The organism is Paraburkholderia sp. A3BS-1L (genome assembly GCF_051125215.1).
In the GTDB taxonomy this organism is placed as follows: domain Bacteria; phylum Pseudomonadota; class Gammaproteobacteria; order Burkholderiales; family Burkholderiaceae; genus Paraburkholderia.
This window is the reverse complement of sequence record NZ_CP120442.1, coordinates 627,409-1,550,154: the sequence shown is the minus strand read 5'-3', so window position 1 is coordinate 1,550,154 and position 922,746 is coordinate 627,409. Positions and strand designations below refer to the sequence as shown.

Below are 922,746 nucleotides of genomic sequence, written 5' to 3'. Positions count from 1 at the left end.
GCTGTGTGCAGCGGTGGAGGCAGGCAGGCTCGTCGCGCGCACGCTCGACTTGACGACGGGGGCTGCGCGCCTCGAACCGGCGCAGGCGACGGACGGCGTCCTCTTCGACGGGACGACGCTGCTGACCATCCATGGGCCCCGTTACCGGATGCTGGTGATCGGCGCGGGACAGTTGTCGCGCTATCTTTGCAGCATCGCGGTTGGGCTGGATTATCAGGTCACGGTGTGCGATCCGCGCGAGGAATATACGGACGAGTGGAACGTGCCGGGCACGAGCATCGTTCGCGCCATGCCCGACGACACCGTGATGGACATGAAGCTCGACGAACGCTGTGCGGTGATCGCGCTGACGCACGATCCGAAGCTCGACGATCTCGCGCTGATGGAAGCGCTGAAAACGCCTGCGTTCTATGTGGGTGCGCTCGGTTCGCGTCGTAATAACGCGGCGCGGCGGAAGCGCTTGAGGGAGTTCGATCTCAACGATGAAGAACTCGCACGCCTGCACGGACCGGTGGGCATCTACATCGGCAGCCGGACGCCGCCGGAGATCGCCCTGTCGATACTTGCCGAATTGACGGCCGCAAAAAATGGCGTGTCGTTGCCAGAACTTCTACGGGTCGAAGGCGCGAAGGCGGCCCGCGAGATGGCGGGCAACGCGGTGGGCTGTGGCGCCTTGTAAGCGGAGCAGAAACGAATTTTGCATGGTTTCTGCGTCTGCGAATCGCACACTCTATCAAAGCGTCGATGGTCAGTTTGTTGCTCGCTGGGAAAACGCCCGCCTGCAAGGCTATGCCGCGACGTCTGCGGCCACAATCGCGGGACTGCGGCGCTGCGCGACGATATGCCCGCACATCGGGAATATCGCGCTCCCCTACCCGCATTTCGCGCCGGTGGTAAGACCCAGCCCGACCATTTGAATCCTCTCCTGGAGACAACCAATGTTTGTCCAAATGAATAGGAAACCGATTCATCTAGAAAAGTTTTTTGCCGTATGACGAAATTTTGTTCATTGCCGTCCAGCGTCAAACATGGCGATCCTAATGCAAACGGGTTCATTCTTGAGCACACAGACGTTCGAACTCAAGAGATGTACTCACGAGTCTTAGCTGGGTGTGCCAGCGTTAGGTCGCTCGCCTTTGGATTCGTAGCAATCCAGCCGTCCAGCATATCTGCCCACGCCTGGAGCATCGTCCTCCTCTGCTCTGCATACTCCGCCTTGTTGTAGACCGCGCGCACGCCACGCTGTTCGTGAGCGAGGCATTTCTCAATCCAGTCGGTGTTGAACCCTGCTTCATGCAACAGCGTGCTGGCAGTCCGACGCAGATCGTGCACCGTGAAAGGATTAAAATCTGTCCCATCGTCGCGTATCAGCTTGACCGTGCTGTCAATGACCCGGTTCAGAGTCGCCATACTTATTGGGGATGCCGTCTCATAGCGGCCGGGATGCACGTACGAACTCGCTCCGAAGCACGTCTTGAATGCGACCAGAATGTCCAGAGCCTGTTGGCTCAGATAGACAATGTGGGGGCGACCGGCCTTCATCCGATCCTTCGGAATTGTCCAGACTGCGGCGTCGAAATCTATCTCACCCCACATCGCCAAAATGAATTCGGACTTGCGCACCAGAGTGAGCAGCATGAATCTGATAGCAAGGCGCAGCGTAGGCATCGTCGGCGTCTGTTCCAATGCACTGAAAAACAGATGGATTTCGGAAGGCGACAGGGTCCGATCGCGCGGCTTGAAGGTGGCGATCGCAGACGGGCGGATGGCCTCCGCAGGATTGTCCACCTTTAGTCCCCGCGCCTGCACGAAACGGTAAACCTGCAGAACGATGTCGCGCGCCTGCACGGCAGGGGCCGCAGCGCCCCTCTCCTTGATCTTCTCGCAGCGCGCCATCAGTCGCGCGGGCGTGATCTCTCCCAACTTCAGCCGGCCAAATTCCGACGCGAGATTCCGCTCGTATACTGATTTGCGCATCGCTCGTGTGGAGTCGGCAAGAGCAGTCTCCACAAAGTATTTCTCCGCCCACTTACCAAACGTCAGCGCCTCGGTCGCCTCGACCCGTTTCTCGACTTTCGCACGTGACGGACTCTCGCCACGTTGGATTGCTCCGTAGGCATAGTCGCGTAGAAGCCGGGCTTCCGGGAGGCTAATAGCCATCCCGAATCCGAGTTCGTCTGGCTTGCGTGGCTTCCGTGCGGAAAGTGATGGATCGTAGCGGCCGATAACCAGGGTTTCCCGGCGACCGTTCACCCGGTAGTCGTACCGGAAGCTCACCGCGCCTGACGGCGTCACTGCCGCATATAGCCCCCGCTGATCAGCAACCTTATAGATCTTCTGGGCCGGCTTCAGCGCTCGCAACTGCATGTCTGTGAGCATAGGGACTCCTCGAACGTATACCGTCAACCGATACCGTCAGACTAACTTGACGGTATCGGACAAGGCCGTCCGAGGAAGAAATGTCGGTACCGTCACCGATACCGACATTTCCATCAGGTATTGCCCGGATCACAGCAGACCACACCAGACAATAACCTCATGTTTTTAAACGGAAAAACATGAAAAACCGGACCTCCCGGAACGACTTGGGAGCAGTCTAAATCATTCCCACTCAATCGTCGCCGGCGGCTTCCCCGAAATGTCGTACACCACCCGATTAATCCCCCGCACCTCGTTAATGATGCGGTTGGACACCTGCCCAAGCAGCTCATGCGGCAGATGCGCCCAATGCGCGGTCATGAAGTCGAGAGTCTGCACCGCGCGCAGCGCGACCACGTACTCGTAGGTACGGCCATCGCCCATCACGCCCACGCTCTTCACGGGCAGAAACACGGCAAAAGCCTGGCTCGTGAGCTCATACCACGACTTGCCGGATTCCTTATCGATGGTGTTGCGCAGCGTCTCGATGAAAATCGCATCGGCGCGACGCAGCAAATCCGCGAACTCGCGCTTCACTTCGCCGAGAATACGCACGCCGAGGCCCGGGCCCGGAAACGGATGGCGATACACCATATCGTGCGGCAAGCCGAGCTTCACGCCCAGTTCGCGCACCTCGTCCTTGAAGAGTTCGCGCAGCGGCTCGAGCAGCTTGAGGTTCAGCGTCTCTGGCAGGCCGCCCACGTTGTGGTGGCTCTTGATCGTATGTGCGCTCTTCTTGCCCTTGCCCGCCGACTCGATCACGTCCGGATAGATCGTGCCCTGCGCGAGCCACTTCGCATCCGTGAGCTTGCCCGCCTCGGCCTGGAACACCTCGACGAACTCCGCGCCAATGATCTTGCGCTTCGCCTCCGGATCGGTCACGCCCGCCAGCTTCGACATGAACGCCGCGCTCGCATCGACGTGAACCACTTTCACGCCGAGGTTATCCGCGAACATCGACATCACCTGCTCGGCTTCGTTCAAGCGCAGGAGGCCGTGATCGACGAACACGCAAGTCAGCTGATCGCCAATCGCGCGATGCAGCAGCGCTGCCGCCACCGACGAGTCCACGCCGCCAGAGAGGCCGAGAATGACATGCTCGCTGCCCACCTGCTTGCGAATCGCTTCGACGGCTTCATCGATGTAGTGGCCCATTTCCCAGTCGGCCTTCGCGCCGCAGATGCCCAGCACGAAGCGCTCGAGCATTGCGCGGCCCTGCACCGTGTGCGTGACTTCCGGGTGCCATTGCAGACCGTAGAAGTGACGTGCTTCGTCGGCCATCGCCGCGATCGGGCACGATTCCGTCGATGCCATCAGCTTGAAGCCTGGCGGCATGTCGGTGACCTTGTCGCCGTGGCTCATCCACACCTTGAGCATGCCGTGGCCTTCGCTCGTGCGGAAGTCCTCGATACCTTCGAGGAAGCTCGTGTGGTTGCGCGCGCGCACTTCGGCGTAGCCGAATTCGCGCAGATGGCCGCCGTCGACCTTGCCGCCGAGCTGCTCGGCCATCGTCTGCATGCCGTAGCAAATGCCGAGCACCGGCACGCCCAGTTCGAACACCGCTTGCGGTGCGCGCGGTGTATCGGTTTCGGTGACGGAGTTCGGTCCGCCCGAGAGGATGATGCCCTTTGGCGCGAACTCGCGGATGAATGCGTCGTCGACGTCGTGCGGATGGATTTCAGAGTAGACGTTGGCTTCGCGCACGCGGCGCGCGATCAGTTGGGTGACTTGCGAACCGAAGTCGAGAATCAGGATTTTGTCGTGCATGGCAGCGGACGAGACCTAAAAAAGAACAGATACAGAAAGCCGCGCGCTGGGTGAATCTGGCGCGCGGCGTGAATTCATCGGAAACCTGGCGCTTGATGGCTGCGGCGCAAAACGGTGCATAAACCGGCGAACGAGCCAATAAGCAGATAGCGCAATCCGGACATAAAGCGACGGGTATTGCCCGCGCCCCGGCTTCTCGCGCGAATCAGCCACGCAGCGGCGGCCGCGGCGCGTCTGCTGCTTCGTCTCGCGCGGCAAGATACGGATCTTGCACTTGCGCAGCCGCACCCGCTGAAGCGGGTGTTGCCGGCGCGGGTTCTGCGCGGGCCGCGCCAGTTGCCACCGCGCCGCCCACAAAAACCGGCTTCGCGTATGCCACGGGCTCTTCGCGCTTCGTCCTGGCCACGGCGCGCGCTTCGCGTTCCTGCGCGGCGGCCTCGGCCGCCTGTGCCTTCTCGCGCCGCTTCACCGCACCGGCAAGCCGTGTGCCGCCCAGCCCGACGATGATCAGCCAGGCGCCCAGTGCTCCAGCCACCAGTTGGCCGAAGCCCGTGAGTTGCGGCGTATGCAGGCCAATCAGCCAGACCAGCATCAGCACGCCAGCGATCCAGTTAACGTGCCCCACCGTGCGCCCGACCGTGACGGTCAAGTCGCCGTCAAAGGCCGCTCGCAGCGCAATCCACGCGAAACCAGCCAGCACCACTCCGAACGCCTGGCCGATGAGCGGCGGCTGCGCCTGCACCAACTGCAAGGCGTTGTAGAGCGAGCTCCAGGGCGTGAGCAGGAACAGCACGCCGAACCCCAGCAGCATCAACGCGTCGACAATCAGCACTATGCGCAGCAGCGGCTTCATCGCGGTTTAGTCCACGTGGTAGTTGGGCGCTTCCTTGGTGATCTGCACGTCGTGGACGTGGGATTCGTTAAGGCCGGCACCGGTGATCTGCACGAACTCCGCCTTCGCATGCAACTCGTCGATCGTGCGGCAACCGCAGTAGCCCATCGAGGCGCGCACGCCGCCGATCAGCTGGAACAGGATTGCGTTGATCGGCCCCTTATAGGCAACGCGGCCTTCGATGCCTTCCGGCACGAGCTTGTCGATATTGGCCGAGTTGTCCTGGAAGTAGCGGTCCGCGGCGCCGTCCTTCATCGCACCGACCGAGCCCATGCCGCGGTACGACTTGTACTGGCGGCCCTGGAACAGGAACACGTCGCCCGGCGACTCTTCGGTGCCTGCGAACATGCTGCCCATCATCACAGCGTTCGCTCCGGCTGCCAGCGCCTTCGAAACGTCGCCCGAGTAGCGCACGCCGCCGTCGGCGATGCACGGCACGCCCGTGCCCTTGAGCGCTTCCGAGACATTGGAAATCGCGCTGATCTGCGGCACGCCCACGCCCGCCACGATACGCGTCGTGCAGATCGAGCCCGGGCCGATGCCGACCTTCACGCCGTCCGCGCCGTACTCGACGAGCGCGCGCGCCGCGTCAGCCGTAGCGATGTTGCCGCCGATCACCTCGACGTGCGGGAAATTCTGCTTGACCCACCGGACGCGCTCGAGCACGCCCTTGCTGTGGCCGTGCGCCGTATCGACCACGATCACGTCCACACCGGCCTGCGCCAGCAGTTCGACGCGCTCCTCGTTGTCCGGGCCCACGCCGACGGCCGCGCCCGCGCGCAGCTTGCCGTGCTCGTCCTTACACGCGGCCGGATGCTCGGTCTGCTTGGTGATGTCCTTGACGGTCATGAGGCCGCGCAGTTCGAACGCGTCGTTCACGACCAGCACGCGCTCGAGACGGTGGCTGTGCATGAGCGCCTTGGCTTCGAGAAGCGGCGTGCCTTCCTTGACGGTGACGAGGCGCTCGCGCGGCGTCATGATCGAGCGCACCGGCTCATCCAGACGCGTTTCGAAGCGCAGGTCGCGGTTCGTCACGATACCGACGAGTTGCGCGCCTTCCACCACCGGGAAGCCCGAGATGCCATGCTGCTGCGAGAGGGCGATCACGTCCGCGACTTTCATCTGCGGCGGAACCGTGATCGGGTCGCGCACCACGCCCGATTCGAAACGCTTCACCTTCGCAACCTCGCGCGCCTGCTCGGCCGGCGTGAGGTTCTTGTGGATGATGCCGACGCCGCCCTGCTGCGCCATCGCGATTGCGAGGCGGCCTTCCGTGACGGTATCCATCGCGGCCGAGACAAGCGGAATATTCAGGGAGATATTGCGGGTCAGCCGGGTTTTCAGGCTGGTGTCGCGCGGGAGAACGTCGGAAAAGGCGGGGACGAGGAGCACGTCATCGAACGTGAGTGCTTTCTGGATCAGACGCATGGCAAATCCTATAGGCGCAAAAGCAGATTATACGGGATAGCGCCCTGGAAATCATCAGTGTCTACAGTAGCTTAGCGCCGTTTTCGGGATTTTTTTGAGGTTTGGGGCGGGGCATGTGGGGGTATAAGAGCCCTGTGTCAGACCCGATTTTCTGGCCGCAGGCCGAAAGCTGCGACTCAGGAATCGGAAGATCGGGAATCGCGCCGTGCAGGATTGAACAAGACGGCCACGCGGCCTGTGATTAAGCTTCCACCCATCCTGCAAGGCCAGAATGGCCGGATTGAAATTGTGGAGGCAAGGGAAATGCAGCGTGGTGTGTTGTACGGCGTGCTCGCCGGTGCGTTATGGGGAACGGTGTTCCTGGTTCCGCGCCAGTTGCCGGAGTTCTCGCCGCTGCTCCTGAGCGCCGGGCGCTACGCAATGTATGGCCTCGTGTCGTTCGCGGCCCTTCTGCCCATGCTGCGGCACGTCTGGCCACGCCTGACTCGCGCGGACCTCGCCGCGCTCGTGAAACTCGCTCTCGTGGGCAACCTTCTGTACTACCTCTTTCTTGCGAGCGCGATTCACCTCGTGGGCATCGCGCCGGCCTCGCTGATTGTCGGCGTCCTGCCCGTCACGGTCACGCTGCTCGGACGCGGCGATCATGGCGCGGTGGCACTCTCTAAGCTGGTCTGGCCGCTCGCCATGATCGCGGCCGGCATCGTGTGCATCAACATCGACGTTTTCACTGCGGGCGCAAGCGATCACGCCAGCACGCTCACGAAGATAGCCGGCCTTGGCTGCGCGGTTGGCGCGCTCGCTTGCTGGACGTGGTACGCCGTCGAAAATGCCCGCTATCTGCAACGCAACGCCCATTTCGGCGGCAACGAGTGGTCGGTGCTTTGGGGCGTCGTAACAGGCGCGCTCGGTGGCCCGCTCTGGCTCGCGGTGCTCGTCATGCCCGCCGGCATGGTGCAGCACAGCGTGGCCAGCGGACGCTGGACGGCATTCTGGCAACTGAACCTCGTGCTGGCCATCGGCGCGTCGTGGCTTGGCAACGGCCTCTGGAACGCGGCGTCCAAGCGGCTCCCGCTTACGCTTTCGGGTCAGATGATCGTATTCGAGACGCTGTTCGCCCTGCTCTACGGTTTCGTCTACGACCACCGCCTGCCACGCATGCTCGAAGTCGCAGCCATCGTGCTGCTGGTCGCGGGCGTGAGTTGGTCAGTCCGCCAGCATTCGGGCAGCCCGGAAGACACGGCGCATGGAGACGGTATCGTGCCGAAAGGCGATTTGCCGGGAATTCCTGCCATTGGCGAAACGAACGCCTCTGCAAGTAACGGCCCGGAGCGCCGCCGCACGGCGAATTGAAAAGCCCGAGGGCGCAACACGCGCCCTCGGATAGCCACTCATTTGCCCCGTCAACGCCGATTTAGCGCGAATCCTTGTTTTGCCACTTGCGGCCCTCGATCGAGCCTTCCTTGCGCGTCTTGTCGACACGGCGCTGCCGCGCGAGCTTGGGGTCGACCACCAGCGGGCGATAAATTTCCACGCGATCGTGATTGGCGAGCACCGTGTCGAGCGGCTTGAGCTTGCCGTAGACGCCCACCTTCAGTTTCGTCAGATCGATTTCCGGATGGCGGACGAGAATGCCGCTGGCGTCGATGGCCTGCTGCACCGTCGCGCCGGGCTCGAGCTCCACCCCGATGAGCGTCTGCGCGTCAGGCAGCGCATAGCAGACGTCGATGAACAGTTTCGCGCTCATGGCTTGTTCTTGCCGTAACGCTGGTCGGCGCGCTTCACGAACGTGTCGACGAAGGTGTTCGCAATATGGTGGAACACGGGGCCGATGATCTTCTCGAGAAGAATGTTAGAAAACTCGTAGTGCAGCGAGAATTCGATCTTGCAGGCATCGGAGCGCAACGGCGTGAAGCGCCAGGCGCCCGTGAACTTCTTGAACGGCCCGTCGGCGAACTCCATGTCGATGCGCTCGGGCCGCTTGTGCTTGTTGCGCGTGGCGAAGTGCTGCTTGATGCCCTTGAAGTTGATATCGATTTTCGCTTCCATTCCGTTCTCGTCCTTGCGGCGAACCTCGACGCCGCCGCACCACGGCAGGAAGTTGGGATAGTCGTCGACGTCGGTCACGAGGTCGAACATCTGCTCCGCCGAATGGCGAATCAACACGGTTTTCTGAACATCCGCCATAAATTGCGCAATGCGAGGCAAGGGTGAAAGCGCCACGGGCTTTCGGTGGCCCGCTTTGCTAAAATCGTAATTTTAAACGAGTTGGGCGTTTCCCATTTTCCTATGAGCATCATCGACAACAGAAAAGCCTTCTTCGATTACTTCATCGAAGAGCGCCACGAGGCGGGGCTCGCGCTCGAAGGATGGGAGGTCAAGGCCATGCGCGCCGGACGAGCCAACATCAAGGAAAGCTACGTCGTGATCAAGAACGGCGAGCTGTACCTGATCGGCACGCACATCAGCCCGCTGCCCGAAGCCTCGACGCACATCCAGCCCGACCCTACGCGCATCCGCAAGCTGCTGCTCCACCGCGAGGAAATCGACAAACTGATCGGCAAGGTCGAGCAGCGCGGGTTCACGCTCGTGCCGCTGAACTTCCACTACAAGGGCGGCCGCGTGAAGTGCGAGATTGGCCTCGCGAAGGGCAAGAAGCTGCACGACAAGCGCGAAACGGAGAAGCAGCGCGACTGGCAGCGCGAAAAGGCGCGCCTCATGCGCACGCCGACCTGAGCACGCCCAGGCACCCGCTCAGGCGCCCTTCGCCGCATCGCGGCTCAACTGCGTCTCTTTCATGCCCGAGCGGTTCACGATGGTGAGCGCCGAAGCAATCATCGAGCTCAGGTCGCTCATATTGCCGGGCACGATCAGCGTATTGCCCTGCTTCGCGAGATTGCCGAACGCCGTGACGTACTGCTCGGCCACCTTGAGATTGACCGCATCCATGCCCCCCTGCGCCTGGATCGAGTTGCCGATCTTCTGGATGGCCTGCGCATTCGCCTCGGCCACCGCGAGAATGGCGGCCGCCTGACCCTGCGCCTGATTGATGGCGGCCTGCTTCTCCCCTTCCGACTTCTGGATCGCCGCTTCGCGCGCGCCCGCCGCAAGGTTGATCTGCTCCTGCTTGCGCCCTTCCGAGGCCGCGATCAGCGCGCGCTTTTCACGCTCCGCCGTGATCTGCGCCTGCATCGCGTGCAGGATTTCCTTCGGCGGCGTGAGGTCCTTGATCTCGTATCGCAACACCTTCACGCCCCAGTTGGCGGCGGCTTCATCGAGCGCCGAGACGACGCTGTGATTGATGAAATCGCGCTCCTCGAACGTCTTGTCGAGTTCCAGCTTGCCGATCACCGAGCGCAGCGTGGTCTGGGAAAGCTGCGTGATGGCGAACACGAAGTTGCTCGAGCCGTACGAGGCCTTCATCGGATCGGTCACCTGAAAGTACAGCACGCCGTCCACCTGGAGTTGCGTGTTGTCGCGCGTGATGCATATCTGGCTCGGCACGTCGAGCGGAATTTCCTTGAGCACGTGCTTGTAGGCCACGCGGTCGATGAACGGCAGCACGATCGAGAGACCCGGTGTAAGCGTGGCATGGTAGCGGCCCAGCCGCTCGAGCACCCAGGCATGTTGCTGCGGCACGATCTTCATGGTCCTCGAGATCAGCACCACGACGATCACGAGCAGAATCACCCCAACGATAGGCACTTGCATACGCATCCCCTTTTTGCTTTGACTTCGGCTTCGATTTGACTTCGTTCAGGCGTGGCGCGTGCCTTCGCGCGCACCCGGCGCCACGCTGCCGGCGCGCCTCGCCGCAACAACGAGGCAACTGCCCCGCACCGCCTTGATTTCGTAGAGATGGGCGTCCTCGGGCTCGCCCGGCGCGAGTTCGACATCCCACTCGGCGCCCCGATACATCGTGCGTGCGCGCCCGTCTCGCCACTCGGCGACCGGGACAGTCGAGCCGATGTCGAGATTCACACCCGGATCGGTTGACGCGTCGACCATGCGCCGGCGCCGCCCGAACCGCGAGCGCCGCAGTGCGATCACGGCCATCAAGGCCACGAGCGCAGCTGCCACCATTTGGAGTTCGAGCGGCGCGCCCAGCTCATAGGCGAGCACACCCGCGAGGCACCCGAGCGCGATCATCAGCAAATAGAACGTGCCGGTCATCAGCTCGGCCACGATCAGCACGCCTGCGCCGATCCACCAGAACACACCATGCGGACCCACGTCGACCTCCCAAAGTAAAACACCCCGGCTTGACCGGGGTGTTATAGCACGAAGCTGACACTGATTTGCGCAGCGTGCGAAGCAAGGCATAAGCAGCCTCAACTTCCGCACGCTGCGCGTGCCGGAGCGGCAGGGTCAACAGGCGGGCATTACTTCGCCTGCGACTTCGCGAGCGCCTGCCACGTATCGACGATCGTGTCGGGGTTCAGCGACATCGACGCAATGCCTTCGTCCGCGAGCCACTGGGCGAAGTCCGGATGATCGGACGGACCCTGGCCGCAGATGCCGACGTACTTGTTCAGGCGCAGGCAGGTTTCGATCGCGCGCTTGAGCATGAACTTCACGGCCGGATCCCGTTCGTCGAAGTCGACTGCCAGCAGTTCCATGCCCGAGTCACGGTCGAGGCCGAGCGTGAGCTGCGTGAGGTCGTTCGAGCCGATCGAGAAGCCGTCGAAGTACTGCAGGAACTCTTCGGCGAGGATCGCGTTCGACGGCACTTCGCACATCATGATGAGACGCAGACCGTTCACGCCGCGCTTCAGACCGAACTTCTCGAGCAGGCCGACCACACGCTCCGCCTGCTTGAGAGTGCGCACGAACGGCACCATGATCTCGACGTTCGAGAGGCCCATCTCTTCACGCACGCGCTTGAGCGCGAGGCACTCCATCTCGAACGCCTGCGCGAAGTCCTCGGCGACATAACGCGACGCGCCGCGGAAACCCAGCATCGGGTTTTCCTCGTCCGGCTCGTAACGCGAACCGCCGATCAGCTTCTTGTACTCGTTCGACTTGAAGTCCGACAGACGCACGATGACGGGCTTCGGATAGAACGCCGCCGCGATCGTGGCGATGCCTTCCGTGAGCTTGTCGACGTAGAACGCACGCGGCGACGCATGGCCGCGCGCCACGCTCTCGACCGCCTTTTTCAGGTCCGCGTCGACGTTCGGGTACTCGAGGATCGCCTTCGGGTGCACGCCGATGTTGTTGTTGATGATGAACTCGAGACGCGCGAGGCCAACACCTGCATTCGGCAGTTGCGAAAAGTCGAACGCGAGTTGCGGGTTGCCGACGTTCATCATGATCTTGACCGGAATCGCCGGCAGCTCGCCGCGCTGCACTTCGCTGACTTCGGTTTCGAGCAGACCGTCGTAAATGCGGCCTTCGTCGCCTTCGGCGCACGACACGGTCACCAGCGCGCCGTCCTTCAGCACGTCGGTTGCATCGCCGCAGCCCACGACTGCCGGCACGCCCAGCTCACGCGCGATGATCGCGGCGTGGCAGGTACGGCCGCCACGGTTCGTGACGATGGCCGAAGCACGCTTCATCACCGGCTCCCAGTTCGGGTCGGTCATGTCGGCGACCAGCACGTCGCCCGGCTGCACGCGTTCCATTTCGGACGGATCGTGAATCACCTTCACGCGGCCCGCGCCGATCTTCTGACCGATCGCGCGGCCCGTTGCGAGAACCTGCGACTGGCCCTTGAGCTTGAAGCGCTGCTCGGCCTTGCCCGCGGCCTGGCTCTTCACCGTCTCCGGACGCGCCTGGAGAATGAAGATCTTGCCGTCGAGGCCGTCCTTGCCCCACTCGATGTCCATCGGGCGCTGATAGTGCTTTTCGATGATGACGGCGTACTTCGCCAGCTCGATCACGTCTTCGTCGGTGATCGAGAAGCGGTTGCGCTGCTCATGCGAAACGTCGACCGTCTTCACGCGGCCCGGCTCGCCCGGCTGCGTGAACTCCATCTTGATGAGCTTCGAGCCGATCGAGCGGCGGATGATCGGCGCCTTGCCCTGCGCGAGCGTGGTCTTGAAGACGTAGAACTCGTCCGGATTCACCGCGCCCTGCACGACGGTCTCACCAAGGCCGTAGCTCGACGTGATGAAGACGGCATCCTTGAAGCCCGACTCCGTGTCGAGCGTGAACATCACGCCCGCGGCGCCGCGGTCCGAGCGGACCATGCGCTGCACGCCAGCCGACAGTGCGACTTCGGCGTGGGTGAAGCCCTTGTGGACGCGATAGGAAATGGCGCGGTCGTTGTAGAGCGACGCGAACACGTGCTTGAGGCGATCGAGGACGTCCTCGATGCCCACCACGTTCAGGTAGCTCTCCTGCTGGCCGGCGAACGATGCGTCGGGCAGGTCTTCGGCCGTAGCCGACGAACGCACAGCGAACGAAAGCTCGGACGGCGAGCTGTTCTTGAGCGTCTCGAAGCCCGCGCGGATGTCTGCCTCCAGCTTCGGCTGCAGCGGCGCGTCGACGATCCACTGGCGGATTTCCTTGCCCGCTTCGGCCAGCGCCTTGACGTCGTCGACGTCGAGCGTCTCCAGACGAGCGGCGATCCGTTCGGTCAAGTTGTTGTGCTTCAGAAAGTCGCGGAAGGCGAGCGCGGTCGTCGCGAAGCCCGTAGGCACACGCACGCCAGCTTCAGCCAACTGGCTGATCATTTCGCCGAGGGAGGCGTTCTTGCCGCCCACGATCTCGACATCGGTCATCCGCAACTGCTCGAAAGGCACTACATAAGCCTGATCCTTGGCAACGGTGTTAGTCATTACAAGCCCCTAAGTGTGAAAAAAATTCACGATTGCGCAAGTGGGCTCGAACGCGGGCCGCCCATTGGGAGCGGATTCGCGTCTTGCGCAACCTGTTGGAGAAGCAATCGCCACCACCGGGGGCTAGCATCCAGCACAAGGAGAAGCAGGGAGATGCGCGCGATTGCACGAAATTACCCGGAATCGCTGCGAATTGACGTCCAATTGAGCCACGATGAGCTGCGGTTTGGCGCGAATGCACTGCAATTGCTTATCCAACAGGTTGCCGCTATTCTACCGTGCCGACTCTCGAAAATGTGTCTGTCGGTGAGAATCCCCTCTCAGGGCTCATCCACAAAGCTCAGGGAGTCTCTTCCGGGCGCTCCGCCCGTCTGGCCCCACTTACACACCCAGCCTCAATCGATGTCGCCTACCGTATTCATCGTCTCCGACGGTACCGGGATCACTGCCGAAACTTTCGCGCACTCGATCCTCTCGCAGTTCGACCAGAAATTCCGCCTCGTGCGCGTGCCGTTCATCGACTCGACGGACAAGGCCTACTCGACCGCCGAAAAGATCAACGAAGCCGCAGTGCATGAAGGCCGCCGCCCGATCGTCTTCACGACGCTGGTGGACAGCAACTCCAACGAAATCCTCAAGCGCTCGAACGCGCTCGTGCTCGACATGTTCCAGACCTTCGTGGAGCCGCTGGAGCAGGAACTGGAGCTCAAGTCGAGCCACGCGATGGGCCGTGGCCACCAGAACGCCGACACCGACGAATACAAGAACCGCATCGAGGCCATCAATTTCTCGCTCGCGCACGACGACGGCCAGTCCGACCGCAATCTGAACGACGCCGACGTGATCCTCGTGGGCGTGTCGCGTAGCGGCAAGACACCGACCAGCCTTTATCTGGCGATGCAGTACGGCGTGAAAGCGGCAAACTATCCGCTGATCCCCGACGACTTCGAACGCGGCAAGCTGCCCAATTCGCTGCTGCCGTATCGCGGAAAGATCTTTGGGCTTTCGATCGATCCGCAGCGTCTCACGGAAATCCGTAACGAGCGGCGGCCTGGCAGCAAGTACGCGGCGCTGGAGAATTGCCGCTACGAAGTCAATGAAGCCGAGGCCATGATGCGCCGTGAGAACATCAAATGGCTCTCGTCGACGCACAAGTCCATCGAGGAAATCGCCACGACGATCTTGCAGGAAATCCGCCTCGACAAGCCGGTGTACTGAAGATCGCTCCGTGTAGAAACGAATAAGGCCTGCTCACTCGCGAGCAGGCCTTTTTGTTGCATCAGTCACCAAGGCGTGAACCCGTACTGAGCGCAGCTCAACGCGCGTGGCGCTGCTGACGGCATTGCTCGAAGATGCATACAGCGGCAGCCGCCGCCACATTCAGGGACTCCATGCCGCCCGGCTGAGGAATCGTCACGCGCAACGCCGCCGCGTCGCGCCACAGCTGCGAGACGCCCGCCCCTTCGTTGCCGAAAACCCACGCCACCTGCCCCGTGAGATCGGTCTCGTCGATGGCCCGCGCGCCATGCGAGTCGGTGATCACGACCGGCACCCCCAGCATGGCGATCAGCGTCTCGGGTTCGACATTTTCGAAGACCTGCAGCAGGAAGTGCGCGCCCATTGCCGAGCGCAGCACCTTCGAAGACCACGCGTATGCCGTGCCCGGCGTGCAGAACACCTTGTCGACGCCCGCCGCCGCCGCGCTGCGCAGGATCGAGCCGACGTTGCCCGCATCCTGCAGGCCGTCGAGCACGAGGCAGGTCGATTCGACCCGCTCAGGCAGATGCGCCTCTGGCATATCCACGAGCAGCAGCATGCCCACGCCGTGCACGACGTTCGAAAGCTGGCCAAAGAGCGCATCGGGCAGCGTGATCACACGGCGCTCGTCGACGCGCTCGACAATGGCCTGCGCCTCGGCATGCGCGAGCGCGCCTTCGGTCACGATGCAATATTCGGGCTGCGTGCCGCCGTCGAGCCATGCGCTCGCGAGGTGAAAACCCTCGAGCAGAGCTTGATGGCTGCGCCGCTGCTGATGCGTCGAGCCGGCCAGCGCCTTCAGGCGCTTGTAAAGCGGATTGTCGCGCGAAGTAATGGCTTTCACGGGCGGGCCTGGCGATTTGAAAAAGGAAGGTTGAAAAGAACAACGGCGCCGCACGAAGCGACGCCGGACTGCATGAACCCGGGCATTGCGCTGCTCAGGCTGATGCGAAGGCGTCGTCGTCCGGAGCGGCGTCGCCAGCTGTACTTGCCAAGCTCGTCAGCGCGAGGCCATGCAGCGCATACGCGTCGCGCACGGGCGCGAACGTGCGCCGGTGGTGCACGCAAGGACCATGCTCGCGCAGCGCGGCCAGATGCTGTGCGGTGCCGTAACCCGCGTGCGCATCGAAGCCATACACGGGGAACGCCTCGTGCAACTCCAACAGCATGCGGTCGCGCGTGACCTTCGCAATGATCGACGCCGCCGAGATGCTGGGCACGAGCGCGTCGCCGCCGATCACGGCCTCGCTGCGCACCGGCAGCACCGGGCAGCGGTTGCCGTCGATCTTGGCGAGCGTGGGTTTCACGCTCAGGCCCTCCACGGCGCGCCGCATCGCCAGCATGGTCGCGTGCAGGATATTGAGCGAGTCGATCTCCTCGACGCTCGCCGACGCCACGCACCATGCGAGCGCGCGTTCGACGATGAGGTCGTAGAGCGCCTCGCGCGCTTTCGCCGTGAGCGCCTTGGAGTCGTCGAGACCGGCGATCGGACGCGCCGGATCGAGAATCACGGCGGCGGCGGTGACCGGGCCGGCGAGCGGCCCTCGTCCAGCTTCGTCCACGCCGCAGACGATGTCGTCAGGCGACTCGAACAACAGACCCGCTTGCTCCGCCCACATTTGCCGCTCCGCGCGTTTCTCGGCCGCTTTCGACGGTGCTTTGGAGCTGGCTTGCGCTGCGGCTTTCGCCGCTGGCGCCTTCGCGCGAGTGCGCTTGATCGCGCCTTCGGTCATGCCAGGCTCCTGCGGCGATCCACTACGCTGGCAACCACCTCCGCCGCTCGCTCCGACATGTTCTGCCGCAGCGCATGGTGCATCTGCGTGAACACTTCGGTCAGCGTGCGCCGGTTTGCTTCGTCGTGCAATTGCGTGAGCGTGGCGTCCGCGAGCGCCTCGGGCGTGGCGAAGTGCTGAAGGATCTCGGGCACCACGAAGCGTCCCGCGAGAATGTTCGGCAGACCGACATACGGCAGGTAGCCCTGACGGCGCATGATTTGCCCCGTGAGCCAGGGCACCTTGTACGAGATGACCATCGGCTTCTTGAGCAGCGCCGCCTCTAGCGTGACCGTGCCGCTCTTGACGAGAATCGCATCGGCGGCGGTCATCGCCACCTGCGACTGCCCGTCGATGATCGTGAGCGCCAGGCCCTGGTGCGAGTTGGCGAGCTCCTGCAGCTGCGCGTGGATCGCCGGCGTCGCCGCCGGCATCACGAAGCGCAAGCCCGGCTCGCGCTGCTGCATGATCTGCATCGCGTCGAAGAACGTCGGGCCGATCAGGTTGATCTCGGAGCGGCGGCTGCCCGGCAGCACCGCGATGATCGGTCCGCTGCCTGACAAGCCGAGCGCGCGGCGCGCGCCGGGCACATCCGGCTCGAGTGGGATATCGTCGGCAAGCGGATGCCCCACGTAGGTCGCCGCCACACCCGCTTTCTCGAGGATCGCCGGCTCGAACGGAAACACGCAGAGCATGTGATCCACGGCCTTCTGGATCTTCCTGATGCGGCCGCCGCGCCACGCCCAGATGGACGGACACACGAAGTGGATCGTGGGAATGCCCGCGTCGCGCAGCGGGTGTTCGAGACCGAAGTTGAAGTCGGGCGCGTCCACGCCGATGAAAACGTCGGGCGGGTCCGCGAGCAGTTGATGCTTGAGTTCGCTGCGAATGCGCAGGATCTCGGGAATGTGCTTGAGCGCCTCGACATAGCCCCGCACGGTGAGCTTGTCCATCGGCCAATGCGCTTCGAAACCGGCGGCCTGCATGCGCGGCCCGCCGATTCCGTAGTAGTGCGCAGTATCGGGCAGCCTGCCAGTCAGCCCTTTGAGCATCGACGCCGCAAGCAGGTCGCCGGACGGCTCGCCGGCAACCATGGCGAGGCGCAGCGGACGGGTTTGAAGCGCCATCGGTTAGCGGATGATGCCGCGTTGCGACTGCTCGACGAAATCGAGCAGCGCCTTCACGTGTGCGTCACCGTCGCCGCCCGCTTGCGCGAGTTCGGCGATCTGCATCTTCGCCTCTTCGAGCGACAGGCCGTTCTTGTACAGCACGCGATAGGCCGAACGCAGCGCCGAGATCGCATCGGGCGTAAAGCCGCGGCGGCGCAGCCCTTCGACGTTGATGCCATGCGGCACCGCCTTGTTGCCCGCGGCGACCACGAACGGCGGCACATCCTGCACGAGCGCCGATGCGCCGCCCACCATCGAGTGCGCACCGATGCGCACGAACTGATGCACGCCCGTCATGCCGCCGACGATCGCGAAATCGTCGACGATCACATGGCCCGCGAGTTGCGCGTTGCTCGACATGATCACATTGTTGCCGAGCCTGCAGTCGTGACCCACGTGCACATACGACATGATCCAGTTGTCGTCGCCGACGATCGTGACGCCGGTGTCCTGCACCGTGCCCGTATGAATCGACGTGAACTCGCGGATGGTATTGCGATTGCCGATCACGAGCTTCGTGGGCTCGCCCTTGTACTTCATGTCCTGCGGACGGCCGCCGATGATCGCGTAGTGGCCGATCATGTTGTCTTCGCCGATCGTCGTATGGCCTTCCAGCACACTGTGCGAGCCGATTTTGGTGCGTGCACCGATGGCGACGTTGGCCCCGATCACCGCGTACGGCCCGATCTCCGCCGATTCATCGACTTGCGCGCCGGTCTCGACGACCGCGGTGGGATGGATCCTGCTCATTCGTCCTGGCTCTCCATTCTGTTGCCGTGCTGGCGCGTCTTACTGCGCCGCGTCCATTTTCTTGACGGTGCACATGAGTTCCGCCTCGCAGGCGACAGCGCCTTCCACTTCGGCCTGCGCCTTGAACTTCCAGATGCCGCGCATGTAGCGCTCGAACGTCACGTTCAGGATGAGTTGATCGCCCGGTTCGACCACGCGCTTGAAGCGCGCGCCATCGATGCCGACGAAGTAGTACAGCGTGTTCTCGAAGTCCTGCTCCTCTTCCGAAAACGTGAGGAGCGCAGCGGTTTGCGCCAGGGCTTCGAGAATCATCACGCCAGGCATGACCGGGCGTTGGGGAAAATGGCCCTGGAAAAAGGGCTCATTGACGGTCACGTTCTTCAACGCCTTGATGCTCTTGTGCGGCACGATTTCGGTGACCCGGTCCACCATCAGGAACGGATAACGGTGCGGAAGCAGCGTGAGGATCTTGTGGATGTCGAAGTTGAGTTTTTCGATGTTCATGGTGTTTCTGCTCACGCTGGAATTGCGTGTGACTGTCGAATGCGATGTCCGAAGTGCCTTGCCGAAGCATGGCTCCCGCGGTGCCTCACGGCCCGCGCTTCTGGCGCAGTATGCGCCATGTGCGACACTTCGTGCATGCGGATTGCCCCGGGTCTCGCAGACCAGATCTCGCAACCGGGTCTCGCAGACCGGGACACATGGATAGGCACGCGCCCAAGGCTCGAGCGCTTCACGCCCGAGCCACGAACCTGCCTTACCTTGTTACGCGCCGCCTTGTGCCTTCTGGGCAGCGGCTTCGAGCGCCCTGATGCGATCGCGCAACTTGTCGATATTGCGCAGCAGCGCGGCGCTCTTGTTCCAGTCGGCGTGATCGACCGCCGGGAACGCGCTCGTGTAGATGCCAGCCTTGGGCAACGACTTCGAGACACCCGACTTCGCCGTGACGATAACGTAGTCGCCCAGCGTGACATGTCCCGCGATGCCAACTGCGCCGCCGATCATGCAATGGCGGCCGATCGTGGTGCTGCCCGCGATGCCCGCGCAACCCGCAATCACGGTGTATGCGCCCACCTTGCAGTTGTGACCGATCTGCACGAGGTTATCGATCTTGACGCACTCCTCGATGATCGTGTCGGCCATCGCGCCACGATCGATCGTGGTGTTCGCCCCGATCTCGACATCGGGGCCGATCGAGACGCCGCCCACTTGCGGAATCTTCACCCAGCTGCCCGTGCGTGCATCACCCTCGCCCGTGAAGTCGGGCGCAAAGCCAAAGCCGTCCGAGCCGATCACGGCGCCGGCGTGCACGATGGCGCGCGCGCCGATCCTGCAGCCGTGATAAACCGTCACGCCCGGATAGAAGTGCGAGCCCTCGCCCACCTGGGTGCCGCGGCCAATGAACACGTTGGCGTCCAGCCACACGTGCTCGCCGATCGTGGCACCCGCCTCCACCGTGACGTTCGGGCCGATCACCGCACTCGCGGCAATCTTTGCCGTGGCATCGACATGGGCGCTCGGGTGCACGCCCGCCTGCACCTTCGGTGCAGCCAGATCGATGAACGCCTGCGCCACGCGCGCGAAATAAGCATACGGATTGGGCGTGACGATGAAATTACGACCGTCGCGGGAAGCCAGTTTTTCGAGATCTTCCGGGCTGATCAGAACGGCGCCTGCGCGAGTCGTCTCGACCTGCGCCAGATACTTGGGGTTGGCGAGGAACGCCAGTTGTTGCGGACCCGCCTGATCGAGCGGCGCGAGCGAGCCGACACGTTGCGTCGGGTCGCCAACTACAGCGCCGCCGAAGCGCCCGGCGATGTCCTCAAGCGTAAAAGCCATGCGCGAGATGCTCCTGCCTCAATTGCTGCTGCCAGCGCCGCCAGACGCGAGCGCCTTCAGGACCTGGTCGGTGATGTCGATGCGCGGGCTCACGTACACCGCTTCCTGCACGATCAAATCGTAGTGCTGCTGCTCGGCGATCTGCTTGATCACCTTGTTCGCCCGATCCAGCACCGCCGCAAGCTCTTCATTGCGACGCTGGTTCAGATCTTCGCGAAACTCGCGCTGCTTGCGCTGGAAATCGCTGTCGAGCTGCGACAGATCGCGCTGCTTCTGCGCGCGATCGCCGGGCGACATGCCCGGCCCATTCTTGTCGAGGGAGTCCGACATGGACTTCAAGCGTTGCGCCATGTCCTGCAAGTCCTTGTCGCGCTTTGCGAACTCGGCTTCGAGCTTGGTTTGCGCGGCCTTCGCGGGGGCGGATTCGCGCAGGATGCGATCGGAGTTGACCGCCGCGATCTTCGCTTCCTGCGCATGGGCCGCGCCCGTGCCAACAGCGAGCATCGCCAGCGACAGCGTCAAGGCCCCGATCGTCCGTCTGGAAAACATACCCGTTAGCAAAGTTATCCTCTCGTTTCTGTAAATACCTGTTCCTGCGAGCCTCGTCAGAAGGCCGTGCCAATCTGGAACTGGAACTTCTGGTACTGATCGCCTTCGTGCTTGACGATCGGGAAGCCAAGGCTCAGCTTGAGCGGGCCGATCGGCGAAATCCACGCTAGACCCACACCGTACGCATAGCGCAGACCGTTCGCGCCCGTGCTGGTGTTGCCCTCGTCGCCCCAGACGTTACCGGCGTCGACGAATGTGAAGACGCGCAGCGTGCGATCGTAGCCCGTGCCGGGCAGCGGGAACGTGAGCTCGATGTTGCCGACCACCATCTTCGAACCGCCGATCGGGTCGTTAGTCTTGGCGTCGCGCGGACCCAGCGAGCTCGGCTCGTAGCCACGCACCGAACCGATACCGCCCGCGTAGTAGTTCTTGAAGATCGGGTACGGCTTGCCGTCGAGGCCCTTGCCGTAGCCGGCCTGGAAGTTCATGCCCAGCACGAAGCCGCGTGCGAACGAGTAATAGTACTGCGCCTGCACGTCGGTCTTGACGTAAGGCGTCGAGCCGACCGGCGTACCCCATTCAAAATTCGCCTGCGTAAAGTAGCCGCGGCTCGGAATCAGCGCACTGTCGCGCGCGTCGCGCGACCAGCCGATCGTGAACGGAATGTTGTTCGACACACGGCCGAAGTTTTTCACGTAATCGATGTAGCTCTGCGGCGTGTACGCGTCGGTGTCGAGCGTGTCCTGCTCGAAACCGAGGCCGAAGAAGACCGTGTCCACTTCCGAGAACGGAATGCCGAACTTCAGGTCAGCGCCCGTCGTGATGATCTTGAAGCTCGAATCGGTCGAGTAGTACAGCGGCTGGTACGTGCGGTAGTAGACGTCGGTAATGCGCTTGATGCCGTCCACCGTGAAGTACGGGTCCACCTGCGTGACAGCCAGCGTGCGGTACGTCTTCGCGGTGTTGATGTTCACCGAGAGGCTCGTGCCCGAGCCGAACACGTTGTCCTGCGAGACCCCGGCCGAGAGCACCACCTTGTCCGTGGACGAGAAGCCCGCGCCCAGCGTGATCGCGCCGGTCGGCTTTTCGGCCACCTTCACGTTCACGTCGACCTGGTCGGGCGTACCTTCCACCGGCACCGTGGTCACGTCGACATCGGTGAAGTAACCGAGACGGTTGATACGGTCCTTCGAAAGCGCGAGGCGGCTCGAATCGAACCACGAGCTTTCGAGCTGGCGCATTTCGCGGCGCACGACTTCGTCACGCGTGCGCGTGTTGCCGATCACGTTGATGCGGCGCACGTACACACGGCGGCTCGGGTCGATCTGCAGCGTGAGGTCGACCGTGTGGTCGGCCTGATTGATCTGCGGCAGCGCATTGACGGTGGCGAATGCGTAGCCGTATTCGCCGAGCTTGTCGACGATCGACTTGGTCGTAGCCTGCAGCTTCTCGGCCGAGAAGCGGTCGCCCGGCTTGATCTTGATGAGCTTGTTGAGCTCGGCCTCGCGGTCGAGCAGATTGCCCGCCAGGTGGATGCCCGAAACCTTGTAGGGCTCGCCTTCGTGGATCCCGATCGTCAGGTACATGTCCTTCTTGTCGGGCGAAATCGAAACCTGCGTCGAGTCGATGTTGAACTCGAGATAGCCGTGGTTCAGGTAGTACGAGCGCACGTTCTCGAGGTCGCCCGTGAGCTTTTCCTTCGAGTACAGGTCGTTCTTCGTGTACCACGAGAACCAGTTCGGCGTGGAGAGTTGCATCTCCGAGAGCAGCGTGCCGCTGCTATACGTCTTGTTGCCGATGAAGTTGATCTGCCGGATCTTCGCGCTCGGGCCTTCGACCACCGAGAACAGCAGGCCGACGCGGTTGCGGTCGATCGGGGTTACCGTGGTCGTGACTTCGGCGGCATAGAAGCCGCGCGTGAGGTACTGACGCTTGAGTTCCTGCTCGGCCTTGTCGACGAGCGCCTTGTCGTAATAGCGGCCTTGCGAGAGACCGACTGCGCGCAGCGCCTTCGTGAGGTTGTCCTTGTCGAACTCCTTGATGCCGGCGAAGTCGATCGTGCCGATGGCTGGCCGCTCCTGCACCTGCACGACCACGACACCGCCTTCGGTGCCGATGCGCACGTCGTTGAAGAAGCCCGTTGCATACAATGCGCGAATGGCATCGGATGCCTTGTCGTCGGTGAACGTATCGCCCTGCTTGATGGGCAAGTACGCGAACACCGTGCCCGGCTCGACGCGTTGCAGTCCTTCGATGCGGATGTCCTGTACCACGAAAGGCGTTGTCGCCGCGTGAGCGACCAGGCCATGCGCGGCAATCGCCGCAGCCGCAACCGTTTTTGGAACCAAGCGATGAGGTCTAAACAACGTGCTTCCCCAGTATGTATAGCTGCATCAGATCAGGCGGCCCGCCCTCGGACGCCGCCAGACATCTTTAAAAATGGATTAACCGAGCCAGATCGTTGAACAACGCGATCGCCGACAGCGCGACGATGCAGGCAAGTCCCGCGCGCTGCAGGACGAGCTGCCAGCGGTCCGAGACGGCTTTGCCCGTTACGGCTTCAACCGCATAATATAACAGATGCCCCCCATCCAATACCGGAATTGGGAGCAGGTTGAGTACGCCGAGGCTAATGCTGACAAGGGCGAGGAACGACAGGAAGGCGGACGGACCGAGTCTTGCGCTCTTGCCCGCATAGTCAGCAATCGTCACCGGGCCCGACAGATTTTTCAGAGACGCCTCGCCCGTGAGCATGCGGCCGAACATACGCAGCGAATAGATCGCGATATCCCACGTGCGGAACGCACCCAGCCGAACGCTCTCGATCGGCCCGTAGCGGACGTCCACAGTGGGCGCCTGGGCCGCAAGCGCCGCACCGATGCGCCCGACTTCCTCACCTGTTTCGCCGTCACGCTGCGCCATGGGCGTGATCATGAGCGTCAACGTCTGCCCTTGCCCGGACGCGCCGTTCTGCGCAACGTTTTGCGTATCACCACGCACGACGCGCACGTGCACAGGCTTGCCCGCGTGGGCCTTCACGTAGCCGATGAAAGTGCTTGCGCTGTCAACGGGGCGGCCATCGATCGCAACCAGGCGATCGCCTTTTTCCAGCCCCGCCTGCTGGGCAGCACTGCCCGCCTCCACGCCCGCGATCGTCAGTTTGGCTCCGCCGGCCTCGAGACCGAGCTTCGACATGAAGTCGTCGTCGAGATCTTTGCTGGTGAGGCGCGAGAGATCGAGGGGAAAGTCGTAGGTGCCGCCGCCGTCACGCGCGGAGAGCACCACGCGGTTTTGATCGAAGGCCGCGGACAGCAGCTTCCAGCGCAGATCGGCCCACGAGCGCACGGGCTCCGTGTCGCTGCCGTTCGCGTCGCTCACGGCGAGAATGGTCTCGCCGCCCTGGAAGCCGGCCTGCGCGGCGGCCGTCTGTGCCGGCGGCACGGCAACGATGGCGGTCGGCTCGGTCACGCCGCTCGCGAACACCGCTGCGAAGAGCACGATGGCAAGAATGAAATTGGCCAACGGCCCGGCAGCGACGATGGCGATGCGCTTGCCAACCGACTGCCGGTTGAACGCGTGCGGCAAATCTTCGGCGGGAATGTCCCCTTGCTTGTCCTGCAACTCGCGCTCGTCGAGCATCTTGACGTAGCCGCCGAGCGGCAGCGCCGAGATCGTCCATTCGGTCCCGCTCTTCTTGCTGACCCACTGCACGAGCGGCTTGCCGAAGCCGATCGAAAATCGCAAAACCTTGACGCCGCACAAGCGTGCAACGCTGTAGTGTCCATATTCGTGCACGACAACGAGTACGCCGATCGCCACGACAAAAGACACCAATTCGGTGAGCAGATTCATATGCGCCTCCTCTGCTGGAAGCAGCGCGCCAATGCGGGTCAACCTCGTTGGCGGGCCGATGGGTCTGCAAGCAGACCCTCACGCCTCCGCGGGCGGCCTGAGCACAGCCCGGGAGCGGCCCGAGCGAGGCTTCAGGCCGGCACCGGCAGGCTGTCGATGATCTTGAGCGCCGCGCGGCGCGCGGCTGCGTCGGCTTCGAGCACGACTTCGAGACTCGCGGCGCGGCGATTGTCCAGCGCGTTGAGCACGGCGTCGACCGTCTGCGCAATCGCCATGAAACCGATCCGGCGGTTGAGGAACGCCTCCACCGCGATTTCGTTGGCTGCGTTGAGCGTGGCGCTCGCCACGCCGCCCTCGGCCAGCGCCTTCATTGCCAGCGCAAGACACGGAAAACGTGCGTAGTCCGGCTTCTCGAAATTGAGCGTGGCCACCTGCGCGAGGTCGAGTTGCGCAACGCCCGAATCCACACGATCCGGGAACGCGAGCGCGTGCGCGATCGGCGTGCGCATGTCCGGGTTGCCCAGTTGCGCGAGCACCGAACCGTCCGCGTACGAGACCATCGAGTGGATCACGCTCTGCGGGTGGATCAGCACGTCGATGCGCTCGCCTGGCAGATCGAACAGATAATGCGCCTCGATGACTTCGAGGCCCTTGTTCATCATCGTGGCCGAGTCGACCGAAATCTTGCGGCCCATGGACCAGTTCGGGTGCTTGCACGCCTCGTCCGGCGTCACGTCGACGAGCGTGGCCGGCTCGCGCGTGCGGAACGGGCCGCCAGAAGCGGTCAGGATGATCTTCGTCACGCCGCCATGCTGCGTGCCTTCGGCGGGCAAACACTGGAACACGGCGTTGTGCTCGCTGTCCACCGGCAACAGCACCGCGCCGTTATCGCGCGCCGCATTCATGAAGATGTCGCCCGACATCACGAGCGCTTCCTTGTTTGCGAGCAGAATGCGCTTGCCGGCCTGCGCCGCCGCGAGGGTGGGCACGAGGCCCGCCGCGCCGACGATGGCGGCAACCACGGTGTCGCATCCATCGCTCTTCGCGACATCGGCGAGCGCCTGCGGCCCGTACGCCACAACCGTCTTCGAACCTGCCGCGCGCAGCTTGCGCTCGACCGCCGCGGCGGTATCGGCATCGCCGACTACGGCCACTTCGGGCGCGAAGCGCAGACATTGTTCGACGAGCTTGTCGCCGTTGCGGTGCGCGGTGAGCGCGTAGACGGAGAACTGTTGCGGATGACGCGCAACCACGTCGAGCGTGCTGTCTCCGATCGAGCCCGTGGATCCGAGCAAGGTGAGTCGTTTTTGCATTTCCATTAGTCTCTAACCGAGCAGCAGCATGGCAAGCGGCAGGACCGGCAGCAGCGCGTCGATGCGATCGAGCACGCCGCCGTGGCCTGGCAAGAGGCCGCTCGAATCTTTTACGCCCGCCTGGCGCTTCGTCATCGACTCGAACAGATCGCCGATCACGCTGAACGCGACTAGTACGGTGAGCACGAAGAGCGCCCGGCCAAGGCCGAGGCGGGTCGCCAGCGCCGAATACAGGGTCGGCTCGAACGCGTGCAGCGTGAGCGCGGCGCCCGACACGGCCATCACGGCCACCCAGCCGCCCACGGCGCCTTCCCAGGTCTTGCCCGGACTGATCGCGGGCGCGAGCTTATGCTTTCCGAATGCCTTACCTGCAAAGTATGCGCCGATATCGGCAAGCCAGACGATCAGCAGCAGCGAGAGCACGAACGCCACGCCCACCGTGCGCGCCGCGACCAGCGCGTGCCAGCAGGCGCAGAAAATCACGAGCCCGGCGGCAAGCAGGAAGGCGCGCCAGACGCCGGCGCCGAGCGTCGGCTTGCGCACGAGCACGTAAGGGCCGGCGATGAGCCAGAAGATGCCGGCGGCCTGATAAAGCGGATGGGCCGACTCGAGCCGCTGGCTTGCGATGACAGCCAGCACGGCAATTGCCGCATAGACGATCGAGCCCGCTTTGCCGGCCTTGAGCAGGCGCGCCCACTCCCACGCGGCAAACAACACCACGACGCCGATCAGCACGCCAAACCAGGCAACCGGTGCGAACAGGGTGACCGGCAGGAGGATGGCCAGCAGGACGAGCGCCGTGATGACACGGGTCTTTAGCATGAAAGCGAGTCGGCGTTCTGGGATTGGTTTGCGAGCTGGGCGCTCGTGCGGCCAAAGCGGCGCTCACGTTCCGCGTAGGATCCGATCGCGCGATTGAGCGCATCGGCGTTGAAGTCCGGCCAGAACGTGTCGGTAAAATAAAATTCTGCGTACGCGAGTTGCCAGAGCAAGAAATTGCTCACACGCTGCTCGCCACCGGTGCGAATGAAGAGATCGGGCTCCGGCGCGTAGTTCATGGCCAGATGCTGGCCGATGGTGTCCTCGGTGACGGGCACCGGCTCGCCGGCCGCAGCGGCAGCCTCGACCAGTTTGCGGGTCGCCTGCATGATGTCCCAGCGGCCACCGTAATTCGCCGCGATGGTGAGCGTGAGCCGCGTGTTGCGCGCGGTCTTGGTTTCCGCGCGGCGAATCAGGTCCTGGATGCGCTCGTTGAACATCGACAGGTCGCCGACCACGCGCAGACGAATGCCGTTCGCATGAAGGCGCGCCACTTCGCGCTCTAGCGCGGTGACGAACAGGCGCATCAGGAACGACACTTCGTCGGTCGGACGCCGCCAGTTTTCCGAACTGAACGCGAACAGGGTGAGGTATTCGACGCCATTCTCGACGCAGGCCTCGACGACCGAACGCACGGCATCGACGCCGCGCGTATGGCCCGCGACGCGCGGCAAACGGCGTTGAGTTGCCCAACGGCCGTTGCCGTCCATGATGATCGCGATGTGGCGCGGCACGGCCGCCACGTCGGGCACGCGAACGGTTGAGCTGGTATAGGTCATGGCCGTCAGACTAAAACTACGGATACGGACAAAAGGGCAGGAGAACCCTGGCGGAGCTGAGAACCTGGCGGCCTCAGACCGTCATGATCTCCGCTTCCTTGGTCTGGACGAGCTTGTCGATCTCGGCAACGAAGCGGTCCGTCAGCTTCTGGACGTCGTCGCCAGCGCGGCGCTCGTCGTCTTCAGAGATTTCCTTGTCCTTCACGAGCTTCTTGAGCGTTTCGTTAGCGTCGCGGCGCAGGTTGCGCACGGCCACCTTGGCCGTCTCGCCTTCGCTCTTGACAACCTTGGTGAGCTCCTTGCGGCGCTCTTCGGTCAGCGCGGGCATCGGCACGCGGATCAGATCGCCGTGCGTAGCCGGGTTCAGGCCGAGATCCGACTCGCGGATCGCCTTTTCGATGACCTGCACCATCTTCTTTTCCCACGGCTGCACGCCGATCGTGCGAGCGTCCACGAGCGTGAGGTTCGCGACTTGCGAGATGGGCACGGGCGAGCCGTAGTAGTCGACCTGGATGTGATCGAGCAGACCGGTATGGGCACGGCCCGTACGGATTTTCGCCAGATCGCTCTTGAACGCTTCGATCGAGCGCTGCATTTTTTGCTCAGCGCCCTTCTTGATGTCAGCCACAGCCATTTTGATACCTCCGAACCTTCATTACGGAACGGGCCCGCCAGCGCGCTCGGGGGGCGGCGCGGCCCATGTTCGTTTCCCGTTTGAGACGAGAGTTTACACGTGGACGAGCGTGCCTTCGTCTTCGCCTTGAATGATGCGCTTGAGCGCGCCCGGCTTGACGATGGAAAAAACCCGGATGGGCAGCTTCTGGTCGCGGCACAGCGCAAACGCCGTCGCGTCCATCACCTGCAGATTGCGGCCGATTGCCTCATCGAAGCTGATCGTCGAGTAGCGCGTGGCCGAAGGATCCTTTTTCGGGTCCGCCGAGTAGACGCCGTCGACCTTGGTGGCCTTGAGCACGACTTCCGCGCCCACTTCCGCGCCGCGCAGCGCAGCGGCGGTGTCGGTGGTGAAGAACGGGTTGCCCGTGCCCGCCGCGAAGATCACGACCTTGCCCTCTTCGAGCTGGCGAATCGCACGCGGGCGAATATACGGCTCGACCACCTGGTCCATGCGCAGCGCCGATTGCACGCGCGCCTCGATGCCTGCGTGACGCATGGCGTCCTGCAGCGCGAGCGCGTTCATCATGGTGGCGAGCATGCCCATGTAGTCGGCCGTCGCGCGGTCCATGCCGGCTGCGCCGCCCGCGACGCCGCGAAAAATGTTGCCACCGCCGATCACGACCGCGAGCTGGGTGCCAAGCCGCACCACCTCGGCCACGTCCGCCACCATTCGTTCGATCGTGGCGCGGTTGATGCCGAAGGCATCGTCGCCCATCAGGGCTTCGCCGGAAAGTTTGAGCAGGACGCGTTTATAGGCGGGTGTGGGCATGGGGGTATCCAGGATCGCGCGCAAAGGGCAATAACTTGAAACTGTAGGGGTGAAATACGGCTTGGGGCAAGCGCCGCCAGAATAGCGAAGATTTGCGCCACGGGGCGCGGCGGGCGTCCGCCGCGCAAGGCGCCGCTACATCGGGCGTCGCTATGCTGCCCACCGCGGCGGAAACGCTCCGCCGCGGCTTGCTACGGTACTGCTTGATGCTGCTTGGTGCTTTTACTGCGGTACGGCTTGAAGCTTTAAGGCTTGCGCGGCCTTTATTGCTGCTTTGCAGCAGCGACTTGTGCGGCCACCTCGGCGGCGAAGTCGTCCTGGCGCTTCTCGATGCCTTCGCCCACCACGAAGAGGGCGAACTTCTGCACCGTCGTGCCAGCAGCCTTGAGCATCTGCTCGATCGTCTGCTTGTCGTTCTTCACGAACGGCTGGTTCAGCAGCGACACTTCCTTCAGGTACTTCTGAACCGAACCTTCGACCATCTTCGCGACGATCTCAGCCGGCTTGCCCGATTCGGCAGCCTTCTGCTCGGCGATGCTGCGCTCCTTGGCGATCAGGTCGGCCGGCACGTCGTCCGACGACAGCGAGACCGGCTTCATGGCGGCAATGTGCATCGCGACGTCCTTGCCCACTTGCTCGTCGGCGCCCGTGTACTCGACCAGCACGCCAATGCGCGTGCCGTGCAGGTACGCAGCCAGCTTGTTGGCGGTTTCGAAACGCGCGAAACGGCGGATCGAGAGGTTTTCACCGATCTTGCCGACCAGCGCGAGGCGCACTGCGTCGACCGTCGAGCCGTCCAGCGGCAGCGCCGACAGCGCAGCGACGTCAGCCGGGTTCTGCGTAGCGACGAGCTCGGCGATCTGCTTCGCGAATGCGAGGAAGTCGTCGTTCTTCGCAACGAAGTCGGTTTCGCAGTTCAGTTCGACCACCGCGCCAGCGTTGGCACCGATGAACGACGAGATCACGCCTTCTGCCGTGACGCGCGAAGCTGCCTTGCTCGCCTTGTTGCCGAGCTTCACGCGCAGCAGTTCTTCAGCACGCGCGAGGTCGCCGTCGGCTTCCGTCAGCGCCTTCTTGCATTCCATCATCGGCGCGTCGGTCTTCGCGCGCAGTTCTGCCACCATGCTTGCGGTAATTGCCGCCATCATTCGCTCCTTGAATCTGTCTGGTACGCGCCAGCCGCATGATTCGATGCGGCCGACAGGAATTCGTTTCCGTAAATACCGTGCTGAAACGCTTTTTTACAGCTGCTTCTACAGGACTACGGTGCCGCCCATATGACGCGGCTTCGAACGCCACGGCTTAAAAAAAAGGGGCCTATGGAAGCCCCCTTTTCTTGCCGGACACGGGGCGGCTTACGCCTCCGGATTGACCTCGACGAACTCGTCGTCGCCTTCGTTGCCGCGCACGGCTGCAACCACTTCGTTGACCGCGCTGGCACGGCCTTCGAGGATCGCGTCAGCCACGCCTTGCGTGTAGAGCGCGACAGCCTTGCTGGCGTCGTCGTTACCCGGGATCACGTAGTCGATGCCTTCCGGCGAGTGGTTCGTGTCGACCACGGCGATGACGGGGATGCCCAGCTTGTTGGCTTCCGTCACGGCAATCTTGTGGTAGCCGACGTCGACCACGAAAATTGCGTCAGGAATGCCGCCCATGTCCTTCACGCCGCCGATCGACTTTTGCAGCTTGGCGATTTCGCGTTCGAACAGGAGCGCTTCCTTCTTGCTCATCTTCTCGAGCTCACCGGCTTCCACTGCTGCTTCCATGTCTTTCAGGCGCTTGATCGAAACCTTCAGCGTCTTGAAGTTGGTCAGCATGCCGCCGAGCCAACGTGCGTTCACAAACGGCATGCCAGCGCGCGCTGCCTCGTCGGCGATCGTGTCGCGCGATTGACGCTTCGTACCGACAAACAGGATCGTGCCACGGTTCGATGCCAGCTGACGCACGTACTTCAGTGCGTCGTTGTACATCGGCAGCGTCTTTTCGAGGTTGATGATGTGAATCTTGTTGCGATGACCGAAAATGAAGGGGGCCATCTTCGGGTTCCAGAAGCGCGTCTGGTGACCGAAGTGGACACCTGCTTCCAGCATTTGGCGCATGGTAACTGCCATGTTTCAATTCTCCGCTAGGGTTGGGTCTTAAGCCGGCTGCCGTATCGGTACGCCGCCCCGCTTACAGGGCTGACGCACCCGACACCCTGGGTGCACCGGCTCGCGATTTCGCTTTGTTACTGCCTTAATGTTGTCGCCGTTATTTTTTGCCCGCGGCGACAGCAGGCATAATCGCGCTCCAAAACTTCCGCAACCGAAAGATACAGGAAGCGACTTAGCCGAAGAGTATAGCACGTAAAGCTGAGCGCACTCAAGCCAGCTATTACCCTCGGAACGAATGCGCCGGCGCGCGGCGCGCTCGGCCGCCCCCCTCAAAAGCCAACGATCGTCCGGATAAGGTGCGATAATTTGATATTCGACTGCATTTTCGGGCGCACACCATGGCCATTTCGATCAAGAACGAACACGACATCGCGCAGATGCGCGTCGCCTGCCGGCTGGCAAGCGAGGTGCTCGACTACATAACACCGTTCGTCGTGGCGGGTGTGACGACGGGCGAGCTCGACCGGCTCTGCCACGAATACATGACCAACGTGCAAGGTACGGTTCCGGCGCCGCTGAACTATCAGCCGCCGGGCTATCCGCCCTACCCGAAGGCCATCTGCACCTCGGTGAACGACGTGATTTGTCACGGTATTCCGGGCGACAAGGCGCTGAAGAACGGCGACACGCTCAATATGGACATCACGGTGATCAAGGACGGCTATTTCGGCGACACGAGCCGCATGTTCATCGTTGGCGAGGGGTCGATTCTCGCGAAGCGCCTCGTGCAGACGACCTATGAATGCATGTGGCTCGGCATCGACCAGGTGCGCCCGGGCGGCCATCTGGGCGACATCGGCCATGCCATCCAGCGCTACGCCGAAGCGCAAGGCTACAGCGTCGTGCGCGAGTATTGCGGCCACGGCATCGGCACGGTGTTCCACGACGAGCCGCAGGTGCTCCACTATGGCCGCGCCGGCACGGGCGTCGAGCTGCTGCCGGGCATGATCTTCACCATCGAACCGATGATCAACGCCGGGCGCCGCGAGATCCGCACCATGCCGGACCAGTGGACCGTCAAGACCAAGGACCGCAGCCTCTCGGCGCAATGGGAGCACACTGTGCTCGTGACCGAGACCGGCTACGAAGTGCTGACGGTTTCGGCGGGCACGCCAGCCAAGCCTGCCATCGTTGCGCAGATGGCCGGTTCGGCCGCCTGATTGCAAGGCGCGCGCTGGGGGCGATCGCAACAGCAGGCGGCACAATGCAGTTCTGTAAGCAGGCTTCACCCAGGCATCATTCAGGCATACCCCGGACATAAATCAGGCTTAACCCGGCATCGCCCCCCCGCCCGCACGGTCCACCGCCCGGCAGTCCGCGCGTGGGCGCCGGGCATTCTCCAACCCGCGCCAACTGTACCGAAGCCCATGAGCGTTCCCGCCGTCGCCGCACCCGATACGTCGTCGCTGAAGTCCGACTACAAGGCCGCCAAGGCCCAGTTGCTCGAACGGTTCAGGAGCGCATCCAATGTCGACTCGCTGATGCGCGCGCTCGCCCGCGCCACCGACGACACCCTGCGCCGCGCATGGAGCCTGTGCGAGCTGCCGGCCTCGCTCGCGCTCGTGGCCGTGGGCGGCTTCGGGCGCGGCGAACTCGCGCCGTACTCCGACGTCGACATCCTCGTGCTGCTGCCTGACGATGAAGCGCTCGCACCGCTCGAATCCCGCCTCGAGCACTTCATCGGCCTCGCGTGGGACCTCGGCCTCGAAATCGGCAGCAGTGTGCGCAGCGTCTCGCAATGCCTTGAAGAAGCCGCCGGCGACGTGACGGTGCGCACATCGCTGCTCGAAGCGCGCCGCATCACGGGCAGCCCGACGCTGTTCGGCGATTTTGTCCAGCGCTACCGCGACGCCATGGATCCGCGCGCATTCTTCCAGGCCAAGGTGCTGGAAATGCGCCAGCGTCATGGGCGCTTCCAGGACACACCCTATGCGCTGGAGCCGAACGTCAAGGAAAGCCCCGGCGGCTTGCGCGACCTGCAACTGATCCTGTGGGTCACCGAAGCGGCAGCCTTTGGCAGCAGCTGGAAAGAACTCGATCAGCGCGGGCTCATCACGGAGCGCGAAGCGCGCGAGTTGCGCCGCAACGAGGCGTTCCTGAAAACCCTGCGTGCGCGCCTGCACGTAATCGCCGGCCGCCGCCAGGACATCCTCGTGTTCGATCTGCAGACGAGCGTGGCGGAAAGCTTCGGCTACTCGGCCAGCGCGGCGCGGCGCGCGAGCGAGCAGCTCATGCGCCGCTACTACTGGGCGGCCAAGGCGGTCACGCAGCTTGCGACCATCCTCATCCAGAACATCGAGGCGCAACTCTTCCCGAGCACGAGCGGCATCACGCGTACCCTCTCGGATCATTTCGTCGAAAAACAGGGCATGATTGAAATCGTGACCGACGACGTGTTCGAGCGCGAACCGCATGCGATCCTCGAAGCCTTCCTGCTTTACGAACAGGTGCCTGGCGTGAAGGGCCTCTCGGCGCGCACCTTGCGGGCGCTGTACAACGCCCGCGAGAAGATGGATCAGCACTGGCGCCGCGACCCGGAAAACCGCCGCCTCTTCATGGCGATCATGAAGGAGCCCGCAGGCATTACGCATGCCATCCGGCTGATGAACCAGACGAGCGTGCTGGGGCGCTATCTGCTGAATTTCAGGCGCATCGTCGGGCAGATGCAGCACGACCTCTATCATGTCTACACGGTCGATCAGCACATCCTGATGGTGCTGCGCAATATCCGGCGCTTCGCCGTGGCCGAGCACGCGCACGAGTACCCGTTCTGCAGCCAGTTGATCGCCGATTTCGAGCGGCCCTGGGTGCTTTACGTGGCGGCGCTGTTCCACGACATCGCCAAGGGGCGCGGCGGCGACCATTCGCAGCTCGGCATGGCCGACGCGCGGCGATTCTGCCGCGAGCATGGCATCGCCAGCGAAGACTCCGACCTGATCGTCTGGCTCGTTCAACAGCACCTGACCATGAGCCAGGTCGCCCAGAAGCAGGACACGAGCGATCCCGAAGTGGTGAAGCGCTTTGCCGATCTGGTGGGCTCCAAGCGCCGGCTGTCGGCGCTCTATCTGCTGACGGTGGCCGATATCCGCGGAACCAGCCCGAAGGTATGGAACAACTGGAAGGGCAAGCTGCTCGAGGATCTCTACCGCTCGACGAGCGCCGTGCTCGGCGGCGCCCAGCCCGACGCGCACTCGGAGCTCAAGACGCGCCAGGAACTGGCGCTCGCGCTGCTACGCCTCGAAACCGTGCCGGAGAACGCGCATCGCGCGCTGTGGGACAAGCTCGATGTGGGCTATTTCCTGCGCCACGACGCCGCCGACATCGCGTGGCAAACGCGTGTGCTCTACCGCTACGTGGAAACGCCCTCGCCCGTCGTGCGCGCTCGGCCCTCACCCGTGGGCGAAGCGCTGCAAGTGCTGGTCTATGCGAAGGACCGGCCGGACCTGTTCGCCACCATGTGCGCCTACTTCGACCGCAGCGGCCTGTCCGTGCTCGATGCGCGCGTGAGTACGACGCGCCACGGTTACGCGCTCGACAACTTCATCGTCGCCCACCCCGAAGGCGACGTGCATTACCGCGATATTGCGAATCTGGTCGAGCAGGAACTCGCCCAGCGCCTCGCGGCGTCCGGCAATCCGCTGCCGGAGCCGTCGAAGGGACGGCTCTCGCGCCTGTCGCGCACCTTCCCGGTCACGCCGCGCGTCGACCTGCGGGCCGACGAGCGCGACCAGTACTACATCCTGTCCGTGTCGGCGAACGACCGGCTGGGCCTTCTTTATTCCATCGCGCGCGTGCTCGCCGAGCACCGCATCGGCGTCCAGGCGGCGCGGATCAATACGCTTGGCGAGCGCGTGGAGGACGTGTTTCTGCTCGACGGGTCGGGTCTGTCCGACAACCGCCAGCAGATCCGCGTCGAAACCGAACTGCTGCGCGCGATAGCAGTGTGAAAGTAACATCGAAAGACGTAGAACCATGCGAGCCAAACTGACAGCCAAACATCCGCGCCCGGCCACGCCCGAACGCGCCCCCGTGCGCCGCGGCAGCACGACCGCCCGCAAGCCGGTGCGCTCAGACGAGGCGCGGCCGGCTGAAGGACGGCCCGCACAAGCGCGCCCGTCCATGGCAAAACCCGGCGGGAAGCCCATGTCCGGGAAGCCAGCGACCGCGCGCGAGCGCGACACGTCGAACCGGCCCGCGCGCGCGCCGCGCGAAGGCGGCGGCCCTGGCGACGAGCGCCGCCGCCGCGACGCGGGCGACGCGCCACGCAGCGCCAAACCGTGGGGCCGCGACGTGCGGCCCGCGCGCCGGACTGATGGCGATGAGCGCCCGTTCCCGCGCAATCGTGGCGAGGGCGACGAACACCGGCCGTTCCGGGCGCGTGATGAGGGCTCCTCCGAGCGCCGTTTTGAACGTAGCGGCAGCGACGAAGGGCGCAGGCCGTTCCGCCCGCGCGAGGAAGGCGGTGAGCAGCGCCGTTTCGAGCGCAGCGGCAATAACGAAGGACGCCGCCCGTTCCGCCCGCGCGAGGAAGGTGGCGAGCAGCGCCGCTTCGAGCGCAGCGGCAATAGCGAAGGACGCCGCCCGTCCCGCCCGCGCGAGGAAGGTGGCGAGCAGCGCCGTTTCGAGCGCAGCGGCAATAGCGAAGGACGCCGTCCGTCCCGCCCGCGCGAGGAAGGTGGCGAGCAGCGCCGCTTCGAGCGCAGCGGCAATAGCGAAGGACGCCGCCCGTCCCGCCCGCGCGAGGAAGGTGGCGAGCAGCGCCGCTTCGAGCGCAGCGGCAATAGCGAAGGACGCCGCCCGTCCCGCCCGCGCGAGGAAGGTGGCGAGCAGCGCCGCTTCGAGCGCAGCGGCAATAGCGAAGGACGCCGCCCGTTCCGCCCGCGCGAGGAAGGTGGCGAGCAGCGCCGTTTCGAGCGCAGCGGCAATAACGAAGGACGTCGCCCGTCCCGCCCGCGCGAGGAGGGCGCCGAACGCCGCTTCGAACGTAGCGGCAGCGACGAAGGTCGCCGCCCGTTCCGTGCACGCGAAGAAAACGATCGCCGCGCACCGGGTGCCGCACCACGTGGCGATCGCCCCGCATTTCGCCGCGACCAAGGCTCCGACGAACGCCGCCCGCGTGACGAACGAGGCTTCGCGCGCCCCGTGAAAGCCTCCTGGGACAACGCAAACGAGCGCGGCAGCAGCGCCCCGCGCCCACGCAGCCGCAACGAAGGCGAATCGTTCGCGCCGCGTGAGCGCAAACCCTTGGCGAAGGGCTCCGACCACGCACCGCGCCGCGCACCAGCCGCGGGCGACCACACTGCTCCGCAACGCACCGCGCGCGTGGAAATCGATGGCGACAATACCCTGCGCCTGTCCAAGCGCATGTCGGAGCTGGGCCTGTGCTCACGCCGCGAAGCCGACGAATGGATCGAAAAGGGCTGGGTCTATGTGGACGGCGAAGTCGTCGACACGCTAGGCGCCAAGGTCACGCCGCAACAGCGCATCGAAGTCGACCCGGCCGCGCTCGCCGCACAGGCACGTCAGGTGACGATCCTGCTGCACAAGCCGGTGGGCTACGTCTCGGGCCAGGCCGAGGACGGCTATGAGCCGGCGGCCACGCTCGTGACGGCCGAAAATCACTGGGACGGCGATCACTCGGGCATCCGCTTTTCGGCAAAACACCTGCGGACGCTCGCGCCGGCGGGCCGCCTTGACATCGACTCGACCGGCCTGCTCGTGCTGACCCAGGACGGCCGCGTGGCAAAGCAATTGATCGGCGAGAGCTCCGACATCGACAAGGAATACCTCGTGCGCGTGACCTATGGCGACATCGAGATGGAAGTCGACCAGCACTTCCCGCCCGAGTTGCTGGCGAAGCTGCGCCACGGCCTCTCGCTCGACGACGTGCCGCTCAAGCCCGCCATGGTGAGCTGGCAAAACGGCGAGCAATTGCGCTTCGTGCTGCGCGAAGGCAAGAAGCGCCAGATCCGCCGCATGTGCGAACTCGTTGGACTGAAAGTGGTGGGCCTCAAGCGCGTGCGCATGGGCCGCGTGCTGCTAGGTGCACTGCCGCAGGGGCAGTGGCGCTATCTGTCGGCGGACGAGGCGTTCTGAGCACCGCAAGTTGATGCCAGTCGCAGCAAATAAAACGGGAGCCGCGGCTCCCGTTTTTTTCATGCGCACCGCTTGTTCGCACACCCGACCTTAATCGTCGCTCTTCGGGTCGAGATCGGGGAACAGGATGTCGGTGAAACCGAACTTCGAGAAGTCGGTGATCCGCATGGGGTACAGCTTGCCGATCAGATGATCGCATTCGTGCTGGACCACGCGCGCGTGAAAGCCTTCCGCCACGCGCTCGATGGAGTTGCCGTACTGGTCGAAGCCGTTGTAGCGGATCATCGAATAGCGGCTCACCGCGCCGCGCAGGCCGGGCACCGAAAGGCAGCCCTCCCAGCCCTCTTCCATGTCGTGCGACAGCGGATGGATGACGGGGTTGATTAACACGGTTTGCGGCACCGGCGGCGCTTCCGGATAGCGCTCGTTGTCTTCGAAGCCGAAGATCACGACCTGCAGATCGACGCCGATCTGCGGCGCGGCGAGCCCTGCCCCGTTAGCCGCATGCATCGTGTCGAACATGTCGGCAATCAGCTCGTGCAATTCGGGCGTGTCGAAATGGTCGACCGGTCTGGCGATGCCGAGCAGGCGCGGATCACCCATTCTGAGAATTTCGCGAATCATGTCGTGTGCCCCTCCAGGAGCTTGTGCAACCCTTCTTCGTCGAGCACCGGCACGCCGAGTTCCTCGGCTTTCGCAAGCTTGCTGCCTGCTTCGGCGCCCGCCACCACGTAATCGGTCTTCTTCGACACCGAGCCAGCCACCTTCGCGCCGGCCGCTTCCAGCATTTCTTTCGCTTCATCGCGCGTGAGCGTGGGCAGCGTGCCGGTGAGCACCACCGTCTTGCCCGCCAGCACCCCCACGGGCGCTTTCGGCGCGGGAGGACCGTCCGCCCATCTGACCTTGCCCGGTGCGCGCAGTTGCTCGATTACGGTGCGGTTATGTTCTTCCGCAAAGAACCGATGAATCGACTCGGCCACGATCGGCCCGACATCATTCACTTCGAGCAATTGCTCGATGGACGCGTCCATGATCGGGTCGAGCGAGCCGAAATGCTTGGCCAGATCCTTCGCCGTGGATTCACCCACGTGGCGAATCCCGAGCGCGTAAATGAAGCGCGCCAGCGTGGTGGACTTGGCCTTCTCGAGCGAATCCAGCAGATTCTGTGCCGACTTGTCCGCCATGCGGTCGAGCTCGGCCAGCGTGGAGAAGCCGAGATTGAACAGGTCGGCCGGCGTGCGCACGAGATTCTGGTCGACAAGCTGGTCGATGATCTTTTCCCCGAGACCGTCGATATCGAGCGCGCGGCGCTGCGCGAAATGCCATAGCGCCTGCTTGCGCTGCGCCGGACAAAAGAGGCCGCCAGTGCAGCGGGCGATCGCTTCGTCGGGCAGACGTTCGATGCTCGAACCGCACACCGGGCATTCGGTGGGCATCACGAACTCGCGCGCGTCCGCAGGGCGCCGCTCGGCGAGCGCGCTCACCACCTCGGGAATCACATCGCCCGCGCGGCGCACGATCACCGTGTCGCCGATGCGGATGTCCTTGCGACGCACTTCGTCTTCGTTGTGCAGCGTGGCGTTGGTGACGGTCGCGCCGCCCACGAACACGGGTTCGAGGCGCGCGACCGGCGTGATGGCGCCCGTGCGGCCCACTTGCACGTCGATGGCGACAACCTTCGTGAGCGCCTCCTGCGCCGGGAATTTGTGGGCGAGCGCAAAACGCGGCGCGCGCGAGACGAAGCCGAGCGTATCCTGCTCGTCGCGCCGGTTGACCTTGTAAACCACGCCGTCGATGTCGTAGGGAAGCGACTCACGCTTCTCGCCCACGGCGCGGAAAAATTCCAGCAGCCCCTGCGCGCCTTTCACGACCGCGCGCTCGCTATTCACGGGCAGGCCCATTTCGGCGTACCAGTCGAGCAGTTCGCTGTGCGTGGCGGGCATGGGCTCGCCTTCGAGCACGCCAATGCCGTAGGCGAAAAACGACAGCGGCCGCTGCGCGGTGATCTTCGAATCGAGCTGGCGCAGGCTGCCTGCCGCGGCATTGCGCGGGTTCGCGAACTCCTTGTGGCCCGCTTCGCGCTGACGCTCGTTCATGCGGTCGAAGTCGCGGCGGAACATCAGCACCTCGCCGCGCACGTCGAGCACCTTCGGCACGCGCCGGCCTTTGAGCCGCAGCGGCAGCGAGCGGATCGTGCGCACGTTTTCGGTGACGTTCTCGCCCGTCGTGCCGTCGCCGCGCGTGGAAGCCTGCACGAACATACCGTCCACGTAGCGCAGCGAAATCGCCAGCCCGTCGAACTTGAGCTCGCACGCGTACTCGACCGGGTCGCCTTCGCCCTTGCCAAGTGCATCGGACACCCGCTTGTCGAAGGCGACGATGTCTTCGTCGGCAAAGCCATTGTTGAGCGAGAGCATCGGCACGTCGTGCACCACTTGCTCGAAGCCCGCTGCCGCCGCGCCGCCCACGCGCTGCGTGGGCGAATCGGGCGAGACGAGTTCCGGATGCCCGGACTCGATCTGCTGGAGCTCGCGGAACAGCTTGTCGTATTCCGCGTCGGGCAGCTCCGGCTGGTCGAGCACGTAGTACGCGTGATTGGCGCGCTCGAGTTCGGCGCGCAACCACGACGCGCGCTGCACCGCAGTGGACTCTTCGGAAGGACGGGCGGGAGAACGGACCATGCTTGGGGCGGTTTCTTCTGAGTGATCTGGATTGTCAGATTATCTCAGGAAGCCACCGCCGTGGCATCGGCCGAGCGGCCAGCTTCGTGCGTCGCCGAACGGCCCGCGTTTGCAAGCTCGCGTTTGCGCCCCGCACAAAAAGCGCGGCGCCGTGATGGCGCCGCGCTTCTCGCAATGGCAAAGACTTAGCCCTTACTGGCTGAAGAGCCGCCGCGTGGCCGGCGAACCCGCCGGAATGCCGGCCTGCTCGAGCTTTGCGTAGAGCGTCATGAGCTGCTTGTCGATGGACTGCAGCACGGACTCCGGCAGCGGCCGGCGTTGATCGTCCACCACGCGGCCGCCGATGCGTTCCGCGAGCGAGCGAGCGTAATCGCACATCAGGCGGAACGGCAGGATGTCTTCGTCGGCCACCGGCACGTCGAGAACCAGGGTAATCATCTGGCCGCCCTTGTAGGTGAGATCGTCGCGCAGGAAGTTGGTGTCGCCGAATTGCAGCATGAACACCGGGCTCTGCTTCGAATCGAGCTTCACGAAACGCGTGCCATCGCGCGAAAGCAGCAAGCCGTCCTGAGCGGCCACCGCCTGCACGTAGTTCGCCGACCACGGCGCGCCGTCCGAGAGCACGTTGATCGACAGCTGGGCATCGCACTGCGCCGCGAAGCCGTCGAGCTCACGGGCCATCGCAACAGTTTCGGTCATATCGGGGAATTCGGGCAGGCCATCGAGCGCATCCGCGAACTGCTGGACGCCCGCGACGAACTCGGAGAACTCCAGTTCGTTGAGCGGACCGTTGCGATTCGCCAGCTGCGCGGCCGCGCGCAATTCCTCGTAGCGCACGCCGTTTTGCAGCAGCTCCCAGCCGTCGCCGCCTTCGGGCTTGCCTTCGATATGCACCGGCTTGCTGCCCGCGCGACGCAAACGCTGCGCAAGCGGAATCACGCGCTCGCCGGGCTGCGGCCCGCCGAGCCGGATCGGCACGATGCAGTCGATGCGCCGATCCACGATGGCGGGCGGCGCCGACGATATCGTCGTAGCGGCCGGCAGCACCGGCTCGACGCGATCGTCTTCCGCGCGCTTTTCGCCCTGCTTTTCATCATGCTTTTCGTCGCGCTTCTCATCCTTCGCGACATCAGCCGCGGGCTCGCCGTGCTCCGTTGAGGACGCAAGCGACTCGTCGGCCTCCTCAGCCTCGTCGCTCGAAAAGCCATTCGACGAAGTTCTCTCCGCCTGGATGTCCACCGGCGTATCCGCGGGCGCCACCGCGCCGAAGCCCGGCTCCATGCGCTCCTCGGCGGCGCTGCCGCCCGCGAGCGACGGCTCGCGTTTGGCCGGCGCGCGGGCTGGCTCGATGAACGGGCTCTGCTCGTTCAGGTCGTCGCGCAACGGCGCCTCGACCGCTTCCTCGGGCATCGGGCGCGGCATGCGCCGGCGCACTTTGGCGTTCTGCCACGCGTTGTACACCACTACGCCCCCGACGACCACGGCACCCGCGCCGATCAAACCGAGAGTCAACTGATCCATGCATGCTCCATCTGCAATTCTTTTCCGGCGGCGCGCCTGGTCCCTTCATCCTTCCCGAACACGCACGCCGCGTGCGTGGCCATCAGGCCGTATTCTGTGCGAAACCCGCCGCCGTTTCCATGTCGACCGCAACGATGCGCGAAACGCCCTGCTCCTGCATCGTCACGCCAATCAATTGCTGCGCCATCTCCATCGCGATCTTGTTGTGCGAGATGAACAGGAACTGCGTCTTGTCCGACATCGCGCGCACCAGATTGGCGAAGCGTTCCGTGTTGGCGTCGTCGAGCGGCGCGTCCACTTCGTCGAGCAGACAGAACGGCGCCGGGTTCAACTGGAACATCGCGAACACGAGCGCCGTGGCGGTGAGCGCCTTCTCGCCGCCCGAGAGCAGGTGGATCGTCGAGTTCTTCTTGCCGGGCGGCTGCGCCATCACCTGCACGCCGGCGTCGAGAATCTCGTCGCCGGTCATGATGAGCTTCGCCTGGCCGCCGCCGAAGAGGCGCGGGAACAAGTCGCCGAAATGCCGGTTCACCTCGTCGAAGGTGCCTTGCAGCAGCGTGCGCGTTTCCTGGTCGATCTTGCGGATCGCGTCTTCGAGCGTTTCGATCGCGCTCGTGAGGTCGGCGGACTGCGCGTCGAGGAAGACCTTGCGCTCCTTCGCGGCGGCCAGTTCGTCTAGCGCGGCCATGTTGACCGGCCCCAGCGCCGTGATCGCGTTATTGATGCGCGTAACTTCGCCCTGCAGATACGAAGGTTTGAGGTCGGGCGAAAGCTTCTCCTGCAGCGCGGTTTCGTCCACGCCCGCAGCCTGCAGTTGCTCGACGAACTGCTCGCCGTTCAGTCGCGCGGCCTGCTCCTTCAACTGCAATTCGGTGATGCGGTCGCGCAGCGGTTGCAGTGCGCGCTCGGCGGTGAGACGCATCTCGTCGGCTGCGCGCAGCTTCGCGCTCAGGTCGTCGAGCTCGGCGCGCGCGGCGCGCAGCGCCTCTTCCTTCTCCGCACGTATTTCCAGCGCGTCCTGCAACCCCGTGTGCGCGGTCTGCTCGTTGATCGTTTCCAGCTCCGCGCGCGCGTCTTCGAGCGAGGCGGCCACGCGCTCGCTCTGATCGTGCGCGACCTGGATGTTGCGCTTGAGCTCTTCGATGCGGTTGGCCATGTTGCGCGCCGCGAAGCGTGCATCGCCCGCCGCGCGCTCGAGATCGCGCGCCTCGTTGCGGGCGCTGCCCAATTCCTCGTCGAGCGCCTCGAACGCCAGTTGATTGTCTTCGAAGCGAGCCTGCAATTCGGCGAGCTCGACGTCGTGACGCTCGAAGTTCGCCTCCGACTCTGCGCGCAGCGCGCGCTGCTCTTCGATCTGTGCGCGGATCTCTTCGAGTTCCTCGCGGATCTGCGTGCTGCGCGCCGTGTAGCGCTCGTGCGCCTGAGTGAGCTTGAGCACCTCCATCTGCAGCGCGTGCACCCGCTGCGTCGCGCGTTCGGCCTGCTGGCGCACTTCGGTGAGCGCCTGGGCCGCCTGGGTGTGCGCGGCCTCGGCGCGCACGGCGACGGCACGTGCGTCGTCGGCGAGCAGCGCCTGGGCGCGCACCTGACGCGTGAGGTTTTCGATTTCCTGCTGGCGCGCCAGCATGCCCGCCTGCTCCGAGTCGGCGGCATAGAGCTGCACGCCCACGCGCGTCACCACATGGCCTGCCTTCACCACAAACGCGCCGCCTTCGGGCAACTGCGCGCGCTTCGCGAGCGCTTCGGCCAGATCGGCGGCCACGAACGTCGTGCCGAGCCATTCGTTGAGCACCGCGCGCAGGCCCGCGTCGTCGATGCGCACGAGAGAAAGCAGCGGCGTGAGGCCCGCAGGCGCGGCCAGCGCCGGGCCAGCGGGCGGCGGCGCGTAGAACGCGAGCTTGGCCGGCGGCGCGTCTGTCGCGAATGCCTTCACCCAGTCGAGGTTCGACACTTCGAGCGCGGCCAGGCGCTCGCGCAGCACGGCCTCGAGCCCGGTCTCCCAGCCGGCTTCGACATGGAGCTTCTTCCACAAACGCGGCAGCGCGCCCAGTTCATGGCGCTCGAGCCACGGCTGGATCTTGCCTTCGGTCTGCACGTTCTCCTGAAGCTGCTTGAGCGCCGCGAGGCGCGCTTCGAGCTGATGGATCTGCGCGCCTTCGGCCTGCACACGCTCGTGCGCGGCGCGGCGCTCGGCGTCGAGGCGTGGCACGGCTTCCTGCGCATCGGCAAGGCGCTGCTGCGCCTCGTGCAGGATCTCTTCCTGCTCGGCCAGTTGCATGCGCAACTCTTCGAGCTGTGCTTCGTCGGGTGCGTCGAGCCCGCCTTCCTCCGAGTTCAAGCGCTCGTGGCGCTGCTGAAGCTGCTGGAGCATCTGATCGGCGTTGCGCTGATGCGCGGCTTCGAGCTTGATCGCCTGCTCGGTGCGCGCGATGCCCGCGCGCTCGTCGTTCAGTTGGGACTGAGCGTCGCGCCAGCGGTTTTCGAGCGCGGGCAGCGCTTCCTGCTTCGCCGCCGCCTGTTCTTCGGCGATGGCTGCCTTCTCCTCGCCCATCGCGAGCTGCTCTTCGGCATCGGCGATGTCGTCCTGGGCCTTCTGCGCCTGCACCTGCCATTGCTCGCGCTGGGCGGTGAGCGCCGCGATCTGCGCCTGCACCCGATTGCGCGATTCGACGATGAACTTGATTTCCGCTTCGAGGCGGCTCACTTCGGCGTTCGCTTCATAGAGCGAGCCTTGCGCGCCCTGCATCGCATCGCTGGCCGAATAGTGCGCGACGCGCAGCGTTTCGAGCTGCGCTTCGACTTCGCGCAGCTGCGCGGTGTGCCGCTCCAGGTCGATCTGCGCCTGCTCGATCGCGCGCTGCTGGCGCTGCTGCTCGCCGGCCGCTTCGTTCTTGCGCAAGAGCCATAGCAGGCGCTGCTTTTCTTCGCCTTCGGCTTGCAGCTCGCGGAACCTGGTCGCCACCACGGCCTGCCCTTCGAGCTTCTCCAGGTTGGTGGAGAGCTCGCGCACGATGTCCTCCACGCGCGTGAGGTTCTCGCGCGTGTCGTGCAGACGGTTTTCCGTCTCGCGGCGGCGCTCCTTGTACTTCGAGACACCCGCGGCCTCTTCGAGGAACACGCGCAGTTCTTCGGGCTTCGCCTCGATGATGCGCGCGATCATGCCCTGCCCGATGATCGCGTACGCACGCGGCCCGAGGCCGGTGCCGAGGAAGATGTCCTGGATGTCGCGCCGGCGCGCCGGCAGATTGTTGATGTAGTAGCTTGAGGTGCCGTCGCGCGTGAGCACGCGCTTGACGGCGATCTCGGCATACTGGCCCCACTGGCCCGCGGCGCGCCCGTCGGCGTTGTCGAACACGAGTTCGACGCTCGCGCGGCTGCCGGGCTTGCGCGCGGTGGAACCGTTGAAAATGACGTCCTGCATCGACTCGCCGCGCAGTTCCGAGGCGCGCGATTCTCCGAGCACCCAGCGCACGGCGTCGATGATGTTCGATTTGCCACAGCCATTGGGCCCGACCACCCCGACGAGTTGGCCCGGGACCTGGAAATGCGTGGGATCGACGAAGGATTTGAAGCCAGCGAGTTTAATCGAGGTCAGACGCACGGCGATATCGCTGTTTGAATAGGGAAGTGAACGGGACCGCCCGCGCCGCAAGCCATGCGCCGCACGCGCATGGGTCACGCATCGAATGCTGCGGGCGCTTCAGGCACAACACCAGCACTTCGGGCACTACATCTCGGGCAGCTGCCACGGCTCGCCGCGCGAAGCACTGTGTGCGCGCCCGCCCGGCGAGGATCAGCGGCAATCATACCATCGTGCGCGCGCCTTTCTGCCCGCTGCGCGGCGAAGCTCCGGGGTCGCCGGCGTCATGGGTCCCGCCGTCGGCATCGTCGCCTTCGCCGCTTTCGTCGATCGGGCACGCTTGCGCGTGGGCAATCACGCTGGCATCGGCGCTCGCGTGCTGCTCGTGCCTCCCGCCCGCTTTGGCGTCCTGCGCGCGGTGCACCCAGCTCGACAGCAGCGTGGCCAGCACGATGCATGCGCCGCCCGCGCACTCGCGCGGCCCTGGCGTTTCACCCGCGAGCAGCCACGACGAAAGCGCGGTCACCACGAGTTCGAACAGCATGATGATCGACGCGCGGTTCGCAGGCACGCGCGCGAGGCCATACTGCACCAGCATGTTGTTCGAGCTCAGCAGCAGCCCGAGCACGACCACCAGCAGCACGATGCGCGCCAGCGGCTCGCCGCCGTGCAGCACCGGCGTCGGCTCGAAGCGCGACGCCACGACGCCGCAGATCGCCGCCCCGGCAAAGATCACGGCAGTGCGCATCTCCGGCTTCATCTGCGGCAGCACGCGGCTCGTCTTCACCACGAGCACATTGCTCATCGCGAAGCCCATGCCGCCCGCGAGCCCCGCCCATTCGGCCGCGTTGGCCGGCAACGGCACGCCGAGCTTCGGCGACCACAGCATGAGCGCCGCGCCCAGCAGCGACAGCGCGGAAAGCGCCGCGCCAGCCCCCGTGAGGCGCTCGTTCAGGATGAAATGCGCGTAGATCGCCGTCCATGCCGGCGTGAGGTAGAACAGCAGGAGCACACGCATCACTTCGCCGTGGATCGCGCCCCACACGAAGCCCATATTGGCCACGCCCGCAGCCAGCCCAAGCATCGGCAGCACCCAGTGCCAGCGCACCGTGGCGATCGAGCGATGGCGCAACAACAGCACGAAGAGGCACCCCGCCGCACTAGTGGCCGCTCCGGCGGCCGTGCCGGTCAGCCCGAGGCTAGCGAGCGTGCGCAGTGGATACCAGATCACGCCCCACACCGAGGCGCCGATCATGATGGCGAGCGTCGGCCAGCCGGACTTCAGGCTCGTGTTCATCGCCCGGCTCTCTCACACCGCGCCCGCGCGAAGACAGCGCGCAACGGCTGCTTTTCGGACTGCATACTCCTCCTTTGCTGCTTCTCGTTTGTTGCTGACTGTCCTGCCGGTTTGTCTTGCCCGATGCCGTATGTGCGGTATGCGCGTTGCGCCACGCCCGAGCAAGCTTCGTCGCCGAAGCGCGCCCACCGGGCCTTCCGGGTGCATTTCTGGATCATGGTCCGGGCCACATGCCTTGCCTGCGCACACGCCGGAGCGCCCGCAGGCCGTGCATCGCCACGTTATAATCGACGCTTTTCCAGCCGCAGCAGCCTTCATCCCCGACGCGCGACAAGCTCCGTGCCGCCGCGATCCACGCCATCCATGCCGGATCGCGCCGCCAGGCACGGCAGAAACCGGCCCTATCATGGCCACGACATCGCCGCGCCGGGTTACATCGGATCACATCGTCGCCGAAGCCGGGCCGCCGCTGCCGGCCGATATGCCGACCATTGCACCGCGCGCTGTCCAACCGTATTTCGCCTTTCGCCCGCCAAGCCCGTGAATCCGCTACTCGACACTCTCCAGCCCTATCCCTTCGAAAAGCTGCGTGCGCTCTTCAAGGACGTCGCGCCGAATGCCGGCCTGCGCCATATCAGCTTCGGGATCGGCGAGCCGAAACATCCGACGCCCGCGCTGATCCGCGACGCCATCGTCGCTTCGCTCGACGGCCTGTCGGCCTACCCGGCCACGGCCGGCAGCCCCGCGCTGCGCGAGGCGATCGCGAAATGGGTGACCGAGCGCTACAGCCTGCCCGCCATCGACGCGAACACGCAAGTGCTGCCCGTGTGCGGCTCGCGCGAGGCGCTCTTCGCGCTCGCCCAGGCCGTAGTGAACCCGACGGCGAATCCCTCGGCGGGAGCAAAAGATCCGGCAAAGCGGCCGATCGTACTCTGTCCGAATCCGTTCTACCAGATCTACGAAGGCGCTGCGCTGCTCGCAGGCGCCGAGCCGTACTTCGTGAACAGCGATCCCAGCCGCAACTTCGCCTGCGATTATTCGCAGGTCCCCGAAGAGGTCTGGGCGCGCACGCAGTTGCTCTATGTCTGCTCGCCGGGCAATCCGACGGGCGCCGTGCTCACCCTCGAGGACTGGCGCGAGCTGTTCGCGCTCTCCGAGCGCTACGGCTTCGTGATCGCCTCCGACGAGTGCTACTCGGAAATCTACTTCGACGAAGCACATCCGCCGCTCGGCGGCCTGGAAGCGGCGCACCAGCTCGGCCGCGGCTTCGAGCGTCTGATCATGCTCTCGAGCCTCTCAAAGCGCTCGAACGCGCCCGGCATGCGCTCGGGCTTCGTCGCGGGCGACGCGGCCCTGCTCAAGCAGTTTCTCCTTTACCGCACGTACCACGGCTCGGCGCTGTCGCCGGTCTGGCAGTCCGCCAGCATCGCGGCCTGGGGCGACGAGGCGCACGTGCGCGAGAACCGCGCGAAGTATCTGCAGAAGTTTTCGACCGTGACGCCGATGCTCGCCGACGTGCTCGATGTGAAACTGCCCGACGCCGCGTTCTATCTGTGGGCCAACGTCGCGCGCACTGGCCTTACGGATACCGCGTTCGCCCAGCGCCTCTACGCCGACTATAATGTGACGGTTCTGCCCGGCTCGTACCTCGCTCGCGAAGCGCATGGCGCGAATCCCGGCAAAGACTTCGTCCGCATGGCGCTCGTCGCCGACGTCGAGGAGTGCATCGAGGGCGCGCAGCGCATCGTCGAGTTCTGCCGCTCGCTCAAGCAGTAACAGTAAAGCCATCTACGTACGCGCGCCCGTCCCCGGATGCGCGAGTCATCGCACTTGAACTCATACGAAACCACCATCATGTCGCAACAACTTCAGCAGATCATCGACACCGCCTGGGAAAACCGCGCCGACTTCTCGCCCAAGTCGGCTCCGAACGACGTGCGCGAAGCCGTCGCCCACGTCATCGCCGAGCTGGACAAAGGCGCGCTACGCTGCGCCGAGAAGAAGGACGGCGACTGGGTCGTCAACCAATGGGTGAAGAAGGCCGTGCTGCTGTCGTTCCGCCTGGAAGACAACGTGCCGATGCCCGCCGGCGGCTACAGCCAGTTCTACGACAAGGTGCCCTCGAAGTTCGCCAACTACACGGCCGAAGACTTCGCCGCGGGCGGCTTCCGCGTCGTGCCGCCGGCCATCGCGCGCCGCGGCTCGTTCATCGCGAAGAACGTCGTGCTGATGCCGTCGTACACCAACATCGGCGCCTATGTCGATGAGGGCACGATGGTCGACACGTGGGCCACTGTCGGCTCGTGCGCGCAGATCGGCAAGAACGTGCACCTCTCGGGCGGCGTGGGCATCGGCGGCGTGCTGGAGCCGCTGCAGGCCAACCCCGTCATCATCGAAGACAACTGCTTCATCGGCGCGCGTTCGGAAGTCGTGGAAGGCGTGATCGTCGAGGAAAACTCGGTCATCTCGATGGGCGTGTACCTCGGCCAGTCGACCAAGATCTTCGACCGCGAAACCGGCGAAGTCTCGTACGGCCGCATTCCGGCAGGCTCGGTCGTGGTGGCCGGCAACCTGCCCTCGAAGGACGGCTCGCACAGCCTCTACTGCGCCGTGATCGTCAAGAAGGTCGACGCGAAGACGCGCGCCAAGGTCGGCCTGAACGAGCTGCTGCGAGGCGACTGATGGCGAAGGCCGCAAAAACCGTCGTCGTCTACGGCATTCCGAACTGCGACACCGTGAAGAAGGCCCGCGTGTGGCTCGAAGAGCACGGCATCGAGTTCGAATTCCACGACTTCAAGAAGGCCGGCGTGTCGAATGCGCTGGTCCAGGACTGGCTCAAGGATGTGTCTCTGGATCTGCTCATCAACAAGCGCGGCACGACCTGGCGCGGCCTGTCCGACGTGCACAAGGCCGAAGCCGACACGACCGCCGGCGCGATCGCGCTGATGATCCACAAGCCGTCGATCATCAAGCGGCCGGTCGTGGCCGTGAATGGCCGTGTGAAGACGCTGGGTTTTTCCGCCGAACAATACGAGGCGCTGTTCGCTTGAGAAAAGCGCCGTTCGCCTGAAACGGTTTTCCGTTGCTGTTGCCGGCCCCTGTTCGATCAGCGGCGCCGGCATTTTTATTGAAAGTGGTTCATTCATGTCCGCCACCCTCGCCCTTACCGAAGCCCTGATCGCCCGCGCGTCCGTGACGCCCGACGACCAGCACTGCCAGCGCATCATGACCGAACGCCTCGGTGCGCTCGGCTTCGCGTGCGAAACGATCGAATCCAACGGCGTGACCAACCTGTGGGCCGTCAAGCGCGGCACGGGCGGCGCCGCGGGCCCGCTGCTCGCCTTCGCGGGGCACACCGACGTAGTGCCCACCGGCCCGCTCGAGCAATGGAGCTCGCCGCCGTTCGAGCCCGCGCACCGCGACGGCAAGCTCTACGGACGCGGCGCCGCCGACATGAAGACCTCGCTCGCGGCGTTCGTGGTGGCGAGCGAAGAGTTCGTTGCCGCGCATCCGCAGCATCGCGGCGCGATCGCCTTTCTCATCACGAGCGACGAGGAAGGCCCCGCCACCGACGGCACCGTCAAGGTCGTCGAAGCGCTGCAGGCGCGCGGCGAAAAGATGGATTACTGCATCGTGGGCGAGCCTACTTCCACGCACACGCTCGGCGACTGCGTGAAGAACGGCCGGCGCGGATCGATGTCGGGCAAGCTCGTCGTGAAGGGCGTGCAGGGCCACATTGCCTATCCGCATCTCGCGAAGAATCCGGTGCATCTGCTCGCGCCCGCGCTAGCCGACCTCGTCGCCGAAAAATGGGACGACGGCAACGAGTACTTCCCGCCTACCACCTGGCAGGTTTCCAACATCCATAGCGGCACCGGCGCCTCCAACGTGATCCCCGGCCATGCCGACGTGATGTTCAACTTCCGCTTTTCGACCGCGAGCACGGTGGAAGGCCTGCAAAAGCGCGTGCATGCGATTCTCGACAAGCACGGCCTCGAATACGATCTGCACTGGAGCGTGAGCGGCCTGCCCTTCCTCACCCCGCGCGGTGCGCTTTCGGATGCGCTCGAACAGGCGATCCTCGGCGAGACCGGCGTGAAAACCGAACTGTCGACCACGGGCGGCACGTCCGATGGCCGTTTCATCGCGCGCATGTGCGAGCAGGTCGTGGAGTTCGGACCGCCCAATGGCAGCATCCACAAGATCGATGAGCATATCGAAGTAAAATTCGTCGACCCGCTCAAGAACGTGTACCGTCGCGTGCTGGAACAACTGATCGCCTGAGCGGCCTATTGCTGGAGTCAATGACATGCCCCATTCACTAGCCACGACCTTTTCCACCGTGCGCGACCTGCTGCGCTACGGCGTCTCGCGCTTTTCGGCCGCGCATCTCGCGTTCGGCCATGGCTCGACCAACGCCTACGACGAAGCCGCGTATCTGATCCTGCATACGCTGCATCTGCCGCTCGACCTGCTCGATCCGTTTCTCGACGCGCGCCTCGCGCCCGAGGAAATCGACAAGGTGCTCGCCGTGATCGAGCGCCGCGCCAACGAGCGCGTGCCGGCCGCCTACATCACGCAGGAAGCGTGGATGCACGGCCTGCGCTTTTACGTGGATGAGCGCGTGATCGTGCCGCGCTCGTTCATCGGCGAACTACTCGAAGACGGTTTGCAGCCCTACGTGGAAGACCCCGAGCAGGTCACCGCCGTGCTCGAGCTGTGCACGGGTTCCGCAAGCCTTGCGATCCTCGCGGCGCACGCGTTCCCGAACGCCGACATCGACGCCGTCGACCTCTCGGCGCCCGCGCTCGAAGTCGCGGCGCGCAACGTGCACGAGCACGGTCTCGACGAGCGCATCGCGCTCTTCGAAGGCGACCTGTACGCGCCGCTGCCCGAGCGCCGCTACGACGTGATCATCACGAATCCGCCGTACGTGAACGCCGAATCGATGCAGGCGCTGCCGCCCGAGTACCGCCACGAGCCGGAGATGGCGCTCGCGGGCGGCGCGGACGGCATGGATATCGTGCGCCGCATCATCGGGCAAGCGCGTAACTGGCTGACCGACGACGGCGTGCTCGTGGTCGAAATCGGCAACGAGCGCGCGAACGTGGAAGCCGCGTTCGGCGGCCTCGAACTCGTCTGGCTCTCGACGAGCGCGGGCGACGACCAGGTGTTCCTGATCCAGGCCGCTGACCTGCCGGTCTGAGCATGGGGAAATAGCGGTCCGGCAGCGCTCGAATGCACTCGGGAACGCTGCCGGGCCGCGGCGCGCCCTCACGCGCTCCCGATTAGCGCAATGCCGGCGTGCAAGCAGACTCGCCGCGGCGCGACAGGGTTCGGTAAGATGAATGTTTCCCGGCTCACGCGGTTCGCACGGCTCGCACTCGCAGCTGCGCCGCACGGCTTCAGGAGCGTCCCGCGCCTTTATGCGATTCGACTGGTCAACCCTGGGCATTCTGCTCGCGATCACCCATTTGCTCGGCCTGATCGCCGCCTGCCACGCCATCCTCAATACGCGCACCTCGCAAGGCGCAATCGCCTGGGCCGTCTCGCTCGCGACGATGCCCTACTTCACGCTGATCCCCTATCTGTTCCTCGGCCGCAGCAAGTTCGAGGGCTATGCGGACGCACGGCGTCTACGCAACGAAACCTTGCGCACGCGCGCGCACATGCCCGCCTGGCGCCCGCCCGGCGGCCCCGATGACGAACTGGCCAATACGTCCGACTGGCCCGTCGACGAACTGAGCACGCGCATGATCCGCTCGTTCTCGCGCCTGGCCGGCATGCCGCTCGTGGCGGGCAACACGGTGCGTACGCTCGTCAATGGCGAAGCCACGTTTTCTGCGATCTTCGACGCGATCGAACAAGCGCGCCGCTACGTGATCGTGCAGTTCTTCATCGTGCGCGCCGACGCGCTCGGCGACATGCTCAAGGACGCGCTGCTCGCCTGCACCGCGCGCGGCGTGCGCGTGCTGTTCCTCTACGACAGCATCGGCAGCTTCGACCTGCCGGCGCGCTACGTGCACGAGCTTCGTGCGGGCGGCATCGAAGTGCATCCGTTCTCGGCAAAGCGCCGCTTCGTCAACCGCTTCCAGCTCAACTTCCGCAACCACCGCAAGATCGTGGTGGTGGACGGCGAGCGCGCGTTCGTGGGCGGCCATAACGTAGGCGTCGAATATCTGGGCGCAAAGGCGCCGCTCTCGCCGTGGCGCGACACGCATATCGAGGTGCGCGGCCCGGTGGTGGCCAACATTCAGTTCGCCTTCACCGAAGACTGGTACTGGGTCACCCAGGAACTGCCCGGCTGCGAACCGCCCGCCCTCATGCAGCGAGTCGAGCCGCGGGTCGAGTCACGGGTCGAGTCGCGCGAGCGCAGCGACATGCACTGCCTCGTGATGCCCACCGGCCCCGCCGATCGTCAGGAGACCTGCTCGCTCTTTTTCGTCGAGGCGATCAACGCCGCGAAAAAACGCGTCTGGATCACCACGCCTTACCTCGTGCCCGACGAAGCGGTGCTCTCGGCGCTGCGCCTCGCGGCGCTGCGCGGCGTGGACGTACGCATCATGATCCCGAGCCGGCGCGATCACTTCGTGGTGTTCGAGGCGTCCACGCTCTACGCCTACGACGCGCTGCGCGCGGGCATTCGCATCTTCCGCTACAAGCCGGGCTTCCTGCACCAGAAAGTCGTGCTGATCGACGACACCGCCGCCGCCATCGGGAGCGCGAACCTGGACAACCGCTCGTTCCGCCTGAATTTCGAAATCATGGTGCTGACCGTGCACCGCGGCTTCGCCGCCGAAGTCGAGGCGATGCTGCTGCACGACTTCGAGCAGACCTTCGAGATCGACCGCAGCGAATATCGCGACGCCCACGCGTGGCGCAAGATCTCGATGCATGTTGCCCGCCTCTTCGCGCCCGTTCTGTAGCCCGCCCACGATCTAGCCGGTACGCCTTTACAGCAGTTGCTCGATGTCCGCAGCAATGGCGTCGGGTTTCGTGGCGGGCGCATAGCGCTTGACGACCTTGCCATCGCGACCCACGAGAAACTTCGTGAAGTTCCATTTGATCCGCCCGATGCCGAGCAGCCCCGGCGCCTCGCCCTTGAGCCACTGGTACAGCGGGTGCGCGTTCGCGCCGTTCACCTCGACCTTCTCGAACATCGGAAACGTGACGCCGAAGTTCTTCTCGCAGAAGGCGCCGATTTGCGCGGCGTCGCCCGGCTCCTGCTTGCCGAACTGGTTGCACGGAAAACCGAGCACCGCGAGGCCGCGCGCGGCGTACTGCTCGTGGAGCTTCTGCAAGCCCTGGTACTGCGGCGTGAATCCGCATTCGCTCGCCGTATTGACGATCAGCATGATCTTGCCCTCGTATTGCGCGAGGCTCACTGGCGCGCCACCACCGAGCGGCGTGGCCGAAAACGAATAAACCGTCGACATCTGGCTCTCCCAACGAAAGCGCCAGTCTACGTGAGAAAACCGGCCCGGTTAAAATAGCGCTTTACGTTTTATCCGCGGTTTTGTCCGCGCCAGCGCTCTCGTGATCCGCTTCAATCAATTCAGCCTCGCCCGCGGCACCAAGCCGCTTTTCGACCAGACCTCGTTCACCCTGAATCCGGGCGAAAAGGTCGGCCTCGTCGGCGCCAATGGCGCGGGCAAGTCCACGCTCTTCGCCGTGCTGCGCGGCGAGTTGCATGCGGATGCCGGCGATTTTTCGATGCCGCCGTCGTGGCAGATCGCCCACGTCGCGCAGGAAACGCCGGCCGTCGAGAAAAACGCGCTGGAATACGCGCTCGATGGCGACGCCGCGCTGCGCGAAATCGAGGCGCGCATCGCCTCTGCCTCTGCGGCCCACGACGGCGCGGCCGAGGCCGAGGCGCACGCCGCCTTCGCTGACGCCGACGGCTACACCGCGCCCGCGCGCGCCGAGGCGCTGCTGCTGGGCCTCGGCTTCACCATGGAGCAAACGCAGCAACCGGTGGCGAGCTTCTCGGGCGGCTGGCGCATGCGCCTGAACCTCGCCCAGGCGCTGATGTGCCGCTCGGACCTGTTGCTGCTCGACGAACCCACTAACCACCTCGACCTCGACGCGATCGTCTGGCTCGAAGACTGGCTCCACCGCTACCCCGGCACGCTGGTCGTGATCTCGCACGACCGCGAGTTTCTCGATTCCGTCTGCAACGTCACGCTGCATCTGGAAAACCAGCAGGTCAAACGCTACGGCGGCAACTACTCGCAGTTCGAAATCCTGCGCGCACAACAGCTGGCGCTCCAGCAAAGTGCCTACGAAAAGCAGCAGAAGACCGTCGCGCATCTGCAAAGCTTCATCGACCGCTTCAAGGCAAAGGCCACCAAGGCGCGCCAGGCACAGAGCCGCGTCAAGGCGCTGGAGAAGATGGAGCTGATCGCGCCCGCGCACGCAAGCTCGCCGTTCACGTTCGAGTTCCGCACGCCCGACTCCGCGCCCAATCCGATGCTCGTGATGGACACGGTGCGCTGCGGTTACCGTGCCGACGACGGCACCGAAACGCCCATCGTCGAGGGCGTCGCGCTGTCGATCCAGAACGGCCAGCGCATCGGCCTGCTCGGCGCGAACGGACAAGGCAAGTCCACGCTCATCAAGACGCTTGCCGCAACGCTCGCGCCGCTCTCGGGCGAATTGCGCACCGGCAAGGGCCTGCAGATCGGCTATTTCGCGCAGCATCAACTGGAAACGCTGCGCCCGGAAGACACGCCGTTACAGCACCTCGCGCGCCTCGCGCCCGACACGCGCGAGCAGGAACTGCGCGACTTCCTGGGCGGCTTTAACTTTCCGGGCGAGATGGCCACGGCGCCCATTGCCCCATTCTCGGGCGGCGAGAAAGCACGCCTCGCGCTCGCGCTCATCATCTGGCAGAAGCCGAACCTCCTGCTGCTCGACGAGCCGACCAACCACCTCGACCTGGAAACGCGCCACGCGCTCACCATGGCACTCGCGCAATTCGAAGGCACGCTGATCCTCGTGTCGCACGACCGGCATTTGCTGCGCGCCACGACCGACCAGTTCATGCTGGTGGCGAAGCATCGCCTGCAACCGTTCGACGGCGATCTCGACGATTACCGCGACTGGCTGCTCCAGCACGCCGCCGAACAGCGCGCAGCCATCAAGAGCGCGGCGCTCGGCACGGCAAATGCGCTGGATGGCGACACGGGCGACGCCGTGAACCGCAAGGAGCAACGGCGCCAGGAAGCGGAGACGCGCCAGCGGCTCTCGCACCTGAAAAAGCCATTGCAGGCGAAAATCGGCAAGATAGAAAAGGAGATGGATGCACTCAATGCCGAGAAAGGCACGCTGGACGCGTTCGTCGCCGACCCGGCCAGCTATGAGCCGGCGCAAAAGATCCGGCTGACCGAAGCGATCCGCCGTCAAGCCGAAGTCCAGGCGCGCCTCGAAACGCTCGAAGCCGACTGGCTCGGCGCGCACGAGGAGCTTGAGCAGATCGGCTGACACAATCGGCGCCGCCACGGTCATCCCCACACGGTCATTCCCATTGTCAGGCGCTAATCAGGAGCAAACGAGTGTCGAATCGAGTGTCGATCCCCCCCGCATTGCAGGGCCTGCGCGTTCTCGATCTGACCCGCCTCCTGCCTGGTCCCGTAGCCACGCTGCGCCTCGCGGAAATGGGTGCCGACGTGCTGAAGATCGAACCGCCCGGCGCCGGCGACGCAGCGCGCAACATGATGCAAAGCGCCGAGGACGAAATCGCGGGCCGGCCAGGCGCGTTCTACCGGCTCGTCAACCGGGGCAAGCGCGAGACGCGGCTCGATCTCAAATCGGAAGGCGGCCGCGCCGTCTTGCTCGCGCTCGCGCGCGATGCCGATGTGCTCGTGGAGAGCTTCCGCCCCGGTGTGATGGAGCGGCTCGGCCTCGGCTACGAAACCTTGCGCGCGAATAATCCCAAGCTCGTCTACTGCGCGATCACCGGCTATGGCGCGAACGGGCCGTTCTCCGACCGGGCCGGCCACGATCTGAACTACATCGCGTACGCGGGCGTGCTCGACCAGATCGCCACGCATGAAGGCGAGCCCGTGCTGCCGAACTTCCAGATCGCCGACCTGCTCGGCGGTGCGCAAGCCGCGCTCTCGCAGATCCTCGCCGCGCTCTGGCACGTGGCGCGTGGCGGCGAAGGCCGTTTCGTCGATGTTTCGATGGCGCACCAGGCGCATGCGCACAACGTGATGGCTCACGTCGCACTCGCCAACGACGACGCAGCGGCGCTCCAGCCCGGCGGCGGCCTGCTCAATGGTGGCGTGCCCTGCTACAACCTGTACCGCACGCTGGACGAGCGCTGGCTCGCCGTGGGTGCGCTCGAACTGAAGTTTTGGCAAACGCTGTGCACGGCCATTGGCCGCGAGGATTGGGCCCGGCGGCACTGGAGCCTCGGCCAGACGCCAGGCGGGGCGGACGCAGCGGCGCTCACGCGCGAACTGGCCGCGCTCATCGCGAGCGAAACGCTGCAGACGTGGATCGACCGGCTAGAGGTGATCGATTGTTGCGTCTCCCCCGTCCTCAAGCCCGGCGAGGCTGCCAACCACCCGCTGTTCAACCCCGACGTGCTGCAAGCCCTGCTCGACGACGCCGCTGCCCAGCGCGAGGCCACTGCGCGCAACGCAACCAGTCAGGGTACGGCCGCGCCCACCGCAACGGCTGGGAGCAACCCCGCGCCAGCCGGCCAGGCGCCCGGCAAGAAGCCGTTCAACTATGGTCCTTGGGGCTGACTGAAGAAGCCGTAAATGAAAATGGGCGCTTGCCGGCGCCGAAGCGGAGCATCAAGCGCCCATTTTCACGATGAAGATTGAACGGTGCGAAGCCGAGCTGCAGGCTCCGGCCTAACGACGCGGCAAAGTCTGACGTGGCGAGCGCTCGTCGTCGTAAAGTACGTGCTTGCGGCCTTCCACATGATGCGCGATGGTGCTGCGCACCTGAGCCGCGGTCACGTTGCCAGCCACCACCTGACGCGAAATGCGGCCGTCGCTGTCGATCCACTCGACGATGCGACAGCTACTGCCCCAGGGCTGCAAGAGCGGCTCGGAGACCCGGCAGCCGCGCACGACGATCGAGCTACCGCCGATGCCGATGGACGATTCTGTCTGTTTCAAGTCGCTATCCTTTCCGCTGGATGCGGGTTGAGCATCGCGAAAGCATAGGGAAATCACGAAACGAAAAGGTTACAGTGCGTACCAGGGTTGTTACCAATCATTACGCGCCAGACCGCGGCGGCGCGCCCGCCCTACTCGAGCTCACGCACGCGGTCGATGGCTTCCTCGATCCGCTCCACGGCGATGACGTTCAATCCCTCGATCGGCTGTTTCGGCGCATTGGCGCGGGGAATCAGCGCACACGTAAAGCCGAGCTTGGCCGCTTCCTTCAAGCGATCCTGCCCGCGCGGCGAGGGCCGGATCTCCCCGGCGAGCCCCACTTCGCCAAATACGATCAGGCCCTTTGGCAACGCCTTGTTACGCATCGATGAGTGGATGGAAAGCAGCACGGCGAGGTCGGCGGCCGGTTCGGTGATCTTGACGCCGCCCACCGCGTTCAGGAATACATCCTGATCGAAGCAGCCGATGCCGGCATGGCGATGCAGTACCGCCAGCAGCAGCGCGAGGCGGTTCTGCTCCAGCCCGACCGCGAGGCGGCGCGGATTGGGCACCTGCGCCGTATCGACGAGCGCCTGCACTTCCACGAGCAGCGGCCGCGAGCCCTCCTGGGTCACCAGCACGCAGGAGCCCGGCACGCTTTGCTCGTGCTGCGAGAGAAACAGCGCCGACGGATTGGCCACGCCGCGCAGCCCGCGCTCGGTCATCGCGAACACACCCAGCTCGTTGACCGCGCCGAAGCGGTTCTTGAACGCGCGCACGAGCCGGAACGACGAGTGCGTGTCGCCCTCGAAGTACAGCACCGTGTCGACGATGTGCTCCAGCACGCGCGGGCCCGCGAGATTGCCCTCCTTCGTCACGTGGCCAACCATGATGATGGCCGTGCCCGACTGCTTGGCAATGCGCGTGAGCTGCGCGGCACACTCGCGCACCTGCGCAACCGACCCGGGTGCGGAGGTGAGCGCCTCGGAATAGATGGTCTGGATGGAGTCGATCACGGCGACGTCGGGCTTTTCGGCCTCGATGGTCGCCTGGATTTTTTCGAGCTGGATTTCGGCGAGCAATTGCAGCTCGCTCGCCTTCGAGCCCGGATCGAGCAAGGCAAGCCGTTGCGCGCGCAACGCGATTTGTGCCGCCGACTCCTCACCGCTCACGTAGAGCGCGCGCCGCTCGGCCGCGATCTGCGCGAGCGACTGCAGGAGCAGCGTGGACTTGCCGATGCCCGGATCGCCGCCGATCAGCACCACGCCGCCCGCGACCAGACCACCGCCCAGCACGCGATCGAACTCGCCGACACCGGTGGTGAAGCGCGGCACGTCGGACGCCTCGATATCGGCCAGACGCCGCACCGGCGCGCTCTTTGCCAGCGCCTGAAAGCGGTGATTGCCGGCCGGCTCCGCAACGCTCTCGACCAGTGTGTTCCACGTGCCGCATGCGGGGCACTGTCCTTGCCATTTCGGCGCCTGTCCGCCGCATTCGGTGCAGATATAGAGCGTCTTCGCCTTCGCCATGCTTTTTGCCATGGTGGGTTTATTCCGCGCGAACCGGCACGCGCGGCGCGACCGCACACATCAGCTCGTAGCCGATCGTGCCGCATGCTTGCGCGACATCGTCGATAGGCAAGTTCGTGCCCCACAGCTCGACGCGCGCGCCCACGCCCGCGCCCTGCACCGGCGTGAGATCGACCGTGAGCATGTCCATGGAGATGCGCCCGACAACGCGCGTGCGCACGCCTTCGACGATCACGGGCGTGCCTTCGGGCGCGACGCGCGGATAGCCGTCCGCGTAGCCGCAGGCCACCACGCCGATGCGCATCGGCTGGCGCGCCGTGAAGATCGAGCCGTAGCCGACACTCTGGCCTTCAGCGATCGTCTGCGTGGCGATGATCTCGGAGGCAAGCGTCATGGCCGGCTGCAAACCGACGCCATCGAGCGCCGAGGCCGCGCCCGAAGGCGAAGCGCCATACAGAATGATGCCGGGGCGCACCCAGTCGAAATGCGATTCGGGATGCCATAACGTGGCCGCCGAGTTCGCAAGGCTGCGCGTGCCCGCGATGCCTTGCGCGCCGCGCTCGAACGCCGCCATCTGCGCGCCGATGCCGCGCGGCGTATCGGCGTCCGAAAAGTGCGTCATCAAGGTGATCTGGCCGATGCCGGGGCAAGCGCGCGCCCGCTCCCACGCCGCACGGTATTTCTCCGGCGTATAGCCGAGCCGGTTCATGCCGCTGTTCATCTTGAGCTGAACATTGAGCGGCTTGGACAGACGCGCCATTTCGAGCATGCGCATTTGTTCGTCGCAATGGATCACCGTGGTGAGGCTATAGCGGTCGATGACGTCGATGTCGGTCGGCCGGAAGAAGCCCTCCAGCAGCAGAATCGGCCCGGCCCAGCCCAGTTCGCGCAATTTCACCGCCTCTTCGAGGTCGAGCAGGCCAAAACCGTCGGTCGCGCGCAGGCCGGGAAAAGCGCGCGCAAGCCCGTGCCCGTAGGCATTGGCCTTGACCACGGCCCAGATTTTCGACTGCGGCGCGTATTTGCGGACGACGGCGAGATTATTGGCGAGAGCGGTGGTGTGAATCGTGGCGGAAAGGGGGCGAGGCATGGGATTTTTTCGCAAAGACGCTTTTGAATCAGGACCTTACAGGGTGGTTTCAGCACCCGTCAGGCCCGTCTGACAGGCGGTCAAGGAATGTGCTAGTCCGAATCACGCTATTTTCGTGATATAAAGCCCTGCGCACAACCCATTTCGAACGTAATAAAGCCCGGATGCCTCCCACCCGTCCGGGGCGGACGGACCGCAGCGAGGAAAGCATCGCATCAGATGAAAAAAGGCTTTTACACCATCATGGCCGCGCAGTTTTTTTCGTCGTTGGCCGACAATGCGCTCCTCATCGCTGCAATCGCACTGCTGAAAGACCTCCACGCCCCGAACTGGATGACGCCGCTGCTCAAGCTGTTTTTCGTCCTCTCCTACGTCGTTCTTGCCGCATTCGTCGGCGCCTTTGCTGATTCCCGCCCCAAGGGCCAGGTCATGTTCATCACGAACACGATCAAGGTCGCGGGCTGCGCCATCATGCTCGCCGGCACGCATCCGCTGTTTGCCTATGGGGTGGTCGGCTTCGGCGCGGCGGCCTATTCGCCGGCCAAGTACGGCATTCTCACGGAACTGCTGCCGCCTGAGCGCCTCGTGGCCGCCAACGGCTGGATCGAAGGCACCACGGTCGGCTCGATCATCCTCGGCACGGTGCTCGGCGGCGCGCTGATCAGCCCGCATATCGCCGCCCACATCATTCGCCACACGCCCGCCTCGATCAGCACCCCCGCCGAAGCCGCGATGCTCGTGATCATGGTCATCTACGTGATCGCCGCGCTCTTCAATCTGCGCATCCCCGACACCGGCGCGCGCTATCCGCGCCAGCAGCACGGGCCGATCCGCCTCATCACCGACTTCGCCGAGTGTTTCAACACGCTCTGGCGCGACAAGCTCGGCCAGATTTCGCTCGCGGTCACGACGCTGTTCTGGGGCGCCGGCGCGACGCTGCAATTCATCGTACTCAAGTGGGCCGAAGTGTCGCTCGGCATGTCGCTCTCGGAAAGCGCTGTGCTGCAAGCCGTGGTGGCCGTGGGCGTCGCCGCCGGTGCGATGATCGCCGCCGCGCGCGTGCCGCTCAAGAAGTCGCTCTCGGTGCTGCCAGTAGGCATCATGATGGGCATCGCCGTCATGCTCATGGCGTTTTACACGCGCAGCCTGTTTCCGCCGCACTGGGGCCTGCATATCGGCCATATGCGCATCCCGGGCTACCTCGTGTTCGCCTATATCTTCCTGATGGTGGTGGGCGCGCTCTCGGGTTTCTTCGTCGTGCCGATGAACGCGCTGCTCCAGCATCGCGGCCACGTGCTGCTCTCCGCCGGCCACTCGATCGCCGTGCAGAATTTCAACGAGAACCTCTCGGTGCTCGTGATGCTGTGCCTCTACGCCGTGCTCGTCTGGCTCGATGTGCCGGTGACCATCGTGATCGTGCTGTTCGGCACCTTCGTCTGCCTGATGATGTGGCTCGTGATGCGACGCCACCAGGCCAATCAGCGCTCGTTCGACTCGGTCGCGCTGATCGGCGAAAATCATCGCCACTGAATCCCGCCTCCGCGCGGCGGTGGCCTGCGGGCCCGGCGCGCGGCACATTAGCGACGCCGCCATGACCTCACCGATTTCCAACGTCCTCACGATCGCCGGCTCCGACTCGGGCGGCGGCGCAGGCATCCAGGCCGACCTCAAGGCTTTCTCCGCGCTCGGCGCCTATGGCGCGAGCGTCATCACCGCGCTCACTGCGCAGAACACCCGCGGCGTTACCGCCATCCACGCGCCCGATGCGGGCTTCGTCACCGCGCAGCTCGACGCCGTGTTCGAGGACATCCGCATCGACGCCGTGAAGATCGGCATGCTGGCCAACGCATCGATCGTGCGCGCCATCGCCGATGCGCTGCGCCGCTACCAGCCGCCGCGCATCGTGCTCGACACGGTGATGATTTCGAAGAGCAATCACGCGTTGCTCGCGCCCGAGGCCGTGACGGCGCTGCGCGAGGAACTGCTGCCGCTCGCGGGCGTCGTCACGCCAAATCTTCCCGAGGCCGCGGCGCTGCTCGGCGTGACGCCGGCCGCCGATGAAGCCGCGATGGTCGAGCAAGGCGAGGCGCTGCGCGCGCTCGGCGCGCAAGCCGTGCTGATGAAAGGCGGCCACCTGGGCGGCGCAGACAGCCCCGACTGGCTGATCGAAGCCGGCGGGACGCTGCGTCTGGGCGGGCCGCGCGTGCCGGTGACGAACACGCACGGCACGGGCTGCACACTCTCCTCGGCGATCGCCGCGCTGTGGCCGCAGCATGCGACGCTCGCGGAGGCCGTCACGCAGGCGAAGACGTATCTCACCGGAGCGCTCGAAGCGAGCGAGCGGCTCGACGTAGGCCATGGCGTCGGCCCGGTGCATCACTTCTGGCGCTGGTGGTGAATCCGGCGCGGCGCGCTCGTCACCCGTAACGTCGTAGCTGACGTCATGGGCGCGCAAAGGCCTGGGCGCGCGCCGGCCAGTCGTCGGGAACGATGAAACCTCGCGAGCGCTCGACGTAGCCGCCCGCGCCATCGGCCACAAATGCGGCGACCATCACGGGCTCATGAGCCTGCGTGAGGCCTGCGAACAATGGTGCAGCCGGCACCGGCGCGGCCACGGTTCTGCGGGCCGCGGACGCATCGCCCTCCACATCGCGATGGTGCCTGGCGCCGCTACCCTCGTGCCGGTCACGCTCGTCGTGGGGTATCGGCAAGCATTGCCCACCGTCCGGCCCGATCCGCCGTGGTGCAAGCCAGGCGAGCCGCGGCAGCACACTCCAGCCATCGGCGCCTTCACGGTCCGCGAAATCGGCCCAGTCCGCCCGCGTGACCCACCAGCCGCGCCCATGCTGCTCCGCGAGGTCGGGCGGGTCGCCCGGCGGCGTAACCGCCCCCTTGCCCGCGCGATAGAAAAGCCAGCCCTTCCAGAACATCTGCGCGAGCCACGGCCCTGGATAACCGAGCCAGGCGAACTCTTCGCGCGCACTCAGGCGCAGTTGGTGATCGCGCAGATGCGCGAGCTTCAAATCGAAACGATCGCGCAGGTTCGGCCCGACGAAATCGGCAAGTCCCGGCGCGCCGTTCTCCGCCATGCCGAGGTGCATGTACCACTTCACCGCCAGTTCCCAATGGAGCCGCTGGCCGTTGCGCGTTTGAACGAGGAAGTCGCATTCGCCCAGCGTAAGGCCCGCGCGCCGCAGTGCGACGTTGGCCGCAACGAGCCGGGGCGCCGGTCCATGGGCGAGAAACCAGCCGAGCAGCGTTTCGGCATAGCGGCCCAGCCGCGTGAGGCGCGTCGTGTCGAGCGAAGCATGCAAGCGGGCAGGATCGCGATCGAGTTGCGTAAGCCACGCTGCGGCGGCATTCGCCTCCTCATTGCTCGCCCATAGCTCGGCAAGCGGCGCATGTGGTTGCGCACGCAACAAATCGGCACTGAATAGCAGCCACGCGAGATCGCGCACGACTGGGTCAGTGAGATCCCGATAGAGCGAATCGAGCAGCAGCTTGCTGAAACCTGCGGCAGCCAGCTCGCCCGACGAGGCATCCGCGGGCCGCATCATCGTCATCGCTTGCCGCCACCCGCCGCGCGCCAGGTGTCGCGGGCAAGGCACAGGTCGGCCCACGCCTTCGATTTGTCGTGCAGGCTGCGCAGCAGATAGGCGGGGTGATACGACACGATCACGGGCACGCCCTCGTACTGGTGCACGCGCCCGCGCAGCGAGGCGATACTGCCGTCGGTCCTCAGCAGGCTTTGCGCGGCGAAGCGCCCAAGGGCGACGATGATCTTCGGCTTCACGAGCGCCACCTGGCGTTGCAGATACGGCTCGCAGCGCGCGACCTCGTCGGGCTCGGGATTACGGTTGCCGGGCGGGCGGCATTTGATGACGTTCGCGATATAGACGTTTTCGCCGCGCGCGAGTGACAACGCCTTCAGCATGTTGTCGAGCAGCTTGCCTGCCTGGCCGACGAACGGCTCGCCGAGGCGGTCTTCGTTTTCGCCCGGCGCCTCGCCGATCAGCATCCACTCCGCAGCGCGATCGCCCACGCCGAACACGGTGTTGGTGCGCTTCTCGCACAGACGGCAACGCGTGCAGGAGGCCACGCGTTCGGCGAGCGCATCCCAGTCGAGCGTCGCGACGTCATCGCGCGGAGCCCGACCAGGCTCCAGATCATGCGGCAACGACGGCTCGGGCATCGCATCGAACCAGGCGAAATCGTCTTCGGTCAGCGGCGGCGGTTCTTCCTGCGCGGCCTGGCCCGCCTGAACGGGCACGGCGGCTGCGCGGCCACGGTCGGGGTCGGACGGCGGCAGCGGCGAGACCTGCGCTTGCACAACGGCGTCCTGTTGCGGCGCTTGCGCTGCGACGCGTTGCGCAACCGGTTGCGGCGTCGGCGCTGTTCGCGGCGCTGTTCGCGGCTCTGCGTTCGGCGCGGCTTGTCCGGCCAGGCTGGCGCTCGCAGCCGTCATCGATTCAGAGGATGACGGTGCCGCCGTAGTCATGCCCCGGCGCACCCAGCGCGGCGCGAGGCCGAGCTCCTCCAGCGCGATCTCATCGAGCGGCATCGGCGCCCTCCATTGCAAAGGTGAAGCGCATCACGATCGCGTCTTCACGGGTGTGATGGCGAGCCGGATAGTAGTTCTTGCGACGCCCGATGGTGACGAAGCCAAACTGCTCGTAGAGCCGGATCGCGCGATGATTCGACGGCCGCACTTCCAGCAACAGCCCTTCGAGCTGCTGCGCACGCGCGAGACGCACGCTTTCGCGCAGCAGCGCAAGGCCCGCGCCCAAGCCCTGCGCCTGCGGCGCGACGCACAGGTTCAGCAGATGCATCTCGTCGACGACCGGCATCAGCACGCAATAGCCGATCAAGGTGCCCGTCACATGGCGCATGCACACGCCAAAGTAGCCGTTGCGCAGCGAATCTTCGAAGTTGCCGCGCGACCACGGGAATTCGTACGCGGATTTTTCGATGACCACGACCTCGTCGAGATCGCTCTCGGTCATCTGCGAGAGGTAGCGGTCCGTCATCAGCACGCCGCTCATCGCCCCCCCTCGCCGCTGTTGTGTACCCCGCCCTGCGCAGCTTTTGCCGCCATGCGTTCGGCCGTGGTCTGCGCGACCTTGTTGCGCACGTATTCGGGCGCGGCCTCGTCGGCGCGCAGCGTGCGGCCCGCGCGGAACGCGCGCAGCGCCGCGTGTGCGAGCGGCAGCGCGTGCGGCAGGGCTTCGGCGTCGATGGTGCGCGCGGTCGTCGAGGCGACGAGGCGCGCGCCGAACGCCGCCGGCGCGTTGCCGGCGAGCGTGAACGGTTCGTCGGGCGCCGCGATGGCCTCGGGTGCATCGAGCGACGCCGGGCGCAGCGTGCGCCAATCGTTCGCGGCCGCATCCCACGCGTAATCGGCCCAGTACGCTTCGTCCATGCGCGCGTCCAGCGCCGCGAGCACGCGTGTCGCCGCCGGATCGCGCATGCGTGCGCTCTCGGCACAGATGAGCAGCGTGCTCACGGGCACCACGGGAATGTCGAGGCCGAAGGCCAGGCCCTGGGTGACGCCCGTGGCGGTGCGCAGGCCGGTAAAGGAGCCTGGGCCCGCACCGAACGCGATCGCATCGCAGTCGGCCAGCGCGAGCCCCGCTTCGGCCAGCAACTCGCCGATCGCCGGCAAGAGGCGCGTGCTGGAGACGGCGCCGGTGGCTTCATGGCGCATCCAGACGCGCGGCTCGGGCGGCGCCTCGTTGGCGGATCCGGATGCGCCGCTGACGGGCGCGGCGGCGCGGAGCAATGCGACCGAGCAATATTCGGTCGAGGTATCGAGAGCAAGCAGCACGGTTTCAGTCATGAGCGCTATTGTAATGCGCCGCCTTCGTGCAGTCGCCGGCCAGGCATGGCCCATGCGGCGGCGCTCAGCCTCCATAGAATGGAGGAGCGGTTCCAGCCCGTTACCAGGCGGCGCTGCTACCATCGCCGGGCTGTTCCGATCATCCAGTGGAGGAAAAAACAATGAGCGATGTGAATGCCCAATTCGAGCAGGCCCAGCAAGACGTGCAAAAGCTTCCGGAGCGCCCGGGCAACCTGACGCTGCTGCGCCTGTACGCGCTCTTCAAGCAGGCCACCGAAGGCGACGTGCACGGCGACAAGCCTGGATTCACCGATATCGTCGGCAAGTACAAGTACGAGGCGTGGGCCGCGCTGCAAGGCACCGCGCAGGACGTTGCGAAGGCGCAGTACGTCGAGGTCGTCGAATCGCTCAAGAGCGGCGCCGCGAACTAGAAGCAACCGGAAGCGCCAGCGAGCGGCATCGCCTCAAACCAGACGAAACGATTGCTGGCGCACTGCAACAAAACAAGATACAATACGCGCTGCGTTTCGCTCCGGTCGCCCTTGCGATCAGCAATACGCCACGTAGCGTTAAGCTCCAATCCAGTTTAGAACCTGTCCCCCCCTGCCATGGCCCAGTTTCCGGGCCGTCAAGTATCAGGCTGGCGGTTGGCCAATCCCGGCTAAGCCGCACCCAAAACAGCTTCTAACGAAAATCCGCCTTCGCCCTTGTGTGGTGCGGATTGCCCCCGTTTTTCGATTTGCTCGCAAATTCAGACGACTTGGGTATGCCGATTGGCGCCGACGTTCTATTTCCTGTGTACCAAGGATTTTCATGACTTCGAGCAATACCCAAAGCCCCCTCGACGCGATTGCCAATGACGCCCTCGGTCTCGACGCCGCCACTGCTGCTCCTGAAGCCGCCGTGCAGGCCGACGACACGCCCGCAGGCCCGACGTTCGCATCGCTCGGTCTGTCGCCGGAGATCGTCTCCGCGCTGATCGCGGCGGGCTACAAGGCTCCGACGCCCGTGCAGGAACGCGCCATTCCTGCCGCCATCGCGGGCCGCGACCTGCTGGTCTCCAGCCCGACCGGCTCGGGCAAGACCGCAGCCTTCATGCTGCCCGCGATCGAGCGCTTCGCGCAGCTTCAGAAGGCTCAGGCCGCTCAACCGCGCGAACCGCGTCCGCAAGGCCAGCAAGGCCAGGGCGACCGCCGCCAGCGCCGTCCGCAGCCGGTCGCGCGCCCGGGCCTGCTCGTGCTCACGCCCACGCGTGAGCTCGCCATGCAGGTGACCACGGCTGCATCGACCTACGGCCAGCATCTGCGCCGCCTGCGCACCGTCAGCATTCTTGGCGGCGTGGCCTACGGCCAGCAGCTCATGCTGCTCGCGAAGAACCCCGAGATTCTCGTGGCGACGCCGGGCCGCCTGCTCGACCACCTCGAGCGCGGCCGCATCGACCTGTCCGAGCTGAAGATGCTCGTGCTCGACGAAGCCGACCGCATGCTCGACATGGGCTTCATCGACGACATCGACACGATCGTGGCCGCCACGCCCGAGTCGCGTCAGACGATGCTGTTCTCGGCCACGCTCGACGGCAAGATCGCCTCGATCACGGGCCGCCTGCTCAAGGACCCCGAGCGCATCGAGATCGTGCGCAAGGTCGAAGCGAACTCGAACATCGCGCAAACCGTGCACTACGTGGACGACCGCGATCACAAGGACCGCCTGCTCGACCACCTGCTGCGCGACGAGAGCCTCGACCAGGCCGTCGTGTTCACGGCGACCAAGATGGATGCGGACCAGCTCGCTGGCAAGCTCGCCGACGCCGGCTTCGAAACCGCTGCCCTGCACGGCGATCTGCCGCAAGGCGCGCGCAACCGCACGATCCGTGCGCTGCGCGAGCGTCGCGTGCGCGTGCTCGTCGCCACCGACGTCGCGGCGCGCGGCATCGACATCCCCGGCATCACGCACGTGTTCAACTACGACCTGCCGAAATTCGCCGAAGACTACGTGCACCGCATCGGCCGCACGGGCCGCGCGGGCCGTTCGGGCATCGCCGTGAGCCTCGTGCATCACGCCGAGCAAGGCGCGCTCAAGCGCATCGAGCGCTTCGTGCGCGCACCGCTGCCGGTCAACGTGATCGAAGGCTTCGAGCCGCGCAAGGCGCCGCCCTCGAACCGCGGCTTTGGCGGCCGTGGCCGTCCGGGCGGCGGCAATGGCGGTGGCCGTCGCTTCGGCAACGGCAGTGGCAAGCCGGGCGGCTACGGCAACCGTGGCGGCGAGCGCAGCTACGGAGATCGTCCGCAGGGCGAGCGCAGCTTTGGCGAACGTTCGTCCGGCGGCGAGCGCAACGGTAATAGCTGGGGCAACCGTCCGGAAGGCTCGCGTGGCGGCTATGGTCAACGCGAAGGCGGCTATGGCGCCTCGCGCGGCGAAGGCAATGGCCGCGGCGGCTACGGCCAGCCGCGCGGCGACGGCTACGGCCGTTCGCGTGAAGGCTACGGCGCGCGCCGCAACGACGGCCCGCGTGGCGCACGCCGCGACAGCTAAATCAGCGCGCGGCGGCGGACGGCAACGTCCGCCCGCCAACTGATGTTGGAAAGGACCGGTGCTCGTCACCGGTCTTTTTTTGTCCGCGCCCAAAATTTCACAATACGAAAAATTTTTTTGCTTCGTAAAAAATCGTGTTGCGGGGCACAAATAGATCCATTGCAAGATGGAAAATTGCGTTTCTTATCGCGAAATAAAATATATAACGTATTGAATTTATTGATTTAAAATTTACCAAAAAAACCCACCCCTTGTCTGTTGCGGGGCGATCGATTTGCCTAGACTCTTATATAAGAGTTCGCGAAACGAAATCCCCTTTGCGAATCTCAGCGGTTCAGCTGTTCCGATCACCGGTTTATCTCCAGGTAAACGAAGGAGCCCATCATGTCGACCCGTCAACAGCAAGCACAGCAACTTCAACAGCAATGGGAAACGGACCCGCGCTGGAAGGGCATCAAGCGCAACTACACGGCTGATGACGTGGTACGCCTGCGCGGTTCGATCCAGCCCGAGCACACGCTCGCGAAGATCGGCGCCGAAAAGCTCTGGAAAGGCGTGACCACCGAGCCGTTCATCAACTCGCTCGGCGCGCTTACGGGCAACCAGGCCATGCAGCAGGTGAAGGCCGGTCTCAAGGCCATTTACCTGTCGGGCTGGCAAGTCGCCGGCGACGCCAACCTCGCCGGCGAAATGTACCCGGACCAATCGCTCTACCCGGCCAATTCGGTGCCGCAGGTGGTCAAGCGCATCAACAACACGCTCACGCGCGCCGACCAGATCCAATGGTCCGAAGGCAAGAATCCCGGCGACGAAGGCTATGTCGACTACTTCCAGCCCATCGTGGCCGACGCTGAAGCCGGCTTCGGCGGCGTGCTCAATGCGTTCGAACTGATGAAGGCGATGATCGAAGCGGGCGCCGCGGGCGTGCACTTCGAAGACCAGCTCGCTTCGGTGAAGAAGTGCGGTCACATGGGCGGCAAGGTGCTCGTGCCGACGCGCGAAGCCGTCGCCAAGCTGACGGCCGCGCGTCTGGCCGCCGACGTCTGCGGCGTGCCGACCGTGCTTCTCGCGCGCACGGACGCCGAAGCCGCCGACCTCGTCACCTCCGACATCGACGACAACGACAAGCCGTTCCTCACGGGCGAGCGCACGGTGGAAGGCTTCTTCCGCACGCGCAACGGCCTCGAGCAGTCGATCTCGCGCGGTCTCGCCTACGCGGCCTACGCCGACATGATCTGGTGCGAAACGGGCAAGCCGGATCTCGAGTTCGCGAAGAAGTTCGCGGAGGCGATCCACAAGGAATTCCCGGGCAAACTGCTCGCCTACAACTGCTCGCCGTCGTTCAACTGGAAGAAAAACCTCGACGACGCGACGATCGCGAAGTTCCAGCGCGAGCTCGGCGCAATGGGCTACAAGTTCCAGTTCATCACGCTGGCGGGCTTCCACTCGCTGAACTATTCGATGTTCAACCTCGCGCACGGCTATGCGCGCCAGAACATGAGCGCGTTCGTCGAGCTCCAGCAGGCCGAGTTCGCCGCGGCCGAAAAGGGCTTCACCGCCGTGAAGCACCAGCGCGAAGTGGGGACGGGCTATTTCGACGCCGTGACGCAAACGGTCGAACGAGACGCATCGACCACGGCGCTGCACGGCTCGACCGAAGACGAGCAGTTCTTCGACCAGAAGGTGGCGTAAGACCACCTGCAGGGGGCACGCCCCTGCTTTTTTCTGGCGCCGGACGCACGGCGCGGCAGCCGGTTCGCAAGTCCTTGGCGGGGCCTGCCGGACGCCGCCACCGCCGCACGCGCGCCAGAGTGTAGTGAGGCAAGCCACGGAAGGCGCATGGACATCGCGCCGTGCATGTCCATGCGCCAACTGCGGCTATGCACTATCGATAGACGATCACCGGAATCTTCGTATGCGTGAGCACGCGCTGCGTCTCGCTGCCGATCAACAGGCTGCCCAGACCGCGCCGCCCGTGCGAAGCCATGAATATGACGTCGCAGCCGCAGTTTTCGGCGGCTTCGATGATGCCGAGGTACGGGGAAGGATGCACGCTGGTGCAGGAGTCGCAGGTGACGCCCACGCTGTGCGCCGCGTCCTCCACCTCCTGCAGGTGGATGCGCGCCTCGCGCTCGCTGCGGGTCTGAAAGTCGCCGGGCAGCTCCATCACGACATCGGCGTAAGGCGAGTACGGATATTGCGGCAGGCACGCGTAGGCCGTGACGCGGGCGCCCACCGTCCGCGCGAGGTCGATCGCGCCGTCGATCGCCTTCTTCGACAGATCGGTGCCGTCGGTTGGAACGAGGATGTGCTTGAACATGGCGCCCTCCGTGTTCCCGTGCTCTCTGCATCCGGGTGGCCTCGCGAACCGCGCCATGGCCTCGCACGGCGCCCCGCTACGCCCTCAGATCGATTGTAGTGCGCGAATAAACGGTGCACGGCGCGCATGCGGGCATCCCCCCATATCGGAAACGCGGATGCACTGGCCGTGACGCCGAGGCGGAAGCACGAACCGCCAGGACTCAGTCCTGGCCCCAGTAACCCGGCTGGCCGTAGGTATGCTTGATAAAGTCGAGAAAGAGGCGCACGCGCAACGGCAAGTGCCGGCGCTGCGGAAACACGGCGTGAATGCCGATGGGCGGCGCGGCATAAGCGTCGAGCACGCTCGCGAGCCGGCCCGCTGCAATATCCTCACCGACTTCCCACCACGAGCGCCACGCGAGGCCATAGCCTTCGAGGCACCATTCGTGCAGCACCGCGCCGTCCGAGCATTCCATCGTGCCGGAAACGCGAATCGACACCACTTTGTCGTCCTGCTGAAAGGTCCAGCCGCGCTGCTGGTTCGCGCTGCTCGCGCCGAGCGCGAGACAATTGTGACGCGCGAGGTCGGCCAGCGTCTCGGGCGCGCCGCGCCGCGACAGGTATGCGGGCGACGCCACGCAGACGCGCCGGTTTTCGCCGAGCTTGAGCGAAACGAGCGACGAATCGGGCAGCTCGCCCAGCCGCACCGCGCAGTCGAAGCCTTCGTTGACGAGGTCGACGAGCCGGTCCGAGAGGTCGAGCGTGGTCGTCACGTCAGGGTGCGCGGACGTGAAATCGGGCACGAGCGGCGCGACGTGCCGCCTGCCGAAACCCGCCGGCGCGGACACGCGCAGGTGCCCGCTCGCCTTCACGCCACCCGCGGAGACGCTGGCCTCAGCGTTTTGCATGTCATGAATGATGCGCTGGCAGTCTTCGAGGAACGCGGAGCCCTCGAATGTCAGCGTAATGCGGCGCGTGGTGCGCACAAACAGCTTCACGCCGAGCCGCTCTTCGAGCGCGTCGATGCGCCGGCCGATGATGGCGGGCGCGACGCCTTCGGCCTGCGCCGCCGCGGAAAGACTGCCCTTCGCCGCGACGTTGGCGAAAGTTTCGATTTGTTTGAAGCGATCCATCGGAAAAGGAGGAAAACGGAATTACGCAACACCCTTGATAGAAAAAAACCTCTAGAGCGTCAGATTAGGTGGGTAAAAGTAAAAGATCAAGTGATCAATCCCGTCTTTTTCAGCACCCATGATCATGAATACAATTCCTCCCGACCTCTGATGATGGAGTGCAAAGCTATGTCGGCCACAACGACACCACGATTCCCCAAGGCTGTGATCTTCGACGCATATGGCACGCTCTTCGACGTGCACTCGGTCGTTGCCGCAGCCGAGCAGATGTTCCCCGGTCACGGCGACGCGCTCTCGCAGCTCTGGCGCCTGAAGCAGATCGAATACACGCAGTTGCGCACGCTCTCGGACCCCGCTGGCGCGCGCTACCGCCCCTTCTGGGATATCACGCTCGACGCGCTGCGCTACGCGGCGCGCCGCTTGAACCTGTCGCTTTCCGGCGCGGGCGAAAAGCGGCTGATGGACGAATACGCCTGCCTCTCGGCCTTTCCCGACGTGCTGCCCGTGCTGCGCCGCCTGCGTGCGCCGGCCGCTGACGGCACGCGCATGGGCCTCGCCATCCTCTCGAACGGCAATCCGCAGATGCTCGACATCGCGGTGAAAAGCGCCGGCATGAACGGCCTGTTCGACCACGTGCTCTCAGTCGACGCCGTGCGCGCCTATAAACCAGCCGCGGCCGCCTACGCGCTCGGCGCCAGCGCGTTCGACGCCGCGCCGCGCGACATGGTGTTCGTCTCGTCGAACGGCTGGGATGCGGCCGGCGCCGCCTGGTTCGGCTATACCACATTCTGGATCAACCGCCAGCGACTGCCCGCCGAAGAACTCGGCGTGCCGCCGCACGGCACCGGCGGCGGCATGGCAGAACTCGCCGCCTTTCTCGAAACCGCTGTGCCTGCCGAGCGAAGCCGCCCCGCGCCCCAGCCCGGGCGCGTGACGAAATCGTCCTGACCGGCACGGTAATTACAACAACCACCGCATTCAAAGTCTGACCGACCAAGGAGCAAGCAATCATGGCGAACACGTTGAACCTGCCGCAAGGCATGCAGATCTCGGCTGAAATCAAGCCCGGCTTCGAAACGATCCTCACGCCCGAAGCACTCGAACTCGTCGCGAAGCTGCACCGCGCATTCGAGTCGCGTCGTCAGGAACTCCTCAAGGCGCGCGTCGAGCGCACCAAGCGCCTCGACGCCGGCGAGCGTCCCGACTTCCTGGCTGAAACGAAGTCGATCCGCGAAGGCGACTGGAAGATCGCGCCGCTGCCGAAGGACCTCGAATGCCGCCGCGTCGAAATCACGGGTCCGGTCGAGCGCAAGATGATCATCAATGCGCTGAACTCCGGTGCGGACTCCTACATGTCCGACTTCGAGGATTCGAACGCGCCGAGCTGGGACAACCAGATCACCGGCCAGATCAACCTCAAGGACGCCGTGCGCCGCACGATCTCGCTGGAACAGAACGGCAAGACCTACAAGCTCAACGAAAAGACCGCCACGCTGATCGTGCGTCCGCGCGGCTGGCACCTTGACGAGAAGCACGTGACGGTCGACGGTCAGCGCGTCTCGGGCGGCGTCTTCGATCTCGCGCTCTACCTGTTCCACAACGCGAAGGAGCTGGTTGCACGCGGCAGCGGTCCGTACTTCTACCTGCCGAAGATGGAGAGCCATCTCGAAGCGCGCCTGTGGAACGACATCTTCGTCGTGGCGCAGGAAGCCGTCGGCATCCCGCGCGGCACGATCCGCGCCACGGTTCTGATCGAGACCATCCTCGCCACGTTCGAGATGGACGAAATCCTCTATGAACTGCGCGAGCACAGCTCGGGCCTGAACGCCGGCCGCTGGGACTACATCTTCTCGGCTATCAAGAAGTTCAAGAACGACAAGGACTTCTGCCTCGCCGACCGTTCGCAGATCACGATGACGTCGCCGTTCATGCGCGCCTACGCGCTCGAACTGCTCAAGACTTGCCACCGCCGCAATGCGCCGGCCATCGGCGGCATGAGCGCGCTGATCCCGATCAAGAACGATCCGGCAGCGAACGACAAGGCCATGGGCGGCGTGCGTTCGGACAAGGCGCGCGATGCCGGCGACGGCTACGACGGCGGCTGGGTTGCGCACCCGGGCCTCGTGCCCATCGCGATGGAAGAGTTCGTGAAGGTGCTCGGCGACAAGCCGAACCAGATCAGCAAGCAGCGCCCCGACGTCAATGTGACGGCCAAGGACGTGCTCGACTTCCGTCCGGAAGCGCCGATCACCGAAACCGGCCTGCGCAACAACATCAACGTCGGCATCCACTACCTGGGCGCATGGCTCGCAGGCAATGGCTGCGTGCCGATCCACAACCTGATGGAAGACGCGGCAACCGCGGAAATCTCCCGTGCGCAAGTCTGGCAGTGGATCCGCTCGCCGAAGGGCAAGCTCGAAGACGGCCGCAAGGTCACGGCCGAGCTCGTGCGTGAATTGATCCCGCAAGAACTCGACAAGGTGAAGGCCTCGGTCGGCGGTGACACCCAGCCGTACGTGCGCGCTTCGCAGATCTTCGAACAGATGTCGACCTCGGAGAACTTCGTCGACTTCCTGACGCTGCCGCTGTACGAGGAGATCTGATCGTTCGAATCACCTGACGACTGATCGATACAAAAGGCCCAGCGGATGCGAATCCGCCGGGCCTTTGTACTTCTATGCAGCGCTTCTACGCCGTGCCGCGCACCGATCAACGCGCGAGACGGTGCGCGATCCAGTCGCCGCCATGAATCCGCGGCCGCCCTTCCACCGCATGACGCGCCACCGGATAGAACAGGCACTCGAGCCGCTCGCCCGCCACTTCCACGCTCACCTTCTGCGAGACGAACAGCCCGTCGACGCCCGGATACACCTGCTCGATCTCGTCGAGCACGGCCACCAGCGCTTCGTCGATTTCGTAGACCTCGCCGATCACCGGCGTGGCCTGCGCATCGGCCACCATCCCCGGGTACGCCCCAAAGTCGAACAGGTAGCCCGCGACCGCCGTACTGCCCACGAGGCGCGGCTGCCGGAGCGCATTGCGTGACGCCGCGAGATGGATGTCGTTGATCTCGCCCGCGCGCAGCGTGCCGTAGATGAATACGTACTTCATTGCTTGTGCTCCTTGCTCCCGGTTGCCGGCTGGCTGCCGGCTGGCTGCCCGTTGCCGATGACTCGTGCAGCAAATCGGCAGCATTATGCGCCTGCGTCCATGCCGATGGGCACCATCGGACAGCCATGCACACGCGCGCCTACAATGATGCGCACAGAAACGCGCAGATCCACCATGCCCTTTTCCTCGCCCGCCGCCTTGCCGCCCGCCGAGCTCGCCGACATCCCGCCCGAATTCGAGCCGACGCCCGAGCACCCGATCCGCGTGCGCTCGCGGCCCATGGCCGCCGGCGTGCGCATCGCGCGGCATACGCACGCGTGGGCGCAGCTCGCCTACGCGTCGCGCGGCGTGCTGCGCATGGCGACGCCCGGCACGACGTGGATGGTCCCGCCTTCACGGGCAATCTGGGCTCCGCCATTCGTCATGCATGAAGTGGCGATCGTCGAGGATGCGTTCCTGCGCACGCTCTATGTCGATGCCTCGGTCATTCCGCCCGGGCTCGACGCTTGCCGCGTGGTGGAGGTGTCCGGCCTGCTGCGCGAGGCGATTGCCGCGTTCGACGAGCGCGGCATCGACCCCGCGCGCGAGCGCCTGCTGGGCGCCGTGGCGCTCGACGAAATCACGCGCTCGGCGCCGCTGCCGCTCTCGGTGCCGATGCCCGAGGAAAAGCGCCTGCGCTCGCTGTGCGAGGCGCTGCTCGCCGATCCTGCCGGACCGGGTTCGCTCGAATACTGGGCGGCGCACGTGGGCGCGAGCACACGCACAATCGCGCGGCTCTTCCGGCAGGAGCTTGGCGTGAGTTTTTCGCAGTGGCGCCAGCAGGCGATCCTCGCGCGTGCGATTCCGCTCCTGAACCAGGGCAAACCGATGGCCGTCGTGGCCCATGAGCTCGGCTACCAGAGCCAGAGTGCGTTTTCGGCGATGTTCCGGCGCGCGTTCGGCGAGAGCCCGCGTGCGTTCATTGCGCGCGGGACAGGCGAGCGGGAATTGGGCCCGCACGAAGACGAAATGGCGATCGACACGCCGGCCCTGGCAGCGCCTCTGGGACCGCTGACGGCACGGCACGACGTTTGAGCACGCACGGCGGGCCGAGCGCTACAACGCTGCTTCGCGCTGAGATCTCCTGAAATTCGTCAGACCGGCCGCGTCATATGACGGATCGAGCCGAGGCGCGCGAGGCGTGGCCCCGCCACCCGGTAGCCCATGCGCAGATAAAGCCGCGCCGCGGGATTGTCGACGAACACGCGCAACTGCAACTCGCGCAGGCCGCGCTCGCGCGCCCAGCGATGAGACATGTCGAGCAGGAAGGTCCCCGCACCGTTGCCTCGATAACCCTCGGCGATCTGCACGTCACGTATGTGCAGCGAGTCGGCCTCCTGCGTCACGCGCAACACGCCAATGGCCTCGCGATCGAGTTCGAGGATGAAATTTTCCGATTCGCGGTAGCTGGCCAGAAAGAGGTCGCCGCGCCAGATCAGATGATGGCGCACGTAATAGCCCCCCATGTTCCGGCGCGTCAGCGACTCGGCGAACTCGAAGTCGTCCATGGTGGCGTGACGCAACTGGAAGCGCGACGGAATGTCGTTCGGTGCGAACATGGCAGGCAACGCAGCAAAACGCGAAAATTCGAAGTTCCGACAACGCTACGATAACGCGCCGGCTCAGGCAATGGCCGTTTGTCCGTATCCGCGTGGATGCGGCATGGGGATAGGAAAGAGAGAAATAGAAAAAGCCCGCTGGAAATCCAGCGGGCTTTGATTCTGGCGGAGCGGACGGGACTCGAACCCGCGACCCCCGGCGTGACAGGCCGGTATTCTAACCGACTGAACTACCGCTCCAGTCCTGCTACACCGGCGGTCGGTTAGAATCCGCTGGCGGCGTCGCCCTGCTGCTTGCTGTACTACGCTGTGGCGCCGCATTTTATTTGGCGTCCCCTAGGGGATTCGAACCCCTGTACTCACCGTGAAAGGGTGATGTCCTAGGCCTCTAGACGAAGGGGACAACACAGGCTTGCGCCTTAAACTACATTCCACCCGAGACACTGGGCAGATCGAATCTGGCGGAGCGGACGGGACTCGAACCCGCGACCCCCGGCGTGACAGGCCGGTATTCTAACCGACTGAACTACCGCTCCAGTCCTGCTTTGCTGCACCGGCGGTCGGTTAGAACCCGCTGGCGGCGTCGCCCTGCTGCTCGCTGTACTACGCTGTGGCGCCGCATTTTATTTGGCGTCCCCTAGGGGATTCGAACCCCTGTACTCACCGTGAAAGGGTGATGTCCTAGGCCTCTAGACGAAGGGGACAACACAGGCTTGCGCCTATAACACTTCAACTAAAAAGCCCGCTCAACATTTCTGAACGGGCTTCCATCTGGCGGAGCGGACGGGACTCGAACCCGCGACCCCCGGCGTGACAGGCCGGTATTCTAACCGACTGAACTACCGCTCCAGTTCGACATAGACAGACGGGCGTCGGTTGATTCCCACCTGCTGCCTCATCGATATCGTGACGATTTGCTCGATGACGCTCATGTCTGGCGTCCCCTAGGGGATTCGAACCCCTGTACTCACCGTGAAAGGGTGATGTCCTAGGCCTCTAGACGAAGGGGACATAATCTTTTCAGATAATGCCTTGCCACACTTCACTACGCTGTTCTGATGGTGGAGGTAAGCGGGATCGAACCGCTGACCTCTTGCATGCCATGCAAGCGCTCTCCCAGCTGAGCTATACCCCCTTGCAGAACAGAAGCGAGATTTTAAACATCAATTTCGCTTTCGTCAAGAGTGTTTCGAATCTTTTTTCCATCGCTTCGAGGTTTCTACGAAACATCGTTGCTCGATTCGACCACTCTTTGCGTGAAACTTACCGCTGTTTCGCGCTCCGTATTCAACGGAGCCCGAATACTACAAGAACTCCCGCTCCGGCGCTAGTGCCAGAGCGAAAATTCTTCAAAGATTTTTACGCACGCCCTTTCAGGCGACCTTCGCAAGACCCTGCTCGATGCGGCTCACGACCACGTCACGGCCGAACAGCGCGAGCACCGCGTCGATTGCCGGCGTGTGCGTCGTGCCAGCCACGAACAGGCGCACCGGCATCGCGAGTTGCGGCATCTTCAGCTTGTGCGTGCCCAGCGTCGTCTTGAAGGCGGCCGAGATGGCTTCCTTGGTCCACTCCGCACTCTTGAGCGCGCTCGCGAGGTCGGCGAGAGCCGGACGCACCGCGTCGGTCACGTGCTGCGCCAGCGCATCCTGTTCGGGCTGCGGCTCGCGATAGAACATCATGGCGCTCTCGGCGATCTCCTTGATGGTCGTCGCGCGATCCTTGAAGAGCGCCACCACGCCGGCGAGCGCCGGCCCCATCGCGAGTGCCGCATCGTCCACGCCCAGCGCCGCAAAGAAGGGCTTCGAGAGCTCGGCGAGGCGCGCGTTGTCGACTTCCTTCAGGTAGTGGTTGTTGAGCCAATTGAGCTTGTTGTGGTCGTACTGCGCCGGCGACTTGCCCAGATGGTCGAGATCGAACCATTCGACGAACTGCTCGCGTGAGAACACTTCCGCATCGCCGTGCGACCAGCCGAGGCGCGCGAGGTAGTTCAGCACCGCTTCCGGCAGGTAGCCGGCGTCGCGATAACCCATCACGCTCATCGCGCCGTGACGCTTGCTCATCTTTTCGCCCTGTTCGTTGAGCACCGTCGGCAGGTGCCCATAGACAGGCGGCTCGGCGCCCAGCGCGCGCAGGATGTTGATCTGGCGCGGCGTGTTGTTCACGTGATCGTCGCCGCGAATCACGTGCGTGATCTTCATGTCGATGTCGTCCACGACGACGCAGAAGTTATAGGTCGGCGTGCCGTCCGGGCGCGCGATCACGAGGTCGTCGAGTTCTTCGTTGGAGATCTCCACGCGCCCTTTCACCGCGTCGTCCCATGCGACCACGCCCGTGAGCGGGTTGCGAAAACGCAGCACCGGCTGCACGCCTTCGGGCGGCGTCGGCAGGACCTTGCCGGGCTCCGGGCGCCACGTGCCGTCGTAGCGCGGCTTTTCTCCCGCCTCGCGCTGGCGCTCGCGCAACGCGTCGAGTTCTTCGGTCGACATGTAGCACGGGTACACGAGGCCCTGATCCTGCATCTGCTTGAGCACTTCGCGGTAACGGTCCATGCGCTGCATCTGGTAGAACGGGCCTTCATCGAAATCGAGGCCGAGCCATTGCATGCCTTCGAGGATGGCGTCGACCGCTTCGGTGCTCGATCGCTCGAGATCGGTGTCCTCGATCCGCAGCACGAAAACGCCCTTGTTGTGGCGCGCGAACGCCCACGGATAGAGCGCGGAGCGAATGTTGCCGAGGTGGATGAAGCCGGTCGGGCTCGGCGCGAAGCGGGTACGGACGGGGGTCGTGGTCATGTGCGAATACTCGAGGACGGTACCGCCCGGCGACCGTCAGGCGCCGCGGCGTGCTCGATACGAGCGGCGCAGCAGGCGAAATACAGGCCGGTGGGCGGCAAAGGTTCGCGCGGGCGTAGCCATGGCGATGCGGGCTTGGAAGCCGCACGACGCAGCGCGACACGGCAAGTGCAAGACGCGAACGGAAAACCGGGAAAATTAGAGACGGGATTATACCCGCCGCGCGCCGGTTCGACCGCGCATGGGGGAAGCTCCGGGCCCATCCGCGAGGCGCAGAATGCCCGGCCGCTGTCGATCCATCGCATCGAAATTCGCCAGCACATCGCAAACACATCGCGTTACACGCACGCAACGTAAGCGCGCATGGCTTTGCCTTATCATGTCGGCGCGCTGGCGCCCTCGCCTGCGTGGCCCCGCGTGGTCGCAATCGCGGGCCGCAAGAATAGACGCGACGCGCACCGCACGAAAATAGCCTTCGCGCGCGCCGCCTGGAGAATCTGCTTGAAACCCAGTTCGAAGCCGAATCTGAATCCCGCCCAGCAAACGGACCCACAACAGGGCACACAACAGGGCCCGCAACCGGACCGTCACCCGTCGCCGCTTTCATTGAGCCGCCGCCATTTCTCGCTCGCGGCTGCCTCCACCGTCCTCGCCGCCTGCACCACCGCGGGCACGCAACCGACCGACAACAAAAGCGTCACCGTCGCTCCACCCCCGTCCGCCAAAACGCAGCGCCCGATCCGTGTGGGCCTTGCGCTCGGCGGCGGCGCTGCGCGCGGATTCGCGCATATCGGCGTGATCAAGGGACTCGAGGCGCGCAACATCCAGGTCGATCTGATCACGGGCACGAGCGCGGGCTCGGTGGTGGCCGCGCTCTACGCGTCGGGCATGAATGGCTTCGCGCTCAACAAGCTGGCACTGACGATGGATGAAGCGTCGATCAGCGACTGGGCCATGCCGTTTCGCAACCGCGGTATTCTGCAAGGCGTGGCGCTGCAGAACTTCCTGAACACGACGCTGCGCGATCGCCCGATCGAAAAAATGGCCAAGCCGCTAGGCGTGGTCTCAACCGATCTGCGCACCGGTCAGGCGATCCTGTTCCAGCGCGGCAATACAGGCATTGCCGTGCGAGCCTCGTGCAGTATTCCGTCGATTTTCGAGCCGGTCCGCATCGCGGGTCACGAGTACGTGGACGGTGGCCTCGTGAGCCCGGTGCCGGCGTCGTTCGCGCGCAAGATGGGCGCGGACTTCGTGATTGCCGTCGATATTTCGTCGCGCCCGGAAACGGCGCCCACGCAAAGCCAGTTCGACGTGCTGATGCAGACCTTCACGATCATGGGCCAGTCGATCAAGAACTACGAGCTCGAGAAGTACGCCGACATCGTGATCCGCCCGAACCTCAACGCCATGTCGAGCAGCGATTTCACCCAGCGCAATGGCGCGATCCTCGCCGGCGAGGAAGCCGCCGCCAAGATCTTCCCCGAGATCGAACGCCGGCTGGCTGCCGCGCGCACGGCGACGGCGTAAGCGGCGATCGAAAACAAAAAAGCCTGCTTCGATGAAGCAGGCTTTTTGTTGCACCCGTATTGCAATCGATTGGGCGATTAGTTGCCGCTGCTGCCGTCGAACTGCGCGCTCACGCGCTGCTTGAGGCCTTGCTCCTGATCCGGCGTAAACGACGCTTCGATGCGACGCGCACCCGTGAAGCGCTTTTCCCAATAGCCGTTGTCCAGATCGTCGACGCGAATCGTGCTGCCGGTGGACGGCGAGTGCACGAACTTGTTGTCGCCTATATAGATGCCCACGTGCGAGAACGTGCGGCGCATCGTGTTGAAGAACACGAGGTCACCGGGCTTGAGGTTGCTCATGCTCACCTTCTCGCCCACGCGGCTCATTTCCTCTGCGCGGCGCGGCAGGTTCATGCCGAGCGTATCCTGGAACACGTAGCGCACGAAACCGCTGCAGTCGAGACCCGAGTCCGGCGTATTGCCACCCCAGCGATAACGCACGCCGATCATGTTCAACGCGCCCACTACGACGTCGCCGGCCTTGCCGGCCATGCCGGACAGAAATGCCTTCGCACCGCCTTGAGCCGGAGCTGGTGCGGTGGTCTGGGTCGTGGCTTGAGCAGCGGGCTGAGCTGCGGAAAGCGACTGGAGATTCGTCGAGTTGCTCGGCGAGAATGAGACGTTCTGATTAAAACTGCTTGCTTCGTCGGCGAACGCGCCGTTAGCTGCAGCCATCAGTGCGCCGATGAACATCCCGGCGACGACGCGCGTGCAAGCCTGGGTCAAGGATCGGTGCTGCATGGGTCGAAATAAATTGCCCGTAAATCAGAGGGTTAGAAGAAAAAGTTTGGACGATAGTAGCCAGTAAGTATTTGTGTGTCAAAACAAATAGAAAAAAACAATTACGATGCAGGCGTCATTGGTGAATTTCACCAAAAAACCCCCTTAAGTTCCGCGATCGTTCATCGATCGAACGCGGCTTTCAGCAACTTTCGCGTGTAAGGGTGGGCAGGCTCGTCAAAGATTCTTGTTACATCTCCGGTCTCGACAATCGCCCCGTTTTGCATGACCGCGACCCGATGTGCCATTGCACCGATGACCTCGAGATCATGGCTGATGAATACGTAGCCCAGATTGTATTTGCGTTGCAAATCAGTCAACAAACGCAACACCTGCTGCTGGATCGAGACATCGAGTGCGCTGGTGGGTTCGTCGAGCACGATCACGCGCGGCTCGAGCACGAGCGTGCGCGCAATTGCAATTCGCTGGCGCTGGCCGCCGGAAAACTCGTGCGGATAGCGCTGCAAAACCGTACGGTCGAGGCCCACTTCCCGCAACACGGACACGATGCGCTTGCGGCGCTCGTCGCCGGAAAGCTCGGGTCGGTGCAGCGCCAGCCCCTCCCCTACGATGCGCTCGATGGTTTGCCTGGGTGAAAGCGAACTGAACGGATCCTGAAAGACCACCTGCAGGTGCGAACGCAGCCCGAGCTTGTCGCGGCCCCGATAGCTCTCGATGGAACGCCCCTGGAACTCGATCGCGCCAGCCGCGGTACGTTGCATACCCAACATCGCCATCGCGAGCGTCGATTTTCCCGACCCGGACTCGCCGACGATGCCAAGCGTCTCGCCCTGGCGCACCGAGACGCTCGCGTCGTCGACCGCACGAAAGCGGCCGTGGCGCCACCAGCCCGTAAAACCAGGCAGCTTCGTTGCGAAATCGACGCTCACGTCTTTCGCTTCGAGCAGCACCGGCGCGATCGGCAGCACCGGCAGCACATTGCGCTCGGGCCGGCTTGCGATGAGCCGCTGTGTGTAGGGATGCTGAGGCGATTCGAAGATTAGCTCGACGCTTCCGGTCTCCACGAGCCGGCCCTTCTCCATCACCGCCACGCGCTGCGCGAAGCGGCGCACGAGATTCAGATCGTGCGTGATGAGCAGCACCGACATGCCCCCGCCGGACTTGCCCGCCTCCTCGCGCTGGAGCTCGCGCAACAGTTCGACGATCTGCCCGCGGATCGTCACATCGAGCGCCGTCGTAGGCTCGTCCGCCAGCAACAGGCGCGGGCGACACGCGAGCGCCATCGCGATCATCACGCGCTGGCGCTGGCCGCCCGAAAGCTGATGCGGATAGCTGAACAGACGCCGGCGCGGCTCCGCAATGCCAGTGCGCTCAAGCAGGCCCGCCGCGCGTTCGCACGCTTCCTTCTTCGTCACGCCATCATGCAGCACGATGGTTTCCGCAATCTGCTCGCCAATCGTGTAGAGCGGATTGAGCGCCGTCATCGGCTCCTGGAAGATCATCGCGATGTCGCTGCCGCGCAAGCCGCGCATGGCGCGCTCACTCTTCGCGAGCAGATCCTCACCGTCAAGACGGATCGCACCCGAGATGCGTGCATCGCTCAACAGCCGCAGGATCGCGAGCGCGGTCACGGTCTTGCCCGAGCCCGACTCGCCCACGAGCGCCACGCGCTCGCCGCGCTCGATGGACAGCGCGACGTCGTCCACGGCGAGCGTCTCGCCGAAGCGCACGCTCAGATGCTCGATCGAGAGCAAGGGCCCTGCATTCTTCGCATCGACATCCCCTGGCAGCGCGCTCACTGATTGCCTCCGGCCTTCATCGCATCGGAGATGCGCGTATCGAGCGCGTTGCGCAGCGCGTCGCCCATGAACGTGAGCAGCAGCAAGGTCACGACGAGCACGCCGAACGTCGACATCGAGATCCACCACGCGTCGAGATTGCCTTTGCCTTGCGCGAGCAATTCACCGAGACTAGGCGTCGGCGGCGGCACGCCCAGGCCGAGAAAGTCGAGGCTCGTGAGCGCGAGGATCGAACCGCTCATGCGAAACGGCAAAAACGTGATGACGGGCGTGAGGCTGTTGGGCAACACGTGGCGCCAGATGATCTGCCAGTTCGAAAGCCCCATGGCGCGCGCGGCGACCACGTAATCCTGATTGCGATTGCGCAGGAACTCGGCGCGCACGTAGTCGGAAAGCCCAATCCAGCCGAACAGCGAGAGCAGCACGATCAGCAGGATGAAGCCCGGCTCGAAGATCGACGCGAAGATGATGAGCAGATAGAGCTCGGGCATCGCGCTCCAGATCTCGATCAGGCGCTGTCCGACGATGTCGACGCGTCCGCCGAAGTAACCCTGGATCGCCCCCGCCAGCACGCCGAGCAGCGTGCCGATCGCGGTCAGCACCAGTGCGAACTCCACCGAGACGCGAAAGCCATACAGCAGCCGCGCGAACAGATCGCGCCCGCTCGCATCCGTGCCGAGCCAGTTATCGCGCGACGGCGGCGCCGGATTCGGCACCTTCGAAAAATAATTGAGCGTGTCGTAGTAGTACGGATTCGGCGGATAGATCGCGAAGTTGCCGGGCGCGTCGAAGCGGTGGCGAATGTACGGGTCGAGATAGTCGGCGGACGTCGGGAAATCGCCGCCGAAGGTCGTCTCGGGATACGACTTGAAAAGCGGGAAATAGAGGTGCCCGTCGTAGCGCACCACGAGCGGCTTGTCGTTGCACCAGAGCGGGCCCGCAAGACTCGCCGCGAAGGCGATCACGAATACGATCAGGCTCCAGTAGCCAAGGCGCTGCTGCTTGAAGCGCAGCCACACCCGGCGCGCGGGCGTGGGCGACTTGAAGGCGCGTACGCTCTCGGTGCGCAGTTCGGGTTCGGCGCCGGCGCGGGTTCGGTTCAACTCAGCGCTCCAGTTGTTCGAATTGAATGCGGGGGTCGACCCACACGTAACAGAGATCGGAGATGAGCTTGGTCAGGAGTCCGATCAACGTGAAGAGATAGAGCGTGCCGAGCACCACGGGATAGTCGCGCCGCACCACCGACTCGTAGGACAGCAAGCCGAGGCCGTCGAGCGAAAACAGCGTTTCGATCAGCAGGCTGCCCGTGAAGAATGCGCCGATGAACGCAGCCGGAAACCCGACGACGAGCGGCAGCAGCGCGTTGCGAAACACGTGCTTCCACAGCACGGTGCGCTCGGACAGGCCTTTCGCGCGCGCAGTCAGCACGTATTGACGGCGGATTTCTTCGAGAAACGCGTTCTTGGTGAGCATGGTCGTGACAGCGAAACTCCCCACGACCGAAGCCGTGACCGGCAGTGTGATGTGCCACAGGTAGTCGAGAACCTTGCCGCCGAGCGAGAGCGTGTCCCAGTCGTCGGAGGTCAGGTTGCGCAGCGGAAAGAGCTGCAGGAAGGTACCGCCGCCGAACAGCACGAGCAGCAGCACACCCAGCACGAAGCCCGGTATCGCATAGCCGATCAGCACGATAAGACTCGTGACGAGGTCGAATCGCGAGCCGTTGCGCACCGCCTTGGCGATGCCCAACGGCACCGATATCAGATAAGTGAGAAAGAAGGTCCACAAGCCGATGCTGATCGACACCGGCAGCTTGGAGATAATGAGCGACCACACGCTCTGATGGTGAAAATAGCTCTGCCCGAGATCGAAGCGCGCGAAGCGGCCGAGCATCAGAAAATAGCGCTGCAGCGGAGGTTTATCAAAGCCATAGAGCTGCTTGAGTTGCGCGATCTGTTGCGCGTCCACCCCCGAATGCGCGCGCATGCCGAACGGCATGCCCTGCTCCGCGCCGCGCTTGAGCTCGCGCACCGCCTGCTCGACGGGGCCGCCCGGCACGAACTGGATCACCGCGAAAGTCAGCGTGAGCACGCCGAGCAGTGTCGGGATCATCAGCAACAGGCGTTTGACGATGTAGCTCCACATGGTTCTTCGTGTCCGTCAAGAATGGTCGGGCATCTCAGTGCTGCGGCGCGTGCGCGCCGCCAAGCCACCACGTCGATATGATCCAGTCGACCGCGCCATAGTACAGCGGCAGCTTCGCCGGATAAGCCAAGGTGTTCTTGTACGCCACGCGGTGCGTCGCGCTGTACCACTGCGGCACGACATAGTAGCCGTGCATCAGCACGCGGTCGAGCGCATGCGTGGCGTCGAGCAGTTGCTCGCGCGTCTGCGCCAGCATCAGCGACTTGAGAATCGCGTCGACGGCCGGCGACTTCAGGCCGATCAGGTTACCCGAGCCCGGCTCGTCGGCGGCCTTGCTGCCGAAGCGGTCCAGTTGCTCCGCGCCCGGGACCTGCACGTCGGGGAACTTGATCGTCGTGATATCGAAGTCGAAGGCATCGAGCCGCTTCTGATAAAGCGCAAAGTCCACCGAGCGATAGTTCACCTGAATGCCTAGCCGAGCCAGCGCTTGCGTGTACTGCGCCATGATCGGCGCCCATTGTGCGGCGGCGCTCGTGTCGTCGAGCACCTCGAGCACGAACGGCTGACCTTGCGCGTTGCGCAGCGCGCCGTCGCGATATGTCCAACCCGCCTGTGCAAGCAGCGCACGCGCCTTGAGCAGATTCGCACGCAGCGAGCCCGGCGGATTGGTGCTCGGCTGCACAGGCGGCGGACCGAATACCGCCGGATCGAGCTGCTTGCGCCACGGCTCGAGCAGCGCGAGTTCGCCGGGCGTCGGCACACCCTTCGCCTGCAAATCCGTGTTCACGAACCAGCTGTCGATGCGTTTGTACTGGCTGTAGAACAGCATGCGGTTGAGCCACTGGAAGTCGAGCGCGAGATCGAGCGCCTCGCGCACGCGCACGTCCTCGAACATCGGCCTGCGCAAGTTGATCACGTAGCCCTGCATGCCGGTGCCGTTGTGCTGCGGGAATTCGCGCTTGATGAGCTCGCCGCTGTCGAACTTCTTGCCCACGTCGCGGCGCACCCAGTTGCGCGCCACGTATTCGACGAGCGCGTCGTACTCGCCCGCCTTGAATGCCTCGAGACGCGCGACGTCGTCCGAATAGAGCTTGTAGACGATGCGCTCGAAGTTGTGGGTGCCCACGCGCACGGGCAGATCCTTGCCCCAATACGCAGGATCTCGCTTGTAGGTAATCGTGCGACCATTCGAATAACGCTCGATCACATACGGGCCGCTGCCGATCGGCTCCTCGAACCCGATCTGGTCGAACGCGATGCGCGTGCCGTCCGCGCGCAAGCCCCACTTGTGCGAGAACACCGGCATGCCGCCCGCGATGAGCGGCAACTCGCGATTGTTGCTGTGAAACTCGAAGCGGACGGTTGCCGGGTCGACCACCACGGCGCGCACGATTTCACTGAAATAGGCCTGCATCGACGGCGCGGCCTGACGGCTCTTGAGCATGTCGAGCGAGAACTTGACGTCGGCCGCGGTAACCGGATCGCCGTTCGAAAAATGCGCGCGAGGATTCAAGTGAAACGTGACCGACAAGCCATCGGGCGCGATGCGGATATCGTCGGCGAGCAAGCCGTACGCTGACGCCACCTCGTCCATGCTGCCCGTCGTCAGGCTCTCGAAAATCATGCCGAGTCCCGGCGCCGAGTTGCCGCGCATCGTGAACGGATTGAACTTGTCGAAGCTCGTGAGCCGGTCAGGATTTGCGAGCACCAGCGTGCCGCCCTTGGGCGCATTCGGGTTCACATAATCGAAATGCTTGAAGTCCTGCGGATACTTCGGCTCGCCGTATTGAGCGATGGCGTAAACCGCGTGCGCCGAAGGCACCGTCGCGAATGCGAAGGCGAGCACAAGCGCCATGCCCAGCATGCGCCACCCTGCCCGCCCGTTGCTCCGCCGTGCGCAACCCTGATCAGGACTCCAGCCAGGAACCATTGCCCCACGCGCCATGCGCGTTCTCCTGCCTCGCGTTCCTGTCGTCATAGAAAGGGATTTGTCCGGGGTGCGGTGTCAATTGTGAGAGAATTCTACCCAAACCACGCGGCGCCGCCTCTACTGGCGCCCGGTGCATTGAACCTGTTCAGGAGAATTCATGGGCTTCCTCGCTGGCAAACGCATTTTGTTGACCGGCCTGCTGTCGAACCGATCGATCGCGTATGGCATTGCGCAGGCATGCAAGCGCGAAGGCGCGGAACTGGCGTTCACGTACGTCGGCGAGCGCTTCAAGGACCGCATTACCGAATTCGCGCAGGAGTTCGGCAGCAACCTCATTTTCCCCTGCGATGTGGCCGACGACGCGCAAATCGAAGCGCTCTTCACCGACCTCAAGCAGCACTGGGGCACGCTCGACGGTCTCGTCCACTCGATCGGCTTCGCGCCGCGCGAAGCCATCGCAGGCGACTTCCTCGACGGGATGACGCGCGAAAACTTCCGCATCGCCCACGATATCTCGGCCTACAGCTTCCCCGCGCTCGCCAAAGCCGCGCAACCGATGCTCGCGGCCAACGCCTCGCTCCTCACGCTCACTTATCTCGGTGCCGAGCGCGCGATCCCCAACTACAACACGATGGGCCTCGCGAAGGCCTCGCTCGAAGCAAGCGTGCGCTACCTCGCGGTATCGCTCGGCGCCAAGGGCGTGCGCGTGAACGGCATCTCGGCTGGCCCGATCAAGACGCTCGCGGCAAGCGGCATCAAGAGCTTCGGCAAGATTCTCGACTTCGTCGAGCACAATGCGCCGCTGCAGCGTAACGTGACGATCGAGCAAGTCGGCAACACGGCCGCGTTCCTGCTCTCCGATCTCGCGGGCGGCGTGACGGCGGAAATCGTCCACGTCGACGCGGGCTTTAACGCCGTGGTCGGCGGCATGGCGGGCCTCGGCGAATAACGCACCGCCAGGTCCTGCCCGTGGCCTCGTTGCGCCGGCAACCGCAGCAAGTAAAAAGCCGCCCCTCGGGCGGCTTTTCTTTTGACCGGGTTCAGGTCCTTCGCGACACGGACGAACTGGCTTAGCGCCAATGTCCCGGAGGACCGCCGTGATCGCGGTCATAGTGACCGCGGCCATGGTCGTAACCGCCGTGATGGCGATACCAGTCGTCACGCGCCCAGTAGCGGCGGCCATCCCAATAGCGATCACCGTACCAGCCGACCACGACGGCCGGCGGCGCCGCGTAGACCGGCGCGGGCTGATAAACCACGGGCGGCGGAGGCGGCGGAACGTAGACCGGTTGTGGCACGACGTAAACCGGGGCCGGAATACCGATGTTGACGCCGACGCTCACGCCAGCCATAGCCGCACTCGATGCACCGATAGCCAAGCCCGCGACCAGCATTGCAACAACACGAGCGAACTTCATGAACTCACCTTTTGGGGTTGATGTTTTGTTGGGGTCAATATAGCGCAGGCTACCGGACCGCGTATTTCAATATTGTAATAACTGATGCACAAAACCACCGTGAGTTCGCCAGCGTAACGTCTGGTTACACCCGAGGCCAATTCGCAATCGCGCCCGCGCGGCACACAGGCGGCACATAGGCAATTCGCCCCATTCAGCCTTGACTCGGCTCGAATGCGACTTCAAATAGAACATGAGAAGATGAACGGCTGAAACGCAAAAATCATTGCACCACTCAATTCGGCATCCTTATAAAAATTCGAGCAGGCAATGACCCCAGGCGTTCATGCGAAGCTCAATGAAATGAATCGCCCGGTCGAGTATGCGTCCGTGAATTCGCGCCGGAAAAACAAAAACCCCGCAAGCCGAGACTTGCGGGGTTTCGCCGCCATTACTGGCGGAGACGGAGGGATTCGAACCCTCGATCCAGGTTTTGGCCCAGATGCTCCCTTAGCAGGGGAGTGCCTTCGACCTCTCGGCCACGTCTCCCGAAAACTTCGTTCGCGCCAGGGAGGCAGCGCAACGAAGCAAAGATAATAGCGGGTTCGAGCGTTCTGGTCAATTTTTAAGACGCACTTTTTTCAAACTTTTTCGTGCGTGCTCACAATTGCCCGTCACACCCGCGTCATACGACACCGGTTCAAGCGTGCTCGAGCTCGAATGCCTTGTGCAACGCGCGGACTGCCAGCTCCATATACTTCTCGTCGATCAGCACCGAGATTTTGATTTCGGACGTCGAAATCATCTGGATGTTGATGCCCTCTTCCGAGAGCGTGCGGAACATCTTGCTTGCCACGCCCACGTGCGAGCGCATGCCTACGCCGACCACGGAAACCTTCGAGACCTTCGCGTCGCCCAGCACCTGCTCGGCACTCACGTGACCCTTCACCTGGTTCGTGAGGATATCCATTGCGCGCTGGTAGTCGCCGCGTCCAACCGTGAACGTGAAGTCGGTCTTGCCGGCCACGCTCTGGTTCTGGATGATCATGTCGACGTCGATGTTCGCGTCCGCCACCGGGCCGAGAATCTGATACGCGATGCCCGGCTTGTCGGGCACGCCCATCACGATGATGCGGGCCTCGTCGCGCTGGAACGCGATACCCGAGATGACTGCTTTTTCCATGGTCTCGTCTTCTTCAAAGGTAATCAGGGTGCCCGACTTCATTTCCTCGTCGAGGTTCATCGCCGGATCGGTCAGGCTGGAGAGCACGCGCGTCTTCACCTGATACTTGCCCGCGAATTCCACCGAGCGGATCTGCAGCACCTTCGAGCCGAGGCTGGCCATTTCCAGCATTTCTTCGAACGTGATGCGATCGAGCCGGCGCGCGTCGTCCACCACGCGCGGGTCGGTCGTGTAGACGCCGTCCACGTCGGTGTAGATGAGGCATTCGTCGGCCTTCAGCGCCGCTGCGACCGCAACCGCCGAGGTGTCCGAGCCGCCGCGGCCGAGCGTGGTGATGTGGCCTTCCGGATCGATGCCCTGGAAGCCCGTGATCACGACCACCTTGCCGTCATCGAGATCGGCCAGCACGCGCTCGCCGTCGATGTCGTTGATGCGCGCCTTGGTGAAGGAACTGTCGGTTTTGACCGGCACTTGCCAGCCGGTATAGCTGATGGCGTCCACGCCGGCTTCTTGCAGCGCGATCGACAGCAGACCGACGCTCACCTGTTCGCCGGTCGACGCAATCATGTCGAGTTCGCGCGGGCTCGGCTGCGGCGAAATCTCTTTCGCGAGACCGAGCAGACGATTGGTTTCGCCGGACATCGCCGAGGGTACGACGACCATCTTGTGGCCGGCCTTGTGCCATTTGGCGACGCGCTTGGCAACGTTCTTGATGCGCTCGACCGAGCCCATCGAGGTGCCGCCGTATTTGTGTACGATGAGTGCCATTGTCGTTCTGAACTGGAGATGTTACCGCGCTGGCGCACCGAAGACGGCTCCGCCCGGTACCGTTCAGGCCGCGCGAAGGCTTGGCGCGTGCAGCACACGCGGAATTTGCCCGGGCGGCCGCGAGGCAGCCGCATCGGCATCGAGGAGATACTGATACGCGCTCGCGCGCCCTGCCCGCATACCGCTACGACGTCCTTGCAACCGTCGGATACCGCTGAAGGAGACATCGCGTCCTGGCACGGCATACGCCGCTTTTGACGGCGTCCGTGAACGCGAAAAAGCGGGCTGGACAAACAAGCTACCCTACCCGATCAAGGTCAAAATTACAAGGCGAAATTGGGCCATCGGGGGCGAAAAAGGCTTGTGCGGCAAGGATTTGCGCTGGCCCATTTGGCGCTGGCGTGCTCACGCAATCAGCAAATCCTCGCGCCATTCGATGCGCCGCCAGCGTGACGCACCGCCTTGCGCACCGAACGCCGAGCGGTTGACGCCGATCCGGGGCACGAACAGCAGCGTCTCGCCGACATACAGCAGCGGCACATCGCGCTCCCATGCCGGCACGCCGCGCGCCTGGAACAGGTTCTTGAGCGTGCGGCTCAAGTTCGCGGCCTCGTCGCGCAGGCGCTCGCCCCCCCCTCTCGCACGCGCCACGAGCGTGCCCTCGCGCAATACGTCTTCGGGTACGGCATCGGGATCGCTCGCATCGGCGGGCGCGAAGACGTAGCTGCCCCGCCATGATGGCAGGCGCCAGACTTCCTCGCCGCGCCAGTTCATGCTGACGGGCCCGCGCCGGGCGCCTTCGCCCGCAACGGTGTCCTCCGTGCTCGCAGGCATCGCTTCCGCTCGTGGCGCTTCCCACGACACGCGGCCCCGATAGCAGCGCAGCGTGCGTCCGGCGTGATCGACCCGCAGCGCATGGCTCTCGCCTTCGCGCGCGATCTCGCGCAACTGGCGCAGCGCGTCGGCGAGCCGCGCGGTCGACGCCGCAGGCAAGCCGAGCGCGCGCATCCAGTAGCGCAACAGATTGAGCGCACGCGTATCGTCTAACGCGACGAGCGCGGCATGCGAAAGCGTGCCGGTGTCATCGTGCCCGGCCGCGTGCAAATCGATTCGCGCGAGGTCATCGAGCAAGCGTTGCGCGGAAGCAGCGTGTGCAGCCGTACGCGCGAGCGCATCGCGAAAACCGGGGAAATGCGCGGAAAGCGCAGGCAGCACGTCATGGCGCAATGCGTTGCGCGCATAGCGCGTGTCGGCATTCGATTCGTCCTCGACCCAGTGCACGTGATACGCGCGCGCATAGCGCTCTAGTTGCGCACGCAACAAATGCAGCAACGGCCGCACGCGCGAGGCAGCGCCAGTCATCTCGCGCGCGGGCGCCATCGCGGCGAGTCCCGCCAGCCCCGCGCCGCGCAGCAATTGCAGCAGGACCGTTTCCGCCTGATCGTCGGCGTGCTGTGCAAGCCACAGCGACCGAACACCGTGCGCTTCACACATCGCATCGAGCGCGCGGTAGCGCGCCTCGCGCGCCGCCGCTTCCACGCCCATCGCGCCCATCGCATCGTCGCGCGCGAGCGTCACGCGCCGTGCGTCGAACGTCACGCCGCAGGCGCCCGCCGTCGCCTCGCAATGCGCGAGCCACTGATCGGCGTTCGGGCTCAAACCATGATGCACGTGCAGCGCCACGAGCCGCGCCGCGCCCGCCGTGCGCACCGCCGCGTCGAGCAGCACCGACGAGTCGAGACCGCCGCTGAACGCAATGGCGATGCGCGCATCGGCGGGAAGGCTGGAAAGCACAACGCCGAGCGCATCGAGAACGATGCGCCCGGCGTCGGGTTCGGGATGGTCGGTCACGGTATGACGGCGGCGCCTCTGGCGCCGGCTCGTGTCAGCGACTTCGCGCGCTTACGCGCCCGACGTCGTTTCCTTGAACTTGCCGTACTCCATCAGGCGCTCGTAACGGCGCGCCTTCAGATCGGCGACGCTCATACCCTGGAACTGGCGCAGCGAGTCGGAGAGCGCGCGGCGCAGCAGCGCGGCCATGCCCTTCGGGTCGCGATGCGCGCCGCCGAGCGGCTCGTTCACGATCTTGTCGATCAGGCCGAGCGCCTTGAGCCGGTGCGCGGTGAGACCCAGCGCCTCGGCGGCCTCGGGCGCCTTGGCGGCGCTCTTCCACAGAATCGATGCGCAGCCTTCCGGCGAGATGACGGAATACGTCGAAAATTGCAGCATCATGACCGTGTCGGCTACGGCGATCGCGAGCGCGCCGCCCGAACCGCCTTCGCCGATGATCGTCGTGATGATGGGCGTCTTGAGCTCTGCCATCACGTAGAGATTGCGGCCAATGGCTTCCGACTGGCCGCGCTCTTCCGCGCCGATGCCGGGGTAGGCGCCCGGCGTGTCGACGAAGGTGAAGATGGGCAGGCCGAATTTTTCGGCAAGGCGCATCAGGCGCTCGGCCTTGCGATAGCCTTCCGGACGCGGCATGCCGAAGTTGCGCGCAGCGCGCTCCTTCGTGTCGCGGCCCTTTTGCTGGCCGATCACCATGCAGGCCTGGCCATTGAAGCGCGCGAGGCCGCCAACGATCGAAAGGTCGTCCGCGAATGCGCGGTCGCCATGGAGTTCATGGAAATCGGTGAACAGCTCGTGCACGTAGTCGAGCGTGTACGGACGCTGCGGATGACGCGCGATCTGCGAGACCTGCCACGGGCTCAGGTTCGCGTAGAGGTCCTTCGTGAGCTGCTGGCTTTTCTTCGACAGCCGCTCGATCTCTTCCGAAATATCGACGGCCGAATCGTCCTGAACGAAGCGCAGTTCTTCGATCTTCGCTTCGAGTTCAGCGATCGGCTGCTCGAAATCCAGAAACGTGGTTTTCATGTGTTGGAATCCTTGCACTATGCGGCAGCGCGTATTCTAACCGCGCTGGCCATCGTCGAAATCTGAACTGAACTATCAGATTCGGATATCGATAGAAAATAGCTTAACAAACCCGAGTCGCAGCATCGTTTTCACGACGGTTCGAGGCTGCGCCACATATACCAGGTTGCGACGGTTCGCCACGGCTCCCAGTTGGCCGCGACTTCACGGGCTTCACTGCGCGTGACCGGCTCTCCGCTGAAGTAGTTGACGCTGATTGCCTGGATGAGTCCGAGGTCGTCCAGCGGCAGCACGTTGGGGCGCGCGAGGTTGAAGATCAGGAACATCTCGGCGGTCCAGCGGCCAATGCCACGAATGGCCGTGAGTTCCGCGATCACATCCTCGTCTTCCATGCTGGTCCACTTGCCCACATGGAGCGCACCCGAGACGAAGTGCTGGGCGAGATCGAGGATGTACTCCGTCTTGCGCTTCGACAGACCGCACGCCGCCAGTTTCTCGTGGCCGAGCTTGAGGAACTGTTGCGGCACGAGCTTCGGGCATGCGGATTCGACGCGTTGCCACAACGCCTGGGCCGCCGCGGTCGAGATCTGCTGGCCGACCACCGAGCGCGCGAGCGTGACGAAGGGGTCGTCGCTGCTCATGAGATGCACAGGGCCGAACTTCGGAATGAGCTTCTTGAGGATGCGGTCGCGCTTGACGAGATCCGCGCAAGCCTTGTCCCAGTAGTCGGGACGCACGACCTCCGGCTCGTTGCCGCACACGGACGCCGCCGGCGCCTCGATGCCGTCACTGGCGGTGCCACCCTCGGAAAATGCGCTCGCCATCGGTGCGGCGCCGTCGAGCGCGCCATTGCCCTTCGCGCGCGCCGGCCTGGCCGCGGCGCCCGCCTTGACGGCGCCATTGGGCGCGTGATGCTCGGCCTGCGCCTTCGCGCCCGCCTTCTTCGCGCCGTCAACCGCAGCGGTGTCTTCTTGCTGCGCCTTCAGGGCGCCAGTGCGCGCGGCGCGCCTTTTAGCCTCGCCTGCCGCGCCCGTGAGCGACGCAGAGCGCTTTGCCTGCGTCTTCGTGGCCGTTGCCATCCTGCCTCCTGCCTCGCGAATCGATCAGTGGAAACTGGACAGCCCGCTTACACGCGGCGCCACTCGGTCAACCCGCCCGGTTTGTCTTCGAGCGCGACACCGGCATCGAGCAGTTCGGCCCGGATCCGGTCCGCCTCCGCATACTGTTTCGCCTGCTTCGCAGCGGTGCGCGCCGCGATCTTCGCCTCGATCGCGGCCACGTCGAGCGCGCCCGCATCTTGCGCGCCCGCGGCCTGCTGAAGGAACGTGCGCGGCTCACGCACGAGCACGCCGAGCACGCGCGCGAGGCGCTGCAACTGACGCGCCAGCACGGCGTCGCGCGAGCGGTTCACTTCGGTTGCCAGCTCGAACAGCACCGAGATGGCAACCGGCGTATTGAAATCGTCGTTCATTGCCGCCTGGAAACGCTGCGCGTGCGCCTCGTTCCAGTCAAGTTCGCCCGCATCCGGGCTCACATCCTTGAGCGCCGTGTACAGACGCGTGAGCGCATTGCGCGCGTCGTCGAGGTGCACATCGCTGTAATTGAGCGGCGAACGGTAGTGCGCGCGCGCCATGAAAAAACGTACGACTTCCGCATCGTACTTCGCCAGCACCTCGCGAATCGTGAAGAAGTTGCCGAGCGACTTCGACATCTTCTCGTTGTCGATCTGGACGAAACCGTTGTGCATCCAGTAATTGACGAACTTCTCGCCGGTGGCGCCTTCGCTTTGCGCAATCTCGTTCTCATGGTGCGGAAACTGCAGGTCCTGACCGCCGCCATGAATATCGAAATGCTTGCCGAGCAGCGTGCAGCCCATTGCCGAACATTCGATGTGCCAGCCCGGACGGCCGCGGCCGTACTTCGAATCCCAGCTCGTGTCGGCGGGCTCGTCCGCTTTAGCCTGCTTCCACAGCACAAAGTCAAGCGGATCCTGCTTGGCGTCGTTCGCCGCGACTCGTTCGCCCGCGCGCAGGTCCTCGATCGACTTGCCCGACAGCGCGCCGTAGCTCGCGAACTTGCGCACCGCGTAATTCACGTCGCCGTCGCTGCCCTGGTAGGCGTAGCCATTGCTTTCCAGCATGCCGATCATGTCGAGCATCTGCGGGATGTACTGCGTCGCGCGCGGCTCGAGATCGGGACGCTCGACGCCGAGCGCATCCGCATCTTCGTGCAGCGCATCGATGAAACGGTCGGTCAGCGCCTTGATCGTCTCGCCGTTTTCCACCGCGCGGCGAATGATCTTGTCGTCGATGTCGGTGATATTGCGCACGTAGGTCACTTTGTAGCCGAGCGTGCGCAGCCACCGCTGCACGATGTCGAACACCACCATCACGCGCGCGTGCCCCACATGGCAATAGTCGTACACCGTCATCCCGCAGACGTACATGCGTACGACGCCGGGCTCGATTGGCACGAAATTTTGCTTGTCACGCGCGAGCGTGTTGTAGATGCGCAGTGATTCCATAGAGACGATGGATACGTGGGTCGAAAGAAATCCGCGACAGCGCCGACAACAGCCCGCGAGTGAATGCACCGCGTTGCCCGAGGCTGCGTACAGTCGCGCTCAATCAGTCATCAGGGCGGAGACGACCACGAGTAGTGAAAGAAAGCCTGGCGTGCCGCGAAGACTGTCCGGAAGCAACACCCCGGGGGCCGGCCACAACAAGCCGCGACGAACCGGAGCGGACGCTCGACAGGCACCCGCTGTCGCGCGGCCAAAAGCGCGCGACGAAAACGCACAGACCTTTTGTTAGAATGGCTCGGAGTATAACACCGCGACCTTCCCCTATGAAATCTTCCAGCGCCTGCGCGCCCCGCGCTGCGACCCTTGCCGCGGCAGCTCTCGCGAGTGTCGCGTTCGTCTTCGGCGGTGCGTTCGTGGCGCATGCCGCGCCGCCTGCCACGGCCGATGGCACACCCGGCGCCGATGCGGCGATCGCCCAGCGCAACTGGGCGGCGGCGCTCACGGAGCTGGACGCGCGCATCAAGTCGAACCCGCGTGACGTGCAGGCGAAGTTCAAGCGCGCGACCATCCTCGCACGCCTTGGCCGCGACAACGACGCCATTGAAGCCTTTACCGAGCTCACGCAAGCCTACCCCGAGTTGCCCGAGCCCTATAACAATCTCGCGACGCTCTACGCGAAGCATGGCCGCTATGAAGAGGCGCGCGTCGCGCTCGAATCGGCCACGAAGGCCAACCCTTCATACAGTCTCGCGTGGGAAAACCTCGGCGATTTGTACCTGCGCATGGCCGACGCGTCGTACCGCCACGCGAGCAGCCTTGGCCACACGAGCGGCGCAACACTGCAGCGCCTGACCGACATTGAGAAGATCGTCAATCCGCCGGCAGCGAAGCAGCGCGCGCGCGCAGCAGCGGCAGCGGCAACACCCGCGCCGGAAGCCGGGACGACGACCGTGAGCCCGATGCTCGACAATCCGGTGTACCAGTTCGGCGGCCCCACCGGGTCGCTCGCGACGCCGCCCTTCGTGGCGCCGTCGCGCTAAGCCGCGGCGCGCTTCGGATTCGTTCGGCGGCGCGCAGCGACACGTTTTTCCCGTACTTCCGAGGACACTCATGAAATGGTTGATGTTGGCGCTCGGCAGCGCCGCCCTGATCGCGAACGCGCCCGCCTTTGCGCAAACCGGCCAGCAGGCCGCGCATCCGCAGGTGCTCTTCAAGACCAGTGAAGGCGATATCCGCGTCGAACTCTATCCCGAGAAGGCGCCCAAGACCGTCGACAACTTCCTCCAGTATGTGAAGTCCGGCCAGTACAGCGGCACGATCTTCCATCGCGTGATCCGCGGCTTCATGATCCAGGGCGGCGGCTACACTACGAGCTTCGTCGAGAAGCCCACGCGCGCGCCTGTTCCGCTCGAGAGCAAGAACGGACTGAAGAACCTCACCGGCACCATCGCGATGGCGCGCACCAGCGATCCGAACTCGGCCACGGCGCAGTTCTTCATCAACACCGTCGACAACGCCGGCCTCGACTATCCGAACCCGGACGGCAATGGCTACGCGGTGTTCGGCAAGGTCACCCAGGGCATGGACGTCGTGAAGAAGATCGAAGCGGCGCCCACCACCTCGCGCGGCCCGATGTCGGACGTGCCGCAAAAGGAAATCGTGATCCAGTCGGCCACCGTCGTCGGCAAGTAACGCCGCAATTCAATCGTCGCAAAGCTGCCTCACTATTCGTCACGCGGCGCTGCAACGGTACACGCGAGCGGCCACACGCCCCGCCTCGTACCGCTACCGCGCCGCCCTTTCCCCCCAGCCACTGACTAAGGATCCATCATGGTCGAACTGCACACGAACCACGGCGTCATCAAGCTCGAACTGAACGCCGAGAAGGCACCGAAGACGGTCGCCAACTTCCTCAACTACGTGAAGAGCGGCCACTACGACGGCACGGTGTTCCACCGCGTCATCGACGGCTTCATGATCCAGGGCGGCGGCTTTGACGCCAGCATGCAGCAAAAGCCCACCCAGGCACCGATCGAGAACGAAGCGAACAACGGCCTGAAGAACGAGCGCGGCTCGATCGCCATGGCGCGCACCAACGATCCGCACTCGGCGTCGGCGCAGTTCTTCATCAACGTTGCCGACAATGACTTCCTGAACCACTCGTCGCCGACGCCGCAAGGCTGGGGTTACGCCGTGTTCGGCAAAGTCGTCGACGGTCTCGACGTAGTCGAGAAGATCAAGAAGGTCAAGACGGGCTCGAAGGGCTTTCATCAGGACGTGCCGCTCGAAAACGTCGTGATCGAGAAGGCTGTCGTCGTCGAATAACGTCAAGACGCGCGCGCTTCGTTCATGCTGCAGGAAAAGGCATTAAGACACGCCGCTGCGGGCGTGCCCGGCGAGGGCAGACGTCCGCACGCGGCGCGTCCGTTTTTCTTCATCTCCGACCTGCACCTGAGCGCAGCCATTCCGCGCACGGTCGCCGCGTTCGAGCATTTCATCAGCGTCACGGCCGATCAGGCCGACTCGGTGTTCATTCTCGGCGACCTCTTCGAATACTGGATCGGCGACGACATGCTCGCCGATCCTTTCGTCGCGCGCATGACCGCGCTGATGCACACGCTCGCCGAGCGCGGCATCGCGCTCTACGTCATGCACGGCAACCGCGACTTCCTGCTGGGCAAGCGCTTCATGAAAGCCACGGGCGCCATCTGGCTGCCCGACCCCATCGCCATCACCGCATTCGGCACGCGCATCGCGCTCGCTCACGGCGACGCGCTGTGCACCGACGATCGCGGCTATCAGTTCTTTCGCCGTTTCGCGCGCAACCGTCTCGCGCAACTGCTTTTTCTCGCGTGGCCGTTCCGCTGGCGCCGCTCACTCGCCGAGCGCATGCGCCACAAGAGCGAGGCAGGCCGCGAGCGGCCCGCGCTGCCGAAATACGATGTCACCGCCAAGGGGGTTGCGACGCTCTTCAGGCGCGCACGCGCGAACACGATCATTCACGGGCATACGCATCGTCCCGCGCGCCATCAGGAACCCGGCGGCACGCGCTGGGTGCTGCCCGACTGGGATCTCGATCACGGCAAGTCGCGCGGCGGCTATTTGCGCGTCGACGCTGAAGGGTTCAGGATGTTGCCGCTCGATTGAGCGCGTGCCGGAAAACACGCGCCAGCGACATGAAAAAATACCGTGAGACGCTCAGACGCGTGCCGCCTGTTCTTGTGCATTTCCGGGCTCGCGCGGGGTCGCCCCGCCCTCTAGTCCCTCCGAGAGCCGGCGCAGTTCCGCGAGCGTCGCATCGGCGCCATGTAGCGCCTCGAGCCGCGCGCCCAGCCGCTCGAGCGCGGCGGCAATCGCATCCACGCGCTGCGTCTGCGTGGCGGCATGATCGATCAGGCCGTGAATGGCAAGCGAAACAGGGTCATCGGCATTCGGCGTGATGCCGTAGGCACAGAAGCCCTCACGCGCGCTCCCCGACTTCACTTGCTCCGGCGCGGTTTTCGCGGGCGCGACGATGCGCGCCGGATTACCCACCGCGGTGCCGCCCGCGGGCACCGGCTTCACGACCACGGCGTTCGAGCCGATCTTCGCCTGCGCGCCTACCGTGAAACCGCCCAGCACCTTCGCACCCGCGCCCACGATCACGCCGGGGCCGAGCGTCGGATGGCGCTTCGCGCCGCGCGTGAGCGACGTGCCGCCGAGCGTCACACCCTGGTAAATCGTGCAGTCGTCGCCGACTTCAGCGGTCTCGCCAATCACCACGCCCATGCCGTGATCGATGAACACGCGCCGCCCAATGGTGGCGCCCGGATGGATCTCGATGCCGGTCAAAAAGCGTGCGACCTGCGAGACATAGCGCGCAAGCCAGCGGCGCTTCGCGAGCCAGCAGGCATGGGCAAAGCGATGCAGGACGAGCGCATGCAGACCCGGATAACAGGTCAAGACTTCCCAGGCGCTGCGGGCGGCGGGGTCGCGCTCGCGGATCGTGGCGATGTCTTCGCGAAGTCTCTTGAACATGGCTGTCACACGCTCGACGTGAGGGACATGGGGAAAAGGCCGCGCGTCGCCCTTGGCGCGCACAGCTCATGCGCGGCTTTAGCAGCCATCCTGATTTGCTTGTGATCGAAAATCGATTGTAGGCGAAAGGCGCGCGCAAGCCAGCAAGCCCCCGCAGGCATCAAGGTCGAACGCGCGGCCGTGGCGTCTGCTCCCGGTGCGCCTCCTTAGGGGCGTCGATGCGGGCCTCGACGCGGGCCTCGATGCGGGCTATTTCCCGCCTTCCCTGCCCTTGCGCATCAGGATGTGCTTGGCGATACCGCGCACGATGTTGACCTCCTCGCGCTCGAGCCCGGAGCGCGCGAACAGCCTGCGCAGACGCGACATCAGCTTCTTCGGATTGGCGGGATCGAGAAAATCGAGCGCGATCAGGGCGTTCTCGAGATGCACATACATGCGCTCGATGTCGTCGCTCGTGGCGAGCGGCGTCCCTGCGGACGGCCCGCCCGGCACCGCCCCCGCGCCCGGCAATGCCATGCCGGGCTCGCCCTCGCCGAGGTACGCCAGTCGCAGTTCGTAGGCCAGCACCTGGACCGCCTGCGCGAGATTGAGCGAGCTGTAGGCCGGATTCGCCGGAATGTGGGCGAGCGCGCTGCAGCGCTCGACGTCGTCGTTCGAGAGCCCGGTGCGCTCGTTGCCGAACACGAGCGCGATATCACCGTGCGCGACCTGGCGGCAGGCATCTTGCACCGCCTGACGCGGCGCCCCCGGCGGGGGTCCATATTCGCGCGTGCGCGCCGTGAGCGCCATCGACCATTGCACGCCCGCGAGGGCGTCGGCCAGCGTCGGGACGATGTGGGCGGCGGCGAGCACGTCGTCGGCGCCGCTCGCCATCGCGACGGCCTCCGGATCGCAATGGACCTGCGGCACGCGCGGCGCGACCAGCACGAGTCGCGAAAAACCCATGGTCTTCAGCGCGCGCGCCGCGGCGCCGACGTTGCCCGGATGGCTGGGCTCGACCAGCACGAAGCGGGTGGACGTGAAACCGCCTCGTAGCGGTTCGTGGGCCTCGCCGGCGGGCGACGGGGATGCCGCTGTAGCGGCCGGATGGGCGGGCGGGACGTGTGAATCTGGGGGCACCAAGATGAATCTCTGAGAGCAACAAATATAGAAATTTCTATGTTATCGCGCCTTGGCCTCCCGGCCTATCCGCGCCGTCGACCAGCCTCTATCGGCATGGCTATCGATACAGCGATATAGGAATACCTATATTCGGGTAAAATACGAGATTCGCGCGTTTTCGGCCGGCCAGGCCAACGCGCCCCGCTCTTATCCAATTCGTCTCCGTTGGCGGTTCAGGACCTGTAAGCCCAGCCGCGAGCCGTTCGTGGCTCGCGCCCTGTCCAATCGTTAGACGCTTTTATCTTCTGCACCACCGGCGCGCCGCATGCTCGGGCAAGCGCCGGACAACAAGGATCCAGGCACATGCATCCCATGCTCAACATCGCTGTCAAGGCCGCGCGCCGCGCCGGACAGATCATCAACCGCGCGTCGCTCGACCTCGACCTCATCCAGGTCGCGAAGAAGCAGCATAACGATTTCGTCACGGAGGTCGACAAGGCGGCCGAAGCGGCCATCATCGACACGCTCAAGACCGCCTACCCCGATCACGCGATCCTTGCCGAAGAATCCGGCCACTCGGAGAACGAATCGGAATATCAGTGGATCATCGATCCGCTCGACGGCACGACCAACTTCATCCACGGCTTCCAGTACTACTGCGTCTCGATCGCGCTCGCGCACAAGGGCATCGTCACGCAGGCAGTGGTCTACGACCCCACCCGCAACGACCTCTTCACCGCCTCGCGCGGCCGCGGCGCGTTCCTGAACGACCGCCGCATCCGCGTGGGCCGCCGCGACCGGCTCGCCGACGGCCTGATCGGCACAGGCTTTCCGTTCCGCGAAAAGAACGGCCTCGATAGCTACTGCGAGCTCTTCGCCGAAATGACCAACGTCTGCGCCGGCCTGCGCCGCCCGGGCGCCGCCGCGCTCGATCTCGCGAACGTCGCGGCGGGCCGCATGGACGGCTTCTTCGAACAGGGTCTCAACCCGTGGGACGTCGCGGCGGGCGGCCTGCTCGTCACGGAAGCCGGCGGCCTGGTCGGCAACTACACGGGCGACTCCGACTTCCTGCACATGGGTGAAGTCGTCGCGGGCAATCCGAAGATTTACGCGCAAATGGTGCCCGTGCTCTCGAAGTACACGCGCGTGAAGAAGGAAGGCTGAGCGAAGCCGCCTGCGCGCGCAGCTCTGGCGCATCAAGCGGCTTCGGCCGCTTTTTTGTTTCGCGCACGGTGTCTCGCGCGAGGTCGTCGCCCTGATGATCCACGATGGCACCTCAACAGCTCTTCCCCGCGATGAAGAAAGGCTTCTATACGATCATCGCCGCGCAGTTCGTTTCGTCGCTCGCCGACAATGCGCTTCTGATTGCGGCAATCGCGCTGCTCACGGTGATCTCGTCGCCGGCCTGGGTCACGCCGCTCCTGCAGATTTTCTTCACGATCTCCTACGTGCTGCTTGCGCCCTTCGTCGGCGCGTTCGCCGACGCGCTGCAAAAGCGCCACGTAATGTTCGTCTCGAACGCGCTAAAGGCTGCCGGCTGCCTGCTGATGATCGCGGGCGCGCACCCGATGATCGCCTATGGCGTGGTGGGCTTCGGCGCGGCGGCCTACTCGCCCGCAAAGTACGGAATCCTCACAGAATTGCTGCCTGCCGAAAAACTCGTCGCGGCGAACGCGTGGCTCGAATCGGCCACCGTGCTCTCGACGATCGCAGGCACGATGCTGGGCGGTGCGCTCGTCTCTACTTACGCGGAACGCTTCGTCGCCCATCATCCGATGCCATTCATCCGGACGGCCGCCGATCTCGCGATGCTCGCGGTGATGCTTACCTACGCGCTCGCCGCGCTCATCAATATCGGCATTCCCGACACCGGCGCGCGCTACGAGAACCGGCTCAGGGAGCCGGGCCGCCTCGTGTCCGACTTCGTGCATTGCTTCAATGTGCTGTGGGCCGACAAGCTCGCGCAGATCGCGCTATGGGTCACGACGCTGATGTGGGGCGCCGCCGTCACGCTGCAACTGCTCGTGCTCAAATGGGCCGATGCGAATCTCGGCCTGTCGCTCTCGAAGGCCGCCGTAATGCAAGGCGTGACGGGGCTCGGCATCGCGCTGGGCGCGGCGGCCGCGGCCGCCTGGGTGTCGCTGCGCGCGTCGTTGCGTGTGCTGCCGGTGGGCGTGCTGTGCGGCTTGGTGGCCGTGGCGATGGCGTTCTACAGCAAGGCGCTCTTTCCGGCGGGCGAAGGCGTGCGCGTCGGCGCATTCGTCATGCCCTTCTACCTGCTCTTCGCGTATCCGCTAATGGTGCTGCTCGGCACGCTCGCGGGCTTTTTCATCGTGCCGATGAACGCACTGCTCCAGCATCGTGGCGCGACGCTGCTTTCAGCGGGCCATTCGATCGCCGTGCAGAACTTCAACCAGAATCTCGCCGTGCTGCTGATGCTCGGCGCCTACGCGCTGCTGCTGACGGCAAGGATGCCGGTGCAGTGGATCATCGTCGTGTTCGGCCTGTTCGTCGCCGCGATGATCGGGCTCGCGATGCGGCGCAGTGAGGCAAACGCACGCACGAACGACATGCAGGCGCTCGTCGACGGGCCTCGCGCGCACCAGGCCGTCCGGCCAGGTTCGCACGAGCGCGACGCGGGTTAAACTCACGCCCTGAACCCTTAGCAAGACACCGAGGATGGCTACACACACCGCCAGCGCCAGCGACACCGCGCAACACACTCCCATGATGCAGCAGTACCTGCGCATCAAGGCCGACCATCCGGGCACGCTCGTGTTCTACCGGATGGGTGACTTCTATGAGCTGTTCTTCGAAGACGCCGAGAAAGCCGCGCGCCTGCTCGATCTCACGCTCACGCAGCGCGGCGCGTCGGCGGGCAATCCGATCAAGATGGCGGGCGTGCCGCATCACGCCGTCGAGCAATATCTCGCGAAGCTCGTGAAGCTCGGCGAGTCGGTGGCGATCTGCGAGCAGATCGGCGACCCGGCCACCTCGAAGGGACCGGTCGAGCGCAAGGTCGTGCGCGTGGTCACGCCCGGCACGCTGACCGACGCCGCACTCCTTTCCGATAAAAACGACGTCTACCTGATGGCGGTCTGCCCGGGTCACAACCGGCGCGGCGTGACGGTCAACGTCGGGCTCGCGTGGCTGAACCTCGCGAGCGGCGCGCTGCGTCTCGCCGAAGTCGCGCCGGAACAGGCCGCGGCGGTATTCGAGCGCATTCGTCCCGCGGAAATCCTCGTCGCGGAAATGCCGGCGGAATCCTCGGGCTGGGCGCCGCCCGCTGGAACCGGCGCAGGCTCAGGCGGAGCATTGACGCGCGTGCCGGCCTGGCACTTCGACGTCACCTCGGGCAAGCAGCGCCTGTGCGACCAGCTCGACGTCGCAAGCCTCGACGGTTTCGGCGCGCAGGCTCTCACCAGCGCATGCGGCGCGGCCGGCGCGCTGCTGCTGTATGCGGCCGCCACGCAAGGCCAGCAGTTGCGCCACGTGCGCAGCCTCAAGGTCGAAGCCGATTCCGAATACATCGGGCTCGATCCGGCCACGCGCCGCAATCTCGAACTGACCGAAACGCTGCGCGGCACCGAATCACCCACGCTGTGCTCGCTGCTCGACACGTGCAGCACCGCCATGGGCAGCCGTCTGCTGCGGCATTGGCTCCACCATCCGCCGCGCGACGCGGGCATCGCACAGATGCGCCAGCAGGCCATCGGCGCGCTGCTCGAAGCGCCGCCGCCCGCCAGCGTCGACGCATTGCGCGGCGCGCTGCGCCAGATCGCCGACGTCGAGCGCATCACGGGGCGCCTCGCCTTGCTCTCGGCACGCCCACGCGATTTGTCGAGCTTGCGCGACACCTTCGCCAATCTGCCTGCGCTGCGCGAGCAGGTCGCCGCAGCAAGCGGCGCTTCGGCCACGCTCGCACACATCGTCGAAGGGCTTGTGCCGCCCGGCGAGTGCGCGGACCTGCTGCAGCGCGCGGTCGCGCCCGAGCCAGCCGCCATGGTGCGCGACGGCGGCGTAATGGCGACCGGCTACGACGCCGAACTCGACGAACTGCGCAACCTGTCCGAGAACTGTGGCCAGTTCCTGATCGACCTCGAGGCGCGCGAGCGCGCACGCACCGGGATCGGCAATTTGCGGGTCGAATACAACAAGGTGCACGGCTTCTATATCGAAGTCACGCGCGGCCAGACCGACAAGGTGCCCGACGACTACCGCCGCCGCCAGACGCTCAAGAACGCCGAGCGCTATATCACGCCCGAGCTCAAGGCATTCGAGGACAAGGCGCTCTCCGCACAGGAGCGCGCGCTCGCACGCGAGAAGGCGCTCTACGACGCGCTGCTCCAGGCACTACTGCCCTTCATTCCCGATTGCCAGCGCGTCGCGGCAGCGCTCGCCGAGCTCGACCTGCTCGCGGCCTTCGCCGAACGTGCGCGCGCACTCGACTGGAATGCGCCGGAATTCACCGAAGCGCCCAGCATCGAGATCGAACAGGGTCGCCACCCTGTCGTCGAGGCGCAGGTCGAGCAGTTCATCGCCAACGACTGCACCCTGAGCGCCGAGCGCAAGCTGCTGCTCATCACCGGCCCGAACATGGGCGGTAAATCGACGTTCATGCGCCAGACAGCGCTCATCGCGCTGCTCGCCTACGTGGGCAGCTATGTGCCGGCAAAACGCGCGCGCTTCGGCCCGATCGACCGCATCTTCACGCGCATCGGCGCCGCCGACGACCTCGCGGGCGGCCGCTCGACCTTCATGGTCGAAATGACCGAAGCCGCCGCCATCCTCAACGACGCCACGCCGCAAAGCCTCGTGCTGATGGACGAAATCGGCCGCGGCACGTCAACCTTCGACGGCCTCGCGCTCGCATGGGCCATCGCGCGGCACCTGCTCACGAGCAATGGCTGCCATACGCTGTTCGCGACGCACTACTTCGAGCTCACACAGTTGCCCGCGGAGTTCGCGCAGGCAGCCAATGTACATCTGTCGGCGGTCGAGCACGGACACGGCATCGTGTTCCTGCACGCCGTGAGCGAAGGCCCCGCCAACCAGAGCTACGGGCTCCAGGTCGCGCAACTTGCGGGCGTGCCCAACCCGGTGATCCGCGCGGCGCGCAAGCACCTCGTGTATCTGGAGCAGCTCTCGGCCGGACAGCCCACACCGCAGCTCGACCTGTTCGCCGCCCCCGCCGCTGCCGAAGACGACGATTTCGACACGCAACCGTACGTGGAAGACGCACCGGCAGCAGCCGACCCGGGCGCCGCGCTCGTCGCCGAGCGGCTGCGCGCGCTCGATCCGAACGAGTTGCGACCGCGCGATGCGCTCGATCTGCTGTACGAACTGCATGAACTGGCCACCGCGCCGGACGGCAAACGCTGAGCGTCGCCTCGCGACGCCGCCCCGGCCATTTCGACATGGCCGGGGCGGCGTGCGAGGTGTTGCTCCGGGTGTCACTATTTCACCGCGTCGCGGACTACAGAGCGCGCTCGTCTGCCTGGCGCTGTTCGGCCTGTCCCTCGCCGCGCGAGCGCAAGATTCTTCGTCTTCACCACGCTACTCGTTCGCCGTCGTCGCGAACGTCGTCACCGAGCCGGGCGACGAAGCCACGCTTCAGCGCCTCATCGACGCTATCGGCCGCGATCCGCAGATTTCGTTCGTCGTTTACGATGGCAATCTCAAAGGGCCGCACGAGACATGCACGGATCGCCTCTACGACCGGCGCCGCGCATTGCTCGACGCCTCGCGCGCACCGCTCGTGTTCGTGCCGGGCCGGCGCGACTGGAGCACCTGCGGCAGCGCTGGCGCAGGCGGCTACGATCCTGTCGAGCGGCTCGATTTCCTGCGCCAGAATTTTCTCACCGAAACCAATTCGCTCGGCCAATCCCCTCTCACGCTCACGCGCGAAAGCGAGGTCTCGCGTTTTCGGCCTTATCGGGAAAATACACGCTGGCAGCTCGGCGACACGGTGTTCATCGCACTGAATGCGCCCGACGGCAACAATCATTTTCTGAACGCCGGCGGCCGCAACGGCGAATTCGAAGACCGCGTGATCGCCAACGGTTTCTGGTTAGAGCATGCAGCCGAGTTTGCGCGCCGCCGCAATGCGCGTGCCATCGTCATCTTCATGCAGGGCGATGCGATGCCCGAGCAGTACGAGCGCAAGGACCGCTTTGCATGGCTACGTTTTCGCCGCACGCCACGCGACGGCTACACCGAGTTGCGGCACAGTCTCACGAAGCTCGCGGAAACGTTCCGGGGCCCGGTGATCCTCGTGCATCCGGAAACGACGAAGCTCGCGCGTGGCTTCGCCATCGATCAGCCCTTGCGCAACGAGAAAGGAATCAGGATTGCTAACGTCACGCGGATTGCATTCTCGCTGCACGACCCGCTCACGCAGTGGCTTCAAATCGATGCGGATATGGCGCGCCGCACACCGCTGCGCGTGAGTGTGCATGAGGTGCCCAGGCACCTGCCGCTGCTGCCGCCTCAACCGCCGGCTCTTCTGCAGGGTGGCAGCAGCGAACCCGCGTTGCCGGAAATGCCCGAAATATCGTCGATGCCCGACGTGACGGAGATTCCCGGGATGCAACAGGCGCCCGCCGAAAACGGCACGAATGGCACAAACGGCGCGAGCGGTGCAAATCAGGCGGGAGACATGGGTGCGCCAGGCGGCGCGAGCGCGGGAACGGTGATGCCCGCGTGGCCTTCACAGCGCACGGCGCCATGAACGCGACGGGGCGAGAAACGAACCGGGACTCGAAGCAAAACGCGCCAGCAGTCACTACCGGTCACTACCGGCGCGTTGCCCGGTCAATGCAGGGTGGGCTTGGAGGTGGCTTCGTCGCCGTCTTCGTCATCGTCCTCATCGGCGATTTCGAGACCGTCCGCGCCATGCGCATGTTCGTGCTCGATCTCATCCTCGGTCGCCTGACGCACTTCCTTGACCGACAGCGCGAAGCGCAGCGCCATGCCCGCTAGCGGGTGATTGCCGTCGAGCACGACCTTGTCTTCTGCAACGTCGGTGACGGTGTAGATGAGCGTGTCGAGATCGTCGTCGCCCTCTTCGGGCGTGCCTTCGAACTGCATGCCCACTTCGAGCGGTTCCGGGAAGCGGTTGCGCGGCTCGATCTTGACGAGTTCGGGATCGTACTCGCCGAAAGCGTCGGAAGGCTCAAGCTGGATCTGGGTCTCGAAGCCCGGCTCCTTGCCGTCCAGCACTTCCTCGATCTTTGGGAACGTGCCATCATAGCCGCCGTGCAGATAGACCATCGGCTCGTCGCTTTCCTCGATCAGATTGCCCTGCGCATCCGATAGCTTGTAAGCGACCGACACGACGGTGTCCTTTGCAATTTTCATTCGATCCTCCAGATTACAGACCACATTATACGATGCCCAAGCGGTCCCCAGACCACCCGGAGGACGCCCGCAAGCGACGCGCCCCCTCCTCCCTGGCATGTCCCGCGCCCGATACGCCCACGCCACTGCTTGGCGGCCTGAGTCCGGCGCAGTTCATGAAGAAATACTGGCAGAAAAAGCCATTGTTGATCCGCCAGGCGATACCCGGCATCGCCGCGCCACTCTCGCGCGACGAACTCTTCGCGCTGGCCGACCAGGACGACGTCGAATCCCGCCTCATCACGCATTTTCGCAAGCGCTGGGCGCTCGAGCATGGCCCGTTCGCCGCCGACGAACTGCCGACACCGAAGACGCGTCAATGGACCTTGCTCGTGCAAGGCGCGGACCTGCACGACGACCGCGCGCGGGCGCTGCTCGAACGCTTTCGCTTCGCACCCGACGCCCGCCTCGACGACCTGATGATCTCGTACGCCTCCGACGGCGGCGGTGTCGGCCCGCATTTCGATTCGTACGATGTGTTTCTCCTGCAGGTGCATGGCAAGCGGCGCTGGCGCATCGGCGCACAGCGCGACCTGTCGCTGCAGGAAGGGCTGCCGCTCAAGATCCTCGCGAATTTCGAACCCGAAGAGGAATGGGTGCTGGAGCCGGGCGACATGCTGTACTTGCCACCGCACATCGCGCACGACGGCGTGGCCGAGGGCGAATGCATGACCTGCTCGATCGGCTTTCGTTCGCCTTCCACGACGGAACTCACGAGCCAGTTTCTCTACTGGCTGGCCGAGCGCGGCGCAAACGGCGCCGCTGGCCGGAATTCGGGCAAAGACAAAGATGCGAACAGCAGCGCAGGCAACCCCACGCTCTACCGCGACCCTGACCAGCCAGCGGTGTTGCATGCGGCACAACTGCCCCCGGCACTTGTGGAGCGCGTCTCGGCCGTGCTTGCTAAAGTGCGATGGGACGGAGCGGATGTATCTTCGTTCGTCGGCTCCTGGCTTTCGGAACCGAAATCGAATGTGGTATTCGACGCTCCCGAGAAACCGCTGGACGAAGCGCGTTTTGTTGCGCGCGCCGCGAAAAATGGGATAAGACTCGACCGCAGGACAATCCTGCTTTACGATGCGCGGTCGTATTACCTGAACGGGGAGCAGTACTTGCTCAAAGAAGTGAGAAAATGGCTGCCGGCATTGGCCGACAACCGCTTTCTGGATGGGAAACGCTTTGTAACACTCTCACACGATTCGTGTGTGACATCGTTGCTACACGGATGGTATTGTGCGGGCTGGTTACGGCTCGGGGTGCTTGCGTAAGCGCTTCGGACTGTTATACCGTACTAATATAGTGCTTGTATGAGAAAGACAACGTATTGTCCCCGGATTTGTCGACGGTCGATACGAAAGTGCCTATAATTTCCGCCCAGGCCGTAGGGAAGATTCACGCTCTTGCAGTGCATCTCCACCAGCGGCTCAGGTCGGTGTTGGGGCACATTACCGGTATTATTTTGCGCTGTTGCTTACCTTTAACCATAAAAGGACGTGATCATGAAGAAATCCCTCCTCGTAGCATCCCTGCTGGCAGCTGTTGCACTGGCTGCGTGCAACAAGAGCAGCGACCAAGCTGCTGCGCCGGCTAGCGATGCTGCTGCTGCTTCGGCACCGGCTGCTGCCGCTTCGGACGCAGCCGCTGCTGCTTCGGGCGCCGCTGCTGCTGCGAGCGACGCTACGGCTGCTGCGAGCGACGCTGCTGCTTCGGCTACCGCTGCTGCTTCGGACGCTGGCGCTGCTGCTCCGGCTTCGGGCGCAAGCCAGTAAGCTGCATTCGCGAGATGCTCGCCCGAAGCTCCGGCTTCAGCGAGCATCGAAGCGAACCGCCGGGCAGTCTGATGGCCTCGTCAGATGCGCGGCGGGCAAACAAAAAGGCCACGAACCCAGGTTCGTGGCCTTTTTGTTTGTATCTTCTCGATCACTTAACGTCATGTCAGCACACAGACATATGCGCAACGCATGTAACGACCGTTGCGCATATGCAAGCGGAAATTACACGACGCGCGCTCGGCAGCGTCATTGAGCGCCCTGATCTTCCTCGCCCGTGAAGAAAGCCCGCACGACCTCGATCTCGCGCGTGCGCTTGAACGGAGGCAAGCTTTGCCAGATGCGCCGCCCATAAGGCTTGTCCACGAGGCGCGTGTCGCAGATCATCAACACGCCGCGATCGGTCTCCGCACGAATCAGGCGCCCGGCGCCCTGCTTGAGCGTGATAACGGCCTGCGGCAGTTGATGAACGGCGAATGGGCTCAAGCCCTTCTTCGCCAGCGCGTCGAGGCGTGCGGCCAGCACAGGATCGTCGGGCGGCGCGAACGGCAGCTTGTCGATGACGACGAGCGACAGCGCATCGCCCCGCACATCGACACCTTCCCAAAAGCTCTGACTGCCCACCAGGATCGCGTTGCCATACGCGCGAAAGCGTTCGAGCAATTCAGTACGGCTCGCATCGCCCTGCACCAGCAATGGCGTATTCCAGCCACGCGCCTCGATCGTGTCGCGCAGCTTCCCGGCGATCTTGTCGACGGCGCGCAAGGTCGTGCACAACATGAAAACCCCGCCCCCTGACGCTTCGATGGCGGGTAGCGCGGCGTCGAATACCGCGTCGGTGAATTGCGGCGACGACGGCTGCGGCATATTGCGCGGCACGTACAGCAAACCCTGCTGCGGATAATCGAACGGGCTCGGCAACGTCATCGAGCGCCGCGAGCTCAGGCCCATCTGCGCCGCGTAGTGCGTGAAGTCGCCGCGCACGGAAAGCGTCGCCGACGTAAAGATCCACGTGCGCGGCACACCCGCACGCTGCTTCGCGAAAATGGGCGCCACCGAAAGCGGCGTCTCGTGCAACTGGACCGTGTGCGAGAACACTTCGACCCAGCGGACCTTTTCATCGTCGGCGCTGGACTCGCTTGCGGCGTCACCTGGAGCGTCGGGCTGGTCAGCACCGCTGGCAGCCTGCGCGACGCGCGACGACGCGTCACCGGACGCGGCTGGCGCTACCCACCCGGCCAGCACGCCCTGGAGTTCGCGCGCGCGGCGCAGGCACACCCCCAGCGATTCCGCACGCTCAGCTTGCCCCGCAAGTGCGGCAGCGAGCGCGTCGAGCTCGGTTTGCAAGGCATCGAGCGCGTCGAAGAGCGGATGATCCTCCGGCAACTGCGTGATCGACACGCGCAGCGAATCTTCCTTGAATGCGAGCCGCACATCGCGCGCCGCGCGTTCGAGCGCCGCCCCGAGCTTCACCCACTCCACCGCATCGCGCGCATGGCTCAGGCCTTCAGCCACGCAATCGCGCGCGAGTTCGAGAAACTGCGCAGTCGAAAGCGTCTCGCCGAAAAACAGCGTGGCGGTTTCGGGCAGTTGGTGCGCCTCGTCGAAGATAATCGTGTTGGCGCTCGGCAGAAGCTCGGCCATGCCCGTGTCGCGCAGCATGATGTCGGCGAAGAACAGATGGTGATTCACGACAACGATGTCGGCCTGCTGTGCCTCGCGGCGCGCCTGCATTACGAAGCAGTCCTTGTAGTTCGGGCACTCCTGACCCAGGCAGTTGTCGCGCGTGGAGGTGACCATCGACCAGACCGCGGCCGTTTCCGGCACGCTCGCGAGCTCGGCCTTATCTCCCGAACGCGTAATCTTCGCGAAACGGATAATCTCCTGCAGATACGCCGTTTCCTGGCGCGACGGCAAGCGGCCATTGTCGGCCGTGCGCTGCAGATAATAGTGGCACAGATAATTCGAGCGGCCCTTGAGCATGGCCACGCTCACGGGCACGGCGAGCGCGTCACGCACCGTTGGAATATCGCGAGCGAATAGCTGGTCCTGCAAGTGCTTGGTGCCCGTCGAGACGATTACCTTGCCGCCCCACAGCATGGCCGGCACGAGATAGGCGTAGGTTTTGCCGGTGCCGGTCCCCGCTTCGACGATCAGCGTGTTGTCGCCGGACTCGGTGGCTGCACGCGCGGCATCTTCGGCACGATCCTGCGCGGGGACCGGTGCACCACGCTCGAGACGCCGTGCGGGACGCGACTGCGCCTCGAACATCGCCGGTTCCGGCAAGGCCTGGGCAGCGGCTTCCATCGCTGCGGCCACGGCGCGCGCCATCTCGATCTGCGCGGCGCGCGGGCGATAGCCATCGATCTCGCGTGCGAGCAACCCATTGGCGGCGAAGAGCTCTTCGAGCTCGGCGCCGCGGCGCGCGCTCAATGCAGGTGCAGCCGATGATAAATGGGTGGCGCGTGCGTCCCCCTCCTGCGCGCCGCCTTCGCGCGCGGGACGGGATCGGGAAACGTTCGTTGAATTCAAGGCAAGCGGTTCCTGCTCGGTCCTCGGAGCGCGGCCCGACTACAGCCGCGCCCCGGCGCCTGCCAGGACCCGGAATCAGGCGTGCCCGTTCGAGGTCTTTGTTGAATCGGGTTCCAGCTGCAGTTGCAGCAGGATGATGTTGTCCTTCAGCTTGAGCTTGCGCCTCTTCAGCTTCTGCAATTCGAGATCATCGTAGTCCGATGTCTCGCACATCCTCTCGATCAGACGGTCGAGATCGTCGTGTTCCGATTCCAGTTGCAGAATGCGGTCACGAAGGACCTCGCCCTTGACTTCACGATGCTCGCGCATGCTCGCCTCCTCGTCATGATCGGCGCACGCCGTGCGAAAGGTCGCACGCCTGAGGTTGCTGTCCGGCTGAAAAAGCGGGGTGCTGCCTGGTACCGCTGGAGGCCTTTCAGTTCTACTGGCTCTGCGGTTTTTGTTGCTGTTGCTGCTGCGCCTTCTCGGCCGCCTGCTTCTGACGTGCTTCCACATCAGCCTTATGCTTCGCCGCCTCTTCCTGCTTCTGCTGGAAGCGCTCAGCTTTCTTGGCACGCTCTTGCGCCTTCTGCTGGCCTTCGCGGCGAGCTTCGTCCAGTTGCTGCTGATAATCCGACTGTTTCTTGTCGTATGCGGCCTGGTTGGCCGCACGTTGCGACTGAGCCTGCCCGCCCTCGCGCTGTGCCTGCTGCACCGCGTGCTGGCGCTGCTTCTCCTGAAACGCCTGCTCGTTCGCGGCACGTTGCGGCGCTTCTGCCTGACGCTGCGCCTGAGCGAGCGCGTGCTGACGCTGCTTGTCTTCATAGGCCTGCGCACTCGCTGCCTCATTCGCAGCGCGTTGTGGCGCGTCGGCCTGGTCCTTCGCCCGCTGCAACGCCGCCTGCTCGTCGCGGCGGCGCGCATTGTCTGCGCGCTGCTCTTCGTCGAGCGTCAACTGCTCGCGGCGGATATCCGCCTGCACGACGCGCATCGCATCACGCGCCTTGCCAAGACAGTGGTTCACGAAAAACGTGTCGTAGCAATTGTGCTGCGCGACGGCGTACTGGTAATTGTTTTCCGCAGTACGCCGGTCAAGAACCTTCTGCCGCTCGGCGAAGCCATTGCTCGCGGCGGCATCCGGAGCCGTTGCGCCCGTGGCCACCGCCGCTGCACCCGGAGCAGCCCCCAACGCCGCACCCGGCGCGTGCGCCGATTCCACTGCCGACGCCGCACCCGCGCCCTCGATTGGCCCGCCGACTTCGACCGGGCGCGTGTCTTGCGCGCCGCTGGCCGTCACTTCTTGCGCGAGGGCCGGAACGCTCGCCGTCGCCAGCAATGCGACAGCGCAGGCCGCCGCTCGGGCGGTGGTCCGCCATGCTGCGCGTTCGCGCGCGTCGGGCTGGATTTGTGTCAAACGGGATGGTATCAACGTCTTCTGAGGGCAACGGAACATGCCTGAAATTCTAACACCCCCCGAGTTGAGCGCCCCGCCATTTATGGCAAAATGCCCCGCTCCACCAGCCGGCGGGCGCTCGCTCGCTTGACGTCGCCGCCCGGCTATCCGGCCGCAAACCCAGGATTACGAACCCGGGACCGCAAACCGATCCTCGCAGGAATATCCAGACTCTATGACGGAAACCGTAGCACTCAAGATCGTCCAGCGCATCGCCAGCGAACTGACCGTTCAACCGCGTCAGGTGGCGGCCGCCGTCCAGCTTCTCGACGAAGGAGCGACCGTTCCGTTCATCGCCCGTTACCGCAAAGAAGTCACGGGCAATCTCGACGATACGCAACTGCGCACGCTCGAGGAACGGCTGCTGTATCTGCGCGAACTCGAAGACCGCCGTGCCGCGATCCTCGCGAGCATCGAAGAACAGGGCAAGCTCACTGACGAGTTGCGCACCGCCATCGAGGCCGCCGACAGCAAACAGGTGCTCGAAGACCTCTACCTGCCGTACAAGCCCAAGCGCCGCACGCGTGCGCAGATCGCGCGCGAAGCCGGCCTGCAGCCGCTCGCCGACGCGCTGCTCGCCAATCCGCTGCTCGACCCGCAAACGGAAGCCGCGCAGTACGTGGACGCCGAAAAGGGCGTCGCCGACGTGAAGGCCGCGCTCGACGGCGCGCGCGACATCCTCTCGGAGCAGTTCGGCGAAACGGCCGAGTTGCTCGGCAAGCTGCGCGACTGGCTGTACAACCAGGGCGTCGTGATTTCGAGCGTGGTCGAGGGCAAGGAAAACGAGGAAGGCGAGAAGTTCCGCGACTACTACGAGTACTCGGAAACAATCAAGACGGTGCCGTCGCACCGCGCGCTCGCCCTCTTTCGCGGCCGCAACGCCGGCGTGCTGATGGTCAAGCTCGGCCTCGGCGGCGAGCTCGACGCGCAGGTGCCGCATCCCGGCGAAGCGATGATCGCGCGTCACTTCGGCATCGCCAACCAAGCCCGTCCTGCCGACAAATGGCTCTCCGACGTCTGCCGCTGGTGCTGGCGTGTGAAGGTGCAGCCGCACATCGAAAACGAGCTGCTCACGAACCTGCGCGAGCAGGCCGAAACCGAAGCGATCCGCGTGTTCGCGCGCAACCTCAAGGACTTGCTGCTCGCCGCGCCCGCCGGCCCGAAGGCCGTGATCGGCCTCGATCCGGGCCTGCGCACTGGTGTGAAGGTCGCCGTCGTCGACCGCACGGGCAAGCTGCTCGCCACCGATACGATCTATCCGCACGAGCCGCGCCGCGACTGGGACGGCTCGCTCGCGAAGCTCGCGCGCATCGCCGCGCAAACGCAGGCCGAGCTCATCAGCATCGGCAACGGCACGGCCTCGCGCGAGACCGACAAGCTCGCGAGCGAACTGATCTCGAAGCATCCCGAACTCAAGCTGCAAAAGATCGTGGTCTCTGAGGCCGGCGCCTCGGTCTATTCGGCGTCCGAACTGGCAGCGAAGGAATTCCCCGAGCTCGACGTCTCGCTGCGTGGCGCGGTGTCGATCGCGCGGCGTCTGCAAGATCCGCTCGCCGAGCTCGTGAAGATCGAGCCCAAAGCGATCGGCGTGGGCCAGTACCAGCACGACGTGAACCAGCGCGAGCTGGCGCGCTCGCTCGACGCCGTGGTCGAAGACTGCGTGAACGCCGTGGGTGTCGACGCCAATACCGCATCGGTGGCGCTGCTTGCGCGCGTGTCGGGTCTGAACGCGACGCTCGCGCGCAATATCGTCGATTACCGCGACGCCAACGGCCCCTTCCCCTCACGCGATCATCTGAAGAAGGTGCCGCGTCTGGGCGACAAAACCTTCGAGCAGGCCGCGGGCTTTTTGCGCATCAACGGCGGCGAGAATCCGCTCGACCGCTCGTCGGTGCACCCCGAAGCGTATCCCGTCGTCGAGCGCATGCTCGCGAAGATCAAGCGCACTATCGGCGACGTGCTCGGTAGCCGCGAGGCGCTCTCGGGTCTCTCGCCGGCCGAGTTCGTCGATGAGCGCTTCGGTCTGCCGACCGTGCGCGACATCCTCTCGGAACTCGAAAAGCCGGGCCGTGATCCGCGCCCCGAGTTCAAGACGGCGACCTTCCGTGAAGGCGTCGAAAAGGTGTCCGACCTCGTGCCAGGCATGGTGCTCGAAGGCGTCGTGACCAACGTGGCGGCGTTCGGCGCGTTCATCGACGTGGGCGTGCATCAGGACGGCCTCGTGCACGTCTCGGCCATGTCGACGAAGTTCATCAAGGACCCGCACGAAGTTGTGAAGGCGGGCCAGGTCGTGAAGGTGAAGGTGCTCGACGTCGATGTGAAGCGCCAGCGCATCGCGCTCACGATGCGCATGGACGACGATCCGGCAAGCGCCGCACAACGCAGCGGCGCCAGCAGCAATGGCGGCAACCGCGATCAGCGCGGCAGCAATGCGAACCGCGGCGGCCAGCGCTCGCGCGACGCGGAACCGGCAGGCGCAATGGCGGCGGCCTTCGCGAAACTCAAGCGCTAACGCGCCAGCGCGGGGTGGCGCGGGAACTGCGAAGCCCCGCGCCGCGCTTCGCAACAGGTAACAACAAAAAAGGCACCGCAGTGGTGCCTTTTTTGTTGTTTACGCAACGATCGAAACTTTAAATCTCGATCTTCGTCCCCAGTTCAACCACGCGGTTGGCGGGAATGCTGAAGAAGTCGGTCGGCTTCGCGGCGTTCTGATGCATCCACGCGAACACGCGCTCGCGGAATATCGACATGCCCGGCAACTGCGTGGGCACGACCGTTTCACGCGCCAGGAAGAACGACGTATCCATCATCTCGAACGACGTGCTCTCTCTGCGGCCGATCTCTTCGAGCACCGCCTTCACGTCCGGCGTTTCATTGAAACCGTAGTCGGCCTTCACGAGATACAAGCCACCGCCGATATCTTTGATCTGCACGCGCTCCGAGTCGGCAACATAAGGAATGTCGCGAATCCGGAACGTCAGGAAGATCGTGCGCTCGTGCAGCACCTTGTTGTGCTTGAGGTTGTGCAGCAGGCTCACCGGCACGAGCGTGTCGCTGCCCGTGAGATAAATGGCCGTGCCGGACACGCGGTGCGGCGGATGCGCGAGCAGCCCCTGCAGGAATGGCATCAGCGGAATACCGTCAGCGGCAGTGCGCTCCTTGACGATCATGCGTCCCTTGAACCACGTCATCAGCAGGAAGAACAGCAGCGCGCCGATGCTGAGCGGCAGCCAGCCGCCCTCCTCGACCTTCAGCAGGTTCGCGCCGAAGAAGCCGAGGTCGACGATCATGAAACACGCAATGATGAACGTCACGAGCCAGACGTTCCATTTCCAAACCTTCACCATCACGACACTCGCGAGCATGGTAGTGATGACCATGGTTGCCGTCACGGCAATGCCATACGCGGCAGCGAGGTTATCGGAGCTCTTGAAGCCCACGACAATGCACAGAATGATGACGAGCAACATCCAGTTCACGACCGGCACATAGATCTGGCCGATGGCGAGATCGGACGTATGCAGCACCTTCATGCGCGGCACGTAGCCGAGCAGAATCGCCTGACTCGTAAGCGAGTACGCACCCGAAATCACGGCCTGCGACGCAATCACGGTCGCCACCGTCGACAGCACCACGAGCGGCAGCAGCGCCCATTCCGGCGCAAGCAGGAAGAACGGATTTTCGATTGCGCGATGGTCCTGCATCAGGAGCGCGCCCTGGCCGAAATAGTTGATCACGAGCGAGGGCATCACGAGCCCGTACCACGCGTAGCGAATCGGCTTGGCGCCGAAGTGGCCCATATCGGCGTAGAGCGCTTCGGCGCCGGTCAACACCAGCACGACCGAGCCCAACACCACATAGGCCTGCAGCAGGTGCGCGCCCATGAACGTGACCGCGTAATACGGATTAAGCGCGGCGATCACGCCAGGCGCATGAACGATGCGCGAAACGCCGAGCACGCCGATGGTCACGAACCAGAGCACCATGATCGGCCCGAACAGGCGCCCTACCAGCGAAGTGCCGTGCCGCTGGATCCAGAACAGCGCAATGAGGATCACCATCGTGAGCGGCAGCACGAGATGTGAGAGCTTGGGCGCCGCAATCTCGAGACCTTCGACCGCCGACATCACCGAGATGGCGGGCGTAATCACGGCGTCGCCGTAGAACATGCACGCACCGAAGATGCCCAGCGCCGTCAGCACCACCGCGGACTTGCTCTTGCGGTCGAACGAGCGCATGGCAAGCGCCATGAGCGCGAGCACGCCGCCTTCGCCGTTGTTGTCGGCCCGCATCACGAAGAGCACGTACTTGACGCTGACGACGATGATGATCGCCCAGAACAGCAGCGAGATCACGCCGAGGATGGAGGTGTTGTTGAGCGGAATGCCGTGGGCCGGGCTGAACGCTTCTTTGAGCGCATACAGCGGACTCGTGCCGATGTCGCCGAACACCACGCCGATAGCCGCTACTGCGAGTGTCGGTAGCGGCTGCTTTGCCACGTGCGTGCTAGTTGTCATATACGCGGAAATCCGTTTGAGGCGGAAAAAACGAGCGCTATTCTAAACTGGCTGCGGACGAAACCCGAGTGATCGTTGTGACCCCGCGACGCCTGCCTGTCCCGCGGGAGTTTAGCATGGCCCCCAGCTGCGCCAACCGGGTCGTGTATCGTGGTTGGCCTGTGCGTACGGCAATAGCGCGAAAAGCGCGCGACGCATAAAAAAACGGAGCCTGAAAGGCTCCGTTCCGGAGGGGTATCGCGGTAATGTCAGCGGCTTACAGACGCTTACTTCTGCGCATCCTGCTGGGCCTGCTGCAGACCCCGCTTGATCCATGCGCCGAGATTGTGGGGACGCACCGTATCCCACTCCTCGAACGGCTGATGAATCCAGGGATTAGTCGGCAAATGCTGAACGAAGTAGTCGGGCTTCACCTTCGAGCAGCCCTTGTACCAGAGCACCGCCGAGCGCACACCGGTCACGGCCGGGTAGCGTTCCTTGAGATGCTCCTGCACACGCGCAAGCGTGACGCCCGAGTCGACGAGGTCGTCGACGAGCAGCACGTTGCCCGAAAGCTCGCCACGCGTCATCGTGATGTACTGCGCGATGTCGAGATCGCCTTGCTGTGTGCCCGCCGCTTCGCGGTACGAACTCGTCGCGAGGATCGCGAGCGGCAAGTCGTAAATGCGCGAGAGCTGGTCGCCCACGCGCAAACCGCCCCGAGCAAGACACAGGATCTGGTCGAACTTCCAGCGCGAATCGTGTACCGAAAGCGCGAGCAGCTCGATCAGCCGGTGATACTCATCCCAGCCGACCCACAGATTCTTTTCGTCGTTGCGCGGGTCCATCATCTGAATCATTTTTGCATCTACCTTGTTTCTGCTTATTTCTGCGTCTTTACGCCTTGAACGGATGACGCAGCAGGATCGTTTCGTCGCGATCGGGGCCCGTGGAGACCATGTCGACCGGAACGCCCGCCACTTCCTGCACACGCGACAGATACGCCTGCGCGCTTTTGGGCAGGGCATCCCATTGCGTGATGCCGATGGTGCTTTCCTTCCAGCCTTCGAACGTTTCGTAGACCGGCTCACATGCGGCCACTTGCGACGCCCCGCGCGGCAGAATATCGACATCCTTGCCGTCGACCTTGTAGCCCACGCACAGCTTCACTTCGTCGAGGCCGTCGAGCACGTCGAGCTTGGTGATGCACAGGCCCGTCACGCCGTTGATCTGGATCGAGCGGCGCAGCGCGGCGGCGTCGAGCCAACCGGTGCGGCGCGGGCGGCCCGTGACCGAACCGAATTCCTTGCCCACCTTCGCGAGCGTGAGGCCGACTTCTTCCTGACGGTCAGCGTTATCGGCATCGTACAGTTCGCTCGGGAACGGGCCCGCGCCGACGCGCGTGCAGTACGCCTTGGTGATGCCGAGGATGTAGTTGAGCTGCTGCGGGCCCACGCCCGCGCCCGCCGACGCCGCACCGGCAACGCAGTTGCTCGACGTGACGTACGGATAGGTTCCGTGATCGATGTCGAGCAGCGTGCCTTGCGCGCCTTCGAACAGCAGGTTGCCGCCCTGGCAGTTCACGTCGTAAAGGCGACGCGAAACGTCCGTGACCATCGGCTTCAGACGCTCGGCATACGAGAGCATCGTGTCGAGGGTCTGCTGGAAATCGACCGCGGGCGCACCCAGGTATTGGGTGAGCACGAAGTTGTGATAGTCGAGGTTCTCACGCAGGCGCTCGGCAAAGACTTCCGGCTCGAACAGGTCCTGCACGCGCAAGCCGCGGCGCGCCACCTTGTCTTCGTAAGCCGGACCGATGCCCCGGCCGGTCGTGCCGATCTTCGCGGCGCCGCGCTTGGCTTCCCGCGCCTGGTCGATGGCGACGTGATACGGCAGGATGAGCGTGGTGGCTTCGGAGATGAAGAGGCGCTTCTGGACGTCGATGCCCGCTTCTTCGAGTTCGCCGATTTCCTTGAACAGGGCTTCGGGCGAGAGCACCACGCCGTTGCCGATGTAGCAGGCGACGCCGGCGCGCATGATGCCCGAGGGGATCAGCCGGAGAATGGTCTTCTTGCCGCCGATGATGAGAGTGTGACCGGCATTGTGGCCGCCCTGGAAACGCACCACGCCTTGCGCGTGGTCCGTCAGCCAGTCGACGATCTTGCCCTTGCCTTCATCGCCCCATTGGGTGCCCACGACGACGACATTGCGCCCCGGGGTTACATTCACTGCGCTGGCAGACATGGTGTTTCGTTAGCTGGTTAAAAACGTATTCTACCTGGGTTCGGCGGCAAGGCCGCCATTTTTTCCCAAAATTCCCAGGATTTCCTTTTGCGCTCAACGGCATGCGTGCAGACCGCGTGCCGTCCCGGCTCCCTTGCTGCGACTCAGGCGCGCGCCTCGACCACCCACGCGCCGTTGCGCTCGACGAGCACGCGATCGCAGGCGAATTCGTCCATGTCGTGCTCGTGGCCCGGCAGTGCCTGGATCACGACCTCGCCGGCATCGCGCAGCGCCGCGACCGCGGCACGCAGCGACTCGTCGTGGGCCCACGGCGCGAGCACCGCGGTGCTGCGTGCCTCGACCGGCGAAATACGCGCCACTTCACGCAGATCCAGCGAAAAACCCGTCGCCGCGCGGGCGCGGCCATACGCCTCGCCCACCTTGTCGTAACGCCCGCCACGCGCGACCGCGTTGGGCACGCCGTCTACGTAGGCAGAGAACATTACGCCGCTGTGATACGCGTAGCCGCCCAGATCGGCGAGGTCGATCATCAGTTCCGCACCCTCGATCTCGCCCATGAGGAACGCGAGGTCGTCGAGCGCGCGCGCTATGCCGGGCAGCGCCGGCAAGCGCTTGCGCGCCTCGTCGATCACGCTGGCGTCGCCGTACAGCGACGGCAGCGCGCGCAGCGCGTCGCGCGACACGGGCTGCAGAGCGGCGGTGAGTTCCGCCAGATGCGGCACGTCCTTGCCAGCCAGCGCTTCATACAAAGCATCGCCGAGCGCCGCGGCGGCGGGATCGGCTTCGAAGATCGCCGCGAGCACGCCCGCGTGCGAAAGATCGAGGCGCACCTTCGCGAGGCCCGCGAGGCGCAGCGCGTCGAGCATCAATTGCTGGATTTCGAGGTCGGCCTCCAGGCCCGCATGGCCATAGATTTCCGCGCCGATCTGAATCTGCTCGCGCGTGGCGTGCAGGCCGCGCGGGCGCGTGTGCAGCACGTTGCCGGCGTAGCACAGGCGCGTCACGCCCTGGCGGTTCAGCAAATGCGCGTCGATACGCGCAACCTGCGGCGTCATGTCCGCGCGCAGTCCGAGCGTGCGGCCCGACAGTTGATCGACGAGCTTGAAGGTGCGCAGGTTCAGATCGCGCCCGCTGCCCACCAGCAGCGACTCGAGATACTCGAGCAGCGGCGGCATGACCATCTCGTAGCCATAGGCGCGAAAGCGGTCCAGCAGGCTGCGGCGCAGCACTTCGATCTTGCGTGCCTCGGAAGGCAGCACGTCGGCGATATTCTCGGGAAGTAACCAGGTCGACATCGAATCAATCCTACAACTACAGCGATAAGGGCCACGCGGCGGCGGAACGCGCCAGCCGCAGGGCCTGAGCGCGAACGCGCGCCTGATGCGCGGGCCGAACGATAGAAACGGCGCATGCCGCGAGGCATGAGCCTTGAATTCAAGTAGCGAGCAACAGCAACACGAGCCCGAGCCCCATCACGATCAGCCCGCCGATCCGGATGTGATGCGGCGGCCGTTCCGCAATTCTACGAAACGTGTCGCGCCAGGCCGCCGGAAAGACGAACGGGAACATGCCCTCGATAATCAGCATCAACGCGATCGCGAGCAACAGGGAACCAGCTATGTTCATGCGAAAAAACACGCCGCGCAGGTGCGCGGCGCCCGTGTCTCGTTTGTTTAATGTTTGCGCGGCGCAGCAGCAGCGGGAGCCGGCTGCGCCTCTCCGTTCGGACTGCGCATGAAGCGGAAGAAGTCACTCGAGGAATCGACCACGACAACGTCGCCCGGTTTGAAGCTTTCGCGGTACGCCTGCATGCTTTGATAGAAGCGATAGAAGTCCGGATCGCGGCCATACGCCTGCGCGGCGATTGCGGCAGCCTTGCCGTCACCTTCGCCCTTGATGGCCTGCGCCTGGCTGTTCGCATCGGCAAGCGCTGCCTGCTGCTGGCGCTCGGCTGCGTCCTTGATCTTCTGCGCCTCGGCAGCGCCCTTCGCGCGCTGCTCGGCGGCGGCCTGCTCGCGCGCGGCGCTCATGCGCTTGTAGACCACCTCGGCAAGCTCCGCCGGATAGTCGATGCGCGTGAGCTCGATGTCGATCACATCGATGCCGAGCGGCGCCGCAGCCACCTTGAGGGCGTCGCGCGCGCCGTTGGCGATCGCCTCCTGCTGTGCAAGAGCTTCGCTCAAATCGACCTTCGAGAACGCGCTCGACAGCGCATCGCGCGAAAGCGGCGCGAGCCGGTCCGCGAGGGTCTGCGGGTCGCCCTTGGTGGCCGCGAAAAGCTTGAGCGGATCGGCCACGCGGTAACGCACGACCGGGTTCACGAGCAGCTCGGTTTTGTCCGCCATCGTGTAACGGTCAGCATCGGGCGCATCGAACGCCTGGATACGCGTGTCGATGAGCGTGGCGGTCTGAAACGGCGGCGGCAGCTTCACGTGCGGGCCCGGGCCCGCGAGCGTCGCATTGGCGCCGCCCGAGGCGGATACCACCGCAACATGGCGCGGATCGACGACGAACACCGCCGACGACGCCACTAGCACCACCACCACGAAGGCGACGACGAACGCAATGATCTTGTTCATGTCGGCGCTCCGTTATTGCACATCGTCTTCGCGGCCGCGCGAACGCAGGGCGTCGCGCGAACGGAAAGCATCGCTGGCCGCCTGGGCCGCTTCGCTCGCAGACGGCGCCGGTGCCGCGCTCCGCGGCGCGGATTGCGCGCCCTGCTGCGCACCTTGCTGCGTGCTATGCGGCTGCGCGTCGCTGCTTGCCGCAGGCGCGGCTGCGGCGCTCGCTGCATCTGATGCACCGCTCGCCGGCGCGGCGTCCGTGCCAGGAGCGCCCGTTGCAGCCGCAGCGCGCTGACGCGTCGCGTCGACGATCTTGTCGAGCGGCAGATAGATCACGTTATTGCCTGACTTGCTGTCGACGAACACCTTCGTCGTATTCGAGTAGATGTGCTGCATGGTGTCCAGATACATGCGCTCCCGAATCACGGCCGGCGCTTTCGCATATTGATCGTAGACGCTGTTAAAGCGTTGCGCGTCGCCCTGCGCCTTCGCCACCACGCGGTCGCTGTAGGCCTTGGCGTCTTCGATCACACGCGCCCCCTCGGTTTGCGCGCGCGGCAGCAACTGATCGGCGTAGGCCTGCGCATCACGTTTCGCACGCTCGCTTTCCTGGCGCGCCTTCGTCTCGTCGTCGAAGGCGGCCTGCACGCGATCGGGCGCCGAAACGCCCTGAATCGTCACGCCGACCACGCCAAGCCCTGTCTTGTAGACGTCCAGCGCATGCTGGATCGAATCGGCAAGCTGCGCGCGAATCGGTTCACGGTCCGCATAGAGCAGATCGTGGGTGCTACGCGCGCCCACCACGGTGCGCACGGCGGCCTGCGCGGCCTGGCTCACGGCAAGGTCGGGGTCGGCGCTATGGAACAGGTAATCTGTAGGCTGCTTGACCTGGTACTGCACGGTGAAACGCACATCGAGAATATCGCCATCGTGCGTAAGCACCGAGGCGTCCTTCACATTCGCCGGACGCACGAGATTATTACGACCGATCTCGACACTGCGGATCTGGCCGACATTCACGATTTCCTGCGACTGGAACGGGAACGGGAAACGCCAGTGCACGCCCTGACCGACCGTGTGGCGATACTGACCCAACTGCAGCACGACGCCGGCCTGCCCTTCCTGGACGACGAACACACCGCTGCCCACATAAATGGCGATCAGCACGCCAAGCACGATACCCACGCCGATGCGCGCATTGCGGCCGTTGTCCGGTCGAGGCCCGAGCCCGCCCGGACCCTTGTTGCCCTTCTTGCCGAAGAGCGTCGACAACCGGCGATTGAAATCGCGCCACATTTCGTCGAGATCGGGGGGGCCGTCACCCTTGCCGCCGCCGTTGTTGCCCGACGGACGCCGTGCGTCGTCGGTGCGCTGGCCATTGCCCTCGCCACGGCCCCAACGCGGGTCGTTCAACGAGAAAATGGCGCTCGCGCGCTGCCAGCCAGTCCGCTTGTTGTAATCGTTCACCTGTGTTCGTTCACCAGAGTAGACAGCGGGTCATGTGCGTGGAAATACCTCGTCGGCGCACTTCAGTCCGCCGTTCGGACGCACCGCGAGGCGCTTTCCGATAGCGTTCAGCGGCCGAGTTCGGGCTCCCTGCTGGGTTGTTCGTGCGGCGCCGCGCTCCAGTCGGCGGCGAGGAACTGCGACGGCTGGGCGAGCGGCTCGGCAGTCGCGATTTCGGCGATGGCGGCGCGCAGCGCATCCACTCCGACGCCCGTGTGCGCGCTCAAAAAGACGCGCGAAATATTACCATACTCGTCCCGCTCGACCGTCCCGCCCCGGGCCGCCAGTTCTGGCACGGCGTCGATCTTGTTGAACACCAGCACCTGGCGAATCGTGTCCGCGCCGATCTCGTGCAGCACTTCGTTCACCTGGTCGATCTGATCGAGCCGCACGGAACTCGACGCGTCCACCACGTGCAACAGCAAGTCGGCCTGCACGGTTTCCTGCAGCGTTGCGCGAAACGCCGCAACGAGCTGGTGAGGCAATTCACGAATAAAGCCGACGGTGTCCGACAACACGATCTGGCCGACCTCGTCGCCAAGCCACACGCGCCGCGACGTCGTGTCGAGCGTCGCGAACAACTGGTCGGCCGCATAAGCCTGCGCCTTGGTGAGCGCGTTAAACAGCGTGGACTTGCCCGCGTTGGTGTAACCGACCAGCGAAACCGACATCGTGCGCGTGCGCTCGCGCTGACGCCGCTGCGTGCCGTGCTGGCGACGCAGCTTGGCGAGCTTGCCCTGCAGCATCTTGATGCGCTCGCCGATCAGCCGCCGGTCGGTTTCGAGCTGAGTCTCGCCGGGACCGCGCAGGCCGATACCGCCCTTCTGGCGCTCAAGGTGAGTCCATGCGCGCACGAGGCGCGTGGCGAGATATTGAAGCTGCGCGAGTTCGACCTGGAGCTTGCCTTCGTGGCTGCGCGCGCGCTGCGCGAAGATGTCGAGAATGAGGCTCGTGCGATCCACCACGCGGCGATTCAGCGCACGCTCCAGATTACGCTGCTGGGCAGGCGAAAGCGCGTGATTGAAAATGACGATTTCGATGTCGTTCGCTTCACAGGCGAGACGCAGTTCCTCGGCCTTGCCGCTGCCGATGAACATGGCGGCGTCCGGGCTGGAGCGGCGCCCGGTAAGCGTGACAGCGGGCGAGGCGCCCGCGCTCTTCGCGAGCAGGCTGAGTTCTTCGAGACTGGCTTCGAAGTCGGTCTTGCCGAAGTCGATGCCGACGAGTGCGGCGTTGATCAAATTAGCAGATATCAAAATGAAAGCGGCCGGGCCGCAAGCGCCAGCGGGGCGCTCCGGACCGGCCGCGTCGAGGATCAGGACGCTTCCGCGTCCGGGTGGAAGTTCACCGGACGCGCCGGGACCACCGTGGAAATGGCGTGCTTGTAAACCATTTGCGTAACCGTATTACGGAGCAACACGACGTACTGGTCGAACGATTCAATGTTCCCTTGAAGCTTGATGCCGTTGACCAGATAGATCGAAACAGGCACGTGCTCCTTGCGCAGCGCGTTCAGAAACGGGTCTTGTAACAGTTGCCCTTTGTTGCTCATAGCAAACTCCGTATTTTTTTGCAGGTTTAACTAAACTGGCGCCGAAGAAAAAGAAATCCGGCGCCAATCGCTACACTATAGCTGATTCTCGTTCCACCGCACCCCTCCACACCGTCTGGCCAGGAGGCCCAACAGTGCACTTGCGCGCGGTAACGAACGCAGCTCAACTTTTTTCAGTGTAGGGATTCGTCGAAGAGCGAAACTCTATGCGCAATGGAGTCCCGGTCAACGAGAAAGTTTCCCGGAAGCGGTTCTCCAGGTAGCGCTTGTAGGTCTCAGTCACCGCATCGAGTGCATTGCCGTGAATCACGATAATGGGTGGGTTCTGTCCCCCCTGGTGCGCATAGCGCAGCTTCGGACGCACAGGGCCACGACGGCGCGGTTGCTGGAACTCCACCGCTTCGATGAGGGCGCGTGTCAGGCGCGGGGTCGGAAGCTTGGACATTGCCGCGGCATACGCCTCGTCCACCGAGCGCATCAGCGGGCCAATGCCGAATTTTTCGGTCGCCGAGATGAAGCGCATTTCCGCGAAGTCGAGGAACTTCAGCTTGCGCTGCAAGTGGTGCTTGGTGCGCTCGCGCGCGTGGTCGTCCATGCCGTCCCACTTGTTCACGCCCACCACGAGCGCACGCCCCTGCTCCACCACGAAGCCGGCGATATGCGCGTCCTGATCAGAGATTTCCTGGCGCGCATCGAGCAGCAGGATGACCACGTTGGCATCGGCAATCGACTGTAGCGTCTTCACGACCGAAAACTTCTCGATGGCCTCGAATACCTTGCCGCGGCGACGCAAACCCGCAGTGTCGATCAAGGTGTACTTCTTGCCGCCCCGCTCGAAATCCACATAGATAGAGTCGCGCGTGGTGCCGGGCATGTCGAACGCAATCACGCGGTCTTCGCCGATCAGCGTATTCACGAGCGTGGACTTGCCCACGTTCGGGCGGCCGACGATCGCGATCTTGATGCCATGCTTGCCGGCGTCCTCGTCACCCGCTTCCGGACGATCCGCATAGGCCTGATCGAGCGCTTCGTTGATCATCTCCGTTACGCCGTCGCCGTGCGCCGCGGAAATCGCGCGCGGGTCGCCAAGGCCAAGCTCGTAGAAGTCGGCCGCGACGGCGCTGTACTTCATGCCTTCGGCCTTGTTGACCACGAGAAAGATCGGCCGGCCAGTCTTGCGCAGGTAATCGGCGATGTGCTTGTCCTGCGGCGCGAGTCCATTGCGGCCGTCACAGATGAACACGACGATGTCTGCTTCCTCCACCGCCTGGCGCGTCTGACGCGCCATTTCGTGCAGGATGCCGTCTTTCGCGATCGGTTCGAAGCCGCCGGTATCGACCACGAGATAGGCGCGATCGCCCACCCGCCCTTCGCCGTAATGGCGGTCGCGCGTGAGGCCGGGCAGATCGGCCACCAGCGCATCGCGCGAACGCGTGAGCCGGTTGAAGAGCGTGGATTTCCCCACATTGGGGCGCCCGACTAGGGCGATTACGGGTTTCATCTGATCTTTTCTACGGTAAGGCGCGGCGTCGGCACGTCCGGCGCATCGCGCGGCAAGCGTCTGCGTTCAGGCTTGCAGAGCTGCAATAGTTGCAAATTATCACGAATTGGGTCGCGCGCCCGCTGGATGAGCCCTTAGGGGTTCCGGCACGTGCCGTGCCGTCGAGCGGGATTCCCAGCCTGACAAGGGGCGACCATCGGGGCCCAACATCGGTGCGCCCCATCCCCGCCAACCGGCCCGAGGAAAGCAATGCGCAAGCACAAAATACAAGAGGCCGCTGCCTGCGGGCGCGGCCCCTCGATGCGACACCCGGCAGCACGCGCTGGGCGTCCCCGTCCGGTCAACGCGGACGCAGGCCGTACAGATCGCCGTCCTTCGTTTGCACGACGAGCGTGTTGCCAGCCAGCACCGGCGCGGCGGTGATCGGGCTGCCGTCGGTCTTCACGCGCGAGACGAAGCTGCCGTCGTCGAGCGAAAGAAAATGCACGTAACCCTGGTAGTCGCCAACCACGACTGCGTGGCCGAGCACGGCAGGCACGCTGACGTCGCGGTTCTTAAGCTTGTCCGTACTCCAGACCTGCTCGCCGGTCGAGACGTTATATGCCTTCACGACCGACCAGTCGTCGCCACCGACCACCTCGGTGTCGCCCTGGGCGATTCCGCTCGTGCTCGAGAACGGCTTCTCCCACATTGGACGGCCGGAATTGGCGTCGAAGCAGCCCAACTGGCCCTGGAACGTGACCGCGCACGTGGTCGCGCCAACGAGCGTGGGTGGACCACTCACGTCATTGATGCGCTCGACTTCGGTCACACCCTTCGGATAGGACACCGGCGTTTCCCAGAACGCATCGCCACTTTGCAGGTTGATCGCTGCGAAGGAGCCGCCCGGGAAGCCGGCGATCACAGCCTGCTCGCCCGCGAAAGTCATACCGGCGGAGACCCGCAGGTTGAGCGGCACCGCACGGTTGCGATAGACCCACTTCTGCTCACCGGTCTGGCCGTTGAACGCGACGATCTGGCCGTCGATGGTGCGCACGATCACGAGACCATTGCCGACCAACGGCGGCGAAATTATCTCGCCCGGCGCCTTGGCTTGCCACGAGAGCTTGCCATGGGCGTCGAGCACGTAGACGTTGCCCTTCAGACCGCCGACAGCCGTGAGATTGCCATCGCTGCCAACGCCTGCGGAGATATCGTCCTTGAGCTTCGTACTCCAGACTTCTTTGCCCGTCTGCGCGTCGAACTTTGCGACAGAACCGTTTTCGCCGGCAGCATACACCGCATCGCCCACGGCGACCGGCGAGAACAGATAACGGCCTGCCTTGCCGACGCTCGCCTTCCACACCTGCTGGACGTCCAGCACCGGCTTGAACTCGGTCAGCGGCACCGGTACGCGACGCTCATCTTTCGTCGACGAGCAAGCCGCCAGCGCGAGAACGGTCATCGCACAGGCGACAGGTACAACGGTTCGTTTCAGCAAATTCATCGGTGAACGAAGCATGAATGGAAATGGTTTAGCGTTTATATTCACGGGCGGCACGCGCAGCTTGCTCAGCCACCCAGCGCGTCAAGCTTGAACTGGACCAACTGGCGTTCGGCGGCATCGCTCTTGGGCAGGGTGTCGAGCGCAAGCTTGTAGGCCGCGCGCGCTTCATCCTGCTTGCCCGCTGCCGCGAGCAGGTCGCCGCGGCCATCCGCGACGATACCCTTGAACGGTCCCGAATCCGGTTGCGGAATCAGCGCAAGGCCCTGATCGTAAGCCTTCTCGTCGAGCAGGACGGAAGCCAGACGGATCTTCGCGACCTGGCGGAACTCCTCGTCCTTCGCATGATCGGCCGCCCACTGCAATTGAGCTTTCGCTCCCGCGGTGTCACCCGCCATATAGAGCGATTTGGCCACACCCAGCGCGGTCATCTGCGCGTACGCGGTGCCGCCGAAGCGGTCTTCCATGTCAGTCGCGATGCGTGTGAGCATGGCCTTGTCACTGCCAGCGGTCGCCTGCTGCACCTGGTCGTACAACACCGCGGCCTCAGCGGCCTGGCGGCGTTGCCAGAAGTTCCAGCCGTTCCACGCGGCGAGCGCGAGCATAACGATCAGCACGATCCACGTAGTGGCGTTGCCCCACTGCGCCCACCATGCCTTGAAACTCTCGATCGATTCCTGTTCGTCGTGGTAACTCATCGCGTAGCGATTCCTTGTTTATTCTGGAGCCAACTGCCGGGCGCGCCACAGGCACCGGCTGGATGCATCGATCCTGATCGTGAAGACCCCGCGCCCCGAAGTTGCCCGAAGTGGCCCTATCAATCGTCGCCGTCTTCGGCGGATGCAACCATCGCATTGATTAGATATTCGGTCAAGTCTTCGAGTGCTACCGTCTGTTGCTCGCTGCGAGCCGCATCGGCGCCACCGCGCAGCGCCTTCACGCCCGCTTCGCCCCTGGCCACTTCGTCTTCGCCAAGCACCACGGCGAACGCCGCTCCGCTTGCGTCCGCACGCTTCATCTGCGACTTGAAGCTCGCCGACTGACCGTCCGCGCTGCAGTGAAGGATGACATCGAGACCCGTGTCACGCAGCCGCTCGGCCACGATGAACGCCTGCTCGCGTGCCGCCTCGCCCTGGTGCACAACGTAGACGTCGCAACCTTCCTCTTCGGGCACGAGGTTTTCTTCCTTGAGCAATTCCAGAATGCGCTCGACACCCATTGCCCAGCCGCACGCGGCCGTCGGCTTGCCGCCGAGCTGTTCGATCAGCGGATCGTAGCGGCCGCCGGCTGCCACCGTGCCCTGCGCGCCGAGCTTGTCCGTAACCCACTCGAACACGGTCAGATTGTAGTAATCGAGACCACGCACGAGACGCGGGTTGATCTTGAACGGAATGTTGTTCGCCTTGAGCAGACGTTGTAGCCCGTCGAAGTGCGCGCGCGAGTGCTCGCCGAGGAAGTCGATCAGCTTCGGCGCATTGTTTGCGATTTCCTGGAGCGCGGGGTTCTTCGTGTCGAGCACGCGCAGCGGGTTCGTATACAAGCGGCGCTTGCCGTCTTCGTCGAGCAGATCGACGTGCTGCTCGAGATACTTGATGAGCTCGACGCGATGCGCGGCGCGCTCTTCGGCAAGACCCAGCGAATTGATTTCCAGCTTGATGCCGGTCAGGCCGAGGTCGTCCCAAAGACGCTGACACATCAAAATGATTTCTGCGTCCGCATCCGGGCCCGCGAAACCGAGCGCTTCTACGCCGACCTGATGGAACTGGCGATAACGGCCGCGCTGCGGACGCTCGTGACGAAACATCGGGCCGACGTACCACAGACGCTTCGGGCCGTCGTAGAGCAGATTGTGCTCGATCGACGCGCGCACGACCGCAGCCGTGTTTTCCGGGCGCAGCGTGAGGTTCTCGCCGTTGAGCGCGTCGGTGAAGCTGTACATCTCCTTTTCGACGATGTCGGTCACTTCGCCGATACCGCGCGTAAAGAGCTGCGTATGCTCGACGATCGGCGTGCGGATGTTCTGGTATCCGTACGAACGGAGCATGGACTTCACGGTCGTTTCGAAGAAGTCCCACAACCCTGCGTCCTGCGGCAGGATGTCGTTCATGCCCTTCACGCCGGTCAGTTTTTCGAGCTTTCTTTTCTGTTCAGTCATTGCGTTGCGTATGTGCCTGCGAATAGTGAAATTCGGGCGATATTCGGTTGCGCCAGGAATCGATATCGGAAAAACTCGGCGCTCAGGCCGTCGCTTCGGTCTTGCCGTACTTGCGCACGACGTAGTCGCTCACGATCTGCTGGAATTCCTCGGCAATATGCTCGCCGCGCAGCGTCTTGACCTTCTCTCCGTCGACGAAGACCGGCGCTGCGGGATTCTCACCCGAGCCTGGCAGGCTGATGCCGATGTTCGCGTGCTTGGACTCGCCCGGGCCGTTCACGATGCAGCCCATGACGGCGACGTTCATCGTCTCCACGCCCGGATATTCACCGCGCCAGACCGGCATTTGCGCGCGCAGATAATTCTGGATCTGCGATGCAAGCTCCTGGAACAACGTGCTGGTCGTGCGACCGCAGCCCGGACAGGCGATGACCATCGGCGTGAACGAGCGCAGACCCATGGTCTGCAAAATTTCCTGTCCGACCACGACTTCGCCCGTACGCGGAGCACCCGGCTCCGGCGTCAGCGAGATGCGGATGGTGTCGCCGATACCCTGCTGGAGCAGCACCGAGAGCGCCGCCGTCGACGCGACGATGCCCTTCGAGCCCATGCCCGCTTCGGTCAAGCCGAGGTGCAGCGCGAAATCGCAACGCCTCGCGAGTTGCTGGTATACGGCGATCAGGTCCTGCACGCCGCTGACCTTGCACGACAGGATGATCTTGTCACGACCGAGACCGAGTTCGACAGCACGCTCCGCCGAACCAATGGCCGACTGGATCAGCGCTTCGTACATCACGCTCTGCGCTTCCCACGGCGTTGAGCGCGCCGCGTTCTCGTCCATCATGCGCGCGAGCAGATCCTGGTCGAGGCTGCCCCAGTTCACGCCGATACGCACCGGCTTGTCGTACTTGATGGCGGCTTCGATCATCTGCGCGTACTGCGTGTCGCGCTTGGCGCCCTGGCCAACGTTGCCCGGGTTGATGCGGTACTTCGAGAGCGCCTCGGCGCACGCCGGATAGTCACGCAGCAGCAAGTGGCCGTTGTAGTGGAAGTCGCCGACGAGCGGCACCGTCACGCCCATGCGATCGAGCTGGTCGCGAACATGCGGCACGGCCGCGGCGGCTTCCGGCGTGTTCACCGTGATGCGCACGAGCTCAGAGCCGGCCTGCGCCAGTTCCTTGATCTGGATAGCCGTACCGATCGCATCCGCGGTATCGGTATTGGTCATCGACTGCACGCGCACCGGCGCGTCGCCGCCGATCGTCACCAACTGGCCGCCCCAGCGCACGTGCACCGCGTGCGACTTGCGGCGCGGCGCGTGACCGCCGAGGATAGGCTCGCTGGAACATATCTGGCTGTTGCTGGACGGGGATAGCGTTTCGCTTTGCATCGAAGAACCCACATTTACACCTCGCGCGCGACGACACCCGTGACGAGTGCGATGCAGCGCGAATTGAAAAAGCATCGCGGCCCGTCACCTGGCCGCGATGCACGTCATATCTTGATCAGGGCAGCACGAAGCGCGCGACATTGCCACGCGCCGACGCATACTTCGATGCATCGACCGGCTGGCCGTCGATGGTCATCGACTCGATGCCGGCCTTGTTGCCCACCGTGATCCTGAGCGGCTCGACACCGGAAATCTCACGCCCATCGTTGCCGTGGATCAGCCCGGAGAAGAGCTCCTTACCATCTTTCTGGCGCACGCTGACCCAGGAATCTTGCGTCACGCGAATCGCGAACGTAGACGTGCCGGGCGCCGCCGGCGCCGAAGCTGCTTGCTCCGGTGCGGCTGCCGCTACCGCCGCTGCGCTCGCCGGCGCGGGGGTAGCGGCTGGCGTGGCGCTTGCCGGTGCGGCTGAGGCCGGCTGCGGTGCGCTCGCTGCGCCTTGAGCGCCTGCCGCCTGACCGCTAACTTGACCGTCTGCCTGGGTGTTCGTTGCATTGGCAGCGTTCGCGGCCTCGCCACCTCGCTCCTGGCCTGCACCCTGCTCGACCGCTGCGCCCGCCGTCGAGCCCTCGGCCACCGTGGCCGAAGCAGCGCCCGATTCGTTGCTCGCAGCACTCGTCGCGCCGCCCGTCATCGACTTCAGACGCGCGAACCATGCCGACGATTCGCCGCTATTCGTGTGCCACATCGAAATCCCGATCACGGCGATCACGACGAGCGCGAGGCCCCATAGCCACGATGCACGTCGACGCGGCGCATGTCCGCCGCCGCCCAGCGAAAGCGAGACGCGGCCGCGCGGCAAATCCGCGCCCGCCGATGCGGGCATCGACAGATCCGGCTGCGGCACGCCGCGCTCGCGGCGCAGCGCTTGGGTAAGCGGCGCGGGATCGGCGCCAAGCAGTTTCGCGTAGGCTCGCACCACGCCGAGCGCGAACGTCGCATCCGGCAAATGACTGATATCGCCCGCCTCGAGCTCGCGCAGCTTCGGCACCGCCACTTTCAGACGCGCCGAGACATCCTCGACCGACCAGCCCTTTGCCGTGCGCAACTGCGCAAGACGCGCGCCTACTGAGGCCAGCGTGTCGGGCACGGCCTGCACCGGCGATGGCGAGCCGTCGGATCCCGAACAGCCTGCGTTGGTCTCTGTTCCGTCTGTCCCGAAAGGGTGCTGCGGCTCGCTCATCCCAAAGTCCTTGCGTCGATTCTTTTCTATCCCGGAACCGGCGGGCGCGCCGCGCCCTGCCTCGATTCGCAGACCGTTTATAACAAAATGCGCGGCAACTGTGCCGCATCCGATCGCTTCTGCAATGTTTCTTGTAAAAATTTGACGGCTATGTTGCGTTATCCCCCGCGCAACCGCGTCGATACTGCCTTTCGCGTTCTCTTACTGCCCCGCTATCACCCTTTTCCGACTTATCCCGGCCAACTGCGTTCAATGTCGAACCGGATGCACGTCGATTACCTTTCGCGCACTGCGCTCGGCGAGGCGCGTCCGGTCCTTGACCTCGCCCGCGAGCTGGCCACAGGCCGCGTCGATGTCGTCGCCGCGCGTCTTGCGCACGGTTGTGACAACGCCCGCATCCATCAGAATCTGCGCGAAACGCTTGATCTGATCCGGCTTCGAGCGCAGCAGGCCCGACTCGGGGAACGGATTGAACGGGATCAGATTGAATTTGCACGGCACGTCACGCGTTACTGCGAGCAACTGTCGTGCGTGCTCTTCCGTGTCGTTAACGCCGTCGAGCATGCAGTACTCGAACGTGATGAAGTCGCGCGGCGCCACCTTCAAGTAGCGCTGGCAAGCGGCCATCAGTTCGCGCAGCGGGTACTTGCGGTTCAGCGGCACAAGCTCGTCGCGCAGCGCGTCGTTGGGCGCGTGCAGCGACACCGCGAGCGCGACCGGCAGGTCGGCGCCAAGGCGGTCCATCATGGGCACGACGCCCGAGGTCGAAAGCGTAACGCGCCGACGCGACAGGCCGTAAGCGTTGTCGTCGAGCATCAGGCGCATCGCGGGCACGACCGCATCGTAATTCAGGAGCGGCTCGCCCATGCCCATCATCACGACGTTGGTGATGACGCGTTCACCCTTGCCCTCACCGCCGGTCGCACGGCCGCCTGCCTCGCCCAGAAGCGAGGCGCGCAGGGCGAACTCCGCCATGCGCAATTGGCCGATGATCTCGGCAGTGGTGAGATTACGTGAGAACCCCTGCTTGCCGGTGGAGCAAAAACGGCAATTCACCGCACATCCCGCTTGTGACGACACGCACAGCGTGCCGCGCGTTTCTTCGGGGATGAACACGGTCTCGACCGCGTTGCCGTTGCCGACGTCCACGAGCCACTTGCGCGTGCCGTCGGAGGAAACGTTGTCGGAAATAATACCGGGCATGCCGATCGAGGCGCGCCCTTTGAGCTTCTCGCGCAGCGATTTGGCCAGATCCGTCATGCCGTCGAAGTCGGCGGCATTGTATTGATGAATCCAGCGCTGAAGCTGTTTGGCGCGAAACGGCTTCTCGCCCAGGCTCTCGCAATATGCGACCAGCCCTTGAGCGTCGAGATCGAGAAGGTTGACGGTGGAACTGCTCGTCATGTCGAATCCTGCCATTTCAGTGCGAGAGCGCGTTCACCGCCGGATTCGAGAGAACCCGGCACCGGACAGTGAACGACATCGCCGTTCGCGACCCTATGCTGCTTGAACTGCTATCGCGCCTTGGTTGCTTAGCGCGAGTAAACGTTGACTTCGGGGAAGAAGAACGCGATTTCGACGCGCGCCGTTTCAACAGCGTCCGAGCCGTGAACTGCGTTGGCGTCGATGCTGTCCGCGAAGTCGGCGCGGATCGTGCCCTTTTCCGCCTTCTTCGGATCGGTCGCGCCCATCAGGTCGCGGTTCTTCAGAATTGCGTTCTCACCTTCCAGGACCTGGATCTGCACCGGGCCCGAGATCATGAACTCGACGAGGTCCTTGAAGAACGGACGCTCGGCATGAACAGCATAGAACTTCTCAGCGTCGGCGCGCGAGAGGTGGACCATGCGCGAGGCAACGATCTTCAGACCAGCGTTTTCGAAGCGGCTGTAGATCTGGCCGATCACGTTCTTTGCCACTGCGTCCGGCTTGATAATCGACAGGGTGCGTTCGAGCGCCATAAAAACTCCAGAAAATTAAGAGGTTACAGATTCAAATGAATCCGCAATTGTAGCATGTTCCCATGTATGATTGCGATTGAACCCCGTTAGGTTAGTGGGCGAGGCCCAGCCGGCGCAAAAGCCGCCCAGGCCGACCTTTCAGCGCCAATTAAGCATGGGAGGCTACGCTCCCGATGTAACAAAACTACGGCCGCAAATCTACCGTAGAAGAACTGCATGCAGCCCCCGTTGAAACTCCGGGACACCACGCATATCTTAAGAGTGAGCGGATCGCGCAACTGTCGCACGCCGCCTGCCACGCCTCTCACGCAAGGAGAAAGCATGAACGAGTATCCCTACAACTTCGGCCGCGGCGGCACCGTTGTCTCCGCCGAGACCCGCAACCGCGTACTGCGCAACACCTACTGGCTGCTCGCGCTGTCGATGGTGCCGACGGTGTTCGGCGCGTGGCTGGGCGTCTACACGGGTTTCTCGCTGTTCGCCGCCACCAGCCCCACGATGAGCCTGCTCGCGTTCCTCGCAATCGCATTCGGCTTCATCTTCGCCATCGAGCGCACCAAGAACAGTTCGCTCGGCGTGTTCGTGTTGCTGGGCTTCACGTTCTTCATGGGCCTGATGCTCTCGCGGCTGCTGTCGTTCATCCTCGGCATGTCCAACGGCGCGTCGCTCATCATGCTCGCGTTCGGCGGCACCGGCGTGATCTTCGCAGCCATGGCCACCATCGCGACTGTCAGCAAGCGCGATTTCTCGGGCCTCGGCAAGTGGCTGTTCATGGGCGTAATCGTGATCCTGCTCGCCGGCATCGCGAACATGTTCCTGCACCTGCCGGCGCTGATGCTCACGGTGTCCGTGCTGGCCATCGTGATCTTCTCGGCCTATATGCTGTTTGACGTGCAGCGCGTCGTGAACGGCGGCGAGACCAACTACATCACGGCCACGCTCGCGATCTATCTGGATCTCTACAACGTGTTCACGAATTTGCTCGCGATCCTCGGCATTTTCGGCGGTAACCGTAACTGAACCGCGCGGGGTCGGCTCCGTTCCGGCCCTCGTGCGCAAGCAAAAAGCCCATGATTCGCATCATGGGCTTTTTTTCGTCCGCGAATATTCGCCTTGGGCCTTGGACAGCTTGAGACCAGAGTTCAGAGAGCGAGCCAGTCGAAGCCTTCGCCTTGCGTCGCAACCCCGATTTCGGTGGCCGCATTGCCCAGCACGGCCGCCATGGCGGCGCGCGCGAGTTCAGGTGTGTTGTTCTGCTGGCTCAGGTGCGCCGCAACCAGATGGCGCAGCTTCGATCGATCGAGCGCCGCGAGAATGCCGCCCGCGGACTCATTGTTCAGGTGGCCGTGGGAGCCACCAATGCGCGCCTTGAGCGACGCTGGATAACGGCTCGCCGCGAGCATCTCCGGATCGTGGTTGCATTCGAGCACGAGCGCGTCGCAGCCGCTCAGCACTGCGTGGATGTGCGGCGTCGACTCGCCAACGTCGGTCAACACCCCGAGCCGATTCGCACCATCATTGAAGACGAACTGCAGCGGTTCGCGCGCATCGTGCGGCACGGTGTACGGCAGCACGCCTAGCTCGCCGATTTCGACCACCCCATCGCTCCAGAGAACGTTGAGCTCGAGGCCGGCATCGTCGGCGCCGACTGCCTGCGCCGTGCCCCAACTCATGTAGAGCGGAATCGACCAGCGGCGCGCCAAAGTCAGCGCGCTGCCGATGTGATCGCTATGCTCGTGGGTGATGAGAATCGCACTCAGCGTATCGGCAGCCAGGCCCGCTCGGGCTAGCCGCCGCTCGACTTCCTTCGCTGAGAATCCGCAGTCCAGCAGCACGCGCGTGGGCGTCGCGCCGCAGCCCGCTTCCACGACCAGTGCATTGCCCTCGCTACCGCTGCCGAGGCTTGCAAAGCGCACGGCGGGATCAGTTCAACTGGGAATGAAGCGCCGTCACGATGCGCTGCGCATCCGCCGACGTATCCACCTGGCCGTTCGCGGAGAGCACCGCGACCTGGGTCGAATTGCCGTTCGAGCGCACCGAGATCATATACTCGGGCCCCTGATTCTTTGCGGCCTTCTTGGGGTTGTAGAACAACTTGCCGAGCAGGCCGTCACCCTTGAGCTCCTGCATGGAGTCCGCGTAGCGCACGTAGTAGATGCCCTTCGCGCGATCGCGATTGTCGACCGTGAAATTGGTCCGATCGAGCGCGAGACCCACACGCAACCACGCAGTGTCGAATGCCTCGGGCAGATCGAGCGTGGCCCCGTCCGAACCGGACGCGACCTTGGCCGCCGCGGACGACGGACGCGCATCGGTCAGCAGCTGCTTGGACTGCGCATCGTTCAAGCCGAACTTCTGCATGACCTTCGCGAGGAATGCGGCTTCGAGGGCCGGATCGCGCGGACGCTCCACCCATCTCGACGAGGTCTTGTCCTGACCGGTCAGCACTTCTTCCATCGCGCTGTGCGTGATCGAAATGTCGGTCTGGCCGTTTGCGCCGCGCGTGACCAGCGTACGGAACTTGTCGCGCGTACCCGACGAATAGGCGAAGTCGACCACACGGCCGATGGTGCGACGGAACCAGTCGTCCGGAATATTGGCGCGGTTTTCGGCCCAGTCCGTCGTCATGATGCCCGTGGCCGGCGAATCGGTCGTGAGCGTGAAGCCGTTGTCGGTCCAGAATTCCTGCAGTTGCGGCCAGACGTCGTCGGGCGTGCGGCCGTCGATCACGAGCCAGCGGCGGTCACCGTCACGCTCGACGTGCATGCCGAGCGGATCCTGCGCATTCGGCACGCCGAGCGTGGCATTGCCCGCGCTCGTGACAGTGCGCTGCGCTGCGCCGCCGAGCGCCACGGTGGGCGGCGGCGCGACATACTTCTGGTCGCTCGGCACCGTGGACAGATCCTGCGGCACCGCCAGTGCCGGCGCGCTTGGCGTGTCCTTATAGTTGACGCGATCCGACGCGAACATATCGTTCAGCGACTCGCAGCCCGCGAGCGAGCCGAGTGCGAGCGCCAGCACCGCCATACGGGTGGCGTGGAGAGAAAGAACGGAACGTTTCATGTGGACCTTCGTAATACGGTAACGCTAAGCCTTGACCTGCCGGAATTCGTGGCGGCGTCAGTTGAAAATACGGCGTTTTCGGCTGGAAAGAACCCGAGCCGGTTAGCCGATCAGACCCGCTTCGCGCAGCGCGGTGCGCACCACGTCGTGGTAGCGCTCGTCGAGCGGCGTGAGCGGCAGACGGATGCCGCCTTCGATGCGGCCGAGCTCCTGCAGCGCCCACTTCACCGGAATCGGGTTCGATTCGATGAACAGATTCTTGTGCAGCGACAGCAGCTTCAGATGGATCGCTCGTGCAGTCTTCGCGTCGCCTTCGAGCGCGGCGCGGCACAGCTCGCTCATCTGGCGCGGCGCGACGTTCGCGGTCACCGAAATATTGCCGTGGCCGCCGAGCAGCATGAGCGCGATCGCGGTGGGATCGTCGCCGCTGAAGATCATGAAGCCTTCCGGCGCATGCTTGATGAGATGCGCGGCGCGGTCAATGTTGCCCGTGGCTTCCTTCACGCCGACGATGCCCGGCACCTGTGCGAGGCGCAGGATCGTCTCGTTCGACATGTCCGCGACCGTGCGGCCCGGCACGTTGTATAGCAGCACCGGCAGGTCCACCGCTTCCGCGATCTTCGCGAAATGGCGGTACATGCCCTCCTGGGTCGGCTTGTTGTAGTAAGGCACGACCTGGAGCGACGCTTGCGCGCCGACATCCCTGGCAAGCTTCGTGAGCTCGATCGCCTCAGCCGTGGAATTGCCGCCAGCGCCGGCGATGATCGGCAAGCGGCCGGCAGTATGCTCAACCGCCGTCTTGACCATCAGGATGTGCTCTTCGACGTCGAGCGTGGCGGACTCGCCGCTCGTGCCGACAACGACGATGGCATCCGTCCCCTCTTCCACGTGCCAGTCGATCAGTTTGCGAAACGCCGGCAGATCGAGGCTGCCGTCTTCGTGCATGGGAGTGACGATCGCGGGAATGCTGCCGCGCAACGTGATGCCGTCCTGAGTTCCGTTAGCCATGAAACTTCAAAAAAATGAGTACGTTAAACCGCGATTGTAGCGGATTAGCCGGTCAGATCGTAACGAACCAGGGGTAGTACCTGAGTCGCTGCGCCATTACCGGTTCTTTCGACTGTATCCGCCTCGTTTGGACTGGCAAGGTTTTCCACCGCCGGGGGGTGCGCCGCGCGCGTCTCACGCACAGCGCAAATGCGTTGAACAAACGCCTCACGGGGTTGTGGGAGAAATCCGTCCTGATAAGCGATCACACGCAGCGTGCGCGAGCAAACCGCCAGCAACTCGCCCGGCGCCAGCAGGAATGCCGGATTCGAAGGTTTGCCGACCGTCTCGTTGCCTTGCGCGAAGGTTTCGTAGATCAGCACGCCGCCCGGCGCGAGTGCGTCGATGAGACACGGCATGAGCGGACGATGCAGATAATTCGTCACGACGATGGCCGCGAAACGCGCGCCGGCTGGCAGCGGCCAGGGCGCGCCTTCGAGGTCGCACTCGAGCGTGGCGATGCCTGCCACGCCGCGCATCGTCGCGAGCGCCGCGGCGTCGCGGTCAAGCGCCACCACGGAATGTCCGCGGACCGCGAGCCAGCGCGCATGACGCCCCCCGCCCGAGGCGACGTCGAGCACCGAGCCGCCCGGCGCGATCAGGTGCGCCCACTGGCGCACCCAGCCCGAGGGCTCGGACAGTCCCCCATGGGCCTGCCCCGGGGGTGCCAGCGGCGCGCTGCCGCCAGAAGCGAGCGTCATCGCAATCGGCTCTTAGTTATACGAGAGGCCCATTGCCTCACGCACGTCGCGCATGGTCTCGTTGGCGAACTTGCGCGCCTTGTCGCAACCATCAGCGACGATCGCGCGCAACAGCGACGGATCGTCCATGTACTTCTGGGCGCGCTCGAGCATCGGCTGCTGCTCGCGCAGGATGCCTTCGATCACCGGCTGCTTGCACTCGATACAACCAATGCCCGCCGAACGGCAGCCCTTCTGCACCCAGTCGTGGGTCTGCGCATCGGTGTAGACCTGATGCAGCTGCCACACCGGGCACTTGTCCGGATCGCCCGGATCGGTGCGGCGCACGCGAGCGGGGTCGGTCGGCATGGTGCGGACCTTCTTCGTGATCGACTCGGCGTCTTCGCGCAGGCCGATCGTATTGCCGTACGACTTCGACATTTTCTGGCCGTCGAGGCCCGGCATGCGCGACGCCTCGGTCAGCAGCACCTGCGGCTCCGGCAGGATGATCTTGCGCTCGCCTTCGAGATAGCCGAACAGGCGTTCGCGATCGCTCATCGAGAGGCTCTGCGACTCGGACAGCAGCGCGCGCGCCTGTTCGAGCGACTCTTCGTTGCCTTCCTGCTGCCAGGCATTGCGCAATTCATGATAGAGCTTCGAGCGCTTGCCGCCGAGCTTCTTCGCGGCTTCGTTGGCCTTGTCCTCGAAACCCGGTTCGCGGCCGTACATGTAGTTGAAGCGCCGCGCCATTTCGCGCGCCATTTCGACGTGCGGCACCTGGTCCTCGCCCACCGGCACGAGCGAGGCACGGTACAGCAGGATGTCGGCGGCCATCAGCACGGGATAGCCGAGGAAGCCGTAGGTGCCGAGATCCTTGTCGCGCAGCTTCTCGATCTGCTCCTTGTACGTCGGCACGCGCTCGAGCCAGGACAGCGGCGTGCTCATGCCGAGCAGCAGCGCGAGCTCCGCGTGCTCGGGCACGCGGCTCTGGATGAACAGCGTCGACTGGTTCGGATCGATGCCGGAAGCCAGCCAGTCGATCAGCACGTCCCACACGTTTTTCTCGATGACCTCGGGCGTTTCATAGTGCGTCGTGAGCGCATGCCAGTCGACCACGCAGAAGAAACACGGGTACTCGGACTGAAGCCGCACCCAGTTTTTCAGCACGCCGTGATAGTGGCCGAGGTGCAGCGACCCGGTGGGCCGCATGCCGGAGAAGATACGGTCAGGGAACATGATGTTATGAGAGAAGCGATACAAGAGGGGTAAGGATAGCCGTCACCGCGTCGTAGCCGAGCGACACGAGCGGGCGCAGCCAGAAGCGCGTAAAGACGCCGCTCACGAGGAGCGCCATCACGATGATGAAACCATAGGGCTCGAGGCGCGAGAGCGCAATGCTCGCGCGCGTGGGCAGCAGCGCCGCGAGCACCCGCCCGCCGTCGAGCGGCGGCAGCGGAAAGAGATTCAGCACGCCGAGCACCAGATTCACGCCCACGCCGGCAGCCGCCATACGCGTGAAGAACGGCTCCTCGACGCCGAACACGGCCAGCCCCACGCCGACCACGCCCCAAATGAGCGCCTGCACGAAGTTGCAGGCTGGCCCCGCGGCGGCGACCCATAGCGTGCCCCAGCGGGGATTGCGCAGATTGCCAAACGAAATCGGCACCGGCTTGGCATAGCCGAACACGAACGCGCCGCTCGTCAGGAAATAGAGGATGAGCGGCATCGCGATCGTGCCGACCGGATCGATATGGCGCATCGGATTGAGCGACACGCGGCCCAGCACATAGGCGGTATTGTCGCCGAGCAGACGAGCGACGTATCCGTGGGCGGCTTCATGCAGCGTGATCGCGAAGATCACCGGCAAGGCGTAGACGACGAGCGTCTGAATAATGTTGGCGTCCATGGCGGCGTATTGTAACAACGCGCTGTCAATGCGGAACCAATGCCGGAGCCAATGCGCCGACGCGCACGCAGGCCGCGCGCATCAAGCTGGCTCCTTCAGGCCGAACGGCGCAAGATCGCCGAGCCCCGCGCGCACGAGCACGGGCTCGTCGCCGGTGAGGTCGATGACGGTGGACGACTCGCGCGGACACGCCCCACCGTCAATCACGAGATCGAGCTGCTTTTCGAGGCGCTCGCGGATTTCGTCAGGGTCGTTGAGCGGCTCGGTGTCGGGCGGCAGGATCAATGTCGAGGCGAGCAGCGGCTCGCCCAGTTCCTCGAGAATCGCGAGCGGAATCGCATGACCCGGCACGCGCAGCCCGATGGTCTTGCGCGAGGGGTGCGAGAGCCGTCGCGGGACTTCCTTGGTCGCTTCCAGCACGAATACGTAGGGCCCGGGCGTCACCGACTTGATGAGCCGGTATTGGCGGTTATCCACCATCGCGAAATTAGCGAGCTCGGAAAGATCGCGCACCATCAGCGAGAGCAGCGCCTTTTCGTTGAGCGCGCGAATGCGGCGCAGACGCTCGGCGGCCTGCTTGTCGTCGATGCGTGCCGCGAGCGCGTAGCTCGAATCGGTGGGCAGCGCGATCACCCCGCCATCGCGGATGATCTGCACGGCCTGCTTGACGAGGCGCGGCTGCGGATTTTCTGGGTGAAGCCGAAAAAACTGTGACATGGCAGTAATCAGCTATCAGCTAACGGAGACAGGACGGAACAGGCAACGCGTCGCGCCATGGTGATGCAATTGCACAAACAGCAAAACCAACCGGACGGCACGAAAACGAAGAACTGCGCGAGGAACTACGCGAATAACCGCGCGAAAAACGGCGAACCGCGCAGTGACGCAAGAACGGCGGAGATGGGCCACGCTGCGCGCGCGGCCTAGAGCCATCGCTCCCAGACAGGCTTGAGATCGGAAGGCAGAGGCGGCAGCGAGCCCGGCATGATCGCCTCCTCGCCGGGGGCGTGAAAGTCCGAGCCGCGCGACGCCTCGAAGCCGAAGCGACGCGCAACGGCGGCGTATTCGCCGTACTGGTCGGGCGTATGGCTGCCCGTGACGACTTCGATGGCCTTGCCGCCGAGATCGATGAATTCGCCAAAGAACGTGTCGAATTCGAGCAGCGTGTAGTGGTAGCGGCCAGGGTGAGCGACCACGGCCTCGCCGCCCGCGGCCTTGATCCACGCGACGGCATCCGCGAGTTTGGCCCAGCGATGCGCGACATAGCCCGGCTTGCCCTCGCCCAGCCAGCGCGAAAACGCGTCCTGAGTGTGCTGCGCGCGGCCCGATTCGACAAGAAAACGCGCGAAATGGGTACGTGAAATCAGATCGGGATTCGAGACGTATTGAAGCGCGCCTTCGTAGGCGTCCGGGATGCCTAGCGCTTCCAGACGCTCGCCAATCGCCTCGGCGCGCGCGGCTCGGCCATCGCGCGTGCGAGCGAGTCCGTCGACGAGCGCCGCGCATTCGGGATCGACATGCAGGCCGACGATGTGCACTGTGCGCGACGCCCACGTGACCGAAATCTCGACGCCGTTGAGATAGCGCATGCCGAGCGCCTCGGCGGCGGCTCGCGCCTCGCGCTGGCCGCCCAGCTCGTCGTGATCGGTGAGCGCCCACAATGCCACGCCGCCCGCCTGCGCCAGCTGCGCAACGGCAGCCGGAGCCATTTGGCCGTCGGAGACAGTGGAGTGACAATGGAGGTCGGCGTTCATCGCAGGCTTAAAAACAGGCTTGAAAATAATAACGATCCATTTTACTGCAATGCGGCGAAGACGGTTCGAGACGGCGGAACCGGGCTAGCCTGCGCAGAAGGCCTCGATGAGATGGGCGACCGCTTCCGGCTGATCGTGATGGACCATATGGCCCGCGTCGTCGATGAAGCGCTCTCGCCAGTCGGGAAAGGCCTCGAAGCGCTTCTTGAAGACATCGATGGGCACCTTGCCCGCGAGGCGCGCCAGCGTCTCCGACTGCGTGGCTTCGACATGCAGCACCTTCGCGCGCACGCATGCCCAGACCGCCATGACCTCTTCGAGGCGGTACAGCACTGGATTGACCATCTTGTGCGCGGGATCGCCGAGCAGCATGTAGCCGCCTTCGCCATGCTCGCCGACGACAGGCTTCGACCAGTGCTGGGCGAGGAAACGCGCGCGCGCCGGCACGAGGCGCGGGTTCGTCTTCACGAGCCGCGCGGCCACATCGTCGAGCGTGGCGTAGGGGCGCAATTGCGGCGGCACACGCATTTCGTTGAGCCATTGGCGCACGCGGCCCGGCGCCTGCGCGGGCACGGTCGCCGGCATGCCGAAGCCTTCCAGGTCGACCACGCGCCGCACGCGTTCGGGCCGCACGCCAGCGTAGAAGCACACGACATTCGCGCCAAGGCTGTGCCCGACCAGGTTCACCGCGCCCGCTTGTGCTTCAGGCGCGTAATGATCGAGCAGCGCGTCCAGGTCGGCGAGGTAATCGTGGAACCAGTAGCCGCCCGCGCCCTGCTGCGCCGCCGGCCAGTTGGACAGGCCGAAGCCGCGCATATCCGGCGCGATCACCTGCCAGTTGCCGCCGAGCGCATCGACGACGAACTGGAACGAGGCGGCCACGTCCATCCAGCCATGCAGCATGAAGAGCGTGGGCGCGTCTTCGGCGCCCCAGCGACGCACGTGCAGGCGGATGCCGTTCACGTCGACGAATTCGGATCGGGAAAGATTCATTGCACGCGCATAAACGAATGATCGTTCGATTATATCGGTACCATCTGACAGATGGGCCAGCGCCCTTTCACTTTTCCTCTGTGCCGCTGCGGGCGGCGGATTCGCTCGCCGCAGCGGCATCCTGCGCCGTCAGCGTGTCGAGTTCGGCCTGATCGAAGCCCGCCGCGCGGCGCGCCTCGAAATTGAACGGCCCGCGCATGCGCGGCGCGTTGTACTGCGCGGCGAGCGCGAGCCATGCCGCGTGGGGATCGAGACCGCGCGTCTCGCACAGATAACGGAACCAGTGATTGCCGATGCGTACGTGCCCGACTTCGTCGCGCAGGATGATGTCGAGGATCGCGGCGGATTCGTCGTCGCCGGCCTGTTTCAGGCGCGCGCGGATGGGCGGCGAGGCGTCGAGGCCGCGCGCCTCCAGCACGCGCGGCACCAGTGCCATGCGCGCGAGCACGTCGTCGCTCGTGCGCTCGCACATTTCCCAGAGGCCGTTGTGCGCCGGGAAATCGCCGTAGATGTGGCCGTAGTCCGCCAGCCGCTGGCGCAGCAGCGAGAAGTGATACGCCTCCTCGGCCGCCACTCTCAGCCAGTCAGCATAGAAGGCGTCGGGCAGGTTGGCGAAGCGCCATACGGCGTCGAGCGCGAGATTGATCGCATTGAATTCGATATGCGCCAGCGCGTGCAGCAGCACGACGCGCCCTTGCGGCGTGCTCATGCTGCGGCGCTGCAAGCTGCGCGGCTCGACCAGTTCCGGGCGTGCCGGGCGGCCCGGGAGATCTGAGGGCGCCACGAGTGTTCGCGTCGCGTCCCAGTGCACGGCGCCTTGGGGCGCGGCGCGCAGCACCTCGGCATGGAGTGCGCCAACGGCTTCAGCTTTGGCAAGCGAATCGCGCTCGCGCAGGGCGTCGAGCGCGGCGGCGCGCCAGTTGGCGCGGCTCTGGGCGCCATCAGTCGAGTTGGCGGCTTCGGAAAACACGGAACTCATCGCAAAAAAGACCAGAAAAGACCAGAATCGGGACAAAAATCAACAAAAACCACCGGATGCGCGGCCGGCACACTGCAAGCGCGTCAGGCACGCCACCCCGCGCGATTGAGGCGGCGAGAGCGCACGGACGCAACCGTTTACAATACGCGATTCACCCGGCCCGCAGCGCCCTTGAGCGCATGCCACAGCCGCCCCCAGCAGATAAAAGGAGACGTAACACCGTGGCCATCTACAAGCTTGGCGAAGCAGCGCCCACCATTCACGAGAGCGTATTTGTCGCCGACAACGCCACCGTCATCGGCAAGGTCGAACTCGCCGAGGAGTCGAGCGTCTGGTTTGGCGCGACCCTGCGCGGCGACAACGAGCCAGTCAAGGTGGGCGCGCGCAGCAATGTTCAGGAAGGCGCGGTACTGCACACCGACCCTGGCTTCCCGCTTACGCTCGAAGCCAATGTGACGGTCGGGCACCAGGCCATGCTGCACGGCTGCACGGTCAAGGAAGGCGCGCTCATCGGCATTCAGGCCGTGGTCTTGAATGGTGCGGTGATCGGCCGCAACTGTCTGGTTGGCGCCGGCGCCGTGGTAACGGAAGGCAAGGTGTTCCCCGATAACTCGCTCATCCTTGGCGCGCCGGCCAAGGTCGTGCGTGAGCTGACCGAGGCCGACATTGCGGGTCTCAAGCGCAACGCGGATGTCTACGCGGAGCGCCGCGAGTATTTCAAGGCGCAGCTCGTGCGGATCGGCTAAAGGCGGCTCGCCTCGCCGCCGCGACTCGCGGGACGCGCTAGCCAAGAATCAAATGAAGGAAAAGATTGTGAACGACCAGTTGCAAAAATTCATGTTCAGCGCAGCCCCCGTGCGCGGCGAGATTGTCTCGTTGCGCAACACGTGGCAAGAGGTGCTGACGCGCCGTCAGTACCCGGCGCCCGTGCGCACCGTGCTGGGCGAAATGATGGCGGCCTGCGCCCTGCTCTCGGCCAACCTGAAGTTCGACGGTACGCTGATCATGCAGATCCTCGGCGATGGCCCCGTGCGCATGCTGGTCGTGCAGTGCAGCTCCGACCTCTCGATGCGCGCGACCGCGCGGCTCGCAGAAGGCGTCGAAGCCAAGGACTTGGCTGCGCTGGCCGTTGGCACGACGCTCGCCGATCTCATCAACGTGAGCGGCCAGGGCCGTTGCGTGATCACGCTCGATCCGGCCAACAAACAGCCGGGCCAGCAGCCCTACCAGGGCATCGTGCCGCTGAATGGCGAGAACGGCCCGCTTGGGTCCATCGCGGAAGTGCTCGAGCACTACATGCATCACTCCGAGCAGCTCGACACGCGCCTGTGGCTAGGTGCAAACGACGACCGCGCGGTGGGCATGCTGCTGCAGAAGCTCCCCGGCGATGGCGGCATCGTGCCACACCCGCACGAACTCGACGCCGACACGTGGGAGCGCGTCTGCACGCTCGGCGGCACGCTCACGCGCGAAGAGTTGCTCGAGCAGGAGCCCGAAACGCTGTTTCGCCGCCTCTTCTGGCAAGAGAACGTGAACCACTTCGAGCCCGTGTCCACACGCTTTCTGTGCAGCTGCTCGCGCGAAAAGGTGGGCGCCATGCTCAAGATGCTGGGCCGCGAGGAGGTCGACGGCGTGATCGAGGAGCGGGGCCACGTCGAAATTCACTGCGACTATTGCAATCAGCGCTACGAGTTCGACCCCGTCGACGTGGCGCAACTTTTCGCCACGCCCGGGCTCTCAGAAGGAGTCGCCCCCGCCGAGGACCGGCGCCACTGATCGATTTCGGCGTGCGGGCACGCCGGCCCGCTGGCTTGCCTGCGCGGCCGGCGCACGGCAGCAACCCTGAGCCGAAACTGGACCCGCTCATCGGCAGCGTTGCTTAGGCATCCGACAGATGGAGGAAAAGCAATGAACTCGAACAAGTCCTTCGCATGGCAATCGTGCGCACGGGGCTTGCCGCGCACAAAGACGATGCTCGCGATCGCTGCGCTCGCTGCGGGTGTCACGCTCATGAGCGGCTGCACGCTGGATCCGCCCGGACCTTCGCCGATCTACAGCCGCCTGCCCGCGAATCAGGCCGACGCCTTGCAGACCACACCGCAGCTCACGCCCGAAGAGCGCGCCCGCTATGATGCGATCGACCGTCAGGCGCTCTCCGAATCGGATCAGGCGACCACCGCCGCAGCCGCCGCGCAAGCCTGGTCGCGCGCCTATGCGCCGCCTGTCAGCGTCTATGGCAGCTATTACAGCGGCGGTTGGGGGAGCGGCTGGGGCACGGGTATCGGCTATGGCTACCCGGGCTGGGGCTGGTAAGCATGCCGCCCCATCCCCCACCCTGCACGAAATAAAAAAAGCGCGGCTTCCAACAAACGGAAGCCGCGCTTTTTTGCCCCTCGAGGGCGAGATCTAGCCTGCCTTCTTTGCATCCTTGCTATGCCCGTGCCGCTTCTCCGGAACGCGCGACACCGGGTTGGGCACCACCTTGACCGGCGCCGCTGACATCTCGCCGCGCGTGGAAACGTTCGACGAGCCGGTCGGCGTGGCAGACGACGGCTGGTTGGGCGAAACGAACTGCACGAACACCTCGCCGTCCTTGACCATGCCCATCTCGTAGCGCGCGCGCTCCTCGACAGCCGCCGTGCCGCTCTGGAGATCCTGCACCTCGCCCGCGATGCGTTCGTTGCGCAGTTTCTCTTCGTCGTTCTGCTTCTGCTGTTTGGCAAGCTGCTCGCGCAGTTCATGCACACGCAGCCAGCCGCCATGGCCCCACCAGAGCGGATACTGAATCAGCGCGAGCAGGAGAATCAGGACGACAGTAACAAGCCGCATGTAAGGTGCCGGATAAATACACGCCGCCCTGCGCGTGACGCAGGGCGGCGGAAAGGGATTACGAAGAAGGACAGCAAGGCTGCTGCCGGGAGCGGGTCCGCTTAACGGAGGTTATAGAACGCCGACTTGCCCGGGTAGCTGGCGATATCACCGAGATCTTCCTCGATGCGCAGCAGCTGGTTGTACTTCGAGATGCGATCGCTGCGCGAAAGCGAGCCGGTCTTGATCTGGCCGGCGTTCAGGCCCACGGCGATGTCGGCGATCGTCGAGTCTTCGGTTTCGCCCGAGCGGTGCGAGATCACGGCCGTGTAGCCCGCGCGCTTGGCCATTTCGATCGCCGCGAAGGTTTCCGTCAGCGTGCCGATCTGGTTGATCTTGATGAGGATCGAGTTGGCGATGCCCTTCTCGATACCTTCCTTCAGGATGCGCGTGTTGGTGACGAACAGGTCGTCGCCCACGAGCTGGACCTTCTTGCCGAGCTTGTCGGTCAGCAGCTTCCAGCCGGCCCAGTCGGACTCGTGCATGCCGTCTTCGATCGAGACGATCGGGAACTTGTCGGCGAGCGTCGCGAGGTAGTCGGCGAATTCCGCCGACGACAGTTGCAGGCCTTCGCCCGCGAGCTGGTACTTGCCGTCGTGGTAGAACTCGCTCGCTGCGCAGTCGAGCGCGAGCAGCACGTCTTCACCGGCGCGGTAGCCGGCCTTCTCGATGGCTTGCAGGATGGTCGAGAGGCACTCGTCGTTGCTGCCGAAGTTCGGCGCGAAGCCGCCTTCGTCGCCCACTGCCGTGCTCATGCCGCGATCCGAGAGGATCTTCTTGAGCGCGTGGAACACTTCCGCGCCGCAACGCAGCGCTTCACGGAAGGTCGGCTGGCTCACCGGCACGATCATGAATTCTTGAATGTCGAGGCTGTTGTTAGCGTGTGCGCCGCCGTTGACGATGTTCATCATCGGGACCGGCAGTTGCATCGCGCCCGAGCCGCCGAAGTAGCGGTACAGCGGCAGGCCGGCTTCTTCAGCGGCAGCCTTCGCGACGGCCATCGAAACGGCCAGCATCGCGTTCGCGCCAAGACGCGACTTGTTGTCGGTGCCGTCGAGCTCCAGCAGGGTCTTGTCGAGGAAGGCCTGCTCCGAAGCGTCGAGGCCCATGATCGCTTCCGAAATTTCGGTGTTGATGTGCTCGACCGCCTTCAGCACGCCCTTGCCGTTATAGCGGCCGGCTTCGCCGTCGCGCAGCTCGATCGCTTCGCGCGAGCCCGTCGATGCGCCCGACGGCACTGCCGCGCGGCCCATCGTGCCCGACTCGAGGAGCACGTCGCATTCGACGGTAGGATTGCCGCGCGAATCCAGGATCTCGCGACCGATGATATCTACGATTGCACTCATGGTTTCCTCAGGAATTGACTGTATTTCTTGCGCGACCGGAGCCGCCTGATGCATGGACACGGACCCGCGAGGCACAGCTTCTATGCGCTTTCGGGGTACACCGTCATATGGGACAGGCTGCGCGGTCGTCAGGTTCAACTTGCCGCAGCGCGCCGGCTATGCATCTGCTGCACAGCCGGTCTTGCGCCGCTTTGCTCCTCCATCGCGCCGCCCATGCAATCGAAGCGGCGCGTACTGCATATTGCTTGCGTGCTGCTTGATCCGGCGATCAGTTGAAATCGCTCTCGAGCAACGGTGCGCGCTTGACCGCCTGGTCGAGCGTGACGAGCGTTTCGAGCAGATCAGCCATGCGATTGAGCGGCACGGCATTGGGGCCGTCCGATTTCGCCTCGGCGGGCTTCGGATGGGTCTCCATGAAGACACCCGCGATGCCCGTGGCCATGGCCGCGCGTGCGAGCACCGGCACGAATTCGCGCTGACCGCCCGAACTCGTGCCCTGTCCGCCCGGCAACTGTACCGAGTGGGTCGCATCGAACACGACCGGCGCGCCGGTCTCGCGCATGATCGCGAGCGAGCGCATGTCCGACACGAGATTGTTGTAGCCGAACGAGACGCCTCGCTCGCACGCCATGAAGCGGTCTTCGGAAAGACCTGCCTCACGCGCCGCATCGCGCGCCTTGTCGATCACGTTCTTCATGTCGTGCGGCGCGAGGAACTGGCCTTTCTTGATGTTCACCGGCTTGCCCGAGCGCGCGCACGCATGGATGAAGTCGGTCTGGCGGCACAGGAACGCGGGCGTCTGCAGGACGTCCACGACCGATGCCACCGGTCCGATCTCTTCTTCCGTATGCACGTCGGTCAGCACGGGCAGGCCGAGCTGGCGCTTCACTTCAGAGAGGATGCGCAGACCCTCGTCCATCCCGAGGCCGCGAAACGACTTGCCGCTCGAGCGATTGGCCTTGTCGTAGGACGACTTGTAGATGAACGGAATGCCGAGCTTCGCGGTGATTTCCTTCAGGCGGCCCGCCGTGTCGATCGTCATCTGCTCGGATTCGACGACACAGGTGCCCGCGATCAGGAAGAACGGCTTGTCGAGACCGACCTCGAAACCGCACAGATTCATGCTTTCTCCTCAGCGTGCGCCTGCTGGTGGGCGACCGCCGCTTCGACATAGGCCTTGAACAGCGGATGGCCGTCGCGCGGCGTGGACGTGAATTCCGGGTGGAACTGAACGCCCACGAACCACGGGTGCATGTCGCGCGGCAGCTCCATCATTTCCGGCAGGTCCTCGGTTGGCGTACGGGCGCTGATGATAAGGCCGCCGGCTTCAAGCTTGGGCACGTAGCCGTTATTGACTTCATAACGGTGACGGTGACGCTCGTTCACGTCCTTGCCATAAATCTCCGATGCAAGCGTGCCTGGCTTGATCGGGCAACGCTGGGAACCGAGGCGCATGGTGCCGCCGAGATCCGAGTCTTCGCTGCGCTGCTCGACCTTGCCTTCGCGGTCCTTCCATTCGGTGATGAGCGCGACCACGCGGTCCGGCGTGTCCGGATCGAACTCGGTGCTGTTCGCGTGCTTCAGGCCCACCACGTCGCGCGCGAATTCGATCACGGCGAGCTGCATGCCGAGGCAGATGCCCAGATACGGCACCTTCGCTTCACGGGCGTACTGAATGGCCTTGATCTTGCCTTCGGTGCCGCGACGGCCGAAACCGCCCGGCACGAGAATCGCGTCGAGATGCTTGAGGCTTTCAACGCCCTCTTCGTCGATCTGCTCGGAATCGATGTATTCGATGTTCACCTTCGTCGAGGTCTTGATCGACGCGTGGCGCAGTGCTTCGATGAGCGACTTGTACGACTCGGTCAGATCGACATACTTGCCGACCATGCCGATCGTGACTTCATGCTGCGGATTCTCGAGCTTCTCCACCATCTCCGACCACACCGCCAGATTCGCGGGACGTGCCGAAAGCTTCAGCGCGTCGCAGACGATCGAGTCGAGGCCCTGGTCGTGCAGCATCTGCGGAATCTTGTAGATGCTGTCCGCGTCCCACACCGAAATCACGGCGTCTTCGGGCACGTTCGAGAACATCGAGATCTTCGCGCGTTCGTCGTCGGGAATGCGGCGGTCGGCGCGGCACAGCAGCACGTTCGGATAGATGCCGATTTCGCGCAGCTTCTGCACGCTGTGCTGCGTGGGCTTGGTCTTGAGCTCGCCAGCCGTGGCGATGAACGGCACCAGCGTAAGGTGCACGAAGCACGCGCTGTTGCGGCCGAGACGCAGGCTCATCTGGCGCGCGGCCTCGAGGAACGGCAGCGATTCGATGTCGCCCACCGTGCCGCCCACTTCGACGATCGCCACGTCCGGCTCGCCACAGGTGGCCGAAGCCGCGCCGCGCTCGATGAACGCCTGGATTTCGTTGGTGATGTGCGGGATGACCTGCACGGTCTTGCCCAGATAGTCGCCGCGGCGCTCCTTGCGGATCACCGATTCGTAGATCTGGCCCGTGGTGAAGTTGTTGGCCTTGCGCATCTTCGTGCTGATGAAGCGCTCATAGTGGCCGAGGTCGAGGTCGGTTTCCGCTCCGTCTTCCGTCACGAACACTTCGCCGTGCTGAAACGGGCTCATCGTGCCGGGGTCGACGTTGATGTAGGGATCGAGCTTGAGGAGGGTGACTTTCAGACCGCGCGATTCGAGGATCGCGGCGAGGGAGGCGGCGGCAATACCCTTGCCAAGGGAAGAAACTACGCCGCCGGTGACGAAAACATATTTGGTCATCGCTGGATGCTCGCGGGAAAAACGGATTATACCGTAAAGCAAGGGCTAACCCTGAATTTTGCGTGAGCTCTTTATCGGGCGACGCGCGGCCATGAAGGACTGATTGCGCCCCTTCCAATGCTTGCCGCGATGCTTGCCGCGATGTTTGCCGGACCCGCCGCCAGGCGTGCCCGCGCGAAACCATGCAGCTCAGTTGCCGTTGGCCATTGCGTAGAGCATGCGCAGCACTGCGCGCGCCGTCTCGATCGGCCGCTCCATCGGGTAGAGGTGGCTGCCCTCGATCCATTCGAATCGCTCGCCGGCAATGCGCTGCGTGGCCGCCAGCCCGACCTGGCGCACCTCCTTCGAGCGCGTTCCGCCGATAAAGCTGACCGGTACGGGTGAGCCATGCGCGAGCCGCGTGCCGAAGGTGTGCGGCAAGGTTCGGTAGATCAGGTACTCGGTGCGGCGGTCGAACGCGAGCGTGCGCGTGCCGTCGGCCGAGGTCTGAGGAATGCCGAAGTCGATATAGTCGGACAGCACGCGCTCGTCCCAGCGCGCGAACGCGGGCTTCGAATGAAAATGGCGCCAGGCCTCTTCGCGGTTCGCCCAACTGGTGCGGCGCGTGCGCGTGACGGCGGCCGGAGAGAGGCGCTCGTCGAGTCCCGTCCATTGCGAGAATCTGAGCATGCTGCTGCGCCAGCCCGCGATCACCGGCGAGTCGAGCATCACCACGCCCCTCACCCAGTGCGGCTTCCTGAGCGCCGCCATCAGCGAGAGATAGCCGCCGAGCGAATGGCCGACCAGCCAGACCGGATTTTCGTAACGGCGCCCGATGTCCTCGATCAGTTGATCGACGAGATGCGGCCAGTCGCGCGTCACGGGGTAGCGCGCGTCGTGGCCGATGCGCTCGATATAGCGCAGTTCGTGGGTGTCGCCGAGCTCCGCGAAGAGCGTGCGATAGGTCGAAGCCGGAAAGCCGTTCGCGTGCGAAAAGTGGATGACGTTCTTCAATGCCCTGTTGTCTCCGGTCCTCAGTTCTGTTGCTGGATTTGCTGATGCTGCTTCACCGGACTTCCCTGCCCTTGCACGCGCCTCATTCGCCCTTGTCCATCCAGTAACGCCGCTGCGTATCGCGAAAGCGCTCGACGCCAAGCGCGCCGGGCGCCGCTTCGACTCGAGCCGCGCCATCGGTGTCGCTGCGCGCCAGCACGATGTGGCGCGACTCGTAGCGCGCGAACACCCCCGGGTGCGGATGGTGAAACCGGTTCAAATAGGCTACCTGAAAAATGGCGACGCGCGGCCCGACAGAATCGAGGAACGGCTCGGTCGACGAGGTCTTGCTCCCGTGGTGCGGCACGACCAGCACCTGGGCCTGCAGACGGCTGGGGTCGCGCGCGACGAGCGTGCGCTCGGTGGGTGCCTCGATGTCGGCGGCGAGCAAAGCGGAGACGGAGCGGCTTTCCGTATCATCCTCGGTGCCGCGCCCAGGCGCCGTGGAGATGCGCAGCACGCAGCAATGCGCATTGGGTTTGCCGGAGAGCGGTCCGGCGCTTGGCCAGAGCACCTCGAACGTGACGCCATCCCACTGCCAGCGCTGGCCGGCGGCGCATTGCACGGCGTCGGCGCCCGCGCGGCGCGCGCTCGCCCAAAGTGGATGATCGGGCAGAATACCCGCGACGAACTGATGCACCGGCATGGCATCGAGTACGGCCTGCGCGCCGCCCGAGTGATCGGAATCGTCGTGGCTCACCATGAGCGCGTCGAGCCGCATCACGCCATGCGCCTGCAGATAAGGCACGACGATCCGCTCGCCTGCATGCGTGGATTCCGGCCCAGGGCCGGCATCAAAGAGAAGCGTGTGCCGCGCGGTCTCGACGAGCACTGCCGTCCCCTGCCCGATGTCGAGCGCGCTCAGGCGAAACGTGCCTGACGGCGGCCCGCTCGGCGGAGGCACAAGAAGCGGCAACCAGGTGAATGGCGCGAGCCAGCGCAACGGCCAGCCGCGCGGCGCGAGACACCATGCGACGCCGACCGCCGCACAACCCAGCGCTCAGTAGCCGGGCTGGGGCAGGCGCAACACGGCCCACGGCCACCCTTCCAGCGTGGCGAGCGCGGTGGCGAGCGCCTCGATCAACGAATGCGCCGCGCGCAGCGCGAAGGCATCGAGTGGTGCAGGCAGCACGACGCCAGCCAGCACGGTGGGCGTCACGAACAGGCTGACCCACGGAATTGCAAAAGCGTTCGCCAGTGGCCCAATCAGCGGGATCTGCATGAACCAATACGCAGTGAGCGGCGCGAGTGCAAGGGTGACCGCCCACTGAACGCGTGCTCCGTCCCGCACCTTGGTCCAGAGGCTGCGCGCGATTCGACGCCAGCGCTCGTAACTAATGACTGCATGGAGGCACGCACCCAGGCGTGGCGAACGATTCGCTTCTGGCTGCTCCGTCCTCTCGCGCATCGGATCGGCTTCTTCCGGCGAAAGTTCGATATCGTCGATTCGCCGCACGCGCGGCACCCCGCTCGCCGCGAACAGGATGGCCGCCACGGCACCGAAGGAAAGCCAGAATCCAGCCGCTGTGACCGCCCACGGATCGCGCAGCAACACAAGACCGAGTGCCCACGCGAGCACATGGCCGCGCGCCAGTTCGCGCGAACTCCAGAGCGCCGCGGCCGTGACCATGAGCATCCACAGCGCGCGCTGCACGGGGACGTTGAATCCGGCCAGCGCAGCGTCGGCCGCCGCCACGCAGAGCGCGCCCGCAACGGCCATTTTCTGTGCCGGCACGAGCAGCGGCGCTTCGACGCCACGCCAGCGCGCACGCCGCCAGAGCGCGCCCACGATCCAGCCGGACAAGCCGGCGACGAACGTTAGATGCAGCCCAGAAATCGCCACGAGATGGCTCGTGCCGGTATTGCGCAGCAGCCGTCAGTCGGCGTCGCTCACCGCATCCTGCGCGCCGGTCGCCAGCGCCACGACGATGCCGCGATGCGGCGCATCGGCGAGCATGGCGTCGATGCGCGCACGCACCGCCTCGCGCACCCGCTCGATGCGCACGCCAACGCCCCGTGCATCTACTGCCAGCCGCCGCGCATGCTCGGAGTTGCTGACGTAGCCTGTCGCGCGCACACCCCGCGAGAGCAAGGTGGTTTCCGTGTCGCGCAACCCGAAGTTGCCTTCGCCGTGAGGACGCTTGAGCCGCACGCTCAGGCGCCAGCGTTCGCCGGGTTCGATGCGGGGCAACGGCGCGTCGCGCGCCATCCACGTGAGTTGTATGCGTTGCGGCAGCTTCGCACCAGCGGCGCGGGCGGACCACGACTCCACGGCAAACACGAAGCTTGCCCTGCCTGCGTCGTGCGCGAGCATGCGAGCGACATGTCCGGTCACCTCGATATCGCGTGCCTGCCAGGCCACCGGCAACGCTTCGGCGAGCCGCAGCTCGGCTGCGCCAGGCAGCATAGCCGAAGCCTGCGCAGGCCGAGGCCGTGCCCACGGCCATCCAACCGGCGAACCTCCGCAGGCCGCCCGGCGCATCGCCCAGCATCCACATCGCCCCCAGCGCCGCAAGCACTGCCAGCACCACCAACGCGAGCCACGCGCCCCACCCCGGCAATGCCGCCTGGCGTTGCAGCACGATCACTCCGAGCGCGAATCGGCACCACATTGCACGCATCGCGCCTCCTTCGATTCAGGGTGGCGCGCAAGCACAAGCCGCATGAGTTGCGCTCGCCACCCGATGCAGCCGCTTTATCGTGCGATAAAACGCGCCATCCTCGAAGGAATTATGCAGACGAAAGTGCGAGCCGCGGCAGCGCCGCCACAGCGTTGGCCGTTGTGCCAAGGGCGATTTCTTCGGGCGTCATGCCGCGCAATTCGGCAAGCACGGCGCCGATGCGCGGCACCTGGTCAGGCGTGTTGCGCGCCCGATAGAGCCAGGACGGCGAGATGTCGGGCGCATCGGTTTCCATGACGATCGCCTCGATCGGCAATTGCGCCGCGAGGCGCCGGATCTGCAAGGCCCGCTCGAAGGTCACGTTGCCGCCGAAGCCCAGATGCATGCCGTGCTCGATAAATGCATTCGCCTGCTGGAAGCTGCCGTTGAACGCATGCGCGATGCCACGACGCACGCCTTGGCGGCGCAGGCCCTTGAGCACCTGATCCTGCGACTTGCGCACGTGGCAGATCGCGGGCAAGTCGAACTCGCGGGCAAGACGCAGCTGCGCGTCATAGAAGTATTGTTGGCGCGCGTCGTCGAGACCGGGCACGAAGTAGTCGAGGCCGATCTCGCCAATACCGACGAAGCGCGGATCGTCAAGACTCGCCTCGACCTCGGCGCGCAGCGCGTCGACATCCTCGTCGCGAGCGCGCGGCGTATAGAGCGGATGAATCCCGAGCGCGTAGACCGCGCCCGGCGTGCGATGCGCAAGCGCGCGCACGGTCGCGAAGTTCTCGCGCGCGATGGCGGGGATCACGATGCGTGCGACGCCCGACGCGCGCGCGGCCGACGCCATGGCGTCGCGGTCGGCGTCGAACTCGCTGGCATCGAGATGGCAATGCGTATCTACCCACATAAAAATCCACCTGGCAAACGCGCTCCTGCTACGCACAAGCGACGCACGGGCGTCAAGCCTGCACGACCGGCTCCTCGTGCAGGGTGCCGTCGCGCAGCCGCACGATGCGGTCGCAGCGGGCCGCGAGGTCGGGGTCGTGCGTGACGATCACAAAGCTCGTCTGGAATTGATCGGACAATTCGAGCATCAGGTTGAACACCGTCTCCGCCGTGCTGCCGTCGAGATTACCGGTCGGCTCGTCCGCGAGGACACAGGCGGGCCGCGTCACCAGCGCGCGCGCGATCGCCACGCGCTGGCGCTCGCCGCCCGAGAGCTCGCCGGGGCGATGCCGCGCGCGATGCGCGAGGCCCACGCGATCGAGCATCTCGAGCGCTTCGCGGCGCGCGTCGTCCTGCGTCATGCGGCGAATGCGCAGCGGCATCGCCACGTTATCGAGCGCCGAAAACTCGGGCAGCAGATGATGGAATTGATAGACGAAGCCCAGCGCGCGATTGCGCAGGTCGTTGCGATCGCGCTCGGAAAGCGACGTGAACGGCTTGCCGAGCAGCTTGACGTTGCCGGTGCCCGGCTCGTCGAGACCGCCCAGCACGTGCAACAGCGTGCTCTTGCCCGAGCCGGACGCGCCCACGATCGCGAGCTTCTCGCCGCGCTTCACCGAGATCTCGGTGTCGTGCAGCACGTTCACGGCCAGCGCACCCTGCCCGAACACCTTGGAAACGCCGTGCCCTTCGAGCACGTACGGATAGTCGCCCGCCGTGGCGAGAATCGATTGACGTTCATTCATAACGCAGCGCCTCCGCCGGACGAACCTTGGCCGCGCGCCAGCTGGGATAGAGCGTCGCCAGCGCGGACAGCACGAACGCAATCGAGCCGATGCGGATCACGTCGGAGGCGACGAGTTCCGAAGGCAGCTCGCTGATGAAATAAACCGAAGGCGGCAGGAACTGCACGCCGAGCAAATGCTCGATCATCGGCACGCTCCATGGAATGCTCCACGCGATCAGGCAGCCGAGCGCGATGCCGATGGCGGTGCCCGCGAAGCCGATCGTCACGCCCTGCACGAAGAAGATCTTCATGATCGAGCCGGGCTGCGCGCCGAGCGTGCGCAGGATCGCGATGTCGGCCTGCTTGTTGGTGACGGTCATCACGAGCGACGACACGAGATTGAACGCCGCCACTGCGATGATGAGCGTGAGAATGATGAACATCATGCGTTTTTCGATCTGCACGGCCGAGAACCAGGTCTTGTTCTGCTGCGTCCAGTCGCGGATATAAAGGTCGCCCGAGAGCGTATGCACGAGCTGGCGCGCCACCGCGGGCGCGCGCTGCATGTCCTTCAGGCGCAGACGGACGCCGCTCGGCGCGGAGAGGCGATAGAGCACTTCGGCGTCGCGGATATTGATGAGCGCAAGCGAGCTGTCGTACTCGTAATGCCCCGACTCGAACACGCCGACCACCGTGAACTGCTTCAGGCGCGGCAGCATGCCCGCCGGCGTAATGCTGCCTTCGGGCGCGACCAGCGTGACCTTGTCGCCCTTCGTCACGCCGAGACTCGCGGCAAGGTCACCGCCGAGCACGATGTTGAAGCCCCCTGGCGTGAGGTCGTTCAGGCTGCCCGCCTTCATTTCCTTGCCGATGTCGGACACCTGCGGCTCTTCGGACGGCTCGACGCCACGCAGCGCGACGCCGCTCAGGCTCTCGCCGCGCGTGAGCAGCGCCTGGGCATCCACATAGGGCGCGGCACCGATCACCTCGGGATTGCTCTTTGCCTCTTTGGCGGTGAGCTGCCAGTCGGGCATAGCGCCGGTCGGCGAAAAAATTTCGATGTGCGCCAGCACCGAGAGCATGCGGTCGCGCACGTCGCGCTGAAAGCCGTTCATCACCGAGAGCACGACGATGAGCGCCGCCACGCCAAGCGCAATGCCCGACATCGAAATGAGCGCGATGAACGAAATAAAGCCGTTGCCGGTCGTGCGCTTGCCGGCGCGCGTGTAGCGCCAGCCAATTTGCCATTCGTAGGGAAGTTTCAAGCGAATCCTTTCGTGCGTCTTCGTTGCGCGTGGGGCGCGCCGGCCCGCAAGCTGCTGGATCAAGTTTACGCGCCGCAGCAAACCGGCGGTCAACCGCGAAGTTTGCCACACTCGAGACGTCTCACGGACTTTACGCCGCCGCGGCGCCAACGGCGCCGAAGTACAATGCGCACCATCATGCCCGTCGACCGACTCCATCTCCTCGTGCCGTTCGCGCTGCCATCCGCGGCGGCAGCCTCAACCGCCCTCGCTGGCCTCGAATTCCCGGCACTCTCGAAACTGGTCGCGCGCGCGACGCTGGGCGAGCAGGTGATCGGCGAGGATTTTCAGCGCACGCTCCCGCACGAGCGATGGATCGCGCGCGCGTTCGGCGCGGCCGCGCCCCGGGCGGCCGATAAAGCAGCCGACACAGCGGACAAGAACGGCGTGAGCAGCGCCGACGACGAAGCCCCGCTCGCCCCGTGGATGCTGCTCGCCGACGGCGGCACGCCCGGCGACGCCACCTGGGCCTGCATCCAGCCCGTGCACGTGCGCATCGCCCACGACCATCTGGTGCTGATCGACCCGGCTTCGCTCGAACTCGCCGACGCCGATGCCGCAGCGCTCTACGCCGTGGCCCGACCGCTCATCGAGGAACTCGGCGTGCGCGTCGAAGCGCCCACGCCCCAGCGCTGGTATCTGTCGAGCGATCAGTTCGGCACGCTCGCGGGCGCGTCGCCGCTGCGCGCGAGCGGGCGCAACATCGAGATCTGGCTGCCTCACGAGGCGCACTCGGGCCAGCGCTCGCGTGCATGGATGAAGGTGCAGAACGAGGTGCAGATGGCCTGGTTCGAACACCCCGTGAACGAAGCGCGCGAGGCGCGCGGCCTGCCCGCCGTCAACTCGATCTGGTTCCACGCGCAAGGCGCGTTGCACCCGGTCAAGCGGGCGTTCGCGCGCGTGCGCTCGGACGCGGCGGCCACGCGCGGGCTAGCGCTCGCCGCCGGCGCGGAACTCGGCGCGGCGCCCGAGACGTTCCGCGCGCTGACTGCCGCGCCTGCATCGGCTGGCGACGCGTTGCCGGACAACGTCACGCTCGTCGAACTCGACCCGTTCTCCGCGGCCTATATCCAGCAGGACTGGGGCGGCTGGAACGCCGCGTTCGCGAAGCTCGAGCGCGACTGGTTCGCGCCCGCGCTCGCCGCCCTCCAGGCCGGCGAGCTGGCCGAACTCGGCTTCACGCTGTGCGGCGACACCGGTTCGGTCACGCTCACGGCCACGCGCGGCGACCTGCGCAAATTCTGGCGACGCCGCGAGTTCGCGTCGCTGTTCGTCGAATAACATCCAGCGTTTCCTCCACGCGCTTCTTACACGCGCTTCTTACATGACCTCTCACGCATGACCTCTCACGCATGACCCGAATCGTCACCCGCGCCTGCTCCCCCGCCGATACCGAAGCTCTGGTCCGTCACGGCCTGCACCCGGTGCTCGCCCGGCTCTATGCCGCACGCGGCGTTTGTCAGCCCGACGAGATCGAAACCGGCCTCAACCGGCTACTCCCGCCCGCCGGCATGAAGGGGCTCGACGACGCCGCGACTCTGCTCGCCGACGCGCTCGAAGCGCAGTGCCGCATGCTCGTGGTCGCCGACTACGACTGTGACGGCGCGACCGCCTGCGCCGTGGCCGTGCGCGGCCTGCGCATGCTCGGCGCGCAAATCGACTATCTGGTGCCGAACCGTTTCGAGTATGGCTATGGCCTCACGCCCGAGATCGTCGCGCTCGCGGCCCAGCGCAAGGGCGGGCCACCTGATGTCCTGATCACGGTGGATAACGGCATCGCCAGCGTGGAGGGCGTGGAGGCCGCCAACGCGCTCGGCATCGAAGTGCTCGTGACCGACCACCATCTGCCCGGCGACACGCTCCCCGACGCACGCGCCATCGTCAACCCGAACCAGCCGGGCTGTACGTTCGAGAGCAAGTGCATCGCGGGCGTGGGCGTCATGTTCTATACGCTGCTCGCCTTGCGCGCCGAACTGCGTCAGCGCGGCTGGTTCGATGAAACGCGTCCCGAGCCGCGTCTGGATGGCTTGCTCGATCTGGTCGCGCTCGGCACCGTCGCCGACGTCGTCAAGCTCGACTGCAATAACCGCGTGCTCGTCGCACAGGGTTTGCAGCGCATCCGCAACGGCCGCATGCAGCCCGGCATCGCCGCGCTGTTTCGCGCTGCGGGCCGCGACGCGAAAAGCGCTTCGGGCTTCGACCTGGGCTTCGCGCTCGGGCCGCGCCTGAACGCGGCTGGCCGCCTATCCGACATGTCGCTCGGCATCGAATGCCTGACCACCGACGACGTGGGCCGCGCCTGGGAACTCGCCCAGCAACTCGATACGATGAACCGCGAGCGCCGCGAAATCGAAGCGGGCATGCAGCAGCAGGCGCTCGCCGATCTCGCCAGCGTCGATCCGCAGGACAACGCCACGCTCACGCTCTTCAACGAGGGCTGGCATCAGGGCGTGATCGGCATCGTCGCCGGGCGGCTCAAGGAGAAGTTCCACCGCCCCTCGTTCACGTTCGCGCCCGCCGACGACAACGGCGAGCTCGTGAAGGGCTCGGGCCGATCGATCCCCGGCTTCCATCTGCGCGACGCAATCGACCTCATCAGCAAGCGCGAGCCCGGCCTGATCCACAAGTTCGGCGGCCACGCGATGGCCGCGGGCATGACAATCGCCGCCGCCGACGTGCCGCGCTTTGCCGCCGCGTTCGAGCGCGTGGGCCGCGAATGGCTCTCCGCCGAGGCGCTCGCGCGCACGGTGGAGACCGATGGCGAGCTCGAGGACGCGTGGTTCACGCCCGATTTCGTCGAAATGCTCGACGCGGCCGTCTGGGGCCAAGGATTTCCGGCACCCGTTTTCTCGGGCGAATTCGAGGTGGCCTCGCAGGCGCTCGTGAAGGACAAGCATCTCAAACTCCAACTGCTGCGCGGGCGCCAGCGCTTCAACGCGATCTGGTTCAACCACACCGAGACGCTGCCGCAGCATACGACCGTCGCCTACCGGCTCGTGCGCGACACGTGGAACGGCGTCTCGCGCGTGCAGCTCGTGGTGGAGCACGCGGCGCTCTGAGGGGCGCATGAGGCGCGAACCCGGCGCTGCGCACCGTCCGCCGCGCCCTTTATGCATGTCCAATCGGCTATAATTTGATGTTTTACACGCCGGATCACGACACAAATGGAAGCGGAACGTCTCAACGCGATCGAAGCCCTTTTGGCGGACCTGCGCACGCGCGCAGGCGAGCTACGGGGGTATCTTTGACTACGACGTAAAAGCCCGACGGCTCGTCGAAGTCAACAGCGAACTCGAAGACCCTGACGTCTGGAACGACTCCAAACACGCACAGGGTCTCGGCAAGGAAAAGAAGCTGCTCGAAGGCGTGGTGCACGTGCTCGACGGCATCGAGAACGACACGCGCGACACCCAGGACCTCTTCGAGATGGCCCGCGAGGAAGGCGATGAAGACACGCTCGTCGCCATCGAAACCGATGCTCAGGCGATCGAAGCGCGCGTCGCCGACGTCGAGTTCCGCCGCATGTTCGCGAACCCGGCCGACCCGAACAACGCGTTCATCGACATCCAGGCGGGCGCGGGCGGCACCGAGGCCTGCGACTGGGCTTCGATGCTGCTGCGCCAGTATGTGCGCTACTGCGAGCGCAAGGGCTTCAAGACCGAGGTGCTCGAAGAGTCCGAAGGCGACGTGGCCGGCATCAAGAGCGCAACGATCAAGGTCGAAGGCGAATACGCCTACGGCTTCCTGCGCACCGAAACCGGCATTCACCGCCTCGTGCGCAAGTCGCCGTTCGATTCGTCGGGCGGACGCCACACGTCGTTCTCGTCGGTGTTCGTGTATCCGGAAATCGACGATTCGTTCGAGATCGAAGTCAATCCGGCCGACCTGCGAATCGACACGTACCGCGCTTCGGGCGCGGGCGGTCAGCACATCAACAAGACCGACTCCGCCGTGCGTATCACGCACATCCCGTCGGGCATCGTCGTGCAGTGCCAGAACGACCGCTCGCAGCACCGCAACCGCGCCGAAGCCATGGCCATGCTGAAGTCGCGCCTGTACGAAGCCGAAATGCGCAAGCGCCAGTCGGAGCAGGACAAGCTCGAAGCGGGCAAGTCGGATGTGGGCTGGGGCCACCAGATCCGCTCCTACGTGCTCGACAACAGCCGCATCAAGGATCTGCGCACGAACGTCGAAATCAGCAACACCAAGGCCGTGCTCGACGGCGATCTCGACGCTTTCATCAGCGCAAGCCTGAAACAGGGCGTGTAAGCCCGGGCGCCGCCCTCTTCTGCCGCGCCGCGGCCCGTGAGGCACTCCGCCCGGGCCGCAAACCGAAACATCTGCCCGTATCTTCTGCGGACACAAACCGCGAATCCAAGAACCCGAGCCACCATGACCGAACCGACCCAGCCGAACGCGGCCAGCGCCGCGCCCGAAGTCGACGACAACCAGATCATCGCCGAGCGCCGCGAAAAGCTGCGCGCGCTGCGCGAAGCGGGTGTCGCCTATCCGAACGACTTCCGCCCCACCCACCACGCCGCCGACCTGCAGCGCACCTACTCCGACACCGACAAGGACGCGCTCGAAGCGCAAGCCCTCGAAGTATCGATCGCCGGCCGCATGATGCTCAAGCGCGTGATGGGCAAGGCGAGCTTCGCGACGGTGCGCGACGGCTCGGGCCAGATCCAGTTCTTCATCACGCCAGCCGACGTGGGCGAAACCACCTACGACGCGTTCAAGAAGTGGGATCTCGGCGACATCGTCGCGGCCAAGGGCGTGCTGTTTCGCACCAACAAGGGCGAGCTCTCGGTCCGCTGCACGGAACTGCGCCTGCTCTCGAAGTCGCTGCGCCCGCTGCCGGACAAGTTCCATGGCCTGTCTGACCAGGAAATGCGCTATCGCCAGCGCTATGTCGACCTGATCGTCACGCCCGAAGCGCGCGAAACCTTCGTGGCGCGCACCAAGGCGATCTCGTCGGTGCGCCGTTTCATGGCCGACGCCGGTTTCATGGAAGTCGAAACGCCCATGCTGCACCCGATCCCGGGCGGTGCGGCGGCCAAGCCGTTCGTCACGCACCACAACGCGCTCGACATGCAGATGTTCATGCGCATCGCGCCCGAGCTCTATCTGAAGCGCCTCGTCGTCGGCGGCTTCGAGCGCGTGTTCGAGATCAACCGGAACTTCCGTAACGAAGGCGTTTCGCCGCGTCACAATCCGGAATTCACGATGATGGAGTTCTACGCCGCGTACACGGATTACACGTGGCTCATGGACTTCACGGAACAGCTGATCCGCCAGGCCGCCGTGGATGCGCGCGGCAACGCCGTGCTCACGTACCAGGGCCGCGAGCTCGATCTTTCGAAGCCGTTCCATCGCCTGACGATCACCCAGGCGATCCAGAAGTACGCGCCGCAGTACACGAACGAGCAGCTCGCCGACGCGGACTTCCTGCGCACGGAACTCAAGAAGTTCGGCGTGGACACGAACCAGCCTGCGTTCCTGAACGCGGGCGTGGGCTCGCTCCAGCTTGCGCTCTTCGAAGAAACTGCCGAGTCGCAACTGTGGGAGCCGACCTTCATCATCGACTACCCGGTCGAAGTCTCGCCGCTCGCGCGCGCCTCCGATTCGACGCCGGGCATCACCGAACGCTTCGAGCTCTTCATCACGGGCCGCGAAATCGCCAACGGCTTCTCAGAGCTCAACGATCCGGAAGACCAGGCCGCACGCTTTAAGAAGCAGGTCGAGCAGAAGGACGCCGGCGACGAGGAAGCGATGTACTACGACGCCGACTACATTCGCGCGCTCGAGTACGGCATGCCCCCGACGGGCGGCTGCGGCATCGGCATCGACCGCCTGATCATGCTGCTTACCGATAGCGCCAGCATCCGCGATGTGATTCTCTTCCCGCATCTGCGCCGCGAAGACTAAGCCTCACACGTGCCGAACGGGGCGCATGCGGCTCAGGCCGTATGCGCCCCGTTTGCATTTGTAACCGGCAGTAAATGTGCCCGCCCCACTGCCGGGCGCGCCAGATACATAGGCGGAAAACCCGTATCGTGCGGGGCGACACGCCCCCCTGCCTTCGTTCGATCCCTGTTTCGACTTGTGCTCGCACAAGTCAGGTTACAAATTGAAACGTTCGAACGATCGAATTGGCCCAAACTTGTTCAAACAAAGGTAACTCTGCCCAAGACGGAGCCACTCATGAACAATCCTGATCCGAAACCGACCACACCGAACCGCCGTATCCACCCGCTCGTCGCCACTGCGGCGGCGGCTGTCATTGTTGCCAGCCTCGCGGCCACGGCGGCCATCACCGGCGTCTTCCCCAAGGCATCGAGCACGACTGAACAGAACGCGCAAAGCCAGACCGGCCAGACCGAGATGATGGCATCGCAGCCGGTGCTCGACTCGACCCGGCCCGCGACCAGCGCGCAAATTACGCAGAACGCGGCGCAGAATGCCGCACAGAACGAGCAAAACGCCGCTGCTGAGCCGCAGCCTGCGCCAGTGGCCCGGCAACAGCCGGCGGCAACGGCCGCTCCGCCGGCCCAGTACGCCCAGCAGCCGCAGCAATACGCCCAGGAAGCGCCACCCCAGCAGGCCGCGTGCGCCTCGTGCGGCGTGGTCGAGGGCATCTCCGAGTCACGTCAGGAAGGTCATGGCACCGGCATCGGCGCGGTGGGCGGCGCAGTCGCGGGTGGCGTGGTCGGCAATCAGTTCGGCGCCGGCAACGGCCGCACGGCCATGACGCTGCTGGGCGCGCTCGGCGGCGGCCTCGCCGGCAATTCGGTGGAAAAACATCTGCGCAGCACCACGAGCTACTCGGTGCGCGTGCGCATGGACAACGGCAAGACGCGCTACTTCACGTATCACGAAGCGCCGCCGTTCCAGCAAGGCCAGCGCGTGCGCGTCGAACACGGCACGCTCGCGGCAGGATGATGAACGCGTAACTTCGCGCCCCGCTCCTGAAACGAAAAAGGCGATTCACCTTCACGGTGAATCGCCTTTTTGCTGCACGAATCGGATCAGTAACCCGCTTCTTCGATCCAGGCCGCCTGAATGGCCTCCAGGATCTTCTCATTCGAGCGCTCGGGAGCGTCGTCGAAACCTTCGAGCTCGGTGATCCAGCGATGCAGATCGGTGAAGCGCACGTACTGCGGGTCGATCTCGGGATGCGTATCCGTCAACGCCATTGCGATGTCCTGCGTATCGGTCCATTTCATGGCAGCGCGCTCCTCTCTCCGATGGATTAGTGGTTTTCCTTCGCGTGGTTGATCGAGTAACGCGGAATCTCGATCACGAGGTCATCTTCGGCGGGCACGAGGGCCTGGCACGACAGCCGCGAAGTGGGCTCCAGACCCCACGCCTTGTCGAGCAGGTCGTCTTCGGTTTCCTCCGACGGCTCGAGCGCATCGAAACCTTCGCGCACGATCACGTGACAGGTCGTGCAGGCGCACGACTTCTCGCAAGCATGTTCGATCTCGATGCCGTGCTCGAGCAGCGCATCGCACACACTCTCACCCGGCTTGGCGTCGATGACCGCGCCCTCCGGACACAGTTCGACATGGGGCAGCACCACGATTTGAGGCATTGTGATTTCCGTATCCAATAACTTCTGTATCGGGCGCGACCCGCCTGCCGACGGTGTCATCGCCCATTCTACTGAGGTCGCGCGCCTGGCTGCATCGGGAAAGCACGCACGCGGCGCGCGCTTTACATCTTGCTTCCCGGTGCGTTGGCCGGCGCGCGCCCAATCAACCTTTAACCAATTTCGTCGAGCTTCTTGCCCGCGAGCGCGCGCTTGATGCCCTTGTCCATGCGCCGTGCGGCAAACTCGTCCGTACCTTCGGCGAGCGACTTGGTCGCCGCTTCGATTGCGTCGGTGTCCTCGCCCTGCACGATTTGCGCGAGCGCTGCGATCAGCGCATCGAGCTGCGCGCGCTCGGCTTCGTCAAGCAGCTCGCCGTCGGCGGCCAGGGCGGAGTTCGTCGCCTCGATCACGCGTTGCGCCTCGACCTGCGCCTCGCGCAGCGCGCGAGCGCGCATGTCGATGTCGGCGGTCTTGAAGCTGTCCTCGAGCATCTTTGCGATGTCGTCGTCGGCCAGGCCGTAGGACGGCTTCACCACCACCGACGCCTCCACGCCCGAAAGCTGCTCGCGCGCGAACACGGACAAGAGACCGTCGGCGTCCACCTGGTAGGTCACGCGGATGCGCGCCGCGCCCGCCGCCATCGGCGGAATGCCGCGCAGCTCGAAGCGTGCAAGCGAGCGGCAGTCGGAGGTGAGCTCGCGCTCGCCCTGCACCACGTGGATCGCCATCGCGGTCTGGCCGTCCTTGAAGGTCGTGAAGTCCTGCGCGCGCGCGACCGGGATGGTCGAGTTGCGCGGAATGATCTTCTCGACGAGGCCGCCCATCGTCTCCACGCCGAGCGACAGCGGGATCACGTCGAGCAGCAGCCAGTCGTCCTCACCGCCGCGGTTGCCGGCGAGCAGGTCGGCCTGGATCGCCGCGCCGAGTGCGACCACCTGATCGGGATCCAGATTCGTGAGCGGCGCCTGGCCGAAGTACTGCTCGACGGCGCGGCGAACCACCGGCATGCGCGTCGCGCCGCCCACCAGCACCACGCCCTTCACTTCGGTCGCGGCCACCTTGGCGTCGCGCAGCGCCTTCCTCGTGGGCGTGAGGGTGCGTTGCACGAGCGCCTGCGTGAGCGCCTCGAACTGCGACTCGTCGATCGTCAACGTGATCGGCTTGCCGTTAGAGAGCGTGACTTCAATGCGCGCCTCGGGCGCCGACGAGAGCGCTTCTTTCGCGTCGCGCGCGCGGTCGAGCAGCAAGCGCACGTCTTCAGGCTTGAGCGCCGCGCGCTCGATGCCGGACTGCTCCAGCACCCACGCAAAGAGCGCCTGATCGAAGTCGTCGCCGCCGAGCGCGGAATCGCCGCCCGCGGCGAGCACTTCGAATACGCCCTTCGTGAGCTTGAGGATCGACAGGTCGAAGGTGCCGCCGCCCAGGTCGTAGACCGCGTAGAGCCCTTCAGCGCCGTTGTCGAGGCCATAGGCGATCGCAGCAGCGGTCGGCTCGTTCAGCAGGCGCAACACGTTCAGGCCAGCGAGGCGCGCAGCGTCCTTGGTGGCCTGGCGCTGCGCTTCATCGAAGTATGCCGGCACCGTGATGACCGCGCCGACGAGTTCGTCGCCGAGCGTGTCTTCGGCGCGCTGGCGCAATGTGGCGAGAATTTCCGCCGAGACCTCGACGGGACTTTTCACGCCGTCGACGGTCTGGATCTGCACCATGCCCGGTGCGTCGACGAATTCGTACGGCGCGTTCGCCGCGCCTTCCACGTCGGCCTTGCCGCGACCCATGAAGCGCTTGACCGAGACGATCGTGTTGCGCGGGTCGCTCGCCGCCTCGGCCTTGGCCGAGCGGCCGATGCGGCGGCCGCCGTTCGTGAGATAGCGCACGACCGACGGCAGCAGCACGTGGCCGTCTTCGTCGGGCAGCACGTCGGGCACGCCGCTGCGCACCGCGGCGACCAGCGAGTTCGTCGTGCCGAGGTCGATGCCGACGGCGAGCCGCCGCTGATGCGGCGCCGGCGCCATGCCGGGTTCGGAAATTTGCAGTAATGCCATCTGTGTGATCTGTTGCGGGCCGCCTGGCATCGTCTGGTCGATCTTTTCGACGATGAATCGACAGCCCTGTGCTGTATCCGTTTCCTACGCTTTTTCCACGCGCCCATGGGGCGCCTGGGCGGCCCCGCCTAACTCTCCAGCCGTTCGATCTGCGAATCGACTTCGGCCGCCACGCGCTCGACGAACATCAACTGGCGCACCGCTTCCGCCGCCGGCTGATTCGAGCCGCTGTCAAGCAACGCGCCCAGCTTCGCGAGACGCACGCGCTCGTCGTCGCGCAGTTCGGCCGCGAGCGCATCGAGCGCGTCGACATTCTTCACGCCCACCGCATCCTCGATCGCCTCGCGCCATTCCATCTGCTGCATCAGGAACGCCGGCTCCATGGCCGTATTGTTCTCAGCGCCAACTTCGATGCCGCGCAAATGCAGCAGATAAGTCGCGCGCTTGAGCGGATCGCGCAGCGTCTGGTACGCCTCGTTCGCGCGCGTGGCCCACTGCATCGCCACGCGCTTTTGCGCCTCGCCGGCCGCGGCGAAGCGGTCGGGGTGCACCTGCGCCTGCACGGCGCGGTAAGCGTGAGCGAGCGCGTCGGCGTCGAGCGCGAACTGCTCGGGCAGGCCGAACAATACGAAATGGCTATCGGAGAGCGAAGAAAGCGAGGCCATCGAAATGAACGTTTTGGGGTGCTGTCGTGAAGATCCGGCGATATCGCTCGCCGCATCAAAAAATCAAAAAGGCGGCACAGGCCGCCTTTTCACCGCAATACGCGCGCTCAAATGCGGAAGGACTCGCCGCAGCCGCACTCGTCCTTCACGTTCGGGTTTTTGAACTTGAAGCCCTCGTTCAGACCTTCGCGCACGAAGTCCAGCTCCGTGCCGTCGATATAGGCAAGGCTCTTCGGGTCCACGATGACCTTCACGCCATGGCTTTCGAACACGTTGTCCTCGGGCGCGAGCTCGTCGACATATTCGAGCTTGTACGCAAGGCCCGAGCAGCCCGTCGTGCGCACGCCAAGACGCAGGCCCACGCCCTTGCCGCGACGGGTCAGGTACTTCTGCACGTGCTGTGCCGCTTTTTCTGTCAACGTGATTGCCATAACGTTTCACCGCTTCCCGCGTCGCTCGCTTCAGGCTTGCGCCTGCTTCGTCCCGACGCGGCGCAGGCTCGCCTGCGTCCAAATTCGTTTATTCCGCAGCGGCTAGCTCACCGGCTTGCCACCGCCCCGCCCGCTCGCGCGCCGAACCCGGCGCACGCTGTCGCGAGCCTTAAGCCGCGTCCGCCTTGGCTTCCGTCGTATGACGCTGACGGTAGTCGGCCACCGCTGCCTTGATCGCATCTTCCGCGAGAATCGAGCAGTGGATCTTCACCGGCGGCAGCGCCAGTTCTTCGGCGATCTGCGTGTTCTTGATGTCGAGGGCCTGATCGAGCGTCTTGCCCTTCACCCACTCGGTCACGAGCGAGCTCGAAGCGATGGCCGAGCCACAGCCGTAGGTCTTGAACTTCGCGTCTTCGATCACGCCGTCCGCGCCCACGCGGATCTGCAGCTTCATGACGTCGCCGCATGCGGGCGCGCCGACCATGCCGGTGCCGACTGCGTCGTCGTCCTTCGCGAACGAGCCGACGTTGCGCGGGTTTTCGTAGTGGTCCAGAACCTTGTCGCTATATGCCATGATCACACTCCTTCAATTCGTGTTTGCCGCGCTGCATGCAGTGGTCTGCCGATTGCGCTGCGGCCGGGTCGATGTTCGATGCGCCTGAATGCGCCTTAGTGCGCCGCCCACTGGATGGTCGACAAATCGATGCCGTCCTGGTGCATTTCCCACAGCGGCGAGAGCTCGCGCAGCTTGGCGATCTTCGTCTGCAGCAGGTTGATCACGTAGTCGACGTCCTGCTCGGTCGTGAAGCGGCCCACCGTGAAGCGAATCGAGCTGTGTGCGAGTTCGTCGTTGCGGCCTAGCGCGCGCAGCACATACGACGGCTCGAGCGACGCCGAGGTGCACGCCGAACCCGACGACACCGCCACGTCCTTGACCGCCATGATCAGCGACTCGCCTTCGACGAAGTTGAAGCTGATGTTCAGGTTGTGCGGGACACGCTTTTCCATGTCGCCGTTCACGTAGGTCTCTTCGATTTCCGAAAGGCCCTTGAGCAGACGATCGCGCAGCATGCGAACGCGCTCGTTTTCCGTGGCCATTTCTTCACGTGCGATGCGGAACGCCTCGCCCATGCCGACGATCTGGTGCGTGGCCAGGGTGCCCGAGCGCATGCCGCGCTCATGGCCGCCGCCGTGCATCTGCGCTTCGATGCGCACGCGCGGCTTGCGGCGCACGTACAGCGCGCCGATGCCCTTCGGGCCGTAGGTCTTGTGCGCCGAGAATGACATCAGGTCGACCTTCAGCTTTTGCAGGTCGATGGGCGCCTTGCCGGTGGATTGTGCGGCATCGACGTGGAAAATGATGCCCTTCTCGCGGCAGATTTCGCCGATCGTCTCGATGTCCTGGATCACGCCGATCTCGTTGTTCACGTGCATCACGGAAACGAGGATCGTGTCGGGGCGGATCGCGGCCTTGAAGTCGTCCAGATCGATCAGGCCATCTTCCTTGACGTTCAGGTACGTGACTTCGTAGCCTTCGCGCTCGAGCTCGCGGCAGGTATCGAGCACGGCCTTGTGCTCGGTCTTCACCGTGATGATGTGCTTGCCCTTGCTCTTGTAGAAGTGCGCGGCGCCCTTGATCGCGAGGTTGTCCGACTCGGTCGCGCCGGAGGTCCAGATGATTTCGCGCGGGTCGGCGTTGACGAGCGCCGCAACGTTCTCGCGCGCTTCCTCGACGGCACGCTCCGCGTCCCAACCATAGGCGTGGCTGCGCGACGCCGGATTGCCGAACTGCTCGCGCAGATACGGAATCATCTTGTCCACCACGCGCGGATCGACAGGCGTCGTCGCGCTGTAGTCCATATAAATGGGCAGGTGGGGAATGTCGTTATTCATCTATCGCTCCGGGGGATTCTGTCTGCTGCTCTGTGTATTGCGCTGGCCGTGGTCGGGATCCGCAATACGGGATCAGGAACCGGCCATGTTGAATATGGAATTCGGCCCGAGCGGCACCGTGCGCACCGGCTCCATCGCCGGCGCCTCGGTGCGGCGGTCGCGCAGGACCGTGGGCGCGGCGCCTTCGCGGGCGCGCTGCTTGTCCACCAGATCCTTCAGCGAAACCGAATCGAGGTACTCGACCATCTTCTGGTTCAGCGTCGACCAGAGCTCGTGCGTCATGCAGTGGCCGTCGTGCTGCTTGGTGCCCTCGCAGGCGCCCTTGCCGCCACATTGGGTCGCGTCGAGCGGCTCGTCCACGGCGATGATGATGTCCGCGACCGTGACGTCCTCCGCGCGGCGCGCGAGGTTATAGCCGCCGCCCGGCCCACGGACCGATTCGACGATTTCATGACGGCGCAGCTTGCCGAACAACTGTTCCAGGTACGACAGCGAGATATGCTGGCGCTGACTGATACCCGCAAGCGTCACCGGGCCCTGCTCCTGGCGCAGGGCCAGGTCGATCATCGCCGTGACGGCGAAACGGCCTTTGGTGGTGAGTCTCATGATGTAGGGGAACCGCAATTCTCGACAATTTTCGTCAAGTATAAATACATGACTAGTTTAGTCAAGTATCCGCGCCACCATCCGGGTTATTAGGCGCATGACGAAAAGGGAAAACGGCGCAAACCTGCACGGAAGTACGCCGCACGCTCCTCTCAGTCCGCCAGTTGAGGGCGCAAGGCCGCCAGCAGGCCCGAACACGCCGTTTCGCACTGGTCGAGCACCGTCTCGAACCCGGCGGCGCCCCCAAAATACGGGTCGGCGACCACGCGCGCCCGCAACTGCGGCGCGAATTCCATCAGCAGCCGGATCTTGTCGCGTCCGGCAGACGGCGCCACTTGCTCGAGTGCCGTCACATTGGCGTCGTCCATCGCGACGATCAAGTCGAACGTGCGAAAGTCTTCCGCCGCGATCTGGCGGGCGCGCAGCGGCGCCAGATCATAGCCGCGCCTGGCCCCGGCTTGCTGGGCGCGTTCGTCGGGCGCCTGGCCGATATGCCAATCGCCCGTGCCCGCCGAATCGACCGACACGTGCGCGCTCAAACCCGCCTCGTCGACAAGGCGCCGCATCACGGCTTCAGCCGTGGGCGAGCGGCAGATGTTGCCGAGGCAAACGAAGCAGACGGAAACCTTTTTCATCGAGTCGGATGTGAGGCGGCCAACGGTTTGCAACAAGCCACTGCAGCGCGGGCGAATTTTCAATTATACAAAGTGTCGACGATGTGCGCTGGGCGTAGCGTGCGCCATCGCCCGGGCCCCGGCAGCTTAGATCGCGTTGGTCCGCGGCAACGGCACGACGTCGCGGATTGCCTTGACTGGCGCCTTGACGGGCGTAGTCACCTCGCCCGCGCTGCCAACCAGCCCATATGAAACTGCGCGCGCCAACTCGGCACTCACCTGATCGGCTGCCAGCGGAAACTGCTGCTCGGCGGTATTCCATGCATGGACCCATGCGATCGCCGCAAGTGGCACGATCAGCGCCAACGGCCAATACACCATTATTTTCTTTCTCATGATGCGACTCTCTCTCGACTGTGGAGCGACAGGCTCAGACGCACTATCGCCAGTCGAAATGATATAGATGATCGCAATCAGGAAAAACCCGGCAAAAATGAACACACTGTTGTCTCAGGCTAAACAGTGCGCCGCCAGGTGCGGGTGGACCGGCTGGGAGTGCTTCGTCACGTCTTCCGTGTACGCCCGGTCGCATCCAGATGCGTGTGCCGCGCGGCGTAGAGTTCGCGGAACGTGCGCCCGACCGGAGCCGGCATGTCGCGTCCGTCGGTCCAGCCGCGCGCGAACGGCAACTTGCGAATGAGCTGCGCCTGGCCGCCCATACGCTCCAGCACGCGCACACCGAGCTTCGTGAGCAGCGCATAAGCGCCGGGATTCAGCGCAAACCAGCCCCACACCGCCAGCGCCGCGCGTTCGTGCCACGGGCGCAGGCGCCGTTCGGTCTGTTTCTCGCGCAGCTTGCGCAGCAGGTCCGAGAGCGGGATGCCCACCGGACAGACGCTGTTGCACTCGCCGCAAAGCGTGGCGGCCTGCGGCAGATCGAGTGCCTTGTCGATGCCCACGTAGCTTGGCGTGAGCACCGACCCCATCGGCCCCGGATAGACCCAGCCGTACGCGTGCCCACCCACCTTCTGATAGACCGGGCAATGGTTCATGCAGGCGCCACAGCGGATGCAGCGCAGCATCTCCTGAAACTCGCCGCCGATGAGGCCGGTGCGCCCGCCATCGACGAGCACGACATACATATGCTCGGGACCGTCCTGGTCATCCACCCCGCGCGGGCCCGTGAGAACGGAAAAATAGTTCGAGGTGGCCTGTCCCGTGGCCGAGCGCGGCAGCAGGCGCATTGCGGTGGCAAGGTCTTCGAGCGTCGGCAAGACTTTTTCGATGCCGGTGACCGCCACATGCACGCGCGGCATGACGGTGCACATGCCTTCGTTGCCCTCGTTCGTCACGAGCACGACCGAGCCCGTCTCCGCGATGAGGAAGTTGCCGCCCGTCACGCCCATGTCCGCCGAAAGGAAGTGCGGCCGCAACATCTCGCGCGCCTCGCGCGTCATGTCCGGAATTTCCGTGAGACGCGGCCTGTGATGGGTCTTCGCGAACAGGTCGGCGATCTCGTCCTTGTCCTTGTGGACGACGGGCGCAATGATGTGGCTCGGCGGCTCGTTGTTGTTGATCTGCAGAATGTATTCGCCGAGGTCCGTTTCGATGGATTGCACCCCCATCTCCGCGAGCACCGTGTTGAGCTGCATTTCCTCGGAGACCATCGACTTCGTCTTGATGACCTTGCGCACCGCGTGCTTGCGCGCGATTTCAGCGACGAGCTTCGCCGCATCGCGTGACGTCTCGGCAAACAGGACCGTCACGCCGCGCCGGCTCGCCTCGGCTTCGAACTGCTCGATCCAGACATCGAGATTCTCCAGCGCACGATTGCGGCGCGCTTTGAGCGCCGCGCGCGTGGCCGGAAAGTCGATCGCCGTGATCGCTTCCGCACGCGCGGAAACGAACTTGGTCGAGAGCTTCTTGAGGTTCTGCTGCAGACGCTGATCGGCCAGCTTCTGGCCGGCGCGCGCCTTGAATTGCATCGATTGAACTTGCATGGCGTGGAGTCGGACGTAAGTGCGTTCGTGTGCCGTCGTGTGCGGTCGGATTCAGGCGGATTCTCCCGGCCTCTTGAGTCTTTGATGCCCCGAGGCCCCGGCTGGCAAGCGGCGTCTCAAACGTCGCCGGCGAGCACCTGGGCGATGTGCAAAACCCGGGTGCTGACATCGCCGGTGCGGCGCAAACGCCCTTGGATGTTCAGTATGCAGCCGAGGTCGCCGAGCACCACGGCACCCGCTCCGCTCGCCTGCACGTTGATGCATTTTTCGTCCACGATGGCCGTGGAGATCGCCCCGTACTTGAGCGCAAAGGTGCCGCCAAAACCGCAGCAATGCTCGCAGTCCTTCATCTCCTGCACAGCCACGCCGCGCTGCGCGAGCAACGCGCGCGGCTGGGCCTTCACGCCCAGTTCACGCAGACCAGAGCACGAGTCGTGGTAGGTCACCGGCCCGCGGAATTCGCCTTCGGGCAGCGTGACTTTCGCAACGTTCATGAGGAAATCCGTCAATTCGTAGACGCGTTCGCGCAGCTTGCCGTAGCGCGCCATCAACTCGGGGTCATCGCGAAAGAGATCGCCGTAATGCGCGCGAATCATCCCGCCACAGGAGCCCGACGGAATCACCACATAGTCGTACTGCTCGAATTCGCGCAGCGTCTTTTCCGCGAGGTCGCGCGCAAGCGGCCGCTCGCCCGAGTTGTAGGCCGGTTGCCCGCAGCAGGTCTGCGCGGGCGGGACGTCCACCTCATAGCCTGCTTCCTCGAGCAACTTGAGCGCCGAAAAGCCGATTTCGGGACGCATGGTGTCGACAAGACAGGTGACGAACAAACCGACTCGCATGGGAACTCCTGGTGAAAACCGTCCCCGATTATCCGACGTTTCGCCGCTGCCACCAACGCCGGAGTGCTCCAGGATCGATGACCCGGCAGGCCTGGCACAGGCGTGAACGCGGCCGCCGCAGCGGAACACCATCCCGCCAACCGCTGTCTTTTTTCACAATACGAGATACAATGCTCGCTGCCGTGCCGAGTTTCTTATACTCGCCATACGAATCCGCCCCTGGAATCTGCCCCCATGACCGACACCAATCCGGATCCGAAGACCTCGATTCAGGTGATCGAGCGCATGATGCGCCTCCTCGACGCGCTCGCCGCACACACCGACCCGGTCAGCCTGAAGGATCTTGCGCAACGCACCGAACTGCATCCGTCCACCGCGCACCGCATTCTCAACGACATGGTGAGCTGCCGGCTCGTCGACCGCTCGGACCCTGGCACGTACCGGCTGGGCATGCGACTGCTGGAGCTGGGCAATCTCGTGAAGGCGCGCCTCTCGGTACGCGACGCCGCGCTCACGCCCATGCGCGAACTGCATCGTCTCACTGGCCAGACTGTGAACCTCTCGGTGCGCCAGGGCGACGAGATTGTCTATATCGAGCGAGCTTATTCCGAACGTTCAGGCATGCAGGTGGTGCGGGCGATTGGCGGCCGCGCGCCGCTGCACCTCACTTCGGTTGGCAAACTCTTCCTTGCCGCCGACGAAGCCAATCGCGTTCGCGCTTACGCCACGCGCACGGGCCTTTCGGGTCACACCCGCAACAGCATCACCGACCTCGGCCGCCTGGAGCGCGAACTCGCTCACGTGCGCCAGCAATCTTGCGCACGCGACAACGAGGAGCTGGAACTGGGTGTGCGCTGCATCGCAGCGGGCATTTACGACGATACCGGCAAGCTCGTTGCCGGGCTGTCGCTTTCGGCGCCTGCGGACCGTCTTCAGGACTCGTGGCTTGGACAACTGAGCAAGACGGCGCTCCTGATTTCCGAATCGCTCGGTTACCACCCGGAGCCGGCGGAGGGCAGCGTGCAGACCGCAGCCTGAGCGACCAGATCGCCTCGAGCACGAACCCGTTTCGCGCAATCGCATCGAAGCTCCCCCGAAGCGCCGGCACATCCGGCGCTTCTCTTTTTCCGGCTTTTCAATCGAAGAACTCAGCCCAAAAGACAACGCCCCGCGATTGCGGGGCGCTTGTACTGGTGCAACGGAAAGCGGCGCAGCGGCGCTGATCAGGTACCCGCGCCTCCCGCATCCGCACTCGTGATGTGCGGCTGCTGGTCAGCGCCGCCGTTGTCGATCCACGTGCGCACGCGGGTCGCGTCAGCGAAACGCGAATACTTGCCGCTCGAATCGAGCAACACCATGATGACCGGACGGCCATGGACCGTCGTTTGCATCACGAGGCACTCGCCCGCTTCGTTGATGAAGCCGGTCTTCTGCAGGCCGATGTCCCACGACGGATTGCGGATGAGCGCGTTCGTGCTGTTGTAGGCAAGATTGCGCTTGCCCGTGTACACGTCATAGCTGCGGTCGGTCGAGAACTGGCGAATGAGCGGATACTGGTAAGCCGCGTTCACCATCTTCACGAGATCGCGCGCGGTCGAAACATTGTGGCTCGACAGCCCGGTGGAATTCTCGAAGTGCGTGTCGGTCATGCCGAGTTGCTTCGCCTTCGCATTCATGGCGGCGATGAACGCCGGCCGCCCGCCCGGGTAGTAGCGCGAAAGCGCCGCCGCAGCGCGGTTTTCCGACGCCATCAGCGCGATATGCAGCATGTCTTCGCGCGAGAGCACCGAACCCACCGAGAGGCGCGAGCCGGTGTTCTTCTCGTAATCGCGGTCTTCGTCCGTGACTTCAATCGACTCGGTAAGCGACGCCTTCGAGTCGAGCACGACCATCGCGGTCATGAGCTTGGTGATCGAGGCGATCGGCACCACGGCATGCGAATTCTTGTCGAAGAGCGGTTCCAGCGAGTTCTGGTCCACCACGTAGGCAACGCCCGAGCGCAGCATCAGCGAATCGGGCGTTTCATGGAGACCGAACGCCTGGCCCACCGTCGGCTGACGCGGCTCGAACGCCACGCGGCGCACCGCCGAGCGATGGCGGCCGTTCATGGTGTAGCTGACGCGGCGCTTCTTTACTGCCGGACGCGCATCGCTCTCCTGCGCTGCGGCAACGCTGGGTGCGGCCGTTTTTTTGGCGACCTTCGCGCTGCTTGTGCTCTTCTTGCTTGTCTTGCTGGTTTTCTTTGCCTTGGCCGTCGAGGCCGCAGCGGTGTTCTGCGACGCAGCAAAAGCGCCCTCGGGCACTATGAGCGTTGCACTGATGACCACGGAGACAGCCACCGACAGCGCGGTACTGACAACCGATGAAGGCACCAGCTTGAACGACAGGAGCTTGTCGGATTTCATTGGTGTTCTGGATGGAGCGGCGGGATCGTTCGCCAAGTGTAGTAAAACCACGAAAAATTCGCAAATTGAAGCACTTATGGCTACTCGTTAAACCGAAGTCTGACTTTTGATTGAGATGACCAATGCACTTCGAGCACTCAATGGAGAAAGACAATCGCCCGGGCAGCCACACCCTGCTGCGCCTGGCGCCGACAACGTCTTCTGTTGCCTACATTGACGGCACGCGCTATGCAAACTTTATGTGGGAGTAATACCGAGGACGACTCTCTAACGCCGATGTCGCCGAATCGCGCGACGCGCATTCGACAGCAATGGATCTTTAACGTTCCATGAAGGAGTTTGGTGGACGCGCGAGGCGCAATCCCGCATCGACCTTCGATGAATCATGCGGCGCACGCCATTTCCGACGCACACCGGCATGCTGAATCTTGCCAGATTGAGCGCACATATGCTTGTCATTGTCGGGCAAAGCCTCGCCGCAGCCAGTTAGCGGACGCTATGCCGCAATTCGTCAAACTTGACAAATACGCCTCATGCCGCACGCATAAGTAGTTGTTTAACAAAAGTTTAATGTAATTGTGCGTCGCACCAAAAGTTCTTGACATTCTTCTCCGGCGACCTAAAATCGAGATCAATGCTGCGACGCACCAAAGCGCCGTGCAGATTCCCCAAGAGTCTTGCCACTTACTTCAGGCGGCCCACGAACGAGGCCGCCAAACATCCAGGAGCGTAACCATGAGTCTGCTGACCCCTGAGCAATTCGCCGCTGCCCAGAAAGCCAACCTCGAAACGCTGTTCGGCCTCACCGGCAAGGCATTCGAAGGCGTGGAAAAGCTCGTCGAATTGAACCTTCAGGCCGTTCGCTCGAACCTCGCGGAATCCCAGGAACACGCCCAGCGCGCGCTGTCGGCAAAAGATGCGCAAGAGTTCTTCGCCGTGCAGTCGAGCTTCGCTCAGCCGCTCGCCGAAAAGCTGCTCTCGTACGGCCGTCACGTGTACGAAATCGCTTCGGCCACGCAAGCCGAGTTCGCGAAGGTTGCTGAAGCGCACTACGAAGAACAGAACCGCAAGGTCCAGTCGCTCGTCGACAATGTCGCCAAAAACGCACCGGCCGGTTCGGAAACCGCGGTTGCCGTGATCAAGTCGGCGATCAACGCTGCGAACACGACCTACGAAACGGTCCACAAGGCCACCAAGCAAGCGGTCGAAATGGCCGAAAGCAACTTCAACGCCGCCTCCGCAGCAGCCAGCAAGGCAGCCGCACAAGCTTCGCGCTCGGCTGCCGCCGCTGCGCCCAAGAAGCCGGCCTGAGTGTTACGCATCGGCCTGGGCGCGCTGCAGGTCGTCTAAGCCGCGCCCAGTGCCGGACCCGGCGCTCCGGTCCGGCATGCCGCTTGCCCGGTCGCTGGAAGGCCGGGAATTTTTTTGGCTCCAGCGTTTTTGGCTCCAGCGCCTCTCGCAGCCGGACACAGTCGTTATGGCGAGCCAATAAAAACGGCGCACTCCTCGCGGAGTGCGCCGTTTTTTCATACTCGCGGCAAACTTACTTCTTCTTTTGCGGCGGTAGGTCCGTACAGACGCCTTCATACAGTTCGGCGGCCATGCCCACCGACTCGCCCAGCGTCGGGTGCGGGTGGATGGTCTTGCCGATGTCGGTCGCATCCGCGCCCATTTCCACCGCGAGGCAGACCTCGCTGATGAGGTCGCCCGCGTTCAGGCCGACGATACCGCCACCGATCACGCGATGCGTCTCTTCGTCGAAGATCAGCTTGGTGAAGCCCTCGTCGCGGCCGTTGGCGATCGCGCGGCCCGAAGCGGCCCACGGGAACACTGCCTTGCCGTACTTGATGCCTTCGGCCTTGCACTGCTCTTCCGTCTTGCCGGCCCAAGCCACTTCCGGATCGGTGTAGGCCACCGACGGAATCTGCATGGCGTCGAAGTATGCCTTCTCGCCGTGCGCCGCTTCCGCTGCCACGTGGCCTTCATGCACGGCCTTGTGCGCGAGCATCGGCTGACCGACGATGTCGCCGATCGCGAAGATGTGCGGCACGTTGGTGCGCTGCTGCTTGTCGACCTCGATGAAGCCGCGATCCGTCACGGCAATGCCGGCCTTGTCCGCGCCGATCTTCTTGCCGTTGGGCGAGCGGCCCACGGCGACCAGCACGAGGTCGTAGCGCTGCGGCTCGGCGGGCGCCTTCTCACCCTCGAAGGTGACGTAGATGCCATCGTCCTTCGCCTCGGCGCCCGTCGTCTTGGTCTTGAGCATGACATTCGCGAAGCGCTTCGCGTTGTACTTCTCCCAGACCTTCACGAGATCGCGGTCGGCACCGGCCATCAGGCCGTCGAGCATTTCGACGACGTCGATCTGCGCGCCGAGCGTCGAGTAGACGGTCGCCATTTCGAGGCCGATGATGCCGCCGCCGATCACCAGCATCTTCTGCGGGATCTGGCGCAGTTCGAGCGCGCCGGTCGAATCGACCACACGCGGATCTTCGGGGATGAACGGCAGCTTCACAGCCTGCGAACCCGCAGCAATGATCGCCTGCTTGAACTTGACGATTTTCTTGCCGCTCTCGCCCGCCACTTCCATGTGGTACGGATCGAGGAAGGTGCCCACGCCGGTCACGACTTCGACCTTGCGTGCCTTCGCCATGCCGGCGAGACCACCCGTGAGCTTCTTGACGACGCCCGACTTGAAGTCGCGCAGGCGGTCGAGGTCGATCTGCGGCTTGCCGAACGAGATGCCGTGCGATTCGAGCGCAGCGGCTTCGTCGATCACGAGCGCCGTGTGCAGCAGCGCCTTCGACGGGATGCAGCCCACGTTCAGGCACACGCCGCCAAGCGTCGAATAACGCTCGACCAGCACGGTCTTCATGCCGAGGTCGGCCGAACGGAACGCTGCCGAATAGCCGCCGGGGCCGGCGCCGAGCACGAGCATGTCGCATTCGACATCGGCACTGCCGCCAAAGCTGCCGGCTTGCGGCGCGGCGGTTTTCGAAACTTCGGCAGCCTTCGGGGCCTCGGCAGCCTTGGGCGCTTCGGCCTTCGGTGCGGCAGCCGGTGCAGGCGCGGCAGCAGCAGCCGACACTTCGACCAGTGCGATCACGGTGCCTTGCGACGCCTTGTCGCCAGCCTTGATCTTCACTTCCTTTACGGTGCCCGCGACGTCGCTGGGCACTTCCATCGTGGCCTTGTCCGACTCGAGCGAGAGCAGCGTCTGCTCCTTCTCGATCACATCGCCGGCCTTGATGTTGACTTCGATGACGTCGATGTCCTTGAAGTCGCCGATATCCGGCACTTTCACTTCGACGAGACTCATGGTGTCCCCTATTGGAACGACCGGCCGCGCTCGCCGTGCCGCGCACGCGCATGGACACTGCGCGTGCGACGTGGCGGCGTCAGCCGGTCAATGAAGCGGTTTTACAGAATCACGCGGCGGAAGTCGCCGAGGATCGCGCCAAGGTACGCATTGAAGCGCGCGGCAGCTGCGCCGTCGATCACGCGGTGATCGTACGAGAGCGACAACGGCAGCGTGAGGCGCGGCACGAACTGCTTGCCGTCCCACACCGGCTTCATCGCGCTCTTCGACAGACCGAGGATCGCCACTTCGGGTGCGTTGATGATCGGCGTGAAGTGCGTGCCACCGATGCCGCCGAGCGACGAGATCGAGAAGCAGCCGCCTTGCATCTGGTCCGGCTTGAGCTTGCCTTCGCGCGCGAGCTTCGAGAGCTCGGCCATTTCCTTGGCGATGTCGACGAGGCCCTTCTTGTCCGCGTCGCGGATGACCGGGACGACGAGGCCGTTCGGCGTGTCGGCGGCAAAACCGATGTGGTAGTACTGCTTGAAGACGAGGTTGTCGCCGTCGAGGCTCGCGTTGAATGTCGGGAACTTCTTGAGCGCGGCGACGCAGGCCTTGATGACGAATGCGAGCATCGTGAACTTCACGCCCGCCTTCTCGTTTTCCTTGTTCAGCTGCACGCGCAACGCTTCGAGGTCGGTGATGTCCGCTTCGTCGTTGTTCGTGACGTGCGGGATCATGACCCAGTTGCGGTGCAGGTTCGCGCCCGAGATCTTCTTGATGCGCGACAGCGGCTGCGTGTCGATCGGGCCGAACTTCGTGAAGTCGACCTTCGGCCACGGCAGCAGGTTCAGGCCAGCGCCGCCGCCGGCAGGTGCTGCCGCGGCAGCAGGCGCCGCGAGCGCACCCGTCATCACGCCCTTCACGAACGCGGTGACGTCGTCCTGGGTGATGCGGCCCTTCGGACCCGTGCCCGTGACACGTGCAACGTCCACGCCCAGATCACGTGCGAACTTGCGCACCGACGGCGATGCGTGGCTCGGACGGCGCGAACCGCCTTCGCCTGCCGGGATGATCGGCGCCTGCGCGAGCGCCGACGGCGCTGCAGGAGCGGCCTTGGCCGGCACGGCCTGGGGCGCGTCCGACGGCACTTCGACCGGTTTCGCAGCCGGTGCGGCGGCGGGAGCCGCTGCGCCTTCAGCTTCCACCACGACGATTTCCGTGCCTTCCGACACGTTGTCGCCGACCTTGACCAGAATCGACTTGACGACGCCGGACACCGGGCTCGGCACGTCCATGGTCGCCTTGTCCGACTCGAGCGTGACGAGCGACTGCTCCTTCTCGACGCGGTCGCCGACCTTCACGCCGATCTCGATGACCGGCACATCCTTGTAGTCGCCGATGTCGGGGACCTTGACGCTTTGCGCGCCGCCGCTCGCAGCGGGCGCGGCTGCCGGCGCAGCTGCCTGCGCAGCGGGTGCAGCAGGGGCTGCGGGCGCAGCAGCGGGGGCAGCGGCAGGCGCCGCAGCCGCAGCAGCGCCGTCCAGCAAGAGCACGAGCGTGCCTTCCGACACGTTGTCGCCCTGCTTGACCTTCACTTCCTTGACCGTGCCCGAAGCCGGGCTCGGCACATCCATGGTCGCCTTATCCGATTCCAGCGTGATCAGCGACTGCTCTTTTTCGACGGTATCGCCCGCCTTCACCAGCACCTCGATCACAGGAATGTCCTTGTAATCGCCGATGTCCGGCACCTTGACTTCGATCGTTTGACTCATTGTTAGTGTCTCCGGGGCCGCATACGACGCGCCTCCTCGCTTCGAGGAGGCGCTCATGCCATGCACAGGGGGATGATGCGTTAGACAGTCATCGGGTTGGGTTTGGACGGGTCGAGCTTGTACTTCGCAATGGCGTCGGCGACGACCTTGCGCTCGATCTTGCCTTCGTCCGCGAGCGCGTTGAGCGCTGCGACCGTCGTCCAGTAACGATCGACTTCGAAGAAGTGACGCAGATTCTCACGCGTGTCCGAGCGGCCGAAGCCGTCGGTGCCGAGCACCACGAACTTGCGCGGCACGAGGCCACGGATCTGGTCGACCAGTGCGCGCACGTAGTCGGTCGATGCGATGACCGGGCCTTCCGTGCCCTTGAGCAGCTTCTCGACGTGCGACTCGCGGCGCGGCTCGCTCGGGTGCAGCAGGTTCCAGCGCTCGACTTCGTGGCCTTCGCGAGCGAGTTCCGTGAAGCTCGGCACGCTCCAGAGGTCGGCCTCGACGCCCCAGTCGTTCTTGAGCAGGTCGGCGGCCGCGATCACTTCGTTGAAGATCGTGCCCGCGCCCATCAGTTGAACGCGCGGACCCTTGGCCTTCGCGTCGCCCTTGCGGAACGAGTACATGCCCTTGAGGATATCGGCCGCAACGTTTTCGCCCTGCGGGATCGCCGGATGCTCGTAGTTCTCGTTCATCACGGTGATGTAATAGAACACGTCTTCCTGTTCCTGGACCATACGGCGCAGGCCGTCCTGCATGATCACGGCCAGTTCGTAGCCGAACGTCGGGTCATAGGTGACGCAGTTCGGCACCGATGCCGCCCACAGGAGCGAGTGGCCGTCTTCGTGCTGCAGGCCTTCGCCGTTGAGCGTCGTGCGGCCCGCGGTGCCGCCCAGCAGGAAGCCGCGCGAACGCATGTCGCCCGCCGCCCACACCAGATCGCCAATGCGCTGGAGGCCGAACATCGAGTAGAAGATGTAGAACGGCACCATGATCTCGCCGTGCGTCGAGTACGACGTCGCGGCTGCGATCCAGTCGCACATGCCGCCGGCTTCGTTGATGCCTTCCTGGAGAATCTGGCCCGTCTGCGATTCCTTGTAGAACATCAGCTGGTCAGCATCTTCCGGCACGTACTTCTGGCCATCCTGATTCCAGATGCCGATCTGGCGGAACAGGCCTTCCATACCGAAGGTACGCGACTCGTCCGGCACGATCGGCACGACGCGCTTGCCGAGCGCCTTGTCCTTGAGCAGGATGTTGAGGATACGCACGAACGCCATGGTCGTGGAGATTTCACGGCCTTCGCCCGTGCCCTTGAGCAGCGGATCGAACGCTTCGAGCGCCGGCACCGGCAGCGATTCCGCCTTCTGGCGGCGCGCGGGCAGATAGCCGCCGAGGTCCATGCGCTTCTGGCGCATGTACTCGAGCTCCTTCGAGCCTTCCTCGAACTTGAGGTACGGCACGTCGACGAGCTGCTCGTCCGTGATCGGCAGACGGAACTGGTCGCGGAACTTCTTGAGCTGGTCCACCTGCATCTTCTTCTGCTGGTGGGTGATGTTCATGGCCTGGCCGGCTTCGCCCATGCCATAGCCCTTGATCGTCTTGGCGAGGATCAGGGTCGGCTGGCCCTTCGCGTGCTGTGCCTGGTGGAATGCCGCGTAGATCTTGTGCGGATCGTGGCCGCCACGGTTCAGGTTCCAGATGTCGTCATCGGACCAGTCGGCGACCAGCGCCTTCAGTTCAGGCGTGTTGAAGAAGTGCTCGCGCACATAGGCGCCCGACTCCGACTTGTACGTCTGGTACTCGCCGTCGACGACTTCCATCATGCGGCGCATCAGCGCGCCCGACTTGTCGCGCGCGAAGAGCGCGTCCCAGCGGCTGCCCCAGATGACCTTGATGACGTTCCAGCCGGCGCCGCGGAACTCGCTTTCGAGTTCCTGAATGATCTTGCCGTTGCCGCGCACCGGGCCGTCGAGACGCTGCAGGTTGCAGTTGATGACGAACACGAGGTTGTCCAGACGCTCGCGGCCGGCCATGCCAATCGCGCCGAGCGATTCCGGCTCGTCCGTTTCACCGTCGCCGAGGAAGGCCCAGACCTTGCGGCCGTCGGTCTTCGCAATGCCGCGCGCCTGCAGGTACTTCATGAAGCGTGCCTGGTAGATCGCCATGATCGGGCCGAGGCCCATCGAGACGGTCGGGAACTGCCAGAAGTCCGGCATCAGCCACGGGTGCGGGTACGACGAGATGCCCTGGCCGCCCACTTCCTGGCGGAAGTTGTCGAGCTGGTTCTCGGACAGGCGGCCGAGCAGGAACGCGCGCGAGTAGACGCCCGGCGACGAGTGGCCCTGCACGAAAACGAGGTCGCCGCCATGTTCCGGCGACGGAGCACGCCAGAAGTGGTTGTAGCCGACGTCGTAGAGCGTCGCGGCGGAAGCGAACGAGGCGATGTGGCCGCCCACGTTCGTGTTCTTGCCCGCGCGCAGCACCATGGCGATGGCGTTCCAGCGCGTGTACGAGCGAATGCGGTGTTCGATGTCCTGGTCGCCGGGGTTCTTGGCCTGGTTGGCAACGGGAATCGTGTTGATGTACGGCGTGTTGGCCGAGAACGGCAGATGCTCGCCATGCACGCGGGCGAATTCGATCTGCTTCTCGATCAGATAGTGAGCGCGGTCGGGACCAATGGTGGAGATGACGCCGTCCAGCGCCTCCAGCCATTCGGCGGTTTCCTGAGGATCTTCGTCCTTTTCGGTGGCAATGTATTTCAGGACTTCGTCGGGTACAGCGGACATACTCGTCTCCTGGATGTAGGGGAACGCTGTTGATCGGACCATGCGGATGACGACCCTCGCGACGTGACAGGACCCTCCGCATCAGCATTGCGGGCGATTGTAATTACCGCATCTCGCTTCATGCAAGGAATTTTTCGAATTGCGAGATTGATTTTTATAATGTGAAAAATTGCTGCGTCGCAAGCTGAATCGTTCGTGCCCTTTCGCCGATATCCGCCAGTTCGCACCCGTTTATCGGCGAATTGCTGCTTTTTTCACGGCGTTTGGAACTCTTACGCTGAGCTACAATCCTTGCCATGTTGACCGAACGGCTTTTCGCACGCTCGGCGCGACCGCCCGGTTCGCCCGGCGAGTCATCGCCGTCCCGCTGGCACCACGGACCCTGGTGGTCGAATTCCTATTTGCTGACGCCGCTCCTGTCGATCCTCGTATTCCTGATCGTCATGAGCCTGATCTTGTGGAGCCTGAACCGCCGCGAGCAGCAACAGCAGGAAGACACGCTTTACCGCAACGTCGCCTGGGCCCAGCAGCAGATCCGCCTCTCCATGACGGGCGCGCAGGAGCAATTGCAGGCGCTCCAGCGCGACCTGGTTGCCGGCCACAACGACCCGCAGTACTTCCAGACGTCCACCACGGACATCATGCAGGGTCACCCCGAGATCCTCTATCTGAACTGGTATACGAGCCAGCAGGAGCCGCGCTGGCCCAACACGGCCATGCCGGTGTTCGGCCAGCGCCTGGCCAAGCCCAACGACGCGCAGATGGACGAGGCCGTGAAGGCCGCCTTCACCGAAGCCCGCTCGACGCGCCGCCAGGTCTACTCGCCGCTCATCTACGACGACGTGGGCAACGGCTATATCACGTTGCAGACGCCGGTTTACCGCGACCGCGAGTTCCTCGGTTCGGTGGCCGCCGTGTTCTCGGTCGAAGGGATCCTCAAGCACGACATCCCCCCTGAGCTGTCCGCCAAGTACAAGATTTCGCTCATCGACGCGAACAACCGCGAGCTCGCCACCACCTCGACGCGCCCGCGCCTGCCGCACGACGTCTACTACGACCTGCCGCTCGATCCGCCGGGCCAGGGCGTCTCCGTGCGCGTGTACTCGTATCCGCAGATGACCAACTTTACGAACAATACGCTCGTGTGGCTGGTTGCGGGACTTTCGTGCTTCGTCCTGTGGAGCCTGTGGAGTCTCTGGAAGCATACGCGCCAGCGCTTCGAAGCGCAGCAGGCGCTGTACGCGGAAGCATTCTTCCGGCGCGCGATGGAAAATTCGGTGCTGATCGGCATGCGCGTGCTCGACATGCACGGGCGGATCACGCACGTGAACCCCGCCTTTTGCCGCATGACCGGCTGGGACGAAAGCGACCTCGTGGGCAAGCATGCGCCGTTTCCCTACTGGCCGCGCGACGCCTACCCTGAAATGCAGCGCCAGCTCGACATGACGCTGCGTGGCAAGGCGCCCTCCTCGGGGTTCGAGCTGCGCGTGCGCCGCAAGGACGGCTCGCAGTTCCATGCGCGCCTCTATGTCTCGCCGCTCATCGATAGCTCGGGCCGCCAGACCGGCTGGATGTCGTCGATGACCGACATCACCGAGCCCAAGCGCGCGCGCGAGGAACTCGCCGCCGCGCACGAGCGCTTCACCACGGTGCTGGAGAGCCTCGACGCCGCCGTCTCGGTGCTCGCCGCCGACGAAGCCGAGTTGCTGTTCGCAAACCGCTACTACCGCCACCTCTTCGGCATCCGCCCGGACGGCCATCTAGAACTGGCCGGCGGCGGCGGCTTCGATTCGGCTGCAGCGTCGTCGGATTCGATCGACATGGTGGACGCCTACGCGGGCCTGCCCGCCACCGCGCTCACCGAAAGCGCCGCCGATGCCCAGGAAGTCTATGTCGAGAGCATCCAGAAGTGGTTCGAGGTGCGGCGCCAGTACATCCAGTGGGTAGACGGCCACCTCGCGCAGATGCAGATCGCGACCGACATCACCACGCGCAAGCAGGCCCAGGAACTGGCCCGCCAGCAAGACGAGAAGCTGCAGTTCACGAGCCGCCTCATGACGATGGGCGAAATGGCCTCGTCGCTCGCGCACGAGCTGAACCAGCCGCTCGCCGCCATCAACAACTATGCCTCGGGCACCGTCGCGCTCGTGAAGTCAGGGCGCGCCGCGCCCGACAACCTCTTGCCCGTGCTCGAAAAGACCGCGCAGCAGGCGGTGCGCGCGGGCATGATCATCAAGCGCATCCGCGAATTCGTGAAGCGCAGCGAGCCCAAGCGCCAGGCCACGCGCGTAGCCGACATTGTCGCCGACGCCGTGGGGCTCGCCGAAATCGAGGCGCGCAAGCGCCGCATCCGCATCGTGACCGACATGCGCTCGCGCATGCCCGTGATCTACGTCGATCCGGTGCTCATCGAGCAGGTGCTCGTCAATCTTCTGAAGAACGCCGCCGAAGCTATGGCCGAGGCGCGCCCGAATGCGCTCGATCCGGTGATCCGCGTGATCGTGAAGCGCGACGGCGGCAACGTCTGCATTAGCGTGGTCGATCAGGGCCCGGGCGTCGACGAGGCCACCGCCGAGCGTCTCTTCGAACCTTTCTACAGCACCAAGTCCGATGGCATGGGCATGGGGCTGAATATCTGCCGTTCGATCATCGAATCGCATCGCGGGCGTCTTTGGGTGGTCAACAACGTCGAAGCCGACGGCCACATCAGCGGCGCCACATTCCATTGCAGTCTGCCCATCGGCGAAACGGACCGTTCCTCGCGCGACGGATCCGACGAGCCGACTACACAAACCGTTACGGGAGAGCCATGAACAGCCCAGTCACCACTCAGGAAACCGTCTTTGTTGTCGACGACGATGAAGCCGTACGAGACTCCCTGCGCTGGCTGCTCGAAGCGAATGGCTACCGCGTGCAGTGCTTCACGAGCGCGGAAGAGTTCCTCGATGCGTACCAGCCGGCGCAGCAAGCCGGACAAATCGCCTGCCTGATTCTGGACGTGCGCATGCAGGGCATGAGCGGACTCGAGCTGCAGGAGCGCCTGATCGCCGAAAACGCCTCGTTGCCGATCATCTTCGTGACCGGCCACGGCGACGTGCCGATGGCCGTCTCCACCATGAAGAAGGGCGCGATGGACTTCATCGAGAAGCCGTTCGACGAAGCCGAACTGCGCAAGCTCGTCGAGCGCATGCTGGAGAAGGCCCGCAGCGAAAGCACCAACGTGCAGCAGCAGCGCGCTGCGGCCGAGCGGCTCGGCAAGCTCACGGCGCGCGAGCACCAGGTGCTCGAGCGCATCATCGCGGGCCGCCTGAATAAGCAGATCGCCGACGATCTGGGCATCAGCATCAAGACCGTCGAAGCGCACCGCGCGAACATCATGGAAAAGCTCAACGTGAACACGGTCGCCGACCTGCTGCGTCTCGCGCTTTCCAACAAGCCGCAACAGGCGCAGCAGCAATAAAACTGCTGCCAGAACGGCGCGACGGGGAAGGCATGATCTTGCGCGGCGCATGACGCCGCGCGGCGCCTTCCCTACCACATTCCCATCGCTTCTTCCTGTTTCGTTCGGCCCGTGTTTCGTCTGGCCGCGACAGTTCGCGCGCGCCGCGCGGGTATAATGTCGCCCTTTGCAGCCGGCGCCCCGCCTCTCCCTGCGCACGGGCGTCAAACCAGCGTCAAGCGACCCGCCGCGCTCCGGCATGCATCCGCGCATCGCCCACTCTCGATTCGACCGACCATGACAGCCACCCTCATCGACGGCCTCGCCCTCTCCAAGAAACTGCGCGCCGACGTCGCCACGCGCGCCGCCGCCCTCACTGCCCGCGGCCATCAGCCTGGCCTCGCGGTCGTGCTGGTCGGCGACAATCCCGCGAGCGAAGTCTATGTGCGCAACAAGGTGAAGGCCTGCGAAGACAACGGCCTCCGTTCGTCGTACGACCGCTACGCCGAAACGCTCTCCGAAGCCGATCTGCTCAAGCGCATCGACGAACTGAACCGCGACCCGAAGATTCACGGCATCCTCGTGCAGTTGCCGCTGCCCAAGCACATCGACAGCCACAAGGTGATCGAGGCGATCGCACCGGAAAAAGACGTGGACGGTTTTCACGTGGCCAACGCCGGCGCGCTCCTGACCGGCCGGCCGCTGTTCCGCCCCTGCACGCCCTATGGCGTGATGAAGATGTTCGAGGAGTACCAGATCCCGCTCGAAGGCGCGAACGCCGTGGTGATCGGCCGCTCGAACATCGTCGGCAAGCCGATGGCGCTGCTGCTGCTCGAAAAGGGCGCCACGGTCACGGTCTGCCACAGCAAGACGCGCGATCTCGCGAAACACACGCGTGAAGCGGACATCGTGGTGGCCGCCGTGGGCAAGCGCAACGTGCTGACCGCCGACATGATCAAGCCGGGCGCCACCGTGATCGACGTGGGCATGAATCGAGACGACAACGGCAAACTGTGCGGCGACGTCGATTTCGCGGGCCTGAAGGACGTGGCCGGCTTCATCACACCGGTGCCGGGCGGCGTTGGCCCGATGACCATTACGATGCTGCTCGTCAACACGATCGAAGCCGCGGAGCGTGCAGCTGGCGCCTAGGCACGCCCAGCAACCGCTTGCCAGACCGGCACGCGGTTGCGAACGCTTCACTGAAAACGGCCCTGTGCATTCCTGCTTGGGCCGTTTTTTTCGTGCATGCACGGGCGACGCGCAGAGCGCGGCGCGTCGATTGCGCCGCCTCGGCCCGACTTCTGTTAATTTGCACAGGTGCTCCGGTTGGAAAGCGCGCACTGCGCCCCAATAACCGGAATTTCGGGGCGTGCGAAAGCGCGCGGCGCCCCGGCCCTCCCCCGGCTGCGCATCGGCCCATTTCATTGCGAATCAACCGCGACAGAAGGAACAGGACGCATCATGGCAACTACTCCCTCCGATAATCCGCTGCTCGATTTCACCGGTCTGCCGCGCTTTGGCGAGATCCGCCCCGAACACGTAACGCCCGCACTGGACGTGCTGCTCGCGAACGCGAACGCCGCGGTCGAGCGCGCGGCCCAACCCATGACGCCCTCGCAGTGGAGCGACGTGGTCGAACCGCTCGAGCGCGCCACCGAACCGCTCTCGCGCGCCTGGGGCGTGATCGGACACCTGAATGCCGTAGCCGACACGCCGGAGCTGCGTGCCGCGTATGGCGAGAACCTGCCGCGCGTAACCGAGTTCTGGTCGAGCGTCGGCCAGAATCTCGCGCTCTACGAGAAGTACAAGGCCATCGCGAACCACAATTCGTTCCAGTTGCTTTCCACCGAGCGCAAGAAGATTCTCGATAACTCGCTGCGCGACTTCCGCCTCTCGGGTGCGGAGTTGCCCGAAGACCAGAAGCCGCGTTTCGCCGAGCTGCAGGAGCGCCAGGCGTCGCTCGCGAAAGCGTTCTCCGACCATGTGCTCGACGCCACCAACGCCTATGCGTTCTACGCCACGAGCGAAAGCGAGCTCGCCGGCCTGCCCGACGACGTGATCGCTGCCGCGCGCGAAGCCGCCGAGCGCGAGGACAAGCAAGGCTGGAAGTTCACGCTGCACTTCCCCTCGTATTTCCCGGTGCTGCAATACTCGGAAAACCGCGCGATGCGCGAGACGATGTATCGCGCCTACGTCACGCGCGCATCGGAGCTGGGTCCTCAATACGGCGGCGGCAAGCCCGACTGGGACAACACCGCAATCGTCGACGATCAGCTCAAGCTGCGCGCAGAAGAAGCGAAGATGCTCGGCTACAACAACTTCGCCGAGGTTTCGCTCGCGCCGAAGATGGCCGAGTCGCCCGCGCAGGTCACGAGCTTCCTCGAAGACCTCGCCGCGCGCGCACGCCCGCACGCCGAAAAAGACTGGCAGGAACTGCGCGAGTTCGCTGCGAACGAACTCGGCCTCGCGCAGATCGAGCCGTGGGACATGGCCTTCGCAGCCGAACGCCTGCGTCAAAAGCGCTACGCGTTCTCGGAGAACGAGGTCAAGCAATATTTCCCCGAAGACTTCGTGCTCAAGGGCCTCTTCAAGGTTACGGAAACACTGTTCGGCGTGCGCATCCGCGACGACAAAGCCGCCGTCTGGCACCCGGACGTGCGCTTCTTCCGAGTCGAGAACGCGGACGGCACCCTGGTCGCGCAGTTCTATCTCGACCTCTACGCACGCGAAGGCAAACGCGGCGGCGCATGGATGGACGATGCACGCTCGCGCCGCAAGCTCGAGGGCGACAGCGTGCAGACGCCGGTCGCGTATCTCACCTGCAACTTTTCCGCGCCGGTGGGCGGCCGCCCCGCGTGCTTCACGCACGACGAAGTCATCACGCTGTTCCATGAATTCGGCCACGGCCTGCATCACATGCTCACGCGCGTGGACGAGCTCTCGGTCTCGGGCATCAACGGCGTGGAATGGGACGCGGTCGAACTGCCCTCGCAGTTCATGGAGAACTTCTGCTGGGAGTGGGACGTTCTCACGGAGATGACCTCGCACGTCGACACGGGCAAGCCGCTGCCGCGCGAACTCTTCGACAAGATGCTCGCCGCGAAGAACTTCCAGAGCGGCCTCGGCACGCTGCGCCAGATCGTGTTTTCGCTGTTCGACATGGCGCTGCACGTGGACTTCGACGCCTCGAAGGGCAAGACCATGAACGATCTCGCGCGCGAGATCAACGCGCGCTATCACGTCATTGCGCAAGCTCCGTTCTCGCGCTGGCCGAACACCTTCAGCCATATCTTCGCGGGCGGCTACGCGGCGGGCTACTACAGCTACAAGTGGGCCGAAGTGCTTTCCGCCGATGCCTACGCGGCGTTCGAAGAAGCCGCGCAAGCCGCGAAGTCGAGCGTGCTCGACGCGGCCACGGGCACGCGCTATCGAAAGGAGATTCTGGAAGTGGGCGGCAGCCGCCCGGCGATGGAATCGTTCAAGGCGTTCCGCGGACGCGAGCCCAACATCGATGCGCTGCTGCGCCATAACGGCATGGAGCAGCCGCCGGCACAGCACTAAACGCGCCTCGCGCACCTTCACGAAAAGCCGCGCATGGAAGTGCATTCCATGCGCGGTTTTTCATCGTCCACCGCTGGTTGGCCAATCTATTGGCGAATCTGATGGCGAGTCGCTTACCGGTGCAGCCTGAAATCGACGCTCGTGGGCCGTCCTTCGAGCGCAAGCGACACGCGTTGCGCGGGCTGGCGACTCACCACCCGGCCCCGGCTCACCACAGCAAGGCGCACTGCACGTAGCCGAATCGCTTCGACAGGATCGCGCGCATCGAGCACCACGAGATTGGCCGCGCTTCCCGGCGCAATGCCATAGCCTTCGAGACCGAGAATCTTCGCGGGATTGACCGTGACCGCGTCGAAGCATGTGCGCGACGCCTCCACGCCCGTCATCTGTGCGACGTGCAACCCCATCTGCGCGACCTCGAGCATGTCGCCCGAGCCGAAGCTGTACCAGGGATCCATCACGCAATCGTGGCCAAACGCGACGTTGATGCCCGCCGCCAACAGCTCGGGCACGCGCGTCATGCCGCGGCGCTTGGGATAGGTATCGGAGCGGCCCTGCAGCGTAATGTTGATGAGCGGATTCGCGATCGCTGCCACGCCGGACTCGCGCATGAGCGGGATGAGCTTGCTCACGTAGTAATTGTCCATCGAGTGCATCGACGTGAGATGCGAGCCCGTCACGCGGCCGTGCAAACCGAGACGATGCGCTTGCGCCGCGAGCGTTTCGATGTGGCGCGAGAGCGGGTCGTCGGACTCGTCGCAATGCATGTCCACGCGCAGGCCTTGCTCCGCCGCGAATTCGCAGAGCAGCCGCACCGACTCCGCACCGTCGGCCATGGTGCGCTCGAAATGCGGGATGCCGCCCACCACGTCCACGCCCATCGCGATGGCACGCTTGAGATTGTCGAACGCGCCGGGGCTGCGCAGCAGTCCGTCCTGCGGAAACGCCACGAGTTGCAAGTCGAGGTACGGCGCCACGCGGCGCTTCACTTCGAGCAGCGCCTCGACGGCAAGCAGGCGCGCGTCGCAAACATCGACGTGCGAGCGGATCGCCAGCAGCCCGCGCGCGACGGCCCAATCGCAGTACTGCAGCGCGCGCTCGACGAGCGCCTCTTGCGTGAGCTGCGGCTTGAGCTCGCCCCACAGCGCGATGCCCTCCAGCAGCGTGCCCGACGCATTCACGCGCGGCAGCCCCCAGGACAGCGTGGCATCCATGTGGAAATGCGCGTCGACGAACGGCGCGCTGACGAGCGCACCAGCCGCGTCGATCTCCTCAGGCGCCTGCGCCGCGAGATGCGGCTCGACGGCAATGATGCGCCCCGCCTCGACACCGATATCGACCGTGGGATGCCCGGCCGGATGCGCATGCGCGAGCACGGCGCGGCGAATGATCAGATCCATGCATGGCTCCTTGCTGGCGTTTTCTTGTACTGCGCGTTGATGCCGCTTTTTTTCGGTTCCGCCTTGATTCTATCGGAGCATGAATTCACGCCCCCGCTTCGCGGTCGTCGTCTTCGGGATCGTCGTCGAACAGCGCGAACTGGCCGCGCAGCATGGGATTGTCCTCTTCGAGCCGCACGCCCGCGCCCAGCAGGCGCACCGCGAGCTTGCGCCGCGCCAGCCCCTTCTCGAGCAAAGCGAGCAGCGTGGGCAGATCGGTGGCGTCGGCCACGCATTCGACCGTGGTGCGCTGAAAATTCGCGAAGCGGATCTTCACGAAGAGCTTGCGCACGGCGTGCGCGCAGCCGGCGCGCTCGATGCGCGCGTCCAGTTGCACGGCAAGACGCTTGAGCTCCTCGCTGCACGCTTCGAGCGTGAGCAGATCGTTCACATAGGTCGTCTCGACACTTACCGACTTGCGCTCCTGATCCGCGCGCACGGGCCGCTCGTCGATGCCGCGCGCCAGTTCGTAGAGCCGCTTGCCGAACACGCCGAAATGCCGATGCAGATCGAACAGCGACCACGTGCGCAACTGCGTGCACGTGGACAGCCCAAGGCTCTCCAGCTTGGCCGCCGTGACCTTGCCCACGCCGTGAATCTTGCGCACGGGCAGCGCCGCAACGAATGCATCGACCTCATGCGGACGCACGACGAAGAGCCCATCGGGCTTGTTCCAGTCGGAAGCGATCTTGGCGACGAACTTGTTGGGCGCAACGCCTGCCGATACCGTCACCCCCACGGTCTCGCGCACGCGCTCGCGAATCTCATTTGCGATGAGCGTGGCGCTGCCCTTGCACCGCGTGGTGCGCGACACGTCGAGATAAGCCTCGTCGAGCGAGAGCGGCTCGACGTCCGCCGTGTAATCGCGGTAAATCGCCATGATCTGCCTCGAGGCGATGCGGTACTTCTCCATCGCCGTGGGCAGTATCAGCAGATCGGGACACTTGCGCATGGCGAGCGCCGACGACATGGCCGAGTGCACGCCAAAGCGGCGCGCCTCGTAATTGCAGGTGGCGATCACGCCCCGCTGGTCCGGCCTGCCGCCCACCGCAAGCGGGCGCCCGCGCAGCGTGGGGTCGTCGCGCATTTCAACCGATGCATAAAAGCAGTCGCAATCGCAATGGATGATCTTGCGAGCGAAGCTGGCAGCCGGCGAGAGGTCGGAAGAAAGCGTGTTCAAAGTACCGATACTGTACAAAAACACAGTGCCATTTTCAAGAAAACTGTCCGCGCACCTTGGCCTCGCCGTACTGCGGCACGCGTGCTGGACCGTACCTGTACAGCGACGCGGACATGCCTATACTCGTCCGATCATTTCAATCCATTGCGGGACTGGCGATGAAAACGATCGGTGTGATTGGCGGGATGAGCTGGGAGTCGTCGGCGGAGTATTACCGGCTGCTGAACCGCTACGCGAAGGCGCGGCTCGGCGGACATCACAACGCGCGCAGCCTCATGGCGACGGTTGATTTCGCCGATATCGAAGCCTTGCAGCGCTCGGGCGACTGGGACGCGCTGGGCGTGCAGATGGCGCGGGCGGCCGCGCAACTGGAACGCGGCGGCGCCGATCTCGTGCTGCTGGCGACCAACACGATGCATCGCGTGTGCGCATCGATCGAAGCGGCGATTGCGATCCCCTTCCTGCATATCGCCGATCCGACCGGCGACGCGTTGCGCGCGGCGGGCGTGACGCGCGTGGGTCTGCTCGGCACGCGCTATACGATGGAACAGGACTTCTACACAGGCAGGCTGCGCAACGTGCACGGCATCGAGGCGCTCGTGCCCGACGAGCGCGAGCGCCTGGACGTGCATCGCATCATCTACGATGAACTCTGTCATGGCGCCGTGAAAGCGGAATCGCGCGGCGTGTATCAGCGGGTGATCGAAGCGCTCGCAGCACGGGGCGCGCAAGCCGTCATCCTCGGCTGCACGGAAATCACGCTGCTGATCAAACCCGAGGACTCGGCAATACCGGTGTTCGATACGACCGCACTGCATGCACAGGCGGCTGTGGATTGGGCGCTGGAAAACCAGGGTCGCTGAGGCGAGCTGGATGGCAGGCGGGCACGGATTGCGCGCCCAGAACGGAAAAAGCCTGCATGACTTTCATCATGCAGGCTTTGAGAATCTTTCCTGGTTGCGGGGGTAGGATTTGAACCTACGACCTTCGGGTTATGAGCCCGACGAGCTGCCAGACTGCTCCACCCCGCGTCCGTCAGAGAAAACAATTATAGGCACATCCTGTGTTCGCGTCAACACTTTATTTCCAGTCGTCCATGTCGGGAGCGGCCTTGCTCATATCGGCGCATCGAGGTTGATTCGGAATCCAAACTTATTTGCAATGACCATTGCATTGAACGCTACGCCTGGTCGTCATCGAGAAGCGGCTTGAGCTCGTCGGCCCATTCGAGCCACGATTCCTGCGTGCGTATCCCCGCCTTGAGAATCGCATACTGCAACTGCTGCCCGCGCGTGAGCACCGGCGCGCCGAAATCGCGCTGCTCGATCTCGCGATACGTCTTGAGGCGCGCACGCGCTTCCTCGATGAGCCGCGGCACTTCCTCTCCCAGTCCTAGTGGGCCGATCACGGCGTCGGCGCGCAGCTTCAGCAAGAACACGTTGCGGTCGTCGGGGCCCAGACGCGTTTCACGCGCCCAGCGCTCGACTTCTTCGCGGCCTACCGGCAGCACGCGGTAAACCTTCCTGCGCGTGGCGCCGGCGTGTGCATCGTCCTCCTCCAGAACGGCAACCCAACCGGCCGCCACCATGCGGCCGAGTTCGCGGTAGATCTGCTGATGCGTGGCATGCCAGAAATAGCCAATCGCCCGGTCGAAGCGCCGGGCGAGGTCGTAGCCGGACGACGGCTTTTCCAGCAGGGCAATCAGGATGGCGTGAGGGGTCGACATCAGGCGATTCTAAACCAGGTCCCTGCGATGCCGCCCCGGTTTCCCGTGTCTCGTCCCGTTCGAGCTTGAATGCGGACACTATGCAACCAGTTGCATAGTGTCCGCCGGTTTGCTATGTTTCATCCTGTTGGCCCGCCAGCACGGGCGCACAACGCGAACAACACGGCGGCGCCCAAATCCGGCCGCCGCCTTCATTCAGCTTTGCATGAGATGGAGTCCGGCGCACACCCGCCCGCTCCCATCGACAAGGAGATACGCATGGCCCTGCCAGCCGTCCTGCGACGCGGCCTCTCGATTCCCGTCGTCGGCTCGCCGCTTTTCATCATCTCGAACCCCAATCTCGTGATCGCGCAGTGCAAGGCGGGCGTGGTCGGCTCGTTCCCCGCTCTGAACGCGCGGCCCGAGCACGTGCTGGGCGAATGGCTCGACCGCATCACGACCGAGCTCGCCGAATACAATGCGAAGCATCCCGATCAGCCCGCTGCGGCGTTCGCGGTGAACCAGATCGTCCACAAGTCGAATGACCGCCTCCAGCACGATCTGGGCGTATGCGCCGAGTACAAGGTGCCCATCGTGATCACGTCGCTGGGCGCGCGCGAGGACGTGAACCAGGCCATTCATGGCTGGGGCGGCATCGTCTTGCACGACGTAATCAACAACAGGTTCGCAAAGAAAGCCATCGAGAAAGGCGCGGACGGCCTGATCGCCGTCGCTGCCGGCGCGGGCGGACATGCGGGCACGCTCTCGCCGTTCGCGCTCATCCACGAGATTCGCGAATGGTTCGACGGCCCGTTGCTGCTCTCAGGCGCAATCGGCAACGGCAACGCAATTCTTGCGGCGCAAGCCGCCGGCGCGGACCTCGCGTATGTCGGCTCGGCGTTCATCGCCACCGATGAGGCGAATGCGGTCGACGCCTACAAGCAGATGATCGTCGAAAGCGGCGCGAGCGATATCGTCTACTCGAATCTCTTCACCGGCGTGCACGGCAACTACCTGCGTTCGAGCATCGTGGCGAGCGGCCTGGATCCCGACGCGCTGCCGCAATCCGATCCGTCGGCGATGAACTTCGGCTCGACCCGCGTGAAGCCGTGGAAGGACATCTGGGGCGCAGGCCAGGGCATCGGCGCGGTCAAGCGCATCGTACCCGCTGCCGAACTGATCGCGCGCCTGAAGCGCGAATACGAAGCCGCGCGCGAACGCCTGGGTGTGGCGAGCGCGAGTGCCGAAGCCGCGGCGCTAGCCTGATCCACGGCAACGTAGGACGAGGGGAACGCATGGTGCAAACACCGGCGTTCCCCGCACCCGCTCGCGAAGCACACGCGCTTCGCACATGCCGCACCTGGCACACTCGCATTCACTCGACGATCCTCACGCGTGCAGTCTCCTCTTCGACATCGCGCAAGCGGTCCTTGCCGAAGAACATTTCTCACCGACGAAAAAAGTCCGGCGCACCAAATGCGTCGCGTCGAACCCATCCGCCTCCGGCGTGGCACGGCGGCGGCGGCCCGCCCTGTGTCGTCGGGCGTTATGATTCGGTATTTCGCCGATCCAACGCTCATTCATTCATGAAAATCGCAACGTGGAATGTGAATTCCCTGAAGGTCCGCCTGCAGCACGTCATCGACTGGCTCGGGCAGAGCCAGGTGGACGTGCTCTGCCTCCAGGAGCTGAAGCTCACCGACGACAAGTTCCCGCGCGCCGAACTCGAGGCTCAAGGCTACCGCAGCTGGTTCGCAGGCCAGAAGACCTATAACGGCGTGGCCATTCTCGTGCGCGACGGACTGGCCGTCGACGAGGCCACGATCGTGCGCAACATCCCCGGTTTCGAAGACCCGCAGCAACGCGTGATTGCCGCCACGGTGGACGGCGTGCGCATCGTCAGTGCGTATTTCCCGAACGGCCAGGCGCCCGGCACCGAAAAATTCGCCTACAAGCTGAGCTGGCTGGACGCGATGCACGACTGGCTCGGCGAAGAGATGGGGCGGCATCCGCAGCTCGCGCTGCTCGGCGATTACAACATCGCGCCGGAAGACCGCGACGTGCACGACCCCAAGGCCTGGGAGGGACAGAATCTCGTCTCGCCCGAAGAGCGCGCGCAATTCCAGCGCCTCATCGCGCTCGGTTTCGTCGACGCCTACCGCCAGTTCGAGCAGCCCGACAAGACGTTCACGTGGTGGGACTATCGCATGTTCGCGTTCCGCCGCAACGCGGGCTTGCGCATCGACCACATCCTGCTCTCGCCCACGCTCACGCCCGCGCTCGTGTCGTGCGAAATCGACAAGGTGCCGCGCAAGTGGGAGCAACCTTCGGACCATACGCCGGTCGTGGCCGATCTGAAGATCGCGGGCTGAGCGCGCCAGTCGCGCCAATCGCGCCAGTCGGGCGCGGGCACTCAGCCCGCGCCGCTCACCACGTTGCGGCGAGCGTGGTCCACAAAAAGCGGTACACAAGCGCGTCGTACTGCGCGCGCTCCAGCGAGTCGCTGCCTGGCCCGTGGCCGCCCTCGGTGTTCTCCAGATACCAGACGTTCGCGTGCCCCTGCTTCTGCATGCGCGCGACCATCTTGCGCGCATGTGCGGGATGCACGCGGTCGTCGCTCGTCGAGGTAGTGAAAAGCACGGGAGGGTATGCAACGCCGGCTTTCACGCGCTGATACGGCGAATATTCGGCAAGCGCCCACCCTTCTTCGGAATCCTCAGGATCGCCGTATTCATCCATCCAGGACGCGCCGGCATGCAGCAGCGGATACCGCTGCATGTCGAGCAGCGGCACCTCGCACACGACCGCGCCGAACAGCTCCGGACGCTGCACCATGCACGCGCCGACCAGCAAGCCGCCGTTGCTGCCACCCTTGATGCCCAGTTGCGCCGCGCTCGTATACCCCTCTGCGACCAGTTGCTCCGACACGGCGATGAAATCGTCGAACGAGCGCTGCCGATGCTCGCGTTGCGCGCTCACATGCCAGGCGGTGCCATACTCGCCGCCACCGCGAATATGGGCGATGGCGACGATGCCGCCCTGCTCCAGCCAGCCGATGCCCGAGCCAACCAGATACTGGGGCGTGAGTGCGATAGCGAAGCCGCCATACCCCGTCAACAGGCATGGCAGCGGCTTGCGCGCCGTACCCTCGAGTGCGGCGCGCGGGCCCACTACGGTGAACGGCACCATCGTGCCGTCCGCGGAACGCGCATGCGAGCGGATCACCGCAAGCGGCGCGGCATCGAACTGCGTGGGCCAGCGATCGAGCAGCTCCCAGTTCTGCAGGTCCTGCTGCGCGAGATCGGCAAGCCAATATTCAGGCGGCAGTAAATAGTCGTCCACATCGACGAAGACTTCGTCGTTGAGCGTGTCCTCGATCGGCGACACATCCACCTGCGAGCTCGCGCGCGCCGGGAAAAAACGTGATTGCCACGTCCATGCGCCGTCTTGCTGCTGCGGCTGCCACAGCATCGTGCGGCTTTGCACGTCGTCGAGCCACGAGACGATCAGGACGTTTTTCGTCGTGCTCCAGTCGCACGCCGACGTCACCGGCGTGGGCGTGAAAAGCGGTGTGACGTTGCGCTCGCCAGCAAGGAATGCGTCTTCGCGGATCGCGAGCAGCGAACCGCCCACCCAGGTGTGGTCGCCGAGCGACCAGTCGAGCCTCGGCTCGAGCATCAGCCAGCCATGCCACGCGCCCACTGCCACGTGCGAGGGCACGTCGTAAAGTTGCCACTGCTCGCGCTCGTCGAGCCGGTACGTCAAGGAATCGAAAAAGTCGACGCTGCGCACCACGTCATGACGCTTCTCGACAGGGTCGTAATCGCCCTCCACGCTGATGTCGTCGAACTCGCCGCGGAACACCACGGGCGCATCGGCGAGGCGCGTGCCGCGCGTCCAGCGGCGCACTTCGCGCGGATAACCCGAGCGAGTGAGCGTCTTCTTGCCGAGCTTGCCGCCCGCGTCCCAGCCGACGTACACCGTATCGCGGTCGATCCACGAGATGACGTGCTTGCCTTCCTTCTCGATCGCAAAACCGTCGTCGACGAACACACGTCTTTCGAGATCGAACTCGCGCACGGTGACGGCATCGGCACCGCCGTCCGAAAGCTGGATCAGTGCGCGGTCGCCGTCGGGATACAGGATGTCGATGCCCGCGCACACCCAGGGCATGCGTTCAGCCGCGCCGAGTGCGTCGAAGTCGATGAGCGTCTGCCACTGCGGCTTGCGCGCGCGCCAGTCAGCCCACTTCGCGCGGCGCCACAAGCCCTTCGGATTGTCCTCGTCTTCCCAGAGATCGTAGGCCCACTCCTGCCAGCGGCTCGGGATCACGGGCCGCTCGCGCGGCAAATAGGCCTGTGCAAGACGCTTTTCCAATGCTTCGAAGCGTTCGCCGCCTTGCCACGCACTGCGCGTGCGCGCGTTCTGGGCCTCGACCCAGACCATGGCGGCGGGGTCGTCGAGCGATTCGAGAGAGAGGAACGGATCGGCCTCGGCGGGCCACGGGGAGGTCACGGGCATATTCGATCATCGACGGAAAAACCAGCGTCGATTATGCCCCACCACGCGCGAAGCGCCTTGCGCGTGGACGCGGCCCGTGCGGGACGGCGCAAGCCGCCCGCCGCGCACGGTTCATGCCGCGCTCATTCGAGGTCGAGTTCCTGGATCTTGCGCGTGATGGTGTTGCGGCCGATGCCGAGGCGCTCGGCGGCCTCGACCTTGCGGCCGCGCGTATAGTCGAGCGCTTCGCGAATCACCGCGGCTTCGAAGCGCCGCGAGAGTTCGTCCATAACGCCTGCACTGTTCTCGCGCAGCAGGCGCGCGACTTCGGTGCGCAAGCCGCTTTCCCAAACGCCCACCGGTGGCGCCGCAGCACCATTGCTGGTCGCCGGATGCACAGCCGGCATGCCGCCGCTTGCGCCCGGCATGCCTGCGAAACCCGCGGCACCGGCTACACCCGCTGGCGCGGTCAGCGCGCTCTCGCCCCCCGCGAGCGGCATCCCCACCGGAACCGTGGCCGCCATGGCTTCGCCTGACGCGCCAGCATGCGTGCCGTCGGTTGCCGCGGCATGCACTGGCACCAGATCGGGCGGCAGGTCCTTGATCTCGATGGTCTGCGCGGGCGCCATCACCGTGAGCCAGTTCGCGAGGTTTTCGAGCTGGCGCACATTGCCTGGAAACGCCAGCGACGACATATACGCCAGCGCCTCGTCGGACACGCGCTTGGGCTCGACGCCGAGCTCGCGCGCACTCTTCTGCAAAAAATGCCGCGTGAGCAGCGGAATGTCCTCGCTGCGCTCGCGCAGCGCCGGCAAGCGCAGGCGAATCACGTTGAGGCGGTGATACAAGTCCTCGCGGAACAGCCCCTGGCGCACGCGCGTTTCCAGGTTCTGGTGCGTAGCAGCGATCACGCGCACGTTCGCGCGCAACGGGTTGTGGCCGCCTACACGATAAAACTGCCCATCGGAGAGCACGCGCAACAGGCGCGTCTGCAAGTCGAACGGCATATCGCCGATTTCGTCGAGAAACAGCGTGCCGTTCTCGGCCTGCTCGAAGCGGCCCTGACGCATCGCCTGCGCCCCCGTGAACGCGCCGCGCTCGTGGCCAAACAATTCGGATTCCAGAAGATCCTTGGGGATGGCGGCAGTGTTCAGCGCGATGAACGGACCGTTCGCGCGTGGGCTATGGCGGTGCAACGCGCGCGCGACCAGCTCCTTTCCGGTGCCGGACTCGCCAGTGATGAGCACGGTGGCCGCCGAATGCGAGAGGCGGCCAATGGCGCGAAACATGTCCTGCATCGCAGGCGCCTGGCCCAGCATCTCGGGCGCCTCGGCGGGACGCTCGTCCCAATGATGCTCGCCGCGCATGCTCTCGTCCACGGCGCGGCGGATCAGCTCGACGGCCTTGGCCACGTCGAAGGGCTTGGCGAGATACTCGAACGCGCCGCCCTGGAACGCGGCCACCGCGCTGTCGAGGTCGGAGAACGCGGTCATGATGATGACGGGCAGGCCCGGCAAGCGCTCGCGCACGGTCTGCAGCAATTCGAGGCCCGAGCCGCCCGGCATGCGAATGTCGGAGACGAGCACCTGCGGGCTGTCGTGTTCGAGCGCGCTCGCGGCGTCGCGCACGTTCGAGAAGCTGCGGGTCGCGAAATTCTCGCGCGCCAGGGCTTTTTCGAGCACCCAGCGTATCGATTGGTCGTCGTCTACTATCCAGATCGGCTTCATAAGGTCGGTCAGAAGTCCTGGTGGCTTGCGATGGAAGTAATGGCGGTGAATCAGTTGTCGAGCGGCAGCAGGATCTGAAACTCCGTGTGGCCCGGCCGGCTTTCCACTTCGATCAAACCGTCATGCTGCTGAACGAAGGTCTGCGCAAGCGTGAGCCCGAGACCGCTGCCATCCTCGCGTCCGGAGACGAGCGGATAAAAAATGCGGTCGCGGATCTCCTCGGGAATGCCGGGTCCGTTATCGATGACATGCAAGTCCAGTGCCAGCTTGCACAGGCGCTTGGAAATCGTGACTTTGCGCGCGATGCGCGTGCGCAGCTCGATGCGCGCGTCGCCCTGCGAAATCCGCTCGCGCAACGCCTGCGCCGCATTGCGCACGATGTTCAGCAGTGCCTGGATCAGCTGCTCCTTGTCGCCGCGCAGGTCGGGCACGCTCACGTCGTAGTCGCGCTCAATCGTGAGGCCACGCGGAAACTCGGCGAGAATCACGGCACGCACACGCTCGCACACTTCGTGAACGTTCACGTCGCCGACGATATGCGGATGCCGGTGCGGCTCGAGCAGCCGGTCGACGAGCGTTTGCAGCCGGTCCGACTCCTTGATGACGACCTGCGTGTACTCGCGCAGCTCGTCGCGACCGAGCGTGCCGAGCTCGAATTCGAGCAACTGCGCCGCGCCGCGAATGCCGCCGAGCGGATTCTTGATCTCGTGCGCGAGATTGCGGATCAAATGCTTGTTGACGGTCGCAAGGTCGTGAATGCGCTCCTCGCGATCGCTCTTGAGATGGCGCTCGTTTTCGAACAGCTCGAGCAGCACGTAGTCAGGCGCGCTCTCGAGAAAGCCGACGATCGCGTGCACGTGCAGCGCCTCGCGGCCCGGACGCTCGAGCGCGGCGTCGAGGCGCGTCGCATGAAAGCGATGCGCCGCGATCGACGCGATCGTTTCGAGCAGTTCATCCGCGTTGGAGAAAAGATCGGACCACGCCATCTGCGCGAGCTGGCGCCGCGAAAGATCGAGCATCGCCTCGGCCGTGGGGTTCGCGAACGCCACGCGCAAAGTGCGCTTGTCGAGCACGAGCACGACGGTGGGCAGCGCCTCGAAGCCGGGCAACAGCCCCGACTCCACGAGCGCCGTCTCGTCCGAGAGCGGCTCCGCATGACCCTTCCTTGCCTTGATCAGATTCTTTAGCACCATGTCGCAGGCCGGCTTTCAGTCCGGCTTTTAGTCCATTCGAGGCCAACGAAAAAGGGACGGCAGCACCGTCCCTTTGTGATCGATCGCCGCTATCGAAAACGCGCTACGCTGCATTGCGGCTCGCGTAGCGCGTTGCGTCGATTACAGCGAGTAGTACAGTTCGAACTCGACCGGGTGCGTGGTCATGCGCACGCGCTGGAGCTCGCCTTCCTTCAGTTCGAGGTAGGCGTCGAGCATCGAATCCGTGAACACGCCACCGCGCGTCAGGAACTCGCGATCCTTGTCGAGCGCTTCGAGTGCCTGGTCGAGGCCCGCGCAGACGGTCGGGATCTTTGCATCCTCTTCCGGCGGCAGGTCGTACAGGTTCTTGTCTGCAGCTTCACCCGGGTGGATCTTGTTCTGCACGCCATCCAGACCCGCCATCATCAGTGCCGAGAAGCACAGGTACGGGTTGGCCAGCGGATCCGGGAAGCGCGTTTCGATACGGCGTCCCTTAGGATTGCTCACGTGCGGAATGCGGATCGATGCCGAACGGTTGCGTGCCGAGTAAGCGAGCTTGACCGGCGCTTCGAAGTGCGGAACCAGACGCTTGTACGAGTTCGTGCCCGGGTTCGTGATGGCGTTCAGCGCGCGAGCGTGCTTGATGATGCCGCCGATGTAGAACAGCGCGAATTCCGAGAGGCCTGCGTAGCCGTTGCCTGCGAACAGGTTCTGGCCATCCTTCCAGATCGACTGGTGAACGTGCATGCCCGAACCGTTGTCGCCAACGATCGGCTTCGGCATGAACGTGGCCGTCTTGCCGTACGTATGCGCGACGTTGTGGATGATGTACTTCATCTGCTGCGTCCAGTCGGCGCGCTGAACCAGCGTCGAGAACTTCGTGCCGATTTCGTTCTGGCCCTGGCCCGCCACTTCGTGGTGGTGCACTTCGACCGGAATGCCGATCTGTTCGAGCAGCAGACACATTTCCGAGCGCATGTCCTGGAACGTGTCGACCGGCGCGACCGGGAAGTAGCCGCCCTTCACGCCCGGACGGTGACCCGGGTTGCCGCCTTCCATTTCGCGCGACGACGACCACGGTGCTTCATCCGAGCCGATCTTGACGAAGGTGCCCGACATGTCCGTGTTCCACTGGACCGAGTCGAAAATGAAGAACTCGGGTTCCGGACCGAAGAAGGCCGTGTCGCCGAGGCCCGTGCTCTTCAGGTACGCTTCGGCGCGCTTGGCGAGCGAGCGCGGGTCGCGCTCGTAGCCCTTGCCGTCTGCCGGCTCGACCACGTCGCAGGTGAGGACCAGCGTGGACTCTTCGTAGAACGGGTCGATGAACGCGGTGTTCGCATCCGGAACGAGCAGCATGTCCGAGGCTTCGATGCCCTTCCAGCCGGCGATCGACGAACCGTCAAACGCATGGCCCGACTCGAACTTGTCTTCGTCGAAATGCGACAGCGGGACCGAGACGTGTTGCTCCTTGCCGCGCGTGTCCGTGAAGCGGAAGTCGACAAACTTGACGTCTTCGTCCTTGACGAGTTGCATGACGTCGGCCACGGATTTGCTCATAACCTTTTCTCCTGATTAACGATTTCGGCGAACGTTGCCGCCGTGCCAATTCTGTTGATCCACACTGCTGTGAATCGATCGTGACATATAAAGCAGCTTCTGTGCCAGTTTTGCACCCTACCCGCGCAAACCCAATGCGGGCAGGCACCGGAAGCGAAACGGCGCGCGCCGCAAACGCGCCGGCGCCACAAACCACCCGGTGATTCGCACCAAACAAGTGCATCCCCAGATTTGGCGCATGAAACGCACTACATTATGGTGCATAAAAAACTCTACGCACCAATTCGATGCAAACCTGCCGGTGCAATAAATCGCACGCACCGGACACGCGCATGCGAAGCCGGTGCATCAAGGCCCTGCCGCCCCGCCAGCCCTCATTGGCGCGCCACGAGCGCCCGCTTCCTGCACCATGCAGCGCGCTAGAATAATCCTTTGGTCCAACACGAGAAATAGGAGATCTGCTGTCATGAGTACGCTCGAACAGTTGTACGCCCAAGCCGAAAAGCGCCGCGTCGAGAGCCAGTTGCCCTACGCGGGCGCGGTCTCGCCCGCCGAGGCGTTCGAGCTTCTGCAACTCGATGCGCGCGTGAAACTCGTCGACGTGCGCACGCGCGCCGAACTCGATTGGGTCGGCCGCCCCGTGGTGGGCGACGGCCAGTATGCCCATGTCGAGTGGACGCGCTATCCCGGCGGCGTGCCCAACGCCGAATTCATCGCCCAGCTCAAGAGCGTCGCCGATCCCGACGCACCTGTGCTGTTCCTCTGCCGCAGCGCCGCGCGCTCGAAGCTCGCGGCCATCGAAGCCGCCAAGGCCGGCTTCACGCATGCGTACGACTTGCTGGAAGGCTTCGAGGGCGACAAGAACAGCGAGGGACATCGCAAGACGATCACGGGCTGGTGCTTCCGCGGCCTGCCCTGGCTGGGCGCCTGATGCCAAAGCGGCGCGCCGTGCTGGAATCAACCGGGTTTGGGCGGATCTGACTGGCACAAACCTGGCTGATCACTTTGAGCGCCCCATGTGACGCGCCGATGATGGACACGCACGCCCCGAAGCGCCAGCCCGGGATCATGCGAATCTCGCGCAGGAACTCGCCGTGGCGGCGTTAGCGGTTAGTGGCGCGACGCAGCACTCTGGATCTTGGCCGGCTCGGGCGGCTCCACGATGTCGCCGCCCAGCAGATGCACGCCTTCGCGCAGCTTCACGAACGCTGCCGCGACGGCCTCCGGCTCCCCTTTCACGCCCAGATCGATATGCCGGCGCGCATAAACGCCGCCGCGCTCCGTGTCGCCCACGCTCGGCAGACTGAACACGCGCACGCCCGGGAAATCATGCTCGATGCGCTCCATGAGCGGCGTGAGCGTCGACTCCGGCAACTCGAACACGAGCAGCGACTTCTCTGCGTGCGGCATCTGATGATGCAAATGCGCGTACTTCGTATCGAGCACCCATTCGATCATCGGCCAGGCCATCACCGGAAAGCCCGGCACGAAATGATGGTCGCGAATCGAAAAGCCCGGGATCTTGTTGTAGCCGTTCGGGATGATCTCGCAGCCCAGCGGGAACGTGCCCATCTGGAAGCGGTGCTGGTTCTCGAGCGAATCGAAGTCGACCGGATCGGCGCCCGAGTGCATGTCGCGGATACGCTCGCGGATCGCGGCCTCCGCGTCAGGATGCAGCGCGAGCGGCACGCCGAGCGCAGCCGCTGCGCACTGGCGCGTATGGTCGTCGGGCGTCGCACCGATGCCGCCCGTGGAAAACACGATGTCACCTGACGCGAACGAGCGCTCGAGCGTCGCCGTGATGCGCGCCGGGTCGTCGCCGACATATTCGGCCCACTCGAGCGCGAGGCCGCGCGTGCCGAGCAGTTCGATGATTTTCGGCAGATGCTTGTCGCTGCGGCGGCCCGAGAGAATCTCGTCGCCGATGATGATGACGCCAAATGCCATGAATGACCTCGTCGTGATTCGTTGTAGTGCGTCGTGGTTTGTCGTAATTCTTCGCAAGCGCGGGAGTCGGGAGCAGCAGGCTCCCGTGCGGATTCAGTTTTAGTGTGTGACGGTCACATCATGCCCCGTCTGCCGTGTTTGCGCCGCGCGCAGACGCTGAAGCGCGTGCAGGCAGTAGTGCCCGAACCAGAGTGCCGTGAACACCAGAATGAACGCATAGATCCACACGGTCGCCATGGCCACGAACGGGAAAAACAGCAGCAGCCACGCAGAGGCGATCCAGATCGCCGTGGGCAGCGAGCTGAGCAGGCCGCTCGCCACACCGATCGCGAGCAGCGGCAGCCGGTGCCGGCGCACGAGCTCGCGCCGCTCCTCAGCGCTGGCGTGCAGCGCGAGCGCGTCATAGGTCATCACGCGATAGGTCAGCCAGCCCCACAACAGCGGCGGCACCAGCGCGAAGAACGGCGGAAAGAACCAGAACGGCAGCGAGACGCACAGCAGCACGATGCAAATCACCGTGGTCCAGAGCGAATGAAGCAGGCTGCCGTACCAGCTGCCGCCACGCCGCTCCTCCAGCGTCGAGTACTGCCGGGTCGAGAGATAGCGGATCACGCGCGGCATCGAAATCGCAACGATCAGCAGCAGCACGGTAATGACGATGAGCGGAACCGACAGCACGATCACCACGAATGGTCCGATCATGTTGCGCAGCGCGCCATAGCCGAGCAGGTCGAACAGACGGTAGAGATACGCAGTGGCCCACCAATGTTCGAGCGCCGGACGCAACGCATCGACGAGCGGTTGCCAGAACGCATAGAGCAGGCCGCCCCACACTCCCGCCGCCACGAGAAACGGCACGAAGGTGAGAAACAGCATCGAGGGATGGAACGCGCCCACCAGTGCGCGCCCGAACGAGCGCAACAGATCGTTCATGCGAGGAGGAAAACAGCGGTCAGACGAGCAAGCATCGCGAGGCCCATGGGTTCGGTGCGTCAAATCGACAGCATAAACCACGGCGCGACGGGCCGTCCAAAGTCGTGAAGTATCACGAAGTACCGATTGGATCAGTTGGATCAGGCGGCGCTGGCGTCGTCGCGCGTATCGCCCTTGGTGCGCCGCTGCGCCGCGAGCCGCCGCGCGATGCGCCGGAACGCGAGCCCCTGCTGCGCCCAGAAACCCTCGCCGTAGCGTTCGCCTTCGAGCTGATCGCGGATCCCGGTGGGCTCGATTTCGCGCTTGAACGAAGCACTGCCGAACATCATGTCCCACCACGGAAACAGCACGCCGAAATTGCAGCCATAGGTCGTGCCCTCGTGGCCATAGCCGATGGCGTGATGGCGGCGGTGAAAGCGCGGGCTCACGACGAGCCGCTCGCCGAGCCAGCCGAAGTGCCAGCGGATATTGGCGTGCTGCACGTTCTGCACGAAGTTCGTGAGCGCGACGAGCACGACGAACTGTGCGGGCGGCACGCCAATGACCAGCGCAATCGCGGCGAACATGCAGGACTGTCCCAGCACGTCCAGCAGGTGATTGCGGTTATCGCACCAGAACGACATCTTGCGCTGGCTGTGATGGACCGCATGCAGTTCCCACCAGATGCCGAAGCGGTGCGAAAAACGGTGATACCAGTAGCCGAAGAAGTCGAGAACGATCAGATAGATCGCGAACGTGACGAGCGGCACGGTCGTCACGCCGGGCCAAAGATTGTCGATGTCGACGCTCATCACGCCGTGCAGGCGCAACCAGCTCTGCGCGCGGTCGAAAACCGGCTGCAGCGCGAAAAAGAACAGCAGATTGAAGATGCCCAGACGCGTGATCCAGGTATAGACGGCATCCACGCCCACGCTCTTGCGGTCGCGCCATTGCTCCGCCGGCACGAGCGCTTCGAGCGGCCGCAGGATCACGTACATCGCGCCGATCTCCAGCACGCCGACGATCACCCAGTAAAGCGCGTCGAACGTGTCCTCGTCCACGTCCATGAGGCCCGCGTAAAAGAGCAGCGGCTGCAGGACCTTGACGTACGCGAGCGTCTGGAGCCACGACACGAGGTCGTCGGCGCCAGACACGGCCCAATGCACGCAGGAGTTCAGAAAGGCTGGCATGTGCGGCGGCGAATCATCTACGAAACACGGCTAGAGGCACGGGCAGAAGCGCCCGGGAAACCACGTAAATCAGGCGCCATTGGGCGACATGACCGGCGCACGGTCATAGAAGTAAATGCCATGGGGCGAGCGCCCCACCGGAATCGTCTTGATGAGCTTCTTCGTCTGCATGTCGATCACGCCAATGTGCTTGGCGAAGCGGAACGTCACCCACAGATAGCGCTTGTCGGCGGTGAGCTCCATGTCGTCGGGTCCGGGCAGCAGGCCGTTGATCTCGCCCACTTTCTCGAGCGACTCTTCGTCGATGATGCTGATGACATTCGACACGCGGCTAGACACCAGCACGTGGCGGCCATCCACCATCGAGCGGAAGTTGTGCGCCGCCTTGCCCACCTGAATCGTCTTGACGACCTTCTGGTTACGCCAGTCCACCACCGCGACATAGTCGGCGCCCGTCATGCCGACGAGCAGGTATTTCTCGCCGGGCGTGAGCCACAGGCCCGCAGGCGCCGCGCCCACCTTCATCTTCCAGAGCACGCGCTGGGTGGGCAGGTCGACCGCCGCGATCTCGCCCGACACCTGCAGCGAAACGAACACGGTATTGTTGTCCTTCGTGAACGCGAGGTGGCTCGGCATGGCCGAGAGCGGCAGGCGCTTGGCGAGCGTGAAATTGCCGGCGCCGCCGTAGTGATAAATATCGAGACGGTCGAGCCGCAAGCCCGTGGTCACGAACCACTTGTTGTCGGGCGAGAAGCCGAGTTGATACGGGTCCTCGATATTCTCGATCCAGCGCTGCGGCTTGCCCGTCTTCGGATCGACGAACAGCAGGTTGTTCGACACCGAATTCGCGACGATGAGCGAGCTGTTGTCCGGCGTCGGGAACAGGTGGTGCGGCTCTTTGCCGGTGGGCACGGTGCCGACGACCTCGTGGGTCTTGTCGTCGATGAGGCTCAGCGTGGCCTCGCCCGAGTTCAGCACGATGATGTTGTTGGCGCGCGCCGCGGTTGCGCCAATGCCCGCGAACGCGGCGCAGGCCAGCGCCGCGCAGGCGCCCTTCACGACGAGGCGGCCCGCGGCGCGGCCAAAAGATTGATTACGCATGGAGAGTGGTTCCCGGACTGGTTCGTGATTGTAAAACGTCTACCTTCCTGCAAGGTTGACGTTGGGCCGATGAAATGCGACAGCACGCCGCGCCCGGACTTTCAGCGCAGCATCGACTCCCAGACCTTGTGCAGCCGCTTGACCGATACCGGCATGGGGGTGCGCAACTCCTGCGCGAACAGCGAGATGCGCAGTTCCTCGAGCAGCCAGCGGAACTCGGCCAGGCGCGGATCGAACACGCCGCCGCGCTGCGAAAGCGCGCGCTGATACTGCTGCGCGAGCGGCAGGAATTCGCTCGCCTGGCGCGCGTCGCGCGACGGGTCGGCGCGCAGCTTGTCGATGCGCAGCGCCACGCCCTTGAGATAGCGCGGGAAATGCACGAGCTGCGCGTACGGCGTCTCCAGAATGAAGCGCTTGCCGATGAGCGCATCGACCTGCGCCTGCATGTCCGCCGCCGGCGCGCCGAACGCCTTCGCCTGCACGAGCTTCTTCGCCAGCGACGCGTATTCGGCAAGGATCTGGCCCACCAGCCGCGCGATCTCCTGCGCGAGCAGCGAGAGACGGCCGCGCCCTTCGTCCTTGCGCGCGTGGAAGCTCGCCTCGTCGTCGGGCAGCGGGTCCTGCAGGCAGGCGCGATCGAGCGCGAGTTCGATCAGCTGGTCACGCAATTCCTCCTGGGTAGCCCGCGCCATGAACTGCATGGCCATCTCGCGCAGCCCCGGCAGATTCTTCTCCATGTAGCGGATCGGCTCGCGCAGCTGCAGCGCGAACAGACGCCGCAGGCCTGCGCGATGGATGCGCGCGGCCTCTTCGGGCGAGTCGAACACTTCGACGTCGCAATGCGTGCCACGATCGACCAGCGCAGGATAGCCGAACAGCGTCTGGCCGCCCCGGCGGATCTCCAGCAGCTCGGGTAGCTTGCCGAAGTTCCACGTCGTGAGGTTCTCGTAGAGCGCGGTGGCCGGCGCCGAGTCGGTGGACGCAGGCGTGTGCGGCGCGTTGCCCTGCCGGGGCGCGCTCGCAGGCGCGTTGACGCCGGGCTGCGGCGCAGATTGCGAATCTTGCGCAGCGGAGCGCGGCTCCCCGCCCCCACGTGCCTCCAGCGCCGCCAGCGCGGTCGCGCTCGCGAGCTTCTGGAACTGCTGCTGCGCCTGCGCGCCGAGCTCGCTGCGCAGTTGCGCGAGATTGCGGCCCATCGCCAGCTGGCGACCGTGCTCGTCGATCACCTTGAAATTCATGAAAAGGTGCGCCGGCAGCAATTCGAGCTTGAAATCGGACGACTTCAGGGCGACCTGCTTCTGCTCTCTCACGTCGATGATGAGCGCCTCCACGAGCCCGCCCGCGCCAAAGCGCTCACCGCCCGCGCGCTCAGCGAAGCCCGCCGCGTATTCGGGCAGCGGCACGCAATGGCGGCGCAGCTTCTGCGGCAGCGACTTCAGCAGCAGATGCGCCTTCTCCTTGAGCATGCCCGGCACGAGCCATTCGCAGCGGCGCGCGTCGACCTGATTGAGCGCGTAGAGCGGCACCGCGAGCGTCACGCCATCGCGCGGCGAGCCCGGCTCGAAGTGATAGGTGAGCGCCATCGCCACGCCCGACATCGTCATGCGCTTCGGGAACAGCTCGGTCGTCACGCCGGCGGCCTCGTGGCGCATCAGGTCGTCGCGAGAGAGGTAGAGCAGACGCAGCTTGTCTTCGGACTGGCCGCTTTTTTTCACCTCGTCGCGATACCAGCGTTCGAACGATGCGCCCGAATAAATGCCCTCGGGAATCGCGTGATCGTAGAACGCGAAGATCAACTCGTCGTCGACCAGCACGTCCTGGCGGCGCGACTTGTGCTCGAGCTGCTCGATATCGGCGAGCAGCTTGCGGTTGTGCGCGAAGAACGCGAGCTTCGTGTCGAACTCGCCTTCCACCAGCGCGCCGCGAATGAAAAGTTCGCGCGCCCGCGCCGGATCCTGCTTGCCGAATGCCACGCGCCGGCGCTGATACACCGGCAGGCCATACAGCACGCCGCGCTCGAATGCGCTCACCTGCGCCGCGCGCTTCTCCCAGTGCGGCTCGGAAAGCGACTTGCGCAACAGATGCGCGCCCACTTTTTCGAGCCATTCGGGCTCGATCCTCGCGATGCAGCGCGCGTACAGGCGGCTCGTCTCCACAAGCTCGGCGGCCACGACCCAGCGTCCCGCTTTCTTCACGAGCGCCGAGCCCGGCCACAGGTGGAACTTAATGCCGCGCGCTCCGAGGTAATGGGGATCGTCGTCGGCTTTCAGGCCGATGTTGCCGAGCAGCCCGGTGAGCAGTGCGTGATGGATCTGCTCGTAGGTCGCGTCCGCTTCGTTGATGCGCCAGCCGTGCTCGCGCACCACCGTGAGCAGTTGCGAATGGACGTCGCGCCATTCGCGCAGACGCAGGTGCGAAAGGAAGTTCGCGCGGCACGAATCGACGAGTTGCTTGTTCGACTTCTTGTGTGCGACGGCCTCCTCGAACCAGGCCCAGATCTTGAGCCACTGAAGGAATTCGGAGCGCTCGTCGGCGAAGCGCCGATGCGCCTGGTCGGCCTGCTCTTGCGCCTCGATGGGCCGGTCGCGCGGGTCCTGCACCGAGAGCGCGCTCGCGATGATGAGCACTTCGCGCATGGCCTGCTCGTCGCGCGCGGCGAGAATCATGCGGCCCACGCGCGGATCGAGCGGCAGACGCGCGAGCTCGCGGCCCAGTGCCGTGAGCGCATTGTCGTCGTCGACGGCGCCAAGTTCATTGAGCAGCTGGTAGCCGTCGGCGATCGCGCGGCCCGGCGGCGGCTCGATGAACGGGAACGTCTCGATCGCCGTGAGGTGCAGCGATTTCATCCGCAGAATGACCGCCGCGAGCGACGAACGCAAAATTTCCGGATCGGAAAATTTTGGCCGCGAAAGGAAATCCTGCTCCTCATAGAGGCGGATGCAGATGCCATCCGCGACGCGGCCGCAGCGGCCGGCGCGCTGGTTCGCGGCGGCCTGCGAAATCGATTCGATCTGCAACTGCTCGACCTTGTTGCGGTACGAATAGCGCTTCACGCGTGCGAGGCCCGTATCGACCACGTAGCGGATGCCCGGCACCGTGAGCGAGGTTTCCGCGACGTTGGTGGCCAGCACAATGCGGCGCGCGTTCGACGGCTTGAACACGCGCTCTTGCTCCTGCGCGGAAAGCCGCGCGAACAGCGGCAGAATTTCCGTGTGCGGCGGATGATGCTTGCGCAGCGCCTCGGCGGCGTCGCGAATCTCGCGCTCGCCGGGCAGGAACACGAGCACGTCACCGGAGCCCTCGCGGCACAGTTCGTCCACGGCGTCGACGATGGCTTCCATCAGGTCGCGATCCGTGTCCCGCTGTGATTTCGCGCCTTTTTCACGCCCCGTCGTGCCCTGTGCGGCTTTCATCGCCGGACTGTCTTCCTGCACGGGCCGATAGCGCACCTCGACGGGATAGAGCCGCCCGCTCACCTCGATCACGGGCGCCGGCTTCTCCTCGCTGCCGAAATGGCGCGCGAAGCGATCGGCGTCGATGGTCGCCGAGGTCACGATCAGCTTCAGATCCGGCCGGCGCGGCAGGATCTCTTTCAGGTAGCCGAGCAGAAAGTCGATGTTCAGGCTGCGCTCGTGCGCCTCGTCGATGATGATCGTGTCGTAGGCCTTGAGCAGAGGATCGGTTTGCGTCTCGGCGAGCAGAATGCCGTCGGTCATGAGCTTCACCGACGCGCCCGGCGCAAGATTGTCCGTGAAGCGCACCTTGTAGCCGACCACTTCGCCAAACGGCGTGCCGAGTTCCTCGGCAATGCGGCGGCCCGTGGCCGACGCTGCAATCCGGCGCGGCTGCGTATGGCCGATGAGGCCGGTGCCGCCCGCGCCGCGCCCGCGCCCGAGCGAGAGCGCGATCTTCGGTAGCTGCGTGGTCTTGCCCGAGCCGGTCTCGCCGCTCACGATCACGACCTGGTTTTCGGCGATGGCGCGCGCGATCTCCTCGCGGCGGCCCGAGACGGGCAGCGCTTCGGGGAACGTGATTGGCGGAATCGGATTCGGCGCGATGGGCGCGCGCGGTTCCCGCGGCTCACGCGATTCACGCGGTGCGCGTGGCGGGCGCTCGACGCGCGGCGCGCGCTCGCCTTCGCCTGCGGGACGCGATGCGTTTCCGGATTTCGGCGCGGCGGGCCCAGGCGCGGCCGGCTGAGACGCGGCCGGATGCTTCGGTTGTTTCGGTTGTTTCGGTTGATTCGGCTGTTGCGCACGCGGGGGCGGATTGCGCGGCGTCTGCGGTTGCGTCCGCACATCGCGCGATTCGCCACGCGGCGCTGCGCGCCGATCGTTGCGCGACGCGCCCGGCTGCGCGGCCGGCTTGCTCCCGTTTCGATTTTCCGCGCGCGGTGCGGCTCGCGTTTGTGTTTGCGCTTGCGTCTGCGGTTGCGCGGATGTCTGTGGTTTTTCCTGCTGCGACTGGCCTTGTGCAGGCCTCTGTGCCTGGGACCTTGCTTGCGGTCGTGCCTGCGTTTGCGGCGCCGTCTGCGCTTGCGTTTGCCCTGCCTTCTGGCTGCCCTTGTGCACCGCCGTCTGCGCGCTCTTTTGCGGTTTGCCCGATCCACCGCCCACGAGCGCGGCGAGCCGGTCGGCCGACGCCAGCTTCGGTCCGTCGCCGTACTTCTGCGACGCGCGCTTTTCCTGCGCGCCGCCGTGCGCCGCGTCTTTCCCGCCGGGGGTGTTGCTGCCCTGCGCCGAGGCAGGTCTTTTGGGTACATTCGACATGGGGGCGCATTATAATCCCGGGCATGAATTCCCAAACCGACCTCGTCCCCGCCTCCGCGAGCGCGCCGGCTTCCGCCGCCGCGGACTCCGCTTCAGAGCAAGCTGCCCAGCAGGCCGCGCAGCACGCGCAGTTCGTCGACTGGATGCGATCGGTCGCGCCCTACATCCACATGTTCCAGGGCAAGACCTTCGTGGTTGGCTTCGGCGGCGAAGTCGTGCACCAGAACCTGCTCAACGCGCTCGTCGCCGATATCGCGCTCTTGCAGGCCATGGGCATCCAGATCGTGCTCGTGCACGGTTCGCGCCCGCAGGTCGAAGAGCAGATGAGCCTGCACGGTGTCGAGTCCGAGTTCTCGCACGGCATGCGCATCACCAACGCCCGCGCGCTGGAATCGGCGAAAGAAGCCGCCGGCGAAGTGCGCCTCGACATCGAAGCCGCGATCAGCCAGGGTCTGCCGAACACGCCGATGGCGCACGCGCACATCAGCGTGGTCTCGGGCAACTTCGTGACGGCGCGCCCGGTCGGCATTCTGGACGGCGTCGACTTCCAGCACACGGGCGTGGTGCGCAAGATCGACGCGGACTCGATCCGCCACTCGCTCGCGAGCCGCAAGCTCGTGCTGCTCTCGCCGCTCGGCTTCTCGCCCACAGGCGAGGCGTTCAATCTGTCGATGGAAGACGTCGCCTCGGCGGCGGCCATCGCGCTGCGCGCCGACAAGATCATTTTCCTCACGGAAACGCCGGGTCTCATCAGCGAGGAAGGCGATCTGATCCGGGAAATGTCGCTCGACGACGCCTACAAGCTGCAGGAAAGCGGCACCGTGCTCGGCGACGAAGGCTTCTATCTGAAGCACTCGATCCGCGCCTGCCGCGGCGGCGTGGGCCGTGCGCACATCCTGCCCTACGCGCTCGACGGCAGCGTGCTGCTCGAGCTGTTCCTGCACGACGGCGTGGGCACCATGATCTCGTACGAGAATCTGGAGAGCCTGCGCGAAGCCACGCCGGACGACGTCGGCGGCATCCTCACGCTGATCGAGCCGCTCGAAAGCGACGGCACGCTCGTGCGGCGCGGGCGCCACCAGATCGAACGCGACATCGACCATTTCTCGGTGATCGAGCACGACGGCGTGCTGTTCGGCTGCGCGGCGCTCTACGCGTATTCGCAGGAGCGCATCGGCGAAATGGCGTGCCTCACGGTCTCGCCCGAGGCGCAAGGCTCGGGCGACGGCGAGCGGCTCCTGCGCCGCATCGAGCAGCGCGCGCGAGCACGTGGCCTCACGCGCATTTTCGTGCTTACCACGCGCACCGAGCACTGGTTCTTGAAACGCGGCTTCGTAAAGGCCACCGTCGACGACCTGCCCGAAGACCGCCGCCGCCTCTACAACTGGCAGCGCAAGTCGCTCGTGCTGATGAAACAGCTGTGAGCGTCCCCATCTGCTGAGGACGCAGCGACACGCCGCCACCCGATACGACTACAGGAGAAGCACAGCATGGCCCGTATGATCCAATGCGCGAAGCTCGGCAAGGAAGCCGAGGGACTCGACTTTCCCCCGCTGCCCGGCGAACTCGGCAAGCGCATCTACGAAAACATCTCGAAAGAAGCATGGCAAATCTGGCTCAAGCAGCAGACCATGCTCATCAACGAGAACCGGCTGAACATGGCCGACCCGCGCGCGCGCCAATATCTGATGAAGCAGACGGAGAAGTTCTTCTTCGGCGAAGGCGCCGATCAGGCGTCGGGCTACGTGCCGCCGACCGAAGGCTGAAGCTGCACCCGACGCACTGCAAAAACCGCGCCCCGGCGCGGTTTTTTTATGTGCTTTTCAGGCCATCCATGCCCCTCGTGCGACACGCTACAGGGCTGCGCCATTATGGCCGGCAAGATCGCCCAATCCCCCGCCACACAGGGCCTGGCGGGCTCCCCGAAGAACCCCGCCGGACGGGCGGTTTGCACGATCTTACGTTATCGTGCTATCATAACGTCTTGTTCGACATTCATTAGTCATCAATTTCAATCAGGCCGGCGCCCAAAAACGCCTTCTTCCTGGTTGTTTTCATACAAAAAGAATGCTCCGCCACGCGGGCCTTCTTTTTCGTTTCCGCGACGCTTCACTCCGCACCCTCGTGCGAGCCCAGCGTCCTTCTGCGTCCTGCCCCCCAACCACGGCCACGCAAGGCGCAACGCAAACGCACAATTCGACCGAGTGTCGTTTCGCGACACTTCAGCATGCCATTCATGCGTCGCCTGCCTCGCAGGCTCACCGAACGCTCGCACTGTGCGGCGTTCGCGCACGACATGCTTGCCGCTATCGCGAAACGGCACTCTCCGGCAACTGTGGCGAGCCATTGCAGGCCCGTCGCTGTCATTGGAGATGCAGACCTTGACCGCTTCCACTTCCGGTTCATCGGCCACCTCGGCCGATCTTACCCTCGACGAAATTACGATCGTCGATAAAAAACTCCTCAAACGCGCCGTCGGCGCCATGGCGCTCGGCAATGCCATGGAATGGTTCGACTTCGGCGTCTACAGCTACATCGCCGTCACGCTCGGTCAAGTATTTTTCCCGTCGAGCAACCCCTCGGCGCAACTGATCGCGACTTTCGGCACGTTCGCTGCGGCGTTCCTCGTGCGCCCGATCGGCGGCATGGTGTTCGGGCCGCTCGGCGACCGCATCGGCCGCCAGCGCGTGCTCGCGATGACCATGATCATGATGGCCTGCGGCACTTTCGCGATCGGCCTGATCCCGTCATATAACTCGATCGGCATTGCCGCCCCCGTTCTGCTGCTCGTGGCACGCCTGATCCAGGGCTTCTCGACGGGCGGCGAATACGGCGGCGCGGCAACCTTCATCGCCGAGTTCGCCCCCGACAAGCGCCGCGGCTTCATGGGCAGCTTCCTCGAATTCGGCACGCTGATCGGCTACGTGCTCGGCGCCGGCACGGTTGCCGTGCTGACGGCCATGCTCTCGCACGAGCAACTGCTCGACTGGGGCTGGCGCGTGCCGTTCATGATCGCCGGCCCGCTCGGCCTCGTGGGTCTCTATATCCGTACCAAGCTCGAAGAAACGCCGGCATTCAAGCGTGAAGCCGAACTGCGCGAAGCGCAGGAACATGCGCGTCCGAAGCTCACGCTGAAGTCGCTCGTCACTGAACATCTGCGCCCCTTCCTGCTGTGCGTGGGCCTCGTGCTGATCTTCAACGTGACCGACTACATGGCGCTCTCGTACCTGCCGAGCTATCTCTCGGCGACGCTGCACTTCAACGAAACGCACGGTCTCTTCCTCGTGCTGATCGTGATGGTGCTGATGATGCCGATGACGCTCGCGTTCGGCCGCCTCTCGGACGCCATCGGCCGCAAGCCAGTGATGCTCGCGGGCTGCGTGGGCCTGATCGTGCTGTCGATTCCCTCGCTCACGCTGATCCAGACGGGAGAGCTGTTTCCGGTGTTCTTCGGTCTCCTGATTCTCGGTACGCTGCTCTCGTGCTTCACGGGTGTGATGCCTTCCGCGCTGCCGGCGCTGTTTCCGACCGCGATCCGCTATGGCGCGCTCGCCATTGGCTTCAACGTATCGGTGTCGCTGTTCGGCGGCACGACGCCACTGGTCGCCGCCTGGCTCGTCGAGCACACGCAGAACCTGATGATGCCCGCGTACTACCTGATGGGTGCGGCCGCGATCGGCATCGTCTCGGTGGTGTCGCTGCGCGAAACGGCACGCAAGCCGCTGCCCGGCTCCGCACCGTGCGTCGGCAGCAAGGCCGAAGCCCATGCCGTGATGCGTGGCGTGCATGTCGCCCGCGAAATCGACGAACGCTATGCCGCTCACACTGCGGTTCGGGTGTAACGCAGTCATTGCGCAGCGACGGCGCTTCAGGCGCCGCGGATTTCGCATCGGAAATTGTCGAAGGCCAGCCTCGCGCTGGCCTTTTTGCGTTTCGCCTGAAGTCTCGCGTCGCCCCTTGTCTGCGCAGTTGGCTCAGTCGATCAGCCGCGTGTGCTCGATGTGCAGCGCACCATCGTTTCCGATCGTCAACATCGCTGCGGAAATGGGCAATTTGAAGCGGCGTGGTCCGGCGCTGCCAGGGTTCACGAAGTGCACGCCGTGGCGAATTTCGTGCTCCGCCTTGTGTGAATGGCCGCTGACCACGACAGCGATGTCCTGCGCCGCCTTGTCGGCGCCGAGGCCACGCAAATCGCGCAGTTCGTGAACGACTGCAAGCGCGATGCCGCCGATTTCGACCACGGTTTGCGCCGGCAGTGCCGCAGCCCAGGAGCCACGGTCGTTATTGCCGCGCACGGCGGTCAACGGCGCAATCTGCGCCAGCCTGTCGAGCACGCCTTGCTCGCAAATATCGCCGGCGTGGATGATCGCATCACTGCCTTCCAGGAAACGCAGCAGTTCGGGCCGCAGGAGATTGTGCGTATCGGAAACTAGCGCGACGCGCAACGGACGTTGACGTGACATGGGATGGCGTTTCGTAGCGGAAAGCGGATACCGGTGATTATCGTCGACACGCGGCGCGCCTCGCGTCGGAAAGGAACACCGTCACAATGCGCCGGCCTCACCGGCCTCACTCGGGTCCATCCACACCCGCGCCAAAATATACGGCGAGCCAGACCGTAGGCGTTGCGGTATCGGTCCACGCCACGCGATGCCGGCAGTGCGCAGGAATATGCACGTAGTCGCCAGGACGCATCCGATGGCGCGCGCCGCCTCGCGCCTCGAATTCCAGCACCGCTGCACCCGCGAGCAAAGCGACCCATTCGTCGCGCGGATCGTCGTACCAGAACCCTTCTGGACTCGCCTGCCCCGTCGAGACGATCCGCTCGATCAGGACTCCCGCCTGCCCGGCGAGCCGTTCGAAGCGCTCATCGCGCGCACTGGCTTCGATGCCGGCGTAGAGGTTGCCCGAAAGACTCGCTGCCGGACCTCCAGCGAGCTCCCCGGAACCCGCGTTCTCACCTGACACGCTCATACGAGTGGCCTCAGTCCGTCAAGCAAGGTCGGCACGAGTTCGCTCACCGTCGGGTGAACGTGCATCGCGTATTCGAGCGTCGTATACGGCACGTCGGCGGTCATCGTGTCGATGAAGGTGTGGATCGCCTCGTCACCCTCCGCGCCGAAGATCGTCGCGCCCAGAATGCGCTGCGTTTGCGCATCCACGAGCGCCTTCATGAATCCATCCGTCTCACCGCGCTCGCGGGCGCGGCCGACGCGCGACATCGGCATGGTCGCGATCAGCGCGGGCCGCCCGCTTGCGCGGACGTCGTGCTCGCTCGCCCCCACCCGCGCAAGCGGCGGATCCACGAACACGGCATAGGCCGGAATACGCGTGTCGGCGCTACGGCGCGCGCCGTCGAGCAGATTTGCCGCGACGATCTGGTAATCGTCGTACGAGGTGTGCGTGAATGCTCCGCGGCCGTTCACGTCGCCAAGTGCCCACACGCCAGTCACGCGCGTACGCAGTTCTCCGTCGACCGGGATGAGACCGTGCTTGTCCCGTTCGATGCCTGCCGCACCGAGCCCGAGATCGTCGGTGTTCGGACTACGCCCCGTTGCGAATAGCAGATGCGAAACCTCGAGCGCTTCGCCGCCGAGTTCGATGCGTATGCCGCCCGGATGCTGGCCTGCATCGCCGCTCGCTCCGAGTGGCGCGACACTGCGTGGCGCGTTGCCGAAGCGAAACTCCACGCCTTCGCGCGCAAGCACGTCCTGCACCGCCCGAGCCACGTCGTCGTCCTCGCGCGCCAGCACGCGGTCCCCGCGCACGAGCACCGTCACGCGGCTGCCGAAACGCCGAAACATCTGTGCGAATTCGAGCGCCACATAGCTGCCACCAACAATCGCCAGATGCACCGGCAACGTCTCCAAAGCGAGCAACGTCGAGTTGGTTTCGTATCGGATATGGTCGAGCCCGGGCACGTCGGGAATGGCGGCGCGCGTTCCCGTGTTGATGAAGATCTCGGGTGCTTCCAGTGTCGCCGTTTCGCCGCCCGCCAACGTCACGCTGACCACATGCGCCGCGCTAAATCGCGCATGCCCCTGCAGCACCGTAACGTTAGAGGCATGGCGCAGCCAGTGTTCGACACCGTCGCGCGACGCGCCAATGATGCGGTCCTTGCGTGCCTTCACGAACGCCAGATCGACGCTCACCTCGGCGTCTTGCGCGGCATTGCCGATCCGCACGCCGAAGTCCGCCGCGTGGCGCGCCACATGCGCCGCGCGCGCGCAGGCAACATAGGCCTTGGTCGGCGTGCAGCCGACATTCACACACGTGCCGCCGAACGCCGCGCGCTCGATCACCGCCGTCTTGCGTCCGCTGGCGCCCAACCGCACTGCGAGCGGCGGACCGCTCTGCCCTGTGCCGATCACGATCGCATCGAAACGCTGTGCCATGCCGTTCTCCTCGTGCGAAACATCGTGGAACTCACGTGCGCGCGTCACGTCCGCGCCATCTTACGCCGGCGCCGCAAATTCCATGCACGGGTAGTCCGCGAATTTCGAATCGGAAAACGAGAAAAAAGAGCCGCCCCGGATCATGGGGCGGCTCAGAGGGTGACGCTACAACAGCAAACGGGCGATGCCGCTGCGCGTCGGGGGGGAGAATCGTAAAGCCGTACGCTGTCTATCGAGCGTAGGCAAACAGGGTCAATGGACGCGCTCGACAGGCGCCACGCATTCGTGGCTTGCACACCAGAATTCGCGCGAGCGCTGCAGCGCTGCGCGCGCACCGCGCGTCGCCACCATCAGCCCGATCTGACCCATGTTGAAGTCGAGCGACACCATCAACTGCATGAGGTCCACCATCGGCAGGACCAGTGCAGGTTGATACAGTTGTCGTTCGATAAAGGATTTCATGACGGCTCCCACTGAAACCGCCGCGTCTCGCTGACGTAGCGTCATTTCCATGAGAGCCATTCTAGGAATGGAGCGTCCGCCGATAAATGGCCCGGACGCGAAGTCACTTGTCGTCAAACACGAACAATCGTGCAAACAGCGGGGCCCGCGATCAACGAGCCTACGATGCCGGCCCGTGCACGGTCCCGAAGCTCATTCGAGCGGCGTAGCGACAAACTCGGGCAACGCCTCGGCGCGGGCAGCGTGTGCGGCTAGCGCCGGATAATGCGCGGGATCCACCGCGCCCGGCAAGATGTGCTGGGTGAAACGCCAGGCCACCGCGGCCGTGATGTCGGCCTGCGTGATTCGCCCAGCGCACAGCCAGCCAGTGCGGCCGTCCAGCAACTTGTCGAGCACCGTGTACGCGGCGTGCATCTGCGCGGTGACGCGCTGCAGCCACGGTTCGTGCTGACGCTCCTCGGGCCGCAACTGGCGCTCGTACACCTGCTGGACCGTTTTTTCCATGGCGGCCAGCGCGAACCCGTTCACGCGCAGCGCGAAAGTGCGCTCCTGCGATTCCTCCGGCATCAGGCGCCGCGCCGGCGGCACCTTGTGGTCGAGATAATCGAGGATCAGTGTGGAATCGATCAACAGCGTGCCGTCGTCGTCGATAAACGTCGGCGCCTTGACGACCGGATTGATCTGCGCGAACTCGTCGTAATGCCGGAATACCGACACGCTGCGATGCTCGAACGGCATGCCAAGCACGTACAGCGAAATCGCGACACGACGTACATACGGAGAATCCATCATGCCAATCAACTGCATTGCCACACCTCGCACAAGAAAAAGGGGACTGGGCAGCCGATAGTGCAGCATCGGCGCATTCATTTCAAGATTTGCGGATCGTTCCCTGAGCTCATGATCGAACCCCATTATCGCCAGGCAACTGCCCTGGAAGCGCAGCTACGGCGATGCAAATTGCTTAATGGCCTCGCTAAAGCGATTGACAACAAGCAACTAAAACGGCTCCAAATAACGCCGTGTCGATGTGTCGCGAAAGATTCGATTTGCCTGGCGCTACATTTGTTAACTGTCGTCGTGTGTGATGCGACGCGTCATTGCTGCAATGCAACCTTACCGCTATCCGGGAATAGCGAAGACGCGTCCATGCGTACTGGCACGCCGCGCAAGGCTCGGTATGGCACAAGTCGCAACACAAGGATGCCGAACTATTACTCACCCTGCATTCCAAGGGGTTTTCGTGCGCCGCATGTGTTGCACTGCATCGCCGGGAAACTCCTGGATACATACGCCGAAAGGCTGCGATAGTCTGACTGCACTAGGAGACGAAATCATGAGACAAGCATTCAATGTTGGCGTCGTCATCATCCTCGCACTCCTCCTCGCGAACCGGGCGATGACGCGCGCGCAGGCGCATGAGACCAGCTCGGTAACTTGCGCGCAAGGCTCGGAACTCGTGCGGCTCGACGCGCTCGCGCGTGGCTTCACCGCCATCGGCGCGCGCAGCCAGGGAGAAAATTTCCTCTCGTCGTGCCTCGTCTCCGGACAGGCTCAGGTCGGCAAAATCGTCGCTCACGACTGATTCGGCCGAACCGCATCGAACGCACAGCGCGAGACAAACAACCGTTCTGTTCTTCGTGCGGCGTTGCCGCACGGCGTGCGGATCGGCCAGATACGTTTCTGTGACATAGCGGCTTGACGCCTTCGCCAGACATAGCCGGGGCGACGCATATACGCTCGATTGGGCCGACGCACGCGCCATTAAACGCAAAACCAGGCGCCACTCCTCTTCGGGCGATGTCCGTTCACCTCACGCGTCCTACCACTTTCACAGCGCTATTGCCCTGCACGCGCATGACGTGCGCGTGCACTCATGCCTCTATATTTCACGGACGTTAATTAACATTCCCCCCGAGTTGCCAATGGCCGCGTTTGGCGGCGACAATGGTGCGCGATCAGGAGGAATTTATGAGAGGCAGCATCCTGTTGCTTGGTCTTGGCATGCTAACGGCATGCACATCGGTAACCAGTGTGAACGCGAGACAGGATGGGCATTTTTCGATCACGAGCCGGGCGCGTTGGGACATCGTCTCGTGGAACCACGTGCGCAGCGCCGGTTTCAAGGAAGCGCAGGCTTATTGCCACAAGCAAAATAAAGAGATGCACGCGGTCGACGTGCACAGCGAAGGACTGCGCGGCGTTACTCCGCAATCAGTAGAGGTAATCTTCGACTGCATCTAAATTGCCTTCCCGCATGCCGCACACCCCCGCCCATCAAGCCTTTTGCGGATTCACGCCGACTTTTTGAGCGATTCCTTGCGCAACAGCAATGGTTTGTTGCCGCTGTCCCTGATACCCAATTCGCATCTTGCAGATACACTGACGAAACATTTTGTTACGGCCTGTATCATGCTTACCGCCTTTTTTCTCGTGGCGCCTTTGGCAATTGCGGCGCTTTTCGGCTTTGCGCGGCTCGTCAATCCGCGCACCGGCCAGATCGGCAGCCGCTGAGCGCACGGCGCGCACCGGACATCGTTGCGATGTCCCGGCAGCCCCTAGGCTCAGCGACAAAAAACCCGCGAGGCGGTACGCCATCGCGGGTTCAGGGGGCTTCTTGCGAAGCCCGTTCGGGTTTCAGGTTGTCCTGGTGCCGGCGACCGGACTCGAACCGGTAAGCCGTGAGGCGGCGGATTTTCGTCACACTACGTCTTTCGACGCCGCCCGCGAAGCTCTCGCGGATGTTCGTGCGCTGGACTATGCCTTCGCCTTAGCCTCTTGGCGCTGTAATACCGCGCCAAAGCCTTAGGCGCCCCCCGTCTAGTCTCTACACCTTCCTGGCCGGCGCGAACATGCACCAGCCGGCTTGGCTCGGCGTTGCCTCGGCACAATGCGCGCTTGCGCACTGCAAAGTCCAGGGGTTTCTCCGAATTTGAGGGGTTCTGCACCGGCCGTTTCCGGCTGGGCACTCAATCTAGTTTTAAGTCCGCTATGTTTACCAATTTCATCACGCCGGCAAAGCGGACGCGATTCTACCATTGGCACAGCGATTCCGGCTCAAGCCGATAACGATGCCATCCGACTCGCTACCCGCGCGTCACGCAACCGAAATGTTGCGCACTCAACGTGTTTAAAGCTCGCCCCCGGCGCGCGTCTGCGCGAGGGGCGGCACGATCGCGCACGCTCCGGTATGATCGGCACGCCTGAACTCATGCAGACGGCGTTTCGCCGGCATGAACGAGGGCAGCCTTTTCAGCATCTCATATCGCTGGGCGCCGCCCGCATACCGTGCACATGTCCACACCCGATTCCGCATCCGCTGGCGAACGCCAGTCGCTGCGCGGCTTGCTGCTTTTGCTCGCGACCATCGCGGGCGTCGCGGTCGCGAACATCTATTACAACCAGCCGCTGCTCGACGACTTCCGCCATACGTTCCCCGCCGGAGCCGCGTGGATCGGCGCGGTGCCCGCCGCCACGCAGCTCGGCTACGCCCTGGGAATGCTCCTGCTCGCGCCGCTCGGCGACCGCATCGACCGACGCCGCATCATCCTCGTGCAGACGGGGCTGCTCTGTCTCGCCCTGCTCGCCGCCGCCGCCGCGCCCTCGCTGCCGGTGTTGATCGGCGCGAGCCTCGCCATCGGCGTGCTCGCCACCATCGCGCAGCAGGCCGTGCCGTTCTCGGCTGAACTCGCGCCGCCCGAGCAGCGCGGCCACGCCGTGGGCACCGTCATGAGCGGTCTCCTGCTTGGCATCCTGCTGGCGCGCACCGCAGCCGGGTTCGTCGGCCAGTACCTCGGCTGGCGCATGGTGTTCGCCGCCTCGATCGTAGCGCTGCTCGCGCTCGCCGTGGTGGTCGTGAAAAAACTGCCGAAGAGCCAGCCGACTTCGACGCTCGGCTACGGCAAGCTGCTTGCCACGCTCTGGCACCTCACGGTCGAATTGCGCGGCCTGCGCGAAGCCTCGGCTATCGGCGCTTGCCTTTTTGCCGCGTTCAGCTTGTTCTGGCCCGTGCTCACGCTGCTGCTCGCGGGCGAGCCGTTCCACCTCGGCTCCGAGGTCGCCGGGCTCTTCGGCATCGTCGGCGCGGCGGGTGCGCTCGCCGCGCCATGGGCGGGCCGCTCCGCCGACAAACGCGGCCCGCGCGCCGTCATCACGCTCTCGATCGCGCTCATCGCCCTCGCGTTCGTGATCTTTGCGTTCTCGGGCACGAGCCTCATCGGTCTCGTGATCGGCGTGATCGTGCTCGATGTGGGCGTGCAGGCCGCGCAGATCTCGAATCAATCGCGCATTTACGCGCTGCGCCCCGAAGCGCGCAGCCGCGTGAACACCGTATTCATGGTCTGCTACTTCATCGGCGGGGCAACGGGTTCGGCGGTGGGCGCGGCCACCTGGCATGCGTTCGGCTGGATGGGTGTGTGCGCAGCCGGTCTGGGTTTCAGCGCGCTCGCGGCGTGGATTCACTACACCACGCGTGCGCAGTCCGACGCAAACACATAACCGTACATGACGCGTTCGCCGCGTGGAGCGCGTACACGCGCCGCATCGCGAATTCGCGACAGCGGCCAGGCACGGGATGTGCTGAAAAAGGGTTCACTCACTCAGCGGAGGCCCTTCTCATGAAACGCCTGATTGCCTTCTTTCTCATCACCGCGTCGGTTGCGGCGCTGGCCGCGTGCAATACCGTCGCGGGAGCGGGCGAAGATCTGTCCTCGGGTGGCCACGCCATCACGAACAGCGCCGAGAAAGCGAAGTAACCGGCGGCATTCGCGGCGCCGGCACACCTGCCGGCGCCGGAACCGCGCTGCTGCCAACGCGTTAGCGCGGGCGCAAAAACTTCGTGCTGCGAATAATGCGGCAAGTTCAGGACCCACGTCGCCTGTCGTCGAACAGGAACGAGAGTCCAACGCTGCCGAGAATCAGCACGGTGGCAATGATCGTGCCGAGGGTAATCGGCTCGCCGAGCGTAAGCGCCCCGATGATCACCGCGACAACCGGGTTTACATACATGCAGCTGCTCGCCACGATCGGGCTCGTGTGCCGGATCAAATAACCATAGGCAACATACGCGGCCATCGTGCCGATCACCATCAGGTAGAAGAACGCGACGACCGGCAGGACATGCAGCGCGCCCATACGCTCGCCGGTGATCCATGCCACCAGCGTCGAAATCGCACCTCCAAGACCGATCTGCAGCGCCGTCGCGATAAAGAGATCAGAGGGCAATTCGAGCCGTCCCGCGAGATGCGCACCGACCGCCCAGAAGAGCGCGCCGCCGAGAATCGCAAGGCTACCGCCCGCCGTGCCGCTCGCCCCGCCGTCGTGGCTGAGAATCGCGATGCCAACAAGACCCAGCGCCACTGCCGCCCATTCGCCCTTCACGACGCGCCGCCCGGCTGCCGCGGCAATGAGCGTGGCGAACAGCGGCACGGTCGCGACCATCACGGCCGCGGTGCCCGTGCCGACCGTGCGCATGCCATAGGCCAGCATGCCGCTCGACAGGCCCACCAGCATCGTGCCGACCACGCCTGCATTGCGCACCTGCGCAAGCGTCGGCATGGGAGGACGCCGGCGCACGGCGAACACAAAGAGCCCGATGCCCGCGAACAGATTGCGCAGGCCCGAAAGCAGCAGCGGCGGAAAAGAGCCAAGCGCCACGTGCACGCCGAGATAGGTCGAGCCCCAAACGAAGTAGACAACCGCGAGCGATAGCGCCACACGACCGCCGCGCGACTGCGGCAAGCGCACGCTGCGCGCGAGACGCCAGCATTGCGCTCCGGTCTGTATCAGCGCCTGTAGCAACCCTTGGGCAAGTGAGCCGCCGGTCCAGCGAGAAGGCAAACGGGGAGGCATGGTCATTGCACCGCGGAGAGACTGGGGGCTGACCGCGGACACCCCGCCGGTCGTGGGACGGGACGAATGAAGCGCAACGGCATGATCGAAGCAGCGAAAAGAAAGTGCGAGATGTGCCTCGATGCGCCGCAATGGAGCCACTAAGGACACGAAGAGCCCGAATCGGGCGTCACGCATTATGCAACAAGGCACCTGGTTGCGGACGAAGCGAGCACGCCTTTATGCGCAAGGCGTACAACTTGCGCGCAACCCCGACTGAAACGCCGTGCACGAACGCCCGCCGCGACGGGCCATAGCGTCGCTCTGCGGCAAGCCTTCGCCATCCCCTCGCCGACACCACACGCTTCGCCCGGGACGCGTTGCCGACGCAGGTCGTCCATGAATAACAAGACCGTGTTAACATGCCCTCTACCTTCAAAAAGCTTTCAGTTAATTCTGTCGTTCCCTATGCCTCCGTCGTTCACGCATCTTGCCGTGCATCTCGCCGCACCCTTGCCGCCACGCACCCAGCGCGGCGCGTCTGCGCGCGCGGGAACGCTTCTGGATGCGCGGTCCGCCGCCCGACGACACCTCCCCGGCTCCCAGGCCCCGCTCGCCGCCGCCCGGCGTCCATACTGAACCACCCTCCGCTTTCCGGAGCCGTTCGGTCGGGCTCCGGGCCGATCCCTCACTTTTTTCAATCCCGGATCGTAAGGAGAACCACCATGTCGAAGAAAATCCGCTATCTGACCGAGCTCGATCTCGCTCGCCTCGAAAAATGCGCCGCCGAGCCCGGTGCGGCCGCTGCACGCCAACCCATGCTCGACGACCTGCTCGAGCGCGCGGAGATCGTCGACTCGCGCAAGGTCGCCGCCAATGTCGTCACCATGAACTCGCAGGTCACGCTCGTGAACGAACGCACGGGCGAGGAAGTCACGTTTACCGTGGTCTACCCGGTGAGCGCCAACCTCGACGCCGGACGCCTGAACGTTTTTTCGCCCGCGGGCCTCGCGCTGCTGGGCGCGAAGCGCGGCGAGTCCGTGCGCTTCACGCCGCCGAGCGGTGCCGTCGAGACGTTCAAGATCGACCGCGTCCTGTTTCAGCCTGAAGCCGCAGACGATTTCACGCTGTAAGCAACGCGCGCCCGCGCTTGGCCTGGCACATTTCACATGCCGAAGCACTTGCCAGATCGTCGCAGCACGGTGTATCGTTTGGCCTGCTTACGCGGGGGTCCTGCGTCATGCGCCGCTTCGAATCGTTCACACGAATGTTCAAGCCGCGTATTGCGTGGGTGAGAAATACCCTTTGAACCTGATCTGGATAATGCCAGCGCAGGGAAGCGTCCGGACTTCGCAACGCAAACGCCTCACCTCATCACAGCGAAGTCCGTCCACGTTCCGTCTCATCTCCTGCTAAGCCGCTGTTCCCACATAGCTTTGCATGGAGAGAGGCATGAACGCCAACCCGAAATTCGTTTCCGCCAACGCGCACGTCGACGAAGCTGCAATCGCGCCGCTGCCCAATTCCCGCAAGATTTACGTAACCGGCTCGCAGCCCGACATTCGCGTGCCGATGCGCGAAATCACGCAATCGGACACGCCCACGGGCTTTGGCGGCGAAAAGAATCCGCCGATCTACGTCTATGACACTTCGGGCCCGTACACCGACCCCGAAGCGAAGATCGACATCCGCGCGGGCCTGCCCGCACTGCGTCAAGGCTGGATCGAAAAGCGCGGAGACACCGAAGCGCTGCCCGGCCTCTCCTCCGAATACGGCCGCGAGCGCGCCGCCGATTCGGCCACGGCCGAACTGCGCTTCCCGGGCCTGCACCGCACGCCGCGCCGCGCGAAGGCCGGCAAGAACGTCACGCAGATGCACTATGCGCGCCAGGGCATCATCACACCCGAGATGGAATTCATCGCCATCCGCGAAAACCAGCGCCGCGCCGAGTATCTGGAAAGCCTCAAGACGAGCGGCCCGAACGGCGCGAAGCTGGCCGCGATGATGGGCCGCCAGCACCCGGGCCAGGCATTCGGCGCGGCTGCCTTCGGCGCCAACGCCCTGCAGGAAATCACGCCCGAATTCGTGCGCGAGGAAATCGCGCGCGGCCGCGCAATCATCCCTGCGAACATCAATCACCCGGAAAGCGAGCCGATGATCATCGGCCGTAACTTCCTCGTGAAGATCAACGCGAACATCGGCAATTCGGCGGTCACGTCTTCGATCGGCGAGGAAGTGGACAAGATGACGTGGGCGATCCGCTGGGGCGGCGACACGGTCATGGATCTCTCGACCGGCAAGCACATTCACGAAACACGCGAGTGGATCATCCGCAACTCGCCGGTGCCGATCGGCACCGTGCCGATCTATCAGGCGCTCGAGAAGGTCAACGGCAAGGCCGAGGACCTCACGTGGGAAATGTTCCGCGACACGCTGATCGAGCAGGCCGAACAGGGCGTCGACTACTTCACGATTCACGCGGGCGTGCGCCTGCAGTACGTGCCGCTCACCGCCAACCGCATGACGGGCATTGTTTCGCGCGGCGGTTCGATCATGGCCAAGTGGTGCCTCGCGCATCACAAGGAATCCTTCATTTATGAGCATTTCGAAGAGATCTGCGAAATCATGAAGGCCTATGACGTGAGCTTCTCGCTCGGCGATGGCCTGCGTCCCGGCTCGATCTACGACGCCAACGACGAAGCGCAGCTCGGCGAGCTCAAGACACTCGGCGAGCTCACGCAGATCGCGTGGAAGCACGACGTGCAGGTGATGATCGAAGGTCCCGGCCACGTGCCGATGCAGCTCATCAAGGAGAACATGGATCTGCAGCTCGACTGGTGCAAGGAAGCGCCGTTCTACACGCTCGGGCCGCTCACCACCGACATCGCGCCGGGCTACGACCACATCACCTCGGGCATTGGCGCCGCGATGATCGGCTGGTTCGGCACGGCGATGCTCTGCTACGTCACGCCGAAGGAACACCTCGGCTTGCCGAACAAGGACGACGTGAAGGAAGGCATCATCACGTACAAGCTTGCGGCGCACGCAGCCGATCTCGCGAAGGGTCATCCGGGTGCGCAAGTGCGCGACAACGCGCTGTCGAAGGCGCGTTTCGAGTTCCGCTGGGAAGACCAGTTCAACATCGGCCTCGATCCGGACAAGGCACGCGAGTTCCACGACGAAACGCTGCCGAAGGATTCCGCGAAGGTCGCGCACTTCTGCTCGATGTGCGGTCCGCACTTCTGCTCGATGAAGATCACCCAGGACGTGCGCGACTTCGCGGCAAAACAGGGCATGACCGACGACGAGGCCCTGAAAAAGGGCATGGAAGTGAAGGCCGTCGAGTTCATCAAGCAAGGCGCGGAGATTTATCAGCGCCAGTAAGGCACGCAAGACGGTATGCTGCGCGCCGCGAAACAATTTCTAACGATTCCGACAACTCGTTGACAAGCGCATACACCCGGATACGGGAGGCGCTTCTACGATAAATGCATTGGAAGCGCATCAGGCACTAAACCGCCTGGTGCGCCTCGCCCGATACAACCGGAGTCGAAAAATGAAAACACTTGCACGCGCACGCACTCTCCTCACTGTGACAACGCTCGTTGCCGTAGTCGGCAGCCTCTCGGCTTGCGACAACATGTCGAGGCGCGACCGCGACACCGCAATCGGCGCGGGTGTCGGCGGCGTCGCGGGCGCGGCCATTGGCGGCAGTGCGCTCTCCACGATCGGCGGTGCTGCGGTAGGCGGCATCATCGGCAATCAGGTGGGCAAGTAAGGGCCACGTCTGCCCTGCCTGACACAGCGAAAAACTCACGACATAACAACAGGCAATTAGCCGGCAATCCGGGTTGCACATGCCGGCTTCAGAGAGGATACGCGGCGCATGTCTCGCAAGAGCATGCGCCGCGTTTGCATTTGGCCGCGACTATGCATGCGTGTGTTTGGGCATGCAGTCATGCAAGCACGCGAAAGATGCGGTGATTCAAGTGCAACACAGGGTGGCGGCGAGGAGCGTAAGCTCGATCGATCAGGTTCCGGGTGCCCAACGCACTTACTGCCGGCCGAGTAAGGAGTCCGCCATGAATCGCCCCTTAGCCGCCCTTGCCTCGCCTTGCAGCGCCTCGATGCGCCAATCCTCGTTGGAGCGCCCGTGGGCGCGCGGCGCGCTCAGGCGGAGCTCGATGCTCGCTGCAACGGCCGTCCTGCTCGCGCTTTCCGGCTGCTACTACTATTACCCATACGGCTATTCGCCGTACTACTACGGCACCGTGCCCGCCTCGAGCACGCAGCATGAAAACGCGGTCTTGCAGACCAATCCGCAAGCGAATCTGCCTGCCAACCCCGCACCCGCGGCCGTCCCCGATACACAGTATCCCGGGCCGCTGTATCCCTCCCCGCCCGTTGCTATCGCGGTGCCGGCCTGGCCGCTCTATTCCTCTTATCCGGCTTATCCGGCTTACCCCCCGTATTACCCCTATCCCGCGTGGGGATGGGGGGCGCCCGCCATCTCCTTTGGCTTTGGCTACTGGAGCGGTGGGGGCGGCCACTGGCATCACTAAGCGCCAGCCAGCGCCACGCGCGCCGCACGACCGTACTTTCCCTCCCTTGACGCTCCCGAACCATTTTCTATGCTGCTATTGGGTATCGGGTACTGAAGCACGGCCTTACTGAATTCCCCTCCCCATGGCGGCGCGCGGGTCTACCGCGCGCCGCGCGCACTGCCGACGCCACGCCCGGCACACCTTTGCGCCCGCACGCATCGATGCGCCGATACCAATCAGCATAAAGGAAACGTCATGTTCCACCAGCTGTTGACTCCCATCGGCAACTCGCTCTTCCTGTCGTTCATCGTGGCGGTGCTGCCGATCGCCGTGGTGCTCGTCCTGTTGGGCTGGGCGCGCCGGCCCGCGTGGCAGGCTTCGCTCGCGGGCCTCGTCGTGGGCCTCGTCGTCGCGATCGCGGGCTGGCAGTTCCCGGTCAATCTCGCTATCAGTTCGGTGCTCAACGGCGTGGTTTTCGCGCTGTGGCCGGTCATGTGGATCGTCGTCACGGCCATCCTGCTTTACAACATTGCGGTGCGCTCGGGGCGCTTCTCGGCGTTTCGCATGTGGCTGCTCGACAATCTGCCCAACGACCGGCGCATCGTGCTCGTGGTGGTGGGCTTCTCGTTCGGCGCGTTGTTCGAAGGCATCTCGGGTTTCGGCACCCCCGTCGCGATCACCAGTTCGCTATTGATCATGCTCGGCTTCCCGGCGCTCGAAGCACTCACCTTCACGCTGATCTTCAACACGGCGCCGGTGGCGTTCGGTGCGCTTGGCGTGCCGATCACGGTGCTCGGCGCGGTCACCCACCTGCCCGCCGACGCGCTCGGGCAAATGGTCGGCCGCCAGTTGCCGTTCTTCGCGGTGTCGCTGCCGTTCTATGTAATCGCCATCTACGCGGGCGTGGGCGGCATGCTGCGCATCTGGCCGGTGCTGCTGGTCTCGGGCGGCAGCTTCGCGCTCACGCAGTTCGTCACGGCGAACTACATCAACTACAGCCTGACCGATGTGCTCTCCTCGCTCGTCTCGCTAATCCTCACGATCCTGTTTCTGCGCGTGTGGAAACCCGCGCCCGACGCGCGCTTCGAGATCAAGGTCGACCGCGCCAAGGAAGTGCGCGGCGACGTCTCGGGCACGCAGGGATGGTATCCATGGATCATCGTGGCGGTGGTCGTGATTCTCTGGACGATCGCCAAGGTGTTCGCGATCGGCGACCTCAAGGTGCACTGGCCGGGTCTCGACAAGGCCGTCTACATCACGCTGTACAAGACGCCGTATGGCGCGATCTGGGACTTCCAGCCGCTCGGCACGGGCACCGCGATCCTGGTTGCGGCCATCATCACGGCGCTGGTCGTGCGGCTCAAGCCCGCCGACTTCGGCGCCGCGATCGTCGACACCTGGGTACAAACGCGCATCGCCATCCTGACCGTTGCCACCATCGTCGGGCTGGCGTTTTTGATGAACTACTCGGGCCTGACTTATACGCTGGGTCTCGGCGTGGCCTCGGTGGGCGCGTTCTTCCCGCTCGTCTCGGCGTTCCTCGGCTGGGTGGCCGTGTTCCTCTCGGGCAGCGACACCTCGGGCAACGCGCTATTCGGCAATCTTCAGGTGGTGGCCGCGCACCAGCTCAATCTGGACCCCGTGCTCATGGCGGCGACCAATTCGTCGGGCGGCGTCATGGGCAAGATGATCTCGCCGCAAAATATCGCAACGGGCGTGGCAACCACCGACCTCAAAGGGCAGGAAGGCTACGTGTTCGCGAAAACCTTCAAGCACTCGATCCTCCTGACGGTGCTGCTCGGCATTCTCGTGTGGCTGCAGCAAAACGTGTTCACATGGATGATTCCTCCGCATTGAAGACGGCGTGCAGCGTGAATGGAAAAACCGCCTGCGAATCGAGGAATTCGCAGGCGGTTTTTTTGATTGTCCCGGGGCGGCGTGGGCGACGCCCCTGCATTCGAGAATGCTTACTGCAGTTGCTCGACCACGAGACTCATGATCTCGCGAGCCGGCCGCGACGAGTCGACCTGCCCGTTGTCGTCGACGACCGACACGCGGGTCTGGTTCTCGGTCACGGCGCGCACATTGAGCTTGTACTGCTTCGCGACCTTGTCCTTGTGGCCGTGGAAGAGCTGGCTCCAGAAGCCCTGCTCCGCCGAGCTCAGATCCTGCGGATCCACGTAGCGCAGATAGTAGATACCCTTCGTGCGGTCGCGGTCGTCCACCGTGAAGTTCGAGCGGTCGAGCGCGACGCCCACACGCAGCCATGCGCGGTCGTACGGCTCGGCGAGCGTGAGTTCGGTCGACGTGTACTGGCCCCCTGCGGCGTTCGCCGCCGACGCATCGGACGGTGCACTCTGCCCCGCGACAGCAGCGTTCTGCGCCGCGACGGCGGCAGCGGCCGCGTCGGCACCCTTGGCCGGCGTCTTGCCGTTGGCATTCGCTTTCGCGTCGGCCTCGGCGGAGATCTGCGCGTCGGGCACGCCGGGCTTGGCGCGCGCGAGCGTCACCATGAGCCGCTTGAGGTACTCCGTTTCGAGCGCCGGATCGTTGGGCTTCGGCACCCAGTGGGTGGTTTCGTTGTTGGTGCCGGTCAGCTGCTCGCTCAGGCCCTTCTGGCTGATGAAGATGTACGTGCCGCCGGTGGGCGACGTTTCGAGGCGCGTGCGGTACTTGTTGCGCTCGGCCGTGACGTACGAATTGCCCGTGGCCCACGACAGCGTGTTGCGAATGAGGCCGTCGTTGATCTTCGGATGGGTTTCGTTCCAGTCGGTTTCCATCACGCCCTTGTCGCGCTGGTCGACCACCAGCAGGAAGCCCTGCTCCTGCCAGAAGCGGCGCACCTGCGGCCAGACCTGGTCGGGCGTGCGGCTGTCGATGACGAGCCAGCTTTCGGTGCCGTCACGCTGAATGTGCATGCCAGGCACCTGCGGGAGCACCTGGGTCTGGTCGGACACGGGCGCCGCGGCCTGAACCTGCTTGAGCGCGGACAGCGAGGTTTCGCCGCCTTGCGGAGGCAGCGAGCGCTGGTCGCCTGTTTCGTCGAGCAGGTTCGGCGGCACGGCCAGCGACGCCTGCTTCGCCTTCGCATCGCTGCGGTAATCGATCTTGCCGGGCGTCGGCGAACTGCAACCGGCGACCAGCCCGCCCGCCATCAGGAGCGCGAGCGCGCGTGCGGCAAGACGTTGGTGAAAATCACTCATGTTCGGGTAATCCCTTCGGCTAGGCCACGGGCTAGTTTCCGTGGATCAACCAGCCATTTTACCGGTGAGACGCCGCGCTGTGCAAAAACCGGGCGGCGACAGCACTGCACGGCATGCCTCAGCCCGTCAGACCGGCGCTCCAGACGCTGAATGACGGACCCCGCAGCCCGCTTTTACCCGATCTATGTAACGTTCATCAACATTCCATAAGCCACTCTCCACACCTGCGAATCGAGAAAATTTCTTTTTCTATCAATGCACTAAGGACGCAGACGCGGGGCCGCCAGTTTTGCGCCTCTCGACATTTGAAGTTCGCCGATCTTGCAGAAGCGGCCCGATGTTAATTTCCCCGAGAAAAAGAGATAAGCGCAAAGAACAACATACGGAGAGTTGACGAAAACTTACAGCTGCTTGCAGGCGGGCCGCGCTGCGGCCTTCGCCTGCCTCTTCTCGTGCCTCGCGGCCGGTGCCGCGCCAGCCCACGCAGCACTCGGCGACACAGTCCCGCCCGAGGCGCCACCAGCCTCCGCGCCCGCTAACGGCCTGACGCTCGCAGGCGGCGCAGCGCGCGTGACGCGCTACGTCGACACGGGCGGCACGCACTTCAACGCGTACATCGCCACCCATAGCGGCCAGATCTTCGCCTACACGTGGCAAGGCCCCACCCCGCCGGACCTCGATGCGCTGCTTGGCCGCTACGCCGCCGACTGGCACAGCGGCGCCGCCGCGCTCCATGCCGCCGGACGCGCCGGCCTGCACGCTGCACGCGTCGATACGCCCACGGTCGTCGTCGAATCCGGCGGCCACATGCGCAGCTATATCGGCCGTGCGTGGCTGCCCGCGGCATTGCCTGCGGGCGTCACGGAAGGGGACCTGCAATGAGCACGCCGGCCCGACGCGTTTCGCCCACGGGGGAGCGTGCAGGCGCGCGCTCCAGCGTACTCGCAGGCCTCCTCGCCGCAGTGCTCTCGGCAGTGCTCTCGGCCTGCGGGGGAAGCGGCAACACCGGCGTAGTAAGCGGCACGACGCCCGCCAGCACGCCCGCTGCCGCCAGTGCGCCGTCGAGTGCGAGTTCGCCGTCTGCGACCAGTCCGGACACATCCAGTACGACCGGCACCGTACCGCAATCGACCACGCCGAATGTCCTCGCGGTCAGTGTCGCAGCCACGCCTGAAGCCGCACGCAACATGCTCATGGCGAGCGTGACGGTATGCGTGCCGGGCACGACGACCTGCGCAACCGTCGATAACGTGCAGGTCGACACCGGCTCGCAAGGCCTGCGCCTGCTCGCCTACGCGCTGCCCGCCGGATTCGCCCTGCCCGCCGTCAATGCGGGCGCCAGTTCGTCACCCGCTGGTGAATGCGCGGCCTTCGGCACCGGCTATACGTGGGGCGCCGTGCGCAGCGCCGACGTGCGGCTCGCGGGTGAAGTCGCCCCTTCATTGCCGATCCAGGTGATCGCTGACCCATCCGTGCCAACCACGCCGAGTTACTGCCAGGGCTTCGGGTTCGCGATGATCAACTCCACCGCGCTGCGCTCGAACGGCATCCTCGGCGTCGGGACGTTCAATGCCGACTGTGGCGCAGCCTGTGTCAATCAGCCCAATCGTTCGTGGTACTACGCATGCCCTTCCGGCAACTGCACGGCGAGCGCGCAGCCACTCGCGCAGCAGGTGCGCAACCCCGTCGCGTCGTTGGCCACCGACAACAACGGCGTCGTGATCGATCTGCCCGCGGTGCCCGATACGGGCCAGAGCGCGGTGAGCGGATCCCTGATCTTCGGCATCGGCTCGCAACCGAACAATGCGCTCGGCAGCGCTACCGTGCTGCGCGCGAATACAGTTACGGGCTACGTGACGACCACAACCTCGGACGGTTCGATCTATCCGCTCAGCTATCTGGACAGCGGATCGAACGGCTTCTTCTTCGCGAACTCCGCCCTCACGCGCTGCGGCGTGTGGTACTGCCCGAGCACGCCACAAAGCATCGGCGCATCGATCAAGGGAACGGACGGCATCAGCGCACCGGCCTCGGTTTCGGTCGCGAACGCGCAAACGCTCCTCGCCAGCAGCAACTGGGCGTTCAACGACCTTGCAGGCTACAACGGCAATATGTTCGGCTGGGGATTGCCGTTTTTCTTCGGGCGGCGCATCTATACGGCAATCGAAGCTCAGGTGACGCCGGCGGGAACGGGGCCGTATTTCGCGTTCTGAGTGGCGCGCGCAAGCGCGCGGGTCACTCGTCGTCGACGTCCGGTGCGGGTGTGGTCCGGGCGAGCGCGCCCGGAGAAAGCCAGCGGAACGACGTGAGGCTGCCCGTCTTGTCGTAGGTGCACTCGGCAGCGGTGGACGGGCGCGGGGCCTTGTGCAAACCGAGCTTCACGGCAAGCGCCGCGATCGGCGTGGTGGGCTTGCTCTCCGCGACTGAAGCCGCGAGTGGGTCCGCAACAGGGGCGGACGCCGCGGAGACCCCGGAAGCCGCCGACATCATGGACGCAGCCGGCGGCGCCGACGCGCCACGCGCAGTCGCTGCGCCAGTCGACGTTGAAGTTGCAGTCGAGGTCGGCATGGAACTGGCCGAAACGCTCGCCGCACTCGCATCGGAGGCGCTTGCTGCCGCACCCACGGGCGCGCCCGCCAGAGCGGCGGCGGCCGATGCGCTGAGCCCGCCCGATGCCGGCAATGCGCCGCGATCGAGCAGCCCCTCGACCACGACGCGTTTGCCGCGATACGCCACGGCGGTATGCGTGACGGACAGTGCGCCCAGCGAAGCGCTGGCGAGCCGGGTGCGCATTTCCCGCGCGCACTCACTGGGATTCTGGTACTGCGCGACGCATCCCGCGAGCAGAGTGGCCCCGGCGGCGAGGCCGACGAGGCAAGCTTTCCGTTTGTTCATCGCTCTTGTTGCGCTTCTCGCGCGGTTCGGTTTTCAGGCTGCGGCAATTGTAGCGTACAGGCCGCAAGGACCCGAGGCGCACCGGACTTTGGCGCCGCTGCCGCGACCGGGGGCTCGCGGGCCGCGCCGGCCTGCTATCATCACTGCTGTATATTCATACAGTGCCGCGCGTGCTTCCCGACTCCCCCGATCCGTTCTATTACCTCGCGAACTTCGAGCGCGCGCTCGCCTCGCTCGATGCGCGCTGCGCCGACTTGTTCGACACAGCCGAGCGGCGCTTCATGCAAAGCTTCGGCGCTCTGCCGCGCGGCTCGCGCGCGCTGTTCGTACGCATGCTGATGCGCAAGGGCCCGAATTTTCGCGCAAGCAAACTCGACTACGCCGAGATTGGCTGCCCGCGCGCCGCGGCCGCTCCCCTCGCCGATGCCGGCTGGCTGGACAGTGCGCCCGTGCTTGCGTTCGATGCCCTCGCGGCACTCGTCACCAAAGCCGAGTTGCAGGCGCTCAGCGCGCGCCTGCTGGCCGATGCCGTTGCGCCCGGCGCGCGCGCCACGCGTGCCGAAACGCTCGAAGCCCTGCAAGCCGCTGCGCCCGAGGCGCGCGGTTGGTCAGCGTGGTTTCCGGGCTCGGCCGATACCGTCTTCCATTTGGCCGCCGCGCCGCTGTGCGAACGACTGAGGCTGATGTTCTTCGGCAATCTGCGGCAAGACTGGTCCGAGTTCGTGCTCGCCGATCTGGGCGTCTATCGCTACGAGTACGTCCCGCTCGACAGCGCGTCGCGCGCGTTCCGGCAGCGCGCCGACATCGACGCCTGGCTCGCGCTGCGAGACTGCCGCGAAACCTTCGATCTCGCGCCCGACGCCGCAAGCGCCGTCAACGCCGTGAGCGCGGCGCTCGATACGCTCGACATGCTCGCGCCGCACACCCGGTCCAACGACTGGCTGCGCTCGCGTCACGACCGGGTGCGCCACGCAGCGGGTCAGGCTGCAGAGCGGCTGGGCGAACCGGCGCTCGCCTGGCGCGCCTATGTCGACTGCGGCCATCCCGAGTCGCGCTACCGGCGCGTGCGCGTGCTCGAGCAGTTAGGTCGCCGCGACGACGCCCTCGCGCTCGCGCAGGCGATTGCCGGCGCGCCCGCGAACGAGGAGGAAGCACAACGCGCGACACGCACGCTCGCGCGCCTCGCGCGGCGGCGCAGCACGAGCGCGATACCAGCGGCGACACAAGCAGCAACACAGGCAGCGACGCGGGCAGAAATCGCGGCAACTCGCGTAATCGAAGCCAGCGATGCGCCGACGTTCACCAGCGCCGAACTCACGCTGCCCGCCGCCTGCGCGGGCCTGCGCGTGGAGGAAGCCGCGCGCCGGACGCTCGAGTGCGCGGACGCACCGGTCTTCTACGTCGAGAACACGCTCATCAACGGCCTGTTTGGCCTGCTCTGCTGGCCCGCGCTTTTCGCAGCGCTGCCGGGCGCATTCTTCCATCCGTTCCAGCGCGGCCCCGCCGATCTGCACGCCGCCGACTTCGTCCAGCGGCGCGCCGGGCTCTTTGCCGCCTGCCTCGCCGAACTCGAAAGCGGCACGTACCGCGCGACCATCGAGCAGCGTTTTGACGAGAAGCACGGCATCCAGTCGCCTTACGTCGCATGGCCCGCGCTCGACGCCGCGCTCCTCACGCTCGCGCTCAACTGCTTTCCCGCTGCCCATCTGCGGCTATGGTTCGAGCGGCTCCTGCGCGAACCCGCCGCGAACCGCTCGGGCCTGCCAGACCTCGTGCGTTTCTGGCCCCGCGAGCGACGCTACGAACTGATCGAAGTGAAAGGCCCCGGCGACCGGCTGCAGGACAATCAGCGCCGCTGGCTCGCGTATTGCGCCGCGCACGGCCTGCCCGTGACCGTGCTACAAGTGCGCTGGGCGGCGCAGGCCAGCACGAACGCTGCGTCAATGCCATGAGCTACACCGTCGCGGTCCGTACGCTCTGTGAGTTCACCGCAAAACGCGGCGATCTCGATTTGCGCTTCACACCCTCGCCCGATGCAAGCGAAGGCCGCGCCGGCCATGCTGCGATCGCCGCGCGCCGGCCCGCCGGCTACGAAACCGAAGTCGCGCTCACCGGCGTATTCGGCACGCTCACCGTGCGCGGCCGCGCCGACGGTTACGATCCAGCACTCCAACGGCTCGAAGAATTCAAGACCTATCGCGGCGATCTGGATGCGATGCGCGAGAACCAGCGTGTGCTTCATTGGGCACAGTTGCGCGTCTACGGCGCGCTGATGTGCGAAAAGCTCGGCCTCGACGCGCTCCAACTCGCGCTCGTCTACTACGAGATTGGCTCGGGACGTGAGACGGCACTCGTCGAGCACGCGAGCGCACAGCTATTGCGCGCGGAATTCGAATCGCAGTGCGCGCGCTTCATCGCGTGGGCGGAACAGGAAAGCGCGCATCGCGCGGCGCGCGACGGTGCGCTCGCGGCATTGCGCCTGCCGCATGCTGCGTTCCGCGAAGGCCAGCGCGATCTCGCCGAGGCCGTATGGCGCGCCGCGACGCAAGGCCGCTGCCTGCTCGTGGAGGCGCCGACCGGCATCGGCAAGACCATCGGCACGCTGTTCCCGCAGTTGAAGGCCTGCGCGCGCGCCGGTATCGACAAGGTGCTGTTCCTGAGCGCCAAAAGCTCGGGACGTCAACTCGCCATCGCTGCGCTCAACACGCTTGCCGATGCGCAGGCCGATGGCAAAGCCGGCGCGGGCAGCAGCACGACCGCGCTGCCGCTGCGCGTTTTGGAACTGGTCGCGCGCGAGAAGGCCTGCGAGCACCCCGACCTCGCCTGCCACGGACAATCGTGCCCGCTTGCGCGTGGCTTCTACGACCGCCTGCCCGCCGCGCGCGCCGCCGCCCTCGAGCGCGTGCGGCTCGAGCGCGCGACACTGCGCGAAGTCGCGCGCGAGCACGAGGTGTGTCCGTACTACCTCGGCCAGGAGCTGGCGCGCTGGAGCGACGTGATCGTCGGCGACTACAACTACTACTTCGATGTGAGCGCCATGCTGTTCATGCTCGGTGCGCACAATCAGTGGCGCATGAGCGTGCTCGTCGACGAAGCACACAACCTGCCTGAACGCGCCCGCGCGATGTATTCCGCCGAGATCATGCAGACTCGCATGGACGCCGTGCGACGCGCCGCGAGCGCCCCGGTGAAGCGCGCATTGACGCGTCTCGCGCGCCACTGGAACGCGCAAACCGCCATGCAGCCGCAGGCCTGGCGCGCGAGCGAAACGCTGCCCGAAGGTTTCGTCGCCGCGCTCGGCGATGTGATTGCCGCGATTGGCGACCAGCTTGCTCAACCGGCGCTCATGCGCGACGCCGAACTCGAACGCTTCTATTTCGACGCGCTGCACTTCGTGCGCATGGCCGAGCGCTTCGACGCGCAATCGATCTTCGACGTCACGCCGCTGCGCGCACGGGAAGCGAAGCGTCCGCGCTCGACGCTCTGCATCCGCAACATCGTGCCGGCGGGCGCGCTGCGCGCGCGCATGGCGGCGGCCCACAGCGTGACGCTTTTCTCCGCCACGCTCGCGCCCACGCACTACTACACCGACATGCTCGGCTTGCCGGAAAACACCGTGAACGTCAAGATCGGCACGCCATTTCGCACCGAGCAACTCGAGGTGCGGATCGCACGCGATATCTCGACGCGCTACAAGGACCGGGAGCGCTCGCTCGACATACTGGTCGCGCGCATCGCCGCGCAATATGCTGCGCGGCCCGGCAATTACCTGTGCTTCTTCAGCAGCTACGATTATCTTCAGCTTGCCGCCGATACCTTCGTCGCGCGGCATCCACATGTGAGCACATGGATGCAGTCGCGCACGATGGACGAAACCCAGCAACAGGCTTTCGTCGCGCGCTTCGTGGAAGGCGGCTGCGGGATCGGCTTTGCGGTGCTCGGCGGCGCTTTCGGCGAGGGCATCGACTTGCCGGGCACGCGCCTGATCGGCACCTTCATTGCGACGCTCGGCATGCCGCAGGTAAATCCCGTCAACGAGACGATGCGCGAGCGCATGGAAACGCTCTACGGCGCCGGGTTCGACTACACCTATCTGATTCCCGGATTGCGCAAGGTCGTACAGGCCGCGGGCCGCGTGATTCGCACCGAACGCGACAACGGCGTCGTGCATTTGCTCGACGACCGCTTCGCGCGGCCCGACGTGCGTGCATTGCTGCCGGCATGGTGGCAGCTTGGCTGAATGCCATTGATTAGCATGTCGAAACATTCGGATGCGATCCTCCCCACGTGAATTTGCATGACCCAGACGCCTTGCGCAGTGGACTCGAACTCACAGTCGCAACCGAATAGCGGGGTCATGCAGTACACGGTCGGCCTGCACGCCTGACCCCTAATGCTCCGCAATCCTCAGGATGTCTTGTCGTACTGGTACACGCCCCGACCGGTCTTGCGGCCGAGCTGCCCTGCCGCCACCATCTCGCGCAAAAGCGGGCACGCACGATACTTCGAATCGCCGAAGTCCTTCAGGAACACATCCATCACGGAGAGGCACACGTCGAGGCCGATCAGGTCCGCGAGCGCCAGCGGCCCAATCGGATGATTCGCGCCCAACTTCATGCCGGCGTCGATTTCTTCGGCACTCGCAACGCCTTCGGCGAGCACGAAGAATGCCTCGTTGATCATGGGCACGAGAATGCGGTTCACGACGAAACCCGGCGCGTTCTTGACCGCGATGGGCGTCTTGTCCAGACGCTGTGCGAGATCGCGCACCGCGTCGAGCACGGCCGGGCGCGTCTGCAGGCCGCGAATGACCTCGACGAGCGGCATCATCGGCACGGGATTGAAGAAGTGCATGCCGATGAAACGCGCTGGATCGGCAAGCGTCGTCGCGAGCGCCGTGATCGAAATAGATGAGGTGTTCGAGGCGATGATCGCGTCGGGACGCGCAGCGGCTTCGATCTGCTTGAGAATGCGCGTCTTGAGCTCGGCGTTTTCCGTGGCTGCTTCGATCACGAGATCGGCGCTGCCAAGGCGCTGGTAGTCGGTGCTGGTCTCGATGCGCGCGAGGGCTGCATCGCGCACGGCCGCATCGAGCTTGCCCTTCGAAACGAGCCGATCGAGGCTGTGCGTGAGCGTCGCCACACCTTTGGAGAGCGCCGCCTCCGTCACGTCGATCATCACTGCCTTGAGACCCGCCACGGCCACCGCCTGCGCGATGCCATTGCCCATGGTGCCCGCGCCCACGATCCCAACCGTTTCGATTGCCATGCCTGCTCCTCACTCACTGGTCTGCGACGCCGGTGCATCGCCGATGGAAAAAACCGGCCATGCGGTGCGCGTGATGCACCGCATCATGACTCGACAGTGTAAGGCTTATGAAGACAGGCTGAAACCGGTGCGTCGGGGGTTAAACCATCCCCCCTCCCCGGACACGTCTGGCTCAAAAGTTGTACTGCACGTAGATCTGGCTGAAGTTCAGACCAGGGTTAGGCGTCTTGATGTCCGCGTTGGAGACATGTTGAAAGCGAATGCCAGCCTGAAAGTTCTGGTGCTCGCCGAACTGCGCACCCACCCCCACCAGGTCCGCGAACTGGAATGCCGTCGACATGGTACGGTCGCCCGTGAGCTGTACGTGCGAAAGCAGGCGCACGCCTACGCCGGCCTCGAAGAACGGCCGGAACCAGCCGCTGTCCTTGATGATGCGAAACACCGGCGTCACGCCGAATTCCCAGATGTTCGGATGCGAGGCGCCGTCTTCGGTGAGATCCCAGTACGCGACGTGCCCCTCGCCCACCACCGTGAAATGAAAACCCGCGAAATGCCACCATTGAAGCCCTGGATCCCAGACCAGGCCCAGGTCGAGCTTCTTCACTCCATAGCTCGCGACGCCGGCTCCAAACTGAACGCCGAATTGGTCAGCATGCGCACCTGCCGCTCCACAGGCCAACAGCGCCGCGCATGCCCCACGTGCCATCCGAAGCGGCCACTCTGATCTTTTTTCTGTCATGAATATCCCTGGAAACGAACGACATTTCACGACGCGATATTTAAGCTCGATGTTCCCCTTTGGCGCGCTCATCTGCGGTCATCTGCGAATTCTTCTCGCAGTGTGCATCCAGTGTAATAGCGACCTCTACTTTCTGCTTGTGACCAGGCGCACCTCGCTTGAACGCCCTGACTCAAGGCTTTCACTACGATATGCAATACCTTGCAATCAAATCGAATGACGCATTATTCGGCAGGTTTTACTTTACAAGAAAGTATCGACCTTATCGCTTTTACCTGAAGCGATCGGACCAAAGCGAACCTGCTGGCATTCACTGAACTTTCAGCGAAGCGGATTAGTGCGCCCGTGCGTTCGATCACGTGAATCTGAAGAACCGCATCCAGACAAATCACACAGGCGCACAAACGCCACGCACTGGTGTCGTTCATCAAGCGTGGCGATGCGCAAAAAATGGGAGGAAAAACGGCAGCGCGAGACGTCGCGTTGCACGACGGCTTATCGTTGCGTACGCAACTAGGTCAATTGACGTATCGCCAGGAGCGCTTACTGTTGTTTGGCGCCCGCGCCTTCCCTGCGCGCCCCCATGCCCGGAAGCCGCTTGATAAAGCCAGTCGCAAGCGACGTGCCCACGAGGATCGCAGCACAGGCCTCGATCATGCCCACCGACACATGCTCATCAAGAAACAGCGCACCCCAGAGGATGCCGAACACCGGGATCACGAACGTCACGGTAATCGTGCGCGCCGGGCCAATGGCGGCAATCAGGCGGAAGAACAGCAGATAGGCAACTCCCGTGCACGCGACGCCCAGGCAGAGCGCCGCGCCCCACGCATGCAAGGAAACCGCGGCATGCGGCCAGGTGGCGAGTGCGAAAGGCGCCAGCACGATGGTGGCGGCCGTCATGGTGCCAGCAGCCACGGTGAGCGGATCGACGCCGGTCAGATGACGCTTCGTGAAACTCGCCGCGACGCCGTAAAGCGCCGCGGCACAAAGCGCAGCGCCGGCGGCGAGCACGGTGGCCGATGTGCCCGCGCCATCGCCGGCGCGCGTGGCGATCTGATCCCAGACCAGCGCGAGCACCCCTGCAAAGCCAATCGCTAGGCCCGCGTTGCGCAAGCCGCTCAGCCGGTCCTTGAGCCACAAATACGCGACCACGGCGCCAAACAACGGCGTAGTCGCGTTGATCACCGAAGTCACGCCTGCGGAGAGCGTGAGCTCAGCCCACGCGAAGAGGCAGAACGGCGCGGCCGAATTGAGAATGCCGACCACGAAGAGCGGCCACGCGCGCTCGCGCAATGCGCCAAGCGCCTCGCGAGGCGAGCGCCGCGAAAACAGCACGATCAGCAGAAACAGCGCGCCAATGCCAACGCGCAGCGCCATCAGCGGCGCCACGCCCAGATCGGTCACGCCGACGCGAATAAAGAGAAATGACCCGCCCCACAGGGCGGCGAGAAAGACGAGCTGAGCAAGTTCGAGCGGATTCATGGTCGACAGTGCGCGTACGAAAGGGACAACACCGGCAGTCAAGCGCTAATCGTAATGGGCGTGGCACAACCCTCATAGCGAATGATTCTCATCGATATGTGAGAAAAATTAGCACCGATTGTTGCGCACTTATTCCTGACCGGTGGCGGCCAACGCTTTGAATTGAAGGGCTTACGTAGACCGGCGGACCGTGCCGGGTTTCAGGCGGGCTTAGGCGTGAGAGCCCACGCAGGAACACAACGAGGCGGGTTCGCGTGTGATCGCGCCGAGCCACATTTCTGGCGCAAAAGAAAAAGGCCTTACGATTTTCACCGTAAGGCCTTTTTGACTTCTGGTCGGGGCGAGAGGATTTGAACCTCCGACCACCTGCACCCCATGCAGGTACGCTACCAGGCTGCGCTACGCCCCGAGAGCTAGAAAGTATAACAGAGCGCTTCTCTAATTAGAACCACCTAAATCGCAATTCGCTACAAAGATTGCCGAAGGGTCTTCACTGACCGAGCAGATCGATCACATGCAGCAATTCCTTGCGCAGTTGATCGACGTCGACCAGCGCCATATTGCCCTGCGCAACGCTCTCCTCACCCGCCTCGCCCGGCGCGGCCTCTTCCACCACCGCGCCCGACGAATCGAGGCGATTGCGCGCGCCGTTGATCGTGAATCCCTGCTCGTAAAGCAACTCGCGAATGCGCCGGATCAGCAGGACTTCGTGGTGCTGATAGTAGCGGCGGTTGCCGCGCCGCTTGACAGGCCTCAACTGCGTGAACTCCTGCTCCCAATACCGCAGCACATGGGGCTTCACACCGCACAACTCGCTCACTTCGCCGATCGTGAAGTAGCGCTTGGCGGGGATGGGAGGCAAGACGACCTTTTCGATTGTCGATGTCATCGCCGGGTTGCCGTCGTGGTGGTTGCGCAAATGTGGCGTCGCCGCCGGTCAGTGGTTTCCAGTCACGCCCGCTGCACGATCTGTCACGTGCGGCCCGTGCGAGCGTGCGCGGGTTCTCCCCGCGCATGATGCCTTGATCGGTGGATCAGCGCGAAAAGCTAGCCTCGGCGCCGCTCTCGACCAGTGCCTTGAGCTTCTGGCTCGCATGGAACGTCACCACGCGTCGCGCAGCAATGGGAATCGCCTCTCCGGTCTTCGGATTGCGGCCCGGCCGTTGCGGCTTGTCGCGCAACTGGAAATTGCCGAAGCCTGAGAGCTTCACGCTGTCACCGCCTTCGAGCGCGTCGCGAATCACTTCGAAGAACGCTTCGACCATATCCTTGGCCTCGCGCTTGTTGAGCCCGACGTTGTCGAACAGCAGCTCGGCGAGCTCGGCTTTGGTCAGCGTGGGCGTGTCGTTCGTGGCGCTTGCCGACGAGGCAGGAATGTCGCGAATCATGGCGCTACGCTGTGCCGCAAGAAGGGCTTCGAAATCACTCGAGTTCATTTCGTTCATCTATCTATGAAATGGCGCGCTTCCGGTTGGCAGGGTGACTGCAACCTCGCAAACCGGAAGTCGATGTCGGCAGGAGATGAGCCGTAGAGCTTATCCGCGCAACCGGGCGCCAAACACTCGAGCCAGGCGATCCACCAGGGACTTGATGGCCGCATCGACCGTTTCGTCCTGAAGGGTTCCGCCAGTATCTTGCAGGGTCACCCGGAAGGCAAGGCTTTTCTCGTCCGCGCCAAGTCCGGAAGTATTTGATTTTGCACGAAATTCATCGAACAACGCAACCCTCTGGACAATCTTGCAGGGCTCGTCTTGCAGACCCTTCTGGAACTCGTCGAGCAGTGCCTGCACTTCGATCTTTTGATCGACGACAAGTGCGATGTCGCGTCGAACCGGCGGAAATTTCGAGACTTCCGACGGCGCGGGCAGTTCGCGCGCCATCAGCGCGTCCGCTTCGACTTCGAACAACATCGGCGCATGAGGCAGGTCATACTTCTGCATCCAGCGCGGATGCAGTTCGCCAATCCAGCCCACCGCGCGGCCATCGACTTCGATGCGCGCGCTACGACCCGGATGCAGCGCCGGGTGCTCCGCCTTCACGAAACGCGGCGCTTTTGCCGCACCCAGCGGCGCAAACAGCGCTTCGAGATCGCCCTTCACGTCGAAGTAATCGACGCCGCGCGTGGGCGCGCCCCACTGCTCTTCGAGCGCGGGACCATAGGCGAGCGCGCCAATCATCTTCGGCTGCGCGAAACCTTCCACCGCCATCTCGCCGGCCTTGATCGACGGATCGTGCAGGAACACGCGGCCTGCCTCGAACACGCGCACGCGATCTGCGCGGCGGTTGAGGTTATGGCGCAGCACATTGATGAGGCTGCCGAACAGCGTCGTGCGCATGACCGAAAGCTGGCTCGCGATCGGGTTCAGCAGCTTTACGGGATTCGCGTTGCCCGCGAAATCCTGCTCCCACTCGGCATCGACGAAGCTGAAGTTGATCGTTTCGGCGTAATCGCGCGCCGCGAGTGCGTGACGAATCGCGTGAACCGAGCGGCGCGTTTCGTTCGTTGCACGCATCTCGCTGCGTGCGACAGGCGGGTTCGCGGGAATCTTCTCGAAGCCGTAAATGCGCGCGACTTCTTCGATCAAGTCTTCCTCGATCTCGATGTCGAAGCGATACGGCGGCGGCATCACGCTGAACGTCTCGTCGCCATTCTCCGCACTGCGTTCGAACGCAAGGCCGAGACGCGTGAAGATTTGTGCGATTTCATCAGCACCAATCTTCACGCCGACGATGCGGTTCGCACGCGCGACGCGCATCTTCACCGGCGCGCGCTTGGGCACGTTCACGGTCTGGTCGTCGACCGGGCCGGCTTCGCCGCCGCAAATGTCGAGGATCAATTGCGTGATGCGCTCGATGTGCTCGACAGTCGTGGACCAGTCCACGCCGCGCTCGAAGCGGTGGCCCGCATCGGTCGAGAAGTTGTAGCGGCGCGAGCGGCCACGAATGCTGTCCGGCCACCAGAACGCGGCTTCGAGGTAAATGTTCTTCGTGTCTAGCGAGACGGCGGTGCTGTCGCCGCCCATGATGCCCGCGAGGCTTTCGATCTCGCGCTCGTCGGCGATCACGCCCACGGTTTCATCGACTTCGACGGTGCTGCCGTTGAGCAGCTTGAGCTGTTCGCCCTTCTTGCCCCAGCGCACCTCCATCGAACCGTGGATCTTGTCGAGATCGAACACGTGCGACGGGCGGCCCAGTTCGAGCATGACGTAGTTCGAAATATCGACGAGGGCCGAGATGCTGCGCTGGCCCGAGCGCTCGAGGCGCTCGACCATCCACGCGGGCGTCTTCGCGTGCGCGTTCACGCCGCGAATCAGGCGGCCCGAGAAACGGCCGCACAGGTTCGGCGCCGAGATCTTCACGGGCAACGTTTCGTTGAGCTTGACGTCGACCTTCGGGAACACGGGCGCTTGCAGCGGCGCACCGGTGATCGCGGCGGTTTCGCGCGCGATGCCGTACACCGAAAGGCAATCGGCCTTGTTCGGCGTGAGCTTGATTTCGAAAATGGTGTCGTCGAGATTGAGCGTCTCGCGGATGTCCTGACCGATGGGCGTGTCTTCGGGCAGGATCATGAGGCCGCTGTGGTCTTCCGAGAGCTTCAGTTCGCGCGCCGAGCACAACATGCCCTGGCTTTCCACCCCGCGCAGCTTCGAGAGCTTGATCGCAAAGGGCTTGCCGCCCTCTTCCGCGGGCGGCAGCTCCGCGCCCACGAGCGCCACCGGCACCTTGATGCCGGGCGCCACATTGGGTGCGCCGCAGACGATCTGCAGCGTCGCGCCGGTGCCGGCATCGACCTGCGTGACGTTGAGTTTGTCCGCGTCCGGGTGCTTGACGACTTCGATCACGCGGCCCACGACGATCTTCGCAGTGGGCGGCGCGGCCGGACGCAGGCCTTCGACTTCGAGGCCGGCCATGGTCAGCGCATGGGCCAGTTCATCGGTCGTGAGCTTCGGATCGACAAAGCTTCTCAGCCAGGATTCGGGGAATAGCATTTCGTTTTACGTTCCAGACAGATTGAGACCGTCGCGTAGCGTTTTCTCGCGCACTGCCCTAAGGCTTGTGGTGCTGCGTGCGCTTCGCGAACCGCGGATGCCGTGCCTAGCCTCAGGCTCAGGCGAACTGGCGCAGGAAGCGCAGGTCGCCTTCGAAGAACAGACGCAGATCCTGTACGCCATAACGCAGCATCGTGAGGCGTTCGAGCCCGCTGCCGAACGCAAAGCCGATATAGCGCTCCGGGTCGAGGCCCATGTTGCGGATCACGGTCGGATGCACCTGGCCCGAGCCCGAGATTTCGAGCCACTTGCCGGCGTTCTTGCCCTGCTCGAACATCATGTCGATTTCGGCGGACGGCTCCGTGAACGGGAAGTACGACGGGCGGAAACGCACCTGGATGTCGTCGCGCTCGAAGAACTTCTTCAGGAAGTCCGTATAGACGCCCTTGAGGTCCGCAAAGCTGATGTTCTCTTCGATCCACAGGCCTTCGACCTGGTTGAACATCGGCGAGTGGGTGGCGTCGCTGTCCACGCGATAAGTACGGCCCGGCACGATCACCTTGATGGGCGGCGTGTGCGTGCGCGCGTAGCGCACCTGCATCGGGCTCGTGTGGGTGCGCAGCAAGAGCGGACGGCCTTCGGCATCCTTGCCGTCCACATAGAAGGTGTCCTGCATCGAACGCGCCGGATGGTTTTCCGGGCTGTTGAGCGAGGTGAAGTTGTACCAGTCGGTTTCGATCTCGGGGCCGTCGGCCACGTCGAAGCCGATCGAGCCGAAGATCTGCTCGACGCGCTCCCACGTCTGCATCACCGGATGCAGGCTGCCCGTGCCGGCGCCACGGCCCGGTAGCGTGACGTCGATCGCCTCGGCGGCGAGACGCTGGTTCAGCAGCGCGTCGGCAAGCGCCTGGCGGCGCGCGTTGAGCGCGGCCTCGACCTGCTGCTTGACGGCGTTGATGCGCGCACCTTCGGTCTTGCGCGTTTCCGGGTCGAGCTTGCCGAGGCCCTTGAGCAGTTCGGTCAGCGCGCCCGATTTACCGAGAAAACGCGCTTTTTCATTTTCAAGCGTGTTGACGTCGGAGGCGGAGGCAAAGGCGCGTTGCGCGTCGGCGACAATCTGGTCCAGATCCATTGATCCCATCTTTTCAGCGTCAGTGTTTGAGACTTGAGCGGCGCAGGAAGCGCTTCGCCAACAAAAACGGGGCTCGGTGAGGAGCCCCGTTTTTGTTGCAGCATCACCGAGACAACCGGAATGTCTGCTGCAACGAACCTGCGCAATACCTTGCTTAGGCAGCGACGGCGGCCTTCACCTGCTTGACGATCGCAGCAAATGCAGCCTTGTCGAACACAGCCATGTCAGCCAGGACCTTGCGGTCGAGTTCGATCGAAGCCTTCTTCAGGCCGTTGATGAACACGCTGTAGGTCATGTCGTGCTGACGCACCGCCGCGTTGATACGCGTGATCCACAGTGCGCGGAACACACGCTTCTTGTTGCGGCGATCGCGGTAGGCGTACTGGCCTGCGCGCATGACCGCCTGCTTGGCGATGCGATAGACGTTATTGCGGCGGCCGCGGTAACCCTTGGCCAGCTTGATGATTTTCTTGTGACGGGCCCGTGCGGTAACCCCACGTTTGACTCGAGGCATGAGTAGCTCCTATGAGTTGTCGGTTGAGGATTACGCGAACGGCATCATTGCGCGAACGGACTTCACATCAGACTCGTGAACGGCCGTTGCACCACGCAGATGACGCTTATTCTTGGTGGTCTTCTTGGTCAGGATGTGACGCTTGAAGGCTTGACCGCGCTTGACGGTACCACCCGGACGAACCACGAAGCGCTTTGCAGCGCTCTTCTTGGTCTTCATCTTGGGCATGACAAAAACTCCATTTATTTGATGGACATGGGTGTGCGGCTGGCTCCCACGCCCGGTTTTCAAAAACCGCGCGCTTCGCCCTCAAACCGCCCTTCGAAACCCACTCCACTTGTTTTGGCAGCTGGCCGGCTTTTAAAAAACAAGCTTGCCGCCGCTTTCAGGAAAAACGCCCGTTTGCCGCACATTGACGTGCGGCGCGCGGGCGCCGTTCCGGAACCTGCTTGCCGTTTCCCCACGCATTTTACTGCACTCACCGCGTGGAAAACGTCTGACAAAACTACCGTGGCCGTCGCGCATGGAACAACAGAACAACAACGCGCGGCGCGCCAATTACTTCTTCTTCTTGGGCGAAAGCACCATGATCATCTGGCGCCCTTCCATCTTCGGCATCTGCTCGACCTGACCGACTTCTTCGAGATCGGTGCGCAGGCGCTCAAGCATGCGCATGCCGATTTCCTGGTGGGCCATTTCGCGGCCCCGGAAACGCAACGTGATCTTCGTCTTGTCGCCATCTTCAAGGAAGCGGACGAGATTGCGCAGCTTGACGTTGTAATCGCCGTCGTCGGTACCCGGACGGAATTTGACTTCCTTGACCTGGATGACCTTCTGCTTGAGCTTGGCCTCGTGTTGCTTCTTCGCCTCCTGGTACTTGAACTTGCCGTAGTCCATCAGGCGGCACACGGGGGGCACGGCCTGCGGGGCGATTTCAACCAGATCGACGTCCTGTTGTTCCGACATGCGGAACGCATCAGCCAGCTTTACGATGCCGAGCGGCTCGTTGTCGATGCCAACGAGACGCACCTCGGGTGCCGAGATTTCACCGTTGATGCGATGCGACTTATCCGTAGCGATGTTACGTTTCCTCTAAAAATTAAAAAAACGAGCCGCGCTGCCAGGTGGCTTACTTGAACGTCTTGACATCCTGCGCCAGACGCTCAGCGAACGCGTCGACCGGCATGACACCCAGATCGACGCCGCCACGGGCACGCACGGCTACCGTTTGTGCTTCACGCTCTTTGTCGCCGACAACCAGCAGGTACGGGACCTTCTCAAGCGTGTGCTCGCGTATTTTATAGCTAATTTTCTCGTTGCGCAAATCGGCCTGCACTCTAACCCCTTGTTTTTGCAACGATTGGGCTAGATTTGTCGCGTATTCGGCCTGACTTTCGGCGATATTCATCACAACAGCCTGCACCGGAGCGAGCCAGGACGGCATCGCGCCCGCATGGTGCTCGATCAAAATCCCGAGGAAACGCTCCATCGAACCGAGAATTGCACGGTGCAGCATGATCGGACGGCGGCGGCTGTTGTCCTCGGACACGTACTCGGCGCCCAAGCGCTCCGGCAGCACCATGTCGAGCTGCAGCGTGCCGCACTGCCACGAGCGGCCAAGCGCGTCCTTGATGTGGTACTCGACCTTCGGACCATAGAACGCACCCTCGCCCGGCAGCTCCTCCCATTGCAGGCCACAAGCCGTGAGCGCCTCGCGCAGACCCTGCTCGGCGCGATCCCACGTCTCATCCGTTCCCGCGCGCGAATCCGGGCGCAGCGAGAGCTTGATGTCGATGTGATCGAACCCGAAATCCTTGTAGACGCTCATCGCGAGCGTGTTGAAGGCGATCGACTCGCTGATGATCTGGTCTTCGGTACAGAAGATGTGTGCGTCGTCCTGAACGAAGCCGCGCACGCGCATCAGACCATGGAGCGCACCCGACGCCTCATTGCGGTGGCACGAGCCGAATTCCGCATAGCGCAGCGGCAGGTCGCGATACGAACGCAGGCCGTGGTTGAACACCTGGACGTGACCCGGACAGTTCATCGGCTTGATGGCGTAGTCGCGCTTCTCCGACTCCGTCGTGAACATGTTTTCACGATAGTTCTGCCAGTGGCCCGACGCCTCCCAAAGCGAGCGGTCCATGATCATCGGCGTCTTGATTTCGTCGTAGCCAGCCTCGCGCAGGCGGCCGCGCATGTACTGCTCGACCTGTTGCCAGAGCGTCCAGCCCTTCGGATGCCAGAACACCATGCCCGGCGACTCGTCCTGCATGTGGAACAGGTCGAGCTGCTTGCCGAGCTTGCGGTGGTCGCGCTTCTCCGCCTCTTCGAGCATGTGCAGGTACTGGTCCTGGTCTTCCTTCTTCGTCCAGGCCGTGCCGTAGATGCGCTGCAATTGCTCGTTCTTTGCATCGCCACGCCAGTAGGCCCCCGCGACCTTCATGAGCTTGAAGACCTTGAGCTTGCCCGTGGACGGCACGTGCGGGCCGCGGCACAGGTCGGTGAAGCCGCCGTGCGCGTAGAGCTTGATGTCCTCGCTGCCGGGAATCGATTCGATGATTTCGGCCTTGTACTTCTCGCCGATGCTCTTGAAGTAATCGACCGCCTCGCCGCGCGAGACGACACGGCGCGTGACCGGCTCGTCCTTCTTCGCGAGCTCCTGCATGCGCTTTTCGATCTTTTCGAGATCTTCGGGCGTGAAGGGACGGTTGTAGGCGAAGTCGTAGTAGAAGCCATTGTCGATGACCGGCCCGATCGTGACCTGCGCTTCCGGATAGAGCTCCTTCACCGCATAGGCGAGCAAGTGCGCCGTGGAGTGACGGATGATGTCGAGCCCGTCGGCGTCCTTCTCCGTGACGATGGCAAGCGACGCGTCGCGATCGATCAGCGTCGACGTGTCGACCAGCTCGCCGTCGAGCTTGCCGCCGAGCGCCGCCTTGGCGAGGCCGGGGCCAATCGAAGCCGCCACTTCGGCGACCGTGACGGGATGATCGTACTGTCGAACCGAGCCATCGGGCAGACGTATCGCAACCATGTTTTTCTCCAGAAGTGCCGTGGAGGCACATCGTATCGTTCGTGGAAGATTGCCGGTAAAGCCACTCGCTGCAACCCGCGAAAACTTCGTGGCGAAAAAAAATGCGGCCCCGCTTTCGAGGGGCCGCATTCACTTTTCAAACCAGATTGCAGGGCGAAAGAGATCCTCGACTATCAGCGTCGCTCCGAAGTGGTTTCGGTAAACGTTCGCGGTGTCATAACCGTATTCGCCTTAGGCGCTCATTCAGCGCTTTTACTGCACGTGAAGCCTCGATATGCACTACCCGTATCGCGACTTCGATTTCGTTGGTAGGCTCGATTGGACTCGAACCAACGACCCCCACCATGTCAAGGTGGTGCTCTAACCAGCTGAGCTACGAGCCTGAAGAAGCAAGATTGTATGTTGCCTGCGCTGGCTTGGCAAGTATTTTTTGCGGCGGAGCACAAAAGCCAGGCCCCGCCAGAACCCGGGTCCCGCGCCTCAGTGCTTGCGCGCCGCCCTGAGCACGCCGCCCACCTCGCCGAGCAGCACGCACGCGCGCTGGATCTGCGCCGAATTCGACACCTCGACCGTGAACTGCATGTATGCGGCGTTGCGTCGCGATTGCGTCTTCACGCCGATCACGTTCATCTTCTCGCGCGCGAACACTTCCGAGATGTCGCGCAGTAAGCCCTGGCGGTCGCTGGCCTCGATCAGGATATCCACCGGATACACCGATTGGCCACGCCCGCCCATCACGTCCGCGGACCAGGTGGTCTGCAGCACGCGCTCAGGCGCGCGGCCAGCCATGCGCAGGAAGGTCGGGCAATCGCTGCGGTGAATCGACATGCCCTTGCCGCGCGTGACAAAGCCGCAGATATCGTCGGGCGGCGCCGGCCGGCAGCACCGCGCAAGCTGCGTGAGCAGCGCATCCACGCCTACCACGAGCACGCCCGACGATCCGCCGTGTGTCACATTCGCGCCGCTCGCGCGCTTGGTGATCTGCTCGGGTGTCTCGTCTTCGGGTTCGGCGGCGGGCGCATCGTGCAGCGCCTGCTCGACGTGACGCAAGCTGAACTCTTCCTTGCCGACCACGCTAAAGAGCTCGTCGGGCGACTTGAAGCCGAGCTTGGCCGCAAGCTGATCGAGATTCACGGACGTGCGCCCCTCGCGCTGCAGCGTCTTTTCCACCATCGCGCGGCCGTTGGCGATGTTCTCCTGAGCCTCGATGGCGTTGAACCACACGCGCACCTTTTGCCGGGCGCGGTTGCTGTGCAGATAGCCGAGCTGCGGGTTGAGCCAGTCGCGCGACGGGCCGCCCTCTTTCACCGCGACGATCTCGACGGTTTGACCGTTCTGCAACTGCGTGTTGAGCGGCACCATTGCGCCGTCCACGCGCGCGCCGCGGCAGCGGTGGCCGAGCTCGCTATGCAGGTGATACGCGAAGTCGAGCGGCGTCGCACCCTGCGGCAATGCAATCACGCGCGCCTGCGGCGTGAGCACGTAGATGTGGTCGTCGTCGAGCGTGGCGTGGCGCAGTTGCTCCCACGGCTGAGGGCCGTCGGCCACATCGTCCTTCCAGGCCAGCAACTGACGCAGCCAGGCGATCTTCTCGTCGTACGCGCTGGCGGCACTGAACTGGCCGCCATAGCCCTTCGAGCCTGCCTCCTTGTAGCGCCAATGCGCGGCCACACCATATTCTGCGAACTGATGCATCTCCTGGGTGCGGATCTGCACTTCGAACGCGCGGCCATCGTCGCCGATCACGACCGTATGCAGCGAACGATAGCCATTGGGCTTGGGCCGCGAGATGTAGTCGTCGAACTCCTTCGGCACTGGCTGCCAAAGGTTGTGCACGATGCCGAGCACCGTGTAGCAATCCTTGATATCGCGCACGATCACGCGAAACGCGCGCACGTCGTAGAGCTCGGAGAAGTCGATCTCCTTGCCGCGCATCTTCTTCCAGATGCTGTAGATGTGCTTGGGCCGGCCGCTCACCTCGGCATCGATATGCGCGGCGGCAAGCTCGTGCTGCAGCCGTTCGATGGCCTCGGCCACATAGCTCTCGCGCTCCACGCGCTTTTCATCGAGCAGTTTGGCGATGCGCTTGTAGGTCGCCGGCTCCTCGAAGCGGAACGCGAGGTCTTCGAGCTCCCACTTCAATTGCCAGATGCCCAACCGGTTCGCGAGCGGCGCGTAGATTTCGAGCGTCTCGCGCGCAATCTCGGGAGCGGGCGTGACCTTCGCCGCCGCGTAGTAGCGCAGCGACTGCACGCGCGACGCGAGCCGGATCAGCACCACGCGGATGTCTTGCGCGAACGCCAGCAGCATCTTGCGCAGCGACTCCACCTGGGCCCGGCGCGCGGCCTGGGCATCGCGGCCTTCGCGGCCGGCTTCGGATGCTGCGTTTTGCGCCGCCGTGCGCAGGCTCACGGTGCCCAGGCGCAACAGCTTGCGCACGTCGAACACGAGCTTGACGACCTCGGCGCCGAAGCGCGCCTCGATCGTGCCCTCGGGGTCGTCGAGATGCGGCGCGATATTGAAGAGCGCCGCCGCCAGCACTGCGGGAGGATCGACGTTCAGGCGGCTCATGACGGAAGCCGTGCCTTGCGCGTGCTCGACAAGCGGCTCGCCCGTGGAAAGGCGCGCGTCGCCGGCGTGTTCGCGCACGAACGCGAGCGTGTCGTCGAGCGACGGCAGCGCGGCGCGGGAGAAGGCTTCGGCGGAAACGGGAGGTACGGTGTCGCTGCTCATGAGACGGCGCCCGCCGGCGTACCGGCCGGGCTGCAAACTACGATGAAACGATTCAGGCCAATGGTCGCGCAACAAGTACTTTCAAGCACGGTCAAGCGTGCTCAGTCACACTCAATCGCGCTGCGCAGCCACCACGACGATTTCGACGAGGCATTCCGGATTGGCGAGCTTCGCCTCGACAGTCGCGCGCGGCGGCGTGGCGCCCTGCGCCACCCACTTGTCCCACTCGGCATTCATGCCCGGAAAATCCTTCATGTCGGCGATATAGATCTGCACCGAGAGCAGCAGCGACTTGTCGCTGTTCGACTCGCCCAGCAGACGGTCGATGTGGCCGAGCACTTCGCGCATCTGGCCGCCGATGTCCTGGTTGGTGTCCTCGGCGATCTGGCCCGCGAGATAGACCGTGCCGTTGTGAATCGCGGTTTCCGAAAGACGCGGGCCGACGTGGTGACGAATGACTGCCATGAAGAGTCCTGTTGAAGTTGAATGTTCGATGCGCCCCGGCGGGCCGGGAAATCGCGATATTATGACCCGCCGACGGGCCAGCCGTCGAAGAAACGGCGCGCAATCTCGATCTGGTCGGCCGCCAGAAACGCTGGCGCATGCCCGACGCCCGCGATCTCGACACTCGACACCTGCTGGCCGGTTTCGACCATCTTTGCCACGGTTTCGCGCGAGAGCAAATCGGAAAGCGCACCGCGCACCGCGAGCACCGACCCCTTGAACGCGGCGAGCGAGCGCCATAAAAACTGTTCGCCCTGCTCATTCTGCTCGGGCGTGACGCCCTTGAAACCTTCGGCGATGCGCGGGTCATAGCGGTAACGCCACGCGCCGTCCACCTCGTGCAGCAACGGCGTGTTGATCTCGCGCCACTCCTGCGCGGTGAGCGGGCCGAACGACGACGCCAGCAGCGCCGCATTGTCGATGCCTTCCTGCTGCGAGCCGAAGCGCTCGTCGCGGCCGACGTAATCGCCAATGCGCCCGAGCGCCGCCGGCTCGATATGCGGGCCGATGTCGTTGAGCAGCATGCGGCCGATGGGTGCTCCCGGCAGTCCCGCGAGCGCCATGCCGATCAGGCCGCCCATCGAGGTGCCGAACCAGTCCACCTGCTCGACGCCCGTGCGCGCGATGAGCGTGACCATGTCCGCGACGTACTGCGCGACGCCATAGCCGCGCGGGTCGACGAGCCACGACGAAAGACCGCGCCCCACGACGTCCGGGCAAACCACGCGATATTTTCCGCACAACGCCGCAGCAAGCCTGTCGAAGTCGCGGCTCGAACGCGTCAGACCATGCACGCACACCAATACGCGCGGATTGGCGGGATCGCCCCACTCGGTATACGCCATGCGGTGGAGCCCCGAAGGACTAAGGCACTGGACGTAATGCTGACGCGGCACGGCAGACGGTTCGGTCATCGCTCAAGTCTCGCTGGTTGCGCCGTTAGGCTGTGAGGCCATTGTAAACGGCTTTGCCGTGCGCAACCGCCGCGCACGCCGAGGCTCGCGGGCACGTTCGGGCCTATCGGGCACGATGGCGCCCCACGTGCGGCGGCAGGTTCAACGTCCATACACCGGCCATCCGGTGTATGCCATTCAGCCGAGGTTTCAAATCCGTGCGGTCGCCCAAGAATGGATCCATCCTGAATCAGCCACAAACGCAAAACGGGCGGAACCGAAGTCCCGCCCGTCTCAATCATGCCGCAGCCGTCGACTACCGCATTGCCGCGATCAACTCACCGCGCTCACATCGAGCGGCGCGCCGGTCTTGGCCTTGATCTCGTCCACCGTCACGCCCGGCGCGAGTTCAGTCACCTTCAGGCCCGCATCGGTCACTTCAATCACGCCGAGGTCGGTGATGATCAGATCGATCACGCCCACGCCCGTGAGCGGCAGCGTGCACGCCTCGAGAATCTTGTGCTGGTCGCCCTTGGCCACATGCTCCATCAGCACGACCACGCGGCCCACGCCCGCGACGAGGTCCATCGCGCCGCCCATGCCCTTGATCATCTTGCCGGGGATCATCCAGTTGGCCAGGTCGCCCTTCTCGCTCACCTGCATCGCGCCGAGGATCGCGAGGTTGATGTGGCCACCGCGAATCATCGCGAACGAGTCCGCCGACGAGAAGATCGAAGAACCCGGCAGCGTCGTGACCGTCTGCTTGCCGGCGTTGATCATGTCGGCATCCACTTCCTCCTCGGTCGGAAACGGTCCGATGCCGAGCAGGCCGTTTTCCGATTGCAGCCACACTTCCATGCCCTGCGGCACATGGTTGGCCACCAGCGTCGGCAGACCGATGCCGAGATTCACATAAAAGCCGTCTTGCAGTTCCTTCGCCGCGCGGGCGGCCATTTCGTCACGATTCCATGCCATGGTCGGTCTCCTTTGTCACTTGCCCGCCGGGTTGTTCGACCCGGTGCGCACGGTGCGTTGTTCGATGCGTTTCTCCGGGTGCGCATTGAGCACGATGCGCTGCACGAAGATGCCCGGCGTATGGATGCTGTCCGGATCGAGTTCACCGTTCTCGACGATCTCCTCCACTTCCACCACAGTGATCTTGCCCGCCATCGCGCACATCGGGTTGAAGTTGCGCGCCGTGCGCCGATAGATCAGGTTGCCCGACTTGTCAGCCTTCCAGGCCTTCACGAGCGCCACATCGGCCGTGAGCGAATGCTCGAGCACGTAGTGCTTGTCGCCGAACTGGCGCGTTTCCTTGCCTTCGGCGATGAGCGTGCCGAAGCCGGTATTAGTGAAAAACGCCGGAATGCCCGAGCCGCCGGCGCGCAGCTTTTCGGCCAGCGTGCCCTGCGGCGTGAATTCGAGCTCGAGTTCGCCCGAGAGATACTGGCGCTCGAATTCCTTGTTTTCGCCCACGTAGGACGAGATCATTTTCTTGATCTGGCGCGTCTCCAGCAGCAGGCCGAGGCCGAAGCCGTCGACGCCCGCGTTGTTGCTGATGCAGGTGATGCCCTTCACGCCCGAATCGCGCAGCGCGCCAATCAGGGCCTCGGGAATGCCGCACAGCCCGAAACCGCCTACCGCGAACGTCTGCCCGTCCTTGACGATGCCTTCGAGCGCGGCAGCCGCGCTTTTATAGACCTTGTTCATCAGTGTGTCCCTTCCTCGTATGGAAATACGTCGATGCGCTGGTTCGTTGAACCTGTTCGTTGAATTCTTGTTGAATGCATTCGTTCGGCCCAGCGTGCCGGCGCCGCAGCCGCCCGGATGCCTCATTTTAATCGCGGCCCGGTGGCGTTGCCGCGAACCCGGCCCGGCATCCGCCAGGCCCTCCGATGGTTGCAAAGCGTACGCTGGGCGGGCATTGCGGCACAATACGCAAAACTACATAAAGCCATACCCGCATCGTCCGCCATGCCAGCACCCGCAAACGCCACTACCGCACTCGACTACCAGACCGCCTTCCATCTCGCGCCAATTGGGCTCGTGCTCGCGCGCGAGCGCATCGTGGAGGACTGCAATGAGGCCGTTTGCGCCATTTTCCGCTGCCCGCGCGAGGCGCTGGTCGGCCAGTCGTTTCTGGTGCTGTATCCGTCGGCAGTCGAGTTCGAGCGCATCGGCGAGCGCATTCCCCCCATCATGACAGCCCAGGGCAGCTACGCCGACGACCGCATCATGAAGCGCTTCGACGGCGAACTCTTCTGGTGCCACGTCACGGGCCGCTCGCTCGACCGCGCGGAGCCGCACGCTGCCGGTGTCTGGACCTTCGAGGACCTGAGCGCGACACGGCGCGTGGCGGTCGAGCTCACGCCGCGCGAGCGCGAAATCGCGGCGCAACTGGTCACGGGCAAGACGAGCAAACAGATCGGCAAAATTCTCGACATCAGCTCGCGCACGGTGGACATCTACCGCGCGCGGCTCATGCGCAAGTACGACACGGGCAACGCTACCGAACTGCTGCAGCGGCTACTCGGAAATTGAAGCGCCATGAATGCCGCGTATTGAAGAGGCGAAGAAGAGGCTGAGAAGCGGCGGAGATGCGGTGGAGTGCGGCGCGCGCGGGACATGCGCACGCCGTAGAACCCAATCATTGCGCCTTCACGAGCGGCGCGTTTTCAATCGTCGCGCGCAGGCTGTCTGGAATCGGCACGGATTTACCCGCCGCGTAGTCGATCCATACACAGCGCGCATTGCCGCGCGCATACACGGTATCGGGATCGTCCACGCGGCGCAGCTCGAAACCGGTAGCGAAACTACTGCGGCCCGGCTCGCCCACCGTCATCGTGCAAACGATATCGCCGGGATAGTGCAACTGCTTGAGGAAATCCATCGACGCGTTCACGATCACAGGCCCCTGCCCATCGCCTCGTTCGCGGCTCTCGCCGCCTACGCCAATGTGCTCGAACCACGAAATCCGCACCTGCTCCATGTAGCGGAAATAGACCGTGTTGTTCACATGGCCGAACGCGTCCATGTCGCCCCAGCGGATTGGCATGGTCATTTCAAAAACGGGGTGGTACTCACTCATTGCACGCTTTACATTTGTTGCACTGGAAATTCACATCAGGCCGAAGCCATCGTCGGCGGTGATGATCGAGCCGTTCATGAAGGCTGATTCATCCGCAGCCAGCAGCAGCAACAGGCCGTCGAGATCCGCCGGCGTGCCCACCCGGTGGCGCGGCAGCATCGAGATGAGCTTTTGGCCCTGCTCGGTCGCCCAGTGATGATGGTTGATCTCGGTGTCGATATAACCGGGACAGATTGCATTCACGTTGATGCCGTGCCGCCCCCACTCCAGCGCCATGGCTTTCGTCATATGCACGACGGCCGCCTTGCTGATCGAGTAGAGGCCGATCTGCGGCAGCACGTTCAAGCCGGCCACCGAAGCGATATTGATGATGCGGTACGCCGGCTTCGAAGCGCCACCATTGCCGCGCATGATCATGCGTTTGGCCACTTCCTGGGCAACGAAGAAAGCGCCGCGGGTATTGGTGTCGAAGACGTACTCGAAGTCGGCGGGCGTGACCTCGGCCAGCTTCTGGGTGGTCGAGACGCCCGAGTTGTTGACGAGAATATCGATGGTCCCCGCCTCGGTCTCGGCATGCGCGACCGCCGAGCGGATGCTCTGGTAATCCGTCACGTCGAGCGAGACCACATGCGCGGCCCCGCCGCCAGCCTCAATTTCGGCGCGCAATTCCTTGAGGCGCTCCACGCGCCGGCTCGCCAGCACGACCTTCGCACCGGCCTGTGAGAGCACCTGGGCAAAACGCTTGCCCAGACCGCTCGACGCGCCGGTGATCATTGCCACCTTACCTTCCAGATTGATCGAACGGCCCATTTTCGCTTCCTGTTCAAGGATGAAAGAGCGCCGGAATACACCACCGGCGGCGCGCCGGGTATTCTGGCATAAAATAGAACGATCGTGCTAAAGTTGGCCCGTTGGGTTGCGGCCCGGGGAACGTTACCCGACAATACGAACCCGAAAAAAGTATTCTAATGGCAAGAGGAGCTTTGATGACCCCCGCAAGTCTTTTGGAGCAATACGGCCCACGCGAGTCGATGGAATACGACGTGGTGATCGTGGGCGGCGGCCCGGCAGGCCTGTCCGCAGCGATCCGCCTGAAACAGCTGGCAGCAGAAAAAGGCGCTGAGATCGGCGTGTGCGTGCTGGAAAAAGGCTCGGAGATCGGGGCGCATATCCTCTCGGGCGCGGTCATGGATCCGCGCGCCATCGGCGAGCTCATTCCCGACTGGAAAGAGCAAGGCGCGCCGCTGAACGTGCCGGTTACCGAAGATCAATTTCTTTTCCTTTCGGAAACGAGCGCGAAAACGGTGCCCAACTGGGCGCTGCCGGACAACTTCAAGAACCACGGCAACTATGTGATCAGCCTCGCGAACGTCACGCGCTGGCTTGGGACAATGGCCGAGGCGCTGGGCGTGGAAATCTTTCCGGGTTTCCCGGCCGCCGAAGTGCTCTACAACGACGATGGCTCGGTCAAGGGCGTGGCCACCGGCAACATGGGCGTCGGCAAGGATGGCGAGCCTACCGAGAATTTCCAGCTCGGCATGGAGTTGCACGCCAAATACACGCTGTTCTGCGAGGGTTGCCGCGGTCACCTGGGCCGTCAACTGAACGAGCATTTCAAGCTCGGCAAGGACGCAGACCCGCAGGTCTACGGCATCGGCATCAAGGAGTTGTGGGAGATCGACCCGGCGAAACACAAGCCAGGCCTCGTGATTCACACGGCGGGCTGGCCGCTCGAAAAAGACACGTACGGTGGCTCGTTCCTCTACCACACCGACAATAACCAGGTGATGGTGGGTTTCGTCGTCGGCCTCGCGTACCAGAATCCGTACCTCTCGCCGTTCGAGGAATTCCAGCGCTACAAGACGCATCCGGCGATCCGCAAGTATCTGGAAGGCGGCAAGCGCGTTTCGTATGGCGCGCGTGCAATGACGGCGGGCGGGCTGATGTCGCTGCCGAAGCTGGTGTTCCCGGGCGGCGCTTTGGTGGGCGACGACGCGGGCTTCCTGAACGCTGCGCGCATCAAGGGCAGCCATGCGGCGATCAAGACCGGCATGCTCGCGGCTGAAGCGGCGTTCGATGCCGTACAGGCTGGCCGCCAGAGCGATGAACTTGCCACCTATCCGGAAGCGTTCAAGCAGTCGTGGCTCTACACGGAACTGTACAAGGCGCGCAACTTCAAGCAGTGGATGAGCAAGGGCCTGTACCTGGGCACGCTGATGGTGGGCATCGAGCAGAAGCTCATGGGCGGCAATGTGCCATGGACGCTGCATCACCAGCACCGCGATCACGAGATGCTCAAGCCGGCGTCGCAGTGCAAGCCGATCGAGTATCCGAAGCCCGATGGCAAGCTCACGTTCGATCGCCTGTCTTCGGTGTTCATTTCCAATACGAATCACGAAGAGAACCAGCCCGCGCATTTGACGCTGAAGGATGCGAGCGTGCCGGTGAACGTGAATCTGCGCACCTATGCGGGCCCTGAAGCGCGCTTCTGCCCTGCCGCGGTCTATGAATTTGTGAAGAACGACGACGGCAGCGACCGCCTGCAAATCAACGCGCAGAACTGCGTGCACTGCAAGACCTGCGACATCAAGGATCCGACGCAGAACATCGTATGGGTCACGCCCGAAGGCGGCGGCGGCCCGAACTACCCGAACATGTAAGATCGGAAAACGAGAAAACAAAGCCGCTCCCTGGAGCGGCTTTGTCGTTTCATGCAGGCGCGGCATCTCGCGACACCCGCCGCTCGACGCGTTCGGGAACGATCAACTCGCCATCAATGCTTCAAGACGCGCCCTCACGCGCGCGCGAGAACGTGCCCCACTCACCCACCGCGGGCTGCCGAAACAGTTCGATCGAGTCGTACCAAGCGTGCACGCCGTTTCGCTGCCCCAAAACCAGGTGGAAACATGGTCGACGAGCAGACTCGTCGGCGCCCCGAGCGCGCCAGCCAGATGTGCCGGGCCGCTGTCGATCGTCACCACGCGATCGATGCTCGAGATCAACACCGCCACGTCGTCGAAACCCGCCTCGAACGGCGCGGTCAAGTCAACCAGCTTCGCGCCACGCCTCCACAACCGCACGGCGACCCGGCGACAACGCGAAGAATGTGATGCCGGCGCCGTGAGCAGCGCACCGGGTTCGGCATCCGGAATCGAACGGCGCGCAGCGCGCACATGCCGATGGATTGCCGTTCCAGACCAGCGCGACCGAGCGGCCGCCAACCGGCGGCGCAAGCACGGACTTGCCTCGTGCGCGGCGATCAGGCGTCGCTGGCCGGGATCTTCGGCGTCGCCACGACGACGTCGCCGTTTTGCGCGCGATGGCGCAGCGCATGGTCGATCAACACGAGCGCGAGCATCGCTTCGGCGATCGGCGTCGCGCGGATGCCCACGCATGGGTCGTGGCGGCCGAAGGTCTCGACCGTGGCCGGATCGCCGGTCTTGTCGATCGAGCGGCGCGGCGTGCGGATGCTCGAAGTCGGCTTGATGGCGATCGACACGGTGATGTCCTGCCCGGTCGAAATGCCGCCGAGCACGCCGCCCGCGTGATTGCCATGAAAGCCCTCGGGTGTGAGTTCGTCGCCATGCTCCGAGCCGCGCTGGGCCACGCTGGCGAAGCCCGCGCCGATCTCGACGCCCTTCACCGCATTGATGCCCATCATGGCGTGGGCAATGTCGGCATCGAGGCGGTCGAACAGCGGCTCGCCCCAACCCACCGGCACGCCGCTCGCCACCACGTCGATGCGCGCGCCAATCGAGTCGCCGTACTTGCGCAACGCGTCCATGTAGGCTTCGAGTTGCGGCACGATGTCGGCATTCGGCGCGAAGAACGGGTTTTCGGGCACATGCTTCCAGTCGACGAACGGCACGTCGATCTCGCCGAGCGCGCTCATGAAGCCGCGCACTTCCACCCCGAAGCGCTCGCGCAGCCATTTTTTCGCGACGGCGCCGGCCGCCACGGTGGGCGCCGTCAGGCGCGCCGACGAGCGGCCGCCGCCGCGATAGTCGCGGATGCCGTACTTCTGCCAATAGGTGTAGTCGGCGTGGCCTGGGCGGAAGGTCTCGACGATGTTGCCGTAATCCTTGCTGCGCTGATCGGTGTTGCGGATCAGGAGCGCGATGGGCGTGCCGGTCGTCACGCCCTCGAACACGCCCGAGAGGATCTCGACCTGGTCGGCTTCCTGGCGCTGCGTGACGTGGCGCGAAGTGCCTGGGCGACGGCGGTCCAGATCGATCTGGATATCGGCTTCGGTGAGCGCCATGCCGGGCGGGCAGCCGTCGATGACGCAGCCGATGGCCGGCCCGTGGGATTCGCCGAAGGTGGTGACGGTGAAAAGCGTACCGAGCGTGTTGCCGGACATGGCGGTGGTCCAAAGTAAATCGGGGAATCCAGCATTATGCCAGCCCGCGCGACGACCCGCCCGCGCTGCTTTTCCGCTGCCGCCCGAGCCAGCCTTCCCCGCCCCCGCCGCACTCAGCGCCGCGCGCCGCGCAACTCGGTTACCTTGCGCTGGAGTTCGTCGACCGTCACGTCTTCGGGCGCCACCGGCTCGCCCACCGCGAGCGTGAGCCGGCTCGTCAGCCCGCGCCGCACCGGCCGCTCCTGGCCCGACGCCCCGTGTCGCGAGAACGCGCTGCCCCACAGCCCGCGCAGCGCCATCGGCACGACCGGCGCCGGGTAGCGCCTGAGGATCTCCGTCACGCCGTGGCGGAACGGATTCACCTCGCCAGTCTTCGTGAGCTTGCCTTCGGGAAAGATGCACACGAGCTCGCCGTCGGCAAGCGTGGTGGCGCAGCGCTCGTAGGCCTCCGTCAGCAGCGCCGCGTCCTCGTGCGCCGGCGCGATCGGGATGGCCTTCGCATGCCGGAACAGCCAGCCGACCAACGGCGAGCGGAAGATCTGGTGATCCATCACGAAGCGGATCGGCCGCGGGCTCTCTGCCATGATGACCACCGCATCGACATAGCTCACGTGATTGCAGACCAGCACCGCGGCGCCCTCGGCGGGAATGCGCTCGGCATGCACGAGCCGCACGCGATAGACGGTATGCACGAGCACCCACGCCATGAAGCGCAGCAGGAACTCGGGCACGAGCGCGTAGATGTACGCGGCCACAATGATATTGAGCAGCGCCGTCGTGAGAAAAATGCCCGCGATGCCGACGCCCGCGGCCGTGAGCGCCATTGCCATGAGCGCCGAGACGATCATGAAAAGCGAGTTGAGAATGTTGTTCGCAGCGATGATGCGTGCGCGATGGCTGGGCGCGCTGCGGCTCTGAATCAGCGCGTAGAGCGGCACGCTGTAGAAGCCGCCGAACATCGCAAGCAGGAACAGGTCGGCCAGCACGCGCCAGTGTGCGGGCGTGCGCACGAACTCGCCCACCGAAAGCAGATGGGACGCCGCGGGCAGCGCATGGCTCGCGAAAAACAGGTCGATGCCGAAGACGCTCATGCCGATCGAGCCGAGCGGCACGAGACCGATCTCGATGCGCCCGCGCGAAAGCCGCTCGCACAGCATCGAGCCCGTGCCGATGCCCAGCGAGAACATGGCGAGCAACAAGGTCACGACATCGGGATCGGCGGACAGCACGTCCTTGGCGAAGTTGAAGAACGAGGCCAGAAACGTCGCGCCGACGAACCACAGCCACGAAATCCCGAGCAGACTCAGGAACACGGTGCGGTTGCCGTGCGCGAGGCGCAAATTGCGCCAGGTTTCGGAAAACGGATTCCAGTTGATGCGCAGCTCCGGCTGCGGCGGAGCGCAGGGCGGCACGAACGCGCTGGCCACACGGCCGATCAGCGCGATGGCGATGCACAGGCCGCCGAGCCACCAGGCGCCCGCCGGCGTCGCTGCCGGGACCGTCGTGGAAGCGGCGTTCGACGCAACACCGGACGCGACGCCAGACACCGCATCGGACGCGCCAATGCCAGCCATGAGCCCGCCCACGATCGTCCCGATCAGGATCGCCACGAAGGTGCCCATCTCCACGAGCCCGTTGCCGCCGACGAGTTCATCGTCCGCGAGCTTTTGCGGCAAATACGCATACTTGATGGGCCCGAACACCGTGGAGTGCACCCCCATCAGGAACGTGCACAGATAGAGCAGCGGCGCGCTGTGCATCCAGAAACCCGTCGCGCCGATCAGCATCACCGCGATCTCGAAGGTCTTGACCCAGCGCGTGAGCACGGCCTTGTCGAACTTGTCGGCGATCTGTCCCGACGTAGCGGAAAAGAGCACGAACGGCGCGATGAAAATCGCCGAGATCAGGAACGCCACGGTTTTCGGATCGACGCCGGAAAAGCGCGCCGCCTGATAGGTCACGACCGACGTGAAGCCGATCTTGAAGACGTTGTCGTTCATCGCGCCGAGGAACTGCGTCCAGAAGAACGGCGCAAAACGGCGCTGGCGCAGCAGCGCGAACTGCGAGCCATGACCGCTCGCTTCGCTGGCCGCGCGCTGCGCGACGGGCATCGGACTTTCGCTCATCAAGTGAGATCGTGCTGTAGGAATGGAAGACCAGACGCGAAAAAGCGCGCTAAACGCGCGCTTTTCATGCGGATTCGTGCGAATTGGTGCGAGCAGTACGAAAACGGCCCGCGCGCGTGAGTCAGCGCGCGGGGCCGGGATCAACGCCCCGAATGCTGCTCTTCCTCGGGCCAGTCGCGAATATAGGCCTTGAGCAGCTTGTTTTCGAAGCCTTGTGCCTCCACCACGGCCTTCGCCACGTCGTAGAACGAGATCACGCCCATCAGCGAGCGGCTGTCCATGACGGGCAGATAGCGCACGTGATGCTCGAGCATCATGCGGCGCACTTCGTCGACGTCGGTTTCGGGCGTGCACGTGATGGGGTGGTCGTCCATCACCTTGCGGATCGTGGTGGTGCCGACGCCGCCGCCATTCGCGCTCACCGTCATGATGATCTCGCGGAACGTGAGCATGCCGACCAGATCGCCGTACTCCATGACGACGAGCGAGCCGATATCGCGCTCGGCCATGGTATTCACCGCTTCGTGCAACGACGTGTCGGGCGTAACGGTATAGAGCGTATTGCCCTTGACCTTGAGAATGTCGCTCACACGCATGTTGTGTCTCCTGTGCCGATGAGGCCTGGCCATACCGCGCCGAGCCTCATTTCTTGCAAAAAATATGGGGGCGATGCCGAAAAGAATTGCTACCTGTTTTCGATGCTATCGGAAAGGCCGGCAAAAGGAAAGTCGCGGGGAAAGCCGCGGCAAAGCCGGCCGGTCGCCCTATGCGGTTGGGCCAGCAAGCGCCGCGCCCGCGATCCGTTGCCAGGCGCCCGGCAAGCCGGCGCGCCCTCGCCGCCCGGCCCTGCGGCGCGCCCCCGCGAGCGCAGGCCGGTGTTACGATGCCAGCACCTTTCACCCGACGCCGGCTCGCGCCGGCCGTGCTGCCACGATGTCCGACCCACGCTTCGACACGCTCGCGCTGCATGCCGGCGCCGCGCCCGACCCCGTCACCGGCGCCCGCGCGACGCCGATTTATCAGACCACGTCGTTCTCGTTCCGCGACACCGACCACGCGGCGGCGCTCTTCAACATGGAGCGCGCGGGCCACGTGTATTCGCGCATCTCGAACCCCACGGTCGCCGTGTTCGAGGAGCGCGTGGCCGCGCTCGAAGGCGGCGTGGGCGCGATCGGCACCGCGAGCGGCCAGGCCGCGCTGCATCTGGCGGTTGCCACGCTGATGGGCGCGGGCTCGCATATTGTGGCGTCCACGGCACTCTACGGCGGCTCGCACAATCTGCTCGACTACACGCTGCGCCGCTTCGGCATCGCCACGACTTTCGTGAAGCCAGGCGACCTGGACGCCTGGCGCGCGGCCATAAGGCCCGAGACACGCCTGCTGTTCGGCGAGACGCTCGGCAATCCTGGGCTCGATGTGCTCGACATCGCCGGCGTCGCGCAGATCGCGCACGAGCACCGCGTGCCGCTGCTCGTCGACTCGACCTTCACCACGCCGTATCTGCTGCGCCCGTTCGAGCACGGCGCCGATCTCGTCTACCACTCGGCCACGAAATTCCTCGGCGGCCACGGCACGACCATCGGCGGCGTGCTGGTGGATGGCGGCACCTTCGACTTCGACGCCTCGGGCCGCTTCCCCGAACTCACCGAGCCTTATGCGGGCTTTCACGGCATGGTGTTCAGCGAGGAAAGCAGCGTCGCGCCGTTCCTCCTGCGCGCGCGCCGCGAAGGGCTGCGCGACTTCGGCGCGTGCCTGCATCCGCAGGCCGCGTGGCAGTTGCTGCAAGGTATCGAGACGTTGCCGCTGCGCATGGAGCGGCATGTGGCGAACACGCGGCGCATCGTCGAATTTCTCGATGCGCACGAAGCCGTGCAGTCGGTGGCCTATCCCGAGTTGCCCGGCCATCCCGACCACGCGCTCGCCCAACGCCTGCTGCCGCGCGGCGCAGGCGCCGTGTTCAGCTTCGATCTGGCCGGAGGCCGCGAGGCCGGCAAGCGCTTCATCGAGTCGCTGTCGCTTTTTTCGCACCTCGCGAACGTCGGCGACGTGCGCTCGCTCGTGATCCACCCCGCCTCCACCACGCACTTCCGCATGGACGAGGCCGCGCTTGCCGCTGCCGGCATCGGCGCGGGCACCATCCGCCTCTCGATCGGCCTCGAAGATCCGGACGACTTGATCGACGACCTCAAGCGCGCGCTCAAAATGTCACAAAAGGCGCCACAGAAATCCGCCCCGGCCGCAGCGGGCAAGGAGGCGTCATGATCGTCGACGTCGCAGGGCAAGCCGCTTATGCCTATACGGGCGGGCGCCCATTCGATCCGGCCCGGCCAGTGGCGGTGTTCGTCCACGGGGCGCAGCACGATCACAGCGTGTGGGCGTTGCAATCGCGCTATTTCGCGCACCACGGCTTCAGCGTGCTGGCCGTCGATCTGCCGGGCCATATGCGCAGTGCGGGCCCGGCGCTCACGAGCATCGGCGCGCTCGCCGACTGGCTCGACGCCCTGCTCGCGGCGCTCAAGGTGGAGAAAGCGTTCGTCGCCGGACACAGCATGGGCTCGCTGATCGCGCTCGAATTCGCCGCGCGTCACACCGGGCGCGCCTTGGCCATCGCGCTGCTCGCCACCGCCGTGCCGATGGCCGTCTCCCCCGCACTGCTCGAGGCCGCGCGCGAGCGCGAACCGGAGGCCATCGCGCTCGTGAACGCGTGGTCGCATTCGACGCTCGCGGCCAAGCCTTCGAGCCCCGGCCCCGGCTTCTGGCTGCGCGGCATGAACCAGCGGCTGATGGAGCGCGTCTCGGCGCGAGGCGCGCCGCAGCTCTTTCACGCCGACTTCGCGGCCTGCAACGCCTACGCCGACGGACTCGCCAGTGCAGCCAAAGTGCGCTGCCCGGTGCGCCTGATCGTCGGCAAGCGCGACATGATGACCCCGCCGCGAGCGGCACACGCGCTCGCGGGCGCGCTCGCGCAGGCCGGCGCCCCCGTCGATACGGTGACGCTGGACGCCGGACACGCACTGATGACCGAGCAGCCCGACGCAACGCTCGATGCGCTCTTCACGTTTGCGGTGCAGCAAGGGACGCGGGTGGGGAACGGCTAGCCGGACTTCACGGCCTGCGCGGACTGCGGCCGGTGCAGGTTGCACGGTCGTGCGGATCGCCGCAGAATGACTGGATGAGCGACCCTTGGTGCAGCGGCACGCAGCGCGCAAAGGAGGATACGATGATGAGCCATCCCACCGATACCGGGCACTTCGCGAATTTCGCGCAGTTCTATCCGTTCTATCTGAGCGAACACAGCAACCTCATGTCGCGGCGGCTGCATTTCATCGGCTCGCTGGGCGTGATCGGCTGCCTCTCCATGGCGATCGCCACGGGCGACTGGCTCTGGCTGCCCGCCGCTGTGGTGTGCGGCTACGGGTTCGCCTGGATCGGCCACTTCATGTTCGAGAAGAACCGCCCGGCCACGTTCCGGCATCCCATCTACAGCCTGATGGGCGACTGGGTCATGTTCTCGGATATCTGCCGCGGAAAGATTTCGATCTAGTAGCCGCGCGCGTACTCGCCCACGGTTCTTTCCCGGTTCTTTCCCGACACGCCCTCACCTTCAAGCCGCCGGGTGCGGCAACCCCGGGTGGTCCGCGCCCGCCTCGGCAATGCGTGCCAACTCGCGCCGCGCCGCCAGCAGCGAAGCGAGCGATATCGAAAGCTTGTCGTTCTCAAGAGCGCCGAGCAGCGTCGCGGCGTCGATATCGCTCGATTTGAGCTGATACGCCAGTTCCTGGCGATCGACCACGAAGCGCGCGTAAATGCGCTCCACCGAAATTCGCGCGGGATTCGCGATCAGAATGTAGTGTGGCTTCTCGCCGTCCTTTTCCAGCCGGCCGATCAGTTCGTCCTCCTCCAGATCCGTCACGAGCCGCGTGACGGTGGCAAGGTCGCGCCGCAGCAGTTGCGCGAGCTGCTCGGCGGTGCTGCCCGGCTGGCCCACGTCGCGCGCGTCCGCGAGTCCCGCAAGCAATTCGAGCGCATCCAGCAGGTCGCTGCCGGGAAAACGCGGCCGATTGAATCGTCCGGTGCGGATCTCGGGCAGCGCCGACGTGATCATCGCGCCCACGAGCGTGATGAACCAGCTCAGGTACATCCACAGCAGGAACATCGGCGCCGCCGCGAACGCGCCATACACCGCCGTATAGGTCGGGATGCGCCGCACGTAAAGGCCGAAGCCGCGCTTGGCCAGCTCGAAAGCAATGGCCGCCGCGACGCCGCCCACCACGGCGTCGCGCCACTCCACTCGGCAATTCGGCAGATAGACGTAGAGCATCGTGAACGCGAGCGCCGTGAGCGGCAGCGAAGCGCCGATGAGCATCCAGTCGAACACCATCGAGACGTGCTGCTCAGTGGCGAGCGCGACCGAGCGCGTGAACAGATACGACGAAATCGACAGACTCACGCCGATCAGGATCGGCGCGAGCGTGAGAATCGCCCAGTACACCAGCACGCGCTGCGCGAACGGCCGCGCCTTGCGCACCCGCCAGATCACGTTGAACGCCGACTCCACCGTCATCATCGTCATGACCGAGGTGACGAACAGCACGATCATGCCCATCGTCGTGAGGCCCTTGGCCTTCGACGCGAACTGATTGAGGTACATGAAGATCTGGCTGTTGATCTGCGCCGGCATCAGATGGTCGGCGAGAAAATCCTGCAGCGAATTCTGGAACGTCGCGAAGATCGGGAACGCGGTGAAGAGCGCGAACGCAACGGTGGCAAGCGGCACGATCGAGAGCAAGGTGGTGAACGTCAGGCTGCCCGCCACTTGCGGAATGCGGTCTTCGCGGCTTCGCCGCGCGGCGAAGCGCGCGAGGCGCTTCACGATATCCAGATCGATCCGTAATCTCGACAACACGTCCATTGGCCTTGCCTTATCCAGACAGCACACCGCATTTTGCGAAAACCCAGCGAAAAAACAGCGCAAAACTGGCTGAAAACTCGCGGCGAACCCAGCCCCTATAATATCCCGTCCACCGACGAGGCCCGATGAAACCGATTCTTGTGCTCTATTACAGCCGCCATGGCGCGACCCACGAACTGGCGCGCGCCATCGCCCAGGGCATCGACAGCGTGCCTGGCGCCGAAGCGCGCGTGCGCACGGTGCCGCCCGTATCCACGGTCTGCGAGTCTACCGCGCCCGACATTCCCGACGACGGCCCGCCCTACGTGGAACTGCGCGACCTCGAGCAATGTGCGGGCCTCGCGCTCGGCTCGCCCACGCGCTTTGGCAACATGGCGGCCCCGCTCAAGTATTTCCTCGACGGCACCACGCCGCAATGGCTCTCGGGCGCGCTCGCGGGCAAGCCTGCCTGCGTCTTCACGTCGACCGGCAGCCTGCACGGCGGCCAGGAAAGCACGCTGCTCTCGATGATGCTGCCGCTCCTGCATCACGGCATGCTGCTCCTGGGCATTCCGTACACCGAAAGCGCGCTCACTTCGACGCAAAGCGGCGGCACGCCCTACGGCGCCTCGCATCACGCGCGCGCCGACGGCCGCGGCCACGGCCTCACCGCCGACGAAAAAGCGCTCGCCGTGGCGCTGGGCGTGCGGCTCGCGCGGGCGTCGCTCGCGCTGTCGCAAGGCGAGCGGCCATGAACGCCGGCGGCGAGCCGCCCATGCCGGCCTCTTCGCCCCGCACGCAAGCCGACATCGCCGAGCGCCGCACCGGCGCACCCGCCGCGCTCGGCGCGTTCGTCATGCTCGCCGCGCTCACGCTGCTGTGCCTCGCGTGGGAGTGGAAACTCGCGCCGCTGCGCCCCGGCGGCAGCGCGCTGGTGCTCAAGGCGCTGCCGCTTGCCGCCGCGCTGCCCGGCGTGCTGCGGCGCCGTCTCTACACGCTGCAATGGGCATCGATGCTGGTGCTGCTCTACTTCGCCGAGGGCATCGTGCGCGGCATGACCGACCCTGCGCCTGGCAAGCTGCTCGGCTGGATCGAGGTGGCGCTGGCGCTTGGGTTCTTCGGCTGCGCGCTCGCGTATGTCGCGCCGTTCAAGCGCGCCGCACGGCGCGCCAAGCGGGAAAGCGCGTGAGCATGCACAAACGCACAAGCGTGCATCGGTGCGCACACCCGGCGGCCCCTGCGCGCGCCTTCACTATCCGGTCCCCCGGCATGTCACACTAACCCTTTAGCCAGAACCGCAGGCCGGCGCGTTGCGCACGTGGCGCTCGTCAGTGCCCCGGCCCCCCCGCCCGGCCCCGCAGACAACCCGCCCGCCATGACCCCAAGCAACGCACTTGCCCGCCAAGCCTTCCTCGACGCCTGCGCCAGCGCCATCGGCGCACAGCACGTGCTGACCGACGCCCACGACACCGCGCCCTACCTCGCCGACTGGCGCAAGCGCTATGAGGGCGCCGCGTGTGCCGTGCTGTGTCCCGCAAGCGCCGACGAAGTCGCCGCAATCGTCAAGCTTGCGCACGAACATCGCATCGCGCTCGTGCCGCAGGGCGGCAACACCGGCCTGGCGGGCGGCGCGACGCCCGACACGAGCGGCCGCCAGGCCGTGCTCAGCCTGCGCCGCCTGAACCGCGTGCGCGAAGTCGACACGCACAACAACACGATCACCGTCGAAGCCGGCGTGATTCTCGCCGAGGTCCAGGCGCGCGCCGCCGAGGCCGGGCGCCTCTTTCCGCTCTCGCTCGCGGCTGAAGGCAGCTGCACGATCGGCGGCAATCTCTCGACCAACGCGGGCGGCACCGCCGTGCTGCGCTATGGCAACACGCGCGAACTGTGCCTCGGCCTCGAAGTGGTGACGCCGCAGGGCGAACTCTGGGACGGTCTGCGCGGGCTGCGCAAAGACAACACGGGCTACGACCTGCGCGACCTGTTCATCGGCGCGGAAGGCACGCTCGGCATCATCACCGCCGCCGTCATGAAGCTGCATCCGCAGCCGACCGCGCGCGTCACGGCACTCGCGGGACTCGCCTCCGCACACACCGCACTCGACTTTCTCGCGCTCGCGCAGCGCTTTGCCGGACCGCTCCTTACCGGCTTCGAGCTGATGTCGGACTTCTGCATGCAACTGGTGGGCCGGCACTTCCCGCAGTTGCGCTACCCGTTCCAGCAGCGCCACGCGCAAGTGGTGCTGCTCGAACTCTCCGACAACGAAAGCGAAGAACACGCTCGTGCGCTCTTCGAGCGCCTCATGGAAGCCGCGCTCGAAGCAGGGGTCGTGGAAGACGCCGTGGTCGCGGAAAGCCTCGCGCAGTCGCAGGCGTTCTGGAATATCCGCGAGCACATTCCGCTCGCGCAGGCGCAGGAAGGGCTGAACGTGAAGCACGACATCGGCGTGCCGATCTCACGCATCGGCCATTTCATCGAGGAAACCGACGCCGAAATCGCGCGTATGGTGCCCGGCGCGCGCATGGTGACGTTCGGCCATCTCGGCGACGGCAATCTGCACTACAACGTGCAGGCGCCCGAAGGCGGCGACCCGAAGCGTTTCCTCGCGGAAAACGAGCCCACGCTAAACCGCATCGTCTACGACAGCGTCGCGCGCCATCGCGGCACGATCAGCGCGGAGCACGGCCTCGGCCAGTTGAAGGCCGACGAGAACGCGCATTACAAGAGCGAAGTCGAGCTCGCGCTGATGCGTGCCGTGAAAACCGCGCTCGATCCGCTCAATCTGATGAATCCGGGCAAGGTCATCCGCTGAACGCGGCAATGAACGCCCAGGGAGGCGAAGTGAAAGTTCGTGTGCTATCCGACCTGCATCTGGAAAACGACGAGCCGGACACGATCCCGCACGCGCAGGCCGATCTCGTCGTGCTCGCGGGCGACATCCACAATCACGGGCTGGGCTTGCGCTGGGCCGCCGAAACGTTCGACCCGCAGGTGCCCGTGATCTACGTGCCGGGCAATCACGAGTACTACGACGGCGAGCTCGGCGCGCTCGAAGCGGCCATGCGCGACGCCGCCGCCACGCTCGACAACGTGCACTTTTTGAATAACGGGACGTACGTCGATCCGGCAGGCCGATTTCGGGTGCTCGGCACGACGCTATGGGCGGATTTCGCGCTGTTCGGCGCCGATGAGGCCGCGCTCGAAGCGGCGATCGAGGCCGCGAAGCGCGTGATGCTCGACTTTCGCGGGCTGATTCAGGTGTCGTGGCCCGCGAGCCCCGAATCGGCCGCGCGCGATTTCACGCCCGCCGACTCGCTCGCGCTGCACGCGCATGCGCGAGCCTGGCTCGAAGGGGAACTGGCGAAGCCCTTTGCGGGCAAGACGATCGTCGTTACGCACCATGCACCGCATCGGCTGAGCCTCGCGGCGCGCTATGCGGATGATCTGGTCTCGGCGGGATTCGTGAACGATCTGGGCGCGCTGGTGGGCGCGCCCGCCGCGCTCTGGATCCACGGCCACACGCATACGTGCTTCGACTACACCGTCGATGCCACGCGCGTGGTGTGCAACCCCCGCGGCTATCGCGACCGGCGCACCGGCCAGCCGGAAAATCCGGCCTTCGCGTGGGACAAGGTGGTGGAGATCTGAGCGGCGCTCAGCGTGGGTCGCGCGGGCGCTGCGTGCGCAGTGTGATGGGTTGGAGCTGCGCGCGGCGCATGCGCAGCAAGTCACGCGATGCGGCAATGCCGATCAGGCCTATCATCACGGCGATGCCGATCATCGTATGCATATCCATGGAAAACCTCGGGTTCTGGCGGATTGACGTTTCAGTTCCGCTACCTTATCAAGCCGCCGCGACGGTGTGCGTAAGGAAGTGTTGCCATCGTCCGAAGCTGTAACAGGCTGTCACGGCGCGCCGTCAGCGCGCCCGCGTCAAGTCCCTGCTCCCGGCCCGCTCAGGTCCGCGCGAACTGCCGCAGCTCGGCCTGGTCTTCGGCCATCGTCGCGGGCAGGTTCTCGCGCAGCAGTTCGACCCACGTGCGGATCTTCGCGTCGAGGTACTGGCGTGACGGATACATTGCATAGATATTCATCTCCTGCGACTTGTATTCGGGCAGGATCCAGACAAGCTCGCCGCTGCGCAGGCCGCTAATGGCCGAATAGATCGGCAAGAGCCCGATGCCCATGCCCTCGCGCACCGCCACGGCCAGCGCTTCGGCGACATTGACCTGGAACGGGGCCGCGCCGAGGTCGATCGTCTGCTCTCCGTCCGGTCCGCTGAACTGCCACTGCGATGCCGGAAAGACTGGCGTCACCATCTGCAGGCAGCGATGATTCGCGAGGTCGCGCGGCGTTTGCGGCACGCCGTGGCGCTCCAGGTATGCCGGCGACGCGCACGCAATGCTGAACGCGCTCGTCAGGCGCTGCGAGACGAAACCCGAATCGGGCAGATCGGTGGCCAGCACGAGCGTGACGTCGTAGCCCTCGTCGAGGATATCGGGCATGCGCTGCGCAAGCGTGAGGTCCACCTGCACGTCCGGATACAACTGCTGATACCGCCCTACCGCGGGCACCACATAGTGCTGGCCGAAGCTGGTCATGGCGTGCACCTTGAGCCGGCCCGAGGGCCGCGCATGCGCATCGCCGGCTTCGGCTTCCGCCTGGTCCACATAGGCCAGGATCTGCTCGCAACGCTGGAGATAACGCTCGCCGGCCTCGGTGAGCGCGATGCGGCGCGTCGTGCGGTTCAGGAGCCGCGTGCGCAAATGCGCCTCCAGATCGGAGACCGCGCGCGATGCGTAGGCCGTCGTCGTATTCAGATGCTGGGCGGCGCCGGTGAAGCTACCGGCTTCGACCACCCGCATGAATACACGCATGTTCTGAAGCGTATCCATAACAATCCTTTAGCTGACGGACGAATTGTTACATATTTCGCAAAATCGATTGTCTCAAATCACGTAAGAATGCCTTGCATCCTTACTGGTTATTCGCGAATCCAGCAAAAAATATAATGCGGTACGTCAAACTATGCATGTAAAAGGAGTAAATCGTGCAGTCTCCGGTACCGAAAGGACTAGCCGCACTCACGGTTCTTACGTTCTCGTTGATAATCGCGGGCTGCGCCAGTACCGGGGGCATCGCACCGCAAGCGAAGCACACGGACGCGGCCGAACTGGACGCCGGCTCGGCCATTCGCGCCGCCAACACCGACGCGCAATGGCCCGCCAGCGACTGGTGGCGCGCCTATAACGACCCGCAGCTCAATGCGTGGATCGAGGCGTCGGTCGCAGGCAATCCGTCGCTCGCCGCCGCCCAGGCGCGCGTGCGCGAGGCGCGCTCGATGGCCGGCGTCGCGCAAGCGGGGCTCCTGCCGCAGATCAACGGCAGCATGTCGGTGCAGCGCCAGCAATGGGCCGACAACGTCTTCTACGGCCCCGGCCCGCTCGCCGGCGCCAACACGTGGAACAACACCGCCACGCTCGGCCTCTCGTACCACCTCGATCTCTGGGGCCAGGACAAGAACGCCGCCGAGCGCGCGCTCGACATGGCGCACGCCACGGCCGCCGATGCGCGCGCCGCGCAGCTCGAGCTCGAAGTGAACGTGACGCGCGCGTATATCGATCTGTCGATGAACTACGCGTTGCTCGACATCGCGAAGCAAAACCTCGCCGAGCAGCAGAAAATTCTCGCGCTCGCGCAAAAGCGTCTCGCAGGCGGCATCGGCACGCAGCTCGAAGTGAGCCAGGCCGAAACGCCGTTGCCCGAGCACGAGCGCCAGATCGACGCGCTCGAAGAAAGCATCGCGCTCGACAAGAACCAGCTTGCCGCGCTCGCGGGCAAGGGTCCCGGCGCGGGCGAATCGATCACGCGCCCATCGCTCTCGCTTGCCGCTCCGGCGGGCCTGCCCTCGGCGCTGCCGGCCGAGCTGATCGGCCATCGCCCCGACGTGGTCGCGGCGCGCTGGACCGTCGCCGCGCAGGCGCGCGGCATCGACGTCGCGAAGGCCCAGTTCTACCCGAACGTCGACTTGCTCGTCTCGATGGGCGGCTATGCGGCGGCCGGCCCGCTGTTCCAGTTCCTCAAGTCGATGAGCGGCAGCTACGCGGGCGGCGCCGCGCTCTCGCTGCCAATCTTCGACGGCGGGCGCCTGCGAGCGCAGCTCGGCGCGCAATCGGCGGCCTACGACATCGCTGTCGAGCAGTACAACCAGACGCTCGTGAGCGCGCTCAAGCAAATCGCCGACCAGATCGTGCGCATGCGTTCGCTCGCCACCCAGGAAGACGACGCGCATCGCTCGGTCGCGGCCGCGCAGCGCAACTATGACCTCTCGCAGGCCGGCTTTCGCCGCGGGCTCAGCGACTATGTCAACGTGCTGATCGCGCAGACGCAGTTGCTGCACGCGCAGGAAGGCGTCGCGCATATCCAGGCTGCGCGCCTCGCCGCCCATGCGACGCTGGTGGCGGCGCTCGGCGGCGGCATGATCGATCCGGCAGCGGGCCCGACGCAAGCCGAGCAATTACCCGCGCACGGCAAGAAGACGCGCGACGTGCCGCTCATGCCGGCAGCGCTGCTTGCACCGAAGCTGCCGAACGTGGATAAGGCCGGCGTGGATACGGCTCATGCGGGCGATTCGGCCAACGCGGCCGATTCAACCCCTGCGCACTGAGGCCGCAAAGATGGCTGCGTCCTCTCCCACTTCCACGCAAGCCGGCGGCGCACGCATGTTTCAGGCGTGCGCCGACTGGGCGCGCACCGACGGCCTCGTCTGGCTCTACATCCTCAAGGCGATTGCCGCGGCGCTGCTCGCGCTCGGCGTGGCAATGAAGCTCGACCTGCCCTCGCCGCGCACCGCCATGACCACGGTGTTCATCGTGATGCAGCCGCAAAGCGGCCCCGTGTTCGCGAAAAGCTTCTACCGGATCTGCGGCACGCTGGTCGGCCTCGTGGTCATGCTCGCGTTGATCGGCGTGTTCGCCCAGCAGCCGGAGCTCTTCATCGCCACCACGGCGCTCTGGGTGGGCATCTGCACGGCGGGCGCGGCGCGCAACCGCAACTTCCGCTCGTACGGCTTCGTGCTCGCGGGCTATACGGCCGCGCTGATCGGCATCCCGGCCTCGCAGCATCCCGATGGCGCGTTCATGTCCGCGATGACGCGCGTGGCCGAAATCTCGATCGGCATCCTGGCGTCGGGCTTCGTGAGCGCCGTGGTGTTTCCGCAGTACACGGGCGAGCTGCTGCGCGCCACGGTGCGCCAGCGCTTCTCGTCGTTCGTCGACTATGTGTCGGCGTCGCTGGGCGGGCAAGTCGAACGCTCGCGGATCGAAGCGACCAACGCGCGCTTCGTGGCCGACATCGTCGGCTTCGAGGCGAGCCGCAGCACGGCCGTGTTCGAGTCGCCCGACGCGCGCATGCGCGCGGGGCGGCTGGCGCGCCTGAACACCGAGTTCATGACCGTCTCGACGCGCTTTCACGCGCTGCATCAGTTGATGAACCGCCTGCGCGAGGCCGGCTCGACCGTCACGGTCGACGCGCTCGAACCGTACTTCCGCGAAATCGCGCCGCTGTTCGACAAGTCCGGCGAACCGGTGCTCAGCGCCGCCGATGCGGTGCACGTGGCCACCCAACTCGAAAACTACCGCGCGACGTTGCCGAGGCGCGTGCGCGAAACGCGCGTGCAGCTCGAAGCCGATCTGGGCCAGCAAGGCAAAAACGCGGACACGCGCGCCGCGCGCCTGCTCGATTTCGACACGGCCACCGAGCTCTTCTACCGCTTCGTGCACGAGATGAACGAATACACGGCGACCTACGCCTCGCTCGCCGTCGACACGCACTCGCGCGAGAAATGGGTCGCGCGCTATGTGCCGAAGACCAATCTGGTCGCGGCCGCCGTGGCGGGCCTGCGCGCGGCCGTCGTGATGGGCCTGCTCGCCGCGTTCTGGATCGCGAGCGCGTGGCCGAGCGGCGCGAATCTCGTGCTCACCGCCGCCGCCACCTGCGCGCTGGCCTCCGCCTCGCCCCAGCCCGCGCGCATGTCGAGCCAGATGGCGGGCGGCACGATGCTCGCGTCGGTGGTCGGCATGTTCCTCACGTTCGGCGTGTTTCCGCACATCGACGGCTTTCCGTTGCTGTGTGTCGCGCTTGCACCCGCGCTCGCCTTCGGCGTGTTCCTCACGACTCGCCCCGCGTATATGGGCTACGGCATGGGCTACTGCATCTTCCTGTGCTTCCTCGTGGGTCCGGACAACGTCGTGCAGTACAACCCGGCCGGCTACATGAACGACGCGCTGTCGCTCGTCATGTCGATGATCGTCACGGCCGCCGCGTTCGCGGTGCTCCTGCCGCCCTCCGCGCCGTGGCTCCGCAAGCGCCTCCTCGCCAATCTGCGGGGCCAGGCCGTGCACGCGTGCCGCGCGCGCTGGCTCGGCGCGAGCGGGCTAGCGGGCCTGCGCAATCGCTTCGAAAGCGGCGCGCGCGACCTGATGTTCCAGCTGCACGCGCTCGCGGGCAACGACGACGCGTTGCGCCACGACACCCTGCGCTGGATGTTCGCGACGCTCGAGATCGGCAATGCCGCGCTCGATCTGCGCGAGGAGCTGGCCGCCGTAACGGAGCACCCCGCGCCGTGGCGCGACGCCACCGCGGCCACGCTCAAGGCCGTGAGCGCGCTGTTCGAGCGCCCCGATGCGAACCGCCACGCCACCGCGCTCGCCGCCACCCGTGCAGCCATCGCGGCCTGCCACGGCGTGCTCGAACGGATCGTGCAAGACAACGCGCCGCGCGAAGCGCGTCATCGGCTGCAGCGCATCCTGAGCCATCTGCATTTCATCCGCGCCGCGCTCATCGATCCGCAATCGCCGTTCGCAGCGTATTTGAACCCACCGATGGATCAACCCGGTACCCCGCAAGGAGCAAACCATGCCGCGTGACGTCGCGTTTCTCGACGCCTACCTTCCCGCGATCGTCCTGCTCTTCATTCTGGGCGCGGCGCTCACGTGGGTGCTCGATTCCGTGCTGGCCCGAACCGGCCTCTACCGGATCGTGTGGCACCCCTCTCTCTTTCGCGTGAGCCTGCTCGTGGTCGTGTGCTGCGTGCTGGGGCTCGCCGTCTATCGCTGAACTCGCTGAACTCGCTGAAATAAGCGCAAACCGCCGAACCGGATTCAAACGAATCATGACTATCCGAAACATCATTGGCTTTCTCGCGACGGCTCTTATTTTCGCCGTCGCCATTCTGGTCGGGCGCGCCCTGTGGGTACACTACATGGACGAGCCCTGGACCCGCGACGGCCGCGTGCGCGCCGAAGTCGTGAACATCGCACCCGACGTCTCGGGCGCCGTGGTCGAGCTGCCCGTGCGCGACAACCAGTTCGTGCACAAGGGCGACCTGCTGATGCAGATCGATCCGTCGCACTACCAGATTGCCGTGGAGCAGGCACAAGCCGCCGTGGCCGCGCGCAAGGCCGAACTCACCATGAAACAGGACGACGCGCGCCGCCGCGCCGACATGGACAGCCAGGTCGTCTCGCAGGAAAGCCGCGAGAACGCCTCGCACACCGCGAACTCGGCGCAGGCGCAGTACCAGCAGGCGCTCGCCGCGCTCGATGCCGCGAAGCTCAACCTCGAGCGCACGCGCGTGGTCTCGCCGGTGGACGGCTACATCACCAACCTCCAGGTGTTTCGCGGCGACTACGCGAACGCCGGCCAGGCGAGGCTGGCCGTGGTGGACAGCCACTCGTTCTGGGTCTACGGCTATTTCGAGGAAACCAAGCTGCCGCGCGTGAAGGTGGGCAACAAGGCCGACATCAAGCTGATGAGCGGCGGCACGCTCGAAGGTCATGTGGAAAGCATCTCGCGCGGTATCTACGACCGCGACAATCCGCAAAGCCGCGAACTGCTCGCCGACGTGAACCCGACTTTCAACTGGGTGCGCCTCGCGCAGCGCGTGCCGGTGCGCATCCACATCGACAAGGTGCCGGACGGCATGACGCTCTCCGCAGGCACGACCTGTACCGTGGTCGTGAAACCGGGCGCGTGAGCTCAAGCGCGCCTGAACATTGCTTAAAGGTTTTAACCGTTAATCAAAGGTTGTCCGACAGTCAATCGCCTGAACCTGCAAAACTTATCCCAGCACACGCATAAATTCCTGGCCCCTTGACACACCTCAGCACAAAAATGCGCGACAGCTAAGAATATTCTGAACTCTGTGTCCTTCGCAAAGTGAGTCGCGTGAGCTTTCTCTACGAGCACGTTCCGTTTATCTTCACACGCCCCCTGACGGCGCCGGCCCGCGCCGCCACGCATACGCCGGCGCTGCCGCGCAGCGTCGCACTGGGACTCGGCAATCTGCAATGGGGCGACGCCGGGTTCGGCATGCGCGCGATCGAGCGGCTCAAAGCCGGTTGACAATGCGCATCGCATGTCGAGTTCGTCGCGGGCGGCACCCAGGGACTCGCGCTCCTGCCGCTCGTCGAGTCGGCACAGCGCATGCTCGCCTTCAACTCGGCCGACTTCGGCCGTACGCCCGGCACGCTGTGCGTGCGCGAAGGCGATGAAGCCGTGCAGCATCTGCGCACGCGCCCCGTGAACCTGCGTCAGATGGATTTCGCCGATGCGCTCGCCTGCGCACAGCTCAAAGGCCGCTATCCGCGCGAACTCGTGCTGATCGGCGTGCAGCCGCACGCGCACGACGCGTATGGCACGGGACTCGGCGCTGCGGTGAGCGCGCAGCTCGATCCGGCGGTGGAGATCGCGAGCCGCCGGCTGCGGCGCTGGCATGCGCACCCACGCCCACTCGCGCAATCTCTCGCGTAACCCGACACCGCGCGCGAAGCCTAGTTGCGCTCCTGATCACGCACTGACGTCGCGCAGCGGGTAACGACGCATCTGTGGGCAGATCTGCGGGCGAATCTGCAGGTCCACCCACGGGTGAACCCGCGTTGCCCGCGCCCATTGCACTGCACTATCCTCGACCCTTCAGAGCCGGGTCCAGCCGCCATACCGGCATCATGCGGGCGCCGTCCCATGCGCCGCGCCCGCGACACCGTACGGGAGGATGGACGTCATGCGCCGTTACCGCGAGTTCCACCGCGAGTCGATCGATCGCCCCGAGGACTTCTGGCGCCGCGAAGCCGCGCGCATCCATTGGCAAACGCCGTTCACCGAGGTGCTCGACCGCTCGAATCCGCCCTTCGCGCGCTGGTTCGTGGGCGGGCGCACGAACCTGTGCTTCAACGCCGTCGACCGGCACCTCGACACCCGCGCACAACAGAATGCGCTCGTCTACGTGTCGACCGAAACCGGCATCGAGCGCCGCTACACCTACGCCGATCTGCACGCCGAAGTGAACCGCATGGCCGCCGTCATGCGCTCGCTCGGCGTGCAGCGCGGCGATCGCGTGCTGATCTATCTGCCGATGATTCCCGAGGCCGTGTTTGCGGTGCTGGCCTGCGCGCGCCTCGGCGCGATCCACTCGGTGGTGTTCGGCGGCTTCGCGGCGCCGAGCCTCGCCGCGCGCATCGACGACGCCAAGCCCACGCTGCTCGTCTCCGCCGACGCCGGCGCACGCGGCGGCAAGGTGATCGACTACACGCCGCTCGTCGACGAGGCCATGGCGCGCGCCGAACATGCGCCGCCGCGCGTGCTGCTGATCGACCGGCAGCTTGCGCCCGAACGCCTCAATGCGCCTTGGCTGGTCGACTATGAACCGTTGCGCGAGCAGCATTACAACGCGCACGTCCCCTGCGAATGGCTCGAATCGAACGAGCCTTCCTATGTGCTCTACACCTCCGGCACGACCGGCAGGCCCAAGGGCGTGCAGCGCGACGTCGGCGGCTACGCGGTGGCGCTCGCCGCGTCGATGGAGTACATCTTCGAGGGCCGCGCCGGCGACACCATGTTCACGGCGTCGGATATCGGCTGGGTCGTGGGCCACAGCTACATCATCTACGCGCCGCTGCTCGCGGGCATGACCACGGTGATGTACGAAGGCACGCCCGTGCGGCCCGACGGCGGCATCTGGTGGCGCCTCGTCGAGCAGCACCGCATCAATCTCATGTTCACCGCGCCCACCGCGATCCGCGTGCTCAAGAAGCAGGATCCGGCGCTGCTGCGCGCCGCCGACCTGTCGAGCCTGCGCACCCTCTTTCTCGCGGGCGAGCCGCTCGACGAACCCACGTCCGTATGGATCTCGGACGCGCTCGGCAAGCCCGTGGTCGACAACTACTGGCAGACCGAGACCGGCTGGCCGATGCTCGCGATCCAGCGCGGCGTCGAAGCGTTGCCGCCGAAGGTCGGCTCGCCTGGCGTGCCGTGCTACGGCTACGACCTCGTGCTGCGCAACGAGCATACGGGCGAGCCCTGCGCGCAGGGCGAGAAAGGCGTGATCACGCTGAGCTACCCGCTGCCGCCGGGCTGCATGCAAACGGTCTGGGGCGACGATGCGCGCTTCGTGAAGACGTACTGGGAGAGCGTGCCGGGCCAGCAGGTCTATTCGACCTTCGACTGGGGCGTGCAGGACGAAAACGGCTACGTGACGATCCTCGGCCGCACCGACGACGTCATCAACGTGGCGGGCCACCGGCTCGGCACGCGCGAGATCGAGGAAGCGATCTCGTCGCACGCGGCGGTCGCCGAAGTCGCCGTGGTGGGCGTGAACGACACGGTGAAGGGCCAGGCCGCGCTCGCGTTCGTGGTGCTGCGCGACGCGGGTGCGGCGGCCGATCCGGCGGCGGCGGACAAGCTCGCCGCCGCGCTCGCGGCCACCGTGGACCGCCAGCTCGGCGCCATCGGGCGGCCCGCGCGCGTGCACTTCGTGTCGATGCTGCCGAAGACGCGCTCGGGCAAGCTCCTGCGCCGCGCAATCGCGGCGCTCGCCGAAGGGCGCGATCCCGGCGATTTGCCGACCATCGAAGACGCAGCGGCGCTGCAGCAGATTCGCGAGGCGGTCGAGCCAACCGGCAAGGCGTGAAGCGGCGATCTAAGGGCGCCCGCCGCGCCTTCAGGAAAGCTGGGCGCCGCGCTCGGTGGCGCGGCGGGCGTCGCCCTGCGCCGCCTCGCCGCCTTCGTCTGCTTCGACCCTCGCATCTTCTCCCGCCTCAGCGCGCACACGCGACGGCAACGCCGCGACCGCCAGCGCCGCCACGAGTCCTGTCACCGCGAACGCCACGAAATTCCACGACCAGTTTGCGCCGACGCTCGCGATGTACCCGCCCATGAGCGGCCCGCACATCGCCCCGAAACGCGCGAAGGACAGCGCCCAGCCCGTCGCCGCGCCGCGCGCGTGCGACGGATAGAAGTGCGTCAGATAGCCGGTCAGGATGAGCGAAGCCGAGATGCTGCCGATGCCCGCGAGCGCCACGAGCGCATAGCTCACGACGAGCGCGTTGCGGGTCATCAGCACAGCGATCGCGAGCGCGCCGATGGCATAGGCCAGCGCGACCGTCGCTCGCGCGCCGAAGCGGTCGGCGATCTTGCCGAGCACCACGCCGCCGCATGCCGAAGTCAGGCTGAAAACAAGCAGGAAGGCGAGGCTCGAGCCGAGATCGTAGCCTTGCTTGCGCATGATCATCGGCAGCCAGGTGTTGAGGCCGTACACGAGCAACATGCCGCAGAACAGTGCGATCCAGAAGCAGGCCGTCGCGCGCAGACGGCGGCGCGCGAAGATCGCGGCCACGACGTCGCGCAAGCTCGTCCGTCGCTGGGACGCGGCGCCGCGTGCCACCTGCAGCTCACCGGTCACGCCGAGCCGGGCGGCGAGCACGCTCGCCTCGTCGAAGCGTCCGCGCGCGGCCAGATATTCGAGCGATTCGGGCAATGCGAGCGCCATCGGCAGCAGCGCGAGCAGCGGCAGCGCACCCACCGCCATCACACCGCGCCAGCCCCATGCGGGCAACAGCGCCATGGCCGCGAGCGCCGCGCACAGGATGCCGAGCGAGTAGCCCGAGTACATCATTCCGTAGTTGAAGCTGCGCCGCGCCGGCGGCGAATACTCGATCGTGAGCGCGGCGGCCACCGGAATCACGCCGCCGAGACCGAGGCCGCCCAGAAACCGGCACAGGCCGAACCAGAACGGCGTGGGCGCAATCGCGGCGCCGGCCATCGTGAGCGAAAACAGTGCGACGCAGGCCAGCAGCATGCGCCGCCGCCCGAGCAGATCGCCAAGCGTGCCGATCGCCATCCCGCCGAAGAACATGCCCGCGAGCGCGTAGCTGCCGAGCGCGCCGAGTTGCATCGGCGTGAGGCTCCAGTGTCGGTCGGCGGCCAGCGCGGGCAGCACCGCGCCGAGACTGCCGACGTCGTAGCCTTCGAAGAGAACGGACAAGCCGCAGACGAGCAGGACGGCGCGCGTCGTGCGCGCGGGGATGGAGCGGGCATCGGACATGGGCGGGCACGGCGCCGTCCCGTCCGGGCGTCTCCAGATGCCTTGCAGCAAGGCCCCTGGACGCGGACTTTCAGGCGCAGTCGGTCAATGGCGGTTGGACGGCAGGCCAGATTACTTTAGATATAAATAATTTCACAGTCATTGTTAACCCGCGCCCACGGGGCGACTGTGGGCCGCCGGCGCCCATCCGCGCCGCTCAGCGGCCCGCCGGGCGGTACGACGCGAGAAAGCGCCGCAGAATGCCCGTCGAATACGTCCCGGCGATGTCGGTGAGGAACGACGAGAACGAGGTGCTCGCATGCTCGTCAGCGGTGTCGGAAATGGTGCGCACGACGGCGCACGGCACCTCGTACTCGTGGCAGACCTGAGCCAGCGCCGCGCCTTCCATTTCCACGGCGAGCGCATCAGGCAAAGCCGCGCGCAATGCGCCCACAGCCGCCGCACTGGCCACGAACTGGTCGCCGCTGATCACGAGCCCGCGATGCACGCCCGGCAGCGCGGTTTCGAAGCGCGGCAGCGCGGCGCTAAAGCGCGCCGCCAGCGCCGTGCCCTCTTCCGCGACGAAGCGCTCGCAGGCGGCGGCCAGCGCATCGGCCAGCGCACGGTCGGCGTCAAAGCGCGAGCGCGCGAGCAGCGGAATCTCGTGGCGCGGGAACAGCGGCTCGGCGTTCATGTCGTGCTGGAGCAGCGTCTCGCCCACCACCACGTCGCCCACGTGCACGTCCGGCCCCACGCCGCCCGCTACGCCCGTGAACACCACCGCGCCCACATCGAAGACGTGGATCAGCGCGCTCGCCGTGGCCGCCGCGGCCACCTTGCCGACGCGCGCGAGCGTCACCACGCACGGCACGCCGTGCACAGTGCCGACGTGATAGTCGCGCCGCCCGAGCGTGCGCGTGACGACACCCGATTCGGCCTGCATCGTGGCGATCAGATCGCCGAGTTCCTGGGGAAGCGCGGCAAGCACGCCAAGCGGGCGCGCCGCTGCGCCGGGCTGTGTGGAAAGGGAGTTCATTGCTTCAAGGGCCTGCCGGGTTGCGTCGATGGGTTATGTCGACCGGTTACATCACTGGGTTGATGCGTTGCACGGAAACGCCGCTCACTCGACCGGCTGCAGCTTCGCCACGGCCAGCGCGAGCCATTTCTCGCCATGGCGCTTGAAGCGCACTTGCGCCTTGGCATCGGCACCGCTGCCTTCGAGCGCCGTGATCGTGCCTTCGCCGAACTTCGTATGAAACACGACCTGGCCCACGCGAAAGCCCGTCTCGGCTGCGCGCTGCTCGTTGGCGAACGCCGGCGCGGGGCTCTTGTCCGCGATATAGGCATCGCGATCGCGACTGCCACCGCCGCCGCTTCCGCCACCCGGACGCGAGAACCAGTCGCGCCCCCAGCCGGCGTTGTCCGAGCGCCCGCCCCAGCGCGCGCCCGCCTCGACCTTCGGCGTGAGCCATTTGAGCGACTCCTGCGGCAGTTCGTCGAAGAAGCGCGAGCGCACGTTGTAGCGCGTCTGGCCGTGCAGCAGACGGCTCTGCGCGAACGAGATATAGAGCCGCTCCTTCGCGCGCGTGATCGCCACGTACATCAGGCGGCGCTCCTCCTCGAGGCCATCGGCTTCCATCGCGCTGTTCTCGTGCGGGAACAACCCCTCTTCGAGACCGGTGATGAACACCGCCGTGAATTCGAGCCCCTTCGCGGCGTGCACAGTCATCAACTGCACGGCGTCCTGGCCCGCCTGCGCCTGATTGTCGCCCGCTTCGAGCGACGCATGCGAGAGAAACCCCGCGAGCGGCGTCATGAGGTCGGGGTTCTGCGCGGGATCCGTGATCGCGGGCGCGTCGAGCACTTCGATCTCGCCTTCCTGCGAGACGATCTCGGGCAGCGCGCTCGCGCCGGGACGCAGCGGAATCGAGCGCGCCGGCGTGTCCATGCCGTAGCCTTCCTCGCTCACGAACGCGGTGGCCGCGTTCACGAGTTCCTGCAAGTTCTCCAGACGGTCCTGGCCTTCGCGCTCGCCCTGATAGAACTCGGCCAGACCGCTCATGCGCACCGTGTACTCGACCGTCTCGGGCAGGCTCATTTGCGCAGTTTCGGCGCGCATCTTCGCGATCAGGTTCGCGAACGAGCCGAGACTCGTGCCGGCCTTGCCCGTGACATAGGGAATCGCCGCCGCCATCGAGCAGTTATAGAGGCGTGCGGCATCCGCAAGCTGCTCGATCGAGCGCGCGCCAATGCCGCGCGTCGGGAAGTTCACGACGCGCGCAAACGCGGTGTCGTCGTTGGGATTGTCGATCAGGCGCAGATAGGCGAGCGCGTGCTTCACTTCCTGACGCTCGAAGAAGCGCAGGCCGCCATACACCTTGTACGGCACGCCCGCGTTCACGAGCGTGTGCTCGATCGTGCGCGACTGCGCGTTGCTGCGGTACAGAATCGCGATCTCGTTGCGCGCGAGGCCCTGATTGATGAGCGCCCGCACTTCCTCGACGATCCAGCCCGCCTCCTGCGAATCGGTGGCGGCCTCGTAGACGCGCACCGGCTCGCCGTGGCCCGCGTCGGTACGCAGATTCTTGCCGAGGCGCCGCGAGTTATGCGCGATCAGATAGTTCGCCGCATCGAGAATGTGCCCGTGCGAGCGGTAATTCTGCTCGAGCTTGATCAGGTGCTTCACGCGGAACTCGTTCTCGAAGTCGCGCATGTTGCCCACGTTCGCGCCACGGAACGCGTAGATCGACTGGTCGTCGTCGCCCACGGCGAAGATCGCGTTGCCCGAGCCCGCGAGCAGCTTGAGCCACGCGTACTGGAGCTTGTTGGTGTCCTGGAACTCGTCGACGAGGATGTCGCGAAAGCGCGCCTGATAATGCGCGCGCAGCGGCGGGTTGTACGCGAGCAGCTCGTAGCAGCGCAGCAGCAGCTCGGCGAAGTCGACCACGCCTTCACGCTGGCACTGCTGCTCGTAGGCTTCGTAGAGCTCGACGAACTTGCGGTTGTAGTGATCCGTGACGTCGACGTCCTTCGGCCGCAGGCCCTGCTCCTTCGCGTTGTTGATGAAGTGCTGAAGGTTCTTCGGCGGGAACTTCTCGTCGTCGATGTTCAGACCCTTCATCAAGCGCTTGATGGCCGAAAGCTGGTCGGCCGTGTCGAGGATCTGGAAGGTCTGCGGCAGGCCGGCGTCGCGGTAATGCGCGCGCAGCATGCGGTTGCACAGGCCGTGGAAGGTGCCGATCCACATGCCGCGCGTGTCGATGGGCATCATCGCCTGAAGGCGGCTCGTCATTTCACGTGCGGCCTTGTTCGTGAAAGTCACGGCGAGAATCGTCATCGGCGAGGCGAGGCCCTGCTGGATGAGCCACGCAATGCGCGTGATCAGCACGCGCGTCTTGCCGCTGCCGGCCCCGGCCAGAATGAGCGCAGGTTCGTTCGGCAACGTGACAGCGGCGTGTTGTTCGGGGTTCAGGTTGGCGAGCAGTTCAGGCATGAATGAGGGGCGCGAGGAAGGCCGCGAGGAAAGCCGCAAGCAGGGGCGCCATCGCGGCGGGCTTCGAAGTAGACCGTCATTATAAAGGCCATACCGGCTATGGACGGGCCCCGGGCCCGGCCTGACGGCGCTTCCCCTTATAATCGAAAGTTTTCAGCATCTTTTTTCGGCAGATTCCACCCATGAGCGACAGCACGCTAGCGAAAAGCTTCGAGCCGCAGACGATCGAAGCCCACTGGGGCCCCGAATGGGAGCGCCGCGGCTACGCCGCCGCGACCCTCACGCCCGGCCGCGCCAACTTCTCGATCCAGTTGCCGCCGCCGAACGTCACCGGCACGCTGCACATGGGCCACGCGTTCAACCAGACGATCATGGACGGCCTCGCGCGCTACCACCGCATGCTCGGCGAGAACACCCTGTGGGTGCCGGGCACGGACCACGCGGGCATCGCCACCCAGATCGTGGTCGAGCGCCAGCTCGATGCGCAAAAGATCTCGCGCCACGACCTCGGCCGCGAGAAGTTCGTCGAGCGCGTGTGGGAATGGAAGCAGCAGTCGGGCTCGACCATCACGGGCCAGGTGCGGCGCCTGGGCGCTTCGATCGACTGGTCGCGCGAGTACTTCACGATGGACGACAAGATGTCGGCCGCCGTGCGCGACGTGTTCGTGCGCCTCTATGAACAGGGCCTGATCTACCGCGGCAAGCGCCTCGTGAACTGGGATCCGGTGCTGCTCACCGCCGTCTCGGACCTCGAAGTCGCGAGCGAAGAGGAAAACGGCCACCTGTGGCACCTGCGCTACCCGCTCGCCGATGGCTCGGGCCACCTCACGGTCGCCACCACGCGCCCGGAAACCATGCTCGGCGACACGGCCGTGATGGTCCATCCGGAAGACGAGCGCTATGCGCACCTGATCGGCAAGACCGTGAAGCTGCCGCTCGCGGACCGCGAAATCCCGATCATTTCCGACGAGTATGTGGACCGCGAGTTCGGCACGGGCGTCGTGAAGGTCACGCCCGCGCACGACTTCAACGACTACCAGGTGGGCCAGCGCCACGGCCTGCCGATGATCGAGATCCTCACGCTCGACGCGAAGATCAACGACAACGCGCCCGAAAAATATCGCGGCCTCGACCGCTTCGAAGCGCGCAAGCAGGTGGTGGCCGACTTCGAGTCGCTGGGCCTGCTCGAATCGGTGCAGCCGCACAAGCTGATGGTGCCGCGCGGCGACCGCACGGGCGTCGTGATCGAGCCGATGCTCACGGACCAGTGGTTCGTGGCGATGACCAAGCCCGCACCCGAAGGCACCTTCAACCCCGGCAAGTCGATCACCGAAACTTCGCTCGAGGTGGTGCGCAACGGCCAGATCAAGTTCGTGCCGGAAAACTGGACCACCACCTACTACCAGTGGCTCGAGAACATCCAGGACTGGTGTATTTCGCGCCAGCTCTGGTGGGGCCACCAGATTCCGGCCTGGTACGGCGAGAACGGCGAAATCTTCGTCGCGAAGAGCGAGGAAGAAGCGCGCGCGCAGGCCGACGCCAAGGGCTACAAGGGCGCCTTGAAGCGCGACGAGGACGTGCTCGACACGTGGTTCTCGTCGGCGCTCGTGCCATTCTCGTCGCTCGGCTGGCCTGCGGATACGCCTGAGCTGAAGGCCTTCCTGCCCTCCTCCGTGCTGGTCACGGGCTTCGACATCATCTTCTTCTGGGTGGCGCGCATGGTCATGATGACCACGCACTTCACCGGCAAGGTGCCCTTCGACACGGTCTACGTGCACGGCCTCGTGCGCGACGCCGAAGGCCAGAAGATGTCCAAGAGCAAGGGCAACACGCTCGACCCGATCGACATCGTCGACGGCATCGAGCTCGAAGCGCTGGTCGCCAAGCGCACCACCGGCCTCATGAACCCCAAGCAGGCCGCGACCATCGAGAAGAAAACGCGCAAGGAATTCCCGAACGGCATTCCCGCCTTCGGCACCGACGCGCTGCGCTTCACGATGGCCTCGATGGCCACGCTCGGGCGCAACGTGAACTTCGACCTCGCGCGCTGCGAGGGTTATCGCAACTTCTGCAACAAGCTCTGGAACGCCACGCGTTTCGTGCTGATGAACTGCGAAGGCCACGACTGCGGCTTCTCGAAGCCGGGCGCGTGCCAGCCGGGCGATTGCGGCCCGGGCGGCTACACCGACTTCTCGCAGGCCGACCGCTGGATCGTCTCGCTGCTCCAGCGCGTGGAAGCCGAAGTCGCGAAGGGTTTCGCCGACTATCGCTTCGACAACGTGGCCAACGCCATATATAAGTTCGTCTGGGACGAATACTGTGACTGGTACCTGGAGCTCGCGAAGGTTCAGATCCAGACCGGCACGCCCGCGCAGCAGCGCGCCACGCGGCGCACGCTGTTGCGCGTGCTGGAGACGGTGCTGCGCCTCGCGCATCCGGTGATTCCGTTCATCACCGAAGCGCTGTGGCAGAAGGTGGCGCCGCTCACCGATGCTTATCCGGCGGGCGCGGCCGAGGGCGAAGCATCGATCATGATGCAGCGCTACCCGCTGGCCGAGCCGAAGAAGATCGACGAAGCCGCCGAGCAATGGGCTGCCGACCTGAAGGCCGTGATCGATGCATGCCGCAATCTGCGTGGCGAGATGGGCCTCTCGCCCGCCACGAAGGTGCCGCTGCTGGTGACGGGCAACGCGGAGCGCCTCGCGTCGTTCGCGCCCTATGCACAAGCGCTCGCGAAGCTCTCGGAGGTCCAGATCATCGCCGACGAAGCGACGCTCGACGCCGCCTCGGCAGGCGCGCCGGTTGCTATCGTGGGTACGGACAAGCTCGTGCTCAAGGTGGAGATCGACGTGGCGGCCGAACGCGAACGTCTTTCGAAGGAGATCGCGCGACTGACGAACGAAGTGACGAAGTGCAATGCCAAGCTAGGAAATGACAGTTTTGTTGCAAAAGCCCCGCCTGTGGTGGTTGAGCAGGAGCAGAAGAGGCTGGCAGAATTTCAGGCAACGCTGGGCAAGCTGACCGCGCAATTCGCGCGGCTGCCGGCCTGAATCGGCTTAAGGTGAGGTCTGGCGGCGCGCACGGCGCCAGACCAACCAGGACCAGGACTAAAGACATGCTAAAAGTTACCAAAGCGGTATTCCCGGTTGCGGGCCTCGGCACGCGCTTCCTTCCGGCCACCAAGGCGAGCCCGAAGGAAATGCTCCCGGTCGTGGACAAGCCGCTGATCCAGTACGCGGTCGAGGAGGCCGTCGCGGCTGGCATCACCGAAATGATCTTCGTGACGGGCCGCAGCAAGCGCGCGATCGAAGACCACTTCGACAAGTCATATGAGATCGAAGCCGAGCTCGAAGCACGCGGCAAGGAAAAGCTGCTCGAACTGGTACGCAACATCAAGCCGAACAACGTCGACTGCTTTTACGTGCGCCAGCCCGAAGCGCTGGGTCTGGGCCACGCCGTGCTGTGCGCGGAAAAGCTCGTGGGCGACAACCCGTTCGCCGTGATCCTCGCCGACGACCTGCTCTACGGCACCCCGCCCGTCATGCAGCAAATGGTCGAGGTGTTCGACCACTACCACAGCTCGGTGCTCGGCGTGGAAGAGATCCCGCCCTCGGAAACGGGCTCGTACGGCATCGTCGACGGCAAGGAGTGGGAAGACTCGATCGTCAAGCTCTCGGGCATCGTCGAAAAGCCGGCGCCCGAAGTCGCGCCGTCGAACCTCGGCGTGGTGGGCCGCTACGTGCTCAAGCCGCGCATTTTCCAGCACCTGCGCTCGATCAAGCCGGGCGCGGGCGGCGAACTCCAGCTCACCGACGCCATCCAGTCGCTGCTCGCCGATGAACAAGTGCTCGCGTACAAGTATCACGGCACGCGCTTCGACTGCGGCAGCAAGCTCGGCTACCTGAAGGCCACCGTGGAATTCGCGCTGCGCCACCCGGAAGTGGCCACCGATTTCGCGGAATATCTGCGCACGCGCAAGCCGGAGCTGGAGGGCTAATCAGTCCCCATCCCGGCAAAGAAAATGGCCCGCAATCTCACGATTGCGGGCCATTTTTTCATGCGATGCGCTCGAGCGCATCCCTGCAGTTATATCAGCGGCGGCGCATCAGGAACACAAAGGTCTTGTCCTGCTGCGAGCTTTCCACGATCTCATTGCCCGTTTGCTTGGCAAAGGCCGCGAAATCGCGCTGCGAGCCGGGATCGGTCGCGAGAACCTTGAGAATCTGGCCGCTTTCCATGTCGGCGAGCGCCTTCTTGGCGCGCAGGATCGGCAGCGGGCAGGTCAGCCCACGCGCATCTACTTCCTTGTGAACCTCAATCTGCATTGGGTTGGATCCTTCGTTGGCGCGCCACCTCGGCGGAGGGCGCAGGGTGTGCACGGATAGCAGCGATTTTACCGCAGCCGCGTACAACGCCGCTTGTGCCTTCTTTGCACCTTCTTTGCGCCTTCAGAGCGTCACCGCCTGGCCCGTGCGCAGCGACTCGCGCAACGCACAGCCAATTCGCGTCGCTTCCAGCGCGTCCTCCAGCGTCGCGCCCTGCTCCGCACTCGCCGTCGCGTCCTCCGCCACGCCGGCCTCACCGCCCTCACGCGCGCGCACCGCTGCGACAAACGCCTGCGCTTCGATCAGAAACGCCTCCTCGAAGCGGTCGAAGAAGGTCTGCGTGCAAACGCTGCGCACGCCGTGCACGTCGTAGATCTCCACACGGTTCGCGCGCGGCACGTGGCCGATCGCCAGCGCGCCGGCCGTGCCGATCACCTCGCTCGACGTGTCGTTGCCATGTGCCATTGTGCGCGATGCGTAGAACATCGCGAGCCTGCCGCCTTCGAACTCGCAGATCGCCACGCCGTTGTCGATATCGCCGAATTCACGCAGGCCCTCGTGCAGCGCCACCGCGCCGGCCGCGAACACGCGCGTGGCGCGCGGCTTGCCGAGCAGCCAGCGCGCGACGTCGATGTCGTGCACGGTGCAGTCGAGGAAGATGCCGCCCGAACCGGGCGCGAAGCGCACAAAAAAACCATCTGGGTCGTTGAGGTCGCAGGTTTGCGAGCGCACGAGAAATGGCCGCCCGATCGCCCCCCCGCGCAGCTTCGAGAACGCATCGTGATAGCTCGGATCGAAACGGCGCATGAAACCGATTGTCACCTGCCACCCGGAAAAGCGCCGCGCCTCGTCGACCACGCGCTCGCATTCGGCCACGTCGAGCGAGAGCGGCTTCTCGCAGAACACGTGCTTGCCCGCGTGCAACGCAGCGACAATCTGCTGCGCGTGAAGCGCAGAGGGCGTCACGAGCCATACGGCGTCTATCGTTGCATCGGCCAGCAACTCGGCGTACTCGCGGTATTGCCGCGCTTCGGGTATCGCCTCGAGGGCCCACGCGAGATCGTCGTCGAGCGGGCTGCATGCGGCCGCCAGCTTCGCGCCCGGCACACGGTACGCAAGATTAAGCGCATGCCGCCGCCCGAGCCGGCCCAGTCCGGCCACGCCCACGCGCAACGGCCGGGTACGTTCATTCGCCTGCATCGCCTGTCTCCTTCGGGATCCTCTCTATCTGGCGAGCACCATGCCGCCACGGCCCTTACTCGCGCGACGTGATCACGCCCCCAGCTTCACTACGCGGCCTTCGCGCCACGACAGCGCCGCCGCCTCCGCAAGCTCCAGCGCCTTGAGGCCGTCGGCCACGCTCGTGCGCACGGGCGTGCCCTGCGTGAGAGCCTCGTAAAAATGCGCCATCTCGCGCGCATAGGCGGCCCGGTAGCGCTCGAGAAAGAACGCTTCCGGCACGTCCCGCGCCACCGCTCCTTTGGTCCACGACACCACCTCGGTCGGCGTCATGTTGCCTGCCTGAAGCATGCCCGCGCTGCCGAGAATCTCGAAGCGCTGGTCGTAGCCATAGGCCGCGCGCCGCGACGTGTTGATCTGGCAAAGACGGCCGCGCTTCGTGCGGATCGTGACGGCAGTGGAGTCGATGTCGCCCGCATCGGCGATGGCGGGGTCCGAGAGACAACTGCCCGTCGCATGCACCGTGTCGGCTTCGTCGTCGAGAATCCAGCGGAAGATGTCGAAGTCGTGGATCAGCATGTCCTTGAAGATGCCGCCCGAGCGCACGATGTACTCCACGGGCGGAGCTCCGGGGTCGCGGCTCGTCACGACCAGCACCTCGGGCGTGCCGATCTCGCCGGCGTCCAGACGCGCCTTGAGCGCGGCAAAGGTAGGATCGTAGCGGCGCTGAAAGCCGATCATGGCCACCACGCCCGCGCGTGCGACCGCATCGGCGCATTCGCGGGCGCGCGCGAGAGCCAGATCGACCGGCTTCTCGCAGAAGATATGCTTGCCTGCCGCCGCCGACTTCAAGATCAGTTCGGAATGCGTATCGGTCGATGAGCAGATCACGCTAGCACCGACCGAGGCGTCGTCGAGCGCGCCTTCCACGTCAACCACTTGCGCACCTAGCTGCGCCGCGAGCGCGGCCGCTGCCTCACGGTTCACATCGACCACGTACTTCAGGCGCACGCCGGGCTGGCGCGCGAGGTTCGCCGCATGAATCCGCCCGATGCGGCCCGCGCCGAATACTGCAACATTGCATGTTCCTGCTTCAGTCATCGTATTCTCCTGGGTCGGTCGATTCTTCCACGTTGAGTTCGAGCCGGTACGCGAGTGCAACGAACAGCGCCTGGCACAGGCAAAACGTGCTCGTCAGCGAGCGGAACGCGAATGCGCTCCCCTCCTTCACATAGAGTTGCGCGTCGGCATGGCGCGCGAGCGGCGAAAGTTGGCTGTCCGTAATGACCAGCGTCTTCGCCTGATGCTGCTGCGCCACGCGCAGGCAGTATTGCGTCTCCTTGCCGTAAGGCGCGAAGCTGATAGCGATCACCACGTCGCCTTTCTTCACGCTGCGGATCTGCTCGTGATACATGCCGCCGAAGCCCGACACGAGATGCACGCGCTTTCTCGTGTGCTGCAATGCGTAGACGATATAGCTCGCCACCGCGAACGAGCGGCGCACGCCGATCACGTAGATGTTGTCCGCGTGCTCGAGCATCTTCACCGCGGCGTCGAACTGCGCATCGTCGAGTCCGGCCTCGAGTTCGTCGAGCCCATTGCGGCACGCGCCGATGAATTCGCGCGCGACCGCACCGCCGAGATCGGGGCTCGCGCTGCCGTCTTTCACCTCGATCAACTGGCGTATGCGCTGCTGATAGCTCGTGGGTGACGCCCCCTGCCCCGCATAGGCCTGGCGGAACACCGCCTGCAAATCGGAGAAGCCCGAAAAGCCGAAGCGCTGCGCGAACCGCACCACCGCCGAAGGATGCACCGAGCAGCTCGCGGCGATGTCGCTCGTGCGATCCATCATGACGCTCGCGCGGTTCTGCTCGATATAGTTCGCGACGCTCTTCAACTGCCGCGGCAACGCCTCGTACTCGTGCGCGATGCGCTGCATCAATTCGTCCACGCCTGCTACGGCGTCGCTGGTTTCATCGGCCATGATCGTTTTTCCCTGTTGCTTGCTGCAGTGTGGCAAACCCCTGCTGCGAAGCCCTGCTAGCCCACGCATGCATGGCATGCCGACGGAGCCGATTATAGGCAGCGGCGCACACGATTGGAACAAATTTTCCATTTTTATTTGCAATGAAATTTCTGTTGCAACTCGCCAGACGATCGCCTACTCTTGTCGTTGAGCGAAGCGGCAACGCAAGCCAGGAACTCAAGCCGAGAAGCGCGCGTCGCTCACCCCAAGAACGAACGACAGACCGAGAAAGGTGGAGACAATGACGCAACGCAAGGGCAGGACCATGCTCCGAAGGTTGGCCGCAGCGCTCACGCTGGCAGCGGGACTGAGCGGCTTGAGCGCGCTGGGTGCGCAACCGGCGCAGGCCGCCGACGCACACTTCGTGCTGATCAGCCACGCGCCGGATTCGGACTCGTGGTGGAACACCATCAAGAACGCCATCAAGCAGGCCGACGAAGACTTCAACGTCGAAACCGACTACCGCAATCCGCCCAACGGCGACATCGCCGACATGGCGCGCCTGATCGAGCAGGCCGCCGCGCGCAATTACGACGGCGTCATCACCACCATCGCCGACTACGACGTGCTGAAGAATTCCATCGGCAAGGTCACGGAAAAGAAGATCCCGCTCGTCACGATCAACTCCGGCACCGAGGACCAGAGCGCGAAGCTCGGCGCAATCATGCACGTGGGCCAGCCCGAATACGTGGCGGGCCACGCAGCCGGCGAAAAGGCCAAGGCCGCGGGCGTGAAGTCGTTTCTCTGCGTGAACCACATCGCCACCAATACGGTGTCGTTCGACCGTTGCCGCGGCTTTGCGGACGCCATCGGCGTGAACTACAAGACCTCGACGATCGACTCGGGCCAGGACCCGACCGAAATCCAGTCGAAAGTGAGCGCGTATCTGCGCAACCATCCGAACACCGGCGCGATTCTCACGCTCGGCCCTGTGCCGGCGGCAGCCACGCTCAAGGCGGTTCAGCAGATGGGCCTCGCGGGCAAGATCTACTTCTGCACGTTCGACTTCTCCGATGAGATCGCCAAGGCGATCCGCGCGGGCACGATCCAGTTCGCCATCGACCAGCAGCCGTATCTGCAGGGCTATATCCCGGTGGCCGTGCTCGCGATCGTGAAGAAGGAACATACGACCGACCCGGCGAAGATCCGCCAGATCCTCGAAGCCAATCCGAAGTTCAAGCAGCGTCTGGACACCTACGGCCTGCAACCCTCGTACGGACCGCGCAATATCCGTTCGGGTCCGGGCTTCATCACCCGGGAGAACCTCGACAAGGTCGTGAAGTACGCGGGTCAATACCGCTGATCCCGCAGGTTCAAAGCGTCTTCTCTTCAGCAAGAGACCACACCTGGCGCACACCAGGTGTGGTCGAATCAAGGAGCCATCATGGGTGTAGCCGGCAAACACTTCCCCTCGCATGCAACGGACAAGGCGCCAGACCCGCGCCCGGGTCAGCCGGCGCCGGCGGGGCCCGGAACCACCGACGAGCGCGTGCGGCGCGAATCGTGGTTCGGGCAACTGCTCGGCCGCCCCGAATTTGCCGCGATTTCCGGCACCGTGCTCGTGTTCGCCGTGTTCGCGATCGGCGCGGGCGGCTCCGGCATGTTCGACCTCGACGGCGTGATGAACTGGTCGCAGGTGGCCGCTTACTTGGGCATCCTCTCGGTTGGCGCGTGCCTGCTGATGATCGCCGGCGAATTCGACCTCTCGATCGGCTCGATGATCGGCTTTGCCGGCATGATGGTGGCCATCCCCACCATGTACTTCCATTGGCCCATTGCGCTGTCCATCCTGTTCGCGTTCGCGGGCTGCACCGCGCTAGGTGCATTGAACGGCTACCTCGTGATGCGCACGCGGCTGCCCTCGTTCATTGTCACGCTCGCGTTCCTGTTCATCCTGCGCGGCCTCACACTCGCGCTCTCGATCATGTTCGCCGACCGCACCATCGTCTCCGGCGTGGGCGACGTCGCGAAAGCCGACTATGCGACCAACCTGCTCTTTCACGGCACGGCGTTCAAGGGCCTGTTCGTGGCGCTCGCGCACATCGGCATCGGCAAGATGCTCGACAACGGTCAGCCGCTCGTGCCGGGCGTGCCGAAGGTCATTCTCTGGTGGTTCGCGCTCGTGGCCATCGGTGCGTTCACGCTCGCCAAGACGCGCTACGGCAACTGGATCCTCGCCGTGGGCGGCGACGCCAACGCCGCAAAGAACGTGGGCGTGCCGGTCAAGCGCGTGAAGATCGCGCTCTTCATGCTCACCGCTTTCTGCTCGTGCCTGTTCGCCGTGCTGCAAGTCTGCGATATCGGCTCGGCCGCCGCCGACCGCGGCCTGCAAAAGGAGTTTGAAGCCATCATCGCCGCAGTAATCGGCGGCACGCTGCTCACGGGCGGCTATGGCTCGGTGATCGGCGCCGCGTTCGGCGCGCTCATCTTCGGCGTCGTGCAGATCGGCATTACCTACACGAACATCGACTCGGACTGGTTCCGCGTCTTCCTTGGCGTGATGCTGCTCATCGCCGTGCTCTTCAACCACTATGTGCGCCGCCGCGTCGCGCAATCCTAAGCCGGAGGCCGACATGAACCAGACTGAAAGCGCAAATGCGAACAGCGACACGATCCTCGCACTGGAAAACGTCAGCAAGTACTTCGGCAAGGTCATCGCGCTCAACGGCGTCACGCTGCGTCTGAAGCGCGGCGAAGTGCACTGCCTGCTCGGCGACAACGGTGCGGGCAAGTCCACGCTCATCAAGACGCTAGCCGGCGTGCACGCGCCTACCTCGGGCCAATATTTAGTGGACGGCAAGCCCGTGCGCTTCGATTCGCCCAAGGACGCGCTCGACCTCGGCATCGCAACGGTCTATCAGGATCTTGCACTGGTGCCGCTGCTCTCCGTGGCGCGCAACTTCTTCATGGGCCGCGAACCGCAGAAGAAGCTTTTTGGGTTCATCAACGTGATGGATCTGGATGCGAGCGCAACCATCGCAAAGGATCGACTCTCCGAAATGGGCATCAACGTGCGCGACCCGCATCAGGCCATCGGCACGATGTCCGGCGGCGAGCGCCAGTGCCTCGCGATCGCGCGGGCGATTCACTTCGGCGCACGGGTGCTGATTCTCGACGAGCCAACGGCCGCGCTCGGCGTGAAGCAGAGCTTCAACGTGCTCAAGCTGATTCATAACGCGCGCGCCAAAGGCATCTCGGTGATCTTCATCACCCACAACGTCCACCACGCGTACCCGATTGGCGACTCGTTCACACTGCTCAATCGCGGCCGCTCGCTCGGCACGTACACGAAAGACACGATCAGCAAGAACGAAGTGCTCGACATGATGGCCGGCGGCGCGGAGATGCAGAAGATGATTGCCGAGCTCGACGGCGCGACCATTTGAATACGTGCGGGACCGAATACGACAGGAATGCTCATGGCTCTCCCCAGCACCTCCCCTTCGCGCTTCGCGAGCGCGCGCAGCCGCGACATCGTCTGCCTCGGCCGGCTCGGCGTGGATCTCTATGCGCAGCAGGTGGGCGCGCGGCTCGAGGATGTCTCCACCTTCGCCAAGTATCTCGGCGGTTCGTCGGCGAACATTGCCTTTGGCTGCGCGCGGCTCGGCCTGAACGCGGCCATGCTCACGCGCGTCGGCGACGACCATATGGGCCGCTTCCTCACTGAAACACTCGCCAAGGAAGGCTGCGATACGAGCCACGTGCGCATCGACCGCGAGCGGCTCACCGCCCTGGTGCTGCTCGGCTTGAAGGACCGCGATACCTTTCCGCTCATCTTCTATCGCGAGAACTGCGCCGATATGGCCGTCGATGCGGGCGACTTCGACGAAGCCTACATTGCCTCGTCGAAAGCGCTGCTCATCACCGGTACGCACTTCTCGACCGAACAGGTGAACCGCGCGAGCCTCGCCGCGCTCGACTACGCGCGCCGCAACAACGTGCGCACCGTGCTCGACATCGACTATCGGCCCGTGCTCTGGGGCCTGACCGGCAAGGCTGACGGCGAAACGCGCTTCATCGCGAGCGCAGGCGTGAGCGAGCATCTGCAACGGATCCTGCCGCGCTTCGACCTCGTGATCGGCACCGAGGAAGAGTTCCGCATCGCGGGCGGCAAGGAGAACCTCCCCGTCGCGCTCAAGCGCGTGCGCGAGGTCACGGCCGCCACGCTGCTCGTGAAGCGCGGCCCGCTCGGCTGCCAGATCGTCGAGGGCGCAGTGCCCGATTCCCTCGATACCGTGCCGTTGCAGCGCGGCGTGGAAGTCGAAGTGCTCAACGTGCTCGGCGCGGGCGACGCGTTTGCGGCGGGCTTTCTTTCGGGCTGGCTGCGCGACGCGCCGCTCGAGGACTGCGCCCGTGCGGCCAATGCGTGCGGCGCGCTCGTGGTCTCGCGCCACGGTTGCGCGCCTGCCATGCCCACACCTGCAGAGCTCGACTATTTCCTGCGCGAAGCCGCAATGGACCCCGTGCGCATGCGCCGCCCCGACCGCGACGCGACGCTCGCCCGACTGCATCGCGTGACGCCCGCGCGCAAACAGTACGACGAGGTGCTGGGTTTCGCATTCGATCATCGCAACCAGTTCTTCGACCTCGCCCAGCAAACCGGCGCCAGCGAGGCGCGTATCTCGCACCTGAAGAACCTGTTCGTCGACGCCGTGGCGCAGACCGAAAGCGAGCTCGGCTTGCAAGGCCGCATCGGCGTCCTGATCGACGACCGCTACGGCCAGGACGCGCTCAACGCGGCAACCGGGCGCGACTGGTGGATCGGCCGGCCGGTCGAGCTGCCGGGCTCGGTGCCGCTCGTGTTCGACCATGGCCGCTCGATCGGCACCACGCTCGCAGCCTGGCCCATCGGGCATACGGTGAAGTGTCTCGTGCAGTTCCACCCCGACGAGCCCATCGAGCAGCGCCTCGAACAGGAAGCGCAGCTCTGCGCGCTCTACGACGCGGTCCAGGCAAGCGGCCACGAACTGCTGCTCGAAGTGATTCCGCCGAAGTTCGATGGCAAGCCGAACGCCCCCGACACAGTCTATCGCGCGCTCAAGCGGCTCTACAACATCGGCCTCTACCCCGAGTGGTGGAAGCTCGAACCGATGGACGCGGCGCAGTGGCGCGAGATTGACGCGCTGATCGCCGAACGCGATCCGTATTGCCGTGGCGTGGTGCTGCTGGGCCTCTCGGCGCCCATCGAGCAATTGACGAGCGGCTTTCGCGCGGCGGCGGCTTCGCAGACGTGCCGCGGCTTCACGGTAGGACGCACGATCTTCTACGAGCCGAGCCTCGCCTGGCTCGCGGGAGAAATCGACGACCAGGAACTGGTCGCACGCGTGCGCCGCGCCTTCGAGGCGCTGATCGCGGCTTGGCGCGCAGCGCGAAGCGAGGTACAAGACCCGACACAGCAGCGCGATGCTCACGCCACGCATGAGGAGAAAGCAGCATGAATCAGCGCATTGCTCCCAACGCTGGCACATCACAGACAACGCCCGACGCCCAGCCCAATACCCCTGCCGCTACGATGCGCCTCACCACGGCACAGGCACTGGTGCGTTTTCTCGCGGCGCAGCGCGTAGCCTGCGATGACGGCTCAGGCCGTACAGAGCCGCTGTTCGGCGGCGTGTTCGCCATTTTCGGGCACGGCAACGTGGCGGGCCTTGGCGAGGCGCTTTATCACTATCGCCACGAATTGCCCACGCTGCGCGCGCACAATGAGCAAGCGATGGCGCACAGCGCGATCGCCTATGCAAAGGCACATTTCCGCCGCCGCATGATGGCCGTCACGACCTCGATCGGTCCAGGCGCCACCAACCTCGTGACAGCCGCCGCGCTCGCGCACGTGAACCGCCTGCCGCTCCTGCTCTTGCCCGGCGACACGTTCGTCTCGCGCGAACCCGACCCGGTGCTTCAGCAAGTCGAAGATCCTCATGATGGCGGCGTCTCCGCCAATGACGCGCTCAAGCCGGTGTCGCGCTATTTCGACCGCATCGTGCATCCCGCGCAGTTGCTCACCGCCTTGCCGCGCGCACTGCGCGTGCTCACCGACGCTGCGCAGTGCGGCCCGGTCACGCTCGCGCTGCCGCAGGACGTGCAGGCCATGGCGTGGGACTATCCCGCGAGCTTCTTCACACCGCGCCTCGTGAACTTTCATGCGAATGTGCCAGTGCAAAGCGAGATCGACGCGGCGCTTGCGCAACTGCATCGCGCCAAGCGTCCGCTCATTGTCGCGGGCGGCGGCGTGCTCTACTCGCGGGCCGCGGCTCAACTCAAGGCGCTCGCCACCGCGCGCGGCATTCCGGTGGCAGAAACGCAGGCGGGCAAGGGCGCGCTCGCCTGGGACGACGCGCTCAATGTGGGCGCCATCGGCGTGACGGGTTCGCCCGCCGCGAACGCGCTCGCGCGCGACGCCGACTGCATCCTCGCGGTGGGCACGCGCCTGCAGGACTTCACGACCGGCTCGAATTCGCTGTTCGCGCACGCACACGTGATCGGCGTGAACGCGAACGGCTTCGACGCGCTCAAGCACAACGGCCTGACCGTGGAGGCCGATGCGAAGCTCGCGCTCGCGGCGCTCGGCGACGAGCTCCTCAACTGGCGCGCGGACGCGAACTGGACCGCCTGCGCGCGGCGCCTCGCCGACGAATGGCGCGCAAGCGTGGACGCGCTCACCCACGCGCCGCAGGAGCGTCACAGCCTGCCCTACGATGCCGATGTGATCGGCGCCGTGCAGCGCTCGTCGAGCCGTTCGTACACCGAAGACATTGTCGTATGCGCGGCCGGCACCCTGCCCGCCGAACTGCACAAGCTCTGGCGCGCAGGTCAGCCGGGCGCGTACCACGTCGAATACGGCTACTCGTGCATGGGCTACGAGATCGCGGGCGGGCTGGGCGCGAAGCTCGCGCGGCCCGATCGCGAAGTCATCGTCATGGTGGGCGACGGTAGCTACCTGATGATGAACAGCGAGATCGCAACCTCGGTGATGCTCGGTGCGAAGCTCATCATCGTCGTGCTCGATAACCGTGGCTATGGCTGCATCAACCGGCTCCAGCAGGCCTGCGGCGGCGCGCCGTTCAACAACCTGTTCGAGGACTGCGCGCAAGGGCCGCTCGGCGCGCCGCGCATCGACTTCGCTTCGCACGCGCGCGCGCTGGGCGCGCAGGCCGAGCACGTCGCCAACATTGCGGAACTCGAAACCGCGCTGCAACGTGCGCGCGCGGCCTCACGCACCTACCTCATCAGCATCGACACCGACCCTGCACGCACGACCGAGGAAGGCGGCTGGTGGTGGGAAGTCGCCGTGCCCGAGGTATCGACACGTGCTGCCGTGCGCGAAGCGCGCGAGCACTATGACGCGCATCTCGCTACGCGCGGCCGGCGCGAGCGGACCGGCGATGCGCAGCCCACGACCCCATCCAGGCATGACGAGACGGAACCCACATGAGCGCATTCGACGTACGCATCGGCATCAATCCGCTGTCGTGGATGAACGACGACCTGCCCTCGCTCGGAGGCGAAACGCCGCTCTCCGTGGCGCTCACCGAAGGGCGCGAGATCGGCTACGAAGGCTTTGAGCTCGGCAACAAATTTCCGCGCGAACCGCAGGCGCTCAAGGCATTGCTCGCGCAATACGATCTGTCGCTCGTGTCGGGCTGGTACTCGGGCATGCTGGCACATCGCAGCGTGGCGGCGGAGATCGAGGCCGTCGGCCCGCATCTGGATTTGCTCGCGCAAAACGGCGCCACCGTGATGGTGTATGGCGAAGTCGCCGATTCGATTCAGGGCGCGCCGCGCCCGCTCTATCAGCGCCCGCGCTTTTTCAGCGAAAAGCAGTGGGACGACTACGCCGCGCGCGTGGAGGGGTTCGCGCGTCATACGCTTTCGCGCGGCGTGCGGCTTGCGTATCACCATCACATGGGCGCGTATGTGGAGACGCCCGCCGACGTCGACAAGCTCATGGCGCGCACGAGCGACGCCGTGGGGCTGCTGTTCGACGCGGGCCATATCACGTTCGCGGGGGGCGACCCCGTCGTAGAACTCGACAAGCACATCGCGCGCGTCTGCCACGTGCACTGCAAGGACGTGCGCCCCGCCGTCGTGAAGCTCGCACGCAACCGCAACTGGAGTTTCCTCGACGCGGTGCTAGCGGGGGCCTTCACGGTGCCCGGCGACGGCGCAGTCGACTTTCCGGCGATCGTCGCGCGCCTGAAACAGCACGGTTATCGCGGCTGGCTCGTCGTGGAGGCCGAGCAGGATCCGGTGATCGCACCATCGTACGAGTATGCACAAAAGGGTTACCGCACGCTGCGTTCGCTGATCGATTCGCCCATTGATTCGGATAACCAGGAAAGTGGCACAAGCAAGGAGGCAGCATGAGCCTGTTGGTCAAGGCCGAGCGCGAAGGCCAGACGATCGCGCGCGTCACGCCCGCCACGGCGGGCTGGCGCTATGTCGGCTTCGCCGCGTACCGGCTCGCGGCGGACGAGTTGGTCTATGTCTACGAGACGGACCGCGAAAGCTGCATCGTCGTGCTCTCGGGCGCCGTGAATATCGAAGCAGACGGCAGGCAGTATTCGAATCTCGGCTCGCGTGACAGCGTATTCGAAGACGCCGCGCCATACTCACTCTATGTGCCGCCCGGCGTGAAGGCCACAGTGCGCGCCACCCGCGAGGCCGAGCTGGGCGTGGCGAGCGCGCCCGCACAGGGCACGCTGCCGGTGCGGCTCATCGAGCCCTCACAAATGAAGCGCTCCACGCGCGGCAAGGGCGCGAATACGCGCTACGTCTGCGATATTCTTCCGCAGACTGAACCGGCGGAATCGCTGCTTGTAGTGGAGGTGCGCACGCCCTCGGGCCATTCGTCGAGCTATCCGCCGCACAAGCACGACGCCGACCGCCTGCCGCAAGAGAGCGCACTGGAGGAGACCTATTACCACCGGCTCAATCCGCAGCAGGGCTTCGCGTTCCAGCGCGTCTATACCGACTTGCGCGATCTCGACGAGACCATGGCCGTGGAGGATCACGACGTCGTGATGGTGCCGCGCGGCTACCATCCCGTGGTCGTGCCGTACGGCTATGACTCGTACTACCTGAACGTCATGGCCGGTCCCAAACGCGAGTGGCACTTCCACAACGATCCCGCGCACGAGTGGATCATCGAGCGCGACGCGAAGTGAGGCAATGTCACGCGAGCTGAAAAGTGTTCACGAGACGTTTGAGCACCTTGGCCTGATCGTCGAGCGACTGCGCCGCCGCCGTGGCCTCTTCCACCAGCGCGGCGTTCTGTTGCGTGCCTGCATCCATTTGCGTCACCGCGCGATTGATCTCCTCGATGCCGGAGCGCTGCTCGCTCGACGCCGCCGAAATTTCGCCGATGATGTCGTTCACGCGCTTCACGGCCGACATGACTTCTTCCATGGTCCGGCCCGCGTCGCTGGCGAGCGTCGAGCCGTTCGCCACGCGCGCGACCGAGTCGGTAATCAAGGCCTTGATCTCTCTCGCCGCCGCGGCGCTGCGCTGCGCGAGATTGCGCACCTCGCCCGCGACCACCGAGAAGCCGCGTCCCTCCTCACCCGCCCGCGCCGCTTCGACCGCGGCATTGAGCGCCAGAATGTTGGTTTGAAACGCAATGCCCTCAATCACACCGATGATGTCGGCGATGCTTTTCGCGCTCTCGTTGATCTCATTCATCGTGGCCACCACGCGGCCCACCACGGCGCCCCCCTTCTGCGCGATCTGCGAAGCGTTGCCGGCCAGCGTGCTCGCTTGCTGCGCGTTTTCGGCGTTCAGGCGCACCGTGGAGGTCAACTGCTCCATGCTGCTCGCGGTGCGTTCGAGCGCAACGGCCTGCGCCTCGGTGCGGTGCGAAAGATCGAGATTGCCCGTTGAAATCTGTCCCGATGCAGCGGCAATCGCTTCCGCGCTCGCGGCGATCTCGGCCACAGTCGCCGAAAGCCCTTTCTGCATGTCCCGCAACGCGCCCAGCATGCTGGACGCGTCGCGCGCGTGAACCTCGACCGGCTGTGCGAGATCTCCCGAAGCAATACGCGCGGCAATGGCCTTCGCATGGGCGGGTTCGCCGCCGAGTTGGCGCGCGAGTCGCCTCACGACCCATTCGCTCACGACGAACGCGAGCACGAAGAGACCCGCCGTCGCCGCAGCGATCATCACGAACGACGATTCGTAGATGAACGCCGACGCCGCGATCGTCGCCTTGGCGGCAGCGCCGCGCTGTGCAACGAGCCGATCGACGAGCGTTTCGAGCTTCTCCGTTTCGACGAGCAGCGACACGTCCCGCGTGCCGACTTGCCAGTTCATCTGCGAAAGATCGAGCGGCTGCGCCTTCACCAGCGTGACAAACTCGCGCAATTGCCCGCTCCATGTTTGCACCGCCGCCGCGAACTGCTTTTGCTGGGCAAGCGCGTCACTTCCCGACTGAGCCGAATATTGTTCGAGCACTTTCATTTCGGTCACGAGCGCGGCAAGATTCTTTTCGATGTCGGCGCCCAGATCGTCGCGCTCCTTGGCGGTGGTCGCCGTGAGCAGCATTTTCTGCGCGCGGCTCGCCCGCAGCACCTGAGCGCGCACTTCCTCCGCCGCACGGCTGGCAATGTGGCCCTGCTCGTAGATCGATTCTGTTGAATCGTTCAGACGACTGATCTGCGCGAGCGAAAATGCGCCGATAGCCAGCGTACCGGCCAGCACCACCGCAAACGCAACGCGCAACATCGTCTTCACCGAGAGCGCCCTGCCCGCTCGCGCATCTTGCGGCACGAAACTGGCGTGCCGCCGTCCCTGCAATGCAGCTTTCATGTCTTGACGGTCTCCTTCTTGTTGTCCGGCTGCACGAGAGATTTCCCCAGGTCCGCCTCGACCCCGTCTACGGCAGATTCGCCAAAAACTTTAGCGCGGCGTGCGTCAGGCGTTTGCAATTACCCATGAGCAAGACGTCTGCACTTCGCCCCTTTGGAGCCCCGTGCTCATATAAATGAACGACGCATGCCAAACGAACTGCATAGCGCATTCTCGATGAATGTCTCGGCGCTCATGGCCGAGCCTCATGACGACGCCTCGCGAGCAGGCGCGGTGGGCGATGCGGCCGACATCGCGGCCAATATCGCGCCGGACATCGCGCCGGACATCGCGCCGCTACCGCGAGATCTCTTCGAGATCCACGGCCTGGCCGGCGAGTTGGACCACGCCGCCCCTGGCGTCCCCGCCGCCCCTGCCAACGCGGCCGGCGATCAGCCTCCCCCCGACGCCCAGTGGAGCGCGGCTGCAGAACTAGCGCCCGTACCCATGAGGGTCCGCTACGGCACACATTTCAGCCGGACTGCACGATATGGCGCCAATGATGTTCGCCGGGCAATCGCTTCGGTCTAGCGGCGCAGCCGCGTCGCGAGCCGCGGTGGCGGCGCCTGCGCCCGCCGCCCGCGCCGCGGAGTCTGGTGCGAACGTCGCCATGCCCGGCATGACGATATCCGGCATAGTGCCTCCCAGCGCAGCGACGCCCGGCATAGCGACGCACAGTGCAACGCCTCCCGCCGAGCCGGGGCGGCGCGAAGCCATCGACTCGCAGGCGCGCGCCGCGACGCACCCTGCCCCCGAGGCAGTCAACGACCGGTTCGCAGTGCTGCGTGCGTCGTTCCCCGGGTTGGCCGCCTCGGCACACCCCGATAGCCGCACGGCACCGATGCCAGCCGACGTCATCGATCCGCTGGAGCGCCACGCGGCGAGCACCGCGCGGCCGTTGCCGATGGCGCCCGAGGATATCGCCGCAGCCCTCGTCGCGGCGTTCTTCGCGGGCGCAGGCATTGCGCCCCACGAGGCAGCGACAGCCGGGCTCGACACCGAGTTCATGTACGCCCTTGGCGGCGTGGCGCGCACGCTGCTCGCGAGGCGTAGCGGGTCGTTATAGCGGGACGGGCGAGGTCCACGAGAACCGATGTGCGAAAGGTCATAAAAGAGAATCGGCCACGAATGGCCGATTCTCGACAAAATATGTCCGGACTGTTCAGTCAAGACACATTACACTGCGCTTCATAACTCCTATACATGACCTTTTCATGCCATCGCCGCGCCGGGTTCTTCATGCCTGTATGAACCCCGCTCCCGACGCAGCGCCCGCGTGAAGCCTTTTCGCTTATCGACAATATGGAAACCAGTCTCCACAAGCGCGCCGCGCCTGCGTCCGCGCCCTCGGCGACGCCCGCCTCCAGCGTGCAGCGCACCGTGTACTCCGTGCTCGGCGCGATCAGCTTTTCGCATCTGCTCAACGACATGATCCAGTCGTTGATCCTGGCCATCTATCCGATGCTCAAGGACAACTTCTCGCTGTCGTTCACGCAGATCGGCCTCATTACGCTTACCTACCAGATCACGGCCTCGATGCTGCAGCCCCTCGTGGGCGTCTTCACCGACAAGCGCCCGATGCCGTACTCGCTGCCCGTCGGCATGGGCTTCACGCTGTGCGGCCTGCTGCTGATGTCGGTGGCGCCGAGCTTCCCCGTGCTACTGGTCGCGGCGGCGCTGGTGGGCTGCGGCTCCTCGGTGTTCCATCCGGAATCGTCGCGCGTCGCGCGCATGGCTTCGGGCGGCCGCCACGGCCTCGCGCAGTCGCTGTTCCAGGTGGGCGGCAATGCGGGCACCTCGCTCGGGCCGCTGCTCGCCGCCGCGATCGTGATTCCGCACGGCCAGCGCAGCATTGCGTGGTTCTCGGTGGCGGCGCTCGTCGCAATGTTCGTGCTCACGCAGATCGGCCGCTGGTACAAGGCCCATCCGGCGATGAAGAAAAAGCGCGCCGAGGGTTCGCACGTCGCGCTTTCGCGTCGTCATGTGGCCGCCGCCATGGGCATTCTCGTGCTGCTGGTGTTCTCGAAGTACTTCTACCTCGCGAGCATCAACAGCTACTTCACGTTCTATCTGATCGACCGCTTCCACCTGACCGTACAGGCCGCGCAGATTCATCTGTTCATCTTCCTTGCGGCGGTGGCGGCCGGCACGATCATCGGCGGCCCGGTGGGCGACCGCATCGGCCGCAAGTACGTGATCTGGGGCTCGATCCTGGGTGTGGCGCCGTTCACGCTGCTGCTGCCCTATGCGAACCTGTTCTGGACCAGCGTGCTGACCGTGATCATCGGCGTGGTGCTCGCCTCGGCGTTCTCGGCCATCCTCGTCTATGCGCAGGAGCTGATTCCCGGCAAGGTGGGCATGGTCGCGGGGCTGTTCTTCGGCTTCGCGTTCGGCCTCGGCGGCATCGGCGCGGCGGTGCTCGGCCAGCTCGCCGACGCCACCAGCATCAGCTTCGTCTACAAGGTCTGCTCGTTCCTGCCGCTCATCGGCATCCTCACGGTGTTCCTGCCCGATGTGGAGGGCAAGCGCGCGAAGCAAGCGGCCTGAGAAGGCGCCTGAGCGCCGAAGCGCGTAATGCATGAACGACGGCCGGTTGCCCGCAGGGGCGCCGGCCGCTTTTCATTGCGGCAGTGCATGAAATGGCCCAAAGCCCTCGCCTTGGACACGCGGCGACTTCGTACTAGGCTTCTTGAATCACGCCGCTGCCGCGCAGGAGGTCCGCCATGCAATTGTCCACGGTAGAGATCGTCAAGCCCGAAGCCACCAACTTCATCCTCGGGCAATCGCACTTCATCAAATCGGTCGAAGACCTGCACGAAGCACTCTATGGCGCGGTGCCCGGCATCCAGTTCGGCCTCGCGTTCTGCGAGGCCTCGGGCAAGCGTCTCGTGCGCCGCTCGGGCACCAGCGACGCGCTCATCGAGATGGCCACCGACAACGCGCTGCGTATCGCGGCAGGTCACAGCTTCATCGTGTTTCTCGGTGAGGGCTACTTCCCCGTCAACGTGCTCAATGCCGTGAAAGCCGTGCCCGAGGTCTGCCGCATTTTTTGCGCGACCGCCAATCCGACCGAAGTGCTGATCGCCGAGACCGACCAGGGGCGCGGCATTATCGGCGTGGTGGATGGCGAGCCGCCGCTTGGCGTCGAAACCGGGGAAGACGTGCGCTGGCGCCTCGACCTGCTGCGCGCGATCGGCTACAAGGCCTGAGCGCCGATGGCCGCGAGCCTGCTCACGGCCCGCGCGCTGCGCGACGCCATCGCCCAGCGCACGCACCACGCGCTGCTATGCGGAGCGCTGCAGCCCATCGAAACCACGCTCACGCACATCGACGATGGCGGCGTGCGCTTTGTGGTTCGCGAGGTGTCGAGTCTCGCGCACAAGGAGGCGGCGCGGCACGCGGGTGCGCCTTCGCAAGATGCGCTGCAAACGCCGACGCCGCCGCCGCGACGCAACCCCTTTCTGCCCTATGACGAAGACCTGTGCGTCGGTGATCTTTCTTCGACGCACGTAGCACTGCTCAACAAATACAACGCGCTCGACGAGCATCTGCTGATCGTCACGCGCCGCTTCGCGCCCCAGGAAGCGCTGCTCGATCACGCCGATTTCGCAGCGCTGCTCGTCGTGCTGCGCGGTTACGATGCGCTGGTTTTTTACAACGGCGGCCCGGAAGCCGGCGCGAGCCAGCCACACAAGCATCTTCAGGCGGTGCCGCTGCCGCTCGACGTGCAAGGGGCATCGGTGCCAATCGAGACGCTGCTCGGCGCGGCTGCGCCCAACGAAAGCCGCGTGCCGGGGCTGCCTTTCGCGCACGCCTTCGCGCGGCTCGATCTGGACGGACATGCCGCTGATGAAATCGCGGATCAGGAAGCACAGCGCGCACTCGACGCCTACTGTGCGTTGTTACGCACGGCAGGCGTCGGCGCGGTTCACGTCGATGGCGTGCCGCATCAACGCACGCCCTACAACCTGCTCGTCACGCGCCGCTGGATGCTGGTCGTGCCGCGCGAAACGGAACGCGTCGCGGGCATCTCCGTGAACGCGCTCGGTTTCGCGGGCTCGCTGTTCGTGCGCGATGCGGAGCAATACGAAACGCTCGCGCGCATCGGGCCGATGACGGCGCTCGCGCGCGTCGCAAAACCAGATGCACCGCCGGCGTCAGCCCACGCCTAGCCAGTCGCGCACGATGCCTTCGCGCTGCGCAAGCGTTCCTGGCGTGCCCTCGAACACGATGCGTCCATGCCCCATCACCGCGATGCGGTCCGCGAGCCCTGGTGCAAGTTCGAGGCGCTGCTCGATGAGCAGCACCGCAATGCCGCGTTCGCGCAGCGCGCGCAGGCACGCGCCGACGCGCGCGGCCATCTGCGCGGCAAGCCCCTCGGCGGGCTCGTCGACGATCAGGAGATCGGGATCGCCCACGAGTGCACGGGCCAGCGCGAGCATCTGCTGCTCGCCGCCCGAGAGCACGCCCGCGCGCGCGCTGCGGCGCTCGCGCAGGATCGGAAACAGCGCGCGAGCGTCGTCGATGGTGAAGCGCGGAGCGCCACGCTTCGCGAGACCGAGACTCAGGTTCTCGGCGACGCTCAGGGTCGGGAACACGTCGCGCTGCTCCGCGACATAGCCCAGGCCCAGCCGCGCGATCTCGAAGGTGCGCAGCGGCGCGAGATCCACGCCCGCGAAACGGCGCACACCCTCGGCTTCGACCATCGACATCAACGCCTTCGCGAGCGTCGAGCGCCCGGAGCCGTTGCGGCCCGCGAGCGCGACGATCTCCCCCGCGCCGATGCGCAGATCGACGCCATGCAGCACCTGGCTCGCGCCGTACCACGCGCGCAGATTCCCGACTTCGAGCAGCGCGGTCATGGCGAGCGCCTCCTCATGTGTTCGGGGGCGTTGAAGCGGGCATTGAAGCGGACATCGAAATGCGCGCCCAGATAGGCGTCGCGCACGGCTGCATCAGTGCGAATCGCCTCGGGTGTTCCGGTCGCGATCACGCGCCCCTGCACCAGCACCGAAACGCGGTCGGCGAGGCCGAACACGGCATCCATGTCGTGCTCGATCAGCAACACCGTCTTGCCCGCCGTGGTCGCGCGGATCAGATCGACGGCGCGCGAAGCTTCGGCGCGATTCATGCCGGCGGTGGGCTCGTCGAGCAGCAGCGTGTGCGCGCCGCCGGCGAGCGCGAGACCCAGATCGAGCGCGCGTTGCTCGGCGTAGCTGAGCGCCGCGGCCTCGCGTTGCGCGGCGTGCGCGAGGCCCAGGGCGTCGAGCAGTTCGGCCACGCGTGCGTCGGCGCGCGCCGAGCCCAGCCAGCGCGCCGCGAGCCCCGCACCGCCGCGCAGCGACGCCAGTACCGCGCAGCGCAGGTTTTCGCGGGCCGGCAGGCGCGCGAACACGCTCGTGGTCTGGAAGCTGCGCGCAAGGCCGCGCCGGGCGAGCACGGCGCTCGTCAGGCGCGTGACGTCCTCGCCGTGCAACACGATGCGTCCGGCACTCGCGCGCTGCTCACCCGCGATCAGACTGAACAGCGTGGACTTGCCTGCGCCATTGGGACCGATCAGCGCGTGGCGCTCGCCCTGGCGCACGTCGAGATCGACGCCGCGCAGCACGGCCGTCGCGCCAAAGCGTTTCTCGACGCCGATGAGTTGCAGCGCGGGCGTCATGCCGCCTCCTTGCGCCGGTCGAGCGTGTCGAGCCGCTCGTGCTGATCGAGCGCGCGCACGGCGTGCCGCGCGCGGCGCGCCGTCCAGAACGCCACGCCCGTCAACACGCCAATCGCCATGGCGAGCCCCCACGCCGCACGTGCCGAGAGCACGGCGAACCACGCGCCCGCAGCGTCGTCGCCGAAGCGCAGCGCATAGGCCCATTGCACCGCCAGCACGAGCGCCAGCGCGCCGCACGCAACCGCGAGCGCGGCCATCGTCCAGTACGCGCCGCATTGCCGCCAACCGTGCCGGGCGAGCGCTGCGCGCTGACGCGCGGCAAGACCCGCGAGCCCGTCCGGCGCCGCCAGCACCACGACGATGAAAAAGAGCCCCACGTACAGCATCCACGCCCGCGACATGTTCGCCACGCCCACGCTGAACGCGACCCACACCAGCGCGCCGAGCACCGGCCCGAAGAACGATGCAGTCCCGCCCGTCACGGTCGCGATCAGCACGGCCGCCGAGCGCATCATGCCGACGCTTTCGGCGGCAGCCAGTTCCACATTGATGAGCGTGAGCGTGCCGGCGACACCGGCGAAACCCGCCGCGAGCACGATCATTACTGTTCGCACACGCGCCGGCGACGCGCCGAGCGACGCGGCGCGCACCGGGTTGTCGCGCACCGCGTTGGCGAGACGCACGAACGGCGCGCGCGACAGCACGCGAATCACGACGCTTGCAGCCAGGCACCAGGCGGCAATTACCCAGTATGCCTGACGATCCGGTCCGAAGGTCCAGCTTGCCGCGGCTCGCACCATTGACATGGCCGGCCCGCTGGCGCGGTCGATGGCAACGCCCGCCTCGCCGCCGAACCAGTCGGGCAGCGCCCACGCGGCAGCGGCAACGAGCTCGCCGAGCCCGAGCGTGATCATGGCGAACGCGGTGCCGGCGCGGCGCGCGGCGACGAGCGCGATCACTGCGCCGACCGCAGCGCCCGTCACACCGCCCACGAGCGGCAGCAGCGGCAACGGAATCGCGTACTGATTGAAGACGTGTGCAGCCGCAAGCGCCCCGAGCCCCGCGGGCGCCGCGTGGCCGAATGACAGCAGCCCGGTTTCGCCGAGCAGGAGGTTGTACGAGAGTGCGAAGACGATCATCGTCGCCGCCTGGGCGAGGCAAGCGAGCAGCCAGCCCTGCGGCACGCCAGCGGGCGAAAGCCACGCGGAAACGAACGGCGGCAGGCCAAGCAGCGCCGCGAGCGCAAGCCAGGGCGCGCAGTGGCGCCAACGCGCCGGCCGCTGGCCGGCCGTGTCCACTTCGGTGCGGGATTTATCGGCTTTCATGGCGCGTCACGCGTCCCCGCCACGCTGGCCGCGTTGGCCGAACAAGCCTTGCGGACGCACCGCGAGCATCGCGACCAGCAGCAGATACGGCAGCAGCGGCGCAATCTGCGCCAGCGTGAGCGCACGCCACGCGGGTGCGAGCGTCACCCCCAGATGTGCGGCCACGCCGCCCAGCGATACGTCGCTCGACACCGCGAAGGTTTGCAGCAGGCCTACCGCGAGCGCAGCGACGAACGCGCCGGAGAGCGACCCGAGGCCCCCCGTGACGACCACCACGAACACGATCGAGCCCATCGATTCGGCCATCGCCGGCTCGACCACGAAGAGCGGCGCGGCAACCACGCCCGCCAGCGCGGCAAGCGCGGTGCCGAGCGCGAACACCATTGTCTGCACGCGCGGCACATCGTGGCCAAGCGCTTCGACCGCCTCCCGATGCGTGAGCGCCGCGCGCACCACGAGGCCCGTGCGCGAGACGCGCAGTGCCGCGTGGATCGCGCCGAGCATCGCGATGGCCACGAGCATCGAAAACGCGCGATAGCGCGAGAAAGCCGCGCCGCCGAATCTGAAAAGCGCGCCGTCGAGCCATGCGGGCACGCTCGCCGCGAGCGGCTGCAAGCCCCAGACGAGCTTGACCAGTTCGCCGATCGCCAGGGCAGCGCCAAAGGTCAGCAACAGCGCATTGAGCGGATTGCCCATCATGCCAGTGTTGGCCGGGTGCGCTCGGCGCAGCAGCGTGCGCTCGAACGCAGCGCCCGCGAAGCCGACGGCGAGCGGCGCGAGCACGAGCGCCCAGCCGAACCCGAGCGTCGCTCCAAGCGTGACGCCCAGATACGCCCCGAGCATGTAGAAGCTCGCATGCGCGAAGTTGAGCACGCCGAGCATGCTGAAGATCAGCGTGAGCCCGGCGGACAACATGAACAGCAGCAGGCCGTAGCTTGCGCCGTTGAGCATGTCGATCACGAAAGCCTGCACGGAGGACGCCTTGGGCGGTGTTGTTGTGTCGCGTGAAGGGCGCGTTCAGGCCGGCGGCGCGCCTGCGCCCTCGGCCACCAGCGGCGCGAGCGCGGCATGCAAGGCATCGGGCAGCGCGCTCACGGGACGGCGCGTAACGCGATCGACGTAGACGTGCACGAAATGTCCCTGCGCCGCAGGCGTGGACTCGCCTTCGCGAAAGAGCCCGACTTCATAGCGCACGCTCGACGAGCCGAGCCGCGCCACGCGCAGCCCCGCCTCCACACGCTCGGGGAACGCGAGCGGCGCGAAGTAGTTGCACTGCGTTTCGACCACCAGCCCGATGGTCGCGCCGTGTTCGATATCGAGGGCGTCCTGGCGAATCAGATACTCGTTCACGACCGTGTCGAAGTAGCTGTAGTAGACGACGTTGTTGACGTGGCCGTAGACGTCGTTGTCCATCCAGCGCGTGGTGATGGACAGGAAATGGCGATAGTCGGAACGCGCGATGGCAACGGGTCGGTTCATCGGAGGAGTCGATTCATCGGACAGGTGAGGTTCATCAAAGCCGGGAGTCGGGCAGCGTAGCGGTGCGCGCTCACTGCCCGGGCCGCTCGACATATTCGAAAGGCAGGCCGCGCCGGCGCATCCAGTCGCCGAGCGCCGGGCCGGTGCCCGCACGCCATGGCCGCAGCTTCGCGGGCTCCACGAGCTGGTATTCGAGCAGCTCCGGCGAAAGCGCGATCGCGCCCGCCGCCTTCACGTGATAAGCGATGATGAGCTCGTTCTTGCGGACGAATTCGTAGACACCCACGAGTTCGACGCTTTGCGCACGCAACCCGGTCTCTTCGAACACCTCGCGCGCGATGCCCTCCTCCGGCGTTTCGCCGTTTTCGAGGAAGCCGGTGATGAGCGCGAACATGCCCTCGGGCCAGGCCGCGTTGCGCGCGAGCAGAATGCGCCCCTCGTACTCGACGATGGCGGCCACGACAGGCAGCGGGTTGTTCCAATGGACATAGCCACAGGCGAGATCGGGACACGCGAGGCGCACGCGGCCGCCCTCATGCTCGGGATCGGCGCGTTCGGTGAGGCGCGACGCGCAACGCGGGCAAAACTGGTATTCGCTCATGAATCGGTCGGGATCGCAGGGTATGCGGCAGCCGTCCGGCGGGTCGCTCCGCAACGGCGCGCAATAGCAAAAAACAGCACGAAACGGCTATTTTAGTGCGCCATCGAGGACGGCGTGCAGCGCCAATCCCTATCTCTGGCATCCCGGCAAGGGACGACGCCCTCCCTCACTCATCCTCCCTCACTCATCCTCCCTCACTCATCCTCCCTCACTCATCCTCACTCGCCCACGCGCACGCACGGCGCGCCACACGAGCCCCGCTGCGCCCGTGAGCAAGGCCAGCGCCGCGAGCCCGAGGGAAGGCGAGAACGAGCCCGTCGATGCCGCCAGCGGCGCGGCCACGAGCGGCCCCGCGATCTGGCCGATTCCGTACGCGCCGGTCGCGTAGCCCATGAGCGCGGCGGCATGCTCGCCGCGCAGCAGGCGCGCTTCGCGCATGGCGAACAACGTAATCGCCGTGAATGGCAGGCCGATCAGCACGCTGCCGAGCGAGAAGCCCACGGCGTTCGGCCAGACGATGCCGAGCGCGATGCCCAGCGACTGCAGCACATAGCAGGCGGCGAGAATGAGCCGGTTGTCCCAGCGCAGCGGCACGCGCGCCGCCGAAAGCGCGCCCACGATCAGCGCGACGCCGAACATCGGCCAGAACAGGTCGGGCCACACGGAGCCTGGCAGCGCGTGGCGCGCGATCACGGGCAGGAAGGTCGCTGTGATGCTGTAGCCGAAGCCCGGCACGCCGTAGAGGAGCACGAGCCAGAAGGCGTCGGTGCGCGACCCGTCGGCCGGGGCCGCCGGCATGGCAGTTCGGGCCGGGGACAGGGGCGCGGCCACCGCACCAGGCGGCTCGCTTGCATCGTCGCCGAACACCGGCCACACGAGCGCTGCGATCAGCGCGCAGATCAGCCCGAAGCCGATCCAGCCCGCCTGCGCGCCCAGGCCACCCGCCGCGCTCACCATCACCCCCGTCGCGACGATGCCAACTCCCGGCCCCGTGAAGATCACCCCGCCCCACGCGTTCGCGTCGAGTTGCGCGAGGCGCCGCAAGCCCCACTGCGACGCGAACACGAACGTCGCCGCGCTCACCGCGCCCGCCGCGAAGCGCACCATCGCCCAGATCCAGAACGAATGCGTCAGGCCCATCGCGACGATCAAAAGCGCCGTTGCCGCCAGCCCGGCGCGCACGATGCGCGCGGGCGCGAAGCGCAACGCCACGCACCCCACCGCGCCGACAAAATAGCCCGCGTAGTTGAGCGACGCCAGCCAGCCGCCATGGCGCAAATCCAGCGCGCCGCCATGCAGCATCAACGGCAGCAGCGGCGTGAACGCGAAGCGCCCGACGCCGAGCGCCACCGCCAGCACCGCCATGCAGGCGAGCGCGGCGCGCCGCGCGGCGTGCCGACGATGGGCCGGACGCGTGGGAAGCACGTGGGAGGCATCGGCGCGGGAAGCAATGTCGTTCATGATCGGCAGCGGCTCACTGGAGATGGCGGGGGCGTCGCACAGGACGCCGGTGTGAGCATCGTAGTCGCCGATAACGTTCACGAAAAATGAATTATGATGAACAGATCCATCCCCAGGAGAGAATCATGGATCTCGCCGCGCTCGCGATCTTTCGCGCCGTCGTCCGGGAAAACGGCGTGACGCGGGCCGCCGCCAAGCTCAACCGGGTTCAATCGAACGTCACCACGCGCATCAAGCAGCTCGAAGACCAGCTCGGCACGCCGCTCTTCACGCGCGACGGCCGCCGCCTCGTGCTCACGCCCGCGGGCGAGAGACTGCTGCCCTACGCCGAGCGCCTGCTCGCGCTCGCCGACGAGGCGCGCCACGCCGTCAAGGCGGGCACGCCGAGCGGACGCCTGCGCCTCGGCACCATGGAAAGCATGGCGGCCACCCGCCTGCCGGGCATCCTCGCGCGCTACCACCAGAACTGGCCGGAGGTCACGCTCGAACTGGAGACCGGCACCACGGGCCACCTGATCGAGCGTCTGCGCGAGTTCGAGGTGGACGCCGCGCTGATCGCGATGCCGCTCGCCGGCCCGCCCGACGCCGAAACCTTCGACTACGTGCCGGTATACCGCGAGGAGCTGGTGATGATCACACCGCGCGGCCACCGGCCGATCCGCCAGCCCGGCGACGTCGCGCTCTCGACGCTCGTGGCGTTCGAGCGCGGCTGCGCCTACCGCGACTATGTGGAGGCCTGGTATCTGGAGCACGGCATCCGGCCCACGCGCGTGCTGGAGCTCGGCTCGTATCACGCGATCGTCGCCTGCGTGGCGGCGGGTGCCGGCGTGGCCGTTGCGCCTCGCGCCGTGCTCGAACTGCAGCGCAACGCCGACGAAGTGGCGATTCACTCGTTCGGCAAGCTCGGCCAGGTCGATACACTGCTCGCGTGGCGGCGCGGGCACTTTTCGCCCGCGCTGGACGTCTTGAAAACCGCACTGCTGGCGCATGCGCAAAGCGAAGCGCGCGCTCGCGACGAGACGGCCAGGGCAGAGCGTTTGCCAACGAGCGCCTGAGCGCAACCGGAAGCGACCCAACCCTGCCTGCGGCGCGCACCCAAACAAAAAGGGCCGCCCTTACGGACAGCCCTCTTGCATTGGTCCCATCGATCGCCGCGGCTTCCCAGCCGCGCGCGGGCGTTACAGCTTCGCTTCGACCCAGCCCTTCACACCCGCAAGCGCCGCCGGCAGGTTAGCAGGCTCGGTGCCGCCGGCCTGCGCCATATCCGGACGGCCGCCGCCCTTGCCGCCCACCTGCTGGGCCACGAAGTTCACGAGCTCGCCGGCCTTGACCTTCTTGCTGGCCTCGGCGGTCACGCCCGCGATCAGGCTGACCTTGCCGCCGTCGACGGCCGCCAGCACGATCGCCGCGCTCTTGAGCTTGTCCTTGAGCTTGTCCACCGTCTCGCGCAGCGTCTTCGAGTCCGCGCCTTCGAGCGTGGCGGCCAGCACGTGCACGCCGTTCACTTCGATGGCCTGGCCCGCGAGCTCGTCGCCCTGGCTCGACGCCAGCTTCGACTTGAGCGCGCCCAGTTCCTTCTCGAGCGACTTCACCTGATCCTGGACCTGCGCGATACGCTGCGTGAGTTCCGAAGGCTGCGCCTTCAGAGCCGCCGCCGCCGCGTTCACGCGCGCGTCGAGTTCCTGCACGAAACGCACGGCGTTGTCGCCCGTGATCGCTTCCACGCGGCGGATGCCTGCCGCCACGCCGCCTTCCATCACGATCTTGAAGAGGCCGATGTCGCCGCTGCGGTTCACGTGCGTGCCGCCGCACAGCTCGCGCGAGAAGCCGAGGTCGAGCACGCGCACTTCGTCGCCGTACTTCTCGCCGAAAAGCGCCATCGCGCCGCCCTTCACGGCTTCGTCGTAAGGCAGCACGCGCACGATGCCGGGCGCGTTCGCGAGCACTTCCGCATTGACGATTTCTTCGACGCGGCGAATCTGCTCGTCGGTCATCGGCGCGTTGTGCGCGAAGTCGAAGCGGGTTTTATCCGCATCGACGAGCGAGCCCTTTTGCTGCACGTGCTGGCCCAGCACCTCGCGCAGCGCCTTGTGCATCAGGTGCGTGGCCGAGTGGTTGCGCGCCGTGCGGGCGCGGCGGATGGCGTCGATTTCCGCCTTCACGATGTCGCCCACCTTGAGCGTGCCCTGCTCGAGCATGCCGTGGTGGCCGCTCACGTCGGCCTGGACCTTGAGCGTGTCGGCCACCGCGAAGCGCACGCTCGCGTTCGAGATCACGCCCTGGTCGCCCACCTGGCCGCCCGATTCCGCGTAGAACGGCGTGTGGTCGAGCACGACCACGGCGTCCTGGCCCGCCTTCACTTCGTTGACCGAAGCGCCATCCACGTAGAGCGCGACGACCTTCGCGTCGTCGAAGACGATTTCCTCGTAGCCGTGGAACGTGGTCTTCGCGCCCGAGTATTCGAGGCCCTGCGCCATCTTGAACTTGCCCGCCGCGCGCGCCTGCTCGCGCTGACGCGCCATGGCGTCGTCGAAGGCCGGTTCGTCGACCGTGACGTTGCGCTCGCGGCAAACGTCCGCCGTCAAATCGAGCGGAAAGCCGTAGGTGTCGTGCAGCTTGAAGGCGAGTTCGCCGTCGAGCGTCTTGCCACCCTTGGCTTCGAGGTCGGCCAGCGCGGCTTCGAGAATCGACATGCCGTGCTCGATGGTCTCGAAGAAGCGCTCTTCTTCCTGGCGCAGCACATCGGTCACGCGCTGCTGCGCTTCCTTCAGTTCCGGATAGGCCGCACCCATCTCCACGACGAGGTCGTTCACGAGCTTGTGGAAGAAGCCGGTCTTGCGGCCGAGCTTGTAGCCATGTCGGATCGCGCGGCGCACGATGCGGCGCAGCACGTAGCCGCGGCCTTCGTTGCCCGGAATCACGCCGTCGACGATCAGGAACGAGCACGCGCGGATGTGGTCCGCGATCACCTTCAGCGAGTTGTTCGTGAGGTCGGCGGTGCCGGTCTCGCGGCCAGCGGCCTTGATCAGGTTCTGGAACAGGTCGATCTCATAGTTGCTGTGCACGTGCTGCAGCACGGCGGCGAGTCGCTCCAGCCCCATGCCCGTGTCGACGCACTGCTTGGGCAGCGGCGTCATGTTGCCCTGGGCGTCGCGGTTGAACTGCATGAACACGAGATTCCAGATCTCGATGAAGCGGTCGCCGTCTTCTTCAGGAGACCCCGGGGGGCCGCCCCACACTTCCGGGCCGTGGTCGTAGAACACTTCCGAGCACGGGCCGCAGGGGCCGGTATCGGCCATCTGCCAGAAGTTGTCAGAGGCGTAGCGCGCGCCCTTGTTGTCGCCGATGCGGATGATGCGCTCCACCGGCACGCCCACTTCCTTCGCCCAGATGTCGAAGGCTTCGTCGTCTTCCTTGTAGACGGTGACCGTGAGCTTCTCGGCCGGCAGGCCGTAGACCTTGGTCAGCAGTTCCCAGCAGTAGTGAATCGCATCGCGCTTGAAGTAGTCGCCGAACGAGAAGTTGCCGAGCATCTCGAAGAATGTATGGTGGCGCGCGGTGTAGCCGACGTTCTCGAGGTCGTTGTGCTTGCCGCCCGCGCGCACGCTGCGCTGCGCCGTCGTGGCGCGCGAGTACGGACGCGATTCGGTGCCGAGGAACACGTCCTTGAACTGCACCATGCCCGAGTTGGTGAACAGCAACGTGGGGTCGTTGCCCGGCACGAGGCTCGACGAGCGCACGATCGTGTGGCCCTTCGACTCGAAGAACTTGAGGAATTTCTCGCGGATTTCGGCGGCTTTCATGGCGTGCTGTATTTACCTTCGGGGCGTTCAGTGCTGAATCTTGTGAAGTCGTCGAAGCCCGCGCATGGACCTGGAATGCTCCCGGATGCGCGCGGAATCGGCGATGCTGAATCGGACGATTATACGGGATCGCCGTGCGCTCGCGGCGGCGCGCTCCGCAGTGTGCACGGGCGAGACAGCGTGCCGGCATGCTGGTCCGTCTCGCCTGCCATGTTCCGCATAGCGGAACTTTGTACCGAAAGACAACATCTTCGCGGGCAGATCGCTTAAGATGCCCGAATCGGCCGCCATGCTGCCCGCATGGGCGGCCCCGGGCCACAGAACGACATTGGAAGACATAGCATGGGCGCTCTCAGTCATATCCGCGTACTCGACCTCACCCGCGTCCTTGCCGGACCATGGTGCGCGCAGACCCTCGCCGACTTCGGCGCCGACGTGATCAAGGTGGAGCGCCCGGGCGCCGGCGACGACACCCGCCATTGGGGGCCGCCGTACCTGAAGACGCCGGACGGCCAGGACACCGCCGAAGCCGCCTACTATCTCGCGCCGAACCGCAACAAGCGCTCGGTGACGCTCGACATCGCGACGCCCGAGGGCCAGCGCATCGTGCGCGAGCTCGCGGCGCAAAGCGATGTCGTATTGGAGAACTACAAGGTCGGGCAGCTCAAGAAGTACGGGCTCGACTACGAGTCGCTGCGCGCCGTGAAGCCCGACCTCATCTACTGCTCGGTGACCGGCTTCGGTCAGACCGGGCCCTACGCGCCGCGCGCGGGCTACGACTTCATCGTGCAGGGCATGGGCGGCTTCATGAGCATCACGGGCGAGCGCGACAGCCTGCCGGGCGGCGGCCCGCAGAAGGCGGGCGTGGCGATCGCCGATCTCATGACCGGCATGTACGCGACCATCGCCGTGCTCACGGCGCTCGCGCACCGCGACCGCACGGGCGCCGGCCAGTACATCGACATGGCGCTGCTCGACGTGCAGGTGGCCATGCTCGCGAACATGAACACGAACTACCTCGCGAGCGGCACGCCGCCGGCGCGCTGGGGCAACGCGCATCCGAACATCGTGCCCTATCAGGCGTTCCAGACGAGCGACAGCTGGATCATTCTCGCGGTGGGCAACGACGGGCAGTTCCGCAAGTTCGTCGAGATCGCGGGCCGCCCCGAGCTCGCCGACGACGAGCGCTTCGCGACCAATCCCGCGCGCGTGCGCAATCGCGACACGCTGGTGCCGATCGTCGCCGATCTGATTCGCACGCGCACCAAGGCCGACTGGATCAGCGCGCTCGAAGGCGCGGGCGTGCCGTGCGGGCCGATCAACAACCTCGCGGAAGTGTTCGAGAACGAGCAGGTGGTCGCGCGCGGCATGCAGGTCGATGTGCCGCACCCCTCGGGCGCGACGGCGCGGCTCGTGCGCAACCCCATCCGCATGAGTGAGACGCCGCCCACCGTGACGAGCCATCCGCCGACGCTGGGCGAGCACACCGTGCAGGTGCTGCGCGACGTGCTCGGGTATAGCGAGGAGCAGGTGGCGGCTCTGCGCGGCAAGGGCGTGGCCTGAAGCGCGGGTGGCGAGGTGGGGATCAAGCCGCCCCGCCCTTGCGCATCGACATCAGCCATCCGAAGCTGTGCGCCGCCAGCAGCACGCAGCTCTCGCCCGCCGGATCGGCATTCAAGGTGACCTCGAGCGTGCGACACCAAGCGTTGCAATCCGGATGCATCCGGTCGGGCATGCGCACTCGCTCGAACCCCGCGTGTGCGGCCTCCCAGCGCGTATGCCCACGCCCCGACCCCGAGTTCAGATAGCCCGGCAGCACCCGCGCCCGCGGTTCGTTCATCGTCACTTTTCCTTTTGTCCTTGCGAGACTTCGCAGCGGCCCGCGCAACGCGCCGGCGCGACGCCCGCGAGCCGGGACTGGCAGGCCCCACCTCGTCAGGTAGAATGGAAGACACACTGGGCGCCGGGTTGCGACTTTCCTTATGTACCGCGCCCTCGAACGACTTCCCTTTTCGCATGAATACCGAACGTAAAGACGCCGACCGCACGGACGCGCCTGCGGCATCCAATTTCATCCGCAACATCATCGACGACGACAACCGCTCGGGCAAGTGGGCACAGCGCGTGGAAACGCGCTTCCCGCCGGAGCCGAATGGCTATCTGCACATCGGCCACGCGAAGAGCATCTGCCTGAACTTCGGCGTCGCGAAGAGCTATGGCGGCGTGTGCCATCTGCGTTTCGACGACACCAATCCTGAAAAGGAAAGCGTCGAGTACGTCAACTCGATCATCGACGCAGTCAAGTGGCTCGGCTTCGAGTGGAAGAAGGCCAACGACGACCGCGACTACCTCTTCTACGCGAGCGACTACTACGACAAGCTCTACGAATTCGCCGAGCTGCTGATCCAGCGCGGCCGCGCCTACGTGGACAGCCAGTCGCCGGAAGAGATGCGCGCGAACCGCGGCTCGGCCACCGAAGCCGGCAAGAACTCGCCGTTCCGCGACCGCTCCGTCGACGAAAACCTCGACCTGTTTCGCCGCATGAAGGCGGGCGAGTTCGAGGAAGGCGCGCACGTGTTGCGCGCGAAAATCGACATGGCGTCGCCGAACTTCAACATGCGCGATCCGGTGATCTACCGCATCCGCTTCGCGCATCACTACCGCACCGGCGACAAATGGTGCGTGTATCCGATGTACGACTACACGCACTGCATCTCGGACGCGCTCGAGAACATCACGCACTCGCTGTGCACGCTCGAGTTCGAAGATCATCGGCCGCTCTACGACTGGGTGCTCAACGAACTCGCCGATGCCGGCGTCTTCACGCGCCCGCTGCCCCAGCAAATCGAGTTCTCGCGCCTGAACCTCACCTACGCGATCACCAGCAAGCGCAAGCTGCTGCAACTCGTGAACGAAGGCCACGTGGACGGCTGGGACGACCCGCGCATGCCCACCATCGTCGGCGTGCGCCGGCGCGGCTTCACGCCTGAAGCGATCCATCTGTTCTGCGAGCGCATCGGCGTGACCAAGGTGGATTCGTGGATCGACATGAGCATTCTCGAAGGCGCGCTGCGCGACGATCTCGACGAAAAAGCGCCGCGCACCGTGGCCGTGCTCGACCCCGTCAAGCTCATCATCGACAACTATCCGGAAGGCCAGAGCGAGGACTGCACGGCGCCCGTGCATCCGCATCATCCGGAGCGCGGCCTGCGCACGTTCCCGATCTCCCGCGAACTGTGGATCGAGCGCGAGGACTTCAACGAGACGCCGCCCAAGGGCTACTTCCGCCTGTTCCCGGGCAACAAGGTGCGCCTGCGCTACGGCTTCGTGATCGAATGCACGAGCGCGGACAAGGACGAGAATGGCAATGTAATCGCCGTGCACTGCAACTACTTCCCGGACAGCAAATCGGGCACCGACGGCGCGAACAACTACAAGGTGAAGGGCAACATCCACTGGGTGAGCGCGGCGCATGCGTGCCCGGCGGAAGTGCGTCTGTACGATCGCCTGTTCCGCGAAGAGCAGCCCGACGCGGGCGGCCGCGACTACCTCGACGCGCTCAACCCGAATTCCAAGCGCGTGGTGCAAGCGTATCTGGAGCCGGGCGCGCGCGACGCGGCGCCGGAAGACCGCTATCAGTTCGAGCGCCATGGCTACTTCGTCGCCGACCGCTACGACTCGAAGGCGGGTGCGCCGGTGTTCAACCGCATCGTCGGCCTGCGCGACAGCTGGGGCAAGTAAGCCAGCACGCAAAAGTGGCTGGAGGCTGTGCCGCTTCAGCACCAGATGCAAAAAGCCCGCACGTTCATCACGTGCGGGCTTTTTATTTGGCTGGTCGCATCAAGCCGATAACCGCATGGGTCATTCATTCAAAGCCGGCCATGCAACTCCGCGAGCGAGAGCGTCGTGCCGAAGAGCCGCGCGAGACTGCGGCTCGCGTACTGGTCCACGTCGACGGGCGCGACCCATGCCCAGGCGTCCATCTCGGGAATCATCACGCCGTCGTGACGACGCGGGAAAAGCGATACGCAGTGGCATTGCGACAGATCGAGTTCACCCGCTTCGGCACGCGCGGCGAACAGATGCAGATCCTTGTCGCGCCGATACACGAAGCGCCCGAGATCGACGAGCCGCGACGCGTCGATCGCAATGCCGGTCTCCTCGACCATTTCACGCAATGCGCTTTGCGCCTCGGTCTCGCCGGGCTCGCCCTGCCCCTTCGGAATGTCCCAGTGACCAGTGCCGGTCGCGTGCGCAAGCAGCACGCGGCCAGTCGGGTCGAGCAGCACGATGCCGCACGAGACAGTCTTGTCGTTCACTGTGTGTTCAGTGCTTCTTCTGATAGACCCAGGCGCCGCTGCCGACACGGCAGTATTGCGGGCGCAGCGTCATCGACTGCCCCTTCGCGGTCACGACCACTTCCGAGTCGCGGCAGGTCTTGTCGCCATCCTTCCGGGTCTTGTTCGGCGTAATGGTGGCGCCGATCTTCACGGGGTTGCGCAGGCCATCGTTGTTCCAGTTGGAGGTTTCGCCGTCCGCCTTGTTCGCGACTGAATCCCGCACCGCGCTGGCGAGCGACTTGTAGTCCGCCTGCGTCATCCAGCTAGCCGGCGTGTCATTGAGGAAACCCAGATTGGCAGCCTGCGCGGCCGAACCCGCCGAAAGCAGTAATACGGCGGCAAGGCCGGACAGAATACGGGGCGATTTCAGCATTGAGCGTTCTCCCTGAGCAGAAAATGAGGGGAAAAATAATGAACGAATTTTCGGGGACGAATTAAAGCCAAGCGCCATTAGCAGGCAAAGGTTAATTGCGGAAAAGGATAACACGCGCCCCAATTTTTACCTGCCCGGTGCGGCGAAGCCACGGCACGCCTCGCCCGGCCCAATGGTCAATTCTCGAATTGATTCCGCAAGCGTTTCGGATTGATCCGATAGCGATTCAGGCAAGCGGCGCATAAGCTTTGCCCATCAATCACTTACGCACCGCCAGGCCTTTTCTGTCATGACTTACGCCATTGCCCTACGGATCTTTGCCGTAATGCTGTCTTTGCTAGCCATCGGGCTTATGGCCATGATCGCCCAGCACACGCACAAGCCGCGGCCTGAGCCGAACGCGCCGCACTTCGCCATTCACCCCGGCCACGCGCCGCGCTGGCCTGAAACCATCTTGCGCGGCGGCGTCCTGTGCCTGCTCGCCTCGTTCGTCGTACTTCACAGCCACTTGCATCCTGATCGCGGACACCTGATCCGCCGCACGATACCTGCTCAATGAGCCGACGGCTGCCAGCGTCGGTGCGTACCCAGCAGTGCCACCACCTTCTTGATCTCGGCATCGAAAAATGCCGGCGCATCGCCGGGCTTGCGATCGAACGGCGTAATGAACGGGCAATGGCGGTTGCGGGGAAGCCAGGACAGGCCGCCTCAAAATAGTTTCCCAAACAGAATCCTGTGGATCTGGCCCACAGAAAACGCCAGCTGTTTGAGCAAAAATCGGGCTGCCTGGTGGTTACACGGCCCGTAGATAGCAAAAAGCCCGGTCAGAAAAACCGGGCTAAGCGCTTGAATTCATTGGCGCGACAGGAGGGGCTCGAACCCCCGACCCTCGGCTTAGAAGGCCGATGCTCTATCCAGCTGAGCTACTGTCGCGTGAGTGGCCTGCAAGGCAACGCGCCGCAGGCGCGGCGCAGACGGGCGTGGATTATACCTCGTTCGGCCCGTACCGGCCCTACCCGATTACGGTGCCGCGCCGCCCACAGCAGCGCGGCACCGGCACAGGCAAACCATCAAAGCGGCTGCGGATGCGTCACGAACCAGCCGAGGAAGATCGCGCCCGCGATTACGCAGTACAAGCCGAACGAAGCGAGGCGGCCGCGCCCTTCGAAATAGCGCATCAGGAACTTCACGCTCAGCCATGCGGCGATACCGGTCAGCACGCCCCCCACCAGGGCCGTCACCAGTTGGTCGTGCGCATGAAAGAGCTTTGGCAGTTCGAGCACGCCTGCCGCGAAAATAATCGGCGTGCCGAGCAGGAACGAGAACTCGGCGGCCTTCTCGGTCGTGAGGCCCGCGGCGTTGCCGGCGATCATCGTCAGGCCGCTGCGCGAGAAACCGGGAATCAGTGCTCCGATCTGCGCGAGGCCAACGAGAAATGCCTGGCGAAACGAGAGCTTCTCGGGCGGCCGATGTGTACGCGCACGCTGCAACCGGTCGCCGAACCACAGCAGCACGCCGTTCACCATCAGCGCCGCGGCAACGATCCGCAGATCATGAAAGATCGCTTCGATGCGCTTTTCGAGCAAGAGACCCACGAGGCCGGTCGGAATCGTGCCGATGATGAGCGCCCACATCATATGGCCGTCATCGTTCTTGCGGCCCCCAAGTGAAGCGAAAAAACCGCTGATGAGCGCGATCCAGCGCTCGCGGAAATACCAGAGCAGCGCAATCGCCGTACCGAGGTGCAGCGCGACGAGGAACGGCAGAAGTTGCGGAGCGTGCTTGTCGATATGCATGCCGAAAAGCGCCGGCACGAGCAAGGTATGGCCAAGACTGCTGACCGGGAAAAGCTCCGTGACACCTTGCAGCACGCTAAGAAATAGCAGAAACGAGAGACTCACGCGGGGATCCTCGAGATGGTTGGACAGAGTGCCGGACCATCGCGGGGACGGCGCGGCAAGGCGCACCGATTATGCCGGGGCCGTATTGCAGCGCCAAGCATCGAGACTCATTTGTCTGAAAAGTTACCGCGCCGCAACAAAATTGTGCGGAGAAAAATCGGATTCGCGTAACAAAAAATGGGGGATTCGAGCGAGAACAACCCTGCAGGTAGCCCGTTCGCGACGAGATAGAAGAGGTGAACTGAAAGCCAGCGCGAAGAACAACGAAAGAATATCGAAAGCGTCGAGACCTGTTGCTCAGGTCGAATGATCGATCAGCGGGCGACCTTATAGAAAAAGTACGCGCTGCTGCCGATAAACAAGCTGAACAGTCCCATTCCCATCGCCATGGCGAGATCCATTTTGGCGCCCTCCTTCTTCGTTTCTTCGTTGCTGTGTGCGCAAACGCACGGTTCGGGGCGATTATGGGCTTGCCCAAGCTTGCGCAACACTCACGATTTCCCGACGAGGGTTTTCACGCATCCGAAAGCGGCGCACAATCCCCGGGCGCGTCGAACACCGACGCAGTCCCGGCTTTGAGCTCATCTCGCCGTTGCCCGCTCCCTCTTTTCGACTCGACGCCCGCCCATGGAATCAAGCCCTCAGCACGACATTCTCGAACTCACCCACGGCGCCTCGACACTGCGTCTGGCGCCGTGGGCCGGCGCGCGGCTGCTGTCGTGGCACGTCGACGGCAAGCCGATCATCCGCTGGCCCGACAATGCGAACTGGGATCAGCCGGCGCGCGTACGCGGTGGCAATCCGCTGCTCTTCCCGTTTCTCGGACGCCATTTCGTCGATGGCCAGATCGGCCGCTGGTGCGACGCCCAAGGCGTCGTGCGCGATCTGCCGACTCACGGCTTCGCGCGAGATCTCCCGTTCACCGCCCAGGTCGACGCCGCCAGGCGCGGCGTGACCATGACATTGGTGGACTCTGCGGCCACGCGTAGCGGCTACCCGTTCGCATTTCGCTTCGAAGCTGCCTACCGGCTCATCGACGATCACACACTCGATGTCGAACTCACCGCGACGAACACCGGCGATGCGCCCATGCCCTGGTATGCGGGCCATCACTTCTACTTCGAGTTGCCGCACGAGCAGCGCGCACAGAGCACGCTCGACGTACCGCCGACACAGCGCCGCCATCAGTTGCCCGATGGATCGATCAGCGCGCCGGAGCCCGGCGAGCCACAGTATCGCCTTGATGATGCGCGCATTCAGGACCGCTTTCACGTGCTCGAGCCGTCAGCGACGGCGCGGCCGGTACGCCTGGTTGCGCCCGGACTCAAGCATGCGGTCACGTTCGACCTCGACCGGCCGGGCTCGCTTCCCTGGTACGCGGTGACGACCTGGACCGAAGCGGCCGAGTCCGACTTTTACTGCGTCGAACCATGGCTTGGCCTGCCCGATGCCATTCACAATGGCCTCGGCCTGCGCTGGCTTGCAGCGGGCGCCACCGAAACCGCCGCCTTGCGCTTGCGTTTCGAGCCGCTCGACTGATATGCCGCGCGTTGTCGTCACACGACCTTTGATGAGCGGACACGCCAGTCGATTCGTCAGTGGAAAAACGCAGGCGCGGCGCCAAATTCGCTAGAATTGAACGTTTTGCCGGAACGGCACCTCTCCCGAGGCGAACCGCCGGCAGCGTCTTGCGAGGTTCAACGTTGGCAAAGGGATTTAGACGTTTTGCATGCGCAGCGCTCGTTGCGCTGCTCGCGGCCTGCGGATCTGCGCCGGTCGGCCCCGGGTTCTACCGCGTGGAGCGCGGCGACACAGTCAGCAAAATCGCGCGCAGTAACCGCCAGTCGGTTTCGAATATCGTGCGCTGGAACAATCTGCAGAATCCCGACGCGATCGAAGTCGGCCAGGTGCTGCGCGTCTCGCCCCCGGGCGGCGCGTCGGCGAGTGCCCAGCGCACCGCCCCGCGGCCGGATGCTGCGGACAGCGCGAGCACAACGGCTGCGCCCGCTTCGTCCATTTCGCTTATTTGGCCAACCACGGGTCAAATCGTCCGCAACTTCGACGGACGCGACTCCAAGGGCATCGACATGGTCAACAGCGCCAGCACGCCTATCGTCGCCGCTGCACCGGGCACCGTCGTGTATGCCGGCAATGGCCTGCGCGGCTACGGCAACCTGCTGATCATCAAGCACGATGGCGAATACCTCACTGCCTACGCGCACAATCAGGCGTTGCTCGTGAAGGAAGGCGAAACCGTGGCGCAAGGGCAAAAGATCGCCGAAATGGGCAATAGCGACAGCGATCGCGTCATGCTGCATTTCGAACTGCGCTATCAGGGACGCTCGATCGATCCGGCTCGCGATTTGCCGCCGCGCTAACTAGTTTTGGTAAAAAAAAGCCCGGCATGGTGCCGGGCTAACGGGGGTTTGGCGCATATCGGCAAAGGACCGGTTTACCATGCGCCGAATGGCAATCTATCAACGTGCCTCTGACGGCGCAATCACTTAATTAGATCGAAAATGTGTCGCGGCGCACGGATTATGTGTCGCATCAATTTCGGATGAAGATTAGGGCCGCGGCCGCTACCGGATTCGCGCACAAATGTGCGCATTGCAGCGCGCTATGCATGACCACCTGAAAATGTCGAAAAGGCTTGTTGGACGGGCGTGACGGCATGCCATCAGGTGCACTGGAGAGGCATCGCCTGCTGCATTATCCCGCACTGCAATACTGCACATCGAAGCCGCTTGCTCACCTCGCTATTTGGTGTGAGAACGCACAAATAAATGCAATTATTTGCGCGAGTGGAATTTTTGAAACACCGAATTTCGGCTTCGAAATTTCCGTCTTTTCTCAGACATTTCGTTTATCCGGCTGTTAGTGGTTTTGTCCGATTAATTATCACCAGTCGAATTTTCTATATGCTTTTCTACTGCGAATTCGGGCATCCGACTATTCCGCGTGTCTGAAGCGCGCGTGGGCCCGATCTTCCGTTCGATGCTCGGCCCCGTGTCAGCCAGCAGGCCGTCCATTCGCAACCTTTCGTTTATAGTAACGCCCGCAACTCAATGCCCAAGACCATGACTACCGACGCCACGATTCCCCACGACGACGCCCCTAGCCCGCTTTACGCCAAGTTGCTCGGCGAGACCGCCAAGATCGACTGGCAGGATCTCGAACGATTCTTCGCGCAAGGCAAACTGCTCGCGGTCGCTAGCGACCTCGACCTCGTGAGCATCGCCGAAGCCATCGCAAGCGACAACAGCGCGCAAGTGACGCAATGGCTCTCCGCCGGCCTCATCGAACGCATGCAGGCTTCGACCGCCGCCGACTACGCCGAGCGCAAGCCCGAACTCTGGGCCGTTGTGGTTTCTCCGTGGATCTGTGTGCAGGAACGCCGCAGTTGAGCGAGAATCTGGCACTTCCGACGCGCGGTGGCTGGCATCGGCGCGTGTTGGTGCTGGCCTTTCCGATCGTCCTTGCGAATCTCACCCAGCCCATTCTTGGCGCCGTCGATACTGCTGTCGCCGGCCATCTGGGCAGTGCCGCCGGTCTCGGCGGCGTCGCGCTAGGAGGCCTCTTTTTCAACTGTGTGTTCTGGGGCTTCGGTTTCCTGCGCATGGGCACCACCGGGCTCGTCGCCCAGGCTTTCGGCGCCGACGATCAGCCCGGGCTGCGCGCAAATGTCGTGCGCGCGTTGCTGCTCGCCTTCGGCATCGGCGCGTTGATCTTGCTGATACGGGCGCCGCTGATCCGCGATGTCCTCGAACTGATCGGCGGCAGCGCCGAAGTCCAGCGCAATGCACGGCTATACTGCCATGCCCGCATCGGTTCAGCGCCGTTTGCGCTGGCAAACTACGTCGTGCTCGGCTATCTGCTTGGCACACAGCGCGTACGTATCGCCCTGGTCTCGCAGGTGCTCATCAACGTCGTCAATGTGATTGCCGTGCTTGCCTACGTCTATGGATTCGGCTGGGGCATTGCGGGGATTGGCGCAGCGACGGCCACCGCCGACACGATGGGCTTCGCGTTCGGCGCTGCCGTGCTGTGGCAACTGCGGCCGCGCGATCTCGCGCCGCTGGCTTGGCGCACGATCGTCGAACCTGCTGCACTCAAGCGTCTCGTGGCGATCAATCGCGACATCTTTCTGCGCACGATGTGCCTGCTGGGATCGTTCGGCTGGTTCTCGCACGTCGGCGCCAGGCAAGGCGATGTGATTCTTGCCGCCAACGCCTTACTGCTCAATTTCCAGACTTTCATGGCATATGGGCTCGACGGCTTCGCTCACGCCACCGAAGCGCTCGTGGGCGCGGCGATCGGCGCACGTGACCGCGACGCTTTCCGGCAAGCGGTCAAGGTGAACCTGTTCTGGGCGGTGCTGGGTGCGCTCGGGTTTTCGGCGGCCTACTGGGGCGCCGGTATATGGATCATCACGCAATTAACCGATCAACCCGCCGTGCGCGCAGCCGCGCAAACCTTTCTGCCATGGGCGGCGCTGTCCCCAGTCATTTCCGTGTGGGGGTTCCTGCTCGACGGCGTTTTCATCGGCGCCACGCGCACTCGCGAGTTAATGCAGGCCATGGCTGCCTCGCTGCTTGTTTTTGTCATCGCCTCGTGGGCGCTTGTTGGGCTGTTCGGCAATCACGGACTCTGGATGGCGTTGCTGATCTTCATGGCAGCACGTGGCTTGACCCTATCCCCTTTACTGCCCCGGATCACTGGCGCAATTCAGGGTCCCAAAGTGCAACAAGCGCCCTAAGGCGCCTGTTCTTGCCAGCTGGCGCGCTTACTGCGCCGGCGGCGTTTCGATCATCACCGGTGGGCGATCATCGGTCGGAACGCCGTGATAGTCGGCCGGATCGTGGGGCGGCGGCCCATGATGCTTGCTCGTTGCATCGTCGGCACAAGCAGAAAGCAGTGCGACCATCGCTATGGCCAGGCAGACACGTACCATTAACGCAAACTCCCTCAAATTATGTTGCCATGCAGCAGTCTAACGCGTGCAGACGCATTTGACGGCTCGGGAACATTGCTCTTTTTTTCGTGCCCGCTTCTGTTCTAAGATACCCACATGGCTGCAACCGAAGGAGGCTGCCATGGATGCGGAAACTATTGCGGGGCTGATCGGACTTGCTGTCGGTTTGCTGGTTCTGCTTGGGCTATCGATTTTTGAATCGCGGGCTTACAAGCAGGAACACGACGGTGAAGGCATGATGCATCACTGGCTGGCCGAGCATCATGTGCTCGACCGCATGCGTCGCAGGCACTGAGCTGACTTAGCGAGACCGTCGAACGGTCTCTCTGCGCGCCGCAGTGAGCTTTCTCTTGGCGCGGCTGGGCTCGCCAGCCGCGATGGTCATTTTTTGTCACGCTCGCTTAGTCCAGGAAGACCAAGCGTGCTCCGCCATTTTCCACGCACGTAAACGCCAGAACCCCGGCGCTCATTCGGAGCCACCGGGGTTCTGGACATACTGCATGAGGAGCCTGACGATTACCTACTTTCACACGGGCAATCCGCACTATCATCGGCGTGGAGCTGTTTCACGGTCCTGTTCGGGATGGGAAGGGGTGGGACCAGCTCGCTATGGTCATCAGGCATGACGGGTTGCTGCGTCGCACGGGTTTGGGTGAACCTGGCGCCACAGCCAATCGGGAAGAAGCGTAAAGAGGTGCTGTTTCTTGGGGTTGTGTTGTTTCCGGCACAACACCGATCTCTCAACCTGCGCGTCCTTCACTCCACACCGGGAGGAAGACACACCTGTTATAGGATCAAGCCTTACGGGCAATTAGTATCAGTTAGCTTAACGCATTACTGCGCTTCCACACCTGACCTATCAACGTCCTGGTCTCGAACGACCCTTCAAGGGGATCAAGTCCCCGGGGAAGTCTCATCTTGAGGCGAGTTTCCCGCTTAGATGCTTTCAGCGGTTATCTCTTCCGAACATAGCTACCCGGCAATGCCACTGGCGTGACAACCGGTACACCAGAGGTTCGTCCACTCCGGTCCTCTCGTACTAGGAGCAGGCCCCCTCAAACTTCCAGCGCCCACGGCAGATAGGGACCAAACTGTCTCACGACGTTTTAAACCCAGCTCACGTACCTCTTTAAATGGCGAACAGCCATACCCTTGGGACCGGCTACAGCCCCAGGATGAGATGAGCCGACATCGAGGTGCCAAACACCGCCGTCGATATGAACTCTTGGGCGGTATCAGCCTGTTATCCCCAGAGTACCTTTTATCCGTTGAGCGATGGCCCTTCCATACAGAACCACCGGATCACTATGACCTGCTTTCGCACCTGCTCGACTTGTCAGTCTCGCAGTCAAGCACGCTTATGCCATTGCACTATCAGCACGATTTCCGACCGTACCTAGCGTACCTTCGTACTCCTCCGTTACACTTTGGGAGGAGACCGCCCCAGTCAAACTGCCTACCATGCACTGTCCCCGACCCGGATCACGGGCCAAGGTTAGAACCTCAAACAGATCAGGGTGGTATTTCAAGGACGGCTCCATGCAGACTGGCGTCCACACTTCACAGCCTCCCACCTATCCTACACAAACCGGTTCAAAGTCCAATGCAAAGCTACAGTAAAGGTTCATGGGGTCTTTCCGTCTAGCCGCGGGGAGATTGCATCATCACAAACACTTCAACTTCGCTGAGTCTCGGGAGGAGACAGTGTGGCCATCGTTACGCCATTCGTGCAGGTCGGAACTTACCCGACAAGGAATTTCGCTACCTTAGGACCGTTATAGTTACGGCCGCCGTTTACCGGGACTTCAATCAAGAGCTTGCACCCCATCATTTAATCTTCCGGCACCGGGCAGGCGTCACACCCTATACGTCCACTTTCGTGTTTGCAGAGTGCTGTGTTTTTATTAAACAGTCGCAGCCACCAGTTTATTGCAACCCCTTCACCCTCGGAGCGCAGGCTCCTCAAGCTACCAGGGCGTACCTTATCCCGAAGTTACGGTACCAATTTGCCGAGTTCCTTCTCCCGAGTTCTCTCAAGCGCCTTAGAATACTCATCTCGCCCACCTGTGTCGGTTTGCGGTACGGTTAATGTTGAACTGAAGCTTAGAGGCTTTTCCTGGAACCCCTTCCAGTTGCTTCGCTTCCGAAGAAGCTCGCGCCACACCCTTGAATTACGCGCCCGGATTTGCCAAAGCGCCTTCTCCAATGCAGCGACCGGGACTTCCAACACCCGGACAACCTTCCGCGATCCGTCCCCCCATCGCATTCAACACTAGTGCAGGAATATTGACCTGCTTCCCATCAGCTACGCATTTCTGCCTCGCCTTAGGGGCCGACTCACCCTACGCCGATGAACGTTGCGTAGGAAACCTTGGGCTTACGGCGAGGGGGCCTTTCACCCCCTTTATCGCTACTCATGTCAGCATTCGCACTTCTGATACCTCCAGCACACTTTCCAGTGCACCTTCGCAGGCTTACAGAACGCTCTCCTACCATGCACATAAATGTGCATCCGCAGCTTCGGTATATGGCTTAGCCCCGTTACATCTTCCGCGCAGGACGACTCGATCAGTGAGCTATTACGCTTTCTTTAAAGGGTGGCTGCTTCTAAGCCAACCTCCTGACTGTTTTAGCCTTCCCACTTCGTTTCCCACTTAGCCATATTTGGGGACCTTAGCTGGCGGTCTGGGTTGTTTCCCTCTTGACACCGGACGTTAGCACCCGATGTCTGTCTCCCGTGATTGCACTCTTCGGTATTCGGAGTTTGCTATGGCGACGTAATCCGCAATGGACCCATCAACCATGACAGTGCTCTACCCCCGAAGGTGATACACGAGGCACTACCTAAATAGTTTTCGGAGAGAACCAGCTATTTCCAGGTTTGTTTAGCCTTTCACCCCTATCCACAGCTCATCCCCTAACTTTTCAACGTTAGTGGGTTCGGTCCTCCAGCACGTGTTACCGTGCCTTCAACCTGGCCATGGATAGATCACCTGGTTTCGGGTCTACACCCAGCGACTAATCGCCCTGTTCGGACTCGCTTTCGCTACGCCTGCCCTATTCGGTTAAGCTTGCCACTGAATGTAAGTCGCTGACCCATTATACAAAAGGTACGCCGTCACCCCTTGCGAGGCTCCGACTGTTTGTATGCATGCGGTTTCAGGATCTGTTTCACTCCCCTCCCGGGGTTCTTTTCGCCTTTCCCTCACGGTACTGGTTCACTATCGGTCGATCACGAGTATTTAGCCTTGGAGGATGGTCCCCCCATCTTCAGACAGGATTTCACGTGTCCCGCCCTACTTGTCGCATCCCTAGTTCTTCCATTCCGTTTTCGTCTACAGGGCTATCACCTGCTATGGCCGCACTTTCCAGAGCGTTCGACTAACGGTACAGATAAAGAATGCAGGCTGATCCCATTTCGCTCGCCACTACTCTGGGAATCTCGGTTGATTTCTTTTCCTGCGGCTACTTAGATGTTTCAGTTCGCCGCGTTCGCTTCACGTGACCTATGTATTCAGTCACGGATACTCCATTCGGAGTGGGTTTCCCCATTCGGACATCTCCGGATCAAAGCTTGTTTGCCAGCTCCCCGGAGCTTTTCGCAGGCTACCGCGTCCTTCATCGCCTGTGATCGCCAAGGCATCCACCACATGCACTTGTTCGCTTGACCCTATAACGGGTGCGTCTCTCGACTCACTCGCTACAGGCTGAGTTTTCGCGTTGTGCCGTATTCCAAAGCCCTCTTTCGAGGAACTTAAAAATACATCGATACAATCACAACCCTGATTCACCTACTCCACACCCATCTCTAAGTGTGTTTCAGATAAATCTCTTTACTACTTCTTCCTGATTGTTAAAGAACGACAGCCGATACGTTTTCACATACCGCTCTGACTGGCTCAATCGCCAATGCAAAACTCCCTGCATTTAACTGCTCCTGCAGGATGCTGTGCATTAGGGATTGGTGGAGGATGACGGGATCGAACCGACGACCCCCTGCTTGCAAAGCAGGTGCTCTCCCAGCTGAGCTAATCCCCCAGTCATGCATACTCAAGGGGGTTACCAGTCAGCCACCGCGCAGACAAATTGGTGGGTCTGGATGGATTCGAACCATCGACCCCCGCCTTATCAAGACGGTGCTCTAACCGACTGAGCTACAGACCCCTGAGTCTGTCTTTTCTACAGCCGACAAGTGTGAGCGCTTCAATGAACTTCGCAATGAGCTCTGGAAAGGAGGTGATCCAGCCGCACCTTCCGATACGGCTACCTTGTTACGACTTCACCCCAGTCATGAATCCTGCCGTGGTGACCGTCCTCCTTGCGGTTAGACTAGCCACTTCTGGCAAAACCCACTCCCATGGTGTGACGGGCGGTGTGTACAAGACCCGGGAACGTATTCACCGCGGCATGCTGATCCGCGATTACTAGCGATTCCAGCTTCACGCAGTCGAGTTGCAGACTGCGATCCGGACTACGATCGGTTTTCTGGGATTGGCTCCACCTCGCGGCTTGGCAACCCTCTGTTCCGACCATTGTATGACGTGTGAAGCCCTACCCATAAGGGCCATGAGGACTTGACGTCATCCCCACCTTCCTCCGGTTTGTCACCGGCAGTCTCCCCGGAGTGCTCTTGCGTAGCAACTGGGGACAAGGGTTGCGCTCGTTGCGGGACTTAACCCAACATCTCACGACACGAGCTGACGACAGCCATGCAGCACCTGTGTGACGGCTCCCTTTCGGGCACTCCCGGCTCTCACCAGGATTCCGTCCATGTCAAGGGTAGGTAAGGTTTTTCGCGTTGCATCGAATTAATCCACATCATCCACCGCTTGTGCGGGTCCCCGTCAATTCCTTTGAGTTTTAATCTTGCGACCGTACTCCCCAGGCGGTCAACTTCACGCGTTAGCTACGTTACCAAGCCAATGAAGGCCCGACAACCAGTTGACATCGTTTAGGGCGTGGACTACCAGGGTATCTAATCCTGTTTGCTCCCCACGCTTTCGTGCATGAGCGTCAGTATTGGCCCAGGGGGCTGCCTTCGCCATCGGTATTCCTCCACATCTCTACGCATTTCACTGCTACACGTGGAATTCTACCCCCCTCTGCCATACTCTAGCGATGCAGTCACCAATGCAGTTCCCAGGTTAAGCCCGGGGATTTCACATCGGTCTTGCATCACCGCCTGCGCACGCTTTACGCCCAGTAATTCCGATTAACGCTTGCACCCTACGTATTACCGCGGCTGCTGGCACGTAGTTAGCCGGTGCTTATTCTTCCGGTACCGTCATCCCCCCGGGGTATTAACCCAGAGGTTTTCTTTCCGGACAAAAGTGCTTTACAACCCGAAGGCCTTCTTCACACACGCGGCATTGCTGGATCAGGCTTGCGCCCATTGTCCAAAATTCCCCACTGCTGCCTCCCGTAGGAGTCTGGGCCGTGTCTCAGTCCCAGTGTGGCTGGTCGTCCTCTCAGACCAGCTACGGATCGTCGCCTTGGTGAGCCTTTACCCCACCAACTAGCTAATCCGCCATCGGCCACCCCAATAGCGCGAGGTCTTGCGATCCCCCGCTTTCATCCTAAGATCGTATGCGGTATTAATCCGGCTTTCGCCGGGCTATCCCCCACTACTGGACATGTTCCGATGTATTACTCACCCGTTCGCCACTCGCCACCAGGTGCAAGCACCCGTGCTGCCGTTCGACTTGCATGTGTAAGGCATGCCGCCAGCGTTCAATCTGAGCCAGGATCAAACTCTTCAGTTCAATACCTGTTACTGTTTTCTGTCCCTCTCGAGACAGGTCGCTCACTCAAAGCTGACAGGTTCTGAATAAATTCAAAAACCTGACTTACTTTTGTGTGAGACTCTTGATACTTTCGCTACTCCCGGTCATCCCCGAAAGAATCACCAGGTCACGAAACCCATCAAGCGCCCACACTTATCGGCTGTAAATTTTTAAAGATCGCGTCGCACAAGACACCGGAACCACTTCGAACTACCCGGCGCTTTCTGCGTTGCTGCGTCAGCAGCAGAGAAACGAGATTATGCAGACTCTTCCGCGTTTCGTCAACATCTTTTTTAACGTCGCCGTTTAAAAACTGATGACTTCACGCCCCGCCGTTTCTCGCGGCAGGCTTCGCTGCCGGACTTCAGCGGGCGAAGGAGCAGAATTCTAGTCACGCGAATGCGATCTGGCAAGGGGTTTTTGAGTCGCGGCCGCCGATACCGTCGACACGTGCCAATCGTCTGTAGCGAAGCACAACGCCTCATCTCGCGCCCTCGCCTCCAGCTACTCTGTAGGGCAAACCGATGGTCTGCGCGGAACAGACTAGAATATGGGGTTCTCTGCATCCCAACTCACGGATTTATGCGCTCGCGAATCGCCAAACGCCTTCCTCCCGATGCCGACAAGCTCGTCGGCCTGTCGCTCGCCCTGTTCGCCTCGGGCAGCCGCACCGAAGACCGCTTCTGGGAGGCCAAGCTCGACACGCTGCTCGCGAAGGTCGTGCGCAACGGCAACCAGACTACACTCGACGCCGCGCTCGACCATCTTCAGCAGAACCACCCCGACGCCTATGGCGCGCTCGCCGATATGGCCGAGACCCACAGTGAGTCGTTTCTCATCGAGCACGACGGTACACAGTACGAAGCGCTGCTCGTCGCGGCGCCCGTGCTTGCCTGGACCCGCTACGTCATTCCGTCGGGGCCGCTCAAATCGGATGCATCGGACGCGCTGCGTACGCACCTGCAGGCACATGTGCTGGCGAGCGGCACGCGTGTAGCGATGGCTCCCTATCTCTACAGCATTGACCAGTTGCCCCGCCACCACGTCGAGACCTGGCGTCTCGCACAGCAGCTTTCGCAAGCTGCCTTGCATGGCACCGCAGCAAAGATCAGCGCGGGCGAGTTGCCCGAGACTTCACCGATCCTCGCCGACCCGCGCTTCCTGCTGGCCGTGGTTGCCGCGCCGGTCGGTGCGCCGCTGTTCCGCTGGCAGGAAGAGGAGCACGGTTCGCGCATCGAGCGTGGCCAGTGCCTCGAGCAATGGGCCACGCAGGGCGGCGCCAATCTTGCTGTCGTAATGCCCGGTTGCGAATTCGAATGTCTGCTGCCGGATGCCTACTACTCGGCCTGCCGCGACGCCGATGAACGCGTGCGACCCCACACCATCCGCACTGCGGTGCGCTACCTGCTCGATACGATCGATGCAAGCGCCCAGGACCTGCGCGCCGTTGTCGCCGGCTTTGGCGAGCGGCGTATCGACGAATACCGCGTCGGATTCACGAAGCGCGGCAGCAACGATGTGCTGTACGGCGTAGTCTGGCCGCTCTACGGCCGCGAGAACGGTGATGCCGACATCGACGAGGAACCGTCCGAAGAAAATATTGGCACCGGCCCGCTCGAAGAGATCGTCGCGCTACTGAAGGAATCGGGCATCACCGACATCCGCCGCCATGCCGGCCGTTTCGAGCCGGAATACTGCGACGACTGCGGCGTACCTCTATACGCAGACCCACTCGGTGAGATTGTTCATGCCGAGATGCCGGAAGATGCTGAACCCGTTCAGCCACATTTCCACTAAGCAATACGACATATTCCTACCCTGCCCCGCCTATGTGCGGGGCTTTTTTTGCCCTATGTCCTACGCCATCTGGACAGGCCGCCGCGACGCAAGCTTTTTGTCATCATGGTGCTGTTGGCCCGGTTTTAAGCGGCGCGTGCAGGACAGGCGCCGCACAACATTTCGAGAGGGGCCATTCACGAGAGGAGGGCTATGCTATGCGGTTTGCGGTATTCAATCCGGACGCCGAACGGCGCGAAGGGCTCAAGGCGCTGTTACGACAAATCGATCGACGTGCACGCTTTAACGACGCGCCAGACTGGCGCAGTGCCGAACGTGCGATGCAGCGCTTCACACCAAACCTGCTGGTGATCGACTGGCACGACGGCATCCGCCCCGGCGAGTTGCACAATTTCTCGAGCCGGCATCAGACGCTACCGGTCGCCGTGTTCGTAGACCGCAGCGAGCCGCCACACTCTCTTCGGGCGGTACTTGCCGAAGGCGCACGCGGCATCATCAAGCGCACCACCGACTCAATCCTGATCGTCAAGCTGCTCGAGCTTATTCTGCTCGGCGGCGACCACCTTCCCGCCGACATATTCGGTCCTTCGTTCTGCCCACATGGCTCGTGGCCAGTGCCGCAGCGCCGCCACGGCAAAAGCGCGCCGCATGTGGCCAAGGCGCACCTCAAGGCAAGCCTTTCACCCCGCCAGGAACAGATCCTCCGCTGCGTCCACATGGGCGCCACGAACAAGATGATCGCCAGAGCCCTCGGTATCAGCAAGGGCACCGTCAAAGTTCATCTGGCGAGCATCTTCCAGCAACTCGGCGCCCCCAACCGGGCTGCTGCCGTCGCGATCTACAACGGCTTGCTGGCGAATCAACTGCAAGTGCTGCGCACACGCCGGGACAGCGCGCCCAAACCCGCGGCCCGGTGCCCTTGCGCTCGCGTGCCAAGCGTTCCTTGCGCTATCCGTTGCGACAAGACGACAGTACGGATGCCCTACCGTTAGCCGCGGAACCGGGCGTTCCTTATGGCGACGCGGTGCCAGCCCCACTTGAGCCTCGCTCCGAAGCCGACTCGAACAGCGAAGAACAGGAGACGCCGCCCAGCGGCGCACACCTTTTGCGCTCCAACGAGTAATATTAAGCACATGGGGTTCCTGTATACGCCGCTTCCGCTGTGGGTCATCGTCGGTGCATGGATTGCAGCCGGGGGCCTGCTCGCGCTCGCGTTATGGAATAACCCGTTCAAGCGTCTGCAAGACGCCACGCTCCAGCACGTGTGGCTCGCCATCGTCGTGGCGGTCTCCGTGCTGTGGGCGAGCAATGCCTGGCTCGAGGACGGCACCGTGCTGCATCTGCTCGGCGCCACCCTCGTGGTCACGCTGTTCGACTGGGGGCTCGCACTCGTCGCCATGGCGGTGGTCGTTGTGCTGGCCGCGGTCATCTTCGACACTCCTTGGGACGGCGTCGCGCTAACCTTCCTCGTATTCGGCGCGTTCCCTGTAGCCGTCTCTGCGTTGATGCAGCGAGCCTGCACAGCATGGCTGCCGCGCAATCTCTTCATGTTCATCGTCGGCCAAGGTTTTGTCTCGCCCGCCATCGCGGTCTCGGCGGCAGCCTATCTGGCACTTGGCACCCACGTCGCGCTCAACGGTGGCTCGATGCTCACCGTGCCGCCAGGCTATGCCTTCAGCGTATTCCTGCTCGCGTCCGGCGAGGCCTGGTTTACCGGTATGGCCACGGCGCTGATCGCGGTCTATCGCCCCGCGTGGGTCACGACCTACGACGTGCGGCGCTATCGGCTGGGTGGTCCACGCACCTGACCCGGACACACCGCGGCCACAAGCCGCAGCTTGCACGGCAGGCACGCCAGGAAGCCATTCCGCCAGCCGGCTCCGCGAAATATTTGTCCGGCCCCGGAACTCATCCATGCAGTGCAGCATCTTACGGTGCCTGATGTCCCACCCTCATCCAGAATAATCAGATGGACCGCTACAACGCATCTCGCCAGTTGCTGACTGTAATTGGCCGGCTGGCCGCCTGCGCCGTGAGTCTCACATTCGTTTGTACGCTGCCCGCCCAGGCCGATCAGCTCGATCAGGCCACTCAAGCCGGCCCCATCGATCAACCAGGCGATTTTTCCAGCCGGCAGAGCGAGCTCGCGAATTCCTTCGTGACCCAAATGCATGCCGACCCGCTGGTCGCAAGCTGCGCAGCGCACGGCAATTTCATTGCCAGTACGTCGGATGCACTCGATCATGTCGAGTTTGCGCCCAGCTCTTTCGACAGTGCACACTCTACCGTCACGCCCTGGAACGACTCGTTCGACGAAGGCAAGCAGCGCGTGAAAGTCGATACGATCGTCACTGTCGATGGCATCGGCATTCCCAAAGACAGCGGCCACGGGCCCTACGATCTGAAGTTCCGCTGCGGCTACGTAGGCCAGCAGATCCTCGCATTCAGCTGGAACGATCCCGTACCGCCCCTGCGCGCGCGCAGCGAGTCCCGCGCCTCGACAGGCGGCACTGCAGCCCACGCCAGCGGCAAACACAGCACGAAGTCGAAGAAGACCACTGGCAAGAGCAAGAAGACCGCGACTTCGAGCAAATCGGGCCACAAGTCCTCGGCCACGAGTACAAAGAGCACGAAGGGCACGAAGGGCACGAAGGGCACCAAAAGCGCGACGGGCAGCAGCAAGCCGACAACGAAATCGGCCACCACGTCGACAGCCAGGAAAACGAGCACGAAAAAGAAGTCGACGACGCAATGATGACCCGGCGCGGTCCACACGGCGTGCGCCGCACATGACAAAGGGGGAAGCGGTGCACACCGCTTCCCCCTTTGTCATGCTGCTGCCTTCGCGTCAGGCGAACTTGACGACGTGCTGCAAGATCGCTTGCAACATGGCTGCGCCTAGTGCGGCGCTACGCTCCCCGTTCCAGCCCACCCGCTCATCGGGCAGGTTCGCGTTGTCCTTGAACGGCATTTCAAGCGTGAGCGACAGGCAACCGTAGCGATGCCCGATGTACTTCGATGCGAGCTTGAGCGCATCTTCACGATAGCGGCTCGCTTCGTAGCCGTGCTTGTCCTGGAAGTCCGGGCTCGCCACCTTGAACGCTTCGATGAATGCAGCCTGCTCGGCGCGCTGCTGCTCGGTGAAGCCGGGCAGCATTTCCGAACCGGCCACGAACACATAGGGCAGCGTCTCGTCGCCGTGAATATCGAAGAACAGATCGCAGCCGGTTGTCTCGATTGCATCGCGCACGACGAGCACCTCGGGGCTGCGCTTAGCATCGGGTTCCATCCATTCGCGATTCAGGTTCGCGCCCGCAGCATTGGTGCGCAGGTTGCCGTGCACGCTGCCGTCCGGATTCATGTTCGGCACGATATGGAAGATCACGCGCTCGAGCAGCATGCGCGCGACCGGATCGCCCGACCAGTCGCCCCAGCCCGCCAGACGCTTCACGAGCCCTTCGACAAACCATTCGGCCATCGACTCGCCCGGATGCTGGCGCGCGATGATCCAGACCGTCTTCTTGGGCTTGCCTTCGGGCGTGGTGTCGCCCGGCATGCCGAGCGAAAGAAGCGTCATCGGCCGACCCTCGACTGTCTGGCCGAGTTCGCTCAGCGTCGCGTGCGGAAGCTGCTGGAGCGCCCCGAGAAATTCGGAATGGCGCTCCTCACTGTACGGCTCGAAGTACGCGTAATAGACACTGTCGAACTCGGGCGTATGGTCGATGACGAACGCCTTGCCGTCGTACGACGTCGGTACGCGGAACCAGTTCACGCGGTCATAGCTCGCCACGGCCTGGTAGTCGCGCCACCCTTCGGGAAATGCGCACGCCGAGCCGTTCTCGAACGTCATCACGCAACGCTCGCCGCGCCCGCCCGTGAGGCGGAAATAAAACCACTGCGCGAAATCCGATTGACTGTCGGCTCGCACGCGCAGGCGGATATCGTCGGCTTGCTCGCACGAGAGCACTTCAATCGCGCCCGCATCGAACTGGCTGGAAATGGAAATCGTCATGTCTGTTTCCTTCGCTGGATCGGCAATCCGGCCGCTCAATCGGCCAGACGCCGGCGGAACACATACGTCGAATCGTTCGATGCCGCAGCATCGAATGCATAACCTTCCATATCGAAGGCCTTGAGCGCCTCGGGCTCGGCTAAGCGGTTCTCGACCGCATAGCGCGCCATCAGCCCGCGCGCACGCTTCGCGTGGAAGCTGATGATCTTGTAGCGGCCGCCCTTCCAGTCTTCAAACACCGGCGTGATGATGGGCGCCGCGAGCGCCTTTGGCTTGACGGCCTTGAAGTACTCGGTCGATGCGCAGTTCACCAGCACGCGCGCACCTTTCTTCGCTTTTTTCTGATTGAGCTCGAACTGCGCGTTGAGCGCGTGCGTGATGCGCTCGCCCCAGAACGCGTAAAGGTCCTTGCCGCGCGCATTCTCGAAGCGTGTGCCCATCTCCAGCCGATAAGGCTGCAGCAGGTCGAGCGGACGCAGCACGCCGTACAGGCCCGACAGCACGCGCACGTGCTGCTGGGCGTAATCGAGATCGGCATGAGTGAGCGATTTCGCGTCGAAGCCTTCGTACACGTCGCCGTTGAACGCGAGCACGGCCTGCTTCGCGTTGGCCTCGCTAAAGTGCTTCGACCAGTCGGCGTAGCGCTGGAAGTTCAGGCTGGCGAGCGGATCCGAGATGCTCATGAGCGAGCCGATCTGCTGCGGCGAAAGACGGCGCAGGCCATCGATCAGCTCGGCTGCGTCGTCGACGAAATCAGGGATGGTGTGTGTTTCGATGTGCGCCGGCGTGTCATAGTCGAGCGATTTGGCCGGCGACAGAACGATTATCATAGAGGCTTGCAGGCACGAGCGTGCCGATGTTCAAAGGCGAAAGCCCGATTGTAGCGAATTCACGAATGACCGGTTTTACGCCCTCAGACAGCTCCCCCGCCCCATCCCCCGCCACGGCAGCGCAAGATCCGCTCGCCGTGGTGCTCGATTCGAATGTGTGGCTCGACATTCTCGTGTTCGACGATCCGCATACGCGCCCCATTCGCGCCGCGCTCGAACGTGGCGCGCTCGACGCGCTGATCGACGCACGTTGCCATGCCGAGCTTGCGCACGTGCTCGACTATCCGCAATTCCAGGCGCGCGGCACGGACAAGGCGGCCGCGCTCGCCACGCTGGCGACGCTCGTGCGGCAGATCGCGCCGCCAGCGCTGCCCGCCGACGCCCGTGCGCTACCCCAATGCCGCGATCGCGACGATCAGAAGTTCCTGGAGCTTGCCCGGGCCAGCGGCGCTGTGTGGCTCGTATCGAAAGACCGAGCGGTGCTCAAGCTCGCGAAGCGTATCGCGCGCGATTTCGGCTTTCGCATCGGCACACCCGATGCCTTTGTCGCCGAAACCTCGGCGGCCTGGGCTGGCGTATGACCAGCGGATCAGCCACTCACGCCCCGACCGTTCGCGGCCCGACCGATTTGCCTACAATCGAGTTTTCCCGTTCCACCGTCTTCCATCCGCCCGCGCCATGAACGCATCGCATCCCTCGCAAAATCCGTCGCAAACCTCGCTGCTCTCGCCCTCTTTCCCCTCCCGCCTGCCCGACGTCGGCACGACGATCTTCACGGTGATGAGCGCGCTCGCCGCAGAAAAGGGCGCGGTGAACCTGGGCCAGGGCTTTCCCGATTTCGACTGCGATTCGCGCATCGTCGACGCCGTCGCGCAGGCCATGCGCGACGGCCACAACCAGTACCCGCCGATGGCCGGCATGGCCGTGCTGCGCGAAGCCATCGCGGAGAAGGTAGCGAATATCTACGGTCATCGCTACGACGCCAACACTGAAATCACCGTGACGGCGGGCGCCACCCAGGCGCTGCTCACGGCGATCCTGTGCGCGGTGCATCCCGGCGACGAGGTCATCGTGGTGGAGCCGACCTACGACAGCTACCTGCCGTCGATCGAACTGGCGGGCGGCAAGCCCGTGTTCGTGACGCTCGAAGCGCCCGACTATGCGATTCCGTTCGACCGCCTCGCTGCGGCCATAACGCCAAAGACGCGCCTCATCCTCATCAACACCCCGCACAACCCCACAGGGACCGTGTGGCGCGCCGAGGACATGCGCAAGCTCGAAGAGATCGTGCGCGGCACCAATGTGCTGATTCTCTCCGACGAAGTCTACGAACACATGGTCTACGACGGCCAGCCGCACGAGAGCGTCGCGCGCTATCCGGAACTCGCGGCGCGCAGCTTCATCGTGTCGAGCTTCGGCAAGACTTTTCACGTGACGGGCTGGAAGGTCGGCTACGTGGCCGCGCCGGCGCCGCTCACCGCCGAATTCCGCAAGGTGCATCAATTCAACGTGTTCACCGTGAACACGCCGATGCAGGTCGGTCTCGCGCAATACCTGCGCGACCCAAAGCCGTATCTGGAACTGCCCGCTTTCTATCAGAACAAACGCGACTTCTTCCGCGCCGGTCTCGCGAACTCGCGCTTCAAGCTGCTGCCGTGCCAGGGCACGTACTTTCAATGCGTGGACTATTCGGCAATCAGCGACCTGCCCGAAGCCGAATTCTCGAAGTGGCTCACGGCCGAAATTGGCGTGGCGGCCATTCCGGTGTCGGCGTTCTATCAGGAGCCGCACGAATCGGGCGTCGTGCGCTTTTGCTTCGCCAAGCAGGAAAGCACGCTCGCGACCGCGCTCGAACGCCTCGTTCGGCTCTGAAGCCCGGCGACGCGCGATGCATCCGCGAACGGCAAGGCGTTCCCGAGCATCGCGCAAGGCGGCGCGCACTCCCGCACGCTGTACCGCGCCGCAAAGCCGCCTGCCGAGCCGCCTATGCCATGCAAGCGCCAAGCTTACGCATTGGCTTCGATATAGGCCTTGCGCTCGGCAGCCACGCGCTGGGCCGCAGGCCGCTCGCCCACGCGCTTCAGGTAGGACTTCCAGTCCACGCCGGCTTCGGCGAGAAGGTCGCGACCGTAAATTTTCTGCGTCGCCATCGCGACAAGCGGCAAGCTCGCGAACGCCACAATGTCCACGATCCCGAACTGCTCCCCGCACACATAAGGCGCGAACTTCGCGAGCCGCTTGAAGCTCGCGATATAACGGTTCAGGCGCTTCTCGACGCTCGCCTTGACGTCCGCGCTCACCGCCCCGCCAAAGAATGCTTCAGCATAGAGTTCGCGCACCGAGAGTTCCAGATGCGTCTCGATCACGGCAATGAGCTCACGCTCCTTTGCCGCCGCCCATGGATCGGCGGAGAAAATGCGCTTCTCGGGATAGCAAGCCGCCAGATATTCGACGATCACTTCCGACTCGCACAGAAAGCCGTGCTCGGTCTCCACGAACGGCACCTTGCCCGTGGGCGACTGCGCCAATTGCGCCTCGGCAAGCGGGAGTTTCGCCGTCACTTCCTCGAACGCGATGCCATACTCGAGCATCACGAACTTGACCTTGTTGTAGTAGTTCGACAGCGCAAAACCATGCAGCTTGATCATTCTCATTGCCCCCTTGAAGGCAGCGGCGTCCGTCTTGAACCCGCTGAATCGTTTTCGTTAAATTGTACGACCGTGCTATTCTAGGCCAATCATGGAGCCAGGCTTCCAATGACTTCCCATCATTTCAACATTGAGACAATTGGCATCGTCGGCACCGGCGCAATGGGCCGCGGCATCGCCCAGATTGCCGCGCAGGCGGGCCTCGCGGTGCGCCTCTACGATACCAATGCGCAGGCGGTCGCCGCAGCGAGCGCGTATCTCGCCGATACCTTCGCGAAACTCGCTACAAAAGGCAAGCTCAGCGAGACCGATGCCAACGCCGCGCTCGCGCGCATCACGGGCGTGAACACGATCGACGGCCTTGCGGGCTGCGATCTGGTGGTCGAAGCGATCGTCGAGAACCTGGACGCCAAGCGCGTCCTATTCCGCGAACTCGAAACCGTGGTGAGCGGCAAGTGCCTGCTCGTTTCGAACACGTCGTCGCTGTCGATCACGGCGATCGCCGCTGCCTGCGGCGATCCCTCGCGCGTCGCGGGCTATCACTTCTTCAACCCCGTGCCGCTGATGAAGGTCGTCGAGGTCATCGACGGTCTGCGCAGCGACCCCGCCGCCGGCGACGCCCTCATGGCGCTCGCGCGCCGCATGGGCCACACGCCCGTGCGCGCGAAGGACATGCCGGGCTTCATCGTCAATCACGCGGGCCGCGGCATGAACACCGAGGGCTTGCGCGTGGCCGGCGAAGGCGTGGCCAGCTTCGCCGATATCGACCGCATCATGCGCGAGCAGGCCGGCTTTCGACTCGGGCCGTTCGAACTGCTGGACTTGACCGCGCTCGATGTCTCGCATCCGGTGATGGAGTCGATCTATCACCAGTTCTACGAGGAGCCGCGCTTCACGCCTTCGCCCATCACCGGCGTGCGCCTCGCGGGCGGGCTCGTTGGGCGCAAGAGCGGTGAGGGCTTCTATCGTTATGTCGATGGCAAGCAGCAAGTGCCCGAAGAACCCGCCGCGCCCACGACGCTGCCCGCGCGCGTCTGGGTGAGCCGCCGCAATGCTGCAGCGCGCGAGGCCGTGCTCGCGCTTGCCGCCCAGGCGGGCGTCGCCATCGACGAAGGCGACGCGCCCGGCGCCGACTCGCTCATCGTGGTCGCGCCGCTCGGCCTCGACGCCACCACCGCTGCACTCGAAGAGCAACTCGACGCAAGCCGCGTCATCGCCATCGACACGCTGTTCCCAATCGCCAGCGCGAAGCGCCGCACGCTGATGACGACGCCCGCCACCACGCGCGCAGCACGCGATGCGGGCCATGCGCTCTTCGCCGCCGACGGCGTACCGGTCACGGTGATCCACGATTCCACGGGCTTCGTCGCGCAGCGCATCGTCGCGACGATCGTGAATATCGGCTGCGACATCGCACAGAAGCAAATCGCGTCGCCGCACGATATCGACCTGGCTGTCACGCTCGGCCTCGGCTACCCGCAGGGGCCGCTCGCACTCGGCGACACACTGGGCGCACGCACGATCCTCACCATCCTGAACAACATTCACGCCGTGCTCGGCGACCCGCGCTATCGCCCATCGCCGTGGCTCGCGCGCCGCGCGCAGCTCGGTCTTGCTCTCACGCAACCCGACGCGGCAGACATCAACACAACAAACGAGGCACAGCAATGAGCGCAGAACTTCGCAGCACTCGCCCGCACGACCACGAATCCACACTCGTGCTGACGCTGTCGAACCCCGGCGCGCGCAACGCGCTGCATCCAGACATGTACGCCGCCGCCATCGAAGCATTCGATGCGGCCGAACGCGACAACTCGCTGCGCGCGATCGTTATCACGGGCGCCGACAACTTCTTTTGCGCGGGCGGCAACCTGAACCGTCTGCTCGAAAACCGCGCCAAGGATCCTTCCGTGCAAGCCGCCAGCATCGACATGCTCGCGCAATGGGTCACGGCCATGCGCCAGTCGAGCAAGCTGGTGATCGCCGCGGTCGAAGGCGCGGCTGCGGGCGCGGGCTTCTCGCTGGCGCTCGCAGCCGACTTGCTGGTCGCCGCCGACGACGCAAAATTCGTCATGGCCTACTCGCGCGTGGGCCTCACGCCGGACGGCGGCGGCTCATGGTTCCTCGCGCGTGCGCTGCCGCGCGCGCTTGCCTTCGAGTTGATGGTCGAAGGCAAGCCCATCGGCGCATCGCGCCTCGCGGACCTGGGCGTCGTGAACCGCGTCGCAAAACCGCAGAAGGCGCTCGATACGGCGCTCGCCTGGGCAGACGATCTCGCGAAGATCTCGCCGAACGCGGTCGCCCGTATCAAGGGGCTGACGAGCGCAGCGGACATGCAGTCGCTCGACGACCACCTCATTGCGGAACGCGAGAGCTTCGTGACTTCGCTGCATCACCGCGACGGGCTCGAAGGCATCACCGCGTTCCTCGAAAAGCGGCAACCGGTGTACAAGCGATAAGCGAATCGTCGCGCCTGTAACGCTTCGACGCGGCTCGACGAGAAGGGAGACGAACATGGCACAAGCCACCCCGAATGCAGGCAAGACAACCGCCAGCGACTCGACCGACTTTTCGGCGTTCGAAGGCACGCGCGCCGTTGCCGAGCGTCAGCGTTTCGACACCGGGGCGCTGACCGCCTGGCTCGCCGCGCACGTCGACGGCTTCGATGGACCGCTCTCGGTCGAGCAGTTCGCCGGCGGCCAGTCGAACCCCACGTTCAAGCTCGTCACGGCAAAGCGCAGCTACGTGATGCGCGCGAAGCCCGCACCGAAGGCGAAGCTACTGCCTTCGGCGCACGCAATCGAGCGCGAGTATCGCGTGATGGCCGCGCTCGGCGCCACCGACGTCCCCGTCGCGAAGATGCTCGCGCTCTGCGAGGACGAAGCCGTGATCGGCCGGGCGTTCTACGTCATGGAGTTCGTCGAGGGCCGTGTCCTGTGGGACCAGGCGCTGCCCGGCATGACGCGCGAGCAGCGCGGCGAGATCTACGCCGAGATGAACCGCGTGATCGCCGCGCTCCACAACGTGAATCCCAACGCCATCGGACTTGCCGATTATGGCAAGCCCGGCAATTACTTCGCACGCCAGATCGACCGCTGGAGCCGCCAGTACCAGGCTTCGCAAACCGAGCCGATTGACGCAATGAACCGGCTGATCGAATGGCTGCCGCAGCATCTGCCCGACGACACGGGGGCGCGCGTTTCGGTCGTGCATGGCGACTACCGGCTCGACAACCTGATCTTCCACCCCACCGAGCCGCGCGTGCTCGCGGTGCTCGACTGGGAACTCTCGACGCTCGGCGACCCGCTCGCCGACTTTTCGTATCACTGTATGGCCTGGCATGTGGAACCGGGCCAGTTCCGCGGCATCGGCGGGCTAGACTGGCAAGCGCTCGGCATTCCCGACGAGCAGCATTACGTACAGCGCTATTGCGAACGTACGGGCCTCGAGATTCGCGGCGACTGGAACTTCTATCTCGCCTACAACATGTTCCGTATCGCGGCCATCCTCCAGGGGATCATGAAGCGCGTAGTCGAAGGCACGGCCGCGAGCGCCCAGGCCGCCGACGCAGCGCGACGCGCAAGGCCCATGGCCGAGCTCGCGTGGCAATACGCGCAAAAGGTGCGCTAGCGCCGCTTCGCCTCCCATCGATTCGATCGGCATTCCATCAGCACTCGATCCTTACGCGGTGCTCCCTATTTGCGAGGTCACGGATGAATTTCGACTATTCCCCGAAAGTGCAGGCGCTGCGCGAGAAACTGCTCGCGTTCTTCGACGAACACATCTACCCGAACGAGACCGTCTATCACGAGGAAGTCGAGCGCAATCGCGCGAACGGCGATGCCTGGATACCCACACAGATCGTCGAGCAACTCAAGCTGAAGGCGCGCGAGGCCGGCCTCTGGAATCTGTTCCTGCCCGATTCGACACGCGGCGCGGGGCTCACCAACCTCGAATATGCGCCGCTGTGCGAGATCATGGGCCGCGTGATCTGGGCGCCCGAGGTATTCAATTGCAACGCGCCCGACACCGGCAACATGGAGACCATCGAGCGCTACGGCACCGAGGAACACAAGCGCCAGTGGCTAACGCCGCTGCTGGAAGGCCAGATTCGCTCGGCCTTCCTGATGACGGAGCCCGAGGTGGCTTCGTCGGATGCGACCAACATCCAGACGCGCATCGACCGTGACGGCGACCACTACGTGATCAACGGCACGAAATGGTGGTCCTCGGGCGCCGGCGATCCGCGCTGCGCGGTGTATATCGTGATGGGCAAGACCAATCCCGATGCGCCGCGCCACGCGCAGCAATCGATGATACTCGTGCCGTCCGACACGGCCGGCATCACGGTCAGACGTCCGCTCACCGTGTTCGGCTACGACGACGCGCCGCACGGACACATGGAAATCACGCTCGAGAACGTGCGCGTGCCGGCATCGAACATCCTGCTGGGCGAAGGCCGCGGCTTCGAAATCGCACAAGGGCGACTCGGGCCGGGCCGCATCCACCATTGCATGCGCCTGATCGGCGTTGCCGAGCGCGCAATCGAATTCATGGCGCAGCGCGCGCTCTCGCGCACTGCGTTCGGCAAGACTATCGCGCAGCAGACGGTCACTCAGGAGCGTATCGCCGAGGCCCGCTGCATGATCGAGCAGGCGCGCCTGCTCACGCTCAAGACCGCGTACATGATGGACACGGTGGGCAACAAGGGCGCGCGCGGAGAAATCGCGATGATCAAGGTAGTCGCGCCGAACATGGCCTGCCAGGTGCTCGACTGGGCCATCCAGGTGCATGGCGGTGGCGGTGTGAGCGGCGACTTCCCGCTCGCTTATGCCTACGCACACGCGCGCACGCTGCGTTTCGCCGATGGCCCCGACGAGGTGCACCGCAACGCCATTGCCAGGCTCGAGCTCGCGCGCTACACCGATCCGGCGGCGGCTTCGCGTGTGGAGATGCCGATCACGCGTTCATAGACGATCGAGGCCCGAAGCCCGCTTCTGGTCCGCAAGCAAGATCAAGCCCACAAGCGCAGCAGGGGCGCTCATGCGCCCTCTGCGCGGCCCGCCGATCTATGCTAATTTGCGCCAGTCCACGCGCCGCGCAAGTCTGGCGACGCCTTCGTCCAGGTGCCAAGGAGCCACGATGATCGATGTCTACAGCTGGGCCACGCCCAACGGCCACAAAGTCCATATCATGCTCGAGGAGACCGGCCTCGAGTATCGCGTGCATCCCATCGATATCGGAGCCGGCGACCAGTTCAAGCCCGAGTTCCTCGAAATCAGCCCGAACAATAAAATCCCTGCCATCACGGATTCCGAGGGCCCCGTGCGCGCCGACGGCAAGCCGTTTTCGCTGTTCGAGTCGGGCGCGATCCTGATCTATCTGGCCGCGAAAACCGGCAAGTTCATGCCTGAAGACCTCGCGGCCCGCTACGACGTGCTGCAATGGGTGATGTTCCAGATGGGCGGCCTCGGGCCCATGCTCGGCCAGGCACACCACTTCCGCATCTATGCGCCCGAGAAAATCGAGTACGCTGTGAACCGCTACACGAACGAGGCCCGGCGCCTCTACAACGTGATGGAAACGCAGCTGGAAAAATCCGAATATCTGGCCGGCGATGATTACACCATCGCCGATATCGCCGCGTTCCCGTGGACGCGCTCGTGGCAAAACCAGGGCATCGATCTCGACGCGCTGCCCAACGTGAAGCGCTGGCATGAGACCATCGCGGCGCGCCCTGCGGTCCAGCGCGGCGTCGAAGTGCTGGCGAACGCCCGCAAGGCGCTCACGGACGACAAGGCGCGAGAGATCCTGTTTGGCGCGACGCAGTACGCGAAGCACGGCTCGAAAGCAGCCTGACGATCGGCACAAGCCAAAACGAACAAGGGGCGCGCGGCTTGTGGCCGGGCGCCCCTTGTTCATTCCGAGCGTGCGCAAATGGACACGCGCGCTCAGTAATTCAGAAGTAATGCCGTGTGATGAATTCGGCCACGCACGCGGGCCGCTCGCTGCCCTCGCATTCGATGGCGATGTCCCAGACGACTTGGGCACCGCCGCCCTCGACATCGCTCACCTCTTTCACGCCAATACGCGCCCGCACCCGCGCGCCCACGGGCACCGGCGACGTGAAGCGCACCCGGTTGAGCCCATAGTTCACGCCCATGCGCTGACGCATCGGGACCGTCTCCGCGAGCAGCGCCGGCACGAGCGAGAGCGTGAGAAAGCCATGGGCGATCGGCCCGCCGAATGGCGATTCGCGGCGCGCACGCTCCGCGTCGACATGAATCCACTGATGATCGTCGGTCGCGTCGGCGAAGCCCAGCACGCTCACCTCGCTCACCGTGCGCCAGTCGCTCAGGAGCGGCTGCGCACCCACGAGCGCGCGCAAGGCCGCGACGTCGGCGATTTCCACCGCAGTCACCGTGCTCAAGATGCATCTCCCGGATGGGCCAGCCCCGGATGGGCCAGCCCGAACAGCCCCTTCGAACTCACCGTCACGACGATCTCGCCGTGCTGATTACGGCCTTCCCAGCGTGTCTCGACGATCCCGCGATCCGGCTTGCTTTGAGAAACGCGCTTGCTCACGATGTTGTTGGTCAACGTAATCGTGTCGCCGACGCGCACCGGTTTGATCCAGCGGATCTCGTCGATTCCAGGCGAGCCCATCGACGTCGAGCCCTCGAGGAAGTTGCGCACGAGCAGGCCCATCATGACCGAGCACGTGTGCCAGCCACTCGCGACAAGGCCGCCGAAGTGCGACGCCTCGCCGGCCGCCTCGCTCAAATGAAACGGCTGCGGGTCGAATTGCTGCGCGAACTGCACGATCTCCTCGCGCCCGAACGTATGCGAGCCGACTTCATACGCCTTGCCCACTTCGAGATCTTCGTAACTCACTCCCATCGATGCCTCTCCGTTTCATGTTGCATTTCGACGCGCTTCATAACGCCTTACCCGCACGCGCGCATTGAACCTCAAGCGGCCGCCTGCGCAAACCCAGGCAGCGAAGCAAAACGTTCGAGATGGTGATCGACGTCACCGAGCGTGGTCTCGATGATCGTGAGGCGCTTGAACAAATGCGCTGCCGCGACTTCGTTGGTCACACCCATGCCGCCATGCAACTGCACGGCCTGCTGGCCGACGTAGCGCGCCGCCTGCCCGACGCGAACCTTGGCTGCCGAAATCGCGCGGCGCCGCTCGTCAGCCGAAGCGCTACTGTAACGCGCAGCCGCCAGATACGTGAGCGAGCGCGCCTGCTCGCCATGGATCAGCATCTCGGCCATGCGGTGCTGGAGCGCCTGGAAACGCGCGATCGGCACGCCAAACTGCTGGCGCGTCTTCGTGTACTCGACGGTCGCATGATTGAGGGCGTCGATGGCGCCAACGGCTTCCGCGCACAGCAGGAAGGTTGCGTAATCGGCAATTCTCTCCCACGTGGCCGCGCCCGCGCCAGCAAGGCGGCTCGCGCTCGCGCCGTCGAATTTGAGCGTCGCAGCGCGCTGGCCGTCGATCGTGCGATAGTCGCTCACCTCGACGCCCTTCTCATCGCGCCGCACCACGAACAGCGCGACTTCGCCCGCGAGGCGGGCCGGCACGATCCAGTAGTTGGCTTGCGCGCCGTGCTGCACGACCGACTTGCTGCCCGTGAGCGTAAAGCCGTCGCCGGTTTCCTTTGCGAGCGTGCCGAGAGCAAACAGGTCATAGCGCGCATCGGGTTCATGAAATGCCGCAGCGAGCTTGATCTCGCCGGCCGCCGCGCGCTCCAGCAGTTGCGCGTTTTGCGCATTTTCCGCGCTCGTAAGCTTGAGCGCCTCGATGCCCACGGCAGTCGCCCAGTACGGCTCGATCACGAGCGCACGGCCCAGTTCCTGCATGACCACGAGCATGTCGAACGGCGAACCGTCGAAACCGCCCTGCTCCGCCGGCACCGGCAGCGCCGTGAGGCCAAGTTCGACGAACGCGTTCCAGTGCGCAGCCGAAACGCCCTCAGGCGTCTTCACGATCGCCTGGCGCGCTTCGAAGCCGTAATTCTTGTCGAGATAGCGACGCAGCGCGTCGGCAAGTTGCTGTTGCTCTTCGGTGAAATTGAAGTCCATTGCGCCGCTCCTCAAATCCCCAGAATCATCTGCGCGATGATGTTCTTCTGGATTTCGTTCGACCCGCCGTAAATCGACGTCTTGCGATAGTTGAAGTAGTAAGCCGCGAGCGGTGCTGCATCATCGTCGCCGCCGGCCGCGTGTGCACGCTCGCCCTCGAGGAACGCCGGATCGAACGGCGCGGCCAGCGGACCGACCGCATCGACCATCAACTCGGTGAGCGCCTGCTGGATTTCGGTGCCCTTGATCTTGAGCATCGACGCCTCGGGCCCAGGGCCCCGACCATGGCCGCTGCTCGCGATCACACGCTCGGCGGTCACTTCGAGCCCCATCAACTCGATTTCGACGGCGGCCACGCGCGCCGCGAAAACCGGATCGTGCAGCAACGGCTTGCCGTGCTTCTTCTGCTCCAGCGCGACACGTTTGAGGAACGCGAGTTCGCGCTTTGACGCGCCCACGCGCGCGATGCCCGTTCGCTCATGGCCAAGCAGATATTTCGCATAGGTCCAGCCGCGGTTCTCTTCGCCAACGAGATTCTCGACCGGGACTTTCACGTCTTCGAAGAATACTTCGTTCACCTCATGGTCTTCATCGAGCATGATGATCGGGCGCACGGTGATGCCGGGCGTCTTCATGTCGATGAGCAGAAACGAGATGCCCTCCTGCTTCTTCGCGGCGGGATCTGTACGCACGAGGCAGAAGATCATGTCGGCGTGCTGGCCGAGCGTGGTCCAGGTCTTCTGACCATTCACGACGTAGTGGTCGCCCTCGCGAACAGCACGCGTGCGCAAAGAGGCCAGATCCGAGCCCGAGCCGGGTTCGGAATAGCCCTGGCACCACCAGTCTTCGCCGGAGAGAATGCGCGGCAGATAGCGTCGCTTTTGCGCGTCGTTACCGTACTTCATGAGCACGGGCGCGACCATCGAGACACCGAATGGCAGGACCATCGGCGCGCCAATTCGGCCGCATTCCTCGTCCCAGATGTGGCGCTGCGTTTCGTTCCAGCCCGGGCCGCCATATTCGGCTGGCCACGCTGGCACCGACCAGCCGCGCTGACCGAGCAGCTTGTGCCAGTTGGCGATGTCGTCGCGGCTGAGGCGCTTGTGATTGAGTACTTTTTCGCGCACGGCTTGAGGCAGATTGGCCTCGAGCCAGGCGCGGACTTCGGCGCGAAATGCGTCGTCGGTGGGGGTGTAGTCGAGATCCATGCGGGTTGTCTCCTGGCCGCGGACGGTGGGGAATACACCCCAAGCCACGGCGAAGACCCGCATCACCTTATTGCAGCGGGCCCTTCAACGCGGCCGGAACCGGCAGCGGCATCACATCGATGCCTTCTTCGACGAGAGCTTGCGCATCTTCCGCTGATGCCACCCCGCGGATGTTGCGCGCCGGCGCTTCGTTGTAGTGAATGCGCCGCGCCTCCTCGACGAAACGGTCGCCTACATTCTCCGTCTTCTCCAGGACCTCGCGCATCACGCGCATCGCATGCGCCTGCCATTGCGCCGCCTGTGCCGCTTGAGCGGACTGTGGCGCCTGGCCTGCAGCGGACGATGCCGCGTTCGCGCCCGACAGATTCAGTCGGGGTGCGGACGGCACGCGGCTTACATTGGTGGCGCCGCACATCGGACATTCAACCAGCTTGCGCGAAAGCTGCGACTCGAAGTCGTCAGCGGAAGCGAACCAGCCTTCAAACCGATGGCCGTCTGGGCACTGTAAATCGAGGACCTTCATGAGAATCGAGGCTTGCGTTGAGTGTAGCTCAAAACGTACATTTGTGAACGATCGTTCGTAAATTTTTTCCCAGGGTATTCACTATCCCCTCGGTACCGAACGGCCGGTTTGCCGGTGATTGTAGCGCCGCCCAGCACGGTGCGCTCAGCGCAAAAAAGCCTGGCTGATATGAATACGGCGGCCTTCGAAAAGCGAAGGCCGCCGTATTCAATGGATTGGCGTGCAGCCGCCGCCAGCAGCGCGCGAAGCTCAGCCCCGCTCAGGCTGCCCGAGCGGCCAGGCGCCCGACAGCGCCTTTTCGAGCCAGAACGTGCCGATGATTGTCTTCACATCGGTGATCTTGCCGGTCCGCACCCATTCGAGCAGTTCGGGCAGCGTTGCCGTGAATGTCTCGAGAAACTCGCCGTCGTCGAGCTTGGCCTCGCCCGCGGTCAAACCGCGCGCAAGATAGATGTCGATGAATTCAGTCGAGTACGAAATCACGGGATGAATCTGCGCGAGATAGACATACTCGCGCGCCGCGTAGCCCGTCTCTTCCTTGAGCTCGCGGATCGCGCAGGCAAGCGCGCCTTCCTGCGGATCGAGCTTGCCGGCCGGGAATTCGGTCATCACCCGCGAAAGCGGATACCGATATTGGCGCTCCATCAGCACGCGGCCATCGTCGAAAAGCGGGATCACCATGACGGCGCCCGGATGCTGGACATACTCGCGCGTCGCATGCTTGCCGTCGGGCAAAGCAACCGTGTCGCACTTGAGCGTAAGGAATTTGCCCGCGTGGAGCGTCGTGCTTTCCACACACGTCTCGGCGAGCGCCGGGTCGTGCTTATGATGTTCAGCAGCCATGTTCAACCTCTGGGAAGCGCTTGTACGGATAAATCGCGGGAAACCGCAATGTGATCGCAATGTGATCGAATGGCGTGCTCCTCGTGCGGGACGAGGAGCACGCATTACGCCGGGCGGCGTTTGACGAGATATTGCCAGGTGAAGCCGGGGAACGCGAACACGACAAACAGACTGAACGTGATGGCGTAGAACTGCCAGCCCTGGTCAAAGCGGTTGCCGGCGCGCGCCTCCAGCATGAAGCCGAACGCGCCAACCACAAAATACAGCACGATCATTTCGGCAATGCGAATCCACACGCTTTTCTTCTGCGCGCGCAACGGCACCATACCGAACAATCGCTGATTGAGAAACGGCAGGTTGGCGCCCGCGAGCGCCAACAACACAATAAACCACCCTGCTGCCGACATTACAGAGGCAGCGTATGCGAGACGGCCCGCAGGCAGAGCGACATCAGCGGTCCGGGGACAATGCCGAGCACCAGCACCGCCACGCCATTGAGCGTGAGCAGCGCGCGATTGCAGACATGGCTCTCGATCGGCGCGGTGTCCTGCGGCGTGTCGAAGTACATCAGCTTGACGATGCGCAGGTAGTAGAACGCGCCGAACAGCGACGTAATGACCGCGAGCACGGCAAGCCAGGTCAGGCCCGCATTCATGGTCGCTTCGAGCACGGCAAGCTTCGCGTAGAAGCCGACCGTCGGCGGGATGCCGGCGAGCGAGAACATCATGAGCATCATGACGAACGCAAACACCGGGCTGCGCTGGTTCAGACCCTTGAGGTCGTCGAGCGTTTCAGCCTCGAAATCGCGTCGGGCCAGCAGCATGATGATGCCGAACGCGCCAAGCGTCGTGATCAGATAGACGATGCTGTAGAACATCGCCGAGCTGTACGCACTGGCCGCCCCGGTCGCCTTGTTGTCGACGATGCCGGCCAGCAGGCCGAGCAGCACGAAGCCCATGTTCGAGATCGCCGAGTAAGCCAGCATGCGCTTGACATTGCGCTGGACGATACCCGTGATGTTGCCGACGATCATCGAGAGCGCCGCCAGAATGATCAGCATTTCCTGCCAGTCCACGGCCAGCGGCAGCAGACCCATGACGAGGAAGCGCACGGCCCACGCGAACGCCGCGACCTTCGGGCCGCCACCGGTGAGCAGCGTCATGGCCGTAGGCGCGCCTTGATAGACATCGGGCACCCACATGTGGAACGGCACCGCGCCCATCTTGAACGCCACGCCCGCGACGATGAACACCACGCCAAACAGCAGCACGATGTCGTTGATGTGGCCCGAGGCAACCGCCTTGAACACGTCGCCGAGGTCGAGCGAGCCGGTCGCACCATACAGCATCGAGATGCCGTAGAGCAGGAAGCCTGACGCGAGCGCGCCCAGCACGTAGTACTTCATGGCCGCTTCATTCGACTGCGTCGCGTTACGGCGCAGCGCGATAACCGCGTAGAGCGACAGCGACATCAGCTCGAGGCCGAGGTACAGCGTGAGGAAGTTGTTGCCCGAGATCATCACGATCTGGCCAAGCAACGAGAACATGCCGAGCAGGAAGAACTCGCCCCGGAACATGTCGCGGTCTTCGAGGTACTTGCGCGAGTACACGATCGTGACCGCGTAGCCGAGCGTGACCACCGACTTCATGGCGCTGGCGAACGCGTCCACCACGTACATCCGCGTGAAGTAGTAATACACGTGCGGATCGAACGCGTTCACCGCGAACCAGATGCCGGCGATCACGGTCGTCAGCAGCGCGATGAAATAGGTCGTGCGCCGGCCCGAAGGACCGGTGAACGTGTCGTTGAGCCACGCAACGACGACACCGGCCATGACCAGCGCGTCGGGTAGCAGAGCGTTCATAGGGGCGTTTGGCATGATCTTTTGTTCCTCCGCTCGTATTACTGTGACAGCGGCAGCTTCGACGCTGCGACGTGGGAGAGGAGGTTTTCCACGGAAACGTGCATCACATCGGTAAAGGGCTTCGGGTAGACGCCCATGAAAAGCGTGAGCAGCGCGAGCACCCCGAGAATCAGGTATTCACGGCTGCTGATGTCCTTCAGCTCGCGAACATGGTCGTTCGCGACGGCGCCGAAGTACACCCGCTTGTACAGCCACAACGTATAGGCCGCACCCAGGATCAGCGTGAACGCCGCCCCGAAAGCGATCCAGAAGTTGAACTTCACTGCCGCCAGAATCACCATGAATTCGCCGACGAATCCCGAGGTGCCCGGCAGGCCGCAGTTGGCCATCGCGAACAGCATGGCCAGCGCCGCGAATTTCGGCATCGTGTTGACGACGCCGCCGTAATCGGCAATGTCGCGCGTGTGCATGCGGTCATACAGCACGCCAATGCAAAGGAACATCGCGCCCGAGACGAAGCCGTGCGAGATCATCTGGACGATTGCGCCTTCCATCGCCAGTTGGCTCGACGGGCCGAACATAAAGAAGCCGAGCGTGACGAAGCCCATGTGCGCGATCGACGAGTACGCAACCAGCTTCTTCATATCCGACTGCACGATCGCCACGAGACCAATGTAGATCACGGCGATCAGCGACAGCGTGATGATTACCGGCGCCAGATAGTGACTCGCATCAGGCGTGACCGGCAGCGAGAAACGCAGGAAACCGTACGCGCCGAGCTTCAGCATGATGGCGGCCAGCACCACCGAGCCACCCGTGGGGGCCTCGACGTGCGCATCCGGCAACCACGTGTGGACCGGCCACATCGGCACCTTGACCGCGAACGCGAAGAAGAACGCGATGAACAGCAGGATCTGCGGCGTCATTGCAAGCTTCGCGCCCTGCCACGTAGCAAGATCGAACGTCCCCGTCTCGCGGTAGAGGTACAGCAACGCGATCAGCATCAGCAGCGAGCCGGCCAGCGTATAGAGAAAGAACTTGAACGCCGCGTACACGCGGTTCGGACCGCCCCACACGCCGATGATGATGTACATCGGAATGAGCGTGGCCTCGAAGAACACGTAGAACAGCAGACCGTCGGCGGCGCAGAAGACGCCAACCATCAACCCCGACAAGATGAGGAACGCGGCGTAATACTGCGCGACGTTCTTCTGGATCACTTGCCAGCCCGCGATCACAACGATCACTGTGATAAGCGCAGTCAGCACCACGAGCCACAATGAAATGCCGTCGATGCCGAGGTGATACGAAATATTGAACCGCTCGATCCAGACCGACTTCTCCTCGAACTGGAGTGCAGCCGTGGTCGTGTCGAAGCCCGAAACGAGCGGAAGGGTGACGAGGAAACTAAGCACCGAACCGATGAGCGCGAGCCAGCGGTCCGCGCTCGAGCTCCGAAGGGAACCCACTATAAGAACGATGATGCCGAAAACGATCGGCATCCAGATCGCAATACTGAGAATCGGAGTTGCGTGCATGCGTTTTTTTCCTCGCCTTCTTATTTGCCGCCGAGCGTTACAAACAGAGTAAGGAGGCCAAGCATGCCAATGATCATGGCAAATGCGTAGTGGTAGATATAGCCGGATTGCAGGAAACGAATGACCGATGCAAACCAGCCGATAAACTTGGCGCTCCCATTCACGACGCCGTCGATCACGACGACATCGCCTTCCTTCCACAGCCCTCGACCGATAGCGACCGCTCCGCGAGCGAAGACGACTTCGTTGATCTTGTCCAGGTAATACGCATTCGTCAGCAGCTTGTACACCGGCGAGAACATGCGCGACACGACGGCCGGCAGATCCGGGCGCTTCATGTAGAAGAACCAGGCCACGATCACACCCGCGAGTGCAAGCCACACTGGCAGACCCGAGAACGCGTGCGCGCCCATCGCGACCCAGCCATGGAATTCTTCACCCATCTCAGCAAGCGCCGGGTGATTTTCGCCAATGAAGATGACTTTCTGGAACGCCACGCCGTGCGCGAAGAAGTCGCCGAACAGCAGCGGTTGAATCGCATAGGCGCCGGCGATCACCGACGGGATTGCGAGCAGGACCAGCGGCACCCAGATCACCCACGGCGACTCGTGCGGCACGTGAACGTGGTGATCGTCGTGGCCATGGCCGTTGCCGTGACCATGCACTGCAGCTTCGGCGCCCATCGGCGAATCGGGATGCTTCGGATTACGGAAGCGCTCTTCACCGTGGAACACGAGGAAGTACATGCGGAACGAGTACAGCGCCGTCACGAACACGCTCGCGACCACCGCGAAATAGGCGATGCCCGAGCCCGCAAGGTGCGAAGCCTTCACCGCCTCGATGATCGAGTCCTTCGAATAGAAGCCCGAGAAGAACGGCGTGCCGATCAGCGCGAGCGAGCCGATGAGCGAAGTGATCCACGTAATGGGCATGTACTTGCGCAGGCCGCCCATGTTGCGCATGTCCTGGTCGTGGTGCATGCCGATGATGACCGAGCCCGCGCCGAGGAACAGCAGCGCCTTGAAGAACGCGTGCGTCATCAGGTGGAACATCGCGACGGGATACGCCGACACGCCGAGCGCCACGGTCATGTAGCCGAGCTGCGAGAGCGTGGAGTAAGCGACCACGCGCTTGATGTCGTGCTGCACGATGCCGAGGAAGCCCATGAAGAGCGCGGTAATCGAACCGATCACGACGATGAACGAAAGCGCGGCGTCCGACAGTTCGAACAGCGGCGACATGCGCGCGACCATGAAGATGCCGGCCGTCACCATGGTGGCGGCGTGGATCAGCGCCGAGATCGGCGTCGGGCCTTCCATCGAGTCAGGCAGCCAGACGTGCAGCGGGAACTGCGCCGACTTGCCCATCGCGCCGACGAACAGGCAGATGCACGAGACCGTGAGCAGGTTCCACGAGGTGCCCGGGAACGTCAGCGCGGCAATTTCGTGGCCCTTCGCGAACACGTCGTTGTAATTGAGCGAGCCGCCGTACGCGAGCAGCAGGCCGATGCCCAGCAGGAAGCCGAAGTCGCCCACGCGGTTCACGAGGAACGCCTTCATGTTCGCGTAGATGGCGCTTTCACGCTTGAAGTAGAAGCCGATCAGCAGGTACGAGACGAGGCCCACCGCTTCCCAGCCGAAGAACAGCTGCAGGAAGTTGTTGCTCATCACGAGCATCAGCATCGAGAACGTGAACAGCGCGATGTACGAGAAGAAGCGCTGGTAGCCCTCTTCTTCCGCCATGTAGCCGATCGTGTAGATATGCACCATCAGCGACACGAAGGTCACGACGATCATCATCAGCGCCGTCAACGAGTCGACCAGGAAGCCCACTTCGAACTTCAGGCCGCCCACCGACATCCATTCGTAGATGGTCGCGTTGAAGCTCGCGCCGTTCATCACGTCGAAGAACGTGATGCACGAGAGCACGAAAGCAATCGCGACGCCGAGAATGGTGACCGTATGCGCGCCCGCGCGCCCCACCGTTTTGCCGAACAACCCGGCAATGAGAGAACCGGCGAGCGGCGCCAGCGGGATCGCCAGCAATAGGGTTTCGTTGAGTGTCGTTGCCATAAACAGAGCCTGCCTTAACCTTTGAGCTGATCGAGGTCCTCGACATTGATCGTGTCGAGGCTGCGGAACAGAGTCACAAGAATAGCCAGACCAATTGCGGCTTCCGCTGCCGCAACAGTTAGCACGAAGAACACGAAAATCTGTCCGTGAACGTCACCTAGGTAATGAGAAAACGCGACGAAATTGGTGTTCACCGCTAACAACATCAGCTCGATCGCCATCAGGATGATGATGACGTTGCGCCGATTCAGAAAAATGCCGACGATCGAGATCGCAAAGAGGATCGCGCCGAGGACGAGGTAATGGGCCAGGGTCAACATAATGCTCTCCTCTACGCTTGGCTCTTGGTGCCGGTCGCGGCCGGGGTCGCTTCGGCGTCGCTCGCCTCGGCCACTTCCGGAACTTCCTTGACCGCAGGCATCTTCACGAGGCGCACGCGGTCCTGGCGACGCACGCTAACCTGCTTCGAAACGTTCTGGCGCTTGGCGTTCTTGGGCTCGCGCACGGTCAGCGAAATAGCCGCGACGATCGCCACGAGCAGCACGAGGCCGGCAATTTCGAATGCGAAGATGTAATCGGTATAGATGATCTTGCCGATCAGGTGCGTATTCGACACCGATGCGGCGGCCGCGGCCGAGGTATCCGGCACCGGCGCGGTGGTCGCACCATAGCCGTGCCACAGAATCAGCGCGGTCTCGATCACGATGATCGCTCCCACGATGGTCGCCACCGGCACGAAGCGCTTGAAGTCGCGGCTCAGCACGTCGATGTTGATGTCCAGCATCATCACCACGAACAGGAACAGCACCATCACCGCGCCCACGTAGACGAGCACCAGCAGGATCGCGAGGAATTCGGCCTCGAGCAGCATCCACACCGCGGCCGCGTTGAAGAACGCGAGCACGAGGAAGAGCGCGGACGAGACAGGATTGCGCGAGGTGATCACCTTCAGCCCTGATAGCGTGAGCAGCAGCGCGAAGATGTAGAACAGGACGGTCGTGAATTCCATGATTACTGGTTCATCGTTGAGGCCATCGTAAGGCGGATTGCGCAGCGCAAACTGGCGGCCAGACCAGAAGGCATCGCGCCGCGGTTCCCGGGCTGCGGCTTTGCGGCGCCCGGCTTTTGCCCAGACACACACGTTCCCCGCAGCGGACCCGAACTGCGGGCCGATACAGCGTCAAACTGAAGATCAACGGTACGGTGCATCTGCTGCCTTGTTCGCCGCGATCTGCGCTTCGTAGCGGTCGCCGACGGCCAGCAGCATATCCTTCGTGAAATACAGATCGCCGCGCTTCTCGCCGTGATACTCGAGAATGTGCGTCTCGACAATCGAGTCGACCGGGCAGCTCTCTTCGCAGAAGCCGCAGAAGATGCACTTGGTCAGGTCGATGTCGTAGCGCGTGGTGCGGCGCGTGTTGTCCGCGCGCACTTCCGATTCGATTGTGATCGCGAGCGCGGGACACACGGCCTCGCACAGCTTGCACGCGATGCAGCGCTCTTCGCCGTTTTCATAGCGCCGCAATGCATGCAGGCCACGAAAGCGCGGGGAGATCGGAGTCTTCTCTTCCGGAAACTGCACGGTAAACTTGCGCTTGAAGGCATAGCGACCCGTCAGCGCGAGCCCCTTGAGCAGCTCGGTCAGGAAGAACGTCTTGAAGAAGTTTTGGATAGCGGTCATGTTTCCTTCGCCCCTTATTTCCAGATGCTCAGCGGCGACATATACCAGAAGCCGATCACGATCAGCCACACGACGCACACCGGAATAAACACCTTCCAGCCAAGACGCATGATCTGGTCATAGCGATAGCGCGGGAACGTCGCGCGCGCCCAGATGAACACCGACAGGAAGAAGAAAGTCTTCAGCACCAGCCAAAAGACGCCCGGAATGAAATCGAGGAACGCGAACGGTGCGCTCCAGCCGCCGAGGAACAGTACGGACGTAAGCGCCGAGATCACGATCATGTTGATGTACTCAGCGAGGAAGAAGAGCGCAAAGCCCATCCCCGAGTACTCGATCATGTGGCCGGCGACGATTTCCGACTCCCCTTCCACCACGTCGAACGGATGGCGGTTCGTTTCGGCGAGGCCCGAGATGAAGTAGACGACGAACATCGGCAGCAGCGGCAGCCAGTTCCACGAGAGGAACGTGACGCCGTGGCTCGCGAACATGCCTTGCATTTGGCCGCGAACGATGTCCGAGAGGTTCAGGCTGCCCGACACCATCAGCACCACGACCAGCGCGAAGCCCATCGCGATTTCATACGAGACCATCTGCGCCGCGGCGCGCATCGCGCCAAGGAACGCATACTTCGAGTTCGAGGCCCAGCCCGCGAGAATCACGCCGTAGACGCCGAACGACGAAATCGCCATCACGTAGAGCAAACCCGCGTTGATGTCGCCGAGCACCGCGCCCGCCTGGAACGGAATCACCGCCCAGACCGCGAAGGCCGGCACCACCACCATGATCGGGGCGACCATATAGATCCAGCGGCTCGCCTGCGCAGGCTGAATGACTTCCTTGAGCAGCAGCTTCAGCACGTCGGCGATCGGCTGCAACATGCCGCCGGGACCCACGCGGTTCGGGCCGAGACGCACGTGCATCCAGCCGATCAGCTTGCGCTCCCACAGGATCAGGTACGCCACGCACAGCAGGATCACCACCGCGACGACGAGAATGCGCACCAGCGCCCAGACGGTGGGCCATGCCACGCCGAGCAGCTGGCTGCCGCCTGCATTGATCGTATCGAACAAGCTCATTTACGCCTTCTCCACCAGCAGTTCACCGAACAGGCTGCCGAGCTGCGCGGCGGCCGGCGTTGCTGCCGACACGCGCACCGCCGTCGGCGCAAGATTCGCATCGCGCGTCGCGGGCGCGGTCACCGAGAGCTCGCCCTGGCGCACGCGCACGGCGTCACCCTCTTTCAGGCCGAGCTGGTCGAAGAGCGCGGCCGGCAAGCCGATGGTGTTCGCCACGCGTGCCGCCATTGTGAGCTGCAGCGCCTCGCCGCGACGCACGAGTTGATCGGCGCGGTAAATAGGCACGTCGGAGATGCGCTGGAAGCGGCCAACGGCTGCCTTCGCAAGGCTGCCTCGAGTCACCTGGGCCGTGGCTTTGTTCGACAGGCGCGCAGTGATGTCGCCGTCGCCGAGCGCCTTGCGGCGCACGTCTTCCGATGTTTCGTACTCGAAGCCCTGCGCGCCGAGCAGCGTGCCGAGCACGCGCAGGACCTTCCAGGCCGGCCGCGTGTCGCCGAGCGGACGCACGACGCCGTTGAACGACTGGACCGTGCCCTCCGCGTTGACGAACGTGCCCGAGGTCTCCGTGAACGGCGAGATGGGCAGCAGCACGTCGGCGTAGTCGAGGCCGGTCTTGAACGGCGAGAACACAGCGACCATCTCGGCCTGCGCAAGCGCGGCGCGCGCGGCAGCCGGGTTGGCCGTATCGAACTCGGGTTCGACGTTGAACAGCAAGTAACCCTTGCGCGGCTGCTCGAACACTTCGCGAGCGTTCAGGCCGTTGCTTCCCGGCAAGGCGCCCACGAGGTGCGCGCCGACCGTATTCGCAGCTTCGGTGAGGAAACCGAGCGTCGCACCCGTCGTTTCGGCAATGAACTGCGCAGCCGCATGCAGCCGCGCGAATTCCGGATGCTGGACGGCAGCGTTGCCGAGCAGCACGAAGCGGCGCTCACCGCTCGCGAGCGAGGCGGCCACGTGCTTTGCGGCGTCGTTCGCCTGCGCGCCGGCGAAGCCTTCAGGCAGCGCAACACCCTTCGCCTCCGCAGCCGCCGCGGCAATCGCAGCCAGTTCGTCAAGCCATGCCGAAGGCGCGGCGACGATACGCTGCGCGTTCGGGATCAGCGAGCCGTCGGCCGATGCCTGCAGGAATGCCACGCTTGCGCCGCCCTTCGCGGCCTGGCGCAGACGCGCGGCGAACAGTGCGTGGTCGCGCCGCAGGAACGAGCCGATCACGAACGCCGAGTCGGCATACGACAGATCCGCAATCCTGGTGCCGAGCCACGGCGCGCCCGCGAGCGGCGCCGAGAAGTCGCTCTGGCGCAGCCGGAAGTCGACGTTCGGCGTACCGATCGCGTCCGCGAACTGCTTCGCGAGATAGAGTTCTTCGGCCGTGCTGTGCGGGCTCGCGAGCAGAGCGAGCTGGTTCTCGCCGTGCTCGTCGCTGATGCCCTTGATACCCTTCACCACGTATTCGAGCGCAGTTTGCCAGTCGGTCTCGACCCACTGGCCACCCTGCTTGATCATCGGATGCGTGAGGCGATCCTCGGCGTTCAGCCCTTCATACGAGAAGCGGTCCTTGTCCGAGATCCAGCACTCGTTGATGGCTTCGTTCTCGAACGGCAGCACGCGCATCACGCGGTTGTTCTTCACCTGCACGACGAGGTTCGCGCCCGTCGAATCGTGCGGGCTCACCGACTTGCGGCGCGACAGTTCCCATGTACGCGCGGAGAAGCGGAACGGCTTGCTCGTGAGCGCGCCGACCGGGCACAGGTCGATCATGTTGCCCGAGAGTTCCGAGTCCACCGTCTTGCCGACGAAAGTGCTGATTTCCGAGTGCATGCTGCGGCCGAGCATGCCGAGTTCCATCACACCGGCAATTTCGTCGCCGAAGCGCACGCAGCGCGTGCAGTGAATGCAGCGCGTCATCTCTTCCATCGAGATGAGCGGGCCAACGTTCTTGTGGAACACGACGCGCTTTTCCTCGCTATAGCGCGAGGCCGACTTGCCATAGCCAACCGCCAGATCCTGCAACTGGCATTCGCCGCCCTGATCGCAGATCGGGCAGTCGAGCGGGTGGTTGATCAACAGGAATTCCATCACGGCTTGCTGACCCTGCACGGCCTTGTCGGACGTCGTGCGCACGACCATGCCTTGCGACACCGGCGTCGCGCACGCGGGCACGGCCTTCGGCATCTTCTCGACATCAACGAGACACATCCGGCAGTTGGCCGCGATGGAGAGCTTCTTGTGATAGCAGAAGTGCGGAATGTACGTGTCGACCCGTTGCGCAGCCTGGATCACCATGCTGCCTTCGGGCACCTGCACCTTCTTGCCGTCTATTTCAAGTTCAACCATGATGGTTAATCGTCCCTAACCTGTTACCGCTCAATTACCCAGCGGCATGCCCCGTCACATCGCCGTTGCGTTCCGCCACGCGGTTCGCGCCCAACACGCCTTTGCCTTTAAGCCGCCTTATGCAGCCACAGTTTGCGAGGCCGCGTGCGAGCCGGCATGTCCGCCGACCAGGCAACGCTTGTTGTGCACGTGATATTCGAATTCGTCCCAATAGTGCTTGAGCATGCCGCGCACCGGCATGGCCGCTGCATCGCCGAGTGCGCAGATCGTCCGGCCCATGATGTTGCCCGCCACCGAGTTCAGCAGGTCCAGGTCTTCCTGGCGGCCCTGGCCATGCTCGATGCGATTCACGACGCGATAGAGCCAGCCGGTACCCTCTCGGCACGGCGTGCATTGGCCGCACGACTCTTCATAGTAGAAGTACGACAGACGCAGCAGCGAGCGCACCATGCAGCGCGTTTCGTCCATGACGATGACCGCGCCCGAGCCGAGCATCGAGCCCTGCTTGGCAATGGAGTCATAGTCCAGGTCCGTCTGCATCATCAAGTCGCCCGGAATGACCGGCGCCGACGAGCCACCCGGAATCACGGCCTTGAGCTTCTTGCCGCCGCGCACGCCGCCGGCGAGTTCCATGAGCTTCGCGAACGGCGTGCCAAGCGGAACCTCGTAGTTGCCCGGACGCTCCACGTCGCCCGAGATGGAGAAAATCTTGGTGCCGCCGTTGTTCGGCTTGCCAATCTCCATGTACGTCTGCGGACCAACGGTCAGCAGGAACGGCACCGCGGCGAACGTCTCGGTATTGTTGATCGTGGTGGGCTTGCCGTACACGCCGAAGCTCGCCGGGAACGGCGGCTTGAAGCGCGGCTGGCCCTTCTTGCCTTCGAGCGACTCGAGCAGCGCGGTTTCTTCGCCGCAGATGTACGCGCCATAACCGTGGTGCGCGTGCAGCTGGAACGAGAAGTCCGTGCCGAGAATGTTGTCGCCGAGGTAGCCAGCCTGGCGCGCCTCTTCAAGCGCGGCCTCGAAGCGGCGATAGACCTCGAAGATTTCGCCGTGGATGTAGTTGTAGCCTACAGTGATACCCATCGCGTACGCGCCGATGGCCATGCCTTCGATCACGGAATGCGGATTCCAGCGCAGGATGTCGCGATCCTTGAACGTGCCCGGCTCGCCTTCGTCCGAATTGCAGACGAGATACTTCTGCCCCGGGAACTGACGCGGCATGAAGCTCCACTTCAGGCCCGTCGGGAAGCCCGCACCACCACGACCGCGCAGGCCGCTGGCCTTGACGTCGGCGATGACCTGCTCGGGCGGAATCTTTTCTTCGAGGATGCGGCGCAACTGCTTGTAGCCGCCACGCGCGACATAGTCTTCGAGATGCCAGTTCTCGCCGTTCAGGCCCGCGAGAATCAGAGGTTGAATGTGACGATCGTGCAACGAAGTCATTTCGAAAGCTCCTCGAGCAGCTGGTCGATCTTCTCGCGGCTCATGAAGCTGCACATGCGGTGGTTGTTCACCAGCAGCACCGGTGCGTCGCCGCACGCGCCCATGCACTCACCTTCCTTCAAGGTGAACTTGCCGTCGGGCGTGGTTTCGCCGAAGTCGATTCCGAGCTTCTGCTTCAGATATTCAGCCGTGCTTTCCGCACCGCCATCCGGGCCGAGCTGGCACGGCAGGTTCGTGCAGAGCGTGATCTTGTGCTTGCCGACAGGCTTCGTCTCGAACATCGTGTAGAAGGTGGCGACTTCCTGGACCGCGACAGGCGGCATGCCAAGATAATCGGCCACGAACTGCATGATTTCGGGCGACAGCCAGCGATGCTCTTCCTGAGCAACGGCCAACGCCGCCATCACGGCAGACTGTTTCTGATCGGCGGGGTACTTCGTCAACGCGCGATCGATTTCTTTCAGGCCTTCAGCTGAGATCATTTTCAGACACGACTCTTTCATTTCCTACCGTTGCAATTCCCGCCACACAAACTCCCGTCGCGCGTGAAGCGTACCTGCTCGCTGCGACAGACGTGGCGTTCCCGGTATTTCGCCATGCGCCCTCTTGCCAGGACGCACCGGCAGTTTGCTGCTTAGCGGTCAATTTCACCGAACACGATGTCCTGCGTGCCGATGATCGTGACCGCGTCGGCAATCATGTGACCGCGCGCCATCTCATCCAGCGCGGACAGATGGGCATAGCCCGGTGCGCGGATCTTCAGACGATACGGCTTGTTGGCGCCATCCGACACCAGGTAGATGCCGAATTCGCCCTTTGGATGCTCCACGGCTGCGTAGGCCTCGCCTTCGGGCACGTGGAAACCTTCGGTGAAGAGCTTGAAGTGGTGAATCAGCTCTTCCATGTTCGACTTCATGTTGACGCGCGACGGCGGCGCAACCTTGTGATTGTCGACCATCACTGGGCCAGGATTCTTGCGCAGCCACTCAATGCACTGTTTCGCGATGCGAGTCGATTGACGCATTTCCTCGACGCGAACGAGGTAGCGGTCGTAGCAGTCGCCGTTCACACCCACGGGGATGTCGAAGTCGAGCTGGTCATAAACCTCGTAAGGCTGCTTCTTGCGCAGATCCCACTCGATGCCCGAGCCGCGCAGCATCGCGCCGGTCAGGCCCAGTTGCATCGCGCGCTCCGGCGTCACCACGCCGATGCCCACGAGACGCTGCTTCCAGATGCGGTTGTCGGTGAGGAGCGTTTCATACTCGTCGACGCAAGCGGGGAAGCGCGTGAAGAAGTCGTCGATGAAGTCCAGCACCGAGCCCTGGCGCGCCTCGTTCATGCGCGCGAGCGCCTTCTCGTTGTGGATCTTCGAAGCCTTGTACTGCGGCATCGCGTCGGGCAGATCGCGGTACACACCGCCCGGACGATAGTAAGCCGCGTGCATGCGCGCGCCCGAGACCGCCTCGTAGACATCCATCAGGTCTTCGCGCTCGCGGAACGCGTAGAGGAACACCGCCATCGCGCCCACGTCGAGCCCGTGCGAGCCGATCCACATCAGGTGGTTGAGCACGCGCGTGATTTCGTCGAACAGCACGCGAATGTACTTCGCGCGAATCGGCACCTCGATGCCGAGCAGTTTCTCGATGGCAAGCACATAGCCGTGCTCGTTGACCATCATCGACACGTAGTCGAGACGGTCCATGTACGGGACCGACTGAATGAAGGTCTTGTTTTCTGCGAGCTTTTCCGTCGCACGGTGCAGCAGGCCGATGTGCGGATCGGCGCGCTGGATCACTTCGCCGTCGAGCTCGAGCACGAGGCGCAGCACGCCGTGCGCTGCCGGGTGCTGCGGGCCGAAGTTGAGCGTGTAGTTCTTGATCTCTGACATGCGACCCTCTTAGTGTTTCCTCAGACCACCGTAGCGATCCTCGCGGATCACGCGCGGCGTGATTTCGCGCGGCTCGATCGTGACCGGCTGGTAAACCACGCGCTTCTGCTCCGGGTCGTAACGCATTTCGACGTAGCCCGAGATCGGGAAGTCTTTACGGAACGGGTGGCCGATGAAACCGTAGTCGGTCAGGATGCGGCGCAAGTCGGGGTGACCTTCGAAGACGATGCCGAACAGGTCGAACGCCTCGCGCTCGTACCAGTTGGCCGAACTCCAGATGTCGACAAGCGAGGACACGATGGGCACGTCGTCATCCGGCGCGAACACGCGCAGGCGCAGACGCCAGTTATTCGTGATGGAGAGCAGATGCGACACGGCCGCGAAGCGCTGGCCTTCCCAAGCGCCATCGCCGTATGTCTGATAGTCGACGCCACACAGGTCAATCAACTGCTCGAAGCGAAGCGACGGATTGTCGCGGAGCTCCTTCGCCACGCTGAGGTAATCTGCAGAGCTTATGACCAAGGTCAATTCGCCGAGCGCTTCGGTGAGACTGACGACGCGCGCACCGAGGGCCGCTTCGAGGTTCGCTTTCAGGGTCTCGAGTTTGCTTGCCATATTATGGGGGAGGCGCTTGGCCTTTATTGACGGGCGATGGTGCTGGTACGACGGATCTTCGCCTGCAACTGGATGATCCCGTACACGAGGGCTTCCGCTGTCGGGGGACAACCCGGCACGTAGACGTCGACCGGCACGATGCGATCACACCCGCGCACGACCGAATACGAATAGTGGTAGTAGCCGCCGCCGTTTGCGCACGACCCCATCGAAATCACCCAGCGCGGCTCGGCCATCTGATCGTAGACCTTGCGCAACGCGGGCGCCATTTTGTTGCACAGCGTGCCGGCAACGATCATCACGTCTGACTGACGCGGGCTCGGGCGAAACACCACGCCGAAGCGGTCGAGGTCGTAACGGGCCGCGCCCGCGTGCATCATCTCGACCGCGCAACACGCAAGACCGAACGTCATCGGCCACAGCGAGCCGGTGCGCGTCCAGTTGATCAGCTTGTCAGCCGTCGTGGTGACAAACCCTTCCTTCAAGACCCCTTCGATACTCATGTGCTTTCCACTCCAGACGGACGGCCTGCGGCGTGTCCGCAGCGCCACCCATGCTATCCGGCGATTAACCTCTTATTCCCAGTCGAGACCGCCCTTCTTCCAGATGTAGGCAAAGCCCAGCAGGAATTCGAGCAGAAACAGCATCATCGACAGGAAGCCCGGCCAGCCGATATCGCGCAGGGCAACACCCCACGGAAACAGGAACGCCGTTTCGAGGTCAAAGATGATGAAGAGAATGGCCACGAGGTAATACCGTACATCGAACTTCATGCGCGCGTCTTCGAACGCTTCGAAGCCGCACTCGTACGGTGAAATTTTTTCGCTGTCGGGCCGGTTGGGACCGAGGATCTTGCCGATGCTAACCAACGCCACGCCCAGACCAAGACCTACGAGAAGGAATAACAGGACGGGGTAATAGGTAGCGAGATTCAAGGCTATCCTCTTTCGGTTGGTTCTGAGGTTCCGCAGGAACTTCAAGTCGCGCTGCGGGAATCACTTTACGTACTTCGCGCTACGAACGAAACGAACACGACGTATAAAACAAAAATGCCAGCCGAAGCTGAAGCAAGCGGCTGGCATTTTTTAGATAACATTGGTGCCGACGGCGAGACTCGAACTCGCACAGCTTTCGCCACTACCCCCTCAAGATAGCGTGTCTACCAATTTCACCACGTCGGCACTACATGCAATCCGGGACAACAATTTCATGCAACCCGCGAATCGCTTCAAGACTTAAATTCTAACTTGTTCCCGCTCTTTGTTCAATGCACAAAAACAAGTTTTTCAGAATTATTTCGGTACGTCGTTGCTGGCGGCGGCCGGCGCTGCCGCCGGAGCGCTAGCCGCGGAAACCGCAGGAACAGATGCAGCAACCGGCGCCGAAGCCGCGACGGGAGCCGGCGCCGTAGCGCCCAGCAAGCCTGCCGAAGGCTTCGAATGATAAGACCCCAAGTAAGTTAATGCAAGCGTCGAGACAAAAAAGACCGTTGCAAGAATCGCCGTTGTGCGCGACAGAAAGTTCGCGGCGCCGGTCGCGCCAAACAGGCTACCCGAAGCACCGCTGCCGAACGCGGCGCCCATGTCGGCGCCCTTGCCGTGCTGCAGCAGAACGAGGCCGATCACCCCGAGCGCCGACAGAATCTGGACGACGATAATCAACGTTTTCAAATACAGCATCACACTCACCTGAGTCCTTGTTGAGCACAGCCTCCCCGGAGGCATGCGCATGTGCGGCCGGCACGAGCCTCGCGGGAGGCGACGTGCCCAAGCCTTACTCTTATCCCGCGACGCTTGCGCCCGCCCCAGCGGCCGCGCAAATCGCGAGGAAATCTCCAGCCTTCAGCGCAGCGCCGCCGATCAGGCCACCATCGATATCGGCCTGACGGAACAACTCCGCCGCATTCTCCGGCTTCACGCTGCCGCCGTACAGCAGCGGCACGTCCGCCACCTGCGCGCCCTTCGCGGCAAGCCGCGCACGCAGGAACGCATGTACCTGCTGCGCCTGTTCCGCAGTCGCGCTCTTGCCCGTGCCAATGGCCCAGACCGGCTCATAGGCTACGACGATGCGCGCCGCCTCTTCGACCGACAGCACCGCCAGCACTGCGTCCAGCTGCGCGCCGACCACTTGCTCGGTCGTACCGCCTTCACGCTGCTCCAGCGTCTCGCCCACGCAGACGATCGGCGTGAGGCCGGCCGCAAGCGCGCGCTGCGTCTTCTGCGCAACGAGTTCGGAGCTTTCGCCGTGATACGCACGACGCTCCGAGTGACCGACGATCGCGAACCCTGCCTCGAATTCGGCAACCATGCCCGCTGCGACTTCGCCCGTCCAGGCGCCCTGCTCGTGCGCGGACACGTCCTGCGCGCCCCAGACTACGCGGCTGCCGCCGAGCAAAGCCTGAGCCTGCGCGAGATAGGGAAACGGCACGCACACGCCGACGCGCACCCCGGCGTGCAGCGACTGCACGCCCTGCACGACGCCTTCGAGCAATGCCGCATTGGCCGCGAGGCGACCATGCATCTTCCAGTTACCGACTACGAGGTTCGATCGTTGATTCGTCATTGTTCCGGTTGCTGTTAAAAGCGGACGCAAAACACAGAATTTTACTGCGTGCAATCGAGGCGGGTCAAACCGGCCTGCTCCGGACCCGCGAAAAAAGCATCAAAAAAATGCCGAAAAATCAAAGCATGAACCCGCCGTTGCCCCATACAGCGAGCCCGCGCGGGTTCATAGCCGCGCCATCAGGTCGACTGCCCCCAATCGAGCATGATCTTGCCGATGTGTTCGCTGCTCTCCATCAGCGCGTGGGCCTCGGCCGCCCGCGCAGCCGGGAAGACGCGGAAGACGACCGGCTTGATCCGCCCCTCTTCAAGCAGCGGCCACACATTCGCCTTCAATTCCTGGGCGATCTGCGCCTTGAATTCAACCGAACGGGCGCGCAGTGTCGAGCCCGTAATCGTCAGGCGGCGGCGCAAGATTTCGCCCATGTTGACCTCGGCCTTCGAGCCGCCGAGCGTCGCAATCAGTACGATGCGGCCGCCATTGGCCAGTGCCGAAAGCTCGCGCGACACGTAACCGCCCGCAACCATGTCGAGAATCACGTCGACGCCACGGTCGTTCGTGAGCGCCTTAACGACCTCCACGAAATCTTCGTTGCGATAGTTGATGGCGCGGTCGGCGCCCAACTGCTCGCAGGCCCGGCACTTGTCGTCCGACCCCGCGGTCGCGAAGACGCGAAAGCCGAGTGCATGCGCAATCTGGATAGCCGTAACGCCGATCCCGCTCGAACCGCCCTGCACGAGCAGCGTCTCGTTCTCGCCGCCCTCGCCCTTGCCAAGCAAGGCGCGCTGGAACACGTTGCTCCACACCGTGAAATAGGTCTCGGGCAACGACGCCGCTTCAATATCCGTGAGTCCCTTCGGCACCGGCAGGCACTGACCGAGCGGCGCGACCGCGTACTCGGCGTAGCCGCCGCCCGCGATCAGCGCGCACACACGATCGCCGAGCTTCAGGCCGAACGGATTGCTCTTTTCGTCGATCGTCCCGCCGACGATCTCGCCCGCCACTTCGAGCCCCGGCAGATCGGAAATCCCCGGCGGCGGCGCATACGAACCCTTGCGCTGAAACACGTCGGGGCGATTCACGCCCGACGCACCCACCTTGATCAGCACCTCGCCGGCCTTCGGCTCGGGCATCGGGCGCTCGGTCAGCTTGAGCACGTCCGGCGCACCGAATTCAGTAATTTCCACTGCCTTCATCTCGCGTCTCCGTAGGGCGTAAACCTCAATCTCACATTCTCATAAAAAAACGGCCGGCGCGCTCATCGCGTGCCGGCCGTTTCAGCAATCCGCCTTACTGCTGCGGCTCGCCCTGCGGTGCGCCGTTAGCGGCTGCTTCGTTGAGCAGCGCCTTGGCGGACAGGCGCACGCGGCCCTTCTCGTCCGTCTGGATGACCTTGACCTTCACGATCTGGCCTTCCTTCAGGTAGTCGTTGATGTCCTTGATGCGCTCGTTGGCGATTTCGGAAATATGCAGCAGGCCATCCTTGCCCGGCAGCAGGTTCACGATCGCGCCGAAGTCGAGCAGCTTGAGGACCGCGCCTTCGTACACCTGGCCCACTTCCACCTCAGCCGTGATGTTCTCGATGCGCTTCTTCGCTTCGGCCATGCCTTCGCTCGAGGTCGAAGCGATGGTCACGACGCCGTCGTCCGAAATGTCGATGGTCGTGCCGGTTTCTTCGGTCAGCGCGCGGATCACCGAACCGCCCTTGCCGATCACGTCGCGGATCTTCTCCGGGTTGATCTTGACGGTGATCATGCGCGGAGCGTAGGCCGACAGTTCCGTGTTCACGCCCGACACCGCCGAGGTCATCTTGCCGAGGATGTGCATACGGCCTTCCTTCGCTTGCGCGAGGGCGACCTGCATGATTTCCTTGGTGATGCCCTGGATCTTGATGTCCATCTGCAGCGCGGTCACGCCAGCTTCCGTGCCCGCAACCTTGAAGTCCATGTCGCCGAGGTGATCTTCGTCACCGAGGATGTCGGTCAGCACAGCGAATTTGTTGCCTTCGAGGATCAGGCCCATCGCGATACCGGCGACGTGCGCCTTCATCGGCACGCCGGCGTCCATCAGCGCGAGGCAGCCGCCGCACACCGAAGCCATCGACGACGAACCGTTCGACTCGGTGATTTCCGAGACCACGCGGATCGAGTAGCCGAACTCTTCGGCGCTCGGCAGGCACGCGACGAGCGCGCGCTTGGCCAGCCGCCCGTGGCCGATTTCACGGCGCTTGGGCGAACCCACGCGGCCCGTTTCGCCGGTCGCGAACGGGGGCATGTTGTAGTGGAGCATGAAGCGGTCGCGGTACTCGCCTTCGAGCGCGTCGATGATCTGCTCGTCGCCCTTGGTGCCGAGCGTCGCGACGACCAGCGCCTGCGTTTCACCGCGCGTGAAGAGCGCCGAACCGTGGGTACGCGGCAGCACGCCGGTGCGGATCTCGATCGGGCGCACGGTGCGCGTGTCACGGCCGTCGATGCGCGGCTCGCCGTTGAGGATCTGCGAGCGGACGATCTTCGCTTCGAGGTCGAAAATGATGTTGCCGACCGTCGCCTTGTCGGCCGCCGTCGTGCCGGCCGCAGCCGCTTCTTCTTCGAGCTTCGCCGACGTTGCTGCGTAGACTTCCTTCAGCTTGGTCGAGCGTTGCTGCTTGTCGCGCAGTTGATATGCGGCGAGCAGATTGTCGTTGGCGATGGCCGTGACGCGCGCGATGAGCGCTTCGTCCTTCGGCGCCGGCTGCCAGTCCCACTCGGGCTTGCCGCCATCACGCACCAGTTCGTGGATTGCGTCGATGGCCGTTTGCATCTGCTCGTGGCCGAACACCACGGCGCCGAGCATCACGTCTTCCGGCAGCTGGTCGGCTTCCGACTCCACCATCAGCACGGCGCGCTCGGTACCGGCCACGACGAGGTCGAGACGCGAGTCCTTGATCTGCGCGCGCGTCGGGTTCAGCACGTATTCGTTGTTGATGTAAGCAACGCGTGCGGCGCCAACCGGACCGTTGAACGGCAGACCCGAGATCGCCAGTGCAGCCGACGCGCCGATCAGCGCAGGGATGTCAGCCGGGATTTCCGGGTTGATCGACAGGACGTGGATCACGACCTGGACTTCGTTGTAGAAGCCTTCCGGGAAAAGCGGGCGCAGCGGGCGGTCGATCAGGCGCGAGATCAGCGTCTCGCCTTCCGACGGACGGCCCTCGCGGCGGAAGAAGCCGCCCGGAATCTTGCCGGCCGAGTAGGTCTTCTCGATGTAGTCGACGGTGAGCGGGAAGAAGTCCTGACCCGGCTTCGCGGTCTTGGCGCCAACGACGGTCGCGAGCACCACGGTGTCTTCGACGTCGACGATTACGGCGCCGCTCGCCTGACGGGCGATTTCACCGGTTTCGAGGCGCACATTGTGCTGGCCCCATTTGAATTCCTTCACGACTTTATTGAACATGGTCATGGTCACTCACTCCTTACTCATTTGTTATGCATCGCCCGCACACGCGGGCGACACGGCAAGACAGAATCCGGCACCGCGCAGGTAGAGGAGTGTTATGCCATTCCAGCGGACCGCGCGGATGCGACGATGACGCGGCGCGTCTACGACGTGTTGTCGCACGATTCGATGGAATGACACAAAGCTCTGCCCCGAGGCCCGGCCCTGCTGCTCTTACTGCTGCTTTTACCGCTATGGTTGCTGCTTCGTACTGCTATCCGGCGCGCATCGCATGAAGCGGACCGTTCAAAAACAAAATGCCTGCATCAGTGGAACTGACACAGGCATCTTTCGGCAAGACCTTGCGATTACTTGCGCAGACCCAGCTTCTCGATCAGTGCGCGGTAGCGATCTGCGTCCTTGCCCTTCAGGTAGTCGAGCAGCTTGCGGCGGCGGCTCACCATGCGCAGCAGACCGCGGCGGCTGTGGTGATCCTTCGCGTGCGACTTGAAGTGGCCGGTCAGTTCGTTGATACGCGACGTCAGGAGGGCAACCTGGACTTCGGGCGAACCCGTGTCACCAGTGCCACGCGCGAATTGCGCGACGATGTCGGACTTCTTGATATCTGCTACGGACATTTTGCTTTTCCTTTAAAACAAACAAGCGGTCACGGAAGAATGGCCGTGCCGTGGTTGTGACTATTGCTGTCTTGCCGTAAATCACGACAAGACGCGCATTGTAGCACAGGCCCGATTCGCCGCGAGCACGGCCTGCGCGGGCCCGGTTCAGGGACGCTTCATCTTGCAGACCGTCGCCGGCACCGTGCGTTCCGCCGGCAGCGTCAGCACCGTGCGAAAGCCGTATCGCGACCCCTCGTTGTCGTAGCGCACGCCCGGCGCGCCCTGCTTGTCCATCTGCATCACGTAAAGGGGCTGGATCACCTGATGATCGTCGGCGCGCATCCACATCGGATGGAAGCTGCTTTCGTCTCCCGCGAAGCGCATGCCCTCGAGCGCCCTCGCGACCGCTTCCGGCTGCGCCGAGCCGGCCTTCGTCATGGCCTGGGCGAGCATCTCCACGAGCATGCTCATGCGCAGCACCGGATAGTCGTCCTGCAGTGCCGGATAGCGGGCCCGGAACGCCGCATACCACGCGTCGGAGCCCGCGCCGCCCGCGTTCGGATGCCAGTCGGCCACGGCGATCACGCGCTTGACGCCGGCCTCGCCGAGCGCCGCCGGCGCGCCGAGACTGTTGCCGTAGAACGTGTAGAACCGGGTGTCGAGCCCCTGTTCGCGCGCGGCCTTCACGAGCAGCGTGAGATCGCTGCCCCAATTTCCGGTGATGACCGCATCCGCACCCGCCGCGCGAATCTTCGCGACATAAGGCGCGAAATCCTTCACCCGGCCGATCGGATGAAACTCGTCGCCCACCACGGCGATGTCCGGGCGCTGCTTTGCCAGCGCCGCGCGCGCGAGCGTGCTCACATCGTGGCCGAAGCTGTAGTCCTGATTCAGCAGATAGACCTTCCTCACCGATTTGTCGGCGGCGATCACGTCCGCGAGCGCCTCCATGCGCATGCCCGCGTGCGCGTCGAAGCGAAAGTGCCAGAAGCTGCAATTCGCGTTGGTGAGTGCGGGATCGTCGGCCGAATAGTTGAGGAAGAGCTCGCGATTATCGGGCTCGCGCGCGTTCTGGCGATCGATCGCCGCGACGAGCGCCGCCGCCACCGCCGAGCTGTTGCCCTGCAGGATGAAGCCGATATGGCGATCCGCCGCCGCACGCAGCTGCATCAACGCTGCCTCGGTGCTGCCCTTGCTGTCGAGGACCATCAGTTCGAGCGGATGACGCCCATCGGCCAGCGTGACGCCGCCGCGCGCATTCACGCGCTCGACGCCGAAACGCAGATTGCGCTCGACGGCCGCACCCGCGTCCGCGAACGGTCCGGACATGCCTTCGATCAGCGCAAGCTGGATCGGCTGCCCAGCAGGCGCTGGTGCGCTCGCCGCATGCGCGCCAGCCGCCGCCAGCGCCACGCCCAACCCTGTCGCCGCCAGCGCCGCCTTCGCGCGCGTCCATCGTGTCCTGATGCATGACTTCATGCGCCCGCCCTCTTCGTCCATGACCCTGTTCATGTGAAGCGCGGATCATAGGACGCCCATGCGCACCCCGGCAAGCCATCGCGATCCCGACGTGTCAAAATAACGGTTCCAGAGAGGGTTCCAGACAGTTCGAACCCAGCTTCGAATCCGCACGGCGTCCATCGCGCACGTGTCCATGGGGGACTTCATGCTCAAGCGCTTTTCATCCGCCATCGCCGCGCGGCTGCCGCGCGCCAAGTCCCGCGCGCTCGCCGCCAGCATGGGCGCGCTCGCACTCGCCGCCTGCGTGCAGCCGTGGCAGCAATTTCACGCGGGCGACGATGCACAGGCCGTGGTTGCCCGCTTCGGCCCGCCGCGCGAAGTCTACGATCTCCCCAACGGCGGCAAGCGCCTGATGTGGCCCACCCAGCCGATGGGCGAAACCACCGTCGCCGCCGACATCGACGCCAGCGGCAAGGTGCAGAGCGTGCGCCAGGTGCTGCAACCCAACGAGTTCTACAAAGCCGAGATCGGCAAATGGACGCGCACCGATGTGCTCGTGAACTTCGGCCGTCCGGTAGAAACCGCCTACTTCCCGCTGATGAAGCGCGATGCCTGGACCTACCGCTACCTCGAAGACGGCGTCTGGTACATGCTCTACAGCTTCTATTTCGACGACCAGGGCATTCTGCGGCTCACACAAAAGACCCCCGATCCGCTTCACGATCCCGACCGGCGCAGCGTGTTCTAAGTCCGCAAGCGGTCCCCGCGCATCGCCAGCAACCCTGCAAGACAAAGCCCCCGCGCTCACACGAGCACGGGGGCTTGTTATTTGGGCGGCGCGGCGCAGGCAGGGCAAATCGCCCCCGCCGCGCTGGCACCGCCTATGAACGCTGCGGATTGAGCTTGTCGCCCGAATAAAGCTTGTTCAGCGCCGAAATATAAGCCTTCGCCGAGGCGGCAACGATATCCGGATCGGTTCCCACGCCGTTGACGATGCGGCCTGCCTTCGAGAGGCGCACGGTCACTTCGCCCTGCGCCTGGGTGCCCGTCGTAATTGCGTTGACCGAGTACAGCAGCAGTTCCGAGCCGCTGCCCACTTCGGTTTCGATGGCGTTGAGCGTGGCGTCCACCGGGCCATTGCCCGCGGCTTCGCCGGTCACTTCCTTGCCGTCCGCCGAGAACACCACGCGAGCGTGCGGGCGCTCGCCCGTCTCCGAGTGCTGCGCGAGGGAAATGAACTTGAAGTGCTCCTTCTCCTGCGCTTCCGCCGACTCCTCGGTCACGATCGCGATGATGTCTTCGTCGAAGATTTCGGCCTTGCGGTCGGCCAGTTCCTTGAAGCGCGCGAACGCGCTGTTGAGCTCAGCTTCGCTTTCGAGCGCAATGCCGAGTTCCTGCAGGCGCTGCTTGAACGCGTTGCGGCCCGACAGCTTGCCGAGCACGATCTTGTTCGCGGTCCAGCCCACATCTTCCGCGCGCATGATTTCGTACGTGTCGCGCGCCTTGAGCACGCCGTCCTGATGGATGCCCGACGCATGCGCGAACGCGTTCGCGCCCACCACGGCCTTGTTCGGCTGCACCACGAAGCCGGTGATCTGCGAAACGAGCTTCGAGGCCGGCACGATCTGCGTGGTGTCGAGGCCGAGCTCGAGGCCGAAGTAGTCCTTGCGGGTCTTTACCGCCATGACGATTTCTTCGAGCGAGGTGTTGCCCGCGCGCTCGCCCAGACCGTTGATGGTGCACTCCACCTGACGCGCGCCGCCAATCTGCACGCCGGCGAGCGAGTTGGCGACGGCCATGCCGAGGTCGTTGTGGCAATGCACCGAGAACACCGCCTTGTCCGAATTCGGAATGCGCTCGCGCAGCGTCTTGACGAGGTTGCCGTAAAGCTCCGGAATGCCGTAGCCCACTGTATCGGCGATATTGATCGTGGTCGCGCCTTCGGCGATCACCGATTCGATCACGCGGCACAGGAAGTCCATGTCCGAGCGGCTGCCATCTTCGGGCGAGAATTCCACGTCGTTCGTGAACTTTCGCGCGAAGCGCACGGCCAGCTTCGCCTGTTCGAGCACCTGCTCGGGAGACATGCGCAGCTTCTTCTCCATGTGCAGCGCGGAGGTGGCGATGAACGTGTGGATCCGGAAGTGATCGGCGGGCTTGAGCGCGTCGGCGGCGCGCTGGATATCCTTGTCGTTCGCGCGGGCGAGCGAGCAGATGGTGCTGTCCTTGATCATGCCGGCGATCGTGTGGATCGCGTCGAAGTCGCCGTTCGAGCTGGCCGCAAAGCCCGCTTCGATGACGTCGATCTTCATGCGCTCGAGTTGCTTCGCGATGCGGATCTTCTCTTCTTTCGTCATCGACGCACCGGGCGATTGCTCGCCATCACGCAACGTCGTATCGAAAATGATGAGCTTGTCTGCTGCCATTTCGGGTCTCCAGGGGGACTTGTTCAGTGTCTAAAAACGGATTTTGGGTGTTCGCGCCACCGTGGGCGACGCTGACAATGAACGAGGCTTACGGAGGGCGAGCGAGATCAGCGCGGCAGGCGCGCTAGCGCTAGCGTGCTTAGTCGCGCGCCGGCTTGAAGGGAGAAGAAGGGGAACAGGATGGTGTCCATGTCGGCGACTATAGCCGGATTCCACCGATAGCGCAATTGGCAAGGGCCCACGGTTCCGGGAAGCGGAATTAAAAGGGCCGCGCTCGTGCGCGGCCCTTCATACGTTTGCCCAAGGCTTGCCTGGAGTCAGGCGCCCTACCGCTCGCGCGGCAAAGAACGCGCCGGGTTTGTACGCCCGCGCACGCCCTGCCAGGCCCAGAACACATAGCCCGAAAGTCCGTAGAGCACGAAGAGGCCGAACAGCATCAATGGCGGATCGGACGACACGAGCACGAACGCCACCACCACGAGCAGCGTGGCCGCGAATGGGACGCGATGCCTTACATCGAGCGCTTTGCCGCTATAGAACGGGGCGTTCGAAACCATCGTCACGCCCGCATAGATCGTCAGCGCGAAAGCGGTCCAGGGCAGCCACGAAAGCTTCACCGGCACGCGGTTGTCGGTGGCGAGCCAGACGAAGCCCGCGATCAGCGCCGCTGCCGCCGGGCTCGGCATGCCCTGGAAGAAGCGCTTGTCCACCACGGCGATATTGGTGTTGAAGCGCGCAAGACGCAGTGCGGCGCCCGAGCAGTAGACAAATGCCGCGAGCCAGCCCCAGCGCCCGAGATCCTTGAGCACCCACTCGTACATCACGAGCGCGGGCGCGACGCCGAACGAAACCATGTCCGAAAGGCTGTCGAACTGCTCGCCAAACGCGCTCTGCGAGTGCGTCATGCGCGCGACACGCCCATCCATGCCGTCGAGCACCATCGCCACGAAAATGGCGATGGCCGCCACCTCGAAGCGCACGTTCATGGCCTGCACGACCGCGAAGAAGCCGCAAAACAGCGCCGCGGTGGTGAACGCATTGGGCAGCAAGTAGATGCCGCGCTTTTTCAGGAAGTCCTGGCGCGCGGCACGACGGCTCGCGGCAAGGCCCACGGGATCCTGAACCACCGCCTTGTTGCGCCGAAACGGGCGCGGCAGCGGCGCGCCAGCGGGATTGCGGGGTCGACGCGGTTTAAATCCGGCCATCGCTGCCCTCCTTATGCCGATTGCGTCGGCAGTTCGGCGAGGATCGTCGACGAAGCGGACACCTTTTCGCCGATCGACACGTGCGGGCGGCTGCCAACCGGCAAATACACGTCCACGCGCGAGCCGAAGCGGATGAAGCCGTAGCGCTGGCCGCGCGAGAGCGGTTCGCCGGCGCGCACGTAGCAGAGAATGCGGCGCGCGATGAGGCCGGCGATCTGCACCGAGGTGACGGTCGTGCCGTCGGCCATCGTCAGGACGACTGCGTTGCGCTCATTTTCGGTCGAGGCCTTGTCGATGGCGGCGTTCAGGTACGCACCCGGGAAGTACTCGACCTTCGCGACGGCGCCGTCCACGGGCGAGCGCTGCGAGTGCACGTTGAACACATTCATGAACACGCTGATCTTGAGCGCTTCACGGTTGGCGTACGGGTCGTGTGCGGTTTCGACCGCAACGATGCGGCCGTCGGCCGGGCACAGCACGGCATTGGCCTGGGTGGGGATCGGGCGCGGCGGATCGCGGAAGAACTGGACGACGAAGATCAGGATCAGCCAGAACGGCCATGCGAGACCGAAGCCTGCGACCGCATGGATCAGGAGCGCAACGACGGCCGCAATGGCGATGAACGGCCAGCCTTCGCGCGCGATGATCGGATGAGGGTAATTCATGGTGGCTTCGCTGTTATTTTAAAAACCGTAGCATAACAAAAGCCGCCCAGGGTTCATCCCACCTGGGCGGCTTTCTTTGATACCGGGCGTCGTGCAATGCGGCAAATCCGCACGCACGACCAGAACGGCTCCGTCAGATCAGTTCTTCGACTGGTCGACGAGCTTGTTCGCGGCGATCCACGGCATCATCGCGCGCAGCTTGGCACCGACCACTTCGATCTGGTGCTCGGCGCCGAGGCGGCGGCGCGACTGCAGCGTCGGCGCGCCGGCCTTGTTCTCGAGAATGAAGCTCTTCGCGTACTCGCCGGTCTGGATGTCCTTCAGGACGTCCTTCATGACCTTCTTCGTCTCTTCCGTGACGACGCGCGGGCCGGTCACGTACTCGCCGTACTCGGCGTTGTTCGAGATCGAGTAGTTCATGTTCGCGATGCCGCCTTCGTAGATCAGGTCGACGATCAGCTTCAGTTCGTGCAGGCACTCGAAGTACGCCATTTCCGGCGCGTAGCCGGCTTCCACCAGCGTTTCGAAGCCAGCCTTGATCAGCTCGACCGTACCGCCGCACAGCACGGCCTGCTCGCCGAACAGGTCGGTTTCGGTTTCTTCGCGGAAGTTCGTTTCGATGATGCCGGCACGACCGCCGCCGTTCGCTGCCGCGTACGACAGGGCGATGTCACGCGCCGCGCCCGACTTGTCCTGGTGGACAGCGATCAGGTGGGGCACGCCGCCGCCTTGCGAGTAGGTGCCGCGAACCGTGTGGCCCGGCGCCTTCGGCGCGATCATGATGACGTCCAGATCCGCGCGCGGGATCACCTGGCCGTAGTGCACGTTGAAGCCGTGAGCGAACGCGAGCGCTGCGCCGTTCTTGATGTTCGCGTGAACTTCCTTCGCGTAGACGTCGGCGATCTGCTCGTCGGGCAGCAGCATCATGACGACGTCGGCGCTCTTCACCGCTTCGGCCACTTCCTTGACCTGCAGGCCGGCGTTCTCAGCCTTGCTCCACGATGCGCCGTTCTTGCGCAGACCGACCGTGACGTTCACGCCGCTTTCCTTCAGGTTCAGCGCGTGGGCGTGGCCTTGCGAGCCGTAACCGATGATCGTGACCTGCTTGCCCTTGATGAGGGAGAGATCGGCGTCCTTGTCGTAGAAAACTTTCATGTTGGTTCCTTGGCGAGATACTTGATGAATTTCGGTATTGCTATCAGCTTGCGCTGCACCGGATGCGTCGCTCTTGCGCTCGGCACCCGGTCGAGTTGCGGTGCATGATCCGACAAACCCGCAAAAAAAGATCGGGGGTCACACCTTCAGAATGCGCTCTCCGCGCCCGATGCCCGAGCCGCCCGTACGAACGGTTTCGAGAATCGCAGCGGCGTCGATCGCTTCGATGAACGCGTCGAGCTTGTCGCTCGCACCCGTCAGTTCGATCGTATAAGTCTTTTCGGTGACGTCGATGATACGGCCGCGGAAAATGTCCGCCATCCGCTTCATCTCCTCGCGTTCCTTGCCGACCGCCCTGACCTTGATCAGCATCAGCTCGCGCTCGATGTGGGCGCCCTCGGTCAGGTCGACCACTTTCACCACCTCAATCAGGCGGTTCAGATGCTTCGTGATCTGTTCGATCACGTCGTCCGAGCCAATGGAAACGATGGTCATGCGCGACAGCGAACGGTCTTCGGTCGGCGCCACCGTCAAGGTTTCAATGTTGTAGCCGCGTGCGGAGAAGAGGCCGACCACGCGCGAGAGCGCGCCCGGCTCGTTTTCCAGCAAAACGGAAATGATGTGTCTCATGATGTGATCCGCGAATTATCCAGTTTGACGAGGCTGCCGCCCTTCCCCGCGAACCCGCACGCCCGTTGTGTGGACGCGCGCCGCGCGAGGTTGGTGCGGCGCCGTGCAAATACCGTTAGAGGTCTTCCGAGCCGAGCAGCATCTCGGTGATGCCCTTGCCGGCCTGTACCATCGGCCAGACGTTTTCGGAAGGGTCGGTCTGGAAATCGAGGAACACCGTGCGGTCCTTCAGGCGCAGCGCTTCCTTGAGCGCCGGCTCCACATCAGCCGTCTTTTCGATCCGCATGCCGACGTGGCCATACGCTTCGGCGAGCTTCACGAAGTCAGGCAGCGCATCCATGTACGAATGCGAATAGCGCTTGCTGTATTCGATCTGCTGCCACTGGCGAACCATGCCGAGGTAGCGGTTGTTCAGCGAAATGATCTTCACGGGCGTGTCGTACTGCTTGCAGGTCGACAGCTCCTGAATGCACATCTGGATCGAGCCTTCGCCCGTGATGCACAGCACGTCGGAGTCGGGATGCGCCATCTTCACGCCCATCGCCGCCGGCAGGCCGAAGCCCATGGTGCCTAGGCCACCCGAGTTGATCCAGCGGCGCGGCTCGTTGAAGCGATAGAACTGCGCCGCCCACATCTGGTGCTGGCCCACGTCCGAACACACGAACGCGTTGCCGCCCGTGAGCTCCCACGCCTTTTCCACCACGTACTGCGGCTTGATGATGTCGCTCGAGCGGTCGAATTTCAGGCAGTTCTTCTCGCGCCAGCCTTCGATGTCCTTCCACCAATCGGCGAGGGCCGCCGTATCGGGGCCGTGCTCGGCGTGCTGAAGCTGCTCGATGAGCTCCTTGAGCACTTCCTTCACGTCGCCGACGATAGGGATATCGACCTTCACGCGCTTCGAGATCGACGACGGGTCGATGTCGATATGAATGATCTTGCGCGGACGCGAAGCAAAGTGATGCGGGTCGCCGATCACGCGGTCGTCGAAGCGAGCGCCGATCGCGATCAGCACGTCGCAGTGCTGCATCGCCATGTTGGCTTCGTAGGTGCCGTGCATGCCGAGCATGCCGAGGAACTTGCGGTCGCTCGCGCGGTAGCCGCCCAGACCCATCAGCGTGTTCGTGACCGGGTAGCCGAGCAGGTCGGCGAACTGGTTCAGTTCGCGCGACGCATCCGCGAGGATGATGCCGCCGCCGGTGTAGATATACGGACGCTTGGCCGAGAGGAGCAGCGAGACCGCCTTGCGGATCTGCCCCGAATGGCCCTTGGTGACCGGGTTGTACGAACGCAGCGCGACGTTTTTAATCGGTTCATACGTGCACGGCGTCTTCGACACGTCCTTCGGGATGTCGATCAGCACGGGGCCGGGACGGCCGGTGCGCGCAATGTAGAAAGCTTTCTTGACGGTAGCGGCGAGATCGCGCACGTCCTTCACGAGGAAGTTGTGCTTCACGCAGGGACGCGTGATGCCGACCGTGTCGCACTCCTGGAAGGCGTCCTGACCAATCGCGGCGGTAGGCACCTGGCCGCTGATGATCACCATCGGGATCGAGTCCATATAGGCGGTCGCGATGCCCGTCACCGCATTGGTGACGCCAGGCCCCGAGGTCACGAGACACACGCCGACCTTGCCGGTCGAACGCGCGTAGGCGTCGGCCGCATGCACGGCTGCCTGTTCGTGGCGCACGAGAACGTGCTGGATCTTGTCCTGCTTGTACAGCTCGTCGTAAATGTAAAGTACCGAGCCGCCGGGGTAGCCCCAAATGAATTCGACCTGCTCGTCGGCGAGCGCCTTCATCAGCACGGTTCCGCCGATGGACGTATGAGCTTGGGAGTCAGATTCTTGCGAGGGGGGGACCGACGTGGAGAATTCCGCGCTGGGCATATTCATCATTCACCTTTCGAAATTTCGGCAAAAATTTGATCGGGTGCTCTCTGCCGGGCTTGTGGCTCGGGTTCAAGCGGCGCGTCCAGTTGACAGATGAGCCTCATGGGCCACACCTGAATTGAGACAAGTCACTTATGTTGCGAACCATCGACGATATCGTTTACTCATTGTTTGGTCAAGCAATTCCTGGAACTTTCGCGCGTTTCGGGCATAAATGTTGCGCGCAGGCCCAACCCGCTCGCGGGCCGATGCACAGCGGGCCCCGCCGCGCCGGGTGCGAGTAGTGCCCGCACGGCATCCGTCATGGTGACTTGACGCAGCGGACCGGCCATGGGCTACCCGAACGGCCTGAAAATTTGCTAGCATCCGCGAGTTTTACGACATTTTTCGAACGATTACGCGTACGCTGGTGGCGGCGCCCTGCAACGGATGGCATCAGACAAGGAACTCGCCGACTTCCTGGCGGGCGTCGAAAGACGCGCGTTCAAGCAGACGGTCTACGCCGTGCGCGACGACGACGCCTCGCTCGATATCGTGCAGGACGCGATGATCAAGCTCGCGGAAAAGTACGGAGACCGCCCCGCCGCCGAACTGCCCCTGCTGTTCCAGCGCATCTTGCAGAACACCATGCACGACCATTTCCGTCGGCAGAAGGTGCGCAATACCTGGGTAAGTCTCTTCTCCTCGCTCGGCAATGCCGAGGATGAGGAATTCGACATCCTCGAAACCTTCGAGGCCGAGTCGGGTTCGGCAGGCGCGGAAAGCAGCGAGCAGCAGATCGAGCGCGCGCAGGTGCTCAACCTGATCGACGAAGAGGTCCAGAAATTACCGGCACGTCAACGAGAAGCGTTTCTGATGCGTTACTGGGAAGATATGGATGTCGCCGAAACCGCCGCCGCCATGGGCTGTTCCGAAGGGAGCGTGAAAACGCACTGTTCGCGGGCCACCCACACGCTGGCTCAAGCGCTCAAGGCCAAAGGAATCACGCTATGAGCTCCGCCCTTGACAATAAAGAAACAGAATTCGTGCAGGCAATGCGCCGCGCGCTCGACGAAAGCGCCGCAGGCCTGCCCGCTGCCACTACCGCCCGTCTCGCTGCTGCCCGCAAGGTCGCGCTGAGCCGCAAGAAAGCCGAGCAACCGGTGTTCGTGCGCGCGCCGTCGTTGGCGGCCGCGGGCGCCGGCACGCTTCCCGGCGCCGCGCAAGGCGGCCTCAAACCGCCCCGCCGGCGTTCCGCGCTCGCGCGCTTCGCACTCGCCTGGCCGCTCGCGGCACTGGTGGCGGGGCTGTTCGCCATTGCGTACTTCGAAGACCAACAACGTACCGCGGAACTCGCCGATATCGACGCGGCCATGCTGAGCGACGATCTACCGCTCACGGCCTACCTCGACCACGGGTTCAACGCGTATCTGTCGCGCGCGCACTGAAGCGGGGGATTCACGGGGTGAGTTACAAGCGCGGCTTGGCCGTTGTCATTGGAACCGTAGTCGCGGCGCTCGTATCGTATGTGGCGACGTATCCGCGCTTTCATCCCGCGCCGGCCGCCGGGCCCGTTGCCGCGGCGCCGGTGCAATCCCAGGCTTCCAGCGTCGGGGCACCGGCTGCCGCGCCTGTGCTGCCCGAAAACGCCGGCCCGCTGTCCTGGGCGCGCCTCACGGACGCCCAGCGCGCGGCGCTCGCGCCCTTTGCCGGCGAATGGGACACGTTCAGCGACGCGCGCAAGCGCAAGTGGCTGAGAATCGCCACACGTTACCCGAAGATGTCGCCAGAAGCGCAAAAGCGCCTCCAGGAACGCATGACCGAATGGGTGCGCATGACGCCTGAGCAGCGCCGCGTGGCGCGCGAGAACTATCAGGTGTCCAAGGAACTGACCGCACAGGCGCGCCAGCGTGCGTGGAAGGCCTATCAGCAGCTTCCCGAAGAGCAGAAAGAGCACCTCGCCGCCAGCGAGCGCAAGCGCCGCACCGTGGTCAGCGCGCCGCCGAGCGGCAACAAGAGCGAGATTCGCGACATCGGACGGCTCGTGAACGAGCGCGAGCACGGCGTGCGGGCGCGCACGGCGTCCGGCGCCTCCGGGGCGCGAGGCGCGTCCTCGCCGGCGCAGCCTGGTCAGCCGGGTACCTCCGGGCAACTCCCGACGCCGCCCGCTGCCGCGCTCGCAGCCAGCATCCCCGCGGCGGGCAGCTTCGTGCCGGCCATTCCCATACCGGTATCGCCCGCCGAGGCGCCTGCGGCATTCAAGGGATCCTGAGCGCGCGCTTGTACGCTCCGTGCGTCGCCCTTCGCGGGCGCCAGCGCGTTTTCCCGCGTTACTCACCGCAGCGCTTAGCGTTTATCCTCACGGTGTCCCGTCCCATATCTGCATCGCGACGCCGCCGTGACCGAACCCGTCTCCGCCACCGTGCCCGCCGCAAGCGTTGCGCAACGCTCGGCATCCGCATACGCAGCAACGCCTGACGCACAGCCGCCCTCACCCTTGCCACCCGTTACCGTGCGGCGAAGGCTCGCCGCGCTCGTCTACGAAGCTGTGCTGCTATTTGGCGTGATCTTCGCCGCCGGACTCGCGTTCAGCCTCGTTTTGCAACAGCGCAACGGCTACACCCATCATCGGCTGATGGCCGCGTGGATCGCCTTCGTGGCGGCGGTCTATTTCGTCGGCTTGTGGCATCGCGGCGGGCAAACGCTGCCGATGAAGACCTGGCGCCTGCGCGTAGTCGGCCCCGACGGCGCCCCGCCCTCGCTCGCCCGCGCCACCCTTCGCTACTTCGCTGCGTGGCTGTGGTTTTTGCCGCCGCTCGCGCTACATCCGCTCCTGAACCTTTCGGTACCGCATACGCTCGTGCTCGAAGCCGTCTGGTTCGCGTTGTGGGCCGCGAGCGCGCGCTTCGCGCCCGGACGCCAGTTCCTGCACGACAGGATCGCCGGGACACGCATCGTCGCCCTGCCGAGGTAAGCCCAGACGCCAGCGCCGCCGCTCCGCCCCGTCATCGAACCGTCACGGCACGTCGCGGCTGCGCTGCCGTTCGCGCAGGCCACCATGCCGCCGCCAGCCCCCGCGCGGCTTCGCGCGCGCCTCCGGATTCTCACAAGGACTGCGTAACAAGACCTTCTTGTGACTGTCACGTCGACGTCACGGCTTCATGGCGCAATGCGCGTATTGCAACCTGCCGCGTGTGCCATGGCCCAGAAGACGTCCGCGACCTCATTATTCCGGCAGACCACCGGGCCGGGCGCCGACCCCGCCGCCTTCCACCCCGGTCCCGGCGCAGCAGCGCCCGCACTGCCCCTGCCTTTGCCCCTGAACGGCGCGCCGTCTCCCGCCGCCCACGACGACGATCACCCCGCCCCGCACCGCTATCGCACGATCTGGCTCTCCGACATTCATCTGGGCACCAACGGCTGCCAGGCGAACTATCTGCTCGACTTCCTGCGCCACAACGAGTCGGAGTATCTGTATCTGGTGGGCGACATCATCGACGGCTGGCAACTGCGCAAGGGCTGGTACTGGCCGCAGGCGCACAACGACGTCGTGCAGAAAATCCTGCGCAAGGCGCGCAAGGGCACCCAGGTGGTCTACATCCCCGGCAATCACGACGAAGGCGCGCGCCAGTTCTGCAACCTCGCGTTCGGCGACATCCACGTGCGCGAGGAGGCGTTCCACACGACGCTCTCCGGCAAGCGCCTGTGGGTCGTGCACGGCGATCTCTTCGATGGGGTGATCCAGCACGCCAAATGGCTCGCCTATCTCGGCGACTCGGCCTACACGATGATTCTGGTGCTGAACCGCTGGTTCAACCGCATCCGCGCGCGCATGGGCTTCCAGTACTGGTCGCTCTCGCAGTACCTCAAGCACCAGGTCAAGAACGCGGTGAACTTCATCTCGTCGTTCGAGAGCGTGATGACCGACGAAGCGCGTCGTCGCGGCTGCGACGGCGTGGTCTGCGGCCACATCCACAAAGCCGAGATCCGCGAGATCGACGACGTGCTCTATTGCAACGACGGCGACTGGGTGGAAAGCCTTTCGGCGCTCGTCGAGACCTTCGAGGGCGAGCTGCGCATCGTCTACTGGACCGTAATGCAGTCGCCCGAAGCCCAGCGCGCGGCGCGCAAGCAGCGCGTGAGCGCGGCCTGAACCACGCTGGAACACGCTTAAGCCGCACCCGCCACAACCCGCCATTCCAACCCACGTAACCCGAGAGCCGACGACCAATGAAAGTGATGATCGTGACCGATGCATGGGAGCCGCAAGTCAACGGCGTGGTACGGACGCTGAAGAACACCACGCGCGAACTCATCGCGCTCGGGCATCAGGTCGAATTGCTCACGCCGCTCGAGTTCCGCACAGTGCCGTGCCCGACGTACCCGGAAATCCGGCTCTCGCTGATGCCGGGACGCCATCTGCGCAAGCGCATCGACGCGTTCGGCCCCGACGCCATCCACGTCGCCACCGAAGGCCCGCTCGGGCTGGCCGCGCGCCGCTACGCCATCGACCACGACCTGCCGTTCACGACCGCCTATCACACGCGCTTTCCCGAGTACGTGCAGGCGCGCTTCGGCATTCCGCTCGAAGCGACCTACCGCTTCCTGCGCTGGTTCCACAAGCCCTCGCTCGCGGTGATGGCGCCCACGCCCGTCGTCAAGACCGACCTCGAGAAGTTCGGCTTCACGAACGTCGTGCTGTGGACGCGCGGCGTCGATCTCGACATCTTCCGGCCGATGGAGTCGAAGGTGCTCAACACGGCGCGCCCGATCTTCCTCTACGTGGGGCGCGTGGCCGTGGAAAAGAATGTCGAAGCCTTCCTCAAGCTCGATCTGCCGGGCTCGAAGTGGGTCTGCGGCGAAGGCCCGGCGCTCGCCGAGCTCAGGTCGCGCTATCCCCTGGCCAACTACCTGGGCGTGCTGAGCCAGCCCGAGCTCGCAAAGGTCTATGCCGCCGCCGACGTGTTCGTATTCCCGAGCCGCACCGATACCTTCGGCCTCGTGCTGCTCGAAGCGCTCGCCTGCGGCACGCCGGTGGCCGCCTACCCGGTCACGGGTCCGATCGACGTGCTGGGCACGGGCGGCGCAGGTGCCATGAACGCGGATCTGCGCGACGCTTGCCTCGAAGCCCTCAAGATCGATCGCGCCGCGGCGCGCGCGTGGGCCGAGCGCTTTTCGTGGACGGCCGCATCGGAGCAGTTCGCCTCGCACCTGAAGCCGCGCTCGAGCGCCCGCATGCAGGAATCGGGCGCGGCGGCCTGAGCGCCGCCTCGAATACCGCCTGCAGCCCACAGCGAAGCCGATGACCCGCATCCGCCCCGCACCTGGCGCCACCGTCGACGCCGACGATGGCGGCCAGACGCTCACAGCCGCGCCCCGCGCAGCGGACGAGGACGCGTGCGATACTGCGGCATCGACTTCGCCTGTTATGGCCCCACGTCCTTCATCCCCCTCCAAGGCGCCCCCGCCGCTCGCGTCTTCGCGCGCGGGCGAACGCCCCGCGCCGCATCGCGAACCGCCCGGACCAACCGAGCCGCTGGAGCCCGCGCATCTGCACGAGCCGCTCGGCCCGGACGATCCGTTGGCCCCACTGCCGTTCAACCCCTATAAGGGCAACCGCGGCGTGATGCGCGCCTGGCACGCGCTCAAATATTCGATCAAGGGTTTTCGCGTCGCCATCCGCGAGGAAAGCGCGTTTCGCCAGGAGCTCACGCTCGCGGCGATCCTCGTGCCCATCGGCGTGCTGGTGCCGGTCGAGCCGGTCGAGCGCGTGCTGCTGCTCGGCTCGGTGATGCTGGTGCTGATCGTCGAGCTGCTCAATTCGAGCATCGAAAACGCCGTCGACCGCATCGGCCTCGAACGCAACGAACTTTCGGGCCGCGCCAAGGATCTCGGCAGCGCGGCGGTCACGGTCGCGCTCCTCACCTGCGTGATGGCGTGGGGATTGATCCTCGTGCCACGCTTCGGCCCCGCGCTGCTGCACTGGCTCGGCGCGCGCTGAGCCCCGCACCCGTCCCGCACTGCACGCCCCTTTCCCGGCGTTCATGCCCCGCCTGCCGGACAGGGGTGGATAGACGCCGGGATCGTCGGTTTATAATCGAACGACAGTCTTAAAAAACGACCACCCGCGACCGGGCACGCGACGCTTCGCACCTGCGACAGCGTTGCCGGCCCAGCGCCGCACATCCAAGGCCGGACGACATGGATTCAAAACCTCCCCGCCGTACACGCGAACGGATTCTTGAGCTGTCGTTGAAACTGTTCAACGAGATCGGCGAGCCCAACGTCACCACGACAACCATCGCCGAGGAAATGGAGATCAGTCCAGGCAACCTGTACTACCACTTCCGCAACAAAGACGACATCATCAACAGCATCTTCGGCCAGTTCGAGCAGGAGATCGAAAAGCGTCTGCGCTTTCCGGACGACCATCGCGCCACCATCGACGAAATGTGGGCGTACCTGCAGTACATGGTCGATTTCACGTGGCGTTACCGCTTCCTCTACCGCGACCTGAACGACCTGCTCGCACGCAATCGCACGCTGGAGATGCATTTCAAGCAGATCATCAGCCACAAGGTGCACTTCGCGAAGCAGTTCTGCGAGCAACTCGTGGAAGACGGCGAGATGGTCGCCACGGCCGCCGAGATCGACGTGATCTCGACCAATATCGGCGTGATAGCCACCTACTGGCTCTCCTACCAGTTCGTGATGAACCCGCGCAAATACAACGACCAGGAAGCGATCCAGGACGAGCTGCACCAGGTGAGCGTGCAGATCATCTCGCTGATGGCGCCTTATCTGCGTGGCCGCGCGCGCCAGCTCTTCGACGATCTCGTCTCGGGCAAGCTGCCCAAGCGGCAGTTCTACGATTACCTGCCGCCACGCGAAAGCGCGACGGGAGCGACAGGCGTGGCAGGCGTGGCAGGCACCAAGGACAACAAGGATTTCCGCGCATGAAAGCAGTTTGCGTATATTGCGGCTCCTCGATGGGAGCCCGACCGGTCTATGACGAAGCGGCGCAGGCGTTCGGGCGCGCGCTCGTCGATGCCAATCTCGCGCTCGTCTACGGCGGCGGCAAGGTGGGCCTGATGGGCGTGATCGCCGACACCGTGATGGCCCATGGCGGCCGCGCGATCGGCGTGATTCCCGAGCTGCTGGTCGACAAGGAAGTCGGCCACAACGGCTTGACGGAGCTGCATGTCGTGCCCGACATGCATCAGCGCAAGAAGATGATGGCCGATCTCTCCGATGCGTTCGTCGCCATGCCCGGCGGCGCGGGCACGCTCGAAGAGCTGTTCGAGGTTTACACGTGGGCGCAGCTCGGCTATCACCACAAGCCGGTGGGCGTGCTCAATATCGATCGCTTCTACGACCCGCTCATCGCGCTGCTCGATCACACCGTGCGCGAAGGCTTCATGCGCCAGACCTATTTCGAGCTGCTGCAGATCGACAGCGACCCCGCCGCGCTGATCGGCAAGCTCAGGCACTACCACGCACCCGCCAAGGACAAGTGGGCCGATCAGCGCGAGAACGTTTGAGCATTGGGGCGTTTAGGCGCTTTGGGCGCTTTGGGCGCTTTGGGCGGCTGAGCCCGCGCTGATCCGCGCCGCACGCGCATCCCCATGCTACGCATGGACGCCATCGACAGGAGGTGACATCCAGATGGGCAAAGTCGTTCTGATCACAGGCGCGAGCCGCGGCATTGGCCGCGCATGCGCGCGGCTGCTCGGTGCGCACGGCTGGACCGTGGGCGTGAATTATCTGCACAACGAACCGGCCGCTGAGGAAACCGCGGCCGAGGTCGGCCGCGCGGGCGGCCACGCGCGCGTGCTGCGCGGCGACGTCGCCAGCGAGGCGGACGTGGTCGCGATGTTCGACACGCTCGAATCGGCGTATGGGCGCCTCGATGCGCTCGTGAACAATGCGGGCATTGTCGCGCCCGGCTCGCAGCTCGCCGACATGGACGCCGCGCGCCTGAAGCGCATGTTCGACGTGAACGTCTACGGCGCCTTCCTGTGCGCGCGCGAAGCGGCGCGGCGCATGTCGAAGGATCGCGGCGGCGACGGCGGCGCGATCGTGAATGTGTCCTCGGCGGCGGCGCGCCTCGGTTCGCCCAACGAGTACGTCGACTATGCGGCATCCAAAGGCGCCATCGACACGATGACGATCGGCCTCGCCAAGGAGCTCGGTCCGCAGGGCGTGCGCGTGAATGCGGTGCGCCCCGGCCTCATCGACACGGAAATCCATGCGAGCGGCGGCCGGCCCGAGCGCGCGGCCGTGCTCGGCGCGCAAACGCCGCTCGGGCGTCCGGGCAGCGCCGAAGAAGTGGCGCAAACGATCGTGTGGCTCCTGAGCGACGCGGCGTCGTACGTGACGGGCGCCCTGCTCGACGTGAGCGGCGGGCGCTGAGCGATCCGCCCAGCGCGTGAGAACAACGAGTTTAGAACGACGAGCCCGGCTCGCGCAGAAACGCTGCTTCGGCGCTCGTAGTCGCGCGCCCTAGCTGCGCATTGCGGTGCGGGAACCGCCCGAAGCGTTCGATCACGGCCGCGTGGCGCAGCGCGTAATCGTAATAGCCCTTGCATTGCGGATCGTGCGTGAGCTCGCCGAAAAGCCGCAACGACTCGCGCTGCGCTTCGGCGGATTCGGCATGCTCGAACGGCAGATACGCGAACGCCCGATGTTGCAGGCTCGGCAGATGCCGATCGGCGCCACTCTCCACCATCGCGCGCGCAATGCCAAGCGCCTTGTCGTCGGAGGAAAACGCACGCGGCGTGCCGCGATGGCAGTTGCGCGAGAACTGGTCGAGCAGAATCACCAGCGCCAACGCGCCCTCGGGCGTCGCGCACCACGCATCTAGCCCGCCCGCGCACGCGGCGTCGAGCAGCGCACCGAAGCGTTCGCGCAACCGCGCGTCGAACGCCGCGTCCTTGTGAAACCACATCTTGCGCTCGCGACCGAATTCCGCCGAACCCGGCAGGCCGAACCAGAAGTCGAGCACCTCACGCGCGCGCGGATCGAGCCCGTCGTGCGTGCGAGCGAGGTCGGGCGCGGCCCTCATTCAGCCAGCTCCAGCACGAGCCGGCGTGTGCGCGCGCTCTTCTTTTCGAGCTTCGCCACGCGCAAGCGGCCGATCTCTTCGGTATTGCGCACGTGCGTGCCACCGCAGGGCTGGAGGTCGACGTTCTCGATGCGCAGCAGGCGCACGCGCCCGAGCCCCATCGGCGGCTTCACGCTCATCGTGCGCACGAGTTCGGGACGCTGCTGCATTTGCTCGTCGGTGATCCATTCGGTGGCGACGGGATGCGCACCGGCCACCAGTTCGGCGAGACGCGCCTCGACACTCTCGCGCTCGATCGGCTCGACGGTCGCAAAATCCAGGCGCGCATAGTCGGTCGTGATGCTGCAGCCGTCCACCGCATAGGGCAGCACCGCGCACATCAGATGGCTCGCCGTATGCAGCCGCATATGCCGATGACGGCGCGCCCAATCGATTTGCGCGCGCACGCGTTCGCCGGCGGCAAGGCGCGCGAGCAGCGCCTCCTGGCCCGGCGCCGGGACGTGCAGCGCGTCGTCGGGGGTCGCGCCTTCGAATTTGGCCTTGCGTGTGTCGGCGATCGTGATGCGCGTGCCGTCCGCAAGCACGAGCGCGCCCGTGTCGCCGGCCTGCCCGCCGCCGAGCGGATAGAACACGGTCTGGTCGAGCCGCACGCCATCGTCGCCGACGGCGATCACCGTGGCGTCGCACTGCGTGAGATAGGCGTCTTCGCGAAAGAGCGCGCGGGTGGGAGGTGTCGTCATGGGGATCTGTCTCCTGCCGTCAAGGCCGAATCCTGCATTATGGGGACGCACGCAGCGGACCAAAAGACAGGCTGTGCGCGCGCCACCGCCGGACTGTACCGGCGCGCTTACCGGGCCGATCGAGTCGATCGCTTCACGAAGCCCGCCTCAGCCCGGACGATTGCGCATCCAGTCTGCGGTATCGAAAAACGAATGCAGCAGGCGCTCGCGCAGCGCCTCGGCCAGGCCGACATCCTCCATCGCCCAGGCCATGCAGCGCAGCCACTGGTCGCGCTCGGACGAGGCGATGGCGAACGGCAGGTGTCGCGCGCGCAGGCGCGGATGGCCAAAGCGCTCGATGTAGTGGTCCGGGCCGCCGAGCCAGCCGCACAGGAACCAGAACAGCTTGTCGCGCGAGCCATCCAGCGTCTGCGGGTGCATCGCGCGGATGCCGGCAAACTCGGGCTCGAGGTCCATCAGGTCATAAAAACGGTCGACGAGCTCGCGCACGCGCGCCTCGCCGCCGAGGAGTTCGAAGGCCGTGGGTTGCGGGGGCGCTTCGTCGGCTGGATCGGTCATACGGTTCAATCGTTGCGAAATTCGGTTGCGAAATTCGGTTGCCAAAACGGTGTCGGCAAGACGCCTGACGTCCTGCCGGGGAAGCCGCCATTTTCGCATGGCGGCGCAGGCAGTGCGCCGCCCCGTTCCTGCGCCATGCTTGTGATAAGCCGTTAGCGCCCTCGCGCCCACACCCGCATGGCCTCGTCGATGACGAGCGCCACCGCTTCGCCCTCGCGCAGCGCCGTGTCGCTGCGCGCGATCACCACAGGGCCGGCCTCGGCGCGCACGCTGGCGAGGTACACGTCGCTCCCGCCCTGGGCTCCCACACGATGGCGCACCACCGTGCTTTCCTCCACCACGCCGCCACCCGCGGCCTCGCTCGCCCAATCCGCCGCGCCACAGCACGGGCAGCGATAGCGCGCCGGAAACAACGCCTCGCCGCACGCGTTGCAGCGCGGAATCATCAGAACCGTCTCGCTCATGCCGACCTCCTTTCGAGCACGACGGCATTCGCGCACATGCCGTAGCGATACTGCACCATGCCGTAGCCGCTCACGAGCGCGAGCCGCCCCTCATGCACCTGACGCGCGCCGGCCAGGCCCTGAAGCTGCCGGATCGCCTCGACAAGCCCGTGCATGCCGCCCGCCGCACCCGCCTGCCCCGCCGAAAGCTGCCCGCCCGAGGTATTCACCGCCAGCTTGCGCAACGCAATGCGCGCGATCAGCGCGCGCAGGTCGCCGCCGGGCGCGTAGCCGAGATCGGCGAGCTGGATCAGCGTCATCACCGGGTAGTCGTCATAGACCGAAATCACGTCGATGTCGGCGGGCGTGGCCGCAGCCTGTGCCCAGAGCGCGCCGGCGAGCGCGGCAAGACCCGTCTCCAGGCCATCGCCGATCTGATGATCGAGGTTGTAGCGGCATTGCAAGGCGCGTACATGAAGCGGCGCATGCGCGTGTTCGGCCTGCGCTTTCACGAGATCCGCGCGCGCCACCACGACGGCGTTCGCCCCGCACACCACGGGCACGCAATCGAAGCGCCCGAGCGGATCGGCCACGCGCGGCGCCGCGAGATACTCGTCGAGCGTGAGCGGCGCGCGGTACACCGCGCCCGGATTGAGCGCGGCCCACTCGCGCTGGGCCACGCACAACGCGCCGTAATCGCGCGCCTCCAGCCCGTAACGGCGCGCATGGCGTTGCGTGAGCATCGAGAAGAGACTGTTCGGCCCGCCGTTCTCGAGCGGCCGCAGATACGTGCGCGTCGTGAGGTTGTAGTGCTCGACCAGTTGCCGGAAATCGGCGGCTTCGAAGCGGTCGCCGGAAAGCAGCACGATCACCGAGGCGTCGCCGTGCTGCACCGCGCGGATCGCGTGCTGCAACATGTTGATCGCGCTCGCGCCGCCGTGGCAGTCGTCCATGCACCAGCGCGGGCTGATGCCCAGCCGCCAGGCCATGTCGATCGCATGATCGGGCGCGAGCGTGAACGACGCCACGCCAAGCCCGTCCACTTCGCGCGCCCCGAACCCCGATTGCTCGAGCGCCAGCGCAAACGCCTGAGCCAGCAAATCGCCGGTCGTGTGCTCCGGCGCCTGGCGGCGATACGGCACCTCGACGCCACAGACTACGGCAGCGCCTCCGAAATCAGATTCCATGTCCCCTCCTCGCACGGCTTGCCGCCTCGCGTGTCCTGTCCGTGTTCATCTTGCCTCGACTCCTCCGCGTTTTTCCTGCCGCCCCGACCTCGGGCGCACCCGCCTTGACAGCCGGTTTTTTTCATTATCCAATAAAACACATGAATTTTCATATTTTCGAGTCTAAAGGGTTTACGCGGGGGGTCTCGCGGACGTTCACACAGATGCGCGCTCGAATCGCCGTCGCAACGCGTCAATCCCGCTGATCGAAACAGGCGGCGCCGCCGTCGCCGCACAAGGAGCCTCGCAATGAGCACCGCGCCCGTCATCGATGCCTTCGACGTCCTCGTCGAAGCCGTCGAGCCGCTTACGACGCACGTCACCGCGTTTCGCCTGCGCGCGCCCGATGGCCGAGCACTGCCCGGCTTCACTGCCGGTGCGCATATCCGCGTGCAAGTGGGCGGTGGCGACTGGCGCGCTTATTCGCTCATCAATCTCGCATCCGAAACCTGCAGCGCGTGCGAGCACGCGCCCGATCACTACCTGATCGCGGTACGCCGCGAAGACGCGGGCGCGGGCGGCTCGCTGTGGATGCACACGCAAGTGCTCGCCGGCGACACCCTGCGCATCGCGCCGCCCGTCAACGCCTTCGCGCTCGACGCCGACACCGCCGACGCCGTGCTGATCGCGGGCGGCATCGGCATCACGCCGATCGCCTCGATGGCCGCCACGCTGGCCGCACGCGCGGCCCGCTACACCCTGCACTACACGGGGCGCTCGATCGCGCAACTCGCCTTCGTCGGCGCACTGCGCGCGCTCGCCGGCGAGCACCTGCATCTCTATGGCGACGATGAAGACAGCGAAGCTAACCGCTTCGACCTCGCGCGCCTGTTTGCCACGCTCACGCCGGGCCAGCCGATCTATGTTTGCGGCCCGCAAGGCCTGATCGACGCAGTCATCGGGCTTGCCAGCGAACGCGGCTGGCCGCGCGAGCGCATCCGCTCGGAGCTGTTCGCAGCCGCCACGCCCCACGCCGGCGACGCCGCATTCGAAGTCGAATTGCGCCAGAGCGGCATGACCCTCACCGTAGCCCCCGCGCAGACGATCCTCGACGCCATGCTCGACGCCGGGCTCGATCCGCTCTACGACTGCAAACGCGGCGAATGCGGCGTGTGCCAGGTGGGCGTGATCGAAGGCGCAGTCGATCACCGCGATTACTGCCTGAGCGAAGCGGAAAAGTGCTCGGGCAAGGTGATGCACATCTGCGTGTCGCGCGCCCGCGCGGGCCGCCTCATCATCGACGCATAAACATCCACGCCCCAGCCAAGGAGTCCGTCATGCCCCGCTATCGCGAAGACGCCGCCGCGCTTGCCGCGCTCGTCGAGCCGGACCAGGTCCACCGCGACGTGTATCTGGATCAGGAAGTGTTCGACCTCGAAATGGAGCGGCTCTTTCACCGCACCTGGGTCTATCTCGGCCACACGAGCCAGGTGCCCAACGCCGGCGACTACCTCACCGTCGACATCGCAAAAGAGCCGCTCGTGATGGTGCGCCAGGCCGACGGCACCGTGCGCGTGCTGAAGAACCGCTGCGCGCACAAGGGCGCGAAGCTGGTGAGCGCCCCCACCGGCAACACCGGCAAATTCTTCCGCTGTCCTTACCATGCGTGGACCTACAAGACCGATGGCAAGCCGCTCGCGATTCCGCTGAAGAACGGCTACGAAGGCACGCGCATGAGCGAGTGCCCCTCGGACCAAGGCCTGACCGCCGTAGCCAACGTACAGACGTATCGCGGCTTCGTGTTCGTGCGCCTGTCCGACGAAGGCCCGTCGTTCAGCGACTATTTCGGCGACTCGCTCTCGTCCATCGATAACATGGCCGACCGCTCGCCCGAAGGCGAGCTCGAAATCGCGGGCGGCTGCCTGCGCTACGTGCACAACTGCAACTGGAAGATGTTCGTCGAGAACCTCAACGACACGATGCATCCGATGGTGGCGCACGAATCGTCTGCGGGCACAGCGAAAAAGCTCTGGGACGGCAAGAGCGCCGATGAGCCGAAGCCCATGGCAATCGAGCAGTTCGTGCCGTTCGTGTCCGACTACGCGTTCTTCGACGGCATGGGCGTGCGCGTGTTCGAGAACGGCCACAGCTACACGGGCGTGAACTTCTCGATCCATTCGAGCTACGCCGCGCTGCCCAAATACGAGCAGCAGCTGGCCGCGGCCTGGGGCGAGGAAAAAGCCAGGCAGGTGCTCGGCACCTCGCGTCACAACACGGTCTACTACCCGAGCCTCACGATCAAGGGCGCAATCCAGGCGATCCGCGTGGTGCGCCCCATCGCGCCGGACAAGACGGTGATCGAGTCGTGGACATTCCGCCTCAAGGGCGCGCCCGAGGTGCTGCTGCAACGCACGCTCACGTATTCGCGTCTCATCAACTCGCCAATGTCGGTGGTGGGCCACGACGACCTGCACGCGTACCGCGCGATCCAGGAAGGCCTCGCCGCGAACGGCAACGCATGGGTGAGCCTGCACCGCGACTACCGCGCCGACGAGAGCGAGGCGCGCGACCTCACCATCAACGGCACGAGCGAGATCTCGATGCGCAACCAGTTCCGCGCGTGGGCGCGCTACATGGCGCCGCAAGCGTCGAAATAATTCCGGGGGGACCCAGCGATGACTGCAACACCTGACACGGCCCTGCGCGAGACGCTCGCCGATTTCGTCTACCGCGAGGCGCGCCTCATCGACGAAAAGCAGCTCGACGCATGGTACGAGCTGTTCGCCGAAGACGGCCTCTACTGGATTCCGCTCGCGCCCGATCAGCACGACGGCCTCAATCATGCCTCGCTGATGTATGAGGACCGCCTGCTGCTCAAGCTGCGCGTCGAGCGCCTGAAACAGCCGCGCGCCTTTTCGCAGCAGCCGGAGAGCCGCTGCCAGCACGTACTGCAGCGCCCCGAGATCGAGTCCGCCGGCGCCGACGGCTACCGCTTGCGCACGCCGTTCTTCTACGCCGAAGCGCGCGGCGACGAACAACTGATCTTCACAGGCGTGGTGCGCCATCACCTCGTCGAGGAAGGCGGCGCGCTGCGCATCCGCGAAAAGCGCATCGATCTGCTCAATTGCGACGCGGCGCTGCCGTCGGTCCAGCTTTTCATGTGAGGCACGCGGTGAACCACGAACCACGCCGTTCCGATCCGTTACCCTTCACTTCGGTGTATGCGGCCTTTGCCGCGAGCGCCGCGCGCTATCCCGACCACGACTTCCTCGTCGTGCTGCCGGAGACCGCGCAGATTTACGGCATCGACGCACGAACGCTGCGCTATGGCGAGGCGCTCTCCCAGGTCGACACGCTCGCTGCGCACTACCGCGCCGCGGGCTTTGGCCTCGGCCATCGTGCGGGGCTGATGCTCGAAAACCGGCCCACGTTCTTCCTGCACTGGCTCGCGCTGAATGCGCTCGGCGTCTCGGTCGTGCCACTCTCGACCGAGTTGCGCGCCGCCGAACTCGAATACATCACAGGCCACAGCGAACTCGATCTCGCAGTCGCGCCTTCAGCGCGCCATGCCGATCTGCGCGCGGCGGCGCTTGCGGCGCAGCGCAGCGTCGCGCTCCACGACGCCGATGCTGATGCTGATGCCGATGCGATCCCGCACGCGGCCGCCGGGGCCCGCGCACCGGTCCAGGATGCGCCCGACGCCAACACCGAATGCGCGCTGCTCTACACCTCGGGCACGACAGGCCGCCCGAAAGCCTGCGTCTTGCCCAACGAGTACTTTCTGCTCGCGGGCCTCTGGTACAACCGCATCGGCGGCTTGTGCGCGCTGCGGCCCGGCGTCGAGCGCCTCGTCACGCCGCTGCCGATGACGCACATGAACGCGATGGCGTACTCGACCATGGCGATGATTCTCGCGGGCGGCGCCATCGTCGCGCTCGACCGCTTTCATCCGCGCAGCTGGTGGGCGAGCGTACGCGATGCGCGCGCGACCGTGATCCACTATCTCGGCGTGATGCCGGCCATGCTGCTCGGCGCGCCGGAAACCGTGCACGACCGCGACCACGCGGTGCGCTTCGGCTTTGGCGCAGGCGTCGACAAGACCCTGCACGCGCCGTTCGAGACCCGCTTCGGCATCCCGCTGCTCGAAGCCTGGGCGATGACCGAAACCGGCGCGGGCGCCGTGGTGATCGCCAACCGCGAGCCGCGCAACATCGGCATGTCGTGCTTCGGCAAGCCCGAGGCGGCGCTGGAGGTCAGGATCGTCGGCGACGACGGGCAGCCTGTGCTGGTGGGCGAACCAGGCGAGCTGCTCGTGCGCGCGAGCGGCGACACTCCGCACCGGGGCTTTTTCCGCGAATATCTCAAGGATGACGAAGCAACAGAAGCGGCATGGGAAGGCGGCTGGTTCCATACCGGCGACATCGTGAAGCAAGACGCCGACGGCCAGATGTACTTCGTCGACCGCAAGAAAAACGTGATTCGCCGCAGCGGCGAGAACATCTCGGCGGTCGAAGTCGAGAGCGTGCTGCGCAAGCATCCGGGCGTGGCCGACGTGGCCGTCGCGGCCACGCCCGATGCGGTGCGCGGCGACGAAGTGCTCGCCTGCGTCGTCGCGCGCGAGCCGCTGCGCGAAGCCGAGGGCACTGCGCGCGCCGCCGAGCTCGTGGAGCTCTGCCTCGCACAGCTCGCGTATTTCAAGGCGCCCGGCTATGTCGCGTTCGTCGACGCACTGCCGCTCACCGGCACGCAGAAGGTGCAGCGCGCCGCCCTCAAGGACCTCGCGCGCACGCTGCCCGGCACGCCGGGCTGCATCGACACGCGCGCCATGAAGAAACGCCAGGATTGAGATGACGAACACCAACCACCAGGAAGGCGCCCTGAACCGTGCCGCCATCGTCACCGGCGGCAATGCCGGCATCGGCCGGGCGATCGTCGAGCATCTGCTCGAAGCCGGCTATGAAGTGATCTCGCTCGACCTGCGCGCGAACGCGCCGGGCCACGCACGCCTACGCACCGTCGAGGTCGATCTTTGCGACGCGGCGGCCGCGCGTGAAGCCGCGTCCGAAATCGCGGCGCGCCATGCACCCACCACGCTGGTCCACAACGCCGGCGCGATTCGCCCGGCGCTTCTGCCCGACGTCACGCACGAAGACCTGCTCGCACTCACGAACCTGCATCTCGCCGCGCCCATCGCACTCGCGCAGGCGATGCTGCCCGCCATGTGCACGCAGCATTTCGGGCGTCTCGTGCTGATTTCGTCGCGCGCCGCGCTCGGGCTCGCCACGCGCACGGCCTACTCGGCGACCAAGGCGGGCATGCTCGGCCTCGTGCGCACCTGGGCGCTCGAACTCGGGCCGCTCGGCGTCACCGCGAACGCGATTGCGCCCGGCCCGATCCAGACCGACATGTTTCATGAGATCGTGCCCGCCGACAGCCCGAAGGTCGCGCAAATCGCGGCCGGCATTCCCGTGGGCCGGCTCGGCCAGCCCGACGACATCGCGCGCGCCGCAATGTTCTTCGCGGCGGCGGAGAACGGCTTCGTCACGGGGCAAACGCTTTATGTGTGCGGCGGCACGAGCACGGGCAGTCTCACGCTTTGACGAGCCTCGGGCCGCCTCACTTCGCGTGCTGCTCGATCAGCTTGCGCAGCACGTCGACGAATATCTTCGCTGTCTCGGGCTCGAACGGCAGCAGCACTGAAGCCTCGTGCTCCAGCGCGAGCGCCACCAGTTCCGCAGCGAGCGTGCTGCCATGCGGCGTGAGCGCCACGAGCGTGCGGCGGCGGCTCGCCGGGTCTTCCTGACGCACGACCAGCCCCGCCGCCTCCATGCGGTCGATCAGTTTGCTCACCGTGGGCTGCTTCGCGAGAATCACGCGCCCCAGATCGCCCATCGGCAGCGAGCCGTCGGAAAGACACGCGAGCACGCGCCATTGCAATACCGGAATCTTCTTGCGCGCGAGCGTGGCGTGGAATTCGTCGGAAATGAGGCTGCTCGCGCGCGCGAGCAGCGCGGCGAGATAGGTGTCGAGAAAGCGCATCGGCGCGGGGGCGCCGGGCACGGCCGGCTGGGTCGTACGCTTCGGTGTGCGCTTGGGAGTCGATTCGGTATTCATGGCATGGGAGAAAAAAGCCCTGGCATCATATGCCGAAATCCATGCCAATGGCAGGCCCTACGCCTGTCTGAGCCGCAGCGCACGCGGCCCTTCACGCATCGCGCAGCGATTGCAGCGCGGGCCGCGCGAGCACATGCCGCAGGCTGATCCAGCCGCCCACGCCCGCGCAGGCCACGCCCGCCGCGACGCCCGCAGGCAGGAGCCACGGATCGAACGCGAGATGGAAGGCGAACACTTTCGTGGCCAGCACCGACCCCACGGCCAGCGCGCCCACCGCCGCCATCAGCCCCGCGAGCGCGCCCACGGCAACGAACTCGGCCACCTGCACCGCGCGCACCTGCGCATGCGAGGCGCCCAGCGCGCGCAGCAGCGCCGACTCGCGCATGCGCTCGTCGCGCGTGCCCGCAAGCGCCGCATAGAGCACCAGCACGCCCGCCGCAAGCGTGAAGAGAAACAGGAACTGCACCGCGTTGATCACCTGCTCCAGCATGCGCTGGACCTGCGCGAGGATCGGGCCGACGTCGATGGCGGTCACGTTCGGATACTGTGCAACGAGCCCGTCCACCACGGCGCGCCGGTTCTCGGGAAGATGAAAACTCGTGATGTACGTGGCCGGAAAATCGCGCAACAGCGCGGGGGGCATCAGCACGAAAAAGTTCACCTTGAACGAACCCCAGTCGAGCTTGCGCACGCTCGTCACCGGCGCCGTCACTTCGAGGCCGGTCACGTCGAAGGTGAGCACGTCCCCGGGCTTCACGTCGATGAGCTTCGCGAGCCCCTGCTCGATCGATAGTTGCGGCGCGCTCGAATCGCCATACCACGTGCCCGTCTCGATGCGGTTGTCCTCGGGCAATTGCGTCGTGTACGAGAGGTTGAACTCGCGATCGACGAGACGGCGCACATCCTCGCTCTTGTACTTTGCGGGATCCACGGGCTTGCCGTTGATCGTGACGAGACGCCCGCGCACCATCGGTTCGAGATCGGGATTCGCGATGCCGTGCGTCGTGAGCCACGCGGCCACGGCGTTGCGCTGCTCGGGCTGGATGTCGATGAGGAATTCATTGGGCGCATCGGGCGGCGTGGATTTGCGCCAGCCGTCGATCAGGTCGTTGCGCGTCATCGCGATGAGCAGCAGGCACATCAGGCCGATCGCGAGCGAAGTGATCTGCAGCGCGCTCGCGCCGGGCCGCCGCTCGAGCGATGCGAGCGCATAGCGCCAGCCCACGCCCGCACGCGCCTCGAAGCCGTAGCGCTGGCTGCGCGCGACGCGCGCCGCGCCCCACAGCGCGACCCGCGCGGCGCCGGCGAACACGACGAGTCCCAGCGCAAAGCCGCCCGCAACGATGCCGCCGAGCTTGAGCTCGCCCGCCGCGATCACCAGCAGCCCCGCAAACAGCGCAATGCCGATGGCGTACGCGGCCCACGCCGTGCGGCCCTCGTCGCCCCACTCGCGGCGCAGCACGCGCACCGGCGGCACGCGCGTGAGCGGCAGCAGCGGCGGCAGCGCGAAGCCGAGCAGCAGCACGAGGCCCGCCGCGATGCCTTCGAGCGCGGGCAGCGGCCCGGGGTGCGGCAGCACCACCTCGATCAGCGTGCCGAGCCAGGCGAGCAACGCGAGATGGCCCGCATAGCCCAGCGCCACGCCCAGCACGCCGCCCGCCAGTCCGAGGCCCGTGAATTCGAGCACGAACAGCGCACGCAGCGTACGCTGGCTCGCGCCGAGGCAGCGCATCGCGGCGCAGCCGTCCAGATGGCGACGCGTGTAGCGGTGCGCGGCCATCGCGATCGCCACGGCCGCCAGCAGCGCCGTGAGCAGCGAGACGAGCGTAAGGAAGTGGCGCGCGCGGTCGAGCGCCTGGCGCACCTGCGGCTGTCCGTCCTGCAGCGATTCAAGGCCGACGCCGCGCAGCTTGCCGCCGTCCACGCGCGCGTGCGCCCACTCGGCGAACCGCGCGACGGCGGAATCGGGGCCCGCCACGAGCAGCCGGTACGTGACGCGGCTGCCGTAGCCCGTGAGGCCAGTCGAAGGCAGATCGGCGGCGTTGAGCATCAGGCGCGGCGAGAAGTTCACGAACGAGAAGCCGCGATCGAGTTCGCGCGTGATCAGCGCGCCGATCGTGAAAATGCGCGTGCCGACCTTGACCCGGCTGCCCACCTGGACCTTGAGCGCGTCGAGCAGTTGCTGGTCGACCCAGACCGTGCCGGGCGGCGGGATGCCCCGCATCTCGCGCTCGGGCGCGCCAGGCGCGGACGCGAGACGCAACGCGCCGCGCAGCGGATAGCCCGGCGAGACCGACTTGACCGCGGCAAGGCGCGTGGCCGCCCGGGCGTCGGGCGCACCCGCGGCCCCTTCGGCGCTCACCATGCTCGGGAAGATGGCCGTGGCCGCGGTATGCAAGGCCAGCGACTGCGCCTCTTGAGCGAAAGCAGGATCGACCGGATGGTCGGCGCGCACGATGAAGTCCGCGGCGATCATGCCCCGGGCGTCGCGCTCCAGGCCACGCTGGAGCCGGTCGGCGAGAAAACCCACGCTTGCAAGCGCCGCCACCGCCAGCACGAGCGCCAGCAGCAGCATCGTCAGCTCGCCCGCGCGCCAGTCGCGCGCGCTCATGCGCGCGGCGAGGCGCACGAGGTCGGGCCAGCCGAGCGGGGTACGAGGGGTATGTGAAGTGGGAACGGCCGGCGGTGCAGCGCCCGCCCCGCCGCCGTGCGGCTGCTCACTGCCCGCGCGCGGCGGCATGGGCCCGGAACGGTCCGGGTCACCCCCCGGCGCTGCGCTGGAGGCAGGCGAGGAAGGCCCGGCGCCGCTCAATCGTGGCGGCTCCGCAGCGAAAAGCGCGAGACCATATGCGTGGCCATGCCGCGAAACCCGCCCTGCACGCCACGCCACAGGCGCGGCAAAGCCCAGGCAGCCACCAGCAGGAAAGCCACGAGCATCACCAGAAACAGCAACGGCGCGAACAGTGCAAGCAGCACGCCAATAAAGGTCATGCCGTCCTCCGCGCCGGACGTGACGACGTTCGACACCGGCTCGGGCGAGAGATTGATCAGTGCGCGCGTGCCGGCCTTGGCCAGATGCGCCGTGCCGGCGAGCGTGCCGCCGGCGAGCGCCGCCACCGTGAGCAGCGCCGGATCGGCATGGCCGAGCGCGCCGACCGCCAGCACAGCGCCGGCGGGAATGCGGATGAAGGTATGCACGGCGTCCCAGAGCGAGTCGAACGCGGGGACTTTATCGGCGAGAAATTCGAGCACCGTGAGCGCGGCGGCAATGCCGATCACCCAGGGCGAGGCGAGAATCGCCAGTGTGTCGGGCAAATGGATGAAGCCGAGGCGCTGCAGCACGCCGGCTATCAGAACCGTGAGGTAGAGGCGCAGACCGCTGCCCCAGGAAAGGCCCGCGGCAAGCGAAAGTGGTTCCAGCATGACTGCCTCCTCGCGCGAGGCGCGTGCGGCGCCGTCCCCACGAACCGGACGTGGTGCGGAGTGTTGGGAGTGATCGGGCTATGGTCATTCCATTATAGCCACGCAAACCTCCGCGTCGCTGCTGCGTTGCACGAGCGCACCAGACGTGGCGCGCCCGGCACGGCAACCCGCACTGAAACAGGCGCCTCAGGCCGCCGATGAAAGCTTGAGCCCGACGAGCCCCAGTACGATCAGCGCGGCGCTGGCCACGCGCGCGACGCTGGCCGCTTCGCCCATCACAATGATGCCGAGGATGAACGCGCCCACCGCGCCGATGCCGGTCCATACCGCGTACGCCGTGCCGAGCGGCAGTTGGCGCATGGCGAGTGCGAGCAGCCAGAAGCTGCCGAGCGCCGTCACGATGGTGAACGCCGACCAGCCGAGCTTGGTAAATCCAACGGACAGCTTGAGACCCGACGCCCATGCAACTTCGAGCACGCCGGCAATGAGGAGGTAAATCCAGGCCACGAGAACGTTCCCCTTGAGAAGTGGGGCCGTCCCCGTTTGAAGATGAGACGCAAGGTCGTCCTTACGCGCCTGTAAGTATATCACGGCGGGGCCTGCAGCCTGGCCGGGCCGGCCACCCGCTTCGGCACGCCAGTGCTACTGCACGCCCACCAGCCGATACCCCACGCCCGTCTCGGTGACGATGTGCTCGGGCTGCGCCGGATCGCGCTCCAGTTTCTGCCGCAGATGCGCCATATAGATGCGCAGATAGTGGCTGCTCTCGACGTGCGAAGGCCCCCAGACCTCGCGCAGCAGTTGCCGGTGGGTCAGCACGCGGCCCGCGTCGCGCACGAAGGTCGCGAGCAGGCGGTACTCGATCGGCGTGAGGTGCACGGGCGCGCCGTCGCGCGTCACCTGGCGCAGGGCCAGATCGACGGTCACCGCGCCGAAGCTCACCTGCGGCGCTTCGTTCGCGCCGCCCCGGTTGCGGCGGCGCAAATGCGCGCGAATGCGCGCGAGCAGCTCGGAGACGCCGAACGGCTTGGTGAGGTAATCGTCTGCGCCGGCGTCGAGCGCGGCAACCTTTTCGCTCTCCTGCGTGCGCGCCGACAACACGATCACCGGCAGGTCGCTCCAGCCGCGCAGCTCGCGGATCACGTCGAGCCCATCCGTGTCGGGCAGGCCCAGATCGACGATCACGAGGTCGGGCTTGCGCGTCGCCGCCTCGACGAGCCCCTGTTTGCCAGTCTGGGCGTCGTAGACGGCAATGCCCTCCCCCTCCAGCGATGCGCGCACGAAGCGGCGGATCTGCTTCTCGTCTTCGATCAGGACAACGGCGAGGCTCGGATCACTCATGGGCGGGCTTGAGATCGGCGGGTTCATCGGTCGGCAACGGCGGCGGCGTCTGCACCGGCAGCGCAAACCAGAACGACGCGCCTTCGACGTGGCCATCGGCGGCCAGGCGGTTGGTTGCGCCGATTGTACCGTCGTGCGCCTCCACGATCGCGCGGCAGATCGCAAGCCCGAGGCCGATGCCGGGCTTCGCCGATTCCTTCTCGCCGCGCGTGAACTTCTCGAATACGCGCTCGCCCATGCCGTGCGGCAGGCCCGGACCCGCATCGTCGATGCTCACGCGCACGAACGGCTGACCGTTCTCTTCGATGCGGCGCGCGGAGATCGTGAGCGGCGTATCGGGCGGCGTGTACTTCGCGGCGTTTTCCAGCAGGTTCGAGAAGAGCCGCTCCATGAGCACCGCGTCGAGCTGCAGCAAGGGCAAGCCCGCTTCGAGCTGCACCTGTACCGGGTGCCGCGCCAGCACGCGGCGGCACGCGGCCAGCGCCGCGCCCACGGTTTCCTCCAGCAGCGTCCACTGCCGGTTGAGCTTGAGGCTGCCCGCCTGCAGGCGCGCCATGTCGAGCAGATTCGTGACGATGCCGGTCATGCGCAGCGCCTCATCGTGGATCGCCTCGATGAGCTCACCGGAGCGTACATGCCGTGCGTCGGCCGGCGTGCCCGCCGCATCGGACTCATGCGCCTGCGCGAGCATCGACGAAAAGCCGACGATGGCCGTGAGCGGCGTGCGCAGGTCGTGCGAGATCGCCGAGAGCAGCGAGTTGCGTAATCGTTCGGACTCCATGTTAACGAGCGCGTCGCGCGCGATCTCCACGTAGTGCACGCGTTCGAGCGCGAGCGCGATCTGCGCGGCGAACGCGTCGAGCATGCGCTGCTGCTCGGGCACCTGCATTTCGCGCGCGTCGCGCGTGACCACCGCAAGCACGCCGCGCGTGCGCATCGGCGCCTTGAGCGGCAGATAGAGCGCCGCCGCTGCGGGCAGCGTGTCGGTGCCGCGGCCAGCGGGCTTTTGCTGGTCGTAGACCCACTGGCCCACATCGATGTCGAGGCTCCCCGGTTCGAGCATGATCTGCGGATCGGGCTCCTCGATCTTCTGCTGGACCTTGTCGGCGCTGTCGGGCAGGAGTATCGCCACGCGCGCGCCGAACACCTCGCTCACATGGCGGCTGCCGATCGCCACGATCTGTTCCGTCGCGAGCGCGGCCGCCAGCTCGCGCGCCATCGCGTACATCGCGCCCGTGCGCTGCTCGCGCCGCTGCGCGACGCTCGCCTCGCGGCGCAGGCTCGAAGTGAGATGGCTGATGACGAGCGAGGTGAGCAGCATGCCCACGAAGGTCAGCAGGTACTGCGTGTCGCTCACCGAGAACGACAGGCGCGGCGGCACGAAGAAAAAATCGTAGGCGGCCACGCTCGCGAACGAGAGCAGCACGCCGGGGCCGCGCCCGAGCTTCGTCGCCGTGAAGATCACGCCGAGCAAATAGAGCATCACGAGATTGGCGAGCGCGATGCGGTCCATCACGGTGCTCGCGAGCACCGTGATGGACGCGCAGATCAGCAGCGCCGCCGCGTAGGCGCGCGGCGGCGAGCGATTCGCAGTGCCGGTCGCGATGGCCGCACGCCAGGCGTTGGCCGCGCGCGCCGCGGCCGACGCCTCACGCTGCGCGCCCGCGAGCCGGTCGTTATCGGCGGCGCTCGCGCGCACCAGGGTCAAGTCGGCACCCTCGGCCTTTTCGGCGAGGCGCTCGCCGAACGGCCGGCGCAGCCAGCGCCACCACGATGCGCCGCTGCGCGCCGAAACGCCCGCCACGAGCTTCGAGACGTTGCGCAGCCGCGCATAGCCCGCGAGCGTAACGGCCGCGTCCTCGCCGGCGAGCGTGGCGGTTTCCGCGCCCAGCTCGGAGGCGAGCTTGAGGGCGCCGAGCGTACGCTGGCGCACCTCGTCGGGCAAGCGCTGAAGCCTGGGCGTCTCCACGTACACGGCGATCCAGTCGGCCTTCAGGCTCGCCGCGAGCCGCGCCGAGGCGCGCACCAGCGCGCTCGCCTCGGGGCCCGGGCCCACGCACACGAGCAGCCGCTCGCGCGCCTGCCAGACGTGCTGGATCGAGCGGTCGGCGCGATACTCGTGCATCTGCGCGTCGACGCGATCGGCCGTGCGGCGCAGCGCCAGTTCGCGCAGCGCGATCAGGTTGCCCTTGCGGAAGAAATTGCGCACCGCGCGCTCGGCCTGCGCGGGCATGTACACCTTGCCGTCGCGCATGCGGTCGAGCAGCTCCTCGGCGGGCAGGTCGACCAGCGTGACTTCGTCCGCGCCGTCGAACACGCGGTCTGGCACCGTTTCCCAGACGCGGATGCCGGTGATCTGCCCCACCACGTCGTTGAGGCTTTCGAGGTGCTGGACGTTGACAGTCGTGTAGACGTCGATGCCCGCGTCGAGTAGTTCGTAGACGTCCTGCCAGCGTTTCATGTGGCGCGCGCCCTGCACATTCGAATGCGCGAGCTCATCGACCAGCACGAGTTGCGGCTTGCGCCCGAGCGCCGCGTCCAGATCGAACTCCTCGAGCATGCGCCCGCGGTACGCGATGCGCTGGCGCGGCAATTCTTCGAGGCCGCTCGTGAGCGCGGCGGTCTCGCTGCGCCCATGGGTCTCGACGATGCCGACCACCACGTCCATGCCCTCCTCCTGGCGGCGGCGCGCGGCCTGGAGCATCGCGTAGGTCTTGCCGACGCCCGCCGACGCGCCAAAAAAAATCTTCAGCTTGCCGCGGCGGCGTTTTTCTTCGTCGCGCTGGAGCCGGTCGAGGAGTTCGTCGGGATCGGGGCGGTTCATGCGGATTTCATGGGGGGGTTCGCGGAAGATCGTCTCACCGTGGCACTGAATAAGCAAACAGCAGGCGCCGCATGCTGCCGAGGCGGCATGCGGCGCCCGGCTGCCATCAGCCTTCGGCGTCGCGTCATAGTTCAGCTCGCCGTCTTGCCGTCGAGCGCGAGGTTCAGTTCGAGCACGTTCACGCGCGGCTCGCCGAACACGCCGAACTGGCGTCCCCGGGTATAGCGATCCACGAGCGCCTGCACGTCGTTCGTGCTCAAGTGGCGCGCCCTGGCCACGCGTGGCACCTGGTACGCGGCGGCGGCCGGCGAGATCTCGGGATCGAGCCCGCTCGCCGACGAGGTCACGAGATCGGCGGGAACAGGTTGCGACCCGGGCTGCGAAACATCGGTGCCCGCGGCCTTGAGCGCCGCGATGCGGCCTTTGACTTCGTCGGCGAGCGCCGGGTTGGTCGGGCCGAGGTTCGAGCCGCCGGAACCGGCCGCGTTGTATGGATTCGGCGCCGTGGCCGAGAGACGGCCCCAGAAGTACTGGGGCGCATCGAACTGCTGGCCGATCAGCTTGCTGCCCACCACCTTGCCGTTCACCTCGACAAGACTGCCGTTCACCTGGCGATGAAACACCGCCTGGCCGAACGCGGTCATCACGGCCGGATACACGAGACCGGTGATCGCCGCGAGCACGGCGAAGATCACGATAAGAGGTCGAAACTGCGCTTTCATTCTGGATTCCTGTTCATCAGATAGCATCAGATAACGCGCGACTGTCAAACCCAGCCGAACGCGGTAAGCACCATGTCGATCAGCTTGATGCACGGGAACGGCAGGAGAATGCCGCCGAGGCCGTAGATCAGCAGATTGCGGCGCAGCAGCGTCGCGGCACCGAGCGGCCGGTACTTCACGCCCTTGAGCGCGAGCGGAATCAGCATCACGATGATGAGCGCGTTGAAGATCACCGCCGAGAGAATCGCCGACGATGGCGAGCTCAGATGCATGACGTCGAGCAGGCGCAACTGCGGATAGGTTGTCGCGAACGCCGCCGGAATGATCGCGAAGTACTTGGCGACGTCGTTGGCGATCGAGAAGGTCGTGAGCGAGCCGCGCGTCATGAGCATCTGCTTGCCGATCTCGACGATCTCGATGAGCTTGGTCGGGTTCGAGTCGAGATCGACCATGTTGCCCGCTTCCTTCGCGGCCTGGGTGCCGGTGTTCATCGCCACCGCCACGTCGGCCTGCGCGAGCGCCGGCGCGTCGTTGGTGCCGTCGCCGGTCATCGCCACGAGCTTGCCTTGCGCCTGGTGCGCACGGATAGTCGCGAGCTTGGTCTCGGGCGTCGCTTGCGCGAGGAAGTCGTCCACGCCCGCCTCGGCGGCGATCGCGGCGGCGGTCAGGCGGTTGTCGCCCGTCACCATCACGGTCTTGATGCCCATCTTGCGCAGTTCGGCGAAACGCTCCTTGATGCCGCCCTTCACCACGTCCTTCAACTCGATCACGCCGAGCACGCGCGCGACCTTGTCGTGCATCTCCGCCACCACCAGCGGCGTGCTGCCGCGGCGCGCCACGTCGTCCACTGCCGTGTTGACTTCCGTGGGAAAGCGGCCGCCCTGGTCTTCGACATAGTGCTTGATCGCATCGGCGGCGCCCTTGCGGATCTCGCGGGCATGCGTGCCGGGCGCCGTGCCCTCGGGCGACAGGTCCACGCCGCTCATGCGCGTCTGCGCGCTGAAGGCGAGGAACACCGCGTGCAGCCCGCCCATGTCGCGCTGGCGAATGTTGAAGCGCTGCTTCGCGAGCACCACGATGCTGCGGCCTTCCGGTGTTTCGTCGGCGAGCGAGGCGAGCTGTGCGGCGTCCGCGAGCGCTTCCTCGGTCACGCCGGGCGCGGGCACGAACGCCGACGCCTGGCGATTGCCGAGCGTGATCGTGCCGGTCTTGTCGAGCAGCAGCACGTCCACATCGCCGGCGGCTTCCACCGCGCGGCCCGAAGTGGCGATCACGTTGGCCTGCATCATGCGGCTCATGCCCGCCACGCCGATCGCCGAAAGCAGCCCGCCGATGGTGGTCGGAATCAGGCACACGAGCAGCGCGACGAGCACCGTGATCGTCACCACGTGGCCCATCTTCGCGGCCTCGACCGAGAACATCGAGAACGGCAACAGCGTCGCGGTCGCGAGCAGCAGCACGATGGTCAGCGCAACCAGCAGAATCGTCAGCGCGATCTCGTTGGGCGTCTTCTGGCGCTTGGCGCCCTCGACCATCGCGATCATGCGGTCGAGAAATGCCTCGCCGGGGTTGGCCGTCACCCGCACGACGATCCAGTCCGAGAGCACGCGCGTGCCGCCCGTGACCGACGAAAAGTCGCCGCCCGATTCGCGGATCACCGGCGCCGATTCACCCGTGATCGCCGATTCGTCCACCGAGGCCACGCCCTCGATCACCTCGCCGTCGGCGGGAATGGTGTCGCCGGTCTCGACCAGCACCACGTCGCCGCGCCGCAAATCGGACGCGGTCATGATGCGGATCGGCGCCTTCGGATGCGGCTCGTTGAGCTTCTTGGCCATCACGTCTTTCTTGGCCTGGCGCAGCGATGCGGCCTGCGCCTTCGAGCGCCCTTCGGCCAGCGCCTCCGCGAAGTTCGCGAACAGCACCGTGAACCACAGCCACAGCGCGATGACGAGAATGAAACCCGCGGGCGCCTCGGCCTGGCCCATGAGCGCGGCGACCCAGAGGATCGTCGTGAGCACGCTGCCCACGTAGACGCAGAACATCACCGGGTTGCGCAACTGGGTGCGCGGATTGAGTTTCCTGAACGAGTCCACGATGGCCGGGCGCACGAGCGCCGGATCGAACATGGACCGTGTTGCACTATGTTGTGTCATTTGATGATGTTCCCGTTCAATGCACGCCCATCATGATCAGATGCTCCACACCCGGGCCGAGCGCGAGCGCCGGCACATAGGTGAGCGCGCCCACCAGCAGCACAGTGCCGAGCAGCAGCACGACGAAGAGCGGTCCATGCGTGGGCAGCGTTCCGCCCGTCACGGCAATGCGCTTCTTGCCCGCGAGCGAGCCCGCGATGGCGAGCACCGGCACGATGGTGCCGAAGCGGCCGAACCACATCGCGATGCCGAGCAGCCAGTTGTAGAACGGCGTGTTGACAGAAAGCCCCGCGAACGCGCTGCCGTTGTTGTTGGCGGCGGAGCTGAACGCGTAGAGGATCTCGGAGAAGCCATGCGCGCCGGGGTTGGCGATGCCCGCCTTGCCCGCGTCGGCGAGCACGGCGATCGAGGTGCCGAGCAGCACCAGCATCGGCGTGAGCAGCACGACGATCGCCACCATCTTCATCTCGAACGACTCGATCTTCTTGCCCACGTACTCGGGCGTGCGCCCGATCATCAGACCCGCCACGAACACCGCCAGCAGCGCGAACACGAGCATGCCGTAGAGGCCCGAGCCCACCCCGCCGAAGATCACTTCGCCAAGCTGGATGAAGAGCATCGGCACGAGACCGCCGAGCGGCGTGAGCGAGTCGTGCATCGCGTTCACGGCGCCGCACGAAGCCGCCGTGGTCGCCACGACGAAGATGCCCGTCTGCGCGATGCCGAAGCGCGTTTCCTTGCCTTCCATGTTGCCGCCGGCTTGCAACGCGCTGGCGTGCTGATCGACGTTCAGCGACGCCAGCAGCGGATTGCCCGCCTGCTCCGCCGAAAGCTCGACGCCCACCGCGACGGCGAATGCGATTGTCATCACCGCGAGCACCGCGACGCCCTGCCTGCGGTCGCCCACGATATTGCCGAACACGAGACACAGCGCCGCCGGAATGATCAGCATCGCCAACGTTTCGACGACGCTCGAGAACGGCGTGGAATTCTCGTACGGATGCGCAGAGTTCGCGTTGAAGAAGCCGCCGCCGTTGGTGCCGAGCATTTTGATCGCGACCTGCGAGGCGACCGGGCCCATGGCGAGCGTCTGCGAAGTGACTTTCGTGTCGACGGTGACGGGATGGCCCTGCGCATCCTTGACCGGATTGCCCTGCGCATCGACCTTGGGCGCGGCGTAGGTGGTGGTCTGGAGCGTGGGCACCGCCTGATACGGCTTGAAGTTCTGGATCACGCCCTGGCTCATCAGTAGCGCCGCGATGATCGCCGCCATCGGCACGAGGATGTAAAGCGTCGTGCGCGTGAGGTCGACCCAGAAGTTGCCGATGGTTTGCGCCGAGTGGCGCGCAAAGCCGCGAATCAGCGCGATCACCACGACGATGCCGGTGGCCGCCGAGAGGAAGTTCTGCACCGTCAAGCCGAGCATCTGCGTGAGGTAGCTCACGGTCTGCTCGGGCGTGTAGTCCTGCCAGTTCGTGTTGGTCACGAAGCTCACGGCGGTGTTGAACGCGCCGTCAGGCGTCATCGCGCCGAAGCCTTGAGGATTGCCCGGCAGCCGACCTTGCACGCGCAGCAGCACGTAAAGAAGGCCCACGCCCAGCACGTTGAACGAGATGGTGGCGAGCGCATAGCGCTTCCAGTTCATCTCGGCGCTCGGGTCGACGCCGGCGATGCGGTAAAGCAGATTCTCGAGCGGCGCGAAGCAACGCACGACACGCGAGCGCCCGTCGAGCACGCGCGTGATATAGCCCGCGAACGGCACCGCAAGCGCCAGCAGGACGACGATGAAAATCCCCGCTTGCAACAAATTGTTGGTGTTCATTCGATATCCTCCGCGCGCAGCAGCGCATGGACGAGATAAACGAACAGCAACAGCGTCGCCGCCCCCGATAGCCAGAAGATCCAGGTCATGAGCGCGCCCCCGTTTCGCCCCGATCCGCGCGGCGGTACTGCATAAGCTTCCCGCAGCCGGCGATCAACGCGTAAGTGAGCGCGGCGAAGACCGCCAGCCCCCCGATATACAGCACATCCATTGTCGTGTTCTCCATTCGCGGATGACGGATGGCGGTAAGGTACGGTGTATCGCGTTAAATCCGGATCAAAGGTTTTGGTGCGCGTATAAAAATCGCGTAAACGCGGACGGGCGCCGTGGATGGCGCCATCCACGGCTCATGAGGCAAACGGAGCGGCGAGAGAGGTAAGAAGAAAGGCCCGCCGGCTAGTCGACGCTACCCGGCTGGCGATCGAGCGAGGCCGCACGCAGGGCTTCGCCGGGCTCGGTGAAGATGCGTTCACGCAACTGCGCAATCGATGCATCGCGCGCCGCGCCGGCAGCCTGGGCCGCCTCGATCTGCATGCGCTGAGATGCGTACTCGGCATATTTTGCCCGCCACGCGTCGTCGTCCTGCTGCATCCGCGCCACGCGCCCCGGCGCTTGGGCGCCGAGCACGGAGGTCAGTTCCGAGCGCATCTGGTCCGGCGATGCATGGGCGTCCTGCAAGGTGGAAATCTGGTCGAGCACCGCGTCTTGCGCCCTGTCCTGCTCGCGCAGCGCGCGCTCGGCAGCCGGCAACTGTTGATCCAGCGCCGCAAGGCGCGCCCGCTTTTCGGCTTCCGGGAGCGCGCCATCGAGACCGATGGCGAGGCGCTCGACTTTGTAACGCTGCAACGCGAACTGCGCGCCGAAAAATGGCTCGCTCCATTCACCGAGTTCGCGGCTCGCGAGCGCCGCGCGCTGCGCGAGCGTATTGCGCAACGCATCGATGTCGATCCGGGTGGCGTTGGCAGCCGCGCCGGCAGCCGGCTCCGGCAGTTGCGCGAGCGCGGCCCGCCAGGCCTGATAGCGCTGCCAGACGACGAGCGCCTCGGCTTGGGCCGGCGTACCTTCGAGCTGCGCGGCAATCTCGCGCGCAACGAAGGCGTCGAGCCCGGCCGCGCCCAGATCGGTTTGCGCGCTCACGCAGTAATCGAAGAAGAGACGCACCTGCGGGTCGCGCGCGAGATGGCCACGGCCATCGGTCGGCAAGCGCGGCCGGCAGCCGATCGGGCCCGGCCCGCGGCACCGCCTCGGGAGCGCGCGCGAGGCCGGCGGCGGTGCGCTCGGCACCGGCCGCCACGCGGTGAGGCGCCCCGCCATCGTCACGCTCCACGCGGTTCGCGCCGGTCAATGCAACCCAAGCGGCCACGGCCGCCGCCACCGCAATCGCGGCAACCGCCACGACGCCCCGCCTGCTGCGTCTTGCCGGCGCCATCACTCAGACGCCCTGCAACTTCAAACGGTTGGCGTGCGTGCGAATCACGGCGACGGGGTCTTCGGCGTAGGCGCCGCGAATGCCGAACAACTGGTTGATCTCGTCCACGTGATTCCACTTGTAGTTCACGCCAATCACCTGGCCGTACAACGAACTGCACGTCGACACGAGGCCGTCATTCACACCCGAGTTCCGCCCGAGCATCACGCGGCGAACTCGCTGCCGCGATGCGGCGTGCCGATGGTCGTCACGGAGGCGACGAGTTGCGGCGCCACCGCGGCGACGTAACGCGACGTGAGACCGCCCTGGCTATGGCCGATGAGGTTGACCTTCTGCGCGCCGGTCGCGCCGAGCACGCGCTTGACGTAGGCGAGGAGCTGCTCGCCACGGCCATTGGGTCCGTCGTCGGCCTGGAAGCTCGACACGTTCGCCGTGTAGACCTGCGCACCGTGGCTTTGCAGATCCGACGCGATGCCATACCAATAGTCGATCATGCCGAAGATGTTGTCGGTGCCGGTCAGGCCCTGCACGAGGATGATCGGATACGTGGTTGCCGCATATTGGTCGACGGCGGGCGCGGCGGCGGCAGGCCTTGGCTGAGAAACGAACAGAGCGGCGCAGAGCGTGAGCGCGCCCGCCGCGGTACAGAATCTGGTTGAACGTATCATGCTGGATCTCCTTGCCCATGGTCGTATCCGGCGCAGGCCGGCCTCGCAGGATAATCAGGAGCACGGAATGATCCAATTTCAGTCTTGTCAATAACTGATATAAGTCAGCGCCGGAACACGGAAAGCCGTCTGCCCGTTCGAACGGGGCGGAGCCGGCAGCCCCGCCCCATCGGGCATCGTCTATCGCTCAGGGCAGCAAAACGGTCGAGCCGGTCGTGCGGCGCGCCTCGAGATCGGCATGAGCCTGGCCCACGTCCTGCAGCGCATAGCGCTGATTGATCGAGGTCTTGACCTTGCCCGAGGCGACCACCTCGAACAACTCGGCGCTCATCGCCTCATAATCGGCGCGCTTCGCGATGTAGGTGAAGAGCGTCGGGCGCGTGAAGAAGAGCGAGCCGCGCCCTGCGAACTCCGACGAGTCGATGGGCGGCAGCGGCCCCGACGCATTGCCGAAGCTCACGAACAGGCCGAGCGGCGCAAGGCAGTCCAGCGACTTCGTGTACGTATCCTTGCCGATCGAGTCGTACACCACGGGCACACCCGCGCCGTTCGTGATCTCGCGCACGCGCTTGTGGAAGTCCTCGCGCGTATAGACGATCGCATGATCGCAGCCGTGCGCCTTCGCGATGGCGGCCTTCTCGTCCGAGCCCACCGTGCCGATCACGGTCGCGCCGAGCGCCTTGGCCCACTGGCACACGATGAGACCCACGCCGCCTGCGGCGGCCTGGATCAGGATCGTGTCGCCGGCCTTCACTCGGTACGTGCGGCGCAGCAGATATTGCGCGGTCAGGCCTTGCAGCATGATGGAGGCGGCCTGCTCGTCGCTGATCGCATCGGGCAGCCGGATCACCTGGTCCGCGCGCAGCACGCGCTCCTGCGCATACGCGCCCGGCGGACGCCCGACATACGCCACGCGATCGCCCGGCTTCACGAGCGTGACGCCCGGGCCCACCGCCACGACTTCGCCCGCGGCCTCCATGCCGAGCCCGGCGGGCAGCGGCTGCGGATAGAGCCCGGTGCGAAAGTACACGTCGATGTAATTGAGTCCGCAGGCGCGCTGCTTCACGCGGATTTCGCCCTCGCCCGGCGTGCCCACCTCGACGTCCACCCACTTCATCACTTCGGGGCCGCCGGTCTTCTCGTAACGGATAGCCTTGGTCATGCTGCCTCCTTCGTCCTGTGAATGATGGTCGTTCTGCAAACCGGGCGACGCGGCGCTCAGATCTCGTCTTTCAGACGCAGCGTGAGCACGTCGAGGATCATGCGCGCCGTCGAGATGTTGGTCGCGCACGGCACGTCATGCACGTCGCAGGCGCGCACGAGTGCGTTGATGTCGGGCTCGTGCGGCTGCGGGGTCATGGGATCGCGCAGGAAGATCACCACGTCGACATTGCCCTCGGCGAGTTGCGCGCCGATCTGCAGGTCGCCGCCGTGCGGGCCCGAAAGCATGCGCTCGACGTTCAGGCCGTGTGCTGCTGCAATGCGCCCGCCCGTCGTGCCGGTCGCGAGCAGTTCGCAGCGGCGCAGCGTGTCGACGTACTCGCCGCTGAGCTTGACGATGTCGTCCTTCTTGTGATCGTGCGCGATCAGCGCGACGCGGGTAGGCATGGCCTTCTTCCTTGTATTTCGATGAGTTTGAGTGTGTCGCGCGCGTGACCGCGCGCGACACAGAACGTACCGGATCAGAACGTTCCTGGATACGCGCCGCCGTCGATCAGCCAGTTTTGTCCCGTGATATAGCCCGCATGGACGCTGCACAGGAACGCACAGGCGCGGCCGAATTCCTCGGGCGTGCCGAAGCGGCCTGCCGGAATCGCTTTCACGCGGCGCGCGCGCACTTCGTCGAGCGACAGATTGCTCGCCTTCGATTGCGCGACGATGGTGGCCTGGATGCGGTCGGTGTCGAACGAGCCCGGCAGCAGATTGTTGATCGTCACGCCCGTCGCCGCGACCTGGCGCGCGACGCCCGCAACGAAGCCCGTGAGGCCCGAGCGTGCGCCGTTCGAGAGGCCGAGCACATCGATGGGCGCCTTCACCGAGGAACTCGTGATGTTGACGATGCGCCCGAAGCCGCGCTGGCTCATGGCGTCGATAGTGGCCTGGATCAGCGCGATCGGCGTCAGCATGTTCGCTTCGAGCGCGGCGAGCCAGGCTTCGTGCGTGTAGGTGCGAAAGTCGCCCGGCGGCGGGCCGCCCGCATTGTTCACGAGAATGTCCGGCGCCGGGCAGGCGGCCAGCGCGGCGGCGCGCCCGGCCTCGGTGGTGATGTCGCAGGCCACGGCCTTGACCTCGACGCCGGTCGTCGCGCGAATCCGCGCAGCGGTTTCCTCGAGCGTTTGCGCCGTGCGCGCGACGATCGTCACGTTCACGCCCTCGGCCGCGAGCGCCTCGGCGCAGCCGCGCCCCAGTCCCTTGCTTGCGGCGCACACCAGTGCGCTGCGTCCTGCGATACCCATGTCCATCTTTACGGTCCTTGTAGTTGGCGTGACGAATCGGTGACGGCGGGGATTGCGAGGCCACCGCGCGCCACCGCGCCATTGCGGCGACCGGCGCGCCCAATTTTGCGATTCTAGAAGAATCGCGCGGCGCGCGTGGGACGCCGCGAGCCGCGGGTCGCGCAGCCTGGCCCCGGCGCGCCCCCAGCACGGCACCAATCGCGCTCCGTTCCTGCCCGGTTCTCGTATACTTGCGCCTGTAGCGCGGCCCAGCGCTCGCGCGAGCCCCGCCGAACCCAGGCAGCCGGCAGCGCCGCGGCCGACACCCCCACACCCCTTGCAGCCTCGTGCGCCCCGCCATGAAACAGGACAGCCGCTTTCCGAATCTCTTCATCCTCGATCACCCGCTGATCCAGCACAAGCTCAGCCACATGCGCGACAGGGAGACGTCCACTCGCACGTTCCGCGAGCTGCTGCGCGAGATCACGCTGCTGATGGGCTACGAAATCACGCGCGAGCTGCCGGTCACCACGCGCCGCGTGCAAACGCCGCTCGTCGAGATCGACGCGCCGGTGATCGCCGGCAAGAAGCTCGCGATCGTGCCGGTGCTGCGCGCGGGCGTGGGCATGTCCGACGGGCTGCTCGAGCTGATCCCGTCGGCGCGCGTGGGCCATATCGGCGTCTATCGCGCCGACGACCACCGCCCGGTCGAGTACCTCGTGCGCCTGCCCGACCTCGAGGACCGCACCTTCATCCTGTGCGACCCGATGGTCGCGACCGGCTACTCGGCGGCGCACGCAATCGACGTGCTCAAGCGCCGCGGCGTGCCGGGCGAGCGCATTCGCTTCCTCGCGCTGGTGGCCGCGCCCGAAGGCGTCGAAGTGTTTCAGCAGGCGCATCCGGACGTGCGGCTGTACGTGGCCTCGCTCGACACGCACCTGAACGAGCACGCCTATATCGTCCCGGGTCTCGGCGACGCCGGCGACCGCCTGTTCGGCACCAAGAACTGATGCCGCTGGGGGGCGGCGCCCTCGCCGCCCCGTTTCGGGCCTGCGTCGATCCCTCTTCGTGCCCGTTTCGCCCCCCTCCCGGCCCGCGTCGATCCCCTTCGGGCCCGCGTTGGCCCTGCTTCGCCGCCGTTCGCGCGCGCGAAATCCCCGCTCTGGCGCATCCAGGCCGTCGAGGGGTGCGGCCGAGCGAGCCCGGCGTGATAAAATTCAGGTCTGCCCGACCGGGTCTGGCCCGACCGGGTCTGGCCCGACCGGGTCTGGCCCGACCGGGTCTGGCCCGACCGGGTCTGGCCCGACCGGGTCTGCCTGACTGTCCCAAAAGTCCCCAGGACTTCGCGAAACGCGCCCCAATGCGCCTGACGCGCCCCCGGCGCGCGTCCCGCACAAAGCGCCACCGGCAAGCCCGGCCGCACGCGCGAGCGCCCGCCGCGCGACGAGTGAGCGACGGGCGACCGGCTGCGGGCGACTGGCATCGGGCAGACAGACACTCACGGATGGACACACCGGCAGGCAAGCATGGGCCGCGCACGCATGAGCGCACCACGCCGGCCCCGGCATCGTATTAAAAACTGCGGTAACGACAACTGCACCATGCACGCGTGAAGCGTGCGACGGAGAAAGGTATGGCGGGTCATTCGAAATGGGCCAACATCAAGCACAAGAAGGCGGCTGCTGACGCGAAGCGCGGCAAGGTCTGGACGCGGCTCATCAAGGAAATCCAGGTCGCGGCGCGCATGGGCGGAGGCGAGATCGACTCGAACCCGCGCCTGCGCCTGGCCGTGGACAAGGCCTATGACGCCAACATGCCCAAGGACAACATCAACCGCGCGATCCAGCGCGGCGTGGGCGGCGTCGACGGCGCGAACTACGAGGAAATCCGCTACGAAGGCTACGGCATCGGCGGCGCGGCGGTGATCGTCGACACCATGACCGACAACCGCACCCGCACCGTCGCGGAAGTGCGCCACGCGTTCTCGAAGTTCGGCGGCAACATGGGCACGGACGGCTCGGTGTCGTTCATGTTCGATCACGTCGGCCAGTTCCTGTTCGCGCCGGGCACGCCCGAAGACAAGCTGATGGACGCCGCGCTCGAAGCGGGTGCCGACGACGTCGTCACGAACGACGACGGCAGCATCGAGGTGATCTGCCCGCCCAACGACTTCCAGAAAGTGAAGGACGCGCTCGAAGGCGCGGGCTTCAAGGCCGAAATGGCCGAAGTCACGATGAAGCCGCAAACGGAAGTCGAATTCACGGGCGACGACGCGGTGAAGATGCAAAAGCTGCTCGACGCGCTCGAAAACCTGGACGATGTCCAGGAGGTGTATACCAACGCGTCGATCGACGAGGAATAAGCGGCTCGCGCCGGGCGGGCGCCGCGGCTGACCGGCCGCGCCACGCTCGGGCGCACCTGAGTCGCGGGTCTGCGATTCGCCGCACGGCGCGTGGCCGCCCGGCGCTTCGCCGCACCGACGCTTTCACGGCCGGCGCATTGACGCGCCGGCCGCAACTGTTTCTGGTTCTGGTCTTTCGGGGATTTACATGAAGTTACTCGTCGTCGGTTCTGGCGGCCGCGAACATGCGCTGGCGTGGAAGCTTGCGCAGTCGCCGCGCGTCCAGCTCGTCTACGTCGCACCGGGCAACGGCGGCACCGCGCAGGACGAGCGGCTCGCCAACGTCGACATCACGGACATCAACGAGCTCGCCGATTTCGCCGAGCGCGAACAGGTCGCCCTCACCGTGGTCGGGCCGGAAGCGCCGCTCGCGGCCGGCATCGTCAACGTGTTCCGCCAGCGCGGCCTGAAGGTGTTCGGTCCCACGAAGGAGGCCGCGCAGCTCGAAAGCTCGAAGGACTTCGCCAAGGCGTTCATGAAGCGCCACCACATCCCCACGGCCGCCTACGAGACCTTCTCGGACGCCACGGCCGCGCACGCCTACGTCGAGAAAAACGGCGCGCCCATCGTGATCAAGGCCGATGGCCTCGCCGCGGGCAAGGGCGTGGTGGTGGCGATGTCGCTGGAAGAAGCGCATCAGGCCATCGACATGATGCTCGCCGACAACAAGCTCGGCGACGCCGGCGCGCGCGTGGTGATCGAGGAATTCCTCGCAGGCGAGGAAGCGAGCTTCATCGTCATGGTGGACGGCAAGCACGTGCTCGCGCTCGCTTCGAGCCAGGACCACAAGCGCCTGCAGGACGGCGACCAGGGCCCGAACACGGGCGGCATGGGCGCCTACTCGCCCGCGCCCATCGTCACGCCGCAGCTGCACGCGCGCGTGATGCGCGAAATCATTCTGCCGACCGTGGCGGGCATGGAGAAGGAGGGCATCCGCTATACGGGCTTCCTCTACGCGGGCCTGATGATCGACGCGCAGGGCAACCCGAAGACGCTCGAATTCAACTGCCGCATGGGCGACCCGGAAACGCAGCCGATCATGGCGCGCCTGAAGGGCGACTTCTCGAAGGTCGTGGAGCACGCGATTGCGGGCACGCTCGACCAGGTCGAGCTCGAATGGGACCGCCGCACCGCACTCGGCGTCGTGCTGGCCGCGCACAATTACCCGGACACGCCGCGCAAGGGCGACCGCATCAACGACATCCCCGCCGAGACCGATGCTTCGGTTACGTTCCATGCGGGCACGCAGTTCGTGGACGGCAAGCTCGTGACCTCGGGCGGACGTGTGCTGTGCGTGGTGGGGCTCGCCGATTCCGTGCGCAGCGCGCAGAAGGTGGCTTACGAAACGGTGAACCGCATTTCGTTTGACGGCATGCAGTATCGCCACGACATCGGCTATCGCGCCGCTGGGCGCAAGCAGTAAGGTGCCAGGCGCAGGCACGGCGCTCGAGCGCGGCCCGGCCTGATTTCGGCCAGGCTGCGCGGCGGGCGCCTCACCGCATGGCGAGCTGCCTGAAGCCAGCGCACGCTGGCCGGCGACAGCGGGCGAACCTGCCCTTGCCCGCCACGCAGGCAAGACGAACGCTGTAGCGCCGGCCCGCCCCCAAGCAGCACGGTAAGCGGCACAACAAGCAGTGCAACAAGCGGCCGCCGCATGGGCGGCATAACCGCGAAGCCGCGCCGAACGGCGTAAGCTTGCCGCTAGCGGCCGCGCCGCGCGACCCGCACCCCGATTCCGAACCCAATCCTGGCGCAGTGCCGGCCCCGCCGCCTCGCCCGCCCACCGATGACCGACCCGACTCAAAACGGCTCTAGCCCCGTGACGCCCGCAGGCGCAACCGCTGGCGCAACCCACGATAGCGCCGCCGTACGCGCCTGGCTCTCGGGCCTGCAGACGCAGATCGCCGACACGCTCGGTGCCTTCGACGGCACGCCCTTCGCCACCGACGCATGGCAGCGCGAGCCCGGCGAGAAGCTGCGCGGCGGCGGCTGCACGCGCATTCTCGAAGGCGGCCAGTTCTTCGAGCGCGGCGGCATCGGTTTTTCCGACGTCGCGGGCGACGCCCTGCCGCCCTCGGCCACGGCCGCGCGCCCCGAGCTCAATGGGCGCGGCTTCGAGGCGATGGGTGTTTCGCTCGTGCTGCATCCGCGCAATCCGTACTGCCCGACCGTGCACATGAACGTGCGCATGCTGCTCGCCACCAAAGCCGGCGAGGCGCCGGTGTTCTGGTTCGGCGGCGGCATGGATCTCACGCCCTATTACGGCTTCGAGGAAGACGCGCAGCATTTCCACCGCGTCTGCCGCGACGCGCTCGCGCCCTACGGCACGGATCTCTACCCGCGCTTCAAGCGCTGGTGCGATGAATATTTCTTCCTCAAGCACCGCAACGAGGCGCGCGGCGTGGGCGGCATCTTCTTCGACGATTACGCCGAAGGCGGCTTCGACCAGGCGTTCGCGATGCTGCGCAGCGTGGGCGAAGGCTTCCTGAAGGCGTATCTGCCGATTATCGAAAAGCGCCGCGCCACGCCTTATGGCGAAGCCGAACGCGAATTCCAGGCGTACCGGCGCGGCCGCTACGTCGAGTTCAATCTGGTCTGGGATCGCGGCACGCACTTCGGGCTGCAAAGCGGCGGGCGCAGCGAGTCGATCCTCATGTCGATGCCGCCCTCCGCGAACTGGCGCTACGACTGGCAGCCGCAGCCGGGCACGCCCGAAGCGCGCCTGTACACCGACTTCCTGCCGGTGCGCGACTGGATCTGACGCCGTGACGCAACACCTGTCCGCCACCGCGAGTGCGCCAGCCGGCGCCCCCCCTGCGGCGCTCGCGCGCCGCGTGGGCCTGCTCGGCGGCACCTTCGATCCGATACACGAGGGCCATCTCGCGCTCGCGCGCCATTTCGCGCGCGTGCTCGGCCTGACCGAACTGATCCTGCTGCCCGCCGGCCAGCCCTGGCAGAAGCCCGAAGTGAGCGCCGCCGTTCATCGCCTTGCGATGACGCGCGCGGCGGCGGCCTCGCTCGTGCTGCCGGGCGTCACGGTCAGCGTGAGCACCGACGAGATCGAGCACGACGGCCCCACCTATACGGTGGAGACGCTGCGCCGCTGGCGCGCACGCAGCGAAAGCAACGCACAGGCGGCGCTCACGCTGCTGATGGGCGCCGATCAACTGCTGCACCTCGATTCGTGGCATGCGTGGCGCGAGCTGTTCGCGCTCGCGCATCTGGGCGTGGCGAGCCGGCCAGGCTTCAATTTCGCGGCGCTGCCAGACGCCGTGTCGGCGGAAGTGGCCGCGCGGCGCGCCAGCGCCGCCACGCTCGCGGCCACGCGCTGCGGGCATCTGCTGATCGACGCCACGCTCGCGTTCGACATTTCGGCCACCGAAATCCGGCGCGAACTGGGCGCGCGCGTGGCGGCGCAGACAACCCGGGCGGTACAGGCCGGGGCGCCCGCACACTCGCCCTCGACGACTGAACCACGCGGCGGCAGCGCCGCCGACAAGGTCCCCGCAGCAGTGTGGGACTACATCCTTCAACATCATTTGTACAGGCATCACGGGTAAATATGGACATCCGCAAACTTCAACGCGCCATCGTCGACGGTCTCGAAGACGTCAAGGCACAGGACATTCGCGTCTTCAACACGAGCCATCTGACCGAGCTGTTCGATCGCGTGATCGTCGCGAGCGGCACCTCGAACCGCCAGACCAAGGCGCTCGCCAACAGCGTGCGCGAGAAGGTCAAGGAAGCCGGCGGCGACATCGTCAGCACCGAAGGCGAGGACATCGGCGAATGGGTGCTGGTCGATTGCGGCGACGCGGTCGTCCACATCCTGCAGCCCGCGCTGCGCCAGTACTACAACCTCGAAGAGATCTGGGGCGACAAGCCGGTGCGCGTGAAGCTCGCGGCCAACACGGGCTTCACGGGCGCGCGCCCGAGCGAGCCGATCGACGATGAAGACGACGAAGAAGTCGACCTGCCCGCCGTGAAGAAGCCCGCGCGCAAGGCCGCATCGCGTCGCAGCGCGAAGTAATTCCACCATCCACGCGAAGTGAACGCGCATGCTGAATACGTTGATGAGCACGTCGATCAATACGTTGAGCACGCAGCGATCTCACAGGCGCGCCACATGGGCCACACGCATTCGTTTAGCATCATGAAACTGCATATCGTCGCCGTTGGGCACAAGATGCCGGACTGGGTGGCCGAAGGCTTCGAGGAATACACGAAGCGCATGCCGCCCGAGTTGCGCATCGAGTTGCGCGAGGTAAAGCCCGAGCAGCGCTCGTCGGGGCGTTCGGCCGAAAGCGTGATGGCCGCCGAGCGCACGCGCATCGAAGCCGCGTTGCCGAAGAACGCGCGCATCGTTGCGCTCGACGAACGCGGCAAGGACTGGACCACCATGCAGCTCGCCCAGGCGCTGCCCGGATGGCAGCAGGACGGGCGCGACGTGGCGTTCCTGATCGGCGGGGCGGACGGGCTCGATCCGCAGATCAAGGCGCGCGCCGATACGCTGCTGCGCCTGTCCTCCCTCACGCTGCCCCATGCGATGGTGCGCGTGCTGCTTGCCGAGCAGCTTTACCGCGCGTGGACCATCACGCAGAATCACCCCTATCATCGCGTTTGAAGCGCTCGCGCATGGCGTCCGCCGGAATGCGCGCCGCGGAGACCCACGTGCCGCGGCCGCCCTCGCAGGTGCGAACCCGTGTGAAGCTGCGTAAAGCCGCGTGAGCCCGATCCCCGCCTCATCAAGACGTAAAAACGCCCCGATGACCACTACCGCGCCCTATCCGTTCGTCTATCTCGCCTCACAGAGCCCGCGCCGCCAGGAACTGCTGCAACAGCTCGGCGTGCGCTTCGAGCTGCTGCTGCCGCGCCCCGACGAAGACGCCGAGTCGCTCGAAGCCGTGCTGCCCGGCGAGTCCGCCGCCGTCTATGTCGAGCGCGTGTGCGCCGCCAAAGCCGATGCCGCGCGCGCCCGGCTCGTTGCGGGCGCCCACGAGCATGCGCCGATTCTCACCGCCGACACCACCGTGAGCATCGACGGCCATATCCTCGGCAAGCCGCACGACGCCGCCGACGCCTACGCGATGCTCGAACGGCTTGCCGGCCGCGAGCATGAAGTGCTCACCGCCGTGGCTGTGGTCAACGCGGAAGGCGTGTGCCTGCCGCTTGTGCTGTCGCGCTCGCACGTGCGTTTCGCCCCTGCGCTGCCCGCCGCGCTCGCACGCTACGTCGCGAGCGGCGAGCCGTTCGGCAAGGCCGGCGCATATGGCATCCAGGGGCGCGCCGCCGAGTTCGTCGAGCGAATCGACGGGTCCTATTCGGGTATCATGGGCTTGCCGCTTTTCGAAACGGCCGCCCTCCTGCGCGCCGCCGGCATCGACTTCTAAAAGCAATCATGAACGAAGAAATCCTGATCAACGTCACGCCTCAGGAGACGCGTGTTGCGCTGGTCCAGCAAGGTGCAGTCCAGGAGCTTCACGTCGAACGCACGCTGTCGCGCGGACGCGTCGGCAATGTCTATCTCGGCAAGGTCGTGCGCGTGCTGCCGGGCATGCAGTCGGCGTTCATCGACATCGGCCTCGAGCGCGCCGCGTTCCTCCACGTTGCCGATATCTGGCATCCGCGCATCGCGGGCGAGGCGCATGCGAGCGTGCATCATCAGCCCATCGAAAAGACCGTGTTCGAAGGGCAAACGCTGATGGTCCAGGTCGTGAAGGATCCGATCGGCACCAAGGGCGCGCGTCTTTCGACGCAGGTGAGCATCGCGGGCCGCACACTCGTGTATCTGCCGCAGGAGCCGCACATCGGCATCTCGCAGAAGATCGAAAGCGAGGCGGAGCGCGAAGCCGTGCGCGCGCGCCTGACCGCCGTGCTGCCCGCCGACGAGAAAGGCGGCTATATCGTGCGCACCATCGCCGAAGACGCCACCAGCGAGGAGCTCGCCGCCGATGTCGCGTACCTGCGCAAGACGTGGACGACGATCCTCGCGCAGTCGCAGCGCATGCCGGCCACGAGCCTGCTCTATCAAGACCTCAATCTCGCGCAGCGCGTGCTGCGCGACTTCGTGAACGACGAGACCTCGCGCATTCAGGTCGATTCGCGCGAAACGTTCCAGAAGCTCACCGAGTTCGCCACCGAATTCACACCCGCCGTGCTGGCGAAGCTGCACCACTACACGGGCGAGCGGCCGCTCTTCGACCTCTACAACATCGAGGCCGAGATCCAGCGCGCGCTCTCGCGGCGCGTCGACCTCAAGTCGGGCGGCTACCTCGTGATCGACCAGACCGAGGCGATGACAACGATCGACGTGAACACGGGCGGCTACGTGGGCGCGCGCAACTTCGACGACACGATCTTCAAGACCAATCTCGAAGCGGCGCACACCATCGCGCGCCAGTTGCGGCTGCGCAATCTGGGGGGCGTGATCATCATCGACTTCATCGACATGGAGAACGTCGAGCACCGCGATCAGGTGCTCGGCGAGTTGAAGAAAGCGCTCTCGCGCGACCGCACGCGCGTGACCGTGAACGGCTTCTCGCAACTCGGCCTCGTGGAGATGACGAGAAAGCGCACGCGCGAATCGCTCGCGCATGTGCTGTGCGAGCCCTGCCCGACCTGCCTTGGCAAGGGGCAGGTGAAGACCGCGCGCACCGTGTGCTACGACGTGCTGCGCGAGATCCTGCGCGAGTCGCGCCAGTTCAATCCGCGCGAATTTCGCGTGGTGGCTTCGCAGCAGGTGATCGATTTATTTCTCGAGGAAGAGTCGCAGCATCTCGCGATGCTGATCGACTTCATCGGCAAGCCCGTGTCGTTGCAGGTGGAGTCGAACCTGAGTCAGGAGCAGTACGATATTGTGCTGATGTAGGCGCTGCGGGATTACTCGAGTCGGTGTGCGCCCCTAAACCCCGCTAGACGGGGTTCCAGGCACAACGCCGTTCAAAGCGTGAGTTCCGCCGAGAGTGTGTCCCACGGCGCGCGCAACCGCCCGCCTTCGCGCACGATAAGCCCGGCCGCCTCCACTGTCGCCACGTCCTCACGCACGCGCTTGTAGTCGCGCTTCAGTGCCCGCGCGAGCGCTATCACGCTCTCCGCTTCCTCGCGATGCAGATAACGCAGCAGTTCAATGCGCCGGGGCGTCAGCGCGGCGGTCATTTCCTCGAACGACATGAAGGTGACGGGCCGTTCCTCGATGTCCTCTCCCGCCGCCGCACGGTCGAACGCGCGCGCGAAGTAAACCCGGACTCTGCATTCGGCATTGTGCTGACATCGTGGGAGCCGCACGCCGCACCGCCGCCTGCCCCCACACCGCCGTCGGCCTTCGCACCGTATATCATTCGCTATTGGCCCTGCGCGATACCAGCGCAGGGCCGTCGCACGCCCTATCGGAGCACCGCAGTTGAATCACCAGCGCGCCACCCTTTCCCAACTCGGCGAGTTCGACGAGATCATCGACGTGAGAACGCCGCTCGAATACGCCGAGGACCATGTGCCCGGCGCGATCAACGCCCCCGTGCTCAGCAACGAGGAGCGCGTGCTCATCGGCACGATGTACAGGAATTCGCCCTTCGACGCCACGCGCGTAGGCGCGGCTATCGCCGCACGCAATATCGCCATGCATCTGGACACGACTTTCGCCGATCGTCCGCGCAACTGGCGCCCGCTCGTCTATTGCTGGCGCGGCGGCAAACGCTCGGGGTCGATGACGACCATGTTCAACATGATCGGCTGGCGCGCGCGGCAGCTCGAAGGCGGCTACAAGACCTACCGGAACGCCGTGGTCGAGGCGCTCGGCACGCTGCCCGGTAGCTTGAGCTACATCGTGCTCGCGGGGCCCACGGGCAGCGGCAAGACGCGCCTGTTGCAGGCGCTCGGCCAGGCCGGCGCGCAAACGCTCGATCTCGAAGCGCTTGCCGCGCATCGCGGCTCGCTGCTCGGCGCGCTGCCCACGCGCGCGCAGCCCGCGCAAAAGTCGTTCGACACGGCGCTCGTGCAGCAACTGCGCACGTTCGACCCCGCGCAGCCCGTGTTCGTGGAAGCGGAAAGCCGGCGCATCGGCGCGATCACGCTGCCTGTCGCGCTGGTGGAGGGCATCCACGCGGCACCGTGCGTCATGGTCGAGGTCGCGCTCGAGGAGCGCGTGGCGCTGCTGCTCAAGGATTATGGCCACCTGCTCAGTGACGCGGCCTACTTCCGCGAGCAATTGCTGAAGCTCACGCCGCTGCACGGACGCGAGCGCATCGAGTCGTGGTGCCGTCTGCTGGAGGAAGGCCGCCACGCGGCGCTGTCCGAGACGCTCGTGACCGAGCACTACGATCCCGCGTACTCACGCAGCACGCGCAAACACTATCCGACGCTGGCGACGGCGCTGCGTTTCGTGTTTCATCCGATGACGGGAGAGCCAATCGAAGAAGCGCGCGCGCTGCTCACGCAACTGCACGCCACGAATCTGCCCGGCGAGATGTCGGTGCGATAGCCAGGCCGGCGTTTGTCTGCGGCCCGGGCAATCGCCAGCGGGCAATCTTCACGCGCCGCTCCGTCCTTTGACCGCGCGCCCTCTGGCGGCGCGCCTGCCGGCGGCGCGCCCTCTGGCGGCGCGGCGGTCATTCGAGCCGGTATTGGAGCGACGCCGATGGCTTAGGGATGCGCATACATCGCGTTCCAGTCCTCCGCCGACACCTTCGCGCCGCGCACCCCCGATTCCGTCGCGTTCGCGACACCGCCGTAGGCGCTGTTGCCATTCATCGCGGCCACCTTGGCCTGGGCGGCCTGAATCGCTTCGGGGTAATGCACCTGATCGCCGTCCCCGACGTGGTAACCGGCCTTCTGCAACTGCACGAGTTCTTCGCGCACCTGAGCGCGGGTGATGGTCGAGTGCGACTGGGCGAACGAAGCGACGGGAGCAACGAGGACAGCGGCAACAGCAACGGCTTGAATCAGGGACTTCATGATTACGACCTCCAGTGGGTTCAGGGCGGCCGATGTGCGACTGTTTGTCTGTGCATGCGGCCGATGTACGCATCGTATGCCTGTCAGAACCCAGGGTTAACGCCTAAAACCATGGAGGACTTTTCCAGACCGCAGAAGAATCACTGAAGACGCCGCGCGTCGTGCGCGGGCGGCGCGAGGCCCGAACTAGCGGGTCGGGGAGATGTCCGCCATGAGTTCGAGCAGCGCGTCCACGTGTGCCTGCACGGTGGCGTCGTACAGGACCGCGGGAGGTGGACCGCATGGGTCACCCGCGTCGGCCGGGTCGACGCGCCGTCCGCGCGCCGCGACGGCCGCCTCGATCGCACGGCGCAGATCGGCGGCATCGCCGGGTCGAAACAGATATTTGGCGCTGTCGCCGATGGCGTCGCAGCAGCCGATATTCGACGAAAAGATCACCGGCGTGCCGCACATCACCGATTCGATGCCAACGAGCCCGAACGGCTCGTAGGTCGACGCGAGGATCGAGTAATCGGCCGCGCGATAGGCGTTTTCGAGATCCTTCACATAGCCGAGATAGCGCACGCGCGCGCTCGCGCGCTCAGGCGGACGCCCCGCCACGGCCACCACGACCGGCAGATCCAGCGCGGCAAGTGCCTGCTCGATGAGCGGCAAGCCTTTGCGCTCATGGCTGCTCGACGCAAACAGCAAGACCGTTTCGTGGTCGCCGAACCCATATTGACGGCGCAGCGCAGCGCGCGTGCAGGCATCCACGGGCGAGAAGCGTTCGCCATCCACAGGCGGACAGAGCACGCGGATCTTCGCCTCGTCCACCCCATACAATTCGCGAAGTTCGGAACGCATCAGCTCAGAATGCGCGACGATCACGCGCGATCGCGCATATTGCTGACTTTCGAGCGCGATTTGCCGGCTGTCGGAGCCGCGCATCGGGCGCCCCATCGCACGCAGAAAGCCGCGGTGCGTGCCGCCGCAAATGGCGATCTCCGAGCCATCCACCCGGTTACAGCCGATCAGCACGTCCACGCCCGCGCGACGGCGCAAGGTGACCAGCCGCCGCGAGAACCACATGTCGCGCAGCTTTCCCGGCAGCAAGGAAACGTTGATGCGGTGCGGCTCCACGAGCGCGTATTCCGGCACGGAGGGATCGAACTTGCGCGCAAAAAACACGGGCCGCATGCCGCGTGCGGCGAGACCCCGGATAAGGTCCATCGCGTAGCGTTCCAGGCCGCCGCTGTGCTTGAGCGCGTTGCAGGAGATTCCAACCTTCATGACCCGTCCGACATGTGAATTATTTTGTGCGCAGTTCTCGCGTGGGCCGATTATAAGTCGCCAGTTCCACACAATGCCGCAGCGGACCAGGCGGCGCCTCACCCGATGCGGGACGACGCCCACAATACGGCGGGCCGTATGTCTGTCCGAGCATCGCGCATACCCAAAATCCGCTCCGGTATAATCGACCGGTTTAGGGGCAGTTGCGCCTGTCCGGCTCCGCCGGCATGACCACTGACTGCCCGTCCGATTTGCGCCGGCCGACATGAATTACGATACGACGACCTATCTTCGCCGCCTGGCTCCAATCGTTACCCTGCTGCTCGTGATCGGACCCGCCACGAATCTGGTCTGGCGCGGCGGAACGGGTTACTGCTTTTTCCTGCTGCTCGCGTTCGCGCTTCATGGCGCGTACGTGAATCGGCACGACCGCGGCTATTTCGCACCCTGGCGCGAATACCGCTGGTACACCGCCGCGATGCTCGCGCCGGTCGCCGTGGTCGCGCTCCAGCAGCCGCTGCTCGGCTACTGGGCGCCGCACCAGTTCGACGCGCTTTCGCGCTTCACGCTCGCGCTGCCGATCTTTCTGCTGCTAAGCCGCCTGCCTTCGCGCCATCTCACGGTCATCGGCTGGGGCTGCGCGCTGGGCGCGCTCGCGGCGAGCGCCTGGGTTTTCATCGACCGCCCCCCAGGCGGCTGGAACGACACCGAGCGCCTCTCGAACTACTACACGAACGCGATCCCATTCGGCGACACCGCCCTGCTGTTCGCTTTCCTCTCTGTGTTCACCTTCGGCTGGGACCGCAAGGCGCGCCCGCTTGCGCTCGTCGTCAAGCTCGCCGCGCTCGTCGCGGGCGGCTTCGTCTCCTATCTGTCGGGCACGCGCGGCGGCTGGATCGCGGTTCCCGTGTTCGCGCTCCTGCTCGGCGTGCAGTACGGATGGTTTTCGCACTGGAAGCGTGTCGTCGTGACGCTGGTGCTGCTCGCCGCCGCGACCGGCGCACTGTTCTCGACCAATGGCATCCGCCACCGCGTGGCCGACGCCGGCAGCGACTTCGCCCTCATGCAGCGCGGCAACAAGGACACCTCGGTGGGCCTGCGCCTGCAGCTCTGGAACGCCTCGATCATGCTGTTCGAGCGCCATCCGGCCTATGGCGTGGGCAAGGGCCGGCTGGAACACGCGCTCGGCGATCTCGCCCAGCACGGCGAGGCGAGCCAGCAGATCGTCAATGAGCGCGCGCACAGCGACTTCTTCTCGGCCATCGCTGAAATGGGCGCGATGGGCGCGGCGGCCCTGCTGCTGCTTTACTTCGGCACGTCGGTCTATTTCTGGCGCGCGTGCCGCGCCGCGGATTCGGTCATCCGCACTGCCGGCTGCAGCGGCCTCGCAGTGTCGTTCAGCACGATCCTTTTCGGGCTCACCATCGACGTGCTGGTGCCGATTCAGGTGGTCGTCCTGATCTCGCTGCTCACCGTCGTTTTCATGGCGATCGTCGTGTCGCGCAAGCGCGAACTCGAAGGCGGCGCGGCAAGCCGCTGATCATTCGGACGACGCGCCTGCCAATCGGGGCCAATCGGATAGTCACGATCAGCTAGTCGATCAGACAGCCAGCATGCGCCCGGCATCGGGCGCCTCTCTGCGACGCCTGTGATCTCTTAAGCGGCGTTCTGCTGGAACTGAATCTTGTGCAGGTGCGCGTACAGCCCGCGCTGTTCGAGCAACTGCTGATGCGAGCCGCGCTCGACAATGCGGCCCGCCTCCATCACCAGAATGCGGTCCGCGCGCTCGATGGTCGAGAGCCGATGCGCGATCACGAGCGTCGTGCGGCCCTTCATCAGCGTTTCGAGCGCTGCCTGCACGTGGCGCTCCGACTCCGAATCGAGCGCCGAAGTCGCTTCGTCGAGAATCAGGATCGGCGCGTCCTTGTAGATCGCGCGCGCGATCGCCAGACGCTGCCGCTGCCCGCCCGAGAGCTTCATGCCGTTGTCGCCGACCCGCGTCTCGACGCCTTCGGGCAGCGCCGCGATCGTGTCCCAGAGGTTGGCCGCGCGCAGCGCTTCTTCCACGCGCGCGAGATCGGCCTTCTCGCCATAGGCCACGTTGTTCGCGACCGTGTCGTTGAAGAGCGTCACGTCCTGGCTCACCATCGCGATCTGGCTGCGCAGCGCATGGATGTCGTACTCGGGCAGCGGCACGCCATCGACGAGAACCTCGCCGCCGCTCGGATCGAAAAAGCGCGGCAGCAGGTTCACGAGCGTGGTCTTGCCGCTGCCCGACGGGCCCGCCAGCGCGATCATCTCGCCCGGCGCCGCGCTGAACGTCACGCTCTCCAGGATCGAGCGCGCACCGGGCCCATAGGAGAACGACACGTTGCGGAACTCGATCTCGCCGCGCGCGCGCTCGAGCGGCTTGCCGCCGCCGGCCGGCTCGACCGGCTCGTCGATGAGGCCGAAGATCAGCTCGGCGGCGGTCATGCCGCGCTGCAACGGCTGGTTCACGTCGATCAGATGCTTGAGCGGCGAGATCACGAGCAGCATCGACGTCACGAACGCGACGAAGCCGCCCACGGTGGTCTGGTCGTGCGAGGCCTGCACCACGGCGATCGTGATGACGACCGCGAGCGCGATCGAGGCAAGAAACTGCGTAAGCGGCTGCGCGAGGCCGCCCGAGATCGTCATGCGCATCTGATAGCCGCGCAGACGCTTGCTCATCTCGCCGAAGCGGTCCATTTCGTACTGCTCGCCGTTGTGAACCTTGACGACCTTGTAGCCGCCCACCGTCTCCTCGACGATGTACGACAGCTCGTTCGTGAGCGCCTGGTGCTCGCGGTTCAGGCGGCGCAGGCGCCGGTTGATCTTGCTGACGAGCCAGCCGATGGCCGGCAGCAGCACGGCCACGATCAGCGTTAGGCGCCAGTTCAGAATGAACAGATAGCCCAGCAGAAAGATCACCGTGAGCGAGTCGCGCACGGACGTGACCAGCACGCTCAGCAGCACGCCCAGGATCTGGTTGACCTCGAACACGATGGCGTTGATGACTGTGCTCGCCGTCTCGCGCTGGAAAAACCCGACGCTCGCATGGATCATGCGCTCGAACATCTTCAGGCGCAGCTCCAGCAGGATTTTGTTGGTCATGTACTGGAGCAGATAGCCGGACGCGTATTGCGTCAGGCCGCGCACGAGCGCGAGGCCGATCACGGCAGCGGGCACGATCCATCTGGCGCTCGTGCTGCCCTTGGTGCCGAAGCCGTGGTCGAGCAGCGGCTTGAGGAGCGCCGGAATGCCGGCCTCGGTCGCGGCCACGATCGCCAGCGTGACGATGGCGGCGACCGCCACCCAGAAGAGCGGCTTGATATACGGCCAGAGGCGCCGGCCAACCGACGAGGCAGTCGACTTCGTGCCGGAGCCGATCGGCTTGCTGAGAGTGGATTGTGGGGAGGTCTCGCTCAAGGAATCCTCTGGAAAAGCGTGTGCTGGAAATGCGGGTGGAAATGCCGGCGGGACTGCATGCGTGACTGGGCCGCTAGCCCAGCCGCCGGCCGGTTCAAGGCAGATCGTCTGACAGATGGCCTGGCGGCGCGGTACGCATTGTATACGCTTGACGCAGCACGCCGTGCGATCCGCCGGGAATGCAACAGCGGCGATCAGGCCCCGCATGCTCGCCCGCCAGCGCCCAGCCCGCTCCGGCACATCGTCCGGCATCGTCTAGAATACGCACCTCCGCGCCCGGCTGGCCTCCAGCGGGCGCGGCGCGGTACACCGCTTCCGACATTCCTCCAGAACAGGCGTCTTTCCATGTCCGACGGACTTTCTCCGATCAGCCCGAGCGGCTCACCGCATGCCACCCTTTCGGTCATCGTGGTGGCGATGAACGAGGCGCACGACATTCGCGACTGCCTCGAATCGGTGCGCGGGCTCGCGATGGAAACCATCGTGTTCGATTCCGGCAGCACCGACGGCACGCCCGACATCTGCCGCGAGCTAGGCGCGCGCGTGTTCGAAACCGACTGGCCCGGCGACGGCCCGCAGAAGAACCGGGCGCTGGCCGAGGCGCGCGGCGACTGGGTGATCTGCCTCGACGCCGACGAGCGTCTGAGCCCCGAGCTTCGCGCCGAACTGGAACGCCTGCTCGCCGAGGGCACGACGCACGCCGCATTCAGCACGCCGCGCCGCTCGAGCTTCTGCGGGCGCTTCATGAAGCACTCGGGCTGGTGGCCCGACCGCATCGAGCGCCTGTTCCGGCGCGGCAGCGCGCGCTTCACCGACGTGCGCACCCACACGCACCTGGAGATTCAGGGCACGATCGGCCAGCTCAACGGCCCGATCATTCATATTTCGATGCCTGATCTGCACGAAGCGCTTGAAAAGACCAACGCCTATTCGACGGCCGGCGCGCTCACGATGGCCGAGGACGGCAAGCGCTCGTCGCTCGCCAAAGCGCTCGGCAAGGGCTTCTGGGCGTTCTTTCGCACCTGGGTGATACGCGCGGGATTTCTCGACGGCGCCGAGGGACTGATGCTCGCGATCAACAACGCCGAGACCACGTACTACCGCTACGTCAAGCTCGCGCTGCTCACGCGCGACGGCAAAGTCGCGAAGAAACGCTGAATCGGGGCGGAAGGACAGGCAGCGCAAGCAGCAGCCATTGCCGCTCGCGCTGCCAGAAAAGACATCGTCAGTAGACGATTTCGATGGAACTGCCCACGAACTCGCCGCGCAGCGCCGCAATGAGTTCGTCGGTGGGCTTCACGCGCCAGGCGTCGCCCAGACGCACTTCGCCTTGCGCGCGTTCGTTGCTATAGACGATCTGCACCGCGAGGCCGTTCGGAATGGCCACCTGCTCGCGCTCGCGACCCCGGCCTCCACCATAACCTCCGCCGCCGTCGCGTCCGCCACGCCCGCGCGTTTCCACCACCGGCGCGGGCAGCGAATCATCGGGCTTCGCTCGATGCGCTTCGAGCACCGAGCGCAGCGCGAGCGCATTGGCATTGCCGTTCATCTGCACCTTCACGGCCTGCGCGTAGCGGCTGCGGGCGCGCTCCAGATCCATCACAGTGTCCACCGTGAAGCGGATGCCGCCCGTGAACGCGTCGTTGCGCGCCCCGCCCTGCACGACCAGCAGTTCGTCTTCCTTGAAGAGCGCCTTGTGTGCCTCATACTGCTCGTTGAACACCGTCACTTCGCACTGGCCGGTGCCGTCGTCGAGCAGCGCGATCAGCATCTTGCCGCGCTGGGTCATCTGCGTGCGCAGCGAGGCGATCACGCCCGCGACGAGCTTGTCGCGCCCTTCCTTGAGATCGCCGATCTTCTGGCGCACGAAGCGGCGCACTTCGTCCTTGTAGGCATCGAACAGGTGCCCGGACAGATAGAAGCCGAGCGCGCCCTTCTCTTCCTGCAGCCTGCGCTTGTCGCCCCAGGCGGGTTCGTCCACGAGTTCGTGCGCGGCCAGCGGCGCGTCGCCCATGTCGAACAGACCCGCCTGCATGGCGTTGGCGCTCGCCTGGTCGGCGGCCTCCATTGCCATCGGCACCGACGCGAGCAGTTGCGCGCGATTCGCGTGGATCGAATCGAACGCGCCCGCGCGGATCATCGCCTCGATCGTGCGGCGATTCACGAGGCGGCGGTCGATGCGTTCGCAGAAGTCGAACAGATCCTTGAAGAGCCCGCCTTCTTTGCGCGCGCGCAGGACTTCTTCGATGGCGTTCTGGCCGCTGCCCTTGATCGCCCCAAGGCCATAACGGATGGTGCGCGAGCGCTTGCCTTCGGCCACATGAGCATCGGCCACGGGCTCGAAGCGATACGCCGACGCGTTCACGTCCGGCGGCAGCACTTTCAAACCGTTGGTGGCGCAGTCCTCGAACAGGATCTTCACCTTGTCGGTGTCGTCCATGGCGAGCGACATGTTGGCCGCCATGAATTCGGCCGGATGGTGCGCCTTGAGCCACGCCGTGTGATAGGCGAGCAGCGCATAGGCGGCCGCGTGCGACTTGTTGAAGCCGTAGCCCGCGAACTTCTCCATCAAGTCGAAGGTCTCGTCGGCCTTCTCGCGCGTGAGACCGTTCTTCGCCGCGCCCTCCGCAAAGATCTCGCGGTGCTTGGCCATCTCCTCGGGCTTCTTCTTGCCCATCGCGCGGCGCAAAAGGTCAGCGCCGCCGAGCGAGTAGCCGCCGATGATCTGCGCCATCTGCATCACCTGCTCCTGGTAGACCATGATGCCGTAGGTCTCTTTCAGAACCGGTTCGACGCGCGGATCGGGATACTCCACCACTTCACGGCCGTGCTTGCGCGCGCAGAAGCTTGGGATCAGGTCCATCGGGCCCGGACGATACAAGGCCACGAGCGCGATGATGTCCTCGAAGCGGTCGGGCTGCGCGTCCTTCAACATGCCCTGCATACCGCGGCTTTCCAGCTGGAACACGGCAACCGTGTTGGCCTTCTTGAGGATCTGGAAGGAAGCGGGATCGTCTAGCGGCACCTGCGCGAGCGACCAGTCTTTCTTCGACGGATCCAGCATGCGGATATAACGCTCGGCCCAGTCGAGAATCGTGAGCGTGGTGAGGCCCAGAAAGTCGAACTTCACGAGGCCGACGGCTTCCACGTCGTCCTTGTCGTACTGGCTCACGACGCCGCTTTCGTCGCCCTGGGTGTAGAGGGGGCAGAAGTCTGTGAGCTTGCCGGGCGCGATCAGCACGCCGCCCGCGTGCATGCCGACGTTACGCGTGAGACCTTCCACGAGCTGCGCGAGGTCGAGCAGCTGGTGCACTTCGTCTTCGTTGTCGTAGCGCTCCTGCAGCAGCGGCTCTTCCTTCATCGCGTCGGCGATGGTGACGTGCTTGCCCGGCTTGAACGGAATGAGCTTGGCCACGCCATCGGTGAAGTTGTAGCCGAGGTCGAGCACGCGGCCGATGTCGCGCACCGCGGCCTTCGCGGCCATGGTGCCGAAGGTGGCGATCTGCGAGACGGCGTCCGCGCCGTACTTCTCCTTCACGTACTGAATGACGCGGTCGCGCCCGTGCTGGCAGAAGTCGATGTCGAAGTCGGGCATCGAGACGCGTTCCGGATTCAGGAAGCGCTCGAACAGCAGGTTGTAGCGCAGCGGATCCAGATCGGTAATGCCGAGCGCGTAAGCCACCAGCGAGCCTGCGCCCGAGCCCCGGCCCGGTCCCACCGGCACGCCGTTGTTCTTGGCCCAGTTGATGAAGTCCGCGACGATCAGGAAGTAGCCCGGGAAGCCCATCTTGATGATGGTCCCGCACTCGAATTCGAGGCGCTCGTTATAGCGTGCGCGCTCGTTCTCGCGCTCGGCTTCATCGGGATAAAGCTGCACGAGGCGTTTTTCGAGCCCCTCTTTCGAGAGCTGCACGAGATAGTCGTCGAGCGACATGCCGTCGGGCGTCGGGAAGAGCGGCAGCTTCGGCTTGCCGAGCTCGAGCGTGAGGTTGCAGCGCCGCGCGATTTCGATGGTGTTCGCAATGGCCGAGGGAATGTCCGCGAACAGCGCGACCATTTCGTCCTGGGTGCGAAACCGCTGGTCGGTCGTGAAGCGCTTCTGGCGGCGCGGATTCGCCAGAATGTCGCCCTCCGAGATGCACACGCGCGCTTCGTGCGCCGTGTATTCCTCATCGGTCATGAACTGCATCGGATGCGTGGCCACCACTGGCAGCTTCAGTTCCGCCGCAATCGCCACAGCCTGCTCGATGTACTGTTCGGCGCCCGGCTGGCCGCAGCGCTGCAACTCGATGTAATAGCCGTTCGGGAACAGTTTCGCCCAGCGCTGCGCATGACGCTTCGCGCTTTCGACGTTGCCCGCCGCGAGTGCGAGCCCCACGTCGCCCTGCTGCGCGCCCGAGATCGCGAGCAGCCCTTCGCCCAGCCCGCTTTCGAGCCACGCGACGTCGACTTCCGCGCGCCCACGATATTGATTCGTGAGCCATGCCTTGGACAGCAGTTCGCAGAGATTGAGATAACCGCGTTTGTCCTTCACGAGCAGAAGCAGACGCGAAGGTTTGTCGCGGTCGTCCGGATTCATGATCCAGACATCGCAGCCGGCAATGGGTTTGACCCCTTTGCCACGGGCTTCCGTGTAGAAACGAACGAGGCCGAATGCGTTGCCGAGGTCGGTGAGCGCGAGCGCGCCCTGGCCGTCCTTGGCCGCCGCCTTGACGAGGTCGTCGAGGCGCACGATGCCGTCGGCAATCGAGAATTCGGAGTGGACGCGGAGATGGACGAAGCGGGGATCTGACATGGGCGTGATTGTACCTCCACGGTCACGCGATTTTTGCCGTGGCCTGCGTGCCCGACCATTCGGATAAGGCCCAGCGCGGCATCGGACACGCGCAAGGCTTGCGGGGAGCGAGGCAACGCGCTGCAGGCGCTGCATGGCCCGGTTGAGGGATAATAGCGGATTACGCCCGCCGCGCCGCGGGCCCATCGGATTCAGGTTTTCAAGTTGGCCATGCGTATTCTCAATCTCTCCGCCTACCAGTTCGCGACACTCGACAAGACCGCCGAATGGCGTCCGCTCGTGCTCGAACGCTGCAAGTCGCTCGATTTGCGGGGCACCATCCTGCTCGCGCCGGAAGGCATCAATCTGTTCGTCGCGGGCGACGAAGGCAACGTGCGCGCCTTCATGGACTACATCAACCACGATCCGCTGTTCGAGGGCAAATTCGCGACCCTGCAGTTCAAGGAAAGCTTCTCGGAAACGCGCCCCTTCAACCGCATGCTGGTGCGCCTGAAGCGCGAGATCATCACCATGAAGAAGCCCGCGATCCGCCCCGAGGAAGGCCGCGCGCCGTCGGTCGCGCCGGTCGTGCTCAAGACGTGGCTCGACCGCGGCTTCGACGACGAAGGCCGCCCGGTCGTCATGCTCGACACGCGCAACGCGTTCGAGGTGGACGTCGGCACGTTCGACCAGGCGCTCGACTACCGCATCGCCAAGTTCAGCGAATTCCCGGGCGTGATCGAGGCCAACCGCGCCGATCTCCAAGGCAAGACCGTGGTGTCGTTCTGCACGGGCGGAATCCGCTGCGAAAAGGCCGCGATCCACATGAAGGAAGTGGGGATCGAACACGTGTATCAGCTCGAAGGCGGCATTCTCAAGTATTTCGAGGAAGTGGGCGGCGCGCACTACAACGGCGACTGCTTTGTATTCGATCAGCGCACCGCGCTCAACCCGCAGCTCGAAGCGACCGATACCGTGCAATGCTTTGCGTGCCGCGCGGTGGTTACGCCCGCCGGGCAGGCTTCGCCGCTTTACGTCGCGGGAAAGAGCTGCCCGGCGTGCCATCCAGAGCGCGCGGAGCCTGTTCAAGCGGTCGCCGCCACCGCGCCGGCACACGCTGCGTGATGTGTGCGTGAGGCGCGCGTGAGCGCACCGGCTCAAACGCATCAGGGGTATCGCGGGCGCTTCGCGCCCTCGCCTACCGGACCGCTGCATTTCGGCTCGCTCGTCTCGGCGCTCGCGAGCTGGCTCGACGCGCGCGCGCATGACGGCGCGTGGCTCGTGCGCGTGGAGGACATCGACGGCCCGCGCACGGTCCCCGGCGCCGCCGAGGATATTCTCGCGACGCTGGAGCGCTTCGGCTTTCACGCCGACGAGCCGCCGCAATGGCAAAGCCAGCGCCTCGATCTTTACCGCGCGGCGCTCGACCGGTTGATTGCGGCGGGCCATGTGTATCCGTGCGGCTGCACGCGCAAGGAAATCGCCGATTCGCAACTGCACGCGCACCGGCGCAACACCACTCTGATCTATCCCGGCACCTGCCGCGCGGGACTGCACGGCAAGCCCGCGCGCGCGTGGCGTCTGCGCGTGCCGGACGACACGCCCGGGGCCGGGAGCAACCCCGCGCTGATCCGCTTCGACGACCGCTGGCAAGAACCGCAGGCGCAGGATCTGGCGACCGAAGTCGGCGACTTCGTGCTGCTGCGCGCGGACGGCCAGTGGGCGTATCAACTCGCCGTGGTGGTCGACGACGCCGCGCAGAACATCACCCATGTCGTGCGCGGCGCGGACCTGCTCGACTCCACGGCGCGCCAGATCTGGCTCCAGCGGTGCCTCGCCGTGCCCACGCCCGTGTATCTGCACGTGCCCGTCGTTACCAACGAGGAAGGCGAAAAGCTCTCGAAGCAGACCGGCGCGCAAGCGCTCGACGCCGAGCGGCCGCTCGTGGCGCTGCTCGCCGCCGCGCGCCATCTCGGGCTCGAACTGCGCGACCCCGCGCCCGCGACGCTCGAAGCCTTTCAGGCCGATGCGATCGACGCATGGAGGCGCCGCCTCGCGCAATTAGAGCGGCCCGATGAAATGAGCGCATAGCCACACGATTGCAGGCAGAAATGCAAAAGCGGCGTGCCGGTCGAAACCGGCACGCCGCTTTTTTTTTCATCGCGCGAAGCCGAAGCCTCGCCAGTCCATCAGCTTCAGGACGACGAAGACGAGGTCGGCTTGTTGCGCCACGACGAACCCAGTCCACCGAGCAGCGCCGCGAGCGGCTGCTTCTGCTTTTGCGACGCGGCGGCGGCCGGCGCGGGCTTGTCTTCGGCCGCGCTGCGCGCGCTCGGCGACGGCTCGTACGGCTTCAGGAAGAAGTCGTCGACGGGCTGCGCCGGACGGTGGTGATGCGGCCGCTCGTACGCACCGGCGCGGCGATGGCCGACGCGCTCCCCGCGTCCTTCGCGGCCTTCATGACTGTCGCGCTCGCGACGCCGGCTGCCGCCTTCGTGATGCGCAACCGGCGTGTCGACCACGAGACGCTCGACCGTCAGCGGCCGCTTGATCAGCTTTTCGATATCGGCGAGCTGCTTCTTCTCGCTCGGGCTGCACAGCGAGAGCGCGTCGCCCGAGGCGCCCGCGCGGCCCGTGCGGCCAATGCGGTGCACGTAGTCTTCGGCGTTAAAGGGCAGGTCGAAGTTGATCACGGCCGGCAATTCGGCGATGTCGAGGCCGCGCGCGGCCACGTCGGTCGCCACCAGCGCCTCGATCTCGCCGCGCTTGAACGCGTCGAGCGCCTGCATGCGCTCGTTTTGCGAGCGGTCGCCGTGAATCGCCGCGGCCACGATGCCCTGCTTCTCGATCTGGCGCGCAAGACGGCTCGCGCCGATCTTGCTGTTGCAGAACACGATCACCTGTTTCAGGCCGCGCTCGCGGATTAGCTGCACGACCGCGCCGGTTTTGTCGCCTTCGGCCACTTCGTAGACGACCTGCGTGACGTTGGTGGCCGTCGAGTTGCTGCGCGCGACCTCGATGGTCTGCGGCGTGCGCAGATAGGTGGCGGCGAGCTTCTTGATCTCGCCCGAGAAGGTCGCCGAGAACAGCAGCGTCTGGCGCTCCTTCGGCAGCAGATTCAGGATGCGCTGGAGGTCCGGCAGGAAGCCCATGTCGAGCATGCGGTCGGCTTCGTCGAGCACCAGCATCTGCACCTGGCCCAGATTCGTGGTCTTCTGCTGCACGTGGTCGAGCAGGCGGCCCGGCGTCGCAATCAGGATTTCCACGCCGCGGCGCAGTTCGTCCGATTGCGGATTCATGTCGACGCCGCCGAACACCACCGCGCTGCGCAGCGCCGTGTGCTGCGCGTAGGTGCGCACGTTGTTGGCGACCTGGTCGGCCAGCTCGCGCGTAGGCGTGAGGATCAGCGCGCGCACCGGGTGGCGCGCGGGCGAGGCGCTCGTGCTTGCCAGCGGCAGCAGACGCTGAATGATCGGCAGCGAAAAACTCGCGGTCTTGCCGGTGCCGGTCTGCGCGGCGCCCATCACGTCGCGGCCCGTAAGGACCACGGGAATCGCCTGCGCCTGAATGGGCGTGGGCGTCGTGTAGCCCTGCTCCTTGATCGCCTTAAGGATCTCGGGTGCGAGGCCGAACTGATCGAAGGTCTCGGTGCTGGGCTTGACGGCTGTGTCGGACATGGTGGCTTCGCTATAAAGGCGCTATGCGCGCGAGGCGCGACGCGCCTCAAATATTCACTGCAGGGTACTGCCGGATTGCTTCGAAAAGTGCGGGCAAACTGGGCGAGCGTTACTGAGTTACGGCGCTGCGGGGCCGCAGCGGCTTTTTCCGCCTGGCTGCCGGCCGCAGCGGCCGCGTTGGCCGTCCAGCAGACGGCTCGCGGAAAATGCCGGCAGATTCGCGCGGGAACGCCATCGAGTCAACCCATCGCGGTGTGCAGGGAGCGCCGGCTGCACGGCCGCGCTCGACCCGCTCGTTCCCTTGTTGCCAGCCGGTGCGCCCGGCTGTTTCAGTCGATGTCGTAACGCCTGGGCGTCTGCCTCGTCCCGGCGCTCGCGGGCGCGGCAGTCTGCCCCGTCGCCGGCCAGAACCCGCCACGAGAGCAGGCGCAATTCGGCGAAAGGCCGGTATTGTAACACCTTGGCATAAATCCCTATGGCCGGGCAGTCCGGCTTCTGCACGCCGCTCACCGGAACGGCGCGGGCGCAAAGCGCCGGGGGGCCCTAGCGCATGATCGTGGCGCAACCGGAAACGAGGGGCTTGGGACTGGCTTCGGACATGTCGTCGTAGAGGTCGGCGCCGGGACCCTTGGTCCACCAGGTATAGCGGTCGGCGACGTATTTCACGCCCGACGCGGCAATCACACCGACAAACAGCAGCGTGCGGCCCGCCACGGGAACGAGCGCGAAGCTCTGCCCGTTGGAGCCGTTGATGTAGGTCACCTTGACGGTCTTGCCGTCCGCGCAGGTATAGCGATAGGTGTGGCGAGACTGGGTCTGGATCTCGCGCACGTCGAGCGAGGCGGCTTGCGCGGCAGTTGCCGCAAGGCTCGCGCCGGCGCCGAGGACGGCGAACGCGAGCACGCCCGCAGCAAATCGGCGCGGCGTGCGTAGACGGGCGGCAAGACGAAGGGCGGCGTCGCATCCGCGGATCATGGCGTGTTCTCCCGATACCCGGTTGGACCGGCGCGCTGCGCCGGCGTGGTGATTGGCCGTGTTGCGCCGCTGCACGGGCTTCACGGGTCAGGGGTCGATCACGTCGGCGCAGGCGTCGGTGGGCGCGGCGGCCACGTGCCCGACCACCGGCACGATCTTCAAGCCCGCCGACACCACGCGGCACGGCGCGGCAGCGAGGCCGCAGCCCGAGAGCGCGAAAGCGCACACCACCATCAGCCCACGCGGCCACCACAACGCGATCGACTTCATCATTCCCAATTTCCTGCAATGGCTTGACACGATAACCCGGCGCATCGCGCCGCGCCCCGTGCATGCCTGGCCATGCACTGCGGCAGCGCGGACCGAGCGGAAAGAACAGCGATTATCCGGCGCTACGACGGCAGCACGAATGCGCCCGATTAACACGGCCTCAAGTCAGGCGTCGCCACGCCAGCGCTTGTTACGACGGGCTCCCCGGCACCGGGCGCACCGCCGAGGCCGCCGCACGTGCGCGCGAGCGGGCTTCGTCGATATCGACGCCCGTCGCGAGCGCGACGCCCATGCGGCGCTTCGCGAAGCTCTCGGGCTTGCCGAACAGGCGCAGGTCCGCACCCGGCACGGCCAGCGCTTCTGCCACGCCTTCGAAGGCAATGCCGCGCGCATCCATGCCCCCGTAAATCACCGCCGATGCGCCCGGCCCGCGCGCCGTCGTATCGACCGGCAGCCCGAGAATCGCGCGCGCATGTAGTTCGAACTCGGAGAAGCGCTGCGACGCGAGCGTGACAAGCCCCGTGTCGTGCGGACGCGGGCTCACTTCCGAGAACCAGACGTCATCGCCGCGCACGAACAGCTCGACGCCAAAGAGGCCGCGGCCGCCCAGCGCCTCGGTCACCTTGTGCGCAACCTCGCGCGAGCGTTCGAGCGCCTTCGGGCTCATCGGCTGCGGCTGCCACGACTCCACGTAGTCGCCGTCGACCTGGCGGTGGCCGATCGGATCGCAGAAGTACGTCTGCACGGCACCGCTCGCCGGATCGGTCGCGCGCACGGTGAGCTGCGTGATTTCGTATTCGAAGTCGATAAAGCCCTCGACGATCACGCGGCCGTGATTCACGCGTCCGCCCGCGAGCGCGTATTGCCAGGCACGCTCGACATCGGCATCGCTCTTGATCACCGACTGCCCCTTGCCCGAGGACGACATCACCGGCTTCACCACACACGGGTAGCCGACCGTGGCGATGCCGGCCTTCAGTTCGTCGAGCGAATCCGCGAATGCGTAAGGCGAGGTCGGCAGGCCCAGTTCCTCTGCTGCGAGACGCCGGATGCCTTCGCGGTTCATGGTGAGCTGCGCGGCGCGCGCGGTGGGGATCACCACGGCTGCGCCTTCGGCCTCGACGGCCGCCAGCGCATCGGTGGCGATGGCCTCGATCTCGGGCACCACAAGGTGCGGCCGCTCGGCGTCGATGAGCGCGCGCAGCGCCTTGGGATCGGCCATGTCGATGACGTGGGCGCGATGCGCGACCTGATGGCCGGGCGCGTTTTCGTAGCGGTCGACGGCGATTACTTCGACGCCGAGGCGTTGCAGCGCGATGATCACTTCCTTGCCGAGTTCGCCGGCGCCGAGCAGCATGACTCGGGTGGCGGAAGCGGAAAGCGGCGTGCCGATGCGACGCGAGAGGGAGGGGTCCATACCATCTCCAGGAATGAGAGCGAGGCGGCGCGTGATTCGCGCGCTTCAAGGGAATGCGAATGCGAGGGAGCGCCGATGTTAACACCCCGTGCCCGGTCTCGCGCCACCCGTGCGTGAATTGAGCGGGCCTTGCGCGAGAAATCGGTCCCACGCAGGTCCCACGCAGGCCCCAGGCGCCTCGATCGAGCGCGTGAGGCAGGCTTTTGCAGATCTCCAGCGAGCCTTTGCGCTCGCATGCGGCCCCTTGGTGCGTTACGCTTACGCCTTCGCCAGTTATAAGGAACGATGCGATGCCCCACCGCTCGAGCACACGCCCCGCCGCACGCAAGATTGCGCGCCTGCTCGCCTCGCGTGCGTCATACACCGCGCCGTTCGCGGCCGCCGCTGCGGCTGCGCTCCTGCTTGCCGCCTGCAAGCTGCCGGTTCACCAGGACACGTCCGTACCGCCGCCCGACCCGTTCAATCCCGCCACGACTCAATTGCTCGACAACACGCATTGGCAACTCGTCGAATGGAAACGCGCCGACGGCACGCAGCGCGCGGTGCCCGCAGTGCCGAGCGCATCCGCCGACAGCGGCGCCCCTGATGTTCGAGCCGCGCGGCCCATCACGCTCGATCTCTCGACCGGCAGCGGCCAGCGCCGTGCGAGCGGCTTCTCGGGCTGCAATCGCTACATGGGCAGCTACTCGCTCAAGAACGGGCTGCTCTCGTTTGGCCAGCTCGCGGGCACGCGCATGGCGTGCATCGGCACGGGCGGCGAAATCGAAGGTCCGTATCTCGACGCACTCGCGCACATCCAGCGTTCGGGCGTGCAAATGCGCGAACCGCAAGCACTTCTGGTCGTGCTCGAAAACGGCGACCGCCTGACCTTCGCCCAAGCGGGTGGGCCCGCTGCGGCCGGTGCGCCCGCAAGCGCGCCGTCCGCAGCGTCCGCCTCCGCCGCCATGCCCGCGAAGCAGGGCAAGTGAGGCGCCGCGCCATCCGGCAGCCGCGCCCGCTTGCGGCGCAGCTCTTTTTGGCGCACCGTCTCGCACCTTGCGTGCGGCACACTGGTCCACAGTCTCACAGTCTTCTTCCTGCTGAGTTCCGCACGGTTTACGGCGTGGTTTCCCGCAGCGGCGCGCCCTGCTTATAGCCGTGCGCGCCGGGCTTGCAGCACGCTCGCCAGGCGCCTGAGCGGCCACCCCGGTTGCGGCGCGGCAACGCGCATTGCGGTGCGCAGGGGCCTGGCGGTTACACTCGATACGTTGCACATCTTTTAAGCGTTGATCTCTGGCATGCACACGGTAGTCCCTGGCTGGTTCGGCTTATCCGCCATCTGGTTCGTCCCTCTGATCTGGCGTCTCGTGAAGTCGGTGCTGCCTGGCGGCGCGGGCTTGCACGGGCCTGGCACGATCCGGCTTTGGCTCGGCTTTGTCTGCGTGTTGCTGGCAAGCTGCGCGCTCGAAGCCACGCTCCTGAACATCGACGGCTTCGATGCGCTCGGGCATGCGCTCGCGGGCGGGCTCGGCAAGCTGATCGGGCGTATCGCCGCGCCGCTCGCGATGGCGGCGCTGCTGTTCGTGAGCCTGCCCTGGCTCATCGATTTCCGCTGGCGCGACTTCTTCGCCTGGGCCGACGTCTCGCTCGGCCTCGGGCTCAACATCCGTCCGTCGAACAAAGAAGACGACGATGAACGCCGCAGCCGCCGCGCGTCCAGACAGGACGCCGCGCAGCCGCACGGCGCGGCGCGCTCGGGCTCGGGCTCGCATGGCATGAGCGGCCTGGGCGGCCTCGGCAAGCTGGCTAGCGGCCTTGGCAGCGGCCTGGGGCTCGGGGGCAGGACGGCTTCGGGCGCGAGGCCGGCGCAGGGCATCGGTGCCAGCAGCGCAAGCGGCACGCCTGGTGCAGGCGGCTTTGCCGAACCGCTCGATGGAGCACGCCGCAAACGTCCAACCGTATGGCGTCCGCAGATGCCGGGCAAACGCGCGGCGAGCGCCGCCGGCGTGGCAAGTGCGGCGGCGGGCGCGACGGCTCGGGACGCGGATGGCGCATTCGCGGTGAATGGCGGGACGCGTAGCAGCGCCTCGCCGTGGCGTACAGAACCGGATTTCGCGTCGCCGGAGCCAAGCCCCGCCGCCGCATGGGCGCGCTCCGAACCGACCGCCCCGGCTGGCTGGCTACGCGAGGGTCAACCGATCGATGCGCGCCGCAGCCCGGCAGCGGGCGCGAACGGTGCACCGTCCACTACCCCACCAGCCGGCTTTCCCCCCGACTCGCGCCGCCAGGCATTGGCCGACATCGGCGGCGCACCGTTCGGCGGGGCTCCGGCAGGTGGCGCGGCGCTTGCCGGCTCAGCCGGCAGCACGACGACGCGGCGCGCGGCCCCGATCCCCCCGGCTGCCCCCATTGCCGCCCCGCTCTCCTCCGCGATGTCGCCGCCGATTTCACCCATGAGCGCGCCGGGCATGCGCCAGGCGGCAGCCGCCGCCACACTCGCATCGACGACTGCGGTCACGCCGCGCGGCTTGTCCGCGCCGCGCGATCCGCTGGTTTCGCCGTTTGCGCAACCGGCCCCGGCACGCCGTAGCGCGCCGCCGCCCGTCGCGGGCAGCACCGCCGCGCGCGCAGCGGCCGCAGCCGCGCCACAAGCACGCCAGCAGAAACCGCAGCGTCCGTTCGTCTGGCCGGCCAAGGGCGCATCCAACCCGGCACAGCGCGCGCCCGACTCGTCATTCAGCACCCGGTTCGGTGCGCCCGCAACGACGCCGCTCGCGGGCACCGCCACGCCGGCCTACTCCCGCCCAGCGCAGGGCACGGCATCCGCGCCGCAAGCGCCCCTCTCGACCGGCGTGCTCGAAACGCTGCGCTCGATCGAGGAAAACGCCGCGCGCTGGACGACGCTCGCGGGCGCGAGCCTCGCGCGCCGCAACACGATCGACCAGGCTACAACGCAAACGGAATTGCGCGCGAACGCCGATACCGCCGCTGACCCGCCGGCCAGCGACGCGAGCCTCGCCACGGCAGCGCACGCGGCATCGCCGCTTGTCGAATCGCAGATCGCTCCGCTGCCCGAAGCGGCAGCGCTCGATAGCGCGGCTCCCGCAGATGCGGCGAACGAACCGCCTCCGCTGGCTTGCGCAGCGCCTCTGGCGCATGCGCCGGCCGAACTCGCCCAAACGCCCGCGAGCGTGCGCCGCGACGCGTCGCCGGCTCCCGCGCAACCGGAACAAACCGCTGAATCCGGCCTGGCGTCCGCTGCATCGACCGCCGCGATGCCGTCGGTCACCCCCTCCGCTGCCGAATCGATCGCGCCGTGGACTGACGCCGACGATGCCCCGAACCCGCGCCACCCGAGCGCCCTCCCCGCGTTCCTCATCGATGCGCAAGAGGAAGACGTGCTGCCAGAGCCTGCAGCGCCCGCTGCAACCGCAACGCCGCCCGCACAGCCGCTCGCAACTTCGCCCGTCCACTGGCCGACCTTCGACAACGGCATGCCGTGGGTCATGCTCGACGACGAACCGGAAGCCTCCGAACCAGCCGACGCAGCGCCTGACCAGGCCGCTTCGGCGCCCGAGCCCACGGCTCGAGCCGCGAGCCTTGCGCCGTCGGAGAACGTTGCCCAGACCCGCGCCGCGCTGCCGCCTGCCACGCCGCTCCCGCATCACGATGCCGTCGACGTGACGAGCGAGCCGCCGCAGCCTGAAGCAACGCTGGACGTAACGCCCGATGTACCGGAACCGCAAAGCGCCGAAAACGTCGTCCAATTCCCGCGCGTTGCGACGGTAGCGCTGCACGCCGTGCCGTCCACGCCGGCAAGCCATGACGCGATCGCAGAGACATCGCCTGTGAACGCCGTGCAACCGGACGACACGCGAGCCGGCCACGACGCCTCGCTGCCCGCGCACCAGGCCCGCGCTTTTGCACCGGCACCCGCCGTTGAAGTGCCTTCGTTTCTGGCTCGGGTGCCCGATACTGCATCCAGCACGATGCCCGACGCAACGCCGGGCGCCATGGCCACGACGCCCATTGCGCCGGCGAGTTTCGCGCCCTGCTCGCCCGTGGCGGCCCGTGCTCTGCCCACGCCGGCCCCGTTCGCTGCCGCGCCTGCCACGCCCGCGGAACCCAAGCCCGAGGCCCCTGCGCAGCCGGCTGCGCCCGCGCAGCCCGCAATCACCGCGACGCCGCCATTTGCATCGATCGGCTCCGCAAGCGCGCCCGCCGTCGCCGCGATTCAGGCATCAGCGGCAGCGCCGTTCGTTGCCCCGGCAGTCGAAGCCACGCAGCAAACCGCCGCGCATGAGGCCCCTGCGCCACTGTCGCCCGCCCCGGTTGCAACAGGCGGCTACGCCAGCATGACACCGCCGTGGGCGCAGGCAACCGCAACCCCGCTCGACCACGGCAAAGGCGCGCCCGCTATACCGCCCGCCACACCGCCCGAGGTCCAGCCCGAGGTCCAGCCCGAAGTTCAGCCCGAAGTTCAGCCCGAAGTTCAGCCCGAAGTTCAGCCCGAAGTTCAGCCCGACGTCCAGCAAGCCCCCGCGCCGCGCCAGCCCGTGCGCGGCCACGCGCCGACCTCGTTCGAGTTCCAGCCGCTCAGCGCGTCGGCGGTCGAGTTGCCCGGCATCGAACTGCTCGAGCGCGCCTCGTCCGAAATCGAGCCCGTCTCCGAGCAAAAGCTCGCCGAAACGAGCCAGCTGATCGAGCAGCGCCTGCAGGAATTCAAGGTGCCCGTGACCGTAGTGGGCGCGTCGGCGGGCCCGGTCATCACGCGCTTCGAAGTCGAGCCCGCGCTCGGCGTGCGCGGCAGCCAGATCGTCGGCCTCATGAAGGATCTTTCGCGCGGTCTCGGCCTCACGTCGATCCGCGTGGTCGAGACCATCCCCGGCAAGACCTGCATGGGGCTCGAACTGCCCAACGCGCGCCGCCAGATGATCCGCCTCTCGGAGATTCTCGAATCGGCGCCGTACCACCGCTCGCAGTCGAAGCTCACGATCGCGATGGGCAAGGACATCGTCGGCCACCCGATCGTCACCGACCTCGCCAAGGCGCCGCACATGCTCGTCGCGGGCACGACCGGCTCGGGCAAGTCGGTGGCGATCAACGCGATGATCCTCTCGCTGCTCTACAAGGCCACGCCCGAAGACGTGCGGCTCATAATGATCGACCCGAAGATGCTGGAACTTTCGGTGTACGAAGGCATTCCGCATCTGCTCGCGCCCGTGGTCACCGACATGAAGCTCGCCGCCAACGCGCTGAACTGGTGCGTGGGCGAGATGGAGAAGCGCTACCGGCTGATGTCGGCGGTGGGCGTGCGCAATCTCGCGGGCTTCAACCAGAAGATTCGCGACGCCGAAGCGCACGAGAAGAAGATCGGCAATCCGTTCTCGCTCACGCCCGAGGCGCCCGAGCCGCTCTCGCCGCTGCCGATGATCGTGGTGGTGATCGACGAGCTCGCCGACCTCATGATGGTCGCGGGCAAGAAGATCGAAGAGCTGATCGCGCGTCTCGCCCAAAAGGCGCGCGCTGCGGGCATTCATCTGATCCTCGCGACGCAGCGCCCTTCCGTGGACGTCATCACCGGTCTCATCAAGGCGAACATTCCGACGCGCGTGGCGTTCCAGGTCTCGTCGAAGATCGACTCGCGCACGATTCTCGACCAGATGGGTGCCGAGTCGCTGCTCGGCCAGGGCGACATGCTGTTCCTGCCGCCGGGCACCGGCTACCCGCAGCGCGTGCACGGCGCGTTCGTCGCCGACGAGGAAGTGCACGCCGTGGTCGAGTATCTGAAGCAGTTCGGCGAGCCCGAGTATGTCGAAGGCATCCTCGACGGCCCCGCCAGCGAAGGCGCGCCACAGGATCTGTTCGGCGAATCGCCCGATGCGGAAGCCGATCCGCTCTACGACGAAGCGGTCGCATTCGTCGTGCGCACGCGGCGCGCGTCGATTTCCTCGGTGCAGCGGCAGTTGCGCATCGGCTACAACCGCGCCGCGCGCCTCGTCGAGCAGATGGAAGCGGCGGGCCTTGTCTCGCCGATGGGCATCAACGGCAGCCGCGAAGTGCTTGTTCCAGGAGGCCAGGCCGAGTAAGCCTCGCGATGCGTGCCGTGAGGCACGAACGCCTGAACGCAAAGCGCCGCGCCGGAGCGATCCAGCGCGGCGCTTTGCTTTTTACGGCGCGACGAACTTGAAGTCGACGGGCGAGCCGATGTCGATGCGCTTCGGATTCGGCTCGAGCAGGCCCGTTTCCTGATTGCGGCGGAACACCCAGGCCGTGTCGCTGTTCTGATTGCCGACGATGAGCCACTGGCCGCTCGGATCGATCGCGAACTCGCGCGGCGCCTTGCCGAGGCTCGATTGACGGCCCACGCGCCTGAGCTTGCCCGTGTGCGCGTCGACGGCGAAGATCGAAATGTCGTTGGCGTCGCCGCGATTCGAGACGTACAGGAACTTGCCGTCCGGCGACAGATGCAGCGCCGCCGCACCCACCGCGCCCTTGAAAGCCGGCTCCGTCAGCTTTTCGACCTGTTCGAGCGTCAGGCGACCGTCGTGGTAAGCGAACACGCTCACCGTGGCGGCCAGTTCACTCGTGAGGTAGGCGAAGCGTCCGTCGTTGCCGAAGACGAGGTGGCGCGGTCCCGTGCCGGCCTTCACGTCGGTGTAGCGCCACTCGGCCGGGCTCACGAGACCGCGGCTGCCGTCCGGCGTGTAGCGGTAAGTCCAGAGCTTGTCGGTGCCGAGATCCTGCGTGAAGAGATAGCGCCCGTCCGGCGAGAACACCGTGGAATGCACGTGCGCGCTGTCCTGACGCCCTTTCACCGGACCGCTGCCCTCGTGATGCACGGTGAGCACCGAGGCCCCGAGCTTGCCGTCCTGCTCAATGGGCAGCACCGCGAAACTGCCGCCGGGGTCCGCCGCCACCGAATAGTTGGCGACGAGGAGATAGCGCCCATCGGGTGAAAGGCTCAGATAGCATGGATCGTTGCCTTGCGCGGACACCTTGTTGAGGAACGTAAGCTGGCCGCTCGCGGCGTCGAAGCCGAATGCACTCACGTCACCGCGCTGGGTCGCCGGGCCATTGTCGCCGGGCAGCTCGTTCACCGCGTAGACGAAGCGCTTGTCCTTGCTGACCACGAGATACGACGGATTCACCGTCTTCGCGACGCTCACCTGCCGGGCGTCGCCGGTTTTCGAGTCGAAGCGATAGACGTAGAGCCCCTCGCTCTTGCCGCCGGTATAGGTGCCGACGATCAACTCATACACGCCATTGGCTGCCGTATCGGCTAATGCGCCCGCGCTGGTCTGAGCGAACGCCTGGGTGGCGGCGACTGAAGCCATGATGACGATACCCTTGATGATCTGATGAATGAGCGCGCGCCTTTTCGCGTGCGGCACATGGTTACGGTGGCGGCGATCGAGCCGGCGCGCGGGCACGGCGATTGCTGCGTCATGGACCTGAAACATGTCGACCTCCATTTTTCTTGTCGAAGCGCGAGCGCATCGGCGGCGTGAGGATTCGCGGCCCAGTATAGGAGAGCTTGCGCCAGGCTGGCCGCTGGCCGCCAGGCCAGGCCCGCTCTGCCCAGGGAGGAACCAGTCAATGAACATCCATCTTGCGATCGGCCCGCTCGTCTCGCTCATCGCCGGCATTCTGATTCTCGTTGCGCCGCGCCTGCTCAATTACATCGTTGCGCTTTATCTCATCATCATCGGGCTGGTCGGGCTCTTCGGCACCGGCGGCCACTTCGGGCATTTTTGATGCAGGCGTGCATGGCATGCCGCAAAACGCGTTGCGCGAGTCCCCCCGCACCCACTAATCTTGTGCGTGCATCTGCCGTTTCCGCTCCAGGCGCAACGCTGTCAATCTGCTTACCATGCCCGCACTCATCGAAGACTATGCAATGATCGGCGACGGCCACACGGCCGCGCTCGTGTCCCGCGAGGGCTCCATCGACTGGCTCTGCTGGCCGCGCTTCGATTCCGGCGCGTGCTTCGCGGCGCTGCTCGGCACCGAGAACAACGGCCGCTGGCTGATCGCGCCGGTCCCGCCGGCCGACAGCTCCCAGGCCACGATCAAAACCACGCGCCGTTACCGCGGCGAGACGCTGATCCTCGAAACCGATTTCGAAACGCCCGAGGGCGCCGTCACGCTCATCGATTTCATGCCGCCCGGCAATGGCTGGAGCGAACTCGTGCGGCTCGTGGTGGGCCGGCGCGGCACCGTACGCATGCACTGCGAACTCGTGCTGCGCTTCGACTACGGTTTTTCGGTGCCCTGGGTGAGCCGCCTCGCTTACGAGAGCGGCATCAAGGCGACGGTCGGCCCCGACACCGTCGTGCTGCGCACGCCCGTCGACCTGCAAGGCGAGAACATGCGCACCGTCGCCGAATTCGATGTGAGCGAAGGCGAGCGCGTGCCGTTCTCGATGGCCTACGCGGCCTCGCATCTGCGCCTGCCGCCGCCGCGCGACCCCTTCACGGCGCTCGCGCGCACCGAGAACTTCTGGGAGGAATGGTCGGCGCGCAGCACCGTCGAAGGCCGCTGGGCCGAGCCGATCCGCCGCTCGCTCATCACGCTCAAGGCGCTCGCGTTCGAGCCCACCGGCGGCATCGTCGCGGCGCCCACCACTTCGCTGCCCGAGCAGCTGGGCGGCACGCGCAACTGGGACTACCGCTACTGCTGGCTGCGCGACGCCACCATCACGCTGCTCGCGATGATGCGCGGCGGCTACTACGACGAAGCGCGCGCCTGGCGCGCATGGCTCGGCCGCGTGATGGCGGGCTCGCCCTCGCAGTTGCAGATCATGTACGGCATTGCCGGCGAGCGCCGCCTGCCCGAGTTCGAGCTCGACTGGCTGCCCGGCTACGAAGGCGCGAAGCCGGTGCGCGTGGGCAACAACGCGGTCGGGCAGTTGCAGCTCGACGTTTATGGCGAAGTCATGAACGCGCTGCACCTCGCGCGCGTGGGCGGCCTGCAGGCCGACGAAACCGCGTGGTCGATCCAGTGCACGATGCTCGAGCACCTCGAAAAAGTCTGGACCGAGCCCGATGAAGGCATCTGGGAAACCCGCGGCGGGCGTCAGCACTTCACGTTCTCGAAGGTCATGGCGTGGGTGGCGTTCGACCGCTGCATCCGCTCGGCCGAGAAGTTCGAGCTGCCCGGCCCGCTCGATCACTGGCGCACGCTGCGCGACACCATTCACGCGACCATCTGCGAGCGCAGCTTCAATCCCTCGCTCAATTCGTTCACGCAGATCTACGGCGGCACCGACCTCGACGCGAGCCTGCTGCTGATGCCGCTGGTGGGCTTTTTGCCGGCCTCGGACCCGCGCATCGCGGGCACGGTCGCGGCCATCGAGCGCGACCTGATGGTGGAAGGTTTCGTGATGCGCTACCGCACCACCGACTTCAACGACGGCCTGCCGCCCGGCGAGGGTACCTTCCTCGCCTGCAGCTTCTGGATGGTGGACAACCTCGCGCTCCAGGGCCGCGTAGACGACGCGCGCAAGATGTACGAGCGTCTGCTTGCGCTCGCCAACGACGTCGGACTGCTCGCCGAGGAGTACGACCCGGCGGCGGGCCGGCTTGTGGGGAATTTTCCACAAGCGTTTTCTCATGTGGCCCTCGTTCATACGGGGCTGAATTTGATGCGCCACGAGCAGGACATGGCCCGGGCGACCGGGCATCCGGCCGTTGCCGGGGCTCCGCCGATCGATCCGGATCTCGCGACGGCGGCGAACGAGGCATCGTAAAAGTACGAAATCGATGCCAAACAGGGGCGCAAGCGCACGAAAACCCCCATGCGCCTGCGCCAAGTGCGCTACACTTGGGAATGGGCTTGCTGCATTGCACAACGATCCGGAAGCCGCCAGGCACGGGAGGTCCGATCCTGGCGCCGGGATCCGCATCTGCTTGCGGCAAACCGTACGCCGCGCCGTTCAGGCGGCAGGCTGCAAAGCCGATAAACAGGCTAACCGACCAACTACAGGCCGCGTTCCGTGCCGCGCGGGCGCGAACCGTCCCCGATGCTGGAGCACCCATGCTCTACCAAATCCGTGAATTTCAACGCGCCCTGCTGAGCCCGCTTACTGCGTGGGCGCAGGCCGCCTCCAAGTCGTTCTCGAATCCGGCGAGCCCGTTCTCGCTCGTGCCGGGCGCCACCCGCCTCGCGGCGGGCTACGAGCTGCTCTACCGCCTCGGCAAGGACTACGAGAAGCCCGAATTCGACATCCGCCAGATCGAGAAAGACGGCTTCAACATTCCGATCGTCGAGCAAACCATCATCGAAAAGCCGTTCTGCCGGCTGCTGCGCTTCAAGCGCTTCGCCGACGATACAACCGCCGTCGCGGCGCTCAAGGACGAGCCCGCAGTGCTCGTGTGCGCGCCGCTCTCGGGCCACCACTCGACGCTCCTGCGCGACACCGTGCGCACGCTGCTGCAGGACCACAAGGTCTACATCACCGACTGGATCGACGCGCGCATGGTCCCGCTCGAAGCCGGCCCGTTCCATCTGGACGACTACATCGCCTACATTCAGGAATTCATCCGCCATATCGGCGCGAGGAACCTGCACGTGCTTTCGGTGTGCCAGCCCACGGTGCCGGTGCTTGCGGCCATCTCGCTGATGGCGAGCCGCGGCGAGGCCACCCCGCTCACCATGACGATGATGGGCGGCCCGATCGACGCGCGCCGCAGCCCCACGACGGTCAACTCGCTCGCCACCGAGCACTCGATGGAATGGTTCGCGAACAACGTGATTCACACGGTGCCCGCCAACTATCCGGGCGAAGGGCGCGCGGTCTATCCGGGCTTCCTGCAGCACGCGGGCTTCGTCGCGATGAATCCGGGCCGCCACACCACCGCGCACTGGGACTTCTACAAGAGCCTGCTGCGCGGCGACGAAGAGGATGCCGAAGCACATCGCCGTTTCTATGACGAATACAACGCGGTGCTCGACATGGCCGCCGAGTACTACCTCGAAACCATCCGCACGGTGTTCCAGGAGTTCAGCCTCGCCGAAGGCACGTGGGACGTCGCGGGCGAGCGCGTGAAGCCGCAGGACATTCGCGAGACCGCGCTCTTCACGATCGAAGGCGAACTCGACGACATCTCGGGCTCGGGCCAGACGCACGCCGCGCACGAGCTGTGCACGGGCATCGCGGAGCAGCACAAGCATCGCCTGACCGCAGAAAAGTGCGGCCACTACGGCATCTTCTCGGGCCGCCGCTGGCGCACCATCATCTATCCGCAATTGCGCGACTTCATCCGCGAGCACCAGCGCGCGAAGAAGACCGCAAAGGAAAGCGCCGTGGCGTGAGTCGCCTGAGAAGGCGCACGCTCAGCACGCAACGCCCGCCCCCGCGCCTGGTTCGCACCGGGCGCGGGGTTTTTCATTTGCGCATCAAGAACGCAAGCAGCATCTCGGTGTTGAGCTGGATGATCTCGGCGCGCTCGGCGGCGGCGCTGAAGTCGCGCCCGAGCGTGGCGTTGAGCGTGTAGCGGTTGGACACGATGTAGTAGCCCATGCCCGAGAGCGTCACGTAAAGACGCAGCGGATCGACGTTCGCGCGAAACAGCCCCGCGGCCTCGCCGCGCGCGAGGATCGCGCCGAGCGTCGCGATGATCGGCGAGATCATCTCGTGTATGCGCGTGGACTTCTGCATGTAGCGCGCCTCGTGGAGGTTCTCGTTGTTTATGAGCCGCAGAAGCTCGGGATGGTCGCGGTAGTAATCCCACACGAAATGCGCGAGCCGCGTAATCGCCTCGACCGGTGCGAGCCCGGCCAGATCGAGCGCGCGTTCGGCCTCGTTCAGCGCGCCGAATGCATGCTCCAGCACGGCAGTGAACAACTGCTCCTTGCTGCCGAAGTAGTAGTACAGCATGCGCTCGTTGGTTTCCGCGCGGCGCGCGATCTGGTCGACGCGGGCGCCGAACAGGCCGCCATTCGCAAACTCTTCCGCTGCGGCAAGCAGGATGCGGCGGCGCGTGCCTTCAGGATCTCTTTTGATTTTCGTCTGATTCATGGTGGCAGGATCGCTCGATAGGCGCGGCTTTCCACGTTGCGCTGCCGGGCCTCTCCAAACCCATCGTGCGGCAGCGTGCATGGAGCGCGCCGGGTTAATGAACCTACACCCTTCGCTTCTCGATTTTTCTTGGTTTGCAGTCGTCTTGACCCCTCGCCCGACGCTGCAGATGTGACGCCGTCCTGCGGACTCGATCCAATGCCATGCGCCGATGATGCAAGCGCTGCGAGAACATTCGAATTAAGCGCTTTGATTATGGCACATGGCCCGCCGATGGCAATGCGGGAAATCGGCGATAATGCGGGCTTTGGCGCGGGGCGAGCAGCCCCTGGGCGTGCAAGCCCCAGGCGTGCGCTCGCGCAGCCACGCCGCCGCCGGCCAAGCAATCGCAACCGTGAACGATTCCAAGACACTCGCAGATCGCATCGAAGATCTGCTGCCCCAGACGCAATGCACCAAGTGCGGCTACGACGGCTGCCGGCCCTATGCCGAAGCCGTCGCCGCCGGCGCCGCGAGCTACAACCAGTGCCCGCCCGGCGGCGCCGAGGGCGTCGCGCGCCTCGCGAAGCTGCTCGGCAAGCCGGTCATTCCGATCAACCCCGTGAACGGCGTCGAGCGGCCGCGCCCGGTGGCCTTCATCGACGAGCAACTGTGCATCGGCTGCACGCTGTGCATGCAGGCATGCCCGGTCGATGCGATCGTCGGCGCGCCCAAGCAGATGCACACCATCGTCAAGGATCAATGCACGGGCTGCGACCTGTGCGTCGCGCCCTGCCCCGTGGACTGCATCGCGATGATTCCGGTAACCGGCGACGCAACCGGCTGGGACGCGTGGACCCAGCAACAAGCCGATGCAGCACGCGTGCGCCACGACCGCCGCCAGGCCCGGCTCGCCGCCGAGCGTCATGCCGCGGAAGCGCGCGCTGCCGCGCGGCGCGCAGCGGTGGCGCCCGCCGGAGCTGCTTCCGATGCGTCCGATGCGTCCAGCGCTTCGGCCGCGTCAGCCTCGCCGGCTGCGGCCTCGCCCACCGACGACGCCGAAGCAAAGAAAAAAGCCATCATCCAGGCCGCGCTCGAACGCGCGCGGCGCAAGAAACTGGAGCTCGCCGAACGCGGCGTCGGCCCGCGCAACACCGAGCACGTGAGCGCCGACGTGCAGGCGCAAATCGACGCCGCCGAGGCCCGCCGCCGGCGTCTCGGCATCGCCGCCGACGCGGGCTCGGCCGACAGCAAGGCCGAGGGCGCAGCCACGCCCGAACAGCCCGCGCCGGACGCCGATCAGAACGACAAGCCCGCATGAACGCCACCAAGCGCCGCGCCATCTACGAGACGCTCCAGAGCATCAACCCAAACCCGACGACCGAGCTGGAGTTCACGACGCCTTTCGAACTCCTGATCGCCGTGATGCTCTCGGCGCAGGCCACCGACGTTTCGGTGAACAAGGCCATGCGCAAGATGTTTCCGGTAGCCAATACGCCGCAGGCGGTGCTCGCGCTGGGCGAGGAAGGCGTCGCCGATTACATCAAGACGATCGGCCTCTATCGCACCAAGGCGAAGAACGTCATCGCCACCTGCAAGATCCTGATCGAGCAGCACGGCGGCGAGGTTCCGCAAACGCGCGAAGCGCTCGAAGCGCTGCCGGGCGTCGGGCGCAAGACCGCGAACGTGGTGCTCAACACGGCGTTCGGCCATCCGACCATCGCCGTGGACACGCATATCTTCCGCGTCGCCAATCGCACCGGCCTCGCGCCCGGCAAGGACGTCAAGGCCGTGGAAACCGCCCTGGAGAAGTTCACGCCGGCCGAGTTCCGTCGGGACGCCCATCACTGGCTGATCCTGCACGGCCGCTACGTGTGCAAGGCGCGCCGCCCGGAGTGCTGGCATTGCGTGATCGAGCCGCTGTGCGAGTTCAAGCCGAAGACGCCGCCCCCCGAACTCTGACGAACCGGCCCGGCGTAACGACGCCCGGCGTAAAATCGAGGCCTGAGCCACCGCATCACATGGAATCAGGCTCCGACCACCCCGCCCTCACCACTGCACGATCCAGCACCCGATGTTCAATCCCAGCCGCGACGAAGTCCGCCATTTTTTCACCGAGACCTGGCGCAAGCAGCGCGCGGGCGAGATTCTCACGCCGCTCGAGGCGATGGCCGCCGACTGGATCGTCGAGCATCCCGAGTACCACGCGCAACTCGCCGATGCCCAAGCCGCCTCCGCGCAGGACTATTCACCCGAGCGCGGGCAGAGCAATCCCTTTTTGCATCTGTCGATGCATCTCGCGATCAGCGAGCAGCTTTCGATCGATCAGCCGCCGGGCATCCGCGCGGCCCACGACCGGCTTGCGGCGCGCATGGGCTCCACCCACGACGCGCAGCACGCCATCATGGAATGTCTCGGCGAGACGATCTGGGAAGCGCAGCGCACCAACACGCCGCCCGACACCGACGCTTACCTCGCGCGCATCGAGCGGCGCGCCTCGCGCGACTGAGCCCGGGCCGCCGCCGGCGAGCGGGCCGAAAGCGCGCAGGCCCATGCAAAAACACCCCGTGCGAGAAAGCGCCTGAAGCGCGTCTCGCACGGGGTGTTTTTGCATGAATCGCAAGCGCATCGCGCACAAACGCCATGCATGCCGCATGGCGCCTGCCGGATTGCGCTTACTTCTTCTCGACCAGATCGCCCTTGAGCGATTCAACGTAAGCAGCCAGATCCTTCAGGTCACGCTCGGAGAGGCTCTGCACCTGCGCCTGCATGATCGGATTGCTGCGGCCGAAATTCGCGTTGCCGTTGCCCATCTGATATTGGCGCAGCGCCCAAAAGATATAGTCGGCATGCTGGCCCGCGAGCTTCGGGTAATCGGGGCTCACCGGCTTGTTCAGGTTCACGCCGTGGCAGGCCGCACAGTTGTGGCTGTCGGCGAGCACCTTGCCGTTGGAGGCATCGGCGGCCTGCGCCGATTGCACGCCGAACGCAAGCGTGAGGGCGGCCGCCGAGGCGGCCTTCAGAAGCGACGCGCGCGCAGCCGTATAGGGCTTGTTCATGAATTCTCCTGTGTCGGCCAGAGTTGGCGCTTTAGCGCCTTGCTCTGGTCCCATTGCGCTAGAGCGCCCGTGCCGGTTACTTCTCGGGATTGTTTTTCGTGGCGGCCGTCTGCGACGAGTAATAAGCCGCGATATCGGCGATGTCCTGCTCGGACAGCGACGCCGCGACCGCGTGCATGGTCCCGAAGTGGCGATCACCCTTCTTGTAGCCGTGCAGCGCGCTAGCGATGTACTGCGCGTTCTGGCCGCCCAGGATCGGCACGTGATAGACCTCGGGATAAGCGGTGCGGTAGTCGGGAATACCATGACAGCCGATACACATCGCAACCTTACCCTGCCCTGCCTTCGCGTCGCCCACGACATCCGCGTGGGCCGAGGCCGCGAAGCCCGCCAGCACTGTCAATGCGCCAAACATGACGTGCTTGCTGACAATTTTTTTCATAGCATCCAACCTGGCTTGAGGGGATTCGAACGCCCGAACCGCAGGCCACGGCCTGCGACGCATGACTGCTGTTTTACTTTTGGGTCGCCGTGCAGGCCGAAAAAAATCGGTCCGAGTATACCGCGACGCCCCGCCGCACGTCCACCGGGCTGCCGCCCGGGCAAGGCCCGCTGACGCCCGCCGGACGGGGCTCGGGCGTGAGTGAAATATTCGCGAGTGGCCTGGCGCGTGACGTGCGGGTCATCCCTGATGCGTCTCGCGCACTGCTTGCGAGCCGCAAACGAGTGGCGCAAAGGTCCACATCGCGGGCGGACCCAACGATACGCGAGCCCCTCCCGGCCCAACACCCCTTCTGACTTATACTGAGATTTTTTTAGCGAGCGGTTCATCATGCGCGCCACGCGTTTCGAAGGCTCTTCGCAGTACGTCGCCACGGACGATCTCAAGCTCGCGGTCAATGCCGCGATCACCCTCAAACGGCCGCTGCTCATCAAGGGCGAGCCCGGCACGGGCAAGACCATGCTCGCCGAGGAAGTGGCCGCCGCGCTCGACATGCCGCTCATGCAGTGGCACATCAAGTCCACCACGAAGGCGCAACAGGGCCTCTACGAGTACGACGCGGTCTCGCGCCTGCGCGACTCGCAGCTCGGCGACGAGCGCGTGAAAGATATCGGCAACTACATCGTGAAGGGCGTGCTGTGGCAGGCGTTCGAGTCGGAGCAGCAAAGCGTGCTGCTAATCGACGAGGTCGACAAGGCCGACATCGAGTTCCCCAACGACTTGCTGCGCGAACTCGACCGCATGGAGTTCTACGTGTACGAAACGCGCGAGCTCGTGAGAGCGAAGCAGCGCCCGCTCGTCATCATCACGTCGAACAACGAGAAGGAACTACCCGACGCGTTCCTGCGCCGCTGCTTTTTCCACTACATCAGCTTCCCCGACCCGGCCACGATGCAGCGCATCGTCGAGGTGCACTACCCCGGCATTCGCAAGGATCTGCTCAGCGCGGCCATGGAAAGCTTCTTCGAGCTGCGCAACGTCGCGGGCCTGAAGAAGAAGCCATCCACTTCCGAGCTGCTCGACTGGCTCAAGCTGCTGCTCGCCGAAGACATTCCGCCCGACGCGCTGCGCGCGGTGGACGGTTCGAAGTCGATGCCGCCGCTCGCCGGCGCGCTGCTCAAGAACGAGCAGGACATGACGCTCTTCGAGCGGCTCATCTACATGAACCGTCATAACCGCTGACCACGCGCCAAGCGCGGAGCAAGCTCGCAAGGCCGGAGAACCTGCATGCTGATCGACTTCTTTTACACGCTGCGCGACGCGAAGCTGCCGGTCTCCGTGAAGGAGTACCTCACGCTCGTCGAAGCGCTCAAGGAACGCGTGATCGCGCCTTCGCTCGACGACTTCTACTACCTCGCGCGCATGACGCTCGTGAAGGACGAGCAGTACTTCGACCGCTTCGACCAGGCCTTCGGCGCGTACTTTCGCGGCATCGAGAAAAAATCGGAGCTGGCCTTCGAGATTCCCGAAGACTGGCTCAAGAAGCGGCTCGAACGCGACTTCACGCCTGAGCAGCGCGCGCAGATCGAGGCGATGGGCGGGCTCGACAAGCTCATGGAGCGCCTCAAGGAGCTCTTCGAGGAACAGAAGGAGCGCCACGAAGGCGGCAGCAAGTGGATCGGCACGGGCGGCACCTCGCCGTTCGGCAACGGCGGCTATAACCCCGAGGGCATCCGCATCGGTGGCGAAGGCGGCCAGCGCAGCGCCGTGAAAGTGTGGGACGCGCGCGCCTACCGCGACTACGATGACCAGGTCGAGATCGGCACGCGCAACATCAAGGTCGCACTGCGGCGCCTGCGCCGCTTCGCGCGCGAAGGCGCCGCCGAGGAACTCGATCTCGCGGGCACGATCCGCAGCACGGCGGCCAACGCGGGCTGGCTCGACCTCAAGATGGTCCCGGAGCGCCACAACAACGTGAAAGTGCTGATGCTGCTCGATGTGGGCGGCTCGATGGACGATCACATCAAGCGCACCGAAGAGCTTTTCTCGGCGGCGAAGGCAGAATTCAAGCACCTCGAGTTCTACTACTTCCACAACTGCGTCTACGACTACCTGTGGAAGAACAACCGCCGGCGCCACGCCGAGCGCACGCCCACCTGGGATCTGCTGCACAAGTTCACGCCCGACTACAAGCTGATCTTCGTCGGCGACGCCACCATGAGCCCCTATGAAGTGCTGCAGCCGGGCGGCTCGGTCGAGTACAACAACCCCGAGGCCGGCGCCGTGTGGCTGCGGCGTCTCGCCGACCAGTTCCCGCATTTCGCGTGGCTCAATCCCGAGCCCGAGCGGCTATGGGAGTATCGCCAGTCGGTGTCGATCATCCGCGAGATACTCGGGCATCGCATGTATCCGCTCACCGTCGCCGGGCTCGAAACCGCCATGCGCGTGCTGAGCAAATAGCCGCGCGGCCCGCCTGCATCGAAGCGCCGCGCCGCGCACTCGCGGCCAGACCGTTGCGCACACAACCATAAAACAAGGAGATTTCCAGCATGACCGCGCCTTCGTCCCCGGACCTGCCATCGACATTTCGGCCCGGACCGCTGCGCCCCTTCGCCGACACCTCGGTTGCCACGATCGTCGCGGGCTTCGTCGCGATGATGACCGGCTACACCAGCTCGCTCGTGCTGATGTTCCAGGCCGGCCAGGCCGCGCACCTCTCGCCCGAGCAGATCTCCTCGTGGATCTGGTCGCTCTCGATCGGCATGGGCGTGACCACCATCGCGCTGTCGCTCTGGTACCGCGCCCCCACCGTCATTGCCTGGTCGACGCCGGGCGCGGCGCTGCTGATCAGCTCGCTGCCGCACGTGCCCTATGCCGAGGCGATCGGCGCGTATATCGTGTGCGCGCTACTGCTCACGGCCGTGGGCGTGACCGGCTGGTTCGACGCGCTCATGAAACGCGTGCCCGCCGGCATTGCGGCGGCGCTGCTCGCGGGCATCCTGTTCGAGATCGGCATCGAGATTTTCCACGCCGCGCAGGTGCAAACGCCGCTCGTGCTCACGATGTTCTTCGCTTACCTGCTGATGAAGCGCTGGGTCGCGCGCTACGCGATCGTCGGCACGCTCGTGGTGGGCGTCGCGGCCGCCGCCGCGCTCGGGCTGCTCGACTTCAGCCACTTCCAAGTGGCGCTCGCGAAGCCCGTGTTCACCATGCCCGCATTCTCGGCGTCGGCGATCGTGAGCATCGGCATTCCGCTCTTCGTCGTGGCGATGGCCTCGCAGAACGTGCCCGGCATCGCCGTGATACGCGCCGACGGCTACAACACGCCGTCCTCGCCGCTCATCGCCACGACCGGCATCGCCTCGCTCGTGCTCGCCCCGTTCGGCTCGCACGGCATCAATCTCGCGGCCATCACCGCGGCGATCTGCACCGGCCCGCATGCCCACGAAGACCGCACCAAGCGTTATATGGCGGCTGTCTGGTGCGGCTTCTTCTATCTGATCGCGGGTGTCTTCGGTGCGACGATCGCGGCGCTGTTCGCGGCGTTTCCGCCCGCGCTGGTGGTCTCCATCGCGGCGCTCGCGCTGTTCGGCTCGATCATGAGCGGACTCACCAACGCGATGCAGAACCCACACGAGCGCGAAGCGGCGCTCGTGACTTTCATGGTGACCGCTTCGGGGCTCACGCTGCTCTCGATCGGCGCGGCGTTCTGGGGGCTCGTGGCAGGCGTGATCACCCAGGTGATCCTGAACGCGCGGCGGGCGTGAAGGGGCCTGAGGGTGCCTGAGGGTGCCTGAGGGCGCGTGAGGGTGGCCGAAGCTCGCGTAATCGCATCGCCACCCGATCCGCCATAAAATGATGAGGTAAGCCGTGCCTTCCGGCACGGCATCGTGTGCCGCCCTTCGCGCCCGGCGCCACGCCAACAGCGCGAAGCCGTTCAACTCCCACCGATGCCGGCGCACATGCGCCCACAAGGCCTGACATGACTAACGCACTCGATCAGCTCAAGCAGTACACCACCGTCGTCGCCGATACGGGCGACTTCCAGCAGTTCGTCCAGTACAAGCCCGAGGACGCGACCACCAATCCGTCGCTGATCCTCAAGGCCGTGCAGAAGGCCGAGTATCGGCCGCTGCTCGAAAAAACCGTGCGCGATCACGCGGGCGAATCAGTCGAGTCGATCATCGACCATCTGCTGGTCGCCTTCGGCACCGAGATTCTCAAGATCATTCCGGGCCGCGTCTCGACCGAAGTGGACGCGCGCCTCTCGTTCGACACGAAGAAGTCGATCGACAAAGCGCACCACATCATCGATTTGTACAAGCAGGCCGGCATCCCGCGCGAGCGCGTGCTGATCAAGCTCGCATCCACGTGGGAAGGCATCCGCGCGGCCGAGGTGCTGCAAAAGGACGGCATCCGCTGCAACATGACGCTGCTGTTCTCGCTCGCGCAGGCCGCCGCATGCGCCGAGGCGGGCGCGCAGCTGATCTCGCCGTTCGTCGGCCGCATCTACGACTGGTTCAAGAAGGCCAAGGGCGCCGACTGGGACGACGCGAAGGACGGCGGCGCGAATGATCCGGGCGTGCAGTCGGTGCGCAAGATCTATGCGTACTACAAGAAGTTCGGCTACCAAACCGAGGTGATGGGCGCGAGCTTCCGCAACACCAGCCAGATCGTCGAGCTGGCCGGCTGCGACCTGCTCACGATCAGCCCGGACCTGCTGCAAAAGCTGCACGACAGCAACGAGAAGGTCGAACGCAAGCTCTCGACGCAAGCGTTCAAGGACGCACAGATCGCGCGCGTGGCCGTGGACGAACCGTCGTTCCGCTTCCAGCTCAACGAAGACGCGATGGCGACGGAGAAGCTCGCGGAAGGCATCCGCGCCTTCGCCGCCGATGCGATCAAGCTCGAAAAGATGATCGAGGAGCTGCGCGCGCGTTAAGCGCGCACGAGCACGCGAAAGCGTACCTGGCCGTAGCAGCCGATTCCTTTTAAAGGGCCGCACATCCACCCTGTGCGGCCCTTTTTGCATGGCACGACAGCCCGCAGCTGGGCGCAAATGCCATTCCCGCATGCGCTCTCGCAAACCCTGGCGACACCGGCTCCCGAAACGCGCATACGGTCACCCGAAGCGCCTAGAATCAGGCCAGCGGCGCAACATGCCGCGCCATCCCCGGCCCCGCCCTGCCGCGCCCGTCACCCAGGTTGCGCGACGCTTCTTCACGGGACCGGCCATCGTGGGACCGCCCACCGGACAAGTCCGCAAGGAAATCGACGATGCAAATCCAGCCCTATCTGTTTTACAACGGCACCTGTGAGCAGGCGATCGCGTTCTACCGCGAAGCGCTCGGCGCGCAGGAGCTGTTCAAGATGCGCTTCAAGGACGCCCCGCCCGACCCAGAGCGCCCGATGCCGCCCGAGTTCGCCGAGAAGATCATGCACGCGACGCTGCAGATCGGCGACGCGCAGTTCATGATGTCGGACGGCGGTTGCATGACGCAGAACGACAAGTTCGCCGGCTTCGGCGTCTCGCTCACGGGACCCGACGCAGCCGCCGCGCAGCGCTACTTCGACGCGCTCGCCAAGGGCGGCCAGGTGACGATGCCGTTCCAGAAGACCTTCTGGTCTCCGGGCTTCGGCATGCTCACCGACAAGTTCGGCGTGCCGTGGATGGTCAGCGCGCCGCATTCCGAAAGGCCCACCGCCTGATTGGCAACCAGGTAGTCACACCTGAGCGGCCCCGGCACGCTCGCGAGCGCGCACATCACACCATGCGGCGCCAATGCGCGCGCTCGATGTTCCATCTCGGCTCGGTTTCGAGGAGCAAGGCACGCAGTTGTCCCACCTGCTCCTCGAAACGCTGTTCGAGCCAGTAAGGCCCTTGCATCTGCGACGCGGTGTCGGGCTGCTGCTGCGGCGGCACTACTGCGGGCATCGCCCCCGGTGCCGCGTCGAGCGGGCTCGAGCGCAGCGCCCGCGCCGCCGCCTCCGGATGATGCCGCGTGCCGCCAAAACGCAGCGCCCGGGCCGTCGCCAGCAGCGCGACGCGCACGCTCTCGCCGTACCGCGCGAAGGCCGCCCGCACGCGCTGCTGCTCGTAATGGCCCAAGGCGGTAGCCATCATTTCCAGCGAACTGAGCAGCGCGCGGTGCAGGCGCTGCACCTGCTCGAGCCGCGCGAGCGGCACATCGATTTCCCGCGCCACCGAAGGCATCAGCCCGCGCAATTGCACGAGCCGGGCGTTCAGGCGCCGGAAAGCTTCGACCTGCGCATCGGGATCCACCTGCGCGCCGCTGACCACCTGGGCATGAACGCGCGCAATCTCGCGCAAATTGTCGGCGAGCCGGTAGCGCCACGAGTAGGTGGCATGCAGCGGCAGCGCGAACGAAAACGCCAGCGCGATCACGATGCCGATCATCACGTTGAGCGTGCGCCACAAGCCCGTGTCGATGAGGTTGTCGCCGTGGCCCGCGACGATGCACATCGTGATGGCCGTGAGGAGCGGCACGTAGCCCTCCTTGCCGATCGCATAGTAGCTGCACACCGCCGCGACGATCGCCATGAGCGAATAGGTGAGCCACGTGAAGCCCGTCACCGCCTGCACGATGATGAGCGTGAGGCCGATGAGCGCGCCGAGCACCGTGCCGAGCGCGCGCTCGGCGGCCTTCTTGCGAATGTTGCCGTGGTGCTGGAGCCCGCCGATCACCACGAGCAGCGTGACCGACGCCCAGATGCCGTGCGGAATGTTGATGCCCGTGGTGGCGAGAATCGACACGAGCATCGCGAGCCCGACGCGCACGCCGTGAATGATTCCGGCGTTGCGATAGCGGTAAAACGGCGAGGTGAGCGCGCGCGAGAAATTCTCCACGCGCACCCGCACGCGCGAGCGCCGACGCGGCGGCTTCCCATACGAGGCAGCGTTGGCGCCGTGGCGCGCTGCATCGCCCGAAGCGGCTGCGGGTTCGGTATCGTGGTCGTGATCGGACATAGTCATGGTGCGCTAGCAGCCTGCTGGACGTGACGCGAGTTAGCGGAAAAAGCGGCCCCTGCAAGCAGGGTGCACCGGAAAAACAAATGCCCGCAACCGTGAAGTTGCGGGCATTGCAGGCGCAACGCGAATTGCGCGGCGGATCAGCCTTCCTGCACGTCGAGATAGTCCTCGGGCCGCGTGCGGTCCACGCCCTTCTGCATGCCGAACAGATGCACGAGCACCGACACCGCCACGGCAACCACGAGGTTCACGATCAGCGACCACACCGCCGCATAGCCCGGCACGGCCACGCCGAACAGGTGCACGACGAAGATCGAGCCCTTGAGGTGCAGCGAAATCGCCATCCATGTGCCAGTGACGATGCCCGCCGCCCAGCCGATCAGGAGGCCGCGCCAGTCGAGCATGCGCGTGTAGAGGCCGAGCACGATCGCGGGCAGCGTCTGGATGATCCAGATGCCGCCGAGCAGCTGCAGCTGGATCGCATACGTGAGCGGCAGGCCCAGGATGAACGCCACCGCCCCCACCTTCACGATCAGCGAAACCAGCTTGGCCACGTTGGTCTCCTGCTCGTGATTCATGTTGCGGTTGATGAACTCCTTGTGGATATTGCGCGTGTAGAGGTTGGCGGCCGCGATCGACATGATCGCCGCCGGCACCAGCGCGCCGATGCCGATAGCCGCGAACGCCACGCCCACGAACCACGACGGGAAATACTGCAGGAACAGCGCCGGCACCGCGAAATTCGGGCCGAAAGCCTTGAAGTACGGCGCATATTGCGGCATGTCCTTCACGCCCGAAGCGAGCGCCATGTAGCCGAGCAGCGCGAGCAGGCCGAGCACGAGCGAGTACGCGGGCAACATCGCCATATTCCGGCGGATGCTGTTGCCCGACGACGACGAAAGAATCGCCGTGACCGAGTGCGGATACAGGAACAGCGCGAGCGCCGAACCCACCGCCAGAGTCGCATAAGCGCTATAGCCGTTCAGGCTCGTCGCATCCGGAGCCTTGAGCAGCAGCTTGGCCGGCGGCACCGCGCCGAAGATATGGCCGAAGCCGCCCAGCTGCGCGGGGATCACGATGATGGCCGCGATGATCGTGATGTAGATGAGCACGTCCTTCACCACGGCAATCATGGCCGGCGCGCGCAGGCCCGAAGTGTAGGTGTAGGCCGCAAGAATCGCGAACGCGATGATGAGCGGCAGGTCGCCGATGAAGCCCGTGGTGTCGAAACCGAGCCCGCCGATCACCACTTCGATGCCCACCAGCTGCAGCGCGATGTAAGGCATGGTCGCGACGATGCCGGTGACCGCGACGGCGAGCGCGAGCACGCGGCTGCCGTAGCGCGCGCTCACGAAGTCGGCCGAAGTGACGTAGCTGTGACGCTTGGCGATGGCCCAGAGTTTGGGAAACACCACGAACGCGAACGGGTAGATCAGGATCGTATAGGGCAGAGCGAAGAAACCCGTTGCCCCCGCACCGAACACGAGCGCCGGCACCGCCACGAAGGTGTACGCGGTATAGAGATCGCCGCCGAGCAGGAACCACGTGACGATCGTGCCGAAGCGCCGGCCGCCGAGCCCCCACTCGTCGATATGGGCGAGGTCGCCCTTGCGCCAGTGGGCGGCAAGGAAGCCGACGATCGTGACGCCGATGAACAACAGGACGAAGACGAAGGTTGCCGTAACGTTCATTGCGCCCCCCCTGCCTTGCCGCGGTTCTTCGAGCGATCCTTGGTCTTGAGATAGACGAACACGGTGATGACCGCGCTGATCAGCACCCAGAGCAGCTGATACCAGTAGAAAAATGGGAAGTCCCACAGCGTGGGCTCGACCTTGTTGTACGACGGCACCCAGATCATGGCGATCCAGGGCAAGATCAACAGCCATAGCCAGTGCTTGCTGGCTTTTGCGGCGTCGGCGTCGTGAGCCATGACGTCTCCTCGTTACTTATGTAGTTATGGGGTTTTCGAGGTGGTCCGCCGCCCGATATCGAGCGGCCCCTGGCCCGCGAGATCGTGCCTCGCAAGGTCCCCGAAAGCGCAGAAAAGAGTAGCGATGCCGCAGCGACGGGTCAAGAAGGGCGGACCCCAATTTAGAGCATGTTGTCAAGACACGACTGGCGGTGCGTTTGACCCTGAGTCGTCAGCATTTAGAAAGCTTGGTGATCCGAAACACAAAAAAGCCGGCCCCGTTTGTCATGGGGCCGGCCTTGCGTTGCGCGCCGCGATGCCTCGCGGGGGGGCGCGTCAGATGGCGAACGTGTCGCCGCCCTTGTCGTTCTTGTTGCTCTTGCTGTTTTCGGCGTTGGCTTCACGCAGCGCCTTCACCCACTGGTGCGCCGGCAAGCCGAGCTTGCTTTCGAGCAGGCGCGCGCGCTTCTCGAGCGCCGCCCAGCTCACTTCGAGCGCCGGACCCGAGAACGCCAGCGCAATGCGGTTGCCCTCGTGCACCTCGGGCAGCGCGATCACGCGGCCGTCGAACGCTTCCTTCAGGCGCTTCATGTTGCGCACATAGCTCGGGTGGTCGCCGAACAGGTTGATGGTCGCAATACCGGCATCGGTGAGGCACGCGCGCGCCGCACGATAGAACGCCACGCTGTCGAGCACCGGACCGCGCGCGGTCGCGTCATAAACATCGATCTGCAGCGCGCCGATCGTGCCGTGGTTTGCGCGGTCGTGCACGAAGTCCCACGCATCGAGTTCGCGCACCGTGAGGCGTGCATCATCATGCGGCAGTTCGAACATCGTGCGCGCGGCCACCACGACGGCCGGGTTCAGCTCGATTGCCTCGACCTTCGCCGGACGCAGGTAGCGATGCGCGAACTTGGTCAGCGCCGCAGCGCCAAGACCCAGCTGCACGATGCGCGCCGGCGTGGCGAGAAACAGCAGCCAGGACATCATCTGCTGAGCGTATTCGAGCTCGATGTGCTGCGGTTTGGACAGACGCATCGCACCCTGGACCCACTCGGTGCCGAAATGCAGATAGCGCACGCCGCCCTCTTCCGAGAACGTCACAGGCGCAAAGCGCGGCTTGCGCGGCGCTTCGATGACCGGTGCGTTGTCGAGGTCGGCATCGGCGTGCTTCGAGGCGTGCTTCGAGGCGGTCTTGCTGCGGGTCTTGCTGAATGCGCGCGCTTCTGCCGAAGCACGCTTGATGAGAGTCGTCATGTGAAGATGTTTTGCTTTCTTGCTTATGAGGAGCAGATGCGGATGCGCAATCCACAGCGTTTTGGGTGCGAGTTCAAACGCAACTTGGGATGCAATGTCGGCCGCAACTGCGCGGGCGACCGAGAGCATAGCATTCGCGGCGCATCGGGCCGGTTTTAGGCGACGGCGAACTCGCCCAGCGCGCGCCATGCCGCGAGCTTCGCGGCAAAATTCATCGACGCATGAGCGGGACTACTGGGCGGCATCCGCAAGATGCGAAAGCGCTGCGCGTGCGGCCCGGGAATGCGCCCGCCGATACGCGCCGCCGTGCCGCCGTCGAACGCGATCGCTTCGAGCGCGGGCAGCCCCTCGATCAACGCGATGAGATCGTTGCCTGCGTGGTCACGGATATTGCCGTCGAGACTGCCCTCACGCCGCGCCTGCGCGGCCACGTCCCACAAACCGATGCGATGTTCCAGCAGCATCTGCAGCCGCGCATCGTAGTCCATTGCGGGAAGGTCCACGCCGATCACCTCACCCACCAGATGCCAAAACCGGTTGGTGTTTTGGTCAATTTGACACCTGCGCGGCACCCTCCGGGGGTGAAGTGCGACGGCCACCCACTTTCGAAGCGGGGGCGAAACCTCCCCCGGCCGAACGGCCACCTTGCATTAGCACGGTAGTCGGAGGATATTGCATCGCAATTGCGACGCATCGAGGTACATCATGAAATCCGCCACCTTTCCCTCCATCCGGGTCGAACCGGAACTCCGTGACGCGGCCGAAAATGTCCTGGGCGAGGGAGAAACGCTCTCGGGCTTCGTCGAGCAATCGATCCGCGAGGGCATCGAACGTCGTCGCAACCAGAGCGAGTTTATTGCCCGAGGCATCGCATCGCGCGATGAAGCTCGACGCACCGGCGACTACCTGCCCGCTTCTGAAGTGCTGGAAAAACTGGAAAGGCAGCTCGATGCCCTTCGCACGACGCGGGCAAAATCTCGATGACGTATACGGTCCGGTTCACACGGGCGGCTTCCGATGATCTGGATCGCCTTTATGGCTTCATTGTCGAGCGCGATGACGCCGATGTCGAACTCGCTTCCCGCGCACTTGTGGCCATCACTGCAGGTATCGCGACACTGGAATCGTCGCCATTTACTTGCCGCAAAGCGCATTCGTCAATGCCATTTCTGCGGGAACTGATTATTCCGTTCGGCGCATCGGGATATGTTGCATTATTCGAAATCGACGACGATCAAACGGTATCGATCCTCCCCGCGCGCCATCAACGCGAAAGCGATTACCACTGAGCCAGAGTTTTCGAAACAAGCGACGTATTCGACACGAAATCGCTCTTTCGCGCTGAGAAAGGAAGGCGTCCCGGACCTGGAACCTACATCTGCAACCACTGACGCAGCGCCGCCCAGGCGCGTCGCTTCACCTCGTAAGGCACCGCCGCGTACGCCGGGCTGCTCGATGGCAACCGGATGAGCCGATATTGACCTGCCGTCTCATCAAGCGACCGCATCCCGATCTTCTCCGCAGTTCCGCCGTTGAACGCGATGGCGACCAGATTTGGCAGCGTATCGACCAGCGCAACCAGATCGTTACGCGCATGATCGCGAATACTGCTATCAAGACTGCCGACACGCCGAGCCTCAGCAACAACGTCCCACAAGCCAACGCGATGTTGCAGCAAGGTTTTGAGCCGAGTCGAATAATCCATCGGGACGACATCCACCCTGATCACATCACCAACAAGGGCCCAGAATTTGTTGAGGTTTTGGCCAATTTGACATCGGGCCCGTCACAACTCACTCCGACCATCGACAACGTCTCACGATATCCTCGCCGTCAGATCCGTCACAAGGTCCCTCAACGAGCCAAAATCTGGCTCGATCGTGCTAAAATTTGGCTCGATCGTGCTAACATCATTGCTTATGACAAAGCTTGGCGACGCCCTTTTCTCCAGTGCGCAGCAACCCATTTTGTCCTGCCTGTTTGGGCGGCCTGAGCAGTGGTTTCACGTCAAGGAGTTGATCCGGCTGACTCGTCTTGGCAGTGCCAGCGTCCAGCGTGAACTGAATCGCCTCGAAAAAGGTGGGCTCATCGAAACGCGACGCATTGCCAATCTCAAGCAGGTGCGGGCCTTCAGAGGCAGCCCTATTTTCAGCGAGTTGCGTCTCATCGTCGTCAAAACTTTCGGGGTCGTCGAGGTACTCCGTGAAGCGCTGTCACCGTTGGCTGCAGAGATCAAACTCGCCTTTGTCTACGGCTCAGTTGCCCAAGGCAGCGACCACGCCGGCAGCGACGTCGATGTCATGTTGCTCAGTGAGACCCTCAGCTATGGGCAAATCATGGCCGCACTCGAATCGGCCGAAAGACAGCTAGGCCGCGAGATCCAGATTACCCAGTACACTTGCGAAGAATTTCTCGAACGCAAGCGCAAAAATCATCCGTTCCTGGTGGAAGTGCTGCGCCAGCCGAAGCTGATGGTTATAGGAGCCGAGGATGACATTGACGACATTGGATAACCTCGTACGCATCGGAAAACTAAAACCCTTCCCGGCGAACCGCGGCGAATTCGAGCATCTGCTTGGCCTCGCTCGAACCTTGCTCGACACTGTCACAAGCAGTAGCGGAATGGCAACGGAGAGCCAGTTCATTCTCGCCTACGATGCGGCGCACGCCGCATCACGCGCCGCGCTACGGGCTCACGGATATCGGAGCGACGACCGGTACCTGGTCTTTCAGTGCCTCGAACACACGATCGGCTGGCCAACCGAAAAATGGCGCGTACTTGATACCTGCCATCGCAGGCGTAATGCGGCCGAATACGAGGGCAACATAGATCTTCCAGCAAGTCTGACCGCCGAGCTGGTTCAGCTCACCGCCGAACTCATTAAAACCGTAGCTCGACTCGACCACTTGCTGCCGCCCACCTGAAGCTGCTTCGTCTTTTCAGCCCTTGCGAGCTATGCGTTGCGCACACAGAACGCCAACGGATCGAATTAACCCGCCAGGTATTCCCATAGTCGACGCCAGTCCGCCAACTTTTCCTGATAGGGAACTGCCGCATAGGCGGGACTGCTCGACGGCAAGCGGATGAGCCGATATCGATCTGCCTGCTTACCCAAGGCCCGCACCCCGATCTTCTCCGCCGTTGCGCCATTGAAAGCGATAGCAAGCAGATTCGGCAGCGTTTCGAGCAGGGCGACCAAATCGTTGCTCGCATGGTTGCGGATGCGGCTGTCGAGACTGCCTATGCGTTGGGCTTGCGCCACGACATCCCATAGCCCGATGCGATGTACCAGCAACGTGGCAAGCCGAGGTGCATAGTCCATACTGACCAGATCCTGTTCGATCACCTCGCCCACCAGATGCCAGAACTTGTTCTGCTTGTGCGCGTAGTACTGCTGATGCGCCAGCGACACCTCGCCCGGCAGGCTGCCGAGGATCAGTACGCGCGTATGCGCATCGACGACCGGCGCAAAGCAGCGCTTGATGCTCATCCGCGAAAACCCGCTGGAGGAGCCGGCACATGCGCGGCCCGCGAGGCCGTATGGCCAAGCGGCCCGCGCTCGCGTGCCGAGTGAGTGGCGTGTGCGGGCGCCGCCGGATGCGCATCGCCTGCCAGACACGCAAGGCGCGCCCACAACGCAGGCAGCATGCATTCCGTCACGAGGAGCGGCGCGCCATAGCGCTCGAACACGGAACGGCGCGCGACAAAGACATGCGGCACATGTCCCTGCGTTTCGCGCGCGGCCAGCGCATGCAGCGCATGCCGCGCATTCACGCGCCGGCTCACGAGCGCCGAGCGCGCGACGCCGCTATCGGTGTAAAGCAACTCCGCAAGCGGGCGTGTGCGCAGGCGGCGCATGGCTTGCCAGATACCGTGGCTCGCCGCGATCGGCGTCGCACTATGCGCGGCCACGAACGGCACGCCGTCGACTTCGAGCACGATCTCGCGCACCCACGCGCGTGCGCGCGGCGCGAGGCCGAGGGCGGCGTATTCGTCGGGCCAGGGCATGTCGACAGCTTCGCGCGTCACGCGCACGACGACATGGCCGAGCGCGCGCAGATGCGCGGTCAGCGAACCGCCGCGGGTAAGCCAGTCTTTCTGGTCGGCACTGAAGGCCGCGAGGGGCGCGACGCGCCAGTGCGCGTCGGCGGCATCGAATCGGATGAGCATGGCGCGCATTATAGGCTGCACGCATTTCAATTCGCTGCGGGGCGCAGCGTCGCAACGCAGCGGCGAGAAACCATGCGTCAAAGAAAAATCCCCTTATCGCACGAGGCTGTAAGGGGATCGGCAATTCAACACACGCCTCCTGCAAGCGAAGCGTGTGCTTTCTACATTAACCCGCCCGCGCCAGCAACAACGCATTAGTCCGCTTCACAAAGCTCGCCGGATCCTCCAGCGCCCCGCCTTCGGCCAGCATCGCCTGATCGAACAGCAGATGGCACCAGTCGCCAAAGTCCGCGCTATCGGTACGCAACGCCTTCACGAGCGGATGCTCGGGATTGACTTCGAGAATCGGCTGCATCTGCGGCGCCTGCTGGCCCGCGGCCTTGAGCATGCGCTGCAGGTAACCGCTCATGTCGCCTTCATCGGCCACGAGGCAGCTCGGCGAATCGGTCAGCCGGAACGTGAGGCGCACGTCCTTGGCCTTGTCCTTGAGCGCTTCCTTCATCTGCTCGACGAGCGGCTTGAGCTCTTCGCCCACCTTCTCCTGCTGCTGCTTTTCTTCGTCGTTGAGCGCGCCCAGATCGAGGTCGCCGCGCGCCACGCTCGCGAGCGGCTTGCCGTCGAAGTCGTTCAGGAACGACAGCATCCATTCGTCCACGCGATCGGTGAGCAGCAGCACCTCCACGCCCTTCTTGCGGAACACTTCGAGGTGCGGGCTGTTCTTCGCGGCCTGCCAGGTGTCGGCGGTCACGTAGTAGATCTTCGTCTGCTCGGGCTTCATGCGCGCGACGTAGTCAGCGAGCGAGACAGTCTGTTCGTCGGTGTCGTTGTGCGTCGATGCAAAGCGCAGCAGCTTTGCGATGCGCTCGCCGTTCGCCTGGTCCTCGCCCACGCCTTCCTTGAGCACCTGGCCGAACTCGGTCCAGAAGGTCGCGAACTTCGCCTTGTCCTCTTCCTTCGCTTCGGCATCGGTTTGCGCCGAGGCGAGCTCTTCGAGCATCGACAGCACGCGCTTGGTCACGCCGTCGCGAATCGCCTTCACGTCGCGACTTTCCTGCAGGATTTCGCGCGAGACGTTGAGCGGCAGATCGCTCGAATCGACCACGCCCTTCACGAAGCGCAGGTAGTTCGGCAGCAGTTGCTCGGCTTCGTCCATGATGAACACGCGCTTCACATAAAGCTTCAGGCCGCTCTTGTGATCGCGATTCCACATGTCGAACGGCGCATGCGACGGCACGTAGAGCAGTTGCGTGTATTCGCTGCGGCCCTCGACGCGGTTATGCGTCCACGCGAGCGGATTCATGTGGTCGTGCGCGAGGTGCTGGTAGAACTGCTGATACTGCTCGTCGCTGATGTCGTTCTTCGCGCGCGTCCACAGCGCGCTCGCCTGGTTGATGGTCTCGTACTCGTCCTTCGTGACCATCTCTTTCTTTTCGGCGTCCCACTCTTCCTTCTTCATCTCGATGGGCAGGCCGACGTGATCCGAGTACTTCTGGATGATCGACTTGAGCTTCCATGCCGAAAGCAGTTCGTCCTCGCCTTCGCGCAGATGCAGCGTGATGGTGGTGCCGCGCTGCGCGCGCTCGATCATCTCGACCGAGAACTCGCCCTCGCCGGCGCTCGTCCAGCGCACGCCTTCGCTTGCGGGTAGGCCCGCGCGGCGCGTTTCGACGGTGATCTTGTCGGCGACGATGAAGCCCGAGTAGAAGCCCACGCCGAACTGACCGATCAGCGCCGCATCCTTTTGCTGGTCGCCCGAGAGCTTGCCGAAGAATTCCTTGGTGCCCGAGCGCGCGATCGTGCCGAGGTTGGCCACGGCTTCGTCGTGGCTCATGCCGATGCCGTTGTCGTCGATGGTGATGGTGCGCGCGGCCTTATCGAAGCCTACGCGAATGCGCAGGTTCGGATCGCTCTCATAAAGCGCGCTGTTGGCGAGCGCTTCGAAGCGCAGCTTGTCGGCGGCGTCCGATGCGTTCGAAACCAGCTCGCGCAGGAAAATTTCCTTGTTGCTGTACAGCGAATGGATCATCAGGTGCAGAAGCTGTTTCACTTCCGCCTGGAAGCTCATGGTTTCTTGTGCCATGCTCGGGAGTCCTCGTTCGTTGCAGTAAGTAAGATCGGCCGCGCGTGCCCGTTGCGCAGCGCTTTGGGCGCGCATATGGGGACGCGCCGCGCCGGTTTCAAGGGTTTTCAGGCAGGTTTCAGGCGAATTTCAGGCGCGCCGCGCCGCCCCGTCCAGATAGCCGGCGAGAAAGGTCGGCAGCGCCGGGTCGCCGCAGTTCGCGATGTTAAAGCGCATCCACGTGGTGGGCGACTGGTGCGGCGAAAAAAGGCTGCCCGGCGTGAGCAGGAAGCCTGCCTCGTGGCCCGCGGCCGTGAGGGCGTCGGCGTCCACGCCGGTGTCGGCCCACAGGAACATGCCCGCGCCCGGCGCGACGAAGAGCTTGCAGCCTGCGCGCTCGAGCATGCGCGCGGCCTTGTCGCGCACGGCGTCCAGCCGCGCGCGCAGGCGCTCTACGTGGCGCCGGTAATGGCCTTCGGTAAGCACGCGAAACAGCACCCGTTCGTTGAGCTCGGGGCTCGTCATGCCCACCAGCATTTTCTGGTCCGCGACCGCCTGCGCCACGTCGAGCGCGCTCGCGATGAAGCCCACGCGCAAATTGGGCGCGAGCGTCTTCGAAAAGCTGCCGAGATAGATCACGCGGCGCAGCTGGTCGAGGCTCGCGAGGCGCGTGGCCGGATAGCCCGCCGGGCAGAGATCGCCGTAGATATCGTCTTCGACGACGAGAAAGTCGTACTGCTCCGCGAGGCGCAGGATGCGAAATGCCTGCGCCGCCGTGAGCGAAGTACCGGTGGGGTTCTGCAGCACCGAGTTGATGACGAGCAGCTTCGGCCGCCACGTCGCCACCAGCGCTTCGAGCGCGTCGAGGTCCGGCCCCTCGGGCGTGTACGGCATGCCCACGAGGCGCGCGCCTTGCGAGACGAAGCGGCCGAACATCTGGAACCACGCGGGGTCGCCCACCACGACGGTGTCGCCGGGCCGCACGTACAGGCGAGCCAGCAGATCGATGGCCTGAGTGACGCCCGAGACCATCACGAACTGCTCGGGCGTCGCGCCGATCTCGAACTCGGCAAGACGCGTCTGCAACTGCTGGCGCAGCGGCAGGAAGCCTTGCGGCGAACCGAAGCCGAGCAGCTGCGCGCCGCTCTGTCGCCCGAGCGAGCGCATCGCCCCCGCCAGCAGCTCACCGTCGAGCCAGCGCGCGGGCAGGTAGCCGAGCCCCGGCCCCTTTTCCGGGTGCGTCGACGAATGGAGCATGTTGCGCAGCAGCCAGACGACGTCGAGGGTGGGCGGCGGCGCGGGCTCGGCCGCCGCATCAACGCCGCTGTCGGGCGCAGCGGGACGGTGCTCCAGCGGCGCCACCACCGCAAGCCGCTCGCGCACATAGAAACCCGAGCCGCGCCGCGAATCCAGGTAGCCCTGCGCGACGAGGCGCTCGTAGGCCTCCACCACCGTGAAGCGCGAGACGCTCTTGTCGAGCGCGAGCTTGCGGATGGACGGCATGCGCATGCCAGGGCGGAACACGCGCTCTTCGATGCGGCGGCGGCCCCACTGGACCAGCTGATCGACGAGTGTGGTCGTGGCGGCGTCGTGCGGCGCCGGAATCTGGTCGAGAGGGACAGACGCATGGGGTACGGACGACATGGCGGCTCCAACTGTACAGAACACTATCGGAGCGATTGTACCGTTACTGTCTGCGACCATACCGGTACATTTCTTCGAATACCGACCGGTAAGGCTCGCATTCCTCTGTCGTGCAATACATCCGCGCGAGCAGGTTTCGCGCCATAATTGAAAGTTCGGCGCCCGTTCAAGCCCTCGTTCCCGACCTCAACAAGGAGACCTCATGGACCAAAGCGATCTCAAGGCTGCCCCCGCGTGGCAACTGTCCGAGCGTGCGATCAAGCTGACCAGCTCGGCGATTCGCGAAATCCTGAAGGTAACGGAACGGCCCGAGGTCATTTCATTCGCGGGCGGCCTGCCCGCGCCGGCGTCCTTCCCGGTCGAGGAAATGCGCGCAGCCGCCGACCGCATCCTGCGCGAGAACCCCACCGGCGCGCTCCAGTACAGCGCGACGGAGGGTTACCTGCCGCTGCGCGAATGGGTCGCCGAGCGTTACTCGGTGGGCGGCGCCAGGATCCGCGCGTCGCAGGTGCTCATCACCACGGGCTCGCAGCAGGCGCTCGACCTGCTCGGCAAGGTGCTGGTCTCGCCGGGCAGCCCCGTGCTGGTCGAAACGCCCACCTACCTCGGGGCGCTGCAATCGTTCTCGCTCTACGAGCCGCGCTACGTGCAGGTCCCCACCGACGAGCATGGCCTCGTGCCCGAAAGCCTCACGCCGGAACTCACCCAGGGCGCGCGCCTGCTCTACGCCATCCCGAACTTCCAGAACCCGACGGGCCGCCGCCTGCCGCTCGAACGGCGCGAGGCGCTCGCCCGCTTCGCGCAGGGCGCGCCCTTCCCGGTCATCGAGGACGATCCTTACGGCGCACTCGACTACGCGGGCCAGCCGCTGCCCACGCTGCTCTCGATGGCGCCAGAACGCATCGTCCATCTGGGCTCGTTCTCGAAGGTGCTGGCGCCGGGCCTGCGCGTGGGCTACATCATCGCGCCCGAGGAGCTGCACTTCAAACTGGTGCAGGCCAAGCAGGCCACCGACCTGCACACGCCGAGCTTCACCCAGCGCGTCGTCCATGAAGTCGTGAAGGACGGCTTTCTCGACACCCATATTCCCAAGGTGCGCGCGCTCTACCGCGACCAGTGCGCGGCGATGCTCGACGCGCTCGCGCGCAACATGCCCGAGGGCGTGAGCTGGAACCGCCCCGAAGGCGGCATGTTCGTGTGGGTCTCGCTGCCCGAGGGCATCGACACCATGAAACTGCTCGAAGCAGCGGTCGCGCAGAACGTGGCCTTCGTGCCGGGCGCGCCCTTCTTCGCGAGCGAGCCGCAGCACAACAAGCTGCGCCTGTCGTTCGTGACCGTGCCGCCCGCCAAGATCGAGGAAGGCGTGGCGACGCTCGCGAAACTCATCCGCGCGCTCCTCTGAGACGCGCTACCCAAACCCATCTTCATTTTCACTTTTACTGCAAAAGGACTCCTGATCATGGCTGACCTCAACGTCTACGACCGCCTCAAAGAACTCGGCATCGAACTGCCGACCGCCGGCGCCCCCGCCGCGGCCTACGTGATGAGCGCGCAAAGCGGCAACACCGTGTACCTCTCGGGCCACATTGCGAAGAAGGACGGCAAGGTCTGGGCCGGCAAGCTGGGCGAGTCGCTCACGACCGAGGAAGGCAAGGCCGCCGCTCACTCGATCGCGATCGACCTGCTCGCCACGCTGCATGCCCACGTGGGCGACCTCAACAAGGTCAAGCGCATCGTCAAGCTGATGAGCCTCGTGAACTCGACGCTCACCTTCACCGAGCAACACATCGTCACGAACGGCGCATCCGAGCTGATCGCCGACGTGTTCGGCGAGAAAGGCAAGCACGCGCGTTCGGCATTCGGGGTCGCGCAGATTCCGCTCGGCGCGTGCGTCGAGATCGAGCTGATCGCCGAAGTCGAGTAAGCATTCGGCGTATAGCTGCCCGGCCCGGTCTGTCGCGACCGGGCCGGGCTTTTTTTCGTTCTGCTCCCCCGTTCTCGCGCCATGGCCCTACGCAACGTCCGCTTCAAACAGGTCGACGTATTCACGTCGCATCCCTTCAAAGGCAATCCGCTCGCGGTCGTGTTCGACGCGGACGGGCTCGATACGGCGCAGATGCAAGGCATCGCGCGCTGGACCAATCTCTCCGAAACCGCGTTTCTGCTCGCCCCCACCGATGCGCGCGCCGACTATCGCGTGCGCATCTTCACGACGCAAGGCGAATTGCCCTTTGCGGGCCACCCGACGCTCGGCACGGCGCATGCGTTCCTCGACAGCGGCCGGCAGCCGAAAACGCCTGGCCGGCTCGTGCAGGAATGCGGCGCGGGCCTTATCGAGCTGGCCGCGAAGCAGCGGGCCGGACACCACGACGATGGCGCGCCGCGCTGGGCCTTCGCCGCGCCGCCCGCAACGATGACCCCGCTGCCCGAGGCGCGATACGACGCGCTGCGCGCGGCCCTGCGCACGGATGCGATCGATTTCAGCGCGCCGCCGTGCGGTGTCGACAACGGCGCGCCGTGGCTAGTCGTGCGGCTCGCCTCGGCGCCGGCGGTGCTCGCGCTCGACATCGATTACGAAGCGCTGGCGAGCGTTGCCACGAGTGTGGGCGCGCAAGGGCTCGCGGCCTATGGCGCGCATGCTGCGCAGGGGCCCGCCACCTTCGAGGTGCGCTGCCTCATGACGGGTCTGGGCATAGGCGAAGACCCGGTGACCGGCAGCGCCAATGCTGCCATTGCGATGCTGCTCGCGCAGCAAGACCGCCGCCCCGGCAGCGGCTATACCGTGCGCCAGGGCACCGCGATGGGGCGCGACGGCCGCGTCTTCATCGACTACGACGATGCGGCAAGCAAGATCTGGATCGGCGGCGCGTCGCTCACGGTGGTGGACGGCACGATTCAGCTCGCATGAGCGACACGCGATCGGCACCCTTGCGATCGCTCTTCTGAACACTTGGGGCGCGCATTCACCGCGCGTGGCGCGTCCGTGCCCGCGGGCATGCATTCTGCGTGAACTCGCGCCTATCGCCCGATGCGCGGCATCCCGCCTATGCGCGACGAATAACGGGTGTCGACGTTTGCCCTCGACGGGCGCCTCAACTCGCGTATACCCGGCGAGGGATAGCTTCCTAATTCATTGTCCAACCATTAAGATCCAGACATCGGATACAACGATGCATCCGAGGGTTCTCGTTCGCGCACTCCGCGCTATTTCCACAGCCGTTTCGATGCCGCCGATCCAACCGAGCGCCTTGTTGCCGTCCCGGCCGCCGCATCAGCGGCGCGGCAGTGCGCGCGTACGGCGGGCGCCATGAGCACGCACCGGCGCCTCCTCTCGCGCGACGCCGCGCTGCGCGACGCACCCGGGCCGGCCTACACGCGCCCGCGCACGCTGCTGGCCATCCCGGCGCTCGGCGTGCTGGTGCTGATCCTGCTATGGGCCGTGATCTTCACGCGCCTCGCGGTCGAGAAAGAAGCCGCCCAGCGCGAGGCCACGGCTTCGGCGGCCATCCTCTCGTCGGCGCTCGAGCAGCACACGGTTAAGGCGATCCACCAGGTCGACCAGATCACGCGCTTCGTGAAGTACGAGTTCGAGAAGACGCCCGAGCACTTCAATCTCTCGAGCACGGTCGAGAAAGGCGTGGTGCAGAGCGACTCGCTCGTGCAGGTGTCGATCATCGACGAGCACGGCACGCTCGTCGCCAACACCGTGGACCCGAATCCCAAGCCCATCGACCTCTCCGATCGCGAGCACTTCAAGGTGCACGAGCACGAGAACGACGATCAGCTCTATATCAGCAAGCCGGTGCTCGGCCGCGTGTCGGGCCACTGGACCTTGCAGATGACGCGCCGCCTCAATCACCCGGATGGGTCGTTCGCGGGCGTGGTGGTGGTCTCCGAAGACCCGAGCTACTTCACGAGCGACTTCTACAACAACGCCGCGATTGGCCGTGACGGCGTGATCGCCGTGATCTCGGACACCGGCGCCGTGCTCGCGCGCCGCACCGGCAACGCCGAGCGTGCGAGCGGCGCGTTCTCGGCCAGCGGCGTGTACCCGATAGCCGAGCACGTCTCGGGCACCTACACCGATCCGATCGACCACGTCACGCGCATCGTCTCGTACCGCCACATCGACGGCTATCCGCTCGCGGTGCTGGTCGGCCTGTCACAAGCCGAGCAGTTCGCCGACTACAACCACACGCGCAACGTCTACCTGATGATGGCGACGTTCATCTCGCTCGCCATGCTGTCGTTCTTCGTCGTGGCCACGGGGTTGATCGGCAAGCTGCTCGGACGCGAGCGCGAGATGTCGCAACTCGTGCAGTACGACCTGCTCACGGGCCTGCCCAACCGCTACGCCACCTTGCAGCGGCTGCGCCACGAAGTCTCGCAGCCCGGTAACCTCGGACGCCTCGCGATCCTCTTCATCGACCTCGACAACTTCAAGACGGTCAACGACACGCTCGGCCACAACGCCGGCGACATCGTGCTGCAGATGAGCGCCGCGCGTCTCGCCGACGCGGTGGGTGGCGCAGGCACGCTCGCGCGTATCGGCGGCGACGAGTTCGTGGTGATCGTCAAGGGCGACGAGATCGAGAAACGCGCGAGCGCGCTCGCCGAAGTGACCAACGCTGCGTTCACGCATCCGTTCGATGTGCGCGGCAGCGCCTTCGTGCTGCATGCGAGCACGGGCATCGCGCTGTTCGCCGTGGCGCACGAGAGCGAAATCGATCTGCTCAAGAAGGCGGACCTCGCGATGTACGCCGCCAAGGAAGCCGGCCGCAACTGCTTTCGCTTTTACTCGCCGCAGCTCGCGCACCGCGCCGACCACCTGATGAAGTGGGAGCAGCAACTGCGCATCGCGCTCGGCGAAGGGCAGCTCTTTCTCGCCTATCAGCCGAAGATCGATCTGCGCCGCCGCTGCATCACGGGCTTCGAGGCGCTGGTGCGCTGGAATCATCCGCAGTACGGGCTGATTCCAGCGAGCGAATTCATTCCGGTGGCCGAGTCCACGGGCCTGATCGTGCCGGTGGGCGACTTCGTGATCCGCACCGCGTGCGCGCAGCTCGCGCAGTGGCAACAGCAAGGTTATGAAACGCTCTCGCTCGCGATCAATATCTCGGCGGTGCAATTCTGGCGCGGCGACCTCTACGAGACGGTCGCGCACGCAATCGAGGAAACCGGCATCGCCGCGCACAAGCTCGAACTGGAGATCACCGAGACCGCGATGATGGAGTATCCCGAGCTCGTCTCGGAGAAGATCTTCGCGTTGAAGCGCCTCGGCGTGCGCGTGGCGCTCGACGACTTCGGCACCGGCTATTCGTCGCTGTCCTACCTGAACCGCTTCGCCGTCGACACGCTCAAGGTGGACCGCTCGTTCGTGCAGGCGATTCCGGCCGACCGCAGCGTCTGCGTGATGGTCGCGGCCATCGTCAATCTCGCGCGCTCGCTCGGCCTCACCGTGGTCGTGGAAGGCACCGAGACCGAGGAGCAGATCGCGTGGCTCTCCGCGCTCGGTCCGATCGAGGCGCAGGGCTTCCTGTTCTCGCGGCCCGTGCCGGTGGAGGGCGTGCCCGCGCTGATCGAACGCTTCGGCGTGTGCGGCGCGGCGCTGCCGGGCGCGCAAGACGCGCGCAACGAACGCGTGAGCGACGCGCCGCAATCGCGTTGAGCGGCGCGCGGCGTGTTCCGCCAGCGCCGCTTTACTGCATGATTTCTTGCGCCCGGCGCCCTATCGCGCGCCCGCCCTCGCAAAGCCCCCGAAGAACGCTTGCGCGTTGGCCTCGAGACTTTCGAGGTGATAGCCGCCTTCCTGCACGATCACCGAAGGCAGGCCCAGCGCGCCAACCGCCTGGCCGAGCTTGCCGAACCCGCCGGTGCTCACCGCCACCTTCGACTGCGGATCGTCCTTGTAGATGTCGAAGCCGAGCGCCAGCACGAGCGCGTCGGGCTGAAAGCGCTTGAGCACGCGCAGCGCCGCGCCCACGCGCTCGAAGAACGCTTCTTCCGACGCGCCGTGCGGCATCGGCAGGTTAACGTTGTAGCCCTCCCCCGCGCCCGCGCCGCGCTCGTCCTCGTAGCCCGCGACCACCGGATAGAAGTTGGTCGGGTCACCGTGGATCGACACGTAGAGCACGTCGTCGCGGCCGTAGAAAATCTCCTGCACGCCCTGGCCGTGGTGCATGTCGGTGTCGAGGATCGCCACACGTTTGAAGCGGCCGCGCAGCGACTGCGCCGCAATGGCCGCGTTGTTAAGGTAGCAGAAACCGCCCGCCGCATCCGCGCGCGCGTGGTGGCCGGGCGGCCGGCACAGCGCATAGCTCGCGCGCGCGCCGTCGTTGACGGTCGCCGCCGCCGCCAGCGCGCTCTGCGCCGACCAGTACGCCGCACGCCACGTGTTCGCGCCCACCGGGCAACTGCCGTCGGCGAGATAGCGCGCCGCCTGGGCAAGCACGCCGCGCAGCGGATTCGGATCGCGCACGTAGATGTTCGACATGACTTCGTCGCCCCAATCTTCGGGCATGCGCTTCCACTCAGCATGCGATTCCTCCAGGAAGCGCAGGTAGTTCATGTCGTGCACGGCGGCGATCGGCGCGGTGCCGAAGTCGGCGGGCTCGCTCACCTCGAAGCCGAGCGCGTGCGCAGCGGCAACGAGGCGCGCGGCGCGCTCGGGCACTTCCTGCGGCTCGCGCATCTGGCCGCGCGAAAGATAGGTGCGGGGATGATGGAGCAGCTGTTCGGGATGAAACCAGGTCTTCATGTTCAGTAATCCTTTAGATGGGTCTCATGCACTCGCGTGTTCGCGTACGCAGGCGCGCGCGGCAACCGCGTTGAGCAACACGTTCGTGCCCGCCGTGACATCCTCGGGCAAGGCATCCTCGGCCTCGTTGTGCGAAAGGCCGTCCACGCAAGGGATGAAGATCATCGCCGTCGGGCAATAGCGCGCGAGGTGAATCGCGTCGTGGCCCGCGCCACTCACGATGCGCTCGTTCGGATAGCCGAGGCGCTCGACCGCGTCGGCCACGAGCGCGACGCACGCCGGGTCGAACCGCGTGGCGGGCGAAGTCCAGCAATGCGCGATCTCCACGCCGAGCCCGCGCGTGCCGCCCACTGCCGCGCAAACCGCGCGCAGGTCCTGCTCCATCGCGTCGAGCTGGGCGTCGTCGGGATGGCGCAGATCGACCGTGAAGGTCACGTTGGCCGCGATCGTGTTGCGCGACGAGTTCGCGATCTGCACCTGACCGATCGTCACGAGGCCGAGCGGCGCGTGAGGCGCCATCGCGCGCTCGATTTCCAGCGCCATGTGCGCCGCACCGAAAAACGCGTCCTTGCGGTAGCGCATCGGCGTGGTGCCCGCGTGCGCGGCCACGCCCGACACTGTCACGTCGAACCAGCGGATCGCCTGGCCGCCCGTCACCACGCCGATGGTCGTGCCATTCGCCTCCAGGATCGGGCCCTGCTCGATATGCGCTTCGAAGTACGCATCGACGGCCACGCCCTGCACGGGCCGCGTGCCGCGCGCCGCGCATGCGTCGAGCGCCTCGCCCAGCGTCACGCCTTGCGCATCGCGGCGCGCGAGCGCATCGTCCAGCGTCATCGCACCCGCGAATACCGCCGAGCCGAGCATCGCGGGCGTGAAGCGCGCGCCTTCCTCGTTGGTCCACGAGCAGATCTCGATGGGCTTGTCGGTCACCACGCCCGCGTCGTTGAGCGCGCGCACCACTTCGAGCGCGGCCAGCACGCCGTAGACGCCGTCGAAGCGCCCGCCCTCGGGCTGCGTGTCGAGATGGCTGCCCATCAGCACAGGTGCGGCGTGCGGGTCGGCACCCTCGCGCCGCGCGAAGAGATTGCCCACCTCGTCGGTCCACACCGTCATACCGGCCTCGCGGCACCAGTGCGCGAACAGTTCGCGGCCGCGCTGGTCCTCTTCGGTGAGCGCGAAGCGACGCACGCCGCCGCCCGCCGTCGCGCCGATGCGCGCCATCTCCGTGAGACTCGCCCACAGGCGCGGGCCGTCGATATGCAAAAGGTCATTCATCTGTAAGCCCAGCTCCGATCTGATAATGGCTCATATCTGCACGGATGCCTCAATGCGGCATCTGTGCGGCATCCGTATTGCCTCAACGCGAACTGAGCGCTTCGGCAACCGCTTCGTCGTGCGATTGAGCGGCACGGCGCGCATCGAGCGCGATGATGCACACCAGCGACACGCCTGCGAGGCATGTATAGAACACCGCGAGCGGCCACCATTGGCCCACGTAGCGATGCGCAAGCCAGGTGCCGACGAGCGGCGTGAGACCGCCGGCCACCGCGCCGCACACCTGATAGGCGAGCGAGATGGCCGAGTAGCGCACGCGCGTGGGGAACACGCCCGAGACGAAGCCCGCGATCACCGAGTAGAAGCTCGCCATGCAGACCACGGCGATGGCGATGCCGATCACCATCGGCACGACCTTGCCGCTTTGCACGAGCACGAACATCGGGTACGGCGAAAGCATGGCAGCCAGCGCCGCACACTTGAGGAAACGCGCGCCGCCCATGCGCTCCGAGATCCACGCCGCAAGCGGCTGCGCGAGGAACTGGATGATTGCCACCGCGAACAGGCAGTCGAGAATGAGCGAGCGCGTGATGCCGACGTACTGCGTCGTGTACGCGATCATGAAGGTGTTGGTGAAGTACACGCCCGCGATGCCGATGGTATTCGCGCCGATGCACAGCAGCACGAGCCCCCGCGCCGAGCGGAACACTTCCGCGACCGGCAGCTTCACGGTGCGGCGCTGGTCCTTGAGCTTCTCGAAACCGGGCTCGACGCGCGCACCGCCGACATCACCGGTTCGATCCGCCTGCTCACGGTCAGCCGGATCGAGTCGCGCGTCTACGACGAGTTCCTTGCCGAACTCCACTCGGCGTATCCGCGCATCGATCTGCAGATCGAAGTGATGCGCTCGTCGGACATCATCTCGTCGCTGCTGCAAAAGACCGCGACCGCGGGCCTGAGCCTGTGCCGCACGCCGGTCGAAAAGCTCGAGATGCGCTGCTTCCTGCGCCAGCGCTATGCGATGTTCTGCGGCAGGCACCACCGCCTATTCGGCCTCTCGCAGCTGACGATGGAAGACTTGCTCGCGGAGAATTTCGTGTCGTTCACGAGCGATCAGATTGGCGACAGCCTCTCGCCGCTTACGGTGTTTCGCGACCAGCGCGGCTTTACGGGGAGAATCGTGGCGTCGTCGCCGAGCCTCGACGAGGTGCGGAGGCTCATTTTCGCGGGCTATGGCATCGGCTGCCTGCCCGAGCACATCGTGAAGGACGATCTGGCGCGGCAGCGCCTGTGGCGGCTGCCGCCGGAGGAAGGGCTCGTGGATGTCGACATCCACTTGCTGTGGCATCGCGACCGCAAACAGAATGCGGCGGAAAAAGCGTTCTTCGACGCGATGGAGCGCTGCATGCAGCGTTATGCGCTCGCGGAGCGGCTATAAAGCGTGGCTTTAAAGCGCGCGCCGCGAGCGTGGGCCAGCCCGAAAGCTCAGAACCCCCGCGCCATCACCGCAACGCCAATCGTCACGACGCCCAGCACGAGATTGACGATCACGAGCCGGCGCACGGTGCCCACGGCGCGCGCGCCGTCGGGCCACTTCTGCGCCTGCACCGCGCGGCGGATGCGCGGAAACACGGCGAAGCGGATATGGCCGAAGATCAGCATCATGATCACGCCGAGGCCGGCCATGGCGTGCAGTTGCCAGGTGGCGTGACCGCCGCCGAACTTCATCAGCAGAAAGCCGCCCGTGAGCAGGATCACGATCACGGCGATGCCCACCCAGTTGAAGAAGCGGCCGAACACCGACTCGATGAGCGGCAGCCGCAATTGCGGCGAGAGGTCTTCGAGCGCCGGACGCAGGCAGAAGTGGGCGAACACCATGCCGCCCACCCAGACGGCAACGCTCAGCAAGTGCAGAAAGAGCGCGATTTCGATCGCGTGAGCCATGCTTGAGATTCCTTGTACGTAGAGTTATTGCGCCAGCACCGGACGCATGCCCGTGATGACCTTGAGCCTCGAATCCGGCGCACGGCCCTTGCGCGCACGCTTGCCGATCTGCGGCGCGAGCACCGCGCCCGCCATCTGATCCTCGCCCGCCTTGCCGCCGCGGCCCGTGCCTTCGAGCACCACGCCCGCCGCCGTGATCGCGAGCGCCTGCACCAGCGTCTCCTTCTCCTCGAGCTGCATCAGAATGACGCCGCGCCCGCCGCCCGAAAGCGTCTTCATCTCGTCGAGGCCGAACACGAGCAGGCGCCCGCCCGACGAAAGACACGCCACCTGGATCGCATTGGGCAGCATCGGCATCGGCGCGAGCGGCACGCAGCCCTCGTCGATCGTCATGAACGCCTTGCCGGCCTTCACGCGACTCACGAGGTCGCCGATCTTCGCGATGAAGCCGAAGCCGTTGCTCGACGCGAGCAGCAATTGCTGGTCCGCGCTCGCCGCGAAGTAATGGAGCAGATGCGTGCCCGCTTCGAGCTCGATGAGCGAGGTGACCGGCACGCCGTCGCCGCGGCCACCCGGCAATTGCGCAACCGACACCGAATAGACGCGCCCGTTGCTGCCCCACGCGATGAGCGTGTCGGGCGTGCGGCACTGGAACGCCGCATAGAGCCCGTCGCCGGCCTTGAACGTGAAGCCTTGCTGGTCGAGCCCGTGGCCCTTGAGTGCGCGCACCCAGCCCTTCTGCGAGACCACCACCGTGATCGGCTCGTCCACCACGCGCACTTCGAAGCTCGCGCGCTTTTCCTGCTGGATCAGCGTGCGGCGGTCGTCGCCGTACTGCCTGGCGTCGGATTCGATTTCCTTCACGATGAGCCGCTTCATCGACGACTCGTTCGCGAGCAACTCTTCGAGCTTCGCCTTCTCTTCACGCAGCTCGGCGAGCTCCTTCTCGATCTTGATCTTTTCCAGCCGCGCCAACTGGCGCAGACGGATTTCGAGAATGTCCTCGGCCTGGCGCTCGGAGAGGCCGAACGCGCTCATCAGCGCGCTCTTGGGCTCGTCCGACTCGCGGATGATGCGGATGACCTCATCGATATTGAGGAAGACGATCATCCGCCCTTCGAGGATGTGGATACGGTCGTCGACCTTCGTCAAGCGATGCTGCGTGCGGCGCGTGACCGTCGCGAAGCGAAAGCCGATCCACTCGCCGAGGATCTCGCTGATGCCCTTCTGGCGCGGACGGCCGTCTGCGCCGATCATCACGAGATTCAAAGACGCATTCGATTCGAGGCTCGTGTTGGCGAGCAGCGAATTGACGAACTCGCCCTGGTCGATCTTGCTCGTCTTCGGCTCGAACACGAGGCGCACGGGCGCGTCCTTGCCCGACTCGTCGCGCACGGCGTCGAGCAGCGCGAGCATCGACTGCTTGCTCTGCAACTGCTCGGGCGTGAGCGTCTTCTTGCCGAGCTTGAGCTTCGGATTGGTCAGCTCCTCGATCTCTTCGAGCACCTTCTGGCCCGAAGTGTTCGGCGGCAATTCGGTCACCACGAGCTGCCACTGGCCGCGCGCGAGGTCCTCGATCTTCCAGCGCGCGCGCACCTTGAGGCTGCCGCGGCCCGACTCATAAGCCGCCGCGATTTCCGCCTCGCTCGAAATGATCTGGCCGCCGCCCGGGAAATCGGGCCCGGGCAAACGCTCCATGATCTCCGCGTGCGAAAGCTTCGGGTTCCGAATCATGGCCACGGCCGCCGCCGCGACTTCGCGCAGGTTGTGCGAGGGGATTTCCGTGGCGAGACCGACCGCGATGCCCGATGCGCCGTTGAGCAGCAGCATCGGCAGGCGCGCGGGCAGGGTCTTCGGCTCCTGGAACGAGCCGTCGTAGTTCGGCATGAAATCGACGGTGCCCATGTCGATTTCGTCGAGCAGGAGCTTGGCGATGGGCGTGAGGCGCGCTTCGGTGTAGCGCATGGCCGCCGCGCCGTCGCCGTCGCGCGAGCCGAAATTGCCCTGGCCGTCGATGAGCGGATAGCGCATCGAGAAGTCCTGGGCGAGGCGCACGAGCGCGTCGTACGCCGACTGGTCGCCGTGCGGGTGGTATTTACCGAGCACGTCGCCCACCACGCGCGCCGACTTCACGGGCTTGGCATTGTCGCCGAGACCCATCTCGTTCATCGCGTAGAGAATGCGCCGCTGCACCGGCTTCTGGCCGTCGCAGACGTCGGGCAGCGCGCGGCCCTTCACCACGCTCACCGCGTAGTCGAGGTAGGCGCGTTCCGCGTAGTGGCCGAGCGTGAGCGTGTCGTCGTCCGGGGCGCCGGTATCAGTGACTTCAGCAAAAAGATCGTCCATGTTTCAATCAGTCCGTATTCGTGTGCGTGCGCTCAGTTGCACTTAGATGTCCGCTTCGACTTCGTTGCCCTTCTCTTCGAGCCACGAGCGGCGCGAAGCCGCCTCGCCCTTGCCCATCAGCATCGTCATGCGTGCGACGGTGGCTTCATAGTCGAGCTCGCCGAGCGAGATGGGCGACAGGCGCCGCGTGTCGGGGTTCATCGTCGTGTCCCAGAGCTGCTCGGCGCTCATTTCGCCGAGACCCTTGAAGCGGCTGATGGTCCATTGCGTTTCGCGCACGCCGTCCTTGCGCAGCTTGTCGAGAATCGCTTCGAGCTCGCCTTCGTCGAGCGCGTAGAGCTTCTGCGCAGGCTTCTTGCCGCGTGCGGGCGCATCGACGCGGAACAGCGGCGGGCGCGCCACGCACACGTGGCCGCGCTCGATCAACTGCGGAAAGTGCTTGAAGAACAGCGTGAGCAGCAAGACCTGGATATGCGAACCATCGACGTCCGCGTCCGAGAGAATGCAGATCTTGCCGTAGCGCAGGTTCGAGAGATCGACGGTGTCGTCGGGGCTGTGCGGATCGACGCCGATCGCCACCGAGATGTCGTGCACCTCGTTGTTCGCGAACAGACGGTCGCGCTCGGTCTCCCACGTGTTGAGCACCTTGCCGCGCAGCGGCAGGATGGCCTGATATTCCTTGTCGCGGCCCATCTTCGCGGAGCCGCCCGCCGAATCGCCCTCGACGAGGAAGAGCTCGTTGCGCGCGATGTCGGTCGACTCGCAGTCGGTGAGCTTGCCGGGCAGCACGGCCACGCCCGAGCTCTTGCGCTTTTCCACCTTCTGGCCCGCGCGCGTGCGCGCCTGGGCCTGCTTGATGACGAGATCGGCGAGCTTCTTGCCGTGCTCGACGTGCTGGTTGAGCCACAGTTCGAGCGCGGGACGCGAGAACGACGAAACGAGCTTCACGGCGTCGCGGCTATTGAGTCGCTCCTTGATCTGCCCCTGGAACTGCGGGTCGAGCACCTTGGCCGAGAGCACGAACGAGACGCGCGCGAACACGTCTTCGGGCAACAGCTTCACGCCCTTGGGCTGCAGATTGTGCAATTCGACGAAGCTCTTCACGGCCTGGAACAGGCCATCGCGCAGGCCGCTTTCGTGCGTGCCGCCCGCGGGCGTCGGAATCAGGTTGACGTAGGACTCGCGCGTGAGCGAGCCTTCCTCGCTCCACGCGACCACCCACGCGGCGCCCTCGCCTTCGGCGAAGGTGTCGTCGGTGGTGCGAGCGTCGGCGTAGCGCTCGCCTTCGAAGAGCGGGATCAGCAAGTCGCTGCCGCCCATGCCTTCGAGCAGATAGCCGCGCAGGCCGTCTTCGTATTTCCACGAGAGGCGCTCGCCGGTCTTCTCGTTGACGAGCTCGACCTCGACGCCGGGCAGCAGCACCGCCTTCGAGCGCAGCAGCCGCTGCAGTTCGCCGAGCGGCAGATTGGCCGAGTCGAAGTATTTCGGATCGGGCCACGCGGTCACGCGCGTGCCGGTCTTTTTCTCGTCGCGCGCGGCGTTGCGCGTGGTGATGGGCTTGACGACGTTGCCATCCGCAAAGCCGATTTCGGCGACCTTGCCATCGCGCCAGACGGTCACGTCCAGCCGCGTCGAAAGCGCGTTGGTGACCGAGACACCCACGCCGTGCAGGCCGCCCGAGAACGTATAGGCGCCGCCGGCGGCCTTGTCGAACTTGCCGCCCGCATGCAGGCGCGTGAACACGATTTCGACGACGGGCACCTTCTCCTCGGGGTGCAAGCCGAACGGAATGCCGCGGCCGTCGTCGTCGACGGACACGGAATGGTCGGCATGCAGCGTGACGGTGATGCGCTTGCCGAAGCCGCCGAGCGCTTCGTCGGACGCGTTGTCGATGACTTCCTGAATGATGTGCAGCGGATTCTCGGTGCGCGTGTACATGCCCGGCCGTTGCCGGACGGGCTCGAGGCCCTTGAGCACCTTGATCGACGCTTCGCTATATCCAGCGTTTGCAGCGTTTGACTTCTTCGTTGCCATGGTGATCCGCAGGGGGTTATCCGCGCGCTTGTCCACAGGTCCTGTGGACATCTGCGGGGAAAACGCGTTGAGTGTTCAAAAAAACCGTGTCGAAACAACGGGGTGAGCGCGCTGCGCAACGCCCGTGCAAACCTCGCCGGGCCGGCGCGCGCTCCCGCAGTTGTTCGAATGCGCGAGGTATTGTACTGATTTGGGCTTGCGCGGCAATTTGGAAGAGGGTCGGCCGTTCGGCCGAGGGGTAGCGAGGTGCGGGAGTCGCGAAGAATTGGGCACGTGCGGCGCGCTGCCTGCCGCCAGGAATTCAACCGGCCTGTCGCCCTGTTTGGGAGCGTGGAGTTGTTATGAAACCGTCCGAAGCCTTGCGCGCGCATCGCGCTGAGATCCGCGAAATTGTCGCAAGCCATCACGCGATGAATGCGCGCGTGTTCGGCTCGTCGGCGCGTGACGAGGATAACGAGGATAGCGACCTCGATTTACTCGTCGATCCAACGCCGGAAACTACGCTTATCGATCTCGCGCAAATTCAGTTGCGCCTCGAAGCGCTCATGGGCGTGCGAGTGGACGTACTTACGCCCAAAGCGCTGCCCGAGACCTTCCGTGCCCGCGTAGTCGCCGAATCGGTACCGGTATGAGGAAAAAAGATCTGCGCACCCCGGATTACTTGCAGCATATCCTCGACGCCATCGAACGCATTCGCACATACACGGAGCCTCTTTCACACGAGAGCTTCGAGGCAACACCGATGGCTGTCGATGCCGTCGTGCGAAACATCCTGACTTTGCGGCCGCGCACCCGGAGATACCGTGGGAGGCGATGTACGGAATGCGCAACCAGGTCTCGCACGGCTATTTGCCGTCGACATCGACATTGTCTGGAGCACCGTACAGACCTCCTTGCCCGACCTGAAACACAAGCTCTCGAAGCTGAAGCCCACATAAAAAAGCGGCCTTCATCAGGCCGCCTTCTCTGCGCATCACATCACTTGCGCTTGCTCTCCAACTCTTCCCACCGCTCCAGCGCAACCAGCAATTCCTCATCGATCGCCGCGTAGCGCTCGGTGAGCCGAGCCCCCTCCTGCGCATCCTTCGCGAAAATCGAGCCGTCCTCGATCTGCGCACCGATTGTTTTCTGCTCGGTCTCCAGCGCCTCGATACGTTTGGGCAGTTCCTCAAGCTCGCGCTGCTCCTTGAACGAAAGCTTCACGGTGCGCTGCGCGTTGCGGCCCGCCGCGCTCTCCTTCGGTGCGACGGCCACGCTCGCGGTTTCCTTCGGCGCGCGCGCCTCGGCAATTTCCTGCGCGCGGGCGCTCTGGGTCTGCCAGTCGGTGAAGCCGCCCACGTACTCGCGCCACTTCCCCTCGCCTTCGGACGCGATCACCGAAGTCACCACGTTATCGAGAAACGCGCGGTCGTGGCTCACCAGCAGCACCGTGCCGTCGTAGTCGGTCAGCAGTTCTTCGAGCAGTTCGAGCGTGGGGATATCAAGGTCGTTGGTCGGCTCGTCGAGCACCAGCACGTTCGCGGGGCGAGCAAACAGACGTGCAAGCAACAGGCGGTTGCGCTCGCCGCCCGACAGCGACTTCACGGGCGAGCGCGCGCGCTCGGGCGCGAACAGGAAGTCGCCCAGATAGCTCATCACGTGCTTCTTCGCGCCGTTGATCTCGACCCAGTCGCTGCCCGGGCTGATGGTGTCGGCGAGACTCTTTTCGAGGTCGAGCTGCGCGCGCATCTGGTCGAAGTACGCCACCTGGAGGTTCGTGCCCACGCGCACGGTGCCCGCGTCCGGCTTGAGCTCGCCGAGGATCAGCTTCAACAGCGTGGTCTTGCCCGCGCCGTTCGGGCCGACGAAGCCGATCTTGTCGCCGCGCATCACCGTGCCCGAGAAGTTGTCGACGATCGTGCGGTCGCCATAGCGCTTCACGACGTCGGTGAGCTCGGCGACGATCTTGCCCGACTTCTCGCCCTGCGCGACGTCGAGCTTCACGTTGCCCTGTACGTTGCGGCGCTCGGCGCGCTCGTTGCGCATCTGCACGAGCCGTGCGATGCGTCCGACGCTGCGCGTGCGGCGCGCCTCCACGCCCTTGCGGATCCACACTTCTTCCTGCGCGAGCAACTTGTCGAACTTCTCGTTTTCCACGCGCTCGACTTCGAGCTGCTGCGCCTTGCGCTCCTGATACTGCGAGAAGTTTCCCGGATACGAGAGCAGCTTGCCGCGATCGAGCTCGACGATGCGCGTGGCCACGCGATCGAGGAACGCGCGGTCGTGGGTGATGAAGAGCAGGCTCGAGCGCTGCGCGACGAGCAGTTCTTCGAGCCAGCGGATGCCGTCGAAGTCGAGGTGGTTGGTCGGCTCATCGAGCAGCAGCACGTCGGGCTGCACGACGAGCGCGCGCGCCAGCGCCACGCGCTTTTGCATGCCGCCCGAGAGCGCGCCCACGCGCGCGTCGCCTTCGAGGCCGATCTGCGCGAGCGTGGTCGACACACGCGTGCGCCAGTTCCAGGCGTCGGCGTGATCGAGCGACGACTGCAGCGCATTCATGCGCGAGAGCAACGCGTCGTGTTCCGCGCCTTCGGGCGTGTCCGCGAGCCGGTGCGCGACCCCGTCGAATTCGTCGAGCAGCGCGCGCACGCCCTCGAGCCCCGAGGCGACCGTGTCGAACACGGTGGCCTCGGCGTCGAAATCGGGCTCCTGCGGCACGTAGACGGTCGAGAGATCCTGCTGGCGCGTGACGAGGCCGTCATCGGGTCTGGCGAGGTCGGCGACGATCTTGAGCAGCGACGACTTGCCCGCGCCATTGCGGCCGATCAGCCCGACGCGCTCGCCGGCTTCGAGCGAAAAGTCGGCGAGATCGAGCAGCGCGACGTGGCCGAACGCGAGTTGCGCGCCGGTAATGGTGTAAAGCGACATGAGTGGAGAGCGTTGCCTGCGTTGGAGAGCAAGCGCGTATTGTACCGGGGCGCGCGCTGGGCACAGGGGGCGCATGGGAGCCCCTCATGTGTCCAGCCCGCGCCCCGTTGCGACAAGGTTCGCGGGACTGGCCGCCCGTGCGGCCTACTTCACGTGAACCGTGATCGTCTGGCTCCACTCGGGGCCATACGACTGATGCGCGCCGTTGGCGAATTGCGCCGTGAGCGTGTGGTCGCCGGGCGGCAGTGTGACGTCGGCTTCGGACTGGCCTTTGCCGTAGTGGATCGACTTCTCGCTGGCCGGTACGACCGTGCCTTGCGGCAGCGCCGCGCCGTCGATCAGCAGATGGTGATGTCCGGTTTTGGGCGTGGCCGTGCCGGCGGGCGCAACCGTCATGCCATCGACGCCGAATTTCACGTGCACCGGGTTGCTCACCGTTGCACCGTTCTTCGGCTCGACGAAGTAGACGCCCTCGGCGCGCGCGATGCTGCTCATCGCGAGGAGTGCCGTCGTCGAGGCCATCAGCGCTGCGCCGGCCAGCCATGTCCTTCTGGTCATTGTTCGCTCCTGGGGGATTGCCCGGTGGTTGCTCAGTGGGTTGCGGCGCGATGCGTCCGCGTCCCAGCATACATCGCAAGAACTACGCCACGCGCCGCGGGTGCGCCGTTTCCGGTAACATCGCGGGTCGCCGGCCGCTCGCCCCGGCCCGTGCAACGGGGTTCATGGGGCCATATGGCGGGCAAACCAGCGGGCAAAACCGCGTCGAACCGAACGAAAAGGTGTGTGTTGTGAGCGAAGTGATCGAATACAAAAGCTGGGTCTGCCTGATCTGCGGCTGGGTCTATAACGAAGAGGAAGGTCTGCCCGACGAAGGCATCGCGGCAGGCACGCGCTTCGCGGATATCCCCGACGACTGGCGCTGCCCGCTGTGCGACGTGGGCAAGGGCGACTTCGTAGCCGTGGAATTCTGACGCGCGCGGTTCGCGACCCGCGGTGCGCGACCAGCGGCACGCGGGAACGACGTTTTCGAGGTGAATGGCGTTTGCTATACTCTTGCGCCTGCACCGACTCCGCGCCATGACGGGTGACTTGGGAAACATGGCGATCCGGCGGAGTGGGAATTCGTGCGCCCCGCAGCGGATTTGACGGCTCCCTGTAGTTCAATGGATAGAACAAGTGCCTCCTAAGCGCTAGATGCAGGTTCGATTCCTGCCAGGGGGACCAGCCGCCCGCACCCATCCCCGCCTTGCCGCGCGCCCGCGCCCGCCTCGCAACATCTTCACTCCAGGCAGATTCCGCATGGACATCAACAAGCAACTCGCCGCCCTCACACATTCCGAACTGCAAACCGCAGGCGCCAGCCAGGCAACCGCCATCGCCGTGAGCGTTCTGCTGCGTCATCTGAGCTCGCCGGAACTCGTCAAGCTGCTGTCGTCGGCGTTCGAGAATCATCAGGCCGTGATGCTGCAAACGCCCTGGCCCGAGCAGATGCTCAATTCGTTCGAGGCCACGCGCCGCTTCCTCGAAACCGCCGCGCAAGGGCCCGCGCCCACGCCCGAGACGCCGGCCGAATAAGCCGCCTGCCCGAACCCGCGTCCGACTGCGGGTAAACAGGGAGCCGCCCGGACCTAAAGCTGGGGCCGAAACTGCCGTAATCTTCGGACATGGACCAACTACGTCCCCTTCCGGCCGGCCACCTGATGTCGACTCTCCTCGACCAGGATATCGCCCATATTCGGCGCGTCATGCCGCTTTCGCTCTCGGGCGACCTCGCCGGGCCGATCCTCGCCCCTTCCTACTGGCGCATGCGCCTGCACCGGCTGCTCGACACCGGCCACGTCAATAAAGGCCAACTCGCCGATATCGACAGCCTGCTGCTCCAGATCGAACTGTACGAACTGAATGCCGCATCGGCGGTGACGGCCAGCCCGAAGCGCGCCGTCGGCAACGGCGATGGCCGCCGCTAGTCGCCACTAATCGCCACTAGCCACTGCTAGCGGCCGTGAGCCGCCCATCCGCCGCGCGCGGAAATCCTGGTGTCGGGGTCGTCCATCGGACATAATGTCCGCCAAAATACCCAGAGAGGACTTCGTGCACCCGGCCCATTCGCGAGACCTGCTTCAGCAGGCACGCCAGCGCTTCACCCAGCAGCAGATCGCCGCCCACGTCGGCAAGGACGTCAAGACCGTGCGACGTTGGGAAAAAGGCGAAACGCCGTGCCCCGCCATGCTCGAAGCCGCGCTGCGCGAGCTCTTGCACCGCGCCGAAACGGGCCCGGGCTCCCGCGCGAAATCGTCCAGCCGGCAGCCCGCGCGCTTTCGCTTCGTCGATCTGTTCGCGGGCATCGGCGGCATTCGCAAGGGCTTCGAGGCGCACGGCGGCGCCTGCGTCATGACGAGCGAGTGGAATCCGTTCTCCAAGAAAACCTATCTGGAAAACTACGCGCAGACGGATGGCGAAGGCCATGCGTTCGTCGGCGACATCGTCGAGTTTCCCGCCGCCGAGGTGCCCGATCACGACGTGCTGCTCGCGGGCTTTCCGTGCCAGCCGTTCTCGATCGCGGGCGTTTCGAAGAAGAACGCGCTCGGCCGTCCCCACGGTTTCGAGTGCACGACGCAAGGCACGCTGTTCTTCGACGTCGCGCGCATCATCGCCGAGAAGCGGCCCGCCGCCTTCCTGCTCGAGAACGTCAAGAATCTCCTTTCGCACGACCATGGCCGCACCTTCGACGTGATCCTGCAGGTGCTGCGCGACGAACTCGGCTACGACGTGCATTACCGCGTAATCGACGGACGCCATTTCACGCCGCAGCATCGCGAGCGCATCATCATCGTCGGCTTTCGCGAGCCCACGCCGTTCACGTGGGACGCGCTCAGCCTGCCCGAGGAAGGTCCGCGTCTCGGTTCGATCCTGCACCGCACCGATGGCAGCGAGCCCCTCCTGCCATGGGACGGCGAACGCTTCTTCGATCACGCGGCGCGCCGGGTCCAGCCGAAATACACGCTCACGCCGGGACTGTGGGCCTATCTGCAGCAATACGCGGAGAAGCACCGCGCGGCCGGCAACGGCTTCGGCTACGGCCTCGCGTTTGCGGGCAGCGTCACGCGCACGCTCTCCGCGCGCTATCACAAGGACGGCAGCGAGATCCTCGTGCATCAGGGCGAAGGCCTGCGTCCGCGCCGCCTCACGCCGCGCGAATGCGCGCGCCTGATGGGCTTTCCCGACACTTTCCGCATTCCGGTGAGCGACACCCAGGCGTACCGGCAATTCGGCAATAGCGTCGTGATGCCGGTGATGCGCGAAGTGGCGCGCACGATGATGCCGCACCTCGATGCGGCGCTGACGCGCGCGGCGGCTGCGTCCCAACCGGCGAGCGCGCCGGCCTGAGCGCCGGCCCGGGCGAATCGCAAAAGGCGCGCCATGGTCGATGTCGTCGACACCGCCACGCGCAGCCGGATGATGTCGGGCATCCGCGCGCGCAACACGAAGCCCGAAATGCTGGTGCGCAGCCTGTTGCACCGGCGCGGCTTTCGCTTTCGGCTCGACGTGCGCGAGCTGCCGGGGCGCCCCGACATCGTGCTGCCCCGCTATCGCGCCGTGGTGTTCGTGCATGGCTGCTTCTGGCACGGCCATCAATGCGCGCTCTTCAAGTGGCCGGCCACGCGGCCGGAATTCTGGCGCGCCAAGATCGCGCGCAACCGCACCAACGACGCCAAGGCCCTCGCCGCGCTCGCGGCCCAAGGCTGGCGCGTCGCCGTGATCTGGGAATGCGCGCTGCGCGGCGCCGCGCAGGATCCGCAGGCCGTCGTCGAGCGGCTCGCGCATTGGCTCGAAGACCCGGCAAGTAGTTGGTTCGAGGCGCGTGCCTGAGCGCGTCGACGACCCGGGCATGCCCCAGGCACAGCCGGCGCACGGCCATGGCGCGAGGCCCCGCAGTGATAAACTGGATCGTCTGCCGGCGCTCCCTGCAACGCGACGCCCGACCTGCGACGCCCAGCGTCCGACGCCCGCCATATCCATTTCAGAATTGAACGAGAAGGAGGCAACCGATGGCTGATTTTCGACTCTGGTCCGATGACTTTCCGAGTAACGGCTTCATGCCGAAGGCGCAGGAGTTCGACGATCGGGCCTTCGGCGTCGATGGCGACAATGTTTCGCCCTCCTTGCAATGGGACGCGCCGCCCGCCGACACGCAAAGCTTCGCGCTGACCGTCTACGACCCGGACGCGCCCACGGGCAGCGGCTTCTGGCACTGGGTGGTCGTCAACATCCCGGCCGACGTGCGCTCGCTCGCGCTCAACGCGGGCAAGGCCGATGGCAGCCTGTTGCCGCAAGGCGCGGTGCAGGTGCGCAACGACTACGGCACGGTGGGCTTCGGGGGCGCCGCGCCGCCGCGCGGGGACAAGCCGCACCGCTACATCTTCCGAATCCATGCGCTGAAGGTCGCGCAATTGCCGGTCACGCCGGAAACCACCAACGCAGTCGCCCGCTTCATGACGCACCTGAACGAGATGGACTCGACCACCTGGGTCGGGCTCTACGAGCTGAAGTAACGCGGAAGTCACCGCGGCTTGCGCACGCAGCGCGCCGCAACACGACACAACGCAGCACCATGAAAACGTCCGGCGGCGCACGTCAGGCTTGACGCGCGCCGCCCCTCTCATCGATGCCCACATCCACGCTTGCCGCCTCGCGCGCCGGTCCCGCCAGCCCCGTCGATCCCTCCGACGACTTCGAGACCGGGCTGCCCTTCCCGCAACGCTATTACGCGATCCTCGTCGTCGCGCTCGGCATCACGCTCGCCGTGCTCGACGGCGCGATCGCCAACGTCGCGCTGCCGACCATCGCGCATCATCTCAATGCGAGTCCCGCGAGCTCGATCTGGATCGTCAACTCGTATCAGCTTTCGGTGACGATCTCGCTGCTCCCGCTCGCCTCGCTCGGCGACCGCATCGGCTACCGGCGCGTCTACCTGTGGGGCATGGCGCTCTTCACGCTCGCTTCGCTCGGCTGCGCGCTCGCGACCTCGCTGCCTGAGCTCGCGATCGCGCGCACGGTGCAGGGCTTCGGCGGCGCCGGCATTATGAGCGTGAACACCGCGCTCGTGCGCATGATCTATCCGCGCGCGCAACTCGGGCGCGGCATCGCCATCAATGCGATGGTGGTGGCGATCGCCTCCGCAGTCGGCCCGACGCTCGCTTCGGGCGTGCTCGCGATCGCTTCGTGGCCGTGGCTGTTCGCGATCAATGTGCCGATCGGCATCGCGGCCCTCGTGCTGGGCCTGCGCGCGCTGCCCGTCAACGAACGGCACCCCGCGCCCTACGACCTGCTGAGCGCGGTGCTCAACGCCCTCGTCTTCGGGCTCCTGATCTTCGCTGTCGATGGCCTCGGCCACGGCGAGCGCCGCGCGTGGGTCGCGCTCGAATTCGCAGGGGCGCTCGTGATCGGCTGGTTCTTCGTGCGGCGCCAACTCACGCAGCCCGCGCCGCTGCTGCCCGTCGACCTGCTCGCCAACCCGGTGTTCGCGCTATCGATCGGCACCTCGATCTGCTCGTTCTGCGCGCAGATGCTCGCGTTCGTCGCGCTGCCGTTTCTGCTGCAGGAGACCTTCGGCTTTTCGCAGGTGCAGACGGGCCTGCTCATGACGCCCTGGCCGCTCGTGATCATCGGCGCGGCGCCGCTCGCGGGCGTGCTCTCCGACCGCTATCCGGCCGGCATGCTCGGCGGCGTGGGGCTCGCGCTGTTTGCGCTCGGGCTCCTTTCGCTGGCCTCGCTCGCGACGCTGCACGCGCAGCCCACCATCGTCGAGATCAGCTGGCGCATGGCGTTGTGCGGCGCGGGCTTCGGCATTTTCCAGTCGCCCAACAACCGGCAGATTCTCTCCGCCGCGCCGCGCGAGCGCAGCGGTGGCGCGAGCGGCATGCTCGGCACGGCGCGGCTCACCGGCCAGACGCTCGGAGCGGCGCTGGTCGCGCTGATCTTCGGCATCGCGCCGCAGCATGGGCCGACCGTGGCGCTCTATGTGGCGACCGCTTTCGCGGCCATTGCTGCGGTGGTGAGCGTGCTGCGGCTCGTGCCGGGGCGCGGCGCGGCCACGCTGGAATAACGACACACCCCTCCCCGTTCCCAGCCAGGCCCGCTGCATCGGCCGTACGCCGGTAGCCCGCTCGAACATGCACTAACATGGATGCATGGTAGCCGGCCCCCGGCATCCGCCGAGGGTTCGGCGCCGTTCTCCAGGCGAGTCAACCTTGCAAAGGGGGATTCCCATGTCTCTGATCGTCGCTGGCCGGTTCACGACCTTCCCCGCCGCCGAAGCCGTAGCCGAAAAGCTGTTCGCGCGCGGCTTCATCGAAGAAGACGTCAACCTGTTTTTCGTCAATCCGCGCGGACAGCACGCGCGCCATATGGCGCATACCGTGCACGCGAGCGCCGCATCGACGCACCGCAAGCGCAATCTCGTCATCGGCGCGGTCGCGGGCGCCGTGGTAGGCATCTCGCTGTTCGGCGCGCTGCTGATGGCATCGCTGCCGTCCACCGCGATTGCAGCGATCGTGGGTGCGTGGCTTGGCGCACGCATCGGTGCGGGCTGGCAGCACCATGCCGAGCACGAGGAGCGCGTGCATCGTGAAGCGCGCCAGTCGGGCGTGCTGCTCACCGTGCACGTGAGCGCCGAGAATCAGGCAACAGCTGCGGAGGTCTTGCGCGAAGGCGGCGCCGACGATCTAGAGCGCGCCTCGGGGCAATGGAGCGGTGGCCACTGGGCCGACTTCGATCCGACCCGGACACCCACGCCCTATGGCCAGACGGGCGCACAGCGCGCCTGAAAACGCCGGCTGCCGATGAAAGCCGGCGGCACATCGGGTACGGCGCGCGGCCGTGCCCGAATCGTTGCGCTCGCGCCGTGCGCGCCCGGCACACCTGGTGCAATCAGCGCGCGCGGGCTCAGTTCGCCTTGCTCGTCGTAGCGGCTTTCACCGGTGCGGCGCTGCGCGCCTTCGCGGTGACGGAAGCCGCCGTCGCCACGCTGCGCAGGTCGGCGAGGAAGTTGTCGCGCCACACCGAGAGATTGTTCTCGCGCAGCAAGGCCATCATGTCCTCGTAGCGCGAGCGGCGCTCCGCGTGCGGCATCGAGAGCGCGCGCTCGAGCGCCTCGGCGGTCTGGTTCAGATCGTAAGGATTCACGACCAGCGCGCCCGGCAACTGTTCGGCGGCGCCCGCGAACTGCGAGAGTACCAGCACCCCCGGATCTTCGGGGTCCTGCGATGCGACGTACTCCTTCGCAACCAGGTTCATACCGTCGCGCAGCGGCGCGACATAGCCCACCTGCGCCTGGCGGAACAGCGCCATCAGCAGATCGCGCTCGTACTTGCGGTTCAGGTACTGGATCGGCGTCCAGTCGAGCTGTGCGAAACGGCCGTTGATGCGACCCGCCTCGCCTTCGAGATTGCGGCGGATCGCCTGATAGGTCTGCACGTCGGAGCGCGTGGGCGGCGCGATCTGCAGGAGCGAGACGCGGCCATGCCAGCCCGGACCGTTCAGCAGCATGCGCTCGAACGCCTGGAAGCGCTCGGCAAGCCCCTTCGAGTAATCGAGCCGGTCGACGCTCATGATGAGCTTGCGCCCGCGCATGGCGTCGCGCAGGCTGCGTACCGGCTTGCGGTCGGAGAACTGCACGGCGGACTTCGCGATCGCGTCGGGATAGATGCCGATCGGGTAGGTGCCCACCTTCAGGAAGCGGTCCCACGCGTGGACCATGCCGTCCTCGCTCGACGTGCCATGGCCGCCACGTTCCACGTAGTCGAGGAACGCCTGACGGTCGGCGTCGGTCTGGAAGCCCACCACGTCGTAGTCGCACATGAAGCGCATCAGCTCCTCGTGCGGCGGCACCGAGCGCATCACTTCCGGCACCGGCAGCGGAATATGCAGGAAAAAGCCGATCGGGTTCTTCACGCCGAGCTCGCGCAGGCTGCGCGCGAACGGGATCAGGTGATAGTCGTGCACCCAGATGATGTCGTCGGGCTGGAGCAGCGGCTGCAACTGACGCGCGAGCGTCGCGTTCACCCGCAGATAGCCGCTGTATTCCTGGCGCTCGTAGCGCGCGAGGTCGTTGCGATAGTGAAAGGTGGGCCAGAGCGTCGTATTCGAGAAACCTTTGTAGTACTGGTCATAGTCGCGCCGGGTGAGGCCCACCGTGGCGTACGTGACGCTGCCCTGCTGCTCGATGACCGGGGCCGCCTGCTCCGTCACGGTCTCGCCGCTCCAGCCGAACCAGACTCCGCCGGTTTCCTTCAGCGCGTCGAGCACGCCGACCGCCAGCCCTCCAGCTGCGGGGCGCCCTTCCTGTGTCGGTGCAACGCGATTCGATACCACGATCAGTCTGCCCATTACGGGTGTACCTCCTGTTTCGTTGGGTCCAGGGGACGGTGCAAGAACAACTCACGCAAGAGTCGTGCCTCCCGTGAACCCAGACGCGAATCGCAGTGAAGGGCGGGCTCGCACGGCAAGTGCAAGCCGCATGCGCTCCACGCGCCCGGCCAGCCCGGCAAATCATGCGTCCTGTTCGGACCCCAGATCGCGCTGGTAGTCGAGTCCCTCGGCGCGCGCGCCGCCCTGATTGTGGTCGCCATCGGGCGGCACGCCGGGTGCCGGGCGGTTCTGTCCGGCGGGATCGTGGGTGGCGCCGGAAGCCGGACCGGAAGGGGGATCGCCGCTCTTTTGCGCGGTGTCGCGCGGGCCGCGCTTGCCCGTGTAGCGCGCCGAACGGCGCATGGCGGGATGTCTCATATCGATGCCTCCTGAGGCCTTGGCCGCGAACCGGCGGCCAAGGCGGCGGTGTGCTTACAGTCTAGGGGCCGTCGCGTGAAAATGCCGGTAAAAATGGCGAAGCGTTTGTAACTCGTACATAAAAAGCACGAGTATCAGCGAAATCAGAGAACTTGCCTCGGCAACGCAGCGGTGCCCGGCCCATCGGTGCCCGGCCCATCGGCGCGCGGCGCTTCGCCGGGCTCGGGCGGCGGATCGCCGATGGGCGGCGCGTCGGGCGCGTCGGGTTCGCTGGGCGGGGGGTCGTCGGGCTGCGGCGTATGCGCAAGCGACGGCGGCATGCGCGGAGGATCGGCGGGATTCGGTAATCGGCAGGTCAGCATCGGTGGCTCCTCGTGAGGTTGCACAGAGCAGGTCACAAACCCCATACCAGCGCATCTGTCCGAGCGCAAACCCGTGCAGAGCCGCGCGCGTGGCTGCGCGCGGCCGTCGCCGGGCGCAGGCGCTCAGGCGCTCAGGCGCTCAGGCGCTCAGGCGCTCAGGCGCAGCCTGCGGCGCGTGCGGGCGCGTCGCCCTTGCCGCTCTCATTGCCGTACTCGACGAGCCGGTTATAAAGCGTCTTCAGACTGATGCCCAGAATTTCCGCCGCACGCGTCTTCACCCCGCCGCACTGCTCCAGCGTCGCGAGAATCAACTGGCGATCGGCATCGGCGAGCGAGGTGCCGAACGGAATCGTCACCGCCGTGCCCGCCACGGGCTTCGAAATCGAGATCTGCAGCGGCACGGCCGCCGTGAGATCGCCTTCGGTGCCGGCCATGATGTGCGCGCGCTGCACGTAGTTCTTCAGCTCCCGCACGTTGCCCGGCCACGGATAGCCGGCCAGCGTCTCGCGCACCGCCGCGGGGAACTGCTTCTTCGTGCCGTGGCGTTCGTTGAGCTCGTCGAGGAACGCCTGGGCGAGCAGTTCCACGTCCTTGCCGCGCTCACGCAGCGGCGGCAGGCTGATCGGAAACACATTCAGCCGATGGTAGAGGTCGAGCCGCAGCTTGCCCTCCTCGACGGCCTGCTCCGGGTCGCGGTTGGTCGCCGCGATCAGGCGCACGTCAGTCTCGATCTCCTTGGTGGTACCCACGCGCATGAACATGCCGGTCTCCAGCACGCGCAGCAGTTTCACCTGGAGCTCGATCGGCATTTCGGTGATTTCGTCGAGGAACAGCGTGCCGCCGTTCGCGCGCTCGAAATAGCCCTTGTGCTGACGATCCGCGCCCGTGAACGAGCCGCGCTCGTGGCCGAACATCTCCGACTCGATCAGGTTCGGCGAGATCGCGCCGCAGTTCACGGCGAGGAATTCGTGCTTGCGGCGCAGGCTCAGCTGATGGATGGTCTGGGCCGCCACTTCCTTGCCCGTGCCCGACTCGCCCACGAGCATCACAGACGCGGGCGTAGGTGCGACGCGGCTGATCTGGTCGTAGACCTCCTGCATCGCCGGCGAATTGCCCATCATGAGACCGAAGCGCCCCATGCGGCGCAGCTCGCCACGCAGCGTGCCGATTTCGGCCTTGAGGTCGCCCGCGCGCGGCAGGCGGTTGAGGATCGCCTTCACGCGCTGAAGGTTGATCGGCTTGACCAGATAGTCGATGGCGCCCGACTTGAGCGCATCGACCGCCGTTTCCACGCTCGCGTGACCGGTGATGACAACGAGTTCCACGCCCGAGCGCGGGTCGAGGTCCTGGAACAGGTCCGTGCCGCTGCCGTCGGGCAGCTTCAGATCGGTGAAGACGACGTCCGGCATCTGCCGGATCAGCTGGATGCGCGCCTCGCGCAGGTCGCCGGCCTGCGCGGTGGTGAGTCCGTCTTCGGCCACCACGGCGGCGAGCGCTTCGCGGGTTTGCGCATCGTCATCGACAATCAATACATGTGGCATCGCGTCTCGTCAGCCCTGAAAGATGAATGGCTCCCATGCGCGGCAAGCACGGGCCGCGAGGCAACGTGAGCCCGCGCCGCAAATTTCGCGGCGCATGCTGTCGCGCTGCAGGGGAGTACGAAACGGTCGGGGGCGCTCAAGACGGCGATTGAGCGGTTTTAGCTGCACTTACGCAACAATACCGCAGCCAGCACGCAACCCGAACCTCGATTGTTGTGGATATGACCATTATAGACTTAATCGAGATAGGCTTGCGCACGTTTGTCGGCGCCCTGTCGACGTACGACAGCACGGCCAGCGCACCCGTTACCGCATGCGATTTCAGTGTCGCGTGACCGGGTCGCTGCCTCCGTGCGGAAACGGCCAGGCCGCGCCCGGGTCGTCGTTCGACACGCCGTTGGGGGCCTCGCGCGCCGTCTTGCTGACCGTGCGAGCGGCTTTGATCGGGTCGGCCATGCTAGCGCCGCCGCTATCCGCAGCAGCCACGCCCGGCATGCCCGCGCCGTTCTCAACCAGTGCGCCGCCCTCGCCTTCCCAGCGGCTCAGATCGCGATAAAAACTCTGCCGCTGCATGCGATGCCGTTGCGACCAGCGCAACGCCAGCATCCCTGCCGTCGCGCCCAGCGCACCCACCGCGAACAGGGTTCCAATCAGTCCAGGCTTGTTTCTTGCCATATCGCATTCTCCCAATTTCGTCGCCGGCGAAGCGGGTTCGGAACAGTTCGGCCTGCGCGGGCCAGACGCCACGCAGGATACGCGCCCGCTAGTAACGTAGACGCGCTGCGCCGGTCCGAGTTGCACAGCATGAGACATGCCATGGGAGCGAGTCCATTGCCGTGCAAGGCGCGGCAATGGTTAAATGTTTACGGGATGGAGATTCCGAAGCCGTCGGCGCCGCATCGCCCGCGCACGTCCTGGGCGGCCTGTCAAGACAGACTGCGGTATAACCGATGATAGCGGCCTGCCGGCTTCACTCCCGGACCTCGCCCACGCACCGCGCGCCTCTACGACTGGCATCGCGAGCGTTTTCCGGCTTCTGGCCGCACACCCCAATATGCAGGACGACTACGCCATGGCGTCAATCGAGCCGGGCTTGCCCGCCGCCGAACGAGACGATGAGCGCGCCGAAGGGCGCCACGAGAAGGGCAACGACGCGCGCCGCAGCGACCCGGCCGGCCCGCGTGTTGCCGGCCCGCGTGTTGCCGGCTTGCAGTCGTACGGCTTGCTGTACGGCTCGTCGGCAATCATGCGCGAGCTTTACGGGCAGATCGAGCGCGTCGCGCTCACCGACGCCACCGCGCTGATCGTCGGCGAGTCGGGCACGGGCAAGGAACTCGTGGCGCGCACGATCCACGCGCAAAGCACCCGCCGCGACGGCCCGTTCATCGCCGTGAACTGCGGCGCGATTCCCGACGATCTGATCGAAGCCGAGCTGTTCGGCCACGAAAAAGGCAGCTTCACCGGCGCCGTGCAGGCCCGCGACGGCCACTTCGAACATGCGCGCGGCGGCACGCTGTTCCTCGACGAAGTCACCGAGATGTCGCTGCTGCATCAGGTCAAGCTGCTGCGCGCGCTCGAAACCGGCGAGTACTATCCGGTCGGCAGCAACGAGGCGATACGCGGCGACGTGCGCATCATCGCGGCCACCAATCGCGATCCGGTGAGCGCCGTGAAAGAGAACGCGCTGCGCGAGGACCTGATGTATCGCCTCGCCGTGTTTCCGCTGCGCGCGCCCCCGCTGCGCGAGCGCGAGCGCGACCGCGAGCTGCTCGCCCAACTCTTTCTCACCGAACTCAACGAGGAAAGCGGCACGCAAAAGGTCTTTAGCAAGCGCGCGCTCGAGACCGTGCGCAACTGGTCGTGGCCCGGCAATGTGCGCGAGCTCAAGAACGCCGTGTACCGCGCGTTCATCCTTGCGGAGAAGACCGTCGAGATCGCCCATCCGCAGCTCGTGCCGCGCGTGAAGAAGCCCGTCAACCAGGGTGACTCGATGAGCGTGTGGATCGGCACGCCGCTCGCCGACGCGCAAAAGCAGATCATCCTCGGCACGCTCAAGTACTGCGGCGGCGACAAGCGGCTCGCGGCGCGCACGCTTGGCGTGAGCCTGAAGACGCTCTACAACCGGCTCGGCAGCTACGGCGCCGAGGACGGCGACACCAGCACGCCCGACGAAAGCACGAGCGATGACGAAACGGACAACGCACACTAAACCCACTGAGGTCGATACCCACACGCCAGCACGAACGCATCGATTCAGAACGAACACGATGGTGGCGCACGCAAGCATGTAACAACAAACGGCGCACGACGTTTTGCAATTTCTTGCACTTTCCCTATCCCCTTCGTATAGGCCATCCTGCACAATCCGCAGCACGAAAACGTGCTGGAGGCCCGCGCCGGGCAGCTTCCAGCCGCTAGCGGCAGGGAAAATGACATGCAAGAACGAAGTGCTCTGGCGTGCAATGCACCAACGTCGGCCCCGCGAATCGCGCCTTCAGCCATCGCGACACGCTCCCGCACCCACGCTTCGAGTGCCCACTGGCGACGCACGGTATCGCTCACGCTGCTCGCCGCCGTGGCGAGCTTCGCCTGCTCCGCGTGCAGCTCGCTCTACTCCGAAGGCGCACAGGCGGGCGCCGGCATTGCCGGCGCGGCCATCGCCTCGAAGGTGACGAGCAACGCGGCGGTCGCCACCGGCATCGGCCTTGGCGCCGTGGCCGCCGCGAAGGCCGGCGTGCAGTATTCGGAGCGCGTGGTACACCGCAACACCCAGGACAGCATTGCGAAGGCCGCCGGCCCGCTCGACGTGGGCGGCGTGGCGCCCTGGTCCATCAGCCATTCGTTTCCCATCGAGGACGATGCGCATGGCCGCGTCACGGTAAGCCGCACGATCAGCACCGGCGCGCTCGACTGCAAGGAAATCGTGTTCTCCGTCGATCAGAACGCGACCAGGGACGCGGCGGCCTCCAGCGCGTTCTATGTGGCCTCGGTCTGCCGCGACGGCGAGACATGGAAATGGGCGTCGGCGGAGCCGGCGACCGACCGCTGGGGCGCGCTACAATGAGCGGGGCGCACGACTTCGATATGCGCAGGCACTGCATCCCGCGCGCCACTGCACACGTCATGCCACGTGCGGCTGCGCGTGTCGTCGCGCTTGCCGCGCTATGCGTGAGCGTCGCGCTCGCGTCGAGCGGCTGCTCGTCGATCGGCTCGGCCAGCGGCGCCGCGGCGGCGGCCGCCACCGGCATCGTGACGGCGAACCCGGCAGTGGGCCTGGGCGTGGGTATTGCGGTGCAGGCGGCCACCGACGAGGCCGTCAACCGCTTCATGAAGAGCATGCACGCCGACCAGCAGGAAATGCTCGCCGAAACGGCCGGGCGGCTGCCCGTGGGCGCCATGGACATCTGGCGCATCAAGCACCAGTTGCCGGTGGAAAACGGTCACGGCCAGGTGCGCGTGACGCGCGCCTTTGCGTCGGCGCTCGCGCTGTGCAAGGAGTTCGTGTTCTCGGTGCAGGACGGCGAAGCCGCCGACGCGCCCGAGCAGTGGTACACGGCCAGCACCTGCCACGACCAGGGCGGCTGGAAATGGGCCACGGCCGAGCCGGCCGTGGAGCGCTGGGGCACGCTGCAATAGCCTCTGAAACGCCCCTGAAGCGCACCTGAATTGCGCGTGGAACGCGCCTCAGTCCAGCCCGATCAGGACTCCACGTCCTCCAGGCTGAAGATCTCCGACTGGTCGTTGTACGAGAAGATCTCGCCATAACGGCCCCAGTCGATCACGGTGTCGAGCGTCTCTTCCGCGGCGCCGTCCGAAAGAAAATCCTCCAGTTCCTGCTCGAAGCGCACGCGCGGCGCGCGGTGCCCGGGGCGCTCGTTGAGCACCTTCTTGATGCGCGCCGCGAGCGGCACCTGGCGCAGCAGATGCTCGGCGAACATCATCTTGCGCTCCTGCGTGCCGAATTCCGCGAACACGCGCGCGGGCGGCGTAAGCAGCACATCGCCTTCGCGCACGTCGGCAAAACCGAGGTGCTGGAGCACTTCGGCGATCGGGAACAGGTCGTCCACTTCCAGGTGCAGCGAGCGCGCGATTTCCGGCATGTCGGCGCGGCCGTGATAAGGCGCCGCCGCCAGCGTTTCGATCAGACCGGCCATCAGGTTGGTCGACACACGCGGCAGCCAGCTGCCGAGCTCGAGCCCCTTGCGGGTGGCCTCGCCGGTCTGGCGGGCGGTCATCTTCGCGTAGATGTCGTCCACGAGCTTGCGAAACGCCGGGTCCAGACGGTTGCGCGGGTGCTTAAACGGCACCTTGATCTCGGCCACCACGCGCCCCGGATTCGAAGACAACACCAGAATGCGGTCGCACATGAACACCGCTTCCTCGATGTTGTGCGTGACGATCAGCACCGACTTGATCGGCAAGCGCCCTTGCGTCCAGAGATCGAGCAAGTCGGTACGTAGCGTCTCGGCTGTCAGCACGTCGAGCGCCGAGAACGGCTCGTCCATCAGCATGAGCATCGGGTCCACCACGAGCGCGCGCGCGAAGCCTACACGCTGGCGCATGCCGCCCGAAAGCTCGCGCGGGTAGGCATTTTCGAAGCCGTCCAGACCGATCAGGTCGATGGCGGCCAGCGCCCGCTCGCGGCGCTCGCGCGCGCCCACGCCCTGCGCTTCGAGGCCCGCTTCCACGTTCTGCAGCACCGTGAGCCACGGAAACAGCGCGAAGGTCTGGAACACCATCGCCACGCCTTCGGCCGGCCCTTCGAGCGGCTTGCCGCGCCACGCAACCTCGCCGGAGGTCGGAGAAATCAGCCCCGCGATGATGCGCAGCAGCGTGGACTTGCCCGAGCCCGAGCGGCCGAGCAGCCCGACGATTTCGCCTTCGCGCAGCGAGAGATTGGCGTCGTCGAGCACGAGCAACTCGCCCTGGGTCTTGTTAAAGCCCCGGCACACGTTCTGCACGCGCAGGATTTCCTCGCCGACGCGCGGCGGAATCGGGACGCTCTGCGCGTCGCCCAGCGTAGTCGTAGTGCTTAGGGTCTTGGGGTTTTGCATCGCTTTACCTTCGAGCCTTCGATTATTCGATCAGTCGAGCCGCAGCCGGGACTCCGCGTAAGTGTAGAGGGGACGCCAGAGCACGCGGTTGAACAGCGTGACGAACAGCGACATCACGGCAATGCCGAGAATGATCTTCGGATAGTCGCCGGCTGCTGTCATCTGCGCGATATACGCACCCAGGCCGTGCGCAGCGACCCTGGTGTCGCCCCACTGCACGAACTCGGACACGATGCTCGCGTTCCACGCGCCGCCCGAGGCCGTGATCGCCCCCGTGACGTAGTACGGAAAAATGCCCGGCAGCATCGCCTGGCGCCACCACTGCCAGCCGCGGATGCGGAAGTTCCTGGCCGCTTCCTTGTAGTCGTTCGGATACGCCGTGGCGCCCGCAATCACGTTGAACAGGATATACCACTGCGTGCCGAGCACGATCAGCGGCGAGAGCCAGATGTCCGGGTTCAGATGGAAGCGCACGATCACGATCACGAACACCGGGAACAGCAGGTTCGCCGGGAACGCCGCGAGGAACTGCGCGAGCGGCTGCACCTTTTCGGCCAGCGCCGGACGCAGGCCGATCAGCACGCCGAGCGGCACCCAGATCACCGAGGCAATCGCGATTAGCAGCACCACGCGCAACAGCGTGATGAGGCCGAGCACGAGCACGTGGCCGACTTCGTCGAGCGTGACGCCGGTGCGCACGAACGCGACCACGCGCCAGACCACGTAGACCGTGAGCGCGATCACGAACACGGCCCAGATAACATCGCCGATCTTCGCGCGCAGACCTTCGCCGCGCGCCGGAGCGGGCGCCGCGATGGACGTCAGTGACGAGGTCAGCGCGGCGGGCAGCCGCAACGGCACGCGCGCGGCCTTCGCGAAGAACCAGCCCATCGGCACGAGCGACTGATGAATCAGATGCGTGCGGCGAATCAGGTCGAGCAGCCACGACTCGGGCGCGTCGCCCGAAGAGGTGTTCTCCATGCGGAACTTGTCGGCCCACGCCACCAGCGGGCGGAACAGGAACTGGTCGTAGGCCAGGATCACCACGGTCATCGTGAGAATCACCCAGCCCACCGCGTGCAGGTTCTTCTCCGTGATCGCCTGCGCCAGGTACGCGCCGATGCCCGGCAGCGTGATCGTGTTGTTGCCCACCGTGATCGCCTCGGAGGCCACCACGAAGAACCAGCCGCCCGACATCGACATCATCATGTTCCAGATGAGGCCCGGCATCGAGAACGGCACTTCGAGCTTCCAGAAACGCTGCCAGCCCGTGAGGTGAAAGCCGCGCGAGACTTCGTCCAGATCGCGCGGCACCGTGCGCAGCGACTGGTAGAAGCTGAAGGTCATGTTCCACGCCTGGCTCGTGAAGATCGCGAAGATCGCCGCAAGCTCCGCGCCCAGCACGCGCGAGGGAAACAGCGCGAGAAAGAAGGTGACCGTGAACGAGATGTAGCCGAGCACCGGCACCGACTGCAGGATGTCGAGGATCGGCACCAGCACCTGGCCCGCGCGCCGGCTCTTGGCCGCGAGCGTGCCGTAGACCAGCGTGAACGCGAGCGAGGCGACCATGGCCGCGAGCATGCGCAGCGTGGTGCGCATGGCGTACTCGGGCAGGTTGGCCGGGTCGAGCGAGATCGTCTGCGTCTTGAGCGTGGCGATGGGCGCCATGGTCTCGTGAAAGCCCACCACGGCCATGGCGATCAAACAGATGATCAGCGGGAACGCCACGAAGTCCCAGCGATTGGGCAGCACGCGCCACGCCGAGGCGTTGGCCGTACGGTTCAGGTTGAATCTGAAGTCCATTCAGGCGCTCTCCCGTGCTTGCCCGCTTCCGAAACGGCACGACACTACACAACCTTCATGACAGATTCAACCTCGCGTCCGATGCCTGCGCCTCATGGCGAAGCATGCGAGTTGCATCGACACGGCCCGCCCCAAGGCGTCCGCGGGCTCCATCGCTCCATTCGAGAGTTAAAATCGTCGCACGGCAACGGCGGCGACCTGTAAAACGGTTGTCACACGCAGCCCCCTAATGTTTCACCGATTGCCCCCGCTTTACCGGGACGCCGGGCATCGCGCCCGCTAACGCACCATCTGCACCCTGCGCGCCATGCGCCTGACCGAACCAGAAGGCCAATGAACAGGAGACTCTTGCGTCAAGCCGCCTTGCCCCCCGTGGTCACGGCGGCGGCTGTCGTGGCGCTCGCGCTCGTGTGCTGGCTGGTCGCGGGCGGGCTCGCCAACCGCATGATGCGCCAGGAGCTCGACACCGCGCTTCGCGTGCAGCGGCAGATGACGCGCTCGGTCGTCGACAACATGGCCGAGGTCATCGCGAGCGATCTCTCGATGTCGCGCGCCATCCCCGCGACCATGGCCGAAACCCGCGTGGTGCAGCAGGCGCTGGTCGAGGCCGGGAATTATGCCGCGTCGCGCACGTCCACGGAACTGGTGCGGCGCGAAGCATTGCAGCACGCTCCCACGCTCGCGGCCGTCAACGGCTTCCTGCACGACGCCCAGGGCTTCTCCGGCTTCGACGCCATCTGGCTCGTGAACAACAACGGCATCTGCATCGCGTCGAGCAACGCCATGGAGAAAATCTCCTACGTGGGCGTCGACATGCGGGCGCGCAACTATCTGAGCGACACCCTGCTCGGCGCGTTCTCCGAGACTTATGGCGTCGGCACCTCGAGCGGCGAGCCGGGCATCTTCGTGGCCGCGCCCGTGTACGACAACGGCCTGCTGGTGGGCGCGGTGCTGGCCAAGGTCAGCATCGCGCGGCTGCGCCACTGGGTCACCCACCCGGGCACCTTTGTGTCCGACAGCAACGGCGTGATCGTCATGGCGCACGACAGCAAGCTCGAAGGGCTCGCCATGCCCGGCTCCCATGTGCAGGAGATGAACGCCGTCGACCGCGTGAACACCTATCTGCGCGAACGCTTTAGCGAACTCCCGCTGCATGGCGCCGGCGAGGCGGCGGCGCACGAAGCGCCGTGGATATCGGAAAGTGCGGCACAGGCGCTCGTGGAATTGCCCCGCCAGCGCACCCCGGCGCTTTACGAGCAGCGTGGCGGGCTCAATTCGGGGCTCACCGCCCATCTCGTCGATCCGCTCAATGCGTGGCCCGAACTGCTCGCGAATCACCGGCGCGACCGGCTGCTGATCTTCTTTACGCTGGCGGGTTCCGTCACGCTCGCCGCCGTGATCTCGATCTCGTGGGTCCGCGAGCGGCGCCTGCATCGCGCAAGCCGGGATCTCGCGGAACAACTGCAGGCCGCCAATTCGCTGCTGGCCGCCGAGGCGCGCCACGACGCGCTCACGGGCGCGCTCTCGCGCCGCTATTTCCTCGACCTGCTGCGCCACGAAATCGACGCGGCCTACGCGAGCGGCAAGCCGCTTTGCATGGCGATCGCCGACCTCGACCACTTCAAGCAGATCAACGACCGCTTCGGCCACCCGGCCGGCGACCGCGCGCTACAGCACTTCGTCGAGACCTGCCGCACCGAGCTGCGCTCCGACGACGCGGTCGGGCGGCTCGGCGGCGAGGAGTTCGGCATCCTGCTGCCGGCCACCACGCTCGCCGCCGGACAAGACGTGATCGAGCGGCTGCGCCGCCACGTGAAAGCGAACGTCTGCACCGGGTTGCCCAGCGAGGCGTATCTGAGCGTGAGCATCGGCATCACGGAGCTCGCGGCGGCCCTGGACCAGCCCGAACGCCTGATGAGCCGCGCCGATCTCGCGCTCTATATGGCGAAGGCGGGAGGCCGCGACCGCTGCGAAGCGATGGCTTCGGACGGCGCCGCGCCGCCGCGCACCGCCACGGCGACCTGGTAATCCGCGCCACCGTCCGCGCGCGCTCAGGCGCGCTCACGCATGAGGAGGGGAAGTCACCACTCACTTAATTGTGGAACCCGTCCAGGGCTTTCCTCTCCAACGCGGTATCATCGAACGATCCGAGCGCGCGGCATCATGCGGCGCGCATCGCCGTGGCAAGTCGCTCAGCACATAGGAGGCATGCATGAAGGGAAATCTGGTCATCGTCTGCCGCGATCAGGATGCTCTCGCGTTCGACCAGCTGATGGTCGAATACGGAGCGTTTCAGACGCGCCTGTCATCGACCGCGTGGTACCTGAAGCTCGAAGCCGCACCCGAGCTGGTTCAGGAAGAAATTCTTGCCCGCCTCGGCAAGTACACGACGCACTACATCTTCGAGGCCGACAGCGTCGTCTACAACACCGTGGACAGCGATGCCGCCGCCGCGCTCGACACGCTGTTCTCGGCCTGACGCACCCGCACGCATATCACGTGACATCCGGCGGCCTTGCCCGCCGCACTCTCCCCCGCCAATATGCGCCGCACGCCGGCGCTCACCAGATCTGCGCCGCCTCGGCAACCGTGCGTTCGACCACTTCGAACGGAAACGCCATGCGCACTTCGAGGCCGCCGCTCTCGCCATTGCCGATGGCGATTTCCCCCCCCGCGCGGCGCACGAGCCGCTCGACGATCGCGAGACCCAAGCCGCTATGGCCGTTGCCGCCGCGCGCCGGATCGAGCCGCACGAACGGGCGGCTCGCGTGCGTGAGGTCCTGGTCGGCAATGCCCCCGCCGTGGTCGCGCACGGTGAGCGTGAAATCCTGCGCCCCGCGCGCAGTCTCGATCACCACGGGCGGCGCGCCGTAGGCGTGCGCGTTGTCGAGCAGGTTCGACACCACGCGCTCGAGCGTGGCCGCGGGCAGGCGGAACACCGCTCCCGCATTCAGGCGGCGTTCGATCACGAGCGTCTCGCCGCCGACTGTACGGTAGTTGCGCGCGATGCGCTCGCACTGGTCGTCCACTTCGACGGGCTCGCTGCGGTCGGCGCCATCGTGCGCGAACACCAGGAACTGGTCGACGATATGCGCCATGGAAGCCACATCGCGCACCACGCCGTCACGGACCTTCTGCTCGTCCATCATCTCGGCGCGCAGGCGCAAGCGCGCGAGCGGCGTCTTCAGGTCGTGCGCGACTCCCGCGAGCATGACCGCGCGGTCTTTCTCGGTGCGCTCGACCTCCTTCACCATCTGGTTGAAACCGCGCGTGAGCTGGCGCATCTCGCGCGGCCCGCGCTCGGGCAAGGGCGGCACGGGCTGGCCGCGGCCGAAGCGCGCGACCGCCTGGGCGAGCGCGCGCAGCGGCTGCTGGAGCATCCAGGCGGCCACCAGCGCAGCGCTCACCGCCGCCGTGAAAATGATGATGAACCACGGCACCGCGCGGTCGATCGGGCGCATCGGGCGCAGCGGCTGCGCTGGCACCACGATCCAGCGCGCATCCTGCGGACCGCGCACCCACAACATGGGCGGATGCCCGGGCGGGCCGATGCGCACGTCGGTGCCGGTCGGCATGCGGTCGCGCAGGTCGTCGATGAAGCGGCGCAGACCGGCGGGCATGTCGGGCTTGATCGCGGGCACCGCGACGCTCGCCGGGTCGACCAGCTGCACGCGCGAGGGCAGCGGCTGATCGGGCTCGCGCTGCACGTGCTGACGCACGGCATCGACGAGGAACACGGCCTCTTCCACCGCGTAGCGCGACTGCATCTGGTCGCGCTCGAGGCGCATGAGCGCGAACCATGCGACGTGAGACAGGAGCAGAACGCCGATGAACAGCAGCGCGAACCGCCCAAACAGCGAATCAACCGGCCGGCGCATGGCTGGCCTGCTCGCCATCCGGCACAAAGACGTAGCCACGGCCGCGCACTGTCTGAATGAAGCGCGGCGTGGACGGGTCGGTCTCGAGAATGCGGCGCAGGCGCCACACCTGCACGTCGATGCCGCGGTCGGTGCCGTCGTACTCCGGACCATGCAGCAGCTCGAGCAGGCGCTCGCGCGTGAGCGTGCGCATCGGATGATTGACAAAGATCTTCAGGAGCGCGAACTCGCTGCCCGACAACATGATGGGCTTGCCCTCCTGCTGCAGCGTGCGCGACTGGAAGTCGAGCACGAAGCGGCCGAACGAGAACGGCTCGCGCTGCTCGGGCGCGGCGGCCGAGGGCACCGTGCGGCGCCGCCGCAGCACGGCCTGCACGCGCGCGAGCAGCTCGCGCGGGTTGAAGGGCTTGCCGAGATAGTCGTCGGCGCCAAGCTCGAGGCCGACGATGCGGTCCACGTCGTCCGCGCGCGCAGTCAGCATGATCACGGGAATATCGTCGCCCGAGGCGCGCAGCTTGCGCAGCGCCGTGAGCCCGTCCACGCCGGGCATCATGAGATCGAGCACGATCAGGTCGGGGCGCTCGCGCTCGAGCCGCCGCTCGAGCGAGCCCGCATCGTGCAGCACCGACACTTCGATCCCCTGCCGCGCCAGATAGTCGCGCAGCAGGTCGCGCAGTTCGACGTCGTCGTCGACGACCAGAATTTGAGTAGCCATGGGACGAAGTTTAACGCGCGCGAGAAAGCCGTTTGCTTACACGGACGCGCTTTGGGTTACAGGGTGTTACCGCGAAAGGCGCACGTAATGTTGCGTAATGCCGGCGGCCAGGGCGGTAACACGCGGGGCAGATCTGCCCGATACGCTAGGGACACCGGTTGCGAACGCCATCGACTTCCCTTGGCGCCGTGCCAGACCGGACACCTTCAAGGATTTGTCAGGAGCTTCACCATGAATAAGACCCCTTCGCGCCTTCTCGCCATCGCCGCCACGACGTTTGCGCTCAGCTTCGGCGCCACCGCCGCCAACGCTCAAACGCCGCCTCCCCCTGCCGGCCCCGGCATGATGCACGGCGGCCCGCGCATGCATGACGGCCACGGCACGCGCGGCGACTTCATGACGGGTTTCAAGAAGCTGCACGACAAGCTGAACCTGAACGCCGCGCAGGAAAAGCAATGGCAAGCCGCGCTCGACACGATGAAGCAGAACCACGAAGCCATGCGCAAGAACCGCGAGCAGATCAAGCAGCAGTTCGACTCGATGAAGAGCCAGCCGATCCTCGACATGAGCGCGCTGCACGCCACGCATCAGAGAGTCGAGCAGCAGGACGCGCAACTGCGCGAGCAGACCGCGCAAGCGTGGCTCGCCTTCTATAACGGCCTGAACGATCAGCAGAAGACCACGGTGAGCTCTGCGTTCAAGGAGCGCTTCGCGAAGAGGGAACAGCGCCGCGAGAAGATGCGCGAGCGTTGGGAGCAGTACCAGAAGGAGAACCCGGGCGCGGCGTCGGCGCCGGCGCAGTAAGCGCCTCTCGAGGCGCAGCGCGGGCGGCGCGCCGGCTGGCGCGCCAACCGTTGGCACTACATCGGCACAACGCCGCGGGATGCGAATTATTACCCCTGGCCTGAAATACATAGTTAGAGCAAAGCATGACAAAGAGTCCCCGACTCACTACGAACCGTCGCATTCAGACGCTTGCCGGATAAAACGCTTGCCGGTTAAAACGCGGCGCAGCCATGGTGACAGTTGAACGGCGGTGCTTACCGCCGCCCTAGCCATTCGGGGAGACCCTTTCAAGGGCGTTCGACTGACCGCTATGCGGCACAGCAGATGGCCGTTGTGGGTCGGGTCCGGCCGACCGCGTCAGGCGCTAGCCGACCACCAAGAGAGAGCCACCATGCAGGTTCGAACGACCCAGGCGCCGCCGAGTCCAGTCATTCGATGGAGATGCGCTACTGTGCTGCGGCCTCCTGCCTGAGCTACTGCAAACATAACCGCGATACGCCGAAAGTTTAAAAGCGCGTCGTCCTGTCAACCCTGCCAGCCCGAGGGCGACCATGCGAGGGGGGCGAATTGAGACGTTGCTAGCTCTGGCGCATGCAAAGCTGCTTGCGAGCACAGAGCCGACACAGGGAGGGGTGCCGGGCGGTAACGGTTTCGTTGCCACCGACACTTGAGCAGGCGCGGACCTCAAGAAGGCCCCGTACCTCGCTTGCAGGCTCGCGTTGCCATCGGCGCCGGCCGTAGAGCACATTAAATCTATACGCACGGCTCCGATCGCAACCCCACAAGGCCGCGCTGGTGACAAGATCATTCAGTTCTACGGGTCGAAACGATGGTGAACGGAGTCTCTCGCTCACGCACACGAAGATCCTGCATGGTGCGGCGCTTTGCGCCGGAGTTTGTCAAACGCTGGAATCGCTTTCGGGCGGTGGTTCGGGCGAGCCGCCAGACAATAAACTTCATGCTCAGCGCCAGGCGCGACGTAACGGCGCCTCAAGGACATGATCGAACTGTGGGAAGGCCAGTGCGCAGTGACTGGCGCTTACACCTTGGGAGCGCTGGTCGCGAGTCATGCCAATCCATGGACGGACAGCACCGATGTAGAGAAATTGGACCCGAGCAATGGCTTGGTGCTCGCGTGCACTTTGGACAAGATCTACGACTGCTACCTTATGTCTGTCCATCCCGAGACTGGCGAGCTGCTCTTCTCCGATGCGATCGACGCGGCAAAACGTGCCCGTCTGGCGGGGGACCATACGCGCCTGCGCAAGACACCCACGGCAGAACAGGCTGTCTACCTGGGGGCGCACTACCAGCGCTTCCTTGCGAAGAAGACGGAGCGCTCCTCCAAGCTGCGCAATTAGCCTGAAGGTCTTGCGGGTTCCCGCCGGGAGCCTTACGTGGCTGGCTGGTGGTCGTCCGATTTCCCGTGCCGCCTGAACCAGCGGCAAAGTCTCACCACTGGCCTTCAATGGCGTTTGTGCGTGCCCGTATAAAGCACGGACGCAAACGCGATCGAAGGGACTAGCAGAATCACGGCTAGCACAATGTAATGGTCCATGGAATCTCCTACGCGCCATTGGTGGCGTGCGTATCCCATGTTAAGCCTATTTTTAACACATTGCCGATGGTGGTCTAAAGCACAGTGCCGCACTGCTCGTTACGGCCTACATAGACCTTTCAATCACGAAACGCTGCTCAAGAATTAAGCACCCACCGGCGACCGGGTGTCGCACTGCACACACGGGTAAAACCTTTATAGTGGCTGGGTTTGGGTCGCCCCTCTTTTTGCAGTGCGGTCCAGATCGCCAGGCGCGATCGGACCCCGTGTGCGGCCTTGCCGGTTATCGACAGTCATGGCGCCGAAGTGATTCGGCCCCCTGTCAGCTTCGCCAGTTTCTGCCTACACCTCGAAAGGAAGTCCCTGTGAAATACATTCCCCGCATCGCCGCATCTGCTGCCCTCGTCGTCGTCGCTTTCGCTGCTGTCACGTTCGCCCAGATCAAGTTCGCTCCGGATTCCGCCGACAACAACCCGGTCGCCCGGATTGTCCTCAACGTTGAGTCGCAACTGAACGGCTGAGCCCCGCCGTCAAAGACAGGCGGCGTCGTCCTCGGCGCTCTCGCGCCAGTCGCCACCCGTCCCGCGGCACCACGCGCACTGCTGGCAGGCAGTGCCAAACTCGTGTTTGAGCGTTTCCAATCCCTCGTCGCACGCCGGATTGCTGCACGGAAAGAACGTCTGCATTTCTCCCCCCCTGAGCGTGCACCAAAGCGCCCGCGCACACGATTTAAAAGCCCGTCGCCATCCACATGGGATGTGCAGCGGGCTGCACGGATCGTCCTGAACGTCGAGTCGTGGAACGGCTAACACGCCAATCGAAGGCGCCGCGCGCATGGCGCAAATCGGATTCTCTGCGTCATAGATCTGCAACGCCTGGAGCACGATCCAGCGACGTCCCTCGCTGCGCTTGCGCGCGCGGAGCACCGTTACGAGCGGTCGCGGTTGGAGGGGCTGCGCCGTCAGTGGCAGTTGCGCTTGGCAGTTGCGCTTGGCAGTTGCGCCTGGCAGTTGCGCCTGGCAGGTCCCCATGCGATACCGAAGCCGCCACCCATAGTCGGGCCCATTGTGATCATTGGGGCGTTCACCCACTGGAAAAAGCGCCGCCTTGTCACGGCGCACCCCACAAGCGGTCAATGGCCCCACCATTGCACGGACACTCGAGCGTCGGGTTGCCGCCTCGCTACAGGCCTTCGCGGGTCGACCGTTCGACAGTGTCTACGAGACACGGCGGGTCAGTCGCGCAAGCGCGCCGCGCAGGCTTGCGCACGCGCCCCTCACTCGTGCGCGGTCTCGTGCATCCCCCGCGCATCATGTCGCGCTTTCCCGCGCGCGGCTCGACTGCACCGCGCCCGCGCTGCTCGTCTGCGAGCGAGGTCGTGCACGGCACGAGCACCGTGCACGCCGCGCAGTGCCGAGCATCGTAGCGCCAACGCGCATGCGTATCTGCTCGCGCAACTGCTCGCGCGCGCCACCGTGCCCGGGCCGCTCGCGAGCGCTGTCGCGCACGGCACGAGCATAGCGCCCACCTCGCTGCGCGCAAAGTCGCCCTGCGACCGCACGTTTTTTGCACTTCAGTCCAGCCCGGTGGCTCCGAAACCATGCGATTGAACGGTTTTTTTGTTAGTGGGCTCGCCTGACGCGCGCGCGAGCGACACCCTCACGCGCGCGCGCAACGTTCTCGCGCACGCCGAGGGCGCCAGCGAGCAAAAGACCGGTAAAGGGAATGCCCGCAAATGACCGAGCGCGCCCTTCTCGCCTCGATCGATCACCAACTGATCGGCACGCTGCATGAAAACCAGAACCTGTGGGCGTTCGAATATGACCCGGCGTGGCTCGCCAATCCCGATCGGTACGCACTGAGCCCGCACCTGCCCCTGCAGGCGGAGATCCTGTGCGATGGTGCCACCCGGCGTCCGGCACAGTGGTACTTCGACAACCTACTCCCGGAAGAGCGAGTGCGCGAGTTGCTCGCGAGCGACGCGAAGCTGCCGGACGTGAATGACGCCTTTGCCCTGCTCGAGTACTACGGACGGGACTCAGCCGGCTCGGTCACCCTGCGTGCGCCCGAGGCGGCCACCGAAGGCGATCAGGAAGCGAACCTGCAGCCACTGAGCGACAAGCGCTGTGTCGGCGTCGCTGATCTCTGCGAAGACTGCTGACGCCTTCAGGTGACTCAATCCTGCCGCCCGTTCGCCTTCAGGATAATCGAGCGCGACGGGCACATGCAACACCGCCCGAATGCCCGTCAGATGCCCATACTTGCTGCGACATCGTGTGAAACTCACCGGGGAAGTTCCTCACTTCACGCACGCACTGGCGCGCAGGTACATGCCCACGAGATTCGCGACAGCTTCCGCTCGATGCAATCGTCGCCGTGGTTGTCGATCTATCCGTCGCGTGTAGCGCAGCTGGATGTGGGTCGACTATGCAACCACGCGCTCGGGTATAGCAACGTCGGAGGCCGTGGGCTGGTGCGTGGTGCGGCAATTCATTTCACACCGCACCCTCCCGCTCCATGAACTCGTCATCGGCGCCACCATTCAGCGTCTGCTGCTCTTCCAGATAGCGCGTGACCTCCGCCTTGCTCACGAAGCCCGCTGCAGAGGTTGCAGCGAGAATGTCATCGGTTTCCTGTGGCTTGGCGATTGCGTAGCCCTGCACATAGTCGACCCCCAGTTCGTCGAGCGCGCGCAAGGTCTCGACATCTTCAACCCATTCGGCGATGCTGCGCATGCCGAGGTTACGCGCAAGCGTAATGATCGCCTCGACGATCGCAATGTCGGCCGGATGGTTACACATCGTGCGCACGAACTCCCCGTCGATCTTCAGGGCATCGGCCGACAGTTTCTTCAGATAGCGTAACGACGTGTGGCCCGCACCGAAATCGTCGATCGCTATCTTTGCACCCATCCCATGCACGCGCGCAATAAAGCGTTCGGTGTGTTCGAGATCGTGCAATGCCACGCTTTCGGTGATTTCGATGCAAAGGTAGTGGATGACGTCCTCGTGACGCGAGAACAGCTCAAACAACTCGTCGAGGAACTGCTCGTCGTTAAGCGACCCGCCGCTCAGGTTCACGCATACGAAGCGTGTCGTGGAAAGCGAGGCGCGGTTTTCACGCAGCCATGCCAGCGTCGTCGAGAGCACCCAGCGATCGATCGCGGTGATGGTGCCGGAATCCTCGGCAGCGGCGATCAGTTTCGCGGCTGTCGCAACCGCGCCGTCCGGCATGCGCAGACGCAGCAGCACCTCGAAGTCGAGCGCCTGCGTCGGCGCACGCATGGACATAATCGGTTGCATCACGAGGAACAGCCCATCGGGCAGCCGGCTCTGCCCCAGCGCCTCGATCAGGCTGATTTCAGCGGCACGCTCCTCGAACACTGGCGCGTCCTTGCGAAATGCGACTAGCCGCGCACTACCCCCTCGCTTCGCAGCGCGGCACGCGCGGTCAGCGTGGGCCAATGCATCAAGGACCCGTGCACCTTCCGAGCACTCGACCAGGCCGATCGATCCCCTCACCTGAAATGCCCGCGTGTCGAAGTGAATGGGTGCAGAGTTCAATGTCACGACAAATTCGCGACAGCGCTTGATTGCATCGTCGATCGCCACGTCCCCGAGGACGCACACGAATTCGTCACCGCCGATGCGTCCGATCGGGACATCGGAGCCGAGATGCTCAACGAGGTAAGCGGCGACCTGCTTGAGTATTTCGTCGCCGGTCCCATGACCAAACAGGTCGTTGAACTGCTTGAACCGGTCGAGATCCAGGTATGCGAGTGCCCACGGGCCCGTTTCGCCGCTTTGCCGGCCGATTGCATGTTCGATGCCACGACGGTTTAGCAGCCCAGTAAGCGGGTCGTGCTCGGCGAGAAAGTGCAGGCGCTCCACCGCCTTCGACCGGTCCGTCACGTCCTCGAGCGACCCCTCGATGAATCCGTTCGCCCGGATTGCCCGCAGCGAGTACCGCCGGGCGCCAGTCCTCGTGCCGGCGACGCCGTCGATCTCGATTGACGCGGAGTCTTCCCTTTCCAGGAGTTCATGCAGGGCTGGCTCAGCGCCAGGCGCAAAATAGTCGGCCCATCGATACGAGGTATAGCGCTGTTGAGGCAGTTCGAGCATCGCATGCAGCGCCGGATTGGCGCGCACGAAGCAGCTCTCCCCGTTCAGCGTGAAGAGACCGATCGGCGTGACGTCATACGTGTTGCGCAGCTCGATCTCCATTTGCCGCCGACGTTCGCGCTCTTCGCGCATACGTTCCGCAATGGCAAATGCACAAAGCATGCTCGAAGACAGCGCCGTCACGACAGGACTCAGGCCCCCGGCCAGCGCTTTCAGGCCAAGTGCTGCGGCAAGCACCTGCGACAGCGTCGCAAACAGCACGATGGCCATTGACGCGACATACCAGAGCACCGTGCGCGATCTCGCCTTGATCACCAGTTGCACGAGGAAGTAGGTCAGCACGAGTATGCAGAAGCTGGCGCTTGCCCACAGCACCGGAATGAAGTGTGCGTAATTTAATGCGAACGCAGCGACCATCAGCACACAGCCGCCGTACCGGACGGCCTGCAGACTCCAGCGCAGGCCGATTTCCCGGAGTTCGCGGCGAAACAGCTCCACGAAGAGCGTCGTGGTGAGTACGTAATAGGCTGCGAAGGTGAACTGCCGCAATAGCGCGATGTGCTCCGGCGGGATAACCCTGCCCATCCATTCCGTATCAAAGCCGACCGCGTTGGCGCTCAACCGGAGGTTGCCCACGAGCCACGCGGCGAAGATCACGTAGGTCCATTCGCGATTGATGATTGCCGTCACGAACACGAAGATCGCGAGCGTGAGCAGGCCGCCGGTGATCAGCGATACCTCCTGCTGGAAATCAAGCGTTGTAATCTCGAGCTTGTCGCGGCTCGACGCGGAGGCGGTAATGTACGCTGGTCCTGAGAAGGTACCCCGGCACAGGATCGGCGCACGCGCGACGTGGTCGTCGACCCTGAGTGCAAATCCCGCCTTGTTGGCGCGCATCTCGCCGCTCGTTCCGTAGCGGTCGCCCGTGCCGAGCAAGGTGAGAACGGGTGCCGTCTGCCAGCACGACAGCGCCTGCGCGTGCCTCGACGGCAGATCGATGAACGTGACACCTCCATCGGCGGTGGCTGGCGCTTCCAGCAGGAACCAGAACGGTGTTTCCGCGAGATGGGTACTGAAACGTGCTGTGGGCGCGGTATCGCGCAGGCGTGCAATGGCGACGGAGGGTGACAGTGTCGCCGACGGGTCCGCAATCACGGGAAAGCTGATCGGGACCACCCCGGTCGTATCGAACTGGCGCGGCGCCCAGAACAGAACGGCAATGCTGCCAAGCGCAATCACAAATGGCGCGACGTACACTGAAAACCACTGGAAAGACCAGCCGGTCAGCCTGTCCCGGAACGCCCACTTAACGCCTGTCATCTGCTGCCCTTCCCCAATGACTTCATCCCCGATTTTCCTGTAATGCTACGATGGCCGGCGACAAAAGCACGACTGTGCTGACGCCGCCGACCTTTTGTCCGCCAGATTGCGTTCGGGCGGACTTCGAGCCTTACGCTTCGCTCAGCGTGCGCAGACGGCCAGATGCGCTGGCCGCCATGCCACCACACTCAACGCCGTGTCCGGCTTCACCCTGCTTCGGCGCGACGCTGACATCGATATCGGGGTGATCCGTTTCGAAAAAGAACCCGAAAAATGAATGATTGACCTTCGCCCAGCGCTGACGAACCAGGGCAACCGGCTTCGCCATTACGCGATGCGGCATCCCTCCCACGTGCGCCATCGGCAGGAATTCGTTCTGGCCGTACACATCCTCAAACAGCATCGCGTCGTATTCCCGATCGAGTGGTGAACGCGCCGTAATCAACATCCAGTCGATCCCATTCTGTGCGCAATACATGTAATACGCCTTGCACAGCGCCACCTTCACCATCCTGCCGATTGCACCGTGCGCCACACCGAGCCGTGTTGCCTCGGCGAGGCGCGCGTTACCCAGCCAGTCCGGCAGGCTGACCGACTGTTCAACAGCAAGTGGACCGAACGCATTGGTCTGCACCCGCATGGTGCCAAGCGGGCCACCATCCAGCCGTGACTGCGCGAGTAGCACGACCGTGCCAGGCGAGCCGTCAAGCGGCTCCACGCCCATGGTCTCGGCAAACTCCGGCAAGTGGCGCCGATAGGCAGCACGACGCATCTCGACGGCCTTCTTGAGGTCAGCCAGATTGCTTACCACCTTGATCGTAAACGGCAGCGTCTCTGTTTTCTTTACGTTACCCTGATTAAAAGATTCTCCAATAGGCCTATAAGCGCCAATTTGCGACAAAACGACCGAATCGATGCGGTCCATGTCAAACCCCGTAGGTTAATGAGTAAGAAGTACGTCACCATCGAAGTAGCGGCGCCGCTTCGATGGCGACAAACTAGAGTCTCATGAACCCAAAGGCGGTGATATGCGACGACCGGAAAATTCAGAAAGCTTCTTTTGAATCAGCGCTTTGGCATCCGAAAGAATTCTAAAAATTCGCATATCCGTTTTTCGGACTGTGGCGGCGAACGTTGGGCAAAACGTTTGCGGAAGACTGATTCGATACGCGCCAGCTGCAAGGGGAACCTGACATGGGCGCCCCTCCCTGCGCCTGCAACAGCAGATGCTCACTTTCAGATGCTGGTGGTTCCGCGCCCGGCGACGACACAAATGTCCTCTGCATTTCAACTTAAGCAGTTTGCCTAAGGTCTACAGGTCGCAACTCCAACGCCAGATCAACGGGTAGAAAGCATCCTGGAGCGCCGACGTCGCCTCCCCCGGATGCGATCGCACATCCAGTGACGCGGCCCCATGCTTGACACCATGCCTCGCAGGCGCGGCATGGCGATTAGCCGTGTCACAAAAAATTCACTCACCGTTTCAGCGAATCGGTCGTAAAAAGACGCGCTGCTGTCGCGGTAGCCAATCATTCCGGATTTATGCCCGTGCCGTGCACGGTGCGCGTCTTTGCGAGACTTTTATGCGCAAGCTCACTATCAAAGCCCGACTTGTTCTGCTGAGCACGGTGGTCGTTCTCGTCTCGCTGTGTATCGGCGCGGTGGGTCTGTTTGGTGTATCGACTTCGATCGGCACGCTTCAAACCATGATCGAGGGTCGCGTCCAGGCGCTACAGGCGATCTCGACGATCGACGAGCTGGTCACTGAAGCGAGCTTTTCGGTCAGCGACGCCATCCTCGATCCGTCTGCGCAAAAGACCCAGCTCGTGGTCGAAGGCACGACGAGCCGCATTGCGCGCATCGACTCACTCATGCAGGCCTGGTTATCCCACACGGATTCCGGAGATGACCGCCGCCGCGCCGAGGCCTTCTCCACGAACTGGACCACGCTGCGGGACAAGGGCCTGCGTCCCGCAGTGCAACTGCTTGCGGCGAACAGTCTCTCCGAAGCGCAGTGGGTACAGACGCAGATTATTGATCCTCTCTCGAAGACGGTGAAGACGCAGGGCGCGCAGCTGCGCGCGCTCGAGCTCGCCGATGCTCAATCGGAATATGAACGCGCGCGCAGGACGGGTCAGCTGGTCGAATGGTTCGTGGTCGGGCTCATCGTCGCTGGGCTCGTCGGGGTTGCCGCCCTGTGTGCCTCGATGGCAAGCAGTCTCTTTCGTGACCTTGGCTCGGAACCGTTCGTGGCTGCGCAACTCGCCAATCGCGTTGCCGCAGGCGACCTGTCAGTCGAGGTCGTGGTCAGGCCCGGCGACACGCGTAGCGTGCTCTACGCCATGAATGTCATGCAGCAACGGCTCGCCGCGATTATTGGCGGCATCCGCGATTCAGTTGAAGCCATCGCAAAGGCAACCGCGCAACTCGCCTCGGGAAACGGCACGCTTGCACAGCGCACCGAAGAACACGCGGCCAGTATCCAGCAGACCTCGTCGAGCATGGAGCAGCTCTCCACGATAGTGCGCTCGAATGCAGGGCATGCCACGCAGGCACGCACGCTCGCCGGCATCGCGTCGGCAAAAGCCGGCGACGGTGACCGTGCCGCACGCGACGCAGGCGAGCGCATGCGGGCGCTTGCGCAGCGCTCGGCGCGCATTCAGGAAATTACCTCAGTGATCGATGGAATCGCTTTCCAGACGAATCTGCTGGCATTGAACGCTGCCGTCGAAGCTGCGCGCGCCGGGAGCCAGGGGCGAGGCTTCGCCGTCGTCGCGCAGGAAGTGCGCGCGCTCGCTGAACGCAGTTCAGGCGCGGCGAAGGAAATCGATACGCTCATCAAAGAAATGACAGCAGAGGTCGATCAAAGCAATCAGGCCGTGGAAGCTGCCGCCGCAACCATCGTGGATCTGCTGGGCACCGTAAGAGGGGTCGCCCAACTTGTTGATTCGATCGCCGATGCCTCAGAGGAGCAGAGCACCGGCATCGAACAGGTGAACGCCGCCGTCACCGTGATGGATCGTGTCACCCAGCAAAACGCTGCCTTCGTGCAGGATGGCGTTCAGGCGGCCAGCGCACTGCGAGCACAGGCAGAAACGTTACACGCTGCGGTACGCGCATTCCAGCTGTAAAAGTCTACGGAGTCCCGACTGGCCGCGCCGATATGGGCGGGGACAGCTTGCCCAGGCGGATCGCTTCCATACTATCAACGGTCGTACATAATCACCAGGCTCATTGATCGAAGTGGGGCGGACTGACTCCATCGCGTCTCATCACGCAACTGATGATGATCGGAAGTCGTCGCGCCGGTTGCGGCCGCGTCCGTGCCTTACCGACCGCCGGGCCGATGCAGGCCATCGACCCCAGTCTGGCTCCTGTCCGCACGCCGCGAACACCCGCCGTATGGCGGGGCCGCCTCCCAGCGAGCTGAGCATCGCGTTGCGTAACGGGAAGCGCTGTACGTCTTCGTCCGTGATTACGCCTGACTCGCCGCTCCACATTGGCGCGAGGGTTGCGTCCAGTGTGGCGCATCCATTTCATTGCCTCTGTGTAGCCACCCAGTGAAGAGCGTCGTCCGTGACTTCGCCGGACGCTATCGGATCAACGCCGAGCGCACGGCAAACATCATGCGCGAATTCGTCCATGGCCAAAAGGCAAGCCGGACTATCGGGTGGGAAATCGCTTGGGTTTTTCTTGCCCTGCGCTTCGCGGATCGCGCGAATGCTCGCTTCGAGCGCCCGCGCTTCCGCAAAAATGGAGTCGCCCCAGGAATGCATTGGATGTTCGTGTCTCATGCCGTAGTTTTCGGCAGCGGCGCGCCAGACTTTAGTGCATATTGAATCTGGTCCTGGCGTGCCCTCAGGACGGTGCAGGGCCATCACTGTTTCCGCTTCCCCGCGCAGTTGCTTGATCCCCCCCCGGAAAAACGGAGCCGGGCATGCCAAAGGAAACCCGGCCCATGTCGTTATACCGGAGCGACAGTCCAGCTGGCATGCCCGCTGCGCCGGTGAACGATTCCCGGAGCGGCGACACCTGATCCGCTCAACGGGAAGCCGCGCCTTTTACTGCCTCGCTGTCGTGCGCCGGTTCGGCACCTGCGGGGGAATTCAAATGTTCCTGAATGGGGATGGTCGCTGGCATGCCGTACACGGGAAAAACCCGGTTTCTCGAGAAACGACGCCGTTTTGGGGACGCTGAATAGCTGCATCTTTTCCTGGAAAGTGCAGCACAAAGCTCACGCCCGAATTCATGAACTCGGCGGTGCCGGGAATCACGCAGCCAGTCTCCTCGCTGAGCACGACGAGCCGGACAAGCGGCGTGTCGCCCGCGCACCCGACAAAATCCACATGATTCTAGTGATATCGCGAAGCATCATTCTAGTGAAATGACGGGAAATGGCTGCTCCACACGAAAAACTAGCCAAGTCCCTTCGCGTACTCAAGACCCTGCAAGATGAGGGCGTGGGGGTATTTCAGGCGTCCGCCCTGCCAGCCCTCACGCGTGTTCACCGGCAGCGGCTGCTCAAGGCGGGGTTTCTGAAGCCGGTCATCAAGGGGTGGTATCTCGCCAACAACCCTGAAGACTCAGACGGAGACTCCACGCACTGGTACGCGAACATGGAAGTGTTCGTGTCGGCCGTCGCGCTTTGGTCGGGACTGGCAGCTCAGTGCCGAGCTCTCGGTGCTAAAGCACAGCGGCCACACCAGCATCGCCAAGCAGCTGCAGATTCAGTCGCCGTCTGCAGACAACCAGCCCCAATCGCTGCCCTTTGACTGCTCCATCTTTTTCTACCGTGTTCCCCCCGGGCAGCTGGTGCCAAGACGCACGCCGGACGCCAGCGGAATACTGCTCATGCCTTTGCCGGAGGCGCTGATCCGGGTGAGCCCAACGTTTTTCACGCAGCACGAGATGTCCGCGCAGATTGCCATGCGGCAGGTCGACATCACGCAACTCATCGAAGCACTTCTCGCGGGGGGCCATAGTGTGGTGGCAGGCCGGCTGGCAGGTGCGCTTCAGGCGGTCGGTCGTGCGGCTGAAGCAAACCAGCTGGTGTTCACCATGCGGGCCGCCGATTTCAACGTGAATATCGAGAATCCGTTCGAACGGGCTCTCATGCCGATTCGGGGTGGCCGAAACGAGTCTCCATATGTCATGCGTATCCGGGCAATGTGGTCCACCATGCGCGCGACAGTCATCCGTCTGTTCGAGACGGTGCCGCGCGCTGAGCCAGTTGAAGCAGACGCACTGATCTCCGACATCACGGCCCGGTACGTAGCGGACGCGTATCACTCGCTGTCCATCGAGGGTTATCGCGTCAGTGCGGATCTGATTGACAAGGTTCGCACAGGGAGGTGGAGCCCCGAGACGAATCCAGATGACAGACAGACCCGGGATGCCACGGCGGCGAAGGGATACGCCGAGACTCACGCGCACGTGAAGGCGCTCATCGGTCGTGTCGTACGGGACGGTGAGCGGCCAGCCGATGCTTTCGTCGCGGACTTCTTCCAGTGGTATCTGGCGCTCTTCTCGCCCAGTGTGCAGGCCGGCATTCTCAAGGTCGGTGACCTCGCGGGCTACCGGAACAACCAGGTGTTCATCCGCAACGCACTGCACGTCCCGCCAGCGCCCGACGCTGTGCGCGACTGCATGCCGGCGCTGATGGAACTGATCGAGCAGGAGGATCATCCGGGCGTTCGGGCGGTCCTGGGTCATTTCATCTTCGTGTTCATCCACCCCTATATGGACGGCAATGGCCGGCTGTCGCGCTTCATCATGAATTTCATGCTGAGCACCGGTGGCTACCCGTGGACGATCGTTACGGTTCAGTCGAGGAACGCCTACCTTGCTGCCCTTGAGCAGGCGAGCACGTATCAGAATATTGAGCCCTTTGCGAGACTCATCTGCAAGCTGATCACCACTCAGGCGAGCACGCCCGTTGAGCGCATCACGCAACGCCCCGAGTCAGGCAGTTGGACGGCGGTCGCGGCAGCCGCGCGAGACGAAGGCAGCGGTTGAACGAAGGCAGCGGCCAGGTCTGCCATGAGGTAACACATTGAGATGTTCGCCGGTTCGTTAGTCTTGTCCGGTTCGTTAGTCTTGTCCGTTTCATTCGTCATGCCTTTCGCTTCTTCGTGGTCACGGCTCGCCAAATGGAACGTCGGACCGCCACGTCGCGTGCAACTGGCACGATAACCTTACGTCACATGGGTGTCACGCAACCCGCAGGCAGCGATCGGCCACACAGGTGCTCTCGACGGGACAGCCTCGATCTCCGACAATGGATCTTCATTTCGCCGTCGCCATGGTACGAACGATGAGAAGAGGGGCGTTCTCCACCGTTCTGTGCATCGCGCTCTTCGCCGGCAGTACAGGCGCTTCGGAGCCCTCACAAAGGCCACCTGGACCGGTCATGATGGTCGATTTCGATTACTGGCCCAGGGACCTGCCGCGAATCCGGGTACTGGAACACCGTCTGGAAAGCGCGATAAGGCGTGCGCATGCTGGCGAACTCGGCGAGACCGAACTTCATCTCGACGGCAATGACGGCTACATCTACATGTACGGCGCTGATCCCGATCGACTGTATGTCGTGGCAGGTCCGATCCTGAAATCGTCCAGACTGATGGCGGATGCAGAAGTCACGAAACGGTATGGTGCGCGCACGGAAACGTTCACGATCCATCGCGGCAGCGTTCGATAACGACTTAACTATCGAACCCGCACACATCGCTCAGCGGGACTTTCCCGCGAAATATCCTGCTCACGCTTACTGACGGCAGACGCGCTGAATGAACGTCGACAATCACCTCTCAGAAGAGCCCCCGCTGCCTGGCGTCGCGCGGCGGCGGCAGCGAGACCTTCGCGCGTCGTCCGGTACGCCTTGTCGCGCGTCGCCGGACGTGCGCCACAAGCTCTATCCGGCCGTCGGCCGCCTCCAGCATCAGCGAGAACAGGCTCACGCCTTCCGGGCCCACACCCGCTCGAGCGCGCAACGATGCCCGCATGGCCAGGCGGCGCGCGCGATCAAGGAGCTGGGCACGGCTCATGCCGGGCCAGCACGCAGCGATCAGTTGGACGACAGAAGGTGGAAGGGATTCGGGTGCACTCCCGGATGGCAGCGCGAGCGCAACGAGTTTGAAACGAAGGTCAGCCATAACGTGCAGGGATACGCGTGAATGCTTGCACCGGAATCGTACGACACACTTATCCTGCCGTAAAACTTCGTACGCCACAATCGCATACTGCAATGGCTCCGTTTCTGCGGCTGCGCGCGTTTGCGCCGCACGACGCACTTTCACGCCCGCCATTCACGCCGCTGAGAAGGCAACGATCTTCGTGAGCAGAGCAATTGTCTGCACGGACTCGCAGTGATCCGAACGCGGGCATGAAAACGGTGGATAGCAGCGGGAATGTACCTGCTTTCCACGCGCCTGATAGCAGGTAATTCGCAATACAGAGCAACGTTTTCTGCAGCGCTCCCCCAGGAAGCGCGTTGGATCAAGCGGCGGTCATTGATGCGGCACTGTTACAAGCGACTGCATTTGCGCGGACTATTCGAGGTGGATATGGCCATGCAGCCTTCCCGCGCAACTGCCCCGGTGGGCGAGCTCATACGCTGGGAGTGTATTGGCGAGCAGCACGATCGTGTCGGTCACCGCGTCGGCGCGCGCGGGTTTGCCACCTGACAGATCGTGAACCACGTGAAAACCCCGCTGTCGACCTTGCCGGCACGCACGGCGTGAAAACGCGGCGTTGCATCTGGAAGGATCTGTTTGCCAGCATCTGCTCGCATGGGCCACCGGGGCCGAGCCAGGAAAAACATCGCGGAGTGCGATACGTTATTCTGAAATCAGAAATCGCTCGCGGTTTTTTGCGCCCTGGATCCGGTCAGGTGCTCGCCCCCTCCCCGACCATGTCGCTCCGCTCCGTGGGTCCCGATATTTTGCGAGGGACAGACTTTTCGGAGTTTGACTTCTGCCGGCACGACGGCCAAAAACCTCCTGTTCCGTGAAGCCGTACTCCGCAACCTTGGCCCGAATATCTTCGAGAACCATCTGGAATTCCGCCTGACGGGCGGCGGTCAGCTAAACCTGAAGTTCGGCCATCTGCTCTTTGAGTTCTTTATAAGTCGCCTCGATCTGTCCCCTCTTTGCCCCCCCCCCCCGCAAGACAATGATAGTGATTTCCGGACGACGTTGATCGCTGCGTGGACATGCAGCCAGCCGGGCCCGAAGGGGACCGTCAGCATGAGGTCAGAATGCGGACGCCGCCGGTTGAAAGCCGACTTCGGGAGACCTACTCCCATCTTCAGTACAGCACCGCAGGCTCTCGCCTACGTTCGTGACACACTAAGTCTGCGAATCCCGCGGCGTTTTTCTTGCTGAAACGGCGCGCGAAGCGACGGCTGACCGCGCGGGACCGCGCATCGGGTAAAATACCGCGCTTTTCAGACGCCCGGTCAGGAACAGTCCGGCAGGCCCATCAGAGACAAGCAACCGGCGCTGTCCGCGTCCGACCCGCATTTTTGATCGCCTAAAATGACGGCGCCCTTACAACGCGGCGCCCGCCCGGCGTCGCGCCCGTATCCGCTTTGCATGGGACCGGAGTCACGCGCCAAAGCGCGAATTCTGGTCTACAGGAGAATGATGAAGAAGTTCGCAGTGTGCCTCGCACTCGCCCTGTTGGCGGGCAGCGCCGCGGCCAAGGAATGGAAGACCGTGCGCATCGGCGTCGATGCGAGCTATCCGCCGTTCGAATCCAAGAACGCCAGCGGCCAGATCGTCGGTTTCGACGTCGACCTGACCAAGGCCCTCTGCGCGCGCATGAACGTGAAGTGCGTCTGGGTCGAGAGCGACCTCGACGGCATCATTCCGGCGCTCAAGGCCCGCAAGTTCGACGCGATCGTCTCGTCGCTGTCCGTCACTGATCAGCGCCGCCAGCAGATCGACTACTCCGACAAGATGTTCGACGCGCCCGCGCGCATGCTCGCCAAGGCCGGCTCGCCGCTCCAGCCCACCGTCGCCTCGCTCAAGGGCAAGAACGTGGGCGTCGAGCAGGGCTCGACCCAGGAGGCCTACGCGAAGGCGCACTGGGCCGGCAAGGGCGTGAACGTCGTGACGTATCAGAATCAGGATCAGGTGTATCAGGACCTGATGTCGGGCCGCCTCGATGCGGCGCTCCAGGACGAGGTCCAGGCCGACTTCGGCTTCCTGAAGACGCCGCGCGGCAAGGGCTTCGCGTGGGCGGGCCCGGCCGTGGAGGATCCGGCGACGATCGGCGACGGCACCGCGATCGGCCTGCGCAAGGAAGATACCGACCTGAAGGCGAAATTCAATGCGGCGCTCGCCTCAATTCACAAGGACGGCACGTTCGACCGACTCGCGAAGCAGTATTTCGACTTCGATATCTATAAAGGCAAGTAAACAACAAGACGGGGACACACGGCGCTCATGGGCGCCGCCGTCGCGAAGCACGCGGCCAGCCACGCCGGCCGCGCATGAACCGACTTGAACCGCGGCAGTCTCTGCCGCGCCTTTCGCGGGGCGCCGTCCAGCGTTGCGACGCCCCGTTGAGGACTCACCTATGTTTCTTCAAGGCTACGGCCCGCTGATCCTCGCCGGCACCTGGCAGACCGTCAAGCTCTCGGTGCTCTCGCTCGCGCTCTCGTTCCTGCTCGGGCTGATCGGCGCGGCGGCGAAGCTCTCGAAAAACCGCGTCGCGTATGGCGCGGGCACGACCTACACCACGCTCATTCGCGGCGTGCCCGATCTTGTGCTGATGCTGCTGCTTTTCTACAGCATCCAGATCTGGCTGAACATGCTCACCGATTACCTGGGCTGGGACCAGATCGACATCGACCCGTTCCTCGCGGGCGTGATCGTGCTGGGCTTCATCTATGGCGCGTACTTCACCGAGACCTTCCGCGGCGCGTTTCTCGCGGTGCCGCGCGGCCAGCTCGAAGCGGGCCACGCCTATGGCATGACCAACTGGCAGGTGTTCACGCGCATCATGTTCCCGCAGATGATGCGCTTCGCGCTGCCCGGCATCGGCAACAACTGGCAGGTGCTCGTGAAATCCACGGCACTCGTCTCGATCATCGGCCTCGCCGACGTCGTGAAGGCCAGCCAGGACGCCGGCAAAGGCACCTTGCGCTTCTTCTTCTTCACCCTGCTCGCAGGCGCGATCTATCTCGTCATCACGACCGTCTCGAACTTCGTGCTGATGTATCTCGACAAGCGCTACTCCACGGGCGTGCGCAAAGCGGATCTCTGACACGCGAGAGGCCAAGACCATGCAAGACTTCGTCCAACTGATCCAGCAATACTGGCGCAACTATCTCTATAGCGACGGCTATCACTTCACGGGCGTCGCCATTACGGCGTGGCTGCTGGTGATTTCGATCGGCATCGGCTTCTGCCTATCGGTGCCGCTCGCGGTCGCGCGCGTCTCGAAGCGCAAGTGGCTCGCGCGGCTCGTGTGGCTCTACACGTATGTGTTCCGCGGCACGCCGCTCTACGTGCAGTTGCTGCTCTGCTACACGGGCCTCTACAGCCTCGACATCGTGCGCAACCACGAGCTCACCAGCGCGTTCTTCCGCAGCGGCATGAACTGCACGCTGCTCGCATTCGCGCTCAACACCTGTGCGTACACCACCGAGATTTTCGCGGGTGCGATCAAGGCAACGCCCTATGGCGAGATCGAGGCCGCGCGCGCCTATGGCATGTCGCCCTTCACGCTGTATCGCCGCGTGATCCTGCCTTCGGCGCTGCGCCGCGCGCTGCCCTACTACAGCAACGAAGTCATCCTGATGCTGCACGCCACGACCGTGGCGTTCACGGCCACCGTGCCCGACATCCTGAAGATCGCGCGCGACGTGAACTCGGCGACCTACCAGTCGTTCGGCGCGTTCGGCATCGCCGCCCTGCTGTACCTGATCATTTCTTTCACGCTCGTCTGGCTGTTCCGCCAGGCCGAGCGCCGCTGGCTCGCGTATCTGCGACCTCAAGGTAAATGAGGGCAAGTGAGCCCGCACCGAGGTATTTGATGAATTCCCAGAAGCAAAAACTTTTCGTCGATTCGCTCCACAAGAAATACGGCGACCATGAAGTCCTGAAGGGCGTTTCGCTCAAGGCGAACGCCGGCGACGTGATCAGCGTGATCGGCTCGTCCGGCTCGGGCAAGAGCACGATGCTGCGTTGCATTAACTTCCTCGAACAGCCGAACTCGGGCCGCATCATCGTCGACGGCGAGGAAGTGGCGACCCGCGCCGACAAGCGCACCGGAGCGCTGCACGCCGCTGACCTGAAGCAACTGCAGCGCGTGCGCACCAAGCTCGCGATGGTGTTCCAGCACTTCAATCTGTGGTCGCACATGAACGTGATCGAGAACGTGATCGAGGCGCCCGTGCACGTGCTCGGCCTCTCGCGCAAGGAAGCCGAGGAGCGCGCGCGCACGTACCTGGAAAAGGTCGGCCTCGCGCCGCGCGTGGAAAAGCAATATCCCTCGCACCTCTCGGGCGGCCAGCAGCAGCGCGTGGCGATTGCGCGCGCGCTCGCGATGAACCCCGACGTGATGCTGTTCGACGAGCCTACGTCCGCGCTCGATCCCGAACTCGTGGGCGAAGTGCTCAAGGTGATGCAGAAGCTCGCCGAGGAAGGCCGCACGATGATCGTCGTGACGCACGAGATGGGTTTCGCGCGCAACGTCTCCAATCATGTGATGTTTCTGCACCAGGGCCGCGTGGAGGAAGAAGGCGTGCCAGCCGAAGTGTTCGCCAGTCCGAAAAGCGAGCGCCTGCGCCAGTTCCTCTCGGGCAGCCTCAAGTAAGCCGGGCCATCATGTAGTCGACTACATGCCGTCGCGGCAATGTAGTAAAAGTAGTATTTCAAGGCGCTTTCAGCGCCTTTTCTTTTTACCTTCCAAATCCCGTTCGAACGCCCCTTTGCGCGGCCAATTCGCGCATTCCGCCCTACGCCTGACGATATTTTGCGTCAATAGTGGCAATCCTGAAGATCCTCCGTCAGCAAACGTGTGTGCCTTGTCCCGCAAGGCTTTAGACATACTTTTCAGATCGTGCTGACCACCATCCAGGAAACACGTATGGCAATTTGGCGACACCCCAGCACCCACAAGCGATTTCGGTCGCCAGCGTCAGGCTTTTTTGCTAAATTAGTAACCAAAGTAGCAAAACGAAGTTCATTAAAAGTAGTTTCACTTCAAATAAGAACGGGAGATGCCAGTCAACCAAGGGATCTGCAAGACGACTCGACCAGGTTGTCCTGCTCGCATCGTTTCCGTACGCCGATCCTCGGATCACGCTCCCTACGCGACAACTTCTGTCCGCGGCGCCCCGAACGCGCGGACGTCATTGGCAGTACTTAGGTTGACTCTTTGACAGGGTATGGAGGAGAAAAGATGAAGAAAGCTCTGCTCGCCGCAGCGTTGATGTCGGCTGGCGTAGTCGCGCATGCGCAAAGCAGCGTGACCCTTTACGGCCGTCTGGATGCAGGTATCGCATACATGAACGGCATCGGCGCAGGCAGCGACGCCCAAGGCCGCGCCACTCATGGCACGAGCCAGGTTCAGCTCGAAAGCGGCTACTGGGGCACGAGCCTCTGGGGCATGAAGGGCGTTGAAGACATCGGTGCCGGCAACAAGGTGCTGTTCCAGTTGGAAGGCAGCTTTAGCACGGCAACCGGTCAAGGCCCGGGCGGCGGCGGTCTCTTCAATCGCTGGGCAACGGTCGGTATGGCCAACGACATGTACGGTACGCTGCTGATGGGCCGCGAACTGTTCATCGCGAACGGCATTTGGGACTTCGACCCGTTCGGCCAGTCGAACTGGTCGTCGGCATCGATGGTCCGTGGCCGTAACTGGCCCGCGTCGAGCAACAACATTTCGTACCAGTCGCCGAAGTTCTACGGTTTCGACGTGTACGGCCAGTACTCGTTCTCGAACGCCACGAGCTGGAACGGCAACGGCAGCACGTCCCAGGGTCGCCAGGACGGCCTGCAGCTGACCTACACGAACGCGCTGTTCCAGATCCGCGGCCTGTACGATGAAATCCGCAACCCGATCAACGGCCAGCTCAATGGCGACCCGACCGTGACCGACCCGGCCACCGGCCAGACCGGCGGCCCGTTCACCGCGTCGCGCGAATACACGATCATGGCGAACGTGTTCCTGGGTCCGTTCAAGGTCCAGGGCGGCTATCAGGCCATTCGCACGTCGGGAATGAACGGCGCATTCACGATGCCCGGCCAGCCGACCACGCTCGATCACGAGTGGGGTGGCGTGACGTGGCAAGCAACGCCGGCAGCCGCGCTGATCGCGGCGGTCTATCACGTCAATGCGAACAACGGCGGCGGCAATGCCACGCTCTACACGGTTGGTGGCTCGTACAACCTGTCCAAGCGCACACTGCTCGACCTCCAGGTCGCGACGGTGCAGAACAGCAAGTCGGCCAACTTCGGTCTGAACGCGAACAACCCGGGCTTGGGCGCCGGAACGGGCAACCCGCTGCCGGGCCACAGCCAGACCGGCGTGTACGCAGGCATCCAGCACTCGTTCTAATTCGCGAGAAGTCTGGACAGAACAGTTACATCGAAGTTTTCACGCTGCTGCGAGAGGCGCGTATCGGTGCGGTATCCCAACGGGTATCGCACCGTTTTTTATTTTGGGGATGGGCCGTGCGAGCGGCGCCGTCCCCTGCTTTTTCTGATTTCAGACCGCCGCTTCGTTTTCTTCGCCGGTGCGGATCCGGATCACGCGCTCGACGTCGGTGACGAAAATCTTGCCGTCGCCGATCTTGCCCGTGCGCGCCGCACCGATGATCGCATCGATCACCTGGTCGGTCTGCGCGTCGGCGACCACCACCTCGATCTTCACTTTGGGCAGGAAGTCCACCACATACTCGGCGCCGCGATAAAGCTCCGTGTGGCCCTTCTGGCGGCCGAAGCCCTTCACCTCGGTCACGGTCAGGCCCGTGAGGCCCACTTCGGCAAGCGCTTCGCGCACTTCGTCGAGCTTGAACGGTTTAATGACGGCTGTAATGCGTTTCATGGCGATCCTCGTCTGTCTCAGTTTGTTTGCGGTTCGTCCGCAGGTTATCCGCGATTTTACGCTGTGCGCGACGATTTCAAGACGCAGCGGCGGGCGGCGGCGCGCTCGCGCGCTCCTGATCGGGCACGCGCTCGAGATCCGCGAGCCACACGACCGACTCCGAATCGCTCGGCGCGCGCCAGTCGCCGCGCGGCGAGAGCGAGCCGCCCGAGCCCACCTTCGGCGCGTTCGGAATGCAGGTGCGCTTGAACTGGCTCGTGCGGAAGAAGCGGTCGAGGAAAATCCGCAGATTACGCTTGATGGCCGCGAGATCGTACTGATTGCGCGCGACCTTCGCGTTCTCGGGCCACGCGCCCGTCTCGCGCTCGCGCCACGCATGGCGCGCGAGGAACGCGACCTTCGAAGGCGCGAAGCCGAAGCGCAGCGTGTAGTAGAGATTGAAGTCCTGCAGCTCGTACGGGCCGATCGTGCTTTCGGTCTTCTGCTCCGGCGCGCCGTCGGTCTTGCCCGGAATCAGCTCTGGGCTGATGTCGGTGGCGAGAATCGCTTCGAGCACGTCACGCCCGCTTTCACCGTTCTGGCCGATCTGCCCCGTCTCCGCGACCCAGCGCACGAGATGCGTGATGAGCGTCTTCGGCACGCTGGCGTTCACGTTGTAGTGCGACATGTGATCGCCCACGCCGTAGGTGCACCAGCCAAGCGCGAGCTCGGAAAGATCGCCCGTGCCGATCACGATCGCGTGGTTGAAATTGGCGAGGCGGAACAGGTGATTCGTGCGCTCGCCCGCCTGCACGTTCTCGAAGGTGATGTCGTAGCTCTCCTTGCCTTCCGAATACGGGTGGCCGAGGTCTTCGAGCATCTGCATGCAGCTCTGGCGAATATCGATCTCGCGCGCCGTGCAGCCCACCAGCGTCATGAGCTCGCGCGCCTGGCGCAGCGTGCGCTCGCTCGTCGCGAAGCCAGGCATGGTGTACGCGAGAATATTGGCACGCGGCAGCTTGAGGCGGTCCATCGCCTTCGCGCAGACCAGCAGCGCGTGCGTGGAATCGAGCCCGCCCGACACGCCGATCACCACCTTCTTGATGCCGGCCTGCGAGAGCCGCTGCACGAGCGCCTGCACCTGGATGTTGTAGACCTCGTTGCAGCGCTCGTCGCGGCGCTTCGGATCGGCCGGCACATAAGGGAAACGCTCGACGCGGCGTGCGAGCGCCAGCGTCTCCTGCTCCCAGGCGCCCTTGCCTGTGGCGCCCAGCTCGCAATGGATCACGCGGAACTTCGCGATCTCGTCGGCATGACGGCGCACCGAGTCGCCGAAGGTAGTCTGCCGGATGCGCTCCTGCTGGAGCCGATCGAGATCGACATCGGCATAGATCAGGTGCGAGTCGTCGAGGAAACGCCTGGACTGCGCGAGCAGCTCGCCGTTTTCGTAGACGAGCGCCTGGCCGTCCCAGGCCATGTCGGTGGTCGATTCGCCCTGGCCCGCCGAGGTGTACAGATACGCGGCGAGGCAGCGCGCCGACTGTTGCGAAACCAGTTGATGCCGATACCCGGCCTTGCCCACCACCACGTTCGACGCGGACAGGTTCACGAGCACCGATGCCCCCGCGAGCGCCGCGAACGACGACGGCGGAATCGGCACCCAGACGTCCTCGCAGATTTCCACGTGAAAGCGCAGGCCCGGGATCGGCGCCGCATCGAACAGCAGCGACGCGCCGAACGGCACGTCCTGGCCGGCGAGGCGCACCGTTTCGGTGCTCGCGCAATCGGCGGCGCTGAACTGGCGCGGCTCGTAGAACTCGCCGTAGTTCGGCAGATAGCTCTTGGGCACGACGCCCGCCACGCGCCCGCCCGCAACGACCGCCGCGCAGTTGAACAGCGCATGGCCGACGCGCACCGGCAACCCCACGATCATCGCGAGCGGCAGCGTGGCCGACGCGGCGGCGATCTGCGCGAGCGCGCGCTCGCACGCATCGAGCAGCGCTTGCTGGTGAAAGAGATCGTCGCAGCTATAGGCGGAAAGGCCGAGCTCGGGAAACGCGATCAGCACCGCGCCGCCGTCTGCGGCCTCGCGCGCGAGCGCGAGCGTCTGTTCGGCATTGAAGGCCGGATCGGCCACGCGGCAGCGCGGCACGCCCACGGCCATGCGCGCGAAGCCATGCGAATAGAGATTGAAGAAGCGCTGTTTCATCTGGATGACCGATAAGCGATTGGGGGCATGGAGACGCTCAGGCGACGCCCAGTGGACATTCAGTCCGACTCGCGCCCTCACCCGTTCGGATGGTTTGCTTTACCATGACCGTTTGCCGCGGCGCGGCACTGCGCCAAGCCACAACGGGCACGCAAGTTGAATAAGGAACATTTCGATTATCGCACGGGCATTCTCGGCTCACCGGCCGAGGTCGACGCTGCGCAATGGAACGCGCTGCTCGCGCGCCAGGCGCAGCCGACGCCCTTTTTGCGCCACGAATTCCTCGCGGCGCTCGACGCCACGCGCTGCGCCACGCCCGACGCGGGCTGGGCGCCCCAGTTCGTCACGCTCACCGACGCGCGCACGGGCCAGCTCGCCGCCGCCGCGCCCGTCTACCTGAAAGGCCACTCGTACGGCGAATACGTCTTCGACTGGGCCTGGGCCGACGCCTACAAGCGCAACGGCCTCGAGTACTACCCGAAGCTCCTGTGCGCGGTGCCCTTCACGCCCGTGCAGGGCACGCGCCTGCTGGCCGCCGACGAGCACGCGCGCCGCCATCTGGCCGCCACGCTGGTCGCGTTCGCCGAGCAGGCCGACGTCTCGTCGCTGCATGTGCTGTTTCCGAGCGCCGAAGACGCGGCCATGCTCACCGACCTCGGCATGATGCAGCGCGAAGGCGTGCAGTTTCACTGGCTCAACGACGGCTACCGCGACTTCGACGACTTTCTCTCGACGCTCGAACAGAAGAAACGCAAGAACATTCGCGCCGAGCGCCGCAAGGTGCGCGACGCGGGCGTGACGCACCGGCGCATTCGCGGCGAGGACATCCGCGACGAGCACTGGCGCTTTTTCAGCCGCTGCTACCGGCAGACCTATCGCGAGCACTTTTCGTCGCCGTATCTGAATCTCGACTTCTTCCGCGCGATTGGCGAAACGATGCCCGAGAACCTGATGCTCGTGATCGCCGAATACGAGGGCAAGCCGATCGCAAGCTCGCTCGTCGTCTACCAGCGCGACGCCGACGGCAGCGGCGGCACGCTCTACGGCCGCTATTGGGGCGCGCTCGAGCACGTGCCCTGCCTGCACTTCGAGACCGCGTACTATCAGCCGCTGGAGTTCTGCATCGAAGAGAAGCTCGCCGTGTTCGAAGGCGGCGCTCAGGGCGAGCACAAGATGGCGCGCGGCTTCATGCCCACGGTCACGCGCTCGACGCATTGGCTCGCGCATCCCGCGTTCGCCGACGCCGTCGCCCACTTTCTGCAAGGCGAGGCGAACCAGATTCATGCCTATGTGCATGAGCTGAACGAACATAATCCGTTTCGCAGCTAGATTCGGCAGCTGAGTCCGGTAGCTAGATTCGCCCCCATCACCGTTCAAACGATCATCGCACCCCCAGTCATGCCGTGGTTCCTCTACCTGCTCGAATGCGCCGATGGCAGCGTCTACACGGGCATCGCCGTCGACGTCCAGGCGCGTTTCGCGCAGCACGCGAACGGCACCGGCGCACGCTACACGCGCTCGCGCAAGCCGGTGCGCGTGCTCGCGCAGTTCGAGCTGGCCGACCGCGCCAGCGCCCTGCGCGCCGAATACCGTGTCAAGCGCCTCACGCCGCGCGAAAAGCGCGCGCTCGCGGCTGGCGAGCGCACGCTGGAGTCGGTGCTGCCGGCGCCGGCCGAGCCGTCCGGGCGTACGGAGCCGGAGGAGGAGACGCCGGCTTAAGCGTCCACACGGACACACGCCCATCGCCGCCCGTCACTGCCCAAGCCTAAAGCCCGCCCCGCTTGCGCCGTTATCCTTCACAGGAGCGCCGAGCGTTTGCCCTCGACGCGAGCCGTCACGTCATTCCGTAAAGCGACCGGAGCGGTGAGGCCTGATGAGACGATTCAAAATGGAGCCCACGCGGCAGACCCCGGGGTGGCATGGACTGCGGCGCACCACGGCCGTCCTGCTGCCGCTGTGGTTGCTCGCGGTGGTGATGACGGTGATCGCGTCGATCAGCCTCGCGATCATGTCGATCCTGCTCGCCTATGTGGCCGGGGAAAGCACCTGGTCGAAAGGCCAGAAGGATGCCGTATATGCGCTCGACCGCTACGCCCGCGTCGGTGACGAAGCCGACTACCGCTCCTTCCTCGATTGGATCGCCGTGCCGCTGGGCGATCGTGCGGCCAAGCTCGAAATGAACCGGCCGCAGCCCGATGTGGCGGGGATCCGGCGCGGCTTCGAGCAGGGCCGCATCGCGCCCGCCGACGTCGACGGCATGACCTGGGGCTACCGCACGCTCAAGAACACGCCGTGGATGCGACCGGCGGTGGCGTACTGGGACATCGGCGACCGCTACATCCTGCGCCTCGCCGAAACCGGGACGCGGCTGCATGCGCTCGCGCAGGCGGGCAAGCTGCACAGCGCCGAGTCCGCCGCGCTCGTGCGCGAACTGCACGCCATCGACAGCGAGCTCGCGCCCATCGAAAACGGCTTCTCACGATCGCTCGACGATGCCGCGCGCGCCACGCGCTCGCTTCTCACGTTCACACTCGCGGCTTGCGCGTTCTTGCTGCTCGCCGTGTTCACGCTATTCATCCGCCGCGTGCTCAAGCGCAGCGACCGTCTCGAAGCCGAGGTGCGCAAGAACGAGGAGCGCCTGAGCCTCGGCTTCGCGGGCATCAACGCGGGGCTCTGGGACTGGGAGGTCGGCAGCCGCCAGTGCTACTTCTCGAACTGGCTCTACGAGCAGCTCGGCTACGACGCGAGCCCTGCCGCGGGCACCCCGTTCGACAGCGAAACCGGCCTCGTGCAACTCGTGCATCCCGACGATCTGCCTCGCGTGCGCCAGGCGCTGCGCCGTCACCTCGCGCGCGCGACGACCTTCGATGTGGAATTCCGCCTGCACACGCTGGCCGGCGGCTACTGCTGGTGCCGCGCGCGCGGGCAAGCGGTGCGCGACGCGCGCGGCCGCGCGGTGCGCATGGTCGGATGCCTGTTCGACATCTCCGATCTCAAGACGGCGGAAGCGCAGGCGCATACCGAGCACGAACTCGCGGAGGTCACGCTGGCCTCGATCGGCGAAGCCGTGATCCGCACCGACGAAGACGGGCGCGTCACCTACTGCAACGCTGTCGCCGAGCGCATCCTCGGCCGCCGCGCCGCCGCGCTCCTCGACCAGCCCTTCGGGACCATCTGCGACCTGCGCAACGGCGCCGGCGAGGCCTGCGGCCTCGACATTGCTGGCAGCGCGCCCGCCGTGTGCGCAGCCGACGGGACCAGCGGGATAAGCGGGATAAGCGGAACAGGCGGCGGCGCGGCGGATCTCTACGTCGCGCGCCCGGACGGCTCGCGGCTCGCAGTCGACTACTCGGTCTCGAGGCTGCGCGACGCGCGGGGCGGCACCATCGGCACTGTCATTGTGCTTTACGACGTGAGCGCGCTGCGCGAGCACGCGGCGCGCCTCTCGTATCAGGCCACCCACGACGAGCTGACCGACCTGTACAACCGCCGCGAATTCGAGCAGCGGCTCGGCGCGCTGCTCGAAGGCGGCGCGGGTAGATCAGGTTTCCCAGCCATCACCGGCGAATCGCGCGAGCGCTCCGCGCACTCGGCCATGTTCCTCGACCTCGACCAGTTCAAGGTGGTCAACGATACCTGCGGCCATTCGACCGGCGACGAACTGATCCGGGAAGTCTGCAGCGTGCTGCGCAACACGCTGCGCGGCACCGACATCATCGCGCGCCTCGGCGGCGACGAATTCGGCGTGGTGCTGCCGCACTGCCCGGTCGTGCATGCATGGGCGCTCGCCGAGGACCTGCGCGAGGCCATCGCCGGCATCCGCTTCACGGGCGGCGGCCGCATCGTGCAGACGAGCGTGAGCATCGGCCTCGTCGGCGACGTGGCGAGCCTCGCCTGCGTGAAGGAAGTGATGAAGGCAGCGGACGTCGCCTGCTACATGGCAAAAAAGAAAGGACGTAACCGCGTGCACCTCTTTCGCTTCGACGACGAGGAGCTCTCCGAGGCTCACACGCAAATGGCCTGGGTCGCCGACATCAAGGCGGCGCTCGAAGACGACCAGTTCTGCCTGTTCGGCCAGGAGATCGTGCCGCTCGCACCCGACTCCGGCCCGCAGGACGCGCATGTCGAGGTGCTGCTGCGCATGCGCTCGGCCGCGGGCGCGCTGGTGAGCCCGGCGGGATTCATCGGCGCGGCGCAGCGCTTCGACCTGATGCCTGCGATCGACCGCTGGGTGATCGCGCGCGCGTTCGCGACCATCGCCGCCGGCGCGCACCGCTACGGCACCTGGTCGATCAACATCTCGGGCGCCTCGCTCGGCGACGAGCGGCTCGCCGACTATATCGAAGAGCAGCAGCGGGTCTGGGACATTCCGTTCTCGCGCGTGTGCTTCGAGATCACGGAGACCGCCGCGATCACGAACATGCACGACGCCATCACGCTCATCTCGCGCCTGCGCGCGCACGGCTGCCGCTTCGCGCTCGACGACTTCGGCGCGGGCATGTCGTCGCTCAACTATCTGAAGCACCTGAGCGTCGACTATCTGAAGATCGACGGCAGCTTCATACGCGGCATCGTCGACAGCCCGCTCGATCAGGCCATCGTCCGCTCGATCAACGAGGTCGCGCACGCGGCCGGCAAGGAAACCATCGCCGAGTGCGTCGAGGACGCGGGAATCGTCGAGTGCATGATCGCCATGGGCGTCGACTTCGTGCAGGGCTATGCGCTCGGCAAGCCCGCGCCGCTCGACGCCCTGCGCGTGCCGCAGGCGCGCGACATGGCCGAGCTCGATTGAGCGGCCGAGCTCGATTGAGCGGCCGGCAGACGCGGCGCCAGCGCCTGGCGCGAACGCCGCGGACGAAAAAAAAGCGCCCCTTGCGGAGCGCTCTGGCCAGCGGTGCTGGCTTCGCGATTACTTCTTGAAGTTCGCGACGCCGTCGGTGATTTCCTTGTGGGCGGCTTCGATGCCGACCCAGCCTTCCACCTTGACCCACTTGCCCTTTTCGAGCGACTTGTAGTTCTCGAAGAAGTGCTTGATCTGATCCATCAGGTACGCGGGCACGTCTTCCAGCGACTTGATGTTGGCCGTCATCGGGCAGACCTTGTCGTGCGGCACGGCGATCAGCTTGGCGTCGACGCCCGACTCATCGGTCATCTGCAGCATCCCGAGCGCGCGCGAGCGCACGACCGAGCCTGCCAGCAGCGGGAACGGCGTGATCACCAGCACGTCGACGGGGTCGCCGTCACCGGAGAGCGTCTGCGGAATGAAGCCGTAGTTCACCGGATAACGCATGCCCGTGCCGACGAAGCGGTCGACGACCAGCAGGCCCAGGTCCTTGTCGGCTTCGTACTTGACCGGATCGCTTTGCGCCGGAATTTCGATGATCACGTTGAAGTCTTGCGGCAGATCCTTGCCGGCGGGGACATTTGCGAAGCTCATGAGCGCTCTCTGTTGAGAAGGGAAAAAGCGACGGTTGCATGCGCGGGGCGCGGCGCGGACCGGCACGAATCAGCACCATCGGCCAAAACGCGCACGACGCTCCAGCGTGCAACCGGACGTCGGAAGTTGGCGCCCATTATAGCCAATCGCCCGCCGCGTCCGACGGTTCGGCCCAGGGCTTTCCCGCAAGCGGATGAAGCACCTGCTGAATTGGCGTGATAATGTTCGCGCCGGAGGCTTTGCCCTTTTGGCGTTGCTCGTTTTGCATTCCCCTTCCCTCGTTTCATCCCCCATTTACGAGGCGCATGCATGGAAGAAGCGAGGCACTTCATCGGCGGCGCGTGGCGCTCGCCCGCCAGCGGCGAGACCCTCGCCGCAATCGACCCCTCCACTGGCCAGCCGTTCGCGCAGCTCGCGCGCGGCAATGCCGCCGATATCGATGCAGCCGTATCCGCCGCGCGCGCCGCGTACGAAGGCGCCTGGGGCGCACTGAGCGCAGCGGAGCGCGGACGCTTGCTGTTCAAGCTCTCGGCGCGCGTGGCCCAGCATCAGCAGGCGCTCGCGCAGCTCGAAGCGCGCGACACCGGCAAGCCGCTCAAGCAGGCGCGCGCCGACGCCGCCGCGCTCGCGCGCTACTTCGAGTTCTACGCGGGCGCCGCCGACAAGCTGCACGGCGAGACGCTGCCCTACCAGGCAGGCTATACGGTGCTCACGGTGCGCGAGCCGCATGGCGTGACCGGCCACATCGTGCCGTGGAACTATCCGATGCAGATTTTCGGGCGCAGCGTGGGCGCAGCGCTCGCGGCCGGCAACGCCTGCGTCGTGAAGCCCGCCGAGGACGCCTGTGTCTCGCTGCTCGAAGTGGCGGCGCTCGCGCACGACGCGGGTCTGCCCGCCGGCGCGCTGAACATCGTCACGGGCCTCGGTCACGAGGCGGGCGCGGCGCTCTCCGAGCACCCCGGCATCGACCACATCTCGTTCACGGGCTCGCCGCAAACGGGCAAGCTCGTCGCCCAGACAGCCGCCGGCAATCACGTGCCCGTCACGCTGGAGCTGGGCGGAAAGTCGCCGCAGATCGTTTTCGCCGATGCCGATTTCGACGCCGCGCTGCCCGTGCTCGTCGCCGCCATCGTGCAGAACGCGGGACAGACGTGCTCGGCGGGCAGCCGCGTGCTGATCGAGCGAGCCGCCTATGAGCCGCTGCTCGAACGGCTCGCGGCGGCGTTCGGAGCGTTGCGCGTCGGGCCCGCGAGCGCCGACCTCGATTGCGGGCCGCTCATCAGCGACAAGCAGCGGCGGCGCGTGCGCGAGTTTCTCGACGAAGCCCAGCGCGACGGCATCGCGACCGCTGCGCGCGGCAAGCTCGAAGCCGATGCGCCCACCGGCGGCTTCTACGAAGCGCCGGCGCTGCTGCGCGACGTGCCGCCGCAAAGCCGCCTTGCCCAGGAAGAAGTGTTCGGCCCGGTGCTCGCGGCCATGCCCTTCGACGACGAAAGCGAGGCGGTCACACTCGCCAACGGCACCCCCTACGGGCTCGTGGCAGGCGTATGGACGCGCGACGGCGCGCGCCAGATGCGCATGGCGCGGCGCGTGCGCGCGGGCCAGGTGTTCGTGAACAACTACGGTGCGGGCGGCGGCGTCGAGTTGCCGTTCGGCGGCACGCGCCTGTCCGGCTATGGGCGCGAAAAAGGCTTCGAGGCGCTGTACGGCTTCACGGTGCTGAAGACCATCGCGCTGCGGCACGGCTAGCGCGGCGCAATAGCGCTCGCGCACCTCCGCACATAGTCAGGAAAACGGAATAAATCCACCAACACATGGAGACATCATGCGACTCAAAGGCAAGACCGCTGTCGTGACGGGCGCCGGCTCGGGCTTCGGCGAGGGCATCGCGAAGACTTACGCGCGCGAAGGCGCGAACGTCGTCGTCAACGACCTGAACGGCGCCGCCGCGCAGCGCGTCGCGAGCGAGATCGCGCTCGCGGGCGGCAAGGCCATCGCGGTGACCGGCGACATCACGCGCGAAGCCGACTGGCACGCGCTGCGCGAAGCCGCCGTCGAGGACTTCGGCAGCGTGCAGATCGTCGTCAACAATGCGGGCACCACGCATCGCAACAAGCCCGTGCTCGAAGTGAGCGAGGCCGAATTCGACCGCGTCTACGCCGTCAACGTGAAGGGCCTCTACTGGAGCGTGCGGGTGTTCGTGCCGCACTTTCGCGAGCATGGCGGCGGCGCGTTCGTCAACATCGCCTCCACGGCGGGCATACGGCCGCGCCCGGGGCTCGTCTGGTACAACGGCAGCAAGGGCGCGATGATCGTCGCCAGCAAGGCGCTCGCCGCCGAGCTCGGCCCCGACCAGATCCGCGTGAACTGCGTGAATCCGGTGATCGGCGATACGGGCCTGACCGCCGAATTCATGGGCGTGCCCGACACGCCCGGGAACCGCCAGCGCTTTATCGCGGGCATCCCGCTCGGGCGCTTTTCCACGCCGCAGGACGTGGCCAACGCGTGCCTCTACCTCGCCTCCGACGAAGCGGCCTTCATCACCGGCACCTGCATCGAAGTGGACGGCGGGCGCTGCGTATAGCACGTTCTGGCACGTTCTGGCACGTTCTGGCACGTTCCAGCGCGCTCCCCAGGCAACCAGCACCACGATCGAGTCTATGGAGAAACTATGGCCAGTCCAGCGAATCACCTGCCGCAAGCAGGCGCGGGCGCTCCGCCCTCCGCCTTCGAAGAAGCCACCTACCGCAAGGTCGCGTGGCGCCTCATCCCGCTGCTGATGCTCTGCTACGTGGTCGCGTATCTGGATCGCGTCAACGTGGGTTTCGCCAAGCTGCAAATGAGCGCCGCGCTCAATCTCTCCGATGCGGTCTACGGCTTCGGCGCGGGCATTTTCTTCATCGGCTATTTTTTATTCGAAGTGCCAAGCAATGTGATCCTGCATCGCGTGGGCGCACGCGTATGGATCGCGCGCATCATGGTCACGTGGGGCCTCGTCTCCATCTTCACGATGTTCGTGACCACGCCCACCATGTTCTACGTGATGCGCTTTCTGCTCGGCTTGTGCGAAGCCGGCTTCTTCCCGGGCATCATCCTCTATCTCACGTACTGGTATCCGGCGCACCGGCGCGGCCGCATGACCACCTGGTTCATGACGGCCGTCGCGCTTTCGGGCGTGATCGGCGGCCCGGTCTCGGGCTGGATCCTCAAGTCGTTCAACGGCGTGAACGGCTGGCAGGGCTGGCAGTGGCTGTTCCTGCTCGAAGGTCTGCCTTCGATTATCGTCGGCGTGCTGGTGTTTTTCGTGCTCGACGACCGCATCGGCGACGCGAAGTGGCTAAGCGCCGAAGAACGCGCGCTGCTCGAGCGCAACATCGCCGCCGAGGACGCCACCAAGGAAAACCTCCCGCTCGCCAAGGTGCTCATCAACGCGCGCGTGCTCGTGATGAGCCTCACCTACTTCTCGTTCGTGATGGGCCTCTACGGCGTGAGCTTCTGGCTGCCCACCATCATCAAGGCGACGGGCGTAAAGGACGCGCTCATGATCGGGCTGCTTTCGGCGATTCCGTTCGCGGCGGCGGTGGTCGGCATGGTGCTCGCCGCGAAGAGCGCCGACCGCCAGCGCGAGCGCCGCTGGCATATCGCGATTCCGGCCGCGATCGGCGCGATCGGCCTCGTGCTCTCGGTCGCGTGGGCGCACGACACCACGCTCGCGATGACGGCGCTCACGATCGCCACCATCGGCATTCTCACCACGCTGCCGCTGTTCTGGAGCCTGCCCACGGCCTGGCTCGCGGGCGCCGGCGCGGCGGCGGGCATCGCGCTCATCAACTCGATCGGCAATCTCGCGGGCTTTCTGAGCCCCTATGCGGTGGGATGGCTCAAGCAGGTCACGTCGGCGAACGATTCGGGCATGTATATGCTTGCGGCGTTCATGATCCTCGGCGGCTTGCTCGCGCTGTGCGCACCCGCGAAACTGGTGAACCGCTAGCGCTGCCGCGCGCGCCAACATGCAAACGGCCGCTCGAAAGCGGCCGTTTTGCGTTGCGTTGCGTTGCGAAGCGAAGCGCGCCAGGTCTTAAACGACGTTCATCGCCAGTGCGCTCTCGCGATAGTGCGTGGCCGCCTTGCCGGCGTCGCCGAGCTGCTCGTGCAGGCGTGCGAGCGCGCGATGCGAGCGGATCTTGAGCGGCTCGTTGTCGCTCGCCTCGGCGGACTTGAGCGCGGCCTCCAGGAACGACTGCGCCTTGCCCCAAAGCTGCTGCTTCAGGCACAGGCGGCCCAGCGCGAACAACAGGTCGCCGTCCTCGGGACGCTCCTTGCGCCATGCCTCGGCCTTCTGAATGAGCGGCAGCGCGTCGTTGCCCGCGGTGTCGGGATAACGGCGCAACAGGCGCGCATCCCAGCTCTGCCCCAACGCTTCCTCGACGATCTTGCGCGCCTCGTTCGGGCGGTCGAGCGCGATCAGCAGTTCTGCGGCGCAGTCGGCCAGACGCGGCGAATGACGCTCGACCGGCGTGAGCGCGTGCCAGAGCTCGAGCAACGCGTCCGCGTTGTGGCGCCGGTCGCGCAACAGGTTCTCCGCCGCGAGCTGGCGCAGGCGCACCGCCACGGCCGGATGCAGCGCCTCGCGCTTTTCCAGCGTCTTCACGAGCTTGAGCACTTCGCCCCAGTTCTTGAGCTGCTGCTGCGCGCGCAGCGCGATCTGCTGCGCGTGAATGCGGCGGCCGCCCTGCGAGCGCATTTCGGTGAGCGCGGCGAGCGCCCCGTCCGCGTCGCGCCCATCGGCGCGCATGTCGGCGGTGGCCATGAGGCGCGCTTCCTGGAGGTCGGGGTCGTCCACCTGCGTGAGCCAGTCGTCGCGGCGCGCGTACTCATGCAGACGATGCGCGGCGTTCGCGGCAATCAGGCCCGCGGCGCCCTTGTTCTTCTCGTCGACGAGCGATTCGCGCGCGGCCTTTTCGGCCCGCGAGAAGCGGCCCGCGTAGAGATTGCCCACGGCGTCGCGCAGCGCCGAGTTGGCCTTTTCCGTGCGCATGCGCGCGCGGTAGGCGGCGACGCGGCGCGGCATCGTCACGATGTTGCGCGCAAAGCGCAAGAGCGCGTAAAGCAGCAGGAACGCGACGACGATGCCCACCACGAAGAGATTGAGCGAGACGTCCACGCGATACGGCGGGTAGACGAGCAGCACCTGCCCCGCGTCGAAACGGCCCACGGTGGCAAGCGCGACGGCGACCGCGAAGAGGATCGCCAGCCAGATAAGTCCACGGATCGCCATGTATTACCCCCGGCTCCGGTATTGCTGGAGTGCCTTCAGGCTCGTGTCGAGCGTGGGCAGCGCGACCGCGCCCGAACCCGCATCCACCTGCTTGAGCAGGTCGCGCACGTTCTGCGTTTCCTTCGACGCGCCGTCGAAGTAGCGCGCGAGCGCCGTGTCGGCGGCAGCGAGGTCGGACTTGAGCGTGGGCCCGTTGCGCGAGAGCAGCGACAGGCGCGCCGAAAGCAGGCGCAGCTTCAAGTTCTCGCGCACGAAGTAGCCCTGATCGGGCGAAGTGAGCATGGCGTCGGCGTTGTCGATGCGGCGCACCTGCACGAGGCTCGCGATCTGCTTGCCGATGCCCGAGACGAAGGTGTCGAGCCACGCGCGCCAGCGCGGCTCGCCGGTGGCGGCGGCCACTTTAGCGGCGTCGAGCGGCGGGGCGACTTCGGGCTTGGTGTGCGCGACCAGCGCTTCGCCCGCGAGCGGCAGCGAGTCGACCGCGTCCAGCGCGGTGTCGAGCTTGATCGCGAGGCCCGCGAGATCGGTGGATGGCGCGGCCTTGAGCTTGTCGACGTCCTGCGCGATGGCCTTGCGCACGGCGAGCGCCTGCGGGCTGTCCGAGGCGGCGAGACGCGTGTCGGCGCTTTGCAGCGCGAACAGCGCGAGCTGCGTGTTGCCGGTGAGCTGCAGCTGCTCGCTCGCGCTCGACAGCATCTGGCCGACTTCGGCGAGCGTCCATTCGTCGCGGTTGCGCGCGAGATCGGCGTACTGCTGCGCGAGCGCCTGCTGTGAGTTCTGCGCGTCGGCGATCTTGCCTTCGAGCAGCGACATCTGCTTGTCGACCTGCTGGGCGTTCGCGACGGCCTGATCGGTGCGTGCGCGCAGCGCGGCGCTCTGCTGCTCGGCTGCCTGCTGGCGCTGCATGAGCGCTGCGTCCACGCGGTCGAGCTTGCGGTTGAGCGCATAGCCGCCTGCCCCCGCGCCTGCGGCGACCAGCACCACCACGAGCCACAGGACGGCCACGCCCGCACCGCCGCGCCGCATGGGCTGCGATGACGCGGGTGGCGTGGAGGAATAAGAGGAAGAGGCGGATGCCGGGCGCGCACTCGCGGCGGCAGGCGAAGCGCCGCTGCTGCCCTGGGATGCCGCGCCCCGATTGGAAACCTGGCTGGAATCGTTCGAATCAGTCATGCGTGGTTGTGCCGGCGACGACGCCGGGGTGTTCTGAACCGGTTGAGCTGCCTGTGCCCCACCATGAGGCGCAGCTAAATGCGCTACGGAAGAAGCCGAGGATGCTGAAAGGGACAACGCAAGGCCCAGCAGCGTTTCGACGATGCGCTCGTCGCCCGCGCCGGACACCGTAATCCTATCAAAACCCAAACTGCGCGCCGTCTCGCCGATCCGCGCATGGGGCGCGACCAGCGGCGCGTGGCGCAACTCGACGAGTTCGCCTGCAGTAAGGTGATCGCGCGCGAGCTCGTCGAGATTGCGCACGCCTTCGGAACTGGTCACGAGCCACGCGTGCGGCGCGCCGCCGAGCAGCGCATGCACGCTCTCCCAGACGCCGATGGGCGGCTCGGGCATGGCGCGGCGGTAGGCAGCGACGGCCTCGACTTCGGCGCCCGCCTCGCGCAGGCGCTCGGCGAGCCATTCGCGGCCGCCGTCACCGCGCACGATCAGCACACGCTTGCCCGCGAAAGCGTTCTCGCCGAGCGTTTTTTCGAGCGCGGCGTAGAGCGACTCGGAGTCGAAGCGCGCGGATTCCTCGTCGGCGGGACGCGCCGGGCTGATCACGCGATGCTCGGGCGCCGCGACGCCGTGACGCGCGAGGGCAGCCACGCTGGCCGGCCCCACCACGGCGACGGGCAGCGCATGCGGCCAGATCGACGAAATCGCACTGTAGTGGCCGAACGCACGGTCGACGGCGTTGGGCGAGACGAACACCACCAGCGCGTAGCGGTCGAGCGCGCCGAGCGCTTCGCGCAAGGGCGCGTCGTCGCGCACGGTTTCGATGGCAATGAGCGGGAATTCAAGCGTGCGCAGGCCGCGCGACTCGAGCTGTGCGGCAAGCGAGCGCGACTGGCCGGCCGGTCGGGTAATGACGACGGTGAACGGCCCGGAAGCACGATTGGAAGCAGCACCACCCGCGCCCGCGCCAGGGTCGGCGGGGCCGCCCCACTCATCGGGCTGCGCAGGAGCGCTCGCGCCGGCGCGACGCGGCTGCCACGGGGCCGTCATCGCGCGCCCGTCTCGTCCGGATTGCTGGCCGGCGGCGCGTTCGGCGCACGCGCATCGTCGGCGCTGGCCTCGGAAAGCGCGCGCACGATCTCGAGCGCGCCCTGAGCAATCAGTTCGTCCGCGACCCGGCGCCCCAGCGCGACGGCGTCTTCAACGGTGGCCGGCGCCGTGTCGCCTTCGGCGGCAAGCACCCGGCTCGCGTCGGGCGTGGCGATCGTGCCACGCAGCGCGAGCCGCCCGTCGCGCCACTGCGCGTACGCGGCCAGCGGCACCGAGCAGCTGCCGCCGAGCGCGCGCGACACCATGCGCTCGGCCTCCACGGCCTTCGCGGTGGCGTCGTCGTGCAGCGGCGCGAGCCACGCGGCCAGATCGGCGCGATCGGCGCGGATCTCGATGCCGAGCGCGCCCTGCCCCGCCGCTGGCAGGCTGTCCGCCGGCTCCAGCAGCGCGCGGATGCGCGCGCCGAGGCCCAGGCGCTTTAACCCCGCCGCCGCGAGAATGATGGCCGCGTAGTCGCCGCGATCGAGCTTGGCAAGGCGCGTGTCGAGGTTGCCGCGCAGCGGCTTCACGTCCAGATGCGGATAGCGCGCGCGGATCATCGACTCGCGGCGCAGGCTGGAAGTGCCCACGACGCTGCCCGGCGGCAGCGCCGCAAGCGATTCGTAATCGTTGGACACGAAGGCGTCGCGCGGGTCCTCGCGCTCCATGATGGCCGTGAGCGCGAAGCCCTCGGGCAGCTCCATGGGCACGTCCTTGAGCGAATGCACGGCCAGATCGGCGCGCCCTTCGGCCAGCGCCTGCTCCAGCTCCTTGACGAACAGACCCTTGCCGCCGACTTTCGACAGCGTGCGGTCGAGAATTTGATCGCCGCGTGTCGTCATTCCGACAATTTTCACGTCGCAGGATGGATATAATTTGTGCAGCGCAGCTTGCACATGCTCGGCCTGCCACATCGCCAGGCGGCTCTCCCGCGAAGCGATCACAAGGGTGCGGGGCGTGGGCGCGGATAACATCTCGGAATTCATGGCAAGCACATCGAATGACGGGTTCGAAAAACAGAATCGGATAACGGGCAATGTTAGCACGCGCCCCTTTTTCGGCCTGCCGCCCGCAAGCCGATGGGGCTCACGAAGCCCCTCCCCGGCAACACCGGCCCTGTCCGAACTGTCCGCACGCTGTCTCATAATATGCGCGATGCACGTGCGGCACGCGCAAGATGGCGCATTCATTCCAGGTTACACCCGTTGTACCCCTGACCGCGGCCCGCGCCGCGGCCATGCAGTTGGCAGTTCCCGATCAACTTGTCCATCTCCTGGCTAGTCCTGAGGAAAACATCGTGAAGTCTTCCGGATCGGCGCGCGCAGAGCGCCGCAACAACGCATCGCAACCCGCCTCTTCCACGGCCGCCGAAACGGCCGCCCCGTCGACGGCCAAAAAGGCCAAGTCGACGACCACCGTGAAAGCCTTGCCCCCATCGACCCAATCGACGAAGGCGGCAAAGGCCACGAAAGCGGCAGACGCGACGAAGACCACGAAGGCCACCCCAACTCCCAAGGCCCTGAAGGTCACTCGAGCTGCCAAGCCCGCGGCGAAGTCGGCGGCGAAGCCCGCGACCGCCGCGCGCAACGCCCGCGCACGCGACGACAAGGACCAGCCGCTGTTCGAGGACATCCGCTACCTCGGCCGCCTGCTCGGCGAAGTGCTGCGCGAGCAGGAAGGCGACGCCGTGTTCGACGTGGTGGAAACCATCCGCCAGACCGCCGTGCGCTTTCGCCGTGAAGACGACAACACCGCCGCGCTCGCGCTGGAAAAGCAGCTGCGCGCGCTCTCGCCCGAGCAGACCGTGAGCGTGGTGCGCGCGTTCAGCTATTTCTCGCATCTCGCGAACATCGCCGAGGACCGCCATCGCAACCGCCGCCGCCGCATCCACGATCTCGCGGGCTCGGCGCCGCAGGCGGGCACCATCGCGCATTCGCTCGAACGTCTCGCGCAGGCGGGCGCGGCCGCGACGCCCGTGCTCCAGCAGTTCTTCAACGACGCGCTGATCGTGCCCGTGCTCACCGCGCACCCCACTGAAGTGCAGCGCAAGAGCACGCTCGATTCGCAGCACGACGTCGCGCGCCTGCTCGCCGAACGCGACCAGCCGCTCACGCATCGCGAGCGCGAGCAGAATGAGGCGCTGTTGCGTGCGCGCGTGACCTCGCTCTGGCAAACGCGCATGCTGCGCGACTCGCGCCTGACCGTGGGCGACGAAATCGAAAACGCGCTTTCGTACTACCACACGACCTTCCTCACCGAGATCCCAGCGCTGTACGGCGAGATCGAAACGTCGCTGAAAGAGCACGGCGTCGATGCGCGACTGCCCGCGTTCTTCCAGATGGGCAGCTGGATCGGCGGCGACCGCGACGGCAACCCGAACGTCACGGCATCGACGCTCGAAGAAGCGAGCGAGCGCCAGGCGCAGGTGATCCTGCAGCACTACCTCGATGAAGTGCACAAGCTCGGCGCCGAGCTATCGGTGTCGAACCTGCTCGCGGGCGCGAGCGACGCGCTCAAGGCGCTCGCCGCGGCCTCGCCCGACCAGTCGCCGCACCGCGTGGACGAGCCGTACCGCCGCGCGCTGATCGGCGTCTATACGCGGCTTGCGGCCAGCGCGCGCGTGCGCCTCGGCGAAGGCGTGGTCGCCGTGCGCAGCGCGGGCCGCAACGCCCAGCCCGTGCGCGCGCAGCCCTACGCCGACGCAGCCGAGTTCTCGCGCGACCTGCATATCCTGATGGATTCGCTCGCCGAGCATCACGGCGCCTCGCTCGCGACCACGCGTCTTGCCCCGCTCATGCGCGCCGTCGACGTGTTCGGCTTCCATCTCGCGAGCATCGACTTGCGCCAGAGCTCGGACATCCACGAAGCCGTGATCGCCGAGCTGCTCGCGCGCGCGGGCGTGCAAGCCGAATACGCGTCGCTCTCCGAAGAGGACAAGCAGATCGTCCTGCTTGCGCAGCTCGCCGACGCGCGCCCGCTGCGCTCGCCCTGGCTCGACTACTCGGACCTCGTGAAAAGCGAGCTCGGCGTGCTGGAGATGGCGCGCGTGACGCGCGAGAAGTTCGGCGCGCGCGCGGTGCGCAACTACATCATCTCGCACACCGAAACGGTTTCCGACCTGCTCGAAGTGATGCTGCTGCAAAAGGAAACCGGTCTCATGAGCGGGCGTCTCGGCCATGCCGACGATGCCGCGAAGGCCTCGCTGATGGTGATCCCGCTGTTCGAGACGATCCCCGACTTGCGCAACGCCACGCGCATCATGCGCGACCTGCTTGCGCTGCCGGGCATCGACAGCATCGTCGAGCACCAGGGCAACGAGCAGGAAATCATGCTCGGCTACTCGGACAGCAACAAGGACGGCGGCTTCCTCACCTCGAACTGGGAGCTCTACCGCGCCGAGCTCGCGCTCGTCGCGCTCTATCGCGAGCGCGGCATCACGCTGCGCCTGTTCCATGGCCGCGGGGGCACGGTGGGCCGCGGGGGCGGTCCGACCTACAACGCGATCCTCTCGCAGCCGCCGGGCACGGTCGAAGGCCAGATCCGCCTGACCGAGCAGGGCGAAGTCATCGCTTCGAAGTTCGGCAATCCGGAGATCGGCCGCCGCAACCTCGAAACGGTGATTGCCGCCACGCTCGAAGCCACGCTGCTGCCGATGGGCAAAGCCGCCGGCAACGCGCCGGACCAGTTGCCCGTGTTCGAAGAGACCATGCAGATGCTCTCCGATGCGGCGATGGCGGCGTACCGCTCGCTCGTCTACGAGACGCCCGGCTTCACCGACTACTTCTTCGCCTCGACGCCGATCACCGAAATCGCCGAGCTCAACATCGGCAGCCGGCCCGCCTCGCGCAAGCTGCAGGACCCGAAGAACCGCAAGATCGACGACCTGCGCGCGATTCCGTGGGGCTTCTCGTGGGGCCAGTGCCGCCTGCTGCTCACCGGCTGGTACGGCTTTGGCAGCGCGGTGGCCGCGTATCTCGACGAAGCGGGCAACGACGCGGAGCGCACGCGCCGCCTCGCGCTCTTCAGGAAGATGTACAAGACCTGGCCGTTCTTCTCGAACCTGCTTTCGAACATGGACATGACGCTTGCGAAGACCGATCTCGCAGTGGCGTCGCGCTATGCGCAGCTCGTCGCCGACAAGAAGCTGCGCAAGCTCGTGTTCGACCGCATCGTGGCCGAGTGGGAGCGCACCACGCGCGTGCTCGACGAGATCACGGGCGCGAGCGGCCGTCTCGCGGATAACCCGCTGCTGGCACGTTCGATCAAGAACCGCTTCCCGTATCTCGACCCGCTCAATCACTTGCAGGTCGAGCTGATCAAGCGCTATCGCGCCGGCGACCCGAGCCCGCGCGTGCGGCGCGGCATTCATCTGACGATCAACGGGATTGCGGCGGGGTTGCGCAATACGGGTTGATCTTTACGCGCATCGAGAAACGGCGTCATGCCCCTACGGGCACGACGCCGTTTTTTTCTTGCGCCGATTGCGTGAAGGGCTTTAGTCGCGCCGCGTCGCCTCGATCATCAACGCATCGAGCTTGAACGAGCCATCGCTTTGGACATCGAAGTATTGCCTCACTTCATCGGGCGCACGCTCCCACATCGAGCGGATCGCGCTCACGCGCTCGGGCGGCGTGCGCATGCGCGCCACCCACGTGTCGAAGTCGAGCGCGATGCGCCAGCGCTCGGCCACCTTCGCGTCGAACCCCGCGCGATCGAGCATCGCGAGCCACTCATCGGCGCGGTAGTCGCGAATATGCGAAGCATCGCGCAACAATTCGACCGCCTGGATATGCGTGTCGTAAAGCGGATCGTCGATACCGGCGATGTCGATGAACTTCAGGCGCCCACCGGGCTTGAGCACGCGATGCACCTGGCGAAGCGCGCGCGGCACGTCGCGCCAGTGGTGCGCGCTCATGCGACTGATCGCCCAGTTGAAGGTCGCATCGGCAAACGGCAGCGCCTCGGCGGCGCCCTGCTGTGTACGGATGGTCGCAAGGCCGCGGTCTTTCGCGGCGGCCTCGACCGTGGCGAGCATCGGTGCAGCAATGTCGTAGGCCACGACTTCACGCACGTGTGGAGCCACCGCGAAGCTCGCATGCCCCGCGCCGCAGCCCATGTCCAGCACCACGGCGTTGCCGCAAGTCGCCGCGAAGGTGGCGGCGAGATTGTCCAGATCCGCACCGCTCGCGTGAACCTGGCTCGTGAGATAGGCGGCGGCGGTCGAGCCGAATGCGTCGGCGACCTGATCGTGATGCTTCATCGCTTGCTCCTGTAGGTGAACGGCCTGTGCAGTACCGAGTCCGGCGCCGCGTCAGCCGTTACAATAGAGGCCGTTTAGTACCAGTACAAGTTAAGCGATTATTCTGGTATCGCGAGCACCTGCCCCACGCCTCATGAGCCCCGACACCCCAGCCGCCGGCACGCCAGCCGCCGAACCCGGCGCCGCCAAAACGCTCGACGCCACGCCCGCCCGTGCGCTGGGCGAATTTATCCGCGCCCACCGCGAGCGGCTCTCGCCGCAGGAAGTCGGCTTGCCGCCCGGCCCGCGCCGCCGCACGCCGGGCCTGCGCCGCGAAGAAGTCGCGCAGCTGTGCGCCGTGAGCCCCACCTGGTACACGTGGATCGAGCAGGGCCGGCCCGTCTCGGCTTCGGCGGACGCGCTCGCGCGCATCGCCGTCGCGCTGCGCCTCTCGCGCGCCGAGCGCGCCTATCTGTTCGAGCTGGCTGCCCAGCGCGATCCCGCCGAGCCCGATTCGGCCGGCGCCACGGACGCGCCGGCCACGCTCCTGCAAACCGTGCAACTGGTGGACGCGCCCGCCTACGTGCTCGACCGCCAGTGGACCGCGCTCGCATGGAACGCCCACGCGGCGGACCTGTTCACGGGCTGGCTCGATGCCGGGCACGACCGCAACCTGCTGCGTTTCACCTTCACGCAGCCGCTCGGGCGCGAGTTGATCGTCGATTGGGAAACGCGCGCGCGGCGCCTCGCCGCCGAATTTCGCGCCGACTCGATCCGCCATCTGAACGACGCCCCCACGCGCGCGCTGATCGACTCGCTGCTGGCCGCGAGCGACGAGTTCGCGCGCTTCTGGGCCTCGCAGGACGTGTTCGAGCGCGAAGGCGGCCGGCGCGAGTTCAATCATCCGCGCCACGGCCGCATCGCCTACGACCAGATCACGCTCAAGCCCGCGCATCGCGAAGACCTGAAGCTGGTGGTGCTGGTGCGGCTTTGAACGCCGCGGCGCCCGGCGCTTTGCGCGCCGCCGCCGCGCATCGCTTCATCCGGCGCAGCGCCGGGCGGCCCACGCAGCGGCGGTCCCCTGCGCCGATGGTAAAATCGTCGTCTTTCCCGCCGTGCGCCGCGTCTGGCATCAGAATGCGCTACCCTGGGCACACTGCCCTGGCACGCGGCCCGCTTAATCACGCTCGTTCACGCCCATCACCATGACGTCCCAACTGCACAAAAAAGGCGAAGCCTGGTCGGCTCGCTTCTCCGAGCCCATGTCGGAGCTGGTCAAACGCTATACGTCGTCGGTCTTCTTCGACAAGCGCCTCGCGCTCGTCGATATCGAGGGCTCGCTCGCGCACGCGTCGATGCTGGCTGCGCAGAAGATCATCTCCGCCGACGACCTCGCCGCCATCCAGGGCGGCATGGCGCAAATCAAGGGCGAGATCGAGCGCGGCGAATTCGAATGGCTGCTCGATCTCGAAGACGTGCACCTGAACATCGAGGCGCGCCTCACGGCGCTCATCGGCGACGCGGGCAAGCGCCTGCACACGGGCCGCTCGCGCAACGACCAGGTCGCGACCGACATCCGCCTGTGGCTGCGCGGCGAGATCGACCGCATCGGCGGCCTGCTCGGCGACCTGCGCGGCGCGCTGCTCGACCTCGCCGACCAGCACGCGGGCACGATCATGCCGGGCTTCACGCACCTGCAAGTCGCGCAGCCGGTCACGTTCGGCCATCACCTGCTCGCCTACGTGGAGATGTTCACGCGCGACGCCGAGCGCATGGCCGACTGCCGCAAGCGCGTGAACCGTCTGCCGCTGGGTGCGGCGGCGCTCGCGGGCACGAGCTACCCGATCGACCGCTTCGCGGTGGCGAAGACGCTGGGCTTCGACGGCATCTGCACGAACTCGCTCGACGCCGTCTCCGACCGCGACTTCGCGATCGAATTCACGGCCGCCGCCGCACTGGTGATGACGCACGTGTCGCGCTTCTCGGAAGAACTGGTGCTGTGGATGAGCCCGCGCGTGGGCTTCATCGATCTGGCCGACCGCTTCTGCACGGGCTCGTCGATCATGCCGCAGAAGAAAAACCCGGACGTGCCCGAGCTCGCGCGCGGCAAGACCGGCCGCGTGAACGGCCACCTGATGGCGCTCCTCACGCTGATGAAGGGCCAGCCGCTCGCATACAACAAGGACAACCAGGAAGACAAGGAGCCGCTGTTCGACACCGTCGACACGGTTGCGGACACGCTGCGCATCTTTGCGGAAATGGTCGCGGGCATCTCGGTGAAGGAGCAGGCGATGCGTGCGGCGGCGCTGCAAGGCTTCTCGACGGCCACCGATCTCGCCGACTACCTCGTGAAGAAGGGCCTGCCGTTCCGCGACGCGCACGAAGCCGTGGCGCACGCGGTGCGCATCTGCGTGGAGCGCAACTGCGATCTCGCGGACCTCACGCTCGACGAAATGCGCCGCGAGCTGCCGGCCGTTGCGCATCTGCTGGCCGATGACGTGTTCGCGGTGCTCACGCTCGAAGGCTCGGTCTCGGCGCGCAACCATCCGGGCGGCACTGCGCCGGAGCAGGTGCGCGCAGCCATCGCGGCGGCACGCGCAGCGCTCAAGTAAGGGGCGCGGCGGCGCATCATCCCGCCCGGATGATGCGTCCACGAGGTCACGACAAAGCGGGCGCGCGACGAATACCGTCGAGCGCCCGCTTTGCATTGGAGCGCCGCTGCGCACTGTGTTCCCTGCAAAATGCACGAAGTGAGCACCCGAGGTTCGCGCCCCTTCGCCTATCATGGCGCATGATCCCGGCTGGCCGACCCGCCGGCCCCCGCCCAACCCCGCTCGCCCGACCCGATGATCGTCCGCCCTCACCTGCACTGGTTCCGCATGCTGCTCGCCTGGCGCGGTTCCGTGCTGCCGCAGCTTCTGCCGCGCCTCATGCTCGTGCTGGCGATCTCGATCGTGGCTGTCGCCTCCCACGATCACATCCTCAAGGTCACGGTGAACCTGAGCACGGTGCCGTTCTCGCTGATCGGCATCGCGCTCGCGGTGTTCCTCGGCTTTCGCAACAGCGCGAGCTACGACCGCTACTGGGAAGGCCGCAAGCTGTGGGGGCAAATGCTCAACCAGACGCGCTCGCTCGTGCGCGAGTCGCTCACACTCGTGCAAAGCGATGATTCTCGCGCGCACGTGCGCCCGTTCGCTGCGCTGCTCTGCGCGCTGCCGCATGCGCTGCGCCACCAGTTGCGCCGCACCGACCCACGCGCGGACCTCGAGGCACGCCTGCCGCGCGACGTGGTGGAACGCGTGATGGCTTCGCGCTACCGTCCCATGACGCTCGTGCAATGCGCTTCCGAATGGCTGCGCGACGAAGCGCACGCGGGCCGCGTCGACGGCTACGCCGTGCTCGCCTTCGAGCACAATCTCAATGGACTTTCCGACGTAATCGGCGGCTGCGAGCGCATCGTCTCCACGCCGCTGCCGTTCGCTTATACGGTGATGATTCACCGCACCGTGTACTTCTTCTGCGCGCTGCTGCCCTTCGGGCTCGTCGACAGCATCGGCGCGCTCACGCCGATCTTCGCGGTATTCGTGGCCTACGCGTTCATGGCGCACGAAGCAATCGCCTCGCAGCTCGAAGACCCGTTCGGCACTGATGAAAACGACCTCGCGCTAAACGCGATGTCGCAGAGCATCGAGCTCGCGCTGCACGACCTGCTGGGCGACCCCACCACGCTCGCGGCGCGCGCGCCCGAGCAGTTCATCTTCGACTGAACGAGCCGGCCGGGGCTGACGGCTCAGCGGTTATTCACCGTCTCCGACAGGCGCTTGAGCGTCGCAAGCCGCGCCCCGAGCAGGTCGAGGCGAGCATGCTCGTCGACGAGCGGCGTGGTCGCGTCGCGATACGCGCGCCATGCGCGTTGCGCGCGCGCGAGCGCGGGCCGCGAATGCGCCGGCATGCGCGCATACAGCTTGCGATAGTAGCGATTCAGGTCGTAGCTCACGTGCTCGCAGCGTGCATCGGCGCTACAGGCGCGCACGCGCGGCGGCGCGTCGCCCGATGCCGCCGCGGCCTGCCCGCGCAGCGAGAGCGCGCGGTCGCGCACCGGCTGCAGGCGCATATCCGCCTCGTAAAGCTGATAAGTCGAGCCGCTCGTGCTCGCGAATGCCGCACCAAGCATCGTGTCCTCGGCGTCGCGCCACGCCGCCCATTTGGTCTGGCTGAGTCGCCAGCGCTTTTGCTGCGCGGGAGGCAACTGCGAGACCAGTTGCGCGAGCGCCGCGTCGGCGGCGCTGTGCCACGCGGTGCGCGCCTCGTCCATGCACTGGATCTGCCCCGCCGTCGAGGAACGGTCGGCGCGCGCGAGACAGGCGCGCATGCCCGCATCGATCGGGTCGGCGGCCGCCACTTCGGCATGCGCCGCCGGCGCTAGCGCCACCAGCCCGGCCGCCAACCCCGCTGCCACATTCACCGCCAGCGTAGCCGCCGCAGCCAGCGTCGTCACGAAAGAACGCACCATCATGCCGCTCGACCTTCTCCTGGCGCTCAAGCGCGCACGCAATCCACGAAATACTCGATGCGGCCGTTGATGGTCTCGCCCACGAGTCCGTGGATGTCGGTGTGGAAGCCCGGGAAGCGCTCGTTGAATTCGCGCGCGAACTTCAGGTAATTCACGATCGTCTTGTTGAAGCGCTCGCCCGGAATCAAGAGCGGAATGCCCGGCGGATACGGCGTGAGCAGAATCGACGTGACGCGGCCTTCGAGTTCGTCGACGGGCACGCGGTCGATCTCGCGGTGCGCGAGCTTGGCGAACGCGTCGGACGGCTTCATCGCGGGCTCCATGTCCGAGAGATACATCTCGGTCGTGAGGCGCGCGATGTCGTTGGCGCGGTAGACGCTGTGGATCTGCTGGCACAGGTCGCGCAGGCCCACGCGCTCGTACATCGGATGCTGCGCGACGAACTCGGGCAACACGCGCCAGAGCGGCTGGTTATTGTCGTAGTCGTCCTTGAACTGCTGGAGCTCCGTGACCATCGAGTTCCAGCGGCCCTTGGTGATGCCGATCGTGAACATGATGAAGAACGAATACAGCCCCGTCTTCTCCACGATGATGCCGTGCTCGGCCAGGTACTTCGTGACGATGGCCGCGGGAATGCCGGCGTCGCCGAAGTCGCCGTCCACGTCCAGACCCGGCGTGACGATGGTCGCCTTGATCGGGTCGAGCATGTTGAAGCCCTCGGCGAGCTTGCCGAAGCCGTGCCAGTGATCGTTCGGGCGCAGCATCCAGTCTTCGCGCGAACCGATGCCTTCCTCGGCCAGATCGTCCGGGCCCCAGACCTGGAAGAACCAGTCGTCGCCGTACTCGGCGTCGACCTTGCGCATGGCCCGGCGGAAATCGAGCGCCTCGGCAATCGACTCTTCCACGAGCGCAGTGCCGCCCGGCGCTTCCATCATCGCAGCGGCCACGTCGCACGACGCGATGATCGCGTATTGCGGGCTCGTGGACGTGTGCATGAGGTAGGCCTCATTGAAGCGGTGGCGATCGAACGCGCTGTCTTCGGAGTCCTGCACCACGATCTGCGAAGCCTGCGAGATGCCGGCCAGCAGCTTGTGCGTGGAATGCGTCGCGAACACGAGCGCCTTGGTGCGCGGACGGCCCGCGCCGATCGCGTGCATGTCCTGGTAGAACGCGTGGAATTCGGCGTGCGGCAGCCAGGCTTCGTCGAAGTGCAGCGTGTCGAGCATGTCGCCGAGCAGGTCCTTGATCATCTCGACGTTGTAGATCACGCCGTCGTAGGTGCTTTGCGTGATCGTGAGGATGCGCGGCTTGACGTTCGGGTTCTTGGCGAGCACTTCGCGCGCGAACGGATTTGCCTCGATCTTCTTGCGGATGTTTTCCGGCTTGAACTCGTCGCGCGGAATCGGGCCGATGATGCCGAAGTTGTTGCGCGTGGGCGTGAGGAACACGGGAATCGCGCCCGTCATGGTGATCGCGTGCAGGATCGACTTGTGGCAATTGCGGTCCACGAGCACGATGTCGCCGGGCGCCACCGTTGCGTGCCAGACGATCTTGTTCGACGTGGACGTGCCGTTGGTCACGAAGAACACGTGGTCGGCGCTGAAGATGCGCGCCGCATTGCGCTCCGAGGCCGCGACCGGGCCCGTATGGTCGAGCAGCTGGCCGAGTTCCTCAACCGCATTGCAGACGTCCGCGCGCAGCATGTTCTCGCCGAAGAACTGGTGAAACATCTGGCCGAGGGGGTTCTTCAGAAACGCCACGCCGCCCGAGTGGCCCGGGCAGTGCCACGAGTACGAGCCTTCGTCGGCGTACTTCACGAGTTCCTTGAAGAACGGCGGCGCCAGCGCGTCGAGATACACCCGCGCTTCGCGAATCACATGGCGCGCGACGAACTCCGGCGTGTCCTCGAACATGTGGATGAAGCCGTGCAGCTCGCGCAGGATGTCGTTGGGCAAGTGGCGCGAGGTGCGCGTCTCGCCGTACAGGAAGATCGGGATGTCGGCGTTGCGCTTGCGCACCGCTTCCACGAATGCGCGCAGCGCGATGATCGCGGGCGCGTGGCCGGGCGCTTCGCCATCGGAATCCTCGACGTAGGGCAACAGCTCGTCGTCGTCGATCGAAAGGATGAAACACGCCGCGCGGCTCGATTGCTGCGCGAACGAGGTAAGGTCGCCGTAGCTCGTCAGCCCGAGGACTTCCGCGCCCTCTTTCTCGATGGCTTCGGCGAGTGCCCGGATGCCGGAACCCGAGATGTTCTCGGAGCGAAAGTCTTCGTCAATGATGACGACGGGAAAACGAAACTTCATGGGCGAATTCTCCAAAAGAAACGACCGCTGCTAATGATGCGCAGCGGTCCCCATATGTCGTGTGTGCGGTGGGCGGTGGTGCGCTCGAACTCAGGTCTTGGGCAGCGTGACGCCGTGCTGGCCTTGATATTTGCCGCCGCGATCCGCGTACGACACCTCGCAGACCTCGTCGCTCTCGAAGAAGAGCACTTGGGCCACGCCTTCGTTCGCGTAGATTTTGGCAGGCAAAGGTGTCGTATTCGAGAATTCGAGCGTCACGTAGCCCTCCCACTCGGGCTCGAAGGGCGTCACGTTCACGATGATCCCGCAGCGTGCATAGGTGGACTTGCCCAGACACACGGTCAGGACATTGCGCGGAATGCGGAAGTACTCGACCGTGCGCGCGAGCGCGAACGAATTCGGCGGGATGATGCAGACGTCGCCCTTGAAGTCCACGAACGACTTTTCGTCGAAGTTCTTCGGGTCGACGATGGTCGAATTGATGTTCGTGAAGATCTTGAATTCGTCGGCGCAGCGAATGTCGTAGCCGTAGCTCGAGGTGCCGTAGCTCACGATCTTGCGGCCGTCCTCCGACATGCGAACCTGGTCGCGCACGAACGGCTCGATCATCTGCTGCTCTTCGGCCATGCGCCGGATCCACTTGTCGGATTTGATTGCCATGTTGGGCTACGGTCCAGAAAAAACGGGGAACGAAAAAAGATAACGCCGGAAACAACGCAGAAGCGGCGCGGGAATGGCCCGAAAGCGCGCCTCGCGCGCCCTGCCGCCCGCTTCGCGGCGCGCCGCCGCTGTACGAAAGGCGCCTATTTTACGCGATGTGGATCGGCGTGCCTGGAAGTGCACGCGAGGCGCCCCTTGGCGGGGCGTCATCGCGTGCGGTGCGGCCGCGCGTCACTGCGCCTTGATCACGCCGCAGGCGAGCGCCGGGCCGGTGCCGCGCGCGGGAAAGGCGTAGGGATCGATGGCGTCGCGATGCACGAGCACCGCGCGTTGCAGCACGGAGCGCACGCCGTCGAGCGAGACTTCCGGCGCCACGATGAAGCCGATGGCGACGCCATTGGAATCCGCGTGGATATTGCCGAGGTCGCCCTCCACGCGCACGCCCGGCTTGAGGCGATCGGCCGCGGGTGCGAACACGCTGCCGGCGCTCGAAGCGTCGGCAGCGTTGCAGTCGCCGCGATCGTGGACCTGGACCGCGTGGTCGCTGTCGGGCGCGAGGCCAAGAAGGTTGTAGCTCACCTGCACGCCGTCCGAGCGCTCGACGAACGAGACGGTGCCCCGCACCTGGCTGCCGACGACAGGCAAGACCTGTGCGAGCGCACGCTTGTCCTGCCGGCCCATGAAGCTGGTGCAGCCGGCCAGCAGCATGCACGCCGCCACGGCCAGCAGGGCTGCGCGGCCCGCGCGCCTTGCGTCTCCCCTCTCGATTCCTTTGCCCATGCAATCCTCATGTCCGCACGCGGTGCGCCCCTGCGCCCGTCGATCCGGACCCTTGAATGTCACATGATACCGCGCGCAAGGCCTTGTGCGCGCCCCGCGTGAGCGCTGCCACACACGCCGCAAGCCTTATGCAGCAAGGCTTAACGAGGTACGCCACGCGGCCTCGGCTCGGTATCGGCTCAAACAGGGACAGTTTGCCGGCCTGGCCCGCCAGCCGCGCGATGCGCGGCTCACGTGTTCTGCACGACGATGGTCGGGAACTTCGAGCTCATGTCGCGCGCGCGCTCCGCGATCTGGATCGCGATACGGCGGGCGATCGCCTTGTAAGTCGCGGCCACCGAGCCAGCCGGATCGGCCACCACGCTCGGATGGCCCGAGTCGGCCTGTTCGCGAATCCCGATGTCGAGCGGCAGGCTGCCGAGCACCTCCACGCCGTACTCCTTCGCCATGCGTTCGCCGCCGCCCGCGCCGAAGATGTGCTCGGCGTGACCGCAGTTCGAGCAAACGTGCACGGCCATGTTCTCGACGATGCCGAGAATCGGAATGCCCACCTTCTCGAACATCTTGAGACCCTTCTTCGCGTCGAGCAGCGCGATGTCCTGCGGCGTCGTCACGATCACCGCGCCCGTGACCGGCACCTTCTGCGAGAGCGTCAGCTGGATGTCGCCCGTGCCCGGCGGCATGTCCACCACCAGGTAGTCGAGCTCGCGCCAGTTGGTCTGGCGCAGCAACTGCTCGAGCGCCGAGGTGGCCATCGGGCCGCGCCAGACCATCGGGTTGTCCTGCTCGATCAGAAAGCCGATCGAGTTGGCCTGCACGCCGTGCCCTTCGAGCGGGTCCATCGACTGGCCGTCCGGCGATTGCGGGCGGCCAACGATACCGAGCATCATCGGCAGCGACGGGCCGTAGATATCCGCGTCGAGTACGCCGACCGAGGCGCCTTCGGCCGCCAGCGCGAGCGCGAGGTTCACGGCAGTCGTGCTCTTGCCCACGCCGCCCTTGCCCGAGGCCACGGCGACGATGTTCTTCACGTTCGGCAACAGCTTCACGCCGCGCTGCACGGTGTGCGCGGTAATCTCATGGCGCACCGCGACCCGGCTCGCCTTGACGCCGGGCACGCCGGCAAGCGCGCCTTCCACCTGGGCGCGGACCGCGTCGTACTGGCTCTTTGCCGGATAGCCGAGCACGATTTCGACGCCAACCGTATCGCCGTCGACCGTAACGTTTCGCACACCTTTTGCCGTTGCGTACGGCTTGCCCGTGTTCGGATCCACGAGGGCCGCCAGCGCGGCGTCGACCAATGCCCGATCAATGCTCATTCAAACTCCGTGTGCAAGAATGCGCCGGCGCCCGCGCGGCCGGAATGCCGTGAGGTGTCATGTCAGCGCCGGAAATCGCAAGAAATTGTTAAGCTGGATTGCGCAAATGCCCGCGGCAAGGCACGCTTCGCGGCATCGGCCCTTTTTGCACCGCTGCTTGTGCCGAATGTGCACTTGTCAAGCCGTCGCAAAAAAGGACCCATCATTGCCAGACGACTCGCGCATGTGCCCAAGTCGTCATTGTAGTAGTTGCAGCCGCGCGCCGTCCGAAGACCCTGAGGCCAATCGGGCCCAATCGGGCCCAATCGGGCGCAGTGACCGGCACAAGCGACTGTGCAGTTCCACCCAAGAGAGGATTGAAAATGAACACAAGAATCTTGACCCGCCTGTCCGTCTTCGCCGTTACCGGTGCGCTCGTCGCCGGTTGTGCAACCGAGCAGGGTACCAACACCGCCATCGGCACCGGTGTCGGCGCTGGCACGGGCGCGGCCATCGGCGCGATCTTCGGCGGCGGCAAGGGCGCGGCCATCGGCGCGGGCGCCGGCGCGCTGGTGGGCGGCATCACGGGCTACAACTGGACCGCCATCCACAACAAGCTCTCCGGCGCCACCAAGGGCACCGGCACGCAGATCAGCGAGCAGCCGGACGGCTCGCTCAAGCTCAACATCCCGAGCAACGTGACGTTCGACACCAACAGCTACGCGATCAAGCCGTCGTTCGCGCCGGTGCTCGACCAGGTCGCGCAGACGCTGCAGCAGAACCCGGAAGTGGTCGCGCAGGTCGTGGGCCATACGGACAACACGGGCCAGCCCGCTTACAACCAGACGCTGTCGGTCAACCGCGCGCAGAGCGTGGTCAACTATCTGGCTGGGCGCGGCATCCCGATGCAGCGCATGGCCGCCGAAGGCCGCGGCGACACCCAGCCGATCGCGGACAACAGCACCGAAGCCGGCCGCACTGCGAACCGCCGCGTGGAAATCTATCTGCGCGCGACGGCGCAGCACCAGGGGGGCTAAGCGCGCCTCGCGGCGCCGCATCAGCAATATCGCGACGCCGGCAACACCATGAAACGGGACGGCTGCAAAGCCGTCCCGCTTGTGTTTTGGGCGTGCGCAAACTGCAGCAGGCGGGCCTTCGGGCAGACCCACGGCGGGCGAAGTTAGCGGATTGAAAAATTTTTCGAACTCTCCCCCAACCCCGCTGTCTTTCTTTACGGTACGTGTGCGGCGACGCCGCCACGTCACCATTCTCCTCTTGTCGTTGTTGCTCCGGGGCCATCCTGCCCCGGTTTTTTTGCCTGGCATTTTTGCATGTGCGTCCGCATGCGCGTGGGCCGTCCTTCCCCGGCCGAACGCGCCCCGCCCCCGCCCTGCTAAAATCGTCGTTTCCCCCGCAACATCGGATTCCCCCCACTTATGTCAGCACCCGCCACCGACCTCGTCGCAGCCGGCGCGTCTACCGTTCAAAGCGGCCGCCGCCAGATCCTCGTCACGTCTGCTCTGCCCTATGCCAACGGGCAGATCCACATCGGCCATCTGGTCGAGTACATCCAGACGGACATCTGGGTTCGCGCGCTGCGAATGCATGGCCACGAGGTCTACTACGTCGGTGCCGACGACACCCACGGCACGCCCGTCATGCTGCGCGCCGAGAAGGAAGGCCTCACGCCGCAACAGCTGATCGCGCGCGTCTGGCAAGAGCACAAGCGCGACTTCGACTGCTTCGGCGTATCGTTCGACAACTACTACTCGACGGACTCCGACGAGAACCGCGTGCTCTCGGAATCGGTGTACCTCGCGCTCAAGGCGGCGGACCTCATCGAGACGCGCGACATCGAGCAGGCCTACGATCCGCTCAAGAACATGTTCCTGCCGGACCGCTTCATCAAGGGCGAGTGCCCGAAGTGCGGCGCGAAAGACCAGTACGGCGACAGCTGCGAAGTGTGCGGCTCGACCTATGCGCCCACCGACCTGAAGAACCCGTATTCGGTGGTCTCCGGCGCCACGCCCATCCGCAAGACCTCGACACACTACTTCTTCCGCCTCTCCGACCCGCGCTGCGAGCAGTTCCTGCGCGGCTGGGTGAGCGGCCTCGCGCAACCGGAAGCCACCAACAAGATGCGCGAGTGGCTCGGCGACGCGGGCGAATCGAAGCTCGCCGACTGGGACATCTCGCGCGACGCGCCGTACTTCGGCTTCGAGATTCCAGGCGCCCCGGGCAAGTACTTCTACGTGTGGCTCGACGCGCCCGTCGGTTATTACGCGAGTTTCAAGAACCTGTGCGAGAAGCGCGGCCTCGACTTCGACGCGTGGGTCAAGCCCGACACGAAGACCGAGCAGTACCACTTCATCGGCAAGGACATCCTGTACTTCCACACGCTGTTCTGGCCGGCGATGCTGCAGTTCTCGGGCCATCGCACGCCCACCAACGTGTTCGCGCATGGCTTTCTCACGGTGGACGGCGCGAAGATGTCGAAGTCGCGCGGCACCTTCATCACCGCGCAAAGCTATATCGACACGGGCCTGAATCCCGAGTGGCTGCGCTACTACTTCGCGGCCAAGCTCAATAGCTCGATGGAAGACCTCGACCTGAACCTCGACGACTTCCAGGCGCGCGTGAACAGCGACCTCGTCGGCAAGTACATCAACATCGCGAGCCGCGCGGCGGGCTTCCTCATCAAGCGCTTCGAGGGCCGCGTGCAGGACAGCGCGATGAATCATCCGCTCATCGCGCAACTGCGCGCGGCGATCCCGCAGATCGCCGCGCACTACGAGGCGCGCGAGTATGGCCGCGCGCTGCGCCACACGATGGAGCTCGCCGACGCGGTGAACGCATACGTCGATACGGCCAAGCCGTGGGAACAGGCGAAGGACCCGGCCAACGCGGCGGCGCTGCACGAAACCTGCAGCGTGAGCCTCGAAGCATTCCGCCTGCTTTCGCTGGCAATGAAGCCGGTGCTGCCCACGCTCGCCGAGGGCGTCGAGCAGTTTCTCGCGATCGCGCCGCTCACGTGGGCCGACGCCGGCAAGACGTTGTCGTCGCAACAGCCGATCAACGCGTACAAGCACCTCATGACGCGCGTGGACCCGAAGCAGATCGAAGCGCTGCTCGCCGCGAACCGCGACTCGCTGCAGGCCACGGAAGCGCCCGCGGCCGCCGACGCCAGCAAGAAGTCGAAGGCCTCGAAGGAAGCTGCGAAGAAGCCCGCTGCCGACAAATCGGACGAAACGCCCGAAGTCATCTCCATCGACGACTTCGCGAAGATCGACCTGCGCGTGGCGCTGATCGTCGACTGCAACATTGTGGAAGGCTCGGACAAGCTGCTGCAACTCACGCTCGACGTGGGCGAAGGCAAGACGCGCAATGTGTTCTCGGGCATCCGCTCTGCGTACAAGCCCGAAGACCTCAAAGGCAAGCTCACGGTGATGGTCGCGAACCTCGCGCCGCGCAAGATGAAGTTCGGCATGTCCGAAGGCATGGTGCTCGCGGCATCCGCCACCGACGAGAAGGCCGAACCGGGCCTGTACATTCTCGAGCCGCATAGCGGCGCGAAGCCGGGCATGCGCGTGCGGTAAAACAACGCCGCGTTCCCCTCGCGAGAGGGGCTTCGCTAGCAGAAGACAACACCCCGCAGGCGAGTTGCGCTGCGGGGTGTTTTGTTTGCGGCTACCACCGGATGCGATCGTAGCGCCGCGTATAGAGCACGTCCGCGCCGTAGAACGTGCCGCCGTAAGCGGTCACCGACCAATAGCGCGTGAGGTTGATGGTGGCCTTGATCGCGTTCGACGCCGACTGCAGCCCTTGCTCGTAGCCGAGCACGAACCGTTCGTTGATGGCTTTGGACAGCATCACAACCTCGGGATCGGTGAGGCCGACTTCGCTGCGCCCGATCGAGAATTCGTCGAGCCCGATGCTCTGCGCGATGCGCTTGCCCTGCTCGCTGCCGAGCAGGGCAAGCGCCGTCGTCATCGCGTTCTGCTGGCCGACGTTGTTGCCCTGGTCGGTGCCGTGGCCGAACAGCAGCCACGAAAGCTTGTCGCTGTCGGGCACGTTCGGCTCGGAAACGAGCTTCGCCACCGGCGCCTGGACCGTTCCGGTCACCTGCACGCCCGCCTCGACCTGCTGGTTGCGCCGCATCGCGAGAATGTTGATGCCCGGATTGCCGACCGGTCCATTGAAGGTGAAGAAGCCGTTCTCGATGTTGAGCTTGGTGCCGAACGCCGTGTACGTGGATCCTTCGGTCACGCGCACGTTGCCGACCGCGCGCAGCGGAACATCGGGCGCGCTGTTCACGGTGATCGTGCCGGCCAGTCCCAGGTCCGCGCCCTGGCCATGGAAGCGGAAGTCGCGCCCGAGGCTGATGGCGATGTTCGAGCGCGGCGAGAAGCGCGGCGCGGGTTTTTTCGACGCCGTCTCCTCGATCGGCGGCGGCACGCCGCCCGTGGTCGTGCCGTCGGGGCGCACGATCACGACGTCATCGCCGAGCGCGGGCGCGGCTGACTCGGGCATGTCAAAGCGCGCGTGATCGACGGTGAACTTGCCATCGATCTGCATGCCGCCCAGATGCCCGCCATTGGCGATGGTCGCGCTGCCCGACAGCGACAGCTTGCGGTCAGGCGAAGCAAAAAGCTCGAGCTTGTCAGCGATGATGCTCGCGGTGAGATCGGGTTCGGCATTGTCGAGCCGCACGCGGCCCGTCGCGCGCAGCGTGCCGCTCGTCGCACCGTGGAACTCGACCTGCTGGAAGTCGACGAGATTCTTCGAGAGCGCGATGCGTATCACGCCGTCCTTCAGCTCGACGCCCTGATCGACGACCGTGGCGGAAATGCCGTCGCCGACGAGCGAGCCCGTGAGGTTCGGCTTCGCGACCGTGCCGCCCAGCGCGAGGTCGAGCGCGAGATGGCCGTCGAGCAGATAGCTCGGGCCCAGCAGGCCGCCGGTGGTCTTGAGCGAGGGCACGTTCGCCTTGATCGTGCCGCCGAGCGGTGCTTCGTCGGCTATCGTGAGGATGCCGTCGCGCGCCACCAGCGTGGTGTTCGTGTCGATGTCGAGCACGCCCACGCGGCTCGCCTGCGCATGCGCCGTGAACGTGAGCCGGTTGCCGCCGCTGAAGGCGGCGCGCGCATGGAGATCGCCGATGCCAAGCGAGGCAAACCCGCGCCCGATCTCGGTCGTGATGTCGCCCGAGCGGCGCTTCACCTGCACATAGCCGCTCGCGCTCTGGCCGAGCGAGAAGTCCCAGTCGCCATCGAAGATCAGGTCCGATCTGAGCGTGGACGGCACGCCCGTGAACTGCTGGCGCAACTGCAGGATGCGCGCGAGCGAGACGTTCGTGAGCGCGCCCGCCGAGCGGATGCGGCCGTGATCGAGGTCGAACGACTTCAAGTCAAGCAAGGCGCCAACGGCCGCGATGCGCGTCGCGCCAAGCGTGAGCTTGCCCGGTCCCGCGCTCACCGTCACCGGCGCCTCCAGCTTCACACCCGGCACGCCGCGATTCTCGAGTTGCGTCACCGTGCCGTCCCAGCGCGTGCCTTCGCGGGTGTCCAAGAGCTTGCCGTTGGCCGCCACCGCGACGTCGATCGGCTGCCCCTGCAGCCTGCCCTTCGCGCTCGCGGTGAGCGTGTGCTTCGCGCGCGTGCCGGCAAGGCGCGCGCTCAGCGTCGTGATGTCGACGCCCGCCACGGCGATGCCGCTCGCATCGGCGCTGAAGGCGAGCGCGCCGTTCGCGCCATCGCGCGCCTCGGCGCGGCCCTCGGCGTGGCCAACGTGGTTATCGCCGAACACCACGTTCTCGGCCTTGTAGTCGAGCGTCACGTCGGGATGCGCAAACGTGCCGGTCAGGTCGCCGCTCGCTGCCAGCTGGCCCGCGACGCCGAAGCCGAGCCGGTCGAGCTGCGGCGCGTCCACGCGAAAGCGCAGGCGGTCGCCGCGCGCGCCGAAGCTGCCCTGCAGGTCGACGGTGTTGCCCGCGACCGAGAGGTTCGCGCGGCTCGGCAGGATGCGCGAGCCCGCGAGCTGGACGAGGCCCTCGCCGGTGAGCGGCAAGTCGTCGTAGACGCTCGGGCCGAGCTTGAACTCGGCCTTCGTTGTGAAGGTGGGCGCAAGCATGCCGCTTGCGTTGAGCGTGCCGTTCACGCGCGCCGTGATGCGGCGCGCCGGGGCCTTCGGCGCGGCTTTGCGCAGGGCCGCTTTCGGCGGGGGCGTTTTGGGGGCGGTGGCTTGCGTGGCGTTTCGAGTCGCGCTTTGGGTCGCGCTTTGGGTCGTATTGCGCGCGACATTCTGCGCGTCCGCCTGCTCGCTCGTCTGCGCCGGATTGAGCGCGGGGTTCATCGCCGGATTGAGCGCGAGGTTGCGCCTCGGATTCAGGGCGTTCTTTTCGGCCGCGCGCTGCGCATCGGTGGGCGCCGCGGGCTGCGCCGCCTTGTGCGCTGCCTTGTGCGCCGCGTCTGTGCGCGCCGGCGCCTGCGACGTCAGCGAGAGCGGATCGAAATCGGTCAGCACCGCCTTGAGCGTGTAACTCGAATTGGCGTCATGCTTGAGCGCGCCCGAGAGATCGAGACGTCCGGCACCCGAACTCAGCCGCACGTCGTTGAACGCGAGGCGCGCGGGATCCTGCGTCACCTTGCCTTGCAGGCGCAGCGCGGCCTTCGGATCGGCGAGATCGAGTGCGACGCTCTGCGCGTCGCCGGCGAGGCGCACCGTGACCGGTCCCGCGAGCTGGGTCGGGACCACGCTCGCTTCGATCGCGTTCAGGTCGAGTGCCGCCACCTTGAGGTCGAAGCGGCCATTGCGCCCGCTCAGCACGCCGCCGCCCGTCACCGTGGCGTTCTTCACGAGCCGCACGTTCAGGTTCGAGAGGCGCTGCGTGTGCGCATCGAGCACGACATTCGTGTGCGCGTCGATGAGCGGCAGCAGATGCGCGTCGATGGCGCCCGGCTTTGCGTTGACGATCGACACCGTGCCCGCGACCGTGAAGCCCGCTGCGTTGGCGTTCTCGTGACGCGCCGCGGCGCCGGAAGCGCCGGAAGCGCCCGATGCACCTGATGCACCTGATGCGAAGCCCGCGGCAAGAGCCGGCGCAGTGCCCGACGCGCCCTTTGCCCCGGACGCCGCGGCTTGCGACGCCGCCTCAGGCACCAACGGCTTGACCCCGCCCTGCGCGGGCGCGAGGTCGGCGCGCAGCGCGAGGTCGGCGAACGGCGCGCCCGGCGAAAACGCCTGCGGGTTCACGTGATCGAAGGCCAGCGTCACGCGCTTGAGCGGCACTGCGGCGAACGGCGCCGCCTCGGCGTGGGCTTGCCCCGTCAGCTTCATGCCGCTCGCCGCGATATCGGCGGTGAGCGCCTCCAGCGACCCGCCAAGGCGTGCACTCACCTGCACGTCCTCCTTGTTGACCTTGCCCGCATAGCCGAGGTCGCCCGAGAGCGCGAACGGCCGCACGCCGTCGAGCTTCGCGCTCGCGTTCACCGCGCCAAACGGCGTGTCGAGCTGCTCGACGGCCGCCTCGTGATGCCGCCCGTCACTGCGCGCGTGGAATGCGAAGTTCGAGAACTCGGTGGCCGAGGCGCCTTCGTGCAATGTGAGCTTCGCCACGCGCAAATCGCGAATCTCGAGCGCGAGCGGCAGCCGCAGGTCGCCCGGCAGCGTCATTGGCGACGAAGGCTTGGTGGACGGCACAATGCGCGCGTCGATGTCGCCCACATGCAGATAATCGAGCACGAAGCGCCAGCGGCGCCCCTCGTGGATCTCCAGCGCCCACTGGCCGCTCGCGCGGTCGACCGCGAAAGTGGTGCCGTCCTTGCCGCGCCAGCGCACGTCGCGCAGGCGCAGACCCGTTGCGAGCGTGCCGCCATCGAGCCGGCCTGCGAGCTGCCCGCCCAGCGCCTTGACGGCGACGCGCCAGGCCCAGGCCGTGCCGCGCTCGGTCGTCGCCACGCCATAGACGAGCCCGGCCACCAGCGCCACGATCAGCACGGGCGCCGCAACCGCCCACGCAAGCGATTTCCACAGGCGGCGCCGGCGGCGCGGCGGCGGCGCATCCGCGCCACTGCTGCCGTTCGCGCCATCGCCGCCCGGTGGTGTTCCGGAGGGCAGCGCCCCGCCACCCTCCGAGGGCGTGGCAAACGCCACCGCAGGCACGGGCCAGCCCGCGCGACGCCAGCGCTCGCGCGCGCTCATGCGTCGCCCCGCACGGCGGAACGCCCGTTGGCGGAGCGCCCCCTGGCGGGCAGCGGCGTCGAAACAGCGCGAAACGTGGCGAGCGTCATGATCAGAAAGCGATACCGAGAGTCACGTAGGGCCGCACCCGGCGGTCGCGAAAGCCGTACGCGAGGTCGAGATTGACCGGGCCGACGGGGCTGCGCCAGCGTGCGCCGAAACCCGCGCCCGGATAGAAGACCTTTTCTCCCCAGGTATCGGTGGCGGTGCCGACATCGAAGAACACCGCGCCGCCCCAGTCGTGATTGAACCAGTGCTGATATTCCGCCGACCCGGTCACGAGATACTTGGTCGGCAGAATTGAGCCGTCGACGTTGTTGCCGATGCTCTGGAACGCGTAGCCGCGCACCGAGTTCGAACCGCCCGCGCGAAACAGCAGCGACGCCGGCACGCTCGACGAACTGCTCCCTGTAAAGACGCCGCCCATCTCGGCGCGAAACACCATGATGTCGTCGCGGCCGATCGGCAGGTACTGCTGGCCGCGCATGTAGCCGCGCACAAAGGTGGCGTCGGAGCCCGCGCCCTTCACGCCGAAACCCGCCTCGACGCGCACGACGTTGCCAGAGCGCGGAAACAGCGGGTCGTCGACGTTGCGGCGCGTCCACGACCACTCGGGCATCAGCGCGCGGGCCATGGTGGGCGGCCCGGCGTTCTGGTAGAGGCGATCCTGGTAGTAGAGCAGCGAATACGCAAAGTCGATGTTCTGCGACGTGCGCGTACGCTGCACGCCCGCGCGCAGGCTGTAGATCGTGGTATCCGAGACGTCGGTGGTCGTGTACGACGCGAGCACGCTGTTGGTCCACGCATGCTCGCCCGGCGGCATCGAAAGCTGGATCTGGCCGTACTTCTGGATCTGGTCGAGCCGCCCCGAAAGCTCCAGCGGCCATGCCGAACCGAAGGTGTTCAGATAGGTGTACGAGCCCTGAACATGCGCGCCGGTGTCGGTCGAGTAGCCCACGCCGCCGCGGAAACTGTTGTACGGATACTCGCTTACCTTGACGTGCAGCGGCGTCTGCTCGGGCTTTTTCGGGTTGTCGTCGACGTCGATGGCCACGCTCGCGTAGTACGGCGTATTCTGGACCTGGCGCTGCAGTTCGGTCACGCGGTGGACATCGTAGATTTCGCCGGGGGTGATCGGGTTCACATTGTTCACGATCCGCTCCGGGTAGCGCCGCGTGCCCGAGACGTCGATCTGCCCCATCGTGAAGGTCGGGCCGCTGTCGAATGTGACGGAAAGTTTCGCGTCATGCTTGAGCGGGTCGATGCGCGCCTCGGAGCGCACGATCTTCGCGCCCAGGTAGCGGCGCGCCTGCAGCGTCCTGAGCGCCGCGCTCTTGGCGCCGCTCCAGCCGGATTGCGTGAAGGCTTCGCCCTCGTGCAGCGAGAACGCAAAACGCGCGGCGTTTTCCTGCGCGGGATCCTCGCTCAGCACCGGCCCGGTGAACGTCAGGTTCACCGCCGAGATGGTCGTGCGCGGGCCCGCATCCACATGCACGATCACGCGACGCTTGCCGTTTTCGCCGCTGCGCACGTCGGTTCGCACGACGGGCGTGAAATAGCCTTCCGTGGACGCAAGGTCGCGCACCTGCTGCGGCGTGGCGGTGATGAGAAAGTCGAACTGATCGTCGCTCACGCCTGGCCGCGTGGAAAAGCGCGCGATGTCGAGGTGCGCTTCGAGCAGCTTGGCCAGCTCGCGCGGCGAGCTCTGGACTTCGACGTCGTAATAGGTGCGCTTGTGCGACCACGGCAGCAAATCGACCAGATCGGCCCGCGCGGGCGCCGCGCTCATGAGGCTGACGAGAAGGCTCACGGCGAGCCACGCGGCGAAGCGCAGCGAGCGCGTCTGCACGCGCGCAACGGCGTGCCCGCGCCGCGTCACCCGCGAGGGACGCTGCTGCACGCGCACCGCTTCGTTCACCCTTCCCGCCAAACAAACCTCCAGCCGTGTTTCTTTTTTCCGTTGCACACGCCGGGCGCGGGCGCAAACGCGTTATTTCACCACATCGGCGCTCGAAAACCCCAGGATGCGGCGCAAAAAGGGCCGCAAGATGCGTTGTAACCGGGCACCATGGCTGCCGGGGACGGGGCCCCGGCATCGCCCGTGCGGATGTTCCCCGTCCCGCGCTTGCGGTAAAATTCTCGCCGACACGCGTCAATCACACTGAATCGCACTAATCGCAAACTACCCGCGACGGACATTCGCCATGTATCAGTCGGAAATCACGCAGTTCCTGAATCAACTCAAAGAGCAGAAGCCCGGCCTGGAAGAGCAGCAGCGCAAAGGCCGTGCGCTCCTTTGGGACAAGCAGCCGCTCGACCTCGACGAGCGCGAGCGCCAGCAAGCCTCGCGCGTCAAGCAAACGCCCTACGTCTACTACCAGAACTTCTGATGGCCGAGGCCGACGGGGCCGACATGGCTAATGAGGCCGAAGGGAAGGCCGCCGCGGGTCATGCCCTTCCGGCCGCAGCCGAAGCGCATCACGCTGCGGCAAGCCCGGCCAGCGCGGGTGACGCACTCACCGCTCCCGCCACGGATTCGACGCCCGACACGGTCGACGGCGTCGCTTTCGCGCGCCTGTACGGCGAGCCGCTCTTCAAGCTTCCGCAAGACCTCTACATCCCGCCCGACGCGCTCGAAGTCTTCCTCGAAACGTTCGAAGGCCCGCTCGATCTGCTGCTCTACCTGATCCGCAAGCAGAACTTCAATGTGCTCGACATCCCGATGGCGGATGTCACGACGCAATACCTCGGCTACGTCGAGCAACTGCGCAAGACCAACCTCGAGCTCGCCGCCGAATATCTGCTGATGGCGGCCATGCTCATCGAGATCAAGTCGCGCATGCTGCTGCCGGTCAAGAAGGCCGACACGGGCGAGGAAGCCGAAGACCCGCGCGCCGAACTCGTGCGGCGGCTGCTCGAATACGAGCAGATGAAGCTCGCCGCGCAGCGCATCGACCGTCTGCCGCAGCTCGGCCGCGACTTCCTGCGCGCCGAGGTCTATATCGAGCAGAGCATCACGCCGCGCTTTCCCGACGTGGACAGCAACGACCTGCGCGCCGCATGGGCCGACGTCATCAAGCGCGCGAAGCTGGTCCAGCACCACAAGATCTCGCGCGAGGAGCTCTCGGTGCGCGAGCACATGAGCGTGATCCTGCGCAGGCTCCAGGGCGCACGCTTCATGGAGTTCTCCGAGCTCTTCGACACCACGCGCGGCGTGCCCGTGGTGGTCGTGAACTTCATCGCCATGCTCGAGCTCGCGCGCGAGTCGCTCATCGAGATCACCCAGGCCGAGCCGTTTGCGCCGATCTACGTGCGCCTCGCCTATCTCCCGGCCTAGCGGCGCGCCCGGCGCTCCGCCTGACGCTCGATGAAGGGGCGATAAGACCCCATCAAGCCAGGCCAGGATAACCCCCCATCCGGAACGGCTGCGCCGCGAGCGCAAATCCTCTACAATCGCCCGCGCCTGCCCCTGACGGGCCGGGCACGCCATCCGGGCGGCCGCGCCGCGCGCCATCCGCTTGCCGCAACCCGTCTTGCCCCGTGCGAGGCATAACGCATCCGATCATGAAAGTCATCAGCTCGATTCAGGAACTGCGCGACCAGTTGCGCGGCCAAAACCGCACCGCGTTCGTGCCGACCATGGGCAACCTGCACGAAGGCCACCTCTCGCTGATGCGCCTCGCGCGCCAGCACGGCGACCCGGTGGTCGCCAGCATCTTCGTGAACCGCCTGCAGTTTGGCCCCAACGAAGACTTCGACAAATACCCGCGCACGCTCCAGGACGACATCGAGAAGCTGCAAAAGGAAAACGTCTACGTGCTGTTCGCGCCCACCGAGGCCGACATGTATCCGCAGCCGCAGGAATACCGCGTGCATCCGCCGCACAATCTGGGCGACATTCTCGAAGGCGAGTTCCGGCCCGGCTTTTTCGAAGGCGTGTGCACGGTCGTCATGAAGCTGATGTCGTGCGTGCAGCCGCGCGTGGCGGTGTTCGGCAAGAAGGATTACCAGCAGCTGATGATCGTGCGGGCGATGTGCCAGCAGTTCGCGCTGCCGACCGAAATCATTGCCGCCGAAACCGTGCGCGACACCGACGGCCTCGCGCTCAGCTCGCGCAACCGCTATCTCTCGCCCGCCGAGCGCGCGGAAGCGCCGCAACTGGCGCTCGCGCTGCGCGGGATTCGCGAAGCCGTGCTCTCGGGCCGCCACGACTTCCAGCAACTCGAACTCGAAGCGATGGCCGCGCTCGCCGCGCGCGGCTGGCAGCCCGACTACATCGCCATCCGCAAGCGCGCGAACCTGCTGCCCCCCGCAGCCGGCGTTGCCGCCGATGCGGATGCGCCGCTCGTCGTGCTGGCCGCGGCCAAGCTGGGCCCCACGCGCCTGATCGACAACCTCGAGATCTGAGCGCCGCGCGCCGTTTCATACGTTTTCCAGCCGATTTTTCCCGTATTACCCGTGGCGGGCCGCGCGCCCGCTCGCATGAGGAGACTCACCATGCAACGCCATATGCTCAAGTCGAAGATTCACCGCGTCGCCGTCACGCACTGCGAGCTGCACTACGAAGGCTCGTGCGCGATCGACGAGAACCTGCTCGAAGCGGCGAACATCGTCGAAAACGAGCGCATCGACATCTGGAACATCAACAACGGCGAGCGCTTCACGACCTACGCGATCAAGGGCGAGCGCGGCAGCGGCATGATTTCGCTGAACGGCTCGGCCGCGCGCCGCGCGCAACTGGGCGACCTCGTGATCATCGCGGCTTTCGCGAATGTGGAAGAAGAAGAGCTGAAGGCGGGCTGGAAGCCGGACCTCGTGTTCGTCGACGAGAACAACCGCATCAAGGGCAGCCGCGACCACGTGCCGACGCAAAGCTGGACCTGATCGCGCCAAACCCGGGCGGCCTCGGCTTTGAGCGCCGGCGCCGCCCGCAGGCAAGGCAGGCGCCGCCGGGGTTGCCGCTTATGTGCTGCTCATTTGGCATTTACCCACTCGATAATCGAGCGCCACTGGTCGAGATCCTTCTCCACGCGGCTTTTCGCGACGTCCCATAGCGTGAGCCCGTGGGCGGCCATCTGCACGTAGTTCTGCGTGTCGCGCACATAGCCCAGCACGGGCAAGTCCAGCCCCTCCACGAAACGCTGCAGTTGCTCGGCCGAGCGCGTGCGCGCGTCCACCCGCATGCCCACCACGCCCACCTTGATGGCGCCCTTTCTCACCGCCTTTTCCCTGGCGAGCCGGTCGAGAAAGTCCTTGGTCGCGAGAATGTCGAACATCGAGGGCTGCAGCGGCACGATCACCTTGTCCGCGAGCGCGACGATCGCGGCGAGCCGGTTGCCGTGCAGCCCCGCCGGCGTGTCGATGATGGCGTGCTCGAGCCCCTTGGGCGGCTTCGCCGGGTTATCGAGATCGACGCTCCAGCTCTCGATGGCGGGCAGCGTCTCGGGCCGCAGGTCGAGCCATGCGTGCGCCGACTGCTGCCGGTCGAGATCCGCGAGCGCGACCCACTCGCCTTGTGCCGCAAAATAGCCGGCCAGATTGGTGGACAGCGTGCTCTTGCCAACGCCGCCCTTGGGGTTCGCCACCACGATCACCGTCATGAATGCTCCCGTCAGGATGGCTGGCGCGCGGGCCAGCCGGTTTGCCGATTCTGCCGAATTCTGCCGATTTCGCTTCCGCCGATGCCGCCGCTGCCACGCCGTTGCGCGCGCGAGCCACCGGGAAGCCGCGCGACACACCGATGCGCCGACGCAACCGTCCGATAATATCGGCAAATGCGGCGGCGCCGAAGTCCGGGCCCGTGCCTGCGTCGAGCTTCGCCCCTATTTTCCGACAATCAAGGAACCTCCTGCCATGAGCATCTTGCGCACCGATATCACCATCGATTCCCTGCACCAGCGCCAGCGCGGCCGGCTGCCCGAGCTGATGGGCTTTCGCGCGCTCGCGCTCGATCAGGGGCTGCTGCGCGGCGAACTCGATATCCGCAGTGAACTGCTCGCGCCCAATGGCTTCCTGCACGCCGCCACGGTCATCTGCCTGGCCGATACGGCCTGTGGCTATGGCTGCTTCGCGCACCTGCCGCCAGGCGCGAAGAATTTCACCACCATCGAGCTCAAGAGCAACTTTCTGGGCACGGCGCGCGAAGGCACGCTGAGCGTGGTCGCGACCGGCGTGCATCTCGGGCGCAGCACGCAGATCTGGGATGCCACCGTGACAGGCCCGGACGGCAAAACCACCGCACTGTTCCGTTGCACGCAGATGGTGCTGTACTGAAGCGGCAGGCCTCGCTGAAATGCGCCGTTTTCAGCCCCTCGCGCCGTAAAGGCGTGCCAGGCTACGCGCTCCCGCCGCGCTCGCCGTCAATCTGCTTGAGAAGGGACTGCTCACATTAGAAACAGGCTTGCGCGGGCCGCTACAATCGCACGATGATTTCACGCGACCTCACCTTCATCGTCGGCGGCGCGCGTTCGGGCAAGAGCGCCTACGCCGAACGCCTCGCCACCGAAAGCGGCCTGCCAGTCACCTATATCGCCACCGCCAGCATGCCCGGTGGCGCGCATGCCGATGCCGAATTCGCCGCGCGTGTCGCGCATCATCGCGCGCGGCGGCCCGCCCATTGGGGGCTGATCGTCGCGCCGCACGATCTCGCGGGCGCGCTGGACGCCGCGGCCACGCCCGGCCAGTGCGTGCTGATCGATTGCCTCACGCTCTGGCTCGCCAACCTGCTGTGCCCGCCCGAGTCTGAGACGCCGCTGCCCGACTGGCGCGCCCGCCTCGACGCCTTCGCCGCCGCCTGCGAGCGCGCAAAGCGCGCCGGCTGCACCGTGCTCGTGGTGAGCAACGAGATCGGCATGGGCGTGGTGCCGATGGGCGCGGCCACGCGCCTTTACGTCGATGAACTCGGCCGCCTGAACCAGCGCATCGCCGCGCTCGCCGACCGTGCGACGCTTGTGGCGGCCGGTTTGCCGCTCGTGCTCAAAGCGCCGCCATCGTGCTGACAACGCTGAGCCGGCCCGCCACCGCCGCTCTCGCCGTTGCCGGCGTAGTCGTCGAGCACTGGCTTGGCGAGCCGCGCCGCGCGCATCCGCTGGTCGCGTTCGGCGCGCTCGTGAACCACATCGAAAAGCGGCTGAACACCGGCCGGCGCGGCCGCCCGCTCACCCACGCGCTCTTCGTGGCGGCTTGCGCCGCGTTCGCACCCGGAACCGCCCGTGCCGGCGCAATCAGCGCAATCAGCGCCGTCGACGACGCCGGCGAAACCGTCACGCTCGCCGCGCCCGCACAGCGCGTCATCAGCCTCTCGCCGCACGCAACCGAGTTGATCTACGCAGCGGGCGGCGGAGCGAGGCTGGTGGGCGCGGTCGCCTACAGCGATTACCCGCCGCAGGCGCGAAGCGTGCCCCGCGTCGGCGACAATCGCGCATTCGACCTCGAACGCATCGCCGCGCTCAAGCCCGACCTGATCGTCGTGTGGCGGCATGGCAATGCGCAGCAGCAGATCGACCGTCTGCGCGAGCTGCACATCCCGCTCTTCTTCAGCGAACCGCGACGGCTCGACGATGTGGCGACCTCGCTCACGCGGCTCGGCGCGCTGCTCGGCACGGAAAAAACCGCTGCGGAAGCGGCGCTCGCGTATCGCAGCACCATCGCGCAATTGCGCACGCGTTACGCGCAGCGCGCGCCGGTGAAGGTGTTTTACGAAGTCTGGGACCGGCCGCTCATGACGATCAACGGCGAGCACATGATCAGCGACGTGATCGCGCTATGCGGCGGACGCAACGTCTTTGCCGCGCTGCATCCGCTGGTGCCCACGCTCTCCACCGAAGCCGTACTGGCCGCCAATCCCGATGCGATCGTCACCGCGTCGCAAGGCGCAACGGCGCCGGACCAGCCGCTGCCCGCGCTCGCGCACTGGCGCGCGTGGCCCCAGATGCATGCAGTGGCGCGCGGCAATCTCTTCGCCATCGACGGCGATCTGCTCACGCGGCCCGGGCCGCGCATCGCACAAGGCGCAGCGCAGTTATGCGAGGATCTCGATCGCGCGCGTTCGCGCGATGCAAACACCAATTAATCTGGAATCCGAATAAACCGGCAGCGCACGTCACGCGTTCCAGCGCGCGAGCTGCCACTCGCCGCCCGACGCCTCGCGGCGCAGCGTGACGATCGCCGCCATGGCGAGCGGCCAGCGTGCGCAGCGCTCGAGCGGAAAATCCAATGCGCGCGCGGCAACCGCGCGAATCACGCCCGCATGCGCCACGGCCCACACGCGCTCGTGCGCCCCGGCGTCGAGCGCATCGAACCACGTCGACACCCGCGCGTAGAACTGCGCGACGCTCTCGCCGCCGTGTGTGCGCGCATGCGCGAAATCGGCGGCCCAGGCGTCGATCTGCGCACGCTCGATGGCGTCCCAGCGCTGCATCTCCCACGCACCGAAGTCCATCTCCGCCAGACGCGCATCTTCATGCGCAGCCATGCCGTTGTGCATCTGCCCGAGCAAGCGCGCCACGCTCGCGCAACGCGCAAGCGGGCTCGTTTCGATACGTTGCGGCGCGCGCACGTCGAGCGCGGCGAGGCGAGCGGCAATCGATGCCGCGCCGGCATCGGCGGCTGCGGCAAGCGCGACGTCGGACTTGCCGTAGCACACGCCTGCCTCCACCGCCACGGCAGGATGACGAATCAGGACGAGATCCAAGCGAGCCCCATCAGATAGATCGCAAGCTCGAACACCTGCTGCGCGAAGCCGAGGCAATCGCCCGTATAGCCGCCGATGCGCCGCACGAAATACCGCCCAAGCCCATAGCGCAGCACGCCGAGCACCGCGAGCGTCGCCACGCCCGCACGCCAGTCCGGCCACGCGGGCCAAAAGAGCCACGGCAGGCCGAACACGAACGCGCAGCCGAGCGAGCGCGCGCTCATGCGCTGCGCGAGCGGCTTGGCCTTGCCCTCGGGCCGCACGTAATCGAGCGAGACGAGGTAGCTGATGGCGAGCGCGCGGCTCGCGGCATGGCCGGCGAGCATGAGCGTGGCGGCGCGCAACGGCGGCAGCGCGGCCAGCGTCTGCCACTTCAGCGCGAGCGAGATCACGATGCCGATGGCGCCAAACGCGCCAATGCGCGAGTCGTGCATGATGCGCAGCACGTCCTCGCGCTGATACGCGCCGCCGAATGCGTCGATGCAATCGGCAAGACCGTCTTCATGGAATGCGCCGGTCGCGAGGAGCGTCGCGGCCATCGAGAGCAGCACCGCCACGCTCGCGGCAAACACGTGGAGCGCCGCGAGGTACACGAGCGCCGCCAGCGCGCCGATCAACGCGCCGACGAGCGGAAAATAGCGCGCCGCCGCGTTCAGCCATTGCGGCTCGAAACCGACCCAGCGCGGCACCGGCACGCGCGTGAAATAGCCGAGCGCCGTGAAGAAGTACCGCAGTTCCGCGAGCGGATTCAATGCCCACGCTCGCTGCTCTCGTCCACGCCGGCGGACTCGAAGCTCGCCATTTCATTGAGAAACGCCACGGCCGCGCGCAGGAGCGGCACGGCCAGCGCGGCGCCCGTGCCCTCGCCCAGACGCAGATCGAGCGCGAGCAGCTCGCGCGCGCCGAAATGATCGAGCATGCGACGATGCCCCGCCTCGTTCGACGCATGCGCGAACACGCAGTACTCGCGCACGTGCGGCGCGAGCGCGTCCGCCACCAGCAGCGCCGCAGTTGCAATGAAGCCATCGACGAGAATCGCCATGCGCTGGCGTGCCGCTTCGAGAAACGCGCCCGTCATCATCGCGATCTCGAAGCCGCCGAAGGTTGCGAGCACATCGATCGGCTCGCGCGCATTCGGGTGACGCGCGAGCGCCGCCGCGAGCACATTGCGCTTGCGCGCGAGGCCCGCGTTGTCGAGCCCCGTGCCGCGCCCCACGCATTCGTCGATGGGCACGCCGCACAAGCGGCTCATCAGGCACGCAGCCGATGACGTATTCGCAATGCCCATCTCGCCGAAACCGATTACGTTGGTGCCGAGTGCCGCGTGGTGACGCACGCGCGCCGCGCCCGTCGCGAGCGCAGCAATGGCTTCGTCGCGCGTCATCGCCGCTTCGTGCGCGAAGTTGCGCGTGCCGCGCGCGACCGGCAGCGAGACGAGCGTCGAAACCTCAGTGAGCGGCGGCAGTGGCGGCAATGGCGTTGCAACACCGGCATCGACGATCTCCAGCTCGAGCCCGGCCACGCCGCTAAACGCGTTGATGGCCGCGCCGCCCGCGATAAAGTTCGCGACCATCTGCGCGGTCACCGCCTGCGGATACGGGCTCACGCCTTCGTTAGCGATGCCGTGGTCGCCGGCGAACACGATCATCACGGGACGCTCGACGCTCGGGCGCGTGGTGCGCTGGATCAGGCCGAGCTGGCGCGCGAGCGCCTCGAGTCGACCGAGGCTGCCCGGTGGCTTGGTCTTGGTATCGATGAGGTGCTGAAGCTCATTGCGCAGCGACGGATCGAGCGGCTCGACAGCCAGCAATTCGGAAAGCGTTGAAGTCATGTTGGTTTCAGTTCGGTTCAATGCGCGGTTCAATGCGCGGTTCAATGCGCTGTTCAATACCGCTCGCGCGCGCGCGCAAAAGGCGTCAGCGCTCGCGTGGAAGTTCGAAAGCGGCCACGAGCGCCTCGTGCACACCCTCGCGGATCAGCCTGAGCGGGTGGCCGAAGGCCGCGCTCGCGCGCTCCGCCGTGAGCACGTCGCGCACCGCGCCCGCGAAGCAGCCGCCGCGGCCATCGAGCAGCAGGGCGTGCGTCGCGTAGCGCCGTGCAAGATTGAGATCGTGACAGGAAAACACGACCGCGCGCGACCCGGTATTCACCCAGTGCGAAAGCGCTTCCAGGCACGCGATCTGATGATGCAGATCCAGATGCGAGAGCGGTTCGTCGAGCAGCAAAAGCGGCGCGCCCTGGCAGAGCACCGCCGCCAGTGCGACGCGCTGGCGCTCGCCGCCCGAGAGCGAAAGCACGTCGCGCGCGGCGAGGGTCTCGAGACCGAGCAGCGCGAGCGCGGCGTGCGCGGCGGCGCGGTCGTCTTCGCTTTCCCATCCCCAGCCCGCGAGGTGCGGATAGCGGTTGAGCAGCACTGTATCGAGCACGCTTGCGCTGAATGCATCGCGCACGTCCTGCGGCATCAACGCGCGGCGTTGCGCGAGGCGCACCGGCGGCCAGTCGCGCAACGCAATGCCGTCGACTTCGACGTGGCCCGCCGCGCTCTCGCGCAACCCCGCGAGCGTTGCGATCAAGGTGGTCTTGCCCGCGCCGTTCGCGCCGGCCACGCACCAGATCTCGCCCGCGCCGAAGCGCTGCGTGAGGCCTTCGACCAGCGTGCGCGCGCCCGTGCGCAGCGTGAGCGCATGCACGGCGAGCAACGGCTTATCGTGAGCCGGGTCGTGAGCCGGGTCGTGAGCCGGCTCGTGACCTGGAGCGCGGCGGCCAGCGTTGCTGCTCATGGCGTGCGCCTTTTGAGCAACATCCACAGGAACACGGGCACGCCCGCGAGCGCGGTCACGACGCCCACGGGCAACTGCGTGGGCGCGGCAATCGTGCGCGCGACGAGATCGGCGCCCATCACCGCGAGACCGCCCGCGAGCGCGACTGCGGGCACGAGCATGCGCTGGTCGTTGCCGAACGCGAGCCGCAACATGTGCGGCACGACGAGCCCGACGAAGCCGATGGTGCCGCCCGTGGTGACGGCCGCCGCCGCTGCGAGCGATGCCGCGAGATAAACGCCCACGCGCAAGCGCAGCACCGGCACGCCGAGCGCCTGGGCGGCTGCGTCGCCGCGCAGCAGGACGTTCAGGCGCGGCGCGGCGCTCACGCCGAATGCAAGCACGAGCGCAAGCGCCATCAGCGCAGGCCATGGCATGCCGGCGCCATTGAGGTCGCCGGTGAGCCAGAACAGCATGCCGCGCAGGCTCGCTTCAGGCGCGAGCGTCAGCAGCAGCGTGATCAGCGCGCCCCACCCCGCCGCCGTCACCGCGCCCGTGAGCAACAGACGCGGAGAACTGTCCTGCGGTTCGCCGCGCCAAAGCTCGCGGCGCGCGAGGCCGAGCACGAGCAGGATCGACACGAAAGCGCCCGCGCAGGCGCTCGTTTGCACGACCCACCACGCCGCGCCCGCGATCATCGCCACCAGCGCGAATGCGGCAGCGCCACCCGAGACGCCGAGCACGTAGGGTTCGGCGAGCGGATTGCGCAACAGCACCTGAAGCAGCGCGCCCGCGAGCGCGAGCAACGCGCCACACGCGAAGCCGCCGAGCGCGCGCGGCAAGCGCAGCGTGCGCACGATCTCGCTTGCCATGTCGTTGGCGCTTTGTGTGGCCGTCGTGCCCGGCGTGGCGGGCACGAGCGCATGCAGCGCCTGCGCGAGCGTCACCGGCACGCTGCCGATCGCAAGCGACGCCACGAACACTGCGAGCGCGGCCAAGGCAAGCCCACACCAGATCGTTGCCGCGCGGCGCGCGTTCATCGTGCGACGCAACACATTGGCGCCAGAAGCGCGCGGCACGGCCGGCGCAGAGGTGCTGCGCGATTTATCGGAGTTGACGGTTCGCATCGTCGAAAGGAGTCGATCCCGGGACACTGACACACGCGATCGTTAGAGGCGAAACGGGGCCGGCAAGTGTAGGAGGGCCCCGTGCGGGCGTCAAGAAAGCGCCATTATTGCGCGAAACGCGGTGACAACCACGATATGAAGGCCGGCCTCGCGCATGGCGCAAGATGCGTTCCCGGGCGTCGCCTGCCCACACATGGCGGTTCAAAAACAGCAAGAAGCCACCATGAAGCGGTGCTGTTACGTCTGGAAACGTCGCAGTTATCGGAATACGCGACAATCCGCGCTAGAATGCCTGTCTTTAGAGGACGCAGCAGATGCTCAACGAACTCGAAACACTCTCACAAAACATCGGGCGGCTGATCGAGATTAATCAGCGCCATCATGAAGCACGCGTGGCGCTCGAAGAGCAACTCGCGCAATTGCAGGCGCAATGCGAAGCAACCCGCGCCGAACTCGACCAGGTGCGCGAAGAGCGCAACGCGCTGCAGGCCGAGCGCGATGGGCTCTCGGCCAAGATCGACGACGCTCAGGTTCGTCTGAACGCGATCCTCGAAAAGCTGCCGCGCGCGCGCACGGGCGCGGAGCGCGACAACCAGCTCGACTTGCTCGAGCCGTCGCAAAACGCCGGCGACGAAGGCACGGGTCAAAACGCGGCTCGCCACGGAGAAAATGCATGACGACCAAACAGATCGACGCGACGATTCTCGGCCAAAGCTATCGCCTCGCCTGTTCGCCGGAAACCGAAGGCGCGCTGCTCGAAGCCGTGGCGCGCGTGGACGCGGAAATGTCGAAGATCCGCAATCACAGCAACGTGCGCGGCACGGACCGCATCGCCGTGATGGCCGCGCTCTCGATCGCATCGGAATTGCTGCGTTTGCAGACGAGCGTGCGGCACGGCGAAGCATTCCCAGCGGAAGAAATCCGTCGTACAATGCACCAAATGAATGAGCAGCTTGGCGCAGTCATCCAGCAGTACGGGGTTCAATAAAACCCGCTACATAAAGGATTAAAATCGCGCTAAAGTGATGTTCACGAAAACGTCCACAAGACGTTTTCGAACAGCAGCACACAGCAGAGCACCAAACAGTTTAGTCAGCTTCCCTGCCTGGTTCGCCAAGGTCATATATTCCTTGAACCAATGCCATGTGCACGGTTGCGGAAATTTGTAGCACGGGTGTGCGCGTCACTAGTCTGATGTACCCGAAGTGCTGCTAACTGCGACCAATTCTGAACCTCCGGTTCAGGATGCCGGCCTAGCGGCTAAGGCGGGGACCTATTCAAACGGCATCGGACTCACGTCCGATGCCGTTTTCCTTTTGTGTTGTCCTTTTTGTGCTTCCCTTTTGGCGTTTCCTGCGCCAACGCTGTTTCCCCCTCCACTTCCGACGTGTTACTTCGAGTCATGCGCTACTGGCTGATGAAGTCTGAACCCGACGAAGCAAGCATCGACGATCTCGCGAACGCCCCGCAGCGCACGCTGCCATGGACCGGCGTGCGCAACTATCAGGCGCGCAATTTCATGCGCGACACCATGCAGATCGGCGATGGCGTGCTCTTCTACCATTCGAGCTGCCCCGAGCCCGGCATCGCGGGTCTCGCACAAGTCTCGTCCACGCCGTACCCCGATCCCACGCAATTCGATCCGAAGAGCCCTTACTACGACGCGAAATCCACGCAGGAAACGCCGCGCTGGATGCTCGTCGACGTGGTGTTCAAGAAGAAGTGCCCGCTCATTGCACTCGCCGCGTTGCGCGAGCACGAGGCACTCGCCGACATGCGCGTGCTCTCCAAGGGCAATCGCCTGTCCATCACGCCGGTCACCCAGGCCGAATGGGACTTCATCACCAGGCGGCTGATGTAAGTCTCGACATGAGCCGTTGGCGTGCGCGTGCAGCCAATCTTTAAAGATTGCAAAGCCGCCCTGCTCCGGCGGGAACCCTGCGCGGCCCACCCCGCCTAACGAACACGCAAACGGCACGCACGTGCCGTCTTGCGAATCTGTTCTGCCAGGAGCCCCAATATGAAGAAAAATACTGTCGTCACGCTCGCCGCCGCACTCGCAGCCGCTGTACCGCTTGCCATGACACTCGCGCCGGGCGCCGCATTCGCGCAGAGCGAAGCGCGCTATCAACCGGCGGGCGTACTTTCGCTTTCCGCCCAGGCAAGCGCCGAGATCCCGCAGGACGTCGTCACGATCACGTTGTTCTACGAGCAGGAAGCGAAGGATCCCGCATCGCTCACGACCACGCTCAATCAGCGCGCCGACCAGGCGCTGCAAAAAGCCAAGGGCGTCGCGGGCGTGACTGCACGCTCGGGCCAGTTCTCGATCTATCCGTCGACCGATCGCGACGGGCGCATTTCGGCATGGCGCGGCCGCACGGAAATCGTGCTCGAATCGCACGACTTCGCCGCCGCCTCGAAACTCGCCGGCGATATCGCTTCGGTGATGCAGGTGGGCAACGTGCAGTTCTCGCTTTCGCCCGAAGCCCAGCGCGCCGCCGAGCAAAAGCTCTCGGGCCAGGCGATCGCCTCGTTTCGCGAGCAGGCGGCCGCCAATGCGCGCGCATTCGGCTATAGCAGCTACACGGTCCGCGACGTGAACGTGGGCCATCAAGGCGTGATGCCGCGTCCGATAATGATGATGAACGCACGCGCCATGTCGGCCGACGCGAAGGCCGCACCGCCGATGCCGCTCGAAGGCGGCACATCCACCGTCACGGTCAACGTGTCGGGCTCGGTGCAGATGAAGTAACGCGCTCCAGGCGCACAACAAAAAAGAAAGCCACGGCAAAACCGTGGCTTTCTTCATGGTGCGTTCAGTGCAGCGCGAGTCGCATCAACCGCGGCATCAGCTCCTGGCACTCACGGCTTGCTGCGCACCGTTGTCGCGTTTGGCGCGGCGATAGACCCAAATCATCATCAGCACGCCCACGACGATCATCGGCAACGAGAGCCATTGCCCCATAGAAAAACCCAACGCGAGCAAACCGAGGAAATCGTCGGGCTCGCGGGCGAACTCCACGGTGAAGCGCGCGAGACCATAGCCGATCAGGAACATCGCCGAAATCGCGCCCACGGGACGCTGCTTGCGCGCGAACAGAATCAGCACGATGAAGAGCGCAATGCCCTCGAGGGCGATTTCATAGAGCTCGGACGGGTGACGCGGCAGCAAATGATATTGCGCGAACACCTCGTTCAGATGCCACTGCGCAGCCTGTTGCGGATGCGCGGCAAGCCATGCGGCGTCGTCGTTGGCGGCGCCCGGGAACAGCATGGCCCACGGCGCGTCCGGCGAGGTCACACGGCCCCACAGCTCGCCGTTGATGAAGTTGCCAAGACGCCCTGCGGCGAGCCCCGTGGGCACCATCGGCGCGACGAAGTCGGTGACCTGCAGCCAGGTGCGCCCGCGCTGCCACGCGAACAGGACCATCGCGAAAGTCACGCCGAGAAAGCCGCCGTGGAACGACATGCCGCCTTCCCACACCTTGAAGATGTCGAGTGGATGCGCGAAGTACCAGCTCGCCTTGTAGAACACGACGTAGCCGAGGCGCCCGCCGAGCACCGTGCCGAGCACGCCGTAGAACAGCATGTCGTCGATGTCCTTGACGGTCCAGCCCTGCGCGGCCACGTAAGGCAGACGCAGGCGCAGCCGGCCGATCACGATCGCGAGGATGAAGCCGACGAGATACATGAGGCCGTACCAGCGCACGGCGAGCGGCCCCAGATGAATGGCGATGGGGTCGAAATTCGGGTGGATGAGCATCGTGAAATCAGTGCTTGTCGGCGGTGAGGTTTGAAATCGAGTTGTAAAAATCAGCACAAAAATGCGCGGCGCGTGCGTTGGACGTCTTCAAGGCTGCACAGTTCGCTTCGCGTGCTGCGGCGACACATTATCGCCGAGACGAGCGGGCATGAACCAAAACGCGCCTCCCACGCGGCTCACTGGGGTCTCACTTCAGGCTCACTGCGGGTTCACTGCGGGTTCACTGCGGGTTCACTGCGGGTTCGGGGGACAGATGGCGCGGAGAATATATTGGACATTGTGCTCGCGAAACTCCATTCTTCTTCGCACACGCCGGCGCATTCCCCTCGAGCCCCGAACCCGGCAACCGAACAAGATCGAGACACCTTTCATGGAGCGTCCCCATGGCCTACAACCGTCGTTCGAAGCACATTACGCAAGGCGTCGCCCGCTCGCCGAACCGGTCGATGTATTACGCGCTCGGCTATGAAAAGGCCGACTTCGACAAGCCGATGATCGGCATCGCCAACGGCCACTCGACCATCACGCCCTGCAACGCGGGCCTGCAGCGCCTCGCCGACGCGGCCGTGGCCGCAGTCAAGGGCGCAAACGCCAATCCGCAGATCTTCGGCACGCCCACGATCTCGGACGGCATGTCGATGGGCACCGAGGGCATGAAGTACTCGCTCGTCTCGCGCGAGGTGATCGCCGACTGTATCGAGACCTGCGTGCAGGGCCAGTGGATGGACGGCGTAGTCGTGATCGGCGGCTGCGACAAGAACATGCCTGGCGGCATGATCGCGCTCGCGCGCATCAACGTGCCCGGCATCTACGTGTACGGCGGCACGATCCGCCCCGGCAACTGGAAGGGCAAGGACCTGACCATCGTGTCGGCGTTCGAGGCCGTGGGCGAGTTCACCGCGGGCCGCATGACCGAGGAGGACTTCGAGGGCGTCGAGAAAAACGCGTGCCCGTCCACGGGTTCGTGCGGCGGCATGTACACGGCCAACACGATGAGCTCCTCGTTCGAGGCGCTCGGCATGTCGCTCCTGTATTCGTCGACGATGGCCAACCCCGATGAGGAAAAGGTCGATTCGGCCGCCGAGTCGGCGCGCGTGCTCGTCGAGGCGGTCAAGAAGGACCTCAAGCCGCGCGACATCATCACGAAGAAGTCGATCGAGAATGCCGTGGCGCTGATCATGGCCACGGGCGGCTCGACCAACGCGGTGCTGCACTATCTTGCCATTGCGCATGCCGCGGAAATCGACTGGAGCATCGACGACTTCGAGCGCATGCGCAAGAAAGTGCCGGTGATCTGCGATCTGAAGCCTTCGGGCCAGTATGTGGCGACCGATCTGCACAAGGCCGGCGGCATTCCCCAGGTGCTCAGGATCCTGCTCGACGCAGGCCTGTTGCACGGCGAGTGCATGACCATCACCGGCAAGACCATCGCCGAGGAACTGAAGGACGTGCCGGCGAAGCCGCGCGCCGATCAAAAAGTCATCTTCCCGATCGACCAGGCGCTCTATAAGGAAGGCCACCTCGCGATCCTCAAGGGCAACCTCGCGCTTGATGGCGCCGTCGCCAAGATCACGGGCCTGAAAAATCCCGTGATCACCGGCCCGGCGCGCGTGTTCGACGACGAGCAAAGCGCAATGGAAGCGATCCTCGCCGACAAGATCAAGGCCGGCGATGTGGTGGTGCTGCGCTACCTCGGCCCGAAGGGCGGCCCGGGCATGCCGGAGATGCTCGCGCCCACCTCGGCGATCATCGGCAAGGGGCTCGGCGAATCCGTGGGGCTCATCACCGACGGCCGCTTCTCGGGCGGCACGTGGGGCATGGTGGTGGGCCACGTCGCGCCCGAAGCGTTCGAAGGCGGCGCCATCGCGCTCGTGCAGGAGGGCGACTCGATCACCATCGACGCGCACCAGCTGCTGCTGCAACTGAATATCGACGACGCCGAACTCGCGCGCCGCCGCGCGGCCTGGAAACAGCCGGCGCCGCGCTACACGCGGGGCGTGCTCGCGAAATACGCCGCGCTGGCGCGTCCGGCGAACAAGGGTGCGGTCACGGGCTGAGAACCGGAGGCTGAGAACCCGCGGAGCTGAGAACGATCAGACCCGCGGCAGGCGGAAAATCGGCGCAACGTAAAGGCTTCGGGCACGCCGTAAGGAGGGCGCACGGACCGTGCGCCCTTTGCTCTCCTGAGAAACATTAAAAAGCCGAGGGTTTTCAGGCTCGTGGGGTCGGGGTGATCTCGAAGCCCAGTGCGGAGGCACGGCGCCTGAGCGCGGCGATGCTGCGTTCGCGCTGCTGGTCTTCGTAGCGCTGCTGCCCCTGGTCGACGAAGGCCTCGCCGCGTGTGAGCATGAAGTACACCATTCGGGCGAGCTTGTGGGCGACCGCCGTATTCGCGCGCGGCTTGTCCATGCGCGCGCAGAGGCGCCGGTAGAACGCACCGAGCGCCGAATCGTTGCGTGACAGGCCCATGACCGCAAGCTTCAGCGCCTGCCGTACCCGGTTAGTGGAGCGTCGAGTGCGCGCGCTCAATACCTTGCCGCCGCTGATCTTCGTGCCTGGACACAGCCCCAGCCACGAGCAGAAGTGCTTGACGCTGGCAAAGCGGCTCAGGTCGGGGCCGATCTCCGAGAGGATCGTCATCACGGTGGTGACCGACAGGCCGTTGATGCGGGTCAGGTCCACCCCCGCCCAACGCGCCAGTGCGGCGCGCGCATCAAAGTGCGGCGCATTCTTGCCGCTGCGCTTGCCCGGACCGTCGAGCGTGAGGTCGTGACGTCCGAGGGGTATCAACAGCGCCTCGATCTTCGCGTCGCATTCGAGAATGCGCTGCGCGAGGCTGTCGAACATCGCGAGCGCCTGGCCGAGCACGAACACGTGTTCGTCGCGCCAGTTGCCCGTCAGCGCCCGCTCGATCTCGGCCGCACTGGCCCTGACGCGGCCGTGACGGTGTCTGGCCAGTACCTTCGGGTCGCGCTCGCCAGCGACGATTGCGCGCACGATCGCCTGTCCGGTTACACCCATCACGTCGCTGAGCACCTCGGCAAGCTGCAGGTTCATCTGCACGAGCGCCTTCTGCATGCGCTGCACCCAACTGCCCTGCTCGGTGAGCAACACCTCGCGCTGGCGTGCCACCGCGCGCACCACGCAGACGTCCGCGCCAGGGCGCCAGGCCGCGCGTAGCAGCCCCAGGCTCATGAGCTTTTGCAGCCATTGACAGTCCATGATGTCGCTCTTGCGACCTGGCACGTACTTCATCTGCCGCGCGTCAACGAGCCACACCGTCAGCCCGCGCTGCTCGAGCACTTCGTACACCGGGTCGGGTAGCAGCAGCGCATTGCTGCGCCGCCGCCCCCTGAGAACGGAACGTGCGAGTTTCCCCGCATTCCGCTCAAGCCTTTCAAAGCCCCGTCACCGGAGCCGGTTTCACCACCGGAAATCGGCGAACACGCGCGATCCTGTGACAGTCCCGGTGCAGCATCACCAGATTGCGGCTTGCGTCCGTGCCGCCGTCGGTCACTCGTTCCAGGTGGAAGAGGCGCCACCCACTGGACTTTGTGATCATCTGGCCGCACACGGGGCACGCGCGCTCCTGATGCAGCCACAACCGGATCAGTCGCATTCGGCCTTTCAGCGAGTTCATCATTGCGAGACCTGACCGCTCCTCGAAATAGCTTTCCCACTGCGGATCGAATGGATTGGCGGCACCCTTGATCTTGCGATGCCGCCGGATCGGCGTGCTGGTGATGTCGTGTAGCGCCAGAAGTTCAGGCTTTCCTGTGCTGAGCGTTCTGCCTGTTTCCGCTCCAAAGATCCAATGCCGTGCACCGACAGACCGGAAATACTTCTGCCGTACCCAGCGTGCGCCTTTGTTCCGGTGCCGACGTCGCGCCCAGCGCCACAGACATTGCCAGATCGCACAATTGGCCCTGTTGAAGATGCGTTTCGACACAACATGTCGATAGTAGTTGGCCCATCCACGAATCAACGGATTGAGCTTCCCGATCAACACGTCCTGCCGTACCGTGGCATTGCCCTTCACGATTTCCCGCAGCCTGCGCAGAAAGCGCTGAACGCTCGTTTTCGCCGGCTTAATCAGCAGCTTGCCGTCATATTTGCGAACGGTCATGCCGAGGAAATCGAACCCCTCGTCGATATGCGTGATCCGGGTCTTCTCTGACGACAGCGCTAAGCCCCTGTGCGCCAGAAACTGCTCGACCAGCGGCCGAACTTCCCCGGCCAGTACTTCCCGTGTTGCGCCGGTGATGATGAAGTCGTCGGCATACCGGACGAAGTGGACTTTCAACGGACTTTTGCTGCCCTTGTAGAATTTCTCAACAAGCACCTGCTCCAGTCCGTCGAGCGTCATGTTCATCAACGTGGGGGACACGATACCGCCCTGCGGGGTACCCGCCTCCGTTGAGTGAAGGATACGGTTATGAAGGTAGCCAGCCTTCAACCATCTTCGAAGTATCGCCTTGTCCGTGGGGATGTTGGCGACCAGCCAGTCGTGCGAGATTTCGTCAAAGCAGCTGCGGATGTCGGCCTCCAGAATCCACTGCGCGCTATCAGAGCGTACAAGAACTTTGAAACATTGTTCAATAGCGTCAGCCGTGGACCGGGCAGTCCTGAACCCGTATGAGTTTGGGTCCGCCCTGGTTTCTGCGATGGGATCCAGAGCCAGCAGATACAGCGCTTGCCATGCCCTGTCGACCATACACGGAATTCCAAGAGGTCTCATCTTTTTCCCATCGGCCTTGGGGATGTATATCCGCCTCAGCGGACGCGGCCGGTAGCCGCGCCGTTTGAGTGACAGCACTGCCTTGAGCTTCGCTCCCGGCGTGGACCATGTGACACCATCCACGCCCGGAGTCTTCTTGCCACGATTCCCAGTCACCCGTTTGACGGCGAGAGCCTTGCCGCTGAACGAGTGGGTCAGCAACCATTGCAGGGCTTTCACCCTGCCGTGCCTGCCAGCCTGTTCGGCCTTCACTATGCGTGTCTGCAGCCTTCGGACCTCGCGATGGCACCGGGCCCAGTCAATGCTGTGCCAGTGCTTCGCGCGATCGGAGGACGCACCAGTGCCTTGCCGCTGCACCGTCATCTGCCTCTCCTCCTTTAAAGGTTGATCAAACTCTCTAGTAATGAAAGACCATGCGGAAGTCTGCCCGCTTTCGCGTGGGATGATGCTGCCTTGCGACGCAATCCCTATCCGCCCGATTACAGGGCGGCCTTCGCTTTTTCCGCACTCCCATGCCCGCACCGCCTACAGCTTTCCTTGCGGTCAGCCTGCCCGAATGGGCAGCGATACGGGTTTTCCGTGTTCCACCAGATTCGCACGGATGGTTTAGATCCTGCCTCTTCACCGGTAGTGTTCCTGTCCGTGCCGCCCCATGGATCAGAGGCGGGCCCACTACGTTCCCATTTTGGGCAAGGCCTTTCAGTGTCTTTGGCCTTTTCAGTCTTGACGATGTTTACCAGCAGTTCAGATATCTTGACCATGCCATCCAGTCTAGGGCTCCCTCCGCATTGACACTCACAGAGGCACATCAGTCTCACGACTTCAGCGTAGCTTGCGCCGGGGCTCCATTGTCTCGGTGGCTTCACACCTTGCCGTTACCAGCAACGCATGCACCGATAGACTACGGGCGACGGAACGCCCGGTTTCCTACCGCCAACTTCAGCGATGAAACAACGAATCTGGCGACTTTCACGTCGCACGATCCAGTACACGCCCGTCGATTCCAGTGCCACCGTATCAACCTTGCACGCGAGCAGCCAGTCGGCCAGCGCGTGCAGGTCATCGGTCATCGCGCCGAATTCGCGCACCGGCTCTTCAGCTGCCGACCGGGGTACTGCCACCCAGTGGCTCGAGGCCCCCACATCGATGCCGGCGGCATTGGGAAATACTTCGGGATTGTCTTCGTGCTTGCGCATCGCCATGGCCGGCTCCACACTGGTTAGTGAGCGACAGCGCCATGGGATGCGTCGCAATTGACTCGATCTCCTGAACGGGATGCAGCTTGCGCTGCTCACCACTGTCGCCGACGAATCCCGGACCATGCTTATAAGCGGGCTCGCCTCGCGGCGTGAGGGCCGCAGACGCGCACCGTTGGTGGGCCGGTCATCGCGGCGCTGCCGTTCACCTGTATACACCCCACCCCTGTTTCTCCGCAAACGCCGGACCTGGCACGGGTTTGGACTGCTTATAATGCGACCACACAGCCGGCGAACAAGCTGGCGGAGACCAGTATGAAACTGAAGTCGCACGCGAAGAACGACACAGCGACGCCCGTTGCCGCGCTGGCGCTGGCGCTGGCGCTAGCCACGACGAGCGCCCACGCACAGAACGGTCCGGGCCCGAGCGGGCTTGCCCTCGCGCAACAGCAGAACTGCATGAGCTGCCATTCAGTGACGCGCACCTTCATGGGCCCGTCGCTGCACCACGTCGCGGCGAAGTACGCGGACAAGCCCGACGCGCAAAGCTATCTCGCGCGCAAGATCCTGGAAGGCAGCAACGGCGTGTGGGGCTCGGTGCCCATGCCCGCGAACACCCAATTGACTTCCGCTCAGGCGGCCTCGCTCGCGAACTGGATCCTCACGCTGAAATAATCCATACGGGCCTGCGTGCAGCACGGCCCGCCGCAAAACCGCTTCAGGCCGCCGGAGGCGTCGATTGCGCCGCGCGCGCGGCCAGTTCCTCGCGCACCGCAGCCTTCACCCAGCCCTTCAATTCAGCTTCGAGCGCCAGACCGATTTCGCGTGACACCTGCCCGACGATCCAGTGCGCGTGCTCCTGCATTGCCGCGGCGCAGCGCGCCTCGATCACGTCGCGCCCATCGCCCGTGAGCCAACTCATGGCCCGTCCGCTCAGCCGTTCGACGAGCGCTTCGGCGTCAGGAGGAAGGGGGCTATCGGGAACTTCGGCGCACACGCCAGCACTCGGCTCGGGTGTGGATGCCTGTGCCGACACGGTCTCGAACGGCGACCCATGACGACCGCGCAGCAGGTTGCCCTGCACGAGCGGTTCGTTCAGCATCGGGATCTCGGGTTCGTCAGCGCGATGAAAATCGGACACGATCACCTCCTTTGGATTTCGATCAAACAATAAAGGAGAGACAAGCAGCCGGCGTGCCGGGTTCAATAGGGGTCAAGCGCCCTGCTTGTAGTTGTTCAGCGCATAGCCGCGGTCGCGGTAGAAGCGGTAGCGCTCGCGCCCCGAGGCGAGCTCCTCGGGCGCGTCGCCGATCACTTCGAGCAGGCGCTCGAAGCGCGCGAACTGCGGCGGGACCGCCGAGCCCAGGTTGAGCAGCACGCCATGATGCGGCGCCTGCTCAAGATCCGCGCTCAGCACGATGGGCGTTTGCGCGGCGTGGGCGCTGCCGGCCATGCAGTGCGGCACGAAATCGAGCGGCGAAAAAGTCCACAGCATCTCGTCGAACGCGCGCAGGCGCGCGGGCTCGGCCAGCACGACAGCTTGCTGGCCGGCCTGATACGCCTTGCGCACGAGCCGGCACGCGTACATCAGCGAATCGCCGACGTTCGTGTGGAAGTCGATGCGCGTCATTGCCCTGCGCGACCGTCCGCGGCCCGATCGATCAAGAACTGCGCGAGCAGCGGCACGGGACGGCCCGTCGCGCCCTTCGCCGCGCCGCTCTTCCATGCGGTGCCCGCGATGTCCAGGTGAGCCCACGGATAGTTTTGCGTGAAGCGCGAGAGGAAGCACGCCGCCGTCACGCTGCCCGCCGGACGCCCGCCGATATTGGCGAGATCGGCGAAATTCGACTTGAGCTGGTCCTGGTACGCCTCGTCGAGCGGCAGGCGCCACGCCGGATCGATCGCCTCGCGCGAAGCATCGAGCAATTCGCCCGCGAGTGCATCGTCCGTCGAGAACAGGCCGCTGTTGTGATGGCCGAGCGCGATGATGCAAGCGCCCGTGAGCGTGGCGATGTCGATCACGGCGGCCGGCTTGAAGCGTTCGGCGTAGGTGAGCGCGTCGCACAGGATCAGGCGGCCTTCGGCGTCGGTGTTGAGTACCTCGACCGTGAGGCCCGCCATCGTCGTGACGATGTCGCCGGGCTTCGTGGCGTTGCCCGCGGGCATGTTCTCGCAGGTGGGAATGATGCCGATCACGTTGAGCTTCAGGCCCATTTCGGCGACTGCGCGCAGCGTGCCGAGCACCGAGCCCGCACCGCACATGTCGTATTTCATCTCGTCCATGCCCTCGCCGGGCTTGAGCGAGATGCCGCCCGTGTCGAACGTGATGCCCTTGCCCACCAGCACGACCGGCGCGGCCTTCGCGCTCGCGCCCTGGTAGTGCAGCACGATGAATTGCGGCGGCTCGACCGACCCCTTTGTAACAGAAAGAAACGATCCCATCTTGAGCGCTTCAATCTGGCGCTGGCCGAGCACTTCGGCCTTGAGCTTCCAGTCGCGCGCGAGCTTCTTGGCCGTGGCCGCGAGGTAGGTGGGCGTGCAGACGTTGCCCGGCAGATTGCCGAGGTCGCGCGTGAGGTCCATGCCGTTGGCGAGCGCCACGGCCTGCTTGCCGGCGAGCTTCGCGGCCTTTTCGTCCGCGGCGTCGACGCTGAAGACCACGCGCTTGAGCGCGCGCTGCGCGAGCTCGGGCTTGCTCTTCATCTGCGTGAAGCGGTAGGTCTCATTGCGCAGCGCAAGGATTGCAGCGCGCACGCCCCAGTCGCTCGTGCGATCCTTGACGGGCAGCTGTGCGAGCGTGAACGTGACCTGTGCGATCTTGGTGCCGAGAATCGCGCGCCACGCGGCCTTGACGGCCTCGCCATAGGCCTTCTGGCCGAATGCATCCTGCTTGCCGAGGCCGACGAGCAGCACGCGCGAAGCGCCGATGCCGGTCACTTCCGGCAGAAACAGCGTCGAGCCGGCCTTGCCGTCGATGTCGCCGGACTTCACGAGGCGAACGATTGCGCCGCCGATGGCGCGGTCGATCACGAATGCCGGGCCCGAAAGGGTCTGCGCCTCGAAGACGCCCACCACGACGCAATCCGACTTGCCAGTCAGGAAGGGACCTTCCCCGCCTTTGCTCCAGTCACAGGCTTTTATGCTAAAGTCCATCGCGCTTGTCCTCGGATAAAATCAGGGCTTAGGATGAAAGCCGCAATTATCCGCTATTTTTCCCGCGGCGGCTCCCGAGCCGTTGCGCGAGCCGCGCGCCGCCCGGCGCGGGCCGCCCGCCCTCTTCATCAACAATGATCTTCGAACGTTCCCTGCAGCGAGAACTCGCGTATACGGCCGGCGCCGTGTTCATGGTTCTGCTCACGATCATGCTGACGACAATGATGATCCGCATCGTCGGCTTCGCGGCTTCCGGCCAGATCGACCCGCGCGACGTGCTGGTCCTGATCGGCCTGACCGTGATCGGCTATCTCGCGGTGATGCTCATCGTCACGCTCTTCGTGTCGATCCTGTTTGTGCTCACGCGCTGGTACAAGGATTCCGAAATGGTCGTCTGGCTCGCCTCCGGGGTGAGCCTCACGCGCCTCATCAAGCCGATCGCCGTTTTTTCGACGCCGATCATCCTGCTGATCGTGTTCTTCGCCTTCGTCGGCTGGCCATGGTCGAACGCGCAAAGCAAGCTGATCCGCGCGCGCTTTCAGCAGCGCGATGAAGTGTCGCTGCTCGCGCCGGGCCAGTTCCGCGAATCGCCCACCACGCACCGCGTGTTCTTCATCGAGAGCATGAACCCCGACAAGGCCCGCGTGGACAATGTGTTCGTCACGAGCACCGAAAACGGCAAGGTCAACGTGATCGTCTCGAAGACCGGCTACACCGAAACCGAGAAGAACGGCGACCGCTTCGTCGTGCTTGAGAACGGCCGCCGCTACGACGGCGAGCCCGGCCACCCCGACTTCCGCATCACCGAGTTCCAGCGCTACGGCGTCAAGGTCCAGAGCCAGCCCGTGGTCGCCACGCCCACGGCGAGCAGCACCTCCACGCTGGATCTGCTGCGCAATCCAAGCGGCGACAATCTCGGCGAATTCGCCTGGCGCGCGGGCCTGCCGCTCATCGCGATCAACCTGATGCTGCTCGCAATCCCGCTCGCGTATCAAAACCCGCGCCGCGGACGCACCATCAATCTCGTGATGGCCGTGCTGATCTACCTCACCTACTCGAACCTGCTCAACGTCGTGCAATCGCAGGTCGAGCAGGGCAAGATGCCGTTCGGCGTCGGCCTCGTCGCGCTGCACGTCGTGGTGCTCGCGCTGGTCGTCTTCATCTTCTGGCTGCGCGTGCGCAACCGGCCGCTCTTCACGCGCGCGATGTTCCAGCGCACGTCCCAGGGGAGCTGACCGATGCGCATCTACGAGAAGTATTTCGCACGCCAGGTCTACGTGTCCTTCGTGTTCATCCTGTTTGCGTTTTCGGGTCTGTTCTTTTTCTTCGACCTGATCAACGAGCTGAACTCGGTCGGCCACGGCAACTACAAGTTCATGTACGCGGTGCTGCGCGTCTCGCTGCAGGCGCCGTCGCGGCTCTACGAGATCATTCCGGTGGCGGCGCTCATCGCCGCGATCTACGTGTTCGCGCAGATGGCCGCCAATTCCGAGTACACGATCTTTCGCGTGTCCGGTCTCGCGACCGGTCAAGCGCTGCGCTCGCTCCTGAAGATCGGCATTCCGCTCGTGCTGCTCACCTACCTCATGGGCGAAGTGATCGGGCCGTACACCGATCAGCTCTCCGAGCGCGTGCGCCTCGAAGCGCTCGGCTCCGCCGTGTCGTCCGACTTCAAGTCGGGGGTGTGGGTGAAGGACACGCTCACCGCGCGCGCCGACGGCCAACAGGCCACGCGCTTCGTCAACGTGGGCGAGCTGCTGCCCGACGCGACGATCACCAACGTGCGCATCTACGAATTCGATTCGCAGTTCAGGCTCTCGAACGTGCGCGTCGCGAAGAGCGGCAAGTATCAGCCGCCGGGGCACTGGCTGCTCAAGGACGTGACGGATACCCAGCTCATCAGCGTGACGCCGCCGCCGAGCCAGCCCACGGATGCGCTCAATCCGGTCTATCGCGCGCAGCAAACCGCCGTGCCCGAGTACTCGCTGCGCTCGGAGCTCACGCCGCAGATTCTTTCGGTGCTGCTGGTCTCGCCCGATCGCATGTCGATGTTCAACCTGTTCCGCTATATCCAGCACCTTGCGGAAAACCATCAGGACACGCAGCGCTACGAGATCGCGTTCTGGCGCAAGCTGATCTACCCGTTCGCGGTGTTCGTGATGCTGGTGCTCTCGCTGCCGTTCGCGTACCTGCATACGCGCGCGGGCGTGGTGGGCATCAAGGTGTTCGGCGGGATCATGCTCGGCATGAGCTTCCAGCTCGTGAACACGCTGTTCTCGCACATCGGTACACTGAACACGTGGCCTGCGCCGCTCACCGCAGCGACGCCGGGTCTCATCTATCTGGCGCTCGGGCTGTTCAGCCTGAAATGGGTCGACCGGCACTAACGTCGATCTGACGCGCGGGTATCGATTAGCGGCCAGACCACGCTCCTCAGGAAAATACGGCGATGGGCACGCACGGCATGATCCTCTTCGGCCACGGCGCGCGCGATGCGCGCTGGAAAGAGCCGTTCACGCGGCTCGCGGGCAAGCTCGCCGCCACGCGCGGCGCGGCGCGGCCCGTGAGTCTCGCCTTCCTCGAACTCATGACGCCGAGCCTGCCCGAGGCCATCGCCGAACAAGCGGCGCTGGGCTGCGACGCCATCACGGTGGTGCCGGTGTTCTTCGGCCAGGGCGGCCATATCCGGCGCGACCTGCCCGCACTCATCGCGCAATGCCAGGCGGCGCATCCGCACGTGCGGCTCTCGTGCGCGAGCGCCGTGGGCGAGGACGACGGCGTGCTCGACGCGATCGTGCAGTACTGTCTCGCGCAAGAGCGCGACTAGAACCCACTAACGCCTGCACCAAAGCAAACGGGCCGCTTCATTCAGCGGCCCGTCGCACGTTCTACTACCCCTGTTGTTCTTCGTTGCCTCATGCGGCCCGACAGCCCGGCATCTCGTCCCGGGTCTCGTCTTCGGCCTGCAACTGCTGCACCGACCGCTCGGCAAAAGCCTCGCCGATCATGAGCAGGCTCGGCTGCGCCGGATCGAGCCAGTCGTGCGCCTCACCCGCTTCAAGGCCCGCCAGCGTAAGCGTGAGCGTGCGTTCGCGCGCCGTGCTGCATGCCTCGACGATCGCCACGGGCGTTGCGCCCGCGCGGCCCGCTTCGATCAGCTGCCGCGCGATCTCCGGCGCGCTGTCGCGGCCCATGTAGAACACCAGCGAATCGGCGTTGACCTGCTCGCGGATCTCCTCGCTGCCCGCCGCGCGCGAATACGTCGCGAGCGCGACGCTGCGCGACACGCCGCGCAGCGTAAGCGAGCGTTGCAGCGTAGCCGCGCTCGCCAGCGCTGCCGTGATGCCCGGCACGATCTCATACTCGATACCCGCCGCTTCGAGCGCGCGCATCTCTTCGTCGGCGCGGCCGAACAGCATCGGGTCGCCGCCCTTCAGGCGCACCACCACGTCGTGCTCGCGCGCCGCATCGACGATCTGCTTGTTGATGAAGTGCTGCGCCGTCGAGCGCTGGCCGCAACGCTTGCCGACCGCGATGAATTTCGCGTCCTGTGGGGCGTAATCCAGCATCGCCGGCTCCACGAGCGCATCGTGCAGCACGACCTGCGCTTTCGCGAGCAGACGCGCGCCGCGCACCGTGATGAGATCCGCCGCGCCCGGTCCGGCGCCGATCAGATAAACCTTGCCCATTTGCCTCGTTGACTCCTGTGTCGGCGCGTCGCCTTCGAACCCTGGCGGCGGCGCGCTGTCACCTTCGCGCCGTGCCGCGTCAGGCGGCAACCGCGCGAATCATGCCTGCGGCCACCGTGTGGTGCGTCGCCTCGTCGATGAGGACGAACGCGCCGGTGCCGGGGTGCACATCATACAGGTCCGCGACGACCGGCTTTTGCAGCGTGAGCGCCACGCGGCCGATGTCGTTCATCGCGAGGTTGTGACGGTCGGTGGCGTGCGAGAGCGTGTGCACGTCGAGCACTTCCTTGACCGCGCCGATCTTCGCGAACACCGTGCTGGTGGTTTGCTTGAGCAGGTACTTGCGCTGCAACGAGAGCGGCTCTTCGTCGAACCAGCAGAGGTCCGCCTCAAGCTTCTTCGCGGGCTGCGTATCGTCCGATGCCGGCACGAAAGTGTCGCCGCGCGAAACGTCCACATCTTCGGCGAGACGGATCGTGACGGTCTGGCCCGCGAACGCGCGGTCGACTTGCGCCGTGCCGCCCGGCACCGGCGCGATGATCTCGGCCACAGTAGCCGCACGCCCCGCCGGCAGCACCGTGATGGCGTCGCCAATCTTCACTTCGCCCGCTTCGATGCGGCCCATGTAGCCGCGGAAGTCGTCGGCGCTCGAGCCGTCCTGGCGCGCAACCCACTGCACCGGGAAGCGCAGCGCGTCGCCGGTGGCCTGCGCGACCGGCAGCGCCTCGAGCACGTCGAGCAGCGGCTCGCCCGCGTACCACGGCATGCGCTCGCTCGCGGCGACGATGTTGTCGCCCTTGAGCGCCGAAACCGGCACGAAGCGCACGTTCTCCAGACCGAGCTGGCGCGCGAGCGCGACGTAGGCGTCGCGGATCAGATCGAAGGTGGCTTCGCTGTAGTCGACCAGATCCATCTTGTTGATCGCGACGATCACGTGCTGGAGACCCAGCAGCTTGACGATCGCGCTGTGGCGCTTGGTTTGCGGCAGCAGTTGGGTCACGCCGTTCTCGACCGTCACGCGCGTGGGGTCGATCAGGATGATCGCGGCGTGCGCCGTCGAAGCGCCCGTGACCATGTTGCGCGTGTACTGCTCGTGGCCCGGCGTGTCGGCGATGATGAACTTGCGCCGTGCCGTAGCGAAGTAGCGGTATGCCACGTCGATCGTGATGCCCTGCTCGCGCTCGGCTTCGAGGCCGTCGGTGAGCAGCGACAGGTCGATCTCGTCGCCCACGGTGCGCTTGTTCTTCGCGCGCGAGAGCGCCGAGAGCTGGTCGCTCAGGACTGCTTTGCTGTCGTACAGCAGGCGGCCGATCAGCGTGCTCTTGCCGTCGTCCACGCTGCCCGCCGTGATGAAGCGCAGCACGCCGAGGTCTTCAGGTTGGTGCGTCGTAACCATATTCGTTTCTTCCTCTGCGTGCTCTTTAGAAATAACCTTGCTTCTTGCGCTGTTCCATCGCGGCTTCCGACGCCTGGTCGTCCATGCGCGTAGCTCCGCGTTCCGTGATTTCGGTCACGGCCGTCTCGGCGATGATCTTCTCGACGTTGTCGGCATCGCTTTCCACCGGGCACGTGCAGCTGATGTCGCCCACCGTGCGGAAACGCACCTGCGCCATTTCGCTGACTTCGCCTTCCTTCATCGGCGTGAGCGGCGTGACGGGCACGAGCAGGCCGTTGCGGCGCACGATCTCGCGCTGGTGCGCGTAGTAGATCGAGGGCAGTTCGAGGTTCTCGCGCTCGATGTACTGCCACACGTCCAGCTCGGTCCAGTTCGAGATCGGGAACACGCGCAGATGCTCGCCCTTGTGCAGGCGCGCGTTGTAGATGCTCCAGAGTTCCGGGCGCTGCGCCTTCGGGTCCCACTGGCCGAATTCGTCGCGAAACGAGAAGATGCGCTCCTTCGCGCGGGCCTTCTCTTCGTCGCGACGTGCACCGCCGATCATCGCCGTGTAGCCGTATTGCTCGATGGTTTCGAGCAGCGTGACGGCCTGGGCGGCGTTGCGCGAATCGGTTTCGCGGCGCAGGCGCACGGTGCCCTTCTTGATCGAATCCTCGACGTGGCCCACCACGAGCTCGGCGCCGATTTCGGCGGCGCGGCGATCGCGGAAGTCGATCACCTCTTCGTAGTTGTGGCCCGTGTCGATGTGCACGAGCGGGAACGGCAGCGAGGTCTTGCGGTTCGCGCCGAGGCCGAAGGCCTTGAGCGCGAGCGCCAGCACCACCACCGAGTCCTTGCCGCCCGAAAACAGCAGCGCGGGCTTGCTGCACTCGGCAACGAGTTCGCGCAGGATGTGGATCGACTCGGCTTCGAGCCAGTCGAGATGGTCCATGCGGTTCGCCGTGACCTGGAGCGGTGCGTTCACTGCGGAATCGAGCGTCGTGCTCATGTTCGGATCCTTCGTCTGGGCGCCCCGTTGATGGGGCGCGATGCTCTGTGTTCGATTTCGCGCCGCCTTTGCAAACGGCGCGACAACCCTCAATTCTAGTTCGCCTGGCCGGCGGCCGGCGCCTGCACGACCGGAATCGCGGAAACCGACGTGATGTGCAGCCCGCATTCCTTCGTGTCGCGCGACTCCCACCACCAGCGGCCCGCCCGGCTGTCTTCGCCCGGACGCACGGCCCGCGTACAGGGCTCGCAGCCGATGCTCGGGTAGCCGCGCGCGTGCAGCGGGTTCACCGGCACGTCGAAGGCGCGCAGATACGTCCACACCTCGGCTTCGGTCCAGTCCGCGAGCGGATTGAACTTGGCGATGCCGCGCGCGCCGTCCTGCTCTTCCTCGTGCAGCTCGGCACGCGTGACCGACTGCTCTCGGCGCTGGCCCGTGACCCAGGCCGAAACGTCCGAAAGCGCGCGGTTCAGCGGCTCGACCTTGCGGATCTCGCAGCAGCGCTTGCGCAGATCGATGCTCTCGTAAAACGCGTTCAGGCCATGCTGCGCGACGTATTCATCGACGGCGTCCTGTTGCGGGTGGAACTGCTCGATCTCGTAGCCGTAGCGCTCGCGCACGCGCTCGACCATGCCGAGCGTTTCCGCATGCAGGCGGCCCGTGTTCAGCGAAAAGACGCCGATCTTCACGCCGCGCGAGAGGATCGCGTGGGTGAGCAGCATGTCTTCGGCTGCGAGGCTGCTCGCGAGCTTCACGCTGGCGTGGCGCGCAGCGATCGAATCGAGCAGCGCGTCGAGGCGCTCGATCTTCGCCTGCAGTTCCGCCGGGATGTCGTTGGCCGTTGTGTCCAAAGCGGTGCTCATGCTGCAGCGCCTTGTTGGGCTGCCAGCGCGGCACGGCGGCGGAACAGCGGCGACGGCTCGTCGAACGCGCCCTGGTATTGCACCGTGAACTCGGTGAATGCGTTGAGCGCGTCGTTGATGTCCTTGTCGGCGCGCAGCGCGTACGCATCGAAGCCGCAGCGCTCATAGAAGCGCAGCTGGTCGCGCAGCACGTCGCCGATCGCGCGCAGTTCACCCTTGTAGCCAAAGCGCTCGCGCAACAGACGCGCGATCGAATAGCCGCGGCCATCGCGGAACACCGGGAAGTCCACGCCGATCAGCGCGATCTTCTCGAAGTCGCCGGCGATGTCGGCCGGTTCGCTGTCCGGCGCGAGCCACACGCCCAGTTCGCCCTTGCCGCGCGAAGCGACCAGCGCGTCGCGCTCGGCCTGCCACAGCGCGAGCGGCACCAGCACCTTGCCGGCGGGCAGCGCCGACACTTCAGGCAGGGCGCCGTCTTCGGCGGCACGCACGACTTGCCAGTTGTCTTCGACGATCTCGCGTTGTTTGATAATCAATGCCATTGCTCGTATCTCGTTGCGTGCTGCGGTTAGGCGTGGGCCGGCTGGCGCGATGCGTACACGCGCTCCTTGAAGGGCGCGATGCCGATGCGGTCGTACGTGTCGATGAAGCGCTCGCCGTCGATGCGGTGCTCGACGAACGTGTCGATCACCTTTTGCACCACCTCGGGCATCTCTTCAGCCGAGAACGACGGGCCGATCACGCGGCCAAGGCGCGTGCCACTGGCGCCGTTGCCCTGCTCGCCGCCGAGCGTGACCTGATACCACTCGGAGCCGTCCTTATCCACACCCAGCACGCCGATATTGCCGACGTGGTGGTGACCGCACGCATTGATGCAGCCCGAGATGTTCAGCGACAGGTCGCCCAGGTCGTAGACGTAGTCGAGGTTCTCGAAGCGCTCCTGGATCGCGAGCGCGATGGGGATCGACTTCGCATTCGCGAGCGAGCAGAAGTCGCCGCCCGGGCACGCGATGATGTCGGTCAACAAGCCGATGTTCGGCGTGGCGAAGCCTTGCTCCTTCGCCTTTTCCCACACTGCGAAGAGGTCGCGCTTCTTGACGTCGGCGAGAACCAGGTTCTGCTCGTGCGAGATACGGATCTTGCCGAACGCGTATTCGTCGGCCCAGTCGGCCACGGCTTCCATTTGCTTGTCGGTGGCGTCACCGGGCGCGACCTTGCCCGTCTTGAGCGAGAACGTCACCGATGCATAGCCCGGCACGCGGTGCGGACGCACGTTGCGCTCGACCCAGCGCGCGAACGCGCGGTTCTCGAGCAGATGCTTCTCGTACGAGGCGTCCGTATCGGCGAGCTTCTCGTAGGCCGGCGGCACGAAATATTGCGCCACGCGGTCGAGCTCGGCTTGCGTGAGCGTCGAGGGGCCGTCCTTAAGATGCTGCCACTCCTCTTCGACTTGCTCGGCGAACTTCGCCGGCGAGAGCGCCTTCACGAGGATCTTGATACGCGCCTTGTAGATGTTGTCGCGGCGGCCATAGCGGTTGTACACGCGCAGCACGGCTTCGCAGTAGGTCAGCAGATGCTGCCACGGCAGGTCGCGCTTGATGATGGCGCCGACGATCGGCGTGCGGCCGAGGCCACCGCCCGCGAGGATGCTCGCGACCACTTCGCCCTTCTCGTTGCGGTCGAGATAGACGCCCAGGTCGTGGATCTGCACGGCCACGCGGTCTTCCTTCGTACCGCAGACGGCGATCTTGAACTTGCGCGGCAGCCACGCGAACTCGGGGTGAAACGTCGACCACTGGCGCAGGATCTCGGCCCACGGACGCGGATCGACGATCTCGTCGGGCGCGACGCCCGCGAACTGGTCGGCGGTGATGTTGCGAATGCAGTTACCCGAAGTCTGGATGGCGTGCATCTGCACCGAGGCGAGCTTGCGCAGGATTTCCGGCGTCTCTTCGAGCTTGATCCAGTTGTACTGGACGTTCGTGCGCGTCGAGAAGTGGCCATAGCCACGGTCGTGCTCGCGGGCGATGCGGCCGAGCATGCGCAACTGGTCGCTGCGCAGGTTGCCGTACGGTACCGCGATGCGATGCATGTAGGCGTGGCGCTGATAGTACAGGCCGTTCTGCAGGCGCAGCGGGCGGAATTCTTCTTCGCTCAACTCGCCCGAGAGGCGCCGGCGAACCTGGTCGCTGTATTGCGCGACGCGTTCGTCAACGATGGTCTGGTCGTACTGATCGTATTGGTACATTCGGGGACCCCAAGGTTGTTCATTCGCAGCGTTCCGGTTACGCCGCGCGCTCCGATTCGATTCGACCGTCTTGATCTGGCTTCCGGTCGGCGTGCTTGAAATGCGCCGTTCCTTTGCTAATGACCAAAACAGATATCCATATTGGAAAACTTGGAGGAATGGTAATAAACTCGCCTTATAATTCAAACGATCTAAAAATCAGGTTGATATGCCAAGGGGTTATATATGAACCTCCACCAGTTCCGCTTCGTGCGCGAGGCCGTGCGCCAGAATTTCAATCTCACGGAAGCGGCCAAGGCCCTGTATACAAGCCAGCCGGGCGTCTCGAAGGCCATCATCGAGCTGGAGGATGAACTCGGGGTCGAAATCTTTACGCGCCACGGCAAGCGCGTGCGCTCGCTCACGGAGCCAGGACGCATCATCCTTGCCTCTGTTGAGCGCATCCTGCAGGAGGTGGAGAGCCTCAAGCGCGTGGGCAAGGACTACGCCGCGCAGGATCAGGGCAACCTGACCATCGCCGCCACGCACACTCAGGCGCGCTATTCGCTGCCGGCCGCCATCGCGGAATTCAAGCGGCGCTTCCCGAAGGTCCACCTTTCAATTCTGCAAGGCAGCCCGACCCAGGTGGCCGAGATGGTGCTGCACGACCAGGCCGACCTCTGCATCGCGACCGAGGCCATTTCCGGCTACAAGGAACTGGTGTCGCTGCCCTGCTTCACCTGGCACCATGTGGCGATGATGCTGCCGGACCATCCGCTGCTCGAGCGCAAGCCGCTCTCGCTCGACGATCTGGCCCAATTTCCACTGATCACTTATGACAATGCGTTCGCGGGCCGCACCAAGATCAACGACGCGTTCCGCCTGCGCGGCCTCTCGCCCGACATCGTGCTTGAGGCCATCGACGCGGACGTGATCAAGACCTACGTGGAACTGGGTCTGGGCGTGGGCATCATGGCCGATATCGCGTTCAACGCCGAACGCGACCGCCATCTGCGCGCCGTGCCGGTGGGGCATCTGTTCGGCAGCAACGTGACGCGGGTGGCCCTCAAACAGGGCGCGTACCTGCGCAGCTACGTCTATACGCTGGTGGAATTGCTCTCGCCGAGCCTGAACCGCAAGCTGATCGAGCAGGCGCTCAAGGGCGAGCACGAGACCTACGAGCTGTAACGGCATGCGAGCGCCGGAAGAAACCACAACGCAACACGACAACAACGCTTTTCGCTTCATATCCTCCTGGAGACCCATCGCATGAAGCTGCAACCGCGCCTGATTCCGTCCTTGTGCTCGTTTGTGCGCTCGCCCCTCGGCGCGCTACGCCCGCTCGCAGCGGCTGCCGCGCTGGCGACGGCCGCGTTCGCGCCCGCCGCGCACGCCGACCTCAAGGTCGGCATCGATCTGTCGAGCACCGGCCCGGCCGCGGCCATCGGCATCACGAGCAAGAACGCCATCCTGATGTGGCCCCCGGAGATCGCAGGCCAGAAGACCGACTACATCGTGCTCGACGACGGCTCCGACCCTGGCGCGGCGGTGCGCAACATCCGCAAGCTCATCAACGAGGACCACGTCGACGTGATCGTGGGGCCGAACATCACGCCGGCCGCGCTCGCCGCGCTCGACCCCGTGGCCGAAGCCAAAACGCCGATGATCACGCTGGTGGGTTCGGCCTCGGTGGTCGAACCGCAGCAAGGCGCGCGCGTATGGGCCTTCAAGATGGCGCAGACCGACGCCGCCATGGCCGACGTGATGACGCACTACATGGCCGCGCACGGCGTGAAGACCGTGGGCTTCATCGGCTTTGCCGACAGCTACGGCGACAGCTGGCTCAACGAGTTCACGAAGTTCGCGAAGGACCGCAACATCCAGATCGTGGCGACCGAGCGCTTTAACCGCACCGACGCCAGCGTGACCGGCCAGATCCTCAAGCTGATGGCCGCGAAACCCGACGCCGTGCTGATCGCGGGCGCCGGCACGCCCACGGTGCTGCCGCAGCGCACACTGGTCGAGCGCGGCTACAAGGGCGCGATCTATCAGACCCACGGCATCGCCACGCCGGAGTTCATCAAGCTCGGCGGCAAGGACGTGGAAGGCACGCTGTTCCCGACGCAGCCCGTGGTGGTCGCGCGCACGCTGCCGGCGGACCACCCGGCGCACAAGGCCGCGCTAGCGTTCGTCGATGCTTATGAGGCGAAATACGGCCCGGGCACGGTCACGCAGTTCGCCGGCGACGCCGCCGGCGTCTACCCGCGCCTTCAGGATGCGGTGAAGCGCGCGCTCAAGACCGCCCAGCCCGGCACCGAGGCGTTTCGCGTGGCGCTGCGCCGGGAGCTCGAAGGCGCCCACGAGCTGGTGGTGCCCAACGGCGTGGTCAACACCAGCGAAAAGGACCACGTGGGCCTCGACCAGCGCGCGAGCGTGATGGGCACGATACGCGGCGGCAAGTTCGTGTATCTCGCGCAGTGATTCGGGTTGCCGGCGGGCTCGGCCGGTTCGCTAGCCGGCAACAGCCGGCCAGCGTGGGCGGCGGCCGTTCGAGCTTCAAGCTGTACTCCCGCGAGCGGGCGCAAGGCCCGGGCCGCGGGTCTTCCAGCGCCTCGCGCACCTTCGCGCGGAACCCGGCATCGTGCGTGGCCGGATCGAGCGCGAAGCCGAGCGGCAAAGCGCCTTCGTTCGCGACGCGCGTGAGCAGGATGCGCACCGCGTCCGAAACCGTGAGCCCCATGTATTCGAGCACCGCCGACGCGCGCTCCTTGAGCGCCGGATCGATGCGCACCTGGACCAATGCGCTTGCGCCCATCCCCCAACGCCTTCGCGTGATGTTCGAAGCCACCCTGTAATTCATCTGTATCACGCCAGACATGCTGCTCCTTTGAAGCGGGTTAAACACGCTTCGAGTTTCGCTGCCCGATGCGTTCGCGCACATTCGTCCGAATGGCCAGGCGGGCCTCCCCACGCATTCGAGCCAGGACAAATACTGATCCGCTTGTGCATTTCCAGCGCCGGCCGCAAGGCGCGGCGCGAAAGCCCTTTGGTACAATCTCGCGGTTGCCTGGCACCGTTTTCAGCGTGTGTTTGCTGGTTGCCCGAGGCCTGGCCATCTGCACAGAACCCGAACCATAACGCCGAGTCACCATGAATATCGAACAAGCGCGTTTCAACATGATCGAGCAGCAGATTCGCCCCTGGGACGTGCTCGACCAGGACGTCCTGAACCTCCTTTCGATCGTCAAGCGAGAGCATTTCGTCCCCGCGGCCTATGTCGATCTCGCGTTCGCCGACCTCGAAGTGCCACTGCCCAACGGTCAGCACATGCTGGCGCCGCGCGTCGAGGCGCGCGTGCTCCAGGAGCTCGCGGTGAAAAAGCACGAGAGCGTGCTCGAGATCGGCGCGGGTTCGGGCTACATGGCGGCGCTGCTCGCGCATCGCGCGCAGAAGGTGCTGAGCGTGGAGATCGACCCGGAACTCGCCGAATTCGCGCGTGCCAACTTCGTGAAGAACGGCGTGCTCAACGCCGAAGTCGTGCAGGGCGACGGCTCGCGCGGCTGGGCCGCGAATGCGCCCTACGACGTGATCTGCGTCTCGGGCGGCCTGCCGGTGGTGCCGCAGGAACTGCTCGAACAATTGAAGGTGGGCGGGCGGCTGGCCGCTTTCGTCGGCGACGCGCCGGTCATGGAAGCGCAGATCATCACGCGCATGGACGAGAAGCAATACCGCATCGCGACCGTGTTCGAAACGTATGTCGAGCCGCTCGAGAACGCAGTGCAGCCCTCGCGTTTCAAGTTTTAAACCACGGTGTTTCCGGCGGGCCGCATAAGCGGCTCGTCTCATCTCTACGACTGAGTCTCCCATGCAGAATCTGACCGCCCCCGCCCTCGCCGAATGGCTCGCCGACACCTCGCGCGGCGCCCCCGTGCTTCTAGACGTGCGCGAGCCGTGGGAAATCCAGACCGCCAGCATCGCCGGCAGCGTCTCGATCCCGATGGCCCAGATTCCGGCGCGCAGCGAAGAACTGGACGACGAAGCGCAGATCGTCTGCATCTGCCACCACGGCGCGCGCAGCGCCCAGGTCGCGATGTTCCTCGAGTCGCGCGGCTTCACGAAGGTGTTCAACCTGCAAGGCGGCATCGACGCGTGGTCGCGCCAGGTCGATCCGAAGGTGCCCACCTACTAATCGCTCACGGTTCACCGACGAATCGCGCGAGGCATGGCCGGCGCGTGATGCGCTACCCTGCGCATCCAGTCGCCGCCCGCACCTGCCCCATATTTTTCGCATGCCGCTTCACGAAGATCTCGCCGCGCCCGCCAGCCCCGCCTCGCGCAACCCGATTCATCACGAATGGGCCGCGAAACTCGAACTCGGCTTCGAGCTTCGCGGCGAGCGCACGACGCTCGCGCACCGGCTGCACACGGGACCGTTGCGCGTGCAACGACCGCTCTATCCCGAAGGCGATGCGATCTGTCACGCGGTGATCGTGCATCCGCCGGCGGGCATCGCGGGTGGCGACCGGCTCGACATCGACGTGAATGTCGGCGCTGGCGCTCATGCCGTGCTCACCACGCCGGGTGCCACCAAGTGGTACAAGTCCAATGGCCGCGTGGCGCGCCAGCGCATCAAGCTGCGCGTGGGCGCGAACGCCAGGCTCGACTGGCTGCCGCAGAACAATCTCGTCTTCGATCACGCGCACGCCGAGCTCGACTTCTCGCTCACGCTCGCCGAAAGCGCGACAGCAATCGGCTGGGACGCCGTGCAACTCGGCCGCCAGGCGGCCGGCGAGCGCTGGTCGGCCGGCATGGTGCGCTCGCTCACTCGGGTCGTGCGCGCCGCCGCACCCGGTGCTGACGAGCAACTCCTCTGGTTCGAACGCGCCCTCATGGACGCCGCCGACCCGCTGCGCGACGCTCCTCAGGGCCTCGCCGGCTATCCGGCCTTCGGCATGCTGTGGGCCGTTGGCCCGGCCTGCAACGAGGCGCTCGCGCAAGACCTCGCGCTCACGCTCCCCTTCGACGACGCGCTGCGCGCGGGCGCCACCTGCGTTGCGCCAAGCGTGCTGCTGGTGCGCGTCATCGCGCGCTCGATGGAGCCGCTGCAGCAAACGCTCGCGCAGTGCTGGAGCCGGCTGCGCCCGATCGTGCACGGCGTAACGGCCGCGCCGCTGCGCCTCTGGACGACCTGACCCCCGCCGCCCCTTTCACGCACCACGTCGGCGCGTCCATGCGCCATCGAAGCGCATCGATGCATCAACAAGGTGCGCAAATTCCGCGCGAAGGTGCATTCAAAGCGCCCCGTCATTGGCATACACCTTGCGTAATGCCTGCATCGCCATGTCCGCGCGCCCCCCAAGGAACTGCAAGCTGCGCGTAACCTCGCTGCCGTAAGCTGACACCGCACGATCGGGCCCGGATGGTTGGCCCCCGGTTAGCCGTTCCAACTTATTAAAAACGATGAAGCTCACGCCACGCGAGAAAGACAAGCTCCTGATCTTCACCGCCGCGCTGCTCGCCGAACGGCGTCGCGCGCGCGGCCTCAAGCTCAACTATCCGGAAGCGGTCGCCTTCATCAGCGCCGCGCTGATGGAAGCCGCCCGCGACGGCAAGACCGTCGCCGAGGTCATGCACTACGGCACCACGCTGCTCACGCGCGACGACGTGATGGAAGGCGTGCCCGAGATGATCCCCGACATTCAGGTCGAGGCCACCTTCCCCGACGGCACGAAGCTCGTGACCGTCCACCATCCGATTCCTTGAGAGTGCCGCTCATGATCCCCGGCGAAATGCTGATCGACGACGGCGAAATCGAGCTCAACGCGGGCCGCGAAACCGTGACCGTGACCGTCGCGAACACCGGCGACCGCCCTGTGCAGGTCGGTTCGCACTATCACTTCTACGAAGTCAACGAAGCGCTCTCGTTCGAGCGTGAGGCCGCGCGCGGCTTTCGCCTGAACATTGCGGCGGGCACCGCCGTGCGCTTTGAGCCCGGCCAGGAGCGCACCGTCGAGCTGGTCGCGTTCGCGGGCGAGCGCGCCGTCTACGGCTTCAACGGCAAGGTCATGGGCCCGCTCTGAGCGCGGCGCCCGCCTCCGAATTCATCAGGATTCCGATATGACATTGAAGATCGGCCGCCGCGCCTACGCGGAAATGTTCGGCCCCACGACCGGCGACCGCGTGCGTCTCGCCGACACTGCCCTGCTCATCGAGATCGAACGCGACTACACGGTCTACGGCGACGAAGTGAAGTTCGGCGGCGGCAAGGTGATCCGCGACGGCATGGGCCAGTCGCAGCGCCTCGCAGCCGAGGTGGCCGACACGGTCGTGACCAACGCCGTGATCGTCGACCACTGGGGCATCGTGAAAGCCGACATCGGCATCAAGGACGGCCGCGTCTGGCGCATCGGCAAGGCTGGCAATCCCGACGTGCAGCCGGGCGTGACGATCCCCATTGGCGCCTCGACCGAAGTGATCGCCGGCGAAGGCCAGATTGTGACGGCGGGCGGCATCGACACGCACATCCACTTCATCAGCCCGCAGCAGATCGACGAGGCACTCGCCTCGGGCGTCACGACGATGATCGGCGGCGGCACCGGCCCCGCCACCGGCACCAACGCCACGACCTGCACGCCGGGCCCGTGGCACATGGAGCGCATGCTGCAGGCCGCCGACGGCTGGCCGATCAACCTCGGCTTTCTCGGCAAGGGCAACGTGAGTCTGCCCGAGCCCGCCGAAGAACAAATCGCCGCGGGCGCGATCGGCCTGAAGCTGCACGAAGACTGGGGCTCGACGCCCGCGGCCATCGACAACTGCCTCACCGTCGCCGACGCCACCGACACCCAGGTGGCCATTCACACCGACACGCTCAACGAAGGCGGCTTCGTCGAAGCGACGGTCAACGCGTTCAAGGGCCGCACGATCCACACGTACCACACCGAAGGCGCGGGCGGCGGCCACGCGCCCGACATCATCAAGGTGTGCGGCGAGGCCAACGTGCTGCCCTCGTCGACCAATCCCACGCGCCCCTACACGATCAACACGCTCGACGAGCATCTCGACATGCTGATGGTGTGCCATCACCTCGACCCGTCGATTGCCGAGGACATCGCGTTCGCCGAGTCGCGCATCCGCCGCGAGACCATCGCCGCCGAAGACATCCTGCACGATCTAGGCGCACTCTCGATGCTCTCTTCGGATTCCCAGGCGATGGGGCGCGTGGGCGAAGTCATCATCCGCACGTGGCAGACCGCACACAAGATGAAGGTGCAGCGCGGCGCGTTGCCCGAGGACGGGGGTGCCAACAGCGCGCGCAACGACAACTTCCGCGTGAAGCGCTATGTCGCGAAGTACACGATCAACCCGGCGCTCACGCATGGCATCGCGCACGAGCTCGGTTCGATCGAGCCCGGCAAGTGGGCCGACCTGGTGTTCTGGGATCCGGCGTTCTTCGGCGTCAAGCCGGCGATGATCCTCAAGGGCGGCATGATCGCGATGGCGCAGATGGGCGACCCGAACGCATCGATTCCCACGCCGCAGCCCGTGCATTATCGCGAGATGTTCGGCACGCGCGGGCGCGCGCTCACGCAGACCTCGCTCACGTTCGTCTCGCAGCTTGCGCTCGACAAAGGCATGCCCGAGCGCTACGGCCTGCAAAAGCGCATAGTGGCGGTACGCAACTGCCGCAATGTCACGAAAGCCGACATGATCCACAACGCGTGGCAACCTTCGATCAGTGTCGATCCCGAGACCTATCAGGTGATCGCAGACGGCCAGTTGCTGACCTGCGAGCCCGCCACGGTGCTGCCGATGGCGCAGCGCTATTTCCTGTTCTGAAGCCTGAAAACGCTAGTCCGACATGCGCACGATAGACAAACGACTCAACGCGAAGCTCGCACCGGTGCTGATCAAGCGCGCGCCCACGCTCACGCTGGCGTACGATGCGCGCTGCAAGAGCCGCTTCGCGGCCACGCTCGATTCGGGTGAGGAAGTGGGTGTAGTGCTGCCGCGCGGCACGGTGCTGCGCGACGGCGACATGCTGGTCGCCGACGACGGCGGCCTCGTGCGCGTGATCGCCGCGCCGCAAAGCGTGCTGCTCGTGCGCGCGCCCGAGCGCCTCACCCTCATGCGCGCCGCGTATCACCTCGGCAACCGCCATACGCCCGTGGAAGTGGACATTGACGCACTCAAGCTCGAAGCCGATCCAGTGCTCGAAGACATGCTCACGCGCCTCGGTGCGCAGGTCGAGCGCGCCGAGTTGCCGTTCCAGCCCGAAGCCGGCGCTTATGGCGGAGGACATCGTCATGGTCACGACGAAACCTTCGCCGAAGACTATGCACTCGCGCAAAGCGTGTTCGACGAGCATCACCGGCATGCCCACCATCATGACCATGGTGACCACGGCGACCACGGCGACCACGCACACGGCGCCCACTGCGGCCACGATCACGGTCATTGCGACGGCCACGCGCACGACCACAGCCATGGACATCGCTGAGCTCACCGCGCTGCTGCATCTCGCGTCGCCGGCGCTGCCGATCGGCGCGTTCAGCTATTCGCAGGGGCTCGAAGCGGCCATCGACGCCGGGCTCGTCGCCAACGCCGACGACGCCGCGCACTGGATCGCAGGCGGCCTCGCGAGCGTGCTCGCGCCCGGCGAGCTGCCGTTCATCGCGCATCAGCTCGAACGCTGGCGCACACACGACGCCGACACTTTGATCGAAGCGAACGAGGAATTCGTCGCGAGCCGCGAATCGGCGGAGCTGCGCCGCGAGACCTCGCAGATGGGCTGGTCGCTGCGCCAGCTTTGCGCTCAGCTCGAATGGGGCGATGCCGCGCGCCGCGCGACGCTCGAATGCATGACGCCCATCGCGCAGCCGACGGCCTTTGCCTTTGCGGCCTTCGCGCATGACGCGTCGGCCGACGCCACGCTCGCGGCCTATGCGTTCAGCTGGGTCGAGAACCAGGTCGCCGCCGCGCTCAAGGCCGTGCCGCTCGGGCAGGTCGCGGGGCAGCGCATCGTGGTCGCGCTGCGGCCAGCCATCGAAAGCGCGGTCGCGCGCGCGCTCGCCACGCCGCCCGACGCGCTCAACACCTTCGCGCCCCAGCTCGGCATTCTGAGCGCACGGCACGAATCGCAATACTCGCGGCTCTTTCGCTCCTAGCGCTCCTCGCCGTCTGACTGAACACACACACACGACACGAACCATGAATTCGCACTCCAGACGTACCAAGAAACTGCCGCCGCTGCGCGTCGGCGTAGGCGGCCCGGTGGGCTCCGGCAAGACCACGCTGCTCGAAATGCTCTGCAAGGCGATGCGCGAGCACTACGACCTCGTCGCCATCACCAACGACATCTACACGAAGGAAGATCAGCGCCTCCTGACCGTCGCGGGCGCCCTGCCCGCCGAGCGCATCATGGGTGTGGAGACGGGCGGCTGCCCGCACACGGCGATCCGCGAAGACGCGTCGATCAACCTCGAAGCCGTCGACCAGATGCTCACGCGCTTTCCCGACGCGGACATCGTCTTTATCGAATCGGGCGGCGACAATCTCGCAGCCACCTTCAGCCCGGAGCTCTCGGACCTCACGATCTATGTGATCGACGTGGCGGGCGGCGAGAAGATTCCGCGCAAGGGCGGCCCCGGCATCACGAAGTCGGACCTGCTCGTCATCAACAAGACCGATCTCGCGCCGCTCGTGGGCGCCAATCTCGACGTGATGGCCTCGGATGCGAAGAAGATGCGCGGCGAGCGCCCGTTCGTGATGTGCAACCTGAAGGCGCTCGAGGGCCTCGATCAGGTAATCGCGTTTATTGAAAAACAGGGATTGCTAATCAACGGCGGATCCAGCGGAACCGGACCACGGTAACACGCACGGGCGCGGGGCCGAATCTGGAGCCCAGACGGGTGCTCAAGCGCTGATCGACGCCGCGCGCGAAACGCCCGTCGAGCTCCGCCTGTCCAGTGCTCGCGCCACCTGTTCCCCGGCCCTCATTCCATCCTGTGGCCTCGCAAAACACGCGGTGCTTTTGCATGGCGATCGCACAATCGTCGGCGTACCTCGCCGCGATAACCCATCCACTCTCCCTCCCCGTTTCACCCCGACCGCCCCCTTGCAGGCGGAAATATCTGCCGAAAACATTCTGTAATCATCTGATCAAAAAGCCGTTTATAAGGCAAAAACTGGCGCCGCTTTACGCCTCTATTCAACGGATCACATGAATGCGACCGGCAATACGATACACATCAGGGAAGGCATTCACACCGGATGCCAGGCCGCGTGCAATGGGCTCAAGCTTGCGGGCCAATTGCCGTTAAAGGGTCTCGGGGGATAAGTTCGTCCTCCTTCGGGGCCAGTCGGCATAGCAAGCATTGTCACGCAAGCGTTACTTCAACAAGGAGTCCTCTCATGCTGCGTTTTATCCGTTCCATCTCGCGCGACGAGCGCGGCGTCAGCTCGCTGGAATATGCGGTTCTTGGCGGCATCATCGTCGCTGTCCTGGTCGCACTCGGTACGTACCTGTCCGGTAACACGGGTTTCCAGGCGCTTTTCCAGACGCTGATCAACAAGGCGACCGCTGCAATCTAGTAGCTCGTTATGCTCCGGCACCGCACGAGCAGGTGCGAGCCGGAGACCGTCTTCCTCCGCAGATTCGGCAAATCATGTTTTACCTGGGCATAGTGAAAGCGGCTGCGAGCATGACCCTCGTCATGCTCGCAGGTTGCGATCTGCGCATTCGGCGTCTGCCGAATACCGCCGTGGCCGCATTCGCCGCCCTGTATTTCGTCAGCGCCGCGGTGACCGGGTTCGGCCGAGCCGCGTGTGAGATCCATGTGGCGGCGGGCGTGGCGGCGCTTGTCGTGGCTGCTGTGATGTTTCGATTGGGTTGGCTTGGCGGCGGCGATGTGAAGCTCGCCGCTGCGGTCTTCCTCTGGGCAGGGCCGCAATCGTGGCCCGTGCTGGTAGTCGTTTCGACATGCGGATTGTTTGTGGCCCTTGTCATGCTCGCAGTAGCCGGCATGCAGCGCATTCCCGCCCTCGCGGGTGTGAGCGTGCGGCTTGGCTGGATCGCACCGGCACGCGGCGTCCCCTATGGCGTTGCGCTCGCGTTGGGCGGCCTGGTCGCGGTCTGGCTGCAGCCCGCATCCGGCCATCGCACGACGCTTGCCATGTTGCAACTGCTTGTTTAGTTCAACCGAAGTCTCGCCCGCCGCGTCTACGCCGCTTGCCCGAATACAACGCCGCCCATATGCAAAATTTCATCAAGCTAGCCGCGCTCGTTGTCATCGCCGCGATTGGCGCATTCATCATCCGCGCGCTGTTCATTGCCGCATCGAACCCGAAAGCCGCGGCTCATGCGCCGACGGTGCACGTGCGCGCCGCAGCTGACGATTTGCCGGACGGATTGCTGCTGCGCGACGCGGACCTCGTATGGAAAGCGGTGCCACGTAATCAGGTTCCGTCCGGCGCACTCGTCGAAGAGGCCACCGAAGCCGGCAACCCCAAAGACCTCAAGGGCGATCTGCTGCGGCACGCGGTTCGCGCAGGAACGCCGCTTGGCGTGGCCGACGTGATCTTGCCGGGCGCCCCAGGTTTTCTTGCAGCGGCGCTCAAGCCCGGCATGCGCGCGATTTCGGTTGCCGTCGATGACGTGTCGGGCAACGCCGGGCTCATTCAGCCCGGCGATTATGTCGATATCCTGCTCACACAGCAGATGCGCAACGAAACAGGTGTTCATGTCGATCCCGCGCGCGCCGTCGAATCGGAAACGGTTGCCGAGCGCGTGCGCGTACTCGCGGTCGGCACAGCGTTTCGTCGTCCGAAGGATGATGACGGCGCCCCGAGCACCAACGCCCGCACCGTGACTATCGAGGTCACACCGGCGAGCGCACAGTCGATCACGGTGGCAGCGCACCTCGGCACGCTCTCGCTTGCGCTGCGCAGTTTCGCTACGCGCGACAGGCACGCGCCCGACGCCGAGGACATCGCCATGGCGCACACGCCGCCCGTATGGGCCGGAGACGTCTCGCGCGCACTACGCGGCATGAGCGCGCCGGCAACAGCACCGCGCCAGACGAAAGCACCGGCACAGGCGCCGCATGTCGTCATCTACCGCGGCTCGAAGGTCGAGCAGGCAGACGGCGACTTGCCCGGCAGCACTTCCACTGGCGCGCCGGGGGTGCCGCCGCTGCCTGGCGGCATGCCGCCCGCGGCGCCCACTCCGTCCGGGACACCCGTCACGCCCGCACAGGCGCAAGCGGCCCCCGCCCCTGCCGCAGGATCATAGGACGACACATGTTCAGCCTCACATACGGCAAGCTGCTTTCACGCGGTGCGCGGCGCCACGCTGGCGGCCGCCCTGCCGTCACCGCCCTGTTCGGCGCGCTGCTTGCCATGACCATACTCGCCGGCCCGGGAGCGGATGCTGCATGGGCAAAAGAGCCCGCGGCGCCCGCCGATGTGCTTTCGGTCGCCGCAGGCAGCGGCACGTTAATCGAATTGCCGCAACCCGCTGTTGCCGTCTTCGTTGCCGACCCGAACGTTGCCGATGTCCATGTGCCGACGCCGCGCTCGGTTTTCGTGCTCGGCAAGAAGTCCGGCACGACGACACTCTTCGCACTCGGCCCCAACAATCGGGAAATCCTGCGCAAGACAATCAGCGTGTCCACGGATACGGCTTCGATCCAGCGTCTTATCGACGCGCGCTTTCCCAAACTCGCGGTGACGGTGTCGGGCGCGCCCGGCTCATTGATGGTGACCGGCGCGGTGCCGAGCGCAGCGGATGCCGATGCCATTGTCCAGACGCTGCAGCCCTATCTTCACGCCAACGAGCAACTCGTGAACCGCCTCTCGATCGCGCACCCGATCCAGGTGCTGCTGCGCGTGCGCATTACCGAGGTGGATCGCAACATCACGCAACAGCTCGGCATCAACTGGAATGCCATTGCCGCGAGCGGCAACTTCTTCGGTGGGCTGTTCAACGGGCGCGCCATCCTGGACGCGACGACGAATCTTTTCAACCTCCAGTCCAACGGCGCGTACTCGGTGCTTGGCGGATTCAAGGTCGGCAAGACGAACATCCAAGGCGTGCTCGACGCGCTCGATCAGGAAGGCTTGCTGACCATGCTGGCCGAGCCGAACCTGACGGCGATGTCGGGTCAAACGGCGAGCTTCCTCGCCGGGGGCGAGTTGCCGATCCCCGTGCCGCAGAGCGGCACGACGAGCACGATCACGGTCGAATACAAGCCTTATGGCGTCGCGCTGAATTTCACGCCAACCGTCCTCGCCGACAACCGGATCAGCCTGAACGTGCGGCCTGAAGTCAGCCAGATCGACCCGAGCAACAGCGTCACGCTGAACTCGATCGTGGTGCCGGCGCTATCGGTTCGCCGCATGGAGACCACCGTCGAGCTCTCGAGCGGGCAGAGCTTCGCAATCGGCGGACTCTTGCAGAGCTCGACAAGCGATGTGCTCTCCCAGCTTCCCGGTGTGGGCAGTCTGCCCGTTCTCGGCAAGCTGTTCTCGTCGACGAAATACCAGAACGACAAGTCGGAGCTCGTCGTCATCGTGACGCCGTATATCGTCGGGCCGACCGGGCCGGGCCAGTTGCACGGCGCGCTGGACGATGTCATCACGCCCAGCACCGACATCGAGTTTGCCGTGCGCCAGTCGCTCTCGATCGACCCGCTTTCGGGTAATTCGCCGCGCCTTGTTGGCGCTGCGGGCTTCGTTTACTGACACTGACAGGGGAACCATGATGAAGCCCCGGCTCTCGCTCGTTGCCACGATTCTCGCCGGCGTGGCCAGCACCGGCCTCGCGTCCTGCATGTCGGCGCAGCCGCCGATTGGCATGCCCGATCCGTCGGTGATCGGCTTTGCGCCCGGCGACGGCGGCCACGCGACGCCCCCGGCGTGCGCGGCGCTCAACCAGCGCTCCGGCATGCTCGATGCCGGACAGGCGCGGCCCGGCGTGGCGTTCGGCTGCGCGACCTACTCGAACCTGGCCGCGATGCTCGCGCGGCCGGCTGACCTCGTTGCGCCCGTGCCCTACGCGGGTGCGGACGCGCCGCTCGCCGCGAGCGCAGTGCGGCGCTACGAGGAGGACCGGACGAAACCGCTGAACTCCGACTATTCGAGCGTTACGTCATCTTCGCCGTCCTCGTCGAACTCGTCGACGGGATCCCGATAACGGAGCATGCACCCATGGGCGTTTTCGAATCGACCATCCTCAAACGCCGGGCACAGCCGTCCGGCGCCGAAAAACTCATCGCCGTCGTCGCCGACGCGCAAAGCACGGAAGTCATCAAAAGCGTCGTCATCGATCAGGGCATCGCGACCTCGCACGTCACGCTCGGCTCGCTCGACGATGCGGTCGCGATCATGTCTTCGCTCAAGGAGTCGCCGCGCCATCTGATCGTCGATATCACCGGATCGACGATGCCGATTTCCGATCTGACGCGGCTCGCCGAGGCCGTCGACCCTTCGGTCGCCGTCATTGTCGTGGGCGAGCGCAACGATGTCGGGCTCTTTCGCAGCCTGTTGCACATCGGCGTGCATGACTATCTCGTCAAGCCGCTCACCGCGGAGCTCGTGCGGCGCGCGCTCACATCCACGGGCGGCGGCGGGTCGACGCGCATGGGCAAGGTGCTCTCGTTCGTGGGCGCGCGAGGCGGCGTCGGCGTCACGACGATCGCAACGGCGCTCGCGTCTCATCTCGCCGATGCAACGCGGCGCCGCATTGCCTACATCGACCTCGACCCTTACGGCGGTGCGGCCACTTCGATGCTCGGCGTCGCCGCCAACAACGGCCTCATCGAATTGCTGCAAAACCCGCAGCGGCTCGATCAGCAGTTGATCAATCAGGCGTTCGTCGCGCAGAGCGACCGCCTGCTCGTGCTGGCCTCGGAACTTCCGTACAACCAGGAGTTCACGCTGCGCCAGGGTGCGCTAGGCGAGCTTGTCGCGATGCTCAAGCACCACTTTCACTACATCATGCTCGATCTGCCGGGGCGCGCCGGCCGGGTCGTCGAGGAAGCCCTCGACGCGAGCTCGACGATCCACGTGGTGGCCGATCTCTCCGTGCATTCGGCGCGCGAAGCCGCACGCCTTTGCCGTTTTGCCCAAACGCTCGACAGCGCGCCCGGCATCACGGTGCTGCTCAACGAAGCGCGGCAACCCGTGTCCGGACGCGTTCGCGAGGACGATTTCATCACCGCGCTCGCACGCGGCTCCGTGCATTCGCTGCCCTATGAGCCGCAGAGCCTCGCGCTCGCGGAAAACCTCGGCGAAGCGCCAACGCTTGCCAACGCACAACGCTCGCCGTTCGCCGCGGCCATCGTGTCGCTCGCCAATGCGATCACGGGCAGCGAGGCGGCCGTGCCACGCGAGCCGTGGTACAAGCGCCTCGTGCCCATGCGGAGGGCAAGCTGATGTTCGGCCGCCGCAACCCCCTCGCGGGCGGCCCCTCGCCCGCTTCAGGCGCATCAGCGGCATCAGCGGCATCCGCCGCATCCGCCGATGACCCAGGCAGCGCGGCCTGCACCGCCGCTGCCGCCGAGCCGCAAGCAGGCAAGCGCGAAGCGCCGCTGGCGCCGCTGGCCTCGCTGGCAGGGCCGCACGCCGCCGCCAGCCTCTCGAGCGCGGACCGCCACGAAGCGCTGATCCGCTCCGAGACGTTCAAGGCGATTCGTTCGGCCGTCTTTTCATCGATGAACATGTCGGCGGCGCTCATGATGTCGCGCGCCGAAGTGCGCACGGGCATCGAGCAGATCGCAGCCGAGACGACGGCGCGCGAGCGGTTGTCGCTGACGCTGACCGAGCAGACGCTCGCCGTCGACGAGATTCTCAACGACATGTTCGGCATCGGGCCGATCGAGCCGCTGCTCGCCGACGAGCGCGTCACCGACATTCTCGTGAACGGGCCGGACCAGGTCTACGTGGAGCGCGGCGGCCGCCTCGAGCTCACGGCGCTGAAGTTTCGCGACAACGCGCACGTCATCAACGTGGCGCAGCGCATCGCGGCGGCAATCGGGCGGCGCGTCGACGAAAGCAGTCCGATGGTCGATGCGCGTCTTGCCGACGGCAGCCGCGTCAACGTCGTGCTGCCGCCGATCGCCCTGCGCGGCGCATCGATCTCGATCCGCAAGTTCGCCAAACGCAACATCACGCTCGGCCGCATGGCGCAGCAGGGCAATATCTCGACGCAGATGGTGGACGTGCTGCGCATCGCCACCGCGTGCCGCCTGAACGTTGTGATATCGGGCGGCACCGGCTCCGGCAAGACCACCCTGCTCAATGCGCTCTCGCGCTTCATCGACGAAGCCGAGCGCGTGGTCACGATCGAGGACGCCGCCGAGCTGCAACTCCAGCAGCCGCACGTCGTGAGTCTCGAGACGCGCCCCGAAAACAGCGAAGGCTTGGGCGGCATCTCGCAGCGAGACCTCGTTCGCAACGCGCTGCGTATGCGCCCGGACCGGCTCATCCTCGGCGAGACGCGCGGCACTGAAGCATTCGACGTGCTGCAGGCAATGAATACGGGCCACGACGGATCGATGACGACGATCCACGCGAACACCCCGCGCGATGCGATCACGCGGCTCGAGAGCATGGTGATGATGGCCAACGGCAATCTGCCGCTGATGTCGATTCGCAGACAGATCGCCAGCGCCGTCCATCTGATCCTGCAGGTCGAGCGCATGCGTGACGGCGTGCGGCGCGTGACCCACGTGACCGAGATCGCGGGCATGGAAGGCGACGTCGTCATCACGCAGGACCTGTTCACCTTCCGCTACAACGGCACCGCTTACGAAGAGCAGGTGCGCGGGACGTTCGAATGCTCGTCGCTGCGTCCCGTGTTCGCTCAGCGCGCGGCTTACTTCGGCCTCGAAGAGGCGCTGCTCACGGCGATGCAATCATGAGATCCGCAGACATCATCGGCTTTGGCGCCTTCTTTGCTCTCGTGATGGTCGGGCTCATCGTCCATTCCTTGCGCAGCATCGCCCGCCAGCAGCCGCGCACGCGCATCCGCGCGCGCGTAATCACGGTACGCGATGAGAGCAAGGCCGCCCTCGTCGAGCACGACGCGAAGCAGCAGGCGCAACTGCTGCAGCCCAAGCGCCGCTTCGCGAATCAGGACGCCCTTTTTGCGATCATCCCGGCCTGGCACGAACGCATCCATACGGTCAGTGGGCCGGGCGGCATTCGCGCGCTTTACGTCGTCGCGATCGTGGCGCTCATTGCGTCGGTGATCGGCACCGCGCTCGCTCCCGTGGGACCCGTACTGCGTGTGCTCGGCTGCATCGTCATCCCCGTGCTTGTCGTGCGCGCGGCCTACCAGTGGTTGATCGCGCGTTTCAGGAACCGCTTTCTCGCGATCTTTCCCGATACGATCGACCTCATCATCCGCGCGGTGCGCGCCGGCATTCCCGTTGTGCAGGCGATCTGCGTGGCAGGGGTCGAAAGCGACGAGCCGGTTCGGACGACCTTTCGCGCGATGGGCGATGCCCTGCTCGTTGGCGCCGACCTGAAAGACGTGCTCGAACAGGCAGCAGCGCGCATGCGGCTCGCCGACTTCTCGTTCTTTACCGTTTGCCTGATCTTGCAGCGCGAAACGGGCGGCAATCTCGGCGATACGCTCGAGAACCTCTCGGGGATCGTGCGCATGCGGCGCGACATCCGCGCAAAAAGCAAGGCGCTCACGGCGGAGGGACGGCTCGCGAGCAAGATGATTGCAGCCGTGCCGTTCGCGCTCATGGGGTTTATCTACATCGTGAATCGGCCCTACCTGGACATGCTCACGCATACCCGGGCCGGACACAAGATCCTCACCCTCGCCGCCGTGCTGCTCACGATCGGACTGTGGCTCATCAACAAGATTTCGAACCTGGACACCTCGCGATGATGAACGCCGACTTCTGGCGCAATGCCGCCTTGCTCGTCCTGCTTGCCGGCTTCACGCTGTGGCTCGCCATGCGCGACAAGGGCCAGCGCGCGCGCATTGCCCAGCGCACACGGCAAGCCGTGGCCCGCGTGGGCGTCATGGGCGTCGACAGCAGCGCGACGGCCGATGTCGCCAAACGCATGCCGCAGCGCTTCGCAAGACGCATCGCCGCCCTCGGCGAGCGGCTGCCGGTCGTGCAGGCCGAAGACCGCGCCAAAGTCGCCATGCGTCTTGCCAGCGCGGGATTTCGCGACCACCGCGCGGTGGCGGTTCTCTCGGGGCTCAAGATCGTCGTGGGCGCCTGTTTCGCGCTCGGCGCCATCGCCCTTGGCGGGCATCTGCCCGCGGCCGGCCAGATATTCGTGATCCGGGCGCTGCTGATGGCGGGCGCATTCGTCATCGGCATGATGTTGCCGGAATATGCGCTCGCGTTCTTCGTCCGGCATCGCCGCCGCGCCATCGCGGCCGCGCTGCCCGATGCGCTCGACCTGCTCGTTGTCTGCACCAACGCAGGCAATAGCCTCGTCGTCGCCATCAAGCGCGTGGCGCGCGAGCTGCGCGTGATCTGCCCGCCGCTCGCCGATGAATTCACGGTCACGGCGGACGAACTCAGCATCGGCAGCGACACCGCGCAGGCGCTCAATGCGATGTCGGCGCGAGTCGGCCTGTCCACCATGCGCGCACTGGTGACTACCCTCGTGCAGTCGCAAAAGTACGGCACACCGATCACGCAATCGCTGCGCACGCTGTCGCGCACCGAGCGGGCCATGCAGATGGTCGCGCTCGAGGAAAAGGCCGCCAAGCTCGCACCAAAGATGACCATGCCGATGATGTTTTTCATCATGCCGACCGTCTCGCTCATTGCGGCGGGCCCAGCCGTCATTCGGCTCATCGCCGTGTTTCGCGGCCATTGAGCGCTTCAGGAATGCAGGAGTTCAAATTGATCCCATCTCGACCCATGCCTGCGCGCAGGACACTCACCGCGCTGCTGACGCTGCTCGCACCGCTGGCCGCCGCGCTGCTCGCCACGGGATGCGCCAGCAATCACTTCGTGACGCCGCAGCCTGCCGCCACGCACCTGCCCGATGCGCAAGCCGACATGCATGTCGCCGAAAGCGCGCTCGAAGCCGGAGATACGCAGCTGGCCATATCGCTTTTCGGCAAGCAGTTGAAGGCCGATCCGCAATCGAAAGCCGCCCAGCTCGGCCTCGGCGACGCGATGTATCAAAGTGGCGATCTCGCGCGCGCCGGCGTCCTCTATGCGCGGGTTGCAGCCAGTGCGCCGGACGATGCGCGCGCCATGCTCGGGCTCGCACGCGTCGCGCTGCGCCAGCGACGGCTCGACGAAGCCGAGCAGCGCTACCGGAAACTGCTCGCGGCTCACCCTGAGCATGCCGTAGCCGCCGAAGGCCTGGGCGCGACGCTGGATCTCGAAGGCAAGCACGCGCAAGCGCAAGCGGTCTATCAAGCCGCCTTGCAGCAACACCCCGAAGTCGCAGGCCTCAAGGCGGACCTGGGCCTCTCGCTCATCCTGGCGGGTGACGTGCGCGCCGGCGCCAATGTCCTGCTCGATGTCGCGGGCTTGCCCGACGCGCCGCCCCAGGCGCGCGAGAACCTCGCGCTGGCCTACGGATTGCTCGGCAACAACGAGGCCGCGAGGCGTATCCTGGTCACCGACATGCCGCCCGACTCGGCGGATGACAATCTGCGCTTCTACCGGCAACTGCGCGAGCGCCTTCCCGCCGCCGGGCCAGATGCGAGCGCCGCGGGCGCCGCACACACCCAGCCGGTATCGGCAGCGAGCGTCGCGCGTGTCGGAGCGCTCCAATGAAGGCGCGCGGGCGCGCGAGCCCCGGCGCCCGCGTTCATGCGCGCGGCGTCGTCTCGCTCGAATTCGTGCTGGTGCTGCCGTTCCTGCTGATGATGCTCTTTGGCATCGTCGACGTGAGCATGCTCCTTTGCGACAAGGCCGTCATCACGAATGCCGCCGGGGAAGCGGCGCGCCAGGGCGTGGTGCTGCGCGTGCCGACCTACACGCAAACCCAGATCAGGAATGTCGCGCTCGCCTATACGAACAACGGTCTGGTGACCAGCGGCACCGCCACGCCTCCAACCGTGACGGTGAGCCCCGCAGGGGGCTGCGCAACGGCCGGCAGCAGCAATCCGCTTCAGGTGAGCATCGCGTACACCTACAACGGGGTCGTGCTCGGCTCGGCGTTGAGCGTGCTGACAGGCCCCATCACCGTTACCGCCGTCGCGGTGAAAAACTGTGAATAAGCGCGTGCGTTCCCGCGTGTCTTCCAGCGCGCCTTCCCGCGTGCCTACGGGCCGGGCAGCCGCCGCCCGCTATCCGTCGCCCGTGCGCCGCGGCCAGCGCCCGCACCCGCACCCGTTGGAACCGGCACGATCGCGCTCGCGCGGGTCGGTCACGCTCTGGTTCCTGTTGACGTTCACTGCCCTGCTGATCATTGGCGCCTTTGCGATCGACTTGCCGCGTGTCTTCACGGTCAGCGGCGAGCTGCAAAACGGCGCTGACGCGGCGGCACTCGCCGGGGCCGGGGCGCTCTCCCGAGGCAGCACGAGCGGACCGAACTGGACGGCGGCGGCCGCGTCCGCAACGACCGCCATCGCGTTGAACAAGTCGGATGGCGTCACGCTCTCCAGCGGCGCGGTCAAAGCGGGATATTGGGACGTCGCGGCATCCTCTCCCACGCTGCTCGCCCCAAGCCAGGTCACGCTGCCAGCGCCATCGGGGCAAATGCTCGAACCCGCGGTGCAGGTGACGATCGCCCGCAATGCCTCGAGCAACGGCGGGCTGGTGTCGCTGCTGCTCGGCTCGCTGCTCGGCGTGCCGACGACGGCCGACAGCGCAACGGCCGTCGCGATCATCGCACCGCCGTCCACGGTGCCGGCCGGATCGCTCTTTCCCGTGGTCATGGATCAGTGCGTGTACAACCAGTACTGGGACTCGACAACGAATGCGCCCAAAGTCGACGCGACAGGCCAGCCTTACGAGTTCCAGATCGGCAACGGTCAAACCTATGGCTCGTCGTGCGAGGCGGGACAGTGGACGTCGTTCAACACGATGGCCAACGACACGACGGCGATCATCAATCTCATCAATTCCGGCAATCCGACCTCGCTGTCGATCGGAGACAACATCTACGTCCAGCCGGGCGTCAAGGATGTCATCTATAGCAACGTCCCCACCGGAACCACTGTCCTCCTGCCGGTCGGCACGCAAATCGCGAGCAAGACGTCCGTCCCGATCGTCGCATTCGCCGCTTTATATATCGACAGCTCGGTCGGTCAGAACAGCAAATACATCCAGGGGCACTTCGTAGCAGGCTACACGATGCGGACCCAGGGAACTGGTGTCTCCACGTCGGACTACGGTGGCTATGTCGCGCCGCGTCTTGCGTTCTGAGCCGACCATTAAAGATCGAACGACGCCGACGCCCGCTCGGGCAACAGCTTCCGCCGATGAACGCGAGATCGGCGGCGGCGTAATACGCGCCCATCTCGCCCATCGAGTCGCCGAGCAGCACGATTCGGCGCACTTCCCCGGTTCTTTTCTCATGCGGGGACGGTAGTGCACGAGCAGGGCATCTGGACCGTCGAGCCAGACGGCCGGTTTTGCGTAAGGTTGATACGTCATACGACAAAACCGATCGGATCGTGTCGCTATATCTTCGGAACGGGAAGAGGCTTTGGCGCCGGAAACCGAGCAGATGCCAACCACGCTGGGAAAATGGGGCCTCCCGGCAGATTGACGGGCTACCTTCAGCGACGGCGCGGTGGCCAGCTCCGGCAGGAACTTGCACCCTGCAGATGGCACGCCATCACGGGCGTACACGAAACCGCTTGCGCGGCAGGGGCTGCGGTCCGACGCTGGAGGTCAGGGAGGGGCCCGTCACGCTCAATGACGGAGGAAGACAGCCACTCTGGAGACATCCGCCAACTGACGCGCCACGGCGTCGAAGACGATGCAGGCACGCGCCTCAGGAGGGCAATTCGTAGCGAAAACCGGTTCAGGGGCGCGGCCATCAGATGGTATGCGAGCGACGTGCTAATGGAGCGCATCACAACCGGAAACGGGTCTGCAACCGTGACCGCAAAGCCCCCGAGATCCTTACCATGATTGCGGCTAACAAGCTAGCGAATCGATTAAATGACTGTCACCTTCTCACCCGCCGAGACTGTTCAAGCACCTGGGCATTGAGAGAAAATACGCCACTCTGGCGACGGGATGTCGTCCTGAGTGCACGCCTTTGGCTTGTCGCGTTCGTCGGCAGGTCGGCAGGAGTCGGTTGCCCGGCATATCACATATTCATCGGGGGTGGTTTGCTATGGAGCGGGCACGGTCCGGAGCGGCTGTCTGGCTTTCGGTGAAGAAAGTCGTATTCCTCCTCGTGGCAGTCATCGAATCGGCTAAACTTAATTAGTAGGAAGAATGAAGTTTTCAACCATGCTGTGGATTGCTGCGACTGCGGCCGTAACGGCATCCGCGTCCGCACACGCCCAAACAACCCGTCTGCAGTGTTTTGGTGATAAAGGGCGGCCTGACGCGTCTTCCTCCCACTGTTTCGAGTTGAATCTGCCGAAGGACTCGCAACTGCGGTGGTCCGCGTGGCTGGCGCCGGTGGGGACGACTGCCGGCGCCCCGATCGCCGTGTCAGGCATCGTCGACGACAGTCGATTCGTGCCGACGGCGATCGGACCGGCCTCGCCCGGCGATCCAGCCAATCCCGACATGCTGATGTTCAACACGCCGCTTTTGCCCGACCTCACGTTCCGGCCATTCGGACAGGAAGAACGGGCAAGCGCAATCCGCAATCGCGAAGGTGACACAGTCACGATCGCCTGCCGGCCTGGCCGGCAGCCCGCGGGCATCGTTCTGGAGCACCGTGACACCCGATGGCCGCGTGCCGCGGCGGGCGCTGTCGTGCTGGCAGGGAGCGGGAGCACCGGTTTTCAGTGGGGGATTGCGCCGGCCGGGCGCGATCCTGGTGCTCTTTACCCGCTGCAGCCAACGGTCGGCACTGGGCGGGTCCTTGGCCGGATCGATCTGGCGACGTTGCGTGAAGGGACAGCGAACATCGATCAAAACCTCGTGCTGGTGTGTCCGTCCGAAGGCGCTCGTCTTGACGTGAGCGACGTGCATCTCTCACCGCGTGCCGCAGCGGCGCAAGGCGTACGTGCCGCGTGGGTGTGGCAACGCAATCGATGGGAAGACGGCGGAGGTGACTTGCTCGCGGACGCGTTGCGGTACAAGGTGTCGCGCCTTTACATCGCGTTGCCGATCGCTGATGCTCAGGTGAGCGACGCTGGCGCGCTGCGGGATTTCGTGGCGCGCGCGCACGGAGCCAACATCCAGGTCTGGGCGGTCGAAGGCGACCCAGAAATGGTCACAGACAAGGGGCGAGAACAGGCGGTGGCACGCTTGAGGGCCATCGAACAGTATCAGCGCCTGTCGGCTGAACCGGCCCGACTGAACGGCGTTCAATACGACATCGAACCGTATCAATTACCCGCTTATCGCATCGAGCCGCAGGCGGTGATGCACGCGTGGAGCAAGACCACCGCCGCGCTCGGTGAGGCGGCGGCCCTGCCGCTTGATACGGTCGTGCCATTCTGGCTGCCCGACGCGCCGGGCGGCAACGAGGTGCTTGACCAGATCGGTCGAACCGGGCGCTCGCTGACCGTCATGGCGTATCGCACCGATGCCGCGCAAGTGCAGCGCGTGGCCGCGCCCTTGCTGGCGTGGGGCGCAGTCCGGAATTTTCCGGTCAGCGTCGCACTGGAAAACGGCCCGCTGCAGGACGAATGGACACAGACTTACGCACCCGTGCCGCCCGGCGGCGTGGGCACGCTATGGCTGGTGCCCGAGGACGGCAAGATGGTCGCCTTACGCTTCGATCACGCCACCATGCTGGAGCGAGGCATCGGGTATGTCGAGCAGCGCAGAGAACGAATCGATGCAGGCAAAGTGAGTTTCCTCGGCGATGCGGATCGTCTGCTGAGCGTCTCTGCCAGCCTGCAACCCGTGTTTCGCGCGTGGCCGAACTATGCCGGCATCGCGTTCCACGGGCTGCTGGATCGTTGATCAAATGTCATTGGCCGGCAATGCGCCGAGTCTCTCTTGTCATCCCGCCGCCACAACAGCCATGGTCCTGAAAGCGCAAATGTCGGATTTACCAACGATTCTCATTGCTGAAGACGACGCGCTCCTTCGTGAGCTGCTCGAGCACAAACTCGCGATCTGGGGTTACCGGGTGCTGTCCGCGCCTGATGGCGAGGCTGCGTACGAACTCATACGCGAGCAAAGGCCGTCGATGGCGTTGCTGGACGTAATGATGCCGCGCCTCGACGGTTTTGCGCTGCTGCGCAAGATGAATCAGGACGGCGCGCTCGCACACACGCGGGTCATCATGATTACCGGGCGCACGCTGGAAGCCGATGTCGTCAACGCATTTCGGTGGGGCGTGGAAGACTACGTGAGAAAGCCGTTCTCACTCAGCGAGTTGCAGTCCCGCATTGCACGCATCGTGTCCCCGCCGGAGCGTGCCTGATGGTCAATCCGGTCCCATTCGCAGGCCGTTGCGTGCTCACGGCCTGGCTGACCTGTGCCTGCTTGCCGGCGGCTGCCGCCCAAAGTGAACCGAGCCTCTCCGCGGCGGAAATCGCCGGTCTGTATCAGGCCGGCGTGCAGGCGCGACTGGCCGGGCACATGGACGAAGCATTCGACCTGTTGTCTCGCGCGGCGGCCGCTGCGCCAGACAATGTCGACGTGCTGTTGCAAAAAGGCCTGGTGCTGATGGCGAAAGGACGCGACGACGACGCAGCCCGGCTGTTTCAGCGCGTCCTGTCGCTGGCGCCCGACTACAAGGATGCACGTCTCGCGCTCGCCCGTATCGCCGGGCGGCGCGGCGACATCGATTCGGCGCTCGCCCAGGTCGATGCCGTCTTGCACGACGCCCCGCATGATGCCGAGGCGCGCGAGTTGCACGCTAGCCTGCTGCTCGCCAGGGGCGACGCCCGGAACAGCGAGTCGGAATATCGCGCGCTCGCACATGAGCAACCGGGCAACGCGGCGGCGTTGATCGGCCTTGGCGACAGCTTGCGCACGCAATGGCGCGATGACGAGGCACGCGCGGCCTACCGGGAAGCAGCCGTGCTGGCGCCAGATTCCGTGGCGCCGCAACGCGTCAAACTGCCGGATCACCCGCGATACCGTCTGGACGTCAACGGCGAATACAGCAGCCTGTCAAACGGAGCGCCACCCTGGAAGGAAGGCGCCGTCCGTTTGGCATATTCGATTGACGAGCGCAACGTGATTTCCGCTGGTACGGACGTGAGTCGACGATTCGATACGACCAACGTCTATTCCGAGGCGAGGCTGGATCATCGGTATTCCGACAGGTTGAGCGTCTACGTCTATGGCGGCGGCACACCGGACGCATCAATTTTGCCGAAAGTGGCGGCCGGCACCGGCTTGCAATGGCGGCTCGATCGGGCGGCCGGCAAGCAGTCGACTTACGCGACGCTCGATGCGCGTTACACCCTCTATGAGACTGGGCGGATCTGGTCCGCTAACCTTGGCGCGATCCAGTATCTCGGCAACGATCAGCTGTGGGTCACGGCGAAATGGATCAATTCGGTGGACGAACGAGACCGCTATCTGACGGGATACGCGCTGCGCGCAGACTGGCAGGCGTGGAGCCGGCTGCGTCTGCTGGCAGGGTTCGCCAATGCGCCCGAGACGGACCAGGGGGTGACCGTCAAGACCCGCGGTTTCTATGCAGGGGCCGTATTCGACGTCAGCGACTCGCTCGCGATCAACGTCTCGGCAGCACGCGAATTGCGGCCGCAACTTTACGACCGCAACGTGGTCGGGCTCGGCATGACCGCAAAATTCTAGGCAGACGCGCCAATGCTGAAATGGATTCAGACCGTATCGCTCGCGCTCAGCGCCATATCGCTGCTGATGCTGGGGATGCTGCTGCTCACCCATGCGGTGCGCGGGTGGCTGGCGTCGCGCGATACGGAGCTGGCGCAGGCGCTGTCGCACGAACTGATCGTCTGGCTCGTCGGGCCGGAAGCGGGCCTCGCCGAGGTCGAACGCGTGGCGCGCCGCAACCCGGCACTGCTGACGTCGCTGGTACTGAGGCTGGCAGGTCAGTTGCTCGGCGATGAGCATGTCCGGCTGATACGACTAGCCAACCGGTTGGGGCTGGAGGAGCGCATGGTGCGCGACTTGCGACGGCAGCGGTTGGGAATACGGCGGCGCGCGGCGGAATCGCTCGCGTTGTTTGAAGATGACGTCTCGGCCCGCGCCTTGATCGGCGCCCTCGAGGACCGCAAAGCCACGGTATGCCTTGCAGCCGCCTGGTCGCTGGCGCGACGGGGACTTCACGTGCCGTTGAAACAGGTCATCGACAAGCTGGGCGGATTGACCGGCTCGATGCTGACCCAGGATTTGTTCGAGCGTCTGGCGAGCCGTCAGATGTCGGATCTGATCGCGCTCGTCGCGGACGATCAGGTGCTGCCACGGCTTCGCAGCGTGGCCATCCGCGCGCTGGCCGCGTCCGGCGACTACGCGCTGATTCCTGTCTTCACGGACGCCTCGCGATCGCGGCAGCCTGACGTACGAGCGGCGGCCGCGCGTGCGCTGGGCCACTTGCATCATCCGCTCGCCGCTTCGTCGCTGCAGGCGCTACTGCGCGATGACGTGTGGTATGTCAGGGTGGCGGCGGTCGAAGCGGCGGGAAAGATCAATGTCGAAGCCCTCGACCCAGAGATCGAGACACTCTTGAGCGACACCAACTGGTGGGTCCGGTTCCGGGCGGCGGAGGCCCTCGCGATGGGAGGCGGGCGCGGTTACCGCATACTGGAGCGCGCGGCGCAGGGCGAGCCGTCTGTGGCGCGCGACGTCGCTGCGTTGACGTTGCTGGAGCGCAAGGAAATTGCATCGTGAGCGCGAATGACATCTTGTCCCTGATCGTGCATGGCATCGTGACCGTGATATTGACCGTCAACGTGTTGCAGAACGCGCTGTACCTGTTCCAGATCGTCGCCGCGATCGGTGGCATGATCCGTCCTGGCGCGAAAAGCGGGGGTATTGCGCTCTGGCGCCGCTATGGCGCGAGCGCCCCTCCGATCGCGTTGCTGGCACCGGCCTACAACGAGGAGTTGGGGATCGTCGACTGTGTGAAGGCGCTGTTCGCGCTCGAGTATCCGCTGACCGAAGTGATCGTCATCAACGATGGCTCGACGGACAATACGCTGGGCGTGCTGACCGACGCGTTCGAGCTGACGCCGACCCAGCGCACGTTTGACGCGGTTGTCACGCATAAGCTGATTCGCGGCATCTATGTATCGCGCGTCCATCCGAACCTGCTCGTGATAGACAAGGAAAACGGCGGCAAGGCCGATGCAATGAACGCCGGGATCAACCTGGCGCGGGCGCCGCTGTTCTGCGCAATCGACTCGGACTCCCTGCTGGAGTCCGACGCATTGCTGCGCATTGTCCGGCCCTTCGTCGAGGACCCGCAACGAACGGTGGCGGTCGGCGGCGTGGTGCGCGTGGCGAACGGGTGCCGCATTCAGAGCGGACGGGTTGTCGAGATGCGCGCGCCGCGGCGCTTCCTGCCGCTCGTGCAGTCCATCGAATATCTGCGCGCGTTCCTGCTGGCACGCGTCGCCTGGAGCGGCGTGGACGCGCTGATGTTGATTTCGGGGGCATTCGGCCTGTTCCGGCGCGACGTGGTGGTTCAGGTCGGCGGCTTCGGGACGGATACGATCGGCGAGGATCTCGATCTGGTGATCAAGATACACCGGCATTTGCGGGACCAGCGCCGAGCGTACAACATCGCCTTCCTGACCGATCCGATCTGCTGGACGGAAGCGCCGCAATCGCTGCGCGTGCTGAAGGGGCAGCGCTGCCGCTGGCAGTGCGGTGCGCTGGAAGTGTTCTTCAAGCAGCGAGACATGCTGTTCCGGTCCCGCTACGGCCGTATCGGCTGGCTCGGCATGGGGCAGATCCTGATCGTTGATGTCCTCGGGCCGCTCGCCGAAATGTCGGGCTACATCATGTTGCCTGCCTTCTGGGCCCTCGCCTGGATCAATGTATCGTACTTCAAGGCGTTCCTCTCGCTGGTCTTTCTGTTTGGCATGTTTCTGAGCGTCTCGTCGCTCGTGCTGGCCGAACTTGCGACGCATCCATACCCGCGTCTGGGCGACTTGCTGCGGCTGGCGCTGGCCGCCGTCGTTGAGAATTTTGGCTACCGTCAGTTGAACAGCTACTGGCGCATGCTCGGTTGGTGGCAGTTTCTGCGCAAGGACAAGTCCTGGGGGGTGATGACCCGGGTCGGATTCAACACGCACTAATCGATTGCGTCACTGAATTGGCACCCCGTCTGTGTTCAGACAGGTCATGGGAAAAATGAATCTGACAGATATCGAACGGGAGCCACCTCTTTTCTCAATTTTTCTCAATAATCGAACTGAGACGTCGGTACCGTATCTTCGGTATCTTCGGTATCTTCGTTTTGCGCTACACGGTCCACGAGCAGACGATGGGCACGCAGATCGAACGTCAGCCTGATGACGTCGCCCACGCCCAGGCCGCGCGCATGCAGAATGCGGGATATCCCCTTGATCACGATCGCAGCCCTCTCGCTCGAGCAAACATCAATCTCGCCCCCATCGGGATGAACTGCATATCGCATTTGCGGCACATGGGCCGCAAGTGAAGCGGGTAACGTCACCCAACCGCCCCGCACATGCCAGTCATTGACGACTTGATGGAACACCGCACGTCCGGCGTCCATATCCAGCTCCACCGGCAACAGTGAACCTGTGCGCGCGAGACTGTCCCGAAGCGCCTCTGCAAGCACACCGGGATCGGGCTGGATCCCCCGTATCGCATACACGCCGCGGTAAGGTCGCGTAACGGACGGAGCCCAAAGGACCACAGAGCGAAAGCTTGTTTCGTCCATCCGGCCGCTTCTGACCAGGTGAGTGAACAACGATGCACGGGTCGCCACGCCACCGGCTCCACGCAGAGCCTCATACACGGTTAGCTCCGACGGCGGCAACACGTCGTGCGGGTGAATGTTCTGAATAGATCGGATACCGGCTTCAGGACTGAGCACGGACAGCCAGGATTGCCGTTGCAGCAGCGCCCAGATGATTCGCGTCGGAGGCTGAACATCAAACATTGGCGAGAACACGGCACGCCGCGCCCGCGTTGTCCGAAGTCGGCCAATCGCACCCACGATGTCATCGAACGAGACGAGCCCCGCAGCCACGGCGAGCACCCGTCTCGTCGCGTCAAGGATGAGATTGCGCTCGGTCGCGTAGCCCTGAAACCAGAACCACTGTGGGTTACCGCCCTCAGGTGTTTCAAGCCACTCGAACCCCGCTGTCTGCTCAAGCACGGCCGGGATCTTGGCGATTACCTCCGTCGCCCACCCCTCTTCCAAGGCATAGGTCTTGAGCAAGCCCATATGGGCAATGCCCGCAGTCCGGATCATGGCGCGAGCCATGTCGCCAATGGCCGTGTCGTGCACTGAGACATCAGCAACCGAGTCTCCCGCGTCCGGCGAGGCCACCATGATCTCCGCTCGCCCGTTGACACGGCGTTTCGCAAATGCGAGCAGGGGCTTGCCCAGGATGTCGACGCTGAACCGCCCCACGTCCTCAAGTTTTAGTCCCTCACCGAGCAACGGGCGCAGCAGCGCCTCCAGCTCATGCAAAGTGCATGGCAGATGCGGGTCTGCCTGTTCGCGAATACGCTCAAATACAACGGCATCGATGTCGAGCCCCTGCGCAGTCGTGTTAAGTGCCTTAAGGATCTGGCTGACACGCGACTCGACAATACCGTGCTGTTTAGCGATCGCGGCAAGCGAGGTGCTCACTTGCGGGTCAACCCCGTAGCGCTGCGCAAATATCCTCGCGCTTGCGCGCTCGCGCGCAACACGCGCATCGCCTGCGGCAAGCTTCTCGAATTGGACGGCAGCAATACGAGCAGTCACCTCAATGATTGCCGAGCGCGCGTCTATCGCGGCGCAGACGACTCGCGGCCGCCCAGTCTTTGCGACGGTAGAAAATGCCTCGCCAAGCAGCCAGCCAGCCTCAACCCTGAGTGCGTGCTCCCATGCTGCGATCTGGGCGCCCTTGATCCGTGTCGGAACACCCTCATGCTCCCAGCGCCCGAGCGTGTCGACTGAAATCCCCACCTTCGCGGCGACGGCGCGGCGCGTTATCCCGAGCTTATCCCTGCGCGCGCGCGCGCGCGGGCCTGCCTCGGCATGGGGGTCACCAGGAGCTGAGTTGTCGTCAGCCCCGAAAAGCCATCCCGAAGGCACATCAAGGGCACGCTCCCATGCCTGCCGCTCACGCTTTGGGAGGGAGTCCGGAATCCCGCCCTCCTCCCATTGGCCGATGGCTGAGCTATCCAGTCCGCTAAGTGTGGCGAGCGCCTCCCGCGAGAAACCCAATTCCTCCCGGCGTGCGCGCGCACGCCCTGCGGCAACCTGACTGAAAGCGTCCCGATCCGGGACGGGGTGCTCACCGTCCTCCGCAGCGTTTGTGGTCATGGACATATTCAAGAAGCGTATGGCGTGAAATTCGTAATGAGCGAGCGTCTCATATCCGCAAGAAAGAGCATCCGTTGAAAAGACGGCGTACTTCGGTCCTGTTCGTCTGGTATCGCCTCCGGGGCGGCGGCTGTGCAATGCATACGGACGTCGCGTACGGCGAGCCATGGTCGCTACAACGCTGGGAGATCCCTTTTGTTCGTACCGGGTTTGCTCATTTACATCGATGATCTCGGGCTTTCCTGTTCCCCGGAAGGCCCTCCGCTAGCTTGTTGTCCCCACGGGCACAGCAGACGAGATTTTTACATGCGTCCCTCTAAAGTTCGGTGGTGAAAGGTCGTTAGCCTAGGCATGGCGGTCGGAACAACGCGTTAGATAGTCCGCCGACGCCACGGTCGCCGTGGCGCAAACGGGCTCAGTCCCAATCAGGAGAATTTCCATGCTCGGAATCAATAGCAACATCAACTCGCTCGTCGCGCAACAAAACCTGACCGGCTCGGGCAGCGCGCTGTCGCAAGCGATCACGCGCCTCTCGTCGGGCAAGCGCATCAATAGCGCAGCGGACGATGCAGCGGGTCTTGCGATCTCGAACATCATGCAGACCCAGATCAACGGTCTGAACCAGGGCGTGTCGAACGCGAACGACGGCGTGTCGATGGTGCAAACGGCATCGAGCGGTTTGTCGTCGCTGACGAACAGCCTGCAGCGCATTCGCCAACTGGCCGTGCAAGCGACGAACGGTGGCATGACCGATACGGACCGTCAGGCGCTGCAGCAGGAAGTGTCGCAGCAGGTTTCGGAAATCAACCGTATTGCGTCGCAAACGACGTACAACGGCATGAACGTGCTGAACGGTTCGCTCGGCAACGTATCGTTCCAAGTGGGCGCAAACGTCGGTCAAACCATTTCGCTGAACCTGACCCAAAACGTGGGTGCAGCAAACCTTGGCACCGGCCTGCCAGCCAACGGATCCACGCTCGGGCAGCTTACGGGGCTGAGCCTGACGAGCGCCGGTGCAGCAACGAGTGGCGCGGCAACGCCGTCCATTACGACGATCAACATTCTTGCTGATGGTCAGGGCGGCTTCAAGTTCACCGATCAGAACAATCAGGCTTTGAGCAGCACCGCAGTGACGAGTCTCTTCGGAAGTTCGACGGCAGGCTCGGGCTCGGCTCTGGCGCTCACGGCTGCCGCGGGCGGCGCACTGGGCAAAATTACTAGCACCCCGCCGACCGGTCTGACCACAGCCCAGCAAAACCAGGTCGCGGCCATCAACACCGCCAACCTGCCGAATGGTACGGACCAGGCAACGCGCTCCGCGAATGGGACGCTGCTCGGCACGGTTACCGGCCTCAGCTTCGATTCGAACGGCGGCTACATCGCTCCGAATGAATCTGGCGCTACGGTCACGGCTGTTCAAGTCTTCTCCGACGGCAACGGCGGCTTTACTTTCGCGGATCAAAACGGTAACACTCTCGCTGCAGGGAGCAACGTGGTTAAAGCTGTCTTCAGCACGATCGGAGCGGCTACGACAGGTGCAAGCGGGGGCGCTCAGCTCACGGCAAATGCCGGCGCAGTCGGCACGGCTACGACCAACGCCACCATTATGGGCGTCGCGGCAGCGGGCTCGATCAATTCCGCCAACCTTGCCAACGTGCCGCCGCGAGTTGCGGACATCAACATCGGCACGACGGCAGGCGCGAATCAGGCGATTGAATCGATCGACAACGCGCTGGGGACCATCAACAACATGCAGGCAAACCTTGGCGCCGCGCAGAACCGATTCACCGCGATCAGCACGGCACAGCAGGCCCAGTCGACCGACCTGTCGCAAGCACAATCGTCGATCCAGGACGCCAACTTCGCCGCAGAAACGGCCGCCCTGAGCAAGGCCCAAGTGCTCCAGCAAGCCGGCATCTCGGTGCTCGCGCAAGCAAACTCGCAGCCGCAGCAGATCCTGAAGCTCCTGCAGTAACAAGCGCTTCATGTGAGTCAAGCAGTACGCGCCGCGCGCTCCGCCCGCCATACCCGGGGTGCGCGGCGCTTGCCAACCGGGAGGACAACCTCCCGTTTGGCGTTTTTAAACCTGAACCGTACTTGAACCGATCCACCCGGCATCGCCGACGCACGGAGCCCCTTCATGTCCACCGTATCCGGTATCTCGAACGCGAATCTGGCCTCCAGCGCCGCAGCGTCGGCCAATAGCGCGCTGCAGCAAGCCGCGCAGTCGGTCATCAGCGGCTCGACCGGCAATTCGTCGATGGACGTGAGCGCGCTCGTCACGGCGCTCGTCAATAGCAAGATCGCGGGCCAGGCGGCGACACTGTCCTCGCAGGCGCAACTGGACAACACGCAGATCTCCGCATACGGCACGCTCTCGGCTGCGCTTTCGGCGCTGCAGGCGGGCCTCACTTCGCTCTCGGACGGCACGACCGTCAATGCCTTCAAGGCGAGCACGAGCGGCACGGGCATCGCGGCCACGGCGGCCAGCGGAGCGGTGGCGGGGACGTATTCGATCGACGTCGCGCAGATCGCGACCGCGCAGGTCCTCACGTCGAGGGGCTACGGCGCAAGCCAGCCGCTCGCTTCGGTGCCGAGCACGATGACGCTCTCGATCGGCGGCGCGAGCACCACGATTTCACTGGACAGCAGTAACAGCACGGTTTCCGGCATTGCGGCGGCGATCAATAGCGCGAGCAACAATCCCGGCGTGACGGCCACGGTCGTGAATGGCGCGGATGGCGCGCACCTCGTGCTGCACGGGAACGCCACCGGCTCACAGAACGCCATCAGCATCCAGATCAGCGATACGGCTACGGGCGACCCGCTGAACGGCCTGGCGGTGACCGGCAACGCCGGCACCTCGCTTAACGGCAACGCGAGCGCGACCAGCGCGCAACTCAACGCCAACCAGTCGACGCTCAGCAACGTGCAGACTTCCGGCTCGCCGGCCACGCCCAACTGGAGCCAGACCACCGCCGCGCAGGATGCGTACTTTACGCTCGACGGCACCGGCGTGACCAGCGCGACGAACTCGGTGACTACCGCGCTCGCGGGCGTCACGCTGAGCCTGAGCGCCGCATCGGTGGACACCACGGGCACGTCGCCGCAAACGCTCACGATCGCGCAGGACACGAGTTCGCAGTCGAATGCGATCAACAATTTCGTCACGCTCTACAACACGCTCGTGACGACCATGGGCACGCTCACCGCGTACAGCTCGACCGCGACTTCGCAGGGCGTGCTGCTCGGCGACTCGACGCTGAACCTCGTGCGCAACCAGTTGGCCTCGATCGTCGCAACCGGCGTGAAGAACGGCAACACGACCACGAGTCTCGCGACGATCGGTGTGACGCTGAACGCCGACGGTTCGCTCGCGGTCGACAGCAGCGCGCTGAGCAGCGCGCTGCAAAACAACCAGGCCACAGTGGCCAAGCTGTTCAGCTCGACCAACGGCGTGGCCGCGCAGTTGAACACCAATATCACGAGCTACCTGTCGAGCAGCGGAGCGATCCAGACGCGCACCAAGGCGCTCAATACGGACCTCACGAATCTCTCGTTGCAGCAGTCGTCGCTAGCGACGTATCAGTCACAGCTCACCAGCATGTACACCGCGCAATTCACGGCGCTCAATACGCTGATGGCGACGATGAGCAACAACCAGCAATATCTCACCCAGCTATTCGGCGGCCAGAACAGCGCGGGCGCGATGGCCACCAACAAGAACTGACGGGAACGAGACCACGCTTCATGCAAGCCTTAGCGGACATCGAGTGCATCTTGCAACTCACCAAAGCTATCGAACAGGCAGTGGCCGTGGGCGAATGGGAACGGGCGTCACAGCTTGCGATCGAGCGCTCACCGCTGATCATGTCACTGTCCGCGCAGCAGCCGCCTGCGACACTCAGTGCGCTCGGGCAAATTCACGCGATCGACGCCCAGATAACTGAAGCTGCGCGAAATGCGACGACCGAACTGAACAGCGAATACCAGGCAGCCATGCAAGCGACTTGTCAAGCACGAACGTACCAGCAGGTCTCACTCCTGTAAGTGGGAAACGTGCCGCATGGAAGGCGTTATCTGTAGCGCACAAAGTGCTATTGCATAATCGTCAAATCACTTCCGGGCCCGAACCGCGTTTCCCATAAACTGGCACCTGAAATTCTCCGCTGCCAGCTTCCAAATTCCTGGCAAAGCTATCGGTGTTGTCCGCAACTGCCTGATCGGACAAGCAGTCACCGAACTGTTCATCCCACAGATCGTCTGACCGATCGTCATCGAGCTTTTTTGCGCAGACGCCCCGCCTGCTCTCTCCGTCATATCTCTACTTCGAAACTGGCGCGCTCGATAGCCGGGCTTCACATTCAAAAACCGTTCAGCCAAGGCCAAATAGCACATGCTCTTTCGTACCACTTGGCGTTTGGCATCGTAGCTCCTGTTGAGCTCTCGGTCCGAAGAAATTTCGGAGAAAGCTCCACAAACCGCTTCGCGACGATACCTCTGGATTCCTGGCGACTATTAGCGAAAAGCAAAGGACGACACCGCAGCCGGCATTCGGCTACACACTTGTTCCGGTGCTCGTGCGCATTCGCGCACGAAGTTATATGTCGAAGACGAGCGTCTGCAAAATGTCGACCGTGCGCGAGGTCGCCCCGCGATGGCGCGCCGCGAACGCCGCTGCCGCTGCCGCCATGGCCACGCGCCGCGGCTTGTCGTTGAAGAGTTCACGCAGCGTGCGCGCGAGATCGGCGGGATCCTGCACTTGCAGCGCCGCGCCGGCCGCAACAGCGTCGGCGGTGGCCTGGGTGAAGTTGAACACGTGCGGGCCGATTAGCACCGGCACGCCCACCGCGCACGCCTCGATCAGATTCTGGCCGCCCAGCGGCAGCAAGCTTCCGCCGATAAACGCCAGATCGGCGGCGGCGTAATACGCGCCCATCTCGCCCATCGAGTCGCCGAGCAGCACGTTCACGTCCTGCGGCAGGGCGCGCACGCCTTCATGCGGCGCGGCGGAGCCCACCTTCGAAGCAGTCGGCGTCGGGTTTGGAGCCGGGTTCTGAACCCAGCGCGAGCGCCGCTCGAGCTTGAGATTCTTGCGCGCGACAAGCGCGGCCACCTCGTCGAAGCGTTGCGGATGGCGCGGCACGAGAATCAGCAGCGCGTCTTCCACACCCAGCGCCGCGAACGCCTGCAGCACCAACTCTTCTTCGCCTTCGCGTGTGCTTGCCGCCACCCACACGGGCCGCGCGCCAATCGCGCGGCGCCAGTCGCGCCCGCGCGCCACCACCGCGGCAGGGCTCGCCATATCGAACTTCAGATTGCCGAGCACGCTCACGTTGCGCGCGCCCAGTGCGCTCAGGCGCTCGGCATCCGCCGGGCTTTGCGCGAGCACGCGCGTGAAGCCGCCGAACACCTCGCGCGCATGCGCGCCGAACTTCGCCGCGCGCTTGAACGAACGCGCCGACATGCGCGCGTTCGTGAGCACGAGCGGCACGTCGGCGTGCTTGCATTCGTCGATGAGCGTCGGCCACACCTCGGTCTCCATCACGAGGCCGAGCGACGGACGCCATGTGCGCAGGAAGCGCCGCACGGCATGCGGCATGTCGTAGGGCAGATAGCAGCGCAGCACGCGATTGCCGAACAGTTGCTCGCCCGCCGCGCGCCCGCCGGGCGTCATGTGCGTGAGCAGGACGCGCGCGTCGGGGCGCGCCGCCAGCAAGGCGTCGACGAGCGGCTGCGCCGCGCGCGTCTCGCCCACGGATACCGCATGCACCCAGATGAGCGGCGCGTCGTCCTCGGGCACGCGCCCGATGCCAAAGCCGAAACGCTCGCCGATATGCTCGCGATAGCCGCGCTCGCGCCGCGAGCGGATGAAAAGACGCAGCACCGCGAGCGGCGCGATCAGCCACCAGGCCGCGCGATAGACGGCCCTCAGCATCGGGCCTCCGCTGCGCAAATCGCCCTGCGCGCCATCGGGTACATCGTACCCGCGATGAAATTCAAGCCCGGCTTCAAACGAGTTCCTTGCCCTTGATACGCTGTAGAATGCCGAGCGGCGCCCATTCCGGATGCACCATGTCTTTCGCGGGCAGGAAGAAGGTCTGCTCCATCATGAACTGGCCGGACATGACCGCATGCGACGCATGATCGGAGAAGCACACCCACACGCAGCCCGGCGGAAAATTGATGGTCTCCTGCGGAGCCGTCTTCTGATAGTTGAGATCGGCCTTCATGCTGTCGTGCAGGTTCAGCATCAGATGGTCGTACTCGCTGCGCGGCGACTTGGTGATGTGCAGCAGGTTCTGCAGCCAGGCCGAGCCCGGCATCTGCGGCTTGATGTTCGGCAGGAAGCGCCGCGCCATGTCCTCGAACGGCTCGCCCACGCGCCATACGCGCGGCACGCCGTGCGGGTTCACGTTGGTGAACACGCGCAGGATGCGCTCGCCATAGTTCGGGCGCGACGGAAAGGCGTCCACGTGCAGGCGCGAATCGTCCTTGCGCCACGAGGTCTGGCGCGTTTCCACCTGATGCAGGCGCAGGCTCGTGGGCGCGACGCGCAGCTTGCCGCTGTATTCGGGAAAGAGCCCGTCGACGAGCGTGCGCGCACAGGCCTGATAGCGCGCGACCATGGCGCGCACCGCCGACTGCGTGACCGTGTCGCCCAGCACGCCGCGCAGCGCGCCGCCGTTCGGGTCGAGGCTGATGTTCTTGCGCTTGGGGTCCGCAATGGCCGGATCGAGCAGCGCGCGCTCGCCGCCCTCGACCGGAAACTCGAGCTTCGGGAAATACAGGACCTTGCCCTGCTCGACGGCATCGAGCAGCGTCTCGCGCGGCTGCGAAAGATATTGGCCGTGCCAGTCGGCGGAAGTGATTTCGATGATCTGGGATTCGTTCATGGTCGCCCCTGGGAAGCGATGGATCGCGTTGCCGGGCGGGATGCCCGGCGCCGACCCTTATACCGCGCGCGCCGCGTGGCGCGCCTTGACGTGCCTTAATGCGACCTGATGCGACTTGATGTGACTTAATGTGACCTCGGGCGCGCAGCCTGCTCAAAGCAGGCCGAAGCCCGCCAGCGCGCCCTTCACCTGCGCGAGCGTGGGCGGCTGCCCCGCCGTGCCGAGATTGACGACCTTCGGCGACCAATAGCCGCCGGTGCGCCAGGCAGTCGCGAAATTGTACAACTCGACCGTCGGGCGCTTGAGCGCCGCCGCGATGTGCACGAGACCGGTGTCCACGCCCACCGTGGCCGCCGCGCCGTCGATCAGGCCGACCACGGCTGGCAGCGAGAGCCTGGGCGGCACGATGGCCGCCTCGCCGAACTCGCGCGCGAGGCGCTCGCTCGTCGCGCGCTCCGCCTCGCTGCCCCACGGCAGCACGATCGACGCGCCGCGGCGCACGAGCGCCTGGCCCAGCTCGATCCAGTGTGCGTCGGGCCACTGCTTGTCGGCGCGCGAAGTGGCGTGCACGAACACCACATAGGGCACCGGCAGATTCAGGCCGACCGCCGCGAGCGCCTGCGCTGCGCGGTAGGTGTCGAGGCCGAACTCGATGTCGTCGGTGGGCTGCGGCGGCGGCAGCTCCAGTGCGCCCGCAACCAGTTGGCGCGTGCGCTCGACCACGTGCGTGCGCGGCTCGATGCGGATCGAGCGCTTGTAAAAGAGGCGCACCGGCCATTCGTAGCCCGCGCCGTCGGTGCGATTTCCGAGGCCAACGAGCGGCCCGCGCGCCCAGCTCGCGACCCAGGCGGTCTTGATGAGCCCCTGGCAGTCGATCACGAGGTCGTACTTCTCGGCGGCGAGCGCGCGGCGAAACGCGCCGATCTCGCGCCAGTTGGCCGCCGAGAAGAGCCCCTTGCGCCAGCGGCGCAGCGAAAACGGAATCGCGCGGCGCACGCCGTGCACGAGCTCGACGAGCGACTGGAAGCTTTCTTCGACGAGCCAGTCGATTTGGGCGTCGGGATACCGCCGCCGGATATCGGCGATGGCGGGCATGTTGTGGACGACGTCGCCAAGCGACGACACGCGCACGATGAGGATCTTTTGCACGCTCAAGGCAGAAATAGGCGGACTGATTAAAAGGTCCGCAATTTTAGCGCGTCAAACGAAGTTAAGCGAAAAAGCGGGAAGAAAGTGCGGATATGGGCGCTGGAATCGGCGCCCGAAGAGCATCGAAGAAGCAAGCCGCGGGCAAGAAAAAGGGCGCGGCGCGCATCGCCGCGCCCGAGTTGCCGGGCATGCATGTCGAAGTGTGCCGCTTGGGCGACGAAAAATCCTTCCTACTGGACCAGTCTCGGCGGCGTGTAAGCGCCGTAACCCGGCCCAACCCCTCCCGAATTGGCTGTCTCACAGTGGCTCATGTCGTTGCTCATCTGCACGAGCACATACGGCATAGAGCCGTTATTCGCATCAAGAATGTGCAGGCAAGCAAATGCCAGGACCGGCTGAAACCCGCTCGTCGACGGATCGGCCACCACCACGACAGTCGCCCATGCGCATTGACCATTGCCCGCCGCGCTACAGGCCGCAGTCGCGTTGAAGATCGAGTTTTTCTCGCCCGTCTGAATCCACGTCCCCGGCTGAGCACCGATGGAGAAGCCGGTGCTGTTGCCACTTGTCAGCAGGCTAGTGGCATAGCTGGCACTGTTGTCGTTGACATTAAACGTCGTCCACTGGCCGGATTGACAAGTTCCGTACTGATAGGCGGACCCTATCCTGAAGATATACGGCTGTCCCGCGATCTGCGGGTCCGAGAAACCGGACACGGTGCCGGTGGTGGGCGAAGTCAGCGGTGAATCGGTCGACGAATTCCAGTAGGTGTTGTACAAGCACTGCGACATCGCCAGTGGAAACAACCCGCCTGGCCCCACATTGCCGGGCGAAGAGAGCACGGCCGTCGCCACTGCACTGGCTTTCAGGATATTGACCCCGAGCACGCCGCTCAGAAAGCCCGACACCGCTCCGTTCGCGTTTGATCCGTCTTTATTGATCGTCACCTGCACGGCAGGCAGGTCATTCGCGCCCGGTGTGAACGGCAGCGCCTCCAGGCCGTACGGCGTGCCCGTGGCGTTCCAGTATCCAGTCGCTACCGTGCTGGCTTGCACATAGGCACCCTGAACCTGGTTGGTCGAGGTCGACGTCGAGAACGTGGAAGCTGTTGCCGACGCGGTCGTAAAATCCGGCTGGGTCGCGCTGGTATTGCCGCACTCGCTGCGCGGTTTCAGACAACCCGCGCCTGCCAGCGCAGCCGCATCGGCCGCGTTCTGGAGCTCGTTGCGAGCGACCATCAGATTGCCGATGTCGATGGCGAGCGCCGCGGTTCCCAGCAGGAAGACCATGAACACAGCGACCGTGACGGCCACTGCCCCTTTCTGTTTCCCTTTGCTCCCCGTGCGCATGATCGTCCCCTTTATTCGTTATTCATGACAGTGGTGGCGGTCAGCGTAATCGGCCCCGTGATGGGGGCCACCATCCGTCCCAAAGCCAGCCCGCTGTACTGATAGGAGACGGTCACCGTAAGCGGTTGACCGAACGTGCCGCCGGTGCCAGACGTGGTGACCACCGGCGTATTTTGCGAGCCGAACGTCAGCAGGTAGTTCGAGGTGTAGTTCGTCACGACGTTCTGCACGTCGGTCGAGGTGGCCTTCGGACTCTTCAGCACGATTCCGGCGCGCGCGCCCTCCCGGCTGGCGTTGGTAAGGACCGCTTTGTCATACAGGAACAAGCCCATTTCGATGATGCCGAACACCAGCAGCAGCAGTACCGGCAGCACGACGGCGAACTCGACCATGGCCACCCCGCGCTGCGCGCGCCACAGGCGCCCGCGCACGGGGCTCACTGCCCCCCTTCTTCCTCTTGCCGCGCGTAACGGAAGGCGTAGCGCGCCGGTCTTTGCTGGTTCCATAGGTCCCCCGATCAAATCGCCCATACCGGGCCAGGTCCTGCGACATCGTCCGTTACCGCCGCCGGTTAGCCGCCCATTGCCGGAAGCATGGTCCGGTAGATATGCAGCATCGCCGGCCCCATCAGCACCACCAGCAGCGCGGGAAAGATGCAGAACATCAGCGGAAACAGCAGCTTGAGCGCGATTTTCGCGGCCTTTTCCTCGGCAAGCATGCGACGGCGCGTGCGCAGCGTGTCCGAGAGCACGCGCAGCGAATCGCCAATGCTCGTGCCGAAACGCTCCGCCTGGATGAGCATCGTGCTGAACGAATCGACATCGTCCACGCCCGTGCGCAGGGCAAAGTTGCGCAGCGCTTTTTCCTTCGCATACCCCGAGCGCATTTCCAGCAGCGTAAGCTCCATCTCGCTCGCGACCACTTCGCTGCGCAATTTGATCTCTTCCGCGACGCGCATCAGCGCAGCATCGAGGCCGAGCCCCGCTTCGACGCAGACGGTCAACAGATCGATTGCGTCGGGGAAGTCCTCGAAAATCACCCGCTTGCGGCGCGCCACAGCGCGCCCGAGGACGAAGGCCGGCAGGTAGTAGCCGAAGCTCACGAGACTCACGAGGACCACCGCGAAGCTCGTGACCGAACTCGCCCCCCCGCCGCCGAGCATCCACATGGCCGCCATGGTGGGCAAGAGCAGCGCCAGCACCGTGCGGGTCCCAAAGTAGGTCGCAACGGCACCCGGCGTACGCCAGCCGGCGTTCATCAACCGCACGCGCAACGCCGAAACCTCCCAGCCCTCCTTGGGCGCCGAGAGCTTCGAAAGCGGCTCCGTGACGTGCACGAGCTTTTCGTACCAGGGCTCGTCTCCACCGTCCGGCTGGGCACTGGGAGCAGGCGCGCCGCCCCCGCCCGCCTGTTCGATGCGCCTGCGCATGGTTCGGGGCGCGAAGAGATACATGGCGCCCAAACTCAGGCCGAACACACCGGCAAAGAGACAGACCAGCAACATCAACCGCGTCGTATCGAGCGCTAACATGGCTCCCCCTTTTTCGAATTTCCTGCTGGCGCGAAGCCTGACGTTTTCAGACGTGAATGCGCACGATGCGGCGCACCCATATGGTGCCGATCACCATCAGCACCGAAACGCCTTCGAGCAGCATCACGCCTGTCGGGTCCTTCCACAGCACCTCGAGAAAATCCGGATTGAGGAAGGCAATGGCTCCTGCCGTAAAGACCGGCAGCAGACACAGCACCCGCGCCGAGAGCACCCCTTCCGCGGCGAGCACGCGCACCTTGTCGAACAGCTTGAAGCGCTCGCGCACGAGGCTCGCAATGCTGTCCAGCAGCTCTGCCAGGTTGCCGCCGGTCTCGCGCTGGATCAGCACGGCGATGACGAAGTAACGCAGGTCCCCCACCGGCACGCGCTGCGCAAGGCCCAACAACGCGTCGTTGAGCGAGACGCCATAGTTGATCTCGTCGAACGTGACGCGAAACTCGGCGCCCATGGGGTCGGCGAACTCGGTGCCGACCATGTCGATGGCCCCCGTGAACGCATGACCCGAGCGCAGTGCGCGCGCGAGCATGTCGCAGGCATCGGGCAACTGCTTTTGAAAGCGCAGCAACCGCTTTGCGCGTCGACGGCTCACGTACAGCAACGGAAGCAGCGCGGAGGCGCACGCGGCCGCCGCCAGCATCGCAAACGGCACGCGAACGAAGAGCCCCACGACGAGCACGAAAACCGGCATCACCGCACAGAGCGCGATGAGGCGCGTTGCGGTCCAGGAGATGCCCGACTGTTGCACCCATGCCTCGAACGAGCGGATCTTCGGCACGAGCAGCAAGGCGCGTCCGAAAAGTGTCGACCCATCGAGCCGCCGCGCCTTGAGGATGGACATCGTCTCCTTGCGTCCCGTGCCCCCCGTGGCCACGGCCTCGAGGCGCGCTTCGAGACGGCGCGCGACGGCGCCATGCCGGCTGTTCCACCATTCCCACGCGCCTTGGGCTGCGAGCACTACCGCCACGAAGAGCAGCAGGATCGCCAGAAAGAAAGTTGTGCTCATGCCACGCTCCCCCGCAAGAACGTCGAGAACATCAAGCCGTTTCGAACCGGCGGCCCGGTTCGAAAATCTGGTCCGGCACGTTCACGCCAAACGCAGCAAAGCGCTCGCAGAACTTCGGACGCACGCCGGTCGCGCAAAAGTAGCCGCGCACGTTGCCGTTCGAATCCATGCCGGTGCGCTTGAACGTGAAGATTTCCTGCATGTTGACGATGTCGCCTTCCATGCCGGTCAGCTCCGAAATGCTCATGATCTTGCGGCGGCCGTCGGTGAGGCGCGCGGCCTGCACGACCACCGAAATTGCCGACGAGATCTGGTGGCGCATCGTGCGCGGCGGCAACGACAGGCCGCCCAGGCTGATCATGTTTTCGAGCCGCGTGAGCGCGTCGCGCGGCGTGTTGGCGTGGATCGTCGCAAGCGACCCTTCGTGGCCGGTGTTCATGGCGTTGAGCATGTCGAGCGCTTCCGCGCCGCGCACTTCGCCAAGGATGATGCGGTCCGGGCGCATACGCAGCGCATTGCGCACGAGCGCGCGCTGGGTGATCTCGCCGCGACCCTCGATGTTCGGCGGGCGCGTTTCGAGCCGCAGCACGTGATCCTGGCGCAGTTGAAGTTCGGCCGCATCCTCGATCGTGACAATGCGCTCGTCGTTCGGAATGAAGCCTGAGAGCACGTTGAGCAGCGTCGTCTTGCCGCTGCCCGTGCCGCCCGACACGAGAATGTTGACCTTGGCCCGCGCAAGCCCCTCCAGCACCTGGGCCATGGGCGGCGTAAGCGTCTGCAGCTCGATCAGATCCGAGACCTGCAGCGGCGAGACCGCGAACCGCCGGATCGAGACGAGCGGCCCGTCCACGGCCGAAGGCGGAATGATGGCGTTCACGCGCGAGCCGTCGGGCAGGCGCGCGTCCACCATCGGGCTCGACTCGTCGATGCGCCGTCCCACGCGCGAGACGATCTTCTCGATCACCTTCATGAGGTGAGCGTCATCGTAAAAGTTGACGTCGGTGAGCTCGAGCTTGCCACGGCGCTCCACGAACGTCTGGCGCCACGTGTTCACGAGAATGTCCGAGACCGTGGGGTCGCGCAGCAGCGGCTCAAGCGGACCGAATCCGAACATCTCGTCATACACGTCGATGGCGAGCTGCCTGCGTTCGATGTCGTTCGCCAGCGCCTTCTGATCTTCAAGTATGCGGCCAACCAGCGCACCGATCTCGCTGCGGATCTGCTCCTGAGGCATGCGCGAGAGACGCTCGAGCTCGACGCGTTCGAGCACCGCCTGGTGGATTTCGTACTTCAGCTTCTGATACGCCTCGGTTTTCACCCTGGCAGGCGCGGAAGCTGCGGCTGTAGCGCCGATACCGGCGCCGGCGCTGACGCCGGTATCGGCACGCTCGACGATCGTCGGCTCGAAGCGCTGCGCAAAGATTTGCTCGCGAAGAGACATGTTTTTTCTCCTTTACATCAAGCCGAGTTTGGCCGGCGCCTGACGACCGATCAGGCGTGCGAACAACGAGTCGCCTTTGCCGCGCGATGCCGTGTCCGTGGCATTCGAGGCCGCCACACTGGTCGCCAGCGCGCGCAGGCTGCGCGTCACCGCGCTGCCGGGCGCCACCACGGAAATCGGCAAACCTTGGTTGACCGCTTCGGATACGGCACGCGCATCGTCCGGAATGACCTGGAACGGCTTGACGCCAAGCACGCTTTCGGCGGCCTCGCGCACACGCTCGCCGTGTTTGGTCTGGCGGTTGAGCAGCACACGAATCCGTTCAGGCCCATAGCCGAGTGATTGCAGGATCTCCTGCAGACGGCGGCCTGCCCGGAAGTGCGGCATGCTCGCCTGCAAGACGATATGGATCTCGTCACTGCGGTCCAGTGCAAGCATGGAAAGCGGATTGATGGTCTGCCCGAGATCGAGGACCACGCAGTCGTAACGCGGCATCGCGACACCAAGCACCCATTCGAGCCGGTCCTGACGCATTTCGCTCGCCTTGATCGGGTCGCCCGCGCCAGCCAGGATGTCGAAGTTGCCGGCGACATGGATCACGCTCGCATCGAAGAACGCCACGTCCATGCGGTCCACTTCCGCGCACAACTGGGGCAGCGTCGAGGGCGGCGTCTGCTCCGTCACGAGGAACGCGGCGTCCGCGTAGAGTTGGTTCAGATCGATCAGCAGCACGCGCTGGTTCTGCGTCTGCGAGACGATGTGTGCCACGTTCGCCGCGATGAAGCTCGTCCCGACGCCGCCCTTGCACGACATGTACGACACGATGCGCGTCGAGCGAGCATTGCCCTGCGCGCGCTGACCGATCGCGCGCTGCAGCGCATCGCCTATCGCCACGGGGTCCAGCGGCCCCGTGATCACGTCCCGGAAACCCGCGCGCATCGCCGCAATGAGCGCGTCCGGTGACGCCTCGGGAATCAGCAGCATGCACAGGAGCCGGTCGCGACGGCGGCACAGCTCCGTCACGGAAGGCAGCTGCGCCTCCTGCAATCCCCTCGCATCGACGATCAGGACATCGAATGCGTCGAGCGTGTCGCCACGCTCGACGAGATCGAACGGCGTGCCAACGGTACGCGTCGTGCGGTAGGGACCGCATCCCGCGATCACGCGCATGATCTGCGCGAGCCGCTCGGTGTCCGTGGAAGTAATGAGTATGTCGATCATGATCGTATGCCCCGGGTTGGTTTCGTTCTCCTGCCTGTCGTGCGTGCCCCGGCTTATTGCCCCGAGCTCACGCCAATCGTGTAGGGCGACGCGGACACCGGCGGCTGCGTAAAGGACTTGTCGTAGCGGTCCATCGCCGCCGCGGCGGCCTTGCCGTCCACTCCCGGCTGCGAGCTGACGTGCATGGCCGCGTCCGGGTCGATGATCTGCGCTTGCACCGAGTGGTGCAGCGCTTCGCCGAAATGCGCTTCCCAGATGGGCGAGCTGGTCATGCAACCGCCGAGCGCAACGCCAAGCGGCGCGATCAGCAGAGCCCGGCGAAAGAATGCAAAAGTATCGAGTTTCATGCTGGTCTCCTGATCGCCGGGTCAATGAACGACGGTTTGGTTCGACGCGATACGCGCGGCTTCCTGCTCGATGCGCTGCGCACGCGCTGCGTTGTCGTCGCCCGCTGACGGCGCGAGAGACTGCACGCTCACCTGCTGTGTGGCGACCGGCTGTGTAACCGTTTCCTCAGGTGCCGGCCCGGAGGACGCCGGCGCCTCGCGCCGCGAAGAGACCTGCGGTGCGGGCAGCGCCGCGGGCGCGGCCGGCGCCGGCGCAGGTGCGGCTGGCGCAGCCGGCGTGGCCTGAGTGCCCGCGGGTGCCGCAGGTGCCGCCGGTGCAAAGCGTCCCTCGTTGCGCTTGGCACGGCCTTCCATGTTGCCCGTCGCGTACACGTCGGCCTCAAGGGGCTCCGAGAAGCTGTCCGTGGGCATCTGAAGTTGCGCGATACTCTTCACGGGCTTCACGAGGTGCGGCGTAATGATGAAGATCAGCTCCGAGCGGTCGTGCTGGAACGAGGTGCTGCGCATCAGCGCGCCCAGCACCGGAATTTCACCGAGGCCAGGCACGGCCTTGAGCGAGCCCGTAATGTTGTTGTTGATCAGCCCGCCGATCGCGAACGACTCGCCATCGGCCATCTGGACCGTGGTGGACGCGCGCCGCGTCGTAATGAGCGGCAGGATGCTTACGCCGCTCACGTTCGACGCGCTCAACGTGACGCCCGTGGGCGACAGCTCCGAGACCTCCGGCGCCACCTTCAGGTTGATGCGGCCGTTGCTAAGCACCGTCGGCGTAAACTTGAGCCCCACGCCGAACTCCTCCTGCTGCAGGGTGATCGCCGTGGCCGAAGTGCCGCCGCCGCTTTGCGGCACGGGGATGAAAATCTTGCCGCCGGCGAGGAAAGTGGCTTCCTGACCGCTGATGGTGACAAGGTTCGGCTCCGCGAGGATCTTCACGAGGTTGTCGGTCTTCTGCGCATCCACGGCGAGGTTGAACGGCCTGTTATTCGCCTTGGAGGCCAGGAATGCGCTCGAGACGCCCGCGAGGAGATTGCTCACGAGCGCGCCTGTCCACGACCCGAAGCCGCCCTGGATATTGATTGCCGAGCCCAGCTGATCGATCAGGGTCTTGTCGACTTCGGCGACCTTCACTTCGAGCATGACCTGCTGCGGCGCGTCGACGCTCATCATGTTGATCACGCCGCCCGACTTCGATCCGTTGCCGCCGCTCACGCCGAACACCCGGGCGATTTCCATGACCTGCTGCGCCGCCTGTGCGCTCGACACATGACCGGCGAGCACGATGTTGTCGGCAGCCGTGGAAACCCGGATATCGCGCTCTTGCGGCATGAGTTGCGCGAGCGCGGTCTGGAGACCGCCCGCGTCGGCGCTGACGATCACGTCGATCACCTGGCACGCACCGCTCTTGCCCTGGATGATCATGTTGGTGGTCCCGACCGACTGGCCAACCAGGTAGAGCGTCTGCGGCGAAACCATGGTCGCCTGCGCGATCTCCGGATTGCCGATCGTGCGATTTCGCACCGGCTCGTCGATCGGCACAAGCGTCGACTTGCCAAGCGGCACGACCACGTTGCTCTCGCCACGAATGGCCCCGACGCAGCTCGGTCCGTGCAGCGGTCCCGCCACGGCCTTGGGCGCGGCGTTGGCGCCCTGCGCAGGTCCCATGCTGATGGTCATCTGCACGGGGCCCTTGCCCATCGGCACCTGGGCAGTCGAAGCGGACTTCTCCTGCGCCCCGTTCCCGGCCTGCTCCTGCGCCCAGCCAGGCGTCGCGTTCATCAACCCCGCGCACACCCAGGCCAGCGTCGCGACGCGCCACGTGCCGATGTCCTTGCGGGCCCCCGTGGACCCCACCTTTACTTTGGTATCCATATCGTTATACCCCGTGTTTTACCAGCGTTCTTGTAGCGGCTTCGCCGCTATTGCAACCTGTCCCGGGTGGTCAACGCCGGGATTGGACGGCCGCTCTGCGGTGCTTCAGAAACACTCCTGACTACCCGTGACGCCCGACAGAACGCCGATGCAATCACGCTTGACCTGCGCATGGGCCACGTACTTCACCCGCACCGGACGTGCCTCGGGCGCTGACGCCGGCAGCGGCGCGGCCTGCCCCAGCAGCGTCTGCTTGGTCACACCGTCCGTGACGAGCTTTTTGTCGTCCACCTGGTTGCGCAGGACGAGTGAGAGCGTCCCCACGCTTCGCGCCAGATCGAGTTTCTCCGCCTGCTCGGGCGTCACCTCGAGGGTCACGGCGTTCACGACCTTCGGCGCGGTGTCGTCGCGGTTGACCTGCTGCGCGACGGCGAGCACCAGGATCTTTTCGAGCACGATCTTCGAGATGCTCTGGTCCTGCGAGTCAGTCTTTTTCTGCGGCTCCTGGGTGTTGACGATCACGTCGACGTAGTTACCCGGCAACGCAAAGCCGGCTACGCCCACCACGTCGTTCACGCGCACCGTAATCGCTCGACGCCCCTCGCCAATCACTGCGGACAGACCGCCTTTCGTGCCCACGGGCGCCAGCTTCGAAGCGAGCACCGGTTCACCACGCGCGAGGCTCGCGCGCACGACCCGGCCGTCAAGGTCCTTCGGCACACTGAATGTTCCGGGTGGGAGGCTGTCCTTGGGCCAGTTGACCGTCCGGATCATCGTTTCATTGATTGGCTGACCGAGATTGATGTCGTCGGATGCGACGGCAACGGGTACCGTGGCCCCCGAGGACGTCTGAAGCAACCATTTGGAAGCGAACACCACTGCGGCCAAGCCGGCCAACAGGGCAATCGCGAGCATGGCAAGCGCGCGGCCGTTTTTCATGACAACCCCCATATGCTTTCGAGAAAATTCGATCTCTTTCGAGCCCCGTCAAGTCGCCGCCGGGGCACGTTACCGCCAGACACTGCGCTGCGGCCAGCGCTTTAATGCACCATGGCAAACAGCGCCGCTACCGTACCCGCGCCGATCGCCACACCATAGGGAATCGACCCGACCGACTCCCGCGTCACCTGCGCGCCAGGCGGCACCCCCGGCACGCGCATGAACCGGCCGGACCCTGCGAGCAACGCCGCGACGTTTCCGATCAGCCGGACCAATCGCCCTCGCATCAAGGCGACCCCGAGTGACCACACCCCACCGATAATGAAGGTGTTCACAGCGATATCGACTGTTGCAGCCGCCCCCAGCCAGGCGCCCAGCATCATCAGCAACTTGACGTCGCCGGCAGCCATGCCCCGCAGCAGGTAGAACGGCAGCAACAGCGCGAACCCGGTCGCCGCGCCGCTCAGCCAGATCGCGCTGCCCGAGAGCGCTCCGTGCAGCGCGATCTGGACCGCGAGCGCTGACACAAGCCCCAGCATGATCAGCCGGTTCGGAATCCGGCGGCTGACGAGGTCCGTGCTGGCAGCGAGTATCACCAGCGCGATCACGCACAGCGGAACGGGTTGCGGCGGCAAGGAAACCGAAAGCAATGTGAAATCCATTTGTCCGCTCCCCGGCCAGGTTCTTTTAGACTGCCGCGGCAATGTCGGAGAACACGTTCTGGAGCACCGAACCGATGGTCGCGATGCTGGCGATCAGCAGGACCGTGATCAGGCCCGCCAGAATCCCGTACTCCAGAGCCGTAATACCCTCTTCGTCGCGAATGAAGCCCTTTGCCTGGGCGATGATCCTTTGCATTTCGATCTCCCTGAAAGTGAACTGCTGAGCCCCGTTCCCTGTGGGTTTGAGGGCTGGTTGGACTACCTCGCTGTGGGCAGCTCAGCAGTCGCGTTCGCACTTTGTACCCGTCCGAAACCAATAACTTTGTGCGATCGGCAACACCTGAAGTCATTTCCTGAAACTGCCCTTCAATCGCAAAACCCTATTCGGAAAGCTTTGTGGCGCGGGCCCTGACTCATGACACACGACGCGGTTGCCGGGACGCATGGTCTCCCGACGTTTCCGGATCCGGTCTCGAGTATTTCCAGTTACAAAGGCCCGCTTCCGGTGAAACTGGGCGAGTGTGGCGCGCGCGGCAAACCCACTCGCCCGTGCGTCGGTTAGACCGCTGCGGCAACGTCGGAGAACACGTTCTTGAGCACCGAGCCGATCGTTGCGATGCTGGCGATCAGCAAGATGGTGATCAGACCGGCGAGGATCCCGTACTCGAGAGCCGTAATGCCGTCTTCGTCACGAACAAAGTTCTTTGCCTGAGCGATGATGTTTTGCATTTTTGATCTCCAAATGGATGTGTACATCGTTAACCCCCGTTCCATGTGGTTTTGAGGGTGATGGGACTACGTCACTCAACCTGGCGGACTAGTCTCGGGTGCAGTTTTACGCGACTCAAATTAATAGCTTTGTGCGATCGACCACGCCTGAAACCATTTCCCGCCTCTGCTCTTGATTGCAAAACCGCATTCGGAAATGCTTCACATCGCGAACCCGCTTCATGGCACACGACGCTGCTCGAAGGACGCCCGGCTTCCAGACGTTTCCGAATGCGGTCTCGAGCAGTTCCAGCTTCAACGTCCGTTTGTTGTGAAAGTGTGCGAGTGCGGCGCGCGTTGCCAGCCCACCCGCAAACGCGTTCGCTAGACGGCCGAGGCGATGTCGGAGAACACGTTCTTGAGCACTGAGCCGATCGTTGCGATGCTGGCGATCAGCAGGACCGTGATCAGGCCTGCCAGGATGCCGTACTCGAGGGCCGTAATGCCGTTTTCATCACGAACAAAGTTCTTTGCGTGGGCGACGATCTTGTTCATTTTGATCTCCGAATGGATGTGAACATGGTGAACCCCCGTTCCATGTGGTTTTGAGGGCAGGTGGGACTACGTCACTGGCTCGCGCCGTAGCCTCAGGCGCAGTTCTACGCGACCCAAACCGATACATGTGTGCGCTCGGACACACCCGCAACAACGACGCGTACGCCGGCGCTCATATTCGGTACTTTTGACCTTCGACATGTGGGGCACCTCGCTTAACGAACGCGCCGCGCCCTCTCATCTCCCGCTCGCAACCGGTCGCGCGCGCACGCAACTTCGGCCCGCAAGTCGAAATAAGCGACCCGGACCTTCAGCACGGTCGATCCGTTCCCGCCAGTGTTCGCTCCCGAACGCTGGCGACGCACTCTGTGTTGCTCCGAAAACGCCCTGCTCACCATAATCCCGCAACACGCCAGGACTGCCATGCATCGCACCACTGGCGAGTACGGGGCAAAAAAAACGGCGGCGGCGCCGCCAATCCGAAAAATTCAGCGGGGGCTGAAAAAAATGCGACCACTAGAGTGGAATGCCACACGTTCGCACTCGATAGCGTGCTCCTGGCTTTCTCGGGAACGGCTCATTGTTTACAGCACTGCCATGCTCGTCATGGGCGTCGGCTTCGTGGTGCTGTGGGCGGTGGTGACTCGCGGCTTTTCCGACACAGGCGGATGGAGCCCAGGCTCCGATCTGCGCGTGTTCTGGTCGGCCAGCCACGCGGTCCTTCACGGCCAGGCCGCCACGGTCTTCGACTACTCGGCGTTCTCCCGAATCGTGATCGCAGCAACGGGCGGCCTGCCCAAGAGCGCGTTTGTCCCCTGGCTCTATCCCCCCACGTTTCTGCTATTCATCACGCCACTCGCGCTGTTGCCGCTTCCGCTTGCCTACTTTGCCTTCCTTGCCGCGAGCGCTTCTGCGTATGTCTGCGCAACCGTTCGTGTTTCCGGGCTCGCACAGGGCACGCTCGGCATCGCGACGGCCCGCTATATCGTGCTCGCCATGCCCTGTGTATTGGTGTGCGCCATCTTCGGGCAGAACGGTTTGATTACGGCAGCGCTGGCCGCGCTCGCCATCGCATCGATCGAGCGGCGTCCCGTGATCGCCGGAATTTGCATCGGACTGCTGGCGATCAAGCCGCAGCTGGGCATCTTGTTCCCACTCGTTCTGGTCGCGGCACGGGCGTGGAAGGTGTTCGGATACGCCGCCGTGACGGCCGTGCTCCTTGCTCTTGCAAGCGTGATGCTTTGCGGGCCGGCTTCGCCTCGGCTGTTTGCCGGGAACGTCGGAATGGCACGCGAGCTTCTGCTCGAGCACGACGTCCGTTTCTGGCTCGCTTCTCCGTCCGTGTTCGCTTCGCTCCGGCTCATGGACGCATCGCTGTTCGTGGCGAGACTCGCGCAAGCAGTCGTTGCCGTCATCGCCATCTGCAGCGCATGGAAGGTCTGGCGCACGACGCGCGACACCGCCATGCGCGCGGCCGCGCTCGCGACTGCCACGCTGATTGTCAACCCCTATGTCTGGCACTACGACCTGACGTGGTTCGGACTGGCATGCGCCAGTCTGCTCGCGACCGGATTGCGTCGCGGATGGCTGGCCGGCGAACAGCCCGTGCTGCTCCTCGCCTGGCTCCTTCCCGCATACGAGTTCTTCAATCAGGTTCTCAGACTGCCGCAAGTCGGCCCGGTCATTCTGTTGCTCATGCTGCTCGTGGTGCTGCGCCGCGCGCGCATCGAACGCACCCATTCCATTACGCGCTAGGCCACTCAATGAACCAGACGACCCTCCGTGAACTGACCGGCACCGCCAAGGCGGCGCCCGCTCAGTCTCCCGACAGCAGCACGCACCGCTCGCACTGGTTGAGCGGGCAACGCCTGTGGATCTATCCGCTTGCCGCACTCATCTACTACCTTGGGGTTGCGCTTGCGTACCTGTATCACCTGGTGTGGCTGAAGGATCCACAGATGAGCGTGCTCGCCGTGGACTGCCTGCCGTTCTGGAGCGCCTCGCATCTTGCCCTGCAGGGACATGCGGCGGATGCCTATAACCTCAGTATCCTGACGCCCATCGAGGAGCATGTGGCCGGCCGCCCCGTCGGCGTCCTCCCCTGGCTCTACCCGCCGACATTTCTGCTGTTCGTCTATCCGCTGGCGCTGCTGCCGTTCACACTTTCGGCTCCCATCTTCCTGTTCGGCACGCTCGCCCTGTTCGTCAAGGTGACCACGACGATCGTGCCCCACCCGCGCACCGCACTCATCGCGATTGCCTTCCCGGGTTCAGCGCTCGTGCTGACGTCCGGCCAAAACGGATTGCTTACCGCATCGCTGGTGGGGCTCGGTCTGGTGCTGCTGCGCCGCCGCCCGATACTCGCCGGCCTGTGCTTTGCACTCGTTGCCATGAAGCCGCAACTTGCTGTGCTGATTCCGCTTGCGCTGCTCGCTTCGCGCTCGTGGCGCGCACTGGGCGCGATGGTCGCAGGCGTGGCAATTTCAATGGCGCTCGCGTTACTGGCGTTCGGCAGTGAAACGTTCGTCGCGTTCCTTCACAACGTGGCGCTCGCCAACAGCTACGTAGAAACCGGACGGGCACTGCTGTTTCGAGTGCCCACGTTGTTCGCAGCATTCAAGCTGCTCCATGCGCCAACCGCCCTCGCCGCTGCCGCGCAAGCCCTGTCTGTCGTTTGCGCCGCCTCGGCCGTCTGCTATGCATGGGGCCGCCCGAGCGCCTTCGGTCTGCGCGCTGCGGTACTCGTGTGCGCCAGCTTGATGGTGAGCCCGTACCTCTACGATTACGACCTCGCATGGTATGGAATCCTCATCGCATGGATGATCGCGCACGCTAAAGAACACGGTTTCCAGAGCGGACAACGTGAATGGCTGGCCGTACTCTGGCTCGCGCCCATCGCCGGACTCACGCTCGTGTCGAATCTACACGTCCCGTTCACCCCACTCATCTCAATTGCCACGCTCTGGATGCTGGTCGCGCAGATTGCGCGCGAGCGCAACACGCAGGCCATCGCCACTACCGCGAACTCGTTGTAACAAGGGAGTCAACGTCATGAACAGGCCTATCGCAGAGGAAACGCGCCGCGCCAGATCCGCGTTCTCGAACCCTCTCGTCTCCATCGTTGCCCCGTTCTACAACGAGGAAGACGGTGTCGAGGCATTTTTCACGCAAATCATCGCGACGCTGGAGTCGGTCGAATCGATCCGCTTCGAGATTGTCTGCGTGAACGACGGCAGCCGCGATGCCACGCTTGACAGACTGGTCCACGTGAGCCAGCGCGACAGGCGCGTGCGGATCATCGATCTCTCGCGCAACTTCGGCAAGGAGGCGGCGCTCACAGCGGGCCTCGACGAAGCAGCAGGCGATGCTGTTATCGTCATCGATGCGGACTTGCAGGATCCGCCTTCGTTGATCCCCCAGATGATCGAGCGTTGGCGCGAAGGCGCCGAAGTCGTGCTCGCCCGACGCGCGAACCGCGCCTGCGATTCCTTCCTCAAACGCACGACCGCGGCGTTGTTCTATCGCGTTCACAACGCACTCTCGGAACTCAAGATTCCCGAGAACGTTGGAGACTTCAGGCTGATGGATCGCCAGGTGGTGAATGCACTGCGCAGCCTTCCGGAGCGTCATCGGTTCATGAAGGGGCTGTTCGCGTGGGTCGGGTTTAATTCGGTGACCATCGACTATGAACGCACGCCACGCACCGCAGGTAAAACCAAGTTCTCGGGATGGCGCCTGTGGAATTTCGCGCTGGAAGGCATTACGAGCTTCAGCACCGTGCCTTTGCGCAGCTGGACGTATATTGGCTGCGCGATAGCAGCACTGGCGTTTTGCTACGGCGGTTTTATGGTCGCTCGCACGTTGCTGTTCGGCAATCCGGTCCCCGGTTACGCTTCCCTGATCTCCGTCGTGCTGTTCATGAGCGGCATTCAGTTGACCGGCATCGGTGTCATTGGCGAATACATCGGGCGCATTTACGACGAGTCGAAAGAGCGGCCCATCTACCTCGTGCGCCGGCGCTACGAGTCGCGTAGCAAGATCAGCACCTTGCCAGTCGAACGTGCAGAAGTCCATTCCAGAGGCGCGGCGCTGGAGCTGGTTCGCGGACGCAGTGCGTCGCAGGTCCGGGCAGCTGGCCGGTGATCATGCGTCGAGCGGGGGGCGCTGTCGACGGGGACGGCCTGGCGACGCGTGTCGTATCGGAGTTCAACCGTGCGGCTGTTGCGGCAGGACAGAAAACGTGGCTGCCCCGCGAGCGCCATTGCCCTGTGTAGCGCGGCATTGTTTATTCTGCAGGTCACTCTGATCGGAATCTCGGCAGCGGCCTATTCTCATGCATGCGTTGTGCGACCACGCAGGGCATACAGCGCGCATCCTTGAAAGCTCCCACAGTAAAAAGAGCGGAGGGCGGCTTGAAAACTACAAATCGGAGCCTCGAAGGCCTGCGGGGCGCCGCTGCACTGCTCGTCGTATTCTTCCACATCGGACTTTTTTCGCCCTTCTCAACAATCACCCGCAACGGTTACCTCGCGGTTGACCTCTTCTTTGTGCTGAGCGGGTTTGTGATCTGCTCTGCCTATGCAGACCGGCTGAAAACAAGGCATGACGTATGGCGCTTCGTCGTGCGCCGCAGCGGGCGATTGTGGCCGCTACATATTGTTTCCGCCATTCTCGCTTGCGCATTCTTAGGCATGATTTTCGCACTCGGTGGCAGGCCCCCCCATATGCCAACAGGCGGGGAAACGATGGCGATCGTAACCATGACCCAGGGACTGGCTTTTCCCGATCGCGATATTGGCAATCTGGTTGCCTGGAGCACGGGCGATGAGTTCTACGTTTATCTGCTCTTCGCGGTAATCTGTCTGCGCATGCGACGCTGGCGTCCAATAATATTCGCTGTCACTGCTGCCACAGGATTTGCCCTTGTCCTTTACGTCGACGCAGGAACTTGCGTTTCGATCCAACACTGCATGGATCTGCATTCCTCCTTCGGCTGGGCACGATGCCTTGCAGGATTCTTTGTCGGTGCGCTGCTTGCTCTCTCGCGAACCAAACTCCGGTGGTTTGACACGCCAGCCGTCCAGATCGCTCTGGCCATTGGCAGCTTTGTGTTCCTCGCTAGCACGTCTGAATTTCCTCTCGCAGCCTTCGCGGCGCCCCTCGTGTTCGCTGCACTTATCGCGTCGCTCGTTAGCGACCGCGGGCCACTGGCAACCATTCTCCAAACTCGCCCCATGCAGTATCTCGGGAGAATTTCCTACGCCTTGTATCTAGGTCATGGCGTAATTGTGCTTCCGTTTGCCTCATGGCTGAAACAAAGCAAGTACGCAGTTGATTATCAATTGATTGCTATTGCCGTACTCGTCTTCATGTCATTTGCGCTTGCCCATCTCTTGCACCGGTATATCGAAGTCCCTTGCCGCGACCGCATCTACGCATGGTCCGACGTGCGTATCGGCCATGACAGGACCAGGCTATCGCGGGATTGCCCCGAAGATTGCGGCCGTGATCCTGATAAATCAATCGGATAAAGTAACGGCGTAATCGAGGCCGACTGGTTGGATTGCGCTCTGAACTGTACCGCAGAAAAGAGGGAAACGTAGCCGGGAGCCCGATTGCCGTAGAGCAACTGATAAGCGAGGCTCAGCGAGAGTGGCTGCGCTCTCCTGCCGCAACCGCGCAGGCACACATGTTAGCGTTTACGGCTCGTTGGCCCATATAGCGCCGCATCACTACCAGCAGCAGTGCAAAAACGATGAACGGCACATAAGCGCCGGCCGCCCAACTTCCGGGTGTATAAGAGACGACCGGTGACAACCACGCACTCACCATCGCGACGGCATCGCCCCGAATCCAGCCGTTGCGGGTGCCGTCTCGCACGAGCCACAAAATCGGCAAACCCAGCAATAGCAAGTCGTAGGGCATCAGATAAGTTGGGACCAACAGCGTCGCGAGCACGAGCGCCGACGCCCGCAACTCGAAACTCGCGCGCGTGGCCCACAGCCAGGCAACGGCACTAGCAGCCAGCGCAGCCATGATCGCGTGAAGCAGATACGCGGTTGGTACAGCCACGCCGAAATGACGTGCCGTGCCGAACACCGTCAAAATCCCGCGCGGCCAGCGATCCGAATACTGAACGACGAAGTGGTTAAAGGCGGGGAGCGCCTCGGCGAATCGAGCGAACGTACTGAACCCAAGCACAAGCCCCGAGAGTGCGCAAAACACGCCTACGCTCAGCGCCGCCGATATGAATGCGCGCCAATTCCTGCTGAACAGCAGCGCAACGGGGATCATGAGTCCGAGTTGCGGCTTGATAGCAAGCAGGCCGAATAAAACTCCTCCGAGCCATGGCCGCCTCTCTAGACAGACGAGGCCGAGTCCCATTAGTGCAAACGTCAGAAACGAGTTCTGCCCAGCGCCTACCGTCACCCAGATTGCGGGAAACGCGATGACCGGCAGCCACCAGGACAGGTCCCGTACTGGCGGCAGAATGCGTGCGCACGCCTTGAACGCGAAGGCAATCCCGGCCAGGAGGTACGCGATGCACGATACCTGGAACGGCAACAGCGCTGCCGGAAGCATGACAAGCAGGAACGTTGGCGGATAGGTCCACGGGGTGACAAACGGCGACGGCAGCATGTTTTGAAGTGGCAGGGCGATCGGCTCGATCAGAGCGGTGTCGAACGCATTGACTGCCGGACCGTGCAACGCGAGCCAGGAGGCGCTCCAGAATACGGCGAAATCCCAGCCAGGCGGACTGATGTTGGGCACCGGGTCGATCGCCCCAAGCCATATCCGCAGAGAAAAGTAACCGATATTGACTAGTAGCACGAACGCCGCATAGGCGCGGATACGTTGCGCATCGAGCCAGCGGGGTGGTCGATTCAACGCCCCGGAGGCGGATTGAACGGGATCGTGCATGGTCAGGCTGCCTGATAGGTCCATCGTGCATGCAAAACGTAGGATAGCGCAGGAATGCAGATGACAACAGCGAAGGTAGGCAGCCAGATCGTCTGCCGCCCGCACAGCAACGGAATCAGCGCAGCGGCCAGAAAACCCGCGATCGAGACCGTGGCAAAGCGCAGGAAACGCGCGACGGTCGGACGCGAGGAAAAGCTCCACAGCGTCTGCAGCAAAAAAGAGACGATGTTGGCGACAACGAACGCCGCAACGTTAGCGACGGTGGAGTCACGAACCAGCCAGCTGAACACCGACCAGGCGACTGAGACATGAACGCCGGTCGCAATGACCCCCGAAATTCCAAACCTGATGATCCGCGGCATCCCCCGTCGCTCCTTGAAATGCGCGACGCTTGGGCCGGCAGGTCATGGCGCCCTACCCTTTAGTCAGGTGGCGCGCCTCGTGCCGGTCGTGCCTCGCGATAGCTTGTATCTCGAGTATGAGGGATTCGCGAGCCGCGCAGCAGCTGGAATAACTGCTGGATCGTTCGCGAACCCACACACTGCAGTCAAATCAGCCATGTGCGGGTTCGCCATCCACGTGCCGTCCCTCCTGACATGCGTTTGCAAAAGTGTCCGAATTTATGTCGATATCGGAACCCAAGATCAGGGTCATCCGATCAATTTTCGATACTACGGCCATAGTCGTCGGAGCAATTACGCAAAAGCGGTGCTGCGTTCTCATGCGTGCGAGAGTCCGCCCATGCATAAATCCGGTCACGAAAGGGGATTTCTACGTACTTGTGCATAAAGTGGGTCAGTGTTAACGACGCGAACAAGAACGCCACCGCGCCAGTAAGCTGATAGCCAATTCTATAGTTGCCATGCAAAAGCCATTCCGTGAGCGGCATGACGAATACGGCATGACTGAGATACATGGCGTAGGAAGTCCTGCCGAGATATTGCATGGGGCGCGCTTGCAGGAGCGTCGCCAGTGGTCCGTTGTCGGAAATGAGAGCCGCAATGAGCGTGCCGAACACTAGAGGTGCCGTAAAAGCCAACAGCGGAATCGCGTATGCACCCATCATGAGCGCAGGAGTGCAGATTGCCACTGCCAGCTGAATCTTCGGTGTACATGGCGACCGGAGGCGCTCCCTTGAAAAAGCAATCAATACGCCGATAAAGAAACCGCAAATGCATCGTGCCCATCCAAAGTTGGAAGCCAGATCCATGCAGTGGCGGTTAGATACGCATGTACCGGCGTCGACAAATATGGCGATGGCAAGGCCGATAGCTGCAAAAGCAAATGCAAAAGCAATCTGCACGTGGCGGCGTGCAACCAGGCTGATGGCAGCGAACAGGAGATAGACGTAAAACTCGTCGCTGGTACTCCATGCGTTCGGGTTGCCGAACGAGTGGATGACGATACTCAGACCCTGAGTCATTGTGACAATTGACAGAGCTTCCGCGCCCGTCGGTGCGAATACGCCGCTGTGGGTGAGGATCAGCGGCAATCCGCCGATCACATAAAAGAGGACTGCGGTAGAGATATGCAACGGCCACAGCCGCCCGAAGCGGCGCACGACGAAGCGCCACACGTCGTACCCCGACTCCAAGCGCTCCCCGTATGCTGAACAGATGACGAATCCGCTTAGCACGAAAAAAAGATCGACCGCGAGATAGCCGTTTCGAATGACACCGGGGACGTGTGACACCTGGCCCAGATGAAAGAGCACGACGAGCAACGCTGCTGCTCCGCGCAGGCCTTCGAGGCTTCGATTTGTTCTATGCACGTTGGTCTCCGGCTGCGGGCGGTTTCCTCACGCATGAATTCTGGGACTTCCCCCGGAAACCGAATGTGTGACAGCGTACAACTGAATCGCAGTGAATTACCAACCGACGATCGCGCGGTAAAACTATGCCTGGAAGAACGAGATTAGTCATTCATTCGCTGCCAGCCCGGTCTCGTTTCGGCCCCGGATGGCAGGCATTCTCTCCGCAAAAGCGTAGATCTGCTCCCGTAGTGGAATCTCAATGTATCGATGCAAGAAATGTGCGAGCGCAAAGGAGGCGAATAAGAAGCCTGCACAGCAGCCTGCCCGCCATGCCAATTGGTGCCCTGGAACGTCGACCAGGTTTATAAAGTAAACCAGGAAGACGGCATGGCTCAGATACAGTGCATAAGATACCTCTCCAAGGTATTGCAGCGGTCGCTTGCGCAGCAGGCCGGCTACGGGCCCACTATCTCGCGCTAACGAGGCGACGAGCAGGCCGAAGACAACCGGCGCCCCGAAGGCCAATGGCGGGACAACGGCTGCAATCTGAAGCAGCACCAGAGCACCAACCGCAGCGATCACCTGGCATTTTTGCGACGCCACGAAATGTAGGGCGTTGCCGTGCCGAGCCACAACTGCGCCAAGGAAAAAGCCAGCCAGGCAGCGCGCCCAGCCGAAAGAGTAGGTCATGTCATAGCAAGCGCCATGTGTAAAGCAATAATCGGCGTTGATCCGGAAGGCTATCAGGGCGCCTATGATCGCGAAGGCAGCAAACAGCACGAACGCCCGCACGCGCAGTGCAATGCATGTCACCGCGAAAACAACGTAAACGTAAAGCTCGTCCCCTGCGCTCCAGCTGACACTGTTCCCGATGTTGTGGTCAAAAAGATTGAACCCGTTTGTCATCGTGAGCAGCGAAACGAATTCCGCTAGCGTAGGTACCACAACTGGTTGATGGGACATGACTGCGTGCAAGGAGAGCAAGCCATAGAAGAGCACGGATGAGAGAACGTGCAGCGGCCAGAGCCGTCCAATGCGACGAACCACGAAGCGGAAGACCTCGCGGCTGTTCGTCACGCGAGATGCATAGGCAGAACAGATCACATACCCGCTTAGGACGAAGAAGAGGTCGACGCAGAGATATCCATTCTGAACGACTCCAGAGTAGGCGGACAGTATCTTCATGTGAAAAAGCACGACCAGGAGCGCCGCCGTACCGCGCAGGCCTTCGAGGCTTCGGTTCGTTGTATGCAAGTTGCCCTCCCGTCAGACGGTTTCCTCATACATGGAATTCTGGGCTTCCCTCCAGGGCGTCACGTTCAAGGCACCGACACCCACCCCGGGCAAACCGTGAATCGCTTGCAGTGCGGCAACTCTGTATTACGACGCGGTGTGGGTAATGCAGGCGTGCTGACGTGACTGCACGCGGATTTCTTGAAGGAATCGCCGGGCGACGACTGTCATCAAGACGACCAGCAGGACCACGGCCCACCGGCTCTTGAAAGGCGTGAACCACGTAATCAGTGACGCAAGAGGGGCGATCCATGCGAGCACCGCAACGACATATTCCACGCGAGCGGGCCGAGGTGAATTCCGAAGATCATCAGCTAGATAAAGAATGGCTAACAGGAGCCATGCCAGATCGTAGTACAGCAAATAAATCGGCATCAACAATGCGGTCGTAACGGCAGCCGCCTTTGCCTGCGATGAGTGGGGCTTGCGCAGCCATATCGAGATCGTGAACAGCAACGAACCCAAGGCAACCAAGGCGTGAAGCGCGTACGCGACGCCGATGCTGGCCCCTGAATGACGCGCAATCGCGAAGACCGTAGGCATGGCGTCCCACAGATTGGCATAGTTATTTTTAACTGCGGAGTTGAACCATGCGGCCATCTCGAAGAAGCGAAGCCAGAGAGGCATACCGAAAACGATTCTACTCACAAGGCAAAGAAGTGCTGCCGTCACTCCGGCTGCAAAAAACGCCTTGAAGTTCCGGCTGAACAGGAAAAGCAGAGGAAATATAGGCGCGAGCTGCGGCTTGATGACAAGAAGTCCAGCACACACACCGGCTGCAACGGGCCGTTTCTCGAGTAACCCCAGCGCGCCGGCGGCGAGCGCGAGCGTGATCAGTGAATTCTGACCATGAATGGTGGCGACCCAAATGCCGGGAAATGCGATGACGGCCGCCCATGGCAGCGGCCGGGATTTCATCGTTGGTGCGCATGCCAACAGACAGCACGCGATGCTGGCGCAGCAGAACAACGCGTACGCGGCAGGGTAAGGAAGTATCGCGAGCGGATAGATAAGCAGCTGAAACGGAGGGGGATAAACCCAGAGAGCACACGGGCTTTCCATTCCGGTGCCCTGAAGCAAGGTGTTTTCGACTGCATGCAGGAGGTCTGGATTGAATGCAGCAATGGCCCCTTGATGTATGGAAATATAGGAGGCGCTCCAGAATACGCGGAAGTCGAGACCGGGAGGCGGCACGTTGCGGCGGTGCAAGAGCCAGCACGATGCGACCCAGACCCCGATCACCACGAGTTGCCCGACAAGCAATGCGCTGCTGTACACCGCGATTCTTTCTCGCGTGAAGAAAGCAGATTGCTGGACCTCCCGGCTAACAATGGCTTTCAAGAGGCCCCCGATCGGTATGTTATGAGTGGCGATTCACCCGTCGGGAGATTGTGTAGGGGGAAAACGAAATGAGGTGTGTGCCAGCGAACACCCGTATAGCAAGTTAGACGACCAGCCGTCCACGGGCGGGGTATTTCGGGGTCGTCGCAGGAGGCCCATGAGGAGCCAACCGTAGAAAAAAGCACGGCGCCGGGCGGTGAAACCGCGCGGCGCCGCGTCAGGCTCTACTTCGAATACAGCTTCAGGACAGCGTCAAACGCACACTGAAGCCTCAGAACGGCAGCTTCGCGTCCGGCTTTTCGGCCAGAATCACGCGCTTGAAGTCGGCCTGAATGCGCGCAAGCGCCGCATCGTTATCGGCCTCGAAGCGCATGACCACGACCGGCGTCGTGTTCGACGAACGCGCCAGGCCGAAGCCGTCCGGATACTCCACGCGCAGGCCGTCGATCGTGATGACGTCGTCGGCGCCCGTGAACTTCGCGTTCTGCTGGAGCTTCGCGATCAGCGCGAAGTTCTCGCCCTCTTCGAGCTTGAGCTGGAGCTCCGGCGTGGAGTGCGAATTCGGCAGGCCGTTGAGCAGCTTGCTCGGATCGGCCACGCGCGTCAGGATCTCGAGCAGGCGCGCGCCCGTGTACAGGCCATCGTCGAAACCGTACCAGCGGTCCTTGAAGAACACGTGGCCGCTCATTTCGCCGGCCAGCGGCGCGCCGGTCTCGCGCAGCTTCGCCTTCACGAGCGAGTGGCCCGTCTTCCACATGAGCGGCTCGCCGCCCTTCTCCTTCACCCACTTCGCGAGATTGCGCGTGCACTTCACGTCGTAAATGATCTGCTTGCCCGGATTGCGCGAGAGCACTTCCTCGGCGAACAGCATGAGCTGGCGATCCGGATAGATGATCTCGCCGTCCTTCGTCACCACGCCGAGACGGTCGCCGTCGCCGTCGAACGCGAAGCCCACTTCGGCGTCGGTTTCCTTGAGCGCGCGAATCACGTCCTGCAGGTTCTCGGGGTGCGCCGGGTCCGGATGATGGTTCGGGAAGGTGCCGTCCACTTCGGTGAAAAGCTCGACCAGCTCGCAGCCGAGTGCCTTGAACAGGCGCGGCGCGAGCGCTCCCGCTACGCCATTGCCGGTATCCACGACGATCTTCATCGGGCGCGCGAGCTTCACGTCGCCCACGATGCGCGCGATGTACTCATCGGCGATGTCGTAGTCGGCATAGGTGCCCGAACCCGCCTCGAAACGCTTGTCTACGATGCGCTGATAGAGCGCCTGGATCTGCTCGCCATAGATGGCCTTGCCGCGCAGGACCATCTTGAAGCCGTTGTAGTCGGGCGGATTGTGGCTGCCCGTGACCACGATGCACGAGTCGATGCTGCGCTCGCCCGAGGCGAGCTTGAGCGGCACGCTGGCCGCGAAATAGCCGACCGGCGTGGGCACCATGCCCACGTTGACGACATCCACGCCCGCGGCGCGCAGGCCATCGGCCAGCGCCGCCGAGAGATCCGGCCCCGAAAGACGGCCGTCCCGCGCGATCACCACCGCATCGCCGCCCTGCGCACGCACCTCGCTGCCGAACGCCCGACCGATCGCGCGTGCGGTGTCGGTGTCGAGCGTCTTGCCGATCACGCCACGGATGTCATAGGCCTTGAAAATCGATTGAGAAATCATAGTGAGGCTCACAGTGCGATAGAAAGTCGGAGTGTATTCGTAACATGGTTCAGCCGACTGGCGGGGCCAGTGGTTACGAAAAGTCGGAATCGTTACAACTATAATTGCCGTTTTTTGGCGTCGGCCGTTGCCCGGCCGAGGCTCTTGTTGGTTACCTGTGGGTTACCTGTCGGTCATTCTGCTGATTACGCACCTATTTTAATGCCTCGCTGTTTCCTTCAGACGACAAAAGCCGCGCCGGGCCCGTCAGGGCTGGACCTGGCCGCATGCCCTTGCACGCGGCGTGCCCGCCTCAACGCAGGCGCTACAGGCACCACGGGCACCACAGGCACCACGGGTGCGTTCCGCCGATGCTGACCCTCAAACGCTACGCGAACCCCGACGTCATGCGCGCGGTCGCCAACATCGTGTGGCTCGGACTCGAGCGCGTCACGCAGATCGCCGTGGCCATCGTCATCAGCGGCGTGCTCGCGCGCTATTTCGGGCCGGATGTATTCGGCAAATGGCAATACGCCAACACGCTGCTGCTCGTGCTCGCGCCCATCACCTGGGTCTGCGGCGCCGAAATTCTCGTGCCGACCATCGTGAACAAACCTCGCGAGGAACTGGGCACGGTGCTCGGCAGCGCCTTCGCGCTGCGCATCGGCGTCTCGGCGGCGGCGCTCGTCGTCACCTGGGGCGGCATCGCGCTGGGCGTGACCGACCCGCTCGTCGGCGCGATGCTGGCCGGGCTCGCCGTCACGATGCTGTTTCGCGAGCCGTTCGTCGGCGTGATCAACGCCTGGCTGCAGAGCATGACGTACAGCAAGCCGCAGTTGCTCGCGAGCATGAGCACGGCCGTGGTCAAGGCACTGCTCGTGTTCCTGCTCGCGCGCGCGGCCTTCGCGCCCGCCAGCTTCGGCTGGCTCTGGGCGCTCGAGTCGGCGGCCATCGGCGCGGCGCTCGTGCTCTATTATCGGCGCCAGCACGGCGGCAAGCTCGGCTGGCACGTGGACCGCGCGCTCCTCAAGCATTTCGCGACCGCGGGCACCGTGTTCTGGCTCGGGCTCATCTGCATGTACCTGTTCCTGAAGCTCGACCGGCTCATGCTCGAGCGCACCATCTCGTTCGCCGATCTCGGCCGCTACTCCGCCGCGCAGCAGCTCAACGAAAACTGGATCACGCTCGCGCTCATGCTCTCGCAGACGATCGCACCCGCCTTCGTCTATCGCGTGCAGCAGACCGCGCAGCTGCGCCGCAACCTCGTGCGTCTCTTCGCGATGACCGCCGCGCTGATGGTTGCGGGCGCACTCGTGCTCGACGCGCTCGCGGGCTTCATCATCGGCCACGTGTTCGGGCCGGACTACGCGGGCGCTATCGGTATCTTCCGCTGGGCCGTGTGGCTTTCGCTGCCCGCGGGCGTCGAGGCGATCGGCAACCTCGTCGTGCTCAAATATCAGGCGAAGTTCGTGCTGCTCGCCAAATGGCTGCTCGCGCTCGCGGTGGCATTCGCCGTGAACCTCGTGGCGATCCCGCGCATGGGCGCCTACGGCGCGCTCGTCGGGCTCGCGTGCGGCTATCTCGCGGCGGCTTGCGTGAACTTCAATTACATCCGCTTCAAGTTGGCTTCATGACGAACTCCCCCGCTGCCGCGCCCGCCGATCGATGGAGCGGTACCCGCACCGGCGCACTCGCCGATGTGGCCGTGCTGATGCCCGCCTTCAACGGCCAGGCCGACGTCGAGCGCACGCTCGCCTCGTTCGAGGAAAATGCGCCGGTGTACGCGCTCATCGTCGACGACGGCAGTACGCCGCCGATCGTCGCGCCGAGCGTTCCGGGCATGCAAATCGACGTGCTGCGCATGCCGCAAAACGGCGGGATCGAGCGGGCACTCAAGGCTGGCGTGGAAGCGCTTGCGGCACGTGGCTTTCGCTACGCGGCGCGCATCGATTCGGGCGACCTCGCCGCGCCGCAGCGGCTTGCGAAGCAGCGCGCGCGTATGGAAGCGGAGCCCCGGCTTGCCGCGCTGGGGACGTGGACGCAGGTGGTGAACCGCGCAGGTGCCCCGCTCTTCATGCTGCGGCCCGCCGCCGATGCGCGCACGCTGCGTCGAACGCGCATGCTGCGCTCGCCGCTCGTGCATCCTTCGGTGATGCTGAGAATCGACGCGGTGTTGGCGGTCGGGAATTATCGCGTGCAGTATCCCGCCGCCGAGGACCTCGATTTGTTTTTGCGGCTGATGCAACGCTATGACTGCGCGAATCTGCCTGAGCTCGGACTTTATTACGAGCTCAACCAAGGCGGTATCAGCGCGACGAAGCGGCGGCGGCAGATTGTGTCCACGCTGCGTTTACAGGTGCGTTATCTGAACGTGCTGAATTGGCGCGACTGGGCGGGGATTGGGAAAAGCCTGCTGCATTTCGTGACGCCGTATGGCGCGTTGCAGAGGATGAAGCGAGCGGTGTTTGCGCGCGGAGCGTGACGCGCCTGCATGATCGTTGCGCGAACAACACCGCTCGATAGAAATACGGCCCTTTGCGCGAAGAATCGAAACGCGCATGTTTCAGGACTGAACGTTTCTATGCACCGCGCTCGCAGTGCGACGCAGCTGAATCAAATCCGAACGATTCCATGCACGCCCCGGCTATGCGGCCGGGGCTCCGGACGCGCGTGTTTCAGCAAGGAGTCATTTCCGCCCACTGCGCCGCAACGAAGAATAATCAAATCAATTCAATGAGTTGCACGTCAATCAAGTTCAGCCGGCGGCGCTGCTCAGATGACGCGTCGTACATATCTGAAACAAAAACGCGGGGGTACTCCGGCGAGTTCGCGCCGTAACGTTCTCGAACGCTCGCGCGCTCGCGGTTTGCAGCGCATTGGCACATACCGTGCTTGGCCGGATGAGCCGTGCCGCGTGACGCATACAACCGATATCGCGAACGCAGCGGGCCTACGGGGTCGGCAAGACGAGCCAGCAGTCGCTATGGGAAGCGACCAACAACAAGCGGTTCGGCGGCCGGAATGACAAAACACGAGGCGGGAAAAGCCGCTTCGCACGGGGACCAATCATGCTAGCCCTTCAATCGGATCTGCACGGCAACCACTTGCTCGGCGCATTGCCGTCACACGAATGGCACGCACTCGCACCGCACCTCGAACTCGTCCATCTACGTACCGAGCAATTGCTTTGCGATTCCGGGCAGCGCATTCACCACGCTTATTTTCCGACCACGGCAATCATCTCCATACTTTCGACGATGCAAGACGGCAGCTCGGTGGAAATCGCTGCGATCGGCCGCGAAGGCATGACCGGCGTGCCCGTGCTCACGGGCGGCGAAGCCATGCCCAATCGCGTGCAGGTGCAATGCACGGGCTTTGCGTATCGCATGAGTGCACAAGATCTCAGAGAACACTTCGCGCGCTCGGACTTCCTGCGCCGCCTCATGCTGCTCTATATGCACGTACTGCTCACGCAAGTGGCACAAACCGCGGCCTGTAACCGCCATCATTCGCTCAGCCAGCAACTCTGCCGCTGGCTGCTGATCGAAGTGGACCGCGTGGCTTCGAACGACCTGACGGTCACGCAGCAGCTCATCGCCGACATGCTTGGCGTGCGCCGCGAAGGCGTCACCGAAGCGGCCGGCAAGCTGCACAACGAAGGCCTGATCCATCACAGCCGCGGTCGCATCCGCGTGCTCGACCGCAAGGGTCTCGAAGCGCGGGCCTGCGAGTGCTACGGCCTCGTGCGCCGCGAGTTCGACCGACTCTTGCCACTCCTTCACGAAGAAAAGGTGGAGTGAAGCACTGCACACGAAAGCGGCATCGGTGCGACGAGCGATTGAACCGTCCCACCGCAAAAAGAAGCCGTATTGGTTCGTTTGCCGACAAACATTCATTTACAACGCCCCCAAACTGTCACGATTCACCGTTGGCGGAATCAATGCAGAAGCAGGAATTGCGGGGGAGTCGTTCATGGACCGCAGTACGCACTGGCTGAATCGGGAGCGAATCAAAATCTACCCGCGAATCGTGCTGGGTCTGATTGTGGTCGTCTTCATTGCCTGGGTTCTGCTGTCGAAGGATATGCTGGACCTGCAAGGCAAACCCCTCGGCGCCGACTTTATTGCGTTTTGGGCTGCCTCTCATATCGCACTTGCCGGGCATGCTGAGGATGCCTACAACCTCTCGTCGCTATTCAAGGCCGTGCAGGTTGCGGTGCCTGCCTCGCAGTCGATCTTCGGCTGGTACTATCCGCCCAGCTTCTATCTGGTCGTGCTGCCGCTGGCACTACTGCCCTACCTGGCGGCATATTTGACCTTCATTCTGTCGACACTGACCTGCTATCTGCTGGTCTTGCGTCGCATCGTCTTCAACACGACAGCGAAGTGGTGTCTGGCGGCGTTCCCCGGCTTATGGATGAACGTCTTTCACGGTCAGAACGCATTCCTCACAGCGGCGCTCGCCGGGGCCGCAATGCTTTGCCTCAGGCGGCGGCCCGTCCTGGCCGGCGTGTTCATCGGACTGCTCACGCTGAAGCCTCAACTTGCCGTGCTATTTCCGGTTGCGTTACTCGCGATCGGCGCGTGGCGGACATTGATCTCCGCCGCTTTGACTGCCTTGTGCTTCTTCGGTCTCGGTACCGCGGTGCTGGGGACTGACACGATCCGTGGATGCATTGCCAGCCTGGGTGATGCGCGGCACTTTCTCGAAAGCGGCGTGCTCCCCTGGGCCAAGATGCCGAGCGTCTTCGCGTTCCTGCGATTACTCGGCACGCCCGTCATCGGCGCGTACGCCGTGCATGGCCTGGTCGCGGCGGGCGCCGTGTTTGCCGTGTGGTATGTCTGGCGCCGTTGCGCTGACTGGGAACTGCGCGGCGCCGCCCTCTTTGCAGCGACGTTCCTTTGCAGCCCTTACATGTATGACTATGACCTCGCATGGCTGGCGTTTCCGATCGGCTGGCTGGCACTGACTGGCTTGCGCACCGGCTGGCTACGCGGTGAACGGGAAGTACTCGTGGCGGCGTGGTTATTACCGTTGGCGATGGACCCGGTGGCGACTGTGCTGCATGTTCAAATTGCTCCGTTTGTCCTGATCGCGCTGCTCGTAATCGCCGTGCGTCGTGCAGCCAGGTCGTCGAGAACGGCCTCTATGGTCGTTCAACGCCAAAATAGCGGATTCATTTCGGCACAATAGCTTTCATGCTCGATGCACTCGCGAGCTTCATCATCGGTCGAGTGCCTGGCCCGGTGGAGCAGGTGTGTTGAGCACGACGAGATCGCGAATTGGCTGCTCGTGGTCCCTGACGAGAACCAGGTTACAGGCCGAGCTATTCGATATCGAGTGCGATCGACACAAGCAGCAGCAGTACGGACGACCAGACGAACAGATCTCCAAACAGACTGGACGTACCGAATCCAGCACCTGCCATCACGCTCGATAACCAGAAAGTGAATGCACTCATCATGAGCACAGCATGATGAAGGTTACATTGCGTCGCTTTGCTTCTGCTGTCGCTTTGTTCGCGTCGCTGTGCATCATCGAGTGAAGAACCATTGTCATCAATTTCCGCATTGCGCAGCGGGGACGTGAAATGTTTCCATGTCCGCGCGGGGCGCGTCCGTGCGCAAGCCCATACAGCGTCGTATCTAACATGACTTTCACAATGTTCCCCGTTGGGCGGTAATCAGTAAGTCACGATTCGGCCAGCGTCGGCCCGCTGCATCAAGTCCACTGCATTAACCTGGACGCAATGACCGAGCTAGGCATGCCGGTGACAATGTCGTGCCGCACAGGCTCCGCGGCACCGACTTTGCGGATTAATGGAAGTCGCGTTTTGTGGCGGCCGATGGCCTTGCCCAGTCGGCACACCCAACCGTATATGCGTCGCCTGGGCCGGTGACTGTCGGGAATTTTTCGCCGTTTAGACAGCCTCGCTTTCACGCGGAGAGAATGCGCTTCTTCAGGCTGAAATCCTCCGCCCTGGAGGGCGGAGGATTTCGGTAGCAGGCAGCCGCGAGGTGCGGCTGTTCACTGAAATGCCTTTCCAGGCACCCGCAGACGATTGACTTCTAGTGCGTACCGCCGTGCCCGCCGTTGCCGTTGCCTTGACCGCCGTTGCCGTGGCCACCGCTACCCTGGCCGCCGTTACCCTGACCACCGCTGCCCTGACCACCGCTGCCCTGGCCGCCGTTACCCTGGCCGCCGTTACCCTGACCACCGGTACCGTGGCCTCCGCTACCCTGGCCTCCGCTACCGTGGCCGCCGGTACCGTGGCCGCCGCTTCCCTGGCCACCGCTTCCCTGACCGCCGCTACCCTGACCGCCGCTACCCTGACCACCGGTACCCTGGCCGCCGTTACCCTGACCACCGGTACCGTGGCCTCCGCTACCCTGGCCTCCGCTACCGTGGCCTCCGCTACCTTGGCCGCCGGTACCGTGGCCGCCGCTTCCCTGGCCACCGCTTCCCTGACCACCGGCACCGTGGCCGCCACTTCCCTGACCGCCGCTTCCCTGGCCGCCGCTTCCCTGGCCGCCGTTGCCCTGACCACCGCTGCCCTGACCACCGGTACCGTGGCCACCGCCTCCCTGGCCGCCGCTACCTTGGCCTCCGCTACCTTGGCCTCCGCTACCCTGACCACCGCTACCGTGGCCGCCGCTGCCCTGACCACCGCTACCCTGGCCTCCGCTACCCTGGCCTCCGCTACCCTGGCCTCCGCTACCCTGACCACCGCTACCGTGGCCGCCGCTGCCCTGACCGCTGCCACCCTGACCACCGCTACCGTGGCCGCCGCTGCCCTGACCACCGCTTCCCTGACCACCGCTGCCCTGACCACCGCTGCCCTGACCACCGCTTCCCTGACCACCGCTTCCCTGGCCGCCAGCACCTTGCGAACCGCCACCCTGACCGCCGGTACCTTGCGCCCCGCTACCTTGCGCCCCGCTACCTTGGCCGCTGCCCGTCTGTGCCCCCGCACTCTGACCACCGGCACCCTGCTGGCCACCGCTGCTTGAACTACCCGCGGTGGTACCTCCCATGCCACTACCAGGTGTTCCAGTGTCACCAGCGCCACCGTTTGCAACTCCCGCGTTGGCTGCCCCCACATTGGCACCGACACTACCAGAGAGGCCACCCCCACTGCCAACACCCGTATTTCCGGTGCCGGCGCCCGTGCCGCCGTCCGTCGCAACGCCTCCCGTGCCGGGCCCACCCGAGCCGCTGCCATCGCCCGGTCCCTGTCCCGGGCTCGCAGCCGAGCCGACGCCTACTCCCGTCCCACGCACGCCGCCTGGCATCTGCGGACCGGCCGCAGCGAAAGCATCAGCTGCGCCCATAGACCAATCGATACTGCCTTGCCGAAATGACAGACCTACGCCATCTGCGAGGACGTCGGGCGCGTTCCCTGCAGTGGATGGACTGGCCACCGCCGTCGCCGCTTGCAGACTAACCGCCAGCATCGCCAGAACTGGCACCCATTCCTTCCCCCCCCGGGTCTTGGTTTTCATTTTGGATTCCAAATTAATTATCCATCGACGTCGACCATGGACGCCTCTCAAGCAGCGCCACCGATCGCTCAGCGTGGCCGCCCCCCTTTTACGTGTCGTTAAGGTATCCGGGACACAGATAGCGAACCGTTCGCTACCTCACTGAGCGATTGAAAGCGGGAGGAAATCCGAAATAACGAATCCGACAGACGAGGGCTGGGTAGCCCAGCCTCAGGAAGTTCGCCGTTTCGACGGTTGACACGTTGCGCAGCCAACGATCGCTTTGGCAGTGATGTCGCGATTGGGCGTTCGGCGAGTGAAGGAGTGGTTCAGCCGTTCGAATGACGGCATGGCGGTGTGTGCGGCCGACAACATTTGGCCGCGGCCGATTGCGCGTAAACGCGAGGCAATCGGCCAATCGGTAGACTTCGGTGCTTTTAGGACCGTCGATCGACGGCAGGAGACGTGACGAGATGCATCAACCCGCGCCAACAGAGTACCGCGCGACGCGTTTCATCATCGAATCGCAGCCGTGAAGTTGTTCGACCGTCAGATATTCATCGGGTTTGTGCCCTTGATCCATGCTGCCCGGGCCGCACACGACAGCAGGAATGCCCGCGAAGTTGAATAGCCCGCCCTCGGATCCGTACGCTACCGTACCAAACTCCTGGGAGTCGCTTAGCATTGCCAGAATACGCGCCGCTTCGCTGTCTGGCGGCGTGGCGAGTCCTGGATAGGCGGAAAGCAATTCGAAGCGGATCTCGGTATCGGATTTCACGGCGCGCATCTTCGGTAGCAGTTCCGTTCGCGCATACGTCTGCAAATCGTCGGCAACCTGGTTTGCGTCGAAGCCCGGCAGCGCGCGCACTTCGAAATCGAATTCGCATTCCGCCGGCACGATGTTGAGCGCGCGGCCGCCTTTGATGACGCCCGTCTGCACCGTGGAATACGGCGGATCGAAGCGCTCGTCATGATGCTCCGGCCGCGCCAGGCGCTCGCCTATCTCCTCCAGGCGACTGATCAGACGCGCCGCGTGCTGAATGGCGTTGACGCCATACGGCGCATATGCGGAATGGCAAGCCGCGCCCTTCACCTGGCAGCGCATCGCGAGTTTGCCCTTGTGGCCCAGCACGGGCTTCAGTTCGGTGGGCTCACCGATCAGACACAACAGCGGCTTGTGCGGACGCTTTTCCAGCTCGGCGAGCATCGGCCTCACGCCGAGGCATCCGACCTCTTCGTCGTAAGAAAACGCGAGATGCACCGGAATCTTCAATTCGCTTTCGAGGAACAGCGGCACCGCCGCCAAAGCCGACGCGAGATAGCCCTTCATATCAGCCGTACCACGTCCGTAGAGCCGCCCGTCTTGCTCGGTGAGCCTGAACGGATCGACACTCCACGCTTGTCCGTCGACCGGCACGACATCCGTATGCCCCGACAGCACGATCCCGCCACGATCGCGCGGCCCGATGGTTGCGAACAGGTTCGCCTTCGTACGCTCCGGGTTGTAGAACAGTTCGCACTCGACGTGCAGTTGCGCGAGGTAATCGCGAATAAACTCGATCAGCTTCAGATTCGAATCGCGACTGACCGTCGCGAAGCCAATCAGACTTTCGAGCAGATCGCGGCTCGTCGTTTCACTCATCGCCAGGGACTCCGTAGTTTGGCGCGGCGGTCGGGTTCAAGGCGCGAGTCACGTAGTCCTGCATCTGCGGCTGGTACGCGTGCCAGAGACCATCGAGCTTGCCGAGGGGATCATCATCGGCCCAATCGACGCGCAGATCGACGAGTGGCCAGCTCTGCTCCCCGGCGATTTTCAGCGCGGCCGAATGCACGGGCCCTGCTTCGCCGCCCGCCGCGAGCGCCGCATGCATCGCGGCAAGCAATCGGTCGGCAAGGTGACCCGACGCATTCTCGAATGCGGGAATCATCGCCTCGATCACGTGAACGCCCGAGAGCATATTGCCCGCCGCGACGCATTGCTTTCCCGCAACCGCGTGATAGGTGCCGAGCGCTTGCTTGCCGCTGAAAAACGCGGTGCGTCCTTGTGCATCGACCACCGTCACCTGCCGGTACTCGTTCCATTCGCTCTCGCCCAGCGCTCGATCCAGCGCTGCCGCCGGATCGAGCTTCGCACTCTCCATATGATCGAGGATCCGCGGCCCGAGCGCGGGCAGCGTGACGTTCTGCGTCGCGACCACGCCAACGCCCGCGCGCACCCACGGACAGCGCGCGCCCACCGCGATGCTCGATGAACTGATCGCAATGCCAAGCTGGCCGGTCCGCTCGCAACGCCCGACGATAGAAAAAGTCATGTCCTCTCCTTTAACGCCCCTTTAACACCCCTTTAACACCCCTTTAACGTCTTTCAGGCCTGCGGCGGCACCCATCCATCGGGAATGACGGCGATCACGTCGATTTCCATCAGCCATTCCGGCTGCCCCAGCGCCACGACAGTGAGACCGGTGGAAATGGGGAATACGCCCTTGAGCCATTTGCCGACTTCGCGATACACGGGCTCGCGAAAGCGCACATCGGTGAGATAGGTCGTCGTCTTGACGATATGCGAGAGATCGCTGCCCGCCTCTTCGAGCAACTGCTTCACGTTCTTCATCGCCTGCTCGGCCTGCGCGCGTGGATCGCCAAGACCGACGAGATTGCCGTCGAAGTCCGTGCCGATCTGGCCGCGCACGTAGACGGTGTTGCCGGCACGCACGGCCTGGCAAAGGTCGTTGTCGAGCGATTGATTGGGGTACGTATCCTTCGTGTTGAACATGCGGATACGGGTATGCGTAGGTTGACTCATCGATGCACCTTCCTGGATATGTTCGAAATCAGTTCACGCCCATCTCGCTGACCTTGCGGACCTTCGATTCGTCGGGTGCGCTCTCGACGCTTTCGGCGCGCTTGTCTTCCACATGCCGTTGCGGCGTATCGTAATAGGTCTGGTATTTGCGCTGCGTGACGATGTGGTCGGCAATATGCTTCGCATCGTGCCACACGCCCCAGATAAACGCGGAGCCACGGCGCGAAAGCCAGGGCAGACCGAGGAAATAGATGCCTGGCTCCTTCGCGACGCCTCGCTGATGTTTGGGCTTGCCCTTCTCGTCGAACGTATCGACTTTCAGCCAGTTGAAGTCGACCGCATAACCGGTGGCCCAGATGATCGACGTCACGCCTGCCTTCGCCAGATCGAGTTCGGAAAGCGGATGCGTCATGCACTCCGGATCGGGGCCAATGATGCGCGCTTCGGGCTCCTCGGGAAGATCGAGGCCGTTGCGTCGAGCATAGGCATCGGCTGCATCGAGCAGCAACAGATAGTTCTCGTCGCCGCGGCGGATGTTATCGGCGAGATCGGCCTCGAACGTAACGGTCGTGCCGTTGAACGATTTCGTCAGGCCGACGAGCGTGATGCCCTGCTGCGCGAGGCGCCTGAAGTCGACCGTATGACCGCCGCGCGCGCCGCTCACTGCAATGGTCACGTGCTCGCGGCCGGGCTTCATGACTTCCGCGTCCCATTCGCCGAGCACGCCAAGCCACCAGCAGAAGTCGCGTCCGCGATACCCGCGCGGCGGACGATCGTGCGCGCCCACCGACAAATAGACGCGCCGGCCCGAGCGCTGCAATTCATCGGCGATCTGCACGCCCGACGATCCCGCACCGACCACCAGCACGCCGCCTTCGGGCAATTGCTGCGGATTGCGATAGTCGGCGGAATGGATCTGCGTGAGTCGATCCGAGGTTGACGCAATGGGCGGAATCACTGGCCGCTGAAACGGTCCGGTCGCAACGACGACGCGCTGCGCTTCGAACGTTCCGTCCGTTGTATCCACGGTAAAGCCGGGCCGCCCGACATTGCGCACGACCTTCTTTACTTCGACGCCGGTGCGAATTGGCGCGTCGAACTTCTTCGCATAGGCAACAAAATAGTCTGCGATCTGCTCTTTCCCCGGGAAGCCGTCGGGATTGAAATCAGCGAATTCGAGGTTGGGAAAACGATCGTGCCAGGCAGGCCCGTTGGCGACGAGCGAATCCCACCGCCCGGTGCGCCAGCGTTCGGCGATGCGATCGCGCTCGAGCACGATATGCGGGACGCCGAGCTTGCCCAGGTGCTCGCTCATGGCGATGCCAGCTTGCCCTGCGCCCACAACGAGCGTGTCCGTTGCCTTTATTTCGACTGTCATGGCTGAGTCCTTCGAAGGAGCAAAGTTCGGTGTGCTTGCGTCGGCTTCGCGCCGCCTCCAGACACCCTGCGTAATCTTTCGGATAGGAATCTACGCCGGCTTTCAGAATCCGAAAAATATATTAAAAAAATGCAGAGCATTGGATTCGGCTATGCAGTGATTTTTGATCACTTCACAATGCGATCCATCTGAGGACGTCAACCCGGAGCGAAGCTTATGGAAAGTCAGCCGTTGCGTTACTCGCTGCGCCAGTTGCGGTACTTCGTGGTGACTGCCGAAGTCCTGTCTTTCACGGCCGCTGCAAAGCGGCTGCATATTTCGCAGCCATCCATCTCGACCGCTCTGGCCGATCTGGAGATTTCATTCGGCGTGCAGCTGTTCATCCGGCATCACGCGAGCGGCCTGTCGCTCACCCAGGCGGGGCGCGATCTTCTCGGCCAGGCACGCAACCTCCTGAAGATTGCGGAAGAACTGCAGATGACCGCCACCGAAATGGACGGTGGCATGACGGGATCGATTGCGCTCGGCTGCCTCGTTTCTCTGGCGCCGCCGCTAATGCCGGGGCTCATCAGCCACTTTACGAGCGAGCATAGCGGCATCAGTTTTCGCACCGTCGAGGCGCATCAGGACGAGCTATTAAAAGGCCTGCACGACGGTTCGCTCGATATCGTGCTCACCTACAGTCTCGACCTGACCGAAGACATCGCGTTTACCCCATTGCTTCCCTTGCCGCCTTACGCAATCCTGCCCGCCACGCACCGGCTCGCACGCGCGCGCAAGGTATCGCTGCAGGATCTGATCGACGAACCGTATGTGATGCTGGACCTGCCGCACAGCCGGGACTATTTCGCCGCGCTCTTCGATGCCGTAGGCAGCCGTCCCGTGCCGGCTTTTCGTTCATCGCAGCCCGAAGTGGTGCGGGGGATGGTCGCCAACGGGCTGGGCTACAGCATCCTGAACTTCCCGCTGAGTTCGACGCGAACCGTCGACGGCAGCGAGTTCGTGATCAAGCGATTCAGGGACAACGTCAACGCGACGACGCTCGGGATCGCCCAATCGAAAACGATGAAAGCGCGCCAGGTAGTGTCCCGGTTCTCATCGTTTAGCGAAAGCTATATACGCCGCCTGAAGCTCGACACGTAACGTGCGATCACAACGGACCGCACGTGCTTCACAAGCCTGCATAGGAAAATCCTGTCTTTAGTATCCGAAAACAATATTTTGACTGGTAATTTGGCTTGGTAGATTACCTGTCAGACGAGACGATTAAAGCGCAGATCCTCCCCGTAGCGCGAACGCACTCGACATCAGGAGCGCCTCATGGAAAACCCCACCGTGCACACCGTGCAAACGGCAGCCCATGCTTTGGTCGACGCACTTGTGACCGGCTGCGAACGACCATTCAGCGACGCTCGCTCGATGCCTCCCGGCGTGTACACGTCGCCCGAGTTCCTGTCGCTCGAAGAGCGCGCGATCTTTGCGAAGGAATGGCAATGCGTGGGGCGTGCAAGCGCGCTGAAGGCGCCTGGCGACTACCTCACCGCGAACATCGCGTCTCAACCGGTCGTCGTGGTGCGCGACGAAAAGATGGGGCTGCGCGCAATGTCGAATGTGTGCCTGCATCGCATGTCTGTTCTGCTCGAAGGCCGAGGGAACATACGACGGATCGTCTGCCCGTATCACGCGTGGAATTATGGACTCGACGGCGCATTGAAGGGCGCACCGCTGATGGATCAGCAAGTGGGCTTCTGCAAGGAAAGCTACCGGTTGCCGGCGATCCGCTGCGAAGAATGGCAAGGCTGGATCTACGTGACACTCGATCAAGACGCACAGCCGGTTCATCAGCAGCTCGCGCAACTGAGCGACCTGATTGGCGCTTACGGCATGACGGACTACATCGAGACCTTTTATGAAGAGCACGTCTGGGATACCAACTGGAAAATCCTCGCCGAAAACTTCATGGAAAGCTACCACCTGCCGATGCTGCATCGCGCGACGGTCGGGCCGCACTCCAGACTCGAAGAGATGGAATGCCCGCCGGGTTATCCCGCGTTCAACTATCACTGGATCACGAAGGAAGCGTCGCTTCCTATCGGGAACGCTCATCCCGACAATAACCGCCTGACCGGACACTGGCGCAAGACCACCGCGCTGCTCGCGATCTATCCGACGCATCTCATCACCCTGACGCCGGGTTACTTCTGGTATCTGGTGTTGCAGCCGCAGGGCGTTGGCCGCGTGCACATCCGCTTCGGCGGCGGCCTTGCGCCCGAATTCATCGCCGATCCCGAAGCCAACGCGCACATGGCGACGCTCAAGACACTGCTCGACGAAGTGAATGCGGAAGACAAGCGCGGCGTGGAAGCGGTGTTTCGTGGCGTGCATGCGCCGCTTGCCAAGCCCGGGCACCTGAGCCACCTCGAACGTCCGAACTTTGACTTCGCACGTTATCTCGCGTCGAAGCTCACTGCGCGTTAATCGAAGCACCCTCGACAGGACGCTATCACGATGTCTAACCCATCCTTCATTTCGTTCTCAGGTGTGAGCAAGTCGTACGACGGCGTGAATTACGTGGTCGACGATTTGAACCTTGATGTGCGAAAGGGCGAGTTTCTGTCGCTGCTTGGTCCGTCGGGGTCGGGCAAAACGACCACGCTCATGATGCTTGCGGGCTTCGAGTCGCCCACACAAGGCGAAATACGCCTCGACGGAAAGCGTCTCGACGACAAGCCACCGCACCAGCGTGACATCGGCATGGTCTTTCAAAACTATGCGCTCTTTCCGCATCTCACGATTGCGGAGAACGTCGCATTTCCCTTATCCGTGCGACGTGTGAGCCGCGCGGACCAGAAAGTGCGCGTGAAGCGAGCGCTGGAGATGATCGAGTTGCCGCATCTGGCCAACCGGCGTCCAGCGCAACTCTCGGGTGGACAACAGCAGCGCGTGGCGCTGGCGCGCGCACTCGTCTTCGAACCGAGCGTCGTCCTCATGGACGAGCCGCTCGGCGCGCTCGACAAGCGGCTGCGCGAAACCATGCAGTACGAAATCATGCGACTGCATCGCGAGTTGTCGCTCACCATCGTCTACGTGACGCACGATCAGGCGGAAGCCTTGACCATGTCCGATCGGGTCGCGGTCTTTTCCGATGGTCGCATCCAGCAGGCCGCGTCGCCCACCGAGCTCTATGAAAACGCGCGCAACGCCTTCGTCGCGAACTTCGTGGGCGAGAACAACGGCCTGCGCGGACGCGTCGTGACGGTGAATGACAACTGGGCGACGCTCATGCTCCCGGATGGCAGCGTCATTCGCGGCCGCTGTGAACAAGACCTGAGCGAAGGCAACGAGGCGATGCTCGCCTTGCGGCCCGAGCGCGCGCACATTTGCGGCGCAGAGCAAACAGAGCCCAATGCTTCGGCCATGGCGCATAGCAACGTCGTGCGCGCCAGGGTACAGGAACTCGTGTATTGCGGCGATCACCATCGGGTGCATTTGACGCTCGGCGCGCGCGACGCGCTCGTTGTCAAGGTCCCCAACACGCAACGCCACAGCTTGCCTGCGGCCGGCGACACCATCGAGGTGGCCTGGCGCCACGACGACTGCAAGATTCTCGCTGCGAGCGCACCTCGCAGCGCCCCCGCAGTGCCTCCCCCAGCATCGCCCTCACCTTCCATCATCTCGACCGCACCCGCAGGAGCCAACTGATATGCGCACTCACATCAAAGCACAATGCGCTGCACTCGCTGTAGTCGCCTTCGCTTGCGTTTCGGCGCAAGCTGCGCAGACGCTCAATGTCGTCACCTTCGGCGGTGCCTATGAGGCGGCGGCGAAAAAGGCCTATTTCGATCCATTCACGCAATCGACCGGCGTCAAATTTTCGCTGGAATCGTACGACGGCGGCCTCGCAAAGCTTTCGGCGATGGAGCAGGCGAAGAACACGACATGGGATCTCATCGATCTCGAGAGCAATGACGCGATCACGGCCTGCGACGAAGGGCTCCTCAAGAAGTTCGACAAGAAGAGTCTTGGCAATACGAGCGATTTCATTGCCGGATCCATCAGCGACTGCGCGGTGGCAAGCATGGTGTGGTCCACGGTCTACGCCTACGATGCGAGCAAGCTCAAGACTGCGCCGCAGACCATCAGCGACTTCTTCGACTTGAAGAAATTCCCCGGCAAGCGGGGCTTGCGCAAGTCGCCGAAGGGTTCGATGGAATGGGCGCTCATTGCCGATGGCGTGGATCCGAAAGACGTCTACAAGGTTCTCGGAACGCCTGCGGGCGTCGACCGTGCCTTCAAGAAGCTCGACACGATCAAGAAGAACATCGTGTGGTGGGAGTCCGGTGCGCAGGCGCCTCAACTGCTCGCCGACGGCGCCGTCGTGATGACACAGGCGTACAACGGCCGAATCGACGACGCGGCGAAGAAGGATCAGAAGCCGTTCAAGATCGTCTGGGACGCGCAGGTCTACGACTATGAATGGTGGGGCATTCCGGCGGGCGCAAAGCATGCCGACGAGGCCGCGAAGTTCATCGCGTTCGCATCGCAGCCGAAAGCCTATGCCGATCTTTCGAAGTACATCGCCTATGCGCCGCCGCGCAAGGACGCGATTGCGCTCGTCGACAAACAACGGCTCGCCGATCTGCCGACCGCGCCGGATAACTTCAAGCGCGCCATCCAGATCAATTCGACCTTCTGGGCCGATAACGCCGACGAGATCAACAAGCGCTTCCAGGTTTGGCTGACGCAGTAATTCCGCAGTAAAACGCCCATCGAAAGAGAGCCCGCTGTGACCGCGACTACCCATAAGCCCATGACGGCCAGTTCTCCGGCCACGGGCTCTCCGACGAGAGCCGCCGGCCGCGCGTCTTATCAAAAGGCGCAACGCCGTGCTTCGATTCGAGCGCTGATGCTGGCGCTTCCGCTCATCGTGTTCCTGCTGTCGACGTTCATTGCACCCATCGCGCTTTTGCTCGCCCGCAGCGTGCAGAACAGCGAAGTGCCCGACAGCATGCCAGCCCTATCCCGCGCGCTCGATGCATGGGACGGCCTTGGCGTGCCCGACGAACACACGTTCGCCCTGCTCGCATCCGGAATCAAGGACGCGCAGCAAAGCGGAGAGCTCGGCACCGTCGCGAGACGCATGAACTTCGCGCAACCGGAGTTCCGCAGCCTGCTGTTGAAAACGGCGCGCGGCATTCGCCACGACACGCCTGCCGCGTGGAAGCCTGCGCTGATCGGCATCGATGAACGCTGGAACTCGCCCGAGACGTGGCGTCTGCTCAAACGTGCCGCCACCTCGCCGACGCCCGACTATCTCTTGAACGCCGTAGACGCGAAGGTGACGCCCCAGGGCTCTATCGTCTCGCTGCCGGCGAACGCCACGGTCTATCGCGAAGCGTTCCTGCGCACGATCTCCATTAGCTTCACCGTCACCTTGCTTTGCTTGCTGCTCGGTTATCCCGTCGCGTGGCTGCTCGCGAATCTGCCCGAGAAAAGCAGCAGCAAACTGATGCTGTTCGTCATCGTGCCGTTCTGGACCTCGCTGCTGGTGCGTACGACGGCGTGGTACGTGCTCCTGCAACCGGGCGGTGTCGTCAACAGCGTGCTGATGAGCCTCGGCATCGTGACGCATCCCCTACCGCTCGTTTTCAATCGCACAGGCGTATTGATCGGCATGACGCACGTGCTGCTGCCATACATGATCCTCGCGATTTTTTCGGTGATGAAAGGCGTTTCGCCAGTGTACCTGCGCGCCGCCAAGTCGCTGGGCGCGCACCCCTTCACGGCTTTCGTGCGCGTCTATATTCCCCAGACTTTGCCAGGCGTCGGAGCGGGTTGCTTCCTTGTGTTCGTGCTGGCGCTCGGCTATTACATCACGCCGGCCCTGCTCGGCGGCGCGGGCGACGAGATGATCAGCCAGCTCATCGCGAACCAGACAAACACGCAGCTCAACTGGGGACTCGCGGGCGCGCTATCGGCCTATCTCGTAATCTTTACTGCGATTTTCTATTTCATCTTCAACCGCATCGTCGGAATCGACCGTTTGCGGTTTGGTTAAGGCATATACCGCACCCGTATAGCCCGAGGAACGATCATGCAAGACAAACGCAATACGGTACTAACGGAGCGCGTCGCTTTCCGCTGGGCACGCGTGCATTGCGCGCTCGTTCTGTTCTTTCTGGTCGCGCCGATTCTCGCGATCATTCCGCTCTCGTTCAACTCCGGCTCGTACTTTTCATATCCGCTGCAGGGATTCTCGCTGCGCTGGTATGAGCAGGCACTCACGAGTGCGGACTGGCAACTTGCGCTTCTGAACAGTGTCGGGATAGGCGCTGCGTCCACGCTGATTGCGACCTGTCTCGGGACGCTGGCAGCGCTCGGCCTGTCGCGAACGCAGTTTCCGCTACGTTCGATCGTCATGCCGATCATCATCTCCCCGATGATCGTGCCGATTGTCGTCGTCGCGGCGGGCTTCTATCTTGTGTTCGCTCCGCTCGGGCTCGTGAATTCGTATCCCGGTGTCATTCTTGCGCACGCCGCGCTTGGCACGCCGTTTGTCGTCATCACGGTGACGGCGTCGCTGCTGTCTTTCGATCAGAGCCTGCTGCGCGCAGCGTCCGGGCTAGGCGCGCCGCCGTGGGTCGCATTCAGGCGCGTGACGCTTCCGATGATCACGCCTGCGGTAGCGACGGGAAGCGTATTCGCTTTTGCAACTTCGTTCGATGAAGTGATCGTCATTCTGTTCATCGGCGGTCCCAATCAAAAGACCGTTCCGCGACAGATGTGGAGCGGCATCAGGGACTCTATCGATCCGTCGATTCTGGCCGTGGCGACCATGCTGATTGTGTTCGCGGTGCTGTTGTTCATGAGCATCAACTGGCTGCGTAGCCGCGCTGCAGCCGCAAGTCAGGCGCTCATCTGATCTGGTCAGGAAAGGGCGAAACGGCTCAGGAATCGGACATCGAGCGAAATCGGCTCTCGGCGTACTCCAGGAACAATCGAGCGGGCACGGTCAGCTGATTTCGTTTCAACCAGGCAGCCACCAGGGCTGAACCGGCTACCGGCTCCTTGATCTGGACCGCAACGACTTCGTGCCCGTCATAGGTAGTCGGTGCGTGCGGGCGCGTGACCAGAAGGGAATATCCGAACCCCTGACCCACCATGCCGCGAACCAGTTCCAGCGACGGCGAACGGAACCCGACTTTCGGGCTTAGCCCGTAAGGTTCGAACAGAGCGACAAAATAGTCTCTGCTCGGTGCGACGTCGAGCAGAATCAGTGGCTCGTCGCATAGATCGAAGAGACTGACCTGCCCTGCTCCAGCTAGCCGGTGCGTCGCCGGCAACAAGACATACGGAGCCTGGCCCGCCGCCAGCAAGTGCGTGGAGAGCGTCTCGTCGAGTCCTGGCTCGTACACCACGACAAGATCGAAGCGACCTTTTTCGAGCCCTTGCAGAAGCTCATCCTGATCTCCATCCCGCACCTTGATTTCGATGCCGGGATAAAGCGTGTTGAAGCCGCGGATCAAACCCGGAAGATACAGCGGCGCGAATGTCTCGAAACAGCCGATGTCCACTCGGCCCGATGAAACATCCCCATCGGCAAGCGCGTTTTGCTCGAATTCGTGTACGGACTGAAGAAGCGCCTTCGCGCGCTCATAGAAGCGCGTGCCAGCCGGGGTCAGTGAAATACCCTGCGCGTGATGCCGGATGATGAGCTGTGTGCCGAACCCTTCTTCGAGGCTCTTGACGGCAACCGATATGGCCGGCTGCGCGATAAAGAGTTTTCGCGAAGCCTCCGCAACGCTTCCGTAGTCCACCGTGGCAACGAAGTATTTCAGCTGGCGCAACGTGAATGGAGGTGACATACGGGCTCGCTGTGCATGTGCTCAAGCCATGAATGATAGCGGTGGCCGAACTATCTCGGCTACCCAACGCATTCGCGCGTTTGCTTGAGGCAGTCCTGCATAGCGAAAAGCTGGGAAGCACATTGAAAAACAATGGTTTCCCCGTTGATTTAACCCGGTTACTTTATGAGCTCGGCGCTCGGCCGGGTCAGGAGATTCAATAGTGTTGAACGCGCAAGCAGCTGTACCTACCGATATCCTTGCGCCAGGCGACCGGGCGCTGCTGGACAGGCTGTCGACATTGTCGCGGTCCGGCGGCCGTGCGACGCACGGCATGCCAGGGGCGTTCTATACCTCCGCTCACTTCGCTGAACTCGAACGACAACGCATCTTTCGACGCACCTGGGTTTGCGTCGGCCACGCCGGCGAAATTCCTGATGCGGGTGACTACTACACGACCGAAATAGTCGGAGAACCGCTGCTGGTTCAGCGCGACGCGCAGGGTGAAATTCATGTGCTCGCGAACGTGTGCCGGCATCGCGGCAATCTGGTTGCGCTCGGCCGTGGCAATGCCCGGGTTCACGCGTGCGCATATCACGCGTGGAGCTATGAGCTCACCGGCAAGCTCAAACGCGCTCCGCTCATGCAAGATTGCAAGGATCTCGATGCCGCGCGATGCGCGCTGCCAAAAATCCATTCGACGATCTGGCAAAACTTCATCTTCGTGAACATCGATGGCAACGCGCCGCCGCTCGGCGATGCGCTTCGTCCTCTCGAGGCTCATATCCGCAACTATCACAACGAGGATCGCGAGCTTTACCACTTCCAGGAGGAGGTCTGGAACACCAACTGGAAGTGTCTGGCGGAGAACTTCATGGAGGGCTATCACCTGAACGCCACCCATGCGCGAACCTTGAGACCGGTGACGCCAACCGAGCTTTGCGAATACGTGCCCGGAAACGGTCACTTCTCGGCGTATCGTGCGCACTACACACTCGACTCGCCTCAGCGCACGCCATTTCACGAAAGCCTCACGCAGATCGAACGGCGGTCCAGTTTTCTCTTCAGCGTTTTTCCCAACCTCGTCGTCACCTACATGCCTCATCAGACGATCTATCTTTGCCTGAGGCCAGCGGCAACCGATCAGGTCGCGCTGAGGTGGGGAATCGCTGGACACGAGCGCGACCCGGGTAAGGACAGCATCGAACGATACCTTGCGTTCGCCAACGCGTTCAATGCCGAAGACCGTGCAAAGCTGGAGACGTTGCAAAAAGGGCTGAGTTCGACGTTTTATTCGCCCGGGCCACTCTCCGCCGAGAATCTGGAAGGCACGCTACGCGACTTTTATAGCTTCATAGCGCACCGGATCTGTGACTGATTCCGAATAGGCCTTCCACCGCTTTGGCGCCATGCACGATCAGACGACGAACGGAAATTCCTCTTCCGGCAGCGGGTCGCCCGGAGCGAGTCTATCGGCCAGATGGCGGTACGGCGGCGAAGTTTCGCCGCCTCTGTCGACATACACTGCATTGTCGCCGAGCCAGCGAAACGACACCACGCGCCGGGAAATGGACCCCGACCGATTTCCCGGGGCACCGTGCACCGTGAGATAGTTAAAGGCCACTGCATCGCCGGGCTTCAGATCCCAACCAAGAATCTCGTAGTCGCTGCGATGAGCGTCGATGTCCGGCATCTCTTCCAGTCCGTCAGTGTTGCGGTCATACGCGACACCCGTGAATTTCCGCGGCCGAAAGAGCTTTCCCCAACGATGCGAGCCGGCGACGAATTCGAGCGTGGTGTCGCGCGGCACCGGATCGAGCGGCACCCACATGCTCACTGACTGCTCGGCGCTCACGCAATAGTAGGGTTCGTCGTGATGCCAGGGCGTGATCTTGTCCGCGCCCGCCTCCTTGACGAGAACGTGCTCGTGAAAGATTCGCGCACGCTTCGATGCCATCAGGTCTCTTGCGATGCGTCCCGCCGGGCTTTCCTCGACGAACCGGCGAAACGGCTCGATACGCTGCCAGTTGCAATAGTCTCCGAAGAACCGTCCTGACGACACACCCTTGGTATAGTCACGAAAATCGGGCCCGGGGTGCTTTTCGTTGAAGTCCACGCCATCGCGTAAAACGTCCACCCAATCAGTGAACACGCCCCGCAAAACGGTCACTCCATCGCGTGCAAATGCTTCTCGCTCGGCGCTCAACATGCTCCTCTCCTTTCAGTTCGGTGGTGTTGAGCGAGAATGACATGACAGATTGGTTCGCGAAATTAACAAAATCCTATAACTGAATCAGCAAAGTCTTATGTCGGTGCCGCGCACGTTATCGGGAATGCAGCGCGCGCTCGCGCCCGAACGCCTTCCGTCGAAATTGAAAGCACGGAGGTTCCTGGGTGGTCATTTTGGCCATGACAGTTTTTCCCGACGCAAATGCTCCGCGGCTTCAGCACCGCGTTCACCTGCAATGGATAGATCAAGATAAGTCTGGATAGGATCCGTGCATATTGCGCCGGGTGCCGGCTCAACCGTATCAGCGAGCAGACCCGCGTCTTTTGGAACTGTGATGAGCACGTTTTCTCACAACTGCTGAAGCGCCTCGCTAACGCGACTGTCTCCGCTTTTCATTTAAAGCACCCCTTTCAACATTCGCTGAAATTGCCCGGTTCAATGAAAACAAGCAAGGAATTTCACTGGAAAAGTAGCTTTCAACGGATGGCAAAAACCCGCGTGGCGGTGAAACTGCGGACGATGCGTCACGCCGGGCGGCGCACAACCCAGGGGTCGTCGATGTCGACCCCGCAGCCCGTAAAATCCTTCACGTTCCGAGTGGCAACCGCGGCGCCGCGCGATCGCGCGATCGCGGCGATCATCGCGTCAATCTGGCTAACAGGCCGGCCGGCATGCCGGCGGTCCGCCGCGAGCACGGCATACGCGTCGGCCGCGTCCCAGTCGAACGTCAGCACGCGGCCGGCGAAGTCGACGTCGAAAATGGCCGCGATCGCTGCGGCCAGCCCCTCGCGTCGCGCACCGGGCGGCAGCAGCGCCACGCCGTACAGCATCTCGGCGCGCGAAAGCGGGGTGACGAACAGAGACATGCGCGACTGCCGGCCGAACCACGCCAGCACGGCCGGATCCGGCCCGGGGCGCAGCAGCTCAGACAGCACATTGGTGTCGAGCACGATCATGCGACGCCCAGGTCCGGTTCGCGGATCGACTCACGGGCTGGCAGCTCGAGTTCGACCCCGCCGAACGGCGCCACGCGCCGGCGGATCGTGTCGACCAGGCTGTCGCCCTGCAGTGGCTCGGCGGCCAACGCGCTGCGCAGGATGTCGCGCGCCTCCTCCTCCATCGATCGCCCGTGACGGGCTGCCTGAACACGCAGCCGCGCCTTGAGCGGCTCGTCGAGATTGCGGATGGTCATGACTGCCATGATGGCCTCCGGTTGGGGGATGAGTTAAGTGTAGTCATTGGATGCATTGCAGCCAATGACAGCAATTACCCCAGCACCTTGCAGATCCATCAGTGGCGAGGGCACCAGGCGCGGCCGCCATGTTCGCGAGCGTGCGCTCCATGAATGGCGGCAACACGCGACACAGCCCGATCCGTTCGCTCTTTATAGGCAGCCAGAGCGCCTACGCCCCGACCGCCTTTAGAGCCTTACTTGATGAAGCTGAGCTGCTCGCTGATCTTGTCGAGGACCGGCTTCTTCTTCTCGTTGAAGACAGCCTTGTTCTGCTGGATCAGGTTATTGCCCTTCGTATCGATCGAAATGATCAGCGGACCGAAAACCTTGACACGGTTGATCCACAACGTTTCCGGCATGCCGAGATCCTGCCATTCCGCGCCTTCGATCTCTTCGACCAGCGTGGCAGCCGGCACCGCGCAGCCACCGCGGAAGATCGCGTGCACCGCCTTGTGCTCCTGGCACCCTGCGGCCGTTTCTGGGCCCATGCCGCCCTTGCCGACGATCAGTTTGACCCCGGTCTGTTCGATGCATCGGCGTGTTGCTCGACCTTCAGGGTCCGAAGCTGCGGATCGGCACCTTTGCGAACGGCCCGATCGCGCTCGAGAAAGGTGCGTCGTTCAGGCTCGATCTCGATGCGCAAAAGCCCGGCGACATCACGCGGGTCGCGCTGCCGCACCCTGAGATTTTCGCGGCACTCAAGGCGCAGACGAACCTGCTGCTCGACGATCGCCGCATCCAGCTCCGGGTCGATCGGTGCGGGCACAACTTTGCAGACACGACAGTCGTCGTTGGCGACCCGCTTTCCGAACGCAAGGGCGTGAACGTTCCCGATGTCGTGATGATCGCGCGAGGCGACCTCGGCGTCGAGATGCCGGCCGAGCAGGTCCCCGCGATACAGAAGCGCATCGTTCGCGCGTGCCGGAAGGCCGGCAAGCTGCTCGATGCCGCCGCCACGGCGGCCTACACCAGTTCGGGCTACTCGGCGTTGCGCATGGCGCGCGAGAGGCCGTGCGCACCGATTATCGGCATGACGCCCAGGATCGGAACCGCGCGTCGTCTCGCGCTGGTTTGGGGGGTGCATCCGGTCGTATGCAAGGAAGTGGTCGATATGCTCAAAGTGAGCGAACTTGCGTGCGCAACCGCGCGAGAGGAAGGGTTTGGCGACGCAGGCCAGACCGTTGTGGTCTCCACTGGCATGCCGTTTGGCACGCCCGGCACGACCAATCTTTTGCGCATTGCGCACATCGAGTGAGGCATGGGATGGCGCGCATCGAGGATATTCAAGGTTGCGAACTGCCCGATTCCAGATGCCGCCAGTGAGTGACGATCTTTTCAGCCGGCCGATGGGCTAAAACAGTGGCCGCATGAACGCGCCTGGCCCATTCGCAGGCGTCCGGCACTCACTGCCACCTCGCCGCCGCAATCGCACCGGCAAACCCACGAACCCTCGCCAACGTACCGAACCGTCGTCAGCTGGCCGAACACCTCGCCACCCCGCAACGCAGGGGAGCCCGCTCTGGAGCGCCACATACGACGCTGCTCACGACAGCCGCAATCCCGCGTTCGGCCGCTCTCCACCGCATCCAGCCCTGCGGTTACGTGGTCACCACAACGGCATCGCCAGATGCCATACGCCGGCACCGCGATATTAAAGCGCGGCAAGATCGCCAAAAGTGCGCCCCGTGACATCGCGACTTGGCGGAAAGGGCCATTCTGGCGGCAACGGGGGGACGGATACGCTGGTTCACGGAAAATAAATGGGGTAGGCATCCGGCGACTTTCAAAGGCAATCGCCATCTTCGATTTTGCGGACGCCTGCGATCATATGTCTGGCACGCGGAGAATGCGCTTAACGACTTCCTGGAGATCGATTTTAATCGCCACACCGTTCGCTCACGTCACGAGCATCGACCATCCAACACCTCCTTGGGGTAAGGGGCTTATTCGCCCAAAACTATACGAAATGCCGATCTAACCCAACCAGGTTAGACCATAGAATGCGGGACTCCCTCCATGAGTCCACCCGTTAGCGGCTTTTTCTTCGCCGTCCAGACGGGATTCATCTGCATGCCTGCTACATCCCGGTATCAAAGCCTGACGCGGCCGCACGCCCAAATTGCTTCGTGATTGTTCGCAGCTCCTGGTTTGACAACCCTGGAGCCTGGCGAATGCCTTATCGGCCTTGCCGCGTCGGCCTTTCTTCGGCCTTTCTTCGGCCTTTCTTCGGCCTTTCTTCGGCCTGGACGGTTGCCCAACGATGGGTGTCTGCGACAGCGGATATCCTCTTCATCTTGAATCGGTCGACCCAATCGATCGCTCCGGTCTGCGACGCGCCACACTGGCGCTCCTCCATCCATCCTTTTACCCACCGTCAAGCGCGATCCCGGTGTGACGTGCTCACCCTGGAATCCGCTCACCTTGTGCTCGCTCTCCCGCGAGCCGTCATCGCCCACGTGCTGCATGCACACGAATGCGGTTGAACAACGAATGCGCCGTCACGCGACGCGCGGTGTTCAAACCCACCCCGGGCTCTCACTTTCAAGCGCGCAGGCCTTTCCACCGGACCTCCGCGCGGCGGTCAGCCTCGTGCGCAGCGAAAGTCATACTGTCTATGTGGGAGGGCAGCGGCAGTAAGCCCGACTGGAGTAAAACGGGATTTGCACACTCGTTTTCTCCGAAGGAGCACGCAAATGGACGCGTCTGACACGGCCCTCCATGGGCAGAATACGACGGCAGGCGGCCGCCTGTACATGGCTCTTGAACTGGGTGAGAAGCGCTGGAAGCTCTCACTGGGGGGATGGCCGGCGCGCGCCCAGCCGCTGTACGGTCGCCGCAGGGGACACCACCGCGGTTCTCGCCGCCGTGGCGAACGCAAGGGCGCGCTGCCATCTCGGCGCCGACGCACCGGGCTACACATGCTATGAGGCGGGTCGCGACGGCTTCTGGCTGCATCGCTGGCTGATGGGACAAGGCATTGCCAATCTTGTGGTGGACTCGGCCAGCATCGAGGTGAACCGCCGTGCGCGTCGTGCCAAGACGGACCGGCTCGACAGCGACAAGCTGTTGTCCATGCTCATCCGCTATTACACCGGCGAACGGCGCGTATGGGCGGTGGCACGTATCCCCACGCCCGAGCAGGAGGACGACCGGCGCCTGCACCGCGAGCTCGAACGCCAGCGGCATGAACGTGTCGCGCACACCAACCTGTTTGACTCGCCTCCTCTAACAATGCTGAGGATGCCGGACGGATGGCACATTCCCTGCAACTGGCGGCCTCCTGTTCGAGGCACCCGCCTCGATGTCGTGAGACGGATACCCGGTCAACGCGTGGCCGGGCACGCCTACTTTACCGTGGCCAAGGGCAGGAAGAACGCCAATGGGTCATTCGCCAGCTGCATGAAGCCGAAATGACGGTAAAACGCGGCCACCTGGTCGTCCTTCGCGTCGACCGCCAGGGCCACCGCCGGGATCTCCGAACCCGCCGCGCGTTGCAGCGCGTTGACCAGCAGCGCCGCGCCGTATCCCTCACCGCGGTATTGCAGATCCACTGCCAGGCGCCCCATGCGCACCGCCGGGACCGCCGGATATCGGGGCAGCCTGCGCGCGACATCGTGGGGCAGGTCCGCGAGCGCGACACTGACTGCGGACAGCGTGTAATAGCCGGCCACCACGTTGCCGTCGAGCATCACGAAGCACGCCGCCACGCGGCGCCGGATGTCCTGGGTGACCTGCTCTCGCAGGTAGCGGTCGAGCACCTCCGAGCCACACCCGAAGCGGGAGCGGTCATGGTGGGCCCCGAGCGCGGTCACACTCCGTAGGCCGGCCGTCATTCGTTACGCAGCAGCCGGTCGTGGCGGGCCATCGCGCGCTGTAGTGCCTCGGCCGGCGGCGGCGGCGCCAAGATGGCGTCGGCAAAGCGCTGCGAATCGGCCAGCGACAGGCGGATCACCTCGGCGTCGGCGATGGCGCGCTGAGCGGCTTCGCGGGCGGCCGAGACGATGAAATCGGTCATCGTGCGCCCCTGGAGCTCGGCCGCGCGCCGGATGGCGGCATGCACGTCGGACTCGATGCGGGCCTCAAATCGGGTAGTGGTCATGGACAGTCACCTCCTGCACGAATTGTACGGAAAATTGCCGGGTCGTGCTGCGCGCCTGCGAGGATCGTCCTGCCCGCCACGCCTTGCCGGGGGGTGGCTTCCGGCGAAGTGTACCCACGCGCACGGAATCTGACAGCAAAAATCGCATTGATGATAAGTGTCACCCGCGCGGATATTGTTCGAAGGCACCAGCGGCTGCGGTCGGTGCAGTGCAATATGAAAACCTCTATCCCAGGCCTCGGGACGCCGCCCTCGTTTTGCGGCCGTCTTCGACGATCTCTTCGAGCGCCGGACCGGCACGCATACGATGCCGCAGCGACGCTGAGCTGATCGGCAATCGAAGCGCAGCGTCAGACACGTCAACGTCCACGATCGTTCTCCATCAACCACGGCGCGCGGTAGCGCCGCGGGTCGGCGAGCCACTCAATCACGTCGGCCGAGCGCCAGAGCGTGCAACGCGCTCCGAAGCGCACAGCGTGCGGGAAGCGCCCGGCCTGCTCCAGTGTCAGGACGGTCTGGCGCGAGAGGCGCACGTGGGGCCGCAGATCGGCAAATCGCAGCAGGTAGCCGGGCGCAAGCGGCGCGGGAAGCCACCGGAAGGAGGACTTACGGGCGAGCGGGCCGCCCCCGCAATAGAACGCAGCCCTGTGCCCTCGGCCTTCCCCACGCTGGGCGAGAATGATGTTGACGCTCGGCCGTCCAGTTTGGCGCTATCTGTTGTGCTCCATGTTTGACTAACTAATTTATGTATATACAATATTGGCATGATCTACGAATGGGACGAAACCAAGCGCGCCACCAATCTGGAAAAGCATGGACTGTATTTTGTTGATGCGGAACTGGTGCTGGAAAGCGAGTATGTCCTGATCGTAGATAGCCCACGCCGTGGCGACCTACGCCAACAGGCGTTCGCCTACGTGTTCGAGGTTCTGAGCGTTTTGTCGGTAGCGTTTGTTCCGGGCGAGGAGCACTGCCGAATCGTAAGTTTCCGCCCGGCCAGACGAGACGAGCGGAGGGTTTACCATGAGTGACTCGAAAATCACTTCGATGACTAGTGCGCAAATGAGGGCCGCCCGCGAACGTGGGGAAAGCCGCACCGATTGGGAACGTGTGCGCAGGGAAGCCAATCAAGAGCCCGGGGCCGCCGAGGAGAATCGAAGCATTGGGGAAGCGATTGCCCGCAAGCGCGGTCGTCCGGTAGTTGGCGAGCCGAAGGCCGCCATATCCTTGCGCCTGCCTGTGTCCGTTCTGGAGCACTGGAAGGCCACGGGACCGGGATGGCAAACACGCATGGCCGAACTGCTTGCCAAACGCGCCCCATAACCTGCTCTCTTCCTGCATTGTCTGAAGGGAAGGCGCCCGGAGGGCAGCGAGCGCCCCAACGTACCGGATGACCGAGATGGCTCAGTAATCCGACGTTGGTGTTTTTTGAGTTGCGCGCCTGCGGGACGGTGCGCAACCAGTCAGGGTGGCCGTTGACCCGGATGAATTGCACCGGATGCGTCGAGTTGGATCGGAGTATTTCCATTTCAACGTGGCAGCCTGCTTGTTGTATTGGCGCATAACGTCCACCGTTCGCATGACGGCGGCAAGCCAGGCACGGCAGCCTGCCGCAACGTCAGGGCACGTTCAACGTTCACGATCGTTCTGCATCAACTACGGCGCGCGGTAGCGCTGCGGGTCGGCGAGCCACTCAATCACGTCGGCCGAGCGCCAGAGCGTGCAACGCGCTCCGAAGCGCACAGCGCGCGGGAAGCGCCCGGCCTGCTCCAGTGTCAGGACGGTCTGGCGCGAGAGGCGCACGTGGGGCCGCAGATCGGCAAAACGCAGCAGGTAGCCGGGCGCAAGCGGCGCGGCCGGCCACGGTACAGAAGATTGACGGGCCATCAGAGTGTCCCCGGAATAAAAAGTGGCCTCTTCATGATCCGCGCAGGGAATACGCAGCGAAGCACGGCAAGAGGCCGCGGATAACCGCGCAACGCGCATCCCGGCCTGTTTATGGGACGGGGCGCAGCGAATCGGGCCGCGCGCAATCGACCTCCCGGGTCTCTCGCTGCTGCGGCTCGGCACACGTGTTGCGGTTGCGCAGTGACGGCGCCTCGGGATCGAACACGCGTGGGCGCGCAATCGTCACGCCCTGAGCGTGGAGCGCGTCGAGCAGCCGCTCAGCGCGCCGCAGCACCGTCGTGATTGAGCGCTCGCCAAAGCCCTGTTCGCGCATCGCGATGCGCAGGACCGCGAGCTGAAGCGCCCGGTCGGGTTCAACCGTGCTGGTGGGTGGATCCTGTCCGGGCGCTGCGGACGATGTCTGAGCCTCGTGCATCGCGTGACCTCACTGTGGTGAGCTGAATAAAACAGGCGCGTAGCACCCACTTGAGCCCGGGGCGGCGCAATCAGCGCTGTCGCGCCCCAGCGGGTTCGCCGCCCGTACGCTGGCGCGACTGCGCAAGCGCCACAGCGCGCGCCTGGCGCACGCGGGCCCACGAGACGGCCTGCAACTGGTCGAGCGTCGCATCGAGCGCCTCGCCAAAACCCGCTTCGTGCGCGGACTTCTTCAGGGACGCCACCGTGCGGTACAGCTGGTCGCGCGCACGGTCCCACGGATACACCCGCGGGCGTGCCCCGTCGTAGGCCACCTGCACCTCCGCGGCGTTAAGCCGCTGATGCTCGTCCATCCATCGAAGCCGTCCGGACACGAACTCCATGCCCGCCTTCGCATGGAACACGACGCTGCGTGTGGCGACTTCCTGGATCATATAGCTCGCAGTACTGAAGACTTCGCCACGATACGGCCCACCGTTTTCGCGCGGCGTGGCCATGCGAATCTGCGCGCCGAACCACAGCTGCGCAAGCGCCCTGATTTCCCAGGGCACGTCCTCGAGGCTAAAGAGCGGCTCACCGGCTGGCAGGCGCACTGCACCTGCGGGCTGCGAGGCAGGCCCGGGCTCAGGCTCCGGCCCACCCGATTGTGGCGACACGGCTTCTGGCCACGCCTGCTGTGCAGCGCCCGCGGCAGTGACATCCGTGTCCTGCGCCGCGCATTCCCGCGCTTGCGGCGCCTGCGCGATGGCAGCGCCGCAGCGCAATGGCCAATGCTGCGCGGGTTCGTCGCCATCGCCCGCACGTTGCTCTTTCGCGTTTCCCATGACGTTATCCCTTACGTTATCCAGTACGTTGCCCATTTCATCACCCTCCTTGTGTGCCTCGCGCGGCCATCGGCTACATCGATTAGCCAACGCCTGAGTACCCACCCCACGGACCTCCCGCAAAAGCTCACCGATGGCACCCATACCGCTGAGCACCGCCATGTCGTTAAAGTCCGTCGGCGTCTCGCCTGCGATGTGCGCGCCCTGGTCAAAACGCGGTTCGGCCAGCAGCGAGGACGTCCCCAGCGCAGCCTGTCGCGCGTGCTCGTGACCGGCGCCGAGATCGGCGAGCACGAGTATCTGCGCTTGCGGGTAACGCCCGCGCCACATTGCAGCCACCGGCCGCAGGTTGGCACACGAGAGCGCGGCCACCGCAAACCAGCCCGTGGCCTGCCATGCCGAGAGTGCCGTGGCGACGCCTTCGGCGATCAATATGGGCGTCCCTGGCCCCTCGCGCACCAGTTCTGGCGCGACCCTCCAGCAGCCACCCGACCTGGCCCCACCCGCAAGCGCAGACTTGCGCCCCACTGCATCGATCATCTCCAGCGTCGAGAGGGCCTCGCCGAGATGCACCGGGGCAAGCAGCACCCGCCCTGCGAGCGACGCTTCGGCACTGCGTGGCACGTAGCCGAGCAGCGCATGCAACTCCTCGGCTTCGAGCTCTCGCAAGCTCGGCACCGCCCTCACCTGCTTGCGCTCGAGATACGGGTGAGCGGGCCCTACGGGGCGCGCCCACCTCCAGATGGCGAGCGCCTCGCGCGCGACGGCTGCGCGTCTTGAGCGCACCTGCGCCTGCTGCCGCTCCTGCTCAACAGGTAGCCGGGTCCTCTGAACAGGCCCACGGGCGCCGTGCTGCGCGCTCGCACAGGAGCTGCCGGGATCGAATCCGTGCTGGCGCGCAAGCCAGAAGAGCGACGCGAGCGTCTTGCCGCCTGACTCGCGTGCCGAGCGCCATGTCACGCGCGCGGCGCGCTCGCTGTAGTTGTGCGCGCTACGGCTCCATTCATCCCAGATGGCAAAACCCGCCTCACCGAAGCCCTGCCTGAGGGCAAATGCCATGTCGACCCACGTGACGTAGTCTTCAGCCGGGATCGTGGCGAGCGCCGCGCGCACGCGCTCTGCCTCGTTCAGGTACCGGGCACTCATCGGCGCGCTCCGTGACGTGTCGCACCTGGCCCGCACGGCCCACGCGGCCCGAGCGACACCCCGCTCGCGCCGTCATCGGTGCGAGGCGAGACGCGCTGTGCGCGCCGCGCAAGCGTGGCATCGGCAGGCTGACTGGCCGCACCAGGATCGGCCGCCTCGCGCCGGCGCGAGGCGGCCCTCACGCGGTGCGCGGGCACGCCCAGCAGCATGAAGTGTCGCTCCACATACGCGGCGGCTTCCTCGGCGCTGATATCGTCCAGGTTCGTGGGAAGCTCACGCGGGTGCCACGCCTGGAGCACCTCCAGATAGTCCGGCGGCATGCGCATGGCCCCCGCCTCGTCCAGCTCGTCTGCTCGCAGCGCCCTCAAGCGCTGCTCGATTTGTGCAGTAAAGCGCGCGAGATCCAGCACCGGCACGCGAGGCGCCGCTACCAGGCGGGAGGCGAACGCCGGGTCGCGCCAGTAGCAGATGCGCCCGGCCAGAATGGGCTTCGTGTTCTCAAGCAAAATGATCTCTTTGTCACGCCCGAGCTCCTTGATTTCCTGCGGCAAGAGCAGCGCGCGGCGCTGCTCGGAAAAGCTCTCGCCTGACGCGCCGCGGCCACCGAAGAGCGCATTGGAGCGGCTCACGGTGCGCGAGCGCTCCGTCAAGGTCCCCAGCATCTCCGAGTACTCGTTGGCATCCTTTTGCTCGCGCGGGGCATAGATGACCTGCAAGGCATGATTGGTGACGAACGTCCTCGCGTCCGCCCGGCCGTAGACCGATTCGAGCTGCGAGAGCGACTGCACGATCGAGAGCAAGCGTATGTTGTAGCCCGCCATGTACGCCACCGCGCGGGCAAGGATGGGGATTTTTCCGACAGACGTGAGCTCATCCATGACCAGCAGGCACTGGTATTTGAGCGCCGGGTTCTCGCCAGGCAACTCCTTTGTGTTCAGGTTCACGAGCTGCGAGAACACGAGGTTCACGAGGAACGCCCCCTCGGCAAGGTGATCGGGCGTGATGCCGATGTAGACGGACATGCGGCGAGCGCGCACGTCGCACAGATCGAAGTCGCTCGCGCTCGTGGCTGCATCAACGACCGGATTGGCCCAGATCGTGAGCGGCGCGTTAAAGGTCGCGAGAATGCTCGCGAGCACCTTCTCGTCGTTGGCAAGAAACCGGTTGAGTGCATCAACGCACGCGCGGCTGATCCATGGCCCGTGCTCAAGCAGCGCCTGCTGCAGGTAGGCCTTCACCGGCATGCCGTTGCCGGAGGACTGGCGCAAAACCTCGCCCATGGTCACCGGATAGTCGGGCGCGTCCAGGTTGCCCTTGCGGCGCGCGTCGTGCCATTCGCACAGCAGCAGCACGATGCCAAGAAAGAGGTTGCGCGCCTGGTCCTTCCAGAAGTCGTCATGGCCACCCGCGGGATACAGGGTGTAGCCGATCGCGAGAATATCGCCCACGCGAAACGCGCCGCCCGAGATGGCCGAGAGCGGGTTGTAGCGGTGCGTGCGAGCATCCTGCGCAAACGGATTGAACAGATAGACGTCGTGGCCGTGCGCGCGCCGAAAGCCCGCGGTGATGTTGAAGTTCTCCTGCTTGATGTCGAGCACGACCACCGAGTCCGGGTAACTGAGCAGGTTTGGCACCACGATGCCCACGCCTTTGCCTGAGCGCGCGGGCGCGGCGAGCAGCACGAACTGCTGGCCGCCAAATTTCAGATAACGGCCGCGCCAGACGCCCACGACGAGCGCGGGGCCTGGCGAGGCAGCGCCTGAGGTAGCGCTTGAGGTAGCGCTTGAGGTAGCGCTTGAGGTAGCACTTGAAGCAGCGCTCGAGGCCAGGCGCCTGGCCGCGCTCATAGCAACCCCGCCTGGCGGATTTCCGCTTCGTTGGCAAACCGGGCGCTGCCGTACAGGCGCCGACGCCCGGCGCGCTCAATGAGCGTGCAGACTCCGAGCGCAGGCGCGCCGAAAGCAAGCATCAGGGCGAAGAGCGCCGCACCGGCAATACGTCGCCCCGCGTGGGGCAAGCGACCATCGTACCAGGCGAGCGCCGCATCCGGCCAGGCATGAAAGCCCGCGTGCAACGGATTCAGATGCGCACTCGCATAGAGAAAGAAAGACGCGAGCCACAGGGCCGCCGTCAATGCAGCGGCCGCGAGCATGAGCGCGGCCACGCTCACGAGAAGGACAAGCGCGTGATAGCGAAGCTGCCTGCGCTTTTCCTGCTGCGTGAGCATAAGATCCTGGGTGTCCATGCGCGCCCTCCCTCACTGAAAATCCGCCCGATAGCGGCGCGATGGATCGAACCAGAGCTCGGTCATCGACCAGCGTCTGCCGGTCTGCTCGCCCGCTGCGTCAAAGGTTGCCACCGCCTGCATATGCGCGACCACGTCAAGGGTCATGAAAAGCAGCCGGCGCAGTGCGGCGTGATCCCACATCGCGGCTTCCCGGTGCTCGCGGGCCATCAGCGCAAAGCGCTCGATGGCCACTGAAGCGTTCGATGCGTGGTAGCTCGTGATCGAGCCCGCGTGGCCCGTCGTCAAGAGCTTCAGGAAGTCGTAGGCTTCGCTGCCGCGCAACTCCGCGAGCAGGACACGGTCCGGGCGCATGCGCATCGCGCTGGCGATGAGCTCCGCGGGTGTCACACGTGCGTGGCCATGCCCGCCCTTGCTGTAGACGAGGTGCACGCAGTTCTCGACCTGGCCGATGAACAGCTCGCGTACATCCTCGATCGTCACAATGCGCTCGGTGGCCGGGATGTAGCGGCACAGCGTCTTCATGAAGCTCGTCTTGCCCGAGCCCGTATTGCCCACGATCGCCAGGTTCAGCCGGGCGCGAACGGCGTGCCCGAAAAAAGCCGGGAAGCCGCGCGCCTCGAGGTGCGCGAGGAGTTGCTGCTCGAGTGGGCGCAAACGGGGCAGGCGTTCGTCCAGGCGCTCCGGTCGTTGCCAGACAGTCTGCGCAAACAGGCCTTCGCGCTCGCAGTCCTCGAGGGTCTTCTCGCACGAAGACGGGCGGCGGATCGTCACCGACACCGTGTGAGAGGGCACCACCGGCGGGATGACAATCTGGATGCGCGCGTCGCCCGGCAGCAGTGCCGAGAGGATGGGGTGCTGCGCCGACACCGCCTGGCTCGTGAGCGTGGCGATCGCGACGGCGAACGACATCAGCCGCTCGAAGTCGAGCTCCGGGCACTCGTGCGCCTGCCAGCCCAGACGCGTCTCGGTGAGCACGCGCTGCGGCCGGTTGATGACGAGCTCCGTCACACCCGGGTCATCAAGCAGGCGCGCGAACGGGCGCATGAGTTCGCGCACCGAGGCGTCCTCGGGCAGGCATGGCAGGCATGGCGGGCATGGCGGGCATGGCAGTGGCGCATCGGCCGGCACCGGCGCGGTGATGACAGGGTTGAGATTTTCCGCATCGACATGTGCCGAATCGACATGTGCCGCATCGACATGTGCGGCGTTGGCGTTTCCTGCGTGCGCGCTCATCGCGGACCCTCCGGCTCAAGTGCATAGAGCGCGCTGAAATCCAGATCGCGCGCGAGAATGATCGTGAATTCGGCCCCCTGATTCTGGGTGAGCGTGGGGGCAATGTTGATCGTGCGCTCGAGCACCCGCGAGGCCATGTCATTGCCCTGCTGCTGCGTGTTCTCGAAGACCACCGAAGCCGTGCTGTTAGCGCCGCGCGTCGCGAGATAACCGATGGCGTCCTGCGTCATGCCAAGCAGCATGGCGGCGCCCAGGCGCTCACCCCAGTGGTTATCCACGTAACCGCTGATGCCCATGCGCCCGAGCGCGTCCGCAGCCGGCGAATCGATGTCGACCGTCACGCCTTCGGGGGTCTTGATGCGTGCTGCGAGGATAAACACCCGCTTTTGCCCGGGCGCCAGATTCGAGCGGTATTCGCTGTTGATCTGCGAGCCGCGCTCGATCAGCACGACGTGGCCATCATCGGAATAGACGTTTTGGGTCACCGTACAGGTCGAGATGCCCGCGTTGGTCGAATCAAACGCCGTGTCGCCGGCGCAATCGATCTTCGCGCCCTGCGCGAGGACAAGGCTGCGGTTGCCCAGAAAACCCGCCGTGACGCGCGGCGTCGTCGTGGACTTAAGCGCCTGGGCAAGCGGCCCCGAATCAAGCCCCTGCACCGTCGTCGGACCGCCAGGCGCCGCCGCGTGGCCTGGCGGCCCGGCGCTCGCTCCCGTTGCTGCCGCATCGGTCGTTGCCTGTGCAACGGCCCTCTCGCCCCCGACGCCCCCGACGCCCCCGACGCCCCCGACGCCCCCAACGCCCGCGGTGCCACCGCTGCCACGGCTGCCACCGCTCTCCCCCGTCGCGAGCAGCGGCGCGTCATACCAGCTGCGTGAGGGCATGCCCCGCGAGGGCGCCATACGCGAGCGCGCAGCCCCCTGGGTGGATGCCGGAGCGCTTGCTGCCGTGGCCGTGGCGTGCGCGACCGACGCGGATCCTGGCATGGAAGCGCTCGCCTCGCCTTCGCCGAACACCCGCCCCTGGACGGGCTGGTCCTGCAGGGCATCGCGGCGTGCCCTGTCCGCCGCCTCGTGCCGGGCGAGGAACCCGTGAACCGTCCATACCGCCCCGGCGATCGCCACCGCGACGATGAGCAGCGGCGCGAGCCACCAGGCACGCGGGCGGCCACTCAGGCGCCCGAGTTCGGGCATGCCCCGATCGAGTGCTGGCTGCATCGCAAGGTCACCGTTTATGGTTTCGGTGACCTTGGATGCACCGATATCAGACGCCCTCTCTTCGTGCGGCGTGGGCTCAGTCATGACCGTGACTCCGAAGCGCGCGCTTCACGCCCTCAACCGTCGTCCCGTCACGGGGCGGCACGCCGTCCATATCGAACGCGTCGTTCCACAGGCCCACCACTTCATCGCCCAGACGCAGCACAAATTGCCGCGCGAGCTGGTGCACGACAATGACGTCGGCCTGCATATGACGATCAACCACGCTTTCGCTGCCGTCCTCAGCGACGCGGAATATCGCCGGAATACGCCGGTTGTTGGGGATGCGGATATAGGTAAAGCGCCCGTCGTCGAATGCCGCGGTGGGCGCGATGTCCTCTGAATGCGGCATCACCTGCATGGAATACGCGGTGTTGCGCACAAGCGGCGGCTGCCCAAGGCGCTCGCGCACGAGGGCCGCGTCCTGGGCCGCCCGGGTCTCCGCCACCGCCTCGTCCGGATAGGTGAAGGTGATGCGATACATTTCGCGATCGTTGCCAAAGCGCGCGCGCAGCGGCAGCACAACCAGATCGAAGCTGTAGCTGCGCCGGTCGGTACGGATTTCGAGGTTCGTGTCGTGTGCCGCGAGCTGGGGCTTGAGATAGACGTCGTGGTCGCCGCGTCTGGCGACGACCTGCCATCCATCGCGGTCGCCCGGTGCGACGACCAGGATGTGCTCGGCTGGGTCAAGCGCGATGTGCGTGGCAAAGCCACGCTGGGCGATCACCCGCACCACTTCGTCGCGCCGGTAGATAACCTGCCGGATGCGCGAGTCGCGCGACCATGCCGGCACCTCCCAAGCGTGTCCTGCCCGGCCCCCGCTCGCCAAAACCACCGCCGCGATGCTTAATCTTGCCAAAGCGTTGCGCTTCATCGTGCCTCTCCTGCGCCCGGCGCCGATGACGCAGCCGGGGCTGGAGCCAGGGTCGCGCTCGGGGTCGGGGTCGGACGCGGGGGCGTATATTCCGGATCGCGGCTGTACGCGGTGACCTTGAACCCGAACGGGTTGTCGATCGCAGTGCGCTCGCGCGTGAATACGGCGGGGCGATACGTGAAGGCGAGCGTGATGACGAAACGCTCGCGCGGCTCGGCGCTCTGAAGGCCGTTCTTCCAGGTGGTGCGCTCGATATGCACGACGGCGCGTCCAGGTTCATCGGGCACGAGTGTGGTCGAGAGGATGCGGATGCGCCGCTGCGTATTCGCCCCGAGCTGCTGGTCCAGCGCGTCCGGAGCACTGAAGATCTGCCGGTAGTCGCGCGCGACACGCTCGTCGCTCATGTCAAGCACCCGGTCGTAGTCCATCTGGAGTAGCCCCCAGTCATAGCGCTCTCGCGCGCGCACGTATGCCTGAACCCAATGTTTGTCCTCAATGTCGCGCATAGGCATGTGTTTGGCGTCCAGCACGTCGATGACCTGCGCCTCGCCCGTGAGGCGATCGACCTCGATCGCCAGCGGCACCACACGATAGAACGGCACCATCACGGCGAGCGCCACCGCGCACGAGAGCGCAATGGCCGCGCCCGCGCCCGCCACGTACCAGGCGCGGCGCTCGGAGCGTGCCTGCAAGTCGGTGAGCGAGACTTCAAAGTCCTGAGCCCGGCGGTAATCGGTTTCATCCTTCATCGCGGCCTCCCGCGGGTGAGGTCACCGGTGGCACCGGTGGCATCGGTGGCCCCGGCGACACGCGGTTCACCGGCACGCGATGCAGCCCATCGGGCAACACGGGCCGGGGTGGATCGCCAGCGCACCCACTCATGAGCAGAACTGAGTTTATCGCCACGATGAACACCACCTTGAACACCACGATACGCATCATGAGCGGCTCCTTAGTGGCCGAAACTCGCGGGAACCATCTGGTCCTGCAGGCGTTGCGTGTTGCCCGCGCGCTTGAGCACCAGCTCCTGCTGCTGCTCGGCGATGAGCCGGTCCTCGGTATCGGCGAGCATGCGAAAGAGCTGCAGTTTGGTCATCTCGTTGGCCACTGCCGTGCTCTCGGTCTGGATGCGTGCCTGCAACTCCGCGATCCCCTTGGCGTCCTGCGTCGCATCGATCTGCTGCATGAGGCGCTGGATCTGCTCGAGCTCCTGCAGCTCGCTCTGATAGGCCTGGATGCCAAACGCCTTGTCCTGGAAGGGCTTGTTCAGCACCCGCTCGCAGACCTGCTGGTCGACGCCGCGCTGATCCTCGCAGTTATAAATCTGGCTCGCCTGTCGAAGCGTTTGGGCGCGCCCCGTGAGGCCCGCATAGCCGCCGTTCTGGATCGCCGTATAGACGTCTTGCCAGTTCGAGGGCAGCGAATGGGCAAGCACCGGATTGTCCATGAGTGCGCCAAAGCCGCGCGAGCCGCTAAGCGACTGATAGAGCTGCAGCTCCTGCTGAACCTGCTGCCTGAGCGCACCCACGGCCGCGATGGTCTGCACGACATTTTGCGCGTCATATACAGGAATGCCCTGCGCACGGGCGACGGAGACGAGACACGCCATCGCCATGGTCGCGCCGGCAAGACCTGGGCGCACGTTTATCCGGATCATGGTGCGGCTCCTCCGTCGTCTTCCCGCTCATTCAGCTGCTCACCCAGGTGCTCGCGCGCGGCGCGCTGGTAGGCGGGCACCGAGGCACTTCCCGCGGCACTTCCCGCGCCGCCCTCCCGGTTGCTGGCGCGCAGCCCACGCCCACCGTGCCCGGAGCGCATAACGGCGCCCATGCCACGCATGGCCTGTCGCGCCGCATAGCCCGCGACGAAAGCGCCAAAGCCCGAGAGCGTTGCGCCCCCGGCCAGCCCGGCGGCCACCGCGGGCAACTGCCAGCCGACCGTGGCGAGCAGCACACCCGTGACAAACATACCCAGGCCCGCGCTCCAGGAGGCGACGTCCGCAAGCGCGCCCTGGATGGCTGCGCTCACGGCTGAGGCGTTCGCATCGGCAGAGGCGGCCGTGACCTGGAACGGCGCCAGGTTCGTGGAGAAGGCCGTGAGCGCCATGCCCAGGAACGCGGCAATCAGGACCTGCAGCAGCGCGTAGTTCGCGACCTTCGCGCTCCAGGCTTCGAAAAAACGCGCGGTTGGACGAAACGCCCCGCAGGCAATGAAAAGCGGCCCAAGACCCAGCACCAGGTCTAGCAGCATGCGCGACATCACCACCTCGAAGGCCAGCACGATCAGGAAAATCGAGGCGCCAAGCGCGGCCACCAGCCCGCAGGCAAAGTCACCCACGCCCGCGACAATGCCCGCGATGCTCAGGCCTTCGTGGGTGGCCTTATCGAAGTACGCGTCCATGACCAGATCGATCTGGCGGTCATAGCAGTCAAGGGTCTCGTAGATCCCACCCGCCCCCGTGCCGCCCGCATTCGTGCTCATACTCGCGCCCGGCGCCAGGCCGCAGCCAGTATTGCCCGCTCCCGCATTGGCGGCCGCCGTCTGGATCGTCTGGGCAAGACCCGAAGTTGCGCCCTCAACGGCCGTCACGACCTCAGACTGATAGATGCCCGAACCCAGCGCAAAGGCGAGCATGACGGCCACTTTCACGCCACGCCAGGCGAATGCCGGAACCGATTCGGACGCCTCACCGCGCACCACGGCGAACCCATAGCCGACGATCCAGATCGTCACCGCGGTCGTGACCACCGGCACCAGGGCGCTGGAGAGCGCCGAGGACACGCTCGTGACGTAAGTCGACATGCCGTTCTCAAGCGTGCCGCCGACGGCCGTGAAAACCCCGCTCATCGCCCACCTCCCGCCTCGCGCCAGGTCGGCACGCCCGGGGCGGTCGATGGGGTCGATGGCGTCGATGGCGTCGATGGCGTCGATGGCGTCGATGGCGTCGATGGCGTCGCTGGGGTAGATGAGGTCGACGAGGTCGATGTTAGCGATGAGGCCGAGGTAGCCGACTGTACCGCGCGACGTCTGGCAAGCTGTGCGTGAAACTCGGGCAGCCACGCGGCGGGATCGTCACCCATCTGCGCACGGATACGCTCGAGCAGCTCGACGTTATCGGTCGTCGCCGACAGCACGTCGAGCACGTCACCCAGCCCCGCCAGATCAAGCCGGCCGATCGCCGAGCGGTGGCCCTGCTTGACGAGAAAGAGGCGCGAGTTTTCGCCCAGCGAGCGCACGATGTTGAATTCCGCCGCGGTGAGCTTGAACCCGCGTACATAGTCGTCGTAGTCCGCCCGCGGGTTGGGCAAAAAGAAGAATGTCGCGGTCTGCTCGATGAGTGCGCGCGCAATGTCGCTGCGCAGCACGTCGGCCGGAGACTGGGTGTCAAAAATGCCCAGTCCATTTTGTTTGCGGATCGTCTTTTGCTTGTTCTTCGCGAAGTCGGTGAAGACCGGGTCGGCCAGGCGCTTCCAGAATTCGGTCATCACGTAGACGAAACGCCGGCCGTCGATCAGACTTTCGGTCAGATGCAGCAGATACATCGTGACGGGCGTCGACACCTCCGGATCGTCGAGGAGCTCGGTGTCGTCAAAGCCGAACAGGTGGTTCTGACTGAAATCCAGCGTATCTGCCGGATTATCCAGCACCCATCCGAGTCGGCCCCCCGCGCACCATTTGGTCAGGCGCGCATGCAGGCTGTTCTCACCGACGTTCGGGAGCAGTTGCCTTACCATCGAGAGGCGCCGCAGCGGCCGCGCCATACGGCCGACTTCGCGCACCGCGCGCGAAATGTCGAGTTCGTCTTTCGCCGAAAGCAAGGTGCCCGTGTCAACGAGCCGGCGCACAAGACGCTCCCAGAAGTCCATAACGGATGCGCTGGGCTCAAGCTGAAAGGGATTCAGGCCCGTTGGCACACCCCGGCGCAACACCGTATAGCGCCCGCCCATCGCACGGATGGCAATCTCGGTGCCGCGGTCCTTGTCGTAGACCACGCCTGTGAGCCCGTACTTCATTGACATCGCGAGCAGGAAAAGCTCCAGTACCGTCTTGCCTGCCCCGGCCTGGCCGATGATCTGGGTGTTGGCCAGTGCTTTTTCGTCGGTGGACGCCTTTTTCCCGCACGTTGCGTGAAAATTCAGATACAGCGGCTGGCTGCTCGGCGTTTTCACGATCGTGATCGCTTCGCCCCACGGGTTGCCCTCTCGCTTGCCGGTGGCGAAGTTGTGCAGGCTCGCAAGCGCACAGAAGTTGCGTGAGGTCAGCTTCGCCTCGCGCGCCCGAAAACGCCAGTTGCCCGGCAGCTGCGCGAACCACGCCGCGTCGGCAACCAGATCGATGAGCGCCGTCTGAAAGCCCGCGTCCGCCAGTTTCGTGCGCGCCGTCGCGACGTGCCGTGCCACCTCGTCTGGACGCGCGCCGAGCACCGCAAGCGAATAGTGATATTCGCCGAGCACAAAGTCTCCATTGACGAGATCGTTCAGGGCCTGATCCATCGCATCGATCTGCGAAACCGCGACGTCCTCGCCGGCAATGAGCTGGTTGCGCTGGCGCTCGAGCGCCTCCTTCGCCGAGGGCCGGTCGAGGATCGTGAAGCTTTGCGTTTCGATGTACTCGAATTCGCCGTAGAGCAGTCCATTGAGGATGCCCGGCTCCGTGTGTTCCGGGTAGTCCTTCAGGTCCAGCAGCGCCGCGTAGCGCGTCGCCTCCGGGGTGCGAATCTCGAGCTTCTCAGTGTGAAAAAATAGCCGCGAGGTCGGCAATGCGTCGGCAATGCGGCCAGCGGGCACCGGCACGGGCTCCCACGCAGCGTTGACGAGGTAGCCCAAAAATTCGAGCGCCGCGGAATAACGCACGCCATCGTGAACGCCATCGCGAACGCAATCTCGCACGCAATCGTGCACGGGCCGCTGGGCGCCCGGGAGGTCCCCGGGGGCACTCGTTGGCAGGGGCCTCGTATAGACGCCGAGCGCGACCGGTTCCCAGGGTTTGAGGCTCGAATCAAGTTGCGCGGCGATAGCGGCCATCGCTTTGAGCGCCTCGTGCAGCTCGCGCCGGATGTCCTCGGGCGTGCGCCGCGCCGCCTGGCTAAAGAGGCGTGTCAGGCGCGTGCGGTGCGGCCGGTAGACCACGCTCAGGTACAGCTCATTGGCCATCATCCGGTAGCCCGCGAAGCTCGCGTAGTAGCGCGTGGCGATCTCCTGACAGAACGCGTTGGCATACGGCGTGGTAAAGCCGTCGGTCACGCGCCGGCGCAGGCGATGGGACCACAGACCGACATGGCCACCCGGCAGACTGCGCACGAGCTGGTTAAAGCCCTCGTGACGCACGAGGATGTCAGCCGGATCGGTCGCTTCGAAGGCGATACCCGCCAGGCGCCAGACACGCAGGTAATCGCCCTCACGCGTACGAATGACGTGCTCGCTCACATGCGAGGAGTACGGCACGAACTCGGCCAGCGCCACTTCGCGTGCGGCCAGCCCGATGAGTTGGGGATGTGCGCGCATGTCAGCCCCTTCTCTTTAAGCGCACCGGCGTGTACGCGTGCGCGCCCCAGACGCGGCGATTGCGCTGACGAAGCGCCATTCGCACGCGCAGCCCATACTGCGCGAGGCGCTGGTCGTCGTGGCGCGTGAGCGCGCGCATGGTGGCGAACACCGGCACAAGCAGCAGGACAACGCCGACGCCCACCGGCGCACTCGCAAGCAGCACCCAGATTGCGGGAATGAGGATGCTTGCGCCCACCACGAGCAAGGGCACGAGCGGCACGCCCCAGAGCATCGCGGGGCGCGTGCAGCCTTTGAAGACGGGGTCACTCAGCGCGTTCATGGCCGGGCCTCCCGATCAGCTCGTGGGGACCAGCATCGCGGCGATCACCGTCGCACAGCCAACGAAGAGGCCGCCGATGAACACATTGGCGATGTCGCCAAAGCGCGCGTGCTGGAACATCATCTTGAAACCCGCCCAGATAATCGATATCGAGCAGACCACCGCCCCGACGCTGAGCAACGTGGACTGGATCGTTGTCAGGAACGTGTTGACCTGCGAGAGCTGCGCGTACGCCGGTGTGGATATCGCGAACAGCACGGGCGACATCGCCAGCGCGGAACGGATTCTGCGGATAAGCTGCAAAGATAATTTCCTCATTCTGCCTCCTTGATCGATCTGCAGTCCTGATTTCATGTCATGCTCCTTCGCCTTGCGCGCGGCGAACACTCAGAAAACCACGGCGCTGTCCCTGGCCGCTTCGCCGGCCGGGTTCTCCAGACGATCGGTGCGGCTGCCCGCGCGGTGCGACGAAGAGGGGTCTGGCTGGGGTGTGATGACCGGCGCGCGTGCCGGGTCAACCGCGATAACGGGAATGGGCGGCGTATCCGGCTCGACGGCGGGCACAACACCGGACGCAACGCCAGGCACAATGCCAGTCACAATGCCAGTCACAGCACCGGGCCCGACAGCGGTCTCGACGGGCGGGCCGGCCTCAAGCGCCCCGGCGGCGTTGGCTGCGTTGGCCACGACGCGCTGCACGTAACCGGTGCGATAGCCCGCTGAAAAGTCGCCGCTCGCGTAGCACGACAGCGCTGCACGCAGCGCATCCTGTCGCCGCGCGCGCGTGCGTTGCGCCCGCGCAAAGCATTCCTTGAGGATGGCCGCGCCCGCGGCCAGGTTGCTGCACGGATCGAACACCGTATCTGGTGTGAGGTTCAGGCGCGCCCAGTTCGAGCGGTTCACCTGCGCCAGGCCTGCGCTGTAATTCCAGCCTGCGGCCTCCAGCGCGCGCACCGTCGCGTGCGCCTCGCCGAAGTTGCGTGGCTGGCGCGCGAGCCGGCCGTGCACCACGCCAATCGCCCACGGGTTGAATGCGGACTCAACGCGTACCACCGCCGCCATCGTCGCGGGCGCCACGGCAGGTGCACATTGCTGGGCAAGCGTGAGGAAGAGCGCCAACGGCATCATTGTCCACCTCCCTCGCCACCATCGCGGGCATGGGACTCGGGCTCGAGAAACTGCCGCGCCGCCTGCCCGGGGTCATAGGGAACCTGTGGCACCTGCATCGTGCCCGCACCGTAGAACTCCGTGAGCGTGCGGTGAGTGCCTCTCACGTCCCACCACACACGGGTGTACAGTGCGCCGTCGATCTCGACATTGATTGCGCCGCGCGCATTGCACAGCAGCTCGCTTTGTTCGGGGCCGCCCCAATACAGCAGATCCTCCCGGCAATATCCGGCACTCGCAAAGCGGTTTGCAGCCGATGTCCCCTGTGCGCCACCCGCGCCGAAATCGCACACCGGAAATGGATCGCCATGTCGCAAGGCGGCCCACAGCTTCTCGACCGGCGGCACGCATTTGGCGTACTGCTCAGGACCACCGGGGTTGGAGAGACAGAGCATCACCTGGCAGCCCCAGTCATCGGCAAGCGCCGCGCCCGGCGCCAGGATCAGCATGCCGGAGAACGTGGAGCATGCGACAAGCAGGATTGACGGGCGCAGCGCCCGCAACGGCTGCAACGCTTGCGAAAGAGTGCCGACGACGACAGCCCCACGCATCCCGCATCGGTACAACGTACACCTATGCATTGCATAATTACGCATTGCACACCTCCGCATCGCAGACAGCGGGTGCGGCAGGTAAGGCAGCGTCCCGAACGGCTTCGAGCCGGCGTGCCAGCGCGCGAAGACACGCAAGCGTCACGCGCGAGCCCTCGCCTGCAACCGTGTCGTCTCGCACCGGCTTCCCGCCTGGCACGAGGTGGTCCCAAAGCTGCCCGATTGCATCCAGGTGCGGCAGATACACGTACCCGCAGGGGAACGCCTGGCCTGGAATTAACCACACTCGCAGTGTCGTTTCCATGACCCTGGGCCACCCGCCTTCCAGTGACGTGGGGGTAACCATAACCGGCAGGAGACCGAGAAAATGCAGTGCGGGATTTAACCGCGCGCGCACGTTGCGCACGCCGTACGTACCGTTGATCACCTCGGCGGCACAGTTCACGCATTGCGCCGACACCACAACGGGGCTGATCGCCGCGTCCACAAGCGCCAGTGCGCACACAGCTCGCAGATCGGGCAATGCGGGCGCGTCGATCAGGCAGACATCGAACCAGGACGCCATGACGGAAAGCAGGCGCCTGAGGTTCGCGTAATAGCGCGTTCGAGTCGGATCGTTGCGTGAGAGAAGGCCCTCGACGGCGTGAGCGCCGAGCACGTGAACACAGCCACTTCGAGCCAGGCTGGACGCCCCGGGTAGCACTGCCGTCCTGCGCCCATGCCAGATCGCGTCATACGCATACGTGCCCAGCACTTGCGCGCAACGCGCGGGTTCGGCAAGGTCCAGGACCAGGACCCGCCGATGGCAGACGATATGCAGGTAGCGAGCGAGCGCACAGGTGAGTGTCGTCCTGCCCGTGCTGCCCGTTGCCGAAACGCTCAGAAGCGATTTCATGGTTCATTGTCCTTACGCGCGCCCGCACACGATGAACCTGCGAAGAAAAAGGAGCCCGCGCCGCCGGGGAGGCTGAGCGCGTGCTCAACGGGGGATCACAACCTCAGCGGCAGAAGACAGAAAAAGCCTGCATATGCAGACTTGCCGTCAACGTTTCACAACTCACGCCCCTCTCGCACAAGCATCGTTACTGCGGGGCCGCTAACGCGTACTCGGTCGTGCGGCGCACGTTGACCGGATCAGATTACGAGGTTCAATCCAGGCGCGCGGCGCAATGCGAATCGCGGGCATGTGCCCCACTCCCATCGCATCGCACCGTGCCGCCTGGTCCTGCCTGCGCCTCCCGGAAAACTCCGCGGGCGGCGCCTCCATTCCCGCGTTCACCACAAAAGAGCACCAGCCACCGGGGCACCGCACGCCTGCGCATCAGCACACACGGGGGATCCGCCCATCAGGATTCCTGTTTCATGGAGCTGCCGACGGCGCTGCGTTCCCGGGCGTCGTCCTCAAGGGCTCGCGCGAGCGCCGCGCTCGCCGCGGCGAGTTCCTGCTCAAAAAGTTCAGGCGGTCGCCGTGGGATGCGCAGCCGCCGGCAGACAACTTCCCGGCCGGCATGCCAGAGATAGACCATGCGCAGCAAGTCAAGATGCCGCGGGTGCAGCGTGTGCCATGCCCGCGTGATACGCGCCGCGTCGACCGGATCGAAGGCGCCGCGCGACGCGTTCCCCCAGTTCTCCAGACGCTGCATGAGTGGGGCCCGGGCAAGTTCGCGGCTCATGACAGGGCTCGCGCATCGTGAGCATCGCTTTCCGGCCTGGAAGCCAGCGCCCCGTGGCGCGCAGGATTCGCGAGGAACCGCTCGATGTCTGCCGCGCGAGAGCCGATCATGCACTCGCCTGGTGCTGTCGCCAGAGCAAACGTTCGGGCCCGCAGGCGGCGGTAGCGGGTCGGGCGAGACAATCCCGTCCCAGCCGTCACCTGTTGACGCCGCAGGATCCTGCGCGCCTCGCCGTCTACGATTGACATGACATTGCCCCTCAAGATTGTCCTGGCCGGCATTGGCCGGAACATGAGGGGCATTCAAGCAGCAATTGTGGTCGACACCCAAACCCGTCGTGTCGACGGGTACGCCCGTCGGGAGCCTCGCGTACGGTTCTGCGACAGGCCAAGAATTTACGGGCATATTCGCGCCGTGCCGGCAGGTGTTGTCGAACCAGTGTTTGCACCACTCGATTCCTCGCTCGTACTGGCGAGCGCCCCGTCGATGCAGCGGGTCGATACGGCCGAAGAAGCACCCGGGGTGCTGAGAACCGAACCCGGTTGCGTGCGCAACGACGTCGTTGCGCACAACGCGGGCTGGTTCGTGCCCGGCCAGCCGATCGCCTTCGCCAGCGCACTGGCCGCCGTCAAGGCGCTCGCCCTGAATCTCAAGGCGGGCGGCACCCTGTATGTTCCCCTGGTGCCGAAGGAGGAACAAATGCGCGCCGAACCCGAGGAAACATCCGCGAAAAATGCTGTCCACCATGAACAGACAGCGCTGTTACAGGCCTGCCGGCGCACGTCGCGCAAAAAACTCCGATTGAATTGATCGCCCTCACGAGCGCCAGGAAATTATGGTAACGGCGATTAAAGTAGGCATCTGCGATCGATCCTGTTCTGGAATAGTCGCACTTCACTCGCAGGTGCATGCCGCCGGTACCGACCAGCAGACCTGCCAGAACGGCTCGCTCGCGGCGAGCATCCAGCCATTGCAGTGCCTGGTGGTCTGAGAATGCCCTTCATCACGAGAGCGGCTGCGCAAGTCAGGACTAACCGATCAGATCCTCAGCGCGGCGGTCGGTGAGATGGTAGCTGGGCTGATCGATGCGGACCTCGGTGGCAACGTGGTGAAAAGAGGGGCACTTTGCCTGGGCGTGGAAAGAGCGGTGGTGCCCGTACGCTGCTCGCTACGAACAAAGGCAGTCGATGGTTTTTCGTCTATGGATTTGAGAAGAATGAGCGGGAGAACATCAGCGCGGCAGAGCTTGAAGCGCTCCAGACGTTGGCCCATGATTATCTGAGCCGAACCTCACAGCAACTTGATTTTGCGTTGGCGGACGGAGCTCTTACGGAGATTTGCAATGGCAACTAAAGCAAAACCTCGCAGCCGCCTGCTCGAGGCGGTGCACGAGAGCGCCAGCGACATGCATCGCCTGGGCTTCATCGAGAAGCGCCACATGGCCAAGTACGACGCACTTTGCCTGGAGCCGGTGCCGGAATACGACGCAGCTGCAGTGCGTGCGCTTCGGGAAAAACTGAAGCTCAGCCAGGCGGTTCTCGCAGCGGCAATCAACACCAGCGCGTCGACTGTGCGCAGTTGGGAAGGCGGCGCCAAGAAGCCAACCGGGACGGCGGCCAAGCTGCTGAACCTCATCGACAGGAAAGGACTGGAAGCCGTACTGTAAAGGCGGTGCCCCAGCGTGAGCACCGACTCGGCCGTTGGGGTACATCAGATACTCCCAGCCACCCACGTCATCGCGGTCGTTTTTCGCCGGGAATTTGGCTATCCAGAGGCGCTTGTCGTCGTCCATGAAGTTCGCTTTCGGCCGCGCGCTGCCTAGCGACGTGCCGGGCGCGATTAGCATGGCCAGCCAGCGCTCGTATTCGGCGCAGCTTCTCGACCCCCGGGTTCTTCCACGCGCTTGCAGATGTACGCCAGTTCCTTGCGGTCGGTCACCGGCGGCGCGGCATGCTCGCTATTATCGAGAAAGGGGCCACCGGGCTGGCAGAAACGCAGGCCGCCCATGCGCGTGTGGTCGTACACACCCAGCAGGAAGTCCAACTCATGAAACGTGCGCATCTTCCGCCCTTCCCGGGCTGCCGCAGCGGCCTCGCGGCGTTCCATCAGCACGCGGCCCCACCGGTCCGGCGCAGAGTCCATGAAGACGCCGAATGCCGGAGTGTCAGCGGGCGGGTGCTGCTCGCCGCGCTGTTGGTGTCGCGCTGGAACAGACGGAACTGTACCGCCTGCCTCGTCAGGAGGCCCGCACCATGTTTGACGAAGTGCGCGATGCCGTCGCCGGGTGGCGGAATGAGGCCAAGAAGCTGAAACTACCCTCGGTCGAAGTGTAGCGCATGGAGGCCGTCATCCAGGCGTAGAGCACCATGCAAAAATCAAAGGCTTGTACGAAGCCGCACCACGTGTCTTGACGTGCGCAACTGTGGCTCGACAAGCGCTGCTCGCGCGCCAATGTAATAGTGGTTCCCGGCATCATCCGCGTCCGGCAAACCCTTGCCTTGCATACTTTCGAACTCATTCTGAAGGGCCGACTATGTACCGGCCGGGGCGCTTTGGTGATCGATGCCATTGCTGTCGTTGCGCCCCGCGGCTCGCGCAGCCGGCTGAAGGGGAACCAGCATAGTAAAGCGGCGCGCGGTATCGACCAGTTTGACGGCTTGCTGGGTGATCTTTTTCGTGCGGGGAATAGCGGTTCACTCTGGAATCAAATGATTTTCGTGGCGGTCGAGTTTATCAAGCGCTGCGAAGAATTCGTCACCGTCGACGTGGTCTACGCGCTCGATCTGTTTTTGGCCGATGGCGAGGATCTTCAGGAGAGCGATCGTCTGTTGCGTGGCTTCATAGATTCGCGCATCCTGAACGACGAGTTTCGCTTCACCGTTCTGCGTGAGATGAGTGGCTCTCCGGAGTCGGTCAGATCCTCGATAATTTGTGACACTTCGCGCTTCAGGTAGCTGATCGGCTTCACGTGATCGGCGATACGCATGAGGTGGTGCCTGATGCGCGGCTTGTGGCGCTCTCTGACCAGTACCGCACCTTCTGCCCGGCACGGTTCGACAGGCTGGCCGAAGGCCGACGCATGTATGCCTCAGCGATGACGTTGCCAGAGCGGCAAGATGGTGAAGCAGGCGCAAGCTATCTTGACCTGGCGGAGTTCATCTCCGACCACGGCGCGCGAGGCCATATCGATGAGGACCCTCGCGCAGCCCACGCGATGGCTCACGCCGGCTTCTGGCGCGTCCAGATGGAATTCATACGCGAGTCGGTTTAGTTGGGCCATCGCTTTTGGGTGATATCGGGGTACGCCTGCGCCTCTGCGCTTTCGGCAGAGCCAGGTCCTGCAGCTTGCGGCCAAGCTCGTCGTCCCGCGCGAGCGTGTCGATGTCGCCATCCAGTCCCAGTACGCGCAGGGCGCGCATGTACGTGCCCACGGCAATAGTTGGGTCGCCGTTCTCCATTCGACGCAGCGTCTCGCGCGAGACACCCATGCGCTCAGAGAAGAGCTCCGCCGTAATCTTGCGCCGCAGTCGCGCAAGCCTCAAGCGCTCGCCGAGCGCTGCAAGCTGCTTGAGCACGGACGGAAAGGGGGGAGTGGTCTTACCCATGATGCTTCATTCATTTAGGCAAAATAGCGATTATTGTCAAATTTATGTGGCATCTGAGGCATGCGTCGTCGCCCGGCACGGCATAGATTGTCGAAGGGGTTGGGGATGGCTTTGTGGCGGGGCGGTGCACTGTTCGGGCGCATGGGCGGTGCCACAAAGGTCGATCCCGCTGGCCGTCGTGTAATGCTTCAGGGGCTCGACGGCACCTTCGTGGACGAGGCCCGAGGCGCCGGATCCTCGCTTACCGCAAGCGCCGTGCGAGCTACTGCCTCTTGAGCCCCTCGAGTCCGGCACGCTAGAACTTCATCCTGATGCCCGCACCCAGGCTGTTGCCTGACGATACACGGCTCATCGTGTCGTAGCGCCAGGCGGCGTAGACGTCAGTGCGTTTCGAGAGCGGATAGTCGTACCCGAGCGCCGCGGTCGACCAGCGGATGTCACTGCCCTGGGCGGGGCGCCGCAGCGTCCCCGCCCAGGATACGAGCACGCTGCCTGTGCCGAGTTGTGCGCTGGCCCCGACCTGAATGGTGTCGTCGGTCAGGTTATTGTTGTTGGTCACGCGTTCGTACTGGACAAAAAGCTTCACCGCCTGCAGGCGATACGCACCGCCAACAAGCCACGCCGTCTGCCCAGTCGCACCATTCAGGAAGAGCGAGGCCGTGTGAAGGCTCTGCACCGCAGCCGTCGCGGAGAACGGCCCCGCGAAGTACAGCACGTTCGCGCTGTAGTTGGCCTGCCCTGCGTGGCCCGCGATACCCGCATTGCTATAGAGCAGAGTGCCCGTCAGACCGGCAATCTCGGGGGTCTGATAGACAATCGAGTCGTCGATCGCCGTGTCGCTTTGCACCGATGCCGCCCCCATCGCGGAGCCCAGGAAGGTGTGGACCACCATGGGCGAAAATACGAAGGAATTGCCAAACGGGTTGAACAGCAACGTGGAGACGAACAGCGGCGCATCATTGCGCCCGAGCGTCACCTGGCCGAATTGTCCGCTTAAGCCCACGAACGCCCGGCGCCCGAAAAATGACTGTCCGTAGAACGCGCCGGCCTGCCCGCTGTTGATCCGGTAAAAGCTTTCGAGCGTGAAAATCGCTTTCAGGCCGCCGCCCAGATCCTCCGCACCCGACATGCCCCAGTAGGGCGTCGACAGGCCGCCCGAGCCGACCTGCCACGCGTTGCCGGCGGCGCCAGGCGTGCGTACGACGCCTGCGAACGCATCGGCCAGTCCGTAGAGGGACACCGAGGACTGCGCATGGGCTGCGCCGCCTGTTGCGCACAGCATGAGTGCTGCCATAGCCTTGATCGAGCTTGCCTGCCAAGCTCCCCGCGCCCTTCCTTGCCCACCTCCTTGCCCACTCCCTTGCCCACTCCCTTGCCCACTTCCTCGCCCATTTTCTCGCCCGCCTCCCTTCCTGCTTTCCCTCCAGTTCCTGCGCATGGTTTCTCCTTCGTTGTGAGTGTTTTTTCATGCAGAACACGGCGAGTGCCCCGCATGGTTTGCAGCACGGCTACGTCAACCCGGTCGCACGCGCGCGAGCGGTCTTCCGCGCTCGGCGAGCGCGACCGCGATCAACAGCTCGTCGGGCGCCGGACACTCCGGCACGCACAGGCTGATCGTGTCGAAATGGTCGAAGCTCCACATGTCTGCGACGCCATGCAGGGGGATGTCGACGCACGCGCCCGCGCACCCGCGCTTGGTGACCGACGGCATGATCGAGGACGCACCGGGCAGACACTCGCGTACTGCCTTGCCCAGACGGGGATGGAGCAGCGCCGCGCCCCACTCGAGCGGCACGCCGGTGCCCACGAGTGCCGCCTTGCCGTAACCCTGGACATCCGCCGCCACACACCCGAGGGCCTCAAGCGCACGCGTGGCAAGCGTGCGGCCGAGTTCCGCCCCCATCGCGTAGAGCGCCTCCAGGTCACGGCCGACGTTGATATCGATGAGCTCCACCGGCTCCATCGGCTCCATAAGCTCCATGGGCCTGAGCACGGCGGCGGCCACGACCTGACGATGGGGCGGCATCACTGCGACGCCAAGTTCCGCACACCGCTCGACCTGGTGAACAACGATTCGGGTAATCGGTGCTTTCATGACTCGAACTCCGTGCTGTCAGCGGCCAGCCGCAGATCCGGTGTCGGGAAATCGCTACTCGCCCGCTCATAGGCATGCGCAGCCCGCAGCACCAGGGCATCGCTGCCCCGGCGGCCAATAATCTGCAGCCCGGTGGGCACGTCCCCGGCAAAGCCACACGGCACGGATATCGCTGGCAGTCCAACCTGGTTGCACCATGCTGTCAGCACTGGCGCGTGGCGGACCTGGCCGGCGTGGGCGGGAACCGGCGGCGGGCCGCAATGAAACGTCGGCGTGACCAGCAGGTCGTAATGCTCGAAGAACGTCTGCATCGACGTGTTGAGTGTGTGGCGGGCAAGCAGCGCATCGGCAAAGGTTGCGGTGTCCACCTGGGCGCCAAGCTCCGCGAGTGCCCTCAGATCGGGGTCGAGTAGCGCCTGGTCTACTGCGCTCATGTGCCGCATACGCTGCGCGAAGAACACAGCCCACTGGACCGAATGCATGCGGCCATCGCCGTAGTAGTGCGCCAGCGGTGCAACTTCGGTTTCGACGAGCGTCGCGCCGAGCGCGCCGAATGTGGCCGCTGCCAGGCGAACGCACTGCGCGATGTCCGGCTCCACGGACACGGCGGCTGGCGCCGCGCAGTACGCGATGCGCACGCCCTTGACGCCTTCATCGATCGCAGCGCCGTATCCGTCCGAGCGCCCTGTTGCCAAACGCGCATCGCTGCCGTCATCGGTCAAGGCGTCGAGCATCAGCGCCGCGTCCCGTACATTGCGGGCAATGGGACCGAGTGTGGACAATGCAGTCCAGGAAACCGCAGGACCGGCCGGAACAAGGTCGAACGTGGGCTTAAACCCCACCACACCGCTCCAGCAGGCCGGAATCCGGATCGAACCGCCCCCGTCTGTCGCAAGCGACAGGGGCCCCATGGCCGTCGCAACGGCGACTGCGGAGCCACCGCTGCTGCCCCCGGGCGAGACGCGTGTGTCCCACGGGTTGCGGGTGGCGCCTGCCAGTGGCGAGTCGGTGACGATCTTGTTGCCAAACTCTGAAGTCGTTGTCTTGCCGAACGGGATGGCGCCCGCGCGCCGAAGCCGTGCCACGGCGGGCGCATCCTTGCTCTCGCGCTCAGGTGACGAGGTCCATGAGCCGTGACGTGTCGGCATGCCGGCAACCGCGAGAAGATCCTTGACCGAAACTGGTACACCGTCGAGCGGGCCGCACGGCTCGCCCTGCCTCCATCGGCGCTCCGAATCGCGAGCGGCAGACAACGCCGTTTCCTCATCGAGTGCGCAAAACGCGTTGAGAACGGGATCGAGCTTCGCCACCCGATCCAGCACCGCGCACAAGACCTCCACCGGCGAGAGCCAATGCTGCCGAAAGCCGGCAACCATCTGGGTCGCATCCAGTCTGAGTATGTCATTCATTTTGTACTCCTTAGTTACTTGAGGCAGCACTTTGTCACGGCGAAAGGTCGTGCCTATCCTTCGCAGACCGGCGTCACGGGGCCAGTAGAATCAAGAATGGAAAAGCGGTTATCGGCGAGCGCCCGCGCAATCCGGGTCTGGCACAGCACGTGAGCGCCATCGGGGCTCACCCCGGTTCTGCCACGCGGCAGCGCGATGGCAACAGCGGGCAACGCCGCCTTGACGCGAGCCACGTCAAGACTCCCCGACGCTCTGACCGCCTCGGCAAACAGGCGTATTCCGACGTAGGTGTTCTCACCGTGCGGCAGCACCACGACGTATCGGCCCAGGCGCGGGTCGCGCGCATCGGCGTAACGCGCGGTATAACGCGTGAGAAACGCCTGGTTTTCCGGGTTGTCGATGCTCATGAAGTAAGATGACACGCCGATCGTGCCGGTGGATGCGCCTGCAGTGGCGATCGACAGCGATTCGTGCGCAATGTCCGTCACGAGCTGCGGCTTCATCCCGAACGAGCGGTACTGCTTGACGAATGTCACGGGGTCGTCCCCGATGCTGTGCCATACGATCTGAGGATTGCGGCTGGCGACGCGCTGCAGGACCGCGCCGTAATCGCGGGTACCAAACGGCAACCAGAAGACGTCAAGAAAATTCCCGCCGTGACGCGCCACCGCCGCCTGCAGCTGCGGGATCAACACCTTCCGGTTGCTGCCAATGTCCGAGACAACCGCACAGACCGTGCGCCCCCCATCGCGCATGAGCCACGCAATGAGCGGCTCGATGCGCTGGCTTGCGGCCAGACCCGTCGTGAGCAGTTGCGAATCGCACCGCCCTTCGTCAAAGTTGGGATAGACAACCAGTTTTCGCGCCGCGCGCGCGGCCTGAAGCGCTGCTTCGCGCTCCGAAGGCAGCACCATGCCCGTGATCATCGCGACGTCGTCGCGCATGAAGAGCTGCCGTGCCTTCTCGAGGGTAACGGCCGTGGACATCTGCGTATCCTCGACGCTCAGTTGCAGCGGCCGCCCGAGCAGACCGCCTGCCGCATTAATTTCTTCCACCGCCAGCTCAGCGCAGTTACGGTTGGTCTGCCCCACGCGCGTGAGGGGCCCACTGAGCGGGGCAAGCAGGCCGATCTTCAGCGGTTCGGCCCCGCGTGCAAACTTGCTGAGAGCCGGTCCTGCAAGGCACGCGGCGGCACCCAGCAGCACGGTTCGGGAAAAGTCACGACGGTTCATCATCTTTCTCACTCGGTTTCACTGGAAGTCTTTGGCGCGGGCGTCCGGCTCGAGCTCGGCTGCCGGCGAGAGATAGCGCGCGAGCGGATGTTCACCAGTCTCGCCGCGTTGCGCATCAACGACGCCGGCGTGCACAAGGCGACCGTTGCTGAGCACGATGCATCGACTGGCGCTCTGCAAGACCAGGTCAAGGTTCTGCTCGACGATGAGCACCGCGAGTTTCGAGCGGCGGCACAGTTCGGGTATCACTTCACCGATGCGTTCGACCAGATTCGGCTGCACGCCGTCGGACGGCTCATCGAGCAGCAACAATTTCGGACGGCCGCACAGGGCGCGCGCGATAGCAAGGACCTGCTGCTCGCCGCCGGACAGCGTGCCCCCCTGCTGGGAGATGCGCGAGCTCAAGACCGGAAAGTATTCGAACACCTCGTCAAGGATGTCCGCGCCGCGTGCAGCCTGCGTGCCCATGAGAAGGTTTTCGCGCACGGTGAGTTTCGGGAAGATCCAGCGCCCCTGGGGAACCAGCCCGATGCCCCGGCATGCAATCTCGTGCGTTCGCAGGCCCGTGACGGGCTGATCGAGAAAGTGCACCTGCCCGCTCACGCGCGGTAGCAGCCCCATGATCGCCTTCACCAGGGTCGACTTGCCCGCGCCGTTGCACCCCAGGACGCCCACGACTTCATTGGGCTGCACGTCCAGTGTGAGGTTGTGGATGACATTCACGTCGCCGTATCCGGCGCACAGATTCTCAATGCGTAGCATGTGCCGCCCCCTTGCCCAGGTAGATGCGGCGAATTTCCTCGTCGCGCGCGATGTCCGCGTATGAGCCCTTGCGGACGACCTCCCCCCTGTGCATGACCCACGTCTCGCACGCCAGGGACTGCACAAACGCAAGATCGTGTTCGATGGCGAGCACCGCGCATCGCTCGCGCAACCGGTGGATCAGACGCACGAGCCGTTGCGCATCTTTGGCGGAGAGGCCAGCCGCGGGTTCGTCCAGTAGCAGCAGCGCGGGCTGGCACATCATGGCCATACCAATTTCGAGCCACTGCCTCTCGCCATGCGGCAGATGCGAGGCAAGCTCACCTGCCTGGTCCGCGAGCCCCACTTCCTCGAGCACCTCATCGGGCTCGGGCATCGGCGAGCCGCGGTAAGGCGCGACGCCGAGCCCGGCCACCGTCAGGTTCTCCCGCACCGTCATCGTGAGAAAGGTATTGGTGCCCTGAAACTTGCGGGCCACACCACGCCGACAGAATTCGTGCATTCGGCGGCCCGTCATGCGTTCGCCGTCGAGATAGAGTTCGCCTGCGCCGGGTGCAATCGCGCCGGAGAGCAGCCCCACGAGCGTGCTCTTGCCAGCCCCGTTCGGACCGATCACACAGAGCAGGTCACGCGGCCCGATTGCGATGTCAACGCCCGCCACGGCGTTGATTCCGCCGAATGCACGCGAGAGTCCGGTGGCTTCAAGAAAATGACCGTCCATCAGTGTTCCTCCTGTGCGTGGCGCGCGCGATGAAACCGCGGCCCATTCGTTACCGCTCGAGCGATACGGCCCATGGCCGACACAACCGCGCGCAGGCGCAGGCCGTTGGGCATGAAGAGCACACAGGCGAGGAACAGGCTGCCGAGCACAAGCGGCCAGCCGTCCGTGCTATAGCTCGAAACGGTTTGTTTGAAAAGCGTCAGAACGACTGCGGCAATGACCGGCCCACCGATCCTGCCCCGCCCGCCAATGGCGACCCAAAGGATGACCTCGGTCGCAAGCAGCGGCGAAAAGACGTCGGGCGCCACCACGCCTGAGCAGGCGGCCATCAGGGCACCCGCGATGGCGGCGAGAACAGCAGAGGCGACGAAAACCAGCAGCAGGTGAGCCGACGTGTGATAGCCGCACGCCTTTGCCCGCCATTCGTTCGTTGCGATTGCATCGAGCACCTTTCCGTAGCGGCTGCGGCACACGAGCCACAACATGGCTGTCGTGGCGAGAAGCACTGCAGCCACGCTGTACCAGGACGCGCCGGGATCGCTCAAGTCGAAGACGTGAGTGCCCATGTGCAACGACAGGCCCGGGATGCCCAGGATGCCCGTGTCACCGCCCGTGACCGACTGCCAGCTGACAGCGAGTTGCTGCGCGACGATCAGGACGGCGAGACTGATGATCGCGAAGAAGTGCAGCCTCACCCCGGCGAAGAGCAGGAAGTAGCCGATTACGGCCGCGACGACGGCGGCGCAGCACGCGCCGGCCACCAGTCCCACTGCAGGCGTCTGCGCGAATTGGACGGTTGCAATGGCAAATCCATACGCGCCGAGTCCGAGGAAGGTTGTGTGCCCAAGCGTGAGGATCCCGGCGCGGCCCCACAACAAGTCATAGCTCAAGGCGAGAATCCCCATGATCAGCGCATCGCGCAGGAGCGTCAGCAGCCAGGGACCGGCAAGCCAGGGCATGATCGCCACCGCAGCCACTGCCGCGCCCCACATGAGCATGAGAGGAACGTCCTTGGCACCGACAGCCGGCTGCGCGAACCATGACCAGAGGCGGCCTGTATGTTTTCCAGACATAGCTTTATCCTTTACCGAGAAGCTGGTGGGCGGCGCTAAAGCCGGGAATCAGGCCCTGCGGCCTGAACCGGATTACGACGATGGACACGGTCAACACGACGGCCGATGCGAGCGAGGGATCGACGCGGTAGCTCAGCAGCGTCTCGGCCGTACCGATGGCAACACTGCCAAGGATGCTGCCGGCAATGGAGCCGATGCCGCCGAGCACGATTACGAAGAACGCCTTGGCGAGATACGGCACGCCCATGTGCGAGTCCACCGATACCATGGGCGCAACGAGAACGCCGGCGAGCGAGGCGAGCGCAGAGCCCGTACAGAAGGCGATGCGATTCAGGCGGCGGGTGTCGATCCCCACAGCCTCGGCCATCTTCGGGTGCTGGATCACCGCGCGCAGTTGCGTGCCGAAGCGCGTGCGGATGAAAACCAGCCAGCATCCTGCCGTTATGGTGAGCGCGACAGCGATCACGAAGATCCGGTAAGCGGGGTAGCTTCCGCCAGGCACTGGAACTGCACCATCGAGCGGCGCGTACACGAGCATGGGCTGCGTGCCGAAGATGAGTTCCAACGCTTTTTGCAGGATCAGGCTGACCGCATAGGTCGCAAGAAGCGTATCCAGTGGCCGGTCATAGAGGAACCGGATGATGAAGCGCTCGAGGCACCACCCGAGAAGAGCGCCCACGGCTGGCGCAAAAACCAGCGCCAGCCAGAACGCCTGCCTTCCGGCCGTCGCCTGAACTGCGGCGAGCGTATAAGCACCGATCGTGACCCACTCCGCATGTGCAAGGTTCACGATGTCCATCATTCCGAAGACGATCGCAAGCCCAAGCGCAACCAATGCGAGGAGGCAAACGTAACTCGAAATATTTAGGATAACTAACATAATCTCCTCGCAAATTTAGCAAATCCTGACACCTACATCGCGGCGCTGACTCTGACAAAAGACAGCGCCGTCTCCGAGCGCGAAGGCTGCACCTATTCAATCGGCACCAGTCCTAGTTTCTTGCCGACCTGCTTACACAATATATTGTGAATTTTAGTCCGACGAAAGCCTATTTACACAATTTTTTGTGAATTTATTGTCGTTCGTTCCCCGATACTCGAAGCGCCTAGTTAAATCAAGCACGCATGACCAAGAAAGCGCTGATCGAGGCACTGGGGAAAGAGATTCGCTCGCGCCGCAAATTGAAGAAGCTGACGCAGGCCGGCCTCGCCCTACGCGCCAATGTCCACCCGAATACCATCTCCCTCGTCGAGCGTGCAGAAACGCTCGCGGGAATCGACGCGTTGATCGATATCGCCGACGCTATTGGCACACCGCTCTCGCAGCTCATCAAGGCAGCTGAAGATCGAGCCGGCACTCGCTGAGCCTCTGCGGCAACCCGCACTCTTCCCTCGCATCTGACCCGCGACCGGTCGCTGCACAGTTGCTCCTCGCAATCCTTCCACCGGGCCGTGCAAACTCCCGCCATCGCCAAGTAAAGACGTACGGCCTTGGCGTCGCTACGCCCAAAATTTATTGCCATAAACTCTATGCCCGCGCTGTGGGCGAGTCAAGATTGATCGTTTAAAGGTTTACCCGTTAATTCCCTTGTTTTTTGGGTCTCCGTCTCCCTGCATGTCACTTGACTTCGTCAAACGGTGCGCCTATGTTTAATTTATGATAATTAATTGGAGGCGACATGGGTAGTGATCTTTGCGATTTGACGGCGCGAGAGCTTCACAAGCTTTACCAAGCTGGTAGTGCCTCACCGGTCGACGTGATGCAGGCCGTACTTGTCCGCATTGAGCAGCTTGACCCGACGTTGAATGCCTTCTGCCAGACGGCCCAAGACGCCATCGATATGGCGCGCCAATCTGAAAAACGATGGCGGCAAAAACGGCCCCTGGGCTCCCTGGATGGCGTGCCGATCAGCATCAAGGACAACATCGCGGTTTCAAAGCTTGCGACGCGATTCGGCTCGCGCGGCACCGATGACGCGCCAGCGCAACATGACAGCCCGTGCGTGGCGAGGCTTCGAGAGGCCGGAGCAATTTGCTTTGCGAAGACTACCCTGCCTGATTTTGCACACAAGATCATCACTGACAGTCCGCTCACCGGCGTTACGCGCAATCCCTGGGACAGGGAGCGAACCCCTGGCGGCAGCAGCGGAGGCGCCGCAGCGGCCGTCGCCGTCGGCATGGCGCCCGCCGCGATCGGCACTGATGGCGGCGGGTCAATCCGCATTCCTGCCGCCTTCACCGGCACATTCGGCTTCAAACCGAGCTTCGGACGCGTTCCCCATGCGCCACGTGGCCCGTTTGGACTGCTAAGCCATGTCGGTCCGATGACCCGCTGCGTCGCAGACGCCGCGCGAATCCTGACTGTGATTACCCGCCCGGACACGCGTGACTGGTACGCGCTGCCATTTGAAGCAGTCGACTATGAGCTCGGCCTGAACTGCAAGCCCACCCCTGGTGGCATCCGCATTGCGTATAGCCCGTCTCTGGGGCTGGATGTGACGCCAGATGCTGACGTCCATGACGCTGTCATGCGAGCGGCCAATACGTTTCGCGAACTCGGTGCACGGGTCCGACCAGACAATCCTCCCGGTATCGCCCGCTGCAATACCATTCACGCAACGCTCTGGCCGGCATGCTGCCGCCAACTTACGGATGGCATGGCCGATGGTGGCGCGGCACTTGATCCGTCCTTGCAGGCCTATGCCAACGTTGGCGCCGCAATTTCCCGGCAGGCGTTACTTGGCGCTTTGATCGAGAGGGGCGAGATCGGTGCCGCCGTTAACGCTTTCTTTGAAAAGTACGATCTCGTGATCTGCCCGGTCTACCCACGCGTGGCCATGCGTCTTGCGGAGTTGCCAGCCGGCGAGGAACTGTTCCCGCACTTCACCGCCTGGTGTAACCAGCTCGGACTTCCGGCGGCGAGCGTCTATGCGGGCACCACTGCGCAAGGCCTGCCTGTCGGCATACAAATCGTTGGTGGCCGTCATGCGGATGCGCTCGTGCTTTGGGCAAGCCACATACTCGAACTCGCGGTCGGACGGGCTCCGCTGGCCGAATTGGCCCGCTCGCTTTCGTCCTCTATCGCAGGCCACCCGACGCATTGAAGTCTCACATTTGTCACACCCACACCCTGCACAGCGCGGGTCAGACGGAGCAATCAGGAGTTACTTTTTTTCCCCGCGCGCAGCCCAAGATCGGAGTCGAGCACCAGCTTTTGCTTCAATGCTGCATGCACCTTGCGAAGCTGTGCTTCGGCCTCCTCCATGTGCGCAGCCATTAGCTGCTCGACCGCACCGGCGTCGCGCCGTCTCGCGGCATCCAGAATCGCGCGATGGGCCGCAACTGTATGCCGTCCGAACTCCTGGTAATCATCGTGCGTAACGTTACCGGCGACGATCACGAGGCTATGCAACATCTGGTTGATGATCTGGCAAACGCAGCGAAGGAACGCGTTCGGATTGGCTGACGCCAGCACATGATGAAAATGAATATCCTCATGTCGCTGATCGAGCGCGTGTTCATGGGTTCCGCCGAACGGCTCGCACACTTCGACGCTGCGTTCGAGCGCGTCCAGGTCCGCATCGGTAAGATGCTCGACCGCCCCTGCGGCCAATAGAGGCTCCAGTACCCGCCGCACGGCGTAAATGTCCTCGAGACCAATACGTTCAAAAAACAGGTAGTTTTGCAGTGACTGGAATGCGCGGGAGAGCGGAACACGCGTAATTGTGGCGCCTCCGTCCGGCCCCGTGCTCAGACGCACGAGCCCTTGCCCTTCCAGTGCCTTGAGGGCGTCGCGCATCGAACCGCGGCTGACGTTGAACATCTCCTGGAGCTCGGCTTCCTTGTTCAAACGCACGCCGGGACGCAGCTTCCCATCGGTAATCCAGCTCTTGATGAGCTCAGCCACCTGATCTCCCCGCTTGGTGGTACGGGGCCCCCGTTTATCTCGCTGCAGCAACGGCTTGTTCCCTGTCACCTGCTTGCGCCCTGCCATACATCACCCCTGGTTGGCCATTCATCGTTCGGCGTAGTCGTCATTATCTGTCATCCCGCGGCGTCTGAGCGCAATGATGTCCTCGCGCGCCATCCCCGACACCCTACCAATGTTCGCGGGTAGCGCCCGCGCGCACCACTGCTTACGCTCACTCCCAGACGATACGCAACCGACTCGCTGGTTGGCAGGACGCCATACCTCGATGCGGCTCCCCGGGAGAAAGCGCGATGACGCGAAACCGACAGACGTCTCAAGAGGCTCACACCATCGATGAACTCATCGCAGCCCTCGCAGATCGGGGACTCGATCTCGAACAGCTCGCCCGGAGCATGCGCGCTGCCAGTTACTACTCAGACGCGACAGGCCAGATATCCGGCCCGCCCTGGCGGCCGGAAGATGTGCACGCTCTGAATATGAACCTCGTACCAGCCGAGCACGGCGGCTGCCCCGAGATTCAAACCCTCGTAGCACAAGCCACATTGATGGCGTATCTTGGGGAGGCAGACGCGAGCATCGCGCTCGCACTGCCAGGGCCCGGTCTCGCGATGCCGCCCGTCGTCGCACTCGCCTCGGAAGATCAGCAGTCGCAATTTTTCCGCCGATTCCAGTCCAACACGCCACGCTGGGGCGCGTTCGCCATCACGGAACCTGATTGTGGCTCGGACGCCACCGCCATGCGCACGAGCGCGCGAAAAACCAGCCGCGGATGGGTCCTCAATGGCACGAAGTGCTTCATCACCAATGGGGCGCGCGCCGACTACGTGATCACGTTCGCCACAATCGACCGCCAGCTCGGCCGCTATGGAATTCGGGCGTTCATGGTGGAACGCGGCACGCCGGGTTTCTCAGTTCTGCGTATCGATCGGATGTCGGGCCTGCGGGCCAGCCAGCTCGCGGTGCTGTCGTACACCGATTGCGAGGTACCTGACGATGCGCTGCTCGCACGTGGCAACGAAAAGGCCCTTGACGATGCTTTCTCCGGCGCGCAGCGCGCTTGGGACTATTTCCGCCCTCTTCTGTCCGCCACCATGGTTGGCACGTGCCGACGCATACGCCTCGAACTCGCAACCTGGCTTGAGTCAGGCGGCAAGCCCGCGAATGGCAGACAAAGCGCATCGAACATCGACGCGTGCCTGCTTGAGATCGACCGGCAGATCACCGCCGCATGGCTGCTTTGCCACTGCACGGCGTGGAAAGCCGACCGTGGGATGGCAACCCCAATGGAGTCGTCGATGACAAAAGCTTACGCCTCGCGCGTCGCCGCAAACGTCGCACGCACTGCGCTTAACGTTGCGGGAGTTGACGGCGTCTCTGCATGCCCCGCGCTTGAGCAAGGCTATCGGGACGTCAAGGCGTTCGACATCATGGAAGGCACGGGCGACATGCAACGGCTAATGATCGCACGTGCCGCGCTCAGATCCACATCGCGGCCTTGGGACATCAGGCTGCCGGCCTGGTGCGCAAATCCCGGAAACGGCCATTGACCTGACTCAGGAGCCATATCATGACGCATGCGCCTACGCCCCCCGAATCGCAGGATATCGCTGCCGCCGTCAAGGCATGCTTACTGTCCACCGTCGGCAGCACCGCAACTATCGATCTGATTGCCGACGAGACGAACCTGTTCGATCTCGGCGTCGACTCGATGAACATGACAGAGTTGCTACTTGAACTTGAGCAGTGCTTTGGCTTCACGCTCGCGCCGGAAGACCTGTCCTCCGAGCTCTTCCTGAGTTTCGGCAATCTTGTCGCGTTCGTGCAATCCCATGCGCGCCGCAACTGAGCGGGCCCGCGCTGGAATCTGCATCGCGGCCACCGCGCGCTACATCCCCCGTGCGCGAGTGCGGCCCGAAGCGGCAGCCCCACGCACACCGGCCACCCTCACGCCACCGGCTGAGGGTGTCATGCAATCAGTTTATTCGGATACGCTTCGGTGGCGCGCTTCTGCGCGCTCTCGTGCGCTCAATGCGTCACCCGGAGCGGCGCCCGCGGCGACGCCAGGTTGCCTCGCAATCGAGCGGGGAATCAGCGTCTCCGAGATGGCGCTCACCGTCGCACGTGAGGCCGTCCAGCGCTCGTCGTGCGTCGAAAACCGGGCGGTGGATCAGATCGTCGTATGCGCAACGAGCCTTGAGCATGACCTCGCGCTGTCATGTGCGGGCCGGCTCCATAGCGAATTCAGATCCACCTACCCTCCTTTCGCGACCGGACAGCTCCAGGGGGTTTGCGCTTTTCTCGCGCTTCAGATTGCCTCCGACATGATGGCGCAGGACGAGCGCATGAATACCATCCTGATCGCCGGCGCTGAACGCTGGCTACCGCCTTTTTCGCGCGTGATCGGTTCTCTGACTGCACTGGGCGACGGCGCCGCGGCCGCTTTGGTCCAGTGTGGCACGCAATCCGGATGGCACGTGCGCAGCCTCACGCTGCATACGCCATGCCTCACCACTTCGCGCGATGAGGAGATCGACGCATCCTTGCTGCTGGAAGTGATCGCGAAAACGCTCAGCAAAGCGAAGTTGCAGTCGGGCGAGATCGACTGGGTGGTCCCTGCACGCATTAATCCGTCGCTGGCACTGGAGATCAGCACACGGGCTCAACTCCCGGAAAAGCGCATATGGTATCCGCAACCCGCCGACATCGGGTATCTCTGTTCCGCAGATGCGCTCGCACAGCTTGACACACTGCTGCAGTGGCTCGTTCCATCGGAGGGAAAGCGCATTCTGCTATGGTCCGCCGGCTTGCAGGGACAGGCCGCCTGCGCCATCCTCGAATTCCGTGGGAGCTGAGAATGCACGCGCTCTCCCCAGATTCCACGCTGTCCGTATCCCGCGTCGCATACTGCTTGCCTGAACGCGTAATCGACACCGGCACCTGGGCCAATCGCTGCGGATTTCCGAAGGCCCGCGCCAGTGCCCTGCTGCGCAACGGTGTACGTCAGTTTCATGATGCCGCAGCAGCGTCACCCGTCTCGTTTGCATGCGACGCCGTTGCAGCCCTGCTCGAAGAAACCCGCACGATACCCTCAAGCGTTGATGCACTTGTCTATACGCACACGATGCAAAGCAGTGTTCTGGCGCCGCCCTCAGGAACCGCTGCACTCATCCAGTCGCGCATGGGCCTCACCCGGGCACTGGCGTTTTCGGTAATGCAGCAAAACTGCGTCTCACCCATGGCCGCGATCCGGGTGCTTCGTGCGATGAGCCTTGCGGAGCGCTCCACCATCCGGCGTGCGGTCGTTGTTTGTGCCGATGTGATCGGTTCCGGCTGCGACCATCTGCGCGCCATCCAGGATCTCGCCCTGCACAGCGACGGCGCCTGTGCGTTTCTTCTTGAGCGCGATTGCGCACGCAACTACATCGCGGGGCTGCAGCTTTACACCGACAGTCGGTACTTTCGCGGCACGGACGACAACCTTCAGCCCGTACCGGACGACCGCTACTACTGGTCGGCATTTACCACCATGCGCACGGCGCTGGCTCAGGCGGGCATCACCGGTCCTGAACTCACGCACGTGTTGCCCCACCACGTCAATCTTGCGGGTTGGTCGCGTCTTGCGAGCATGCTTGGCATACCGCAGGAGCGGCTCTTCATCTCGAACTTCACCCGGATCGGCCACGTATTTGGCGCCGACCCATTCATCAACTTGCGCACTGCCCACGGGCATCCGGGTACCTGGTCGCTCCTTTTCTCAAGCGGACTCGCTGGCTGCTTTGGCGCCATGGTGATCCGCCACTGATCGCACACTTCGATCTCACACTTCACGGATCCTGCCATGAGAAACCTCCTCGATCTCATCCAGTCAGCAGCCCGCCGCACGCCCGAGGCCCAGGCGCTCGTCTCAGGGGACGATCACCTGAGCTACCGGGAACTGGAACGACACAGCCGTGCTTTCGGCCGTGCTCTGAGCGCACTCGGCATCGAGCCGGGTGCGCGCATTGCAATCTTTCTCGACAAACGTATTGATACGGTTGTCTCGATGCTCGGCGCAACCGCCGCGGGCTGCGTGTTCGTCCCGATCAATCCGCTGCTCAAGCCACCGCAGGTCGCCCATGTGCTTCGCGATAGCGGCGCCCGGTGCCTCGTGACGAGCGCGTTGCGTATGAAAATGCTGTCGACCGAAGGCGTTGCCCTGGTATCCGATGCGATTCTCATCGATGTCCCTGACGCGGCGCCCGCCCGTCAGGAGACTACCGTCACTGTCCATCGCTGGCCGGGCCGCGAGATCACCGGCGCAGACGACGTGGAGGACCCGCAAACGCCCCCGCCGTGTGTCGATACCGACCTGGCCGCCCTGCTCTACACATCCGGTTCGACGGGTCTGCCAAAGGGCGTGATGCTCAGTCATCGAAACCTGCTTGAGGGCGCCTGGAGCGTCGCCGAGTATCTGGGCCTGAAGGCAACTGACCGCATCCTCGCTGCGCTGCCGCTCAGCTTCGATGCCGGCCTGAACCAGCTCACCTCTACCTGGTCAGCGGGGGCGACACCCGTCCTTCTGAACTATCTGAGTGCGCGCGACGCCGTCCAGGCCTGTGAGCGCGAACACATCACGGCGATCACAGGCGTGCCACCACTATGGATGCAACTCGCTGGCGCGACGTGGCCGCACGATGTACGCAACACGCTTCGGTGCTTCGCAAACACGGGGGGACGTCTTCCGGTGCCTGTCTTGCACAAGCTGCGGACACTGTTCCCGCACGCGAAGCCCTTCCTGATGTATGGCCTCACGGAAGCCTTCCGTTCGACCTTTCTCGATCCCGCTCAGGTGGACCAGCGCCCGGGTTCGATCGGCAAGGCCGTTCCGAATGCCAGAGTGCTGGTCGTCCGAGAGGACGGCACCCCGTGTGAGCCCGACGAAACCGGCGAGCTGGTGCACGTGGGCGCGTGCGTCACGCTCGGCTACTGGAACGACACTGCGCGCACCGCACAGCGCTACCGCCCGTCCCCTGAATTGAAACCAGGTAACGTGGCGCGTGACATCGCGGTGTGGTCAGGCGATCTCGTGCGGCGCGACAAAGACGGCTTTCTCTATTTCGTCGCGCGCAACGACGCCCAGATCAAGAGTTCCGGCTACCGGATCAGTCCCGAGGAGATCGAGGAAATGGTCCACGCCAGCGGCCTTGTTACCGAAGCTGTGGCCTTCGGGATTACGGACGAAGCGCTCGGCGAAGCCGTCGCGCTGCTGGTCGTCATGGCAGGCGACGCCGCAACTGTCGACGATGTGCATAGCTGGTGCACGAAGCGCCTGCCGCGTTACATGGTCCCTCAGCACATCGTGAGCTGCCGGGAGATCCCCCGCAACGCCAACGGAAAATTTGACCGAGCGAGGCTGCGTGCAACATTCGGCTCGCGCGCGCGCGTCTCAGCGGAGAGAACGTCATGAACCCAGGCTCCACGAACCACATTGCGCCATTCGTCGGCGCAGGCGTGCGTCAACTGGCCAACCGCGCCGGACGTACGCCATTTTTCGCCTACGATCGTTGTGCGATCGATGCACGCGTGCGGGAACTGCGCCGGCTGCTGCCCGCCGAAATGCACCTGCACTATTCGATCAAGGCGAATCCGATGCCCGCCGTGATTCACTATCTGTCCGCGCGGGTCGACGGTTTTGATGTGGCCTCCGTGCACGAGATGGCGCTCGCACTCGACGCGGGCGCCGCCCCGACCGATGTCGGGTTTGCAGGTCCTGGCAAGTCTGAGGATGAGCTGCGTCGCGCCGTGGCGAGCGGCATAAACGTTCACGTCGAATCGCAGACCCAGTTGCGGGTCGTCACCGCGCTCGCCTCGGAGCTGGGCGTACAGCCCAATATTGCGATTCGCGTCAATCCCCCTTTCCATGTCGGGCACAGCGGCATGCGCATGGGGGGCGGCGCGACGCCGTTCGGCGTGGATGTCGACCAGGTCCCCGCACTGCTGCGGGAAATCAAGGCGCGTGAAATCGCGCTCGCCGGCTTTCATGTTTTTTGGGGCTCACAGTGCCTGCATGCGCCGACCATCATTCAGGCACAACGCCAGAGCGCCGAACTCGTCGCGCGACTGGCGAGCGATCTGGATGCGCCGCTGCGGTTCGTGAATCTGGGCGGAGGTTTTGGCATTCCTTATTTTCCAGGTGAAAGGCCGCTCAGCCTCGATGCAGTTTGCGAGGCGATGCACGCGTGGCTCCCTCATCTTCTCGAACGCCTTCCGGGCACGAAGCCCATCCTGGAACTCGGCCGGTATCTGGTCGGTGAGGCGGGCGTCTATGTGTGCCGCGTGATAGACCGCAAGGTTTCGGGCGGCAAAACGTTCGTCGTCACGGATGGGGGACTTCATCACCATCTCGCGGCTTCCGGCAATTTTGGGCAGGTGCTGCGGCGAAATTATCCGGTCATCCTCGGAAACCATCCTGATGCGACAGCGTCCGAACGCTGTCATATCGTCGGCTGTCTGTGTACCCCCCTGGACCGGCTCGCGGACGACGTCGAGCTTCCCGAAGCCCACATCGGCGATTTCGTCGTGGTCAGACAATCAGGCGCGTACGGCCGTTCCGCCAGCCCGTTGCATTTCCTGAGCCACCCGGAACCCGTCGAAATGCTCGTGTGATGCTGCCATTACCGGAGAAACGCCATGGTTTCCACCCAAACACATGCGACAGATCCCGCGCCGACGTCCTGGGCGCTCGGTGATGATGTGCCGCAACTGCGTGAAGCTGCGGCGAAGTTCTCCCGCGAGCGCCTGGAGCCGTTGCTGACGCATCGAGCTTACGATGCCGAATGGATAACAACTGTCAGGCTCGCCGCAACGCTCGACCTCGGGAGCATGATTCTTCCGGAGCAGGCGGGGGGCATGGCGATCAGCCGTCACGACCTGGCACTTGTCCTCGAGCAGTTCGCAGCGGGCCCGCTCGAACGCGCAGCCGAACTCACCCTCAGCAGCGCCGCATTGATGACGCTCAGGGCGTGCAATGCGCTAGACCTGCTGCCAACCCCGGATGTTCGACACTATTTCGACGGCACAATGTCAATCGCGCCCAGCATCCCGGACTTCGACGAGGGTGGCTTCTGGCTGTTGCGCCAGCACCTGAACTCGCCCGCAATGACGGTTCAGTTGGAGGGTAACTTGCTCAGCCTTGTGCTCGCCGCGCCCGAAGCAAGCCAGACGGCTGCAGATTCTGCCACCGTAACCAGGCTGGGCGCGCTGTCTCTCGAACGACACAGGAAAGCCGCGGGAGCAACACCTTTCCTGGTTGTGCCTGCGCAGAGGAGCGCGGAAAGTGGCTGGAGCAGCAGCCCTGTCGAGCAGTGGCTCGTCGAGATGACGCTCTACCTGAGCGCGCTACTTTCAGGCGCCCTCCAGCAAGACGTGGACTTTGCCCTCGCCTATGCCGCAAGCCGCCAGGCATTTCGCAAGCCGCTTGCCGCCCATCAACTCGTTGCTGCACGCCTCGCCGACATGCTCGTGGCCGCACACGGCGTCCACCTCTTCGTCCGGGCCGTGGCGGCGCAGGAAAGGCCGGCGCAGGTCGAGACCGTATGCCAGATGGCGCGCCATGTGGCCAGCGAAGCGATGGATGCGAGCCGGGAGCTCGTGCAGCTTTGCGGCGGCCACGGTTATGTGGAAGGACTCCCCCCAGCCACGCGTTTCCAGACAGTCCACTGGTTTGCGATGCTATTGATGAAGGTCGAGGCCGCCCTGCGTGCGTTCGCCACAACAGCCCAGCGCCGAGCACGAGACGGAGAGCGCAAGTGAATGGTCAGACGAGGCACCAACCTGCTGAACGCACCGGGATCTCCGTCGGGGCAAACGGATCCAGGCCTTGCTGGCTGCGTGAGCCAGACGCCAACGACATAGACGATATCGTCGCCTGGCTTTCCGAACCCGACATCAACCAGTGGTTCGATTTCGGCGAGGGTCGTCAAACGCTGTCGTCGCTGGCCATACGCCTCATGATGCAAAGTGGACGACACCGCCTGCGGATGTTCGGTCTCGCAGGCCACGATGTCGCGAGCGGCCTTGTTGCTGTGAGCGATCTGTCGCATGCATTTGGCAATGGTTCCTTCTGGGTATTGCGCGATGCTCGACGTCCGGTCTTCAGCGACATGACATTGCTTGCCTCCCGGCAGATTCTGCGCAACGCGTTCGAAGCGGACCGGCTAAGCTGCGTGACAGCCTGGGCAGTGGATTGCAATGTGCGTTCACACCGCTTGCTCCAACGGATCGGCTTTCGCACGATCGGCCTGCAGCGCAATTGTCACGTCATGCATGGATCGCGATATGGACGTGTGCTCTACGACCTTCTACCGGAGGACATCATCGACGACTCCGACCTTCAGACAAGCGGCTCATGAACACGCCCGTCATTACCGCGCTCGCGACCTCGGTGCCCGAAACCATGTCCCTGTCCCGGTGGCTCAAAATTGAGTCAGCACGTCGCCTGAAGGGCCATCCCGGCTGGGATGCCTGGATGAGATCCTGGCAGCCCGACTACGGACACTGGCTTCAAACATGGCCACGCCACGAGTGCGATGGCTTGTGCCTTTGGCATCATGAGCTCGCCTCACCACCCGACATGGCCGCCACGGTGCCTGTTGAGGCCGGCACGGCCCTGTCGGGACTCGCAGCAAAGGTGACACGGACGATCTGTCGCTCACGCCCGGGCGCGCATCCAGTGGACGTCATCATGTTCTGCCACAGCAGTCTGGACGAACACGTCTCGACCACGATAGCGGGGCGACTGTGTGCCGAAGTCGGCACATCGTGCTCGTGCTTCGCCTTTTCCGTCTCGCAGCAACAGGGTGCGTCGGTCTTCACCGCACTACGGCTCGCGGCCGATCTGTTCATTGCTGAACCGGATGTCCAGACGATGCTGATCGTCGCCGCAGAAAAATGGTTCCCGCCGTTTTCGCGCTGCGACGGCGCGCAAATCGTGCAAGGCGACGGCGCGGGCGCACTGCTCCTTGAGCGCGCGAGTGAGGAAACGAAAGGCTTGCAGGTCATTGACGCCGCAGCCCGCACTGTCCGAGACCGCCCTGTCAGAGACCGCCCTGCCGGAGCCAGCCCTGCTTTCGCTCGCGCCTGGCGCCTCGCTGACATTGTCGCCGAGCACTGGACGCCTTCGCTTATAGCCACAATCGAGTCACTTCTTGTCCGGAACCGTCTTCGTCCCGATGAGGTCGACCGGATCATCGGTCACCGGGGTTTGCCTTCGATGGCGCGTGCCGTATGCGAGCTTTTTGCTTCGCAAGACACCGGGCTTGCGCACGAGCATCACGTTCATCTTGGCGCGGCCGAGTCCATTGTGCGACTCGCACACGGGCTTGGCGACGGTGACATCCGGAACCACTACCGCGTGCTTCTGTGGGGCTTTGGTTTGGGTGGGTTCGTCGGCGCCGCGCTGCTCGAAGCGCACGGCGCGCCCGCCCTGTATCTGAATGACGACGCCCGGGTAGCCACATGATCCCGAATCTCGGCATTACTCACGTTAGCGTCCATCTTCCCCAACGCATCGATGATCTGAGGACCTGGGCAAAACGCACAGGACAGGACGACGCTACTGTGCGAGGTCTCGAGCGAGCTGGCATGGGGTACTACCGCAACGCGGATGGGGAACCGGCGATTGGACTGGCCGCCAGCGCGATCCAGCGCCTCATACAGGCCTCCGGCGTCCCATCGAACTCGATCGACGGCCTGATCTACGTGCACACGCTTCAGGGCAGCGTCGCCCCACCGCCCGCGTCATTGCCCGGGCTGCTCTGCCATCACTTCGGCTTTACCAACGCAGACGCCTTCTCGTTGGCGCAGCAGCATTGTGCGTCCGCGCTCGGCGCCCTGCGAGTGATTCGTGCGACGTTCATGGCACGGCCCCACATCAATCGGGTTCTGCTTGTCGGCGCCGACGTCATGCCGCTGGAAACGGAACGGCTCGTTCGCGGCGAGGGCATCCTGAGCGATGGTGCGTTCGCCGCGCTTATCGAACGCAATGCGAGCCTGAACCGCCTCCTTGCCATCGTCACGTATGCCAGCGGAAAAGGCTGGCGCGGGACACTGGCGAACGACGAGTCGAGCATGGCAGCGCAGCATTTCTTCACAGCCCGTAGCCTCATTTGCCAGGCAGCGCAGCGGGCGAACTGCGCACTAAACGATATCCAGCGTATTTTGCCGCACCACCTGGATCTGCCTGCGTGGCATCGCCTGCTCGACTCCCTGAAACTGCCGAGAGGCAGGCTCTTCGATGAAAATTTCGCGCGAATCGGCCATGTAACCGTCAGCGACGCATTCGTTAATCTCGCGGATTGCGAGGATTTGGTTCCCGGCCAACCTTTCGCGCTTTTCGCACGAGGTGTTGGCGGGTTTTCGGCGGCGGCGCTACTGGTCCGATAGGACGACGGTAAGCGCTAAATCGGATGACCCATCCTGCACGCAGATCGTTGGGGGCGCACCCGCTCCAATCAGGATCAGTTTTTCGCGGCTGGGCGTACGCCGCGTGCCATGTTCGCTTTTGTCTGACTATAATGTCTTGGACCGGTTAGCCGAATTGCTGGGAAAAAGCGCGGGCCTGACGGCACGCGATACCGCACCGAGGGTGAAACTCCCCTGGACCGGCACCTGGCCACTTGTAGATATGGCGTCTGTGAGCCCCACTGACTTCCGTCTGCCAGCCGATTTTTATTTTGCGCCTGAAATTATGGACCCTGGGGCACGCCGAGGTAGCGCCGATGAAACTTGTGGCTTGCCACCGTCTGCACAGGACACTGCCCAGACTATCGCCAGCGCCTGATCGCGCGCAAATGACCCCAGCCGCGCTTCTGATGCCTTTTGCATGCGCCGCCGATATGCCTTCGCTTTTTAATTGCTTTAGCAAGGCGGCAAGGGGGCTCGGATTTTCGCATTTCGTGATCAGCCGTGTGGCGCGCTTGCGCTCGGCGGATTCTCCAAATACCGCGATCGATATGATTTGCGGGCACTATCCCGACGAGTGGGTGCGTCATTATCAGCGTCGCGACTATGCATCAACGGATCCCGTGCACCGGGCGGCCTTCACGCATCGCACTCCTTATCGATGGGACGACATCGTCAACTTGAGCAAGGCCGAACACCGGGTAATGGATGAGGCCAGAGAAGCCGGCCTGCCCGCGGGGCTAAGCATTCCCGTGCACCAGCCCGGGGGCAGCGTACTTCTTTTCAGCCTTGCGGGCTCGCCGTCTTCGGTCAATGACGCCGACATTTTGCGGCGCGCATACCTGATCAGCACGCAGTTTCATTTCGAACTGCAACGACTCGCTCCGACGCCATCGCGACACGCATCGCACTACTTGACGCCGCGTCAGCGCGAATGCCTGACTTGGGTCGCCCGAGGCAAGACGTCCTCTGAAATCGCGCTCATTCTCGGGATTTCCCGCTATACCGTTGAATTCCATATCAAAGAAGCGAAGAACACGCTGAACTACAACAGCAGGACAGCCGCTGCTGTCAACGCTGTCGCACAGGGTCTTCTCGAACCCTGAAAACTCTTTTGCCAGCAGCACAAACTTCTTTTTCCTTCGCGGCGCATGACCAACTCAATGCGTCGCCGCACGCGCCCGACCCTCCGAAAGTTGCGAGTTCAAGGACCGCAAAAGCGCTGATAGCCTCGCATAAAAGGCTAACGCGAGGAGGTGGCCATGTCATACATCATAGCCGGCACGCTCGATGCACTGCCGTCACATATCCGTCTTCATCTAGGGGCTTTTCGCTACAGGGTGTTTGTCCAGCGCCTGCAATGGGAGATACCGGACATGCCACAGGATAGCACCAGCGAATGGGACGAATTCGATGGGGGCAGTACTGTCCATCTGGTCGCACTATCTGCAGACGGAACGATCTGTGGATGCGCGCGTCTGATGCCAACCACGGGTCCCTGCCTCTTGCGCGACGTCTTCCCGCACCTCGAAGGCTCGACACCGCTGCCTGCGTCTCCATTAGTATGGGAGCTCTCGCGATTTGCAGGAGCCGGGTTGATCGACCATCGCACCGGCGCTACGTCAGGCATGCCGCTACTGCCTTACGCGCTTTCACTCGCGCTCTCGTTGGGCGCAACACAGGTAGTTGGCGTCGTCTCGCGCGCCGTTGCGCGCCTTTACCGACGCTTTGGTCTCGATCTTCAAAACATCGGCAACGGCGTTTCTGCCGAGGATGGCCATGTCGTTGCGTGCGCAATCCAGTTAACGCCCGCTACGTTCGAGAAGCTCCACTGTGACGCGGGCACGCTGCTGAGCTCGATCACGCGCATCGGACCGCTTCCGTCGTCCCAACAAGCTGGGCCAGCCAATCTGGCGACATTGGATCGCGAAAAAGCATCGTGAGTTGATCGGGCTCGAGTCGCCGTCCGCGGCGTGCGACGTTTGAACGGCGCGCTCGCGTCGGACAATGCAGGGGATTTACTACCCTCCAGATTCAGCGCCGGCCGCGTGGCCGACAATGGTGCCTGTTGTCGGCCTCCTTTACCCAGTCCGGCCTGATCGCGGATGCATAGGCTTGAGCGCTGCGCGACGCTTCGCCATTCAATTGCGAATTGAATCCCAGACGTTCGTCAATCGACTGTGCAACGATCAGGGACTTTGGCGGGCGATCATGGTCGCAGTCTGCCCAAAACGTGTACATGGCATCGAACAGGACAGAGAGAATCGACGTCACGTAGGGCAATCTGACTACGACACCGCGTCCCGTCCCATCCGAACTGGACTGGTTCCACTGCGCCCGGGCCTCTTCGACAGGCGTCACGATTCGAAGTGAGTCCAGGTCTTGCTGCAGGCCGGCTTCAAGTGAAGCGTGAACCATCGGCAAACAGCCCAGTGCGCTGCGCAATTCACACAGTTGCCGCTCTTTGACCTCGGCCCAGTTGTTAAGTCGCCGGACTTCTGCTTCCGCGCGCTGCAAGCGCAGATGCAAAAGTGCGTGATCGGGCAGCGCCGTTTCGACGTTCTTCATGCCGGCCGCCGTCCATGCATTGAGGTCTTTCATTACCGTTCCTGCATCAAATGTGCATGCAAGTATTGCGCCAACGGTTTCGCTTTACGCTATCACGAAGAACCGCACACGCATCCGCACACGCGTCGTGAGGATTTGATCGGGCCCATCTGGCGCGCAAAATTACTCATTTCGACGCGTCCATATATCCTTTTTCGTTTTTCCCGCACGAAAGATCAACTGCTAAAGAAGGGAGGTTCTGCTCGACCCGGTCACCCGCTGCGGGTTACCCGCGTGGGTGCGTGCGTGAGCACATGGGCTGGATTTTGGACTCCGGACGAAACGCGTCAATCAAGATGATGGACGTTTCTTCTGGCGCCAGGAGTCGGGCTCGACGCGTCCGCAAAGGGCCGGGCGAGCCGCTGAGTGTCTACGTCGCCGGCGCAGGCCGAAGCTTATTAAAGACGCTTAAATGAAGCGTTATTCCGAAATGAAGTGGGGGGGGGGGGGAATCAACAAAGCGGCGCCGATCGGTTCGCCGATCAGTTGCCGGCAGGGCATCCATTTATGCTCGCGCCGGGAAATATACACGATGGCAGGCGCCCGTTGCCGGGCCACTATCGATCCGGGCCGCCCATCGATGGTCGCCCCGATTCCCGTTGAGGCCCGCGCTCAGGCGAACTTCCCGCCACCCACTCCGGCTGAGCAACCGGATCGGGGTTTTGTGTCGCGCGAGCATTTTCCCGCTCTCGTTGTTCCCGTCTCAGCGCAAGTCGCATTGCCTCGAGCGCAACGTCACCAAACGTGATGTCGAGGCGATACGTCGCGGCCAGCACGGCAGTGCGCTCACGAAAATGCTCACTGCCCGTCACGTCGATTCGTGAGCCGAACTTCTGACGCGCGAGCAACAGCCCAGCCAGCATGGTGTCCCTCTGCACGGCGTTTGAATGGAACCGTACACGCCACCCCTCGTCGATAAACTGCCGCTCGCCCATGAGGTTGTACTCCACATTGCCGGTTCTCGTGTCGACCCGCCAGCTCCAGTTCTCTATGACCCTTGCCCGCGCCGGCGGAAAAGGATCGATGTCCTCGCGAATCGACGCTGAGATCCAGTTGCCGGGCTCAGCTACGGGTATGTGGCTGCGTCTGCGATGATGCGCCCAGGTCCAGCTCCGAAGCTGCGCAATCGCGGCTTCGTCCCCCTGCTGCGCCAGTGTCTCGACCCATTCCCGAAATGTCTGCGGCCGCTTCAGGGTCTTGCGCTCCGCTATCTGTCGCTCGCGCAGGGCTTCGAGTTCGCGCGTCCGCTCGAATGCCGAGACGGAAAAAGCCGCCTTGCGCTCAATCGCCGGAAATCTGCTGCCGCGGATGCGCTCGCGCACCTTCTGGTGCCGCTCGAGCAGCGTCCGGTATTCGTGTGCGTGGCGGCTTCGGAGCTCACGCCGCGCGGTGTCGAATTCACCGCGCTGTCGTGTCCTGTCATGCTCATACCCCGAGCGCAATCCGACCCGCATTCTGGCGCGCGCCTCCCGGCGCGATGCGTCGGCAACATCAATTTCGCGCTCCACATAACTGCGCTCGGCGTCCGTGAGCCGGATCACACGGGTGGGCTCCACCCATGGCCCAAGCGCTTCTTCAAGCCGGCGCCGGCCGAGCCGTTCGTCAACGCTGCTGGCTTTTACCGGTGTCAGATGCTCCCGTCCCTTCGCGTAAATCGCCAGCCCCGGCCCCTTGATACGAAGCTCCAGCCCGTGCCTCGCGAGTAGGACATGGATGTCCTGCCACGTGACGCCCGGCTGATTCAATTGCGCCAGCACTTCGCGCCTTGGGGCAGCACTCGCATAGGTGGCGAGGCTTTCCATGCCGCTGAAAGTCTCCATGTCGCGCGCCCGTGCCGGCATGGATTGCCGCTCCTTGCGGCGCCCCATGTCGCGCTCGATGAAAAGCTGGCCGTCTCGTTCGACAACGGTATATGGACCGCGACTGTGCTGCCAGCCCTGGCGCAGTTCCAGCTCCCGCATGCACCGGCCCAGTTTCAAATAGCTCAGGCCCGGTCTCACGGCGCGCCCCGTGTGCAGGTTCACGCGGTTCACGACAACATGCAGGTGCACGTTGCCCATGTCGCGATGGATGGCAAACACGTGCTGGTGTTCATCGGGCGTCATGCCAATCGCTTCGAGTGCCGCGCGGCCTGCCTCGAACATCTGTGTTCGGTCCGGTTGCTCGCCTTCGCGCCAGGCAATCATGAAATGCAATACAGGGTCATGCACGCGTGCGCTACGGTCGGCCACAGCGCGCATCTCCGCGTGCGCGGTGTCCAGCGACAGGCAGCTCGTGAACGTTTCGATTTCAGGCGCGCATTCTTCATCGGCCCGCGTCACATATTCGATCAGCGCGCGGAAACTGCGCCGCCGGTCACGGCGTCGTGTGAGAACCTTTGCCAGCATGGTCGAAGCGCCGGATCGCGTCGATGACAGCGCGCTGCGCGCCTTGTATGTCCGCGATCAGCGCAGCACGTTCGCCAGGCGAAAGAATATCTCCTTCGCAAAGGTTTTGGACGAGTCCACCGATCCTGCGCTGCTCGGTGCCAAGCATGACTAATGCATCGAGCACGCGGCTCGTGGTGACATTACGCGTGGCGCGCCCGAGCGCGCAGGCCAGGAGGTAAGCCGAAAGCGTCAGACCACAGTCACCGGCTTTTTGGGTAAGGACCTCGTGCTCGTCGCAGGTTGTGCGAACGGTGAGGCCGATCCTGGCGCGCCTGCTCTTCGTGCTGCTGGACATGCTGGTGCCTCCCTTTGGCGCTCTCGCGCGTATGCGAAACGCGGCACGAAACGCGGCACGAAACGCGGCGCCGTAGCCTGGCCTCGCCTGCGACGCGGATCGCTGATCCACGAGTTGGTGCTGTTGCTGCAAGCTTTGGCGCATCGCCATGAGTATCCTGGCAGCGCCTGAAGCGTCGCTACGCCGGGACTTACAACATTTATCCCACACTCGCCTGTGAGCGGATTGCACAGCGACGCCCGGTGCGAGCCCAGTTTGCATCCCGGACCTGGCCGAGCGAAGAACAAACTGGTAAGTGGAAATTTCAGCTTTGGACAACGGCGAACAATGCCGATGCAGCTTGTGTGCAAACGTAACGGCAAACGATCTCATCCGTAACAAATGACCTGCCGTGACCTGTGTACGGTTCACTCATGCCCGGATATCAATGGCTTCACAGGACCACACGATGATCACGAAAATCCAGCGGCCTTCGCCCGATCAATGGGCAAGACTCGACGCCGCGCTGCAAGGGCTGCCAGAGCGAACACCACCTGGCACCTCGACGCTCGCGAACGAAATTTCCCGACGCGCTGACGTCCTGCGTGCAGCGCTGGAATCGGGTTGGCGAATACGCGAGCTCGCCGCATTCTTTAACGAGTCTGCCAGCATCAACGTGTCGCCCAGCACGATAAAGAAGGCACTACAGCATGCGTTGGCCAAGACGACGTCAGACAGGCGCCGGCCGCAGGCGAAACGTCCCCGCAAAAAAAGACTATCCGCTGGCGCAGCTGCGGCAAAGAAAGCGCCTGCCGGCCACGCACCGGGGACACACGTGCGTCCGCCGGCCGAGAATGGTGACCAGTTCGCGCAACGAGAAGCGCAAACATCACGCCCCACGGTCGTGCCTCCCCTGGGCTCAACACTGACCCAGGGTGCAACGAAGCGAGGACAGCGATGAAACGGTTCGTGATGATTTGCGGCGACAAGGGTGGGACGGGCAAGAGCCTCATAACGCGGGCACTGGCTGACCGCATCCGGCGTGATCGACACGACGCGCTGATGATCGACGGCGACGGCGAAGTCGGCAACCTTTTCCAGTTTTACGCCAGGCTCGATCATCAGGGCGAACCGGTCGCGGATCAGCTCGAGGACGGCGTTGTGCCGATACGCTTCACGGGCCCGGAGCGCGAACGCGACCAGTTGCTCACCGCTGTCGATTTTGAGCGCCCGCTTATCCTCGCCGACCTGCCAGCTGCCTCGCTCACGCAACTGAAACAGTTCGATGCTGACACCGGCTTCTTTGGGGAACTCGCTCGCGGCGGTTATCGCCCCACGCTTGTAAACGTGCTCTCGCCATTTAGCGCCAGTACCCGGACGGTACGCGAGATGATCGAACTGGCCGGGAACCAGGCTGATTATGTGGTGGCGATCAATCAGTGGTTTGGCGACCGCGAAGACTTTTTCCTGTGGTACGGCAACGCGAACACTTGCGCAAATCCTGGTCGGGAAATGCTGCAGGAGTCCGGCGGAGTCGAAATTACCTTGCCGATACTGCAGGCGGGCGTGCTGGTCGCCATCGACGACCTGATGCTGACATTCTCGGATGCACGCGAGGATACGCGGTTGACGACACCGCAGCGCTCGCGGCTGCACCGCTGGATGCAGGCGCTCGACACGCAATTGGACGACGCTGCAAAATATTTGGGGTTGGAGGACCTTGCTCGATGAGCAGCGCAGCATTTGACCAGTTGCTCTCGCGGCTCGAAGCTGAGGAACGCGAACGCATCCACGAAATGGCGATTGCCTACGGATTGAGCTTCGACGATCCATCCTGGGTACCGTTCGCCATTACCCAGATGGCGCTCGGCGAGCTAAAAGCACAACTCGGGGAGATGGCGGAGGAAATCGAAAACGCCGCGGACCACGCCTTGCGCAAGATCGGCAACAAGATGCAGGCAGTCAGCGCCCAGGTGCAAGCCATGGCCGAAACACAATCGGCTGCATCCCGACGCCACCAGGAGATATTGCGCGTGCGGGAACAGGAATCAATTGCCAGATATCAGACGTTGCTGGCCGAACTGTCGGTCCAGGCGCTCGTCGAGTTGATTGAGACGGGCACGAACGATATCGTGCGCGACGTCTCGCAGCAATTGACCGGCGAACACGGCATGCTGGCGCGAAGCGTCGTTGCGCACGCATCCGCCCTTGACCAGGCCCGGCAGCGGTTCGTAGCCTCGGTAGATGCAGCTGTGCTCAAGGTGGATGAGGCCGGCACAAAAGTAGCAGCGTCGATGCGCCGGAGTGTCCGAAACACGGTCTTGCTCGCGATTGGTGCAATCATGCTCTGTGCGCTCGCGATACCCGGCTTCCTCGTTTTCTGGGGCGGGCATCAGTTGTCCGCCGACGTGCCTTCATCGGGACCGTGGAGTACACCGCAGCGCGCCCTGCCCGCGCACCCGCATAGGTAATACAGGCCGTTGCGCTATCGCGCGTCGCTACTACCGTTTCAGAGGAATGCATGCAAATGCACAATAGCACCACCGCCCGGCCTTGCGGGCTCCTCGACCATGATGATGCACACTCGAAAGCCTCCTCGACCACCATGCCGAGCTCCATGCCCATCAGCGAGTCCATGCCCATGTCGAGCACCGAGGTGTCGAGCGCCACACGCTCCGGCGCGAGGTGCAGGATGCGCGCGATCTGCGAACGCAGCGTCTCCGCGACGGTCGCAAGCGCCTCGTCATGCGACAGCGCACACACACGCTCGCGCCGCGGGTCGCCGCGCTCGAGGGCGTGCTCGCTGGCGCGGTGCGCGTGCAGCGCGGCGTAGCGGCGCGCCTGCGCGGCCGGCATCCCGCGCGAAAGCGCCTGCCAGTCGAGCCGCACGACGGCTTCGCCGGCGCCACCCGTGAGCAGCACGCGTTCGAGCGCAGCGAGCGCCTCGTCCGACTTGATCGACACGCCGTCAATGCGCGACTGCGGCGCCTCGCGCGTCTTCTCGTTGCGTGCGAAGAAGCCCACGTCCGCGAGCGGCCCCCATCCCATGCACGTGCCGTGCAGTCCCGCGGCGCGGCGGGCTTCGACGGGCGCTTCGAGGTAACTGTTGGCAGCCACGTAGTTCGACTGGACCGGATTGCCGAGCGCCGTCGTCGCCGACGAATACACGACGAAGAAGTCGAGCGGGTAGCCTTGCGTCGCGCGGTGCAGCTTCCAAGCGCCCGCCAGCTTCGGTGCAAGCACGGCTTCGAAGCACGCATCGTCGAGATTGCGCAAGGCCGTCGTCGATGTGCATCGCCGAGTGCGGCACGCCTTTGAGCGGCATGCCGCGCGCAGCAATATGGGCGCCCAGCAATGCAACCGCCGCCGGCGCGCCGCTCTTCATGCTGCGCCCGGCCGCCGACGCGCACACGCTGCGCCGCGCAGGCATGCTGCGCTCGCCGCTCGTGCATCCTTCCGTGATGCCAAGAATCGACGCGGTGTTAGCGGTAGGCAATTATCTCGTGCAGCATCTGGCTGCTGAGGATCTCGATCTGTTCTTGCGGCTGATGGAGCGTTACGACTGCGCGAATCTGCCCGAACCTGGGCTTTACTACGAGCTCAATGAAGGGGGTATCAGCGCGCCGAAGCGGCGGCGGCAGAGCGCCTCCACACGGCGTTTACAGGCGCGGTATTTGAACGTGCTGAACTGGCGCGACTGGGCGGGGACCGCCAAGAGCCTGCTGTACTTCGTGACGCCTTACGGCGCGTTGCAGCGGATAAAGCGCGCGTTGTTCGCGCGCGGAGCGTGACAAGGGCCCGTTGACGCGGCCCGTGGCTCCATGACTTGGCATGTCACGCAGGTTCCGGAACACCATAATTCGCTGCCAGGGCAACAGCGAGTTCCGGCATGGGTTCGTCGGCCTTCGCGCGACTCGGATGAGGCGCCATAATATCTGCAGTCAGATTCTCGTGGACTGCCCGATCGATCTGCTCCAGCAAATCCGCAATCAGCGTCTGCCGCCGGCGAAACTCAGCACGCCGCTTTGACGGAACCTCGTTAATATCGCGGTGATATGGGCGAAGCGGCAGCACGAACCGCCCATCGACCTCGACCCCGCCGAGTTCACGCCAGAAACCGTCATAGTCGGCGCTGAACTGAACGTCCGTTGCGGCAGAAACGTGAGTCTTCTTCGTCACGCCGGCGAGCACGTCTACACGTGCCAGACTGCAAAATTCGCCAATGGCTTCCATCACTGCAGCCTTCGGTCGCAAGCCATGGCATGCGCGCGTCGCCTCGCGCACCCGCTCCCGGTCTGCACCGGCCGGCCCTTGCAGGCCTCCGATCAGCACACCCCGCTTCCCGGATTTGGCATGCCTTTCGAAGCTGATGGTCGCCCACGCAAGATCGACGCTCTCCAACACGTCGCGCCACGCGACGCTAAGCAGTCCTTCTCGCCAGCAGCGCACCGGCTCGCTCACAACGAGTGCATAACGTCCACTTGATGCCAACGTCACGTATTCCGAATTCAGGTGGAGCCTGCGCACAAGGCCTTCACCAAACAGCTCCCGGGCGACTCGAAAATGACCGCACAGCAACTCAGCACGCTGATATGCAGGCATATCGGCCTGGGCAAAGCAATGAAAGGGACGTTCGAGAAAGCGCCGGTTGCGGACAGCCATTTCCGCAAGCAGAGGGTTCGTAGTCAGTGCCTTCAACCAGATGCGGGCTGCAAATGGACTAAGCAGGGCGTACATCAGCACGCGGGTCCGCCGGAAGAGGTCACGGGGCGTTCGCCCAGGAATAGACTTCGAAAGCAGTTGGTAAATTTCAGAAATCGACATCGCAAGCCACGATCTGTTCTCTATCCTCACATCTCAAAACAACACACTCCTTATCAATCAGACAGGAAGGGTTGCTGATATTCGACAATGACCTTTCAATTCATTGTCAGGTATCTGGTAAAGCGAACGGTCGTCCAGCGACACGTCAGCGCTGCATTATTACATGAGATTTCCCAATGTAATCAAATATTACGGAAGTGTGACGTCCCCCTGATTTACAGCAGAACGTCACACCGAACACCTGAAGCTTTCTACAATCACTGCAACAGCACTGGCAGCAGATCAGGCACGACGAACGCGATGAACACACCGTTCAGGCCCATGCCGAGACCCGAAAACGCGCCCATCTCCTCGCTCACCTGAAACGCCCGCGCCGTGCCGATGCCGTGCGACGCTACGCCGATCGCAAAACCACGCACCTCGGGCTCGTGCACACACACGTTATCGAGAATCCAGTGCGCGCTCAACAGCAACGAAAGATGGCGCAACAGTTCGAGCGCGGTGGGCTCGATCACCTCGGCAGCGGCGGGCCGGAACATCGCGAACGCGAACAGCAACAGCATGCCGATCACGGGACCGTGAACTGGCAGCGAGAAAACGTAGAAAACGCTTTCGCCGAGGCACTGGAAGATCAGCAGAGCGACTAGGGAACGGAGCATGGCTGGGGTCCGGCGAAAAAGGCGCGCGACGGCGGTCCGCGTGGCGCGCAGTGTAGCCCAAGAAGGGCTTACGCACAGGGGAGCGACCAATCTCGCGGATCCACTGTACGCGCCGGACTGAGCGCTTTGCTGCCCCCCTATCGTTATCGGCTGTGGAGCAACCTGCCAGCAACGGTCTGCCTACATTTAATCGCCCGTGTGCATTACAAACGCCGGCATATCGAAAACATTTTCCTGCAACTGGGGTCGGTTCGGAATTGCGAGAACCGCTTTCTCGGGCATCCGCGTGCCGCGGTGCTGGGATTTGCCTGGCGACATTTGCGTACAACGTACGAGCCATGCACAAATGCAACGACAAGATCGGTCTTAACCGAATTGATAAAGCAAATACAGCCTGTATATTTCGGTCTACTACCTAGTACGACGCATTCAAAGCCTGCATGACAGTGTGAACTTTGCGCTGCCGCCACAATGCTCTCGCGTCACAGCACCGCCCACTTCCTCACGACACCCTGTTCTGTCAGCCGGCCGAGAAACCGCCGGAAGCCGTCCCAGCTATCGAAACCATTGCGATTCGTTCGGCAACACACATCAGAAGAATGTTCTCCGCTTAGTTAAGTGGCAAACATTCGTATCAATGGGTTAGCACTAAGGTGTGGCCGTGTGCCTCGGCGAATCGGGGGATGAACGTCGCGGCAGAGCAGTCCATCAGCACGAGTAGGGAGAAAAATAATGAGAAACGGGGCGTTGATATGTGTCGCGAGCTGCGCAATATGTTTGCAGACGGCTGAGGCGCAGGAAATCTTCACGCAGGGAGGAACCCAGGGCATCGGGATCGGTGCGGCATTGTCCTTGGGTTCCCACTTCGGAGTGCACGCTGATTTTAACGGGCTGGACTTCAACCACGATATATTCCTGGGCGGCAATCGGTACAAGGACGACGCGCGGTTAAGACAGGGGGGCGTCTACCTCGATTATTTTCCGTTTTCCGGCCATGGATGGCGCGTCACGGGAGGGGTTCGTTTTACCGACGACTCGCTGACCGCCGTGTCGACCCCTAACAATGGCACATATACGTTCGGCGGCAAGCTCTATCCCGCGCCGCCTGGCGCAACGGCGACCGCGTCGGCCCGATACCCGACCACGATGCCATATCTTGGCATCGGCTTCGGGCACAAGCCTGAAGGCAAGGGCTTTGGCTTTATTGCCGACATCGGCGTTGCGTATGGTGTACCGCAGACTAGCTATACGTTGTCGCCGCTGCTGAGTCGGCTCGCGGGTCCAAAGCTGAGCTCGATGCTAGTCAATACCGGACAGCAGGAATTGCGCGAAAAAGCGTGGCGCTTTCGCTGGTACCCCGTGGTACAGATTGGCGTCTCATATCGCTTCTAACACTCAGGCCTTCGCGCGATGCAGAAACCGCTTCACGCATGTCCGTACGCAGCAAGCCGCATTCGCACCGATTCAAGTTCAGGTGGAAGACGTGACGAGCGCTGACGTCGCCGCGGCAACGCGACGAAGCCAAGACGACGATAAAGCGTCGCAGCCCGCGTGTTGCTCAGGAGTACGTCAAGCACAATCTCGCGCTCCCCGGGCTCCAAGCCTCGCTTGCTTGCCTGCTGGGCATGTAGCGCGTGCTTGAACAGTTCCGTGAACACGCCTGTTCCGCGCGCGGCGGAATGCGTCGCGCAGTGTGCGACGAGCGTCTGCGCGCGCCCCGGCTTGGGCAGTTCGCTTTCGAGCACGAGCCCACGCAGCAATATGGGCACCGTGCGCAGGAATCCAAATCGACGCAGCAACGTCCAGGCGACGTGCGGGTCGTCGGCAATAATGTGGCGGCCGTCGTGCGCTGCGAGCACGGCTACGATCTCACCCTGCGCGTCGACGGCGACCTCATGCCGGCGCCACGAAAAACGCCCGCCGGAAAGCGCGAACGCGTGCTCCAGAAACGCGATGCACCGCTCGGCCGGCAGACCCAGGAAGAATTTGAATTCGTGCTCACCTGAGGCAAATACAAGCGGCGCACAAGCGGCGGCGTCGCCTGCACGGGCAGGGCGAAACGTGAGCGTACGCGTGTTCATCGGCGTAGACATCGGCATCTGCGTTTCGGTAAGCATAGCGGTCCTTTACTGTTTCGCGATGCGCGCCAGTGCCGCAACGGTCTGGGTGATCTGCTCGGGCAGATGCGTCGAGCAGATGAAAAAGCGCAGCCGCGCTGCACGCTCTTCCACCGCCGGATAGAAGATCGGCTGCACGTTGATGCCTTCATCGAAGAGCGCGTTCGCCCACTGTGCGGCCTTCAGCGAGCTTCGCGTGATGACCGGCACGACGGAATAGCCCGCGCTGGTCCCGATATCGAGCCCTGCGGCGCGCGCCTCGCGTACAAACTGATGGCCGCGTGCCTTGAGTGCCTGCACGCGTGCAGATTCCGCGCGCAGACGCTCGAGGGCGGTGAGCGAAGCCGCCGCAAGCGCGGGCGCGAGCCCCACGCTGTATAGAAAACCCGGCGCGAGATGGCGCAGCATGTCGATGAGCGGCTGGCAGCCCGCGATGAAGCCACCGCAGCCCGCTAGGGTTTTGCTCATCGTGCCCATCCACAAATCGACCTCGCTGGATGGCACGCCGCAATGCTCGCGTATGCCGTGTCCGGTCTCCCCCAGCACTCCAAGTGAGTGCGCCTCGTCCACCATGAGGAACACACCATGGCGGCGGCGGATCTCGGCGAACCGTTCAAGGTCCGGATAATCGCCGTCCATACTGTACAAGCCTTCGATCACGACCAGCACATTGCGGTATTCGTGGCGCACGCGCGCAAGCAGGCTGTCGAGCTCCCTCCAGTCGTTGTGCGCAAACGAGAGCCGTTTCGCGCCGCTCAACTGAGCGCCCTGCACGATGCTGTTGTGCGCGAGCGAGTCATGCACGATCAAATCGCCATGACCGAACAGCGCGCCAATCACCGTGACGTTCGTAGCGTGCCCACTCACGAATGCCACGCAGTCGTCGGTCTCGTAGAACGCGGCGAGCGAGCGCTCAAGCTCGCGCTGCACGGGACGCTCGCCCGCGACCATGCGGCTCGCGGAAACGGAAGTGCCGTAGCGGCCGATCGCGTCCTGCGCCGCCGCCATCACCGAAGCTTCCGAGGCGAGGCCGAGATAGTTGTAATTGGCGTAGTTGATGTACTCGCGTCCGCCGATCGTCGTAGTCGCGCCGGCCATGCCTTCATGCACGCGAAAGAACGGCGACTCCACGTCCAACGTCTCGCCCATCTGCTTCATGAGCTTGACCTGCTGATAGAGCGGCATCGCCTCGAAGCGCGAGCGCGCGTCCCATGGCGCATCCGCCGCCACGATCGGGCGGGCGCCAGTCTGCGGCGTCGCGCCGTCGAATTGCGCCTGCGCCTCGCCCGAGACGCGCTCGAGCTGGCGCTTGAGCGCTGCCGCCGCAAGTTGCTTGCGGATCTGGTCTCCCATTCCCATCTGCTGCCTTTTACCCCGGTTGTTATTTACGACACCATTACGCTGCGCATTCCGCCCATTCCCACGCATCGGCGTCGGCAAGCAGCGCGGACAACAGTCTGTAATTCATTTCATGGCTCGGCCGCAGCGCGCTCACGCGTCCGAGCAAAGGCGCGCCGGCGAGCGCGAGATCGCCGACGAGATCAAGCACGCGGTGCCGAACGAATTCGTCCGGCAGGCGCATGCCGCCGATTACGCGGTTACCGACGATCGACGCCGTGCACGATATCCACGCACCGCGCAGGATCGGCGTACGCTTCACGTAGCCGGCCACGATGGCCGGAAGCGCCCACTTCACGCGCCCATACGAGCGTGACGGCGCAATCTCCCGCGCGAACACTTCGGGTGTCATTTCACCCTGCCACAGCATGTCGCCGAAACCCTTGAGGTCGTTGCGTACGCTGATTTCATAGCGCTCGCACGGTTCGACGCACATCTCGCGGCGCTGCGCACCCGTACCATCGGCGACCACGATGGCCTTTTTGACACGGAGAAAGCGCTTGGGGTGCGCGAGCGCCGTACGCCCGCACGCACGCATTGCGTCGATCCAGGGCGCGGCGCTGCCGTCGAGAATCGGCAACTCTTCTGCGTCGAGCTCCACCAACGCGTGATCGATACCGCACGCGAGCAGCGAGGCGAGCAGATGTTCGACCGTGCGCACGCCAGCGCCTGCTTTCGTGCCACTGCTCGTTGCTTTACGCGCGCGCAGCATCGTGCATAGCGGCTGCGCTTCGCGCAGCGCAGGATCGGCGCGCAGTATCGCGACTTCCTGACCCGCGTGCAGACGCCGGAACACAATGCCGGTTCCCGCTTCAGCCACGGGCCGGATGCGCACCTGAACGCGGCGGCCCGTATGCAGCCCGTGCCCGGCCATGACGAGCTCGCGTGCGAGCGTGCCCTCGGTGCCCTCCCAACCTGCCGGCGCCCTCAATGGATCAGCTCGGCCACGGGTACACCAGGATGGGCGAGCAACGCCGGCATTTCGGCATCGAGCGCGTGCTTGCTCGCGAGATGGGCGAGCGCAGCCGACGCGCTTTGCGCTTGCTGCGCGGGGGCGCCGGCCGGTGCAGCCGCATCGCTCGTCTCGCCCTCCTCGGCCGAAGCAATCGAATCGACGATGCGCACCGCGAGCGAATGCACCGTCGCGCCCTCGGCGATCGCCATCACGGAAAGCTTGACCTCGAAGGCCTCCTCGACCGCCATGCCGAGCTCCATGCCCATGAGCGAATCCATGCCCATGTCGAGCACCGAGGTGTCGAGCGCCACACGTTCCGGCGCGAGGTGCAGGATACGCGCGATTTGGGCACGCAGCGTCTCTTCGACGAGCGCGAGCGCCTCGTCACGCGGCAGCGCGCGCACGCGCTCGCGCAGCGGGTCGCCGCGCTCGAGGGTGGGCTCGTTGTCGCCATGCGCGTGCAGCGCGGCGTAGCGGCGCGCCTGCGCTGCCGGCATGCCGCGCGAAAGCGCCTGCCAGTCGAGCCGCACGACGGCCTCGCCTGCGCCGCCCGCAAGCAGCACACGCTCAAGCGCCGCGAGCGCCTCGTCAGAGGTGATCGACACGCCGCCGATTCGTGACTGCAGCGCCTCGCGCGTCTTCTCGTTGCGGGCGAGGAAGCCCACGTCCGCGAGCGGCCCCCATCCCATGCACGTGCCGGGCAGACCCGCGGCGCGCCGCGTTTCGACCAGCGCTTCGAGGAAGGTGTTGGCGGCCACGTAGTTCGACTGGCCCGGATTGCCGAGCGCCGTCGTTGCCGACGAATACACGACGAAGAAGTCCAACGGGCAGGCTTGCGTCGCGCGATGCAGATTCCACGCGCCCGCCAGCTTCGGCGCGAGCACGGCTTCGAAGCGCGCGTCGTCGAGATTGCGCACGAGACCATCGTCGATGTGCATCGCCGAGTGCAGCACACCCTTGAGCGGCGTGCCGCGCGCAGCGATTTGCGCGACGAGCGCTGCAACCGCCGCCGCGTCCGTCGCGTCGCAGGCGACCAGATGGACCTGCACGCCGTGCGCCTCGCGCCAGCGCGCGATCTCCTCGCGTGCCTCATCGTTCAGCCGGCGGCCGCGGCTCGCCAGCGTCAGGTGACGCGCGCCGCGCTCGACCATCCAGCGCGCGCTTGCGAAGCCGAGACCGCCCGTGCCGCCGATCACCAGATACGCGCCATTCGCGTCGAGGCGCAGAGCATCGGCATGGGTTGCGGCCATGGCGCCGCGCGTCGGTGCAGGCGTGCCCGCAGGATAACCGACGAGCACCTTGCCGATCTGGCGCGCTTGCTGCATGTAGCGGAACGCCTCTTCGACATGCGCTGCCGGGAAGACACGATACGGCAGCGGATGCAGCACGCCATCGCTAAAGCACTGCATGACTTCGCCGAACAGACGCGTCGTCAGCTCGGGCAGCGCGCCCATGATCTGATCGGCATCGATACCGAAGTAGCTGATGTTGTTGCGGAACGGCCGTAGGCCAATGCTGCTGTTCTCGTAGAAGTCGCGCTTGCCCAGTTCGAGGAAACGGCCAAACGGACGCAGCGTGTCGATGCTGCGCACCATCGCCTCGCCCGCGAGCGAATTGAGCACGACGTCGACACCCGAGCCGCCCGTCGCTTCGCGAATCTGGTCAGCGAACGCGAGGCTACGCGAATCGAACACGCGGTTCGCGCCCAGCAGACGCACGAACTCGCGCTTTTCACGGCTGCCCGCGGTGGCGAAGACTTCGGCGCCCAGATGGCGCGCGAGCTGAATCGCGGCGATGCCCACGCCTCCCGCCGCGCCATGCACCAGCACGCGCTCGCCGCGACGCAGTCGTGCGAGCTCGACGAGCGCGTACCAAGCGGTAAAGAACGTGGTCGGGATGGTTGCCGCTTCTTCGAACGTCATCGAGGCCGGCTTGTGCGTGATCGCTCCCGCGCGCGTGACGACGCGCGTTGCAAACGACGCCGGGGCGAAGCCAAGCACCGCATCGCCGGCCTTGAACGATGTCACATCAGCGCCGACGCGCGCCACGCGCCCGGACAACTCCATGCCCACCGTTGCCCCCGCGAAGCCCATTTCCACGGCCTCATCCGAGAGCAGACCCATCGCATACATCACGTCGCGGAAGTTCAGGCCAGTGGCGACGGGCTCGATCTCCACCTCATCGTTTTCAAGCACGCGCTCGGGCAACGCGAACCATTCGAGATTGCGCAGCGAACCGGGTGTGTCGAAGGCCAGCATGGCGGGTTGTTCGCCACCGGAACAGGATGGTGCGTCACGCCGTTGCGCCTCGGCGGCGTCCAGCATGCGCGGCACGAAACGGCCGTGCGCGGTGAGGATGACCTCCTCCTCGGCGTCTGCGGCGAGCAATTCGTCCGCGAGCGCGGCGAACACGTCTTCGCACGCCGATGAAGCGTCGATCAAACGGCAACCAAGCTCGGGATGCTCATTCGCCAGCACGCGTCCCAAGCCCCAGAGCGTCGCCTGCTCGGGGCGGCGCGGCGTGGCGTCAGGCGTGAAGCTCGTGCTGGACGCGAAAGGCGTGCCGTCCTGAGTCACCACGCTCAACTGCACCGGCAAGCCGCCCCCGCCCAGCTCCCGTACGAGCCGCGCGAGCGCAATCGATGTCGCGCGTTGCGCCTGAATGACGGCAGTGCCGTCGGCATCGGCGGGCAAGGCGACGTCCGGTGCGACGAAAACCAGATGCAGCGGCGCGCCGGTGCGCGCAGCGTGCAGCGTCGATGCCAGCGCGGATTGCGCAACGATCTCGACGTCGCCGCCACGCGCACGCAGCGCGAACGCTAGCCCATCGACGCGCGCGTCGGCTGCGTCGCCAGCGTGGACAAGCAGCCAGGGGGGGGGGGAGGCCTCCTGTGCGTGCGACTGGGTACACGGCACTTCATCCGCCGTTTCACTCGTCGGCGCGCGGGCGACGATCAGCGCGGGTGCGCCCTCAAGCTCCATGCCCTGCTCCGCGTATGACACGACATCGGCAAAACCCGCCGTATCGAGCATGCTCACGATCTGCGCCGCACCAGGCGACGCCGACGTCGAGACACGAGACGGCCCGAACACAATATCGGCGAGCCGGCCGCGACGCGGTTCCGCGAGCACGACAAACGCGCCGGGCGCAAGCCAGCCGCGCAGCGCGACCAGCGCCGCGAGTGGGTCGCGCTGACCGGCGAGCAGCTGGTTCGCGATCACGATGTCGTAGGGCGCGTCGTCGTCGGCCTTGAGCGTCAGGCGCTCGCCCGTGCCGAGCGTGACGAACCGCGAAGCGTGGCCGCCTTCGGCCGCCAGCGCGGCCTGCTGCGGCGCCGTGCAAGCGATTGCGTAGTCGCAGCGCGCAGCCAGCGAACGCGGCAACGCAACCTCAAGCGGATGCGGCACATCCACGTCCATACGGACGATCTCGAGCACACGCAGACGCCGCGGCGCCTGCCATGCCGCCACCGCGCGCGCCGTGAACGCGCCGATCAGCGCACGCACATGCGACCACGTCGGAGACGCTTCAAAGAAATGCTCGACGAGACTGTTGCTCGTCGGCGACATCAGCTGCTCCGGCTTCATCTCCCCCGCGAGGAGTGCCGGCAACGCCCCGCCACAATGCGCGAGCAGGGTCAGTTCGGCGACATGCGCGGGCGATTGTTCGAGCAAGCTGCGCCATAGATCGTCGACCGGCGGCGGCGCATCGCAGGCTTCGTCGTCGCGTACGAGACGATCGCCGTCCCAACGCGCGAGGCCGTCCTCGACGAGCATCGCCGCGAGGCGCGCCGTGAGGGCCGGCAGCGGACTCGCGGGCAGCGCCGGAGCGTCGAATGCGTCGAATGCGCCGATTGCGTTGAGCGCGCGCAGCGCGTAGCCGCTCGCGAGCACGTCGATGAGCGGCAGCACCTCGGTCAGATGCATCTCGCGGCGCCCTTGCGCATCGCTTGCGGCGAGCGCGCTTTGCGCCGCGTCGAGCAACGTGGCCGACGCGGGCAGCGCCGAAGCGTCGAAGCCGCCGGTGAGCGGCCGCGCTTCGAGACGATATGCATAGCGTGACGGCGCGGGATGGCGGCGCGCATGCAGGTCGACGCGGCGAAAACGACAGTGCGCGAGGCGCGCGACCACGCGCGCGGCGCCGTCGAGGAAATGGAACGAGACGACAACCGAATGCGGGCTGCGCCGCTCGAGCACGGCCATTACCTGGCGGATGGTATCTCCTCGCAGATAGTCGATGCGGCCGAACTGCACCGGCAGCCAGGCGGCGCGATCACCGCCGTGGCCGCTCGTCAGCGCGAAAAGCGGGTGGAAGCCGCTATCGAGCAAGGCCGGATGCAGACGGTAGGCAGCGGCATCGGCGGCGGCGTGTGGCGCTGCGAGGTCGGCCAGCACCGCCTCACCTGCTGCGCGCACGGCGAGGACGCGGCGAAACGCGGGGCCGTAGGTCAAACCGATTGATTCGGTCGCGGCGTAGAGCGTCTGCGCGTCGATGGCGGGCTGCGCCGAAAGCGTCTGCAGCATGTGCGCGTCGATGGCGCTTGCGGCATCGAGCGTATTGCCGCTCGCGAGCAGGCGGCCCACCACGTTCGTCGACCATGCGTCGTCGCTCATGCGATCGCACGTTTCAATCGTGAACGCGGCGGTACGGACATCGATGCTCAGGCGAAAGCGCTTCGCGTGCTGCGCCTGGAAGACCACCGGTTGACGGATCTCGATGTTCTCGAATGCGCAAGAGTCGGTCGCGAAGAACACGCGCGCGGCGGCCAGCGCCATCTCCACGAAGCCAGCAGCCGGGAATGTCACGCCGCCGTCGACCACGTGGTCGGCAAGATACGGCAGGCGCGCCGGATCGATCTGGTTTTCCCACGCGAAGGCATGCTCGTGCAGCCGGTAGCCGAGCAGCGGATGCTCACGGCGACGGTTCACGATGCCGTAGCCTTCGACGGTGGGCATCAGCCAATAACGCTCGTGCTGCCAGGGGTAGCTGGGCAGCGTTACGGCAGTAGCGACGGCGGCGTCAGCCAGCGGCATCAGGCGTGCGAGATCAACTCGCGCGCCGTGCGCCAGCGCCGAGTAAAGCGCACGCTGCAGCGTGGCCGCGCTGTCGTGCTGGCGCTTGAGCGTCGCGAGCGTAGCGCCCGTGATCTTGAGCGCATCGAGCGACTGCTTCACGTAGGTACGCAGAATCGAATGTGGACCGATTTCGACGAAGAGTCGCGCGCCCGCCTGCGCGAGCTGCGTGACGGCGTCGCCAAAACGCACCGGCTCGCGGATATTGCGCCACCAGTACGCGGCATCGAGCGCCGAGCCTTCGAGCGTCGCGCCCGTCACCGTGGAAACGAAGCGGTGTGTGCCGTCGACGGGCTGGAGGCTCGCTAGCCCCTCGCGCACCATCGCTTCGATACCGTCCATGTGACGGCTGTGGAACGCGTAGTCGAGATCGAGAAGCTGGAAGAAGGCCTTTTCCGGCTGCAGCGCCGCCTGTACGGCTTCGAGCCCGGCGAGCGAGCCCGCAAGCGTGACCGACTGCGGACTGTTCATGCCCGCGAGTTCAACGTCGGCGGCAAGGCCGAGCTGATCGATCAATTCGCGCGCCCTCGCCTCGCCGATGCCCGCGGCGGCCATGCGGCCGCTGCCTCGCGTAAGCGCCTGGGCGCGGCTGCGCACCTTGACGACGTGGACGGCGTCTTCGAGCGAGAGCGCACCCGCCGCCCACGCCGCCGCGACCTCGCCCACGCTATGTCCAGCGCAAGCGTCCCACGCGAACCCACGGGCTTGCATCACGCGCACGATCCCCACCTGGATCGCGAAAAGAAGCGGCTGGCCGTACTCGGTCGCCGAGAGCACACCGGTGTCGGCACCCGCTTCGAGCAGTGCGAGCAACGACTCGCCGCCATCGGCGCGCCAGAGTGCGTCCACTTCCTCGACCGCAGCACGGACCACGCTGTCTTCCGCGAGCAGTTGCTTGCCCATCAGCGGCCATTGCGAGCCGTTGCCCGAAAAGAGCAAAGTGACGGGCGCATCGTCTTGCACAGACTGTGCCTCGACCACAGCGCCAGGCAGCACTTCGTCCGTGCGCGCCGCCAGCGCGGTCAGCGAAACGCGTGCTTCCTCCATGGTTGTGGGCGCAACGACGGCGCGCGTCTCGAGCCATTGGCGGCGATGCGCGGCGGCCGCCGCGAGCGTGCGCCAGGGCGCGCCCGCGTCCAGACGCTGCAGATAACGCATTGCCAGCGCGGAAATCGCCTTCGGTGAGCGCGCGGTGAGCACGAGCGGCGCGAACGGTTCATCAACCGCGTGCGCTTGAGGCTCACCCGATTGCGCGGCCTGTGTGACTGGGGCGGCAGGCGCCTCGGTCAGCACGACGTGCGCATTGGTGCCGCCAAAACCGAACGAATTGACGCCGACCACGAGCGGCCGGCCCGGCTCATTGAGCGGCGTGTAACGGTCGACTACGCGCAGACGGCCGCCTTCGAAATCGATATTCGGATTGGGTACTTCGAAATGCAGCGAACGCGGCACAGCGCGATGCTTCAAACACAACACGGCCTTGATCAGCCCCGCCATGCCCGACGCCGTCTCAAGATGGCCAATGTTGCTCTTCACCGAACCGACGAGCAGCGGCCGCTCGGCCGGACGCCCCGCGCCCGCGACCTCGATCAGCGCACGCGCCTCGATCGGATCGCCGACCGCCGTGCCCGTGCCGTGCGCCTCCAGATAATCGACCGTATGCGGGTTGACGCCCGCGCGGCTATAGACCTCGCGCAGGAGCGCGGCCTGCGTCTGCGCACCCGGCACGCTGATGCCGCCCTGCGAATAACCGTCCGAGTTGACGCCCGTACCGGCGATGACCGCGTGGATCGTATCGCCGTCGGCGAGTGCGCGCTCAAGCGTTTTCAGCACGACGATCGCGCCGCCTTCCGAGCGCACGTAGCCGTCGCCAGTTGCGTCGAACGCACGGCAGCGGCCGCGCGGCGAGAGCATTGACGCCTTCGAAAAGCCCACGAAACCATACGGATGCAGCAGCAGATTCACGCCGCCCGCGAGCGCCATCTCGGCCTCGCCGGTCTGCAGCGCTTTGACCGCTTGATGCAACGCGACGAGCGACGACGAGCACGCCGTATCGATCGACATGCTCGGGCCGCGCAGATCGAAGAGATACGAAATGCGATTGGACGCGATGCTGAGCGTGTTGCCCGTGGCCGAATAGGGATCGAGCGAGCTCAAGTCGTCCATGCTGCGATTGCCGTAGTCGGAACTCGCAACGCCCACGAACACGGCGCACGCACGGCCACGCATGTCGCCCGGCCGCACGCCCGCGTCCTCGAACGCCTCCCAGCTCAATTCGAGCAACAGGCGTTGCTGCGGGTCCATCTGCGTTGCTTCGCGCGGCGAAATGCCGAAGAACGCCGCGTCGAAGCCCGCGACGTCGTCGAGCACGCCCGCGGCGAACGTGTAGCTCTTGCCGGGCTCGCGCTTGGACTGATGCTGATAGAAGTCGGTGCCGAAGCGGTCTGCGGGAATCTGCGTGATGGCGTCTTTTTCGCCTTCCAGCAGCTTCCAGAATTCGTCCGGTCCCTGCACGCCCCCAGGAAACCGGCATGACATGCCGACGATTGCGATCTTGGTATTCATATCTTTTCTGTTCTCTCCGACATGCCGGTCGACACGTCGCACGCTTTCGCGTCCCCCATGGTCTGGAGCACAGCGGCGCCGAGATTCTCGACGGGCAAGTCCTGCTTCGCGGCGGAATGATCTCCGAAATTCCGCCAGATGAAGTAGTGGCTTTGGCTCGGTACATTGCCGAGCCTATCGAATATGTGCGGCAGCGCGGGTACGTGGTCGCCGTAGAAGCAGAGCACGGTGTCGCGGCCGCAGGCACGTAAATATGCCAGCAAGCGGCCGATCATGGCGTCGGCGTTCGCTACGTGGCGCAGATATGCGGTGAGATCGCGCCACGCTGGGTCGTCGCCGAGCGAGTGGTAGTTCACCGCCTCGCCTACTTCGACGCGCTCCAGATGCAACGGGCCGTGATTTTCCATCGTCATCGCGAAGATGAACTGCGGCTTCGCCGTGCCAGCGCCCAATATCGAGATAATAGCGTCAGCGACCGCCGCATCGGAAACATATGGGCCTGCGCGCAACGCATCGACGAAATATCGGACATCCAGAAACTTGTCGAAGCCCATTAGTGGTAATGCACGCTCGCGGCCAAAAAAGTCCGCGCAATAGGGATGAATCGCGAGCGTTTCATAACCGACGCGCCGAAACCAGCTCGCGATCGACACGCAGGCCCGCCGGACGAATGCGTACGGGTAAAAGCGCGCATAGCCGAGCTTTTGCGACGCCAATCCGGTCAGCAACGAGAATTCCGTACGCATTGTATTGGCACCCCACGCAGGCACAGAAAGCGCACCGTATTGCACAGATTCATTACAAGCACAATCGAAGTGCGTGAATATCGTTGAATGGATAGCCGGCGAAATGCGCCGCGCATCAAAAAAGGATTCGCTCTGGATTACGATGACATCCGGGCACTGCCCGGGAGCGCCGCCTGTCGCAAATGGACTCGTTGCGGCAGCATGTTTAAGCGCGTCGAATGTCGCGGAACGTAGGCCGTTGAGCAGATAGGCGACAAAGACCGTGAAAAAGCCATGACGCTCGACATCGTAGACTGGATTGAGCGTCAGTGGCAGGTGCCGCGCCAGTGCGCACGACACAAGAATGGTCACGATGCCGACGAGCAGCAAGGCGAGCACAGGACGCGGCGTGAGTGGCGGCTCCGCGAGATAGCCGCCGGCCACAGCCAGCACGCCAATGCCGATCGCGACGACCTTGCCCGCACTCAGAAACGGGAGATACAGGCGCGGGTGGGAGAACAACTGGCTGAAAAGGCTGAGGTCAGTGAAAACGAAAGGCTCGCGCAAGGATTCGTACTTTGCGTTGCTGACCACCGCAAGGAGCCCGACGAGCGCGATCGCACCACATGCCGAGAACACTGGGCGCGCAGTGACGAGCAGGAACAGCGATGCAACACAGATGACCGCGAGCGTGTGCAACGCCCACGCGCTCGCCGCCCGCCGCACAGGACCGCGCGGCGCGGCGAGACGGTCGGGCGCGAACGACGCGCCAGCCGCGATTGCGAACGTGAGACAGAGCGTTCCGCTCAATTTGCGCCTTTCCCGCGCGGCTGATAGGAGAGCCGGTCCAGAATCGCGTCTGCGACAGCCGGCGGCAGGAGCGTCAATAAGCGCATGCCGAACGCGAGCAGACCCGGAAACGCGATTTCGGCGCGGCCGGCGTTGATTTTGCGGCGGATATGGGCCGCGGCCTGATCGGCGCTCCACATAAAAAGTTTGTCGCCCGGGAAGACGTCGCTCATCGCCGTCTTGACGAAACCCGGCAGGATCACCGTCATGCCAACGCCGTCGCGCCGCAGGATCGGGCGAACTGAATCGGCATACGCCTTGACGGCTGCCTTGCTCGCGCAGTACGCCGGAGAGATCGCCATGCCGCGCAAAGCGGCGATGGAGGCCACCATCGCGACGCGGCCGCGCCGCCGTTTGCGCATTTGCTCGATGACCGGCAGGACGGCGTGCATTGCGCCGTAGAAATTGGTGTCGACGACTCGCGCCGTGCGCTCCAGCCCTTCCCAGTCCGAGGCGCCGGCTAACGTGCTGGCCACGCCAGCGTTGGCGATCAGGAGGTCGATGGGGTGCGCCGTGTCAAATTCGCCTAGCCAGTGCTGCATAGCGGCGGCGTCGCAAACGTCAATGGTTGCGGTAACAACTGTGGCGCCGAGGGCGCGGCAGTCGCTGGCACTGGATTCGAGGCGGGTGAGGTCACGGCCGATGAGGCCGAGGATTGCGCCGGGGCCGGCGTAGGCTAGCGCAAGCTCGCGTCCTATGCCAGCGCTTGCGCCGGTGATGACGATGTTGCTGGGCGGCTCTTTACGCATGCTCGGCCGCCTCCAAACGCTGGACGGCGCCCGCCACGGCCATTTCGATGCCGGTTCGGGTGTAGAAATCGCCGTTGATTTGCGTCTCGTGGAGAATGTAATTGAGAAATACTTGGTATAACTGAATATCCGGATCGCTGGCACCGGTCCAGAACGAGTCAATGGAATCCTGCCACGTTAATCCTGGGATCCCGTAAATCGCCCGGCCGAGCGTGACGAGCGGCCGCCCGTGGTGCAGGGCCGACAGTCCAACCGTGCTGTTGATCACCACAACGCCTTTCGCATGGGTCAGGAGTGTGGGCAGATGCCCCCCGTTCAGGAATACGATGCGAGACCCCACCCCATACTTCTGTGCGATACGCTCGACAACATGCTCGTATTTCCATATGCCCGTATCCAGCGGATGATTCTTGACGACCAGCATGCAATCTTCCGGTGCATGACGCGCAAATGACTCGATCACCGCTTCGATCGCATTCGGCACATTCCTGAATGGCGAATGGTGCGTAATCTGGCTGTCCGTATTCAACTGAAGCGGAAACAGGAAATACGGCTTGCCCGATCCCAGCAGTTGATCGGTGAGACGCGTGGCCTCACGTTCGAAACGAGATTTGCACGCGAAGCGCGATGACAACGCAGCGTATTCCGTCAAGCCATTATGAGGCCGATGAGATCGATAGTTACCGTACCGCCACGAGCAAAGCCCATTCGCCAATCTGTAACAAATGTCATGCCATGCGCGCTCCCGCAGGTTGTAGCCTGTTCCCTTGCTTGCGGGCGCGGGCGGAATCAAACGGCTCGACGCAAGCAAAAACTCTGGATCGCGAGAAAGCCCCGAGCGGCCGTTGACTCCGCCGCGCTCGAGCGTGACCCAGTTCGGCCTGACGTAACCTTCCTCGAATACATGTACCCGCAACTGCCTTTCCTCGGCAATAGCGTGTATTGGTGCATGTATGGGCCGGCAATCCCCAAACAGCACGATATCCGTTGGAGATTCGCGCTCAAGAAGAATTTGATACCACTCCGGCAAATGCTCGAGCGAACCGTAATAGCTGGTGCGATTTGCTACCCGTCCGCCATAGACAAGATCGCCACCGCAAAAGTTGACCCGAATGGTACGGTGTCCTCGCGACCGCAACGCGGAGGACAGCTCGCGAAAAAACGGCGAGGCTGGCCCCTGCAAAAAGAGAACCGAGAGGGGCATTATTCAAACTCACGCATGTCTTATCCGGCGCCATTGTCCCGTAGTCGATCCGATGCTGCGCTGACCAGCACGATTACTGTTTTCGTGCCAATGCGCGCAGATAAACCTCGGCATTCGTCGTAGTGTTATAGACGGGTTCGGAATAAGGCTTTTCCTGGCCACCACCGACCGATTGCACGAGCTGTGCCAGTTCCAGGAAGTTGCCCACCTCGAAAAGACGGACGCGGCCAGGGTGGTACTTGGAAATCTGCATGAACGCACGCGTTCTCGACGCGATGATTGGCCGCCCGACTTCGATCGCCATCGACATCGGCCCCGATGACGACTGCCCCACTTCGACATAGGGCAGGAGCGCGATGTCACACACCGCCATCGCGCGAGGAAAGTCTTCATCGCGCAGTGCACCCATGAAGTGCACACGATTCGACAGATCTCCGGGGTGCGCTGAGGTGGTCAGGCGTTCATAGTCGCTCGAGCTCAGCGCCAGGCTAACGGACTTGCTTTCAGCGTCCGAGTCGTCCAACCACTTCTTGCCCGGCGCAATTTCGCCGAGCAGATCGGAAAGATATTCGTCGAGAGGCACATTCTTTCTGATGCCTTGCGGGTGCAAACCACCGAAGATCGCGAGATGGTAATTGTCGGGTAGCAGCTTGAGCGCTCGCAACGCAACGTCGATGCCCTTGTACTTGCTGACGAACCCGAAGCAGCCGAGGACGATCGCATCTTTGGGCAATTCTGCGAGACGACCAAATTCGGTACGGCGGGCCGTAGTCAGCACCTCCCGAATTTCAGGCTGAGAGTAGTACGCGAGCGGATGATCGAAAACCCGCTTGATGCCATGCAGATCGCGAAGCATCCGCATGTCGCGTCGCGTATGCACGATTGCCGAACTACCGTGCCGGCGCAGCATCCCATAGACGCCATTGGACAGAAGTGTGTTCTTGCGATGTGCAACCACCTCATCATACGCTCGCACCACGTTCACCTTCTTCAGGGCGCCAAACACCCCCTTGAAAGGAAAGGAGCTCGACTCCAGGACCGTGTGAAACGTCACGCAGGCGTGAGGCGCGGCCTTTATGATGCGCTCGAGCCGCGCGAAGATTTTTTCCTTCGAGCGTCCGAGCGTGCCATGCTCAAGCTGGATGTTGACAGCGTCGAATCCGGGAAGCTGAGCACAGATCTTGTCGATTTCTGCATCGGCCAGCGCTTGCACCTTACGGCTTTCCGAACGGAACAGGTACTGGTCCAGGTCGAAAACTGTAATGTCGAAATGCGCTGCGAGTTGCGGAGCCAGCGCCTTTGTGTAGCTTGCGATGCCACACAGTTCGTCGTAGGTGCTAACAATTGCAAGTTTCGGTTTATTCAATTTTTCTCAGCCAAATATTGAAACTTTCCCCGTTCGATCACCCTGTCACATCAGGTGGTCTCTAACTGCACGGATGGTAAGACAAAGGATTGCCCAGATCACGAGTGACAGCAGGAACGTCAGCGCGACCATTTTCATACGATGCGGTTCGCTCGCGATTTGCGGCTTCACCGCATCCACGAAGCGGATTAGATACAGCGACTGGCGGTTGGCCAGAGCCCTCTCCTTCTGGAGAACTTCGAGGGCACCCGCATACTGCTTCTCCAATATGCCGATATCTGCCTTCAGTTCTTCAACCTCGCGCATCCGTGGTGCATAGACCGAGGCACTCTTGCCGAGACCCGACGAATTCGTAAGCTGGTTAAGCTCACCCTGAATCAGCTGCATTTTCTTGTCGATCGTCGCGACAAGCGGCGAGTCGGGTTTTAGGTCGCTGCTCAGCGTGCTCTTCTGCGCCTGCAGAGAAATGTAATCATCCCGCAACTTGTTGATGAACTGCAGGTTGCCGGCGGCTACCGTCGGCTGATCGAGAATACCGTACTCGGCGCGCTTCGTGACGAGATCCGCGCGCTTCTGCTCCAGACGCGCACCAATATCCTCGACATCCGACTCCGCGCCGACCACTGCGTCGCGGCGAATCTTATCCGAAATCTCGTTGATTAGGCTCTCGGACATGCCTAAGACCTGGCGCGAAAGATGGTAGGAGTCGTCCGCTGTAAAAGCGCGCACCTCAACGCTGACAAGGCCAGTCGTAATGTCGAAATACGGGTGAACCTTACGGCGCCAGAAGTTCAGCTGATCGTCCTCGTCCGAGTCGGCCGATAGAAAATCCAAGAAATCCCCTTTCTTCCATCCATAGTAATCGGTCAGCTTCTTTGATGCCTGGAAATCGTCAAGAAACTTCTTGCTCTCGATGTACTGCACCAGCCCATAGGACGTCAATCCGACTTCCGCGGGAAACGGCAAGCTTCCCGCGACGCCGCCGACATCTGATTTTTGCGAACCCATCTGTGCGGGCCGAATACCAAACTCGACCTTCGTCACGTACTCGCCATGAGCGAAGACAAAAAAATAGATTGCGGACAGCAGCGTTGGAATCACGCAGATCAGCACAAAAAGTGTCTTACCGAGATTCCTGACAAATGCACCCTGCAGCATAAAAGATTCCTGCTTCATGTTCTATTGGGTTGCCCCTGACACGAGTTGTGAGTAAATAGCGAGCGCCTCGTCGATGTCCTCGTACAGTGTCGCAACGCCTTTTTCGAGCACTAGCCCTACTTGGCACGTCTCCCGCAACAAATCGTTGTTGTGTGAGACGAGCACAACGTTGCTGCCGCTAATTCGCTTGTTCATCTCTCGTTGGGCCTTGCTTCTAAAAGCCGCATCGCCTACAGCTGTGACTTCATCGATGAGATAGGTATCGAATTCGAAAGCGAGACTGATGCCGAACGAAAGCCTCGCCCGCATACCCGACGACAACGTCCGGACCGGCATGTCAAAGTACTCGCCCAGTTCGGCAAAGTCCTCGACATACTCGACCACCCGTTCCGGTGAATAACCGTACACCCGCGAGATGAAATTGACGTTCTGCCTCGCCGTCAGGCTGCTGATGAAGAACGAGCTCAGCGCCATCGGGAAGGAAATGGCACCGCGCCGCAGGATCCTTCCCGAGTCCGGCTTTTCGGTACCCGCAATAAGACGGATTAGCGTCGACTTGCCCGCGCCATTTCGTCCGAGCAGCGCGAGATTCTTGCGCGGCGGCACAGAAAAGCTGACGTCGCTCAGAATGACACGGCGCGCGCCATTCGTCGGATACGATTTTGAGACGTTCCTGAATTCGATCATTCTTCGATTCGGATCCGTTTATGCCCAAGCAGCAACATCGCCATGCCGAGCGCCAGTGATACAAAACTCATTCCGTTGACGTAGGCCGGCGTAAGCCAAGGCGGAACAAAGCCGTCGTAGAAACCGGACCTGAACCATTCGACGTACTGCAAGCAAGGATTCCAGATGAGGAAGTCGCGAATTTGCGGCGGCATCTTCTCGGCCACATAGAAAATGCCACTGCAGAAGTACAGCACACGGGTGAGTTGGGACCAGACCATTTCCCAAGACTCGAACATTTCAACCAGAACCGACATCGCCACGCCAAGCGCAAAGCCGAACACCCATGCGCTCGCCATCACCTCGAGCAGTACGAGCGGATCACTCGGCGTGGCCGAAATACCGACGAGCATGAACAGACAGCCGATGATGATGCTGACCGCGATCTCAGTGAGAAACGACAGAACCGCTCGCGCAAGCAGGATGTCGAACGGCTTGATTGCTGGCAGCAGGAGCAGCGACCGGTTGGCCGCGATTCCCTGCATCACTTTCGATGCCGTGTGCGTAATCATGAAGAACGGCAGCAGCCCGGTCAGATAGAAGAGGTAGAGATTTTTCCCCAACGGGGCAACGGAGTGCGTGAGCAAGGAGAAGAACAAGCCAAGCACCGTCAAGTGCACAACGGGTTCAATAATAGCCCAGAGATAACCGAGCCTCGAATGCTGATACTGCCCCGCGATTTCGCGCAAAAGCAGCGCGTAGACGACGCGTAGTTGCTTCCTGAGCGCCACACCCGCTGCCGCCAGCCCTTTGGGCTCGTAGTACGAAAGCGGTATCGAAATCCCCGCGTCGGCACCCACCTCAGCAGGTTTAATCTTGAGTTGCTGCCCCTCGTGGCGAACGAGGTGATCGAGATTCTCCTGAAACTCTGGGTTATCGGGCTGTTTCTCGCAGGCACGACGTGCGCACTCCCTAGCCTTGGCGAACTCGCCCAGCTGGGGCCATGCAGCACTGGCAATGCGGTCGACCATGGGGTTATCTGCCACGACGCGCTCGAGCACGCGCAGCGCCGCAGCCGGCCGGTGCTGGGCGATTTCAAGCGACGCACAATGCAGCAAATAGTCGTCTATATCTGGAGCCAACTCGAGGCATTGACGGATATCCGCCAACGCCCGCGAAGTGTCCCCCAACTCCGCCAAGGCGGCACTACGGATGCGGAGTACTGGCGCGAATTCGCCATGCTGCTGACCGAATTCCGTAGCCATGTCGATAGCCCGGTCGAAGTGCTGCTTCGCCATAAGCACGTTTAGCTGGGCCAGCGTTTGTTCCACATCACTCATGTGACTACGGTCCTTCGTCAACCAACACTCGCATCGGCTCTCACGGCAGCGAGCCAGATTTCTATGAACTCAGACGATTGGCGCGAGTATGTCCGCAATCCATGACGCCAGTGGTAATCGCGCCAAATCGCCCGAACTCAAGCTATTGCACGGTTATTTAAACGTGGTCACCGCGTTGGTCACCGGATAGGCGACCGAGAAGACCACATTCAGAAACTTCTGGAGATCCGCGATGGGAGAATTAGCCACATACATGATGTCACCGTTCTGCATCATGAACTTGTTTGCGAGGAAAAAGCTCGCCGGATTAGTCAAGTCGACTCGATAGATTACGGGCAACTTCCTGTCCGTAACCGTCGCGTGGCCGTCACGACGCTCGAAAACGTCCCCATCCTGCCGGAAGATGAAAATACCCTTGGGATCGGAGCGCGCATCGTCGAGACCGCCTGTTCTCCCAAGCGCCTGGGTCAGCGAGATCCCCTTCGCTTCAAAGCTGATCTCCTCGTTCTTGCCGGTCGCCCCCAATGCCGTAAAGGAATTGGGCATGGCCAGCAATGCAACGATGTCTCCGCCTTGGAGCTTGATGTTCTGAGTTGGATCGCGGAGTACCGATTCGAGCGGCATGGACTGTACCACTCTGCCACGCGTGATCTGCACTGACATCTTCCCAATCGGACCATGTGCACCACCCGCCGCGGACAACGCATCAAGCACCGTCTCGCCCTTGGGACCAAGTGGGACGCGCACACTCGAACCGCTATCGCTCAAGACTGTTGCTGTTGCGGTTTCATTTTGCACCGTGCGAACAAGGACTTGCGGGTGATTCGCCTGCCCGGCAAGGCGGTTGGTAATCTCCTGTTCGACTTCGGTCGCCGTACGCCCAGCGACATGAACCGAACCGACAAACGGCACGAAGATGTTGCCCGCCGAATTGACCACTTGTGCCGGCAACGGTGTTTCGCGCGATCCTGTCTGAATCGATGTCGCGCCGTCAGTCGCGGTATTGGAGCCGAACAACGCTGCAGGCGCAGCCTCCCAGATGATTACCTCGATCGAATCACCGCTACCGAACACCTGATCGCGACTACCCGCCTCTGTCTCAAACCTGCTCGCGAAATTGGTGGAAGCGCGCTGTGCGTCCAACTCCGACACGACGCTGGCGTTCAGGTCGATCAATCGTATCCCGTGTTGAGCCAGAACGCCCGACGACGACTCGATGTCCCTAGCATTGGGCCCGGAAGACGGCACGACCGAGCATGCGCAAACGGACAAGACGCTGACCGCGAACACAGTCGCTTTGACAATAGAATTAAGTTGCATAGACCGAACCAACGATTACCGAGACATGTGCCAGAGACAGCATCTAGGTTGGCGCCACTCTGCCTCCCCGGATAAATTCGCAAAGCAATTACGCAAAGACGCGGATACTTCCAGACGCCGCAGCCATTCACCCGCTAAAACGAAAATCCAGCCTCATTACGCCGGATATCGGGCTCGACCATCATCTGACACAGACGCTCCAGCAATGCTTCCGGCAACCACCCCAATTCACGGCGCGCCTTGCCCGGATTACCGATAAGCAAATCCACTACTGCCGGCAGATAGAATTTCGGGTTGACGCGTACCAAGGTCTTGCTGGAAGCGCGATCGATGCCGATCTCACACTCACCCCTACCCGCCCACACCAGATCGAACCCGGCCGCACGGGCGCTCATCACAACGAAGTCGCGCACTGTCTCGTGCGGTGCTTTCAAGCAGACGAACGCTGGCGCTAAGATCGGTCAGATCGTACTCGACCAGATGCAGATTTGGGTGCTCAGCGAGACCCAATTCCTTGAGACGACCGAAATTGACAGAGCTGGTGCGGCGATAGGTACCGTACACGTGACACCCTTTGCCCAGCAGGAGTTCGGTCAAATACGCGCCGTCCTGCCCCGTAATGCCAGTAATTACCGCCGCCTTCAACTTAGCTTCCTTTTATTTATCAATTCGCAACGCCGGAACTGCCAACCCCGTAGACGACGGCGAAGCAGCACGATCCGCCTGCCGATGAGCGGCTATCGTTCGCATGCCTTGAAATTCGCTGGAAAGCACATCCAATAGCCACCCAAAAGCGGCATACCCCCCGGACATGCCACTTGCCCTGCGTTTCAACGCTTTCGCCCCCCCGACTCGACTCTCATTCCAAGCCGCAAAGATAGCCCTATGGGCCACCACACCCACCTCAACCAACGCTGCCGATGAACTCTTGATGCTTTGGCGAATTTTTGTGATTATCCCACATTCGCCTCAAAAAAAGCTTGCCGTACGTGTCAGACGCAACCTTGCAACAAAGTGCCACGCGGTTTCACACAATAGACAAGATCGTATGGTTCCCCGATGCAGATTTATCTGGACATTTCAAGACTCTGTCGGCGCCTTTTGCAAAAAGAGCGCCCGACAGGCGTGGATCGAGTAAGCTTGGCTTACGTCCGGCACTACCAGGACAACGCGCTCGCCGTGCTTAGTGAAAACGGCGTTCACGTAATCCTGTCGAAAGCCAATTCCCTGCGGGCATTCGACTGGCTACTGACCCAGAGCGCCGCGAACACTGGTCGTCTGAGGTGGTTGATCGGACAAGCGATACTCGCGTCCGGTTTTAGCCCCACCCCGGCTCCTGGCATCCTATTGCACACCGCACACTCCGGCGTTGAATCCCCACGATATTTCCGGTCATTGCGGCGGAAGGGCATTCGGGTCGCCTTCATGGTGCATGACCTGATTCCGCTAACACACGCTGAGTACGCGCGCCCCGACACGCCCGCCCGGCACGCGCGCCGGATTGACACCGTACTCAACCACGCGGCCGGTATCATTGCCAACTCGGGCGCGACGCTGACCTCGGTGGTCGACTATGCCCGGAGCACCGGTGCGCCCATGCCCCCGACCGTCACGGCCCGACTGGCCCCCGCGATTACGTATCGCGGGGAAATCAGCCACGACCCAGTCGGTGCTCCGTTCTTCTTGATGCTCGGGACGATCGAACCACGCAAGAACCACTGGCTGATGCTCCATATCTGGCGCCGCCTTGTGGAACTGCGGGGCGCAGATGCTCCCATGCTCGTCATTGTCGGACGACGCGGGTGGGAATGCGAGAACGTGATCGACATGCTGGAGCGCTGCAGCGAATTGCGTGGCTTCGTTATTGAAAAGCCGGATTGTGACGACGAATATCTATACCAACTCCTGCAGCATGCCCGTGCGCTCCTCTTCCCTTCGTTTGTGGAAGGCTATGGTATGCCGCTGGCCGAAGCGCTTGCATTGAGCGTTCCGGTATTGGCGAGTGACCTCGCGGTATTCCGGGAGATCGCCGGCGACATTCCCGACTACCTGGACCCATTGGACGGCAACGGCTGGCTCGACCGAATCCAGAATTACGCGGCCGCCCCCTGTACCGCCCGAGACGAACAATTGGCGCGGATAAAGCGGTTCAACGAGCCGACGTGGACACAGCATTTCGAGGCGGTTGACAATTTCCTACCAACTCTAGGCTAATTGCACAGGATGGGTCGGCAGCGAACCAGGCATTCAAGTCTGCGCGCTCAACGCCATCCGGAAATTCCGTTGCCGGGCGATGCGCCACCGCATGGAGACACAATCGAGCCAAATAATGAAAAATTGCTCCTCGGCAAAATATCGACTACCATGCATGCTCCGTTTATTGAGTCTTCTTGTGCAACTGGCGAGTCGCTTCCGCATTGTCCAAATAGACCTATTCGCGCCGAACTTCGCTACCATCGCCGCATGTCAGCTTAATGGCTCCAGCTTTTCAGGCCGCAAGAAAGCGGGCGTGATTTCCCATTCAGGATTGTTATCCATTTGCCGCGATCAAATCCCGAATGGAACAGAAATCGTTGTCTGTTGACCCGCCCACTCGGCATTCAGACCGTAATCGCACCTACACTGTCAGAAATGCCGCTTCGCGTCCTGCGTCCGATTCGACACTACCGCGCGTTGGCAATCGTGGAGCGATATGCTTCTCGCACTGGTCGAGCATCTCATCACTAGTGTCGTGCTGCCTGCGTTCGCAATCGCACACGCCCGACGGGGTGCAGACCGGGCCCATTCCGCGACGGGGGAAACCTTCGGCGCGCGCCCTTTCGTGGTTCCCCGCTCCGTCCCAGACTCGCGGACGGAAAGACCTGGTCGAGGTGCTCAACGAATACCTGTCTGCGAACGCACCCCTGGAAGATTCGGCGCGCGTTTCAGTGCTAATGCAACGCGTGCTTGAAACGAACGCATTGCATCACTGGAGCGCCACGACGCCTTTACCGTCCGATTTTCTCGCGTCATCGCGTCAGCCCCGGATCCTCCTGATCGATGAACGCGTGCGTTCCGAGGTCGACCTCGACACCCCAACCCGCCTGCGAAGACAATATTTTCGCGCGATGCTCGATGCAGTTCGATCCACCCACCCCGACGCGAACTGCTGGCTGCTGCAGTCCGGTGACCCCGGGGCGGGTGCGTGGCTCTCATCCCAGCCTGGCTCGCCTCTGACGAAAGTGCGCCGGGTTCCGGCCGGCTGCTCGCTGCATCAAGTCTTGCGTCAGGTCGATCGCGTGTACATCGTCGGCGCTTCCGAAGGCATGGCTGCCCTGCTCGCCGATATTCCCGTTCATGTCTTTGGCAGCCCATACTATGCGGGCTGGGGACTGACCCACGACCAACTATCGCTCCCCAATCGCGTGGCACGCCCTTCGCTGGCCTCGCTCTTCAAGGCCGCCTTTCTTGACGCTGCTCGCTATCTCGATCCAACCTCGCACGGACCTGGAACGATCGAGGCGGTCCTCGATACTGTGGTGCTTCAACACGAGACCGCTGTCCGATTCGCGGATCTCACACCGCTTGCAGGTATTCGCTTTCAATGGTGGAAGCGCCCCTTCGCAACGCCTTTTCTTGTCGTTGGTGGCGGGCGGCTACGCTGGGTTAAGAAGCCAGACGATTTGCAGCAGGGCGAATGTGCAGTTCTGTGGGGCGCGCGTAGTGCAGAGGGTATTCCGGCAAACAGCCGGCGCGTTCGCATCGAAGACGGCTTCCTTCATTCCACCGGCCTCGGCTCCGACATGACTGCCCCTTGTAGCCAAGTAATCGATAGGTGCAGCCTTTATTTCGACCCCAGCGAACCGAGCGATCTGAATCGACTGCTCAACCAGTGCACGTTCACAGCCGAAGAACTGACACGTGCCGCCGGGCTACGCGCAGCCATCGTCCGCCATGGGCTCACCAAGTACAACCTTGGACGCCGCGCGCCGGCCTGGTGCGCACCGCATGGGCGTCAGGTCGTGCTCGTCACCGGCCAAGTTGCCGACGATGCCTCAATTCGCCTCGGGACGCGCGGCATCGTTACCGCCGAGGCGCTTCTGGCCGATGTCCGCGCGCGGCGCCCCAATGCGTTTATCGTCTACAAGCCGCATCCCGACGTTCTGTCTGGCAATCGCAACGGGCTGATCGACGCGGCTCGCCTCGCGGATGCCGTCGATATGGAAGCCGATCTTATTTCGCTGATCGACGTGGTCGACGAGGTCCACACGCTGTCCTCGCTTGCGGGGTTCGACGCGCTTTTACGCGAGAAAGCCGTATTTACCTATGGCCTGCCGTTCTATGCAGGCTGGGGACTGACACACGACCGGCTGGAGCAACCGTTTCGCGAGCGGCGCCTAACACTCGACATGCTAACGGCTGGTGTCCTGCTGCGTTATCCCATCTATTGGGACTGGTTTCTGTCTCTGTACACAACACCGGAGGCCATCGTCGAGCAAATGGCAGCCCGCGCGGCTCGTCCCCTTGAATCTATCCGGGGTGATCGGCTCCGTTTCATTCGAAAAGCGTTTCGCTGGAGCCGAAACGCATTTATGCATGCGGCCTGGATAATGCAAAACCGAAGCTCGGATCGAAATCGATGAAGCGCCGTTTGCCATGGCGGCACAAACCATAGTCTATACCGCTGACGATCAGCCTCCCGCCATTTTGTGTGCCGCACCGAAGAATCGTAAGAGGAGAGCTAGCGAAACGACCAACCGTAGCGATCAAGACAAATGCCTCTGCGGCGCGCATCATAACCGGGTTGACCGGACTCACCGGAGGTCACGGTCGTTTCGAGCTCGATTTCGATGCTCAAAAACGACCGCGTCGTCGATACGTCGGCGACAATGCAGTCCCTATAGCCATCCACGCTCTCGAACCGGTGCGATATCGGCTGCCCGGCGACTCGAATCTTTAGTTGTTCGCGCAATTTTTCGTTTGCGTACCCGCGAACCCACAGACAGACAGAAAGCTCGGCACTTGCAGGCACTGGCATGTAGAGACGCGAAACAGTATCTGGGCCCGTCCATACCGCGCAATGAGGTGTACCGGCCGCATCCCGGCCATGAAACCCGAAACCGATAACGGGTTCCCGGACCGAAAATGCGACACGCCCGTTGAAGTCATGGGCACGCAGACGGCGTACTGCCTCGATCACTCCCCGCGACTCAAAGGCCGCGATATCGTAATATCCAGCGTCCTGACACTGCGAGTCGAATAACGCACGGGCACGTGCATAAAGCTTCGCATCGTGCTCCGTCAACTCTGCCAGTATCGCCCGAGCTTCCTCGGCTTCTTCGCGTAGCCCGGACGCAGAGCCGGTATCGTTCAACCGGGGAATGGACACCGCTGGACACCAGCCAAGCCTAGCGCAGATGAGGTGCCGGGTGGCCTCATCGTGTTCCGCCAGACCGACGACGTCAAAGTCGCGCTCCAGACTCTCGAGCGCAATGGGCAACAGGTCCCCCGGGTCGGCGATCTTCGTCGCTAACATGCCCAGTCGGGAAGCCGCCAGCGCGCGCACGAAATAATTATTGAGCAATTGGCGACCGAACCCACGCGCATGCTTTTCCAAAAAAGCTTGAACGCGCAGTCGCTGCGCCTCCTCCATGCATTCTCGGTATTGATTCGAGACACCGACATAATCCGCGGGCCCAAGGCGGCGCCAGTCGGATATCTGCGATAGCAGACGACTAACTGGATCGCGCAGAATCGTGAACGAGAAAGTCGCGGGCGGCACGAACTGGCGCATCGGCGCGTGAGAATGGACAATGCTCGACAAATAGAACGCGGAAATCGCCATGGCACGGTGCTGTTCGCTGACATGAGCCAGATGCGCCGCCTCGACGTCGCCCGTCACGTACCTATAAACCGACGCACTCCATGCGGAGTTCCATACGGCCGTATCCTCGACCTGCAGATCAAGCCAGCCGTTGAGGGAGGTGCCGCCGCACTTCTTGAGGTGATAAAAATACACCTTCTGATGGTCTGTGTTCATTTGCACGATCGGCATATTTTTAATTGTGAAGCACGACGCCAGCTATAGCGCCGCAGCGTCGAACAAGATAGTCCCCCCTCTGACGGCCAGTCCCGCGGTCCCGATTAGCGAGGCATGCGCCCGCGTCGATGCGGGAAGACCAAGACAAATCGAACTATCAAGCAGCAAAAAATTGCGAAAGCCTATCAGAATTTTATTGCGAGCAGGTGACGAACTAGCGCTGCGGGCAGTTAGGAGCAGAACGCACGCGACGGACACAACGAAGAAAAGGATGGACGAAGGAAGCAAGAAGGGGGCACCCAAAGACGAAAAGGAGTTTAACAAGTCGACAACGCAAGAAGAACAATAAACCGCACAAAGAGAAACGCACGTGCACCTTACTTAGGAACGAGTGAGAAATAACTTCCAGAAGTGGCCCTGGCCGGTGCAAAGCGACGCTGGTAAGATGCGGTCCTTCTGGAGGACAGACGATGCAGGCTGGTTACCGGGCTGAGGTTGAAACGCGGATGAAGCGGCTGTACGCGCGGTTGTCGGAGAAGGACCGACGTCGGTATGCAGCTGTGGAAGCGGACAAGCTGGGCCATGGCGGTTTCGAATATATTGCGAAACTGTTTGACATTGACCCGAAAACAATCAAGCAAGGGTTGAAGGACCTGGAAGAAGAACTGGATCCGGTTGGAGAGCGGGTCCGAAAAAAAGGGGCGTAAATCCAGGTTAACTGACCATCCGGAGTGGAACGCGGTATTTCTGGACGTGGTGCGAGAGCATACGGCGGGCAATCCACAACACGGCATCATCTGGACAGATCTGAAGCCACGCGAAATCGCACAGGCGATGACGCAGCAGGTGGACGCACGGGTGAGCGTGCGAACGGTCCGGCAGCTGCTAAACCGCAACGGTTTTTCGCGGCGGCAATCACAGAAAAAGAAGTCGTTCAAGTCCCATGCGCAACGCGACGCGTAATTTCAGCGTATTGCGCAACTCAAGGCGGAATATCTCGAAGACGGCCAGCCTGTCATCAGCATCGATACGAAGAAAAAGGAGTTGCTGGGCAATTTCTATCGCGACGGCAAGCTCTACACGCGCGAACAGCTTGAAGTCCTCGACCACGATTTTCCGAGCTACAGCGAAGGCAGCGTCATTCCACATGGGCTGTACGACATCGGGCTGAACAAGGCGCATGTGAACATCGGCGTGAGCCGTGACACGACGCAGTTTGCCTGCGACAGCGTGGCGTACTGGTGGGAAAAACACGGGCGCGCCGATTATCCCCAGGCCACACGGTTACTGCTGTTGTGCGATGGCGGCGGCAGCAACCCGAGTGATTCGTGGCTTTTCAAAAGCGACCTGCAAAATCTGGCAGACCGGCTCGGACTGGAAATCCGGGTGGCCCACTATGCGCCGTACTGCTCGAAACATAATCCAATCGAGCACCGCGTGTTCCCACACATTACGCGAGCCTGTGCTGGCGTAGTTTTCAGCAACGTCAGTCTGGTCCGTGAACTGATCGAAAAAGCCTCCACAAAAACCGGTCTGAAAGTGACCGCTGACATCCTTGACGGAGTTTACGAAGCCGGACGGACGGTCACCCGCCACGCCCGCGCATTGCTCAACATTGAGTACGACTCAACCATGCCTTCGTGGAACTACAGCATCCGCTCGAGGAGCGCCGCATAGCGGGAAGTTATTTCGAGCGCGTTCCTTAGCGACCCTCGCCTCTCGTTGCGCAGTCTCACCTTTGTTGCTGCTCTCTTCACGGATCGAACGCAACGGATGCAACTTCGGAACGACGTCGTTCAGCTTGCGCATGGATAACAAACTCTCGGTGAACGTGTCGGCGCCGCGCATGAGCTCTGGGGCAGGTTGGGTCTTTCCATCCACGCTTCAGGGACCCTCCGCGATGACGTTGCCGCCGGTACTTCAGCAGCCCGCTATGCTTTTTTAGCCACTCCCCGTACCTCCCCGCGCACGCAAACGATTCAAACTGAACGCGGAACGCCGCCCAGACGCCGCGTCCTTTGTGGGTTATAGCGCTATATCGAAACCGCATTGCATAGTTTCGGATCTGGCGTACATGACAAAAATAAAACGCGATTTCGTAAATTTGAGACATCAGCTAGGCAATTTTCTACCCAACCAGCACGCTTTTAAATATGATAACAGCGTGTATCTCCGGATTCACGAAATCCTGGGTACACGCAGGACGCAGCAGACCACGCCTCGGGTAATCCAAAACATATTCACCATGTACATTCATCCAGTCATTCTGTGCGGCGGCAGCGGTACGCGCCTGTGGCCGATGTCGCGCGGGGGCTACCCCAAGCAGTATCTGAAACTCGTAGGCGAGCATTCGCTGGCTCAGCAGACCGCCTTGCGCCTCAGCGACGTAGACGATGTCGTATCCCCCATCGTCGTCACCAACAACGAACAGCGCTTCCTCGTCGCCGAGCAGATGCGTCAGGTCGGCGTCACGCCGTCGTCGATCGTTCTTGAACCAGTCGGTCGCAACACCGCACCTGCAATCGCCATCGCCGCTTTGCTCGCGATGAAAAACGCCCAGGATGCACTGCTGCTCGTTCTGCCTTCGGACCACGTGATCCTAGATGGCAAGAAGTTCAGGCAATGCGTGGAAAAGGCGGCTTCGATTGCCCGCGACGATTATCTCGTCACGTTCGGCATCGATCCGACCGAACCGCATACGGGCTACGGCTACATTCGCAGCGGCGCGGCACTGGTAGCTGGCAGCGACACCTATGCGGTCGACGGCTTCGTGGAGAAGCCGGATGCTGCAACTGCGGCACGCTTCCTGCAGGAGGGCAACTATGTCTGGAACAGCGGCATGTTCATGTTTAAGGCGTCTGTATACCTGAACGAACTGCGCCGCCACGCTCCGGAAATTGCCCAGCAGGCAGAACTCGCGCTCGAGCGGTCTGCACGCGACGCCGATTTCGTGCGCCTCGACACGGATGCCTTCTCAGCAAGCCCCGACATTTCGGTCGACTATGCCGTGATGGAAAAAACCAGCCGCGCTGCCGTCGTCACGGCGAAAGACATCGGCTGGAGCGATATCGGTTCGTGGACCGCGCTCGCCGACCTGAGCGACACGGATGAACAGGGCAACGCCCTGCTCGGCGACGTCCTGATTGAGGACGTCTCTAACTCCTATATCCGCGCCGACCATCGGATGGTGGCCGCAATCGGTCTCGACAATGTCGTCATCGTCGAAACCGCCGACGCGCTCCTCGTTGCGCATCGCGACAAAGCGCAGGACGTGAAGAAAATAGTTGAGCGCCTCAACGCAAGCGGTCGCCGAGAGTCCGTCACGCACCGCCGAGTCGCGCGTCCATGGGGGGCTTACGAGGGCATCGACCAAGGTGAGCGGTTCCAAGTGAAGCGCATCGAGGTCAATCCCGGCGCGCAATTGAGCCTGCAGATGCACCACCATCGCGCGGAGCACTGGATCGTCGTCAAGGGCACAGCCGTGGTGACCAATTGCGATCAGGAGATCATACTTACGGAAAATCAGTCGACCTATATTCCACTCGGCGCGACTCACCGACTTCGGAACCCGGGCAAGATTCCGCTCGAACTGATCGAAGTCCAATCCGGCGCGTACCTCGGCGAAGACGATATCGTGCGTCTCGAGGACAACTACGGACGCGTAGCGAGCGCATAACCGCTCCCCAACACACGAGTCGCGTTCCGAGACAGTGTGCCGGCCCAGGCACGGCCGTGTGCCGGCTCTGGGCCGCTATGCTCCATTCGGTCGCGTCAGGCCGATTTACCTAGCATCCAACTGAGCGTATCCGGCAACGCAATCCTCGAAACGTCGCCGATCGAGTTGCGCAATCGCGAGTTATCGCCGATCAGCTTGTGGACCTCGTTGCCGCGCACGAATGCGGGATTCACCCGCACCTCGAGCTGGTGGCCCGATATTTCGGTCACCATCGCCAGAACCTCTTCCAGCGAGTAGCCTATTCCGGAGCACACGTTAAACACCTGCCCCGCGAAATTACCTTCTGCGAGACGTGCGTAGGCGGACACGACATCACGAACATCCGAGAAATCGCGGACGACGTTCAGATTTCCAAGTTCGATGACAGGCGCCTGATTGCGGAAATGCGCGACGATCTTAGGCAGCAGAAACTTCTCCGACTGCCCGACCCCAGTGTAGTTGAACGGCCGGACGATGGTGATCGGCAGTCGGTCCATCCAGAGCCGCGAAACATATTCGACGCCGAGCTTGCTCACCGCATAATCATTCGCAGGCCCTGGCGCAACCGATTCGTCGCACACTCCGCAGTCGGCATTGCCGTACACGTTCGCGCTGCTCGCGACAATGACCGCGCGGGGCTTGCACCCCGCACTGGTCAACGCGTTGAGCAGGTTGCGCGTGCCGACGATGTTGGTCTGGTAGATCGCGCTCACATCGTTGTGCGCGACAAACGCCACCGCTGCAAGGTGTACGACGATATCCGGCTGCTCAATTTCGCAGATCCGCGTCAGGCCGTCGAGGTCGAGCAGATCGCATTCGTGCACAAAGGCATCGTCGTGCGGCGACGCCTTGTGCACCAGACCGCTCGTCCGGTAGCCGCGCCGGGCGAATTCCGCGCTCAGATGACGGCCGGTAAAGCCGTCGATCCCGCTAACCAAAGCCTTTAGCATGGCTTAGAACGATGCTCCGATCTCGTTGCGACGGATATCCGCTTCAACCATCATCTGGCACAGCTGTTCCAGCGTGGTCTTTGGCTCCCAGCCCAACCTCTCCTTGGCAAGAGCCGGATCGCCGATCAGAAGATCCACTTCGGCGGGACGATAAAACTTCGGATTAATGCGGACAATGGTGCGCATCGTAGCAGCATCGATGCCCACCGCCTTCTCGTCGCGCCCCTCCCAAACCAAGTTGATACCGGCGGCTTGCGCGGCCATCGTCACGAAGTCATGCACCGTCTCAGTCCGGTTCGTCGCGAGCACGTAGGTATCGGGCTCGTCTGCCTGCAGCATGCGCCACATGCCGTCCACGTATTCTTTTGCAAAACCCCAGTCGCGCTTTGCATCCAGATTGCCCAGTTCCAGCACGTCGAGCTTACCGAGGCGAATCTTGGCGATGCTATCGGTAATCTTGCGCGTCACGAACTCACGTCCGCGCAGCGGCGATTCGTGATTGAACAGGATGCCGCTGCAGCCGAAGATATTGTAGCTCTCGCGATAATTGACAGTGATCCAGTGCGCGTAGAGCTTCGCGACGCCGTAGGGGCTCCGCGGATAGAAAGGTGTGCTCTCGACTTGCGGAATCGCCTGAACCTTGCCGAACATTTCCGACGTGCTGGCCTGATAGAAGCGAATTGCCGGATCGACGATGCGAATGGCTTCAAGCAGGTTCAGGGGGCCGATACCCGTGATCTCGGCAGTCGTGACCGGCTGATCAAACGATACCCCTACAAAGCTTTGCGCCGCAAGGTTGTAGACTTCAGTCGCCTGGGTCGTTTGCAGGAGACGGATGCTCGCGCTCAGATCGGTAAGATCGTATTCCACGAGATGCAGGTCCGGATGGTTGTCGATGCCAAGCTCGGCAACACGCCAAAAATTGACCGAACTTGTCCGGCGATACGTGCCATAAACCACGTAGCCCTTTTCGAGCAGAAGCTGCGCAAGGTACGCGCCATCCTGCCCAGTGATACCAGTAACAATTGCAGTCTTGCTCATAGTGCTTTCTATTTGGAAAAATTTTGCTGGAAGACTTCGGTGATTTCCGGAAAAGCGATCAAAATAACGGATGCAACGCCAAAGACGTGTCCCTCCTGCTGACGCAATACTGGCCGCTCAACTGGAATACCATCCAGAGGTTGGACCCCGCTAGCGCAAGATGCTTGAGAACAGCCAGCGCTGACATGCACGAACCGGCAAATTGTGCGCAATATTCTTGACACATTCATGTACGCGCCGATGTCGGCTCGGCCCGCTGCGGCCAAGGTTTGCCAGCACACTCCTGTCCGATTCGAACCGGATTATCTCACGTTGCGTGCCACTCACAACAAAGGAATCAAACAGATGGGATATTGAGTGCCTGCTCGTATCGGTTTGCGATGAATGGGGACCTCGAATAACCCGAGGTTTTCGGTGAATTCTTCCACGACGCGGTGATTGCGACAGCATTCGACTCGTTTTGTCCGGCCAGCCACCGCTTTTACGAGCGGTGTCGCCCGGTTTTTACTGCGAATCGCCTCGGGCACCGGCGATCCGGCCGACCATGGGCGTCAGAAAGCCTCGATTCCGGCCTTTCCGAAATACACCAGCCGCCTCAGGTTGTAGCTGGCCGCCATCATCGTCATCGCAAAACTCGCCCGAGCCTGGCCGATCGTGCGGATCAACTTTCCACCCATCTGCTCGATCGTCGCGAACACATGCTCGACCCGGGCTCGCGTTCTGGCGATCCGCTGGTTGCGCCGCTGATGGCAGGCGGACAGCGCCTTGTTGCGCTTGCCTTTTCTCTGGATCTGGTTCCGAAAACCCTTTTCCTTGAGCCACGCTTCGCGCCCATCGGACGGATAGCCTCGATCCGCATAGACGTCCCGACTCGTGTTGCTCGTATCGAAAACATTCTCGAAGTGCTGACTGTCGTGCGTGCTGGCCGTGTCGGTCTCGATCTGGCGGATGAACTTGTACTTCCTGTCGACGTTAATCGACAGCTTGTAGCCGTAGTGGCTCTTGCCGTGCTTTTTCGTCCAGGTCGCATCCAGATCCTTCTGGCGCCGCTTCGCGGGCTTCCAGTCGGCGGGCATCGCACCCCGGTCGATCAACTCCTTTTCCTCCCGGCTGTTGCGCTGCCTCGGCGCAGGCACCAACGTCGCATCGATGATCTGCCCGCCACGCGCGATGAAGCCCTTCCTGAGCAGTTGCTCCGAGACCCCATCGAACAGGGCTTTCGCACCCGCCTCGCCGATCCGGTTCTCTAAAGACCACACCGTCGTGCGGTCCGGGATATGGGTCGCGTTGCTCAGGCCGCAGAAGCGCTTGTAGCTCATGCGATCGAGCAACTGGTACTCCATCTGTTCATCCGAGAGGTTGTACAGCCGCTTCAACACCAGGATGCGCACCATGGCCTCAGTCGGGTACGGCGGGCGGCCACCCTGAGGACTCGCCGGTCGCGGCGCAATCATATCGACCGCCGCTGCCAGCGCCGCGAAGTCGATGTGCGACTCGATCTCGCTCAGCGGATCGCCCAGCGCATCGATCTTCTTGCGGTGATGCTCATCGGCGAACAGGTCTGTTTTGATGGCGCTACGCTTTTTCACTCGCATTCCCTGTTGATTTGCTTAGGATTTCAAAATTCTACCAGGAGTGGAGATTTTTCTAGACGCCCGAATGTGAGCTCCCACGTCACGCGCCATTTCATTGAAAATTCATACCCGTATGTTGCTGAAATGCAGACGTTCACGGTCGCCACACTCGACCGACTGTTGCATCAAGCCCATATCGCGCAAATCAGTGGTGGGACTGAAGCACCAGCGAAAAGCTGTACAAATAGGAACACGTGCAAGCGCAAAAGCAGCTGGGTGACATAGGACTCAGATGAGTCAGATTTACTTCGGAACGGTGGAACGTACGCCAAGCTTCAAGTCGGAGTTGACCGGTGCTCACGAAAAGCGGATCTCAACGAATGCAGGCAGCCTCCGTCCTTGAGACGCATTCGCAAGACGCGATCGAGGACTGGCGCAATAAAGCAGATCAGCGCATGAGCGCGAATTCGACTGGGCGCTCGGTGGCACACCGGGGCGATATCGATCTCGGACTTAACCACGCAGTGCGCAAGATGCGCTTGCAATGGTTTCCAAAGCGCTCTTTCGGCTCTTAAAACTATCACTTCCCATTTAAATTATATCGCGCAAACGTTTTCGTGCACACGCCAGCATGGATTCAGGGATTCGTGACAATAGTGTCCACCGATCCAGCCAATGTGACATAACCCAAACATAAACTCACAAATTAAACCGGATTCGACGAATCGCGGCACAATCCGTTAAGTTTTAAATATTATTCGCCTTCGCGTCTGAGCAACCACGAATACTAATCAGCGGTTCGGTGCGCAACTGAGTGCCGAATGTCAGGCAATTCAGGACTCTCCTTTATGAAAATTCATCCGGTAATTCTGTGTGGTGGTAGCTGCACGCGCCTTTGACCCATGTCGCGCGACGGTTATCCCAAGCAGTATCTGCAACTCGCGAGGGACCAGTCCCTCGTCCAGCAGACCGCTTTGCGCCTCGCCAGCATTCCGGACACCACAGCACCGATCATTGTCTCGAACATTGCGCGCGACAGGCTACAGAATGACCGACGCCGGCTTGATGCCGACCTTGCGCAACCGCTCGGAAACGATGAAACGCTGCTCGTTGCTGCCCTCAGACCGCGTGATCCTCAACGAGCCGGCCTTGGCAAAAGCCGCCCAGGTAGCCTCCCGCACCGCCGCTGACCAATTCCTCTTGACGTTCGGTATCGCGCCGGAAAGCCCGCACACCGGTTACGGTTACATCCGTCGCTTCGAACCGGAATTCGCCCGCCAGCCCGAACATCTCGGTTGACTACGCCGTCATGGAGCGCACGGAGCGCGCCGCCATGGTCACTGGCGCGGATCTCTGCTGGAACGACATCGGATCGTGGGGCCCGCTCGCGGAAATCGCCGAGCGCAACGAAGACGGCGATACGCTGATCGGCGACGTGTTCGCGGAAGGCGTGACGAATTCGTACATTCGAGCCGCACAACGCATGGTGGCCACCATTGGTCTCGACAACATTGTCGTCGTCGAAACCGCGGACGCCGTGCTGGTCGCGCATCGCGCGCACAGGACGTGAAGAAAGTCGTTGGATGGCTCAACGCTTCGGGTCGTCAGGAATCGGTCACGCACCGCCGCGTGGTTCGTCCCTGGGGTTCGTATGAAGGCCTTGACCAGGGCGACCGCTTCCAGGTCAAGCGCATCCTCATGAATCCGGGCAGCCAGTTGAGCCTGCAAACGCATCACCATCGCGCCGAACACTGGATCGTTGTGAAGGGCACCGCGCTCGTCATCAATGACAAAGAGGAAATCCTGCTCGGCGAAAACCAGTCCACCTCTCGAACTCATCGAAGTGCAGTCGGGAACCTATCTTGGTGAAGACGACATCGTCCGCTTTGACGACAACTACGGCCACACGAGTTCGTAATTTCCATGGGGCGTAGCACAGGCGCCCCTTTCTCGGGAAGCTCGGCGTGAGGCGGATTCATGCAGAAAACAACGCCCACAGGCGCAAACGTTTGCATTACCAAACGAGTAATTTCATGTAACAAAGTCATTAAAGCAAAATTTACAAAATCTTACAAATAACTCTAAAATACCTTCCGGAGTAAGCATTCGACGACGCGAAGCCTGAAGACCACAATGAAGCGAGAGCCAGATCAAATCGTCGTTGAAAGTCCGACGAGCGTCCAGCCATCGGACCGTGCACGCATCAAGGGGCAGCGCGCATTTGTCGTCTGGTTGACGGGTATATCGGGCGCCGGTAAGTCCACGCTCGCCAATATGCTCGAGCAGAATTTGCATGCACGAGGCATGCACACGGCACTGCTCGACGGCGACAGTCTTCGTCTCGGCCTGAATAAAGATCTCGGCTTTTCAGATGCCGACCGCTGCGAAAATATCCGGCGAGCCGCCGAGGCTGCGAAGCTGATGGTTAACTCCGGCCTCATCGTGATCGTCGCGACCATCTCGCCCATTCGCTCGGCACGGGAATCGGCACGCGCGCTGTTCGGCGAGAACGAATTCTTCGAAGTTTTCGTCGACGCACCGATCGAAGTCGCGGAAGCGCGTGACGTCAAAGGTCTCTACGCGCTCGCACGTCAAGGCACGATCCGTCAATTCACCGGCATCGGATCCGTTTATGAGCCGCCTTCAAATGTCGACGTGCACGTGCAAACGGATCTCATGAGCAAGCAAGCCTGCATTGACGCGATTCTGCAGAAGCTACCGCTCGGCGCAGCCTGAGACGTATCGTCGGCCGCGGGACTGATTTCCACGAAGGCCCGTTTGCGTAGCATCGCGTCTAACCGATCTTGCGTGAGTGAGGTCGGTTAGAATGCTGCACTCCGCCGCGTGCACGCCACACCGGCGCGTCGCCCTCCCACCGGATGCATTCTGCTACGCTCCCGAATCGTTCCGCCAGTGAATTCCCGCGCCACCAATAACGCCCGGCAAACCGGCCACGCCCGACGCCTGCATGTCGCCCTCGTCTGCAACACCGCGTGGGCGATCTACACGTACCGCCAGGGCTTCCTGCGCGCACTCAACGCAGCCGGCGCGCAAGTCACCGTGATTGCACCGCGCGACCGCACGTTCGAGCCGCTTGCGGCGATGGGCTGCAACTGCGTCGACCTCCCCGTCGCTTCGAAGGGCACGAATCCGCTCGACGACCTGCGCACGCTGCTCGCCCTCTTCAAGCACTATCGCGCGCTCAAGCCCGACGTCGTATTTCATTACACGATCAAGCCGAATATCTACGGCTCGGTTGCGGCTTGGCTCGCGCGCGTGCCATCGGTGGCGGTCACAACAGGCCTCGGTTACGTATTCATTCAGAAAAGCCGCGCAGCGCAGGTCGCCAAGCGCCTCTACCGATTTGCCTTCCGCTTCCCGCGCGAAGTCTGGTTCCTCAATCGCGACGACGAAACCGCCTTCAAGCAGGAGAACCTGCTCGTGCATCCGGAACGCGCACGCTTACTGCACGGCGAAGGCGTCGATCTGGACGAATACACCTTTACACCGCTGTCCGAGCGCAACGAGTTTGCGTTCGTGCTGATCGGTCGGCTCCTGTGGGACAAGGGCGTGGGTGAGTATGTCGAGGCCGCGCGCCAGTTGCGCGCGCGCTTTCCGCATGCGCGGTTTCGCCTGCTCGGCCCCGTTGGCGTGGACAACCCGAGCGCCATCACGCGCGAGGAAGTCGCCGCGTGGGAGCGCGAAGGCGTGATCGAGTATCTGGGCGAGACTCCCGACGTGCGCCCGTATATTGCTGACGCGGACTGTGTCGTCCTGCCGTCATACCGCGAGGGCGTGCCACGCACGCTGATGGAAGCCAGCGCGATGGGCCGCCCGATCGTGGCGACCGACGTGCCCGGCTGCCGAGAAGTGGTGACGGATGGCGAAAACGGCCTGCTCTGCGGGGCGCGCGATGCGACATCGCTGGCGACCGCGTTCTCGCGCATGCTCGATATGGCCCCAACTGCGCGCGCCGCCATGGCTGAGCGGGGCCGAAAAAAAATTGCGAAAGAATTCGACGAAAAGGTTGTGGTACAACGCTATCGGGAACTGATCCGGGAGTTGACCGGATTGACGTTTTGAACGAATTCAGGGAACTCGGGAAAACAACATGGCACCAACGAACTCCAAGGGCACGATCCTCGTCACGGGCGGTGCGGGCTACATTGGCTCGCATACCTGCGTCGAGCTTCTCAACGACGGCTACGACGTGGTCGCCGTCGACAATCTCGTCAACAGCCGCCAGGAATCGCTGGCGCGCGTCACGCAGATCACTGGCAAACCGGTCGCTTTCTACGAAGCGGACGTGCGGGACGCGCAGGCCCTCAAGCGTATTTTTGAAGCGCACAAGATCACCGGCGTGATCCACTTCGCGGCACTCAAGGCCGTGGGCGAATCGGTCGCCAAGCCCATCGAGTACTACCGCAACAACCTCGACGGCCTGCTCGCGGTGCTTGACGTCATGCGCCAGCATGACGTCAAGCAGTTCGTGTTCAGCTCGTCCGCGACTGTGTACGGCGTGCCCGAGCGCTCTCCCATCGACGAGAGCTTCCCGCTTTCGGCCACGAACCCGTATGGTCAATCGAAGCTGATCGCCGAGCAGATCCTGCGCGACGTCGAGATTTCGGACCCGACTTGGCGCATTGCAGTGCTGCGCTATTTCAATCCAGTGGGCGCGCATGAGAGCGGCTTGATCGGCGAAGATCCGGCCGGGGTTCCGAACAACCTCATGCCTTATGTCGCACAGGTGGCGGTGGGCAAGCTCGAAAAGCTGCGCGTGTTCGGCGGCGATTATCCGACCCCGGATGGAACTGGCGTGCGCGATTATATTCACGTGGTCGACCTCGCGCAGGGCCACCTCAAGGCGCTGGATGCGCTCGCCGCGCGCGGTGAGGGTTTTGTCGTGAATCTGGGGACTGGGCAGGGTTACAGCGTGCTCGAAGTCGTGACGGCGTTCGAGAAGGCGTCGGGCCGCCCCGTTCCCTATGAGATCGTCGCGCGCCGGCCAGGCGATATCTCAGAGTGCTATGCGAATCCCGCGACGGCGGAAAAGTTGATCGGGTGGAAGGCACAGTTCGGGATCGAGCGCATGTGCGTCGATCACTGGCGCTGGCAGGAGGGGAATCCGCGGGGGTTTGAGTAAAAAGGGGCGGTCACAAGCTGCCGCCCCACCACGCGAGGACCAACCCGTCCTCGCTTTTTTGCATCCGAACTCAGCCGGTCGCTCGCGCCGCCGGAGTACTCACACTTAGCAACTTCGGCGCGCTCGCCGGCTGATACTCAGGCACCCAGCGACGCAAATCCCGCCTCACTTCATCGTCATTGGGCACGCGATGCTGCATCAGCCAGAGCAGCAGTTCGTCGAGCAGATTCTCTGGCACCTCGCGTGCCCGAGCAATGCGCAGCTTGGGATGCGGCGTGCGCGTAGTCGTTTCATCGTCGGCAAGCAGTTCCTCGTAGAGCTTCTCGCCCGGACGCAAGCCCGTGAACGCGATGCGGATATGCTCCTCGGTAAAGCCATACAAACGGATCAGATCGCGCGCGAGATCGACGATCTTGACCGGCTTGCCCATGTCGAGAATGAAGATCTCGCCACCGTGTCCCATGCTGGACGCTTGCAACACAAGCTGCGAAGCCTCGGGAATCGTCATGAAGAAGCGCGTGATCTCCGGATGCGTAACGGTCACCGGGCCGCCCTTCGCAATCTGCTGCTGGAACTTCGGAATCACACTGCCCGCGCTGCCCAGCACGTTGCCGAAGCGAACGGTCTCGAACTGGGTGCGCTCACTCGTCTGCTGCATCGCCTGGCAGGCCATCTCCGCAAGACGCTTGCTCGCCCCCATCACATTCGTCGGGTTGACGGCCTTGTCGGTCGAAATCAGCACGAAATGGCGGACCTGGTGCTTGATCGCCGCCCGCGCCACACGATACGTGCCCAGCACATTGTTGCGGATCGCCTGCCATGCGTTGAGTTCTTCCATCAGCGGAACGTGCTTGTATGCCGCCGCGTGGAACACGATGTAGGGCATGTAACGCGCCATTACCTGGTCCAGCAGCAGCGCGTCCTTCGCATCGCCGATGATGGGCACCACGGAAAGCTCGGGGAAACGCTCGCGAATCTCTTCCGTGAGCCGATACATCGCGTATTCGGACAGATCAAGTGCGACGAGTTGCGCCGGCGCGAAACGCAGGATCTGGCGACAGAGTTCCGAGCCAATCGAGCCGCCCGCTCCCGTTACCATCACCACACGGCCACCCAAAAGGGCCTCAACGTGCGGCGTATCGATGGTGACTGCGTCGCGGCCCAGCAGATCTTCTAGGTCGATGTTGCGGACTTGGGACAGAAAGCCCTGACCGGGTGTGAGTTCGGTCAATGACGGCAGCATCAACGCGTTCACGCCCGCGCGCAGACATTGCGAAGCGACGTGGCGCTGTACCTCGGCCGATGCGGAAGGAATAGCGATGATGGCGAACTCGCAACGCAGCGTGGCGGCCCAATGTTCGATATCACTGATAGGCCCTAGCACTTTGTAGCCGTAAATCTCGCGCCCCTTCTTGGCCGGATCGTCGTCGAGCAGACCTACGAGGCGCCACTCGGCTGAGCGCGACAACTCGCGCGCGAGGCTCGCGCCGGCGCCGCCCGCACCCACGACGATCACCGGCTTGCCTTGCGCAACAAGGCCACCATACAAATAAAATTCCTTGGTCGCGCGATAGAGAGCGCGCGCGCCGCCCATGACGAAAAACAGAAGCAGCGGCGACACGATCAGCACCGAGCGCGGAATGATCGGCGACGGCTGCAGCATGACCGAGATCACCATCGCGATAAGCGCGGCCGAAACGATCGCCTTTGAAATGCGCATCAGATCGGGCAGGCTCGCGAAGACCCACATGCCGCGATAGAGCCCGAAAACGCGGAACATGATGGCATAGACCGGCAACACCCAGACGAGGTTGTCGATGGCACCGTGCCAGAATTCCGTCGGCACGGACGCGTTGAAGCGCAACAGATAAGCCGTCAGCCATGCAGCGGCCACCGCGCCGACATCGAAGAGAAAGGCGCTGAACGAGAGCCAGGAGGCTTTATTACGGAGCATCAGCGTTCGACCTCAGGGTTGTCTGGTGAGGGACTGGAAACGGCGCCAGCGCATGTCAATGACCGCGCCCATCAGAACTAGAACGACAGCCCAACCTGCAACGATCCCCCACTGCAGGGCCGTGGGTAATGCCAAGGCCCAAAGAGCAAGTATTATGCCGGTAAACATGACCAGATACCACGTCAGTGCCGTGGCCGCATGACCGGTCCCAAGGCGAACCATGCGTTGATAATAATGTTCACGGTGCGCTTGCCAAAATTTTTCGCCGCGCAGGAGCCGGCGGACCAGCGTGATGGAGGCATCGCCGATAAAGGGCGAGAACACCAGCGCGGGGAACCAGATCGGCCAGGCGCCGCTGCGCCAGCCCCAATAGCCAAGGGCGCCGGCCAGAAAGCCGGTGGAAATCGACCCTGCATCGCCAAGAAATATCTTCGCGGGATGGAAATTGAAAAACAAAAACCCGGCCGCCGCACCTGCGACGGCAGCGCACGACCAGATCAGTTCACGCATCGGTGTCGGACCGAGCAGCGCCGCAATCGCGTACGCACCGAAGCCGAACAGCGCCATGCCGCCAGCAAGGCCGTCCGAACCGTCCATGAAATTGTAGAGATTGACGAGCCACAACATCAAAAACGCCAGACCCACGAGACACCACCAGGGAACCGGGGCCGGATAGACGACGATCAACGCCAGCACGGCGACGAAATGCGCAGCAAAACGCACGCGCGCGGGTAAGCCACGGCGGTCGTCGATCTGCGACACTGCGGCCAGAAAAGCTGTGCCAGCAGCGATCAACCACAACGACGGAGTCAAAAGCAGAATCGCCAGCACAACCACGGGCGTTATGCCCCACCCGCCCACACGCGGCGTCGGGCGCTCGTGAAGCGAACGCTCGTTTGGAATATCGGTGGCGAGGCGCCACGCGAGCCCCGTCTTGAGCAGCACGCCGAGCACCGCCGCGCACAACGCGGCGCAAATGACTGCGGTGGCCGCAGCGCATAGGGATATCGACATCGGTGCGTGCAACATCTACTTGAACGCTCTCCGTTAGTTCAATGGGTGGAGCGAAACCAGCGCGCCGTCGCCGCCAATCCTTCGTCCAATGTATGGGGAACTGTCCAGCCGAGCGTCTTGCGGATGCTCGAATCGTCGACTCTCAGGCTCTGGGTCAGCCGGTCTATTTGCGCGGCGCGCCCAGTCAGGATGCCAGCTGCGCGCAACAGCAATACCGGCACCGGAAGGAGCCGTGCCGGACGGCCCAGATGGTACCCCAGCGCACGCAGCAACTCAGCTACCGACGGATCCTGATCGTCGCGAACGTAGAAACAGGCGTTTGCAGCACGCGGGTCCGTGGCGCAGCGCATGAGCGCATCCGCAAGATTTTCGACGTACACGAGGCTGCGCCGCGCATCGACCGCCCCGAGCGGGAGCGGCAGGCGCCGCCACAATGCCTTCATCATCTGAAGGAAGTTCGCGGCGACACCGGGACCATACACGAGCGGTGGCCGCACGATCACGATTTCGAGACCGCTCTGCTCGCCATATTGCCAGAGCGCCTCTTCTGCCTGTAGTTTCGAGATGCCGTACGCGTCATCGGGGGCCGGCGGCATGGATTCGGCAAGCGGCACGCCAACATCGAACTCGGCCGCCGCCTTCACGCTGCTTACGAACACCAGGCGCCGTGCGCCGCGTTCGCGGGCGGCACGTGCTACTCGCAACGTGCCTTCCACATTGGTGGCGCGAAAGGCCGAGAGCGGGTCGGCCGCCGTATCGTTCATCACATGCACGCGTGCGGCAAGGTGCACGACGCAGTCCGGCACGAGTTCCCGTGGCCATGCCTCGGCGAGGCCGGCGAAATCCGCCCCGCCATGTGTCCATTCGCGTGCCGCGTCAACGGGCGTGCCGGCACGCCGAAGGAGCGCTGTGACGTCGTGGCCGTTGGCCGTCAATGTGCGACACACCGAGCGGCCGACGAAACCGCTCGCGCCGGTGACCAGAATGCTGCTCAAAACCACTTCCATCCGAAACGGTTGAAGAACTTGAAAGCCGACGCCACGAACATGCGGATGTGCGCGAAGCCTTTGCGGGAAGCGCCGCCGCCGTGGTGGAGCACGCGCACCGACGGCACGTAGGCGACACGCGCCACGTCATGCGCCCGCAGGCTTAAATCATAATCTTCGAAATAGAGGAAATATCGGGGGTCGAATCCCCCGAGTCTTTTCAGCACCTCCGATCTGAACAGCATGAAGCAACCGCTCACGATCGGCGGATCCCAAACCGTGTCGCGACCGTTGATCTGAGCGCGCATTTCATAACGCGCGAGCCGCCGCGCGAAAAAGCGCCGCATCGATGCCGGCAGAAAGCCACGCACAAACAAGTCGATCAATGTCGGATATTGGCGACAGAGGAATTGCATCTCGCCTGCATCGTCGAATATCGCGGGCGTTAGCAACCCCGCGTCGGGGTGCGATTCCATGAATTGGATCGCCTTAGCCAGCGCGTCCGCACTCATGTCAATATCGGGATTGAGGATAAGGTGATAGCGACCTAGAGGCTGCGCGATTGCAAGATTGTGCCCGCGCCCGTAGCCGACGTTGCCGTGCCCAGTGTATAGCGTGCAGACTATACCTTGCTCACCGAGTCGATCGGTCGCGTCGCGTACGTCTCCGAGCCCCCCGTTGTCTACAAGGAGCAGCGCAACCGTGCAGCCGGGCACGCCCGCGCGCAAAAACTCGCAAGCTGCCCCGAAACTCGCCAGCGTTTGCCGTAGTTGAGGCTCATCCGGGTTGAAAACGACGATGGAGGCGGAAAGGCCGACACTTCGAGATAACGACGCGCCTTTAGCGTTCATGCGGAAATCGACTGCGCGCAAGTGAGAAAAACGGAGGGCTCGCTGCGAGGCCGATCTTGACAGCGCAAGACACCTCTCGAGAGAAAATATGGCCTGCAATTGTAACTGATCGGCACAACCGATGAGCGTGCAAGGTGCGGCGCAACGTAATGGTCGAGAGCCACCGACAAGGTCAGCATCGAGGCAGTTGGCGAATGTACGATCGGGAAAGCCGACATCCGTTCAGCTCGAACCGGTGCAAGCCTTCGTCTGGTGTTGTGTCACGTAATTGACTGGCAGCGGGTCGGTCATATCTACATCCGGCACTCGCCGCAGTGACACGCACAGAATGTGGGTAGCTACTTGCGTTGTGTCATGTAATTGACTGGCAGCGGGTCGGTCATATCTACATCCGGCACTCGCCGCAGTGACACGCACAGAATGTGGGTAGCTACTTGCAGGGCTTGTAGGGTTGGACGCCGCAGACATGGCGCATCAGAACAAGGCAACGCCCGAACTTCGCAGGGGAAACTGCAACCCTGACTTGTACATATCCCGAGGTTGCGCAATAGTATGCGCTCTCGCGCCACTCGGAACCTTGCGGAAAACCCGCAAACGATCGAGAATAATAGGTTGCTGATAAGTTGGCGGAACTGGGGGGTGTTGTCTGACATCCAAGGCTAATCTCTTATGCAAGCGAATCCTGTATGACTTCCCTGCTCTTTCCTGACCAGCTTTTCGAAGACGCCGGTCGATACGCAGACGCCTACTTCGAAAGGTTCCGCAAAGCGGTCGAGTCCATAGACCGCAGTTCGATCGCGGCCGCAGGAATGCTGCTGGCGGAAAAATCCAGACAGCGCGCAATGATCTACTCGTGTGGAAACGGGGGGTCTGCGGCAATCTCGAACCACCTGGTCTGCGACTGCATGAAGGGCGTTCGAACCAATAGCTGGCTCAAACCGCGGGTCAATAGCCTTTCCGCGACAGTGGAACTGATTACAGCGATCGCAAACGACATCGGGACGGATGAGATATTTTCACATCAATTGACCTCTTTGGCTTCTGAAGGAGATGTATTGATTGCGATAAGCTCATCCGGGGCTTCGCCGAACATTATTAAAGCATTGCAAACGGCTCGCGAAATGAAAATGAGCACCATTGCAATGACAGGTTTTAGCGGCGGCGAGGCTGCACGTATTGCGGACATTAGCCTCCACGTAGATATGGAGAACTATGGCGTGGTGGAAGACGTGCATCAGTCGCTAATGCACATTTTGGCTCAATATCTGAGACATAGTCATCTCGTAGATACGTCTGCTCTAGGCTCCCTAAAATTCTAGCATCGCGGCTGAATCATTCTTTGCTGCCCGTAACTCTTATTAGCCCGATGCTGTTAACTAATTCGATTATCCTGTGAACCTCCATTTGATTACTGGGGGGGCCGGCTTCGTGGCGGTCAACCTCGCACGCCGCCTGCTTAACGAAGGGCACGCTATTCTCGCCATCGATGACCTGTCGAGGGGTAAGCGCGAACTACTAGCCGAATTCAACGAGCACCCGCGGTTTGCATTTGAGCAACTTGACTGCGGAGATGCAGACACATTGTCAAGCGCCGTCGACAAGCTCGGCGCACAAATCGATCATGTTTGGCATCTGGCCGCCAACTCCGACATCCCGGCTGGGCTTGCGGACCCGCGCATCGATCGCGATCGCACCTTCCAAACGACTTTTGCAGTACTGGATGTCATGCGCCGCCACTCTATTCCGGAACTGCACTTTGCGTCCAGTTCAGCGATTTATGGCGACTTGGGGGATCGAGAAATTCACGAAGACATTGGACCCCTGCTTCCGATCTCCAATTACGGCGCCATGAAACTCGCCTCAGAGGCGCAGATCCGTGCGGCAGTCGAAGCCTTCCTTCCTCGGGCCGATATTTTCCGATTTCCCAATGTAATTGGGGTTCCGGCCACCCATGGAGTGATCGTCGACTTTATTCGGAAACTTAAGGCTACTCCTGATCGCCTTGACGTTCTTGGCGACGGCACACAGCAAAAGGCTTATCTACACGTTGACGACCTGGTGGACGCAATGTGTCACGTGAGCCAACTGCCCGGTCGCTACAAAGTTTTCAATATCGGACCAAAGGATGATGGGGTTACGGTGCGAACAATCGCTGAGCTTGTTCGGGACCGAGTGTCACCGAGTGCCAATATTTGCTTTGGCGAGGGGAACCGTGGTTGGATCGGCGACGTACCGCGCTTCCGATACTCTACTGAACGACTCACAAATACCGGTTGGACGCCAAAGCTGAGTTCCATCGAGGCCGTCCGCCGTGCAATTGATCAGATCGCGTGCGAGGAGTCAAGAAATTGGTCCAAGCCGTAATCCTCGCTGGAGGCAAAGGCACTCGTCTAGCTGAGCGCCTGAAAGGTCGTCCAAAGCCGCTAGTGGATGTCTGCGGCGTTCCTCTGCTCGAACGGCAGATAAACGCGTTGACGCGCTACGGCGTCGACGATGTCGTCGTGCTAGTTAATCACGCGGCGGATCAGATTCAAGCTTTCTTCGATGACCGACAGTTCACCTGTAGCGTCAGGTTGATTGACGATGGCGAGCCACGCGGCACAGCCGGCGCCCTACTGGCCTGCCTCGATGAGTTGGCGGATCGATTTTTAGTCGTCTATGGGGACACGTTGTTCGATATCGACGTGGGATGCATGCTAGCTGCGCACGAAGCATCCTCCTCGAAGGTCACGCTCCTTTTGCACCCCAATGACCACCCAGCAGATTCGGATCTTGTCGAACTGGACGAGTCCGGTCGAATCGTGGCGTTCCACGGATACCCTCACCCTCAAGGCGCGGAACTCCGGAATCTCGTAAACGCCGCCTTCTATGTGATCGAGAAAGAAGCACTTTTACCATGGCAAAACTTTTCAGCCCCCTGTGATTTTGGGAAAGACTTATTCCCAGCCATGTTGGCCGCAGGCACGAGCATCAACGGCTACGCCAGCTTCGAATACATCAAAGATCTTGGGACACCCAAGAGGTTGGATAAGGCCGAGACGCACCTTCGCACAGGTGTAGTCGAGCGAGCCAGTCGCAAACATTTACAGAAAGCCATATTCATCGACCGGGATGGCACTTTGAATGTCCTGCGCGACTATATCAGGCACCCTGAGGATTTGACCTTATTACCTGGTGCGGCAGAGGCCGTCCGACACTTTAACGATAGCGAATATCGAGTGGTCGTCGTGACAAACCAGCCAGTAATCGCCCGCGGAGAGTGCAGCGTCGAAGGCCTACGAAAAATCCATGATCGACTCGAAAACCGGCTGGGTGAAGCAGGTGCATACGTAGATGCGCTGTATTACTGCCCTCACCACCCGGACGCTGGATTTCCCGGCGAGGTCACCGCGCTGAAGATGGTTTGCAATTGCCGGAAACCGGCGATTGGAATGATCCGCCAAGCAATTGATGACATGAATATTAGTTCCGCGAAATCATGGATGATTGGCGACAGTACCGCCGACGTCCTGGCGGCGCAGCGAGCCGGACTGCGTTCAATTCTCGTGGCGACAGGCGAAGGCGGCGCCGATGGGAAATACTCCGTGACACCAAATTTTCGCTGCCAGGATATTCGGGCAGCAGCAAAATTTATCGTGGAGATATATCCCCGACTGGTAGATCACATGTCGGCGATGATAGGAGAAATCCGGCCCGGCGACCTGATTTTCGTTGGAGGAAGAGTTAGCAACGCAAAGTCCGTCATTGCGGAAGTCCTGAAGGCAGAATTGTCCTCAAGAGGAGTCCGAGCACAATTGCTGCCGGCTGATCGTTGGCTCATTGCTCAGGAACACCCTGGCTCCAATGCAGCAGACTCCGATACCGCATTGGCGGCTTTAGAAGGTTGGCTAAACGGCGAAGCAGCGGAAATTGAAATACCAGCGACCCGCGACAAGCAAGGGCTGGCGCCCAGCAACCTTTCCGTGGCAGCTGACGACGTGCTAATTTTGGAAAGCGTTACAGCATTTAGGGCCGAATGGCAGAAATGCCGGCGTACGCGGTACCTTTACGTCGAAAGCACTCGAACGGAGCAGGATCACTCTGACTTTGATCTGCTAACTGGTCACTGTTCAAGCAACAATGTTGATCTGATCGCGTTAAACCAGAAGTACGCGAACGAATTTGACATCGTCAAAGCTGCATCAGAATACACGTTAAATGTCGACCTTTTTTCTGTGGCATAAAGAATGATCATTAGTCGCACACCTTTACGCATGAGTTTTGTCGGCGGGGGCAGTGATCTGCCGAGTTTCTACCGACAGCACGGCGGAGCAGTGCTATCTACTGCCATTGACAAGTATATGTATATAAGTGTCAATAAAAAATTCGATGGCGGCATTCGTGTTGCATACTCAAAAACAGAGGAAGTCGAGCATGTCGATGCCATCGAGCATCGGATAGTTCGTACGACACTGCAGATGCTTGGAATTCCAGGGGGACTGGAAATTACAAGTACAGCAGATATTCCATCGCAGGGTACCGGACTCGGCTCGTCCAGTGCTTTTACCGTGGGGCTTCTCAATGTACTTTCCGCCTTCCAAGGTCGACACGTCTCAGCCGAACAACTTGGGAGAGACAGTTGCGAGATCGAGATAGAACGTTGTGGCGAACCAATCGGCAAACAGGATCAGTACGCGTCGGCATACGGTGGATTGAGCCTCATTGAATTTCACCAGGATGATAGCGTCCTGGTCACTCCGCTGATTCTGCGGCGAAGCATTCGAGAATCTCTCGAAAACAGCATTATTGTCTTTTATACGGGAATTGCTCGTAGTGCCTCCGGCATCCTCAAAGAGCAATCTTACAATGTGGCAGATAGCGTTACGAAGCAAACAATGTTAAAGCGCATGGTCGCGTTGACTTATCAGTTGCGTAACGAACTGCAAGACGGAAATCTGGACTCAATGGGTGAAATTCTTGATGAGAATTGGCAACTAAAAAAGCAGCTCGCGTCGGGAATCAGCAGTGACGCAATAGACGATTGGTATGAGAAAGCCAAATTAAATGGAGCACTCGGCGGTAAGCTCCTGGGTGCCGGAGCTGGCGGATTTCTCATGTTCTACGCACCGGCGGAGCGCCATGAAGCAATTGAGCGGGCACTCGGTCTGCGACGAATCCATTTTGGATTCGAACCACTTGGCAGCAGGATTATTTTTTACAATCCGACTGATTTATGATCTGTGGCGAACGCTCGCCACACAAAAATCTGCCGCATGCACAGTATGATCGAGCTAACTGGCAAAACACAGGATTCCAGCGTTGTGGAATTTTTTTAGGTGAATGAAGATGCGCATTGCGTCATTGAGAAAGCTTTTTCGATCAGACCGCATCACTTTTTAGTTCGATAATGTCGGGCGCCGTATTATTTTCGCCGGGTAATAGCGCGCATCAAAGTACGCCCCGCCGTGAGCGCAAATTCTGCACCACAAGAATCCTACGCTGGATATTTTGCTGAAATGAACCCGTCACTGCCCATGAAAACTCCTCGCGTATCAGTTGTCATTCCAACACGTAACTCTGAAAAATATCTGAAGGAAGCCTTGGACAGCATTCTGCGCCAGACCTTCACAGATTTCGAGGTGTTGATCGTGGATGACAATTCGTCTGACGATACCTTGAGCATAATCTACGGTTATGCAGATACTCGAATCAAGGTATTGAATGGCCCCGGCAAAGGCCTCGCTGCGGCCTTGAATCTTGCTGTCCGCGAAGCCAAGGGTGAATTTGTAGCACGCATGGATGCCGATGACATCGCTGATGCGACCCGATTGGGCAAACAGGTGGCGTTTCTCGACGAACACCCTGATGTTGGCGTGTGCGGCACGTTATTCCAGCAATTTATGGGTGGCGACGCCATCCACAATCACATGGAAAATGTCCGTTACATCGATTTGATCATGGGATGCTATATTGGTCATCCCACCGCGATGTTCCGCCGCGAACTCTTTGCTAGGCAAGAGCTTTTCTACAATGAATCGATGCGTTTTAGCGAAGACTATGATCTTTGGTCGCGCGCTATTCGCGTCACAAAACTCGCGAACGTACCGGAAGTCCTCCTCCACTATCGGCGGCACAATGAAAGTGCCTCGATGGCCAATATGAATGAGATGCATGGCCTCGATGTCGGCGTCAAGCTTCGGATGATTGACTATCTGTTGGGCGGCCTTTCGCCGGCAGATGCCGAGATTGTTACCGGAATGTTGAAGGGCGACCCAATTGAAGAATCCACAAGGGTTGGGATGCTAGCCAAATTGATTGGCTCGATCAAGCACAAAAACTTGTGCTCCCCTCTTGAACTGGTTTCGGTTTTCCACCAGCTCAACCCATTTTCGAAAAGCGACCTCATTCGCCTATCGGCAGACATTGTAAATGCGATTCCAATATTCGTTATCTCATTTAACCATCTCAGCTATCTACGGACTATTATCGCTTATTTCGAAAAAGCGGGCTTCGATAATATTCATATAATCGATAATGCATCATCGTATCCGCCGCTGGTAGAATATTTGCGCAACTCCCAGCACAAGGTCCATTACATGGGCTCTAACTACAAACACATGGTGTTGTTTGACTCCATGAAGTTCAAGGAGCTCGTTGATGACAATTATTTCGTACTGACCGATCCAGACGTTCTTCCTGTAGAAGAATGTCCGACCGATTTTCTCTACGTCTTTCTCGATGCCCTGCTTAGGCATCCGACCAAGAACAAGATCGGATTTTCTCTCAAACTTGATGATATTCCCAATCATTATGAATTAAAAGACAATGTTCTCAAATGGGAGGGACGCTTCTATGAGAAGGCGGAAAAATGCGGCGACATGACCATTTACAATGCGCCGGTAGATACGACATTTGCGCTATATCGCCCACGCAAGGAATGGCGCAATGCTGATTTTTTTTCCGCATTCAGAACCGGCGCACCCTATACCGCAAGACATTTGCCATGGTATCGGGATATTTCCCAGATGACGGATGAAGAAATTTTCTATCGGGGTGTGGATCAAGGCAGTAGCAACTGGAACGGGACGATGAGTTCCGAGCAGCTGCACCGGAAATACGGGACGGCGGGGGCTGAAAATGGAACTGCTGAGATAGCGGAAGCGGAAGTCGTGCCGATGGAATCTACTCACCAGAGATCCTTCAAGGAGACATTCCGCCGGCAGCGCATCGGCGAGTTGCGCGGCTATTTCCTGTGCGGCTCCTGGCCGTTGCTCAGTCTTCATACAGTACCTCGCCAAAGCGTGCGCACGACTCTCTATGCACTCGGCAAAGTGCCTCTGATGAGCAAGACGACCAGCGGGCAACGCCATGTATTTAGAGCGTTTGGGGTATTTCCGATCTGGAGCAAGGTGTTCCGCTGAAAAGGAGTCGCGCAATGAAACGTTTGTGTCTTTTCGCAGGATATAGTCCCGCTAATCGCATCGATGACTATGTAGTGCATTATTTACGAGAATTATCGAAATTCGCCGACGTTTATTACCAGGCAGCGAATGACGCACACGAGAGCGAGTTGGAAAAGCTGGATGATATCTCGCGGGGGCGCTGGGCTCAGGCACATGAAAAATATGATTTCGGCTCCTGGCAGAAGCTGATTTTTCGTCTCGGCTGGCGCGAGATCGAAAAATATGACTCGATTATTCTTGCCAATGATAGTAATTACGGGCCGTTGCACGATCTGTGCAAAGTATTTGAACGCATGGATGCTGCGGGGTTAGACGCATGGGGCATCACCGAGAACTATGGTGTTACGCGGCATCTGCAAAGCTATTTTTTGACATTCAATCGGGCGGTTATTGATAGTCAAGTCTTCCGTGACTTTTTCGAATCTATTGCTATCGAGAGCTCCAAGATCGACATCTGCCTGAAATACGAAATCGGTCTCGGAAGACTGCTATCGAATAATAATTTTTCATTTGCCCCTTTTATAAACAGGTCTACCCTGAATATCCCATTCGGGGCAGATATATCAAGCTATCAGAATACCCTTCTTAGACATGGCTCACCATTCCTAAAACGGAAAATTTTTACTGAGTACGGCTTTGCAAGCGAAGATTTCGCAGAGACACGTACGCTACTTCACGAGTTGAAATATCCGTTGGAGTGGATTCCAGAACCTTCTGCGCTAGCAGAACCGGAAATTGCGGCGCCTGCAGAAATAACCACGTCAGCGGAAGCGCCGCCGCCGGCAGAAGTAGAAACGCCTGCGGAAATTGAATTGGTTTCGGCTGTCGCTTTGCAGAACAGCTGGGCGCGGGCCTGCGTCAAACGAATTCTGCGCCCACTGTACCGCCCCATCAAAGCAAGGATTGTAGACAACTTACTCCGCACGGATCAGAACGTCGCCCATTTGCTATCAAAGACAACCAGGATTGAAATGGACGTTTCTGAGTTCCGCAATCAGCTGATTTCGGAATTTCGCAGTCAAATGGAGATCTCCCGCAGCCAGATGAGGGCATTTGAAGCATCTGTTGGCAGTTTATCGAATGCCGCCGCTGACATCCAAGGTCAACTTTCGGGAATTTCTCAAAGTTCGAGAGACGCCGCCACGCGAATCAATGATATTCAAGGACGTGTCTCAGGTGTTTCGGGGAGCCTCGCGAATAGCGACGCGCGAATCAATGATATTCAGGAGCGCGTCTCCGCACTTTCGCACCAACTTGGAGATAGCGACGCGCGTCTGGCCGATTTGCAGACCTCGGCAGCGGAGTTGCATGGTCACCTCGATTGGGCACAGCGCGATATTCTGATTGCGTTGATGTCACAGATCAACTTCAGTAGTTCGAAGGGGTTCAAATGTGTCACCGATAATCCGATTGCCTATGACAGTCCAGATCACATTCACCCGGTCGGAACGGTTATCGATCACACGCGCCATCCGCGCTTCATACGTGCTTGCGAAGACTTCTTTGGTGCGGACAAGCAGCTGTCTTTTTTAGATATCGGATGTTCTGCCGGCGGAATCGTGCTGGATGCAATTCTGCGCGGTCATATCGGCATAGGGCTTGAGGGAAGTGACATTTCCAGACTGCAGCAACGCGGCGAATGGCGCCTTCTGAGAGATCATCTATTTACCTGCGATATAACGCGTCCCTTTGAACTAGGCAAAGAGGGAAATCGTCCCTACCAGTTTGATGTGATCTCGGCTTGGGAAGTGCTTGAGCATCTGACGCCAGAGGGGGTGGAGGGTATGTTCGCCAACCTCGCGCTCCATACGCATTCCGGCAGTGTGTTTGCCTGCTCGATATCGCAAGTGGATGGGGGATTCACGGAAGACGGCCGGCCGTTGCACCAAACTCTGGAGCCCTTACCCTGGTGGAGAGAACGAGCTGCGAAGCACGGGTTTGAGATTCTTGACTCTGACGCGTTCTCGCGACTGGACTTCGCGCGTGGGAACGGCAATGCAAGTATCTATTATCGTCCCGCGCACAGCTACCGGGAGAATGCAGGCGATTGCTTCCTTGTGGTTTTCCAAAGACAGTGATGATGCTCTTGACCTGATAGGAGTGCTGCACATTCTGCCTGGTTGATCGTGCCCGGATAATTCGTCGGCCCTTATAGGGGGCAATTCATATTGCCCTTCGCCGATTTTGCAGAAAGCAGTCGATCGGTGCCAATCGCGGCCAATCGATCGACGCTACCAGCAATCCGGACTCCAGGAGAAGCCCACGCTCGCCGAATTCGACTGGCCCTTCGATCCAAAAGTGCCACGCCAGCCCGGTCTCCAACTGCACGTGTTGAAGTTCCAGATCCTGATAGTTAGCTTGGGCTCTCGATCCACTCGCGAAGGGTTCGCTGACTGAGCGGGTGAAATTGAACGATTTGACCGGCGCGGCGACGGAGAAGCCGGTGGGCGCGGAGGTAGAGAAACTTACGCCCCCACCGGGTCCGCCGAATCGGCGGGCACTATAGGGGAATTAGCTCTTACATGGCCGGGCGACTTTCGTTCTCTTCGCATTCGCTTCGAGCTTCGACCCAAGATTCACGAAGCGTTTTTCAAATTCGGCTGCGCCTACCGGCTGTAGGCAGTATTCACGCATTCAGAGCAGATAATCAGATAACAATGCGACTAGATACCATCCAAACGTTCACTCGCGACAATCTCCAAGATACGTGTTGCGCGATTTTCGTAGGTGTGGTCGCGAAGCGTGCGCGCCTGTGCCGCTAGCGCGATCGACATAGCATGTTTCGGATCATCCCGCAACATATCTATATGCTGGCGCAGTTCCCTCGGCGAATCGAACAATAAAATCTCGCCCGCCCGCACATCGTAGTAATCCTCGATTTCCAGTCCTTCGACAAACATGCACTGGATACTTCCGGCGGCAGCCGTCTCGAAAGTGCGCGGTCCAGGCGTCGAGGCATCTAAATTGAACCGGCTATTGGCAAGATTGAAGCGCCGTCCCAAGTTCAGCGTCACGAGCGAACCCGCGCACCAGTCCGGCAGTTCCACGTTCGGAATACGCTCGTTCCTTGCGAACGAAATATCCGAAGGCCATTCGGCTCCGCTGACGACCACATTCAGGCCTGAGAGCACCGGCTGGCAATCGCGCAACAACGCAATGCGGTTGGGAAAGCCTACACCACAAAAAAAGACATCTCGCGCCTTTGCCGCAACTGGCGTACGAAAATGCGCGTGCCGGTCCGCGGCAAGCGGCAGATGATACACACGCGGATGTTCATAATGTGTAACGCTCCAGCGGTCATTGGAAAAAATAATATCGGCAAGAGGGATAATCTTTCCAGCGACATCAAATTCGTACGGATCATCGTGCAACCAAAAGGCCATGCACGCGCCAAGCTCCAGCGTCGCCATCTTCAGCCCCAGGTAGTACGCCCCCGCTGGCATGCAAGAACCGAACACCAAAACAAGATCAGGGCGAAAATCCCGTGCGGTCTGCTCGGCGACCTCCAACGAGCTCGTGCGCACCTCGAGGGTCGCACTAACTGACTTGAAGCCCCTCGCCACGTAACCACGCAGGACCGAATTATTGTTCACCGCGTCGGGCGATGCCCCGCAAACAAGAACTCGCATGAAACCTCTCAAATTCAACGGCGAATACGATTGACGACAACGTGCACAGTTTGCCGCCAGCCTGTGCGGCGATAGAACGCCGCCAGACGGCGCGCCTTGAACATCAAACGGCCGGCCACACCACCCGACAAGCCGCTACCCTCGTGATTCCCGTGGTACCAACTCGACGATTGAACCACGACACCCATGTCCGCAAGGGTGGGATGCATAATCGGCTCGACTATGGGGACAGCAGGCTGGCGCAAACGCAACAGCGACCGATACTCGCTACGTAACGCGTCGAGATGAGGCTCGAGCCTCGCGTACAGATTATCCGAGATGTTGGCGCGCAGTGTTTCTAGCAATCTGGTGTCGTCGATCAAACGCCTTATTGAATCGATCAGCGCACCCTCACTACCCGGCGCGACCTTCAAACCGTTCACACCATGTACGACGCGCTCGCCGAGCGCACCGATGTCCGTCACGATCGGCACGAGCCCGACCTGCCACGCTTCAGAAAGCGTCAAACAATAGGTCTCCGGCCAGATCGAAACGTGCAACGACACATCACATTCGCGCAGGGCATCAGGTGGCGCATCAATCGAATAACTGCCGTGCACAACAACGTTATTCGGCCTCGCACCACTCACCAACCGAGCATATTCAGGATCGACTCGTCCGAAAACATGAAATTCGACGCGCTCATCCTTGAGCATCGGAAAGACGCGACTCAGAACATCACCGCCCTTTTGCAACGTGACATTGCCGAGCACAGCGACCTTCAGTACGCCGCCACGCTGCCCGCGCGCCGCCGGTCGGTCAGGAATCGGCACAGGAAGGACTATCGCGCGGGAATGCTGACGTACGGAAGGGTAAGTTCGGGAATAAGTCTGCTTACCGCCTTCGGTGTTGAAGATCAGCATATCGACATATCGAAGCGCATCGTTCCAGAATTCACGTCGCTGCGCCTGCGAGCCGGGTTTGATGCGCCGCTTTTCCGACAGGCATACATCGCATTGGGCAATCGTAACATCTGGCGCACCACAAAAATCGCCCTTAAACGAGATCAGATTGAACTCATTGCACACGGGAAAAAAGTCATGCGCCGTAAAAGCACTAGGCACCCCCATCTGTCGCGCAACATAAATCAGAGACGGGACGTGGCCAATAAAATGATGAAAATGGACAAGGTCGATTTTGTGGTTAACGATGATCTCGCGCAGTGCACTTTCCCGTTGTGCACATGTGAGGAGGCCAGCCGAGTACTCTTGCCGGAATGTGAAACGCTGTATCTGCTCATAATCGCCCGCGAGCAGCAAGCTGTCTTTATCGCTGCTGCCTGCGACATAGAAAAGCACTCGCCACTTTGGACCAAGCCTCTTGCGCAGTCGTTCGAGATAGACCTCGACACCGCCGAAGTTACCCCTGTGCGCGACGTTGTGGACGACAAAGAGTACTGTGCGCACATCGTCCCTATCGACGTGCAATGCTGCCTTCTTTATGCCACCCGCGTGTTGGAGAATGGTAGTTACACGGTGATCGTAGAGATGCTCCGCAAGCGCACGCTGCCGCGAAGCCTCGGCAATCGCATCACGGTACGAACGATCCCGGATCAATTTCCTGGCTTTCGCAAAGAAATCATCTTCGGTTGAAAACAGCACGATTTCCTTATCCGGTTCGAATGCGAGGGAAACTTCCCGCAACGATTCGTGAACCATCTGCACGCTGCCTGCAAGCGCTGCCTCGAAGAGACGCGGCGGAGGCGTTTCCGCATACTCGCGTCCTTGCGATGCCGAAAACACGCGTGGCAACAGCAGGGTAATCGCGCTCGCGTTTGCAAAGCGTGCGAAATCGACAGGAGAGGTTCGCCACGACAACATGCTCGCCGGCAACTTGACGCCGTGCGGCGGCAGGAACGGATTAGTTGGCAAAGCGAACTTGAACTTCCAGTCTTCCGGCATGCACTCCACGACCGAACGAATAAACGCACTTCGATTCGGCCATGCCGTTCCCGCAAAGAACAGATCGTAGCGGAACGGTAAGTCCGGTCTGCGCACTGGCAACGAATGGAATTCGAGTGCACTCGCGAGCGGTAGATGACGACCTTTTTCACCGTATGCTGCAACGCTAGAAGAATCGTTGGTGAACACCAGATCGAAAAGTTGCGCACGCCGCTGATTGACTTCGAGTTCGTACGGATCTTCGGTGACCCACAGCACCGATCGCCCACATACCGCCGCGATGCGCGCGCAGATTGTGGCATCAAGTTCCTCGCCATCAAATGCGATGAACAGATTGCAGTGATTTGCACTAGCAACGGACATCGCATCCAACGGGCCTGCCTTGGCGACGAATTCCACCTCCGCGGATCGGCCGAGCGCTTTCAGGATCGCGAGGCAGATATAGTGATTGGGATTGCGGAACTTCGTATCAAGCAGGAGGATGCGAAACTTGTTTGGGTTCATTCGTCCTCTCAACGGATATTGGCTTGGATTGAACCCAACCAACGCCGACAAGCGCCTCAGCGCTCACATCTATGAAATGCCAATCAATTAGCTGGTTCCAGTCGTACCCGTCGAGCAGGACAATTCATATTCGACTAGAAAACGCCGGAAATTCAACTTAACTCGGCGTATTCTGTACGCCCTCGACAGCCAATCAACGAATAGCAACTAACCTGATAAATCGGTCCGGCCTGGGATGAATACGCATTTTCGGGAACTCCATCAAAACATCTACGCAACGCCCATTGCGACCTCGTATTGCGCCACGATTTCTTCAACGTCCCCAAATGCACGCATCTGGCCGTGATCCATCCACAATACTTTATTGCACATCTTGCGAATTGCATTGTTCGCGTGAATCGCGAGTACAACGATTTCGGCACGGCCATGCAAATCCGCCATCCTGGCTTCCGCTTTGTGCATGAAAGACGCATCGCCAACGCCCATCACTTCGTCGAGCAACAGGATTTCTGCATCCACTGCTGTCGATATCGCAAAGGCGAGACGCACCCGCATCCCGCTCGAGTAGGTGCGAATTGGCAGATCCAGGTAATCGCCCAGTTCAGTGAACTCGGCAATATCGCGCTGTTTCTCGCGGATCTCATTTTCTGACATGCCCAGTAACAGACCCCGCAACCGAATGTTCTGCATGCCGGTCGAGTTTTCGTCCATCCCGTGGCTGATGTCGAGCAGCGGCACGGCTCGTCCTTCGCGCGTCACGGTGCCTGCTGTTGGCGTATAGATGCCGGCCATCACGCGCAGCAGCGTCGACTTACCCGCACCGTTATGCCCAATCAATCCGATCCGATCACCTCGTTCGAAGCGCACATTCAGATCATTGATTGCGCGCACAACGACGACACCATCGTTCCCTTCGGCGATGCTGTTACGCCGCCCCAAGCGCATCACCTGCTTTTTCAGAGAACGACCCTGCACACCGTACACCGGCAGATCGAGGGTCACGTTTTTCAATTCGATGAATGCCATCGTGGCTCCTCAAATCCAGTACGGAATACGTTTTACATAGCGGCCAGTGAACGTCAGCGCGATGACCCAACCTACCACGGCCATTCCACCCGTCACACCCCACGTCAACGCATCCGGTATCTGTCCAATTAGCGGATCGCGTACCAGCGAAATCAGATAGGCAAGCGGATTCCATTCGACAATGACTCTGAACTTGTTCAGTGCTTCCGGCCGGAAAATGATTGGCGTCACATAAAACGCGACTTGCAGTAACGCCGCAATGATCTGCGGCAAATCGCGAAAGCGCGCCGAGAGCAGTGCAGCGATCATTGACAGCCACATGATATTCAGCACGTACAGCAAGAGTGCCGGGACAAAGAAAATCAGCGTCTTCCCGCCGTCCTTTATGCCGAAAACCAGCATCAACACTACGATGATAATTGCGTTGTGCGCCATTACGATCAGATTGCGCCACAGAACCTGCAGTATGTAGATCAGCTTCGGCGTTGCCAACTGCCGGATATACGACGCTGCGTTGATGTACGCGGTGCTGCCTTCCGTGACCGACGCTGAGAACAAGCCCCACAACACGATGCTCGACGCAAGGAACGGCAGATAGTCATGCATATTCTGCCCAAACAGCGTGCCATAAACGACACCAAGCGATCCAATCATCACGCCCATACTAATGGTCAGCCAGAACGGCCCGATACGCGAACGCGCATAGCGCTGCCGAATTTCCAGCCAGCCGAGCAGGGTCCACAATCGCCAGGACACAAGACTTCGTCTCAGGTCTCCGAGTGCAACAGTCAACATACTAATTTTCTCGAATGATTTTCAAAATTGAATGGATTCCGATGATAGGACGCTACAGCGCTCCCGCGCGCCCAATCAAACCGTGCCAAATGCCAAGCAGCGACAGACGCAAATGCGTAAGTCGCGGCCGCATGAATAACCCATAGATCACAAGCCGGCAAGGCAACTTGACCAGCTCGGTCGACTTCCAGCGCCATGGCACATAGCCGCGCAAAATCAACGCCACGGCATTACGAAAAATGTAATAGTGCCGTACAGGGCCATGCCCCGGATAGGCGCGCCCAAACACCCGCACCGGCTCGCCGCCGAGTTCATGGGCGAGGCGAAGCGCCGGCGCGCCCAATACCACGTAGCCTTTCGACTTCGCCCGGATGCACCACTCCAAATCCACGAAGTCGATAAACAGCGCTTCCTCCATCGGGCCAATGTGATGCCAGACCCTCAGATTGACGCACGACCCCGATGTGATCAGAAAATCGACTTCTACCGGCTGGGTGCCCACTGGAACGATACGCTGCAGCTTCAGACAACCGAAACGCACGAACGGTGCCACACCACCGAGCCTTGCGTCTTCATAAGCCGGCCCCACGATTGCCACGCGCGCATCGCGCGCACGTTCGGCCAAAAGCGTACGCGGCAACTCCGTCAGTAAGGCTGCCGATGGCTCACTGTCCTGGTCAAACAACAACGCACAGGTATGACCTTTGGCGATCAACCGAGCAACACCCTGATTTAACGCAGTCGCTATCCCTAGATTTGCGCCGTTCGCGAGATAGTCGATGCTGGAGTCCAATCCTAGGTCGGTCGCCGTCACGCGCTCTTCGGAATTGTCCACGACAACGCACGGCCACATACGGGCGAGACGATTCGCCCGTGCCACGCATCCTTGGTCTGGGCGGTAGAAAACGATGACAATTCCTGCGCTTACTTCGCCGGCAGGGGGCGCAAACGAATCACTCACTGAGGCATAGCCGCAACGCATCATCCCAAGCCGGCATCCAGACACCAAACGTATCGACCAGTTTGCTGAGGGCCATCCGCGAATTGGCCGGGCGCTTGGCTGGAACCGGATAGTCGCTCGCCGGAATCGGCACTACCTTTGGCGCGCGCTCACCCAGTGCCTCTTTGAAGATCGCCTCGGCGAAACCGTGCCACGAAGTCTCACCTACCGCCGAAAAGTGATAGATGCCAGAACGTTTCGCCCACCAGTCGACGTCGCCAGCCACGACAGCTTGGGCAACGATGTGCGACGTTGCAACTGCGATAGTCTTCGACCAGGTGGGCGCGCCAATCTGATCGGCGACGACGCGCAATTCCGGACGCTCGCTGCCGAGCTTCAGCATCGTGAGCAAGAAATTCTTGCCGCGCCGGCCGTACACCCAACTGGTCCGCAGAATCAGGTGCGCACATCCTGTCGCCGCAATAGCCTGCTCGCCTTCGAGCTTCGTGAGTCCGTAGACGTTTTGCGGATTCGTCGCGTCAGTTTCTGCATACACACCGTCCTTCGTACCGTCGAATACGTAGTCGGTCGAAAAGTGAATCAGCGCCGCGCCGCACCTTTCCGCCTCTTCCGCGAACACTCTCGGCAGCTCTGCATTCAATCGACGCGCAATGTCGACATCAGTTTCAGCCTTATCCACGGCCGTATATGCGGCCGGATTGACGATGAGCGACGGCTTCAGCTCGCGCACGAACTCGCGCACGTGGTCGAGATCACTCAGGTCGAGCTTTGACCGATCGCACGGCACGACGCGGCCGAGCGCCTGCAGCGACCGCAGGAGCTCGAAGCCAACCTGGCCGTTAACACCCGTGACGAGAATCGTCGGCTGCTTGTCCATCGAACCCTCACACATAGACTTCGGCTTCCGTCAGACGCTTTCCCGAGGCATCTTTTGCTGCCAGCAACGGCTCGAAGTCGATGGGCCATTCGATACCGATTTCCGGATCGTTCCACACGATGCTGCGCTCGTGCTCGGGGAACCAGTAGTCGGTGGTCTTGTACAAGAACTGCGCAGACTCCGAAATCACGACAAAGCCATGTGCGAAACCCGGCGGCACCCACAGTTGCCGATGATTGTCCGCCGAAAGGTGTACCCCAACCCACTTGCCGAAATTCGGCGAGCTGCGGCGGATGTCGACGGCGACGTCGAACACCCGCCCTTCCACCACGCGCACGAGCTTGCCCTGAGCATGCTGGACCTGATAATGCAGCCCACGCAGGACGCCCTTGGCAGAGCGTGAGTGATTGTCCTGCACGAACTCGACGCCGGCCTCGACCAGCTCCTCGAATTCGCGTCCGTTAAAGCTCTCATAAAAGAAGCCACGTGCGTCGCCGAACACCTTCGGCTCGATGATCTTGACTTCGGGGAGCTCCGTAGCAGTTACCGTGATGGCCATGCAACCTGGTCCGTGAGAATGTTCAACAAATACTTGCCATACGCGTTCTTCGAGAGCGGCTCGGCAAGCCTCTGCACTTGATCCGCATCGATCCACTGCCGTCGGTACGCAATTTCCTCTGGACACGCGACCACGAGTCCCTGACGTTTTTGAAGCGTTGCAATGAATGTTGCCGCCTCGATCAGCGAGTCGTGCGTACCCGTATCGAGCCACGCATAGCCGCGGCCCATAATCTCGACATTCAGCGCACCCGCGCTCAGATAGCGCGAGTTCACGTCCGTGATTTCGAGCTCGCCGCGCGGGGACGGCTTGATGTCTGCCGCAATGTCACACACGCGGTTGTCGTAGAAATACAGACCCGTGACCGCATAGTTCGAGCGCGGCTGCGCCGGCTTCTCCTCGATGGACAGGGCGCGGAAGCCCTTGTCGAACTCAACCACGCCATATCGCTCCGGATCGTGCACGTGATAGGCAAACACGGTCGCGCCCGTGTCCTGCGCGTTCGCGCGCTCGAGCTGCTTCGCCAGATCGTGGCCGTAGAAGATGTTGTCGCCAAGAATGAGCGCCGACGGATCGCTGCCCACGAAGTCCTTGCCGATGATGAACGCCTGCGCAAGCCCGTCCGGTGACGGCTGAACTGCGTACTGGATGTTCATGCCCCACTGGCTGCCGTCGCCGATCATAGCCTCGAAGCGCGGCGTGTCCTGCGGCGTCGAGATGATGAGCACGTCGCGGATGCCCGCCACCATCAGCGTCGACAGCGGGTAATAGATCATCGGCTTGTCGTACACCGGCAGCAGTTGCTTGGACACCGCGTGGGTGATCGGATAGAGCCGCGTGCCGGAACCGCCGGCGAGAATGATGCCTTTGCGCGCCATGTCCGGTGCCCTTACGCGCGCTGCGCGTAGTTCGTTTCGACCCACTTGCGATAGTCGCCCGAGGCAACCTCGTCGGCCCACGCCTGGTTATCCAAGTACCAGCGCACCGTCTTCGCAAGACCCGTCTCGAACGTCTCGGCCGGCTTCCAGCCCAGCTCGCGCTCGAGCTTGCGCGCGTCGATCGCGTAGCGGCGGTCATGGCCGGGGCGATCCGTCACATAGGTGATCTGGTCGCGATACGAGCCCGCAGCCTTCCGCCGCATCTCGTCGAGCAGGTCGCACAGCGTGTGCACGACCTCGAGGTTCTTCTTCTCGTTCCAGCCGCCCACGTTGTAGGTCTCGCCGCACTTGCCGCGCGCCAGCACTTCGCGGATCGCGCTGCAGTGGTCGCCCACGTAGAGCCAGTCGCGCACGTTCTGGCCGTCGCCGTACACGGGCAGCGGCTTGCCGGCGAGCGCGTTGGCAATCATCAGCGGAATGAGTTTTTCGGGGAACTGGTACGGACCGTAGTTGTTCGAGCAGTTCGTGGTGAGTACCGGCAGCCCGTAAGTGTGGTGGTAGGCGCGCACGAGATGGTCCGAGCCGGCCTTGGTGGCCGAGTACGGGCTGTTCGGGGCGTACGGGGTGGTTTCGGAGAATTGCGGGTCGGTTGCAGAAAGCGAGCCGAACACTTCGTCCGTGGACACGTGCAGGAAGCGGAAAGCAGCCTTCTTCGCCTCAGGCAGGGTGTTCCAGTACTGGCGCGTGGCTTCGAGCAGCGTGAAGGTGCCGACCACATTGGTCTGAACAAAGTCGGCCGGACCATGGATCGAGCGGTCGACGTGGCTTTCTGCGGCGAAATGCAGCACGGCGCGCGGCTTGTGCTCGGCGAGCAGCGCGTCGAGCGCGGCGCGATCGCAGATGTCCACGCGTGCGAACACGTGCTTCGGATTACCCTGCAGCGATTGCAACGTTCCAAGATTGCCTGCATAGGTCAGCTTGTCTACGTTCAGAACGGCCTCGTCGGATTGACGGAACCAGTCAAGCACAAAGTTGGCGCCGATAAAGCCGGCACCGCCCGTTACCAGGATCATGGAACTTCCCTTTTTGGCGCGAGATTGGAGGCTGGTCTGGCGTGGATCCCCCCGGAGCCAGACGCGCTAAAGAATGCTGTAAAGATGGGAACTTGACGAGAGAACGCCTGCTTTTTACCCACACTGCATACTTTGACTCTGATTTTGTAACAGCAATTATACGGGCAGCTTGGGGGAAAGCCATAGCTCTAACATCTTGAAACAGCTTGACAATTCCGACCCGCCGCTCTCTCACAATGAAATATGCGCCAGAACGAAGCACTCATTTACGCGTCCGCAACAAGACAATTCAGCCGCACTCATACCGCAATCGTTTTCCTGTGATACCTTCACTCTCTTGCCTTCACACCCTGTCACGCTCATCCGCAGCTGATTCGCACCTGTTTTCGTTTCGATGACCAAGCACGCGCCGTTCCCGCCGCCCCTCGCTTTCGGCGACCTCCAAGGCTGTCTCACCCCTTTTCGCGAGCTGCTTGCCAAGGCTGGCCCTTCCGCCGACACCCCGCTCTGGTTCGCGGGCGACCTCATCAATCGCGGTCCCGATTCGCTGGAGACGCTGCGCGAGGTGATCGCACTCGGCGACCGTGCCGTCGCGGTGCTCGGCAATCACGATCTGCACCTGCTTTCCGTGTCGGCGGGCATCCGCAAGTCGAAAAAGGGCGACACCATCGAAGACATCCTGAGCGCCCCCGATGCCCAGGATCTTTTGCATTGGGTGCGCCATCGTCCGATCGCGCATTACGACCAGGGCATGCTGATGGTGCACGCCGGCGTGCTGCCGCAATGGGATGTCGAACTCACACTGGAACTCGCGCGTGACTTCGAAAAGGCGTTGCGCGGCGACAACTGGAAAGAAGTGCTGGCCGGCCTCTACGGCAACGAGCCCAGCCGCTGGTCGAAGAATCTGAAAGGGATCGAGCGGCTGCGCATCACGTGCAGCGCGCTCACGCGCATGCGTTTTTGCGACGCCGATGGCGTTATGGACTTCTCCATGAGCGGCGGGCTGGATTCGGCGCCGCCGGGTTTCATGCCGTGGTTCGACGTGCCGGGACGCAAGACCGATAACGCCACGGTAGTGTTCGGCCATTGGGCGGCGCTCGGCCTCACGTTGCGCGAAAACCTGATCGGCCTCGACTCGGGCTGCGTCTGGGGCGCGCGCCTTTCGGCGGTCAGCCTGCAAGCGGATCCCGATCAGCGCGTGCTCACTCAGGTGCCCTGCTCGAGCTGCCGCGCGGTCTCGGGTTGAACGCGCGGCGCGCAAGCGCAGCCCTGCCTCAAGCGTCAACCCCGCTGCGCAGCCCCTGCCGATCCACCCGCCCCGGCGAGCGCAGCACCTCCAGCGCCTCCCCCACCGCCCCGTGCGCTTGCGCCGCGAGCCTGCGGCGATCATCGCCCGGCTCGATCGCCTCGCATACATACACATGCGCCGTGATCGGCCCGGCCTTGAGCAACATATCGAGCGACTCTTTGAGCGAGACATCGTCGATATACGCGGGTGCCGCCGACTGTCGCCCCTGCGCGTCTTCATAGAGGATGCAGATGGGCTGCACCGGCGCGCCCGACGACACCGGCGCCTGGAACATATTCGCGTGAAACGGCTTGATCGCGAGGCCGTCGGTGGTCGTGCCCTCCGGAAACACGCACATCAGTTCGCCGCGCCCAAGGCGCGCCGCCAGTTCGTGCATGATGCGGTGCGCGTCGCTGCGCCTCTCGCGCTCGATGAACACGGTGTCCAGATTCTGCGCGAACCAGCCAATCAGCGGCCAATTGCGGATCTCGGCCTTCGAGACGAACGGCGTCGGCCGCCACGCGTTGATCACGTAGATGTCGATCCACGAAATGTGATTGCTCACGACGAGCGCGCCCGCGTCGAGCCGCGCCGCGTCGTTATGCACGACGATCTTCATGCCGCACAGTTCGAGCATCCGGCGCGACCAGGCGCGGTTCATGGCGTGGCGCGCCTGGGGCGTCGCGCGCGGAAAGCGCACGCCGACGGTCCAGGCGCCGCGCAGCAGGTGCCCGAGCAGCCGGGCTTTACGTATAAAGAGCCTCATGGGGATATGAATGTCGATGGCCGTCGCGAGTGCGCTCGATGATCCTCAATGATGTCCGGCGTCGCGCTCGAAGCCGGCGCGCCCAGCCACCAGCGTTGCGCGCACCACGGCGGGCAGTTCGTAGCCGAGGAACGGCGTGTTGTGCCCCTGGCTCTTGAGCGCGCGCGGCTCGACCCGCCAGTGCGCGTTCGCGTCGAACACGCAAAGGTCGGCGGGTGCGCCTACGGCAAGTCGCCCTGCCTCACGCTGCATCACCCCGGCAGGCGCCGAAGTGATCGATGACAGCGCCTTCGCAAGCGGCATCCCTGCTTCCTGCGCCCACTTCACCGTAAGCGAAAGCAGCAATTCGAGCCCGCTCGCGCCCGGCGTGGCTTCGGCGAACGGCAGCAGCTTCTCGTCGTCGTCCACGGGCGTGTGCTGCGAGCAGATCGCGTCGATTGTGCCATCTGCAAGGCCCGCGCGAATGGCTTCGCGGTCGCGTTGCTGGCGCAGCGGCGGGTCGAGGCGGAACTGGGCATCGAAGTAGCCGATGTCCATGTCGATCAGATGCACGTGGTTGGCCGTCACATCGCAGGTCACGGGCAGGCCCTCGGCCTTCGCCGCGCGCATGAGCTCAATGCCCGCCGCCGACGAAAGATGTTGCACGTGCACGCGCGCACCGGTCACGCGCATCAGTTCGAAAAGCGTGAACAGCGCAATGGTCTCCGCGCTCACCGATACGCCCGACAGCCCGAGCCGCGAGGCCAGCGCGCCGCTCGCGGCCACGCCGCCCTTCGCGAGATACGCGTCCTGAGGGCGCAGCCACACGGCGTAACCGTAGGTGCTCGCGTACTGGAGCGCGCGCAGCAGGACCTGCGTGTCCGCGATCGGCTTGTCGGCCTGCGTGAAGCCGATGCAGCCGGCCTCGGTGAGCGAAACCATCTCGGTGATCACGTCGCCCTTCAGGCCAACCGTGAGCGCGCCGAGCGGATAGACATGCGCGCGCTCGAGCTTGCCCGCGCGGTACTTGAGCATCTCGACCAAGCCCGCTTCGTCGAGCACCGGATCAGTGTCGGGCGGGCACACGAGGCTCGTCACGCCGCCCGCGAGCGCCGCGTTCATTTCCGAGTCGAGCGTGGCCTTGTGCTCGTAGCCCGGTTCGCGCAGCCGCGCGCTCAGGTCGACGAGACCCGGCGCGACCATGAGGCCCTTCGCGTCGAGCGTTCTGTCCGCCTGAAAACCGGCGGGCGCGGCGCCGAGCGCGGCAATCTTGCCGTCGGCGATATACACGTCCTGCTGCGTTTCAGTTCCGCTCGCGGGATCGATCAGCGTGCCGCCTTGAATCTGAATCTTCATGCCCTGCCCTTGTTGTTCTCGCCCGTTCATTCGTTGTTTCCGGCAACGATGCCCATCACCGCCATGCGCACCGCAATGCCGAAGCTCACCTGGTTGAGGATCACCGACTGCGGGCCGTCCGCGACCTGCGAGTCGATTTCGACGCCGCGGTTCATCGGCCCCGGGTGCATCACGATTGCATCGGGCGCGGCCAGCGCGAGCCGCTCGGGCGTCAAGCCCCAGCTCTTGAAGTACTCCTGCGCCGATGGCAGCAGCGCCCCGCTCATGCGCTCGTTCTGCAGGCGCAGCATGATGATGACGTCGACGTCCTTCAAGCCTTCGTCGAGGTTATGGAACACGCGCACGCCCATCTGCTCGAGTCCGCCCGGCAGCAGCGTGCGTGGGCCGATCGCGCGCACTTCGGGCACGCCGAGCGTGGTGAGCGCGTGAATGTCCGAGCGCGCGACGCGCGAGTGCAGAATGTCGCCGACGATCGCCACGCGCAGATTCGTGAAATCGCGCTTGTAATGTCGGATCGTGTACATGTCGAGCAGACCCTGCGTGGGGTGCGCGTGGCGGCCGTCGCCGGCGTTGATCACGTGCACGTGCGGCGCGCAATGCTCGGCGATCAGGTACGGCGCGCCGCTCGATGCGTGGCGCACGACGAACATGTCGGCGTGCATCGCCGAGAGATTGCCGATGGTGTCGAGCAGCGACTCGCCCTTGCTCGTCGACGAGGCGTTGATGTTCAGGTTGAGCACGTCCGCCGAAAGACGCTTGGCCGCGATCTCGAAGGTCGTGCGCGTGCGCGTCGAGTTCTCGAAAAACAGATTGAACACCGACTTGCCGCGCAACAGCGGCACTTTCTTCACATCGCGGTCGGTGACGCTCACGAACTGCGTGGCGGTGTCGAGAATGTGCGTGAGGATCGCGCGCGGCAACCCCTCGATCGTGAGCAGGTGCTTGAGCTCGCCGTTCTTCGTGAGCTGCGGATTGCCCTTGAGGAAGCCATAGCGAAAGCGCTTGTCGTCCGGTACGTCCGGGGCCGGCGTGGGCTGTGTGTTCATCGCGAAATTCCTGCGCGGGTGTCTGACTGGATCTGGCCGGGTCGTATCGGATCCGGCCTGTTGTATCGGGTTCGGTGATGTCGCCGGAGCGCAGCCGTTGCTTGATGGCTTCGCTCAGGCAAGGTGGTTCAGTGCGCGCCGCGAGGCTCGATGCGGGGTTCGACGCACATCGCGAAGCGGCCGTCGTCGGCGCGCTCGAGCACGAGCGTCGAGTCCGGGTTCAGTTGCTGCGCCTCGCCGCCGGTGAAGCGCGCCGCCACCGGTAACTCGCGCCCGCCGCGGTCGACAAGCACGGCCAGCTCGACCGAAGCGGGCCGCCCATAGTCGTAGAGTTCGTTGAGCGCCGCGCGCACGGTGCGCCCAGTGTGCAGCACATCGTCGACGAGCAGGATGCGGCGGCCTTCCACTTCGAACGGCAGCGCGGTCGGGCTCGCCTGGCTGTGCAGGCCCTTCTTAGCGTAGTCGTCACGATGCAGTGCGACGTTCACCACGCCCCACTGCGCGGCTCCGAGGTCGTGCGCGAGCCGCTCGGCCAGCCACGCGCCGCCGCTACGGATGCCGGCGATCGCCACACCATCGGGTGCGCCGAATGCGCCGATCGGATAAGCCGCGCGAATCTGCTCGAGAATGGCGCGGTACAGCGCCTCGGCGTCGGGAATGTTCATCACGGGAATTGGGGCGGGGGTTCGTCAACAATCTCGTCGAGGTACTGCTGGAGGATCACACAGGCCGCTTCGGCGTCCACATGCTCCGCACGTTCGCCGCGCTCGCGCAGGCGCGCTTCGGCATCGACGGAGGAATAGCGCTCGTCCACCCAGACCACGGGCAGATTGAAGCGGCCGTTCAGTTGATTGCCGAAGCGTTTGGCCAGCTTCGTCATGACATGCGGCGTGCCGTCGGGATGACACGGCAGGCCGACCACGAGCAGATCGGGCTGCCATTCGCGCAGCAGCGCGCTGACGGCTTCGAAGCGATAGTCGATGCCGCGGTTCTGGATCACGGTGAGCGCGCGGGCGCTGCGCGTGAGCGCATTGCCGAGCGCCACACCGATGCGCTTCTCGCCGTAGTCGAACGCCAGCAAGGTCGCCTCGGCGGCGCCCCGCCCTGCAGCCACGCTCATGCGTGCCCTGCTTCGCCCGAAAGCATCGTCGACGAAATGCCGAGCAGCGCGAGCGCCGCTTCGAAGCGCTCTTCGGCGGGCACGTCGAACACGATCTTCGGATCGGCTTCGACCGTGAGCCAGCCGTTCTTCGAGATTTCGTCTTCAAGCTGGCCCGCACCCCAGCCGGCGTGGCCGAGCGTGAGCAGGAACTGTTCGGGGCCGGTGCCGCTGGCCACGGCTTCGAGCACGTCCTTCGAGGTGGTCATTTCGAGGCCGCCGGGCACCGACATCGACGAGGTGTAGTTGATGCCGGTCTTTGGGGCGTGCAGGACGAAGCCGCGCTCGGTCTGCACCGGGCCGCCGAAATAGACGGGAACGTGCAGCAGCGGTTCGATTTCGAGCTTGAGGTCGATGCGCGAGAACAGCGCTTCGAGATCGATATCGGTAGGACGATTGATCACGAGGCCGAGCGCGCCGCGCTCGGAATGATCGCAAAGGTAGACCACCGTTCCTGAAAACGTGGGGTCCGCCATGTTGGGCATGGCGATCAGGAACTGGTTGGTCAGATTGATGCGATCGTTACTCTTGGACATGGTTTGAATTCTAGCAAAGTCGATACGGAACGGCGGTTGGCCTCAACGCACTTTCCAGCGCTCCGTAGCAAGGAGATGATCACTCTATCATGCGCAGCCGAGCCGACCGCATGGCCGCCGAGGCGTATATAGACGCACCTGTGCGCCAACACACGCCTGGCAAAGCGTTGCGCCTCAACGCGGCGCGAGTTGCGCCGCCGCACTCGCTGCGCCCGCACCACAGGTTGCGCCCGCCGCAATTGCCGCGCCAAGGGCGCGCACCGCCGCGCTCGCATCGGGTTGGGCGACGCCCGCCGCCACCTTGTGCAACATCGCGCGCAGCGCCTCGTTGGCGTGTTCGATCGCCTGCGCGCCCGGTGCTTCCACGGCCACGTGGCCCGACGCTGCTTGCGCCCCCTGCGCCCCCCGCGCCCCGCCAGCCGCCGCGTGCGCGGTGCGCCGCCAGGCGAGACCGAGCGCGTCGGCAAGCAGGCCCACGTGACCGAGCCCGAGCGCCCACGCCGCCGCGCCGATGCGATACGCCGCATCCGCCGCCACGAGCGCCGCCGCGCATTCCGCGGGTGCACCGGCAGGCCGCAGCGAAAGTGCGCGAGACGCCGTGCCAAGCTCAAGCATGGCGGCGTCGGCGGTCTGCAGGAAATCTTCGTACGCGTTGCCGTTCACCACGAGCGCGCCCAGCTCGCGCGTGCGCGCCACGCGCGCCGCCAGCGCATCGGCCTGCGCGCTGCCCGCCTCCCACAACGCCTCGGAGGCCTGGGTGCCGGCAACATGCCAGTCCACGGTCAGGCCGTAGTCGAGCAGCAGATCGACATCGGCGGTATCTTCCGCGGCGGCGCCGAAGAGCGCGTAATCGCGCCACAGCACCGCGAGCGCCACGCACACGAACGACTGCGGCGCGACGCGCAGGCCACGCGCCTGCTCGGCAATCAGCAGATTGCCGCGCGCGTAAAACGAGCGCATGGGACCGTCGCCCCAGATCGTCACGCCGTTGCGCAGCACCCGGGCACAAGCCGAAGCAAGACGCCAGAAGTCGTAGGTATCGGCGCTCGCGAGTTCCGCGATGCAGGCGTCCAACTCGCCGAACGCGGCCTGCGCGAACTGCTCCGCCGCGCGGCTGCCATTGGCCATGCGCGCCTTCAACGCGGGCAGCAAGGCCGCCTCGTAGCGCGCCCGAATCTGCGCAAGCCGCTGCCCCGGTTGCGCGGCCAGCGTGGCGACCGCGATGGGCCGGCCGGACAGCGCGACATCCTCATAAGCAAGCACGACGCCCGCTCCATGCGAGGCGAGCGCCTCGAACAGCACGCGCTGGCGCGCATACAGCACCGGCGAGCACGCCAGTTCACGCAGATTGTGACGCTCGAGCGCGGCGACCAGATCGATCAGCGCATCGCGGAACGCCTCGCGAATGTGGCCCTCGTCTGCTCCATCTTGATCGTGCGCGGGCCGCGGCGGCATGCCAGGCGGCGGCGGCGCGGGCACCGATGCCGCCAGCGCAAGTGGCGAGGCCAGCAGCAACGTGTCCGCAAAACGCGCCGCCGCAAACCAGCCCGCGTCGCGCAACGCGCGCGCCGCCTGGCGCAGCGGCCGTGCGACATCGCGCTGCTCGTCGAGCGCGGCAAGCGCCTGGGCGAGCGCCGCATGCGCGAACGGCACTTGCCCGCCACGCGGATTGGGCAACGCTTCGAAACGGGCAACCGACGTCGTATGAAGGCTCATGGGCAGCGCCAGGAACAGTTGCGATGCGGTGCGAAAAGCGGCCAGCCGGCCGGCAGGCCGACTACCGCCTCGCGCGAATACCGGCGGGGTCGGGCAAAGAAGCGCGGGCGCCAGCCACGGACGCTACGGGCGCCGGTACAACGTTCGATAACGGTATTAACAACAACTGACGACGATCAGGCCAAAGCCTCGCACGAGACGCCTCAGATCTGAACCATCTCGAAATCTTCCTTGCGCGCGCCGCACTCGGGACATGTCCAGTTGACGGGAACATCCTCCCAGCGCGTGCCGGGGGCGATGCCTTCGTCTGGCAAACCGGCCTCTTCATCGTAGATCCAGCCGCAGATCAGGCACATCCAGCTTCTATATTCCATTCTTATGCCGCGTCGAAAAGTCCAAAAAACCGCCTGCAGCAAGCGCCGCGGACGATCGGGAAAACTGTCTGAAAAACAGGATCCATGATGGTACCGTGTTGCTGATTCCATGCCTAGCGACTGTGGCCGCGCCCAAGTCGCGCGCCTCGCGCGCCATCACGAGGCGAAAATCCCTCGCGTGTGGCAGATCATCCGTCCCCGGCAACGCCCGCGAGGCCGCATAATCGAACCGTCGGCGCGAGATAGCCGCGCCGTCACCGCAGCAACCACGAGCCAACCTAACATTCCCGTCAACGCACATGCCCGGCGACACCCCTCCCATCGTCCTTACCTTCGGCCTTTCCGATCCGACCGGCGGCAGCGGCCTGCAAGCCGATCTGCTCACGCTCGCCAGCATGGGCTGCCACGGCGTGAGCGTGCTCACCGGCTACACCGTGCGCGACTCGGCCGGATGCGACGAAGTCAACGGTCTCGACCCCGAGACCGTCGCGGCCCAGGCACGCATGCTGCTAGAAGACATGCCGGTGTCGGCGTTCAAGGTGGGCGCGGGCACCCGCGCCGAAGTGGTGAGCGCAATCGCCGAAGTGGTCGCTGACTACGACGAGGTGCCGCTCGTTGTGGCGCCCGACTTCACGCTCGACGACGAGCACGTGCTCGCCGCCGACGAGTTGCGCGAAGTCGTCACCGATCTGCTGGTGCCGCAAACCACCGTGCTGGTCGCCGACGTCTCGGTGCTGCTCGCACTCGCGCAACCCGACGGCGACGCCGACACGCCCAGTATCGACAGCGCGATCTCGCATCTGCTCTCCACCGGCTGCGAATACATTCTCTCGATGGAGACGGGCTCGCATCGCGTGGTGAACACGCTCTATAGTGAAGAGGGCCAGTTGCGCCAAGACTTCTGGGACCGCTCGAACCAGCCGATGATGGGGCTGGCCGACACGCTCGGCTCGGCAATCGCCGCGCTGCTCGCGAACGGGCAGGAGCCGCCCGAGGCGGTCCGCGAGGCGCAGGAATACCTCTATCAGGCCGTGCAGAGCGCATTCAGGCCGGGGATGGGGGCGTGGGTGCCAGACCGGTTTTTTTGGGCGCGGAGTAATGATGCGGAAGACGATGCAGAGGGCGATGAAGCGTCGCCGGGCGACGCCTGATTCCAGGCCGCACACCGGACGCACAAACGAAAAAACCCGCAGCAAACTGCGGGTTTTTTCTTTTCGGGCTCGGGGAAACGCACCTCGCGGCGCGCCCCCTGCACTTCAATGTAATTGCGGCGCGAGCCGTTCTTACATGTCCATGCCCATGCCGCCCATGCCGCCGGGCATGCCGCCAGGCATCGGAGCATCTTCCTTCGGCACTTCAGCAACCGCTGCGTCCGTCGTCAGCAGCAGACCTGCGACCGAAGCTGCGTTTTGCAGCGCGGTGCGCGTGACCTTCGTCGGGTCGACCACGCCGGCTTCGACCATGTCGACGTACTCGCCCGTCGCTGCGTTGTAGCCGTAGTTGCCCTGGCCAGCTGCAACCGCTGCCACGACCACCGACGCTTCTTCGCCGCCGTTCGTGACGATCTGGCGCAGCGGCTCTTCCATTGCGCGCAGGACGATCTTGATGCCTGCGTCCTGGTCTGCGTTGGCGCCCTTCACGCTGGCGATTGCCGTGCGTGCACGGATCAGCGCAACGCCGCCGCCCGGGACGATGCCTTCTTCAACGGCAGCGCGGGTTGCGTGCAGCGCGTCTTCCACGCGTGCCTTCTTTTCCTTCATTTCGACTTCGGTCGCAGCGCCAACCTTGATCACTGCAACGCCGCCTGCCAGCTTGGCAACGCGCTCTTGCAGCTTTTCGCGGTCGTAGTCCGAGGTCGCTTCTTCGATTTGCGTGCGGATTTGCTTCACGCGCGCTTCGATGTTCACGGCTTCGCCTGCGCCGTCGATGATCGTCGTGTTTTCCTTGCCCACTTCGATGCGCTTCGCTTGACCGAGTTCGTTCAGCGTTGCCTTCTCGAGCGTGAGGCCGGTTTCTTCCGCGATGACTTGACCGCCGGTCAGGATCGCGATGTCTTCCAGCATGGCCTTGCGGCGGTCGCCGAAGCCCGGAGCCTTGACAGCAACGGTCTTCAGGATGCCACGGATGTTGTTGACGACCAGCGTGGCCAGTGCCTCGCCTTCGACGTCTTCAGCGATGATCAGCAGCGGACGGCCAGCCTTCGCGACTTGTTCCAGAACCGGCAGCAGGTCACGGATGTTCGAGATCTTCTTGTCGAACAGCAGGACGAACGGGCTTTCCAGCACGGCGACTTGCTTGTCCGGGTTGTTGATGAAGTACGGCGAGAGGTAGCCGCGGTCGAACTGCATGCCTTCGACCACTTCCAGTTCGTCTTGCAGCGACTTGCCGTCTTCGACGGTGATAACGCCTTCCTTGCCGACCTTGTCCATCGCTTCAGCGATGCGGTCGCCGATCGACGTGTCGCTGTTTGCCGAGATCGAGCCGACTTGCGCGATTTCCTTGTTGGTCGTGCAGGGCTTGCTGACCTTGCGCAGCTCTTCGATTGCTGCTGCAACGGCCTTGTCGATGCCGCGCTTGAGGTCCATCGGGTTCATGCCCGATGCGACGTACTTCATGCCTTCGCGCACGATCGACTGTGCCAGGACCGTAGCGGTCGTGGTGCCGTCACCGGCGTTGTCGCTGGTCTTGGAAGCGACTTCCTTGACCATTTGCGCGCCCATGTTCTGGAGCTTGTCTTTGAGCTCGATTTCCTTTGCGACCGAGACACCGTCCTTGGTGACCGTCGGGCCGCCGAACGAGCGCTCGAGAACCACGTTGCGGCCCTTCGGACCCAGCGTGACCTTCACTGCGTTGGCGAGAATGTTCACGCCTTCAACCATCTTGGAACGGGCGGAATCGCCGAACACGACGTCTTTAGCTGCCATCTTCTAACTCCTTGAATTCTTGATGAATGAGCGGTGGTCTGAACTTACTTGTTCACCACGGCCATGATGTCTTCTTCGCGCATCACGAGCAGTTCGTTGCCGTCGACCTTGACGGTCTGGCCTGCGTACTTGCCGAACAGAACGCGGTCGCCGACCTTCACGTCGAGCGCGATCAGAGCGCCCTTGTCGTCGCGCTTGCCCGGGCCGATGGCCAGGACTTCACCTTGATCCGGCTTTTCTGCCGCTGCGTCCGGGATCACGATGCCCGAAGCGGTCTTGGTTTCTTGATCCAGGCGCTTGACGATCACGCGATCATGCAAAGGACGAAGGTTCATGGATAGATCCTCTATCTTGGTTGGGACTTGAAGAGACAAACCTGGCTGACGACAACCGCCAGCCAGCGATGTTTGGCACCAGAGTTGTTAGCACTCTCATGCGGTGAGTGCTAATTATATGGACGGGGAATGACAAATTCAAGAACGGGCCGGATGGGTTTTTTTGGCACACTGCGCTGGCCGGAAAGCCCGCAGTTCCAAGCCTCGGACACCCGATTCCGAGTTCGCCGCATGGGCGCGAGCCGCGGAATATCAGTCTTTTTTGTCATTAAAAACAATGGCTTATATTAACCACCGACTAGCTCGCGAGTCTTCCGAAGATAGCGGGCACATGACAGGCTGACGCGGCTTTTTAATCGATCCCCAATTTATCGCCGCATCCCAGGGGAATCCCTAAACATCGAGCAAATATTGAGGTGCCGATCAAATTCCTGGCGTGCTCCAGCCTCATTGATCATTGATGTATGACCTGGATCCGCCCCGTCTTGACCGCTGCCTTCAAGACCTCCCAATCGGCTTCATTGCGGTCGGCGTAAGCGAGCGCGAATCGCGCGATTGCCTCGTCGAAGGCACTCGACTTGCCGATATAACCGCAGATGAGTGCCGGATCGCCCGCCTTGGCCATCGAATGGGCCAGCGCGTGCGCGCAGGAGACCGCATATTCGCCGAGATCCTCGACATCGAAGGTGGTGAAATCGAATGCGCCCTTCATGTCGCGCAACTGGCGCACGTAGAAGTCGTTTCCGGTGTGCCGCATCTTCGACCACCCGAGGAAGATATCGCTCGCCGACTGCAGCAGGCGCTGTCCGTTCACCACACGCTGGCCGTGGTTCGGAAAACGGCTCGGCGGCACATAGCCCCCCAGCACGGAGGCGCGCGCCTCCTTCAATTGAAGGAATAGCGGGGACTCGCCATCGGCCATGAACAGCGCCTGATAGCACCGCGTCCCGACCGAGCCAATGCCCACGACCCGAATGGCCACATCCACGAGTTCATAGCGGTCGAACAGTGCGCGCCTGTCATCGGGGAGCGTCAAGCGGTAGTCGGCAAAAAACCGCCGGACCTGCGCCTCGTACTGCTTTTGGTCGTGCGGGCTCGCCAGGGGAACGTGATACACGAGCGGCGGCACGTCCTTGATGCGCAGCTTGCCGTTGACGATCTCGGTGGCATGCCCCATCTCGGAACGCGACGACTGCAGCCGCGCCTTCTCGATCACCGCCAGTTCTTTCTGTTTTTCCTCCAGCGTATCGGCAATCGCGAGCATGCTCGCGGCCCTGAACTGGTAGTACCAGACGTCGAGCGTATCCATCTGGCTGAACCTGACGATCTGCTGCCGGAACGTCTCGCACAGCCGCCGCACCGCGGCGCGCTGGTCGTGTGTCGTCAACCCGCGTTCGCGCGCGGCGATCACGAATGAGGTCGCCAGCCTGCGCAGATCCCAGTCGAACGGGCCAGGCAGCGTTTCGTCGAAGTCGTTGGGCCCGAACAGGATGCGCCGCTCCGGGCTCGCGAACAGTCCGAAGTTCGCGAGGTGCGCATCGCCGCCCAGCTGCACGGTCACGCCGGAATGCGGCAGCTTCGAAAGGTCATGGGCCATCAGCGGCGCGGCGCCGCGATAGAACGCAAACGGATTCGCGACCATGCGCCCGTAGCGAATTGGTATCAGCTCGGGCACCCGCCCCGCGTTGGACGCGTCGAGCAACGCGAGCGGATCCCGATCGTCGAGCCGGCACACCGCCAGCTTCGCGCGCGGCGCCATTTTGCGCGCCGCCTTGCCGCGCCCGATTCGCGACGCCAGCGAGCCGCGCCCGCCAAACAGCATGGACGGATCTTCCAGCACAGCCACGGCTGCCGGGCCAGCGGGTTCATTCGCAGGTTCATTGCGCTTGTCTGCAGCGGTTTTAGCCACGCGTCATCCCCTCTTCCTGTTCATTGGCTTCAGCCTGGTTTCGCATCGTCGGGAGATGCCGCCGATGTGTCCGGCGCGACGTTGCCGAGCGCCTCGATCGCGGCATCGACCGTGGCGAAGATCTCGCGCTGCGCGCCTCGCGCACGCAGCGCCTTGTAGCGCTCGATCTCACGACGCACGCCGGTTGGAAGCGCGACGGCCGCAATGCCGATACCGCGCCGTTCGAGCTCCTCAGCCAACTGTATCAACGCCTTGCCGCCCGTGTAGTCGATGTTGTTGATCACCGACGCATCGATCACCACCCAGCGCGGCGCCGGATTCGCTTCGTTCACGAGCATCAGCACTTCCTCGGTGAAGCGTCCGGTGTTCGCATAAAAGAGATCAGCTTCGAACCGGTAGACGACAATGCCTGGCACCGCGAATAGATTTGGCTCGACGCGATGCGGAACCCAGTGGCCGGAGGGACTGCGCGTGAGCACGCGCGTATGCAGGCGGTAGCTATGCCGCACATGGGCGATCAGTGACAGCACGACGGCGGCGAGAATGCCGTGCATCACATCGACGAACACGACCACGCCCGCCGTTAGCAGGGCGACGACCAACTCGTCCTTCTGCATGCGATAGAGCTCGGCCATACCTTTCGCGTCGATCAGCTTCACGCCGATCATGAAAACGATCGCCGACAATACCGCCGCAGGCAGCAGGCTCAGCGGGCGCGTGAGGAACAGCAGCACCAGCAGCACGATGGCGGCCGTCGTGAGATGCGCGAGCTGGGTGCGGCCGCCCGCTTCGTCGACCATCTCGGTCTTGGTCGGACTGCCGTTCACGACGAAGGTCCCCGTGAACGCCGCCGCGGCGTTCGCGGCGGCGAGCCCGACGAGGTCCGCGTTGTCGTCGCCCTTCTCGTTGTAACGGTTGGCATAGGCGCGCGCGGTCGCCGCGCTCTGCGCAATGATGACGATGAAGCACGAGGCGGCCGTGACCAGCACCTCGTTGACATCGGCCGCCGCCAGGCGCGGCAGGAACAGCGACGGCAGGCCGCCCGGCACGTTGCCCGTTACCGCGATGCCACGCCCCGCGAAATCGAAGACGCCGCTCGCGAGGATCGAGCCGATCACGGCAATCAGCGCACCCGGTGCGCGCGGCGCGAAACGCTTGCAGCCGATGATCACCGCCAGCACGCTGAACGAAAGCGCCGCGGTTGCAAGGTGCGCTGCGGGGATGCGTTCGAACGCCGAGACCGCTTGCATGATCGGACCATGCCCCTCTTTCGGCAGCCCGATCAGCCCGGCGAACTCGCCGGCGGCGACCTGCACGCCCACGCCGGTCAGAAAGCCGATCAGTGCGCTGCGAGAAAGAAAGTCGGCCAGAAACCCCAGCCGGAACACTCGCGCGATCACGAGCATCACGGCAACGGTGAGGGCCACCGTGCTGGTGAGCCCGACGTATTTCGGACTTCCCAACGCAGCGACGGTCGTCAGCTCGCCAGCAAGGATGGCGGCAGTTGCGGAATCCGCCGCGACCACCAGTTGCCGCGACGCACCCAGCACCGCGAACGCGATCAGCGGCAGCAATATCGTATAGAGCCCGGTCACGGTGGGCGTGCCGGAAATCTTCGTGTACCCCATCACCTCGGGAATGCCGAGCGCGGCGAGCGTGATGCCCGCAATGATGTCGTGTGGCAACTGGGCAGGCTTGACTGGCAAAACGCCTCGCAGAAATGGCAGGCGATGCGAACGGGACTCCGTGGCAGCAGCCGGTTTCATTGCGTCGCCTCCACCCGGGTGTCGTGGCGAAATTGCTCCATCCCAAAACGCTGCCCCCCTGAAAACCGTTTGTCAGGAAAGGCGGTAGGGGATGGGATCCGATCGAGACAACTGCAAACCTGATTCGAGACTGACACCGTCGTCTCTTTTGTACGAATAGTCAATAGTCAAGCGCCCCACCCAATTCATTGGGGCTTCGCTGTGGCTTCGCGGCGAGCGCGACGCGCCGGATCGGGCACGCTCGGGACGCTACCCTCCGCTCGGGCACACCGGGAAATGCAGGAACGACACTGGGTTAGCTAGCGAACGGAAACAATCGATAGCTGTTGATAGCTTCCCTGAAAACAACGCGCGTCGAAGAGGCTTTGATCCAAACCCTGCCTCATCTTGTTTGATTCCTGGCCGCGTCCGGTGAATGCCGCCGATCCCGACCTGGCGCTGGACCAACATCCGCGCTCCGGGCGCGCTTCGATTCGAGCCGGTCGCATTCGTTACGCCGTTTCCGGTATCCGAAGCTATCTTCAACGCGATTCGAGGTCGTTGAGAGATGACGCATTTTATCGATTTCGAAGCAGACGCCGCGTCGCCCATCGGGTGCGAGCCTTTTGATCTCATCGTGGTTGGCAGCGGTGCGGCCGGGTTGACCATCGTGCGCGAATTGTCCGGCCTTGGGCTCAAGATTCTACTGCTGGAAAGCGGTGGACTCCAGGAGTCTTCCAGCCACGAGGCGCTGAACAAGGTGGAAGTACAGGGTGCCCTCAACGACGCGAGCATGCGCGAAGCGCGTCAGAAATTCCACGCATATCAATTGAAGTTCTGGAGCGCCGAAATCCAGAAGTTCGGCGTCCGATGCCGAGTGCTGGGGGGATCGACGACTGGCTGGGCGGGCAAGGTTGCGCCCTTCGACACGACGGATTTTATTCAGCGCGACTGGATACCGAACTCCGGATGGCCAATCGATTCCGCCACCATCGCACCTTATATCGACCGGGCAGCCGAATGGCTCGACCTGGGACCGACCATCCACGACCGCACGTTCTGGGGCACCGCGAAACTAAAGGAACCAGCCGAAGTCTCGCGAATGCAGCACTTGACGTCCTTCTTCTGGCAATTCTCCCGCTCTCGTCACGACGCAAAGGACATCATGCGATTCGGGCCCGACTTCATGCGAGAAGCACATGAGAACGTGACGGTCCTTTTTAACGCGACGGTCTCCGCGGTGAATGTCGATGCAGACGGGATAACGGGCGTGCATATCATCTCGTCGCTCTCAGGTAGCAGGAGGCGAACAATTGAATCGGCGCATGTGGTGCTTGCCGCCGGCGCGATAGAAAATGCCCGCCTGCTGCTCATGTCGAAAGATCTCACGGGCGGCGCGCTGGGAAATCAGCATGACGTCGTCGGACGCTACCTGACGGACCATCCGTGCATTGCGCTGGGCGTTGTTTCGCCCGATAGCCACGCGCGTGTCGCCACATTGCTGGGCTTTTTTCCACTGCGCCTGAAGTATCGGGCCTTTATGTATTTTCACGGACTCGCTCTTCGCCATGAGGTGCAACAAGGCGAGCGTCTGCCCAACATGGCCGTTTTTGCACACATGCATATTTCGGATGATGATCCAATGGTCGCGCTCAAGCGCTTGATCAGGCGGCAGAGCGAGCATCCGGTGTCGGACATGCTGTTGGTCGTGAAAAGTTCGGGAATCGTCTTGAGTCTCATCGGTCGCAAAATCCTGGGCAGCCAGAAAGTGCCCTACCGGCTACGCCGCGCGATTGCAGACGCCGCAGTTCTGCTGAATGCCAATTTTGTGGCGCGAGACTATGTGACCAAAGGCACAGCGAGAAAGATCGAAGCGCTGACGCTAAATCTGATCTGCGAGCAAACACCACTGCCCGAAAACCGTATCACCCTCTCCGACAAGCGCGATCGCCTCGAACTCCCGCTTGCCCATGTCACCTGGGAGCCCGGAGTTTTCATGAGGCGCTCCGTGCTGAGGTTCTCGCAACTGCTGAAACAGGATCTATTCGCCGCGGGTATCGGCTTTGAATTTGCTCCAGAGCTGGCAACCGGCGACATGACGAAGCTCGTCTTGCACGATATGGCCCATACCGCCGGGACTACGCGAATGGGCATGAACCCCGCAACGAGCGTCGTGAACGACACCTGCCAGGTACATGGCATACGCGGCCTTTACGTGGCAGGCGCTTCTGTCTTCCCGACGAGCGGACATGCCAATCCGACGATGGTCATCATGGCTCTCGCGATCCGGTTGGCCGACCATCTTAAAACGCGAGTGGTGGCGCATCGCCTGACACACTTCGAGAGCTGACGCATCCCTGCATTGCTTAACGGCGGGAATGACGCCGACGCCAGAGGCAAAAAGGCCCGCAGTGACGAACTGCGGGCCTTTTTGCGCGGGCGGTGGACCGCCCGGGGAACCGTTCTTGTTCGGCCTGGCAGTATAGGGAAACTTCTTATGAGGCGCCCATGCTTTCAAAAAACCAACACCTATCAAACGTTGAGCCAACTTACAGCAAAGAACCTTCATCGAATGGGCTAGATCTACCGTTATGCGTGCGACGGCGCACGAACGCGCCCATTCTTTGATATCCACAATATGCGTCACGCATGCAGCGCGACTGTCCTGGCGCATCAATCCGACGCAAGCACACCCTCCTTCATACAAGAGCGAAATCAGGCACGAGATGAGGCGCGACTTCGAAAATCCCTATGGAGTGAGCGTAATAATTCCACACTACAATCGTGTTGATTTGCTTTTTATCGCCATAGAATCAATATCCAGACAAACCATCGCTCCGCGCGAAATTATTGTTATAGATGATGCATCGGGACTGCAATTCGAATTGCCAAGTCATTGTGGAGACCAGATAGCGTTGCGCCTGATTCGCGAGCCCGAGAATCGCGGAGCGGCGTGGTGTCGAAACAGGGGCATAGAGGAAGCGACTGGTGACCTGATCGCTTTTTTGGATGCGGATGACCGATGGCTACCGGACAAGCTGGAACGATGCATCGCCGCGCTTGGCCCCAAGCCTCCTCGGCACGCCGCGCGAGTGTTGTTCAGCAACGTCATGCTCGTCGATGGGTGCCGGCGCATGCTTGGCAACCCGTTTCCATACGATGGTCAATCGATGTTTGACTTCATTTTATTGGAAGGCGGATATTGCCAAACTTCAACCATCATGATGTGGCGCCATCAGTATCCGCTGATTAGCTTCGACGCATCTTTGCGCCGTCATCAAGATTGGGATTTTGCAATCAATGCGGAGATGGTGGGCAGCGAATTCATCTATATGCACGACGCCCTGGTTGAATATTCGTTGAGCGCAAATGCCAAAAGATTATCTGCCGGGACCAATTGCGAGCCAAGCTTGACGTTTCTCAAAAAATACGAAAAATTCATGTCAAAGCGGCACGTGTCCTGGTTCGTATTCAACGTATTGATTTACAAGAACCTCGATTTGCTGTCGAGATTTCATATCGCCAAAAAACTTATGGTAAATGAAATAAAACTACCAGGAAAAGGAAGGATATCATCGTTTATGCGATTGATTGTCGGGAGAAGCGGAATCAATATGATCAAGCGAATGAAGCAAAAAATTTGAATTCGACGCGTTACTCGACCAGGTTATCCATGTCCGAATGTAGACTCCGGCAGCCTTGCTCCGCGGAGCATCTGGCTGCCACGACCCTCCGCCAGTTCGCGCCCATCGATCCTGTAGAATCGACAAGCACCGCCGACCATTGATTCCAGTCACTCAATGTCCTCTCCTCCCCTACTACCGCCCTCGTCACAAGACGTGCATATCTGGCAGTGGGATCTCGATGACTGCGGCGATTTCAATCTGGACTGGCAGATATTGTCCGCACAGGAACGCGAGCGCGCCGACAAATTTCGCTTCCCACTGCATCGCCATCGCTACATGGCGGGACGAAGCGAGCTCAGGCGAATCCTCGGCCGCTATCTGGCGCTACCGCCTCAGGCAATCACGCTTGGCTACGGCCCAGAAGGCAAGCCTTTTTGCGCTGCCCAGCCGCCCGAGGGGAGAATTTGCTTCAACCTCAGCCACAGCGAGAATACGGCGGTTCTTGCAATCTCAAGTGGTTTCGAGGTCGGCGTCGATGTCGAGCTCGTTCGCCCGATCGAAGAGTCTATGCCTCTTGAAGCTTTTTCCCCCCGGGAGCGCGCCGAGTTCACCGCACTAGCACATGCCGAACGGCAAGCCATTTTCTTTGAAACCTGGGTGCGCAAAGAAGCCTGTCTGAAAGCACTAGGCACCGGCTTCATCCTGCCTGCCAGTCACTTCGAGTTCGATCTTTCCAGCCGCGGTGACACGACACCCCGGCTGGTCGGCGGCAAGACACTGGAAGCAACACATTGGCGCATTCGAACCCTCCCGGTGAGTCCGGCCTGTGTCGCAGCGGTGGCGGCCCGGTGCACCGGCTGGTCAATTCTTAAGATGAATTGAGCGACGGCGCCCGCAGGAGCCGCCCTGACGACTGCGCGCCCATTTGGGCGTTTCGGGCGTTCGCTCCATCGCGGCTTCGCCGGCATTACGTTGCCCACCGAACACAGTCGTTCTCCCTGGGCCGCTAGACTCACTGACAGCTAAGGCCAGAGTGTGAGGCGGCTGCCTTGGGGTTGTGGGTCCCGGACGACAGGGGGTGTGATGGCTCCGAGCAACAGCAGATACGATGCCCTCGACGGTTTGAGAGGCGTCGCCGCCATTGCAGTGATGCTGCTGCATATTACCCAGGGCGCCATATTCAAGAACGCGTACGCGGCGGTCGATCTGTTCTTCATGCTGAGCGGCTTTGTCATTGCTCACTCTTATCGCGCACGGCTCCTCGGCGGCATGACGGCATATGAATATGTAAAAAGACGCATTATCCGACTCTATCCCATGCTCGTGATTTCGTTGCTGCTGGGCTTGCCCGTATTGATCGAGGCAGGAACGCTCGGCATATCGAACTATCCGATGCGCAGCATCATCTCTGGAACCATCTCCAACCTGTTCTTCACGCCGTACATTGCCCATTACGGCACCGCGAACATGGCGACGGCGGGCGCCGATGCTGCAGCCTATCTCACATTCGGCGAAATATTCCCGACCAATCCCCCCGCGTGGTCGCTTTTCTTTGAAATGGTGGCAAGCATTGCGTTCGTGTTCATCGTCCGGTTGGGCAGGCCCGCAATGCTCAAGATCATCTTCGCGAGCGGCCTCATGCTTCTAATATCAGGCATCCTGACCAGTTTCGAGATTCATGGACACTCAATCGTCGATCTCGAAGATGGTTCGGTTGGCAGAGGAATTGATGGCGGATTCTATCGCGTAATATTCGGCTTCACGATTGGCGTCCTGCTCCATAACACAAAAATCTCCGGCGTCGATCTGCGCATCATAGATGGACTGAAACAAGTGCTTCGCAATTCATACGGCTTGTATGCCGGTGCACTGCTCCTGTTCATGTTTCCGCTGTCGCTTCGCGGCATGTACCCGGTGTTCGCCATTTTCTGCGTTGCACCCTGCCTGGTGATGGTCGGCGCCAATCTCGCCTGTGCGGGCGTGTTCGAAGCGAAAATCGCGCGGTTTCTCGGCTGGCTCTCCTACCCGATTTATCTCCTGCATTTTCCGATCGGCCGAGCCGTATACATGCTTGTCGGCACGCCCAACGGATCGGTGATCGTTCCGACACTCGTCACATGCGCAGTCACGTTCGTGAGCGCAATCATCGTGACGCGATACGTCGAGGAACCCGTGCGCGCTTTCCTGTCGAAGCGATTTACAGGACATCCGGCCATGACACCGAGTGGATTGACGGATCGGAACGCTGGATGATCGCCGCGCATGGTGCGCATGGCTGTGCGAGACGCGGCCCGCCCCGACGTGGCAGGTCCTGCAAGCCAGACATTTCGGGCGTCTTCGCCACGCTGACGTTGCATTGTTCTGGGCCTGGTGCGGCCACTCTCTCTTCGATTCCGTTGCCGGCTCGCATTAGCGGCACGCGGGACCATGCCTCGCCGGCACCTTGATGTAGTGCTTGTTGCATCGCAACGTATGTACGAAGGCGAACGGATCGGTAACCCGCAAGAAGATTAAATTTGACTTACAGCACATGCCGCGCTTGAGACACGGATCAGACGCGCATCGCCTCGTGCTGCTTGCCCCACCGTGACCGGCCGCCGATCGGTGCGCGAATAGCGCTCGCATCGCGAGACGTGACTCATTGCAAGGCCCCTCATCACCATCATTGGAGAGCGGCAAATGTCACATAGAGATGGATTGTCAGGCGCCCTGCCGGGCGAAACCGATCACGGACCTGGCCTGGCAGCACGCTTCGATGCCATATGTGCTGAGCATGCCGATCATCTCGCCGTGATCGACGCAACAGGCGAAGAAAGCTATGCCACACTCGCCGGGCGTTCGGCCCGCCTTGCCACCATCCTGAGCCGCCATGGACTCGAACGAGGTGAGCGCTGCGCCATCATGGTTCCGCGCAGTCGGGACACGCTGGCTTTGATGCTCGCGATCCTGCGTCTTGGAGCCGTCTATGTGCCGCTCGATCCGGCCTATCCCAGGGCGCAGCTCGATTTCATCGTTTCAGATTGCTCGCCCAAGCTTATCGTCGCCGAAGGTGCGGCTCTCGCAGACGTTGGCGCGCTCGACGGAGTGCTAATCGATCTCGCGGATATCGTAGCGTCATCGGAGGCGGCCGAACCCGCCGCGCTGCGAGCCTGCGGTGGAGACGATCCTGCCTACATCATGTATACCTCCGGCTCGACCGGCAAGCCAAAGGGTGTGATCGTGCCGCACCGCGCGATTTTGCGCCTGGTGCACGATCAGTCTTTCACTGAGCTCTCGTCGCGCACCCGCTTTCTCAACCTCGCGCCGCTCGCCTTCGATGCAAGCACACTGGAAATCTGGGGTCCGCTTCTCAACGGCGGATGCGCCGCCATCATCAACGAGGTTCAGCCCTCGCTCGACACGATCGCCGCCGAAATGGCGCGGCTCGGCGTCACGAGCGCCTGGTTCACAGCCGGCCTTTTCAATGCGCTCGCCGACTATCAGCTGGAAGCCTTCCAGCCGCTCAAGGAGGTGCTCACCGGCGGAGACGTGCTCTCGCCCGTCCATGTGCGCAAGGTCATGCAGGCGCACGCGGGGCTGCAGGTCATCAACGGCTACGGTCCGACCGAAAACACGACCTTCACGTGCTGCTACCGCATTCCGCGCGACGGCGAGGCCCTGGCCCATGGCGAGGCCATACCCATCGGCGAGGCCATCGCGGGCACGCGCGTCTACATCGTGGACGACAAGCTTGAGCCTGTTAAGGAGGGAGAAGTCGGTGAGCTCGTCACGGGCGGTGACGGCGTTGCGCTTGGCTACCTCAATCGTCCGGAACTGACTGCGGAAAAATTCGTCGACGACGTTTTCAACCCCGGTGCCAAACTCTACCGTACCGGCGACCTGGTCCGGCGGCGCCCGGACGGTGCCATTGCTTTCCTGGGACGCAACGACCGGCAGATCAAGATCGCCGGCAAACGCATCGAGCTAGACGAAATCGAACACGCGCTGCGCGTGGCGCCCGGCGTGGCCGACGCCGCCGTGGCGGCATTCGAAGGCCGCACGGGCAAGTCCATCGCCGGCTTCGTGAAGGCCGATGTCGCCGATGTCGCCGATGTCGCCGAGGGTGCCGTCTTCCTGAGCGGTTTGCGCGCCCATCTCAAGACGGCATTGCCCGACTACATGGTGCCGGCGGAACTGCGCGTCCTCGCGGCCTTTCCCTTGACGCCGAACGGCAAGATCGATCGCAAAGCCCTGCTTGCTGGACTTGATACGCAAGCCGAATCACCAGCCGCGCCGCAGCCGGTCAATGACGATATCGCCGACAAGCTCGCGGCGGTTTTCGAGAGTCTTCTCGGCAAACCCGTCGATCGCCGCGCGAACTTCTTCGACCTTGGGCTGCGCTCGCTCGACCTGATGCGCTCGCACGCCATCATCATGCGCGACGTAGCGTCAACGATCGCACTGGTAGACCTGTTTCGTCATCCGAATGTTGACGCGCTGGCCGCCCATATGCGCGCCACGCTCGACAACGCCAACGGGCTCGCAGTCCAGCCCCGCGGTGACACGCATGGCGGGGCGATCGCCGTGATCGGCATGGCGGGACGCTTTCCCCGGGCGCGCAACGTCTCGGAGCTTTGGGGCAATATCCTCGCGGGGCGCGACTGCGTCACACATTTCGACGTGGCGGAGCTGGAAGACAGTTTCGACGAGGGCGCGAGGCGCGAAGAAAGTTATGTGAAAGCGCGGCCGATTCTTCCGGACGTCGATCGCTTCGACGCCGGCTTCTTTGGAATGCTCGCGCGCGAAGCGGCGCTCACCGACCCGCAACAACGGCTCTTTCTCGAGATTGCCTGGGAGGCGTTTGAAGACGCCGGATACGATCCAGCGACGATTGCTGGCGCCGTCGGGGTGTTCGCCGGCACCTCGATGAACACCTACTTCCTCAAGCACGTCCTGTCCGACCGCGCGGTCATCGACGAATTCACGAGCCAGTTTCAGATCGGCGAGTATCAAAAGCTCGTCGGCGCAGGCGATTTTGTCGCCACGCGCACCGCCTACAAGCTGGGCCTGACCGGCCCCGCTATCTCGGTACAGACGGCATGCTCGACCTCGATGACAGCGATTGGCCTCGCCGTCGAGAACCTTCGCGCGGGCCGCTGCGAAATGGCGCTGGCCGGCGGCGTGTCGATCACCTTCCCGCAAAAGCGAGGCTACTTCTACGAGGAAGGCGGAATGGGCGCGCCCGATGGCGTTTGCCGCCCGTTCGATGCCGATGCCAGAGGCACGGTGTTCGGCAGCGGCGCCGGCGTCGTCTTGCTCAAGCGCCTTGACGACGCCATCGCCGACGAGGATCCAATCTATGCCGTGATCCGTGGCGTCGGCATCAACAACGACGGTTCCGACAAGGTCGGCTTCACGGCACCCAGTGTCGATGCGCAGGCCCGCGCGATTGCCATTGCCCACGCAGAGGCGGGTATCGATCCGGCGTCCGTTGGCTATATCGAAACCCATGGCACGGCGACACCATTAGGCGACCCGATTGAGTTCGCCGGCCTCGTCCAGGCATTCCGCCTCGGCGGCGTCGAGGGCGGCCAGTTCTGCGCGCTCGGCTCGGCCAAAGCCAATGTCGGACACCTCGACGCGGCGGCTGGCGTAACGGGTTTCATATCGGCGGCACTCGCCCTGCGCCACCATACCCTGCCGCCGCTCACGCATTTTCGCTCGCCCAATCCGGCCATCGATGCAGCCAACAGTCCCTTCTTCTTCAACACGGCGGCACGTCCATGGCCGCAAGGGCCCACACCGCGCCGCGCCGGCGTGAGTTCCTTCGGCGTCGGCGGCACGAACGTCCACGTAGTGCTTGAAGAAGCGCCATGCCGTGCCAGCGCGTGCGAGGCGGAAGAAGGGCTCCAGATCTTGCCGCTTTCCGCGCGCAGCGCACCTGCGCTCGATCGCGCGAAGGCAAGGCTCGCCGACCATCTGGCAGCCCATCCCGCGCTCTCGCTCGCCGACGTGGCCGCGACGCTCCAAACGGGTCGCCGTGCCTTTACCCACCGCGCCGTGGTCATCGCCGACAGCCTCGATCAGGCCCAGGCGAAGCTCCAGAAGGGTGCCATCGAAGCCCAGGCGCCTCAGACCCCGCCCGCGGTGGTCTTTATGTTTCCCGGCCAGGGCGCCCAGTATCCCGGCATGGGAGAAGCGCTCTATCGCACCGAGCCGGTCTATCGCCAGTGGATCGACAAGGGCGCCCAGGCGCTGATGCCGCACCTGGGGCTGGACATCCGCACACTGATGTTCAGCGATGCCGCCCAGGGGGACGACGCCACGCACCCCATCCGTTCGACAATCTACGCGCAGCCGGCGCTGTTCCTCGTCGAATACGCGCTGGCGCAACTGTGGATCTCGCGCGGCATCAAGCCGGCGGCCATGATTGGCCATAGCATCGGCGAGCTGGTCGCGGCCTGCGTGGCCGAGGCGATCGCCTTCGACGACGCGCTGTACCTGATTGCCAGGCGTGGGGCGCTCATGCAGTCGGCCGAACCGGGCGCGATGCTCGTCGTGCGCCTTTCGGAAGCCGAATTGCGGCCGCTTCTGCCCGCCGATGTCGATCTGGCCGCCATCAATGCGCCGACGCTCAGCGTCGTGGCCGGTTCCTTCGCGGCCATCGAGGCCTTCGAGGCCACGCTCAAAGCGAGCGACATCGAGCATCGACGCCTGCACACCTCGCATGCCTTCCACTCGCGCATGATGTCCGGCGTCGTCGAAGCGCTTGCGACGGTCGCCGACAGCCTGTCTTTCGCACCGCCAAAGACCCCGTATGTATCCTCGGTGACCGGGCAGTGGGCGGCCATGGATCAGCCCGTGTCGGGACGTTACTGGGCCAGCCATTGCCGGGACGTCGTGCGCTTTGGCGATGCGCTCACCACCGTGACGGCAGAAGGCAAGCCGCTTCTGCTCGAAATCGGCCCGGGCCGGACGCTGACGACCTTCGCCATGCAAGGGTTGTCGAAGGAGCGCTATCTGGCCGCGGTTGCCTCCCTGCCTGATTTCGCCATGCGCGACCGGGAACTTGCCGTCCTCGCCGATGCGACCGGGCGGCTGTGGATCAACGGCGTCACGCCGATCTGGAAAACCGTCCAGACCGAAGGTGCGCGCCGCATCGTGCTGCCGACTTACCCCTTCGAACCCGAACGGCATTGGATTGAAGCGCCCGGAGCTGGGTCGGCAGCCGGATCGGCAGTTCGGTCGGCCGTTGCGCCTGCACCTGCTTGCGCAGCGGCGAGTGCAGCGACCACCGAAGCTGCCATTGCCCTTCAACCGACTGCGGACGCCGCGCCAATAGCCGCGCCGGCCTCGTCCGCCGCCATCACCGACATCGCCCAGACCGCCATGGCCCAAACCGCCCCAATCGACCGCAAACCGCGTCTCGTCGCCGAACTGGCATCGCTTCTTGCCGAGATGTCCGGCGAGGCGCCGGATACGTCCAATCCGGATGTGACCTTCTGGGATCTCGGTTACGACTCGCTCTTCATGGGGCAAGTCTCCCGCCAGCTTCGCCGCCGCTACGATGTCACGATCAGCTTCCGGCAAATCATGAGCGACTATCCCACGCTGCCTGCCCTGGCGGCGTTCCTCGATGGCGCTTTGCCGCCCGATCCCGAGCAGCCGATCGCGCCCGTCGCGGCCGCTGCGCCCGCCGCTGCATCCTCCGCTGCACCCGCCGCTGCCGCAACGGCCGCCGCGAGCGCGCCGCCTGCCGCTGCGGCACCGGCAGCTTCCATCGTCGCCGCGCAATTGGCCGGCGTGCCAGCGGCGGGCGACCTCCACGCGGTCATCCGTGACCAGCTCGCTGCGATGCAGTCCCTGATGGCGCGTCAGCTCGAGATGCTTCAAGGGACGCCACTCGCGCTCCAGCAACCCTCGGCGGCGGCACCCGCCCCGTCTGCGGCGCCAATCCAGCTCGCAGCCGCACCTGCGGCGCCGGTGCCCGACGCCGCCTCGCGCGCCACCTGCCCCGAGATCAAGTTCGACGAGAGCCGGCCATCGCGCTTTAACGCGTACAAGCCCGGCGCAACCAGCTCGGCGCAGATGACCGCTGCCCAGACGGCGTTCGTCGAGGATCTGGCGGCGCGCTACTCGGCGAAGACGCTCACCTCCAAGGCGCGCACCCAGTCTTATCGCGCTGTGCTTGCTGACCCGCGCACTGCCAGTGGCTTTCGCGAGGAATGGAAGGAGCTCGTCTATCCCATCGTCGCCCAGCGCTCGAAGGGCTCGAAGATCTGGGACGTCGACGGCAATGAATATATCGATCTGGTCAACGGCTATGGTCAAACCGCGTTTGGCCATACGCCGGATTTCGTGGTGGAAGCCGTCAACGCCCAGATGGCCGAGGGCTTCGCCATCGGCCCGCAGTCCCCGCTTGCGGGCGAAGTCGCCCAGATGTTCGCCGAGATGACCGGGCATCAGCGCGTCACGTTCTGCAATACCGGTTCCGAGGCCGTGATGGCAGCAATGCGCCTCGCACGCACGGTGACCGGCAAGGACAAGGTCGTCTGCTTCGACGGCGACTATCACGGCCAGTTCGATGAAGTCCTCGTCAAGCCAGGCAGCGAAGCGGGCCAGCCGCGTGCGTTCCCGGTCGCGCCGGGCATCCCGCAGAGCTCCGTGGGCAATATGCTCGTGCTGCCCTACGCGAGGCCCGAAAGCCTCGAGTGGATCAAAGCCAACATCGACGACATCGCCGCGGTCCTGATCGAGCCCGTGCAATCGCGCCACCCCAACCTGCGGCCGAGGGACTTCGTGCAGCAACTGCGCGAGCTCACGGCGGCCAACGACTCCGCCCTGATCTTCGACGAGGTCGTGACCGGCTTTCGCGTTCATCCGGCCGGCATGCAAGGCTACTGGGGCATCAAGGGCGACATGGCGACCTATGGCAAGGTGGTCGGCGGCGGCCTGCCCGTCGGGGTGCTCGCCGGCAGCGCGCAATTCATGGACGCGCTTGACGGCGGCCAGTGGCAATTCGGCGATGCGTCGGTGCCCGAAGTCCCGCCCACCTTCTTCGCCGGCACGTTCGTGCGTCATCCCCTCGTCCTGGCGGCGATGAAAGCCGTGCTGCTGCATCTGAAGGAGGCGGGCCCGGCGCTGCAGGCAACGCTTGGCGCGCGCATGGACGGCCTCGTGCAGCGTATCAATGCCCATCTGGAGAAAGTCGGCATCGCCACGCGGGCGGAATGCTTCTCGAGCTGGTTCTATATCAACTTTGCGGGCGAGGACCGCCTGGGCAGTCTGTTCTTTGCCTATATGCGCTACCTCGGCATCCACATCATGGAAGGCTTCCCGTGCTTTTTGACCACGAGCCATTCGGATGAGGACATCCGCAGGATTGGTGACGCCTTCATCGAAACCCTCGCGGCGCTCCAGGCCGTGGGCATTCTCGGCGGAACGACGCAAGCCCTCGCTGGCACGCAGCCGGTCGAACGCGAGCCGCTCGTGCAATCGCCGCTCACCGAGCCCCAGAAAGAAATCTGGATGTCGGCTCAGCAGGGTCACGAAGCATCGCTCGTCTTCAACGAGTCATTCACGCTCGAACTCACGGGCAAGCTGAACGAGGCCGCTTTCGAGCGCGCCTTCAATGCGACCGTTGCACGCCACGATGCGTTGCGCGCGCACTTCTCGCGCATCGGGACCACGATGTACGCGGATGCGGCCACAACCGTTCCGCTCGTGCTCATCGATCTCCTGGGCCACGCCGATGGGGCAGGCGAACTCGCGGAGATTGTCGATGCGGAAGCGCGCGAAGTCTTCGATCTCACCCGCGCGCCGCTTGCGCGCGCCGCGCTCGTGCGCCTTGAAGCCCAGAAGTGGGCCTTCGTGTTCACGGCCCATCACATTGTCTGTGACGGATGGTCGATCAATATCATCCTGCGCGACCTGGCTGCCCTCTACGCAGCCGAAGTGTGGGGCACGCAGCCGCAACTCGACGAAGTGCAGAGCTTCCTCGCTTTCGCCAAGGCACAGGACGAGGCCGGCGTCGATGAACAAACGCGCGAATTCTGGTTGAATCTCCATCGCGACCCGGCACCGCAGCCCGAACTGCCCGGCGACCGTCCGCGCCCGGCGCTCAAGAGCTTTAACGGCGCATCGACCACACGCCATCTCAGTGCCGATCTGCTCAAGCAGGTCAAGACCGCTGCCTCGAAGCAAGGCTGCTCGCTCTTCGCCGCCCTGTTCGGCGCGGCCCAGGTGCTGTTTGGCAGGCTGTCCGGCAATGACGATGTCGTCATCGCTGCACCCATGGCGGGCCAGTCTCAAGCCGGCGAAGCGCTGCTGGTCGGGCACTGCGTGAACTTCCTGCCCTTGCGTGTGAGGTTCGAGCGCGACAAGCCTTTCGCCACGCACATGAAGGCCGTGCGCGACCATCTCTACGACGCGGGTGACCGGCAGAACTACACCTATGGCGCGCTGGTGCGCGACCTCGGCATCAAGCGCGATTTCAACCGCCTTCCGCTCACCGATCTGCAGTTCAACCTGGAGAAGGTCGACGGCGAGCTCGACATGGCCGGCGTGACGACGCGCTTTACGCCGAACGCGAAGGCCTACAGCAACTTCGATCTGTTCCTGAACGTGATCGAATCGGCGCACGGCCTGCGTCTGGACTGCGATTTCAACACCGACATCTATGACGAGTCGACGATCCAGCGCTGGCTTGGCCACTACGAGACCTTGCTTGGCGCGATCGCGCGCGATCCCGAAACGCCGGTCGCCGCATTGCCGCTCTTGCGCGACGAAGAGATCCACCATCTTCGCGACGAGCTGAACGCTTCCCTGTGCGCCTTCGATCTGTCGCAGACGGCCCCGGCAATGATCGCCACGCAGGCCCGCCTGACGCCCGATACGACCGCCGTATCTGACGAAACGGCAAGCCTGTCCTATGGCGATCTCGACGCACTCGCGAACCAGATCGCGCGCCGGCTCGTGGCGGCGAGCATCGCGCCGCACTCACGCGTCGCCATCGCGATGGACCGGACGGCGTTGACCGTGGCCGCCATGATTGGCGTGTGGCGAGCCGGTTGTGCCTATGTGCCCCTCGACATGACGATGCCGCCCGCACGCGTGCGCCAGATCCTCGATGGCGCTGAGCCAGCCGCCATCCTCAGCGATCAAATCAGTCGCCTGGTGCTCGAAGCGGGCGCACATCGCGTGCTGAATCTCGAGGCCCTCCTCGAGCAAAGCGATGACGAAGCCGTGCCTTTGCCCGTCGTGTCCGATGCGCATTCGGCCTACGTGATCTTCACTTCGGGCTCGACCGGGCAACCCAAGGGCGTAGAGATTGGCCATCGCGCGCTGAGCAACTTCCTGTTGTCGATGGCGCAAGCCCCCGGCTTCACGGCGAGGGACAGCATCGTCGCGGTCACCACGTTCTCCTTCGATATCTCGGGGCTCGAACTATTCCTGCCGCTCATCGTGGGTGGGCAAACCTTCATCGCCGGCCATGCAGAGGTGCGCACCGGCTACGAGCTGGTGACGCGGCTGAAGGAAGAAGCCGCCACCGTCTTGCAGGCGACGCCAACACTTTGGCGCATGCTGCTGGAGGCGGGCTTCAAGGCACCGAAGGGCTTCAAGATCCTTTGCGGCGGTGAGCCGTTGCCACGCGATCTCGCCGACGCGCTGCTCGCAACCGGCGCTCAGGTGTGGAACCTCTACGGCCCGACCGAGACGACAATCTGGTCTTCGGCTTCTCGCGTGAACGCGAACGGACCTGTGGTGATCGGCGCTCCGCTCGCCAATACGGAACTGCATGTGCTGACCGACGACCTGCATCTGGCGCCGCAAGGCGTGAGCGGCGAACTGTGGATTGGCGGTGCGGGCCTGGCGAAGGGGTACTTCAACCGCCCCGATCTCACCGACGCCGCCTTCAAGTCGGTCGCGATCGAAGGCACCGCGCCGCGCCGGCTCTACCGCACCGGCGATCTCGCCAAGCGGCTCGCCGACGGCTCACTGCAGCACCTCGGCCGTCGCGATCAGCAGATCAAGCTGCGGGGATTCCGGATCGAGATCGAGGAGATCGAGGCGGCCTTGCGCCAGGCGCCGGGGGTTGCCGCAGCGGCCGTCGCGCTGCATACGGTCAGCGGCAATGCCCGCCTCGTGGGCTACCTTGTCGATGCGAGCTCCGGGAAGGCCGACCACGCGGCGGTAGCGGCGCATGTTGGCGCGCAGTTGCCTGCCTATATGGTGCCCACCTTGTGGATGACGCTCGACGCGCTGCCTCAGACCAGCAATGGCAAGCTCGACCGCAAAGCCCTGCCCGTGCCAACGCCGGACATGGTGGCCACGCCCGTGCGCCAGCCGCACGCCGCGCTCAAGGTGGTCCCGCACTCCCCCATGCCGAGCGAAGCGGCGGCAATCGACACTACACCCTCCGGGCCTGTGTCGGCCGATTCAGTGGCCGATTCAGTGGCCGACTCAGCGGCGGACTCAGTGCCGGACTCGGTGGCCGAAACAGCAGCCGAATCAGTGACCGACCCGGTGACCGACTCCGCGGCCAATGCAGCAGCCGAACCCGCTGCCTTGACGCCGACTCAGGCCGCCATCGCCGCGGTCTGGCGCGACGTCCTCGGCCTGCAGTACATCGACATCGACCAGAAGTTCTTCAGCCTCGGCGCGGACAGCCTCCAGCTCTTTCGCATCGTCGCGCGAATGAACGAACGCGGGCTGGGCGTGGATGCGCGCCAACTCATGAAGAACGTGACGATCGCCGAACTGGCCGCGAGCCTCGATGGCACGCAGGCGCAAGAGCCGACGCAGGCTCCGGCCGTCATGCGGCCTTCGATTCTCAACTTCAAGCGCAGGCATGCCGAGGGGTGAGCGATGAACGGGATAGCCTTGAACATCGCCGATACTCAAGAGCTCGAGACCGGCTACGCCCTCTTCCCGGCAACCGCCTGCCAGGTACGGTTCTGGCATGAGCAGAGGGCATCGCCGAACGCCTCGGCGCTGAACATCGCCTTCCGGCTGCAGCTGTCTGGGCCGCTGAAAGCCGCGAATCTCGAACAGGTGCTCGGCGAGCTGGTCGCGCGGCACGAGATCTTGCGTACCGGCTTCCTGATGACGGGCGCAGGGCTGCGCCAGCAAGTCTGGAGCGACGTGCCCTTCCAGCTCGAAGTGGTCGATCTCGCGGGCATCGAGGAAAATGCCGCCCTTGCACAAGCCGAGCGAGTCGGTCGCGAGCAGGCCCGCACACCGTTCGAATTGACGTCGCGCTCCTTCTTTCGGGCTGTATGGCTGCCCAGGTCGGTCACGCAGGGAGAGTTGCAGCTGACCTTCCACTCGCTCGTCATGGACGGCTGGTCGCTTGGGATACTCGTGCGCGAACTCGTGGAAGGGCTTGCCGCATTGCATGGCGGTCACGCCCCCGAACTGCCCGATGTCGAGCTTCACCATGGCGACTATGCGCTATGGAAGGAAGAGTTCCTGGCGAGCGGCGCGCTCGATCGCGCGCGCGCCCATTGGCGCGAGGAGCTTCGGGATTTCAGCCGCTTCGACGTGCCCGGAGATCGTCCCCGACCTCAGGAGCGACGCTTCCAGGGCGTGATTCGCTCCACGCTGCTGCCCGGCGCACTGAGCGAGCGCCTGATAGCAGCAGCCAAGGCCCAGGGGGTGACGCTCTTCAGCGTGGCGGCGGCGGGCCTTGCAATGGCGCTTCAAGCGGCGGCGGGCCAGACCCGCGTTTCCATGGGCACCCAGATGTCGCTGCGGGATCAGCAGGAGCTGGAGGGCGTCGTTGGCCCGCTCATCAATACGGTGATCCTTCGCCTCGACGTTCCCGAAGGCAGCACGCTCGCCTCCGTCACCGCGCAGTGTGGCGCCAAGCTCAGTGAAGCCATCGAACATCTCCATTTGCCGTTCGAGGAGATGATGGAGCTGGCTGGCGAAGTTTCCGAAAAGGATCGTCCGCCACTTTGCTCCGTCAATTTCGCTCTGCAAAAGAGTTTTGTCGGCATGGACGATGAAGTACGCCGGCACGATTTCGCCGCCACGACCTCGCCCTCATTCAATGCGGGCGCGCTCTACGACCTCAATTTCTTCATGGTGCGGCGCCCGGATGGCTGGCGCATCTCCTGTGAAGGCGACACGGATCTCTACGATGTGGAGACGATCGACCGCCATATCGCAAAGTGGCGCGAGGTACTGGAAACCGTCGAGATCGTGGCGCAACGGCCATTGGCGCCGGTTCACGTCAATGTGCCCGGCAAAGGAACGCCGGGGGCCGTCGCAGGCGTGGGCGCCAGTGGATTCATGAGTCAGGCCGAGCTGGAGGCGAAAGCGCGCAATATCGTTCAGTTCAACGAGGAAGCGCCGGGAACGCCCATCATCGCGCTCAACAACACGGCCGTGCTCTTCGGGCTGGCTCAGCAATTCGCCTGTGAGCGGCCGCTCATCGACATCCCGATGGTGCCCGAAGGCGCCCCGCGCGAGTTCCCGCAGCGGGCCTTCCAGGATATCGCAGCGGATGCCGTGCGGCTCATCAGGCTCGCCCGGCCAAGAGGCCCCTATATCCTCATGGGGCACTGCGTGCTGGGCGCGATGTCGCTGGAGGCGGCCCATCAGCTGCGGCGCGAGGGCGAAACGGTGGAACTCATCATCCTCAACGATTCCTGGTGCCCGGGTTATCGCGAAACGATGCCCTGGTACGACCGGCAGCTGCGCAAAATGCAGGTGCGCGCAGACAACATCCCGCGCGACTTTCGCAAGGCCATGCGCGGCGAGACCTCCATGGCAGCCTTCCTCAACCAGTACCGGATCGTGCGCTGGCTCCACATTGCAGACGTTGCGCTGAAGCTTGGCCTGATCAAGGGCGACGCTTCGGAGCATCTCGTTGCCGAGAATCGCTGGTACATCGAGTATCTGCTGGCTCAGCAGGCGCGATATCGTCCAGCGCCCTATGACGGCGACGTGCAAATCTTCCGCAGCGATCAGGCGCTCAAGGGGAGGCTGTTCGCCTGGGATCTGGGATGGCGATCGGTGGTAACGGGCACTCTGGCCGTGACCCCGGTCCCGGGCATGCACGACCAGATCTTCCGCCCGGCCGGCGCCGCTGTCATTGCAAAGCAACTACATGAGCGCCTGAGCGGAATCGGGGCCAACCCTGCAGTCGACGACGCTCCAGGCGAGCAGGATGTTCCCACGGCAGACCTGAATCGCGCCAATGCCTAGAGGCCGGCGGGTTGCCGAGCGGCTTGATGAGGACTGCTGGGCACGCCGTGGCGTGTCCCAGCAGACCGGGCGATAGCTGATTTGCGCGAAGCGTTCGTGAACCGAAGCGCGATCGAAATGCGCGATCGAAATGAGAAGCGACCGTGCGGGCGACGCATGCGACGCCCGCGTGTGCGCTCAGCGCTTGACCAGCCGCCGGACCGCGTTCAGCGGCGATATCAATCTGCTCACTGGCGAGTAGACGACATCGGAAAAGGACTTTGGATTGCGGTGCTCAAGCGCCGAAATGGCCCGCCTCTTCAAGCTGTCACGCAACGGCGAAAGTCCGGGCGGCAACGGCTTGATGCCCATCTTGCGCAGAAGGTAGTTGGCCTGATAGACCCGGGCACGTCGCTCGAGCGACTTCATGCAGTAGTTGATGCTGAGGCTCACCGAAATATTGTCGCCGTTTTTTACCCAGTGCGGCGCCAATGAGGGGTGATGCACCACCTCCCCCGGGGAGAGCCGATAGACCGTGCCGCGATCCTGCAGTTGCGGGCGATACAGCGCCGCTTCGAAGTTACCGCTGTAATAACGCTCGATCTCCTGCTCCGGCACCAACTCGCGATCGGTCGCAGGAAAAAGACAGACGTCCTTCGAGCCCTGCAACTGGAAAAGGAAGTTGGTTTCGTGATCGATATGAAAAGGCGTGGCGATCCTGGGCGAGGTGAGCAGCAGCGTCATCGACACCCAGGTCATATCCTTGCGTAGCGGCCAGCCAGACAGGTCCTCGAGTTCGGATGTCACGACATCAAGCACCTGCGCATACTCGGGGTCGTAATCCTGCGCCCGGGTGAGTTTGATCCATGTGCCGTTTTCGCCAAGACGGGATACCGTCTCGGCCAGTTGCTCGCTGCGCGACAAAGCGCTGAATTTTTTGTCGATGGTGCCGTGCTTAAGCGCACAGAAATGACCATCTTTTCTGTCAATCATCCGCTTGGCGAGCTCGACGAGTCGAGGGATCTCGAACAAGCCGCTTTCGTGCAACGTATGATTGAATTTGAACGGATGCAAATTGAAATTACTTTTGAATTCTTTCTCGCAGACCTGAAGAATGTTCTCATCGGCGCGGAGTTGATGTGACGAATTCGCCGAGACGGTACCATCGCTGAATACAGACATGGCACACCTTCATAGGTTGGGGAGCACAGCTTGTTGGAGAGCACTGCTTTCAGGCTACGCCCCCGCATGGCGGCCAGATGTGCGCTGACGAACACCTGTATTCATTTCGGATCACCCTGGCTTGCGCCCACCTCCTCGCGCACCGGCGAAGCTGACTGCGTGCTTTCAGCAAAGCTCGGTTGCAGAAACGCGATGACCTCGGCATCGGTGATCGGCTTGATATGCAAACCCAATGCGGCATTCAGGGAAGCCACGAGGTGCTGCGTCCAAAGGGTATTCCAGACGACCCCGGCATGACTGTCCGACACGACGGCGTTGTGCGGATCGTCGCCGGACGTATTGGTGATTGCCCAGCCTGGCGACAGACGCACCGTCTTGTAATGCGGGCGGCCCTGTGGGTCGCGCGTGCCCCACAGGCTCCTGAACCAGGCGCGATCATCAAGAAAGTAGACATGGGGATTGGCCGCGGCCAACTTGCGCAAGCCATCATCGAATAGATCCATGCCAGCATCGATATTGGCCATTTGCCTGGCCGATTGCCAATTGTCGAACTCGGCGGACCAGTCCGCGTTGTTGAGTACGCCAACGAGCACAATATAGGTGTCGGGATGGTGCGCGCGGATCAAAGCGACTGCCGCGCCAATTTCCTTGATGCAAGCGTCGACGAGGGCACGGGGACGCGCTGCATTCCGGTCACGGGACAACTCATCGAGTACGTCGTGCGCACCGATATCGTTGATGCCGATGCGGATCAAAACGATGCCGCCTCGCCAGGCCTGCGGCTCCGTGTTCATCAAGTCCACGAGCCGGATCGCCTCGCGCAGCGGATGTCCCATCAACTGGTTGCAGGTCGCGCCGCTGACTGCAAAGTTGTAGCGGTAGTCGTCTTTGGGGGGCGTGCGGGCAAGCAAGCCGAAGGCTTCGTCGAAATAGGCGCGATACTTTCCGGTTCCCCACGCGCCCCACTTGCCCAGGTCAATCTGGTCGCCGCGCAGTCGCCCAAGCACCTCGGTCCACTGCCAGGTGGTCGCACGCCGGGGGCCCCCTCGCGCGTCCGGATCGCCCAACAACAACGTGTCATGGTAGGACTGGCTGTCGGAATCCCCGAGCACGGCAAATCGTATCCTGCCAGTTTCCCCCGCGGCCCCTGCACCCTCTGCTGCCCCGGCAGCAATGGCGGCTGAAGGCGAGCGCAGCAGACTGGGCAGGGCCAGTCGCGCAGCGATGAGGCCGGCCAGGGTCATCGTGCCGCAGACAGCAACCACCACCACTTTACGAAAGCGAGACATAGCACACGGTTTTCCCATGTATCGGCCGTGAACATGCCGGTTCAACACCGGCCGCCCAGCACAGTTTCACGAAGTCAGTACCGGTTGGCGAATTCGCGATCGCTTGCCCCGTTCGTGAGGATCAAAGAGGCCAAATTCGGGAGCCTCCGTCAATCAAATTCCGTCTACATACGTGGACCGAATTTTTATTCGCCCGCTATGCCAGACACGCAGCGTTTCAACCCAGTAATAAGCGCCTCGCAAAGGCGATTTCAATCTCTCGAGCCAGCCGGAGCGATGATCCGCCTCGGATCGCGCCGCTCCGATATCAGAGGCCATCCCCTTGCTCCCATGTTTTAGCAGCATGTCCTGGATGCATGGCGCTGGGTGCCATTGAAACACGGACATTTCGTCCAGATCGCCGTCGAACATGACGAGATCCACTGGGCGATCCGCTCGCGCAAAACGCTCGACCATCCTGCGGCACCCATCTCTCGAAATGATATAGGCGGCCGTGCCCGAGTGATTGCTCCGTAACCGGTGCAGTCCCGTGTGACCCGGCAAATTCATGCCTTGCCTGTCAACGAATATCCCCGCCAGGAATGTCTCCAGCTTTATGATGTCGTAGCAAAATCCTCGGGATATTTTCTCCTGGATGGATTCGACAAGCATTCTTGCGTCCCGGCAGAAGTGAACATCATCCTCGAGCACGAGCGCATGATCGATGCCTTCGTCCAGCACCTTTTTCCAGATGGTGTAGTGACTGAGCGCGAGTCCCTTTTCGGGCGCGGTGCACTTGCCGCGCAGCAATGGCAGCGCCAGTGTTCGACTCATGGCGTCGATGTGCGCGGGCCCCAAAGCGGGAAACCGTTCCCAGGCATAGCCCAGCCTGTCGAGCTGCTCCGCCATGTGGCTTAGTCTGTCGGTGGACCTGTCGAGATTGATGACGAATATCTTCATTGACTCCGGCAACGTGCTGCGTTGCCCCCCCTTTTTTGCGTCGCATGCGAATATCGGCGTTGGCGCTCGCCTTGACACATGCCGCGCTCAGCCTTGACCAATCGTAAGAAGGCTTACTATTACCGGTCGGTGGGTTGCCCAACAATTCCGGGCGGGAAAGGCTGTCTCGCGACCACCGCGCACCGCCACTCGTGGCAGTCTGGGAGCCTCGGCTGAAAGCGCCGCTGGGGTACGCAAGCGCACAAACAAGGCCACGATCCACCAGGCACAATTGATCTAACCTGTTTGCCGGGCGGCAGCGCGCTGTTCCGGGATGGCCCAGACTGCCACATATCATGACCGCCAAGCCCACACTCAAACGAAACGTAATCTTCAACTTTCTGGGTAGCGTGCTACCCATTTTTGTTTCGCTCGTCAGTACACCGGTCTATCTGCATCACATTGGCGCGGAGCGCTTCGGCGTACTCGCCATTCTATGGATGCTGCAGGGATATTTCGGATTCTTCGATCTCGGCCTGTCCTTCGCCGCATCCAACCGCATTGCACAGCTTTCCGACGCGACACCTGCCGAGCGGGAATCCGTATTCTGGACCGCGTTGCTGCTCAACCTGGGCTTCGGCCTCGTCGGGGCGCTCCTGTTATTTGCGCTCATGCACGTCATGCTCGCGCAATTCGACATCGGTCCCCTGCTGAGCGCGGAACTCAGGCCCGCGCAGGCCTGGATCTGCGCTCTCGTGCCGCTTACGAACGTGATTGCCGCATGCAATGGGGCGATGTCGGGGCGCGAACAGTTTGGCATCGCCAATGCCGTGCAGTTTGTCGTCATGATGCTGTTCCAGCTGCTACCGCTATGCGTTGCGATCGTGTTCGGACCGAACCTGCACTATCTCGTGTTCGCGACCCTCTTTGCCAGCGTGATCTCGCTCATCATCACGTTTTGCACAATGGCCTATGTTTTCCCGCTGCGGCTTGCCGCTGGACCCGACCGCAAGCATGTGCGGCCGCTCTTTTCCTATGGCGCGTGGATCAGCATTACCGGTTTCGCGACGCCGGTGCTCGAGACGGCCGATCGCTTGCTGATCGGCCATGTGCTGGGTCCACAAGCCGTGACCTACTATCAGGTGCCGTTCAGCCTTGCTGTACGCGCGCGTCTGGTGCCAACCGTCATCACCCGCACGCTGTTCCCGCGACTGTCCGCCCTCGGCGGTCACGATGCCGCCCAGCTTTCCCTGCTCGCCTTGCGCGGGCTCACGCTCGTGATGACGCCGGCCATCGTGTTCGGCATCTTTCTGATGCGACCGTTTCTTTCGTTGTGGGTGGGCCACGACTTCGCGAACAGTGCATCCTCGGTTGGCGAGACCATTCTGCTCGGCGTCTGGATTAATTGCCTCGCGGCTGTTCTGTCTTGTCATTTGCAGGCTGAGGGGCGACCGGGCGTCGTGGCACGGTTTCAGCTAGTCGAAATCGTGCTTTTTATCGCCAGCCTCTGGTGGGCGCTTCATGCCCTCGGCGTACTGGGTGCGGCCCTTGCGTGGAGCGGGCGATGCGCGCTCGATGGCGCCCTGCTCTTTTGGGCCGCGCATTTCGGCCGGCAACACCTTCGCCAAATCGTGGTGCCCGCACTGTTGATTCTGGCCGCCTACGGGAGTTCGTTCGTGCTGGATTCGCTTTCGCTCGCGGGCGTGGCGGCCTGGGCGGGACTCACCTGCGCGGCCATCGCATGGTCGATTTCGGCAGAGCCTGGCGCCTGCGCGCAAATCGTCCCGGTGCTCGCGTCTTTCTTCCAGCGCAATCGCGAGCGCATCTGGAAAAGAAAAAGCGCTCAGGTAGCGTGCAACGAGATCGCCCCCAAACGCACAACCCGCGAATGCAGTCAGCAGCCCATGTCTTCCGAAGCGATACCCGAGGCTGCGGCTTGCGGCGACACGCGTTTGCGCAGCAATGCTTCCAGTGTTACCGAGACATGCATCGGACGGACCCTGCGTTAGGGCAGCCCTGATTTCACGCATCTGCCCGTCTGCGGGTTGTCAGCTCCGATCAGGGCATCGGAGCCCTCGTCCGAGCGAACATGACATTTATCGAACGGCGCGCGATCGCCGCGTCCATCGAAAGTGCGCCCTGGAGTTTTCTGGCTGGTGGCCGCGTGGCCAGCTGATCGGTGGCGCATCGCGCTGAGCGACTGCCTGGCTCGCCCGACTATAGGTCAAAGCCCAACTTCGGGAATGATCGCCCTGTCGCGCGCTGCATTCAGACGAGCCGCCGCGGTTCCAGCGCACGGCTCGGAGCGCTTCGCAAGGCGAGGGCTAGGTCTGCGCTGCCACGCGTTCGAAGTAATAACCGTAGTAACTATCGACTTCGTACTCGGTCTTGAAGGGGATGCGCATGCGGCGCTCGTTCAGGTCCCAGTGATCCCGCACGCGATAGCCAAGGGCCTGCATGTCGGCGACCAGACGCCCGATCGATTCCACCCGGTACGGGCACACCGCAACCCCTAGGTTCTGCAAGGTGAAGAATGCTTTTTGGGGGTGCAAGGGTATGAGATTGAACAAAACGTGGCGCGGCGGATGCGAAAGCTCGCCAATCAGCGACGGCAAGCTATATCCAAGGTACTGCAACGCGCCGGTGCTGATTAGCACATCAAAGCCGTCCGCTCCGTGAGGCGTTTCGCAGAATTTCAGCGCGCCCAGTTTGTCGCGTTCCGAGGCAAGGCGCCTGCCGGCGGCTACCACGTGAGGCAGGTCATGCACGCACCAAACCAGGTCGGCCGGAAATGAAATGTAATGCTGATATCCGTAGTAGGCGAGACCCAGGTGGCCGCCGATATCGAATATCCGGCGCCCCCCTGCACTCAGGATCTGGTTGATCCAGAAGAGCGCTGGGTAGTCGCATGTCCGCAGCGAATGCAATTGATCCAGATATCTCGTGGTCACTTCTTCGACGTCGTAGGTCGAGGGCAATTTCGCCGAAGAAATACGCTGCGCCTCGTCCAGCGCGTCCTCATAAGTGTCGTAGACGCCAAAGTACAGGTTTCCGCTGCGATAGGGCTCGCGAAAATAGCGTCGGTACAGAGGCGCACTCAAGAGCCTGATGCCAGGCAGCTCCGAGATCTCACGCGCGATGCGCAGTAGCCCACGACGCAGGTGCTGCCGTCTCACGGCGGAATCGTATGTGCTCATACCGATCTCCTGACACGATGTGGATTTTGAGTACCGTCTAAACGGGCGCCAGGTGCCCGGCGGTGCGTCCATCAGGCAGCGCACACAAAGAGGTCGAAGCGCCAGCAGGCGCAGATATGGACCGTGCTTCTAGGCTACTCCCCGGCCCATCAGCCAGATGTGCGTTGACGAACATCCCACCCCGATGGCCCAGGGGCGACCCGGTCGAGCGTGGCGTGCCCTGACATGAGGTTGCACCGTGATGAAACGCTCGACCTCCTGGTGCCGAAAGCATTACTGATTGGCCGCTTTCACCGCTTCCAGCAGCTCTCGTGCGGCTCTTTCCCAGGTAAAAGCGGCGGCATGCCGGCGACCTTCGGCGATCAACGCTTCACGCAGCGCTTCATCGTCGAGCACCGTGCGGATCTTCAGACTCCACGCATGCGGATCGAACGGGTCCGCATAGAGCGCGGCGTCGCCACAAACCTCAGGAAGTGCGCCGAGCGGAGCGGCAAGAACCGGGCAGCCGAGCACCATGGCCTCCAATGGCGGCAGGCCAAATCCTTCGGTTAGCGAAGGGAAGGCAAGCGCCCCCGCATTGCTCATCAAGCCCGCCAGTTCCGGGTCGGAAACGCGGCCCGCGAATCGCACATTCGGAGGCACGACGTGCCCGAGCGCTTCGAAGTCGGCTTTTGTCGCCCCCCCGAACAGAACGAGTGCAACGTCCCGAAGCGCCGGCGCTGAAAAGGCCTTGAGCAGAACGGCGATGTTCTTGTGCTTCTGGGTGTTGGCGAGCGCGAGAACATAGCGCCTCGATTCAAGGTTCAAAGCCGCCAGCGGCCGCGCGTCGGGCTGGACGAGCAGGACGTGGTCGCAGCCGTTATGTATGACCGTGATCTTTTCCGCGCTGGCAATGCCGTATCGCACGAGCTCGCCTTTGGAGAACTCCGAGACGGTAAATATAATCTTGTGCCGTCTGCCTATGAAAAAGAAAAGGAATTTGTACCAGAGCCGAAAACCCGGCGAATAGGAATCCGGCGCGGAATAGACCTGGGCGTCGTGAATCATCGTCGCGGAGTCACGGTGCAACAGGGGCCCGAGGTTGCAGAGATTGAGGATGAAGTCCTTTCTGCGCGCCATCGGAAGATAGCATTGCTCCCACGCTATGCGGTGCATCCTGCGAGCCAGCGCGTTTTCGCGGACGCACAGAATATTGCGGTAAGGTGGAACGGCGATGCGATTTCTCACCACCAGCGCATAGTCGACGCCACTGCCGGTTTGCTTCGCTATCAGCGCATCGGTCGCGGCGATCAACTGTTCGGCCACCCTGTGCACACCCGTTGGCCCGGCCCCGAAGAATTTGCCGTTGAACGCTATCGTCCTGTACGGCGCCGCGCTCATAGCTTCTCCGCTCGCTCAGGTGTCAGCCTTCCTCGCATACAGTCCCAAAAGCCGATCAGATTGCCGCTCAGTCGACCACGACGGTCGATCCAGGGCTCCGGCGCGAGGCTCCGCACCACATTGCTGGCGACATTGCGCACGACATGATCGAGCGCATCGCGCACAGACATCGTCTTCCTGCTCACCAGATAGAGTGGATTGACGACCTGCGAATAGCCCAGTTTGCGCCCCGACACCCGCCCACCTTTGGTTCCCAGGTGCACGCCGACCGCGCTGGTGATACGCACGACGCGTCCCCCCCGGTTGCGGATCTGGCCTCCGAAATCACGGTCCTCCTGCCAGCCGTAGAGTACAAGGCGCTCGTCAAAACGCAGGCCGGCAATGCTGCTTGCCCGGAACGCCATGTTGCAGCCATAGGGCCCCCGGGTGGGAATCACCGTCAACGCCTGCCTCGCCGTGCTCGCGCGCGCGAGAATAGCCTGCCCCTGTTCAATGGACAGACCCGGCCCGTGGATGCCGTCTGCGAGTAGCGTGCCCGTAACACAGGCGATAGTGGGATCGCTGTTTAGCGCATCGACGATTTCGGAAATCCACGTGCGATGCATGAGGAAATCATCGTCCAGAAAAATCACGACGTCGAAGCCGGCCGGCACATGATTCAGTGCCGTATTGCGTTGAACGGTAAGGCCGGGCCGTCCCTTGACCACGAGTAATCCGGGGCGATCTGCAAGGTCGCCGGCATCCTCGTTCAACACGCAGGAAACGATGATCAGCTCCGGCTTCAGCGTCTGCGCATCCACGGAAGCGATGACATGCTTAAGGAGTTCTGCGCGGCCCCGCGTGGCGAAAATCAGGCAGATTCTTGGCGCTTTTCCGGGCGACGGCTGGATGCATTTTCTCGACACGGTTTCCCCCGGGCTGACACTCGATTCCATCGCTTACCTCATTGTTCACGTGTCCGTAGCGGACTGTTGTTCGCGGCTTGGGCACGCGTCGTGGCGCCAGCGAGAGCGCGCCTGCCGCAGCCGCAATCAGGTAGAAGCACACTCCAAGCTCGAATACCCCGCCAGACGCCGAAGCGACGATCAACGCCGAGATCGTGCTATGCCGCGCTGCGTAGCAAACCGCGCGCTCTGTGAACGGGTACTGGGGCGACACCGGCGAGAACAGCGTTTTGCCGATGAATAGCCCATAGCAGACGACCCCCACGATGCCGAGGCTTGCCAGCAGCACTACGAGGAAACTCGACGCGCGAATGCTGCCGAGGCCGACACCAATTCCGTAGGTATCGAAGAAATTGGTCACGCCCTGAGCGTTCCACCCCATTCGTTCGACGCCCGACGAGCTAGCGGCCTTGCTCAATATCGTGGTGTCGACGAATTGCGCGAGCGCGTCGGCCACCGCGGGGAGGAAAAGCACGACATAGAGCGCCCCAAGCACACCCAGGCACAGGCCCATGATCCACATACGGTGCTTGCGCGCGGAAGCGGCGCGTGCGACGCGCTGGGGCCGACCAAACAGCAGCACGACCAGATACCCACTGAGCCCTACATAGGCGCTCCCTGAAGTGGACAGCAACAGCAGCGCCCCCGACGAGGCGGCTAGCATGCCCGACAGTTTTGGACGAAAGCCGACCAGCCAGAGATTGAGACAAAAGACAAAGAGCGGAACCGTGAAGCCCGAAAAGCCCGACGTTTCGCTGAATGTCCCGCTGATACGGACCAATCCGTCCATCTCGACGCCGGTCAGGTAGCCGAACTGTGCTGTCTTCACGAATGAAAGCGCGTCTACGCCAACAGCGTGCGACGCAATATCGATCACGCCGGCGAGCACATCCAGCGCGGTGAGCAGAAGAATCGCGTTCGCGAGCGTGCGGTACACACCGCGAAATTGCAGAAACGCGTACATGCAGCAATACACCAGCGTGTCTGCAATGCAATAGACTGCCTGCGACAAATTCCCCGAAACAGGCGCGAGCGGACGCAGCAGGATGTCCTGGCCGGCACCGGTGGCATCGCGATCGACCGGGAACACCAGCGTAGAGCCGGCCAGCAACCGCGGCAGCACGATGGCGCCTGCGACTCCCCACACGCAGGTGCAGAGCAGCCAAAATCCTGGCTTGTCCAAAGAGAATGCGTCAGCAAGCTTGCGCCCACCGACGAGATTGAAGGCCCTCAGCGCGAAGAAGGCGAGAAAGAGTTGCGCCGGCATCACACCCGTCGCGCCCAACGACAGCGCAAGCGCGCATCCGAATAGCGCGAACACCGCCATCCCGTAGATCGCGCCGCGATACGACGCATAAAGCGCCGCCAATCCGCTGACGATGACTACGATTCCGAATATCGACAGTCCCACTTGCCTCGCCCCCATCCGACTGCACGCGCGTACGTGCGCAAACGCTCTCGTCTCGCGCTGCTTCAGGCAGAACGCCAACGCCGGGCCGGCGGCTCGCTGGGCGCCTCGTTGCCCTCCATTGCGCGCTCGACGACACTCAGGAATTCACGCCTGAAACGGTCCGCCGCAAAGCGCATGGCATTGCGGCGGCACACGTCCGGGCGGAACGGCTGATGCTGCTCGAAGCGCTCCACCGCATCGACAATCGATGCCACGTTCTGCTCGCCGAAAAAGAGCCCGGTACTGCGTTCCGGATCCGTCGAATCGATGACGATTTCCCGCACACCGCCACGGCCAAACGCAATGACCGGCGTCCCGCAGGCTTGCGCCTCGACCACCGAGATGCCGAAATCCTCTTCCGCCGCGAAGACAAACGCCCGTGCGCGCTGCATATAGTCGACCAGTACCGCATCCGGCTGATAGCCAAGCAGCGTCACGTTGCCCGCCGCCGCTGCACCGGCGCGCGCCAGATCGGGGCCTTCGCCGATCACCACGAGATGCCGCGAGGGCATTGCTGAGAACGCCTCGACGAGGAGCGGAACACGCTTGTACGGCACCATACGCGAGGCCGTGAGATAGAAGTCCTCATGCTGCGTGCGCAATTCGAACCGCTCGACGTCAACCGGTGGATAAACGACGACAGCTTCGCTGCCGTAGACCTTGCGGATGCGCCGCCCCACGAAGGCCGAATTGGCGATAAAGGCATCGACGCCATGCGCCGTGCGCTGATCCCAGATGCGCATGTAATGAAGCAGGGAGCGCGCGATCCAGCTCTTCACCCCGCGCTCGAGGCCGGCTTCGGCCAGATATTGATGCTGCAAATCCCAAGCGTAGCGAATGGGTGAATGCACGTAGCTCACATGAACCTGATCCGGGCCGGTCAACACGCCCTTGGCCACCGCGTGGCTCGAAGAAATCACCAGATCGTAGGACGAGAGATCGAACTGTTCGATCGCCAGCGGCATGAGCGGGAGATAGTTGCGAAACGCTCTGCGCGCACGAGGCAGATGCTGAATGAACGAGGTCGTCGCATGTTTTCCGCCCAATGCACTGCGCTGCGACTCGGGGAAAAAGTCAACGATACTGTAGAGATCGGCGTGCGGAAACAATTGAAGAATCTGCTCGACGACCTTCTCGGAGCCCGCGTAGGCGGTGAGCCAGTCGTGCACGAGCGCCACTCGTCCGAAACGGCGCGTGTCGTTCGCAAGCGGGGGAGCGAGGGTTACATTAGCCACGGCGAAATCTCCTCGATCAGTTTGACGACTGTGGCGCGCCAGGTCAGTTCCGCGGTCCGCGCACGACCACGCTCGCGCAGACTTGCACGCAACGCGGCGTCGCCCGTGATCCGTTCGAGCAGGTGCGCGAGCTCGGTTGGATCGTCTGGCGAGGTGTAGAGAATCGCATCGCCGCACGCCTCCTGCACCGCAGGCAAGCGCGAAGCGATGACGGGACAGCCGAGCGCCAGCGCCTCGACGGGCGGCAGCCCGAAGCCTTCGTAGCGCGACGGGTACACGAAACATGCTGCGCGCCTGTACAGCGCGGCCAACGCGCCATCGCTCACATAACCGAGGTGCTTCACGAACCCGGGCAGCGCATCCTGGCCACTGCCATAGACCCGTGAATCGCCCCCGCCCACGACCACGATGTCGAACTGCGCGTCGGGAATCAGGCGCGCAGCCTCGGCGACGAGTTGAAAATTCTTGTGTCGGTTGAGGCTTCCCACCGCGAGCACGAACGGACGCCCGTTCAGCGTAGGCGTGACTTCCGCTTCATCTTGTTGCACGCGCAACATATGTTCGCCGCTCTCAGGCACTACACCGATCTTTCCGACTGGAATCCGGTAAGCGTCGCATAGCTCGCGCCGCGAGAACTCCGACACGGTGATCACCCGCTGCGACACGCGGCCGAGGTGCGGCACCATCAGGCGGTACCAGGCCACGAAGGACCGACTGTAGCTGTCGGGAACGCGTGCTGGCGCCGCATCGTGCAGCACCGTCACCTGGCGCCTGCACAGCAGCGGCCCCGAATTGCATAGATTGAGCAGCAGCCTCCCGCGCGCTGCCTGCGGCAACGCGAACTGCTCCCAGCGCAGGCCGCCGCCTTTACCGCTCGCCCGAAGCCTGACATACCGAAACGGATTCACCATGCCTGCCACGGCTTCCGGCACGACGATTTCAGCCCGCACTTCGGCGACCAGCGGCTCGCGAGCCTCGAGCATCTGGTCAAGAGCACGAATCGTTTCGAAGGCAAAGCGATCGACCCCCGTCGCGCGGCGAGCGAGGAAACGGCCATTGATCAGCAGATTGGGAAAGCCTACGGGTTTCATCGACGGATTCCAGGACATCGTTCAGGCCCGGTCACCTTCCGCCCGCAAGGTCACCTTGCCAAAAACGACCGGACTAGACGGGCTCACATGATGCCAGTCATTGATCCAGAGTGTGACCGACGCGCATGAGTAAAAATGTTCGCCGCCGCGCATCCGACGTCAGTTTGCGAACCACGTTGCGCGGTCCTTGCACGGGTAGCGTTGGAGATCGCTCGGCGGTTGAATCCGGGAGATGAGCTAAAGCTCGGGAAATTTGCCGGCTGCACGGCTTGCGCCGCACAGCCGGTCAAATTCGTACTGCGACATAAATCCAGATGCGCTTACCGGTTCGCCGGCCCCATGTCCTTCGAAAACCCGTAGCTAGCGTAGCCGTACGTGCCGTACTGGTTGCCGTAGCGGCCAGGGCGCGATGTCATGTCGTTGAAGATCACGCCGCGAATCGGTACGCCAACCTGTTCCAGGCGGCGCACGGACTCGCGCAGATCGGCCACGCTCGTGGCGCCCTGGCGCGCGACCACGAACACCGTGCCCGCGAGCTTGCCGACGATCCCCGCATCCGCGACCGGCAAAATCGGCGGCGCGTCGATCAGCACGAGGTCGTATGCGTCATTGGCCCAAGCCACGAACTCCGTGAAACTGTCTTCGCGCAGCAGCTCGCTCGCATTGGTCACGTAGCCGCCCGTCGGGATGAAGTCGACGCCTGGCATGACTTCGCGGCGCACCGCGTCGCCGAAGTTCTGACTGCGGTCGACGATGTCCGTCACGCCGGGGGCGCTTGGCACACCGACGTGGCGGTTCAGCGAGCCACGCCGCAGATCGGCGTCGATCAACAGCACCCGCTTGCCAGATGCGCCAAACACCGCCGCCAGATTGACCGAGACGAACGACTTGCCCACCATGGGCGTCGGCCCCGCCAGCAGCACGACACGATTAGCCGCATCGGCCAGCGAATATTCGAGCGCACTGCGGAAGCTTCGCAGACTTTCAACCGCTGCATCGAACACGGCCGTACGTGCGAGCACCGTGTTTACGCCCGGAGCCGTGCGCGGCAGACGCCGCGTAAGGGATTGCTGGATGCGGCTGCGCGGCACAGCTGCATAAACGGCCAGGCCGGTGTGCACTTCAATTTCGTCCACCATGGACACGCCGCGGTTGAGCCGTTGACGCAGCAGCACGATGGCGGCACCGACAAAAAGGCCAGTGAAGAACGCCGCGACCACCAGAACGGCACGCTTGGGCCGAACGGGTTGTTCCCCTGGCACCGCAGCGTCGATCATGCGCACGTTCGACACGCGGCCGGCCTTTAGCAGACGCATCTGCTCGCGGTTGTTCAGCAGGTTCGTATAGATGTTCGTATCGACAGTCACTTCCCGCTGCAGGCGCACGAGGCCCTGCTCCACCGGCGGCAGCGCACGCGTCTGCCCCACAAGGTCGGCGAGCGACTTCTGCGCTTCGGCCAGTTGTCCGTCCACGGCGACCACGGCAGGATTGTCCGGCGTGAAGCGGGCCATCAACTGCGCGCGCTGCTGGCGCAGATCGGCGATGCGCTGCTGGGCGAGTGCCGAGCTTTGCAACAACGCCGTCGCTTCGGCGCCCAGATTCACCGCGCCATGCTGCGAGCGGAACGTGTTGTACTCGTTCTCGGCTTTCTCGAGCTGCGCCTTGAGCATCGGGAGTTGCTGGTCGAGAAAGGCAATGGACTTCTGCGCTTCCTCCTGCGTGCGCTGCGCGTTCTGCCGGATATATTCAGTGCCGATCGCGTTGAGAATGGTGCTGGTGAGGACCGGGTCGTCGCCTTCCAGCGCAACGCCTATAACATCCGATTCCTTGCCTTTTTCAGAAATCATCAGCGCGGTCTGCAAGGACTGGATTGCACGCAGTTCGGACAGGCGCATCAGATCAAAGGTCGTTCCTGGCTGCCCATCGATACGGTTCACCAGAAGATCGATCGCACCGCCCACAGCCTGCGCGTGAAGCGGTTCGCCCACACGCCCTTCGAGCCTGATGCTGCCGGAGGACAGTGTATAAGCGCCGTCGCCCTGATAAGTCAGGAGGAATGGGCTGCCGTACAGGCGATCCGGCACATCGAATTGCGTCACGTCGATGGCTTCGTCGGTCCACGCGTAACCGCCCCATCCCGACCATCCGTTCAGATTCAGATGTCGCGCGGCCCAGCGACCCACGAGCGGAAAATAGTGCGGCGTCGCGCGGATATAAAGTTTCGTCGCATTCACCGCCGACGATACGACCAGCCGCGAGCGCAACACTTCTATCTCTGCCGTGGCTGCGGTCTTCATCGCAAACTGCGCGGAAAGGTCGGCGAGTGCCGTTTTTGCAGGGTTCTGCCCTTCCTCCACCTGGATGAGCATGTCCGATTGGTAGACAGCGGGCGCCAGCAGCGCATACGTGCAGCCGATCAGCGTGAAGATCGCCGTCACGATCAGGATCGTCCGGCGTCCCGCGTACAGCACGTCGAGCAGATTGCTCATATGCCCGCCCTCGGGCGCCTGCGGTAAAACCACCTCGGCAGGGCCCTCAAGCATGTAATCGCGACGAATCATCTTTTCCTCTTTATACGGTGACGCGCTGCCGTGGCGGGCGCGCGTTCATGCCGCCATCAAAAACCCACCGCTCGGCTGGCCGCGGCGGCTTGGGTCGTGGGCAAAATCAGGCTGATGACGCGGCTCCACTTCACGAGCGCTGACGTATCGACGAAAACGACGTCGTTGGGCTTCAGATCAAACGAATCGGCCGTGGCCATCGCGGCGGCATTGCTGGCATCGAGATGAAAAACGACCGGCTTGCCGGTATCGCGACCACGCACGACATAAACCTGCGAGGCATCGCCCGACGCCTGATTGATCCCGCCCGCGTTGCCGAGCGCCTCGTTCAGTGACATATGTCCATTGTTGAAGACCACACCGCCGGGGCGTTCCACCTCGCCGACCACGAATACCTTGCTGTCCGTCTGCGCATAGACGCGCACGAGGTCGCCGTCGCGCAGAACGACGCGATCAGGATTGAAGCCCTTGCGAATCATGTCGGGCATGTCCACTTCCACGGTGGTGTCCCCACGTGTCACCGCGACATGCGAACGGTCGGCGTTGTTGGTGAATCCGCCCGCCCGGTTGATCGCCTCCGGCAAAGTCATGGGCCGGTCGTTGAGCACTTCCACGCCCGGCGTTTTGACTTCCCCATCCAGATAGACGCGTTTGCTGCGGTAGGTCTGGATGCGCACGGTGACTTGCGGCTCACGCACGTAGCGCGCGAGCTTCGCCGCAAGGACATCTCGCACGCCCATTTCCGAGAGACCCTCAACCTTCAATGGCCCTATATAGGCATACTGAATAAAGCCGTTGGTATCGACGGTATAGCCCGGAGCGACAGAACTGGCACCATTGGCGGCATCGGCGCCGCCACCCGCAAAAGGCAGGTTGAGCTCGGGATGGTCCCACACCACGATGCTGAGAATGTCCCCCGGACCGATCTCGTATGGCTTGGGCGTGGCAAAGAGCTTCTCCACATCGGCGGGAATGCCCTTGGGCCGCTGCTCGGCCTCTTTTTCCACTAGATGGCTCGTGATCTCTATGACCTGGCCGGGTGGCGCACCCACGACCCCCTTGGCCACCATGCTGTCCGGCACCTGCGAGCCGGATACCGTACTGGCCGTGGCTGCGGCACCGCCTGGTGGCGCACTGGCCGTCATGCCCGGCGCCAACGCGCAACCGCCCAACCCCGCGAGCGCCAGCCAGGCGACACACGCGGCCTGGCGCCGCAACATTGCCGACACTGCGCGATTGTGCGCAACGCACGCGGGAGCCACTCCGCTCGACTGCTTCGCATTCAGTCCCATTGCGATACTCCACATCCCGCTACATCCATCCCCGTTGCCCACACGCGGGGCGTTCCCGATGTTCCAGGAAGCCCGCATCCTTATCTGGCCGCGTCCTTACGCTGCTCAATACGCGCCGTGACCATGAATCACCACGAAGAAGGTCTTGAACAGAATTCCCATGTCCGTGCGGAAGGTCCAGTTTTTCACGTAGGAGACGTCCAGCAGTACCCGTGTCGCGTAGTCGATGTCATTGCGTCCGCTCACCTGCCACAGACCAGTGATCCCGGGCGTCACCATCAGGTAGTACTGGCTGGCCTCGCCGTAGCGCTCCAGTTCCTGATCGATAACCGGCCTCGGCCCGACAAAGCTCATTTCGCCGCGCAGCACGTTCCAGATTTGCGGCAGTTCGTCGAGGCTCGTGCGCCGCAGAAAGTGGCCGATCCGCGTCACACGCACGTCGTTCTTGAGCTTGAATTCGCGCTCCCATTCGGCACGCGCCTCGGGATCGTTCGCGAGTAGTTCCTTGAGCACCTGCTCCGAGTTGACGACCATAGACCGAAACTTCAGACAACGAAATGTCTTGCCGTGACGCCCCACGCGGGTATGCCCATACAACGCGGGCCCGCCGTCGAGCCTGACCAATAGCGCGATGACAAGAAGCACCGGCAAAAGTACGACGATGCCTGCCATCGCAGCGACGATGTCGAAGATCCGCTTCATCGCATGTCCAAGGACGGCACTGCGCACCGCACTGCGCGGTGCGATCTCGAGCGGCTCGCGGCGCCACCACGCACGCGTGAGCCGCAGCACGCTGAATTCCGCAAAGAACAGCGTGTGCGACGCCAGCAGGGCAATGCCGGTCGTCAGCGTCCAGTAGATGAACCACGGCAACGACAGCAGATGATCATGATGAATTGCGTAAAGCAGCACGAGCCCACAGAACTGCACGGCGAGCCAGGCGAGCGCCGTGCGGCCCGCAACGCTGAAAAGCGAACGACTGCCGCGCGAACCATAGGTCCCACAGGCCGGGAAAACCGACAAGGCGAGCGCTGCGCAGAACGCCACCAGCGTAGGGTCAGGGTGATGCACGGCACCTGCATGCGCAAAATTCGGGTTCAGGTGGACTGCGCCTACTGCGCCAAGCACAATCAGCGCGATGTCGATCGCGCGCTGCGTTAGTTCAGACATATCCCTACCCCAGTGCGAGTCGTATTCGTCAGACTGTCGTGGTCGGTCGCGATAGGCTGCTGCGAGAGAACGACCTGATAAGCCACAACAACACGATACGAAACGGGCACGCCGGGATCCGTGCGCAATCCCACCAACTTCGCACGATCGTGTTCAGATGCCTTGATGGTTGAATGCGCAGCGTATTCGCCACGTCAATTCTGAATACGAATGCGGTCCGCGCAGTAGCGTGCGAATCCGCAAGCGCGGCGCGCATATGCATTCATGCGTGCGCCCCTGTGTGCTTCTGTGCACGGGGGCCGGTCGCCAGCGGGAGATGGGTTGCAACTGAAATATGCGCATGACTTGTCATGCGCATCCGTTCGCGATCCCACACACGAGGACTCCAGGACACGTCAAAATGTCTGCGCCGCAGAAACAGCGGTTCAGCGACGCCCGCGTGAAGCAAGATGCTCGAAACCGGCAGTCGCACCACGCGAGGAATGCGCCGTGAAGGATTCCTTAGTAACTCGTTACAGCCTGCTTGCTCGCGCAGCCGTCCGGCATCGTTCCCGATACTCGTGCATCACCCGCTGGCGCTTGCAGCCTGGCACGCGCATGGCGCATGTTTTCGTGATCCTTGGCGCGCTCGCGTGCGCATCGTTGGCGCAGGGAAGCGATGCGATGCGCGTAATGCCCGCCGACGCTTTCCTCGACACGCTTGCCGTCAACACGCACGTCAATTACACGGACGGCGCCTACGCGAATGTGCAGAACATCGCCGACGATCTGGCGTGGCTGGGCATTCGTCATGTTCGCGACGCGTCGCCGGCCAGCGGAGCCGCGCCGTTCTCGAGCTATGTCTATCTCGCGCAGCGCGGCGTCAAATTCGACTTCCTCGTACATGGGGACATCACCGAGTCGATCGAACAAATCGCGCGCCTGAGCACAGCAGTGCCCGGCAGCATCGCGAGCGTCGAAGGCTTAAACGAGATCAATAACTGGCCGCCCACCTATCGCGGCCTTACCGGCACCCCCGCCGGACTCGCCGTCCAGCGCGAGATCTATACGCGCGTACACGCCAGCCCGGAACTCGCGGGCGTGAGCGTCTACGACCTCACTGGCTACGAAACCAGGCCGGTCGAGTCCCGCGCGAACGCCGCCGATTACGCGAACCAGCACTTCTATCCGCAAAACGGCGAACAGCCGTCCTACGAGGCAAACGGCGACAGGTGGCTGGGCAATGCCATCGACAGCGTCAAGAAGTTCCAACTGCCGATCGTGATTACCGAATTCGGATACTTCTCGATGCCCCAGTCTGGCTGGTACATGCTGGGTGTCGATGAGCCGACGCAGGCCAAAGGCATCCTCAATGGCTATATGGGCGCGGCGGCGGCAGGCGTGAAGCGGACCTATGTCTATGAACTCCTGGACCAGAAGCCCGATCCGCAGAAGAAAAACAACGAGATGCACTTCGGTCTTTTTCGCAACGACAACAGCCCGAAGCCCGTGGCTCACGCGATCCGCAATCTCACGTCGATTCTGCGGGCGGACGCCGTGCATCGGGCCAATGGGGCAGTGCCGGGCACATTGGCCTGGTCGCTATCTGGCATGCCGGTGTCGGCAAACAGTCTGCTGCTGCAGAAGAAGGACGGCCGCGTCGTGCTGGTACTGTGGAATGAAACGCGGATTTGGGATCGCGCGGCAGGCGCCCCGCTCACGAGCCCACCCGCGAATGTGGAAGTCGACTTTGGAGCGACAGCGAGCCGCGTCGACCTTTACGATCCGAGTGTATCGGCGGCACCGCTCGCCACCCACCGGGAGGTGCGCAAGCTCGGCGTGGCCGTACCCGATCACCCGGTCCTGCTCGAAGTAACCCTTGGTGGCCAGCCCCGCTCCTGAGCCTGGTCGCGACGTCAACGCTTCACGAAATTGCGCAGCGCGAAAAACGGCCGGTACACGCAGGGGCAGGCGGCGTAGAAGAACATGCGGACCTTGAAGCCCATCTTCACACCCGGCGCGCGCAGCATCAGTCCGAGCTTCGCGCCGAAGCCGCGCGCCGCGAACACGTCGCGCGCGTAGTGTTCGCGCGCGAGCTTGGGCACGAGCAGCGCGCGCATCGGCTCGCCAACGCCCGCAATCTGCGCATCGTGCTGAAACTGCTCCGACTCGACGAGGCCGAACGCCGTGGTGAGCTTCACGCGCGCAATGAACTGCTCGACGGTGCGATAGCGCCTCTTGCCCGAAAGCCCGCCGCGCCGGTAGCGCACGAGCGGCTCGCGCAGGCTGTGCGCGCCGCCCGACATGATCGCGCGAAACGTCATGATCTGGTCTTCGGCCATGGCGCCTGGCAGCATCGGCCCGAAGCGCTCGAACAGACGCCGCGACCATGCATGCGCCGCGCCCACCAGCCACGGGCGCTCGCGCGCCCAGTCGTCGAAATTCTTGTACTGGTCGAGATCGGTGGGCGCGATGCGGCCCGCCTGCCCCGCAGCGCTCTCGAACTCTTCGAGGTCGGAAGCGATGAGGTCCGGACGCCGCCCCAGCGCGTTCCAGCAATCGACGAGGCGCGCGCAGCGCTCGGGCACCGAGACGTCGTCGCCGGCGGTCACCACGAGCAGGTCGCCCTGGCTCATGGCGGCGAGCTTCGAGAGATGCGCGCTGATGCCCGCGTTCCGCTCATTGCGGTTGAGCACGAGCCGATGCGGGCCGCGATAATCGCGCACGGCCGCTTCGATGGCGGCCCACGTGCCGTCGGTCGAGCAATCGTCGGAGATCAGGATTTCCAGCGGCGACCAGGTCTGGGCCAGCGCACCGGCGATGGCGTCGGCCACCACATCCGCCTGGTTATAGGCAATCAGCAGCATCGAGACGAGCGGGCGCGAAGCGTCGTTCGCGCGTGGCTCGCTGCGTTCGGCGGGTCCTTGATCTTGCGAGTGATCCTGAGGCATCGGCAATGACGAGCCCGCGAGCGCGGGCGTATGAGTTTGAGCGCGGGGTTCGATCGCGCCCGCGATGGGCTTGCGGGGCTCCCGGGGCTCCCGCCCCGGCGCGGGCGCCATACTATCATGCGCGCGCCCCGCCTTTCGGCCCGCGCTACAGCCCGGCGGACTGCACCCCGCCTGCCACGCCCAAGGCGAACACCGGCTCGCCGTTCACGGCCCGCGCGATCCACCCCTCGGCGCTCGTGAGATCGATGCCCTGGGCCGCGAACCATGCGTCGTCGTAATAGGTCGACCGGTAGCGCTCGCCGCTGTCGCACAAGAGGCTCACGATCGAGCCCGACTCGCCGCGCGCCTTCATGCGCTCGGCCAGCCACAGCACGCCGACAAAGTTCGTTCCCGTCGAGCCGCCCACGCGCTTGCCGAGCCGCCCCGCCAGGTAACGCATGGCCGCGAACGAGAGCGCGTCGGGCACCTTCGCCATGGCGTCGATGCAGGTGGGAATGAACGAGCGCTCCACACGCGGGCGGCCGATGCCCTCCACGCGCGAGCCGGTGTCATGCGTGAGCCCGGCCTCGGGCCGCCCCGCCAGCACACTGCGGAAATAGTCGAAGAACACCGAGTTCTCGGGGTCGGCGCAAAGCACGCGCGTGAGGTGCCGCGTGTAGCGCACGTAGCGCCCGAGCGTGGCGATCGTGCCGCCGGTGCCGCCGCTCGATACGAGCCACGCCGGCACGGGATGCTCCTCGGCCGCCATCTGCCGGAAAATCGATTCGGCGATGTTGTTGTTGGCGCGCCAGTCGGTCGCGCGCTCGGCGTAGGTAAACTGATCCATAAAGTGGCCGCCCAGCGACTGCGCGATGCGGTGCGACTCCTCGTAGATCTCCGAGGCCTTGTTCACGAGATGGCAGCGCCCGCCGTAGAACTCGATCTCCTCGATCTTCTGGCGCGACGTGCTGGCCGGGATCACCGCGACGAACGGCAGCCCGAGCAAGCGCGCGAAGTAGGCTTCGGAAATCGCGGTCGAGCCGCTCGACGCCTCCACCACGGTGCTCTTCCCGTGAAGCCAGCCGTTGCACAGCGCGTAGAGAAACAGCGAGCGCGCGAGACGGTGCTTGAGGCTTCCGGTGGGATGGCTCGACTCGTCCTTCAAATAGAAGCGCAGAGCGGGATAGCCCGGCAGGTCGAGCGGCACGAGATGCGTATCGGCGGAGCGGTTGAAGTCCGCGTCGATCTTGCGGATCGCTTCGCGGACCCAGGCGGAATGGGGCATGGGCGGATCCCGTCAAATGAAGGTCCGGCCATCATGGCACAAGGGTGCGCGCCGGGTTTCGAAGCTGCGCGCGGCGAGCCGGCGCCACGCCCGCGCGCCTTCGGCACGGGCCGCGCACCGGACGCGCCCCGCCGCCTTTGTATAATCGTGGATTCCGTCTTCCTGCCCTGCGTTCACCTTTCATGCTTAGTTTCGCACTCGGCTTTCTTGTCTCGCTGCTGGTCACGCTGCTGATCGTGCGTTACGCGCATCTGCATGAAAAATTCTCCGTCGACTCCGACCTCGCCGGCGTGCAGAAATTCCACGCGCGACCCGTGCCGCGCATCGGCGGCACGGGCATCCTCGTCGGGCTCATCGTCGCGGCGGCGCAGCTGCATTTCACGTATCCGGCCGTGTCGGGCGGCATTCTCGGCATCGTCGCGTGCGGGCTGCCCGCGTTCGCGTCCGGGCTCGTCGAGGACCTCACGAAGAAAGTCTCGCCGCTCGCGCGCCTCGTCTGCACCATGGCCGCCGCCGCGCTCGCGTACTTCCTGCTCGACATCGCAGTCACCCGCATCAGCGTGCCGCCGCTCGACTTCCTGCTCTCGTACGCGGCCATTTCCTGCGCCATCACCGTGCTGGCCGTGGCGGCGCTCGCCAACGCGATCAACATCATCGACGGCTTCAACGGCCTCGCCTCGATGGTCGCGTTCATGATGTTCGCCTCGCTCGCCTACGTCGCGTTCCAGGTGCACGACGCGGTCGTGCTCTCGGCCTCGTTCATCATGATGGGCGCGGTGCTGGGCTTCTTCATCTGGAACTTCCCGGCCGGCCTGATCTTTCTCGGCGACGGCGGCGCATACTTCATCGGCTTCATGCTCGGCGAGCTGGCGATCCTGCTGGTGATGCGCAACCGCGACGTCTCGGCGTGGTACCCGGTGCTGCTCTTCATGTACCCGATCTTCGAGACCTGCTTCTCGATCTACCGGAAGAAGTTCGTGCGCGGCATGTCGCCGGGCATTCCCGACGGCGTGCACCTGCACATGCTCGTCTACAAGCGGCTGATGCGCTGGGCCGTCGGCGCGCGCACCGCGCGCGAACTCACGCGCCGCAACTCGCTCACTTCGCCGTATCTGTGGCTGCTATGCCTCGTGGCCGTGATTCCGGCCACGCTGTTCTGGCGCCACACGCTGCACCTGTTCTGCTTCGTGGTGGTGTTTGCGCTCACTTACGTCTGGCTCTATGTGAGCATCGTGCGGTTTCGCTCACCCAAGTGGCTCGTGGTGCGCAAGCATCAGCGGCGGATCTGAGCAAATAAGGGCAAATGCCGCGGAAATATGTGCTTACGCATACGTCCCCAGATCGCACGTACAATTCCGGCACGCGCCGCGCTGGCCCCGCCGGGCAAGCCCAGCGAGCGCCCGAACATTCGTCGTAATCCGTCGTCGTCAACATAAAAGGAAAACCAGAATGCGCCGCTATCTCGCGATTGCTCTCGCTCTCTTCACTGTCACGCTGGCCGCCTGCAACACCATGGCCGGCTTCGGCCAGGATCTTTCGAAGGGCGGCAACGCCATCACGAATTCGGCCGAAAAAGCCAAGTAAGCTCGCCTGACCGCCGGAACCGGCCGCCAACGACGCTTGAGCGATGTTTGCGGCCGGTTCCGTTCGTTTTGCCGAGTGCGTTTTTTGTGTACGTTTTTGCGTACGTTTTTGCGTACCTTGCAGCCCGTTTGACCCTCAGCCGCGCGCGAACTCCCGCAGCCGCGCCACTTCCGCCTCCAGTTCCCGCACGCGCGCCTCGCGCCGCTGCGCCGCCGTCTCCATCTCGCGGATCCGTTCATCGCGCCCGTCGAGCGCCGCCTTCACGTCCTGTGCGTCGAAACGCTGCGGAATATGCTGCGGGCAATTGCTGTCCCACGCCGTGACCGTAAAACGGATCGCCCGCTCGGCGCGCGCCTTGTAGCCCGCCGGCATGAGCCGCTGCACCAGCGCCGCATCCTCCACGACGCGCGCCTCGCCCCAGATCTTGATGCGCCTGCGCCGCGCGTAATCGATCAGGAACAGATACGCCTTCGGGTTGTCCGTCAAATTAGCAAGGGTGATGTATTGCTGATTGCCGATGAAGTCCGCGAACGCGATGGTGCGCGCGTCCAGCACCTGCAGGAAGCCTGCCGGACCGCCGCGATGCTGGATGTAGGGCTGGCCGTCGGCGTTCGCCGTGGCGAGGAACACGCTGCGCTGCGCCTCGATGAACGTGCTCACGTCGGGCGTGAGGTCGGTGCCGAAGCCGCGTTGCGCTTCCATGCGCGCATAGAGGTCGCGCGAGCCAAGGCGCGCCTGCATGGCCTTCACGGTGGGGGTGAACGCGACGTCGCTCGGATAGCGGATTGCGGACGTATTCATCTGCGGCTCCTTCGCTGCACACTCTGGAGCCTGCAAGATAGATCCTTCCGCAGGGAAACAGAATCCGGCATCGGCTGGAATCATCCTCCCAAAATCCGGAAAGACGCGGACATGCCGCAAACGTGCCGCCTCACCCACGCCGCGGCAGGAGGCGCGCCCGATGCGGCACTCGCCCATGTCGCGCCACCGCAAACCGCGAACGCGCTACCCTTGAAACTCGCGCCGCGCCGCGCGAGTCCACTCACCGCTTCGGCCATCCACTGCGCCGAGGCACTGGCAGGGAGACACGCATGTCGAACATGATCTGGGTCGTCGTCGCCAACCGCGTGACCGCGCGCATCTTCGCGACGGAAACCCCGCAAGGGGCCATCGAGGAAATCGAAACCCTGCTCCATCCGGAAGGCCGCGTGCGCGAGCAGAGCCTCGTGACCGACCGCTCGGGGCGCATCGAGCGCGCCACCGCCGGTCGCCAGCAGAGCGATCCCGACACCATGCACCACGAACACGAGACCAGCCTGTTCGCCTCGCAGGTCGCGACCACGCTGGGCCAGGCGCGCCACGCGGGCCGCTACGGCACGCTCGTGCTGGCCGCGCCGCCGGCGTTTCTCGGCGCGCTGCGCAAGGCGCTCGACGCGCAAACGCGCAGCCTCGTCACGCTTGAACTCGACAAGGACCTCGCGCTGCTCGACGCGCGCACGTTGCGCACGCATTTTCCGGAGCGCTTCGTACGGGCGCAGACCTGAGGCGCCTCTGCGGACGTCTGCGGACGTCTGCGGACGTCTGTGGACTTTGCGTGCCGGCTTCACTCGCCGCGACGGCAATCCGGTGGCGACAACGCACATTCAGCCCCGGAAATGGACGATGTATGGGCGCACGCAGCCGATGGAAGGCTCGCCCGCCGGCTAGCCGAAAAGGCGATCAGCGCGATGGAGCGCGGCGCGGGCGACTTCACGCCGCAGGCTTGTAGTAGCGGATTGCGCAACCCGCGTCCGCCTCTCTTCAAAGCGCGTTCAACGGAATCTTGAGATAGCGCACGCCGTTGTCCTCGGGCTCGGGCATGCGCCCCGCGCGGATGTTCACCTGGATCGACGGCAGGATCAGGTTGGGCATGGCGAGCGTGCGGTCGCGCGCGGTGCGCATCTGCACGAAGGCTTCCTCGGTCACGCCGTCGTGCAGGTGGATGTTGGCGCGGCGCTGGTCGCCCACCGTGGTTTCGAAGCACGGGCCGCGCGTCTCGGGCGGATAGTCGTGGCACATGAAGAGGCGCGTCTCGCCCGGCAGATCCAGCAGCTTGCGCACCGAGCGGTACAGCGTGTGCGCGTCGCCGCCCGGGAAGTCGCAGCGCGCCGAACCCACGTCGGGCATGAACAGCGTGTCGCCCACGAACACCGCGTCGCCGATCTGATAGGCGAGGTCCGCGGGCGTGTGGCCCGGCACGTGCATCGCGCGCGCGGCGAGCGGGCCGACTTCGAAACGTTCTTCGTCCTTGAAGAGGTGGTCGAACTCGCGGCCGTCGGCGGCAATCGTGGCGCCCAGGTTGAAGACCGTGCGGAACACGCCCTGCACCTCGCGAATGTGCTCGCCAATCGAGATTTGGCCGCCCAGTTGCTGCTTCAGGTACGGCGCTGCCGATAGATGGTCGGCGTGCGCATGCGTCTCGAGCAGCCATTGCGTCGAGAGCGCGTGTTCGCGCACGAACGCGACCACGCGGTCGGCCGATTCCGTGGACGTGCGCCCCGACTTCGGGTCGTAGTCGAGCACCGGATCGACGATCGCGCACGCCGACCCGCGCCCAGAATGCACCACGTAGGTGACGGTGGACGTGACCGGGTCGAAGAAAGGCTCGACGAGCGTGGCGTGCGTGGCGTGCGTAGCCACGGGGACAGAAGTGGGGATGGACTCGGACATCGGGAACTCCATTTGGCCGGATGTGTTGCCGAAAAGGGGTTGAATGAAGGGACGGGTTGCGAGGCGGTTGCGCGGCTCGAACGCCGGTTTGCCCGACCTACGATTCATTGACGTACATACTATAAATTTATATAATGTTTGTCAATGAACTGTCAGTTGGCGTACGTCAACCTCAGTGCTCACCATTCCATTGCGTGTCAGACGCCTGCATACATGAACCCATCGCTTACTGCTGAAGCGCGCGAGACACTGCGCGAATCCGCCGAGAAGTGCTGTGCGCTGCTCAAAGCGCTCGCGCACGAAGACCGCCTGCTGCTCTTGTGCCAGCTCACCGAAGGCGAGCGCAACGTCGGCGAGCTCGAAGCGCTCGTCGGCGTGCATCAGCCGAGCCTCTCGCAGCATCTCGGCGTGCTGCGCGAAGAAGGCCTCGTCGAGACGCGCCGCGAAGGCAAGTACATCTACTATCGCCTCGCCAGCCACGAGGTCATCCAGGTCATGCAGACGCTCTCCAGCCTCTACTGCGGCCGGCTGAAGTCAACTTCGGCTTCCTCGACACATTCGGAGCCATCGGTATGAACCTCGATCTCGCCCACTTCACGCCGCTCGCTTCCCTCGCGGGCGGCCTCATGATCGGCGCGGCCGCCGCGCTCCTCGTGCTCGGCAACGGGCGCGTCGCGGGCATCAGCGGCATCGTCGGCACCCTGCTGCAAGGCGCGCGCACGGAACCTGGGGGCCGCGCCTGGCGCGTCGCGTTCATCGCGGGCCTGTTCGCCGCGCCGTGGCTCTGGCGGCTTGTCGTCGGCACCAGCGCAGGGGCCGGCAGCGCGGCCTGGTTGCCCACCATCGCGCCCACCATCGCCGCCTCGCCCGCCACGCTCGTCGTCGCCGGACTGCTGGTGGGCCTGGGCACGCGCTACGGCTCGGGCTGCACGAGCGGCCACGGCGTGTGCGGCATCGCGCGCGGCTCGCTGCGCTCGCTCGTCGCCACCGGCCTCTTCATGGCCGCCGGCTTCGTCACCGTGTTCACGGTGCGCCACCTCGCAGGAGGCTGATATGAGTCTACGCAACATCACTGCCTTCGCCAGCGGCCTGCTTTTCGGTCTCGGCTTGATCGTGTCGGGCATGGCGAACCCGGCCAAGGTGCTAGCCTTTCTCGATCTGGCCGGGCGCTGGGATCCGTCGCTCGCCTTCGTGATGGTGGGCGCCATCGCCATCGCGAGCATCGGCTTTCGCCTCGCGCGCGCTCGCACCACCAGCGTGCTCGGCGCACCCATGCAATTGCCCACGGCACGCCACCTCGATCCGCGCCTGGTCGTCGGCGCGCTCGTCTTCGGCGCGGGTTGGGGCCTCGCGGGCTTCTGCCCCGGCCCCGCGCTCGTCAGCGCCGCGAGCGGCCAGCCGCGCGCGTGGCTCTTCGTGGCCGCGATGCTCGCAGGCATGGCCATCTTCGCCGCACTCGAGCGCGTGGCCGCAAATCGCAGTCAACAGCGCCGTCAATCTTCAAGCTAGTCAGGAGTTTTCGAGATCATGCAAATCGTGCAACACGACGCGCGCTTCGCCAGCGCCGACCAGATCACGCCCGCCGACCTCGCCAAGATTGCCGCAGCGGGCTACCGCTCGATCATCTGCAACCGGCCCGATGGCGAAGGCGGCCCGTCACAACCGGCTTCGGCGCTGATCCGCGAGGCCGCGAAGCAGCTCGGCCTGCAATTCGCGTATCTGCCCGTCACGCCGGGCAAGATCGGCCCCGATGAAATCGCCCGTTTCGAGCAACTGCTCGCCGACATGCCCGCGCCCGTGCTCGGGTACTGCCGCACCGGCAACCGCGCGACCAATCTGTGGCAGTTCGCGCAGGCGAGCACGCAAGCCCATCCCGTCCCCGCGCCGGTCGAGACGGGCCACCCGGCCGCCGCCGCATGGGATTCGGGCAACGCCGTCGACAAAACCGCTGCGCAAAGCGGCGACAAGGCCGCCGCATCGAGCGGCGCGAGCAAGCGCTGGGACGTCGTCGTGATCGGCGGAGGCTCCGCGGGCATCAGCGTTACCGCGAGCCTGCTGCGCCGCCAGCCGGGCTTGAGCATCGCGATCGTCGAGCCCAGGGATCACCACGACTATCAGCCCGCGTGGACGCTGGTGGGCGGCGGCGCCTTCGACGTGAAGAAAACGCGCCGCCCGATGGCGAGCGTGATCCCGCGCGGGGCGACGTGGATCCGCGCGGCGGCCGAGCGCGTCGAGCCGCATGCCGATCTCGTGCGCCTCTCGAACGGCGAGACCCTGACGTACCGCCAGCTCGTCGTGGCTCCTGGGCTGCGCCTTGCGTGGGAGCGCATCGACGGGCTCGAAGCGACGCTCGGCCAGAACGGCGTCACCTCGAACTACCGCTACGATCTCGCGCCCTATACGTGGGAGCTCGTGCAGAAGATGCGCGGCGGCACTGCCCTCTTCACGCAGCCGGCCATGCCGATCAAATGCGCGGGCGCGCCGCAAAAGGCCATGTACCTGGCCTGCGACCACTGGCTCAGAACCGGCGTGCTCGACAAGGTGAACGTGGAGTTCGACCTCGCCGGCGCGGCGCTGTTCGGCGTGCCGACCTTCGTGCCGCCGCTCATGGAATACGTGAAGCGCTACGACGCAAAGCTCGCGTTCACGTCGAATCTGGTCGCCATCGACGGGCCGGCGCGGCGTGCCACCTTCGAAGCAAAGGACGCCGACGGCAACGTCACGCGCATTGAAAAGCGCTTCGACATGATCCACGTGGTGCCGCCGCAGGTGCCGCCCGACTTCGTCCGCGACAGCGAGCTCGCCGATGCGGCGGGCTGGTGCGAAGTCGATCACGCCACGCTCCAGCATCCGCGCTGGCTCAACGTGTTCTCGCTCGGCGACGTGTGCTCGGCGCCCAACGCGAAGACGGCGGCGGCGGCGCGCAAGCAGGCAGTGATCGTCGCGGAGAATCTGCTCGCCGCGCGCGCGGGCCAGCCGCCGCGCTACCGCTACGACGGCTATGGCTCGTGCCCGCTCACGGTCGAGAAGGGCAAGGTCGTGCTGGCCGAGTTCGGCTACGGCGGCAAGCTGCTGCCCACCTTCGCGCTCGAACCTACGCGGCCGCGCCGTCTCATGTGGTTCCTCAAGGCCACCGTGCTGCCGCGTTTTTACTGGAGCGGCATGCTCAAGGGCCGCGAGTGGTTCACCGGGGCGCAGGCATCCGAGGCGCAGCACTGAGGCGCTAACGCGCTAACCGCGACAGAAAAAGGAGATCACCGTCCATGGACGCCACCACGCTCGCAAGCGCCGCGCTCGGCTCGGTCGTCGGGCTCATCCTCGCGCTCACGGGTGCGGGCGGGGCCATCGTCGCCGTGCCGCTGCTCGTGTTCGGCCTCGGGCTCGGCGTCGCGCAAGCCGCGCCGATTGGGCTCTTCGCAGTCGCGCTCGCGGCGGGCATCGGCGCCCTGCTCGCGCTGCGCGACGGCACGGTGCGCTACAAGGCCGCCGCGCTGATGGCCGCCGCCGGCGCGCTCATCTCGCCCGCCGGGCTGTGGGTCGCGCACCGCGTGCCCGACGCGCCGCTCATGCTCGCGTTCGCGCTCGTGATGATGCGCGTGGCGTGGAGCATGTTCCGCCAGCAGCGGGCTCAGGAAAACGGCGCAGCGCGCGACCCGCAAGGCGAGCCTTGCCCGACCGACCTGCCGTGCCGGCTGAACCTCGAGCGCGGCAAGCTCGACTGGACCGCGCCGTGCGCGCGGGCGCTCGCGCTCTCGGGCGCGATGGCCGGCTTTCTCTCGGGGCTGCTCGGCGTGGGCGGCGGCTTCGTGATCGTGCCCGCGCTCAAGCGCGCGTCGGACATTCCGATGCAGGGCATCGTGGCCACCTCGCTCGCTGTGATCGCGCTGGTCTCGACCGCGGGCGTGGCCGCGTCGGCGGCCAGCGGCAATATGCTCTGGCTCAACGCGCTGCCCTTCGCGGCGGGCGCGCTCGCCGGCATGCTGGGTGGACGCGGCTTCGCGCGGCACGTGAGCGGCGCGCGGCTGCAGCAGTCGTTCGCGGTGTTCGCGGGCTGCGTGGCGCTGGGCATGGCCGTGAAGGCCGTTCATGCGATCGCGTTTGCGGGCGCGATCTGAAATCTGAAACCGGCGTGAAACCCGCGCGCGCCTGCCGCATCACCCCTCGAAATCGAGCCCGCCCAGCAGCACCTCCGGCTCGCCTTGCGTGCGCGAGGCGAAGTCCAGCGGGCGCGCAGTTTCCCACGAGGCCAGCTTGCGCCCGAGCGCGTCCAGATAATGCGCGAAGCGCGCCTCGCCGCCAGGCTCCATGAGGCGCTCGACCTCATCGACGTCCCATGTGAGCGACACGTTCAACGCAAACCCATATGGATGCCGAAGCTCGCTCGGCGCGCCCAGGATGCGCACGCGCGTGGGATGTCCGCGCCCCTCGCCCGGCACGACCTCCACGCGCACCGAGGGGCCGAAATGGCTCGCGAGCGCGGCAGCGACACGCGGCGCGAATTCAACTTCGAAACGGTAAGCGGCGGCGCTAGTCATGCGCGGGTGTCTCCAATTTTGGTGTTTCAGGTGCGTTGCGCGTCCGGCGTCAGGCTGTCTCGCGAGCGCGCCGCATCGCGACAAGCGTAGCGCGCAGCCCCTCGAACGAATAGAGCGCGAGCGCGACCCAGATCGCCGCGTAGCCGATCGCGCGCACCGAGCCGAACGGCTCGCCGTACACGAGCACCCCGGTGAGCAGCTGGAGCGTGGGCGTGACGTACTGGATCAGGCCGAGCATCGACAGCGGAATGCGCCGCGCCGCCGCCGCGAAGAGCAGCAGCGGCACGGCCGTGATCGGCCCGGCGGCGACCAGCAGCAGCTTGATCCCGAGCGACGCATGCCCGAAATGGCTCGCACCGGCCATGCCGATGATCGTCAGATAGACGATGGCGACCGGAAACAGCAGCACCGTCTCGAGCGCAAGCCCTTCGAGCGCGCCGAGCTGCGCGGTCTTGCGCAACAGGCCGTAACCGCCGAAGGTCAGCGCCAGCGCGAGACTGATCCACGGCGGCGCGCCGTTCTGCCAGGTGAGCCACGCGACGCCAAGCGCCGCGACCGCCACGGCGCACCACTGAACCGCCCGCAGCCGCTCGCGCAAAAACGCATAGCCGAACAGCACGTTGACGAGCGGATTGATGAAATAGCCGAGGCTAGCCTCGACGATATGCCCCGCGTTCACGGCCCAGATGTAGATGCCCCAGTTGGCCGAGAGCAGCACGGCGCTCGCGGCGAAGCGCGCGATGAGGCGCTTGTCGCTCAGCGCGGGCCGCAGCCATGCCCAGCGGTGCCGCACCAGCAGCACGAGGACGATGAACACGAGCGACCAAGCCATGCGATGCGCGAGCATCTCGAGCGCGGGAATCTGGTGGAGCGTCTTGAAGTAGACGGGAAAGAGGCCCCAGATGGTGAAGGCGCACAGGGCGTAGGCGATGCCGGGATTCATGAGTGGATTTATCGTGGCGAGGCGTGGTGAGGCGAGGCGGTGCAGGCAAGCGGCGACGTTATTCCGCGAATTTGGAAGGGGATTCAAACCAACCCCAGCGCCGATCCGCCGGTTTTGCGACAATAGCGGATTTTCGCCGCCAGTCTTTGCCGCTGTCCAGCCTGACGCGACGCCCAGTTTGGGTATGCGTGAGCGTTGCCGCGTCATCCGCGAGGCGTGAACCCGCGGCCCCGTCGGCCGGCGGCCCCCTCTTTTCAACAGGAAAGCTGCGCGTTCTCGCGCGCGCCCGCGATGGTCCTACCTCATATCGATCCGCTCTATTCGCTCTCCGGCCTGCTGGTCGGGTTTCTGGTCGGCCTGACGGGCGTGGGCGGCGGCTCGTTGATGACACCGATCCTCGTGCTGCTGTTCCACGTGCATCCCGCCACTGCCGTGGGCACCGACCTGCTCTACGCGGCGGCGACGAAATCGGCGGGCACGCTCGTGCACGGGCTCAAGGGCTCGGTGGACTGGCGCGTGACGCTGCGCCTCGCGACGGGCAGCGTGCCGGCGGCCACCATCACGCTGATCCTGCTGCACCGCTACGGCATGGACACGCCGCGCGCTGGGCATCTGATCCAGTCGGTGCTGGGAGCGGCGCTGCTCATCACCGCGGTCGCGCTGATCTTCCGGCCGCAGCTCGCCGCGTTCGCCTCGCGCCACCGCCACGGGCCCAGCGAGGCGCGCACGCTGTTCTTCACGATCTTCACGGGCGCGGTGCTGGGCGTGCTGGTATCGCTGACCTCGGTGGGCGCGGGCGCGATCGGCGTGACCGTGCTGCTGCTGCTCTATCCGACGCTGCCAACGCTGCGCATCGTCGGCTCCGACGTGGCGCACGCCGTGCCGCTCACGCTGCTCGCGGGCGCGGGGCACTGGCTGCTCGGCTCGATCGACTGGTCGATGCTGCTCTCGCTGCTGTGCGGCTCGCTGCCCGGCATCGCGATCGGCAGCATGCTGTCCTCGCGCGCACCCGAAAAGCTGCTGCGCGGCCTGCTCGCCGCGACGCTCACGCTCGTGGGCGCGCGCCTCGTGCTCGCCTGACCGGCGCGGCAGCCGGAACGCCAGCGCCGCTCACGCGCGCGGCGCGCTGCTAAAGAAGCGGCCGTTCAGATCGGTCTCGAACTGGCGCAGCCACTGGCCGCGCGCGTCGATGCGGTAGGCCTGCGCCCAGGCCCCGCGCCGCACGATCACGAATTCGCTGTGCTCGGGATCGTCGGGATCGGTTTCTCCATGGACGTCGAAGTGAATCGGAGCAAAGCCGTGCCGCGCGCACGCCAGCTCGAACGCCGCCCGGTCGACGAGCGGCAAATCGGTGTAGCTATGAATAATCATGGCTTTTCCCCGCGATGAAGCCGTGCGCGCCGCTGTAAAGCTCGCGCAATTACAACGTATACCCCCAAACGCGGAAATATTGTGTGTCAGTCCACATAGGCGAGTGGGACATCGGTCGACGACGCCTGCCGCGTGACCCAAAAAACAGGCCCCGGCAATCTGCCGGGGCCTCCGGGGCATGTTCGCACGGATCGTGCCCGCGCTTTGCCCGCAACCGCGAGCAAAGCGTGGTGATGCCGCGGGTATTACTGCTGCATGACCGTGAGCTTGTTCGACACCGACTTCACGCCGGCCACGCCCTGGGCGACCTCACCCGCCTTGTCGATCTGCGCCTGAGCGGGCACCGAGCCCGTGAGCACGACCGCACCGTTGTGCGAGCGCACAGTGATGTTCGCGACGTTGATGCCCTGGGTCTTCGAGAGCGCCTTGCGCACCGCGTAGCCGAGCTTGCGGTCGACCTTCTTGCTCGAGGTCGGGGCCGCTGCCGCCGGAGCCGCTGCCGTTGCGGCAGCCGCACCGCTCGCCGCCGAATTGTCCTGGGCGTACACGCTGCAGGCGACCGTCACGCATGCTACTGCCGTCAGCGTCTTCAGAAAAGCGACCGATTTCATGTTTTCTCCTTGTTGCTTTCGCGTTGTTGCTTCACTCGTTGCGAGGATAGACCGCCTTCCCGGGCGGACGGACTGGCCGTCCGCCAGACCCGGTTCGGCGGCTTCGTTACGACACCCACGGGCAGCGGGCGAGCACGCGAAACGCGCGCCCGGACACTGCCATGGTCCGGACACGCTGCTGCGAGAGGCAAGGATTGAGTGGCACGCAACGGCACATTGGACCGTTGCGACGGCAGTGGCGGCGCGCGGCGGCGGTTCCGGTCTGTTCTCGCCGGTGTGCCGGTAGCCCGCGCCTGCTTCGATTGCCTGGTTACGCCAGATAGTTTGTTATGGGTTGCACGGCCTCGCGGCGCGTGCTGCATGGCGCAAGCGCCATGGCGACCCACAATTTAGCCTGGGTGAAGCGCGAGTGCAAAGAGTTTAGCGGCAGGTTCAACGACGCAGGCCGCGGCGCACATGCCGTTGCAACGTCCAATCTCGGGTAACATCGGCTGGCATGGCGCTGGCGCGCTTTCCGGCACGACACCGGACGCAACCCAGGACGCATCGCGCCGCGCAATTTTTTCCTGAATTTCCCGAGGCCCCAGCCCTTCCCCAATGAAGTTCCCCACCGGCCGCAAAACTCCCACCCATCTCGTCGCGCGCTTCGTGGCGATTTCATGGCGCGATCTGGCGGTCTCGTTCGGCCCCATCCTGCTGATCAGCGCCGCCGCGATCTGGCTGGCCGTGCGCCTGATCCAGCCCGCCCCGCCCAGCACGCTCACGCTGAGCGCGGGCCCCCAGGGCAGCACGTTCTGGAACGCCGCCCAGAAGTACAAGACGATCCTTGCGCGCAACAACATCACCGTGAACGTGCTCGAATCGGAAGGCTCGGCGCAGAACCTCCAGCGTCTGTCCGACCCGGCCTCGCATGTGGACGTCGCGTTCGTGCAGGACGGACTGGCGAGCACGCCGCCCGAGGGTCTCGCATCGCTCGGCAGCGTGGCCTACGTGCCGCTCGCGGTGTTCTATCACGGGCCGCCCGTGCGGCTGCTCTCCGAATTCGAAGGCGAGCGCATCGCCATCGGCGCCGAGGGCAGCGGCACGCGCGATCTCGCGCTCAAGCTGCTCAAGGCCAACGGCATCGAGCCGGGCGGCAAGACCAAACTGCTACCGCTCTCGGGCGACGACGCCGCGAGCGCGCTCGTCGAGGGCAAGATCGACGTGACCTTTCTCGCGGGCGACTCCGCGCAGCCGCCGGTCATGGGGCGCCTGATGCGCATGCCGGGCGTGCGCTTCTTCGACTTCGCCCAGGCCGACGCCTACGCGCGGCGCTTCCCGTACCTCACAGCCATCACGATCCCGATGGGTGCGTTCGATTTCGGTCGCAACCTGCCCGCCGCGCCGCTGCATTTCATCGCGCCGACGGCCGAGCTGGTCGCGCGCGATTCACTCCATCCGGCGCTCTCCGACCTCCTGATCGAAGCAGCCAAGCAGGTGCACGGCAAATCGTCCCTGTTGCAGCACGCGGGCGAATTCCCCGCCCCGCGCGCGCAGGACTTCCCGATCAGCGACGACGCCGCGCGCTACTACAAGTCGGGCAAGAGCTTCCTGTACCGCGTGCTGCCGTTCTGGCTCGCGAGCCTCGCCGACCGCCTGATCGTGGTGCTCGTGCCGATCATCGTGGTGCTGATCCCTGGCCTGCGGCTCGTGCCGAGCCTTTACGCGTGGCGGGTAAAATCGCGCATCTACCGCTGGTACGGCTCGCTCATCGCGCTCGAGCGCGCCGCGAACACCGACAACTCGCCCGCCGAGCGGCGCGCGCTCACGCGCCAGCTCGACAAGATCGAGGAGTCCGTGAACGGCATGAAGATGCCGCTCGCCTACGCGGGCCAGTTCTACGTGCTGCGCGAACATATCGGCTTCGTGCGCGAGCGGCTGCTGGCCGTGCGCGAGCGGCTGTCGGCCATGGACGATGAAATGGGCGATGAAAGCGGCAGCCACAGCAGCGGCCACAGCGGCGATGGCGTCCGGACTTGACCCACGCGCCGGCGCGCAAGACCGGCGCGTCTGCGCGGCGAAAAAAAGCAGCACGCAGCAGCCAATTCGATCGATACTCGCGATCACTACTCGAAAAGCGGGCCGCCGATGCGGCCCACAAGAAGCCCATATCGGAGGAACAGCATGATCAGCGGCATCGACGCCAACCGGCCAGCCTGGTTCTACGACTTCGTGTCGCCGTTCTCGTATCTGCTGCTGGAGCAATACGACAAATGGCCGGGTTTCGACTTCGTGCCCACCCCGGTGATGCTGAGCGACCTGTACCGCCACTGGGGCACGCCGTACGGCTCGACGATTCCGGCCAAGCGCGTGTTCACCTACCGGCACGCGCTGTTTCGCGCCGAACAGCTCGGCATTCCGTTCAAGATGCCGCCCGCGCATCCGTTCGACTCGGTCAAGCCGATGCTGCTCGCCATCGCCGCCGGCGGCGAGTTCGCCTGCGTGCGCGAGATCTTCCGCTTCATCTGGCGCGAGGGGCGCGACCCGTCGAGCGAGGAGGGCTTCGAGCAACTGTGCGAACGCGTGGGTATCGAGCACGGCGAAGCAATGATCGAGCAGGAATCGGTGCGCGCGCAACTACGCCGCAACACCAACGACGCGATCTCGATGGGCGTGTTCGGCGTGCCTACCTTCTGGATGAACAAGCAGCTCTTCTGGGGCGAGGACACGCTGCCGATGGTGCTCTACTGCGCGCGCACGCCGAACTGGCTCGACTCGCGCGAGGTGAAGCGCATCAGTTCGCTGCCTTCGGGGCTCACGACGCAGGACAAGGTGTAAGGCGGGTGTAGCGCGGATGCAGCGCACCCGCGCTCGGCCACCCAGGCGGCACGGCGCGCGCGCCTGCCCTGCTGATGCCGGTCATACCAGGCGCCCTATGGCGGCGGCGCACTCAGCGGAATATCGTTATATGTCGAGCCGCGCGCATGTGAAGTGTGCCAACACGCGCGGCGCCTCCTCCCGAGCATACGCATTGCCATGGACGACACTGCCCTTTCTCTCGACATTTGGCTCGTGCGCGTGCTGCGCACGCTGCTGATCGAGCGCAGCGTCACGCAGGCCGCGCTACGGCTGAATCAAACCCAGCCGGCAATCAGCACGGCGCTGCGGCGGCTTCGCGAAATTCTCGGCGACCCCATCCTCGTGCGCGGCAAAGCGGGCATGGTGCCGACCGAATACGGCGAGTCGCTGCTGCAACACGCGCAACGCGTGCTGCGCGACGTCGACTTCGTGGCCACGCCCCACGGCGACTTCGACCCGGAGCACTCCAAGCGCATGTTCCGCGTGGCCGCACCCGACTATCTCAACGACTTCTTCATGCCGACGCTGATCGCCTGCTTTCGCGAAGCGGCGCCATCGGCGCGTCTGGAGATCATCTCGCTGTCGCCCTCGCTCGATCATCACGCGGCGCTAGAGGCGGGCGAGATCGACATCGTGATCGGCAACTGGCCGAAGCCCGACCCGCACTTCTCGCGCAGCGACCTGTTCACCGACAAGATCGTCTGCATGATGCGCGCCGACCATCCGCTCGCGCGCGCGCCGCTCACGCGCGACGCGTATCTCGCGGCGGCGCATCTGGCGCCCACGCCCTATACCGGCGCGAACGCGAGCCCCGTCGACCTGGGCTTCGCGAAGGCCGGCGTGCAACGGCGCATCATCGCGACGCTGCCCTACTTCGGGCTCGCGCCCCAAGTGCTGCTGCAATCGGATCTGATCTTCACGACCACGCGCCGCTTCGCGACGCATTACGCCGGGCTTTTGCCGATCGCGGTGGTCGAGCCGCCGTTGGCGTTTCCGCGCATTCGCTGCTATCAGCTGTGGCATCCGCAACCGGACCGGCCAAGCGATATCGACTGGCTGCGCGGGTTGATCGAGAAGGTGTCGGCGACGCTCACTGGGCCGGTGAGGAAGGGGAAGGCGGGCAAGGCGGGGGCTCGGCGCCCGTCGGGTAATCAGGAATGACCATCAAGAGCGTGCATCGGAAGACGGCGGTGGCGCGTCAGTTGCGTCGAACGCCTCGCGCACCGCACTCACGATAGCTTCGCCCAGGTTTGCCTCCTGGATAATCGGAAATTCCTTGCTCAGCTTGCCTGAAACGCTCCAGTGATTGTCGCGTATCGACCAGATGATCCGGTCGATATCCAGGTTCGGCCCATCAAGTAGTTCCTTCACTGAATACCTCGCCCGGTCCCAGTTTCGGATCAGTTCGGCTTGCTGACGCATCTCCGTGCGGATCGTTCTGTCAATCAACTCGGCCACATATTCCACGTGCGCCGTGAGGTCAGGATAGCGCCACGTGAATGCTGCATCGTCGTAAGCGCAGAATGTGAAATTCGACTTCACTCCGTCACTGAACTCGCGGTGCGCCTCGAAACCCGCGTATTCCTCGTAGCGTTGCATCAATGGCCTGGACAGGACCTCGAGCGCCTGGTCGTAAGCCGCAAGATATTGAGGTTTGCTGGTAATAGCCGATGAAACAGGCAGGACAAAGGGCTGCGGAACGGCATTGTCGCGGCGCAGAATGTCATTGATCAGGAAACGATGCACACGGCCGTTGCCATCGGCCAACGGATGAATGTAGACAAAACCGAACGACACCGCCGCCGCCCGAGCAATCGCCGAGGCCCCCGTCGTGCATGCCAGGAACGCATTGAGTCCCTCGAGCATTCCATCAACGTCCTCCCAGCGCGGGGCGATATAGTGAATGACGTTGAGGAAGTGGTCTATCGCGCCGACAAACACCGGCGACTGCCGCAGACCGAAATGCTTGAGGGTAGTCCGTTCGCCGATGATTTCCCGTTGCAGTTCCGTGAGCGTGCCAATTTCCAATGGGTTGGCATAGGTGCCCATGCGCGCTTCCATGACCGCCGCGAAGCGTTTGATACGATCTCCTTTATCCGACTCGTGCTCGATCTGGAAACTGGCGCGGCTTTCCTTGAACGTCAACCACGCCGCACTGCGCCGCAGCACGTCAACACCGTACTCCGCCTGAAGTGCATCGAGTTGGGCCGCGCAATTGTAGGCTTCTGCTTTCTGCACGAGATCCGTGCGTCGCACAGTGACACAGAACTCGCGGCGGCCGGGTAGATTGTCACGCACGCGCCACCGGGAATTGTTGCGAGGAGACGTGCTGACCAGATAAGCACGCGGGTCGAGCGCGTCCACATAGCCACCATTAGCCACCGCCGGAACGCCGGCGAGTTGACGGCCCATGAGCCACTCGTACAGGAAGCCCACACGCCGGGCATATTGGCCGGTTCGTTCAGCGAGAACCCAATCGCGAATCTCGGCTTCGGGAATAGCGTTGAAGAGCCTGGCGAGCGGCTCCAGGAAAACACCCTCGTGTTTGAGCGCAAAGGTCAGATGGGCTGGCAGCGTATCGGCTGGCCTCATCGCTGCGGTATAGGCTTCCCTTACGGTGCCGTTATGGTGGATAGTTCGCCGTGTCGCACCGATTTCGCTCTCGATCGGTTGCGGCTGTACGGGGTGCGCGCTGTATCGTTCGGCGAGCCAGCGGTAACCTACCCAGTCGTCCGACATTGATGCAACCCCACTAATTTCGTTAACTGGCCAATAATTTCGTTAAGAATAGCCCACTTTTCGATAAAAACGTTAACTCGCGACACCAAGGACCGAGCGTCCAGACAAAAAAACACCCCAAACGCAGGATGGCGTCCAACGTTTGGGGTGCAGCTCACGGCAGAAACGAAATTTTTTCGCCCACCTTTCCCACGCTCGGGTTCAAGGTGGACGCTCGACCTCAAACTCGCGCGAACCTCGTCGCGCTCGCGGTCTGGCCCGCAGCGGAAAGCGGCGGGCGCATCTGCATAAGCTGCGCAGCCACGGCAACCGCAATCGACGAAGGCGCCTTGTCGACGATGCCCGGCACGCCGATCGGGCAAGTCATCTCGCCCATGCGCTGCGCCGCCACGCCGCGATCGATCAGGCGGCGCTCGAACTTCACACGCTTGGTCTTCGAGCCGATCAGCCCGAACCACGCGAAGTCGCCGCGCTCCATGATGCGCAACGACAGATCGAAATCGAGCGCGTGATTGTGCGTCATCACGATGAAGTACGCGCCCGGCGGCGCTTCGTCGACGATTGCGGCCGGCGAGTCGGTCGCCTCGACTTGCACGTTGGCCGGCACTTCGTCGGGAAAGAGCTCGTCGCGCTCGTCCACCCACTGCACCACGCACGGCAGCATGCCGAGCAGCGTGACCAGTGCATGGCCCACATGCCCCGCGCCGAACAGCACGACGTGCATCGGCCCATAGTGGGGCACCGGCGTGCCGCGCCGACCGATCACGACGCGCCCCGCGGCATCGATCCGTTCACAGTGGTTCGCGCTTTTATTCGCACTGCTGCTCATCTGACGAGACTCCTTCAAAGCATCACGCTAGTTCACACTCAGCCGTGCGCCATCGTCCGCACCGCACGCACGCCCTTCAGGATTTCCTCGGCGGTCGCGGGCGCATTCATCGGCGGATTGAAGCGGTAGTCGGCCACGCTCGCCACGGCGTCGCGAATCGCGAAGAACACCGAGAACGGCAGCAAGAGCGGCGGCTCGCCCACGGCCTTCGAGCGATGAATGCTGTTCTCGACGTTGCGGTTCTTGAACAGCTTCACGTTGAACTCGACGGGCGTGTCGTTCACGGTCGGGATCTTGTAGGTGGACGGCGCGTGCGTCATGAGCTTGCCGTCCGGCTTCCACCACAGTTCCTCGGTCGTGAGCCAGCCCATGCCCTGAATGAAGCCGCCTTCCACCTGCCCCACGTCGAGCGCGGGGTTCAGCGAGTCGCCCGCGTCGTACAGCGCGTCGGCGCGCAGCACGCGCATTTCGCCCGTGAGCGTGTCGATCACGACTTCGGAAACCGCCGCGCCATATGCGTAATAGTAAAACGGGCGGCCTTGCAGCGTCTTCTGATCCCAGTACAGCTTGGGCGTCGCGTAGAAGCCGTCCGACCACAGTTGCACGCGCGCGAAATAGGCCTTCGAAACAAGCGTCTCGAACGGCACGACCTCGTCGCCGACAATCACGGTGTCGTTGGCAAAGCGCACCTCAGCGGCGCTCACGCGGCCCTCGCCCCACGTGGCGGCGGCGAGCGTGGCCAGGCGCTCGCGCAGCTGGCGCGCGGCGTCCTGCGCGGCCTTGCCGTTCAGGTCCGTGCCGGTCGATGCGGCGGTTGCCGAGGTGTTGGCCACCTTGCTCGTGTCGGTCGCGCTCACGCGCACGCGGCCGAACTCGATGCCAAGCTCGTGCGCCACCACCTGCGCGACCTTGGTGTTCAGGCCCTGGCCCATTTCCGTGCCGCCGTGGTTCACGAGCACGGAACCGTCGGTGTAGATATGGACGAGCGCACCCGCCTGGTTAAAGTGCGTGACGTTGAACGCGATGCCGAACTTCACCGGCGTGAGCGCGATGCCCTTCTTCAGCACCTCGTTGTTCGCGTTGAATTCGCGGATCGCCGCGCGGCGCGCGTGATAGCCGCTCGTTTCCACGAGTTCGTCGATGAGCTCGTGAATCACGTTGTCATCGATCGTCTGGCCGTACGGCGTCAGGTTCTTGTCCGTCTTGCCGTAGAGATTGCGCTTGCGCACCTCGAGCGAGTCGAGGCCGAGCGAACGCGCGACGTCGTCGATGATGTACTCGATCGCGAACGCGCCCTGCGGGCCGCCGAAGCCGCGGAACGCGGTGTTCGACTGCGTGTTGGTCTTGCCGCAGTAGCCGGCGATGGAGACGTCGGGCAGCCAGTAGGTGTTGTCGAAGTGGCAGACGGCGCGCGTCATCACCGGGCCGGACAGGTCGGCCGAGAAGCCGCAGCGCGAGGTCATGTCGACCGAAATGCCGTCGATCGTGCCTTCGTCGTCGTAGCCCACTTCATACGTATAGTGGAAATCGTGGCGCTTGCCCGTGACCATCATGTCGTCGTCGCGGTCCGGACGCAGCTTCACGGGGCACAGCAGCTTCCACGCGGCAAGCGCCGCGCAGCACGCGAACAGGCCCGACTGCGATTCCTTGCCGCCGAAGCCGCCGCCCATGCGCCGGCATTCCACCAGCACATTGTGCGAGTGCACGCCCAGCACGTGCGCGACCAGATGCTGCATCTCGCTCGGGTGCTGCGTCGAGCACCAGACGTGCATGCCGTCGTCGTCCTTCGGCACTGCGTAGGCAATCTGGCCTTCCAGATAGAACTGCTCCTGGCCGCCCAGCAGCATTTCGCCTTCGTGGCGATGCGCGGCGCGTGCAGCGCGCGTGGCGGCATCGCCGCGTGCCAGCTTCATCGGCGGCAGCACGTATTGCTCGGCGGCGCGCGCCTGCTGCGCGGTGAGCACGGCGGGCAATTCTTCGTATTTCACTTCGGCGCGGCGCGCGGCCTGGCGCGCGATGTCGTGCGAGGTCGCCACCACGATGAACATCGGCTGGCCCACGTACTGCACTACGCCATCGGCCAGAATCGGATCGTCGTGGATGATCGGGCCGCAGTCGTTCACGCCCGGAATGTCACCGGCGGTGAGCACGGCCACCACGCCCGGCGTCGCGCGCACCTTGGCGAGATCCATCGAGACGATGCGCGCATGCGCCTTCTGCGAGAGGCCAAGCGCCGCGTGCAGCGTGCCCGCCACGAGCGGAATGTCGTCGGTGTAGGTCGCGCGCCCGCTCACGTGCAGGTGCGCCGATTCGTGCGCACGCGAGACGTGCACCTGCGCGAAATCTTCAAGCGCCTTCGCTTCTTCCAGGAACGGTTCGGCTTGCTGGTTCATTGTTTCGATCTCCGTATGTTGTCCGTTTCCTGGGGGGTCAAGCAGCGCTTTGTGCACATTCGGCCGCGACGGCGCGCACGTTGAGCGCTTGCGGCGCGAGCGGATTGTTCGGGCGCGTTTCGAGCCAGAAGCGATACAGCGTGTTCTTCGCGGCTTCGAGGCGGTAGTCGCTCGTCGCGCGCATGTCGGAGAGCGGGGCATAGTCGTTGGCGAGCGCGATCATCGCGGCCTGCGCGGTGGCTTCGTGCCATTGCGCGCCAGCGAGCACGCCTTCGGCGTGGGTCGCACGCTTGGGCGTCGCGGCCATGCCGCCGAACGCGATGCGCGGCTCGCGGATCGTGTCGCCGTCGGCGATGAAAGCGTACGCGGCGCACACGGCCGAAATGTCGGAGTCGAAGCGCTTCGAGATCTTATAGGTGCGGAACTGCAGGTTCGCACGCGCGCCGGTGCGGGTCGGCACTTTCAGCGCGAGCACGAACTCGTGCTCGGCCATGTCCTTCTTCTGATAAGCGAGGTACAGGTCTTCGAGCGGCATCTCGCGCACCGTGTCGCCGCCGCGCAGCACCACGCGTGCGCCCAGCGCGATCAGGCCCGGCATCGAGTCGCCGATCGGCGAGCCGTTCGCGACGTTGCCGCCGATCGTGCCCGCGTTGCGGATCGGCAGCGAAGCGAAGCGCTGCCACATCTCTTCGAGCTCGGGATAGTGCTTCGCGAGCTCGGCATAGCCGCGCTCGACGGTGACGCCCGCGCCGATCTCGATCCACGCGTCGCTCACCTCGATCTGGCGCATCGCCTCGACCTGGCCCACGTAGACGATGTCGCCGAGTTCGCGCATCTGCTTGGTGACCCACAGGCCGATGTCGGTGCTGCCCGCGAGAATGCGCGCGTTGGGGCGCGCGGCCTTGATCGCGGCGAACGCGTCGACGGTGCGCGGCGCGTCGTATTGCTGGCCGTCGTGCTCGTAGTGGAAGGTCTCGCCGCGTTCGAGCGTGGCGAGCGTCTGTGCGAGCGCCTTCACGTCGATGGGCGCCTTGGGCGCGTCGGCCTTGAACATCTGCTCGGCGGCGTCGAGGATCGGACGATAGCCCGTGCAGCGGCACAGGTTGCCGGTCAGCGCGTTGGCGATCTCGTCGCGCGAGGGCACGCTGCAAGCAGCCTTGCCGGGGCAGCCCTGGCCGGCCTGGGCGCCGTGGGCACCCTGAGTCCCCTGAGTACCCTGCCCCGCGTGCTCATGGCCATGCTTTTCGTAGAGCGCCCACATCGACATGACGAAACCGGGCGTGCAGAAGCCGCATTGCGAGCCATGGCAATCCACCATCGCCTGCTGCACGGGGTGCAGCGACCCGTCGGGCTGGCGCAGGTCCTCGACGGTGAAGAGCGCCTTGCCGTCGAGCGTCGGCAGAAACTGGATACAGGCATTGACGGCCTTGAAGCTCACGCCGCCCTCGGCCGTGCGCTCGCCGACGACGACCGTGCACGCGCCGCAGTCGCCTTCCGCACAGCCCTCCTTGGTGCCGGTGCAGTGCGCGTCTTCGCGCAGGTACTGGAGAACAGTACGGGTGACGTCCGCGTCGCTGACTTCACGGATCGCGTTACGGTGATAAAAGCGGATCGGCTGACTCATGGTTTTTCGTCTCGTCGTGTTCTGCGGCTCGCAGGACGCCCCGAATGGAGGTGCGTGTGCCGCGCTTCTGTGGACGGTACGAAAATTAACACTGCCAATATCGCGAACCCATAGGCACAGGTACATGGGGGTTATATCGTTATCGCGATGAATCTTCAGGCCGTGCGCGGGCTGTGCTTATATGTCTGGAGGATGGCCGAAACGCGCGATTTATCGTGAAATTCGTGCGAATCGGCCAGAAAGCGGCGGAAAAATGCCCGACGTCGCCCCGCTGAACGCTTTCTCGTCACCAGCAGAAGAACCGGTTCCATGGGACAATCTCGCCTTTCCCGCCGTTATCCATCCGTATTTCCCCCATGTCCGCCGAGTCAGCGCCCCAGCGCAACGCCGCATCGACGACCTTGCAGATCATTCCGGTCGTCTTTTTCACCTTCCTCTGCTATCTGACCATCGGCATTCCGCTCGCGGTCCTGCCGGGCTACGTGCACAACGACCTCGGCTTCAGCACGATCGTGGCCGGCGGCGCCATCAGCGTGCAGTACATCGCGACGCTCTGCTCGCGGGCGCTGGCCGGACGCTCGGCCGATACGCTCGGCCCCAAGAAAACGGTCACCATCGGCATGATCCTGTGCGGCACGAGCGGCGTGCTGCTGCTGCTCGCCACGCTCGTCGCGCACTGGCCGGCGCTCTCGCTCGCGCTGCTCGTGACGAGCCGGCTGCTGCTCGGCTGCGGCGAGAGCCTGGTCGGCACCGGCGCGATCCTCTGGGGCATCGGCCGCGTGGGCACCGCAAACAACGCACGCGTGATCTCGTGGAACGGCATCGCCACCTATGGCGCGCTGGCGCTCGGCGCGCCGCTCGGCGTGGAAATGGCGCATTACCTCGGCTTCTGGTCGCTCGGCATTTCGGTGATGGCGCTGGCCGCGCTCGGCTTCTGGCTCGCGCGCCCGATCGCGCCGGTGCCGATCGTGCATGGCGAGCGCATGCCCTATCGCAGCGTGCTCACGCGCGTGCTGCCGCATGGTCTCGGCCTTGCGCTGGGCTCGGCGGGCTTCGGCTCGATCGCCACCTTCATCACGCTGTTCTACGCGGCGCGCCACTGGCCCAACGCGGCCTTCGCGCTCACGCTGTTCGGGCTCATGTTTATCGGCGCGCGCCTGCTGTTTTCGAACACGATCAAGACCTTCGGCGGCTTTCGCGTCGCCATCGCCTCGTTCTCATGCGAATGTGCGGGGCTGGTGCTGCTGTGGCTTGCGCCCACGCCCACGGTCGCGCTGATGGGCGCCGCGCTAACGGGCTTCGGTTTCGCGCTGGTGTTCCCGGCGCTGGGCGTGGAAGCGGTCAGTCTCGTGCCGGCCGCGAGCCGTGGCGCCGCACTGTCGGCCTATTCGGTGTTTCTCGACCTCTCGCTCGGCATCACCGGGCCGCTCGCGGGCTATGTAGCCAATCTGTTCGGCTACGGGTCGGTGTACCTGTTCGCTGCCATCGCGGCTGCCGCGGGCGTGGCGCTTTCGGTCTCGCTGCATCGCAAGAGCGTGCGCGGCGCCACATCGCAAGCGGAATAACGGCGCGGAATAAAAAACCGCCCCCGGTGCGCCTGCGCCGGGGGCGGTTCGTTTCCGGGTTCCGGGGCGCGGCGGCATCGCGCCGCCGCGCCCGTCCTCCTTACTTCTTCACGGCATTCGGGTCGAGCTTCTTGCCGGTGGCCTCGTTGTAACGCTGCACGTACTCCTCGGTGAGCTTGCGCATCGCGCGGCCGATCTTGCGGTAATCGGCTTCGTTCAGGTTCGCGAGGGACACGCGGCCCGACGGATGCGCCGTGCCGAAGCCCTTGCCCGGCAGCAGCACGACGCGCGCCTCGCTGGCGAGGCGGAACAGCAGCTCGTTGGGCTGAACCTGCTTGAGGAGCCAGTCGACGAAATCGCGGCCGAAGCGCTTCTCACCGAAATACTCCATGTCGATGATCGTGTAGTAGTCGACCTGATTCGGATCGCCACCGTCGAAGGGGATGCCCATTTCCTCGTAGAGCGCGCGCTTGCGGCTACGGATCAGGCGCTTCAACGCGTTCTTGTACGCGTCGGGCGTATCCATCAGCGAGAACAACGAGAACAGCACCATCTGCACCTGCTGCGGCGTCGAGAGGCCGGCAGTGTGATTGAGCGCGACGGTGCGGCTGTCCGCGACCAGACGGTCGATGAACTTGAGCTTGTCCGGCTCTGTCGTGATCGACTTGTATCGCTCGTGCAGAATCTTCCTCTCATCCTTCGGGAGCTTCGCGATCGCGGCGTCGAGCACGTTGTCCTGATGCGTCGCGATCGTGCCCAGACGCCAGCCCGTCGCACCGAAGTACTTCGAGTAGGAGTACACGAGAATCGTGTTCTTGGGCGCGAGCGCAAACAGCGAGACGAAGTTGTCGGCGAAGGTGCCATACACGTCGTCGGTGAGGAGGATGAGGTCGGGGCGCTCCTTGACGATCTCGGCAATGTATTCGAGGCTCTCGTCGCTGATCTTCACCGAGGGCGGATTGCTCGGATTCACGAGGAAGAACGCCTTGATCTTCGGATCGCGCAGCTTGTCCAGCTCCTTCTTCGAGTACTGCCAGTTGTTCTCGACGGTCGCGTTGAGGTGCACGACGTTGAGCTGGTAGTCGTTGAGCTCGGGAATTTCGATGTACGGCGTGAAGATCGGCATGCCGAGCGCGATGGTGTCGCCCGGCTTGATCAGGAAGTTCTCGCGCATCGTGTTGAAGATGTACGTCATGGCCGCGGTGCCGCCTTCCACCGCGAACACGTCGAACTCGCCCACGAACGGATGCTTGCCGACCATCTCGCGCCGCAGGTATTGGCCGACAATGATCTCCGAGAGCTTGAGCATGCGGTCCGGCACGGGATAGTTGCAGGCCAGAATGCCTTCACACATTTCGTACAGGAAGTCGCCCGCCGACAGGCCCAGCTGGTCGCGCACGTACGACACCGCGCCGCCGATGAAATCGATGCCGGGCTGGCCCTTGTTTTCGCGCAGGAACTGGTCGAAGCGCTCGACGATGCCGGCGCGCTGCGGGAAGCCGCCCACCCCCTCGGGCATATAGGAGAACGAGCGCTCCGACTCGCGCATGGCGAACAGGCCCAGTTGCCAGAAGCCGTGACGCGGAATCGTGGCGAGGAAGTTGGGATTGCCGCGGCCCGCATTGAGCATCGAGTAATTGGCCGGGCGCTCGGTTGCGCCGCCGCCCGCCGCCTTGATCAGCTCGTCCTTGAGCTCGAACGGGCTCAGTGCTTCGATGCCTGACTTTGCCTTCGATTCAGCTTTACCTTTTGCCATGATGCTCTCCGTTGGAAGACGTTGAGCGTGCCGCCGCTGCATGTGCTCGATGCACGGTGCGAGTGCGGCACGCGACTTCGACTAATCGATGCAACCGGGCCTGCGTCTTGAGAACTTCCCGCGCGGCCAACCTGCGCGGCCCGCTTGACTTCATGTCACACAAGACCCACCACGAGCGGCCCGAGCAGCGTGAGCAGCACGTTGGCGATCGCATAGGTGATGGCGAACGGCGCCGTGGGCACGGCGCTCTCGGCCTTGTCGAGAATGCCGCCGAAGGCCGGGTTCGCGCTGCGGGAGCCGGACAGCGCGCCCGCGAGAATCGCCGCGTTGTTGTACTTGAGGACGTAGCGGCCAAACAGCATCGTGAGAATGAGCGGCACGATGGTCACGACCACGCCGAGCAGGAAGATCGTGATGCCGCTCTGCTTGATCGTCACCACCGCCTGCAGGCCCGAATTGAGCCCCACCACGGCAACGAACGCCGCCAGACCGAAGTCCTTGAGCAGTTGCGAGGCGGCCGGCGGCATCACGCCGTACATCGGGTACTTGCCGCGCATCCAGCCGAACAGCAGGCCCGCGAGCAGGCAGCCGCCGCCCGAGCCGAGTGTGAGCGGAATGCCCGCCACGTTCGCGACGACCAGACCGACCAGCAGACCAAGCACGAGACCCACGCCCATGTAGATGAAGTCGGTCTTGTTGCTGTAGACGAGCTCGTAGCCGGCAGCCTGCGCGACGCGCTTCGTGTCGGTTGCCGTGCCATAGACGGTGACCACGTCGCCGTGCTCGAGCTTCGAGCCCGGCAGCAGCGCCACGGGCTGCCCGGCTCGCTCGATCTTCTCGATGTAGACGCCGTGACGCAGGTCGCGGTCGACGTTCTTGCGCACTTCGCCGATCGTCGTGTGGTTCATGCCCTTCTTCGTGAACACGATCTGGCGCGTCTGCATCACGAGGCTCATGCCGCCCGAGTCCGGCATTTCCGGACCGATCAGCGTGCCCACTTCGACCATCTGCTCGCGGCGGCCCACGACCAGCACGAGGTCGTCGCGGCTCAGCACGAACTCGGGCGTGGCGTCGACGACCTTGCCCGAGCGGCGGATTTTCTCGATGGCGACGAAATCCTGCTGGGCCAGTTCGATCTGCTTGACCGTCTTGCCGGCTGCAGCTTCCACGCGAAACACGCGGCCGAACAACTCGGGCAGCGCAGTGAGCTGGCCCGGCCCCGCCGAGGCATTGCCGCCCGCCATTTCGCGCTCGGCGTCCATGGAGGCATCTTTGAGGCTGCGGCCCATGAACTTCGGCAGGATGTTCACGCACACGATGATCGCGCCGAGCGAGCCGAACACGTAGGTCACGGCGTAGCCGATCGCGACATCGGCCTGCATGGCCTTCACCTGGTCGGGCGGCAGGCCGAGACGCGCGATGGCGTCGCCCGCCGTGCCGATGATCGCCGACTGCGTCATGCCGCCCGCGGCGAGACCGGCGGCGAGGCCCTTGTTGAGGTGAAAGAGCTTCGCGCAGACGAGCACGGTGACGAGACCCGCGACGGCCATGAACACGGCCATGGCGATTTCGCGCAGCGTCTTGCGGTTGAGCGAGTTGAAGAAGCCCGGACCGGAGTCGTAGCCCACGGCGTAGATGAAGACCGCGAACATCACCGCCTTCACGCCGTTGTCGATCGTCACGCCAACCTGACTGATCACCACGGCGGCGAGCAGCGACCCGCCTACGCCGCCCAGCTGGAACTTGCCGAAGTTGATCTGCCCGACCCAGTAGCCAACGGCCAGTGAGAGGAATAAGGCGATTTCCGGAGATTTGTGAAAGATGTCATGTAGCCATTCCATCGTGCCCTCGCATGGGTAGAAGTGACTGCTTGCTGCCGTTGAAGCAGGACGGCCAGTTGAACAACCGGTTGAAACCGGACGGACGACCTGACGAAAGCGCGTCAAAATTGAGATAACGCGGCCATCATCGGCCACGAACGGATTCGGTACGCGCCATGTGCTCAAGCGCGGCGCGCACCGCTGATCAGCCGAAATCAGCCGAATTTCGTTGCAAGCGCAACCACCACGGGCCCCATGAGCGGCAACAAAATATTCGACAGTGCGTAGGTGATCGTGTAGCCGATCACCGGAATCGAGTTGCCGGTCACGCCCACCAGCGCACTGATTGCCGGGGTGCTGCACTGCTGCCCCGCGATCGCGCCGAGCAGCATGGGGGTTTCGAGCTTGAGAAACATGCGCCCGATCCAGAGGGACATGAGACCGGGAATCAGCACCATCATGATGCCGACGAGCGGCAGCGCGAGACCGTATTCGCGTACGAGCTTGATGGCGTCCGGGCCAGCGGAGAGACCCACGGCCGCGATGAAGGTTGCGAGGCCGAAATCCTTGAGCACCTGCGCCGCCGCCGAGGGCAGCGAGCCGACCACCGGGAAATGCGAGCGCAGCCAGCCGAAGAACAGCCCCGAAAGCAGGCACCCGCCGCCCGTGCCGAGCTCGAGCGCGACGCCGCCCAGCTTCACGCCGAAGCGGCCGATGATCATGCCCACGAGCACGCCGAGGCCGAGGTAGACGAAGTCGGTCTTCTGGGTCTGCTGGATCACATAGCCGAGGCGCTTCGCGCCGCGCGCGACGTCGCCGGGTGCGCCGATCAGCGTGAGCACGTCGCCGCGGCGCACCATGGTGCCGGGCAGCGCGGGCACCGCGGCGTCCAGACGCGTGATCGCGTCCACGTAGATGCCGCGCCCGTCTTCGGGCGAAGCGCGCTCGCGCATCTGCGCGAGCGTGAGGCCGTCGGCGTCGCGGCGCGTGAGCATCACGTCCACGCGCTGCGCGAACAGTTTCACGAAACCCTCGCCCGAAACCTCGGCGCCAAGGCTGCCCGACGCCTCCACCACGGCCTCGCGCCGCCCGCCGATGAACACGATGTCGCCCGCCTGCAGCACAGTTTGCGCGACCGCGTCGATCTCCTGCTTGCCGCGCACGATGCGCTCGACCGTGACGTTGTTGCCGAAGCGCGCCTCGAATGCCGAGACCTGGGCGCCCGCTGCCTGCCCGACCTCAAACGCGCGCGCCTCGAGCAGCGGCAGCGCGAGCCGCTGGCCTTCGTCGAGCACGCCGTTGCCGCCGAGCTTGCGAAAAAGGCGTGCGGCCTCTTCGCGCAGGTTCACGCGCAACAGGAGCGGCGCGATCTGGCTCGTGAACAGCACGATGGTGATCAAACCAAAGAGGTAGCTCACGCTATAGGCGGTCACCACGTGCGCCTGCAGCGTGCTCACCTGGGCATCGCTCAAGCCCAGCCTGGAGATCGCTTCGGAAGCCGTGCCGATCACCGCAGACTCGGTGGCGGCGCCGGCCAGCAGGCCGGCCGCGGTGCCCGCGTCGAGCTTCATCACGACGACTGCGATCATGATGAGCGTCATGACCGAGACGATCTCGATGATCGAAAGGAATCCATAGCGCCAGCCGCGCCCGATGTTCGCGAAGAATTGCGGGCCGCCCGTGAAGCCGAGCGCGAAGATGAACAACGCAAAAGCAACGTTCTTGAGATCGGGCGAGATGCGCGCGCCCGTCTGGCCCAGCACGAGCGCGACGATCAGCGTGCCACACACGCCGCCGAGCGAAATCGGCCCAAAACGGATCGAACCGATCAAATAACCCAGCGCGAGACTGACGAACAGGGCAATCTCGGGCTGCGATTTCAGCAATTCGACGATCATGTCTGGTCCGCCGATTTACGTTTTAGTTTTCAGAAAAATGCATTAATAAAACATGCACTCAGCATGCACGTCTCTATTCCCGTGCTTCGCGGCTATTTTGCGCGAAGCACAAAAAACCTCGCCCGACCGAATCAAGCTTGTGTGAAAAATGCTGGACAAAGCCGAAACCAGATCTTCAACGCATCGACAACAAACATTCTGCAACCGCAGCGCCCAAAGGCTGTCCAGGCCGGATCTGAGCCGGGCGCGGCGAGATTCACCCCGGCAATGTCATCGTGCATGGCAAGCATGCGGGTGAATTATGCAATTGATTCCGCGATCGACGTCGATTGCGTGTCCACTGTTCGCGTCATTGCCCAAATACCATAATGTATTGCCAGAAATGCTATTCCTTTACGAGCGTGAAACGCCGGCGCTGTTTGCGATAAATATTGCAATTCTTTACAACTGTCAATATTATTTTCCTTCCAATATCGCCACCGCAATCGCACAACAGGGCTAAATCTAGCGCGCACATTGACGTCACCTCCGCAATGCCAAACGGAATGCCCTTAATCGGGTAAATGCAATCAGCATATGAGGCGAAATTCCATGAACCAGATACACGCCATGCGCGTCTTCGTCACGGTTGCGCAATCACAAAGCTTTCGCAGGGCCGCGCAGCAACTCGACGTCTCGAATGCCCTGGTCACCCGCTCGGTCGCCATGCTCGAAGCGCATTTGCATACCCGCCTCATCAACCGCACCACGCGCAATCTGTCGCTTACCGAAGCGGGTGAACACTATCTCGAAGGCTGCCGCAGCGTGCTCGACGAACTGGACCACCTCGAAAATGCGCTCGCGCATACCGAACGCGAGCCCGGCGGCACACTGCGCGTGGCCGCGGCCAGCACCGTGTCGCTCGTCACGCTCACGCCGCTCATCGACGGCTACCGGCGGCGCTACCCGCGCGTGAACGTGCGCCTCACGCTCGCCGAGCGGCAAATCTCGCTCGTCGAGGACGGCTTCGACGTGGGCATCGTCCCGGTGTCGCCCACACGCGACAGCGACCCGGATCTCGTCGAGCGGACACTCGACGCGGCAACGTTCGTGCCATGCGCGTCGCCCGGCTGGCTTGCCGAGCACGGCGAGCCGCGCACGCCCGCGCAGCTCGCGCGCCACGCGGCGGTGAGCCTGCCGCCCGAAGCACGCAGCGTCACCTGGCAATTCGCAAGGCCCGGCGAGCATGCGCAGCAGGTCACGCTGCGGCCCGCCTATGCCGTCAACAACATGCTGATGGTGCGGCACGCCGCGCTCGCGGGCATGGGCCCGGCTATCGTGCCGACGTCGCTCGTCGCCGAAGATCTCGCCGCCGGCACGCTCGTGCGCCTGTTGCCCGAGTACGAGATCGACGACCCCGACGCCAACATGTCGATCGTCTATCCGAATCGTCAATATCTGCCCGCGAAAACGCTGCGCTTCGTCGACTACGCCATCGAGCATTTCCAGCGTGCGAGCGACGCCAACGAACAAAACACAATCACGCCCGCGGCACTCCCGGCATCCGGTCACGCCGCCCTGCGGCCCGTGAACGGCACACTCGGCAACGGTGCGGCGCTGCATATGTCGAACGGCGTCTGCGGGCTCGCCTGGCGCTAACCCGATACAAGCGCGGCGCAAACCCAACACCGCTACGCAGGCCCTGGTGCCGCGCCCCGCCCGCGTTCTTCCAGTCCGATGGCGCCACACTGTTCGCGCAGCAGCGGCGCTTCGCGCTCATGCACTTCCACCGGCAGCCACTTCGCGCCCGCCCACGAGAGGTAACGCGCACGATGCTGGCCGTTGCGAAACGCCACCACGCCCTCGTGCGCAAGGCCGAGCCATCCCGCGAGCCCGGCCACGCGCCGCTTCTCGATCGTCAGGTAGGGCATTTGCGGCACGCGCTCGTTGCGCGGGTCGAGAAATTCGCGGATGCCGCGCACCTTGCCCACATGCCAGTCATCGACGGGCTTGAGCACGTAATCGGTGTCGTCGCGGTCCGCGCAGACCAGCAGTTTGTACAGATCGACCACCACCACTTCGTGACGCGTGCCGTCGGTCGCGAATACGCGCTTCAAACGCACGTGATCGTAGGGATGATGTCCGGGCACCGGCACGATCCAGAAAGGTCCGGACGCGGACTGCGGCTGCGGTGGCGGAATCGATGGCATTTCGGTAAGCGTGACCAGGGACGTCTGCGGCATGCGTCAGGCACATCCTCTTGTAGCGGTGAAAAGGGGCCTAAGCTACGAGGGATATGTGAATCCTTCGTGACCTATGCGCGGCGAATGAAGGCTGCCCGCACCCCGGAAAAAGCTGACGAAACGCGCACCCATCGCATGCCGCAAACACCGCTCGCTGCTTCTTGAAGGTCGCCGTGCGAGCCGCTAAATTTAGATTCGACAGCCGCTTCGAGCCCCCCACCGATCGACCGGCTGCCTGCATCGCCCGCACCGAGCGCCGCCAGAATCGCCCACGTCATCTGTTGCACGATGGTGCATTCCCTGGACGAAACATCGCCGCGCACGACCCATGATGCTGCATCAGGGGACCTCCCATGCCGACGGATCGAATCATCCGGTTCGCGGATTTCGAGCTCGACGTCGAGCGCTACCAGCTTCGCCGCGCGGGCGAAGCGGTGCGGCTGGAGCGGCTGCCGATGGACCTCCTGATCCTGCTCGCAACGCGCCATGGCGAGTTAATCTCGCGCGCGGACATCATCGAGCGGCTATGGCACGGCAATCCCTGGCGCGACACCGAGAACGGCATCAACACCGCGATCCGCAAGATCCGCATCGCGCTCGCCGACGACCCGGCGCAGCCGCGCCATCTCGTCACGGTGAAGGGCAAGGGCTACCGGCTCGACGGCGCCAGCTTCGCGAACCCGGCAGCCGCCGCGGAGCCCAGCGTCGTGCACAACGCGGTGCGCGTGCTGGTGCTGCCGTTTGCAAACCTCACGGGCGACGGCAAGGAAGAGTCGCTGTGCAGCGCGCTCGCCGACGAAATCTCGGCCACGCTCGGCGCGCTCGGCGCGGAGCGTCTGCGCATGATCGCGCGCACGACTGCCGCGCGCTATCGCGACACGTCCAAGAGCATCGGCGAGATCGCGCGCGAGCTCAAACTCGACTACGTGCTCGAAGGCTCGTTCTCGCGCGAAGCGCACAAGGTGCGCATTCTCACGCGCCTGATTCGCTGCGCGGACGAAGTGCAGATCTGGAGCCGCGCACACGAACCGGTTTCGCAAAGCGCGCTCGACCTCCTCAAGGAGGCCGCCGACGCGCTTGCGCAGGAGCTCGCCTCCAAGCTCTCCGAACAGCAGCGTTCGCTGCTCGCGCGGCGGCTGCCCGTCGATCCCGCTGCGCACGACGCCTATGTGCGCGGGCGTTACTTCTGGTACCGGCGCGTGCATTTCGATGCGGGGTTCTGCGCCCAGCACGGCGTCGACGGCGAAGACTTCGCGCGCAGCCGCGCCTCGCCTATTTTGATGCGGCGCTCGAGCACGACCCGAACTATGCGCTCGGTTACGCCGGGCTCTCGAACTACTATGGGGCGTCGGTCGTGCACGGCCTGTTCGCGCCCGACGACGGCTGGCCCACCGCACGCGCCCTCGCGCAAAGCGCACTCGAGCTCGACCCCGATCTGCCCGAAGCCCATCACGCGCTGGCTGCGGTGCGCTACTTCTTCGAATGGGACTGGCCGCGCGCCGAGGCCGGCTTCAAGGAAGCACTGCGGCGCAATCCGAGCTACCCGGAGGCACACCGGCTCTACGCACGGCTGCTGCTCGCAGCGGGCCGCCATGCCGAAGGCCAGGCCGCGATGGCGCGCGCCGAGAAGATCGATCCGCACGCATTCCAGGGCTCGCGCGCATTCGGCATGGTCCTCGCGGGTCAGCACGCGCAAGTCGTTAGCGAATATCTCTCGCCGGGCCATATGGAACATTCACCGCTCGTGTACCAGGTGCTGGCAACCGCGTTCGAAGTCAAGAAACTCTTTGCGCAGGCCGTGGACGCAACCGCGGAAGCGCTCGATTGCTGCAATCT

Annotated in this window: 784 protein-coding genes, 16 tRNA genes, 3 rRNA genes, 1 other RNA gene, 26 pseudogenes and 1 riboswitch (2 of these 831 cut by a window edge); of the genes and pseudogenes, 353 read left to right on the top strand and 477 right to left on the bottom strand. The window is 64.2% G+C overall.

Annotated elements, in window-relative coordinates; genetic code table 11:
* On the top strand, window positions 1–679 hold the 3' portion of the coding sequence (locus tag P5W99_RS06980) for an XdhC family protein (protein ID WP_421023868.1). The gene continues 344 nt to the left of window position 1, outside the view; 679 of the gene's 1,023 nt are visible here — the last part of the coding sequence; the start codon falls outside the window, past its left edge; it ends in the stop codon at window positions 677–679.
* Window positions 680–1,080: 401 nt separating this feature from the next.
* Here P5W99_RS06980 and P5W99_RS06975 read toward each other — a convergent pair whose 3' ends face one another.
* The 4 genes from P5W99_RS06975 to guaB form a co-directional block, all read right to left on the bottom strand.
* Entirely contained in the window at window positions 1,081–2,379 is a 1,299-nt protein-coding gene (locus tag P5W99_RS06975; protein WP_421023867.1) for a tyrosine-type recombinase/integrase, read from the bottom strand.
* 222 nt (window positions 2,380–2,601) lie between these two features.
* A complete protein-coding gene (gene guaA, locus P5W99_RS06970) occupies window positions 2,602–4,185 on the bottom strand; it encodes a glutamine-hydrolyzing GMP synthase (protein WP_421079419.1) in 1,584 nt (527 codons plus the stop codon).
* A gap of 205 nt (window positions 4,186–4,390) precedes the next feature.
* Complete coding sequence (locus P5W99_RS06965; RefSeq protein WP_421079418.1) at window positions 4,391–5,038, bottom strand: hypothetical protein; 648 nt, start codon at window positions 5,036–5,038, stop codon at window positions 4,391–4,393.
* 6 nt (window positions 5,039–5,044) lie between these two features.
* Window positions 5,045–6,505, bottom strand: a complete 1,461-nt coding sequence (gene guaB / locus P5W99_RS06960) for an IMP dehydrogenase (RefSeq protein WP_421023864.1) — start codon at window positions 6,503–6,505, stop codon at window positions 5,045–5,047.
* Window positions 6,506–6,808: 303 nt separating this feature from the next.
* Here guaB and P5W99_RS06955 point away from each other — a divergent pair, with 303 nt between their 5' ends.
* Window positions 6,809–7,855: a DMT family transporter gene (locus P5W99_RS06955; RefSeq protein ID WP_421079417.1), complete on the top strand. Its 1,047-nt coding sequence runs from the start codon at window positions 6,809–6,811 to the stop codon at window positions 7,853–7,855.
* Window positions 7,856–7,916: 61 nt separating this feature from the next.
* Here the strand turns inward: P5W99_RS06955 and P5W99_RS06950 are convergent, their stop codons facing one another.
* Window positions 7,917–8,249, bottom strand: a complete 333-nt coding sequence (locus P5W99_RS06950) for an RnfH family protein (protein ID WP_421043866.1) — start codon at window positions 8,247–8,249, stop codon at window positions 7,917–7,919.
* The gene (locus P5W99_RS06945) at window positions 8,246–8,689 is read right to left on the bottom strand and encodes a type II toxin-antitoxin system RatA family toxin (RefSeq protein ID WP_421023861.1); all 444 of its coding nucleotides are present in this window, start codon (window positions 8,687–8,689) and stop codon (window positions 8,246–8,248) included. Before P5W99_RS06945 ends, P5W99_RS06950 begins: the two co-directional genes overlap by 4 nt.
* Before the next feature lie 102 nt (window positions 8,690–8,791).
* On the opposite strand from P5W99_RS06945, the gene smpB reads away from it, so the two are divergent.
* Entirely contained in the window at window positions 8,792–9,238 is a 447-nt protein-coding gene (gene smpB / locus P5W99_RS06940) for an SsrA-binding protein SmpB (protein WP_129561912.1), read from the top strand.
* An 18-nt stretch (window positions 9,239–9,256) separates the two neighbouring features.
* Here smpB and P5W99_RS06935 read toward each other — a convergent pair whose 3' ends face one another.
* The 3 genes from P5W99_RS06935 to ppsA form a co-directional block, all read right to left on the bottom strand.
* The gene (locus tag P5W99_RS06935; protein ID WP_421023860.1) at window positions 9,257–10,213 is read right to left on the bottom strand and encodes an SPFH domain-containing protein; all 957 of its coding nucleotides are present in this window, start codon (window positions 10,211–10,213) and stop codon (window positions 9,257–9,259) included.
* A 45-nt stretch (window positions 10,214–10,258) separates the two neighbouring features.
* Window positions 10,259–10,675: an NfeD family protein gene (locus P5W99_RS06930; RefSeq protein ID WP_421025206.1), complete on the bottom strand. Its 417-nt coding sequence runs from the start codon at window positions 10,673–10,675 to the stop codon at window positions 10,259–10,261.
* A 209-nt stretch (window positions 10,676–10,884) separates the two neighbouring features.
* Window positions 10,885–13,284, bottom strand: coding sequence for a phosphoenolpyruvate synthase (gene ppsA, locus P5W99_RS06925; protein ID WP_421023859.1), 2,400 nt, complete (start codon window positions 13,282–13,284; stop codon window positions 10,885–10,887).
* A 402-nt stretch (window positions 13,285–13,686) separates the two neighbouring features.
* Between ppsA and ppsR the strand changes: the two genes are divergently transcribed.
* Window positions 13,687–14,502, top strand: coding sequence for a posphoenolpyruvate synthetase regulatory kinase/phosphorylase PpsR (ppsR, locus tag P5W99_RS06920; protein ID WP_035531822.1), 816 nt, complete (start codon window positions 13,687–13,689; stop codon window positions 14,500–14,502).
* A gap of 97 nt (window positions 14,503–14,599) precedes the next feature.
* Here ppsR and P5W99_RS06915 read toward each other — a convergent pair whose 3' ends face one another.
* The 16 genes from P5W99_RS06915 to rpsB form a co-directional block, all read right to left on the bottom strand.
* Complete coding sequence (locus tag P5W99_RS06915; RefSeq protein WP_421043869.1) at window positions 14,600–15,385, bottom strand: TrmH family RNA methyltransferase; 786 nt, start codon at window positions 15,383–15,385, stop codon at window positions 14,600–14,602.
* A 94-nt stretch (window positions 15,386–15,479) separates the two neighbouring features.
* The gene (rnhB, locus tag P5W99_RS06910) at window positions 15,480–16,160 is read right to left on the bottom strand and encodes a ribonuclease HII (RefSeq protein ID WP_421025205.1); all 681 of its coding nucleotides are present in this window, start codon (window positions 16,158–16,160) and stop codon (window positions 15,480–15,482) included.
* Between the two features lie 110 nt (window positions 16,161–16,270).
* Window positions 16,271–17,440 (bottom strand): lipid-A-disaccharide synthase, encoded by a 1,170-nt coding sequence (gene lpxB / locus P5W99_RS06905; RefSeq protein WP_421079416.1) that lies wholly within the window; start codon window positions 17,438–17,440, stop codon window positions 16,271–16,273.
* A gap of 3 nt (window positions 17,441–17,443) precedes the next feature.
* Complete coding sequence (gene lpxA, locus P5W99_RS06900) at window positions 17,444–18,232, bottom strand: acyl-ACP--UDP-N-acetylglucosamine O-acyltransferase (RefSeq protein ID WP_421079415.1); 789 nt, start codon at window positions 18,230–18,232, stop codon at window positions 17,444–17,446.
* 39 nt (window positions 18,233–18,271) lie between these two features.
* On the bottom strand, window positions 18,272–18,736 hold the full coding sequence (gene fabZ / locus P5W99_RS06895; protein ID WP_421023855.1) for a 3-hydroxyacyl-ACP dehydratase FabZ: 465 nt from the start codon (window positions 18,734–18,736) through the stop codon (window positions 18,272–18,274).
* 261 nt (window positions 18,737–18,997) lie between these two features.
* Window positions 18,998–20,071 carry a UDP-3-O-(3-hydroxymyristoyl)glucosamine N-acyltransferase gene (gene lpxD, locus P5W99_RS06890; RefSeq protein ID WP_421079414.1) on the bottom strand — a complete coding sequence of 358 codons (1,074 nt, stop codon included), beginning with the start codon at window positions 20,069–20,071 and terminating at the stop codon, window positions 18,998–19,000.
* 18 nt (window positions 20,072–20,089) lie between these two features.
* Window positions 20,090–20,632: an OmpH family outer membrane protein gene (locus P5W99_RS06885; protein WP_152617265.1), complete on the bottom strand. Its 543-nt coding sequence runs from the start codon at window positions 20,630–20,632 to the stop codon at window positions 20,090–20,092.
* A 44-nt stretch (window positions 20,633–20,676) separates the two neighbouring features.
* Entirely contained in the window at window positions 20,677–22,986 is a 2,310-nt protein-coding gene (gene bamA / locus P5W99_RS06880) for an outer membrane protein assembly factor BamA (protein ID WP_421079413.1), read from the bottom strand.
* A 67-nt stretch (window positions 22,987–23,053) separates the two neighbouring features.
* Window positions 23,054–24,472: an RIP metalloprotease RseP gene (gene rseP, locus P5W99_RS06875; RefSeq protein ID WP_421079412.1), complete on the bottom strand. Its 1,419-nt coding sequence runs from the start codon at window positions 24,470–24,472 to the stop codon at window positions 23,054–23,056.
* Window positions 24,473–24,603: 131 nt separating this feature from the next.
* Window positions 24,604–25,785: a 1-deoxy-D-xylulose-5-phosphate reductoisomerase gene (locus P5W99_RS06870; RefSeq protein ID WP_421079411.1), complete on the bottom strand. Its 1,182-nt coding sequence runs from the start codon at window positions 25,783–25,785 to the stop codon at window positions 24,604–24,606.
* A 12-nt stretch (window positions 25,786–25,797) separates the two neighbouring features.
* Entirely contained in the window at window positions 25,798–26,607 is an 810-nt protein-coding gene (locus P5W99_RS06865; RefSeq protein WP_421079410.1) for a phosphatidate cytidylyltransferase, read from the bottom strand.
* Window positions 26,601–27,383, bottom strand: a complete 783-nt coding sequence (gene uppS, locus P5W99_RS06860; protein ID WP_421079409.1) for a polyprenyl diphosphate synthase — start codon at window positions 27,381–27,383, stop codon at window positions 26,601–26,603. The genes P5W99_RS06865 and uppS overlap by 7 nt, the downstream gene beginning before the upstream one ends.
* Window positions 27,384–27,456: 73 nt before the next feature.
* Window positions 27,457–28,017: a ribosome recycling factor gene (gene frr, locus P5W99_RS06855; protein ID WP_421023848.1), complete on the bottom strand. Its 561-nt coding sequence runs from the start codon at window positions 28,015–28,017 to the stop codon at window positions 27,457–27,459.
* 93 nt (window positions 28,018–28,110) lie between these two features.
* Window positions 28,111–28,827 carry a UMP kinase gene (gene pyrH / locus P5W99_RS06850; RefSeq protein ID WP_035531856.1) on the bottom strand — a complete coding sequence of 239 codons (717 nt, stop codon included), beginning with the start codon at window positions 28,825–28,827 and terminating at the stop codon, window positions 28,111–28,113.
* Window positions 28,828–29,090: 263 nt separating this feature from the next.
* Window positions 29,091–29,972 (bottom strand): translation elongation factor Ts, encoded by an 882-nt coding sequence (tsf, locus tag P5W99_RS06845; RefSeq protein WP_421023847.1) that lies wholly within the window; start codon window positions 29,970–29,972, stop codon window positions 29,091–29,093.
* A 210-nt stretch (window positions 29,973–30,182) separates the two neighbouring features.
* Window positions 30,183–30,938, bottom strand: a complete 756-nt coding sequence (gene rpsB / locus P5W99_RS06840) for a 30S ribosomal protein S2 (protein WP_035531861.1) — start codon at window positions 30,936–30,938, stop codon at window positions 30,183–30,185.
* 380 nt (window positions 30,939–31,318) lie between these two features.
* Between rpsB and map the strand changes: the two genes are divergently transcribed.
* The 3 genes from map to P5W99_RS06825 all read left to right on the top strand — a co-directional run bounded on the left by map (window position 31,319) and on the right by P5W99_RS06825 (window position 37,076).
* Window positions 31,319–32,140: a type I methionyl aminopeptidase gene (map, locus tag P5W99_RS06835; RefSeq protein WP_421023846.1), complete on the top strand. Its 822-nt coding sequence runs from the start codon at window positions 31,319–31,321 to the stop codon at window positions 32,138–32,140.
* 207 nt (window positions 32,141–32,347) lie between these two features.
* Window positions 32,348–34,927 carry a [protein-PII] uridylyltransferase gene (locus P5W99_RS06830; RefSeq protein ID WP_421079408.1) on the top strand — a complete coding sequence of 860 codons (2,580 nt, stop codon included), beginning with the start codon at window positions 32,348–32,350 and terminating at the stop codon, window positions 34,925–34,927.
* Window positions 34,928–34,952: 25 nt separating this feature from the next.
* Complete coding sequence (locus tag P5W99_RS06825; protein WP_434662300.1) at window positions 34,953–37,076, top strand: pseudouridine synthase; 2,124 nt, start codon at window positions 34,953–34,955, stop codon at window positions 37,074–37,076.
* Between the two features lie 90 nt (window positions 37,077–37,166).
* On the opposite strand, the gene def is transcribed toward P5W99_RS06825, so the two are convergent.
* The 5 genes from def to P5W99_RS06800 form a co-directional block, all read right to left on the bottom strand.
* Window positions 37,167–37,700 carry a peptide deformylase gene (def, locus tag P5W99_RS06820; protein ID WP_213295933.1) on the bottom strand — a complete coding sequence of 178 codons (534 nt, stop codon included), beginning with the start codon at window positions 37,698–37,700 and terminating at the stop codon, window positions 37,167–37,169.
* A complete protein-coding gene (ligA, locus tag P5W99_RS06815; RefSeq protein WP_434662297.1) occupies window positions 37,697–39,757 on the bottom strand; it encodes an NAD-dependent DNA ligase LigA in 2,061 nt (686 codons plus the stop codon). Before ligA ends, def begins: the two co-directional genes overlap by 4 nt.
* Window positions 39,758–39,949: 192 nt before the next feature.
* Window positions 39,950–41,278: a cell division protein ZipA C-terminal FtsZ-binding domain-containing protein gene (locus P5W99_RS06810; protein ID WP_421023840.1), complete on the bottom strand. Its 1,329-nt coding sequence runs from the start codon at window positions 41,276–41,278 to the stop codon at window positions 39,950–39,952.
* Between the two features lie 82 nt (window positions 41,279–41,360).
* Window positions 41,361–44,879, bottom strand: coding sequence for a chromosome segregation protein SMC (smc, locus tag P5W99_RS06805; RefSeq protein ID WP_421079405.1), 3,519 nt, complete (start codon window positions 44,877–44,879; stop codon window positions 41,361–41,363).
* A gap of 202 nt (window positions 44,880–45,081) precedes the next feature.
* Window positions 45,082–46,155, bottom strand: a complete 1,074-nt coding sequence (locus P5W99_RS06800; protein WP_421023838.1) for a DMT family transporter — start codon at window positions 46,153–46,155, stop codon at window positions 45,082–45,084.
* A gap of 540 nt (window positions 46,156–46,695) precedes the next feature.
* Between P5W99_RS06800 and dapC the strand changes: the two genes are divergently transcribed.
* From dapC to cls, 6 genes are all read left to right on the top strand, one after another.
* Window positions 46,696–47,931, top strand: coding sequence for a succinyldiaminopimelate transaminase (dapC, locus tag P5W99_RS06795; protein ID WP_421023837.1), 1,236 nt, complete (start codon window positions 46,696–46,698; stop codon window positions 47,929–47,931).
* 78 nt (window positions 47,932–48,009) lie between these two features.
* A complete protein-coding gene (dapD, locus tag P5W99_RS06790) occupies window positions 48,010–48,837 on the top strand; it encodes a 2,3,4,5-tetrahydropyridine-2,6-dicarboxylate N-succinyltransferase (RefSeq protein WP_421023836.1) in 828 nt (275 codons plus the stop codon).
* Entirely contained in the window at window positions 48,837–49,205 is a 369-nt protein-coding gene (locus P5W99_RS06785; RefSeq protein WP_035531888.1) for an ArsC family reductase, read from the top strand. The genes dapD and P5W99_RS06785 overlap by 1 nt, the downstream gene beginning before the upstream one ends.
* 94 nt (window positions 49,206–49,299) lie before the next feature.
* Complete coding sequence (gene dapE, locus P5W99_RS06780) at window positions 49,300–50,439, top strand: succinyl-diaminopimelate desuccinylase (protein WP_421023835.1); 1,140 nt, start codon at window positions 49,300–49,302, stop codon at window positions 50,437–50,439.
* Between the two features lie 25 nt (window positions 50,440–50,464).
* Window positions 50,465–51,361 carry a 50S ribosomal protein L3 N(5)-glutamine methyltransferase gene (gene prmB, locus P5W99_RS06775; RefSeq protein ID WP_421023834.1) on the top strand — a complete coding sequence of 299 codons (897 nt, stop codon included), beginning with the start codon at window positions 50,465–50,467 and terminating at the stop codon, window positions 51,359–51,361.
* A 220-nt stretch (window positions 51,362–51,581) separates the two neighbouring features.
* On the top strand, window positions 51,582–53,081 hold the full coding sequence (gene cls / locus P5W99_RS06770; protein ID WP_421023833.1) for a cardiolipin synthase: 1,500 nt from the start codon (window positions 51,582–51,584) through the stop codon (window positions 53,079–53,081).
* A 27-nt stretch (window positions 53,082–53,108) separates the two neighbouring features.
* Here the strand turns inward: cls and P5W99_RS06765 are convergent, their stop codons facing one another.
* Window positions 53,109–53,591 (bottom strand): glutathione peroxidase, encoded by a 483-nt coding sequence (locus P5W99_RS06765; protein ID WP_421023832.1) that lies wholly within the window; start codon window positions 53,589–53,591, stop codon window positions 53,109–53,111.
* A 100-nt stretch (window positions 53,592–53,691) separates the two neighbouring features.
* Between P5W99_RS06765 and P5W99_RS06760 the strand changes: the two genes are divergently transcribed.
* Both P5W99_RS06760 and P5W99_RS06755 read left to right on the top strand, forming a co-directional pair.
* On the top strand, window positions 53,692–55,638 hold the full coding sequence (locus tag P5W99_RS06760; RefSeq protein WP_434662291.1) for an ATP-binding cassette domain-containing protein: 1,947 nt from the start codon (window positions 53,692–53,694) through the stop codon (window positions 55,636–55,638).
* 101 nt (window positions 55,639–55,739) lie between these two features.
* Complete coding sequence (locus tag P5W99_RS06755) at window positions 55,740–56,909, top strand: CaiB/BaiF CoA transferase family protein (RefSeq protein ID WP_421025204.1); 1,170 nt, start codon at window positions 55,740–55,742, stop codon at window positions 56,907–56,909.
* 111 nt (window positions 56,910–57,020) lie between these two features.
* Here the strand turns inward: P5W99_RS06755 and P5W99_RS06750 are convergent, their stop codons facing one another.
* From P5W99_RS06750 to alr, 3 genes are all read right to left on the bottom strand, one after another.
* Complete coding sequence (locus P5W99_RS06750) at window positions 57,021–57,290, bottom strand: DUF2866 domain-containing protein (RefSeq protein ID WP_421023830.1); 270 nt, start codon at window positions 57,288–57,290, stop codon at window positions 57,021–57,023.
* A gap of 131 nt (window positions 57,291–57,421) precedes the next feature.
* Window positions 57,422–58,798 (bottom strand): DNA repair protein RadA, encoded by a 1,377-nt coding sequence (gene radA / locus P5W99_RS06745; RefSeq protein ID WP_035531908.1) that lies wholly within the window; start codon window positions 58,796–58,798, stop codon window positions 57,422–57,424.
* Between the two features lie 19 nt (window positions 58,799–58,817).
* Window positions 58,818–59,888 (bottom strand): alanine racemase, encoded by a 1,071-nt coding sequence (alr, locus tag P5W99_RS06740; protein ID WP_421023829.1) that lies wholly within the window; start codon window positions 59,886–59,888, stop codon window positions 58,818–58,820.
* A gap of 219 nt (window positions 59,889–60,107) precedes the next feature.
* On the opposite strand from alr, the gene lplT (P5W99_RS06735) reads away from it, so the two are divergent.
* Together lplT (P5W99_RS06735) and thiD (P5W99_RS06730) are read left to right on the top strand one after the other, a co-directional pair.
* Window positions 60,108–61,418: a lysophospholipid transporter LplT gene (lplT, locus tag P5W99_RS06735; RefSeq protein WP_421023828.1), complete on the top strand. Its 1,311-nt coding sequence runs from the start codon at window positions 60,108–60,110 to the stop codon at window positions 61,416–61,418.
* Window positions 61,419–61,479: 61 nt separating this feature from the next.
* A complete protein-coding gene (thiD, locus tag P5W99_RS06730; RefSeq protein WP_434662287.1) occupies window positions 61,480–62,286 on the top strand; it encodes a bifunctional hydroxymethylpyrimidine kinase/phosphomethylpyrimidine kinase in 807 nt (268 codons plus the stop codon).
* A 43-nt stretch (window positions 62,287–62,329) separates the two neighbouring features.
* Here thiD (P5W99_RS06730) and P5W99_RS06725 read toward each other — a convergent pair whose 3' ends face one another.
* From P5W99_RS06725 to tsaB, 4 genes are read right to left on the bottom strand one after another with little or no spacing between them, the layout of a single operon-like run.
* Entirely contained in the window at window positions 62,330–63,442 is a 1,113-nt protein-coding gene (locus tag P5W99_RS06725; protein ID WP_434662473.1) for a DUF1853 family protein, read from the bottom strand.
* Window positions 63,443–63,447: 5 nt separating this feature from the next.
* Complete coding sequence (locus P5W99_RS06720; RefSeq protein ID WP_434662286.1) at window positions 63,448–64,449, bottom strand: uracil-DNA glycosylase family protein; 1,002 nt, start codon at window positions 64,447–64,449, stop codon at window positions 63,448–63,450.
* Window positions 64,436–64,930, bottom strand: a complete 495-nt coding sequence (rimI, locus tag P5W99_RS06715) for a ribosomal protein S18-alanine N-acetyltransferase (RefSeq protein ID WP_421023825.1) — start codon at window positions 64,928–64,930, stop codon at window positions 64,436–64,438. Before rimI ends, P5W99_RS06720 begins: the two co-directional genes overlap by 14 nt.
* Window positions 64,927–65,724, bottom strand: a complete 798-nt coding sequence (tsaB, locus tag P5W99_RS06710; RefSeq protein WP_434662284.1) for a tRNA (adenosine(37)-N6)-threonylcarbamoyltransferase complex dimerization subunit type 1 TsaB — start codon at window positions 65,722–65,724, stop codon at window positions 64,927–64,929. Before tsaB ends, rimI begins: the two co-directional genes overlap by 4 nt.
* Window positions 65,725–65,885: 161 nt before the next feature.
* Here tsaB and P5W99_RS06705 point away from each other — a divergent pair, with 161 nt between their 5' ends.
* The 3 genes from P5W99_RS06705 (at window position 65,886) to aceA (ending at window position 69,948) form a co-directional block, all read left to right on the top strand.
* Entirely contained in the window at window positions 65,886–66,155 is a 270-nt protein-coding gene (locus tag P5W99_RS06705) for an acyl-CoA-binding protein (protein WP_421023823.1), read from the top strand.
* Between the two features lie 382 nt (window positions 66,156–66,537).
* Window positions 66,538–68,256, top strand: a complete 1,719-nt coding sequence (locus P5W99_RS06700) for a DEAD/DEAH box helicase (protein ID WP_434662282.1) — start codon at window positions 66,538–66,540, stop codon at window positions 68,254–68,256.
* A 384-nt stretch (window positions 68,257–68,640) separates the two neighbouring features.
* Window positions 68,641–69,948, top strand: coding sequence for an isocitrate lyase (gene aceA / locus P5W99_RS06695; protein WP_421023821.1), 1,308 nt, complete (start codon window positions 68,641–68,643; stop codon window positions 69,946–69,948).
* Between the two features lie 193 nt (window positions 69,949–70,141).
* Here aceA and P5W99_RS06690 read toward each other — a convergent pair whose 3' ends face one another.
* Together P5W99_RS06690 and P5W99_RS06685 are read right to left on the bottom strand one after the other, a co-directional pair.
* Complete coding sequence (locus tag P5W99_RS06690) at window positions 70,142–70,576, bottom strand: universal stress protein (protein WP_421023820.1); 435 nt, start codon at window positions 70,574–70,576, stop codon at window positions 70,142–70,144.
* A gap of 202 nt (window positions 70,577–70,778) precedes the next feature.
* Window positions 70,779–71,690 (bottom strand): LysR family transcriptional regulator, encoded by a 912-nt coding sequence (locus P5W99_RS06685; protein WP_434662280.1) that lies wholly within the window; start codon window positions 71,688–71,690, stop codon window positions 70,779–70,781.
* Window positions 71,691–71,858: 168 nt separating this feature from the next.
* Here P5W99_RS06685 and P5W99_RS06680 point away from each other — a divergent pair, with 168 nt between their 5' ends.
* Both P5W99_RS06680 and aceB read left to right on the top strand, forming a co-directional pair.
* Window positions 71,859–72,638, top strand: a complete 780-nt coding sequence (locus P5W99_RS06680) for a haloacid dehalogenase type II (RefSeq protein ID WP_421023819.1) — start codon at window positions 71,859–71,861, stop codon at window positions 72,636–72,638.
* Between the two features lie 62 nt (window positions 72,639–72,700).
* The gene (gene aceB, locus P5W99_RS06675) at window positions 72,701–74,293 is read left to right on the top strand and encodes a malate synthase A (RefSeq protein ID WP_434662277.1); all 1,593 of its coding nucleotides are present in this window, start codon (window positions 72,701–72,703) and stop codon (window positions 74,291–74,293) included.
* Between the two features lie 106 nt (window positions 74,294–74,399).
* On the opposite strand, the gene P5W99_RS06670 is transcribed toward aceB, so the two are convergent.
* Entirely contained in the window at window positions 74,400–74,801 is a 402-nt protein-coding gene (locus tag P5W99_RS06670; protein WP_421023817.1) for a gamma-glutamylcyclotransferase family protein, read from the bottom strand.
* A 174-nt stretch (window positions 74,802–74,975) separates the two neighbouring features.
* Between P5W99_RS06670 and P5W99_RS06665 the strand changes: the two genes are divergently transcribed.
* The gene (locus P5W99_RS06665) at window positions 74,976–75,875 is read left to right on the top strand and encodes an AraC family transcriptional regulator (protein ID WP_434662274.1); all 900 of its coding nucleotides are present in this window, start codon (window positions 74,976–74,978) and stop codon (window positions 75,873–75,875) included.
* 59 nt (window positions 75,876–75,934) lie between these two features.
* Here the strand turns inward: P5W99_RS06665 and P5W99_RS06660 are convergent, their stop codons facing one another.
* The 9 genes from P5W99_RS06660 to gltX all read right to left on the bottom strand — a co-directional run bounded on the left by P5W99_RS06660 (window position 75,935) and on the right by gltX (window position 79,194).
* Window positions 75,935–76,399: a GNAT family N-acetyltransferase gene (locus tag P5W99_RS06660; protein WP_421043896.1), complete on the bottom strand. Its 465-nt coding sequence runs from the start codon at window positions 76,397–76,399 to the stop codon at window positions 75,935–75,937.
* 163 nt (window positions 76,400–76,562) lie between these two features.
* Window positions 76,563–76,639: transfer RNA gene (locus P5W99_RS06655), tRNA-Asp, on the bottom strand.
* An 87-nt stretch (window positions 76,640–76,726) separates the two neighbouring features.
* Window positions 76,727–76,802 (bottom strand) — tRNA-Glu (locus tag P5W99_RS06650).
* 56 nt (window positions 76,803–76,858) lie between these two features.
* Window positions 76,859–76,935: transfer RNA gene (locus P5W99_RS06645), tRNA-Asp, on the bottom strand.
* 92 nt (window positions 76,936–77,027) lie between these two features.
* Window positions 77,028–77,103 (bottom strand) — tRNA-Glu (locus tag P5W99_RS06640).
* A gap of 68 nt (window positions 77,104–77,171) precedes the next feature.
* Window positions 77,172–77,248 (bottom strand) — tRNA-Asp (locus tag P5W99_RS06635).
* A gap of 86 nt (window positions 77,249–77,334) precedes the next feature.
* Window positions 77,335–77,410 (bottom strand) — tRNA-Glu (locus P5W99_RS06630).
* Window positions 77,411–77,458: 48 nt separating this feature from the next.
* Window positions 77,459–77,534, bottom strand: a tRNA-Ala gene (locus tag P5W99_RS06625).
* 238 nt (window positions 77,535–77,772) lie between these two features.
* The gene (gltX, locus tag P5W99_RS06620; protein ID WP_421023814.1) at window positions 77,773–79,194 is read right to left on the bottom strand and encodes a glutamate--tRNA ligase; all 1,422 of its coding nucleotides are present in this window, start codon (window positions 79,192–79,194) and stop codon (window positions 77,773–77,775) included.
* A gap of 606 nt (window positions 79,195–79,800) precedes the next feature.
* On the opposite strand from gltX, the gene P5W99_RS06615 reads away from it, so the two are divergent.
* Window positions 79,801–80,721 (top strand): patatin-like phospholipase family protein, encoded by a 921-nt coding sequence (locus tag P5W99_RS06615; RefSeq protein ID WP_434662470.1) that lies wholly within the window; start codon window positions 79,801–79,803, stop codon window positions 80,719–80,721.
* 77 nt (window positions 80,722–80,798) lie between these two features.
* On the opposite strand, the gene P5W99_RS06610 is transcribed toward P5W99_RS06615, so the two are convergent.
* The 5 genes from P5W99_RS06610 to P5W99_RS06590 all read right to left on the bottom strand — a co-directional run bounded on the left by P5W99_RS06610 (window position 80,799) and on the right by P5W99_RS06590 (window position 87,308).
* Window positions 80,799–81,503 carry a C40 family peptidase gene (locus P5W99_RS06610; protein WP_421023813.1) on the bottom strand — a complete coding sequence of 235 codons (705 nt, stop codon included), beginning with the start codon at window positions 81,501–81,503 and terminating at the stop codon, window positions 80,799–80,801.
* A gap of 161 nt (window positions 81,504–81,664) precedes the next feature.
* On the bottom strand, window positions 81,665–83,302 hold the full coding sequence (locus P5W99_RS06605; protein WP_434662269.1) for an ABC transporter ATP-binding protein: 1,638 nt from the start codon (window positions 83,300–83,302) through the stop codon (window positions 81,665–81,667).
* Window positions 83,299–84,405, bottom strand: a complete 1,107-nt coding sequence (locus P5W99_RS06600; protein ID WP_035531944.1) for an ABC transporter permease — start codon at window positions 84,403–84,405, stop codon at window positions 83,299–83,301. Before P5W99_RS06600 ends, P5W99_RS06605 begins: the two co-directional genes overlap by 4 nt.
* A gap of 1 nt (window position 84,406) precedes the next feature.
* Window positions 84,407–85,444, bottom strand: coding sequence for a microcin C ABC transporter permease YejB (locus P5W99_RS06595; RefSeq protein ID WP_421023810.1), 1,038 nt, complete (start codon window positions 85,442–85,444; stop codon window positions 84,407–84,409).
* 34 nt (window positions 85,445–85,478) lie between these two features.
* Entirely contained in the window at window positions 85,479–87,308 is a 1,830-nt protein-coding gene (locus tag P5W99_RS06590; RefSeq protein WP_434662266.1) for an extracellular solute-binding protein, read from the bottom strand.
* A 223-nt stretch (window positions 87,309–87,531) separates the two neighbouring features.
* Here P5W99_RS06590 and fabI point away from each other — a divergent pair, with 223 nt between their 5' ends.
* On the top strand, window positions 87,532–88,323 hold the full coding sequence (fabI, locus tag P5W99_RS06585) for an enoyl-ACP reductase FabI (RefSeq protein WP_035531948.1): 792 nt from the start codon (window positions 87,532–87,534) through the stop codon (window positions 88,321–88,323).
* Window positions 88,324–88,444: 121 nt separating this feature from the next.
* Here fabI and P5W99_RS06580 read toward each other — a convergent pair whose 3' ends face one another.
* The 7 genes from P5W99_RS06580 to cysS all read right to left on the bottom strand — a co-directional run bounded on the left by P5W99_RS06580 (window position 88,445) and on the right by cysS (window position 96,120).
* Window positions 88,445–88,792, bottom strand: coding sequence for a hypothetical protein (locus P5W99_RS06580; protein WP_421079395.1), 348 nt, complete (start codon window positions 88,790–88,792; stop codon window positions 88,445–88,447).
* A gap of 434 nt (window positions 88,793–89,226) precedes the next feature.
* A tRNA-Ser gene (locus tag P5W99_RS06575) sits at window positions 89,227–89,320 on the bottom strand.
* Between the two features lie 151 nt (window positions 89,321–89,471).
* Window positions 89,472–90,722, bottom strand: a complete 1,251-nt coding sequence (locus P5W99_RS06570; RefSeq protein ID WP_421023807.1) for an aspartate kinase — start codon at window positions 90,720–90,722, stop codon at window positions 89,472–89,474.
* Window positions 90,723–91,127: 405 nt separating this feature from the next.
* Complete coding sequence (tilS, locus tag P5W99_RS06565; protein WP_434662263.1) at window positions 91,128–92,573, bottom strand: tRNA lysidine(34) synthetase TilS; 1,446 nt, start codon at window positions 92,571–92,573, stop codon at window positions 91,128–91,130.
* 51 nt (window positions 92,574–92,624) lie between these two features.
* A complete protein-coding gene (locus P5W99_RS06560; protein ID WP_434662261.1) occupies window positions 92,625–93,596 on the bottom strand; it encodes an acetyl-CoA carboxylase carboxyltransferase subunit alpha in 972 nt (323 codons plus the stop codon).
* A 131-nt stretch (window positions 93,597–93,727) separates the two neighbouring features.
* Window positions 93,728–94,675, bottom strand: a complete 948-nt coding sequence (locus P5W99_RS06555; RefSeq protein ID WP_421079393.1) for a DNA-3-methyladenine glycosylase family protein — start codon at window positions 94,673–94,675, stop codon at window positions 93,728–93,730.
* Window positions 94,676–94,722: 47 nt separating this feature from the next.
* Window positions 94,723–96,120, bottom strand: coding sequence for a cysteine--tRNA ligase (gene cysS / locus P5W99_RS06550; RefSeq protein ID WP_421079392.1), 1,398 nt, complete (start codon window positions 96,118–96,120; stop codon window positions 94,723–94,725).
* Window positions 96,121–96,443: 323 nt separating this feature from the next.
* On the opposite strand from cysS, the gene P5W99_RS06545 reads away from it, so the two are divergent.
* The 4 genes from P5W99_RS06545 to P5W99_RS06530 all read left to right on the top strand — a co-directional run bounded on the left by P5W99_RS06545 (window position 96,444) and on the right by P5W99_RS06530 (window position 99,267).
* Window positions 96,444–97,160: a tetratricopeptide repeat protein gene (locus tag P5W99_RS06545; protein ID WP_421079391.1), complete on the top strand. Its 717-nt coding sequence runs from the start codon at window positions 96,444–96,446 to the stop codon at window positions 97,158–97,160.
* A gap of 70 nt (window positions 97,161–97,230) precedes the next feature.
* Window positions 97,231–97,812 (top strand): peptidylprolyl isomerase, encoded by a 582-nt coding sequence (locus P5W99_RS06540; protein WP_421023802.1) that lies wholly within the window; start codon window positions 97,231–97,233, stop codon window positions 97,810–97,812.
* 138 nt (window positions 97,813–97,950) lie between these two features.
* Window positions 97,951–98,445 carry a peptidylprolyl isomerase gene (locus tag P5W99_RS06535; protein ID WP_035531969.1) on the top strand — a complete coding sequence of 165 codons (495 nt, stop codon included), beginning with the start codon at window positions 97,951–97,953 and terminating at the stop codon, window positions 98,443–98,445.
* A gap of 24 nt (window positions 98,446–98,469) precedes the next feature.
* Window positions 98,470–99,267: a UDP-2,3-diacylglucosamine diphosphatase gene (locus tag P5W99_RS06530; protein ID WP_421079389.1), complete on the top strand. Its 798-nt coding sequence runs from the start codon at window positions 98,470–98,472 to the stop codon at window positions 99,265–99,267.
* Between the two features lie 51 nt (window positions 99,268–99,318).
* On the opposite strand, the gene cysE is transcribed toward P5W99_RS06530, so the two are convergent.
* Window positions 99,319–100,137, bottom strand: coding sequence for a serine O-acetyltransferase (cysE, locus tag P5W99_RS06525; RefSeq protein WP_421079388.1), 819 nt, complete (start codon window positions 100,135–100,137; stop codon window positions 99,319–99,321).
* 249 nt (window positions 100,138–100,386) lie between these two features.
* Window positions 100,387–101,256, bottom strand: coding sequence for an RNA methyltransferase (locus P5W99_RS06520; RefSeq protein WP_421025201.1), 870 nt, complete (start codon window positions 101,254–101,256; stop codon window positions 100,387–100,389).
* Between the two features lie 345 nt (window positions 101,257–101,601).
* On the opposite strand from P5W99_RS06520, the gene P5W99_RS06515 reads away from it, so the two are divergent.
* The 4 genes from P5W99_RS06515 to P5W99_RS06500 all read left to right on the top strand — a co-directional run bounded on the left by P5W99_RS06515 (window position 101,602) and on the right by P5W99_RS06500 (window position 107,968).
* Window positions 101,602–102,402, top strand: coding sequence for an inositol monophosphatase family protein (locus tag P5W99_RS06515; protein WP_421023799.1), 801 nt, complete (start codon window positions 101,602–101,604; stop codon window positions 102,400–102,402).
* Between the two features lie 131 nt (window positions 102,403–102,533).
* Window positions 102,534–103,883, top strand: a complete 1,350-nt coding sequence (gene lplT, locus P5W99_RS06510) for a lysophospholipid transporter LplT (RefSeq protein WP_434662469.1) — start codon at window positions 102,534–102,536, stop codon at window positions 103,881–103,883.
* Window positions 103,884–103,917: 34 nt separating this feature from the next.
* Window positions 103,918–106,620, top strand: coding sequence for a DNA mismatch repair protein MutS (mutS, locus tag P5W99_RS06505; RefSeq protein WP_434662257.1), 2,703 nt, complete (start codon window positions 103,918–103,920; stop codon window positions 106,618–106,620).
* Window positions 106,621–106,669: 49 nt separating this feature from the next.
* A complete protein-coding gene (locus P5W99_RS06500; RefSeq protein WP_434662255.1) occupies window positions 106,670–107,968 on the top strand; it encodes a hypothetical protein in 1,299 nt (432 codons plus the stop codon).
* Between the two features lie 83 nt (window positions 107,969–108,051).
* Here the strand turns inward: P5W99_RS06500 and P5W99_RS06495 are convergent, their stop codons facing one another.
* On the bottom strand, window positions 108,052–108,597 hold the full coding sequence (locus P5W99_RS06495) for an FKBP-type peptidyl-prolyl cis-trans isomerase (RefSeq protein WP_421023753.1): 546 nt from the start codon (window positions 108,595–108,597) through the stop codon (window positions 108,052–108,054).
* Window positions 108,598–108,629: 32 nt separating this feature from the next.
* Between P5W99_RS06495 and P5W99_RS06490 the strand changes: the two genes are divergently transcribed.
* Both P5W99_RS06490 and P5W99_RS06485 read left to right on the top strand, forming a co-directional pair.
* Complete coding sequence (locus P5W99_RS06490; protein WP_421079385.1) at window positions 108,630–109,904, top strand: JmjC domain-containing protein; 1,275 nt, start codon at window positions 108,630–108,632, stop codon at window positions 109,902–109,904.
* Between the two features lie 231 nt (window positions 109,905–110,135).
* Window positions 110,136–110,405, top strand: a complete 270-nt coding sequence (locus P5W99_RS06485) for a hypothetical protein (protein ID WP_421023752.1) — start codon at window positions 110,136–110,138, stop codon at window positions 110,403–110,405.
* A 249-nt stretch (window positions 110,406–110,654) separates the two neighbouring features.
* On the opposite strand, the gene P5W99_RS06480 is transcribed toward P5W99_RS06485, so the two are convergent.
* The 3 genes from P5W99_RS06480 to P5W99_RS06470 all read right to left on the bottom strand — a co-directional run bounded on the left by P5W99_RS06480 (window position 110,655) and on the right by P5W99_RS06470 (window position 114,330).
* Window positions 110,655–112,838 carry an ATP-dependent DNA helicase gene (locus P5W99_RS06480; protein WP_434662467.1) on the bottom strand — a complete coding sequence of 728 codons (2,184 nt, stop codon included), beginning with the start codon at window positions 112,836–112,838 and terminating at the stop codon, window positions 110,655–110,657.
* A gap of 174 nt (window positions 112,839–113,012) precedes the next feature.
* The gene (locus P5W99_RS06475; RefSeq protein WP_035531989.1) at window positions 113,013–113,246 is read right to left on the bottom strand and encodes a DUF465 domain-containing protein; all 234 of its coding nucleotides are present in this window, start codon (window positions 113,244–113,246) and stop codon (window positions 113,013–113,015) included.
* A 112-nt stretch (window positions 113,247–113,358) separates the two neighbouring features.
* Window positions 113,359–114,330 carry a colicin transporter gene (locus P5W99_RS06470; RefSeq protein ID WP_434662252.1) on the bottom strand — a complete coding sequence of 324 codons (972 nt, stop codon included), beginning with the start codon at window positions 114,328–114,330 and terminating at the stop codon, window positions 113,359–113,361.
* A 214-nt stretch (window positions 114,331–114,544) separates the two neighbouring features.
* Here P5W99_RS06470 and P5W99_RS06465 point away from each other — a divergent pair, with 214 nt between their 5' ends.
* Window positions 114,545–116,881: a Tex family protein gene (locus P5W99_RS06465; RefSeq protein WP_421079382.1), complete on the top strand. Its 2,337-nt coding sequence runs from the start codon at window positions 114,545–114,547 to the stop codon at window positions 116,879–116,881.
* Between the two features lie 118 nt (window positions 116,882–116,999).
* Here P5W99_RS06465 and P5W99_RS06460 read toward each other — a convergent pair whose 3' ends face one another.
* The 17 genes from P5W99_RS06460 to ndk all read right to left on the bottom strand — a co-directional run bounded on the left by P5W99_RS06460 (window position 117,000) and on the right by ndk (window position 136,464).
* Window positions 117,000–118,886, bottom strand: coding sequence for a potassium transporter Kup (locus P5W99_RS06460; RefSeq protein WP_421023748.1), 1,887 nt, complete (start codon window positions 118,884–118,886; stop codon window positions 117,000–117,002).
* A 266-nt stretch (window positions 118,887–119,152) separates the two neighbouring features.
* On the bottom strand, window positions 119,153–119,725 hold the full coding sequence (locus P5W99_RS06455) for a phosphoribosyltransferase (RefSeq protein WP_413189228.1): 573 nt from the start codon (window positions 119,723–119,725) through the stop codon (window positions 119,153–119,155).
* A gap of 37 nt (window positions 119,726–119,762) precedes the next feature.
* Window positions 119,763–121,109 (bottom strand): adenylosuccinate synthase, encoded by a 1,347-nt coding sequence (locus P5W99_RS06450; protein WP_421079380.1) that lies wholly within the window; start codon window positions 121,107–121,109, stop codon window positions 119,763–119,765.
* A 143-nt stretch (window positions 121,110–121,252) separates the two neighbouring features.
* On the bottom strand, window positions 121,253–122,404 hold the full coding sequence (locus P5W99_RS06445; RefSeq protein WP_421023746.1) for an ATP phosphoribosyltransferase regulatory subunit: 1,152 nt from the start codon (window positions 122,402–122,404) through the stop codon (window positions 121,253–121,255).
* A 139-nt stretch (window positions 122,405–122,543) separates the two neighbouring features.
* A complete protein-coding gene (locus P5W99_RS06440; protein ID WP_035535019.1) occupies window positions 122,544–122,735 on the bottom strand; it encodes a DUF2065 domain-containing protein in 192 nt (63 codons plus the stop codon).
* 47 nt (window positions 122,736–122,782) lie between these two features.
* The gene (gene hflC, locus P5W99_RS06435; RefSeq protein ID WP_434662248.1) at window positions 122,783–123,688 is read right to left on the bottom strand and encodes a protease modulator HflC; all 906 of its coding nucleotides are present in this window, start codon (window positions 123,686–123,688) and stop codon (window positions 122,783–122,785) included.
* Window positions 123,689–123,700: 12 nt separating this feature from the next.
* Window positions 123,701–125,143 (bottom strand): FtsH protease activity modulator HflK, encoded by a 1,443-nt coding sequence (gene hflK, locus P5W99_RS06430; RefSeq protein ID WP_434662246.1) that lies wholly within the window; start codon window positions 125,141–125,143, stop codon window positions 123,701–123,703.
* Between the two features lie 107 nt (window positions 125,144–125,250).
* Window positions 125,251–126,423 carry a GTPase HflX gene (hflX, locus tag P5W99_RS06425; protein WP_434662244.1) on the bottom strand — a complete coding sequence of 391 codons (1,173 nt, stop codon included), beginning with the start codon at window positions 126,421–126,423 and terminating at the stop codon, window positions 125,251–125,253.
* 74 nt (window positions 126,424–126,497) lie between these two features.
* Window positions 126,498–126,734, bottom strand: coding sequence for an RNA chaperone Hfq (hfq, locus tag P5W99_RS06420; RefSeq protein ID WP_028210028.1), 237 nt, complete (start codon window positions 126,732–126,734; stop codon window positions 126,498–126,500).
* Between the two features lie 163 nt (window positions 126,735–126,897).
* Window positions 126,898–128,235 carry a ribosome biogenesis GTPase Der gene (gene der / locus P5W99_RS06415; RefSeq protein ID WP_421023742.1) on the bottom strand — a complete coding sequence of 446 codons (1,338 nt, stop codon included), beginning with the start codon at window positions 128,233–128,235 and terminating at the stop codon, window positions 126,898–126,900.
* A gap of 340 nt (window positions 128,236–128,575) precedes the next feature.
* Window positions 128,576–129,721 (bottom strand): outer membrane protein assembly factor BamB, encoded by a 1,146-nt coding sequence (bamB, locus tag P5W99_RS06410; protein WP_421079376.1) that lies wholly within the window; start codon window positions 129,719–129,721, stop codon window positions 128,576–128,578.
* 65 nt (window positions 129,722–129,786) lie between these two features.
* Complete coding sequence (locus P5W99_RS06405; protein ID WP_421023741.1) at window positions 129,787–130,416, bottom strand: tetratricopeptide repeat protein; 630 nt, start codon at window positions 130,414–130,416, stop codon at window positions 129,787–129,789.
* Window positions 130,417–130,535: 119 nt separating this feature from the next.
* Window positions 130,536–131,873 carry a histidine--tRNA ligase gene (gene hisS / locus P5W99_RS06400; RefSeq protein WP_421079375.1) on the bottom strand — a complete coding sequence of 446 codons (1,338 nt, stop codon included), beginning with the start codon at window positions 131,871–131,873 and terminating at the stop codon, window positions 130,536–130,538.
* Between the two features lie 82 nt (window positions 131,874–131,955).
* Complete coding sequence (gene ispG, locus P5W99_RS06395; RefSeq protein WP_421023739.1) at window positions 131,956–133,263, bottom strand: flavodoxin-dependent (E)-4-hydroxy-3-methylbut-2-enyl-diphosphate synthase; 1,308 nt, start codon at window positions 133,261–133,263, stop codon at window positions 131,956–131,958.
* Between the two features lie 115 nt (window positions 133,264–133,378).
* Entirely contained in the window at window positions 133,379–134,506 is a 1,128-nt protein-coding gene (locus P5W99_RS06390) for a helix-turn-helix domain-containing protein (RefSeq protein ID WP_421079374.1), read from the bottom strand.
* Between the two features lie 249 nt (window positions 134,507–134,755).
* Window positions 134,756–135,910 carry a 23S rRNA (adenine(2503)-C(2))-methyltransferase RlmN gene (gene rlmN, locus P5W99_RS06385; RefSeq protein ID WP_421023737.1) on the bottom strand — a complete coding sequence of 385 codons (1,155 nt, stop codon included), beginning with the start codon at window positions 135,908–135,910 and terminating at the stop codon, window positions 134,756–134,758.
* Window positions 135,911–136,038: 128 nt separating this feature from the next.
* Entirely contained in the window at window positions 136,039–136,464 is a 426-nt protein-coding gene (gene ndk / locus P5W99_RS06380; RefSeq protein WP_028216912.1) for a nucleoside-diphosphate kinase, read from the bottom strand.
* 321 nt (window positions 136,465–136,785) lie between these two features.
* On the opposite strand from ndk, the gene P5W99_RS06375 reads away from it, so the two are divergent.
* Window positions 136,786–137,484 (top strand): Bax inhibitor-1/YccA family protein, encoded by a 699-nt coding sequence (locus P5W99_RS06375; RefSeq protein ID WP_421079373.1) that lies wholly within the window; start codon window positions 136,786–136,788, stop codon window positions 137,482–137,484.
* A 122-nt stretch (window positions 137,485–137,606) separates the two neighbouring features.
* Here P5W99_RS06375 and P5W99_RS06370 read toward each other — a convergent pair whose 3' ends face one another.
* From P5W99_RS06370 to P5W99_RS06325, 10 genes are all read right to left on the bottom strand, one after another.
* Window positions 137,607–138,380, bottom strand: coding sequence for an MBL fold metallo-hydrolase (locus P5W99_RS06370; protein ID WP_421079372.1), 774 nt, complete (start codon window positions 138,378–138,380; stop codon window positions 137,607–137,609).
* Between the two features lie 7 nt (window positions 138,381–138,387).
* Complete coding sequence (gene bamC / locus P5W99_RS06365) at window positions 138,388–139,527, bottom strand: outer membrane protein assembly factor BamC (RefSeq protein WP_421023734.1); 1,140 nt, start codon at window positions 139,525–139,527, stop codon at window positions 138,388–138,390.
* A gap of 102 nt (window positions 139,528–139,629) precedes the next feature.
* Complete coding sequence (dapA, locus tag P5W99_RS06360) at window positions 139,630–140,535, bottom strand: 4-hydroxy-tetrahydrodipicolinate synthase (RefSeq protein ID WP_421043932.1); 906 nt, start codon at window positions 140,533–140,535, stop codon at window positions 139,630–139,632.
* A gap of 44 nt (window positions 140,536–140,579) precedes the next feature.
* Window positions 140,580–141,275, bottom strand: coding sequence for a class I SAM-dependent methyltransferase (locus P5W99_RS06355; protein WP_434662240.1), 696 nt, complete (start codon window positions 141,273–141,275; stop codon window positions 140,580–140,582).
* A gap of 12 nt (window positions 141,276–141,287) precedes the next feature.
* Window positions 141,288–142,490 carry a tryptophan--tRNA ligase gene (locus tag P5W99_RS06350; RefSeq protein ID WP_421023731.1) on the bottom strand — a complete coding sequence of 401 codons (1,203 nt, stop codon included), beginning with the start codon at window positions 142,488–142,490 and terminating at the stop codon, window positions 141,288–141,290.
* A 4-nt stretch (window positions 142,491–142,494) separates the two neighbouring features.
* Complete coding sequence (locus tag P5W99_RS06345; protein ID WP_421023730.1) at window positions 142,495–143,160, bottom strand: site-2 protease family protein; 666 nt, start codon at window positions 143,158–143,160, stop codon at window positions 142,495–142,497.
* Between the two features lie 81 nt (window positions 143,161–143,241).
* Window positions 143,242–143,877 (bottom strand): L-threonylcarbamoyladenylate synthase, encoded by a 636-nt coding sequence (locus P5W99_RS06340; RefSeq protein ID WP_421043934.1) that lies wholly within the window; start codon window positions 143,875–143,877, stop codon window positions 143,242–143,244.
* Between the two features lie 206 nt (window positions 143,878–144,083).
* Window positions 144,084–144,914: a 3',5'-nucleoside bisphosphate phosphatase gene (locus tag P5W99_RS06335; RefSeq protein ID WP_434662238.1), complete on the bottom strand. Its 831-nt coding sequence runs from the start codon at window positions 144,912–144,914 to the stop codon at window positions 144,084–144,086.
* A gap of 84 nt (window positions 144,915–144,998) precedes the next feature.
* Window positions 144,999–145,907, bottom strand: coding sequence for an alpha/beta fold hydrolase (locus P5W99_RS06330; protein ID WP_434662236.1), 909 nt, complete (start codon window positions 145,905–145,907; stop codon window positions 144,999–145,001).
* A gap of 67 nt (window positions 145,908–145,974) precedes the next feature.
* Entirely contained in the window at window positions 145,975–146,886 is a 912-nt protein-coding gene (locus P5W99_RS06325; protein WP_434662235.1) for a ferritin-like domain-containing protein, read from the bottom strand.
* 221 nt (window positions 146,887–147,107) lie between these two features.
* Between P5W99_RS06325 and P5W99_RS06320 the strand changes: the two genes are divergently transcribed.
* The 3 genes from P5W99_RS06320 (at window position 147,108) to P5W99_RS06310 (ending at window position 149,199) form a co-directional block, all read left to right on the top strand.
* The gene (locus tag P5W99_RS06320; RefSeq protein ID WP_421023725.1) at window positions 147,108–147,632 is read left to right on the top strand and encodes a gamma carbonic anhydrase family protein; all 525 of its coding nucleotides are present in this window, start codon (window positions 147,108–147,110) and stop codon (window positions 147,630–147,632) included.
* Window positions 147,633–147,699: 67 nt separating this feature from the next.
* Window positions 147,700–148,662 carry an Hsp33 family molecular chaperone HslO gene (hslO, locus tag P5W99_RS06315; RefSeq protein ID WP_421025198.1) on the top strand — a complete coding sequence of 321 codons (963 nt, stop codon included), beginning with the start codon at window positions 147,700–147,702 and terminating at the stop codon, window positions 148,660–148,662.
* Window positions 148,663–148,794: 132 nt separating this feature from the next.
* A complete protein-coding gene (locus P5W99_RS06310) occupies window positions 148,795–149,199 on the top strand; it encodes a hypothetical protein (RefSeq protein ID WP_434662233.1) in 405 nt (134 codons plus the stop codon).
* A gap of 93 nt (window positions 149,200–149,292) precedes the next feature.
* Here P5W99_RS06310 and ftsB read toward each other — a convergent pair whose 3' ends face one another.
* The 9 genes and pseudogenes from ftsB to P5W99_RS06265 all read right to left on the bottom strand — a co-directional run bounded on the left by ftsB (window position 149,293) and on the right by P5W99_RS06265 (window position 160,462).
* A complete protein-coding gene (ftsB, locus tag P5W99_RS06305; protein WP_421043939.1) occupies window positions 149,293–149,715 on the bottom strand; it encodes a cell division protein FtsB in 423 nt (140 codons plus the stop codon).
* Between the two features lie 101 nt (window positions 149,716–149,816).
* Window positions 149,817–151,100: a phosphopyruvate hydratase gene (eno, locus tag P5W99_RS06300; RefSeq protein ID WP_028216897.1), complete on the bottom strand. Its 1,284-nt coding sequence runs from the start codon at window positions 151,098–151,100 to the stop codon at window positions 149,817–149,819.
* Window positions 151,101–151,368: 268 nt separating this feature from the next.
* Window positions 151,369–152,223 carry a 3-deoxy-8-phosphooctulonate synthase gene (gene kdsA, locus P5W99_RS06295; protein WP_421023722.1) on the bottom strand — a complete coding sequence of 285 codons (855 nt, stop codon included), beginning with the start codon at window positions 152,221–152,223 and terminating at the stop codon, window positions 151,369–151,371.
* Window positions 152,220–153,881: a CTP synthase gene (locus P5W99_RS06290; RefSeq protein ID WP_421043940.1), complete on the bottom strand. Its 1,662-nt coding sequence runs from the start codon at window positions 153,879–153,881 to the stop codon at window positions 152,220–152,222. Before P5W99_RS06290 ends, kdsA begins: the two co-directional genes overlap by 4 nt.
* A 189-nt stretch (window positions 153,882–154,070) precedes the next feature.
* Window positions 154,071–154,874: an alpha/beta fold hydrolase gene (locus P5W99_RS06285; protein ID WP_434662230.1), complete on the bottom strand. Its 804-nt coding sequence runs from the start codon at window positions 154,872–154,874 to the stop codon at window positions 154,071–154,073.
* Window positions 154,875–154,956: 82 nt separating this feature from the next.
* Window positions 154,957–157,534, bottom strand: a pseudogene (locus P5W99_RS06280) (DNA internalization-related competence protein ComEC/Rec2).
* A 109-nt stretch (window positions 157,535–157,643) separates the two neighbouring features.
* A complete protein-coding gene (locus P5W99_RS06275) occupies window positions 157,644–158,432 on the bottom strand; it encodes a TatD family hydrolase (RefSeq protein ID WP_421079364.1) in 789 nt (262 codons plus the stop codon).
* A gap of 52 nt (window positions 158,433–158,484) precedes the next feature.
* Entirely contained in the window at window positions 158,485–159,216 is a 732-nt protein-coding gene (lolD, locus tag P5W99_RS06270) for a lipoprotein-releasing ABC transporter ATP-binding protein LolD (protein ID WP_434662229.1), read from the bottom strand.
* Window positions 159,209–160,462, bottom strand: a complete 1,254-nt coding sequence (locus tag P5W99_RS06265; protein ID WP_421023716.1) for a lipoprotein-releasing ABC transporter permease subunit — start codon at window positions 160,460–160,462, stop codon at window positions 159,209–159,211. The genes lolD and P5W99_RS06265 overlap by 8 nt, the downstream gene beginning before the upstream one ends.
* 165 nt (window positions 160,463–160,627) lie before the next feature.
* On the opposite strand from P5W99_RS06265, the gene P5W99_RS06260 reads away from it, so the two are divergent.
* The 5 genes from P5W99_RS06260 (at window position 160,628) to P5W99_RS06240 (ending at window position 167,443) form a co-directional block, all read left to right on the top strand.
* Entirely contained in the window at window positions 160,628–161,782 is a 1,155-nt protein-coding gene (locus P5W99_RS06260) for a regulator (protein ID WP_421043945.1), read from the top strand.
* A gap of 71 nt (window positions 161,783–161,853) precedes the next feature.
* Window positions 161,854–163,560, top strand: coding sequence for a single-stranded-DNA-specific exonuclease RecJ (gene recJ / locus P5W99_RS06255; protein WP_421023714.1), 1,707 nt, complete (start codon window positions 161,854–161,856; stop codon window positions 163,558–163,560).
* Window positions 163,561–163,665: 105 nt separating this feature from the next.
* Window positions 163,666–164,770, top strand: a protein-coding gene (prfB, locus tag P5W99_RS06250) for a peptide chain release factor 2 (RefSeq protein ID WP_421023713.1) whose coding sequence is annotated in 2 segments (ribosomal slippage) — window positions 163,666–163,746 and window positions 163,748–164,770 — 1,104 coding nt in all. Because the reading frame shifts where the segments join, the coding sequence is not laid out codon by codon here.
* A 123-nt stretch (window positions 164,771–164,893) separates the two neighbouring features.
* Window positions 164,894–166,429 (top strand): lysine--tRNA ligase, encoded by a 1,536-nt coding sequence (lysS, locus tag P5W99_RS06245; protein WP_421079363.1) that lies wholly within the window; start codon window positions 164,894–164,896, stop codon window positions 166,427–166,429.
* Window positions 166,430–166,705: 276 nt separating this feature from the next.
* Window positions 166,706–167,443 (top strand): glycine zipper 2TM domain-containing protein, encoded by a 738-nt coding sequence (locus P5W99_RS06240; protein WP_421079362.1) that lies wholly within the window; start codon window positions 166,706–166,708, stop codon window positions 167,441–167,443.
* An 86-nt stretch (window positions 167,444–167,529) separates the two neighbouring features.
* On the opposite strand, the gene iscX is transcribed toward P5W99_RS06240, so the two are convergent.
* The 12 genes from iscX to P5W99_RS06180 all read right to left on the bottom strand — a co-directional run bounded on the left by iscX (window position 167,530) and on the right by P5W99_RS06180 (window position 177,185).
* Window positions 167,530–167,727, bottom strand: a complete 198-nt coding sequence (gene iscX, locus P5W99_RS06235; RefSeq protein ID WP_421023710.1) for a Fe-S cluster assembly protein IscX — start codon at window positions 167,725–167,727, stop codon at window positions 167,530–167,532.
* A 26-nt stretch (window positions 167,728–167,753) separates the two neighbouring features.
* The gene (gene fdx, locus P5W99_RS06230) at window positions 167,754–168,095 is read right to left on the bottom strand and encodes an ISC system 2Fe-2S type ferredoxin (protein WP_035531100.1); all 342 of its coding nucleotides are present in this window, start codon (window positions 168,093–168,095) and stop codon (window positions 167,754–167,756) included.
* 170 nt (window positions 168,096–168,265) lie between these two features.
* Window positions 168,266–170,137 carry a Fe-S protein assembly chaperone HscA gene (hscA, locus tag P5W99_RS06225; RefSeq protein WP_421023709.1) on the bottom strand — a complete coding sequence of 624 codons (1,872 nt, stop codon included), beginning with the start codon at window positions 170,135–170,137 and terminating at the stop codon, window positions 168,266–168,268.
* Window positions 170,138–170,265: 128 nt separating this feature from the next.
* Entirely contained in the window at window positions 170,266–170,802 is a 537-nt protein-coding gene (gene hscB / locus P5W99_RS06220; protein ID WP_434662225.1) for a Fe-S protein assembly co-chaperone HscB, read from the bottom strand.
* A 107-nt stretch (window positions 170,803–170,909) separates the two neighbouring features.
* Window positions 170,910–171,233 (bottom strand): iron-sulfur cluster assembly protein IscA, encoded by a 324-nt coding sequence (gene iscA, locus P5W99_RS06215; RefSeq protein WP_421023708.1) that lies wholly within the window; start codon window positions 171,231–171,233, stop codon window positions 170,910–170,912.
* A gap of 169 nt (window positions 171,234–171,402) precedes the next feature.
* A complete protein-coding gene (gene iscU, locus P5W99_RS06210; protein WP_028216879.1) occupies window positions 171,403–171,807 on the bottom strand; it encodes a Fe-S cluster assembly scaffold IscU in 405 nt (134 codons plus the stop codon).
* Window positions 171,808–171,902: 95 nt separating this feature from the next.
* The gene (locus P5W99_RS06205) at window positions 171,903–173,126 is read right to left on the bottom strand and encodes an IscS subfamily cysteine desulfurase (RefSeq protein WP_421023707.1); all 1,224 of its coding nucleotides are present in this window, start codon (window positions 173,124–173,126) and stop codon (window positions 171,903–171,905) included.
* Window positions 173,127–173,198: 72 nt separating this feature from the next.
* Entirely contained in the window at window positions 173,199–173,732 is a 534-nt protein-coding gene (gene iscR / locus P5W99_RS06200; RefSeq protein WP_028216877.1) for a Fe-S cluster assembly transcriptional regulator IscR, read from the bottom strand.
* Window positions 173,733–173,884: 152 nt separating this feature from the next.
* Window positions 173,885–174,367: a low molecular weight protein-tyrosine-phosphatase gene (locus tag P5W99_RS06195; RefSeq protein ID WP_434662223.1), complete on the bottom strand. Its 483-nt coding sequence runs from the start codon at window positions 174,365–174,367 to the stop codon at window positions 173,885–173,887.
* Between the two features lie 126 nt (window positions 174,368–174,493).
* Window positions 174,494–174,742 (bottom strand): hypothetical protein, encoded by a 249-nt coding sequence (locus P5W99_RS06190; protein ID WP_421023705.1) that lies wholly within the window; start codon window positions 174,740–174,742, stop codon window positions 174,494–174,496.
* Window positions 174,743–174,909: 167 nt separating this feature from the next.
* Window positions 174,910–176,346 (bottom strand): lactate utilization protein B, encoded by a 1,437-nt coding sequence (locus P5W99_RS06185; RefSeq protein WP_421079359.1) that lies wholly within the window; start codon window positions 176,344–176,346, stop codon window positions 174,910–174,912.
* A gap of 116 nt (window positions 176,347–176,462) precedes the next feature.
* Window positions 176,463–177,185, bottom strand: coding sequence for a (Fe-S)-binding protein (locus P5W99_RS06180; RefSeq protein ID WP_421079358.1), 723 nt, complete (start codon window positions 177,183–177,185; stop codon window positions 176,463–176,465).
* Between the two features lie 234 nt (window positions 177,186–177,419).
* Between P5W99_RS06180 and P5W99_RS06175 the strand changes: the two genes are divergently transcribed.
* Entirely contained in the window at window positions 177,420–178,223 is an 804-nt protein-coding gene (locus P5W99_RS06175) for an IclR family transcriptional regulator (protein ID WP_035531082.1), read from the top strand.
* Between the two features lie 185 nt (window positions 178,224–178,408).
* On the opposite strand, the gene pbpG is transcribed toward P5W99_RS06175, so the two are convergent.
* The gene (pbpG, locus tag P5W99_RS06170) at window positions 178,409–179,590 is read right to left on the bottom strand and encodes a D-alanyl-D-alanine endopeptidase (protein ID WP_421079357.1); all 1,182 of its coding nucleotides are present in this window, start codon (window positions 179,588–179,590) and stop codon (window positions 178,409–178,411) included.
* 735 nt (window positions 179,591–180,325) lie between these two features.
* Here pbpG and P5W99_RS06165 point away from each other — a divergent pair.
* Window positions 180,326–180,901, top strand: a complete 576-nt coding sequence (locus P5W99_RS06165; RefSeq protein WP_421023701.1) for a phasin family protein — start codon at window positions 180,326–180,328, stop codon at window positions 180,899–180,901.
* A 232-nt stretch (window positions 180,902–181,133) separates the two neighbouring features.
* Here P5W99_RS06165 and lpdA read toward each other — a convergent pair whose 3' ends face one another.
* From lpdA to aceE, 3 genes are all read right to left on the bottom strand, one after another.
* Window positions 181,134–182,909 (bottom strand): dihydrolipoyl dehydrogenase, encoded by a 1,776-nt coding sequence (gene lpdA / locus P5W99_RS06160; RefSeq protein WP_421079356.1) that lies wholly within the window; start codon window positions 182,907–182,909, stop codon window positions 181,134–181,136.
* A gap of 101 nt (window positions 182,910–183,010) precedes the next feature.
* Window positions 183,011–184,663 (bottom strand): dihydrolipoyllysine-residue acetyltransferase, encoded by a 1,653-nt coding sequence (aceF, locus tag P5W99_RS06155; RefSeq protein WP_434662220.1) that lies wholly within the window; start codon window positions 184,661–184,663, stop codon window positions 183,011–183,013.
* 80 nt (window positions 184,664–184,743) lie between these two features.
* Window positions 184,744–187,440, bottom strand: a complete 2,697-nt coding sequence (aceE, locus tag P5W99_RS06150) for a pyruvate dehydrogenase (acetyl-transferring), homodimeric type (RefSeq protein ID WP_421023698.1) — start codon at window positions 187,438–187,440, stop codon at window positions 184,744–184,746.
* Between the two features lie 296 nt (window positions 187,441–187,736).
* On the opposite strand from aceE, the gene fixL reads away from it, so the two are divergent.
* From fixL to P5W99_RS06130, 4 genes are all read left to right on the top strand, one after another.
* Window positions 187,737–190,253 carry an oxygen sensor histidine kinase FixL gene (gene fixL, locus P5W99_RS06145; RefSeq protein ID WP_421079354.1) on the top strand — a complete coding sequence of 839 codons (2,517 nt, stop codon included), beginning with the start codon at window positions 187,737–187,739 and terminating at the stop codon, window positions 190,251–190,253.
* Complete coding sequence (gene fixJ, locus P5W99_RS06140; protein ID WP_129561776.1) at window positions 190,250–190,900, top strand: oxygen response regulator transcription factor FixJ; 651 nt, start codon at window positions 190,250–190,252, stop codon at window positions 190,898–190,900. The genes fixL and fixJ overlap by 4 nt, the downstream gene beginning before the upstream one ends.
* Window positions 190,901–191,176: 276 nt before the next feature.
* Window positions 191,177–192,031, top strand: a complete 855-nt coding sequence (folD, locus tag P5W99_RS06135; RefSeq protein ID WP_421079353.1) for a bifunctional methylenetetrahydrofolate dehydrogenase/methenyltetrahydrofolate cyclohydrolase FolD — start codon at window positions 191,177–191,179, stop codon at window positions 192,029–192,031.
* Window positions 192,032–192,343: 312 nt separating this feature from the next.
* On the top strand, window positions 192,344–194,443 hold the full coding sequence (locus P5W99_RS06130) for a M3 family metallopeptidase (protein WP_434662218.1): 2,100 nt from the start codon (window positions 192,344–192,346) through the stop codon (window positions 194,441–194,443).
* A 113-nt stretch (window positions 194,444–194,556) separates the two neighbouring features.
* Here the strand turns inward: P5W99_RS06130 and P5W99_RS06125 are convergent, their stop codons facing one another.
* Both P5W99_RS06125 and dinB read right to left on the bottom strand, forming a co-directional pair.
* Window positions 194,557–195,843, bottom strand: coding sequence for an amidohydrolase family protein (locus P5W99_RS06125; protein ID WP_421079351.1), 1,287 nt, complete (start codon window positions 195,841–195,843; stop codon window positions 194,557–194,559).
* 85 nt (window positions 195,844–195,928) lie between these two features.
* A complete protein-coding gene (gene dinB / locus P5W99_RS06120) occupies window positions 195,929–197,086 on the bottom strand; it encodes a DNA polymerase IV (protein ID WP_421079350.1) in 1,158 nt (385 codons plus the stop codon).
* A 134-nt stretch (window positions 197,087–197,220) separates the two neighbouring features.
* Between dinB and P5W99_RS06115 the strand changes: the two genes are divergently transcribed.
* Window positions 197,221–197,925, top strand: a complete 705-nt coding sequence (locus P5W99_RS06115; protein WP_421079349.1) for an aspartate/glutamate racemase family protein — start codon at window positions 197,221–197,223, stop codon at window positions 197,923–197,925.
* Window positions 197,926–198,016: 91 nt separating this feature from the next.
* On the opposite strand, the gene P5W99_RS06110 is transcribed toward P5W99_RS06115, so the two are convergent.
* Both P5W99_RS06110 and P5W99_RS06105 read right to left on the bottom strand, forming a co-directional pair.
* Window positions 198,017–198,093: transfer RNA gene (locus tag P5W99_RS06110), tRNA-Met, on the bottom strand.
* Window positions 198,094–198,242: 149 nt separating this feature from the next.
* Window positions 198,243–198,788, bottom strand: a complete 546-nt coding sequence (locus P5W99_RS06105; RefSeq protein WP_421079348.1) for a PadR family transcriptional regulator — start codon at window positions 198,786–198,788, stop codon at window positions 198,243–198,245.
* Window positions 198,789–199,046: 258 nt separating this feature from the next.
* Between P5W99_RS06105 and P5W99_RS06100 the strand changes: the two genes are divergently transcribed.
* Window positions 199,047–200,033 (top strand): NAD(P)H-dependent flavin oxidoreductase, encoded by a 987-nt coding sequence (locus tag P5W99_RS06100; protein WP_421079347.1) that lies wholly within the window; start codon window positions 199,047–199,049, stop codon window positions 200,031–200,033.
* A 320-nt stretch (window positions 200,034–200,353) separates the two neighbouring features.
* Window positions 200,354–201,139 carry an exodeoxyribonuclease III gene (gene xth / locus P5W99_RS06095; RefSeq protein WP_421043966.1) on the top strand — a complete coding sequence of 262 codons (786 nt, stop codon included), beginning with the start codon at window positions 200,354–200,356 and terminating at the stop codon, window positions 201,137–201,139.
* A gap of 55 nt (window positions 201,140–201,194) precedes the next feature.
* Here xth and P5W99_RS06090 read toward each other — a convergent pair whose 3' ends face one another.
* The 4 genes from P5W99_RS06090 to glnA form a co-directional block, all read right to left on the bottom strand.
* Window positions 201,195–203,288, bottom strand: coding sequence for a prolyl oligopeptidase family serine peptidase (locus P5W99_RS06090; protein WP_421079346.1), 2,094 nt, complete (start codon window positions 203,286–203,288; stop codon window positions 201,195–201,197).
* Window positions 203,289–203,410: 122 nt separating this feature from the next.
* Window positions 203,411–204,994 (bottom strand): nitrogen regulation protein NR(I), encoded by a 1,584-nt coding sequence (gene ntrC / locus P5W99_RS06085; protein ID WP_421079345.1) that lies wholly within the window; start codon window positions 204,992–204,994, stop codon window positions 203,411–203,413.
* Between the two features lie 50 nt (window positions 204,995–205,044).
* On the bottom strand, window positions 205,045–206,187 hold the full coding sequence (gene glnL, locus P5W99_RS06080) for a nitrogen regulation protein NR(II) (protein ID WP_421043968.1): 1,143 nt from the start codon (window positions 206,185–206,187) through the stop codon (window positions 205,045–205,047).
* A gap of 141 nt (window positions 206,188–206,328) precedes the next feature.
* Complete coding sequence (gene glnA, locus P5W99_RS06075; protein WP_421023684.1) at window positions 206,329–207,744, bottom strand: type I glutamate--ammonia ligase; 1,416 nt, start codon at window positions 207,742–207,744, stop codon at window positions 206,329–206,331.
* Between the two features lie 466 nt (window positions 207,745–208,210).
* On the opposite strand from glnA, the gene P5W99_RS06070 reads away from it, so the two are divergent.
* Entirely contained in the window at window positions 208,211–208,675 is a 465-nt protein-coding gene (locus tag P5W99_RS06070) for a rhodanese-like domain-containing protein (RefSeq protein ID WP_434662213.1), read from the top strand.
* A gap of 179 nt (window positions 208,676–208,854) precedes the next feature.
* On the opposite strand, the gene P5W99_RS06065 is transcribed toward P5W99_RS06070, so the two are convergent.
* The 5 genes from P5W99_RS06065 to hrpA form a co-directional block, all read right to left on the bottom strand.
* A complete protein-coding gene (locus P5W99_RS06065; RefSeq protein ID WP_434662211.1) occupies window positions 208,855–209,691 on the bottom strand; it encodes a competence/damage-inducible protein A in 837 nt (278 codons plus the stop codon).
* A 99-nt stretch (window positions 209,692–209,790) separates the two neighbouring features.
* Window positions 209,791–210,624, bottom strand: a complete 834-nt coding sequence (locus P5W99_RS06060) for an EI24 domain-containing protein (RefSeq protein WP_434662209.1) — start codon at window positions 210,622–210,624, stop codon at window positions 209,791–209,793.
* 140 nt (window positions 210,625–210,764) lie between these two features.
* Window positions 210,765–211,793: a sterol desaturase family protein gene (locus P5W99_RS06055; RefSeq protein ID WP_434662207.1), complete on the bottom strand. Its 1,029-nt coding sequence runs from the start codon at window positions 211,791–211,793 to the stop codon at window positions 210,765–210,767.
* Between the two features lie 69 nt (window positions 211,794–211,862).
* Window positions 211,863–212,894 carry a beta-propeller fold lactonase family protein gene (locus P5W99_RS06050; RefSeq protein WP_421079342.1) on the bottom strand — a complete coding sequence of 344 codons (1,032 nt, stop codon included), beginning with the start codon at window positions 212,892–212,894 and terminating at the stop codon, window positions 211,863–211,865.
* Window positions 212,895–212,995: 101 nt separating this feature from the next.
* The gene (gene hrpA / locus P5W99_RS06045) at window positions 212,996–217,663 is read right to left on the bottom strand and encodes an ATP-dependent RNA helicase HrpA (RefSeq protein WP_434662205.1); all 4,668 of its coding nucleotides are present in this window, start codon (window positions 217,661–217,663) and stop codon (window positions 212,996–212,998) included.
* Window positions 217,664–217,686: 23 nt separating this feature from the next.
* Here hrpA and argA point away from each other — a divergent pair, with 23 nt between their 5' ends.
* The 3 genes from argA to proP all read left to right on the top strand — a co-directional run bounded on the left by argA (window position 217,687) and on the right by proP (window position 221,505).
* A complete protein-coding gene (gene argA / locus P5W99_RS06040) occupies window positions 217,687–219,087 on the top strand; it encodes an amino-acid N-acetyltransferase (RefSeq protein ID WP_035530996.1) in 1,401 nt (466 codons plus the stop codon).
* 66 nt (window positions 219,088–219,153) lie between these two features.
* Window positions 219,154–219,429: an oxidative damage protection protein gene (locus P5W99_RS06035; protein ID WP_421023677.1), complete on the top strand. Its 276-nt coding sequence runs from the start codon at window positions 219,154–219,156 to the stop codon at window positions 219,427–219,429.
* Window positions 219,430–220,035: 606 nt separating this feature from the next.
* On the top strand, window positions 220,036–221,505 hold the full coding sequence (gene proP, locus P5W99_RS06030) for a glycine betaine/L-proline transporter ProP (protein WP_421079340.1): 1,470 nt from the start codon (window positions 220,036–220,038) through the stop codon (window positions 221,503–221,505).
* A 132-nt stretch (window positions 221,506–221,637) separates the two neighbouring features.
* Here the strand turns inward: proP and P5W99_RS06025 are convergent, their stop codons facing one another.
* From P5W99_RS06025 to P5W99_RS06005, 5 genes are all read right to left on the bottom strand, one after another.
* Window positions 221,638–222,126 carry a metallophosphoesterase family protein gene (locus P5W99_RS06025; RefSeq protein ID WP_434662204.1) on the bottom strand — a complete coding sequence of 163 codons (489 nt, stop codon included), beginning with the start codon at window positions 222,124–222,126 and terminating at the stop codon, window positions 221,638–221,640.
* Between the two features lie 106 nt (window positions 222,127–222,232).
* Window positions 222,233–222,637 (bottom strand): cupin domain-containing protein, encoded by a 405-nt coding sequence (locus P5W99_RS06020; protein WP_434662202.1) that lies wholly within the window; start codon window positions 222,635–222,637, stop codon window positions 222,233–222,235.
* Complete coding sequence (locus P5W99_RS06015; RefSeq protein WP_421023673.1) at window positions 222,634–224,058, bottom strand: FAD-containing oxidoreductase; 1,425 nt, start codon at window positions 224,056–224,058, stop codon at window positions 222,634–222,636. Before P5W99_RS06015 ends, P5W99_RS06020 begins: the two co-directional genes overlap by 4 nt.
* Before the next feature lie 252 nt (window positions 224,059–224,310).
* Window positions 224,311–224,520 (bottom strand): hypothetical protein, encoded by a 210-nt coding sequence (locus P5W99_RS06010; RefSeq protein WP_421023672.1) that lies wholly within the window; start codon window positions 224,518–224,520, stop codon window positions 224,311–224,313.
* Between the two features lie 192 nt (window positions 224,521–224,712).
* A complete protein-coding gene (locus tag P5W99_RS06005) occupies window positions 224,713–225,327 on the bottom strand; it encodes a glutathione S-transferase family protein (RefSeq protein ID WP_421023671.1) in 615 nt (204 codons plus the stop codon).
* Between the two features lie 529 nt (window positions 225,328–225,856).
* Here P5W99_RS06005 and P5W99_RS06000 point away from each other — a divergent pair.
* From P5W99_RS06000 to P5W99_RS05980, 5 genes are all read left to right on the top strand, one after another.
* Entirely contained in the window at window positions 225,857–226,105 is a 249-nt protein-coding gene (locus P5W99_RS06000) for a hypothetical protein (protein WP_035530985.1), read from the top strand.
* A 386-nt stretch (window positions 226,106–226,491) separates the two neighbouring features.
* Complete coding sequence (locus P5W99_RS05995; protein WP_421023670.1) at window positions 226,492–226,764, top strand: hypothetical protein; 273 nt, start codon at window positions 226,492–226,494, stop codon at window positions 226,762–226,764.
* Between the two features lie 75 nt (window positions 226,765–226,839).
* Entirely contained in the window at window positions 226,840–227,034 is a 195-nt protein-coding gene (locus P5W99_RS05990) for a hypothetical protein (protein WP_434662200.1), read from the top strand.
* A 780-nt stretch (window positions 227,035–227,814) separates the two neighbouring features.
* On the top strand, window positions 227,815–229,017 hold the full coding sequence (locus tag P5W99_RS05985) for an MFS transporter (protein WP_421023668.1): 1,203 nt from the start codon (window positions 227,815–227,817) through the stop codon (window positions 229,015–229,017).
* A 119-nt stretch (window positions 229,018–229,136) separates the two neighbouring features.
* Window positions 229,137–229,274 carry an entericidin A/B family lipoprotein gene (locus P5W99_RS05980; RefSeq protein WP_421023667.1) on the top strand — a complete coding sequence of 46 codons (138 nt, stop codon included), beginning with the start codon at window positions 229,137–229,139 and terminating at the stop codon, window positions 229,272–229,274.
* A gap of 106 nt (window positions 229,275–229,380) precedes the next feature.
* On the opposite strand, the gene P5W99_RS05975 is transcribed toward P5W99_RS05980, so the two are convergent.
* Window positions 229,381–230,370 carry an EamA family transporter gene (locus tag P5W99_RS05975; protein ID WP_434662197.1) on the bottom strand — a complete coding sequence of 330 codons (990 nt, stop codon included), beginning with the start codon at window positions 230,368–230,370 and terminating at the stop codon, window positions 229,381–229,383.
* A gap of 704 nt (window positions 230,371–231,074) precedes the next feature.
* Between P5W99_RS05975 and P5W99_RS05970 the strand changes: the two genes are divergently transcribed.
* The 5 genes from P5W99_RS05970 (at window position 231,075) to P5W99_RS05950 (ending at window position 236,750) form a co-directional block, all read left to right on the top strand.
* Complete coding sequence (locus tag P5W99_RS05970) at window positions 231,075–231,482, top strand: GreA/GreB family elongation factor (protein WP_421023665.1); 408 nt, start codon at window positions 231,075–231,077, stop codon at window positions 231,480–231,482.
* 83 nt (window positions 231,483–231,565) lie between these two features.
* Window positions 231,566–231,705: riboswitch (TPP riboswitch) on the top strand.
* A 96-nt stretch (window positions 231,706–231,801) separates the two neighbouring features.
* Window positions 231,802–233,733, top strand: coding sequence for a phosphomethylpyrimidine synthase ThiC (gene thiC, locus P5W99_RS05965; protein ID WP_421023664.1), 1,932 nt, complete (start codon window positions 231,802–231,804; stop codon window positions 233,731–233,733).
* A 172-nt stretch (window positions 233,734–233,905) separates the two neighbouring features.
* Window positions 233,906–234,127 (top strand): glycine zipper 2TM domain-containing protein, encoded by a 222-nt coding sequence (locus P5W99_RS05960; protein ID WP_421023663.1) that lies wholly within the window; start codon window positions 233,906–233,908, stop codon window positions 234,125–234,127.
* A 406-nt stretch (window positions 234,128–234,533) separates the two neighbouring features.
* Window positions 234,534–234,911, top strand: a complete 378-nt coding sequence (locus P5W99_RS05955; protein ID WP_421023662.1) for a hypothetical protein — start codon at window positions 234,534–234,536, stop codon at window positions 234,909–234,911.
* Window positions 234,912–235,148: 237 nt separating this feature from the next.
* Complete coding sequence (locus P5W99_RS05950) at window positions 235,149–236,750, top strand: L-lactate permease (protein WP_421023661.1); 1,602 nt, start codon at window positions 235,149–235,151, stop codon at window positions 236,748–236,750.
* A 110-nt stretch (window positions 236,751–236,860) separates the two neighbouring features.
* On the opposite strand, the gene bamC (P5W99_RS05945) is transcribed toward P5W99_RS05950, so the two are convergent.
* Complete coding sequence (bamC, locus tag P5W99_RS05945) at window positions 236,861–238,096, bottom strand: outer membrane protein assembly factor BamC (RefSeq protein WP_421079332.1); 1,236 nt, start codon at window positions 238,094–238,096, stop codon at window positions 236,861–236,863.
* Between the two features lie 390 nt (window positions 238,097–238,486).
* Here bamC (P5W99_RS05945) and P5W99_RS05940 point away from each other — a divergent pair, with 390 nt between their 5' ends.
* Window positions 238,487–238,978, top strand: coding sequence for a DUF2844 domain-containing protein (locus tag P5W99_RS05940; RefSeq protein ID WP_421079331.1), 492 nt, complete (start codon window positions 238,487–238,489; stop codon window positions 238,976–238,978).
* A complete protein-coding gene (locus P5W99_RS05935) occupies window positions 238,975–240,309 on the top strand; it encodes a DUF3443 domain-containing protein (protein WP_421023658.1) in 1,335 nt (444 codons plus the stop codon). The genes P5W99_RS05940 and P5W99_RS05935 overlap by 4 nt, the downstream gene beginning before the upstream one ends.
* A 22-nt stretch (window positions 240,310–240,331) precedes the next feature.
* On the opposite strand, the gene P5W99_RS05930 is transcribed toward P5W99_RS05935, so the two are convergent.
* Entirely contained in the window at window positions 240,332–240,991 is a 660-nt protein-coding gene (locus P5W99_RS05930; protein WP_421023657.1) for a hypothetical protein, read from the bottom strand.
* Window positions 240,992–241,161: 170 nt separating this feature from the next.
* Between P5W99_RS05930 and P5W99_RS05925 the strand changes: the two genes are divergently transcribed.
* Window positions 241,162–242,943, top strand: coding sequence for a VRR-NUC domain-containing protein (locus P5W99_RS05925; RefSeq protein WP_434662194.1), 1,782 nt, complete (start codon window positions 241,162–241,164; stop codon window positions 242,941–242,943).
* The gene (locus P5W99_RS05920; protein WP_434662192.1) at window positions 242,940–245,231 is read left to right on the top strand and encodes an ATP-dependent DNA helicase; all 2,292 of its coding nucleotides are present in this window, start codon (window positions 242,940–242,942) and stop codon (window positions 245,229–245,231) included. Before P5W99_RS05925 ends, P5W99_RS05920 begins: the two co-directional genes overlap by 4 nt.
* 167 nt (window positions 245,232–245,398) lie before the next feature.
* On the opposite strand, the gene P5W99_RS05915 is transcribed toward P5W99_RS05920, so the two are convergent.
* From P5W99_RS05915 to P5W99_RS05830, 18 genes are all read right to left on the bottom strand, one after another.
* Window positions 245,399–246,259: a 3-hydroxybutyryl-CoA dehydrogenase gene (locus P5W99_RS05915; RefSeq protein WP_421023654.1), complete on the bottom strand. Its 861-nt coding sequence runs from the start codon at window positions 246,257–246,259 to the stop codon at window positions 245,399–245,401.
* A gap of 172 nt (window positions 246,260–246,431) precedes the next feature.
* Window positions 246,432–246,965: an acyloxyacyl hydrolase gene (locus P5W99_RS05910; protein WP_421023653.1), complete on the bottom strand. Its 534-nt coding sequence runs from the start codon at window positions 246,963–246,965 to the stop codon at window positions 246,432–246,434.
* A gap of 576 nt (window positions 246,966–247,541) precedes the next feature.
* Window positions 247,542–248,483, bottom strand: coding sequence for a DMT family transporter (locus P5W99_RS05905; protein WP_434662191.1), 942 nt, complete (start codon window positions 248,481–248,483; stop codon window positions 247,542–247,544).
* Window positions 248,484–248,815: 332 nt separating this feature from the next.
* A tRNA-Pro gene (locus P5W99_RS05900) sits at window positions 248,816–248,892 on the bottom strand.
* Between the two features lie 81 nt (window positions 248,893–248,973).
* On the bottom strand, window positions 248,974–249,372 hold the full coding sequence (locus tag P5W99_RS05895; protein WP_421043997.1) for a MerR family transcriptional regulator: 399 nt from the start codon (window positions 249,370–249,372) through the stop codon (window positions 248,974–248,976).
* Between the two features lie 145 nt (window positions 249,373–249,517).
* Window positions 249,518–249,928 (bottom strand): integration host factor subunit alpha, encoded by a 411-nt coding sequence (locus P5W99_RS05890; RefSeq protein WP_035530944.1) that lies wholly within the window; start codon window positions 249,926–249,928, stop codon window positions 249,518–249,520.
* Window positions 249,929–250,018: 90 nt separating this feature from the next.
* The gene (pheT, locus tag P5W99_RS05885; RefSeq protein WP_434662189.1) at window positions 250,019–252,472 is read right to left on the bottom strand and encodes a phenylalanine--tRNA ligase subunit beta; all 2,454 of its coding nucleotides are present in this window, start codon (window positions 252,470–252,472) and stop codon (window positions 250,019–250,021) included.
* A 118-nt stretch (window positions 252,473–252,590) separates the two neighbouring features.
* On the bottom strand, window positions 252,591–253,604 hold the full coding sequence (gene pheS / locus P5W99_RS05880) for a phenylalanine--tRNA ligase subunit alpha (protein WP_213296418.1): 1,014 nt from the start codon (window positions 253,602–253,604) through the stop codon (window positions 252,591–252,593).
* A gap of 154 nt (window positions 253,605–253,758) precedes the next feature.
* Window positions 253,759–254,118: a 50S ribosomal protein L20 gene (gene rplT, locus P5W99_RS05875; RefSeq protein WP_007585475.1), complete on the bottom strand. Its 360-nt coding sequence runs from the start codon at window positions 254,116–254,118 to the stop codon at window positions 253,759–253,761.
* A 30-nt stretch (window positions 254,119–254,148) separates the two neighbouring features.
* Window positions 254,149–254,346, bottom strand: a complete 198-nt coding sequence (rpmI, locus tag P5W99_RS05870) for a 50S ribosomal protein L35 (RefSeq protein WP_035530936.1) — start codon at window positions 254,344–254,346, stop codon at window positions 254,149–254,151.
* Window positions 254,347–254,676: 330 nt separating this feature from the next.
* On the bottom strand, window positions 254,677–255,198 hold the full coding sequence (infC, locus tag P5W99_RS05865) for a translation initiation factor IF-3 (protein WP_421025197.1): 522 nt from the start codon (window positions 255,196–255,198) through the stop codon (window positions 254,677–254,679).
* Between the two features lie 49 nt (window positions 255,199–255,247).
* Window positions 255,248–257,155 (bottom strand): threonine--tRNA ligase, encoded by a 1,908-nt coding sequence (gene thrS, locus P5W99_RS05860; protein WP_421023649.1) that lies wholly within the window; start codon window positions 257,153–257,155, stop codon window positions 255,248–255,250.
* Between the two features lie 306 nt (window positions 257,156–257,461).
* Window positions 257,462–257,538 (bottom strand) — tRNA-Val (locus P5W99_RS05855).
* A 97-nt stretch (window positions 257,539–257,635) separates the two neighbouring features.
* The gene (locus P5W99_RS05850) at window positions 257,636–259,888 is read right to left on the bottom strand and encodes a RelA/SpoT family protein (protein WP_421079328.1); all 2,253 of its coding nucleotides are present in this window, start codon (window positions 259,886–259,888) and stop codon (window positions 257,636–257,638) included.
* Between the two features lie 111 nt (window positions 259,889–259,999).
* On the bottom strand, window positions 260,000–260,353 hold the full coding sequence (locus P5W99_RS05845) for a RidA family protein (protein WP_421023647.1): 354 nt from the start codon (window positions 260,351–260,353) through the stop codon (window positions 260,000–260,002).
* A gap of 59 nt (window positions 260,354–260,412) precedes the next feature.
* The gene (locus P5W99_RS05840) at window positions 260,413–261,306 is read right to left on the bottom strand and encodes an alpha/beta fold hydrolase (RefSeq protein WP_434662186.1); all 894 of its coding nucleotides are present in this window, start codon (window positions 261,304–261,306) and stop codon (window positions 260,413–260,415) included.
* Between the two features lie 312 nt (window positions 261,307–261,618).
* Window positions 261,619–262,260: a CoA transferase subunit B gene (locus tag P5W99_RS05835; protein WP_213296431.1), complete on the bottom strand. Its 642-nt coding sequence runs from the start codon at window positions 262,258–262,260 to the stop codon at window positions 261,619–261,621.
* Window positions 262,261–262,275: 15 nt separating this feature from the next.
* Complete coding sequence (locus tag P5W99_RS05830; protein WP_421023645.1) at window positions 262,276–262,995, bottom strand: CoA transferase subunit A; 720 nt, start codon at window positions 262,993–262,995, stop codon at window positions 262,276–262,278.
* A 264-nt stretch (window positions 262,996–263,259) separates the two neighbouring features.
* Between P5W99_RS05830 and P5W99_RS05825 the strand changes: the two genes are divergently transcribed.
* Window positions 263,260–263,826: a LuxR C-terminal-related transcriptional regulator gene (locus tag P5W99_RS05825; RefSeq protein ID WP_421023644.1), complete on the top strand. Its 567-nt coding sequence runs from the start codon at window positions 263,260–263,262 to the stop codon at window positions 263,824–263,826.
* A 106-nt stretch (window positions 263,827–263,932) separates the two neighbouring features.
* Here the strand turns inward: P5W99_RS05825 and P5W99_RS05820 are convergent, their stop codons facing one another.
* Window positions 263,933–264,373, bottom strand: coding sequence for an acyl-CoA thioesterase (locus tag P5W99_RS05820; RefSeq protein WP_434662185.1), 441 nt, complete (start codon window positions 264,371–264,373; stop codon window positions 263,933–263,935).
* Window positions 264,374–264,403: 30 nt separating this feature from the next.
* Window positions 264,404–265,183: an SDR family oxidoreductase gene (locus P5W99_RS05815; protein ID WP_421023642.1), complete on the bottom strand. Its 780-nt coding sequence runs from the start codon at window positions 265,181–265,183 to the stop codon at window positions 264,404–264,406.
* A gap of 176 nt (window positions 265,184–265,359) precedes the next feature.
* Here P5W99_RS05815 and P5W99_RS05810 point away from each other — a divergent pair, with 176 nt between their 5' ends.
* Window positions 265,360–267,033 (top strand): electron transfer flavoprotein-ubiquinone oxidoreductase, encoded by a 1,674-nt coding sequence (locus P5W99_RS05810; protein WP_421023641.1) that lies wholly within the window; start codon window positions 265,360–265,362, stop codon window positions 267,031–267,033.
* A 102-nt stretch (window positions 267,034–267,135) separates the two neighbouring features.
* On the opposite strand, the gene P5W99_RS05805 is transcribed toward P5W99_RS05810, so the two are convergent.
* From P5W99_RS05805 to P5W99_RS05790, 4 genes are all read right to left on the bottom strand, one after another.
* A complete protein-coding gene (locus P5W99_RS05805) occupies window positions 267,136–267,417 on the bottom strand; it encodes a glycosyltransferase family 9 protein (protein ID WP_421023640.1) in 282 nt (93 codons plus the stop codon).
* Window positions 267,418–267,632: 215 nt separating this feature from the next.
* Complete coding sequence (aroC, locus tag P5W99_RS05800) at window positions 267,633–268,733, bottom strand: chorismate synthase (protein ID WP_434662184.1); 1,101 nt, start codon at window positions 268,731–268,733, stop codon at window positions 267,633–267,635.
* Between the two features lie 113 nt (window positions 268,734–268,846).
* Window positions 268,847–270,859: an MFS transporter gene (locus tag P5W99_RS05795; protein WP_434662183.1), complete on the bottom strand. Its 2,013-nt coding sequence runs from the start codon at window positions 270,857–270,859 to the stop codon at window positions 268,847–268,849.
* 140 nt (window positions 270,860–270,999) lie between these two features.
* Window positions 271,000–271,455, bottom strand: coding sequence for a CBS domain-containing protein (locus tag P5W99_RS05790; protein ID WP_421023637.1), 456 nt, complete (start codon window positions 271,453–271,455; stop codon window positions 271,000–271,002).
* A gap of 337 nt (window positions 271,456–271,792) precedes the next feature.
* Between P5W99_RS05790 and P5W99_RS05785 the strand changes: the two genes are divergently transcribed.
* The 3 genes from P5W99_RS05785 (at window position 271,793) to P5W99_RS05775 (ending at window position 274,403) form a co-directional block, all read left to right on the top strand.
* Complete coding sequence (locus tag P5W99_RS05785; protein WP_421023636.1) at window positions 271,793–273,121, top strand: O-acetylhomoserine aminocarboxypropyltransferase; 1,329 nt, start codon at window positions 271,793–271,795, stop codon at window positions 273,119–273,121.
* Window positions 273,118–273,957 carry an alpha/beta fold hydrolase gene (locus P5W99_RS05780; RefSeq protein ID WP_421023635.1) on the top strand — a complete coding sequence of 280 codons (840 nt, stop codon included), beginning with the start codon at window positions 273,118–273,120 and terminating at the stop codon, window positions 273,955–273,957. The genes P5W99_RS05785 and P5W99_RS05780 overlap by 4 nt, the downstream gene beginning before the upstream one ends.
* A gap of 125 nt (window positions 273,958–274,082) precedes the next feature.
* Window positions 274,083–274,403, top strand: coding sequence for an Mpo1-like protein (locus P5W99_RS05775; protein WP_421079582.1), 321 nt, complete (start codon window positions 274,083–274,085; stop codon window positions 274,401–274,403).
* Window positions 274,404–274,463: 60 nt separating this feature from the next.
* Here P5W99_RS05775 and P5W99_RS05770 read toward each other — a convergent pair whose 3' ends face one another.
* Window positions 274,464–275,771 (bottom strand): YihY family inner membrane protein, encoded by a 1,308-nt coding sequence (locus tag P5W99_RS05770; protein ID WP_421023634.1) that lies wholly within the window; start codon window positions 275,769–275,771, stop codon window positions 274,464–274,466.
* A 125-nt stretch (window positions 275,772–275,896) separates the two neighbouring features.
* Between P5W99_RS05770 and wrbA the strand changes: the two genes are divergently transcribed.
* The 4 genes from wrbA (at window position 275,897) to P5W99_RS05750 (ending at window position 279,398) form a co-directional block, all read left to right on the top strand.
* Window positions 275,897–276,505, top strand: a complete 609-nt coding sequence (wrbA, locus tag P5W99_RS05765; protein ID WP_421023633.1) for an NAD(P)H:quinone oxidoreductase — start codon at window positions 275,897–275,899, stop codon at window positions 276,503–276,505.
* A gap of 20 nt (window positions 276,506–276,525) precedes the next feature.
* Window positions 276,526–276,939 carry a DUF2069 domain-containing protein gene (locus P5W99_RS05760; RefSeq protein ID WP_421025195.1) on the top strand — a complete coding sequence of 138 codons (414 nt, stop codon included), beginning with the start codon at window positions 276,526–276,528 and terminating at the stop codon, window positions 276,937–276,939.
* A 186-nt stretch (window positions 276,940–277,125) separates the two neighbouring features.
* Entirely contained in the window at window positions 277,126–278,562 is a 1,437-nt protein-coding gene (locus P5W99_RS05755; RefSeq protein ID WP_421023632.1) for an FAD-binding oxidoreductase, read from the top strand.
* Between the two features lie 29 nt (window positions 278,563–278,591).
* Window positions 278,592–279,398: a metallophosphoesterase gene (locus P5W99_RS05750; RefSeq protein ID WP_421025194.1), complete on the top strand. Its 807-nt coding sequence runs from the start codon at window positions 278,592–278,594 to the stop codon at window positions 279,396–279,398.
* A gap of 7 nt (window positions 279,399–279,405) precedes the next feature.
* Here the strand turns inward: P5W99_RS05750 and P5W99_RS05745 are convergent, their stop codons facing one another.
* Both P5W99_RS05745 and P5W99_RS05740 read right to left on the bottom strand, forming a co-directional pair.
* Window positions 279,406–279,546, bottom strand: a complete 141-nt coding sequence (locus P5W99_RS05745) for a hypothetical protein (protein WP_421023631.1) — start codon at window positions 279,544–279,546, stop codon at window positions 279,406–279,408.
* 160 nt (window positions 279,547–279,706) lie between these two features.
* A complete protein-coding gene (locus tag P5W99_RS05740; RefSeq protein ID WP_421023630.1) occupies window positions 279,707–280,645 on the bottom strand; it encodes a LysR family transcriptional regulator in 939 nt (312 codons plus the stop codon).
* Between the two features lie 155 nt (window positions 280,646–280,800).
* Here P5W99_RS05740 and P5W99_RS05735 point away from each other — a divergent pair, with 155 nt between their 5' ends.
* The 7 genes from P5W99_RS05735 to P5W99_RS05705 all read left to right on the top strand — a co-directional run bounded on the left by P5W99_RS05735 (window position 280,801) and on the right by P5W99_RS05705 (window position 288,717).
* Window positions 280,801–282,417: an efflux transporter outer membrane subunit gene (locus tag P5W99_RS05735; protein WP_434662182.1), complete on the top strand. Its 1,617-nt coding sequence runs from the start codon at window positions 280,801–280,803 to the stop codon at window positions 282,415–282,417.
* Between the two features lie 10 nt (window positions 282,418–282,427).
* Window positions 282,428–284,677, top strand: a complete 2,250-nt coding sequence (locus P5W99_RS05730) for an FUSC family protein (protein WP_434662181.1) — start codon at window positions 282,428–282,430, stop codon at window positions 284,675–284,677.
* The gene (locus tag P5W99_RS05725) at window positions 284,667–284,867 is read left to right on the top strand and encodes a DUF1656 domain-containing protein (RefSeq protein WP_421023627.1); all 201 of its coding nucleotides are present in this window, start codon (window positions 284,667–284,669) and stop codon (window positions 284,865–284,867) included. The genes P5W99_RS05730 and P5W99_RS05725 overlap by 11 nt, the downstream gene beginning before the upstream one ends.
* Before the next feature lie 55 nt (window positions 284,868–284,922).
* A complete protein-coding gene (locus P5W99_RS05720; protein ID WP_421023626.1) occupies window positions 284,923–285,786 on the top strand; it encodes an efflux RND transporter periplasmic adaptor subunit in 864 nt (287 codons plus the stop codon).
* A 191-nt stretch (window positions 285,787–285,977) separates the two neighbouring features.
* Window positions 285,978–286,154 (top strand): hypothetical protein, encoded by a 177-nt coding sequence (locus tag P5W99_RS05715; RefSeq protein WP_421023625.1) that lies wholly within the window; start codon window positions 285,978–285,980, stop codon window positions 286,152–286,154.
* Between the two features lie 54 nt (window positions 286,155–286,208).
* The gene (locus tag P5W99_RS05710) at window positions 286,209–286,562 is read left to right on the top strand and encodes a hydrogenase maturation protease (RefSeq protein ID WP_434662462.1); all 354 of its coding nucleotides are present in this window, start codon (window positions 286,209–286,211) and stop codon (window positions 286,560–286,562) included.
* Window positions 286,563–286,812: 250 nt separating this feature from the next.
* The gene (locus tag P5W99_RS05705) at window positions 286,813–288,717 is read left to right on the top strand and encodes a propionate--CoA ligase (RefSeq protein WP_421023624.1); all 1,905 of its coding nucleotides are present in this window, start codon (window positions 286,813–286,815) and stop codon (window positions 288,715–288,717) included.
* 30 nt (window positions 288,718–288,747) lie between these two features.
* Here the strand turns inward: P5W99_RS05705 and P5W99_RS05700 are convergent, their stop codons facing one another.
* From P5W99_RS05700 to P5W99_RS05690, 3 genes are all read right to left on the bottom strand, one after another.
* Complete coding sequence (locus tag P5W99_RS05700; RefSeq protein ID WP_434662180.1) at window positions 288,748–290,130, bottom strand: MFS transporter; 1,383 nt, start codon at window positions 290,128–290,130, stop codon at window positions 288,748–288,750.
* Window positions 290,131–290,326: 196 nt separating this feature from the next.
* On the bottom strand, window positions 290,327–291,145 hold the full coding sequence (locus tag P5W99_RS05695) for a 5'-methylthioadenosine/adenosylhomocysteine nucleosidase (RefSeq protein ID WP_421044018.1): 819 nt from the start codon (window positions 291,143–291,145) through the stop codon (window positions 290,327–290,329).
* Window positions 291,146–291,229: 84 nt separating this feature from the next.
* Entirely contained in the window at window positions 291,230–293,602 is a 2,373-nt protein-coding gene (locus tag P5W99_RS05690; RefSeq protein WP_421044019.1) for a UvrD-helicase domain-containing protein, read from the bottom strand.
* A 182-nt stretch (window positions 293,603–293,784) separates the two neighbouring features.
* Here P5W99_RS05690 and P5W99_RS05685 point away from each other — a divergent pair, with 182 nt between their 5' ends.
* Both P5W99_RS05685 and galU read left to right on the top strand, forming a co-directional pair.
* Window positions 293,785–296,652 carry a valine--tRNA ligase gene (locus P5W99_RS05685; protein WP_434662179.1) on the top strand — a complete coding sequence of 956 codons (2,868 nt, stop codon included), beginning with the start codon at window positions 293,785–293,787 and terminating at the stop codon, window positions 296,650–296,652.
* Window positions 296,653–296,717: 65 nt separating this feature from the next.
* On the top strand, window positions 296,718–297,599 hold the full coding sequence (gene galU, locus P5W99_RS05680) for a UTP--glucose-1-phosphate uridylyltransferase GalU (RefSeq protein ID WP_421023619.1): 882 nt from the start codon (window positions 296,718–296,720) through the stop codon (window positions 297,597–297,599).
* Window positions 297,600–297,693: 94 nt separating this feature from the next.
* Here galU and P5W99_RS05675 read toward each other — a convergent pair whose 3' ends face one another.
* From P5W99_RS05675 to P5W99_RS05660, 4 genes are all read right to left on the bottom strand, one after another.
* Window positions 297,694–297,921, bottom strand: a complete 228-nt coding sequence (locus P5W99_RS05675) for a sulfurtransferase TusA family protein (RefSeq protein ID WP_421025193.1) — start codon at window positions 297,919–297,921, stop codon at window positions 297,694–297,696.
* A gap of 129 nt (window positions 297,922–298,050) precedes the next feature.
* Window positions 298,051–299,127 carry a Gfo/Idh/MocA family oxidoreductase gene (locus P5W99_RS05670; protein ID WP_421079317.1) on the bottom strand — a complete coding sequence of 359 codons (1,077 nt, stop codon included), beginning with the start codon at window positions 299,125–299,127 and terminating at the stop codon, window positions 298,051–298,053.
* Between the two features lie 72 nt (window positions 299,128–299,199).
* Window positions 299,200–300,207, bottom strand: coding sequence for an inositol 2-dehydrogenase (gene iolG, locus P5W99_RS05665; RefSeq protein WP_434662178.1), 1,008 nt, complete (start codon window positions 300,205–300,207; stop codon window positions 299,200–299,202).
* Complete coding sequence (locus P5W99_RS05660) at window positions 300,200–301,090, bottom strand: MurR/RpiR family transcriptional regulator (protein ID WP_421079315.1); 891 nt, start codon at window positions 301,088–301,090, stop codon at window positions 300,200–300,202. The genes iolG and P5W99_RS05660 overlap by 8 nt, the downstream gene beginning before the upstream one ends.
* Window positions 301,091–301,373: 283 nt before the next feature.
* Between P5W99_RS05660 and P5W99_RS05655 the strand changes: the two genes are divergently transcribed.
* From P5W99_RS05655 to iolB, 7 genes are all read left to right on the top strand, one after another.
* Entirely contained in the window at window positions 301,374–302,435 is a 1,062-nt protein-coding gene (locus tag P5W99_RS05655; protein ID WP_421079314.1) for a sugar ABC transporter substrate-binding protein, read from the top strand.
* Between the two features lie 81 nt (window positions 302,436–302,516).
* Complete coding sequence (locus P5W99_RS05650; RefSeq protein WP_434662177.1) at window positions 302,517–303,692, top strand: ABC transporter permease; 1,176 nt, start codon at window positions 302,517–302,519, stop codon at window positions 303,690–303,692.
* A gap of 13 nt (window positions 303,693–303,705) precedes the next feature.
* Window positions 303,706–304,518: an ATP-binding cassette domain-containing protein gene (locus P5W99_RS05645; protein WP_421023613.1), complete on the top strand. Its 813-nt coding sequence runs from the start codon at window positions 303,706–303,708 to the stop codon at window positions 304,516–304,518.
* A 33-nt stretch (window positions 304,519–304,551) separates the two neighbouring features.
* Window positions 304,552–306,570 carry a bifunctional 5-dehydro-2-deoxygluconokinase/5-dehydro-2-deoxyphosphogluconate aldolase gene (locus tag P5W99_RS05640; protein WP_434662176.1) on the top strand — a complete coding sequence of 673 codons (2,019 nt, stop codon included), beginning with the start codon at window positions 304,552–304,554 and terminating at the stop codon, window positions 306,568–306,570.
* The gene (gene iolD, locus P5W99_RS05635; RefSeq protein WP_434662174.1) at window positions 306,567–308,564 is read left to right on the top strand and encodes a 3D-(3,5/4)-trihydroxycyclohexane-1,2-dione acylhydrolase (decyclizing); all 1,998 of its coding nucleotides are present in this window, start codon (window positions 306,567–306,569) and stop codon (window positions 308,562–308,564) included. Before P5W99_RS05640 ends, iolD begins: the two co-directional genes overlap by 4 nt.
* Entirely contained in the window at window positions 308,561–309,496 is a 936-nt protein-coding gene (gene iolE / locus P5W99_RS05630; RefSeq protein ID WP_421079310.1) for a myo-inosose-2 dehydratase, read from the top strand. The genes iolD and iolE overlap by 4 nt, the downstream gene beginning before the upstream one ends.
* Window positions 309,493–310,296, top strand: a complete 804-nt coding sequence (gene iolB, locus P5W99_RS05625; protein WP_421079309.1) for a 5-deoxy-glucuronate isomerase — start codon at window positions 309,493–309,495, stop codon at window positions 310,294–310,296. The genes iolE and iolB overlap by 4 nt, the downstream gene beginning before the upstream one ends.
* A gap of 7 nt (window positions 310,297–310,303) precedes the next feature.
* Here the strand turns inward: iolB and P5W99_RS05620 are convergent, their stop codons facing one another.
* The gene (locus P5W99_RS05620) at window positions 310,304–311,932 is read right to left on the bottom strand and encodes a methyl-accepting chemotaxis protein (protein WP_421079308.1); all 1,629 of its coding nucleotides are present in this window, start codon (window positions 311,930–311,932) and stop codon (window positions 310,304–310,306) included.
* Between the two features lie 186 nt (window positions 311,933–312,118).
* On the opposite strand from P5W99_RS05620, the gene P5W99_RS05615 reads away from it, so the two are divergent.
* The 5 genes from P5W99_RS05615 to P5W99_RS05595 all read left to right on the top strand — a co-directional run bounded on the left by P5W99_RS05615 (window position 312,119) and on the right by P5W99_RS05595 (window position 316,143).
* Window positions 312,119–312,502 (top strand): hypothetical protein, encoded by a 384-nt coding sequence (locus P5W99_RS05615; RefSeq protein WP_434662171.1) that lies wholly within the window; start codon window positions 312,119–312,121, stop codon window positions 312,500–312,502.
* Between the two features lie 106 nt (window positions 312,503–312,608).
* Window positions 312,609–313,037, top strand: coding sequence for a hypothetical protein (locus P5W99_RS05610; protein ID WP_434662170.1), 429 nt, complete (start codon window positions 312,609–312,611; stop codon window positions 313,035–313,037).
* 236 nt (window positions 313,038–313,273) lie between these two features.
* Window positions 313,274–314,518 carry an MFS transporter gene (locus tag P5W99_RS05605; protein WP_421079305.1) on the top strand — a complete coding sequence of 415 codons (1,245 nt, stop codon included), beginning with the start codon at window positions 313,274–313,276 and terminating at the stop codon, window positions 314,516–314,518.
* A gap of 176 nt (window positions 314,519–314,694) precedes the next feature.
* The gene (locus tag P5W99_RS05600) at window positions 314,695–315,180 is read left to right on the top strand and encodes an adenosine-specific kinase (RefSeq protein ID WP_421023605.1); all 486 of its coding nucleotides are present in this window, start codon (window positions 314,695–314,697) and stop codon (window positions 315,178–315,180) included.
* Window positions 315,181–315,186: 6 nt separating this feature from the next.
* Complete coding sequence (locus P5W99_RS05595) at window positions 315,187–316,143, top strand: ATP adenylyltransferase family protein (protein WP_434662168.1); 957 nt, start codon at window positions 315,187–315,189, stop codon at window positions 316,141–316,143.
* Here P5W99_RS05595 and P5W99_RS05590 read toward each other — a convergent pair.
* The 7 genes from P5W99_RS05590 to P5W99_RS05560 form a co-directional block, all read right to left on the bottom strand.
* Window positions 316,129–316,833: an ABC transporter ATP-binding protein gene (locus P5W99_RS05590; protein ID WP_421079303.1), complete on the bottom strand. Its 705-nt coding sequence runs from the start codon at window positions 316,831–316,833 to the stop codon at window positions 316,129–316,131. The two genes, P5W99_RS05595 and P5W99_RS05590, sit on opposite strands and share 15 nt — an antisense overlap.
* Window positions 316,830–317,633, bottom strand: a complete 804-nt coding sequence (locus P5W99_RS05585; RefSeq protein WP_434662166.1) for an ABC transporter ATP-binding protein — start codon at window positions 317,631–317,633, stop codon at window positions 316,830–316,832. The genes P5W99_RS05590 and P5W99_RS05585 overlap by 4 nt, the downstream gene beginning before the upstream one ends.
* On the bottom strand, window positions 317,630–318,958 hold the full coding sequence (locus P5W99_RS05580) for a branched-chain amino acid ABC transporter permease (RefSeq protein WP_421079302.1): 1,329 nt from the start codon (window positions 318,956–318,958) through the stop codon (window positions 317,630–317,632). Before P5W99_RS05580 ends, P5W99_RS05585 begins: the two co-directional genes overlap by 4 nt.
* Window positions 318,959–318,964: 6 nt before the next feature.
* A complete protein-coding gene (locus P5W99_RS05575; RefSeq protein ID WP_434662163.1) occupies window positions 318,965–319,930 on the bottom strand; it encodes a branched-chain amino acid ABC transporter permease in 966 nt (321 codons plus the stop codon).
* Window positions 319,931–319,975: 45 nt separating this feature from the next.
* Complete coding sequence (locus P5W99_RS05570) at window positions 319,976–320,437, bottom strand: acyl-CoA thioesterase (protein WP_421079300.1); 462 nt, start codon at window positions 320,435–320,437, stop codon at window positions 319,976–319,978.
* 70 nt (window positions 320,438–320,507) lie between these two features.
* Window positions 320,508–321,038 carry an NUDIX domain-containing protein gene (locus tag P5W99_RS05565; protein ID WP_421044055.1) on the bottom strand — a complete coding sequence of 177 codons (531 nt, stop codon included), beginning with the start codon at window positions 321,036–321,038 and terminating at the stop codon, window positions 320,508–320,510.
* A 198-nt stretch (window positions 321,039–321,236) separates the two neighbouring features.
* Window positions 321,237–322,499: a YbfB/YjiJ family MFS transporter gene (locus tag P5W99_RS05560; RefSeq protein WP_434662460.1), complete on the bottom strand. Its 1,263-nt coding sequence runs from the start codon at window positions 322,497–322,499 to the stop codon at window positions 321,237–321,239.
* A 125-nt stretch (window positions 322,500–322,624) separates the two neighbouring features.
* Here P5W99_RS05560 and P5W99_RS05555 point away from each other — a divergent pair, with 125 nt between their 5' ends.
* Complete coding sequence (locus P5W99_RS05555; RefSeq protein ID WP_421079299.1) at window positions 322,625–323,554, top strand: LysR substrate-binding domain-containing protein; 930 nt, start codon at window positions 322,625–322,627, stop codon at window positions 323,552–323,554.
* 123 nt (window positions 323,555–323,677) lie between these two features.
* Here the strand turns inward: P5W99_RS05555 and alaS are convergent, their stop codons facing one another.
* Window positions 323,678–326,302 (bottom strand): alanine--tRNA ligase, encoded by a 2,625-nt coding sequence (gene alaS, locus P5W99_RS05550; protein ID WP_421023596.1) that lies wholly within the window; start codon window positions 326,300–326,302, stop codon window positions 323,678–323,680.
* A gap of 342 nt (window positions 326,303–326,644) precedes the next feature.
* On the opposite strand from alaS, the gene P5W99_RS05545 reads away from it, so the two are divergent.
* Entirely contained in the window at window positions 326,645–327,865 is a 1,221-nt protein-coding gene (locus P5W99_RS05545; protein ID WP_421079297.1) for a CaiB/BaiF CoA transferase family protein, read from the top strand.
* A 22-nt stretch (window positions 327,866–327,887) separates the two neighbouring features.
* Here P5W99_RS05545 and P5W99_RS05540 read toward each other — a convergent pair whose 3' ends face one another.
* Window positions 327,888–328,142 carry an alpha/beta hydrolase gene (locus P5W99_RS05540; RefSeq protein ID WP_421079296.1) on the bottom strand — a complete coding sequence of 85 codons (255 nt, stop codon included), beginning with the start codon at window positions 328,140–328,142 and terminating at the stop codon, window positions 327,888–327,890.
* A 176-nt stretch (window positions 328,143–328,318) separates the two neighbouring features.
* Here P5W99_RS05540 and P5W99_RS05535 point away from each other — a divergent pair, with 176 nt between their 5' ends.
* A complete protein-coding gene (locus P5W99_RS05535) occupies window positions 328,319–330,043 on the top strand; it encodes a glutamine--tRNA ligase/YqeY domain fusion protein (protein ID WP_434662160.1) in 1,725 nt (574 codons plus the stop codon).
* A gap of 128 nt (window positions 330,044–330,171) precedes the next feature.
* Here P5W99_RS05535 and P5W99_RS05530 read toward each other — a convergent pair whose 3' ends face one another.
* Window positions 330,172–330,621: an NUDIX hydrolase gene (locus P5W99_RS05530; RefSeq protein WP_421023592.1), complete on the bottom strand. Its 450-nt coding sequence runs from the start codon at window positions 330,619–330,621 to the stop codon at window positions 330,172–330,174.
* A 7-nt stretch (window positions 330,622–330,628) separates the two neighbouring features.
* On the bottom strand, window positions 330,629–331,015 hold the full coding sequence (locus P5W99_RS05525) for a hypothetical protein (protein WP_421023591.1): 387 nt from the start codon (window positions 331,013–331,015) through the stop codon (window positions 330,629–330,631).
* Window positions 331,016–331,304: 289 nt separating this feature from the next.
* Between P5W99_RS05525 and P5W99_RS05520 the strand changes: the two genes are divergently transcribed.
* Entirely contained in the window at window positions 331,305–331,574 is a 270-nt protein-coding gene (locus tag P5W99_RS05520; protein WP_434662157.1) for a hypothetical protein, read from the top strand.
* A gap of 297 nt (window positions 331,575–331,871) precedes the next feature.
* Here the strand turns inward: P5W99_RS05520 and P5W99_RS05515 are convergent.
* From P5W99_RS05515 to P5W99_RS05505, 3 genes are all read right to left on the bottom strand, one after another.
* Window positions 331,872–331,948: transfer RNA gene (locus tag P5W99_RS05515), tRNA-Arg, on the bottom strand.
* 137 nt (window positions 331,949–332,085) lie between these two features.
* A complete protein-coding gene (locus tag P5W99_RS05510) occupies window positions 332,086–332,916 on the bottom strand; it encodes an undecaprenyl-diphosphate phosphatase (protein ID WP_421023589.1) in 831 nt (276 codons plus the stop codon).
* A gap of 314 nt (window positions 332,917–333,230) precedes the next feature.
* Entirely contained in the window at window positions 333,231–333,407 is a 177-nt protein-coding gene (locus tag P5W99_RS05505) for a hypothetical protein (RefSeq protein WP_421023588.1), read from the bottom strand.
* Window positions 333,408–333,543: 136 nt separating this feature from the next.
* Here P5W99_RS05505 and P5W99_RS05500 point away from each other — a divergent pair, with 136 nt between their 5' ends.
* From P5W99_RS05500 to P5W99_RS05485, 4 genes are all read left to right on the top strand, one after another.
* A complete protein-coding gene (locus P5W99_RS05500; RefSeq protein ID WP_434662156.1) occupies window positions 333,544–334,455 on the top strand; it encodes an aldose epimerase in 912 nt (303 codons plus the stop codon).
* Window positions 334,456–334,619: 164 nt separating this feature from the next.
* Window positions 334,620–335,294 (top strand): peptidoglycan DD-metalloendopeptidase family protein, encoded by a 675-nt coding sequence (locus P5W99_RS05495; RefSeq protein WP_434662154.1) that lies wholly within the window; start codon window positions 334,620–334,622, stop codon window positions 335,292–335,294.
* Window positions 335,295–335,996: 702 nt separating this feature from the next.
* Complete coding sequence (locus P5W99_RS05490) at window positions 335,997–336,323, top strand: DUF2288 domain-containing protein (RefSeq protein ID WP_421023585.1); 327 nt, start codon at window positions 335,997–335,999, stop codon at window positions 336,321–336,323.
* Complete coding sequence (locus P5W99_RS05485; RefSeq protein ID WP_434662152.1) at window positions 336,320–337,675, top strand: MATE family efflux transporter; 1,356 nt, start codon at window positions 336,320–336,322, stop codon at window positions 337,673–337,675. The genes P5W99_RS05490 and P5W99_RS05485 overlap by 4 nt, the downstream gene beginning before the upstream one ends.
* Window positions 337,676–337,702: 27 nt before the next feature.
* Here P5W99_RS05485 and P5W99_RS05480 read toward each other — a convergent pair whose 3' ends face one another.
* Window positions 337,703–337,843, bottom strand: coding sequence for a hypothetical protein (locus tag P5W99_RS05480; protein ID WP_421023583.1), 141 nt, complete (start codon window positions 337,841–337,843; stop codon window positions 337,703–337,705).
* A gap of 169 nt (window positions 337,844–338,012) precedes the next feature.
* On the opposite strand from P5W99_RS05480, the gene P5W99_RS05475 reads away from it, so the two are divergent.
* Window positions 338,013–338,186 (top strand): hypothetical protein, encoded by a 174-nt coding sequence (locus P5W99_RS05475; protein WP_174220040.1) that lies wholly within the window; start codon window positions 338,013–338,015, stop codon window positions 338,184–338,186.
* Window positions 338,187–338,398: 212 nt separating this feature from the next.
* On the opposite strand, the gene rrf is transcribed toward P5W99_RS05475, so the two are convergent.
* The 5 genes from rrf to P5W99_RS05450 all read right to left on the bottom strand — a co-directional run bounded on the left by rrf (window position 338,399) and on the right by P5W99_RS05450 (window position 343,653).
* Window positions 338,399–338,512 (bottom strand): 5S ribosomal RNA (rrf, locus tag P5W99_RS05470).
* A 169-nt stretch (window positions 338,513–338,681) separates the two neighbouring features.
* Window positions 338,682–341,561, bottom strand: a 23S ribosomal RNA gene (locus P5W99_RS05465).
* A gap of 292 nt (window positions 341,562–341,853) precedes the next feature.
* Window positions 341,854–341,929: transfer RNA gene (locus P5W99_RS05460), tRNA-Ala, on the bottom strand.
* Between the two features lie 49 nt (window positions 341,930–341,978).
* Window positions 341,979–342,055, bottom strand: a tRNA-Ile gene (locus tag P5W99_RS05455).
* Window positions 342,056–342,120: 65 nt separating this feature from the next.
* Window positions 342,121–343,653, bottom strand: a 16S ribosomal RNA gene (locus tag P5W99_RS05450).
* Together the 16S, 23S and 5S rRNA genes with 2 tRNA genes alongside form the textbook arrangement of a ribosomal RNA operon.
* 603 nt (window positions 343,654–344,256) lie before the next feature.
* Between P5W99_RS05450 and P5W99_RS05445 the strand changes: the two genes are divergently transcribed.
* The 4 genes and pseudogenes from P5W99_RS05445 (at window position 344,257) to P5W99_RS05430 (ending at window position 348,226) form a co-directional block, all read left to right on the top strand.
* Complete coding sequence (locus tag P5W99_RS05445) at window positions 344,257–345,471, top strand: DUF2863 family protein (RefSeq protein WP_421023582.1); 1,215 nt, start codon at window positions 344,257–344,259, stop codon at window positions 345,469–345,471.
* Between the two features lie 197 nt (window positions 345,472–345,668).
* A pseudogene (locus P5W99_RS05440) lies at window positions 345,669–346,594 on the top strand (helix-turn-helix transcriptional regulator).
* Between the two features lie 10 nt (window positions 346,595–346,604).
* Complete coding sequence (locus P5W99_RS05435; RefSeq protein WP_421023581.1) at window positions 346,605–347,279, top strand: energy-coupling factor ABC transporter permease; 675 nt, start codon at window positions 346,605–346,607, stop codon at window positions 347,277–347,279.
* 161 nt (window positions 347,280–347,440) lie between these two features.
* Window positions 347,441–348,226, top strand: coding sequence for a BspC domain-containing protein (locus tag P5W99_RS05430; RefSeq protein ID WP_434662150.1), 786 nt, complete (start codon window positions 347,441–347,443; stop codon window positions 348,224–348,226).
* A gap of 93 nt (window positions 348,227–348,319) precedes the next feature.
* Here P5W99_RS05430 and P5W99_RS05425 read toward each other — a convergent pair whose 3' ends face one another.
* Both P5W99_RS05425 and yaaA read right to left on the bottom strand, forming a co-directional pair.
* Window positions 348,320–349,483: a M14 family metallopeptidase gene (locus P5W99_RS05425; RefSeq protein WP_434662149.1), complete on the bottom strand. Its 1,164-nt coding sequence runs from the start codon at window positions 349,481–349,483 to the stop codon at window positions 348,320–348,322.
* Between the two features lie 35 nt (window positions 349,484–349,518).
* Window positions 349,519–350,313: a peroxide stress protein YaaA gene (gene yaaA, locus P5W99_RS05420; RefSeq protein WP_421023578.1), complete on the bottom strand. Its 795-nt coding sequence runs from the start codon at window positions 350,311–350,313 to the stop codon at window positions 349,519–349,521.
* A 65-nt stretch (window positions 350,314–350,378) separates the two neighbouring features.
* Here yaaA and P5W99_RS05415 point away from each other — a divergent pair, with 65 nt between their 5' ends.
* Both P5W99_RS05415 and P5W99_RS05410 read left to right on the top strand, forming a co-directional pair.
* Window positions 350,379–350,894, top strand: a complete 516-nt coding sequence (locus P5W99_RS05415) for a putative toxin-antitoxin system toxin component, PIN family (RefSeq protein WP_434662147.1) — start codon at window positions 350,379–350,381, stop codon at window positions 350,892–350,894.
* Between the two features lie 97 nt (window positions 350,895–350,991).
* Entirely contained in the window at window positions 350,992–352,185 is a 1,194-nt protein-coding gene (locus tag P5W99_RS05410; protein ID WP_421023576.1) for a pyridoxal phosphate-dependent aminotransferase, read from the top strand.
* A 134-nt stretch (window positions 352,186–352,319) separates the two neighbouring features.
* On the opposite strand, the gene P5W99_RS05405 is transcribed toward P5W99_RS05410, so the two are convergent.
* A complete protein-coding gene (locus P5W99_RS05405) occupies window positions 352,320–352,961 on the bottom strand; it encodes a glutathione S-transferase (protein WP_421079235.1) in 642 nt (213 codons plus the stop codon).
* A 108-nt stretch (window positions 352,962–353,069) separates the two neighbouring features.
* Here P5W99_RS05405 and P5W99_RS05400 point away from each other — a divergent pair, with 108 nt between their 5' ends.
* The 5 genes from P5W99_RS05400 (at window position 353,070) to P5W99_RS05380 (ending at window position 358,820) form a co-directional block, all read left to right on the top strand.
* Complete coding sequence (locus tag P5W99_RS05400; RefSeq protein ID WP_421079234.1) at window positions 353,070–354,632, top strand: 3-hydroxyacyl-CoA dehydrogenase; 1,563 nt, start codon at window positions 353,070–353,072, stop codon at window positions 354,630–354,632.
* Entirely contained in the window at window positions 354,629–355,420 is a 792-nt protein-coding gene (locus tag P5W99_RS05395; RefSeq protein ID WP_421023573.1) for an oxepin-CoA hydrolase, alternative type, read from the top strand. The genes P5W99_RS05400 and P5W99_RS05395 overlap by 4 nt, the downstream gene beginning before the upstream one ends.
* Before the next feature lie 55 nt (window positions 355,421–355,475).
* Complete coding sequence (locus P5W99_RS05390; protein WP_421079233.1) at window positions 355,476–356,591, top strand: phosphotransferase; 1,116 nt, start codon at window positions 355,476–355,478, stop codon at window positions 356,589–356,591.
* Between the two features lie 83 nt (window positions 356,592–356,674).
* Window positions 356,675–357,934: an acyl-CoA dehydrogenase family protein gene (locus P5W99_RS05385; protein ID WP_421079232.1), complete on the top strand. Its 1,260-nt coding sequence runs from the start codon at window positions 356,675–356,677 to the stop codon at window positions 357,932–357,934.
* Window positions 357,935–358,103: 169 nt separating this feature from the next.
* Window positions 358,104–358,820 carry a glutathione binding-like protein gene (locus P5W99_RS05380; protein ID WP_421044075.1) on the top strand — a complete coding sequence of 239 codons (717 nt, stop codon included), beginning with the start codon at window positions 358,104–358,106 and terminating at the stop codon, window positions 358,818–358,820.
* Window positions 358,821–358,920: 100 nt separating this feature from the next.
* Here P5W99_RS05380 and P5W99_RS05375 read toward each other — a convergent pair whose 3' ends face one another.
* From P5W99_RS05375 to P5W99_RS05240, 28 genes are all read right to left on the bottom strand, one after another.
* Entirely contained in the window at window positions 358,921–359,391 is a 471-nt protein-coding gene (locus P5W99_RS05375) for a MaoC family dehydratase (RefSeq protein WP_421079231.1), read from the bottom strand.
* Window positions 359,388–359,861 carry a MaoC family dehydratase gene (locus tag P5W99_RS05370; RefSeq protein ID WP_421023569.1) on the bottom strand — a complete coding sequence of 158 codons (474 nt, stop codon included), beginning with the start codon at window positions 359,859–359,861 and terminating at the stop codon, window positions 359,388–359,390. The genes P5W99_RS05375 and P5W99_RS05370 overlap by 4 nt, the downstream gene beginning before the upstream one ends.
* Before the next feature lie 71 nt (window positions 359,862–359,932).
* A complete protein-coding gene (locus P5W99_RS05365; protein WP_421079229.1) occupies window positions 359,933–361,054 on the bottom strand; it encodes an acyl-CoA dehydrogenase family protein in 1,122 nt (373 codons plus the stop codon).
* An 11-nt stretch (window positions 361,055–361,065) separates the two neighbouring features.
* Window positions 361,066–362,262 (bottom strand): acyl-CoA dehydrogenase family protein, encoded by a 1,197-nt coding sequence (locus tag P5W99_RS05360; RefSeq protein ID WP_421023567.1) that lies wholly within the window; start codon window positions 362,260–362,262, stop codon window positions 361,066–361,068.
* A 67-nt stretch (window positions 362,263–362,329) separates the two neighbouring features.
* Complete coding sequence (locus P5W99_RS05355) at window positions 362,330–362,785, bottom strand: DUF1178 family protein (RefSeq protein ID WP_421079227.1); 456 nt, start codon at window positions 362,783–362,785, stop codon at window positions 362,330–362,332.
* A gap of 249 nt (window positions 362,786–363,034) precedes the next feature.
* Window positions 363,035–363,628, bottom strand: a complete 594-nt coding sequence (locus P5W99_RS05350) for an NUDIX domain-containing protein (protein WP_421044080.1) — start codon at window positions 363,626–363,628, stop codon at window positions 363,035–363,037.
* A 104-nt stretch (window positions 363,629–363,732) separates the two neighbouring features.
* Window positions 363,733–364,035, bottom strand: coding sequence for a DUF2818 family protein (locus tag P5W99_RS05345; RefSeq protein WP_421044081.1), 303 nt, complete (start codon window positions 364,033–364,035; stop codon window positions 363,733–363,735).
* Window positions 364,035–365,507, bottom strand: a complete 1,473-nt coding sequence (gene nuoN / locus P5W99_RS05340) for an NADH-quinone oxidoreductase subunit NuoN (RefSeq protein ID WP_434662142.1) — start codon at window positions 365,505–365,507, stop codon at window positions 364,035–364,037. The genes P5W99_RS05345 and nuoN overlap by 1 nt, the downstream gene beginning before the upstream one ends.
* 23 nt (window positions 365,508–365,530) lie before the next feature.
* Window positions 365,531–367,030: an NADH-quinone oxidoreductase subunit M gene (locus P5W99_RS05335; RefSeq protein WP_421023563.1), complete on the bottom strand. Its 1,500-nt coding sequence runs from the start codon at window positions 367,028–367,030 to the stop codon at window positions 365,531–365,533.
* Between the two features lie 20 nt (window positions 367,031–367,050).
* Window positions 367,051–369,102, bottom strand: coding sequence for an NADH-quinone oxidoreductase subunit L (nuoL, locus tag P5W99_RS05330; protein ID WP_421079225.1), 2,052 nt, complete (start codon window positions 369,100–369,102; stop codon window positions 367,051–367,053).
* Window positions 369,103–369,116: 14 nt separating this feature from the next.
* Window positions 369,117–369,422, bottom strand: coding sequence for an NADH-quinone oxidoreductase subunit NuoK (nuoK, locus tag P5W99_RS05325; protein ID WP_006052894.1), 306 nt, complete (start codon window positions 369,420–369,422; stop codon window positions 369,117–369,119).
* A gap of 11 nt (window positions 369,423–369,433) precedes the next feature.
* Window positions 369,434–370,111 carry an NADH-quinone oxidoreductase subunit J gene (locus tag P5W99_RS05320; RefSeq protein ID WP_421079224.1) on the bottom strand — a complete coding sequence of 226 codons (678 nt, stop codon included), beginning with the start codon at window positions 370,109–370,111 and terminating at the stop codon, window positions 369,434–369,436.
* A gap of 183 nt (window positions 370,112–370,294) precedes the next feature.
* The gene (gene nuoI, locus P5W99_RS05315; protein ID WP_035534411.1) at window positions 370,295–370,783 is read right to left on the bottom strand and encodes an NADH-quinone oxidoreductase subunit NuoI; all 489 of its coding nucleotides are present in this window, start codon (window positions 370,781–370,783) and stop codon (window positions 370,295–370,297) included.
* Between the two features lie 14 nt (window positions 370,784–370,797).
* Window positions 370,798–371,862: an NADH-quinone oxidoreductase subunit NuoH gene (gene nuoH, locus P5W99_RS05310; RefSeq protein WP_035534409.1), complete on the bottom strand. Its 1,065-nt coding sequence runs from the start codon at window positions 371,860–371,862 to the stop codon at window positions 370,798–370,800.
* Complete coding sequence (gene nuoG, locus P5W99_RS05305; protein WP_421079223.1) at window positions 371,863–374,196, bottom strand: NADH-quinone oxidoreductase subunit NuoG; 2,334 nt, start codon at window positions 374,194–374,196, stop codon at window positions 371,863–371,865.
* 117 nt (window positions 374,197–374,313) lie between these two features.
* Window positions 374,314–375,642, bottom strand: a complete 1,329-nt coding sequence (nuoF, locus tag P5W99_RS05300) for an NADH-quinone oxidoreductase subunit NuoF (protein WP_421023559.1) — start codon at window positions 375,640–375,642, stop codon at window positions 374,314–374,316.
* Window positions 375,639–376,124 (bottom strand): NADH-quinone oxidoreductase subunit NuoE, encoded by a 486-nt coding sequence (gene nuoE / locus P5W99_RS05295; protein ID WP_421079222.1) that lies wholly within the window; start codon window positions 376,122–376,124, stop codon window positions 375,639–375,641. Before nuoE ends, nuoF begins: the two co-directional genes overlap by 4 nt.
* A 152-nt stretch (window positions 376,125–376,276) precedes the next feature.
* Entirely contained in the window at window positions 376,277–377,530 is a 1,254-nt protein-coding gene (locus P5W99_RS05290; RefSeq protein ID WP_421023557.1) for an NADH-quinone oxidoreductase subunit D, read from the bottom strand.
* Window positions 377,531–377,539: 9 nt separating this feature from the next.
* Window positions 377,540–378,145 (bottom strand): NADH-quinone oxidoreductase subunit C, encoded by a 606-nt coding sequence (locus P5W99_RS05285; protein ID WP_421023556.1) that lies wholly within the window; start codon window positions 378,143–378,145, stop codon window positions 377,540–377,542.
* Between the two features lie 23 nt (window positions 378,146–378,168).
* The gene (locus P5W99_RS05280; protein ID WP_035534401.1) at window positions 378,169–378,648 is read right to left on the bottom strand and encodes a NuoB/complex I 20 kDa subunit family protein; all 480 of its coding nucleotides are present in this window, start codon (window positions 378,646–378,648) and stop codon (window positions 378,169–378,171) included.
* Window positions 378,649–378,720: 72 nt separating this feature from the next.
* Window positions 378,721–379,080: an NADH-quinone oxidoreductase subunit A gene (ndhC, locus tag P5W99_RS05275; protein ID WP_421044087.1), complete on the bottom strand. Its 360-nt coding sequence runs from the start codon at window positions 379,078–379,080 to the stop codon at window positions 378,721–378,723.
* A gap of 161 nt (window positions 379,081–379,241) precedes the next feature.
* Window positions 379,242–379,326 (bottom strand) — tRNA-Leu (locus P5W99_RS05270).
* Window positions 379,327–379,437: 111 nt separating this feature from the next.
* On the bottom strand, window positions 379,438–379,824 hold the full coding sequence (gene secG / locus P5W99_RS05265) for a preprotein translocase subunit SecG (RefSeq protein ID WP_434662457.1): 387 nt from the start codon (window positions 379,822–379,824) through the stop codon (window positions 379,438–379,440).
* A gap of 100 nt (window positions 379,825–379,924) precedes the next feature.
* Window positions 379,925–380,707, bottom strand: coding sequence for a triose-phosphate isomerase (gene tpiA, locus P5W99_RS05260; protein ID WP_421079221.1), 783 nt, complete (start codon window positions 380,705–380,707; stop codon window positions 379,925–379,927).
* 179 nt (window positions 380,708–380,886) lie between these two features.
* Window positions 380,887–381,903 (bottom strand): NAD(P)H-quinone oxidoreductase, encoded by a 1,017-nt coding sequence (locus P5W99_RS05255; protein WP_421023553.1) that lies wholly within the window; start codon window positions 381,901–381,903, stop codon window positions 380,887–380,889.
* A 94-nt stretch (window positions 381,904–381,997) separates the two neighbouring features.
* Entirely contained in the window at window positions 381,998–384,145 is a 2,148-nt protein-coding gene (pnp, locus tag P5W99_RS05250) for a polyribonucleotide nucleotidyltransferase (RefSeq protein ID WP_421023552.1), read from the bottom strand.
* A gap of 344 nt (window positions 384,146–384,489) precedes the next feature.
* Window positions 384,490–384,759, bottom strand: a complete 270-nt coding sequence (rpsO, locus tag P5W99_RS05245) for a 30S ribosomal protein S15 (protein WP_027795476.1) — start codon at window positions 384,757–384,759, stop codon at window positions 384,490–384,492.
* Window positions 384,760–384,906: 147 nt separating this feature from the next.
* Complete coding sequence (locus tag P5W99_RS05240) at window positions 384,907–386,220, bottom strand: branched-chain amino acid ABC transporter substrate-binding protein (protein ID WP_434662454.1); 1,314 nt, start codon at window positions 386,218–386,220, stop codon at window positions 384,907–384,909.
* A gap of 259 nt (window positions 386,221–386,479) precedes the next feature.
* On the opposite strand from P5W99_RS05240, the gene P5W99_RS05235 reads away from it, so the two are divergent.
* Window positions 386,480–386,950, top strand: a complete 471-nt coding sequence (locus P5W99_RS05235) for a hypothetical protein (RefSeq protein WP_421045037.1) — start codon at window positions 386,480–386,482, stop codon at window positions 386,948–386,950.
* Between the two features lie 133 nt (window positions 386,951–387,083).
* Here the strand turns inward: P5W99_RS05235 and P5W99_RS05230 are convergent, their stop codons facing one another.
* From P5W99_RS05230 to P5W99_RS05205, 6 genes are all read right to left on the bottom strand, one after another.
* On the bottom strand, window positions 387,084–388,628 hold the full coding sequence (locus tag P5W99_RS05230) for a 2-isopropylmalate synthase (protein ID WP_434662134.1): 1,545 nt from the start codon (window positions 388,626–388,628) through the stop codon (window positions 387,084–387,086).
* A 326-nt stretch (window positions 388,629–388,954) separates the two neighbouring features.
* A complete protein-coding gene (gene pssA, locus P5W99_RS05225; protein ID WP_421023549.1) occupies window positions 388,955–389,833 on the bottom strand; it encodes a CDP-diacylglycerol--serine O-phosphatidyltransferase in 879 nt (292 codons plus the stop codon).
* An 11-nt stretch (window positions 389,834–389,844) separates the two neighbouring features.
* Window positions 389,845–390,498, bottom strand: coding sequence for a phosphatidylserine decarboxylase (locus tag P5W99_RS05220; protein ID WP_434662132.1), 654 nt, complete (start codon window positions 390,496–390,498; stop codon window positions 389,845–389,847).
* 138 nt (window positions 390,499–390,636) lie between these two features.
* Window positions 390,637–391,653 carry a ketol-acid reductoisomerase gene (gene ilvC / locus P5W99_RS05215; RefSeq protein WP_129561589.1) on the bottom strand — a complete coding sequence of 339 codons (1,017 nt, stop codon included), beginning with the start codon at window positions 391,651–391,653 and terminating at the stop codon, window positions 390,637–390,639.
* A gap of 138 nt (window positions 391,654–391,791) precedes the next feature.
* On the bottom strand, window positions 391,792–392,283 hold the full coding sequence (gene ilvN, locus P5W99_RS05210; protein WP_028226244.1) for an acetolactate synthase small subunit: 492 nt from the start codon (window positions 392,281–392,283) through the stop codon (window positions 391,792–391,794).
* 115 nt (window positions 392,284–392,398) lie between these two features.
* On the bottom strand, window positions 392,399–394,174 hold the full coding sequence (locus tag P5W99_RS05205) for an acetolactate synthase 3 catalytic subunit (protein WP_421079576.1): 1,776 nt from the start codon (window positions 394,172–394,174) through the stop codon (window positions 392,399–392,401).
* Between the two features lie 426 nt (window positions 394,175–394,600).
* Between P5W99_RS05205 and P5W99_RS05200 the strand changes: the two genes are divergently transcribed.
* The 10 genes from P5W99_RS05200 (at window position 394,601) to P5W99_RS05155 (ending at window position 402,562) form a co-directional block, all read left to right on the top strand.
* Window positions 394,601–395,164 carry an RNA polymerase sigma factor gene (locus P5W99_RS05200; protein WP_421079219.1) on the top strand — a complete coding sequence of 188 codons (564 nt, stop codon included), beginning with the start codon at window positions 394,601–394,603 and terminating at the stop codon, window positions 395,162–395,164.
* Entirely contained in the window at window positions 395,161–395,598 is a 438-nt protein-coding gene (locus P5W99_RS05195) for a DUF3619 family protein (RefSeq protein ID WP_434662130.1), read from the top strand. The genes P5W99_RS05200 and P5W99_RS05195 overlap by 4 nt, the downstream gene beginning before the upstream one ends.
* A gap of 17 nt (window positions 395,599–395,615) precedes the next feature.
* On the top strand, window positions 395,616–396,422 hold the full coding sequence (locus tag P5W99_RS05190) for a DUF3106 domain-containing protein (protein WP_434662129.1): 807 nt from the start codon (window positions 395,616–395,618) through the stop codon (window positions 396,420–396,422).
* A gap of 150 nt (window positions 396,423–396,572) precedes the next feature.
* Window positions 396,573–397,124: an RDD family protein gene (locus P5W99_RS05185; protein ID WP_434662450.1), complete on the top strand. Its 552-nt coding sequence runs from the start codon at window positions 396,573–396,575 to the stop codon at window positions 397,122–397,124.
* Between the two features lie 225 nt (window positions 397,125–397,349).
* A complete protein-coding gene (locus P5W99_RS05180) occupies window positions 397,350–398,303 on the top strand; it encodes a UDP-2,3-diacylglucosamine diphosphatase (protein WP_434662127.1) in 954 nt (317 codons plus the stop codon).
* 77 nt (window positions 398,304–398,380) lie between these two features.
* Window positions 398,381–399,412 (top strand): glycosyltransferase family 4 protein, encoded by a 1,032-nt coding sequence (locus P5W99_RS05175; RefSeq protein WP_434662125.1) that lies wholly within the window; start codon window positions 398,381–398,383, stop codon window positions 399,410–399,412.
* 166 nt (window positions 399,413–399,578) lie between these two features.
* Entirely contained in the window at window positions 399,579–400,151 is a 573-nt protein-coding gene (locus P5W99_RS05170; protein WP_421079575.1) for a diacylglycerol kinase, read from the top strand.
* Window positions 400,152–400,351: 200 nt separating this feature from the next.
* A complete protein-coding gene (locus P5W99_RS05165; RefSeq protein ID WP_421079215.1) occupies window positions 400,352–401,110 on the top strand; it encodes a TetR/AcrR family transcriptional regulator in 759 nt (252 codons plus the stop codon).
* A complete protein-coding gene (locus P5W99_RS05160) occupies window positions 401,107–401,691 on the top strand; it encodes a TIGR00730 family Rossman fold protein (protein WP_421023541.1) in 585 nt (194 codons plus the stop codon). Before P5W99_RS05165 ends, P5W99_RS05160 begins: the two co-directional genes overlap by 4 nt.
* Window positions 401,692–401,815: 124 nt before the next feature.
* Window positions 401,816–402,562: an SDR family oxidoreductase gene (locus P5W99_RS05155; protein WP_421023540.1), complete on the top strand. Its 747-nt coding sequence runs from the start codon at window positions 401,816–401,818 to the stop codon at window positions 402,560–402,562.
* Between the two features lie 31 nt (window positions 402,563–402,593).
* On the opposite strand, the gene P5W99_RS05150 is transcribed toward P5W99_RS05155, so the two are convergent.
* The 5 genes from P5W99_RS05150 to P5W99_RS05130 all read right to left on the bottom strand — a co-directional run bounded on the left by P5W99_RS05150 (window position 402,594) and on the right by P5W99_RS05130 (window position 406,142).
* Window positions 402,594–403,214 carry a DUF924 family protein gene (locus P5W99_RS05150; protein WP_421079214.1) on the bottom strand — a complete coding sequence of 207 codons (621 nt, stop codon included), beginning with the start codon at window positions 403,212–403,214 and terminating at the stop codon, window positions 402,594–402,596.
* Window positions 403,211–403,954 carry an alanyl-tRNA editing protein gene (locus P5W99_RS05145; RefSeq protein ID WP_421023538.1) on the bottom strand — a complete coding sequence of 248 codons (744 nt, stop codon included), beginning with the start codon at window positions 403,952–403,954 and terminating at the stop codon, window positions 403,211–403,213. The genes P5W99_RS05150 and P5W99_RS05145 overlap by 4 nt, the downstream gene beginning before the upstream one ends.
* A gap of 147 nt (window positions 403,955–404,101) precedes the next feature.
* Window positions 404,102–404,512 carry a group II truncated hemoglobin gene (locus tag P5W99_RS05140; protein ID WP_421079213.1) on the bottom strand — a complete coding sequence of 137 codons (411 nt, stop codon included), beginning with the start codon at window positions 404,510–404,512 and terminating at the stop codon, window positions 404,102–404,104.
* A 152-nt stretch (window positions 404,513–404,664) separates the two neighbouring features.
* Window positions 404,665–404,976, bottom strand: a complete 312-nt coding sequence (locus tag P5W99_RS05135) for a Zn-ribbon domain-containing OB-fold protein (RefSeq protein WP_421079212.1) — start codon at window positions 404,974–404,976, stop codon at window positions 404,665–404,667.
* Window positions 404,973–406,142 (bottom strand): thiolase family protein, encoded by a 1,170-nt coding sequence (locus P5W99_RS05130; protein ID WP_421079211.1) that lies wholly within the window; start codon window positions 406,140–406,142, stop codon window positions 404,973–404,975. Before P5W99_RS05130 ends, P5W99_RS05135 begins: the two co-directional genes overlap by 4 nt.
* Window positions 406,143–406,430: 288 nt before the next feature.
* Between P5W99_RS05130 and P5W99_RS05125 the strand changes: the two genes are divergently transcribed.
* Genes P5W99_RS05125 through P5W99_RS05105 form a run of 5 tightly spaced genes read left to right on the top strand, consistent with a single transcriptional unit; the run spans window position 406,431 to window position 411,721 of the window.
* A complete protein-coding gene (locus P5W99_RS05125; RefSeq protein WP_421079210.1) occupies window positions 406,431–407,429 on the top strand; it encodes a PDR/VanB family oxidoreductase in 999 nt (332 codons plus the stop codon).
* A gap of 29 nt (window positions 407,430–407,458) precedes the next feature.
* Window positions 407,459–408,778: an aromatic ring-hydroxylating dioxygenase subunit alpha gene (locus P5W99_RS05120; RefSeq protein ID WP_434662121.1), complete on the top strand. Its 1,320-nt coding sequence runs from the start codon at window positions 407,459–407,461 to the stop codon at window positions 408,776–408,778.
* Window positions 408,779–408,796: 18 nt separating this feature from the next.
* Complete coding sequence (locus P5W99_RS05115) at window positions 408,797–409,285, top strand: aromatic-ring-hydroxylating dioxygenase subunit beta (protein WP_434662119.1); 489 nt, start codon at window positions 408,797–408,799, stop codon at window positions 409,283–409,285.
* Window positions 409,286–409,293: 8 nt separating this feature from the next.
* Window positions 409,294–410,967, top strand: coding sequence for an AMP-binding protein (locus P5W99_RS05110; RefSeq protein ID WP_434662117.1), 1,674 nt, complete (start codon window positions 409,294–409,296; stop codon window positions 410,965–410,967).
* A 1-nt stretch (window position 410,968) separates the two neighbouring features.
* Window positions 410,969–411,721, top strand: coding sequence for an SDR family NAD(P)-dependent oxidoreductase (locus tag P5W99_RS05105; protein WP_421079206.1), 753 nt, complete (start codon window positions 410,969–410,971; stop codon window positions 411,719–411,721).
* A gap of 16 nt (window positions 411,722–411,737) precedes the next feature.
* Here P5W99_RS05105 and P5W99_RS05100 read toward each other — a convergent pair whose 3' ends face one another.
* The 16 genes and pseudogenes from P5W99_RS05100 to P5W99_RS05025 all read right to left on the bottom strand — a co-directional run bounded on the left by P5W99_RS05100 (window position 411,738) and on the right by P5W99_RS05025 (window position 429,082).
* A complete protein-coding gene (locus P5W99_RS05100) occupies window positions 411,738–412,235 on the bottom strand; it encodes a MarR family winged helix-turn-helix transcriptional regulator (RefSeq protein WP_421044110.1) in 498 nt (165 codons plus the stop codon).
* A 91-nt stretch (window positions 412,236–412,326) separates the two neighbouring features.
* Window positions 412,327–414,846, bottom strand: coding sequence for an ABC transporter permease (locus P5W99_RS05095; RefSeq protein WP_434662446.1), 2,520 nt, complete (start codon window positions 414,844–414,846; stop codon window positions 412,327–412,329).
* A gap of 197 nt (window positions 414,847–415,043) precedes the next feature.
* Complete coding sequence (locus tag P5W99_RS05090; protein ID WP_421023528.1) at window positions 415,044–415,658, bottom strand: DUF4126 domain-containing protein; 615 nt, start codon at window positions 415,656–415,658, stop codon at window positions 415,044–415,046.
* 186 nt (window positions 415,659–415,844) lie between these two features.
* Window positions 415,845–416,165 carry a DMT family transporter gene (locus P5W99_RS05085; RefSeq protein ID WP_421023527.1) on the bottom strand — a complete coding sequence of 107 codons (321 nt, stop codon included), beginning with the start codon at window positions 416,163–416,165 and terminating at the stop codon, window positions 415,845–415,847.
* Window positions 416,166–416,300: 135 nt separating this feature from the next.
* Window positions 416,301–416,999 (bottom strand): two-component system response regulator KdpE, encoded by a 699-nt coding sequence (gene kdpE, locus P5W99_RS05080; RefSeq protein ID WP_421023526.1) that lies wholly within the window; start codon window positions 416,997–416,999, stop codon window positions 416,301–416,303.
* Entirely contained in the window at window positions 416,992–419,823 is a 2,832-nt protein-coding gene (locus P5W99_RS05075) for a DUF4118 domain-containing protein (RefSeq protein WP_421079205.1), read from the bottom strand. The genes kdpE and P5W99_RS05075 overlap by 8 nt, the downstream gene beginning before the upstream one ends.
* Before the next feature lie 131 nt (window positions 419,824–419,954).
* A complete protein-coding gene (kdpC, locus tag P5W99_RS05070) occupies window positions 419,955–420,545 on the bottom strand; it encodes a potassium-transporting ATPase subunit KdpC (RefSeq protein ID WP_421044115.1) in 591 nt (196 codons plus the stop codon).
* Window positions 420,546–420,589: 44 nt separating this feature from the next.
* A complete protein-coding gene (gene kdpB, locus P5W99_RS05065; protein WP_434662113.1) occupies window positions 420,590–422,701 on the bottom strand; it encodes a potassium-transporting ATPase subunit KdpB in 2,112 nt (703 codons plus the stop codon).
* A gap of 16 nt (window positions 422,702–422,717) precedes the next feature.
* Entirely contained in the window at window positions 422,718–424,523 is a 1,806-nt protein-coding gene (kdpA, locus tag P5W99_RS05060; protein ID WP_434662111.1) for a potassium-transporting ATPase subunit KdpA, read from the bottom strand.
* Window positions 424,520–424,612 carry a K(+)-transporting ATPase subunit F gene (gene kdpF, locus P5W99_RS05055; RefSeq protein WP_027819619.1) on the bottom strand — a complete coding sequence of 31 codons (93 nt, stop codon included), beginning with the start codon at window positions 424,610–424,612 and terminating at the stop codon, window positions 424,520–424,522. The genes kdpA and kdpF overlap by 4 nt, the downstream gene beginning before the upstream one ends.
* Window positions 424,609–424,734: a potassium ABC transporter ATPase gene (locus P5W99_RS05050; RefSeq protein WP_421044118.1), complete on the bottom strand. Its 126-nt coding sequence runs from the start codon at window positions 424,732–424,734 to the stop codon at window positions 424,609–424,611. The genes kdpF and P5W99_RS05050 overlap by 4 nt, the downstream gene beginning before the upstream one ends.
* A 185-nt stretch (window positions 424,735–424,919) precedes the next feature.
* Window positions 424,920–425,952, bottom strand: a pseudogene (locus P5W99_RS05045) (lipase secretion chaperone).
* 3 nt (window positions 425,953–425,955) lie between these two features.
* A pseudogene (locus P5W99_RS05040) lies at window positions 425,956–426,620 on the bottom strand (esterase/lipase family protein).
* 187 nt (window positions 426,621–426,807) lie between these two features.
* Entirely contained in the window at window positions 426,808–427,782 is a 975-nt protein-coding gene (locus tag P5W99_RS05035; protein ID WP_434662109.1) for a quinone oxidoreductase family protein, read from the bottom strand.
* Window positions 427,783–427,838: 56 nt separating this feature from the next.
* Window positions 427,839–428,228, bottom strand: coding sequence for a methylglyoxal synthase (locus P5W99_RS05030; RefSeq protein WP_421023517.1), 390 nt, complete (start codon window positions 428,226–428,228; stop codon window positions 427,839–427,841).
* Between the two features lie 74 nt (window positions 428,229–428,302).
* Window positions 428,303–429,082 carry an SDR family oxidoreductase gene (locus P5W99_RS05025; RefSeq protein ID WP_421023516.1) on the bottom strand — a complete coding sequence of 260 codons (780 nt, stop codon included), beginning with the start codon at window positions 429,080–429,082 and terminating at the stop codon, window positions 428,303–428,305.
* A gap of 332 nt (window positions 429,083–429,414) precedes the next feature.
* Here P5W99_RS05025 and upp point away from each other — a divergent pair, with 332 nt between their 5' ends.
* The 9 genes from upp (at window position 429,415) to rng (ending at window position 438,324) form a co-directional block, all read left to right on the top strand.
* A complete protein-coding gene (gene upp, locus P5W99_RS05020) occupies window positions 429,415–430,065 on the top strand; it encodes a uracil phosphoribosyltransferase (protein WP_434662107.1) in 651 nt (216 codons plus the stop codon).
* 623 nt (window positions 430,066–430,688) lie between these two features.
* Window positions 430,689–431,417, top strand: coding sequence for a YebC/PmpR family DNA-binding transcriptional regulator (locus P5W99_RS05015; RefSeq protein WP_421023514.1), 729 nt, complete (start codon window positions 430,689–430,691; stop codon window positions 431,415–431,417).
* A gap of 187 nt (window positions 431,418–431,604) precedes the next feature.
* The gene (purD, locus tag P5W99_RS05010) at window positions 431,605–432,879 is read left to right on the top strand and encodes a phosphoribosylamine--glycine ligase (RefSeq protein ID WP_421023513.1); all 1,275 of its coding nucleotides are present in this window, start codon (window positions 431,605–431,607) and stop codon (window positions 432,877–432,879) included.
* 363 nt (window positions 432,880–433,242) lie between these two features.
* Window positions 433,243–434,217: an oxygen-dependent coproporphyrinogen oxidase gene (gene hemF, locus P5W99_RS05005; RefSeq protein WP_434662104.1), complete on the top strand. Its 975-nt coding sequence runs from the start codon at window positions 433,243–433,245 to the stop codon at window positions 434,215–434,217.
* A gap of 4 nt (window positions 434,218–434,221) precedes the next feature.
* Complete coding sequence (locus P5W99_RS05000) at window positions 434,222–435,016, top strand: nicotinate-nucleotide adenylyltransferase (RefSeq protein ID WP_421023511.1); 795 nt, start codon at window positions 434,222–434,224, stop codon at window positions 435,014–435,016.
* A 2-nt stretch (window positions 435,017–435,018) separates the two neighbouring features.
* Entirely contained in the window at window positions 435,019–435,486 is a 468-nt protein-coding gene (gene rsfS / locus P5W99_RS04995) for a ribosome silencing factor (RefSeq protein ID WP_421023510.1), read from the top strand.
* A 123-nt stretch (window positions 435,487–435,609) separates the two neighbouring features.
* The gene (gene rlmH, locus P5W99_RS04990; protein ID WP_213296718.1) at window positions 435,610–436,080 is read left to right on the top strand and encodes a 23S rRNA (pseudouridine(1915)-N(3))-methyltransferase RlmH; all 471 of its coding nucleotides are present in this window, start codon (window positions 435,610–435,612) and stop codon (window positions 436,078–436,080) included.
* Between the two features lie 142 nt (window positions 436,081–436,222).
* Window positions 436,223–436,846, top strand: a complete 624-nt coding sequence (locus tag P5W99_RS04985; protein ID WP_421023509.1) for a Maf family protein — start codon at window positions 436,223–436,225, stop codon at window positions 436,844–436,846.
* An 8-nt stretch (window positions 436,847–436,854) separates the two neighbouring features.
* The gene (rng, locus tag P5W99_RS04980) at window positions 436,855–438,324 is read left to right on the top strand and encodes a ribonuclease G (RefSeq protein WP_421023508.1); all 1,470 of its coding nucleotides are present in this window, start codon (window positions 436,855–436,857) and stop codon (window positions 438,322–438,324) included.
* A 71-nt stretch (window positions 438,325–438,395) separates the two neighbouring features.
* Here rng and P5W99_RS04975 read toward each other — a convergent pair whose 3' ends face one another.
* A complete protein-coding gene (locus P5W99_RS04975; protein ID WP_434662102.1) occupies window positions 438,396–438,740 on the bottom strand; it encodes a hypothetical protein in 345 nt (114 codons plus the stop codon).
* Window positions 438,741–438,855: 115 nt separating this feature from the next.
* On the opposite strand from P5W99_RS04975, the gene mnmH reads away from it, so the two are divergent.
* A complete protein-coding gene (mnmH, locus tag P5W99_RS04970; protein ID WP_434662100.1) occupies window positions 438,856–439,932 on the top strand; it encodes a tRNA 2-selenouridine(34) synthase MnmH in 1,077 nt (358 codons plus the stop codon).
* A 161-nt stretch (window positions 439,933–440,093) separates the two neighbouring features.
* Here the strand turns inward: mnmH and P5W99_RS04965 are convergent, their stop codons facing one another.
* Together P5W99_RS04965 and P5W99_RS04960 are read right to left on the bottom strand one after the other, a co-directional pair.
* On the bottom strand, window positions 440,094–440,405 hold the full coding sequence (locus P5W99_RS04965; protein ID WP_421023505.1) for a DUF4148 domain-containing protein: 312 nt from the start codon (window positions 440,403–440,405) through the stop codon (window positions 440,094–440,096).
* A 186-nt stretch (window positions 440,406–440,591) separates the two neighbouring features.
* Entirely contained in the window at window positions 440,592–441,674 is a 1,083-nt protein-coding gene (locus P5W99_RS04960) for a glycosyltransferase family 4 protein (RefSeq protein ID WP_421023504.1), read from the bottom strand.
* 265 nt (window positions 441,675–441,939) lie between these two features.
* On the opposite strand from P5W99_RS04960, the gene P5W99_RS04955 reads away from it, so the two are divergent.
* A complete protein-coding gene (locus P5W99_RS04955) occupies window positions 441,940–443,214 on the top strand; it encodes an O-antigen ligase family protein (protein WP_434662097.1) in 1,275 nt (424 codons plus the stop codon).
* A gap of 116 nt (window positions 443,215–443,330) precedes the next feature.
* Here P5W99_RS04955 and msbA read toward each other — a convergent pair whose 3' ends face one another.
* The gene (msbA, locus tag P5W99_RS04950) at window positions 443,331–445,085 is read right to left on the bottom strand and encodes a lipid A export permease/ATP-binding protein MsbA (protein WP_434662443.1); all 1,755 of its coding nucleotides are present in this window, start codon (window positions 445,083–445,085) and stop codon (window positions 443,331–443,333) included.
* A gap of 384 nt (window positions 445,086–445,469) precedes the next feature.
* Here msbA and P5W99_RS04945 point away from each other — a divergent pair, with 384 nt between their 5' ends.
* Window positions 445,470–446,282: a glycosyltransferase family 2 protein gene (locus P5W99_RS04945; RefSeq protein ID WP_434662095.1), complete on the top strand. Its 813-nt coding sequence runs from the start codon at window positions 445,470–445,472 to the stop codon at window positions 446,280–446,282.
* A 67-nt stretch (window positions 446,283–446,349) separates the two neighbouring features.
* Here the strand turns inward: P5W99_RS04945 and dnaE are convergent, their stop codons facing one another.
* Window positions 446,350–449,928 (bottom strand): DNA polymerase III subunit alpha, encoded by a 3,579-nt coding sequence (gene dnaE / locus P5W99_RS04940; protein WP_434662441.1) that lies wholly within the window; start codon window positions 449,926–449,928, stop codon window positions 446,350–446,352.
* Window positions 449,929–450,129: 201 nt separating this feature from the next.
* Here dnaE and P5W99_RS04935 point away from each other — a divergent pair, with 201 nt between their 5' ends.
* Together P5W99_RS04935 and gluQRS are read left to right on the top strand one after the other, a co-directional pair.
* Complete coding sequence (locus P5W99_RS04935) at window positions 450,130–451,023, top strand: sulfurtransferase (RefSeq protein ID WP_434662093.1); 894 nt, start codon at window positions 450,130–450,132, stop codon at window positions 451,021–451,023.
* Window positions 451,024–451,041: 18 nt separating this feature from the next.
* Window positions 451,042–451,989, top strand: a complete 948-nt coding sequence (gluQRS, locus tag P5W99_RS04930) for a tRNA glutamyl-Q(34) synthetase GluQRS (RefSeq protein ID WP_434662092.1) — start codon at window positions 451,042–451,044, stop codon at window positions 451,987–451,989.
* A 104-nt stretch (window positions 451,990–452,093) separates the two neighbouring features.
* On the opposite strand, the gene P5W99_RS04925 is transcribed toward gluQRS, so the two are convergent.
* The 4 genes from P5W99_RS04925 to purT form a co-directional block, all read right to left on the bottom strand.
* Window positions 452,094–453,575 carry a DEAD/DEAH box helicase gene (locus tag P5W99_RS04925; protein ID WP_421044136.1) on the bottom strand — a complete coding sequence of 494 codons (1,482 nt, stop codon included), beginning with the start codon at window positions 453,573–453,575 and terminating at the stop codon, window positions 452,094–452,096.
* Between the two features lie 543 nt (window positions 453,576–454,118).
* A complete protein-coding gene (locus P5W99_RS04920; RefSeq protein ID WP_434662091.1) occupies window positions 454,119–454,550 on the bottom strand; it encodes an MliC family protein in 432 nt (143 codons plus the stop codon).
* 87 nt (window positions 454,551–454,637) lie between these two features.
* Window positions 454,638–454,784 carry a DUF6726 family protein gene (locus P5W99_RS04915; protein ID WP_421079570.1) on the bottom strand — a complete coding sequence of 49 codons (147 nt, stop codon included), beginning with the start codon at window positions 454,782–454,784 and terminating at the stop codon, window positions 454,638–454,640.
* Window positions 454,785–455,010: 226 nt separating this feature from the next.
* A complete protein-coding gene (gene purT, locus P5W99_RS04910) occupies window positions 455,011–456,237 on the bottom strand; it encodes a formate-dependent phosphoribosylglycinamide formyltransferase (protein WP_434662089.1) in 1,227 nt (408 codons plus the stop codon).
* Window positions 456,238–456,527: 290 nt separating this feature from the next.
* Between purT and P5W99_RS04905 the strand changes: the two genes are divergently transcribed.
* Window positions 456,528–457,205, top strand: coding sequence for an META domain-containing protein (locus tag P5W99_RS04905; protein ID WP_421023496.1), 678 nt, complete (start codon window positions 456,528–456,530; stop codon window positions 457,203–457,205).
* A gap of 309 nt (window positions 457,206–457,514) precedes the next feature.
* The gene (locus P5W99_RS04900; protein WP_434662087.1) at window positions 457,515–462,305 is read left to right on the top strand and encodes a DNA translocase FtsK; all 4,791 of its coding nucleotides are present in this window, start codon (window positions 457,515–457,517) and stop codon (window positions 462,303–462,305) included.
* Between the two features lie 81 nt (window positions 462,306–462,386).
* Here the strand turns inward: P5W99_RS04900 and P5W99_RS04895 are convergent, their stop codons facing one another.
* Window positions 462,387–463,679 (bottom strand): lactonase family protein, encoded by a 1,293-nt coding sequence (locus tag P5W99_RS04895; protein ID WP_421079190.1) that lies wholly within the window; start codon window positions 463,677–463,679, stop codon window positions 462,387–462,389.
* Window positions 463,680–463,815: 136 nt separating this feature from the next.
* Here P5W99_RS04895 and P5W99_RS04890 point away from each other — a divergent pair, with 136 nt between their 5' ends.
* From P5W99_RS04890 to P5W99_RS04880, 3 genes are all read left to right on the top strand, one after another.
* The gene (locus tag P5W99_RS04890; RefSeq protein WP_421023493.1) at window positions 463,816–463,974 is read left to right on the top strand and encodes a DUF3096 domain-containing protein; all 159 of its coding nucleotides are present in this window, start codon (window positions 463,816–463,818) and stop codon (window positions 463,972–463,974) included.
* 115 nt (window positions 463,975–464,089) lie between these two features.
* Window positions 464,090–465,967 (top strand): glycoside hydrolase family 15 protein, encoded by a 1,878-nt coding sequence (locus P5W99_RS04885; RefSeq protein WP_434662085.1) that lies wholly within the window; start codon window positions 464,090–464,092, stop codon window positions 465,965–465,967.
* 287 nt (window positions 465,968–466,254) lie between these two features.
* Window positions 466,255–467,532, top strand: coding sequence for a polyhydroxyalkanoate depolymerase (locus tag P5W99_RS04880; protein ID WP_434662083.1), 1,278 nt, complete (start codon window positions 466,255–466,257; stop codon window positions 467,530–467,532).
* Window positions 467,533–467,605: 73 nt separating this feature from the next.
* Here the strand turns inward: P5W99_RS04880 and P5W99_RS04875 are convergent, their stop codons facing one another.
* Window positions 467,606–468,238 (bottom strand): TetR/AcrR family transcriptional regulator, encoded by a 633-nt coding sequence (locus tag P5W99_RS04875; RefSeq protein ID WP_421079187.1) that lies wholly within the window; start codon window positions 468,236–468,238, stop codon window positions 467,606–467,608.
* A 394-nt stretch (window positions 468,239–468,632) separates the two neighbouring features.
* Here P5W99_RS04875 and rsxB point away from each other — a divergent pair, with 394 nt between their 5' ends.
* The 3 genes from rsxB to P5W99_RS04860 all read left to right on the top strand — a co-directional run bounded on the left by rsxB (window position 468,633) and on the right by P5W99_RS04860 (window position 470,726).
* Window positions 468,633–469,538, top strand: coding sequence for an electron transport complex subunit RsxB (rsxB, locus tag P5W99_RS04870; RefSeq protein WP_434662081.1), 906 nt, complete (start codon window positions 468,633–468,635; stop codon window positions 469,536–469,538).
* On the top strand, window positions 469,535–470,179 hold the full coding sequence (gene nth / locus P5W99_RS04865) for an endonuclease III (protein ID WP_434662080.1): 645 nt from the start codon (window positions 469,535–469,537) through the stop codon (window positions 470,177–470,179). Before rsxB ends, nth begins: the two co-directional genes overlap by 4 nt.
* A gap of 112 nt (window positions 470,180–470,291) precedes the next feature.
* Window positions 470,292–470,726, top strand: coding sequence for a DUF1841 family protein (locus P5W99_RS04860; RefSeq protein WP_421023487.1), 435 nt, complete (start codon window positions 470,292–470,294; stop codon window positions 470,724–470,726).
* Between the two features lie 166 nt (window positions 470,727–470,892).
* Here P5W99_RS04860 and P5W99_RS04855 read toward each other — a convergent pair whose 3' ends face one another.
* Both P5W99_RS04855 and P5W99_RS04850 read right to left on the bottom strand, forming a co-directional pair.
* Window positions 470,893–471,276 (bottom strand): c-type cytochrome, encoded by a 384-nt coding sequence (locus P5W99_RS04855; protein ID WP_421023486.1) that lies wholly within the window; start codon window positions 471,274–471,276, stop codon window positions 470,893–470,895.
* Window positions 471,277–471,352: 76 nt separating this feature from the next.
* The gene (locus P5W99_RS04850) at window positions 471,353–471,718 is read right to left on the bottom strand and encodes a c-type cytochrome (protein WP_434662078.1); all 366 of its coding nucleotides are present in this window, start codon (window positions 471,716–471,718) and stop codon (window positions 471,353–471,355) included.
* Window positions 471,719–472,108: 390 nt separating this feature from the next.
* Here P5W99_RS04850 and P5W99_RS04845 point away from each other — a divergent pair, with 390 nt between their 5' ends.
* From P5W99_RS04845 to P5W99_RS04825, 5 genes are all read left to right on the top strand, one after another.
* Complete coding sequence (locus P5W99_RS04845; RefSeq protein ID WP_421079184.1) at window positions 472,109–472,960, top strand: AAA family ATPase; 852 nt, start codon at window positions 472,109–472,111, stop codon at window positions 472,958–472,960.
* Between the two features lie 45 nt (window positions 472,961–473,005).
* A complete protein-coding gene (locus P5W99_RS04840; RefSeq protein ID WP_421023484.1) occupies window positions 473,006–474,178 on the top strand; it encodes a vWA domain-containing protein in 1,173 nt (390 codons plus the stop codon).
* Window positions 474,179–474,267: 89 nt separating this feature from the next.
* Window positions 474,268–475,485, top strand: a complete 1,218-nt coding sequence (locus tag P5W99_RS04835) for a benzoate/H(+) symporter BenE family transporter (RefSeq protein ID WP_434662077.1) — start codon at window positions 474,268–474,270, stop codon at window positions 475,483–475,485.
* 215 nt (window positions 475,486–475,700) lie between these two features.
* A complete protein-coding gene (gene tal, locus P5W99_RS04830; RefSeq protein WP_434662075.1) occupies window positions 475,701–476,660 on the top strand; it encodes a transaldolase in 960 nt (319 codons plus the stop codon).
* A gap of 335 nt (window positions 476,661–476,995) precedes the next feature.
* Window positions 476,996–477,427, top strand: coding sequence for a VOC family protein (locus tag P5W99_RS04825; protein ID WP_434662073.1), 432 nt, complete (start codon window positions 476,996–476,998; stop codon window positions 477,425–477,427).
* 55 nt (window positions 477,428–477,482) lie between these two features.
* On the opposite strand, the gene P5W99_RS04820 is transcribed toward P5W99_RS04825, so the two are convergent.
* The 5 genes from P5W99_RS04820 to P5W99_RS04800 form a co-directional block, all read right to left on the bottom strand.
* Window positions 477,483–478,706: an FUSC family protein gene (locus P5W99_RS04820; RefSeq protein WP_434662438.1), complete on the bottom strand. Its 1,224-nt coding sequence runs from the start codon at window positions 478,704–478,706 to the stop codon at window positions 477,483–477,485.
* A 143-nt stretch (window positions 478,707–478,849) separates the two neighbouring features.
* Complete coding sequence (gene mctP, locus P5W99_RS04815) at window positions 478,850–480,400, bottom strand: monocarboxylate uptake permease MctP (protein ID WP_421023479.1); 1,551 nt, start codon at window positions 480,398–480,400, stop codon at window positions 478,850–478,852.
* A complete protein-coding gene (locus tag P5W99_RS04810) occupies window positions 480,397–480,639 on the bottom strand; it encodes a DUF3311 domain-containing protein (RefSeq protein WP_421023478.1) in 243 nt (80 codons plus the stop codon). The genes mctP and P5W99_RS04810 overlap by 4 nt, the downstream gene beginning before the upstream one ends.
* A 315-nt stretch (window positions 480,640–480,954) precedes the next feature.
* Window positions 480,955–481,875, bottom strand: coding sequence for a spermidine synthase (locus P5W99_RS04805; RefSeq protein ID WP_421044153.1), 921 nt, complete (start codon window positions 481,873–481,875; stop codon window positions 480,955–480,957).
* A gap of 155 nt (window positions 481,876–482,030) precedes the next feature.
* Complete coding sequence (locus P5W99_RS04800; RefSeq protein ID WP_421079182.1) at window positions 482,031–482,519, bottom strand: DNA-deoxyinosine glycosylase; 489 nt, start codon at window positions 482,517–482,519, stop codon at window positions 482,031–482,033.
* Between the two features lie 61 nt (window positions 482,520–482,580).
* Between P5W99_RS04800 and P5W99_RS04795 the strand changes: the two genes are divergently transcribed.
* A complete protein-coding gene (locus P5W99_RS04795) occupies window positions 482,581–482,859 on the top strand; it encodes a YlcI/YnfO family protein (protein ID WP_421079181.1) in 279 nt (92 codons plus the stop codon).
* Window positions 482,856–483,164 (top strand): type II toxin-antitoxin system RelE/ParE family toxin, encoded by a 309-nt coding sequence (locus P5W99_RS04790; RefSeq protein WP_434662070.1) that lies wholly within the window; start codon window positions 482,856–482,858, stop codon window positions 483,162–483,164. The genes P5W99_RS04795 and P5W99_RS04790 overlap by 4 nt, the downstream gene beginning before the upstream one ends.
* Before the next feature lie 83 nt (window positions 483,165–483,247).
* Here the strand turns inward: P5W99_RS04790 and P5W99_RS04785 are convergent.
* Window positions 483,248–483,631, bottom strand: a pseudogene (locus tag P5W99_RS04785) (DNA-deoxyinosine glycosylase); the annotation flags it as partial.
* A 163-nt stretch (window positions 483,632–483,794) separates the two neighbouring features.
* Between P5W99_RS04785 and P5W99_RS04780 the strand changes: the two are divergent.
* Window positions 483,795–484,388 carry a nucleotidyltransferase domain-containing protein gene (locus P5W99_RS04780; protein ID WP_434662069.1) on the top strand — a complete coding sequence of 198 codons (594 nt, stop codon included), beginning with the start codon at window positions 483,795–483,797 and terminating at the stop codon, window positions 484,386–484,388.
* Window positions 484,366–484,800 (top strand): hypothetical protein, encoded by a 435-nt coding sequence (locus P5W99_RS04775; RefSeq protein ID WP_434662067.1) that lies wholly within the window; start codon window positions 484,366–484,368, stop codon window positions 484,798–484,800. The genes P5W99_RS04780 and P5W99_RS04775 overlap by 23 nt, the downstream gene beginning before the upstream one ends.
* 65 nt (window positions 484,801–484,865) lie before the next feature.
* On the opposite strand, the gene P5W99_RS04770 is transcribed toward P5W99_RS04775, so the two are convergent.
* The 4 genes from P5W99_RS04770 to P5W99_RS04755 all read right to left on the bottom strand — a co-directional run bounded on the left by P5W99_RS04770 (window position 484,866) and on the right by P5W99_RS04755 (window position 489,749).
* Complete coding sequence (locus P5W99_RS04770; RefSeq protein ID WP_421023472.1) at window positions 484,866–485,366, bottom strand: DNA-deoxyinosine glycosylase; 501 nt, start codon at window positions 485,364–485,366, stop codon at window positions 484,866–484,868.
* Window positions 485,363–486,046 carry a chorismate--pyruvate lyase family protein gene (locus tag P5W99_RS04765; protein ID WP_421023471.1) on the bottom strand — a complete coding sequence of 228 codons (684 nt, stop codon included), beginning with the start codon at window positions 486,044–486,046 and terminating at the stop codon, window positions 485,363–485,365. The genes P5W99_RS04770 and P5W99_RS04765 overlap by 4 nt, the downstream gene beginning before the upstream one ends.
* A gap of 166 nt (window positions 486,047–486,212) precedes the next feature.
* Window positions 486,213–488,126, bottom strand: a complete 1,914-nt coding sequence (gene htpG, locus P5W99_RS04760) for a molecular chaperone HtpG (protein ID WP_421079178.1) — start codon at window positions 488,124–488,126, stop codon at window positions 486,213–486,215.
* A gap of 129 nt (window positions 488,127–488,255) precedes the next feature.
* Window positions 488,256–489,749 carry a PLP-dependent aminotransferase family protein gene (locus P5W99_RS04755; protein WP_421023469.1) on the bottom strand — a complete coding sequence of 498 codons (1,494 nt, stop codon included), beginning with the start codon at window positions 489,747–489,749 and terminating at the stop codon, window positions 488,256–488,258.
* A gap of 202 nt (window positions 489,750–489,951) precedes the next feature.
* Here P5W99_RS04755 and P5W99_RS04750 point away from each other — a divergent pair, with 202 nt between their 5' ends.
* From P5W99_RS04750 to P5W99_RS04735, 4 genes are all read left to right on the top strand, one after another.
* The gene (locus P5W99_RS04750; RefSeq protein ID WP_421079177.1) at window positions 489,952–491,151 is read left to right on the top strand and encodes a PLP-dependent aminotransferase family protein; all 1,200 of its coding nucleotides are present in this window, start codon (window positions 489,952–489,954) and stop codon (window positions 491,149–491,151) included.
* A 57-nt stretch (window positions 491,152–491,208) separates the two neighbouring features.
* Complete coding sequence (locus P5W99_RS04745; RefSeq protein WP_413186635.1) at window positions 491,209–491,673, top strand: RidA family protein; 465 nt, start codon at window positions 491,209–491,211, stop codon at window positions 491,671–491,673.
* Between the two features lie 81 nt (window positions 491,674–491,754).
* Entirely contained in the window at window positions 491,755–492,657 is a 903-nt protein-coding gene (locus P5W99_RS04740) for a PhzF family phenazine biosynthesis protein (protein WP_421079176.1), read from the top strand.
* 399 nt (window positions 492,658–493,056) lie between these two features.
* Entirely contained in the window at window positions 493,057–495,417 is a 2,361-nt protein-coding gene (locus P5W99_RS04735; RefSeq protein ID WP_421079175.1) for a bifunctional diguanylate cyclase/phosphodiesterase, read from the top strand.
* Between the two features lie 60 nt (window positions 495,418–495,477).
* Here P5W99_RS04735 and P5W99_RS04730 read toward each other — a convergent pair whose 3' ends face one another.
* The 3 genes and pseudogenes from P5W99_RS04730 to P5W99_RS04720 all read right to left on the bottom strand — a co-directional run.
* Window positions 495,478–496,506 carry a histone deacetylase family protein gene (locus P5W99_RS04730; protein WP_434662063.1) on the bottom strand — a complete coding sequence of 343 codons (1,029 nt, stop codon included), beginning with the start codon at window positions 496,504–496,506 and terminating at the stop codon, window positions 495,478–495,480.
* A gap of 24 nt (window positions 496,507–496,530) precedes the next feature.
* Entirely contained in the window at window positions 496,531–497,784 is a 1,254-nt protein-coding gene (locus tag P5W99_RS04725) for a Zn-dependent hydrolase (protein WP_434662061.1), read from the bottom strand.
* An 82-nt stretch (window positions 497,785–497,866) separates the two neighbouring features.
* A pseudogene (locus P5W99_RS04720) lies at window positions 497,867–498,526 on the bottom strand (MFS transporter); the annotation flags it as partial.
* Between the two features lie 12 nt (window positions 498,527–498,538).
* Between P5W99_RS04720 and P5W99_RS04715 the strand changes: the two are divergent.
* A pseudogene (locus P5W99_RS04715) lies at window positions 498,539–499,222 on the top strand (substrate-binding domain-containing protein); the annotation flags it as partial.
* 47 nt (window positions 499,223–499,269) lie between these two features.
* On the opposite strand, the gene P5W99_RS04710 reads toward P5W99_RS04715, so the two are convergent.
* From P5W99_RS04710 to P5W99_RS04700, 3 genes are read right to left on the bottom strand one after another with little or no spacing between them, the layout of a single operon-like run.
* Window positions 499,270–499,728, bottom strand: coding sequence for a CopD family protein (locus P5W99_RS04710; protein WP_421023460.1), 459 nt, complete (start codon window positions 499,726–499,728; stop codon window positions 499,270–499,272).
* A 24-nt stretch (window positions 499,729–499,752) separates the two neighbouring features.
* Window positions 499,753–502,074: a DNA topoisomerase IV subunit A gene (parC, locus tag P5W99_RS04705; RefSeq protein ID WP_421079169.1), complete on the bottom strand. Its 2,322-nt coding sequence runs from the start codon at window positions 502,072–502,074 to the stop codon at window positions 499,753–499,755.
* 42 nt (window positions 502,075–502,116) lie between these two features.
* A complete protein-coding gene (locus tag P5W99_RS04700; RefSeq protein WP_421023458.1) occupies window positions 502,117–504,108 on the bottom strand; it encodes a DNA topoisomerase IV subunit B in 1,992 nt (663 codons plus the stop codon).
* 341 nt (window positions 504,109–504,449) lie between these two features.
* Here P5W99_RS04700 and P5W99_RS04695 point away from each other — a divergent pair, with 341 nt between their 5' ends.
* Entirely contained in the window at window positions 504,450–504,740 is a 291-nt protein-coding gene (locus P5W99_RS04695; RefSeq protein ID WP_434662058.1) for a nucleotidyltransferase family protein, read from the top strand.
* Window positions 504,741–505,086: 346 nt separating this feature from the next.
* On the opposite strand, the gene P5W99_RS04690 is transcribed toward P5W99_RS04695, so the two are convergent.
* A complete protein-coding gene (locus tag P5W99_RS04690; RefSeq protein WP_434662056.1) occupies window positions 505,087–507,015 on the bottom strand; it encodes an ATP-binding cassette domain-containing protein in 1,929 nt (642 codons plus the stop codon).
* A 144-nt stretch (window positions 507,016–507,159) separates the two neighbouring features.
* A complete protein-coding gene (locus tag P5W99_RS04685) occupies window positions 507,160–507,573 on the bottom strand; it encodes a DUF4399 domain-containing protein (RefSeq protein ID WP_421079166.1) in 414 nt (137 codons plus the stop codon).
* A gap of 230 nt (window positions 507,574–507,803) precedes the next feature.
* On the opposite strand from P5W99_RS04685, the gene P5W99_RS04680 reads away from it, so the two are divergent.
* The 9 genes from P5W99_RS04680 to P5W99_RS04640 all read left to right on the top strand — a co-directional run bounded on the left by P5W99_RS04680 (window position 507,804) and on the right by P5W99_RS04640 (window position 513,842).
* Complete coding sequence (locus P5W99_RS04680) at window positions 507,804–507,986, top strand: rubredoxin (protein ID WP_213296839.1); 183 nt, start codon at window positions 507,804–507,806, stop codon at window positions 507,984–507,986.
* A gap of 178 nt (window positions 507,987–508,164) precedes the next feature.
* Window positions 508,165–508,239: transfer RNA gene (locus P5W99_RS04675), tRNA-Arg, on the top strand.
* A gap of 75 nt (window positions 508,240–508,314) precedes the next feature.
* Window positions 508,315–508,590, top strand: a complete 276-nt coding sequence (locus P5W99_RS04670; protein ID WP_434662054.1) for a hypothetical protein — start codon at window positions 508,315–508,317, stop codon at window positions 508,588–508,590.
* Between the two features lie 125 nt (window positions 508,591–508,715).
* Window positions 508,716–508,982, top strand: a complete 267-nt coding sequence (locus P5W99_RS04665) for a hypothetical protein (RefSeq protein ID WP_421023453.1) — start codon at window positions 508,716–508,718, stop codon at window positions 508,980–508,982.
* A gap of 94 nt (window positions 508,983–509,076) precedes the next feature.
* Complete coding sequence (dcm, locus tag P5W99_RS04660; RefSeq protein WP_434662052.1) at window positions 509,077–510,402, top strand: DNA (cytosine-5-)-methyltransferase; 1,326 nt, start codon at window positions 509,077–509,079, stop codon at window positions 510,400–510,402.
* A gap of 33 nt (window positions 510,403–510,435) precedes the next feature.
* Window positions 510,436–510,885 (top strand): very short patch repair endonuclease, encoded by a 450-nt coding sequence (locus P5W99_RS04655; RefSeq protein ID WP_421044176.1) that lies wholly within the window; start codon window positions 510,436–510,438, stop codon window positions 510,883–510,885.
* Between the two features lie 179 nt (window positions 510,886–511,064).
* Entirely contained in the window at window positions 511,065–511,568 is a 504-nt protein-coding gene (locus tag P5W99_RS04650; RefSeq protein WP_421023450.1) for a YbhB/YbcL family Raf kinase inhibitor-like protein, read from the top strand.
* A gap of 113 nt (window positions 511,569–511,681) precedes the next feature.
* Complete coding sequence (locus P5W99_RS04645; protein ID WP_434662050.1) at window positions 511,682–513,121, top strand: MFS transporter; 1,440 nt, start codon at window positions 511,682–511,684, stop codon at window positions 513,119–513,121.
* Between the two features lie 163 nt (window positions 513,122–513,284).
* On the top strand, window positions 513,285–513,842 hold the full coding sequence (locus tag P5W99_RS04640; protein WP_434662048.1) for a hypothetical protein: 558 nt from the start codon (window positions 513,285–513,287) through the stop codon (window positions 513,840–513,842).
* Between the two features lie 118 nt (window positions 513,843–513,960).
* On the opposite strand, the gene otsA is transcribed toward P5W99_RS04640, so the two are convergent.
* The 5 genes from otsA to P5W99_RS04615 form a co-directional block, all read right to left on the bottom strand.
* Window positions 513,961–515,403, bottom strand: a complete 1,443-nt coding sequence (otsA, locus tag P5W99_RS04635; RefSeq protein WP_421023447.1) for an alpha,alpha-trehalose-phosphate synthase (UDP-forming) — start codon at window positions 515,401–515,403, stop codon at window positions 513,961–513,963.
* A 162-nt stretch (window positions 515,404–515,565) separates the two neighbouring features.
* The gene (locus P5W99_RS04630; protein WP_421023446.1) at window positions 515,566–515,802 is read right to left on the bottom strand and encodes a hypothetical protein; all 237 of its coding nucleotides are present in this window, start codon (window positions 515,800–515,802) and stop codon (window positions 515,566–515,568) included.
* A 143-nt stretch (window positions 515,803–515,945) separates the two neighbouring features.
* A complete protein-coding gene (locus tag P5W99_RS04625) occupies window positions 515,946–516,164 on the bottom strand; it encodes a hypothetical protein (RefSeq protein WP_434662046.1) in 219 nt (72 codons plus the stop codon).
* A 155-nt stretch (window positions 516,165–516,319) separates the two neighbouring features.
* On the bottom strand, window positions 516,320–517,705 hold the full coding sequence (locus P5W99_RS04620; RefSeq protein ID WP_421023444.1) for a sigma-54-dependent transcriptional regulator: 1,386 nt from the start codon (window positions 517,703–517,705) through the stop codon (window positions 516,320–516,322).
* A 321-nt stretch (window positions 517,706–518,026) separates the two neighbouring features.
* Entirely contained in the window at window positions 518,027–518,380 is a 354-nt protein-coding gene (locus tag P5W99_RS04615) for a hypothetical protein (protein WP_421073804.1), read from the bottom strand.
* Between the two features lie 397 nt (window positions 518,381–518,777).
* On the opposite strand from P5W99_RS04615, the gene P5W99_RS04610 reads away from it, so the two are divergent.
* The 3 genes from P5W99_RS04610 (at window position 518,778) to P5W99_RS04600 (ending at window position 521,341) form a co-directional block, all read left to right on the top strand.
* Entirely contained in the window at window positions 518,778–519,914 is a 1,137-nt protein-coding gene (locus P5W99_RS04610; protein ID WP_434662044.1) for a sigma-54 interaction domain-containing protein, read from the top strand.
* A 225-nt stretch (window positions 519,915–520,139) separates the two neighbouring features.
* On the top strand, window positions 520,140–520,769 hold the full coding sequence (locus tag P5W99_RS04605; protein WP_434662043.1) for a hypothetical protein: 630 nt from the start codon (window positions 520,140–520,142) through the stop codon (window positions 520,767–520,769).
* 59 nt (window positions 520,770–520,828) lie between these two features.
* On the top strand, window positions 520,829–521,341 hold the full coding sequence (locus P5W99_RS04600) for a hypothetical protein (protein WP_434662041.1): 513 nt from the start codon (window positions 520,829–520,831) through the stop codon (window positions 521,339–521,341).
* A 62-nt stretch (window positions 521,342–521,403) separates the two neighbouring features.
* Here P5W99_RS04600 and P5W99_RS04595 read toward each other — a convergent pair whose 3' ends face one another.
* Window positions 521,404–522,759, bottom strand: a complete 1,356-nt coding sequence (locus P5W99_RS04595) for an ABC transporter ATP-binding protein (protein WP_421023439.1) — start codon at window positions 522,757–522,759, stop codon at window positions 521,404–521,406.
* Between the two features lie 30 nt (window positions 522,760–522,789).
* Window positions 522,790–524,562 carry an ABC transporter permease gene (locus P5W99_RS04590; protein WP_434662040.1) on the bottom strand — a complete coding sequence of 591 codons (1,773 nt, stop codon included), beginning with the start codon at window positions 524,560–524,562 and terminating at the stop codon, window positions 522,790–522,792.
* A gap of 333 nt (window positions 524,563–524,895) precedes the next feature.
* Between P5W99_RS04590 and P5W99_RS04585 the strand changes: the two genes are divergently transcribed.
* Together P5W99_RS04585 and P5W99_RS04580 are read left to right on the top strand one after the other, a co-directional pair.
* A complete protein-coding gene (locus tag P5W99_RS04585; protein ID WP_434662038.1) occupies window positions 524,896–526,590 on the top strand; it encodes a sensor domain-containing diguanylate cyclase in 1,695 nt (564 codons plus the stop codon).
* Between the two features lie 184 nt (window positions 526,591–526,774).
* Complete coding sequence (locus P5W99_RS04580) at window positions 526,775–527,041, top strand: double-stranded DNA-specific endonuclease (protein WP_421023436.1); 267 nt, start codon at window positions 526,775–526,777, stop codon at window positions 527,039–527,041.
* Window positions 527,042–527,123: 82 nt separating this feature from the next.
* Here the strand turns inward: P5W99_RS04580 and P5W99_RS04575 are convergent, their stop codons facing one another.
* Window positions 527,124–528,440 (bottom strand): ATP-binding protein, encoded by a 1,317-nt coding sequence (locus tag P5W99_RS04575; protein WP_434662035.1) that lies wholly within the window; start codon window positions 528,438–528,440, stop codon window positions 527,124–527,126.
* Window positions 528,424–529,155 carry a response regulator gene (locus P5W99_RS04570; RefSeq protein ID WP_421023434.1) on the bottom strand — a complete coding sequence of 244 codons (732 nt, stop codon included), beginning with the start codon at window positions 529,153–529,155 and terminating at the stop codon, window positions 528,424–528,426. Before P5W99_RS04570 ends, P5W99_RS04575 begins: the two co-directional genes overlap by 17 nt.
* A 231-nt stretch (window positions 529,156–529,386) precedes the next feature.
* On the opposite strand from P5W99_RS04570, the gene P5W99_RS04565 reads away from it, so the two are divergent.
* The 6 genes and pseudogenes from P5W99_RS04565 (at window position 529,387) to P5W99_RS04540 (ending at window position 533,660) form a co-directional block, all read left to right on the top strand.
* Complete coding sequence (locus tag P5W99_RS04565) at window positions 529,387–529,959, top strand: Spy/CpxP family protein refolding chaperone (protein ID WP_434662033.1); 573 nt, start codon at window positions 529,387–529,389, stop codon at window positions 529,957–529,959.
* Window positions 529,960–530,775: 816 nt separating this feature from the next.
* Window positions 530,776–530,929 (top strand): annotated as a pseudogene (locus P5W99_RS04560) (IS6 family transposase); the annotation flags it as partial.
* Window positions 530,930–530,939: 10 nt separating this feature from the next.
* Window positions 530,940–531,302, top strand: coding sequence for an HNH endonuclease (locus tag P5W99_RS04555; RefSeq protein ID WP_434662032.1), 363 nt, complete (start codon window positions 530,940–530,942; stop codon window positions 531,300–531,302).
* A gap of 562 nt (window positions 531,303–531,864) precedes the next feature.
* On the top strand, window positions 531,865–532,020 hold the full coding sequence (locus P5W99_RS04550; RefSeq protein ID WP_156992751.1) for a hypothetical protein: 156 nt from the start codon (window positions 531,865–531,867) through the stop codon (window positions 532,018–532,020).
* 692 nt (window positions 532,021–532,712) lie between these two features.
* The gene (locus P5W99_RS04545; RefSeq protein WP_434662030.1) at window positions 532,713–532,925 is read left to right on the top strand and encodes a hypothetical protein; all 213 of its coding nucleotides are present in this window, start codon (window positions 532,713–532,715) and stop codon (window positions 532,923–532,925) included.
* Window positions 532,926–533,234: 309 nt separating this feature from the next.
* Window positions 533,235–533,660: a HipA N-terminal domain-containing protein gene (locus P5W99_RS04540; protein ID WP_434662029.1), complete on the top strand. Its 426-nt coding sequence runs from the start codon at window positions 533,235–533,237 to the stop codon at window positions 533,658–533,660.
* A gap of 334 nt (window positions 533,661–533,994) precedes the next feature.
* On the opposite strand, the gene P5W99_RS04535 is transcribed toward P5W99_RS04540, so the two are convergent.
* Window positions 533,995–536,940 (bottom strand): putative bifunctional diguanylate cyclase/phosphodiesterase, encoded by a 2,946-nt coding sequence (locus P5W99_RS04535; RefSeq protein ID WP_434662027.1) that lies wholly within the window; start codon window positions 536,938–536,940, stop codon window positions 533,995–533,997.
* A 130-nt stretch (window positions 536,941–537,070) separates the two neighbouring features.
* Entirely contained in the window at window positions 537,071–537,865 is a 795-nt protein-coding gene (locus tag P5W99_RS04530) for an N-acyl amino acid synthase FeeM domain-containing protein (RefSeq protein WP_434662025.1), read from the bottom strand.
* Between the two features lie 658 nt (window positions 537,866–538,523).
* Between P5W99_RS04530 and P5W99_RS04525 the strand changes: the two genes are divergently transcribed.
* The 5 genes from P5W99_RS04525 (at window position 538,524) to P5W99_RS04505 (ending at window position 544,115) form a co-directional block, all read left to right on the top strand.
* Window positions 538,524–540,071, top strand: coding sequence for a methyl-accepting chemotaxis protein (locus P5W99_RS04525; protein ID WP_421079567.1), 1,548 nt, complete (start codon window positions 538,524–538,526; stop codon window positions 540,069–540,071).
* Window positions 540,072–540,500: 429 nt separating this feature from the next.
* A complete protein-coding gene (locus P5W99_RS04520; RefSeq protein ID WP_434662024.1) occupies window positions 540,501–540,779 on the top strand; it encodes a hypothetical protein in 279 nt (92 codons plus the stop codon).
* A gap of 841 nt (window positions 540,780–541,620) precedes the next feature.
* Window positions 541,621–542,955, top strand: a complete 1,335-nt coding sequence (locus tag P5W99_RS04515) for a Fic family protein (RefSeq protein ID WP_434662023.1) — start codon at window positions 541,621–541,623, stop codon at window positions 542,953–542,955.
* 262 nt (window positions 542,956–543,217) lie between these two features.
* Window positions 543,218–543,640, top strand: coding sequence for a hypothetical protein (locus P5W99_RS04510; protein WP_434662021.1), 423 nt, complete (start codon window positions 543,218–543,220; stop codon window positions 543,638–543,640).
* Window positions 543,641–543,728: 88 nt separating this feature from the next.
* Window positions 543,729–544,115, top strand: a complete 387-nt coding sequence (locus tag P5W99_RS04505) for a hypothetical protein (RefSeq protein ID WP_434662020.1) — start codon at window positions 543,729–543,731, stop codon at window positions 544,113–544,115.
* Between the two features lie 663 nt (window positions 544,116–544,778).
* Here P5W99_RS04505 and P5W99_RS04500 read toward each other — a convergent pair.
* Window positions 544,779–545,024 carry an H-NS histone family protein gene (locus P5W99_RS04500; RefSeq protein ID WP_434662435.1) on the bottom strand — a complete coding sequence of 82 codons (246 nt, stop codon included), beginning with the start codon at window positions 545,022–545,024 and terminating at the stop codon, window positions 544,779–544,781.
* 561 nt (window positions 545,025–545,585) lie between these two features.
* Between P5W99_RS04500 and P5W99_RS04495 the strand changes: the two genes are divergently transcribed.
* The 5 genes from P5W99_RS04495 to P5W99_RS04475 all read left to right on the top strand — a co-directional run bounded on the left by P5W99_RS04495 (window position 545,586) and on the right by P5W99_RS04475 (window position 550,512).
* Window positions 545,586–546,362, top strand: coding sequence for an ABC transporter substrate-binding protein (locus P5W99_RS04495; protein ID WP_421073909.1), 777 nt, complete (start codon window positions 545,586–545,588; stop codon window positions 546,360–546,362).
* 160 nt (window positions 546,363–546,522) lie between these two features.
* Window positions 546,523–547,212, top strand: coding sequence for an ABC transporter permease (locus P5W99_RS04490; protein ID WP_421073788.1), 690 nt, complete (start codon window positions 546,523–546,525; stop codon window positions 547,210–547,212).
* Window positions 547,213–547,231: 19 nt separating this feature from the next.
* Window positions 547,232–547,954: an ABC transporter permease gene (locus P5W99_RS04485; protein ID WP_035527343.1), complete on the top strand. Its 723-nt coding sequence runs from the start codon at window positions 547,232–547,234 to the stop codon at window positions 547,952–547,954.
* A 29-nt stretch (window positions 547,955–547,983) separates the two neighbouring features.
* The gene (locus P5W99_RS04480; protein ID WP_421073787.1) at window positions 547,984–548,766 is read left to right on the top strand and encodes an ABC transporter ATP-binding protein; all 783 of its coding nucleotides are present in this window, start codon (window positions 547,984–547,986) and stop codon (window positions 548,764–548,766) included.
* Between the two features lie 588 nt (window positions 548,767–549,354).
* Window positions 549,355–550,512, top strand: coding sequence for a porin (locus P5W99_RS04475; protein ID WP_421073786.1), 1,158 nt, complete (start codon window positions 549,355–549,357; stop codon window positions 550,510–550,512).
* 150 nt (window positions 550,513–550,662) lie between these two features.
* On the opposite strand, the gene P5W99_RS04470 is transcribed toward P5W99_RS04475, so the two are convergent.
* Complete coding sequence (locus P5W99_RS04470) at window positions 550,663–551,001, bottom strand: P-II family nitrogen regulator (protein WP_035527352.1); 339 nt, start codon at window positions 550,999–551,001, stop codon at window positions 550,663–550,665.
* Between the two features lie 76 nt (window positions 551,002–551,077).
* Window positions 551,078–553,189: an NAD(+) synthase gene (locus P5W99_RS04465; protein WP_421073785.1), complete on the bottom strand. Its 2,112-nt coding sequence runs from the start codon at window positions 553,187–553,189 to the stop codon at window positions 551,078–551,080.
* Between the two features lie 156 nt (window positions 553,190–553,345).
* Between P5W99_RS04465 and P5W99_RS04460 the strand changes: the two genes are divergently transcribed.
* From P5W99_RS04460 to P5W99_RS04450, 3 genes are all read left to right on the top strand, one after another.
* Window positions 553,346–554,518 carry a GNAT family N-acetyltransferase gene (locus P5W99_RS04460; protein ID WP_434662016.1) on the top strand — a complete coding sequence of 391 codons (1,173 nt, stop codon included), beginning with the start codon at window positions 553,346–553,348 and terminating at the stop codon, window positions 554,516–554,518.
* 69 nt (window positions 554,519–554,587) lie between these two features.
* Window positions 554,588–554,908, top strand: coding sequence for a GIY-YIG nuclease family protein (locus P5W99_RS04455; protein WP_421044199.1), 321 nt, complete (start codon window positions 554,588–554,590; stop codon window positions 554,906–554,908).
* A 154-nt stretch (window positions 554,909–555,062) separates the two neighbouring features.
* Window positions 555,063–557,981, top strand: coding sequence for an EAL domain-containing protein (locus P5W99_RS04450; RefSeq protein WP_421073783.1), 2,919 nt, complete (start codon window positions 555,063–555,065; stop codon window positions 557,979–557,981).
* Window positions 557,982–558,098: 117 nt separating this feature from the next.
* Here P5W99_RS04450 and ppa read toward each other — a convergent pair whose 3' ends face one another.
* Both ppa and P5W99_RS04440 read right to left on the bottom strand, forming a co-directional pair.
* Complete coding sequence (gene ppa / locus P5W99_RS04445; RefSeq protein WP_129561469.1) at window positions 558,099–558,626, bottom strand: inorganic diphosphatase; 528 nt, start codon at window positions 558,624–558,626, stop codon at window positions 558,099–558,101.
* Window positions 558,627–558,762: 136 nt separating this feature from the next.
* Window positions 558,763–558,894 (bottom strand): hypothetical protein, encoded by a 132-nt coding sequence (locus P5W99_RS04440; protein ID WP_421073782.1) that lies wholly within the window; start codon window positions 558,892–558,894, stop codon window positions 558,763–558,765.
* A 41-nt stretch (window positions 558,895–558,935) separates the two neighbouring features.
* On the opposite strand from P5W99_RS04440, the gene P5W99_RS04435 reads away from it, so the two are divergent.
* The 3 genes from P5W99_RS04435 (at window position 558,936) to P5W99_RS04425 (ending at window position 562,617) form a co-directional block, all read left to right on the top strand.
* Window positions 558,936–560,375 (top strand): aldehyde dehydrogenase family protein, encoded by a 1,440-nt coding sequence (locus P5W99_RS04435; RefSeq protein ID WP_434662014.1) that lies wholly within the window; start codon window positions 558,936–558,938, stop codon window positions 560,373–560,375.
* 76 nt (window positions 560,376–560,451) lie between these two features.
* The gene (locus tag P5W99_RS04430) at window positions 560,452–561,210 is read left to right on the top strand and encodes an SDR family oxidoreductase (RefSeq protein ID WP_421073780.1); all 759 of its coding nucleotides are present in this window, start codon (window positions 560,452–560,454) and stop codon (window positions 561,208–561,210) included.
* 87 nt (window positions 561,211–561,297) lie between these two features.
* On the top strand, window positions 561,298–562,617 hold the full coding sequence (locus P5W99_RS04425; RefSeq protein WP_421073779.1) for an MFS transporter: 1,320 nt from the start codon (window positions 561,298–561,300) through the stop codon (window positions 562,615–562,617).
* 87 nt (window positions 562,618–562,704) lie between these two features.
* Here P5W99_RS04425 and P5W99_RS04420 read toward each other — a convergent pair whose 3' ends face one another.
* From P5W99_RS04420 to hemC, 3 genes are read right to left on the bottom strand one after another with little or no spacing between them, the layout of a single operon-like run.
* Window positions 562,705–563,904 (bottom strand): heme biosynthesis protein HemY, encoded by a 1,200-nt coding sequence (locus P5W99_RS04420; protein WP_421073778.1) that lies wholly within the window; start codon window positions 563,902–563,904, stop codon window positions 562,705–562,707.
* A gap of 3 nt (window positions 563,905–563,907) precedes the next feature.
* Window positions 563,908–566,124 (bottom strand): fused uroporphyrinogen-III synthase HemD/membrane protein HemX, encoded by a 2,217-nt coding sequence (gene hemDX / locus P5W99_RS04415; RefSeq protein WP_421073777.1) that lies wholly within the window; start codon window positions 566,122–566,124, stop codon window positions 563,908–563,910.
* Complete coding sequence (gene hemC / locus P5W99_RS04410) at window positions 566,121–567,149, bottom strand: hydroxymethylbilane synthase (RefSeq protein WP_421073776.1); 1,029 nt, start codon at window positions 567,147–567,149, stop codon at window positions 566,121–566,123. Before hemC ends, hemDX begins: the two co-directional genes overlap by 4 nt.
* 311 nt (window positions 567,150–567,460) lie before the next feature.
* On the opposite strand from hemC, the gene ppc reads away from it, so the two are divergent.
* Window positions 567,461–570,577, top strand: coding sequence for a phosphoenolpyruvate carboxylase (gene ppc, locus P5W99_RS04405; RefSeq protein ID WP_421073775.1), 3,117 nt, complete (start codon window positions 567,461–567,463; stop codon window positions 570,575–570,577).
* Window positions 570,578–570,658: 81 nt separating this feature from the next.
* Here the strand turns inward: ppc and P5W99_RS04400 are convergent, their stop codons facing one another.
* Entirely contained in the window at window positions 570,659–571,423 is a 765-nt protein-coding gene (locus P5W99_RS04400; RefSeq protein WP_421023413.1) for a class I SAM-dependent methyltransferase, read from the bottom strand.
* 133 nt (window positions 571,424–571,556) lie between these two features.
* Here P5W99_RS04400 and P5W99_RS04395 point away from each other — a divergent pair, with 133 nt between their 5' ends.
* The 3 genes from P5W99_RS04395 (at window position 571,557) to P5W99_RS04385 (ending at window position 575,169) form a co-directional block, all read left to right on the top strand.
* A complete protein-coding gene (locus P5W99_RS04395; protein WP_421073774.1) occupies window positions 571,557–572,396 on the top strand; it encodes a helix-turn-helix transcriptional regulator in 840 nt (279 codons plus the stop codon).
* A 211-nt stretch (window positions 572,397–572,607) separates the two neighbouring features.
* Complete coding sequence (gene argH, locus P5W99_RS04390; RefSeq protein WP_421023411.1) at window positions 572,608–574,014, top strand: argininosuccinate lyase; 1,407 nt, start codon at window positions 572,608–572,610, stop codon at window positions 574,012–574,014.
* Window positions 574,015–574,248: 234 nt separating this feature from the next.
* A complete protein-coding gene (locus P5W99_RS04385; protein WP_421073773.1) occupies window positions 574,249–575,169 on the top strand; it encodes a bestrophin family protein in 921 nt (306 codons plus the stop codon).
* 23 nt (window positions 575,170–575,192) lie between these two features.
* Here the strand turns inward: P5W99_RS04385 and P5W99_RS04380 are convergent, their stop codons facing one another.
* The 5 genes from P5W99_RS04380 to apbC all read right to left on the bottom strand — a co-directional run bounded on the left by P5W99_RS04380 (window position 575,193) and on the right by apbC (window position 580,980).
* Window positions 575,193–575,918, bottom strand: coding sequence for a lysozyme inhibitor LprI family protein (locus P5W99_RS04380; RefSeq protein WP_421073772.1), 726 nt, complete (start codon window positions 575,916–575,918; stop codon window positions 575,193–575,195).
* A gap of 23 nt (window positions 575,919–575,941) precedes the next feature.
* The gene (locus P5W99_RS04375; protein WP_421023408.1) at window positions 575,942–578,221 is read right to left on the bottom strand and encodes an Orn/Lys/Arg decarboxylase N-terminal domain-containing protein; all 2,280 of its coding nucleotides are present in this window, start codon (window positions 578,219–578,221) and stop codon (window positions 575,942–575,944) included.
* A gap of 90 nt (window positions 578,222–578,311) precedes the next feature.
* The gene (dcd, locus tag P5W99_RS04370) at window positions 578,312–578,881 is read right to left on the bottom strand and encodes a dCTP deaminase (protein ID WP_129561453.1); all 570 of its coding nucleotides are present in this window, start codon (window positions 578,879–578,881) and stop codon (window positions 578,312–578,314) included.
* A 231-nt stretch (window positions 578,882–579,112) separates the two neighbouring features.
* Window positions 579,113–579,661 (bottom strand): superoxide dismutase family protein, encoded by a 549-nt coding sequence (locus P5W99_RS04365; protein WP_421079148.1) that lies wholly within the window; start codon window positions 579,659–579,661, stop codon window positions 579,113–579,115.
* A gap of 230 nt (window positions 579,662–579,891) precedes the next feature.
* Window positions 579,892–580,980 carry an iron-sulfur cluster carrier protein ApbC gene (apbC, locus tag P5W99_RS04360; protein ID WP_421023406.1) on the bottom strand — a complete coding sequence of 363 codons (1,089 nt, stop codon included), beginning with the start codon at window positions 580,978–580,980 and terminating at the stop codon, window positions 579,892–579,894.
* A gap of 362 nt (window positions 580,981–581,342) precedes the next feature.
* Here apbC and P5W99_RS04355 point away from each other — a divergent pair, with 362 nt between their 5' ends.
* Both P5W99_RS04355 and metG read left to right on the top strand, forming a co-directional pair.
* On the top strand, window positions 581,343–581,996 hold the full coding sequence (locus P5W99_RS04355; RefSeq protein WP_421073770.1) for an OmpA family protein: 654 nt from the start codon (window positions 581,343–581,345) through the stop codon (window positions 581,994–581,996).
* A 399-nt stretch (window positions 581,997–582,395) separates the two neighbouring features.
* Window positions 582,396–584,555, top strand: coding sequence for a methionine--tRNA ligase (gene metG, locus P5W99_RS04350; RefSeq protein WP_421023404.1), 2,160 nt, complete (start codon window positions 582,396–582,398; stop codon window positions 584,553–584,555).
* Between the two features lie 91 nt (window positions 584,556–584,646).
* Here the strand turns inward: metG and P5W99_RS04345 are convergent, their stop codons facing one another.
* A complete protein-coding gene (locus tag P5W99_RS04345; protein WP_421079147.1) occupies window positions 584,647–589,158 on the bottom strand; it encodes a translocation/assembly module TamB domain-containing protein in 4,512 nt (1,503 codons plus the stop codon).
* Between the two features lie 91 nt (window positions 589,159–589,249).
* A complete protein-coding gene (locus P5W99_RS04340) occupies window positions 589,250–591,127 on the bottom strand; it encodes an autotransporter assembly complex protein TamA (RefSeq protein ID WP_421079146.1) in 1,878 nt (625 codons plus the stop codon).
* A gap of 274 nt (window positions 591,128–591,401) precedes the next feature.
* Here P5W99_RS04340 and P5W99_RS04335 point away from each other — a divergent pair, with 274 nt between their 5' ends.
* From P5W99_RS04335 to panD, 4 genes are all read left to right on the top strand, one after another.
* On the top strand, window positions 591,402–591,587 hold the full coding sequence (locus P5W99_RS04335; protein WP_129561447.1) for a DUF3460 family protein: 186 nt from the start codon (window positions 591,402–591,404) through the stop codon (window positions 591,585–591,587).
* A 23-nt stretch (window positions 591,588–591,610) separates the two neighbouring features.
* Window positions 591,611–592,534: a segregation and condensation protein A gene (locus tag P5W99_RS04330; RefSeq protein WP_421073767.1), complete on the top strand. Its 924-nt coding sequence runs from the start codon at window positions 591,611–591,613 to the stop codon at window positions 592,532–592,534.
* 227 nt (window positions 592,535–592,761) lie between these two features.
* Entirely contained in the window at window positions 592,762–593,604 is an 843-nt protein-coding gene (gene panC, locus P5W99_RS04325; RefSeq protein WP_421073766.1) for a pantoate--beta-alanine ligase, read from the top strand.
* 90 nt (window positions 593,605–593,694) lie between these two features.
* On the top strand, window positions 593,695–594,081 hold the full coding sequence (panD, locus tag P5W99_RS04320) for an aspartate 1-decarboxylase (RefSeq protein WP_028221186.1): 387 nt from the start codon (window positions 593,695–593,697) through the stop codon (window positions 594,079–594,081).
* A gap of 89 nt (window positions 594,082–594,170) precedes the next feature.
* On the opposite strand, the gene P5W99_RS04315 is transcribed toward panD, so the two are convergent.
* Entirely contained in the window at window positions 594,171–594,797 is a 627-nt protein-coding gene (locus tag P5W99_RS04315; protein WP_421023399.1) for an AAA family ATPase, read from the bottom strand.
* A gap of 253 nt (window positions 594,798–595,050) precedes the next feature.
* Between P5W99_RS04315 and P5W99_RS04310 the strand changes: the two genes are divergently transcribed.
* The 3 genes from P5W99_RS04310 to P5W99_RS04300 all read left to right on the top strand — a co-directional run bounded on the left by P5W99_RS04310 (window position 595,051) and on the right by P5W99_RS04300 (window position 597,268).
* Window positions 595,051–595,470: a PaaI family thioesterase gene (locus tag P5W99_RS04310; protein ID WP_421073908.1), complete on the top strand. Its 420-nt coding sequence runs from the start codon at window positions 595,051–595,053 to the stop codon at window positions 595,468–595,470.
* 152 nt (window positions 595,471–595,622) lie between these two features.
* On the top strand, window positions 595,623–596,195 hold the full coding sequence (cobU, locus tag P5W99_RS04305) for a bifunctional adenosylcobinamide kinase/adenosylcobinamide-phosphate guanylyltransferase (protein WP_434662008.1): 573 nt from the start codon (window positions 595,623–595,625) through the stop codon (window positions 596,193–596,195).
* A 176-nt stretch (window positions 596,196–596,371) separates the two neighbouring features.
* Complete coding sequence (locus P5W99_RS04300; RefSeq protein WP_434662432.1) at window positions 596,372–597,268, top strand: cobalamin-binding protein; 897 nt, start codon at window positions 596,372–596,374, stop codon at window positions 597,266–597,268.
* Window positions 597,269–597,298: 30 nt separating this feature from the next.
* Here the strand turns inward: P5W99_RS04300 and cobC are convergent, their stop codons facing one another.
* From cobC to P5W99_RS04275, 5 genes are all read right to left on the bottom strand, one after another.
* Window positions 597,299–597,889, bottom strand: coding sequence for an alpha-ribazole phosphatase (gene cobC, locus P5W99_RS04295; protein WP_434662006.1), 591 nt, complete (start codon window positions 597,887–597,889; stop codon window positions 597,299–597,301).
* On the bottom strand, window positions 597,874–598,641 hold the full coding sequence (locus P5W99_RS04290) for an adenosylcobinamide-GDP ribazoletransferase (protein WP_421023395.1): 768 nt from the start codon (window positions 598,639–598,641) through the stop codon (window positions 597,874–597,876). Before P5W99_RS04290 ends, cobC begins: the two co-directional genes overlap by 16 nt.
* Complete coding sequence (cobT, locus tag P5W99_RS04285) at window positions 598,638–599,720, bottom strand: nicotinate-nucleotide--dimethylbenzimidazole phosphoribosyltransferase (RefSeq protein ID WP_434662005.1); 1,083 nt, start codon at window positions 599,718–599,720, stop codon at window positions 598,638–598,640. Before cobT ends, P5W99_RS04290 begins: the two co-directional genes overlap by 4 nt.
* A gap of 85 nt (window positions 599,721–599,805) precedes the next feature.
* The gene (locus tag P5W99_RS04280) at window positions 599,806–600,669 is read right to left on the bottom strand and encodes an ABC transporter ATP-binding protein (RefSeq protein WP_434662003.1); all 864 of its coding nucleotides are present in this window, start codon (window positions 600,667–600,669) and stop codon (window positions 599,806–599,808) included.
* On the bottom strand, window positions 600,666–601,775 hold the full coding sequence (locus P5W99_RS04275; RefSeq protein ID WP_434662001.1) for a FecCD family ABC transporter permease: 1,110 nt from the start codon (window positions 601,773–601,775) through the stop codon (window positions 600,666–600,668). Before P5W99_RS04275 ends, P5W99_RS04280 begins: the two co-directional genes overlap by 4 nt.
* A gap of 314 nt (window positions 601,776–602,089) precedes the next feature.
* On the opposite strand from P5W99_RS04275, the gene P5W99_RS04270 reads away from it, so the two are divergent.
* The 5 genes from P5W99_RS04270 to P5W99_RS04250 all read left to right on the top strand — a co-directional run bounded on the left by P5W99_RS04270 (window position 602,090) and on the right by P5W99_RS04250 (window position 604,527).
* Window positions 602,090–602,452, top strand: a complete 363-nt coding sequence (locus P5W99_RS04270; protein ID WP_421023391.1) for an ATPase — start codon at window positions 602,090–602,092, stop codon at window positions 602,450–602,452.
* Window positions 602,449–602,763, top strand: a complete 315-nt coding sequence (locus P5W99_RS04265) for a cell division protein ZapA (protein ID WP_421023390.1) — start codon at window positions 602,449–602,451, stop codon at window positions 602,761–602,763. The genes P5W99_RS04270 and P5W99_RS04265 overlap by 4 nt, the downstream gene beginning before the upstream one ends.
* A 107-nt stretch (window positions 602,764–602,870) precedes the next feature.
* Window positions 602,871–603,051, top strand: a non-coding RNA gene (ssrS, locus tag P5W99_RS04260) — 6S RNA.
* Between the two features lie 126 nt (window positions 603,052–603,177).
* Window positions 603,178–603,636, top strand: coding sequence for an EVE domain-containing protein (locus P5W99_RS04255; RefSeq protein ID WP_434661998.1), 459 nt, complete (start codon window positions 603,178–603,180; stop codon window positions 603,634–603,636).
* 159 nt (window positions 603,637–603,795) lie between these two features.
* Window positions 603,796–604,527: an SIMPL domain-containing protein gene (locus tag P5W99_RS04250; protein ID WP_434661996.1), complete on the top strand. Its 732-nt coding sequence runs from the start codon at window positions 603,796–603,798 to the stop codon at window positions 604,525–604,527.
* Between the two features lie 96 nt (window positions 604,528–604,623).
* Here P5W99_RS04250 and lgt read toward each other — a convergent pair whose 3' ends face one another.
* Complete coding sequence (lgt, locus tag P5W99_RS04245) at window positions 604,624–605,538, bottom strand: prolipoprotein diacylglyceryl transferase (protein ID WP_421023387.1); 915 nt, start codon at window positions 605,536–605,538, stop codon at window positions 604,624–604,626.
* Window positions 605,539–605,921: 383 nt separating this feature from the next.
* Between lgt and ilvD the strand changes: the two genes are divergently transcribed.
* A complete protein-coding gene (ilvD, locus tag P5W99_RS04240; protein WP_421023386.1) occupies window positions 605,922–607,595 on the top strand; it encodes a dihydroxy-acid dehydratase in 1,674 nt (557 codons plus the stop codon).
* Between the two features lie 154 nt (window positions 607,596–607,749).
* Here ilvD and P5W99_RS04235 read toward each other — a convergent pair.
* The 3 genes and pseudogenes from P5W99_RS04235 to P5W99_RS04225 form a co-directional block, all read right to left on the bottom strand.
* Window positions 607,750–608,853, bottom strand: a pseudogene (locus P5W99_RS04235) (IS110 family transposase); the annotation flags it as partial.
* Between the two features lie 82 nt (window positions 608,854–608,935).
* A complete protein-coding gene (gene ltrA, locus P5W99_RS04230; RefSeq protein WP_421073582.1) occupies window positions 608,936–610,639 on the bottom strand; it encodes a group II intron reverse transcriptase/maturase in 1,704 nt (567 codons plus the stop codon).
* A 584-nt stretch (window positions 610,640–611,223) separates the two neighbouring features.
* Window positions 611,224–611,478, bottom strand: a pseudogene (locus P5W99_RS04225) (hypothetical protein); the annotation flags it as partial.
* Between the two features lie 309 nt (window positions 611,479–611,787).
* Here P5W99_RS04225 and P5W99_RS04220 point away from each other — a divergent pair.
* Window positions 611,788–612,147: a c-type cytochrome gene (locus P5W99_RS04220; RefSeq protein ID WP_421073757.1), complete on the top strand. Its 360-nt coding sequence runs from the start codon at window positions 611,788–611,790 to the stop codon at window positions 612,145–612,147.
* 43 nt (window positions 612,148–612,190) lie between these two features.
* On the opposite strand, the gene P5W99_RS04215 is transcribed toward P5W99_RS04220, so the two are convergent.
* The 3 genes from P5W99_RS04215 to P5W99_RS04205 form a co-directional block, all read right to left on the bottom strand.
* Window positions 612,191–612,613, bottom strand: a complete 423-nt coding sequence (locus tag P5W99_RS04215; RefSeq protein WP_421073756.1) for a DUF2486 family protein — start codon at window positions 612,611–612,613, stop codon at window positions 612,191–612,193.
* Window positions 612,614–612,685: 72 nt separating this feature from the next.
* Window positions 612,686–613,102, bottom strand: a complete 417-nt coding sequence (locus tag P5W99_RS04210) for a DNA polymerase III subunit chi (RefSeq protein ID WP_421023382.1) — start codon at window positions 613,100–613,102, stop codon at window positions 612,686–612,688.
* A complete protein-coding gene (locus tag P5W99_RS04205) occupies window positions 613,099–614,625 on the bottom strand; it encodes a leucyl aminopeptidase (RefSeq protein WP_421073755.1) in 1,527 nt (508 codons plus the stop codon). Before P5W99_RS04205 ends, P5W99_RS04210 begins: the two co-directional genes overlap by 4 nt.
* Before the next feature lie 134 nt (window positions 614,626–614,759).
* Here P5W99_RS04205 and lptF point away from each other — a divergent pair, with 134 nt between their 5' ends.
* The 3 genes from lptF (at window position 614,760) to P5W99_RS04190 (ending at window position 617,452) form a co-directional block, all read left to right on the top strand.
* Window positions 614,760–615,860, top strand: coding sequence for an LPS export ABC transporter permease LptF (gene lptF, locus P5W99_RS04200; protein WP_434661992.1), 1,101 nt, complete (start codon window positions 614,760–614,762; stop codon window positions 615,858–615,860).
* A 3-nt stretch (window positions 615,861–615,863) separates the two neighbouring features.
* On the top strand, window positions 615,864–617,012 hold the full coding sequence (gene lptG, locus P5W99_RS04195) for an LPS export ABC transporter permease LptG (RefSeq protein WP_434661990.1): 1,149 nt from the start codon (window positions 615,864–615,866) through the stop codon (window positions 617,010–617,012).
* A 62-nt stretch (window positions 617,013–617,074) separates the two neighbouring features.
* Window positions 617,075–617,452, top strand: a complete 378-nt coding sequence (locus P5W99_RS04190; RefSeq protein ID WP_421023378.1) for a sirohydrochlorin chelatase — start codon at window positions 617,075–617,077, stop codon at window positions 617,450–617,452.
* Between the two features lie 88 nt (window positions 617,453–617,540).
* Here the strand turns inward: P5W99_RS04190 and cobA are convergent, their stop codons facing one another.
* The 6 genes from cobA to P5W99_RS04160 all read right to left on the bottom strand — a co-directional run bounded on the left by cobA (window position 617,541) and on the right by P5W99_RS04160 (window position 623,809).
* Window positions 617,541–618,314 (bottom strand): uroporphyrinogen-III C-methyltransferase, encoded by a 774-nt coding sequence (gene cobA / locus P5W99_RS04185; RefSeq protein WP_421079141.1) that lies wholly within the window; start codon window positions 618,312–618,314, stop codon window positions 617,541–617,543.
* A gap of 79 nt (window positions 618,315–618,393) precedes the next feature.
* Window positions 618,394–619,710 (bottom strand): sulfate adenylyltransferase subunit 1, encoded by a 1,317-nt coding sequence (locus P5W99_RS04180; RefSeq protein WP_434661988.1) that lies wholly within the window; start codon window positions 619,708–619,710, stop codon window positions 618,394–618,396.
* 25 nt (window positions 619,711–619,735) lie between these two features.
* Window positions 619,736–620,698 (bottom strand): sulfate adenylyltransferase subunit CysD, encoded by a 963-nt coding sequence (cysD, locus tag P5W99_RS04175; RefSeq protein WP_434661986.1) that lies wholly within the window; start codon window positions 620,696–620,698, stop codon window positions 619,736–619,738.
* Window positions 620,699–620,793: 95 nt separating this feature from the next.
* On the bottom strand, window positions 620,794–621,561 hold the full coding sequence (locus P5W99_RS04170) for a phosphoadenylyl-sulfate reductase (protein ID WP_421073749.1): 768 nt from the start codon (window positions 621,559–621,561) through the stop codon (window positions 620,794–620,796).
* Complete coding sequence (locus tag P5W99_RS04165; protein WP_421023373.1) at window positions 621,558–622,103, bottom strand: DUF934 domain-containing protein; 546 nt, start codon at window positions 622,101–622,103, stop codon at window positions 621,558–621,560. The genes P5W99_RS04170 and P5W99_RS04165 overlap by 4 nt, the downstream gene beginning before the upstream one ends.
* 26 nt (window positions 622,104–622,129) lie before the next feature.
* A complete protein-coding gene (locus P5W99_RS04160; RefSeq protein ID WP_421023372.1) occupies window positions 622,130–623,809 on the bottom strand; it encodes a nitrite/sulfite reductase in 1,680 nt (559 codons plus the stop codon).
* Window positions 623,810–624,034: 225 nt separating this feature from the next.
* Here P5W99_RS04160 and P5W99_RS04155 point away from each other — a divergent pair, with 225 nt between their 5' ends.
* The gene (locus P5W99_RS04155; RefSeq protein WP_035527474.1) at window positions 624,035–624,976 is read left to right on the top strand and encodes a CysB family HTH-type transcriptional regulator; all 942 of its coding nucleotides are present in this window, start codon (window positions 624,035–624,037) and stop codon (window positions 624,974–624,976) included.
* A gap of 81 nt (window positions 624,977–625,057) precedes the next feature.
* On the top strand, window positions 625,058–626,269 hold the full coding sequence (locus P5W99_RS04150) for an ABC transporter substrate-binding protein (RefSeq protein WP_421044245.1): 1,212 nt from the start codon (window positions 625,058–625,060) through the stop codon (window positions 626,267–626,269).
* A 109-nt stretch (window positions 626,270–626,378) separates the two neighbouring features.
* Here P5W99_RS04150 and P5W99_RS04145 read toward each other — a convergent pair.
* A pseudogene (locus P5W99_RS04145) lies at window positions 626,379–626,603 on the bottom strand (type II toxin-antitoxin system RelB/DinJ family antitoxin); the annotation flags it as partial.
* A gap of 335 nt (window positions 626,604–626,938) precedes the next feature.
* On the opposite strand from P5W99_RS04145, the gene P5W99_RS04140 reads away from it, so the two are divergent.
* From P5W99_RS04140 to P5W99_RS04015, 26 genes are all read left to right on the top strand, one after another.
* On the top strand, window positions 626,939–627,592 hold the full coding sequence (locus P5W99_RS04140; protein WP_421023369.1) for a protein-L-isoaspartate O-methyltransferase family protein: 654 nt from the start codon (window positions 626,939–626,941) through the stop codon (window positions 627,590–627,592).
* A 61-nt stretch (window positions 627,593–627,653) separates the two neighbouring features.
* Complete coding sequence (locus P5W99_RS04135) at window positions 627,654–627,977, top strand: rhodanese-like domain-containing protein (protein ID WP_421023368.1); 324 nt, start codon at window positions 627,654–627,656, stop codon at window positions 627,975–627,977.
* A 100-nt stretch (window positions 627,978–628,077) separates the two neighbouring features.
* Window positions 628,078–628,980, top strand: coding sequence for an urease accessory protein UreD (locus P5W99_RS04130; RefSeq protein ID WP_421073748.1), 903 nt, complete (start codon window positions 628,078–628,080; stop codon window positions 628,978–628,980).
* 268 nt (window positions 628,981–629,248) lie between these two features.
* Window positions 629,249–629,551 (top strand): urease subunit gamma, encoded by a 303-nt coding sequence (gene ureA / locus P5W99_RS04125; RefSeq protein WP_017773123.1) that lies wholly within the window; start codon window positions 629,249–629,251, stop codon window positions 629,549–629,551.
* 11 nt (window positions 629,552–629,562) lie between these two features.
* The gene (locus P5W99_RS04120; RefSeq protein WP_213297028.1) at window positions 629,563–629,868 is read left to right on the top strand and encodes an urease subunit beta; all 306 of its coding nucleotides are present in this window, start codon (window positions 629,563–629,565) and stop codon (window positions 629,866–629,868) included.
* 37 nt (window positions 629,869–629,905) lie between these two features.
* Complete coding sequence (gene ureC, locus P5W99_RS04115) at window positions 629,906–631,624, top strand: urease subunit alpha (RefSeq protein WP_421073747.1); 1,719 nt, start codon at window positions 629,906–629,908, stop codon at window positions 631,622–631,624.
* Window positions 631,625–631,646: 22 nt separating this feature from the next.
* Complete coding sequence (ureE, locus tag P5W99_RS04110; protein WP_421073746.1) at window positions 631,647–632,285, top strand: urease accessory protein UreE; 639 nt, start codon at window positions 631,647–631,649, stop codon at window positions 632,283–632,285.
* Entirely contained in the window at window positions 632,272–632,952 is a 681-nt protein-coding gene (locus P5W99_RS04105) for an urease accessory protein UreF (protein WP_421073906.1), read from the top strand. Before ureE ends, P5W99_RS04105 begins: the two co-directional genes overlap by 14 nt.
* Window positions 632,953–632,995: 43 nt before the next feature.
* On the top strand, window positions 632,996–633,658 hold the full coding sequence (gene ureG / locus P5W99_RS04100; protein ID WP_421073745.1) for an urease accessory protein UreG: 663 nt from the start codon (window positions 632,996–632,998) through the stop codon (window positions 633,656–633,658).
* Between the two features lie 540 nt (window positions 633,659–634,198).
* Window positions 634,199–634,378: a Flp family type IVb pilin gene (locus P5W99_RS04095; protein WP_421073744.1), complete on the top strand. Its 180-nt coding sequence runs from the start codon at window positions 634,199–634,201 to the stop codon at window positions 634,376–634,378.
* Window positions 634,379–634,452: 74 nt separating this feature from the next.
* The gene (locus P5W99_RS04090; protein ID WP_421073743.1) at window positions 634,453–634,980 is read left to right on the top strand and encodes an A24 family peptidase; all 528 of its coding nucleotides are present in this window, start codon (window positions 634,453–634,455) and stop codon (window positions 634,978–634,980) included.
* A 59-nt stretch (window positions 634,981–635,039) separates the two neighbouring features.
* Window positions 635,040–636,077: a Flp pilus assembly protein CpaB gene (gene cpaB / locus P5W99_RS04085; RefSeq protein WP_421073742.1), complete on the top strand. Its 1,038-nt coding sequence runs from the start codon at window positions 635,040–635,042 to the stop codon at window positions 636,075–636,077.
* 107 nt (window positions 636,078–636,184) lie between these two features.
* Window positions 636,185–637,528, top strand: coding sequence for a type II and III secretion system protein family protein (locus P5W99_RS04080; protein ID WP_421073905.1), 1,344 nt, complete (start codon window positions 636,185–636,187; stop codon window positions 637,526–637,528).
* 19 nt (window positions 637,529–637,547) lie between these two features.
* A complete protein-coding gene (locus P5W99_RS04075) occupies window positions 637,548–637,979 on the top strand; it encodes a CpaD family pilus assembly lipoprotein (protein ID WP_434662429.1) in 432 nt (143 codons plus the stop codon).
* A 14-nt stretch (window positions 637,980–637,993) separates the two neighbouring features.
* Entirely contained in the window at window positions 637,994–639,220 is a 1,227-nt protein-coding gene (locus P5W99_RS04070; protein WP_434661980.1) for an AAA family ATPase, read from the top strand.
* On the top strand, window positions 639,220–640,707 hold the full coding sequence (locus tag P5W99_RS04065; protein WP_434661978.1) for a CpaF family protein: 1,488 nt from the start codon (window positions 639,220–639,222) through the stop codon (window positions 640,705–640,707). The genes P5W99_RS04070 and P5W99_RS04065 overlap by 1 nt, the downstream gene beginning before the upstream one ends.
* Window positions 640,704–641,690 (top strand): type II secretion system F family protein, encoded by a 987-nt coding sequence (locus tag P5W99_RS04060; protein WP_421023356.1) that lies wholly within the window; start codon window positions 640,704–640,706, stop codon window positions 641,688–641,690. The genes P5W99_RS04065 and P5W99_RS04060 overlap by 4 nt, the downstream gene beginning before the upstream one ends.
* Complete coding sequence (locus P5W99_RS04055) at window positions 641,687–642,643, top strand: type II secretion system F family protein (protein WP_421023355.1); 957 nt, start codon at window positions 641,687–641,689, stop codon at window positions 642,641–642,643. The genes P5W99_RS04060 and P5W99_RS04055 overlap by 4 nt, the downstream gene beginning before the upstream one ends.
* Before the next feature lie 26 nt (window positions 642,644–642,669).
* Window positions 642,670–643,560: a tetratricopeptide repeat protein gene (locus P5W99_RS04050; protein WP_434661975.1), complete on the top strand. Its 891-nt coding sequence runs from the start codon at window positions 642,670–642,672 to the stop codon at window positions 643,558–643,560.
* Window positions 643,557–644,006, top strand: a complete 450-nt coding sequence (locus P5W99_RS04045) for a TadE/TadG family type IV pilus assembly protein (RefSeq protein WP_421042321.1) — start codon at window positions 643,557–643,559, stop codon at window positions 644,004–644,006. Before P5W99_RS04050 ends, P5W99_RS04045 begins: the two co-directional genes overlap by 4 nt.
* Before the next feature lie 115 nt (window positions 644,007–644,121).
* Complete coding sequence (locus tag P5W99_RS04040; protein ID WP_421073738.1) at window positions 644,122–645,156, top strand: TadG family pilus assembly protein; 1,035 nt, start codon at window positions 644,122–644,124, stop codon at window positions 645,154–645,156.
* 1,026 nt (window positions 645,157–646,182) lie between these two features.
* Complete coding sequence (locus P5W99_RS04035) at window positions 646,183–647,835, top strand: hypothetical protein (RefSeq protein ID WP_434661973.1); 1,653 nt, start codon at window positions 646,183–646,185, stop codon at window positions 647,833–647,835.
* Window positions 647,836–647,839: 4 nt separating this feature from the next.
* Window positions 647,840–648,301, top strand: a complete 462-nt coding sequence (locus P5W99_RS04030; RefSeq protein WP_434661971.1) for a response regulator transcription factor — start codon at window positions 647,840–647,842, stop codon at window positions 648,299–648,301.
* A gap of 32 nt (window positions 648,302–648,333) precedes the next feature.
* The gene (locus tag P5W99_RS04025; protein WP_434661969.1) at window positions 648,334–649,650 is read left to right on the top strand and encodes a YaiO family outer membrane beta-barrel protein; all 1,317 of its coding nucleotides are present in this window, start codon (window positions 648,334–648,336) and stop codon (window positions 649,648–649,650) included.
* A gap of 12 nt (window positions 649,651–649,662) precedes the next feature.
* Window positions 649,663–650,706, top strand: a complete 1,044-nt coding sequence (locus P5W99_RS04020) for a HEAT repeat domain-containing protein (protein WP_434661967.1) — start codon at window positions 649,663–649,665, stop codon at window positions 650,704–650,706.
* Window positions 650,707–650,732: 26 nt separating this feature from the next.
* Window positions 650,733–652,118: a glycosyltransferase family 2 protein gene (locus P5W99_RS04015; RefSeq protein ID WP_434661965.1), complete on the top strand. Its 1,386-nt coding sequence runs from the start codon at window positions 650,733–650,735 to the stop codon at window positions 652,116–652,118.
* A 104-nt stretch (window positions 652,119–652,222) separates the two neighbouring features.
* Here the strand turns inward: P5W99_RS04015 and P5W99_RS04010 are convergent, their stop codons facing one another.
* On the bottom strand, window positions 652,223–654,331 hold the full coding sequence (locus P5W99_RS04010) for a helix-turn-helix domain-containing protein (RefSeq protein WP_434661963.1): 2,109 nt from the start codon (window positions 654,329–654,331) through the stop codon (window positions 652,223–652,225).
* A 439-nt stretch (window positions 654,332–654,770) separates the two neighbouring features.
* On the opposite strand from P5W99_RS04010, the gene P5W99_RS04005 reads away from it, so the two are divergent.
* From P5W99_RS04005 to P5W99_RS03995, 3 genes are all read left to right on the top strand, one after another.
* Window positions 654,771–656,306 (top strand): flagellin, encoded by a 1,536-nt coding sequence (locus P5W99_RS04005; protein ID WP_434661961.1) that lies wholly within the window; start codon window positions 654,771–654,773, stop codon window positions 656,304–656,306.
* A gap of 165 nt (window positions 656,307–656,471) precedes the next feature.
* Complete coding sequence (fliD, locus tag P5W99_RS04000) at window positions 656,472–658,061, top strand: flagellar filament capping protein FliD (protein ID WP_434661960.1); 1,590 nt, start codon at window positions 656,472–656,474, stop codon at window positions 658,059–658,061.
* 20 nt (window positions 658,062–658,081) lie between these two features.
* Window positions 658,082–658,381 (top strand): flagellar protein FliT, encoded by a 300-nt coding sequence (locus tag P5W99_RS03995; protein WP_434661958.1) that lies wholly within the window; start codon window positions 658,082–658,084, stop codon window positions 658,379–658,381.
* Window positions 658,382–658,931: 550 nt separating this feature from the next.
* Here the strand turns inward: P5W99_RS03995 and waaA are convergent.
* The 16 genes from waaA to P5W99_RS03915 all read right to left on the bottom strand — a co-directional run bounded on the left by waaA (window position 658,932) and on the right by P5W99_RS03915 (window position 674,022).
* Window positions 658,932–660,269 (bottom strand): lipid IV(A) 3-deoxy-D-manno-octulosonic acid transferase, encoded by a 1,338-nt coding sequence (waaA, locus tag P5W99_RS03990; protein WP_434661957.1) that lies wholly within the window; start codon window positions 660,267–660,269, stop codon window positions 658,932–658,934.
* Window positions 660,270–660,342: 73 nt separating this feature from the next.
* The gene (locus P5W99_RS03985) at window positions 660,343–661,227 is read right to left on the bottom strand and encodes a Kdo hydroxylase family protein (RefSeq protein ID WP_434661955.1); all 885 of its coding nucleotides are present in this window, start codon (window positions 661,225–661,227) and stop codon (window positions 660,343–660,345) included.
* A 153-nt stretch (window positions 661,228–661,380) separates the two neighbouring features.
* Complete coding sequence (waaC, locus tag P5W99_RS03980) at window positions 661,381–662,382, bottom strand: lipopolysaccharide heptosyltransferase I (protein WP_434661954.1); 1,002 nt, start codon at window positions 662,380–662,382, stop codon at window positions 661,381–661,383.
* 224 nt (window positions 662,383–662,606) lie between these two features.
* The gene (locus tag P5W99_RS03975; protein WP_434661952.1) at window positions 662,607–663,725 is read right to left on the bottom strand and encodes a pilus assembly protein TadG-related protein; all 1,119 of its coding nucleotides are present in this window, start codon (window positions 663,723–663,725) and stop codon (window positions 662,607–662,609) included.
* An 11-nt stretch (window positions 663,726–663,736) separates the two neighbouring features.
* Window positions 663,737–664,165 (bottom strand): TadE/TadG family type IV pilus assembly protein, encoded by a 429-nt coding sequence (locus tag P5W99_RS03970; RefSeq protein WP_421044264.1) that lies wholly within the window; start codon window positions 664,163–664,165, stop codon window positions 663,737–663,739.
* Window positions 664,166–664,296: 131 nt separating this feature from the next.
* Window positions 664,297–665,256, bottom strand: coding sequence for a type II secretion system F family protein (locus P5W99_RS03965; RefSeq protein WP_434661950.1), 960 nt, complete (start codon window positions 665,254–665,256; stop codon window positions 664,297–664,299).
* Window positions 665,257–665,302: 46 nt separating this feature from the next.
* Entirely contained in the window at window positions 665,303–666,280 is a 978-nt protein-coding gene (locus tag P5W99_RS03960; protein WP_434661948.1) for a type II secretion system F family protein, read from the bottom strand.
* 31 nt (window positions 666,281–666,311) lie between these two features.
* Window positions 666,312–667,721, bottom strand: coding sequence for a CpaF family protein (locus P5W99_RS03955; RefSeq protein ID WP_434661946.1), 1,410 nt, complete (start codon window positions 667,719–667,721; stop codon window positions 666,312–666,314).
* Between the two features lie 12 nt (window positions 667,722–667,733).
* A complete protein-coding gene (locus P5W99_RS03950; protein WP_434661945.1) occupies window positions 667,734–668,942 on the bottom strand; it encodes an AAA family ATPase in 1,209 nt (402 codons plus the stop codon).
* Window positions 668,943–668,995: 53 nt separating this feature from the next.
* Entirely contained in the window at window positions 668,996–669,289 is a 294-nt protein-coding gene (locus P5W99_RS03945) for a hypothetical protein (RefSeq protein ID WP_434661944.1), read from the bottom strand.
* 21 nt (window positions 669,290–669,310) lie between these two features.
* The gene (locus tag P5W99_RS03940) at window positions 669,311–671,158 is read right to left on the bottom strand and encodes a type II and III secretion system protein family protein (protein ID WP_434661942.1); all 1,848 of its coding nucleotides are present in this window, start codon (window positions 671,156–671,158) and stop codon (window positions 669,311–669,313) included.
* Between the two features lie 105 nt (window positions 671,159–671,263).
* Window positions 671,264–672,097, bottom strand: coding sequence for a Flp pilus assembly protein CpaB (gene cpaB, locus P5W99_RS03935; protein ID WP_434661941.1), 834 nt, complete (start codon window positions 672,095–672,097; stop codon window positions 671,264–671,266).
* A 101-nt stretch (window positions 672,098–672,198) separates the two neighbouring features.
* Window positions 672,199–672,759 (bottom strand): A24 family peptidase, encoded by a 561-nt coding sequence (locus P5W99_RS03930; RefSeq protein ID WP_434661939.1) that lies wholly within the window; start codon window positions 672,757–672,759, stop codon window positions 672,199–672,201.
* A 25-nt stretch (window positions 672,760–672,784) separates the two neighbouring features.
* On the bottom strand, window positions 672,785–672,955 hold the full coding sequence (locus tag P5W99_RS03925) for a Flp family type IVb pilin (RefSeq protein WP_421044273.1): 171 nt from the start codon (window positions 672,953–672,955) through the stop codon (window positions 672,785–672,787).
* 362 nt (window positions 672,956–673,317) lie between these two features.
* Window positions 673,318–673,488: a Flp family type IVb pilin gene (locus P5W99_RS03920; RefSeq protein ID WP_421044274.1), complete on the bottom strand. Its 171-nt coding sequence runs from the start codon at window positions 673,486–673,488 to the stop codon at window positions 673,318–673,320.
* A 363-nt stretch (window positions 673,489–673,851) separates the two neighbouring features.
* Window positions 673,852–674,022 carry a Flp family type IVb pilin gene (locus tag P5W99_RS03915; RefSeq protein WP_434661938.1) on the bottom strand — a complete coding sequence of 57 codons (171 nt, stop codon included), beginning with the start codon at window positions 674,020–674,022 and terminating at the stop codon, window positions 673,852–673,854.
* A 597-nt stretch (window positions 674,023–674,619) separates the two neighbouring features.
* Between P5W99_RS03915 and P5W99_RS03910 the strand changes: the two genes are divergently transcribed.
* The 4 genes from P5W99_RS03910 to P5W99_RS03895 all read left to right on the top strand — a co-directional run bounded on the left by P5W99_RS03910 (window position 674,620) and on the right by P5W99_RS03895 (window position 679,553).
* Window positions 674,620–675,777 carry a glycosyltransferase family 87 protein gene (locus P5W99_RS03910; RefSeq protein ID WP_434661936.1) on the top strand — a complete coding sequence of 386 codons (1,158 nt, stop codon included), beginning with the start codon at window positions 674,620–674,622 and terminating at the stop codon, window positions 675,775–675,777.
* A gap of 8 nt (window positions 675,778–675,785) precedes the next feature.
* On the top strand, window positions 675,786–677,057 hold the full coding sequence (locus tag P5W99_RS03905; protein WP_434661935.1) for a glycosyltransferase family 87 protein: 1,272 nt from the start codon (window positions 675,786–675,788) through the stop codon (window positions 677,055–677,057).
* 16 nt (window positions 677,058–677,073) lie between these two features.
* Window positions 677,074–678,165 carry a glycosyltransferase family 2 protein gene (locus P5W99_RS03900; RefSeq protein WP_434661934.1) on the top strand — a complete coding sequence of 364 codons (1,092 nt, stop codon included), beginning with the start codon at window positions 677,074–677,076 and terminating at the stop codon, window positions 678,163–678,165.
* 269 nt (window positions 678,166–678,434) lie between these two features.
* A complete protein-coding gene (locus tag P5W99_RS03895; RefSeq protein WP_434661933.1) occupies window positions 678,435–679,553 on the top strand; it encodes an acyltransferase family protein in 1,119 nt (372 codons plus the stop codon).
* A 112-nt stretch (window positions 679,554–679,665) separates the two neighbouring features.
* Here the strand turns inward: P5W99_RS03895 and P5W99_RS03890 are convergent, their stop codons facing one another.
* The 6 genes from P5W99_RS03890 to P5W99_RS03865 form a co-directional block, all read right to left on the bottom strand.
* The gene (locus tag P5W99_RS03890) at window positions 679,666–680,943 is read right to left on the bottom strand and encodes a glycosyltransferase family 87 protein (RefSeq protein ID WP_434661932.1); all 1,278 of its coding nucleotides are present in this window, start codon (window positions 680,941–680,943) and stop codon (window positions 679,666–679,668) included.
* Between the two features lie 2 nt (window positions 680,944–680,945).
* On the bottom strand, window positions 680,946–681,305 hold the full coding sequence (locus P5W99_RS03885; protein ID WP_213297096.1) for a GtrA family protein: 360 nt from the start codon (window positions 681,303–681,305) through the stop codon (window positions 680,946–680,948).
* Window positions 681,306–681,601: 296 nt separating this feature from the next.
* Window positions 681,602–682,714, bottom strand: a complete 1,113-nt coding sequence (locus P5W99_RS03880) for an acyltransferase family protein (RefSeq protein WP_434661930.1) — start codon at window positions 682,712–682,714, stop codon at window positions 681,602–681,604.
* Between the two features lie 147 nt (window positions 682,715–682,861).
* Entirely contained in the window at window positions 682,862–683,950 is a 1,089-nt protein-coding gene (locus P5W99_RS03875; protein ID WP_434661928.1) for an acyltransferase family protein, read from the bottom strand.
* Window positions 683,951–684,076: 126 nt separating this feature from the next.
* Window positions 684,077–685,330 (bottom strand): glycosyltransferase family 87 protein, encoded by a 1,254-nt coding sequence (locus P5W99_RS03870; RefSeq protein ID WP_434661926.1) that lies wholly within the window; start codon window positions 685,328–685,330, stop codon window positions 684,077–684,079.
* A 271-nt stretch (window positions 685,331–685,601) separates the two neighbouring features.
* Window positions 685,602–686,996, bottom strand: coding sequence for a phosphomannomutase/phosphoglucomutase (locus P5W99_RS03865; protein WP_434661924.1), 1,395 nt, complete (start codon window positions 686,994–686,996; stop codon window positions 685,602–685,604).
* A 350-nt stretch (window positions 686,997–687,346) separates the two neighbouring features.
* On the opposite strand from P5W99_RS03865, the gene P5W99_RS03860 reads away from it, so the two are divergent.
* From P5W99_RS03860 to P5W99_RS03840, 5 genes are all read left to right on the top strand, one after another.
* Window positions 687,347–688,609, top strand: a complete 1,263-nt coding sequence (locus tag P5W99_RS03860; protein ID WP_434661922.1) for an oligosaccharide flippase family protein — start codon at window positions 687,347–687,349, stop codon at window positions 688,607–688,609.
* Window positions 688,606–689,457: a glycosyltransferase gene (locus tag P5W99_RS03855; RefSeq protein ID WP_434661921.1), complete on the top strand. Its 852-nt coding sequence runs from the start codon at window positions 688,606–688,608 to the stop codon at window positions 689,455–689,457. Before P5W99_RS03860 ends, P5W99_RS03855 begins: the two co-directional genes overlap by 4 nt.
* Before the next feature lie 586 nt (window positions 689,458–690,043).
* Entirely contained in the window at window positions 690,044–690,775 is a 732-nt protein-coding gene (locus P5W99_RS03850; RefSeq protein WP_421044286.1) for a Crp/Fnr family transcriptional regulator, read from the top strand.
* 172 nt (window positions 690,776–690,947) lie between these two features.
* On the top strand, window positions 690,948–692,168 hold the full coding sequence (locus P5W99_RS03845; protein WP_434661919.1) for a glycosyltransferase family 87 protein: 1,221 nt from the start codon (window positions 690,948–690,950) through the stop codon (window positions 692,166–692,168).
* 878 nt (window positions 692,169–693,046) lie between these two features.
* On the top strand, window positions 693,047–693,985 hold the full coding sequence (locus P5W99_RS03840; protein WP_434661917.1) for a hypothetical protein: 939 nt from the start codon (window positions 693,047–693,049) through the stop codon (window positions 693,983–693,985).
* A gap of 949 nt (window positions 693,986–694,934) precedes the next feature.
* Here P5W99_RS03840 and argE read toward each other — a convergent pair.
* Genes argE through P5W99_RS03820 form a run of 4 tightly spaced genes read right to left on the bottom strand, consistent with a single transcriptional unit; the run spans window position 694,935 to window position 698,637 of the window.
* On the bottom strand, window positions 694,935–696,098 hold the full coding sequence (gene argE / locus P5W99_RS03835; RefSeq protein WP_434661915.1) for an acetylornithine deacetylase: 1,164 nt from the start codon (window positions 696,096–696,098) through the stop codon (window positions 694,935–694,937).
* On the bottom strand, window positions 696,091–696,768 hold the full coding sequence (locus P5W99_RS03830) for a DUF1028 domain-containing protein (protein WP_434661914.1): 678 nt from the start codon (window positions 696,766–696,768) through the stop codon (window positions 696,091–696,093). The genes argE and P5W99_RS03830 overlap by 8 nt, the downstream gene beginning before the upstream one ends.
* 53 nt (window positions 696,769–696,821) lie before the next feature.
* The gene (locus P5W99_RS03825; RefSeq protein ID WP_035526458.1) at window positions 696,822–697,259 is read right to left on the bottom strand and encodes a RidA family protein; all 438 of its coding nucleotides are present in this window, start codon (window positions 697,257–697,259) and stop codon (window positions 696,822–696,824) included.
* A gap of 28 nt (window positions 697,260–697,287) precedes the next feature.
* On the bottom strand, window positions 697,288–698,637 hold the full coding sequence (locus tag P5W99_RS03820; RefSeq protein WP_434661912.1) for a flavin-containing monooxygenase: 1,350 nt from the start codon (window positions 698,635–698,637) through the stop codon (window positions 697,288–697,290).
* Window positions 698,638–698,853: 216 nt separating this feature from the next.
* On the opposite strand from P5W99_RS03820, the gene P5W99_RS03815 reads away from it, so the two are divergent.
* From P5W99_RS03815 to P5W99_RS03790, 6 genes are all read left to right on the top strand, one after another.
* Window positions 698,854–699,780 (top strand): LysR substrate-binding domain-containing protein, encoded by a 927-nt coding sequence (locus P5W99_RS03815; protein WP_421023323.1) that lies wholly within the window; start codon window positions 698,854–698,856, stop codon window positions 699,778–699,780.
* Between the two features lie 177 nt (window positions 699,781–699,957).
* Window positions 699,958–701,115 (top strand): SRPBCC family protein, encoded by a 1,158-nt coding sequence (locus tag P5W99_RS03810; RefSeq protein ID WP_434661910.1) that lies wholly within the window; start codon window positions 699,958–699,960, stop codon window positions 701,113–701,115.
* Window positions 701,116–701,145: 30 nt separating this feature from the next.
* A complete protein-coding gene (locus P5W99_RS03805) occupies window positions 701,146–702,339 on the top strand; it encodes an ABC transporter ATP-binding protein (protein WP_434661908.1) in 1,194 nt (397 codons plus the stop codon).
* A 1-nt stretch (window position 702,340) separates the two neighbouring features.
* Complete coding sequence (locus tag P5W99_RS03800) at window positions 702,341–703,387, top strand: polyamine ABC transporter substrate-binding protein (RefSeq protein WP_421023320.1); 1,047 nt, start codon at window positions 702,341–702,343, stop codon at window positions 703,385–703,387.
* 60 nt (window positions 703,388–703,447) lie between these two features.
* Window positions 703,448–704,695 carry an ABC transporter permease gene (locus P5W99_RS03795; RefSeq protein WP_434661906.1) on the top strand — a complete coding sequence of 416 codons (1,248 nt, stop codon included), beginning with the start codon at window positions 703,448–703,450 and terminating at the stop codon, window positions 704,693–704,695.
* Between the two features lie 36 nt (window positions 704,696–704,731).
* Complete coding sequence (locus P5W99_RS03790) at window positions 704,732–705,559, top strand: ABC transporter permease (protein ID WP_421073696.1); 828 nt, start codon at window positions 704,732–704,734, stop codon at window positions 705,557–705,559.
* A 25-nt stretch (window positions 705,560–705,584) separates the two neighbouring features.
* Here P5W99_RS03790 and P5W99_RS03785 read toward each other — a convergent pair whose 3' ends face one another.
* Window positions 705,585–706,502, bottom strand: a complete 918-nt coding sequence (locus tag P5W99_RS03785; protein WP_434661904.1) for a LysR family transcriptional regulator — start codon at window positions 706,500–706,502, stop codon at window positions 705,585–705,587.
* 313 nt (window positions 706,503–706,815) lie between these two features.
* Between P5W99_RS03785 and P5W99_RS03780 the strand changes: the two are divergent.
* Window positions 706,816–707,073 (top strand): annotated as a pseudogene (locus P5W99_RS03780) (aromatic ring-hydroxylating oxygenase subunit alpha); the annotation flags it as partial.
* A gap of 132 nt (window positions 707,074–707,205) precedes the next feature.
* Entirely contained in the window at window positions 707,206–707,859 is a 654-nt protein-coding gene (locus P5W99_RS03775; protein WP_434662426.1) for an SRPBCC family protein, read from the top strand.
* 39 nt (window positions 707,860–707,898) lie between these two features.
* On the opposite strand, the gene P5W99_RS03770 is transcribed toward P5W99_RS03775, so the two are convergent.
* From P5W99_RS03770 to P5W99_RS03750, 5 genes and pseudogenes are all read right to left on the bottom strand, one after another.
* A complete protein-coding gene (locus P5W99_RS03770) occupies window positions 707,899–708,690 on the bottom strand; it encodes a phytanoyl-CoA dioxygenase family protein (protein WP_434661902.1) in 792 nt (263 codons plus the stop codon).
* Window positions 708,691–708,879: 189 nt separating this feature from the next.
* A pseudogene (locus P5W99_RS03765) lies at window positions 708,880–709,059 on the bottom strand (hypothetical protein); the annotation flags it as partial.
* Between the two features lie 176 nt (window positions 709,060–709,235).
* On the bottom strand, window positions 709,236–709,667 hold the full coding sequence (locus P5W99_RS03760; protein WP_421023305.1) for a type II toxin-antitoxin system VapC family toxin: 432 nt from the start codon (window positions 709,665–709,667) through the stop codon (window positions 709,236–709,238).
* Window positions 709,664–709,912 carry a FitA-like ribbon-helix-helix domain-containing protein gene (locus P5W99_RS03755; protein WP_213297147.1) on the bottom strand — a complete coding sequence of 83 codons (249 nt, stop codon included), beginning with the start codon at window positions 709,910–709,912 and terminating at the stop codon, window positions 709,664–709,666. Before P5W99_RS03755 ends, P5W99_RS03760 begins: the two co-directional genes overlap by 4 nt.
* A 227-nt stretch (window positions 709,913–710,139) precedes the next feature.
* Window positions 710,140–710,484: pseudogene (locus P5W99_RS03750) on the bottom strand (fumarate hydratase C-terminal domain-containing protein); the annotation flags it as partial.
* Here P5W99_RS03750 and P5W99_RS03745 point away from each other — a divergent pair.
* A pseudogene (locus P5W99_RS03745) lies at window positions 710,472–711,200 on the top strand (pyruvate kinase); the annotation flags it as partial. The pseudogenes P5W99_RS03750 and P5W99_RS03745 sit on opposite strands and share 13 nt — an antisense overlap.
* Window positions 711,201–712,638: 1,438 nt before the next feature.
* Window positions 712,639–713,152: pseudogene (locus tag P5W99_RS03740) on the top strand (IS110 family transposase); the annotation flags it as partial.
* Between the two features lie 137 nt (window positions 713,153–713,289).
* Here the strand turns inward: P5W99_RS03740 and P5W99_RS03735 are convergent.
* From P5W99_RS03735 to P5W99_RS03725, 3 genes are all read right to left on the bottom strand, one after another.
* The gene (locus tag P5W99_RS03735; protein ID WP_434661899.1) at window positions 713,290–713,778 is read right to left on the bottom strand and encodes a GNAT family N-acetyltransferase; all 489 of its coding nucleotides are present in this window, start codon (window positions 713,776–713,778) and stop codon (window positions 713,290–713,292) included.
* Complete coding sequence (locus P5W99_RS03730; RefSeq protein WP_421023301.1) at window positions 713,775–714,044, bottom strand: DUF1778 domain-containing protein; 270 nt, start codon at window positions 714,042–714,044, stop codon at window positions 713,775–713,777. Before P5W99_RS03730 ends, P5W99_RS03735 begins: the two co-directional genes overlap by 4 nt.
* A 359-nt stretch (window positions 714,045–714,403) precedes the next feature.
* Window positions 714,404–714,577: a helix-turn-helix transcriptional regulator gene (locus P5W99_RS03725; protein ID WP_434661897.1), complete on the bottom strand. Its 174-nt coding sequence runs from the start codon at window positions 714,575–714,577 to the stop codon at window positions 714,404–714,406.
* Window positions 714,578–714,808: 231 nt separating this feature from the next.
* Here P5W99_RS03725 and P5W99_RS03720 point away from each other — a divergent pair, with 231 nt between their 5' ends.
* Window positions 714,809–715,075: a BrnT family toxin gene (locus P5W99_RS03720; RefSeq protein WP_434661895.1), complete on the top strand. Its 267-nt coding sequence runs from the start codon at window positions 714,809–714,811 to the stop codon at window positions 715,073–715,075.
* Window positions 715,068–715,367, top strand: coding sequence for a BrnA antitoxin family protein (locus P5W99_RS03715; protein ID WP_434661893.1), 300 nt, complete (start codon window positions 715,068–715,070; stop codon window positions 715,365–715,367). The genes P5W99_RS03720 and P5W99_RS03715 overlap by 8 nt, the downstream gene beginning before the upstream one ends.
* A gap of 333 nt (window positions 715,368–715,700) precedes the next feature.
* Here P5W99_RS03715 and P5W99_RS03710 read toward each other — a convergent pair whose 3' ends face one another.
* From P5W99_RS03710 to P5W99_RS03620, 19 genes are all read right to left on the bottom strand, one after another.
* A complete protein-coding gene (locus P5W99_RS03710; protein ID WP_421023298.1) occupies window positions 715,701–715,931 on the bottom strand; it encodes a helix-turn-helix transcriptional regulator in 231 nt (76 codons plus the stop codon).
* Window positions 715,932–716,040: 109 nt separating this feature from the next.
* Complete coding sequence (locus P5W99_RS03705; RefSeq protein WP_421023297.1) at window positions 716,041–716,367, bottom strand: hypothetical protein; 327 nt, start codon at window positions 716,365–716,367, stop codon at window positions 716,041–716,043.
* A gap of 70 nt (window positions 716,368–716,437) precedes the next feature.
* A complete protein-coding gene (locus tag P5W99_RS03700; RefSeq protein WP_434661891.1) occupies window positions 716,438–718,336 on the bottom strand; it encodes a PriCT-2 domain-containing protein in 1,899 nt (632 codons plus the stop codon).
* The gene (locus tag P5W99_RS03695; protein WP_434661889.1) at window positions 718,333–720,183 is read right to left on the bottom strand and encodes a type IV secretory system conjugative DNA transfer family protein; all 1,851 of its coding nucleotides are present in this window, start codon (window positions 720,181–720,183) and stop codon (window positions 718,333–718,335) included. The genes P5W99_RS03700 and P5W99_RS03695 overlap by 4 nt, the downstream gene beginning before the upstream one ends.
* Window positions 720,180–720,581, bottom strand: coding sequence for a hypothetical protein (locus P5W99_RS03690; protein WP_434661887.1), 402 nt, complete (start codon window positions 720,579–720,581; stop codon window positions 720,180–720,182). Before P5W99_RS03690 ends, P5W99_RS03695 begins: the two co-directional genes overlap by 4 nt.
* A 12-nt stretch (window positions 720,582–720,593) precedes the next feature.
* Window positions 720,594–721,817, bottom strand: coding sequence for a P-type DNA transfer ATPase VirB11 (gene virB11, locus P5W99_RS03685; RefSeq protein WP_434661886.1), 1,224 nt, complete (start codon window positions 721,815–721,817; stop codon window positions 720,594–720,596).
* Window positions 721,814–723,118: a type IV secretion system protein VirB10 gene (gene virB10, locus P5W99_RS03680; protein WP_434661884.1), complete on the bottom strand. Its 1,305-nt coding sequence runs from the start codon at window positions 723,116–723,118 to the stop codon at window positions 721,814–721,816. Before virB10 ends, virB11 begins: the two co-directional genes overlap by 4 nt.
* Window positions 723,111–723,947, bottom strand: coding sequence for a TrbG/VirB9 family P-type conjugative transfer protein (locus tag P5W99_RS03675; RefSeq protein ID WP_434661882.1), 837 nt, complete (start codon window positions 723,945–723,947; stop codon window positions 723,111–723,113). Before P5W99_RS03675 ends, virB10 begins: the two co-directional genes overlap by 8 nt.
* The gene (locus P5W99_RS03670; protein ID WP_434661881.1) at window positions 723,944–724,696 is read right to left on the bottom strand and encodes a virB8 family protein; all 753 of its coding nucleotides are present in this window, start codon (window positions 724,694–724,696) and stop codon (window positions 723,944–723,946) included. Before P5W99_RS03670 ends, P5W99_RS03675 begins: the two co-directional genes overlap by 4 nt.
* Window positions 724,686–724,889: a hypothetical protein gene (locus tag P5W99_RS03665; protein ID WP_434661879.1), complete on the bottom strand. Its 204-nt coding sequence runs from the start codon at window positions 724,887–724,889 to the stop codon at window positions 724,686–724,688. Before P5W99_RS03665 ends, P5W99_RS03670 begins: the two co-directional genes overlap by 11 nt.
* A gap of 10 nt (window positions 724,890–724,899) precedes the next feature.
* Window positions 724,900–725,562, bottom strand: a complete 663-nt coding sequence (gene virB5 / locus P5W99_RS03660) for a P-type DNA transfer protein VirB5 (protein WP_434662423.1) — start codon at window positions 725,560–725,562, stop codon at window positions 724,900–724,902.
* Between the two features lie 38 nt (window positions 725,563–725,600).
* Window positions 725,601–726,794 (bottom strand): type IV secretion system protein, encoded by a 1,194-nt coding sequence (locus tag P5W99_RS03655; protein WP_434661877.1) that lies wholly within the window; start codon window positions 726,792–726,794, stop codon window positions 725,601–725,603.
* A complete protein-coding gene (locus P5W99_RS03650; protein ID WP_434661875.1) occupies window positions 726,791–729,451 on the bottom strand; it encodes a VirB4 family type IV secretion/conjugal transfer ATPase in 2,661 nt (886 codons plus the stop codon). The genes P5W99_RS03655 and P5W99_RS03650 overlap by 4 nt, the downstream gene beginning before the upstream one ends.
* Window position 729,452: 1 nt before the next feature.
* Window positions 729,453–729,773 carry a type IV secretion system protein VirB3 gene (locus tag P5W99_RS03645; protein ID WP_434661874.1) on the bottom strand — a complete coding sequence of 107 codons (321 nt, stop codon included), beginning with the start codon at window positions 729,771–729,773 and terminating at the stop codon, window positions 729,453–729,455.
* A gap of 15 nt (window positions 729,774–729,788) precedes the next feature.
* Complete coding sequence (locus tag P5W99_RS03640) at window positions 729,789–730,091, bottom strand: TrbC/VirB2 family protein (RefSeq protein WP_421073898.1); 303 nt, start codon at window positions 730,089–730,091, stop codon at window positions 729,789–729,791.
* A gap of 69 nt (window positions 730,092–730,160) precedes the next feature.
* Window positions 730,161–730,901 carry a lytic transglycosylase domain-containing protein gene (locus P5W99_RS03635; RefSeq protein WP_434661872.1) on the bottom strand — a complete coding sequence of 247 codons (741 nt, stop codon included), beginning with the start codon at window positions 730,899–730,901 and terminating at the stop codon, window positions 730,161–730,163.
* Window positions 730,898–731,491: a hypothetical protein gene (locus P5W99_RS03630; RefSeq protein WP_434662421.1), complete on the bottom strand. Its 594-nt coding sequence runs from the start codon at window positions 731,489–731,491 to the stop codon at window positions 730,898–730,900. The genes P5W99_RS03635 and P5W99_RS03630 overlap by 4 nt, the downstream gene beginning before the upstream one ends.
* A 37-nt stretch (window positions 731,492–731,528) precedes the next feature.
* The gene (locus P5W99_RS03625; protein WP_434661871.1) at window positions 731,529–732,386 is read right to left on the bottom strand and encodes a ParA family protein; all 858 of its coding nucleotides are present in this window, start codon (window positions 732,384–732,386) and stop codon (window positions 731,529–731,531) included.
* A gap of 451 nt (window positions 732,387–732,837) precedes the next feature.
* On the bottom strand, window positions 732,838–733,164 hold the full coding sequence (locus P5W99_RS03620) for a hypothetical protein (protein WP_434661870.1): 327 nt from the start codon (window positions 733,162–733,164) through the stop codon (window positions 732,838–732,840).
* 246 nt (window positions 733,165–733,410) lie between these two features.
* On the opposite strand from P5W99_RS03620, the gene P5W99_RS03615 reads away from it, so the two are divergent.
* From P5W99_RS03615 to P5W99_RS03600, 4 genes are all read left to right on the top strand, one after another.
* Window positions 733,411–733,974 carry a hypothetical protein gene (locus P5W99_RS03615; protein WP_434661868.1) on the top strand — a complete coding sequence of 188 codons (564 nt, stop codon included), beginning with the start codon at window positions 733,411–733,413 and terminating at the stop codon, window positions 733,972–733,974.
* 256 nt (window positions 733,975–734,230) lie between these two features.
* Complete coding sequence (locus tag P5W99_RS03610; RefSeq protein WP_434661866.1) at window positions 734,231–734,446, top strand: hypothetical protein; 216 nt, start codon at window positions 734,231–734,233, stop codon at window positions 734,444–734,446.
* Window positions 734,428–734,517 carry a hypothetical protein gene (locus P5W99_RS03605; RefSeq protein ID WP_434661864.1) on the top strand — a complete coding sequence of 30 codons (90 nt, stop codon included), beginning with the start codon at window positions 734,428–734,430 and terminating at the stop codon, window positions 734,515–734,517. Before P5W99_RS03610 ends, P5W99_RS03605 begins: the two co-directional genes overlap by 19 nt.
* Entirely contained in the window at window positions 734,507–734,830 is a 324-nt protein-coding gene (locus P5W99_RS03600; protein ID WP_434661863.1) for a helix-turn-helix domain-containing protein, read from the top strand. Before P5W99_RS03605 ends, P5W99_RS03600 begins: the two co-directional genes overlap by 11 nt.
* A gap of 173 nt (window positions 734,831–735,003) precedes the next feature.
* Here P5W99_RS03600 and P5W99_RS03595 read toward each other — a convergent pair whose 3' ends face one another.
* Window positions 735,004–735,306 carry a hypothetical protein gene (locus tag P5W99_RS03595; protein WP_434661861.1) on the bottom strand — a complete coding sequence of 101 codons (303 nt, stop codon included), beginning with the start codon at window positions 735,304–735,306 and terminating at the stop codon, window positions 735,004–735,006.
* 413 nt (window positions 735,307–735,719) lie between these two features.
* On the opposite strand from P5W99_RS03595, the gene P5W99_RS03590 reads away from it, so the two are divergent.
* Window positions 735,720–736,118, top strand: coding sequence for a hypothetical protein (locus tag P5W99_RS03590; RefSeq protein WP_434661859.1), 399 nt, complete (start codon window positions 735,720–735,722; stop codon window positions 736,116–736,118).
* A 14-nt stretch (window positions 736,119–736,132) separates the two neighbouring features.
* Window positions 736,133–736,435, top strand: coding sequence for a hypothetical protein (locus P5W99_RS03585; protein WP_434661857.1), 303 nt, complete (start codon window positions 736,133–736,135; stop codon window positions 736,433–736,435).
* On the opposite strand, the gene P5W99_RS03580 is transcribed toward P5W99_RS03585, so the two are convergent.
* The 9 genes from P5W99_RS03580 to urtB all read right to left on the bottom strand — a co-directional run bounded on the left by P5W99_RS03580 (window position 736,416) and on the right by urtB (window position 744,941).
* The gene (locus P5W99_RS03580) at window positions 736,416–736,769 is read right to left on the bottom strand and encodes a helix-turn-helix domain-containing protein (protein ID WP_421023275.1); all 354 of its coding nucleotides are present in this window, start codon (window positions 736,767–736,769) and stop codon (window positions 736,416–736,418) included. The two genes, P5W99_RS03585 and P5W99_RS03580, sit on opposite strands and share 20 nt — an antisense overlap.
* A gap of 295 nt (window positions 736,770–737,064) precedes the next feature.
* Window positions 737,065–738,063, bottom strand: a complete 999-nt coding sequence (locus tag P5W99_RS03575) for a porin (RefSeq protein ID WP_434661854.1) — start codon at window positions 738,061–738,063, stop codon at window positions 737,065–737,067.
* A gap of 219 nt (window positions 738,064–738,282) precedes the next feature.
* Window positions 738,283–738,864 carry an amino acid synthesis family protein gene (locus P5W99_RS03570; RefSeq protein WP_434661852.1) on the bottom strand — a complete coding sequence of 194 codons (582 nt, stop codon included), beginning with the start codon at window positions 738,862–738,864 and terminating at the stop codon, window positions 738,283–738,285.
* On the bottom strand, window positions 738,861–740,273 hold the full coding sequence (locus P5W99_RS03565; protein ID WP_434662418.1) for an amidase family protein: 1,413 nt from the start codon (window positions 740,271–740,273) through the stop codon (window positions 738,861–738,863). The genes P5W99_RS03570 and P5W99_RS03565 overlap by 4 nt, the downstream gene beginning before the upstream one ends.
* A 53-nt stretch (window positions 740,274–740,326) precedes the next feature.
* On the bottom strand, window positions 740,327–741,505 hold the full coding sequence (locus P5W99_RS03560; protein ID WP_434662415.1) for an ABC transporter substrate-binding protein: 1,179 nt from the start codon (window positions 741,503–741,505) through the stop codon (window positions 740,327–740,329).
* 18 nt (window positions 741,506–741,523) lie between these two features.
* Window positions 741,524–742,267 carry an ABC transporter ATP-binding protein gene (locus P5W99_RS03555; protein ID WP_434661850.1) on the bottom strand — a complete coding sequence of 248 codons (744 nt, stop codon included), beginning with the start codon at window positions 742,265–742,267 and terminating at the stop codon, window positions 741,524–741,526.
* Complete coding sequence (locus tag P5W99_RS03550; protein ID WP_434661849.1) at window positions 742,254–742,988, bottom strand: ABC transporter ATP-binding protein; 735 nt, start codon at window positions 742,986–742,988, stop codon at window positions 742,254–742,256. Before P5W99_RS03550 ends, P5W99_RS03555 begins: the two co-directional genes overlap by 14 nt.
* Window positions 742,988–744,061 carry a branched-chain amino acid ABC transporter permease gene (locus tag P5W99_RS03545; protein ID WP_434661847.1) on the bottom strand — a complete coding sequence of 358 codons (1,074 nt, stop codon included), beginning with the start codon at window positions 744,059–744,061 and terminating at the stop codon, window positions 742,988–742,990. The genes P5W99_RS03550 and P5W99_RS03545 overlap by 1 nt, the downstream gene beginning before the upstream one ends.
* A 4-nt stretch (window positions 744,062–744,065) precedes the next feature.
* The gene (gene urtB, locus P5W99_RS03540) at window positions 744,066–744,941 is read right to left on the bottom strand and encodes an urea ABC transporter permease subunit UrtB (RefSeq protein ID WP_434661845.1); all 876 of its coding nucleotides are present in this window, start codon (window positions 744,939–744,941) and stop codon (window positions 744,066–744,068) included.
* A 245-nt stretch (window positions 744,942–745,186) separates the two neighbouring features.
* Here urtB and P5W99_RS03535 point away from each other — a divergent pair, with 245 nt between their 5' ends.
* Window positions 745,187–745,426, top strand: coding sequence for a helix-turn-helix domain-containing protein (locus P5W99_RS03535; RefSeq protein ID WP_421073664.1), 240 nt, complete (start codon window positions 745,187–745,189; stop codon window positions 745,424–745,426).
* Between the two features lie 314 nt (window positions 745,427–745,740).
* Complete coding sequence (locus P5W99_RS03530) at window positions 745,741–747,165, top strand: amidase family protein (protein WP_434661843.1); 1,425 nt, start codon at window positions 745,741–745,743, stop codon at window positions 747,163–747,165.
* Window positions 747,166–747,218: 53 nt separating this feature from the next.
* Here the strand turns inward: P5W99_RS03530 and P5W99_RS03525 are convergent, their stop codons facing one another.
* A complete protein-coding gene (locus P5W99_RS03525) occupies window positions 747,219–748,055 on the bottom strand; it encodes a FadR/GntR family transcriptional regulator (protein ID WP_434661841.1) in 837 nt (278 codons plus the stop codon).
* A 227-nt stretch (window positions 748,056–748,282) separates the two neighbouring features.
* Here P5W99_RS03525 and P5W99_RS03520 point away from each other — a divergent pair, with 227 nt between their 5' ends.
* The 12 genes from P5W99_RS03520 to P5W99_RS03465 all read left to right on the top strand — a co-directional run bounded on the left by P5W99_RS03520 (window position 748,283) and on the right by P5W99_RS03465 (window position 760,375).
* The gene (locus P5W99_RS03520) at window positions 748,283–749,539 is read left to right on the top strand and encodes an acyl-CoA dehydrogenase family protein (protein WP_434661840.1); all 1,257 of its coding nucleotides are present in this window, start codon (window positions 748,283–748,285) and stop codon (window positions 749,537–749,539) included.
* 20 nt (window positions 749,540–749,559) lie between these two features.
* Window positions 749,560–749,838: an acyl carrier protein gene (locus tag P5W99_RS03515; protein WP_434661838.1), complete on the top strand. Its 279-nt coding sequence runs from the start codon at window positions 749,560–749,562 to the stop codon at window positions 749,836–749,838.
* Window positions 749,839–750,094: 256 nt separating this feature from the next.
* Window positions 750,095–750,844, top strand: coding sequence for a 3-oxoacyl-[acyl-carrier-protein] synthase III C-terminal domain-containing protein (locus P5W99_RS03510; RefSeq protein WP_434661837.1), 750 nt, complete (start codon window positions 750,095–750,097; stop codon window positions 750,842–750,844).
* A 2-nt stretch (window positions 750,845–750,846) separates the two neighbouring features.
* Window positions 750,847–751,794 carry a ketoacyl-ACP synthase III family protein gene (locus tag P5W99_RS03505; RefSeq protein ID WP_434661835.1) on the top strand — a complete coding sequence of 316 codons (948 nt, stop codon included), beginning with the start codon at window positions 750,847–750,849 and terminating at the stop codon, window positions 751,792–751,794.
* Window positions 751,795–751,830: 36 nt separating this feature from the next.
* The gene (locus P5W99_RS03500; RefSeq protein ID WP_434661833.1) at window positions 751,831–753,438 is read left to right on the top strand and encodes an acyl-CoA ligase (AMP-forming), exosortase A system-associated; all 1,608 of its coding nucleotides are present in this window, start codon (window positions 751,831–751,833) and stop codon (window positions 753,436–753,438) included.
* On the top strand, window positions 753,435–754,637 hold the full coding sequence (locus tag P5W99_RS03495; protein ID WP_434661831.1) for a pyridoxal-dependent decarboxylase, exosortase A system-associated: 1,203 nt from the start codon (window positions 753,435–753,437) through the stop codon (window positions 754,635–754,637). Before P5W99_RS03500 ends, P5W99_RS03495 begins: the two co-directional genes overlap by 4 nt.
* 24 nt (window positions 754,638–754,661) lie before the next feature.
* On the top strand, window positions 754,662–755,783 hold the full coding sequence (locus tag P5W99_RS03490; RefSeq protein WP_434661829.1) for an acyl-CoA dehydrogenase family protein: 1,122 nt from the start codon (window positions 754,662–754,664) through the stop codon (window positions 755,781–755,783).
* Window positions 755,780–756,382 carry a GNAT family N-acetyltransferase gene (locus tag P5W99_RS03485; RefSeq protein ID WP_434661828.1) on the top strand — a complete coding sequence of 201 codons (603 nt, stop codon included), beginning with the start codon at window positions 755,780–755,782 and terminating at the stop codon, window positions 756,380–756,382. The genes P5W99_RS03490 and P5W99_RS03485 overlap by 4 nt, the downstream gene beginning before the upstream one ends.
* Window positions 756,379–757,491, top strand: a complete 1,113-nt coding sequence (locus tag P5W99_RS03480) for a 3-oxoacyl-[acyl-carrier-protein] synthase III C-terminal domain-containing protein (RefSeq protein ID WP_434661827.1) — start codon at window positions 756,379–756,381, stop codon at window positions 757,489–757,491. The genes P5W99_RS03485 and P5W99_RS03480 overlap by 4 nt, the downstream gene beginning before the upstream one ends.
* On the top strand, window positions 757,488–758,414 hold the full coding sequence (locus tag P5W99_RS03475) for a 3-oxoacyl-[acyl-carrier-protein] synthase III C-terminal domain-containing protein (protein WP_434661826.1): 927 nt from the start codon (window positions 757,488–757,490) through the stop codon (window positions 758,412–758,414). Before P5W99_RS03480 ends, P5W99_RS03475 begins: the two co-directional genes overlap by 4 nt.
* A gap of 407 nt (window positions 758,415–758,821) precedes the next feature.
* Complete coding sequence (locus P5W99_RS03470; protein WP_434661824.1) at window positions 758,822–759,538, top strand: autoinducer binding domain-containing protein; 717 nt, start codon at window positions 758,822–758,824, stop codon at window positions 759,536–759,538.
* Between the two features lie 156 nt (window positions 759,539–759,694).
* Window positions 759,695–760,375: an acyl-homoserine-lactone synthase gene (locus P5W99_RS03465; protein WP_434661822.1), complete on the top strand. Its 681-nt coding sequence runs from the start codon at window positions 759,695–759,697 to the stop codon at window positions 760,373–760,375.
* A gap of 91 nt (window positions 760,376–760,466) precedes the next feature.
* Here the strand turns inward: P5W99_RS03465 and P5W99_RS03460 are convergent, their stop codons facing one another.
* The 3 genes from P5W99_RS03460 to P5W99_RS03450 form a co-directional block, all read right to left on the bottom strand.
* The gene (locus tag P5W99_RS03460; protein WP_434661820.1) at window positions 760,467–761,033 is read right to left on the bottom strand and encodes a hypothetical protein; all 567 of its coding nucleotides are present in this window, start codon (window positions 761,031–761,033) and stop codon (window positions 760,467–760,469) included.
* Window positions 761,034–761,596: 563 nt separating this feature from the next.
* Window positions 761,597–763,426, bottom strand: coding sequence for a TraI/MobA(P) family conjugative relaxase (gene traI / locus P5W99_RS03455; protein ID WP_434661818.1), 1,830 nt, complete (start codon window positions 763,424–763,426; stop codon window positions 761,597–761,599).
* Entirely contained in the window at window positions 763,395–763,763 is a 369-nt protein-coding gene (locus tag P5W99_RS03450; protein WP_434661816.1) for a plasmid mobilization protein, read from the bottom strand. The genes traI and P5W99_RS03450 overlap by 32 nt, the downstream gene beginning before the upstream one ends.
* Before the next feature lie 448 nt (window positions 763,764–764,211).
* Between P5W99_RS03450 and P5W99_RS03445 the strand changes: the two genes are divergently transcribed.
* From P5W99_RS03445 to P5W99_RS03435, 3 genes are read left to right on the top strand one after another with little or no spacing between them, the layout of a single operon-like run.
* On the top strand, window positions 764,212–764,703 hold the full coding sequence (locus tag P5W99_RS03445) for a hypothetical protein (protein WP_434661815.1): 492 nt from the start codon (window positions 764,212–764,214) through the stop codon (window positions 764,701–764,703).
* Complete coding sequence (locus tag P5W99_RS03440; RefSeq protein ID WP_434661813.1) at window positions 764,700–765,473, top strand: cobalamin biosynthesis protein CobQ; 774 nt, start codon at window positions 764,700–764,702, stop codon at window positions 765,471–765,473. The genes P5W99_RS03445 and P5W99_RS03440 overlap by 4 nt, the downstream gene beginning before the upstream one ends.
* Window positions 765,470–766,213 carry a hypothetical protein gene (locus P5W99_RS03435; protein WP_434661812.1) on the top strand — a complete coding sequence of 248 codons (744 nt, stop codon included), beginning with the start codon at window positions 765,470–765,472 and terminating at the stop codon, window positions 766,211–766,213. Before P5W99_RS03440 ends, P5W99_RS03435 begins: the two co-directional genes overlap by 4 nt.
* A gap of 105 nt (window positions 766,214–766,318) precedes the next feature.
* On the opposite strand, the pseudogene P5W99_RS03430 reads toward P5W99_RS03435, so the two are convergent.
* Window positions 766,319–767,073 (bottom strand): annotated as a pseudogene (locus P5W99_RS03430) (beta-ketoacyl reductase); the annotation flags it as partial.
* 37 nt (window positions 767,074–767,110) lie between these two features.
* On the opposite strand from P5W99_RS03430, the pseudogene P5W99_RS03425 reads away from it, so the two are divergent.
* A pseudogene (locus tag P5W99_RS03425) lies at window positions 767,111–767,533 on the top strand (glycosyl transferase); the annotation flags it as partial.
* 43 nt (window positions 767,534–767,576) lie between these two features.
* Here P5W99_RS03425 and P5W99_RS03420 read toward each other — a convergent pair.
* The 3 genes and pseudogenes from P5W99_RS03420 to P5W99_RS03410 form a co-directional block, all read right to left on the bottom strand.
* Window positions 767,577–768,566: a VirK/YbjX family protein gene (locus P5W99_RS03420; RefSeq protein WP_434661810.1), complete on the bottom strand. Its 990-nt coding sequence runs from the start codon at window positions 768,564–768,566 to the stop codon at window positions 767,577–767,579.
* A 257-nt stretch (window positions 768,567–768,823) separates the two neighbouring features.
* Window positions 768,824–768,994: pseudogene (locus tag P5W99_RS03415) on the bottom strand (LrgB family protein); the annotation flags it as partial.
* A 96-nt stretch (window positions 768,995–769,090) separates the two neighbouring features.
* Window positions 769,091–769,225 (bottom strand): annotated as a pseudogene (locus tag P5W99_RS03410) (CidA/LrgA family protein); the annotation flags it as partial.
* 777 nt (window positions 769,226–770,002) lie between these two features.
* On the opposite strand from P5W99_RS03410, the gene P5W99_RS03405 reads away from it, so the two are divergent.
* Window positions 770,003–770,617 carry a hypothetical protein gene (locus tag P5W99_RS03405; RefSeq protein ID WP_434661808.1) on the top strand — a complete coding sequence of 205 codons (615 nt, stop codon included), beginning with the start codon at window positions 770,003–770,005 and terminating at the stop codon, window positions 770,615–770,617.
* A 32-nt stretch (window positions 770,618–770,649) separates the two neighbouring features.
* Here P5W99_RS03405 and P5W99_RS03400 read toward each other — a convergent pair whose 3' ends face one another.
* The 13 genes and pseudogenes from P5W99_RS03400 to P5W99_RS03340 all read right to left on the bottom strand — a co-directional run bounded on the left by P5W99_RS03400 (window position 770,650) and on the right by P5W99_RS03340 (window position 791,354).
* Window positions 770,650–771,342, bottom strand: a complete 693-nt coding sequence (locus tag P5W99_RS03400) for a GNAT family N-acetyltransferase (protein ID WP_434661806.1) — start codon at window positions 771,340–771,342, stop codon at window positions 770,650–770,652.
* A 9-nt stretch (window positions 771,343–771,351) separates the two neighbouring features.
* Window positions 771,352–772,701, bottom strand: coding sequence for an aminotransferase class I/II-fold pyridoxal phosphate-dependent enzyme (locus P5W99_RS03395; protein ID WP_434661804.1), 1,350 nt, complete (start codon window positions 772,699–772,701; stop codon window positions 771,352–771,354).
* Between the two features lie 37 nt (window positions 772,702–772,738).
* Window positions 772,739–773,671 carry a UDP-3-O-acyl N-acetylglycosamine deacetylase gene (locus tag P5W99_RS03390; RefSeq protein WP_434661802.1) on the bottom strand — a complete coding sequence of 311 codons (933 nt, stop codon included), beginning with the start codon at window positions 773,669–773,671 and terminating at the stop codon, window positions 772,739–772,741.
* The gene (locus P5W99_RS03385) at window positions 773,668–781,332 is read right to left on the bottom strand and encodes an SDR family NAD(P)-dependent oxidoreductase (protein WP_434661800.1); all 7,665 of its coding nucleotides are present in this window, start codon (window positions 781,330–781,332) and stop codon (window positions 773,668–773,670) included. The genes P5W99_RS03390 and P5W99_RS03385 overlap by 4 nt, the downstream gene beginning before the upstream one ends.
* A complete protein-coding gene (locus P5W99_RS03380) occupies window positions 781,329–782,867 on the bottom strand; it encodes an LTA synthase family protein (RefSeq protein ID WP_434662412.1) in 1,539 nt (512 codons plus the stop codon). Before P5W99_RS03380 ends, P5W99_RS03385 begins: the two co-directional genes overlap by 4 nt.
* The gene (locus P5W99_RS03375) at window positions 782,864–783,655 is read right to left on the bottom strand and encodes an SDR family NAD(P)-dependent oxidoreductase (RefSeq protein ID WP_434661799.1); all 792 of its coding nucleotides are present in this window, start codon (window positions 783,653–783,655) and stop codon (window positions 782,864–782,866) included. Before P5W99_RS03375 ends, P5W99_RS03380 begins: the two co-directional genes overlap by 4 nt.
* On the bottom strand, window positions 783,648–784,859 hold the full coding sequence (locus P5W99_RS03370; protein WP_434661797.1) for a capsule biosynthesis protein: 1,212 nt from the start codon (window positions 784,857–784,859) through the stop codon (window positions 783,648–783,650). Before P5W99_RS03370 ends, P5W99_RS03375 begins: the two co-directional genes overlap by 8 nt.
* A gap of 73 nt (window positions 784,860–784,932) precedes the next feature.
* Window positions 784,933–786,225 (bottom strand): hypothetical protein, encoded by a 1,293-nt coding sequence (locus P5W99_RS03365; RefSeq protein ID WP_434661795.1) that lies wholly within the window; start codon window positions 786,223–786,225, stop codon window positions 784,933–784,935.
* Window positions 786,226–786,270: 45 nt separating this feature from the next.
* On the bottom strand, window positions 786,271–787,401 hold the full coding sequence (locus P5W99_RS03360; RefSeq protein ID WP_434661793.1) for a hypothetical protein: 1,131 nt from the start codon (window positions 787,399–787,401) through the stop codon (window positions 786,271–786,273).
* A gap of 3 nt (window positions 787,402–787,404) precedes the next feature.
* A complete protein-coding gene (locus P5W99_RS03355) occupies window positions 787,405–788,070 on the bottom strand; it encodes an ABC transporter ATP-binding protein (protein ID WP_434661791.1) in 666 nt (221 codons plus the stop codon).
* Window positions 788,067–789,389: an ABC transporter permease gene (locus tag P5W99_RS03350; RefSeq protein ID WP_434661789.1), complete on the bottom strand. Its 1,323-nt coding sequence runs from the start codon at window positions 789,387–789,389 to the stop codon at window positions 788,067–788,069. Before P5W99_RS03350 ends, P5W99_RS03355 begins: the two co-directional genes overlap by 4 nt.
* A 153-nt stretch (window positions 789,390–789,542) precedes the next feature.
* Window positions 789,543–790,565 (bottom strand): polysaccharide biosynthesis/export family protein, encoded by a 1,023-nt coding sequence (locus P5W99_RS03345; RefSeq protein WP_434661787.1) that lies wholly within the window; start codon window positions 790,563–790,565, stop codon window positions 789,543–789,545.
* Window positions 790,566–790,843: 278 nt separating this feature from the next.
* Window positions 790,844–791,354, bottom strand: a pseudogene (locus tag P5W99_RS03340) (GDP-mannose 4,6-dehydratase).
* Between the two features lie 414 nt (window positions 791,355–791,768).
* On the opposite strand from P5W99_RS03340, the gene P5W99_RS03335 reads away from it, so the two are divergent.
* Both P5W99_RS03335 and P5W99_RS03330 read left to right on the top strand, forming a co-directional pair.
* The gene (locus P5W99_RS03335) at window positions 791,769–792,923 is read left to right on the top strand and encodes a glycosyltransferase family 4 protein (RefSeq protein WP_434661785.1); all 1,155 of its coding nucleotides are present in this window, start codon (window positions 791,769–791,771) and stop codon (window positions 792,921–792,923) included.
* Window positions 792,924–793,579: 656 nt separating this feature from the next.
* Window positions 793,580–795,331: a capsular polysaccharide biosynthesis protein gene (locus P5W99_RS03330; RefSeq protein ID WP_434661783.1), complete on the top strand. Its 1,752-nt coding sequence runs from the start codon at window positions 793,580–793,582 to the stop codon at window positions 795,329–795,331.
* A 98-nt stretch (window positions 795,332–795,429) separates the two neighbouring features.
* On the opposite strand, the gene P5W99_RS03325 is transcribed toward P5W99_RS03330, so the two are convergent.
* Complete coding sequence (locus P5W99_RS03325; protein WP_434661781.1) at window positions 795,430–796,728, bottom strand: hypothetical protein; 1,299 nt, start codon at window positions 796,726–796,728, stop codon at window positions 795,430–795,432.
* Window positions 796,729–797,198: 470 nt separating this feature from the next.
* On the opposite strand from P5W99_RS03325, the gene P5W99_RS03320 reads away from it, so the two are divergent.
* From P5W99_RS03320 to P5W99_RS03310, 3 genes and pseudogenes are all read left to right on the top strand, one after another.
* On the top strand, window positions 797,199–797,435 hold the full coding sequence (locus tag P5W99_RS03320) for a hypothetical protein (protein ID WP_342971125.1): 237 nt from the start codon (window positions 797,199–797,201) through the stop codon (window positions 797,433–797,435).
* Window positions 797,436–797,481: 46 nt separating this feature from the next.
* A pseudogene (locus P5W99_RS03315) lies at window positions 797,482–798,405 on the top strand (ISAzo13 family transposase).
* 568 nt (window positions 798,406–798,973) lie between these two features.
* The gene (locus P5W99_RS03310; protein ID WP_434662410.1) at window positions 798,974–800,404 is read left to right on the top strand and encodes a mannose-1-phosphate guanylyltransferase/mannose-6-phosphate isomerase; all 1,431 of its coding nucleotides are present in this window, start codon (window positions 798,974–798,976) and stop codon (window positions 800,402–800,404) included.
* A 95-nt stretch (window positions 800,405–800,499) separates the two neighbouring features.
* On the opposite strand, the gene P5W99_RS03305 is transcribed toward P5W99_RS03310, so the two are convergent.
* From P5W99_RS03305 to P5W99_RS03290, 4 genes and pseudogenes are all read right to left on the bottom strand, one after another.
* Window positions 800,500–801,393: an NAD-dependent epimerase/dehydratase family protein gene (locus tag P5W99_RS03305; protein ID WP_434661779.1), complete on the bottom strand. Its 894-nt coding sequence runs from the start codon at window positions 801,391–801,393 to the stop codon at window positions 800,500–800,502.
* 3 nt (window positions 801,394–801,396) lie between these two features.
* On the bottom strand, window positions 801,397–802,434 hold the full coding sequence (gene gmd, locus P5W99_RS03300) for a GDP-mannose 4,6-dehydratase (RefSeq protein ID WP_434661777.1): 1,038 nt from the start codon (window positions 802,432–802,434) through the stop codon (window positions 801,397–801,399).
* A 551-nt stretch (window positions 802,435–802,985) separates the two neighbouring features.
* Window positions 802,986–804,023: an IS5 family transposase gene (locus P5W99_RS03295; RefSeq protein ID WP_434662408.1), complete on the bottom strand. Its 1,038-nt coding sequence runs from the start codon at window positions 804,021–804,023 to the stop codon at window positions 802,986–802,988.
* A gap of 335 nt (window positions 804,024–804,358) precedes the next feature.
* Window positions 804,359–804,529, bottom strand: a pseudogene (locus tag P5W99_RS03290) (IS1634 family transposase); the annotation flags it as partial.
* A 381-nt stretch (window positions 804,530–804,910) separates the two neighbouring features.
* On the opposite strand from P5W99_RS03290, the pseudogene P5W99_RS03285 reads away from it, so the two are divergent.
* From P5W99_RS03285 to galE, 4 genes and pseudogenes are all read left to right on the top strand, one after another.
* A pseudogene (locus P5W99_RS03285) lies at window positions 804,911–805,926 on the top strand (sugar phosphate nucleotidyltransferase).
* Between the two features lie 215 nt (window positions 805,927–806,141).
* Complete coding sequence (gene cysC / locus P5W99_RS03280; RefSeq protein WP_434661775.1) at window positions 806,142–806,744, top strand: adenylyl-sulfate kinase; 603 nt, start codon at window positions 806,142–806,144, stop codon at window positions 806,742–806,744.
* 228 nt (window positions 806,745–806,972) lie between these two features.
* Complete coding sequence (locus P5W99_RS03275; protein ID WP_434662405.1) at window positions 806,973–808,091, top strand: glycosyltransferase family 4 protein; 1,119 nt, start codon at window positions 806,973–806,975, stop codon at window positions 808,089–808,091.
* Window positions 808,092–808,119: 28 nt separating this feature from the next.
* Window positions 808,120–809,151 carry a UDP-glucose 4-epimerase GalE gene (gene galE / locus P5W99_RS03270; RefSeq protein WP_434661773.1) on the top strand — a complete coding sequence of 344 codons (1,032 nt, stop codon included), beginning with the start codon at window positions 808,120–808,122 and terminating at the stop codon, window positions 809,149–809,151.
* Window positions 809,152–809,221: 70 nt separating this feature from the next.
* Here galE and P5W99_RS03265 read toward each other — a convergent pair whose 3' ends face one another.
* Genes P5W99_RS03265 through P5W99_RS03250 form a run of 4 tightly spaced genes read right to left on the bottom strand, consistent with a single transcriptional unit; the run spans window position 809,222 to window position 813,956 of the window.
* On the bottom strand, window positions 809,222–811,105 hold the full coding sequence (locus P5W99_RS03265; RefSeq protein ID WP_434661771.1) for a polysaccharide biosynthesis protein: 1,884 nt from the start codon (window positions 811,103–811,105) through the stop codon (window positions 809,222–809,224).
* 12 nt (window positions 811,106–811,117) lie between these two features.
* Window positions 811,118–812,134, bottom strand: coding sequence for an MraY family glycosyltransferase (locus tag P5W99_RS03260; RefSeq protein WP_434661769.1), 1,017 nt, complete (start codon window positions 812,132–812,134; stop codon window positions 811,118–811,120).
* A 23-nt stretch (window positions 812,135–812,157) separates the two neighbouring features.
* Complete coding sequence (locus tag P5W99_RS03255) at window positions 812,158–813,114, bottom strand: NAD-dependent epimerase/dehydratase family protein (protein ID WP_434661767.1); 957 nt, start codon at window positions 813,112–813,114, stop codon at window positions 812,158–812,160.
* Window positions 813,111–813,956: a glycosyltransferase family 2 protein gene (locus P5W99_RS03250; protein WP_434661765.1), complete on the bottom strand. Its 846-nt coding sequence runs from the start codon at window positions 813,954–813,956 to the stop codon at window positions 813,111–813,113. The genes P5W99_RS03255 and P5W99_RS03250 overlap by 4 nt, the downstream gene beginning before the upstream one ends.
* Before the next feature lie 686 nt (window positions 813,957–814,642).
* On the opposite strand from P5W99_RS03250, the gene P5W99_RS03245 reads away from it, so the two are divergent.
* The 7 genes and pseudogenes from P5W99_RS03245 to P5W99_RS03215 all read left to right on the top strand — a co-directional run.
* Window positions 814,643–815,275, top strand: a complete 633-nt coding sequence (locus tag P5W99_RS03245; RefSeq protein WP_434661764.1) for a D-sedoheptulose-7-phosphate isomerase — start codon at window positions 814,643–814,645, stop codon at window positions 815,273–815,275.
* A 109-nt stretch (window positions 815,276–815,384) separates the two neighbouring features.
* A complete protein-coding gene (locus P5W99_RS03240) occupies window positions 815,385–816,320 on the top strand; it encodes an NAD-dependent epimerase/dehydratase family protein (protein ID WP_434661762.1) in 936 nt (311 codons plus the stop codon).
* The gene (locus P5W99_RS03235; protein ID WP_434661760.1) at window positions 816,305–818,179 is read left to right on the top strand and encodes an HAD-IIIA family hydrolase; all 1,875 of its coding nucleotides are present in this window, start codon (window positions 816,305–816,307) and stop codon (window positions 818,177–818,179) included. The genes P5W99_RS03240 and P5W99_RS03235 overlap by 16 nt, the downstream gene beginning before the upstream one ends.
* A 3-nt stretch (window positions 818,180–818,182) precedes the next feature.
* A complete protein-coding gene (locus P5W99_RS03230; RefSeq protein WP_434661759.1) occupies window positions 818,183–819,172 on the top strand; it encodes a GHMP family kinase ATP-binding protein in 990 nt (329 codons plus the stop codon).
* A 279-nt stretch (window positions 819,173–819,451) separates the two neighbouring features.
* On the top strand, window positions 819,452–821,356 hold the full coding sequence (locus tag P5W99_RS03225) for a glycosyltransferase family 2 protein (RefSeq protein ID WP_434661757.1): 1,905 nt from the start codon (window positions 819,452–819,454) through the stop codon (window positions 821,354–821,356).
* Window positions 821,357–821,370: 14 nt separating this feature from the next.
* Window positions 821,371–823,476 carry a rhamnan synthesis F family protein gene (locus tag P5W99_RS03220; RefSeq protein ID WP_434661755.1) on the top strand — a complete coding sequence of 702 codons (2,106 nt, stop codon included), beginning with the start codon at window positions 821,371–821,373 and terminating at the stop codon, window positions 823,474–823,476.
* 103 nt (window positions 823,477–823,579) lie between these two features.
* Window positions 823,580–823,738: pseudogene (locus P5W99_RS03215) on the top strand (ATP-binding protein); the annotation flags it as partial.
* Window positions 823,739–824,061: 323 nt separating this feature from the next.
* Here the strand turns inward: P5W99_RS03215 and P5W99_RS03210 are convergent.
* The 9 genes from P5W99_RS03210 to rfbB all read right to left on the bottom strand — a co-directional run bounded on the left by P5W99_RS03210 (window position 824,062) and on the right by rfbB (window position 833,640).
* On the bottom strand, window positions 824,062–825,027 hold the full coding sequence (locus tag P5W99_RS03210; protein WP_434661754.1) for a CgeB family protein: 966 nt from the start codon (window positions 825,025–825,027) through the stop codon (window positions 824,062–824,064).
* A 14-nt stretch (window positions 825,028–825,041) separates the two neighbouring features.
* Window positions 825,042–827,471, bottom strand: a complete 2,430-nt coding sequence (locus tag P5W99_RS03205; protein ID WP_434661752.1) for a glycosyltransferase family protein — start codon at window positions 827,469–827,471, stop codon at window positions 825,042–825,044.
* 270 nt (window positions 827,472–827,741) lie between these two features.
* Window positions 827,742–828,497, bottom strand: coding sequence for an ABC transporter ATP-binding protein (locus P5W99_RS03200; RefSeq protein WP_434661750.1), 756 nt, complete (start codon window positions 828,495–828,497; stop codon window positions 827,742–827,744).
* Window positions 828,498–828,506: 9 nt separating this feature from the next.
* On the bottom strand, window positions 828,507–829,292 hold the full coding sequence (locus P5W99_RS03195; protein ID WP_434661748.1) for an ABC transporter permease: 786 nt from the start codon (window positions 829,290–829,292) through the stop codon (window positions 828,507–828,509).
* A gap of 52 nt (window positions 829,293–829,344) precedes the next feature.
* Complete coding sequence (locus P5W99_RS03190) at window positions 829,345–830,127, bottom strand: glycosyltransferase family 2 protein (RefSeq protein WP_434661746.1); 783 nt, start codon at window positions 830,125–830,127, stop codon at window positions 829,345–829,347.
* A 118-nt stretch (window positions 830,128–830,245) separates the two neighbouring features.
* A complete protein-coding gene (gene rfbD, locus P5W99_RS03185) occupies window positions 830,246–831,130 on the bottom strand; it encodes a dTDP-4-dehydrorhamnose reductase (protein WP_434661744.1) in 885 nt (294 codons plus the stop codon).
* Window positions 831,131–831,137: 7 nt separating this feature from the next.
* Window positions 831,138–831,689, bottom strand: a complete 552-nt coding sequence (gene rfbC, locus P5W99_RS03180; RefSeq protein WP_434661742.1) for a dTDP-4-dehydrorhamnose 3,5-epimerase — start codon at window positions 831,687–831,689, stop codon at window positions 831,138–831,140.
* Window positions 831,674–832,567 (bottom strand): glucose-1-phosphate thymidylyltransferase RfbA, encoded by an 894-nt coding sequence (gene rfbA, locus P5W99_RS03175; RefSeq protein WP_434661740.1) that lies wholly within the window; start codon window positions 832,565–832,567, stop codon window positions 831,674–831,676. The genes rfbC and rfbA overlap by 16 nt, the downstream gene beginning before the upstream one ends.
* Window positions 832,568–832,578: 11 nt before the next feature.
* Entirely contained in the window at window positions 832,579–833,640 is a 1,062-nt protein-coding gene (gene rfbB, locus P5W99_RS03170; RefSeq protein ID WP_434661738.1) for a dTDP-glucose 4,6-dehydratase, read from the bottom strand.
* A gap of 394 nt (window positions 833,641–834,034) precedes the next feature.
* Between rfbB and P5W99_RS03165 the strand changes: the two genes are divergently transcribed.
* Entirely contained in the window at window positions 834,035–834,886 is an 852-nt protein-coding gene (locus P5W99_RS03165; RefSeq protein ID WP_434661736.1) for a symmetrical bis(5'-nucleosyl)-tetraphosphatase, read from the top strand.
* 28 nt (window positions 834,887–834,914) lie between these two features.
* Here the strand turns inward: P5W99_RS03165 and P5W99_RS03160 are convergent, their stop codons facing one another.
* The 8 genes from P5W99_RS03160 to P5W99_RS03125 all read right to left on the bottom strand — a co-directional run bounded on the left by P5W99_RS03160 (window position 834,915) and on the right by P5W99_RS03125 (window position 841,860).
* Window positions 834,915–835,694, bottom strand: coding sequence for a lysophospholipid acyltransferase family protein (locus tag P5W99_RS03160; RefSeq protein ID WP_434661735.1), 780 nt, complete (start codon window positions 835,692–835,694; stop codon window positions 834,915–834,917).
* Window positions 835,695–835,739: 45 nt separating this feature from the next.
* Entirely contained in the window at window positions 835,740–837,029 is a 1,290-nt protein-coding gene (locus P5W99_RS03155) for a dihydroorotase (protein ID WP_434661733.1), read from the bottom strand.
* 26 nt (window positions 837,030–837,055) lie between these two features.
* Window positions 837,056–838,075 (bottom strand): aspartate carbamoyltransferase catalytic subunit, encoded by a 1,020-nt coding sequence (locus P5W99_RS03150; RefSeq protein ID WP_421042417.1) that lies wholly within the window; start codon window positions 838,073–838,075, stop codon window positions 837,056–837,058.
* 128 nt (window positions 838,076–838,203) lie between these two features.
* On the bottom strand, window positions 838,204–838,740 hold the full coding sequence (gene pyrR, locus P5W99_RS03145; protein ID WP_434661731.1) for a bifunctional pyr operon transcriptional regulator/uracil phosphoribosyltransferase PyrR: 537 nt from the start codon (window positions 838,738–838,740) through the stop codon (window positions 838,204–838,206).
* Entirely contained in the window at window positions 838,740–839,195 is a 456-nt protein-coding gene (ruvX, locus tag P5W99_RS03140; protein ID WP_421042419.1) for a Holliday junction resolvase RuvX, read from the bottom strand. The genes pyrR and ruvX overlap by 1 nt, the downstream gene beginning before the upstream one ends.
* Window positions 839,192–839,770, bottom strand: coding sequence for a YqgE/AlgH family protein (locus tag P5W99_RS03135; RefSeq protein ID WP_421042420.1), 579 nt, complete (start codon window positions 839,768–839,770; stop codon window positions 839,192–839,194). The genes ruvX and P5W99_RS03135 overlap by 4 nt, the downstream gene beginning before the upstream one ends.
* 174 nt (window positions 839,771–839,944) lie before the next feature.
* Window positions 839,945–841,486 (bottom strand): hypothetical protein, encoded by a 1,542-nt coding sequence (locus P5W99_RS03130; protein WP_421042421.1) that lies wholly within the window; start codon window positions 841,484–841,486, stop codon window positions 839,945–839,947.
* A gap of 203 nt (window positions 841,487–841,689) precedes the next feature.
* Window positions 841,690–841,860, bottom strand: a complete 171-nt coding sequence (locus tag P5W99_RS03125) for a rubredoxin (RefSeq protein ID WP_028232226.1) — start codon at window positions 841,858–841,860, stop codon at window positions 841,690–841,692.
* A 299-nt stretch (window positions 841,861–842,159) separates the two neighbouring features.
* Here P5W99_RS03125 and thiD (P5W99_RS03120) point away from each other — a divergent pair, with 299 nt between their 5' ends.
* Complete coding sequence (gene thiD / locus P5W99_RS03120) at window positions 842,160–843,011, top strand: bifunctional hydroxymethylpyrimidine kinase/phosphomethylpyrimidine kinase (RefSeq protein ID WP_421042422.1); 852 nt, start codon at window positions 842,160–842,162, stop codon at window positions 843,009–843,011.
* A gap of 132 nt (window positions 843,012–843,143) precedes the next feature.
* Here thiD (P5W99_RS03120) and groL read toward each other — a convergent pair whose 3' ends face one another.
* The 4 genes from groL to P5W99_RS03100 form a co-directional block, all read right to left on the bottom strand.
* Window positions 843,144–844,784, bottom strand: a complete 1,641-nt coding sequence (gene groL / locus P5W99_RS03115; RefSeq protein WP_342952206.1) for a chaperonin GroEL — start codon at window positions 844,782–844,784, stop codon at window positions 843,144–843,146.
* Between the two features lie 44 nt (window positions 844,785–844,828).
* Window positions 844,829–845,119, bottom strand: a complete 291-nt coding sequence (gene groES / locus P5W99_RS03110) for a co-chaperone GroES (RefSeq protein WP_028202123.1) — start codon at window positions 845,117–845,119, stop codon at window positions 844,829–844,831.
* 454 nt (window positions 845,120–845,573) lie between these two features.
* Complete coding sequence (locus P5W99_RS03105) at window positions 845,574–847,028, bottom strand: DUF2252 domain-containing protein (RefSeq protein WP_421042423.1); 1,455 nt, start codon at window positions 847,026–847,028, stop codon at window positions 845,574–845,576.
* A gap of 29 nt (window positions 847,029–847,057) precedes the next feature.
* Window positions 847,058–848,794: a SulP family inorganic anion transporter gene (locus P5W99_RS03100; protein WP_421042424.1), complete on the bottom strand. Its 1,737-nt coding sequence runs from the start codon at window positions 848,792–848,794 to the stop codon at window positions 847,058–847,060.
* Between the two features lie 547 nt (window positions 848,795–849,341).
* On the opposite strand from P5W99_RS03100, the gene P5W99_RS03095 reads away from it, so the two are divergent.
* The 6 genes from P5W99_RS03095 to P5W99_RS03070 all read left to right on the top strand — a co-directional run bounded on the left by P5W99_RS03095 (window position 849,342) and on the right by P5W99_RS03070 (window position 867,591).
* Entirely contained in the window at window positions 849,342–851,123 is a 1,782-nt protein-coding gene (locus P5W99_RS03095) for an FAD-dependent oxidoreductase (protein WP_421042425.1), read from the top strand.
* A 241-nt stretch (window positions 851,124–851,364) separates the two neighbouring features.
* Entirely contained in the window at window positions 851,365–852,417 is a 1,053-nt protein-coding gene (locus P5W99_RS03090) for a glycosyltransferase family 2 protein (RefSeq protein ID WP_421042426.1), read from the top strand.
* A gap of 195 nt (window positions 852,418–852,612) precedes the next feature.
* Window positions 852,613–853,281 carry a 4'-phosphopantetheinyl transferase family protein gene (locus P5W99_RS03085; protein WP_421042427.1) on the top strand — a complete coding sequence of 223 codons (669 nt, stop codon included), beginning with the start codon at window positions 852,613–852,615 and terminating at the stop codon, window positions 853,279–853,281.
* Between the two features lie 201 nt (window positions 853,282–853,482).
* Window positions 853,483–854,652, top strand: a complete 1,170-nt coding sequence (locus P5W99_RS03080) for an acyltransferase family protein (protein ID WP_421042428.1) — start codon at window positions 853,483–853,485, stop codon at window positions 854,650–854,652.
* A gap of 426 nt (window positions 854,653–855,078) precedes the next feature.
* Window positions 855,079–865,242 (top strand): amino acid adenylation domain-containing protein, encoded by a 10,164-nt coding sequence (locus tag P5W99_RS03075; RefSeq protein WP_434661725.1) that lies wholly within the window; start codon window positions 855,079–855,081, stop codon window positions 865,240–865,242.
* Between the two features lie 18 nt (window positions 865,243–865,260).
* Window positions 865,261–867,591: a condensation domain-containing protein gene (locus P5W99_RS03070; protein ID WP_421042430.1), complete on the top strand. Its 2,331-nt coding sequence runs from the start codon at window positions 865,261–865,263 to the stop codon at window positions 867,589–867,591.
* 177 nt (window positions 867,592–867,768) lie between these two features.
* On the opposite strand, the gene P5W99_RS03065 is transcribed toward P5W99_RS03070, so the two are convergent.
* The 3 genes from P5W99_RS03065 to P5W99_RS03055 form a co-directional block, all read right to left on the bottom strand.
* Window positions 867,769–868,752 (bottom strand): cupin-like domain-containing protein, encoded by a 984-nt coding sequence (locus P5W99_RS03065; RefSeq protein ID WP_421042431.1) that lies wholly within the window; start codon window positions 868,750–868,752, stop codon window positions 867,769–867,771.
* Window positions 868,753–868,853: 101 nt separating this feature from the next.
* Entirely contained in the window at window positions 868,854–870,041 is a 1,188-nt protein-coding gene (locus P5W99_RS03060) for a GDSL-type esterase/lipase family protein (RefSeq protein WP_421042432.1), read from the bottom strand.
* 153 nt (window positions 870,042–870,194) lie between these two features.
* Window positions 870,195–870,980 carry a glycosyltransferase family 25 protein gene (locus P5W99_RS03055; RefSeq protein WP_421042433.1) on the bottom strand — a complete coding sequence of 262 codons (786 nt, stop codon included), beginning with the start codon at window positions 870,978–870,980 and terminating at the stop codon, window positions 870,195–870,197.
* Window positions 870,981–871,315: 335 nt separating this feature from the next.
* Here P5W99_RS03055 and P5W99_RS03050 point away from each other — a divergent pair, with 335 nt between their 5' ends.
* A complete protein-coding gene (locus P5W99_RS03050; RefSeq protein WP_421042434.1) occupies window positions 871,316–872,968 on the top strand; it encodes a flippase in 1,653 nt (550 codons plus the stop codon).
* A gap of 315 nt (window positions 872,969–873,283) precedes the next feature.
* Here the strand turns inward: P5W99_RS03050 and P5W99_RS03045 are convergent, their stop codons facing one another.
* The 9 genes from P5W99_RS03045 to P5W99_RS03005 all read right to left on the bottom strand — a co-directional run bounded on the left by P5W99_RS03045 (window position 873,284) and on the right by P5W99_RS03005 (window position 885,279).
* On the bottom strand, window positions 873,284–874,156 hold the full coding sequence (locus tag P5W99_RS03045; RefSeq protein WP_421042435.1) for a methyltransferase, TIGR04325 family: 873 nt from the start codon (window positions 874,154–874,156) through the stop codon (window positions 873,284–873,286).
* A 273-nt stretch (window positions 874,157–874,429) separates the two neighbouring features.
* Window positions 874,430–875,536, bottom strand: a complete 1,107-nt coding sequence (locus P5W99_RS03040; RefSeq protein WP_421042436.1) for a glycosyltransferase family 4 protein — start codon at window positions 875,534–875,536, stop codon at window positions 874,430–874,432.
* Window positions 875,533–876,336, bottom strand: a complete 804-nt coding sequence (locus tag P5W99_RS03035) for a glycosyltransferase family 2 protein (protein WP_434661723.1) — start codon at window positions 876,334–876,336, stop codon at window positions 875,533–875,535. The genes P5W99_RS03040 and P5W99_RS03035 overlap by 4 nt, the downstream gene beginning before the upstream one ends.
* Before the next feature lie 16 nt (window positions 876,337–876,352).
* Window positions 876,353–877,747 (bottom strand): hypothetical protein, encoded by a 1,395-nt coding sequence (locus P5W99_RS03030; protein WP_434661722.1) that lies wholly within the window; start codon window positions 877,745–877,747, stop codon window positions 876,353–876,355.
* 206 nt (window positions 877,748–877,953) lie between these two features.
* On the bottom strand, window positions 877,954–879,165 hold the full coding sequence (locus P5W99_RS03025) for a glycosyltransferase family 4 protein (protein ID WP_421042439.1): 1,212 nt from the start codon (window positions 879,163–879,165) through the stop codon (window positions 877,954–877,956).
* Window positions 879,153–880,256, bottom strand: a complete 1,104-nt coding sequence (locus tag P5W99_RS03020; RefSeq protein WP_421042440.1) for a glycosyltransferase family 4 protein — start codon at window positions 880,254–880,256, stop codon at window positions 879,153–879,155. The genes P5W99_RS03025 and P5W99_RS03020 overlap by 13 nt, the downstream gene beginning before the upstream one ends.
* Before the next feature lie 320 nt (window positions 880,257–880,576).
* Window positions 880,577–882,817 carry a polysaccharide biosynthesis tyrosine autokinase gene (locus P5W99_RS03015; protein WP_421042441.1) on the bottom strand — a complete coding sequence of 747 codons (2,241 nt, stop codon included), beginning with the start codon at window positions 882,815–882,817 and terminating at the stop codon, window positions 880,577–880,579.
* A gap of 56 nt (window positions 882,818–882,873) precedes the next feature.
* Complete coding sequence (locus tag P5W99_RS03010; protein WP_421042442.1) at window positions 882,874–883,974, bottom strand: polysaccharide biosynthesis/export family protein; 1,101 nt, start codon at window positions 883,972–883,974, stop codon at window positions 882,874–882,876.
* Window positions 883,975–884,214: 240 nt separating this feature from the next.
* Complete coding sequence (locus P5W99_RS03005) at window positions 884,215–885,279, bottom strand: sugar transferase (RefSeq protein ID WP_421042443.1); 1,065 nt, start codon at window positions 885,277–885,279, stop codon at window positions 884,215–884,217.
* Between the two features lie 597 nt (window positions 885,280–885,876).
* Here P5W99_RS03005 and P5W99_RS03000 point away from each other — a divergent pair.
* A complete protein-coding gene (locus P5W99_RS03000; RefSeq protein ID WP_421042444.1) occupies window positions 885,877–887,160 on the top strand; it encodes a calcium-binding protein in 1,284 nt (427 codons plus the stop codon).
* A gap of 14 nt (window positions 887,161–887,174) precedes the next feature.
* On the opposite strand, the gene P5W99_RS02995 is transcribed toward P5W99_RS03000, so the two are convergent.
* On the bottom strand, window positions 887,175–888,209 hold the full coding sequence (locus P5W99_RS02995; protein WP_421042445.1) for a glycosyltransferase family 2 protein: 1,035 nt from the start codon (window positions 888,207–888,209) through the stop codon (window positions 887,175–887,177).
* A 145-nt stretch (window positions 888,210–888,354) separates the two neighbouring features.
* Window positions 888,355–889,473: a PLP-dependent cysteine synthase family protein gene (locus tag P5W99_RS02990; protein WP_434661718.1), complete on the bottom strand. Its 1,119-nt coding sequence runs from the start codon at window positions 889,471–889,473 to the stop codon at window positions 888,355–888,357.
* A 182-nt stretch (window positions 889,474–889,655) separates the two neighbouring features.
* Between P5W99_RS02990 and P5W99_RS02985 the strand changes: the two genes are divergently transcribed.
* Both P5W99_RS02985 and P5W99_RS02980 read left to right on the top strand, forming a co-directional pair.
* Complete coding sequence (locus tag P5W99_RS02985; RefSeq protein ID WP_421042447.1) at window positions 889,656–890,762, top strand: MraY family glycosyltransferase; 1,107 nt, start codon at window positions 889,656–889,658, stop codon at window positions 890,760–890,762.
* Window positions 890,763–890,922: 160 nt separating this feature from the next.
* Window positions 890,923–891,057, top strand: a complete 135-nt coding sequence (locus P5W99_RS02980; protein ID WP_035526646.1) for an entericidin A/B family lipoprotein — start codon at window positions 890,923–890,925, stop codon at window positions 891,055–891,057.
* A gap of 135 nt (window positions 891,058–891,192) precedes the next feature.
* Here P5W99_RS02980 and P5W99_RS02975 read toward each other — a convergent pair whose 3' ends face one another.
* Complete coding sequence (locus tag P5W99_RS02975; RefSeq protein WP_421042448.1) at window positions 891,193–891,858, bottom strand: pyridoxamine 5'-phosphate oxidase family protein; 666 nt, start codon at window positions 891,856–891,858, stop codon at window positions 891,193–891,195.
* Between the two features lie 290 nt (window positions 891,859–892,148).
* Between P5W99_RS02975 and P5W99_RS02970 the strand changes: the two genes are divergently transcribed.
* Entirely contained in the window at window positions 892,149–892,601 is a 453-nt protein-coding gene (locus P5W99_RS02970) for a host attachment protein (RefSeq protein ID WP_421023180.1), read from the top strand.
* A 256-nt stretch (window positions 892,602–892,857) separates the two neighbouring features.
* Here the strand turns inward: P5W99_RS02970 and P5W99_RS02965 are convergent, their stop codons facing one another.
* Complete coding sequence (locus P5W99_RS02965) at window positions 892,858–893,766, bottom strand: MBL fold metallo-hydrolase (protein WP_421042449.1); 909 nt, start codon at window positions 893,764–893,766, stop codon at window positions 892,858–892,860.
* A gap of 213 nt (window positions 893,767–893,979) precedes the next feature.
* Between P5W99_RS02965 and P5W99_RS02960 the strand changes: the two genes are divergently transcribed.
* The 5 genes from P5W99_RS02960 to P5W99_RS02940 are packed head-to-tail and all read left to right on the top strand — an operon-like array spanning window position 893,980 to window position 897,881.
* Window positions 893,980–894,342, top strand: a complete 363-nt coding sequence (locus tag P5W99_RS02960) for a metalloregulator ArsR/SmtB family transcription factor (RefSeq protein WP_421042450.1) — start codon at window positions 893,980–893,982, stop codon at window positions 894,340–894,342.
* Window positions 894,339–894,818: a YeeE/YedE family protein gene (locus P5W99_RS02955; RefSeq protein WP_421042451.1), complete on the top strand. Its 480-nt coding sequence runs from the start codon at window positions 894,339–894,341 to the stop codon at window positions 894,816–894,818. Before P5W99_RS02960 ends, P5W99_RS02955 begins: the two co-directional genes overlap by 4 nt.
* A gap of 1 nt (window position 894,819) precedes the next feature.
* A complete protein-coding gene (locus P5W99_RS02950; protein WP_421042452.1) occupies window positions 894,820–895,275 on the top strand; it encodes a DUF6691 family protein in 456 nt (151 codons plus the stop codon).
* A gap of 18 nt (window positions 895,276–895,293) precedes the next feature.
* Complete coding sequence (locus P5W99_RS02945; protein ID WP_421042453.1) at window positions 895,294–896,985, top strand: TIGR01244 family sulfur transferase; 1,692 nt, start codon at window positions 895,294–895,296, stop codon at window positions 896,983–896,985.
* Between the two features lie 44 nt (window positions 896,986–897,029).
* On the top strand, window positions 897,030–897,881 hold the full coding sequence (locus P5W99_RS02940; RefSeq protein ID WP_434661714.1) for a sulfite exporter TauE/SafE family protein: 852 nt from the start codon (window positions 897,030–897,032) through the stop codon (window positions 897,879–897,881).
* 39 nt (window positions 897,882–897,920) lie between these two features.
* Here P5W99_RS02940 and P5W99_RS02935 read toward each other — a convergent pair whose 3' ends face one another.
* Entirely contained in the window at window positions 897,921–898,301 is a 381-nt protein-coding gene (locus tag P5W99_RS02935) for a DUF5594 family protein (RefSeq protein ID WP_421042455.1), read from the bottom strand.
* A gap of 49 nt (window positions 898,302–898,350) precedes the next feature.
* The gene (gene rarD, locus P5W99_RS02930) at window positions 898,351–899,244 is read right to left on the bottom strand and encodes an EamA family transporter RarD (RefSeq protein ID WP_421042456.1); all 894 of its coding nucleotides are present in this window, start codon (window positions 899,242–899,244) and stop codon (window positions 898,351–898,353) included.
* A 291-nt stretch (window positions 899,245–899,535) separates the two neighbouring features.
* Here rarD and P5W99_RS02925 point away from each other — a divergent pair, with 291 nt between their 5' ends.
* Window positions 899,536–900,324 carry a sulfite exporter TauE/SafE family protein gene (locus P5W99_RS02925; RefSeq protein WP_035526674.1) on the top strand — a complete coding sequence of 263 codons (789 nt, stop codon included), beginning with the start codon at window positions 899,536–899,538 and terminating at the stop codon, window positions 900,322–900,324.
* A 30-nt stretch (window positions 900,325–900,354) separates the two neighbouring features.
* Here P5W99_RS02925 and P5W99_RS02920 read toward each other — a convergent pair whose 3' ends face one another.
* Together P5W99_RS02920 and P5W99_RS02915 are read right to left on the bottom strand one after the other, a co-directional pair.
* A complete protein-coding gene (locus P5W99_RS02920) occupies window positions 900,355–900,615 on the bottom strand; it encodes a hypothetical protein (protein WP_421042457.1) in 261 nt (86 codons plus the stop codon).
* Between the two features lie 245 nt (window positions 900,616–900,860).
* Window positions 900,861–901,226 (bottom strand): BON domain-containing protein, encoded by a 366-nt coding sequence (locus P5W99_RS02915; protein WP_421023166.1) that lies wholly within the window; start codon window positions 901,224–901,226, stop codon window positions 900,861–900,863.
* Between the two features lie 597 nt (window positions 901,227–901,823).
* Between P5W99_RS02915 and P5W99_RS02910 the strand changes: the two genes are divergently transcribed.
* The 3 genes from P5W99_RS02910 to P5W99_RS02900 all read left to right on the top strand — a co-directional run bounded on the left by P5W99_RS02910 (window position 901,824) and on the right by P5W99_RS02900 (window position 905,225).
* Window positions 901,824–903,245: a TAXI family TRAP transporter solute-binding subunit gene (locus tag P5W99_RS02910; RefSeq protein WP_434661711.1), complete on the top strand. Its 1,422-nt coding sequence runs from the start codon at window positions 901,824–901,826 to the stop codon at window positions 903,243–903,245.
* A 144-nt stretch (window positions 903,246–903,389) separates the two neighbouring features.
* Entirely contained in the window at window positions 903,390–904,043 is a 654-nt protein-coding gene (locus P5W99_RS02905; protein ID WP_421042459.1) for a 2-hydroxychromene-2-carboxylate isomerase, read from the top strand.
* A 198-nt stretch (window positions 904,044–904,241) separates the two neighbouring features.
* Window positions 904,242–905,225, top strand: coding sequence for a LysR family transcriptional regulator (locus tag P5W99_RS02900; protein WP_421042460.1), 984 nt, complete (start codon window positions 904,242–904,244; stop codon window positions 905,223–905,225).
* Between the two features lie 3 nt (window positions 905,226–905,228).
* On the opposite strand, the gene P5W99_RS02895 is transcribed toward P5W99_RS02900, so the two are convergent.
* The 4 genes from P5W99_RS02895 to xdhA form a co-directional block, all read right to left on the bottom strand.
* Entirely contained in the window at window positions 905,229–906,803 is a 1,575-nt protein-coding gene (locus P5W99_RS02895; protein WP_421042461.1) for a Fic family protein, read from the bottom strand.
* 220 nt (window positions 906,804–907,023) lie between these two features.
* Window positions 907,024–907,632, bottom strand: a complete 609-nt coding sequence (gene xdhC / locus P5W99_RS02890) for a xanthine dehydrogenase accessory protein XdhC (RefSeq protein WP_421042462.1) — start codon at window positions 907,630–907,632, stop codon at window positions 907,024–907,026.
* A 38-nt stretch (window positions 907,633–907,670) separates the two neighbouring features.
* Window positions 907,671–910,025 (bottom strand): xanthine dehydrogenase molybdopterin binding subunit, encoded by a 2,355-nt coding sequence (xdhB, locus tag P5W99_RS02885; protein ID WP_421042463.1) that lies wholly within the window; start codon window positions 910,023–910,025, stop codon window positions 907,671–907,673.
* A gap of 37 nt (window positions 910,026–910,062) precedes the next feature.
* On the bottom strand, window positions 910,063–911,649 hold the full coding sequence (xdhA, locus tag P5W99_RS02880; protein WP_421042464.1) for a xanthine dehydrogenase small subunit: 1,587 nt from the start codon (window positions 911,647–911,649) through the stop codon (window positions 910,063–910,065).
* Between the two features lie 356 nt (window positions 911,650–912,005).
* Between xdhA and P5W99_RS02875 the strand changes: the two genes are divergently transcribed.
* Window positions 912,006–913,214: an MFS transporter gene (locus P5W99_RS02875; RefSeq protein WP_421042465.1), complete on the top strand. Its 1,209-nt coding sequence runs from the start codon at window positions 912,006–912,008 to the stop codon at window positions 913,212–913,214.
* A gap of 100 nt (window positions 913,215–913,314) precedes the next feature.
* Here the strand turns inward: P5W99_RS02875 and P5W99_RS02870 are convergent, their stop codons facing one another.
* The 3 genes from P5W99_RS02870 to aspT (P5W99_RS02860) form a co-directional block, all read right to left on the bottom strand.
* On the bottom strand, window positions 913,315–914,970 hold the full coding sequence (locus P5W99_RS02870) for a bifunctional aspartate transaminase/aspartate 4-decarboxylase (protein ID WP_421042466.1): 1,656 nt from the start codon (window positions 914,968–914,970) through the stop codon (window positions 913,315–913,317).
* 155 nt (window positions 914,971–915,125) lie between these two features.
* Window positions 915,126–916,811: an aspartate-alanine antiporter gene (gene aspT / locus P5W99_RS02865; protein ID WP_421042467.1), complete on the bottom strand. Its 1,686-nt coding sequence runs from the start codon at window positions 916,809–916,811 to the stop codon at window positions 915,126–915,128.
* Between the two features lie 194 nt (window positions 916,812–917,005).
* Complete coding sequence (aspT, locus tag P5W99_RS02860) at window positions 917,006–918,688, bottom strand: aspartate-alanine antiporter (protein ID WP_434661707.1); 1,683 nt, start codon at window positions 918,686–918,688, stop codon at window positions 917,006–917,008.
* 591 nt (window positions 918,689–919,279) lie between these two features.
* Between aspT (P5W99_RS02860) and P5W99_RS02855 the strand changes: the two genes are divergently transcribed.
* A complete protein-coding gene (locus tag P5W99_RS02855) occupies window positions 919,280–920,326 on the top strand; it encodes a LysR family transcriptional regulator (protein ID WP_421042469.1) in 1,047 nt (348 codons plus the stop codon).
* A 32-nt stretch (window positions 920,327–920,358) separates the two neighbouring features.
* Here the strand turns inward: P5W99_RS02855 and P5W99_RS02850 are convergent, their stop codons facing one another.
* A complete protein-coding gene (locus P5W99_RS02850) occupies window positions 920,359–920,910 on the bottom strand; it encodes a plasmid fertility inhibition factor family protein (RefSeq protein ID WP_421042470.1) in 552 nt (183 codons plus the stop codon).
* A gap of 71 nt (window positions 920,911–920,981) precedes the next feature.
* Complete coding sequence (locus P5W99_RS02845; protein WP_434661704.1) at window positions 920,982–921,398, bottom strand: hypothetical protein; 417 nt, start codon at window positions 921,396–921,398, stop codon at window positions 920,982–920,984.
* Between P5W99_RS02845 and P5W99_RS02840 the strand changes: the two are divergent.
* Both P5W99_RS02840 and P5W99_RS02835 read left to right on the top strand, forming a co-directional pair.
* Window positions 921,366–921,509 (top strand): annotated as a pseudogene (locus tag P5W99_RS02840) (winged helix-turn-helix domain-containing protein); the annotation flags it as partial. The gene P5W99_RS02845 and the pseudogene P5W99_RS02840 overlap by 33 nt on opposite strands.
* Before the next feature lie 755 nt (window positions 921,510–922,264).
* A protein-coding gene (locus P5W99_RS02835; protein ID WP_434661703.1) for a tetratricopeptide repeat protein crosses the window boundary here: on the top strand, window positions 922,265–922,746 show its 5' portion. The gene runs 304 nt beyond the window's last position; only the first 482 of its 786 coding nucleotides appear in the window; the start codon lies at window positions 922,265–922,267; its stop codon lies beyond the right edge, outside the window.

What these genes read in the sequence shown, in the direction of transcription:
- rplT (WP_007585475.1), bottom strand. Translation starts at nt 254,118, where the DNA reads ATGCCTCGAGTCAAACGTGGGGTTACCGCACGGGCCCGTCACAAGAAA.
- P5W99_RS06495 (WP_421023753.1), bottom strand. Translation starts at nt 108,597, where the DNA reads ATGAAAATTGCAAAGGACACCGTCGTGTCGGTCGCTTACAAGCTATCG.
- ltrA (WP_421073582.1), bottom strand. Translation starts at nt 610,639, where the DNA reads ATGACGGTGCAGCGGCAAGGCACTGGTGCGTCCTCCGATCGCGCGAAG.
- P5W99_RS03675 (WP_434661882.1), bottom strand. Translation starts at nt 723,947, where the DNA reads ATGAAGCGCAACGCTTTGGCAAGATTAAGCATCGCGGCGGTGGTTTTG.
- P5W99_RS04465 (WP_421073785.1), bottom strand. Translation starts at nt 553,189, where the DNA reads ATGAAACAGCGCTTCTTCAATCTCTATTCGCATGGCTTCGCGCGCATG.
- P5W99_RS06050 (WP_421079342.1), bottom strand. Translation starts at nt 212,894, where the DNA reads ATGCGTAATCAATCTTTTGGCCGCGCCGCGGGCCGCCTCGTCGTGAAG.
- P5W99_RS06020 (WP_434662202.1), bottom strand. Translation starts at nt 222,637, where the DNA reads ATGAGCGTGTCAGGTGAGAACGCGGGTTCCGGGGAGCTCGCTGGAGGT.
- P5W99_RS03705 (WP_421023297.1), bottom strand. Translation starts at nt 716,367, where the DNA reads ATGCACGAGGCTCAGACATCGTCCGCAGCGCCCGGACAGGATCCACCC.
- P5W99_RS05590 (WP_421079303.1), bottom strand. Translation starts at nt 316,833, where the DNA reads ATGACCGCGCTGCTCGAAGTCGGGAATCTGCGCGCGTGGTACGGCGCG.
- P5W99_RS04775 (WP_434662067.1), top strand. Translation starts at nt 484,366, where the DNA reads ATGACATTGACGACATTGGATAACCTCGTACGCATCGGAAAACTAAAA.
- hemC (WP_421073776.1), bottom strand. Translation starts at nt 567,149, where the DNA reads ATGAATTCCGAGATGTTATCCGCGCCCACGCCCCGCACCCTTGTGATC.
- P5W99_RS03820 (WP_434661912.1), bottom strand. Translation starts at nt 698,637, where the DNA reads ATGACAGTCGAAATAAAGGCAACGGACACGCTCGTTGTGGGCGCAGGG.
- P5W99_RS05930 (WP_421023657.1), bottom strand. Translation starts at nt 240,991, where the DNA reads ATGAACAAACGGAAAGCTTGCCTCGTCGGCCTCGCCGCCGGGGCCACT.
- P5W99_RS03000 (WP_421042444.1), top strand. Translation starts at nt 885,877, where the DNA reads ATGGCGCATGTTTTCGTGATCCTTGGCGCGCTCGCGTGCGCATCGTTG.
- P5W99_RS04210 (WP_421023382.1), bottom strand. Translation starts at nt 613,102, where the DNA reads ATGACGCGCATCGACTTCCACACGAACGTCGGCGATTCGCTGATGTAC.
- P5W99_RS05980 (WP_421023667.1), top strand. Translation starts at nt 229,137, where the DNA reads ATGAAACGCCTGATTGCCTTCTTTCTCATCACCGCGTCGGTTGCGGCG.
- P5W99_RS03645 (WP_434661874.1), bottom strand. Translation starts at nt 729,773, where the DNA reads ATGAACGCGCTGAGTGACCCCGTCTTCAAAGGCTGCACGCGCCCCGCG.
- P5W99_RS04030 (WP_434661971.1), top strand. Translation starts at nt 647,840, where the DNA reads ATGTCATTGGCCGGCAATGCGCCGAGTCTCTCTTGTCATCCCGCCGCC.
- P5W99_RS03545 (WP_434661847.1), bottom strand. Translation starts at nt 744,061, where the DNA reads ATGTCTGGAAAACATACAGGCCGCCTCTGGTCATGGTTCGCGCAGCCG.
- P5W99_RS05850 (WP_421079328.1), bottom strand. Translation starts at nt 259,888, where the DNA reads ATGAGCAGCGACACCGTACCTCCCGTTTCCGCCGAAGCCTTCTCCCGC.
- def (WP_213295933.1), bottom strand. Translation starts at nt 37,700, where the DNA reads ATGATTCGCGAAATTCTCAGAATGGGTGATCCGCGCCTGCTCGGCATC.
- P5W99_RS03850 (WP_421044286.1), top strand. Translation starts at nt 690,044, where the DNA reads ATGCTAGCCCTTCAATCGGATCTGCACGGCAACCACTTGCTCGGCGCA.
- P5W99_RS04535 (WP_434662027.1), bottom strand. Translation starts at nt 536,940, where the DNA reads ATGACAGGCGTTAAGTGGGCGTTCCGGGACAGGCTGACCGGCTGGTCT.
- galE (WP_434661773.1), top strand. Translation starts at nt 808,120, where the DNA reads ATGGCACCAACGAACTCCAAGGGCACGATCCTCGTCACGGGCGGTGCG.
- P5W99_RS05960 (WP_421023663.1), top strand. Translation starts at nt 233,906, where the DNA reads ATGAAAACACTTGCACGCGCACGCACTCTCCTCACTGTGACAACGCTC.
- P5W99_RS05685 (WP_434662179.1), top strand. Translation starts at nt 293,785, where the DNA reads ATGAGCGACAGCACGCTAGCGAAAAGCTTCGAGCCGCAGACGATCGAA.
- P5W99_RS06975 (WP_421023867.1), bottom strand. Translation starts at nt 2,379, where the DNA reads ATGCTCACAGACATGCAGTTGCGAGCGCTGAAGCCGGCCCAGAAGATC.
- tsaB (WP_434662284.1), bottom strand. Translation starts at nt 65,724, where the DNA reads ATGACTGAAACCGTGCTGCTTGCTCTCGATACCTCGACCGAATATTGC.
- P5W99_RS05845 (WP_421023647.1), bottom strand. Translation starts at nt 260,353, where the DNA reads ATGGCAGTCATTCGTCACCACGTCGGCCCGCGTCTTTCGGAAACCGCG.
- P5W99_RS03030 (WP_434661722.1), bottom strand. Translation starts at nt 877,747, where the DNA reads ATGCCGGCGCAACTCTTTCTCGCCTTCTTCGCGCTGAGGGCCTTCAAT.
- P5W99_RS05520 (WP_434662157.1), top strand. Translation starts at nt 331,305, where the DNA reads ATGACTTACGCCATTGCCCTACGGATCTTTGCCGTAATGCTGTCTTTG.
- P5W99_RS03920 (WP_421044274.1), bottom strand. Translation starts at nt 673,488, where the DNA reads ATGCAAAACATCATCGCTCAGGCAAAGAACTTTGTTCGTGACGAAGAC.
- ligA (WP_434662297.1), bottom strand. Translation starts at nt 39,757, where the DNA reads ATGGTCCGTTCTCCCGCCCGTCCTTCCGAAGAGTCCACTGCGGTGCAG.
- P5W99_RS03755 (WP_213297147.1), bottom strand. Translation starts at nt 709,912, where the DNA reads ATGGCAGTCATGACCATCCGCAATCTCGACGAGCCGCTCAAGGCGCGG.
- P5W99_RS05200 (WP_421079219.1), top strand. Translation starts at nt 394,601, where the DNA reads ATGGCATCAGACAAGGAACTCGCCGACTTCCTGGCGGGCGTCGAAAGA.
- P5W99_RS06260 (WP_421043945.1), top strand. Translation starts at nt 160,628, where the DNA reads ATGCGCACCATCATGCCCGTCGACCGACTCCATCTCCTCGTGCCGTTC.
- kdpC (WP_421044115.1), bottom strand. Translation starts at nt 420,545, where the DNA reads ATGAAAGCGCAGTTTCGACCTCTTATCGTGATCTTCGCCGTGCTCGCG.
- radA (WP_035531908.1), bottom strand. Translation starts at nt 58,798, where the DNA reads ATGGCGAAGGCGAAGACGCTCTATATCTGCACCGAATGCGGCGGACAG.
- P5W99_RS05815 (WP_421023642.1), bottom strand. Translation starts at nt 265,183, where the DNA reads ATGGGCCGTTCGATCAATCTGGAAGGTAAGGTGGCAATGATCACCGGC.
- P5W99_RS03795 (WP_434661906.1), top strand. Translation starts at nt 703,448, where the DNA reads ATGACGGCCAGTTCTCCGGCCACGGGCTCTCCGACGAGAGCCGCCGGC.
- P5W99_RS04120 (WP_213297028.1), top strand. Translation starts at nt 629,563, where the DNA reads ATGATCCCCGGCGAAATGCTGATCGACGACGGCGAAATCGAGCTCAAC.
- P5W99_RS04525 (WP_421079567.1), top strand. Translation starts at nt 538,524, where the DNA reads ATGCGCAAGCTCACTATCAAAGCCCGACTTGTTCTGCTGAGCACGGTG.
- P5W99_RS03490 (WP_434661829.1), top strand. Translation starts at nt 754,662, where the DNA reads ATGGTTTCCACCCAAACACATGCGACAGATCCCGCGCCGACGTCCTGG.
- lpxA (WP_421079415.1), bottom strand. Translation starts at nt 18,232, where the DNA reads ATGAGCAGGATCCATCCCACCGCGGTCGTCGAGACCGGCGCGCAAGTC.
- P5W99_RS04740 (WP_421079176.1), top strand. Translation starts at nt 491,755, where the DNA reads ATGGCCCTACGCAACGTCCGCTTCAAACAGGTCGACGTATTCACGTCG.
- P5W99_RS03695 (WP_434661889.1), bottom strand. Translation starts at nt 720,183, where the DNA reads ATGAGCGCGGCCAGGCGCCTGGCCTCGAGCGCTGCTTCAAGTGCTACC.
- lplT (WP_434662469.1), top strand. Translation starts at nt 102,534, where the DNA reads ATGAAGAAAGGCTTCTATACGATCATCGCCGCGCAGTTCGTTTCGTCG.
- hemF (WP_434662104.1), top strand. Translation starts at nt 433,243, where the DNA reads ATGACCGACCCGACTCAAAACGGCTCTAGCCCCGTGACGCCCGCAGGC.
- argE (WP_434661915.1), bottom strand. Translation starts at nt 696,098, where the DNA reads ATGAGTGAAACGACGAGCCGCGATCTGCTCGAAAGTCTGATTGGCTTC.
- rfbD (WP_434661744.1), bottom strand. Translation starts at nt 831,130, where the DNA reads ATGGACAAGCAGCCGACGATTCTCGTCACGGGTGTTAACGGCCAGGTT.
- P5W99_RS05545 (WP_421079297.1), top strand. Translation starts at nt 326,645, where the DNA reads ATGGGCGCTCTCAGTCATATCCGCGTACTCGACCTCACCCGCGTCCTT.
- cobT (WP_434662005.1), bottom strand. Translation starts at nt 599,720, where the DNA reads ATGACTTCAACGCTTTCCGAATTGCTGGCTGTCGAGCCGCTCGATCCG.
- P5W99_RS06310 (WP_434662233.1), top strand. Translation starts at nt 148,795, where the DNA reads ATGAACTCGAACAAGTCCTTCGCATGGCAATCGTGCGCACGGGGCTTG.
- P5W99_RS04135 (WP_421023368.1), top strand. Translation starts at nt 627,654, where the DNA reads ATGCAGAATCTGACCGCCCCCGCCCTCGCCGAATGGCTCGCCGACACC.
- P5W99_RS02845 (WP_434661704.1), bottom strand. Translation starts at nt 921,398, where the DNA reads ATGGCGCGTTGCGAGCAGGATCAGGAGGTCCATCGGCAGCCGCTCCAG.
- virB10 (WP_434661884.1), bottom strand. Translation starts at nt 723,118, where the DNA reads ATGACTGAGCCCACGCCGCACGAAGAGAGGGCGTCTGATATCGGTGCA.
- iscR (WP_028216877.1), bottom strand. Translation starts at nt 173,732, where the DNA reads ATGAGACTCACCACCAAAGGCCGTTTCGCCGTCACGGCGATGATCGAC.
- purT (WP_434662089.1), bottom strand. Translation starts at nt 456,237, where the DNA reads ATGGACCCCTCCCTCTCGCGTCGCATCGGCACGCCGCTTTCCGCTTCC.
- P5W99_RS03655 (WP_434661877.1), bottom strand. Translation starts at nt 726,794, where the DNA reads ATGAGCGGGGTTTTCACGGCCGTCGGCGGCACGCTTGAGAACGGCATG.
- P5W99_RS06325 (WP_434662235.1), bottom strand. Translation starts at nt 146,886, where the DNA reads ATGAGTTCCGTGTTTTCCGAAGCCGCCAACTCGACTGATGGCGCCCAG.
- P5W99_RS03080 (WP_421042428.1), top strand. Translation starts at nt 853,483, where the DNA reads ATGGCTCCGAGCAACAGCAGATACGATGCCCTCGACGGTTTGAGAGGC.
- nuoF (WP_421023559.1), bottom strand. Translation starts at nt 375,642, where the DNA reads ATGACTTCGTTGCACGATCGTCACATTCAACCTCTGATTCTCGCGGGC.
- P5W99_RS04745 (WP_413186635.1), top strand. Translation starts at nt 491,209, where the DNA reads ATGGCTGACCTCAACGTCTACGACCGCCTCAAAGAACTCGGCATCGAA.
- P5W99_RS06800 (WP_421023838.1), bottom strand. Translation starts at nt 46,155, where the DNA reads ATGAACACGAGCCTGAAGTCCGGCTGGCCGACGCTCGCCATCATGATC.
- P5W99_RS05445 (WP_421023582.1), top strand. Translation starts at nt 344,257, where the DNA reads ATGCGCTCGCGAATCGCCAAACGCCTTCCTCCCGATGCCGACAAGCTC.
- P5W99_RS03135 (WP_421042420.1), bottom strand. Translation starts at nt 839,770, where the DNA reads ATGTCCAAGAGTAACGATCGCATCAATCTGACCAACCAGTTCCTGATC.
- purD (WP_421023513.1), top strand. Translation starts at nt 431,605, where the DNA reads ATGAAGTTACTCGTCGTCGGTTCTGGCGGCCGCGAACATGCGCTGGCG.
- lpxB (WP_421079416.1), bottom strand. Translation starts at nt 17,440, where the DNA reads ATGGCGCTTCAAACCCGTCCGCTGCGCCTCGCCATGGTTGCCGGCGAG.
- ilvC (WP_129561589.1), bottom strand. Translation starts at nt 391,653, where the DNA reads ATGAAAGTTTTCTACGACAAGGACGCCGATCTCTCCCTCATCAAGGGC.
- P5W99_RS03495 (WP_434661831.1), top strand. Translation starts at nt 753,435, where the DNA reads ATGAACCCAGGCTCCACGAACCACATTGCGCCATTCGTCGGCGCAGGC.
- P5W99_RS05775 (WP_421079582.1), top strand. Translation starts at nt 274,083, where the DNA reads ATGAGCCATCCCACCGATACCGGGCACTTCGCGAATTTCGCGCAGTTC.
- P5W99_RS06765 (WP_421023832.1), bottom strand. Translation starts at nt 53,591, where the DNA reads ATGTCGACGGTTTATTCGTTTTCGGCCACGCCGCTCGGTGGTGGCGCG.
- P5W99_RS06485 (WP_421023752.1), top strand. Translation starts at nt 110,136, where the DNA reads ATGAAGAAATCCCTCCTCGTAGCATCCCTGCTGGCAGCTGTTGCACTG.
- ilvN (WP_028226244.1), bottom strand. Translation starts at nt 392,283, where the DNA reads ATGAGACACATCATTTCCGTTTTGCTGGAAAACGAGCCGGGCGCGCTC.
- P5W99_RS05655 (WP_421079314.1), top strand. Translation starts at nt 301,374, where the DNA reads ATGACGCAACGCAAGGGCAGGACCATGCTCCGAAGGTTGGCCGCAGCG.
- bamC (WP_421079332.1), bottom strand. Translation starts at nt 238,096, where the DNA reads ATGAGTGATTTTCACCAACGTCTTGCCGCACGCGCGCTCGCGCTCCTG.
- P5W99_RS04665 (WP_421023453.1), top strand. Translation starts at nt 508,716, where the DNA reads ATGTCGACTCTCCTCGACCAGGATATCGCCCATATTCGGCGCGTCATG.
- P5W99_RS06700 (WP_434662282.1), top strand. Translation starts at nt 66,538, where the DNA reads ATGACTTCGAGCAATACCCAAAGCCCCCTCGACGCGATTGCCAATGAC.
- P5W99_RS05415 (WP_434662147.1), top strand. Translation starts at nt 350,379, where the DNA reads ATGACCGGTTTTACGCCCTCAGACAGCTCCCCCGCCCCATCCCCCGCC.
- P5W99_RS05570 (WP_421079300.1), bottom strand. Translation starts at nt 320,437, where the DNA reads ATGAACCGACCCGTTGCCATCGCGCGTTCCGACTATCGCCATTTCCTG.
- P5W99_RS06950 (WP_421043866.1), bottom strand. Translation starts at nt 8,249, where the DNA reads ATGAGCGCGAAACTGTTCATCGACGTCTGCTATGCGCTGCCTGACGCG.
- argA (WP_035530996.1), top strand. Translation starts at nt 217,687, where the DNA reads ATGAATTCCCAAACCGACCTCGTCCCCGCCTCCGCGAGCGCGCCGGCT.
- P5W99_RS03560 (WP_434662415.1), bottom strand. Translation starts at nt 741,505, where the DNA reads ATGAACCGTCGTGACTTTTCCCGAACCGTGCTGCTGGGTGCCGCCGCG.
- kdpA (WP_434662111.1), bottom strand. Translation starts at nt 424,523, where the DNA reads ATGAACACCAACAATTTGTTGCAAGCGGGGATTTTCATCGTCGTCCTG.
- P5W99_RS06335 (WP_434662238.1), bottom strand. Translation starts at nt 144,914, where the DNA reads ATGAACGCCGACCTCCATTGTCACTCCACTGTCTCCGACGGCCAAATG.
- aspT (WP_434661707.1), bottom strand. Translation starts at nt 918,688, where the DNA reads ATGATCGTCGAATTGCTGAAATCGCAGCCCGAGATTGCCCTGTTCGTC.
- P5W99_RS05205 (WP_421079576.1), bottom strand. Translation starts at nt 394,174, where the DNA reads ATGAATATGCCCAGCGCGGAATTCTCCACGTCGGTCCCCCCCTCGCAA.
- P5W99_RS05160 (WP_421023541.1), top strand. Translation starts at nt 401,107, where the DNA reads ATGAAAGCAGTTTGCGTATATTGCGGCTCCTCGATGGGAGCCCGACCG.
- P5W99_RS05135 (WP_421079212.1), bottom strand. Translation starts at nt 404,976, where the DNA reads ATGAGCGAGACGGTTCTGATGATTCCGCGCTGCAACGCGTGCGGCGAG.
- P5W99_RS03730 (WP_421023301.1), bottom strand. Translation starts at nt 714,044, where the DNA reads ATGACCACTACCCGATTTGAGGCCCGCATCGAGTCCGACGTGCATGCC.
- P5W99_RS06025 (WP_434662204.1), bottom strand. Translation starts at nt 222,126, where the DNA reads ATGTCACGTCAACGTCCGTTGCGCGTCGCGCTAGTTTCCGATACGCAC.
- P5W99_RS03825 (WP_035526458.1), bottom strand. Translation starts at nt 697,259, where the DNA reads ATGAGTCAACCTACGCATACCCGTATCCGCATGTTCAACACGAAGGAT.
- P5W99_RS06000 (WP_035530985.1), top strand. Translation starts at nt 225,857, where the DNA reads ATGAGACAAGCATTCAATGTTGGCGTCGTCATCATCCTCGCACTCCTC.
- P5W99_RS03320 (WP_342971125.1), top strand. Translation starts at nt 797,199, where the DNA reads ATGCAGGCTGGTTACCGGGCTGAGGTTGAAACGCGGATGAAGCGGCTG.
- P5W99_RS03260 (WP_434661769.1), bottom strand. Translation starts at nt 812,134, where the DNA reads ATGTTGCACGCACCGATGTCGATATCCCTATGCGCTGCGGCCACCGCA.
- P5W99_RS04105 (WP_421073906.1), top strand. Translation starts at nt 632,272, where the DNA reads ATGGACATCGCTGAGCTCACCGCGCTGCTGCATCTCGCGTCGCCGGCG.
- P5W99_RS06105 (WP_421079348.1), bottom strand. Translation starts at nt 198,788, where the DNA reads ATGTCGACCCCTCACGCCATCCTGATTGCCCTGCTGGAAAAGCCGTCG.
- P5W99_RS04935 (WP_434662093.1), top strand. Translation starts at nt 450,130, where the DNA reads ATGCGTATTCTCAATCTCTCCGCCTACCAGTTCGCGACACTCGACAAG.
- P5W99_RS04810 (WP_421023478.1), bottom strand. Translation starts at nt 480,639, where the DNA reads ATGGCTCACGACGCCGACGCCGCAAAAGCCAGCAAGCACTGGCTATGG.
- prmB (WP_421023834.1), top strand. Translation starts at nt 50,465, where the DNA reads ATGCCCCATTCACTAGCCACGACCTTTTCCACCGTGCGCGACCTGCTG.
- P5W99_RS05500 (WP_434662156.1), top strand. Translation starts at nt 333,544, where the DNA reads ATGGAATCAAGCCCTCAGCACGACATTCTCGAACTCACCCACGGCGCC.
- fixL (WP_421079354.1), top strand. Translation starts at nt 187,737, where the DNA reads ATGTTGACCGAACGGCTTTTCGCACGCTCGGCGCGACCGCCCGGTTCG.
- iolD (WP_434662174.1), top strand. Translation starts at nt 306,567, where the DNA reads ATGAATCAGCGCATTGCTCCCAACGCTGGCACATCACAGACAACGCCC.
- P5W99_RS06660 (WP_421043896.1), bottom strand. Translation starts at nt 76,399, where the DNA reads ATGTTCGCACCGAACGACATTCCGTCGCGCTTCCAGTTGCGTCACGCC.
- otsA (WP_421023447.1), bottom strand. Translation starts at nt 515,403, where the DNA reads ATGGGCAGACTGATCGTGGTATCGAATCGCGTTGCACCGACACAGGAA.
- hflC (WP_434662248.1), bottom strand. Translation starts at nt 123,688, where the DNA reads ATGAACAAGATCATTGCGTTCGTCGTCGCCTTCGTGGTGGTGGTGCTA.
- P5W99_RS06725 (WP_434662473.1), bottom strand. Translation starts at nt 63,442, where the DNA reads ATGCGGCCCGCGGATGCCTCGTCGGGCGAGCTGGCTGCCGCAGGTTTC.
- P5W99_RS04700 (WP_421023458.1), bottom strand. Translation starts at nt 504,108, where the DNA reads ATGGCAACGAAGAAGTCAAACGCTGCAAACGCTGGATATAGCGAAGCG.
- P5W99_RS04955 (WP_434662097.1), top strand. Translation starts at nt 441,940, where the DNA reads ATGAATTACGATACGACGACCTATCTTCGCCGCCTGGCTCCAATCGTT.
- waaA (WP_434661957.1), bottom strand. Translation starts at nt 660,269, where the DNA reads ATGCTGAGGGCCGTCTATCGCGCGGCCTGGTGGCTGATCGCGCCGCTC.
- pyrR (WP_434661731.1), bottom strand. Translation starts at nt 838,740, where the DNA reads ATGAACATTCCCGACGCCGAGGCGCTGTACCGCGCCATTCTCGAGCAG.
- lptG (WP_434661990.1), top strand. Translation starts at nt 615,864, where the DNA reads ATGCGCATCTACGAGAAGTATTTCGCACGCCAGGTCTACGTGTCCTTC.
- P5W99_RS05720 (WP_421023626.1), top strand. Translation starts at nt 284,923, where the DNA reads ATGACTATCCGAAACATCATTGGCTTTCTCGCGACGGCTCTTATTTTC.
- P5W99_RS03020 (WP_421042440.1), bottom strand. Translation starts at nt 880,256, where the DNA reads ATGAAACCCGTAGGCTTTCCCAATCTGCTGATCAATGGCCGTTTCCTC.
- P5W99_RS03975 (WP_434661952.1), bottom strand. Translation starts at nt 663,725, where the DNA reads ATGCGCACGGGGAGCAAAGGGAAACAGAAAGGGGCAGTGGCCGTCACG.
- pbpG (WP_421079357.1), bottom strand. Translation starts at nt 179,590, where the DNA reads ATGAAATCCGACAAGCTCCTGTCGTTCAAGCTGGTGCCTTCATCGGTT.
- P5W99_RS04045 (WP_421042321.1), top strand. Translation starts at nt 643,557, where the DNA reads ATGAAGGCGCGCGGGCGCGCGAGCCCCGGCGCCCGCGTTCATGCGCGC.
- P5W99_RS02995 (WP_421042445.1), bottom strand. Translation starts at nt 888,209, where the DNA reads ATGCCTCAGGATCACTCGCAAGATCAAGGACCCGCCGAACGCAGCGAG.
- lpxD (WP_421079414.1), bottom strand. Translation starts at nt 20,071, where the DNA reads ATGGCTTTTACGCTTGAGGACATCGCCGGGCGCTTCGGCGGCGCTGTA.
- fabZ (WP_421023855.1), bottom strand. Translation starts at nt 18,736, where the DNA reads ATGAACATCGAAAAACTCAACTTCGACATCCACAAGATCCTCACGCTG.
- P5W99_RS02980 (WP_035526646.1), top strand. Translation starts at nt 890,923, where the DNA reads ATGCGCCGCTATCTCGCGATTGCTCTCGCTCTCTTCACTGTCACGCTG.
- thrS (WP_421023649.1), bottom strand. Translation starts at nt 257,155, where the DNA reads ATGGTTGCGATACGTCTGCCCGATGGCTCGGTTCGACAGTACGATCAT.
- pheS (WP_213296418.1), bottom strand. Translation starts at nt 253,604, where the DNA reads ATGGATCTGGACCAGATTGTCGCCGACGCGCAACGCGCCTTTGCCTCC.
- P5W99_RS03160 (WP_434661735.1), bottom strand. Translation starts at nt 835,694, where the DNA reads ATGAGGCTCTTTATACGTAAAGCCCGGCTGCTCGGGCACCTGCTGCGC.
- P5W99_RS03625 (WP_434661871.1), bottom strand. Translation starts at nt 732,386, where the DNA reads ATGAAATCGCTTCTGAGCGTTTCGGCAACGGGCAGCACGGGCAGGACG.
- P5W99_RS02875 (WP_421042465.1), top strand. Translation starts at nt 912,006, where the DNA reads ATGTCCGCCGAGTCAGCGCCCCAGCGCAACGCCGCATCGACGACCTTG.
- ilvD (WP_421023386.1), top strand. Translation starts at nt 605,922, where the DNA reads ATGGCCTACAACCGTCGTTCGAAGCACATTACGCAAGGCGTCGCCCGC.
- cysD (WP_434661986.1), bottom strand. Translation starts at nt 620,698, where the DNA reads ATGAGCACGACGCTCGATTCCGCAGTGAACGCACCGCTCCAGGTCACG.
- P5W99_RS06515 (WP_421023799.1), top strand. Translation starts at nt 101,602, where the DNA reads ATGCATCCCATGCTCAACATCGCTGTCAAGGCCGCGCGCCGCGCCGGA.
- P5W99_RS05600 (WP_421023605.1), top strand. Translation starts at nt 314,695, where the DNA reads ATGCAATTGTCCACGGTAGAGATCGTCAAGCCCGAAGCCACCAACTTC.
- P5W99_RS06450 (WP_421079380.1), bottom strand. Translation starts at nt 121,109, where the DNA reads ATGTCTGCCAGCGCAGTGAATGTAACCCCGGGGCGCAATGTCGTCGTC.
- folD (WP_421079353.1), top strand. Translation starts at nt 191,177, where the DNA reads ATGACAGCCACCCTCATCGACGGCCTCGCCCTCTCCAAGAAACTGCGC.
- P5W99_RS05660 (WP_421079315.1), bottom strand. Translation starts at nt 301,090, where the DNA reads ATGGCCGATGAAACCAGCGACGCCGTAGCAGGCGTGGACGAATTGATG.
- smpB (WP_129561912.1), top strand. Translation starts at nt 8,792, where the DNA reads ATGAGCATCATCGACAACAGAAAAGCCTTCTTCGATTACTTCATCGAA.
- P5W99_RS04555 (WP_434662032.1), top strand. Translation starts at nt 530,940, where the DNA reads ATGATCGAACTGTGGGAAGGCCAGTGCGCAGTGACTGGCGCTTACACC.
- P5W99_RS04575 (WP_434662035.1), bottom strand. Translation starts at nt 528,440, where the DNA reads ATGCGCCGGCCGGTTGATTCGCTGTTTGGGCGGTTCGCGCTGCTGTTC.
- P5W99_RS05385 (WP_421079232.1), top strand. Translation starts at nt 356,675, where the DNA reads ATGAATTTCGACTATTCCCCGAAAGTGCAGGCGCTGCGCGAGAAACTG.
- P5W99_RS05015 (WP_421023514.1), top strand. Translation starts at nt 430,689, where the DNA reads ATGGCGGGTCATTCGAAATGGGCCAACATCAAGCACAAGAAGGCGGCT.
- P5W99_RS06355 (WP_434662240.1), bottom strand. Translation starts at nt 141,275, where the DNA reads ATGACGCTCGCTTCTGGCGGCAGCGCGCCGCTGGCACCCCCGGGGCAG.
- P5W99_RS03570 (WP_434661852.1), bottom strand. Translation starts at nt 738,864, where the DNA reads ATGAAAGCACCGATTACCCGAATCGTTGTTCACCAGGTCGAGCGGTGT.
- alr (WP_421023829.1), bottom strand. Translation starts at nt 59,888, where the DNA reads ATGCCTCGCCCCCTTTCCGCCACGATTCACACCACCGCTCTCGCCAAT.
- ftsB (WP_421043939.1), bottom strand. Translation starts at nt 149,715, where the DNA reads ATGCGGCTTGTTACTGTCGTCCTGATTCTCCTGCTCGCGCTGATTCAG.
- P5W99_RS03015 (WP_421042441.1), bottom strand. Translation starts at nt 882,817, where the DNA reads ATGATTCGTCGCGATTACATGCTTGAGGGCCCTGCCGAGGTGGTTTTA.
- P5W99_RS05170 (WP_421079575.1), top strand. Translation starts at nt 399,579, where the DNA reads ATGGCCCCACGTCCTTCATCCCCCTCCAAGGCGCCCCCGCCGCTCGCG.
- ppsA (WP_421023859.1), bottom strand. Translation starts at nt 13,284, where the DNA reads ATGACTAACACCGTTGCCAAGGATCAGGCTTATGTAGTGCCTTTCGAG.
- P5W99_RS06015 (WP_421023673.1), bottom strand. Translation starts at nt 224,058, where the DNA reads ATGGCACAGCGTTTCGATGCGATCGTGATCGGCACAGGGCAGAGCGGT.
- P5W99_RS05565 (WP_421044055.1), bottom strand. Translation starts at nt 321,038, where the DNA reads ATGAGCGAATACCAGTTTTGCCCGCGTTGCGCGTCGCGCCTCACCGAA.
- P5W99_RS06275 (WP_421079364.1), bottom strand. Translation starts at nt 158,432, where the DNA reads ATGTGGGTAGATACGCATTGCCATCTCGATGCCAGCGAGTTCGACGCC.
- P5W99_RS03055 (WP_421042433.1), bottom strand. Translation starts at nt 870,980, where the DNA reads ATGAAGATATTCGTCATCAATCTCGACAGGTCCACCGACAGACTAAGC.
- nuoK (WP_006052894.1), bottom strand. Translation starts at nt 369,422, where the DNA reads ATGTTGACCCTGGCCCATTACCTCGTCCTCGGCGCGATCCTCTTTGCG.
- wrbA (WP_421023633.1), top strand. Translation starts at nt 275,897, where the DNA reads ATGAAACCGATTCTTGTGCTCTATTACAGCCGCCATGGCGCGACCCAC.
- P5W99_RS04490 (WP_421073788.1), top strand. Translation starts at nt 546,523, where the DNA reads ATGTTTCTTCAAGGCTACGGCCCGCTGATCCTCGCCGGCACCTGGCAG.
- P5W99_RS02960 (WP_421042450.1), top strand. Translation starts at nt 893,980, where the DNA reads ATGAACCCATCGCTTACTGCTGAAGCGCGCGAGACACTGCGCGAATCC.
- parC (WP_421079169.1), bottom strand. Translation starts at nt 502,074, where the DNA reads ATGGACGATCTTTTTGCTGAAGTCACTGATACCGGCGCCCCGGACGAC.
- P5W99_RS02950 (WP_421042452.1), top strand. Translation starts at nt 894,820, where the DNA reads ATGAGTCTACGCAACATCACTGCCTTCGCCAGCGGCCTGCTTTTCGGT.
- P5W99_RS04395 (WP_421073774.1), top strand. Translation starts at nt 571,557, where the DNA reads ATGAGCCCCGACACCCCAGCCGCCGGCACGCCAGCCGCCGAACCCGGC.
- P5W99_RS04345 (WP_421079147.1), bottom strand. Translation starts at nt 589,158, where the DNA reads ATGAGCGCGCGCGAGCGCTGGCGTCGCGCGGGCTGGCCCGTGCCTGCG.
- P5W99_RS02970 (WP_421023180.1), top strand. Translation starts at nt 892,149, where the DNA reads ATGTCGAACATGATCTGGGTCGTCGTCGCCAACCGCGTGACCGCGCGC.
- P5W99_RS04690 (WP_434662056.1), bottom strand. Translation starts at nt 507,015, where the DNA reads ATGTCGCTTTACACCATTACCGGCGCGCAACTCGCGTTCGGCCACGTC.
- P5W99_RS03930 (WP_434661939.1), bottom strand. Translation starts at nt 672,759, where the DNA reads ATGGATTTCACATTGCTTTCGGTTTCCTTGCCGCCGCAACCCGTTCCG.
- P5W99_RS03735 (WP_434661899.1), bottom strand. Translation starts at nt 713,778, where the DNA reads ATGACGGCCGGCCTACGGAGTGTGACCGCGCTCGGGGCCCACCATGAC.
- P5W99_RS03370 (WP_434661797.1), bottom strand. Translation starts at nt 784,859, where the DNA reads ATGCCCCTCTCGGTTCTCTTTTTGCAGGGGCCAGCCTCGCCGTTTTTT.
- P5W99_RS03960 (WP_434661948.1), bottom strand. Translation starts at nt 666,280, where the DNA reads ATGAGCACAACTTTCTTTCTGGCGATCCTGCTGCTCTTCGTGGCGGTA.
- P5W99_RS03790 (WP_421073696.1), top strand. Translation starts at nt 704,732, where the DNA reads ATGCAAGACAAACGCAATACGGTACTAACGGAGCGCGTCGCTTTCCGC.
- P5W99_RS05370 (WP_421023569.1), bottom strand. Translation starts at nt 359,861, where the DNA reads ATGGGAGTGAGTTACGAAGATCTCGAAGTGGGCAAGGCGTATGAAGTC.
- bamC (WP_421023734.1), bottom strand. Translation starts at nt 139,527, where the DNA reads ATGAAACGTTCCGTTCTTTCTCTCCACGCCACCCGTATGGCGGTGCTG.
- P5W99_RS03800 (WP_421023320.1), top strand. Translation starts at nt 702,341, where the DNA reads ATGCGCACTCACATCAAAGCACAATGCGCTGCACTCGCTGTAGTCGCC.
- P5W99_RS03045 (WP_421042435.1), bottom strand. Translation starts at nt 874,156, where the DNA reads ATGAGCACATACGATTCCGCCGTGAGACGGCAGCACCTGCGTCGTGGG.
- P5W99_RS05090 (WP_421023528.1), bottom strand. Translation starts at nt 415,658, where the DNA reads ATGCTGGAACCACTTTCGCTTGCCGCGGGCCTTTCCTGGGGCAGCGGT.
- P5W99_RS04130 (WP_421073748.1), top strand. Translation starts at nt 628,078, where the DNA reads ATGCCGCTTCACGAAGATCTCGCCGCGCCCGCCAGCCCCGCCTCGCGC.
- P5W99_RS04640 (WP_434662048.1), top strand. Translation starts at nt 513,285, where the DNA reads ATGTCTCTGATCGTCGCTGGCCGGTTCACGACCTTCCCCGCCGCCGAA.
- P5W99_RS06540 (WP_421023802.1), top strand. Translation starts at nt 97,231, where the DNA reads ATGAAATGGTTGATGTTGGCGCTCGGCAGCGCCGCCCTGATCGCGAAC.
- nuoG (WP_421079223.1), bottom strand. Translation starts at nt 374,196, where the DNA reads ATGGTTGAACTTGAAATAGACGGCAAGAAGGTGCAGGTGCCCGAAGGC.
- P5W99_RS06530 (WP_421079389.1), top strand. Translation starts at nt 98,470, where the DNA reads ATGCTGCAGGAAAAGGCATTAAGACACGCCGCTGCGGGCGTGCCCGGC.
- P5W99_RS04725 (WP_434662061.1), bottom strand. Translation starts at nt 497,784, where the DNA reads ATGAATGACCTTTTGCATATCGACGGCCCGCGCCTGTGGGCGAGTCTC.
- P5W99_RS03715 (WP_434661893.1), top strand. Translation starts at nt 715,068, where the DNA reads ATGAGTGACTCGAAAATCACTTCGATGACTAGTGCGCAAATGAGGGCC.
- P5W99_RS05560 (WP_434662460.1), bottom strand. Translation starts at nt 322,499, where the DNA reads ATGAACGACATTGCTTCCCGCGCCGATGCCTCCCACGTGCTTCCCACG.
- P5W99_RS04965 (WP_421023505.1), bottom strand. Translation starts at nt 440,405, where the DNA reads ATGAAGTCCCTGATTCAAGCCGTTGCTGTTGCCGCTGTCCTCGTTGCT.
- ureG (WP_421073745.1), top strand. Translation starts at nt 632,996, where the DNA reads ATGAATTCGCACTCCAGACGTACCAAGAAACTGCCGCCGCTGCGCGTC.
- iscA (WP_421023708.1), bottom strand. Translation starts at nt 171,233, where the DNA reads ATGGCAATCACGTTGACAGAAAAAGCGGCACAGCACGTGCAGAAGTAC.
- P5W99_RS04805 (WP_421044153.1), bottom strand. Translation starts at nt 481,875, where the DNA reads ATGACGACTCTCATCAAGCGTGCTTCGGCAGAAGCGCGCGCATTCAGC.
- P5W99_RS06065 (WP_434662211.1), bottom strand. Translation starts at nt 209,691, where the DNA reads ATGGCATTTGGCGTCATCATCATCGGCGACGAGATTCTCTCGGGCCGC.
- fabI (WP_035531948.1), top strand. Translation starts at nt 87,532, where the DNA reads ATGGGCTTCCTCGCTGGCAAACGCATTTTGTTGACCGGCCTGCTGTCG.
- P5W99_RS05535 (WP_434662160.1), top strand. Translation starts at nt 328,319, where the DNA reads ATGAATACCGAACGTAAAGACGCCGACCGCACGGACGCGCCTGCGGCA.
- P5W99_RS04440 (WP_421073782.1), bottom strand. Translation starts at nt 558,894, where the DNA reads ATGCAAAACGAGCAACGCCAAAAGGGCAAAGCCTCCGGCGCGAACATT.
- P5W99_RS05360 (WP_421023567.1), bottom strand. Translation starts at nt 362,262, where the DNA reads ATGGATCTCGACTACACCCCCACCGACGACGCATTTCGCGCCGAAGTC.
- P5W99_RS02955 (WP_421042451.1), top strand. Translation starts at nt 894,339, where the DNA reads ATGAACCTCGATCTCGCCCACTTCACGCCGCTCGCTTCCCTCGCGGGC.
- P5W99_RS03940 (WP_434661942.1), bottom strand. Translation starts at nt 671,158, where the DNA reads ATGGATACCAAAGTAAAGGTGGGGTCCACGGGGGCCCGCAAGGACATC.
- fliD (WP_434661960.1), top strand. Translation starts at nt 656,472, where the DNA reads ATGTCCACCGTATCCGGTATCTCGAACGCGAATCTGGCCTCCAGCGCC.
- P5W99_RS05645 (WP_421023613.1), top strand. Translation starts at nt 303,706, where the DNA reads ATGAACCAGACTGAAAGCGCAAATGCGAACAGCGACACGATCCTCGCA.
- P5W99_RS05835 (WP_213296431.1), bottom strand. Translation starts at nt 262,260, where the DNA reads ATGGCATGGAATCGTGACGAAATGGCCGCCCGCGCGGCGAAGGAACTG.
- P5W99_RS06685 (WP_434662280.1), bottom strand. Translation starts at nt 71,690, where the DNA reads ATGGATCGCTTCAAACAAATCGAAACTTTCGCCAACGTCGCGGCGAAG.
- P5W99_RS06005 (WP_421023671.1), bottom strand. Translation starts at nt 225,327, where the DNA reads ATGCAGTTGATTGGCATGATGGATTCTCCGTATGTACGTCGTGTCGCG.
- P5W99_RS05145 (WP_421023538.1), bottom strand. Translation starts at nt 403,954, where the DNA reads ATGACGACACCTCCCACCCGCGCGCTCTTTCGCGAAGACGCCTATCTC.
- P5W99_RS04735 (WP_421079175.1), top strand. Translation starts at nt 493,057, where the DNA reads ATGAGCACGCACCGGCGCCTCCTCTCGCGCGACGCCGCGCTGCGCGAC.
- eno (WP_028216897.1), bottom strand. Translation starts at nt 151,100, where the DNA reads ATGAGTGCAATCGTAGATATCATCGGTCGCGAGATCCTGGATTCGCGC.
- P5W99_RS04895 (WP_421079190.1), bottom strand. Translation starts at nt 463,679, where the DNA reads ATGTTTCAGGTCCATGACGCAGCAATCGCCGTGCCCGCGCGCCGGCTC.
- rimI (WP_421023825.1), bottom strand. Translation starts at nt 64,930, where the DNA reads ATGAGCGGCGTGCTGATGACGGACCGCTACCTCTCGCAGATGACCGAG.
- P5W99_RS05290 (WP_421023557.1), bottom strand. Translation starts at nt 377,530, where the DNA reads ATGTCAGAGATCAAGAACTACACGCTCAACTTCGGCCCGCAGCACCCG.
- P5W99_RS02945 (WP_421042453.1), top strand. Translation starts at nt 895,294, where the DNA reads ATGCAAATCGTGCAACACGACGCGCGCTTCGCCAGCGCCGACCAGATC.
- P5W99_RS06055 (WP_434662207.1), bottom strand. Translation starts at nt 211,793, where the DNA reads ATGCCAGCCTTTCTGAACTCCTGCGTGCATTGGGCCGTGTCTGGCGCC.
- P5W99_RS03955 (WP_434661946.1), bottom strand. Translation starts at nt 667,721, where the DNA reads ATGTCTCTTCGCGAGCAAATCTTTGCGCAGCGCTTCGAGCCGACGATC.
- panC (WP_421073766.1), top strand. Translation starts at nt 592,762, where the DNA reads ATGAAAGTCATCAGCTCGATTCAGGAACTGCGCGACCAGTTGCGCGGC.
- P5W99_RS04075 (WP_434662429.1), top strand. Translation starts at nt 637,548, where the DNA reads ATGAAGCCCCGGCTCTCGCTCGTTGCCACGATTCTCGCCGGCGTGGCC.
- pyrH (WP_035531856.1), bottom strand. Translation starts at nt 28,827, where the DNA reads ATGCCCACACCCGCCTATAAACGCGTCCTGCTCAAACTTTCCGGCGAA.
- bamB (WP_421079376.1), bottom strand. Translation starts at nt 129,721, where the DNA reads ATGAATTTGCTGAAACGAACCGTTGTACCTGTCGCCTGTGCGATGACC.
- thiD (WP_434662287.1), top strand. Translation starts at nt 61,480, where the DNA reads ATGACCTCACCGATTTCCAACGTCCTCACGATCGCCGGCTCCGACTCG.
- P5W99_RS04080 (WP_421073905.1), top strand. Translation starts at nt 636,185, where the DNA reads ATGACCATACTCGCCGGCCCGGGAGCGGATGCTGCATGGGCAAAAGAG.
- cysC (WP_434661775.1), top strand. Translation starts at nt 806,142, where the DNA reads ATGAAGCGAGAGCCAGATCAAATCGTCGTTGAAAGTCCGACGAGCGTC.
- P5W99_RS05670 (WP_421079317.1), bottom strand. Translation starts at nt 299,127, where the DNA reads ATGCAGGCGAATGAACGTACCCGGCCGTTGCGCGTGGGCGTGGCCGGA.
- P5W99_RS06830 (WP_421079408.1), top strand. Translation starts at nt 32,348, where the DNA reads ATGAGCGTTCCCGCCGTCGCCGCACCCGATACGTCGTCGCTGAAGTCC.
- P5W99_RS04335 (WP_129561447.1), top strand. Translation starts at nt 591,402, where the DNA reads ATGTATCAGTCGGAAATCACGCAGTTCCTGAATCAACTCAAAGAGCAG.
- P5W99_RS03910 (WP_434661936.1), top strand. Translation starts at nt 674,620, where the DNA reads ATGCTCGTCATGGGCGTCGGCTTCGTGGTGCTGTGGGCGGTGGTGACT.
- hrpA (WP_434662205.1), bottom strand. Translation starts at nt 217,663, where the DNA reads ATGTCGAATGTACCCAAAAGACCTGCCTCGGCGCAGGGCAGCAACACC.
- P5W99_RS06350 (WP_421023731.1), bottom strand. Translation starts at nt 142,490, where the DNA reads ATGTTCCCTGACCGTATCTTCTCCGGCATGCGGCCCACCGGGTCGCTG.
- P5W99_RS06535 (WP_035531969.1), top strand. Translation starts at nt 97,951, where the DNA reads ATGGTCGAACTGCACACGAACCACGGCGTCATCAAGCTCGAACTGAAC.
- dapD (WP_421023836.1), top strand. Translation starts at nt 48,010, where the DNA reads ATGTCGCAACAACTTCAGCAGATCATCGACACCGCCTGGGAAAACCGC.
- P5W99_RS04625 (WP_434662046.1), bottom strand. Translation starts at nt 516,164, where the DNA reads ATGCTGACCTGCCGATTACCGAATCCCGCCGATCCTCCGCGCATGCCG.
- tsf (WP_421023847.1), bottom strand. Translation starts at nt 29,972, where the DNA reads ATGGCGGCAATTACCGCAAGCATGGTGGCAGAACTGCGCGCGAAGACC.
- P5W99_RS06465 (WP_421079382.1), top strand. Translation starts at nt 114,545, where the DNA reads ATGACGGAAACCGTAGCACTCAAGATCGTCCAGCGCATCGCCAGCGAA.
- P5W99_RS05770 (WP_421023634.1), bottom strand. Translation starts at nt 275,771, where the DNA reads ATGGACGTGTTGTCGAGATTACGGATCGATCTGGATATCGTGAAGCGC.
- P5W99_RS04645 (WP_434662050.1), top strand. Translation starts at nt 511,682, where the DNA reads ATGCCCACATCCACGCTTGCCGCCTCGCGCGCCGGTCCCGCCAGCCCC.
- P5W99_RS06375 (WP_421079373.1), top strand. Translation starts at nt 136,786, where the DNA reads ATGAACGAGTATCCCTACAACTTCGGCCGCGGCGGCACCGTTGTCTCC.
- P5W99_RS06560 (WP_434662261.1), bottom strand. Translation starts at nt 93,596, where the DNA reads ATGAAAACCACGTTTCTGGATTTCGAGCAGCCGATCGCTGAACTCGAA.
- P5W99_RS04860 (WP_421023487.1), top strand. Translation starts at nt 470,292, where the DNA reads ATGTTCAATCCCAGCCGCGACGAAGTCCGCCATTTTTTCACCGAGACC.
- P5W99_RS04850 (WP_434662078.1), bottom strand. Translation starts at nt 471,718, where the DNA reads ATGAAAAAAATTGTCAGCAAGCACGTCATGTTTGGCGCATTGACAGTG.
- P5W99_RS04480 (WP_421073787.1), top strand. Translation starts at nt 547,984, where the DNA reads ATGAATTCCCAGAAGCAAAAACTTTTCGTCGATTCGCTCCACAAGAAA.
- yaaA (WP_421023578.1), bottom strand. Translation starts at nt 350,313, where the DNA reads ATGATAATCGTTCTGTCGCCGGCCAAATCGCTCGACTATGACACGCCG.
- P5W99_RS06390 (WP_421079374.1), bottom strand. Translation starts at nt 134,506, where the DNA reads ATGAGCGAGCCGCAGCACCCTTTCGGGACAGACGGAACAGAGACCAAC.
- P5W99_RS03690 (WP_434661887.1), bottom strand. Translation starts at nt 720,581, where the DNA reads ATGGACACCCAGGATCTTATGCTCACGCAGCAGGAAAAGCGCAGGCAG.
- P5W99_RS06670 (WP_421023817.1), bottom strand. Translation starts at nt 74,801, where the DNA reads ATGAAGTACGTATTCATCTACGGCACGCTGCGCGCGGGCGAGATCAAC.
- P5W99_RS05425 (WP_434662149.1), bottom strand. Translation starts at nt 349,483, where the DNA reads ATGACGATTTCCATTTCCAGCCAGTTCGATGCGGGCGCGATTGAAGTG.
- P5W99_RS03700 (WP_434661891.1), bottom strand. Translation starts at nt 718,336, where the DNA reads ATGAGTGCCCGGTACCTGAACGAGGCAGAGCGCGTGCGCGCGGCGCTC.
- P5W99_RS05810 (WP_421023641.1), top strand. Translation starts at nt 265,360, where the DNA reads ATGACCCCCGCAAGTCTTTTGGAGCAATACGGCCCACGCGAGTCGATG.
- P5W99_RS04180 (WP_434661988.1), bottom strand. Translation starts at nt 619,710, where the DNA reads ATGGTTACGACGCACCAACCTGAAGACCTCGGCGTGCTGCGCTTCATC.
- P5W99_RS06100 (WP_421079347.1), top strand. Translation starts at nt 199,047, where the DNA reads ATGGCCCTGCCAGCCGTCCTGCGACGCGGCCTCTCGATTCCCGTCGTC.
- P5W99_RS03500 (WP_434661833.1), top strand. Translation starts at nt 751,831, where the DNA reads ATGAGAAACCTCCTCGATCTCATCCAGTCAGCAGCCCGCCGCACGCCC.
- nuoL (WP_421079225.1), bottom strand. Translation starts at nt 369,102, where the DNA reads ATGGCAACGACACTCAACGAAACCCTATTGCTGGCGATCCCGCTGGCG.
- P5W99_RS04010 (WP_434661963.1), bottom strand. Translation starts at nt 654,331, where the DNA reads ATGACCACAAACGCTGCGGAGGACGGTGAGCACCCCGTCCCGGATCGG.
- P5W99_RS05240 (WP_434662454.1), bottom strand. Translation starts at nt 386,220, where the DNA reads ATGAAGTCATGCATCAGGACACGATGGACGCGCGCGAAGGCGGCGCTG.
- xdhA (WP_421042464.1), bottom strand. Translation starts at nt 911,649, where the DNA reads ATGAGTCAGCCGATCCGCTTTTATCACCGTAACGCGATCCGTGAAGTC.
- P5W99_RS04220 (WP_421073757.1), top strand. Translation starts at nt 611,788, where the DNA reads ATGAAACTGAAGTCGCACGCGAAGAACGACACAGCGACGCCCGTTGCC.
- P5W99_RS06955 (WP_421079417.1), top strand. Translation starts at nt 6,809, where the DNA reads ATGCAGCGTGGTGTGTTGTACGGCGTGCTCGCCGGTGCGTTATGGGGA.
- ruvX (WP_421042419.1), bottom strand. Translation starts at nt 839,195, where the DNA reads ATGAGCGTGGCTGCAGGGCGGGGCGCCGCCGAGGCGACCTTGCTGGCG.
- P5W99_RS05235 (WP_421045037.1), top strand. Translation starts at nt 386,480, where the DNA reads ATGGGCGCGCTCGCACTCGCCGCCTGCGTGCAGCCGTGGCAGCAATTT.
- der (WP_421023742.1), bottom strand. Translation starts at nt 128,235, where the DNA reads ATGAAACCCGTAATCGCCCTAGTCGGGCGCCCCAATGTGGGGAAATCC.
- P5W99_RS03420 (WP_434661810.1), bottom strand. Translation starts at nt 768,566, where the DNA reads ATGTCGATTTCTGAAATTTACCAACTGCTTTCGAAGTCTATTCCTGGG.
- P5W99_RS05825 (WP_421023644.1), top strand. Translation starts at nt 263,260, where the DNA reads ATGCCAGCACCCGCAAACGCCACTACCGCACTCGACTACCAGACCGCC.
- uppS (WP_421079409.1), bottom strand. Translation starts at nt 27,383, where the DNA reads ATGACCTATACCAGCTCAACCGTTCGCGTGCCCGACGTGGCGGCCGTG.
- dapE (WP_421023835.1), top strand. Translation starts at nt 49,300, where the DNA reads ATGTCCGCCACCCTCGCCCTTACCGAAGCCCTGATCGCCCGCGCGTCC.
- aroC (WP_434662184.1), bottom strand. Translation starts at nt 268,733, where the DNA reads ATGTCCGGCAACACGCTCGGTACGCTTTTCACCGTCACCACCTTCGGC.
- P5W99_RS06070 (WP_434662213.1), top strand. Translation starts at nt 208,211, where the DNA reads ATGAGTACGCTCGAACAGTTGTACGCCCAAGCCGAAAAGCGCCGCGTC.
- P5W99_RS04155 (WP_035527474.1), top strand. Translation starts at nt 624,035, where the DNA reads ATGAACCTCCACCAGTTCCGCTTCGTGCGCGAGGCCGTGCGCCAGAAT.
- P5W99_RS05950 (WP_421023661.1), top strand. Translation starts at nt 235,149, where the DNA reads ATGTTCCACCAGCTGTTGACTCCCATCGGCAACTCGCTCTTCCTGTCG.
- P5W99_RS03760 (WP_421023305.1), bottom strand. Translation starts at nt 709,667, where the DNA reads ATGATCGTGCTCGACACCAATGTGCTGTCTGAGCTGCTGCGCCCCGGG.
- P5W99_RS04275 (WP_434662001.1), bottom strand. Translation starts at nt 601,775, where the DNA reads ATGCGAACCGTCAACTCCGATAAATCGCGCAGCACCTCTGCGCCGGCC.
- P5W99_RS04835 (WP_434662077.1), top strand. Translation starts at nt 474,268, where the DNA reads ATGACCGCGCCTTCGTCCCCGGACCTGCCATCGACATTTCGGCCCGGA.
- P5W99_RS03230 (WP_434661759.1), top strand. Translation starts at nt 818,183, where the DNA reads ATGATCATTAGTCGCACACCTTTACGCATGAGTTTTGTCGGCGGGGGC.
- groES (WP_028202123.1), bottom strand. Translation starts at nt 845,119, where the DNA reads ATGAACCTTCGTCCTTTGCATGATCGCGTGATCGTCAAGCGCCTGGAT.
- P5W99_RS05430 (WP_434662150.1), top strand. Translation starts at nt 347,441, where the DNA reads ATGGACCGCTACAACGCATCTCGCCAGTTGCTGACTGTAATTGGCCGG.
- P5W99_RS05075 (WP_421079205.1), bottom strand. Translation starts at nt 419,823, where the DNA reads ATGAACCGCCCCGATCCCGACGAACTCCTCGACCGGCTCCAGCGCGAC.
- P5W99_RS04435 (WP_434662014.1), top strand. Translation starts at nt 558,936, where the DNA reads ATGGAAGAAGCGAGGCACTTCATCGGCGGCGCGTGGCGCTCGCCCGCC.
- P5W99_RS05740 (WP_421023630.1), bottom strand. Translation starts at nt 280,645, where the DNA reads ATGGATACGCTTCAGAACATGCGTGTATTCATGCGGGTGGTCGAAGCC.
- P5W99_RS04915 (WP_421079570.1), bottom strand. Translation starts at nt 454,784, where the DNA reads ATGGTGGTGTGCGCTTTCGCGCTCTCGGGCTGCGGCCTCGCTGCCGCG.
- P5W99_RS03195 (WP_434661748.1), bottom strand. Translation starts at nt 829,292, where the DNA reads ATGTTGACTGTTGCACTCGGAGACCTGAGACGAAGTCTTGTGTCCTGG.
- P5W99_RS03595 (WP_434661861.1), bottom strand. Translation starts at nt 735,306, where the DNA reads ATGGACTCTGCGCCGGACCGGTGGGGCCGCGTGCTGATGGAACGCCGC.
- hscB (WP_434662225.1), bottom strand. Translation starts at nt 170,802, where the DNA reads ATGGCCTCGCTTTCTTCGCTCTCCGATAGCCATTTCGTATTGTTCGGC.
- fdx (WP_035531100.1), bottom strand. Translation starts at nt 168,095, where the DNA reads ATGCCTCAAATCGTGGTGCTGCCCCATGTCGAACTGTGTCCGGAGGGC.
- ureC (WP_421073747.1), top strand. Translation starts at nt 629,906, where the DNA reads ATGACATTGAAGATCGGCCGCCGCGCCTACGCGGAAATGTTCGGCCCC.
- P5W99_RS04385 (WP_421073773.1), top strand. Translation starts at nt 574,249, where the DNA reads ATGATCGTCCGCCCTCACCTGCACTGGTTCCGCATGCTGCTCGCCTGG.
- P5W99_RS05605 (WP_421079305.1), top strand. Translation starts at nt 313,274, where the DNA reads ATGGAAACCAGTCTCCACAAGCGCGCCGCGCCTGCGTCCGCGCCCTCG.
- P5W99_RS03100 (WP_421042424.1), bottom strand. Translation starts at nt 848,794, where the DNA reads ATGAAACCGGCTGCTGCCACGGAGTCCCGTTCGCATCGCCTGCCATTT.
- P5W99_RS05390 (WP_421079233.1), top strand. Translation starts at nt 355,476, where the DNA reads ATGGCACAAGCCACCCCGAATGCAGGCAAGACAACCGCCAGCGACTCG.
- P5W99_RS05140 (WP_421079213.1), bottom strand. Translation starts at nt 404,512, where the DNA reads ATGACCGATCCAGCCGACGAAGCGCCCCCGCAACCCACGGCCTTCGAA.
- cobU (WP_434662008.1), top strand. Translation starts at nt 595,623, where the DNA reads ATGATTTCACGCGACCTCACCTTCATCGTCGGCGGCGCGCGTTCGGGC.
- P5W99_RS04400 (WP_421023413.1), bottom strand. Translation starts at nt 571,423, where the DNA reads ATGAAGCATCACGATCAGGTCGCCGACGCATTCGGCTCGACCGCCGCC.
- rfbB (WP_434661738.1), bottom strand. Translation starts at nt 833,640, where the DNA reads ATGATCCTGGTAACGGGCGGTGCCGGCTTTATCGGCGCCAACTTTGTG.
- P5W99_RS04670 (WP_434662054.1), top strand. Translation starts at nt 508,315, where the DNA reads ATGGACATCAACAAGCAACTCGCCGCCCTCACACATTCCGAACTGCAA.
- P5W99_RS05150 (WP_421079214.1), bottom strand. Translation starts at nt 403,214, where the DNA reads ATGAGGGCCGCGCCCGACCTCGCTCGCACGCACGACGGGCTCGATCCG.
- rlmN (WP_421023737.1), bottom strand. Translation starts at nt 135,910, where the DNA reads ATGACGAGCAGTTCCACCGTCAACCTTCTCGATCTCGACGCTCAAGGG.
- P5W99_RS04470 (WP_035527352.1), bottom strand. Translation starts at nt 551,001, where the DNA reads ATGAAACGCATTACAGCCGTCATTAAACCGTTCAAGCTCGACGAAGTG.
- P5W99_RS03610 (WP_434661866.1), top strand. Translation starts at nt 734,231, where the DNA reads ATGGTAGCTGGGCTGATCGATGCGGACCTCGGTGGCAACGTGGTGAAA.
- P5W99_RS05175 (WP_434662125.1), top strand. Translation starts at nt 398,381, where the DNA reads ATGAAAGTGATGATCGTGACCGATGCATGGGAGCCGCAAGTCAACGGC.
- P5W99_RS04565 (WP_434662033.1), top strand. Translation starts at nt 529,387, where the DNA reads ATGAATAAGACCCCTTCGCGCCTTCTCGCCATCGCCGCCACGACGTTT.
- P5W99_RS03555 (WP_434661850.1), bottom strand. Translation starts at nt 742,267, where the DNA reads ATGCTACGCATTGAGAATCTGTGCGCCGGATACGGCGACGTGAATGTC.
- P5W99_RS05285 (WP_421023556.1), bottom strand. Translation starts at nt 378,145, where the DNA reads ATGGCAAGCAAACTCGAGACCCTGAAAGCGAACCTCGAAGCGGCCCTC.
- argH (WP_421023411.1), top strand. Translation starts at nt 572,608, where the DNA reads ATGACGTCCCAACTGCACAAAAAAGGCGAAGCCTGGTCGGCTCGCTTC.
- mctP (WP_421023479.1), bottom strand. Translation starts at nt 480,400, where the DNA reads ATGAACGTTACGGCAACCTTCGTCTTCGTCCTGTTGTTCATCGGCGTC.
- P5W99_RS04090 (WP_421073743.1), top strand. Translation starts at nt 634,453, where the DNA reads ATGTTTTACCTGGGCATAGTGAAAGCGGCTGCGAGCATGACCCTCGTC.
- P5W99_RS04170 (WP_421073749.1), bottom strand. Translation starts at nt 621,561, where the DNA reads ATGAGCACCGCTTTGGACACAACGGCCAACGACATCCCGGCGGAACTG.
- P5W99_RS05100 (WP_421044110.1), bottom strand. Translation starts at nt 412,235, where the DNA reads ATGAATACCGAATCGACTCCCAAGCGCACACCGAAGCGTACGACCCAG.
- P5W99_RS02985 (WP_421042447.1), top strand. Translation starts at nt 889,656, where the DNA reads ATGCTTAGTTTCGCACTCGGCTTTCTTGTCTCGCTGCTGGTCACGCTG.
- P5W99_RS05785 (WP_421023636.1), top strand. Translation starts at nt 271,793, where the DNA reads ATGTCCGACCCACGCTTCGACACGCTCGCGCTGCATGCCGGCGCCGCG.
- dcm (WP_434662052.1), top strand. Translation starts at nt 509,077, where the DNA reads ATGTCCGCCAAAATACCCAGAGAGGACTTCGTGCACCCGGCCCATTCG.
- glnA (WP_421023684.1), bottom strand. Translation starts at nt 207,744, where the DNA reads ATGAGCAAATCCGTGGCCGACGTCATGCAACTCGTCAAGGACGAAGAC.
- P5W99_RS06945 (WP_421023861.1), bottom strand. Translation starts at nt 8,689, where the DNA reads ATGGCGGATGTTCAGAAAACCGTGTTGATTCGCCATTCGGCGGAGCAG.
- P5W99_RS03005 (WP_421042443.1), bottom strand. Translation starts at nt 885,279, where the DNA reads ATGTCTGAACTAACGCAGCGCGCGATCGACATCGCGCTGATTGTGCTT.
- P5W99_RS03440 (WP_434661813.1), top strand. Translation starts at nt 764,700, where the DNA reads ATGAAACGGTTCGTGATGATTTGCGGCGACAAGGGTGGGACGGGCAAG.
- P5W99_RS04540 (WP_434662029.1), top strand. Translation starts at nt 533,235, where the DNA reads ATGACCGAGCGCGCCCTTCTCGCCTCGATCGATCACCAACTGATCGGC.
- lysS (WP_421079363.1), top strand. Translation starts at nt 164,894, where the DNA reads ATGACCGAACCGACCCAGCCGAACGCGGCCAGCGCCGCGCCCGAAGTC.
- aceE (WP_421023698.1), bottom strand. Translation starts at nt 187,440, where the DNA reads ATGTCCGCTGTACCCGACGAAGTCCTGAAATACATTGCCACCGAAAAG.
- rarD (WP_421042456.1), bottom strand. Translation starts at nt 899,244, where the DNA reads ATGAATCCCGGCATCGCCTACGCCCTGTGCGCCTTCACCATCTGGGGC.
- P5W99_RS04695 (WP_434662058.1), top strand. Translation starts at nt 504,450, where the DNA reads ATGAAACCGTCCGAAGCCTTGCGCGCGCATCGCGCTGAGATCCGCGAA.
- upp (WP_434662107.1), top strand. Translation starts at nt 429,415, where the DNA reads ATGAAACAGGACAGCCGCTTTCCGAATCTCTTCATCCTCGATCACCCG.
- P5W99_RS03950 (WP_434661945.1), bottom strand. Translation starts at nt 668,942, where the DNA reads ATGATCGACATACTCATTACTTCCACGGACACCGAGCGGCTCGCGCAG.
- P5W99_RS03530 (WP_434661843.1), top strand. Translation starts at nt 745,741, where the DNA reads ATGGGTAGTGATCTTTGCGATTTGACGGCGCGAGAGCTTCACAAGCTT.
- P5W99_RS05410 (WP_421023576.1), top strand. Translation starts at nt 350,992, where the DNA reads ATGAACGCATCGCATCCCTCGCAAAATCCGTCGCAAACCTCGCTGCTC.
- P5W99_RS05095 (WP_434662446.1), bottom strand. Translation starts at nt 414,846, where the DNA reads ATGAGCGCGCGCGACTGGCGCGCGGGCGAGCTGACGATGCTGCTGCTG.
- P5W99_RS06115 (WP_421079349.1), top strand. Translation starts at nt 197,221, where the DNA reads ATGAAAACGATCGGTGTGATTGGCGGGATGAGCTGGGAGTCGTCGGCG.
- P5W99_RS04845 (WP_421079184.1), top strand. Translation starts at nt 472,109, where the DNA reads ATGCGCGCCACGCGTTTCGAAGGCTCTTCGCAGTACGTCGCCACGGAC.
- P5W99_RS04255 (WP_434661998.1), top strand. Translation starts at nt 603,178, where the DNA reads ATGCGCTACTGGCTGATGAAGTCTGAACCCGACGAAGCAAGCATCGAC.
- P5W99_RS03810 (WP_434661910.1), top strand. Translation starts at nt 699,958, where the DNA reads ATGGAAAACCCCACCGTGCACACCGTGCAAACGGCAGCCCATGCTTTG.
- P5W99_RS06475 (WP_035531989.1), bottom strand. Translation starts at nt 113,246, where the DNA reads ATGCGCGAGCATCGTGAAGTCAAGGGCGAGGTCCTTCGTGACCGCATT.
- P5W99_RS05915 (WP_421023654.1), bottom strand. Translation starts at nt 246,259, where the DNA reads ATGGCAATCGAAACGGTTGGGATCGTGGGCGCGGGCACCATGGGCAAT.
- P5W99_RS06165 (WP_421023701.1), top strand. Translation starts at nt 180,326, where the DNA reads ATGAGTCTGCTGACCCCTGAGCAATTCGCCGCTGCCCAGAAAGCCAAC.
- P5W99_RS04530 (WP_434662025.1), bottom strand. Translation starts at nt 537,865, where the DNA reads ATGGACCGCATCGATTCGGTCGTTTTGTCGCAAATTGGCGCTTATAGG.
- P5W99_RS03885 (WP_213297096.1), bottom strand. Translation starts at nt 681,305, where the DNA reads ATGCCGCGGATCATCAGGTTTGGAATTTCGGGGGTCATTGCGACCGGC.
- P5W99_RS03945 (WP_434661944.1), bottom strand. Translation starts at nt 669,289, where the DNA reads ATGAAACTCGATACTTTTGCATTCTTTCGCCGGGCTCTGCTGATCGCG.
- P5W99_RS05380 (WP_421044075.1), top strand. Translation starts at nt 358,104, where the DNA reads ATGATCGATGTCTACAGCTGGGCCACGCCCAACGGCCACAAAGTCCAT.
- P5W99_RS03860 (WP_434661922.1), top strand. Translation starts at nt 687,347, where the DNA reads ATGCTGACCCTCAAACGCTACGCGAACCCCGACGTCATGCGCGCGGTC.
- P5W99_RS05355 (WP_421079227.1), bottom strand. Translation starts at nt 362,785, where the DNA reads ATGAAGGTCCTCGATTTACAGTGCCCAGACGGCCATCGGTTTGAAGGC.
- P5W99_RS03635 (WP_434661872.1), bottom strand. Translation starts at nt 730,901, where the DNA reads ATGATGCCGTTGGCGCTCTTCCTCACGCTTGCCCAGCAATGTGCACCT.
- P5W99_RS04585 (WP_434662038.1), top strand. Translation starts at nt 524,896, where the DNA reads ATGAACAGGAGACTCTTGCGTCAAGCCGCCTTGCCCCCCGTGGTCACG.
- P5W99_RS05780 (WP_421023635.1), top strand. Translation starts at nt 273,118, where the DNA reads ATGATCGTCGACGTCGCAGGGCAAGCCGCTTATGCCTATACGGGCGGG.
- P5W99_RS04355 (WP_421073770.1), top strand. Translation starts at nt 581,343, where the DNA reads ATGAACACAAGAATCTTGACCCGCCTGTCCGTCTTCGCCGTTACCGGT.
- ndk (WP_028216912.1), bottom strand. Translation starts at nt 136,464, where the DNA reads ATGGCGCTCGAACGCACCCTGTCGATTATCAAGCCGGACGCAGTGGCA.
- P5W99_RS04570 (WP_421023434.1), bottom strand. Translation starts at nt 529,155, where the DNA reads ATGGCTACTCAAATTCTGGTCGTCGACGACGACGTCGAACTGCGCGAC.
- P5W99_RS05700 (WP_434662180.1), bottom strand. Translation starts at nt 290,130, where the DNA reads ATGTCCGATGCCCGCTCCATCCCCGCGCGCACGACGCGCGCCGTCCTG.
- P5W99_RS04165 (WP_421023373.1), bottom strand. Translation starts at nt 622,103, where the DNA reads ATGGCATTGATTATCAAACAACGCGAGATCGTCGAAGACAACTGGCAA.
- P5W99_RS03210 (WP_434661754.1), bottom strand. Translation starts at nt 825,027, where the DNA reads ATGCGAGTTCTTGTTTGCGGGGCATCGCCCGACGCGGTGAACAATAAT.
- rng (WP_421023508.1), top strand. Translation starts at nt 436,855, where the DNA reads ATGAACGAAGAAATCCTGATCAACGTCACGCCTCAGGAGACGCGTGTT.
- P5W99_RS06590 (WP_434662266.1), bottom strand. Translation starts at nt 87,308, where the DNA reads ATGCTGGGCATGGCGCTTGTGCTCGCCTTCGCATTCGCGACGGTGCCT.
- P5W99_RS06060 (WP_434662209.1), bottom strand. Translation starts at nt 210,624, where the DNA reads ATGAACGATCTGTTGCGCTCGTTCGGGCGCGCACTGGTGGGCGCGTTC.
- P5W99_RS05540 (WP_421079296.1), bottom strand. Translation starts at nt 328,142, where the DNA reads ATGAACGAACCGCGGGCGCGGGTGCTGCCGGGCTATCTGAACTCGGGG.
- tal (WP_434662075.1), top strand. Translation starts at nt 475,701, where the DNA reads ATGACTAACGCACTCGATCAGCTCAAGCAGTACACCACCGTCGTCGCC.
- P5W99_RS04280 (WP_434662003.1), bottom strand. Translation starts at nt 600,669, where the DNA reads ATGAGCAGCAACGCTGGCCGCCGCGCTCCAGGTCACGAGCCGGCTCAC.
- P5W99_RS05480 (WP_421023583.1), bottom strand. Translation starts at nt 337,843, where the DNA reads ATGGTCGCACTGCTTTCTGCTTGTGCCGACGATGCAACGAGCAAGCAT.
- P5W99_RS03650 (WP_434661875.1), bottom strand. Translation starts at nt 729,451, where the DNA reads ATGCGCGCACATCCCCAACTCATCGGGCTGGCCGCACGCGAAGTGGCG.
- P5W99_RS04140 (WP_421023369.1), top strand. Translation starts at nt 626,939, where the DNA reads ATGAATATCGAACAAGCGCGTTTCAACATGATCGAGCAGCAGATTCGC.
- P5W99_RS03550 (WP_434661849.1), bottom strand. Translation starts at nt 742,988, where the DNA reads ATGGACGGTCATTTTCTTGAAGCCACCGGACTCTCGCGTGCATTCGGC.
- P5W99_RS03925 (WP_421044273.1), bottom strand. Translation starts at nt 672,955, where the DNA reads ATGCAAAGGATCATCGCCCAGGCAAAGGGCTTCATTCGCGACGAAGAG.
- rfbC (WP_434661742.1), bottom strand. Translation starts at nt 831,689, where the DNA reads ATGGCCATCACGGTAACTGCTACGGAGCTCCCCGAAGTCAAGATCATC.
- P5W99_RS03305 (WP_434661779.1), bottom strand. Translation starts at nt 801,393, where the DNA reads ATGCTAAAGGCTTTGGTTAGCGGGATCGACGGCTTTACCGGCCGTCAT.
- P5W99_RS05555 (WP_421079299.1), top strand. Translation starts at nt 322,625, where the DNA reads ATGGATCTCGCCGCGCTCGCGATCTTTCGCGCCGTCGTCCGGGAAAAC.
- P5W99_RS05350 (WP_421044080.1), bottom strand. Translation starts at nt 363,628, where the DNA reads ATGGCTGCTGAACATCATAAGCACGACCCGGCGCTCGCCGAGACGTGT.
- P5W99_RS04900 (WP_434662087.1), top strand. Translation starts at nt 457,515, where the DNA reads ATGCACACGGTAGTCCCTGGCTGGTTCGGCTTATCCGCCATCTGGTTC.
- P5W99_RS03450 (WP_434661816.1), bottom strand. Translation starts at nt 763,763, where the DNA reads ATGTCCAGCAGCACGAAGAGCAGGCGCGCCAGGATCGGCCTCACCGTT.
- P5W99_RS04770 (WP_421023472.1), bottom strand. Translation starts at nt 485,366, where the DNA reads ATGAGCATCAAGCGCTGCTTTGCGCCGGTCGTCGATGCGCATACGCGC.
- virB5 (WP_434662423.1), bottom strand. Translation starts at nt 725,562, where the DNA reads ATGGCGATGGCGTGTCTCGTCTCCGTCGCCCGTGCGCAGGGCATTCCT.
- P5W99_RS05130 (WP_421079211.1), bottom strand. Translation starts at nt 406,142, where the DNA reads ATGGAATCTGATTTCGGAGGCGCTGCCGTAGTCTGTGGCGTCGAGGTG.
- P5W99_RS06195 (WP_434662223.1), bottom strand. Translation starts at nt 174,367, where the DNA reads ATGAAAAAGGTTTCCGTCTGCTTCGTTTGCCTCGGCAACATCTGCCGC.
- rseP (WP_421079412.1), bottom strand. Translation starts at nt 24,472, where the DNA reads ATGAATCTGCTCACCGAATTGGTGTCTTTTGTCGTGGCGATCGGCGTA.
- P5W99_RS06610 (WP_421023813.1), bottom strand. Translation starts at nt 81,503, where the DNA reads ATGCAGCACCGATCCTTGACCCAGGCTTGCACGCGCGTCGTCGCCGGG.
- P5W99_RS03985 (WP_434661955.1), bottom strand. Translation starts at nt 661,227, where the DNA reads ATGAACGAATCCCAGATCATCGAAATCACTTCCGCCGACTGGCACGGC.
- hfq (WP_028210028.1), bottom strand. Translation starts at nt 126,734, where the DNA reads ATGAGCAACAAAGGGCAACTGTTACAAGACCCGTTTCTGAACGCGCTG.
- panD (WP_028221186.1), top strand. Translation starts at nt 593,695, where the DNA reads ATGCAACGCCATATGCTCAAGTCGAAGATTCACCGCGTCGCCGTCACG.
- groL (WP_342952206.1), bottom strand. Translation starts at nt 844,784, where the DNA reads ATGGCAGCTAAAGACGTCGTGTTCGGCGATTCCGCCCGTTCCAAGATG.
- nuoH (WP_035534409.1), bottom strand. Translation starts at nt 371,862, where the DNA reads ATGAGCTTGTTCGATACGATCAATGCAGGCGGCAGCCAGCTGCTCGGC.
- P5W99_RS04330 (WP_421073767.1), top strand. Translation starts at nt 591,611, where the DNA reads ATGGCTAATGAGGCCGAAGGGAAGGCCGCCGCGGGTCATGCCCTTCCG.
- P5W99_RS02855 (WP_421042469.1), top strand. Translation starts at nt 919,280, where the DNA reads ATGAACCAGATACACGCCATGCGCGTCTTCGTCACGGTTGCGCAATCA.
- lolD (WP_434662229.1), bottom strand. Translation starts at nt 159,216, where the DNA reads ATGAATGAACGTCAATCGATTCTCGCCACGGCGGGCGACTATCCGTAC.
- P5W99_RS04510 (WP_434662021.1), top strand. Translation starts at nt 543,218, where the DNA reads ATGGATCTTCATTTCGCCGTCGCCATGGTACGAACGATGAGAAGAGGG.
- P5W99_RS02925 (WP_035526674.1), top strand. Translation starts at nt 899,536, where the DNA reads ATGGTCCTACCTCATATCGATCCGCTCTATTCGCTCTCCGGCCTGCTG.
- fixJ (WP_129561776.1), top strand. Translation starts at nt 190,250, where the DNA reads ATGAACAGCCCAGTCACCACTCAGGAAACCGTCTTTGTTGTCGACGAC.
- P5W99_RS06555 (WP_421079393.1), bottom strand. Translation starts at nt 94,675, where the DNA reads ATGGCAACGGCCACGAAGACGCAGGCAAAGCGCTCTGCGTCGCTCACG.
- P5W99_RS03670 (WP_434661881.1), bottom strand. Translation starts at nt 724,696, where the DNA reads ATGAAGGATGAAACCGATTACCGCCGGGCTCAGGACTTTGAAGTCTCG.
- P5W99_RS04985 (WP_421023509.1), top strand. Translation starts at nt 436,223, where the DNA reads ATGACCACTACCGCGCCCTATCCGTTCGTCTATCTCGCCTCACAGAGC.
- P5W99_RS03155 (WP_434661733.1), bottom strand. Translation starts at nt 837,029, where the DNA reads ATGAAGATTCAGATTCAAGGCGGCACGCTGATCGATCCCGCGAGCGGA.
- xdhC (WP_421042462.1), bottom strand. Translation starts at nt 907,632, where the DNA reads ATGAGCAGCAGTGCGAATAAAAGCGCGAACCACTGTGAACGGATCGAT.
- gmd (WP_434661777.1), bottom strand. Translation starts at nt 802,434, where the DNA reads ATGAGCAAGACTGCAATTGTTACTGGTATCACTGGGCAGGATGGCGCG.
- P5W99_RS03995 (WP_434661958.1), top strand. Translation starts at nt 658,082, where the DNA reads ATGCAAGCCTTAGCGGACATCGAGTGCATCTTGCAACTCACCAAAGCT.
- P5W99_RS05935 (WP_421023658.1), top strand. Translation starts at nt 238,975, where the DNA reads ATGAGCACGCCGGCCCGACGCGTTTCGCCCACGGGGGAGCGTGCAGGC.
- P5W99_RS05320 (WP_421079224.1), bottom strand. Translation starts at nt 370,111, where the DNA reads ATGGAATTCACGACCGTCCTGTTCTACATCTTCGCGCTGCTGCTCACG.
- P5W99_RS04035 (WP_434661973.1), top strand. Translation starts at nt 646,183, where the DNA reads ATGAAGTTTTCAACCATGCTGTGGATTGCTGCGACTGCGGCCGTAACG.
- P5W99_RS03050 (WP_421042434.1), top strand. Translation starts at nt 871,316, where the DNA reads ATGACCGCCAAGCCCACACTCAAACGAAACGTAATCTTCAACTTTCTG.
- P5W99_RS03220 (WP_434661755.1), top strand. Translation starts at nt 821,371, where the DNA reads ATGAAACGTTTGTGTCTTTTCGCAGGATATAGTCCCGCTAATCGCATC.
- P5W99_RS05830 (WP_421023645.1), bottom strand. Translation starts at nt 262,995, where the DNA reads ATGAACAAGGTCTATAAAAGCGCGGCTGCCGCGCTCGAAGGCATCGTC.
- P5W99_RS04750 (WP_421079177.1), top strand. Translation starts at nt 489,952, where the DNA reads ATGGACCAAAGCGATCTCAAGGCTGCCCCCGCGTGGCAACTGTCCGAG.
- P5W99_RS05690 (WP_421044019.1), bottom strand. Translation starts at nt 293,602, where the DNA reads ATGCCTGAACTGCTCGCCAACCTGAACCCCGAACAACACGCCGCTGTC.
- cysE (WP_421079388.1), bottom strand. Translation starts at nt 100,137, where the DNA reads ATGTTCAAGAGACTTCGCGAAGACATCGCCACGATCCGCGAGCGCGAC.
- P5W99_RS05970 (WP_421023665.1), top strand. Translation starts at nt 231,075, where the DNA reads ATGTCGAAGAAAATCCGCTATCTGACCGAGCTCGATCTCGCTCGCCTC.
- P5W99_RS05030 (WP_421023517.1), bottom strand. Translation starts at nt 428,228, where the DNA reads ATGCCTACCCGCGTCGCGCTGATCGCGCACGATCACAAGAAGGACGAC.
- pheT (WP_434662189.1), bottom strand. Translation starts at nt 252,472, where the DNA reads ATGCTATTCCCCGAATCCTGGCTGAGAAGCTTTGTCGATCCGAAGCTC.
- rpmI (WP_035530936.1), bottom strand. Translation starts at nt 254,346, where the DNA reads ATGCCCAAGATGAAGACCAAGAAGAGCGCTGCAAAGCGCTTCGTGGTT.
- P5W99_RS04380 (WP_421073772.1), bottom strand. Translation starts at nt 575,918, where the DNA reads ATGATGGTGCGTTCTTTCGTGACGACGCTGGCTGCGGCGGCTACGCTG.
- P5W99_RS03095 (WP_421042425.1), top strand. Translation starts at nt 849,342, where the DNA reads ATGACGCATTTTATCGATTTCGAAGCAGACGCCGCGTCGCCCATCGGG.
- P5W99_RS05050 (WP_421044118.1), bottom strand. Translation starts at nt 424,734, where the DNA reads ATGGATGTGCTGTATATCGGGGGGCTGGCGGTCTTCGCCGCGCTCACT.
- P5W99_RS05730 (WP_434662181.1), top strand. Translation starts at nt 282,428, where the DNA reads ATGGCTGCGTCCTCTCCCACTTCCACGCAAGCCGGCGGCGCACGCATG.
- aceA (WP_421023821.1), top strand. Translation starts at nt 68,641, where the DNA reads ATGTCGACCCGTCAACAGCAAGCACAGCAACTTCAACAGCAATGGGAA.
- P5W99_RS02990 (WP_434661718.1), bottom strand. Translation starts at nt 889,473, where the DNA reads ATGCCCCATTCCGCCTGGGTCCGCGAAGCGATCCGCAAGATCGACGCG.
- P5W99_RS03565 (WP_434662418.1), bottom strand. Translation starts at nt 740,273, where the DNA reads ATGAATGACATACTCAGACTGGATGCGACCCAGATGGTTGCCGGCTTT.
- P5W99_RS03470 (WP_434661824.1), top strand. Translation starts at nt 758,822, where the DNA reads ATGACCCCAGCCGCGCTTCTGATGCCTTTTGCATGCGCCGCCGATATG.
- P5W99_RS05920 (WP_434662192.1), top strand. Translation starts at nt 242,940, where the DNA reads ATGAGCTACACCGTCGCGGTCCGTACGCTCTGTGAGTTCACCGCAAAA.
- urtB (WP_434661845.1), bottom strand. Translation starts at nt 744,941, where the DNA reads ATGTTAGTTATCCTAAATATTTCGAGTTACGTTTGCCTCCTCGCATTG.
- P5W99_RS04160 (WP_421023372.1), bottom strand. Translation starts at nt 623,809, where the DNA reads ATGTACCAATACGATCAGTACGACCAGACCATCGTTGACGAACGCGTC.
- rnhB (WP_421025205.1), bottom strand. Translation starts at nt 16,160, where the DNA reads ATGTGGGCGGAGCAAGCGGGTCTGTTGTTCGAGTCGCCTGACGACATC.
- P5W99_RS03200 (WP_434661750.1), bottom strand. Translation starts at nt 828,497, where the DNA reads ATGGCATTCATCGAATTGAAAAACGTGACCCTCGATCTGCCGGTGTAC.
- P5W99_RS06035 (WP_421023677.1), top strand. Translation starts at nt 219,154, where the DNA reads ATGGCCCGTATGATCCAATGCGCGAAGCTCGGCAAGGAAGCCGAGGGA.
- P5W99_RS06345 (WP_421023730.1), bottom strand. Translation starts at nt 143,160, where the DNA reads ATGGACGCCAACATTATTCAGACGCTCGTCGTCTACGCCTTGCCGGTG.
- P5W99_RS04795 (WP_421079181.1), top strand. Translation starts at nt 482,581, where the DNA reads ATGAAATCCGCCACCTTTCCCTCCATCCGGGTCGAACCGGAACTCCGT.
- dcd (WP_129561453.1), bottom strand. Translation starts at nt 578,881, where the DNA reads ATGGCAATCAAATCCGACAAGTGGATCCGGCGCATGGCCGAAGAGCAG.
- P5W99_RS04945 (WP_434662095.1), top strand. Translation starts at nt 445,470, where the DNA reads ATGTCCGACGGACTTTCTCCGATCAGCCCGAGCGGCTCACCGCATGCC.
- P5W99_RS02905 (WP_421042459.1), top strand. Translation starts at nt 903,390, where the DNA reads ATGATCAGCGGCATCGACGCCAACCGGCCAGCCTGGTTCTACGACTTC.
- P5W99_RS05180 (WP_434662127.1), top strand. Translation starts at nt 397,350, where the DNA reads ATGGCCCAGAAGACGTCCGCGACCTCATTATTCCGGCAGACCACCGGG.
- P5W99_RS03400 (WP_434661806.1), bottom strand. Translation starts at nt 771,342, where the DNA reads ATGCTTACCGAAACGCAGATGCCGATGTCTACGCCGATGAACACGCGT.
- P5W99_RS05795 (WP_434662183.1), bottom strand. Translation starts at nt 270,859, where the DNA reads ATGAGCGAAAGTCCGATGCCCGTCGCGCAGCGCGCGGCCAGCGAAGCG.
- rsfS (WP_421023510.1), top strand. Translation starts at nt 435,019, where the DNA reads ATGGACATCCGCAAACTTCAACGCGCCATCGTCGACGGTCTCGAAGAC.
- P5W99_RS05475 (WP_174220040.1), top strand. Translation starts at nt 338,013, where the DNA reads ATGGATGCGGAAACTATTGCGGGGCTGATCGGACTTGCTGTCGGTTTG.
- ppsR (WP_035531822.1), top strand. Translation starts at nt 13,687, where the DNA reads ATGTCGCCTACCGTATTCATCGTCTCCGACGGTACCGGGATCACTGCC.
- P5W99_RS05650 (WP_434662177.1), top strand. Translation starts at nt 302,517, where the DNA reads ATGGGTGTAGCCGGCAAACACTTCCCCTCGCATGCAACGGACAAGGCG.
- P5W99_RS03245 (WP_434661764.1), top strand. Translation starts at nt 814,643, where the DNA reads ATGACTTCCCTGCTCTTTCCTGACCAGCTTTTCGAAGACGCCGGTCGA.
- P5W99_RS05035 (WP_434662109.1), bottom strand. Translation starts at nt 427,782, where the DNA reads ATGACCAAGGCTATCCGTTACGAGAAGACCGGCGGCCCCGAAGTGATG.
- thiC (WP_421023664.1), top strand. Translation starts at nt 231,802, where the DNA reads ATGAACGCCAACCCGAAATTCGTTTCCGCCAACGCGCACGTCGACGAA.
- iolG (WP_434662178.1), bottom strand. Translation starts at nt 300,207, where the DNA reads ATGACTGAAGCAGGAACATGCAATGTTGCAGTATTCGGCGCGGGCCGC.
- P5W99_RS05820 (WP_434662185.1), bottom strand. Translation starts at nt 264,373, where the DNA reads ATGAGTGAGTACCACCCCGTTTTTGAAATGACCATGCCAATCCGCTGG.
- secG (WP_434662457.1), bottom strand. Translation starts at nt 379,824, where the DNA reads ATGCTGTATTTGAAAACGTTGATTATCGTCGTCCAGATTCTGTCGGCG.
- pnp (WP_421023552.1), bottom strand. Translation starts at nt 384,145, where the DNA reads ATGACCATGTTCAATAAAGTCGTGAAGGAATTCAAATGGGGCCAGCAC.
- lptF (WP_434661992.1), top strand. Translation starts at nt 614,760, where the DNA reads ATGATCTTCGAACGTTCCCTGCAGCGAGAACTCGCGTATACGGCCGGC.
- P5W99_RS03580 (WP_421023275.1), bottom strand. Translation starts at nt 736,769, where the DNA reads ATGGGTAAGACCACTCCCCCCTTTCCGTCCGTGCTCAAGCAGCTTGCA.
- P5W99_RS03355 (WP_434661791.1), bottom strand. Translation starts at nt 788,070, where the DNA reads ATGATCGAATTCAGGAACGTCTCAAAATCGTATCCGACGAATGGCGCG.
- iolE (WP_421079310.1), top strand. Translation starts at nt 308,561, where the DNA reads ATGAGCGCATTCGACGTACGCATCGGCATCAATCCGCTGTCGTGGATG.
- P5W99_RS05725 (WP_421023627.1), top strand. Translation starts at nt 284,667, where the DNA reads ATGCCGCGTGACGTCGCGTTTCTCGACGCCTACCTTCCCGCGATCGTC.
- P5W99_RS02935 (WP_421042455.1), bottom strand. Translation starts at nt 898,301, where the DNA reads ATGACTAGCGCCGCCGCTTACCGTTTCGAAGTTGAATTCGCGCCGCGT.
- P5W99_RS03325 (WP_434661781.1), bottom strand. Translation starts at nt 796,728, where the DNA reads ATGAACACAGACCATCAGAAGGTGTATTTTTATCACCTCAAGAAGTGC.
- P5W99_RS03575 (WP_434661854.1), bottom strand. Translation starts at nt 738,063, where the DNA reads ATGGCAGCACTCATGCTGTGCGCAACAGGCGGCGCAGCCCATGCGCAG.
- P5W99_RS03965 (WP_434661950.1), bottom strand. Translation starts at nt 665,256, where the DNA reads ATGTTAGCGCTCGATACGACGCGGTTGATGTTGCTGGTCTGTCTCTTT.
- P5W99_RS02940 (WP_434661714.1), top strand. Translation starts at nt 897,030, where the DNA reads ATGGACGCCACCACGCTCGCAAGCGCCGCGCTCGGCTCGGTCGTCGGG.
- P5W99_RS04820 (WP_434662438.1), bottom strand. Translation starts at nt 478,706, where the DNA reads ATGTCCGATCACGACCACGATACCGAACCCGCAGCCGCTTCGGGCGAT.
- P5W99_RS04580 (WP_421023436.1), top strand. Translation starts at nt 526,775, where the DNA reads ATGAAGGGAAATCTGGTCATCGTCTGCCGCGATCAGGATGCTCTCGCG.
- P5W99_RS03065 (WP_421042431.1), bottom strand. Translation starts at nt 868,752, where the DNA reads ATGTCTGTATTCAGCGATGGTACCGTCTCGGCGAATTCGTCACATCAA.
- P5W99_RS04070 (WP_434661980.1), top strand. Translation starts at nt 637,994, where the DNA reads ATGGGCGTTTTCGAATCGACCATCCTCAAACGCCGGGCACAGCCGTCC.
- P5W99_RS04730 (WP_434662063.1), bottom strand. Translation starts at nt 496,506, where the DNA reads ATGAAGACCTGGTTTCATCCCGAACAGCTGCTCCATCATCCCCGCACC.
- recJ (WP_421023714.1), top strand. Translation starts at nt 161,854, where the DNA reads ATGACCCGAATCGTCACCCGCGCCTGCTCCCCCGCCGATACCGAAGCT.
- P5W99_RS04250 (WP_434661996.1), top strand. Translation starts at nt 603,796, where the DNA reads ATGAAGAAAAATACTGTCGTCACGCTCGCCGCCGCACTCGCAGCCGCT.
- P5W99_RS03905 (WP_434661935.1), top strand. Translation starts at nt 675,786, where the DNA reads ATGAACCAGACGACCCTCCGTGAACTGACCGGCACCGCCAAGGCGGCG.
- P5W99_RS05125 (WP_421079210.1), top strand. Translation starts at nt 406,431, where the DNA reads ATGAGCACCGCGCCCGTCATCGATGCCTTCGACGTCCTCGTCGAAGCC.
- P5W99_RS06125 (WP_421079351.1), bottom strand. Translation starts at nt 195,843, where the DNA reads ATGGATCTGATCATTCGCCGCGCCGTGCTCGCGCATGCGCATCCGGCC.
- P5W99_RS05525 (WP_421023591.1), bottom strand. Translation starts at nt 331,015, where the DNA reads ATGCTGAAATCGCCCCGTATTCTGTCCGGCCTTGCCGCCGTATTACTG.
- P5W99_RS03600 (WP_434661863.1), top strand. Translation starts at nt 734,507, where the DNA reads ATGGCAACTAAAGCAAAACCTCGCAGCCGCCTGCTCGAGGCGGTGCAC.
- P5W99_RS04065 (WP_434661978.1), top strand. Translation starts at nt 639,220, where the DNA reads ATGTTCGGCCGCCGCAACCCCCTCGCGGGCGGCCCCTCGCCCGCTTCA.
- P5W99_RS06175 (WP_035531082.1), top strand. Translation starts at nt 177,420, where the DNA reads ATGACCGACACCAATCCGGATCCGAAGACCTCGATTCAGGTGATCGAG.
- P5W99_RS04475 (WP_421073786.1), top strand. Translation starts at nt 549,355, where the DNA reads ATGAAGAAAGCTCTGCTCGCCGCAGCGTTGATGTCGGCTGGCGTAGTC.
- P5W99_RS02870 (WP_421042466.1), bottom strand. Translation starts at nt 914,970, where the DNA reads ATGGCAAAAGGTAAAGCTGAATCGAAGGCAAAGTCAGGCATCGAAGCA.
- P5W99_RS05490 (WP_421023585.1), top strand. Translation starts at nt 335,997, where the DNA reads ATGACTACCGACGCCACGATTCCCCACGACGACGCCCCTAGCCCGCTT.
- P5W99_RS06130 (WP_434662218.1), top strand. Translation starts at nt 192,344, where the DNA reads ATGGCAACTACTCCCTCCGATAATCCGCTGCTCGATTTCACCGGTCTG.
- P5W99_RS06240 (WP_421079362.1), top strand. Translation starts at nt 166,706, where the DNA reads ATGAACAATCCTGATCCGAAACCGACCACACCGAACCGCCGTATCCAC.
- P5W99_RS03665 (WP_434661879.1), bottom strand. Translation starts at nt 724,889, where the DNA reads ATGATGCGTATCGTGGTGTTCAAGGTGGTGTTCATCGTGGCGATAAAC.
- P5W99_RS02975 (WP_421042448.1), bottom strand. Translation starts at nt 891,858, where the DNA reads ATGAATACGTCCGCAATCCGCTATCCGAGCGACGTCGCGTTCACCCCC.
- P5W99_RS05025 (WP_421023516.1), bottom strand. Translation starts at nt 429,082, where the DNA reads ATGGACATGGGTATCGCAGGACGCAGCGCACTGGTGTGCGCCGCAAGC.
- P5W99_RS06405 (WP_421023741.1), bottom strand. Translation starts at nt 130,416, where the DNA reads ATGAGTTACCACGACGAACAGGAATCGATCGAGAGTTTCAAGGCATGG.
- P5W99_RS02965 (WP_421042449.1), bottom strand. Translation starts at nt 893,766, where the DNA reads ATGTCCGAGTCCATCCCCACTTCTGTCCCCGTGGCTACGCACGCCACG.
- P5W99_RS04960 (WP_421023504.1), bottom strand. Translation starts at nt 441,674, where the DNA reads ATGAAGGTTGGAATCTCCTGCAACGCGCTCAAGCACAGCGGCGGCCTG.
- mutS (WP_434662257.1), top strand. Translation starts at nt 103,918, where the DNA reads ATGGCTACACACACCGCCAGCGCCAGCGACACCGCGCAACACACTCCC.
- iscX (WP_421023710.1), bottom strand. Translation starts at nt 167,727, where the DNA reads ATGAAATGGACCGATACGCAGGACATCGCAATGGCGTTGACGGATACG.
- P5W99_RS03310 (WP_434662410.1), top strand. Translation starts at nt 798,974, where the DNA reads ATGTACATTCATCCAGTCATTCTGTGCGGCGGCAGCGGTACGCGCCTG.
- P5W99_RS03515 (WP_434661838.1), top strand. Translation starts at nt 749,560, where the DNA reads ATGACGCATGCGCCTACGCCCCCCGAATCGCAGGATATCGCTGCCGCC.
- P5W99_RS04605 (WP_434662043.1), top strand. Translation starts at nt 520,140, where the DNA reads ATGCAAGAACGAAGTGCTCTGGCGTGCAATGCACCAACGTCGGCCCCG.
- P5W99_RS04595 (WP_421023439.1), bottom strand. Translation starts at nt 522,759, where the DNA reads ATGCAAAACCCCAAGACCCTAAGCACTACGACTACGCTGGGCGACGCG.
- P5W99_RS06785 (WP_035531888.1), top strand. Translation starts at nt 48,837, where the DNA reads ATGGCGAAGGCCGCAAAAACCGTCGTCGTCTACGGCATTCCGAACTGC.
- P5W99_RS04485 (WP_035527343.1), top strand. Translation starts at nt 547,232, where the DNA reads ATGCAAGACTTCGTCCAACTGATCCAGCAATACTGGCGCAACTATCTC.
- P5W99_RS03480 (WP_434661827.1), top strand. Translation starts at nt 756,379, where the DNA reads ATGAACACGCCCGTCATTACCGCGCTCGCGACCTCGGTGCCCGAAACC.
- P5W99_RS05705 (WP_421023624.1), top strand. Translation starts at nt 286,813, where the DNA reads ATGCGCCGTTACCGCGAGTTCCACCGCGAGTCGATCGATCGCCCCGAG.
- P5W99_RS05230 (WP_434662134.1), bottom strand. Translation starts at nt 388,628, where the DNA reads ATGGCAGCAGACAAGCTCATCATTTTCGATACGACGTTGCGTGATGGC.
- P5W99_RS05365 (WP_421079229.1), bottom strand. Translation starts at nt 361,054, where the DNA reads ATGGACTTCAATTTCACCGAAGAGCAACAGCAACTTGCCGACGCGCTG.
- P5W99_RS03385 (WP_434661800.1), bottom strand. Translation starts at nt 781,332, where the DNA reads ATGAATACCAAGATCGCAATCGTCGGCATGTCATGCCGGTTTCCTGGG.
- P5W99_RS05995 (WP_421023670.1), top strand. Translation starts at nt 226,492, where the DNA reads ATGAGAGGCAGCATCCTGTTGCTTGGTCTTGGCATGCTAACGGCATGC.
- pssA (WP_421023549.1), bottom strand. Translation starts at nt 389,833, where the DNA reads ATGGCCGGATTTAAACCGCGTCGACCCCGCAATCCCGCTGGCGCGCCG.
- frr (WP_421023848.1), bottom strand. Translation starts at nt 28,017, where the DNA reads ATGGCTGTGGCTGACATCAAGAAGGGCGCTGAGCAAAAAATGCAGCGC.
- P5W99_RS03890 (WP_434661932.1), bottom strand. Translation starts at nt 680,943, where the DNA reads ATGCACGATCCCGTTCAATCCGCCTCCGGGGCGTTGAATCGACCACCC.
- iscU (WP_028216879.1), bottom strand. Translation starts at nt 171,807, where the DNA reads ATGGCATATAGCGACAAGGTTCTGGACCACTACGAAAACCCGCGCAAC.
- P5W99_RS03075 (WP_434661725.1), top strand. Translation starts at nt 855,079, where the DNA reads ATGTCACATAGAGATGGATTGTCAGGCGCCCTGCCGGGCGAAACCGAT.
- P5W99_RS06290 (WP_421043940.1), bottom strand. Translation starts at nt 153,881, where the DNA reads ATGACCAAATATGTTTTCGTCACCGGCGGCGTAGTTTCTTCCCTTGGC.
- hisS (WP_421079375.1), bottom strand. Translation starts at nt 131,873, where the DNA reads ATGACTGAACAGAAAAGAAAGCTCGAAAAACTGACCGGCGTGAAGGGC.
- ureE (WP_421073746.1), top strand. Translation starts at nt 631,647, where the DNA reads ATGCGCACGATAGACAAACGACTCAACGCGAAGCTCGCACCGGTGCTG.
- xdhB (WP_421042463.1), bottom strand. Translation starts at nt 910,025, where the DNA reads ATGAACCAGCAAGCCGAACCGTTCCTGGAAGAAGCGAAGGCGCTTGAA.
- P5W99_RS03785 (WP_434661904.1), bottom strand. Translation starts at nt 706,502, where the DNA reads ATGTCACCTCCATTCACGTTGCGCCAGCTGAAATACTTCGTTGCCACG.
- P5W99_RS05840 (WP_434662186.1), bottom strand. Translation starts at nt 261,306, where the DNA reads ATGACCGAACCGTCTGCCGTGCCGCGTCAGCATTACGTCCAGTGCCTT.
- P5W99_RS03855 (WP_434661921.1), top strand. Translation starts at nt 688,606, where the DNA reads ATGACGAACTCCCCCGCTGCCGCGCCCGCCGATCGATGGAGCGGTACC.
- P5W99_RS03250 (WP_434661765.1), bottom strand. Translation starts at nt 813,956, where the DNA reads ATGAACGCTAAAGGCGCGTCGTTATCTCGAAGTGTCGGCCTTTCCGCC.
- aceB (WP_434662277.1), top strand. Translation starts at nt 72,701, where the DNA reads ATGGCGAACACGTTGAACCTGCCGCAAGGCATGCAGATCTCGGCTGAA.
- P5W99_RS03435 (WP_434661812.1), top strand. Translation starts at nt 765,470, where the DNA reads ATGAGCAGCGCAGCATTTGACCAGTTGCTCTCGCGGCTCGAAGCTGAG.
- cpaB (WP_421073742.1), top strand. Translation starts at nt 635,040, where the DNA reads ATGCAAAATTTCATCAAGCTAGCCGCGCTCGTTGTCATCGCCGCGATT.
- P5W99_RS04650 (WP_421023450.1), top strand. Translation starts at nt 511,065, where the DNA reads ATGGCTGATTTTCGACTCTGGTCCGATGACTTTCCGAGTAACGGCTTC.
- P5W99_RS03165 (WP_434661736.1), top strand. Translation starts at nt 834,035, where the DNA reads ATGACCAAGCACGCGCCGTTCCCGCCGCCCCTCGCTTTCGGCGACCTC.
- P5W99_RS05585 (WP_434662166.1), bottom strand. Translation starts at nt 317,633, where the DNA reads ATGACGCCCGCGCTGCAACTCATCGGCGTCGAGAAACGCTTTGGCGCG.
- nth (WP_434662080.1), top strand. Translation starts at nt 469,535, where the DNA reads ATGAACGCCACCAAGCGCCGCGCCATCTACGAGACGCTCCAGAGCATC.
- P5W99_RS03475 (WP_434661826.1), top strand. Translation starts at nt 757,488, where the DNA reads ATGATCCCGAATCTCGGCATTACTCACGTTAGCGTCCATCTTCCCCAA.
- ispG (WP_421023739.1), bottom strand. Translation starts at nt 133,263, where the DNA reads ATGCAAAGCGAAACGCTATCCCCGTCCAGCAACAGCCAGATATGTTCC.
- P5W99_RS04855 (WP_421023486.1), bottom strand. Translation starts at nt 471,276, where the DNA reads ATGAACAAGCCCTATACGGCTGCGCGCGCGTCGCTTCTGAAGGCCGCC.
- P5W99_RS04005 (WP_434661961.1), top strand. Translation starts at nt 654,771, where the DNA reads ATGCTCGGAATCAATAGCAACATCAACTCGCTCGTCGCGCAACAAAAC.
- rpsO (WP_027795476.1), bottom strand. Translation starts at nt 384,759, where the DNA reads ATGTCCGTAGCAGATATCAAGAAGTCCGACATCGTCGCGCAATTCGCG.
- P5W99_RS04020 (WP_434661967.1), top strand. Translation starts at nt 649,663, where the DNA reads ATGCTGAAATGGATTCAGACCGTATCGCTCGCGCTCAGCGCCATATCG.
- P5W99_RS03395 (WP_434661804.1), bottom strand. Translation starts at nt 772,701, where the DNA reads ATGGGAATGGGAGACCAGATCCGCAAGCAACTTGCGGCGGCAGCGCTC.
- P5W99_RS03520 (WP_434661840.1), top strand. Translation starts at nt 748,283, where the DNA reads ATGACGCGAAACCGACAGACGTCTCAAGAGGCTCACACCATCGATGAA.
- gltX (WP_421023814.1), bottom strand. Translation starts at nt 79,194, where the DNA reads ATGACCACGACCCCCGTCCGTACCCGCTTCGCGCCGAGCCCGACCGGC.
- P5W99_RS04685 (WP_421079166.1), bottom strand. Translation starts at nt 507,573, where the DNA reads ATGACCAGAAGGACATGGCTGGCCGGCGCAGCGCTGATGGCCTCGACG.
- P5W99_RS05580 (WP_421079302.1), bottom strand. Translation starts at nt 318,958, where the DNA reads ATGAAAGCCGATAAATCCCGCACCGAAGTGGACACGGCCGGCCAGCGG.
- P5W99_RS03060 (WP_421042432.1), bottom strand. Translation starts at nt 870,041, where the DNA reads ATGTCTCGCTTTCGTAAAGTGGTGGTGGTTGCTGTCTGCGGCACGATG.
- P5W99_RS06545 (WP_421079391.1), top strand. Translation starts at nt 96,444, where the DNA reads ATGAAATCTTCCAGCGCCTGCGCGCCCCGCGCTGCGACCCTTGCCGCG.
- P5W99_RS05280 (WP_035534401.1), bottom strand. Translation starts at nt 378,648, where the DNA reads ATGAGTATCGAAGGGGTCTTGAAGGAAGGGTTTGTCACCACGACGGCT.
- ppa (WP_129561469.1), bottom strand. Translation starts at nt 558,626, where the DNA reads ATGAGCTTCGCAAATGTCCCCGCCGGCAAGGATCTGCCGCAAGACTTC.
- P5W99_RS04455 (WP_421044199.1), top strand. Translation starts at nt 554,588, where the DNA reads ATGCCGTGGTTCCTCTACCTGCTCGAATGCGCCGATGGCAGCGTCTAC.
- P5W99_RS06205 (WP_421023707.1), bottom strand. Translation starts at nt 173,126, where the DNA reads ATGAATAACGACATTCCCCACCTGCCCATTTATATGGACTACAGCGCG.
- P5W99_RS02850 (WP_421042470.1), bottom strand. Translation starts at nt 920,910, where the DNA reads ATGCCGCAGACGTCCCTGGTCACGCTTACCGAAATGCCATCGATTCCG.
- P5W99_RS04710 (WP_421023460.1), bottom strand. Translation starts at nt 499,728, where the DNA reads ATGGCTCACGCGATCGAAATCGCGCTCTTTCTGCACTTGCTGAGCGTT.
- P5W99_RS03900 (WP_434661934.1), top strand. Translation starts at nt 677,074, where the DNA reads ATGAACAGGCCTATCGCAGAGGAAACGCGCCGCGCCAGATCCGCGTTC.
- kdpE (WP_421023526.1), bottom strand. Translation starts at nt 416,999, where the DNA reads ATGAGTGATCCGAGCCTCGCCGTTGTCCTGATCGAAGACGAGAAGCAG.
- P5W99_RS03130 (WP_421042421.1), bottom strand. Translation starts at nt 841,486, where the DNA reads ATGAGCCTTCATACGACGTCGGTTGCCCGTTTCGAAGCGTTGCCCAAT.
- P5W99_RS06185 (WP_421079359.1), bottom strand. Translation starts at nt 176,346, where the DNA reads ATGCAAGTTCAATCGATGCAATTCAAGGCGCGCGCCGGCCAGAAGCTG.
- P5W99_RS03360 (WP_434661793.1), bottom strand. Translation starts at nt 787,401, where the DNA reads ATGAAGCAGGAATCTTTTATGCTGCAGGGTGCATTTGTCAGGAATCTC.
- P5W99_RS06965 (WP_421079418.1), bottom strand. Translation starts at nt 5,038, where the DNA reads ATGAAGCCGCTGCTGCGCATAGTGCTGATTGTCGACGCGTTGATGCTG.
- P5W99_RS06460 (WP_421023748.1), bottom strand. Translation starts at nt 118,886, where the DNA reads ATGACAACTAGCACGCACGTGGCAAAGCAGCCGCTACCGACACTCGCA.
- P5W99_RS04825 (WP_434662073.1), top strand. Translation starts at nt 476,996, where the DNA reads ATGCAAATCCAGCCCTATCTGTTTTACAACGGCACCTGTGAGCAGGCG.
- P5W99_RS04890 (WP_421023493.1), top strand. Translation starts at nt 463,816, where the DNA reads ATGAACATCCATCTTGCGATCGGCCCGCTCGTCTCGCTCATCGCCGGC.
- P5W99_RS06330 (WP_434662236.1), bottom strand. Translation starts at nt 145,907, where the DNA reads ATGAATCTTTCCCGATCCGAATTCGTCGACGTGAACGGCATCCGCCTG.
- P5W99_RS04755 (WP_421023469.1), bottom strand. Translation starts at nt 489,749, where the DNA reads ATGTCGTCCGTACCCCATGCGTCTGTCCCTCTCGACCAGATTCCGGCG.
- P5W99_RS04425 (WP_421073779.1), top strand. Translation starts at nt 561,298, where the DNA reads ATGGCCAGTCCAGCGAATCACCTGCCGCAAGCAGGCGCGGGCGCTCCG.
- P5W99_RS05745 (WP_421023631.1), bottom strand. Translation starts at nt 279,546, where the DNA reads ATGGATATGCATACGATGATCGGCATCGCCGTGATGATAGGCCTGATC.
- P5W99_RS04885 (WP_434662085.1), top strand. Translation starts at nt 464,090, where the DNA reads ATGCCCGCACTCATCGAAGACTATGCAATGATCGGCGACGGCCACACG.
- P5W99_RS03040 (WP_421042436.1), bottom strand. Translation starts at nt 875,536, where the DNA reads ATGAGCGCGGCGCCGTACAGGACGATAGCGTTCAACGGCAAATTCTTC.
- P5W99_RS02920 (WP_421042457.1), bottom strand. Translation starts at nt 900,615, where the DNA reads ATGATTATTCATAGCTACACCGATTTGCCGCTCGTCGACCGGGCGGCG.
- P5W99_RS03090 (WP_421042426.1), top strand. Translation starts at nt 851,365, where the DNA reads ATGCGTGCGACGGCGCACGAACGCGCCCATTCTTTGATATCCACAATA.
- nuoN (WP_434662142.1), bottom strand. Translation starts at nt 365,507, where the DNA reads ATGCCAAACGCCCCTATGAACGCTCTGCTACCCGACGCGCTGGTCATG.
- P5W99_RS04205 (WP_421073755.1), bottom strand. Translation starts at nt 614,625, where the DNA reads ATGGACTTTAGCATAAAAGCCTGTGACTGGAGCAAAGGCGGGGAAGGT.
- P5W99_RS05115 (WP_434662119.1), top strand. Translation starts at nt 408,797, where the DNA reads ATGACTGCAACACCTGACACGGCCCTGCGCGAGACGCTCGCCGATTTC.
- P5W99_RS06595 (WP_421023810.1), bottom strand. Translation starts at nt 85,444, where the DNA reads ATGTGGAGCTACATCGTCAAACGCCTGTTGCTGATGATCCCGACACTG.
- P5W99_RS05695 (WP_421044018.1), bottom strand. Translation starts at nt 291,145, where the DNA reads ATGAACTCCCTTTCCACACAGCCCGGCGCAGCGGCGCGCCCGCTTGGC.
- P5W99_RS04450 (WP_421073783.1), top strand. Translation starts at nt 555,063, where the DNA reads ATGAGACGATTCAAAATGGAGCCCACGCGGCAGACCCCGGGGTGGCAT.
- guaA (WP_421079419.1), bottom strand. Translation starts at nt 4,185, where the DNA reads ATGCACGACAAAATCCTGATTCTCGACTTCGGTTCGCAAGTCACCCAA.
- P5W99_RS04265 (WP_421023390.1), top strand. Translation starts at nt 602,449, where the DNA reads ATGACGACCAAACAGATCGACGCGACGATTCTCGGCCAAAGCTATCGC.
- rlmH (WP_213296718.1), top strand. Translation starts at nt 435,610, where the DNA reads ATGAAACTGCATATCGTCGCCGTTGGGCACAAGATGCCGGACTGGGTG.
- hscA (WP_421023709.1), bottom strand. Translation starts at nt 170,137, where the DNA reads ATGGCATTACTGCAAATTTCCGAACCCGGCATGGCGCCGGCGCCGCAT.
- P5W99_RS06865 (WP_421079410.1), bottom strand. Translation starts at nt 26,607, where the DNA reads ATGCTAAAGACCCGTGTCATCACGGCGCTCGTCCTGCTGGCCATCCTC.
- P5W99_RS03770 (WP_434661902.1), bottom strand. Translation starts at nt 708,690, where the DNA reads ATGTTGAGCGCCGAGCGAGAAGCATTTGCACGCGATGGAGTGACCGTT.
- P5W99_RS03640 (WP_421073898.1), bottom strand. Translation starts at nt 730,091, where the DNA reads ATGAGGAAATTATCTTTGCAGCTTATCCGCAGAATCCGTTCCGCGCTG.
- tpiA (WP_421079221.1), bottom strand. Translation starts at nt 380,707, where the DNA reads ATGACGAATCAACGATCGAACCTCGTAGTCGGTAACTGGAAGATGCAT.
- P5W99_RS03815 (WP_421023323.1), top strand. Translation starts at nt 698,854, where the DNA reads ATGGAAAGTCAGCCGTTGCGTTACTCGCTGCGCCAGTTGCGGTACTTC.
- P5W99_RS04620 (WP_421023444.1), bottom strand. Translation starts at nt 517,705, where the DNA reads ATGCCACATGTATTGATTGTCGATGACGATGCGCAAACCCGCGAAGCG.
- P5W99_RS02910 (WP_434661711.1), top strand. Translation starts at nt 901,824, where the DNA reads ATGAAGTTCCCCACCGGCCGCAAAACTCCCACCCATCTCGTCGCGCGC.
- kdpB (WP_434662113.1), bottom strand. Translation starts at nt 422,701, where the DNA reads ATGACACAACATAGTGCAACACGGTCCATGTTCGATCCGGCGCTCGTG.
- P5W99_RS03510 (WP_434661837.1), top strand. Translation starts at nt 750,095, where the DNA reads ATGGCGCTCACCGTCGCACGTGAGGCCGTCCAGCGCTCGTCGTGCGTC.
- P5W99_RS03710 (WP_421023298.1), bottom strand. Translation starts at nt 715,931, where the DNA reads ATGGCCCGTCAATCTTCTGTACCGTGGCCGGCCGCGCCGCTTGCGCCC.
- P5W99_RS05985 (WP_421023668.1), top strand. Translation starts at nt 227,815, where the DNA reads ATGTCCACACCCGATTCCGCATCCGCTGGCGAACGCCAGTCGCTGCGC.
- iolB (WP_421079309.1), top strand. Translation starts at nt 309,493, where the DNA reads ATGAGCCTGTTGGTCAAGGCCGAGCGCGAAGGCCAGACGATCGCGCGC.
- lpdA (WP_421079356.1), bottom strand. Translation starts at nt 182,909, where the DNA reads ATGAGTCTCGTCGAAGTGAAAGTGCCGGATATCGGCGACTTCAAGGAC.
- cobA (WP_421079141.1), bottom strand. Translation starts at nt 618,314, where the DNA reads ATGGGCAAGGTTTATCTGATCGGCGCCGGACCGGGCGCGGCGGATCTC.
- P5W99_RS04790 (WP_434662070.1), top strand. Translation starts at nt 482,856, where the DNA reads ATGACGTATACGGTCCGGTTCACACGGGCGGCTTCCGATGATCTGGAT.
- P5W99_RS04375 (WP_421023408.1), bottom strand. Translation starts at nt 578,221, where the DNA reads ATGAAGTTTCGTTTTCCCGTCGTCATCATTGACGAAGACTTTCGCTCC.
- cls (WP_421023833.1), top strand. Translation starts at nt 51,582, where the DNA reads ATGCGATTCGACTGGTCAACCCTGGGCATTCTGCTCGCGATCACCCAT.
- P5W99_RS03620 (WP_434661870.1), bottom strand. Translation starts at nt 733,164, where the DNA reads ATGAGCCGCGAACTTGCCCGGGCCCCACTCATGCAGCGTCTGGAGAAC.
- P5W99_RS04060 (WP_421023356.1), top strand. Translation starts at nt 640,704, where the DNA reads ATGAGATCCGCAGACATCATCGGCTTTGGCGCCTTCTTTGCTCTCGTG.
- P5W99_RS05615 (WP_434662171.1), top strand. Translation starts at nt 312,119, where the DNA reads ATGCCAAACGAACTGCATAGCGCATTCTCGATGAATGTCTCGGCGCTC.
- htpG (WP_421079178.1), bottom strand. Translation starts at nt 488,126, where the DNA reads ATGGCACAAGAAACCATGAGCTTCCAGGCGGAAGTGAAACAGCTTCTG.
- P5W99_RS04780 (WP_434662069.1), top strand. Translation starts at nt 483,795, where the DNA reads ATGACAAAGCTTGGCGACGCCCTTTTCTCCAGTGCGCAGCAACCCATT.
- P5W99_RS06665 (WP_434662274.1), top strand. Translation starts at nt 74,976, where the DNA reads ATGCCCTTTTCCTCGCCCGCCGCCTTGCCGCCCGCCGAGCTCGCCGAC.
- traI (WP_434661818.1), bottom strand. Translation starts at nt 763,426, where the DNA reads ATGCTGGCAAAGGTTCTCACACGACGCCGTGACCGGCGGCGCAGTTTC.
- thiD (WP_421042422.1), top strand. Translation starts at nt 842,160, where the DNA reads ATGCCCGGCGACACCCCTCCCATCGTCCTTACCTTCGGCCTTTCCGAT.
- P5W99_RS03350 (WP_434661789.1), bottom strand. Translation starts at nt 789,389, where the DNA reads ATGAGTGATGTGGAACAAACGCTGGCCCAGCTAAACGTGCTTATGGCG.
- P5W99_RS06680 (WP_421023819.1), top strand. Translation starts at nt 71,859, where the DNA reads ATGTCGGCCACAACGACACCACGATTCCCCAAGGCTGTGATCTTCGAC.
- P5W99_RS05395 (WP_421023573.1), top strand. Translation starts at nt 354,629, where the DNA reads ATGAGCGCAGAACTTCGCAGCACTCGCCCGCACGACCACGAATCCACA.
- P5W99_RS03720 (WP_434661895.1), top strand. Translation starts at nt 714,809, where the DNA reads ATGATCTACGAATGGGACGAAACCAAGCGCGCCACCAATCTGGAAAAG.
- P5W99_RS06340 (WP_421043934.1), bottom strand. Translation starts at nt 143,877, where the DNA reads ATGTCACAGTTTTTTCGGCTTCACCCAGAAAATCCGCAGCCGCGCCTC.
- P5W99_RS05890 (WP_035530944.1), bottom strand. Translation starts at nt 249,928, where the DNA reads ATGAACGAAATGAACTCGAGTGATTTCGAAGCCCTTCTTGCGGCACAG.
- P5W99_RS04150 (WP_421044245.1), top strand. Translation starts at nt 625,058, where the DNA reads ATGAAGCTGCAACCGCGCCTGATTCCGTCCTTGTGCTCGTTTGTGCGC.
- galU (WP_421023619.1), top strand. Translation starts at nt 296,718, where the DNA reads ATGCTAAAAGTTACCAAAGCGGTATTCCCGGTTGCGGGCCTCGGCACG.
- P5W99_RS05405 (WP_421079235.1), bottom strand. Translation starts at nt 352,961, where the DNA reads ATGATCAAGCTGCATGGTTTTGCGCTGTCGAACTACTACAACAAGGTC.
- P5W99_RS06455 (WP_413189228.1), bottom strand. Translation starts at nt 119,725, where the DNA reads ATGATTCAGATGATGGACCCGCGCAACGACGAAAAGAATCTGTGGGTC.
- P5W99_RS04590 (WP_434662040.1), bottom strand. Translation starts at nt 524,562, where the DNA reads ATGGACTTCAGATTCAACCTGAACCGTACGGCCAACGCCTCGGCGTGG.
- P5W99_RS04365 (WP_421079148.1), bottom strand. Translation starts at nt 579,661, where the DNA reads ATGGGCAAAGGAATCGAGAGGGGAGACGCAAGGCGCGCGGGCCGCGCA.
- P5W99_RS05155 (WP_421023540.1), top strand. Translation starts at nt 401,816, where the DNA reads ATGGGCAAAGTCGTTCTGATCACAGGCGCGAGCCGCGGCATTGGCCGC.
- kdpF (WP_027819619.1), bottom strand. Translation starts at nt 424,612, where the DNA reads ATGACCTGGATCTTCTGGCTATCGGGGGCGGCGACGCTGTTGCTGTTC.
- P5W99_RS04420 (WP_421073778.1), bottom strand. Translation starts at nt 563,904, where the DNA reads ATGGCGATCCGTGGACTTATCTGGCTGGCGATCCTCTTCGCGGTCGCC.
- P5W99_RS04270 (WP_421023391.1), top strand. Translation starts at nt 602,090, where the DNA reads ATGCTCAACGAACTCGAAACACTCTCACAAAACATCGGGCGGCTGATC.
- P5W99_RS06810 (WP_421023840.1), bottom strand. Translation starts at nt 41,278, where the DNA reads ATGGATCAGTTGACTCTCGGTTTGATCGGCGCGGGTGCCGTGGTCGTC.
- P5W99_RS03445 (WP_434661815.1), top strand. Translation starts at nt 764,212, where the DNA reads ATGATCACGAAAATCCAGCGGCCTTCGCCCGATCAATGGGCAAGACTC.
- P5W99_RS06445 (WP_421023746.1), bottom strand. Translation starts at nt 122,404, where the DNA reads ATGTCGACCTGGTTACTTCCCGAGAATATCGCCGACGTGCTGCCTTCC.
- P5W99_RS05220 (WP_434662132.1), bottom strand. Translation starts at nt 390,498, where the DNA reads ATGAATTACCCTCATCCGATCATCGCGCGCGAAGGCTGGCCGTTCATC.
- P5W99_RS06690 (WP_421023820.1), bottom strand. Translation starts at nt 70,576, where the DNA reads ATGTTCAAGCACATCCTCGTTCCAACCGACGGCACCGATCTGTCGAAG.
- P5W99_RS05895 (WP_421043997.1), bottom strand. Translation starts at nt 249,372, where the DNA reads ATGACATCGACAATCGAAAAGGTCGTCTTGCCTCCCATCCCCGCCAAG.
- P5W99_RS04315 (WP_421023399.1), bottom strand. Translation starts at nt 594,797, where the DNA reads ATGACGGTGATCGTGGTGGCGAACCCCAAGGGCGGCGTTGGCAAGAGC.
- P5W99_RS06490 (WP_421079385.1), top strand. Translation starts at nt 108,630, where the DNA reads ATGCCCAAGCGGTCCCCAGACCACCCGGAGGACGCCCGCAAGCGACGC.
- lgt (WP_421023387.1), bottom strand. Translation starts at nt 605,538, where the DNA reads ATGCTCATCCACCCGAATTTCGACCCCATCGCCATTCATCTGGGGCCG.
- P5W99_RS04880 (WP_434662083.1), top strand. Translation starts at nt 466,255, where the DNA reads ATGCTCTACCAAATCCGTGAATTTCAACGCGCCCTGCTGAGCCCGCTT.
- P5W99_RS03535 (WP_421073664.1), top strand. Translation starts at nt 745,187, where the DNA reads ATGACCAAGAAAGCGCTGATCGAGGCACTGGGGAAAGAGATTCGCTCG.
- P5W99_RS05760 (WP_421025195.1), top strand. Translation starts at nt 276,526, where the DNA reads ATGCCGGCCTCTTCGCCCCGCACGCAAGCCGACATCGCCGAGCGCCGC.
- P5W99_RS05105 (WP_421079206.1), top strand. Translation starts at nt 410,969, where the DNA reads ATGACGAACACCAACCACCAGGAAGGCGCCCTGAACCGTGCCGCCATC.
- P5W99_RS03465 (WP_434661822.1), top strand. Translation starts at nt 759,695, where the DNA reads ATGTCATACATCATAGCCGGCACGCTCGATGCACTGCCGTCACATATC.
- P5W99_RS03225 (WP_434661757.1), top strand. Translation starts at nt 819,452, where the DNA reads ATGAACCCGTCACTGCCCATGAAAACTCCTCGCGTATCAGTTGTCATT.
- P5W99_RS04310 (WP_421073908.1), top strand. Translation starts at nt 595,051, where the DNA reads ATGAGCATCTTGCGCACCGATATCACCATCGATTCCCTGCACCAGCGC.
- P5W99_RS06090 (WP_421079346.1), bottom strand. Translation starts at nt 203,288, where the DNA reads ATGCCCGTGACCTCCCCGTGGCCCGCCGAGGCCGATCCGTTCCTCTCT.
- P5W99_RS05435 (WP_421023581.1), top strand. Translation starts at nt 346,605, where the DNA reads ATGGGGTTCCTGTATACGCCGCTTCCGCTGTGGGTCATCGTCGGTGCA.
- P5W99_RS04925 (WP_421044136.1), bottom strand. Translation starts at nt 453,575, where the DNA reads ATGTCCGACACAGCCGTCAAGCCCAGCACCGAGACCTTCGATCAGTTC.
- P5W99_RS03805 (WP_434661908.1), top strand. Translation starts at nt 701,146, where the DNA reads ATGTCTAACCCATCCTTCATTTCGTTCTCAGGTGTGAGCAAGTCGTAC.
- P5W99_RS03125 (WP_028232226.1), bottom strand. Translation starts at nt 841,860, where the DNA reads ATGGAATATAGAAGCTGGATGTGCCTGATCTGCGGCTGGATCTACGAT.
- P5W99_RS06190 (WP_421023705.1), bottom strand. Translation starts at nt 174,742, where the DNA reads ATGAGAAAGAAAATAATGGTGTATTGGCCGTTGGCGCTGATCGTGCCA.
- P5W99_RS04630 (WP_421023446.1), bottom strand. Translation starts at nt 515,802, where the DNA reads ATGAGACATCCCGCCATGCGCCGTTCGGCGCGCTACACGGGCAAGCGC.
- P5W99_RS03460 (WP_434661820.1), bottom strand. Translation starts at nt 761,033, where the DNA reads ATGAAAGACCTCAATGCATGGACGGCGGCCGGCATGAAGAACGTCGAA.
- P5W99_RS03915 (WP_434661938.1), bottom strand. Translation starts at nt 674,022, where the DNA reads ATGAACAAGATCGTCGCCCACGCAAAGAACTTTGTTCGTGATGAAAAC.
- P5W99_RS02915 (WP_421023166.1), bottom strand. Translation starts at nt 901,226, where the DNA reads ATGAAATCGGTCGCTTTTCTGAAGACGCTGACGGCAGTAGCATGCGTG.
- P5W99_RS04430 (WP_421073780.1), top strand. Translation starts at nt 560,452, where the DNA reads ATGCGACTCAAAGGCAAGACCGCTGTCGTGACGGGCGCCGGCTCGGGC.
- P5W99_RS03865 (WP_434661924.1), bottom strand. Translation starts at nt 686,996, where the DNA reads ATGATTTCTCAATCGATTTTCAAGGCCTATGACATCCGTGGCGTGATC.
- lplT (WP_421023828.1), top strand. Translation starts at nt 60,108, where the DNA reads ATGAAAAAAGGCTTTTACACCATCATGGCCGCGCAGTTTTTTTCGTCG.
- P5W99_RS06930 (WP_421025206.1), bottom strand. Translation starts at nt 10,675, where the DNA reads ATGACCGGCACGTTCTATTTGCTGATGATCGCGCTCGGGTGCCTCGCG.
- proP (WP_421079340.1), top strand. Translation starts at nt 220,036, where the DNA reads ATGCAGACCTTGACCGCTTCCACTTCCGGTTCATCGGCCACCTCGGCC.
- P5W99_RS04095 (WP_421073744.1), top strand. Translation starts at nt 634,199, where the DNA reads ATGCTGCGTTTTATCCGTTCCATCTCGCGCGACGAGCGCGGCGTCAGC.
- P5W99_RS05755 (WP_421023632.1), top strand. Translation starts at nt 277,126, where the DNA reads ATGACCCCAAGCAACGCACTTGCCCGCCAAGCCTTCCTCGACGCCTGC.
- P5W99_RS04655 (WP_421044176.1), top strand. Translation starts at nt 510,436, where the DNA reads ATGGTCGATGTCGTCGACACCGCCACGCGCAGCCGGATGATGTCGGGC.
- P5W99_RS05790 (WP_421023637.1), bottom strand. Translation starts at nt 271,455, where the DNA reads ATGCGTGTGAGCGACATTCTCAAGGTCAAGGGCAATACGCTCTATACC.
- virB11 (WP_434661886.1), bottom strand. Translation starts at nt 721,817, where the DNA reads ATGAGCGCGCACGCAGGAAACGCCAACGCCGCACATGTCGATGCGGCA.
- P5W99_RS03150 (WP_421042417.1), bottom strand. Translation starts at nt 838,075, where the DNA reads ATGAACACACAGCCCACGCCGGCCCCGGACGTACCGGACGACAAGCGC.
- nuoI (WP_035534411.1), bottom strand. Translation starts at nt 370,783, where the DNA reads ATGACCGCTATCCAAAACTTCTTCAAGACGTTCTTCCTGACCGAGCTG.
- P5W99_RS03630 (WP_434662421.1), bottom strand. Translation starts at nt 731,491, where the DNA reads ATGCGTGGGGCTGTCGTCGTCGGCACTCTTTCGCAAGCGTTGCAGCCG.
- P5W99_RS04505 (WP_434662020.1), top strand. Translation starts at nt 543,729, where the DNA reads ATGAACGTCGACAATCACCTCTCAGAAGAGCCCCCGCTGCCTGGCGTC.
- P5W99_RS06825 (WP_434662300.1), top strand. Translation starts at nt 34,953, where the DNA reads ATGCGAGCCAAACTGACAGCCAAACATCCGCGCCCGGCCACGCCCGAA.
- P5W99_RS05195 (WP_434662130.1), top strand. Translation starts at nt 395,161, where the DNA reads ATGAGCTCCGCCCTTGACAATAAAGAAACAGAATTCGTGCAGGCAATG.
- ntrC (WP_421079345.1), bottom strand. Translation starts at nt 204,994, where the DNA reads ATGAAGCCGATCTGGATAGTAGACGACGACCAATCGATACGCTGGGTG.
- P5W99_RS05975 (WP_434662197.1), bottom strand. Translation starts at nt 230,370, where the DNA reads ATGCCTCCCCGTTTGCCTTCTCGCTGGACCGGCGGCTCACTTGCCCAA.
- P5W99_RS05640 (WP_434662176.1), top strand. Translation starts at nt 304,552, where the DNA reads ATGGCTCTCCCCAGCACCTCCCCTTCGCGCTTCGCGAGCGCGCGCAGC.
- dapA (WP_421043932.1), bottom strand. Translation starts at nt 140,535, where the DNA reads ATGGCTAACGGAACTCAGGACGGCATCACGTTGCGCGGCAGCATTCCC.
- cpaB (WP_434661941.1), bottom strand. Translation starts at nt 672,097, where the DNA reads ATGAAAAACGGCCGCGCGCTTGCCATGCTCGCGATTGCCCTGTTGGCC.
- P5W99_RS04610 (WP_434662044.1), top strand. Translation starts at nt 518,778, where the DNA reads ATGGCGTCAATCGAGCCGGGCTTGCCCGCCGCCGAACGAGACGATGAG.
- P5W99_RS05595 (WP_434662168.1), top strand. Translation starts at nt 315,187, where the DNA reads ATGGCCGCGAGCCTGCTCACGGCCCGCGCGCTGCGCGACGCCATCGCC.
- P5W99_RS03615 (WP_434661868.1), top strand. Translation starts at nt 733,411, where the DNA reads ATGACATTGCCCCTCAAGATTGTCCTGGCCGGCATTGGCCGGAACATG.
- P5W99_RS04190 (WP_421023378.1), top strand. Translation starts at nt 617,075, where the DNA reads ATGGGCACGCACGGCATGATCCTCTTCGGCCACGGCGCGCGCGATGCG.
- P5W99_RS04765 (WP_421023471.1), bottom strand. Translation starts at nt 486,046, where the DNA reads ATGCTCATCCGATTCGATGCCGCCGACGCGCACTGGCGCGTCGCGCCC.
- P5W99_RS05400 (WP_421079234.1), top strand. Translation starts at nt 353,070, where the DNA reads ATGACTTCCCATCATTTCAACATTGAGACAATTGGCATCGTCGGCACC.
- P5W99_RS06705 (WP_421023823.1), top strand. Translation starts at nt 65,886, where the DNA reads ATGAGCGATGTGAATGCCCAATTCGAGCAGGCCCAGCAAGACGTGCAA.
- P5W99_RS05620 (WP_421079308.1), bottom strand. Translation starts at nt 311,932, where the DNA reads ATGAAAGCTGCATTGCAGGGACGGCGGCACGCCAGTTTCGTGCCGCAA.
- cysS (WP_421079392.1), bottom strand. Translation starts at nt 96,120, where the DNA reads ATGGAATCACTGCGCATCTACAACACGCTCGCGCGTGACAAGCAAAAT.
- P5W99_RS06010 (WP_421023672.1), bottom strand. Translation starts at nt 224,520, where the DNA reads ATGAAATCCTTTATCGAACGACAACTGTATCAACCTGCACTGGTCCTG.
- kdsA (WP_421023722.1), bottom strand. Translation starts at nt 152,223, where the DNA reads ATGAATCTGTGCGGTTTCGAGGTCGGTCTCGACAAGCCGTTCTTCCTG.
- hemDX (WP_421073777.1), bottom strand. Translation starts at nt 566,124, where the DNA reads ATGACGGCCCCGTGGCAGCCGCGTCGCGCCGGCGCGAGCGCTCCTGCG.
- P5W99_RS05120 (WP_434662121.1), top strand. Translation starts at nt 407,459, where the DNA reads ATGCCCCGCTATCGCGAAGACGCCGCCGCGCTTGCCGCGCTCGTCGAG.
- aceF (WP_434662220.1), bottom strand. Translation starts at nt 184,663, where the DNA reads ATGAGTCAAACGATCGAAGTCAAGGTGCCGGACATCGGCGATTACAAG.
- xth (WP_421043966.1), top strand. Translation starts at nt 200,354, where the DNA reads ATGAAAATCGCAACGTGGAATGTGAATTCCCTGAAGGTCCGCCTGCAG.
- P5W99_RS03335 (WP_434661785.1), top strand. Translation starts at nt 791,769, where the DNA reads ATGCAGATTTATCTGGACATTTCAAGACTCTGTCGGCGCCTTTTGCAA.
- P5W99_RS06570 (WP_421023807.1), bottom strand. Translation starts at nt 90,722, where the DNA reads ATGGCACTCATCGTACACAAATACGGCGGCACCTCGATGGGCTCGGTC.
- P5W99_RS03205 (WP_434661752.1), bottom strand. Translation starts at nt 827,471, where the DNA reads ATGAACCCAAACAAGTTTCGCATCCTCCTGCTTGATACGAAGTTCCGC.
- P5W99_RS04055 (WP_421023355.1), top strand. Translation starts at nt 641,687, where the DNA reads ATGATGAACGCCGACTTCTGGCGCAATGCCGCCTTGCTCGTCCTGCTT.
- P5W99_RS05165 (WP_421079215.1), top strand. Translation starts at nt 400,352, where the DNA reads ATGGATTCAAAACCTCCCCGCCGTACACGCGAACGGATTCTTGAGCTG.
- map (WP_421023846.1), top strand. Translation starts at nt 31,319, where the DNA reads ATGGCCATTTCGATCAAGAACGAACACGACATCGCGCAGATGCGCGTC.
- P5W99_RS03265 (WP_434661771.1), bottom strand. Translation starts at nt 811,105, where the DNA reads ATGCTCCGTAATAAAGCCTCCTGGCTCTCGTTCAGCGCCTTTCTCTTC.
- P5W99_RS06935 (WP_421023860.1), bottom strand. Translation starts at nt 10,213, where the DNA reads ATGCAAGTGCCTATCGTTGGGGTGATTCTGCTCGTGATCGTCGTGGTG.
- P5W99_RS06720 (WP_434662286.1), bottom strand. Translation starts at nt 64,449, where the DNA reads ATGCCGCTCGATGAGATCGCGCTGGAGGAGCTCGGCCTCGCGCCGCGC.
- P5W99_RS04905 (WP_421023496.1), top strand. Translation starts at nt 456,528, where the DNA reads ATGCCCCACCGCTCGAGCACACGCCCCGCCGCACGCAAGATTGCGCGC.
- P5W99_RS05910 (WP_421023653.1), bottom strand. Translation starts at nt 246,965, where the DNA reads ATGGCACGTGGGGCATGCGCGGCGCTGTTGGCCTGTGGAGCGGCAGGT.
- P5W99_RS04615 (WP_421073804.1), bottom strand. Translation starts at nt 518,380, where the DNA reads ATGGCAAGAAACAAGCCTGGACTGATTGGAACCCTGTTCGCGGTGGGT.
- P5W99_RS03845 (WP_434661919.1), top strand. Translation starts at nt 690,948, where the DNA reads ATGGACCGCAGTACGCACTGGCTGAATCGGGAGCGAATCAAAATCTAC.
- P5W99_RS05335 (WP_421023563.1), bottom strand. Translation starts at nt 367,030, where the DNA reads ATGCACGCAACTCCGATTCTCAGTATTGCGATCTGGATGCCGATCGTT.
- P5W99_RS04875 (WP_421079187.1), bottom strand. Translation starts at nt 468,238, where the DNA reads ATGAATCAGACGAAAATCAAAAGAGATCCTGAAGGCACGCGCCGCCGC.
- P5W99_RS06580 (WP_421079395.1), bottom strand. Translation starts at nt 88,792, where the DNA reads ATGAAGTTCGCTCGTGTTGTTGCAATGCTGGTCGCGGGCTTGGCTATC.
- P5W99_RS02895 (WP_421042461.1), bottom strand. Translation starts at nt 906,803, where the DNA reads ATGTCGGACGACTGGGTAGGTTACCGCTGGCTCGCCGAACGATACAGC.
- nuoE (WP_421079222.1), bottom strand. Translation starts at nt 376,124, where the DNA reads ATGATCTCAGCTGAAGGCCTGAAAGAAATCGATCGCGCGTTGACGAAG.
- alaS (WP_421023596.1), bottom strand. Translation starts at nt 326,302, where the DNA reads ATGAAAGCCGCCGAAATCCGCGAGAAATTCCTCAAGTTCTTCGAGTCG.
- ureA (WP_017773123.1), top strand. Translation starts at nt 629,249, where the DNA reads ATGAAGCTCACGCCACGCGAGAAAGACAAGCTCCTGATCTTCACCGCC.
- P5W99_RS03830 (WP_434661914.1), bottom strand. Translation starts at nt 696,768, where the DNA reads ATGACTTTTTCTATCGTCGGGCGTTGCGAGCGGACCGGCCAGCTTGGC.
- P5W99_RS04920 (WP_434662091.1), bottom strand. Translation starts at nt 454,550, where the DNA reads ATGATCCGCGGATGCGACGCCGCCCTTCGTCTTGCCGCCCGTCTACGC.
- P5W99_RS06440 (WP_035535019.1), bottom strand. Translation starts at nt 122,735, where the DNA reads ATGAACATAGCTGGTTCCCTGTTGCTCGCGATCGCGTTGATGCTGATT.
- P5W99_RS05955 (WP_421023662.1), top strand. Translation starts at nt 234,534, where the DNA reads ATGCTCGCTGCAACGGCCGTCCTGCTCGCGCTTTCCGGCTGCTACTAC.
- rfbA (WP_434661740.1), bottom strand. Translation starts at nt 832,567, where the DNA reads ATGGCGCGCAAAGGCATCATTCTCGCCGGCGGTTCCGGCACGCGGCTC.
- P5W99_RS02900 (WP_421042460.1), top strand. Translation starts at nt 904,242, where the DNA reads ATGGACGACACTGCCCTTTCTCTCGACATTTGGCTCGTGCGCGTGCTG.
- P5W99_RS04840 (WP_421023484.1), top strand. Translation starts at nt 473,006, where the DNA reads ATGCTGATCGACTTCTTTTACACGCTGCGCGACGCGAAGCTGCCGGTC.
- P5W99_RS03505 (WP_434661835.1), top strand. Translation starts at nt 750,847, where the DNA reads ATGCACGCGCTCTCCCCAGATTCCACGCTGTCCGTATCCCGCGTCGCA.
- rpsB (WP_035531861.1), bottom strand. Translation starts at nt 30,938, where the DNA reads ATGGCAGTTACCATGCGCCAAATGCTGGAAGCAGGTGTCCACTTCGGT.
- P5W99_RS06870 (WP_421079411.1), bottom strand. Translation starts at nt 25,785, where the DNA reads ATGCAAAAACGACTCACCTTGCTCGGATCCACGGGCTCGATCGGAGAC.
- P5W99_RS04495 (WP_421073909.1), top strand. Translation starts at nt 545,586, where the DNA reads ATGAAGAAGTTCGCAGTGTGCCTCGCACTCGCCCTGTTGGCGGGCAGC.
- apbC (WP_421023406.1), bottom strand. Translation starts at nt 580,980, where the DNA reads ATGAGCATTGATCGGGCATTGGTCGACGCCGCGCTGGCGGCCCTCGTG.
- P5W99_RS03375 (WP_434661799.1), bottom strand. Translation starts at nt 783,655, where the DNA reads ATGCGTAAAGAGCCGCCCAGCAACATCGTCATCACCGGCGCAAGCGCT.
- P5W99_RS05345 (WP_421044081.1), bottom strand. Translation starts at nt 364,035, where the DNA reads ATGTCGGCAGCAGGGTGGTTTATTGTGTTGTTGGCGCTCGCGGGCGCC.
- P5W99_RS04600 (WP_434662041.1), top strand. Translation starts at nt 520,829, where the DNA reads ATGCCACGTGCGGCTGCGCGTGTCGTCGCGCTTGCCGCGCTATGCGTG.
- guaB (WP_421023864.1), bottom strand. Translation starts at nt 6,505, where the DNA reads ATGCGTCTGATCCAGAAAGCACTCACGTTCGATGACGTGCTCCTCGTC.
- glnL (WP_421043968.1), bottom strand. Translation starts at nt 206,187, where the DNA reads ATGGTGCTAAAGAATCTGATCAAGGCAAGGAAGGGTCATGCGGAGCCG.
- P5W99_RS03525 (WP_434661841.1), bottom strand. Translation starts at nt 748,055, where the DNA reads ATGGCAGGGCGCAAGCAGGTGACAGGGAACAAGCCGTTGCTGCAGCGA.
- P5W99_RS05905 (WP_434662191.1), bottom strand. Translation starts at nt 248,483, where the DNA reads ATGAATCCGCTCGAACTTGCTCAGCTCGTCTTTCTCGCCGCCCTGTGG.
- metG (WP_421023404.1), top strand. Translation starts at nt 582,396, where the DNA reads ATGTCAGCACCCGCCACCGACCTCGTCGCAGCCGGCGCGTCTACCGTT.
- aspT (WP_421042467.1), bottom strand. Translation starts at nt 916,811, where the DNA reads ATGGAATGGCTACATGACATCTTTCACAAATCTCCGGAAATCGCCTTA.
- P5W99_RS05255 (WP_421023553.1), bottom strand. Translation starts at nt 381,903, where the DNA reads ATGAAGGCAGTGGAAATTACTGAATTCGGTGCGCCGGACGTGCTCAAG.
- P5W99_RS06180 (WP_421079358.1), bottom strand. Translation starts at nt 177,185, where the DNA reads ATGCGAGTCGGTTTGTTCGTCACCTGTCTTGTCGACACCATGCGTCCC.